Annotated in this window: 891 protein-coding genes and 16 pseudogenes (1 of these 907 only partly in view); 453 read left to right on the forward strand and 454 right to left on the reverse strand. The window is 52.5% G+C overall.

Going from position 1 to position 909,130, the window contains the following annotated elements; all coding sequences use genetic code 11:
• Positions 1 to 69: 69 nt before the first annotated feature.
• On the reverse strand, positions 70 to 906 hold the full coding sequence (locus IAE30_RS00315; protein ID WP_200677688.1) for an oxidoreductase: 837 nt from the start codon (positions 904 to 906) through the stop codon (positions 70 to 72).
• Positions 907 to 1,016: 110 nt separating this feature from the next.
• Here IAE30_RS00315 and IAE30_RS00320 point away from each other — a divergent pair, with 110 nt between their 5' ends.
• Entirely contained in the window at positions 1,017 to 1,952 is a 936-nt protein-coding gene (locus IAE30_RS00320; protein ID WP_200678317.1) for an AraC family transcriptional regulator, read from the forward strand.
• Positions 1,953 to 1,955: 3 nt separating this feature from the next.
• On the opposite strand, the gene IAE30_RS00325 is transcribed toward IAE30_RS00320, so the two are convergent.
• Positions 1,956 to 2,537, reverse strand: coding sequence for an XRE family transcriptional regulator (locus IAE30_RS00325; protein ID WP_200677689.1), 582 nt, complete (start codon positions 2,535 to 2,537; stop codon positions 1,956 to 1,958).
• A 55-nt stretch (positions 2,538 to 2,592) separates the two neighbouring features.
• Between IAE30_RS00325 and IAE30_RS00330 the strand changes: the two genes are divergently transcribed.
• The 3 genes from IAE30_RS00330 to IAE30_RS00340 all read left to right on the forward strand — a co-directional run bounded on the left by IAE30_RS00330 (position 2,593) and on the right by IAE30_RS00340 (position 6,104).
• Positions 2,593 to 3,102, forward strand: coding sequence for a GNAT family N-acetyltransferase (locus IAE30_RS00330; protein ID WP_200677691.1), 510 nt, complete (start codon positions 2,593 to 2,595; stop codon positions 3,100 to 3,102).
• 148 nt (positions 3,103 to 3,250) lie between these two features.
• Positions 3,251 to 4,447: an FAD-dependent oxidoreductase gene (locus tag IAE30_RS00335; protein WP_200677692.1), complete on the forward strand. Its 1,197-nt coding sequence runs from the start codon at positions 3,251 to 3,253 to the stop codon at positions 4,445 to 4,447.
• A 460-nt stretch (positions 4,448 to 4,907) separates the two neighbouring features.
• Positions 4,908 to 6,104, forward strand: a complete 1,197-nt coding sequence (locus IAE30_RS00340) for a cupin domain-containing protein (RefSeq protein ID WP_200678319.1) — start codon at positions 4,908 to 4,910, stop codon at positions 6,102 to 6,104.
• Between the two features lie 39 nt (positions 6,105 to 6,143).
• Here the strand turns inward: IAE30_RS00340 and IAE30_RS00345 are convergent, their stop codons facing one another.
• Positions 6,144 to 6,605, reverse strand: a complete 462-nt coding sequence (locus tag IAE30_RS00345; protein ID WP_200538416.1) for a YlaC family protein — start codon at positions 6,603 to 6,605, stop codon at positions 6,144 to 6,146.
• Positions 6,606 to 6,721: 116 nt separating this feature from the next.
• Between IAE30_RS00345 and IAE30_RS00350 the strand changes: the two genes are divergently transcribed.
• The 6 genes from IAE30_RS00350 (at position 6,722) to IAE30_RS00375 (ending at position 14,830) form a co-directional block, all read left to right on the forward strand.
• On the forward strand, positions 6,722 to 7,264 hold the full coding sequence (locus IAE30_RS00350; protein WP_200677693.1) for a DUF924 family protein: 543 nt from the start codon (positions 6,722 to 6,724) through the stop codon (positions 7,262 to 7,264).
• 143 nt (positions 7,265 to 7,407) lie between these two features.
• On the forward strand, positions 7,408 to 8,565 hold the full coding sequence (locus IAE30_RS00355) for an efflux RND transporter periplasmic adaptor subunit (protein ID WP_200538418.1): 1,158 nt from the start codon (positions 7,408 to 7,410) through the stop codon (positions 8,563 to 8,565).
• A gap of 2 nt (positions 8,566 to 8,567) precedes the next feature.
• Positions 8,568 to 11,681 carry a multidrug efflux RND transporter permease subunit gene (locus IAE30_RS00360; protein ID WP_200677694.1) on the forward strand — a complete coding sequence of 1,038 codons (3,114 nt, stop codon included), beginning with the start codon at positions 8,568 to 8,570 and terminating at the stop codon, positions 11,679 to 11,681.
• Complete coding sequence (locus IAE30_RS00365; protein WP_200538420.1) at positions 11,674 to 13,038, forward strand: efflux transporter outer membrane subunit; 1,365 nt, start codon at positions 11,674 to 11,676, stop codon at positions 13,036 to 13,038. The genes IAE30_RS00360 and IAE30_RS00365 overlap by 8 nt, the downstream gene beginning before the upstream one ends.
• Before the next feature lie 20 nt (positions 13,039 to 13,058).
• On the forward strand, positions 13,059 to 13,754 hold the full coding sequence (locus tag IAE30_RS00370; protein WP_200677695.1) for a response regulator: 696 nt from the start codon (positions 13,059 to 13,061) through the stop codon (positions 13,752 to 13,754).
• Positions 13,751 to 14,830: an ATP-binding protein gene (locus tag IAE30_RS00375; protein ID WP_200538422.1), complete on the forward strand. Its 1,080-nt coding sequence runs from the start codon at positions 13,751 to 13,753 to the stop codon at positions 14,828 to 14,830. Before IAE30_RS00370 ends, IAE30_RS00375 begins: the two co-directional genes overlap by 4 nt.
• 167 nt (positions 14,831 to 14,997) lie before the next feature.
• Here IAE30_RS00375 and IAE30_RS00380 read toward each other — a convergent pair whose 3' ends face one another.
• From IAE30_RS00380 to IAE30_RS00395, 4 genes are all read right to left on the reverse strand, one after another.
• A complete protein-coding gene (locus tag IAE30_RS00380) occupies positions 14,998 to 15,711 on the reverse strand; it encodes a helix-turn-helix transcriptional regulator (RefSeq protein ID WP_234465471.1) in 714 nt (237 codons plus the stop codon).
• Positions 15,687 to 16,082 (reverse strand): amino acid-binding protein, encoded by a 396-nt coding sequence (locus IAE30_RS00385; protein ID WP_200677697.1) that lies wholly within the window; start codon positions 16,080 to 16,082, stop codon positions 15,687 to 15,689. The genes IAE30_RS00380 and IAE30_RS00385 overlap by 25 nt, the downstream gene beginning before the upstream one ends.
• Entirely contained in the window at positions 16,075 to 16,392 is a 318-nt protein-coding gene (locus tag IAE30_RS00390; RefSeq protein ID WP_200538424.1) for an antibiotic biosynthesis monooxygenase, read from the reverse strand. Before IAE30_RS00390 ends, IAE30_RS00385 begins: the two co-directional genes overlap by 8 nt.
• Before the next feature lie 107 nt (positions 16,393 to 16,499).
• Positions 16,500 to 17,141, reverse strand: coding sequence for an HD domain-containing protein (locus tag IAE30_RS00395; protein ID WP_200677698.1), 642 nt, complete (start codon positions 17,139 to 17,141; stop codon positions 16,500 to 16,502).
• Positions 17,142 to 17,255: 114 nt separating this feature from the next.
• Here IAE30_RS00395 and IAE30_RS00400 point away from each other — a divergent pair, with 114 nt between their 5' ends.
• Positions 17,256 to 18,209: a GlxA family transcriptional regulator gene (locus IAE30_RS00400; RefSeq protein ID WP_200677699.1), complete on the forward strand. Its 954-nt coding sequence runs from the start codon at positions 17,256 to 17,258 to the stop codon at positions 18,207 to 18,209.
• A 14-nt stretch (positions 18,210 to 18,223) separates the two neighbouring features.
• Here IAE30_RS00400 and yddG read toward each other — a convergent pair whose 3' ends face one another.
• The 3 genes from yddG to IAE30_RS00415 form a co-directional block, all read right to left on the reverse strand.
• The gene (gene yddG / locus IAE30_RS00405; protein ID WP_200677704.1) at positions 18,224 to 19,138 is read right to left on the reverse strand and encodes an aromatic amino acid DMT transporter YddG; all 915 of its coding nucleotides are present in this window, start codon (positions 19,136 to 19,138) and stop codon (positions 18,224 to 18,226) included.
• Positions 19,139 to 19,428: 290 nt separating this feature from the next.
• Positions 19,429 to 19,674, reverse strand: a complete 246-nt coding sequence (locus IAE30_RS00410; protein ID WP_200538428.1) for a DUF2543 family protein — start codon at positions 19,672 to 19,674, stop codon at positions 19,429 to 19,431.
• Between the two features lie 13 nt (positions 19,675 to 19,687).
• Positions 19,688 to 20,170 carry a cold-shock protein gene (locus IAE30_RS00415; protein ID WP_045832459.1) on the reverse strand — a complete coding sequence of 161 codons (483 nt, stop codon included), beginning with the start codon at positions 20,168 to 20,170 and terminating at the stop codon, positions 19,688 to 19,690.
• A 202-nt stretch (positions 20,171 to 20,372) separates the two neighbouring features.
• On the opposite strand from IAE30_RS00415, the gene IAE30_RS00420 reads away from it, so the two are divergent.
• Positions 20,373 to 21,071 carry an RluA family pseudouridine synthase gene (locus tag IAE30_RS00420; RefSeq protein ID WP_200677706.1) on the forward strand — a complete coding sequence of 233 codons (699 nt, stop codon included), beginning with the start codon at positions 20,373 to 20,375 and terminating at the stop codon, positions 21,069 to 21,071.
• A 15-nt stretch (positions 21,072 to 21,086) separates the two neighbouring features.
• Here the strand turns inward: IAE30_RS00420 and IAE30_RS00425 are convergent, their stop codons facing one another.
• Complete coding sequence (locus IAE30_RS00425; protein ID WP_200677708.1) at positions 21,087 to 21,626, reverse strand: DUF2058 domain-containing protein; 540 nt, start codon at positions 21,624 to 21,626, stop codon at positions 21,087 to 21,089.
• A gap of 94 nt (positions 21,627 to 21,720) precedes the next feature.
• The gene (locus IAE30_RS00430) at positions 21,721 to 22,071 is read right to left on the reverse strand and encodes a DUF1304 domain-containing protein (RefSeq protein WP_200677710.1); all 351 of its coding nucleotides are present in this window, start codon (positions 22,069 to 22,071) and stop codon (positions 21,721 to 21,723) included.
• Between the two features lie 133 nt (positions 22,072 to 22,204).
• On the opposite strand from IAE30_RS00430, the gene yajD reads away from it, so the two are divergent.
• Positions 22,205 to 22,552 (forward strand): HNH nuclease YajD, encoded by a 348-nt coding sequence (yajD, locus tag IAE30_RS00435; protein WP_034824111.1) that lies wholly within the window; start codon positions 22,205 to 22,207, stop codon positions 22,550 to 22,552.
• Positions 22,553 to 22,617: 65 nt separating this feature from the next.
• On the opposite strand, the gene IAE30_RS00440 is transcribed toward yajD, so the two are convergent.
• Positions 22,618 to 23,289 (reverse strand): DUF3313 domain-containing protein, encoded by a 672-nt coding sequence (locus tag IAE30_RS00440; protein WP_200677712.1) that lies wholly within the window; start codon positions 23,287 to 23,289, stop codon positions 22,618 to 22,620.
• A gap of 172 nt (positions 23,290 to 23,461) precedes the next feature.
• On the opposite strand from IAE30_RS00440, the gene IAE30_RS00445 reads away from it, so the two are divergent.
• Positions 23,462 to 23,683 carry a hypothetical protein gene (locus tag IAE30_RS00445; protein WP_200677714.1) on the forward strand — a complete coding sequence of 74 codons (222 nt, stop codon included), beginning with the start codon at positions 23,462 to 23,464 and terminating at the stop codon, positions 23,681 to 23,683.
• Here the strand turns inward: IAE30_RS00445 and IAE30_RS00450 are convergent.
• From IAE30_RS00450 to IAE30_RS00480, 7 genes are all read right to left on the reverse strand, one after another.
• The gene (locus tag IAE30_RS00450) at positions 23,671 to 24,291 is read right to left on the reverse strand and encodes a TetR/AcrR family transcriptional regulator (RefSeq protein ID WP_200677716.1); all 621 of its coding nucleotides are present in this window, start codon (positions 24,289 to 24,291) and stop codon (positions 23,671 to 23,673) included. The two genes, IAE30_RS00445 and IAE30_RS00450, sit on opposite strands and share 13 nt — an antisense overlap.
• Before the next feature lie 178 nt (positions 24,292 to 24,469).
• Positions 24,470 to 26,146, reverse strand: a complete 1,677-nt coding sequence (locus tag IAE30_RS00455) for an ABC transporter ATP-binding protein (protein ID WP_200677718.1) — start codon at positions 26,144 to 26,146, stop codon at positions 24,470 to 24,472.
• Positions 26,143 to 27,009 (reverse strand): ABC transporter permease, encoded by an 867-nt coding sequence (locus tag IAE30_RS00460; RefSeq protein ID WP_200677720.1) that lies wholly within the window; start codon positions 27,007 to 27,009, stop codon positions 26,143 to 26,145. The genes IAE30_RS00455 and IAE30_RS00460 overlap by 4 nt, the downstream gene beginning before the upstream one ends.
• The gene (locus IAE30_RS00465) at positions 27,006 to 28,040 is read right to left on the reverse strand and encodes an ABC transporter permease (RefSeq protein WP_234472643.1); all 1,035 of its coding nucleotides are present in this window, start codon (positions 28,038 to 28,040) and stop codon (positions 27,006 to 27,008) included. Before IAE30_RS00465 ends, IAE30_RS00460 begins: the two co-directional genes overlap by 4 nt.
• Positions 28,040 to 28,765 (reverse strand): aspartate/glutamate racemase family protein, encoded by a 726-nt coding sequence (locus IAE30_RS00470; protein ID WP_200677722.1) that lies wholly within the window; start codon positions 28,763 to 28,765, stop codon positions 28,040 to 28,042. The genes IAE30_RS00465 and IAE30_RS00470 overlap by 1 nt, the downstream gene beginning before the upstream one ends.
• Before the next feature lie 161 nt (positions 28,766 to 28,926).
• On the reverse strand, positions 28,927 to 30,525 hold the full coding sequence (locus tag IAE30_RS00475) for an ABC transporter substrate-binding protein (protein ID WP_200677724.1): 1,599 nt from the start codon (positions 30,523 to 30,525) through the stop codon (positions 28,927 to 28,929).
• Between the two features lie 184 nt (positions 30,526 to 30,709).
• The gene (locus IAE30_RS00480) at positions 30,710 to 31,561 is read right to left on the reverse strand and encodes a Vmh family MBL fold metallo-hydrolase (RefSeq protein WP_200677726.1); all 852 of its coding nucleotides are present in this window, start codon (positions 31,559 to 31,561) and stop codon (positions 30,710 to 30,712) included.
• A gap of 120 nt (positions 31,562 to 31,681) precedes the next feature.
• On the opposite strand from IAE30_RS00480, the gene IAE30_RS00485 reads away from it, so the two are divergent.
• Entirely contained in the window at positions 31,682 to 32,560 is an 879-nt protein-coding gene (locus IAE30_RS00485; protein ID WP_200538439.1) for a LysR family transcriptional regulator, read from the forward strand.
• A gap of 108 nt (positions 32,561 to 32,668) precedes the next feature.
• On the forward strand, positions 32,669 to 33,820 hold the full coding sequence (locus IAE30_RS00490; RefSeq protein WP_370585426.1) for a dienelactone hydrolase family protein: 1,152 nt from the start codon (positions 32,669 to 32,671) through the stop codon (positions 33,818 to 33,820).
• Between the two features lie 4 nt (positions 33,821 to 33,824).
• Here the strand turns inward: IAE30_RS00490 and IAE30_RS00495 are convergent, their stop codons facing one another.
• Positions 33,825 to 34,799, reverse strand: coding sequence for an AEC family transporter (locus IAE30_RS00495; protein ID WP_045815615.1), 975 nt, complete (start codon positions 34,797 to 34,799; stop codon positions 33,825 to 33,827).
• Between the two features lie 91 nt (positions 34,800 to 34,890).
• On the opposite strand from IAE30_RS00495, the gene IAE30_RS00500 reads away from it, so the two are divergent.
• Positions 34,891 to 35,778, forward strand: a complete 888-nt coding sequence (locus tag IAE30_RS00500; protein ID WP_200677728.1) for a LysR substrate-binding domain-containing protein — start codon at positions 34,891 to 34,893, stop codon at positions 35,776 to 35,778.
• Between the two features lie 316 nt (positions 35,779 to 36,094).
• The gene (locus IAE30_RS00505) at positions 36,095 to 37,432 is read left to right on the forward strand and encodes a DUF4105 domain-containing protein (protein WP_200677730.1); all 1,338 of its coding nucleotides are present in this window, start codon (positions 36,095 to 36,097) and stop codon (positions 37,430 to 37,432) included.
• A 17-nt stretch (positions 37,433 to 37,449) separates the two neighbouring features.
• Here IAE30_RS00505 and modA read toward each other — a convergent pair whose 3' ends face one another.
• Positions 37,450 to 38,163: a molybdate ABC transporter substrate-binding protein gene (gene modA, locus IAE30_RS00510; RefSeq protein ID WP_200677732.1), complete on the reverse strand. Its 714-nt coding sequence runs from the start codon at positions 38,161 to 38,163 to the stop codon at positions 37,450 to 37,452.
• A complete protein-coding gene (locus IAE30_RS00515) occupies positions 38,132 to 39,202 on the reverse strand; it encodes an ABC transporter substrate-binding protein (protein WP_200677734.1) in 1,071 nt (356 codons plus the stop codon). Before IAE30_RS00515 ends, modA begins: the two co-directional genes overlap by 32 nt.
• 219 nt (positions 39,203 to 39,421) lie before the next feature.
• Between IAE30_RS00515 and leuE the strand changes: the two genes are divergently transcribed.
• The 8 genes from leuE (at position 39,422) to IAE30_RS00555 (ending at position 47,411) form a co-directional block, all read left to right on the forward strand.
• A complete protein-coding gene (gene leuE, locus IAE30_RS00520; RefSeq protein ID WP_200677736.1) occupies positions 39,422 to 40,060 on the forward strand; it encodes a leucine efflux protein LeuE in 639 nt (212 codons plus the stop codon).
• A 336-nt stretch (positions 40,061 to 40,396) separates the two neighbouring features.
• Positions 40,397 to 41,383 carry an ABC transporter substrate-binding protein gene (locus IAE30_RS00525; RefSeq protein WP_200677738.1) on the forward strand — a complete coding sequence of 329 codons (987 nt, stop codon included), beginning with the start codon at positions 40,397 to 40,399 and terminating at the stop codon, positions 41,381 to 41,383.
• A 61-nt stretch (positions 41,384 to 41,444) separates the two neighbouring features.
• A complete protein-coding gene (locus tag IAE30_RS00530) occupies positions 41,445 to 42,290 on the forward strand; it encodes an ABC transporter permease (RefSeq protein ID WP_200677740.1) in 846 nt (281 codons plus the stop codon).
• Positions 42,290 to 43,051 (forward strand): ABC transporter ATP-binding protein, encoded by a 762-nt coding sequence (locus IAE30_RS00535; protein ID WP_200677742.1) that lies wholly within the window; start codon positions 42,290 to 42,292, stop codon positions 43,049 to 43,051. Before IAE30_RS00530 ends, IAE30_RS00535 begins: the two co-directional genes overlap by 1 nt.
• 18 nt (positions 43,052 to 43,069) lie before the next feature.
• Positions 43,070 to 44,398: a histidinol dehydrogenase gene (gene hisD / locus IAE30_RS00540; RefSeq protein WP_200677744.1), complete on the forward strand. Its 1,329-nt coding sequence runs from the start codon at positions 43,070 to 43,072 to the stop codon at positions 44,396 to 44,398.
• Entirely contained in the window at positions 44,391 to 45,686 is a 1,296-nt protein-coding gene (locus IAE30_RS00545; RefSeq protein WP_200677754.1) for a hypothetical protein, read from the forward strand. Before hisD ends, IAE30_RS00545 begins: the two co-directional genes overlap by 8 nt.
• A gap of 1 nt (position 45,687) precedes the next feature.
• Positions 45,688 to 46,653, forward strand: a complete 966-nt coding sequence (locus IAE30_RS00550; protein WP_200677765.1) for a zinc-binding dehydrogenase — start codon at positions 45,688 to 45,690, stop codon at positions 46,651 to 46,653.
• 5 nt (positions 46,654 to 46,658) lie between these two features.
• Positions 46,659 to 47,411 (forward strand): SDR family NAD(P)-dependent oxidoreductase, encoded by a 753-nt coding sequence (locus IAE30_RS00555; protein WP_234472645.1) that lies wholly within the window; start codon positions 46,659 to 46,661, stop codon positions 47,409 to 47,411.
• On the opposite strand, the gene IAE30_RS00560 is transcribed toward IAE30_RS00555, so the two are convergent.
• Entirely contained in the window at positions 47,404 to 47,568 is a 165-nt protein-coding gene (locus IAE30_RS00560) for a hypothetical protein (RefSeq protein WP_200538452.1), read from the reverse strand. The two genes, IAE30_RS00555 and IAE30_RS00560, sit on opposite strands and share 8 nt — an antisense overlap.
• Before the next feature lie 104 nt (positions 47,569 to 47,672).
• Entirely contained in the window at positions 47,673 to 48,509 is an 837-nt protein-coding gene (locus tag IAE30_RS00565) for an undecaprenyl-diphosphate phosphatase (RefSeq protein WP_200538453.1), read from the reverse strand.
• Between the two features lie 438 nt (positions 48,510 to 48,947).
• On the opposite strand from IAE30_RS00565, the gene IAE30_RS00570 reads away from it, so the two are divergent.
• Genes IAE30_RS00570 through IAE30_RS00580 form a run of 3 tightly spaced genes read left to right on the forward strand, consistent with a single transcriptional unit; the run spans position 48,948 to position 52,399 of the window.
• Complete coding sequence (locus tag IAE30_RS00570; protein WP_200677769.1) at positions 48,948 to 50,396, forward strand: amidase; 1,449 nt, start codon at positions 48,948 to 48,950, stop codon at positions 50,394 to 50,396.
• Positions 50,389 to 51,699, forward strand: coding sequence for a cytosine permease (locus IAE30_RS00575; RefSeq protein WP_200677778.1), 1,311 nt, complete (start codon positions 50,389 to 50,391; stop codon positions 51,697 to 51,699). Before IAE30_RS00570 ends, IAE30_RS00575 begins: the two co-directional genes overlap by 8 nt.
• A complete protein-coding gene (locus tag IAE30_RS00580) occupies positions 51,692 to 52,399 on the forward strand; it encodes a cysteine hydrolase family protein (RefSeq protein ID WP_200677780.1) in 708 nt (235 codons plus the stop codon). Before IAE30_RS00575 ends, IAE30_RS00580 begins: the two co-directional genes overlap by 8 nt.
• Here the strand turns inward: IAE30_RS00580 and IAE30_RS00585 are convergent.
• On the reverse strand, positions 52,388 to 53,290 hold the full coding sequence (locus IAE30_RS00585; protein WP_200677782.1) for an alpha/beta hydrolase: 903 nt from the start codon (positions 53,288 to 53,290) through the stop codon (positions 52,388 to 52,390). The genes IAE30_RS00580 and IAE30_RS00585 overlap by 12 nt on opposite strands.
• Positions 53,291 to 53,389: 99 nt before the next feature.
• Entirely contained in the window at positions 53,390 to 54,721 is a 1,332-nt protein-coding gene (locus IAE30_RS00590; protein ID WP_200677784.1) for an aspartate aminotransferase family protein, read from the reverse strand.
• A gap of 97 nt (positions 54,722 to 54,818) precedes the next feature.
• Between IAE30_RS00590 and IAE30_RS00595 the strand changes: the two genes are divergently transcribed.
• A complete protein-coding gene (locus tag IAE30_RS00595) occupies positions 54,819 to 55,718 on the forward strand; it encodes a LysR family transcriptional regulator (RefSeq protein WP_200677786.1) in 900 nt (299 codons plus the stop codon).
• A gap of 195 nt (positions 55,719 to 55,913) precedes the next feature.
• Positions 55,914 to 56,198, forward strand: coding sequence for a hypothetical protein (locus tag IAE30_RS00600; protein ID WP_200677788.1), 285 nt, complete (start codon positions 55,914 to 55,916; stop codon positions 56,196 to 56,198).
• A gap of 45 nt (positions 56,199 to 56,243) precedes the next feature.
• On the opposite strand, the gene betA is transcribed toward IAE30_RS00600, so the two are convergent.
• From betA to betI, 3 genes are read right to left on the reverse strand one after another with little or no spacing between them, the layout of a single operon-like run.
• Positions 56,244 to 57,923: a choline dehydrogenase gene (gene betA, locus IAE30_RS00605; protein ID WP_200677796.1), complete on the reverse strand. Its 1,680-nt coding sequence runs from the start codon at positions 57,921 to 57,923 to the stop codon at positions 56,244 to 56,246.
• Positions 57,924 to 57,949: 26 nt separating this feature from the next.
• On the reverse strand, positions 57,950 to 59,422 hold the full coding sequence (gene betB / locus IAE30_RS00610) for a betaine-aldehyde dehydrogenase (RefSeq protein ID WP_200677798.1): 1,473 nt from the start codon (positions 59,420 to 59,422) through the stop codon (positions 57,950 to 57,952).
• A 13-nt stretch (positions 59,423 to 59,435) separates the two neighbouring features.
• Positions 59,436 to 60,032 (reverse strand): transcriptional regulator BetI, encoded by a 597-nt coding sequence (gene betI, locus IAE30_RS00615; RefSeq protein ID WP_034824050.1) that lies wholly within the window; start codon positions 60,030 to 60,032, stop codon positions 59,436 to 59,438.
• Positions 60,033 to 60,285: 253 nt separating this feature from the next.
• Between betI and IAE30_RS00620 the strand changes: the two genes are divergently transcribed.
• Positions 60,286 to 62,316: a choline transporter gene (locus IAE30_RS00620; RefSeq protein WP_045815600.1), complete on the forward strand. Its 2,031-nt coding sequence runs from the start codon at positions 60,286 to 60,288 to the stop codon at positions 62,314 to 62,316.
• A gap of 87 nt (positions 62,317 to 62,403) precedes the next feature.
• The gene (gene uvsE / locus IAE30_RS00625) at positions 62,404 to 63,378 is read left to right on the forward strand and encodes a UV DNA damage repair endonuclease UvsE (RefSeq protein WP_200677800.1); all 975 of its coding nucleotides are present in this window, start codon (positions 62,404 to 62,406) and stop codon (positions 63,376 to 63,378) included.
• Here the strand turns inward: uvsE and IAE30_RS00630 are convergent.
• The 6 genes from IAE30_RS00630 to tnpA (IAE30_RS00655) form a co-directional block, all read right to left on the reverse strand.
• Positions 63,365 to 63,838 (reverse strand): OmpA family protein, encoded by a 474-nt coding sequence (locus IAE30_RS00630; RefSeq protein ID WP_200677802.1) that lies wholly within the window; start codon positions 63,836 to 63,838, stop codon positions 63,365 to 63,367. The genes uvsE and IAE30_RS00630 overlap by 14 nt on opposite strands.
• The gene (locus IAE30_RS00635; RefSeq protein ID WP_200677804.1) at positions 63,835 to 65,049 is read right to left on the reverse strand and encodes a diguanylate cyclase domain-containing protein; all 1,215 of its coding nucleotides are present in this window, start codon (positions 65,047 to 65,049) and stop codon (positions 63,835 to 63,837) included. The genes IAE30_RS00630 and IAE30_RS00635 overlap by 4 nt, the downstream gene beginning before the upstream one ends.
• A gap of 1 nt (position 65,050) precedes the next feature.
• Positions 65,051 to 65,545, reverse strand: coding sequence for a YfiR family protein (locus IAE30_RS00640; RefSeq protein WP_200538515.1), 495 nt, complete (start codon positions 65,543 to 65,545; stop codon positions 65,051 to 65,053).
• A 285-nt stretch (positions 65,546 to 65,830) separates the two neighbouring features.
• Positions 65,831 to 67,264 (reverse strand): 6-phospho-beta-glucosidase, encoded by a 1,434-nt coding sequence (locus tag IAE30_RS00645; RefSeq protein WP_200677806.1) that lies wholly within the window; start codon positions 67,262 to 67,264, stop codon positions 65,831 to 65,833.
• Positions 67,265 to 67,280: 16 nt separating this feature from the next.
• Positions 67,281 to 68,720, reverse strand: coding sequence for a PTS cellobiose/arbutin/salicin transporter subunit IIBC (gene ascF, locus IAE30_RS00650; RefSeq protein WP_200677807.1), 1,440 nt, complete (start codon positions 68,718 to 68,720; stop codon positions 67,281 to 67,283).
• Between the two features lie 261 nt (positions 68,721 to 68,981).
• Positions 68,982 to 69,407, reverse strand: coding sequence for an IS200/IS605 family transposase (gene tnpA / locus IAE30_RS00655; RefSeq protein WP_200538468.1), 426 nt, complete (start codon positions 69,405 to 69,407; stop codon positions 68,982 to 68,984).
• Between the two features lie 57 nt (positions 69,408 to 69,464).
• Here tnpA (IAE30_RS00655) and IAE30_RS00660 point away from each other — a divergent pair.
• The 5 genes and pseudogenes from IAE30_RS00660 to IAE30_RS00680 form a co-directional block, all read left to right on the forward strand.
• Positions 69,465 to 70,589: pseudogene (locus IAE30_RS00660) on the forward strand (RNA-guided endonuclease TnpB family protein); the annotation flags it as partial.
• A gap of 120 nt (positions 70,590 to 70,709) precedes the next feature.
• Complete coding sequence (locus IAE30_RS00665) at positions 70,710 to 71,741, forward strand: LacI family DNA-binding transcriptional regulator (RefSeq protein ID WP_200677808.1); 1,032 nt, start codon at positions 70,710 to 70,712, stop codon at positions 71,739 to 71,741.
• Between the two features lie 109 nt (positions 71,742 to 71,850).
• Entirely contained in the window at positions 71,851 to 73,965 is a 2,115-nt protein-coding gene (locus tag IAE30_RS00670) for a TonB-dependent siderophore receptor (protein ID WP_045832489.1), read from the forward strand.
• 11 nt (positions 73,966 to 73,976) lie between these two features.
• The gene (locus IAE30_RS00675; RefSeq protein WP_370585430.1) at positions 73,977 to 74,984 is read left to right on the forward strand and encodes an ABC transporter substrate-binding protein; all 1,008 of its coding nucleotides are present in this window, start codon (positions 73,977 to 73,979) and stop codon (positions 74,982 to 74,984) included.
• A gap of 335 nt (positions 74,985 to 75,319) precedes the next feature.
• Positions 75,320 to 76,378, forward strand: a complete 1,059-nt coding sequence (locus tag IAE30_RS00680; RefSeq protein WP_200677809.1) for an acyltransferase — start codon at positions 75,320 to 75,322, stop codon at positions 76,376 to 76,378.
• 40 nt (positions 76,379 to 76,418) lie between these two features.
• Here IAE30_RS00680 and IAE30_RS00685 read toward each other — a convergent pair whose 3' ends face one another.
• Positions 76,419 to 76,742 carry an AzlD domain-containing protein gene (locus tag IAE30_RS00685; RefSeq protein WP_200677810.1) on the reverse strand — a complete coding sequence of 108 codons (324 nt, stop codon included), beginning with the start codon at positions 76,740 to 76,742 and terminating at the stop codon, positions 76,419 to 76,421.
• Between the two features lies 1 nt (position 76,743).
• Positions 76,744 to 77,484: an AzlC family ABC transporter permease gene (locus tag IAE30_RS00690; protein WP_200677811.1), complete on the reverse strand. Its 741-nt coding sequence runs from the start codon at positions 77,482 to 77,484 to the stop codon at positions 76,744 to 76,746.
• Between the two features lie 104 nt (positions 77,485 to 77,588).
• Between IAE30_RS00690 and IAE30_RS00695 the strand changes: the two genes are divergently transcribed.
• From IAE30_RS00695 to IAE30_RS00740, 10 genes are all read left to right on the forward strand, one after another.
• The gene (locus tag IAE30_RS00695; RefSeq protein ID WP_200677812.1) at positions 77,589 to 78,422 is read left to right on the forward strand and encodes an AraC family transcriptional regulator; all 834 of its coding nucleotides are present in this window, start codon (positions 77,589 to 77,591) and stop codon (positions 78,420 to 78,422) included.
• A gap of 226 nt (positions 78,423 to 78,648) precedes the next feature.
• Complete coding sequence (locus IAE30_RS00700; protein WP_200678334.1) at positions 78,649 to 79,707, forward strand: nitronate monooxygenase family protein; 1,059 nt, start codon at positions 78,649 to 78,651, stop codon at positions 79,705 to 79,707.
• 143 nt (positions 79,708 to 79,850) lie between these two features.
• Positions 79,851 to 80,285 carry a RidA family protein gene (locus IAE30_RS00705; protein WP_200538475.1) on the forward strand — a complete coding sequence of 145 codons (435 nt, stop codon included), beginning with the start codon at positions 79,851 to 79,853 and terminating at the stop codon, positions 80,283 to 80,285.
• Positions 80,286 to 80,287: 2 nt separating this feature from the next.
• Positions 80,288 to 80,962, forward strand: coding sequence for a DUF1028 domain-containing protein (locus IAE30_RS00710; protein WP_045832495.1), 675 nt, complete (start codon positions 80,288 to 80,290; stop codon positions 80,960 to 80,962).
• A gap of 14 nt (positions 80,963 to 80,976) precedes the next feature.
• The gene (gene argE / locus IAE30_RS00715; protein ID WP_200678336.1) at positions 80,977 to 82,128 is read left to right on the forward strand and encodes an acetylornithine deacetylase; all 1,152 of its coding nucleotides are present in this window, start codon (positions 80,977 to 80,979) and stop codon (positions 82,126 to 82,128) included.
• A 229-nt stretch (positions 82,129 to 82,357) separates the two neighbouring features.
• Positions 82,358 to 83,506 carry an ABC transporter ATP-binding protein gene (locus IAE30_RS00720; protein WP_045815585.1) on the forward strand — a complete coding sequence of 383 codons (1,149 nt, stop codon included), beginning with the start codon at positions 82,358 to 82,360 and terminating at the stop codon, positions 83,504 to 83,506.
• Between the two features lie 3 nt (positions 83,507 to 83,509).
• Entirely contained in the window at positions 83,510 to 84,505 is a 996-nt protein-coding gene (locus tag IAE30_RS00725) for an NAD(P)H-quinone oxidoreductase (RefSeq protein ID WP_200677813.1), read from the forward strand.
• On the forward strand, positions 84,502 to 85,116 hold the full coding sequence (locus IAE30_RS00730) for a glutathione S-transferase N-terminal domain-containing protein (RefSeq protein WP_200677814.1): 615 nt from the start codon (positions 84,502 to 84,504) through the stop codon (positions 85,114 to 85,116). The genes IAE30_RS00725 and IAE30_RS00730 overlap by 4 nt, the downstream gene beginning before the upstream one ends.
• Before the next feature lie 12 nt (positions 85,117 to 85,128).
• Positions 85,129 to 85,578 (forward strand): type II 3-dehydroquinate dehydratase, encoded by a 450-nt coding sequence (locus IAE30_RS00735; RefSeq protein ID WP_200677823.1) that lies wholly within the window; start codon positions 85,129 to 85,131, stop codon positions 85,576 to 85,578.
• Complete coding sequence (locus IAE30_RS00740; RefSeq protein ID WP_234465477.1) at positions 85,575 to 86,504, forward strand: glyoxylate/hydroxypyruvate reductase A; 930 nt, start codon at positions 85,575 to 85,577, stop codon at positions 86,502 to 86,504. Before IAE30_RS00735 ends, IAE30_RS00740 begins: the two co-directional genes overlap by 4 nt.
• A gap of 6 nt (positions 86,505 to 86,510) precedes the next feature.
• Here IAE30_RS00740 and IAE30_RS00745 read toward each other — a convergent pair whose 3' ends face one another.
• Positions 86,511 to 87,473 carry a LysR family transcriptional regulator gene (locus IAE30_RS00745; protein ID WP_200677825.1) on the reverse strand — a complete coding sequence of 321 codons (963 nt, stop codon included), beginning with the start codon at positions 87,471 to 87,473 and terminating at the stop codon, positions 86,511 to 86,513.
• Between the two features lie 344 nt (positions 87,474 to 87,817).
• Between IAE30_RS00745 and IAE30_RS00750 the strand changes: the two genes are divergently transcribed.
• The 5 genes from IAE30_RS00750 (at position 87,818) to IAE30_RS00770 (ending at position 93,180) form a co-directional block, all read left to right on the forward strand.
• Entirely contained in the window at positions 87,818 to 88,849 is a 1,032-nt protein-coding gene (locus IAE30_RS00750; RefSeq protein ID WP_200677827.1) for an ABC transporter substrate-binding protein, read from the forward strand.
• Between the two features lie 64 nt (positions 88,850 to 88,913).
• The gene (locus IAE30_RS00755) at positions 88,914 to 89,768 is read left to right on the forward strand and encodes an ABC transporter permease (protein WP_045832503.1); all 855 of its coding nucleotides are present in this window, start codon (positions 88,914 to 88,916) and stop codon (positions 89,766 to 89,768) included.
• A gap of 1 nt (position 89,769) precedes the next feature.
• Entirely contained in the window at positions 89,770 to 90,588 is an 819-nt protein-coding gene (locus IAE30_RS00760) for an ABC transporter permease (RefSeq protein ID WP_045815577.1), read from the forward strand.
• A 123-nt stretch (positions 90,589 to 90,711) separates the two neighbouring features.
• A complete protein-coding gene (locus IAE30_RS00765) occupies positions 90,712 to 91,962 on the forward strand; it encodes an NAD(P)/FAD-dependent oxidoreductase (protein WP_200677829.1) in 1,251 nt (416 codons plus the stop codon).
• 78 nt (positions 91,963 to 92,040) lie between these two features.
• Positions 92,041 to 93,180: an alpha-hydroxy acid oxidase gene (locus tag IAE30_RS00770; RefSeq protein WP_200677831.1), complete on the forward strand. Its 1,140-nt coding sequence runs from the start codon at positions 92,041 to 92,043 to the stop codon at positions 93,178 to 93,180.
• A 45-nt stretch (positions 93,181 to 93,225) separates the two neighbouring features.
• Here IAE30_RS00770 and IAE30_RS00775 read toward each other — a convergent pair.
• The 4 genes and pseudogenes from IAE30_RS00775 to IAE30_RS00790 form a co-directional block, all read right to left on the reverse strand.
• A pseudogene (locus IAE30_RS00775) lies at positions 93,226 to 93,390 on the reverse strand (dienelactone hydrolase family protein); the annotation flags it as partial.
• A 92-nt stretch (positions 93,391 to 93,482) separates the two neighbouring features.
• Positions 93,483 to 94,697: a multidrug effflux MFS transporter gene (locus IAE30_RS00780; RefSeq protein ID WP_200677833.1), complete on the reverse strand. Its 1,215-nt coding sequence runs from the start codon at positions 94,695 to 94,697 to the stop codon at positions 93,483 to 93,485.
• A gap of 208 nt (positions 94,698 to 94,905) precedes the next feature.
• A complete protein-coding gene (locus IAE30_RS00785; RefSeq protein ID WP_200677835.1) occupies positions 94,906 to 95,595 on the reverse strand; it encodes a type 1 glutamine amidotransferase domain-containing protein in 690 nt (229 codons plus the stop codon).
• Positions 95,596 to 95,608: 13 nt separating this feature from the next.
• Positions 95,609 to 97,026 (reverse strand): annotated as a pseudogene (locus IAE30_RS00790) (coniferyl aldehyde dehydrogenase).
• 103 nt (positions 97,027 to 97,129) lie between these two features.
• Between IAE30_RS00790 and IAE30_RS00795 the strand changes: the two are divergent.
• Positions 97,130 to 98,017 (forward strand): LysR family transcriptional regulator, encoded by an 888-nt coding sequence (locus tag IAE30_RS00795; protein ID WP_200677837.1) that lies wholly within the window; start codon positions 97,130 to 97,132, stop codon positions 98,015 to 98,017.
• 61 nt (positions 98,018 to 98,078) lie between these two features.
• Here the strand turns inward: IAE30_RS00795 and mqo (IAE30_RS00800) are convergent, their stop codons facing one another.
• The 3 genes from mqo (IAE30_RS00800) to IAE30_RS00810 form a co-directional block, all read right to left on the reverse strand.
• Positions 98,079 to 99,725 carry a malate dehydrogenase (quinone) gene (mqo, locus tag IAE30_RS00800; RefSeq protein ID WP_045815569.1) on the reverse strand — a complete coding sequence of 549 codons (1,647 nt, stop codon included), beginning with the start codon at positions 99,723 to 99,725 and terminating at the stop codon, positions 98,079 to 98,081.
• A gap of 303 nt (positions 99,726 to 100,028) precedes the next feature.
• Positions 100,029 to 101,420: an APC family permease gene (locus IAE30_RS00805; RefSeq protein ID WP_200677840.1), complete on the reverse strand. Its 1,392-nt coding sequence runs from the start codon at positions 101,418 to 101,420 to the stop codon at positions 100,029 to 100,031.
• A gap of 149 nt (positions 101,421 to 101,569) precedes the next feature.
• Positions 101,570 to 102,400 carry a helix-turn-helix domain-containing protein gene (locus IAE30_RS00810; protein ID WP_200538486.1) on the reverse strand — a complete coding sequence of 277 codons (831 nt, stop codon included), beginning with the start codon at positions 102,398 to 102,400 and terminating at the stop codon, positions 101,570 to 101,572.
• 230 nt (positions 102,401 to 102,630) lie between these two features.
• Between IAE30_RS00810 and IAE30_RS00815 the strand changes: the two genes are divergently transcribed.
• From IAE30_RS00815 to IAE30_RS00845, 7 genes are all read left to right on the forward strand, one after another.
• Entirely contained in the window at positions 102,631 to 103,770 is a 1,140-nt protein-coding gene (locus IAE30_RS00815; RefSeq protein ID WP_200538487.1) for a tyramine oxidase subunit B, read from the forward strand.
• 25 nt (positions 103,771 to 103,795) lie between these two features.
• Positions 103,796 to 104,218, forward strand: coding sequence for a RidA family protein (locus tag IAE30_RS00820; protein ID WP_200538488.1), 423 nt, complete (start codon positions 103,796 to 103,798; stop codon positions 104,216 to 104,218).
• A 16-nt stretch (positions 104,219 to 104,234) separates the two neighbouring features.
• Entirely contained in the window at positions 104,235 to 105,539 is a 1,305-nt protein-coding gene (locus IAE30_RS00825; protein ID WP_200677842.1) for an FAD-binding oxidoreductase, read from the forward strand.
• 137 nt (positions 105,540 to 105,676) lie between these two features.
• Positions 105,677 to 107,098 (forward strand): 3-isopropylmalate dehydratase large subunit, encoded by a 1,422-nt coding sequence (gene leuC, locus IAE30_RS00830; RefSeq protein WP_200677844.1) that lies wholly within the window; start codon positions 105,677 to 105,679, stop codon positions 107,096 to 107,098.
• A 1-nt stretch (position 107,099) separates the two neighbouring features.
• Positions 107,100 to 107,729 carry a 3-isopropylmalate dehydratase small subunit gene (gene leuD, locus IAE30_RS00835; RefSeq protein WP_045815562.1) on the forward strand — a complete coding sequence of 210 codons (630 nt, stop codon included), beginning with the start codon at positions 107,100 to 107,102 and terminating at the stop codon, positions 107,727 to 107,729.
• The gene (locus IAE30_RS00840; RefSeq protein ID WP_200677846.1) at positions 107,722 to 108,636 is read left to right on the forward strand and encodes an alpha/beta fold hydrolase; all 915 of its coding nucleotides are present in this window, start codon (positions 107,722 to 107,724) and stop codon (positions 108,634 to 108,636) included. The genes leuD (IAE30_RS00835) and IAE30_RS00840 overlap by 8 nt, the downstream gene beginning before the upstream one ends.
• A gap of 30 nt (positions 108,637 to 108,666) precedes the next feature.
• Positions 108,667 to 109,626, forward strand: coding sequence for a LysR family transcriptional regulator (locus tag IAE30_RS00845; RefSeq protein WP_200677848.1), 960 nt, complete (start codon positions 108,667 to 108,669; stop codon positions 109,624 to 109,626).
• 26 nt (positions 109,627 to 109,652) lie between these two features.
• Here IAE30_RS00845 and IAE30_RS00850 read toward each other — a convergent pair whose 3' ends face one another.
• Together IAE30_RS00850 and kup (IAE30_RS00855) are read right to left on the reverse strand one after the other, a co-directional pair.
• Complete coding sequence (locus IAE30_RS00850; RefSeq protein ID WP_045815559.1) at positions 109,653 to 109,958, reverse strand: DUF1471 domain-containing protein; 306 nt, start codon at positions 109,956 to 109,958, stop codon at positions 109,653 to 109,655.
• A gap of 279 nt (positions 109,959 to 110,237) precedes the next feature.
• Complete coding sequence (gene kup, locus IAE30_RS00855) at positions 110,238 to 112,106, reverse strand: low affinity potassium transporter Kup (RefSeq protein ID WP_200677850.1); 1,869 nt, start codon at positions 112,104 to 112,106, stop codon at positions 110,238 to 110,240.
• Positions 112,107 to 112,457: 351 nt separating this feature from the next.
• Between kup (IAE30_RS00855) and IAE30_RS00860 the strand changes: the two genes are divergently transcribed.
• Complete coding sequence (locus tag IAE30_RS00860) at positions 112,458 to 113,567, forward strand: SDR family oxidoreductase (RefSeq protein WP_200677852.1); 1,110 nt, start codon at positions 112,458 to 112,460, stop codon at positions 113,565 to 113,567.
• 114 nt (positions 113,568 to 113,681) lie between these two features.
• On the opposite strand, the gene IAE30_RS00865 is transcribed toward IAE30_RS00860, so the two are convergent.
• Complete coding sequence (locus IAE30_RS00865) at positions 113,682 to 114,482, reverse strand: MetQ/NlpA family ABC transporter substrate-binding protein (RefSeq protein WP_045832522.1); 801 nt, start codon at positions 114,480 to 114,482, stop codon at positions 113,682 to 113,684.
• A 403-nt stretch (positions 114,483 to 114,885) separates the two neighbouring features.
• Between IAE30_RS00865 and IAE30_RS00870 the strand changes: the two genes are divergently transcribed.
• The gene (locus IAE30_RS00870) at positions 114,886 to 115,092 is read left to right on the forward strand and encodes a hypothetical protein (RefSeq protein WP_156149360.1); all 207 of its coding nucleotides are present in this window, start codon (positions 114,886 to 114,888) and stop codon (positions 115,090 to 115,092) included.
• 18 nt (positions 115,093 to 115,110) lie between these two features.
• Here the strand turns inward: IAE30_RS00870 and IAE30_RS00875 are convergent, their stop codons facing one another.
• Entirely contained in the window at positions 115,111 to 115,683 is a 573-nt protein-coding gene (locus tag IAE30_RS00875; RefSeq protein WP_200538496.1) for a TetR/AcrR family transcriptional regulator, read from the reverse strand.
• Between the two features lie 89 nt (positions 115,684 to 115,772).
• Between IAE30_RS00875 and IAE30_RS00880 the strand changes: the two genes are divergently transcribed.
• The gene (locus tag IAE30_RS00880) at positions 115,773 to 116,669 is read left to right on the forward strand and encodes an ABC transporter six-transmembrane domain-containing protein (protein WP_045815553.1); all 897 of its coding nucleotides are present in this window, start codon (positions 115,773 to 115,775) and stop codon (positions 116,667 to 116,669) included.
• Between the two features lie 3 nt (positions 116,670 to 116,672).
• On the opposite strand, the gene IAE30_RS00885 is transcribed toward IAE30_RS00880, so the two are convergent.
• Positions 116,673 to 117,461, reverse strand: a complete 789-nt coding sequence (locus tag IAE30_RS00885) for an MBL fold metallo-hydrolase (protein WP_200677854.1) — start codon at positions 117,459 to 117,461, stop codon at positions 116,673 to 116,675.
• A gap of 87 nt (positions 117,462 to 117,548) precedes the next feature.
• Between IAE30_RS00885 and IAE30_RS00890 the strand changes: the two genes are divergently transcribed.
• Positions 117,549 to 118,589, forward strand: a complete 1,041-nt coding sequence (locus tag IAE30_RS00890) for a DUF2157 domain-containing protein (RefSeq protein ID WP_200677856.1) — start codon at positions 117,549 to 117,551, stop codon at positions 118,587 to 118,589.
• Complete coding sequence (locus tag IAE30_RS00895) at positions 118,582 to 119,103, forward strand: hypothetical protein (RefSeq protein WP_200538499.1); 522 nt, start codon at positions 118,582 to 118,584, stop codon at positions 119,101 to 119,103. Before IAE30_RS00890 ends, IAE30_RS00895 begins: the two co-directional genes overlap by 8 nt.
• On the opposite strand, the gene IAE30_RS00900 is transcribed toward IAE30_RS00895, so the two are convergent.
• A complete protein-coding gene (locus IAE30_RS00900; protein ID WP_045832561.1) occupies positions 119,063 to 119,395 on the reverse strand; it encodes a gamma-glutamylcyclotransferase family protein in 333 nt (110 codons plus the stop codon). The two genes, IAE30_RS00895 and IAE30_RS00900, sit on opposite strands and share 41 nt — an antisense overlap.
• Here IAE30_RS00900 and IAE30_RS00905 point away from each other — a divergent pair.
• The gene (locus IAE30_RS00905; RefSeq protein WP_370585435.1) at positions 119,370 to 120,572 is read left to right on the forward strand and encodes an MBL fold metallo-hydrolase; all 1,203 of its coding nucleotides are present in this window, start codon (positions 119,370 to 119,372) and stop codon (positions 120,570 to 120,572) included. The two genes, IAE30_RS00900 and IAE30_RS00905, sit on opposite strands and share 26 nt — an antisense overlap.
• A gap of 70 nt (positions 120,573 to 120,642) precedes the next feature.
• On the opposite strand, the gene IAE30_RS00910 is transcribed toward IAE30_RS00905, so the two are convergent.
• The 10 genes from IAE30_RS00910 to IAE30_RS00955 all read right to left on the reverse strand — a co-directional run bounded on the left by IAE30_RS00910 (position 120,643) and on the right by IAE30_RS00955 (position 130,922).
• On the reverse strand, positions 120,643 to 121,191 hold the full coding sequence (locus tag IAE30_RS00910; RefSeq protein WP_045832528.1) for an RNA polymerase sigma factor: 549 nt from the start codon (positions 121,189 to 121,191) through the stop codon (positions 120,643 to 120,645).
• Positions 121,192 to 121,196: 5 nt separating this feature from the next.
• On the reverse strand, positions 121,197 to 121,631 hold the full coding sequence (locus tag IAE30_RS00915) for a hypothetical protein (protein WP_200538500.1): 435 nt from the start codon (positions 121,629 to 121,631) through the stop codon (positions 121,197 to 121,199).
• A 220-nt stretch (positions 121,632 to 121,851) separates the two neighbouring features.
• Positions 121,852 to 123,138: an MmgE/PrpD family protein gene (locus IAE30_RS00920; protein ID WP_200538501.1), complete on the reverse strand. Its 1,287-nt coding sequence runs from the start codon at positions 123,136 to 123,138 to the stop codon at positions 121,852 to 121,854.
• Between the two features lie 78 nt (positions 123,139 to 123,216).
• Positions 123,217 to 123,981: an ABC transporter ATP-binding protein gene (locus tag IAE30_RS00925; protein ID WP_045815545.1), complete on the reverse strand. Its 765-nt coding sequence runs from the start codon at positions 123,979 to 123,981 to the stop codon at positions 123,217 to 123,219.
• Positions 123,978 to 124,841, reverse strand: coding sequence for an ABC transporter ATP-binding protein (locus IAE30_RS00930; RefSeq protein ID WP_200538502.1), 864 nt, complete (start codon positions 124,839 to 124,841; stop codon positions 123,978 to 123,980). The genes IAE30_RS00925 and IAE30_RS00930 overlap by 4 nt, the downstream gene beginning before the upstream one ends.
• Positions 124,834 to 125,769, reverse strand: a complete 936-nt coding sequence (locus IAE30_RS00935; protein WP_200538503.1) for an ABC transporter permease — start codon at positions 125,767 to 125,769, stop codon at positions 124,834 to 124,836. The genes IAE30_RS00930 and IAE30_RS00935 overlap by 8 nt, the downstream gene beginning before the upstream one ends.
• On the reverse strand, positions 125,766 to 126,836 hold the full coding sequence (locus tag IAE30_RS00940) for an ABC transporter permease (protein ID WP_200538504.1): 1,071 nt from the start codon (positions 126,834 to 126,836) through the stop codon (positions 125,766 to 125,768). The genes IAE30_RS00935 and IAE30_RS00940 overlap by 4 nt, the downstream gene beginning before the upstream one ends.
• A 12-nt stretch (positions 126,837 to 126,848) precedes the next feature.
• Complete coding sequence (locus tag IAE30_RS00945) at positions 126,849 to 128,441, reverse strand: ABC transporter substrate-binding protein (protein ID WP_200538505.1); 1,593 nt, start codon at positions 128,439 to 128,441, stop codon at positions 126,849 to 126,851.
• Between the two features lie 17 nt (positions 128,442 to 128,458).
• Complete coding sequence (locus IAE30_RS00950; RefSeq protein WP_200677858.1) at positions 128,459 to 129,886, reverse strand: M20 family metallopeptidase; 1,428 nt, start codon at positions 129,884 to 129,886, stop codon at positions 128,459 to 128,461.
• 121 nt (positions 129,887 to 130,007) lie between these two features.
• The gene (locus tag IAE30_RS00955) at positions 130,008 to 130,922 is read right to left on the reverse strand and encodes a LysR family transcriptional regulator (RefSeq protein WP_200677860.1); all 915 of its coding nucleotides are present in this window, start codon (positions 130,920 to 130,922) and stop codon (positions 130,008 to 130,010) included.
• 259 nt (positions 130,923 to 131,181) lie between these two features.
• On the opposite strand from IAE30_RS00955, the gene IAE30_RS00960 reads away from it, so the two are divergent.
• Positions 131,182 to 131,754, forward strand: a complete 573-nt coding sequence (locus IAE30_RS00960; RefSeq protein ID WP_200677862.1) for a flavin reductase family protein — start codon at positions 131,182 to 131,184, stop codon at positions 131,752 to 131,754.
• Between the two features lie 14 nt (positions 131,755 to 131,768).
• Here the strand turns inward: IAE30_RS00960 and IAE30_RS00965 are convergent, their stop codons facing one another.
• Entirely contained in the window at positions 131,769 to 132,212 is a 444-nt protein-coding gene (locus IAE30_RS00965; protein WP_200538509.1) for a DUF4174 domain-containing protein, read from the reverse strand.
• Between the two features lie 307 nt (positions 132,213 to 132,519).
• Between IAE30_RS00965 and vapB (IAE30_RS00970) the strand changes: the two genes are divergently transcribed.
• Together vapB (IAE30_RS00970) and IAE30_RS00975 are read left to right on the forward strand one after the other, a co-directional pair.
• Positions 132,520 to 132,750 (forward strand): type II toxin-antitoxin system VapB family antitoxin, encoded by a 231-nt coding sequence (gene vapB / locus IAE30_RS00970; protein WP_045815538.1) that lies wholly within the window; start codon positions 132,520 to 132,522, stop codon positions 132,748 to 132,750.
• A complete protein-coding gene (locus IAE30_RS00975; protein ID WP_200677864.1) occupies positions 132,747 to 133,163 on the forward strand; it encodes a type II toxin-antitoxin system VapC family toxin in 417 nt (138 codons plus the stop codon). The genes vapB (IAE30_RS00970) and IAE30_RS00975 overlap by 4 nt, the downstream gene beginning before the upstream one ends.
• 42 nt (positions 133,164 to 133,205) lie before the next feature.
• On the opposite strand, the pseudogene IAE30_RS00980 reads toward IAE30_RS00975, so the two are convergent.
• Positions 133,206 to 133,466 (reverse strand): annotated as a pseudogene (locus IAE30_RS00980) (helix-turn-helix domain-containing protein); the annotation flags it as partial.
• Positions 133,467 to 134,189: 723 nt separating this feature from the next.
• Here IAE30_RS00980 and IAE30_RS00985 point away from each other — a divergent pair.
• Positions 134,190 to 135,674, forward strand: a complete 1,485-nt coding sequence (locus IAE30_RS00985; RefSeq protein ID WP_200537792.1) for a sensor domain-containing diguanylate cyclase — start codon at positions 134,190 to 134,192, stop codon at positions 135,672 to 135,674.
• 17 nt (positions 135,675 to 135,691) lie between these two features.
• Here IAE30_RS00985 and IAE30_RS00990 read toward each other — a convergent pair whose 3' ends face one another.
• Positions 135,692 to 137,086 carry a Xaa-Pro peptidase family protein gene (locus IAE30_RS00990; protein WP_200537790.1) on the reverse strand — a complete coding sequence of 465 codons (1,395 nt, stop codon included), beginning with the start codon at positions 137,084 to 137,086 and terminating at the stop codon, positions 135,692 to 135,694.
• A gap of 304 nt (positions 137,087 to 137,390) precedes the next feature.
• Here IAE30_RS00990 and IAE30_RS00995 point away from each other — a divergent pair, with 304 nt between their 5' ends.
• From IAE30_RS00995 to IAE30_RS01005, 3 genes are all read left to right on the forward strand, one after another.
• Positions 137,391 to 138,383 (forward strand): sugar phosphate isomerase/epimerase, encoded by a 993-nt coding sequence (locus IAE30_RS00995; protein WP_200677866.1) that lies wholly within the window; start codon positions 137,391 to 137,393, stop codon positions 138,381 to 138,383.
• A 626-nt stretch (positions 138,384 to 139,009) separates the two neighbouring features.
• Positions 139,010 to 139,933: a substrate-binding domain-containing protein gene (locus tag IAE30_RS01000; protein ID WP_200678340.1), complete on the forward strand. Its 924-nt coding sequence runs from the start codon at positions 139,010 to 139,012 to the stop codon at positions 139,931 to 139,933.
• 283 nt (positions 139,934 to 140,216) lie between these two features.
• Positions 140,217 to 141,044: a creatininase family protein gene (locus tag IAE30_RS01005; RefSeq protein WP_200677868.1), complete on the forward strand. Its 828-nt coding sequence runs from the start codon at positions 140,217 to 140,219 to the stop codon at positions 141,042 to 141,044.
• 37 nt (positions 141,045 to 141,081) lie between these two features.
• Here IAE30_RS01005 and IAE30_RS01010 read toward each other — a convergent pair whose 3' ends face one another.
• Positions 141,082 to 141,981 carry a LysR family transcriptional regulator gene (locus IAE30_RS01010; protein ID WP_200677870.1) on the reverse strand — a complete coding sequence of 300 codons (900 nt, stop codon included), beginning with the start codon at positions 141,979 to 141,981 and terminating at the stop codon, positions 141,082 to 141,084.
• Positions 141,982 to 142,087: 106 nt separating this feature from the next.
• Here IAE30_RS01010 and IAE30_RS01015 point away from each other — a divergent pair, with 106 nt between their 5' ends.
• From IAE30_RS01015 to IAE30_RS01045, 7 genes are read left to right on the forward strand one after another with little or no spacing between them, the layout of a single operon-like run.
• On the forward strand, positions 142,088 to 143,098 hold the full coding sequence (locus IAE30_RS01015; protein ID WP_200677872.1) for a BMP family protein: 1,011 nt from the start codon (positions 142,088 to 142,090) through the stop codon (positions 143,096 to 143,098).
• Positions 143,099 to 143,114: 16 nt separating this feature from the next.
• Positions 143,115 to 144,665 carry an ABC transporter ATP-binding protein gene (locus tag IAE30_RS01020; protein WP_200677874.1) on the forward strand — a complete coding sequence of 517 codons (1,551 nt, stop codon included), beginning with the start codon at positions 143,115 to 143,117 and terminating at the stop codon, positions 144,663 to 144,665.
• A complete protein-coding gene (locus IAE30_RS01025; protein WP_200677875.1) occupies positions 144,649 to 145,764 on the forward strand; it encodes an ABC transporter permease in 1,116 nt (371 codons plus the stop codon). The genes IAE30_RS01020 and IAE30_RS01025 overlap by 17 nt, the downstream gene beginning before the upstream one ends.
• The gene (locus IAE30_RS01030; protein WP_200677876.1) at positions 145,761 to 146,699 is read left to right on the forward strand and encodes an ABC transporter permease; all 939 of its coding nucleotides are present in this window, start codon (positions 145,761 to 145,763) and stop codon (positions 146,697 to 146,699) included. The genes IAE30_RS01025 and IAE30_RS01030 overlap by 4 nt, the downstream gene beginning before the upstream one ends.
• Before the next feature lie 2 nt (positions 146,700 to 146,701).
• Positions 146,702 to 147,124, forward strand: a complete 423-nt coding sequence (locus tag IAE30_RS01035; RefSeq protein WP_182058520.1) for a cupin domain-containing protein — start codon at positions 146,702 to 146,704, stop codon at positions 147,122 to 147,124.
• Position 147,125: 1 nt separating this feature from the next.
• The gene (locus IAE30_RS01040) at positions 147,126 to 147,896 is read left to right on the forward strand and encodes a cysteine hydrolase family protein (protein WP_200677879.1); all 771 of its coding nucleotides are present in this window, start codon (positions 147,126 to 147,128) and stop codon (positions 147,894 to 147,896) included.
• A complete protein-coding gene (locus IAE30_RS01045) occupies positions 147,896 to 149,281 on the forward strand; it encodes an amidohydrolase family protein (RefSeq protein WP_200677881.1) in 1,386 nt (461 codons plus the stop codon). The genes IAE30_RS01040 and IAE30_RS01045 overlap by 1 nt, the downstream gene beginning before the upstream one ends.
• A 10-nt stretch (positions 149,282 to 149,291) precedes the next feature.
• Here IAE30_RS01045 and IAE30_RS01050 read toward each other — a convergent pair.
• The 7 genes and pseudogenes from IAE30_RS01050 to IAE30_RS01080 all read right to left on the reverse strand — a co-directional run bounded on the left by IAE30_RS01050 (position 149,292) and on the right by IAE30_RS01080 (position 160,880).
• A pseudogene (locus tag IAE30_RS01050) lies at positions 149,292 to 150,531 on the reverse strand (aromatic amino acid transporter).
• A gap of 129 nt (positions 150,532 to 150,660) precedes the next feature.
• A complete protein-coding gene (locus IAE30_RS01055) occupies positions 150,661 to 151,056 on the reverse strand; it encodes a hypothetical protein (protein WP_200677883.1) in 396 nt (131 codons plus the stop codon).
• Between the two features lie 9 nt (positions 151,057 to 151,065).
• On the reverse strand, positions 151,066 to 151,260 hold the full coding sequence (locus tag IAE30_RS01060) for a hypothetical protein (protein ID WP_045815529.1): 195 nt from the start codon (positions 151,258 to 151,260) through the stop codon (positions 151,066 to 151,068).
• A 292-nt stretch (positions 151,261 to 151,552) separates the two neighbouring features.
• Entirely contained in the window at positions 151,553 to 152,563 is a 1,011-nt protein-coding gene (locus tag IAE30_RS01065; protein ID WP_200677885.1) for a Gfo/Idh/MocA family protein, read from the reverse strand.
• A 33-nt stretch (positions 152,564 to 152,596) separates the two neighbouring features.
• Positions 152,597 to 153,418, reverse strand: coding sequence for a TIM barrel protein (locus tag IAE30_RS01070; RefSeq protein WP_200677887.1), 822 nt, complete (start codon positions 153,416 to 153,418; stop codon positions 152,597 to 152,599).
• Positions 153,419 to 153,563: 145 nt separating this feature from the next.
• On the reverse strand, positions 153,564 to 155,009 hold the full coding sequence (locus IAE30_RS01075) for a sugar porter family MFS transporter (protein WP_045815526.1): 1,446 nt from the start codon (positions 155,007 to 155,009) through the stop codon (positions 153,564 to 153,566).
• A 321-nt stretch (positions 155,010 to 155,330) separates the two neighbouring features.
• Positions 155,331 to 160,880 carry an autotransporter outer membrane beta-barrel domain-containing protein gene (locus tag IAE30_RS01080; RefSeq protein ID WP_200677889.1) on the reverse strand — a complete coding sequence of 1,850 codons (5,550 nt, stop codon included), beginning with the start codon at positions 160,878 to 160,880 and terminating at the stop codon, positions 155,331 to 155,333.
• A gap of 575 nt (positions 160,881 to 161,455) precedes the next feature.
• Between IAE30_RS01080 and IAE30_RS01085 the strand changes: the two genes are divergently transcribed.
• Both IAE30_RS01085 and IAE30_RS01090 read left to right on the forward strand, forming a co-directional pair.
• Positions 161,456 to 162,799 carry an MFS transporter gene (locus IAE30_RS01085; RefSeq protein ID WP_200677891.1) on the forward strand — a complete coding sequence of 448 codons (1,344 nt, stop codon included), beginning with the start codon at positions 161,456 to 161,458 and terminating at the stop codon, positions 162,797 to 162,799.
• A 135-nt stretch (positions 162,800 to 162,934) separates the two neighbouring features.
• On the forward strand, positions 162,935 to 164,092 hold the full coding sequence (locus IAE30_RS01090) for an alpha-hydroxy acid oxidase (protein ID WP_200677893.1): 1,158 nt from the start codon (positions 162,935 to 162,937) through the stop codon (positions 164,090 to 164,092).
• Positions 164,093 to 164,178: 86 nt separating this feature from the next.
• Here the strand turns inward: IAE30_RS01090 and arnF (IAE30_RS01095) are convergent, their stop codons facing one another.
• From arnF (IAE30_RS01095) to arnB (IAE30_RS01125), 7 genes are read right to left on the reverse strand one after another with little or no spacing between them, the layout of a single operon-like run.
• Entirely contained in the window at positions 164,179 to 164,553 is a 375-nt protein-coding gene (gene arnF, locus IAE30_RS01095; protein WP_200537780.1) for a 4-amino-4-deoxy-L-arabinose-phosphoundecaprenol flippase subunit ArnF, read from the reverse strand.
• Positions 164,550 to 164,882: a 4-amino-4-deoxy-L-arabinose-phosphoundecaprenol flippase subunit ArnE gene (arnE, locus tag IAE30_RS01100; protein ID WP_200677895.1), complete on the reverse strand. Its 333-nt coding sequence runs from the start codon at positions 164,880 to 164,882 to the stop codon at positions 164,550 to 164,552. The genes arnF (IAE30_RS01095) and arnE (IAE30_RS01100) overlap by 4 nt, the downstream gene beginning before the upstream one ends.
• The gene (gene arnT / locus IAE30_RS01105; protein WP_200677897.1) at positions 164,879 to 166,540 is read right to left on the reverse strand and encodes a lipid IV(A) 4-amino-4-deoxy-L-arabinosyltransferase; all 1,662 of its coding nucleotides are present in this window, start codon (positions 166,538 to 166,540) and stop codon (positions 164,879 to 164,881) included. The genes arnE (IAE30_RS01100) and arnT (IAE30_RS01105) overlap by 4 nt, the downstream gene beginning before the upstream one ends.
• A 31-nt stretch (positions 166,541 to 166,571) precedes the next feature.
• Positions 166,572 to 167,456, reverse strand: a complete 885-nt coding sequence (gene arnD, locus IAE30_RS01110; RefSeq protein WP_200677900.1) for a 4-deoxy-4-formamido-L-arabinose-phosphoundecaprenol deformylase — start codon at positions 167,454 to 167,456, stop codon at positions 166,572 to 166,574.
• Positions 167,453 to 169,432 carry a bifunctional UDP-4-amino-4-deoxy-L-arabinose formyltransferase/UDP-glucuronic acid oxidase ArnA gene (gene arnA, locus IAE30_RS01115; protein ID WP_200537774.1) on the reverse strand — a complete coding sequence of 660 codons (1,980 nt, stop codon included), beginning with the start codon at positions 169,430 to 169,432 and terminating at the stop codon, positions 167,453 to 167,455. Before arnA (IAE30_RS01115) ends, arnD (IAE30_RS01110) begins: the two co-directional genes overlap by 4 nt.
• Entirely contained in the window at positions 169,429 to 170,415 is a 987-nt protein-coding gene (arnC, locus tag IAE30_RS01120) for an undecaprenyl-phosphate 4-deoxy-4-formamido-L-arabinose transferase (RefSeq protein WP_045815347.1), read from the reverse strand. Before arnC (IAE30_RS01120) ends, arnA (IAE30_RS01115) begins: the two co-directional genes overlap by 4 nt.
• A 5-nt stretch (positions 170,416 to 170,420) precedes the next feature.
• Complete coding sequence (gene arnB, locus IAE30_RS01125) at positions 170,421 to 171,557, reverse strand: UDP-4-amino-4-deoxy-L-arabinose aminotransferase (RefSeq protein WP_045815348.1); 1,137 nt, start codon at positions 171,555 to 171,557, stop codon at positions 170,421 to 170,423.
• Between the two features lie 528 nt (positions 171,558 to 172,085).
• Here arnB (IAE30_RS01125) and IAE30_RS01130 point away from each other — a divergent pair.
• From IAE30_RS01130 to IAE30_RS01155, 6 genes are all read left to right on the forward strand, one after another.
• Positions 172,086 to 172,295, forward strand: coding sequence for a hypothetical protein (locus IAE30_RS01130; protein ID WP_034829841.1), 210 nt, complete (start codon positions 172,086 to 172,088; stop codon positions 172,293 to 172,295).
• A 210-nt stretch (positions 172,296 to 172,505) separates the two neighbouring features.
• The gene (locus tag IAE30_RS01135) at positions 172,506 to 173,366 is read left to right on the forward strand and encodes an A24 family peptidase (protein WP_234472647.1); all 861 of its coding nucleotides are present in this window, start codon (positions 172,506 to 172,508) and stop codon (positions 173,364 to 173,366) included.
• A 215-nt stretch (positions 173,367 to 173,581) separates the two neighbouring features.
• The gene (locus tag IAE30_RS01140; RefSeq protein WP_034829839.1) at positions 173,582 to 174,964 is read left to right on the forward strand and encodes a diaminobutyrate--2-oxoglutarate transaminase; all 1,383 of its coding nucleotides are present in this window, start codon (positions 173,582 to 173,584) and stop codon (positions 174,962 to 174,964) included.
• A gap of 12 nt (positions 174,965 to 174,976) precedes the next feature.
• Positions 174,977 to 176,443, forward strand: coding sequence for an aspartate aminotransferase family protein (locus IAE30_RS01145; RefSeq protein ID WP_200677902.1), 1,467 nt, complete (start codon positions 174,977 to 174,979; stop codon positions 176,441 to 176,443).
• A gap of 266 nt (positions 176,444 to 176,709) precedes the next feature.
• Entirely contained in the window at positions 176,710 to 177,228 is a 519-nt protein-coding gene (locus IAE30_RS01150; RefSeq protein WP_234465400.1) for a DUF2778 domain-containing protein, read from the forward strand.
• The gene (locus IAE30_RS01155) at positions 177,225 to 177,425 is read left to right on the forward strand and encodes a hypothetical protein (protein ID WP_045833176.1); all 201 of its coding nucleotides are present in this window, start codon (positions 177,225 to 177,227) and stop codon (positions 177,423 to 177,425) included. The genes IAE30_RS01150 and IAE30_RS01155 overlap by 4 nt, the downstream gene beginning before the upstream one ends.
• A 35-nt stretch (positions 177,426 to 177,460) precedes the next feature.
• Here IAE30_RS01155 and IAE30_RS01160 read toward each other — a convergent pair whose 3' ends face one another.
• Positions 177,461 to 177,853: a RidA family protein gene (locus IAE30_RS01160; RefSeq protein ID WP_045815354.1), complete on the reverse strand. Its 393-nt coding sequence runs from the start codon at positions 177,851 to 177,853 to the stop codon at positions 177,461 to 177,463.
• A 129-nt stretch (positions 177,854 to 177,982) separates the two neighbouring features.
• On the opposite strand from IAE30_RS01160, the gene IAE30_RS01165 reads away from it, so the two are divergent.
• Entirely contained in the window at positions 177,983 to 178,591 is a 609-nt protein-coding gene (locus tag IAE30_RS01165; RefSeq protein WP_200677904.1) for a TetR/AcrR family transcriptional regulator, read from the forward strand.
• On the opposite strand, the gene IAE30_RS01170 is transcribed toward IAE30_RS01165, so the two are convergent.
• The gene (locus IAE30_RS01170; RefSeq protein ID WP_200677906.1) at positions 178,566 to 179,483 is read right to left on the reverse strand and encodes a LysR family transcriptional regulator; all 918 of its coding nucleotides are present in this window, start codon (positions 179,481 to 179,483) and stop codon (positions 178,566 to 178,568) included. The genes IAE30_RS01165 and IAE30_RS01170 overlap by 26 nt on opposite strands.
• Before the next feature lie 98 nt (positions 179,484 to 179,581).
• Between IAE30_RS01170 and IAE30_RS01175 the strand changes: the two genes are divergently transcribed.
• Positions 179,582 to 180,439, forward strand: coding sequence for an aldo/keto reductase family oxidoreductase (locus IAE30_RS01175; protein ID WP_200677908.1), 858 nt, complete (start codon positions 179,582 to 179,584; stop codon positions 180,437 to 180,439).
• Positions 180,440 to 180,494: 55 nt separating this feature from the next.
• On the opposite strand, the gene IAE30_RS01180 is transcribed toward IAE30_RS01175, so the two are convergent.
• The gene (locus tag IAE30_RS01180) at positions 180,495 to 181,988 is read right to left on the reverse strand and encodes a PLP-dependent aminotransferase family protein (protein WP_200677910.1); all 1,494 of its coding nucleotides are present in this window, start codon (positions 181,986 to 181,988) and stop codon (positions 180,495 to 180,497) included.
• Between the two features lie 109 nt (positions 181,989 to 182,097).
• Here IAE30_RS01180 and gabT (IAE30_RS01185) point away from each other — a divergent pair, with 109 nt between their 5' ends.
• Together gabT (IAE30_RS01185) and gabP (IAE30_RS01190) are read left to right on the forward strand one after the other, a co-directional pair.
• Positions 182,098 to 183,360, forward strand: a complete 1,263-nt coding sequence (gabT, locus tag IAE30_RS01185; RefSeq protein ID WP_200677912.1) for a 4-aminobutyrate--2-oxoglutarate transaminase — start codon at positions 182,098 to 182,100, stop codon at positions 183,358 to 183,360.
• Positions 183,361 to 183,456: 96 nt separating this feature from the next.
• A complete protein-coding gene (gene gabP / locus IAE30_RS01190) occupies positions 183,457 to 184,851 on the forward strand; it encodes a GABA permease (RefSeq protein ID WP_045815360.1) in 1,395 nt (464 codons plus the stop codon).
• A gap of 35 nt (positions 184,852 to 184,886) precedes the next feature.
• Here gabP (IAE30_RS01190) and IAE30_RS01195 read toward each other — a convergent pair whose 3' ends face one another.
• Positions 184,887 to 185,213 carry a hypothetical protein gene (locus IAE30_RS01195; RefSeq protein WP_045815361.1) on the reverse strand — a complete coding sequence of 109 codons (327 nt, stop codon included), beginning with the start codon at positions 185,211 to 185,213 and terminating at the stop codon, positions 184,887 to 184,889.
• A 137-nt stretch (positions 185,214 to 185,350) separates the two neighbouring features.
• On the opposite strand from IAE30_RS01195, the gene IAE30_RS01200 reads away from it, so the two are divergent.
• Positions 185,351 to 186,688: a glycoside hydrolase family 10 protein gene (locus IAE30_RS01200; RefSeq protein ID WP_200537761.1), complete on the forward strand. Its 1,338-nt coding sequence runs from the start codon at positions 185,351 to 185,353 to the stop codon at positions 186,686 to 186,688.
• A 93-nt stretch (positions 186,689 to 186,781) separates the two neighbouring features.
• Here the strand turns inward: IAE30_RS01200 and IAE30_RS01205 are convergent, their stop codons facing one another.
• Together IAE30_RS01205 and IAE30_RS01210 are read right to left on the reverse strand one after the other, a co-directional pair.
• A complete protein-coding gene (locus IAE30_RS01205; RefSeq protein ID WP_200677914.1) occupies positions 186,782 to 188,638 on the reverse strand; it encodes a hypothetical protein in 1,857 nt (618 codons plus the stop codon).
• Positions 188,639 to 188,981: 343 nt separating this feature from the next.
• Entirely contained in the window at positions 188,982 to 190,952 is a 1,971-nt protein-coding gene (locus IAE30_RS01210; RefSeq protein WP_200678358.1) for an autotransporter outer membrane beta-barrel domain-containing protein, read from the reverse strand.
• A gap of 509 nt (positions 190,953 to 191,461) precedes the next feature.
• Here IAE30_RS01210 and IAE30_RS01215 point away from each other — a divergent pair.
• Positions 191,462 to 192,775, forward strand: a complete 1,314-nt coding sequence (locus tag IAE30_RS01215) for an MFS transporter (protein WP_200537840.1) — start codon at positions 191,462 to 191,464, stop codon at positions 192,773 to 192,775.
• Between the two features lie 246 nt (positions 192,776 to 193,021).
• Complete coding sequence (locus IAE30_RS01220; RefSeq protein ID WP_200677916.1) at positions 193,022 to 194,308, forward strand: PAS domain-containing methyl-accepting chemotaxis protein; 1,287 nt, start codon at positions 193,022 to 193,024, stop codon at positions 194,306 to 194,308.
• A gap of 103 nt (positions 194,309 to 194,411) precedes the next feature.
• Here IAE30_RS01220 and IAE30_RS01225 read toward each other — a convergent pair whose 3' ends face one another.
• Genes IAE30_RS01225 through IAE30_RS01235 form a run of 3 tightly spaced genes read right to left on the reverse strand, consistent with a single transcriptional unit; the run spans position 194,412 to position 197,165 of the window.
• Positions 194,412 to 195,740, reverse strand: coding sequence for an FAD-binding oxidoreductase (locus IAE30_RS01225; protein WP_200677918.1), 1,329 nt, complete (start codon positions 195,738 to 195,740; stop codon positions 194,412 to 194,414).
• An 18-nt stretch (positions 195,741 to 195,758) separates the two neighbouring features.
• The gene (locus IAE30_RS01230; protein WP_200677920.1) at positions 195,759 to 196,364 is read right to left on the reverse strand and encodes a cupin domain-containing protein; all 606 of its coding nucleotides are present in this window, start codon (positions 196,362 to 196,364) and stop codon (positions 195,759 to 195,761) included.
• Between the two features lie 51 nt (positions 196,365 to 196,415).
• A complete protein-coding gene (locus IAE30_RS01235) occupies positions 196,416 to 197,165 on the reverse strand; it encodes an ABC transporter substrate-binding protein (RefSeq protein WP_200677922.1) in 750 nt (249 codons plus the stop codon).
• Positions 197,166 to 197,452: 287 nt separating this feature from the next.
• Between IAE30_RS01235 and IAE30_RS01240 the strand changes: the two genes are divergently transcribed.
• From IAE30_RS01240 to IAE30_RS01285, 10 genes are all read left to right on the forward strand, one after another.
• Complete coding sequence (locus IAE30_RS01240; RefSeq protein WP_045815369.1) at positions 197,453 to 198,103, forward strand: amino acid ABC transporter permease; 651 nt, start codon at positions 197,453 to 197,455, stop codon at positions 198,101 to 198,103.
• 1 nt (position 198,104) lies between these two features.
• Positions 198,105 to 198,872: an amino acid ABC transporter ATP-binding protein gene (locus tag IAE30_RS01245; RefSeq protein ID WP_200677924.1), complete on the forward strand. Its 768-nt coding sequence runs from the start codon at positions 198,105 to 198,107 to the stop codon at positions 198,870 to 198,872.
• 291 nt (positions 198,873 to 199,163) lie between these two features.
• Positions 199,164 to 199,520: a cupin domain-containing protein gene (locus IAE30_RS01250; RefSeq protein ID WP_045815471.1), complete on the forward strand. Its 357-nt coding sequence runs from the start codon at positions 199,164 to 199,166 to the stop codon at positions 199,518 to 199,520.
• A gap of 212 nt (positions 199,521 to 199,732) precedes the next feature.
• On the forward strand, positions 199,733 to 200,443 hold the full coding sequence (locus tag IAE30_RS01255) for a FadR/GntR family transcriptional regulator (RefSeq protein WP_045815371.1): 711 nt from the start codon (positions 199,733 to 199,735) through the stop codon (positions 200,441 to 200,443).
• Complete coding sequence (locus tag IAE30_RS01260) at positions 200,430 to 201,596, forward strand: PLP-dependent transferase (protein ID WP_200677934.1); 1,167 nt, start codon at positions 200,430 to 200,432, stop codon at positions 201,594 to 201,596. Before IAE30_RS01255 ends, IAE30_RS01260 begins: the two co-directional genes overlap by 14 nt.
• 21 nt (positions 201,597 to 201,617) lie before the next feature.
• Positions 201,618 to 202,889: a sugar ABC transporter substrate-binding protein gene (locus IAE30_RS01265; protein WP_200677936.1), complete on the forward strand. Its 1,272-nt coding sequence runs from the start codon at positions 201,618 to 201,620 to the stop codon at positions 202,887 to 202,889.
• 21 nt (positions 202,890 to 202,910) lie between these two features.
• Positions 202,911 to 203,837, forward strand: coding sequence for a carbohydrate ABC transporter permease (locus tag IAE30_RS01270; RefSeq protein WP_231638519.1), 927 nt, complete (start codon positions 202,911 to 202,913; stop codon positions 203,835 to 203,837).
• 9 nt (positions 203,838 to 203,846) lie between these two features.
• On the forward strand, positions 203,847 to 204,671 hold the full coding sequence (locus IAE30_RS01275) for a carbohydrate ABC transporter permease (protein WP_200537742.1): 825 nt from the start codon (positions 203,847 to 203,849) through the stop codon (positions 204,669 to 204,671).
• Positions 204,672 to 204,673: 2 nt separating this feature from the next.
• Positions 204,674 to 205,741, forward strand: coding sequence for an ABC transporter ATP-binding protein (locus IAE30_RS01280; protein ID WP_200677938.1), 1,068 nt, complete (start codon positions 204,674 to 204,676; stop codon positions 205,739 to 205,741).
• Between the two features lie 120 nt (positions 205,742 to 205,861).
• Positions 205,862 to 206,245, forward strand: a complete 384-nt coding sequence (locus IAE30_RS01285; protein ID WP_200677940.1) for a RidA family protein — start codon at positions 205,862 to 205,864, stop codon at positions 206,243 to 206,245.
• 35 nt (positions 206,246 to 206,280) lie between these two features.
• Here the strand turns inward: IAE30_RS01285 and IAE30_RS01290 are convergent, their stop codons facing one another.
• The 11 genes from IAE30_RS01290 to IAE30_RS01340 form a co-directional block, all read right to left on the reverse strand.
• A complete protein-coding gene (locus IAE30_RS01290; protein WP_045815378.1) occupies positions 206,281 to 206,787 on the reverse strand; it encodes a flavin reductase family protein in 507 nt (168 codons plus the stop codon).
• On the reverse strand, positions 206,784 to 207,809 hold the full coding sequence (locus IAE30_RS01295) for an aldo/keto reductase (RefSeq protein ID WP_200677950.1): 1,026 nt from the start codon (positions 207,807 to 207,809) through the stop codon (positions 206,784 to 206,786). The genes IAE30_RS01290 and IAE30_RS01295 overlap by 4 nt, the downstream gene beginning before the upstream one ends.
• Before the next feature lie 57 nt (positions 207,810 to 207,866).
• Positions 207,867 to 208,268, reverse strand: coding sequence for a RidA family protein (locus IAE30_RS01300; protein WP_045815380.1), 402 nt, complete (start codon positions 208,266 to 208,268; stop codon positions 207,867 to 207,869).
• A gap of 27 nt (positions 208,269 to 208,295) precedes the next feature.
• Positions 208,296 to 209,237, reverse strand: a complete 942-nt coding sequence (locus IAE30_RS01305) for an ABC transporter permease (RefSeq protein ID WP_200677952.1) — start codon at positions 209,235 to 209,237, stop codon at positions 208,296 to 208,298.
• Positions 209,219 to 210,316 carry an ABC transporter permease gene (locus tag IAE30_RS01310; protein ID WP_200677954.1) on the reverse strand — a complete coding sequence of 366 codons (1,098 nt, stop codon included), beginning with the start codon at positions 210,314 to 210,316 and terminating at the stop codon, positions 209,219 to 209,221. The genes IAE30_RS01305 and IAE30_RS01310 overlap by 19 nt, the downstream gene beginning before the upstream one ends.
• Positions 210,309 to 211,817, reverse strand: a complete 1,509-nt coding sequence (locus tag IAE30_RS01315) for an ABC transporter ATP-binding protein (protein WP_200677956.1) — start codon at positions 211,815 to 211,817, stop codon at positions 210,309 to 210,311. The genes IAE30_RS01310 and IAE30_RS01315 overlap by 8 nt, the downstream gene beginning before the upstream one ends.
• A gap of 3 nt (positions 211,818 to 211,820) precedes the next feature.
• Entirely contained in the window at positions 211,821 to 212,786 is a 966-nt protein-coding gene (locus IAE30_RS01320) for a BMP family protein (protein ID WP_234472648.1), read from the reverse strand.
• Positions 212,787 to 212,830: 44 nt separating this feature from the next.
• Positions 212,831 to 213,955 carry an LLM class flavin-dependent oxidoreductase gene (locus IAE30_RS01325; RefSeq protein WP_200677958.1) on the reverse strand — a complete coding sequence of 375 codons (1,125 nt, stop codon included), beginning with the start codon at positions 213,953 to 213,955 and terminating at the stop codon, positions 212,831 to 212,833.
• An 18-nt stretch (positions 213,956 to 213,973) separates the two neighbouring features.
• On the reverse strand, positions 213,974 to 214,804 hold the full coding sequence (locus IAE30_RS01330; RefSeq protein WP_234465398.1) for an alpha/beta fold hydrolase: 831 nt from the start codon (positions 214,802 to 214,804) through the stop codon (positions 213,974 to 213,976).
• A gap of 203 nt (positions 214,805 to 215,007) precedes the next feature.
• Complete coding sequence (locus IAE30_RS01335) at positions 215,008 to 215,895, reverse strand: LysR family transcriptional regulator (RefSeq protein ID WP_160867672.1); 888 nt, start codon at positions 215,893 to 215,895, stop codon at positions 215,008 to 215,010.
• Positions 215,896 to 216,140: 245 nt separating this feature from the next.
• The gene (locus IAE30_RS01340) at positions 216,141 to 218,018 is read right to left on the reverse strand and encodes a sigma 54-interacting transcriptional regulator (protein ID WP_200677967.1); all 1,878 of its coding nucleotides are present in this window, start codon (positions 218,016 to 218,018) and stop codon (positions 216,141 to 216,143) included.
• A gap of 246 nt (positions 218,019 to 218,264) precedes the next feature.
• Here IAE30_RS01340 and IAE30_RS01345 point away from each other — a divergent pair, with 246 nt between their 5' ends.
• From IAE30_RS01345 to IAE30_RS01355, 3 genes are read left to right on the forward strand one after another with little or no spacing between them, the layout of a single operon-like run.
• Positions 218,265 to 219,176: a DUF1932 domain-containing protein gene (locus tag IAE30_RS01345; protein WP_200677968.1), complete on the forward strand. Its 912-nt coding sequence runs from the start codon at positions 218,265 to 218,267 to the stop codon at positions 219,174 to 219,176.
• Positions 219,163 to 219,864 carry an RraA family protein gene (locus tag IAE30_RS01350; RefSeq protein WP_200677969.1) on the forward strand — a complete coding sequence of 234 codons (702 nt, stop codon included), beginning with the start codon at positions 219,163 to 219,165 and terminating at the stop codon, positions 219,862 to 219,864. Before IAE30_RS01345 ends, IAE30_RS01350 begins: the two co-directional genes overlap by 14 nt.
• A 55-nt stretch (positions 219,865 to 219,919) precedes the next feature.
• On the forward strand, positions 219,920 to 221,284 hold the full coding sequence (locus IAE30_RS01355) for a CitMHS family transporter (RefSeq protein ID WP_200677970.1): 1,365 nt from the start codon (positions 219,920 to 219,922) through the stop codon (positions 221,282 to 221,284).
• Positions 221,285 to 221,440: 156 nt separating this feature from the next.
• On the opposite strand, the gene IAE30_RS01360 is transcribed toward IAE30_RS01355, so the two are convergent.
• On the reverse strand, positions 221,441 to 221,905 hold the full coding sequence (locus IAE30_RS01360) for an Lrp/AsnC family transcriptional regulator (protein WP_200677971.1): 465 nt from the start codon (positions 221,903 to 221,905) through the stop codon (positions 221,441 to 221,443).
• Positions 221,906 to 222,064: 159 nt separating this feature from the next.
• Between IAE30_RS01360 and IAE30_RS01365 the strand changes: the two genes are divergently transcribed.
• Positions 222,065 to 222,487 (forward strand): DUF2000 domain-containing protein, encoded by a 423-nt coding sequence (locus tag IAE30_RS01365; RefSeq protein WP_200677972.1) that lies wholly within the window; start codon positions 222,065 to 222,067, stop codon positions 222,485 to 222,487.
• Here the strand turns inward: IAE30_RS01365 and IAE30_RS01370 are convergent.
• Positions 222,484 to 223,386, reverse strand: coding sequence for an AraC family transcriptional regulator (locus IAE30_RS01370; RefSeq protein WP_045833153.1), 903 nt, complete (start codon positions 223,384 to 223,386; stop codon positions 222,484 to 222,486). The genes IAE30_RS01365 and IAE30_RS01370 overlap by 4 nt on opposite strands.
• 99 nt (positions 223,387 to 223,485) lie before the next feature.
• Here IAE30_RS01370 and IAE30_RS01375 point away from each other — a divergent pair, with 99 nt between their 5' ends.
• The 3 genes from IAE30_RS01375 (at position 223,486) to IAE30_RS01385 (ending at position 225,328) form a co-directional block, all read left to right on the forward strand.
• Positions 223,486 to 224,232 (forward strand): SDR family oxidoreductase, encoded by a 747-nt coding sequence (locus tag IAE30_RS01375; protein WP_200537720.1) that lies wholly within the window; start codon positions 223,486 to 223,488, stop codon positions 224,230 to 224,232.
• Positions 224,233 to 224,535: 303 nt separating this feature from the next.
• Positions 224,536 to 224,946, forward strand: a complete 411-nt coding sequence (locus IAE30_RS01380; RefSeq protein WP_370585443.1) for a GNAT family N-acetyltransferase — start codon at positions 224,536 to 224,538, stop codon at positions 224,944 to 224,946.
• Positions 224,947 to 224,956: 10 nt separating this feature from the next.
• Positions 224,957 to 225,328, forward strand: coding sequence for a RidA family protein (locus IAE30_RS01385; RefSeq protein ID WP_200677975.1), 372 nt, complete (start codon positions 224,957 to 224,959; stop codon positions 225,326 to 225,328).
• Here IAE30_RS01385 and IAE30_RS01390 read toward each other — a convergent pair.
• Positions 225,315 to 225,743 (reverse strand): NUDIX hydrolase, encoded by a 429-nt coding sequence (locus IAE30_RS01390; RefSeq protein ID WP_200677977.1) that lies wholly within the window; start codon positions 225,741 to 225,743, stop codon positions 225,315 to 225,317. The two genes, IAE30_RS01385 and IAE30_RS01390, sit on opposite strands and share 14 nt — an antisense overlap.
• 73 nt (positions 225,744 to 225,816) lie before the next feature.
• Positions 225,817 to 226,965 carry an MFS transporter gene (locus tag IAE30_RS01395; RefSeq protein ID WP_200677980.1) on the reverse strand — a complete coding sequence of 383 codons (1,149 nt, stop codon included), beginning with the start codon at positions 226,963 to 226,965 and terminating at the stop codon, positions 225,817 to 225,819.
• A gap of 98 nt (positions 226,966 to 227,063) precedes the next feature.
• On the opposite strand from IAE30_RS01395, the gene IAE30_RS01400 reads away from it, so the two are divergent.
• Positions 227,064 to 227,558, forward strand: a complete 495-nt coding sequence (locus IAE30_RS01400; protein WP_200677982.1) for a MarR family winged helix-turn-helix transcriptional regulator — start codon at positions 227,064 to 227,066, stop codon at positions 227,556 to 227,558.
• 93 nt (positions 227,559 to 227,651) lie between these two features.
• Positions 227,652 to 228,191: a cytochrome b561 gene (gene cybB, locus IAE30_RS01405; RefSeq protein ID WP_200537834.1), complete on the forward strand. Its 540-nt coding sequence runs from the start codon at positions 227,652 to 227,654 to the stop codon at positions 228,189 to 228,191.
• Here the strand turns inward: cybB (IAE30_RS01405) and IAE30_RS01410 are convergent.
• Positions 228,188 to 229,030, reverse strand: a complete 843-nt coding sequence (locus IAE30_RS01410) for an AraC family transcriptional regulator (protein WP_200537711.1) — start codon at positions 229,028 to 229,030, stop codon at positions 228,188 to 228,190. The two genes, cybB (IAE30_RS01405) and IAE30_RS01410, sit on opposite strands and share 4 nt — an antisense overlap.
• 109 nt (positions 229,031 to 229,139) lie before the next feature.
• Between IAE30_RS01410 and IAE30_RS01415 the strand changes: the two genes are divergently transcribed.
• On the forward strand, positions 229,140 to 230,138 hold the full coding sequence (locus tag IAE30_RS01415; RefSeq protein WP_200537710.1) for a class I SAM-dependent methyltransferase: 999 nt from the start codon (positions 229,140 to 229,142) through the stop codon (positions 230,136 to 230,138).
• Here IAE30_RS01415 and IAE30_RS01420 read toward each other — a convergent pair.
• The 8 genes from IAE30_RS01420 to IAE30_RS01455 all read right to left on the reverse strand — a co-directional run bounded on the left by IAE30_RS01420 (position 230,122) and on the right by IAE30_RS01455 (position 237,887).
• Positions 230,122 to 230,475: an MmcQ/YjbR family DNA-binding protein gene (locus IAE30_RS01420; RefSeq protein ID WP_200677989.1), complete on the reverse strand. Its 354-nt coding sequence runs from the start codon at positions 230,473 to 230,475 to the stop codon at positions 230,122 to 230,124. The two genes, IAE30_RS01415 and IAE30_RS01420, sit on opposite strands and share 17 nt — an antisense overlap.
• A 114-nt stretch (positions 230,476 to 230,589) precedes the next feature.
• Positions 230,590 to 232,530 carry a methyl-accepting chemotaxis protein gene (locus tag IAE30_RS01425; RefSeq protein ID WP_200677991.1) on the reverse strand — a complete coding sequence of 647 codons (1,941 nt, stop codon included), beginning with the start codon at positions 232,528 to 232,530 and terminating at the stop codon, positions 230,590 to 230,592.
• A gap of 241 nt (positions 232,531 to 232,771) precedes the next feature.
• Positions 232,772 to 233,239: a heme-binding protein gene (locus IAE30_RS01430; protein ID WP_045815402.1), complete on the reverse strand. Its 468-nt coding sequence runs from the start codon at positions 233,237 to 233,239 to the stop codon at positions 232,772 to 232,774.
• A 65-nt stretch (positions 233,240 to 233,304) separates the two neighbouring features.
• Positions 233,305 to 234,702, reverse strand: coding sequence for a cytochrome c (locus IAE30_RS01435; RefSeq protein WP_234472649.1), 1,398 nt, complete (start codon positions 234,700 to 234,702; stop codon positions 233,305 to 233,307).
• Positions 234,702 to 236,294, reverse strand: a complete 1,593-nt coding sequence (locus IAE30_RS01440) for a GMC family oxidoreductase (RefSeq protein WP_034829792.1) — start codon at positions 236,292 to 236,294, stop codon at positions 234,702 to 234,704. Before IAE30_RS01440 ends, IAE30_RS01435 begins: the two co-directional genes overlap by 1 nt.
• Positions 236,295 to 236,315: 21 nt before the next feature.
• Complete coding sequence (locus IAE30_RS01445; RefSeq protein WP_200677993.1) at positions 236,316 to 236,972, reverse strand: sorbitol dehydrogenase family protein; 657 nt, start codon at positions 236,970 to 236,972, stop codon at positions 236,316 to 236,318.
• 2 nt (positions 236,973 to 236,974) lie between these two features.
• Complete coding sequence (locus IAE30_RS01450; protein WP_200677995.1) at positions 236,975 to 237,451, reverse strand: heme-binding protein; 477 nt, start codon at positions 237,449 to 237,451, stop codon at positions 236,975 to 236,977.
• A 37-nt stretch (positions 237,452 to 237,488) separates the two neighbouring features.
• On the reverse strand, positions 237,489 to 237,887 hold the full coding sequence (locus tag IAE30_RS01455) for a DoxX family protein (protein ID WP_200537701.1): 399 nt from the start codon (positions 237,885 to 237,887) through the stop codon (positions 237,489 to 237,491).
• Positions 237,888 to 238,366: 479 nt separating this feature from the next.
• Between IAE30_RS01455 and IAE30_RS01460 the strand changes: the two genes are divergently transcribed.
• The 3 genes from IAE30_RS01460 to IAE30_RS01470 all read left to right on the forward strand — a co-directional run bounded on the left by IAE30_RS01460 (position 238,367) and on the right by IAE30_RS01470 (position 241,589).
• The gene (locus IAE30_RS01460; protein WP_200677997.1) at positions 238,367 to 239,344 is read left to right on the forward strand and encodes a hydroxyacid dehydrogenase; all 978 of its coding nucleotides are present in this window, start codon (positions 238,367 to 238,369) and stop codon (positions 239,342 to 239,344) included.
• Between the two features lie 3 nt (positions 239,345 to 239,347).
• Positions 239,348 to 240,040: an RraA family protein gene (locus tag IAE30_RS01465; RefSeq protein WP_200537697.1), complete on the forward strand. Its 693-nt coding sequence runs from the start codon at positions 239,348 to 239,350 to the stop codon at positions 240,038 to 240,040.
• 88 nt (positions 240,041 to 240,128) lie between these two features.
• Positions 240,129 to 241,589 (forward strand): MFS transporter, encoded by a 1,461-nt coding sequence (locus tag IAE30_RS01470; RefSeq protein ID WP_200537695.1) that lies wholly within the window; start codon positions 240,129 to 240,131, stop codon positions 241,587 to 241,589.
• Positions 241,590 to 241,669: 80 nt separating this feature from the next.
• Here the strand turns inward: IAE30_RS01470 and IAE30_RS29935 are convergent, their stop codons facing one another.
• Genes IAE30_RS29935 through IAE30_RS01480 form a run of 3 tightly spaced genes read right to left on the reverse strand, consistent with a single transcriptional unit; the run spans position 241,670 to position 243,404 of the window.
• Positions 241,670 to 242,446 (reverse strand): PQQ-binding-like beta-propeller repeat protein, encoded by a 777-nt coding sequence (locus IAE30_RS29935; RefSeq protein ID WP_234472650.1) that lies wholly within the window; start codon positions 242,444 to 242,446, stop codon positions 241,670 to 241,672.
• Between the two features lie 51 nt (positions 242,447 to 242,497).
• Entirely contained in the window at positions 242,498 to 243,169 is a 672-nt protein-coding gene (locus IAE30_RS29940) for a hypothetical protein (RefSeq protein ID WP_234472651.1), read from the reverse strand.
• The gene (locus tag IAE30_RS01480; protein ID WP_234472652.1) at positions 243,132 to 243,404 is read right to left on the reverse strand and encodes a hypothetical protein; all 273 of its coding nucleotides are present in this window, start codon (positions 243,402 to 243,404) and stop codon (positions 243,132 to 243,134) included. Before IAE30_RS01480 ends, IAE30_RS29940 begins: the two co-directional genes overlap by 38 nt.
• Before the next feature lie 718 nt (positions 243,405 to 244,122).
• On the opposite strand from IAE30_RS01480, the gene IAE30_RS01485 reads away from it, so the two are divergent.
• Entirely contained in the window at positions 244,123 to 245,229 is a 1,107-nt protein-coding gene (locus IAE30_RS01485; RefSeq protein WP_082082055.1) for a Fic family protein, read from the forward strand.
• A 246-nt stretch (positions 245,230 to 245,475) separates the two neighbouring features.
• Here IAE30_RS01485 and IAE30_RS01490 read toward each other — a convergent pair whose 3' ends face one another.
• The 3 genes from IAE30_RS01490 to IAE30_RS01500 all read right to left on the reverse strand — a co-directional run bounded on the left by IAE30_RS01490 (position 245,476) and on the right by IAE30_RS01500 (position 247,276).
• The gene (locus tag IAE30_RS01490; RefSeq protein WP_200677998.1) at positions 245,476 to 245,850 is read right to left on the reverse strand and encodes a YebG family protein; all 375 of its coding nucleotides are present in this window, start codon (positions 245,848 to 245,850) and stop codon (positions 245,476 to 245,478) included.
• Between the two features lie 74 nt (positions 245,851 to 245,924).
• Positions 245,925 to 246,719 (reverse strand): SIR2 family protein, encoded by a 795-nt coding sequence (locus IAE30_RS01495; RefSeq protein ID WP_034829783.1) that lies wholly within the window; start codon positions 246,717 to 246,719, stop codon positions 245,925 to 245,927.
• Entirely contained in the window at positions 246,716 to 247,276 is a 561-nt protein-coding gene (locus IAE30_RS01500) for a non-canonical purine NTP pyrophosphatase (protein WP_045815411.1), read from the reverse strand. Before IAE30_RS01500 ends, IAE30_RS01495 begins: the two co-directional genes overlap by 4 nt.
• Positions 247,277 to 247,685: 409 nt before the next feature.
• Here IAE30_RS01500 and IAE30_RS01505 point away from each other — a divergent pair, with 409 nt between their 5' ends.
• Positions 247,686 to 249,047: a bifunctional diguanylate cyclase/phosphodiesterase gene (locus IAE30_RS01505; protein WP_200678000.1), complete on the forward strand. Its 1,362-nt coding sequence runs from the start codon at positions 247,686 to 247,688 to the stop codon at positions 249,045 to 249,047.
• A gap of 45 nt (positions 249,048 to 249,092) precedes the next feature.
• Here the strand turns inward: IAE30_RS01505 and IAE30_RS01510 are convergent, their stop codons facing one another.
• The 17 genes from IAE30_RS01510 to IAE30_RS01590 all read right to left on the reverse strand — a co-directional run bounded on the left by IAE30_RS01510 (position 249,093) and on the right by IAE30_RS01590 (position 266,127).
• Positions 249,093 to 249,521, reverse strand: coding sequence for a hypothetical protein (locus IAE30_RS01510; RefSeq protein WP_234472653.1), 429 nt, complete (start codon positions 249,519 to 249,521; stop codon positions 249,093 to 249,095).
• A 346-nt stretch (positions 249,522 to 249,867) separates the two neighbouring features.
• Entirely contained in the window at positions 249,868 to 250,773 is a 906-nt protein-coding gene (locus IAE30_RS01515) for an ABC transporter substrate-binding protein (protein WP_200678368.1), read from the reverse strand.
• Complete coding sequence (locus tag IAE30_RS01520; RefSeq protein ID WP_045815413.1) at positions 250,773 to 251,567, reverse strand: amino acid ABC transporter ATP-binding protein; 795 nt, start codon at positions 251,565 to 251,567, stop codon at positions 250,773 to 250,775. The genes IAE30_RS01515 and IAE30_RS01520 overlap by 1 nt, the downstream gene beginning before the upstream one ends.
• Positions 251,551 to 252,471, reverse strand: a complete 921-nt coding sequence (locus IAE30_RS01525; RefSeq protein WP_200678002.1) for an amino acid ABC transporter permease — start codon at positions 252,469 to 252,471, stop codon at positions 251,551 to 251,553. Before IAE30_RS01525 ends, IAE30_RS01520 begins: the two co-directional genes overlap by 17 nt.
• A gap of 9 nt (positions 252,472 to 252,480) precedes the next feature.
• Positions 252,481 to 252,993: a GNAT family N-acetyltransferase gene (locus tag IAE30_RS01530; RefSeq protein ID WP_045815415.1), complete on the reverse strand. Its 513-nt coding sequence runs from the start codon at positions 252,991 to 252,993 to the stop codon at positions 252,481 to 252,483.
• A 9-nt stretch (positions 252,994 to 253,002) separates the two neighbouring features.
• Complete coding sequence (locus IAE30_RS01535) at positions 253,003 to 253,935, reverse strand: ABC transporter substrate-binding protein (RefSeq protein ID WP_200678004.1); 933 nt, start codon at positions 253,933 to 253,935, stop codon at positions 253,003 to 253,005.
• A gap of 18 nt (positions 253,936 to 253,953) precedes the next feature.
• Entirely contained in the window at positions 253,954 to 255,267 is a 1,314-nt protein-coding gene (locus IAE30_RS01540; RefSeq protein ID WP_200678006.1) for an LLM class flavin-dependent oxidoreductase, read from the reverse strand.
• A gap of 81 nt (positions 255,268 to 255,348) precedes the next feature.
• Positions 255,349 to 256,485, reverse strand: coding sequence for an amidohydrolase (locus IAE30_RS01545; protein WP_045834117.1), 1,137 nt, complete (start codon positions 256,483 to 256,485; stop codon positions 255,349 to 255,351).
• Positions 256,486 to 256,498: 13 nt separating this feature from the next.
• Entirely contained in the window at positions 256,499 to 257,494 is a 996-nt protein-coding gene (locus tag IAE30_RS01550) for an MsnO8 family LLM class oxidoreductase (protein ID WP_200537685.1), read from the reverse strand.
• A gap of 316 nt (positions 257,495 to 257,810) precedes the next feature.
• Positions 257,811 to 258,554, reverse strand: a complete 744-nt coding sequence (locus IAE30_RS01555; RefSeq protein ID WP_200678008.1) for a carboxymuconolactone decarboxylase family protein — start codon at positions 258,552 to 258,554, stop codon at positions 257,811 to 257,813.
• 10 nt (positions 258,555 to 258,564) lie between these two features.
• Positions 258,565 to 259,044: a cupin domain-containing protein gene (locus IAE30_RS01560; protein WP_200537681.1), complete on the reverse strand. Its 480-nt coding sequence runs from the start codon at positions 259,042 to 259,044 to the stop codon at positions 258,565 to 258,567.
• A gap of 181 nt (positions 259,045 to 259,225) precedes the next feature.
• Complete coding sequence (locus tag IAE30_RS01565; protein WP_200537680.1) at positions 259,226 to 259,804, reverse strand: NTP transferase domain-containing protein; 579 nt, start codon at positions 259,802 to 259,804, stop codon at positions 259,226 to 259,228.
• Positions 259,801 to 260,811 carry an XdhC family protein gene (locus IAE30_RS01570; RefSeq protein WP_200678010.1) on the reverse strand — a complete coding sequence of 337 codons (1,011 nt, stop codon included), beginning with the start codon at positions 260,809 to 260,811 and terminating at the stop codon, positions 259,801 to 259,803. Before IAE30_RS01570 ends, IAE30_RS01565 begins: the two co-directional genes overlap by 4 nt.
• 54 nt (positions 260,812 to 260,865) lie before the next feature.
• Positions 260,866 to 262,203 carry a cytochrome c gene (locus tag IAE30_RS01575; RefSeq protein WP_200678012.1) on the reverse strand — a complete coding sequence of 446 codons (1,338 nt, stop codon included), beginning with the start codon at positions 262,201 to 262,203 and terminating at the stop codon, positions 260,866 to 260,868.
• An 11-nt stretch (positions 262,204 to 262,214) separates the two neighbouring features.
• Positions 262,215 to 264,452 (reverse strand): molybdopterin cofactor-binding domain-containing protein, encoded by a 2,238-nt coding sequence (locus IAE30_RS01580; protein WP_200678014.1) that lies wholly within the window; start codon positions 264,450 to 264,452, stop codon positions 262,215 to 262,217.
• Positions 264,449 to 264,907: a (2Fe-2S)-binding protein gene (locus IAE30_RS01585; protein WP_200678016.1), complete on the reverse strand. Its 459-nt coding sequence runs from the start codon at positions 264,905 to 264,907 to the stop codon at positions 264,449 to 264,451. Before IAE30_RS01585 ends, IAE30_RS01580 begins: the two co-directional genes overlap by 4 nt.
• Before the next feature lie 326 nt (positions 264,908 to 265,233).
• Positions 265,234 to 266,127, reverse strand: a complete 894-nt coding sequence (locus IAE30_RS01590; protein WP_200678018.1) for a LysR family transcriptional regulator — start codon at positions 266,125 to 266,127, stop codon at positions 265,234 to 265,236.
• Between the two features lie 388 nt (positions 266,128 to 266,515).
• Between IAE30_RS01590 and IAE30_RS01595 the strand changes: the two genes are divergently transcribed.
• The 3 genes from IAE30_RS01595 to IAE30_RS01605 are packed head-to-tail and all read left to right on the forward strand — an operon-like array spanning position 266,516 to position 271,191.
• Positions 266,516 to 266,866, forward strand: coding sequence for a helix-turn-helix domain-containing protein (locus IAE30_RS01595; protein WP_200537670.1), 351 nt, complete (start codon positions 266,516 to 266,518; stop codon positions 266,864 to 266,866).
• 24 nt (positions 266,867 to 266,890) lie between these two features.
• A complete protein-coding gene (locus tag IAE30_RS01600; protein WP_200678020.1) occupies positions 266,891 to 268,060 on the forward strand; it encodes an efflux RND transporter periplasmic adaptor subunit in 1,170 nt (389 codons plus the stop codon).
• Positions 268,060 to 271,191 carry an efflux RND transporter permease subunit gene (locus IAE30_RS01605; RefSeq protein WP_200678021.1) on the forward strand — a complete coding sequence of 1,044 codons (3,132 nt, stop codon included), beginning with the start codon at positions 268,060 to 268,062 and terminating at the stop codon, positions 271,189 to 271,191. The genes IAE30_RS01600 and IAE30_RS01605 overlap by 1 nt, the downstream gene beginning before the upstream one ends.
• Positions 271,192 to 271,267: 76 nt before the next feature.
• Here IAE30_RS01605 and IAE30_RS01610 read toward each other — a convergent pair.
• Positions 271,268 to 271,471: pseudogene (locus IAE30_RS01610) on the reverse strand (alpha/beta hydrolase); the annotation flags it as partial.
• Between the two features lie 109 nt (positions 271,472 to 271,580).
• On the opposite strand from IAE30_RS01610, the gene IAE30_RS01615 reads away from it, so the two are divergent.
• Together IAE30_RS01615 and IAE30_RS01620 are read left to right on the forward strand one after the other, a co-directional pair.
• Entirely contained in the window at positions 271,581 to 272,432 is an 852-nt protein-coding gene (locus IAE30_RS01615) for an aldo/keto reductase (RefSeq protein ID WP_200678023.1), read from the forward strand.
• A gap of 31 nt (positions 272,433 to 272,463) precedes the next feature.
• Positions 272,464 to 273,453, forward strand: a complete 990-nt coding sequence (locus IAE30_RS01620) for an aldo/keto reductase (protein ID WP_200537661.1) — start codon at positions 272,464 to 272,466, stop codon at positions 273,451 to 273,453.
• A 103-nt stretch (positions 273,454 to 273,556) separates the two neighbouring features.
• On the opposite strand, the gene IAE30_RS01625 is transcribed toward IAE30_RS01620, so the two are convergent.
• A complete protein-coding gene (locus tag IAE30_RS01625) occupies positions 273,557 to 273,850 on the reverse strand; it encodes a hypothetical protein (protein WP_045815478.1) in 294 nt (97 codons plus the stop codon).
• 217 nt (positions 273,851 to 274,067) lie between these two features.
• Between IAE30_RS01625 and IAE30_RS01630 the strand changes: the two genes are divergently transcribed.
• The 8 genes from IAE30_RS01630 to IAE30_RS01665 are packed head-to-tail and all read left to right on the forward strand — an operon-like array spanning position 274,068 to position 282,471.
• The gene (locus tag IAE30_RS01630; protein WP_200678025.1) at positions 274,068 to 275,690 is read left to right on the forward strand and encodes a TIGR04028 family ABC transporter substrate-binding protein; all 1,623 of its coding nucleotides are present in this window, start codon (positions 274,068 to 274,070) and stop codon (positions 275,688 to 275,690) included.
• Positions 275,691 to 275,702: 12 nt separating this feature from the next.
• Positions 275,703 to 276,647, forward strand: coding sequence for an ABC transporter permease (locus IAE30_RS01635; RefSeq protein ID WP_200678370.1), 945 nt, complete (start codon positions 275,703 to 275,705; stop codon positions 276,645 to 276,647).
• Complete coding sequence (locus IAE30_RS01640) at positions 276,644 to 277,501, forward strand: ABC transporter permease (protein WP_200678027.1); 858 nt, start codon at positions 276,644 to 276,646, stop codon at positions 277,499 to 277,501. The genes IAE30_RS01635 and IAE30_RS01640 overlap by 4 nt, the downstream gene beginning before the upstream one ends.
• Positions 277,498 to 279,108: an ABC transporter ATP-binding protein gene (locus tag IAE30_RS01645; RefSeq protein WP_200678029.1), complete on the forward strand. Its 1,611-nt coding sequence runs from the start codon at positions 277,498 to 277,500 to the stop codon at positions 279,106 to 279,108. The genes IAE30_RS01640 and IAE30_RS01645 overlap by 4 nt, the downstream gene beginning before the upstream one ends.
• Positions 279,105 to 280,109, forward strand: coding sequence for a putative FMN-dependent luciferase-like monooxygenase (locus IAE30_RS01650; protein ID WP_200678031.1), 1,005 nt, complete (start codon positions 279,105 to 279,107; stop codon positions 280,107 to 280,109). Before IAE30_RS01645 ends, IAE30_RS01650 begins: the two co-directional genes overlap by 4 nt.
• Positions 280,110 to 280,121: 12 nt before the next feature.
• Positions 280,122 to 281,225, forward strand: a complete 1,104-nt coding sequence (locus IAE30_RS01655; RefSeq protein ID WP_200537826.1) for an alkylhydroperoxidase domain protein — start codon at positions 280,122 to 280,124, stop codon at positions 281,223 to 281,225.
• A 2-nt stretch (positions 281,226 to 281,227) separates the two neighbouring features.
• A complete protein-coding gene (locus IAE30_RS01660; protein WP_370585445.1) occupies positions 281,228 to 281,599 on the forward strand; it encodes a peptidase dimerization domain-containing protein in 372 nt (123 codons plus the stop codon).
• Between the two features lie 23 nt (positions 281,600 to 281,622).
• Positions 281,623 to 282,471 carry a VOC family protein gene (locus tag IAE30_RS01665; protein ID WP_200678041.1) on the forward strand — a complete coding sequence of 283 codons (849 nt, stop codon included), beginning with the start codon at positions 281,623 to 281,625 and terminating at the stop codon, positions 282,469 to 282,471.
• 33 nt (positions 282,472 to 282,504) lie between these two features.
• Here IAE30_RS01665 and fetB (IAE30_RS01670) read toward each other — a convergent pair whose 3' ends face one another.
• The 3 genes from fetB (IAE30_RS01670) to IAE30_RS01680 are packed head-to-tail and all read right to left on the reverse strand — an operon-like array spanning position 282,505 to position 284,867.
• Complete coding sequence (gene fetB, locus IAE30_RS01670) at positions 282,505 to 283,272, reverse strand: iron export ABC transporter permease subunit FetB (RefSeq protein WP_200678043.1); 768 nt, start codon at positions 283,270 to 283,272, stop codon at positions 282,505 to 282,507.
• Entirely contained in the window at positions 283,259 to 283,927 is a 669-nt protein-coding gene (gene fetA / locus IAE30_RS01675; protein ID WP_200678045.1) for an iron ABC transporter ATP-binding protein FetA, read from the reverse strand. Before fetA (IAE30_RS01675) ends, fetB (IAE30_RS01670) begins: the two co-directional genes overlap by 14 nt.
• Positions 283,928 to 283,955: 28 nt before the next feature.
• Positions 283,956 to 284,867 carry a MurR/RpiR family transcriptional regulator gene (locus IAE30_RS01680; RefSeq protein ID WP_200678047.1) on the reverse strand — a complete coding sequence of 304 codons (912 nt, stop codon included), beginning with the start codon at positions 284,865 to 284,867 and terminating at the stop codon, positions 283,956 to 283,958.
• Between the two features lie 512 nt (positions 284,868 to 285,379).
• On the opposite strand from IAE30_RS01680, the gene IAE30_RS01685 reads away from it, so the two are divergent.
• From IAE30_RS01685 to IAE30_RS01715, 7 genes are all read left to right on the forward strand, one after another.
• Positions 285,380 to 287,503, forward strand: a complete 2,124-nt coding sequence (locus tag IAE30_RS01685) for a TonB-dependent siderophore receptor (protein WP_200678049.1) — start codon at positions 285,380 to 285,382, stop codon at positions 287,501 to 287,503.
• 47 nt (positions 287,504 to 287,550) lie between these two features.
• Positions 287,551 to 288,642 carry an ABC transporter substrate-binding protein gene (locus IAE30_RS01690; RefSeq protein WP_200678372.1) on the forward strand — a complete coding sequence of 364 codons (1,092 nt, stop codon included), beginning with the start codon at positions 287,551 to 287,553 and terminating at the stop codon, positions 288,640 to 288,642.
• A 335-nt stretch (positions 288,643 to 288,977) separates the two neighbouring features.
• A complete protein-coding gene (locus IAE30_RS01695) occupies positions 288,978 to 290,066 on the forward strand; it encodes an efflux RND transporter periplasmic adaptor subunit (protein WP_200678051.1) in 1,089 nt (362 codons plus the stop codon).
• Positions 290,063 to 293,146, forward strand: coding sequence for an efflux RND transporter permease subunit (locus IAE30_RS01700; protein WP_200678053.1), 3,084 nt, complete (start codon positions 290,063 to 290,065; stop codon positions 293,144 to 293,146). Before IAE30_RS01695 ends, IAE30_RS01700 begins: the two co-directional genes overlap by 4 nt.
• Positions 293,143 to 293,847 (forward strand): heavy metal response regulator transcription factor, encoded by a 705-nt coding sequence (locus IAE30_RS01705; protein ID WP_200678055.1) that lies wholly within the window; start codon positions 293,143 to 293,145, stop codon positions 293,845 to 293,847. Before IAE30_RS01700 ends, IAE30_RS01705 begins: the two co-directional genes overlap by 4 nt.
• Positions 293,831 to 295,222, forward strand: coding sequence for a heavy metal sensor histidine kinase (locus IAE30_RS01710; RefSeq protein ID WP_200678057.1), 1,392 nt, complete (start codon positions 293,831 to 293,833; stop codon positions 295,220 to 295,222). Before IAE30_RS01705 ends, IAE30_RS01710 begins: the two co-directional genes overlap by 17 nt.
• A gap of 106 nt (positions 295,223 to 295,328) precedes the next feature.
• Complete coding sequence (locus IAE30_RS01715; RefSeq protein ID WP_045815449.1) at positions 295,329 to 295,616, forward strand: hypothetical protein; 288 nt, start codon at positions 295,329 to 295,331, stop codon at positions 295,614 to 295,616.
• Positions 295,617 to 296,408: 792 nt separating this feature from the next.
• Here the strand turns inward: IAE30_RS01715 and IAE30_RS01720 are convergent.
• From IAE30_RS01720 to IAE30_RS01745, 6 genes are read right to left on the reverse strand one after another with little or no spacing between them, the layout of a single operon-like run.
• Positions 296,409 to 297,086 (reverse strand): phosphatase PAP2 family protein, encoded by a 678-nt coding sequence (locus IAE30_RS01720; protein ID WP_200678065.1) that lies wholly within the window; start codon positions 297,084 to 297,086, stop codon positions 296,409 to 296,411.
• 60 nt (positions 297,087 to 297,146) lie between these two features.
• Positions 297,147 to 297,755, reverse strand: a complete 609-nt coding sequence (locus tag IAE30_RS01725) for an undecaprenyl-diphosphatase (protein WP_200678067.1) — start codon at positions 297,753 to 297,755, stop codon at positions 297,147 to 297,149.
• Positions 297,756 to 297,775: 20 nt separating this feature from the next.
• On the reverse strand, positions 297,776 to 299,116 hold the full coding sequence (locus IAE30_RS01730) for an ATP-binding protein (protein ID WP_200678069.1): 1,341 nt from the start codon (positions 299,114 to 299,116) through the stop codon (positions 297,776 to 297,778).
• Positions 299,092 to 299,760, reverse strand: coding sequence for a response regulator transcription factor (locus tag IAE30_RS01735; protein WP_200678071.1), 669 nt, complete (start codon positions 299,758 to 299,760; stop codon positions 299,092 to 299,094). The genes IAE30_RS01730 and IAE30_RS01735 overlap by 25 nt, the downstream gene beginning before the upstream one ends.
• Complete coding sequence (locus IAE30_RS01740; protein WP_200678073.1) at positions 299,757 to 300,383, reverse strand: VTT domain-containing protein; 627 nt, start codon at positions 300,381 to 300,383, stop codon at positions 299,757 to 299,759. Before IAE30_RS01740 ends, IAE30_RS01735 begins: the two co-directional genes overlap by 4 nt.
• A 19-nt stretch (positions 300,384 to 300,402) precedes the next feature.
• Positions 300,403 to 301,173 (reverse strand): hypothetical protein, encoded by a 771-nt coding sequence (locus IAE30_RS01745; RefSeq protein ID WP_200678075.1) that lies wholly within the window; start codon positions 301,171 to 301,173, stop codon positions 300,403 to 300,405.
• Between the two features lie 324 nt (positions 301,174 to 301,497).
• Here IAE30_RS01745 and IAE30_RS01750 point away from each other — a divergent pair, with 324 nt between their 5' ends.
• The 4 genes from IAE30_RS01750 to IAE30_RS01765 all read left to right on the forward strand — a co-directional run bounded on the left by IAE30_RS01750 (position 301,498) and on the right by IAE30_RS01765 (position 306,547).
• Positions 301,498 to 302,586, forward strand: coding sequence for an ABC transporter substrate-binding protein (locus IAE30_RS01750; protein WP_200678077.1), 1,089 nt, complete (start codon positions 301,498 to 301,500; stop codon positions 302,584 to 302,586).
• 72 nt (positions 302,587 to 302,658) lie between these two features.
• The gene (locus tag IAE30_RS01755; protein ID WP_200678079.1) at positions 302,659 to 304,428 is read left to right on the forward strand and encodes an iron ABC transporter permease; all 1,770 of its coding nucleotides are present in this window, start codon (positions 302,659 to 302,661) and stop codon (positions 304,426 to 304,428) included.
• Entirely contained in the window at positions 304,421 to 305,491 is a 1,071-nt protein-coding gene (locus tag IAE30_RS01760; RefSeq protein WP_200678081.1) for an ABC transporter ATP-binding protein, read from the forward strand. Before IAE30_RS01755 ends, IAE30_RS01760 begins: the two co-directional genes overlap by 8 nt.
• A 492-nt stretch (positions 305,492 to 305,983) precedes the next feature.
• Positions 305,984 to 306,547 carry a methyltransferase domain-containing protein gene (locus IAE30_RS01765; RefSeq protein ID WP_200678083.1) on the forward strand — a complete coding sequence of 188 codons (564 nt, stop codon included), beginning with the start codon at positions 305,984 to 305,986 and terminating at the stop codon, positions 306,545 to 306,547.
• Between the two features lie 18 nt (positions 306,548 to 306,565).
• On the opposite strand, the gene IAE30_RS01770 is transcribed toward IAE30_RS01765, so the two are convergent.
• Entirely contained in the window at positions 306,566 to 307,075 is a 510-nt protein-coding gene (locus tag IAE30_RS01770; RefSeq protein WP_200678374.1) for an SRPBCC domain-containing protein, read from the reverse strand.
• A gap of 155 nt (positions 307,076 to 307,230) precedes the next feature.
• On the opposite strand from IAE30_RS01770, the gene IAE30_RS01775 reads away from it, so the two are divergent.
• Positions 307,231 to 308,130, forward strand: coding sequence for a LysR family transcriptional regulator (locus IAE30_RS01775; protein WP_200678377.1), 900 nt, complete (start codon positions 307,231 to 307,233; stop codon positions 308,128 to 308,130).
• On the opposite strand, the gene IAE30_RS01780 is transcribed toward IAE30_RS01775, so the two are convergent.
• Complete coding sequence (locus IAE30_RS01780; RefSeq protein ID WP_200678085.1) at positions 308,127 to 308,903, reverse strand: ABC transporter ATP-binding protein; 777 nt, start codon at positions 308,901 to 308,903, stop codon at positions 308,127 to 308,129. The two genes, IAE30_RS01775 and IAE30_RS01780, sit on opposite strands and share 4 nt — an antisense overlap.
• 209 nt (positions 308,904 to 309,112) lie before the next feature.
• On the opposite strand from IAE30_RS01780, the gene IAE30_RS01785 reads away from it, so the two are divergent.
• The 3 genes from IAE30_RS01785 to IAE30_RS01795 all read left to right on the forward strand — a co-directional run bounded on the left by IAE30_RS01785 (position 309,113) and on the right by IAE30_RS01795 (position 312,361).
• The gene (locus IAE30_RS01785; protein ID WP_200678087.1) at positions 309,113 to 310,186 is read left to right on the forward strand and encodes an ABC transporter substrate-binding protein; all 1,074 of its coding nucleotides are present in this window, start codon (positions 309,113 to 309,115) and stop codon (positions 310,184 to 310,186) included.
• 10 nt (positions 310,187 to 310,196) lie between these two features.
• Positions 310,197 to 311,204, forward strand: a complete 1,008-nt coding sequence (locus tag IAE30_RS01790) for an ABC transporter permease (protein WP_200537635.1) — start codon at positions 310,197 to 310,199, stop codon at positions 311,202 to 311,204.
• A 107-nt stretch (positions 311,205 to 311,311) separates the two neighbouring features.
• Positions 311,312 to 312,361, forward strand: a complete 1,050-nt coding sequence (locus IAE30_RS01795; RefSeq protein WP_200678089.1) for a PLP-dependent cysteine synthase family protein — start codon at positions 311,312 to 311,314, stop codon at positions 312,359 to 312,361.
• 119 nt (positions 312,362 to 312,480) lie between these two features.
• On the opposite strand, the gene IAE30_RS01800 is transcribed toward IAE30_RS01795, so the two are convergent.
• Entirely contained in the window at positions 312,481 to 313,539 is a 1,059-nt protein-coding gene (locus tag IAE30_RS01800; protein ID WP_200537631.1) for an ABC transporter substrate-binding protein, read from the reverse strand.
• 209 nt (positions 313,540 to 313,748) lie between these two features.
• On the opposite strand from IAE30_RS01800, the gene IAE30_RS01805 reads away from it, so the two are divergent.
• Both IAE30_RS01805 and IAE30_RS01810 read left to right on the forward strand, forming a co-directional pair.
• Positions 313,749 to 314,897: an acyl-CoA dehydrogenase family protein gene (locus IAE30_RS01805; RefSeq protein WP_200678091.1), complete on the forward strand. Its 1,149-nt coding sequence runs from the start codon at positions 313,749 to 313,751 to the stop codon at positions 314,895 to 314,897.
• A gap of 217 nt (positions 314,898 to 315,114) precedes the next feature.
• Entirely contained in the window at positions 315,115 to 316,083 is a 969-nt protein-coding gene (locus IAE30_RS01810) for a nickel/cobalt transporter (RefSeq protein WP_200678099.1), read from the forward strand.
• Positions 316,084 to 316,206: 123 nt separating this feature from the next.
• On the opposite strand, the gene fhuE (IAE30_RS01815) is transcribed toward IAE30_RS01810, so the two are convergent.
• Positions 316,207 to 318,411, reverse strand: a complete 2,205-nt coding sequence (gene fhuE / locus IAE30_RS01815) for a ferric-rhodotorulic acid/ferric-coprogen receptor FhuE (RefSeq protein WP_200678101.1) — start codon at positions 318,409 to 318,411, stop codon at positions 316,207 to 316,209.
• Positions 318,412 to 318,772: 361 nt separating this feature from the next.
• Positions 318,773 to 319,654, reverse strand: coding sequence for a LysR family transcriptional regulator (locus tag IAE30_RS01820; RefSeq protein WP_045832733.1), 882 nt, complete (start codon positions 319,652 to 319,654; stop codon positions 318,773 to 318,775).
• Positions 319,655 to 319,790: 136 nt separating this feature from the next.
• Between IAE30_RS01820 and IAE30_RS01825 the strand changes: the two genes are divergently transcribed.
• The 3 genes from IAE30_RS01825 (at position 319,791) to IAE30_RS01835 (ending at position 323,166) form a co-directional block, all read left to right on the forward strand.
• Positions 319,791 to 320,921, forward strand: coding sequence for an L-dopachrome tautomerase-related protein (locus IAE30_RS01825; protein ID WP_200678103.1), 1,131 nt, complete (start codon positions 319,791 to 319,793; stop codon positions 320,919 to 320,921).
• Positions 320,922 to 321,249: 328 nt separating this feature from the next.
• Positions 321,250 to 322,545 carry a CitMHS family transporter gene (locus IAE30_RS01830; RefSeq protein WP_200678105.1) on the forward strand — a complete coding sequence of 432 codons (1,296 nt, stop codon included), beginning with the start codon at positions 321,250 to 321,252 and terminating at the stop codon, positions 322,543 to 322,545.
• Between the two features lie 219 nt (positions 322,546 to 322,764).
• Complete coding sequence (locus tag IAE30_RS01835; protein WP_045814638.1) at positions 322,765 to 323,166, forward strand: H-NS family nucleoid-associated regulatory protein; 402 nt, start codon at positions 322,765 to 322,767, stop codon at positions 323,164 to 323,166.
• A gap of 97 nt (positions 323,167 to 323,263) precedes the next feature.
• Here the strand turns inward: IAE30_RS01835 and IAE30_RS01840 are convergent, their stop codons facing one another.
• Genes IAE30_RS01840 through IAE30_RS01850 form a run of 3 tightly spaced genes read right to left on the reverse strand, consistent with a single transcriptional unit; the run spans position 323,264 to position 326,884 of the window.
• Positions 323,264 to 324,463: an aminotransferase class I/II-fold pyridoxal phosphate-dependent enzyme gene (locus tag IAE30_RS01840; RefSeq protein ID WP_200678114.1), complete on the reverse strand. Its 1,200-nt coding sequence runs from the start codon at positions 324,461 to 324,463 to the stop codon at positions 323,264 to 323,266.
• Positions 324,464 to 324,481: 18 nt separating this feature from the next.
• Complete coding sequence (locus IAE30_RS01845; protein ID WP_045814636.1) at positions 324,482 to 325,780, reverse strand: LLM class flavin-dependent oxidoreductase; 1,299 nt, start codon at positions 325,778 to 325,780, stop codon at positions 324,482 to 324,484.
• A 33-nt stretch (positions 325,781 to 325,813) separates the two neighbouring features.
• Positions 325,814 to 326,884, reverse strand: coding sequence for an iron-containing alcohol dehydrogenase family protein (locus tag IAE30_RS01850; RefSeq protein WP_200678116.1), 1,071 nt, complete (start codon positions 326,882 to 326,884; stop codon positions 325,814 to 325,816).
• A gap of 329 nt (positions 326,885 to 327,213) precedes the next feature.
• Here IAE30_RS01850 and IAE30_RS01855 point away from each other — a divergent pair, with 329 nt between their 5' ends.
• The 4 genes from IAE30_RS01855 to IAE30_RS01870 all read left to right on the forward strand — a co-directional run bounded on the left by IAE30_RS01855 (position 327,214) and on the right by IAE30_RS01870 (position 331,081).
• Complete coding sequence (locus IAE30_RS01855) at positions 327,214 to 327,756, forward strand: GNAT family N-acetyltransferase (RefSeq protein WP_200678118.1); 543 nt, start codon at positions 327,214 to 327,216, stop codon at positions 327,754 to 327,756.
• Positions 327,756 to 328,904 carry an amidohydrolase gene (locus IAE30_RS01860; protein ID WP_200678120.1) on the forward strand — a complete coding sequence of 383 codons (1,149 nt, stop codon included), beginning with the start codon at positions 327,756 to 327,758 and terminating at the stop codon, positions 328,902 to 328,904. The genes IAE30_RS01855 and IAE30_RS01860 overlap by 1 nt, the downstream gene beginning before the upstream one ends.
• Complete coding sequence (locus IAE30_RS01865; RefSeq protein WP_200678122.1) at positions 328,901 to 330,217, forward strand: MmgE/PrpD family protein; 1,317 nt, start codon at positions 328,901 to 328,903, stop codon at positions 330,215 to 330,217. Before IAE30_RS01860 ends, IAE30_RS01865 begins: the two co-directional genes overlap by 4 nt.
• A gap of 168 nt (positions 330,218 to 330,385) precedes the next feature.
• On the forward strand, positions 330,386 to 331,081 hold the full coding sequence (locus tag IAE30_RS01870) for a YafY family protein (RefSeq protein WP_200678124.1): 696 nt from the start codon (positions 330,386 to 330,388) through the stop codon (positions 331,079 to 331,081).
• A gap of 5 nt (positions 331,082 to 331,086) precedes the next feature.
• On the opposite strand, the gene IAE30_RS01875 is transcribed toward IAE30_RS01870, so the two are convergent.
• The 5 genes from IAE30_RS01875 to IAE30_RS01895 all read right to left on the reverse strand — a co-directional run bounded on the left by IAE30_RS01875 (position 331,087) and on the right by IAE30_RS01895 (position 334,351).
• Positions 331,087 to 331,731: an anti-sigma factor domain-containing protein gene (locus IAE30_RS01875; RefSeq protein WP_200678126.1), complete on the reverse strand. Its 645-nt coding sequence runs from the start codon at positions 331,729 to 331,731 to the stop codon at positions 331,087 to 331,089.
• Positions 331,728 to 332,282, reverse strand: coding sequence for an RNA polymerase sigma factor (locus IAE30_RS01880; RefSeq protein WP_200537616.1), 555 nt, complete (start codon positions 332,280 to 332,282; stop codon positions 331,728 to 331,730). Before IAE30_RS01880 ends, IAE30_RS01875 begins: the two co-directional genes overlap by 4 nt.
• A gap of 43 nt (positions 332,283 to 332,325) precedes the next feature.
• A complete protein-coding gene (locus IAE30_RS01885; protein ID WP_045814629.1) occupies positions 332,326 to 332,889 on the reverse strand; it encodes a fasciclin domain-containing protein in 564 nt (187 codons plus the stop codon).
• Positions 332,890 to 333,035: 146 nt separating this feature from the next.
• The gene (locus IAE30_RS01890; RefSeq protein ID WP_097117809.1) at positions 333,036 to 333,260 is read right to left on the reverse strand and encodes a hypothetical protein; all 225 of its coding nucleotides are present in this window, start codon (positions 333,258 to 333,260) and stop codon (positions 333,036 to 333,038) included.
• A 191-nt stretch (positions 333,261 to 333,451) separates the two neighbouring features.
• Positions 333,452 to 334,351 carry a LysR family transcriptional regulator gene (locus tag IAE30_RS01895; protein ID WP_200537824.1) on the reverse strand — a complete coding sequence of 300 codons (900 nt, stop codon included), beginning with the start codon at positions 334,349 to 334,351 and terminating at the stop codon, positions 333,452 to 333,454.
• A 139-nt stretch (positions 334,352 to 334,490) separates the two neighbouring features.
• Between IAE30_RS01895 and IAE30_RS01900 the strand changes: the two genes are divergently transcribed.
• The 9 genes and pseudogenes from IAE30_RS01900 to IAE30_RS01935 all read left to right on the forward strand — a co-directional run bounded on the left by IAE30_RS01900 (position 334,491) and on the right by IAE30_RS01935 (position 339,733).
• Positions 334,491 to 334,796 (forward strand): superoxide dismutase, encoded by a 306-nt coding sequence (locus tag IAE30_RS01900; protein WP_200537615.1) that lies wholly within the window; start codon positions 334,491 to 334,493, stop codon positions 334,794 to 334,796.
• 11 nt (positions 334,797 to 334,807) lie between these two features.
• Positions 334,808 to 334,909: pseudogene (locus IAE30_RS01905) on the forward strand (type 1 glutamine amidotransferase domain-containing protein); the annotation flags it as partial.
• A gap of 2 nt (positions 334,910 to 334,911) precedes the next feature.
• Positions 334,912 to 335,058, forward strand: a pseudogene (locus tag IAE30_RS29945) (aldo/keto reductase); the annotation flags it as partial.
• 466 nt (positions 335,059 to 335,524) lie between these two features.
• On the forward strand, positions 335,525 to 336,097 hold the full coding sequence (locus IAE30_RS01910) for an NAD(P)H-dependent oxidoreductase (protein WP_200678128.1): 573 nt from the start codon (positions 335,525 to 335,527) through the stop codon (positions 336,095 to 336,097).
• Between the two features lie 2 nt (positions 336,098 to 336,099).
• Positions 336,100 to 337,119 (forward strand): aldo/keto reductase, encoded by a 1,020-nt coding sequence (locus IAE30_RS01915; RefSeq protein ID WP_200678379.1) that lies wholly within the window; start codon positions 336,100 to 336,102, stop codon positions 337,117 to 337,119.
• Positions 337,120 to 337,157: 38 nt separating this feature from the next.
• A complete protein-coding gene (locus tag IAE30_RS01920) occupies positions 337,158 to 337,514 on the forward strand; it encodes a DUF1330 domain-containing protein (RefSeq protein WP_200678130.1) in 357 nt (118 codons plus the stop codon).
• Positions 337,515 to 337,572: 58 nt separating this feature from the next.
• Positions 337,573 to 338,169, forward strand: coding sequence for an NAD(P)H-dependent oxidoreductase (locus tag IAE30_RS01925; protein ID WP_200537820.1), 597 nt, complete (start codon positions 337,573 to 337,575; stop codon positions 338,167 to 338,169).
• A 49-nt stretch (positions 338,170 to 338,218) separates the two neighbouring features.
• Positions 338,219 to 338,914 carry an antibiotic biosynthesis monooxygenase family protein gene (locus IAE30_RS01930; RefSeq protein WP_200678381.1) on the forward strand — a complete coding sequence of 232 codons (696 nt, stop codon included), beginning with the start codon at positions 338,219 to 338,221 and terminating at the stop codon, positions 338,912 to 338,914.
• 15 nt (positions 338,915 to 338,929) lie between these two features.
• Complete coding sequence (locus IAE30_RS01935; protein WP_200678132.1) at positions 338,930 to 339,733, forward strand: carboxymuconolactone decarboxylase family protein; 804 nt, start codon at positions 338,930 to 338,932, stop codon at positions 339,731 to 339,733.
• A 381-nt stretch (positions 339,734 to 340,114) separates the two neighbouring features.
• Here IAE30_RS01935 and IAE30_RS29950 read toward each other — a convergent pair whose 3' ends face one another.
• The 3 genes from IAE30_RS29950 to IAE30_RS29960 form a co-directional block, all read right to left on the reverse strand.
• A complete protein-coding gene (locus IAE30_RS29950) occupies positions 340,115 to 340,300 on the reverse strand; it encodes a hypothetical protein (RefSeq protein WP_234465393.1) in 186 nt (61 codons plus the stop codon).
• A gap of 93 nt (positions 340,301 to 340,393) precedes the next feature.
• Positions 340,394 to 340,828 (reverse strand): hypothetical protein, encoded by a 435-nt coding sequence (locus tag IAE30_RS29955; RefSeq protein ID WP_234472654.1) that lies wholly within the window; start codon positions 340,826 to 340,828, stop codon positions 340,394 to 340,396.
• Between the two features lie 50 nt (positions 340,829 to 340,878).
• Positions 340,879 to 341,145 carry a hypothetical protein gene (locus tag IAE30_RS29960; protein ID WP_234465391.1) on the reverse strand — a complete coding sequence of 89 codons (267 nt, stop codon included), beginning with the start codon at positions 341,143 to 341,145 and terminating at the stop codon, positions 340,879 to 340,881.
• Positions 341,146 to 341,550: 405 nt separating this feature from the next.
• Here IAE30_RS29960 and IAE30_RS01945 point away from each other — a divergent pair, with 405 nt between their 5' ends.
• Positions 341,551 to 342,135 (forward strand): helix-turn-helix domain-containing protein, encoded by a 585-nt coding sequence (locus IAE30_RS01945; protein WP_200678383.1) that lies wholly within the window; start codon positions 341,551 to 341,553, stop codon positions 342,133 to 342,135.
• Positions 342,136 to 342,155: 20 nt separating this feature from the next.
• On the opposite strand, the gene IAE30_RS01950 is transcribed toward IAE30_RS01945, so the two are convergent.
• From IAE30_RS01950 to IAE30_RS01970, 5 genes are all read right to left on the reverse strand, one after another.
• Positions 342,156 to 342,599, reverse strand: coding sequence for an acetyltransferase (locus IAE30_RS01950; RefSeq protein ID WP_200678134.1), 444 nt, complete (start codon positions 342,597 to 342,599; stop codon positions 342,156 to 342,158).
• A gap of 407 nt (positions 342,600 to 343,006) precedes the next feature.
• Positions 343,007 to 343,957: a bifunctional helix-turn-helix transcriptional regulator/GNAT family N-acetyltransferase gene (locus IAE30_RS01955; RefSeq protein ID WP_200678136.1), complete on the reverse strand. Its 951-nt coding sequence runs from the start codon at positions 343,955 to 343,957 to the stop codon at positions 343,007 to 343,009.
• Positions 343,958 to 344,121: 164 nt separating this feature from the next.
• A complete protein-coding gene (locus IAE30_RS01960; protein ID WP_200678138.1) occupies positions 344,122 to 344,448 on the reverse strand; it encodes a hypothetical protein in 327 nt (108 codons plus the stop codon).
• Positions 344,449 to 344,474: 26 nt separating this feature from the next.
• Positions 344,475 to 346,136 (reverse strand): methyl-accepting chemotaxis protein, encoded by a 1,662-nt coding sequence (locus IAE30_RS01965; RefSeq protein ID WP_200678140.1) that lies wholly within the window; start codon positions 346,134 to 346,136, stop codon positions 344,475 to 344,477.
• 157 nt (positions 346,137 to 346,293) lie between these two features.
• The gene (locus tag IAE30_RS01970; protein WP_200678142.1) at positions 346,294 to 347,292 is read right to left on the reverse strand and encodes a GlxA family transcriptional regulator; all 999 of its coding nucleotides are present in this window, start codon (positions 347,290 to 347,292) and stop codon (positions 346,294 to 346,296) included.
• Positions 347,293 to 347,818: 526 nt separating this feature from the next.
• Between IAE30_RS01970 and IAE30_RS01975 the strand changes: the two genes are divergently transcribed.
• The 3 genes from IAE30_RS01975 to IAE30_RS01985 all read left to right on the forward strand — a co-directional run bounded on the left by IAE30_RS01975 (position 347,819) and on the right by IAE30_RS01985 (position 350,472).
• Entirely contained in the window at positions 347,819 to 348,826 is a 1,008-nt protein-coding gene (locus IAE30_RS01975; protein WP_200678150.1) for an AraC family transcriptional regulator, read from the forward strand.
• Positions 348,827 to 348,836: 10 nt separating this feature from the next.
• Entirely contained in the window at positions 348,837 to 349,511 is a 675-nt protein-coding gene (locus IAE30_RS01980) for an NAD(P)H-binding protein (RefSeq protein ID WP_234472655.1), read from the forward strand.
• A gap of 130 nt (positions 349,512 to 349,641) precedes the next feature.
• Positions 349,642 to 350,472: an oxidoreductase gene (locus IAE30_RS01985; protein WP_200678152.1), complete on the forward strand. Its 831-nt coding sequence runs from the start codon at positions 349,642 to 349,644 to the stop codon at positions 350,470 to 350,472.
• Between the two features lie 32 nt (positions 350,473 to 350,504).
• On the opposite strand, the gene IAE30_RS01990 is transcribed toward IAE30_RS01985, so the two are convergent.
• Entirely contained in the window at positions 350,505 to 351,062 is a 558-nt protein-coding gene (locus IAE30_RS01990) for a cytochrome b/b6 domain-containing protein (protein ID WP_200678154.1), read from the reverse strand.
• 283 nt (positions 351,063 to 351,345) lie between these two features.
• Here IAE30_RS01990 and IAE30_RS01995 point away from each other — a divergent pair, with 283 nt between their 5' ends.
• The 3 genes from IAE30_RS01995 (at position 351,346) to IAE30_RS02005 (ending at position 353,494) form a co-directional block, all read left to right on the forward strand.
• Positions 351,346 to 351,570 carry a hypothetical protein gene (locus tag IAE30_RS01995; protein WP_200678156.1) on the forward strand — a complete coding sequence of 75 codons (225 nt, stop codon included), beginning with the start codon at positions 351,346 to 351,348 and terminating at the stop codon, positions 351,568 to 351,570.
• A 71-nt stretch (positions 351,571 to 351,641) separates the two neighbouring features.
• Positions 351,642 to 351,959 (forward strand): hypothetical protein, encoded by a 318-nt coding sequence (locus IAE30_RS02000; RefSeq protein WP_200678158.1) that lies wholly within the window; start codon positions 351,642 to 351,644, stop codon positions 351,957 to 351,959.
• 1,142 nt (positions 351,960 to 353,101) lie between these two features.
• Positions 353,102 to 353,494 carry a YgiW/YdeI family stress tolerance OB fold protein gene (locus IAE30_RS02005; RefSeq protein WP_200678166.1) on the forward strand — a complete coding sequence of 131 codons (393 nt, stop codon included), beginning with the start codon at positions 353,102 to 353,104 and terminating at the stop codon, positions 353,492 to 353,494.
• Between the two features lie 65 nt (positions 353,495 to 353,559).
• Here IAE30_RS02005 and IAE30_RS02010 read toward each other — a convergent pair whose 3' ends face one another.
• The 6 genes from IAE30_RS02010 to IAE30_RS02035 form a co-directional block, all read right to left on the reverse strand.
• Entirely contained in the window at positions 353,560 to 353,817 is a 258-nt protein-coding gene (locus IAE30_RS02010; protein ID WP_200537602.1) for a hypothetical protein, read from the reverse strand.
• A 566-nt stretch (positions 353,818 to 354,383) separates the two neighbouring features.
• Positions 354,384 to 354,830, reverse strand: coding sequence for a DUF421 domain-containing protein (locus IAE30_RS02015; protein ID WP_200537601.1), 447 nt, complete (start codon positions 354,828 to 354,830; stop codon positions 354,384 to 354,386).
• Between the two features lie 11 nt (positions 354,831 to 354,841).
• Positions 354,842 to 355,351 (reverse strand): hypothetical protein, encoded by a 510-nt coding sequence (locus IAE30_RS02020; protein WP_200678168.1) that lies wholly within the window; start codon positions 355,349 to 355,351, stop codon positions 354,842 to 354,844.
• 45 nt (positions 355,352 to 355,396) lie between these two features.
• A complete protein-coding gene (locus IAE30_RS02025) occupies positions 355,397 to 355,561 on the reverse strand; it encodes a DUF2474 domain-containing protein (RefSeq protein ID WP_200537599.1) in 165 nt (54 codons plus the stop codon).
• The gene (gene cydB / locus IAE30_RS02030; protein WP_200678170.1) at positions 355,562 to 356,566 is read right to left on the reverse strand and encodes a cytochrome d ubiquinol oxidase subunit II; all 1,005 of its coding nucleotides are present in this window, start codon (positions 356,564 to 356,566) and stop codon (positions 355,562 to 355,564) included.
• On the reverse strand, positions 356,563 to 357,990 hold the full coding sequence (locus tag IAE30_RS02035; RefSeq protein WP_200678172.1) for a cytochrome ubiquinol oxidase subunit I: 1,428 nt from the start codon (positions 357,988 to 357,990) through the stop codon (positions 356,563 to 356,565). The genes cydB (IAE30_RS02030) and IAE30_RS02035 overlap by 4 nt, the downstream gene beginning before the upstream one ends.
• 474 nt (positions 357,991 to 358,464) lie before the next feature.
• Between IAE30_RS02035 and IAE30_RS02040 the strand changes: the two genes are divergently transcribed.
• The 5 genes from IAE30_RS02040 to IAE30_RS02060 all read left to right on the forward strand — a co-directional run bounded on the left by IAE30_RS02040 (position 358,465) and on the right by IAE30_RS02060 (position 361,461).
• Positions 358,465 to 358,953: a CinA family protein gene (locus IAE30_RS02040; RefSeq protein ID WP_200678180.1), complete on the forward strand. Its 489-nt coding sequence runs from the start codon at positions 358,465 to 358,467 to the stop codon at positions 358,951 to 358,953.
• Between the two features lie 303 nt (positions 358,954 to 359,256).
• A complete protein-coding gene (locus tag IAE30_RS02045) occupies positions 359,257 to 359,424 on the forward strand; it encodes a general stress protein (RefSeq protein ID WP_200537595.1) in 168 nt (55 codons plus the stop codon).
• A gap of 122 nt (positions 359,425 to 359,546) precedes the next feature.
• Positions 359,547 to 360,020 carry a ferritin-like domain-containing protein gene (locus tag IAE30_RS02050; protein WP_200678182.1) on the forward strand — a complete coding sequence of 158 codons (474 nt, stop codon included), beginning with the start codon at positions 359,547 to 359,549 and terminating at the stop codon, positions 360,018 to 360,020.
• Between the two features lie 22 nt (positions 360,021 to 360,042).
• Positions 360,043 to 360,558: a ferritin-like domain-containing protein gene (locus tag IAE30_RS02055; protein WP_200678184.1), complete on the forward strand. Its 516-nt coding sequence runs from the start codon at positions 360,043 to 360,045 to the stop codon at positions 360,556 to 360,558.
• A gap of 33 nt (positions 360,559 to 360,591) precedes the next feature.
• The gene (locus IAE30_RS02060) at positions 360,592 to 361,461 is read left to right on the forward strand and encodes a manganese catalase family protein (RefSeq protein ID WP_200678191.1); all 870 of its coding nucleotides are present in this window, start codon (positions 360,592 to 360,594) and stop codon (positions 361,459 to 361,461) included.
• 121 nt (positions 361,462 to 361,582) lie between these two features.
• On the opposite strand, the gene IAE30_RS02065 is transcribed toward IAE30_RS02060, so the two are convergent.
• From IAE30_RS02065 to IAE30_RS02080, 4 genes are all read right to left on the reverse strand, one after another.
• A complete protein-coding gene (locus IAE30_RS02065; protein ID WP_200537591.1) occupies positions 361,583 to 361,762 on the reverse strand; it encodes a hypothetical protein in 180 nt (59 codons plus the stop codon).
• A gap of 323 nt (positions 361,763 to 362,085) precedes the next feature.
• Complete coding sequence (locus tag IAE30_RS02070) at positions 362,086 to 362,271, reverse strand: general stress protein (protein WP_200537590.1); 186 nt, start codon at positions 362,269 to 362,271, stop codon at positions 362,086 to 362,088.
• 614 nt (positions 362,272 to 362,885) lie between these two features.
• On the reverse strand, positions 362,886 to 363,071 hold the full coding sequence (locus IAE30_RS02075; protein WP_200678192.1) for a general stress protein: 186 nt from the start codon (positions 363,069 to 363,071) through the stop codon (positions 362,886 to 362,888).
• A gap of 407 nt (positions 363,072 to 363,478) precedes the next feature.
• Positions 363,479 to 363,718, reverse strand: coding sequence for a DNA polymerase V (locus IAE30_RS02080; protein ID WP_200537588.1), 240 nt, complete (start codon positions 363,716 to 363,718; stop codon positions 363,479 to 363,481).
• 379 nt (positions 363,719 to 364,097) lie between these two features.
• Here IAE30_RS02080 and IAE30_RS02085 point away from each other — a divergent pair, with 379 nt between their 5' ends.
• Positions 364,098 to 364,310, forward strand: coding sequence for a DUF2116 family Zn-ribbon domain-containing protein (locus IAE30_RS02085; RefSeq protein WP_045814613.1), 213 nt, complete (start codon positions 364,098 to 364,100; stop codon positions 364,308 to 364,310).
• Between the two features lie 684 nt (positions 364,311 to 364,994).
• Here the strand turns inward: IAE30_RS02085 and IAE30_RS02090 are convergent.
• The gene (locus IAE30_RS02090; protein WP_200537587.1) at positions 364,995 to 365,225 is read right to left on the reverse strand and encodes a hypothetical protein; all 231 of its coding nucleotides are present in this window, start codon (positions 365,223 to 365,225) and stop codon (positions 364,995 to 364,997) included.
• A gap of 44 nt (positions 365,226 to 365,269) precedes the next feature.
• Complete coding sequence (locus IAE30_RS02095; RefSeq protein WP_200537586.1) at positions 365,270 to 365,470, reverse strand: hypothetical protein; 201 nt, start codon at positions 365,468 to 365,470, stop codon at positions 365,270 to 365,272.
• 465 nt (positions 365,471 to 365,935) lie between these two features.
• Here IAE30_RS02095 and IAE30_RS02100 point away from each other — a divergent pair, with 465 nt between their 5' ends.
• Complete coding sequence (locus IAE30_RS02100; protein WP_200678193.1) at positions 365,936 to 366,625, forward strand: DUF421 domain-containing protein; 690 nt, start codon at positions 365,936 to 365,938, stop codon at positions 366,623 to 366,625.
• A 677-nt stretch (positions 366,626 to 367,302) separates the two neighbouring features.
• Here the strand turns inward: IAE30_RS02100 and IAE30_RS02105 are convergent.
• Positions 367,303 to 368,067, reverse strand: a complete 765-nt coding sequence (locus tag IAE30_RS02105; RefSeq protein ID WP_200678194.1) for an SDR family NAD(P)-dependent oxidoreductase — start codon at positions 368,065 to 368,067, stop codon at positions 367,303 to 367,305.
• A gap of 157 nt (positions 368,068 to 368,224) precedes the next feature.
• Entirely contained in the window at positions 368,225 to 369,358 is a 1,134-nt protein-coding gene (locus IAE30_RS02110) for a glutathione-independent formaldehyde dehydrogenase (protein WP_200678195.1), read from the reverse strand.
• A 210-nt stretch (positions 369,359 to 369,568) separates the two neighbouring features.
• Between IAE30_RS02110 and IAE30_RS02115 the strand changes: the two genes are divergently transcribed.
• Both IAE30_RS02115 and IAE30_RS02120 read left to right on the forward strand, forming a co-directional pair.
• The gene (locus tag IAE30_RS02115; protein ID WP_075564085.1) at positions 369,569 to 369,739 is read left to right on the forward strand and encodes a general stress protein; all 171 of its coding nucleotides are present in this window, start codon (positions 369,569 to 369,571) and stop codon (positions 369,737 to 369,739) included.
• A gap of 334 nt (positions 369,740 to 370,073) precedes the next feature.
• Positions 370,074 to 370,271: a hypothetical protein gene (locus IAE30_RS02120; protein ID WP_200537582.1), complete on the forward strand. Its 198-nt coding sequence runs from the start codon at positions 370,074 to 370,076 to the stop codon at positions 370,269 to 370,271.
• A gap of 488 nt (positions 370,272 to 370,759) precedes the next feature.
• On the opposite strand, the gene IAE30_RS02125 is transcribed toward IAE30_RS02120, so the two are convergent.
• The 3 genes from IAE30_RS02125 to IAE30_RS02135 all read right to left on the reverse strand — a co-directional run bounded on the left by IAE30_RS02125 (position 370,760) and on the right by IAE30_RS02135 (position 375,547).
• Positions 370,760 to 372,544, reverse strand: a complete 1,785-nt coding sequence (locus IAE30_RS02125; RefSeq protein ID WP_200678197.1) for a thiamine pyrophosphate-requiring protein — start codon at positions 372,542 to 372,544, stop codon at positions 370,760 to 370,762.
• A 60-nt stretch (positions 372,545 to 372,604) separates the two neighbouring features.
• Entirely contained in the window at positions 372,605 to 374,971 is a 2,367-nt protein-coding gene (locus tag IAE30_RS02130; protein ID WP_200678199.1) for a phosphoketolase, read from the reverse strand.
• A gap of 171 nt (positions 374,972 to 375,142) precedes the next feature.
• Positions 375,143 to 375,547, reverse strand: a complete 405-nt coding sequence (locus IAE30_RS02135; protein WP_200678201.1) for a cupin domain-containing protein — start codon at positions 375,545 to 375,547, stop codon at positions 375,143 to 375,145.
• A 1,477-nt stretch (positions 375,548 to 377,024) separates the two neighbouring features.
• On the opposite strand from IAE30_RS02135, the gene IAE30_RS02140 reads away from it, so the two are divergent.
• A complete protein-coding gene (locus IAE30_RS02140) occupies positions 377,025 to 377,276 on the forward strand; it encodes a biofilm development regulator YmgB/AriR family protein (RefSeq protein WP_200537578.1) in 252 nt (83 codons plus the stop codon).
• 369 nt (positions 377,277 to 377,645) lie between these two features.
• Here IAE30_RS02140 and IAE30_RS02145 read toward each other — a convergent pair whose 3' ends face one another.
• Positions 377,646 to 378,167 (reverse strand): type 1 glutamine amidotransferase domain-containing protein, encoded by a 522-nt coding sequence (locus IAE30_RS02145; RefSeq protein WP_045814605.1) that lies wholly within the window; start codon positions 378,165 to 378,167, stop codon positions 377,646 to 377,648.
• 341 nt (positions 378,168 to 378,508) lie between these two features.
• On the opposite strand from IAE30_RS02145, the gene chaB (IAE30_RS02150) reads away from it, so the two are divergent.
• Both chaB (IAE30_RS02150) and IAE30_RS02155 read left to right on the forward strand, forming a co-directional pair.
• Positions 378,509 to 378,748: a putative cation transport regulator ChaB gene (gene chaB / locus IAE30_RS02150; RefSeq protein ID WP_200537577.1), complete on the forward strand. Its 240-nt coding sequence runs from the start codon at positions 378,509 to 378,511 to the stop codon at positions 378,746 to 378,748.
• Positions 378,749 to 378,910: 162 nt separating this feature from the next.
• Entirely contained in the window at positions 378,911 to 379,294 is a 384-nt protein-coding gene (locus tag IAE30_RS02155) for a VOC family protein (protein WP_200537576.1), read from the forward strand.
• A gap of 37 nt (positions 379,295 to 379,331) precedes the next feature.
• On the opposite strand, the gene IAE30_RS02160 is transcribed toward IAE30_RS02155, so the two are convergent.
• From IAE30_RS02160 to IAE30_RS02180, 5 genes are all read right to left on the reverse strand, one after another.
• Positions 379,332 to 381,620 carry a molybdopterin-dependent oxidoreductase gene (locus IAE30_RS02160; protein WP_200678203.1) on the reverse strand — a complete coding sequence of 763 codons (2,289 nt, stop codon included), beginning with the start codon at positions 381,618 to 381,620 and terminating at the stop codon, positions 379,332 to 379,334.
• 35 nt (positions 381,621 to 381,655) lie between these two features.
• Positions 381,656 to 382,417, reverse strand: a complete 762-nt coding sequence (locus IAE30_RS02165; protein WP_045814601.1) for an amino acid ABC transporter ATP-binding protein — start codon at positions 382,415 to 382,417, stop codon at positions 381,656 to 381,658.
• Positions 382,410 to 383,333, reverse strand: coding sequence for an amino acid ABC transporter permease (locus IAE30_RS02170; protein ID WP_200537574.1), 924 nt, complete (start codon positions 383,331 to 383,333; stop codon positions 382,410 to 382,412). The genes IAE30_RS02165 and IAE30_RS02170 overlap by 8 nt, the downstream gene beginning before the upstream one ends.
• Positions 383,330 to 384,226, reverse strand: coding sequence for an ABC transporter substrate-binding protein (locus tag IAE30_RS02175; RefSeq protein WP_200537573.1), 897 nt, complete (start codon positions 384,224 to 384,226; stop codon positions 383,330 to 383,332). Before IAE30_RS02175 ends, IAE30_RS02170 begins: the two co-directional genes overlap by 4 nt.
• A gap of 328 nt (positions 384,227 to 384,554) precedes the next feature.
• Positions 384,555 to 385,745, reverse strand: a complete 1,191-nt coding sequence (locus IAE30_RS02180; protein ID WP_370585450.1) for a glycoside hydrolase family 5 protein — start codon at positions 385,743 to 385,745, stop codon at positions 384,555 to 384,557.
• A 370-nt stretch (positions 385,746 to 386,115) separates the two neighbouring features.
• On the opposite strand from IAE30_RS02180, the gene IAE30_RS02185 reads away from it, so the two are divergent.
• The 3 genes from IAE30_RS02185 to IAE30_RS02195 all read left to right on the forward strand — a co-directional run bounded on the left by IAE30_RS02185 (position 386,116) and on the right by IAE30_RS02195 (position 390,581).
• Complete coding sequence (locus IAE30_RS02185) at positions 386,116 to 388,251, forward strand: TonB-dependent siderophore receptor (protein ID WP_200678388.1); 2,136 nt, start codon at positions 386,116 to 386,118, stop codon at positions 388,249 to 388,251.
• Between the two features lie 214 nt (positions 388,252 to 388,465).
• Positions 388,466 to 389,389 carry a myo-inosose-2 dehydratase gene (iolE, locus tag IAE30_RS02190; RefSeq protein ID WP_200678205.1) on the forward strand — a complete coding sequence of 308 codons (924 nt, stop codon included), beginning with the start codon at positions 388,466 to 388,468 and terminating at the stop codon, positions 389,387 to 389,389.
• Between the two features lie 10 nt (positions 389,390 to 389,399).
• Positions 389,400 to 390,581 carry a Gfo/Idh/MocA family protein gene (locus IAE30_RS02195; protein WP_200678207.1) on the forward strand — a complete coding sequence of 394 codons (1,182 nt, stop codon included), beginning with the start codon at positions 389,400 to 389,402 and terminating at the stop codon, positions 390,579 to 390,581.
• Here IAE30_RS02195 and IAE30_RS02200 read toward each other — a convergent pair.
• The 3 genes from IAE30_RS02200 to IAE30_RS02210 all read right to left on the reverse strand — a co-directional run bounded on the left by IAE30_RS02200 (position 390,578) and on the right by IAE30_RS02210 (position 392,681).
• Positions 390,578 to 391,492, reverse strand: coding sequence for an alpha/beta fold hydrolase (locus IAE30_RS02200; protein ID WP_200678209.1), 915 nt, complete (start codon positions 391,490 to 391,492; stop codon positions 390,578 to 390,580). The genes IAE30_RS02195 and IAE30_RS02200 overlap by 4 nt on opposite strands.
• 216 nt (positions 391,493 to 391,708) lie before the next feature.
• A complete protein-coding gene (locus IAE30_RS02205) occupies positions 391,709 to 392,152 on the reverse strand; it encodes a GNAT family N-acetyltransferase (RefSeq protein ID WP_234472656.1) in 444 nt (147 codons plus the stop codon).
• Positions 392,136 to 392,681: a GNAT family N-acetyltransferase gene (locus IAE30_RS02210; RefSeq protein ID WP_200678211.1), complete on the reverse strand. Its 546-nt coding sequence runs from the start codon at positions 392,679 to 392,681 to the stop codon at positions 392,136 to 392,138. Before IAE30_RS02210 ends, IAE30_RS02205 begins: the two co-directional genes overlap by 17 nt.
• A 118-nt stretch (positions 392,682 to 392,799) precedes the next feature.
• Between IAE30_RS02210 and IAE30_RS02215 the strand changes: the two genes are divergently transcribed.
• Positions 392,800 to 393,714, forward strand: a complete 915-nt coding sequence (locus IAE30_RS02215; protein WP_200678213.1) for a DMT family transporter — start codon at positions 392,800 to 392,802, stop codon at positions 393,712 to 393,714.
• A gap of 5 nt (positions 393,715 to 393,719) precedes the next feature.
• Here the strand turns inward: IAE30_RS02215 and IAE30_RS02220 are convergent, their stop codons facing one another.
• Entirely contained in the window at positions 393,720 to 394,607 is an 888-nt protein-coding gene (locus IAE30_RS02220) for a MurR/RpiR family transcriptional regulator (RefSeq protein ID WP_200678215.1), read from the reverse strand.
• Between the two features lie 417 nt (positions 394,608 to 395,024).
• On the opposite strand from IAE30_RS02220, the gene IAE30_RS02225 reads away from it, so the two are divergent.
• The 4 genes from IAE30_RS02225 to IAE30_RS02240 all read left to right on the forward strand — a co-directional run bounded on the left by IAE30_RS02225 (position 395,025) and on the right by IAE30_RS02240 (position 399,875).
• Positions 395,025 to 397,154, forward strand: coding sequence for a TonB-dependent siderophore receptor (locus tag IAE30_RS02225; protein ID WP_200678217.1), 2,130 nt, complete (start codon positions 395,025 to 395,027; stop codon positions 397,152 to 397,154).
• Positions 397,155 to 397,203: 49 nt separating this feature from the next.
• Complete coding sequence (locus IAE30_RS02230; protein ID WP_200678220.1) at positions 397,204 to 398,304, forward strand: ABC transporter substrate-binding protein; 1,101 nt, start codon at positions 397,204 to 397,206, stop codon at positions 398,302 to 398,304.
• A gap of 237 nt (positions 398,305 to 398,541) precedes the next feature.
• Positions 398,542 to 398,712 (forward strand): general stress protein, encoded by a 171-nt coding sequence (locus IAE30_RS02235; protein WP_072050596.1) that lies wholly within the window; start codon positions 398,542 to 398,544, stop codon positions 398,710 to 398,712.
• A 269-nt stretch (positions 398,713 to 398,981) separates the two neighbouring features.
• A complete protein-coding gene (locus IAE30_RS02240) occupies positions 398,982 to 399,875 on the forward strand; it encodes an SDR family oxidoreductase (protein WP_200678221.1) in 894 nt (297 codons plus the stop codon).
• 43 nt (positions 399,876 to 399,918) lie between these two features.
• Here IAE30_RS02240 and IAE30_RS02245 read toward each other — a convergent pair whose 3' ends face one another.
• Together IAE30_RS02245 and IAE30_RS02250 are read right to left on the reverse strand one after the other, a co-directional pair.
• Positions 399,919 to 400,791: a DMT family transporter gene (locus IAE30_RS02245; RefSeq protein WP_200537809.1), complete on the reverse strand. Its 873-nt coding sequence runs from the start codon at positions 400,789 to 400,791 to the stop codon at positions 399,919 to 399,921.
• 210 nt (positions 400,792 to 401,001) lie between these two features.
• Positions 401,002 to 401,907, reverse strand: coding sequence for a LysR family transcriptional regulator (locus IAE30_RS02250; protein ID WP_200678224.1), 906 nt, complete (start codon positions 401,905 to 401,907; stop codon positions 401,002 to 401,004).
• 131 nt (positions 401,908 to 402,038) lie between these two features.
• Between IAE30_RS02250 and IAE30_RS02255 the strand changes: the two genes are divergently transcribed.
• Together IAE30_RS02255 and IAE30_RS02260 are read left to right on the forward strand one after the other, a co-directional pair.
• Positions 402,039 to 402,788, forward strand: coding sequence for an SDR family oxidoreductase (locus IAE30_RS02255; RefSeq protein WP_200678226.1), 750 nt, complete (start codon positions 402,039 to 402,041; stop codon positions 402,786 to 402,788).
• A 269-nt stretch (positions 402,789 to 403,057) separates the two neighbouring features.
• Entirely contained in the window at positions 403,058 to 403,600 is a 543-nt protein-coding gene (locus IAE30_RS02260) for a CpmJ protein (RefSeq protein ID WP_200537562.1), read from the forward strand.
• A 29-nt stretch (positions 403,601 to 403,629) separates the two neighbouring features.
• On the opposite strand, the gene IAE30_RS02265 is transcribed toward IAE30_RS02260, so the two are convergent.
• The 8 genes from IAE30_RS02265 to IAE30_RS02300 form a co-directional block, all read right to left on the reverse strand.
• On the reverse strand, positions 403,630 to 404,262 hold the full coding sequence (locus tag IAE30_RS02265; RefSeq protein ID WP_200678228.1) for an alanyl-tRNA editing protein: 633 nt from the start codon (positions 404,260 to 404,262) through the stop codon (positions 403,630 to 403,632).
• A 14-nt stretch (positions 404,263 to 404,276) separates the two neighbouring features.
• Positions 404,277 to 405,197 (reverse strand): pyridoxal-phosphate dependent enzyme, encoded by a 921-nt coding sequence (locus tag IAE30_RS02270; protein ID WP_200537560.1) that lies wholly within the window; start codon positions 405,195 to 405,197, stop codon positions 404,277 to 404,279.
• Positions 405,184 to 405,882 carry a transcriptional regulator gene (locus tag IAE30_RS02275; RefSeq protein WP_200678230.1) on the reverse strand — a complete coding sequence of 233 codons (699 nt, stop codon included), beginning with the start codon at positions 405,880 to 405,882 and terminating at the stop codon, positions 405,184 to 405,186. Before IAE30_RS02275 ends, IAE30_RS02270 begins: the two co-directional genes overlap by 14 nt.
• A gap of 91 nt (positions 405,883 to 405,973) precedes the next feature.
• The gene (locus IAE30_RS02280) at positions 405,974 to 406,753 is read right to left on the reverse strand and encodes a MipA/OmpV family protein (protein WP_200678233.1); all 780 of its coding nucleotides are present in this window, start codon (positions 406,751 to 406,753) and stop codon (positions 405,974 to 405,976) included.
• A gap of 89 nt (positions 406,754 to 406,842) precedes the next feature.
• A complete protein-coding gene (locus IAE30_RS02285) occupies positions 406,843 to 408,111 on the reverse strand; it encodes a HAMP domain-containing sensor histidine kinase (RefSeq protein ID WP_200678235.1) in 1,269 nt (422 codons plus the stop codon).
• Positions 408,108 to 408,809, reverse strand: a complete 702-nt coding sequence (locus tag IAE30_RS02290; protein WP_200678237.1) for a response regulator — start codon at positions 408,807 to 408,809, stop codon at positions 408,108 to 408,110. Before IAE30_RS02290 ends, IAE30_RS02285 begins: the two co-directional genes overlap by 4 nt.
• 67 nt (positions 408,810 to 408,876) lie before the next feature.
• The gene (locus tag IAE30_RS02295; protein WP_200537555.1) at positions 408,877 to 409,236 is read right to left on the reverse strand and encodes an NUDIX hydrolase; all 360 of its coding nucleotides are present in this window, start codon (positions 409,234 to 409,236) and stop codon (positions 408,877 to 408,879) included.
• Positions 409,233 to 409,823 carry an NUDIX domain-containing protein gene (locus IAE30_RS02300; protein ID WP_045814577.1) on the reverse strand — a complete coding sequence of 197 codons (591 nt, stop codon included), beginning with the start codon at positions 409,821 to 409,823 and terminating at the stop codon, positions 409,233 to 409,235. The genes IAE30_RS02295 and IAE30_RS02300 overlap by 4 nt, the downstream gene beginning before the upstream one ends.
• An 82-nt stretch (positions 409,824 to 409,905) precedes the next feature.
• Here IAE30_RS02300 and IAE30_RS02305 point away from each other — a divergent pair, with 82 nt between their 5' ends.
• The 5 genes from IAE30_RS02305 to IAE30_RS02325 all read left to right on the forward strand — a co-directional run bounded on the left by IAE30_RS02305 (position 409,906) and on the right by IAE30_RS02325 (position 414,628).
• Positions 409,906 to 410,655, forward strand: a complete 750-nt coding sequence (locus IAE30_RS02305; protein WP_045814648.1) for a DeoR/GlpR family DNA-binding transcription regulator — start codon at positions 409,906 to 409,908, stop codon at positions 410,653 to 410,655.
• A gap of 153 nt (positions 410,656 to 410,808) precedes the next feature.
• Positions 410,809 to 411,699, forward strand: coding sequence for an oxidoreductase (locus tag IAE30_RS02310; RefSeq protein WP_200678238.1), 891 nt, complete (start codon positions 410,809 to 410,811; stop codon positions 411,697 to 411,699).
• 174 nt (positions 411,700 to 411,873) lie between these two features.
• Positions 411,874 to 412,845 (forward strand): ABC transporter substrate-binding protein, encoded by a 972-nt coding sequence (locus tag IAE30_RS02315; RefSeq protein ID WP_234472657.1) that lies wholly within the window; start codon positions 411,874 to 411,876, stop codon positions 412,843 to 412,845.
• Between the two features lies 1 nt (position 412,846).
• Positions 412,847 to 413,869 carry an iron ABC transporter permease gene (locus IAE30_RS02320; protein ID WP_200678242.1) on the forward strand — a complete coding sequence of 341 codons (1,023 nt, stop codon included), beginning with the start codon at positions 412,847 to 412,849 and terminating at the stop codon, positions 413,867 to 413,869.
• Between the two features lie 3 nt (positions 413,870 to 413,872).
• Positions 413,873 to 414,628, forward strand: coding sequence for an ABC transporter ATP-binding protein (locus tag IAE30_RS02325; protein WP_200678244.1), 756 nt, complete (start codon positions 413,873 to 413,875; stop codon positions 414,626 to 414,628).
• Between the two features lie 253 nt (positions 414,629 to 414,881).
• Here IAE30_RS02325 and IAE30_RS02330 read toward each other — a convergent pair whose 3' ends face one another.
• The 4 genes from IAE30_RS02330 to IAE30_RS02345 are packed head-to-tail and all read right to left on the reverse strand — an operon-like array spanning position 414,882 to position 419,364.
• Positions 414,882 to 416,051, reverse strand: coding sequence for a dihydrodipicolinate synthase family protein (locus IAE30_RS02330; protein ID WP_200678246.1), 1,170 nt, complete (start codon positions 416,049 to 416,051; stop codon positions 414,882 to 414,884).
• A gap of 16 nt (positions 416,052 to 416,067) precedes the next feature.
• The gene (locus IAE30_RS02335; protein ID WP_200678247.1) at positions 416,068 to 417,309 is read right to left on the reverse strand and encodes an MFS transporter; all 1,242 of its coding nucleotides are present in this window, start codon (positions 417,307 to 417,309) and stop codon (positions 416,068 to 416,070) included.
• Positions 417,310 to 417,368: 59 nt separating this feature from the next.
• Positions 417,369 to 418,202 carry a sugar phosphate isomerase/epimerase gene (locus tag IAE30_RS02340; RefSeq protein ID WP_200678248.1) on the reverse strand — a complete coding sequence of 278 codons (834 nt, stop codon included), beginning with the start codon at positions 418,200 to 418,202 and terminating at the stop codon, positions 417,369 to 417,371.
• 10 nt (positions 418,203 to 418,212) lie between these two features.
• Positions 418,213 to 419,364 carry a Gfo/Idh/MocA family protein gene (locus tag IAE30_RS02345; protein WP_200678249.1) on the reverse strand — a complete coding sequence of 384 codons (1,152 nt, stop codon included), beginning with the start codon at positions 419,362 to 419,364 and terminating at the stop codon, positions 418,213 to 418,215.
• A gap of 247 nt (positions 419,365 to 419,611) precedes the next feature.
• Between IAE30_RS02345 and IAE30_RS02350 the strand changes: the two genes are divergently transcribed.
• Positions 419,612 to 420,247, forward strand: coding sequence for a TetR/AcrR family transcriptional regulator (locus IAE30_RS02350; protein WP_234472658.1), 636 nt, complete (start codon positions 419,612 to 419,614; stop codon positions 420,245 to 420,247).
• A 4-nt stretch (positions 420,248 to 420,251) separates the two neighbouring features.
• Here the strand turns inward: IAE30_RS02350 and IAE30_RS02355 are convergent, their stop codons facing one another.
• The 5 genes from IAE30_RS02355 to IAE30_RS02375 form a co-directional block, all read right to left on the reverse strand.
• Positions 420,252 to 421,022 carry a 3-hydroxybutyrate dehydrogenase gene (locus IAE30_RS02355; RefSeq protein WP_200678250.1) on the reverse strand — a complete coding sequence of 257 codons (771 nt, stop codon included), beginning with the start codon at positions 421,020 to 421,022 and terminating at the stop codon, positions 420,252 to 420,254.
• Positions 421,023 to 421,036: 14 nt separating this feature from the next.
• Positions 421,037 to 422,428 carry a GntP family permease gene (locus IAE30_RS02360; RefSeq protein ID WP_200678251.1) on the reverse strand — a complete coding sequence of 464 codons (1,392 nt, stop codon included), beginning with the start codon at positions 422,426 to 422,428 and terminating at the stop codon, positions 421,037 to 421,039.
• Positions 422,429 to 422,494: 66 nt separating this feature from the next.
• Entirely contained in the window at positions 422,495 to 423,679 is a 1,185-nt protein-coding gene (locus IAE30_RS02365; protein ID WP_200678252.1) for an acetyl-CoA C-acetyltransferase, read from the reverse strand.
• The gene (locus tag IAE30_RS02370) at positions 423,676 to 424,344 is read right to left on the reverse strand and encodes a CoA transferase subunit B (RefSeq protein WP_200537541.1); all 669 of its coding nucleotides are present in this window, start codon (positions 424,342 to 424,344) and stop codon (positions 423,676 to 423,678) included. The genes IAE30_RS02365 and IAE30_RS02370 overlap by 4 nt, the downstream gene beginning before the upstream one ends.
• On the reverse strand, positions 424,331 to 425,050 hold the full coding sequence (locus tag IAE30_RS02375) for a CoA transferase subunit A (RefSeq protein ID WP_200678253.1): 720 nt from the start codon (positions 425,048 to 425,050) through the stop codon (positions 424,331 to 424,333). The genes IAE30_RS02370 and IAE30_RS02375 overlap by 14 nt, the downstream gene beginning before the upstream one ends.
• Before the next feature lie 146 nt (positions 425,051 to 425,196).
• Between IAE30_RS02375 and IAE30_RS02380 the strand changes: the two genes are divergently transcribed.
• From IAE30_RS02380 to IAE30_RS02410, 7 genes are all read left to right on the forward strand, one after another.
• Positions 425,197 to 426,096, forward strand: a complete 900-nt coding sequence (locus IAE30_RS02380; protein ID WP_200537539.1) for a LysR family transcriptional regulator — start codon at positions 425,197 to 425,199, stop codon at positions 426,094 to 426,096.
• 650 nt (positions 426,097 to 426,746) lie between these two features.
• Positions 426,747 to 427,445: a LuxR family transcriptional regulator gene (locus IAE30_RS29965; protein ID WP_234472659.1), complete on the forward strand. Its 699-nt coding sequence runs from the start codon at positions 426,747 to 426,749 to the stop codon at positions 427,443 to 427,445.
• Between the two features lie 18 nt (positions 427,446 to 427,463).
• Entirely contained in the window at positions 427,464 to 428,006 is a 543-nt protein-coding gene (locus IAE30_RS02390) for a fimbrial protein (protein WP_200678254.1), read from the forward strand.
• A gap of 60 nt (positions 428,007 to 428,066) precedes the next feature.
• Entirely contained in the window at positions 428,067 to 428,804 is a 738-nt protein-coding gene (locus IAE30_RS02395) for a fimbria/pilus periplasmic chaperone (RefSeq protein ID WP_200678256.1), read from the forward strand.
• Positions 428,776 to 431,337: a fimbrial outer membrane usher protein gene (locus IAE30_RS02400; protein WP_370585454.1), complete on the forward strand. Its 2,562-nt coding sequence runs from the start codon at positions 428,776 to 428,778 to the stop codon at positions 431,335 to 431,337. The genes IAE30_RS02395 and IAE30_RS02400 overlap by 29 nt, the downstream gene beginning before the upstream one ends.
• 36 nt (positions 431,338 to 431,373) lie before the next feature.
• Positions 431,374 to 432,660, forward strand: coding sequence for a fimbrial usher protein StbD (gene stbD, locus IAE30_RS02405; protein WP_234472676.1), 1,287 nt, complete (start codon positions 431,374 to 431,376; stop codon positions 432,658 to 432,660).
• On the forward strand, positions 432,626 to 433,354 hold the full coding sequence (locus IAE30_RS02410) for a fimbrial assembly chaperone (protein WP_200678260.1): 729 nt from the start codon (positions 432,626 to 432,628) through the stop codon (positions 433,352 to 433,354). The genes stbD (IAE30_RS02405) and IAE30_RS02410 overlap by 35 nt, the downstream gene beginning before the upstream one ends.
• A 1,339-nt stretch (positions 433,355 to 434,693) precedes the next feature.
• On the opposite strand, the gene IAE30_RS02415 is transcribed toward IAE30_RS02410, so the two are convergent.
• Positions 434,694 to 435,167, reverse strand: coding sequence for a DUF1203 domain-containing protein (locus tag IAE30_RS02415; RefSeq protein WP_200678261.1), 474 nt, complete (start codon positions 435,165 to 435,167; stop codon positions 434,694 to 434,696).
• A gap of 199 nt (positions 435,168 to 435,366) precedes the next feature.
• Between IAE30_RS02415 and IAE30_RS02420 the strand changes: the two genes are divergently transcribed.
• The 8 genes from IAE30_RS02420 (at position 435,367) to IAE30_RS02455 (ending at position 447,820) form a co-directional block, all read left to right on the forward strand.
• The gene (locus IAE30_RS02420) at positions 435,367 to 435,609 is read left to right on the forward strand and encodes a hypothetical protein (protein ID WP_200678262.1); all 243 of its coding nucleotides are present in this window, start codon (positions 435,367 to 435,369) and stop codon (positions 435,607 to 435,609) included.
• Positions 435,610 to 435,943: 334 nt separating this feature from the next.
• Positions 435,944 to 437,383: a glycine betaine/L-proline transporter ProP gene (gene proP / locus IAE30_RS02425; RefSeq protein WP_200678263.1), complete on the forward strand. Its 1,440-nt coding sequence runs from the start codon at positions 435,944 to 435,946 to the stop codon at positions 437,381 to 437,383.
• Positions 437,384 to 437,626: 243 nt separating this feature from the next.
• Complete coding sequence (treZ, locus tag IAE30_RS02430; RefSeq protein WP_200678264.1) at positions 437,627 to 439,411, forward strand: malto-oligosyltrehalose trehalohydrolase; 1,785 nt, start codon at positions 437,627 to 437,629, stop codon at positions 439,409 to 439,411.
• The gene (treY, locus tag IAE30_RS02435; RefSeq protein WP_200678265.1) at positions 439,408 to 441,903 is read left to right on the forward strand and encodes a malto-oligosyltrehalose synthase; all 2,496 of its coding nucleotides are present in this window, start codon (positions 439,408 to 439,410) and stop codon (positions 441,901 to 441,903) included. The genes treZ (IAE30_RS02430) and treY (IAE30_RS02435) overlap by 4 nt, the downstream gene beginning before the upstream one ends.
• Positions 441,904 to 441,944: 41 nt before the next feature.
• On the forward strand, positions 441,945 to 444,020 hold the full coding sequence (gene glgX, locus IAE30_RS02440) for a glycogen debranching protein GlgX (protein WP_200678266.1): 2,076 nt from the start codon (positions 441,945 to 441,947) through the stop codon (positions 444,018 to 444,020).
• Positions 444,021 to 444,275: 255 nt separating this feature from the next.
• Positions 444,276 to 445,913, forward strand: coding sequence for a methyl-accepting chemotaxis protein (locus IAE30_RS02445; RefSeq protein ID WP_200537512.1), 1,638 nt, complete (start codon positions 444,276 to 444,278; stop codon positions 445,911 to 445,913).
• An 80-nt stretch (positions 445,914 to 445,993) separates the two neighbouring features.
• Positions 445,994 to 446,545 (forward strand): TetR/AcrR family transcriptional regulator, encoded by a 552-nt coding sequence (locus IAE30_RS02450; protein ID WP_200537511.1) that lies wholly within the window; start codon positions 445,994 to 445,996, stop codon positions 446,543 to 446,545.
• A gap of 78 nt (positions 446,546 to 446,623) precedes the next feature.
• On the forward strand, positions 446,624 to 447,820 hold the full coding sequence (locus IAE30_RS02455) for an MFS transporter (RefSeq protein ID WP_200678267.1): 1,197 nt from the start codon (positions 446,624 to 446,626) through the stop codon (positions 447,818 to 447,820).
• Between the two features lie 36 nt (positions 447,821 to 447,856).
• On the opposite strand, the gene IAE30_RS02460 is transcribed toward IAE30_RS02455, so the two are convergent.
• Positions 447,857 to 449,632, reverse strand: coding sequence for a chloride channel protein (locus IAE30_RS02460; RefSeq protein ID WP_200537509.1), 1,776 nt, complete (start codon positions 449,630 to 449,632; stop codon positions 447,857 to 447,859).
• Positions 449,633 to 449,713: 81 nt separating this feature from the next.
• Here IAE30_RS02460 and IAE30_RS02465 point away from each other — a divergent pair, with 81 nt between their 5' ends.
• Entirely contained in the window at positions 449,714 to 450,121 is a 408-nt protein-coding gene (locus IAE30_RS02465; RefSeq protein ID WP_200537508.1) for a MarR family winged helix-turn-helix transcriptional regulator, read from the forward strand.
• Here IAE30_RS02465 and IAE30_RS02470 read toward each other — a convergent pair.
• The 4 genes from IAE30_RS02470 to fliD (IAE30_RS02485) form a co-directional block, all read right to left on the reverse strand.
• Positions 450,118 to 450,387 carry a polyketide cyclase gene (locus tag IAE30_RS02470; RefSeq protein ID WP_370585458.1) on the reverse strand — a complete coding sequence of 90 codons (270 nt, stop codon included), beginning with the start codon at positions 450,385 to 450,387 and terminating at the stop codon, positions 450,118 to 450,120. The genes IAE30_RS02465 and IAE30_RS02470 overlap by 4 nt on opposite strands.
• 62 nt (positions 450,388 to 450,449) lie before the next feature.
• Positions 450,450 to 450,764, reverse strand: a complete 315-nt coding sequence (locus tag IAE30_RS02475) for a helix-turn-helix transcriptional regulator (protein WP_045814547.1) — start codon at positions 450,762 to 450,764, stop codon at positions 450,450 to 450,452.
• A gap of 25 nt (positions 450,765 to 450,789) precedes the next feature.
• The gene (locus tag IAE30_RS02480) at positions 450,790 to 451,398 is read right to left on the reverse strand and encodes an ATP-dependent Clp protease proteolytic subunit (protein ID WP_200537506.1); all 609 of its coding nucleotides are present in this window, start codon (positions 451,396 to 451,398) and stop codon (positions 450,790 to 450,792) included.
• Between the two features lie 144 nt (positions 451,399 to 451,542).
• A complete protein-coding gene (gene fliD, locus IAE30_RS02485) occupies positions 451,543 to 452,961 on the reverse strand; it encodes a flagellar filament capping protein FliD (RefSeq protein WP_200678269.1) in 1,419 nt (472 codons plus the stop codon).
• A 447-nt stretch (positions 452,962 to 453,408) separates the two neighbouring features.
• Here fliD (IAE30_RS02485) and licT (IAE30_RS02490) point away from each other — a divergent pair, with 447 nt between their 5' ends.
• On the forward strand, positions 453,409 to 454,272 hold the full coding sequence (gene licT, locus IAE30_RS02490; protein WP_200678275.1) for a BglG family transcription antiterminator LicT: 864 nt from the start codon (positions 453,409 to 453,411) through the stop codon (positions 454,270 to 454,272).
• Positions 454,273 to 454,302: 30 nt separating this feature from the next.
• Here licT (IAE30_RS02490) and IAE30_RS02495 read toward each other — a convergent pair whose 3' ends face one another.
• From IAE30_RS02495 to IAE30_RS02510, 4 genes are all read right to left on the reverse strand, one after another.
• Entirely contained in the window at positions 454,303 to 455,697 is a 1,395-nt protein-coding gene (locus tag IAE30_RS02495) for a glycoside hydrolase family 1 protein (RefSeq protein WP_045814543.1), read from the reverse strand.
• Between the two features lie 15 nt (positions 455,698 to 455,712).
• On the reverse strand, positions 455,713 to 457,575 hold the full coding sequence (gene bglF, locus IAE30_RS02500; RefSeq protein WP_200678276.1) for a PTS beta-glucoside transporter subunit IIABC: 1,863 nt from the start codon (positions 457,573 to 457,575) through the stop codon (positions 455,713 to 455,715).
• A 205-nt stretch (positions 457,576 to 457,780) separates the two neighbouring features.
• On the reverse strand, positions 457,781 to 458,503 hold the full coding sequence (locus tag IAE30_RS02505; RefSeq protein ID WP_045832653.1) for a YoaK family protein: 723 nt from the start codon (positions 458,501 to 458,503) through the stop codon (positions 457,781 to 457,783).
• A 133-nt stretch (positions 458,504 to 458,636) separates the two neighbouring features.
• A complete protein-coding gene (locus tag IAE30_RS02510; protein ID WP_200678277.1) occupies positions 458,637 to 459,239 on the reverse strand; it encodes a LuxR C-terminal-related transcriptional regulator in 603 nt (200 codons plus the stop codon).
• A gap of 199 nt (positions 459,240 to 459,438) precedes the next feature.
• Here IAE30_RS02510 and IAE30_RS02515 point away from each other — a divergent pair, with 199 nt between their 5' ends.
• A complete protein-coding gene (locus tag IAE30_RS02515) occupies positions 459,439 to 459,624 on the forward strand; it encodes a general stress protein (protein WP_200537500.1) in 186 nt (61 codons plus the stop codon).
• Positions 459,625 to 459,665: 41 nt separating this feature from the next.
• Here the strand turns inward: IAE30_RS02515 and lepB (IAE30_RS02520) are convergent, their stop codons facing one another.
• On the reverse strand, positions 459,666 to 460,601 hold the full coding sequence (gene lepB / locus IAE30_RS02520) for a signal peptidase I (RefSeq protein WP_200678279.1): 936 nt from the start codon (positions 460,599 to 460,601) through the stop codon (positions 459,666 to 459,668).
• A 208-nt stretch (positions 460,602 to 460,809) separates the two neighbouring features.
• Here lepB (IAE30_RS02520) and IAE30_RS02525 point away from each other — a divergent pair, with 208 nt between their 5' ends.
• Positions 460,810 to 461,064 carry a hypothetical protein gene (locus IAE30_RS02525; RefSeq protein WP_234465385.1) on the forward strand — a complete coding sequence of 85 codons (255 nt, stop codon included), beginning with the start codon at positions 460,810 to 460,812 and terminating at the stop codon, positions 461,062 to 461,064.
• Between the two features lie 71 nt (positions 461,065 to 461,135).
• Here IAE30_RS02525 and IAE30_RS30240 read toward each other — a convergent pair whose 3' ends face one another.
• The gene (locus IAE30_RS30240; protein ID WP_255352476.1) at positions 461,136 to 461,261 is read right to left on the reverse strand and encodes a hypothetical protein; all 126 of its coding nucleotides are present in this window, start codon (positions 461,259 to 461,261) and stop codon (positions 461,136 to 461,138) included.
• Between the two features lie 387 nt (positions 461,262 to 461,648).
• Between IAE30_RS30240 and IAE30_RS02530 the strand changes: the two genes are divergently transcribed.
• Positions 461,649 to 462,041, forward strand: coding sequence for a YgiW/YdeI family stress tolerance OB fold protein (locus tag IAE30_RS02530; RefSeq protein WP_200678282.1), 393 nt, complete (start codon positions 461,649 to 461,651; stop codon positions 462,039 to 462,041).
• Positions 462,042 to 462,157: 116 nt separating this feature from the next.
• Here the strand turns inward: IAE30_RS02530 and IAE30_RS02535 are convergent, their stop codons facing one another.
• Entirely contained in the window at positions 462,158 to 462,358 is a 201-nt protein-coding gene (locus IAE30_RS02535) for a hypothetical protein (RefSeq protein ID WP_200678283.1), read from the reverse strand.
• Between the two features lie 237 nt (positions 462,359 to 462,595).
• Here IAE30_RS02535 and IAE30_RS02540 point away from each other — a divergent pair, with 237 nt between their 5' ends.
• Positions 462,596 to 462,793, forward strand: a complete 198-nt coding sequence (locus IAE30_RS02540; protein ID WP_045814535.1) for a hypothetical protein — start codon at positions 462,596 to 462,598, stop codon at positions 462,791 to 462,793.
• Positions 462,794 to 463,582 (forward strand): hypothetical protein, encoded by a 789-nt coding sequence (locus IAE30_RS02545; RefSeq protein WP_200537495.1) that lies wholly within the window; start codon positions 462,794 to 462,796, stop codon positions 463,580 to 463,582.
• On the opposite strand, the gene IAE30_RS02550 is transcribed toward IAE30_RS02545, so the two are convergent.
• Entirely contained in the window at positions 463,574 to 465,346 is a 1,773-nt protein-coding gene (locus IAE30_RS02550) for an EAL domain-containing protein (protein WP_370585460.1), read from the reverse strand. The two genes, IAE30_RS02545 and IAE30_RS02550, sit on opposite strands and share 9 nt — an antisense overlap.
• Positions 465,347 to 466,097: 751 nt before the next feature.
• Here IAE30_RS02550 and IAE30_RS02555 point away from each other — a divergent pair.
• Positions 466,098 to 466,343, forward strand: a complete 246-nt coding sequence (locus tag IAE30_RS02555) for a ParD-like family protein (RefSeq protein ID WP_045832646.1) — start codon at positions 466,098 to 466,100, stop codon at positions 466,341 to 466,343.
• Positions 466,340 to 467,128: a type I methionyl aminopeptidase gene (gene map / locus IAE30_RS02560; RefSeq protein WP_200678287.1), complete on the forward strand. Its 789-nt coding sequence runs from the start codon at positions 466,340 to 466,342 to the stop codon at positions 467,126 to 467,128. Before IAE30_RS02555 ends, map (IAE30_RS02560) begins: the two co-directional genes overlap by 4 nt.
• Positions 467,129 to 467,150: 22 nt before the next feature.
• On the opposite strand, the gene IAE30_RS02565 is transcribed toward map (IAE30_RS02560), so the two are convergent.
• The 3 genes from IAE30_RS02565 to IAE30_RS02575 all read right to left on the reverse strand — a co-directional run bounded on the left by IAE30_RS02565 (position 467,151) and on the right by IAE30_RS02575 (position 468,432).
• Complete coding sequence (locus tag IAE30_RS02565) at positions 467,151 to 467,315, reverse strand: hypothetical protein (RefSeq protein WP_200537492.1); 165 nt, start codon at positions 467,313 to 467,315, stop codon at positions 467,151 to 467,153.
• Positions 467,316 to 467,337: 22 nt separating this feature from the next.
• Positions 467,338 to 467,745, reverse strand: a complete 408-nt coding sequence (locus tag IAE30_RS02570; protein ID WP_200537491.1) for a hypothetical protein — start codon at positions 467,743 to 467,745, stop codon at positions 467,338 to 467,340.
• A 78-nt stretch (positions 467,746 to 467,823) separates the two neighbouring features.
• On the reverse strand, positions 467,824 to 468,432 hold the full coding sequence (locus tag IAE30_RS02575) for a LysE family translocator (RefSeq protein WP_200537796.1): 609 nt from the start codon (positions 468,430 to 468,432) through the stop codon (positions 467,824 to 467,826).
• Between the two features lie 114 nt (positions 468,433 to 468,546).
• On the opposite strand from IAE30_RS02575, the gene IAE30_RS02580 reads away from it, so the two are divergent.
• The gene (locus tag IAE30_RS02580) at positions 468,547 to 469,443 is read left to right on the forward strand and encodes a LysR substrate-binding domain-containing protein (RefSeq protein ID WP_200678289.1); all 897 of its coding nucleotides are present in this window, start codon (positions 468,547 to 468,549) and stop codon (positions 469,441 to 469,443) included.
• 31 nt (positions 469,444 to 469,474) lie between these two features.
• On the opposite strand, the gene IAE30_RS02585 is transcribed toward IAE30_RS02580, so the two are convergent.
• Together IAE30_RS02585 and IAE30_RS02590 are read right to left on the reverse strand one after the other, a co-directional pair.
• Complete coding sequence (locus IAE30_RS02585; protein WP_200678291.1) at positions 469,475 to 471,040, reverse strand: methyl-accepting chemotaxis protein; 1,566 nt, start codon at positions 471,038 to 471,040, stop codon at positions 469,475 to 469,477.
• 410 nt (positions 471,041 to 471,450) lie between these two features.
• Entirely contained in the window at positions 471,451 to 471,957 is a 507-nt protein-coding gene (locus tag IAE30_RS02590; RefSeq protein ID WP_200678293.1) for a DUF892 family protein, read from the reverse strand.
• A 453-nt stretch (positions 471,958 to 472,410) separates the two neighbouring features.
• Here IAE30_RS02590 and IAE30_RS02595 point away from each other — a divergent pair, with 453 nt between their 5' ends.
• Positions 472,411 to 472,614: a general stress protein gene (locus IAE30_RS02595; RefSeq protein WP_034822638.1), complete on the forward strand. Its 204-nt coding sequence runs from the start codon at positions 472,411 to 472,413 to the stop codon at positions 472,612 to 472,614.
• A 448-nt stretch (positions 472,615 to 473,062) separates the two neighbouring features.
• On the opposite strand, the gene IAE30_RS02600 is transcribed toward IAE30_RS02595, so the two are convergent.
• From IAE30_RS02600 to IAE30_RS02610, 3 genes are read right to left on the reverse strand one after another with little or no spacing between them, the layout of a single operon-like run.
• Positions 473,063 to 474,373, reverse strand: coding sequence for a c-type cytochrome (locus tag IAE30_RS02600; protein WP_200678295.1), 1,311 nt, complete (start codon positions 474,371 to 474,373; stop codon positions 473,063 to 473,065).
• Position 474,374: 1 nt separating this feature from the next.
• Positions 474,375 to 476,147: a GMC family oxidoreductase gene (locus tag IAE30_RS02605; RefSeq protein WP_200678297.1), complete on the reverse strand. Its 1,773-nt coding sequence runs from the start codon at positions 476,145 to 476,147 to the stop codon at positions 474,375 to 474,377.
• Positions 476,148 to 476,169: 22 nt separating this feature from the next.
• A complete protein-coding gene (locus IAE30_RS02610; RefSeq protein WP_045814523.1) occupies positions 476,170 to 476,889 on the reverse strand; it encodes a gluconate 2-dehydrogenase subunit 3 family protein in 720 nt (239 codons plus the stop codon).
• A 424-nt stretch (positions 476,890 to 477,313) separates the two neighbouring features.
• Between IAE30_RS02610 and IAE30_RS02615 the strand changes: the two genes are divergently transcribed.
• The 5 genes from IAE30_RS02615 to IAE30_RS02630 all read left to right on the forward strand — a co-directional run bounded on the left by IAE30_RS02615 (position 477,314) and on the right by IAE30_RS02630 (position 479,822).
• Positions 477,314 to 478,333: a LacI family DNA-binding transcriptional regulator gene (locus IAE30_RS02615; protein WP_200537485.1), complete on the forward strand. Its 1,020-nt coding sequence runs from the start codon at positions 477,314 to 477,316 to the stop codon at positions 478,331 to 478,333.
• A gap of 81 nt (positions 478,334 to 478,414) precedes the next feature.
• Positions 478,415 to 478,798: a hypothetical protein gene (locus IAE30_RS02620; protein ID WP_200537484.1), complete on the forward strand. Its 384-nt coding sequence runs from the start codon at positions 478,415 to 478,417 to the stop codon at positions 478,796 to 478,798.
• A gap of 100 nt (positions 478,799 to 478,898) precedes the next feature.
• A complete protein-coding gene (locus IAE30_RS30365; RefSeq protein ID WP_353655817.1) occupies positions 478,899 to 479,096 on the forward strand; it encodes a hypothetical protein in 198 nt (65 codons plus the stop codon).
• 70 nt (positions 479,097 to 479,166) lie between these two features.
• Entirely contained in the window at positions 479,167 to 479,517 is a 351-nt protein-coding gene (locus IAE30_RS30370) for an inorganic phosphate transporter (RefSeq protein WP_353655816.1), read from the forward strand.
• A gap of 38 nt (positions 479,518 to 479,555) precedes the next feature.
• Complete coding sequence (locus IAE30_RS02630) at positions 479,556 to 479,822, forward strand: DksA/TraR family C4-type zinc finger protein (RefSeq protein ID WP_200678299.1); 267 nt, start codon at positions 479,556 to 479,558, stop codon at positions 479,820 to 479,822.
• Here IAE30_RS02630 and IAE30_RS02635 read toward each other — a convergent pair.
• Positions 479,819 to 480,310, reverse strand: a complete 492-nt coding sequence (locus IAE30_RS02635) for a hypothetical protein (protein ID WP_200678301.1) — start codon at positions 480,308 to 480,310, stop codon at positions 479,819 to 479,821. The two genes, IAE30_RS02630 and IAE30_RS02635, sit on opposite strands and share 4 nt — an antisense overlap.
• 101 nt (positions 480,311 to 480,411) lie before the next feature.
• Here IAE30_RS02635 and IAE30_RS02640 point away from each other — a divergent pair, with 101 nt between their 5' ends.
• Positions 480,412 to 480,561, forward strand: coding sequence for a hypothetical protein (locus IAE30_RS02640; protein WP_200537482.1), 150 nt, complete (start codon positions 480,412 to 480,414; stop codon positions 480,559 to 480,561).
• 269 nt (positions 480,562 to 480,830) lie between these two features.
• Here IAE30_RS02640 and IAE30_RS02645 read toward each other — a convergent pair whose 3' ends face one another.
• From IAE30_RS02645 to IAE30_RS02655, 4 genes are all read right to left on the reverse strand, one after another.
• Positions 480,831 to 481,052 (reverse strand): hypothetical protein, encoded by a 222-nt coding sequence (locus IAE30_RS02645; RefSeq protein ID WP_200678303.1) that lies wholly within the window; start codon positions 481,050 to 481,052, stop codon positions 480,831 to 480,833.
• Positions 481,052 to 481,210, reverse strand: a complete 159-nt coding sequence (locus IAE30_RS30375; RefSeq protein ID WP_353655815.1) for a tlde1 domain-containing protein — start codon at positions 481,208 to 481,210, stop codon at positions 481,052 to 481,054. The genes IAE30_RS02645 and IAE30_RS30375 overlap by 1 nt, the downstream gene beginning before the upstream one ends.
• Before the next feature lie 83 nt (positions 481,211 to 481,293).
• Positions 481,294 to 481,536, reverse strand: a complete 243-nt coding sequence (locus IAE30_RS30380; protein ID WP_353655814.1) for a tlde1 domain-containing protein — start codon at positions 481,534 to 481,536, stop codon at positions 481,294 to 481,296.
• Between the two features lie 376 nt (positions 481,537 to 481,912).
• Positions 481,913 to 482,350 carry a VOC family protein gene (locus IAE30_RS02655; RefSeq protein ID WP_200537481.1) on the reverse strand — a complete coding sequence of 146 codons (438 nt, stop codon included), beginning with the start codon at positions 482,348 to 482,350 and terminating at the stop codon, positions 481,913 to 481,915.
• A gap of 1,177 nt (positions 482,351 to 483,527) precedes the next feature.
• On the opposite strand from IAE30_RS02655, the gene IAE30_RS02660 reads away from it, so the two are divergent.
• Positions 483,528 to 483,836, forward strand: coding sequence for a hypothetical protein (locus IAE30_RS02660; protein ID WP_200537480.1), 309 nt, complete (start codon positions 483,528 to 483,530; stop codon positions 483,834 to 483,836).
• Positions 483,837 to 484,066: 230 nt separating this feature from the next.
• Entirely contained in the window at positions 484,067 to 484,330 is a 264-nt protein-coding gene (locus IAE30_RS02665) for a biofilm development regulator YmgB/AriR family protein (protein WP_200678305.1), read from the forward strand.
• Positions 484,331 to 484,351: 21 nt separating this feature from the next.
• On the opposite strand, the gene IAE30_RS02670 is transcribed toward IAE30_RS02665, so the two are convergent.
• From IAE30_RS02670 to IAE30_RS02680, 5 genes are all read right to left on the reverse strand, one after another.
• The gene (locus tag IAE30_RS02670) at positions 484,352 to 484,522 is read right to left on the reverse strand and encodes a hypothetical protein (RefSeq protein WP_234472660.1); all 171 of its coding nucleotides are present in this window, start codon (positions 484,520 to 484,522) and stop codon (positions 484,352 to 484,354) included.
• Positions 484,523 to 484,639: 117 nt separating this feature from the next.
• Complete coding sequence (locus IAE30_RS30250) at positions 484,640 to 484,771, reverse strand: hypothetical protein (RefSeq protein ID WP_255253270.1); 132 nt, start codon at positions 484,769 to 484,771, stop codon at positions 484,640 to 484,642.
• Between the two features lies 1 nt (position 484,772).
• Positions 484,773 to 484,895, reverse strand: a complete 123-nt coding sequence (locus IAE30_RS30255; protein WP_254919502.1) for a hypothetical protein — start codon at positions 484,893 to 484,895, stop codon at positions 484,773 to 484,775.
• A 105-nt stretch (positions 484,896 to 485,000) separates the two neighbouring features.
• A complete protein-coding gene (locus tag IAE30_RS02675; RefSeq protein WP_200537478.1) occupies positions 485,001 to 485,234 on the reverse strand; it encodes a hypothetical protein in 234 nt (77 codons plus the stop codon).
• Positions 485,235 to 485,435: 201 nt separating this feature from the next.
• On the reverse strand, positions 485,436 to 485,696 hold the full coding sequence (locus tag IAE30_RS02680) for a hypothetical protein (protein WP_045816976.1): 261 nt from the start codon (positions 485,694 to 485,696) through the stop codon (positions 485,436 to 485,438).
• 274 nt (positions 485,697 to 485,970) lie between these two features.
• Here IAE30_RS02680 and IAE30_RS02685 point away from each other — a divergent pair, with 274 nt between their 5' ends.
• A complete protein-coding gene (locus IAE30_RS02685; protein WP_200537477.1) occupies positions 485,971 to 487,131 on the forward strand; it encodes a diguanylate phosphodiesterase in 1,161 nt (386 codons plus the stop codon).
• Between the two features lie 39 nt (positions 487,132 to 487,170).
• On the opposite strand, the gene IAE30_RS02690 is transcribed toward IAE30_RS02685, so the two are convergent.
• Positions 487,171 to 487,473, reverse strand: a complete 303-nt coding sequence (locus tag IAE30_RS02690; RefSeq protein WP_200537476.1) for a hypothetical protein — start codon at positions 487,471 to 487,473, stop codon at positions 487,171 to 487,173.
• A gap of 238 nt (positions 487,474 to 487,711) precedes the next feature.
• Between IAE30_RS02690 and IAE30_RS02695 the strand changes: the two genes are divergently transcribed.
• Positions 487,712 to 488,017 (forward strand): hypothetical protein, encoded by a 306-nt coding sequence (locus tag IAE30_RS02695; RefSeq protein WP_200537475.1) that lies wholly within the window; start codon positions 487,712 to 487,714, stop codon positions 488,015 to 488,017.
• Between the two features lie 156 nt (positions 488,018 to 488,173).
• Positions 488,174 to 488,425, forward strand: a complete 252-nt coding sequence (locus IAE30_RS02700) for a hypothetical protein (protein ID WP_045816991.1) — start codon at positions 488,174 to 488,176, stop codon at positions 488,423 to 488,425.
• 42 nt (positions 488,426 to 488,467) lie between these two features.
• Here the strand turns inward: IAE30_RS02700 and IAE30_RS02705 are convergent, their stop codons facing one another.
• Both IAE30_RS02705 and IAE30_RS02710 read right to left on the reverse strand, forming a co-directional pair.
• Positions 488,468 to 488,719 carry a hypothetical protein gene (locus IAE30_RS02705; RefSeq protein ID WP_045816991.1) on the reverse strand — a complete coding sequence of 84 codons (252 nt, stop codon included), beginning with the start codon at positions 488,717 to 488,719 and terminating at the stop codon, positions 488,468 to 488,470.
• A gap of 156 nt (positions 488,720 to 488,875) precedes the next feature.
• Positions 488,876 to 489,181, reverse strand: a complete 306-nt coding sequence (locus IAE30_RS02710) for a hypothetical protein (protein ID WP_200537475.1) — start codon at positions 489,179 to 489,181, stop codon at positions 488,876 to 488,878.
• Between the two features lie 238 nt (positions 489,182 to 489,419).
• Here IAE30_RS02710 and IAE30_RS02715 point away from each other — a divergent pair, with 238 nt between their 5' ends.
• Positions 489,420 to 489,722 (forward strand): hypothetical protein, encoded by a 303-nt coding sequence (locus IAE30_RS02715; protein WP_200537476.1) that lies wholly within the window; start codon positions 489,420 to 489,422, stop codon positions 489,720 to 489,722.
• Between the two features lie 39 nt (positions 489,723 to 489,761).
• Here the strand turns inward: IAE30_RS02715 and IAE30_RS02720 are convergent, their stop codons facing one another.
• Entirely contained in the window at positions 489,762 to 490,922 is a 1,161-nt protein-coding gene (locus IAE30_RS02720) for a diguanylate phosphodiesterase (protein ID WP_200537477.1), read from the reverse strand.
• 274 nt (positions 490,923 to 491,196) lie between these two features.
• Between IAE30_RS02720 and IAE30_RS02725 the strand changes: the two genes are divergently transcribed.
• From IAE30_RS02725 to IAE30_RS02735, 5 genes are all read left to right on the forward strand, one after another.
• The gene (locus tag IAE30_RS02725; protein ID WP_045816976.1) at positions 491,197 to 491,457 is read left to right on the forward strand and encodes a hypothetical protein; all 261 of its coding nucleotides are present in this window, start codon (positions 491,197 to 491,199) and stop codon (positions 491,455 to 491,457) included.
• Between the two features lie 201 nt (positions 491,458 to 491,658).
• Positions 491,659 to 491,892, forward strand: a complete 234-nt coding sequence (locus tag IAE30_RS02730; RefSeq protein ID WP_200537478.1) for a hypothetical protein — start codon at positions 491,659 to 491,661, stop codon at positions 491,890 to 491,892.
• Positions 491,893 to 491,997: 105 nt separating this feature from the next.
• Positions 491,998 to 492,120, forward strand: coding sequence for a hypothetical protein (locus IAE30_RS30260; RefSeq protein WP_254919502.1), 123 nt, complete (start codon positions 491,998 to 492,000; stop codon positions 492,118 to 492,120).
• A 1-nt stretch (position 492,121) separates the two neighbouring features.
• Positions 492,122 to 492,253: a hypothetical protein gene (locus tag IAE30_RS30265; RefSeq protein ID WP_255253270.1), complete on the forward strand. Its 132-nt coding sequence runs from the start codon at positions 492,122 to 492,124 to the stop codon at positions 492,251 to 492,253.
• A gap of 117 nt (positions 492,254 to 492,370) precedes the next feature.
• Positions 492,371 to 492,541 (forward strand): hypothetical protein, encoded by a 171-nt coding sequence (locus tag IAE30_RS02735; protein ID WP_234472660.1) that lies wholly within the window; start codon positions 492,371 to 492,373, stop codon positions 492,539 to 492,541.
• A gap of 21 nt (positions 492,542 to 492,562) precedes the next feature.
• Here the strand turns inward: IAE30_RS02735 and IAE30_RS02740 are convergent, their stop codons facing one another.
• Complete coding sequence (locus IAE30_RS02740) at positions 492,563 to 492,826, reverse strand: biofilm development regulator YmgB/AriR family protein (protein ID WP_200678305.1); 264 nt, start codon at positions 492,824 to 492,826, stop codon at positions 492,563 to 492,565.
• A gap of 230 nt (positions 492,827 to 493,056) precedes the next feature.
• Complete coding sequence (locus IAE30_RS02745; RefSeq protein WP_200537480.1) at positions 493,057 to 493,365, reverse strand: hypothetical protein; 309 nt, start codon at positions 493,363 to 493,365, stop codon at positions 493,057 to 493,059.
• A gap of 1,177 nt (positions 493,366 to 494,542) precedes the next feature.
• On the opposite strand from IAE30_RS02745, the gene IAE30_RS02750 reads away from it, so the two are divergent.
• From IAE30_RS02750 to IAE30_RS02760, 4 genes are all read left to right on the forward strand, one after another.
• A complete protein-coding gene (locus IAE30_RS02750) occupies positions 494,543 to 494,980 on the forward strand; it encodes a VOC family protein (RefSeq protein ID WP_200537481.1) in 438 nt (145 codons plus the stop codon).
• 376 nt (positions 494,981 to 495,356) lie between these two features.
• Entirely contained in the window at positions 495,357 to 495,599 is a 243-nt protein-coding gene (locus IAE30_RS30385) for a tlde1 domain-containing protein (protein ID WP_353655814.1), read from the forward strand.
• Positions 495,600 to 495,682: 83 nt separating this feature from the next.
• On the forward strand, positions 495,683 to 495,841 hold the full coding sequence (locus IAE30_RS30390) for a tlde1 domain-containing protein (protein WP_353655815.1): 159 nt from the start codon (positions 495,683 to 495,685) through the stop codon (positions 495,839 to 495,841).
• A complete protein-coding gene (locus IAE30_RS02760) occupies positions 495,841 to 496,062 on the forward strand; it encodes a hypothetical protein (protein WP_200678303.1) in 222 nt (73 codons plus the stop codon). The genes IAE30_RS30390 and IAE30_RS02760 overlap by 1 nt, the downstream gene beginning before the upstream one ends.
• Positions 496,063 to 496,331: 269 nt before the next feature.
• Here IAE30_RS02760 and IAE30_RS02765 read toward each other — a convergent pair whose 3' ends face one another.
• The gene (locus IAE30_RS02765; protein ID WP_200537482.1) at positions 496,332 to 496,481 is read right to left on the reverse strand and encodes a hypothetical protein; all 150 of its coding nucleotides are present in this window, start codon (positions 496,479 to 496,481) and stop codon (positions 496,332 to 496,334) included.
• 101 nt (positions 496,482 to 496,582) lie between these two features.
• Between IAE30_RS02765 and IAE30_RS02770 the strand changes: the two genes are divergently transcribed.
• The gene (locus IAE30_RS02770) at positions 496,583 to 497,074 is read left to right on the forward strand and encodes a hypothetical protein (RefSeq protein ID WP_200678301.1); all 492 of its coding nucleotides are present in this window, start codon (positions 496,583 to 496,585) and stop codon (positions 497,072 to 497,074) included.
• Here the strand turns inward: IAE30_RS02770 and IAE30_RS02775 are convergent.
• From IAE30_RS02775 to IAE30_RS02790, 5 genes are all read right to left on the reverse strand, one after another.
• Positions 497,071 to 497,337 carry a DksA/TraR family C4-type zinc finger protein gene (locus tag IAE30_RS02775; protein WP_200678299.1) on the reverse strand — a complete coding sequence of 89 codons (267 nt, stop codon included), beginning with the start codon at positions 497,335 to 497,337 and terminating at the stop codon, positions 497,071 to 497,073. The two genes, IAE30_RS02770 and IAE30_RS02775, sit on opposite strands and share 4 nt — an antisense overlap.
• A 38-nt stretch (positions 497,338 to 497,375) precedes the next feature.
• Positions 497,376 to 497,726: an inorganic phosphate transporter gene (locus IAE30_RS30395; protein ID WP_353655816.1), complete on the reverse strand. Its 351-nt coding sequence runs from the start codon at positions 497,724 to 497,726 to the stop codon at positions 497,376 to 497,378.
• 70 nt (positions 497,727 to 497,796) lie between these two features.
• The gene (locus IAE30_RS30400) at positions 497,797 to 497,994 is read right to left on the reverse strand and encodes a hypothetical protein (RefSeq protein ID WP_353655817.1); all 198 of its coding nucleotides are present in this window, start codon (positions 497,992 to 497,994) and stop codon (positions 497,797 to 497,799) included.
• A gap of 100 nt (positions 497,995 to 498,094) precedes the next feature.
• Positions 498,095 to 498,478, reverse strand: coding sequence for a hypothetical protein (locus IAE30_RS02785; protein WP_200678307.1), 384 nt, complete (start codon positions 498,476 to 498,478; stop codon positions 498,095 to 498,097).
• A gap of 89 nt (positions 498,479 to 498,567) precedes the next feature.
• A complete protein-coding gene (locus IAE30_RS02790) occupies positions 498,568 to 499,587 on the reverse strand; it encodes a LacI family DNA-binding transcriptional regulator (protein ID WP_200537485.1) in 1,020 nt (339 codons plus the stop codon).
• Positions 499,588 to 500,011: 424 nt separating this feature from the next.
• Between IAE30_RS02790 and IAE30_RS02795 the strand changes: the two genes are divergently transcribed.
• From IAE30_RS02795 to IAE30_RS02805, 3 genes are read left to right on the forward strand one after another with little or no spacing between them, the layout of a single operon-like run.
• On the forward strand, positions 500,012 to 500,731 hold the full coding sequence (locus IAE30_RS02795) for a gluconate 2-dehydrogenase subunit 3 family protein (RefSeq protein ID WP_045814523.1): 720 nt from the start codon (positions 500,012 to 500,014) through the stop codon (positions 500,729 to 500,731).
• A 22-nt stretch (positions 500,732 to 500,753) separates the two neighbouring features.
• Complete coding sequence (locus tag IAE30_RS02800; RefSeq protein WP_200678297.1) at positions 500,754 to 502,526, forward strand: GMC family oxidoreductase; 1,773 nt, start codon at positions 500,754 to 500,756, stop codon at positions 502,524 to 502,526.
• Position 502,527: 1 nt separating this feature from the next.
• Positions 502,528 to 503,838: a c-type cytochrome gene (locus IAE30_RS02805; RefSeq protein WP_200678295.1), complete on the forward strand. Its 1,311-nt coding sequence runs from the start codon at positions 502,528 to 502,530 to the stop codon at positions 503,836 to 503,838.
• A gap of 448 nt (positions 503,839 to 504,286) precedes the next feature.
• Here IAE30_RS02805 and IAE30_RS02810 read toward each other — a convergent pair whose 3' ends face one another.
• On the reverse strand, positions 504,287 to 504,490 hold the full coding sequence (locus tag IAE30_RS02810) for a general stress protein (protein ID WP_034822638.1): 204 nt from the start codon (positions 504,488 to 504,490) through the stop codon (positions 504,287 to 504,289).
• Positions 504,491 to 504,943: 453 nt separating this feature from the next.
• On the opposite strand from IAE30_RS02810, the gene IAE30_RS02815 reads away from it, so the two are divergent.
• Both IAE30_RS02815 and IAE30_RS02820 read left to right on the forward strand, forming a co-directional pair.
• Entirely contained in the window at positions 504,944 to 505,450 is a 507-nt protein-coding gene (locus IAE30_RS02815) for a DUF892 family protein (protein WP_200678293.1), read from the forward strand.
• A gap of 410 nt (positions 505,451 to 505,860) precedes the next feature.
• Entirely contained in the window at positions 505,861 to 507,426 is a 1,566-nt protein-coding gene (locus IAE30_RS02820; RefSeq protein WP_200678291.1) for a methyl-accepting chemotaxis protein, read from the forward strand.
• 31 nt (positions 507,427 to 507,457) lie between these two features.
• Here the strand turns inward: IAE30_RS02820 and IAE30_RS02825 are convergent, their stop codons facing one another.
• Positions 507,458 to 508,354 carry a LysR substrate-binding domain-containing protein gene (locus IAE30_RS02825; RefSeq protein ID WP_200678289.1) on the reverse strand — a complete coding sequence of 299 codons (897 nt, stop codon included), beginning with the start codon at positions 508,352 to 508,354 and terminating at the stop codon, positions 507,458 to 507,460.
• A 114-nt stretch (positions 508,355 to 508,468) separates the two neighbouring features.
• Here IAE30_RS02825 and IAE30_RS02830 point away from each other — a divergent pair, with 114 nt between their 5' ends.
• The 3 genes from IAE30_RS02830 to IAE30_RS02840 all read left to right on the forward strand — a co-directional run bounded on the left by IAE30_RS02830 (position 508,469) and on the right by IAE30_RS02840 (position 509,750).
• Positions 508,469 to 509,077 carry a LysE family translocator gene (locus IAE30_RS02830; protein ID WP_200537796.1) on the forward strand — a complete coding sequence of 203 codons (609 nt, stop codon included), beginning with the start codon at positions 508,469 to 508,471 and terminating at the stop codon, positions 509,075 to 509,077.
• A 78-nt stretch (positions 509,078 to 509,155) separates the two neighbouring features.
• Entirely contained in the window at positions 509,156 to 509,563 is a 408-nt protein-coding gene (locus IAE30_RS02835) for a hypothetical protein (protein WP_200537491.1), read from the forward strand.
• 22 nt (positions 509,564 to 509,585) lie between these two features.
• Entirely contained in the window at positions 509,586 to 509,750 is a 165-nt protein-coding gene (locus IAE30_RS02840) for a hypothetical protein (protein WP_200537492.1), read from the forward strand.
• Between the two features lie 22 nt (positions 509,751 to 509,772).
• Here the strand turns inward: IAE30_RS02840 and map (IAE30_RS02845) are convergent, their stop codons facing one another.
• Together map (IAE30_RS02845) and IAE30_RS02850 are read right to left on the reverse strand one after the other, a co-directional pair.
• On the reverse strand, positions 509,773 to 510,561 hold the full coding sequence (map, locus tag IAE30_RS02845; protein ID WP_200678287.1) for a type I methionyl aminopeptidase: 789 nt from the start codon (positions 510,559 to 510,561) through the stop codon (positions 509,773 to 509,775).
• Positions 510,558 to 510,803: a ParD-like family protein gene (locus tag IAE30_RS02850; RefSeq protein WP_045832646.1), complete on the reverse strand. Its 246-nt coding sequence runs from the start codon at positions 510,801 to 510,803 to the stop codon at positions 510,558 to 510,560. The genes map (IAE30_RS02845) and IAE30_RS02850 overlap by 4 nt, the downstream gene beginning before the upstream one ends.
• A 751-nt stretch (positions 510,804 to 511,554) precedes the next feature.
• Between IAE30_RS02850 and IAE30_RS02855 the strand changes: the two genes are divergently transcribed.
• The gene (locus IAE30_RS02855) at positions 511,555 to 513,327 is read left to right on the forward strand and encodes an EAL domain-containing protein (RefSeq protein ID WP_370585460.1); all 1,773 of its coding nucleotides are present in this window, start codon (positions 511,555 to 511,557) and stop codon (positions 513,325 to 513,327) included.
• Here IAE30_RS02855 and IAE30_RS02860 read toward each other — a convergent pair.
• Entirely contained in the window at positions 513,319 to 514,107 is a 789-nt protein-coding gene (locus tag IAE30_RS02860) for a hypothetical protein (RefSeq protein WP_200537495.1), read from the reverse strand. The two genes, IAE30_RS02855 and IAE30_RS02860, sit on opposite strands and share 9 nt — an antisense overlap.
• Entirely contained in the window at positions 514,108 to 514,305 is a 198-nt protein-coding gene (locus IAE30_RS02865; RefSeq protein ID WP_045814535.1) for a hypothetical protein, read from the reverse strand.
• A 237-nt stretch (positions 514,306 to 514,542) separates the two neighbouring features.
• On the opposite strand from IAE30_RS02865, the gene IAE30_RS02870 reads away from it, so the two are divergent.
• Positions 514,543 to 514,743, forward strand: a complete 201-nt coding sequence (locus IAE30_RS02870) for a hypothetical protein (protein WP_200678283.1) — start codon at positions 514,543 to 514,545, stop codon at positions 514,741 to 514,743.
• Positions 514,744 to 514,859: 116 nt separating this feature from the next.
• Here IAE30_RS02870 and IAE30_RS02875 read toward each other — a convergent pair whose 3' ends face one another.
• Entirely contained in the window at positions 514,860 to 515,252 is a 393-nt protein-coding gene (locus IAE30_RS02875) for a YgiW/YdeI family stress tolerance OB fold protein (RefSeq protein ID WP_200678282.1), read from the reverse strand.
• 387 nt (positions 515,253 to 515,639) lie between these two features.
• On the opposite strand from IAE30_RS02875, the gene IAE30_RS30275 reads away from it, so the two are divergent.
• Positions 515,640 to 515,765: a hypothetical protein gene (locus IAE30_RS30275; RefSeq protein WP_255352476.1), complete on the forward strand. Its 126-nt coding sequence runs from the start codon at positions 515,640 to 515,642 to the stop codon at positions 515,763 to 515,765.
• A 71-nt stretch (positions 515,766 to 515,836) separates the two neighbouring features.
• On the opposite strand, the gene IAE30_RS02880 is transcribed toward IAE30_RS30275, so the two are convergent.
• Positions 515,837 to 516,091, reverse strand: a complete 255-nt coding sequence (locus tag IAE30_RS02880) for a hypothetical protein (protein WP_234465385.1) — start codon at positions 516,089 to 516,091, stop codon at positions 515,837 to 515,839.
• Between the two features lie 208 nt (positions 516,092 to 516,299).
• Here IAE30_RS02880 and lepB (IAE30_RS02885) point away from each other — a divergent pair, with 208 nt between their 5' ends.
• The gene (gene lepB / locus IAE30_RS02885; protein WP_200678279.1) at positions 516,300 to 517,235 is read left to right on the forward strand and encodes a signal peptidase I; all 936 of its coding nucleotides are present in this window, start codon (positions 516,300 to 516,302) and stop codon (positions 517,233 to 517,235) included.
• A gap of 41 nt (positions 517,236 to 517,276) precedes the next feature.
• Here the strand turns inward: lepB (IAE30_RS02885) and IAE30_RS02890 are convergent, their stop codons facing one another.
• On the reverse strand, positions 517,277 to 517,462 hold the full coding sequence (locus IAE30_RS02890; RefSeq protein ID WP_200537500.1) for a general stress protein: 186 nt from the start codon (positions 517,460 to 517,462) through the stop codon (positions 517,277 to 517,279).
• Between the two features lie 199 nt (positions 517,463 to 517,661).
• Between IAE30_RS02890 and IAE30_RS02895 the strand changes: the two genes are divergently transcribed.
• The 4 genes from IAE30_RS02895 to IAE30_RS02910 all read left to right on the forward strand — a co-directional run bounded on the left by IAE30_RS02895 (position 517,662) and on the right by IAE30_RS02910 (position 522,598).
• Positions 517,662 to 518,264, forward strand: coding sequence for a LuxR C-terminal-related transcriptional regulator (locus tag IAE30_RS02895; protein ID WP_200678277.1), 603 nt, complete (start codon positions 517,662 to 517,664; stop codon positions 518,262 to 518,264).
• 133 nt (positions 518,265 to 518,397) lie between these two features.
• Positions 518,398 to 519,120, forward strand: coding sequence for a YoaK family protein (locus tag IAE30_RS02900; RefSeq protein ID WP_045832653.1), 723 nt, complete (start codon positions 518,398 to 518,400; stop codon positions 519,118 to 519,120).
• A gap of 205 nt (positions 519,121 to 519,325) precedes the next feature.
• The gene (bglF, locus tag IAE30_RS02905; RefSeq protein WP_200678276.1) at positions 519,326 to 521,188 is read left to right on the forward strand and encodes a PTS beta-glucoside transporter subunit IIABC; all 1,863 of its coding nucleotides are present in this window, start codon (positions 519,326 to 519,328) and stop codon (positions 521,186 to 521,188) included.
• Between the two features lie 15 nt (positions 521,189 to 521,203).
• Positions 521,204 to 522,598, forward strand: a complete 1,395-nt coding sequence (locus IAE30_RS02910) for a glycoside hydrolase family 1 protein (RefSeq protein WP_045814543.1) — start codon at positions 521,204 to 521,206, stop codon at positions 522,596 to 522,598.
• A gap of 30 nt (positions 522,599 to 522,628) precedes the next feature.
• Here IAE30_RS02910 and licT (IAE30_RS02915) read toward each other — a convergent pair whose 3' ends face one another.
• Positions 522,629 to 523,492, reverse strand: coding sequence for a BglG family transcription antiterminator LicT (gene licT / locus IAE30_RS02915; RefSeq protein WP_200678275.1), 864 nt, complete (start codon positions 523,490 to 523,492; stop codon positions 522,629 to 522,631).
• Positions 523,493 to 523,939: 447 nt separating this feature from the next.
• Between licT (IAE30_RS02915) and fliD (IAE30_RS02920) the strand changes: the two genes are divergently transcribed.
• The 4 genes from fliD (IAE30_RS02920) (at position 523,940) to IAE30_RS02935 (ending at position 526,783) form a co-directional block, all read left to right on the forward strand.
• Positions 523,940 to 525,358 carry a flagellar filament capping protein FliD gene (fliD, locus tag IAE30_RS02920; protein WP_200678269.1) on the forward strand — a complete coding sequence of 473 codons (1,419 nt, stop codon included), beginning with the start codon at positions 523,940 to 523,942 and terminating at the stop codon, positions 525,356 to 525,358.
• Between the two features lie 144 nt (positions 525,359 to 525,502).
• Entirely contained in the window at positions 525,503 to 526,111 is a 609-nt protein-coding gene (locus tag IAE30_RS02925) for an ATP-dependent Clp protease proteolytic subunit (RefSeq protein WP_200537506.1), read from the forward strand.
• Positions 526,112 to 526,136: 25 nt separating this feature from the next.
• On the forward strand, positions 526,137 to 526,451 hold the full coding sequence (locus tag IAE30_RS02930) for a helix-turn-helix transcriptional regulator (protein WP_045814547.1): 315 nt from the start codon (positions 526,137 to 526,139) through the stop codon (positions 526,449 to 526,451).
• A gap of 62 nt (positions 526,452 to 526,513) precedes the next feature.
• Entirely contained in the window at positions 526,514 to 526,783 is a 270-nt protein-coding gene (locus tag IAE30_RS02935; protein ID WP_370585458.1) for a polyketide cyclase, read from the forward strand.
• Here IAE30_RS02935 and IAE30_RS02940 read toward each other — a convergent pair.
• Positions 526,780 to 527,187 (reverse strand): MarR family winged helix-turn-helix transcriptional regulator, encoded by a 408-nt coding sequence (locus IAE30_RS02940; protein WP_200537508.1) that lies wholly within the window; start codon positions 527,185 to 527,187, stop codon positions 526,780 to 526,782. The two genes, IAE30_RS02935 and IAE30_RS02940, sit on opposite strands and share 4 nt — an antisense overlap.
• A gap of 81 nt (positions 527,188 to 527,268) precedes the next feature.
• Between IAE30_RS02940 and IAE30_RS02945 the strand changes: the two genes are divergently transcribed.
• Positions 527,269 to 529,044, forward strand: a complete 1,776-nt coding sequence (locus IAE30_RS02945; RefSeq protein WP_200537509.1) for a chloride channel protein — start codon at positions 527,269 to 527,271, stop codon at positions 529,042 to 529,044.
• 36 nt (positions 529,045 to 529,080) lie between these two features.
• Here IAE30_RS02945 and IAE30_RS02950 read toward each other — a convergent pair whose 3' ends face one another.
• The 8 genes from IAE30_RS02950 to IAE30_RS02985 form a co-directional block, all read right to left on the reverse strand.
• Positions 529,081 to 530,277: an MFS transporter gene (locus IAE30_RS02950; protein ID WP_200678267.1), complete on the reverse strand. Its 1,197-nt coding sequence runs from the start codon at positions 530,275 to 530,277 to the stop codon at positions 529,081 to 529,083.
• A 78-nt stretch (positions 530,278 to 530,355) separates the two neighbouring features.
• Positions 530,356 to 530,907 (reverse strand): TetR/AcrR family transcriptional regulator, encoded by a 552-nt coding sequence (locus IAE30_RS02955; protein WP_200537511.1) that lies wholly within the window; start codon positions 530,905 to 530,907, stop codon positions 530,356 to 530,358.
• Positions 530,908 to 530,987: 80 nt separating this feature from the next.
• Positions 530,988 to 532,625: a methyl-accepting chemotaxis protein gene (locus IAE30_RS02960; protein WP_200537512.1), complete on the reverse strand. Its 1,638-nt coding sequence runs from the start codon at positions 532,623 to 532,625 to the stop codon at positions 530,988 to 530,990.
• A gap of 255 nt (positions 532,626 to 532,880) precedes the next feature.
• A complete protein-coding gene (gene glgX, locus IAE30_RS02965) occupies positions 532,881 to 534,956 on the reverse strand; it encodes a glycogen debranching protein GlgX (RefSeq protein ID WP_200678266.1) in 2,076 nt (691 codons plus the stop codon).
• A 41-nt stretch (positions 534,957 to 534,997) separates the two neighbouring features.
• Positions 534,998 to 537,493 carry a malto-oligosyltrehalose synthase gene (gene treY / locus IAE30_RS02970; RefSeq protein ID WP_200678265.1) on the reverse strand — a complete coding sequence of 832 codons (2,496 nt, stop codon included), beginning with the start codon at positions 537,491 to 537,493 and terminating at the stop codon, positions 534,998 to 535,000.
• Positions 537,490 to 539,274, reverse strand: a complete 1,785-nt coding sequence (gene treZ, locus IAE30_RS02975) for a malto-oligosyltrehalose trehalohydrolase (protein ID WP_200678264.1) — start codon at positions 539,272 to 539,274, stop codon at positions 537,490 to 537,492. Before treZ (IAE30_RS02975) ends, treY (IAE30_RS02970) begins: the two co-directional genes overlap by 4 nt.
• Positions 539,275 to 539,517: 243 nt before the next feature.
• Positions 539,518 to 540,957 (reverse strand): glycine betaine/L-proline transporter ProP, encoded by a 1,440-nt coding sequence (gene proP / locus IAE30_RS02980; protein WP_200678263.1) that lies wholly within the window; start codon positions 540,955 to 540,957, stop codon positions 539,518 to 539,520.
• 334 nt (positions 540,958 to 541,291) lie between these two features.
• A complete protein-coding gene (locus tag IAE30_RS02985) occupies positions 541,292 to 541,534 on the reverse strand; it encodes a hypothetical protein (protein WP_200678262.1) in 243 nt (80 codons plus the stop codon).
• Positions 541,535 to 541,733: 199 nt separating this feature from the next.
• Between IAE30_RS02985 and IAE30_RS02990 the strand changes: the two genes are divergently transcribed.
• Entirely contained in the window at positions 541,734 to 542,207 is a 474-nt protein-coding gene (locus IAE30_RS02990; protein WP_200678261.1) for a DUF1203 domain-containing protein, read from the forward strand.
• Between the two features lie 1,339 nt (positions 542,208 to 543,546).
• Here the strand turns inward: IAE30_RS02990 and IAE30_RS02995 are convergent.
• From IAE30_RS02995 to IAE30_RS03025, 7 genes are all read right to left on the reverse strand, one after another.
• Positions 543,547 to 544,275 (reverse strand): fimbrial assembly chaperone, encoded by a 729-nt coding sequence (locus IAE30_RS02995; protein WP_200678260.1) that lies wholly within the window; start codon positions 544,273 to 544,275, stop codon positions 543,547 to 543,549.
• On the reverse strand, positions 544,241 to 545,527 hold the full coding sequence (gene stbD / locus IAE30_RS03000; RefSeq protein ID WP_234472676.1) for a fimbrial usher protein StbD: 1,287 nt from the start codon (positions 545,525 to 545,527) through the stop codon (positions 544,241 to 544,243). The genes IAE30_RS02995 and stbD (IAE30_RS03000) overlap by 35 nt, the downstream gene beginning before the upstream one ends.
• A 36-nt stretch (positions 545,528 to 545,563) precedes the next feature.
• Complete coding sequence (locus IAE30_RS03005; RefSeq protein WP_370585454.1) at positions 545,564 to 548,125, reverse strand: fimbrial outer membrane usher protein; 2,562 nt, start codon at positions 548,123 to 548,125, stop codon at positions 545,564 to 545,566.
• A complete protein-coding gene (locus IAE30_RS03010; RefSeq protein WP_200678256.1) occupies positions 548,097 to 548,834 on the reverse strand; it encodes a fimbria/pilus periplasmic chaperone in 738 nt (245 codons plus the stop codon). The genes IAE30_RS03005 and IAE30_RS03010 overlap by 29 nt, the downstream gene beginning before the upstream one ends.
• Before the next feature lie 60 nt (positions 548,835 to 548,894).
• On the reverse strand, positions 548,895 to 549,437 hold the full coding sequence (locus IAE30_RS03015; RefSeq protein WP_200678254.1) for a fimbrial protein: 543 nt from the start codon (positions 549,435 to 549,437) through the stop codon (positions 548,895 to 548,897).
• Between the two features lie 18 nt (positions 549,438 to 549,455).
• Complete coding sequence (locus IAE30_RS29980; RefSeq protein WP_234472659.1) at positions 549,456 to 550,154, reverse strand: LuxR family transcriptional regulator; 699 nt, start codon at positions 550,152 to 550,154, stop codon at positions 549,456 to 549,458.
• Positions 550,155 to 550,804: 650 nt separating this feature from the next.
• A complete protein-coding gene (locus IAE30_RS03025; protein ID WP_200537539.1) occupies positions 550,805 to 551,704 on the reverse strand; it encodes a LysR family transcriptional regulator in 900 nt (299 codons plus the stop codon).
• A 146-nt stretch (positions 551,705 to 551,850) separates the two neighbouring features.
• Here IAE30_RS03025 and IAE30_RS03030 point away from each other — a divergent pair, with 146 nt between their 5' ends.
• From IAE30_RS03030 to IAE30_RS03050, 5 genes are all read left to right on the forward strand, one after another.
• A complete protein-coding gene (locus tag IAE30_RS03030) occupies positions 551,851 to 552,570 on the forward strand; it encodes a CoA transferase subunit A (RefSeq protein WP_200678253.1) in 720 nt (239 codons plus the stop codon).
• Entirely contained in the window at positions 552,557 to 553,225 is a 669-nt protein-coding gene (locus tag IAE30_RS03035) for a CoA transferase subunit B (protein ID WP_200537541.1), read from the forward strand. Before IAE30_RS03030 ends, IAE30_RS03035 begins: the two co-directional genes overlap by 14 nt.
• Complete coding sequence (locus IAE30_RS03040) at positions 553,222 to 554,406, forward strand: acetyl-CoA C-acetyltransferase (RefSeq protein ID WP_200678252.1); 1,185 nt, start codon at positions 553,222 to 553,224, stop codon at positions 554,404 to 554,406. Before IAE30_RS03035 ends, IAE30_RS03040 begins: the two co-directional genes overlap by 4 nt.
• 66 nt (positions 554,407 to 554,472) lie before the next feature.
• Complete coding sequence (locus IAE30_RS03045) at positions 554,473 to 555,864, forward strand: GntP family permease (protein WP_200678251.1); 1,392 nt, start codon at positions 554,473 to 554,475, stop codon at positions 555,862 to 555,864.
• 14 nt (positions 555,865 to 555,878) lie between these two features.
• Positions 555,879 to 556,649, forward strand: a complete 771-nt coding sequence (locus tag IAE30_RS03050; protein ID WP_200678250.1) for a 3-hydroxybutyrate dehydrogenase — start codon at positions 555,879 to 555,881, stop codon at positions 556,647 to 556,649.
• Between the two features lie 4 nt (positions 556,650 to 556,653).
• Here the strand turns inward: IAE30_RS03050 and IAE30_RS03055 are convergent, their stop codons facing one another.
• On the reverse strand, positions 556,654 to 557,289 hold the full coding sequence (locus IAE30_RS03055) for a TetR/AcrR family transcriptional regulator (protein ID WP_234472658.1): 636 nt from the start codon (positions 557,287 to 557,289) through the stop codon (positions 556,654 to 556,656).
• Between the two features lie 247 nt (positions 557,290 to 557,536).
• Between IAE30_RS03055 and IAE30_RS03060 the strand changes: the two genes are divergently transcribed.
• Genes IAE30_RS03060 through IAE30_RS03075 form a run of 4 tightly spaced genes read left to right on the forward strand, consistent with a single transcriptional unit; the run spans position 557,537 to position 562,019 of the window.
• Complete coding sequence (locus tag IAE30_RS03060) at positions 557,537 to 558,688, forward strand: Gfo/Idh/MocA family protein (protein ID WP_200678249.1); 1,152 nt, start codon at positions 557,537 to 557,539, stop codon at positions 558,686 to 558,688.
• 10 nt (positions 558,689 to 558,698) lie between these two features.
• Entirely contained in the window at positions 558,699 to 559,532 is an 834-nt protein-coding gene (locus IAE30_RS03065; protein ID WP_200678248.1) for a sugar phosphate isomerase/epimerase, read from the forward strand.
• A gap of 59 nt (positions 559,533 to 559,591) precedes the next feature.
• Positions 559,592 to 560,833 (forward strand): MFS transporter, encoded by a 1,242-nt coding sequence (locus IAE30_RS03070; RefSeq protein ID WP_200678247.1) that lies wholly within the window; start codon positions 559,592 to 559,594, stop codon positions 560,831 to 560,833.
• Positions 560,834 to 560,849: 16 nt separating this feature from the next.
• Positions 560,850 to 562,019, forward strand: a complete 1,170-nt coding sequence (locus IAE30_RS03075) for a dihydrodipicolinate synthase family protein (protein WP_200678246.1) — start codon at positions 560,850 to 560,852, stop codon at positions 562,017 to 562,019.
• A gap of 253 nt (positions 562,020 to 562,272) precedes the next feature.
• On the opposite strand, the gene IAE30_RS03080 is transcribed toward IAE30_RS03075, so the two are convergent.
• The 5 genes from IAE30_RS03080 to IAE30_RS03100 form a co-directional block, all read right to left on the reverse strand.
• A complete protein-coding gene (locus tag IAE30_RS03080; RefSeq protein WP_200678244.1) occupies positions 562,273 to 563,028 on the reverse strand; it encodes an ABC transporter ATP-binding protein in 756 nt (251 codons plus the stop codon).
• Positions 563,029 to 563,031: 3 nt separating this feature from the next.
• Positions 563,032 to 564,054, reverse strand: coding sequence for an iron ABC transporter permease (locus IAE30_RS03085; RefSeq protein WP_200678242.1), 1,023 nt, complete (start codon positions 564,052 to 564,054; stop codon positions 563,032 to 563,034).
• 1 nt (position 564,055) lies between these two features.
• Positions 564,056 to 565,027 (reverse strand): ABC transporter substrate-binding protein, encoded by a 972-nt coding sequence (locus tag IAE30_RS03090; protein WP_234472657.1) that lies wholly within the window; start codon positions 565,025 to 565,027, stop codon positions 564,056 to 564,058.
• Positions 565,028 to 565,201: 174 nt separating this feature from the next.
• On the reverse strand, positions 565,202 to 566,092 hold the full coding sequence (locus IAE30_RS03095) for an oxidoreductase (RefSeq protein ID WP_200678238.1): 891 nt from the start codon (positions 566,090 to 566,092) through the stop codon (positions 565,202 to 565,204).
• Between the two features lie 153 nt (positions 566,093 to 566,245).
• Entirely contained in the window at positions 566,246 to 566,995 is a 750-nt protein-coding gene (locus IAE30_RS03100; protein ID WP_045814648.1) for a DeoR/GlpR family DNA-binding transcription regulator, read from the reverse strand.
• Between the two features lie 82 nt (positions 566,996 to 567,077).
• On the opposite strand from IAE30_RS03100, the gene IAE30_RS03105 reads away from it, so the two are divergent.
• The 8 genes from IAE30_RS03105 (at position 567,078) to IAE30_RS03140 (ending at position 573,271) form a co-directional block, all read left to right on the forward strand.
• The gene (locus IAE30_RS03105; protein ID WP_045814577.1) at positions 567,078 to 567,668 is read left to right on the forward strand and encodes an NUDIX domain-containing protein; all 591 of its coding nucleotides are present in this window, start codon (positions 567,078 to 567,080) and stop codon (positions 567,666 to 567,668) included.
• The gene (locus IAE30_RS03110) at positions 567,665 to 568,024 is read left to right on the forward strand and encodes an NUDIX hydrolase (RefSeq protein WP_200537555.1); all 360 of its coding nucleotides are present in this window, start codon (positions 567,665 to 567,667) and stop codon (positions 568,022 to 568,024) included. Before IAE30_RS03105 ends, IAE30_RS03110 begins: the two co-directional genes overlap by 4 nt.
• Before the next feature lie 67 nt (positions 568,025 to 568,091).
• Positions 568,092 to 568,793 carry a response regulator gene (locus IAE30_RS03115; protein ID WP_200678237.1) on the forward strand — a complete coding sequence of 234 codons (702 nt, stop codon included), beginning with the start codon at positions 568,092 to 568,094 and terminating at the stop codon, positions 568,791 to 568,793.
• Positions 568,790 to 570,058, forward strand: coding sequence for a HAMP domain-containing sensor histidine kinase (locus IAE30_RS03120; protein ID WP_200678235.1), 1,269 nt, complete (start codon positions 568,790 to 568,792; stop codon positions 570,056 to 570,058). The genes IAE30_RS03115 and IAE30_RS03120 overlap by 4 nt, the downstream gene beginning before the upstream one ends.
• 89 nt (positions 570,059 to 570,147) lie before the next feature.
• Positions 570,148 to 570,927 carry a MipA/OmpV family protein gene (locus IAE30_RS03125; protein ID WP_200678233.1) on the forward strand — a complete coding sequence of 260 codons (780 nt, stop codon included), beginning with the start codon at positions 570,148 to 570,150 and terminating at the stop codon, positions 570,925 to 570,927.
• Between the two features lie 91 nt (positions 570,928 to 571,018).
• On the forward strand, positions 571,019 to 571,717 hold the full coding sequence (locus tag IAE30_RS03130) for a transcriptional regulator (protein WP_200678230.1): 699 nt from the start codon (positions 571,019 to 571,021) through the stop codon (positions 571,715 to 571,717).
• Positions 571,704 to 572,624, forward strand: coding sequence for a pyridoxal-phosphate dependent enzyme (locus IAE30_RS03135; RefSeq protein WP_200537560.1), 921 nt, complete (start codon positions 571,704 to 571,706; stop codon positions 572,622 to 572,624). Before IAE30_RS03130 ends, IAE30_RS03135 begins: the two co-directional genes overlap by 14 nt.
• A gap of 14 nt (positions 572,625 to 572,638) precedes the next feature.
• A complete protein-coding gene (locus IAE30_RS03140; RefSeq protein ID WP_200678228.1) occupies positions 572,639 to 573,271 on the forward strand; it encodes an alanyl-tRNA editing protein in 633 nt (210 codons plus the stop codon).
• A gap of 29 nt (positions 573,272 to 573,300) precedes the next feature.
• On the opposite strand, the gene IAE30_RS03145 is transcribed toward IAE30_RS03140, so the two are convergent.
• Positions 573,301 to 573,843, reverse strand: a complete 543-nt coding sequence (locus IAE30_RS03145; RefSeq protein ID WP_200537562.1) for a CpmJ protein — start codon at positions 573,841 to 573,843, stop codon at positions 573,301 to 573,303.
• 269 nt (positions 573,844 to 574,112) lie between these two features.
• Positions 574,113 to 574,862 carry an SDR family oxidoreductase gene (locus IAE30_RS03150; protein WP_200678226.1) on the reverse strand — a complete coding sequence of 250 codons (750 nt, stop codon included), beginning with the start codon at positions 574,860 to 574,862 and terminating at the stop codon, positions 574,113 to 574,115.
• 131 nt (positions 574,863 to 574,993) lie between these two features.
• On the opposite strand from IAE30_RS03150, the gene IAE30_RS03155 reads away from it, so the two are divergent.
• Entirely contained in the window at positions 574,994 to 575,899 is a 906-nt protein-coding gene (locus tag IAE30_RS03155; protein WP_200678224.1) for a LysR family transcriptional regulator, read from the forward strand.
• Between the two features lie 210 nt (positions 575,900 to 576,109).
• Positions 576,110 to 576,982, forward strand: a complete 873-nt coding sequence (locus IAE30_RS03160; RefSeq protein WP_200537809.1) for a DMT family transporter — start codon at positions 576,110 to 576,112, stop codon at positions 576,980 to 576,982.
• Positions 576,983 to 577,025: 43 nt separating this feature from the next.
• On the opposite strand, the gene IAE30_RS03165 is transcribed toward IAE30_RS03160, so the two are convergent.
• The 4 genes from IAE30_RS03165 to IAE30_RS03180 form a co-directional block, all read right to left on the reverse strand.
• Positions 577,026 to 577,919: an SDR family oxidoreductase gene (locus IAE30_RS03165; protein WP_200678221.1), complete on the reverse strand. Its 894-nt coding sequence runs from the start codon at positions 577,917 to 577,919 to the stop codon at positions 577,026 to 577,028.
• A 269-nt stretch (positions 577,920 to 578,188) separates the two neighbouring features.
• Positions 578,189 to 578,359: a general stress protein gene (locus tag IAE30_RS03170; protein ID WP_072050596.1), complete on the reverse strand. Its 171-nt coding sequence runs from the start codon at positions 578,357 to 578,359 to the stop codon at positions 578,189 to 578,191.
• A 237-nt stretch (positions 578,360 to 578,596) separates the two neighbouring features.
• The gene (locus IAE30_RS03175) at positions 578,597 to 579,697 is read right to left on the reverse strand and encodes an ABC transporter substrate-binding protein (protein WP_200678220.1); all 1,101 of its coding nucleotides are present in this window, start codon (positions 579,695 to 579,697) and stop codon (positions 578,597 to 578,599) included.
• 49 nt (positions 579,698 to 579,746) lie between these two features.
• Positions 579,747 to 581,876 (reverse strand): TonB-dependent siderophore receptor, encoded by a 2,130-nt coding sequence (locus tag IAE30_RS03180; protein ID WP_200678217.1) that lies wholly within the window; start codon positions 581,874 to 581,876, stop codon positions 579,747 to 579,749.
• A gap of 417 nt (positions 581,877 to 582,293) precedes the next feature.
• Between IAE30_RS03180 and IAE30_RS03185 the strand changes: the two genes are divergently transcribed.
• Positions 582,294 to 583,181 (forward strand): MurR/RpiR family transcriptional regulator, encoded by an 888-nt coding sequence (locus IAE30_RS03185; RefSeq protein WP_200678215.1) that lies wholly within the window; start codon positions 582,294 to 582,296, stop codon positions 583,179 to 583,181.
• 5 nt (positions 583,182 to 583,186) lie between these two features.
• On the opposite strand, the gene IAE30_RS03190 is transcribed toward IAE30_RS03185, so the two are convergent.
• A complete protein-coding gene (locus tag IAE30_RS03190; RefSeq protein WP_200678213.1) occupies positions 583,187 to 584,101 on the reverse strand; it encodes a DMT family transporter in 915 nt (304 codons plus the stop codon).
• 118 nt (positions 584,102 to 584,219) lie between these two features.
• Here IAE30_RS03190 and IAE30_RS03195 point away from each other — a divergent pair, with 118 nt between their 5' ends.
• The 3 genes from IAE30_RS03195 (at position 584,220) to IAE30_RS03205 (ending at position 586,323) form a co-directional block, all read left to right on the forward strand.
• Positions 584,220 to 584,765, forward strand: a complete 546-nt coding sequence (locus IAE30_RS03195) for a GNAT family N-acetyltransferase (RefSeq protein ID WP_200678211.1) — start codon at positions 584,220 to 584,222, stop codon at positions 584,763 to 584,765.
• Positions 584,749 to 585,192: a GNAT family N-acetyltransferase gene (locus IAE30_RS03200; RefSeq protein ID WP_234472656.1), complete on the forward strand. Its 444-nt coding sequence runs from the start codon at positions 584,749 to 584,751 to the stop codon at positions 585,190 to 585,192. The genes IAE30_RS03195 and IAE30_RS03200 overlap by 17 nt, the downstream gene beginning before the upstream one ends.
• Before the next feature lie 216 nt (positions 585,193 to 585,408).
• A complete protein-coding gene (locus IAE30_RS03205) occupies positions 585,409 to 586,323 on the forward strand; it encodes an alpha/beta fold hydrolase (RefSeq protein ID WP_200678209.1) in 915 nt (304 codons plus the stop codon).
• Here the strand turns inward: IAE30_RS03205 and IAE30_RS03210 are convergent.
• From IAE30_RS03210 to IAE30_RS03220, 3 genes are all read right to left on the reverse strand, one after another.
• Positions 586,320 to 587,501, reverse strand: coding sequence for a Gfo/Idh/MocA family protein (locus IAE30_RS03210; protein ID WP_200678207.1), 1,182 nt, complete (start codon positions 587,499 to 587,501; stop codon positions 586,320 to 586,322). The genes IAE30_RS03205 and IAE30_RS03210 overlap by 4 nt on opposite strands.
• 10 nt (positions 587,502 to 587,511) lie before the next feature.
• On the reverse strand, positions 587,512 to 588,435 hold the full coding sequence (gene iolE, locus IAE30_RS03215; RefSeq protein WP_200678205.1) for a myo-inosose-2 dehydratase: 924 nt from the start codon (positions 588,433 to 588,435) through the stop codon (positions 587,512 to 587,514).
• A 214-nt stretch (positions 588,436 to 588,649) separates the two neighbouring features.
• On the reverse strand, positions 588,650 to 590,785 hold the full coding sequence (locus tag IAE30_RS03220; protein WP_200678388.1) for a TonB-dependent siderophore receptor: 2,136 nt from the start codon (positions 590,783 to 590,785) through the stop codon (positions 588,650 to 588,652).
• Positions 590,786 to 591,155: 370 nt separating this feature from the next.
• Here IAE30_RS03220 and IAE30_RS03225 point away from each other — a divergent pair, with 370 nt between their 5' ends.
• The 5 genes from IAE30_RS03225 to IAE30_RS03245 all read left to right on the forward strand — a co-directional run bounded on the left by IAE30_RS03225 (position 591,156) and on the right by IAE30_RS03245 (position 597,569).
• Entirely contained in the window at positions 591,156 to 592,346 is a 1,191-nt protein-coding gene (locus tag IAE30_RS03225; RefSeq protein WP_370585450.1) for a glycoside hydrolase family 5 protein, read from the forward strand.
• 328 nt (positions 592,347 to 592,674) lie between these two features.
• Positions 592,675 to 593,571 carry an ABC transporter substrate-binding protein gene (locus tag IAE30_RS03230; RefSeq protein ID WP_200537573.1) on the forward strand — a complete coding sequence of 299 codons (897 nt, stop codon included), beginning with the start codon at positions 592,675 to 592,677 and terminating at the stop codon, positions 593,569 to 593,571.
• Positions 593,568 to 594,491, forward strand: a complete 924-nt coding sequence (locus IAE30_RS03235) for an amino acid ABC transporter permease (RefSeq protein WP_200537574.1) — start codon at positions 593,568 to 593,570, stop codon at positions 594,489 to 594,491. Before IAE30_RS03230 ends, IAE30_RS03235 begins: the two co-directional genes overlap by 4 nt.
• Positions 594,484 to 595,245, forward strand: coding sequence for an amino acid ABC transporter ATP-binding protein (locus IAE30_RS03240; protein ID WP_045814601.1), 762 nt, complete (start codon positions 594,484 to 594,486; stop codon positions 595,243 to 595,245). Before IAE30_RS03235 ends, IAE30_RS03240 begins: the two co-directional genes overlap by 8 nt.
• Before the next feature lie 35 nt (positions 595,246 to 595,280).
• A complete protein-coding gene (locus tag IAE30_RS03245; protein ID WP_200678203.1) occupies positions 595,281 to 597,569 on the forward strand; it encodes a molybdopterin-dependent oxidoreductase in 2,289 nt (762 codons plus the stop codon).
• A gap of 37 nt (positions 597,570 to 597,606) precedes the next feature.
• Here the strand turns inward: IAE30_RS03245 and IAE30_RS03250 are convergent, their stop codons facing one another.
• On the reverse strand, positions 597,607 to 597,990 hold the full coding sequence (locus IAE30_RS03250; protein ID WP_200537576.1) for a VOC family protein: 384 nt from the start codon (positions 597,988 to 597,990) through the stop codon (positions 597,607 to 597,609).
• A gap of 162 nt (positions 597,991 to 598,152) precedes the next feature.
• Complete coding sequence (chaB, locus tag IAE30_RS03255) at positions 598,153 to 598,392, reverse strand: putative cation transport regulator ChaB (RefSeq protein ID WP_200537577.1); 240 nt, start codon at positions 598,390 to 598,392, stop codon at positions 598,153 to 598,155.
• A gap of 341 nt (positions 598,393 to 598,733) precedes the next feature.
• On the opposite strand from chaB (IAE30_RS03255), the gene IAE30_RS03260 reads away from it, so the two are divergent.
• A complete protein-coding gene (locus tag IAE30_RS03260; protein WP_045814605.1) occupies positions 598,734 to 599,255 on the forward strand; it encodes a type 1 glutamine amidotransferase domain-containing protein in 522 nt (173 codons plus the stop codon).
• 369 nt (positions 599,256 to 599,624) lie between these two features.
• Here IAE30_RS03260 and IAE30_RS03265 read toward each other — a convergent pair whose 3' ends face one another.
• Entirely contained in the window at positions 599,625 to 599,876 is a 252-nt protein-coding gene (locus IAE30_RS03265) for a biofilm development regulator YmgB/AriR family protein (protein WP_200537578.1), read from the reverse strand.
• 1,477 nt (positions 599,877 to 601,353) lie between these two features.
• Between IAE30_RS03265 and IAE30_RS03270 the strand changes: the two genes are divergently transcribed.
• The 3 genes from IAE30_RS03270 to IAE30_RS03280 all read left to right on the forward strand — a co-directional run bounded on the left by IAE30_RS03270 (position 601,354) and on the right by IAE30_RS03280 (position 606,141).
• Complete coding sequence (locus IAE30_RS03270) at positions 601,354 to 601,758, forward strand: cupin domain-containing protein (protein ID WP_200678201.1); 405 nt, start codon at positions 601,354 to 601,356, stop codon at positions 601,756 to 601,758.
• A 171-nt stretch (positions 601,759 to 601,929) separates the two neighbouring features.
• On the forward strand, positions 601,930 to 604,296 hold the full coding sequence (locus IAE30_RS03275) for a phosphoketolase (RefSeq protein ID WP_200678199.1): 2,367 nt from the start codon (positions 601,930 to 601,932) through the stop codon (positions 604,294 to 604,296).
• A 60-nt stretch (positions 604,297 to 604,356) separates the two neighbouring features.
• Complete coding sequence (locus tag IAE30_RS03280) at positions 604,357 to 606,141, forward strand: thiamine pyrophosphate-requiring protein (RefSeq protein ID WP_200678197.1); 1,785 nt, start codon at positions 604,357 to 604,359, stop codon at positions 606,139 to 606,141.
• A 488-nt stretch (positions 606,142 to 606,629) separates the two neighbouring features.
• On the opposite strand, the gene IAE30_RS03285 is transcribed toward IAE30_RS03280, so the two are convergent.
• Both IAE30_RS03285 and IAE30_RS03290 read right to left on the reverse strand, forming a co-directional pair.
• The gene (locus IAE30_RS03285) at positions 606,630 to 606,827 is read right to left on the reverse strand and encodes a hypothetical protein (RefSeq protein ID WP_200537582.1); all 198 of its coding nucleotides are present in this window, start codon (positions 606,825 to 606,827) and stop codon (positions 606,630 to 606,632) included.
• 334 nt (positions 606,828 to 607,161) lie between these two features.
• Complete coding sequence (locus IAE30_RS03290) at positions 607,162 to 607,332, reverse strand: general stress protein (RefSeq protein ID WP_075564085.1); 171 nt, start codon at positions 607,330 to 607,332, stop codon at positions 607,162 to 607,164.
• 210 nt (positions 607,333 to 607,542) lie between these two features.
• Here IAE30_RS03290 and IAE30_RS03295 point away from each other — a divergent pair, with 210 nt between their 5' ends.
• Complete coding sequence (locus IAE30_RS03295; RefSeq protein WP_200678195.1) at positions 607,543 to 608,676, forward strand: glutathione-independent formaldehyde dehydrogenase; 1,134 nt, start codon at positions 607,543 to 607,545, stop codon at positions 608,674 to 608,676.
• A gap of 157 nt (positions 608,677 to 608,833) precedes the next feature.
• Positions 608,834 to 609,598, forward strand: coding sequence for an SDR family NAD(P)-dependent oxidoreductase (locus tag IAE30_RS03300; RefSeq protein ID WP_200678194.1), 765 nt, complete (start codon positions 608,834 to 608,836; stop codon positions 609,596 to 609,598).
• 677 nt (positions 609,599 to 610,275) lie between these two features.
• Here the strand turns inward: IAE30_RS03300 and IAE30_RS03305 are convergent.
• Positions 610,276 to 610,965 carry a DUF421 domain-containing protein gene (locus IAE30_RS03305; protein WP_200678193.1) on the reverse strand — a complete coding sequence of 230 codons (690 nt, stop codon included), beginning with the start codon at positions 610,963 to 610,965 and terminating at the stop codon, positions 610,276 to 610,278.
• A gap of 465 nt (positions 610,966 to 611,430) precedes the next feature.
• Here IAE30_RS03305 and IAE30_RS03310 point away from each other — a divergent pair, with 465 nt between their 5' ends.
• Positions 611,431 to 611,631, forward strand: a complete 201-nt coding sequence (locus tag IAE30_RS03310; protein WP_200537586.1) for a hypothetical protein — start codon at positions 611,431 to 611,433, stop codon at positions 611,629 to 611,631.
• Between the two features lie 44 nt (positions 611,632 to 611,675).
• The gene (locus IAE30_RS03315; protein ID WP_200537587.1) at positions 611,676 to 611,906 is read left to right on the forward strand and encodes a hypothetical protein; all 231 of its coding nucleotides are present in this window, start codon (positions 611,676 to 611,678) and stop codon (positions 611,904 to 611,906) included.
• A gap of 684 nt (positions 611,907 to 612,590) precedes the next feature.
• Here IAE30_RS03315 and IAE30_RS03320 read toward each other — a convergent pair.
• The gene (locus IAE30_RS03320; RefSeq protein WP_045814613.1) at positions 612,591 to 612,803 is read right to left on the reverse strand and encodes a DUF2116 family Zn-ribbon domain-containing protein; all 213 of its coding nucleotides are present in this window, start codon (positions 612,801 to 612,803) and stop codon (positions 612,591 to 612,593) included.
• Positions 612,804 to 613,182: 379 nt separating this feature from the next.
• On the opposite strand from IAE30_RS03320, the gene IAE30_RS03325 reads away from it, so the two are divergent.
• The 4 genes from IAE30_RS03325 to IAE30_RS03340 all read left to right on the forward strand — a co-directional run bounded on the left by IAE30_RS03325 (position 613,183) and on the right by IAE30_RS03340 (position 615,318).
• Entirely contained in the window at positions 613,183 to 613,422 is a 240-nt protein-coding gene (locus IAE30_RS03325; RefSeq protein WP_200537588.1) for a DNA polymerase V, read from the forward strand.
• A gap of 407 nt (positions 613,423 to 613,829) precedes the next feature.
• Entirely contained in the window at positions 613,830 to 614,015 is a 186-nt protein-coding gene (locus tag IAE30_RS03330) for a general stress protein (RefSeq protein ID WP_200678192.1), read from the forward strand.
• Positions 614,016 to 614,629: 614 nt separating this feature from the next.
• The gene (locus tag IAE30_RS03335) at positions 614,630 to 614,815 is read left to right on the forward strand and encodes a general stress protein (protein ID WP_200537590.1); all 186 of its coding nucleotides are present in this window, start codon (positions 614,630 to 614,632) and stop codon (positions 614,813 to 614,815) included.
• A 323-nt stretch (positions 614,816 to 615,138) separates the two neighbouring features.
• Positions 615,139 to 615,318 carry a hypothetical protein gene (locus IAE30_RS03340; protein ID WP_200537591.1) on the forward strand — a complete coding sequence of 60 codons (180 nt, stop codon included), beginning with the start codon at positions 615,139 to 615,141 and terminating at the stop codon, positions 615,316 to 615,318.
• A 121-nt stretch (positions 615,319 to 615,439) separates the two neighbouring features.
• Here IAE30_RS03340 and IAE30_RS03345 read toward each other — a convergent pair whose 3' ends face one another.
• The 5 genes from IAE30_RS03345 to IAE30_RS03365 form a co-directional block, all read right to left on the reverse strand.
• Positions 615,440 to 616,309 (reverse strand): manganese catalase family protein, encoded by an 870-nt coding sequence (locus IAE30_RS03345; RefSeq protein WP_200678191.1) that lies wholly within the window; start codon positions 616,307 to 616,309, stop codon positions 615,440 to 615,442.
• A 33-nt stretch (positions 616,310 to 616,342) separates the two neighbouring features.
• On the reverse strand, positions 616,343 to 616,858 hold the full coding sequence (locus IAE30_RS03350; protein WP_200678184.1) for a ferritin-like domain-containing protein: 516 nt from the start codon (positions 616,856 to 616,858) through the stop codon (positions 616,343 to 616,345).
• A 22-nt stretch (positions 616,859 to 616,880) separates the two neighbouring features.
• The gene (locus tag IAE30_RS03355) at positions 616,881 to 617,354 is read right to left on the reverse strand and encodes a ferritin-like domain-containing protein (protein WP_200678182.1); all 474 of its coding nucleotides are present in this window, start codon (positions 617,352 to 617,354) and stop codon (positions 616,881 to 616,883) included.
• Between the two features lie 122 nt (positions 617,355 to 617,476).
• On the reverse strand, positions 617,477 to 617,644 hold the full coding sequence (locus IAE30_RS03360; RefSeq protein WP_200537595.1) for a general stress protein: 168 nt from the start codon (positions 617,642 to 617,644) through the stop codon (positions 617,477 to 617,479).
• Positions 617,645 to 617,947: 303 nt separating this feature from the next.
• Entirely contained in the window at positions 617,948 to 618,436 is a 489-nt protein-coding gene (locus tag IAE30_RS03365) for a CinA family protein (RefSeq protein WP_200678180.1), read from the reverse strand.
• Positions 618,437 to 618,910: 474 nt separating this feature from the next.
• Here IAE30_RS03365 and IAE30_RS03370 point away from each other — a divergent pair, with 474 nt between their 5' ends.
• The 6 genes from IAE30_RS03370 to IAE30_RS03395 all read left to right on the forward strand — a co-directional run bounded on the left by IAE30_RS03370 (position 618,911) and on the right by IAE30_RS03395 (position 623,341).
• Positions 618,911 to 620,338: a cytochrome ubiquinol oxidase subunit I gene (locus IAE30_RS03370; protein ID WP_200678172.1), complete on the forward strand. Its 1,428-nt coding sequence runs from the start codon at positions 618,911 to 618,913 to the stop codon at positions 620,336 to 620,338.
• Entirely contained in the window at positions 620,335 to 621,339 is a 1,005-nt protein-coding gene (gene cydB / locus IAE30_RS03375; RefSeq protein WP_200678170.1) for a cytochrome d ubiquinol oxidase subunit II, read from the forward strand. The genes IAE30_RS03370 and cydB (IAE30_RS03375) overlap by 4 nt, the downstream gene beginning before the upstream one ends.
• Positions 621,340 to 621,504: a DUF2474 domain-containing protein gene (locus IAE30_RS03380; protein ID WP_200537599.1), complete on the forward strand. Its 165-nt coding sequence runs from the start codon at positions 621,340 to 621,342 to the stop codon at positions 621,502 to 621,504.
• A gap of 45 nt (positions 621,505 to 621,549) precedes the next feature.
• Entirely contained in the window at positions 621,550 to 622,059 is a 510-nt protein-coding gene (locus tag IAE30_RS03385; RefSeq protein ID WP_200678168.1) for a hypothetical protein, read from the forward strand.
• Between the two features lie 11 nt (positions 622,060 to 622,070).
• Entirely contained in the window at positions 622,071 to 622,517 is a 447-nt protein-coding gene (locus tag IAE30_RS03390; protein WP_200537601.1) for a DUF421 domain-containing protein, read from the forward strand.
• A gap of 566 nt (positions 622,518 to 623,083) precedes the next feature.
• Positions 623,084 to 623,341, forward strand: a complete 258-nt coding sequence (locus IAE30_RS03395; RefSeq protein ID WP_200537602.1) for a hypothetical protein — start codon at positions 623,084 to 623,086, stop codon at positions 623,339 to 623,341.
• Between the two features lie 65 nt (positions 623,342 to 623,406).
• Here the strand turns inward: IAE30_RS03395 and IAE30_RS03400 are convergent, their stop codons facing one another.
• From IAE30_RS03400 to IAE30_RS03410, 3 genes are all read right to left on the reverse strand, one after another.
• A complete protein-coding gene (locus IAE30_RS03400) occupies positions 623,407 to 623,799 on the reverse strand; it encodes a YgiW/YdeI family stress tolerance OB fold protein (RefSeq protein WP_200678166.1) in 393 nt (130 codons plus the stop codon).
• Positions 623,800 to 624,941: 1,142 nt separating this feature from the next.
• Complete coding sequence (locus IAE30_RS03405) at positions 624,942 to 625,259, reverse strand: hypothetical protein (RefSeq protein ID WP_200678158.1); 318 nt, start codon at positions 625,257 to 625,259, stop codon at positions 624,942 to 624,944.
• A 71-nt stretch (positions 625,260 to 625,330) separates the two neighbouring features.
• Positions 625,331 to 625,555: a hypothetical protein gene (locus IAE30_RS03410; protein ID WP_200678156.1), complete on the reverse strand. Its 225-nt coding sequence runs from the start codon at positions 625,553 to 625,555 to the stop codon at positions 625,331 to 625,333.
• A gap of 283 nt (positions 625,556 to 625,838) precedes the next feature.
• Between IAE30_RS03410 and IAE30_RS03415 the strand changes: the two genes are divergently transcribed.
• Entirely contained in the window at positions 625,839 to 626,396 is a 558-nt protein-coding gene (locus IAE30_RS03415) for a cytochrome b/b6 domain-containing protein (RefSeq protein ID WP_200678154.1), read from the forward strand.
• Positions 626,397 to 626,428: 32 nt separating this feature from the next.
• Here the strand turns inward: IAE30_RS03415 and IAE30_RS03420 are convergent, their stop codons facing one another.
• The 3 genes from IAE30_RS03420 to IAE30_RS03430 all read right to left on the reverse strand — a co-directional run bounded on the left by IAE30_RS03420 (position 626,429) and on the right by IAE30_RS03430 (position 629,082).
• Positions 626,429 to 627,259: an oxidoreductase gene (locus IAE30_RS03420; RefSeq protein ID WP_200678152.1), complete on the reverse strand. Its 831-nt coding sequence runs from the start codon at positions 627,257 to 627,259 to the stop codon at positions 626,429 to 626,431.
• A 130-nt stretch (positions 627,260 to 627,389) separates the two neighbouring features.
• A complete protein-coding gene (locus tag IAE30_RS03425) occupies positions 627,390 to 628,064 on the reverse strand; it encodes an NAD(P)H-binding protein (RefSeq protein ID WP_234472655.1) in 675 nt (224 codons plus the stop codon).
• A 10-nt stretch (positions 628,065 to 628,074) separates the two neighbouring features.
• Positions 628,075 to 629,082: an AraC family transcriptional regulator gene (locus IAE30_RS03430; RefSeq protein WP_200678150.1), complete on the reverse strand. Its 1,008-nt coding sequence runs from the start codon at positions 629,080 to 629,082 to the stop codon at positions 628,075 to 628,077.
• 526 nt (positions 629,083 to 629,608) lie between these two features.
• Here IAE30_RS03430 and IAE30_RS03435 point away from each other — a divergent pair.
• The 5 genes from IAE30_RS03435 (at position 629,609) to IAE30_RS03455 (ending at position 634,745) form a co-directional block, all read left to right on the forward strand.
• Positions 629,609 to 630,607, forward strand: a complete 999-nt coding sequence (locus IAE30_RS03435) for a GlxA family transcriptional regulator (protein ID WP_200678142.1) — start codon at positions 629,609 to 629,611, stop codon at positions 630,605 to 630,607.
• Between the two features lie 157 nt (positions 630,608 to 630,764).
• Complete coding sequence (locus tag IAE30_RS03440) at positions 630,765 to 632,426, forward strand: methyl-accepting chemotaxis protein (RefSeq protein ID WP_200678140.1); 1,662 nt, start codon at positions 630,765 to 630,767, stop codon at positions 632,424 to 632,426.
• A 26-nt stretch (positions 632,427 to 632,452) separates the two neighbouring features.
• A complete protein-coding gene (locus IAE30_RS03445) occupies positions 632,453 to 632,779 on the forward strand; it encodes a hypothetical protein (RefSeq protein WP_200678138.1) in 327 nt (108 codons plus the stop codon).
• A 164-nt stretch (positions 632,780 to 632,943) separates the two neighbouring features.
• On the forward strand, positions 632,944 to 633,894 hold the full coding sequence (locus IAE30_RS03450; protein ID WP_200678136.1) for a bifunctional helix-turn-helix transcriptional regulator/GNAT family N-acetyltransferase: 951 nt from the start codon (positions 632,944 to 632,946) through the stop codon (positions 633,892 to 633,894).
• A gap of 407 nt (positions 633,895 to 634,301) precedes the next feature.
• On the forward strand, positions 634,302 to 634,745 hold the full coding sequence (locus tag IAE30_RS03455) for an acetyltransferase (RefSeq protein ID WP_200678134.1): 444 nt from the start codon (positions 634,302 to 634,304) through the stop codon (positions 634,743 to 634,745).
• A 20-nt stretch (positions 634,746 to 634,765) separates the two neighbouring features.
• Here the strand turns inward: IAE30_RS03455 and IAE30_RS03460 are convergent, their stop codons facing one another.
• On the reverse strand, positions 634,766 to 635,350 hold the full coding sequence (locus IAE30_RS03460; protein ID WP_200678383.1) for a helix-turn-helix domain-containing protein: 585 nt from the start codon (positions 635,348 to 635,350) through the stop codon (positions 634,766 to 634,768).
• Positions 635,351 to 635,755: 405 nt separating this feature from the next.
• Here IAE30_RS03460 and IAE30_RS29985 point away from each other — a divergent pair, with 405 nt between their 5' ends.
• The 3 genes from IAE30_RS29985 (at position 635,756) to IAE30_RS29995 (ending at position 636,786) form a co-directional block, all read left to right on the forward strand.
• The gene (locus tag IAE30_RS29985) at positions 635,756 to 636,022 is read left to right on the forward strand and encodes a hypothetical protein (RefSeq protein WP_234465391.1); all 267 of its coding nucleotides are present in this window, start codon (positions 635,756 to 635,758) and stop codon (positions 636,020 to 636,022) included.
• A gap of 50 nt (positions 636,023 to 636,072) precedes the next feature.
• Positions 636,073 to 636,507: a hypothetical protein gene (locus IAE30_RS29990; RefSeq protein ID WP_234472654.1), complete on the forward strand. Its 435-nt coding sequence runs from the start codon at positions 636,073 to 636,075 to the stop codon at positions 636,505 to 636,507.
• A gap of 93 nt (positions 636,508 to 636,600) precedes the next feature.
• Positions 636,601 to 636,786 carry a hypothetical protein gene (locus IAE30_RS29995; RefSeq protein WP_234465393.1) on the forward strand — a complete coding sequence of 62 codons (186 nt, stop codon included), beginning with the start codon at positions 636,601 to 636,603 and terminating at the stop codon, positions 636,784 to 636,786.
• A gap of 381 nt (positions 636,787 to 637,167) precedes the next feature.
• Here the strand turns inward: IAE30_RS29995 and IAE30_RS03470 are convergent, their stop codons facing one another.
• The 9 genes and pseudogenes from IAE30_RS03470 to IAE30_RS03505 all read right to left on the reverse strand — a co-directional run bounded on the left by IAE30_RS03470 (position 637,168) and on the right by IAE30_RS03505 (position 642,410).
• Positions 637,168 to 637,971, reverse strand: a complete 804-nt coding sequence (locus IAE30_RS03470) for a carboxymuconolactone decarboxylase family protein (protein ID WP_200678132.1) — start codon at positions 637,969 to 637,971, stop codon at positions 637,168 to 637,170.
• A 15-nt stretch (positions 637,972 to 637,986) separates the two neighbouring features.
• Complete coding sequence (locus IAE30_RS03475; protein ID WP_200678381.1) at positions 637,987 to 638,682, reverse strand: antibiotic biosynthesis monooxygenase family protein; 696 nt, start codon at positions 638,680 to 638,682, stop codon at positions 637,987 to 637,989.
• Positions 638,683 to 638,731: 49 nt separating this feature from the next.
• On the reverse strand, positions 638,732 to 639,328 hold the full coding sequence (locus tag IAE30_RS03480; RefSeq protein WP_200537820.1) for an NAD(P)H-dependent oxidoreductase: 597 nt from the start codon (positions 639,326 to 639,328) through the stop codon (positions 638,732 to 638,734).
• Between the two features lie 58 nt (positions 639,329 to 639,386).
• Complete coding sequence (locus IAE30_RS03485; protein ID WP_200678130.1) at positions 639,387 to 639,743, reverse strand: DUF1330 domain-containing protein; 357 nt, start codon at positions 639,741 to 639,743, stop codon at positions 639,387 to 639,389.
• A gap of 38 nt (positions 639,744 to 639,781) precedes the next feature.
• Positions 639,782 to 640,801 (reverse strand): aldo/keto reductase, encoded by a 1,020-nt coding sequence (locus IAE30_RS03490; protein WP_200678379.1) that lies wholly within the window; start codon positions 640,799 to 640,801, stop codon positions 639,782 to 639,784.
• A 2-nt stretch (positions 640,802 to 640,803) separates the two neighbouring features.
• Positions 640,804 to 641,376, reverse strand: coding sequence for an NAD(P)H-dependent oxidoreductase (locus IAE30_RS03495; protein WP_200678128.1), 573 nt, complete (start codon positions 641,374 to 641,376; stop codon positions 640,804 to 640,806).
• A 466-nt stretch (positions 641,377 to 641,842) separates the two neighbouring features.
• Positions 641,843 to 641,989, reverse strand: a pseudogene (locus IAE30_RS30000) (aldo/keto reductase); the annotation flags it as partial.
• Positions 641,990 to 641,991: 2 nt separating this feature from the next.
• Positions 641,992 to 642,093: pseudogene (locus IAE30_RS03500) on the reverse strand (type 1 glutamine amidotransferase domain-containing protein); the annotation flags it as partial.
• 11 nt (positions 642,094 to 642,104) lie between these two features.
• Positions 642,105 to 642,410, reverse strand: coding sequence for a superoxide dismutase (locus IAE30_RS03505; RefSeq protein ID WP_200537615.1), 306 nt, complete (start codon positions 642,408 to 642,410; stop codon positions 642,105 to 642,107).
• Positions 642,411 to 642,549: 139 nt separating this feature from the next.
• On the opposite strand from IAE30_RS03505, the gene IAE30_RS03510 reads away from it, so the two are divergent.
• The 5 genes from IAE30_RS03510 to IAE30_RS03530 all read left to right on the forward strand — a co-directional run bounded on the left by IAE30_RS03510 (position 642,550) and on the right by IAE30_RS03530 (position 645,814).
• Positions 642,550 to 643,449 (forward strand): LysR family transcriptional regulator, encoded by a 900-nt coding sequence (locus tag IAE30_RS03510; RefSeq protein ID WP_200537824.1) that lies wholly within the window; start codon positions 642,550 to 642,552, stop codon positions 643,447 to 643,449.
• 191 nt (positions 643,450 to 643,640) lie between these two features.
• Positions 643,641 to 643,865 (forward strand): hypothetical protein, encoded by a 225-nt coding sequence (locus IAE30_RS03515; protein WP_097117809.1) that lies wholly within the window; start codon positions 643,641 to 643,643, stop codon positions 643,863 to 643,865.
• Between the two features lie 146 nt (positions 643,866 to 644,011).
• Complete coding sequence (locus IAE30_RS03520; RefSeq protein WP_045814629.1) at positions 644,012 to 644,575, forward strand: fasciclin domain-containing protein; 564 nt, start codon at positions 644,012 to 644,014, stop codon at positions 644,573 to 644,575.
• Between the two features lie 43 nt (positions 644,576 to 644,618).
• On the forward strand, positions 644,619 to 645,173 hold the full coding sequence (locus tag IAE30_RS03525; RefSeq protein WP_200537616.1) for an RNA polymerase sigma factor: 555 nt from the start codon (positions 644,619 to 644,621) through the stop codon (positions 645,171 to 645,173).
• Positions 645,170 to 645,814 (forward strand): anti-sigma factor domain-containing protein, encoded by a 645-nt coding sequence (locus IAE30_RS03530; protein ID WP_200678126.1) that lies wholly within the window; start codon positions 645,170 to 645,172, stop codon positions 645,812 to 645,814. Before IAE30_RS03525 ends, IAE30_RS03530 begins: the two co-directional genes overlap by 4 nt.
• A 5-nt stretch (positions 645,815 to 645,819) precedes the next feature.
• On the opposite strand, the gene IAE30_RS03535 is transcribed toward IAE30_RS03530, so the two are convergent.
• The 4 genes from IAE30_RS03535 to IAE30_RS03550 form a co-directional block, all read right to left on the reverse strand.
• Positions 645,820 to 646,515, reverse strand: a complete 696-nt coding sequence (locus tag IAE30_RS03535; RefSeq protein ID WP_200678124.1) for a YafY family protein — start codon at positions 646,513 to 646,515, stop codon at positions 645,820 to 645,822.
• Between the two features lie 168 nt (positions 646,516 to 646,683).
• Complete coding sequence (locus IAE30_RS03540; protein ID WP_200678122.1) at positions 646,684 to 648,000, reverse strand: MmgE/PrpD family protein; 1,317 nt, start codon at positions 647,998 to 648,000, stop codon at positions 646,684 to 646,686.
• Entirely contained in the window at positions 647,997 to 649,145 is a 1,149-nt protein-coding gene (locus IAE30_RS03545) for an amidohydrolase (protein ID WP_200678120.1), read from the reverse strand. Before IAE30_RS03545 ends, IAE30_RS03540 begins: the two co-directional genes overlap by 4 nt.
• Entirely contained in the window at positions 649,145 to 649,687 is a 543-nt protein-coding gene (locus IAE30_RS03550) for a GNAT family N-acetyltransferase (RefSeq protein ID WP_200678118.1), read from the reverse strand. Before IAE30_RS03550 ends, IAE30_RS03545 begins: the two co-directional genes overlap by 1 nt.
• Positions 649,688 to 650,016: 329 nt before the next feature.
• On the opposite strand from IAE30_RS03550, the gene IAE30_RS03555 reads away from it, so the two are divergent.
• From IAE30_RS03555 to IAE30_RS03565, 3 genes are read left to right on the forward strand one after another with little or no spacing between them, the layout of a single operon-like run.
• Positions 650,017 to 651,087: an iron-containing alcohol dehydrogenase family protein gene (locus tag IAE30_RS03555; RefSeq protein WP_200678116.1), complete on the forward strand. Its 1,071-nt coding sequence runs from the start codon at positions 650,017 to 650,019 to the stop codon at positions 651,085 to 651,087.
• A 33-nt stretch (positions 651,088 to 651,120) separates the two neighbouring features.
• Positions 651,121 to 652,419, forward strand: coding sequence for an LLM class flavin-dependent oxidoreductase (locus IAE30_RS03560; protein WP_045814636.1), 1,299 nt, complete (start codon positions 651,121 to 651,123; stop codon positions 652,417 to 652,419).
• 18 nt (positions 652,420 to 652,437) lie between these two features.
• Positions 652,438 to 653,637: an aminotransferase class I/II-fold pyridoxal phosphate-dependent enzyme gene (locus IAE30_RS03565; RefSeq protein WP_200678114.1), complete on the forward strand. Its 1,200-nt coding sequence runs from the start codon at positions 652,438 to 652,440 to the stop codon at positions 653,635 to 653,637.
• Between the two features lie 97 nt (positions 653,638 to 653,734).
• Here the strand turns inward: IAE30_RS03565 and IAE30_RS03570 are convergent, their stop codons facing one another.
• From IAE30_RS03570 to IAE30_RS03580, 3 genes are all read right to left on the reverse strand, one after another.
• Positions 653,735 to 654,136 (reverse strand): H-NS family nucleoid-associated regulatory protein, encoded by a 402-nt coding sequence (locus IAE30_RS03570; RefSeq protein ID WP_045814638.1) that lies wholly within the window; start codon positions 654,134 to 654,136, stop codon positions 653,735 to 653,737.
• A gap of 219 nt (positions 654,137 to 654,355) precedes the next feature.
• Complete coding sequence (locus IAE30_RS03575; RefSeq protein WP_200678105.1) at positions 654,356 to 655,651, reverse strand: CitMHS family transporter; 1,296 nt, start codon at positions 655,649 to 655,651, stop codon at positions 654,356 to 654,358.
• A 328-nt stretch (positions 655,652 to 655,979) separates the two neighbouring features.
• Positions 655,980 to 657,110 (reverse strand): L-dopachrome tautomerase-related protein, encoded by a 1,131-nt coding sequence (locus IAE30_RS03580; RefSeq protein ID WP_200678103.1) that lies wholly within the window; start codon positions 657,108 to 657,110, stop codon positions 655,980 to 655,982.
• 136 nt (positions 657,111 to 657,246) lie between these two features.
• Between IAE30_RS03580 and IAE30_RS03585 the strand changes: the two genes are divergently transcribed.
• Complete coding sequence (locus IAE30_RS03585) at positions 657,247 to 658,128, forward strand: LysR family transcriptional regulator (protein WP_045832733.1); 882 nt, start codon at positions 657,247 to 657,249, stop codon at positions 658,126 to 658,128.
• A gap of 361 nt (positions 658,129 to 658,489) precedes the next feature.
• Positions 658,490 to 660,694 (forward strand): ferric-rhodotorulic acid/ferric-coprogen receptor FhuE, encoded by a 2,205-nt coding sequence (gene fhuE / locus IAE30_RS03590; RefSeq protein ID WP_200678101.1) that lies wholly within the window; start codon positions 658,490 to 658,492, stop codon positions 660,692 to 660,694.
• A 123-nt stretch (positions 660,695 to 660,817) separates the two neighbouring features.
• Here the strand turns inward: fhuE (IAE30_RS03590) and IAE30_RS03595 are convergent, their stop codons facing one another.
• Positions 660,818 to 661,786: a nickel/cobalt transporter gene (locus IAE30_RS03595; RefSeq protein WP_200678099.1), complete on the reverse strand. Its 969-nt coding sequence runs from the start codon at positions 661,784 to 661,786 to the stop codon at positions 660,818 to 660,820.
• 217 nt (positions 661,787 to 662,003) lie between these two features.
• A complete protein-coding gene (locus IAE30_RS03600; protein ID WP_200678091.1) occupies positions 662,004 to 663,152 on the reverse strand; it encodes an acyl-CoA dehydrogenase family protein in 1,149 nt (382 codons plus the stop codon).
• Positions 663,153 to 663,361: 209 nt separating this feature from the next.
• On the opposite strand from IAE30_RS03600, the gene IAE30_RS03605 reads away from it, so the two are divergent.
• On the forward strand, positions 663,362 to 664,420 hold the full coding sequence (locus IAE30_RS03605) for an ABC transporter substrate-binding protein (RefSeq protein ID WP_200537631.1): 1,059 nt from the start codon (positions 663,362 to 663,364) through the stop codon (positions 664,418 to 664,420).
• A 119-nt stretch (positions 664,421 to 664,539) separates the two neighbouring features.
• On the opposite strand, the gene IAE30_RS03610 is transcribed toward IAE30_RS03605, so the two are convergent.
• The 3 genes from IAE30_RS03610 to IAE30_RS03620 all read right to left on the reverse strand — a co-directional run bounded on the left by IAE30_RS03610 (position 664,540) and on the right by IAE30_RS03620 (position 667,788).
• Positions 664,540 to 665,589 (reverse strand): PLP-dependent cysteine synthase family protein, encoded by a 1,050-nt coding sequence (locus tag IAE30_RS03610; protein ID WP_200678089.1) that lies wholly within the window; start codon positions 665,587 to 665,589, stop codon positions 664,540 to 664,542.
• Positions 665,590 to 665,696: 107 nt separating this feature from the next.
• Positions 665,697 to 666,704 carry an ABC transporter permease gene (locus tag IAE30_RS03615; RefSeq protein ID WP_200537635.1) on the reverse strand — a complete coding sequence of 336 codons (1,008 nt, stop codon included), beginning with the start codon at positions 666,702 to 666,704 and terminating at the stop codon, positions 665,697 to 665,699.
• Positions 666,705 to 666,714: 10 nt separating this feature from the next.
• The gene (locus IAE30_RS03620) at positions 666,715 to 667,788 is read right to left on the reverse strand and encodes an ABC transporter substrate-binding protein (protein WP_200678087.1); all 1,074 of its coding nucleotides are present in this window, start codon (positions 667,786 to 667,788) and stop codon (positions 666,715 to 666,717) included.
• Positions 667,789 to 667,997: 209 nt separating this feature from the next.
• Between IAE30_RS03620 and IAE30_RS03625 the strand changes: the two genes are divergently transcribed.
• Positions 667,998 to 668,774: an ABC transporter ATP-binding protein gene (locus IAE30_RS03625; RefSeq protein WP_200678085.1), complete on the forward strand. Its 777-nt coding sequence runs from the start codon at positions 667,998 to 668,000 to the stop codon at positions 668,772 to 668,774.
• Here the strand turns inward: IAE30_RS03625 and IAE30_RS03630 are convergent.
• Positions 668,771 to 669,670 carry a LysR family transcriptional regulator gene (locus tag IAE30_RS03630; RefSeq protein WP_200678377.1) on the reverse strand — a complete coding sequence of 300 codons (900 nt, stop codon included), beginning with the start codon at positions 669,668 to 669,670 and terminating at the stop codon, positions 668,771 to 668,773. The genes IAE30_RS03625 and IAE30_RS03630 overlap by 4 nt on opposite strands.
• A gap of 155 nt (positions 669,671 to 669,825) precedes the next feature.
• Between IAE30_RS03630 and IAE30_RS03635 the strand changes: the two genes are divergently transcribed.
• Complete coding sequence (locus IAE30_RS03635; protein ID WP_200678374.1) at positions 669,826 to 670,335, forward strand: SRPBCC domain-containing protein; 510 nt, start codon at positions 669,826 to 669,828, stop codon at positions 670,333 to 670,335.
• An 18-nt stretch (positions 670,336 to 670,353) separates the two neighbouring features.
• Here IAE30_RS03635 and IAE30_RS03640 read toward each other — a convergent pair whose 3' ends face one another.
• The 4 genes from IAE30_RS03640 to IAE30_RS03655 form a co-directional block, all read right to left on the reverse strand.
• On the reverse strand, positions 670,354 to 670,917 hold the full coding sequence (locus IAE30_RS03640) for a methyltransferase domain-containing protein (RefSeq protein WP_200678083.1): 564 nt from the start codon (positions 670,915 to 670,917) through the stop codon (positions 670,354 to 670,356).
• Positions 670,918 to 671,409: 492 nt separating this feature from the next.
• Positions 671,410 to 672,480, reverse strand: a complete 1,071-nt coding sequence (locus IAE30_RS03645; protein ID WP_200678081.1) for an ABC transporter ATP-binding protein — start codon at positions 672,478 to 672,480, stop codon at positions 671,410 to 671,412.
• Complete coding sequence (locus IAE30_RS03650) at positions 672,473 to 674,242, reverse strand: iron ABC transporter permease (protein WP_200678079.1); 1,770 nt, start codon at positions 674,240 to 674,242, stop codon at positions 672,473 to 672,475. The genes IAE30_RS03645 and IAE30_RS03650 overlap by 8 nt, the downstream gene beginning before the upstream one ends.
• A gap of 72 nt (positions 674,243 to 674,314) precedes the next feature.
• A complete protein-coding gene (locus IAE30_RS03655; protein ID WP_200678077.1) occupies positions 674,315 to 675,403 on the reverse strand; it encodes an ABC transporter substrate-binding protein in 1,089 nt (362 codons plus the stop codon).
• Between the two features lie 324 nt (positions 675,404 to 675,727).
• On the opposite strand from IAE30_RS03655, the gene IAE30_RS03660 reads away from it, so the two are divergent.
• Genes IAE30_RS03660 through IAE30_RS03685 form a run of 6 tightly spaced genes read left to right on the forward strand, consistent with a single transcriptional unit; the run spans position 675,728 to position 680,492 of the window.
• On the forward strand, positions 675,728 to 676,498 hold the full coding sequence (locus IAE30_RS03660; RefSeq protein WP_200678075.1) for a hypothetical protein: 771 nt from the start codon (positions 675,728 to 675,730) through the stop codon (positions 676,496 to 676,498).
• Positions 676,499 to 676,517: 19 nt separating this feature from the next.
• A complete protein-coding gene (locus IAE30_RS03665; RefSeq protein WP_200678073.1) occupies positions 676,518 to 677,144 on the forward strand; it encodes a VTT domain-containing protein in 627 nt (208 codons plus the stop codon).
• The gene (locus IAE30_RS03670; RefSeq protein WP_200678071.1) at positions 677,141 to 677,809 is read left to right on the forward strand and encodes a response regulator transcription factor; all 669 of its coding nucleotides are present in this window, start codon (positions 677,141 to 677,143) and stop codon (positions 677,807 to 677,809) included. Before IAE30_RS03665 ends, IAE30_RS03670 begins: the two co-directional genes overlap by 4 nt.
• Positions 677,785 to 679,125, forward strand: coding sequence for an ATP-binding protein (locus IAE30_RS03675; protein WP_200678069.1), 1,341 nt, complete (start codon positions 677,785 to 677,787; stop codon positions 679,123 to 679,125). The genes IAE30_RS03670 and IAE30_RS03675 overlap by 25 nt, the downstream gene beginning before the upstream one ends.
• 20 nt (positions 679,126 to 679,145) lie before the next feature.
• Positions 679,146 to 679,754, forward strand: a complete 609-nt coding sequence (locus IAE30_RS03680) for an undecaprenyl-diphosphatase (protein WP_200678067.1) — start codon at positions 679,146 to 679,148, stop codon at positions 679,752 to 679,754.
• A 60-nt stretch (positions 679,755 to 679,814) separates the two neighbouring features.
• Entirely contained in the window at positions 679,815 to 680,492 is a 678-nt protein-coding gene (locus tag IAE30_RS03685; protein WP_200678065.1) for a phosphatase PAP2 family protein, read from the forward strand.
• Positions 680,493 to 681,284: 792 nt separating this feature from the next.
• On the opposite strand, the gene IAE30_RS03690 is transcribed toward IAE30_RS03685, so the two are convergent.
• The 7 genes from IAE30_RS03690 to IAE30_RS03720 all read right to left on the reverse strand — a co-directional run bounded on the left by IAE30_RS03690 (position 681,285) and on the right by IAE30_RS03720 (position 691,521).
• Positions 681,285 to 681,572 (reverse strand): hypothetical protein, encoded by a 288-nt coding sequence (locus IAE30_RS03690; RefSeq protein ID WP_045815449.1) that lies wholly within the window; start codon positions 681,570 to 681,572, stop codon positions 681,285 to 681,287.
• A gap of 106 nt (positions 681,573 to 681,678) precedes the next feature.
• Entirely contained in the window at positions 681,679 to 683,070 is a 1,392-nt protein-coding gene (locus tag IAE30_RS03695) for a heavy metal sensor histidine kinase (protein ID WP_200678057.1), read from the reverse strand.
• Positions 683,054 to 683,758: a heavy metal response regulator transcription factor gene (locus tag IAE30_RS03700; RefSeq protein WP_200678055.1), complete on the reverse strand. Its 705-nt coding sequence runs from the start codon at positions 683,756 to 683,758 to the stop codon at positions 683,054 to 683,056. Before IAE30_RS03700 ends, IAE30_RS03695 begins: the two co-directional genes overlap by 17 nt.
• Positions 683,755 to 686,838, reverse strand: coding sequence for an efflux RND transporter permease subunit (locus IAE30_RS03705; RefSeq protein ID WP_200678053.1), 3,084 nt, complete (start codon positions 686,836 to 686,838; stop codon positions 683,755 to 683,757). The genes IAE30_RS03700 and IAE30_RS03705 overlap by 4 nt, the downstream gene beginning before the upstream one ends.
• Positions 686,835 to 687,923, reverse strand: a complete 1,089-nt coding sequence (locus tag IAE30_RS03710) for an efflux RND transporter periplasmic adaptor subunit (RefSeq protein WP_200678051.1) — start codon at positions 687,921 to 687,923, stop codon at positions 686,835 to 686,837. The genes IAE30_RS03705 and IAE30_RS03710 overlap by 4 nt, the downstream gene beginning before the upstream one ends.
• Positions 687,924 to 688,258: 335 nt before the next feature.
• Positions 688,259 to 689,350, reverse strand: a complete 1,092-nt coding sequence (locus IAE30_RS03715) for an ABC transporter substrate-binding protein (protein WP_200678372.1) — start codon at positions 689,348 to 689,350, stop codon at positions 688,259 to 688,261.
• Positions 689,351 to 689,397: 47 nt separating this feature from the next.
• Positions 689,398 to 691,521, reverse strand: coding sequence for a TonB-dependent siderophore receptor (locus IAE30_RS03720; RefSeq protein ID WP_200678049.1), 2,124 nt, complete (start codon positions 691,519 to 691,521; stop codon positions 689,398 to 689,400).
• Positions 691,522 to 692,033: 512 nt separating this feature from the next.
• Between IAE30_RS03720 and IAE30_RS03725 the strand changes: the two genes are divergently transcribed.
• Genes IAE30_RS03725 through fetB (IAE30_RS03735) form a run of 3 tightly spaced genes read left to right on the forward strand, consistent with a single transcriptional unit; the run spans position 692,034 to position 694,396 of the window.
• Positions 692,034 to 692,945 (forward strand): MurR/RpiR family transcriptional regulator, encoded by a 912-nt coding sequence (locus IAE30_RS03725; RefSeq protein ID WP_200678047.1) that lies wholly within the window; start codon positions 692,034 to 692,036, stop codon positions 692,943 to 692,945.
• A 28-nt stretch (positions 692,946 to 692,973) separates the two neighbouring features.
• Complete coding sequence (gene fetA / locus IAE30_RS03730; protein ID WP_200678045.1) at positions 692,974 to 693,642, forward strand: iron ABC transporter ATP-binding protein FetA; 669 nt, start codon at positions 692,974 to 692,976, stop codon at positions 693,640 to 693,642.
• Entirely contained in the window at positions 693,629 to 694,396 is a 768-nt protein-coding gene (gene fetB / locus IAE30_RS03735; protein ID WP_200678043.1) for an iron export ABC transporter permease subunit FetB, read from the forward strand. The genes fetA (IAE30_RS03730) and fetB (IAE30_RS03735) overlap by 14 nt, the downstream gene beginning before the upstream one ends.
• 33 nt (positions 694,397 to 694,429) lie before the next feature.
• Here fetB (IAE30_RS03735) and IAE30_RS03740 read toward each other — a convergent pair whose 3' ends face one another.
• Genes IAE30_RS03740 through IAE30_RS03775 form a run of 8 tightly spaced genes read right to left on the reverse strand, consistent with a single transcriptional unit; the run spans position 694,430 to position 702,833 of the window.
• Positions 694,430 to 695,278 (reverse strand): VOC family protein, encoded by an 849-nt coding sequence (locus IAE30_RS03740; RefSeq protein WP_200678041.1) that lies wholly within the window; start codon positions 695,276 to 695,278, stop codon positions 694,430 to 694,432.
• 23 nt (positions 695,279 to 695,301) lie between these two features.
• Entirely contained in the window at positions 695,302 to 695,673 is a 372-nt protein-coding gene (locus IAE30_RS03745; RefSeq protein WP_370585445.1) for a peptidase dimerization domain-containing protein, read from the reverse strand.
• 2 nt (positions 695,674 to 695,675) lie between these two features.
• A complete protein-coding gene (locus IAE30_RS03750; RefSeq protein ID WP_200537826.1) occupies positions 695,676 to 696,779 on the reverse strand; it encodes an alkylhydroperoxidase domain protein in 1,104 nt (367 codons plus the stop codon).
• Between the two features lie 12 nt (positions 696,780 to 696,791).
• Positions 696,792 to 697,796 (reverse strand): putative FMN-dependent luciferase-like monooxygenase, encoded by a 1,005-nt coding sequence (locus tag IAE30_RS03755; protein ID WP_200678031.1) that lies wholly within the window; start codon positions 697,794 to 697,796, stop codon positions 696,792 to 696,794.
• Positions 697,793 to 699,403, reverse strand: a complete 1,611-nt coding sequence (locus tag IAE30_RS03760; protein ID WP_200678029.1) for an ABC transporter ATP-binding protein — start codon at positions 699,401 to 699,403, stop codon at positions 697,793 to 697,795. The genes IAE30_RS03755 and IAE30_RS03760 overlap by 4 nt, the downstream gene beginning before the upstream one ends.
• On the reverse strand, positions 699,400 to 700,257 hold the full coding sequence (locus IAE30_RS03765) for an ABC transporter permease (protein ID WP_200678027.1): 858 nt from the start codon (positions 700,255 to 700,257) through the stop codon (positions 699,400 to 699,402). Before IAE30_RS03765 ends, IAE30_RS03760 begins: the two co-directional genes overlap by 4 nt.
• Positions 700,254 to 701,198 (reverse strand): ABC transporter permease, encoded by a 945-nt coding sequence (locus IAE30_RS03770; protein WP_200678370.1) that lies wholly within the window; start codon positions 701,196 to 701,198, stop codon positions 700,254 to 700,256. Before IAE30_RS03770 ends, IAE30_RS03765 begins: the two co-directional genes overlap by 4 nt.
• Before the next feature lie 12 nt (positions 701,199 to 701,210).
• Positions 701,211 to 702,833, reverse strand: a complete 1,623-nt coding sequence (locus IAE30_RS03775) for a TIGR04028 family ABC transporter substrate-binding protein (RefSeq protein ID WP_200678025.1) — start codon at positions 702,831 to 702,833, stop codon at positions 701,211 to 701,213.
• A gap of 217 nt (positions 702,834 to 703,050) precedes the next feature.
• Here IAE30_RS03775 and IAE30_RS03780 point away from each other — a divergent pair, with 217 nt between their 5' ends.
• The gene (locus IAE30_RS03780) at positions 703,051 to 703,344 is read left to right on the forward strand and encodes a hypothetical protein (protein ID WP_045815478.1); all 294 of its coding nucleotides are present in this window, start codon (positions 703,051 to 703,053) and stop codon (positions 703,342 to 703,344) included.
• Between the two features lie 103 nt (positions 703,345 to 703,447).
• On the opposite strand, the gene IAE30_RS03785 is transcribed toward IAE30_RS03780, so the two are convergent.
• Positions 703,448 to 704,437, reverse strand: a complete 990-nt coding sequence (locus IAE30_RS03785; RefSeq protein ID WP_200537661.1) for an aldo/keto reductase — start codon at positions 704,435 to 704,437, stop codon at positions 703,448 to 703,450.
• Between the two features lie 31 nt (positions 704,438 to 704,468).
• On the reverse strand, positions 704,469 to 705,320 hold the full coding sequence (locus tag IAE30_RS03790) for an aldo/keto reductase (RefSeq protein ID WP_200678023.1): 852 nt from the start codon (positions 705,318 to 705,320) through the stop codon (positions 704,469 to 704,471).
• A 109-nt stretch (positions 705,321 to 705,429) separates the two neighbouring features.
• Between IAE30_RS03790 and IAE30_RS03795 the strand changes: the two are divergent.
• Positions 705,430 to 705,633: pseudogene (locus tag IAE30_RS03795) on the forward strand (alpha/beta hydrolase); the annotation flags it as partial.
• A gap of 76 nt (positions 705,634 to 705,709) precedes the next feature.
• Here IAE30_RS03795 and IAE30_RS03800 read toward each other — a convergent pair.
• Genes IAE30_RS03800 through IAE30_RS03810 form a run of 3 tightly spaced genes read right to left on the reverse strand, consistent with a single transcriptional unit; the run spans position 705,710 to position 710,385 of the window.
• Entirely contained in the window at positions 705,710 to 708,841 is a 3,132-nt protein-coding gene (locus IAE30_RS03800) for an efflux RND transporter permease subunit (RefSeq protein ID WP_200678021.1), read from the reverse strand.
• Positions 708,841 to 710,010 carry an efflux RND transporter periplasmic adaptor subunit gene (locus tag IAE30_RS03805; RefSeq protein WP_200678020.1) on the reverse strand — a complete coding sequence of 390 codons (1,170 nt, stop codon included), beginning with the start codon at positions 710,008 to 710,010 and terminating at the stop codon, positions 708,841 to 708,843. Before IAE30_RS03805 ends, IAE30_RS03800 begins: the two co-directional genes overlap by 1 nt.
• Positions 710,011 to 710,034: 24 nt before the next feature.
• Positions 710,035 to 710,385 (reverse strand): helix-turn-helix domain-containing protein, encoded by a 351-nt coding sequence (locus IAE30_RS03810; protein ID WP_200537670.1) that lies wholly within the window; start codon positions 710,383 to 710,385, stop codon positions 710,035 to 710,037.
• Positions 710,386 to 710,773: 388 nt separating this feature from the next.
• Here IAE30_RS03810 and IAE30_RS03815 point away from each other — a divergent pair, with 388 nt between their 5' ends.
• The 17 genes from IAE30_RS03815 (at position 710,774) to IAE30_RS03895 (ending at position 727,808) form a co-directional block, all read left to right on the forward strand.
• Positions 710,774 to 711,667: a LysR family transcriptional regulator gene (locus tag IAE30_RS03815; protein WP_200678018.1), complete on the forward strand. Its 894-nt coding sequence runs from the start codon at positions 710,774 to 710,776 to the stop codon at positions 711,665 to 711,667.
• 326 nt (positions 711,668 to 711,993) lie between these two features.
• Complete coding sequence (locus IAE30_RS03820) at positions 711,994 to 712,452, forward strand: (2Fe-2S)-binding protein (RefSeq protein ID WP_200678016.1); 459 nt, start codon at positions 711,994 to 711,996, stop codon at positions 712,450 to 712,452.
• Complete coding sequence (locus IAE30_RS03825; RefSeq protein ID WP_200678014.1) at positions 712,449 to 714,686, forward strand: molybdopterin cofactor-binding domain-containing protein; 2,238 nt, start codon at positions 712,449 to 712,451, stop codon at positions 714,684 to 714,686. Before IAE30_RS03820 ends, IAE30_RS03825 begins: the two co-directional genes overlap by 4 nt.
• An 11-nt stretch (positions 714,687 to 714,697) precedes the next feature.
• Positions 714,698 to 716,035: a cytochrome c gene (locus tag IAE30_RS03830; RefSeq protein WP_200678012.1), complete on the forward strand. Its 1,338-nt coding sequence runs from the start codon at positions 714,698 to 714,700 to the stop codon at positions 716,033 to 716,035.
• 54 nt (positions 716,036 to 716,089) lie between these two features.
• Positions 716,090 to 717,100, forward strand: a complete 1,011-nt coding sequence (locus tag IAE30_RS03835; protein WP_200678010.1) for an XdhC family protein — start codon at positions 716,090 to 716,092, stop codon at positions 717,098 to 717,100.
• Positions 717,097 to 717,675 carry an NTP transferase domain-containing protein gene (locus IAE30_RS03840; protein WP_200537680.1) on the forward strand — a complete coding sequence of 193 codons (579 nt, stop codon included), beginning with the start codon at positions 717,097 to 717,099 and terminating at the stop codon, positions 717,673 to 717,675. Before IAE30_RS03835 ends, IAE30_RS03840 begins: the two co-directional genes overlap by 4 nt.
• Positions 717,676 to 717,856: 181 nt before the next feature.
• Entirely contained in the window at positions 717,857 to 718,336 is a 480-nt protein-coding gene (locus IAE30_RS03845) for a cupin domain-containing protein (protein ID WP_200537681.1), read from the forward strand.
• 10 nt (positions 718,337 to 718,346) lie between these two features.
• Positions 718,347 to 719,090, forward strand: a complete 744-nt coding sequence (locus IAE30_RS03850; protein WP_200678008.1) for a carboxymuconolactone decarboxylase family protein — start codon at positions 718,347 to 718,349, stop codon at positions 719,088 to 719,090.
• A 316-nt stretch (positions 719,091 to 719,406) separates the two neighbouring features.
• Positions 719,407 to 720,402 (forward strand): MsnO8 family LLM class oxidoreductase, encoded by a 996-nt coding sequence (locus IAE30_RS03855; protein WP_200537685.1) that lies wholly within the window; start codon positions 719,407 to 719,409, stop codon positions 720,400 to 720,402.
• A 13-nt stretch (positions 720,403 to 720,415) separates the two neighbouring features.
• Positions 720,416 to 721,552 (forward strand): amidohydrolase, encoded by a 1,137-nt coding sequence (locus tag IAE30_RS03860; protein ID WP_045834117.1) that lies wholly within the window; start codon positions 720,416 to 720,418, stop codon positions 721,550 to 721,552.
• Positions 721,553 to 721,633: 81 nt separating this feature from the next.
• Positions 721,634 to 722,947: an LLM class flavin-dependent oxidoreductase gene (locus IAE30_RS03865; protein WP_200678006.1), complete on the forward strand. Its 1,314-nt coding sequence runs from the start codon at positions 721,634 to 721,636 to the stop codon at positions 722,945 to 722,947.
• A gap of 18 nt (positions 722,948 to 722,965) precedes the next feature.
• A complete protein-coding gene (locus tag IAE30_RS03870; RefSeq protein ID WP_200678004.1) occupies positions 722,966 to 723,898 on the forward strand; it encodes an ABC transporter substrate-binding protein in 933 nt (310 codons plus the stop codon).
• A 9-nt stretch (positions 723,899 to 723,907) separates the two neighbouring features.
• Positions 723,908 to 724,420 carry a GNAT family N-acetyltransferase gene (locus IAE30_RS03875; protein ID WP_045815415.1) on the forward strand — a complete coding sequence of 171 codons (513 nt, stop codon included), beginning with the start codon at positions 723,908 to 723,910 and terminating at the stop codon, positions 724,418 to 724,420.
• A gap of 9 nt (positions 724,421 to 724,429) precedes the next feature.
• Positions 724,430 to 725,350 carry an amino acid ABC transporter permease gene (locus tag IAE30_RS03880; RefSeq protein ID WP_200678002.1) on the forward strand — a complete coding sequence of 307 codons (921 nt, stop codon included), beginning with the start codon at positions 724,430 to 724,432 and terminating at the stop codon, positions 725,348 to 725,350.
• Positions 725,334 to 726,128: an amino acid ABC transporter ATP-binding protein gene (locus IAE30_RS03885; RefSeq protein WP_045815413.1), complete on the forward strand. Its 795-nt coding sequence runs from the start codon at positions 725,334 to 725,336 to the stop codon at positions 726,126 to 726,128. The genes IAE30_RS03880 and IAE30_RS03885 overlap by 17 nt, the downstream gene beginning before the upstream one ends.
• A complete protein-coding gene (locus IAE30_RS03890; protein ID WP_200678368.1) occupies positions 726,128 to 727,033 on the forward strand; it encodes an ABC transporter substrate-binding protein in 906 nt (301 codons plus the stop codon). The genes IAE30_RS03885 and IAE30_RS03890 overlap by 1 nt, the downstream gene beginning before the upstream one ends.
• A 346-nt stretch (positions 727,034 to 727,379) precedes the next feature.
• A complete protein-coding gene (locus IAE30_RS03895) occupies positions 727,380 to 727,808 on the forward strand; it encodes a hypothetical protein (RefSeq protein WP_234472653.1) in 429 nt (142 codons plus the stop codon).
• Between the two features lie 45 nt (positions 727,809 to 727,853).
• Here the strand turns inward: IAE30_RS03895 and IAE30_RS03900 are convergent, their stop codons facing one another.
• Entirely contained in the window at positions 727,854 to 729,215 is a 1,362-nt protein-coding gene (locus tag IAE30_RS03900; RefSeq protein WP_200678000.1) for a bifunctional diguanylate cyclase/phosphodiesterase, read from the reverse strand.
• 409 nt (positions 729,216 to 729,624) lie between these two features.
• On the opposite strand from IAE30_RS03900, the gene IAE30_RS03905 reads away from it, so the two are divergent.
• From IAE30_RS03905 to IAE30_RS03915, 3 genes are all read left to right on the forward strand, one after another.
• Positions 729,625 to 730,185: a non-canonical purine NTP pyrophosphatase gene (locus tag IAE30_RS03905; protein WP_045815411.1), complete on the forward strand. Its 561-nt coding sequence runs from the start codon at positions 729,625 to 729,627 to the stop codon at positions 730,183 to 730,185.
• Positions 730,182 to 730,976: an SIR2 family protein gene (locus IAE30_RS03910; protein WP_034829783.1), complete on the forward strand. Its 795-nt coding sequence runs from the start codon at positions 730,182 to 730,184 to the stop codon at positions 730,974 to 730,976. Before IAE30_RS03905 ends, IAE30_RS03910 begins: the two co-directional genes overlap by 4 nt.
• A gap of 74 nt (positions 730,977 to 731,050) precedes the next feature.
• Positions 731,051 to 731,425, forward strand: coding sequence for a YebG family protein (locus IAE30_RS03915; RefSeq protein ID WP_200677998.1), 375 nt, complete (start codon positions 731,051 to 731,053; stop codon positions 731,423 to 731,425).
• A 246-nt stretch (positions 731,426 to 731,671) separates the two neighbouring features.
• Here the strand turns inward: IAE30_RS03915 and IAE30_RS03920 are convergent, their stop codons facing one another.
• Entirely contained in the window at positions 731,672 to 732,778 is a 1,107-nt protein-coding gene (locus tag IAE30_RS03920) for a Fic family protein (protein WP_082082055.1), read from the reverse strand.
• Positions 732,779 to 733,496: 718 nt separating this feature from the next.
• On the opposite strand from IAE30_RS03920, the gene IAE30_RS03925 reads away from it, so the two are divergent.
• From IAE30_RS03925 to IAE30_RS30010, 3 genes are read left to right on the forward strand one after another with little or no spacing between them, the layout of a single operon-like run.
• Positions 733,497 to 733,769 carry a hypothetical protein gene (locus tag IAE30_RS03925; protein ID WP_234472652.1) on the forward strand — a complete coding sequence of 91 codons (273 nt, stop codon included), beginning with the start codon at positions 733,497 to 733,499 and terminating at the stop codon, positions 733,767 to 733,769.
• Positions 733,732 to 734,403 (forward strand): hypothetical protein, encoded by a 672-nt coding sequence (locus tag IAE30_RS30005; RefSeq protein WP_234472651.1) that lies wholly within the window; start codon positions 733,732 to 733,734, stop codon positions 734,401 to 734,403. Before IAE30_RS03925 ends, IAE30_RS30005 begins: the two co-directional genes overlap by 38 nt.
• A gap of 51 nt (positions 734,404 to 734,454) precedes the next feature.
• Positions 734,455 to 735,231: a PQQ-binding-like beta-propeller repeat protein gene (locus IAE30_RS30010; protein WP_234472650.1), complete on the forward strand. Its 777-nt coding sequence runs from the start codon at positions 734,455 to 734,457 to the stop codon at positions 735,229 to 735,231.
• Between the two features lie 80 nt (positions 735,232 to 735,311).
• Here IAE30_RS30010 and IAE30_RS03935 read toward each other — a convergent pair whose 3' ends face one another.
• The 3 genes from IAE30_RS03935 to IAE30_RS03945 form a co-directional block, all read right to left on the reverse strand.
• Positions 735,312 to 736,772, reverse strand: coding sequence for an MFS transporter (locus tag IAE30_RS03935; protein WP_200537695.1), 1,461 nt, complete (start codon positions 736,770 to 736,772; stop codon positions 735,312 to 735,314).
• 88 nt (positions 736,773 to 736,860) lie between these two features.
• On the reverse strand, positions 736,861 to 737,553 hold the full coding sequence (locus IAE30_RS03940) for an RraA family protein (protein WP_200537697.1): 693 nt from the start codon (positions 737,551 to 737,553) through the stop codon (positions 736,861 to 736,863).
• A 3-nt stretch (positions 737,554 to 737,556) separates the two neighbouring features.
• Entirely contained in the window at positions 737,557 to 738,534 is a 978-nt protein-coding gene (locus tag IAE30_RS03945; RefSeq protein ID WP_200677997.1) for a hydroxyacid dehydrogenase, read from the reverse strand.
• A gap of 479 nt (positions 738,535 to 739,013) precedes the next feature.
• Between IAE30_RS03945 and IAE30_RS03950 the strand changes: the two genes are divergently transcribed.
• The 8 genes from IAE30_RS03950 to IAE30_RS03985 all read left to right on the forward strand — a co-directional run bounded on the left by IAE30_RS03950 (position 739,014) and on the right by IAE30_RS03985 (position 746,779).
• Entirely contained in the window at positions 739,014 to 739,412 is a 399-nt protein-coding gene (locus tag IAE30_RS03950; protein WP_200537701.1) for a DoxX family protein, read from the forward strand.
• Positions 739,413 to 739,449: 37 nt separating this feature from the next.
• On the forward strand, positions 739,450 to 739,926 hold the full coding sequence (locus IAE30_RS03955) for a heme-binding protein (RefSeq protein WP_200677995.1): 477 nt from the start codon (positions 739,450 to 739,452) through the stop codon (positions 739,924 to 739,926).
• Positions 739,927 to 739,928: 2 nt separating this feature from the next.
• Complete coding sequence (locus IAE30_RS03960) at positions 739,929 to 740,585, forward strand: sorbitol dehydrogenase family protein (RefSeq protein ID WP_200677993.1); 657 nt, start codon at positions 739,929 to 739,931, stop codon at positions 740,583 to 740,585.
• Positions 740,586 to 740,606: 21 nt separating this feature from the next.
• The gene (locus IAE30_RS03965) at positions 740,607 to 742,199 is read left to right on the forward strand and encodes a GMC family oxidoreductase (protein WP_034829792.1); all 1,593 of its coding nucleotides are present in this window, start codon (positions 740,607 to 740,609) and stop codon (positions 742,197 to 742,199) included.
• Positions 742,199 to 743,596: a cytochrome c gene (locus IAE30_RS03970; RefSeq protein ID WP_234472649.1), complete on the forward strand. Its 1,398-nt coding sequence runs from the start codon at positions 742,199 to 742,201 to the stop codon at positions 743,594 to 743,596. The genes IAE30_RS03965 and IAE30_RS03970 overlap by 1 nt, the downstream gene beginning before the upstream one ends.
• A gap of 65 nt (positions 743,597 to 743,661) precedes the next feature.
• Positions 743,662 to 744,129, forward strand: coding sequence for a heme-binding protein (locus tag IAE30_RS03975; protein WP_045815402.1), 468 nt, complete (start codon positions 743,662 to 743,664; stop codon positions 744,127 to 744,129).
• A gap of 241 nt (positions 744,130 to 744,370) precedes the next feature.
• Positions 744,371 to 746,311: a methyl-accepting chemotaxis protein gene (locus IAE30_RS03980; RefSeq protein WP_200677991.1), complete on the forward strand. Its 1,941-nt coding sequence runs from the start codon at positions 744,371 to 744,373 to the stop codon at positions 746,309 to 746,311.
• 114 nt (positions 746,312 to 746,425) lie between these two features.
• Positions 746,426 to 746,779, forward strand: coding sequence for an MmcQ/YjbR family DNA-binding protein (locus tag IAE30_RS03985; RefSeq protein WP_200677989.1), 354 nt, complete (start codon positions 746,426 to 746,428; stop codon positions 746,777 to 746,779).
• Here the strand turns inward: IAE30_RS03985 and IAE30_RS03990 are convergent.
• A complete protein-coding gene (locus tag IAE30_RS03990) occupies positions 746,763 to 747,761 on the reverse strand; it encodes a class I SAM-dependent methyltransferase (protein WP_200537710.1) in 999 nt (332 codons plus the stop codon). The genes IAE30_RS03985 and IAE30_RS03990 overlap by 17 nt on opposite strands.
• A gap of 109 nt (positions 747,762 to 747,870) precedes the next feature.
• On the opposite strand from IAE30_RS03990, the gene IAE30_RS03995 reads away from it, so the two are divergent.
• Complete coding sequence (locus tag IAE30_RS03995) at positions 747,871 to 748,713, forward strand: AraC family transcriptional regulator (protein WP_200537711.1); 843 nt, start codon at positions 747,871 to 747,873, stop codon at positions 748,711 to 748,713.
• Here IAE30_RS03995 and cybB (IAE30_RS04000) read toward each other — a convergent pair.
• Entirely contained in the window at positions 748,710 to 749,249 is a 540-nt protein-coding gene (gene cybB, locus IAE30_RS04000) for a cytochrome b561 (protein WP_200537834.1), read from the reverse strand. The two genes, IAE30_RS03995 and cybB (IAE30_RS04000), sit on opposite strands and share 4 nt — an antisense overlap.
• Positions 749,250 to 749,342: 93 nt before the next feature.
• Positions 749,343 to 749,837 (reverse strand): MarR family winged helix-turn-helix transcriptional regulator, encoded by a 495-nt coding sequence (locus IAE30_RS04005; protein ID WP_200677982.1) that lies wholly within the window; start codon positions 749,835 to 749,837, stop codon positions 749,343 to 749,345.
• A gap of 98 nt (positions 749,838 to 749,935) precedes the next feature.
• Between IAE30_RS04005 and IAE30_RS04010 the strand changes: the two genes are divergently transcribed.
• Together IAE30_RS04010 and IAE30_RS04015 are read left to right on the forward strand one after the other, a co-directional pair.
• Positions 749,936 to 751,084 (forward strand): MFS transporter, encoded by a 1,149-nt coding sequence (locus IAE30_RS04010; RefSeq protein ID WP_200677980.1) that lies wholly within the window; start codon positions 749,936 to 749,938, stop codon positions 751,082 to 751,084.
• Between the two features lie 73 nt (positions 751,085 to 751,157).
• A complete protein-coding gene (locus IAE30_RS04015; protein ID WP_200677977.1) occupies positions 751,158 to 751,586 on the forward strand; it encodes an NUDIX hydrolase in 429 nt (142 codons plus the stop codon).
• On the opposite strand, the gene IAE30_RS04020 is transcribed toward IAE30_RS04015, so the two are convergent.
• The 3 genes from IAE30_RS04020 to IAE30_RS04030 all read right to left on the reverse strand — a co-directional run bounded on the left by IAE30_RS04020 (position 751,573) and on the right by IAE30_RS04030 (position 753,415).
• Positions 751,573 to 751,944, reverse strand: a complete 372-nt coding sequence (locus IAE30_RS04020) for a RidA family protein (RefSeq protein ID WP_200677975.1) — start codon at positions 751,942 to 751,944, stop codon at positions 751,573 to 751,575. The genes IAE30_RS04015 and IAE30_RS04020 overlap by 14 nt on opposite strands.
• Positions 751,945 to 751,954: 10 nt before the next feature.
• Positions 751,955 to 752,365, reverse strand: a complete 411-nt coding sequence (locus tag IAE30_RS04025; RefSeq protein WP_370585443.1) for a GNAT family N-acetyltransferase — start codon at positions 752,363 to 752,365, stop codon at positions 751,955 to 751,957.
• A 303-nt stretch (positions 752,366 to 752,668) separates the two neighbouring features.
• The gene (locus tag IAE30_RS04030; protein ID WP_200537720.1) at positions 752,669 to 753,415 is read right to left on the reverse strand and encodes an SDR family oxidoreductase; all 747 of its coding nucleotides are present in this window, start codon (positions 753,413 to 753,415) and stop codon (positions 752,669 to 752,671) included.
• A gap of 99 nt (positions 753,416 to 753,514) precedes the next feature.
• On the opposite strand from IAE30_RS04030, the gene IAE30_RS04035 reads away from it, so the two are divergent.
• A complete protein-coding gene (locus IAE30_RS04035; RefSeq protein ID WP_045833153.1) occupies positions 753,515 to 754,417 on the forward strand; it encodes an AraC family transcriptional regulator in 903 nt (300 codons plus the stop codon).
• Here IAE30_RS04035 and IAE30_RS04040 read toward each other — a convergent pair.
• Positions 754,414 to 754,836, reverse strand: a complete 423-nt coding sequence (locus IAE30_RS04040) for a DUF2000 domain-containing protein (RefSeq protein ID WP_200677972.1) — start codon at positions 754,834 to 754,836, stop codon at positions 754,414 to 754,416. The two genes, IAE30_RS04035 and IAE30_RS04040, sit on opposite strands and share 4 nt — an antisense overlap.
• Positions 754,837 to 754,995: 159 nt before the next feature.
• Between IAE30_RS04040 and IAE30_RS04045 the strand changes: the two genes are divergently transcribed.
• The gene (locus tag IAE30_RS04045; RefSeq protein WP_200677971.1) at positions 754,996 to 755,460 is read left to right on the forward strand and encodes an Lrp/AsnC family transcriptional regulator; all 465 of its coding nucleotides are present in this window, start codon (positions 754,996 to 754,998) and stop codon (positions 755,458 to 755,460) included.
• A gap of 156 nt (positions 755,461 to 755,616) precedes the next feature.
• Here IAE30_RS04045 and IAE30_RS04050 read toward each other — a convergent pair whose 3' ends face one another.
• The 3 genes from IAE30_RS04050 to IAE30_RS04060 are packed head-to-tail and all read right to left on the reverse strand — an operon-like array spanning position 755,617 to position 758,636.
• Positions 755,617 to 756,981, reverse strand: a complete 1,365-nt coding sequence (locus IAE30_RS04050) for a CitMHS family transporter (protein ID WP_200677970.1) — start codon at positions 756,979 to 756,981, stop codon at positions 755,617 to 755,619.
• 55 nt (positions 756,982 to 757,036) lie between these two features.
• Complete coding sequence (locus IAE30_RS04055; RefSeq protein ID WP_200677969.1) at positions 757,037 to 757,738, reverse strand: RraA family protein; 702 nt, start codon at positions 757,736 to 757,738, stop codon at positions 757,037 to 757,039.
• A complete protein-coding gene (locus tag IAE30_RS04060; RefSeq protein WP_200677968.1) occupies positions 757,725 to 758,636 on the reverse strand; it encodes a DUF1932 domain-containing protein in 912 nt (303 codons plus the stop codon). The genes IAE30_RS04055 and IAE30_RS04060 overlap by 14 nt, the downstream gene beginning before the upstream one ends.
• Before the next feature lie 246 nt (positions 758,637 to 758,882).
• On the opposite strand from IAE30_RS04060, the gene IAE30_RS04065 reads away from it, so the two are divergent.
• The 11 genes from IAE30_RS04065 to IAE30_RS04115 all read left to right on the forward strand — a co-directional run bounded on the left by IAE30_RS04065 (position 758,883) and on the right by IAE30_RS04115 (position 770,620).
• Positions 758,883 to 760,760 carry a sigma 54-interacting transcriptional regulator gene (locus tag IAE30_RS04065; protein WP_200677967.1) on the forward strand — a complete coding sequence of 626 codons (1,878 nt, stop codon included), beginning with the start codon at positions 758,883 to 758,885 and terminating at the stop codon, positions 760,758 to 760,760.
• A 245-nt stretch (positions 760,761 to 761,005) separates the two neighbouring features.
• Positions 761,006 to 761,893: a LysR family transcriptional regulator gene (locus tag IAE30_RS04070; protein WP_160867672.1), complete on the forward strand. Its 888-nt coding sequence runs from the start codon at positions 761,006 to 761,008 to the stop codon at positions 761,891 to 761,893.
• Between the two features lie 203 nt (positions 761,894 to 762,096).
• Positions 762,097 to 762,927: an alpha/beta fold hydrolase gene (locus tag IAE30_RS04075; RefSeq protein ID WP_234465398.1), complete on the forward strand. Its 831-nt coding sequence runs from the start codon at positions 762,097 to 762,099 to the stop codon at positions 762,925 to 762,927.
• 18 nt (positions 762,928 to 762,945) lie between these two features.
• Positions 762,946 to 764,070 carry an LLM class flavin-dependent oxidoreductase gene (locus IAE30_RS04080; RefSeq protein ID WP_200677958.1) on the forward strand — a complete coding sequence of 375 codons (1,125 nt, stop codon included), beginning with the start codon at positions 762,946 to 762,948 and terminating at the stop codon, positions 764,068 to 764,070.
• Between the two features lie 44 nt (positions 764,071 to 764,114).
• Positions 764,115 to 765,080: a BMP family protein gene (locus tag IAE30_RS04085; RefSeq protein WP_234472648.1), complete on the forward strand. Its 966-nt coding sequence runs from the start codon at positions 764,115 to 764,117 to the stop codon at positions 765,078 to 765,080.
• A 3-nt stretch (positions 765,081 to 765,083) separates the two neighbouring features.
• Positions 765,084 to 766,592, forward strand: a complete 1,509-nt coding sequence (locus tag IAE30_RS04090; protein ID WP_200677956.1) for an ABC transporter ATP-binding protein — start codon at positions 765,084 to 765,086, stop codon at positions 766,590 to 766,592.
• Positions 766,585 to 767,682, forward strand: coding sequence for an ABC transporter permease (locus tag IAE30_RS04095; protein WP_200677954.1), 1,098 nt, complete (start codon positions 766,585 to 766,587; stop codon positions 767,680 to 767,682). The genes IAE30_RS04090 and IAE30_RS04095 overlap by 8 nt, the downstream gene beginning before the upstream one ends.
• Positions 767,664 to 768,605, forward strand: a complete 942-nt coding sequence (locus IAE30_RS04100) for an ABC transporter permease (RefSeq protein WP_200677952.1) — start codon at positions 767,664 to 767,666, stop codon at positions 768,603 to 768,605. Before IAE30_RS04095 ends, IAE30_RS04100 begins: the two co-directional genes overlap by 19 nt.
• A gap of 27 nt (positions 768,606 to 768,632) precedes the next feature.
• Positions 768,633 to 769,034 (forward strand): RidA family protein, encoded by a 402-nt coding sequence (locus IAE30_RS04105; RefSeq protein WP_045815380.1) that lies wholly within the window; start codon positions 768,633 to 768,635, stop codon positions 769,032 to 769,034.
• 57 nt (positions 769,035 to 769,091) lie between these two features.
• The gene (locus tag IAE30_RS04110) at positions 769,092 to 770,117 is read left to right on the forward strand and encodes an aldo/keto reductase (protein WP_200677950.1); all 1,026 of its coding nucleotides are present in this window, start codon (positions 769,092 to 769,094) and stop codon (positions 770,115 to 770,117) included.
• A complete protein-coding gene (locus tag IAE30_RS04115; RefSeq protein WP_045815378.1) occupies positions 770,114 to 770,620 on the forward strand; it encodes a flavin reductase family protein in 507 nt (168 codons plus the stop codon). Before IAE30_RS04110 ends, IAE30_RS04115 begins: the two co-directional genes overlap by 4 nt.
• A gap of 35 nt (positions 770,621 to 770,655) precedes the next feature.
• On the opposite strand, the gene IAE30_RS04120 is transcribed toward IAE30_RS04115, so the two are convergent.
• The 10 genes from IAE30_RS04120 to IAE30_RS04165 all read right to left on the reverse strand — a co-directional run bounded on the left by IAE30_RS04120 (position 770,656) and on the right by IAE30_RS04165 (position 779,448).
• A complete protein-coding gene (locus IAE30_RS04120; RefSeq protein ID WP_200677940.1) occupies positions 770,656 to 771,039 on the reverse strand; it encodes a RidA family protein in 384 nt (127 codons plus the stop codon).
• Positions 771,040 to 771,159: 120 nt separating this feature from the next.
• Positions 771,160 to 772,227, reverse strand: coding sequence for an ABC transporter ATP-binding protein (locus IAE30_RS04125; protein ID WP_200677938.1), 1,068 nt, complete (start codon positions 772,225 to 772,227; stop codon positions 771,160 to 771,162).
• A 2-nt stretch (positions 772,228 to 772,229) separates the two neighbouring features.
• Positions 772,230 to 773,054, reverse strand: coding sequence for a carbohydrate ABC transporter permease (locus IAE30_RS04130; RefSeq protein ID WP_200537742.1), 825 nt, complete (start codon positions 773,052 to 773,054; stop codon positions 772,230 to 772,232).
• 9 nt (positions 773,055 to 773,063) lie between these two features.
• A complete protein-coding gene (locus IAE30_RS04135; RefSeq protein WP_231638519.1) occupies positions 773,064 to 773,990 on the reverse strand; it encodes a carbohydrate ABC transporter permease in 927 nt (308 codons plus the stop codon).
• Between the two features lie 21 nt (positions 773,991 to 774,011).
• Positions 774,012 to 775,283 (reverse strand): sugar ABC transporter substrate-binding protein, encoded by a 1,272-nt coding sequence (locus tag IAE30_RS04140; RefSeq protein WP_200677936.1) that lies wholly within the window; start codon positions 775,281 to 775,283, stop codon positions 774,012 to 774,014.
• 21 nt (positions 775,284 to 775,304) lie between these two features.
• A complete protein-coding gene (locus tag IAE30_RS04145; protein WP_200677934.1) occupies positions 775,305 to 776,471 on the reverse strand; it encodes a PLP-dependent transferase in 1,167 nt (388 codons plus the stop codon).
• Positions 776,458 to 777,168, reverse strand: coding sequence for a FadR/GntR family transcriptional regulator (locus IAE30_RS04150; protein WP_045815371.1), 711 nt, complete (start codon positions 777,166 to 777,168; stop codon positions 776,458 to 776,460). The genes IAE30_RS04145 and IAE30_RS04150 overlap by 14 nt, the downstream gene beginning before the upstream one ends.
• A gap of 212 nt (positions 777,169 to 777,380) precedes the next feature.
• On the reverse strand, positions 777,381 to 777,737 hold the full coding sequence (locus tag IAE30_RS04155; protein WP_045815471.1) for a cupin domain-containing protein: 357 nt from the start codon (positions 777,735 to 777,737) through the stop codon (positions 777,381 to 777,383).
• Between the two features lie 291 nt (positions 777,738 to 778,028).
• A complete protein-coding gene (locus IAE30_RS04160; protein WP_200677924.1) occupies positions 778,029 to 778,796 on the reverse strand; it encodes an amino acid ABC transporter ATP-binding protein in 768 nt (255 codons plus the stop codon).
• 1 nt (position 778,797) lies between these two features.
• The gene (locus IAE30_RS04165; RefSeq protein WP_045815369.1) at positions 778,798 to 779,448 is read right to left on the reverse strand and encodes an amino acid ABC transporter permease; all 651 of its coding nucleotides are present in this window, start codon (positions 779,446 to 779,448) and stop codon (positions 778,798 to 778,800) included.
• A gap of 287 nt (positions 779,449 to 779,735) precedes the next feature.
• Here IAE30_RS04165 and IAE30_RS04170 point away from each other — a divergent pair, with 287 nt between their 5' ends.
• From IAE30_RS04170 to IAE30_RS04180, 3 genes are read left to right on the forward strand one after another with little or no spacing between them, the layout of a single operon-like run.
• On the forward strand, positions 779,736 to 780,485 hold the full coding sequence (locus IAE30_RS04170; protein WP_200677922.1) for an ABC transporter substrate-binding protein: 750 nt from the start codon (positions 779,736 to 779,738) through the stop codon (positions 780,483 to 780,485).
• 51 nt (positions 780,486 to 780,536) lie between these two features.
• A complete protein-coding gene (locus tag IAE30_RS04175) occupies positions 780,537 to 781,142 on the forward strand; it encodes a cupin domain-containing protein (RefSeq protein ID WP_200677920.1) in 606 nt (201 codons plus the stop codon).
• Between the two features lie 18 nt (positions 781,143 to 781,160).
• Positions 781,161 to 782,489: an FAD-binding oxidoreductase gene (locus IAE30_RS04180; protein WP_200677918.1), complete on the forward strand. Its 1,329-nt coding sequence runs from the start codon at positions 781,161 to 781,163 to the stop codon at positions 782,487 to 782,489.
• A 103-nt stretch (positions 782,490 to 782,592) separates the two neighbouring features.
• On the opposite strand, the gene IAE30_RS04185 is transcribed toward IAE30_RS04180, so the two are convergent.
• Both IAE30_RS04185 and IAE30_RS04190 read right to left on the reverse strand, forming a co-directional pair.
• The gene (locus tag IAE30_RS04185; RefSeq protein WP_200677916.1) at positions 782,593 to 783,879 is read right to left on the reverse strand and encodes a PAS domain-containing methyl-accepting chemotaxis protein; all 1,287 of its coding nucleotides are present in this window, start codon (positions 783,877 to 783,879) and stop codon (positions 782,593 to 782,595) included.
• A gap of 246 nt (positions 783,880 to 784,125) precedes the next feature.
• The gene (locus IAE30_RS04190; protein WP_200537840.1) at positions 784,126 to 785,439 is read right to left on the reverse strand and encodes an MFS transporter; all 1,314 of its coding nucleotides are present in this window, start codon (positions 785,437 to 785,439) and stop codon (positions 784,126 to 784,128) included.
• A gap of 509 nt (positions 785,440 to 785,948) precedes the next feature.
• Here IAE30_RS04190 and IAE30_RS04195 point away from each other — a divergent pair.
• Both IAE30_RS04195 and IAE30_RS04200 read left to right on the forward strand, forming a co-directional pair.
• On the forward strand, positions 785,949 to 787,919 hold the full coding sequence (locus IAE30_RS04195; RefSeq protein WP_200678358.1) for an autotransporter outer membrane beta-barrel domain-containing protein: 1,971 nt from the start codon (positions 785,949 to 785,951) through the stop codon (positions 787,917 to 787,919).
• A gap of 343 nt (positions 787,920 to 788,262) precedes the next feature.
• The gene (locus IAE30_RS04200; RefSeq protein WP_200677914.1) at positions 788,263 to 790,119 is read left to right on the forward strand and encodes a hypothetical protein; all 1,857 of its coding nucleotides are present in this window, start codon (positions 788,263 to 788,265) and stop codon (positions 790,117 to 790,119) included.
• A gap of 93 nt (positions 790,120 to 790,212) precedes the next feature.
• On the opposite strand, the gene IAE30_RS04205 is transcribed toward IAE30_RS04200, so the two are convergent.
• Positions 790,213 to 791,550: a glycoside hydrolase family 10 protein gene (locus tag IAE30_RS04205; protein WP_200537761.1), complete on the reverse strand. Its 1,338-nt coding sequence runs from the start codon at positions 791,548 to 791,550 to the stop codon at positions 790,213 to 790,215.
• Positions 791,551 to 791,687: 137 nt separating this feature from the next.
• On the opposite strand from IAE30_RS04205, the gene IAE30_RS04210 reads away from it, so the two are divergent.
• Positions 791,688 to 792,014, forward strand: a complete 327-nt coding sequence (locus IAE30_RS04210; RefSeq protein ID WP_045815361.1) for a hypothetical protein — start codon at positions 791,688 to 791,690, stop codon at positions 792,012 to 792,014.
• A gap of 35 nt (positions 792,015 to 792,049) precedes the next feature.
• Here IAE30_RS04210 and gabP (IAE30_RS04215) read toward each other — a convergent pair whose 3' ends face one another.
• Complete coding sequence (gabP, locus tag IAE30_RS04215; protein ID WP_045815360.1) at positions 792,050 to 793,444, reverse strand: GABA permease; 1,395 nt, start codon at positions 793,442 to 793,444, stop codon at positions 792,050 to 792,052.
• A 96-nt stretch (positions 793,445 to 793,540) separates the two neighbouring features.
• Positions 793,541 to 794,803: a 4-aminobutyrate--2-oxoglutarate transaminase gene (gabT, locus tag IAE30_RS04220; protein WP_200677912.1), complete on the reverse strand. Its 1,263-nt coding sequence runs from the start codon at positions 794,801 to 794,803 to the stop codon at positions 793,541 to 793,543.
• A 109-nt stretch (positions 794,804 to 794,912) separates the two neighbouring features.
• Between gabT (IAE30_RS04220) and IAE30_RS04225 the strand changes: the two genes are divergently transcribed.
• On the forward strand, positions 794,913 to 796,406 hold the full coding sequence (locus tag IAE30_RS04225) for a PLP-dependent aminotransferase family protein (RefSeq protein ID WP_200677910.1): 1,494 nt from the start codon (positions 794,913 to 794,915) through the stop codon (positions 796,404 to 796,406).
• A gap of 55 nt (positions 796,407 to 796,461) precedes the next feature.
• On the opposite strand, the gene IAE30_RS04230 is transcribed toward IAE30_RS04225, so the two are convergent.
• Positions 796,462 to 797,319 (reverse strand): aldo/keto reductase family oxidoreductase, encoded by an 858-nt coding sequence (locus IAE30_RS04230; RefSeq protein ID WP_200677908.1) that lies wholly within the window; start codon positions 797,317 to 797,319, stop codon positions 796,462 to 796,464.
• A gap of 98 nt (positions 797,320 to 797,417) precedes the next feature.
• On the opposite strand from IAE30_RS04230, the gene IAE30_RS04235 reads away from it, so the two are divergent.
• Positions 797,418 to 798,335 (forward strand): LysR family transcriptional regulator, encoded by a 918-nt coding sequence (locus IAE30_RS04235; protein ID WP_200677906.1) that lies wholly within the window; start codon positions 797,418 to 797,420, stop codon positions 798,333 to 798,335.
• On the opposite strand, the gene IAE30_RS04240 is transcribed toward IAE30_RS04235, so the two are convergent.
• On the reverse strand, positions 798,310 to 798,918 hold the full coding sequence (locus tag IAE30_RS04240) for a TetR/AcrR family transcriptional regulator (RefSeq protein ID WP_200677904.1): 609 nt from the start codon (positions 798,916 to 798,918) through the stop codon (positions 798,310 to 798,312). The two genes, IAE30_RS04235 and IAE30_RS04240, sit on opposite strands and share 26 nt — an antisense overlap.
• A 129-nt stretch (positions 798,919 to 799,047) precedes the next feature.
• Between IAE30_RS04240 and IAE30_RS04245 the strand changes: the two genes are divergently transcribed.
• The gene (locus IAE30_RS04245; protein WP_045815354.1) at positions 799,048 to 799,440 is read left to right on the forward strand and encodes a RidA family protein; all 393 of its coding nucleotides are present in this window, start codon (positions 799,048 to 799,050) and stop codon (positions 799,438 to 799,440) included.
• 35 nt (positions 799,441 to 799,475) lie between these two features.
• On the opposite strand, the gene IAE30_RS04250 is transcribed toward IAE30_RS04245, so the two are convergent.
• The 6 genes from IAE30_RS04250 to IAE30_RS04275 form a co-directional block, all read right to left on the reverse strand.
• Positions 799,476 to 799,676, reverse strand: coding sequence for a hypothetical protein (locus IAE30_RS04250; RefSeq protein WP_045833176.1), 201 nt, complete (start codon positions 799,674 to 799,676; stop codon positions 799,476 to 799,478).
• A complete protein-coding gene (locus tag IAE30_RS04255) occupies positions 799,673 to 800,191 on the reverse strand; it encodes a DUF2778 domain-containing protein (RefSeq protein ID WP_234465400.1) in 519 nt (172 codons plus the stop codon). Before IAE30_RS04255 ends, IAE30_RS04250 begins: the two co-directional genes overlap by 4 nt.
• Before the next feature lie 266 nt (positions 800,192 to 800,457).
• Positions 800,458 to 801,924 (reverse strand): aspartate aminotransferase family protein, encoded by a 1,467-nt coding sequence (locus IAE30_RS04260; RefSeq protein ID WP_200677902.1) that lies wholly within the window; start codon positions 801,922 to 801,924, stop codon positions 800,458 to 800,460.
• A 12-nt stretch (positions 801,925 to 801,936) separates the two neighbouring features.
• Entirely contained in the window at positions 801,937 to 803,319 is a 1,383-nt protein-coding gene (locus tag IAE30_RS04265; RefSeq protein ID WP_034829839.1) for a diaminobutyrate--2-oxoglutarate transaminase, read from the reverse strand.
• A 215-nt stretch (positions 803,320 to 803,534) separates the two neighbouring features.
• Entirely contained in the window at positions 803,535 to 804,395 is an 861-nt protein-coding gene (locus tag IAE30_RS04270) for an A24 family peptidase (RefSeq protein WP_234472647.1), read from the reverse strand.
• 210 nt (positions 804,396 to 804,605) lie between these two features.
• Complete coding sequence (locus IAE30_RS04275) at positions 804,606 to 804,815, reverse strand: hypothetical protein (protein WP_034829841.1); 210 nt, start codon at positions 804,813 to 804,815, stop codon at positions 804,606 to 804,608.
• 528 nt (positions 804,816 to 805,343) lie between these two features.
• Here IAE30_RS04275 and arnB (IAE30_RS04280) point away from each other — a divergent pair.
• Genes arnB (IAE30_RS04280) through arnF (IAE30_RS04310) form a run of 7 tightly spaced genes read left to right on the forward strand, consistent with a single transcriptional unit; the run spans position 805,344 to position 812,722 of the window.
• On the forward strand, positions 805,344 to 806,480 hold the full coding sequence (gene arnB / locus IAE30_RS04280) for a UDP-4-amino-4-deoxy-L-arabinose aminotransferase (RefSeq protein WP_045815348.1): 1,137 nt from the start codon (positions 805,344 to 805,346) through the stop codon (positions 806,478 to 806,480).
• 5 nt (positions 806,481 to 806,485) lie between these two features.
• Positions 806,486 to 807,472 (forward strand): undecaprenyl-phosphate 4-deoxy-4-formamido-L-arabinose transferase, encoded by a 987-nt coding sequence (gene arnC, locus IAE30_RS04285; protein WP_045815347.1) that lies wholly within the window; start codon positions 806,486 to 806,488, stop codon positions 807,470 to 807,472.
• Positions 807,469 to 809,448: a bifunctional UDP-4-amino-4-deoxy-L-arabinose formyltransferase/UDP-glucuronic acid oxidase ArnA gene (arnA, locus tag IAE30_RS04290; protein ID WP_200537774.1), complete on the forward strand. Its 1,980-nt coding sequence runs from the start codon at positions 807,469 to 807,471 to the stop codon at positions 809,446 to 809,448. Before arnC (IAE30_RS04285) ends, arnA (IAE30_RS04290) begins: the two co-directional genes overlap by 4 nt.
• A complete protein-coding gene (gene arnD, locus IAE30_RS04295) occupies positions 809,445 to 810,329 on the forward strand; it encodes a 4-deoxy-4-formamido-L-arabinose-phosphoundecaprenol deformylase (RefSeq protein WP_200677900.1) in 885 nt (294 codons plus the stop codon). The genes arnA (IAE30_RS04290) and arnD (IAE30_RS04295) overlap by 4 nt, the downstream gene beginning before the upstream one ends.
• A gap of 31 nt (positions 810,330 to 810,360) precedes the next feature.
• Complete coding sequence (arnT, locus tag IAE30_RS04300; RefSeq protein WP_200677897.1) at positions 810,361 to 812,022, forward strand: lipid IV(A) 4-amino-4-deoxy-L-arabinosyltransferase; 1,662 nt, start codon at positions 810,361 to 810,363, stop codon at positions 812,020 to 812,022.
• Positions 812,019 to 812,351: a 4-amino-4-deoxy-L-arabinose-phosphoundecaprenol flippase subunit ArnE gene (gene arnE / locus IAE30_RS04305; protein WP_200677895.1), complete on the forward strand. Its 333-nt coding sequence runs from the start codon at positions 812,019 to 812,021 to the stop codon at positions 812,349 to 812,351. The genes arnT (IAE30_RS04300) and arnE (IAE30_RS04305) overlap by 4 nt, the downstream gene beginning before the upstream one ends.
• Positions 812,348 to 812,722, forward strand: a complete 375-nt coding sequence (gene arnF, locus IAE30_RS04310) for a 4-amino-4-deoxy-L-arabinose-phosphoundecaprenol flippase subunit ArnF (RefSeq protein WP_200537780.1) — start codon at positions 812,348 to 812,350, stop codon at positions 812,720 to 812,722. The genes arnE (IAE30_RS04305) and arnF (IAE30_RS04310) overlap by 4 nt, the downstream gene beginning before the upstream one ends.
• An 86-nt stretch (positions 812,723 to 812,808) precedes the next feature.
• On the opposite strand, the gene IAE30_RS04315 is transcribed toward arnF (IAE30_RS04310), so the two are convergent.
• Entirely contained in the window at positions 812,809 to 813,966 is a 1,158-nt protein-coding gene (locus IAE30_RS04315; RefSeq protein ID WP_200677893.1) for an alpha-hydroxy acid oxidase, read from the reverse strand.
• 135 nt (positions 813,967 to 814,101) lie between these two features.
• On the reverse strand, positions 814,102 to 815,445 hold the full coding sequence (locus IAE30_RS04320; protein ID WP_200677891.1) for an MFS transporter: 1,344 nt from the start codon (positions 815,443 to 815,445) through the stop codon (positions 814,102 to 814,104).
• Positions 815,446 to 816,020: 575 nt separating this feature from the next.
• On the opposite strand from IAE30_RS04320, the gene IAE30_RS04325 reads away from it, so the two are divergent.
• The 7 genes and pseudogenes from IAE30_RS04325 to IAE30_RS04355 all read left to right on the forward strand — a co-directional run bounded on the left by IAE30_RS04325 (position 816,021) and on the right by IAE30_RS04355 (position 827,609).
• Positions 816,021 to 821,570: an autotransporter outer membrane beta-barrel domain-containing protein gene (locus tag IAE30_RS04325; protein WP_200677889.1), complete on the forward strand. Its 5,550-nt coding sequence runs from the start codon at positions 816,021 to 816,023 to the stop codon at positions 821,568 to 821,570.
• A gap of 321 nt (positions 821,571 to 821,891) precedes the next feature.
• Entirely contained in the window at positions 821,892 to 823,337 is a 1,446-nt protein-coding gene (locus tag IAE30_RS04330; RefSeq protein ID WP_045815526.1) for a sugar porter family MFS transporter, read from the forward strand.
• 145 nt (positions 823,338 to 823,482) lie between these two features.
• Positions 823,483 to 824,304: a TIM barrel protein gene (locus IAE30_RS04335; RefSeq protein WP_200677887.1), complete on the forward strand. Its 822-nt coding sequence runs from the start codon at positions 823,483 to 823,485 to the stop codon at positions 824,302 to 824,304.
• A 33-nt stretch (positions 824,305 to 824,337) separates the two neighbouring features.
• Positions 824,338 to 825,348, forward strand: coding sequence for a Gfo/Idh/MocA family protein (locus IAE30_RS04340; protein ID WP_200677885.1), 1,011 nt, complete (start codon positions 824,338 to 824,340; stop codon positions 825,346 to 825,348).
• Positions 825,349 to 825,640: 292 nt separating this feature from the next.
• Positions 825,641 to 825,835 carry a hypothetical protein gene (locus IAE30_RS04345; RefSeq protein WP_045815529.1) on the forward strand — a complete coding sequence of 65 codons (195 nt, stop codon included), beginning with the start codon at positions 825,641 to 825,643 and terminating at the stop codon, positions 825,833 to 825,835.
• A 9-nt stretch (positions 825,836 to 825,844) separates the two neighbouring features.
• On the forward strand, positions 825,845 to 826,240 hold the full coding sequence (locus IAE30_RS04350) for a hypothetical protein (protein WP_200677883.1): 396 nt from the start codon (positions 825,845 to 825,847) through the stop codon (positions 826,238 to 826,240).
• Between the two features lie 129 nt (positions 826,241 to 826,369).
• Positions 826,370 to 827,609 (forward strand): annotated as a pseudogene (locus IAE30_RS04355) (aromatic amino acid transporter).
• Positions 827,610 to 827,619: 10 nt separating this feature from the next.
• Here IAE30_RS04355 and IAE30_RS04360 read toward each other — a convergent pair.
• Genes IAE30_RS04360 through IAE30_RS04390 form a run of 7 tightly spaced genes read right to left on the reverse strand, consistent with a single transcriptional unit; the run spans position 827,620 to position 834,813 of the window.
• A complete protein-coding gene (locus IAE30_RS04360; RefSeq protein WP_200677881.1) occupies positions 827,620 to 829,005 on the reverse strand; it encodes an amidohydrolase family protein in 1,386 nt (461 codons plus the stop codon).
• A complete protein-coding gene (locus IAE30_RS04365; protein WP_200677879.1) occupies positions 829,005 to 829,775 on the reverse strand; it encodes a cysteine hydrolase family protein in 771 nt (256 codons plus the stop codon). Before IAE30_RS04365 ends, IAE30_RS04360 begins: the two co-directional genes overlap by 1 nt.
• 1 nt (position 829,776) lies before the next feature.
• A complete protein-coding gene (locus IAE30_RS04370; protein WP_182058520.1) occupies positions 829,777 to 830,199 on the reverse strand; it encodes a cupin domain-containing protein in 423 nt (140 codons plus the stop codon).
• 2 nt (positions 830,200 to 830,201) lie between these two features.
• A complete protein-coding gene (locus IAE30_RS04375) occupies positions 830,202 to 831,140 on the reverse strand; it encodes an ABC transporter permease (protein ID WP_200677876.1) in 939 nt (312 codons plus the stop codon).
• A complete protein-coding gene (locus IAE30_RS04380) occupies positions 831,137 to 832,252 on the reverse strand; it encodes an ABC transporter permease (protein ID WP_200677875.1) in 1,116 nt (371 codons plus the stop codon). Before IAE30_RS04380 ends, IAE30_RS04375 begins: the two co-directional genes overlap by 4 nt.
• Complete coding sequence (locus IAE30_RS04385; protein ID WP_200677874.1) at positions 832,236 to 833,786, reverse strand: ABC transporter ATP-binding protein; 1,551 nt, start codon at positions 833,784 to 833,786, stop codon at positions 832,236 to 832,238. The genes IAE30_RS04380 and IAE30_RS04385 overlap by 17 nt, the downstream gene beginning before the upstream one ends.
• Positions 833,787 to 833,802: 16 nt before the next feature.
• On the reverse strand, positions 833,803 to 834,813 hold the full coding sequence (locus IAE30_RS04390) for a BMP family protein (RefSeq protein ID WP_200677872.1): 1,011 nt from the start codon (positions 834,811 to 834,813) through the stop codon (positions 833,803 to 833,805).
• A gap of 106 nt (positions 834,814 to 834,919) precedes the next feature.
• Here IAE30_RS04390 and IAE30_RS04395 point away from each other — a divergent pair, with 106 nt between their 5' ends.
• Positions 834,920 to 835,819 (forward strand): LysR family transcriptional regulator, encoded by a 900-nt coding sequence (locus IAE30_RS04395; RefSeq protein ID WP_200677870.1) that lies wholly within the window; start codon positions 834,920 to 834,922, stop codon positions 835,817 to 835,819.
• 37 nt (positions 835,820 to 835,856) lie between these two features.
• Here the strand turns inward: IAE30_RS04395 and IAE30_RS04400 are convergent, their stop codons facing one another.
• From IAE30_RS04400 to IAE30_RS04410, 3 genes are all read right to left on the reverse strand, one after another.
• Positions 835,857 to 836,684: a creatininase family protein gene (locus tag IAE30_RS04400; protein WP_200677868.1), complete on the reverse strand. Its 828-nt coding sequence runs from the start codon at positions 836,682 to 836,684 to the stop codon at positions 835,857 to 835,859.
• A gap of 283 nt (positions 836,685 to 836,967) precedes the next feature.
• The gene (locus IAE30_RS04405) at positions 836,968 to 837,891 is read right to left on the reverse strand and encodes a substrate-binding domain-containing protein (RefSeq protein ID WP_200678340.1); all 924 of its coding nucleotides are present in this window, start codon (positions 837,889 to 837,891) and stop codon (positions 836,968 to 836,970) included.
• A 626-nt stretch (positions 837,892 to 838,517) separates the two neighbouring features.
• On the reverse strand, positions 838,518 to 839,510 hold the full coding sequence (locus tag IAE30_RS04410; RefSeq protein ID WP_200677866.1) for a sugar phosphate isomerase/epimerase: 993 nt from the start codon (positions 839,508 to 839,510) through the stop codon (positions 838,518 to 838,520).
• A 304-nt stretch (positions 839,511 to 839,814) separates the two neighbouring features.
• On the opposite strand from IAE30_RS04410, the gene IAE30_RS04415 reads away from it, so the two are divergent.
• On the forward strand, positions 839,815 to 841,209 hold the full coding sequence (locus IAE30_RS04415) for a Xaa-Pro peptidase family protein (protein ID WP_200537790.1): 1,395 nt from the start codon (positions 839,815 to 839,817) through the stop codon (positions 841,207 to 841,209).
• 17 nt (positions 841,210 to 841,226) lie between these two features.
• Here the strand turns inward: IAE30_RS04415 and IAE30_RS04420 are convergent, their stop codons facing one another.
• Entirely contained in the window at positions 841,227 to 842,711 is a 1,485-nt protein-coding gene (locus IAE30_RS04420) for a sensor domain-containing diguanylate cyclase (RefSeq protein WP_200537792.1), read from the reverse strand.
• A gap of 723 nt (positions 842,712 to 843,434) precedes the next feature.
• Here IAE30_RS04420 and IAE30_RS04425 point away from each other — a divergent pair.
• A pseudogene (locus IAE30_RS04425) lies at positions 843,435 to 843,695 on the forward strand (helix-turn-helix domain-containing protein); the annotation flags it as partial.
• A 42-nt stretch (positions 843,696 to 843,737) separates the two neighbouring features.
• Here the strand turns inward: IAE30_RS04425 and IAE30_RS04430 are convergent.
• Both IAE30_RS04430 and vapB (IAE30_RS04435) read right to left on the reverse strand, forming a co-directional pair.
• A complete protein-coding gene (locus IAE30_RS04430; protein ID WP_200677864.1) occupies positions 843,738 to 844,154 on the reverse strand; it encodes a type II toxin-antitoxin system VapC family toxin in 417 nt (138 codons plus the stop codon).
• Positions 844,151 to 844,381 (reverse strand): type II toxin-antitoxin system VapB family antitoxin, encoded by a 231-nt coding sequence (gene vapB, locus IAE30_RS04435; protein ID WP_045815538.1) that lies wholly within the window; start codon positions 844,379 to 844,381, stop codon positions 844,151 to 844,153. The genes IAE30_RS04430 and vapB (IAE30_RS04435) overlap by 4 nt, the downstream gene beginning before the upstream one ends.
• A 307-nt stretch (positions 844,382 to 844,688) precedes the next feature.
• On the opposite strand from vapB (IAE30_RS04435), the gene IAE30_RS04440 reads away from it, so the two are divergent.
• Positions 844,689 to 845,132 (forward strand): DUF4174 domain-containing protein, encoded by a 444-nt coding sequence (locus IAE30_RS04440; protein ID WP_200538509.1) that lies wholly within the window; start codon positions 844,689 to 844,691, stop codon positions 845,130 to 845,132.
• Between the two features lie 14 nt (positions 845,133 to 845,146).
• Here the strand turns inward: IAE30_RS04440 and IAE30_RS04445 are convergent, their stop codons facing one another.
• Positions 845,147 to 845,719, reverse strand: a complete 573-nt coding sequence (locus tag IAE30_RS04445) for a flavin reductase family protein (RefSeq protein ID WP_200677862.1) — start codon at positions 845,717 to 845,719, stop codon at positions 845,147 to 845,149.
• A 259-nt stretch (positions 845,720 to 845,978) separates the two neighbouring features.
• On the opposite strand from IAE30_RS04445, the gene IAE30_RS04450 reads away from it, so the two are divergent.
• The 10 genes from IAE30_RS04450 to IAE30_RS04495 all read left to right on the forward strand — a co-directional run bounded on the left by IAE30_RS04450 (position 845,979) and on the right by IAE30_RS04495 (position 856,258).
• Positions 845,979 to 846,893 (forward strand): LysR family transcriptional regulator, encoded by a 915-nt coding sequence (locus IAE30_RS04450; RefSeq protein ID WP_200677860.1) that lies wholly within the window; start codon positions 845,979 to 845,981, stop codon positions 846,891 to 846,893.
• A gap of 121 nt (positions 846,894 to 847,014) precedes the next feature.
• Complete coding sequence (locus IAE30_RS04455; protein WP_200677858.1) at positions 847,015 to 848,442, forward strand: M20 family metallopeptidase; 1,428 nt, start codon at positions 847,015 to 847,017, stop codon at positions 848,440 to 848,442.
• Positions 848,443 to 848,459: 17 nt separating this feature from the next.
• Entirely contained in the window at positions 848,460 to 850,052 is a 1,593-nt protein-coding gene (locus IAE30_RS04460; protein ID WP_200538505.1) for an ABC transporter substrate-binding protein, read from the forward strand.
• A gap of 12 nt (positions 850,053 to 850,064) precedes the next feature.
• A complete protein-coding gene (locus tag IAE30_RS04465; protein ID WP_200538504.1) occupies positions 850,065 to 851,135 on the forward strand; it encodes an ABC transporter permease in 1,071 nt (356 codons plus the stop codon).
• Complete coding sequence (locus tag IAE30_RS04470; protein WP_200538503.1) at positions 851,132 to 852,067, forward strand: ABC transporter permease; 936 nt, start codon at positions 851,132 to 851,134, stop codon at positions 852,065 to 852,067. Before IAE30_RS04465 ends, IAE30_RS04470 begins: the two co-directional genes overlap by 4 nt.
• On the forward strand, positions 852,060 to 852,923 hold the full coding sequence (locus tag IAE30_RS04475) for an ABC transporter ATP-binding protein (protein ID WP_200538502.1): 864 nt from the start codon (positions 852,060 to 852,062) through the stop codon (positions 852,921 to 852,923). The genes IAE30_RS04470 and IAE30_RS04475 overlap by 8 nt, the downstream gene beginning before the upstream one ends.
• Positions 852,920 to 853,684, forward strand: coding sequence for an ABC transporter ATP-binding protein (locus tag IAE30_RS04480; RefSeq protein ID WP_045815545.1), 765 nt, complete (start codon positions 852,920 to 852,922; stop codon positions 853,682 to 853,684). The genes IAE30_RS04475 and IAE30_RS04480 overlap by 4 nt, the downstream gene beginning before the upstream one ends.
• A 78-nt stretch (positions 853,685 to 853,762) precedes the next feature.
• Positions 853,763 to 855,049: an MmgE/PrpD family protein gene (locus IAE30_RS04485; protein ID WP_200538501.1), complete on the forward strand. Its 1,287-nt coding sequence runs from the start codon at positions 853,763 to 853,765 to the stop codon at positions 855,047 to 855,049.
• A gap of 220 nt (positions 855,050 to 855,269) precedes the next feature.
• The gene (locus IAE30_RS04490; protein ID WP_200538500.1) at positions 855,270 to 855,704 is read left to right on the forward strand and encodes a hypothetical protein; all 435 of its coding nucleotides are present in this window, start codon (positions 855,270 to 855,272) and stop codon (positions 855,702 to 855,704) included.
• A 5-nt stretch (positions 855,705 to 855,709) separates the two neighbouring features.
• Positions 855,710 to 856,258 carry an RNA polymerase sigma factor gene (locus tag IAE30_RS04495; protein WP_045832528.1) on the forward strand — a complete coding sequence of 183 codons (549 nt, stop codon included), beginning with the start codon at positions 855,710 to 855,712 and terminating at the stop codon, positions 856,256 to 856,258.
• A 70-nt stretch (positions 856,259 to 856,328) separates the two neighbouring features.
• On the opposite strand, the gene IAE30_RS04500 is transcribed toward IAE30_RS04495, so the two are convergent.
• On the reverse strand, positions 856,329 to 857,531 hold the full coding sequence (locus tag IAE30_RS04500) for an MBL fold metallo-hydrolase (protein WP_370585435.1): 1,203 nt from the start codon (positions 857,529 to 857,531) through the stop codon (positions 856,329 to 856,331).
• On the opposite strand from IAE30_RS04500, the gene IAE30_RS04505 reads away from it, so the two are divergent.
• Positions 857,506 to 857,838 (forward strand): gamma-glutamylcyclotransferase family protein, encoded by a 333-nt coding sequence (locus IAE30_RS04505; protein WP_045832561.1) that lies wholly within the window; start codon positions 857,506 to 857,508, stop codon positions 857,836 to 857,838. The two genes, IAE30_RS04500 and IAE30_RS04505, sit on opposite strands and share 26 nt — an antisense overlap.
• Here IAE30_RS04505 and IAE30_RS04510 read toward each other — a convergent pair.
• On the reverse strand, positions 857,798 to 858,319 hold the full coding sequence (locus IAE30_RS04510; RefSeq protein ID WP_200538499.1) for a hypothetical protein: 522 nt from the start codon (positions 858,317 to 858,319) through the stop codon (positions 857,798 to 857,800). The two genes, IAE30_RS04505 and IAE30_RS04510, sit on opposite strands and share 41 nt — an antisense overlap.
• Complete coding sequence (locus tag IAE30_RS04515) at positions 858,312 to 859,352, reverse strand: DUF2157 domain-containing protein (protein WP_200677856.1); 1,041 nt, start codon at positions 859,350 to 859,352, stop codon at positions 858,312 to 858,314. Before IAE30_RS04515 ends, IAE30_RS04510 begins: the two co-directional genes overlap by 8 nt.
• 87 nt (positions 859,353 to 859,439) lie before the next feature.
• Between IAE30_RS04515 and IAE30_RS04520 the strand changes: the two genes are divergently transcribed.
• The gene (locus IAE30_RS04520; protein ID WP_200677854.1) at positions 859,440 to 860,228 is read left to right on the forward strand and encodes an MBL fold metallo-hydrolase; all 789 of its coding nucleotides are present in this window, start codon (positions 859,440 to 859,442) and stop codon (positions 860,226 to 860,228) included.
• A 3-nt stretch (positions 860,229 to 860,231) separates the two neighbouring features.
• On the opposite strand, the gene IAE30_RS04525 is transcribed toward IAE30_RS04520, so the two are convergent.
• On the reverse strand, positions 860,232 to 861,128 hold the full coding sequence (locus IAE30_RS04525) for an ABC transporter six-transmembrane domain-containing protein (protein ID WP_045815553.1): 897 nt from the start codon (positions 861,126 to 861,128) through the stop codon (positions 860,232 to 860,234).
• An 89-nt stretch (positions 861,129 to 861,217) separates the two neighbouring features.
• Here IAE30_RS04525 and IAE30_RS04530 point away from each other — a divergent pair, with 89 nt between their 5' ends.
• Entirely contained in the window at positions 861,218 to 861,790 is a 573-nt protein-coding gene (locus IAE30_RS04530; RefSeq protein ID WP_200538496.1) for a TetR/AcrR family transcriptional regulator, read from the forward strand.
• A gap of 18 nt (positions 861,791 to 861,808) precedes the next feature.
• Here the strand turns inward: IAE30_RS04530 and IAE30_RS04535 are convergent, their stop codons facing one another.
• Positions 861,809 to 862,015: a hypothetical protein gene (locus tag IAE30_RS04535; RefSeq protein ID WP_156149360.1), complete on the reverse strand. Its 207-nt coding sequence runs from the start codon at positions 862,013 to 862,015 to the stop codon at positions 861,809 to 861,811.
• 403 nt (positions 862,016 to 862,418) lie between these two features.
• Here IAE30_RS04535 and IAE30_RS04540 point away from each other — a divergent pair, with 403 nt between their 5' ends.
• On the forward strand, positions 862,419 to 863,219 hold the full coding sequence (locus tag IAE30_RS04540) for a MetQ/NlpA family ABC transporter substrate-binding protein (RefSeq protein ID WP_045832522.1): 801 nt from the start codon (positions 862,419 to 862,421) through the stop codon (positions 863,217 to 863,219).
• A gap of 114 nt (positions 863,220 to 863,333) precedes the next feature.
• Here the strand turns inward: IAE30_RS04540 and IAE30_RS04545 are convergent, their stop codons facing one another.
• Positions 863,334 to 864,443, reverse strand: coding sequence for an SDR family oxidoreductase (locus IAE30_RS04545; protein ID WP_200677852.1), 1,110 nt, complete (start codon positions 864,441 to 864,443; stop codon positions 863,334 to 863,336).
• A gap of 351 nt (positions 864,444 to 864,794) precedes the next feature.
• Here IAE30_RS04545 and kup (IAE30_RS04550) point away from each other — a divergent pair, with 351 nt between their 5' ends.
• Together kup (IAE30_RS04550) and IAE30_RS04555 are read left to right on the forward strand one after the other, a co-directional pair.
• Positions 864,795 to 866,663 (forward strand): low affinity potassium transporter Kup, encoded by a 1,869-nt coding sequence (gene kup / locus IAE30_RS04550; RefSeq protein WP_200677850.1) that lies wholly within the window; start codon positions 864,795 to 864,797, stop codon positions 866,661 to 866,663.
• 279 nt (positions 866,664 to 866,942) lie between these two features.
• Positions 866,943 to 867,248: a DUF1471 domain-containing protein gene (locus IAE30_RS04555; RefSeq protein WP_045815559.1), complete on the forward strand. Its 306-nt coding sequence runs from the start codon at positions 866,943 to 866,945 to the stop codon at positions 867,246 to 867,248.
• A gap of 26 nt (positions 867,249 to 867,274) precedes the next feature.
• Here the strand turns inward: IAE30_RS04555 and IAE30_RS04560 are convergent, their stop codons facing one another.
• From IAE30_RS04560 to IAE30_RS04590, 7 genes are all read right to left on the reverse strand, one after another.
• The gene (locus IAE30_RS04560) at positions 867,275 to 868,234 is read right to left on the reverse strand and encodes a LysR family transcriptional regulator (protein ID WP_200677848.1); all 960 of its coding nucleotides are present in this window, start codon (positions 868,232 to 868,234) and stop codon (positions 867,275 to 867,277) included.
• A gap of 30 nt (positions 868,235 to 868,264) precedes the next feature.
• Complete coding sequence (locus IAE30_RS04565) at positions 868,265 to 869,179, reverse strand: alpha/beta fold hydrolase (RefSeq protein WP_200677846.1); 915 nt, start codon at positions 869,177 to 869,179, stop codon at positions 868,265 to 868,267.
• Positions 869,172 to 869,801 (reverse strand): 3-isopropylmalate dehydratase small subunit, encoded by a 630-nt coding sequence (gene leuD, locus IAE30_RS04570; RefSeq protein WP_045815562.1) that lies wholly within the window; start codon positions 869,799 to 869,801, stop codon positions 869,172 to 869,174. Before leuD (IAE30_RS04570) ends, IAE30_RS04565 begins: the two co-directional genes overlap by 8 nt.
• A gap of 1 nt (position 869,802) precedes the next feature.
• Positions 869,803 to 871,224, reverse strand: coding sequence for a 3-isopropylmalate dehydratase large subunit (gene leuC / locus IAE30_RS04575; RefSeq protein ID WP_200677844.1), 1,422 nt, complete (start codon positions 871,222 to 871,224; stop codon positions 869,803 to 869,805).
• 137 nt (positions 871,225 to 871,361) lie between these two features.
• On the reverse strand, positions 871,362 to 872,666 hold the full coding sequence (locus IAE30_RS04580; protein WP_200677842.1) for an FAD-binding oxidoreductase: 1,305 nt from the start codon (positions 872,664 to 872,666) through the stop codon (positions 871,362 to 871,364).
• 16 nt (positions 872,667 to 872,682) lie between these two features.
• On the reverse strand, positions 872,683 to 873,105 hold the full coding sequence (locus tag IAE30_RS04585; protein WP_200538488.1) for a RidA family protein: 423 nt from the start codon (positions 873,103 to 873,105) through the stop codon (positions 872,683 to 872,685).
• Positions 873,106 to 873,130: 25 nt separating this feature from the next.
• Positions 873,131 to 874,270, reverse strand: coding sequence for a tyramine oxidase subunit B (locus tag IAE30_RS04590; RefSeq protein WP_200538487.1), 1,140 nt, complete (start codon positions 874,268 to 874,270; stop codon positions 873,131 to 873,133).
• Positions 874,271 to 874,500: 230 nt separating this feature from the next.
• On the opposite strand from IAE30_RS04590, the gene IAE30_RS04595 reads away from it, so the two are divergent.
• The 3 genes from IAE30_RS04595 (at position 874,501) to mqo (IAE30_RS04605) (ending at position 878,822) form a co-directional block, all read left to right on the forward strand.
• Positions 874,501 to 875,331: a helix-turn-helix domain-containing protein gene (locus tag IAE30_RS04595; RefSeq protein ID WP_200538486.1), complete on the forward strand. Its 831-nt coding sequence runs from the start codon at positions 874,501 to 874,503 to the stop codon at positions 875,329 to 875,331.
• Positions 875,332 to 875,480: 149 nt separating this feature from the next.
• Positions 875,481 to 876,872 (forward strand): APC family permease, encoded by a 1,392-nt coding sequence (locus tag IAE30_RS04600; RefSeq protein WP_200677840.1) that lies wholly within the window; start codon positions 875,481 to 875,483, stop codon positions 876,870 to 876,872.
• Between the two features lie 303 nt (positions 876,873 to 877,175).
• Positions 877,176 to 878,822, forward strand: a complete 1,647-nt coding sequence (gene mqo / locus IAE30_RS04605) for a malate dehydrogenase (quinone) (protein WP_045815569.1) — start codon at positions 877,176 to 877,178, stop codon at positions 878,820 to 878,822.
• A gap of 61 nt (positions 878,823 to 878,883) precedes the next feature.
• Here the strand turns inward: mqo (IAE30_RS04605) and IAE30_RS04610 are convergent, their stop codons facing one another.
• A complete protein-coding gene (locus tag IAE30_RS04610) occupies positions 878,884 to 879,771 on the reverse strand; it encodes a LysR family transcriptional regulator (protein ID WP_200677837.1) in 888 nt (295 codons plus the stop codon).
• Between the two features lie 142 nt (positions 879,772 to 879,913).
• On the opposite strand from IAE30_RS04610, the pseudogene IAE30_RS04615 reads away from it, so the two are divergent.
• The 4 genes and pseudogenes from IAE30_RS04615 to IAE30_RS04630 form a co-directional block, all read left to right on the forward strand.
• Positions 879,914 to 881,292, forward strand: a pseudogene (locus IAE30_RS04615) (coniferyl aldehyde dehydrogenase).
• Between the two features lie 13 nt (positions 881,293 to 881,305).
• Entirely contained in the window at positions 881,306 to 881,995 is a 690-nt protein-coding gene (locus IAE30_RS04620) for a type 1 glutamine amidotransferase domain-containing protein (protein ID WP_200677835.1), read from the forward strand.
• Between the two features lie 208 nt (positions 881,996 to 882,203).
• Positions 882,204 to 883,418 carry a multidrug effflux MFS transporter gene (locus IAE30_RS04625; protein ID WP_200677833.1) on the forward strand — a complete coding sequence of 405 codons (1,215 nt, stop codon included), beginning with the start codon at positions 882,204 to 882,206 and terminating at the stop codon, positions 883,416 to 883,418.
• 92 nt (positions 883,419 to 883,510) lie between these two features.
• Positions 883,511 to 883,675, forward strand: a pseudogene (locus IAE30_RS04630) (dienelactone hydrolase family protein); the annotation flags it as partial.
• A 45-nt stretch (positions 883,676 to 883,720) separates the two neighbouring features.
• On the opposite strand, the gene IAE30_RS04635 reads toward IAE30_RS04630, so the two are convergent.
• The 5 genes from IAE30_RS04635 to IAE30_RS04655 all read right to left on the reverse strand — a co-directional run bounded on the left by IAE30_RS04635 (position 883,721) and on the right by IAE30_RS04655 (position 889,083).
• A complete protein-coding gene (locus IAE30_RS04635; protein WP_200677831.1) occupies positions 883,721 to 884,860 on the reverse strand; it encodes an alpha-hydroxy acid oxidase in 1,140 nt (379 codons plus the stop codon).
• 78 nt (positions 884,861 to 884,938) lie between these two features.
• Positions 884,939 to 886,189 (reverse strand): NAD(P)/FAD-dependent oxidoreductase, encoded by a 1,251-nt coding sequence (locus IAE30_RS04640; protein ID WP_200677829.1) that lies wholly within the window; start codon positions 886,187 to 886,189, stop codon positions 884,939 to 884,941.
• Between the two features lie 123 nt (positions 886,190 to 886,312).
• Entirely contained in the window at positions 886,313 to 887,131 is an 819-nt protein-coding gene (locus IAE30_RS04645; protein WP_045815577.1) for an ABC transporter permease, read from the reverse strand.
• 1 nt (position 887,132) lies between these two features.
• Complete coding sequence (locus IAE30_RS04650) at positions 887,133 to 887,987, reverse strand: ABC transporter permease (protein WP_045832503.1); 855 nt, start codon at positions 887,985 to 887,987, stop codon at positions 887,133 to 887,135.
• A 64-nt stretch (positions 887,988 to 888,051) separates the two neighbouring features.
• Entirely contained in the window at positions 888,052 to 889,083 is a 1,032-nt protein-coding gene (locus IAE30_RS04655) for an ABC transporter substrate-binding protein (protein WP_200677827.1), read from the reverse strand.
• A gap of 344 nt (positions 889,084 to 889,427) precedes the next feature.
• On the opposite strand from IAE30_RS04655, the gene IAE30_RS04660 reads away from it, so the two are divergent.
• The gene (locus IAE30_RS04660) at positions 889,428 to 890,390 is read left to right on the forward strand and encodes a LysR family transcriptional regulator (RefSeq protein ID WP_200677825.1); all 963 of its coding nucleotides are present in this window, start codon (positions 889,428 to 889,430) and stop codon (positions 890,388 to 890,390) included.
• A gap of 6 nt (positions 890,391 to 890,396) precedes the next feature.
• Here the strand turns inward: IAE30_RS04660 and IAE30_RS04665 are convergent, their stop codons facing one another.
• From IAE30_RS04665 to IAE30_RS04710, 10 genes are all read right to left on the reverse strand, one after another.
• Entirely contained in the window at positions 890,397 to 891,326 is a 930-nt protein-coding gene (locus IAE30_RS04665; RefSeq protein ID WP_234465477.1) for a glyoxylate/hydroxypyruvate reductase A, read from the reverse strand.
• Entirely contained in the window at positions 891,323 to 891,772 is a 450-nt protein-coding gene (locus IAE30_RS04670; RefSeq protein WP_200677823.1) for a type II 3-dehydroquinate dehydratase, read from the reverse strand. The genes IAE30_RS04665 and IAE30_RS04670 overlap by 4 nt, the downstream gene beginning before the upstream one ends.
• Before the next feature lie 12 nt (positions 891,773 to 891,784).
• Positions 891,785 to 892,399, reverse strand: coding sequence for a glutathione S-transferase N-terminal domain-containing protein (locus tag IAE30_RS04675; protein ID WP_200677814.1), 615 nt, complete (start codon positions 892,397 to 892,399; stop codon positions 891,785 to 891,787).
• Positions 892,396 to 893,391, reverse strand: coding sequence for an NAD(P)H-quinone oxidoreductase (locus IAE30_RS04680; RefSeq protein ID WP_200677813.1), 996 nt, complete (start codon positions 893,389 to 893,391; stop codon positions 892,396 to 892,398). Before IAE30_RS04680 ends, IAE30_RS04675 begins: the two co-directional genes overlap by 4 nt.
• A gap of 3 nt (positions 893,392 to 893,394) precedes the next feature.
• Entirely contained in the window at positions 893,395 to 894,543 is a 1,149-nt protein-coding gene (locus tag IAE30_RS04685) for an ABC transporter ATP-binding protein (protein ID WP_045815585.1), read from the reverse strand.
• Positions 894,544 to 894,772: 229 nt separating this feature from the next.
• Positions 894,773 to 895,924 carry an acetylornithine deacetylase gene (gene argE / locus IAE30_RS04690; RefSeq protein ID WP_200678336.1) on the reverse strand — a complete coding sequence of 384 codons (1,152 nt, stop codon included), beginning with the start codon at positions 895,922 to 895,924 and terminating at the stop codon, positions 894,773 to 894,775.
• A 14-nt stretch (positions 895,925 to 895,938) separates the two neighbouring features.
• Positions 895,939 to 896,613 (reverse strand): DUF1028 domain-containing protein, encoded by a 675-nt coding sequence (locus IAE30_RS04695; RefSeq protein ID WP_045832495.1) that lies wholly within the window; start codon positions 896,611 to 896,613, stop codon positions 895,939 to 895,941.
• Positions 896,614 to 896,615: 2 nt separating this feature from the next.
• Positions 896,616 to 897,050 (reverse strand): RidA family protein, encoded by a 435-nt coding sequence (locus tag IAE30_RS04700; protein WP_200538475.1) that lies wholly within the window; start codon positions 897,048 to 897,050, stop codon positions 896,616 to 896,618.
• A gap of 143 nt (positions 897,051 to 897,193) precedes the next feature.
• A complete protein-coding gene (locus tag IAE30_RS04705; protein ID WP_200678334.1) occupies positions 897,194 to 898,252 on the reverse strand; it encodes a nitronate monooxygenase family protein in 1,059 nt (352 codons plus the stop codon).
• Positions 898,253 to 898,478: 226 nt separating this feature from the next.
• Positions 898,479 to 899,312 (reverse strand): AraC family transcriptional regulator, encoded by an 834-nt coding sequence (locus IAE30_RS04710; RefSeq protein ID WP_200677812.1) that lies wholly within the window; start codon positions 899,310 to 899,312, stop codon positions 898,479 to 898,481.
• Between the two features lie 104 nt (positions 899,313 to 899,416).
• Between IAE30_RS04710 and IAE30_RS04715 the strand changes: the two genes are divergently transcribed.
• Complete coding sequence (locus tag IAE30_RS04715) at positions 899,417 to 900,157, forward strand: AzlC family ABC transporter permease (RefSeq protein WP_200677811.1); 741 nt, start codon at positions 899,417 to 899,419, stop codon at positions 900,155 to 900,157.
• Between the two features lies 1 nt (position 900,158).
• A complete protein-coding gene (locus IAE30_RS04720; RefSeq protein WP_200677810.1) occupies positions 900,159 to 900,482 on the forward strand; it encodes an AzlD domain-containing protein in 324 nt (107 codons plus the stop codon).
• 40 nt (positions 900,483 to 900,522) lie between these two features.
• Here the strand turns inward: IAE30_RS04720 and IAE30_RS04725 are convergent, their stop codons facing one another.
• The 5 genes and pseudogenes from IAE30_RS04725 to IAE30_RS04745 all read right to left on the reverse strand — a co-directional run.
• Positions 900,523 to 901,581 (reverse strand): acyltransferase, encoded by a 1,059-nt coding sequence (locus IAE30_RS04725; protein ID WP_200677809.1) that lies wholly within the window; start codon positions 901,579 to 901,581, stop codon positions 900,523 to 900,525.
• A gap of 335 nt (positions 901,582 to 901,916) precedes the next feature.
• Positions 901,917 to 902,924 carry an ABC transporter substrate-binding protein gene (locus IAE30_RS04730; RefSeq protein WP_370585430.1) on the reverse strand — a complete coding sequence of 336 codons (1,008 nt, stop codon included), beginning with the start codon at positions 902,922 to 902,924 and terminating at the stop codon, positions 901,917 to 901,919.
• Between the two features lie 11 nt (positions 902,925 to 902,935).
• Complete coding sequence (locus IAE30_RS04735) at positions 902,936 to 905,050, reverse strand: TonB-dependent siderophore receptor (protein WP_045832489.1); 2,115 nt, start codon at positions 905,048 to 905,050, stop codon at positions 902,936 to 902,938.
• 109 nt (positions 905,051 to 905,159) lie between these two features.
• A complete protein-coding gene (locus IAE30_RS04740; RefSeq protein WP_200677808.1) occupies positions 905,160 to 906,191 on the reverse strand; it encodes a LacI family DNA-binding transcriptional regulator in 1,032 nt (343 codons plus the stop codon).
• Between the two features lie 120 nt (positions 906,192 to 906,311).
• A pseudogene (locus IAE30_RS04745) lies at positions 906,312 to 907,436 on the reverse strand (RNA-guided endonuclease TnpB family protein); the annotation flags it as partial.
• Between the two features lie 33 nt (positions 907,437 to 907,469).
• Here IAE30_RS04745 and tnpA (IAE30_RS04750) point away from each other — a divergent pair.
• A complete protein-coding gene (tnpA, locus tag IAE30_RS04750) occupies positions 907,470 to 907,919 on the forward strand; it encodes an IS200/IS605 family transposase (protein WP_234472661.1) in 450 nt (149 codons plus the stop codon).
• Between the two features lie 261 nt (positions 907,920 to 908,180).
• Positions 908,181 to 909,130 carry the 5' portion of a PTS cellobiose/arbutin/salicin transporter subunit IIBC gene (gene ascF, locus IAE30_RS04755; RefSeq protein ID WP_200677807.1) on the forward strand. It continues 490 nt past the right edge of the window, so the window shows 950 of its 1,440 coding nt (coding positions 1–950); the start codon lies at positions 908,181 to 908,183; the stop codon falls past the right edge of the window.

The raw sequence follows: 909,130 nt of genomic DNA on the forward strand, positions 1-909,130 counted from the left end.
ACATTTCTGTTTCAAGTGCGCCAACTTTATTTTCTGGCCCACTCGCTGTCTTTTATGCTGACAATACCGCTACTCCCCATCGGTAGAACGTGTCAGCGCTTCCCACGCTTCAATCTCTGCACGCATCGCTGCCAGTTTATCCTGCACTAGCTTCAATGCATCGCTACCAAGCAGCAAATGCGCAGGTGGGTTATCGCTTTCAATGATAGCCAGCATCGCGCGGGCGGCTTTTTGTGGATCACCAAGCTGCTTACCACTTTTCTCCTCGCGTGCCTGACGAATAGGATCGAAGAGCGCGTCATAATCGCTGATGCTGCGTGCGCTGCGCACCATGGAGCGGCCAGCCCAATCAGTACGGAATGAGCCGGGAGCAACAGCAGTAACATGAATATTGAAGGGCGCAAGTTCTTTACTCAGGGTTTCTGAAATACCTTCCAGCGCAAACTTGCTGCCGCAGTAATAACTAATGCCTGGCATAGTGATAAATCCGCCCATCGACGTGATGTTAAGGATATGCCCGCGACGGCGTTGGCGCATGAAAGGCAATACCGCTTTGGTCATCGCCACGGCACCGAACACATTGACGTCGAACTGGCGGCGCATTTCCTCCAGTGAAGACTCCTCCATAATTCCTTCGTGTCCATAACCCGCGTTATTCACCAGAACATCAATCGGACCTTGCTGTACCTCAATGTCAGCAATAAGCGCATCAATAGCGGTGAAATGGGTGACATCCAATTCAAAAGCCAGCGCGTTTTGCCCATGAAGCTGTTCAAACGCCGCTTTTGCTTCGGCATTTCTCACTGTACCGATCACACGATAGCCGTTTGCTAAGGCTTCCTGCGCCAGCGCACGGCCAAATCCGCTGCTGACACCGGTAATCAAAAGGGTTTTAGAAGGTGACATCGTTTTCTCCCGACATGAATGATGCATGCATAATATTCTCTGTAAGTCAGTGCTATAAGGCCGTATCTTCTATTTTTATTGCCTAATCTTATGAGTGAGGAGGAGTGGTGATAGAACCAGATGTGCAAACGCGTACGGTGCAATTGCTCAAGAATCTCGCCCCATGCGAGGGATACAACCTGACGGCACTTTCTGATGTGCGCATTTTGCGTTCAGATCGCCCATTAGCGCGCACGCCGGTGCTTTACGATCCCGGTATTGTGATTGTCTGTCAGGGCAGTAAACGCGGATTCTTCGGTGATCAGGTCTATCTCTACGATGAGCAACATTATCTGGCGGTTTCTGTGCCGGTTCCCTTTACCATGGAAACCGCGGCGAGCGAAGAACACCCGTTGCTGGCGATCTACATGCACCTTGATTTCAGTGTGGCGACAGCATTGTTGCTGGAATTAGAGCAGCAGCAAGTGCCTTTTACGGCGAAAGCGGCGCAAAGCATGATGTCGAGTCCCATGGATCAGCCGCTTCGAGATTCAGTGCTACGTTTCCTGACGGCCCTGAGTCATCCTTTGGATGCACAGATCCTCGGCCCTGCACTGGTGCGTGAACTCTATTATCGTGTGTTGACGGGTGCACAAGGTCAGGCACTGCGTGCCGCGCTGACGTTGCAGGGGCAATTCGGCAAGGTAGGCAAAGCGCTGCGCCACATTCATGCCAGCTATGCGCAGACGCTCAATCTCGCGCAGTTGGCGGATGAGGCAGGCATGAGCGTGCCGACGTTCTGCGCGCATTTCAAAACCATCACGCAGCAATCACCGATGCAATACGTGAAATCGGTCCGCCTGCATCAGGCGCGTATGCTGATGGTGCGTCAGGAGATGACGGCGGCGGCGGCAAGTCATGCGGTGGGCTACGAAAGTGCCTCGCAATTTAACCGTGAATTTAAACGTCTGTTCGGGCTGCCACCGGCGGAGGAGATCAAACGCATGCAGCGCAATTTCGCGGTGCCGCCTGCACAACAGGCTTCTGAATTTGTCTCTTCGCATTAAGGCTCATACTGCCGGTTTCAGCACCAATACCGCATAGCGGCAAATTTCATCGGTAGCATTGCTAAACACGCAATCCATGGGATCGCCCAACTCCAGGCAATCACCCACATTCATTTCGAACAGATTATCGCCTTCCTGAAAACGTAAAGTGCCTTCCAGCACCCAAATTAACTGGCGACGTGAAAGGTAGGAAATTGCTGGCATGGGCACATCAGTATGCGGCGGTAGTTCTACACTCACGACATCCAACGGAATTTCGCCAGGCGAGACATGGCGACGAATGTAGCCGGTTTCTGGATCTTGCCACACCGGTTGCTGTGCATGACGCAGCAATGTACCCGCTTGTACCTCGGTGAGCGCGATCAGCTGTGACATGCTCATCGCGAATGAACCGGCGAGGCGCGCCAGTGAAGTCGCGGTAGGGCTACTTTCACCTCGCTCTATTTTGTGAATCATCGCCCGTGAAACACCGGATTGTTCTGCCAGGTCGGTTAACGACCAGCCGCGCTTTTCTCGTTCGATTTTAATGTTCTGACCAATGCGCGCATTGATGTCATCTTCTTTACTGGACAATTCATCTAACATAATGGATAACTACGATAGTAAACGAATCATCCACTATAGTGACGAGGAAGACATCATGCAAATACGAGCAGCAGAAGAGGGCGATGCAGGGGCGATCGCGGAGATCTACAACGACGCAGTACTCAACACCACCGCGATTTGGAATGAGAATACCGTGGATATTGCTAACCGCATCCAGTGGATTGCTGCACGCCAGGCCGCAGGGTTTCCGGTATTGGTGGCGGTTGAGGAGCAAGCCGTCATTGGCTACGCCTCCTATGGTGACTGGCGTCCCTGGGACGGTTACCGTCATACCGTGGAGCATTCAGTCTATGTCCATAAAAACGGGCGCGGCAAAGGGGTGGGTGGCATGCTGATGACCGCCTTGATCGAGCGGGCGCGCGAGCAGGGCAAACACATGATGATTGCCGGGATTGAGTCGGAGAACCGCGCTTCAATCGCGCTGCACAAGAAGCTGGGTTTCAGTGATGGCGGCAGATTAAATCAGGTAGGCTGCAAATTTGGCCGATGGCTCGATCTGACCTTTTTGCAGCTTCAGCTTGATGAGCGGGTACAGCCTAACTAAGAAATTCTGAGGAGCGGAGAACGACCCGTCTGACGCACCTCAGATAAATGCACGTGTAGATACTGCGGCATTTATTCCCACTTAAACCTCATCACGATGCTATATAAATGATAACGATTATCATCAATTGCTTTGTACTGAGGTCAGGATGAAACCAACAGAACTCACCGCCGACTGTTGTATCGTCGGCGGCGGTCCAGCAGGATTAATGCTGGGTTATTTACTGGCGAGATCAGGATTAAGCGTCGTGGTGATTGAAAAACATCCCGACTTCCTGCGCGATTTTCGTGGCGATACCATCCATCCCTCGACGCTGGAGATCATGCGCCATCTCGGGTTGCTGGATGAGCTACTGACCTTACCGCATCAGCGAGCCGAAAAATTACAGGCAGAAGTAGCCGGTCAGGAGATCACGATGGCTGATTTCTCGCGCTTGCCGGTGCAGTGCCGCTTTATTGCCTTTATGCCGCAATGGGATTTCCTCAATTTTCTCGCGCGCAAAGCGGCCGCTTTTCCCGGCTTCACGCTCTTACAATCCACCGCTTTTAATGATTTGATCTATGCAGAGGGTGTGGTGTCGGGTGTTAAAACGTTACAGGGTAACGAGACGCGCATCATTCATACCTCATTGGTGATTGGCGCGGATGGGCGTAACTCGCAGGTACGTGCCAAAGCCGGATTGCAGAGTAAAAGCTTTGGCTCATCCCGTGATGTGCTGTGGTTCCGGCTGGGCAAACAGGAAACCGATCCCGAATGGGGTATGGGTCATAAAGGGCCAAAGCAGAATTTCATTGTGATTGATCGCGGTGACTACTGGCAGTGCGGCTACACCATCCATAAAGTAGAGTTTGACGCATTAAAGCTCGCTGGTCTGGAGACGCTAAAACAGGCTATCGCTGAAGTCGCCCCCTTCAGCGCTGAGCGCATGGCGGAACTCGACGGTTGGGATCAATTGAAGCTGTTGTCGATTCGCATCGACCGGCTGGATCAGTGGATGAAGCCCGGCGTGCTGTGCATTGGTGATGCCGCCCATGCGATGTCGCCGATTGGCGGCGTTGGCGTCAATCTGGCGATTCAGGATGCGGTGGCAGCGGCCAATTGCCTCACTCTTCCACTGAAAAAAGGCCATGTCACAGTACGTGATCTGCAGAAAGTGCAACAGCGTCGACAGTTTCCCACTGTTGCCACGCAATTCCTGCAAATTAAAATGAGCAGTAATAAACGTAAGCGCACTACGCCGAGTAAAGTGCCGCAGATGATCAGCCGTTTCCCTTTCTTGCGCCATCTGTTTGGTCGTTTAATTGGCTTGGGGTTTAGAACTGAAAAACCAGAACATCTCAATTAGAAAGTTTGGCTTTCCAATCCTGAAAGCCTTCTTCCGTTTATCCCGATGCCTCCAGCGGCAACAATAGATTCACAGCAGCAGACAACAGTGGGTTGTCTGCTAAACCTCATCAAATAGCAGGTGGGTAGAAGCGAATAGCTTATCATTTGTAACATTCCATTAACCTTGCAATGGTTTTTGATAATTTTTCCTAATGTTTATTTGGGCTGAATTAACCTATTTGTGCCTTATATTCCTTTGGATACGTGCCAGAACCTCAATATTTAATCAACAATTTGTTTATTTTAACCTGTTGATGAGATTAGTTTCTTTGCTCGATTAAATCCTTAATTTGAACCGACCCGCAGGCTGTTACATCGCAATGCCACAGTTTCACTATGGTTAATGAGCTCTATTAAGACCATAAGAAACTGAGGAAACAACAGGTATGAAATTAGAAAACTTATCTCGTCGAACCTTCATGGCATTTGCAGCGGGTGGCACCGTGGCGTTGGCAGCGGGTAAAGTTCATGCCCACGATGCAACAGTGGCCACTTACCCAGCAAACGATCCCCACCATCCCCGCGACCCCGGTCCACACGATCCTATCCGTGAAGGGCTCAATCCCGATATTGTCGATCCACCCGCAACAGACAGCGGTACATTACCGAATCTGCGCTTCTCTTTTAGCGATGCGCATGTACGCAAAGGTAGCGGAGGGTGGACGCGGCAGGTGACACAACGCGAATTAGGGATTTCCACCACCATCGCAGGTGTAGATATGCGGCTTGATAATGGTGGCATTCGTGAACTGCACTGGCATAAAGAGGGCGAGTGGGCGTACATGCTCTATGGAAATGCACGTATCACTGCACTGGACACCCAGGGTGGATGGTTTGTGGATGATGTTGGCGTGGGTGACCTGTGGTACTTCCCGCCTGGCGTACCGCACTCAATCCAGGGACTCGGTCCCGACGGTTGTGAGTTTTTACTGGCCTTTGATAACGGTAACTTTGATGAGGACAGCACTTTCCTGCTTAGCGATTGGTTTAAACACATTCCGCCTGAAGTGCTCGCCAAAAATTTTGGCGTCTCAGCGGACGTTTTCAACACGCTGCCATCACCGGCAGACGAGTATATTTTTGCCGGGAAAGCGCCGGAAGGCGAAGCTTCAGCCGCTGTTAAAGGTGGCGTGAAATCTGCGCTGAATTTCTCACACAAAATGCTGGCTCAAAAACCGATCTCACTTCCAGGTGGCACTGTACGCATCACCGATACCAGCAATTTCCCCATATCAAAAACCGTCGCCGCTGCATTGGTGGAACTTGAGCCCGGCGCTATGCGGGAATTGCATTGGCATCCCAACAACGATGAGTGGCAATACTATCTGGAAGGTGAAGGGCGCATGGGCGTGTTTGCCTCATCGGGGCAGGCTCGGACCTTCGATTTCCGCGCGGGTGATGTTGGCTATGTTCCTTTCGCCATGGGGCATTACATTGAAAATATCGGCGATAAGCCGCTGCGGTTTTTAGAATTATTTAAAAGCGATTACTACGCGGATATTTCATTGAATCAATGGTTGGCCAGTACGCCAGCAGATTTGGTGCGGCAGCATCTGCATCTGGACGATAAATTTATGCAGGCACTGCAGTTTGCTAAGCATCCGGTGGTGAAATAGCATGGAAAGCGCGTCGTGGGAGCGACGCGCTGTAAGGGTTTAATGCCTTAAACGATAGATATCAGCAAAGTACAGATAACCTTTCCTGGCGCGCATCTCTTTCAGCCGTGTTTTTTCACTCTCGGTCAGAATGGCGCTGTCCAGCAGTTCATCGACAAAAGCGCCCCGAACATGGACTTCCATATACCAATCACCGGTGTAACAATTCTTCCAGGCACCTTTATCGATATCCTTCGCTTTGTACGACGGATTGACATGGAAGAAGAAGAAAAAATTACACACCGCAAAAATCAGGATGCAGACCACATATTCGATGGTGCCGAAAGAGTCGGAGTACAACAGCAGCGCCATGGTAAGAACAAACAGTATCCACATCAGGCTGAATAAACCGGGATAATTTTTGATAAAAGAGATATCAAAGTAGGGGCGGTCATTACGCTGCTCTTCTACGTTGATTCTATCCAGCTCGGTTTGTAGTCGCTCATCCAGTTGATTACTCATGTATTCACCTCAGTGGTTTCCTTATCCCTACTTCGCCCGCGCGAGTCTAACAGATAACCACCACGATTTTAGCCTAACCTTTATGGTTATCAGGGGAATTATCTGTGGGGAATAGGATGGAGTATGAAACCGTATTGGCATTCTGGTTTAACGCGCGCCATGAAAACTATTGGTTCAAACAGAATGACGGGTTTGATGAAGCGATACGAGGTGGTTTTTATGATTGCTGGGAAGCGGCTCGTCGCGGTGAATTATCGGCCTGGCGGAAAGACATTCGAGGGCGATTGGCCGAAATCATCGTGCTGGATCAATTCTCCCGCAATCTCCATCGGGACAGTGCTCTCGCCTGGCAGCAAGATGGCATGGCGCTATTGCTCGCGCAGGAAGCGGTGAAAATTCCGGGTTATAAATCACTGAGCCTGGATGAAAAAGGCTTTCTCTTGATTCCCTGGATGCATGCCGAGTCTCGTGTTGTCCATCAACAAGCTGAAGTGCTATTCGGTGCGCTGAAAGGATCCTCTTACTATCAGAGTGAGTTAGAACATCGACAGATTATCGAGGCGTTTGGTCGCTATCCACATCGTAATCAGCGCCTTAATCGCCCATCCACAGCGGAAGAACTGGCGTTTTTACAACGCAACTCGCTCTCTTTTTTCTGATCGATTTTCTACCAAACGGCGTGTATCACGCCTTTTTTACGCTCTCCACATAATCGCAACACAACCTCGACGCTTGCCCAACACCCCTTCGTTAACATCGGCGCTTGACTGGTTTTTCTATTCTTTGCCACGAGAACTCGCAGATGCTTACTTGCAAAACGCTCACTCTGACAGGATGGCTGTTCGTCTCAGCTATCCTGCTCTCAGGATGCGATCATCCAACCTCAGAGCCCCCTGCCGCAGCGGTGCCGCAGGTTGCCGTTACCGTCGTACAGCCACAGTCTCTTGCCATCAGTGAAACTTTACCTGGCCGCGTAACCGCATTGCGCGTGGCGGAAATTCGCCCGCAAGTCAGCGGTATCATTCAGCGCCGACTGTTTGAGCAGGGTGCTGAAATAAAACCAGGCACGCCGTTGTATCAAATCAATCCTGCGCCCTTTAAAGCCGATGTTGAAAGTGCCCAAGCCGCGTTGCTGCGCGCGCAGGCAGTGTGGGAAAAGGCTCGGCAGCAAACTACGCGTTTACGACCGCTCATGAAAAGTGAGGCAGTGAGTCGTCAAAGTTTCGACGATGCTCTCTCCGCTGAGAAGCAGGCTTCAGCCGATGTCGCGCAGGCACGAGCCACCCTGGCGCGTAAGCAGCTGGATCTCAGTTTCGCCACGGTAGATGCCCCGATTGCCGGGAGGATCGATCAAACGCTGGTGAGCGAAGGGGCTTACGTTACCGCTAGCGATACCACGCCACTCGCGCGTATTTATCAAACTGATCCCATTTACATTGATGTGCGCCAGCCCGCAGAGGTATACGATGCGTTGCGTGCGCAGTTCAGCGGTCAAAATCCAACAACGGCATTGCCAGTGACCGTATTGCGCGCCAGTGGCGCCGCGTATGTGCAGCAAGGCAGAGTGTTGTTCTCGGGTATCGCCGTGGACAGTGGAACGGGTGAGGTGATGCTGCGTGTTCAGGTGCCTAATCCAGATCGCATATTGCTTCCAGGAATGTTTGTTCGAGTACAAATCCCACGACAACATGTTGATGACGCTCTGCTGGTTCCGCAGCAGGCGATAGTCCGTGAAAACGGTAAACCAGCGCTATGGGTGGTGGACGATCAACAGCGGGTGAGGCGGATCGAGGTTGATGTCGCCGACATCCTCCAGGGTCATTACCGCATTACCCGTGGGCTCAGCCCCGGCATGCGCGTGGTGATCCAGGGCATGGATAAACTCAGTGATGGTGTGAAAGTAGCAGCGGTGCTACCTGCTGCAGTGGCCAGTGACTATGCCTTGGTACGGGGGCAATAATCATGGCGCAATTTTTTATTAAACGTCCGGTGTTTGCATGGGTATTGGCACTGTTCATCATTCTGTTTGGTGCCATCGCTATCCCTCAACTCCCTGTTGCGCGTTATCCCTCGGTCGCGCCTCCCAGCGTGTCGCTTTACGCCACCTATCCCGGTGCATCACCGCAGACGATGAATGATGCTGTGGTGGGGCTGATTGAACGCGAGCTGTCGAGCGTCAAAAATCTACTTTACTTCGAGTCATCCACAGACACTTCAGGTCAGGCAACCATCACGGTGACTTTTAAGCCCGGAACCGATCCAGAGTTGGCACAGGTGGATGTGCAAAACCGTATCAAAACCATTGAGCCGCGACTACCGCAAGTCGTCCGACAGAATGGCTTGCAGGTTGAAGCCGCCAGCTCAGGTTTCTTGATGATTGTTAGCCTGACATCTAAAGCGGGAAAGACCAGCAGCGAGGCGTTAAGCGACTATATGGCGCGTAACGTGGTCGAAGAGCTACGCCGGGTCCAAGGCGTCGGGCGTATTCAGCTTTTTGGCGCTGAGCGTGCTATGCGTGTGTGGGTCGAACCTGCCAAATTGGTGGCTTTCAACCTCACCATGAACGATCTTTCAACCGCCATTAGCCAACAAAATGCGCAGATTGCACCGGGTCGTGTAGGTGATGAGCCCGCGCTGGAAGGGCAGCAGGTATCCATTCCCCTGACGGTGGAAGGCCAACTGAGTTCGCCGGAAGCGTTTGCTGCCATTGTATTACGTGCCAATAGCGATGGGTCAAAAGTGACGTTGGGTGATGTGGCGCGTGTCGAACTGGGTGCTCAGAGCTACAGCTTTATGATGCGAGAAAACGGGCAAAACTCTACCGGTGCGGCGATCCAACTGTCACCGGGGGCCAATGCGGTTAAAACGGCAGATGCCGTCATCGCGCGTATGAACGCATTGAGCCAAGCGATGCCTGCTGATATTCATTTTTCCGTGCCCTTCAATGCGGCACCTTTCGTAAAGATATCCATCGAGAAGGTCATTCACACACTGCTCGAAGCCATGGTGTTGGTGTTTCTGGTGATGTACCTGTTTTTGCAGAACATCCGTTACACCTTTATCCCGGCCATTGTCGCGCCGATTGCGTTATTGGGCACGCTATCCGTGATGTTGCTCGCTGGCTTCTCCGTCAACGTTTTGACCATGTTCGGCATGGTGCTGGCGATTGGCATCATCGTTGATGATGCCATCGTGGTAGTGGAAAACGTGGAGCGCATCATGCGTGAAGAGCAGTTACCACCGCGCGCAGCAACACAGCGGGCAATGCGTGAAATCACCGGTGCGATCATTGGCATCACGCTGGTGCTGACGGCAGTATTTATTCCTATGGGCTTCGCCAGCGGTTCGGTCGGGGTCATTTACCGTCAGTTTGCCTTCTCGATGGCAACCGCCATTCTGTTCTCCGCACTGTTGGCGTTAACCTTAACGCCTGCACTGTGCGCTACTTTGCTCACGGCTGTACCACCCGCCCACGCTTCTCGTGGATTTTTTGCCGCATTTAACCGGGGGTTTGACCGACTGACAGGGCGGTATCAGGGATGGGTTGTTACCAGTCTTAAACGCTCCGGTCGCATGATGCTGGCATTTCTGGCCATTAGCGCCGCTATGGCGTTGGCGTTTAATCAGCTTTCATCCAGCTTTCTGCCCGAAGAGGACCAAGGCTATTTCATGACGTCATTTCAACTGCCTGCCGATGCGACCCAGCAACGCACACTTGAGGTGGTGAAGAAATATGAAGCGGCGGTGGACACACGACCTGGTATTGCTACCAATCAATCAATTGTCGGATTTGGTTTCTCTGGCTCGGGTGCCAACACTGCGCTGGCATTTACCGTACTCAAGGATTGGCAACATCGCGGTGCAACCTCAACCCAGCAAGAAGTGCTGCACGCGCAACAGGCAATGGCTGACATTCCTGAAGGTTCGGTCATGAGCTTGATGCCGCCGCCGATTGAAGACCTCGGGACGTCTTCAGGATTTACGCTGCGCCTTGAAGATCGCGCGAATCAAGGCGATGCCGCACTGCAAGCTGCACAAATGCAATTGCTACAACTAGCAGCAAAAAGTGACAAGGTCACGCAGGTCTATCCCGATGGTTTGCCGCCCGGTAATAGCGTCAGGCTGGAGATTGACAGAGAAAAAGCGAATGCCATGGGGGTGACCTTTGCCACCATCAGTGAAACCCTCACTGCAGCGTTAGGGTCATTGTATGTTAATGATTTTCCGAACCAAGGTCGTATGCAACAAGTGATCATTCAGGCTGATGCGAAGGATCGTATGCAAGTCGATGACATTCTTAACCTGTATGTCCGTAACAGTGACAACAATATGGTCGCATTAAAAACCTTTGTTCACCCAGTCTGGTCTGACGCGCCGCTCCAGCAAGTACGTTACCAAGGTTATCCTGCGATTCGCCTGTCGGGCAGTGCAGCGCCTGGCGTCTCCAGTGGTGATGCCATGAAAGAGATGGAAAGATTGGCGCAACAGTTACCTAAGGGCTTTATGGTTGAATGGACGGGGCAATCGTTACAGGAACAACAATCTGCTGCCCAGGCACCGATGCTGATGGCGCTCTCAATGCTGGTGGTGTTCCTGGTATTAGCTGCGTTATATGAGAGCTGGGCAATTCCACTCGCCGTGATGCTGGTGGTTCCGCTTGGCTTAATTGGGGCGGTTGCGGCTGTCCTGATGCGGGAAATGCCTAATGATGTGTTCTTTAAAGTGGGGTTAATCACGGTAATTGGCCTTTCCGCGAAAAATGCCATTCTGATTATTGAGTTTGCTAAACAGCTGCATGAAGAGGGGCAAAGCATTATGGCCTCTGCCATGACGGCTGCACGACTGAGATTGCGCCCGATTATTATGACATCGTTAGCCTTTGGTTTGGGCGTGGTGCCGCTAATGTTTGCAAGCGGCGCAAGTAGTGAAACACAACATGCGATTGGCACGGGCGTTTTTGGTGGAATTGTCAGCGCGACCATATTGGCGGTGATTTTTGTTCCGGTGTTCTTTGTGGTGGTAATGCAATCACGTCAAAGATGGCGTGCAAAAACGCAAGGAGGCACCAATGCATAAGCCATGGATCGCCGCCGTTTTATTGCTTGGGGGGTGCTCATTAAATCCGCCGTTGGAAAAGCCAGCATTACCCGTTGCTGATACTTATACAGTTTCAAACCGCAACAACGCTGCCAATCTTGGCTGGCAGAGCATATTTCGCGATGTTCAACTGCAACACACCATTGATATGGCGTTGCTGCATAACCGTGACTTGCGTGTGGCTCTTCTCAATGTGGAGACCGTCCGTGCGCAGTACCGTATTCAGCATGCCAGTGCTTTTCCTGCCATTGAGGGCTCAGCAAATTGGACGCGCCAGCAATTAGCGGATAGTGCAGCCGCCAGCGGTATCCAGCAGCAAGGTGCCGCCAGTATTAATCTCAGTGCTTATGAGATTGACCTGTTTGGCCGAGTCAAATCTTTGTCTGAAGCCGCCTATGCGCGGTACCTTGCCAGTGCGGCTGGAGCGCGAGCCGCACAAATCACCTTGGTAGCGGCCGTCGCCAATGCGTGGTACAGCAGGCAGTTGGCGACGGAGCAATTGCGACTCTCACAGCAAACGTTAGCTGACTGGCAGCATTCGTTACTGCTAGCCAGACAGTTACAAACGGCTAACCAGAACAGCGGATTAGATGTGGCACAGGCTGAAGGTCAAGTGGCGAGTGCCGAAGCGGATGTTCAGGCGAATCAGCGCACGCTTCTGCGTACAGGTAATGCGTTACGCCTGCTGGTGGGCACGGTTGCGCCGTTGCCAGAGGCGCAATCCACCTTGGAGCAGGCTCCAGTTGTGACGCAACTGCCCGCAGGATTGCCTTCGGACCTGCTGACGCGCCGGCCGGATATCATGCAAGCCGAACAGACGCTTATCGCGGCGAATGCGGATATTGGTGCTGCGCGGGCGGCATTTTTCCCACGTATCACACTAACGGCATCTTTGGGACAGGCTAGCCCACAACTCTCTCAGCTGTTCGACGGCGCTAACCAGACATGGCAATTTATGCCGCAAATCACACTACCGATTTTTCAGGGTGGGCGTTTGCAGGCGGAACTGGCTGTGGCGAAACTCAGAGAGTCCAGTGCCTTAGCGGAATACGAGAAAAGCATTCAGGTGGCGTTCCGTGAAGTATCGGACGGCGTGGCGGGAAATGTTACCTATCGACAACAAATGGCCGCACAGCAGCGGGTGGTGAACAGCGCCCAGCGTAGAATGAAGCTTTCAAACCAACGCTATCAAGCCGGATTGGATAACCGATTGGAGTTACTGGACGCCCAGCGTCAATATTACAGCGCTCGGCAAGCGTTGTTAACGTTGCGCCAGGGAGAGATTGATAACACCATCACGCTCTACAAGGCGTTGGGTGGCGGTTTCAAACCATAAAACAAGCGTGGATGCGCACGATGAGTAAACAACTGATTTTGATTGTTGAGGATGACGCAGAAATAGCCGTCATTCTCACGGCCTATTTAGAGAAAGAGGGGTTTCGTACCCGGCATGCTGAAAATGGCGTCGTCGCGTTGGCACTGCATGCGGTAGAGCGTCCTCAGTTGGTGATCCTGGACATTCGTATGCCGGAAAAGGATGGCTGGCAGGTACTTGCTGAATTGCGACGCAGTGGCAGCACGCCCGTCATCATGCTGACAGCCAACGATGATGATATCGATAAGCTCGCCGCGCTGCGTTTTGGCGCAGATGATTATGTGGTGAAGCCTTTTAACCCAGCCGAAGTGGTGGCAAGGGTGCAGGCAGTATTGCGTCGTGCCCAACCGCTGATGCCGTCCGAGGATTTGATTTACAGCGAGTTTATCGACATTAGCCTGACGCATCACCGGGTCATAGTACGGCCAGGCAATGTGAATATCGCTCCGCGACTCACCATGACAGAGTTTCGTTTGCTGACGCATCTGGTACGCGCACCAGACCGGGTCTTTACTCGCGATGAGCTGCTGGAGTCTTGCATGCCAGAAGGCGAAACGTTGCCTCGAACGGTGGACAGTCACATCAGTAAATTGCGCCGCAAACTGGAGGAAGCGGGGGTTGAGGGCTTACTGCAAAATGTGCGTGGCTTTGGTTATCGCCTTGGGAGGGCGCAATGAAAACGCGCACCATCAAGCAGCAGCTTAACTGGCTGATCCTTAAAATCACGCTGTATTCATTCCTTATTTCGTTTGGCACCTACTTTATCTATGTCGTGTTGGTCGCAAAGAGCGGCAAAGATTACAGCGAATATCTCGATTTTGGTCCTGCCGACTGGATGCAACTCGTGGTGTCTACCTTGCTGACCGTCGTGGTCTCTGTGGTGACTGCTGCAGGCTTTGCCCGCCGCGTGCTATTTCCGCTTCAATCACTGACAGAAAGCGCGCGTCGCGTTGCGGGAGGCGACCTTAATGCACGTGCTGAACGCGGTGAACAGCCGCTCACGGAGATGAGTGAGTTGGTGGATGACTTTAATCGGATGGCCGAAAAGTTGGATAACAGTTCGCGTGACATCCGTACCTGGAATGCCGCAATCGCGCATGAATTACGTACCCCGGTGACCATTCTGCGGGGGCGTTTGCAGGGACTAGCTGATGGAATCTTTCTGCCAGAACAACAGCTGTTTATTAATCTGGTCAAGCAGACTGATGGTTTGTCACATCTGATTGATGATCTTCGCACCCTGAGCCTGGCACAGAGCGGCCACCTGCGATTGCAGTACGGGCTCATAAATGTACCCCAAGAGATCGAGGCAATTGCAGCTGTGGTGGAAGCCGATTTCAAATTCAGCCAGCATTCGTTGGTCCTGCGGCTGAATGAAGCGAGGGTTCCCTGTGATGCTGCGCGTCTGCGCCAGGCTTTACTTGCGCTGTTGGAAAATGCCCGGCGCTATGCAGTGAGTGGAGTGGTGATGATCAGCTGTCGTGAGCACGATGAAGGCGTGATGATCAGCGTTGAGGATGAAGGTCCTGGTATCAGTAAAGAGGTTGCCGAGTCTATCTGGGAAGCTTTTGTCCGCGGTGATGACTCTCGCTCGCGTCATAGTGGTGGCAGCGGATTGGGGTTGGCAGTGGTGAGAGCAATTGTTTTGGCGCACGGTGGAGAGGTGAGCTGCGGTCCTGGTGAGCTTCAGGGCACCCGTTTCTCGCTATGGTTGCCTTTATCAACAGCCCACGGACAAAAAAATGCCCGCTAAGCGGGCGGGGTAATTAAACCAAGGAAAAAATTCTCGTAGGCAACGCATTGCTGTGTGTTGCGTCACTATATTAGCAACGATAAGCAACCAGTACGGAAAATGATCGATGATTAAATTTTGCTGATTTGATAAAGGTTATATTTGTGACGAGAGTGTTATTTTGATGTTTACAACTGCACGTTAAACAGACACTGAAGCGCCTTTTTCCCGGCAGCTGTGACCTTTATCTCTCGATAGCCTGCCGTGCGGCTTAGCCATTGTTTATCAATTAGCAGACTAAGAAGTGCGGCTCCCGCTGCTCCACCGAGATGCATGCGGCGTTCACTCCAGTCGAGACAGGCACAACAAGGTTTACGTTTACTACGAAGATCTTGTTGCATGCCGAGGTTTTCTAACTGCTGCTGGCCTAAGCCGGTAAGTGCACTACCGTCAGCTACAACCCATTCTTTTTCTTGCATAAAGTTGTATATTTCTACCGCCAGTTCACCTGCCAGATGATCGTAGCAGGTGCGGGCATGGCGCAGATGGCTGGGAGTAGCGGAAACCAACGCTCGCTGTGGCTGCATCGATACCCCCATCAGGGTTTCCAGCAGGTGCGCAATATCGCTGCCCGCCAAACGGAAATAGCGGTGGCGGCCCTGGGATAAATACGTGACAAGACGGGCATCCAATAGTTTGCCCAGATGTCCGCTGGTGGTAGAGGCGGCGATATCGGCGACGCCGCTTAATTCTGTGGCTGTCCAGGCTCGGCCATCCATCAGCGCGCACAAAATGCTGACACGCGAAGGATCGGCCAGGGCGGCAGCCACAGCAGACATCGCCTGCTGCAAGCCTTGTTCCGCCGTTTCATCGGTGATTATGGGGCTGCTACGGGTTGCCATGCGGTGGTCACCTCTGCTGCACGCTCAGGATTATCGGTAATCAGGATCAACTGGTTGTTGTGGTCACTGTATTGAAGCTGAATGTTAACGCCATTGCGTGCTAGCACGTCAGCAATTTCGCCAAGCTGTCCTGGTCGATCCTGTTTCAGCTTGCGGATCAGCGGCTGCTGTACTGAAACCACCTGAAAACCGGCCGCCATCAGCACTTGTCTGGCTTGCTCCCCTTGCACAACTAAAAAATGCGCGTGACTCTGTTCACCCACGGTGAACACGCCGCCTCCTTCAAGTCCTACTCCATGCTGGCCGAGAGTCAAACCTAATGCGGCCAGCTCGCCTGGAACATTATTGAGTATCACGTGAATATCAAACATGTTGGCTTGCCTCGTGCGCATATTCCCGCAGTACAGCGGCGATACGGATGTGGTAGAAAGAAAACAAGCTGTTTCGACCTTCCTGTTGAGCCTGTTGGTGCGACATATTTTTCTTCCATGCCACCACTGCCTCTTCGTTTTCCCAGTAAGAGAGAGACAGGATCTTGCCAGGATCGTTGAGGCTTGAAAATCGCTCTACTGAAATAAATCCAGGCAAACTGGCAAGTTGAGATTTCAGCTGTGCGGCGAGTTCAAGATAGCGGGCTTGGTGCTCAGTTTGGGTGCGTGCTTCAAACAGGACAGCAATCATGGTTTTGCTCCATCAGTCAGTGATGGCAGCAGTGTAGCGAGTGGAGATAAGGATGCTTCGGCGAACAACGAAGTATGGCGCAGCGCGAGTTCGCTGCGCCACGCCACTCATCCCACCCAGCGTGACTGACGGATGACGCTACAAAAGTTCATTGGTGAAAAACCAGGCTGCTTGTCGGCAATGACATCGGCTTTGACATTGCCAAAGGTGGTGTCAGGCTTGTTTTTAATGCCATCGTAGAACGCCTGAATAATCTCTTCCTTGAATTGGGCAGGACGTGGATGCTGCTTTACCACGGCTTCACGCTCCGCATCGCTGAAGTGATCATAGTTGATGCCCAGGACATCCATTTCCACGCCAGCGGTGACTAACGCAATTTCCGGGGCCATAAATTGCGGAATGCCCGGAGTGGTATGCAGCGCAATTGCGGTCCAGACTTTATCGATATCGGCCTGCTTTACACCATACTGTTGCAAGAAATCGCGCGCCGCATTGGCGCCATCCACCTCAAAGCGTTTGTCGCAGCTGCAGTGTTCGTGCGTCAGTCCAACATCATGGAACATACAGCCGACATAAAGCAGCTCAGCATCCACCTTAAGATCTAAGCGGCGTCCTGCGAGTGCGGCCCAGTAATAGACGCGGCTGGAATGGTGAAACAGCAAATCGGATTCGGTATCACGGACAAAAGTCGTCGCGTCACGGGTCATGGCAGTATCGGGAATAGTGATGCCGTTAATGGAAATTTTCATGGGAGGTTCTCCGCTCGGTTAAGTTGCAACCAGCTTAATACCGAGGCAGAATGTCTTAAATAATCTTTTAACGACTTTTTAAGACATTAAGACTTTTACAGACGGGAATAGCGCATGAATCACCATCTTGCGATTTTAGCGGTGCCGGGAGCGCAATTGCTCGATGTCTCTGGGCCATTGGATGTGTTTGCCGAAGCTAATCTACTGCTCAATCGTACCGTTTACCAGCTGCAAGTCATGTCACTGGAAGGGGAAAACATTCGTTGTTCATCAGGTGTGCGTTTGATGGCGGATGTCACACTGCAAGATATCCAGCAAACTGACACGTTTCTGATTGCGGGGGCACCCGAGGCACGGGATATGCAGTTAACTGCGCAGCAAACCGCACGTCTGATGGAGCTATGCCATGAAAGTCAGCGCTTTGGTTCGATTTGCACCGGAGCGCTGCTGCTGGCACAAACCGGCTTGCTGAGTGGTAAAAAAGTGACAACTCATTGGGCATGCGCAGAAGCACTGATGGAACAGGTACCGGATGCGCAGGTGGAGGCCGATGCGCTTTACATCGCCGATGGGCGATTACGTACCGCCGCTGGCGTCACGTCGGGGCTCGATCTGGCCCTGAGGTTGGTGGAAGAAGATTTGGGACGCGAATTGGCACAGGATATCGCTGCCAATTTGGTGATGTTCTTTCAACGGCCAGTGAATCAAGGGCATTTTGTTCGCAAGCAGCCACTTTCGCTGGGTGGGCGCAGTGCGTTTCAGGAGATGCAGCGATGGGCTTTGGCGAATCTGGCGCAGGTGAGTTCACTCGACGATCTCGCCGCACATATGCAAATTAGCACACGGCACTTAGCGAGGCTTTTCCGTCAACATATGGACTTACAGGCGGGCAATTGGCTGGAGAATGCGCGAATTGATCAAGCGCGAAAGCTACTGGAAGCAGGTTCAATGCCGCTGAAAGCCATTCCGGCCGCCTGTGGTTATCGCAGCAACGATGTTTTAAGGCGGGCTTTTGTCAAGGTGACAGGCATGACGCCTTCGATGTATCGCAAGATGTTTATGCGCTAGCGCCTCCCAACGTTTTATTCAGAAATTTTACTGCTGACACTTTTGGTGACTGCGGTACGTGTTGACCACCAGCAGACTAATGACCCGAGACTCACCATCGCCGTGCCTTGCCAGAAGGAGAGCGTCAGATGCGAACTGAGAATAAAAGCGGCTAATATCGATGAAATAATCGGAATGAAGTATGAGGCGGCGGCCAGAACCGTCACATTGCCATGCAAAATGCCAACGTTCCAGGCTGCGTAACCGAACCCCATCGCCATCGCTGCCAGTGCCAGTGAGACCCACGTCTGGAAATGGGCGTCAAACGCGGGTTGGGGCGAAATGAAATATTTAACCCATAGTGTTAATGCCGTTAAAACAAAGAAGAGCGTAATGCCGTTATTACCGTTGGCGATTTTTTTCGTTACCACACAATAAATAGCCCAAATGATGGCGCCGCTGAATGCCAGACCATAACTTAATGGGTTTTCCATTATATTGTGAGTCATCTCGCTGATTGAAAACCCTTGGTCGCCGCCCAGCACGCGGCAAATTCCTGCTACCGCTAAAATCACGCCAGGGATAATCAGCGGGCTAACTTTTTGCCGATTGACAATTACCGCCAGCACAATCGTCATACTTGGCCATAGATAATTCACCATGCCCACTTCAATAGCCTGCCGTCCGCTATGGGTAAACCCGAGTGAGAGCGAAAGGCAGAGTTCATAGCAGACAAACAGCACGCTACCGATAATCACATAAAGGCGGGGAAATTTTTTCAGATTGGGAAATCCCACGCTGAACAGCAGCAATATCGCACTGCAGCTGTAGATCAACGCCGCTCCAGCGATCGGACCAAAGCCTTCGCTGACACTTTTGATTAATCCAACAATCGCGCTCCATAACAGGATGGCAACTAAACCGATGAGCGTCGCTTTGTTTTGGGGCATCACCCGCTACCTCTTCTACACAATGTTCACCTAAAATGCGGGTGCAAGCTTACCTGTTAAGTTCTGGTTAAAACCAGCATAAAACTATGCCGCCTGAAGCGCAGTGTAAATACGTCAGAGGGAACGATAGTGGGGTTGACGTTAGCGGAAAAATGAGCTGACTCGAATCGTGGGGCTTTTGTCCAATGACTGATGAGCGAAGCAGGCCTATTCGTTGCCACCGGGCCATTTCGGAAGCAAAACGCTAGCTATATATCCGGCCACCAGCAGAAGGTGACCGGAGACTCTGTTTAGTCGTTGCCCCACTCATTTAAAAAGTTGGCAATCTCATCGATACGCACCGCTTTAATACCCGCTTCACGCGCCATCTCTTGCTGCGCCTCTTCGCTGATCTCTTCATTATTATTCAGACGAGTCAGCAACAACTGGAAGTAGTGCGCCAGTGCATCAAGTTCTGCTTCACTCACATCGTGTTCGGATTCCGCAGCGTACTCTTCAGCAATGTCATAATATTTCAGTGGAATGTTGTTATTCATTATCGGCTCCCCGTTAAATTTTGAGCATTTTCACTGCGGCATCAATGTCGATCTCATCTTCGGTAAAGATCAGCGTCGTACCCTGGAAAGTGGTTACCGCCAGTTTTTTCACTGAACGCATTTCATCAGGTTTTACGTCGGTCTTAGGTTTGATGTTGTTCATCAGAATGCCCACCGACAGTACGGTGTTTTCTTTATCAATACGGGTATCAACCGGCTCTTCTTCACTGTAAACCACGAAAGATTTAATAGACGTCAGTTTCAGGCGCTCACCGGCGATAAAGATATATTTGCTGTCTGGTATCACTTTCACCGCGAAAGCGGACAAACCTTTGTTATTGGTTGTGGGTTCGAACGTCACTGCCGCATCTTTTTTAATCAGATCAGGGTTGGCGACCTTAATCACATGGAAATAACGGTTGTCTCCGTTTTCATCTTTGATAAATCCAAAACCTTTGTCCTGAAACCAGGTTGTGATCGTTCCGTTCATCGCCATTACCGCCTACTCAATCGTTAATCTAATCAGTTTTTTGCAGCGCGCAGTGTAAAGCACATTGCCTGCGCAGACTACGCCTTTGCTGTAAGTCTGGACGATAAATTTCTGCTGTGCGAGCGGGAGCCCGGGTAAAGAGGGCAAAATTCGTCAGCCCGCTGAAAATTGGTTATTATCCGCACCCACTTCACAGTCTGGCAGTCTGATGTCTACGATTATCGATACCTTTATAGCTCCGCCGTGTTCGGCAGAGATCGCGATTCTCTATCAGGATGAGCATTTGGTATTGATCGATAAACCCGCCGGTTTGCTCAGCCTTTCAGGAAAAAATCCACAAAATCTGGATTCCGTTCATCACCGACTTGTGAAGTTGTTCCCCGGCTGTACTTTGGTACATCGCCTCGATTTCGGGACATCCGGATTGATGGTGGTGGCACGCAATAAAGCCATCAACGCTATGTTGTGCCAGCAGTTTAGCCAGCGAAGCGTGACGAAAATTTATACGGCGCTATTGTGCGGACATCTGAACCGCGACCAGGGCACGATTGACGCCGCGATAGCAAAAGATCCGGCGCTGTTTCCATTGATGTCGATTTGTGCCGAGACGGGTAAACCTGCACGTTCACGCTATCAGGTGACAGAGCGCTTAATGCGCGAAGGGGATGACGGCATGCTGATACCTGTTACGCGGGTGCAGTTGATGCCAGAGACGGGGCGCACCCATCAATTACGTATTCACTGTCGGCAATTGGGCCACCCAATTCTTGGATGTGACCTGTATGGAGGATTGCTGCAGCCGGGTACGGAAAAGACACCCCGGCTGATGCTGCACGCCAGTGAACTACATTTTGTCCATCCCATTAGCGGGGAGAACATCACTGCGCGTCATGTCAGCCCGTTTTGACACGGGCTGCATTTATTACCACATCAAATCATCAGGCACTTTGAAATCTGCGTACGGATCGTCCTCATCCTGCTCTTCCTGACTCAATGCACTATTCAACACAATGCTGTCTGCATCACGCTGCGCAATTTTATCGGCTACGCTGGCGGGAATAATCGCGTATTTGCTTTCGCCACTGCTATCCGCCGCCAGGCGTGCGATTGCCAGACGACCATTGATCAACTGCGTTTGCGTGGTCTTATCCACGCTGATCTTTTTGATTAAATTGTTGTCGGTGAAGTTAAAGTCAATTGTCCCTTTAGCCACGGTGATGGCGTTCATTTCAATCAGCTGTTTAACCTGTGCCTTGTACTCTTTGGATAAAGTGGCTTGTTTCTGCTGATCGCTTAGCTGCTTATCACGCTCAATTTGCGCTTTTTTATTCTCTTCCACCGCTTCACGGGCTTCACGTGCCTGTACGCGAGACTTCTTGGCAGTGCGCTGTACTTTGGCCATTTTTTTGCTGGAGACGAGTCCAGCTTTGAGCATCTGCTCTTGTAAGGTGAGTTTTGTCATCTTCGTCTCTAAAATTCGTTAAAACCTAGCCGGATTATACCTGTAATGCGAAGGCTGATCACGGCGAGGTTTGAGATTCTGATGAATTGCCGTATCAGCGCAGGAGTACAGCGAGCAATGCAATCAGAGCTGGAAGGGCCTGCACATAAAGAATTTTTCGGCTGGCGGTCAATGCTCCGAAAATCCCGGCAATGAGCACGCAGATGAGGAAGAAGAGAGTGACAGATACGCCATTTTCGCCCAACCATAAGCCCCAGAATAAACCCGCAGCCAGAAAGCCGTTGTAGAGCCCTTGATTAGCCGCGAGCACACGGGTTTCACGCGCAAAGTCGACGCTGAGTTTAAAGGCTTTACGGCCCGTTTTCGTTTCCCAAAGAAACATCTCCAGCACCAGAATGTAGATGTGAATGACGGCGACGAGAGCAACAAGGATATTGGCTAACACGTGAGTCCTTAATTTCAACTGAGATTCTTAAAAACAAATGAGCTTCTGTCAGCATACTCTTCTTCACTTCGGTTTTGCGTTATATTGGCAGTACTAACACCCGAATATCTTTGCGAAACAGGTAACATTGGCAATGGCTCTGATCCCTAAAAACTATGCACGGCTGGAAAGCGGCTACCGTGAGAAAGCATTAAAAATCTATCCATGGGTTTGTGGACGCTGCTCACGGGAATTTGTTTACTCCAATTTGCGCGAACTCACCGTGCATCATATCGATCACGATCATACCAACAACCCGGAAGATGGCAGTAACTGGGAGTTATTGTGTCTCTTTTGTCACGACCATGAGCACTCAAAGTACACTGAAGCTGACATGTACGGCACCAGAGTGGTCGCCGGTGAAGATGCGCAGAACGATGTGGAAGCAGCAACCTACAATCCCTTCGCGGATTTAAAGTCGATGTTAAATAAAAAGAAATAAGCCTCACTGATTTCCGATGCTGCCAGCTTGCCAAATAGGGGCTGGCAGCCTCTACTGCAAGGGATTTACTGGCGTAATTTTTCTAACAACTGTTCCGCGCCTTTATCAATCCCGGTTTCAGCCGCACTGAGCGAACCGAAGGTCGCACCCACGTTCATGGCGTTGGGGTATTGTTCCGCGACGTACGCCAGTAAGAGTTCATTTGTTCCCGCATCTTTCACCTCTACGGCGAAATTAACGTATCCACTCATCAAGCCACGTCCTCCACGTACCGACTGAACGATATTGTACGGCCCCCCGGCTAAATCAAATTTTGTGAATGTGCCAATCACTTGCGGCGTGGTATCGGCGCCGGTCAGCGTCAGTTTCAATTTGAGCGCTGGAGCCGTCCCGGCTGGGGGATGGGTGTTAAATTTCTCCGCCAGCACTTCCTCAAACTTTTTATGCATATAATCAGCCAGTTGACGACGATCATCCACAGACAATTCATTAAATTGCGCATCACTCCCGCTGTAAATCTCGACCGGTTCAATGCTGATGCTATGGTATTTACTCCACTCCACGGGAGCGGCATAACGGAATGGAATGCGATCGCTGTCATCCGAAGTATTAGGCGACATACGTGATGCAGAGGCGATACCAGCATATTTCACCGGGCCGGTAGACGAACAACCGACAGCGGTAAAAGCAGCCGCGAATACAAGGCTACGACACAACGGGCTGAACAAACGACTCATCTTGAAATTCTCCGATAGCATTGATAAATGAACTGTACGGTTTAGTTAATATCAGTTAGCATCAATCTGTCAAGAAGGGGTTTCAGAGTGTGACATCGTGATGCGGGGGCAGAGAGGTGAATGCAAAACGTTTGTTTGTGTCGAGTGAAAGGCTTAACGGAAACTATGTAGGATGATGGTCGGATTAGCGGCAATTTTGTTATTGCTCTTTCGCGCCATCCGCAATCTGGGGGAGATATTTTATCTCTGGAAATTAGGCATAAAACGAGGCGGTTTTTATGCGGTCAGGGTTTGGGGAGCGCGCCTCAAACCCTTGATAATACTCCTGATGATCGACACCATTGTCGTGCTGACGCTCATTTTCAATTTGTCAGTCAGGATTCAGTTGTTTTGACCAGCACCTTTGAGGAACAACGAAACGGCGTTTTGCACCATGGCCGTCACCTCACTTATCGTATAGCTCGGCAAGGTCCGCTGAAGGAATAATTCATCGACTTCAGCTTTTACCAATGATGAAAATTGTTTGGCGCGTAAGGCTGGGTTGCCGCCGATCAATTCCCCGTTGGCGATGTGATGCTCCATCACCGCCGTCAGAGCGTCCATGCTCTCACGCACGCCGGACTCATGAAAAAGCGCGCCGATGTCGGAATGACCTGCTTCTCCAACCACCATTCTGTACAACTGTAAGGCCTTCCAGTCTGACGTCAGCGCCCCCAGCATGCCCTCGCCAAAACGCTGTAACTTCTCACTTAACAACAAGGTTTGAGTTTCCGGGTCGTTAAGTTCTTCAGCCGCATGCATCAGAAAATGAGTACTAAAACATCTGACAACAGCTTCAAAAAGGCTCTCTTTGGAGGAGAAGTAGTTATACAGGGTCGCCTTGGAACAACCAGCCTGCTTTGCAACGCTATCCATTGAGGCTCGCTCATATCCTTGTTCGAGAAACACGGCTGAAGCGGCGTTGATAATGTCAGTTCTTTTTTGTTCGGTTAGCGTGCGCATCACTCTCTCCTTTGTCGGCGATGAATATTAACAAAACCAGGTGGTTCATTAAAGGAGAGAGGAGAGTGTATTCAAATACCAATGGGCGTTTCCTAACCTTCCTTCGGACGACAGGTCAGTGGGGTCAATACCGCGCAGATATGGAAGATTATGTTTTCCATTATCTCAATTCGGTCTGTCACCCTGTCGCCGTCAGCAATGGCGGTGCAGTGGCAGAGCGCACCGACGTCAGCAACTGCTGCGTATACGCATGTACCGGTCGCTGCCAGATCTGCTGATGGTCGCCTTGCTCGACTATTTCGCCTTGATACATCACCATTACCCGATCCGCGATGTATCGTACCACCGCCAGATCGTGGGAGATAAACAGCAGTGACAGGTTACGTTGCTGTTTCAGGCTTACCAGCAGGTTTAAAATCTGCGCCTGAACCGATACATCCAGCGCTGAAACCGGTTCGTCGCAAATCAGCAAATCCGGGCTGAGTATCAACGCGCGAGCAATGCCAATGCGCTGACGCTGCCCACCTGAAAACTCATGCGGATGACGTTTCAATGCGTTAGACGGCAAACCGACTTGATCAAGTATCTCTAACACCTTGCGCTGTTGCTCATTGCGCGAGCCTCGACCGTGTACACGCAAAGGCGTCCGCAGAATCTCTTCCACCGTATGGCGAGGATTGAGTGAAGAGAACGGATCCTGAAAGATCATCTGGATGCGCGGGCGCCAGCCCGCACGCTGCCGGTTGTTAAGATGATCTATCCGCTCACCCGTGAAGTGAATCTGGCCGTTATCCGGTTTTAACAATCCTAACAGCAGGCGCGACAGCGTTGATTTACCACAGCCAGATTCGCCCACCAGCCCAAGCGTCTCTCCGGGTTGGATATGCAATGAAACATTACGCACTGAAGCGCTGCCCGCTGGCATGGAAGGATAACGAAACTGCAAGTCATCAATCGCCAGTAGCGGCGCTGCCTGCGCATCAATCGCCGATAATGGGAGGGCTTCGGGCGTCACAAGTCGCGGTGGTCCGTCTGCTTGATGCACAATCTCTGTCAGGCGGCGCTGCCGATAATGAGGTGTTTCCCCCGCATGCAGCGAAGCCGCCAGCAATCCACGGCTATAAGGGTGTTGCGGCTGATGGAATAGCGCAGCTTTAGAGCTCTCTTCGACTTTTACGCCGCGATAGAGTACAGCCACGCGGTCGGCATATTGCTCGACTAATCCGAGATCGTGAGTGATAAACAGCACGCTCATGCCAAGTTCATGGCGCAGACGATCCAGCAGTTCCAGAATCTGGCGCTGTACGGTGGCATCCAACGCGGTAGTGGGTTCATCGGCAATCAACAGTTTGGGTTCGCAGGCAATTGCCATGGCAATCATGATGCGCTGGCGCTGGCCGCCAGAGAAATGATGTGGGTAATCATCGACACGTTGCTGCGCGTGAGCAATGTTCACCTGCTCTAATAGGGTAATGGCACGCTGACGCGCCTCATGTCGGTTCAAACCCAGATGTAACTGCACGCTTTCTGCTAACTGTTGCCCAACGGTCAGCACCGGATTCAGCGAGGTCATTGGATCCTGAAAGATCATGGCGAGGGATTTGCCACGCAGACGGCGTAATGTGGCCTCCGGCTGCGCCAGTAGGTTTAACCCCTGGTAATGAATCTCACCTTCCAGCGTGGCGGCTGGCGGCGTTAAACGCAAAGCAGCCAGGGCACTGATTGATTTGCCACTGCCCGATTCGCCAACCAATGCCAGCATCTCGCCGGGTTGCACGCTGAGATTGAGATCCTGTACCGCATAACGCCCACCAAAATGGGCAGAGAAATGACGAAATTCCAGTATTGCGCTCATTGGGATACTCCTTTACGACGCGGATTGAGCCAGTCATTGATGGCATCGCCCAATAAATTCAGCGCCAGTATGGTCGCGGCCAGCGCACTGCCGGGCAGCACGGCCAGATACCAGGCGTTTTGCAACGACTGACGCCCATCGCCAATCATGCCACCCCAACTGATGCGGTTGGGATCGCTAAAGCCGAGAAAACCCAACGAGGATTCTGTCAAAATGGCATTGGCCATCATCACTGATAGCGTGACGACCAAGGTGGGCAGCAGATTGGGCAGCACCTCACTGACTAAAATACGCAGCGGGCTGTAACCCAACGTCTGTGCCGCGAGCACAAATTCCTGATGACGCAGCAGACGGCACTCTGCCCGCACCAGCCGTGCAATCATCGGCCAGCTCGCTACACCAATCGCGCCAGCAATGTAATTCACCGTGGGATGTCCAATCGCGACCAATATCACCACCAGTAAAAAAGCCGGGAAGGTCTGGAACAGCTCGCTGATACGCGTGACGATGCGGTCAGTTTTACCACCGAAATACCCAGCGCTGGCCCCTGCAATCAGGCCAATTACCACGCTCACCACTACCGCGATAGTGCCGATTTGCAGTGAAACTCGCGCGCCATGAAAAATTCCAGCGGCCACATTGCGCCCGAGCGAATCAGTACCAAGGGGAAACTGCGCATCATCACCCGGCCAGAGAAACGGTTGAGCCACCATTTCCAGCGGGTCACCGGGATACAACCCGTCGGCCAGTAATGCCATCAGCAACACGCTGGCCAGCAGCAAACTGCCCAGCATCACTTCGAGTGATCGAAACCAACGACGCCAGGCGATTAATGGCGTGAGAGAGAGTGTGAGCAGCTTCATGCGCGGCCCTCCATACGCGGGTCTATCAGGCTTTGCAGCACATCGACCAGCACATTCACAATGACCACCATAAAGGCCGACAGCAGCAGTATGCCCAGCACCACATTGAAATCACGCGCCACGATGGCTTCCATCGCCAGGCTGCCTAATCCTGGCCAACTGAACACGGTTTCAATGACGGCAGCCCCTCCCAACAGATTGCCAAAATATAACCCTGCAACGGTGGTCACCGGCGTCAGCGCGCAGCGCAGCATATGACGCAGCACGATGCGCCATGGCGCCAGACCTTTGGCGTGTGCGGTGCGAATGAAATCCTGATCGGCGACGTCCAGCAATGCGCTGCGGGTAAGGCGGGCATAAATCGCGATGAAATAACTGCTAAGCGCCAGCACCGGCAACAGCGCGTGTTGCAGTTTATCCAGCAACGTGCCACCTGCCGAGAGATTAGCGCCAATCGTTTGGTTGCCGCCGCTGGGTAGCCAGTTGAGTTGCACCGAAAACAGCAGTAACACCAACAATCCAATCCAAAAGCCGGGCAGGGAATACAGCAGCAGGTTGACCAGCGTCAGCAGACGATCCGGCCATTTATTGGCCCAGACGGCCATAACGACGCCGAAGCCAATCCCGACCAACAATGCCAAGGCTTGTGCCAGCAGCATCAGCAATAACGTATCGGGTAAACGGCCGATTATCAGCCCGGTAACATCGGTGCCAAAGCGCGGAGAATAACCAAGGCTGAAATGCGCAAGGTGCCACAGATAGTTCCAGAACTGCGTCAAAACCGGCTGATCGAGACCGTATTCGGCCCGCAGCCACGCCATGGTTTCGGCGGAGGCGCTGCCAGACTGGCTGGCCATCACATCCACCACATCGCCGGGCACCAGTTGCAACAAAATAAATACCACCAGCACGATCCCCAACGCAGCGGGAACGGCCTGGATCAGGGCATTCCGCAATGCAAATAGTACACGCAGTGTGGTGCGTGATAGCGGACCTACGGGTTGGCGGTCGGACGCGTGGCTGCGCGACATCAAAGGGTCCATTGTGCCCCCCGATCCCAATGCGAAGGGCGCAAAGCCGCCTGAAAGCTATTTACCAGCGTCAGCGTGTCATAAACCGGTAAGCCAAAGCGCGCCTGCAATAGCGCGCTAAACGGCGCAAGGTTGGTGCATTCCAAGAGCAGTGCCCCGCTGTTGGGGAAGCGTTGTAAAGCGCTAGTCGCCGCACTAAGGACTTCAACGGCCAGCGTTGCCCAGTTAACGCTGCTGTCGCCCTCCCGGATTGAGCGCACAAACTCAGAATCAGCTGGCATACCGGCCACCTGCGCCTCTGCGGGAATACCCACACGAGTGAGATATTCCGCCTTTAAGGTGCTCTCATCAAACGTCAGAATCAGTGGAGGGCGGTTAGCCGGCAGGATCTGGCGAAGGCTGACATACTGCAACAGGCTGCTGGTAACGATGGGTACCGGTGACCAGGCCGCCAGTTCCTGTTGATACCACGAAAGATAGCCGCAACTGGTGGTGAGCCCATCTACGCCGTGATCAATCAAGATCTGTGCGGCACGTTTAAACGGCTCAAGTAGTGCGTGTTCACCCAAATGGCCCATGCGCTGAGGGATGGCCTCGTCCACCACCTGATAGCGCACCGGGAAGGGCCAGGTTTGCGGATTACCAATGTCGCCCTGGTAGCGACGAAATGCGGTTTTGACCATCAGAATACCAAGGGTGGCCGGTTGATGTATGGATTGCGTCATGATTGGGATCCCTGAAAATACCGAAAGGCATAATGAGGATTGACGTTAACAAAGGGGGCTGGCAGGAAGAATGAATTAAAAGCGCAAAAGTTTTGCGCTTTTCTGATAAAGAAAACCGGCAGCCTTGATTAACCGGTTTGTTTATTATCGCGAGTGAGAATTTATTTGGCTGCCTTATCGAGCCACACGCTGGATAAATTTCCTTCCAGACCATCGGCAGTAGGAGAGTCATCATGAACATGTTTATTGCGGATGGTGATAAATTGCGGAGAGGCCAGATTTATATCCGGCAGTTCCTGCTGCACGATGTCCTGAAATTGCTGGAATTCCGCAACGCGTTTGGCCGCATCGTTCTCGGTTTGGGCCGCTTCCAGCAATTGATCAACCTGAGGATTCTGGTAATGGGAGATATTGGTGAATGGCACACCCGGACGATAGTTCTTTGACCAATACAGGCGCTGCACACCTACTGTGGGATCGTACAGGTTGGCATATTGATCGATGGAGAAGGAAAAATCGCGTTGAGTAAACACGCGAGTGGCATACGTTGACAGATCCTGCGAACGCAACGTTACCGCGATACCCACGCGAGCGAGTGCGGATCGAACAAATTCAGCGTTGCGTCGGAAGGTGTCATCGAAGGTGCTGTAATCCAGGGTGACGCGCAGGCGCACACCGTCATCACCTTTTTTGTAGCCCGCCTCATCCAGCAGCTTGTTTGCCGCCGCCAAATCGTATTGATAAGGGGAAGGCTTAGTACTGTGGAACGCTTTCAGATTTGGGCCAACCGGGGTTTCAGTAGGGGTAGCGTAACCAAAATAAACCACATTCAACAGCGCCTTGCGGTTAATGCTGTGCGCGATAGCCTGGCGAACGCGCAAGTCTTTGAACAGCTTGTCATCAAGGTTGAAGTGAATCGATGCCACGCTATTGGAGTAGTTGTAGCCTTGAGTTTCAAATTCTAATTTAGGGTTTTCCTGCAGGCGTTTCAGCTCGCTGAGCGCGACCGGTGTACGATAGCCAATATCCGCCTGACCAGTTTGCAATGCCAGTGAACGTACGGTGGGATCAGTCGAAAACTTCACGACCAACTGGTCGATATAAGGCTTTGGCGCATCCCAATAATGGGGATTGCGTTTATAGAGGATGTAGCTGCCGCGCTCCCATTTTTCAAAAATATACGGCCCGGTGCCAATCGGTGCATTGTTGTTAGGATTTTTCAGCACATCTCCGTTTTCGTAGATGTGCTTAGGCAGAATCGGCGTTTCTCCGGCGGCAAAAGCGGTAATCAGATAAGGTGCCGGATGGCTAAGCACCAGTATCGCAGTAAGATCGTCTGGCGTTTCGATGCTGGTGACATTGGCAAAGGTGGATTTGGCTCGCGGATGGGTTTTCTTCAGTAGATCGAGTGAAAAGGCGACATCAGAAGAGGTAAATGGCTGACCATCATGCCATTTCACCCCTTTGCGCAGGTGGAAGGTATAGCGCCTGCCGTCTGGGCTAATGTCCCACGAGGTGGCCAACTGTGGCAGCGGATGAAGATTATAATCGTAGGTCAATAATCCTTCATTGACCTTGGCGCTGGTGGCAATCACCGGCTGTGCGACCGTTGCCAGCGCCACCAGAGCTGAAGGCTCACTGGGTAAAATCAGTGTCAACATCCCGCCTTTCTGTGGCGTTTCTGCTTGCGCTGAAATAATACTAAGTGTTCCCATTAGTGTAATAAATAAAATCCGACTCAAGCGCCGTAATGCATTCATTTCGCGAACCCTTTTGTGAGAATAATAAACATGTTGCAGGCTCGGGGAAATTAACAGTTGAGGCTGGATTTGACTATTAAGTAAAATGGGATTGGATTGCAGTCATTCAGATATTAACATCATGTGTGGTGATAAGGTCAGGTCGCTATTTACAACGACCTGATATCCCATCACATCACAGTGATTACCACTTCATCTCGCCGGTATTCACTTTGGCACTGAGTTCCAGCGAGCTTTCATCGGGCAAATTCGGATAGGCTTTTTTCATCGCCTCAATCACTTCTGCCGAACCTTTGTGTTGCTGAAGTGCCTGTTCAAAAGTTTGCAGATAGTTAAGGGTAAATGTTACCGCACTATCACCCGCCGGACGTGCGCCGATGTAATGCCCTGGAATGACCACCTTCGGCTTGAGTTGCTGTATTTCTTTGAGCACGCTGCGCCATTGCTCACGGCTGGCGGGTGTTTGCGTATCTGCAGTCCAGACGTGAATGCCACCAGCGATGGCGGTTCCGCCCAACACGGCTTTGTTGGCGGGGATCCACAGATAGGCGGATTTATCATCCGCATGGCGCAGTTCAATACGTTCGCCATCCACGCTAAACGAATTCTGATGGGTAATCTGCGGGACATATAGCTGGTTTGGCGCGCCGCCCGGCATTTTCGGGCCCCAATAGGCTAATTTCGCCGTTTTGGTGGCCTCGATGTGTTCAACCACTGTTGGTGACGCAACAATTTTTACCTGTGGGAAGGCCTTCACAATCGGCTCGAGGCCAAAGTAGAAGTCAGGGTCGCCTGAGGTAATCACGATCTGCGTGAGTTTTTTACCGCTCGCTTTGATCATCTCCACCAGTTTTTCGCCATCTTTCGGGCTGAATTGCGCATCGACCAGCAGCGCTTCGTGTGGCCCGGTAATCAGCGTTGACGATACCGGAAACACCCCTTGTTCCTGTGGGTTGTAAACCGCCAGCTGCAGCGGGGTAGCAAATGCTGGGCTGGCTGCCAGTGTCAGCACCAACGTCAGTGACTTCATCTTCATCTCATTTTCCTTTCAATGCCAACATGGCCGGTAAGCGCACCATTGTAAGGATTTTGCTGTCTGCTAGAATTACCGCAAATAGAGATGGTCAGTTTCGTAAAACGATCAGATGGAGAGCAGATGGACAGAGTGACAGCGGCATCGGTCTTTAATCGCATCTGCGAACTTGGCAGCCTAAGTGCTGCGGCGCGAGCGCTGGCTATCTCCCGGCCGATGGTGAGTCGTTATCTGGATGAAATGGAGAAATGGGCGGGTGCACGTTTGCTGCACCGTTCATCACGTCGCCTGACCATCACCCCAGCTGGGGAAAAAGTGCTGGAGAAAACCCGCATGCTGGCACGCCTGGCTGATGAGATCACCGGGCAGGGTGAGCCGGGGGAACCACAAGGGACATTGCGCGTAGCCTGTGCGCATTCCACCGCGACCCATATTCTGGGGCCGATGATCCCGGCATTTTTGGCTCGCTATCCACTGTTGCGCATTGAGTTAGAAATCAACAACCAGCCGGTCAGCCTGGTGGGTGAGCGCATTGATGTGGCGGTCAGGATTACGGACAACCCGGAACCGGGCGCGATTGCCCGCCGTCTTGGCGAGTGTGTTTCCGTGGTGTGCGCGGCACCCGATTATTTGCGCAAGCATGGCATCCCTGAAACGCCGCAGGATTTGGGTCAGCATAACTGCCTGCACTACAGTCGCTTTGCCGGGCAGAGCTGGCAGTTCAACGATGCCAATGGCGATGCGCTGACGACCGCTGTGAGCGGCAACTTCAGCGCCGGTATCTCATCAGTATTGTGTGATGCAGCCATCGCCGGATGCGGCCTGGCCATGGTGCCAGAAATGGAAGCGCGTATCGGAATAGCCAACGGTCAGTTGCAGTGCGTGCTGCCAGACTATACGCCGAAAACCCTGGGTATTTATGGGTTGTATATGTCGCGCGAGCGCCAACCCGCCGCATTGCGGCTGTTTCTTGATGCGGTGCAGCAACAGCTGGCTTCATAAGATATGGGGTTGGATCTCAAGTAAGGCCTTGTACAGTTTTTATCTCCAGATTAGGTGATAGTATCGCCCGAAAAAAACCACTGAGTGTTAATAAGGGAGTATTCACTGGTGCGCCGGTATTTTATAAGCAGTTTTCTCATCATCGGTTTATTGGGGAGCAGTTGCCTGAGTCACGCTGAACAGACAACCGGCGCTCCGCAACTCGCGGGATTGATACGTGAGCCGCTCACATTAACCGTAACCTTGCCGAACGGGCAACACGCGGCGTTGGATGCGTATGTCACAAGACCCGATACCCCAGGCGTGTTCCCGATTGCGCTGATCACTCACGGTACTGATGGTAACGAGCAAAGCGATCGCCAACAGCTCACTCCAAACCGATTCTCTGCAGCCGCCATCACCTTTGCCCGACACGGTTATGCCGCTGTGGTGGTGATGCGTCAGGGCTATGGTCAATCGACCGGCCACAACGATTATCAAGGCAACAGCTGCGCCCATCCGCAACATGCGTTAGCAGGGAAATTGGCGCGAGAGGATCTCCTTGCGGCATTGGTGGCGATTCGTGAACAGCCATGGGCAGCACAACATCAAGCGGTGCTTGTCGGTCAATCATCCGGTGGATTTAGCGTGCTCGCCGCCAGTGCCCTGAATTCGCCCGGCGTACAGGCTATTATCAGCTTTTCAGGGGGGCGCGGTGCCATGGGTGAGGGCCAGGTTTGTGATAAAACCTCACTGCTGGCGGCGCTAAAATCTTATGGTCAAACCGCACACATCCCAACGCTCTGGCTTTACTCCGCCAATGATCAGTCGTTTTCACCCCAGCTTGGCAAGGAGATGTTTAAGGCTTACCGTCACGCAGACGCTAAGGGGAAGCTGGTCACTCTGCCGGCCTTCGGTGACGATGGACACGATTTACTGATTTCTGCACCAGAGGAATTCTGGTGGCGCAGCGTCTCGTCGTTTCTGAGCCAGCAACATTTGCCGAACCATGAAGTGGTGTCGATTTCCAAAGTCGTGCTTGCTGCACCGGCAGGATTGACCCCTTCAGGTCAACAGGCGTTCAAACATTACCTGTCAGATCGCGGCTATGAAAAAGCGTTCGCCAGCAATGGTGAAGGTGTGTGGGGAAGCGCCCACTGGGCTCGCACCCAGCAGGATGCGAACCATGAAGCGCTGGCGTATTGCGAGCAGTACCGTGAGAAAGGAGAGGCGGCTTGCACAGTCTACGCCGCTGGAGATCAGCGCTCAGCGGCGAAATGAAACACTATGCGATCGGCGTCACCTGCATAAAGTGCATGATCGCCACCAATGTGACAATCGACAGCACCGTGGAGATCAGGATTGCACCAGAAGTGATTTGTGCATCGCGTCGGTAATATTCTGCCAGCATAAAGGGGCCGGTGCCGGTGGGCAGTGCTGCCAGCAGTATCGCCATGTTGGTCAGGTCCTGCGGCAGATGGAACAGCCAAACGGCTAAGATCCAGGTCAGCAGTGGCTGCATCACTAACTTGGCAACCACCACCAGGCCCACCGTGGTGAGGCTCATTTTGGCCGCAGTGGGCAATTCGCTCACCCTGGCTTTTTGTCGGCTGGCAAGAAACACTCCTAAACACACTAGCGCGCAAGGGCTGGCCGCGCCGCCGAGCAATTTCAAGAAAGTTTCAACGCTGCCTGGCATGGTCAAATTCAAGCTGGAACACGCTGCGCCCAACAGCGGCGAGATGATCAGGGGATTTTTCAGAATGGCGCGCAGTACTTTGATCGCCAGGCGATGAAATTCACGTTCACTCTGCAAACCAATCTCGATCATCGCGATGGCAATTGCGAACAGGATACACGCCACCACAATGGTGGCCGTGGTGGTCGGGATCAGGCTGCTTTTACCAAAAATCAGTAACAACAACGGGAAACCCAGATAGCCGGTGTTGGGATAGGCGGCGGCAACGCCATCGACGCTGGCATCGGCAGTGGATTTGCCTTTGAATTTTTGGCAGGCAAACACGATAACAAATGACGCGGCGCAGGAAAGGGCAAACGCCCAGAAGAATCCCGGTTGATAAATGGTATGCCATGGCGTGTGTGCCATGATGTCAAACAGCAGCGCGGGCAGCGCCAGCCAGACCACAAATTTATTCAGTTCCGTCGCCGAGGTCGGCCCTAATACACCCAGCATGCGGCAAGCGTATCCCGCCACAATCAAGCCGAAAACCGGCAAAAGAATCAGAAACGTAGCTATCATTGTGTCCTCCCAGTAAGCTGAAGGACTCTAGTGCCTTTAGTGATGCAGATCCAATAGCAAATTTGGCCGGGATTGATACGGAAAATGAATCATGCTTGATGTGAAGCCGCTGCGGTATTTTATCGCGCTGGCAGAAGTGAAAAATTTCCACCGTGCCGCGGAACGTCTGCATCTGTCACAGCCGTCCTTAAGTCGCCATATCGCTGCACTGGAAAAAGCGGTGGGTACACAGCTGGTGGAACGCAATACGCGCCAGCTCATGCTGACGCCCGCCGGTGAGAGCTTCTACCAGGATGCACGTAAGATCCTCGAATCACTCCAGCAGGCGCAACAACTGGCGCGTGACACCGCAGCGGGCAAATCGGGTTTATTGCGCGTGGGTTTCACTATGTACTCTGCACACAGCGTGATCCCGGAATATGTGCGATTGATCCGCCATCACTTCCCCAATATTGCTCTGGAGTTGGAAGAGGCGGTCACTGAAGACCTGCCGGATAAAGTGCTGGCTGGTGAAGTCGATTTAGCGGTACTGGTGGAAGGAAGTGCACGCGTGGGCATGCAGACATTAACCGTGTTGACCGAGCCTTTATGTGTGGCCATGTCGCGCACACATCCTAAAGCGAGAAGTCGGAAATTGCAGATCGAAGATCTGCGCGAGGATCCTTTTGTGATGACTTCCGCCAGCGCGGGGAGCCGGTTAACCGCAGTGATCATGGATTATTGCCGGGCTCATGGTTTTGAACCTATGGTCAGTCTGCAAGTTCGTCTGCAACACACCATGCTTAGCCTGGTCAATGACGCCAGTTATGTGGCATTGGTGCCTTCGTCTGTTCAACAACTCAAAATGGATGGCATCGTCTTCAAACCGTTGGCGGATGCGCCACAGGTCAATCTCGCCGTTGCCTGGAGCAGTGATAACCGCAATCCCTGCCTCAACAGTTTTATAAAACTGCTCATTCAGCGACATGCACCGGTGTGAAATCGACGCCAGCCGCATGATCTTCTGCGTTCCAGCCACTATCAACAATTAAATCAGATAATTAGAAATTTAAACTTCCAGCAACCAGTGGCGGTTTCAGCCTGAAATCGCCACAAATACGGCATCGTGCTGTTCAAAAAATGAGCCAATATTTACTTTATCATTAAGCCAATTTTAATCTTCACCACGTAGAGTGCCCTCACAGTCACAACCATCAGTAAACGAAGTCAGAATTGCCGAGGCCCGACAGAACTCCTGTTATTTGCCCGCGTCTACAGAGCGTACTGAGCTGTGTGTTATCCGCTGGAGAGTAGCTTTGCTGCGACTATTATTTCTGTTGATGGGTGGACCGGCATTAAGAGCGGGTTGGCCTTATCTCGCCGGGCTTGGCCTGCTGTGCACGAGTGCCAGCGCCGGGATCGCTATGGATTTGTTGCAACATGGAAGTTTATCGTTACCTTTGCATATTTTAGGGGTATTGCTGGCGGTAGAAGGGTTAGCCGAAGCGATGGGGGCAATCTATTCACCCGCCGGTATTGCCTGGCCACTCCTGATGAAATCTGCTGGGTTGATGCTGTTTGGCGTCCTGGTATTCATTGCACCGCATGACAGTAGCTTCTGTTTATCACTGGGCTATGCGTTGATTTTTCTTTTGGATGGCGGTTTTCGTGTTATCTCATGCAGCCTGATGCGCTGCCGACGCTGGACGCGAAAGTTCGGCCTGGGATGCGCAGAAATCCTGTTCAGTGTCCTGATTGCCACCCATTGGCCGCTGGCACCGCATGTGATTGTGCCACTGTGTTTTGCACTTTTGCTGGCAGGTTGGGGCATCAATCTATTGTTTATGGGAGCGCAAATTCATGCGCTGCCAGACAACACCAGTGTTACCGCACTGCCTCTCTTTACCCGCAAAGGGCTGCGTGCGCGGCATGGATTGAATTATGAACATCCGCCGCTGCAGGCTGGGCATGCCAGTGTGCCGCTCAATGTCTACATCTGGACGCCGCTGGGTTCGGGCGATGTCGCCGGACGTCGTCCATGGTTTGACCGTTGGGTAGCGGCGATTGACCATCGCGGTGAAGTGTCAACCGGTCACACGTCTTTAGAGATGGGGGAAGAACTCTATATCAGTCTTTACCCGGTTGATGACGTCTCGCGCAGCTTGCGCGGTTTCCTGCAAACGCTATGCGCAAAAGAGGAGTTTGACGTTGAGGGCTGCTTGCTGCCATCACTGGACAGTGAGATCAAAAGGTGGTGTCGTCCGGATAAACGTCTGGTTCTCACGCACTACAATCAGGCAGCATTGCGCAATTACTGGCGCACGAATGCAACGGATACCCGCTATAACCTCACATCACGCAACTGTTCGACCAGCGTAATACAGGCACTGGATGTAGCCACTGAAGGCTTGTTAGGTGAACAGGGTTTAAAAGGTCTTTGGGTTCTCCTCAATCCCGATTTTTGGTTGTTGAGTCTGGTACGCAGTCGTGCTGAGGGTATGACCTGGACGCCAGGACTGGTGATGGACTACTGCATTTTGCTGCGCCGGGTGCTGGAAGCCAATGAGCAAACCAGCCGATATCGCAAAATCCTTAACCGTTTGAGAGTCGAAATGCTGGGCGCACGGATGGTCGTGCGCAGTTTGTTACGCTAACTGTTTGAACGTAGAACTCAGGTAAAACCATGTTGTCGCAGAATGGTTTTGGCCGCTGCGCTACTGAGAAAGGTGGCGAGGGGGGCGGCTGAGTGTGTGAGCATTGCCCAGGCATATTCCGCCTGAATGTTGAACGGTTTAGGGATGAGAAATACCTGCAAATGTGAATGATGAATTAAGCGTGGGGCATAGCTGGCGTAGCCAATGAAGAGATCTGCGTGCTTTTGGTCGATTAACCATTGTGCTGCCAGTTCGCCCGTTGGGACAGCCAGACTATCGATGCCGCCCACCAGCTGACGCGCGCGCTGCTTCAAACGTTCCCCCCAGCCCGGATAAGCCTGTTCGATCTTGCCAAATAGCTGCCAGGTGTAATCACCGGAAGGGTCGCTTAACGGCGTTGATGTCGCCAGCCGCAGATCGTCACGTTGTAAAAGTGACAGCCAGGTGCTGTTTTTGGTGACAACGTCACGCCTGGCGGTCAAACATAAGCTGTTTGCGGTAAACTTACCGGTGTCGGTTGCCAGGCCGCGCTGTAAAAGCGTGGCCGGATGATGAAGATTGGCGGAGGCAAACAGATCGCAGCGTTCACCTTGCTCAATCCTCTGCCGAAGCAGGCCAGCTGGTCCAAATTGGGTGTCGGTCGTCAGGCCAGACTGATGATGAAAGGCTGTCATCAGATCCGGCCAGACACCGCGCAGGCTACCGGCTGCCAGAATGTGTAGCGTTGTCATGATAGGCGGTCCGATAAAAATGCTGATACCAGCGATCAGCCTGCTGTTGCATATCAATATCGCGGAATTTTTCCGGATAGAGTTTCTTCGCCATCCAAAATTCGCCTAAGCCGATGGCTTCTGGCATCGGATAGCCCCAGGCTTTGGCATATTCTGGCATCAACCAAACCCGATGATGCTTCACCGCGTCAATGGTGCGCCAGCGAGGGTCCTGTTGAATTTCATCCACCACCTGCGGATACCGATCCTGGACAAAAATCACCTGAGGGTTCCACGCCACAACTTGTTCCATACTCACTTGCTTGAAACCTTGCACGGTCGATGCCGCGACGTTGTAGGCGCCCGCGTGCGACATCATCAATCCGGTATATTTGCCAGAACCATAAGTGGTGAGATCCGGATTGGCCATATAAGCGCGAACACGCTGTTGCTCAGTTAACCCTTGCAGACGATCGCTCACCTGTTTACGTCCGGCAAACGCCGCCGCAATCAGCTCTTTTGCCTGTTGCTGCTTATTCACCACCTCGCCAATCAAGGTAATGCCTTCTGTGATACCCAGATCGTAGGCCTGATCCTCATTCTGCATGCTGGGGTTGATCTTGCCTTGTTGTCCCGCATCGTCATGGCGTAAAGAAATCGCCAATACCGGAATGCCCAGCGCCGAAATCTGGTCAATCATCTCTTTTGGCGCGTAGTTGGTGACAAACACCACCTGCGGATGCAGCGCCACCAATTTTTCTAAATCGACGTGGGTCAGATCGCCCAGCATGGCTTTCTGCGTCAGCTCTGGCACCAGTTGCGCGTAGCCATCACCTAACTGTTGCTTCCAGTTCGCGAGGATGCCGACGATCTTATCGGTCGCATTGAGTTGCACCAGCAGATTCAGCGTTTGGTGCTGAAGTACCACCACGCGATCAACCTGATCAGGGATCGTCACCTGGCGGCCAATCTGATCGGTCACCACCCGACTGGCGAAGGTGTTTAAAGAGGTAAAGGTGAGTAAGCCCGCCAGAATCAGGCGGTTAAGCGTTGTGTTCATGAGTTATTCCTGCAGCGTAATGCACAGGATTATATAGCGCTAATTTGCAGACGCCTATGACTGATTATGCGGCACGCAGTCGTCGGAGGACATGGCACAGCGTCATCTGCTACTATATCGGCCCAATTGCAGCGTGATCCGCTGTCAATTTTCACCTGTCAAATCAAAACAAAAGTCATCGGGCGAATCAACCTGCATGGCGGTGGAGTAGTGGTTGTTATGTTGCACGATTTAGGAATTATTAATGTCTGGACGTTTCTGGCGGGTGCGCTGGTGATTATTCTGTTGCCCGGCCCGAACAGTTTATACGTGCTGCGTACCGGGATGAGCCGCGGTGCTAAAGCGGCGTCTAAGGCGATAGCAGGGGTGATGATGGGTGACCTGATTCTGATCTTCCTTGCCTGGGCCGGTGTCGCCACGCTGATTCGCACCAGTCCGCACATTTTTATGGTGGTGAAGTATTTAGGCGCAATGTTCCTGCTCTATCTGGGTGTAAAGATTATTCTGGGTGCATTGCGCAAACGTGAAGGTCATCAGCCCGCTGATGCCGTCAAAGTCGAGAACTATTTCCTGCGTGCGCTGTTGCTGGGCGTGACGAATCCGAAAGCCATACTGTTCTATGTCTCATTTTTCATTCAGTTTATTGATCCGGCTGTCACGCATACTGCGCCCGCCTTTGCGGTGCTGGGTTCAATGATTCAAGTGATCAGCCTGAGCTATTACCTGATTTTACTGATGGCAGGCAGTGTGATGGTTCGCTTCCTGAAGAATCGCACGCGTCTGGTCAAGCTGGGCAATATGCTGACGGGCATGCTGTTCTTTGGTTTTGCTGTGCGCTTGATGAGTGCACAAAGTTAATTTTATTCCCATCGCTACTCTTCAGGAAACAGCAGGAAAACCTGCTGTTTCCCTTTTCGGGTAGCATTTAAATCATTCCTGGCTTTTCTACTCCCACCTAAATTTGTTGTGACCCGCCCAGCTTTTTTCTTTTTAATTATTCGACGTCCTTCATCTGCAGGATATTGTTTGCCATAGTGCAGTGCACTATTCGCGTGCACCGTTAGGGCGCAGAAAACATTAACCACTGCGGACACCAGCGGCTATTTAACTGGCATCACTCTTGCATATTCTTGTATATACATGAGTGTATCACTTATCGCTAACACCCAATGATCATAACAGAAGGAAATAACTATGTTTTCTCTCCATGCTGTGAAGAAATCGGTTTCTCATGTTTGCTGCTTAGGTTTATTCACACTTGCGGCGCATTCTGTTTATGCCGCGGAAGCAGCCCCGGTAAAAATGGGGGTTGAACCCTGGTTGGGTTACGGTCAGTGGCACATCGCCTCGGCAAAAGACCTTTTTGCCAAATCGGGATTGAACAAGGTTGAAGTCATCAACTTCGCCGAGGACAAAGATATTAATGCCGCACTGGCGAGTGGTCAGATTGATGCCGCTAACATCGCCACGCACACCGCAATGGGGATGATTTCTGCCGGGCTGCCGGTAAAAATCGTCCTGGTGCTGGATCAGAGCAACACGGCAGACGCCATTCTGGCGAGCAAAGAGATCGGCAGCGTCAAGGATCTCAAAGGCAAACAGGTGGCATATGAAGAGGGCACCACCAGTGACATTTTGTTGCGCAGCGCACTGGCTTCGGCAGGATTATCCTTTAGTGATATTAAACCTGTGCCGATGCCTGCAGCTTCCGCTGGCAGCGCCATCCTTGCTGGACGAGTCCCCGTAGCAGTGACTTATGAGCCGTACCTCAGCGTGGCAAAGAAATCAGACCCCAATATTAAAATGCTGTATAGCGGATCTTCCGATCCAGGTTTAATCAGTGACGTGCTGGTCGTGCGTGATGATTTTATTAAAAGCCACCCGGATGAAATCAAAGCATTAATTAAAACCTGGGGTGCTGCGCTCGATTTTTATAACGCAAATATGACTGAAGGTCGCGCCATTATTTCTAAAGCGGTGGGCGCTACGCCCGCGGATCTCGATACCGCCTTTGATGGAGTGAAATATTTTACCTTAGATGAAAACAAAGCCTTCCTGTCACATGATTTCACCAGCAAAACGTTCCCACATATTTTAAAAGCGGCAACGGATGCCGGGATTGTGACCCAACCGGTGACGCCTGCTCAAACTATTGATGCAGAGTTTGCCAATCAGCAGTAAGCGTTGATACCGCCTCTTTGCTGGATTATCCAGCGAAGAGGCATGGAAATCAGGAGGGGGCATGAGTTCAGTTGAGTTGCAGCGGGTTAATCGGCAAGCGCAGAAAAAACGCCGTCGGAGTCATCTTTTAACTATTGGTAAAGAGCCAACGCGAGCCCAGTTCTTAACTATCGCGATTCTGGTGTTCGTGTGTCTGATTCTGGCCTGGTGGCTGGCTACCTCCTCAGGGGCAATCAAGCCTATTTTTCTACCGGGTATTGAGCGCGTCTGGCATCAGATGGTGACGCTGGCACAGAACGGTACGTTACAAAGTGATATCGCCAGCAGCCTGTATCGTATGGTGATTGCGTTTGCTATCTCCTCGATCATGGCGATTTTCATTGGGGTTCTGGCGGGTTGCTACGGTTTGTTCAAGGCCATAGTCGAACCTCTGGTCGATTTTATTCGCTATATGCCGGTGGTGGCGTTCGTCCCTCTGACCATTTTATGGACGGGCACTGACGATATTCAAAAATTCCTCGTGATCTGGATTGGTACCTTTTTTCAGCAGGTACTGATGATGATCGATGCCATCAAGCGCGTTCCACCTGATTTCGTTGGGCTGGGTCGCACCCTTGGTTTATCCGACCGCAAAATATTACTGCGAATTGTCATCCCCTCAGCTTTACCCGCGATTTGGGATGCATTGCGCATCAGCCTTGGTTGGGCATGGACGTGGTTAGTGCTGGCAGAATTGGTGGCTTCAACCTCGGGTTTGGGCTACCGGATTGTGGTTTCCCAACGCTATTTCCAGACCGACACCATCATTGGCTACATCCTGTTGCTGGGGCTGCTGGGCCTGATTACCGATCAAATCATGCGCGCTGCTGAGCGTGTACTGTTCCGTTACAACCGGAGGCGTTCCTGATGGCGAGCTTAACGATGAATCAACTGGAAAAGAGTTTCGCACAGGGGAAATCTCGTCGTCGCGTGCTGCACGGTATCGACCTGACGCTCAATGACAACGAGTTTGTCTCCATTGTGGGGGCTTCCGGCTGCGGCAAAAGCACACTGCTATCGATTGCGGCCGGTCTGGAAGAGTTTGACAGTGGCGATGTGCTGGTGGATGGGCAACCGATTTCCGGCCCAGGACTGGATCGCGGCGTAGTATTTCAATCTTACACACTACTGCCGTGGCTGACGGCGCGCGGCAATATCGAATTTGCCTTAAAGGCTGCGGGCACACCCAGCAGCCAGTGCCGGGAAATTGCGCAGCAACACCTGGATTTGGTGAAACTCGGTGATGCCGCCGATCGCTGGCCCAGCGAGCTCTCAGGTGGGATGAAACAGCGTGTGGCTATCGCCCGCGCGCTTTCGTACCGCCCCAAAATTCTGTTAATGGATGAGCCTTTTGGCGCGCTGGATGCCATGACACGTCATCAGATGCAGCAGTTACTGATTGAGATCTGGGAAAAGCATCGCCTGACGGTGATGTTTGTCACGCACGATATTGAGGAAGCCGTCAGGCTATCAGATCGCATTGTCGTGATGGGCCCGGGGAAAATCGATACCACCTTCGCGGTGAACTTACCGCGCCCACGTCATGAGGGTATCAATCGTGTACCGGAATTTATCGAGCTGCAGCATCAGGTACTGAGCCGCATTCACCAACACGAATTCACGCACTGACAATATTGAGGATTCACTATGGCCGTTTCATTTCATGATCTGTCAACGTCTGACGTATTACCTGAGCAGCTGTTCAAACGCACCGAATCTGATCTGTCGAGTTTTGCCGAAAAGGTGAAACCGATTATTGAAGCGGTCAGAACTGAAGGGGATCAGGCGTTAATTCGTTTTGCCCGTGAATTTGATGGCGTGCAGCCAGAAACCTTTGCCATTAAGGCTGACCAACAGGAGTTCGATGCGGCATTCGAACGCGTTGATCCGCAGGTGATCGACTCGATCCGTTTCGCGGTGGAGAATATTCGTGCTTTCCATGAAGCACAGAAGCCTGAAGAAATGTGGTGGAAAGAGATGCGTCCTGGCGCTTTTGCCGGTGACCGCCATGTTCCGATTGATGCCGTGGCATGTTATGTCCCACGCGGTAAGGGCTCATTTCCCAGCGTATTGCTGATGACAACCATTCCCGCCATTGTCGCCGGTGTGCCCCTGCCAATCGTGATTACGCCGCCAGGCCCGGATGGCACGGTTGATGACGCAACATTGGTTGCTGCGCGGTTGGTGGGGATTGAGCACGTCTACAAATGTGGCGGAGCACAAGGGGTGGCTGCCGTGGCGTACGGCACGGAATCCATCCCGAAATGTTTAAAGATTGTGGGTCCCGGCAGTCCCTGGGTGGTGGCCGCCAAACGTCAGCTCGCGCATTTGATCGATCCCGGCGTGCCAGCGGGCCCAAGCGAAAGCCTGATCTTAGCGGATGACTCGGCGAAGGGGGCGTTGGCGGCACTCGATCTGATTATCGAATCCGAACATGGGCCGGATAGCTCAGCCTATCTGGTGACGTCCAGCCGTCGTGTGGCGGAAGAGGCCATCGCCGCGCTGCCGGGCTACTGGCAGCAAATTGGTGAGAAAAGGGCCGATTTTTCCCAGCGCGTACTCTGTGGCGACCACGGCGGCGTGATACTCACCAAAGACTTCGCCACGGCGATTGAATTCGTCAATGCGTACGCCCCGGAACATCTCGAAGTGCTGGCGCATGAACCGATGGATGTGATGATGAAAATCCGCAATGCCGGTGAAATTCTGCTGGGAGAGCATTCGCCGATTGTACTGGGTAACTTCGTGCTCGGCCCCAATGCGGTGTTGCCGACCAATGGGGCGGCAAAAACCGCAGGGCCGCTCTCGGTGTTTGACTACATGAAACGGATGTCTATCGCGTATATCACTAGCCGGGGCTATCAGGAATTGGCGCCAAAAGCGAAACGTTTTGCGGAATATGAAGGGTTCCCTGGCCATGCTTTAGCGGTGTCAGACGTCCGACAGACCTTGCTGAAAGGTGATCGCGATGAGTGATCGCCTGCGTCCTCCACTTGCGGCGGAAGCGCGTCGTTTAACCAAAGAAAACCAGTGGGAACGGGCCAGCGAGAAACTTCAGCAGCTGATCGCGGATGTCACGGGGATCGAAGCCCTCAGCCTGCAGATCAACCGCGATCAATACAGCCTGAACTCGTTAAATGGTCGCGTGGTGCTCGCGGATGGGCGCACGCTGTTTTTCAAATTCCATCACGAGGAAGGGGAAGAGCACACCATTGATGAGTATTATCGCGCTGAACTGCTGCGGGAGCACGGTTTCGCTGTCGATGTCCCGGTCTACACCTGCGGTGAGCCAGGGCGCCAGATTCTGCTGTATTGCTTACGCAACGATCAGCGTCTGGCGGATGCGTGCCGTGAGGTGGAATCCAGCGTGGACGGGGCGCAATCAACAGCGATCATTGAGGCTCAGCGTCGCGCCGATAGCGATATTCTCGCTCACACCTTGCCCACGTTACGCATGGCAACGGCGGCTGAAGTGGCCGCCGAATCTATTCATCAATTGTTCTGGAATCGACTGGTTTCCGAGGGTGATCGGGATGGATTAGGCGGGCGAGTGGCGCAGTTCTATGTTGGGCAACGCTTTACGCTGGGCGAGGTGCAGCTCGATTGGGAGACCCTGAGTCAGATGCACTGGCAGGTCAACGGCGTATTCTATCCACAGACACTCCATCAACTGTTTCTGGCCGCGGGACAAGTGCTGAACCCTGCTGCGCTGGCGTCACACGGTGTGGTGGTGGCGCATGGTGATGCACACAATGCCAACGTGTGGTACGAAACGCAGCACGCCGAGCCTAAATTAGTGAGTTTCGACCCTGCTTTTGCCGGTAGCAATATTCCCGCCTTGCTGGCTGAAATCAAAGCCACTTTCCATAACATTTATGCACATCCATGCTGGTTGTATGAACCTGACGATGCCGCTGCCCGCTATCAGGTTAACGTGCGGTGCGAAGGCGACAGGCTGATTGTTGATCATGACTGGCAACTCAGCCCATTACGTCGCGCCTTTCTGACGAGTAAAGGGGATCTGTACTGGAAGCCTTTGCTTGCAGACCTGCAGAAGAAAGGCTGGTTACCCGGCAACTGGCAACAGATCCTGCGGCTGGCGCTGTTTTGCTGCCCAACGCTGGTCATGAATCTACGTGCCGGCTCATCCAGTCAACACAACCCGACCAGCTCAGCGATTGGTTTCTCGGTAGCGGTAATGCTGGCGTGCGGCGGAGAGGATGAATTCACCCACTGGATCGACAGCCTGATCACGGAGAACTGATATGAAAGCGGTGCGCCTCAACAGTATTGGTCAGGTCAGTGTTGAAGAACTTCCCCTGTCTGATTTGCCCGTTGGATGGGCCAGAATTAACGTGCATTCAGCGGGAATTTGCGGCTCTGATTTACATAATTTCAAAACCGGAAAGTGGATTGCTCATCTTCCTGTGACACCGGGGCATGAACTGTTCGGCGTTATTAGCGAAATCAACGGAGAGAGCGAGCACTTCCAGCTGGGGATGCGTGTGGTAGCAGACTCACGCGTGTACTGCGGCAATTGCGCATTTTGCTCGTCGGGAGCGATGAATCTTTGTGAGTCATTGGGCTTTGTCGGGGAAGTGTTTGACGGCGGTTTCGCTGAACAAGTGGCGTTGCCGTTAAGCAGTTTACTGGCGGTACCCAACACGATTCCCGATGAGATAGCGGTGTTGAGTGAGCCGTTAGGCGTGGCATTGCGGGTGGTGAATCAACTCAATGTCGCTGAGGGTGATGCTGTGTGTGTCACAGGCGGCGGAACGATCGGAGGTTTGACCGCCTTATTGCTGCACCGCTTAAAAAAATGTCAGGTGCAGCTCATCGAACCGAATGCCCAGCGCTATCAATTGATGGCTTCTGTGGTGCCGCTGGTCACAACGGGAAAATATGCCTTTGGTGTTGAAGCATCGGGATTTCCGGCCGCACTCTCACAGCTGATCGCGGGGATCAACTCCGGCGGCCGTATTGCGATGGTCGGGATTTTCCATCACACAGACGGCATCGACCTCAATGCGTTAGTGGAACGGGAGATCACGCTGGTGGGTTGCAGCGTCTTCCAGCATGAACAGCAGGCGGCATTGGAGGTCATGGCCTTGCTGGCGGATGACCTGGCCCGGCTCATCGCACCGTCGGTGCAGCTGGATGACGTGCCTGAAACCTATCAGACACTGATCGCGGGTAAATCAACCTTCCTGAAAACGGTGATAAAAATATGAGTGTCATGACGTCATTTTCCTTACAAGGTAAAAACGCATTGGTCACTGGCGGGACGCGTGGCATTGGTTATGCGCTGGCACAAGCACTGGCTCAGGCCGGTGCACGTGTCACGATCACCGGGCGAGATGCCGTTTCGCTACAAGCGGCGGTGGGGCAGTTACGCGACGCTGGCGTTGAGGCCCATGGCCTGATTCTGGATGTCACGCAGGCTGCGAGCATTCAACAGGCGGTTGCCGCTGCGGGGCGAGTGGACATTCTGATCAACAATGCCGGCACCGAACAGATTCGGCCCTCGCTCGAAGTGGATGAAGCGTTGTGGGATACCATTGTCGGGACTAATCTCAAGGGCGCATTTTTTTGTGGTCAGGCAGTGGCGAAAAACATGGTTTCCGCTGCATCCGGCGGCGCGATCATTAATGTGTGCTCGCTGACCACCTGTGTGGGCGTACCCGGCGCCGCAGCGTATGCCAGTTCAAAGTCAGGCCTGGCGGGGATGACGCGCACGTTGAGCGCAGAATGGGCTGCGCATAACATTCGCGTGAATGGCATCGGTCCCGGCTATTTCGCAACGGAAATGACGCAGGTTTTTTATCAGGATGACGCATGGCGCGATGCAATGCAGAAAAAAATCCCACTGGGTCGTTTTGGCGAACTCGACGATCTGGCCGGCAGTGTGGTTTTTCTCAGCTCAGAATCTGCCCGATATATTACCGGGCAGATTCTGTATATCGATGGGGGATATCTGGCGTCTATTTAGCCTGCAACACCTCTGGCTGCAGGTCGGAAAGGGTATTGCAGTCACCAGGCCAGTGTGCGGTCAATTTCCCCTCTGCGCCACCATCAATACAGTCGAAAGCAAAACTGAGCAATATGCGTTTGGCTTTTGCGCGCAGTTGTTCTGGATTGAGCTTCATCTTTATCTCTGTCTGTCATTCGAGATTGTGTGCCTGTATAGATAACTTGCAGGCAGCATGCCAATGATTTCACTGCTAAAGTTCACAGAAGCTCAATCCGCGAGTCAGCCTAACCAACCAATCAGTGCCGCAGCGCACAGACAATAACCGCCAAACAGATGCCAGCGATCATGCTCCAGCCAGCGGGAAAGCCAGCGTAGCGCCAGAAGTCCGGCGACAAAACTGAGTAGCATGCCCACCAGGCTGGGCAAAAGCACGCCACTGCTCACGGCGGCCGTGCCAGCAGAACCTGAACTGAAAGCACGCAGACCCTCTTTGACGATCACCGCCGGTGTCAGCACCACGGCTAACGCAAAGCTAAATTCTTCCGCACGTTGCCGGGCCACGCCCAGGGAAAGACCGGTAGAAATGGTGGCGCCAGAACGAGAAAAACCACGAAAGGGCAGACACAACCCCTGAACGAAACCAATACCTGCGGCGCTTAAAGGTGAAAGTTCGCCGCGATCTTTTTCTTTCAGGCGTGAAGAGAGGATAATTAATAAGCCTGCGGCAGCGAGACCACTGGCGATTATTTTGCTGTTACTGAACAACGATTCAATTTCAAAAGTATCGGCATTCGCGGCGAAGAAATATTTAATCAGCTTCATTAGCGCCAAACCCACTACGCCGGTCACTGCGGTGGCGAGAATAATTAAAAATACATTCTTCTTAAATGCACGGCCTGAACTGAAATAGGTCTCCCGCCAGTTATTCCAGAAGTAAACAATCACCGCGAACATCGTGCCGGTATGCAGCATTACCAGCAGCAGTGTCATATCGGGGGCCGCAGGGTCCAGTCCCAGGAGTTTCTCCGTCATAATGACGTGTGCAGAGCTGGAAACCGGCAGTAATTCTGCCAGCCCCTGAATTACGGCCAGAATGGATACATCGAAATAATTCACCCGTTCGCCCTCAGATAAAATAGTGGAAATTGAGTCGTGACTTAACCTCGCACACCCTGACACATTTCTCATTTTAGTCGTGATAAGTATTATCCTATTCGTGATGTCGTTTATGAAATGTTTACTGAATTAAAAATCGAATAATACGCAGGTGACAACTGTATGACGTGGCGCTGCATTTTTCGATGATGTTTTACCCAGCCGGGCACGTTAAACGACGCTGAAAATAGCCAGCATCGGTGCTTACCAAAATGGCGCATCGCTGCGCTATTTTTGTGCTTCCTGTCAAACCGAATGCATGACAACGAAACATAAGTATTCGATCTTGTATCCAAGTCCGTATCCCATCAGGCGTTATCTTCTCATCGCCAATTGTTGGCATCTTCTGGCACGCAAACTGCATTAATCCCGTTAAGTGACCAAATCGGGAGATGAATCATGTTTGAGGCTTTACTGGATGAGGATGCTACTGCCCTGGCAGCGCTGATCCGCAATGGCGAGGTGTCTGCCCGTGAATTGACGCAAGCCGCGTTGGATCGCATGGAAAAACGCGAGCCATTGATTCAGGCTTTTTGTACGGCGTCACCCGAGTTGGCGTTACAGCAGGCATCAGCGGTGGATGCGAAGCGTGCACGCGGTGAAGCACTGGGTGCTTTTGCGGGTGTCCCATTGGCGGTTAAGGATCTCATTTGCACGGCGGGTGTGAAAACAACCTCCGGTTCAGCAGCCTATGCTGATTTCATTCCTGAAGATGACGATATCACCGTCGAGCGCCTATTGGCTGCTGATGCGGTGCTGCTGGGGAAAACCACTGCGCCCGAGTTTGGTTATAGCGGCGTTGGGCACAATCCGCTGTTTCCTTCACCGCGCAATCCCTGGGATTTGAGCAAAACGCCCGGCGGTTCCAGTGCCGGATCCGGCGCGGCGCTCGCCGCTCGCCTTTGCCCGATTGCATTGGGCAGTGACGGCGGCGGATCGGTGCGTATTCCAGCGGCGCACTGCGGCGTTTATGGATTCAAGGCCTCGATGGGGCGGGTGCCGTTATGGCCCGGTTGCCGGGATGAACGCTTTCCCGGCGTCTCGAGTTGGGAATCACTGGAGCATATTGGACCGATGACGCGCACTGTGCGTGACAGCGCACTCATGATGTCAGTGATGGCAGGGCCGGATATGCGCGATCGTCACTCCATTCCCTGTAGTGACGTTGACTGGATGCTCACCCTGAATAAACCCTTAAACGGACTGCGCATTGCCTTCAGTGCCGATTTTGGCTATATCGCCGTCGATAAGGAAGTTCGTGACGTTGTCACTAAGGCGGCGCGCCATTTTGCGAGTGAACTGGGGGCGGAACTAGAAGAGGTGGATCCCGGCATTGCCGATGAGGGTGCCACTTTTGCTGCGCTGGTGGCCTTTGAAAGCGATCTTACCGGCATGCGAAAGATGCAAAACGATTTGGGTTCACGCATGTCGCCTCATCTGAGCGCCATGTTGCAACGCGAGTGGCGCGCTGAACACTTTACCGACGCCAATACCGCACGTAAGAAGATCTGCAATCAGCTGTGGCGATTTATGCAGCGTTACGACTTGCTATTGACGCCAACGCTGGCAGTACCGCCGTTCCCGCTCAACATGCAGGGACCAGAAATCATCGATGGGCGCATGGTGCGCAGCGATCACTGGTTGTCGTTCTGTTATCCCTTCAATTTCACAGGCCAACCGGCGGCCTCAATCCCTGCGGGCTTCACCGCCAGTGGCTTGCCGATTGGTCTGCAAATCGTGGGTCGTCATCTGGACGATGGCCTGGTGCTGGCGGCAAGTGCCGCTTTCGAGCGCATCCAACCGTGGAATCACCTTTATCCTGACTTAATCGGAGTTGCCCATGAGTAACAAATCCTCCCCTGCGCTGGAGCAGGAATTTGAACACGAGCCGGTTCCTTTAAGTCACCGTCACTCGACGCGATCGGTATCAGCTGTCTGGTTCGGTTTCCCGATGATCCTCACCAACGCGTTGTTTGGTGGCATTATTACCTGGCATTTGGGTTTCTGGCCCGCACTGATTGCCATCCTGCTCGGCAATCTGGTGCTGTTCGCTTATGTTGGCGCACTGAGCTGGTTTGCAGGTAACACCGGGATGAATTTCGCCCTGCAGGCAAAGCGTACCTTCGGCACCAAAGGCTATATCCTCGTGTCCGGTTTTCTCTCGACCGTCGTGATTGGCTGGTATGCGTTTCAAACGGGATTAACCGGTACAGTCATTAACCAAACCTTTGGCTGGAACGCACTCGCGGTGACCGCTATCGCCATGATGCTGTATACCGGCGTCACCTTCCTCGGCGTACGTGCGTTGTCTATTCTGGGAATGATTGCCGCACCGCTGTTTGTGGTGCTCGGTTTGGTCGCACTGTGGTTGATTGGGCAGGATCACGATTTCAGCACCATTACTCAGTTCAAAGGCAGTACTGGCGCAGTCGGCGCCATGAGTATGGGAACGGCGGTGACGATGGTGGTGGCGGGATTCGCCGATTCGGGCACCATGACCGCGGATTTCACCCGCTGGTCGAAGGACGGCAAATCAGCGGTTATCGCGGCGTTTTCCGCTTTTCCTATGGCTAATGTGATCTCTTATCTGTTCGGTGTAGTGATTGTGGCGGTGGGCGCGGCGGTTGATCCGGTCAATAATGGCGGTAATTTCCTGCCAATGCTGATGAACCACGGCACGTTACTCTCCATCATCGCTTTCTTGTTTGTTTTCATTAATCTCGGCTCTGTTTGCACCCATTGTTTGTACAACGGTGCCGTTGGCTTTAGCCATCTGTTCAGCAGCAAGATGCGAGTCTGGACGTTGATCCTCGGCGCCATCGGCGGAGCGTTGGCGCTGGCGGGCGTGTGGTCCTACTTCCTCGAATGGCTGAGTTTGCTGGGCATTGTGGTGCCACCCTTCGGCGCGGTAATGATCGTCGATTTAATCTTCATGGCCAAAATCAGTGAGCAGCGCAAAACGCGTCGCCTGCGCGGCAGCGCTTTCGCGGCCTGGGCGATTGGTAGCTTGTGTGCGGTGCTTGCCCACATTGCCTTCCCGAAGTTTGGTGAAGCGGTGATTGGTCTGGTGACGGCAGCAGCCAGTTACACCCTGATAGTCAAACTGAAGCGCGAAAACACCGCCAGCCTGATGGAGCAGAAAAATGCCTGAGTTCACTATTGATTCAACACCTTATCCTTGGCCTTTTGATGGGCGGTGTACGCCTGCGGATACCGCACTGATCGTCATCGATATGCAGACCGATTTCTGTGGCAAGGGCGGTTATGTCGATAGCATGGGGTATGACATCGCACTGACCCGCGCTCCGATAGCGCCTTTGCAGCGCGTACTGGCACGCATGCGGGAGTTGGGCTTCCCGATCATCCATACGCGTGAAGGCCATCGTCCCGACTTGAGTGATTTGCCGGCCAATAAACGCTGGCGTTCAAAGCGGATGCAGGCGGAAATCGGTGCCCCCGGTCCCTGTGGCCGTATTCTGGTGCGCGGTGAGCCGGGTTGGGAAATTATCCCGGAGCTGGCGCCACTGGCGGGTGAAACCATCATTGATAAGCCCGGCAAAGGCTCTTTTTATGCCACCGACCTTGAATTGATCCTACGTAGTCGGGGCATACGCAATCTGCTTATCTCGGGCATCACTACTGATGTTTGTGTGCATACCACGCTGCGCGAAGCCAATGATCGTGGCTTCGAATGCCTGGTGCTGTCCGATTGCTGCGCCGCGACTGAGCTTAAACATCACGAAGCGGCACTAAGTATGATTCATATGCAGGGCGGCATTTTTGGCGCGGTGGCCAGTTCGGAGACCTTGCTGACGGGCCTGGCACAATCTTCCGTCGCGTTAAGCGTTTAACCATTGCAGATAATGTCCCGGCCACTCAGTCGTTTGTGTGCCGGGCTTACCCAATCCAAAACCATGACCCCCGCTGGGATAGCGATGCATCTCAACCGGCACGTGCTGTTGCTTACACGCGGCAGCCATGATCAAAGTATTGTGCGGATCGGAAACAGGATCGTCTTCGGCCTGAACCAGGAAAAACGGCGGTGATTGCGGATTAACGTAGGATTGCACCGACCAGGCGGTATCCGCGCTGAGTGATGCATCTTTCCCGACCAACACTTTATGCGTGGAGGTGTGTGCATAAGGTGGCTCAAGCGTAATGATGGGATAGATCAGCGCGGCACGATCGGCCGTTGCAGGGAGATTGTCCAATGCATCACTGGCCTGATAAGCGTGAAAACCCGCGCGGTTCGCCGCCATTCCCAGCAGGTGACCGCCAGCCGAAAAGCCTAATACGCTGACATTATTCTCACGGTGACGCACGATACGCAGTGCGCGCTGTGCATCCTGAAGTGACACTAACGCGCCATCTTTCCAGCCTTCCTGCGGCAGGCGATGACTCAGCACATACGCTGTGTAGCCTTGATCCGCCAGCCACGCTGCAGCGGGCCAGGCTTCTTTGCCCATTTCGATACGCGTATAGCCGCCGCCAGCCGCAATCAGTACGGCGCGTCCCTTTGGCTGAACCGGCTTGAAGACGGTGAGCGTCGGCATGGCAATATTGCGCTGTGCGCCTTTGGCACTAAACGTCATCGCCCCTAAAGGTCCACCGCCACCCGGCGGTTGTTTTGGCCACAAGGGCAAGACCTGCGCGGGTTTTGGCGCAGAAGCGGCCAGGCTAAAGCCGCTGTGCGCAGCAAACGGGGAGAGCAGTAAACCGGTAAGAAAGTGGCGACGAAGCATGGCCGATCCAGACTGAATACAAAAAAGGTATTGAATCAGAAGAATCGGCAGAGAGTATGAAGAAGATGTTGTTAAGTATGACTAATCACCTCATTTTCCTTATGCGATCTGCTGCAACGTCTCACCCACAGCGTCAAACAAACGATCTAACTCGGCAGGCTGTGTATTGAACATCGGGCCAAACTGCAGCGTATCGGCACCGAAGCGCACATAAAAACCGGCTTTCCACAGCGCCATACCCGCTTCAAACGGCCGAAGTGTGGCATCGCCGTCGCGTGGCGCAAGCTGGATGGCACCCACCAGACCGCAGTTGCGGATATCGATGACGTTTGGGCAATCACGCAGCGCATGTAGGGCGTGAGCAAAGTGTGGTGCCAGCTCGGCGGATTGCGTAATTAGCGCGTCATTTTCCAGTAACGCCAGCGTCGCCAGGCCCGCTGCGCAAGCCACCGGATGGGCAGAATAGGTGTAGCCGTGGGCGAATTCCACCGCGTGTTCTGGCAACTTTTGCGCCATAAAGGTGCTGTAAATTTCGCTGCTGGCGACCACACCACCCAGCGGAACCGCACCATTAGTGATTTGTTTGGCGAAATTGAGGATATCAGGCGTGACGCCAAAGTATTCAGCACCGCTCCAGCGGCCCATACGGCCAAAACCCGTGATCACCTCGTCAAAAATCAGCAAGATATCGTGCTGCGTGCAGATTTCGCGCAGGCGTTGCAGATAGCCTAGCGGCGGAATAATGGCGCCCGCAGAGCCAGAAAGAGGTTCAACAATCAAGGCGGCGATGTTGGACGCATCATGCAGCTCAATCAGTTTCAACATCTCATTGGCCAATGCCACGCCGCCGGTTTCGGTCTGACCAGCAGTGAAGGGCAGATCGGTTTGCAGCGTGTGCGGAATATGGTCAACATCCATGAACTGACCGAACATCTTGCGGTTGCCACCAATGCCGCCCAGGCTGGTTCCGGCGATATTCACGCCGTGGTAACCTCGCGCGCGTCCGATAAATTTGGTTTTCGCCGGCTGGCCTTTGATGCGCCAGTAGGCGCGTGCCATCTTCACCGCCGTGTCTGCTGATTCCGACCCCGATCCGGTAAAGAACACATGGTTCAGGTCTCCCGGCATATGTTGGGCAATCTGGTCTGCCAGCTGAAATGACAGCGGATGACCGTACTGGAAGCCGGGTGAATAATCGAGTGTGCCCAGTTGTTTCGCCACCGCCTGCTGGATTTCACTGCGGCAGTGGCCCGCGCCACAGGTCCATAAACCGGAAAGGCTATCAAAAATCTGCCGTCCTTTATCATCAGTCAGCCAGCGGCCCTGTGCGCCGACAATGATACGAGGATCGCGCTGGAAATTACGGTTGGCAGTAAACGGCATCCAGTGCGCTTGCAGATTGAGATCGGTAGTGTTGACAGCATCAGACATGATGTTTCTCCAGACAGGTGTATGAAGAGTTTGCATTTAACGGTTAGTTAAGTTAAATCCCTATTAATTCATCTTCAGTTATTGATTTACTCACCTAATGAAAAGCAAATCGCTCGCGCAGGTTACCGACTTTGATCTCAAATTATTGCGCCTGTTCAAAACCGTGAATGAGAGCGGCAGCTTCTCTGCAGCAGAAAGTTTGTTGGGCATGACGCGATCGGCCATTAGCTTGCACATGGGCGACCTGGAAAAGCGGCTTGGCATGAGATTGTGTCAGCGCGGGCGCGCGGGTTTTGCCTTGACCGAAGAAGGGCGTGAGATCCTGCGTCATAGCGACAGCATGATGGCGGCTATCGAGCAGTTTCGCTTACAAGTCAACCAGATGCACAAGCAGCTGCGCGGGGATTTGAATATCGGGATTATTAACAATCTGGTGACTCAGCCGCGCATGAAAATCACCCATGCGCTGGAAAAACTGCATGAGATAGGTCCCGACATTAGACTGAATATCAGCATGATGACGGCTGCAGAAATTGAAAGAGGGTTGATGGATGGCCGATTGCACGTCGGTGCACTGCCGGTGACTTCGCCGATTTCCGGCCTGGATTACATGCCGTTGTATGATGAGCGATCGCAGCTTTACTGTAGCGACACCCATGCGTTGTTTTCCCACGAACCTGACGATGCGCAACTAAAAGGGTGCGATGCGATTGCGCCTGCTTTTCGCATGACGGCAGAAGCCATTGCCATGCATCAGAAACTCAATTGCAATGCCACAGCAACCGACCGCGAAGGCATAGCCTTTTTGATTCTTACCGGGCGCTTTATCGGTTTTCTGCCCGACCACTATGCTGCACAGTGGGTGGAGAAAAAGATCATGCGCGCCATCGCACCGGAACGTTTCCACTTCACCAGTAAGATCGCTGTGGTGACGCGCAAAGGGCGCAGCCAGAATGCCATTCTTGAACGATTTATGCAGGCGATTGAGTGGGAATGAGTTTTACCACAAGGCGTAAAACGAGCACGTTACTAGTTACAACATACTTTTATATTTACATTCATACGCTAAATTCTGGCTCTCTAGCGTCATCGGTTAAACAGGAATGAAAAGGGATCGTCTGGATGAACTAGCAGCCAAATGCTGGACTTGATACCGACATAATTGGAGCAACGCCCCTCTAGCCTGATATTTTTGGCGCACTTAATCAATCCCAGCTTACATCGTGTGCTGCTGGATGAAGTGCCGCTCTCTGAACGCAGCGCTCACGAAGAGTTTGAGCAGCAGTACGCGGAGTTTTATCGACAGTTCGTCGTCAAAACAATGAATACGGATTCAGATCGCGTATCGGTGGTCGCTATTGTTTTGGCTTCTGCGGTTGAGGGGGTGGTGCATGATGCCGCCAGACGTGATCAACTGGGCGCAGATGACATCAAGGTCGAATTACAGCGGCTGATCATGGCCTATCTGCAAAACTAGCGAGAAAAGAGCAGGGTGACGCGATCGTCACCCTGAGAGAGGCGCTTAGGCCCGTTTCGGTTCACCACGCACCGGCAAATCTCCGGCGACGAAGTAATCTGCTTCGCTACGCGGCAACGGCTGGCGACCACGAATGTTATCCGCGATCTTTTCACCGATCATAATGGTGGTGGCATTCAGATTGCCGGTGATGATCAGCGGCATAATCGACGCATCCACCACGCGTAACGCCTGCAATCCATGCACACGGCCTTCGCCATCAACCACCGCCATGTCATCACTGCCCATTTTGCAGGTGCCACACGGGTGATAGGCGGTCTCGGCATGGTTGCGCACAAACTCATCCAGCTGTTCATCGGTCTGGCAATCGAGGCCCGGACTGATTTCCGCGCCGCGATACTTATCCAGCGCGGGCTGATTGATGATCTGGCGCGTAATACGAATCGCATCACGAAATTCCTGCCAGTCCTGCTCATGTGCCATGTAGTTGAACAAAATAGCCGGATCACGACGCGGGTCGCGCGATTTAATCTGTACATGCCCACGGCTCGGTGAACGCATTGACCCCACGTGACACTGGAAACCGTGTGCTTCAACGGCGTTGGAGCCGTTGTAATTAATCGCCACCGGCAGGAAGTGATACTGAATGTTCGGCCAGGTAAACTCCTCGCGGCTGCGGATAAAACCACCACCTTCAAAATGGTTGCTGGCACCGACGCCAGTGCCGTTGAACAGCCACTCTGCACCGATTTTCGGCTGGTTCCACCATTTCAGTGCGGGGTAAAGTGAAACGGGTTCTTTACACTCATACTGCAGATACATTTCGAGGTGATCCTGCAGGTTTTCGCCGACGCCGGGTAAATCATGCACCACTGGAATATCGAATTTATTCAGCAGCGCCGCAGCGCCTACACCGGAACGCTGCAGAATCTGCGGCGAGGCAATGGCACCGGCGCACAGTAACACTTCACGGCGCGCATGCACCTGATGTGAAGTATTGCTTGAGCCTTGCAAGTATTGCACGCCCACCGCGCGCTTGCCTTCAAACAAGATGCGATCGGTAGTGCCATGGGTGATGATCTTCAGGTTCGGACGCACTTTGGCGGTATCGAGATAGCCACGCGCGGTGCTGGATCGACGACCTTTTGGCGTAACGAAGCGATCCATCGGACCAAAGCCTTCCTGCTGATAGCCGTTCAAATCTTCCGTGCGCGGATAGCCTGCTTCAACACCGGCTTCAATCATCGCGGCAAACAGCGGATTATTACCGGGCTTACAGGTGGTGATGCTCACCGGACCTTCGCCGCCGTGATAATCGTTGGCACCGATATCGCGGGTTTCTGATTTGCGATAGTAGGGCAGACAGTTCAGATAGCTCCAGCTTTCCAGGCCAGGCTGCTGCGCCCAGTTATCGAGGTCCATGGCGTTACCACGGATATAGCACATACCATTAATCAGTGATGATCCGCCCAGTCCTTTACCGCGTCCGCACTCCATGCGGCGATTATTCATATGCGGTTCTGGCTCGGTTTCATACGCCCAGTTATAGCGTTTGCCCTGCAACGGATAAGCCAGCGCGGCTGGCATCTGTGTACGGAAATCGAAGCGGTAGTCAGGGCCACCGGCTTCTAAAAGCAGCACATTCACACTGCTGTCTTCGGTCAGTCTTGTTGCCAAAACGTTCCCTGCGGATCCGGCTCCGATAATGATGTAATCAAATTCCATTAGTCGCTCCTCAGGTTAAAGCTGAATTAAAATACGGACTGAAAACGGGATAACTCGACCTGCACCGACTTCACCTGGGTGTAATTTTGCAAGGTCATCAGGCCATTCTCACGGCCAATACCGGAGTGCTTGTAGCCGCCCACCGGCATTTCGGCGGCAGATTCACCCCAGGTGTTGATCCAGCAGATACCCGCTTCGATCTGATGAATCACACGGTGCGCACGGTTCAGGTCTTGCGTGACCACGCCCGCAGCCAGACCGAAATCGGTGGCATTGGCGCGGCGCACCACTTCGTCTTCGCTCTCGTAGGTGAGAATCGACATTACCGGCCCGAAGATCTCTTCACGCACGATGGTCATCTCATCGCGGCAATCGGTGAACACCGTGGGTTCAACCCAGGCTCCATTGTCGAAATCGGCGCCTCTCAGGCGTTTGCCGCCACACAGCAGACGCGCCCCTTCTTTGATACCGGTTTCGATAAAACGCATCACGTTATCGCGGTGGGGGAAGCTCACCAGCGGGCCAAAGTTGGTAGCAGGATCGTTCAGATCGCCTGCCTTGATACGCGCCACACGTTCAGCAATCTTCGCTTCAAAGGCGGTCTGGAGTTTAGCCGGGATAAACACGCGCGTGCCGTTGGTGCATACCTGACCTGAACTGTAGAAGTTGGCCATCATGGCGATGTCAGCGGCCAGATCGAGATCGGCATCATCAAAAATGATCAGCGGTGACTTGCCGCCCAATTCCATGGTGACTTCTTTCAGGGTGGAGCCCGCGGCATTCGCCATCACTTTTTTGCCGCTGGCCACGCCGCCGGTAAAGGAGACTTTATCGATGCCCGGATGGTCAGTCAGCAGTTGGCCAGTGACCGCGCCACGGCCGTTTAGCACATTGAATACGCCGGCCGGCACGCCCGCTTCGGTGTAAATTTCTGCCAGCTTCAGTGCAGTCAGTGGAGTCACTTCACTCGGTTTAAAGATCATCGCGTTACCCGCTGCCAGCGCAGGGGCCGATTTCCACAAAGCGATCTGAATCGGGTAGTTCCACGCACCAATACCAGCGACCACGCCGAGCGGTTCGCGACGGGTATAAACAAACGCCGTGTCGCGCAGCGGGATCTGTTGGCCTTCGAGCGTCGGGATCAGACCGGCGTAATACTCCAGCACGTCGGCACCGGTCACGATGTCAACATATTGGGTTTCGCTCAGCGGTTTACCGGTATCGAGGGTTTCCAGCGCGGCTAACTCGTCGTTACGCTCACGCAGAATATCGACGGCACGACGCAGAATGCGTGAGCGCTCCATGGCGGTCATCGCAGCCCAAACTTTCTGACCTTTTTGCGCGGCAGCAACAGCACGATCAACATCGGCCTGCTCCGCCTCATGTACCTCGGCCAGTACTTCGCCATTGGCCGGGTTGATGGTCTGGAATGTATGACCTGCGCTCGCTGCAACGAACTGACCATCGATATACAGCTGCTGTTCGGTGAATCGGGACATGGTTTCTCCTTCCTCAGTGATTCAGTGCGCCAGCAAGTTGCTGACGGATAAATTGGGTGGTGAGCGTTTTCGCGACATCGATATTGAAGGGCAGGCCGCTTAACGCAGCTCGTAGCCAAAGGCCATCGATCAGCGATGCCAATCCGTGAGCCGCCAGTCGCGCCTGTTCACGCGGCAATTCACGGTGAAACTCGGCGGCGAGGGTCGAAAACAGGCGACGGCTGCTGACCCGTTCCAGACGACCTAACTGTGGCTGATGCATGCTGCTGGCCCAGAAATCCAGCCAGGCTTTCATCGCCGCGCTGTGCACCTGCGTGTCATCGAAGTTACCTTCGACAATCGCCAGCAAGCGTGCTTCGGTCTTTGCGCCCGCCAACGGTTTCAGGCGGGCAGCCACGGCATCACGTAACTGACGTGTGATATCGCGCATGGTGGCTTCCAGCAAACCGTTCTTGTCTTTGAAGTAGTGGCTGATGATGCCGGTCGAAACCCCCGCACGGCGCGCAATCTGCGCAATGGTTGCGTCGTTAATTCCTACCTCGTTAATCGTATCGAGGGTTGCATCAATCAGTTGCCGACGACGAATCGGCTGCATTCCCACCTTTGGCATGACTCCAGCTCCACCACAATGTCAGAGGACTATTTAAACTTTTTTTGATTGCACGTTCAATATAAAAAAGAATTTTGTTAGGATACTGTGCTTCGATTGTTACAAAAGCGCAGCGGTGAACCGGGCTATGCGGCTCATCGTCAGAAGAAAGCACTGCATGGAGGGATAACAGGGGTACTGATAACAACAAGGCCTGGCAGACAGGTCACGCTAATCCATTGAGTCATTACAGGAAATTAACCAGAGGTCATCGATGATTAATCCACCTGCCAGTGAAAAAGACAGAATCAATCCTGTGGTGTTTTACACCTCAGCCGGACTGATTCTGACATTTTCACTTGTCACCATTTTTTACAGCGAGCTGGCTGCGAGTTTGATTCAGACAGCAGTTAACTGGGTTACCGCTACGTTTGGCTGGTACTACATGCTGGCCGCGACACTGTATATCGTGTTCGTTATCTACATGGCCTGCTCGCGTTACGGCGCCATCAAGCTCGGGCCGGAACAATCCAAACCGGAGTTCAGCTTATTAAGCTGGTCAGCGATGCTGTTTGCCGCCGGTATCGGTATCGATCTGATGTTCTTCTCGGTGGCTGAACCGGTCACGCAGTACATGCAACCGCCTGAGGGTGCCGGACAAACCATGGAAGCCGCCCGGCAAGCCATGGTGTGGACGTTGTTCCACTACGGCGTAACTGGCTGGTCAATGTATGCGCTGATGGGGATCGCGCTGGGTTACTTTAGCTACCGCTACAATTTGCCGCTCACCATCCGTTCTGCGCTGTATCCAATCTTTGGCAAACGTATTAATGGGCCGATCGGCCATACCGTGGATATTGCGGCGGTGGTAGGAACCATCTTCGGCATTGCCACCACCTTAGGGATTGGCGTGGTGCAGCTCAATTATGGCCTGAACGTGCTGTTCGATATCCCGGAAGGCTTTACCGCGCAGGCGGCGTTGATTGTGCTGTCGGTGATTATCGCCACCATTTCCGTGACCTCCGGCGTGGATAAAGGCATCCGTATTCTGTCGGAACTCAACGTTGCGCTGGCATTGGGGCTGATTCTGTTTGTGCTGTTTATGGGCAAAACCGACTTCCTGCTGAATGCGCTGGTGCTTAATGTCGGTGATTACATCAACCGCTTTATGGGCATGACGCTGAACACCTTTGCGTTTGATCAGCCAAGAGAGTGGATGAACAGCTGGACGCTCTTCTTTTGGGCATGGTGGGTCGCCTGGTCACCGTTTGTCGGCTTGTTCCTGGCGCGTATTTCACGCGGTCGCACCATCCGTGAGTTCGTGCTCGGTACGTTGATTATCCCCTTCACCTTCACACTGTTATGGCTGTCGGTATTTGGTAACGCAGCGCTGTATGAAATCATCCACGGTGATGCTGGCTTTGCGCAGGAAGTGATGGCGCATGCGGAACGTGGCTTCTACAGCCTGCTGGCGCAGTATCCGGCCTTTAAATTCAGCGCCTCGGTTGCCACCATCACTGGCATGCTGTTCTACGTCACCTCAGCGGATTCCGGTTCACTGGTGCTGGGTAACTTTACCTCGAAGCTGAAAGACATCAACAGTGATGCACCCAACTGGCTGCGTATCTTCTGGTCCGTGGCGATTGGTGTTCTGACCATGGGTATGCTGATGACCAACGGCATCTCTGCGCTGCAGAACGCTACGGTAATCATGGGACTGCCGTTCAGCTTTGTGATCTTCTTTGTGATGGCCGGTTTGTATAAGTCGCTCAAAGTGGAAGACCATCGCCGCGCCAGCGCCAGTCGTGAAACGGCACCGTACATTCCAGCCAGCAACGATCGCCTGAGCTGGAAGAAACGTCTGTCGCGTCTGATGAACTATCCGGGCACACGCTACACCCAGCAAATGATGGAGAACGTCTTGTTCCCGGCAATGCAGGATGTGGCGAAAGAACTGGAGTTGCGCGGCGGTCGGGTTTCACTGGACCGCGTCGAGCCGGAAGAGGGCCATCCGTTAGGTTATCTGGATTTGCGCGTGCTACTGGGTGAAGAGCAGGACTTCGTGTATCAGATCTGGCCGCAGCAGTATTCGGTTCCAGGCTTTACCTATCGGGCGCGCAGCGGTAAATCGACCTATTACCGTCTGGAGACATTCCTGCTGGAAGGTAGCCAGGGCAACGATCTGATGGATTACAACAAAGAGCAGGTGATTATCGATATTCTCGATCAGTACGAACGCCACCTGAACTTTATCCATCTGCATCGTGAAGCACCCGGCAGCAACATCACTTTCCCGAGCGTGTAAACCCACGGACAGCGGCAGCCGTGCCGCTGTCCGTGCACTTTCCTCATGGCAGGCTACACTTTCAGGCTGCTCTAAAAGGGGAATGAGATGAAATTGGGTTTTGCGTGTAAATACTTTGATGCACAGGCTAAGCAGCCGTTTCCGTTTAAAATCACCACGCGTACGCGTTTCCTGAGTCTTGATCGTGCCGAACAAGCGCGTTTACTGGCGCAATTGGCAACCAACAACCTTGAAAACCAAATCCTTACGTTGCAGCAGTTGGCAAAACTGCCGGATGCGATGCGCATGATGCGAATTGGCAGTGATTTGTTGCCGTTGTACACCGTGCCTGAAGCCACGGCTATCTACACTGAATTAATGCCCGACTTACAAACGCTGTTCGTGAAGTGTGGTGAGATGGCGCGTGCGCACAACATTCGTCTCTCATTCCATCCCGGACAATATTCCGTACTCGCTTCGGATAATGAAGGGGTAGTGAATCGGGCGATTGAGGATGTGGAGTATCATGCGCTGTGTGCGCTATTCATGGGCTATGGGCGCCAGTTTCAGGATTTCAAAATCAATATCCATATGAACGGCAAAAAAGGCATCGAAGGATTCCGTGCTGCTTTTCAGCGTCTTTCACCCGAAGCGCGCAATATGCTGACGGTTGAAAATGATGAAATTTCCTGTTCGCTGGATGATGTATTACAAGCGCGCGATCTTTGTCCGGTTGTATTAGATATTCACCATCATTGGGTGAAAGAGAATCAATTTATTAAGGCGGATGATGCGCGTATTCCGCTGATTATCGAATCCTGGCGCGGTGTGCGGCCGGTATTACATTATTCGATTGCGCAGGAGGGATTAATCGCAGAACAGGGCTTTCCGGATCAACGCGATTTAACGGTGGCGAAAACCAAACTGCGTGCCCACTCTGACTACTACTTTAATCAGGATTTAAATGACTGGGCGCTGTCATTTAAGGATTTCGACATTATGTGTGAAGTCAAAATGAAAAATCTGGCGGTCGAGCGCTTGTACCGTTATGCGCTCGACCAGGGGGCGATTAAGGCGAGGTAATCACAATCGCCACGCGGCGATTCTGGGCGCGGCCTTGTGCACTGTTATTGCTGGCAATGGGGGCGCTCATGCCCAGACCTCGGGTAGTGATGTTGGTTCGCGGTACTTCAGCACCCAACGCCCATTGTGTTGCCACAGCATCAGCACGTTTCAGTGACAACTGCTGGTTATAATCCGCTTTGCCGTAATTATCCGTATGACCGTCAATGCGGACATGTTGAATCCCGGTGACTGAGAGATTCTTCGCCATAGTGGCGATGTTGGTTTTACTGGCAGCAGTCAGCTCGGACTCGTTCACGCCAAACAGGATTTTGTCCGATAAACCCAATCCCCAGCCTTCCATGTTTTCGGTAAATCCCGCACTTTGCATGGCGGCAATCTGCGCGGCGGTGAAACGACCTTTTGATTGACATCCCGCGCAAACCAAAATACACATCAGCAGAAAAAGTTTAATTCTCATATGCGTACCTTACTTATCCCTTTGTTTTTGTACATGTGCATATCCGCACGTTCCAGAATCGATTGCACCGTATCGCCATGCTGTGACCAGGCATAGCCAATGGTGACCGAGGTGGTAATCGGCGTGCCTTCCGCGATCATAATCTTCTGTGCAATGGCTTCCCTGATCTCCTCTGTCAGCTGCAGCAGCTGTTTCTCAGTCGCGCGGCTGGTGATTAACATCGCAAACTCATCACCGCCGAGTCGCGCAACCATATCCTGCTTGTAGGCCAGCGCCACAAGGCGTGATCCGATGGCTTTCAGCACCTCATCGCCTGCCGCATGTCCCCAGTTATCGTTGATGCTCTTAAAGCGATCGCCATCCAGAAACAGCAGAACAAAGCGCTCTTGCGCAAATTGGCCGTCGAGTAATCGGGTGAGCTGGGTCACAAAGGCGGCGCGGTTAGCCAGCCCGGTCAGTGGATCTTCCAACGCTTTCGCCGCTAACGAACGGTTATCCCGCAGCAGTGAAGCCTGTAATGACTGCATCTCTGCGAGCAATGAGTTGAGATCTTCCGAAAACAACTGAAACTCTTTGGTCGGGCTTTCAGGAATGCGCAGCGAAAAGTCACCCGAGCTGATGACGTAATGAATCGAGCTGGTGATATTGCGCAGCGTCTGCAAAATCCCCCGATGCAGAAAAGCGCTCAGCATAAAGGCAACAATCAGTACGCAGAGCATGCCGCTGGATAAGATCATCACTGAGTAGCGAATAAAATCTGTCGCTCCTTTGACCGTACCCGCCAGCGTCAACGTCCCGACGACATTCTCCGCGTGATTGATATTCACACTCAGCGGTCGGGCATAGATCCATTGGCGCAGGACGTTCTCATACCAGCCATCCTGCTGCTGTTGGTCTTGCCAGTTAACCAACACGGTTTGATCGTCCGTCACCAGTTTCGCCGAGGCAAACATGCCTTCATTGCCTAACATGGCAATTTTTTTATGCGCGTCATAGCTGTCTTCAAATACCGTGGCGGCGGTCAGGCTATTACTCAACGTCGCGGCAATCAGTTCAAGATTTCGTTTTTCATAACGTTTGATGAAGAGTAACGAAGTGGATGTCAGCAGTAGCCAGCACAGTAACAAAATCACCGCAGAGTTAATGATGCTAATCTTGCGCAGCCTGATGCGGATAGATGATTTTTCATTTTTAATTTTTTCAAATTTCATCTTATTGGCTTCCTTTGCGCGACAGCAATAACACATCCGGGCTCACGCGCACGCCACTGCGCGCCAGTGAATCCAGGTTTACGGCAAACATCGGATGATCGGTATTAAAAATAAGACAGAAAGCGGCTCCGATGGCGCAATCGGTATTATTTTCAGCCAAAGAGAGAACAGCGTGGCTTTTCTCCAGGCTGAGCAATTCGGTCTGCTGCTGCGGTGACTGCTCACCGAAATAGAGGGCATCACAGCGATTGCTGGCTAACTCACTGTCACTGTTGAGATAAACCACACTGAATGGCAGCGACGTCGCCGTGGTGCTGGCAGGGAAATTGACGTGGCGCGCTGAACTGAACACACATAACTGTGGAGCATCGTGCAGCGCGGGCCAGCGGGTGAAGCTGATAATGCCGCTGACAATACGATTGGCTTTGTCATCTTTGGTCGCGGGGTTTTGTGCCGCCGCTGCGGGAAATGAGAGCGGCAATATCAACAGTGCCATTGTGATAATGCAGGTCAGTGCGGCTTTAAGCTGAGCCAAAAGCAGAAATAAGAGTTCACGAGGGTGAAGACGAGGTTCAATACGTAACATGCCGGCATTCCGCTGGGTTCAACGCGCAAATAGTACCATCGGCATTTATAAAAGAGTACAGGTGTTCAATGGCGGAAAACGCGGACTTTTAACGCTGGCAGGATAATCAGATCCAATAATTAATAGAAAATTCAGTGCGGTATTTTAATAAACATGCCGGGCGAAGTGACATCGCCCGGCAGTGAATCGCAAAGATTATTCGCTTAAATCGCGGCCATTGCTGGCAATCACTTTTTTATACCACCAGAAGGACTTTTTGCGGGTGCGCGCCAGTGAGCCTTTACCCTGATCATCACGATCAACGTAAACAAAGCCGTAGCGTTTACTCATCTCGCCCGTTGAGGCCGCGACCAGATCAATGCATCCCCAGGTGGTGTAGCCCATGACCGGAATGCCATCAGCAATCGCTTCGCCCATTGCCTGGATATGCTGCTTCAGATAGCTAATGCGGTAATCGTCATGAATCTCGCCGTTGGCATCGATTTCGTCGCGCGCACCCAGGCCGTTTTCCACCAAAAATAGCGGCTTTTGGTAGCGGTCGTACATCATGTTCATGGTGATGCGCAGGCCTAAGGGATCGATACCCCAGCCCCAGGCACTCCGGGAGATATGCGGGTTAGTTAGCGATTTCACCACATTGGCCGCACTGCTGTTTTTCTCGTTCATATCGGCCGAGGCACAGCGTGAGGCGTAATAGCTGAAGGAAACAAAATCTACCGTATGTCGCAGGAGTTCTGCATCACCATCCTGCCACTGGATCTCAATGCCTTTCTCACGAAATACGCGAGCGGCATAAGAGGGATAAGCACCGCGCGCCTGCACATCGATAAAGAACAGATTCTCGCGATCTTTCTCCAGCGCCGCCCAGACATCTTCAGGATTGCATGACCATGGATAGAAATTGCCGCCTGCCAGCATGCAGCCCACCTGGTTTTCAGGGTTAATCTCGTGGGCAATTTTCGTGACCAGCGCACTGGCGACCAGCTCATGATGCGCCGCCTGATATTTCACCTGCTCTGGATTATCCTCTGGTCCGAATACCAAACCCGCGCCAGAGAACGGGCTATGCAGCAGAATGTTGATCTCGTTAAACGTCAGCCAGTATTTCACCAGTCCGTTGAAAGCGTCAAAGCAGGTACGCGCATAGCGGGCGAAGAATTCAATCATCTTACGATTGCGCCATGAACCGTACTCGGTGACCAAATGCATCGGCACGTCAAAGTGGCATAACGTCACCAGCGGGGTGATACCGTACTTCTGGCACTCTTCGAACAGGCTACGGTAAAAAGCGATACCCTCAGGATTTGGCGTTAATTCATCGCCTTTCGGGTAGATGCGGCTCCAGGCAATCGACGTACGAAACACGGTAAAGCCCATCTCCGCCATTAAGGCGATATCTTCTTTGTAGCGACGATAAAAATCGATGGCATCGTGGCTGGGATAGTATTCATCGTCACGCAGGGTAAAACGCGGTTCCAGCCCCAGTTTGACTGGCATGCGGTGTTCGCCATGAGGAATCATGTCCACCGTGGTTAACCCTTTACCGCCCGCCAGATAGCTCCCCTCTGACTGATTGGCGGCTAACGCGCCGCCCCATAAAAATCCCTCAGGAAATGTCACTTCAGACATAAAAAACCTCAGTTAATCAATTCACATTGACGGCTTTAGCAGGATCCGCAACCGGTTTAGGCTGCGCTGTTTCACTCACCGGAATATCTTCAAAGCCAAGAATCAGCGTCAGAACAAATGAAAGCACCACCGACAACACCATGACGCCACCCACCCACACAATGCTCATCGGGTTGGCCGGATCAAAAAACTGTACGCTGGTAAACAAGCCGGGTGAGGCCATGGAGTGACTGGCCAGCCCGCCGATACCGGCTACCGCGCCACAGATAAATCCGCTGATCAGGCTGGCAATCAGCGGTCGTTTAAGCCGCACCGCAACACCATACAGAGCAGGTTCCGAAATTCCGGCCACAATCGCCGAGGCAGCGGCAGCAAAAGCGGTCTGACGCAGTTCCGGGTTTTTAGTTTTAAAGGCTACCGCCAGCGATGAGCCGCCAAGTGACAGATTGGCACCGATTTCAGAGGGCATCACCATGCCTTCTTTGCCGGTTTCCGCAATGGTCTGAATGATGGTGGGGGTGAAGACGCGGTGCATGCCCGTCATCACCAGCAGCGGCCACAGCGCGCCCATGATCGCCACGGACAACCAGCCCAGATAGCCATGAATGGTGTAAACCAGGGCTGAAATGCCGCTACCAATCCAGATACCGAGTGGACCAATCAGCACAATGGCAATCGGCGCGGCAATCAACACAATCAGCATCGGTTTGAGGAAGTTTTTGGTGACTGCAGGGGTAAAGCGATCGACCCAATATTCGATATGCGACAGGATCCACGTCATCACCAACGCCGGGATGACGGTGTAGGTGTATTTCACCGCCGTCACCGGGATGTAGGCAAACTCAACGGTCTGGCCTTGCGCCGCTTTGGCCATTAAATCAATAAAGTTGGGATGAACCAGCACGCCCGCAATCGCAATGGCTAATGACATATTGGTTTTAAATTTCAGGGCTGCCGAGGCCGCCACCATTACCGGCAGGAAGAAAAAGGCGCCGTCACCGATGACATTCAGTATCACCAGCGTAGACGAACCTTTCGCCAGTACACCGCTCATCTCCAGCACCATTGCCAGCAGTTTCACCATCGATCCCCCGATGATCGCGGGGATCAGTGGCGACATGGTGCCCACCAGCGCATCGAGAATGCCTGCGCCAATCGTGCGCAGGGTGATTTTTCGTTTTATCGGGGCGCTGTTGTCGCTATTGGGTGTGCCGAGTTTAAGCACTTCCTGATACGCGAGATTAACGTTATTGCCAATGATCACCTGGCATTGGGTGTCGGTATGCACCACGCCCATCACGCCCGGAATCGCTTTCAGCGTAGCGTTATCGATCAGGGCAGTGTCCCGCAAAACGAAGCGCAGGCGCGTCATGCAGTGCGTGACAGCTTCAATATTGGTTAAGCCGCCGAGCGAAGCCACGATGGCGCGTGAAACGTCAGCATAATTTTTAGCCATGAGTTGTAGGTCTCTGATTTTTTTAAGTAGGGGTACGATCGCCCGCTTATCATTAGCGAGTCATGAGAAACCGGTTTCACAAAATCATGAATATGAAATCCCTGACAGGCAAGAAGTTTAAAATTTGATGTTTAAAAATGTGATGCTGATCGATTGATAAGTTAAGGCAAGCAATCAACACAGTTAAAAAAATCTCCGCGTAATTCGCGACTTAGCAAAAAGCGCGTGTCCCTCGCCCAATCGGGTGGGGATATAAGGGAGCTAACCAGGGGTTTCTTGCGATCTAACATACGCTTTCAGCGTTTCTATTGTTGCGCCGCCAGCACTACAGGCGAAATAGGAGCGTGACCAGAGCACCCCGCTATTACTCGCCTTTCGTAAATGCGTATTTAAAATGCGCACCTGACGGCTACTAATCGACTTCAAATTATTGACCAGCACACTAACCGCCAGTTTCGGCGGGTATGCTACCAGGATGTGAACATGATCCGCTTCCCCGTCCATTTCCAAAATTTCAATCTCCAGCTTTTCGGCAGCGGATAAAAACGCTTGCCGGATCTGGTCAATCATATCGCCGTCAAAAATCTTACGGCGGTACTTTGTAGTAAAAATCAGGTGAACCACCAATTTACTGACGCTATGGCGGCGCTTCAAATAACCTTCTAAAGCTGCGTCATGTACACTCACTTGAAAACCCTCGACCAAAACCATATATTATCTGGATTCTATACATGAGCACTGAAATTGAAAAGAGCGACTAAAGTACGCATTTACCCCGACGCAGAGCAAACCGCATTCTTAAATGCGCAGTTCGGCGCGGTGCGTTTTGCCTACAATAAAGCCCTACATATCAGCCGCCATATGTACCAGCAACACGGCGTTTCTTTGAACGTCAAACGCGACTTAAAACCACTGCTGGCAGTGGCCAAAAAGTCACGCCGTTATAGCTGGCTAAAAGAATATGATTCACTGGCATTGCAGCAAGCCGTGATTAATCTGGATAAAGCCTATTCCAATTTCTTTAACAGGAAACTGAAAGCAGGTAAGCCCACGTTTAAAAGCAAGCGCGGTAAACAATCCAGTTATCACCCTAACGGCAAGGTATTAACCGACGCGATCCAGTTGCCGAAAATGACCCCTATCCGGGCGAACATTCACCGTGAAATTGCCGGCAAGGTTTCCAGCCTGACAATCACACGCTCCCCTACTGGCAAATACTACGCCTCGATACTCGCCGATGATGGACAAGAAGCGCCAGCAAAGCCGACCTGTATCACTGCTGTAACAGGGTATGACATAGGGTTAAAAGACTATTTAATCCGTGACGATGGCGAGAAAACCCCTAACCCGCGCTTTCTGGTCAACGCTTATTGCCGCTTGCGCCGTGATAGCAAAACCCTTTCACGCAAAAAGAAAGGTAGTGCTAACAGGGCAAAAGCCAGAATCAAACTGGCAGCGCAACACGAACGTGTAACCAATGCCCGTGCCGATTTTCTACACAAACTTTCACGCTCAATTATCGACGACAATCAAGCGGTAGTAGTGGAAACGTTGAAATCTGCAAACATGATGAAAAATCGCCGCCTTGCCCGTCATATCGGGGATGCCGCATGGAGCGAATTTGTCGCGAAACTGGCTTATAAAGCCGAAAGCGCGGGTGTCCACCTTGTCAAACTGGATCAGTGGTTCGCCAGCTCTAAAACCTGCCATAGTTGCGGTCACAAGATGGCAGATATGCCGCTGAAGGTGCGCGAATGGCAATGCCCTGCCTGTCATGCTGACCATGACCGCGATATAAACGCGGCTATCAACATACGGCAGAAGGGCATAACCGATTTAATGGCGGCGGGTCACGTCGTCAAAGCCCATTGAGGCTTGCGTAAATCCGCTATATCGGCGGTTGCAGCCTATGAAATGGGAAGCATCGCCTTTTAGGGCGGTGAGCAGTCACGTACACTTCAGCGATACAGGCGTAAATCAGAGTGAAAAATGGCAACCATAGTTGAGGTGGCGAAGGTCGCAGGCGTATCGAAAGCCACGGTGTCACGTGTGCTGTCCGGCAACGGTTATGTCAGCGAAGAGAAGCGGGAATTGGTGTTTAAGGCCATCGCGGAAACCGGCTTTCGCCCCAATTTGCTGGCGCGAAATCTGGCAACCAAGTCGAGCCAGACTATTGGCCTGGTGATCACCAACACCCTCTATTCCGGCAGCTATTTTACTGAGCTCATGCAGCATTCCGCCCGACTGATGGAGCAGCAGGGGCGACAACTGCTATTGGTGGATGGCAAACACAGTGCGGAAGAGGAGCGTGCTGCGATTCAATTTCTGCTCGATTTGCGCTGTGACGGCGTCATCATCTATCCGCGCTTTCTCACTCCCGATGAAATGGACGCCATCATTGATCAGCACCCGCATCCGATTTTGGTGATCAATCGCCGTCTGCGGCAACACGACAGTTACTGCATTTACGCCGACCAACAGCGCAGCAGTGCCGACGCTGTGGAAGCGTTAATCAAACGGGGTCATCGTGACATTGCCTTTATCACCGGTTCGCTCGATTCACCCACCGGACGGGAGCGCCTGGCGGGTTACCACTCGGCGCTGGCAAAACATCAGATTCCTGTGCAGCAAGCGTTAATTATTGAAGGGAAGTGGCAGGCGCAAAATGGCGTGGCGGCGGTGGACACGTTGTTGAAACAGGGCAGCCGCTTTAGCGCGTTGGTGGCCAGTAATGACGATATGGCCGTAGGGGCGTTAAAAGCGCTGGCCTCAAACAACATTGCGGTTCCGGCACAGGTATCCGTGCTGGGATTTGATGATATTCCACTGGCCCCGTTTACCGTTCCGTCGCTCTCCAGCGTGAAAATGCCGGTAACGGATATGATTCAGGAAACGCTCTCACGACTGGTCTCCATGCTCGACGGGGGCGAAATGCGCAATCGCCAGCGCTTTTCTGGTGAAGTGGTGATGCGAGAATCCATCGGCCCCGGGCCTTTCGCCCAAAAAACAGTGACGGATTAGTAATATAACGCTGATAAACAATAGGTTGACGAATTTTATCGATATATAATCGAAAATATAGCGATAGTCTTACGCGTTCCCCCTTTTTGTCAGTCATCCTGGAAATGTCATGTTTATCAAGCGTATCACCCTGGTGAAAACAGGTTTCACCAGTGCCATGTTATTGTCCTCCGTTCCGCTGTATGCCACATCCGAGCAACCGACACTTGCTGTTACTGCTTCTGCAAATCAACCCTCTGCGGAAACCGATAAAAAAGCCACCCTGGGCAATCTTGGTCAACAGGAAGTGCGCAATACGCCCTGGTCGGTGCAAACCGTGTCACCTGATTTGATGAAGCGCCAGCAGTTGAAAAGTGTGAGTGATCTGTATCGCTATCTGCCCTCGGTGCAGGGAGAGGGCGCGCGCCCACAAACGCGAGGCATGCAGGGAAGTGTGGTGCAGAACAGCATGATCGATGGGCTGAATGTGGTGTCGACCACCGACTACGCCGCCGAGCAGTTTGATCACATTGAGATATTGAATGGTCTTGCTGGGTCTCTATACGGTCCGGCCAACCCTGCGGGCTTATTCAATTTCGTTAGCAAACGCGCCAGTGACGCACCGCAGCACGCCATTACCGTCGGCGCAGGCACCGGATTAACCCATCAGTTGGCCGGTGATTTCAGCGGGCCGCTGGATAGTCATGATCGCCTGCGTTATCGCCTTAATGTCCTCGATGACGAGGGCGATGGCTATGTGAAAGGCAGCAAAGTTCGCCGTCAGCTGTTCAGTCTGGCGCTCGATGCCAATTTGACTGACCAAACGGTACTGGAAACCAACTTTAGCTATTACCACTTTTACGACAAAGGGCTGCCGGGTAAATTTGCGCTTGGCAAGGGTTTGTCATTCCCCTCTGCACCCGATCCGAAAACGGCGCACCTGGGGCAATCTTATGCGGGTGATGACAACCACACGCTGACCGCTGGCCTGCATATCAAACATGATTTTAACGGAAACTGGCAGGGGGAAATCGGCGTTTTACGCCAGATTGCCGATCGCGAATCCACGGCGGTGACCAACACCTTCACCGACAGTCATGGCAATTACACCACAACCACTTCGTCTGCCACTGCCAGCCGCTTTACGATTAACAGTTACATGGCCAATTTGAATGGGGAAGTGGACACCGGCTGGATTCATCATCAAATCTCTACCGGTGTGCGCGGTTTTGTCTGGAAAAACGATAACCCGCGCAACGGTGCGACTTCGACTTTGGGCAGCGCTTCGCTGGATAATCCTCAGGCATTTGACGAACCGAATTACCCTGATTTTACCGACCGCTACCATTCCGCCACAGCGACCCAGCATGCATTTCTGCTCAGTGATAATCTGCAGTTCTCCCCGCAATGGAGCCTGTTATTGGCGGGCAGTGAGAGCCTGCTCAGTTCGTCTAACTACAGTAAAACCGGCAGCCGCAGCAGCGATTCAGCCAACAGCGGATTCAGCGGCGCTGCCAGCCTGATGTATAAGCCTGTGGATCCCCTGACGTTGTATGTCACCTACGCTGACAGCCTGCAACAAGGGGATATTGCGCCGGCCACAGCCAATAATGCCGGTGCCATTCTGGCACCGTATCGCAGCCGCCAGGTGGAAGTGGGCAGTAAGCTGGCGGTGAATAAACTGCTGCTAACCGCCGCGCTGTTCCAGATTAAACGCCCGTTTGCCTATACCAACAGCAGCGGCGATTACGCTATTGATGGCGAACAGCGGAACCGTGGGCTGGAACTGATGGCGGATGGTGATCTCTCCGAACGTTTGCATCTGTTTGGTGGCATGACGTGGTTAGATCCGCGTCTGCTGGACACCGCCAGCACGCAAACCGATGACAAGCAGATTGTCGGCTTGCCGCGTTACACCGCCAGCCTGTTTGCCGCTTACGATTTGCCGATGTTCAGCGGTACCGACATTCACGGCGGCATGCACTACGTGGGGCGCCGCACCACTGACAATCAGAATGACGGTTGGGTCGGCAGCTATACCACGCTGGATGCCGGTGCAGCTTACAAAACGCATCTGTTCGATACCGCCACGACTTTCCGACTTGATGTCACTAACCTGACCAACCGTCATTACTGGACCAATATTGTGCCCGGTGGTTTGAACGGATACAGCGGGGTAGGCTATGCCAGCGCTTCCCTCGGCGCGCCGCGAATGGTGCAGGTCTCCATGCAACTTAACTTCTAAAGGAGAGAACGATGAGCAATATGTGGCGTCGGTTATTACCGATGTTGATGGTGAGTACATTGGCTTCAGCCCAAACGGTGATTGATGACACTGGCAATCATGTCGAAATCAGCAAACCGGCGATGCATATTGCTGACGCCTGGTTTGCGCATCACTCGTTATTAATGACCCTGGGGGCGGGGGATCGCATCGTGGCCACGGTGAATCATCCTGCTGACCGACCGTGGATGTTTAAAGTTCAGCCGTCTCTTCATCAGGCATTGCAGGCGAAGGGAAAATCTTTCGCCAGTGAAGCGCTGGTGGTGCGTCACGTTGATGCCATCTTTGTTCCAGCGAATGATCCTGACGCAGAATCGTATCGACTTGCGGGTATTCCGGTACTGGCAATGAATTTCGACGATTTCGCGTCCATGAAGCGTTCACTGATCACGACAGCGCATGTGGTGGGCACGCCAGAGGCGGCGAAACGAGCAGAAGCTTATAACCGCTACCTTGATCAGCACATTGCTGACATCAGCGGGATAACGGCGGGTTTAAGTGAGGCACAGCGTCCACGGGTGTTGCATATCCAGTCGCTGCATCCACTAAAAGTCGATGGGCGCAATACGCTGATTGATACCTGGATTCAACTTGCGGGTGGTCGTAATGTCGCTGCGGGTATTGACGGTAATATGAAGCCCATTTCGCCTGAAGAAGTGATTCGCGGGAATCCTGACGTCATCATCATTGGTGCGGGCGCCGGATCGCTGGCGGATTCAGAGTTTAAGACATTGTTTGGCAGCGTAAAAGCCGTTCAACAACATCGTGTGTGGCAGAACCCGGCAGGGGTGTTCCCGTGGGATAGTTACGGCACCGAAGTCGCGCTACAGATTCAATGGGCCGCCAAACAGTTGCATCCAGCGTTGTTCCCACAGCTTGATTTGGTGAGCGCTACGCAGGCGTTTTATCATCAATTTTATGACTATTCGTTGACGGCAGATGATGCGCAGCGAATTTTACAGGCGCTGCCACCGGAATAAATCGCAACTCTTTAAAAGGTGTCATTTTCAATTCATTAACGCCATTATTGAAAACCGATGAACAAACCCATTATCGCTCTGGTTATAGCTGGTTTGTTATTTATCCAATATAAGGGTTAATTAAGCAGAGCCATGATGATAAGCGCTGATAAATAGCCGGTTTTGGATGAATCATAACTGGATTAGGCAGTCCAGTGTAAAGTGATGCTTGGTCATTTATACATTAACAGAGCGTGTATTAAGTGAAATTTTAATCAGACTAAGTCTTATTGTGAGTAAAGAACTGTCAGTGCTAAGTTGAGTTTACACATCCGGACATCTTTCCTGAGGGAATTATGCACGCACGCATCAAGCATCTTGACGGAATGCGTGGTTTAGCCATCTTAATGGTCATTGGTTACCACGCCTATGCACGCTGGCCAGAACTCTTGCCCTATACCAACCTTACACAACATATTCCTGTATTTTCATTCGGCTGGCTTGGTGTAGAGTTATTTTTCATGATATCTGGCTTTGTCATTTTTATGACGCTGGATAAGTCAGACGGCTATATCAGCTTCCTAAAAAAACGCTGGCTACGCCTGTTTCCTGCCATGTTGATTGCCAGTTTATTACTTTATGCTGTGGGCGGACTTTTCCCTGAGTGGTCAGTGATGACGCCTTATGTCAGGAATCTGCTGCCTGGGCTGATCTTCACCAATCCTGAAACGCTGACACAAATAACCGGTATTGAATTTAAATCGATGGCTGGCTCATTTTGGTCGCTGTACGTGGAAGCCGTATTCTATCTGATCATTGGCGCCATCTATTTTACTCTGGGACGAAAATATTGCTTGCCGGGCTTGCTGGTGCCCATGCTGCTGTTATCTGCTTCGTCGGTATTAAAATCGTTAGGCCATCCCATTTTTATCGATGTTATCGCTAAATTTGGTTTTATCCACTACGCGTGGTTTATGATCGGTTGTCTGGTGTATGAAAGAATGCATGGCCGTGACAAAGGCTTTCATTATGCGGTTGTGGTTGTCGCGATACTCATTAACCTCAGCTACTACGTTAAAAATGCGGGTGCCCTTACGGTCATTCCCTTACTGCTGGTCATGCTTTTCTTTATTGCCAGTTTTTATTCAAAACAACTGGAACGTTTGTTATCCGTTCGATTTTTCACTGCAATAGGTTTTGCCAGTTACGCTTACTATCTGATACATGAAAACCTCATGATTGCCATACTGATTAAAATGAATGTGCATATCAGAAGTGAAACAGTCATGCTGCTGATGCCGATTGTGGTCGCCGCAGGACTCTATTATTTGGCCTGGTTTATCACCAAATATCTCGAACCGGCGTTGAGAAATATGTTGAAGGGAAAACGGACACCTGCACCAGAGGCGGGTTGATATCACGGTGCGGAATGCATTCCGCACCCATTGTTTCACGTTATAAACCAAATCCATAACGCAGCGCAGTATACGCCACCATGCCTGCCAGGACGGTGGCAAACAAACCCCGCGTGACAATGCCGGTGATCGCCGCAATCAGCGCCGCCAGTAATGATAAACTCAAGCCAGAAGGCGTTAACGCCGGTTTTTCGATTAATTCGGCCGTGACAATGGCCGCCATGATGCCCGCAGGAATAAAGCTCAGCCACTGTTGCGCCAGCGGAGCGAGTCGGAAGTGGGAAAGCAGCAGAATCGGGCCGACACGCATCACGGCCGTAATCAGCGCGGCCACCACAATGGTCATCAGGACATTCCGTTCCATATCAGTTTCCTTCCTTGTGCTGCATACGTAACAGCAGCGTGGCTAAACTTGCGGCAATCGAGGCGGCGATGATGACGACCACGCTGAGATCGAGATGTCCCGCAGAGAAAAAGGTCACCAGCACGGCAACCACAATCGCCAGTGTTTCCAGCCATTTACGGCGACTGGCGAACCACGTCATTAAAATTAGCCCAATAAACATCGAAACCAGACTGAAACTCAACCCAGCCATCAGTGATTCGGGGACGGCAGAAGCGGCATAAGCGCCAATCACGCAGGCAATAATCCAGTTCAGCCAGGCGGGCAGGTTGAGACCGAACATCCAGGCGAAGGCGATTTTGCCGTGTTGACTGCCGTGCTGTACTGCGACACCGAAGGTTTCATCGGTGAGCAGCAGGCCGCTGACGACTTTTTGCCAACCGCTTTGGCCCCGGAAAAACACGCTAATCGCCGAACTCATCAACAAATAACGCAGGTTAACCAGCATGACGCTCAACACCACCGAGGTCATTTCTGCACCCGCGGCCCACAGCGAATAAAATAAGAACTGCGCCGAGCCGGTGTAAAGCAGCGTCGCCAGCAGCGCGGTTTGTAATACGGAAAAACCGGCCAGCGTACCAATGGCACCCGCAGCAAAACCGATACTCAGATAACCTGGCACGGTAGGTAAACAGGCGATAAAACCCGCGCGAAAACTCAGCGGATCGCTGTGTTTCGGCAGGGTCTGACTCTTCGACGACATAACAATTTTCCAAAACCTTCTCAACAGATGCACCCATTTTAAGCCACTCTGTTCAAGGCTATAGTAAAATCCTGCTCCCGGAGTACATCAGCGAAGGATTTGTGATGCAGGAAAAACGTGATGACATCAAATTGTGGCGTGACCGTGCGATGCACGGCGGTATGGAAATCCTGCGTGCGCGTTGTTACGAGCACAGTTATCCTCCACATTTTCATGATGAATTTGTGATTGCGGCATTTGCCCGAGGGGCACAACGTACCCGCATTTGCCGTCAACAGGGCATTGCCGCCGCTGGCACGGTGATGGTGATTCTGCCGGGAGAAGTGCACACCGGAGAAGCGGTGCAGCGTGAGGAAGGCTGGGATTACTGCGCGTTCTATCCTTCAGCCGATCTGGTCAATGAGATTGCGGAGTCACAGATCGCTGGAAAAGGCGAACTCAATTTTGGTGCGGAAGGGATGCGTTATGATCCGCTGCTGGCGCAGCAGATGCTGCAGGCTTCCGCCGTGATGCAAGAAAGTCCGGACGCTGTGGAAAAAGAGTGTGCGTTGTTTCAGGTGCTGAGCACGCTGATCCGTCAACACGGCGAACGCACGCTCAAGGGCGGCGAGCGGCACGCGTTACGTGCCGACATTCGGCAGGCGATCGATTTCCTGCACAGTGATTACCATCAGCCGCTGGCGGTCAGTGAAATCGCTACCGTTGCCGGGTTAAGCGAATACCATTTTATGCGCACCTTCCAGAAGCTGACCGGCTTATCGGTACATCAATACCTCACACAGATTCGCCTGATGCGGGCAAAACGACTGTTGTCACAAGGCTTCGATGCCGCGCACACCGCCAGTGAAGTGGGCTTCTTTGACCAAAGCCATTTCATCAAGAAGTTCCGCGCCCATTTTGGCATCACGCCAGGTGCATTTGCAGCGGCATCGCAGTAATGGATTAAGGACATTGCCATGATTTCCCGCCATAAACCCAATGAACAGGCGACGCCGCTGTCGGTCGGTTTCGTCTTGCTGAACCGCTTTACGCTCCTGCCGTTCGCGGCTTTTGTTGATTGCCTGCGTATGACTGCGCAATCAGATAAATCATGTTTAGTAAATGCCCCGTCGTCCTGGTGCTGCTTAAGGCTGAATCATTAAAGGAGTAACGATGAATAACAATATGATGAACGCTCTGTGTCAGGCGCTTCAGTTGCAATACCCGCTTATTCAGGCGCCGATGGCGGGCGTCTCCACGCCTGAAATGGCTGCTGCCGTCTCCAATGCCGGTGCGCTCGGTTCAATCGGCGTGGGGGCATCCACTCCTGAGCAGGCGGCAGTGATGATCGCGCAAACGCAGGCGCTTACCCATGGCCCCATCAACGTTAATCTGTTTTGCCATGCACCCGCAGAACGGAATGTTGCGCGTGAGCAGGCGTGGATCGATCGCTTTGCGCCGTTGTTTGCGCGCTATGACGCCGCGATACCTGAGGCGCTCACCGAGATCTATCAAACCTTCCTGAATAATGACGCGATGCTCAGCGTCATTGAGCAGTCGGCACCGGCAGCGGTGAGCTTTCATTTTGGTCTCCCTTCAGCGGCAGTCATTCAGCGACTCAAGGCGCGAGGGATCGTCTTACTGGCCACGGCGACCAGTGTGGCGGAAGCCTTGACTATCGCGCGCAGCGGCATTGATTTCATCGTGGCGCAGGGGATTGAGGCAGGCGGGCATCGCGGGCATTTTGATCCTCAGGCTTTCGACCATCAAATGTCGACGTTCACGCTGGTGCAGGCAATCCGCCAGCACACTGCGCATCCACTCATCGCAGCGGGGGGCATCATGGATAGCACGGGTATCGCTGCCATGTTGCAACTGGGCGCAACCGGTGTTCAGTTGGGCACCGCCTTCTTGTTATGCCCGGAATCAGCAGCGAACGCGGCTTATCGCGCGGCAATGAAACAGGCCAGTGCAACCGGCACCGAACTTACCGCTGCGATTTCTGGTCGTCAGGCGCGCTGTTTACGCAATGATTTCTGCGATTTCAGCCGTGACTTCGCGGCCAGTGATGTGCCGGATTATCCGTTGACCTATTCGCTAGGCAAAGCGCTGGCTGCTGCCGCTGCGGCGAAACAGCACCACGGCTATGGCGCGCAGTGGGCTGGGCAGGGTGCGGCGCTGGCGCGAGAAATGCCTGCAGGGGAACTGGTGTCATGGTTGATGAATGCGTGCCAGGGCGAATAAAAGTCTATCTGCCTTTCGTGGCAGATAGCATCTGATTCACCGGATTAGGATTTTCAAAACCAACACCTCGGTTAATGCTGTTTTGTCTGCCGCGCGCCGCGCGGTATACCTTGCGGGACATCCACACATCTTCGCAGGCAGACATGAGCACACATACACGCATCCGCAAATTCAACACCAAAGAAACGTATCCTAATCAAAACCTCGACAACGATCTTTGCCAGGCTGTGCGTGCCGGCAATACCGTTTACGTACGCGGTCAAATCGGTACTGACTTCGAGGGCAATCTGATTGGGCTTGGCGATCCGGCGGCACAGGCCGATCAGGCGATGAAAAACGTGAAGCAACTGCTGGAAGAGGCGGGCAGCGATCTGTCACACATCGTCAAAACCACCACCTATATTATTGACCCACGTTACCGCGAGCCGGTTTATCAGGTCGTGGGTAAATGGCTGAAGGGCGTGTATCCGATCTCAACCGGGCTGGTGATTTCAGGGCTGGGTCAGCCGCAGTGGCTGATGGAAATTGATGTGATCGCCGTGATCCCGGACGACTGGCAGCCACAAGCAGGAGTCTGATCATGACGTTATCGATTGTTGGGCGCTGTGCCGAGACCGGTCAGATGGGTATCGCCATTAGTTCATCCAGTATTGCCGTCGGCGCGCGCTGCCCTTGGCTGCGCACGCAAGTTGGCGCCGTTTCCACGCAAAACATCACCTTGCCGGCTCTGGGCCCACGCATTCTGGATCAGCTGCAGCAGGGGCAGTCTCCTCAGGCTGCGTTAGCCGCCGGGTTAGCGTCGGATGATTATCATCAATACCGCCAGATCACCGTGCTGGCGGCTGATGGGCAAAGTGCCTGCTTTAGCGGAGATAAAACCCTAGGCATAAACCATATGCTGAGTGGCGTGGATTGCGTGGCGGCAGGGAATTTACTGGCCAATCCCGAGGTGATCGTCGCGATGGTTAATGCCTTTGAGCGCAGCGAGGGGCACCTTGCCGATCGCCTTCTGTGTGCCATGCAGGCCGGTATGACGGCGGGAGGCGAAGCCGGGCCGGTGCATTCGGCAGCACTGTCGATTGTGGCTGAACCTGTCTGGCCGATCGTTGACCTGCGCATTGACTGGACGGAGGCCGACCCCATCGATGAACTCAGCACACTGTGGCAGGCCTATCAGCCACAAATGCAGGATTACGTGATCCGCGCGTTGGATCCGACAAAAGCCCCCAGCTATGGCGTGCCGGGCGACGAGTGATGCAAGGGACTTCTATGGTGACCAGCCGTACGTTACTGGCTCAGCTGGTGGCATTTGATACCACCAGCCGCGAATCCAATCTGGCGCTGATCGATTTTGTCTGGCGCTATCTGACCGATCTGGGTGTGAACTGCGAACTGATTCATAACGCTGAGCGGAGTAAAGCCAATCTTTATGCCAGACTCGGTCCTGCTGGCAAGGGCGGTGTGATGCTCTCAGGGCACAGCGATGTGGTACCCGTGGATGGGCAAACATGGAGCGTTCCGCCTTTTGCGCTGACCGAGCGTGACGGCAAGCTCTACGGGCGCGGCACCGCGGATATGAAGGGCTTTATCGCCTGCATGCTGGCGGCCGTGCCGCATTTTCTGGCACAACCTCTTACTCAGCCGCTGCATCTGGCGATCTCGTATGACGAAGAAGTGGGTTGTCTCGGCGTCCGAAGCTTACTGGAGGCTTTAGCGCAGCGCCCGGAAAAGCCGGATATTTGCCTGATCGGCGAACCCACCGAACTGCAACCGGTTTTAGGCCACAAAGGCAAACTGGGCATGCGATGTGAAGTGCAGGGTGCGGCGTGCCACTCTGCATATGCACCGCAAGGCGTGAATGCTATCGAGTACGCGGCAAAATTGATTCATCGTCTAACCGAGATCGGTGAGCGCCTGGCCGCCCCGGAAAATCAGGATGCGCGATTTGATCCGCCTTACACAACGGTGCAAACCGGCGTGATTCAGGGGGGGCGGGCGCTGAATATTGTGCCGGCAGAGTGTTGTTTTGATTTTGAAGTCCGCACCTTACCCAAAGATGATGCGCAGCAGGTGGCAGATGAACTGGAACATTACGCGCAGCACGACCTGTTGCCTCGCATGCAGGCAGTGAATCGCGACACTTCAGTTCGTTTCACTCCTATTAGTGGTTATCCCGGTTTATATACTGACGCGCACAGTCCCGCCGCGCGTTTGATTGCGCACCTGACCGGCTCCGATCGCTTTAGCACGGTGGCTTTTGGCACCGAGGGCGGCTTATTCCATCAGGCTGGTATCCCGAGTGTGATCTGTGGTCCTGGCAGTATGGCGCAAGGGCATAAACCCGATGAATTTATCAGCCTTGAACAGCTGAGCGCTTGCGATGCCATGTTGCGGCGGTTAGCGGAATGGATGTGTCATTAGAGTGACGTTGTCACTCATCACGATTCCCCTTTAAGCCGCCTCTTCAGTCAATTCGTCCAGATTCTTTTTATTCGCACACCCGACTGAAGGGCGCGGCGCCGGAGCCGCGCGCGCATACTTTCCCTGCTTTAACTTTTCTAAACACCAGCTTCAGGAAGCACTAACCGCATGATGCGCGCATTCACCGTATGCTGGTGACAAGCAAAGTTAGCCCGTTTCTGGAGAGTCCATGGTCAGTGCAGAAGTCACCTCGTTCCCGCAGCCCGACGTGCTGCATCCTGTCGCGAATAAAGCCAACGTTGCCGTGCAACTGGATGGCGTACTCAAACGCTTTGGCGATGCCATTGCGCTACACAAAATTTCATTAACCATCGAAGAAGGTGAATTTATTACGCTGCTCGGCCCATCAGGCTGCGGCAAAACCACGCTGCTGAACCTGATGGCAGGCTTCGCCGAAGCAGATGGCGGTGAAATTTTTATTGATGGCGATCTGGTCACCGAGATCCCACCTTATCAGCGTGAAATCGGTATTGTTTTCCAGAACTACGCACTGTTCCCGCACATGACCGTCGAGAAGAATGTCGGTTATGGTTTGCGCATGCGTGGTGTGCCCAAAGCGGAAATCGCTGAACGCGTAGAACAGGCATTAGCGCTGGTTAAACTGGCGGGCTACGGTCAGCGCAAGCCGCGTGAACTTTCTGGTGGGCAGCAACAGCGTGTCGCGCTGGCGCGCGCTCTGGTGATTCGCCCGAAAGTGCTGCTGCTGGATGAGCCGTTCTCCGCGCTGGATAAAAATCTGCGTCTATCGATGCAGGTCGAGTTGAAAGCGATTCAGCGCAAACTCGGCGTCACCACGGTATTTGTCACCCACGATCAGGGCGAAGCGCTGAGCATGAGTGACCGAGTCGTAGTGATGTCTGCTGGACATGTTCGCCAGATTGGTACCCCGGATGACATCTATCGCCGTCCGCAGGATCCTTTTGTCGCGGGATTTGTCGGCGATGTGAATATCCTGCCAGGCCACTACGCTGGCCGCGATAGCACCGCCGTTATAGAGCTGGGCGGCAATAAACTGCGTCTTCCGGCTGAGCGTGTGAATGCCCATGTGGGGGAACGCCTTGATGTCTACATGCGCCCAGAAAACCTGCAACTGGCCCCGCTAAGCCCGCACTCCCTGTTCAGCGCCACGGTGATTACCCATGTATTCCAGGGCGACCATGTGGATGTGCATCTTGATGCGCCGGCATTGGGCAGCGCGGCGTTATTTGCGCGTCAATCGGGACTCGATTCCCTGACACGCTGGCCGGTGGGCAGTGTGGTGGGCGTGAGCGTTGATGATGAAGGTGTTTGTGCGTTTAGCGCGGCGAAGCAAGGATAATCGATGTTACCTGAAATGATGAACGCTGTGATAGCACGCCAGCCCGGCGGCCCTGATGTGTTGGCCTGTGTCAGCCGTCCTGTGCCGCAACCGGCTGCTGGAGAAGTATTAATTCGCGTCACCTGCGCCGGCGTAAATCGCCCGGATATTATGCAACGTAACGGTATGCCGCTACCGCCAGGCACCACTGACATTCTCGGGCTGGAAGTCTCAGGCACCGTGGTCGCCCTCGGCGCGGGTGTCGAATACCCGGCTGTCGGCAGCGCCGTTATGGCGTTACTGAGTGGCGGCGGCTATGCCGACTATTGTGTCGCGCGTGCCGAACTCTGCCTGAACGTCCCGCATACCCTGCCGCTGGATCAGGCAGCTGGCGTGCCGGAAGCTGCATTTACCGTCTGGCATAACTTGTTTGAGCTGGGCCGTCTGCAACCAGGTGAAACGGTATTGATCCATGGCGCAGCCAGCGGAGTGGGCACCTTTGCGATCCAATGCGCCCAGGCATGCGGTGCTCAGGTGTTCGCGACTGCAGGCGGTGCCGACAAAATCGCAGCACTGCAACAGCTTGGCGTTTGCCGTGCCATTGACCGACATGGCGAAGATTTTGTTTCCGTCATTGAGGATGAAACCCAGGGCCGCGGAGTGGATGTGGTGCTGGATAACGTGGGCGGCGATTACGTGGCGCGTAACCTCAGCGTCCTGGCACCCGGCGGACGCCACGTGAGCTTGTCGTTTATGCAGGGGGCGAAAGTTGAGATCGACTTGCAAATGGTAATGCGCAAAGGGTTAAGCCTGACGTCATCCACCTTGCGTCCTAAAAGTGCCGCTGAAAAAGCGCGGCTGGCGCAAAGCATCAGCAAGCATCTGCTGCCTTTGTTGGCGAGCGAAAAAATTGTGCCGATCATTCATACGACACTCCCGCTGGCGCAGGCCGCCGACGCCCATCGCATTCTTGAAGCCAACGCCAACATCGGCAAAGTGCTATTAAGGGTGGCGCCATGATGCAGCTCTTTTACGCCAGCACCTCGGCGTATGTTCGCAAAGTCATGGTCTGTGCACAGGTGTTGGGTTTAGCCGACGCGATCGCGTGGCTGGATTCGGCGGCACATCCTGTCGAACGGGATGAACGGATCGCCGCGTTTAATCCTCTGGCGAAAGTACCGGCCTTGCGAACCCATCATGGACTGTGTCTGTATGACAGCCGCGTCATTTGTGAATATCTGAACGCGCTGTCACAAGGCACGCTGTTCCCCGCAACCGGGGATGCACGCTGGCAAAGTCTGACAAGACAGTCATTGGGCGATGGCTTAATCGATGCCGCCTTATTGGCCCGTTATGAATTTAGCGCGCGCCCGGAAGAGAAACAGTGGCAGAACTGGGCCGACGCGCAGTTAAAAAAAGTCTCCGCTGCACTGGGCGAAATTGAACGACAAGTTTCGCGATTCAGCCAGCAGCCTGATGATATTGGTCTGATCGCGATTGGCTGTGCATTGGGCTATCTCGATTTCCGTTTCGCGACGCTTAACTGGCGTGATAGCTATCCGCTGACTGCCGCCTGGTTCGCGCATTTTGATGCTCATCCGGCGATGCTCGCAACGCGTCCGCACGTTTAATCAGGAGTTTTCATGTCACAGCAAATCTATTTTCTGAATGGACCCAACGCCAATTTGTACGGCCTGGACAAGAATGGCACTTATGGAAGTGAGAGTTTTGTCAGCATCGGTGAACGCTGCCAGCGCCGCGCGGTGTCACATGGCGTGGTATTGCACTTTCGTCAGAGCAACCATGAGGGTGTGCTGGTCGACTGGGTTCAGGAAGCGCGACAAAATGCCGCAGGGCTGATCATCAATGCAGCCGGTTTGACCTACAGCTCCGTGCCGATTCTGGATGCGCTGCTGATGTTCGATGGCCCGATCATCGAGGCACACATGAGTAACATCTGGAAGCGCGAGCCGTTTCGCCATCACTCCATGGTGTCGAAAGCGGCAACCGGTGTGATCGCGGGGCTCGGTGTGCTGGGCTATGAACTGGCGATTGATGCGGTCGTCACGCTTATCAAGGCGGATGTGGCATGACAACGTTGGTGTTTTACAGCGAATTCGACAGTTTTTCCGAGTGGTCAGCATTACTTGCGCCGCATCTGCCCGGTGTGACAATTTGCCGTGCCGAGGAGGTTCAGGACGCCAATGACGTGCACTTCGCGCTGGCGTGGAAACCGCCACACGGTTTCTTTGCCCCGTACGGTAATCTTAAGCTGTTGGTGAATCTTGGTGCCGGTGTCGATTCGCTGGTGGGGCGCGATGATCTGCCGGATATTCCGATTATCCGCCTGTCCGATCCTGATATGGCCAGGATGATGGCCGGCTATGTGCTGTTTGCGGTGTTGCGCTATGCACGCGATATTCCGGCATTTGAACGGGCGCAGCGTGAGCAGCGCTGGCACTATCTCCACCCTCGGGTGCCATCAAGCGTGCGGGTTGGCGTGATGGGTTTGGGAGAGTTAGGGGCTTTTGCGGCGCAGGAATTAGCACGGCAGGGGTTTACTGTACGCGGCTGGTCGCGTTCGCAAAAAACCATTGACGGCATTCAATGCAGCAGCGGGTTGGCATCGCTGGATGATTTCCTCAGTCAAAGCGACATTTTGGTCGTGATGCTGCCCCTCACGCCTGAGACTTCCGGTTTACTGAGTCAACAACGGCTGGCGCAGCTGCCAAAGGGGGCGGCCTTTATTAATGTGTCACGCGGCGCGATTGTTGATCAGGCTGCGCTGACCTGCGCGCTGCAATCGGGAGATATCGCCGAAGCCACGCTGGATGTGTTTGACCGCGAACCGTTGCCGCCGAAAGATCCGCTGTGGCGTATGGAGAATGTGTTAATTACCCCTCATCTGGCCTCGGTCGCCATTCCCGCCAGCGCAGCGTTACAGGTTGCTGAAAATATCCAGCGGGCCGCGCGCGGGGAAGCGGTCTCCAATCAGGTGTTCCCGGAGCGCGGATACTAAGCGTCTTCAGGCGACGCGCACCACTTGTGGGTCGAAATAGCTCGGTGCTGCCATGCCTGGTATGTACTGATCGGAAATGAACATCTGGCAGCGTTCGGCAAAGGCGTTCACCACCATCGATTGCTGGGTGTTGGCCATCGTGGCGTAGCCGAGCTGCATCGGTTTGTTCACTCCCGCAAGGCGCACCCGGATCAGCCGTTTACCATCCTGTGAGAGGTGCGCTTTCGGGCGCACGTTGGCAATGCCAAATCCCACGCCGTTGGCCACCATGGCGCGCACCACTTCAATGTTGCTCGAACGCATGACCACATTCGGCGCCACGCCCGCTTCACTGAACAGGCCGAGAAAATATTCGCGGCTCCAGGGCATATCCAGCAGCACCATCGGCATCGTCGCCAGATCCTGAATAGTCACCGCCGATTGTGTCGCCAATGGATGATGTTCGCCCACCATCACATACGGCGGCAACTGCGCCAGGGATTTAAACGCCACGTCATTAGCGGGCACTAAATCATAAGTGAGGGCGATGTCGATATCTGCCGAGCGTAGTTGCTTCAGCAATTGCTCGTGGTTGCCTTCGACCAGGGTGATACGTACGCCAGGAAAGGCGCGACCAAAGCCAAACACCAGTTCCGGTGTCAGCATCGGTGCCAGCGTATCCAGACAGCCTACGCGCAGCGGGCCGCGTACGTTGTTGAGTGACTCAGAGGCGATGGTATAGAGGTTGTTCATCTGATCCAGAATCAGCTTGGCTTCTTTTAACACCTGATGACCAATCGCCGTCAGGGAGACGCCCTGCGCATGGTGACGCACAAACAGCTGCACCCCCAGTTCAGATTCGATGTGTGTAATGGCTGCGGAAATCGACGGTGATGAAACGTGAATACGTTCCGAGGCACCAATAATGCTTCCGGCCTCACCGGATGCGACAAAGTATTCCAGCTGGCGCTGGGTGATGCGACTGAGCATGCAGATTCTCCTGGGATCGCCGACGCGATCGTGTCGCGCCAGTCATTCTAATAGTGCCGATTACCCTGCATTAATCATGCCAGAGGCCGGTTAACACCATGATCGCCTGACCGTACCATCACGCCCATTCGCTTCTGCCTCATCACTGGTTAAGAAAATCCGTTGTAAAGCAGCGTCGTTTTTAGCCTCAGAAATCCTGATGCAAGGGCGAGGAAAAGGCTGTTTTACCGAATCACATCGCAACGGCATTATCCCAGCAACACCAGAAGAGTCCGATAGCACTGTTTTGGTGCATCGCGTTTCACCTTGCTGTTACAGCCATTTCATTCATTGGGGACGAAAATATGTTGCGTAAGATTTGTGCCTTAACATTGCTGACGACGAGTGTATTAACTGCAGGTAATGCAATGGCCGCCGACAAGCTGATTGTCAGCACCTGGGGCGGCAGCTTTAAAGACCTGATTGATGAAACCATCGCCAAAGAATTCACCAAAGAAACCGGCGTTGAGGTGCAGTTTGTGACCGGCGGTACGATTGACCGTCTCAATAAAGCCAAACTGGCGGGTGGCACACCGGAGACAGATGTGACCTTCACCACTGCGCACGTCGGCTACCTGTATGCCAATAGCGGCCTGTTTGAAAAGCTCGATATGAGCAAAATTCCTAACGCGGTCAATCTGGTTGAGCAGGCGAAGGTCAGCCCGTATCACCTCGGCGTGTGGGGCTACGTGTATACCATTGGCTATCGCCCGGATCTGGTACCAAAAGGTGAAACCTTTACCAGCTGGAATGACCTGTGGAAACCGGAGCTGAAAGGCACGCTGGCCCTGCCAGATTGGGATCCAAGTCATATTATTGCCGTTTCCGCCAAGCTCTCAGGTGCTGATGCCGCACATTGGCAGCAGGGCGAAGCGAAGATGAAAGCACTGATCCCGAACATCAAAGCTTTCTATACCGATGACGCCAACAGCCAGCAGTTGATCTCCACCGGCGAAACGCCAGTGCAGGTCATGCTGTCCATGAACGCCTACAGCATGATGGCCGAAGGGGTGAACATCAAACTGGCGATCCCGAAAGAGGGTGCCATTTTGGGTGTGGATACCGTCGGCATCAACAAAGGGACCAAACACGCCGATCTGGCATACAAGTTTATGAATATTGCCTTGAAACCGGAAATTCAGGAGCAGGTGGCGAAGATCTATCGCGGCAGCCCAACGGTGACCAACGCGCATATCGATCCGGAACTGGCGAAACTGCCTGGCATGTTGACCACACCTGCGCAGTGGAATGCCACCATCAACACCGATCCACAACTGCGTGCCGAGAAAACGGCCGAATGGCGCCAGTGGTTCTCTGAAAACATCATGTCTCATTGATTCGTTCATCACGGGCGGCCTCCGGGTCGCCCATAAGCAACACTTTATTCAGGCAGCAACGTCTATGACGAGAAAACCGACATTTTTACCCTGGTTCATTATCCCCGCCACACTGACAGCACTCGGACTGGTTGTCGCCATGTTCGCGGTGATGCAGTTTAGCGTGCGGGCTTATATTCCCGGTTCGCTCGACGTGGGCGGATTTACCCTGGCAAACTTTAACGGACTGCTGAAAAGCATTTACGCCGATGCTTTTATTAACACGGTGATGTTAAGTGCCAAAACTGCCATCTTTGGCTTGTTGATGAGTTATCCGCTGGCCTATGCGCTGGTGCGCACGCGCACCACCTGGATCAAATCGACGATTTTGATCATTGCGATTACGCCGTTGTTCCTTGGTGAAGTGGTGCGAACCTACTCGTGGATTATCGTGTTGGGAAACAGTGGCTTCCTGAATAGTCTGCTGCTGGCCACTGGCGTCATTTCAAAACCGATTCAGTTTATGTTTACCCAGAGCGGCGTGGTGGTGGCGCTGGTGCACGTCACCATGCCGATTATGGTGCTGATGCTGGCCACGGCACTGTCACATATCAATCCTGACTATGAAAAAGCCGCGACCAGTCTTGGTGCCGGCCCCGTCCGTACTTTGTTGACGGTGACGATTCCCTTATCGATCCCGGGCATCGTGGCCAGCCTGACCACGGCATTTGCCTGGACCTTCAGCGCCTTCGCCACGCCTCAGCTGATTGGTGGTGGGCGAGTCAGCACCGTGGCAACCATGGTTTATCAGCTTGGTTTCTCGTCAATGAACTTCCCGTTTGCCGCTGCACTCAGTATTGCCGGTTTGATTCTGACCATCCTGCTACTGATGGCATTGAAACGGTTGACCCGCTTCCTGCACGTCATGGGAGAACATTAATATGACCCGTTCGATGAACGATAAACTGGTGACGCTGGCCGGACGTTTGCTGGTTGCCGCCATCCTGATTTTTGTCATGCTGCCCACCATCGTGGTGTTTATCTCCTCGTTTAGCAGCACTGCGGTATTGTTCTTCCCACCGAAAGGCTGGTCGCTGCGCTGGTTTGAGCGTGCGGTGAATTACGATGATTTTCGTCACGGTTTCTATTCCGGGCTGATTGTCACCGCCTGGGCATCCTCGCTGGCTGTGATCATTGGTGCGACGCTGGCGATTGCCATTGAGCGCTACGCCTTCCCGTGTAAGCGAGTGCTGGAAGGTATTCTGTTATCGCCACTGTTTATCCCGCATTTCACCATTGGTTTAGGGCTGCTGATGTTGGTGTCACAGCTGGGGATCGGGCGTGGATACCCACTGGTCATTTTCTGCCACATCGTGCTGGTGTTGCCGTTTGTATTACGCAGCGTCTACGTTTCGCTGAAAAACCTCGAACAGCGTATTGAGATGGCAGCAGCCAGTCTCGGTGCCTCGCCGCTGCGGGTCGTGTGGACCATTACGGTGCCATTAATTTTACCCGGCCTGTTTGGTGGCTGGATGTTTGCTGCAATTCTCTCCTTTAATGAATTTACTGCATCGCTATTTATTACCACCCAGGCCACACAGACTTTGCCGGTCGCCATGTACAACTATGTGCGTGAATTTGCCGATCCAACGCTCGCCGCGTTGTCAGTGATTTATATTGCGGTAACGGCTGCCATGCTGATCATCGCGAATAAGTTCCTGGGGCTCGGAAAGATATTAAACGTTGAAGCCCGTCATTAACTATTCACCATGCGCTTAGGTTTTGCCGAAGCGCTGAATTAAAAAAGCTTGCTTAGCATTAACACGAACAATGATTACGATGATAAATAACCCATCGCGTTCAAATCTATTTAGGGATTTCACATGTCAGTAGAAAAAATTAATACCGTAATCGTCGGTGCTGGTCAGGCGGGCATTGCTATGAGTGAACATCTTTCATTGATGGGTGTCCCGCATATTGTATTTGAACGTTATCGTATTGCAGAGCGCTGGCGTTCAGAGCGCTGGGATTCACTGGTTGCTAATGGCCCCGCCTGGCACGATCGGTTTCCCTCAATGAAATTCGAAAATATTTCTCAGGAAGCATTTCCGCCTAAAGAACGCATGGCTCAATATTTCGAAGATTATGCCAAAATGCTGAATGCGCCGGTTCACACGGGCGTTGAAGTGCATCAGGTTGAACGTCTGACGGGACGCAGCGGTTTTAAAGTGCTGACCTCGATGGGGGAATTTGAAGCGGATAATGTGGTGGCGGCAACCGGGCCATTCCAGAAGCCTTCCTTCCCGCAGATCGTACCGGAAAGTACCCATCTGCATCAGATTCACTCCTCATCCTATAAGAACCCGCAACAGCTGCCAGAAGGCGGGGTGCTGGTGGTGGGTGCCGGCGCATCAGGCTCACAAATTGCTGAAGAGCTGGGTAAAACAGGCCGTAAAGTCTATCTGTCGGTCGGCGAGCACTACCGGCCACCGCGCTCTTATCGTGACCGCGATTATTGCTGGTGGCTGGGCGCATTGGGCTTGTGGGATGAAGTGAAAATCAAGCCGAAAAAAGAGCATGTTGCCTTTGCCGTGAGCGGCTATGAAGGCGGTAAAACCGTTGATTTCCGTCGTCTTGCGCATATGGGCATTACCCTGGTCGGGATTACGCAGCAATGGAATAACGGGGTATTGAGCTTTGCGGATGGTCTGGCAGAGAATATTGCCGAAGGTGATAAAGCGTATTTCGACGTGCTGCGTGATGCCGATGCTTATATTGAGCGTAACGGCCTGGATTTACCGCTGGAGCCACAGGCCTGGGAGTTATTGTCCGATCCTGACTGCCTGATAAATCCTTTAACACAATTAAACCTGGCTGAGGCCGGTATCACCTCTATTATCTGGGCGACAGGGTTTAAATTTGATTTTAGCTGGTTGCAGGCCGACGCATTTGATGAGAAAGGTGTACCTTTCCATAAGCGTGGTATTTCTGCAGAACGTGGCATTTACTTCCTTGGCTTGCCAAATCTGGTGAATCGCGCCTCCTCCTTTATTTACGGTGTGTGGCATGATGCAAAATATATTGCCGATCATATTGTGCTACAGAATGCCTATACCGACTACGAGAAGTCGTAAGTTATCTGTGTGTGTATTTGCGTGATCGCAGGCGGCTAAATGTTATTTTATTTGGCCGCTTTTTTTATCAGGTGGAAAATGACGATTACCTGTATTGAAGAATTACGGCAGCTGGCGAAAAAACGTGTGCCGAAGATGTTTTATGACTATGTCGATGCAGGTTCCTGGACGGAATACAGCTATCGTGCCAACGAATCTGATTTACGTCGCATCGAATTTCGTCAACGTGTCGCGGTGGATATTGCTGAACGCAGTACGATGAGCCGAATGATCGGGCAAGAGGTTGCTATGCCGGTGGCGATCGCCCCCACCGGGCTGACCGGTATGATCCATCCCGATGGTAAAATTCATGCGGCACGCGCAGCGAAAAAATTCGGTATTCCCTTTACGCTCTCTTCCATGAGCATCTGTTCGCTGGAAGCTGTGTCTCAGGCCACAGAGGGACACCCATTTTGGTTCCAGCTGTATGTATTGCGTGACCGGCAGTTCGTGGCAAACCTGATCGATCGCGCTAAAGCGGCTAACTGCAACGCGTTGGTCGTCACCATGGATTTACAGGTCTTTGGCCAGCGCCATAAAGACATCAATAATGGCCTCTCCACGCCGCCGAAAATGACGCTGCGCAATGTGCTGAATATTGCCAGTAAACCGCGCTGGTGCTGGCAGATGCTGAATACGAAACATCGTAATTTTGGCAATATCATCGGGCATGTCAGCGGTGTGGATAACATTGACTCGATGGTTGAGTGGACGGCACAACAGTATGACCCACGGCTCTCATGGCAAGATATCGAATGGATAAAGCGGCATTGGGGCGGCAAGCTGATTGTGAAGGGCATCATGGATGTGGCCGATGCGCAACGGGCCGTTGAAGCGGGGGCCGATGCGTTGATTGTTTCCAACCATGGCGGGCGTCAACTGGACGGCGTGTCTTCGTCAATTACATTGCTGCCGGAAATTGTGGCGGCGGTCGGCGATCGGATTGAAGTACATTTTGATGGTGGCATTCGCTCCGGCCAGGATGTGTTAAAGGCAGTAGCGTTGGGTGCCAGGGGCACCTATATCGGACGCAGTATGCTGTACGGTTTGGGGGCGATGGGTGAAGAAGGGGTGACCACAGCGCTCAGCATCATCCGTAACGAGTTTGATCTGTCGATGGCGTTTTGCGGCAAAACCGGTGTAGCGGACATTGATAGCGGAATTTTACGCGTGCGCTGAAAGACGGGGAAATAGCGGGAGGCTAGTCAGCCTCCCGCCGCGTCATTAAAACACTTCATCCAGCAATTGATACAGGCGTTTGAAGGCACGCTGCGTCACTTCCGGGTGATACTGCGACACGCCAGCATTGTCGGCTTTCGGATCGGTAAATGAGTGCACCGCACCCGCAAAGCTCACCAACTGCCAGTCAACGCCCTTGCTGTTCATCTCATTTGCAAAGGCGGCGAACTTAGATTAAGCAATTGCATGCTGGACTCACCGCACCAAATGTTTAATGTCATATTTAGCATTTCACTTCAGCGTTAAATTTCTGCCATTTTAGGCTGGGCTTTTCCTCCGCCAAGCGTGCTAAGAAAACTGAGCAGGGTGAATACCGTCATAATGCTCACCATAATCCAGGGCGTGCCATTGTTAAGCCCTGCCAGCAGCAGTGAGGAAACAATGCCACTGCCGTATTGCAGAGAACCTATCAGCGCCGATGCTGAACCGGTGGCATTCGGCACGGCATCCAGCGCGGCCGCGGTGGCTGAGGCTGCAATAATCCCGTTCATCGAGAAGAAGATAAAAATACAGATAACCAATCCCGCCAATGCTGCTGGATGCGTTTCCAGTACAAAACACATCACGAATGTCATCAGTGCGGCGATAAAAGAGGCGGATTTCAGCAGCGTCTCCAGCCTGACCTTTTGTACTAAACGTTTATTGAGGGTGCTGACCGTCACCAGACCCAGGATATTAATCGCGAACAGCCAGCCATAATGTTGCGGATCGATACCGAAATAGCTGATATACACCGCAGGCGATCCGACAATAAAGGCGTAAGCGGCAACGTAATAAAAAGTGACGCACAGGGTAAAGCGCATAAAGGTTTTATTCAGCAGCAGCGTGCGATAATTACGCACTATTTGCCGAGATGACGCCTTTACCCGTTTTTCCGCCGGCAGTGTTTCAGGAAGCCAGAGCAGTGAAATGAACATCAATGCGCCGACCACCGCCAGAAACCAGAAAATCACCGGCCATTGCGAGTATCGAATGATTTGCCCACCCATTAAGGGTCCCGCGATTGGGGCGATAGCCATGACAATGATCAACGTCGACAGCATCTGCGCGGCACGTGTACGGGTAAACAGATCGCGAATCATTGCACGTGCCAGCATGGGGCCGGTGCAGGCGCCAGCCGCCTGAATGACGCGCCAGAAGACGATTTGAGACATATCGGTGGAGAGTGCGCATCCCGCTGAACCGATAGCAAAGATAATCATGCCGATGTATAGCGGTGTTTTGCGTCCGAGTTGATCGCTAATCGGGCCCCAGATTAACTGCGCGATGGCAAAGCCAATCAGAAATCCAGTGACCGTCAGTTCCGAATCACCGTGTAACGCGGCTGACATCGCAGGCATGGCCGGAAGATAGATATCGGTAGAGAGTGAAGTAAATGCCATCAGCGCACTGAGAATAATAATAAAGGCGATACCGGTTTTCATATCCGGAGGATGCGTTGCAGTTTTGATATCCATAATGTCTTTTTATGAGAGAAAGGAAGGTGCTGTGCAGTGCCAGGGCTTGAACACAGTATTGGAAACGGGTTGGAGCCTAGCTTAACAAAGGCGAGCGGGATTGATTAGGTGCGTCAGTCTACTAACACCTATGAGAAAGTTTCATTAATGGAATGGTTAACAAGACAAAAGCACATCACCGCCCGAGCAGTGATGTGCTTCAATGCGATTAAGGCTGCTGCGATGCCAGTTGCAGCAGTAGCGCTTTCGCCACATCTTCTGAGCTGGCCGGATTTTGCCCGGTGATCAGATGACCGTCTTCTACGACAAACGGTGCCCAGTCAGCGCCCTTTTGATAATGCGCACCCAGTTTGATGAACTCATCCTCAATCAGGAAAGGCACCACATCGGTGAGTTCAACGGCCGCTTCTTCACTATTCGTAAAGCCGGTGACCTGCTTACCCTGAATGAGCGGGGCACCGCTGGCGGCTTTCACATGACGCAACGCGCCTGGTGCATGGCAGACAAAACCAATCGGCTTATTCGCACGATCAAAAGATTCAATCAACTGGATGGAGTCTGATGACTCCGCGAGATCCCACAGTGGACCGTGGCCGCCAGGATAAAAGACGGTATCGAAATCCTGCTGATCGATGCCTGCCAGCTTCACGGTATTAGCCAGCGCCTGCTGTGCCGCGGCATCAGATTTGAAACGTGCGGTCATTGCGGTCTGAAATTCAGGTAAATCACTTTTTGGATCCAGCGGCGGTTGTCCGCCCGCCGGGGAAGCCAACACCACTTCGGCGCCCGCATCTCTAAACACGAAGTAGGGCGCGGCAAACTCTTCCAGCCAGAAGCCGGTCTTTTTGCCGGTGTTGCCCAGTTCGTCATGGGATGTCAAAACCATCAAAATTTTCATATTCTGTCCTCGATTAATGTTGGTTATTCAGTAATGCGGTCAATGCTGCGCTGTTGTCCTGATAGGGGGCGCGCAGCCGTAAATTCGTGGTGCCGGCCTCATCCTGGATCACAATCGGCTTAGCATGGCTAAAGCGACGGAATCCATGAATCCCGTGATACGCGCCAATCCCGGATGCGCCCACGCCGCCAAATGGCAGGCTGTCGAGAGAAGCATGGGTCATGACATCATTTATCACCAGTGCGCCAGATATCGTGTGCTGCGCCATTAACTGTTGGCGCTGTTCATTGTGGCCAAAGTAGTAGGCGGCCAGTGGTCGCGGATGTGCATTGATATAGCGAATCGCTTCCTTCACCTCTCCGCTGTAGCTTTTAATGGGCAGCAACGGGCCAAAAATCTCTTCCTGCATGACCGCCATCTCCTCGGTGACATCGAGGATCAAATGCGGCGCGATTTTGCGGCTTTGCGCATCAAAGTCCGGCTCGCCGACGGGGGCCAGGCTGACAATGCGCGCCCCTTTGCTACGCGCATCTTCGATCAGATCGACCAGCCGTTGGTAATGACGATCGCTGATAATTGCGGTGTAATCCTCGTTGTTTTGCAACGCTGGGAAAGCCTGCTGCATGAACTGCCGCGACGCGGTGATGAATGCCGCTTCAGCCCCATGCGGAAGCAACAGGTAATCCGGTGAGATACAAATTTGTCCGGCGTTAAAGGTTTTAATGGTCAGGGTTCTGGCGGCGGCTATCGCGACATACGCATCCGCATCGATCACTACCGGCGATTTTCCACCCAACTCCAGCGTGACGGGCACCAGATTTTCCGCCGCTGCACGCATCACATGCTTGCCGACGGCGGTGCTGCCGGTGAAGACCAGATGGTCGAATGGCAGGGCGCTAAAGGCTTGTCCCACGCTGGCGTCACCCAGAACCACGCTGAGCTCATCAGCGGCGAAATAACGCGGTACTAATTCCGCTAATAATGCGGAGGTGTGAGGTGTCAGCTCAGAAGGTTTCAACATTGCCGTGTTGCCTGCGGCAACACACCGGCCAGTGGGCCAAATGCCAGGTTAATGGGAAAATTCCACGGGCTGATAATGCCGACTACGCCTAAGGGTTGCGGTTCGATGCGCGCCTGCATACCCGCAACCGGGACTTCGGCGATCTCCGGCTGCATCCACTGCGCCAGATGCTCAGCGGAGTGCTGCAGCATATTGATGGTGGTCATCAGGTCGGCCGCCTGGGTTTGATAGGCACTGCGATGACCGAAATCGGCGCTGATAGCCGCAGTGAGTGCGGCATGATTGTCGCGAATTAACGCCACGCTGCGCATTAAGCGGTCGCGGCGAAGTGCGGCGTTTGCCGGTGCTGTTTGCAGGTGAGCCTGTTTCATGGTTTGCAGTACATGCAGTAATTCTTGTTGAAGTGACATGATTTTTCCCGTGCGTTTCAAGATGCAGGCAGCTTACTCGCGCTGGTGTTTGACGGCTAACAAGGCTATTTTGGTAGGGGTATAAAATAATTTATGGGTCACTATGTCACTGGTTCGCTTACGAACGTTTATGGAAGTGTATCGGCAGCGGTCGATTTCCGACGCGGCGCGCGCATTGAATCTGACGCAGCCAGCGGTTTCGCAACACATTAGTGGTCTGGAAGTCGCAGTGGGTCGGCCGCTGTTTGAACGTCAGGCCCATGGTGTGATGCCAACGGCTGCAGCCGACGACCTGGCGGCTGATATTGGCAATTCACTGGATACCGCAGAGTCCGCTCTGTCATCGGCACGAGCCCGATCGATGGATGTGAGTGGTACGTTGCAGATTATTGGACATGCAGATTTTATGGCGGAGAAATTATCGGCTGAATTGCTGCCTCTGCTTGAAAGCGGTATTCGCGTGCATATGCACAGTGGTGATGGCCCGTTAGTCGCGCAGATGGTGATTGAAGGGCATTGTGATCTCGGCATTACGGCGCATCCGGTGACCGATCCACGTTTAAAGGGTGAAGTCATTTTTCAGGACCGCGTGGTCGCAGTGGCAGCACCGGCCGTGGCGGCTCGCTTAAATAACAGCGCAGATTTTTCCTCGGATTTAATTAAAGAACCGCTGCTGGCTTATGATTTAAAACTGTCACTGATTGATCACTGGCTGGATAAGAACCGCATTAAATACCAGACGCTGTTACCTGCGGTGGTTGGGCAGGATTTACGTGGCTTGCGAAGTTTACTCTGCGGGGGATTTGGCTGGTCGGTGATGCCGTCATTTTTATGTCAGACGCAAATCGCGCAAGGAGACTTAGTGGTGCTGGATGCGCCAGTAGGAGACACGGAGATTCGCTATCACCTTATCTGGTTACCCAGCGCGCTGCGTCAACCGCGGATTGCCCATGCAAGGCAGGCACTGGTTTGGGGGATGAATAAAGCGTGAGTTTATCAGGCACAAAAAAAGCCGGACATTGTCCGGCTTTCTTCATTAGTGCGAGGGAAAATTACAGCGCCATATCCTGCTTAGCGGATTCTGCGCGCGGCTTAGCCTGCGTAGGGGCAACTGACTGGTCACCCATGTTGATGACCGGTGGTTTGGTCAACTGCAACGTGGCTGCGGTGTTGTCCCAGACCTGCTGAGTCAGTGCGGTATTGCCGTTCAGTTTCTGACCGAAGCTTGGAATGATACCGCGGATCTTCTCTTGCCATTCAGGAGAAGCGAACTGCTCCGGGAACAACTTCTTCATCACGTCCAGGGTGATTGGCGCAGCAGTTGAAGCACCAGGTGATGCACCCAACAGGGCAGCAACGGTTTTCTGCTGATCGGTCACGATTTCGGTACCCAGCTTCAGCACGCCGCCTTTATCCGCATCCTTCTTGATGATCTGTACGCGTTGACCCGCCTGGATCAGTTTCCAGTCTTCTTTGCGTGCGTTCGGATAGTACTCTTTCAGCGCGGCAAAACGATCGTCGTCGTTCAGCATTACCTGGCCAATCAGGTATTTCACCAGGTCAAAGTTATCAATACCAACGTGAGTCATCGGCATGATATTGCTGGTGGTTGTGGCGCTTAACAGATCGAACAATGAGCCGTTTTTCAGATACTTGGTAGAGAAGGTCGCGAAAGGTCCGAACAGCACCACGCGTTTACCGTCCAGGTTACGGGCATCGATGTGTGGAACAGACATCGGTGGCGCACCGACTGAAGCCTGGCCGTACACTTTTTCCAGGTGACGGCTGGTCACTTCTGGATTCTCGGTCATCAGGAACGAACCCCCTACCGGGAAGCCGCCGTAGTTATCCGCTTCAGGAATACCGGTTTTCTGCAGCAGTTTGATGGCTGCGCCGCCTGCACCGATAAACACGTATTTCGCGTCAACCGAACGGTTCTCGCCGCTCTTCACATCTTTGATAGTGACGTGCCATGAGTTATCGCTGTTGCGTTTGAAATCAGTGACTTCTGAAGAGGTTTCTAATTTGAAATTCTGATCTTTCTTCAGGCTGCCAATCAACTGGCGGGTGATTTCACCGTAGTTAACGTCAGTACCCACTGGCGTCCAGGTGGCCGCCACTTTCTGATTAGGATCGCGACCTTCCATCACCAGCGGAGCCCACTGCTCAATCTGCTTGTGATCGGTTGAGAACTTCATGCCCTGGAACAGGGTGGTTTTTTGCAGTGCATCGTAACGTTTGGTCAGATACTCAACGTTTTGATCGCCCCAAACAAAGCTCATATGCGGCGTAGAGTTGATAAATGAACGCGGATCATGCATCACACCACGCTGAACCTGAGAGGTCCAGAACTGGCGGGAAATCATGAAGGCTTCGTTGATTTCCAGCGCCTTGCTCACGTCAATTGAACCGTCTGCACGCTCTGGCGTGTAGTTCAGCTCCATGTTAGCCGAGTGGCCCGTGCCTGCGTTGTTCCAGCCGTTAGAGGATTCCAGCGCTACGCCATCCAGACGCTCAACCATCAGCTGCTTCCAGCCTGGTTGCAGTTCCTGTAGCCAGGTTCCCAGTGAGGCGCTCATGACGCCGCCGCCAATCAACAGGACATCGGTTTTTTCTGGTGCGTTTTCAGCGTGGACCACTGAAGAAACAAGCAGCGCTGCCAGTGAAAGGGCAGACACGATTTTTTTAGAGTGAGTCATTCTGATCCTGATCTTTGTACTTTGCAGGTGAACGTTAAATTTTCGGTTTGCAAATTAAAATATTGTTACGAAAAGATTAACTTGTTTTTAGTTAATAAAGTATTGGTGTTAATTACTTAACTTACATAAAACCATTGAGGTGGGAATTTAAGCAATCAATGCGAAAGGTAGGGGGATATATCCGTTGCTACTGCGCGGTTATTCTTTATAACGAGCATCTCGACTTAGGTCAAATAAAACACGATGACAGTGGGTTAAATAATGATTTCCAAAGAAGGTGCGCATTTCTGCGCACCACGCCAACTACTGCGCGCGAACTTTAACCCCGCGTTTTAGCGACATCCCGTATCCCAGCACTGCGCAGCCAGCAATGAACCACGGAATCATCTTCACCACGCTGGAATCACTACCGCTTAAGGATTGCAGATTGTTGACGACCAAAATAATCGTCACGCTCATGCACACCATTGATAGCAACGGTGCCCAAAACACAGTGAATTGTTTTTCATCATGGTCTATCCGACGAAAGAACAGCACCACGGCAGCGGAGACGCCGAGTTGTAAAATGAGAATACACAGTGTGGCGACGGCAGAACCAATGGCAAAGATGTGCACCATCGGGTCCAGACCCGCGCTGCCCATACCTGCCAGTAGCATCAGCATGATCACGCTGTGAACGTGGCTGGCGTTGTGCGGCGTGCCGTTGGTGGGATGAGTTTTACATAACTCTTTCCAGATCAAACCATCGCGGCTAATACTGAACAAATAACGTGAAATATTGTTATGAAACGCTAGCGCTGCCGCAAATAAGCTGGTGATAAGCAGTACCGACATGGTTTCTACGGCCCACTCTCCAACATATTGCTGTGTAATGTTAAACACGAAATTACCGGGATCTTTGCTGGCAATTGCGACAATTTGTTCAAAACCGTATGCCTGCACCAGTGACCAACTGGTGAAACAGAAAAATGCCGTGATCAGTAACAAGGCACATATCGTGGCACGCGGCACAGTTTTATGTGGGTCACGGCACTCTTCAGCATAAATGGCGGTGGATTCAAAACCGATGAACGCTGCGATGGTGAAAATAAAGGCGATGCCGAGGTTGCCCTGCATAAACACCGACGGCTCAAACGATTGGAAGCTGTATGGACCGACTTTTTTGATCAGCAGCATCACGTCGGTGAGTAACACAATGGCCACTTCCGCCAGCATTAATATGCCGAGTAATTTTCCACCGACTTCGACTCGTTTAATGCTCAATACCCAACACACCAGCACAAATAGCATGCTCAATGCCCACCAGGGAATATGGGCAGAGAAGTGCTCTTCAATAAACAGCTGTGTGAAAAATCCCAGCATCGCCACGATGGCAATCTGGATGGAGATATACGCCATCAACGCTAAAACTGACGCGGAGGCGCCCCAGTTTTCGCCCATTCCTTTAGAGATATAGGTATAAAAGGCGCCCGCATTATTCACATGACGGCTCATGGCAATAAAGCCCACGGCAAATAACATCAAAATAATGCACGAGAGGATATAAAACACCGGAATGCCACCGCCATTGCCGGAAATAATCGCTACCGGCAAACCGCCCACCACGCCTGTCAGCGGCGAGGCTGCCGCGACGACAAAAAAGACCAGAGAAAACAAACCCAACGTATTTTTGCGTAAGCCGGAATCCGTATTCATCGCCAAAGCCCTCAACCGCTAAGAGAAAGTTCTCAGGCAATCTTTGCCGCCTGAGGCAGGTAACATAGCGGCATCATTTCTCAGCTGAGTATCTGGCGGATAGAAAAAATCGGACAGCGTCACAGTGCAACGCTGCACTCTTTTAGTGCTCAGTGGAAACGCAAGCGATGGAAATAAGCATCATGCGAAATACGCCGCTGATAATCACAGGGCGTGGTGCTGATAAACTTTTTAAATTCGCGCAGGAAGTGCGACTGATCGCTAAATCCAAGATCAAAGGCCAGATCGCTAAAGGACACTTCCTGCTGCAAGTGAATGCTGCCCAGCGCCGACTGGCAACGCAAAATGCGACTGAAAGCCTTGGGAGACATCCCCGTATCCTGGCGAAACTGACGCTGAATAGTGCGGCAGGTGTAACCGGTCAATGCTTCCAGTTGGTCAATGCGAATATTGCCTTTCTGCTGACGCATCGTCTGGATAATCAATGATGTTACGGCTGATGCTTTGCGCACCAACCGTGGTGTGAAAAAGGCGTTGAATAAAGCAATCTGCCGCGAAAAATCGCGTGTCTGAACGATCTGCTCAAAGGCCAGCCGTGCATCCGGTACCACATCAAGGAAATTGAACTCGCGATCGGGAATCTCTTCTGCCATCACATCCAGGAAATCAGGAATGATGCCTGGCGCGAAGCGCACACCAAAATAGTGATGATTATGTTGCATATCTGCACCGCGCGCTTCCAGCGTGGTGCCACAGACACGAGCAGCAGGACGCTGTGCATCGCAATCAAATACGATATCCACGCAACCATCCGGTATCGCCAACGTCATGCAGGCATTCTGCGCCACTTCAAAACTGTAGAAATGTGAAATCGCCGGGTTATCCGATGCGATCACCGAATAGTGTCGTGCGGCATTGAGCACAAACCAAGGTTGCTCGGGCTGGAAACCACTGTGGCGATACAAAGGGAATTGTGTCATGGCGTGCTCCGCAACGGGCTAGATAGAGCCTGAGTAATGCAAGCGTTGTGCCACGCCTGCGTTTCGCCATGTCGCAAATATTCAATACAGCCGGACATCTGACGCGTTATTTCTATTTCACACAGCGAAAAACCCCGTTAATACGACGATGTAAGCCTGTGACATCGCTATATATGGCAATTTTCGCGACAGCGGGACATCGACCAAAAGACTGATTGAAGAGGCGACCTATGAGTGATTCAACCCGGATCGATTTTATTTACCTGTCGGAGCAAGACATGATTCGTGCAGGCGTGACCGATATGTCCGCCTGTGTGGACACCATGGAAGAGATGTTTGGGCTGCTGTATCACGGCGACTATCGTATGGCGGGCGCGAATAATGACTCGCATGGTGCAATGGTAACTTTCCCGGAAAACTCACCGTTTCCAACCATGCCAAAACCCACTGCTGACCGCCGCATGATGGCGATGCCCGCGTATTTGGGCGGCAATTTCTGTACCGCAGGTGTGAAGTGGTATGGCTCCAACATCGCTAACCGTGAAAAAGGTCTGCCACGCTCGATTCTGATGTTCACCCTGAATGATGCTGATACTGGCGCCCCTCTGGCGCACATGTCCGCCAACCTGTTGTCCGCATATCGCACCGGTGCTGTGCCTGGCGTGGGGGCACGCCATCTGGCACGTAAAGATTCGCGGGTAATTGGTCTGCTAGGACCGGGTGTGATGGGCAAGACCGCCGTAGCCGCTTTTATCGCCGTCTGTCCGCATATCGACACTATTAAAGTCAAAGGACGTGGGCAGCGGAGCCTCGATAACTTCCTGACCTGGGTGCAAGAAACCTATCCACAAATCAAGCACGTCGAGATTGTTAATACGTTAGAGGAAGTGGTTCGCGGTAGTGACATTGTCACTTATTGCAGCTCTGGTGAAGTCGGTGATCCGAACACTTATCCATTAGTGAAACGTGAGTGGGTCAAGGCGGGAGCGTTTTTGGCGATGCCTGCATTGTGCAACATTGACGATGGCATGGAGCAGCCGGACGTCCGCAAGGTGCTGGATAACACGGGCCTATATCACGCCTGGTTTGAAGAGGTGCCGAAACCTGCCCATCGCACCATTCCGATTATCGGAGTGCGCTTCATGGATATGGTGGCCGAGGGACAGCTGCAAGCTGAGCAGTTGGAAGACATCGGCAAGATCGTCGCCGGTGATGCGCCCGGACGTCAAAACGATCAAGAGATCATCATCATGTCAGTCGGGGGTATGCCGGTTGAAGACGTTGCATGGGGCACGGTGCTATATCGCAACGCGCTGGAAAAAGGCATCGGCGTCAAACTTAACCTGTGGGAAACACCCGTTTTAAGCTAACCAACCAATTGAAAGAGAAAACATTATGACGCATATCATCAAAGTTAAAACCGGTTCCAGGTTTGAAGAGCAAGCCAGTTACTCACGTATTGTGGCAGTCGATAATTGGATTTATGTCTCCAATACCGCAGGACGCAACCCGCTAACCAAAGAAATTCCCGCTGATTTGCGTGAACAGACCTTACAGGTATTTACCAACATCGAAGCGGCCTTAGCGGCAATTGATGCTTCACTGCAGGATGTGGTGTGTTCGCGCGTCTTTATTCAGAACCCGGATGATGTTCCCACCGTGATGGCGATCATTGGCGAGAAGTTCCGTGGTATTAACCCGGCGTCAACCGTGACCTGTCCTCCGCTGGGCTCGACCGTCTACAAAGTCGAACTGGAAGTCACAGCATACCGCGGCGCAGGTAAAGCCGAGGTTCAGGAAATTACCGTGGCCCTGTAAGGGCGGGAGATACGCTATGGCACCAGTTATTACGCCCGTGGTCACCTCGCCAATGATGCCGGATACCAGCACTGTGGTGATCATTGGCGGTGGCATTGTAGGGTTAACGGCCGCGCTGACACTTGCGGAGCGCAACATTCCGGTGGTGGTGCTGGAAAAAGGGCGTATCGCGGGTGAGCAGTCATCACGCAATCTGGGCTGGATCCGTAAAACCAGCCGTGCGCTGGAGGATATCCCTCTGGCCCAGGCCGCTGACCGTTTATGGGCGCAGATGGCCACGCGTGTGGGAAGCGATGTGGGTTACCGTCAGGCCGGCATCATGTTTATTGCTCGCAATGAAAAGCAGATGGCAATGCATGAAAACTGGCTAAAGGGCGTGAACGCCGCTGGACTGGACACCCGACTGCTTAGCAATAGCGAGATTGCGATGCGCGTGCCCGGTGGCGCGGAAAAATGGGCGGGCGGTATTTTTACCGCCTCTGATGGACGTGCAGAACCCACGCTCGCAGCCAGCGCCATTGCTAAAGCGGCCATGGCAAAGGGCGCGATTATCATTGAGCACTGTGCTGTGCGTGGTTTAGCCACCAGCAACGGCAAGGTCAGTGGTGTGGTAACGGAGCGTGGTGAGATTCGTTGCGATCAGGTGTTACTCGCTGCCGGTGCCTGGTCACGTCGCTTCCTCGGCAATCTCGGCATTAATTTGCCAGCCTTGCCACTGATTTGCTCGGTCATGCGTACCAAACCGCTGCAAGGACCCGCCAACATCGCGGTGGGTGCGCCAGATTTTTCATTCCGTCAGCATCAGGATGGCGGTTTCATCATCACGCAACGCGGTGCGCTGGATGCCCCCTTGACGCTTGACCATTTATTAATTGGGACGCGCTATATGCCTCAATTACGCCATGCCCGCGACAACTTGCGAATTTCACTGGGCAAATATTTCCTCAAGGATCTGGCGATGGCACGTCGCTGGCGCAACGATCGACGCACACCTTTTGAGAAAGTCCGTACACTGGATCCGCTAGCTAATCCGGCATTGAACGGGGAAGCGATGCGTAATCTCAATGCCGCCTGGCCGATGTTTAAGCAAGCCGTCATGGCTGAGTCATGGGCGGGCGTCATTGATGTGACGCCAGATTCCAACCCGGTGATTGGCCCTGTGGCGTCAATGCCAGGATTGACGCTGGCCACCGGTTTTTCAGGCCACGGTTTTGGGACATCACCGGCTGCAGGGCAGTTAGCGGCGGATTTGGTGACTGGGCATCCACCGCTCATCGATCCCACGCCTTATCGCTTTGAGCGTCTGATTTCTTCCCATTAACTCAGGGGCGACTGGTTAGTCGCCCGTAGGTTACATTTCATAAATCATTGCATCACATATCGTGTTCATTAACTCACCCACACCTGTATTACCCTAGAGTCTCTAATGACTTGTTAATACTTTATGTGGGCAATCGCATGGCTAACAAAACACTGTATGAAAAACTGATCGATCAGCATGTCGTACGTAAGTTAGACGATGAAGGGCATGTGTTGCTCTATATTGATCGGTCTATCTTGAATGAATACACCAGCCCGCAGGCATTCAGTGGCCTGCGTGAACATCAACGCCCTGTTCGCCATCCCGCCACCATCTTGCTCAACGTGGATCATGTGAATCCGACCAGACCGGAACGTGATGAAGCCATGACTGATGCCGGTGGACAGTTGCAAGTCGACTATTTCCGTCAGAACGCCGCCCATTTTGGTATCGAACTGTTTGATGTGATGGACCCACGCCAGGGAATTGAACATGTGGTCGCACATGAACAAGGATTGGTGATGCCCGGCATGGTGATTGCTGCCGGTGACAGCCACACCACCACCTACGGTGCATTTGGCGCACTGGGTTTCGGTATCGGGACGTCCGAAATTGAACACTTGCTGGCGACACAAACCCTGATTTATCGCCGATTAAAAACCCTGCAAGTGAAGGTCGAAGGCGAGTTGCCTTATGGTTGTTCCGCCAAGGACATCATTCTGGCGCTGATTGAACGTATTGGTGCCTCAGGTGCGACCGGGTATGCCATCGAATTCTGCGGAGCAACCATTGATGCACTGAGCATGGAAGGTCGCATGACCCTGTGTAATATGGCCGTTGAAGCAGGCGCACGCGGAGCGATTATCGCGCCGGATGAAAAGGTGTTTGCCTATATTGAAGGCAAACCACAAATGCCGACTGGCGATCTTTGGCAGCAAGCAAAAAGTGAGTGGCTTACGCTGCGTAGCGATGAAGAGGCGAAATTTGACCGCGCGTTGACCCTGGATTGCAGCAATCTCGAACCGAAAGTCACCTGGGGCATTAGCCCGGACCAAACCAGTGCAATCAGCGGGCGAGTACCGGATCCCGCACTGGAAAAAGATTTAATCAAACAGCAGGCGCTGAAAACGGCGTTGAAATATATGGGCCTGGAGCCCGGCACGCCGCTGGAAAGTATCGCCATTACCCATGCGTTTATTGGCTCCTGTACCAATGGCCGAATTGAAGATCTCCGTGCTGCCGCTGCGGTGATTGGTGAACGTAAAATTGCCCGCCACGTGCGCGGAATCATTGTGCCGGGTTCGACTCAAGTCCGTCAGCAAGCGGAAGCTGAAGGGTTAGCCCGCATCTTCATCGATGCCGGATTTGAGTGGCGGCAGTCAGGGTGCTCAATGTGCCTTGCAATGAATGAAGATGTCCTGGCACCCGGCGACCGCTGTGCTTCTGGCACCAATCGCAACTTTCCCGGCCGACAAGGGGCGGGTGCTCGCACGCATTTGATGAGCCCAGCGATGGTGGCCGCTGCTGCGTTAGCCGGCCATCTGGTCGATGTTCGTAGTTTGATGACAGTAGAGGGTTAAAATGGAAGCATTTCACAGTATCACCGGCAAAATCGCACCTTTACCCGCCGCCAACATCGACACAGATGTCATCATGCCCAAGCAATTCCTCAAGGGCATTGACCGCCAGGGGCTTGATCGGGGGGTATTCTTCGATCTGCGCTTCCTGGCTGACGGCTCACCAAATCCTGATTTCATCCTGAATCAACCCGGTTGGGAGCAGGCTGCATTTCTACTGGTAGGCGCCAACTTTGGCTGTGGCTCCAGCCGTGAACACGCGGTGTGGGGACTGAATCAGCTGGGGATTCGTGCCCTTATTGGCACGAGCTTTGCGGGTATCTTCGACGACAACTGCCAACGTAATGGTGTGCTGACTCTGACATTAAGTGAAGAAGCGTATCAACAACTGAGCGAAGCGACTCTCGATGCCGCACATAATGAAATCACGATATCGCTGGAACATCAGACCCTCTGCTTTAATAATCAAACACTGCACTTTGAGGTCAGCGCGTTAAAACGCGAGATGTTGTTGGGTGGAGGCAGTGCGGTTGACTGGACATTGCAGTACGAGCCTGACATTGCGCAGTTCGAAAAACAGCATTTTGCCCAACGTCCGTGGTTGCAGCGGGTAAAAGGACAACAAGATGAGTGAAATGACGGATCGAGGCGCATCACCGTTTATCGACGGTTTTGCTTTAAAGGATGTAAAACTCGCTAATGGTGTGACACTGCGTGTTGCCACAGGCGGCGAAGGCTCGCCGTTACTGATGTTGCATGGCCATCCACAGAACCATCTGGCATGGCGTAAAGTGGCACCGCAGTTGGCGAAAAAATACCAGGTGATACTGCCGGATTTGCGCGGATACGGCGACAGTGACAAGCCGGCAAGCGATGAGCAACATCTTACCTACGCGAAACGCAGCATGGCGGATGACATCAGCCTGCTGATCGATGCGTTGGGACTGGATCATGTGGCTTTCGTGGGGCACGATCGTGGCGCTCGGGTCGGGCACCGACTGGCGCTCGACCATCCTGAAAAGGTCACCTGTTGTACTTTTGTCGATATTGCACCCACAGCGACAATGTATGCGAAAACGGATAAAGCCTTTGCCACACGCTATTTCTGGTGGTTCTTTTTGATCCAACCGTATCCGCTGCCGGAGACCATGATCGGCCAGGATCCGGCATTTTTCCTGAGAAAACATATCGAGGGTCAGTTGAAAACACCGGGTGCCACATCAGAAGCGGTGTTTAACGATTATCTGCGCTGTTATCAGCAACCTGAGATGATTCATGCGGTGTGTGAAGACTATCGCGCTGCTGCGACCATCGATTTAGAACATGATGCGCAGGACAGCGAGAAACGTATTGCTTGCCCACTGCAGTTGCTTTGGGGCGAGAAGGGCACAGTGGGTCAATTATACGATGTCGTTTCGACCTGGCAGGATAAAGCCGTTGACGTGAAGGGTGCCGCACTGCCTTGTGGGCACTCCCCGCAGGAAGAGATCCCAGAGGTGTTTTTGGCGCAGCTACAAGGCTTCCTCGATTCTGTGCTATAACCCTCAGATGCCCGTTAACAGTGTGATGCCATGAAGCAAGAGCTTGCCGGAAAAAACGTCCAGAAACCCTTGCAGGGCTGGCCTGCTATCGAAGATCTCTATGTTTTCATCAGTGTGGCGCGCCACGACGGTTTTGGGCGCGCCGCAGTGGAACTTGGCCAGTCTCCTTCCTATATCAGTAAACGCATTGCTATTTTGGAGAAGCAGCTGGATACCCGACTGTTTTTCAGAACCAACCGGGTGATGCGCCTGACACCCGAAGGTGAGAAGGCGTTGGAGGGGGCACAGCAGGTGCTTCAGGAAATGGATGCCTTCCTCAGCAATTTCCGGCAGTGGCGTGGGGAACTGACCGGCGATATGACAGTAGGCTGCTCGATGGGTTTTGGGCAGGATTATCTCTCTGACGCCATCTCCGCCTTTATCTCTCAGCACCCGTCATTGAATATCAAGCTGATCCTTAGCGACCGGGAAATTGATTTAATGCAGTCGGGGACCGACGTGGATATTCAGGTTGGTGACGACCTCAATCACGCCTATATTGCACGCAAACTGGCCGCCAATCGGCGAATTCTCTGCGCATCTCCTGACTATTTATCCCAATCAGTGCCACTCAATTCTTTGGATGATTTAATTCATCACAGCTGTCTTATCATTAATGAAAAGCACAGTACCTTTGGCAATTGGCCGCTGACTGACGGGGAACAAAAGATATTGTGTCGTCTGAATAGTCATTATTCATCGAACAGTGGCAAGGTTATTCTTAATTGGGCCTTGAAGTCGCACGGTATTGCTCTGCGCTCTGCATGGGATGTCGAACCCTATCTGGCGCGGGGGGAATTAGTGCATGTATTACCGCAGTGGTATCAGGAAGCGAATATCTGGGCAGTGTATACGCAACGGACTTCAGAATCGCCGCGCATAAAAGTCTTTATTGATTTTTTGGTGCAATACTTCGCAGAAAAAAGCCTGTCACGGGAGTGGCAGGCTTAATTTAGGCTTGGATACGTAGGTTAACATCAGCCGTACGCCACTTTGCTGTTAATGTGGTACAGCGTGGCAGTCGCTGCCATCACATGCTGACCATCATGGCCCGGCTCATGCGATTCGACATCCGTAATGTGATAACCGACAGCGCCAGCGGCAAGCGTCTTTTTCACTATCGCGTCAGTCAACTCTTCCATCGACGTGGCCCAGCTCACTGAAGTGAAGCCGACTGGGTGAATGGATGAGAGTTCGCGATGAGTGAGGTCAGCACGGACTAATACTGGTTTAACATTTTGCGGTGTGAAAATAGAAATCACGTCGTTAATAAGTTCTTTCATGGTCTTACTCCTCAAAATAACAACTGAGCCGATTTCGAAGCGACACGTTTTATTGTTCATGATTGATTTATTAAACCCGGCAGTTGCGCACGGCAGGTAATCGGCGCCGGTAGGCTTAATAAACACCTTTTGAGGTTATGCGTTTTAGCTTTAATTGCTAATTAGTTGTTAAGAAAAGTTCAGCCACAACTCTGATAAACTTTAGGGGATATTTTTTCATCTGCTTACATTTAGGGCGGACTATTTAATCAGTTGGGGCGCACTATGCGCCCCATTTTGTTAAAACTCGCGTTGTCCACCTAACTCGATCACTCGATTCGGTGGAATGTTGAATTGCTCATGTGCCCGTAACGCATTACGTTGGCAGAAGTGGAAGATGCCACCTTTAACTCGCGCCAACCCTTTGCGCTTTTTCATCACCAGTGTGTCGTGTGAGGTAAAGAACGAGGCTTCATTGACGGTACAACCAAAGCCTTCTAACCCACATAAATGCAACACTTCAGCCATTGAAGGAACCTCACGCCACCCATACGCCGCCGTAACTTGCCAGAATGACGGTGACAACTGCGTAATGGTAATGCGTTGTTGGTTGTGCACGCGCGGGGTATCGGTGGTACGAATATTCAGCAACACCACGCGTTTGTGCAGCACGCGGTTATGTTTGAGGTTATGCAGCAGGGCTTGTGGGATCTCAAACTCTTTACGAGCGAGGAAAATCGCCGTTCCCGGCACGCGACTCGGCGGATTAGTTTCCAGCGACTTCACCAGAGCCTGAAGGCTTTCGGGGTCGTTATTCAACTTTCTAATTAACCGATTACGCTCGGTGCTCCAGATCAGCATTAACCCCATCATGGTCAGTGCCATGACCACCGGCACCCATCCACCGGATAACAACTTCATCAAGTTGGCGGCGAACAGGGGGATATCAATGGTCAACATACAGATGAGAAATACCAATGCCAGCGGTAGCGGCCATTTCCAGTTACGCAGCGCCACCACGCCAGCCAGACAAGCGGTGATCACCATGGTGCCCGTCACCACAATACCGTACGCCGAGGAGAGGGCTGAGGATTGGCGGAACGCCAGCACGATCACGGTGACTGCAACAAAAAGCAGCCAGTTAACCACCGGAATATAGATCTGCCCGGATTCGGTATGTGAGGTAAACACAATACGCATCGGGGGGAGGAAGCCCTGGCGAATCGCCTGATGCGTCAGGGTGTAAACACCAGAAATCACAGACTGTGCCGCGATAACGGTGGCGAGCGTTGAGAGTACGATGAGCGGGATCTGCCCCCAGCCAGGTGCAAGGTTAAAGAAAGGGTTATTGATGGCTTTAGCGTCGGCGATAACCAGCGCACCCTGTCCAAAATAGTTGAGCACCAACGCGGGCATCGCTATCACCAGCCAGGCCATACGAATGGGCGCTTTACCGAGGTGCCCCATGTCAGCATACAGTGCTTCGGCACCCGTCACTGCCAGCACCACCATACCGAGCGCGGCAAAGGAAAGCGCCTTATGCGTCAATAAAAACGTCAGCGCATAGGAAGGGCTGAGAGCGTGGAGCACAGTGGGATTGAGTGCGATCCCGCGAATCCCTAATAAGCCAATCGAGACAAACCAGATAAACATGACAGGGCCAAACACTTTACTGACTTTCTCAGTGCCATGTTTTTGGATCATAAACAGCAGCGTCAGAATCACGACCGCCAGGGGAACGACAAACTTGTCCAGGTGCGGTGAAACGACTTCCATCCCTTCAATCGCGGATAAAACGGATATCGCTGGTGTGATAATTCCGTCACCGTAAAAGAATGCCCCGCCGGTGAGTCCCGCTAACACAATAATATGGCCGATTTTCGTGCTGACATGGCGGCGAGCCAATGACATCAGCGTCAAAATGCCGCCTTCGCCGTCGTGGTCGGCCCGCATGACGAAACAGACGTATTTCAATGTCACGATGAGTGTGAGCGCCCAAAAAATCAGCGATAAGAAGCCCATGACGGCGATAGTGGATAGAGAGCCATCGGGCAAGATTGAAAGACACTCTTTCAAGGTATACAGCGGGCTGGTACCGATATCACCAAACACGATCCCTGCGGCGGCCAGCATGCCAGCAGGCAGAGATTGTTTCTCGGTCTGACTCATAGATTTCCTGTTTCTTTTCAGCGTGGAGCAGCGATGGCTGTGTATGACGGCGAACATACCTTTTTCCCTGCCAGGTGAATAGCAGGTGGCGATTTTATGCACTGCATTTTTACGCCAGGCAGTGAAATTTTTACGCCATTTTTATATCTCGGTTTACTTTTTGATCTCAGAATAGTCGATAAACCAGAAGCAAACTGACGACTGGCGATCATAAATTCACCACAGTTAAACGGTGACTAACCGGAACGTATTTTTCCCACCACCACCCAAACGCATTTATCCGCCATTTATCTTGCCTGATCTACATTCGACGCAATCCTTTTGATCAAAACTGACCTGTAGATCGACACTATGAATACGATTCTTGTTACTGGCGCGACTGGCTTCCTGGGCGGCGCGGTTACCGTGAATTTTTTAAAGAAAAGAGAAAATAACCGTTTGCTCCTGTTAGTGCGCGGTGATTCACCGTCCGAAGGATTGACCCGGCTTCAAGGTAATTTGGCCAAGTTCGGTGTGGATGCCAGTTTGCTGAATACGTTAACTACAGAAAATATTTTAATCGGGGATTTGGCTGAGCCGGAACGATTCACGGACGATCCGCGACTGGATGCGGTGACACATGTGATGAACTGCGCCGCCGTCGCCTCATTTGGTACCAACCCTTATATTTGGAAAGTGAACGTCGAAGGGACGTTCCAGTTTGCCCGCCGTATGAGCCAGGTAAGTGGTTTGAAACGATTCATTCACGTAGGAACTGCTATGTCCTGCGCCCCCGAAGCCAATACCCTGGTGACCGAAAGCGAATTGAATACGCTGCGCGATCAGCACATTGTGGAATACACCTGGAGTAAAGCCACGGTGGAAAAAATGATGACCGAATCGCTGCCGAATCTGCCACTGGTCATTGCTCGGCCTTCTATCGTGGTTGGCCATTCCGATCACGGCTGCACCCCATCGCCGAGTATTTTCTGGGTGTTCCGCATGGCCCTCACGCTGGGTAAGTTCATGTGTGAACTGGAGGACCGCATTGATGTGGTGCCAGTGGATTACTGTGCAGATGCATTGGAATTGTTGCTGACCGCCGAGAACGTCGATAAAAGCATTATTCATATTTCTGCTGGCCTCAACAGCAGTGTGACCTTTGCCGAAATTGATAAAGCGATGGCAAAGGCCTCAGGTCAAATTCCGGTGGCAGAGACGTATCAAAAGGTCAACTACCGTGAGTTGGCTGAAAGTAAGAAAAGCTTCTCGTCTCTGTTTGGACCCTGCAACGAGCGTATAGTGCTGAGAGCGATGAATCTCTATGGCCACTTTTCAAAGCTCAATGTGGTTTTCAGCAATGATAAATTGCTGGAGTTGGGCATGCCGCCATCATCAAAATTCACTGATTATCTGCATCGCTGCGTCACCTCGACGAAAGATGCAACCATTGCGGAATTAATGGAAGTGGATTTTAAATAACCTCAACGCGAAATGCTGATATGACATGATTGTCAGTTGAGCTGTCTGTTGCCAAACCTTTCAAGCCGAGCCTTTATAGGGGTGTCCTGTAGGACGCCCCTATAATATAGGCTATTACCAGCCTTTAATAATATCGCCTTTATAAATCTCGTTAGCTTTATCCAGCACTTGCTGTGACTGGAAGGCTTCTTTCAATTTCTGCACGTTGGCGCTGTCTTTATTGTCTTCACGCGCCACGATGGCATTCACGTATGGCGAGGCTTTGCCTTCCATAAACATGCCGTCACGCGAGGCAGAAAGATTCACCAGCGCAGCAAAATTGTTATTGATGATCGAAATATAAACCTGCGGATCGTCTAGCGTACGTGCCAACTGCGGGGTATCGACTTCAACGATTTTCAGCTTCTTAGGATTGTCTGTGATATCCAGTGTCGTCGGCAGCAGACCCGCTTCCGGCTTCACTTTGATCAGACCTTGTGCTTGTAGCAATAGCAGACTGCGGCCCAGCGTGGTCGCTTCGTTAGAAATAGTGACAGTGGCGCCTTCAGGCAACTCGGCCAGAGTTTTAATCTTGCGCGAGTATCCTGCAATCGGGAATACGAAGGTGTTGGTAACGACAGCAAATTTATAGCCGCGCTCTTTTGACTGCATTTCCAGGTAAGGCAGGCTTTGGAAGGCGTTGACATCAACATCTTTATTGCGCAGCGCCTCGTTTGGCTGCACGTAATCGTTAAATGCAACGACATCGACATCCAGATGATACTTATCATGCGCTACCTGCTTCACGGTCTGCCAGATCGCCTCATCAGGTCCGGTATTAATCGCAACTTTGATGGCATTATCTTTTTGGTTATCGCATGCGCTGAGCAGGGAAACGGCGGCAGCGAGCAGGGTGGAAAGCACAATTTTTTTCATGACACAGGTCCCTTAGAAACGTAGGGGAAGGACTATAATATACGTCTGGACGTCTGTACATCCATTGCGAACGCGTTCGCTTGAATTTCATGCAGCTCAAAAAATCGCTCAATCATACTTTTTAGTCATTAATCCCCGTGACTGACATTGTGCTTTGCTGATATATCCAACAGGAAATAATTTAGATAAAACGAAGTTTTCAGGCTCAGAGATGCAAGCTGAAGCATGACCTCAACTTGAGATCGATCTCATTTATCAGAATTTCTGAGGGTTAGCGGAATGTGGGTTGTCGAATGTCATTAGAATTTTCGCAAAACGTAATATTAATATAACTGCATTGTGCGTCTTGATACTTACAAGATAATCTGTTGAAGCAGATTATCTTGTTATAGATCGGGAGAAGATGATGGAGTCTGTTAAAGCGTTGAATATGGAGCAGTTGAACAAGTTTCTCAGTAGCGGTAAGCACTCTTCAGTTATTATTGGCTTCAATCTCACCAGCGATGCGTTTTTCAACATGGCAGCCTATTGGCGCGATCGCGGTGTTACGATTGAAAAACGCGATGCCTATTTTGTCGCCACCACTGATAATTCATTAACCACTTCCTGAAACAGAGAGTTCGACAACTTAAAGCGCGAGTTTAATAAAGGCACGTAAATCGTTTATCGCCTGTTCCCGCGCTTCAGTCTGTTGCACCACAATCAGTAAATCCGCATAGCCATTTAACATCGCGCTGAGTTGACGTGCCACCTGCAGGGCGTTTGCTTCACGAAATGCACCTGCACGGATGCCATCCTCTATGATTCCCGCCATCAATGCTTGCCATTGTTGTGTCAATTGCGTGGCCAATTGCGCATACGCCGCTTCAGTTGTCGCTTTACGCCAAAGAGAACTATACAGCTGCCACACCGCATCCGGTTCCTGCGGTAAATAGCTACTGATAAACGCTTCCAGGCGTTCAGTGAAGGGCAGTTGTTCAATATCCCGGGTAAATACCTGCAAATCACGCTGTGCAAATCGGCAACAGGCTTCCAGGCACAATGTCGCCCAGTCGGGAAAATAGTGATAGATGTGGCTGCGTGACAGGCCGAGTTGTGTCGTTAACTCGCGCGTTTTCACATTCTCCAATCCCTTTTCAATAAACAGTGCGACCGCTGTGTCCAGGATCTTTTCACGCAACTCCGCTGTTGTCTCTTTCATCACCACCACCGTTGACTTTGAGCAATCGCTCAAATACAATTTTACCACTTTTGAGCAATCGCTCAAAAGCTCAATTTGAATCTAATCTTATGCAAATCATACCTGAAAACCTCGAAAACGTGGCGTCACACAGCGCCCTCAATACCCTGAAAGTGTTGGCAAAACGAAACAAGAAAAAACTACTTCTGACGCTCATGCTGGTCATCGCTGAAAATGTGGTTTATCTGCTTTATCCACTACTGGCGGGGTTCGCGATTAACGCCATCATGCACGGCCACGCACTACATGGTCTTTTCTATGCCGGTTTGGTATTGGTGATGTGGATGATTGGTGCCGCACGTCGCACCATGGATACGCGAACTTTTGCACGGATCTACGCAAGTCTTGCAGTGCCTGTGATCCTTGCGCAGCGCGAAGAGGCGCATAGCCATTCTGCCATTGCTGCCAGGGTGACACTGTCACGACAATTCGTTGATTTTTTCGAAACACATCTGCCTATGCTGATCACCTCTACCGCATCCATGTGTGGTGCAGTGGTGATGCTGTTGACCATCGAACCCTGGGCGGGCTTAGTTTGCCTGACGATTTTGGTGCTGTTCGCTAGCTTTCTGCCGCATTACACGCGCACCAACGAAGCGTTAATTGCGCGTATGAACGACCGGCTTGAACGGGAAGTGGGCTTTGTTAGCAGTGCTGGAGAACAGAAACTGCATCGGCATTATCATTTCCTGGCGCGGGTGCGCATCCGTCTGTCCGATCGTGAAGCTATGAGTTACTTATCGATTGGTGTTGCCTCAGCACTGCTGTTTGGCATCACGATTACGGTGATGGCGTTAAAAGGCGGAATGAGCGCAGGGCACATTTATTCCGTGATGACCTATTTATGGATGTTTGCCATGAGTCTTGATGATGGCCCAGCATTGCTTGAAAAGTATTCACAGCTCAAAGAGATTGGCAAACGCGTCAATACCGGATTAGCGAAATAAACTTCATCGCAGGCAGTGGAGATAACGCGCCGCTGCCTGCCTGACAATCTGCTGTGCATCCTGGGTAATTTCTCGTCCGGCAAAAGCACCATAGATTTGCGAGAAACTCACCTTATCGAGGCGGTGAACCAGTGTGCTCAGGGTAGAGGCTGAGAGCGGTAACATATTGGGATAACTCCACATAAATGAAACCGTATTGGCGCCTGGTGCCACCTGCACAATATCGCCACTCAACAATATCCCACCACGCTCTGCCCAGTGAAGTACCGATCCGCCGGCGAAATGCCCACCCAGCCGCAACAGTTTAACCTCCGGTATGATATCCAGTTCGTCGCCTTGCCAGCACTGAATATACGGGCTTTGACGCATAATCCATTGCCGATCATCCGCATGCAAATATACCGGCGCATCAAACGTCGCTGCCCAATCCTGCATCGTACTGTAATAGTGAGGATGTGAAATCGCGATAGCGTCAATACCGCCTAAAGCCTGAATCAAGGTTTCTGTTGCTGAGTCTAAGTTGGCAATACAATCCCACAGAATATTGCCATGCGCGGTTTGTAATAAAAATGCACGCTGATTGATGGCAAAAGCAGGTACGGTTTGTAAGCTGAATAATCCTGGCTGATGTTGCTGCCATTTATTTTGGTGGGTAGCGCACAAATCAGAGAGAGCCAGCCAATGCTGGCCACTCACCGGCACAAATTGGCGCTCGTCTTCGCAAATCTTACAATGCCTGATGCTTGCATCATCTTCGTAGGAGGTGCTACAAGCGGTGCAAAGTTTAATCATCTCAATACTCCATCATGCGGTTTGTATTAATTTTAGCCTGGCGTGATACGTGCTAATGTGCGGCAACCACCACAGCAGGGAAGAGATATGCGCGTCACACGTAAGCAGGAAAAGATTATTCGTCAGGCGCTGGCACAATGGCAGCAGGAAAGGGCGATCACTGATGAGGATCATCAGCGTTTAGCCGGAACCATAACGCGTGTGGTGTTCGATTGGCGCAGACTGAGCCAATATGCGTTTTGGACCGCATTAGCCTGTATCGTTATTGCCTTCGGCAGTCTCTTCTCTGACAGCGACTTACTGGCCCAAATCCTCGCATGGTTTGCCTATTCCTCAGTAGCACGTATCGGACTTCCCCTTTTCTTAGCCATCGTGTTTTTTGGTTGGGGATTCACTCGTCAACAGCAGGAAAAACAGTGGCATTACAGTACTGAAGCCATATTGTTTCTTGGCGTGCTCAGTTCCGCCATTGCACTTTGGCAAATTGGCGAAATGCTGGATAACGGCAGTGGCAATATTGCACCGCTATTTCTTGCAGGATCGTTGCTGTATGGCTTGATCGGTTATTTTGGGCGTTCAGGTTTGGTGTGGCTGTTCTTTCTGCTCTCGCTCGCTAACGCCTTCGGCGCCGAAACCGGTTATATGTCTGGCTGGGGCGCGTATTGGTTAGGCATGAATTACCCGATTCGTTTTATTTTCTTCGGTGCGGGTTTACTGCTGTTGTGCTTCTTGTTGCAACCTATGTTGATTAAACGTCATTTGTTTACCGTCAGCAAAGTCATGGGTCTGACCTGTCTGTTTATCGCTTTATGGATTATGTCGATTTTTGGCAACTATGATATTGACAATTGGTACGACACTAGTCGCCTGACTCTGCTGCCTTGGGCACTGTTGTTCGCATTGGCATCGGGAGTGTGTATCAGTATTGGATTAAAAACCGATGACAGCATGCTGCGCCGTTTTGGCATCACATTTCTGGCGATTAATTTGTATACCCGTTATTTCGAATATTTCTGGGATGGTTTACACAAGGTTGTTTTCTTCCTGGTGCTTGCAGCCTCACTCGCACTGATAGGCCGTTATGCAGAGAAAATCTGGCATCTCGGAGAGCGTGAGATGAGTGAATAATCAGATAACCAATGCTGGGGCCGCTGAAAACCATTTCAATTTGCCGATCGGAAATCTCACATCAGCAGAAGTCAGCCTCGATTATCATGACGCTCAACTGGCCTTAATTTGTACCTTTAGACAATATTGGGCAGCGGACGCTATCCATCGACCGCGCATTGCAGCTGGCCGCGTTATCATCCCTACCGACAGTGCCAGCCCATCCACCATCAAGCGCTATCAGGATTTTGCTGCCAGCCGCTATCAGCGCACACTGGAGCCACAGGGGCCGAAGCGCACTCTTTTCTCGCAGGATATTGTGGGCAGCAGTGAGGAAATTGTCGCGCAGTTAATTAACGATCCGATTCTGCGCGAAGTAGACGAGTTCCGCGTGGAGTTGCCCTATGAGCTCAGCCACGCCGAATATCAACAGATTATCAGTGACTTTATCGTGGGCGTGGCACCCGCGTTAGGCTGGAAAAGAAGAGGGCAGATCAACGCTGCTGTGGCTGCAACTGATAAATCCACGCCGTGACTTTCTCGCCTTCGAGGGTGGTGACTTCGACATCCACTCGATCATAACCGTCCTCGAACGCGTCCAGCATTGGCCAATGTGACGTGAGGTTATCAGAGAAGAACAGTGAACCTGTGACACGACCGGCGTTGTTGTCCAATACGATGCCGGGAAAATCTGCTGCAGCCCCCCAACCACGTTCGTAAAAGATGCCCTTCACTGTACCGGCCAGCCACTCACCACCGATATCTTCGAGAATATGGGCATTGGAGTGACCAGGTTGTAAGGTGCCATACACAAATAAAGGTTTCATTTTCCCTCGCAAAATCAATCAAAAGAGAAACTTTAACCTTCGAGAGTGCAAATGTCATCTCAAGGAGAATATTCAAAACCAGACCGCCAGTTATGCCATATATGATTCACTAAAAACCGCTATTCTGAAGCACCCAACACGGCCAGGTAAAAGATCAATGTTGAATTGTTCAAGCATTTCCCGCGCTGCCATCAAGGGCTATCCGCAATCCGCGCAGTTTGATGGCAAGCGTTTCACCAATGTTGCGCCACGTCAGCCCTTGAAGTTCGGTGAATATTTAAAGATGTTCTGGGATTTGGCGTTCAATAAACCGAAAGAGACCCTACCGCAGCAGCCATTACCTGTGCAGCCGATCACGGCCGAGACACTTGCTGCGGCAGCTGATAACAGTGTGTTTCGTCTGGGGCATTCATCGCTGCTGCTTAAATTGAAAGGCAAGTATTGGCTTACTGACCCGGTATTTAACTTGCGGGCGTCTCCCTTTCAGTGGCTCGGACCAAAGCGTTTTCAGGCTGCACCCATCGAGCTGAGCGATTTACCGCCTATTGAGGGCATTATTTTATCCCATGATCATTATGACCATCTGGATTACCAGACGATCATGCAGTTGAAAGATCGTGTGCGCTATTTCCTCGCACCGCTGGGCGTCGGCGATTTACTGGCAAAGTGGGGAGTGGCTGGGGAGAAGATCACCCAACTGGATTGGTGGCAATCTACGGATGTGGGCGAGGTGCATTTCGTCGCCACGCCGTCTCAGCACTTCTCTGGTCGAGGTTTGTTTGACGGCAATAAACGTTTGTGGTGTTCATGGAGCATCATCACCGATGAGTTTCGTTTATTTTTTGGCGGTGACTCCGGCTATTTTCCGGGCTTTAGAGAAATCGGCAATAAATACGGTCCATTTGATGTAGCCTGCCTTGAGAATGGGGCTTATGACATCCGGTGGGCGGATATTCATATGTTGCCAACGGATACCATCCGGGCGTTTCAGGATTTAAAGGGCAAATGGTTAATGCCCATTCATAACGCAGCCTTCGATCTGGCTTTCCATCACTGGGATGATCCCTTCAGGCAAATAGCCGCACTGGCGCGTGATCAAAAAATTAAATTGTCACTGCCAGTGATTGGGCAAGCGGTGAATATCCTGGCGCCGCAGGAAGAGGCCGTTTGGTGGTAATCTGAGCAGGCTGGCTGCTATCTGCTGGAAAATAGCAGCCATGCTCGTTCAGCATCCGAAATAAACATGATTACTCAGCGGTGAGTTCATCATAAAGATTGCGCAATCGTGTACGCAGGGAAAGCACCGCTTTGTGTTTGCGTGATAACAGTGCCTGGACACTGATGCCGCTCTCTTCAGACAGCTCGTTGTAGCTGTAACCCAGCAACTCCGTTTTTTCGAACACCTCGCGCTGAGCAGGGGGCAGTTCCGCTAAGGCTTCCTCCAGTTCTTCCCATAACAGCGCTTTGAGATACTCATCTTCCGGCGTTTCCGGCACGCCAAATAGCGTTTCAGCTAGCTCATCTTCGGGAAAATCCGCCTCCTCATCGCCGTTCAACAGATCGGCTAGCGGCAGTTCACGCTTCTTTCGCGCCCGGTCGGTCATTTCATTGCGTGCCGCACGGAATAACCAGGCCGCGACATTTTCCACCGGTTGCTCGACCTGCATGAGCTTGTAGGTCACTTCCTGCAGGATATCGTCAGCATCTTCACGTACCGAAGTGCGGCCGCGGATAAATGCGCTCAATTTTGCCCGACAGGCGTTCAACGCGGACATCAGCAGAGAATCCTGCGCCATGGCGTTTACTCTGCGTCTGGCGATTTAGCGGGAGTCTCGTCGGAGGGTGAGCGCGCATCATCGTGGCGGCCATGCCAGTCACAGCAATCGCGACGTCCACGGTGCGAACGTTCACGGCGATGTTGCATAAACTCTTCGCGCTGCTCTGGGGTCATCTGCATCCAGCGTTCGTGCATACGACGACGCGCCATACCGAACATGCCGGGGCGGAAACCTAAGCCACCAAACAGAATGCGGCACAATATCAGCAGCCCAAGCGCCTGCCAGAACCCAATCGCCTTCACGCCGATGATGGCAGGCAGCACGGCATTCCACAGCGACATCACCAGCAGCCCAAGTGCCGCGATAATCACCACGCCGAGCAACAGCGGTTTCATCATGCGATGACCACCAAAAGAGTGACCACGGTGATGTTGTCTGCGCATATCAAAATCTCTCATTGTTGTTATTCCTCATTACAGTAGCCGATATTGGCCCGTACTGAGGTAGACGAATGAGCGATGTGAATATTGCCAAAAAAGTGAAAATATTTTCCGAGCTTATAAATTTAGCGGTGATTCGGTGCCGCTCTACAGATCCGATTCACCGCTGTTCTCGAAGCGTTTTCTCCTGCGATGAAACGGAGCCATCCAGCGATGGCTGCTGCCCATCGTGTCAGGGTTAAACCATCAACTGACGTATAAACGTTAAATCAGATTGCTGCGCTAATTCCTTTAGGCGCTGATAAAGCGATTCTGCCTGGGGTAGCGCTGCACAACAATCTAAGAATTTTGCCTGCCGATCGTCGTTGCTGAAAGGTTCGTCTAGTGCACCTCGCGCCCGCAATCTGGCGTGGACAATTTCCTGACCATCCCTGAAACGCAAGGTGAGGATATGCGGCAGGTTTCTGTTTTCAGCCTCCTGTTCCGCTGTCCATGGCGCGAGGGTAATCATCGCCAACTGTAGTGCATCCGCCTGTTGTTTTACCCTGGCGGCGGTAAAGTCCTGCACGCTCAACGTGCCATTCCTGAGCATCATGGCAACGCAATATTGCATCGAGAAGCGCGCTTGCATTTCATCCTGCGGCTGGTGGTAGGCAAGATTGCGCCAGTTCGCGATCCCCACCTGGCAGTGTACGCTTTCGATGTCGTCAATCTTCAACGCCCGCTTTTGCTGGATATCGGCAATCGCATCGAGAATGCGGTGGGTTGAGCCGCAGCACGGATATTTTTTCGGCATCACACCGATTTGCTCAATGACATGCTGCTCAGCGCCGGGCAGCGAAGGTTGGCTTAACTGACCGGCATAAAGTTCCGCAAAACCCTGAGCACACTCAATGATGTCGAGACGACCTTGCATACCGGTTTGCGCCAGCGTAGCGGCTTCAACGGCATTGCGCGCCGCCATCCCGGCATGAAAAGGTTTCAGTGGCGTACCAAACTGGCCTTTTACGCCACTGGCCAGACTCACTGCGATACTCAGCGTACGGGCAATCCCTGCTGCATCCAGGCCGAGCAGGGCAGCAACGCCGGCTGCGCTGCCAATGCAGCCAACGGTGGAAGTGCCATGCCAGCCGGCAGTGTAATGCTGGTAGCCGATAGCCTCGCCAACAAAGGCTTGTGCCTGCAGACCAATTAAATAAGCGCGTATCAAAGAAGTGCCGTCGCTGTTTTGCGCCACGGCCAGCAGTGCCGGCACCAGAACGGCCGAGGCGTGACTCATGCCCGGTGCAAAGTTGTCGTCAAAGTCGATAGCGTGAGCGGCCGTAGCGTTGAACAGCGCCTCAAGCGCCTGACTGCGGGGCAACTGTGGCCATGCCTGCTGTACCGCCTGGGTAGAAAAGTCGCTACGGCCAGCCACCATGCAACCCAACGTATCGGTGATGGCGTCAATCGCCAGTTCACGAGCACGAAGAGAAAAGGGCGGTGGATTGGCACACCACTGTGCCAGAGATTCAATGAGCGTCATGATGATGTCTCCCTATCCAATGCGGTAAATAGCGTGCGTAACATGGCAAAGCCTCATGGTTTTAAGTTGAGCACAGGTTCACGCCTCACTCGCCGCCAGAAACTCGCGGGTATAGATTTCCCGTGCTCCACCCTGACGCACGCTGTCCGCACTGAGTTCTTCCAGCAACTTGCCGTGATGCATGATGCCGATGCGGCGGCACAGGTGGGTCACGACCGCCAAATCATGCGTCACCATTAAATAAGTGAGGCTGCGCTGCCGTTGCATGCTGCTGAGTAAATTGAGGATTTCCGCCTGGACTGAAACGTCCAGTGCTGAGGTCGGTTCATCCAGTAACAGCACGGAAGGTTCCAGAATGAGGGCCCGCGCGATGGCCACACGCTGACGTTGACCACCAGAAAGTTGATGGGGATAACGATAACGGAAGGCATCGGACAGTCCGACCGCGTGCAGCACATCGCTGATGCGTGCTTCATGGTGATCCATGGCATGCAGCTTCAGCGGTTCACGCAGACTGGCCCACACCATTTTTCGCGGATGGAGCGAGGCGTAAGGGTCCTGAAACACCATTTGCACCTGGCGATAAAAGGCTTTATCTCGCTGCGGTTGCTGTTCACGATTATTGAACAGGATATGGCCCTGATAATCGTGATTCAGACCAGCCAGCGCGCGCAAAATAGTGGATTTTCCACACCCCGATTCACCAATCAGGCCATAACACTCTCCTTGTGCCAGCGTCAGGCTTACGTTATCAACCACCTGCCGCCGATGCGCTCCCTGACCGAATGCAATACTGACATCCACCATTTCGATGCTGCGTTGTGCGGTTGGAATGGGATTCATAATGCGACTCCATCACGAAAACAGGGGCCGGTGAGCCAACTGGCATCTCGGGTCGGCACACGCAGCGTATTAAGGGGATGATGCAGACGTGGCTGACTGGCAAGTAATGCTTGCGTGTAAGGATGCTGTGCCTGTTCCAGACGATCGGCACGAATCTCTTCGACGATGCGCCCGGCGTACATCACCAGTACGCGATCGCAGAAACGAGAGACCAGATTAAGGTCGTGACTGATAAACAGCAGGCCGGTCTGACGGCGTGCCAGCTGTTCATTGAGGATGCTCAGCACCTGCTGGCGCACCGTCACGTCCAGTGCGGAGGTCGGTTCGTCGGCAATGATCAAATCCGGCTCAGGGATTAGCATCATAGCGATCATCACGCGCTGGCCCATACCGCCAGAAATCTCATGCGGATAGAGTCGCGCGACTTTCGCCACTTCGCGAATATGCACCGATTCCAGCATCGCTGATGCGCGCACATGGGCTTCATTTTTGCTGACCCGGCGATGCAGTCTGAAGGCTTCTGCCACCTGATCGCCAATGCGCATCAGCGGATTAAGCGAGAAGCGGGGATCCTGCAGGATCATCGAAATACGATTTCCGCGAATCTGGCGCATTTGCTTTTCACTGCTGTTGAGCAGATCGATATCACCGAACTGCATCTGATCGGCGGTCACGTGACCGATTTTGGGCGTCAGCTGTAGTAACGCACGGCAGGTCTGTGATTTTCCCGAACCGGATTCACCGACAATCGCGACTTTCTCACGTCCGACATGGAAAGAGACGTCACGTACCGCGCGGTGCTCCCCGTGCGCGCTGCGAAACACGATATTAAGGTTTTTCACCTGTAGCAGATTATTCATGGCGGATATCCATTACGTCGCGCAGGCCATCACCCAGCAGGTTAAAGGCGAGACTGGTGAACAATATTGCTAATCCAGGGATGGCAGCGATCCAGCCATTGTTCAGCATGAACTCGCGGCCGGAAGCCAGCATTGCGCCCCATTCCGGACTGGGAGCTTGCGCGCCAAGACCCAGGAAACCCAGCCCAGCGGCGGTAAGGATAATCGCCGCCATGTTAAGGGTGACGCGCACTACGACAGAAGGCAGGCACATGGGGATGATATGTCGCACGATGATGTGCCAGGCGGATGCCCCTTGTAAGCGCACCGCTGCGATGTAATCCATCTTACGGATTGCCAGAGTTTCAGCGCGTGCAAGGCGGGCAATCGGCGGCCAGGCGGAGAGAGAAATCGCGATGATCGCATTCTCGATGCCTGGCCCCAATGCCGCGACAAACGCCAGCGCCAGAATCAAACTGGGGAAGGCCAGGAAGATGTCCACCAGACGCATGAGCACCGTATCGACCCAACCGCCGAGATAACCCGCGCTGGTCCCGACCAGTAAGCCAATGGGTGTGATAATCAACGCGGTTAAGCCCGCGATATACAGCGTGATTCGCGCGCCATACAGCAGACGGCTGTAAATATCTCGACCCAATTCGTCGGTGCCCAGCCAGTGCTCAGCAGAAAAGGGTTGCAGGCGGAAGGCGAGGTTTTGGGCATAGATATCGTGAGTGGCTAACCAGGGCGCGAACACCGCCGCGCCAGTAATCATCAACAGTACCAGCAGACCAAAGAGCGCCGAGTGGTTAGCGCAGAAGCGTCGCCACTGAATCCATAACAGCTGCATGTGCGCCTGAAACGGTGACTGTGGCGCAGGATCGCTCAGCCAGGCGCGTAAGTTACGCGAAGGATTAGCGCGCATCGATTTGTTGACGGAATCGGTCATGCTTCCTCCTGACGCGTACGCGGATCGAAAAGACGATAAAGCAGATCGCATAGCAGATTGATTGCGACAAAAATGGCGCCGATCAGTAATGTGCAGCCGACGACCGCATTCATATCGCCCGCCAGCAGTGCGTTGGTCAGGTAGCGACCAAAGCCGGGCCAGGCAAATACGGTTTCGGTGAGTACTGCGCCTTCCAGCAGCCAGGCCCAGGAAAGGGCCACCACCGTCAGCGTGGGCACGGCGATATTACGGAATGCATGCACCCAAACACATCGCGCCCACGACAAACCTTTCACGCGCGCGGTAATGATGTACTCGTGCGACAGTTGTTCCAGCATGAAGCTACGCGTCATACGGCTGATGTAAGCCAACGCGCTTAAGCCAAGAATCGATGCGGGCAAAATGATGTGACCAAACACGTTGCGGAACATTTCCCAGTTTCCGCTCAGCGCGCTGTCGATCAGCCAGAATCCCGTCACCGGATGTAAATCGAACTCGTAGATAAAATCGATGCGACCTGGTCCGCCAATCCAGCCGAGCGTGGCGTAAAACAGCAGCAATCCCATCAGCCCAAGCCAGAAGTGCGGGGTGGAATAGCTGAGTAGCCCCACGAAGCGGATCAGATGATCGAACCAGGTGTTGCGGTACATTGCCGCCAGCACGCCAGCGGGAATACCGAAACCAACGCCAATAATGGCCGCTACGGTTGCCAGTTCCAGCGTAGCAGGGAAGACGCGCGCGATATCCTGCGCCACCGAATGGCTGGTGGTCAGAGCGATACCAAAATCGAGGTGCAGCAGTTGCCAGACGTAGTCGGCAAATTGGTGCCACAACGGTTGATCCAGCCCCAACTGATGAAACATCTTGTCGTAGGCTTCCTGACTGGCGTTATCCCCGATGATCGCGACCACTGGGTCGATAGGCAGTAAGCGACCAATAAAGAAGGTCAGGGCAGCCAACCCCAGTAGCGTGCAAACAATCGAGATGAGCCCACGAGCAAGGCATCTTATCAGACGCAAGCCAGCGGAAGGGGTATTGTGTGCAACGGGCATCATGACCTGTGACATCTGCCACCTCCGTTATTTACTTGCGGCACCGTACCAAACGCGAAAACCGTTCCAGGTCCAGTTTTTCACCGTTGGGCTTATTCCCGCGGTGTTGTACATCTGGAACATGATCGCCATAGGCCCTTTTTGCATCTGCTCTTTCTGCAGATCGCCATACAGTGCAGCGCGTTTGGTGTCATCCGGTTCTAACAGCGCGGTTTCCACTTTCTGATTCATCTGCGGATCGTAATAAGCGGCACGCCAGCTTGGATATTGCGTGGCACGCGCTTCTTTACGATTGTCAGGGTTATAAACCAGACGCGAGGCATTACCGTAGGCATCGGGCACAGAGGTTTGCCACGCCATCATTGCACTCTGGAATTCACGGCCGCGTACCCGGCTGAACAACTGGGCGTTTGCCATACGTTCAAGATTGAGCGTTACGCCGATTTTCGCGGCATTCTGCTGCACGCTTTGCGCAATCGGCGCCGAATGAGGCAGGGTGCCAAAAAAGACCGCGGTGCTAAAACCATTGGGATAACCGGCTTCCGTCAGCAACTGTTTGGCTTTATCCAGGTCGAGGTGGAAAGGCTGACCTTGTTTGGCATCCAGCGCACCAAACGCCCCTTGTTGAACGAAACTGGCGCGCGGCACGCCGAGATAAGGCATCACGCTCTTCGCTAACCCGTCGTAATCGATCAGGTATCGCATGGCGAGACGGACTTTTTCGTTTTTAAAAATGGGGTCTTCATTATTGAAGGTCCAGAAAAACAGCTGTGGCTTCAGGACTTTTTCCACTTTCACTTTGCCGCCCTGATCCAGCGTTTTCAGATCGTCAGCTGAGAGATCGCGAGCGATATCCACATCGCCCTGCGTCACCAGCAGACGCTGAGTACCGGTTTCAGCCACATGACGAATCAGAATGCGCTTCAGTACCGGCGCTTTTCCCCAGTAGTTCGGGGTGGCCTGTAGCACCACACCTTCACCGGCATTCCAGCGCACCAGTTGATAAGGCCCAACACAGGCGGTATGAGTGGAAAGGTATTTGTGTCCCAGATCGCCATCCACTGCCTGTTTTTCGACTTCTTTGCGGTTAAGCAGGGAAGAGACGTTATTGGCGGCAATCGCCTGGAGCACCAGATTGGTGGGGTAAGCTTTATCGAAACGCATCACCAGCGTTTTGTCATCAGGCGCGCTAATGCGTGAGTCGACATTGTCTTTATCAAAGCCATATTCCTTGATAGCAGCCGCGTTGCCGTAACCCAATTTCACTACGCGCTGCATCGACCACGCCAGGTCGCTGGCCGTTGCGGCTGAGCCATCCGCAAATTTCAGGTTGTCCTGTAAATGAAAGGTGATGGTCTTGCGATCGGCAGAGACATCCCAACTTTTGGCCAATGCAGGATCGAGTTGCGTTTCATCACTGACACGAAAATCAACCAGCGTGTCACAGGTGTTTGAATAGATTTCACTGGTGACCACTTCACCAATCTGCGCCGGATCCCAGGTGCTGATGGCATCAATGTTCCACGCCATCACTAAAGAATCGGCGGGCGTTGCGGCCTGGGCTGAAGCGCAGCAGGTCGCTGCCAGCGTCAATGCGGCAGTTAACATCTTGTTTTTCATCTATCTCTCCTGAGGCGTTATAGAGTATCCGGGCGCGGCTGAATCGGTGGTTTCACCTCAGCTGGAATAGGGCAGTGATAGGGTTTTTCACTGACCTGCTCGAAATGGGCTTTCTTCATCTGCGCCATCAGTATTTTGTCAGTCAGCACGTCGACCGCCGTCGCGGCCATGACTTTAGCGACATGGCCCAAGGCTTTGTGTGCGGCTGGCATTTTGCCTTGCGCGGTCAGTTGCCATGAGTGGCCAGGGGTTCCGATGGCCATGGTGGGTACGTGCGCCTGCACGGTCGGGATCACCCAACTGACATCACCGACATCGGTGGAGCCAATCATGACCTCTCCGTGGGTATCGAGCGGAATGATGTAATCGCTAAGGGGTTTAGGATCGACGGGTTTCACACCGGTTTTGCGGTAGCAGTTATCAATTTCTTCCGCTGTTAGCGTGGCCTGAATTTCAGCTGCAAAGGCGAGGTCGGCTTGATCAAATGGCACCGGACCCAGCGCTTCCAGATTCCGCTGCATCGCTTCTTCTAACGGACGATTGCCAAGCAGGTTGGATACCGCGCTCATGATGCTGATATCCACTTCGGTATCGGTCATGATGGCGGCACCCTGTGCCACGCGCTTGACCCGCTCATTCAGTTCAAACATCGCGTGGACATCGCGCGAGCGAATGGCGTAGCGCACGGTAGATTTTGCCTGTACCACATTGGGGGCCACACCACCGGCATCAAGGAAGGCGTAATGGATGCGGGAATCTTGCGGCACGTGTTCGCGCAGGAACTGTACGCCAACGTTCATCAATTCGGCGGCATCCAGCGCACTGCGCCCAAGATGTGGAGAAGCCGCAGCGTGGGATGAGCGGCCACGGAAAGCGAAATCCATACGGGTATTAGCAAGAGAAAGAGGTTTTGCCACTTCATGATGCGCGCTTGGATGCCAGGTGATGGCGACATCGACGCCATCGAATGCGCCAGCACGCGCCATAAAGGATTTGGCTGCACCGCCTTCTTCTGCCGGACAGCCATAATAGCGAACGCGGCCCGGTGTGCCGGTCTCTTCAAGCCAGGATTTCAACGCAGTAGCCGCCAGCATGGCAGCCGATCCCAGCAAGTTATGCCCGCAGCCGTGACCATGACCGTTACCCGGCAGCGGAGAATAACGTGCTACGCCCGCTTCCTGACTCAATCCTGGCAAGGCATCATATTCTCCGAGGAAAGCGATGATGGGACCGCCTTCACCGGCTTCACCCATCACCGCAGTGGGGATGTCGGCCACGTTTTCTGTGACGCGGAATCCTTGCTGTTTTAGCATCGCGGTGTGTTCAGCCACCGAACGATACTCGGTATAGCAAATTTCCGGCATGCCCCAGACACGATCGCTCAGTTCACAAAATACCCCTTGATATTCTTCTACCCACTTCCAGACTAACGCTTTGTTTTCCATGATAGTCCCCAGCTTGGTTGGTCAGGTTTTCGTCTCTCTGAAGACCCAGCATGGAGTAAATCATCAGCGTAAGGCCAATGAGCAATTCACACTCCCCATTCCAAAACGGCATAGTTTTGTGTCAGGCCGCATTAGCCGTCTCGCTGGCACACGCACGCAGCCACAGTTGTTCAGCCTGAGGATTTTGCAGAACCGGTTGACGATAGAGCCGGATCGCCAGCGACATATCCCAGCTGCTGTTATCGGCGCGTACTAAACTGCCGCTGGCCAGCTCTTCATGCACCAAACTGAGAGGCAACCACGCCACGCCGCCACCGGCCAGGACCATGGCTTTGAGATTCACCGACATACCATTTTCATATACCGCTTCAAGCGGAAGCGGGCGTTTGCTGAGCATTTGCGCCAGCGCATGAGCAAAGAAGGTATGTTGTCCATAACTCAACCACGGAATCGGACCGCTATCCGCGCGCACCGGATAGAGTGGTTTGCCGCTGCTATCCGGGCGACATACGGCAATGGCACGCTCACGGCCCAGTTGCACCATGGGATACGCCGCCAGCTGATGTATCAGCGACACCGCATCATGCGCGTAAGTCAGTAGAAAATCGGTTTCACCGCTGTGTAAGGTGGAGATGTGCTCAGCGAAAGTCGGTTTTTGATTGCACAGGCGGATAAAGCTGAGATTGGGCTGCAGATTTAATCGCTGGATCCAGTCAGGAAAGAACGTCAGTGAAAGGGTATTTAGCATCGCAAAACGTAATACCGCAGTGCGCGAACTGTAGCGCTGGTGCAGATCATTGCGCAGATGCGACATGGAAAATACCGTTTCGCTGGCGGTCGCGAGGAAGGTTTGTCCCTCAGGCGTGAGCGTAACCGGATAGGTTTTACGATCAAATAACGGCACACCCAGCCACTCTTCGAGCTGGCGGATGCGCCGACTGAGCGCCGATTGCGTGATATGTCGTTCGTCGGCGGCGCGGGTAAAGCTATAACAGCGTGCAACACTGAGAAAATCTTCAAACCATTTCAATTCCATAGCAAAGACCTCTTTGGATGAATGGGAAAGCAACGTCAGCGGTGGGAAACCTTTTGTTACACGCAAGAAACGCGCCAGGCTTAATGACTGCGGTACAGGCACTGGCACAGCCATGACGCCGTAATAAACGCTTAAGATGGAGCAATGGCTGCACTCGTGGGGTGCAGAGGATTTGCACAAGTGATGGCTGGAGATTGGCAAAGTCGAATTGACCAGGCGACAATAAAGGCCTTTGAAATTTAAGCGATGAAATGAATCTATGAATGCCCATATTGAATCTGTTGAGCTGGAAAAAGCCTATCGCCTGATCAACCATGGCCCAACCACACTGGTTTCCTCCCGCCATGACGGGATTGACAATGTGATGTCCGCATCCTGGGTATGTGGATTAGAGTTCAAACCGGCAAAATTGACGGTTGTGCTGGATAAATCCACCTTCACGCGTAAGTTGATTGAGCAAAGCCTGAAATTCGTTATACATGTCCCAACCGTCAGTCAGGCGCAGATGGTTCATTATCTCGGTACGCATTCCCGCGCTGAGCAGTCAGATAAGCTGGCCACAGCTGGCGTCGAGTTCTTCCAGTTACCTGAAACTCATCTCCCTTTAGTGGCTGGCTGTGCGGCCTGGTTGTACTGCGAGTTGATACCTATCGAACAAAATCAGAACGACCACGATTTGTTCATCGGTGAAATCAAGGGTGCCTGGGCGGATAGCCGGGTGTTTAAAGAAGGGCGCTGGTTATTCGAGGACGCACCAGACGAGATGCGCAGTTTGCATTACATCGCCGGGAAACGTTTTTATAAAACGGGCTCACTGCTGGATGTCGAGTAAACCCGTCTCATTCATTAATTGAGTTTGGCCTGACGCATGGGCATTTTATCAATGGTTGAGAGCAACACCTCAGTATTCAGAGGTGTTGTTTCACGTAGTTTCATTCCACCATCTTTTCCAACCAGCACCACTTCAAATCCTTTCGGATTGAGCTGTTTACGCAGAGTGCCATTGGCTGTTGGTGAGGTATCACTGAACACAATGATATCGCGATCGGCCAATTCCGCTTTCTGCTTCTCCAGCATCGCCATCTGCGCGACATAAGCAGGATCTGTTTTTGATGGGGCAAAGATCACCAGAGGGCGATTGTGCCAGCGATATTGAGTGAGGTCTGAGACCTGCGGCGATAGAGGCTGGAACAGGGGCTCTTCAGCCGCACGAACGGTGTTAAGACTCATTATTGAACAAATGGTCAACAATAGCAGTGGCGTTTTCAGCAGTAAATTCGTCTTCGACATGATGGTTTCCCCGGCAGGTTAAAGATCGTGTACTACCAAGGTTAGCGGAACCCAGTGCCCGCGTAGGTTACTTCACGTTTCTTTACCCGCAGAGGGAAAAATGAAAACAAGAAATGTCTTTCGCGTCGCTAATGTCACCCCGAACTTACGGCTTCGAATGTCACATTCTGATGTTTCTCTGATGAAGAGAACAAGGCATATACATATGTCAAAGCTGGGCATATACTAGACATATGCTGAGTGGTTAAGTTTAAAACATAAAGCCGGTGACGACACTGTGTCGGAAGTCCGTTCAGGAGGATTAATCATGCGAACTGTTTCTGTATTTAAAAATGGCAATAACCGTGCCATTCGTTTGCCACGCGATATGGATTTTGAAGGGGTAAGTGAGTTGGAGATTGTCCGGGAAGGTGACAGCATCATACTGCGTCCCGTACGGCCGACCTGGGGCTCATTTATGCAGCTTGAGAAAGCGGACCCGGATTTTATGATGGATCGCGGGGATGTTGTCAGTGATGAGGGAAGATTTGATCTGTGATCAAAACATACATGCTGGATACTTGTATCTGTTCGTTTATTATGCGCGAGCAACCGGAGGACGTGATCAGACGGCTTGAACAAGCGGTGCTGCGCAACCATCGCATCGTAGTTTCGGCTATTACTTACGCAGAAATGCGTTTTGGCGCGATTGGAAAGAAAGCCTCGCCGCGTCATGGTCAACTGGTTGACGAATTCTGCGCCCGACTTGATGCAATTGTGCCCTGGGATCGGGCGGCGGTAGACGCCACGGCTGTAATTAAGGCCACCCTAAGCGCAGCCGGAACACCGATAGGCCCAAATGACACGGCTATTGCCGGTCATGCCATTGCGGCCGGCGTTATACTGGTAACAAATAATACCAGGGAATTTGCGCGGGTACCGGGTTTGGTGCTGGAAGACTGGGTGAAGTAATCCGCTTATCAACCTCGGAACGTACCTGAAGCATTTCTACGGTAATTTGTGGGCAAAACCCACGTAATTTTCACGTAGCAGCGTCAGTGTGCGGTGGCGCAGAGCCTCATCGATGCGATGCGTGTCGGGCTTTCCGCGCCGTGCGTTGGTAAGACCGGCTGCACCAGACTTGCTGTAGCGGTTCATCAGCCGCTGAACCTGACGTTCGGTGAGATCCAGCCGAAAGGCCGCATCGCGGCGACGCAGACGTTTTTCAATAACAGCCTGAATGACGGAAAGACGGTGAAGTTCTTTGTTTGACATGGTCACCAGCATCAGCAGAGATCTCCCAGAAAACGTGGCAAACGCGCCGCATCTGGGTGACATTATGAACTAGCTAAAAAGTGACATTATCAAATTGGACCCTCAATTAAAGTGCGCATAATCATGATTATGTTAAATTGGATATCTGAAGACACACTCCAGACCATGACGGGCTATCACCTGCTGGGAATATGCTTTCGCCTCACCCTTCATGCGCGCCGCCCCTCATCTAGTTTTTAATCTGTCCGGCACGTGGAGCCATTAATCTCTCAAGGCTTAAAACGACTCAACTAGCCAGCACTGTTGCCACCTCTTCCAAATCCAGAAAATAGTAATAACGCACCGAATTGGCATCCTCAGTCATTGGCAGCCAGAGTTCACGCATAACGACGCAGCGCGATGCGTTTCATTTCAGCTTTATAAGCGCCAGGTTCATCCATCAGATAAAACAACCAGCCAATGGATCATGAAACACCGCTTGAAAACCTTCTGGCATCTGCCGGCTTGAGTGACAAAAGTAAGTTAGAACAACGTCACTCGCTCATCAGATTTATTCCACAAATGCATAAAATTTTCTTTACTTAGCTTATGACAGTTACATGAATCCTGTAATATCCCTATTCACTCTGCCCACCTTTTCAGCATTCACAAAGAGTATCAATGCGTAAAAGTGTCCTCTCAGATAGCACCCCTCGTCTGCTAAAGACTTCTCTTGGAAGAAGTATGGCCGTATTTCTGCTTTCCATCAGTTTACTGGTGGTGGCTATTAATGCCTGGTCTCTTTGGCACTCCTGGCAGCAACACCTGACAGAGAAAGAAGAGGATGCACGCAATCTCTCGCTCTCATTAGCGAAACAAGCTGAAGATGCCTTTTTACAAGTCGATATCACCCTCGCGGATGCTGTGCGTCAGTTACGTCAAAACGGCAACAGCTTTGCGGCAACGCCGCAGTTCCTGCATCAAATCAAAGACCAGCAAAGCAAGCTCCCTCAACTTCATGGACTATTTGTATACGATACCGAGGGACATTGGGTGGCTTCATCTGGCAACTTCACGCCGACCAATGCCAGTAACGCGGACCGCGATTATTTCGTCTGGCACCGGACACATCCCAGTCTGGATATCCATATCAGCCATGTTATTCGCAGCCGCTCTACCGGTGATCTGGTGATTCCTGTTTCGGTACGCCTCAATGATAATGCGGGGAATTTTGCTGGCGTTGCCCTTGCGACGGTCAAAGTAGATTATTTCCGGCAGTACTACAGCTACTACACGCTTGGCGATAAAGATGCGTTAGGGTTGATCCTGGCGGATGCCACGGCCCTGTATATCCGCCCTTTCCCAGACACCTATATTGGCCGAACCCTATCCGCCAGCCCGCTGTTTAAAACCGAATTGAAATCCGCTTCAAGCGGCAGTGCAACCTGGCGGTCTACTCTCGACGGTGTCGAACGCGTGTTCGGCTACGCCCGACTGGAGCGATATCCACTGATCGTGACGGCCGGCTATGACCGCGACCGGCTTCGCATGGAGTGGATGGCGGCCAACCTGACGAATGTTTTGCTCAACATTGTGTTGCTCTTAACCATCACCGGCATGGGCGTCTTTGTATTGCGACAGGTGGGCACCAACGTGCGCAATCAGATTGAGCTCACCCATGTTCGAGATGAACTGACCACCATTAACCATACGCTGCAATCCTTAGCGCTGGTCGATGGTTTGACCGGTCTGGCGAATCGCCGTCAGTTCGATGCTCTGCTGGAGCAGGCCCTGCTTCGTTCAGAAAAGCATGCTGAGCCGCTCTCGCTGGTAATGATCGATATCGATTATTTCAAACGCTATAACGATACCTACGGGCACGTTGCGGGTGATGAGTGTTTGCAGGATGTCGGCTTGGCGTTAAAGGATAGCGTGCATTATCAGGGCGATATCGTCGCACGTTACGGTGGTGAAGAGTTTGCGATAATCCTGCCTAATACCTCAGCGTTTGATGCAAAAAAAGTGGCGGAGCGTGCGGTCAGATGTGTTGCAGAAACGGGCATTGCGCATGAAAATTCAGAGATCACCGCTGGGGTGGTGACCATCAGCGCCGGCTACAGCACGCTGACGTCAACAGGTAACACGGGGGAAGCGGATCAGCTGAAGCAGGACGCCGACAAGGCCCTTTATCTGGCAAAACGCAGCGGGCGTAATCAAATTAAGCCCTGATGCGCAAACAGTGCGCTCTATTTCTTCACGCTGAGGGACAGGTGTTTAGCGAGCAAAAATGGCCTTAAATAACCCACCGCATTGGATAGCGGCAATACATCGGCACTGAGTTTAATGCCGATTTCATCGCGCAGGTAATCACGTCGACGCGTAATTCGCTGCCAAAGTTGCGGATACGCTTCCGCGATTTTGGCCTGAAGTGATGAATCGGCCAACGCAATACACTCTTCTGCGCTGACACCGTTATAGCCCGGTACCGAGGGAATGATATCGATCTGCAATAGCATGCCACTTTTCAACAGTTCGCTGGAATTTGGGTACACTGGCGATGACATCCACTCTTCATCAGCAACCAAATGGCCGGGATTGAGATGCCAGCCATATCGGGCTTTGGGCAGTACATCTTCGATCACGTTATAAAGCTCACCGCCAGACATCCCCACGCGGATATTTTCCAGCCAGGCTACCTGTGCAGAGAAGTAGGGTTTAGCGATTCTGTCTAGCCAATCTTTCTGAGCATCAGGCAGTTCTGCAGGACCGGCGATAACGAAAGCAGCTCTGCTGGACAATCCACCTTTAAATCCTGTGGTCAGCGACAAAGGATCGCCCTGCTGCAGCTTTTTGTATGTTGGATAAAGGTTAGCATGATCGAAGCGGACGCCGGTGGCAGCGATGGAGACCACCGTATTGTATTGGCCTTCAGCAGCCAGAAGCGCGCCCAAATCAATTTCCCGCACACCCACTTCCACCGCGTCCATCGCATTAAGAATACAGTTAGATGCCAGATTGGCCCCATACTCATAATGCGCGATTTCATTGGCGTTGTTGGTCACTCTTGCACCGCCAGCGCCGCTAATAAATAAGTGCGCTGAATTTAACAGCTCAGCTTCTTTTTTCAGCGTGCGTTGCACCGCATCAACAATAAACCACGGCAAATCAAAATAGGCGGAGCCATTGCCTGCGGCTGGGGTAAACATCTTCCATCCCACCAGGCCTACTTTGCTTTTGTCACTCAAGCCCGCAGATGCCAGAAGGTTTTCAAGCGGTATTTCATGATCCATTGGCTGGTTAGGCAGCGAAAACAACGGGCAGTGAAGCAACGTGACAGGTACGCGTGAAAAGCGAGCCAGTTTGAGATTCTCATTCCCGAGGATAACGGTACATACTCCACTGGCATCGACAATTAACAGCCCCTCTTCGAAACGCGGGATGAACCCTGTTAAGTATTCGAAATTCCCGCCATGTTCCTTATCAGCATAAATCACCAGGGCATCAAAACCACCATTGGCCATCCCCTGCAAAACCTTGTTTTTTCGTTCCAGCATGGTTTCGTCTGAAAGGAAAACGGGTTCAACCTGGGTAAATTTTGTCGGTGCTTTCGTTGGGCCAAGCTGAATTGACGGAGACATCATGATGAATGACCTCTGGTTAACGTATTGAATGTTGAAATGACGACCTTTGCATGGGAAGCGGGTTGCCACCTGTTCAAGCAAGGTAGCACCTGCTGGTTTTAATTGTGCGCTGATAATGTCATGCCGGGTTTGCTGCTCACTTGCAGGTAAACAAATTTTGTGTGAAGCCACCCTCAATTTCTTCACTCAATGCTGGTTAAGCAAGAAGCACAAGGCGCAGAATGGAATATATAACCATATGTGAATATATATTCAACCTAACATCGGAACGCATCGGATTACCCTAATCAAAGGAGAATGTCTTATGAGTGGTTACACCTACCCGAAATTTGGTGCCGGTTTATGGCATTTTGCTAACTACATTGATCGTTATGCCGTCGACGGATATGGCCCGGCGCTGAGTACCTTAGACCAGATCAAACTGGCTGGCAGTGTAGAAGACTTATCTTATGTAGATGTGCCCTATCCCTTTACGGAAGGTGTTACCGTTGCCCAGGTAAAAGAAGCACTAGACCAGGCCGGTCTTAAAGCGATTGGCGTGACGCCTGAAATCTATCTGCGCCGCTTTTCACGCGGTGCCTTTACCAACCCCGATCCCGCACTGCGCCAGCAGGCCTTCGATCTGATGCATGAAGCCGCCACAGTAGTCCGTGAGTTAGGGGCTAATTATGTGAAAATCTGGCCGGGACAAGATGGATGGGATTACCCCTTCCAGGTTGACCATAAAAATCTTTGGAAACTGGCGGTTGATGGCATGCGCGAACTGGCCAGTGCCAATCCTGATGTCAAATTCGCCATCGAATACAAACCGCGTGAACCGCGTGTAAAAATGACCTGGGATTCTGCTGCTCGCACCTTGCTGGGGATTGAAGATATTGGACTCGCTAACGTCGGGGTACTGCTGGACTTTGGCCATGCGCTCTTTGCCGGGGAATCACCAGCGGACTCAGCCCAGCTGATTATCGATCGTGGCAGACTGTTTGGGATGGACGTCAACGATAACTTACGTGGCTGGGATGACGATCTCGTCGTCGGCACAGTACACATGACGGAAATTTTTGAGTTCTTCTATGTACTCAAAATCAATAATTGGGATGGCGTGTGGCAGCTGGATCAGTTCCCCTTCCGTGAGGACCATGTTGAAGCCGCCAATCTGTCGATTCGTTTCCTTAAGCATATTTATCGTGCTCTGGATAAGTTGGATATCGCCGCATTGCAAGCGGCGCAAAGTGAACAAAATCCACTAAAAGCCCAGAAAATCATTCAAAATGCGCTGTTAAGCAGTATTGAAGACTAACTTGTCGTGCCCGGCAATAATGTGCTGGGCAACTTCTTAGCTTTTGCGCTTCACCATCAAAATCAATAAACACTACTTATCCGTAAACCTGCGAAAAACTTGAAGCGTTGCGACTGGAACAACGTAAAGTGGTTGAGTTGGGTACCCTCTTAGTGAGACACCAAGCCGTAAGCGATAACCTGGTGTTTATGTTTTATCTCAAGATCATGATTTACAACATCTTTGTCGAGAATTGACCACCCTTTAGTGTTTTGTCTGGCGTTACATTCTTCATATTGCGTTCAGTGAACCGCTGGTCAGCGATAAACGACTCCGTGGCTTACTGATGCGCTTTGATTAAAACCTTGCTGTATGTTGTAACTTAAAAAGGCAATAAGCAAAGAGATCAATGGTAGAGAGATTTGCACCCGGTAGCATTTCGGATCTCTTATCGAGGACCTTTGCCCTCATTTTGTGATCCGGATGAAGGAATCGATTTTTACCGCGTTGACTAATTTCTCACCTCATCTGAAAGTAATGATAAGCACCCAGGGACTCAGCGAACAAATCACCAGCACTATGTGTTGATTTGCATTTATTTGCACCCGGGTGCATACAAGTACTATCCACCCTACAGAGATATAAATATGAATATAATCAAAGCAATAATAATCGCCTGTGGTTTGCTAAGTGTGTTTGCTGTGCAAGCCAAAACGTATATGGTGGGCGTTGCTCTGGCTAATCTGGACCTTAATTTTGTTTCAATCCTTCGCAGTCAAATGGAAACACAGTTGAAAGAAAAAGGACTGAATAGCCAGTTTGCCGATGCGAAAGGAGATGTTTCACTACAAATCCAACAGGTTGATGATTTTATTAATCAGGGTGCCAACGCGATTATCGTGAACCCGGTGGACACGCAGGGTGTTATGCCTGTGATTGCTGCAGCGAAAAAAGCCAACATCCCGCTGATATTCGTCAACCGTAAACCTGAAGTGGCCCTGAGCGGTAAGATGGCTTACGTTGGCTCCGACTCTGCGTTAAGCGGGAAAATGGAGATTGAAGCGCTGGCAAAACGCATGAACAATCAAGGTAATATCGCCATCCTGATGGGGGCTCTCTCCACAGAAGAAGCACGCCAGCGCACTAAAGCCGTTGAGGACTATGTCAGTGCTCATCCGGGGCTTAAAGTTATTCAGAAGCAGACTGCCAACTGGCAGCGCAATGAAGCCGTCGATAAAACCCTCTCCTGGTTGCAGGATGGCAACACCATCAACGCCATTGTTGCTAATAATGACGAGATGGCAATTGGTGCGATTATGGCACTGGATCAGTTGAAGAAGAGCGATGTCTTAGTGGCTGGCATTGATGGCACACCGGATGGTTTGCAGTTCATCAAGAATGGCAAAATGGCGGTGACCATCTTCCAGGATGCAAAGGGTCAGGCTATTGGAGCAGTCAATGTGGCAAGCGATATGCTGGCCGGCAACAAAACCGAAGCCTATAACTGGGTGCCCTATCAGACCGTAACGCGTGAAAATTACCAGGCGTTCACTGACAAGAATCAAAAATGATGTCTAAGGCGGCCCATCGGGCCGCCGAAGATGACGGATATTGAAGGTACCATTTCAGCAATAGTCAGCTCTGTCTTGAAGCTTGAACAGGACTTGCCTAAAGAGAACGTTTTATTTAAGGCGGCGGCCGATAATTTTCATAAAGTAAGATCCTGTGATGCATTCAGTCAGGTCTTGCAGAGCACCTTCAACCAGCAATGCTTAAAAGGCAACGCTCAGTACGAATTTTGTTGCTTCCATTGCAGTAGCATCTCGCTATGTTGAGCTAAAAATGGAGGTTAACATGGTAAAACCGTCTTCGCCCTGGTGGTGGGATCTTTCCACTCGGGAATTTAGTGAACTCGATATGGCAAACATGGTGGCTGTCTTACCGATTGGGGCCGTTGAGCAGCATGGTCCGCATCTGCCGGTACGCGTGGATGCCGCCATTAATGCGGGCATTATTCAACGCGCCGTTGAACTCATGCCCGACAACCTGCCAATGTTGGTGTTACCCGCCCTGCCAATTGGCAAATCAGACGAACACCTGGCTTATCCTGGTACGCTTTCACTGCCTTACGAAGTGCTAGGGAAAGTATGGTTTGAAGTGGCAAAAAGCGCCTGGCGCGCCGGCATTCGGAAGCTTATTTTTTGGAATTCACACGGTGGGCAACCACAATTAATGGAAATCGTTTGTCGTCAGTTGCGCATCGAACTGGGGATGTTTGCCGTTGGCGCCAGTTGGTTCCGTACAATTGATGCGTCAGATCTGTATAGCGAAAAAGAGATGCAGCACGGCATTCATGGCGGAGAGTCAGAGACCAGTATGATGCTGCATTTGCACCCCGACTTAGTTCAAATGGTCTATGCCGATGATTTCGTCTCGACATCAGTCGCGTTAGAAGCCAGCGGAGGGATTCTTACCCCCGAAGGTGGCATAGGATTTGGCTGGATGGCACAAGATCTTCATCTGTCAGGTACCACGGGTAATGCTGCCGCTGCCGATGCGGAACGAGGCAATATTGCCACCGACCGTGCCGCGCAAGCACTGATCACATTGGTTCGTGAGGTACAAGCGTTCGATCTCGACTTCCTTAAAGCTGAAACCGCCTACCGTCCCAGGCAGGTCTAAGCATTTGTCAGGGGCAACCTGAGGGTTGCCCTCACCGCTAACGTAATGCCGACATCATTCCTTTCAGTGTTTCCGCAAAAACGCTACCAATTGCGCTTGTTCCGCGATCGTGACCGATTAGCATCAGCGTCTGGGTATGCTGCGCAAGCTCACGTACCGGAATGTAAATCAACCTACCGCTGCGTTGATCCGATTCGATATCAATCGGTGTCAGGAACGTCAGAGTCTGATCCATCATTGCCGACTGCCGCATCACCTCGATGGAGTTAGTTTCAATCACTGTTTGTAGATTGATCGATGCCCGCGCGAAAACCTCGTTGAGGTAAGGTCTGATAACCATTGATTTATCAGCGATCACCACGGGATAAGGCAGACAGTCGCTGAGACGTAAACTGGCTTTTTCTGCCAGCGGATGCCCGGTACCCACCACCGCCCCCAACCGCACCGCCACACTGGCGAGTTTGCGATGCACGGGTTGTAATTCAAAATCAAACCCAATCCCCAAATCTGCTTCACCATTTGCGACGGCATTGGTGATGTTCTCCCCCGTAGTGAGTTGCTGGAGATGCAGTTTCACGCGGGGATTAGCACGGCGAAACTCCGCTGCCGTGAGGGGAATGAGATTGGCGGCCAGCCCGCTCATCATCGCTACCGTGACTTCACCGCGGCGCAGACCTTTTAGTTCTTCAATCTTCATCTGCGCTATCTCAATTTCTTTAAAACTTTGACGCACATGATGAATCAAGGCTTCGCCCGCTGCGGTTAACACCATCTTACGTGGCAATCGCTGAAACAGCGGTGTGCCCAACTCCTCCTCCAGGGCAATCAGTTGGCGATTAATGGCCGAGGCCGAAATATGCAAACGCTCAGCGGCTTTGCGGATAGAACCGCTACGAGCAATCTGGTCGATATAAATAAACAAACGGTGCTGAAGCATGCGTTCCCCTGCGTTGCCTTTAAGTCATCGGTAAGTGCGAAAAATGATGCTTTTAAGATAATGCTCTTCCGGTGATTAATACAACAAAACCACACCAGGAGAACACATGATGGCAGACGTATCCCGCAGAAAATTTGCGAAATTAGTGGCTGGCGCGCTGTTGTTACCGGCTCTGGCTCCCATGCTGTCGCGTAGCGCAATGGCTGCGAATAACACCATAAAAATTGCCCTGCTGTTGCCAGGCTCTGTTGCCGATGGTGGCTGGAGTTCACTGGCATTTGCTGGATTACAGAGCCTGAAAAAGGCCGGTTTTAGCGTTGCCTACAGTGAAAGCGTACCGCAAGCTCAAATGGAACAAGTGATCCGAGGTTACGCTGACGATGGTTACACCCTGATCATTGGACACAGCTTCGAATACGGTTCCGCCTTTGCCGAGATTGCGCCGGAATACCCCGCAACCTATTTCTTCGCCTCAACGTTCAAACCTGGTGAGAAATCACCTGATAACGTTGAGTACGTGAACCTCGCGTATTTGCAAGGCGCTTATGCCGCCGGGGCTCTGGCAGCATTGATCTCTGATAAAGGCAAAGCCGTGGGCTTTGTCGGCGGCGGGGACAATCCAACGCAGCAAGCCATGATGCGGGCGTTCATCCAGGCAGCAGAGAAAACACGCCCTGGCATCAAAGGTATGGGTGTGGTCACTGGCGACTATGACAACGCCGCCAAAGGTCGAGAAGCTGCCACCACCATGATTGGTAATGGCGCTGATGTGATTTGGCATGCCGCTGATGTGACCGGGTTAGGCGCAATGCAAGGCGCTGCCGCGGGAAAAGTGAAAGCCATCGGATGTTATGTCGATCAGCGTGATGTCGCACCGGATTATGTCGCGTGCAGCTTCCGTCAGAACCTCGACTGGATGGTTGAACAAGTCGGAGAGTCGGTCGCCAATAAAACCTTCAAAGGGGGTGATGAGTGGCATCCAACGGTGGGTAAAGCCTGGTCGGTGGTCAGCGGCAATGAACATTACAACAGCAAACTTGTCAGCGCGGATGTATGGGCTAAATTCCAGACCATTTGGCAGCAGCTCGACAGTGGCGCGTTGAAACCAACTGTTTAACCGGCGGGAACTTGTTATGACAGCAACAGCACCTGTTCGCGTGGCACTCAATAACATCACCAAACGCTTTGCTCGCGTAGTGGCCAACGATGGCGTTTCACTCAGCATCAAAGCCGGTGAAATCCACGCCTTGTTGGGTGAAAACGGTGCAGGTAAAAGCACCTTGATGCAGATTCTGTATGGCCTGTATCAGGCAGATGAGGGCGAGATTGTCGTGGATGGATTACCCCGGCGTTTTCGCGATCCGAGTGATGCCATCCACTGCGGCATCGGTATGGTTCACCAGGAATTCATGCTGGTACAGCCAATGACCGTGGTCGAGAACGTGGTGCTGGGGCTGAAAGAGAACCGCAGTGGCGTGCTTAATCTGCAAGCTGCTGCGCAACGGTTACAGGCGCTCTCTGACAAGCACGGTCTGGCGATTGATCCCTGGGCGAACGTGCACCATTTGCCCATTGGCGTGCAACAGCGCGTTGAGATCCTCAAATTATTGTACCGCGATGCCCAGGTACTGATTCTTGATGAACCCACTGCAGTGCTTACGCCACAAGAAAAAGAAGGCCTGTTTGCCACGTTAAAATCACTGTGCGCTGAGGGGCGTTCCGTGGTGATCGTGACGCATAAATTGTATGAAATCATGGCAATAGCCCATCATGTTTCGGTGATGCGGGGTGGCAGGATGATCGATTCGGTCGATATCAATGACACTTCAGAGCGGGATTTGGCCCGCCGCATGGTGGGCCGTGATGTGGTACTTCGCGTGGAAAAATCCCCCTGCCAGCCGGGTAAAACGGTGTTGCATATCGACAATATTGCGGTCCGGGATGCCAGCGGTCAGCAAAAAATCTGGCGCGTCTCTTTGCAAGTTGCAGCCGGTGAAATTCTGGGTATTGCGGGGGTTGAAGGTAACGGCCAGTCCGAGCTTGCTGAAGCGTTACTCAATCTGCGCAAGCTGGAGGCCGGGCGCATTTTGTTGAATGGGGCCGATATCAGCGAGGATTCCCCGGCAGTCCGTCGTCATAAAGGGGTGGGATTTATCCCCGCCGATCGACGTGGCGTCGGTTCAGTGACAGCGTTATCAATCACTGACAATGCATTGTTAGGTCGTCAACACCGTTTCACTCGCGCAGGCGGCTGGTTGCTGGACCGACAGCACATCAGCCAGCATGCCCGCGATATTATTGCGCGTTTCGCCGTGCGCACGCCCGATGCTGATTTCGAAGCTGGAAAACTCTCTGGCGGCAATTTGCAGAAGCTCATACTCGGTCGTGAAGTGGCGAGCGATCCCTGCTTACTCGTGGTTGAGCAACCGACACGTGGATTGGATGTCGGCGCGATTGAGAGCGTGTGGCAAGGCTTAATTGCGGCGCGCGATCGCGGTTGCGCCATTTTGATGATTTCGGCGGAGTTAGAGGAAATTCTCAACCTGTCCGATCGTATCGCCGTGATGTATAGCGGACAAATCGCGGGCGAACTGCCTGCACATGAAGCCACAGCAGAAAAGCTCGGTGAGCTTATGGCGGGCGCCCATCTGCAAAAAGGAGGCGAACGTGAAGAAGCTGCTTGAGAGACGCCTCGCCCCCGCTGAATCCACTGGCGCGCTGTTGCTGACCAGCATCTGTGGCATTGCCGCTGCCTTCGCCATCGCGGGATTATTATTTATCCCCTTTGGCGGCAACCCACTATCCGCCTATGGTTTTCTGTTTAATGAAGCGTTCGGTTCTCTGCGTAGTGTTGGTCTGAGCATAGTCCAGGCCACACCGCTCATGCTCATCGCGCTGGCCACCATCGTGGTATGGCGAGCGGGACTGGGCTATATCGGCTTTGAAGGTTGCTTTTTGTTGGGTGCTGCCGCAGCCAGTTGGATCGCCCTTTCTGGCACACCGCAGGGTTTTCCGTGGGCCATTCCCTCTTTGATTTATTGGCCGATGGTTTTACTGGCCGCGTTTCTCGCGGGTGCCATCTGGGCCGGATGGGTAGGCGCACTCCGCGTCAAATTCGGTGGCAACGATGTCCTGATTTCGTTGATGGCGAATTATGTTGCGTTGTTTATCGTGCAGTACCTCGTTTCCGGACCCATGCGCGCGCCGGGTGATCTTCCGCAGACGCCACGTTTACCCGCCGATAGCTGGTTGCCGTTTGTCATGAGTGGCATGCGTGCGCATTGGGGAATCGCCATCGCTTTGGTCGCTAGCCTGTTTGTTTTCTGGCTGTTGCGGGCCACCCCGGCAGGCTTTGAAATAAAAATCGCTGGCCTGAATCCACGAGCTGCACGCTACAGCGGTGTTGATGTTAACCGCCGTCAGATGGGAGCCGTGTTGCTTGGCGGTGGATTAGCGGCATTAGCCGGTTTATGTGCCGTGCTTGGCGTGCAGCATCGTTTAATGGATGGCATTTCAGGCGGTGTGGGTTTTATCGGCGTGGTGGTTGCCTTGTTAGCGCGTCTGAATCCACTGCTGGTGATCCCTACCGCGATTTTATACGGCGGCCTTGAAGTGGGCGGCAGTGCCATGCAGCGCCAAACCGGTTTACCCACATCGGTGGTGTTGATCCTGCAAAGTCTGGTGGTGTTATTGATCCTGGCTGGCGATCTGCTGCGCTACTACCGCATTAACTTACCGTGTTTACGCAGAGGCAACCGCACGCTTGCAGAGGAACAATCATGAATTTGCTGGCTAATCTCGATACCGCATTCTTTATCAGTTGGCTTGCCGCAGCAGTTCGCCTTGCCGGACCCGTGTTACTTGCAGCACTGGGAGAAATCTACGCTGAACGTTCCGGCGTGCTGAATATTGGCATTGAGGGCACTATCTTACTTGGCGCGCTGGCCAGTTACATGATGGCGGTTGAAAGTGGATCCACGGCGCTGGGTTTTATCGCGGGTGGCGTTGGCGGCTTGATCGTTGGCTGCGTGCTGGCCGCGCTCTATCTGCGCGCACATGCCAGCCAGGTCGTGGTCGGTATTGTATTTAATATTCTCGCTGCCGGGCTTGCTTCGTGGATCTATGCCCTGGTGATGGGCAATGGCTCGTCGCCAACCATTCCCATGCTGGAGCCCTGGCATATACCGGTGCTCTCATCGATCCCCGTCGTTGGACCGATTCTGTTCCAGCAGCCGCTGCCCCTTTACCTCACGCTGATTCTGGCCGTATTGGCACATTATTGTCTTTTCCATACGCGCTTTGGTCTTTCGCTGCGCGCCGTTGGAGAAAACCCGCGAGCTGCGCATGCTGCCGGCCTGAACGTGCTGAAAATCCGTACCTGGGGCGTGATGTTTTCCTGTGTTGGAGCGGGTTTAGCCGGCGGCTATCTGGTCACCGCGCAAATCGGCCTGTTTCGCGACAATATTGTCAGTGGTCAAGGGTTTATCGCGCTTGCCATCGTGATTTTTGGCCGCTGGAGCCCACTAAAAGCCCTGCTCGCAGCCTTTATCTTTGGTGCGGCTGATGCATTGCAACTCTCATTACAGCTGTTTGAAAACACGCTGCCACCGCAGGTGCTGCTCGCACTGCCTTATCTGCTCACGATTCTGGCAATGTCAGGTGTCGTGGGACGCACATTACAACCCGGCGCACTGACGCAGCCTTATCGAAGGGAATAAATATGAAAACGTTTCGTTTCAATAATCTGAAGGATGTTCAGGCTTTCCGTATTAGTCCGGACAGCACCAATTACTTCGCCATCCTGTGCGATAAAACCCTCGATGGTATTGAGAATATCTTTGTTGTAGAGATCTTTAACGTCGGCGGCGCGACGCCTCCTAATGAACATGCCACTGCCCATGAGTTTTTCTATGTTCTTCATGGTGAAGGCGTGGCTCGCTGTAATGATGACGAGCTGGTGATCAGGAAAGGTGATTCGCTGTTGTTACACCCTGGTAATGATCATGCCATTCGCAATACAGGAAGCGAAAAGCTGTATACGCTGACGGTCATGACGCCAAACGAAGGCTTTTCCGAGCTGATTCGCAGCGGTGACCCTGTCACATTAGACAGTGAAGATTTGCGTATTCTGACAGGAGCCTGAAATGGGGTTAAACGTATTGGGCAGCAGCCGATTTAACCAATGGCGCGTCTCAAAAGAACGCATTGATACACGTCGTCCATCGCAAGCTTCACGCCCGGTCGAGCTCAGCACTGGCGATCGATCGGTGATTTTTGATTTACAACACACCGCGATCGTTGTGATTGATATGCAGAACGATTTTTGCCATCCCAATGGCTGGCTCGGCCACATTGGTGTGGATGTCACGCCTGCACGCGCGCCCATTGCCCCGCTACAAAATTTACTGCCGGTTCTGCGTCAAGCCGAGGTGCCGGTGATCTGGCTTAACTGGGGTAATCGACCCGATAAGCTCAATCTCAGCCCGGCACTGTTGCATGTTTATAACCCCAATGGCGATGGCGTTGGCTTAGGTGATCCTCTCCCCCTTTCCGGTGCGCCTGTGCTGGAAGCCGGGAGCTGGGCGGCTGAAATTGTCGAAGAGTTAACGCCTGACTCACGCGATATCCGCATCAACAAATATCGTATGTCCGGCTTTCATGACAGCGAACTTGACAGCATCCTGCGTAACCTTGGTGTGACAACACTGCTGTTTGCTGGCGTGAATCTCGATCAATGTGTGCTGTGCACCCTCCAGGACGCTAACTTTCGAGGTTATGACTGCCTGCTTCTTGAGGACTGCAGCGCAACCACGTCACCCTCTTATTGCCGCGACGCCACGCTGTACAACGTGCAACAGTGCTTCGGTTTTGTCGTTCAGGGATCGCAATTAAAACAGCAATTGGAGTGTGATTGATGAGTTATTTATTGTCCGATGGCTGGATTATCACCATGAACTCCCAGCGTGAAATTCTGGAACAGGCAAGTTTGGTGATTGAAGGCCATCATATCCGTGCCATCGGAACACGCGAGACGCTCAGCCTGCAATATCCGGAGGCGGAGGTTATCGATTGCCGTCAGCGCATTATTATTCCGGGTATGGTCAACACGCACACGCACCTGTTTCAGACGCTATTAAAGGGGTTGGGCGACGACATGGTGCTGAAAAAATGGTTTACCTGTATGACCGGACCGAGCGCTGTCGCGTTAACGGAAGAGGATGTTTATGCCGCAGCCCTGCACGGCTGCATGGAATCTCTGCGTTCAGGCGTCACTTCGCTGGTCGATTTTATGTATGCCCATCCCCGGCCGGGTTTGACCGCAAAAGTCATTGAAGCTTTTGAGGTCAGTGGTATTCGCGGTCATGTATGCCGTGGATTCCTGACCACTGGCGCTGAACATGGCATCCCTGAAGCACTTATCGAAACGCCGGAAGCCGCGCTGGCAGACGCGCGTGATGTTATTCATCGTTTCCATAAGGCCAACGGCCGCGTCAAAGTAGGCCTGGCGCCCAGCATGATTTGGGCTCTGGATGAGAAAGTGCTGCGCGGCACCCGTGAGTTAGCCAATGAGACCGGCGTACTGATTACAACGCATGTCGCGGAAACCGATTTTGAAATTGAACAAGCCAAACTGCGTTTTCAGGGAACCGACACCGAATTTCTGAGTGATATCGGTTTCCTCGGCCCGGATGTGTTGGCCGTGCACTGTGTGCAGTGCAGTTCTCGTGATATCCGCGCGCTAAAACATCACGACACACGCGTCTCGCACAACCCATGCAGTAATTTATATCTTGCGTCAGGGGTGCCTCCCATACCAGAAATGCTGGCGGCAGGATTGACGGTAGGACTCGGCTCTGACGGCCCTGCCAGCAGCAATAATCATAACCTTTTCCAGGCAATGAAAGTGGCTGCACTCCTGCAAAAAGGGGTACACCGCGATCCTACCATTATGACCGCAGAGAAGGTGCTGGAGATGGCCACTATTGATGGTGCACGAGCCATTGGTCTTGATCATCTGGTCGGTTCATTGGAAGTCGGTAAACGCGCGGATGTGGTCATTGTTGACACCTCACACCCGGCGATGACGCCCATCCACCACCCGGTCTCGTCACTGGTTTATTCCGCATTGGGCCATGAAGTCAGTGATGTGTTTGTTGACGGTGCCTGGTTGCTGAGAAATGGCGAATTTACTCAGATCAACCAGCAAGCCGTGATGGCGCGTTCACAACGTGCGGCACAATCCCTGGCCGCACGAACCGGCAATGATATGCCTCGAGGCTGGCGTTCAATGGCGTTTTAATGGTGTTAATTCAGGCGTTGCCGAAACCAGGCAGCCAACCTAACCAACTGAGTAACCAGGCACCGATATTTAGTACACCGAAAATCATGACCAGCACGATCGAGAGCATAGATCGCGGCATCCCGGCAAAACGCCGTTGTGCCTTCCAGGCCAGCATCGCCGGGATAATGACCGCCCAAAGGGTAGCAAACAATCCCGCGAAGCCAATTGCGGCGACAAAACCATGCGGCCAGAGCAGTGATGCAATCAACGGGGGCAGAAAGGTCAGACAGGCTGTTTTCAGACGTGCCAGCGGAGTGTTGCCCCAGCCTAGACGATCGGCAATGAAGTCAAACAGCCCCGCCGTCACGCCTAGAAAAGAGGCGATTACGGCAAAATGTGAAAAGACGGACATCATCAATGCCAGTGCACTGACATGGAGGTGATCGCTCAACGCCGCCATCAGGGCGGCGATATCACCGCCCTGCTGTACGATTCCGGGGAATGCGGCCCTCGGCAGATTACCCATGGTGCTGGTCAACCAGAACAGGTAGAGAGCGAGCGACATTAAGGTACCAAGCACCAGCGCTTGCGTGATTGAACGTTTGTTACCATCGTAATAACTCACCAGCCCGGTGATATTGCCGTGATAACCAAAAGACGCCAGGCAAAACGGTAATACGCCCAGTGCATAAGGCCAATAATGCTCTCCCGCTGGCGCGACGCTGAATAACGAAGGCAAGCTGACCTGTGTCAGCAAACCACCAAAGAGCAGGATCAGCAGCAGGATTTTCGCCATTACGCAGAACGTCATTAAGCGACTCACGCCTGTCGTACCCAGCCACACCACGGCGGCCACGGCGAGCGTGAGTGCGATTTTTGCGCCGGCGGTGGAGAGCGGCAGCCCTGCCAGGTTGAGCGAGTGCTGATAAACCGGCCCGCTGGCGGAGATATAGGCATAAGTCAGGATGCCCCAGCACAAAGAGAATACTGAGACCGTTAAGCGTTGCCCAACCGCGACCCAGTAGATCTTTCGTTAAGGTGTCATAACCCGAACCCTGCGGATAGTGCAGGCTGGTGCGCATAAACAGCAAACCTGATAGCAACATCGCGCCCCACGTCACCAGCAACAGCAGCAGTGCCCAGCTAAACCACGCACCGGCCATCACAATCGGCAAGGTGAACATGCCCGCACCCACCACCGTACCGCAAATAATCATTGCCCCCCACCAAACGGAGGGTTGGCGCTGGCTTAAGGTTGAGTCCGTCATTATCAGAATCCCTGAAAGATCAAAGGCGGCGATATTACACGGAAAGTGTCACGAGGGAGAGGCAACGGTATCAGGTCGTGACGCGCTGAGTGTCAGCGTAGGGTGACAGCGTCACTCGTGAGTGGAGTGTTAAGACCTTTTATTGATGAATTCATCAAAACATTGGTAGGTGCTGGTATCAAACAATGAGAGGGTCTCAACCTCATCCATCGGTATTACAGAGAAAAGGAAAAAGAGTGGATATGAGAGTGCCGTATTATACGTTAACCACGAATAGTAGTCTTTGATGCCATAGGTGGACACAAACAGATGGGGAATTGAAAAGATGAGGCTGACAACGACCAGGAACAGGTAAATAAATAGAATCAGGCAAAATCCCTGAATGACAAACTTGCAGCCATGCATGGCAACATAAAAATACGATGTCCAGCCATCGGTTCTGGCATGGCGTATGCGGGATTGATAATGATTTTCTGTAAACCAAAAGCCACAGACCAATACCACCATAATCACCAGCGGACCCATCGTTAATCCTTAACGTTTTGCGGCCAATTCCTTCATACGGGCCTGCATGGAATCGCGGACCTGCGGATTATTCATGTTTAACAACGCATTACCATTAGCATCAGTGATAATTTTACTGTCATTAGACTGCTCAATATCCTGCTGGTTGATTGATTGCATCAATCGTCCTGGCATGCTGAGAAAAAGCTCCAGAATCTTTGGCATATGATCTCCTGACTTCGCGAAGTTTAAACCGCCAACGGGCATCAACCGCTTAAACATGATGCCTCTTTAACGTAGAAACTCAACCTTTCCTGAAATTTTGACATTTAAAAGTGGGCAACATTCAATCTACCTCTGAAAGAGGAACCCTCTCTGGATGCAAAACATACCCACCCGCTTTCAATGAACTGAGTATTTATACAGCACTTAGCGGTGAATCGCCAACGATAAATCAAGCTCACGTGATGGCTTAAACACTCAGTCACGGGCGCACCAGGGTGCGCCCGTGTTTCCGTCATTGATAAAACGCAGGGCGTGGTGGCATGGTAATCGGCACAATCTCACCGTTGTTTTGCGCGGCAACACAGGCATCGGCGGCAACCGCCGCAGCATAACCATCCCAGGCAGACGGGCCCGTCATGTTGTCAGACAACACGCTGTTAATGAAATCCTGCAATTCCACATCGTAGGCATCGATGAAGCGTTTTTTCCAGTCGGTCAGAATGCCTGTGGAGAGTTTAGCCGCACTTCGTGTCTGAACGGACATCGGCTCAGGCAAGCTCGCAATCCCGGTCTCACCCACCACTTCACACTGGATATCATAGCCATAGGCACAGTTGACGAAAATTTCGACGTCAATGCGTACGCCCTTCGCCGTTTCCAGCAACACTATCTGCGGGTCTTTCAGATGCGATGAGGCTTTACGCGTTTTACGCGGATAAATCACCTGTGCACTGACGTAATCGTCTTTCAACAACCAACGCAGAACATCCAGTTCATGGATCAGGGTGTCAGTGATCGCCATGTCCGTGGTGTAGTTATCACCCACTTCCGGGTTACGGTGTGCGCAGTGCAACATTAAGGGTTCGCCAATGTCTCCGCTATCAATAACGCTTTTCAATGCACGATAGCCGCTATCGTACGGGCGCATGAAGCCAACCTGCACGCGCTTTTTACCACTCGCGATCTCCGCCTCGACAATGTTCATACAACCCTGCGACGTTACCGCTAGCGGCTTTTCACAAAATACCGCTTTCCCGGCTTTAATCGCTGCCAGCACAAACTCTTCATGCGTTGGGCCCCATGATGTCACCAGAATCGCCTGTACATCAGGAGCATTAATCAGGTCATGTGCATTGTCATAGATCTCGGCTTTGAGTGCGAGATCGGTCAGGATCTGCTCGCAGTTAGCACGGTTGATGTCATTCAGTGCAACCACGCGAGCATTTTGCAGCACCTGGCTGCAACGACGAATGTGTTCGCGCCCGATTGCGCCAGTGCCAATTACACCAATATTCAGCGTCATGGTTTGTTCCTTCGTTCTTCTATACGAGTAAAATTAATGGTTCAGAAAATCAATGCTGGTACGAATCTCACGCGCGATATCCGCTTCGCTCCACGCTTCCATCACTGACGAGAAGGGTTCAAACGCGTAAGTACCGGTGTAACCTCTCTCTTCCAGGCGCTGGACTTGTCGTTTCGATTGCAACAGGTCCTCAGCGCTGAGCATGATGCGTTCTTCATCAGTCAATTCTGCAGTTGGACGTGTATCCGTCACGCCAGACAGGTGAACCAATCCGATGCGGTTAACGTCAACGCCACCGGCGAAGTCCTGTTCTGCGCCTTCATACAAATGATGATGGAAGGTATCGAGCACGATCTTGAATGGCACATCCGCCTGTTTGATCAACTGTTGTGCCAGTGCCGCCGAACGCAGCGAACTCTGCGGGAAGCCCAACGGTTCCACCAGCCCTTCAATGCCGTATTCGGCGAACAGCGGCGCGAGCGTTTTTAAAGCGGCAACCGTTTGTTCACTGGAGACCACCGTTCCGTCATTGAGTGGGCACAACACCAGCGCTTTCGCCCCGGTTTCACGTGCGTCCTTTAATAAACCCCGTGTTTTTTCCAATATCTCATCGGATAACTGGTTAAACGGATACACCGCATTGATTGTTTCGATGGTCAGCGCATGTTGATTTGCCAATTCACGAACTTTCGCGCCCCCTAAACCATCCGTCACACTGCCACTCTTCATATCATTACGAATCTCGACCTTATTTATCCCCAAATCTTTCACCAAGGTGAAAAACTGAGTAACAGTTAAGTTCGGCGCAATTTTTCGATTAATACAAAAACGGTCGCGGCTTATTTTCTGGGTCATGTTATTTCCTGAAATGATTATCAGCGTATTGTGTTTTGGTTATTCTGTTTTGCTGCGGTGTTTAGCGTGTTTTGATAGTAATTTATCTTCTGGATTTGTACTGCGTCATCCTTGAGTGATTTACATCAAGCTCGCGCATCCATCTCTAAGGCTTGCCGTCATACAGCGCGAAGAAGTAATGTTCGACCTGTTCCAGACTGCGCCCTCGCGTTTCCGGAATGGTGCGCAGCACAAACATCGATCCACCAATACCGATGATCGCGAAGGTGAGGAAAGCGCCTGCAAGACCAAAGGCAGCCAGCAATATTGGAAATGCCATAGAGATAGCAAAGTTGGCCATCCACAGTGCGAATACCGCGCCGCCCATGCAGATACCTCGCATGCGCGCGGGGAAGATCTCCGAAAGCAGCAGCCAGGTCACCGGGGAGAGCGCGCCTTGCTGGAAACACAGGAACATCAGCATGCCAGTCAATACCAGATACGCACGCAACAGATTGACCTCTCCGCCTGCAAGATACTCCGGCATAAAGAAGCACACAGCGGCAATAAAGAACAGGCAAGCGGTGCAGCCCATCTGCCCCACCAGCACCAGCGGACGGCGGCCGATTTTACCTATCATCCAGATCCCGACCAGGGTCATCACCACAGAAATGACACCATTCGCTATGGTGGCAAACAGCGCAGCATCATTACTCAGCCCTGTCGCAGTCAGCATGGTCGGCGCGTAGTACATAATGGTGTTAACGCCGGTCAGCTGCTGGATGGCAGCGATACCAATACCTAACAGAAACACCTTACGTAGCCAGGGCGTGCGCAGATCGCGCAGCCGACCTTTACCTTTCTGCCGGTTTTCTTCAATGGTCTCTTCAATCTCTTCTAACTCCCACTCAACATCCTCTGCTGCACGGGTCTTCTCCAACACCTGCCTGGCTTCGCGGACATTGCCTCGCATCACAAGCCAGCGCGGGCTTTCTGGCATGAAAATCATACCCAACCACAACAGCACGGCGGGAACAGTCGAGAGTGCCAGCATCCAGCGCCAGGTATGCTCACCACCCCAGATTTCATTGAAGGTCGCATTCGAGACATACGCCAGCAGTTGACCCGATACAATCATCAACTCCTGTAAAGTCACCAGTTGGCCGCGTTTATTGGCTGGCGCGATTTCAGCGATATAGACCGGTACGGTCGCCGCAGCACCGCCCACAGCAATGCCGAGGAAAAGTCGTGACATAATCATCGACACCACATCCGGAGCAAATGCTGAACCGACTGCGCCAAGGGCAAAAATAAACGCCAGAGTGATGATGATTTTGCGTCGGCCCATGGCATCGGCGAAATGCCCAGCCAGCAAAGCGCCGAATGCGGCTCCAAACAGTAACGAGCTGGTCACCAGACCCGTGGTGAATGGCGTTAATTGCAGGTCGCTGCGCATAAATAACAGCGCACCCGATACCACCCCAGTATCGTAGCCAAATAATAATCCGCCGAGGGTTGCCACCAGCGCAATAATCTTCACAAAAGGCTCAGTTCGCGTCACGCTATTGGGGCCTGACGCGGTATTTGTCGAGATATACAGTTCTTTTTCCATAACCTCTCCTGGTAAAAAACGCATTTGGAAATACAGCAGAACAAAACAGAAATGACGCTATCGGTATTTTTGTTTCATGTTAATTTTTATTTGAAATTGATTTTCCGAAATGTGATATCAAGCATTCTGGATATTTTATTTTGATGGTTAAACATCAAAAGCGTGACTTAATTAAAGGTGCGAGGAAAAGAAGGTTTCAAATAACCCTGAACTGAGGAGGGAGGGTAATATTGAATAATAGTGGCGCTAATGCCTTAAAGGTCAGAGCGGTGAAATAAGAAAAACCTTACGCCAGGGAATATTGGCGTAAGGTAAACGCAATCAGAATTGCCAGCTTACACCAGCGTTATAGCGCCAGCCTTGAGTACCGTTACCGTCAAGCTCCTGACGATACTCTGCCTCAGCATACAATGAGAGATTCCCTTTAAGCGTGGCCGTGCCACCCATGCCGACGTCCCACATCTGACCGAACTTTCCGCTGTCGAAACTGACGTTATCCGCGCTGCCGTTTATACCCGCTCGCGTGGTGGCCGCCCCGCCCCAACCGCGTGTGTAGCTGGTCCGCAGATAAGGCGTGTATTGCTGCCCAGCGGTATCTTGCCAGGTGCGATCCAAACGCGCGCCCACGCGGCCAATGGTTTGATCGTAATTGCCCCAGCTGACGCGGGTGTTATCACGATCCACCAGATCATCCATGTTGAGCTGCAAGTAGACTAATTGCGCCTGCGGTTCCAGACGAATTCCATTGCCCAACTGCCACGGGTAGCCCGTTTCCAGTGACGCGCCCCAGCCGTTACCCTTGAGTTTGCCCACCTCTTTTTGCCGTGCAATATCAGTATCACCACGGTGCCAGTCGAATGACAGCGCCCCATCCACATAGAAGCCACTGTCACGCAGCCAGGTGCCGTAGAGCGACAGGGTATCGCTGTCGAAGCTGGTCGAGCTGTAACCATCCGCTGCATCGGGGCGAATCCGGACATTACCTCGCGTGTAGGCCACGCCGGCTCGCAAACTGTCGCTGGCTCCCTGCAGATGAATCAAATTGCCGCCCAGTTGCACTGCACTGTAATCAAGGTCGAAGTCGTAGCCGTTCTGGCTCAGGCTGCGATCTGTCTTGTAGGTGAGATTTGAACCAAGATAACGGATAAACATCTCGCCACCGTTGCCCGTGCTGCTATCAGGATCCTGGCGCAATTCCCCCAACCGCTTATGCAGGTCGTCTATGACCGCCATGTTGTAGTAGGCCAGTCCGACAGGCGCAGAGATATAAGACGGCATTTGTGGCGTCAGTTGTGGACGTAGTGCATGGCCATCTGCATCACTGACAAAGTTGCTGGCGAGACGAAAATCCTGCCCGGTCCCGTTTGAACTATTGTAAAGGCCATATTGATAAGGGCCCGCTGCCACATAACCCTTTGCCAGCGCGAAGCTGCTCGCACTGGCAATGCCTGTCACCTGCGCCAGTGCAATGCCGTTATCAGGCGTAATCACCGCCAGATGGTTCGCCATCGGGTTAACATCCAGCAAAGTGGTGCCGCTGGTGTTGCCATTTACGTGCACACTGTCACTTGTACCGCTGTCAATCTGAGTGTTCAGCTTCACATGACCACCAGGCGAATTGAGGTCGCCATCAATGGTCAGCGTGTTGCCGGGCACGCCATTACCATTGGTAAGGTCGAGCGTACCGGCATTATTCACCACCAGCGAACCATCAGTTGCGCCACTCAGCAGGGGATTGACGCCATTGCCCGCATACAACGTTGAACCTTCACCGATATTAATGGTGCTGTGCGCCAGTTTCAGGTTCTCGGTCAACGTCCATTGGGTGTTATTGAAGTTGATGGTGCTCCAGCCTCCGCCAAGGTTGGTGCCTTTGCTCAAATCATCGGCGCTAAATGACCCGCCACGCGCATTGATGTCATTAAAATAGAGTGTGCTGCCAGCGCCATTCTGTGTCGTGATATGCCGGGTATTTGCCAGATCAACTTTCTCCACCAGCGCCTGGTTATTACCGTTCCCCATGGTCACGCTACCATCAAGCGTACCGCCGGACACTTGCACGATGTCATTACCCGCACCCGTATTCACATCCCCCACCACGCTACCCGATATCAGTGCAATGCGGTCATTCGTCGCGCCGCCAGCCACCACCTCAATATCCGGAAAAGTTGCGCTAATTTGCCCTTGGTTGATAAAGAGCGTTTGCCCGCCGCGCAGATCAATCACAGGCGAGACTTTACTGTTTGAGACGATATTGCCACGGTTAATCACCTCGCTGGCGGTGTGAGTGACAATCGCCGAGCCACCACTCAAGTCATACACGCCGATGAAGCCTTCGTTGATCACTTTGCCGGTGGTGTTGGCTTGAACGCCGGTGGTATTGGCACCCGAAAGGAAAATGTAGTAATTAGGACCCAGGGTTAAATCGTTGTGGGTGACAGAACCATCTTCATTGGCAAACAGATAGCCGATGCCGGGCGCGTTGGTCTGGCTGTTACTGCTGACATTGAGATAAACATGGTCGTCATAACCGAACGAAGTTGCCGAGCGGATGCCATTACCGCCATTGACGTCCAGTCGCACATAATTCAGGGCAATATTGCTGGTTTCTGCGCGGTTATTAATAAGATTGCGGGTGCCACTCAATACCACATGATCGGCACTAAACCCGGCTGCACCGTTGTCAATCAGTACCGTATCTGCGTTACCGCTGGACCAGATCGTGCTGCTGTAGTTGTTGTACTGATCGCCTTCACCATCACCAATAATGTTAAGCGAACCGCCATTGCCAACACGAATGGCAGCGGTCCCTTCGGAATAGAGTTGTCCGCTGCTTTGACGATATGTCGAAGCCCCTGACGAGGCGTCCAACGCCACGCCCTTATACGCGGAAATCGAACCACTGTTGATCAGCAGGCCGCCATCCGTCAATGCAACCGCGCGGCTGTTGTTGCCATTGACGATGAGGGTGCCCTGGTTACTGATATAGCCGCCGTCGCCTGCACTCAAAAACGAGATGTTCTCAGCATCCGTCGTCAGATTGGTGCTGTTACTGATGCTGCTAAAGCCTTCAAGCGCCTGATAACCAATTTGATTGGCAGCATGGAATGCAATTTGACTGCCTTCACCAATCACTACCGAACCGCCATTGCCCGCCTGCGCGCCTACCGCATGTTCACCGTACAAATTGATGGTGCCATTTTGGTAGAAGTAAGCGGCGTCCCCAAAAGCCACGCCACCCACGGAAGGCTGTTCCGCGCTGGCATTGCCAGCGGAGACATTGATCGTGCCGTTGTTGGTCGCACGAGCGCCAACCGAATAGGTGTAACCCTCTGTGTAAAGCCCGCTGCTCCCATTAGTGATCGACACCGTGCCATTGTTGGTGGCATTCCCGCCGAGTGAGCCAATCCCCACCGTGTTGCTGCCTTCCAGTGTGATATCGCCGTTATTGATCATCTGCCCAGAACTACTGGCAATAAAACCAATCTGCCGATCCTGCGAGCCATAGATATTGGCATTGTTAGTCAGCAGCGTGTTGGTGAAAGGCAGCGTTGTTGAGTTGGTAATATTGCCGTTGAGGTCGGTACGATTGCCTTGTACCTGCGCCACGATGCTATGTATGCCATTCATATTGACGGTGGTTGCAGCGTCAATGGTGCCCTGCGCCGCGCCCTCAATACGCAAACCAATGCCATTTTCGCCGAGATTAAAGATGGCATTGCCGGTGCTAACCGTGGTGTTATCGCCACTGCCAAGGACGGCGGTGGAAAGGTTGCCGTTTGAAGTTAACGTCATGCCACTGCCATCAAAGCTCGCGCCATCCTGCACACGAAAGATGGATGCGTTATCTCCCGTTACGTCGTAGTGGCCATTCTCGGGCAGTAAGATTTTTGCGTTCGGCCCCATAGCGAGAAAGGTGATTTGATCGGCACCGCTATTACCCGTGGGTAAAGCCGTCTGCGATACATTCGCCGTGGCATTGCCTTCCGCGCGTATCCCAATCGCGCCAGCTCCGTTTAAGGTGATCGGTCCGCTGATCTCCGCCGAAGCGACGCCGCTATCGATACCGTTCACCCATACTGCGGTGTTACGTGTTCCTTCCGTGACATTTGCTTTGCCAGCAATATTGATTGGGCCATCAGACCAGCCGTGCGCCAAACCACCGTCATTCGCCGTCACCAACAGGCCAGTACCGTTATCGCCATTCAGGTTAATCACTCCGGCATTGCCCACCTGACCGCCGCTGCCAGAGTCCATCACCTCCAGCCCAGTGCCGCGACCATTGACATCAATGACGCCATTATTACGCGTGACGGCATCCGCGCCGCCAGTCACGCTCATCGCCGCGCCGCTTTGTACACCCGAACCCATGATGATGTGGCCGTTGTTAACTGCGCTGTTGCTACCCAACTGAAGGATACCGTTGGCGCTCTCCAGCATAATGTCAGACGTTGCGTCACCCGGATGGTTTTGCGGCGTACGACCAAGGTAGATGGTGCCATTGTTGGTGAAGGTGCTCGCAGCGCCGCTCAGTGTCACCGCAGTGGCACTGCCGTTGTCGCCGACAAGATTGATAGTGCCGTTATTCACCCCTTCGCTGTTATCTAACTGGATGGCTGATCCCGCGCTATTGATAATGCCGTTGTTAATAAAGCGACTACCGCTGGCGTTAACAGCTAACCCATTGACGCCAGGCGTGCTGTTATCAATGCCACTCCCCTCGGCGTTATTAAAGAAACCACTATTAATGACACCGTTGTTGATGCCGCTGCTGCCATGGGTTAATACCAGTGCATCATTATCGGTGATTCCGCTACCGGTACTGGCTAACTTGCCGTTAATGGTTGCGGTGGCACCATTGTCCGCGCGCATCGCTCCGCCGTTGGCATTCGCCACCTCAAGGGTTTTTCCTGCCTCAATGGTGGCGTATGCATTAGCACCATCAGCACTGAGCACCACGCGTTCACCTATCGGCAGGAAGGCTTCATCTTCATCCGGGGTATTCACTCCCCACACCACTTGCCCGCTGCTGAGCGTGACCGCTTTATTAAATTCGTTATTGTAGTCAGAGGAACTGATCTGGCCATTTTGCAGTTGCTCAATCAGCCAGTCGTTGTAGTTTTGCAGGTCGCTCAATGACGTCACGTTGAAGTCGGTAGTGTCGCCATACAGGCTGGTCACACTGAATGCGCCGTTATATGCCACCAGATTGTCCACATTCAGGCCCCAGCGCGACACGGCAGGAATCTGCGTCGCGGTGAATGTGATACGGTTATCCGAATCCCAGTTCATGTTGCCTTTATTGCTGGCAGTGAATAAGCGGCTCTGTTTAGCCGCCATCTCCCAACCATTTGCCACCGTGCTGGCTCCATCCGTGCCTAATTGCACGTTGATAGTGCCATTACTCACTGAGGCAACACGCGAATCAATGTACTGCTGATTCTTTACCTCTTCGAAATTGGTGACCAGGGTGCTGCTATCGACCGGGGCGAGATTGCTCAACGCGGCTGTGTTGTAAGTCTGAAAATTGCTGTAAGAGCGGTGATCCTCATTAGGCACTGAGATCGTGAAATCCTGCGCCCCCAGACTCAACCTCTCTTTACCTAATAAGTTGTTGTCTGTCACCAACCGGCCTTGATCCTGTAACTCGCCAATGGATACCTGCAATTCGCCACTTTTACCCGGCGTAAATTGCGGCAACCCCGTTAGCGATTGTGTGCTGCCGTTGCACACGCAAAATACCCCCACTTTGTTGTCATTTTTCGCAGGGTCAAAAGGTTGAATAACGGCAGCATTCGTTTGCATCGCAGGAATCATAATGCCTTGTGCAGCCAGCAAACTGATAACCAGCGGTTTTAATTTAAATGACATCCTTTCCTCCAGAGAGAAAATAATATTTTCACGCGGCAAAATAGCGCCAGGCATGACGGTTGTTTAATAAGCGAGAGAGCAGGAATGGAAAACGCATTATGTAGAGTTATCTCAGCATTTCGTAAAGGAAACGTCTATCTGGAGTTAAGGAGAACGGAGGGGATTAAGTGAAATTAAGAATTAACCCTTTAAAATCAGCAGATAGCATGGCTTTGATTAATGCTCGCCTCTTCTTTTATATCAGTGCATTAGATTTAAATTAAGATCCAACATTTACTGCTATTATTAAAAAACAGTCATTTAATTATTTATAATTTGAGATGTAGATAAAACGTCACCATCAATGAAGTAGATCCATTCTATTTTGAATTTTCATCTCATAAAGATTAATAAGCGCAGCGAGGCAATCAGAAAAAATTATATTGTTTAAGCCTGCCTGGTGGTTGTTTTCTGAAGAAGCGAATTGAAGTGAACCGGAGATGTCGCGCCATCGTAAATTTGTGATCGTTCGCGCAATAAACCAACAGACATCCTTGTATGGTAGTCTAATATTATAAACCTGCAGGATTTTGGCTATGGCATCTTCCACTTTTACTCAGACCCAAACGGCACAGGGAAATCACACCTCACTCATTCGTCGTGTCGCCAGTGCTTCGGCGATTGGCACCGCCGCAGAATATTATGATTTCTTTGCCTATGGCACGGCTGCAGTGCTGTTTTTTGGCCACCTGTTCTTCCCCAGCCACGACCCCTTAATTAGCACCCTCGCTGCATTTGCGACTTATGCCGTTGGCTTCCTCGCTCGTCCGATTGGCGGCATTGTGTTTGGCCATATTGGCGACAAAGTGGGACGTAAAAAAGCGCTGGTGGCCACCATCCTGATAGTCGGTCTCGGTACTTTTTGTATTGGCCTGCTGCCAACCTATGAAAAGATCGGCATCTGGGCACCGGTGTTATTGATAGCCATTCGCCTGTTGCAAGGTTTTGGCGTGGGCGGCGAACAAGCTGGCGCGGTCCTGATGACCGCAGAATATTCGCAAGCGTCACGTCGTGGTTTTTTTGCCAGCTGGGTTCAAATCGGTGCTCCGGTTGGGTTCCTGCTGCCGCTGGCACTGTTCGCCATTCTTAATGCCTCCCTGACCGCGGAACAAATGATGGATTGGGGCTGGCGCGTACCTTTCTTACTGAGTGCACTGCTGGTCATCGTGGGGTTGTTTATTCGTTTACGCATCGACGAATCGCCAGTGTTCGCCGCCATCCGCGAAACCAAGGCCGCCGAATCGCGTCCGTTAAAAGAAGTGATTCGCGGTAATCCGAAATTAGTCATCAATGGTGTGGCGGCTAAATTAATCGAAGCCTGCGCCTTTGCCCTCTTCACGGTGATTATCCTGGCCTGGGGCAAAGCTAACAATCTCGACGCCGGCATACTGATGAACAGCATGATTGTGGCAGTGATTCTGGAGATTTTTGCCATTCCGCTGATGGGGGCGTTATCCGATAAGATCGGACGCAAACCGGTATACATGATGGGTGCACTGCTCATTGTTATTTCCATTGTGCCCTTCTTTTATGCCCTGTCCCAAAACAGCTACTGGCTCACGCAAATGGCGATGATTGTCGCGCTGACGCTGGGCCACAGTATGTGCTACGCCCCACAGGCGTCCTGGTTCCCGGAACTGTTCCCGACGCATATTCGCTGCAGCGGCATTGCAGTGATTTGGCAGGTGGGATCGTTAATTGGCAGTGGCGTGCTTGGCTTAGTTGCGGTGAAAATCCTGCAGGCCACCGATGGACACTGGTATGGCCTGGCGCTGTATGTTGCGGTACTGGGGGTGATTTCCGTTGTAGGCTTGCTGCGATTGCCTGAAACGGCTCCAGGCCGACGTGATGGCGAATATCACACCTGGGAACAACATTGATTAACGATGGGCGCGCGAAGGTGCGCCCATATGCTTTATTAAGATATACAATGCCATTTAAAGCATTTGCCAGTTCCCCTTCTTGCAATAGCATGACTTTTCTCTTTTTTATCCTCACAGCTGAATCGCTAGCCCATGCGCAAACTGCATCAACGTTGCCTCTCGTTAAATGATTTCGAGAAATATGCCCAAAAGCGTCTGCCCCATCCGCTGTTCGCTTATGTGTCCGGTGGTGTTGAGGACAACATCGCGCTCCATCACACTCAGCAATCCTATGCTCATTACGGCCTGATACCGGAAAACATGGTCGATGTGTCGCAACGTAATACTGAGGTAGATCTGTTTGGTCATCGCTATGCGGCACCAGTGGGTATTGCGCCGATGGGCATCTCCGCCATCACCGGTTTTCAGGGGGATATTGCTTTAGCGCGGGCGGCGGCGAGCAAGAACGTGCCCTTTATTATGAGCGGTTCCTCGTTGATTCGGTTGGAGGACGTGGCCGCGGCTAATCCGGCGATGTGGTTCCAGGCCTATTTGCCTAAGACGCTGGAAGAGATTGATGCGTTGGTGGATCGCGTCAAGCGTGCGCGCATATCCGTGCTGGTCGTGACGGTGGATACGCCGGTCAAAGCCAACCGGGAAAACAACGTGCGCGCCGGATTTTCCACGCCATTCCGCCCCAGTCTGGCATTGGCGTGGCAAGGCGTCACCCATCCCCGCTGGCTTTACGGCACGCTGTTGAAAACCTTACTGACCTCGGGCATGCCCTATTTCGAGAACAATAACGCAGTGCGTGGCGCCCCGCTGTTTTCCAAAAATGCCGTGCGTGACTTCAGTGGGCGCAGCCATCTCACCTGGCAGCATATCGAACATATTCGTCAGCGCTGGACGGGCGCGATGGTGATTAAAGGAATTCTGAGTCGCAATGATGCATTGCGCTGTAAATCCATTGGCATCGACGGCATTGTGGTCTCGAATCACGGCGGTCGTCAGTTGGATACGGTGATCCCGCCGATTTATGTCCTGCCCGAGATTGTCACCGCTGCGGGAAATATGACGGTGATGATGGACAGCGGTATCCGGCGTGGCACCGACGTCATCAAAGCATTGGCGCTGGGGGCAAAGGCCTGCTTTGTTGGCAGGCCTTTTAACTATGCAAGTGCGGTAGGCGGCTCATCGGGGGTTGAGTGGGCCATTGATCTCATCGCCAATGAAGTCAGTCGCGATCTGGGTATGCTGGGTGCACCCTCGCTCAGTGACCTCAGTGAAAAGCATTTACGGCTGATTAAGTGACAGCGTCACACCCTGCAACTCGTCGACGAGATTTGGTCCCAGCTTCGGTTCCAGGGCGATCGCCTGTCACATCTAACCTTCTGCCGCTAAGGTTTACGCGGCAGCGAAACGCACAGCAATCCAAACACAATCAATACAACACCGGCAAAACTGCTCCAGCGGAAAGCTTCACCGAACATTGGCAATGTAATAGCTGCCAGCCACACCAGCACATAACTCAGACTCAGCAACGGATAGAGGCGGTTAAGCTGCATATGGCGCAGCGCCAGCATCCAGCACAACATCGATAATGCGTACGCACTAAGTCCCAGACCGAGCAGGATCAGCGGCTGCAGATGCTGCCAGAATTGCGGGCTAAGGATCGCAGTCAATGGCGGAAAATTTAGCATCGCGGCGCGCAGCACCAATTGCGCCAGCGACACCAGCAGCACGCTGCACAGCGCGAGGATCACCCCTTTCATAAGTGGCTCCCCATCAGCGCGACCCCGGCAACAATCGCCAGCGTTCCGAACCATTGTTGCAAGGTGTATGTCTCACGCCAGATCAACTTAGCTGCGATGGCCACCAACACGAAGTTGAGACTCAGCATTGGATAGGCCACGCTGACCGGCACCACACGCAATACCAGCAGCCATAGCAACATTGCCACGCCGAGCAAAAAGAGGCTCAGCGCAATCCATAGCATGAGCTGCTTCTTGCCGTGGCGCATCCCCAGATACGCCGCCTGCTTTTGACAAAGCTGGGCGGCGCAGCTCAACAAACTGACCAGAAGAATAAGCAACAGGTTCATGGTGTCGCGTTATAACCGTAATAGACCAGTCGACCTTGACGATAAACGTCATCCGGCGTGGGCATTGCAGGGTCAGGCCCGTTCTCGCCCGAGTTGAGCATCATCACCACGGACACTTTGCCATGGCGACGATGTTCGCGCAGCCAATCAGCAAAAGCTGCGCCATCAACATAGCGCGTTTGCGCATCGGGATAGCTAAGACCGTATTGCAGTTCGCCTTTGGCATCATAGAAAGTGATATCACTGCGCTCGGTTTCCCATGCCATCGCAGCCGCAATGCCAGGATTGTCAGCCAGCAAATAACGGCTGTCTGCCAGTTGATGATGCACAGCCTGTACAAAACTCTGCGGCTGTTTGGAATCACGAACCTTCTGCGGTATCGCGAAGCCGATCAGTAGCGCCAGCGTTAAGGGACAAAGTGCCGCCAGTTGCCAACGGCAGGCACCCGGTTTGAGACTGAACCACCCCATAATGCCCCAGCCGACAAAGGCCAGTACGCCACAGATTAACGGCAGTATTTCATCATGGGTATAAACGGGCTTGTGCGCCAATCCCCATGGTGCAATCACCACCAACAGGACTAAGGTGGTTATGGCGCCAAACAGCAGGTTGATCCAGCCATTAACTTTAAACACCTTCACTAACTGTGCAGAGCCACTGTGCGCGTAATGCGCCATCAACAGTGCTAAAGGTGCAAAGCACGGCAGAATGTAGGTCGGCAGTTTCCCTTTAGCGATGCTAAAGAACAACAGTGGCAAGATCACCCAACTTAACAGGTAAACGGCTCCCGCATGTTGACTGCGCTGGCGCCATGCGCCCATCAGTGAGCCCGGCAGCAGCGCCAGCCACGGCAGGCATCCCGCCAGCAACACCGGCAGGTAATACCAGAAGGGTGCTTTGTGCTGTGCATCTTTCTCTGCAAAGCGCTGAATATGCTCAACCCAGAAGAAGTAATGCCAGAAATCCCCTTCCTGACGATAAATGGCCAGCGCCCACGGCGCACTGAGCAGTGCGGCAACGATGATCGTCAAAGGTCCCCAGCGCAATAACTCACCGAAGCGTTTTTGCCAAATAGCCCAGGGCACTATCGCCAATACCGGCACCGCCAGCGCGAGGAAGCCTTTGGTCATAAAACCCATCGCGCAGGCTGCGCCCAGCAGCACATAGCCGCACAGACGCTGTTGCGTCGTAGAAGCTTGCGCCACCAGCCAATAGCTGCACATCGCGGCAACCATCCACAACAGCAGAATAGGATCCAGCACCGCGTAAGTGCCAATGCCATACACCAGAAGCGAAGTGAGAAAAATGATGCTGCCGGTCAGAGCGATTTTCCGGCTGGCAAACATCTGATGACCCAGCCAGTAAATCAATACTGCACTGAGTGTGGTGCAAAAAATCGAACCGGCGCGTACACCGAAGTTGGTATGACCAAACAAGAGCTGGCCGATATTGTTGACCCAATAACCCGCGATGGGCTTTTCGAAATAACGCAAATCAAAGAAGTGCGGTACCACCCAATTGCCATTAACCAGCATTTCACGGCTGATTTCAGCGTAGCGGGTTTCATCCGGCTGCCATAAGGCGCGGAATTCGATCGGGATAAGATAATAAAGCGCGAAAAGCGCCAGGAGCAGCGCCGTTTTGGTGCCTGTACGCATCCGTGGTTCCTATAAAGTTTCCTGTTAACGTTTAGCTCTGGCAGCCCAGCCAGCCTTCGCGTCCGGGTATATGTCCACGTACCAGATTGCCCTGCGGGAGTGTGCTGAGATCGTCAGGCAACAACTCGCTCAGAGGACAGAAATGAATGCCTTGTTGCTCCGCGCGGGTTAATAACTCGCCAAATGCCCGAGAACCAATAATGCCTTCGACTTCAGCATGAATGGTATACACCGGCGACCCTTCGGCTGCGAGCATCTGCTCAAGAATGAAATCGTTGTAGTCAGCGGCGCTGACCGACTGTCCTACGACTTCATCCCAGGTTGGCAATGTTACGGGGATTTGCACCGTGCCTAAGCTGCCATCACGCAGGCGAGGCAAGAAGGGTCCAGTACCACGACAATCACTATTGTAGCTGAAACCGAAGGTCTGCTTAGCGGCAACAACGCGCCCATCCGCTCGCCATCCGGCCACAGCAGAACAAGTGACAGCGTCACCGATAATCGCTTCCAGTGCGGCTTTCCCACGCGAAATCTGTTCCAGCAACTTCTCCTCTGGCCACACGCCTGCCCAGGTTTGCCAGGCAAAGTGATCCCAGGCGTGCAGACCGACTTCATGATGATCGGCTGTGGCGCTGATGATCTCCTCCAGACCGCGGCCAATCTCACGTCCTGGCCAGGCGGTGCCAGCCAATAAGATATCCCAGCCGTACAGGGAAGCTGCACGCGAGCGCAGCATTTTCCATAAGAAGCGCGGTTTCATCAGGCGCCACAAGTGGCGCCCCATGTTATCCGGCCCAACGCTAAAGAAGAAACTGGCCTGCAACTGATGCAGGCTAAACTGCTCTAGCAGCGCCGGAACGCCGAGTTTGGTTCCACGCCAGGTATCAACATCTACGCGCAAACCAATTTTCTTCATGGCTTATCCTGCAGCTCAACGGTGCGCAGGAAGAAATCCAGCGTGTTATCGATCGTGGTATCCATCTCAATAGTCGGCGTCCAGTCCAGCAAGCGACGCGCATTTTTGATTGACGGCTTACGATGCTCGACGTCCTGATAACCTTTACCGTAGTAGCTGCTGCTCTCTACTTCGCGGAAACCGGCGAACGGCGGGAATTGGTTGCGCAGCGGATGACGTTCAAAGCTTGCCAGCAGGCGTTCCGCCAACTCTTTGATGCTCGCCTCGTTTTCCGGGTTACCGATGTTGACGATCTGACCGTCACAGTTGTTGTTCTTGTTCTCAATGATGCGGAACAAAGCTTCAATACCATCACGAATGTCAGTGAAGCAGCGCTTCTGTGCACCACCATCGATTAACTTGATCGGTGAACCTTCCACCAGATTAAGGATCAATTGCGTGATCGCACGGGAACTGCCGATACGCGCGGCATTGAGGTTATCAAGACGCGGGCCCATCCAGTTGAATGGACGGAACAGCGTGAAACGCAGCCCTTCTTTTTCGCCATAAGCCCAAATCACACGATCCAGCAGCTGTTTGGAGACCGAATAGATCCAGCGCTGTTTGTTGATAGGTCCCACCACCAGGTTGGAGTGATCTTCATCGAAGTATTTATCGGTGCACATACCGTACACTTCTGACGTGGAAGGGAAAATGATGCGTTTTTTGTATTTTACGCAATCACGGATGATCTTGAGGTTCTCTTCGAAATCGAGCTCAAACACGCGCAGCGGGTTACGGGTGTATTCAATCGGGGTAGCAATCGCCACCAGTGGCAACACCACATCACATTTTTTGATGTGATATTCGATCCACTCTGAGTGAATGCTGATATCACCTTCAACAAAATGGAAGCGCGGCTGATCGAGGAAACGGCTGATAGCATCTGACCCGATATCCAGACCGTAAACTTCGAAGTTATCATCTTGCAGTAAACGTTCGGTTAAGTGGTTACCGATGAACCCGTTCACTCCCAGAATCAGCACGCGTGTGCGACGTTTTACTGCCGCCACAGGCTGAGAGTACAACAGCGCGCCCGGCACCATCCCCAGACTCTGCGCCAACTGGCTGCCGTTCATATAGACGCCATTATCACTTTGTCCGGTCACCACTTCCAGTGCACCTTCCCCGCAAGCAATCAGGAAAGGCTCAACGGAAATCACTGTGCCTGGCTTAGCTTTTGCCGCATCAGCATGTACGCGCCCTTTCCACACGACAAACTTCACGGTTCCCGCGAAAGCAAATGCGCCCGGCCATGGATCGGTGACCGCACGAACCAGGTTGTTGATTGACTGTGCAGACTGCTCCCACAGAATGCGGCCGTCTTCTGGCGTACGGCGGCCGACCACGGTCGCCTGAGTGTGATCCTGAGGAATCGCCACAATCTCGCCACGCTTCATGGCCGGCAGTGCCTGTTCCAGCAATTGCGATGCACTGGTCGTCAGTTTGCGATGCAGAGTTAACGCGTTGTCTTGCTCCTCAATCGCGACACGCTGCTGTGCCACGATATCGCCCGCATCTGCGCGTTTCACCATGCGATGCAGGGTCACTCCGGTTTCAGTCTCGCCATTCACTAACGCCCAGTTGAGTGGCGCGCGTCCGCGATATTTAGGCAACAGTGAACCGTGCAGGTTGAAGGCGCCCAGACGCGCGCTGCTGAGGATGCTGTCATTGAGCAGATTACGATAGTAGAAGGAGAAAATGTAATCCGGTGCCATGGATTTAATGCGGTCGACCCACAGCGGATGGTTGGCATCTTCCGGCGCATACACCGGGATACCCTGCTCAGCCGCCAAACGGGCGACAGAACCAAAGAAGTGGTTCTCATTAGCAGAATCAGCATGGGTGAAGATCGCGCTGATTTCGAAACCCGCATTTAACAGCGCAGTAATACCTGCACAGCCCATATCGTGATAGGCGAAGACGATAGTTTTCATTGCTCAATTTCCTGTACAGAGGAGACATCTTTCTGCGAGTTAATAACACGTTGAATGAAGTAGCGCGGACGAGCGCGTACGTCGTTGTAAATTCGGCCGATGTATTCGCCGAGCAGGCCCATACCGATAAACTGCGCGCCGACAAAAATAAACAGCACCGCAAACAGCATGAACACCCCGTCTCCGGCCCAGTCGGCACCGAGGAACAGGCGCAATACAATCAGCACCAGTGAGAAGGCAAAACCGGCCAACGCAATCAGACTGCCGACAATACTCAGCAGGCGCAGTGGCGTAGTGGTCAGGCAAGTCACCAGGTCGTACATCAGATTGATCAGCTTCATAAAGCTGTATTTCGAATCACCAAATTCGCGCTCGGCATGGGCCACAGGCAGTTCAATCGTGCGGCGCGCAAAGGTGTTGGCCAGGATAGGAATAAAGGTGCTGCGCTCGTGACAGTTGAGCATGGCATCAACAATGTGACGGCGATAAGCACGTAACATACAGCCATAGTCACCCATCGCTTTCCCGGTGACGCGTTGAATCAGCTGGTTAATGGTGCGTGAAGCACGGCGGCGGAACCAACTGTCCTGACGATTTTGACGCACGGTACCGACCACGTCATAACCCTGCTGAGCGGCTTGCACCAGATTGGGGATCTCTTCGGGTGGATTCTGCAAATCCGCATCCAGTGTGATAATTAGATCGCCTGATACATGGCTAAAACCCGCCATGATTGCCGAGTGCTGTCCATAGTTGCGGTTCAGCAATACGCCGACCACATGGCTTCCGGGCATGTCAGCGGCATCGGCGATCATCTCACCTGAGCGATCGCTGCTGCCGTCATCCACCAGCAAAATCTCATAGTCAAGATTCAGCACAGCACATGCTGCATCGGTGCGACGCACCAACTCTGGCAGGCTTTCCTCTTCGTTGTAAACCGGGATCACCACGGAGACTTTACGAATGATTTTTTCTTCGAGCATGTCAATCAAACTCCAGCGATATGACGTAATGCACCGATCACGCGGCTAACGTCGTCATCGCTCATATCTGGGAACAGCGGTATTGAACAAATGCGGTCGCTATTCCATTCCGTGTTTGGCAAGGAAAGCTGTGGGTAGCGTTCGCGATAATATTTGTGGGTATGTGCCGCGCGGAAATGCAAACCGGTGCCGATGTCATGAGCCTTCAGCGTTTCCATTAAAGCATCGCGGCTGAGTCCACACTGCGCTTCATCAACGCGAATGATGAACAAATGCCAGGCGTGTTGATGCGCCCAGGTGGGTTGGGACAATGGCAGGAATGGCGTATCAGCCAGTTCTTTTAAATAGCGTTGGGCAATCTCTGCACGGCGAGCATTGATGGCGGGCAGTTTGTTCAACTGAACCAGAGCAATGGCAGCGCTAATGTCAGGTAAATTGTATTTGAACCCAGGCATAATCACTTCAGCCTGCGGTTTACGGCCATGCGTGTGACGGTCATAAGCATCAACACCCAGGCCGTGGAATTTCAGGCTGCGCATGCGATCGGCCAACTCAGCATCATCGGTAACAATCAAGCCACCTTCCGCGCAGGTCATGTTTTTAATGGCATGGAAAGAAAAAATAGCCGTGCCCTTATTACCGACATGCTGACCTTTGTAATAACAACCTGCAGAGTGCGCCGCATCTTCGATCACTGCGATGCCATGGCGTTCAGCAATGGAGCGAATGGCATCAATGTCCGCAGGAGCACCGGCGTAATGCACCGGAATGATGGCACGCGTCTTTGGCGTGATGGCCGCTTCAATTTGCTCAGGCGTGACCATCAGCGTATCGCGATCAACATCAATCATCACTGGCGTTGCACCCAGCAGCGTAATGATGTTGATGGTGGATACCCACGTCAGTGAAGGTGTAATCACCTCATCACCAGGCTGGATGTTTAACGCGAGGAGGGTGACGTGCATGCCTGCCGTGGCGGAACTGACAGCAATCGCATGTTGATTGCCGGTTAACTGGCAAAAGGCTTGTTCCAACGCCGCATTTTTCGGGCCGGTGGTGATCCAACCTGATTCAAAAACCTCTTTTACTGCCGCTAACTCTTCCTCGCCCAAAGCGGGGCGCGAGAATGGAAGAAAAGTCATAAGTTTACCTTAACGTTTGACACCTAAAATTGCCTGCAATAGGGCCACTTGCAGTGTGCAGTGATTCAGATCCATAACAATATTCAGTAACTTGCTGTTTAAACTTAGATTACGAGGAAAAGTTTAGATAGCACTAAGTGTTAATTTTTTAACCAACAGCAAAAAAACTTAAGCACACCTGTCTTATTGCCTGCAGAACAAAATACGGATGAAAACTTAACTGAACATTAAATGGGTGACGCACAAGCGGCATTTTCTCTTAGATGTTGAGGATTGGTAGAAGATGTGCGCTCAACCGTTTTGTCTCGCTATTTAGGCGTCACCAAAGTTTCATCAAGATGACCAAATACCTGAAACACATCGTTTGCTGGTTTTTTGAGCGGCAAAAATTGAAGCGTTAAGATGAAGAAAAAATGACAATGAAACAGTCTGTTAGCAAAGTGGCAGCACTGTTCTTAAGGTTAAGCTAAGCTTCAAACCATACTCTATGTCGGGTTATTGGCGTTTAAACGAATGGAGGGGATCAAGATGAACACTGGAGCTGACAGGCTGGCGCAGGCTGCCCTGCGTCGCCATCATATTGGGGTGAAAACCAAAGGGTTGCGCTTTCGCGGAGATCTTTACGTCTTCCGCTACAATGCAGGTCACTATGACGTGTTTCTCAATAATGACCGTGTGATGTCCCTGGCTACCAGCAACGTGCAGGAAGCCATCCAGATGTTCAAACAGCAGTCATGATGCATTGGCTGCTGTTAGCTCTGTGAGCAGTGCGCCTTTCGCTATACGCATCCAACATCACCACAGACTCCGTCTTACTCCCACCACTCTGCACCGCCTGTTTACCCGCTGAAGAGTTTTAGGCACTCATCCTTCCAATGGTGAAGCGGTACCGGGTAAGTCGCGAACGGCATATGTTCCTCATTGCCTGAACACCGATCGAGAAACGCGATGAAAAACGCCGTAATTCCCCGCAGATACTCGCCTCCTTCGCGCTTCAGGCGTAGGTTTCTTTTCGATGAAACTGGTAAGGAAAAAGAGGTCAACATGGAGTGGATACTGTGGTTGCTGGCTACGGTGATAGCCTTAAGCATCGGTAGCTTTATTAATGTCGTTATTCATCGCGTGCCACTGCAGATTTTACAGCCAGGCAATGGCGTGGATTTACGGCAACCGGCTTCACACTGTCCGGTTTGCAAAAAGTGTTTGCGCTGGCGAGACAATATCCCGGTCGTGAGTTGGCTGTTACTACGCGGTCGGTGTCATTTTTGCCGTTGTGCTATCAGCCTGCGCTATCCGTTAACAGAAACTGCTTGTGCAACAATCAGCCTATTATTTGTCGCGCTCCTCCCGGTTGATAAATCACTGCTCGCCCTACTTGTGCTGTTTTGGCTGCTGCTGACCGTCGCGATTATCGATTACGAGCATTATTTGTTGCCAGATGTCATCACTCTGCCATTGCTTTGGCTTGGGCTATTATTAAAGGCCGTCGAATGGCTACCAGGCTCACTCCGTGATGCCGTCTTTGGTGCGGTGATGGGTTACAGCGCGCTCTGGCTAATCCGCTATATATATCAATATTTTAGCGGGAGACTGGCATTGGGTTTGGGAGACGCAAAGTTAGTAGCAGCATTAGGCACGTGGTTGGGTTGGGCACTTTTACCCTATGTGCTGTTACTGGCTTGTAGCGGGGCAATTTGTGCGCTGTTTATCGCCAAAATGGGCTGGCAACGTGACCTTCATCAACCCCTTGCTTTTGGTCCCTGGATTGCTCTGGCGGGCATAAGTCTTTTTATTAACACGATTATTTAATAACCACTTCATCTGCTGGCGCTAAAATAGCCGGCCAATTAGTGGCCAACGCCCTGATTCCTATATGAAAAGAATAAACAAATCTAAACAAAATAAATCATTGTGATGTACGTCAAAAGGCTCTATATTGGCCGCGTTTTTTAAACCACTGATACTTTTTTGTTCAACTAGTCAATCGGCCAGCCATCACGAGCCCCGGTTGAAGGAGAGATATGATGACGGATAAAGTCCGTATTGATAATTTTGGTGCCAACGCATTCAATGGAAACAACGACGCATTCTTGGCCCGTCAGGCTGAGTTTGAATCAAACGTCAGGAGCTACCCGCGCAAGTTGCCTTTAGCGATTGCCAAAGCCAACGGCGTGTGGATCACAGATGTCGAGAATAAACAATATCTTGACTGCCTGGCTGGCGCAGGGACGCTGGCACTTGGTCATAACCATCCTGATGTTCTGCAGAGCATCCAAAATGTCATTACCAGCGGCTTGCCGTTACATACTCTTGATCTGACGACACCTCTGAAAGATCAATTCTCAGAATCTCTGCTCTCGCTGCTGCCTGGCCAGGGTAAAGAATATTGCCTGCAGTTCACCGGTCCTTCCGGTGCGGATGCGGTTGAAGCAGCACTGAAGCTGGCGAAGAAAGTCACGGGCCGTAGCGGCGTGATCAGCTTCTCTGGTGGTTACCATGGTATGACTCATGGCGCGCTGGCGGTGACCGGCAACCTGTCACCGAAAGAAGCCGTTAACGGCATGATGCCAGAAGTGCAGTTCATGCCTTACCCGCATCTGTACCGTTGCCCACTGGGTCTCGGCGGTGAAGCGGGCGTGAAAGCCCTGACTTACTACTTCGAAAACCTGATCAACGACGTGGAAAGCGGCGTGCGCAAGCCTGCAGCTGTTATCCTGGAAGCCGTTCAGGGTGAAGGCGGTGTGAACCCTGCTCCGGTCGAGTGGCTGCAGCGCATCCGTAAAGTGACTCAGGAACACGGCATTCTGCTGATTCTTGATGAAGTTCAGGCTGGCTTTGCCCGTACCGGCAAATTCTTTGCCTTCGAACACGCAGGCATTGAGCCAGATATCATCGTGATGTCTAAAGCAGTAGGTGGTGGCCTGCCACTGGCTGTTCTGGGTATCAAAAAGCAGTTCGACGCCTGGTCTCCAGGTCACCACACCGGTACTTTCCGCGGCAACCAGCTGGCGATGGCAACCGGTCTGGCCACCCTGAAAGTCCTGACCGAGCAGAACATCGCCGGTAAAGTGGCTGAACAAGGTGAATGGCTGAAAGCACAGCTGGCTGAGATGCAGAAGCGCTTCCCGGTTATCGGCCACATCCGCGGTCTGGGCATGATGATCGGTATCGAGATCGTTAAACCAAACGAAGCGGCTGACCATATGGGTAGCCTGCCGGCTGATGGTGAACTCTCTGCACTGCTGCAGAAGAAGTGCTTCGAAGCAGGTCTGATTCTGGAGCGTGGCGGTCGTCACGGTGCAGTACTGCGTCTGTTGCCGTCACTGCTGATCACCAACGAAGAGCTGGCGATTTTCCTGGATAAATTTGAGCAGGCGCTGATTGGCGCTGGCGTCAAACCTGTTTGATTGGAAGAGTAAATGTCTGAAGTAAACCCGATTCTGGCCGCCTCTGCACAGAGCATTGAGGCGTACCAGCAGGCGATTGCCCAGAGCAGCGCCGCGGTTGTGCAGTGGCTGCAACAGCCTGAGATGTATCAAGGCAAAAGCGTTGCCGAACTGCGCGAGCGTATCACGCTCGACTTCAATCCAAACGGCCTGGGTAACCAGGCCGCGATTGAACGCGCGATTGAGTATTTCCTGAAAGACAGCCTGTCAGTGCACCACCCACAGTGTGTGGCGCACCTGCACTGCCCTAGCCTGGTGGTTAGCCAGGCTGCAGAAGTGTTGATCAACGCCACCAACCAGAGCATGGACTCATGGGATCAGAGCCCTTCTGCCACCATCATTGAGGTCAAACTGATCGAATGGTTGCGCGCACAGGTGGGTTACCCAGCAGGCGATGCTGGCGTGTTCACCAGTGGTGGCACCCAAAGCAACCTGATGGGTTTGATGCTGGCGCGTGATGCGTTCTATCAGCGTCAAGGTCATTCAGTGCAGTTGGACGGCATCACTGGCGATCTGCGTAAGATCAAAGTGTTGTGTTCTGAGAACGCGCACTTCTCGGTACAGAAAAACATGGCGCTGCTTGGCCACGGCTACAATTCTGTGGTGCAGGTGAAGTCTGATCAGTTCGCACGTATGGACGTCAAAGACCTGAAAGCCAAACTGGCGCAGGCCGAAGCCAATGGCGAGCAGATTCTGGCGATTGTCGCGACTGCTGGCACTACCGATGCGGGTGCGATTGATCCACTGCGCGAAATCGCGGGCATCGCAGCTGAGCACAACATTTGGATGCATGTCGATGCAGCCTGGGGTGGTGCACTGCTGCTGTCTGAAAAATATGGTGACTACCTGGACGGCCTGGAGTTAGTGGATTCGGTGACTCTCGACTTCCACAAACAGTATTTCCAGACCATCAGCTGTGGCGCATTCCTGTTGAAAGACGAACGTCACTACGAGCTGATGCGTTATCAGGCGGCTTACCTGAACTCTGAGTTCGATGAAGAAGCCGGTGTTCCTAACCTGGTATCCAAATCTCTGCAGACCACGCGTCGTTTCGATGCATTGAAACTGTGGATGGGTCTGGAAGCGCTGGGTCAGAAACAGTATGCCGCGATCATCGATCACGGTGTGACGCTGGCACAGGAAGTGGCGAAGTTTGTTGCTTCAGAACCACGCCTTGAGTTGGTGATGCAGCCACAACTGGCAAGCGTGCTGTTCCGCTATCGTCCAGAGCAACTGACCGATATCGCGCAGATTGCTCTGTTCAACCAGCGTATCGGCGATGCGCTGCTGGATTCAGGCCGTGCTAACGTTGGCGTAACTGAAAATCAGGGCATTACCTGCCTGAAACTGACGTTGCTGAACCCGACCGTGACGCTGGAAGACATCAAAGTCTTGCTGGCGCTGGTTGAGAAAACCGCGAATCAGTTACTGAACGCGTAATTTCGACCTATGCGATCAAGCCGATAACTGGCAACGGTTATCGGCTTTTTTATTGCCTGCCATCTTTAACTATAAATATCCAGCACCCCATTTCCAGGATGATTTTGATAACATATTGATCGGTCGAATAATTCCCTTCTTGTCACTTAATAGCCATATATCCTTGTGTAAACTCTCTCTATTCCTGACTGGTATAAACGCCTTCATTCTGCGCTGCCATTCACCGGACATTGATGACAGGAGTGTTGCTGATGCAGGTTTGCACCATGGATTACAAGAAGCTGTCGCGAGATGGTAAAACGTTGCCACTCGAATGCTATGGCATTGGTACTTTTGACGTATTATCGGGAATTGAACGTTACATAAATAATCCCGACTGCTCAGATAAAGAAAAAGCGGCTATTCCGCCTGTCACATATTGGATAGTTGATCGTCCAGAGGGGAGTTTTTTAAACCGCCTACGTGCTGAGGCAATAGATATGGCACATTTATATCGCAATCATCATGCGGAATGGTTTGCTCTCTATAACAGTCAAACCATGAACGATTATGTTTTTGTAAACGGCAATCGTCGTGGCAGTTTTCGTTTGCACCCGCTGAATACTGACGGCTCTGGGGTTTCATGGGGCTGCATTACACTTTATCGTGCCAATGAATTCCACAGCCTGAGGCGTACGCTACTCAGTCGGCCTAAATTCAAGGTTCCCGGTGGCAATGGGTTGCTTGCCTATGGGCGAATTGATGTGCGCGGTGTTCCTGATTACTCAAAGTGTGAAATCAAATGAAAATACTGATTTTCTTTATCATCCTTATTGCCGGCATCGTGTTGATCCCCGATGGACTCATTAGCCATTTAGTCAGCGTATCCGGTGATGGTGAAACAGCGATGGACAAATACGATTTCACCCTACTTCTGATCAAGGCTGCTATTTCTGCAATCATTGCCCTGGCAGTATTGCAGATTGTTCGCCGGGCGCGCTGATTCAACAGACACACCTCCCTGTGCGGCACGCTGAACTACTGAGGAATTCGCGCGATCACCTTGATTTCAAAATCGAACCCCGCCAACCAGTTTACCCCCACTGCCGTCCAGTTTGGGTACGGCGGCTCACCGAAATGCCGTAAACGCACCTCATTCACGATGGCAAATTGGTTTTCAGGATCGGTATGGAAACTGGTGACATCCACCACATCATCCATAGTGCATCCCGCCGCTTTCAGCACGGCTTGCAGGTTTTCAAACGCCAGATTGACCTGACGTGCAAAATCAGGTTCCGCAGAACCGTCATCCCGACTTCCTACCTGGCCCGAGACAAATAACAGGTCCCCGGAACGTATTGCGGCAGAATATTGATTAATTTCATACAGCGCCTGACGTCCCGCTGGAAAAATGGCATCACGTTTGTTCATAATCGCTCTCCTGATGGAAAAAAGGGTGAAACCGGGTAGCTAAGCCGGTTATCGCTTTAACATACGCCGCGTATGTATTAATATGGATAACATACGCAGCGTATGTCAATGCAAATTTTTGGAGTTGCTATGGCAGCCAAACGAAGAACAGAACAGGTAGAAGAAACGCGGGCAAAATTGATTGGGGCTGCTCGAAGGGCCTTCGCGGAGAAAGGCTATAGCGCCGCATCAATGGATGATCTGACCGCTGAAGCAGGGCTGACGCGGGGGGCGCTTTATCACAATTTCGGCGATAAAAAGGGCCTATTACAAGCCGTTATCGACCAGATCGACGCAGAGATTTTGGTACAGATGCGTGCCGCTGGGCAGCAGTTTGAATCAAAGTGGCATGCCTTTCTGGCGGAAGCGATTACCTACATTGAGATGTCCCTGGAGCCAGAGGTGCAACGCATCATGCTGCTTGATGGTCCCGCTGTGCTCGGCGATCCTTCACAGTGGCCCAATCAAACTGCCTGTCTGCGCACCACGGCAGACATGCTCTCTGCGCTGATTGCAGAAGGCACAGTGAAGCCAATGGATACTGAAGCGGCGGCTCATCTGGTGAACGGTGCCGCCTTGAATGCCGCGTTGTGGATTGCCGCCTCCAGCGAGCCGGTGGCTGCGCTTCCGCGCGCGGTTGATGCGTTTCGCGTATTGATGTCCGGACTGCTGGTTAACCCGCCTGCGGCTGCGCATTAAGTTCGCGCACATAGTCGAGGAAGGCTTGTAACGGTGCGGGGATCAAACGACGATCGTTATAGTAAAGCCACAGTCCGGAAAAACTCTGCCACCAATCGCTCAGTATTGGTTGCAGGCTGCCATTGTCCAGCGCGGGTTTGATCCAATCTTCAAACAAATACACCACGCCTGCGCCGGATATCGCGGCCGCGACGGTGAGATCCATAGCCGCGCCGATGCTGCATATCAATGGCCCTTTCGGCTGTAAACGCACCACCTCTTCGCCCTTTTCAAACTCCCAATCAGCAATCACGCCAGTGGCATAGCGGCCATATAAACAACGATGATGTAGCAGCTCACGTGGATGTTGAGGGGTACCAAATTGAGTCAGGTAGGCGGATGACGCCGCAGCGGCAAAGCGTTGCACGCGTGGGCCAATCGGCAGCGCCACCATATCCTGCTCCAGATGATCGTCGTAACGAATCCCCGCATCACAACCGTCACGGAAGATATCCTGCACATTGCTTTCCGCTACCACTTCCAACTGAATATCGGGGTAACGCGCCAGAAAACCGGGCACGATGGAGGGCAAAACCAGTCGGGCTGCGCTAACCGGCACATTGAGCCGCAACGTGCCGCCTGGTGTGCTGCGAAAATGATTAAGCGAATCGAGTGCCGCATCCACTTCATTCATGGCTGGCATTAGGCGCGTCATTAACGCCCTGCCTGCTTCAGTGAGTGCGACGGTACGCGTGGTGCGATTGAACAGCCGGACACCCAACTGCTCCTCCGCTCGCCTTACGGCATCGCTTAAACGTGAAGGATTGCTTCCTGTCATGCGGGCCGCCTCACGGAACCCACCCGCTTTTGCCACCGCCACCACTGCATGCAGCAGTGCAATATCCAATGCCATTGTTCGCTATTCCGTACACTGTGTCCTGATTTAACCGGATAGTTGCACAGCCATGTGTCGATTACAATCTGTACACACATCGACGAAGGAGGTTTTCCATGTCTCACAACGCAAATACCTATACTTTGGGTGATCGTCAGGTTAAACGCCTCGGTTATGGCGCTATGCAGCTGGCGGGCAAAGGCGTATTCGGGCCGCCAGCCGATGAGAATCGGGCATTGCAGGTGCTACGTGATGCCGTCGCTGCGGGCGTAAATCATATCGATACCAGCGACTTTTACGGCCCGCACATTACCAATCAACTGATAAAAAAAGCCCTGCATCCTTATTCCGATGACCTGGTGATCGTCACCAAAGTCGGAGCCCGCCGCGATGCGAAAGGAGGCTGGTTGCCCGCTTTCTCGCCCGATGAGTTGACGCTGGCGGTGGAAGATAACCTGCGTAATCTGGGTCTGGAGGTGATGGAAGTCGTGAACCTGCGCTCGATGCTCGACGTGCATGCACCGGCTGAAGGCTCACTGGAACCGCAGGTCGAAGCGATGATCAAGCTTAAAGAGCGCGGTCTGGTTAAGCATATCGGTCTGAGCAACGTGACGGCCAAGCAAGTATCCGATGCGCAGAAAATGACGCCGATCGCCTGTGTGCAGAACCTTTACAACCTGGCGAATCGTCAGGATGAAGCGCTGGTCGATCAACTTGCTGCACAGGGCATTCCTTATGTGCCGTTCTTCCCATTGGGTGGTTTCTCCCCGCTGCAATCCGGGCAGCTCACCGCAGTGGCCGAGGAGTTGAATGCCACTACATTGCAGGTCGCACTGGCCTGGTTACTTCAACGTTCGCCGAACATTCTGTTGATTCCCGGCACATCATCACCAGAACATCTCCAGCAGAATCTCGCCAGTGGCGATCTTGTGTTGAGTCACGATGTCGTGCAGCGTTTAAACAGCATCGCTTAGTCCTGCAAGGGTGCGGCCTGCGGGCCGCCCATCACCTTTTTAACAGCGGACCGGCCTATGAACGCGCGATAACCCCGCTCTCCACCAAACAAGCCTTCAGCACGCCAAATGCATCCTGACACTGACGCTCATCCACGCAGGCATAGCCCAGCAGCAAACCGCGCCGCTCCTGTTGATGCATATAATATTGCGATAAGGGCCTGACCTTCACGCCGCGTCGCAGCGCCAGAGCGGTAATCGCCACATCATCACATCCCGCAGGCAGGTTAATCACCAGATGCAAACCCGCCTCATGATTGACGCGAGGCATAAAATCAGCGCCAAGATAGCGCTCAATCAGACCGGCTAAGAAGCGACGACGCTGACTGTAGAGTTTGCGCATGCGACGAATGTGCGCCATGTAATGCCCTTTCTGAATAAACTCCGCCAGCGCCCGCTGCACCAGCAGATGCCCGCCACGATAGAGTTCCGCCGCCGCAACGCGCAGGGGTTGAGCCAGCGCTTTTGGCACCACCAGATAACCCAGTCGCAGTGCCGGATAGAGCGTTTTGCTGAACGTGCCCATGTAAATCACCGGCGCATCGGGCTCAAAACCTTGCAGCGAAGGAAAAGGCTGCCCCGCGAAGCGAAACTCACTGTCGTAGTCATCCTCTACCAACCAGGTTTTATGTTTGCTGGCCAAATCCAGCAACTGCTTACGTCTTTCAAGGCTGAGATGCACGCCCAATGGATATTGGTGTGACGGTGTCACAAATATCACTTTGGGCGCCCGACTGCGGGGCGGTAAGTCAGGAATAATGCCCTGATCGTCGACCGGCATGGCCTGAATCTTCAGCCCATTGATTCGTAAAAGATTACGCGTTCCCCAGTAGCCGGGCTCTTCAATCCACGCGGTATCCCCCGGATCGCAGAGCACGCGCGTGACCAGATCAACCGCCTGATGGATGCCTTCGGTGATGATGATTTGATCCGCATCCGCACGCACCGAACGGGCCACGCTGAGATAGTCCGCCAGCGCCTGTCGCAATTGCGGGCAGCCGCCATTGCTGCTGTAAATCAACCGATCGATATCGGGCTCGCGATTCAATCGCGCCTGAATCTGACTAAAGAGTTTGTGCGGGAACTGCGTGACATCCGGCGCGCCTGGCACAAACGCGCCCCATTGATAAGGGGAGGCGTTGGCATGGCCCAACAGCGATGCACCGCGTTTAGAAATCGCCGCCGTTTTCGCGCTGAGCGGCAGCGTCAGGTCATCGCCGCGCGGGCTGTTTAAACAGCCTTCAGGCAGCGTTTCGGCGATCCAGGTTCCGCTGCCGGTGCGCGCGGTAACATAGCCCTGTGACATCAAATTTTCATAAACGTTAAGTACGGTATTACGTGACACCGATAATTCCCGTGCCATATCGCGCGTGGCCGGTAATCGCGTGGCGCGTGGAAAAATCCCCTCAGCAATCGCCGCCTGCATACACGCCAACAGGCGCTGCTGCAACGTCCCTTCCGGCATAAACTGCAAACGTTCTAATACATGATCGGCGTACAAACTCCGCAATTGGCTCCATCCTTTTCTGTAAAAGTGGCTCTGGCAACAAACCTTAGTGCAGGGATAAATAAGCGTGTTTGTCGTGATTTGTAAAGACGCTTATCGCTAAGGAAAGGTTATGGAAGGTAAAAACAGCCAGCTGCAGCAACGCAAAGATGACGCACTCCCACGTGGCACCGGTAATCTTTGCAAGTGGTATGTCGATCAGGCAGAGAATGCGACGCTGCGTGACGTTGAAGGCAATAGCTGGATCGATTTCGCCGGTGGTATCGCGGTGCTCAACACCGGCCACCGTCATCCGCGCATTGTGAAAGCCATCGCGGAACAGTTAGAAAAATTCACCCATACCGCGTTCCAGGTGACGCCTTACGAGAGCTATGTCGGCCTGGCAGAGCGCATCAACAGAGTGGTGCCCATCGCCGGTAAAGCCAAAACTGCCTTTTTCTCAACCGGTGCTGAAGCGGTAGAGAATGCCGTTAAAGTTGCGCGCGCCGCCACACGCCGTCACGGCATTATCACTTTCGGTAACGCGTTCCATGGCCGTACCTTTATGACGATGGCGATGACCGGCAAAGTGGCTCCCTATAAGCGTGACTTTGGCCCAATGCCCGCCTCCGTGTGGCACGCTCGCTATCCCAACAGCGTGACCGGCATTAGCGTTGATGATGCGATGGCAAGCCTGCAGGACATTTTCACTCAGGACATTGCGCCGCAAGACGTGGCGGCCATTGTGCTGGAACCTGTGCAAGGTGAAGGCGGCTTCCACATTGCCCCTGCTGAATTCCTGGTTCGCCTGCGCCAGCTGGCTGATCAACACGGCATTCTGCTGATTGCCGACGAAGTGCAAACCGGCTTTGGTCGCACCGGCAAGCTGTTTGCCATGGACCATTACGCCGTCAAACCTGACCTGATCACCATGGCGAAAAGCCTGGCGGGCGGCATGCCGCTGTCTGCGGTGAGTGGTCGCGCAGAGATCATGGATGCGCCAGGCCCAGGTGGTTTGGGTGGCACTTACGCCGGAAACCCGCTGGCCATTGCCGCCGCGCATGCGGTGCTGGATATTATTGCCGAGGAACAACTGTGTGACCGCTCAGTGAAGCTGGGTGCAAAACTGGTCGAATTCCTCAATGAGGCACGTCGTCACTGCTCCGCGATCACCGATATTCGCGCATTGGGTTCAATGGTCGCGGTGGAATTTGCCGAGGCGCAGACCGCTCAGGCCATCCAGCAACACGCCATGGCGCGCGGTTTACTGTTGTTGACCTGTGGTCCACAAGGCAACGTGATTCGCTTCCTCTATCCGCTCACTATTCCGGATGCGCAATTCAGCCAGGCGCTGGAGATTCTCAGCAACGTGCTGAGCGCACATCAGGATTCATAGGCCCTCAGCTTATCCAGCCCGCGTGCGGGCTGGCTATTCACCTGCTGCAGCCAGGCTGTGCGACGTTACAGCCCGAGAGACAATCTGGAGAAAACAATGAGTTCACAGAATGCCGATGCGCTCGCGCAAGGCTTAAAGCCGCGTCATGTCCGCATGTTATCCATTGCCGGGGTGATTGGTGCCGGTCTGTTTGTCGGTTCCGGTCACGCCATCGCTGAAGCGGGGCCCGCCGTGTTACTGGCCTACATCGCAGCCGGTGCGCTAGTGGTGCTGATTATGCGCATGTTAGCGGAAATGGCCGTTGCCTCACCGGACTCCGGCTCTTTCTCCACCTATGCAGATAAATCACTGGGGCGCTGGGCTGGATTCACCATTGGCTGGCTCTACTGGTGGTTTTGGGTGTTGGTCATTCCGCTTGAGGCCAATGCTGCTGGCACGATATTGCACAGTTGGTTCCCGCAGATTGCCGTGTGGGAATATACTCTGGCGATCACCACGTTCCTGACGGTCAGCAACCTGTTCAGCGTAAAAAATTACGGTGAGTTCGAATTCTGGTTTGCTTTGTTGAAAGTAGTCGCCATTGTCGCCTTCCTGATTGTCGGCAGTCTGGCTATCTTTGGCCTGATGCCGGGTAGCAGCACACAAGGCATTTCTCACCTCTATGACACGCACGGCTTTATGCCAAACGGTATCGGTGCCGTACTGGCCGCCATACTGACCACCATGTTCTCCTTTATGGGAACGGAAATCGTCACCATCGCGGCAGCGGAATCACGTGAACCGAAAAAGCAGATTACGCAGGCCACCAACTCCGTCATCTGGCGTATTGCGTTGTTTTACCTGCTGTCGATATTCATCGTGATTGCACTGGTGCCGTGGAATACCCCATCGCTGATGAAAGCCGGTTCGTATCAAACGGCAATGGAGATGATGAATATTCCTTACGCACGTCAAATCGTCGATGTGGTGGTGTTGATCGCGGTGTGCAGCTGTCTTAACTCTGCGCTCTATACGGCTTCTCGCATGCTGTATTCGCTTTCCCGTCGTCAGGATGCCCCTGCCGCTGCATCAAAAACCACACGCAGTGGTACCCCCTGGGTTGCAGTCATCGCCTCAACTGCCGCTGCATTTCTCGCGGTGATTGCCAATTATCTGGCACCCGCAGCGGTATTTGAGTTCCTGCTGGCCAGTTCAGGGGCTATTGCTTTGCTGGTTTATCTGGTGATAGCGGCTTCGCATCTGGTGTTGCGCAAAAAGCGCGAGGCGCGGGGTGAGACCTTAAGTTATCGCATGTGGCTGTTCCCAGGCTTAACCTGGGCGACCATGGTGTTTATCGTGGGTGTACTGATCTCAATGTTGTTTATGCCGGCGCATCGCTCAGAAATCATCGCCACCGGTTTACTCACCTTAGCGGTATTGATCACCAGCCGCATCGTGCATCGTAAACGCGCTTTGCGCGAGCGCGAGGCGTTAGTGGCAGTGCGTTCATAACGCCAGAGATTTCCGGGCAAGGATGCCCGGAAGCCTTACTCATATTGCACATCGATACTGATCGACTCTTCCGGCACGTTAATCACCACAACGCATTTATTCCACACCGGCTTGCCTTCGGTCATATCGTGCTCAACGAAGTAGTGTTGGAAATCTTTCAATGCTTCAGTTAAATCGCCAATCGCCTGTGCATCCGGTTCAAACCAGTCTGGCTCGCCGTTTTCATCCAGATAATCGAACTGGTATTCACCGCCCTCGTCATCGGCAAACAGTTCAGCTTTTACGATTAATTCGCGCGCACCTTGCGGTCCACAGCTGAAAACAATCATCGCGATGCGGCGGTAAAGGTCTTCATATGTCATGGCAGTGTATTCCTGTTTTTAGTGAGATCCGTGGGCAGCGTTGGTCATGGATGGCATAACAACGTTACCGAGGGCTCTTATTGACTTTAAAGCTGATGAGAAGAGAATGAGGCTCTTCGAACAGTAAATTGAAAAAAATGGAGTTTATCATAGCCTGTTCCGCGCGTTTTCCCCGTATGACTCCCGTGAAAAAAATGGCCACGCTATTGGCTGCACTGCTTTTAGCCAGCTGCAGTTCCGAGCCGCCTAAATCACTGGTCACCCCATTCCCGACAGTGACGCCGAAACCGCATCCTGTTCAGCCCGCTGTCAGCGCAGAACCGGTGCGAGGTGTGTGGCTCACCACGGTGTCGCGTCTTGACTGGCCCCCCATAGCCTCAGTAAATGCCAGCCCGGCAAATCGCATTAGCCAGCAACAAAAGGCGCTGACCGATAAGCTGGATAAACTCAAAAGTCTCGGCATTAATACCGTCTTTTTCCAGGTGAAACCGGACGGCACTGCGCTGTGGCGCTCTAAAATTTTGCCCTGGTCAGATATGATGACCGGAAAGATTGGGGAAGATCCCGGTTACGATCCGCTACAGTTTATGCTGGATGAAGCGCACAAACGCGGTATCAAAGTGCATGCGTGGTTTAACCCTTATCGCGTTTCCACCAACGTGAAACCCTCGACGGTGGCAGAACTCAACAGCACACTCTCCCTGCATCCAGCCAGCGTTTTTGTGCTCCATCGAGACTGGATTCGCACCGCCGGTGACCGCTTTGTGTTAGATCCGGGTATTCCCGATGCCCGTGACTGGATCACCAGCATCGTGGCGGAGGTCGTTGCGCATTACGATATCGATGGCGTGCAGTTTGATGACTATTTCTACGCGGAATCGCCCGGCTCAACGCTGAATGACAGCGCGACATTTCGCCAGTATGGTCAGGGCTATGCCTCAAAAGCGGACTGGCGACGCCACAATACTCAACAGCTGATTGAGCAAGTCTCTCGCACCATTAAACAGCTAAAACCGCATGTCGAATTTGGTGTCAGCCCTGCCGGCGTTTGGCGCAACCTGTCACACGATCCTGCGGGATCAGACACGCGCGGCGCGGCGGCTTACGATGAAGCCTACGCGGATACTCGTAAATGGGTGCAGATGGGCCTGCTGGATTACATCGCGCCGCAGATTTACTGGCCATTTTCACGCCAGGCTGCACGTTACGATGTGCTCGCTAACTGGTGGGCCAACGTGGTGAAACCCACGCATACCAAGCTCTATATCGGTGTGGCGCTGTATAAAGTCGGCGAAACCTCCAAAATGGAACCAGACTGGACCATTAATGGCGGTGTACCGGAACTGAAAAAACAGCTCGACCTCAATGACTCTGTGCCACAAATTAACGGCACTATTCTGTTCCGCGAAAACTACCTTAATCAACCGCAAACACAGCAGGCGGTAAATTATTTACGCAGCCGTTGGGGAAGTTGATTTTCGAGCAACGCGCTACCGTCTATTCCGGTATACCTCATCCAACTTACTTTGATGAAAAATACGCCAGCAACGTCCGTTGCTGGCTTCTCTTCAGATATACGGCTCTGTTGCACTATTTAAAGGAATACTCCATTCGTTGCCATTCACCCGGACTTTCAAATAACGCCGGGTACGCCATTTTCCCGGTTCGTACTCTTCAGGCTGACCAGTGATAACCGTTCCATTTAACAGCAACTCCTTATCGTTGTTGTAGCCAAACCCCACCTTTTCATTGCCAATCCAGTGCTGTTCGAAAGCCACCACAGGGGCTGCATCAAACTTTTGCGCATCGGCTTCTGAACAGGCGGTATAGCTTTTACGGAAGATAAAACATAATCCCGCCTTGTACCGATCCTTGCCGTTCGTTTCCACCTGCGCGGTGGCAAAACCGGTGAATTGCGCCAATTTAACGTAAAGCTTAGTGCGAGTGGCACCACCTTCAATGTGCACTTTGGTCACCGGACATGAGCCTTCGCCATACCAGCTGCCAATGGTATTGGCACTATTGCGCGCCTGAAGGTAAATATTGGCCACCCCTTCCGGGGTTCGTCCAGAGTGCTGAGTTTGCGTGGCGCTTTGCGATAATATTTGCGATGTGCCCACCACACGTACGTGAATCTGCGTGCCTTCATCGGAGAAATTAAATTCGCCAATATAAAACCATTTCTCTTTATCGCTGCGGTTATCCATGTGGTGTTGAGAGGTAATGTAATCGTAGTTTAGCGATCCCTGAATGATGGCACCCCAATCCGATATTTCCATCAGCCCGCGATCACCTTCTGCCAGCAGTGACCAGGGTTCAATACCTGTGGTGCTGTAATCAAACCCGGCGCTTTGATTATGAATACTTTTTTGAATGATCAACGCGCGACAATAACCTAATTTTAGCGGGTTAGTCGTCGATTCAATTGCCAGCCCCTCAATCACCCACTGGCCATTGGTTAAATCTCCGGCAAATTCTGAATGTTCAATCCAGCCGTTACGAATAAAAGATTGGGTGCAGCGCGGTAAATCCAAAACTGGCTTCAGGGTATTTTCTTGCAAATTGAAGTTGGATAATTCTATGGCCGTACTGTGGTCCCAGGCACCTGCTTCACGGTCAGACCAGCGCGCATACACAATGCTGTCCTGACACCCTCTGGAATAAAACTGATCAATCTTACAATCCAGCGTATCAATAAGATCCAACGCTCGCCCGCCCAGATAGCGAAACTCCATACTGCTCACGCGTAGAAACTGCCCGCCGGTTATAATGTTGGCGTAAAAACCGACTTTATTAAATGCCGTACCGCCGTCTCCGCCGCTATTAGAGCTCATGCCTTTCACCACAATGCCCGATATCTCTGCATAGCGCGCATTCACTTTAAAAAAATGAAGTCCTCTGGGCTGGGTATTCCAGTTAAATACCAACGTGGTCGTCGGGAAGTAGCCAAAGTTGACGTTGGCACCCGAGACTTTAAAACGGTTAATTTCTGTTTTTGAGATGTCAAAAGTGGACATGCTAAACACCCCAGCCGTAAAGCGGATGCCGGCTGCGGGCAGCACGCGCTGCGACCAGTTATACATGCGTTTTACGGCTGCAATACAATCGGTCTTGCCATCGGCAATCGCACCAAAATCCAGCACGGTGACAGTGCTGTAGTCCTGTATGACACGCTTCCAGCGCTTTTTGCCGGCAGTGATAAAAACAATTCCGCCATCATCTTCACTGGTGCTATCAGTGGCGTCATAAACAAACACCCCCCCGCCCATTTTGCTGCCTTTGGTGTACTCCAGCACCGAAGCGATTTCCCCGGCGGATGTCGGTTCAGTAGCCCGTAATTCATCAATGGTTTTTAACTGCACAACGGTACCGGTTGAGGCGTTGACGGCATTTTGCGGTGAGGTGTTATTGGACGTATTTACCATGGTGGACCCCTTAAATATTAAGAGAAAATAACGGCACCCATGGAGTATAAGTAGCTGATAGTTAATATGTTGATGCGGACCAGTGTAAATAGAGGCGTTTACTATCCCATTGATAGATGAGATACAACAAGACCATGATTGCTGAAAGAAAGCGCAGCGGTATGGCGAAATTTTACAGAATAATCGTAGGAATATTATTACTTATCGCGGCCGCAAAAAATGACCACCTGACGTAAGATTTCGGTCGAATACCTTAAGCCGGTAACTGTTTCATTTTCTTATTTATGAAGGTTAAGTGAAGCTAAAGCGGCGCCAGCAAGCCCCGACTTGCTGGCACATCATCCTAAAATGTGGCATTAACCCCGACGTTCCAGGTCACCTGATGGTAATCGCTGTTACTGGCGACGGTGGACACCCCAGCAAAGGCATTGACCGTATCGCCCAACGGCACATTGGCCCCCACCGCCACGTCAAGCCAGTTCTTATCCCCGGCTTCCACCGTCCGTTCAAACGAGGTTTGGGTGGATTTCAAACCCGCACGCACGGTGGCATCCGTGTCACCAAACTGATGGTAATAGCTCACCTGCGCCCAGGGATTGATCACCCACTCCCGGCTATCAATACGCCAGCCGACTGAACCTATCTGCGAATGAAGTGTTTGGTCCGAATAACGCATTGAAGTACTGGTATTGCCATTTTCCTGATAGCCACCCACGCGACCATAATCCAACGCATAGCTGGCTACCGGACCGGTCGTAATATGGTTCCCCAAGGGTAAATCCCAGCCGGTTTGTACCCGCATGCCCATTAATTTACCGCTGCTGCTGCCTTGCTCAGTCCGGGTGGCTGGGCCGATGTTGATGTTGCGCTCAATACTATCGAAATCGAGATCGGCATAGTGGAGATCGGCGTTGATCCATCCTTGATCGAACAAAGTAAGCTGACTGTAGAGTGCCACCAGATTACCGCGCAGCTTATAGTCATAGTTTGAGGAAGGATTCATGCGCTGATTGCTGTTTGAGAACAGCAAACCGGTTTGCCAGTTATCGGTCAGCTGATAGCCGATCCCCAACGTCAGATTGGTGGTGTTTGCATCACCGTTGCTCCAGGCATCACCTTGATAATCGACGTGTTGCCCTGCGTAACCGCCAAACACCGTGAACTGACCCGCGCTGGCCGGTTGCTGTCGCTGCTGTTGCAAATGCCCATCCAGCGTATTGTGCATGTCTTGCGCCATCAGCGTCGTGGATTGCGACAGAGCCGCCACCTGCGCCGGGGCATCGAGGATAGACTGAATATAATCCGCCAGCATGGCGTGGACGGCCGGACTGGGATGCAAGCGATCGGCAAACAGATAATCTTGTGCGGTGCTAAAACCGGCATCAGAAGAGTGGCATTCATCTGCTGAGGTGCCTACCGGACAGGCAATACCGATGGTGTTGGTCAAACCATAACGTCCCGGGTTGGCGACCACCTCGCTAAACAGTCCAGCGATATCCACCCGGACGATATTGCCCTTCAACGCGGCCAGCTGGGCTTCTTCCTGCTGATTGTAGCCATCAGAGAGAGCAGTGACCTGAGTGCTGAGCGTTTGCCAGGCGTCGTAAAGCTGCTGAGCCAGCGCATCACGCACTGCGGGGATGCCCGAAATTTGTCCGGCGGCAACCGTGAAGGCATCTTTCACCGCCTGTTGACGGGCAGCAACATCCGGTGTTGCCGCGTTATCGAGCGACTGAAAAGCCGCGACCATGGCTGATGTTCCAAACGTTCGCAACACGAGTTGCACCATGTAGGGCGTCAGCCCCAATTGCGGAACGTTCGGCACGATAACCGCACCGGCCCCCGCATCCAGTAGTGTTTTGACCTGAGAAGCCGCAGAAATTGCACTGTTGCTGATGGTTTCACGTGCGGTCAGCGGATTGGTGACCGCGGCGGCAATGTCGTTCGCGCCGACCCAGTGAATATACAAGCCGTTGCTGTCAGCGCGCCCTCCCGTAGATTGCAGATAAGCCGCCAACTGATCCTGCGTATTCAAATCAGGATCCAGTGCAGGTACTGCCACAGCACCACCTTGTGCATAGTTGCTGCCACCCAACGTTGAAGGCTGCAGATTTTCGCCCAGGTGCGCAGCCAAAATTTCATCGTAGAGCGGATGCTGCGCGCCGTCGGCGGTAAAACGCCCAATATTGCCACCGTCGCTCAGGCTATCGCCAAAGACGGTTAAGCTGTCCCACGCCTTAGCGTAGGGTGTTGCCATCAAAGTACTTAAGGTCGCTATCGCGACAAGGGAGAGTGCGGATTGACGTTTTATCATCATCTACTCCGTGATGAGCCAGACAGAAAAAGTCTGGCGATTCAAAGGTCAGTCTTGCGCAATAACATCGCAGCTACGCAAGCCAGCAAGGTCGCATCAAAGATGCAAAAGAAGCTAAAGAGATAACAAGGACGTTTAAGGTGTAGCCAGTTATGGAAGGTAATACCAGTTTGCGCACAGAAGATTACGGCAGGCATTTTTGAGATTTTAACCTCGCTCACAGTAATTCTCTGATTTAGCGAATCTTTTTTGATAGAGCGGCCAGGCGAGGTTTCGGCATAGAAGTATTAGGATTTGAAGCTTTAACCTTTCCTCTCATTTTGTGATCTATATTGTAGTACAATCCATTTTCACTGTACTACAATGATTCCGACATCATTATTTAATTCTGCGCCAGTTTTTAGTCATACCAACAATAAAAACAATCACTCCATCTTATTTACCTGCATGCCTGGCGGGCAGTATGGCTGCTGCCTGAAAAAGGCCAAACCGATGACGAGGTCGTTATGATGAGCAACGATTTATATGCCTCTACCCTTAAACAATTGAACAGTAAAATTATCCCTTTTATCGTTATCTGTTATTTCGTTGCCAATCTCGATAAGACCAATATCTCTATCGCGGCACTTCAGATGAATGCCGATCTCGGTCTCACAACCAGCATGTATGGCTTGGGCGTCGGGATGTTTTATATCTCTTATATTCTTTTCGAAATTCCCAGCAATGTGATCATGACCAAAGTGGGCGCGCGTCGCTGGATAGCGCGCATTATGATCACCTGGGGCATCGTCAGCACCGGCATGGCACTGGTGCACACCGCCAATCAACTCTATGTGATGCGTTTTTTATTAGGTATGGCCGAGGCGGGTTTTGCACCTGGTATTATTTATTACATTGCATGCTGGTTTCCCAAAAGCAATCGCGCTCGTGCCATGTCGTTTTTCTACATGGGTTCAGTCAGCGCATCCATTATTGGTTTGCCAGTTTCGGGTGCGATATTAAACATGCATGGAATCGCAGATATTGCGGGTTGGCGTTGGTTGTTTGCTTTGGAAGGCATTCCCGCGCTGATTCTCGGTTGCCTGGTGTTATGGCGCCTGCCCGACTCGCCTGAGCAGGCTCCGTGGTTAAACTCGCAACAAAAATCCTGGCTGCGTGACCGTCTGCAGCAAGACAATGCTGACGTGGCGATCGGAAAGAATCATTCCTGGTTAAGTGCGCTGAAAGATAAAACGGTACTGCTGCTAAGCCTGGTGTGGTTTCTGCAGGCATTTGGATCCATTGGCATCACCCTGTTTATGCCGCTGATTATCAAAAGCATGGCGGCAGAACAGAGCGATTTCGTGATCAGCCTGCTCTCGGCAGTGCCTTTCATCATGGCGTGCTTATTCATGTATCTGAACGGCCGTCACTCTGACAGAACACGCGAGCGCAGTTGGCATTTAGGCTTGCCATTGATTCTTTCTGGGCTGGCATTGGCCACAGCGATCTTCACAGCAAATCTCTGGGTGGCCTATCTGCTGCTGGTACTGACAGTGGGTTTCAACTTTGCGCTGACGCCGATTTTCTGGGCGGTCACGACCGAAAAACTCGCGGGCGTGGCGGCCGCTGCCTCTATCGCCTTTATCAATACGGTCGCCAACTTTGTCGGTTTGGGATTGCCACCCGTATTGGGAAAACTCAAGGATATGACCCATAGTTATCATTCAGGTTTACTGGTGGTGGCGCTGGCCCTGATCGCGGGGGGTGTGATTGGCATTATCGTCTCGCGACCACCAAATGATCGGTTGAAAACCCTTGCCTATCCGCAGTCTGGCAAGTGAAACGCTTTTTCATGCATTTTAGTTAAATGTTCTGGAAACCGCGCCGATAATTAAGCTACCTTTACCAAAGCGGACCGCAAGCGGTCCGTTTATTTCAACATCAGGCAGCGATAACTCAATACCCCCAGCCTGCGTGCGCGCAGAGAAACACATTCGCAAGATAGAGTGTTCGGCTGTGGAAATTCAGCGGAGCGGCAAAAGCTGCACGCATTATGTTCAATGACATAATATCGCCTGAGGTCACACATGTTTGGGGTGAAGAAATCCAGCCTTTCTCTGCCATTTTATAAAAGTGGCGATGTACTCAAAGATATCAATGCAATCAAACTACATGTGGCATGGATTGAGTTTTCGCCCAGCGGTGAAATCCTCAGCGCCAACCCGCAATTTCTTGAGGTAACCGGCTACAACCTGCATGAGATTCAGGGACAACATCATCGCATTTTCTGCAGCCCGGCTTACAGTCAGTCATCGGAGTACTTTGCTTTTTGGCAGACGCTGGCCTCAGGTGAATCCGTCACCGGCATCTTTGAGCGCTTTAATAAACAACGCCAACGTTTCTACCTGAGCGCAACGTACTTCCCGGTGAGCGATGACAAGGGCAAAGTTTATAAGGTGATTAAAGTCGCCAGTGATATCACTGCCCGCCATGAAGAACTCGAGCACAAAGAGGCGGTGATCACCGGACTCGACCGCTCCATGGCCGTCATTGAATTCACCCCCGATGGCCTTATTCTGACAGCCAACGCGAACTTCCTGACACACATGGGTTACGAGCTGAAAACGATTGTCGGTCAGCATCATCGCTTGTTCTGTTTCGATAACTTTTACCGTGAGAATCCCGAGTTCTGGCGCAAAATCGCTAAGGGACAACACTTTGTCGGGCGCTTTGAGCGGAAGACCGCCGCAGGCGAACGTATCTGGCTGGAGGCGAGCTACAATCCGGTGTTTGATGCCGACGGCAAAGTGTACAAAGTGATCAAAATTGCTTCCGATATCACCACGCGGGTTGAAGCGGCAAAACGGGTCGCTGATATTGCCCTCACCACCTCAGAACAAACTTCGCAAATAACCGATAACGCCAACGAAGTGCTGGATGAAACCATCCGCAACTCCGGTCTGGTGGCCGTGCAGGTCAATGCCGCAACCGATATTGGCACACAGTTAAATGCCTCGGCCAAAAGCATCAACGAAGTGGTGGAAACCATCAATCTGATTGCCTCACAAACCAATATCCTGGCGTTAAATGCCGCGATTGAAGCCGCGCGCGCGGGTGAAGCGGGTCGTGGATTTAGTGTGGTAGCGGATGAAGTGCGGCGTCTGGCGGCGTCCACCTCCAGCGCAACCAAAAAGATTACTCAGGTCGTGGAGCACAACGCCATGCTGATTCATCAAATGGAGCAGCAGTTAAGCGAAGTGAAACAGTTCGTGGTGACTGAGCAAGATAAAATCAGCGTGCTATCGCGCAGCCTGCGTGAAATAAACAGTGGTGTGCATGAGTTTGTGAATGTCATTCATCGACTGGATGTTTAGGTGATCACCCATTAGCGATGACCAGGCGGCCTGAAGGCCGCCTTTCACTTTTAACCGCGCATGGCGTAACCGATGCCACGATCGCTCAGTATCTAACAGGCTTTTACATCATCTGCGGTTCGCGAATCGCATTGCCTTTGGCAAAGCGCGCCAGACTGTAAGGTTCAGCATCCGTAAACAGCGGTTGGTTATTCACCATCTGCGCGCACAATAAGCCCGCTCCAGGACCGATGCCGAAACCATGGCCACTGAAGCCAGAGGCGATAAACAGGCCCGGTACCGTATCCATCTCATCAATCACGGGCACCAAATCAGGCGTGGTGTCGATCCAGCCTCCCCAGGCATGATCCACTTTGATCCCGGCAAGTTCCGGGTAAAACTGAACCAGCAGTTGCATCGCTTCCTGCACAATCGACGGATCGCCGGCGGGATCGAGTACACGGATCTTTTCAAATGGCGATAAGCTCTGATTTGACCAGGAGCCAGCGGCTTCCGGACCATTAAAGAAAGAACCGTTGATACGCACTTTGAGTTTTTTGGCAATTTTGCTGCGATACATCGGATAAAATTTGGTGGCATAGCGGATATTTTGCGGCGCCAGATCGATCTGCCCACGTCCGGAGAGTGCCACGGTGTAACTGCCATCCTGACGACGGCGAATGCATAATCCGCCGATACTCAGACACCCTTTAATCACTTCCGGCGCCACCGTGGTTTTAAACGCTGTACCCAAAATATTGGCGCTCGGCAGTTCAACACCGTACTGTTTGCAGAAACGTGAACTCCAGGCACCACCACAGCAGATCACCCGGTTCGCTTTCACTAAGCCGCGCACGGTCCAGACACCGGTGACGCGCCCGCCACTGATGTCCAATCCACGCACCGCGCAGTGTTGATGCACCGAAGCCCCCAGATTTTTCGCGCCCGTGGCGATTGCCGGGGCGGCCATGGAGGGTTCAGCACGCGCATCGCTCGGTGACCACACGCCGCCCACCCATTGGGCCTGTTCGCCAATGCGCTCGCGCGTCTCTCTGCCCGTCAATAAATGGCTGACAAACCCGATTTGTTTCGCCTGCTTGCCCCAGGCTTCCCAGCGCGCCACATCTGCTTCACTCAGCGTGCCGTAGGTGATTCCCTGGCGGCTAAAGCCAAGATCGAGTCCGATTTCACCGCTCAACGCTTCCCAACGCTGCAAACTGCGTATCGCCATCGGCAGCTCATACAGATCGCGATTCTGCTGGCGGACCCAGCCCCAGTTGCGTCCCGACTGCTCACCGCCAATCACGCCTTTTTCAAACAGCGCCACGGAAACGCCCTGCTTTGCCAGTTCATAACTGACGGAAGTGCCGATAATCCCGCCGCCGATGACGATGACATCCACCGCGCTGGGGAAAGTTTCACTGTCTGCTACGGTATTCACGTTGATGCGCATGATGTTCAATCCTGACCTTTATAAATGTTGCTCAGAGGAAATATGCATGATCCACAACACAGTGGCGTCACTGGACGTCGGGTTAAAAATGTTGTGCGGTAGATGGCTCTGGAATTGAAAACTGTCACCGGGTGTCAAAAGCACGGTGTCACCGTCAATCTCCAGCGTGAGTTCACCCGCCATCACTAAACCTGCTTTTTCCCCCTTCCCCATTAACATCTCAGCAGACTGCACGCCTGCCGGGATATTGATAAACATAAACTGCAAATCATGGTCGCCCGAGGGGGAAAGCATCTGTTTTGAAATTCCCTGTTTACCCACGTTAAAGTGCGGGCGTTCCGCGGCGCGCCGGACATAATGCTCAGCACCATGAGTGTGAGCTTCGGCCTCTTCCAAAAAGGCCGAAAGGGGGACTTTTAAGACCAGACGCAGTTGTTCCAGCACACGCACCGTCGGATTCGTCAGATTGCGTTCGATCTGACTGATCGCGCCAGCGGAAACATTCGCCAGCAGCGCCAGCTCAGTGATGGTCATATTCCGCGCCTTGCGCACACGTTTGACGCGGGAGCCGATATCCGCTTCCTGAGCGCCGAATTCCCCTTTCATGCTCGATTCTTTTTTCATCTGCTGAATTCCATTCGCAATCATGTCAGCTGAGCTTAAGGGTGTCATCAATCAGGGCATGCCCCATTTGGTTTTAATCGTCTGCAACGTGCCATCCTCTTTCATACTGGTTAACGCGCTGTTGATCTGCGCCATTAACGCATCGTTGCCTTTCTTCAGGCCAAACGCCATTGGGGAAACATGCTCCGGTTTATAGCCGTCCACGACATGCATGCCTTTTAGTCCACCCGCTTTTTCCTGCGCTTTTAATATCGGATAGTCATTTAATCCGGCCGCCACGCGACCCAGTGACAAATCTCGCGTCATATCCGCAGGGCTGTCGTAGACCTTCACTTCTTTCGCAATGCCGATGGCCATCAGGCTTTGGGTATAATCGGTGCCGGCCATGGTGCCCACCACTTCACCCTTAAGATCCTGCCAGGAGTTATAAGCTTTTTTATTGTCATCCCGCACGATCAATCCCGCGCCAAAAGCCGTCACCGGTTGTGAGAACGTAATGCGTTTTGCGCGCTCTTCAGTCGGCGTCATTCCCGCCACTATCATGTCAATCTTTCCGGCGATAACAGATTGTATCAGCGTGGAAAAAGGGATTGCGCTGTATTGGATGTCCAAATGCTCACGTTTAGCCACTTCTGCGGCCACATCCGGCATAAAACCCTCAATCTTGCCCGTTTGGGTATTGAGGAAGGTAGTGGGTGCACTCGATGGCGGTGAACCCGCGGTTAACACCGCTGCACTGGCATTGAAACTCAACGCAGCCGTAAGGCCGAGGATCATCAACGGGGAACGAATAGCAGACATGACTCACTCCTGGGTGCAATGAAAGGGATAAGCTCTTTTTCACTATAATGAAAATTGCACACCAGCTGTCAACGATTTATTTAATGAAAATGCGCCAACTCACAAAATAACAATAAAGCCTTTGATTTGACTAAATATCACACCTATAGCTTGTTCGTATGAGCGTAATAAGTAAATGCTATCTCTGTCATGAGAGTAATGATTGACAGCGATTTGCTATCAACGATATTCATTATAATGAATTTATCGCCTGATTTTAGGGTGACACTACAAGCCAGGAGAACAAAATGGACTGGAGCAGCATCCACCAGTATCTGCCCTTTTTATTGAAAGGGGCTGAAATGACGATCTATATCACCCTTTTGTCTCTGATAATCAGTACGCCATTGGGGTTGATTTTTGCCGCAGCCAAAATGTGTCCGTGGAAAATCATTTCATGGCCGATCGCCACCATCATTAACATCACGCGTGGTCTGCCGATGATTGTGGTGCTGTTTTATATCTACTTTGTCTTCCCGGATATTGGCATCACCCTCACTTCGTTTCAGGCCAGTGTCATTGGTATCGCCTTTTGCTTTTCCACTTATATCGCTGAAATATTTCGGTCCGGCATTGAATCGGTTGATCGCGGGCAGCTTGAAGCCGCGCGATCAATGGGTATGAGTTATGGCAAAGCCATGCGCCGCGTGGTGCTGCCTCAGGCTTTCCATGTTGCCTTACCTCCGTTCAGCAATACGCTCGTAATGATGCTCAAGGACTCTGCGCTGGCTTCGACCATTGCGGTGACGGAAATGACACGTCAGGGTCAACTGATTGCCGCCTCGACATTTGATAACACCACGGTGTATACGCTGGTGGCGCTGTTATATCTGGTGCTTTGCCTGCCGCTGCTGGCACTCACCAAAAAGCTGGAAAAACGTCAAATTAAAGGGGCTTGAGATGATTGAAATTCATGAAGTACACAAAAAATTCGGCCCCATTGAGGTGCTGAAAGGCGTGAGTTTCAAAGTCAGCGAAGGCGAAGTGGTTTGCCTGATTGGCCCTTCGGGTTCAGGTAAATCAACCATTCTGCGTTGCATCAACGGCCTTGAAACTTATGAAGGCGGCGACATTACCGTGCTCGGCCAGCGCGTCAACAATAAGCATAAGAGCATTAACGATCTGCGGCGTCAGATTGGCATGGTGTTTCAGCGTTTCAACCTCTTCCCGCATCGCAGCGTGCTGGAAAACGTGATGGAGGGTCCGATTCACGTCAACGGTGAATCCCGCAACGTAGCGGAAAAGCGCGCCAAAAACTTTCTGGCAATGGTGGGGCTGGCTGAGAAAATCAACGCATGGCCAGCCCAGTTATCCGGCGGACAGCAACAGCGCGTGGCGATTGCCCGCACGCTGGCCCTACAGCCCAAAGCGATTTTATTTGATGAGCCCACCTCCGCACTTGATCCCGAATTAGTGGGTGAAGTGCTGCAGGTCATGCGCAATCTCGCCCGTGAAGGGATGACCATGATCGTGGTCACCCATGAGATGCAGTTCGCTCGTGAAGTGGCCGATCGCGTCTGCTTCCTGCACAGCGGACAGATTGTAGAACAAGGTCCCGCTGACAACCTCCTGTTGCGGCCGCAAGAAGCGCGCACGCAAGATTTCCTGCGTCGTGTCTTAGGCAATACCGTGGCGCAGCCCTGTTCATGCTGCCAAACGCTGAGTTGAGCGATGATGCCCTTATTTATGCAAGGTGCAGTCAGGCGTTCTGCAGGAACCGACTCAGGTGAGTGACCGGGGCGTTATGAAGGTCACCCACACACCTGCAGCCTGATGTATCCCGGTCATCCAAAAGTTTCTGCCAAAGCCGTGCGAATAATCATTCAAATATGTTATTTGCACGGCAATAAGTCCCCTCAGGTTTTACTGCAATCCCTTAATCTGAATTGAGTTTATTCCCCAATGCACTTTGCCGTTGTGGTGAGTGCTATTTGTCACTGCTTACAGGAAAAAGAACTGATGAAAGTGCAAAAAATTGAACAGCCAGCCTTAATTGAAACAATGGAACCCTGGGGCAGCGTGGAAGGCTTACCGGGCAGCGGCACTATTGCGCTTTCCGGTATCCAGAAAGTGATTCCCGGTAAAGAAGATATCGATACCGGTATATTTGAATGTGCAGCAGGTTCCTATCGTCGCTCAGTTAAACAGGCTGAAATTATGCATTTTCTTAACGGCACAGGTTCATTTACCCCTGATGGCGAAGCAACCCTGAATTTTAAACCGGGTGATTCCTTTTTCTTCGAAGCCAATACTGAAGGGACCTGGGTCATTGAAAACACGATGCGCAAACTGTATGTCATTTTTGATGCCAGCTAATTGGCTTCTGCTTATTAAGAGGGCGCGTTAATTCGCGCCTTTTTTATCTCCTTGCTGTGACATTCCGGTGCATATTGTTTCTCCTTGCACCAGCAAAACTCAGATCTCCTGCTTATTACTGCCCAGAAACGTCAATTAGATCAGGCATAAAAATAATGGCACGCGCCTTGCTATGCAATTGGTAGAGATGTTGGACCAATTAAGGCAGCGCTATGCAATCCCCTTTTGAGCTTCAACCGATAACGACACCGCGCAGTGACACGCTGATTCTTGATGCACTCACGCGTTTTATGGCGCAATCCGGCGCGCAACCGGGGAGTCGCTTACCGCCTGAACGCGAGCTGGCGGAGAAACTCGGAGTGAGCCGCAACACCGTGCGTGAGGCGTTAAAACGCTGGGAGGCACTGGGCATCATTTTGCGAAAGAAAGGCAGCGGCACGTTTTTGCAGGCAGATGTCGGCATCAACGACAGCTTCCTCTCGCTGCGATTCAAAAACGACTCCGCCAATATGCTGCACGCACTGGAGGTCCGTCGCATTATCGAATCCGAATCCTGTGTGCTCGCTGCACAGCGTGCAAGCGCCGAAGACCTGCTGGAAATCGAACAGCGATTGATAGAAATGGAGCGCGTGCATCTGGCGGTCGGCTCGGCCGGTGCCGAAGACTGGGCGTTTCACACCAGCATTTACCGCGCTTCAGGCAACCCTCTTCTGCTGCAAATGCTGAACGGCATTTACGACAGCATGCACGCCTTTTTTGAATCACCACCGGAGCAGGCACTGTTTGCCGACTCCTTCCCGTTACACCGCGATCTCTTCAATGCCATTTCTCGGCGTGATGGCGAAGCCGCGCGCGCCATTTGCCATCAGATTCTCGATATCACTGAACGCGACATGAAGGATGTCATCAATGCCAAACGATAAACCGTTCTCGCAACAAACGCTTTTGTCTCATGATTTACGCTATGAAAAAGGCGCGGTCACTCCGCCAATCTACCAATCATCGCTGTTTACCTTCAGTGATTACGACAGCATGATTGCCCGCTTCCGCGGCGAAAGCGATCAACCACTCTATTCACGCGTCGATAATCCCACGGTTCGAGCACTGCAGGAAAAAGTGGCCGCACTGGAAGGGGGCGAGGCTTGCCTGGCGTTTGGCAGCGGTATGGCCGCCATCAGCAATGCCATCCTCAGCGTACTGCAACCCGGCGCAAAAGTGGTGTGCGTCAATCACGTCTATCCCGATACTTATCGCTTCCTGCGCGGCTTCTGCCAGCGTTTCGGTATCACCACCGAGTTCGTCGATGGTGATGATGAAGCCGCGATTCGCGCTGCACTGCCGGGCGCCAGCCTGCTCTATCTGGAAAGTCCGGTGAGTTGGGTGATGAGCGAGTTAGATCTGAATAAATTGGCCACGCTGGCAGGGGATGCCGGCGCAGTGACGATTATCGATAACAGTTGGGCGTCACCGATTTTCCAACAGCCTTTGCTGTGCGGCATCGATATCGTGGTACATTCGGCTTCGAAATACATCAGCGGACACAGTGATGTCGTGGCCGGTCTGGTGATTGCCAGTCAGCAACACATTGGCAATATCGCACGCCACATCAGCCCCTTCCTCGGCGGCAAACTGTCGGCGCATGAAGCGTCACTGCTGATGCGCGGCCTGCGCACGCTGCCGCTGCGCATGAAACAACATCACCAAAGCGGCATGGAACTGGCGCAAAAGTTGAGTGCCCATCCACAGATTACGGCAGTGTGTCATCCCGGCTTGTCCCCCAAATCCTGGTCATCGCTGCGCGGTTACAGTGGCCTGTTTGCGTTTGAAGTGACCGAACACATCGATATCCCCGCCTTCTGCAACGCCTTGCACTATTTCCATATGGGTGTGAGTTGGGGCGGTTTTGAGAGCCTGGTGATGCCTGCCATTTCGGTCATCAATCAAGCCAGCGAATTTAACTCGGCCGTTGATTTCGGCGTTTCGCCACGTCTGATCCGCATCTCAATCGGGCTGGAAGAAACCGAAGATCTTTGGAACGACCTGCAACAGGCGCTTGCCACCGCAACCCGCGCATAATCACTCCCAGGAGAAGCTGCAATGACGACTCGTTTTGCTATTAACGCACTGGTTTTAGCCATTGGATTGGGTTCAGCACTCAGCAGTATGGCGGCAAAATTAACCGTGGTGGAAGTGATTACCAGCCCGCCCCGCACTGAACTGCTGCAGAAGATGCTGACCGAATACAAAACCCAGCATCCCGGCACGGAAATTGAGTTGATCTCGCTGCCGTGGGGTCAGGCGTTTGAGAAATTAGGCACCATGTTGCAAAGCGGACAAGTGCCCGATGTCGTGGAAATGCCGGACACCTGGCAAGGGCTATATGCCAGCAACAACATGCTGGAAGATTTAGAACCGCGCCTGAAGAACTGGGATGGCACCGCCCAATTAACGGATAAAACGCTGGCGATGGCGCGTGCCGCCAATGGCAAAGCGACGATGATCCCTTACGGCTTCTACCTGCGCGCCCTGTTCTGGAATAAGAAACTGTTTCAGCAGGCCGGATTGAGCGAGCCACCCAAAACCATGGATGAGTTTGCCAGTGATGCTAAACGCATCAGCCAGTTGGGCAACGGCATCAGCGGTTATTGTATGCGCGGCGGCGTCGGCGGCACCAATGCCTGGATGATGTTTATGGCGGCGATGAACGGCTCAGCGGAATTCTTTGATAAATCCGGCAACAGCACTCTTACTCAGCCTGGCGCGATCAAAGGGGCGCAATTGCTGGTCGACATGTACAAACAAGGCGGCGCGCCTAAAGACAGTGTGAACTGGGGCTTTAATGAAATCGTCTCCGGTTTCTACTCCGGTAAATGCGCCATGCTCGATCAGGATCCCGATGCACTCATTGCGATTAAAAACAGCATGGCCGCCGATGATTTCGCCGTTGCGCCGATGCCTGTCGGACCATCAGGTAAAGCCTTCCCCACCATTGGCTATACCGGCTGGGCGATGTTCAAACAGGGTAAACAAAAAGATCTCGCCTGGCCGCTGATCACCTTCCTGAGCAATAAGACCAACAACCTCGCATGGGCAAAATTTGTCGGCACCCTGCCAATTTATAAGGGTGCCGAGCAGGATCCTTTCTATCAAACCCCGCAGTTTGCCGGCTGGTTTAAAGAGTTGAACGATCCGAACTACGTGCCATTAACCATGCCCACACATTTAAAAGGTTGGGGTTACTTCAACTCAGTGATTGTAAAAGAGAGCAGCCAGGAGACGTTGCTAGGAGAAAACGATACCGAAGACATGGTGAAGGACTGGGCTAAGTACCTGACGAAAGAACAGAAAAGCTGGCTCGCCACGCAGTAATCACCGATCGCGCGGAGAACAATGATGATGCTAGAGACTTCACTTGATGCCCGCTCACCGCGCCCGCGCTACACGCGCTGGCTGCGGTTGGCTGAGCCGTGGTTTTATCTTTCGCCGGGACTGCTGCTGATCGCCTTGTTTATTTTTGTGCCGATGGCGATAGGCATTTCCTACGCGTTTCAGAGCATGAACCTGCTCAATCCGATGGATAGCGGTTGGATTGGCTGGGATAACTTTGCCGAGATGTTTGACGATCGGCGCTTTTTTAAAGCGCTCGGTCACACGCTGAACTGGACGCTCAGCTCACTGCTGTTGCAGTTTTTCTTCGGTTTGGCGTTGGCGCTGCTGCTTAACCGCGAGTTTCGATTTCGTCGCTGGGTGCAGGCGCTGGTCTTTCTGCCCTGGGCGGTGCCCGCCTTTCTTTCCGGCCTGACCTGGTCCTGGCTGCTTAACCCGGTGGTTGGCCCGTTGCCACAGTGGCTCAGCGACCTCGGATTACTGAGCGAGCCTTACAATATCTTGTCCGATCCTCAGCTTGCCATGTGGGGGCCCATCATTGCTAACGTCTGGTTTGGCATCCCGTTTTTTGCCATTACCTTACTGGCCGCTCTGCAATCCATCCCGAAAGATCTGTATGAAGCGGCTTCGATTGACGGTGCCAGCGGCTGGCAACAATTCTGTCGCGTTACGCTGCCCTTCCTGGCACCGATGATCGCCATTACCGTCATGCTGCGTACCATCTGGATTGCCAACTTCGCCGACCTGATCGTGGTAATGACCGACGGTGGCCCCGCCGGATCCACCTCGATTTTATCCAGCTACATCTTCACCACCGCCTATCGCAAACTCGATTTTGGCTATGCCTCGGCAATGGCGGTGTTTCTGTTACTGCTGATGACCTGCTACGCGCTGGTTCTGCTGCGCATTCGTCATCGACTGTTGAAATAAGGAGGCGAAATGAAACTGTTACCGATGATTGGCCACCGCGTGAGCATTGCACTCTACCTGCTGTTTGCCCTGTTTCCGCTCTACTGGATCATTAAGATTTCCGTTACGCCGGATCAACTGCTGTTCAGCCAGGGCGTAACACTGTTGCCCGGCGGCTTCACCTTAGGCCACTTTCAAAAAGTGCTGACCGACAGTGATTTCCCCACCTTCTTCAGCAATAGCCTGATCGTCTCTTTCAGCACCGCATTCCTGACCACGCTGATTGCTGCCGGTGCCGGCTATGCATTTTCGCGTTTTCACTTTCGCGGCAAGATGGTGATGGCGGCGCTGCTGTTGTTCACGCAGATGTTCCCGCTGGTGATGATCATCGCCCCGATTTATCGCGTCATGGCTCCGCTCGGCCTGACCAACAGTCTGTTGGGTCTGGTGCTGATTTACACCGCCTTTAACGTCCCATTTGCCACCTTTTTGATGCAGTCATTCTTTGATGCCATTCCAAAAGATCTGGAAGAGTCGGCGATGCTGGAAGGCTGCACGCGTTTTCAGGCGCTGTATCGGGTGCTGGTCCCGCTGACGTTACCCGGAATGGCCGCGACGCTCGGCTTTGTGTTTACCGCGGCATGGAGCGAACTGCTGTTCTCGCTAATGCTGATCAACAAAAACGAAGTGATGACCTTCCCGGTGGGATTACTCAGCTTCGTTTCCAAATTTGCCGTTTCATGGGGTGAAATGATGGCCGCAGCCGTAATGGCGCTAATTCCTGCCTGTCTGTTCTTCGCCTTTATTCAACGATATCTGGTTCAGGGTCTGACCGCTGGCGCGGTTAAGGGGTAAACATGGCAGAAATTACACTGGCGCAGATCGACAAACGCTACGGCAATGTTGAAGTCCTGCGCGATATTAACCTCACCATTAACGATGGTGAATTCGTGGTGCTGGTCGGGCCGTCTGGCTGTGGCAAATCCACCTTGCTGCGCACCATTGCCGGGCTTGAACTGGCGAGCAGCGGCGATCTCCGCATCGGAAAACGACTGATGAATGATGTCGCCCCGAAAGATCGTGATATCTCGATGGTGTTTCAGAGTTACGCGCTTTATCCGCATCTGACCGTAGCGCGCAATATGGGCTTTAGCCTCGAAATCCAGAAACGTCCGCGTGCGGAGATTGAGGAGAAAGTGAAGCGTGCCGCGGATATCCTTAATCTTTCACACCTGCTGGATCGTCGACCAAAAGAACTGTCGGGCGGACAGCGACAACGTGTGGCGATGGGACGTGCGATCGTGCGCCAGCCGCAGGTGTTTCTATTTGATGAACCGCTCTCCAATCTGGATGCACAACTGCGCGGCAAGATGCGCGTCGAGATTAAACGCCTGCATCAGCAGATGAACAACACCATCGTGTATGTCACGCACGATCAGGTTGAAGCGATGACGCTGGCAGACCGGATTGTGGTGCTGAACCACGGGGTGATCCAGCAGGTGGGGACGCCATTGGAGCTGTATGACACTCCGGCCAATAAGTTTGTCGCCAGCTTTATCGGTTCACCGTCCATGAACTTTATCAATGGCGTTGTCACGACAAACGGCGTACGCATCGGCGACAGCGCGCTGTTGCCCGCTAACCCGGCATGGGCCAATCAGCCTGAAGGTCGTGAAGTCATTTATGGCATCAGACCTGAAAACATCGCACTGGCTTCAGCAGGTACTCCACACGCGCTGCCAATGGAGGTTTCTCTCGTCGAGCCCACCGGTTTATCCGAGCTGATCCACGGCAGCTTATTCGGGCATGAGGTGATGCTGTTTACCACCCAACGTTCCGGGGCCGCAGCGGGCGATATTATCGCCGTTGAAGTGGACTATGCGCGTGCGATGCTGTTCGATGCTGCCTCACAAAAGCGCTTGTAATCGCCGCCGTGTTGCTTTAGTGGCAACGCTGCGTTGCCGGGATACCTTTACCCGCTCATGTGCGCGGGTGATAGCCTTGAGGCGAAAACATTCGCCAACGAAACAGGGTTAAGGAGCGTTATGAGCATTATCAATCCCGCCGGTTTAAAGGCGCGCAGCTATTATAATCACGTCAAAATTCGTCCCGGTACGCCGGTTTTCCCGACCGGGCAAGTCGCGTGGGATGAAGAGGGAAACGTGGTCGGCATTGGAAACATGCAACAGCAGGTCGAGCAGGTATATGCCAATATCGATCGTTTGCTGGAGGGGTTGGGTGCAGAGCGCGACTGGATTGTGCGCACCACCACCTATGTCACCGACCTGGCACTGGTGCCGCACATTCATCCGGTGCGCCAGCGTTTCTTTGAAGGGCTAGAGTTGCCTGCCAGCACGCTGTTTCAAATCTCTGCACTCGCCGAGCCGGAATTATTGCTGGAAATTGATGTGGTGATAATGGTGCCTTGAGAGTAACGGGAGGTGGTAAACCTCCCGTTCATTGGTTACAGCGTAGCGAGTTGATGAAACCCGCGATCGTGATACACCATCGGTTGCGCATCCGTGTTCGGATGCACCACTTCGGTCACTTCGCCAAGAAAGATGGCATGCGTATGCCAGTCAACGGTATTAACCAACTTGCAGCTAAAGGCCACCAGCGCGTCCGCCGCCACTGGCGAACCTTCAGCATCCTGCTGCCATTCACCCGTTGCAAAACGTTCCGCGCGGCGCGCTGCCGTACTGAAAATATCCACTAATCCCAGCGCATCAGCCGCCAATACGTTGACGCAAAAATGGCCGCTGCGCTGAATGAGTTCAAACATCGAGGCATGACGATTGACGCACACCAACAACGTGGGGGGTTCAGCGCTGACGGATGTCACCGCCGTGGCGATCATCCCGCCCGGCTGTTGTTGATCAGCGCTGGTAATCAGGCAAACGCCCGCTGCCAGCTGGCGCATACCGCCGCGATAAGCATCAGCAATACCCGGCATCAGAAGTGAATCCGTCATTGTGCACCTGCTGCAGATTGACCGACGATGCGGCCTTCAATCGGATGATGGGGATCGACCGGCCCAAGGCTGGTGCCTTTACCCGGTGACACCAGACGGTCGCAGAACACTTCATCTTCTTCGGACCACGGACAATCCAGCGCGGCAACGCCCTCACGCCACTGTTCAAACGTGCGCGGTCCCACCAGCGTGCTGGTCACGAGTTTATTGCGCATGACCCATTGTTGCGCGAAATGCGCAGGTTGACGGCCGGTGCGTTCGGCATAGGTTGCTAACTCACTGGCCATCTGCAACGACTCCGGACGCCATTCGGCTTCCAGCATGCGCGGATCGGCGCGCCCGGCACGGCTGGTGCTGTCCGGGGCTTCGCCTACCCTATATTTTCCGGTAAGAATGCCGCGCGCCAGCGGGCTGTAACACACGGTGCCGACGCCAAAATAGGCAGCTGAAGGCAGAATCTCCACCTCAGCCTCGCGGTTGGCGAGGTTGTACAGCGGCTGAGTGGCAATCGGCCCGGTAATACCTGCTTCATGCGCCAGGCGCACGGTTTCCGCCAGGCGCCAGGCTTTGAAATTTGATACAGCAAAGTAGCCGATCTTCCCTTCACGGATCAGGTCGGCAAAGGCCAGTACCATCTCCTCCAGTGGCGCGGCGAAATCGGCTTTATGCATGTAAAGCACGTCGATGTAATCGGTGCCAAGACGCGTCAGTGACCCGTGCACGGCCTCGCGAATCCATTTGCGCGACATGCCGCGCTGATTCGGCCCCTCTCCCATCGGATTGCCCACTTTCGTCGCCAGCACCCAACGATGACGATCGGCCGCGAGGGCACGTCCGACTATACGTTCGGATTCGCCTTTGTTATACATATCGGCGGTATCGATGAAGTTGACCCCGCTGGCACTGGCATCGGCGATAATGCGCTGAGCTGTGGCTTCATCGGTGGCCCCACCAAACATCATGGAACCCAGGCAGATTTCGGACACTTTTAGCCCGCTACGCCCGAGATAACGGTATTGCATGCAAACATCCTCATTAGAGAGTGGTGTTCATTGAGGTGCGGCCCTGGAGCCGCCCATTTATGCGGGAATCACCGCCGTGGTGGCGATCTCAACCAGAAACTCCGGTCGTACCATCTCCAGCTTGACGCAGAAACGCGCGGGTAAAATCGCCGGGAAATAGCTGACGTAGATTTCATTGAACTTGTGGTAATCCTCCAGATTGCGCAGGAAGATCTGATTCATCACCACGTGATCCATGCTGCTGCCTGCCGACTCCAGTACCACTTTGATACTGTCGAGCACGCGGCGTGTTTGCACTTCAATATCGCCCACGCCCACCAGGCCACCATCAATGGGATCGGTCGACAACATGCCGGCCACATACACGTGATTGCCTGCTTTCACGCCCCAGTTCAGGTGGTTAAGGCCTGTGGCGGTTTTGCCGATAATCCAGCCTTCGGGATTGATTGCCTGATTCATCTGTCACTCCTGTTAGTTAAAAATGGATTAACGTCCGTTGCCGCGCAGGAACGGACGCCCTAAATCACCCGGCGCGGCGCCCGCTTTGCCCATCATGATCCAGGCGATGAGCGCAACGGCAAACGGCATCGCCATCAGCAACGATGGCGCAATGTTGACGCCCAAATACTGCCCCTGGAACTGCAGGGCTTCGAGCAGACCCAGCACCATCGCGACCAGCAGCACGCGCAGCGGCATCCAGCGCGCAAAGAGGGTAATGGCGATGGCCAGATAGCCGCGACCGGCGGTCATGTTGTCAACGAAGGTGCCACCGGACGCCACGATGCACAGATACGCACCGCCCAGCCCCGCCATCAGCCCGGTAAACAAGGTCGCGCTGAAACGGATACGCAATACCGAATGCCCGGCAGCATCAGCGGCCAGCGCATTTTCCCCGACAGCACGCAGTAACAAGCCCGTGCGGCTAAAGCGCAAAACGCCCCACAGCACCACGGCCACCAGCACCGCGAGATAAAACACCGGGCTTTGGGAAAACAGCGCGCGTCCTACCAGCGGCAGATCGGACAATCCCGGCAGTTTCAGCATAGATACCGCACGCATCGAACCTGCTGGCGGTGCACCGCTCAGCCACAACTGACGCATCAGCGAAGTCGCACCAATGGCAAACAGGTTGAAACCAATGCCCATCACGATTTGGTTAGCACGCGCGACCACCGTGCCCAATGCCAGCAGCAGCGCCGCCACACACCCACCGAACATGCCCACGCCCAGCGCCAGCACGGGCGATCCGCTCCACATCAGCCCGAGCGCGGAACTTGCCGCGCCAAACAGCATTAATCCTTCCAGCCCGATGGTGAACACACCCGCGCGCTCAGAGAGGGTTTCCCCCAATGCTGCCAGCAACACAGGCACACACAGCCTCAACCCCCCAGCCAGAAACAGCGCCAGAGTTACAGTGTTGAATTCCATACCGGCCTCCCTTTCACCAGCATCACGCCACTTAACACCGCCAGAATCAGAATCGGCATACCCCCCAGCACATCCGCCAGCGCGGCCGGAATCGAGAAGGTACTTTGCAACGCCAGCGCCGCACTGTTAATTGCACCGAAATAGAGGGAGACGATCACCGCCCCAATCGGCTGTAATCCAGCGAGAAATGACACCGCCAGCCCTTCAAAACCCAGCCCGGATGAGAAACCATCAATCAGGCGATACTGCACGCCGAGCACTTCAAAGGTGCCCGCCAGCCCACTGACCGCACCGGAAATCGCCATGCTGGAGAGCACGGTTTTGGCGGCAGACTGCCCCTGTAATTTCACAAAGCGAGGACTCTGTCCGCTGGCCCGCAGCTTGAGACCAAACGCGGTATGATTGAGCATGACCCACACCCCCAGCGCGATCAGCAGTGCGAGAAAGACGCCAGCGTGCAATCGCGCGCCCTCAATCAATGGCTGAAACACCCCATCAGCAGGAATTTGCGCGGACATATTGAAGTTGGAGCCCAGCGGACGCAGCGGGCCCTGAACCAGATATTTCAGCGTGTAGATGGCGATAAAATTCATCATTAGTGTGACGATAATTTCATCCACGCCGCGCCACACTTTCAGCAGCGCAGGAATCGCGCCCCAGAAGGCTCCACACAGTGCACCGCTCAGGATGGCGAAGGGAAGCAGCGCGGGCCCCAGATCACCGAAGGCGAGGAATGGCAGCATGGCACCAATCGCCCCCATCTGCAGTTGCCCTTCACCGCCGAGGTTGAACATGCCTCCCCGAATGGCGATTAATGCGCCCAGCGCGACCAGCAGGCGCGGCGTCATAAACACCAGCGTGTCGGAGAGCGCACGCACCGAACCGAAAGCGCCGTCAAAGGCGGTGCTTATCGCCCCTTGCATCGGCACGCCCAGCGCGGTGATTAAAGCCAGCCCCAGAATCAGGGACCCGATAAAAGCACTCAACGTGACCCACAGCGATCGTGAAGCGCTCAGCTGCGCTAATGCCCGACGCAATCCGGCGCGGGTCTCGGTTAAGGCGCTTAATGATTCAGACATGGACTTCTCCTGCACCTTGTAAAGACAGACTACGACCCGATGTCATCAGCGTGCCGATGCGTTCAATATTCATTGCTTCACCCGTGACTTCGCCTGTTATCCGCCCACCGTTCATCACCACAATGCGATCCGAAACGCGAATCAGCTCCTCGATATTGGAGGAGATAATCAGCACCGAGGTACCCGCATCGGCGGCATCGGCCAGCCGCATCAGCACGGCTTCGGCGGCGGCCAAATCCAGCCCGCGCGTGGGTTGATACACCACGATGATCGAGGCGTCCTGCGCCATGGCGCGCGCAACGACGATTTTTTGCTGATTACCGCCCGATAACGATCGGGCCGGGCTGGCGTGTGAATGCGTACGAATGTCGGACTGGTCGATCATCTCGCAGGCGCGCTGCGCAATCGCTGAGTGATCGAGCAGCCCGAAGCGGCGATAGTGTCCCTGCATAATGTCGGGATAGAGCAGATTGTGTGATACCGGTAGATCGAGGGATAACCCTTCGTGATGGCGGTCTTGTGGCACCAGCGCCAGCGTGACCTGTGCATCACTGCGCTGAATTTCACCGCTGTCCGGAACAGACTCACCGGCCAGTAGCGCAAACAGTTCGCTTTGACCATTGCCTTCCACACCCGCTACGCCCACCACCTCGCGCGCCGCTAACCTTAGGTTAATGTCATGCAAACCCGGCGAGCCGCTGCCCGGGCGCACATTCACCCCTTGAATTTTCAGCTGTTCTCCACCCGCGAGACGCTGCGCGCCCAATCGTGTACCGCTGCTAACAGTGCGGCCCACAATTTTCTCGACCAGCTGTTCTGCGCTGCACGCCGCCGTCAGCCCGCTGCCGTTGGTTTTACCGCGACGCAACACCGTATAGCGATCGGCGTGTGCCAGCACTTCATCGACATTGTGCGTGACCACCGCCACCGCCGTGCCTCTATCGCTGATGCGGCGCAACGTGGCGTAAAGTGCGCGGATTTCAACCGGAGTGAGAATGGTGGAGGGCTCATCCAGCAGTAACACGCGCGTGTCATTCACCAGCGCCTTAAGGATTTCCACGCGCTGCTGTAATGCCAGCGGTAAATGACCCACAATCGCGTTAGGGTCGAGATCGACGCCATAACGCTGCATGAAATCGCGAACCCCTGCGTGACGCCGTAACGTTTTTCGCTGTGCACCGCGCGCCACCAGCGCCAGATTCTCGGCCACGCTAAACGGAGCCACCAGCTTGAAGTGCTGATGCACCATACCAATACCATTGGCGATGGCGTCAGCCGGTCGCCGATGAATCACCTGCCGTCCGCCCATCAGTACCCCGCCTGCGCTGGGTTCGTGCACGCCGTACAGAATGTTCATCAACGTGGATTTGCCCGCTCCGTTCTCCCCCAACAGCGCATGGATCTCACCAGGAAACAGCGACAGTGACACGTTTTCCAGCGCCACGAAGCCGTTGGGATAGCGCTTCGAAACATGATCGAGTTCGATTAGCGGGCTGCTCATGCCTTACTCCTCAATCTTCACTTTGCCGGACTTCAGATCGGCGATGACCTGGAACACTTTGTCCTGCACGGATTTGTCGACGTGCGCAAAGGGCGTCGATAACGTCCACCCATTGGTGGAGAGGTTCTCGGTGATGATGCGGTTGCCTAATTGGTGATCGGCATAATGCTTGCCGATATCCGCGTAGGATTTATCAAAGTTCATCACCGTTGAGGTCATGATGGAGTTCGGGAAGGATTTGGATTGATCGGTGTAGGAACCGATGGTCAACACGCCCTCCTCATCTGCCGCCTGCTGGATGCCCGCGTCAGCGGTATCTGCAGAAGGAATGACAAAGTCAGCGCCGCGTGCGATGGCGCCAGTGGCGATCTCTTTGGCACGCGCGACATCGGTAAACGAACCGACATAAGCAGAATCCACCTGCACTTTCGGGTTCACATAGGCAGCGCCTTTCTTGATGAACTGCACGGTGCGTTCAGCGGACGGAATCGGTTCGCCGCTGATCACCGCGATGTGCCCGTTTTTGCTGGCGCTGGCGGCTAACGCGCCCAGCACAAAGCCGTACTCATCCCAATCCACTGACCACGCCGAGTAGTTTGGCAAGTTGGAGGTGGAACCTTCATAGGAATACAACACGAACTGCGTGTTCGGGAACGAAGGGGCAACTTCTTTGATGGCCGCGGAATAACCCGAAGAGTGCGCGATAATTAACTTCACGCCATCCGAGGCCAGCTGACGTAACACCGACGGTGCGGCTTCATAGGTGGTGTGCTCAAGATAGCTGGGCGCAAATCCCTCTTTCGTCGCCATCGACTTAAACGCGGCATACCCGGCCATATCCCACGAGCCCTGCGTAACGGTTTGTGTAAACAGCGCCGCCACGCGCGGTTTGCTCTCATCCGCCTGAATGGCACTGCTCGCCAATACCGCAGCCACAGCAACAGCCATCATCATCTTTATTCTCATCATTTGACTCCCGGTAAAGTGATTTACGTTTTGGCAGGGGAATTCCCCTACGAAGCGGTCATGGATTTTTGATAGGCACGGGCATGGGTATTCACGCCGTGGTGCTCCAGCACTTCCAGTACGTCGGTGCCGACAATGCGCAGGTCATCGATAAAGTCCGGCACGATCACCGTCACACCATCCAGTTGCGCACCCTTCACAATCGCCGCCAACTTGTTGCCGATGGTTTCCGCTGAACCCACCAGCGCGGCACGTGTCATGGAGTTACGCTGTTCCCCCTGTGAAACAAAGCGCTGCGCCATGGTGTTCTGTTTAAAGCTCTTGTCACCGGAGTATTCACGCGTCTGGTTATCGAGCGCGATGGTGTCGACACCGGCGTCATACAGCGCCACACGTTCACGCGCTTCTGCATCGGTGGCGCCCGGGATGATGGTGAACAAGCCGTAGGTTTTGAAATCCGGCTTGCCTTGCTGCAATGCCAGCTCTTTGGCACGCAGCCCGGTTTTGATGAAGTCATCGTGGTCAGAACCCAGCATGAAACTGCCGGTGCAGTGCTCCATGGTGAACAGGAAACCGCGATCCGACGCGCCTGCGCAGATAATCGGCGGCGGCGAAACCGGTTTAGGATTCGACATGCAGTCGGTCAATTGATAATGCTTGCCCTGATGATCAACACGATCCTCCGTCCACAAACGCTTCAGCACCGTCAACCACTCAGCGGCCAACTCATAGCGCTCGGCATGGTCGAGATCCATCCACAACCCCATCTGCCCCTGATCGGTAGGATTCGAGCCAGATACGATGTTGAGGCCAAAACGTCCTTTGGAGATTTGATCCAACACGGCGCTCATTTTGGCGACCACCGCAGGGTGAAACACCATGGTGTGCACCGTGCCCCAAACACCAATCCGGCTGGTGGCTTCGGCCAGGCCCGCCATGGTGGTTAAACTTTCCAGCGTGACGTCCCAGTGTTGCGAGGGACCGCCGTAACCGCGCCACTTCGCCATCGACAGGGCAAAATCAAACCCCAACTGCTCCGCCAGAATTGTCACTTGTTTGTTGTAGTCGTAAGTGGCAGGCAACTGCGGGCTGGTTGTTGAGGTGATCCAACCGCCGTTACCTACCGGCAGAAAGACACCGAACTCCACATTGCGTTGATCAGAATGGCTCATGTGACACTCCTTCATTCATTACGCTGACGCGTGAATGCCCGCGAGAAACTCGAGCGTAATTTGGTTGAATAATGACGTTTCGCTTTCGGAGAAGCTGTGACCACCCTGCGGCACAATTTTCAGCTCTGCGCCGGGGATGTGTTGCGCCAGAAAGCGTGACTGATAAGGCGGCGTGAGGATGTCATCCTCTGCACACAACACCAGCGTTGGCGTTTGAATGGCTGCCAGGTGCGCGGTGGCGTCATGCGCCATAATGGCGTCAATACGGCTGAGCACCACATCACGCGCGGGAAAACGGGTTGCTGAGGCCAGCAATCCCGGCGACAGGGTCTCCGCATGGGTTTTGATATGCTCAGGCGGATACAGGAACAGCGCACTACCGTGCACATACTCTTCCATGGTGCTGCCGAGCAGCAACGCACGGCGCATACGGAAGCACCAGTTAAAATGCATATCTGATTTTGCCCAGCTGGCATATTGCACCATGCCGGAGAGCAAGCCAGGCTGACGCGCGGCCAGCAGCTGGCCAATCGCGCCACCGGTGGAATGACCAATCAACGCAGGTCGCTCCAGCTTCAGCGCAGCAATCAGCGCCAGCAAATCCTCCACCAGCGTGTCAATACTGTAAGGCCCAGCGGGATGATCTGAGCTGCCTGCACCGCGTTGATCGTAAGTCACCACGGTGTAGTGCTGCGCAAAGGCTGCGAGTTGCGGCTGCCAGTACGCGGCGGTGCCGCCGAGTCCTGACACAAAAATAAGCGCCGGACCTGTTCCCTCGATGTCGTAATGCGTTCGAATTCCGTTAGTCATGATGTCCGGCATGGTTTTCCCCTGGTTGGCGACAAGCATTCACTTCTGATGTGTAAACTCTGCGATGGAAAATAAATACCACGCTATTTCGGGCTATCAGTAATACCGAATGCAGCACGCCGCGTTGCCACTTTTAGAACACAAAAAACCAACTCATTAACCCGGTCAATTTCCTCATTTTTTAATTTATGGATAAGAGATGGTTATGACGAAAACGGCGAAAATCACGGAAGAAATCATGATTAATTAAATTCCCGGCACACATGTTTTAGAAATTGATGAGCAGCAAAAGAGAGTGTGCGATCGCGATGGACACATATTTCAATGTTGGCTGATTCCATCGCCTCATTATCGATGGGAATAGCGCGCAACATATTTTGTTCGATCTCGCGGGCAGCGATCTGCTTTGGACCGATGGTCAGAGTGCGCCCGGCAATCGCCATGGCTTTGGTGAGTTCGAGGTTATTGGTATTGACGATGGAGTGCGGATGCAGATGCAGGCTGCGCGTCACTTTATCGAAGGTTTGCCGCATACCAAAACTGGAAACCGGCAAGGCAATCGGATAAAAACAAATATCCTCCAGGCTTAAAGATTGATGTTGTGCCAGTGGATGACCGGGTGAAACCAGGCACTGAATGGGTGCAGCACAGCGTTTAATCACTTCTATTCCAGGGCGGTCACCCATATTAAACACAATACCGATATCAATTTCGTCTCGAATTATCGCTTCAATAGTGCGATCGGATGATTCGCTGTTAATGGAAAACTGTATTGCCGGATAGTTTTCATTAAAGTCCGTCATAATGCGCGGTAGAATGGCCTGCACCACTGCTTCAATGACCCATATTTTCACTTCACCTTCACGCAAGCCTTTTAAATTTTTTATCGACTCATGAATACGGTCGAGATCGCGACACATCTTGCGTGTGAAACCCTCAAGCAATGTGCCCGCTGGCGTTAAACGAATCCCCGTATTGGTGCGTTCCAGCAACATCACGCCGAGCGTGTGCTCCAGCAGAGCAATCTGCCGACTGATCGCGGATGGCGCTACGTGCAAGCGATCTGCGGCGCGACGTATCGATCCTGTCGCAGCGACTTCATTGAAATATTTATAGGTATTCAGGTTCACAGCCTTCTCCAGCAAGTCACGGCATTGATCGCTGGTGAAGATGCAAGAGTTATTCCAGGCGCTGGCGGGCGGGGGAAACGCAACGATACGATTGATGAAGTGCTGTCATTGTCGAAGCCTGAGTGGAATCCGCCAGATCCGTTTCTGACGATGGGCATGAACTTCACGCTACGCCGTGGCATGCATAATGCGGGGTTAGAGGCGTAAAATGGATAAGCTGCATTCCACGTGAATGCAGCCTTTAATCAAAGGCCTAACGCTTTCATCTTACGCCACAGGGTTGTGGTACTGATTCCCAGTAGCTTCGCCGCTAGCGCACGATTTTTATTACTCTGCTTAAAAGCTTGTCGAATTCTTGAGGCTTCATCCAGTTCATGCTCGGTTTCATCCCCCATCAATGACATGCGTGCCGAATCCTGCAATGCCAGTAAAAGCATGGGCATATCCACTTGTTCGCCTTGCGCCATCACAGCAAGCCGCTCGACGATATTGCTGAGTTGACGAATATTTCCGGGCCAGTCCAGTTGGCAAAGATGAGTTAACGCGGCCGAGTTGAGACGAATACTCGGCAGTTTTTGTGACTGGATGATAAATGCGATCAGCTCTGGGATGTCCAGTCGTCGTTTTCGCAAGGGTGGCAAGAATAAAGGCAACACGCAGATACGATAGTAAAAATCCTCACGAAAACGGCCCTGACGTATTAACGCGGGTAGGTCCTTGTTACTGGCGGTAATAATGCGGATATCTACCGGCGTGACTTTGCTATCGCCAATGCGCATGACTTTACGTTCCTGAATGGTACGTAAAAGCTTTAATTGAATTTCAGGAGAGGTTTCGCTGATTTCATCTAAAAATATTGTCCCGGTGTGAGCCATTTCAAACATCCCGGCTTTACCTTCACTTAATGCCCCGGTGAACGCCCCCTTCACATAACCAAATAACTCGCTCTCCAACACACCGGGGGCAAAGGCAGCGCAATTGATAGCCACAAAAGGGGCACCTGCGCGTTTTGACGCATTATGTATACCTTGGGCAAACAACTCTTTACCGCTGCCAGTTTCACCCTCAATCATTACCGTGCTGTCTGTAGCGGCAAAACGCAACGCCAGTTGTTTCACTTGCTGCAGCGCCGTACTATTCCCAATGATGTCTGTAAACGTTTTCTCAGCAATGTGCGCCCGGGCGCTCAGCCGTCGCATTTTTTGTTCCAGGGTTTTAATTTCTTGCTGTTTTTGTAATGTACATACGGCACCGACGACTTGCTCGTCCAGGATGATCGGCGCAATATTCACCGTTAACGGCATATGTCCTGCTTCGACCAACACGCCATTTAATGCACTACCGCCTTCAAACACCAGCTGCACGTTATTCAGTAAGGTGCTATCTTGCAATGCTTGTCCGGGAAGAAGCGGCAATAACATCTCCCGAGCGACGGCATTCATATTGGTCACAATGCCGGAGCGGTCAATACTGAATATACCTTCGGATACACAGTTGAAGATGGTATCAATCATGGTATATCGGCTCTCCAACTCAATGCGCTTTTCAGCCCTTTCTTGCTCAATCCTCAATTGATGCAACGCTTCGTTGACGGCCTCTAGCGCCGAGTCTTCATCGGCATAAGACATCACATAATGTAAGCCGTGACTCGTCACACTTTGCTGCAATGACAAACCACCAATAGCAACTTTAAAACCTTCAGCGACCAGCCGTTGAATACTACGTTCGGTTTCCTGCGGTGTATCAAAGGGATCAATAGCGCATACCCGGACATCTTGCATAAAGGGGCGCGATTTGTTCAGTATTTCCTGATATCCCTCAGAAGTGGCGAGAAATACCACTTTATCCGCGATTTTGCGTGCATGAGTCCATGCATTGAAGCAATCAAAGAAAGTATGTCGCACCTCTACCACCGGCACGTTGAAATGCGTACGGAGTAGCTCTGCGGTTTTCCCACGGCTAATCAACACGCTCGCCCCCTGCTCAATCAGCCCCCGCGCCGTTTCAACAGCCGTTTGCTGTGAAGCTTCCGCGATAATGATGGGCAGCGTTTTACCTTCGACAATTGACGTCAGGGTAGTTGTTAATCGGCTTGAAGGTGAGATAACGGCGATGCTCTGCATAGGCCAAACTCTTGATGATTGCATATCATTGCAGAGTATTTCATGCACCTTTCATTGCAATCCCTATGAGATCGATATGCGATCCAGGTCAACATAATTAAAACCTAATAATCACAATTATTTAACGCTGCATCCTACTGAATCTTATCAATAAAAATTATCAACTTGCATTTTTCCTTATGATTCCTCTTCTTCTGGCACGTTCCTTGCCCCTATTCCCTTACTGACCACGAAAAGGAATGTTGTATGGATTTAGTCTTTATTGGTTTTGGTGAAGCCGCATGGCAGATAGCAAGTGGTTTGCATAGCTCGGGCGCAAAATTGGAGATGGCAGCCTATGATGTGCAATCCAATCATCCACTTCTCGGGCCGCAGATTCAGCAACGCGCACAAGATACGAAAGTGACGCTCCTGGCCTCATCGGAGGATGTCAGTCGCACCAATGCGCGTTTTATTCTCTGCCTGACAAGCGCGACAAGCGCTTTGCCTATCGCGCAGCAACTCATCCCACGCCTGCACGCTGACCAGGTTTATGTTGATATGAACTCGTCCGCACCCACCGTTAAGCAAGATATTGCTGCTCTCGCAAAGCAGCACGGCATTCGCTTTTGTGATGCTGCAGTAATGGGCACCGTTCCGGGCAATCAACATCGTGTCCCTATGCTGCTCGCCGGCGAGGGTGCTGACAGCTTTCACGAAACGTTCAGTGTCTATGGCATGCGACTTAGCATTCTGAATGGAGAAGCAGGAGCAGCCTCTGCTATCAAAATGCTGAAGAGTGTTGTGATGAAAGGCTTACCGCAGCTCTTCATTGAAGCTTTTCAGGGTGCAGAGAAGTTTGGCGTAGTGGATACCCTCGCTGCATCACTGGCTGAATCGTTGGAGGGTAAAACTATTCAGCAACTCGCCAACACCTTCACTGCCCGTACTTTCATTCATGCCGCCCGCCGCAGTGCCGAAATGCGAGATGCTTTAGCCACGTTACAAGGGGTTGGCGTTAATAGTGAAATGACTGAAGCCACGCAACGAAAGCTAGATTGGCTGGCTAAAGATGACTGGAAAAGCCTTCTCGGCGCAAACGGCAGCGATATGCCCTATCAGGACGCGATACGAATGCTGGTGAAACATACAAATGGAGATAATCATGACAGCTTATAAAGCCTTACCCGACCTTATTCCTCAATCATTGCTGGATCGTGCTCGCGCACTTAGCCCGGCGTTATTATGTGATGGCATGCAAAGCCTGGGCATTCCACGCAACGGCTGCATGGATGCCGGTCTCAACCCACTTGATGATCGCAAGGTCATGGTCGGCACGGCCTGCACGGTAGACACCGAGGACGGCGATAATTTCCCGATCCATGTCGCGATTTATCAGTCACAGCCTGGCTATGTGCTGGTCATTGCCGGTAAAAATTATCCTGAACGCGCCTATATTGGCGATCTACTGGTGGGTGCCGCACAAGCCGTTGGCTTGAGTGGCGTGGTGATGGATGGATATGTGCGCGATAAGACCGGACTTGCAGAATTGGCCATCCCCGTTTATGCACGTGGCATCATGCAGCGCAGCCCCATCAAACGCGGTCCCGGAAAAATCAACACGGTCGTTCAATGCGCCGGCGTTGAAGTGGTTCCCGGTGATCTGATTGTGGGTGATTGCGATGGTGTAACGGTTATTCCTCGTGATCAGGTGGAAGCCGTTTTAGCTATCGCAGAAAAAAAAGCCGCGTATGAAGATGAGAGACGCGCTGCTATTCATGAATATGCACGTTGTCGGGAAGATAATTTGCCGCTACCACCCCTCGCCCCCTCATGGGTAACGGACTTGCTGGCAGAACAAAAGTAACCCTGAAACATCGTACCCTACACATTATAAAAAATGAAAATATGGAGACGCTTAGATGGTAACGATTCTAGGCTACGTGCTGATCGCAGCATTTCTTATCCTTGTGATAAAACAAAAACTCTCACCCTTCACTGGATTAATTGTGGTTTCACTCTGCGTGGGCATTGTGCTTTGCCTGAGCAGCGGAATCCCTTTAGATAAACTGCTCACCTGGATGAAAGAAGGATTATTCTACTCTCAGAATGAGAGTGGAAAAATCTCATTGGGGACAGTCAATCCGACAATAATGATTCTATTTGCCGTTCTTTATTTCAGCTTAATGATGAACGTCGGCTTGTTTGATCCGCTTTGTACTTATCTCATTCGTAAAGCTAATGGTGATCCGCTGAAGATTATCCTGGTCACTGCCTTTACCTCTTCAGTCGTTACCTTAGATGGGGATGGCACCACGACTATTCTTATCATCACCACGGCTTTTATACCCCTATTTAAACAAATGGGTATGAAACTCTCTAATCTTGCCATGTTAATTATTTTGCCTTGTGGACTGGGCAACTGCCTACCCTGGGGCGGCCCTCTGGCGCGTGCAGCGGCAGTGCTTCATCTTGAGGTCAATACTCTTTTCGTCGCCATACTGCCCATACTGGGAGTTTCATTTATTTACGTATTCTTCATGGCCTATGTTATGGGTACAAAAGAGCGTAAACGTTTAGGTTATGAAAAAGGCAAAAAAGCCATTGTCACACCTCAACAAATTGATGACATGGTTAACGTCATTAAGAATCATGACAAAGAACTAAAACGTCCCAAACTGTTTTTATTTAACTTAATACTCACGGTTGTTTTGTTGGTGATATTAATCATGGGATGGGCAAGTGGTGCAATGGTCTTCCTTGTCGGTACTGCATTGGCTTTAACAGTCAACTATTCGGCAGCCGATCAGCGCACACGTATTATTGAAAACGGCGGTGATGCCGTCGCCGTCTCATCATTAATCATCGCTGCTGGATGTTTTCTCGGAATATTTAATGGCAGCGGAATGTCTGCCGCTGTCGCACAACATATGGCGAGTCTGATTCCAGAGTCAATGGGAAGTCATACTGCACTATTGTTCTCATTTATTGGTGCGATTGCTTGTTATGCATTGCCAGTAGATGCCTATTATTTTGGCATTTTGCCGGTTGTGGCACCGATTGCGCAGTCGTTTGGCATCACTCCCACTGAAATTGGCGTCGCCTCTTTTATGGGACAAGCATTGCGTTATGCCAGTCCAACAGTCCCATGGCTTTTCCTGTTGATGAGCCGCACCGAGATGAGTTTTGGTGACTATCAAAAAACATTCTTTAAATGGTCAATTCCAATGTTCTTTATCTTTATTGGGATGGCCATTGTAACCGGGCAGTTACCGTTGGGAATTTAAAACACTGGGGTCGCTATCCGTAGCGACCCCAAAAATGCAGACCTTCTTCAGCGGTCAGAACCCTCATATCACCTCCGTGTTATAGCGCCATCTCTGCGCATCGTGGCCATTGTGCTCTTTACGGTAAGCCGCTTAAATTAATAATTATTCTTAAATTCAAGGCAGTAAAGGCAACCCCGTCATCCCCTTCACTTCCTTAAGCACAAACATACTCTGCATCTCTTTAATTCCCGGCAATCGCCGAATAACCGACATCGCAAAGTCCGCATAGGCATCCATATCTGCCGATACCACCTGCAATAAGAAGTCTGCATCGCCGCCAATACTGTAGCAGGAGACCACATTTTCCAGCGCGGTCACTTCTGCTTCAAATTTACGTGCTTCGGCTTCGCTATGACTGTCGATGCTGACACGCACGAACACCATCACATTCAGGCCAATCTTGCGCCGGTTAAGCACGGCGCGATAGCCCTGAATTACCTCATCTTCTTCCAGCTTGCGCACTTTGCGCCAGGTGGGCGATGCCGACAACCCAATCGCATCAGCAAGATCCTGATTCGTCACGCGCGCATCCTGCTGTAAATGTTCCAGTATTTGGATGTCTGTCTTGCTTAAACTCATTTAAGGTTAATCCTTTCCATTGATAGCGTTAAACAGGAATATTTATCCTTAATTCATGCTTTTTTCCATAAACTCCGCAAGCACTTTTCTTACTGCCTGCCGCATAATTTTCACCTCAGCCACCATGGCGCTTTATCTCAGTCGCTTACGGAGTTACCCATGCAATTCGATCCTCACCAACATCGCTGCACCCTCATCATCGACAACCAGTTACCGACCGGGCTGGCGCTGAATGCAGCCAGCGTCATCGGTATCAGCTTTGGCAAGTTGGTTGATCATATCGTCGGCCCGGATTTGCAGAGTGAAGATGGATTCAACTATCCCGGTGTGATTTATGCTCCCCTACCCGTGCTGCTGGCGGAAGGTGGCTATCTGCGTGAACTGCAAAAGGTAAGCAACGCGGACCCAGAGATCTTCGCCATGCCGTTTAGTGCGCTGGCGCAGTCTTGTAAAACCTACGAGGAGTATGGCGAGCGAATTGCCAGCGCCCACAGTGACCATATTGAGCTGGTTGCGATTGGTCTGATTGGCCCCAAAAAGAAAATTACTGGTTTGACGGGGAATCTTAAACTGTTCCGCTAGATTTCCCGTTGAGCGGCAAACCATGCGGGCGGTTGCCCCACATAACGGGTGAAGGCCACACTAAACGCACTGGCGGAACGATAGCCGACGCGTTCTGCGACATCCGCTACCGCCATATTTTTGCCGCGCAGTAAATTTTTGGCCAAAGCCATGCGCCAGGTGAGCAGATAGACCATCGGCGCTACACCCACTGCTGCGCGGAAACGCACAAAGAATGCCGAACGGGATAACGCGGAAACTTTGGCTAATTGCGCCACAGTCCAGGGATGCGCCGGGTTGGCGTGAATGTCGCGGATGGCCGCCGCCAGGCGTTCGTCGGCTAAACCGCTCATCACGCCAGGGCAAGCATTGCAAATTGGCATTGAACGCAGCGCCTCGATCAGCAGCAATTCCAGCAAGCGTTCCAGTACCACATGGCGAGCAGGACGCTGCGCACGACACTCATCCATCACCAGTTGTACCAGCGTGGTTAACCGTGACTCACCGCGAATATGAATAAATTGGGGTAACAGCGAGACGATTAATCCCGCGTCTGGCGCACCAAACTGACAATAACCTATCAGCGTTTGAACTTCGGCAGGCTGTTGCTGATCGCCGATCCAGAATTCACCGGGGCTGAGCATTTCCGGCAATGTTTCAGGTGCATCGTCTTCGGGTGGCTCGGCACTGCTCATACAGAATTCCCACGCTGCCGGGATCAGGACAAAATCGCCCTGCTCAAGCGGGATCGGTTCATGCCCTTTCATCTTCAACTGACTGCGCCCAGCCAACACCAGGCAGTAAAATGGCTGTCCGGTTTCACTGCGATTTACGCGCCAGCGGCCATTGGCGCGTGCACGTTTTGAGAAGGCCGCCTGAGGTTGCAGCAGTGACACTATCTCAGCAAGGGGATCGATCATTATGGACTCCTGCGAATGAAATGTGGACTTTGCATTGTAGTGAGTCCATCTCACTGACTCTATAGTGAGCCTCTACCCAATGCAATGCAGGAGTGAAAAATGAAAACGATCCTCATCACCGGCTGTTCTTCTGGCTTCGGACACGCCACCGCGCTCTATTTCCTGGAACGCGGCTGGAAGGTGATTGCCACTATGCGTCATCCTCGCCCGGCGCTATTCCCGGCTTCGGAAAATTTACGTTTATTGCCGCTGGACGTTTCTAATGCAGAAAGCATCAATCGGGCAATCGCGGACGCAGGCGAAATCGACGTGCTGGTGAACAACGCCGGGATTGGTGTGCTGACTTCACTGGAAGGCACGCCGATGTCCACCGTACGCGAAGTGTTTGAGACTAACACGCTGGGCACTATCGCCATGACGCAGGCGGTGCTGCCTCAGTTCCGCGCCAAACGCAGCGGTACGGTGATCAACGTGACGTCCACCGTGACGCTGAAATCCCTGCCGCTGCTGGCGGTGTATACGGGTAGCAAAGCCGCCGTCAACGCGTTTACGGAATCACTGGCGCTGGAGTTGCAGCCGTTTAATGTTAATGTGCGGCTGGTGTTGCCAGGCCTGGCGCCCACCACCGATTTCGGCAAGAATGCCATGCCGCGCATGGAGGAAACCTTCCTCGACGCCTATCAGCCTATGCTGGATGGCATTATGGCGGGCATGCACCAACCGCAGCCTACCACCAAAGCCGACGATGTCGCCGCCGCGATATGGCAAGCAGCCACAGATCCCAACGCACCAATGCGCATTCCCGCCGGGGAAGATGCGGTGGCATTGGCCCGCGAGAGCGTTTGAGCATAAAACCTGGTTAATAGCTTACGGCTTGTCAGTTAAGCGACGGGTGATAACGCAGTCTGGTGCGGTTCAGAGGGGTTCTGACCCGCACTCCGGCATTCTCACCCACACGAAAATAACTGCCATTTTTAACAGTGGCAGCATTTGCAAAACGGCTCTTAACTGACGAGCATGCAGCAAATAGCCTGGTTCATTCCAGAGTTAGCGGTTATGGTGTTTGACTCACCCGTTAGCCCTGAAGAATGTTCGATGCAGATTCATTGTCTGGCCCAGATGCCAACTTTTTATGATCAAGTGACCCGCATGTTGCATCATGAATGGAGCGAATTGCCTAACTGGCGTGACGAGCAAGTGATTCGCCAGCGCCTCGAATCACGCAATGCCGCTGATGCCCAAACGATGACGCTGTTTGCCGCCACGCATGAAGGCGAATTAATGGCCACCGCCAGCATCATCCATTACGAATTGAGTGACATCCCCGAGCGTGAATTTTGGCTGGGTGAAGTGATCACCGCTCGCGAGCATCGCGGTAAAGGGTTGGCCAGTGCATTAGTGACCCGGCTGATTGCCGAAGCGCGAGCAAAATCGATCCCTGCACTTTGGCTGTATACGCCCGACCAACAGGCCTTGTATCGCCGCTTTGGCTGGCAGGATGTGGAACAGCGAAACATTGCCGATGAGGACGTCACGGTGATGGTGTTGAAACTGGAATAAGGAGCAATCGATGTTGATACGCAAAAATTACCCGGAACTGGGGGAAGTGAAAGCGCCTTATGTGCACGCAGTAAAGCATGGCGACACCTTATATGTCTCAGGCTTAACGGCTTTCGCCACGCCCGCGCAGCAAGGCGATATTGCCTCACAGGCTGAGGCTATCTTTCAGCAGCTACACCTGATTGTGGCTTCCGAAAATACCTCACTGAGCAATCTGATTAAAGTGACCATTTTCATCACCTCCTTTGCCCAAATTAATGATCTGCGGGCCGTACTCTTTAAGCATTATGGCCATCATCTTCCCGCCAGTTCGCTGGTGCAAATTAGCCAGCTGTTTTCACCGGATCTGAAGGTCGAGATTGAGGCGATTATCGCACTGTAACCTGTGCAAGCTGCTGCAATTCGGCTACGCCATCGCGAGCAATCCATGTTTGCAGCGGCGCGAACAGCGGCTGCGGGAGCGCTTCAGGTGCAAACCACTGCCAGCCTTCGCACTTCTCCGGTTCCATCAACTGCGGTTCACCTTGAGGATGATGTGCCACCAGCAGCAAGGTGATGTAGTGTTTGTTAGCCTCAGGGAACACATCACTGGTGAACGCGCCGTTTTGCAATTCAGTCAGCGTTAATCCCGTTTCTTCAAGCACTTCACGTCGCGCGCAGTCATCCGGAGATTCGCCAAATTCCAGGTGTCCGCCAGGTGCCGACCAGTCCCCTGCACCGTGGCTGCCCTTGCGGCGGCCCAGCAGCAGTTTTCCTTCACGGAAAATCAATACGCCTACACCGACTTGTGGTGACATAAAAACTCCTGGTTGTGTTAATCGCCCGCAATGGTACGCGTTGCCTTAAACCTTCTGCAAGCCATGGGCAGAGTTATCGCTGAGGTTTGAAGCGTACTGCCATCATCATCAAAACCACAACCCCAACGCTCATGATGGCCCATGCGCTATTAAGTGAGTCGGCGCGATCGCGAACGATGCCCGCAATCAATGGCATCAACGCTGCCAGCAAATAGCCACCGCCTTGCACAAAGGATAACAAGCCCGCCGCCTCTTCCGGGGAGTGCGCGTGATCAAGCGTCACGATCAATGAAAGCGGGAACAACGCACCAATCCCCAATCCGAGTAGCACGGTGGGCAACCACGCCAGCGCGCCGCCCAGCCACAGCAGGCTGATTAATCCCAGCAGCAGGAGGGTCAGCACCAGCAGCAGTGGAGGCCGACGATCGTGGAAGCGATGGATCAAGCCAGACACAATAAAGCCTGCCACCACCTCGGTTAACGTCAGCGCACCGAGCACATAGCCGCTGTGCTGCGGTGTCCAGCCATGCTGCATGTAAAACGGTGGCAGCCACGCCAATACCAGCGTGTAAGCCCCCGTGCCAATCCCGAAGAACACCATGAGCAACCCATTACGGTTAGTTTGTACGGGTTTGGCACGCTGATCCTTCGCAGCAGGAACGCTGCGGCGCAACATGATTAGCCACAGCAGTACCGCAACGATCGCGGGGACAACCGGCAGTGCCAGTGCCATGCCCAGCCCCTGCGCATCCGCCAACGGGGCGGCCGTTGCAGCCGCTAACGCTGCACCCGCCATGATCCCGGTGGTAAACAGTGCCATTAACGTGCCGGCCTGCGCAGCAAAGTGCCGTTTAATCAGCGCCGGCATCAATGCCTGAATTAACCCAATCCCTGTACCCGCCACCAGCGCACTGGCAAGTAGCACCTCGACATTAGGAACAGCACCGCGAAGCAGGCAAGCCAATGCCAGCAGAATCAAACCTGCGGCGATCCCGCGAACCTCTCCGACAAAACGAAGCAACCATGGCCCCGCCAGGGCTGACACGCCCATCATCACCACCGGCAAGGTAGTGAGCAAACTGAGTTGGGTAGCGTTGAGGTGTGATTCGCGTTGCAGTAGCGGAAACAGCGGTCCAATGGCCGCCATAATCGGTCGTAAATTCAGGGCGATGATGAAAACCAGTAAGGCAAACATGCCTAAAGCAGGTAAGGTACGAGTCATGTTGCATCTCCATGTGCGTCAAAAGTATCTTAACGTTAAGATACTTTGCGGCCTTTCGATAGAGGGGTGCGCACAAAGCACCACATTCGAGAGGAAAAATGACCGACCACGTTGATTATGTTATCGAGCAGTGGGCCAATGCGATGCCGGAGTTGGATGCCTCCTCAATGGCGATATTTGGCCGCATGCTGCGCATTATGAAACACCTCGCCACCCGGCGCGCTGAGGCACTGGCTTCCTTTCACTTTCGCGAGGGAGAATTTGATGTGCTCGCCACGTTGCGCCGTGCGGGTGCACCTTATTGCCTCTCACCCACCCAACTCTACAAATCGCTGTTAATCACTTCCGGCGCGATGACCAATCGGCTTAATCGCCTTGAAGAGGTGGGATCCATTGAGCGCGTGGCCGATCCTGATGATAAACGCAGCATGCTGGTTGCCTTAACCGATGCCGGTCGTGAAAAGATTGAGCAAGCCCTGCTGGTTCATACTGCGACCCAACGTGATCTGCTGGCGGCGTTGAGTCTTGATCAACAACAGCAACTGCAGACGTTACTCAGCCAGCTAATGCAGACATCAGAAGCCCAGCGGTAAGTATTTCGTCCGTGGATGTGTCAAAATATGAATTAATTCAGTGCGCTTTCCGCTATGTTAGCGCTTCTGCTTTGCCTTCTGATGGAATAAATGATGAGCACCAAATACGCCCCCTCGCAGATTTTTCTTCACTGGCTGACCTTCTTGCTGGTCGTCACAGCCTATTGCACCATGGAATTTCGCGGGTTAGCGACGCGGGGATCCTGGCAGGGCTTTGCTATGATTATTGGCCATTTCAGCGCAGGGAGTTGTGTGCTGGTGCTGATGCTCTCTCGTATCATTCTGCGTTTTCGCCATCGCAGCCCAGCGATTGTACCGAAACCATCACACTGGCAGACTGGCCTGGCGCACCTGATGCATCTGGCGATCTACCTGTTCTTTATTGTGTTGCCGACACTCGGCATTTTGTCGCGCTTTTATATGGGCCGCACCTGGTGGATTTTCGGTATTCCTATGCCGGTGAGCGGCGACCCCGATCCTGACTTTGCTGACAGCATTGCGGACTGGCATGAAACGCTCGCGCCTTACGGTTACTGGCTGATTGGCATTCATGCGGTCGCGGCACTCGCCCATCACTATCTGTTCAAAGACAACACATTACTGCGCATGATGCCATCGCGCCGCTCGCGTTAGTCCTCTCTTTTGCGCCCGGTTATGGCACTGGCCGGGCGTCCAAAAAAGCGCTGAAACGCTACGCTGAAATTGCGCGGATGTTGATAACCTACCTGCCATGCCGCCTGTGCCACCTGAAATCCCTGTTCCAGCAAGCGATGAGCGTGCTCCATGCGCATCTGCAACAACATCGCGCCCGGCGTGCAGTGAAAATGCTGCTGAAACCCTCTTTTCAACTGGTAGTCACTTAACCCTGCGGCCAGCGCCAGCGCACTCAGCGAGAAAGCATCCGCCAGATGATTGCGCATCCAGTCGCGTGCCTGTTCCAGCCGTTCAATTATCTGTGGATGCAACTTGTGAAGCGTTTCCGTGGGTTGAAGCTGATGACGATGCAATGCCAGCAAGCTGAGCGCCTGAATTTCCAGTCGCAACGGATCTTGATGCGCTTGATTGAGTTGCGCAGCGGTAGCATGACCGAATCGGCAAAACAGATGGCGTTTGAGCTGTGGCTGTAGCAATCCTGCTGCCGCTATTTCACCAAAATAGTGGCGTACATTCGCGGCACTGAGGATCAGGCGCACCTGCTGCACCCGCTCACCTGCGCGATACAAGCGCTCGCCCTGGCTGGACTGAAAACTGGTGACGGTCAAATGCCCGGCGCTGAAGGCTATTTCACGTCCGCTGATTTCCCGAAAGCGGGATTCTCCCCGCAGACCAAAGGTCAGCACCAGCTGTGGCTGCTCGTGAGTGGGCCGTGAAGACTCACAGAGCGCCTCAACGGGCCAGTAATCGGATTGCACCATGCGCATATCTTGTGACAGTTGATGCTGGCGCACATACATCTCGCCGGGTTTCTGCATCCTTTCTCCTCCCGCAGAGTTAAATCACCGTCTTGCAGACAAATGAGAATAAATTGCATTTACGCGAAAGGCTAGTCTGATGTTCACGTTACCCGCTCAGGAGATTGCCATGCGTTACCCGCTAACTACCCTCGATCAACTGCTGGCTCAGCATGCCCTCAACGGCGCTGTGGCAATAGCATTTGAACATCGCTTGTTTGATTTTCTGGCGTTACCTGCCACGGCTGCGCAAGTCGCTCAACACTACGACTGGCAACCACAGCAGGCATATCATCTGTTACGTCTGTTATGGAGTACGGAATTACTGTCGCATGAAGCTGACTGCTTTGTACTGGCGCCGAATGTGCATGCCTGGCTGTGTCACGGCAGTCGCCGCTATATTGGTGACGCCTGGCGCTATCGTCATCAGGTGTTACAGCAGTTTGCTCAACGTTTGCCACAACTGCTGACCCAGGCGGAACCCGGCTGGCAGGATCCCTTGCAAATCGATACCGCGTGGGCGGATGCCGCCTTGCACCAAATCGCCCAGGAACAGCGCGCGCTGAGCGCGGACACCGCCTGCGCAATCGCTGATACCCTGGCTGATTTTCAGCGTCCGGCGCTGTTACTGGATATGGGGGGCGGACCGGGTCTAATCAGCATTGCGTTAGCCCAACGCTTCCCACAGCTTTCGGTGATCGTGTTTGACCTGCCCCAAACTGCCACCATCGCGCAGCGCAATATCGAAAAAGCCAGCCTAAGCGATCGCTGTTGCGCTCTGGCGACGTTTCCGAAAGAGCGGCAGGTGGACATCATCTGGAGTTCATCGTTTCTCTATTTTATGGCGGACAGACAGGCGATGCTGCGCGAGTGGTTCACGCGTTTAAAGCCAGGCGGATTGCTGATCAGCGCCCATGCAGAAATCCCAGTAAATCCAGAGGAAGCACGGCAAGTGCTGCCATTCTTTACCCCATTAATGATGAGAGGTTACAACGTCACAAATGAAGGGGTATTGTGCGAGGAATTACAGCAGGCAGGATTTGCTATTGAGCGCGTCCAGCGGATGCAACCGTTTCCGATGTCGCCGCTCGATGTCATCCTGGCGCGAAAACCTAAAACGTTAAGCTAAAGCTGTCGTCCAGCAGTGCAACAATCTCGCTATCCGGTAAGCCGTTTTCCAGCGTCAGGCTGATCCAGTGCTCTTTGTTCATGTGATAGGCCGGATAGACACCGTGCTGCTGGCGCAGGGAACCGGTAATTTCAGGACGGGTTTTGATATTCATCACCTGAACCATCGGACCGTCGGCCAAACCGAGTTTATGGCTCTCAAGCGGAAACACCAGTGCAAACCATTTACGGTGGCGTGGGTGCCGCAGAACCGCGTATTCACTGTGTTTTTTCCACGGATAGTCAGGTTCTATCTGGTACGTTTGGCTGATGTGGTCGAACAGTTGCTGACGATTCATGGTGGTTCCCGATGTGTGGAAGATATTGCCGGCCTTGCCCCAATAGCACAAGGCCGCACCTTACGTTATAAGGCGCGGCCTGTTGTGACAAGCTCTTCAACTCAGACGACTATCTCAACTCAACTGAAAACGTCCCACCGTTTGCGCCAGTTGTGCCGCCTGGTCTTCCAGCGAACTGGCGGCGGCAGACATCTGTTGCACCAGCGCGGCGTTTTGCTGCGTGGTGCCGTCCATTTCATTCACCGCGATGGTGACCTGGCTGATACCGCGCGCCTGTTCATCGGATGCCACCACAATCTCACCGATGATAGTGCGCACTGAGTTCACTGCCTGGGTCATCTCCTGCATGGTCTTACCGGCGTCCTGCACCAGTTGCACACCGCTGCCAACTCGCTGGCTCGACTCTTCTATCAGCGCCGCAATCTCTTTCACCGCGTTGGCACTGCGCTGCGCCAGATTACGCACTTCAGAAGCCACCACAGCAAAACCACGCCCCTGCTCACCGGCACGCGCCGCTTCCACCGCCGCATTGAGCGCGAGAATGTTGGTCTGGAAAGCGATGCTGTTGATGATGGCGGTGATATCGCCGATCTTCTTCGCGCTATCGTCGATCTGCGCCATGGTTTGTACCACTTCACCCACCAGCGATTCACCCCGGCTGGCGATCTGCGTGGCGTTTTCCGTCAACGCCGTTGCCTGATGCGCATTGTTGGCGTTGTGTTTCACCGTGGCGGTGATCTGCTCCATACTGGCGGCCGTTTGTTCCAGTGCCGCCGCCTGTTCTTCCGTGCGTGAAGCCAGATTCAGGTTGCCGCTGGCAATTTCGCCTGCGCCTTGCCGAACGGAGGAACTGGCATCCTGGATCTGGCCGACAATCTCGCGCAGTTGGTTTTGCATGGTATGCAGTGCATAAAACAGGCTGCTGTTATCACGCCCTTTCAACGTGATGACGTTATCCAGTTTGCCATCCGCCACCGCCAGCGCAATGGTCGCGGCTTCAAGCGGTTCGCCACCAATCGGCTTCAGTACTTTACGGCTGAATAACAGGCCCAGCAGTGCACAGACCACCAGAATACTGATGACCATCAGGATCACGGCGTTGACCAGTTGATGATGCGCCGCCGCCATCACTTTGCTGACCGGCGCAACCACCCCGAGATACCATTTCTGATCGCTATTGCCGATCACCACCGGCTGCCAGGTGACCAATGCATCTTCACCCAGTAACGCGTCATGTTGTTCCATGACGTCTGAACTGTAGTGATGGGTATCGCCTTTCCACGCTTTGCTGGTTTGGTTTTTATCCGGGTAAGACACCACATTGCCCGCGCTGGATAACAGCATGGCGTAGCCCACGCCTTCCCAGGGTTTGATTTTATTCACCCTTTCCTGCAACGAGGCCAGCGAAATATCTGAAGTCACAACACCCCACAATTTCCCCTGGCTGAGAATCGGCGCCGCCACGGACGTCAGCAGTGTTGGAACACCGTTATAGGCATAGCTGTAGGGTTCAATCAGGGTGTCTTTTTGACTTTTCTGTGGTAGCAGATAGTAGTCACCCTGGCCCGGTGTAAAGATCGACGTCAGTGGGTGCATCTTGAAATTGCCTGACTGATCGCGATCAACGAAGAAGGCATAACGGCCCTTCGGCGCAGCACCCGGCTGGGTAGCGAACTCGGCGTCGCGGCCATCGAAGGCGTTTTCTTCAAAGATCACTGAAATCGACAGGTAGTCAGGATTATCGCGCAGTGCCGACTCCATGACTTTATCGGCAACCTTACGATCCTGGATCCCTGCCGCTGGCAGCGCAATCAGGCTGTGCCCGAGGTTATGTGCCACGTCTCGTGCATAGCTGAGTTCCTGCTGGATTTGCAGCGCCTGGGTATGGGCAATTTGCTGCAGGTAGTTTTCAGCCAATGACTTCTGCTCGTTGCTGGACTGCCAGCTCAAGACGCCGATGGTCACGGCAAAACCGAGGGTGATGGTTAAGGCGCCCGTCAGCAGCATCTGCGTGCGGGTGCTCATTGTTTTCTTTGATGATGCAAGTTTGGCCATTATGGCGCTCCTGGAGTTGACACTTTTTCGGTTAAAAATGAACCACTCCCTGTGCACCTACATCCCTCTGTAGAGACTATCGGCGCGCGGCGCAGGAACTTGATGGGTGAGCAGGTCGGAGCAGAGCGTAATGAGAGGCTGATTCGCCGTGGGTTGTGTGGCACGGGCGGCCCTCAGGCCGCCCGCCGGTGCATCAGGAAGCACCTTTACGTCATGAACATCCAGGTAACGACAAGCACCGTTATTTAAAGCTTTCGCTCGCGGCTTTGGCGATGGCGATTTCATTTGGGTTAGCAGAGCCGCTGACACCCACGGCACCAATGGTATTGTTTTGCCACACCACCGGTGAACCACCGCCCAGCGGGATGACGCCCGGCAAGGTGGCAATAGCCGGTTCTTTACCGTTGGCGCGATCCATGTATTTGTCTGTTGGCGTGCGATACAACGCCGCCGCACGGCCTTTCAGAATCGAAGAATCGATGCAGCCGACAGGCGCATTGTCCATGCGGTTAAACGCCAGCAGTTGGCCTGACTGATCCAACACAGCAATGCAGACGTTGGCGTTCAGCGCATGCGCTTTTTCCTGCGCGGCCGCGATCAGCTTCTGCGCATCACCCTGCGAGAGAATGGTTTGCGTCAGGGTGGCCTGTGCGGCAGCAGAACCGAACAGTGCGGCGCTCAATAGCGCAAGGGATAAAGCCTTTTTCATTGAAGTCACTCCTTAAAGGGTCGTACCGTGATGAATGCGGGCGACCTCAACGTCGCCCATAAAAGTTATTTCCGGCGGCGCAGCACAAGGATCAACGCCGCAACCACCACCAGTAGCGCAACCCCACCACCGATGATGCTTAGCACATGTGCGTATCGCACCAGCCAGCTGCCGCTTTCGCCTTTCAGCGTTTGTTCCACATCAGCCGGAGTGATGACATGCTGCGGGTTGCCAAAGTTGGTGGAGACATAGTTCGCGACTTTAGTGAGTTCGGCCTGACTAAACTGGGTGCGAAACTCCGGCATAAAGGCGTGATCGTTGCCGGTCTGGCGATCCACGCCTTCCGCGATGGTCATGATCAGGTTGGCGGGATCGTCCGACAGCACCGCTGAAGATCCCACTAGCGCGGGATAGAAGCGCTGAGCATCGTGGGTTCCGCGTCCGTCACTGGCATGGCAAGTGGCGCAGGCACCGTTGTACAGTTGTGCCCCGCTCATGGCATCGCCTGAGACATAGTCCGTGATCTCATTTTTCATGCCGGTTTCGATGGCTGACAGCGGCGTGGCCTGCGGTGCAACAGAAGGCGCTTTACGATCAGCGCCGCCGATCGCAGGCACCTGCTTCAGATAATGTGCCATTGCCTCCAGATCGCTTTGCTGCATTTTCGAGAACGAGTTCTGAACCGCTGTACCCATCTCACCTGCGGCAATCGCTTTACCGTGTAGCGCGCCAGTGCGCAGATAAGTAACTATCTCCGCTTTGCTCCAGTCACCGATACCTGCTTGTGTATCTGGCGTGATATTCGGTGCTGTCCAGCTGCCAACCTTGCCGCCGGAGAGGAAACGATCGCCCTGTTCCGCCATCATGCCGTTACGTGGCGTATGGCAGGTGGAACAGTGCGCCAGCGTACGGACCAAATACTCGCCCCGTTCTGCACTCCCTGCTGCCGCATTGCTGCCCGGCACGGCCTTGCTATCCAGGAACAGCAGATTCCACATCGCCATCACCGGACGGAAGGAGAACGGGAATGGCAGATCGGTTTCGGGGGCCGGATGATCATCGGCGGGCACGCCCAGCATCAGATAGGAGTAAAGCGCGTGGATATCCTCATCTGACAGCCCGGCGAAGGAGGTGTAAGGCATAGCGGGATAGAGATAATGATTACCCGGTGCTTTGCCTTTGCGCATCACGTCGGTGAAATCCGCCAGGCTATAGTTGCCAATCCCGGCAGTTTTCGACGGCGTGATATTGGAGCCGTAAATCATCCCCATGGGTGACTGAATCGTGTAACCGCCCGAGAAGGGTTTACCACTGTGTGGATCGCGATGGCAGGCCGAGCAGTCACCGGCGGTGGCCAGATATTCCCCTCGCTTGACCAGATCCGGCGAAGCATCCTGTGCCTGCACAGCACCGGCCAGCAACAGGCTTGCTGCAGCCAGATGTCTGATAGGTTTGCGCATCATCAGATCTCCCTCGCGATGGTATCGGCCATACGCAGCGCCAGGGCGATGCCGGTCAGCGTGGGATTCACCGTCGCAGAGGTGGGCATCACGCCAGTGGTGGCGAGGAACAGATTGGGATGATCCCAGCTACGGCAATGCGCATCGACCACCGAATCTCGCGGGTTATCCCCCATGATGGTGGTGCCCATGATGTGATACTGATTACGCCAGCCAGTCGGTGCTTCAATGACTTCACCGTTAAAGGCCTGCAGGAAGTTAGCAAAATCCTTGTAAGCCTGAGGGCGCATACCGCGCACATAATCATCAAGATGGTAATTGACGTTGAGCATCGGCAGTCCAATCGAATCTTTGCGATCGTAATTTGGCGTCACGCGGTTGGTGGGACTCGGCAGCGTTTCGCTCATGGTACTGATATTCATGATGCGCGAAGCGCGGTCACGAATCGCATCATCCAGCGCTTGACCCATCATGCCCTGTTTTAGCAGCGGCACCGTGACATCGACGTTGGGCACCAGGTTACGCAGCGAATAGCGGATCGCCGAGTGCTGTGCGCGTGTGGCTTCATCACGACGATTGGCGATGGTGCCGTGCTGCACCGAACCACGCCCGGTCCACAGCGGTTCATCGGCAAGGAAAGTCAGGCTCAGACCAGTGTGATCCATCAGGTTACGACCGACCTGATCGGAACTGTTGGCCACATCGTTCATTAGCAGCAGCTTTGGCGTTTCCAGCCCGTGCGCAGCGATGATGAAGGTTTTCGCGGTGAGGCGCGTGTCTTTGCCATCGGGCTGACGATAATGCAGCGCGACGATCTTGTTACCTGCGCCTTTCTCCAGCTTCCAGGCTACACACTCGGTGCGCAGCTGCACGCCCAGCGCCACCGCTTTATCGACATGCATATCACCAGAATACATCGCGCCAATCGGACAGATCGGCTCACAGTTGTTGTTACCCGCGCAAGCCGGACGACCATCATAAGGCCGTGACACACGCGCGTGCGGCTCATGAATCACCTGATAACCCATCGGGCCCAGTTTTGACTGCATGCGCTGCACCATATACGGCTTGGCTTCCGGCGGCAGCGGATATTCCGCTGATCGTGGTGGATAGTGACCGCGTCCTTGCCCACTTTGATCTTCATCGGCGGTCCCTACCACGCCCACTTCACGCTCGGCTTTGACATACCAGGGTTCCAGCTCGCTGTATTCAAACGGCCAGTCGCGGCCAACGCCGTACACACTTTTCAGCTTGAAATCATTGGGCAGAAGGCGCCAGCAGGCCGATGCCCAGTGGCGCGTACTGCCGCCGGCTACGCGTAAATAGCTGGTGACATACTCGAAATCGTCATCCCCTTTGGCATCGATATACCCTTCGGTATAAGAGTTTGGTGCCCACGGCAGATTCGGATAAGGCGTGCACCAGTTACGTTTACTGGCACCGTTTCGGTAGTTTTCCACCACTTTCCAGCGCGGAATATAAGGCCCTGCTTCCAGCATAATCACCGACTTGCCCGCTTTCGCCAGCTGATAAGCGGCGTTGGCGCCCAGCGCACCGGAGCCGACGATCACCACGTCAGCATCAAATTCACTCATGATGTACCTGCTCGATTCTTGTTATAGGGTATTGTGCTGCGCCAGCATCGCCTCGGCTTCCACGAGGGTTTTGGCTTTGCCCTGCACCATCAGTAACCAGGGTGCATCAGGCTGTTTAATCTGCTTTGCGGCGACGGGCGATTGATCGCCCCATTCGCGGATCAAGCCGGGCATCGGTGGCGCGATCACGCCCGGTGGCACTTCGGCCCAGTAATCACCGCCCGCCCGCGCATAGCTGGGACGAATGGTGTGGTCACGCGTCGGTTCATACATCAGCGCCGACAGGAAGGTGACGAAGTGCGCGTCATCCACGGCTTTGGTGGTGGAGGGATGGCCGGTGTAACCGAGATACCACGGCGAAATAATCGTCAACGCCGTTTTGACATCGGCATCATCAAGCTGCGCGACGATCTGCTCACGATCTTCGCTGTGCAACGCATTGAGGCGCGTCATCAGGCGCGCTAACTGAGCCGGGAATCCTGCATCCTGCTCACACAGCAGCGTCCATAATCGTTCAGTGATGCCGATATCGAGGCCACGGCGTCCGGTTAACAGTTCACTGGCGCGCAAAAGCAATGCCTGAGAGGCATCGGCAGGTGCGGCTAACAGCGGTTGCAACGGGATAGAAACGATGACCGGTGTGGCCATCATCAGCTGTAAAAAACGTCTTCTTTCCATGGCTAACCTGCTTTCAGCGCGGACAGCGCGCCCTGCGCCGCTTCCGCATCCACATTGCCATCTGGCGTGCTGACACCAATAGCGCCCACCACCACGCCGTTCACTTTCACCGGCTCACCGCCTGGCAGCGGTACCACCACCGGATTACCGAGCATGCCGACATTTCCGGCAGCGATTTTCTGCTGAAAGTTGGACGTCGGCACCCCAAAGGCGGCGGCCGAGTGCGCTTTCTTCGGCGCGAGTTCGCTGTTCGCCAGCGTGGCGCCATCCAGACGCTCATAGGCGATCAGCTGACCAAAAGGATCGACCACGGCAATCGCGCCGCCGATGTGATGGCTACCGATAATCTGTTCGGCTTTCGCTACCAGCTGTTGCGCCTGGTGATGGGTTAATACGGCAACCTGGTTAACGGGTTCGGCGGCCTGGCTCGCGGCACAGAAAAGTCCACCGCACAGCAGCACTGTCGGGAGTTTTTTCATGGATGTTGTCCTGAAATATTAAGGTTGAAGGAGAAACTCAGTGGCGTGCTAGACGTTGCTGAATCAGATGATCGAGGCTCCATTTACCGCCGCCGTTCAGACACAGCATCAGGAAACCGGCAGCGCAGGAGATATTTTTTAACCACACCATCAGGTGTGCGTGGCTGTATCCCTGATAGAACAGGAATCCCGCCAAAACCGAGAACACCGCCATAAAAATGGCGGTGAATCGCGTCAAAAAACCAAAGGCAATTGCCAGACCGCCGCCCACTTCCAGCAAGATCACCAGCGGCAGGAAAAAGGCCGGTACACCGCTGTCCGCCATGGTTTGCAGGTTGTCTGCGTAATGGGTGATTTTGTCGAGACCGGAAGCGAAGAACAGACCCACCGCCATAACGCGGCCGAGCACAGCGAGGAGATCTTTCGTATGAGTCATGATGTAACCGTTCTATTATCTAGTTGTTAATGAACCAAACGGTACACTCTATAACTTTAGTTACATTTATCATTTCGTGCGGCTAAAAAACGCCCGGCGCATGAGTTGTGCAACTTTGCAGCGCACTTTGCTCAATTCAACGACGATAAAATAACTGCAAGGTATCAGGGTGCTGAGGATGATTTTTGAAGTGGATCACACTATTTATGCGGCCTTTTAACTGGTGATATGCGGTAGAGCGCTCCGCTAACTCTACGTTTTTAACGGTTTTTTTAAGTAAAAATCCTAAAGCGTGTAGCAAAGCACAACTCCAGCCATGTGCGATCTGTTTGTTAACAAAAAAAAAACATTGTGCGGTTTGGCGTTTCAACTCGCGTCACTCGTTGTTATTCCCGATAGGAATGAATTAATAACCTTCGCAGAATATTTTTTATCGGTTGTCGATGCCAGGATGACGTAAACCCTATCGGAGAACCGACATGACTTATCGCTTTCTCGTGACCACAACGAGCCTCGGCCAGGGAGGCCGTCAACTGCTCGCTGAAGCAGGCTGTGTGGTCGATTATCTGGATGACGCCAATAACGTTGCGGAAGTTGAACTGCGTATGAGCAGCGTGGCGTATGACGCCGTCATATCGCGCACCGTTGAATTGAACGCGAAAGCCATCAACGCCTGTCCGACGCTGAAAATCATCTGCAAACACGGCGTTGGCGTCACCAATATTGATGTGTCAGCGGCTACCGAACGCGGTATACCGGTGCTGACCACGCCAGCGACCAATGCCCAGTCTGTTGCCGAGTTGACGCTGGCACTGATGCTAAATTGCGCGCGGCGTCTGCCCTATTTCCAGCAGGAAGTCGCTGCCGGACGCTGGACCCGCAGCGGCGATGGCGAAGAGCTACAGGGCAAAACCCTGGGTCTGGTCGGCTTCGGCGAAATCGGCCGACGCGTGGCACGGTTCGCGCGTGTGATTGGGATGCAGGTCGCATTTTTCGATCCTGCCGCCCCGGCTGATGGCGACTTTGAAGGTGCGCAGCGCTGTGCTTCGCTGGACGATTTACTGCCGCTGGCGGATGTATTGAGCCTGCACTGTCCGGTCACGCCCAAAACCCGCCTGATGATCAACGCGCAACGTCTGGCGCAGTTGCCCGCTCACGCCACGCTGATCAATACCGCGCGCGGCGAATTGATTGATGAGGATGCGCTGGCTGCCGCGCTACAAAGCGGACAACTGCGTGCCGCAGCGCTGGACACGGTGACAATTGAGCCGCTGGCTGCCGACCATCCGTTCCGCGCGCTCAGCAATCTGATCGTGACTCCGCATATTGGCGGTTCCACCCCGCAGGCACTGGATGCCGTTGCACAAAGTGCAGCACGCCAATGTCTGGCATTTCTTGATAACCAACAGATCAACCCATCCGCCTGCGTCAATCCGCAGGTGTTAAACCGGAGTTAACCTATGACCATCCATAAAGACTGGCCGATTGGCTATTTCATTGGTGAGCGCGGTGCGCCAATTGATGCGGGCGTGATTGATGCCTTCCGTGCACTGCCCGTGCCAAACATTGGCGACTCCATGGGACGCAGTGTCGGTGCGCTGGGCTTACAGGCGTATCACAACGATGCCAATCTGGTGCTCTGCGGCCCGGCGATCACCGTGAAAGTCCGTCCAGGCGATAACCTGATGATCCATAAAGCGATCGAAATGGCGCAGCCAGGCGATGTGATCGTTGTTGATGGGTCGGGGGATCTGACCCAGGCGTTAATCGGCGGCTTGATGCGCACCTCTGCCATCACCAAAAAGATTGCCGGTTTCGTGATTGATGGTGCCGTGCGCGATCTGAATGAATGGGCAGAAGGCGGTATTGCCTGCTGGGCACGCGGCAACACTTTGCGCGGCCCTTCCAAAGAAGGTCCAGGTGAAGTGAATACCCCGGTGCACTGTGCGGGACTGGTGGTGTCGCCGGGCGATTTGCTCGTGGCTGATGCCGACGGCGTGATTGCTATCCCGCAGGATGAGCTGAGTGTGCTGCTGCCTCGCGTGCAGCAACATGCACAGCGTGAGGAGAAGATCCGCGCCAGCAACGTAGCAGGCAACAACGATCCTGAGCGCTTCAACGCCATTCTGCGCGCGAAAGGCTGCCCGGTATAACGCTATAGCCTGAATCACCTGTGTTATCGGGCGCGGCCATCCGGCCAGCCCTTAACAAACCATTATAAAAACAACGGAGTACCCTACCGTGCTGAAAAAAATTTCGCTGAGCGAGTCGATCCCCCCGCCGATGACCTGGCGTGACAACTTCACACCAGAAGAAGGTAAGGCATTTGGTGCGCAACTCTCTGCGCGTCTGGAACGCTTACCTGCCGCCCGCCCGCTGTGGCTGATTATCTTTGCGCTGGCATTGGGAGGCTGGTTTGAAGTGTATGACGTGTTCCTGACCGCCTATATCGGTCCCGGCATGGTTCGCGAGGGGATCTTTTCTCACGGTAGCCATAACTTTTTTGATCCCCATAGTCTTGGTGCGTTTGTCGCGGCGATGTTCCTCGGGGTTTTCCTCGGCACCTTGCTGATCGCCAATCTGGCTGACCGCATCGGGCGCAAAAAGGTGTTTATTATCGCCTTGCTGGTTTACGCGGTGGCCAGTGGCATTATGGCGTTTCAGCACCATCCGTTTTCCATTGTATTCTGGCGCATTGTGTCGGGTATTGGCGTCGGCGCCGAGCTGGTCACCATTGATGCCTATGTCTCCGAATTTATTCCGGCACGCCTGCGCGGCCGATCCTATGCGTTTGTGCAGGCCATCCAGTACACCTCGATCCCGACCATCGCTTTTCTTTCATGGCAGTTGGTCCCACAGGAAATTCTCGGCCTGAGCGGCTGGCGTTGGGTGGTGTTATTTGGCTGCATCGGCGCGGTGCTGGTGTGGATCCTGCGTATGGGATTACCCGAAAGCCCACGCTGGCTGGTTGAGCAAAGCCGCTACAAAGAAGCGGAAGACGTGGTACGCCGACTCGAAGCGCGTGTGGCCAAATCCACCGGTTCCGCGCTGCCTGCGATTGACAGCCATCTGTTGCAGCCTACTGAATCAAAACCGGCTGCAAAAAACGAAATGTGGCGTCCGCCGTACCGTCGTCGCACCATCATGCTGCTGGTGTTCAACTTCTTCCAGTCGATTGGCTATTACGGTTTTGCCAGTTGGATCCCGACACTGCTGGCAGCCAAAGGTGTGACCTTTACCCACAGTTTGCTCTATTCCTTCCTGATTGCTTTTGCCAGCCCGTTGGGGCCACTGGTGGCAATGACCTTTGCCGATCGCATTGAGCGTAAGTGGCTGGTGAGTGGCTCCGCGCTGGCCATTGCCCTCGTCGGCACGGTATTTTCCTGGCAGTCGCAACCGGTGATGCTGGTGACCTTGGGACTGCTGCTGTCGCTGGCCAGTACCTGTATGACGTTTTCTTACCGCGCCTATCAGGCTGAACTGTTTCCGACGCGTTTCCGCGCTAAAGCGATTGGATTGGTCTATTCGGTGAGTCGTATCAGCGGCATGCTGTCGGGCTTTACCATTGCCTGGGTGCTGAGTGAGATGGGGGTGAGTTCAGTGTTTGCCGTGATTTCCGGTGCGATGGCGATTGTGGTGTTTACCATCGGTGTATTTGGTCCGCGTACGCTGAATCGTCGTCTGGAAGAGGTGAATCCCTAAGGACTGATGACCAAAGAGATGTGATGCCAGGATGTATATAGCGGGATTAGGCAGCAGCCTAATCCCGTTTTCAATGGTGGTTATTTCTGTTCAGGCAGCGCGTACGCCAGCACATAATCGCCCACCGGCGTCTCCATATAGTGATGCCCGGCGGCAACAATCACCAGATACTCACGCCCATTTTGCGTGTAGATCATCGGGTTGGCCTGGCCCCCTGCGGGCAGTTCTGTGCTCCACACTTCCTTACCGGTTTTCATGTCGATGGCGCGAATTAAGTCATCGGTAGCGGCCGCGACAAAGATCAGCCCGCTGGATGTCACTACTGAACCGCCATTATTCGGCGTACCAATATTAATCGGCAATCCGGTTGGCAGGCCAAACGGACCATTACGACGTGCGGTGCCCAGTGGACGATCCCAGACGGTGCGTCCATCACGCAGATCGATGGCACGTATACCACCATACGGCGGCTCTTTATACAGCATTCCTGTGTACGGCAAGCGCCAGCCCGCATTCACGTTCACCGCGTAAGGCACACCGATTTGTGGATCGCCTGCCCCTTCCGCATGGCCGGTATCGTGTGGGTTATACGGAATTTCATCACGAGGTTTCCAGCCCAACGCATCGGCTTTGGCGCGCGGCACCAGAATGTTGTAGTTCGGCATATCGTTGTAGTTAGCAATGATGATGCCACGCGTCGGATCCACCGCCACGCTGCCCCAGTCAGAACCGCCGTTATAACCCGGATACTCTATCGAATGACGATCGGCTTCCGGCGGCGTGTACTGCCCTTTATAACTGGCTTGCTGGAACTGAATGCGGCACACCAGCTGATCCACCGGTGTTAAGCCCCACATGTCCTGCGGAGTGAGGTCCGGTTTACTCAGGTGATGGAACAACGAATAAGGCTAAGTTGGCGAACACTGGTCCGGTTCTACACCGCCGCCGGGCACCGGACGTTCCTCCACACCAAACAGCGATTTACCGGTGCGGCGATCCAGCACATAAATTTCACCCTGTTTGGTCGGCATGATAATTGCCGGCGTTTTACCGCCGTTTTTATCCGGATAATCCACCAACGTCGGCTGAGAACCGGGATCATAATCCCAGACATCTTTATGCGCGGTCTGGAAAGTACAGGCCGGTAAACCGGTATCGATATTCAATGCAGTCAATGAGACTGAATACTTATTCTCGGCAGGCGAGCGCGTACCGCTCCAATAGTCACCCGATGAGTTTCCGATCGGCAAATACACCAATCCTAATTTGTCATCACCGGTGAACGAGGTCCAGACGTCGGGTGAACCGCGTTTGTACGCATTGGGTCCTTTCTTCGGTGTGGCGGTATCCGGATCGGCAGCATCCCACGCCCACTTCAGTGCGCCCGTGCGCACGTCATAAGCTTTGATCACGCCTGGCGGGCCGAATGCGCGCTGGCCATCGATCGTCTGATGTCCCACCACCAGAGTGTCACGCATCACTACCGGCGCTGAGTTGATGGCCACATAGCCATCGTAGATTTCTCCCATATCTTCAGCGAGATTAACCGTGCCCTGATTGCCGAAACTGCGTGCCCACAAATACCAGTGCGAACCAGCCTGCACCGCTGATGCGCTTCATGAATATCAGTACAGCAGGGATGATCAGCCCTATGCCGGCCAGCACGTAGTACCAATTTCCGCCTAATGCCACGAGCCAGCCCCCTCCTGCGGCCAGGATAATCCCCAGCAACAGCAGAATAAGGGCAAATAATTTATTCCAGAACGAAAGTCTGGGTATTGGGTTTGCGATGTTCAAAATAATGTCCTTTGCCATAAACGATTGCAGGATTGTGTATTTTTTAAACTCCGCGATTAACTTTAGAATATTTCGAGGGTTATGCCGGGGTATTTGGCAAATATGCTAAATAAGCGGCACTTTTTATCCGCTTATATTCCTTATAGTTTCTGTGATAAATAGTTTACTGAGGTGGGGGCAAACACCCTTATCCTATCCCGATCAATTTTTGTCTGTGCATTTCCGCGACAAAATCCTGCTGTTTTTGATCTGGCGCAAGATCGCTATCTCACCATCCTGTCAGCTTATTCCTTACAGGGCGCATGACGCCAAATAACAAGAGGAATGCAGCATGACAGGTAAATTAGGCTTAGCGGGATTGTTACTGGTTTGGCTGGTGTATGTGGCGTGGATGGTGAGCTATTACTCTGGAACATTTTCACTCTTCACACATTAATCAACTCTCCATCACTTCTACAACGATAGTCACTTCATTTTCCCTGATGGCGGCGCTCAGGTCGCCATCTGGCACACACACCCTTTCCCGGCTCACCTAAAATTTCAGCCTGAAATCGCCACCTATTTTGCCTTCTCATGCGGCTTACATTCGTTTGTGGGCTGAGTGAACTGGCGTTTGAGCCGATTAAGCAGTATGATTCAACTCATCATGTGAGCCGAATAAGGTGGCTTTATGGCTCAGTCAATGAGCCTAATCGCCTGACTGTTTGGCTCACTGGCAAATGAGATGAGGCATGATATGTGGATATGGCAGCAGCCTGAATGGCCAACATTTCACTGGCAGGAGGAAAAACTTCTGCCGCGATTACGCTATCTGCAGCAGCAACGCGGTATTTTGCTGGGACGGGCGAGCATATCGGATAACGCCGATACGCAAACGCTGAATACGCTACTCGCCAATATTCTGTCTTCCTCCGCTATCGAAGATGAGCGCGTCAACGCCGAGTCAGTAAGATCTTCCCTTGCGCGGCGTTTAGGCGTTTCGCTGGAGCAGCCTTATCCCGTATCCGAACGTTCCGAAGGATTGGCCACCATGATGATGGATGCCATCACCCAGCGCGATGAGCCTCTCACGTTTGAGCGGCTGTGTCTGTGGCATCAGTGGCTTTTCCCGGCGAGTGAATGGACGATTAAGCGTTTAAACGTGGGCGGTTTGCGCGGTGAAGAACCGATGCAGGTCGTATCCGGACGCATCGATCGTCCAACTGTCCATTTTGAAGCGCCACCGCGTGACGGGCTTGAACGGCAGCTTGATCAGTTTATTCGCTGGTTTAATCAGAGCCATGACGAGGTCCAGCTCGATCCATTGCTGCGCGCCGCCATTTGCCATCTGTGGTTTGTCACGCTGCATCCCTTTGATGATGGCAACGGCCGTATTACGCGTGCACTGACGGATTTGGCGCTGGCGCAAGCAGACAGCCAAAGCATCCGGCTATATGCCATGTCGTCATCGATTCTGACCCGGCGCGCGGATTATTATCGGATTTTACAAGAGACACAGCGTGGCGATTTGGACATCACTGCCTGGATGCTGTGGTTCCTCGACGTGCTCAATGACAGCCTGGAAGAGGCACTGGCATCGGTCACGCGCATACAAAACAAAGCGAAATTCTGGCTGATTCACCATAATGCCCAATTGAACGCTGAGCAAAATCGCGTATTGAATCGCTTGCTGGATGGCGGTGAACAGGGATTTGAGGACGGCATTAGCGCCAGCCAATACCAAAAAGTGGCCAAGGTCAGTAAGGCGACGGCGACGCGCCATTTGACGGAATTACTGGAGAAAGGTTGTCTGGAGAAATTGCCGGGCGGTGGGCGCAGCACGCGTTATCAGATCAAGCTGTAGAGGATCAATGAGGCATCGGGAGCGACCTTCTCGCCGCTCCCAGTTTTCAGCTTTCAGCACTCAGCACTCAGCACTCAGCTTTCAGCTTTCAGCTTTCAGCTTGCAACTCTCAGCTCTCAGCTCTCAGCTTGCAACTCTCAGCTCTTAGCTCTCAGCTCTCAGCTCTCAGCTTTCAGCTCTCAGCTTTCAACTCTCAGCTCTCAGCTCTCAGCTCTCAGCTCTCAGCTCTCAGCTCTCAGCAAAGTATCAGGCAGCTTTAACTGCGCGCACTTTCTTTTCGGGTTTACCGATGTCTGCTTCCGCAGAAGCTTCAGATTCCGCAGAGGTTTCCGATTCCGCAGACGCCTCAGTCTCGACTTCGGCTGCCGCTTCTTCCTTTACCGCATCCGGTAATTTGCTGGTACGCAGGATATGCTGCACCGCATCCTTCTGTTCAGCCAGTAACATGCCTAACGCTTCAGCTTGTGCCTCATCCAGTTCAGGCTGATGCTGCTGCAGCCAGTCGGTGAAGGCGTCCGCCATATCGAGCATTTTGTCCCAGGCATCCGCGTCTTTTTTATTGGCAAACGTCATTTTTTCTTCACCCTTTCTGACAACAACATATTTGGTTTCGACTGCCATGATGCACCTCGGTTAACTGTATTTATATACAGTATATTCTAAGCAAACTTTTTTGAGCAAACGATTTATGCTCATTAAGCCAGTAATTCTTCCAGGAACGTCGCCAGCGCTTTGCGCGGATCGTCCTCTTCTGAAACGATCATTTCGATACCCCACTGCCCCAACACTTCTTTCGCCACCGGATTATTGCGGTTGGTAAACAGGTAGGATTTCGGCCGTGCGGTCGCTAATCCCGTGCGGCCCCACATTTTCGTCAGGCGGTAGAATAACAGACGAATGTTAAAGTCACTGATGCTGTAACCGACAAACAACACCGAGTTGCCCATCACGTCATGCGTCAGTTTGATATCCAGCGGCGAATCGAAATAGAGGCGCTCGAAGTAGCTGCTTTCATCCAGCACGATGGAGGTATCATCGTCAAAATCACCATGAAGTTTAATGATATGACGCTTGTCTTCGGTCAATGACACCAAATCTGCCGCATTCGCCACTTTGCTGTACGGCACATTGTGAGCTTCGTGCGCCATCTCCAGCCAGCGATCGTAATTGGTGGTATAGATACGCGAGAAATTGCCCTGCGTGATCATGGTGTGAATTTCAGAACTGCGCACGTCAATATCCGGGCGATGCCATTCACGATCCATCCAGCTGCGTAACGGGCCAAGCGAACCTTTCCGCTGCTTGTAATATTCCGCCAGAGAGAGGTGCGTGCCGTACGTATTGAAGATCTTTGGGTCGTAACCCAGTTCTTTTGCCAGATGCGCAATCAGCTCATGCCATTCCGGCAGACCAAGATTGCGTGAAATACCCGCGCCCGCAAACAGGATCAGTTTGCCTGCATCGTAAGCGCGTTTGAGTTCCGGTTTCATGCCAGTCCCCGTGAAGTTTTTAGAAAGGTGGCGAAACGATCCAGTGCCAGTCTGCGCATGGATATTTCGTTTTTAAAATCACCCATTTCAGCGAAAGTCTGCGAATGCCCTTCCGGTATGAATACGCAGTCCCATTGAAATTCGCGCGGACCGGCTGGAGCAGGCGCAATGGTACCGCGCAATTGCCCCTCAAACTGGTACATTTTACGGCCATCACAATAGCCCAGTACCGTTTTGGCTGTCACGCTGGGGGTCTCCAGACCGCTGACCAGTTTCGTGAAGCGCTCGGCGTTCAAACGGCTCCAGAAAATGCGCGTTAATCCGGCAGGCAACCCATTCAGCCCATCCAGATACAGGCCCGTATGTTCAACAAACAGCGGACGACCGATGATGGAAAAGGCTTTAGTCAGTTTGTCGCGGACCAGCTCAACTTCATTTTCTGTCTGAATTTCTTCAATGCGACGGGCGATGGGAATGACTTCGACGCCGACCGGCTCCAGGATGGTGCGCACTTCGGCAAGCTTTAACTCATTGGCAGATAGAAAGCGTATTTTCATTGCAACCAGTCGTTTTAAAGTGGATTTCACAATCGGGCCAGGCTGAATACGTGTCCAGCGCTTGTTGTTTTGCCTCTGGCTAAGCAGCGACCTTACGACACTTAGGTTTCATTCTAACGTGCTGACCTGTCATAGGGTAGGCACAATCGCGGTAAACAGAAAATGCGCTGCGCGTGTTACACGTTTTTTTTCGCCAGGCGACCAGATGGCAATCAACCGACTTAAGTCACATCATTCCACCAAAATTCACCGCAAAAAAACGCACATTCGACTTAGCATAGGTCAAATCGCAATGCAGCTTAGACAAGTGTAAATAAGCTGAAAACAGATATGACAGCCGTCACGCTTTTCCTTAATATACCTGACTGAAAACATTAAATAATTAAGACTATAAAACTGAGAATAGCTAATGATCTCTTATTTCAGTTCAGTATTTTCAAGGATTTGTAATCTGCCGTTTATATTGAAAGGTGATAGCCTGGAAAAGAAACTGCGCTTAACCTTAATGATCGCCGGGACATCCAGCATTCTTGCCGGGATTTATATGGTGTTGTTTAACGCTATCAGGGGTCACCATGACATTGCCTGGTTATATGGTGCCAGCACGACACTCGGCGTTTACATCACTTGTGCCGCTTTTTGCAGTGGGTTAAAACGCAACCTTTACATCATCGTGCATGCGCTACTACTCAGTATTATTCTGCTACTATTATTGGATAATTATCATACAATTGGTAAGCGATCTGAATATAATTATCTAATGGCTTTAACCATTGGTTCTGCTCTGGTGCTACGACAGCAATCTGGCTATCTCAGTAAAGTCTTTCCTCTCTTTTGTCTGGCATTTTATCTGTTGTTTATCACCACAGGCTTAACCTGGCAAGATGGCGCTTTTCAGCTCAGCATTCCTGAAGAACCTGGCTTCTATATGGTTAATTGCAGTGTGCCGATTATCGCACTGTTGTTAACCGTGTTCACGTCACGCGGTGATTATTCAGAAACCGATCTGATTAAGCGTGAACTTTCAAATGCCATTGAGAAGAATCAGCTGGAACTCTACTATCAGCCACAAGTCGATATAGATAAAAAGCTGATAGGCTTCGAAGCGTTACTTCGCTGGAAACATCCCGTGAAAGGTTTCATCTCACCAGAGGTCTTTATTCCTGTGGCGGAGAAAAGTGGTCTGATTATTGAGATTGGTAGATGGGTGATGGAAAAAACCCTGCAGCAAATGTCTGATTGGGATCGCTCGTATCATCTTAGCCATCTAAAGTTTTCGATAAACATCAGCCCATTACAATTGATGCATCGGGATTTCACTCAGGATACCTTGCTGACGCTCTCACATTATAAGATCAGTCCGGAAAGGTTAAAATTTGAAATTACTGAAACGACGTTTATTTACGATCAAAAAAGAATTAGCGGCGTTATTGAGCACTTTAGTCAGTTAGGCATTCAATGGGCAATTGATGATTTTGGCGTAGGCTATTCCTCTCTCAAATCGATCAGTGATTTCGCAATTGATGATATCAAAATCGACAAATCACTAATCATGCATATTTTTGATAATGAATCTGCAGCGATTGTAGTGCACAAGACGATTGAGTTATCACGCGAGATGGGATTAAACGTGCTGGCTGAAGGCATTGAGAGTGAGGAGTATTTCGACTATCTCCGTGAAAAAGGCTGCAACCTGTTTCAGGGATATCACTTCGCCCGCCCACTGCCTGCGGGAGAGGCTGCGCTTTGGATACGTAAAGCCACAACGTAAGAGACTTGTGCAATGGCGGCGGCTGAGCCGCCATTGTACGCAGGATTAAAATATCGCTTTGGCGATGATTAACGCCAGTCCCAACGTAACGAACTGCATCGAAACCATCCATTTGGTTTGTTTGTTCAGCGCCTGGTACAGATCGCCCCTGATCGCCAATACATCCGCCTTGGTCGCGTAATTTTCCTTTACTGACGCAACATCGCCTTTCACTTCTCGAACCTCCGACCGCACTTCCCCTATTTCTAATTTGACCTCAACGATTTCCGTCCTGACTTCTGCCATATCCTGCTTAGTGGCATAATTCGATTTAATAACAGCAACATCTGTGGCGATAATGGCCACTGTCTCTTCCAGCTTCCTGATTCTTGACTCCATGAAAATTTCTCCCAATCTCGGCTGCTTAATTTTTCTGCACTGTACGGATTGCGCGTGGCAGGCATTAAGATGACTTCTTATATTTTCAACTAACATGTTAACCCCAATCTTTTTAAACGTTGATTGGGTAATGCAGGTTAAGCCAGACCCATTCAAAATCCTTTTTACTCTTTTTCAACCTCACATTCCCTCAGGAAACGTCAATATGACACTTTACCGACAGGCTAAACAATACCGTTCCTTGTAAGAGAAGATAAAAAAACCATCTGAAGCGATTAATTAAATGCAAGGCGAGTTTAATTCACGATCAAAAAATCGAAATTCACCGTTTAAATCATGCGAAACATAAATAAAAGAATGAATGAATTCACAATTACGCTGAAAAGCAAAAAACTCACAACCATCAAGCTGTGAGTTTTCTCTCAATTAACAAAAAAATTATTTACTGATAAACAATGCCAGGTGGATTGACCTGTGACGCTTCCACGCCCTCCTCCTGTTCTCCCCAGCGAGCCAGCACCTGTTGATATTGCCCGCTGGCTATTGCGCCATTTATCGCCTGCTGTAACGCCAAATCCAGACCATTGCCTTTTTTGGTGGTCACCGCGACCCACGCACGGAAAGGTCCGTGTCCGACAATTTTAGTTTGCCCGCGTGACGCCACTTTCCATGCCGCCATCGCTTGCGGACCAAAAGAGGCGTCCGCTCGTCCGGAAAGCAACGCCAGCGTCGCTGAAGCATCATCATTGAGGTAAATCGGCTGAACCGGCGCCAACCCCTGCGCGCGGTTCTTCGCATCCCAACTCAGCAAAATTTTCTCCTGATTGGTACCCGAACCGACAATGATGCGTTTACCCGCCACATCCTCGCGCCCGTTGATCGCCGTAATCGCACTGTCTGCTTTGACGGCAAACGCATGGTTATCGGCACGATAGGTGGCGAAATCGAACTTTTGTTTCCGTTCTTCCGTCACCGCAATGTTGAACATCGCCACATCATAACGCCCTGCGGTGATGCCCAGCGGCCAGTCTTCCCAGGCGGCAGGCACCAGTTTGAGTTTTAAGCCCAAACTGTCGGCCAGTAAGCGGGCAAAATCAGGGTCACTACCAATCAGCGTTTTGTTATCTGATGCCCACAAGCCGATTGGCGGTGAATTGGATGCCGTGGTCGCCACCGTCAAATATCCCGGCGTCACAAAATGAAAACCCGTCGGAATTTTGGCAATGGCTTGCGGGTTAGCCGGAATATGGATTGGCGTTTCGTTGTTTTTGGCATCCAGTGTTTCTGCTGCCAACAGCGGTGAACTGAATAACCATGCGGCAAGCGCGCTGACAATCACTCTTTCCATCATAGGACTCGCGCCAAAAATCGTTTGGTGCGCTCATGGCGCGGCTGATTGAGCACCTGATGCGTGCTACCTTGCTCGACGATGCGGCCATCCACCATAAACACCACCCGATCAGCCACTTCGCGCGCAAAGCCAATCTCGTGCGTCACAATCACCAGGGTGGTACCGGAGCGCGCCAGCTTTTTAATCACGTCCAGCACTTCGCCCACCAGCTCGGGATCGAGCGCTGATGTCGGCTCATCGAACAGCATCACGCGCGGATTCAGCATCAATGCACGCGCAATCGCGATACGTTGCTGCTGCCCACCCGAAAGATGACGCGGCCAGGCATCGGCTTTATGGCGCAATCCCACGATATCCAGCAATTCTCCCGCCCGCTCAATCGCCTCGCGTCGTGATAATTGACGATGGGCAATCGGTGCCTCGATCAGGTTCTCCAGTACCGTCAGATGCGGGAACAAATTGAAGTTCTGAAACACGTAGCCAACGTTGATGCGCTGACGCAAAATCGCCTTCTCTTTCAGCTCATACAGCTTGTCACCGCGACGCTGGTAGCCAATGTAATCACCGTCGATTTGAATGAAACCCTCGTCCACGCGCTCAAGATGATTAATGGTGCGCAGCAGGGTGGATTTCCCTGACCCCGACGGACCAAGAATCACCGTTACCGATCCCGGTTCCAGCTCCAGCGATACATCTTCCAGCGCTTTGTGTTTACCAAACGATTTGCTGACGCCGGTGATGCTGATGGCACCTGTGGTATGCAGATGACGATAATCAATGGCTTCGGACATGGGACAGCTCCTCATTAGCGGTAGCAGAGCGATTGCGCCATTGACGCCAGCGCGACGGTTGCGGTTCACGCGTGACACTACGTGCCAGCCAACGTTCAACGCTGTGCTGCAGCAGTGACAATACGGTGGTGATAATCAGATACCAGGCCGCGCCCACCATTAACAGCGGAATCACCTGCTGAGTGCGGTTGTAGATCATCTGGATGGTGTAAAACAGCTCCGGCATTGCCAGCACGTACACCATCGAAGTGCCCTTGGCGAGGCTGATGATTTCGTTAAACGTGGTAGGAATGATGGCGCGTAGTGCTTGCGGCAGAATGATGCGGAAGGTTCGACGGGACGAAGATAATCCCAGTGCGGACGCGGCTTCAAATTGACCGTGATCGACGCCCAAAAAGCCACCGCGAATAATCTCCGCACTGTAGGCGCTCTGCACTAGCGTCAGTCCAATCACCGCTGCCGGGAATTGCCCCAGCACGTTGATGGTCTGGAAATGCCCCCACGACAGTGCCGTAAAGGGCACGCCGAGCGACAGCGTGTCGTAGAGATAGGAGAAGTTATACAAAATGATCAGCACCACAATCAGCGGCAGCGAGCGGAATAGCCAGATGTAGCCAAACGCCAGCGTGCTCAATAACCATGATGAAGAGAGTCGCGCCAGTGCCAGCAGGCCGCCAAAAATCAGGCTCAGTACGGTGCCGAATAAGGTCAGCAATAACGTTTGCCCGAGCCCCGTAAGGATCACCGGGTCAAAGAACCAGCGAGCAAACACACGCCATTCCCAACGGGGATTAAAGGCCACCGAATCAACCACGCTGGCCAGAATAAACAGCGCGACAACCGCCCCGATGATCCTTCCTGGATAGCGTGCGGGCACCACGGTTAAATGTTGTTCCTGACTCATCTCAACTCCTTAGCTGGCTTGCGCCACGCTGTGCACATCAATCACCTTGAGGAAACGTAAGCGCCCGTCATGAGGTGGCTGGCTGTAGATTTCCATATCTTCCAGCAGCGCAAACTGCGGCTGATAGCCATGGCCGATATACAGCTGTACGGCTTCCGGCTGACGAAATCCGGTGGTCAGGAACACTCGCTGGTAACCGGCGCGTAACGCACGGCGCTCCAGCTCCTGTAAAATCAGCAGCGCCAGTCCCTGACGACGCAGATCGCTGCGCGTCCAGATACGTTTAAACTCGGCAGTCACGGCGTCATAGGGTTTATAGGCACCCATGGCGATGATCTCGCCGTCACGTTCCAGCACGATAAACAGCCCACGCGGCGGCAAGTACCATTCGGTCAGCTCAACTTCATTGGCACTTTTGAAGAAATCGCCGTAACGTGCGGCGTATTCACCAAACAGGCCGGTAATGATGGGCTGTAACTCCTCGGCCTCGGGATGCACCTCGCGGAAAAATTGCTGACTCATGCCGCCTCCTTAATCGCCGAGTCCGGCCGGGTTGATTTCAGAGTGATCGAGACGCTCCACACCTTCACCCCAGCGGTTCAGCACCTTGTCGTAATCGCCGTTCTTGATCACGCCATTGAGTGCCGTGTTAATCGACTGCACCAGACCGTTATCTTTTTTCACCGTCACTGCGATGTGTGCCGCTTTCGGCCAACCCCCATCCACGCTGCCCACCAGTTTGGTTTGATGGGTTAACGCGGCTTTCCATGCGCCAATCACGTTAGGCCCAAAGTAGGCATCGGCGCGGCCGGACTGCAGCGCGAGCGTTTGTGCAGCATCATCTTTGGTGTACACCGGCGTGAAAGGCTTCAGTCCTTTAGCCTGATTCTCCTTATCCCACGCCAGTAAGATGGCTTCCTGGTTGGTGCCGGAACCCACAATGATGCGCAGCCCGGCGATGTCTTCGGCTTTGTTCAATGACTTAATCTGGCTGCTGGACTTAACGTAGAAACCCAGAGAATCTTTGCGGTAGGTGGCGAAATCGAAGCGCTCTTTGCGCTCTTTGGTCACGGTAACGTTAGAGATTGCCGCGTCATATTTGCCAGATGCCACACCGAGCGGCCAGTCTTCCCATGAGGTTGGCACGACATTCAGCTTCAACCCCAGGCTATCGGCCACCAGACGAGCGATATCCACTTCGCTGCCAAGCAAAGTTTTGTTGTCATCGCTGAACACGGTTAACGGCGGAGAATTCTGCGCGGCCACTGCCACGGTAAATGAACCCGGCACGGCAAACTTATGTCCGGCAGGAATTTGCGCCACCGCAGCGGGATTCGCCACGGTGTTCACTGGCGTTTTATTGGCTTCGATGCTGATCTGCTGACCGTTCACTGCCACGTCTTCAGCCAAAGCCGCACTGCTTAAACTCAGCAGCATCAGCGCAATAAGGGATTTCTTCTGCATAGCGTTTTTCTCTTTAATTTATTGTTGTGTGAACTGATTTACGGGATCTTTTAGACCGAAACTGGCACGCAGCGTGGTGCCTGGGTATTCGCTGCGGGTTAAACCGCGCGCTTGCAGGATGGGAATGACGCGATCGACAAAGCGTTCGAAGGTATCCGGCGTGCCGCCCTGGATGATGAAGCCATCGGTGGCTTCGGTTTCAAACCACAGCTGTAAGCCATCCGCCACCTCATCTGGCGTGCCAAAGAACAGCGGACGCGGCGTGGCAGCTTCCAGTGCGGCCTGACGCAGCGTATGGCCGTGCTCTCGCGCCTTACGTTTGATTTCATCAGTGGTACTGCGGAAGCTGTTTTGGCCGATATCGCCAATATTCGGGAAAGGCTCATCCAGCGGGTACTGCGAGAAATCATGGTGATCGAAGAAGCGACCGAGATAGTTCAATGCATCTTTAATGGAAACCAAAGCGGCTGTGGTTTGGTACTGATGCTCAACGTCTTCGGCATCATCGCCAACGATCACGCCAACGCCCTGGAAGATATGCAGATCCTGCGGTTCACGCCCGTTGGCTACCAGCTGCTTTTTCACATCCTTGTAGAAAGCCTGCGCTTCTTCTCGCGTTGGTTGATGGGTAAAAATGGCATCAGCGTGACGCGCTGCCAGCTTTTTACCATCCTCTGACGCCCCCGCCTGAAAGACGATCGGACGTCCCTGTGGCGTGCGTTCGATGTTCAGTGGCCCCTGCACCTGGAAGAAATCACCGTGGTGATTGATAGTATGAAGTTTGGCCGCATCGAAGAACTGACCGCTCTCTTTGTTACGCACAAAAGCATCGCTTTCCCACGAATCCCAGAGCCCTTTCACCACCTGCAAATACTCGTCGGCGATGCGATAGCGCAGCGCGTGCTCCGGGTGCTGCTGGCGAGAAAAGTTTTTCGCCGATCCTTCCAATGGCGAAGTCACCACGTTCCAGCCCGCACGCCCGCCACTGAGGTGATCGAGGCTGGCAAACTGACGCGCGACGGTGAAAGGTTCGCTGTAGGAAGTGGAGACCGTTCCCACTAATCCTAAATGTTCGGTCACGCCAGCAAGCGCGGAAAGCAACGTCAGCGGTTCGAAGCGATTGAGAAAATGGGGAATGGATTTTTCATTGATAAACAAACCATCGGCGACAAACAGAAAATCCAGCTTGCCGGCTTCCGCCTTGCGCGCGATGTGTTTTGCATAGTCAAAATTGATGCTGGCATTGGCCTGCGCCGCTGGATGACGCCAGGCGGACATATTGCCAGATGCGCCATGTAGAATAGTGCCGAGTCGCAGTTGTCTTGCAGTCATAGTGTTCTCTCTTTTCCATGGCATAGCCTGACGGCGACGGTTTCGTCGCCATGCAGAGCGGGGAATATTGGGTTAAGTGGGCTAACTCAGAACGGTGTCACGACATCGTGCATTAAGATGTTGCAAGGCCTGCTGCGCCAGTTGGGTGAAGTAGTGCGCGGCAGGGGCAATCAGTGCTTCGTCTGGATTGAAGCCGCCGTGATGCAGACCAAATTCACTGGCACTGCCAATGCTGACAAACGCGCCGGGGACCTGCTGTAAGTAATAAGCAAAATCTTCGCCACCGAGATGCAGTTCTGCGGTTTGCACGCGATACCCCACCTGCTGTGCAATCTCACTGGCAAACTGCGCCCAGCGGGCATCGTTTTCTAACACCGGCGGGCCCGGATGCCAGCTGAACGTCGCCGTAGCACCGTTCGCCGCCGCAATGTGCTCGACAATGTGTCGTGCGCGCTGTTCCAGCTGCGCCCGCACCTGTTTGTCATGGGTGCGCACCGTGCCGCCAAACTCGGCATCCCCCGGTAAAGCAGTCCCGGACTGACCGGCTTCAATGCGGGTCACGCTCAGCACCAGACTATCCAGGGTATTAAAACTACGGCTGGTCAGTGATTGCAGCGCCTGAATGATCTGACTGGCGACGAGGATGGTGTCCGTGCCCTTATCAGGGTTGGCAACACGCACCACAAACTTGTCAGCATTGGCGTAAAACGCCCCGCCGCGCGTGGCGAAAACCCCCGTCGGTAAACCCGGTTCGTTGTGCATACCGAAGATCGCCTGCACATCCTGCAGCACACCAGCATTGATCAACTTGCGCGCACCGGTAGCATTCTCTTCGGCAGGCTGGAACAGAATACGGATACGTCCCGGCAGTTGATCTTCCAGGGCATGGAGTTGCAATGCCGCGCCCAGCATGACCGCGCTGTGCACGTCATGGCCGCAGGCATGCATGACACCCGCATTACGCGAACGGTATGCGAGGCCGGTGGCTTCATGAATCGGCAGAGCATCAATATCAGCTCGCAACGCGATCAGCGTTTCACCCTGACCCACTTCAACCACCAACCCGGTTTCCAGCGGATAATCGAGCAACCGCAAGCCAGCGTCTTGTAACCAGCGGCGCAAACGCGCCGTGGTTTCTACCTCATACCCAGACAGCTCAGGCCAGCTGTGCAGCTCGCGTCGCCAGTCAATCAGTTGCTGTTCGATTGTGTGAGTCATGGTTATCTCCAGATTACGCCGCAACCAGTCGATGCGTTGCCAGCAGTTCGAGAGATTTCACTCGCGCCTGCTCCTCAGCAATCGGGGTATCAATCACGAACTCTTCAATGCCAAAATTCTGGTGCAAAGCATCCAGTTTGGCGTGCACCTGCGCGGCAGTGCCTTTCAGTAAAGAAGGCGTGCGCGGCTCAATGACATAATCGGTATAACCGCCCTGGCGCACGTAGCGTTCCGCTTGCTCAACGCTGCCGACATTAACGCTCGGGCCATCTTTCACACTGACGTGATAGACGCGCAAATTATCTACCAGCAAATCAGCTTCAGCCGGTGAATCGGCGACCACCACCTGCACGGCCACCAGCGCCTGCTTGCCGTTGCTGTACTGGCGATAGCCATTAAGCACCTGCTCCATCAACAGTGGATCGCCGTTGTGATGTGCAGCAAACACCAGCTGCCAGCCCAATTCTGCTGCCAGCCGGGCACTTTGCTCGCTGGCACCCAGCAGGAATCGGTTGGCCGGACGTGGCGGCTGCGGCGTGGCACGCAGGATCTCTTCATCACCCACTGGCGGAACATCCAGCCAGCTATCCAGCAGTGAAAGTTGTTCAGCAAAGCTGCCCTTCTCATCCTGGTGAATGCCCTGCTGCAAGGCGCGGGTTGAGAGCGGCAATCCGCCTGGCGCTTTACCCACACCGAGATCGATGCGACCTGGCGCGAGCGAGGCAAGCAGGTTGAAATTTTCGGCGACTTTATAAGGACTGTAGTGTTGCAACATGACACCACCCGATCCGACGCGAATATGCTGCGTCTGACCAATGATCCACGCGATCAACAGTTCAGGAGAGGGACTCGCCAGGCGGTCAGTATTGTGATGTTCCGCCAGCCAGAAACGGTGATAGCCCCAGGCTTCAGCCTGCTGCGCCAGCTGTAATGTGCGATGCAGGGCATGCGATGCGCTCTCTCCATCGGCAATCGGCGATTTATCTAACAAGCTCAGTCGATATGACATACGCCAAATCCTTTTTCTCAGTGATTATGGCGAGCAGTGTGTGATGGCGGCGGGTAACGGGTAAAACATAATATTGTCGTATGCATTTTTAATTAATGCATATCAGGGGTGAGCGAAATATTAATGGATGAATAAATGATGTAAAACAGAAGGTTGAGCGTCAATCTGCGATATCGATAACCATGAGTCAGGCGTAATAAACTAATCGGGAAAGGTTTGCAATATTGGATATAAGCCTGAGGAAATACATTCTCCGTTATTATATTAAACAGCAAAACGCACCGGAATAAATACCGGTGCGTTTATAAGGGATTTATTATTTTATCTGTGCCAACGCCGCGTCAATTCGCTGAGCGATCGCTTCTTCTCCCTGCGCGGTAAACACAGTCTGAAGTTCCGCCAGTTGTGATTTGTCGAAGCCCACATTGATGCTGATACGCAGATGCGATTGTAGTTGCGACTCAACCCCGCTCATTGCCGCTAATGCGCCCACGGTGGCTAATTCACGACTTTTCCAGTCCAGATTGTCACGCGCGAAAATGTCGCCAAACAGATGCGCTTTGAGGAACTGATCGATGGCGGGAGCGAAGTCAAACAGTGGCCCTTTCACCGGGTTGCCTACCAGCGCCGTCTGATTGCGCGTGCCGGCGGCGAGCATGTTTTCTGGCGTTGGAACCGGCCCAGCCTCATTGCCTGGCTGGTCATTTTTGCCCTGTAGGCGGCGGGCATCAATCACTTTCATCAACTCTCCCAGCGCGTTGAGGCTGCGAGGGAAGCCCGCATAAGCATAAAGTTGCACCAGCACCTCACGACACTGGCTGACGGTCAGACCCGCATCTAATCCCTGATTCAGCGCATCATTGAGTTTGGCTATGTTTCCCGTCGCAGCGTAGGCCGCGATCACCGCAATACTCTTCTGTTGCTGACTCAGCGGATGCGTCTGTTTTTGCAGGAGCGCGGCATACCTTTTCTGCTCTGGCTCGGAGGGTTCTTCGGCCAGGCTCACTGAAGAGGCGAGCGCAGCGCACATCATTAACGAGGCATTGATGCTTTTCATCATCCTTCACTCCTTACAGAGAGATCTTCAATCCGTATTGTTCATCGCTAACTTTCTCCAGCCACTCAACGACCTTGCCGTTTTCAGCTTCAGCAATAGCAATGTGTGACATGCTGTTTTCCGGCGCAGCGCCATGCCAGTGTTTTACGCCTGCCGGGATCCACACAATATCGCCAGGACGAATATCACGGGCTTCACCGCCCCACTCCTGCACGCGGCCCAGACCGGCTGTCACAATCAGCGTTTGCCCAAGCGGATGGGTATGCCACGCCGTGCGCGCGGAGGGTTCGAAGGTCACCGTCGCGCCGCCAATACGTGCAGGCTCACTGCCCTGAAACGGCGCATCAATACGCACGGTGCCGGTAAAATATTCGGCATTGCCTTTAACTGAGGGTTTTTCACCACTTTGCCAAACAGTGATCATGGATGTGTTCTCCTTTGCAGAAACGGCTGAGACAGATAACGCCAGGATGAGTGCAGCAGCAATTCTCATTATGCGGGCTCCCTGCTTCAGTTTGGGTGATGACCACCGGGGTAGTGGCGGCCACATTCATTGCTGTTAAAAAGTGTAAGACCACGGGGATTGATTGATAAGGTGGCCAAATCAGGATGGGTTTATGAACAAAATTCACCAATAATCAGAGGATAATGGCCTCCACTTTTACGCCTCCTTTTTAATCCTCAGATAATCGCTGTGCGAGCAGACTGAGCATCGCGGGCGTATCAACATCCTTAAGACAGCCCAGATCGGTTAATTTAACTGGCGTCACGGGATGGCGGCTGAGCAATGCGCGAGCGCCATTGTCACCCTCTAACTGAATCAACTCTGCGTAAAAGGGTTTTTGAAACCCCACTGGATGACCGGGCATCCCCTGCACTTCGCTACGCACCAAAGGGGACGTCTGCAATGCGCGCGCCACCGCCAGATAGCTGGATGTGGTCAGTAACGGCATATCGCCCAGTACAATCAACCAACCATCATAATCAGATGTGGCTGCAACGCCTGCGGCAATTGAGTGCCCTAATCCGTTACTTGCCACTGTTATCAGCTTTGCCCGACTGGCCAGCAAATGAATGTCCCGATCTTCAGGCCGGGACACCACATACACATCCATTTCGGTTGCGATTGCCTGCTCAAGCGTATGCTGCAGCACAGGCTTATCTTGTAACAACGCGCGCAATTTATGCCCGCCGTTCAACTTTCTGAAACGTTGGCTTAAACCCGCTGCCATGATCAGTATGGCGAACTTCATGGATGCACAGCGCTCACGTCATGTGCAGAGGCAACCTCGGCACTGCGCACACCGTTTTTATAGCGAACGATATCCGCCATGATTGACAGCGCGATTTCAGCAGGGGTTTTGCTGCCAATATCGATCCCCACAGGGGCATGGATTCTGCTGATCTGCCGGGGCTCCAATTCACCAATCCGCACCAGACGTTCTTTACGGCGCTGACTATTATTCATCGATCCCATCGCACCAATGTAAAAAGCCGGCAGATTGACCGCCTCCATCATCGTGAGATCGTCAATACGGGGATCGTGGGTCAGTGAAAGGATCGCCGTAGCGGGATGGCAACCCTCTCGTTCCAGATAGGCGGCCGGGAATTGCCTGATCAATGTGATGCCATTATCGAGATCGCCCGCCATGTTAAGCAGCACTTCCTCACGGTGTTCACACACCAGCGTTTCGAAACCCAGTGCCAGCGCGAAATTCGCGCAAAACAACGCAACGTTCGAGAGGCCTGCAATAATCACTCTGGGCGGAGCCGAGAGGGTGAGCACCACTTCGGCCCCCTTGATCTGAGCAAAGGTGTGACTGGCATAATCGCCGGGTTTAACCGCATGGCAGGCGTTGGGTATGACCAGTCTCTTCTCAAGCGAATGGGCACTGACCATCGCCTGATGCATGCGCTGCAGATAGTCGATGGCCACACTGTCGGGCAGCAACTTTTCCACCAGGATATCCAGCACACCACCGCAAGGCAGCGCGCGATCGGGTGCAAAGCCGCCCTCACCGTAACGCACTATCTGGCTCGCCGCGGAGAATACCGCCTCGCTAATGCGCGCGATAAAGCTCTCTTCCACACATCCACCCGACAGTGAACCGCAGTAACAACCATCTTCTCTGATCACCATCATCGCGCCAGGCGGCCGCGGCGATGAGCCATAAGTGCTGAGCACCGTACACAGCCACACGGGAGATTCCTCTGCCCACGTCAGCGCAGTACGGATAACCTGCACATCAAGATTGTGCATGGGATTCTCCCGTTTGGCATTTCATCGTCTTATCAAAAGTCGCAAGTTTCATGGCTAACGCATCTGCAAAATAATCACGTTACTGCTGGCCGGATCGGTTTTACCCCGCAGCTCACTGACCGCTTTTGCATCCACTTTATCCCCCTGATTTCCCCATGAAGTACGGATAAAATTCAGCACCTCAGCAGCCTGCTGATCGGTCAACTGTTTCCGATAAGGCGGCATGCGGTAAGCATCTGGCACGCCATCGGCGACAATACGCGCGGAACCATTCAACACCACATTGATGGCCGAAGCGGAATCCACTTGCATCGAGGTTGCACCCGCCAGCGGTGGGATCCACGGTGCCTGACCGCGTCCATCGGCACCATGACAGCTGCTGCATCGCGCCGTATAAATCTGACGACCAGAGAGGTTGTCTGCGAGGGTGCTTTCCGTTGTTTGATACTGCCAATGGCTGCCTGCATTATGACTGCCTGCAGGCAGCGCTTTTAGGTAGTGCGCAATCGCACGCAGATCGTCATCATTCATAAACTGCGTCGAGTTATTGAAGGCGTCAGCCATTGATCCAAACACCACCGCATGCTGGTTACGCCCCTGCTTCAGGAACGTCACCACATCCTGTTCACTCCAGCGGCTGATGCCGGTATTCGCATCATTACGCAGACTCGGCGCGTACCAGCCATCTAATAATGCCCCCGCCAGGTAATCTGGGCTGCTGGCATCCAGCGCCTTTTCATTAAATGCCAGACCGCGCGGCGTATGGCAGCTACCACAGTGCCCCGGACCTTCAACCAGATACGCACCACGATTCCACAGAGCATCATGTCCTTCCTGTGACTGATAAGGTCCGCCGCGTGAAAAGGCCGCGCTCCAAAATGCCAGCGGCCAGCGCATATTCAACGGCCAGGGAATCTCAGAGGCAATGTTCTGGCGAGATACCGGTTTAACACCCTGCTTCATAAACGCATAAAGCGCGGCGATATCGTCATCGGAGAGTTTCTGATATGAAGGAAACGGCATGGCGGGATAGAGCCGATGACCATCCTGCGCGACACCATGGCGGACAGCACGATCAAAATCAGCCAGGGTGTAGCGGCCAATACCGGTATCGTTATCTGGCGTGATATTCGTGGTAAAAATTTTGCCCACCGGCGTGGCCATCGCCAGTCCGCCGCTGAATGGCGGCGCATCAGGTGTGCTATGGCAAGCGACACAATCGCTAAGACGGGCAACATATTCGCCTTTGCGCACCATGTCCGCTGACGCCATAGTCTGCTTCATGGGTTGATGATCAAAATGTGAAGCAGGCGTACGCATGAGCCAAAGCGATACCAGCACAGCCACGCAAACGACGACCGCTGATATCAGCCCAAACTTTTTTAGTTTCATGGTTATTCCCGTCAGCTGAAGGTATAGCGAGAGAGAGGCATGGCGCGAATGCGCTCGCCAGTTAGTCGGGAAACCGCATTCGCCACAGCGGGCGGCACCGCAGGGAGCGGCGGTTCACCGATGCCGCCCATTTTTGCGCCGCTCTCCACGATGCGTACGTGCACTTGCGCCATACGTGATGGCGGCAAGATGGGATACATATCGTAGTTGCGCGCCACTGGCTGCCCTTTCTCGTACACACTCTCTTCCAGCAGAACCTGTGATAACCCCAGCGCCACAGCGCCGTTAACCTGTGCTTCGACTATCGCCGGATTCACAATGCTGCCGGGATCTATGGCTTCCCATATCTGATGCACGGTGACCTGACCGTTTTCGATGGACACTTCAGCAATGGCAGCCGCTTCAGTGCCAAACGGCGAAGCCATCGCCACACCGCGTGCACGACGTGTACCGTCTGCCGCCGTGTAGGGGCCTGCCTGCCAGCCCCCTGAAAGCTCTGCCACCGCATTCAGCAAAGTGGTTAAACGATCATTGCCCTGTAGCAAATGCAGACGCAAAGCAAAGGGATCGAGTTTGCTGTGATCGGCAATTTCGTCGAGGAAACACTCATAGAGAAAATCATTCATCGAGTTGCCCACGGATCGCCAGTAACCGAGTTTGACTGGCCCCTTTTTATAAATCTGAGCGATGCGCACGTTGGGAATCGTGTAGGATTTTCCTGCCAGTCCCTCCACTGCCGTGGGGTCCAGTTTGCTGCCGTGTTTACCGGCTATGCCTTCGGTAGGCCCCTCGCATATGCTGATGGCCTCCAGCGCAACCGGGTAGCCTTGCGCATCCAGTCCGGCCTGAAAGCGCACGGCGGCCATAGGCCGATGGGTATCACGCAAGAACTCTTCTTCACGGCTCCAAATCAGTTTGACTGGACGCCCTACCGCTTTAGCCAGTTGAATCGCCTGCGGATAGACCATTGCGGTGTCATAAACAAAGTGGCGGCCAAAAAATCCACCGAGTAGCGGCGAGTGAATGATGATGTTTTCCGCTGCCAGTCCGGTGCGCTTAGCGATATCCGCCTGAAACATCTCCGGTGCCTGATTAGGGATCCACAGTTCCAGCGTGCCATCGTTATTAAAGCGCGCGAGTGCTGACGGCGGCTCCAGCTGAGCGTGATTAAGATATTGGCTGTGGTAAGTCGCGCTTACTGTCGTTTTCGCCGTTGACATGCCCTGGTCGAAATCCCCTTTCACTTCCGCATCCTCACCGTTACCAGGTTCCTGAGCCAGTGCTGTGGCAAAGGCCTCAGTGGAAAAATCCGCCGGCATGTAATTCGCATCGGGTGTCTGCGGCTCTTGCCAGGACACCTGTAGCGTTTCGGCTGCACGTTTGGCCTGCCACCAGCGTTCAGCAACCACGCCAACCGCACCCGGCAGCACGTGCACGGAATGCACGCCTTTCATGGCTTTTACCTGATCCAAATTACGGATGTCACCCGCTGTCAGGCCCAGTCGTGGCGCATGCTGAACGGCCGCATGCAGCATGTCATCAACGCGGCAATCAATGGTGTAAATGGCCTGTCCGGTGGATTTTTCATGCATATCCAGACGCTGAACCGGCTTACCGATCCAACGAAACTGAGCGGGATCTTTAAGTTTTGCCGTTTCAGGCGCAGGCACCGGCAAATCGCGCGCACGCTCAGCCAGTTCACCGTAGGTCAGCGAGCGACCAGAAGCGGCGTGAATGACGCGTCCCGGTTCAGTATGCAGCTCATCAACCGGCACAGAGAGCGCAGTCGACGCTGCCTGCAGTAACATCTGTCGTGCCAGTGCACCCAACCGACGCATGGTGGTATAGCTGGATCGAACAGACTGGCTCCCCCCAGTGATGCGCATTCCACTGTCCATCACCTTGTATTGCGAACCGGCGGGTGCATTCTCAACCACAAAAGTGGCGGGATCGGCATCCAGTTCCTCCCCGACGATTTGCGCCATGGCGGTAAAAATCCCCTGTCCACCTTCGACAAAAGGCGAAAGGAATTTGATCGAGCTATCGGGGCGAATTTCCAGGAAAGCTGGCACACGCGTGCCAGGAGGCAGCACAACATCGGCAGATTGCGCCCGTCCTTCGCCAATGGGTAAACCCACACCCAGCACAAACGCACCGGCCAGGCTGCTGCTGGCCAGCAAAAAGCGGCGGCGTGAGAGATTAGCGGGCTGCTCTCCCAGTGTTTCGTCAGTGTCTTCAAAGCGAATCATGCCTTCGCCTCCATGCCAGCAACTTCATGAATCGCCGCACGGATGGCGTTATAGGTTCCGCAACGGCACAGGTTGACCATTGCAGCGGCAATCTCTTCCTCAGAAGGCTGTGCATTAGATTGCAACAGTGCCCTTGCCGCCATCACCTGGCCCGACTGGCAATAGCCACATTGGGGTACCTGATATTTGATCCACGCTTCCACCAGTCGCTTGCCTAAGTCATCAGTTTCGATGGCTTCGATGGTGGTGATCTGTTTACCCACGGCTTTCTCCACTGGCGTAACGCAGGAACGAACAACCTGACCGTCGATCATCACTGAACATGCGCCGCATTGCGCCAGGCCGCAGCCATACTTGGTGCCTGTCATGGCCAAATCGTCACGGATCACCCACAGTAATGGGGTATCCGCGTCAGCATCAGTCTGGTAAGTCTTATTGTTAATATGCAGTTCCATCGGTATGCGCTCCCATTGGTAATACCACGCTCACAAAAGGCGAATCGAAGGGGGTAATTTTTTATCCTTACAAATAATAGTGAAAAGCAGAATAGCCGCCAGTTGAATGCCCCTATGAGATAAATTCACCAATGAGTGAGCGTCACGGGTTACGCGGAACCATGAAGCATGGCCCGCATGCGGGGTTGCGGATGCAGCGGACAGTAAAGGAAACTAAGCGAATCGAAAGGCGACGCATTTTTTGTGAAAAAGTCGCCTCAGTACGGGGGTCGGAATGATTTCGATGCCATGGTCAATATTTAAACAATGCGTCGACCTGCAAATACTTAACCCTGATAGCGCACTGCTTCAATCAATTTAGAGAACGCTGCGGTGTGTTGTTTGCGGCTTGGATAATATAAATAGTAACCACTAAAGGGTTCGCACCAGTCAATCAGTACACACTGCAGCAAGCCTTCGTCAATATATTTCCGCACGGAATCCTCAGGCGCATACACAATCCCCATTCCGCTAAGTGCTGCTTCAATACGCGAACTGAGGTTATTGAAAATAAGCTGACCTTCAACTTTTACGCGAATCTCTTTTTTATCTTTGGTGAATTCCCAACTATATAATCCACCCAATGTTGGCAAGCGCATATTGATACAGTTGTGATGCTGCAACTCGTAAGGTGTTTCCGGAATGCCGTGATTTTTGAAATATTCGGGGGTGGCAACCACCAGCATTCTCCAGTTTGGGCCGATGCGCACCGCCACCATATCTTTTTCCACCTGTTCGCCTAATCTCACCCCTGCATCAAAACGGCCGCTAACAATGTCAGTCAGCGTGTTATCAACTGAGAGTTCAATGTTCACTTCAGGGTATTCCTGAAGATACGGCTTAATTAAAGGCCAAAGCGTGGAGTGCAGCGCATGTTCACCGGCAGTAATCCGGATATTCCCCGAGGTGCGCGTCTGGTGCTCAGTCAGTGCCACCAGCGCTTTTTCAATATCGGACATTAAAGGCGCGATATTTTGGATAAGTTGTTCACCGGCTTCGGTGGGTGCCACGCTGCGGGTGGTGCGCGTCAACAGACGCGTCTGAAGCCGCTCTTCCAGCCCGCGCATCGCATGGCTCAATGCGGATTGAGAGACACCCAATTTGGCAGCGGCACGGGTAAAACTGCGTTCTCGCGCGACCATCACCAGATACACCAGATCGCTGAAGTTTTCTCTTAGCATCGCCTACTCACATCTCTGTCCGGGTCTATTTAAACTATCACAAACAAGCTGAAACATATGTGGCTATCTCACATATCGCTGCTTACTGAAGGCTTCCACTTTGAAGTCGATCACTCTATAGCATCCAGACTACCGAATTATTCACTCTATGAGGCATTATTCATGAACAACGATCATAAAGCCTATCTGATTCCCTATGCTAATAATCTGTATCTTGTAATGTTACTCTTCATTCAGCCGCAAGAGATGTCGTTCACCGGCGAGATAGATTCGAAAGCACAACATAACGTTTTTATAGCTTATCCGCTCCATTAATCAGAGCGCCGTGCATTCTATTGCTTTCAATTATTTCGCCATCAGTCTGCTTTAACATAGAACGGGTGAAATTATGGATCGCTATGAAGAAATTGTTTATGAATTGGCCGACTGGATTAAAGATAACATTCACGCTCCGTTAAAAATAGAACAGGTTGCGGAGCGAGCAGGTTACTCCAAATGGCATCTGCAAAGAATGTTTCATCGAATCATGCACGTCAGTCTTGGCCACTATATTCGTGATCGAAAGCTGGAATCTGCGGCCAAAGATTTGCTACGTAGCCACGAGCCAGTTATCGATATTTCTGTGAAGTATGGTTATGACTCACAGCAATCATTTACCCGATCATTTGTACGCAAATATAACCTGCCACCCGCCAGATTTCGTCGATTAAATACGCAACACCTCACTATACCAATATAATTTCACTTACAAGGGATCTCAGTAATGCCGATTAAATGGGCGCTAAAACCCAGTGCGCTATTCTGTTCTTTTATTGCATTGACGCTTTCAGGTTGTGATAACTCGACTGGCAGTGAAACGCCAGCGAAAAATGCGCCCCAGGTTAACGTTGTTACGCTACATACCCAATCCCTGCCGGTTACCACCGAACTTCCCGGTCGCACTTCAGCCTTTCGCGTGGCAGAAGTGCGTCCGCAGGTTTCAGGTTTGGTATTACAACTTACCTTTATCGAAGGGAGTGACGTTGCCGCCGGACAAAAACTTTATCAAATCGATCCCGCTCCTTTTCAGGCGGCGTATGACAATGCACATGCCGCACTAGCGGAATCCGAAGCTAATGCCCGTATGGCACAAGCCACATTGCAGCGTTATCGCCCCTTAGCCGGCACGCAATATATCAGCCGTCAGGTTCTGGATCAGGCGGAAGCCACCGCCGCTCAGACGCGCGCCAATGTGGAGTCGGCAAAGGCCGCGCTCAACAGTGCACGCATCAACCTCAACTGGAGCAGCATTACGGCTCCCATTGCAGGGCGCGTTGGCCGCTCTTCCGTTACCGAAGGTGCACTGGTGCAAAATGGCCAGACAGATGCGCTGGCAACCGTACAGCAACTCGATCCTTTGTACCTCGATGTCACTCAATCCAGCCAGGATTATCTCCGTCTGCAACAGGAGCTGGCTTCCGGACAGTTGCAGCAAAACTACGGCAAAGCGCTGGTGCACGTGATCCTGACCGATGGCTCCGTCTACCCGCAACAGGGCACCCTGGCCTTCTCTGATGTCACCGTGGATCAAACCACGGGCTCAATCACCCTGCGCGCCATCGTACCCAATCCGCAGCACGCCCTACTGCCGGGCATGTTTGTACGCGCCCGACTCGACGAGGGCACCAATCCGCAGGCCATTTTGATCCCACAACAGGCCGTGACACGTACGCCACGAGGCGATGCCACCACCATGGTGGTAAGCACTGACAATAAAGTGGAGGTTCGCACACTGACTGTTTCACAAACCGAGGGCGATCAGTGGCTGGTGACGGGCGGCGTTCAGTCTGGTGAACGCGTGATTGTCTCAGGTATTCAGCGCGCTGAGCCCGGCCAAAGTGTCGTGCCGGTCGATATCACTGCCAACGCGACTGCACAAGGAACGACTAACTGATGTCCAAATTCTTTATCAATCGCCCAATTTTTGCCTGGGTGCTGGCGATTATTGTCATGCTGGCAGGGGCTATTTCCATCATGCGGCTGTCGGTGGAGCAATACCCTGATGTCGCTCCGACCGCTATTCAGATTCGCGTGACTTATCCCGGCGCCGATGCCACCACACTGCAAAATACCGTCACCCAGGTGATTGAGCAGAATATGAGTGGACTGGATGGGCTGATGTATATGTCCTCAACCAGCGATTCATCCGGCACGCTGGAACTGAAACTCTCCTTTGAAAATGGCACCGATGCGGACATCGCTCAGGTGCAGGTGCAGAACAAACTGCAGCTGGCGACACCGCTACTGCCGCAAGAGGTCCAGCAACAGGGGATTACCGTCCGTAAATCCTCCAGCACCTTCTTCCTGGTGCCGGCATTTGTCGACGAAACCGGCAAAATGAGCATGGAAGACATCGCCGATTACGTCGGCTCGAATATCAAGGATCCCCTCAGCCGTATCAGCGGTGTCGGTGATTCCACGCTGTTCGGCTCGCAATACGCGATGCGCATCTGGCTCGATCCCAATAAGCTGAATAACTACCAGCTGACGCCGGTGGATGTGATGAGCATGATCGAATCACAAAACGCGCAGATTGCCGCCGGTCAGTTAGGTGGCGCGCCGCCGGTAAAAGGCCAGCAGCTGAATGCCTCTATCATCGCGCAGACACGACTCACCTCACCCGAAGAGTTCGGGAATATTCTATTGAAGGTGAATGCGGATGGATCGCAGGTGCGGCTACATGATGTGGCGCGTATTGAGCGCGGCGGCGAGAACTATAATTTTGTGGTGAAAGTGAACGGCAAACCAGCCTCTGCGCTGGGGATTCAGCTGGCCACCGGCGCCAACGCGCTGGACACCGCCAAAGCCATTCGAGCCAAAATCGCGCAGCTTCAACCCTACTTCCCTCAGGGCATGAAGGTCGTGTATCCGTATGACACCACGCCGTTTATCAACATCTCGATTCATGAAGTCGTGAAGACACTCGCCGAAGCCATCATCCTGGTGTTCCTGGTGATGTATCTGTTCCTGCAAAGTTTCCGCGCTACGCTGATCCCAACCATTGCTGTACCGGTGGTGTTACTGGGCACCTTTGGCATTCTCAGCATGTTTGGCTATTCGATTAACACGCTGACCATGTTCGGCATGGTGCTGGCAATCGGGCTATTGGTCGATGATGCCATCGTGGTGGTGGAAAACGTTGAGCGCGTGATGGCGGAGGAAGGTCTGAAGCCTAAGGCAGCCACACGTAAATCGATGAAGCAGATTCAGGGTGCGCTGGTCGGCATTGCACTGGTGCTCTCCGCCGTGTTTGTCCCGATGGCCTTTTTCGGCGGCAGTACTGGCGTTATCTATCGCCAGTTCTCGGTCACCATTGTTTCTGCCATGGCGCTCTCGGTGCTGGTGGCATTAATTCTCACTCCGGCGTTATGCGTCACCATCCTTAAACCGGTTAAGCCGGGTCAACACGGCCATCAGCGCGGATTTTTCGGCTGGTTCAACCGAAAGTTTGATCAAAGTGCGGAACATTACACCTCTTCCGTGGGCCGCATGGTGCATAAGTCAGGCCGCTACCTGCTGATTTACGGCGTGATTGTGGTGGGGATGGCGGTGCTGTTTATGCGCCTGCCAACTTCATTTTTACCGGCTGAAGATCAGGGCGTTTTCGCCACGCAGGTCATTCTGCCCGCGGGTGCGACGCAGGAACGCACACAAAAGGTGCTCGACCAGATCAATGACTATTACCTGACACAAGAAAAAGCCAACGTTGAAAACGTGCTTACCGTGAACGGTTTCGGCTTTGCCGGACGCGGCCAGAATGTTGGCATTGCGTTTATCGGCCTGAAGGACTGGGAACAACGCGCCGGTGCGGAAAATAAAGTTGATGCCATTGTCAGCCGCGCTACGCAGGCTTTCTCCAGCATCGTCGATGGCACGGTAGTCGCGTTCAACCTGCCGCCGATTATTGCGCTGGGTAATGCCACAGGTTTTGATTTTGAACTGATTGACCAGGCGAACCTCGGTCATGACAAACTGATTGAAGCTCGCAATAAGCTGCTTGATCTGGCGCGTCAGCATCCTGATGTACTGACCGCTGTGCGCCCGAATGGCATGGAAGATAATCCCCAATACAAAATCAATATCGATCAGGAAAAAGCCACTGCGCTTGGCGTGACGCTGGACGATATTAACACCACGCTGAGTGCCGCATGGGGTGGCAGCTACGTGAATGATTTTATCGATCACGGCAGGGTGAAAAAAGTCTACGTGATGAGCGATGCACCCTATCGCATGATGCCGAAAGACATGGGCGATTGGTACGTGCGCGCCAGCAACGGGAAAATGGTGCCCTTCTCCAGCTTCTCCACTGCGCAATGGGTTTACGGTTCACCGCGCCTGGAGCGTTACAACGGTTTATCGTCAGTAGAAATCCTCGGACAGCCCGCGCCGGGCCGCAGCTCCGGTGAAGCCATGGCGCTGATGGAGCAACTCGCTGCTCAATTGCCAGACGGCATCGGCTATGACTGGACAGGCATGTCTTATCAGGAACGTCTCTCTGGCGATCAGGCTCCGGCACTGTATGCGTTGTCATTGATCGTCGTTTTCCTGTGTCTGGCCGCACTGTATGAGAGTTGGTCGATTCCTTTCTCGGTGATGCTGGTGGTGCCGCTGGGCGTAGTCGGTGCGCTGGCGGCAACGACGCTCAGAGGATTAAGCAATGATGTCTACTTTGTCGTTGGCCTGCTTACCACCATCGGTCTGGCGGCAAAGAACGCCATCCTTATCGTGGAATTCGCCAAAGACCTGACGGAGAAAGAGGGTAAAGGCATCATCGAAGCCACCCTTGAAGCCTCACGCATGCGCTTACGTCCGATTTTGATGACGTCGCTGGCCTTTATCCTCGGCGTGATGCCGCTGGCGATCAGTACCGGCGCGGGTTCGGGTGCGCAAAACGCGGTAGGCACTGGGGTCATTGGCGGCATGGTCGCCGCGACGCTACTGGCGATCTATTTTGTGCCGGTGTTCTTTGTGGTGGTGCGTAGCCGTTTTGCGGGTAAGCGAGATGACGAGGAAGATGAAGCCTAATCCTACAGCCAAAGGTTAATTCCAGGCGGTTGATTATTTCCCGTGGCGGTGTGATTGCCACGGGAAAGCGCTCCAACTAAATATTCTTATCGAAGAACGGATCCAGTTGGCTCATCGCCTGATCGACATAACGCGGCACCCAATAGGTTTCGATATGCGTGGCGCCCTCAATCAGATAAAGCCTTTTGTTGGTGGTTCCCGTTGCTTTGCTAAAGGCACTTTGCGTCATATACAGCGAATCTGCTTTGCTCCCGGCCATCATTAACAATGGTTGATTGATCTGAGGGGTTTATTAATGAATTGAACTAATAAACCCTAGCTGATTACGGGCTCTAATCAGTTCAATCTTCTCACGTTATGCTTTCATAAATTCACGAAAGGGTAATCTCATGCAAACAGTAAAACTTAATAACGGTCTCGATATGCCTCTGCTGGGCTTTGGTGTATTTCAGATGTCGGATGCCGCCGAATGTGAACGCGCAGTGATTGATGCCATCAAAACCGGTTATCGCCTGATCGACACTGCTGCCTCTTATCAAAACGAAACGCAGGTTGGGAATGCGATAAAGCAAAGCGGTATCGCGCGCGATGCGCTGTTTGTCACCACCAAATTGTGGCTACAAGATACTCATTATGAAGGCGCAAAAGCACAGTTCGAGCGCTCATTAAACCGGCTGCAGATGGACTACGTCGATCTTTATCTGATCCACCAGCCTTACGGCGATGTACATGGCGCGTGGCGTGCGATGGAAGAACTTTACGAAGCGGGCAAGATTAAAGCCATTGGTGTCAGCAACTTCCAGCCCGATCGTTTGGCCGACCTCATCGCATTTAATAAAGTTGTGCCCGCCGTGAATCAGATTGAAGTCAATCCCTTCCATCAGCAGCTTCATGCTGTGCCATGGATGAAGAGCCGAAACATCCAGCCTGAAGCATGGGCACCTTTTGCCGAAGGTAAAAACGGTTTGTTCCAGCATCCGGTTCTGACAGCAATAGGCGAAAAACATGGCAAAAGTGTGGGTCAGGTGGTGTTGCGTTGGATCTTCCAGCGTGGCGTAGTCTCTCTCGCGAAATCAGTGCGTAAGGCGCGCATGGAGGAAAATATTAACGTGCTCGATTTCGAGTTAAGCAGCGATGAAATGAACCGTATTACCGCGCTGGATACCGCAACCAGCGCCTTCTTCTCGCATCGCGATCCGGCCATGGTGGAGTGGCTGACTGGCCGTAAGCTCGATGTTTAAATGCTTGCTTCCACACATAAAGGAGTGACCAATGCAAACACGATATCTTGGAAACACTAAGCTTGAAGTCTCTGCGATTGGCCTGGGTTGTATGGGCCTGAGTCATGGCTACGGCCCTGCACTCAGTCAACAGCATGCCATTGAACTGATTCGTAGCGCCTACGAAAAGGGCGTAACCTTTTTTGATACTGCGGAAGTTTATGGTCCTTACCTCAATGAAGAGGTGGTGGGCGAAGCGTTAGCCCCCTATCGCGACAAAGTCGTGATTGCCACCAAGTTTGGCTTCACCTTTGGCGATGATAATAAGCAGCAGATTTTAAACAGCCGGCCAGACCATATTCGCCAGGCAATTGAAGGCTCGCTAAAGCGCCTGAGAACCGATGTGATTGACCTCTATTATCAGCATCGCGTTGATCCTGAGGTGCCGATTGAAGATGTCGCGGGAACGATTAAAGATCTGATTGCGGAAGGGAAAGTTAAACATTTCGGCCTTTCTGAAGCCGGTCCCGAGACCATTAAGCGTGCGCACGCCGTACAACCGGTGACCGCGCTGCAAAGTGAATATTCAATGTGGTGGCGTGAGCCTGAAGAAAAAATCCTTCCTCTGCTGGAAGAATTAGGCATTGGTTTTGTGCCCTTTTCTCCACTCGGTAAGGGTTTTCTTACCGGCACCATCGATGCACAGATGACGTTCGGCGACGATGACTTCCGCAGCAAAGTGCCACGATTTGCGGCCGAGGCCAGGGAAGCCAACCAGCAATTAGTCACGCTGGTACAAAGTATCGCAACTGAAAATGGCGTAACGCCTGCGCAGATTGCGCTGGCCTGGTTACTGGCACAGAAACCCTGGATCGTTCCTATTCCTGGTACAACGAAATTGCATCGGTTGGAAGAAAATTTAGGTGCGTCGCAAATAGCGTTAAACGCCCATGAAATACAAAAAATCACCACAGCTATTCAGGCTATAGATGTGGTTGGCGAGCGTTATCCAGAATCCCTGCGGGCGCGGGTCGGTAGATAAATGACGGGGGTGAACCTGGTTTCACCCCGTCATGTTTTCAACTTGAGATCAGGTTAAGGTTGGTAAACAGTATGGCTATACCAGACATCAACCTCTCCTGCCCTCAACTTTTACTCAACGTATAAGTAAACACCCTTCCGTTTTTAGTTTGCACGGTAAGGGTCTTGCCTGCGGTGGTATCCAGCGTGCGAGCTTCGCTGTACTTCCACATCATAAGACGTTGCCCCTCAGGGTAAGGGGATTCAGAGTCAGGCGGCCCAAACATATTAATCAACTCGGCTCTGGTGGTTTTACCGGTCTGTATTTTCTGAATGCTCGCGGTATCGAAATTATGCCCAACGGAACTTGAGCAGGCTGAAAGCATAAACATGATGGCCGGGATAAAATATGCTCTCATTGAATTACCCTTAAGATGCGTACATTAAATATAAAACCTCTGCATTATAGAGAGTTAAATCCCTTTTGGAGCGGCGAAGAATCTTAATTATTTCCCACACGTCCATTCATTTTATTTTTTTCGCAAAAGCTTAGTGCAATTCCTTGGTTCAACTCACGCGTGCGGCATTTGATGATGAAATCCGCCCGCCGGGCTATTGAATCATAAGGAATTCACCATGAGTAAGCATTTTCACTTGCAGGCATTGAGCTTAGCCCTGCTGACAGGGATATTTAGCGCACACGCGGCGGACACTCCGGTCAAGGGTGGCACGCTGGTGTATCTTGAACAGCAACCGCATACCAATCTCTATCCACCCGCCGGTGGTTTCTATCCCAACGGCGGCATTCTCAATCAGATCACCGATAAACTGACGTGGCAAAATCCGAAAACGTTGCAGGTCGAGCCCTGGGTGGCCGAAAGCTGGAGCAGTAACGCCGATAAAACTGAATACACCTTTAAAATTCGGCCGGGCGTCACGTTCTCCGATGGCACCCCATTAGATGCCAACGCGGTAGCCAAAAACTTTGATACTTACGGCCTCGGCAATAAAGCCCTGCGCCTGCCGGTTTCGGAAGTGATTAATAATTACGACCACAGCGAAGTTATCGATCCCCTGACGGTGAAATTCTATTTCAAAAAACCTTCTCCGGGATTTTTGCAGGGCACCGCGACCATCGGTTCCGGTTTAGTTTCACTCAGTACCTTGCAACGCAGCCTCGATCAACTGGGTGACGCGCGCCATATTATTGGCTCAGGTCCGTTTGTGGTCAGTGATGAAAAACTCGGGCGAGAAGTCGACCTTACTGCGCGTAAAGATTATCAGTGGGGCCCGAAAAATATCGCTCAGCAAGGCCCGGCCAATCTCGATGGCATCAAAATTATCGTCACGCCAGAAGACAGCGTGCGCATTGGCGCGTTGCTGGCGGGCCAGGCAGACTTCATCCGCCAGGTGCAGGCCTATGATGAGAAACAAGCACAACAGCAAAACTTCCCGATTTACGCCGCACCGACGCGTGGAATCAATGACAGCATTAGCTTCCGCCCCGATAACCCGCTGGTAAGCGATGTGAACGTGCGGCAGGCTCTGCTGCATGCGACAAACGCCCAACAGGTGGTACAAACGCTGTTCTCACCCAACTATCCGCAAGCCACCTCTGTCATTGCCAATTCAGCCGCAGGTTATGTCAACCTCGCCGACAAGCTGAAATACGATCCCTTGCTGGCAAAACAACTGCTGGATAAAGCGGGCTGGAAGGTCGGCAGTGACGGTATCCGTGAGAAAGACGGCAAGAAGCTTGCCCTGACAATCTACGAATCACTGCCACAGCCGCAAAACAAAGAAGTGCTGCAGTTGGTGGCACAGCAATGGCGTCAGGTTGGTGTGGCGCTGGCGGTCAAAGCCGGTGATGCGGGCAGCCGCACGCTGGACAATCTCGATCCATTAAAAACGCCATTGACCGTATCGGAAGTGGGTCGTGCCGATCCGGATGTGGTGAAAAGCCAGTTCTACCCCACTAACCGTGATGCGCTGCTGCAAAAAGGCGGCTCCAGCGACAAGGTGCAAAACTTCCGCGACGACAAGCTCAATAAGCTGCTGGTGGATATCTCTGCGGAAGTCGATCCCGCTAAGCGTCTGGCTCTGACCGGTGATGCCCAACGCTATCTGCTCGATCAGGCTTACGTGATCCCTATCTTCGAAGAGCCGCAGGTGTTCGCGGGTGCCCCCTGGTTCAAAGGCGTCAGCTTTGAAGCGGTCGGACGCCCTTCATTCTACGGTGCGTGGGTGGAAAAACACTAAGGCAGGCTAATGATGCAACGTTCTCTGCTGCGAAGAGTGGGTCAAAGCGTGCTGGTATTGTGGGCCGCGTTTACCCTGTCGTTCTTGCTGCTGCAGGTGCTACCGGGCGATGCGGTGCTGATCAAATTTCAGAACCCGGATCTGGGCTTGAGCCCGGATCAGATCGCGGAGATGCGGCTGGCCTATGGCGCGGATAACCCCCTGTGGCAGCAATATTTTCATACGCTAATGGCGATACTGCACGGTGATTTTGGCTATTCGGTGCAGGCCGGCGTGTCAGTAGGCGATCTGTTGATCAGCAACCTGCCCGCCACCCTGCAGCTGGCCGTGCTGGGTTTTGCGCTCGCCACGCTGCTGGCCTTTACGCTGGCGGCGCTGTCTCGGCTACCCGCGCTGCGCATGCTGCGTTCGTTGCTGCAATCCGTTCCTGCCCTGTTTATCTCGCTGCCGACCTTCTGGCTCGGCATCGCGTTGATACAGCTGTTCTCCTTCCAGCTGCGCTGGATACCGGTGATCAACCCGTCGCCGTTGCAGGGTTTAATCCTGCCAGTGATCACGGTGGCGATCCCGATTTCCGCGCCGCTGGCACAAATTCTGTTGCGCAGTATTGATCAAATCTCGACGCAGCCGTTTGTAGCGGTGGCGCGAGCTAAAGGCGCCAGCGCCAGTCGCGTGCTGTGGCGACACGTGATGCGTAATGCGCTGCTGCCGGTGCTCAACGTGGCGGGTCTGCTATTGGGCGAATTGATCGCTGGCGCGCTGATTACCGAAACCGTATTTGGTCTTAGCGGTATCGGCCAGCTGACGCAGCAAGCGGTCAATAATCAGGATGTCGCCGTGCTGCAAGCAGTGGTGATGATCTCTGCGCTGACCTTTGTACTGATTAATCTGCTGGTTGATGTGCTAATGCCTCTGTTTGATCCCCGTCTACAACCTATCGCCGGAGGAAACCGATGAGCCTCGTCGATTACGCCACCGCCCGCCAGCGCGGCGCTACCCCACGCACGCAACGCAGCTGGCAGATTCAGCCCGGACTCTGGCTGGCCTGGGCAGTGATGCTGCTGGCCTTGCTGGCCGCGTTCGCGCCAGGATTATTGACCCATTACCACCCGACGCAAGGCTTGCCCGGCGCGCAACGTTTAGCGCCGCAGGCCGCTTACTGGCTCGGGACCGATCAACTCGGCCGCGATCTGTTTACCCGTATTGTCTACGGTGCGTCACAGTCACTGGCCACCGCCTTTGCCGCCGTGGCGATGGGTCTGATTGGCGGCACAACACTTGGCGTATTGGCAGGCGCGGTAGGCGGGCGTACGGAAAACACCCTGATGCGCCTGGTTGACGTGCTGCTGTCGATCCCTTCATTACTGCTTTCGCTCAGCGTACTTATTCTGCTGGGGTTTGGCACGGTGCATGCCGCGCTGGCCGTGGGGATTGCCTCTATCGCTAATTTTGCTCGCCTGGCGCGTGGCGAAGTGGTACGCGTGCGGCGCAGCGAATATGTTGAAGCGGCCTACGGCAGCGGCGGCAGTTTTTGGTCGGTGCTGTGGCGACACATCTTGCCCAACTCGCTGACGGCGGTGATCGCCTTTGCCGCGCTACAGTTTGGTCAGGCGATTCTGGCGCTTTCCACGCTAAGTTTCCTCGGCTATGGCACGCCGCCTCCCACACCAGAATGGGGTTTACTGATCGCCGAGGGGCGCAACTATCTGGCTACGGCCTGGTGGCTGACCACTTTCCCCGGCATCGTGGTGGTGGCAGTGGTGCTGGCCGCGAATCGCATTAGCCAGCAGATCGCCGGAGGTGGCGCATGAGTGCATTACTCGCAATAGAAAATCTTTCCCTCAGCTATCAACAGCGCGGGCAGTGGCGTGAAGTGGTGCACAACGTGAGCTTCAGCTTGCAGGCAGGGGAAATGGTGGCCTTAGTGGGCGAGTCCGGCTCCGGTAAAACCACCACCGCACAAGCGATCATTGGCCTGCTGGCGGAAAATGGTCGCCGCGACAGCGGAAAAATCGTGTTAAACGGCACTGACATTGCCGACTGGTCGGCCAAACGTATGGACAGCCTGCGCGGCGTCAGTATCAGTCTGGTGCCGCAGGATCCCGGCAACTCACTGAATCCGGTGAAAACCATCGGCGATCAGGTGGGTGAGATGCTGCAACTGCATCAGAAAATCAGCCAGTCTGAGCGCCAGCAGCGCGTACTGGAACTGCTGGAAAAGGTTGGCCTGAGCCATCCACAACAGCGACTGGCGCAGTATCCGCATCAGCTTTCTGGTGGGATGAAACAACGCGTGTTGATTGCCATCGCCCTCGCCTTACGCCCGCAAATTATCATTGCGGATGAGCCCACCAGCGCACTGGATGTCACAGTGCAGAAGCGCATTCTGGATCTGCTGGATGTACTGCGGCGTGAATCCGGCACCGCTGTGCTGTTCGTCACGCACGATCTGGCGCTGGCGGCAGAACGCGCTGACCGATTGCTGGTCTTCCGTCACGGCGAGATTCAGGAACAGGGGCCAGCCGCTCAGCTGTTTAATGCGCCACACCATCCTTACACGCGTCAGCTGCTGCAAGATGCTGCGCCTGGCCACAGTGCGCTAACGATTCCTGCTGAAGCAAAATTTTCAACACCCGCGATCCAGCTTTCCGCCATCAACAAGCAATTTTCGCTCGGCAAACAGCAGCAGTTACCGGTCGCCAAACAGGTTAGCCTGACGGTGCCACGCGGCACCACGCACGCGCTGGTCGGTGAATCCGGCTCGGGTAAAACCACGCTGGCGCGCATTCTGCTGGGATTTGAACAGGCCGACAGCGGACGTGTCATCATCGACGGCATTGATACCAGTGCACTGCGCGGCGAAGCGCTTCGCCAGCTCAGACGCAAAATCCAGTTCGTTTACCAGAATCCGTTTGCATCTTTAGACCCGCGCCAGACGCTGTTTGCCATTATTGAAGAGCCGCTGCGCAATTTTGAAAAGCTCAGTGCCGACGTGCGCCGCCAGCGTGTTGAAGCCGTGGCTCAGCGAGTGGCACTGCCACTGGAATTGCTGACACGGAAACCGCGCGAACTTTCCGGTGGTCAACGCCAGCGCGTGGCAATTGCCCGAGCACTGATCCTGCAACCGGCAATACTGGTGCTGGATGAAGCCACTTCGGCACTGGATGTCACCGTACAGGCGCAGATCCTGCAGTTGTTGCAACAGCTGCAACAGGAGCTGGGCTTGACCTATCTGTTTATCACCCACGATCTCGCCACGGTGCGCCGCATCGCGCACAGCGTGACGGTGCTGCGTGCGGGGGAAGTGGTCGAGCAAGGTGACACGGTCACCCTATTTAACGCGCCCCAGCATACTTATACCCGTTCACTGATTGACGCTATCCCCGCTATCCGTCCGCTGATTAAGGAGTCTGCATGACGCGTAAACGCATTGGCTTTTTCACCCGCCTGCTGGATGAGGTCTCGGCGCAAGAGCGCTATCGCCTCGCCACAGAACAGATCCAGCACGCCGAGCGTTTGGGTTTCGATAGCGCCTGGATCGCTCAGCATCATTTTCATGAGAAGGAAGGCGGCCTGCCTGCACCGCTGGTTTTCCTCGCACACGTGGCCGCGCACACCCGCACAATTCGTCTTGGTACCGGCATTATTACGCTGGCGATGGAGAACGAGCTCCGTGTGGCGGAGGATGCGGCCGTACTGGATCTGCTCAGCAACCAGCGGCTGGAAATCGGATTAGGATCGGGCGGCACCAAAACCTCTTTCCTGCCCTTTGGCTTAACTATCGATCAGCGCGCCAGCGTATTTGCCGATCAACTGCACACGCTGCTCAGCGCCTGGCGCGGCGATACCCTCGCGCACCCGGATAATCATCTTTATCCGCCCGCCCCAACGCTGGCACAGCGCGTGTGGATCGCCACTTTCTCGGTTGAAGGTGCCGCACGAGCCGGAGCCGCTGGCCATGGATTGATGTTGTCACGCACGCAACCGCGTCCGCCAGGTCAGCCTGACTTGCCGCTGGAGGCGATACAAAATCCGATGATCGATGCCTATCTTGCCGCGCTACCGGCCGATATCGCACCGCGCATTCTCGCCTCGCGCACCGCATTCGTTGCCGATTCGAATGCGTATGCGCGGCGCCTGGCGGAACCGGGATTGCAGCGCCAGGCTGAGCAATTTCAGGCTGCTGGGCACGTCATCACTGGGCATACGCTGGAAAGCCATGCGCGCCAGCTTGATGCGCACTTTGGCGATGCGCCTACCGTTTTGGCGTCATTGCGCGCGGACTCCACCTTGCAACGTGTCACCGATATCACCTTCCAGGTGCACTCGATCGATCCGCCACACGCCGACATTCTGCGTTCCATTGAATTAATCGCTGACCATATCGCCCCGGCGCTACGCGCTCTGGAACAGGCTTAACAGGAGAAGATGATGTCTCAATCCATTGATTTACTGGCCGCCTTAGCGGATATCGACCCCGCATCGGAACTCGCATTAGCACGTCGCGAGCGACACGCTGCCACTCAGCACACGCAAGGGAGTTACGATGTACTGTTTGGTGAAGATGATGCGGATCTCCCACTGCCATGGCGGTTTGCCTTAGCCGCACAGGTTGCCGACTGGCACGGTGCTACCCGCTTACAGGCGCATTATCAGCAGCAAGTGACGAATAAGGCACATGACGCGCGTTTCGCGGCCGGTCACGCCTTTGCCGAACTGCTCAGCCTGCACCCAGTGGATGCAGCACCCAAACACATTCAAAACCTGCAAAGCGCTGGCTGGTCGCCGCATGGCATCGTCACCCTCGCACAATTAATTGCCTTTGTGAGCTTTCAGAGTCGTTTACTGACCGGCTTACGCCTGCTCAATGGCGAACAGAGTGACACGCAAGCACACGCCGTAGCAGGCAAGTGGCACGATGCGCCGTTAACGTTAAGCGGCCAAACTGCCCTCACCGCCTTTACCCAGCAAGAATTAGGCTGGGAACCCTGGCTGGCAGCCAAACCACTCAACGAATTTACCGCCGATGAACAGGCTACGCTGAAGAAAAACGGCCATAGCGACTCCGACTATTTCCGCCTGCTGGCACGTCATCTGCCGCTGCTGGAACAGCGCACGCTGACCGACAAAGGCATCTTTTACACCGCTGGCGGATTGCCGCGCGCTGAACGTGAACTGGCAGCAACGGTGGTGAGTAAAGTGAATGGCTGCATCTTTTGCGCTTCTGTCCATGCGCGTAAAGCCAGTCAATTGTCAAAAGATGATGCGGCAGTGCAAAAGCTGCTGAATGTGGCACCGGGCGCAGAACTGGCTCACGGCCAGTCACCACGCTGGGCCGCGATCATTGACCTGGTCGCCACACTATCAATCACGCCTGCTGCCGCTAGCCTCGAACAGGTTCAGACGTTACGCGGTCACGGCGTCACCACGCTGGAACTGCTTGATGTGATCCAGTCCGCCGCTTTCTTTGCCTGGGCAAACCGTTTGATGTTGACGCTGGGCGAGCCTTTTTTACCTGCACAAGCACAAGGATGACCATGACCGGGCAAACCCATTCAACGCAGCGTTTTCACATCACCCTGACCGGCAAAGGCGCCCATGCCGCGCGCCCGCATGAAGGCATTGATGTGATTGTGATCGGCAGTCATATCGTTTCAGCGCTGTATGCGCTCCCCAATCGTCATCGCCAATGGACGCTTGGCATTACACGTTTAACGGCCGGTAATAGCTGGAATGTGCTACCTCAGACGGCAGAAATCGAAGGCATCGTTCGCAGTAATGATAAGTACACCGATACACACATCACCACCCTGATTGCCGGCATTGCCGCCGGTTTTGGTGCGGAGACGCACGTCAACTGGCAGCCACTGTCAGCATCCGAACCGGACGCGCTAGCATGGGCGCAGTGACAATGAGAGCAAGGAGGAAAGCGATGGCAATTTCAGTACCGATTCCCTGTCTTGATCATGTGGTCATCAACGTGGCCGATCGGTTAGATGAGGCGAGTGCGCTGTTTCGCCGGTTAGGGTTTCAGCTCACAGAACGCGGCCATCATTCGCTCGGATCCAGTAACCATCTGGCCGTGTTTGGTGATAACTATCTTGAGCTGCTTGGCTTTGAGGCCGGACGTGCCAGTTTACGCCAGGACGTGTGGCAGTCGCCGATTGGCCTGAGTGGTTTAGTGTGGAAGACCGACGATGCCGATGCGGTATGGCGTTATCTTGAGGGCCAGGACATTGATGGCAATCAACCTGCCCACTTCTTCCGTCCGGTGCAGTTACCGGATGGCAACGAAGAACAAGCTCGTTTCCGCACAGTGCCATTACGGCCTGCGCTGGTGCCGAATGGCCGCAGTTTCTTTTGCCAGCACGAGACACCGCACGCGGTGTGGCAGGAAGCATGGCGTCAGCATCCCAACGGCGTGATCGATATTGTCGAATTTGTGGTGGTGGCGCAGGATCCAGCGGCGGCGGCACAACCCTACAGTCGGCTGTTTGGGGCTAATGCGCTCACCGCCTGCCAGGAAGGCGCATTCGTATTGAAAGCCGGCGTGGCAACGATACGCTTCGCTGCTGCTGGCTATGTCACGCAACGCTTCGCCGGCTTACCACTCGATTACAACGGCAGTGCACGCATGGCGGCGTTAAGCTTGCGCAGTACGGATCTGCGCAAGGTGAAAGCCAGCTTGTTACTGGGCGATATCCCGTTCCTGGAAGAGGAGTCAGCGCTTATCGTCAGCGCTGAACATGCCTTTGGCGTGGCGCTGCGGTTTCAGCAGTGAGCTTAAGCCACGTGCATGGCCCCGCCGCGCCTTTTAAACACTGCTCTTCAGCTGTGCTCGTGCGGTGTAAAAACGGCGATACGACAAATATGCGGCAATGATGGTCGAGAGGCTGGCGGTGCCGATGAGCATAAAGGTCACCATAATCTGGTATTTAATCGCTTTCACCGGATCGATCCCGGCAAAAATCAATCCTGACATCATGCCGGGAAGACTCACCAGTCCCACGGTTTTTGCGGCATCGACCGTCGGGATCATTGCCGCACGGATGCTGTCGCGAATCAGCCGCCCCGAGGCGAGCTTCACCGAAGCGCCTAAACTCAGCATCTCCAGAATCTTCTGCCGATTATCGCTAAACCTCTGATTGAGGTTGGTGTAACACAGACCCACTGCCACCATCGCGTTGCCCGCGATCATGCCGGAAATGGGGATCACCTGCATCGGGATAAACTCAATGGCGCCGCTCAATAACAAAATAGTGAGGGTGAGCGACGTGCCGGTGGTGATCGCCACAAATGAGATCGCTAGCGCATGGTCGATGTTGCGGCTGCGTTTGCGTGCATTCAGCGCCGCATTCACGCAGATGAATAGCACCATTAAGATGGTCAGCCAGCGGTTGTTAAGGTCAAAAATCGACTTCAACACATAGCCCACAATCACCAGCTGCACGATGGCGCGGCACACGCTCCAGAGGATGTCCTTACCCATGCCGAGCTTCTCTTTCTGACTGATTAGCAGTGCGATCACCACCAGCATCAGTGAAAGCAGCAGCGAGCTGTCGGTAATATTATGCTGGCTCATGTACGGCTCCATTCTCCGGTGTTTCCAGTCGCAATACTTTTTCGGCGTGCTGGATTTCATTGACATCATGGCTAATCCACACCACAGCCAGGCGTTGGTGATCCACCCGCTGGCGAATCATTGCCTGTATCGCGGTTTTATTTTCCTCATCCAGCGCGCTGGTCACTTCATCCAGCAACAGCACCTGCGGCAGAAATTGCAGATTACGCAGCAGTCCAACGCGTTGTTTTTCGCCTCCGGAGAGTTGCTCCACCGGCTTATCCAACATATCTGCATTAAGGTGCACGCTCTCCAGCGAGGCGATTAGCTTTTCACGCACCGGTTTTTGCTGACGAATCAGCCAGGGCAACGCCAGGTTGTCGTAGACCGTCTCACCAAACAGCTGTGGCGTCTGGAAACAGTAGGAGACCTGCTGGCGATAGTGCTCGGGTTTGCATTGAGCGATATCGCGATTCTCAAAGCGAATCACGCCGGCTGTCGGGGCCAGCAACGAGGCTAAAATTTTCAACAGCGTGCTTTTACCGCTGCCTGAGGGGCCGGTCAGCAGCAGAAAATCACCCGCATGAAGTTGCAGTGAAACAGGTGCCAGCAGCGTTCGGCCTTGCATGGCATAGGTGATCCCTTGCACATCAAGCAGGGGAATTTCGGTGGTCATGATCGCTTCCAGATGTCAGTGAGGATTTTCAGGGCTTATGACTTCTACGCGCCCCAGGACGGGTCAACGCGTTGCTGATTTCATACAACTTGCTCATGCTATTCATGGTGGCGACCGGCGTCGTGGCGGCCAGCCCTAACACCAGGATCTCCAGACAGATCATCGGCGTAGCATGCACCGGCATTTTATCCGCCTCACGGCTGCGCGGGATCTCAATCGTCACATCGGATCGCTGAGCAAAATGACTGTCGGTGGCGCCTGTCAGGACAATGATTTTCATCCCCAGTCGTTGTGCTTCGGCCATTGTCACCAATCCTTCCGGATGCGCACTGCTCTGCACCAGCATAATCAGGACATCAGCATGGCGCATCTCCGCAATCTGTTCGCTGAGTGCAATGCCGGTGCGATTAAGCACATAGCATGCGGTACCGTTACGTTTAAAGAGTCGTGCAGTGTAATCGGCAAGAATGGCTGAAGCACCGATGCCAAAGATCGCCACCCGTTCTGCATGCTGCAACAGATCGATGGCTTGCTGAATCGCCTTTCTGTTCGCCGTGGACGACAGCATATCGCAACTGATGCGATAGCTATCCAGCACGAAATCCACACTCCCTTTGGCATCCTGCGACAAGGCATTGACTGTCGAGGCCACACGCGCCGGCGATCGTTGTGTGACGCCCAGATACTCCCCCATCACAATTTTCAGATCGCGATAGCCGGAGAAACCCAACGCCTGAATGGCACGGATCACTGTGGCATCCGAGGTCTGGGTATCAATAGCGATACCCAGCGCGGTTTTATCCAGTACCACACTGCGATGCTGATGGATGTAATTCGCCACTTTGAACAGGCGTGGCGTGAGCTGATGTTTACAGGCGTGAAAGCGTTCGCCGTAGAGATCGTAAGGGCGTTTACTGGTTTTCGGTGCGGAATCGCTCACGGGAACAAACACCTTTTAAATGAGTAGGTTGGATGATGCTTCGCGACGTTATCGCGATAAAGTTCTGCGAGGATAATCCAGAATTTGAACGGAATCAAAGCCACGCCGTCCCTTCTCACCGCTAAATTTCCTTAATGGCAAAGGTATTATTAGAATGAAAATTAAGAATACCTTAATTTAATTAAATTAATCATCATCCGTTTATCGAAGGATCGTTAGGGTTAACGTCGCCGCCGCCCGGGTGAAATGTAGTGGATGATGAATATACATCCTGAAACTACACCATCTACTACATATATGCAATAAATCCATATAAAACAATGGATTTAAAAACTACATTTAATCTCAATATTGCATTGAATAGTGGTTTTGTGCCAACGCACTTTCCAGTGAAATAGAAAATAAATAGCCTGAATTGATAGCGACACAGCAATATTTTGTTGTAAATGGAAATCAATCTCATTACCATCCGCTCTTCTGAATATTTCCCTTTTTGATGCGGATTTAACTTAATGAAGTATCTTTGCTTATTTTCACCAGCGGTAAAATATACGCTCTCTGGCTCTCAGGTATTACTGGCTTCCACCCTGCTGTGCAGTTACTCAGCCAGCGGCGCGGATCAAACCTTGACCGTTACAGCCGCCCCGGAGACCACTTCCAGCAGCTATAACCAGGACGATGCCGCGGCGACACTGCGCACCTCAACGCCACGCAACGAAACACCGCAGTCGATCAGCGTGGTGACGCCACAAGTGATGAAGGATTATCAGGTAACCAGCCTGAATGATGCGGTGAAGTTCGTCAGTGGAGTGACTCAAGGCAATACGCTGGGGGGGACAGAAGATGGTTTTGTCAAGCGTGGTTTCGGCTCCAACACCGACGGTTCAATCTTCATCGATGGCGTGCGCAGTAACCAGGGATTGACCATGGATGCCAGCATCGATCATGTCGAGGTGCTGAAGGGATCCTCATCGCTGCTGTACGGCATTCTGAATCCTGGCGGCATCATCAATCTGGTGAGTAAAAAGCCGCAATACGAGTGGAACACCCATATCAGCGGTGAATCCAGCAGCTACGGCGGTGGCACTGGCATGGTGGATATCACCGGGCCGCTCGGTAACGGCTTTGCCTTCCGCATGGTGGCAGAGCGTCAGCGCGAGGATTACTGGCGTAATTTTGGCGTTAACGAACATACCCTGCTGGCGCCGTCATTAAGCTGGTACGGCGATCGCGCGTCCTTCAACATCAGCTACGTCGAGTATAAATACGATGTGCCTTACGACCGTGGCACGGCGTTTCTTAGCGGGAAACCCGTCGATATTCCTTACAACCGTCGTCTCGACGACAATGCTAACCATGCCTGGGGCAAAAACAAACGCCTGAACGTCTCTTACGGTTATAACCTCAATGATGTCTGGGATACGCACCTTAACTATGGCTGGATGCAGCGCCGTTATGACAGTAACGAAGTGCGCGCCACCGCCATCAACACCACGACCGGCATCGTTTCGCGCCGCGCTGACGCTAACCGTGGCTTCAACCATCAGACAGAATATGTCTCCTGGGATATCAGCGGTTCTCCCACTGTCGCGGGCATGCAGCACGACTTGTTGGTGGGTGTCGATTATGAGCAGAACGAAACCTATAAAGCGCGATCCTATCGCGGCACTGTTTCACGCACCTTCAACATGTACGACCCGGTGTACGGCGAAGAGCCGATCCTCAGCGACAGCACCTATAACGATGCGCTGAGCAATCTGCGCACCAATCTTTATAGCCGCTCAGTGTTTGCCAAAGACAGCATTCATCTGACGGACAAATGGATCGCGGTGTTGGGTAGCCGTTTCCAGCGCTACACCCAAACCTCCAGCAACGGCTTTATCGATCCTGAAACCACACTCAACGATCGCGGCAACGCTTTCCTGCCGCAATTGGGGGTGGTGTACAAAGTCTTGCCGGACGTCTCACTGTACGGCAGCTACAGCAAATCATTTACGCCATCAACCCAAACCGACGATGACGGCAATGTGGCCTCCACCGAAAAAGGCACCACCTGGGAAGTGGGTTCGAAGTGGCAGGTTGCACCCAATCTGGCCGCCACGCTAGCGTTGTACCGCATTGATGAAGAGGACATGTCGATTTTCATTAACGGCGTGACGCGCAACATTCCCAAAGCACGCTCGACCGGTGCGGAGCTGGAGGTCAACGGCGAGTTTGCGCCTGACTGGAACCTGATCGCTAACTACAGCTACGACAAAACCGAGATTGTTTCCGACAACGTTAATCCTGACAACGTCGGCAACCGCCTGGTGAATGCACCGACCAATATGGGCAGCCTGTATCTGAGCCACACTCTGCGCTTCTCGTGGTTGCCAGGTGAACTGCGGCTCGGCGGCGGTGGACGCTATGTTGGCACCCGTGCGGGCGATCCAGAAAACAGCTTCGTGATGCCCGCTTATACCGTAGCCGATGCGTTTATTGCCTGGGACAGCCAGCTGATCGGTAAACACACTCAGTTGAAGCTTAACGTGAAGAACCTGTTCAACCGCGAATACTACGAGTCCAGCGCCGGTAACCTGCGCGTGATTGAAGGTGAACCCCGCGTGATGTATTTGCAGGCTGCCGTCGACTTCTAATCTGCTGTGCTCCGCCTTACAGGGCGGAGCCTACTGTGAGCAACGCGATGAAAAAAGTGCTACTGACATTGCTTCTGCTATTGCCGCTGGCTTCGCAGAGTAAAACCCTGACCGATAGCCTGCAACGTCAGGTGAATGTCCCGGACAATCCGCAGCGGATTGTGATTGGCGAAAGCCGGATGATTTATACCCTCGCGCTGGTGGAGGATGGCAACCCGGCGAAACGGGTGGTCGGCTGGCCCGCGGATCTGCGCAATCTCGATAAGCAAACCTGGGATCGTTACGTCAAAACCTTCCCGTCAATCGGCAACATTACCCAGATTGGCAACTCCAACTTCTCGCAGCTTAATGTAGAGAAAATTATCGCGCTGCAGCCGGATTTGGTGATACTGCCGGTGTATGCCCGTACTCCGCCCAATAACTCGCTGTTTATGCAGCAGCTACAGGCCGCGAATATCCCGGTGCTGTTTCTTGATTTCCGCGTCGACCCGCTGGCGAATACCGTTGCCAGTCTGCGTACGCTGGGCGCGGCACTCAATGATGAGGCGAAAAGCGAGCGCTTCATTGCCTTCTATCAGCAGCATATGCAGCGTATTCGCGATCGTTTAGCCAACTGGCACGGCACGCGTCCGAAAGTGATGCTGCAATTACATCTGGGTAAGAAAGCCGAATGCTGTACCACGGTGGCGCATGGCAATCTGGCGGATTTGATCGCCTTCGCCGGGGGCGACAACATTGCCGCCGGGCGTTTTCCCGCCGTATTTGGTCAGCTCAACCCGGAAGCGGTGATAGCCGCTAATCCCGATCTCTATATCGCCACCGGCTCTTCGGGCTCGGAAGAAAACACCGCACTGCAACTCGGCCCATTGGTCAACGGGGAACAAGCCAAAACCACCTTTCTGCGGGCGCTGGCGCAAGACAGCACGGTCTCGGCCCTGCCCGCCGTGCAGCAGCAGCGCGCCGCCGCCTTCTGGCAAAATTTCTACATGAGCCCATGGCACCTGCTGGCCGCCGAATTTTTTGCCAAAACCTTCCATCCACAGCTATTCCACGATCTGTCACCCGATGACACGCTGCGGGAGATGAACCAGCAATTCCTGCCGATCCCGGAAACAGGCACTTACTGGACGCACAATTGATTTTTCGCGGTAACTGACGCACAGGGTTTGGCCCTAAGGTTGCGTTAATCTTGGTTCGCGAAAATAGCCTCATGACCACGAGGATATTTTTATGAAATCGATGTTTGTTCGTCCCGCCAGCGAGTATCTGGCGATTGCAGTGAGCCTGTTCGCCGTCGTGAGTTTTCTGACCATCTGGTTCACCCGCTAAAACGCCACGCTGTGGCGTTTTTCTTTTTGTAACCCACTGAAGAATCTGTGCATCTGAAGATGACAAATTTGTCATCTTCCTCTTTCCATTCTGTTCGGTAGCCTTCGATAAACTGGTGAAAAATGACAACGCTCGTCGAGGCACCATGGCTTTTCAATCCAAACACTCCCTTCTGCTGATCGTCGGTTTGATCGTCGGCGGAAGCGGCTGGTATTTCTGGCCGAAACAACAGGCCGATGCGGCCGTGAAACCGCTACCGATTACCCTGGCAACGCAAGGCCATGTGGTGCCGCTCAACCAGGTGGACATCCAGGCGCAACTGACTGGCACGGTAAAAAGCGTCGATTTCCATGAAGGGGATTTCGTTAAAGCCGGGCAGCGACTTTTTACGCTTGATGATGCCAGCCAGCAGGCCGCCTATGATCGGGCGGTGGCCGCTGCAGGGGAATCCAAACCGCTTCTAGTAAAAGCGCAGAATGATCTGCAACGCGGTCGCATGTTAAAAGCGAAAAACTATATCTCTCTGTCTGACTGGGACACGCTGCAAAGTAACCTTCAGCAGTATCAGTCTCAGTTCAAGGCCGCACAGCAAGATGTGCAAACCGCACAGGTCAACCTTGGCTATACGCGCATTACCGCGCCTGTTGGCGGCAAAACCGGGGCGCTGAATGTGCATCCCGGCAGCCTGGTGCAGCCCGGCAGCACATTGCCACTGGTATCACTCATTCAGTTCGATCCGATTGGTGTCGCGTTTACCCTGCCTGAGAACGATTTGAAACCGGTACTGGCTGCCCAAACCCAGGGACCGGTGACCGTCTGGGTTGAGGATGCCAGCGGTAAGCCGACACAAGGCACCCTCGACTTCATTGATAACAGCGTCAACACCACTAGCGGCACCATTACGCTTAAAGCCCATTTCGATAACCATCAGCACCTGTTGTGGCCCGGTCTGTTCCAGAACGTCAAAGTTGATGCGGGCGTCACGCCAGATGCCGTTGTCCTGCCACCGCAGGCAGTGCAAAACGGGCCCGAGGGTCATTTCGTCTATGTGATTGATGCACACAACCAGGCGCAAGCACAGACGGTCACACTGCTACGCGTGCAGCAGTCTCTGGCGGTGATTAATGGACTCGCGCAGGGCACTAAAGTGGTGAATGAGGGTGCGAATAATTTGCGCCCCGGCATCAGGGTGCAGATTGCCAGCAACATTGATAAGGCGGTCATGCAGCCATGAGTTTCTCTGAACGTTGTTTGCAGCGGCCAATTGCCGTACTGCTGTTTTGGATTGCCATCATGGTGGCGGGTGTGGTGTGCTGGCAGCATTTGCCCGTCGCTGCCCTGCCCACTTTTGATACGCCTACCATCAAAGTGAACGCCTCACTGTCAGGCGCCAGCCCGGAAACCATGGCTTCCTCAGTGGCCACTCCACTGGAAAAAAATCTGGCGACCATTCCGGGTGTGGCGACTATGACTTCGACTAACCTTGAGGGCGCAACTACCATCGTGCTGGAGTTTGATCCCTCGGTGAACATCGATTCAGCCTCGGTAGATGTGCAGGCCGCGCTATATCAGTCACTGAAAAAGTTGCCTTCGCAGATGACCACGCCGCCGACCTTCCGCAAGGTCAATCCAGCGGATGCACCGATTGCACAGATCAGTCTGGATTCACCCTCCATGACGCTCTCCGATCTTAACCGTTACTCGGACGATCTGATTTCACCGTCGCTGTCGATGATCAAGGGCGTAGCGGAAGTCACGGTGATTGGTCAGAAGCGCTATGCCGTGCGCGTGGAAGTCGATCCCGCCAAACTCGCCGCCACCAACATGACGCTGGAAGAGTTGCACACCGCGCTGAAAGCGGCCAACGACAATTCCCCGGTGGGTGAGTTGGATGGCAAGAGGCAGATGATGATGTTGCAGACCCGCGGTGACCTGCGCAATGCCAGCGATTTCAGCCAGGTGGTGGTAGCAACGCGCAATGGCCAGCCGGTCAGGCTTTCAGACATTGCCAGCGTGCAGGACAGCATTGAAAACACGCTGAGCCACAGTGCCGTGAACAATCACACCGCCATCGTGCTGAGCGTGACGCGCCAGCCGGGTGCCAATCTGGTGGCGACGCTCGACACCATCAAGCAGCTGTTACCGAAATTGCAGCAGCAGATGCCTGCTTCGGTTCACATGCAGCTGCTCAATGACCGTTCGATCTCGGTGCGCAACGCTATTCACGACGTCAATCTCACCCTGCTGCTGACCATTGCGCTGGTGATTATGGTGATCCTGCTGTTCCTGCGTCACGTGCGCGCCACGGTGATCCCCGCGTTAAGCGTACCGATTTCGCTGCTGGGATCTTTTGGCCTGATGTACGCCTTTGGCTTGAGTCTCGATAACATTTCCCTGATGGGTTTGACCATCGCCGTCGGGCTGGTGGTGGATGATGCCATTGTGGTGCTGGAAAATATCATGCGCTACATCGAACAGGGTGAAGATCCCAAACACGCGGCATTAAAAGGCGTCAGAGAAGTCGGCTTCACGGTGATCTCCATCTCGCTGTCGCTGGTGGCGGTGTTTATCCCCATCTTCTTTATGCCCGGCACCATGGGACTGCTCTTCCATGAATTTGCCTGGGTGGTGTCACTGGCGATTCTGGTTTCCGCTGCCGCCTCACTTACCATCATCCCACTGCTGGTACCGATGTTAATGCGCCATGATACCGATCACGCAAAACCAGAGCCGACGTGGAGCCGTCTGTTTGAACGCGGGTTTGAGACGCTGCGTCAGCACTATGCGCGCGGATTAAATTGGGCGGTGGATCATCGTGCCGTGACGCTTTCGGTCGCCGTGTTGACCATCGCGTTGACGGCCTGGCTGTATATCAGTGCACCGAAAGGGTTCTTCCCACAGGAGGATATCGGCCAGGTCACGGCAAACATCGACACGCCGCAGGATATGTCCTACGAAGCGCGTAAACAGGTGGCCTTCCAGTTGGGCAATACGTTGTTAAATGACAGTGCGGTAGAGACGCTGGTGACGAAAGTGGATCACGACACGACTCAGCTTAACATTACGTTAAAGGACGCCAGCCAGCGCCCGGCGATGGCGCAAGTGTTGCAACAGATGCGCGCCGAAACCCACTACTTACCTGGCATTCAGGTGTTCTTCAGCCCGGTGCAAAACTTTAAAGTGGGTGGCCGTGCGGCAAAAAGTACCTATCAGTACACGCTGCAATCGGTGAGCAGCAGCAGTGGCTTAAGTCTTAACGACTACACTAATCAACTGATGGCCGAGATGAACAAGAGCGGCGTGTTTGTCGGGGTGAACAGCGATGCCCAGCTGAATGGCCTGCAGGCGCAACTCACCATTGACCGCAATAAAGCCTCTTTGCTGGGTGTCGATCTCGACCAGATCCGCAGCAATTTGTACGCCGCCTTCGGCACATTGCAGGCTTCCACCATCTACGCCCCGGAAGACAGCTATGAGGTGATCATGGAAGTGCAGCAGCCTTTCCGACAGAACGAGAGCGATCTGTCACAAATCTATGTTCGCTCTGCTTCGGGCGATCTGTTGCCGCTGTCGACCTTTACGCATATTAGCCGCGTGCAGGGCGTGACCGCCGTGAACCATCAGGGGCAGTTACCAGCCATCACCATTTCATTTGACCTGGCACCCGGTAAGTCGCTGTCCGATGCGACGCAAGCCATTAGTCAGGCAGAGAGTGCCATCAACCTTCCCGCCACGGTATTCGGTAACTACGCCGGGCAAGCTGCGCTGTACCAGCAGTCGCAGAGCAGCCAGGTGTGGTTGATTGTGCTGGCACTGGCGGTGATTTATGTGATTCTCGGCATGCTGTATGAGAGCTGGATTCATCCCATCACGATTCTGCTGGGCCTGCCATCCGCTGCCGTGGGCGCGCTGCTGTCGTTGCGGCTCATGGGGTTGGATCTGACCTTCATCGCCATGATTGGTATTTTGTTGCTGATCGGCATTGTGAAGAAGAACGCCATCATGATGATCGATTTTGCGCTATCTGCGCAGCGTGAACAGGGGCTAAGTGCCCATGACGCCATTATTCAAGCCTGCCTGCAGCGTTTCCGCCCGATCATGATGACCACCCTTTGCGCCATTATGGGGGCGCTGCCGATTGCCTGCGGCTGGGGTGCCGGTGCCGAGTTACGCCAGCCGATGGGTGTCGCCGTGGTCGGTGGTCTGGTGTTTTCGCAATTCATTACCCTGTTTATCACCCCGGTGCTGTATTTGCTGTTTGATCGTACCGGTGCACGTCTGGATGCGCTGACCCACGCGACGGAGGAAGGATGAGATTGTTATTAGTGGAAGACCAGCAGATGGCGGCGGACTACATCGCCAAAGGGCTGCGCGAGAATGACTTCGTGGTGGATGTGGCCGCCAACGGTATAGATGGCTTGCACCTGCTGCTGACGCACGACTATGACCTGGCGATACTGGATGTGATGTTGCCGGGTATCAATGGCTGGAAGCTGCTTGAGATGGCGCGGCAGGCCGACCGCGCGACGCCAGTGATGTTTCTCACGGCACGGGATGATGTCGAGGACCGGGTTAAAGGGTTAGAACTTGGCGCGGAAGATTACCTGATCAAGCCCTTCTCTTTTAGCGAACTGCTGGCCCGCGCGCGGGTAATCCTGCGCCGTCAGACACCCAGCGCGGTATTAAGCAGCGACGAATCGCAGTTGCAGATTGGCGGGCTGGTGCTGGACTTTGTGAAGCACAAGGTCACACGCGAAGGCAACCGTATCGAACTGACGCAGAAGGAGTTTTTGTTGTTAAGCCTGTTGATGCGCCGCAGTGGCGAAGTCCTGTCGCGCACAGTGATCGCCGAGCAGGTGTGGGACATGAATTTCGATCCCGAAACCAACGTGATTGATGTCGCTATCCGCCGTCTGCGCGGCAAAATTGATGATAACTATGCGGTAAAACTGCTGCACACCATTCGGGGTGCCGGTTATGTCCTGGAAGAAAAAGAGCATGCTGATACCCCGTAACGTCCCGATTACCGTTCGACTCACCCTTTTCTTCTCTCTGGCGATGGCGATTGTGCTGTACAGCGTCTCCGGCCTGCTTTATCAGACATTGCGCGACCAGCTCAACAGCAAAGATGTCAATGAGTTGCGCAGTACACTGCAGTTCCAGAAAGAGATTGCCAGCACCATCAGCGAACGCCAGGGGCCACAGGAACAGTGGCAGAAGGAGTTGTTTGAATTTATCGCCGAGCAGGATCGTTTGTCGCTGCGCATTATCAGTCCGGATGGCAAAGTCTGGTCTCAGTCAAAAAATATTCGCGTGCCGCAATCGGCTTATCCTGCCCCGACCAAAGATTTTAACTACCAGAGCTGGAAGCATCATGACGGTGAGCTGCACGAGAAGTATCTGATTACCGCCACCACTTTCCCTCTCAAGGATAAAGAGCTGTGGTTGGTGCAGGCCGCGCTCAACGTCTCACGCAATAATGAAATCATCGAAAATTATTGGGCGCGCATGCAGATGGCTGCTGCGCTGGCGATCCTGCTGTTTGCCGCCTGCGGCTATGGTCTGGCACGTCGTGGCCTGCGTCCGCTGCGGGTGATCAGCCGTCAGATTGAAACCATCAACGTCGAAGAATTGCATACGCGTTTGGCCACCGAGCGCTGGCCGTCGGAGTTGGTGGTGTTGGCCTCATCATTCGACAGTATGCTCACGCGACTGGAAGCGTCTTTTGCCCAACTCACGCGCTTCTCTTCTGACCTCGCCCATGAGCTGCGCGCACCGATCAATAATCTGATTTCAGCGGCGAGCGTGACCCTGAATCAACCACGCAGCACAGCGGAGTACCAGGATACGTTAGAGGCGATAGTGGAAGAAGGTGAACGCTTGTCGCGCACCGTCTCTTCCATGCTTTTTCTGGCCCGCGCCGATAATAGCCGCGAGCCGTTGAAAAAAGAGCCGCTAAATAGCGCCAATGAATTCCGGCGTTTAATTGGTTTTTACGACATTCTGGCTGAGGAGAAAAACATCACGCTGATACAAGCCGGCGATGAGTCATTCTCTGCCGATCCGCTGCATTTTCAGCGCGCCATCTCTAACCTGCTGTCGAATGCCCTGCACTACACGCCTGCAGGCGGTGAGATCATTCTGCGCGCTGTCCGCGAACCTCACTGGCTGCACTTTAGCGTGCAGGATAATGGTGAGGGCATTGAGCCTGAGCATCTTCCGTATCTGTTTGAGCGTTTTTATCGTGCCGATCCTTCACGCACTAGTGCAGAAAATACCGGTCTGGGATTAGCGATCGTGAAAACCATCGCCGAGTTACACGGCGGTAAAGTGGCGGTCATCAGCAAGCCAGGCCAGGGCAGCACCTTTACCTTCTCGATACCGCAATAAACCCGCCTGTCAGAATTGTCATCTTCAGGTTTGAGTGTGGTCACTGCCACCGTGAGAAAATAACACTATCAACACAACAGTTGTTATTAACCACGAGGTGACCACCATGAAACAGAAATTATTGATGATACTTGTAGCCGCGTTTTCCCTGCTAGCCGTCACTCAGGTTGAAGCCAATATCGGCGTTGAACGCACCGCCAATACCTGGCTATTAACCCCCGCCAGTTGGCATCCCGGCACACCGAATAAATTGTACGAGAATTATCCTTTCGATCTAGGCGAACGGAAAATTAATATGGGGGATGAGGATCAATATCACCACGTCAATAATGACAGTAACCTACATCCCCTGACCGATAAATCCGTCCACTCACCGGTTTATCAGCAGCAATAAGATAGTTAATTCGCTGGCGAATGCTTGCCAGCGTAGGTCCTTTTTGAATGAGGCCGCTATTTTCTAAAATGGCGGCCTTTTTATATATATGAACATGTTGGTGGGGGCCGCAGCACCTCTGCTGCGGCCGGGCCGTCCTCGCGCCGCTTCGCGGTGCCTTCGGCTGCAACGCCGTGCCGGCCGGACCGTTCGGGTACGGCCATCCAGGCCTACCCGAACTGCCTGTCGCATCCCTGCGACTGGCTCCTGGCACAACGTCTCCGCCTCAGCGCTGCGAATAGCCCTTGCAGCATCAGAGGGGCTGTGGCCTCAAACACTGTGCCCCCTGTAGCAATAAAAGGGTTATCGCCTTAGCCATCGCGCCCTTTGTGGCAGTAAAAGCGCTAACGTCTTCACCATCGCGCCCTCTCCAACAGCGTATACAGAAGTTAGCAAGCAGGCTGGTGCCGCTCAGGGGATGGCATTTCGCAGCGCTGAACGGAATGAGGAAGCCAGGAGAGCCAGCATGGATGCTGGCGAAAGGTGCAGCCGGGACAGGGAAAGTCCCGTCTGCGCCGGTCCGTCAGGCTGACGAGTGAAGTGAAGGTACCGCGTCAGGGGCGCGAGGACAGCCAGCCACTGAGCGACAGCAGACTGCGTTATCACCTGTACCGCCAGCCACTGAGCGACACCAGACTGCGTTATCACCTGTACCGCCAGCCCCTGAGCGGCACCAGACTACGTTATCACCTGAACCGCCAGCCCCTGAGCGGCACCAGACTGCGTTATCACCGATTGCTTTTAGAGCAACGTTTAAACTGCCTTTCGCCGCAACCACCACCACAGCGCAGGCAAGCTCAGATAGAGCGCTATCATAATCGACGTAAACAAATCCCCCGGCCAGTGCATACCCAGCGCCAGACGGCTGATAATCACGCCATATGCCCACAACATCACCAGCCCAGCCAACAGCCACTTACCCCGCGCCATCAGCAGCGCCACCGCCATTAATGCCCAGGTAGCAGCAAAGATCGTGTGCCCGGAAGGAAAGGCAGGATCGACCTGTTGAAGCCAGTGCTGCTTCTGCCAATCAGGAATCTGGAGGTTATTAGCCAACCGCTGGGTAACCAGCTGCCGCCGCTGGGCAGGATCATCCTGGTAAAAGTGGCGATCAATCTCACTGTCCGTCTGACTCAGCCACACCACATAGGGGCGTGGCTCGTGGTTGGTCTTTTTGATCTCGCTGACCGCCACTTGTCCAACGATCACTGGCAATAACATCACCAACGCAAATTTAAGCCACTCTCCCCGACGAATATTCAACGTATAAATCAAAACAAACAACATTAACGCAGACGTGATAAAGCCAAACGGTTGACTCACGGTCTGCGTCAGCACATAAAACCACCATAACAGCGCGGATTGATCGTTGGCATTCCAGCTCCAGTGAATTCCCCAGGAAATAAAGGAATAGCAAACAACAATGCACAACTGATGAACAGCGCAATAAAAGGGCTGCGTAAAAATCGCATCGGTTTAATCATCCGTCAATTAATGTTTTGCGCGCGTGAGCTTTAAATAACCCAATAAATACGTATTCAAATTGCAGAGTTTATCAAACAGCGGTGTGAGTAGCGGTTCCGCTTTATTAACAGCGAAGGCACACCCCAGTGCCACCAGCACCGAACCCAACATATCGCCGGGGAAATGCACCCCCATATAGATTCGACCCCAGGCAATAAATCCGCTCATCACCAGCAGCACGGCACCTGATATCTGCCGTTGGCTAAATAACAAACTCATCGTAATCGCACAGGCCAGTGTCATATGATCGCTGGGGAAAGAAGCGTCGGCGACATGGGAAATAAAGGTGTGGCCAATCGGCACCATAAACGGTCGTGGATGAGGGAAGAAATCTCCGATGATCACGTTGAGGGTTAAAGCGATCAGCGATGTCAGTAAAGCAGACAACGCCGCCTGTTGCTTATCACGGTTAAAACTGAACCAATAAACCAGCAATGCCAGCGGATATATCAATATCAGCCACGTCGCGCAGACATTGCCAAAACTCAGCATTGCCGTCGATGCATGCGCCGGCGCATTCAGCAGCAGGAAAACCGTGTCGTTAATATTTTCCGCATTTTCAGATGTCAGAAACATCGCTATCTCCTTGTAATCAATTAAGCCAGTGGCAGGGAAACACTTACCTTCAAACCCGATGGGAAGCGCGTGGCGGCTGATAGCGCCACCTCACCCTGCATGCGAACCAGCATGGCGCGGACAATCGACAAACCTAAGCCTGAGCCGTTGGCGTCATTGCCTTCCATGCGATAAAAAGCGTCAAACACCCGATGGTGCTTATCGGCGGGAATACCCGGACCGGAGTCTTCGATGGTGATCAACACCTGGCGGGGATGCTGTTCGATAGCGATATCGATGCATCCGCCCTCCGGCGTGTAGTGGATGGCGTTGTGCAACAGATTGCGCAGCGCGGTATAGAGATCAGAGGGGCGCGCCATCACCACCGCATCACTGATGCTGAGCACCCCCAGATCCTGGGCTTTGTGCTCAGCTAACGGATGCAGATCGGCAATCACCTGCTTCATCACCGCAAAAACCTGTGTGCGCTCCACGGGCGGCAGCACTCCGGCTTCACCACTTTGAGCGCGGCTCAGCGTCAGCAACTGCTCCACCAGCCAACTGGCGCGTTGCATCCCGGCACGCAAATCACTTAGCCGATGCTGGCTCTCCGGCGGCAGTTCGCTACTTGCCAGCCGTTCGGATTGCAGTATCAGCGCCGTCAGCGGTGAGCGAAGTTCGTGGGCGGCATCCGCAACAAAACGTCGTTGCTGCGTGATGGCATCAGAAGATCGTTGTAGCAAGCGATTGATGGCAGTGATAAAGGGCTGAATTTCATGCGGAATTGTCGCGCCACTCAGTGACATTGACGCACTGTCGCGTTGCTGATCGACCTCCGCCGCCAGTTGGCGAATCGGGCGGAAAATCTTCTTTACCAGATCGGCAATCAGATACAGCAGTACCGGAAAAAGAATGCCAAATGGTACTAATGTTCGTAGCGCCGAAGAGAGCGCAACGTTTTCCTGTACCGAAGCACGTTGCGCCACCGCCACGCGCACGCCACCAGCCATGTTTTCTATCAGCACGCGATAGCGTTGTTGATTGACTTTCAGCGTGTGAAAACCCGCCTCAAGCTGTGCAGGCAGTGCAAAATCAGCAACGGGCGCCGCAGCAGGCATGATGAAGTGCACCACAATGCGCGAGCCCTCCTCATCCTGAAGCGGCGGGCTGATGAAACTGCTCTTACCGGGCGCCAACATGCCATCTTTCGCCAGACTGGCGATTTGTTGCAGCGACGAATCCTGCAACTCATGCGCTTCATCCCAGGCAGAGAGAAAACCCAACACCCCGCTGAGAAAAGCGATACTGCCGACAGCAACACACAAAACCAGCGACAGACGTAATTGCACTGATTCACTCAGGCGTCTTTTGAGACTTTCCATCCCACGCCCCGCACGTTCTGAATCGCATCACTACCGAGCTTTTTACGCAGCGAATGAATGAAGTACTCAATCGCGTTGCTCTCAACCTCTTCGCCCCAGCCGTAAATTTTGCTTTCTAGCTCGCTGCGCGAAAAAATCTGACCGGGCTGGGCGATTAACGCCTGCAACAGGGCATACTCTCGGGCAGATAGCGTGTGGGTTTCATCGCGTTGAAGATGACACACCTGCCGGGTTGCCGGATTGAGGGTCAAGAGCCCATTGCTCATCAGCGGCGAGGCATTCCCTGCTTTGCGCCGCATCACCGCACGTGCGCGTGCCAACAGTTCACTCATGGCAAAGGGCTTGAGCACATAATCATCGGCACCCGCATCCAGACCCTTCAAACGATCTTCCAGTGCATCGCGTGCGGTAACAATCAGCAGCGGTACCTGATTCCCTTGCTGACGCAGTTGCTTCAGCACTTCAACGCCATCACGACGCGGTAAACCCAGATCAAGCAGCACCAAATCGTAGTGGTGAGCCGTCAGACTCAGCAGCGCCTGTTCGCCATCACGCACCCAATCAGCGGCGTAGGCGGCATCTTTCAGCGCCGCATACACTGCATCACCGATCATGCGGTCATCTTCAACCAGCAGCACTCTCATGACTCTTCCTGCTGAGCAGGACGCATCACCGCGGTCAGCACCGGCAGCAGTGAAACGCCAATAATGCCGAGCGCCAGCCATTCGCGGTGATCGCGCACCCAGGCCAGATCACCCAGGAAATAGCCGAGCGCGATGAAACTTCCACACCACGCCAGACCGCCCGCAAAATTCCAGAGTAAAAATGCAGAGCGAGGCATGGACGACAGCCCCGCGACAAAGGGCGCAACGCTACGAACAATCGGCACGAAGCGACCAATAAAGACGGTGGCTGCGCCATATTTGCGAAAGAAAGCTTCCGTCTTTTCCCGATGCTGAACCTTCAGCCATTGACGCCGCAAAATAAAACGCCCCACCGCCCCTTTGCCAATATGGTAATTCAACGTATCGCCGATAAAAGCGGCGGCGGTTAACAGAGCGATCACCAGCAAGGGTGAAACAGATGTCGCCGGTAAAAAGGCGCCTAATGTGAATAACAGTGAATCGCCGGGTAAAAACGGCACAATCACCAGGCCGGTTTCGCATAAAATAATCACCGCGACAATGGCCACCACATATAAAGGGTCGGCATTTACCAACGCTATCAAGTGACTGCCCGAGAGATAATCCATCAGATGCTGCAACATATTTTCATTCCTGATCTGTTTAGAGTTTGGATATCTGGCGCGATGAGTGGCCGTACAACGTTGATGCGCCGATTAATATCGCCATCACAAGCAGGAAAATAATATTGACCGGCGTGGTGCCATAGCCCAATCCGCCCTCTTTCATCGGCTGAGAGAACAGATCGGCGAGTGAAGCCCCCAATGGGCGCGTCAGAACGTAAATCGTCCAGAAACAGGTCACGCTGCTGAGTCTACTTACGCGCCATAATACGGCTGTCGCAGCAATCAACACGGCAAACAACAGCGTGGTGGTCAGATAGCCTAACGATAATCTTTCGGCCAACGCATCGCCCAACGCGGTACCAAAAGCGAAGGTGATCATAATGGCGAGCCAATAATAGAGTTCACGGCCTTTCGTATTGATGGATGCGAATTCCAGTGTGCCCTCGGTGCGATGCCAAAACATCAACACCATTACCAGCCCCGAACCAAACATCGCCACAGAATAAAGCAATGGGACCTGCAGTTGGTCGGTCAGATAATCAGTCAATAACGTACCGGTAATGCTCACCATTAACACCGTGAGCCAATACAACCAGGGGATATAACGCGGTGCGCGCAACTGAATCAGTAATACGCATAAAAATAACAACGCAGAAATAATCGATGTGCCGGTCAGACCCAATCCTAGTCCAAAGTTTATCCAGTCCGCTCCGGTTTCACCTACCGTTGTGGACATCATTTTTAGCACCCAAAACAACAGCGTGGCTTGAGGTACTTTCGCTTTTAATTCTGTAAAGGTGTCAGTCATGATCGGTGTCCCCGTCAACATATTGCGCCCATGATGAACGGGGAAACTTAAATCTCCCTTAAAACAAAAAAATAGTTCCCCTGATGAAAGCTTTTCTTAAAAGTGGAGAATTACACCTCGTTCTTAATGTTCAATTAAGGATTCCCTGAATGTGCTTACTTTTATTCGATACCTTCACGACATTCAGCGTGAAATAATTTTACCTTGAAATAAATAACCAAACTGAGTTCACAAAAGCTGTAAAAACTTTACAGGGTGGATTGCATCGGGGTCGCAATGGGTTACTGTTAAATTCTTGTAACAAATGTAACCAAAAGGATCTGTATGAAAACCTCACTGCGTTTTTTAACAACCTCTGTCATGGCTGGGCTCTCCTTCTCTGCGATCGCCGCTGTGCCTGCTGGTTATCCCGCTGATTATCAGAAAGTCATTGATGCAGCGACAAAAGAGGGAAAAGTGGTGGTGTATTCAACCACTGACACTAAGGCTGCTGGCCCGTTAATTAAAGGCTTTGAGTCGCTCTATCCGGGCATCAAAGTTGAATATAACGACATGAACAGCACCGAACTCTACAACCGTTACATCAGTGAACAGGCCTCCGGCAGCGGCAGCGGTGATGTGGTGTGGAGCTCATCCATGGATACCGCGTTGAAGCTGGCCACCGACTACGCTGCGGAATATGCCTCGCCTGAGCAGAGTAAAATTCCAAAATGGGCGGTGTGGCAAAATAAAGCCTACGGCACGACCTACGAACCGGTAGTGTTTATTTACAACAACAAACTCATCCCGAAAGACACCGCGCCTGATTCTCACACCGCGCTGGCAAAAATGATTTCAGCCGATCCGGCTAAATTTAAAAACAAAGTGACCACCTACGATATTGAAAAATCGGGATTAGGTTTCATGTTGACGGTTCAGGACAGCAAAGTGGATCCGCAATATAAAGAAAACCTGGCAGGTATGGCGAAAGGTGGCCTGACCGTACAGTCTTCTACTGGCACCATGATGGAGCGCGTATCATCGGGTGAAAACCTGATTGGTTATAACATTCTCGGTTCCTATGCCGAAGCCCGGGCTAAAAACGATCCGGCGTTGGGCATCGCCTATCCAAAAGATTACATTCTGGTGTTATCACGCGTCTCGTTTATCACTGAAGACGGTGAGCATGAGAACGCGGCCAAATTGTGGCTGGACTACGTGTTGTCAGAAAAAGGGCAAAGCATCCTGGCGAATCAGGCGGATATCCCTTCACTGCGTAATGATATCGAAGGTAAAAACGATATCGATGGTATGACCAAAATGCTGGGTGATGCCCTGAAGCCGATTCCTGTAGACGAATCACTGCTGGAATATCTGGAACCGGCGAAGCGCCTGGAATTTATTAAGCAGTGGCGCACCGCTGCAGGGAAATAACGATCCCGATGTTATGCGCCAGCAATGGCGCATAGCTTTCCTCTCGCCTCCGGTGTTTGACAGGGTTGGCATATGACCAGGTTACTGAAAAAGTGGCAAAGTTTGCCACGTGCATTGATTGTTCTGATCACCGCATTGGTTATTTACGTGCCGCTGATGTTTATTGTGGTACAGAGTTTTCTTTCGGCGCCCTTCTTTGCCAAAAAGAAAGCGCTGACGTTCGGTTCATTTGAGTTTATTTTCTCTGATCCTGATTTTTATAAGGCGCTGGAGTCTGGCTTTATTCTGGCGTTTGGTCTGGTGATCATTGCCATTCCGCTCGGCGGTATTCTGGCTTTCCTGATGGTCAGAACCAATCTGCCAGGACGCCGCCTGATTGAACCATTGATTCTGGTCCCGATATTTGTTTCACCGATGGTGCTGGCCTTTGGCTATGTGGTTGCCGCCGGGCCAGTGGGTTTCTTGTCTCAGTGGGCGAATCAGCTGTTTGGCGTGGTGCCGTGGAACATCTATTCGATGACCAGCATTGTGGTGATCGCGGGACTAACACATGTGCCGCATGCCTATCTCTATATCTCATCAGCACTGCGCAGCGTGAGCTCAGATGTGGAAGAAGCGGCGCGAACGGTGGGTGCCTCACCCTTGCAGGTGATGACTTCGGTCAGCCTGCCGATGGTGCGCCCTTCGATTCTGTATGCCTGCGTGCTGCTGTTCTTTCTGGGACTGGAAGTATTCGGCCTGATGCTGGTGTTGGGCGATCCGGAAGGCAACATGGTGCTCGCCACCTACCTGTATAAGCTGACCAATAAGCTCGGCACCCCGTCTTACCACCTGATGGCCGCTGTCGCCGTGGTGCTGATCTGCTTCACCGTGCCCCTGGTGATGCTACAGCGCTGGCTGATGCGTACCGCCAACCGTTTTGTCACCATGAAAGGCAAAGCCTCACAAGCCCGCGCCCTGCCGCTGGGTAAATGGCGCTGGATTGCCGGTGCGGTGGTGTTGACCTGGCTCACCGTCACCATCGGCGTGCCGCTTCTGGGTGTGGTGATGCGCGCTTTCATCTCTCACTGGGGTGTCGGCGTCTCACTGTGGGATGAAATATCCTTCGCGACCTTCCGCAGTATCTGGGATCAACCCAATCTGTTGCGTGCCATCGTCAACTCGATGCTGATTGGCGTCATTGGTGGCGCGATTGCGGTGATCTGTTATCTGTTTGTGGGTATCGCGATGCACCGTAAACAGGATCAGGTTACGCGCTTCCTGGATTACAGCGTGCTGGTACCTCGCGCCGTACCGGGGCTGTTAGCCGGTCTGGCTTTTCTCTGGGTATTCCTGTTCATCCCGATGTGGCTGGATCAGTCACTGAAAAATGGTTGGCTCTCCAGCCTGCCGGTTGCCGACTGGCTGCGCGAGAACTTTATCGTTTGGCTCCGTTCGTTGCGTCAAACCATCTTTAGCGTCTGGCTGGCCTACACCGTGGTGTGGATGGCTTACGGATTACGTCTGATTTCATCAACGCTGTTGCAGGTCGGCCCGGAACTGGAAGAGGCCGCGCGCAGCGTGGGCGCGACTCCCGGACAGACCACGCGCCATGTGACCGTGCCGCTATCACGTCACGGCCTGATAGGCTCGTGGCTGCTGATGTTCCTGATTTTTGAGCGCGAATACTCAACGGGCGTTTATCTGCTGTCACCCGGCACCGAAACCATCGGTTCAATGCTGGTTTCACTGTGGTCTGCGGGTGCCATTGATATCGTGGCTGCGCTCTCCCTGATTAATATCGTGCTGGTGGTGGTCGGCCTCGGCATCGCTTTACGCTTTGGAGTGAAATTACATGATTGAATTATCGGTAGATAACTTGCATCTGATGTACGGCGATAATCCGGTATTGAAAGGCGTATCAATGCAGTTGAAAAAAGGCGAGGTGGTTTCACTGCTGGGACCGTCAGGCAGCGGCAAGACCACCTTATTGCGCGCCGTGGCGGGTCTGGAAAAACCGTCACAGGGGCGTATCACTATCGGCAAAAATGTGGTGTTTGACGGCACGCCAAAAAGCGAGATTCCGGCCGAAGAGCGCAATCTCGGCCTGGTGTTTCAGTCCTACGCGCTGTGGCCGCACAAAACTGTGTTTGAGAACGTGGCCTACCCGCTCAAGTTGCGCAAAGTGGCCACAGCAGAGATGAATCAACGCGTTCAGGCGGTGTTGGATCAACTGGGTCTCGGGCATCTTGGCAAACGCCATCCGCATCAGCTTTCCGGCGGTCAGCAGCAGCGCGTGGCGATTGGTCGAGCGCTGGTCTATAACCCGCCCGTGATTTTGCTGGATGAGCCGCTCTCCAACCTGGATGCCAAATTGCGTGAAGAGGCACGCGTGTTTTTACGCGAGCTGATTATTCGACTCGGATTATCTGCCTTGATGGTGACGCACGACCAAAATGAAGCCATGGCGATCTCTGACCGCATTCTGCTGCTCAACAATGGCGTGATTGAACAGCAAGGCACACCGCAGGAGATGTACAGCCAGCCTTCTACGCTGTTTGCCGCAGAGTTTATGGGTAGCAACAATCGTCTGCACGGCAAAATCACCCACGTTGAAGGCGGGCGGGCTCGTATTGCCGGAGCGAAATGGGCGCTATGGGGTAAGCCGAGCGGCGAGGTGCGTGTTGGGCAGGAAGGCACAGCGGTGATACGTGTCGAGCGTATGAATGTGGCTGACACCACGGATGATAACGCGCTCGAACTGCCCCTGCTCACCAGCATGTATTTAGGCGACCGCTGGGAATACCTGTTCCGTACCGAAGGGGATGATTTTGCGTTGCGTGCGTATGGCAAAGAGTTCCGCGGCAATCAGCGCTTCCGCGTCTCACTGCCCAAAGAGGATCTGTGGATTTTCGCAAAAAGCTAATTCCGACCTGACCAGGTTGCCCCCTGCCGCGCATCTGCGGCAGGGGGAAAATAAAAGTCATCTATATTACACAAATTAACCAACAATATTTTTCGCATCGTGCAAGCCCGGCGAAAATATCTAATGAGGTTGCTGGAGAGCGTCATTTATAGAATACTGTTGCGCCATAAATGTTTTCATGTCCAGGATGGATTGATGTCAGCTTTCCCTTTTTATATCGCTTTGTTTTTACTGGTGTGCGTTGCCCTAGTCTGGAGCGGGTTAATTCTGGACCTGTTTGGTATGCGCTGCTGGATGCACCAGCTGACTGACTTTATGGAAACCCAATTAAAAGGGCCCGACTCCTTTCAATAACGAATATCTCAGTGAATTCCCACCCAGAAATTTCCTTGACATGACAAGTTTGTCATCTGGCGCTAAAAAATCACGGCTTTAAGCTTTGCTTAAGAAATTGATGGTTGAATCACCTCCAATAACCCGGAGGTAATAATCGTGATCACGACGACGTATTCATTACTCAAAGAAAAAACCCGCTATTTACAGGCATTTTTCGCCAACCCGCGCGCATTTGGTTCAATCGCACCCTCTTCTTCCGCGCTGTGTCGCAGCATGTCAGGGGCCGTAAACTGGCAGCAGACGCAACGGATTGCGGAACTCGGCGCTGGCGATGGTGTGCTGACACGTCATTTACTGCAAAGCATGAGAGCCGATGCAACGCTGGCGGCATATGAAATCAATCCGCAATTAGCCCATAAGCTTAATGCGTTCAACGATCTGCGTTTGACGGTGCACACTGATTCAGCAGAAAAGTTAGGCACCGGCTACGATGCGATTTTCTCAGGTTTACCGCTGCTATCCCTGCCGCAGGCGCTGCGTGAAAGGATGATGATACAAATCAGTCGTGCACTGAATCCCGGAGGCGTGTTTGTGCAATTTCAATATACGTCGCTGTCGGAACCCCTCTTGTCACAGCATTTTTACTGGACGCGCACACGCGTAATGCGCAACCTGCCACCGGCCTTTGTTTACCGATGCCAGGCTGCGGTCATGGCGTAGGGGTTGCCCGGCGTTGTGTTAACGCGCTTTCGCAGCCGCAACCAGTTCATCCAGCCAATCCTGATGACCGTTGATCATCGGATTGGGTTTAGCATTTGCCAACTCAACCGCAGGCTTGCCATTTTGCGTTTCTTGGGTCAGGATGCGCACGCGATTGTCAGAGAGATCTTCAATCAGCCAGGCATGCAGGACATCTAAGCGGTCGTCGCTGCCCACTTCACCCGCCCAACCGTGCCAGGAAACACGGGCCGCTTCACCGACGACGGGCGCCACGTACTCGGTGACCTGCGCTTCCACCGGGAAGCCAAAGGTTTCGAAATAAAAGCGCACGCCCTGCTCCAGTTCGGGGCCTTTGTTATCATAGAAACGCGCATTCGCCGAGTTCTGATAATAGGTCGGCCAGAGTGACGGCGTATTCAGCAGCGGCCAGATATCCTGCGTGCTCAACCCTTCAACGATCACTTCATTGGAACAGTAGTTATCGCTAAAGCCCGGTACAAAACCCTGCGGCCAGTTAATCGCGTTCATTTTCATTTCATATTCTCACCGTAATTAAATCGTGGGTGGAGTATCCGACCGCCCATGAAATAAGACCAATCGCCATTATTTATTTGTAATATACGTTTTCGTGATATCTGGTAGCTGCGTATGATGAGGTACTGCCACGCCAACTCTGGAAGATGATGAAAACCGATATTCGCAACCTCGACCTCAATTTGCTCAAAGCGCTGGATGCCTTACTGGATGAGCGCAGTGTTACCCGCGCGGCTGAGCGCTTAGCCCTGACGCAACCGGCAGTCAGTGGCATGCTAACCCGTCTGAGAGAGTGTTTTGATGACCCGCTATTTACACGGGCACAGCGCGGCATCGTCCCGACGTTGCGGGCTCTGGAGTTGGCTCAGCCTGTGAAAGCCATTCTGGCAGACGTCTCGGAGTTGTTGCTGCCCATCACCTTTGATCCAGCGACGGCGGAAATGACGCTGAATATCGCCGCCACGGATTACGCTTTACGTGCCGTAGTGGTTCCTTTTATGGCGGCACTACGTGTGCAAGCACCGGGCATTCGCGTCGCGGTGCTGCCGGTCAACAATGAACAGTTATCCCTGCAGTTTGAACGCGGAGACATCGATATGGCGCTGATTACACCGGATACTGCGCCCGTCGACCTGCACGCCAGGCCACTTTATCAGGAAGAGTATGTGTGCCTGATGCGTGAAGACCATCCCCTTGCTCAGCCTGATGCCCTGACGCTTGATAGCTTTTGCGCCCAGGATCATGCGTTAGTTTCCTATACAGGAGGGCGATTTCAGGGTGTCACCGATGAGGCGCTGGCATTAACAGGCCGGTCGCGACGCGTGACGCTCTCGGTGTGCAGTTTTCTGGTCCTGCCGGAAATCTTGCGCATCAGTGATTTAATCAGCGTGGTGCCTCGTCGCTTGACGCGCGATCTACCCGGTCTGAAAATCCTGCCGCCGCCGTTAACTATTCAGGGTTTTAGCAAAATCGTCGTCTGGCATGAGCGTACGCACCGCGATGCCGGGCACCGCTGGTTGCGTGAACTGCTATTTTCCATTGCCATTTAAGCGGCGGCGCGATCGGTGCCCAATAAATCCAAAATTCGGCTGCGTAACGCCACAAGTTTTGGGTCATCGCGGCGGCGCGGCCAGGGGAGGTCCACCTCAATCACATCCACCACTCTGGCCGGACGCGGGCTGAACACCACCACCCGATTGGCCATCACCAGCGCCTCTTCAACATCATGGGTGACCATCAGCGTGGTGAACTGCTGCTCCTGCCACAGATCAACGATTTCCTGCTGCATGCGTAGCCGCGTGAGAGAATCGAGTTTGCCCAGTGGCTCATCAAGAATGAGCAGACGTGGCACATTCACCAGTGCGCGTGCCAACGCTGCTCGCTGGGCCATCCCGCCTGACAGCTGATGCGGCCAGGCACGGGCGAAATCCTTCAGGCCAACGCGATCCAACATCGCGTTAATCCTTTGCGCTCTAACGGCTCTGTTTTCGCCGCGAATTTGCAAGCCAAGGCCTACGTTGTCATACACCGTGCGCCACGGATAGAGCGTGGGATCCTGAAACACCACGACGCGGGAGGGATCGGGGGCGGTGATGGCTTTGCCCTCTTCCGCCAGCAAACCGCTGGCCGGAGGTTCCAGCCCGGCGAGTAAGCGCAATAAAGTCGATTTACCGCAACCGGATGGCCCTAATAGCGCAACAAACTCGCCGGCTTTCACCTGTAAATTGATATTCTCCAGCACGGGTAATTCACTGCCTTCAAGCGTGAAATGGTGATTCACTTTTTCAATGGCAATATTCACGCCCGCAGAGTTCATGGCCATATTTCGCTCCCGCTAAAATAATAATGAGCCGATTGTTATCAGAAAATAACCATAAGCGGCTCTCTCGCCTCATTGAAATAGCCATTTCGGCAAACCTATCCGTCATTTTTCATAAAGAAAAACTGCATGACCTCATGCGGGATTGTTATTTGGTGGCAGGAAATCGTTAAGCGATAGTGCCCCTGATCTTTAATGACAAGGAAAGCAGAATGGCAATGCAAAATTACTTTCTGAGCCGGCGCGCATTATTGCGCGGTCTGGGTTTATTCAGCGCGGGTGTCGCGGTGAATCCATTGTTGAGCAGCCCTGTTTTCGCTGACGACAAACCGCTTAAAACCATCAAACTGGCGTGGGGGCAAACGGCGGTGTGTCAGGCACCGATCTCCGTTGCCCTGAAACAGGGTTTCTTTAAAAAATATGGTCTTAATGTCGAACCGGTTAACTTCAGTGGCCCGACCGATGCGCTGCTGCAGGCGATCGCTACCGGGCAGGCCGATGGCGGCATCGGTATGGCGCTGCGCTGGTTGAAACCACTGGAACAAGGCTTTGACGTGGACCTGACTGTCGGCACACACGGTGGCTGCATGCGGTTACTGACGCCGCAGAATAGCGGTATTCGCGATGTGAAAGACCTGGTGGGTAAATCCGTCGCGGTCAGCGATCAGGCCAGTCCGATTCGCAACTTCTTCGCTGTGCAATTAGCAAAACAGGGCATCGATCCGGATAAACAGGTCAACTGGCTGCAATATCCGCCCGATCTGTTTGGTGAAGCACTGCGCAAAGGCGAAGTCCAGGCACTGGCCACCGATGATCCACAGGGCTGGCTGCTGAAAAAACAACACAACCTGCTGGAAGTCGACAACAACCTGAAAGGTGAATACGCCAGCATGACCTGCTGTGTGCTAGGGCTGCGTGGTTCGCTGGTGCGTGACGATCCAGCGACCGCCCGCGCTATCACTCAAGCCATCGTTGATGCACAGCAGTGGACTGCCGATCATCCCGCCGAAACCGCCAAAATATTCCAGCCCTTTGTGCCGGGGTCGGTGCCAGTAGATGACATCACCGCGATGCTCAAAGAGCACACCCATCACCATCACTCCACCGGTGCCCAGTTGCGCAGTGAAGTCGCGACCTATGTTGAGGAACTGAAAAAGATCAATGTGATTCGCCCGGATACCGATGCGAAGCAGTTTGCCGAGCACTATGTGCCGCAACTGTTGCCTGCCGAATCCGCCCATCAGCACGCCAGTAACATGGCGCACATGAGCAACATGTCGAGTTAAGGAGAGAATCATGGCCAGTGAAACCCTCACTATTGCCCAACACCGCGCCGCACCGCGCCGCCTGCAACCCGCCGTCTGGGGTGCGCTGTTACTGTGGTGGGCGTTGGTGGCGCTGATGGTGGCGGTACCGGATAAGCCGCAGGGTTTTGCTGCCCCGCGCTTTGTCGATCAAACCCATGAACTGTTTGCCGGCATTGCGCTGTTGCTCACCGTGCTGACGATTGCATCAGGCGTATTTCCGCGCCTGACGCTGCTGACACCGTTAAAACGCAGCGGCCCGTGGTTGATTGTGCTGGCGTTGCTGATTGGCGTGTGGGAAATCGTGACCGGGAAACTGGCACTGTTGCCCGCCCCCTTCTTTGCACCGCCGCGCGCACTGGTCGAAGCCTACGCCACTGACTGGCCTCGTCTGTTAGATAGCGTGCTCAATTCGCTGCGTCTGCTGGCCTTTGGTTTTATCTACGGCAGCGTGGTGGGCTTTATCACCGGCGTGGCGATTGGCTGGTCACGCGGGTTGGGATATTGGGTGCACCCGATTTTGCGCTTCCTCGGTCCCGTGCCGTCCACGGCGTTGCTGCCGCTGTCGCTTTATTTTTTCCCTTCCAGTTTCTCCGCAGCAGTGTTTCTCATCGCACTGGCGACCTGGTTCCCGGTAACTGTGCTGACCTGGTCTGGCGTTTCCAGCGTCGATACCCGTTTTTATGATGTGGCACGCACGTTGGGTGCCAATTCGATGTTCCTGGTGCTACGCGTAGCCGTGCCCGCCGCGCTGCCACACCTGTTTGTGGGTTTATTTATGGGGCTGGGCGCGTCGTTTTCGGTACTGGTCGCCGCAGAAATGATGGGGGTGAAATCTGGCCTGGGCTGGTATCTGCAGTGGGCCCAGGGCTGGGCGGCCTACGCCAATATGTATGCCGCGTTGATCGTGATGGCGCTACTGTTCTCTTCATTGATCTCCCTGCTGTTCCTGGTGCGCGACCGTCTGCTTTCATGGCAGCGCAGCGCGGTGAAATGGTAACGATTGGCCGATGTGCCCGATGGCGCATCGGGTTGAAACGCACACCACATCTGAGGGGCCGTCAATCATGACGACTCACGCAGGCTACTCCACCACAGAGGTGAACTATGGTTGCAAAGATTTCCTCGTCGATCACAGAACTGATTGGTAATACGCCGCTGCTGCGGCTCTCGCGCTACACGCAGCAGCAAGAGATTCAGGCCGAACTGATCGCCAAGCTGGAGTTGTTTAATCCCAATCACAGCGTCAAGGATCGCATCGCCCTTAGCATGATCGAAGCCGCAGAGCGCAATGGCACCATCAAGCCAGGCGACACCCTGGTTGAAACCACCAGCGGCAATACCGGGATTGGATTAGCGGCGATTGCAGCCGCCAAAGGCTATAAATTCCGCGTCTATATTAATGATTTTGTCAGTATCGAGCGCACGCAACTGATTCAGGCTTACGGTGCTGAAGTGGTTCCGTTCAGCACCATTGAAGGATTTAGAGAATTTTATGAAGCCAGCAATGGCGATTTTGTCGCCGCCACCAAATGGCTGGCAGAAAAAGTGACCGCCGCTGAACCCGAGGTGCATTTCCTGCTGCAACTGGAGAATCCCGCCAACCCGGCAGTGCATGTTCAAACCACCGGGCCCGAAATCTGGCGCGACAGCGGTGGCAAGCTGGATATCTTCATTGCGGCCGTGGGAACCGGCGGTACGCTGTCCGGAACCGGGCGCTACCTGAAGCAGCAATACCCTGGCCTGCAAGTCATCGCAGTGGAGCCAGGCGTGGGTTCACAGCCCAGTGAATTGCGCCCGGAACCGCTGGAGATCACCGGCGTGCACGCCTTTAGCAATCAGCCGCCCGAACGTATCCCGGCGAATTTAGATCATCGGGTTTATGACGAAGTGATCGCCGTGGAAACCTGGCAAGCGTATGCGGCGGCGCGTCAACTGGCACTCAGCGAAGGTGTGTTAGTCGGTGATTCTTCCGGGGCCGTATTGTGGGCGGCGGAACAAGTGGCAGCGCGACCGGAAAATCACGGCAAACGCATCGTACTGCTGCTGGCAGATGGCGGCAGCAGTTACCTGACGACGCAGTTGTTTGCACATCAGGTGCCTGCTGAGACCTTTAAGCTGGCGAATGCGATTCAAACATCGCAGAAGATTGCCTGATTCGCTGAGTTTCATTGATTAGAATGTCATTTATTGCGCATTCCTCAGCGATTATGCTGCTCGATGAATGCGCGATAAATCACCCCGCTTCGACAAATTGCTTGATGTCAGACGGCCTCTCACACCAGCACATTGCTGGTGATTCCCTTTGCGAACAGCAACGGATCGGTTTCTGGTCGTAATACGTTGATGGCTTTCAAATCGCGCGCATAAACATCGATTTCTTTGACGAATGCATTACCCACCGAATAGTGGCCATGGGTATGGGTTTTCAGTACGCTGGCGATCTCCTGCGGCGTAGTATTCAATGCTTGTCCATTAAACTCACTGCCGATGGCTTCCGGATGCTGCGCAGCGTAGGCATGCGCTTGCAATATCGCGTGAGTGATTGCGGCAGCCACCTCCGGCTGTTCGCGGATGAGACTGCCGCGCGTGCCGACCACGCAGCAACTCAGGTTGGCGTACTCATCCATCAAATTGGTGCCGACTTCGCGGTAGCCCGGTTTCTGTGCCAGACGCCACATAATCGGATCTGAGCCGCTGGCGGCCTGAATCTCCCCTTTCTCAAGCACCATCGGCAGCAGATCTTGCGGGAATACACGCCAGTTCACATCGGTATTCGGGTCAACGCCGTGTTTTTTTAACATCAGCGAGAAGAAGTTTTTATCCGCGCCAGCCATATCCGTGACGCCGATGGTTTTGCCCTTTAGCTGCTCCAGCGTAGCGGGACCCTCATTGCGCGCTAATAAGCGCATGCACCCACCGTGTGTGCCTGCGGTCAGCTTGACATCAAAGCCCTGCTCCAGCGCCTTCAACCAGCGCAACGCCATGCCAACTGCCGCTTCTGCTTTCCCGGTGGCAATCGACTCCAGCAGTAATTCGGTGGAGTTACCAAAGTTAACGAACTCCACTTCAAGGTTATGCGCCTTGAAAAAGTTATGCTGATCGGCCACCACAATCGGTGCCAGGCAGATGGCATTGAGGTTTACCGCGAGGCGAATGTGCGTGGGTTTCGCCAGCGCCCATTTGCCCGCACCACCCTGCAACAGATCGCCGGACATTGGCATATTATGCATCTGCTCTTCGGCAAAACTGCGTCCCGGCAAAGTAGAAGCCATCATCGCCGCTGCGGAATACCCAATAAAGCGACGACGTGAAAGTAAATATTTATCCGACATTTTTTACTCCCAAAAATATATGCAGATGAATGAGTGAGTGTTGTAATAATGCATTTCAGGAGCAGGCAGAGTAATCGTAAATTAATGCTTCAACCAGATACGGAATTATGCCGATTATGCATGTGCTAAGCGGTTTTATTGCTTTTACAGCTTTGCCATATCAGGAAACAATCGACCTTATGTTATTCAGAGATAAATAAGGTTTCTCAATGGCAAATAACACCCCTTTTCTCGCTGAAATATTGCCAGCCCTCACCGGGCGATTGGCTGAACATGCTGAGCAGGTCGATCACAGCGGCGAATTTCCCCGTGCGGCTTTCACGCATTTACGTCAGCACGGATTGTTGCATTTCGCTCTGCCCGCTTCTGCCGGCGGTAGCGGTGGCGATTTACGAGAATGCCAGGCGATTATTCAGGCGGTAGCGCGCGGTGAACCCTCCGCAGCACTGATTTTGATCATGCAATATCTCAACACGCGGCGGCTGAGCGAGGAATCTGACTGGCCCATTAGTGTGCGCGAGGCTGTAGCGAACAGCGTGGTAACCCAGGGCGCGTTGATCAATGCGCTGCGCGTCGAACCTGAACTGGGTACGCCAGCGCGCGGCGGTTTGCCTGCAACCCGAGCGCGGCGCACCGCCGAGGGCTGGCGCATCAGTGGTGAGAAGATTTACTCCACCGGCAGCCATGGGTTGAGTTGGTTTCTCGTTTGGGCCAGTAGCGATGATGCCGATCCTCTGGTCGGCGGCTATCTGGTGCCCGCCGATGCGCCAGGCATTCGAATTGTCGACGAGTGGGATCATCTTGGCATGCGCGGCACCTGTAGCCATCGCGTGGTGTTAGATGAGGTGTTAATTCCGCTCAATCACGCGGTCAACGTTGCGCCCTGGAGCACGCCGAAAGCAGGGCTAAATGAAGAGGAGTCTGTGTGGATGGCGGTGCTGTTAGGCTCGTTATATGACGCGATAGCCCAAAGTGCACGCGACTGGTTTATCACCTTTTTGCAGCAGCGCATCCCCGCTAATCTCGGTGCGCCGCTGGCCAGTTTGCCTCGATTTCAGGAGTTGGTAGGACGCGTCGAAACTTTGCTGTTCACCAATCACACGCTGCTTAACAGCGCCGTTCTGGGTCAGGTGACCAGCAGGCATACGGCACAAATCAAACAAGTGGTCACCGAAAATGCGATTCGAGCGGTTGAGCTTATGGTGGAAAGCATCGGCAATCATGCGCTGACACGTCATCATCCGTTACAACGTCACTGGCGTAATGTTTTGTGTGGCCGTATTCATACGCCGCAGAGTGACGCCATTTTTACGTCCGTGGGCAAAGCCGCCCTGACTGCTGTGAGGAGCACGTCATAACACTAAGGTTACGAAGATGACGTAGGCACTGATGCTTTTGAGCCACATTGATGCTTTCATCATCGCCAACCTGTGTCATCACGTATATTGGCTCCTGGCTCCTGGCTCCTGGCTCCTGGCTCCTGGCAGCGTCCAGATGACTTCCGCCTTACACCCTATAAAATCGTTATAAAATCCTGCATGCTGTGAGTTTTCAGGGCCGCGATATCTCATAGCTATGACTGCCACCAAAACCGGATTTACCCTTGCAGCGCTGGCGATTGTCGCTGCGCTCGCCGTGCTGTTTTCCCACTGGACGGCGTTTCTCGCCTGGTCGCTACAAACACAAATCCAACTCCATCGCTTACTGGTCACGCATCTGCTGCAAATTAACAGCGGGCAATACAGCGCAGGGTTGTGGTTGATCGGCGTGACCTTCATCTATGGCATCTTGCACGCGGTTGGCCCCGGACATGGCAAATTTATCGTCACCACCTGGCTTACTACCCATCAACCACCGCGCGGTGTAGCGCTGAGCGTGCCGTTTCTCGGTAGCCTGGTGCAGGGTCTCAGCGCCATCGCGTTTGTCTTCATTCTTGCAATTGGCTTTAACCTGACCACGGGCGATCTCAGCACCAGCCGCTGGTATCTTGAGAAAGCCAGCGCGCTGTTTATCGCCGCGTTGGGCGTGATGATGATGGTGCAAGCCTGGCGCGGTCGCAGTCAGCATCGGCATACGCATCAGTATCAGCTTCGGCATGAACCTAAGCATGAGCATGAGCATGAGCATGAGCATGAGCAGCATCATGCTGGCTGCGGTCATCATCACGGCATTACTTTGGAATCAGTGGATAACTGGAAAGCGTGGATCGGCATTATTATTGCCACGGGCGTGCGGCCTTGTAGTGGCGCACTCACGGTGCTGCTGTTTGCCAGCGTAATTGGCATCACCCGTTGGGGCATGTTTGCGGTCATGACCATGGCACTCGGCACGGGTATGGCGCTGGTTGCACTGGCCCTGTTTGTACGCCATTTTCGTCATCGTGCGGGAGAATTATGGTTGGCTGAGTCATCGCCACGCACACAGCAAATACTCGGGATGATACGTATTGCTGGAGGCGCTTTGCTGATCTTATTTGCGCTGGTGCTGTTTTTAACCGTGGTGCCCATCAGTGCTAATGGAGATTATATTGCGGCAGGATGCTGAGGAATATTGAGGGGTTCAAGTGAGCAACGCCGGGCCGGCATCCTTGCCGATCCTGCCAGTGATTCGCGAACTTAACCGCGAACCTGGCACAATGCGCATTGCTGCGCGCCCGAGAAGTTCACATTAGAAACGGTAAGACGCGGTGACTGAGAAGTTACGCGGCGTACCATAAACGATCCCGCCATTACCGACGTTTTTGTCATACTCTTTATCGAACAGGTTGTTCAGGTTAGCCTGCAGAGTAACGTTCTTTGTCACGTCGTAGCGCGCGAACAGATCCACCAGCGCATAACTGCCCTGACGCGCTCGCCAGGTACCGACACCTTCCGGACCAGTGATATCCTGGTAGGTCTTCGACTGCCAGTTCACACCGCCACCCAGCGTCAGCTGATCCAGCATCGGCAGACGGTAGCTGGTGAACAGGTTGAACGAAGTGCGTGGCAACTTTGAGTTGTAGTTCTCACCCTCACGATCTTCGGCGACATAAGTCGTGCCGCCGAAAGTCATCTGCCAGTTGTCCGTCAGTGCACCGTTCACTTCAAACTCAACGCCTCGGCTCACGACACCACTCTTACCTTCAAAAATTTCGTTGCCTGACGCCGTGTATGTTCCGGTGCTCACTGGCGCGTTATCCAGTTCAGTGCGGAACACCGACACCGAGGTGGTCAGTCGGCTGTTCAGCCAGTCAGATTTCACACCCGCTTCGTAGTTTTTACCGATGACCGGGTTAAGGAATTGGCCGGAGGCATCCTGGCTATCCTGCGGCTGGAAGACCGAAGTGTAACTGGCGTAGGCTGACCAGTTATCATAGAAGTCCCAGATCAAACCACCGTATGGCGTGATGTTGTTTTCTTCCTGCCGGGTGGTTAAACCTTGACGATTCCAGTTGGTATAACGTGCGCCTAAAATGGCATGCAGCGGATCGGCTAACGTAATGCGAGTGGCAAGATAGGCCGATTTCTGACGCACCAGTTGCGTATCAGACGCTGGGGTACGAGGGTTCCAGTCGGACTCAGGATAGTTCCCGTTGTAGTCGTAGAAATTGCCCAACTGATCGGGTGAAATGTTGGTCCAGGCGCTGTAATACTTGTTGTCCTGACGGCTGTAATTCACCCCCAGCATCAGCTCATGCTGGCGGCCAAACATTTCGTATGGACCGCTGGCAAACGCATCGACGGAGTCCACTTTGCGTTTACCGGTGTTGTAGCCGGTTCCGCCTACCGCATCATAGTTGTAGGAAGGATCGTACTGGTTAACGAGCATACCGGAATCTTTATTCACATAGCCGTCGATATACAGCTGCTTACTGTCAAGGAACATCTCGTTGTGTGTGCCGTTAAGCGTGATGTTCCAGCCGTTATCGAAATTCTGTTGCAGGTTAACGAAGACTTTTTTGTTTTCTTTGTCGTTATACGCCCAATCCGTTGAGGTATTGTAGCCGCGACGCAATTTCACCTGTGAACCATCGGTATACCAACGTGGCGAACCACCCCACATGGGTGAGTCGGTATTCACCTGGGTAAACTCATAGCCCACAGACAGCTTGGTTTTGTCGGTCAGGTCAGCATCCACTACACCGTAGATGAATTTCTTCTCGAAACCATAACGCTCGATAAAGCTGTTTTTATCTTCGTATCCCGCTACCACGCGGCCACGCACATTGCCTTCAGGCGAAAGAGGCGCGGAAAGATCGGCGACGTAACGTTGCTTATCCCAACTGCCGTAGCTCGCCTCCAGGTTGCCGGTAAACTCCTTGCTGTCGGCGTGCTTACGCACCATGTTGATCGAGGCGGACGGGTTGCCAGGCCCAGTTAACAAACCGGTAGCACCACGCACCACTTCAACGCGCTCATACAGCGCCATATCGGTTTGGGCATCCCCCAGGTTCCAGCGCGAAGCAAACGCCGTTGGAATACCGTCGATCATGTAATTATCGATGATAAAACCGCGCGAATAATAGTTAGTGCGATCCATATCGCCGCTGACACCTCTGATACCTGTGGTGTTCGACAGGACGTCATTCAGGGATTGCAGTTGCTGGTCCTGCATACGTTGCTTGCTGACAATGCTGACCGATTGCGGAATATCACGCGCGGTTAATGCCATTTTGGTGCCGGCACGAGTGACCGGAACGCTGTAATCTTTTGCTGCCTGCTCTTGCTGCGCATCGCTGCTGGCGCTGGCATCCACCATCAGAGTTTGTTCTGTGTTAGTGCTATCAGCGGCCTGGGCAATACCTGATGCCACCATCATGGCAAGCAGAGAGACACGCAAGGCACGTTGCGGCGCAAGGCCAGATTCCCTGACGCGCTTTTCTTTGAAAGACATAATATTCCTCAATCACTTATCGTTATTTTGTGTTGGCGGCATAGCTGCTGACGTCTGTTAGATCCAGCCATAAATAACGTGCTGAAAAGGAATATCAGGATGAGGTATTTCCCGACTGCGCCCTCCTGGCGCAAACAGAACGACTGTAAAAATGCCGTTAAGAAAGCAAATGAGAAATATACGCATTAAGATTAGTATTGCAAGAAATTGTTACCTGTTATCTGACAATTTCACATTTAGATAAATCCTTATTCTTCAATGATTAATAATTCAGGTCGGTTATTTTCGGTCATTATCACGCAGGTTATTGGAGCAAACCTGTGATAAATCACAGGTTCTCGTCATGATGGTGTTCCAGGGATCACCAGGGCCAGCGTTTTTCCGCTAAATCCACCAGTAAACGTGACGCGGGGGAAAGCTCACTGAGTGAGCGGAATTGCCAGCCAAAAGTGCGAGGCATCATCACCAGCGGCAGCGGTATTTCAATTAACTCGCCGCCCTCACCTTTTAATAATCGTCGGGATAGAAAACTCAATAATTGGGTTTGCGCCAGTACGGCTCGCAGCGGTGACAGCGTGTTACTTTCCATTTGCGCCCGCGGCGGAGCATAACCCCCGCTGCGTAAGCGTTGTTCCAGCCACTGGCGCGTCGCGACGTTGTCTGAAGGCAACAACCAGTTATATTCATCAAGCTGTTCTGGCGTTGGATGAATATTGGCCAGCGGGTGATGGCGGCTGGCGGCAATCACCACCGGATCCTCAATCAGCGGACGGGTAATAAACTCGCTATTCCCCTGTGGTAGAAAACCGAGAATCAGATCGACCTTGTTCTCACGCAGTAACTTTTGCAGCAAATCATTCATCCCGACCGTCACTTCGAGTCTGGCGGTGGGGGCTTTGTGCAACAGGTCTTTACTGAGCACTGGCAGCATAAATTCCGCTGCCGTGGCCGCTACGCCCAACCGGATGACGCCCGCCGTTCCCGCACCCAGCGCCTGTAAATCCTGTCGGGTGACCTGCATCATGTGCACGACTTTTTGAGCACGTTCACAAAGTAACAGTCCCGCTTCTGTGAGTTGCATCCCACGCCCCACCTTGAGAATTAACCGCGTGGCGTAAAACTTCTCCAGACGCTGCAGACATTTGGTTAATGCGGGCTGAGTAATACCAAGGGATTGCGCCGCTTTACCCAGATGCCCCGTCTCCTTCACCGCCAGCAGATAATGCAGATCTTTCAGTTCCATTCATTCCCACCAGGAATCAATTAATAAAATTCAGAGAATATAATTTATCACTCTACGCTGCCAGGATGGAATGACATTAACAACAGAGCAACAGGCTGTTCGCGTCACCTTGTGGCGCTTAACAAGGGAGTAAAGGATGAAACATTCATTGAAAGCACTGGTCGCGATGATCGCATTGGCCAGCAGCGCACAGATACTGGCACAAGATACACTGCCTGTGACGTTACCGACGCAACAGGACAGTCGTCTGGAGCAAGTCGCTACCTCACCGCGCGTGTGGAATGGCATTACCGTCAGTCATGACAACCGTCTGTTCGCCTCGTTAACGCAATCGGAAGGAGCGGGTCTGCAGCTGGCAGAAGTGATCAACAATCAGCTGAAAGCGTTTCCCGATGAAAGCTGGAACCAGTGGAACGCTAACGATCCGGAGCATCATTTCTACCACGTGAATGCGTTGCGTATCGGCCCGGATGGCGATCTGTGGGTGATGGATTCAGGCAATAAAGGAATCGGTACCGGCGATCAGGCCGTGCCCGGTGGCGCCAAGCTGGTCCACATTAGTCTGGCCACTGGCAAAGTGTTGAACAGCTATGTGTTTAAGGCACCGACGCTGCAACCCACCAGCTATCTGGATGATGTGCGTTTTAATGGTGATTTCGCCTATATCACCGATCCGGGTGCGGTGGGATTAGTGGTGCTGAACCTGAAAAGTGGCAAAAGCTGGCGGGTGCTGGATAACCACCCGCTCTCGATTGATCACCAGCCGATTTATGCGGATGGCAAGAAGTTGATTCTGCGCGATGGCCGTGAAAAACGCGTGGGTCTCGATCAGCTGGAAGTTTCGCCGGATGGCAAATGGCTCTATTACCAGGCGATCCCGGGGCCGCTGGCTCGCATTGAAACCCGCTATCTGAATGACAGTACCCTTTCGGCTGCAGAAGTGGCGAAGCATGCGGAGAAAGTGCGCGAAACCTGGAGTACCGGCGGGACGGCCATCGATGCCGCGGGCAACATTTACGCTTCGGATATCAACACCCGCAGCATTAGACGTATTGCGCCCGATGGCAAAGTCACCACCGTGGTGCAGGATCCCCGCCTGGTGTGGATCGATGCGATGTGGGTATCTGACGGCGCACTGTGGATGCCGTCCGGACAGATCAATCGCACGCCCGCGACCACTGGCGGCAAACCGTCAACCGTGGAATATCCGGTTAAGCTATACCGTTTGCCGTTACCGATTAAGCCTTCGCCGCGGGATCATCAATAAAGCATAGCGTTTCACGCTATTTAGCGCGGTGTTCACGCCGCGCTTATTCACTGTTATCTCTAATGATCAACAGGAGGAAATAACACCCAGATAAATCATCACTGTTCGCTATTTTAAATTTATTAAAACTAAGAGGTTACGCACATATTTCGCGTAAACCTAACCTTGTGCCTGCCGAAAAAAACGCTGGATAATATTCCCAGATAGACGAGGTTGCAGAAGGTTAATTTGAACAATAAATAATCATTCGCTGTTTTTTATTTATTTCGAACACGTTGCGTTTGCTACCCACAAACGTGCTCTATCCCTCCGGACAGGAACCCTCGTCATGCTGCTGATCATCAGTCTGCTTATGATAATCTGCTTTATTGGCTTATTAATGAGCAAAAAGCTTTCCGCTCTGACTGCATTAATCCTTATCCCTACGCTATTCGCATTGTTATCTGGCCATGGCGCGGATATGGGTGCCATGGTGATCAAAGGATTGCGTACCGTCGCGCCCACCGGCGTAATGTTGATATTCGCGATGCTCTATTTTATGAGCGTAACGGATGCCGGGATGTTTGATCCGATTATTAAACGGATTGTGTCTGCCGTCGATGGTGATCCGGTGAAGATATTTGTTGGCACCGCACTGCTCGGCTTTATTGTCGCCTTAGATGGTGATGGCGCGACAGTGTATATGATTGTGCTTTCCGCCTTTATGCCAATATATGAGCGTATCGGATTATCAAAACTCAGCGTTGCCGCCCTGCTATTACAGTGCACCGGGCTGGGCAATATGTTTCCGTGGGGTGGCCCTACGGCGCGTGCAGCGGCCGCTGTTCAGGCTGACGTCTCTACTCTGTTTGTCCCGCTGCTGATTCCGCTGCTGGCCTGTGTGGCATGGACCTTTATACTGGCGGTGATGCTCGGCAGAAGTGAACGCAAGCGTTTGGGATTCCAGCAGCCTATCCCGGTGGATCGCGCCGCGATGCAGTTCGAAGAAAAAAGCTGCGTAGCCTGGCGTTTCTGGTTTAACTGGGCACTGACCATTGCACTGATGACCTTCCTGGTGCTGGATGTGATGCCCATGGCGTACCTGTTTATGCTGGCCACCGCCATCATGTTCGTCGTCAATTATCCGCAACTCAGCCAGCAGCAGGAACAGATCGGCCGCCATGCGCCCGCCATCCTTGCCGTCGCTGGATTGATCTTCGCTGCGGCGGTGTTTACCGGCATTTTTGCTGAAACCGGTATGGCGAACGCCCTGGCTCAAGCGATTGTGCACACTATCCCTGCGTCGCTGGGTCCTTACCTTGCGGTGATTACCGCCTTGATCAGTATTCCCGTTACCTGGATGGTATCGAATGATGTGTTTTATTTCGGCATGCTGCCGGTGCTGGTGCAGGCTGCGGGACATTATGGTATCGAACCGATTGAAATGGCACGCGCCGCCCTGGTCGGTCAACCGGTTCATATTCTCAGCCCACTGGTGGCCTCGACCTATTTATTGGTCGGCATGCTGAAACTGGATTATGCGCAGACACAACGGTTCACGCTGCGTTGGTCATTTATTACCTCGATTGTATTATTCGTGGTCGCACTGATCACCGGTTGCTTTCCGTTTTATCGCAGTCTATAGAATATATTCACTCCCCTTGTAGCCGCAATTTTTTGCGGCTACGCCCTCGACTAACTTGAGTGAAATATCTGCTTTGTGTTTTATTGTTCGATATAGACACAATCTGCTGAAAGCTTATTTTCCGGACAATTCTGCATTATGCGCAATATTTTCATTTGATAAAAATTAACGTAGAATGCCCCCTTTCATCTTCGTTATAAAAGTTATAAGGGTTTATTCATGAGCGATGCACTCAAAGCATTGAACAATCTTCGTACACTGCGTGCCCATGCGCGTGATGTTGAGATTGCGGTATTAGACGAAATGCTGGAAAAGTTCGCCGTGGTGGTTGCAGAACGCCGTGAAGAAGCGGAAGCGAATAATGCCGCTCAGCGCGAAAAAGAAGAAAAACTGGCGCTGTATAAAGAGATGCTGCTGAATGATGGCATCGATATTAGTGAATTAACGAAATTAAACCAGGGCGAAACCAAACCGAAAGCGAAACGTGCGCCACGCCCGGCGAAATATAAATTCATCGACGAAAACGGTCATGAAAAATTCTGGACCGGCCAGGGCCGTACTCCATCGCCAATCAAATCCGCTTTAGACGCGGGCGGTTCGATGGATGATTTCCTGATTTAACCTATCAAAAAAAGCTGCCACTTTTTACAGTGGCAGCTTTTGCAAATAGGGCTTTAAGTGACGAACGCTATACCATTCCTGGCGACCAATTAACTCCCTATTTCAACGCTGCACAGGCCTTCGCAATTCGTTTTCCGGCTTCGCGCACGCTGTCGATATCAGTGGCAATAGACAGGCGGAAATACGGCGATAAGCCATACGCGCTGCCCGCTACGCCGGACACGCCGCTTTCCAGCAGATAATTCAGCACATCCTGCTCGCTCTCCAGACGCTGACCATCTGGCCTTGTTTTGCCCAGCAGCCCGGCACAGCGACAGAAGATAAAGAACGCCCCCTCAGGATTCAGCACCTCAATACCTTCTACCGGGCGGAGTTGCGCCATAATCGCATCCCGGCGATCCTGATAGGCCGCGCGCTGCGGTGGCAGGAAATCCAGCCCACCGTTTAACGCCGCCACTGCTGCCGCCTGAATGATCGCGCTGGCACCCGAACTATTCTGCGACTGTACCACCACCATGGCATCAACCAACGCTTGCGGACCAGCACCAAAGCCGATGCGCCAGCCGGTCATGGCATAGGTTTTCGACACGCCCCCCACCAGCAGAATGCGATCGGCTAAATCTGGCGCTACCTGCAACAGGCTAACGTGTTCACGTCCATCAAACAGAATGTGTTCATACAGTTCATCCAGCATGGTCCACACGTTGGGATGGTCACGCAGCACTGCCGCGAGGGCAGTTAACTCTGCTGCGTTATATACCGCACCGGATGGATTACCGGGATTATTCAGCACCAGCCAGCGGGTTTTATCGGTGATCGCTTGCGCCAGCTGCTGCGGCTGCAGTTTATATTCCTGCTCCAATGGGCAGTCGAGCAGCACCGCGTCGCCGCCGTTAAAACGCACGCTATCCGGGAACGTCGGCCAGTACGGCACTGGCACAATCACCTCGTCACCGTCATTTAAAGTGGCAGCAAAGGCATTGAAGATGATCTGCTTCGCCCCGTTGGCAATGCAGATCTGCCCTAATGCATAATCCAGCTGATTTTCCCGTGCCAGCTTGGCCTGCACCGCTTTACGCAGCGGCGTGGTGCCATTAGTCGGCGTGTAGCGGGTCTCACCGTTATTCATGGCTTCTGTCGCGGCATCGCGGATGTGCTGTGGTGTATCAAAATCCGGTTCACCGGTGGTGAGATCCAGAATATCTACGCCCTGCTCTTTCAGCTGGCGCGTCAACTGGCGCGCCGCGGCATTGGCAGAGAGCGACACGGACTGCACACGCTTTGATAAGGTGACCATAATCAGCTCCTAAAAGGTTTACAGCGCGGGCAGACCGAGGTTCTCGCGCAGCGTGGCGAATTCGTAATCATCGCGGAACAGACCACGACGACGAAGTTCCGGGATCACCAGCTCGACAAACAGATCCAGTTGCTCTGACATGATGGCAGGCATGATGTTGAAACCATCGGCTCCGCCCTCTTTCAGCCACAGCTCAAAGTCATCGGCGATGTCTTCGGCGGTGCCAACAATCACGCGGTGACCACGCGAACCGGCAGCCACAGCGGCCAGCTCACGCAAGGTCAGGTTTTCGCGCTTCGCCATATCCGTCATCAGCTTGACGCGACTCTGATTACCTTCGCCGAGCGGGACTTCAGGGACTGGACCATCCAGCGGATACTGGCTCAGATCCATGCTGAAACGCAGCGACAGCTGACGCAGACCGTTTTCGATATCCACCAGCGTATTCAGCTCTTTCCACAGCGCTTTGGCTTCTTCGCGGGTGCGTCCGACAATTGGCATCACGCCCGGCATGATCACGACGTGATCCGGATTACGTCCGGCGGCAATCACCTGATCCTTCTGCGAACGGTAGAAGGTTTGCGCCTCTTCCAGACTGGCCGCAGCGGTGAAGATCACTTCGGCGGTTTCGGCCGCCAGTTTTTGCCCATCGGCGGATGAACCGGCTTCAATGATCACCGGACGTCCTTGCGGGGAGCGTGTAATGTTCAGCGGACCCTGTACCTGGAAGTGCTCGCCCTGATGATCAATCGACTTAATTTTGTCATTGACGAAGTATTCACCGGTCTCTTTGTTTGGCTGCACGGCCCCTGCTTCCCAACCTTCCCACAGCTTGTTGGTCACTTCGAGGAACTCACGCGCACGCGCATAGCGCTCGGCATGGTTTGGCATATCGTTGCGGCTAAAGTTACGTGCCACGTCGGTAGAGAACGACGTCACCACGTTCCACGCCGCACGGCCACGGCTGATGTGATCCAGCGACGAGAAACTTCGCGCCATAGTGAAGGGATCGCTAAAGGTGGTGGACGCGGTGGCCGCCAGACCAATGCGTTTGGTGTTCACCGCCAGCGCCGACAGCATGGTCAGCGGCTCAAGGCGCGCCATGGTCGATGGCAGACGGTACATGCTGGTCGCCAGCGCATCACCGACGAAGAACAGATCGAATTTACCGGCTTCGGCTTTTTTTGCGATGGTGATCAGCCAGTCAATGTCAGTGGGATCGCCGAGTTTTTCCGTGAGACGCCAGCCGCTGACGTGTTGCCCTACGGGTTGTACGAAGAGGCCCAAGCGGATGCGTTGTGGTTGTGCAGTAGCCATGAAGTTGTCCTGGTCAATAAAGAGGGTAAAAAGTTAGAAACGGTTCTCGGTCGCCAGCAGCGCCTGCTCTAACGCATCCGCATGAATGCGGAACGGCAGACGTTCAGCGCTGGCCGCCGGGAATTTAATTTGTTCCGCAATTGTGCGTATCGCCGCCGCGCGGTCGCCTGTCAACGGCGCCAGCGTCAGTGGCATCGCATACTGACGCAGCAACGCCAGCAGTTCCGCATCCGGCACGCCATCGTGTTCAACCAGTGATTGCACCAACAGGCTGTAACCGACTTTTTCACCGTGCAGCCAATGATGCAGCTCAGGCTGGTGCGTCAGACGGTTATGAATGGCATGGGCAAAACCGGGGGTGGGCAGTTGATCGCGCACGCTGTTCGCCAGCCCCGCCAGGACGATGTTGGCATCGATCACCTTCACCAGTTCCGGCGTAACCTGCTGTTTTTCATTGGCGCTGACGGCGGCCTCACCTAACTGGCGATAGACATCCAGCGCACGGTGCGCCGTCATCACTTTGAGATCGAGCGCCAAATCGTGTGGGTTGCTGCGCAGATAGGGGGCAAATTCGTAGTACTTCGCCAGCGCATCCACTATCCCCGCTTTGAGGTAACGTACATCGCTGCGGGCGATCACTTCGCTGTCCACCAGCACCAGCTCGGGCATTTTCCCCAGCGGCTGGCTGCGCACATGGCCGCCCTGCTCGTTGTAGATAATGGCCACTGGCGACCAGGCCGCACACGTGGCGGCAAGCGTGGCAAAGTTGATCACCTTCAGATCCGGTAACTGGCTGCCCACTGCTTTGGCGGCATCCAGCACGCGACCACCGCCCACCGCAAACAGCAGCTCGGCTTGCTGGTGCTCAACGTTGTTTTTTAGCGTTTCGATGGCGAGGTCGGTACATTCACCGCGCAAATACTCCAGTTCCCAGCGAATACCGTTGGCTTCTAAACTCTGGCTTAATTCCGGATTAACCGCTTGCCAGGCGTTGGGAGAAGTGAAAATGCGGATATGTGTGGCATAAGGTTTGATAAATTCACCGGCTCGCGCACGCAGGCCGGCTTCATGTGCATAAGCACGCGGAGATTTGATCGCTAACACGTCGTCACCCTGATTAAGAATAAGGCTATAACGAGAAAAGTTATTTTATTTCATGAGGTTAATGCGAAATAGTTATAGCGCTATGTATTTTATGCATACTACGGTAAATCGCGATATAAGCAATGGAAAAGCCGCCATTTCATTTTCACAAATTCGCATTAGCTTAGTCATTTTTCACATATAGAAGCCTGTGGCATTACTGATATTCTGAGTTGCTTAGCACGCTGGGTATTGAATTTTAGCGCTTTAGAACGCGTCGGTATCGCCCACTCAGTGTTACTCAATCTGCATTCATTTTACCGCTTTCAGGCGGTCTCTCGGGGATAGATATGTCACTTGAATTTCGTCAGGTCAGAGAAGATGAGGTTGAAACCTATCAGGCGCTAATGCACGCCGCGTATGCGCCGACGCTGGCAATGGGCATCAAATTTGATGCCGCCAAAGCAGACCGTGAAAAGACGCTGCGTCACCTGCAAAGTCACGGCGTTTATGCGCTTTACACGCAAGGCGTGATGGTTTCCTCGGTCACCGTGCGCTATCCGTGGGGTCCGCTGCCAGGCCCGTTTGGTCTGCCGCATATTGGCTGGTTCGGTGCCCATCCCGACTATCCCGGCAAACAGTACGGCCGTCAGGTACAGGATCGGCTGGAACAAGAGATCCTGCTAGGCAAACTGCGCGCCCCTGCGGTGTCATTAGGCACCGCTACCAGCCATCCATGGCTGATCGAGATGTATAAAAAGCGCGGCTTCCAGTTGATGCATACCACCGATCTCGGCAAAGGCCATATCACCCAATATATGAAGAAAGTGCTGGATGACAGCGCGCATGATGCGTGGATGACACGTCAGGCCGCACAACAAGGAAGCAAATAATGAGTTTTGATGAGAGCGCATTGGGCCAACATTTGATTGCCTTCCGCCATGAGTTACACCGTTTTCCAGAACTCTCCAATGAAGAGTTTGAAACCACGGCACGTATTCGTCAGCAGCTTGATAAACACCAAATCCGCGTATTGGATTTGCCGCTGAAAACCGGTTTGGTGGCGGAAGTGGGTCCCGAAAATGGACCGCTGATCGTGCTGCGTTCCGACATTGATGCGCTGCCGATTGAAGAGCAGTCTGACGTCACGTTCCGTTCAGAGCGCCCAGGCGTGATGCACGCGTGCGGCCACGACTTCCACAGTTCCGCCGCGCTGGGTGCGGCGATTCTGTTGAAACAGCAGGAGGCCCAGTTGCCGGGCCGCGTGCGTATTTTGTTCCAGGCCGCCGAAGAGACCGGCCAGGGCGCGCCGGATGTGATTGCTACCGGCGCACTGCAGGATGCCGTGACGATTTTCGGCATTCATAACGATCCTTCGTTACCGCCGGGCGTGATAGGCAGCAAAGCCGGGCCTCTCACTGCGGCCGTCGATCGCTTTGATATCAAGATTACCGGGACGGGCAGCCACGCAGCCAAACCGCATCAGGGCAACGATCCGATTGTGATCGCCGCGCAAATAGTTTCGGCCGCACAAACGCTGATCAGCCGTAATGCACCTTCGGGTGATAATGCGGTGGTCTCGATAACCCAGATCCACAGCGGCAGCACCTGGAATGTCATCCCGGACAGCGCGTGGCTGGAAGGTACGGTGCGCTCGTTCTCGCAGGAGACGCGCGAACGACTGGAGCAGCGCTTCCGTGAGATTGCGCAGGGTATTGGCGCCGCCTTCGCGGCCAAAGTCGAATTCAACTGGCACGCAGGTCCACCGTCGGTGGTGAATGATGCGCACTGGGCCGATTTCGCCCTGCAACAGGCAGCAGCCAGCGGCTTTGAAGCCCGCGTCGTCGAAGCCAGCCCAATCGGTGAGGATTTTGCCTTCTACCAACAGCAACTGCCGGGTGCGTTTATGATGATTGGCACCGGTGAACCTTATGCGCTGCATCATCCGGCGTTTCGGATCAACGATGATGTGCTGCTGCCGACGTCGCGCTATCTGGCCAATCTGGCTGTGGCGGCATTGCACAGTCTGGAGCAGCCATGAGCATCACTCCCGCCCTCGCTGAGTTGATCGTTCACAGCCAGCCGGATGCCGCCGCACGTGAAGCAGCCCGCGAAGGGGTACGTGATTTTCTTGCCGTCAGCTGGCCGGTTCTGCAAGGTCAGGTACCCGACAGCGGCTTGCCCGCGCTGCGCAGCGTTTATGCCGATGGCAGCCCACGCTCTCAGGCGCTGCTTATCGGTTATGCCGCTCACGCGCTGGATTACGATGATTTCCACGCCGACTTTCGTGGTCACCCCAGCGTGGTGATCCTCCCTGCGCTGTTTGCCTGGCAGCAGCAACAGGCGGCAGAGATTGATGAGTTTCTCGATGCTTACGCCATCGGTGTGGAAGTGGCCGGACGGCTTGGGTTGGCCGCCAGCCAGCAGCATTATGCGTTAGGTCATCACAATACCGCGACGCTGGGCACCCTGGCCGCCGCAGCCGCGCTGGCTCGTCTATTAAAACTGGATGTCGGCGCGACGGCCAACCTGCTGGGCATCGCCACCACTCAGGCCAGCGGGCTACGCGCGCAGTTCGGCTCTGCCGTCAAACCTCTGCACGCTGGATTGGCGGCAGAACGCGCGGTCGCGGCGGCACAGCTGACGCTGGCAGGTTTTGATGGCAAACAGGAGGGTGTGATCGACGCTTTCCTGGCTGCCAACAGCCATGGCCAGGCGCAACCTGACAGACTGGTTGCTCAATGGGGCGAGCCGTGGCGTATTGTTTCGCCGGGGCTGGAGTACAAACCTTTCCCGACCTGCGCCGGAACACACAGCGCAGCGGAAGCCGCGCGTATCCTGCGCAATGGCTGGCTAGCCAGCGGCAATTTGCTGGAAGCGCTGCTGGATAACATCACCGACATAAGCGTGGCGTTCCCGCCAGGCGGTGATATTGCCGCCTCAGTCACATCGCCCACCAATGGGATTGAAGCGCGTTTCAGTCTGGAATACGTGATTGCCGCGATGCTGATCTTTAACGATCTGCGGCTGGAAGATTTTGCGGAAGGCGATCTTAATCATGCTGTGATGCCACTGGCAGCCAAAGTGAGACGAGTACCTGATGACACCGCGCCGCCAGATGCGATTAATCCCGCATTGCGTTTTCATCTGGTCACTCTTACCTTGCGCGATGGCACCCGGCTGCAACAGCGTCGTACCCGTCAGCAATCCCTGGCCGATGGCGTGGACGTTGAGGGTAAATTGCGTCTGGCGTTGCGTCAGGAGTCAGGCGAGCGATTGCAACAGGTGCAGCAAAGTAGCGCATTGCAGACAACCGCTGATCTGGCGGTGCTGCAGCAGTTATTACGCGTTTAATATCTTGATGCAGCGCTTTTAATTCACCACGCCACAGACGAAGTTGCGTCTACCGGGATGACGAGTGCCGTATTAAACTACAGGTCGCCGCACCTGCACAGGAGTCAACTCTGGTGCGTGCGGCCTGAACCGCTCCTGACTGCCAGACTCTTAGCTTAGGCACACCCCATGACCAAAACCCAGCGAATATTGGCACTCGTGCAAATGTTACGTTGTCACCGATATCCGATAACTGCACAGCATCTCGCAGAGCAACTCAGCATTAGCGTGCGCACCGTATATCGCGACATCATCAGCCTGCAACAGCAAGGCGTGGAAATCGAGGGCAGCGCCGGACTGGGGTATTTGCTGAAATCCGACGGTCATTTACCGCCCTTGATGTTTTCCCGTCAGGAGATTGATGCGCTGGCGTTGGGCCTTGATTGGGTCAGCCGCCACACCGATGCCGAATTAAAATCCGCCGCACAGCACGCGCTGGCAAAAATTTATGCCGTCATGCCAGCGCATTTATCGCATGGTATCGATCATCAATCATTGCTGGTCGCTTCGCGGGGAGAAGCCCTGTTTGAGAAGCATCTGCCGGAACTGCGTCAGGCAATCCATACCCGCAATAAAATCTCGCTGCGTTATAACGATCTCAAAGACGTGTCATCCACTCGCATCATCTGGCCCGTGGTGCTGGGATATTTTGACCGTGTGCGCTTGCTGTGTGGCTGGTGCGAACTACGCCAGGATTTTCGTAATTTCCGCGTCGACCGCATTGAAGAGATTGTGGTTGAGGATGAGACCTATCCCGGGACGCGTCATCAGTTGCTTAAGCGCTGGAAGGATTATCAGCAAGCACGTTATCCCGATGCTCGATAATGGGTTTACAGCATACCGCTGTAAAGCACCGGTCCGGTGGGTTGCCCCGTTGGTGAACCGCCCTGAGGTTCCAGGCTGATAGCAAGGGTAGCCCCTGCTGCTAAGGCTCGATTATCCATTTCTATTTGCGTTGCCGCATGGTCTGCCAGTAAACCCAGCGAGACCGGGGATTGGCCCGCAGGAATCAGCCAAAGCTGCAGACTTCTGGACGCATTAATGGCGACGGGTTTAAGCGGCGATAATTGCAGATAACGGCGGTCGCTACTGCGGCTGACCACCCATTGTCCCTGATGCTGTGAATCCCCCAGAATCACCAGGGGTGCGAACTCATCAGGGCGATGGCTGTAATAGGATACCAGGGTGAATGCCGCAAGCCCCGCAGCAACCAGCCAGCCAACATAAGGATTGGCGCGTTTCACCGGGGTTTTAGCCGGAAGACTCAAGGCAATTTTTTTCCACACGCGTTCCGGCGGGATTTCAGGTCGCAAATGGGTGTCCATTCCTGCCAGCATTGTCTGCCAGCTTGCCACTTTCGCAGCCAGTTCCGGCTCTTGTTGCAGCCGCCTCTCGAAACGCAATCGTGCATTGCCGCGCAATGTTCCCAGGGCATATTCGGCGGCGAGCGCATCATCATGTTTATTGTTTTTCATAAGCCCACGCACTCCCGAAGATGCTCCATCGCACGACGGATCCAACTTTTTACTGATCCTACCGGTTGCTGCATCCAGGCAGCAATATCGTTATGCGACATCCCCTGATAATAAGCCAGCGTCACACTCTGTCGCTGCTCATGACTTAGATGCTGCAGACAGTGATGTAATCGGGCGTTCTGTGAATCGTCAAAGGGGGCATCTGGCCCTTCCGCCTCACCCTCCGAAACGTTATCGCTATATTCTTCAGACAGGATGGCCTCACGCGCCTGTCCACTGCGCAGCCAATCAATACAGCGATTGCGCACAATATGCGTCATCCAGGTCATGGGGGCGCTCAGTGCGGCATCATAGCTGTCGGCTCGATTCCAGATAGTGAGGAAACAATCATGCAGCACCTCCTCCGCCCAGGCTCTCTGGCGTAATGTGCGCAAAGCAAGGGCGAAAAGATGCGGCGAAGCGAGTCGATACAGTTGTTCAAATGCCTGGCGATCGCCTTGCGCAATCGCCCGCATTAATTTCACCTGCTGTTGAGCCAAAACGTTATCCATGTTTTTCCCGGAAGGCATTGAAATGCCTTCCGAGTATAGACAATTACTTAGGCATCAGAACGGTATCGATAACATCAATCACACCGTTTTTCTGATTCACATCATAAGTACTGATATTGGCCACATTGCCCTGGCCATCTTTCAACTGAATATTGTGAGGACCATTACTCATAATCCACAAAGGCTGACCGTTCACGGTTTTCAGCTCCGCGTGACCGCCACCTTGTTTGATTTTCATCATCAGCGCTTTCATGTCGTATTTACCGGCCACGACATGATAAGTGAGGATGCTGGTTAACTTGGCTTTGTTTTCCGGTTTTACCAGATTATCCACGGTGCCAGCGGGCAGTTTCGCAAACGCGGCGTTGGTTGGCGCGAACACAGTGAAAGGCCCTTTTCCTTCGAGTGTTTCCACTAAACCTGCAGCCTTCACTGCGGCCACTAATGTAGTGTGGTCTTTAGAATTGAGGGCGTTTTCAATGATGTTTTTCTGCGGATACATAGCGGCACCGCCAACCATGACAGAGTCAGAGTTCATGGCTGCGAAAGTCGTGGCGGAGAACATCAGCGCGCCAGAGATGACTGCAGTGGTGATTAGCTTTTTCATCATAAATCCTCGTTGTAGGGGAGCGAAGAATTTGCTCACAACGGGATATACGTAAGGAGGGGGCAAACTGGATGCAGATAAAAATAAAAAAATTTTCGCCCCTCACAAAACGGTTTCAAACACCGTCATGTGAGGGTGCGCTGGCTTTACATCTCGTCTTCAGGTTCCAGGGCGTCCTGAATGGCATCAGCCAGATTGGAAATTTCATTCGCTACCGCCTGAAGATCCCACGACGCTTTAGAACCGCTGGCAGAGGTTGAAGCGCTGACGGATTCCTTCGCCACCGCTAAAGCGGCCGCCACAGCGATGGTTCGCTTGTGTTGTTCTGGCGTCATACCCATTGGGGGTGGTGCAAAGTAGTCATTGACCATTTCATCTCTCCGTTTACCGCGTTCAAATAATTAATCCTGCGTGCATTATCAGGATATTGAGCACGAGTGCGACTAAAAGTTCACGTCACGCTCCTGACGGGTTCTGTTACAGCTCTTTTGCACTTACCGCGGGTAGCCAGGCCGCTGGTGTTGCAAAAAGCTCATTCGAACTGAACGATAAGATGCAATACTTATCGCTGCGTAGCAGATATTAAAAAATCAATCAGAGCTTTCACTCTTTTGGTTTTACCCGCATTTTTTGGGTAATAGAGATACACCGGCGGATAGGTTTTCCAGTAGCTCTCCATCACGGGGATAAATTGATCCTTGTCAGGTTGTAGCCGCCAGATGGGTTCAAACAAACGTCCAATTCCCAGCCCGTTACGGATCCCATCTGCCATAACGTCAATATCGTTGCTGATTAACTGCCCGGGCATCTCAACGGTCAACTGCTCACCGCGATCGTTCAGAATCAAAGGGAGGATGCGGTTGTTAGTGATAAAACGGTAACCAATCAGCTGGTGGTGACGGAGATCAGTCGGTACCACAGGCTTTCCGTGCCTGGTGAGATAAGCTGAGGATGCATATAACCCTTCACGAAACGGTTTCATTATCGGCCGCGCCACCACCCCGCCCTCCAGAATATCGCCAAAACGGATCCCCAGATCAAAACGTTCTTCGATAATATTCACGGTACCGTCGAAGACCGAAATTTCCAGCTGTATACCCGGATATTGCTGACAGAATTCTGCCATTGCAGGCTTAAGAATTAAGAGATACGCAAAACGTGAGAGCGTTATTCGCACGACACCCGTGGGCTCCTGGTTTTGATCGCGGATGCTTTCAAGCGAATTTTCCAGCGACGCCACCGCCGCAGCGGTCTGTTCCAGCAACAGCTGCCCGGTTTCCGTCAGCTCAATACGTCGGGTCGTGCGTATAAAAAGCGGATGGCCGATATGCTCTTCCAGTAGCTTAAGCGCATTGCTGACGGAGGGAGGGGTAATTTCCAGTTTCCTTGCGGCTGCCGAAATATTGCCCTCACGTGCAATGCTCTGAAAGATGCGTATCTGGTTATAAAGGGCGTTATTCATAATGTCTTCCTTAAGCAATCACCGCCTGATTATTAAGTACAGCCTAAATATGCTTAAGTCAATGGCCCTCTAATCTTCCTGAAATGCGCCTCTTATACTTCTGTATCTTTCAACAACGCCCTGAGTTTAGGAGACTCTGATGCGAATTTTATGTCTGGACATCCCCGCCCCTGGAGCATCACTTGAACAATATGCTCCGCACCTTAATGCGGAGGCTCTGCACGCCTGGGGATTGTATAAATCTGGCTTCATTCGTGACATTTACTTCCGTCAGGACAGACCTGGCGTCGCCATTTTTCTTGAATGTGACTCTGTCGATGAAGCGATGAACGTAATGGCCGAATTCCCGCTGGCAAAAGCAGGCTTATTAAGCTTTGAGTGCATACCGCTTGGCTCCTTTATTAACTGGGAAAATCTCTTTGCCGCTGAATTTAAAAATAAATAGTGAGGCCCGATATGAAACCTGCAGATAGACCTGTTCTGTGTGTCGTCTCCAGCCATCCGATTAAAGGCGCACCCGGTGTACCGACCGGTTTCTTCCTCGCCGAGCTGACGCATCTGGGGCAACCAAAGTTCATCACGTTCTGGATGCTGCCAGCGCTTCAGAAATTAAGTTAAGTAATGAGTAAATTATCCTGCTGGAACAGCTTGCCTCAGAGACCGGTGTGGATACGCGCGGAGCCTGGGAAAACCCGATGGTTCAATAAAGCAGATAAAGTACCATTTCTGCCATTACTAAACAGCAATAATATAAAGGATCGAAAATATCGGATAAAAACATGGTTTATTGCAGAACCTTCCAGGAGCACGTTTACGTTACCCCGTCAGGTATGCTGAGACTGCCGCATTTTAAGTTTTACTACGAGTTGATGGGTGCAGAAAGGATCCTGTGCTCCGTTGATTATCCCTATCAGACCCTGGACGGTTTAAAACATTTATTGAAAGTCTGCCCGTCAACAAGGCTGAAAAAGAGGCCATCGCGTTTCGCAATGCAGCGCGTTTACCTGGCATCACGACTTCGTTCACTGATTCATCAGGATTGAGCACAATGGAAGTCAGGCGACCATTATTAGTTTTTGTCTAAAAGTGAATAAGTCTTTACTGCTCTAAACAAAATAATGCTGACACTCTATACTGGGTTAAATATTCATCATCACGATTTAACTTATTGAAATGAATAACATCCTTATTATTTCCGGCCATCCAGAGCTGACCCATTCCGTCGCCAACGCCACTATCCTTGATGAACTGGCGACCGCACTTCCCGATGCTGAAATTCGTCGCCTGGACTGGCTCAGTTTGGACGGTAAATTCAACATCGGTGCGGAACAGGAAAGCCTGCTCAGGGCCGATGTGATTGTCTGGCAGTTCCCTTTTTCCTGGTATGGGCTGCCCGGGTTAATGAAACAATGGCTGGACGAGGTCTTTGTCCACGGCTTCGCGCATGGCTCAACCGCGAAACTGGGCGGTAAAAAGCTGATCCTCTCCTTCACCACGGGCGCGCCACAGGCGTTCTATACCGCTGACGGTTTCTTTGTCCATGCCATTGAAGAGTATCTTATTCCGTTCGAGACCACGGCAAGGCTGTGCAACCTTGAGCTGCTGGCGCCGGTTTATACCTGCGGTATCAGCTATGCCGACCGGGATGTCGACAAAATCGCGCAGCAAAAAATGCTTGCCCGGGAACACGCTTCAAGGCTTGTCGACCTGCTCAATACCGTCGTGAATAATCCAGAAGGAGAATAATGATGCAGTATACCCGGCTCGGTAAAAGTAACTTACTGGTCTCCCGCATCTGCATGGGGTGTATGGGGTTTGGCGACCCGTTAACGGGCCAGCATCGCTGGACGCTGGACGAAACCGCAAGCCGGGACATTATCCGCTACGGTCTCGAAAAGGGTATTAATTTTTACGATACCGCCATCGCCTATCAGAACGGCTCCAGCGAGCGATACGTTGGTCGGGCGCTTCGGGAAATGGCGAAACGCGATGACATCGTGCTGGCCACTAAGTTTCTGCCGCGCACCACTGCCCAGATTGCCGAGGGGATCAGCGGAAAACAGGCAATAGCCTACTCGCTTGACCAGAGTCTACAGAATCTGGGGATGGACTATGTTGACCTCTACGTCTACCACATCTGGGATTACAACACGCCCGTTATTGACGTGCTTGAAGCGCTACATGGCGCCGTTACCGCTGGTAAGGTGCGCGCTATTGGTATTTCAAACTGCTATGCATGGCAGCTGGCTAAGGCGAACGCGCTGGCTGAACGTGAAGGGCTGACGCCCTTTGTCTCCGTCCAGAGCCACTACAACCTGATTATGCGTGAAGATGAACGAGAGCTCTTCGGTCTGTGCACTGAAGATGATATCGCTATGACACCCTATAGCGCGCTGGCTAGCGGCCGTCTCTCCCGGAAAGCTGGCCACTCGCTGCGAGCCATTGAGGATGACTATGCTCGTGGGAAATATGAGAGCACAGCTGAACAGGATCGGAGCATTATTGAGCGCGTAGCCGAGCTTGCCGAGCGGCATCAGGTAACTATGACGGAGATCTCACTCGCCTGGCTGCTGACAAAAACCACGTCTCCTGTCGTAGGGGCCACAAAAAAAGATCATGTTGATGGCGCGGTAAATGCAGTAAATCTTCAGCTGAGCCCGGAAGAAATCCGGTTTCTGGAGGAAACCTATCAGCCGCATGTTCTGACAGGGATCATGGCGCAAAACACTCCGCAGACGAAAGACGTTAAGCAAGTCTGGACGCGTTAGCCCTTTTTCACTGTCACAAAATGAAAATCGGAGGAAAGATGATTTTTAAAACATCAGTTGCCGGTCTGCTCCTGTTAATCGGGCTCGCTTCAGCAATGGCGGCAACCCCTGCCTATTACGTTGCGGAGTTTCAGGCAACCGATCGTGAAGCTATAAAACCTTACAGTGCTCAGGTTGAATCAACCTTCCAGCCTTTTGGAGGACAATTCATTGTCAGAGCAGGTGAACCCGATATCAAAGAAGGGTTTGGAGCACAGGGCCGACTGGTTATTATCAAGTTTGAGAGCCTAAAAAATGCCCAGGCCTGGTATAACTCAGCTGCATACCAGAAGATCATCCCCATCCGACACCGTGCCGGTAATTCGCGAACCTATATTGTGGAGGGATTACCGTAACAAACTCCTTTAACATTCAAGCGCTTTTCAGCCTTATTTGAACAAAGGAGGTTTTATGATGTCGTTACGTAACCGCAAAGTAGCAGCATTATTTTTGTTTGCATTCGCCTTCTTGATGTCGGTCAGTCATGCATTGAGCCGTGAAAAGACCGACATCAAAACGCTTGTCATTGTCTCTCACCCTTATCCAGAACGTTCCGTCCTGACAAAAGGTTTACAGGACGCAGCTGAGAGTTTGGAAGGCGTGACGGTTCGCAACCTTGAGACTTTATATGGTTATGACACTCGTAACATTAATGGCGACGCAGAGCGAAAGATGATGCTTGAGCACAGTCGTGTCGTTTTTATCTTCCCGACACACTGGTTCAATATTACGCCGATGATGAAAGCCTGGCTGAATGAAACCTGGGGAAGTGTCGGACCCGGTCTGTGGCAGGGAAAGGAGATGCTTCTTGTCAGTACGGCTGCAGGTGGAGACTCCACTTATGGACCAGACGGCAGGATCGGTGTTTCTCTTGCGGATGTGTTTTTACCGATGAAGGCCAGCGCCCTGCACGCAGGTATGATGTGGCTTCCTCCTTTGGTTTTTGAGAGCGCCAGTAGCAATCGGCTTACATCCCTCAAGCAACAACTGATTAAACGTCTTAAGCATTAATATCAGTAAGAGGAACATCGTGAAAAATAGCCTTATTCTGCTAATTTCCATACTAATAAGCAGTCCTGTCTTTGCAGAGAAAGCGGACACGCAATATAAGCCAGTGATGAATATCTTCAACATTAGCGTCCGGCCCGATCGGGACAAGGATTTTGATGACGTGGCCAGACAAACGATTTCCGCTTCGGTGGATCGTGAAGCAGGCACGCTGGCGATGTACGCCCTGAAACACAGCGCCAATCCACGTCAGGCATACATGGTCGAACTCTATGAAAACGAGGGTGCTTACCGCAAACATCTTATTGCCGTTCCGTACAGGGCATTCGCTGCTTATGCACCTGAAATTATCGATCGGAAACAGAAAATTACCCTTGAGCCACAGTTTCTCGGGGACAAACACTTCCTGCCGGATGAGCGGACTATCAATAATCTGGTGGTCGTCGAGGTTAAGCCTGAATTTCAGACCGAATTTAAAAAAATTGTCCTTCCTGAAATGGCGCAGTCGCTCAAAGTAGAGAAAGGCGTGTTAGCCATGTATGCCGCTACAGAGTCACAGACGCCGAACCGCTGGTATTTCTATGAGATTTACGCCAGTGAGGAGGATTATCAGCTACACCGACAAACGCCACACTTCAAGGATTATCTTAGACAAACGGCGCAGATGAGCACCAGTAAGAACGCTATTCCTGTAAAACCGACATTTCTCCGTAACAAAGGCGGAATTAAACAGGATCCGAACCGTTGACCAGTGAGGATTAACATGAAAGGCGTAATTGCAGCGGCGGCCATGTCGCTTGTTATTTCTGACTTTGCTAATGCAGAGGAAAAAAGAGGTAAAGCTATGATAAAAATTGAACCTTCAGCTATTTCGGAAGCTGATATTCGCGCTGTATCACCAGCTCTGGCGCGCTTTGGCCGTGAAGCTATTACTGAGGATCTCTGGACAAGTGCCCCCCTTTCTCCCAGGGATCGCAGCATGGTGACCGTCGCCATACTGATTGCCAGAAACCAGCCTGGTGACCTTAAGCACTTTACAGAAATTGCCCTAGATACTGGCGTAACGCCAGCGGAACTGTCAGAAATCATTACTCATTTGGCATTCTACTCAGGTTGGCCAAATGCCATGTCAGCCATCAGCGTAACCAAAGCGGTATTTGAATCTCGCGGCGTCACAGCTGATGCGCTTCCCGAAGCGTCTCCGGCCTTACTCCCTCTTAACCAGGAAAAAGAAAAGCAACGTTCAGAAACGGTGGAAAAAAATATTGGCCCAATATCTCCGGGTTTGGTTAAATTTACCGCTGACCCACTGTTCCTGGATCTCTGGCAAAGACCCGCGCTGAAACCCCGCGACAGAAGCCTGATTACGGTGAGTGCATTAATCGCATCCGGACAGAGTGCACAAATTGGCTATCACCTTAACCGAGCGATGGATAATGGACTTTCTGCTGCAGAAGCGGGTGAAGTCGTCACACAGGCTGCATTTTACGCTGGCTGGCCAAACGCATTTACCGCAGCCCCGGTGGTCGGGGAAATATTACGTAATCGTTCGTCCAGTAAAGAATAAAACCTCCAGGAAGGACCCGCTTTTAGTAGCTCCTTCCTGATGTTTTCTGCATGTTTATCAGTAATGTCTTCGCTAAAAATTAGAAATAACCTTTTTCTGCTCAAGATCATTTCGCAGTGAGCGACGTTCACACCTGCCTGAATTTTACACGGATAGAGCTAAAAATTTTTATAACTGTCCTGAGGATAATTGATAGGCAATTGTTACCTCAATTTTCGTTGTGCTAATTATCTCAATCTACGGCAAACACTTTATGTGAGGTGAGTAACAGTATCACTTGGGTAATAGAATCGATGTCAGTATGGGAATTTAAGTACATGAACTCAGCGTATATAAGTGCAATGCTAATTCGAGAGAAACTCGGCCCCGCCGTAAAATATTTCACGAAGCGTTCTCTTTCCTTAACGCTGAACGCCTGATCAGCAAGACGGCCACAATCGCGGTGCTCAACACAGTGAGCGCGCCCGCCAGAAAGATATTGCCGAGCCCAAGGTCACCGCCCACCCAACCAAGCATCGGGCTGCCAATGGCCATCGCTACATCGAGAAAGGCCGTGTAGATCCCCATCACCATTCCACGATTCTGCGGCGTTGTGCCGCTGATGGCTTCAATAACCAGCCCCGGATAAACCAGTGAATAGCCAAAGCCGGCAAACGCGGCCTAGGCGGAGGCCATCAGCGGGATTCTGGCGAACCACATCAGAAACAGCCCTGCCGCCTGAACCAGCACGAAGATCAGCGCGATGAGCGCCCCGCCGAAACGGTCCGGCAGGTGACCGGCAAAGGTGCGGGCCACAATCAGGGCCATACCGAACGCGGTGAATGCCATCCACACTGGCTGCCAGTGCATGGCGCTGTAATAGAGCGAGCTGAACGCCAGGATGGTGCAGTAGCCTGTGCTGGCAAGCGCGGCACCCAGTCCGGGTAACCACACTGCCTTCATGACCGAGCCAAACGTGGCGTGAGCGCGGGGCGGGGGCGGGGGCGGGGCCACGGCGGGTATACGTGACAGGTAAAACAGCACGAGTAGGGGTAACAGCAGGGTTATCAGCGCAATAGACTTAAAGCCAAACGCGCCGTAAAGCACTGTTCCCACCGGCCCCCCAAGCGCCATGGCGGCAAACATGACCGTCCCGACCCATGCAATCACCTTCCGGCATGCGCTTTATCAACCTTCGCCAGCCCCCAGGCCACCCCCCCGGTGATAATGAAACTTTCTGCACCGCCCAGAATGGCCCGGCCCGCCATCAGTATGACGACCGACAGAGCAGGTAAGCTGATCGTCCAAAGTGACACCAGATAGAGCAGTCCGGCCACCGAAGCAGCCATCAGTCCGGCAACAACACCTTTTTTTTGCCCCACGTCGGTCAGAATAAGAGCCTGACCAGATGCGTGAGATAAGTGAGGCGGCAAACTGTGCGCCTGCCACTAATCCCACAATGAAAGTCCCATATCCCAGACCGTTTTCTACATGCAAGGGCAGAACGGGAAGCGCCACGCCAATAATCATAAATCCGGCCAACACGGCGGTGATGACCGGCATCAGGGTCATCAGTACCGAAAAGCCGGTTATTCCTGATTATGCATGGATCATATTCGGGGCCCGGGGTCAATGCTCAACACTTTCATGTGTCAGTTAATCAAATAAATGTGTGCCACAAGATACCCAAACTCCTATATTTCAGTTAAGTGCTGGAAAACCTTAACCCCAGTGCCGATGGGTTAAACACCTGAAGAACAATTGATCCTTCATAAATCAATTATTCCAGCTCAATGCGTGTAATGGCATAATCAGGTTTAAAAAAAGCGAGCATCATGATGGAAAAAACGGCTAAGAATCAGATACTGGATAGTGATATTGCGCGTCTGTTACTGAAACACAGAAAAGAAAAGAACTGGACAGTGACTGAGCTTGCCCAAAGATCGGGTGTCAGTCAGGCCATGATCAGCAAAGTTGAACGAGGTGCCTCCAGCCCCAGTGCAACTATCCTGAGTCGCTTAGCAAATGCCCTGAATATTACGCTATCAAAACTCTTCGCCGAACTTGAGCTTAACCACAACTCAATGGTGCTTTCAGCCGACCAGCAGCAGCATTGGACAGATGAGCAATCAGGTATCACCCGATGGTCTGTGTCTCCTGCGGGCGCTACAGCTGAGCTTATCAAAGTTGAAATCCCTGCTCTGGGTCAACTCACGATTCCCGCAGCCGCTAATGAGCACCTTTCAGGGCAAACCCTTTGGATATTAAGCGGCAGCCTGGATTTCAAGGTCAATAATCAGACCCATCATTTACGAGTGGGTGACTGCCTGGCTCTTACCTTTGCAAGCGAGTATCAAATGAGCAATCCTGATAGCGATCAGTGCTGTACTTACATCGTCGCTTTTAGTCATAAAAATCAATGATAATGCCCCTGCCCAGGGGGTTACATCTCATGAGTTTTGCTCAGATGTAACAGGGGGTACGGCCTTCCCTGATTATCCCGCTCGGAACGTCCTGAAACCTGAAAACCCAAATGCTGATAAAACCCTACAGCTTGCTGGTTTTGTTCATTTACATCCACGCTTAGATGAGGATGAAGAGCCAGTGCATGGGATATCAACCGCTTACCAACGCCCAGTCCGCGAGCAGACGCATCGACAAAAAGCGCCTCCAGATGACCATCATGCAAAAACATAAATCCTACAGGCTGGTCATCCTGTTGAGTTGCTACCCATACCGGTGTCTCTGAAAAAAAGCTGACGACTTCTTTTTCGATTTCTTGTCTGTCGCGCGCTGTCAGAAAATCGTGGGTAGCATCTACAGAATTTCTCCAGATTTGTATAATCTCTGGCGCTTCAGATGGGCGAGACATTCGTATTTTAAACATTAATTCTACCTCTTAGATGTTCACTTCCTGGTGAAAATACATACCACCAAGTCTCATCTAAATTTATTATAGTGAATTTAATTTCACAATAGTAAATATGGGAGCATTAACCTTACTGTTAGCTCAGTCCACTCCAGTTTCAGGTTTTGGCGGGTCAATATTGTTCAACTTTCGCTGTGCGCCAGATACGAGTTCATGCTGATGGTGAAAGGGTCATACTCGATTTAAACGCCTTTCCTATCACTGGAAGTCCATTTCGATTAATGGATGCCTTTTGATTGCTGCCTCGTTGCTTTGCCTAAGAGCAGCAGCGTGCCAACAGCGGACATGACTATTTCGGGAAAGAGATAATCGCTGATAACCCGCCCCAAAAAACCTGCTAAAACCGGTTAGATAATCCAGCATGTTTAAATGTTTTTTCGGGTGAACTGTTGCTCAGTGATGGTATTTCCCCACTGATCGCCCTCCCATTCTTTTGACAATTCAAATCCGAATGATTCGTACAATCGTCTGGCCGCGGTGAGTTTATTAAACGTCCATAACTGTACTGAAGTGAATTTCTGCTCATCACAAAATCTCATCGCTTCTGAAATGAGTTTTCTGCCCAATCCGCTACCACGATATCCGTCGTCAAGGATGAACCAGCGCAGATGCGCCTCATTATTTCCCAGATCTTCACCGTCAATGGCGACTGAGCCGACAATGCGTTCGTTCAGCATCGCCAGCCAAATCTGATTACAGGGTTTTTCCAGTCGCGACGTAAAATCAGCCAGACCGGCAGCCACCTTAGCTTCAAAAAATTGGCCGAAGTGATGCTCTCTGGCGTAAAAGCTGCCATGCATTTCTGTCATGCGGCCAATCATACCTGCATGATAACCCGAGACTATCTTAACGTTATTTCGCATTTGCCCTGCGGTGTTTTCCCGACAGGCTTTCAAGGCGCTGGCGTATGACGATAGGCCCTGAGATACAGCCTCCTGAGTAAAGGGATCGAGTTTCCCGAGAGCTGCTGCTACGCGTTGGTCAGCGTAAGCATTAATGCGCTGCACGGTATCTTTACCTTTCCCGGTGAGGCTCAGTCGCTTGGTCCTCGCGTCTACAGAACATGGGCTTTCTTCAAGCTCTCCGGCCTCAACGAGTTTAGCGAGCATGCGGCTAACGCTGGACTTCTCCAGCCCCAAAATCTGCACCAGTTGAGCAGCCGTCATTGCGCCATGAAGTTCAACTTCAAGCATGGCGTGAACGGCTGACGGAGGATAATCCGTTGCAGCGAGATTTTGGTTCATGAAACCCAGTTCTCGCACCATTAATCGTGATGCCACACGGATGTTTTTTATGTTTTGAAGTTCAGTAGCCATTAACGTTACCTTGCCAAGTTGGTTGTACTATACAACCATTTGCGCGAAGGATTTGTCAATCGTTATGCAGCCTGACTCACAGAAGGTTAGATTTTAAAAGGCGCAATGTGTTTCAGCCTGAAGCCCGATTTGACTAAACGGCTTCAGGCTGATCTTGATATCAATCAGGCGGTTTGCAGAAGAGAGTACTTCATTGTACCTGCGAGGTTTTCAAGCAAATTTTTCAGCATTTTGACCGACAGCATGACGCTCTGAAGATTGTAAAACAATGCTGGGTCATGTTGCATCAGATAGTCCTCGAACTCACGTTCGCGGAGTGAGGTCATAGCAGCATTAATCTGACTGCACAGATGATTACAGTTGTTTATATACACATCCAGAGACTGATAATCGCCATCCGTCATTTGGTGAAGGAGCATATTCATTTGTTCGAAACGAGTTATCAGTTCGCGATGAGACTTCCCGTGTTTCAGGAAGGCATTTATATCCATTTTTTCCCTCAGAGATGAATCACACATCAGAAACGCTGCCAGTCAGTGCTTTCGGATTGTCTCTGAGGAATCCGCACTTGTGATGTCAGCGGGACAGACTCAACTGGCATAGTGTGCTTAAGTGGTGTTGGTTCAACAGCCATAATAACTGGCAATGTAAACTGCCTGACCATACCTGACAGCGTGAGTGCCTGATCCTGTAAGGACGCGGAGGCCGCAGAAGCTTCTTCGACCAATGCCGCATTCTGCTGCGTCACATCGTCCATCTGACTAATAGCCAAATGCACCTGATTAATGCCGGTATTCTGCTCTTCTGCCGCAGCGGCTATTTCACTGACCAGATCGTTAACCTGACGGAATGCTGCTTTGAGTTCCGTCATATTACTCTCGACCGTCTCAGCTTGAACCGCACCCGACTCCACCAAAACATAGGATGAATCGATCAGCTGTTTAATTTCCCGAGCAGCCTGTGTAGAACGCTGTGAAAGGCTACGAACTTCACCCGCGACCACGGCAAATCCCTTACCGTGCTCGCCGGCCCTCGCCGCTTCCACTGCAGCATTGAGCGCGAGAATGTTGGTTTGAAATGCAATCCCTTCAATCAGCGTGACAATTTCAGTGATTTTTTTCGAACTGCTTCTGATTTCCACCATGGTGCTTAACATACTTCCCAGGGACACGACGCTCGCATCAGACAGCACTGATGCATTACCGGATAAGCGACTCGCCTGACGTGTGTTCTCTGCCGTCTGTCGCACGGTTTCACTCAGTTCGGCCATACTGGCAGCAGTCTGTTCGAGCGAAGCTGCCTGCTGCTCTGTGCGGGAGGATAAATCTTCATTACCTGCCGCGATTTGTGCAGATGCCGTGCTCACCGAGTGAGAAGTCGTACTGACTGAGTGGAGTGCGGAACTGACACGATTGAGAAGCTGGTTTAATGCCTTCGCCATCGCACCCACTTCATCCTTACGACTGTCATCGGCAGTCACGCTCAAATCCAAACTATCGCCTGCACGCAGCATGATTTCACTGATGTTCTTCAGGCTACTGCGGATACGTAAAAGAGTCATGACGGTTAACGCACCAAGCAGAATGATGGCCACCGTTACGCAGGCTGACATTCCCCAAAGTGTCCGCTGATAAATCCTCTTGTTTTGACTGCGAAGCCCTTCCGAAAGAGAAATATTCAGCGCGAGTTGCTTGCGGTAGTTGTCCTTTAAAGCAGTAATGGCGCCGCCAATGCCACTGTCGTTTTCGAGCATTCCCAGTGTTATCTCATCCTGGTGTGTTCGAGAGGCATTTAAAAAAGCAGGCAATCTCGATTCAACCAGCTTTAAAGTAGCCAGCCCCGTTTCGGTCATCTTTTCATCTTGATCACTGGATATGTCATTTTTTAAGTAATAATTTGCCAACGTTCGGATGTCTGCCATGCGGTGAGATATCTCACTTTCAATCGGCGGCATTCGCGTGTTGTCCGTCTGACTCTGATGTTTGTAAAGCGTCAGGGATAATCTGTTACTCCGGTCTATAAGATCGCCAAGGTCGCGTATTGAGGGTATCGCGTTCAACTGTACGTATTCAAAACGCTCCTGAAACCCTGATAAAAGCCTTAAGGAAACGGTGCCGCATAGAATGAGAGAAGCCGAGAGTAAGAGAAAAGCCAGGGTTAACCTTTGAGTAATATTCATCTTTTTTACCTGGTAAATGTTGAAATGAGATTTCTTAGCAACAATCACATCGGCAAAAGAAGAACAACAATTACATCAAATATACTGATTAAAGTTAATCCAACTTAATCATATTTCCTGATCCACCGCACTGACGTTCTCATTTTAAACACTTTTATTATTGGCGACTCAACCGCGCAGACATCCATTGACGATATTGAATCGGTGACATATCCATTACCTGGTTAAATGCCTTGCGAAAAGCCGTATCCTCTGAGTAACCACAGTCCTGTGCCACCTTGCGTATGCTAACATTCGTGCTCACCAGCATATTGCAGGCAGATTCTATGCGTACTCTCGTTATAAACTCCTTCGGTGTCTCTTGAGATATGGTTTTGAGCTTTCTCTGGAGCGTTCTTTCTGTTGTGTGTAAAGCGTCGGCCAGTTCCGCTGCGGTAATGGATAGATTTTTTAAGCGAATGATTTCCTGCGCTCGAATCATGAATGCTGAGTCCGATTTGGCTGCCACATTTGAATGATTTAAACTTTGTCTAAGAAGATGATTATCATTGAGCGACATTTCTGAAGTCAGATTGGCCACCTCTGCGCCCGCTCCTTTTTCAATAAGGTGCATAGCAAGTGATATCCATGAAAAACAGCCCCCTGAGGTTACAATACCGCGGTCTTCCTCGACCATTTTCCCCTTGCTCAATTGAGAACTGGGATAACGCTCTTTGATCATGTGGCTCACCCACCACGTGGTGGAATAATGCCTGTCATCAAGCAAACCGGCTTCTCCTAAAACTACAGCTCCCGTGCCAGAAGCCGCGATGCAAACATTTTTTTCATGTAGTTCTTTGACCCATCCGGCTGCCTGACGAATGTTGTGTATATTTATAGGTTGTAAATCCGGGCCCAACAACATACCTGGCGCAATGACAACATCCAGATTCCCTGCCCCCTGAAAAGAGCTATCAATATGAATTAGCCTGCCTTCCGTATCCAGAACAGGTGCGCCGTCCGCACTGACAATAAGTGTTTCAAACGGGGCTGCCGAAAATTTGCACGCATGAGCAGGAGAAGAAGCAATCGCTTTATTGCTAATCCAGAATAAATCCGCCAGGCCAGCAATTGCGGAAAGAACGCTGCCTTCTAAGGCGAGTATGGCAATACGCATAGTGTCATCCCAAAAATGTCGTAATTTGCGTGTTTTTTGTGACTATTTTACTTTCAAAATAGGTAGAAAGACGAACATCCAATTTTAAAGTTAATCAGGTCATTTTTGAAAGGAGTTAATGTTCCCTGAACCGAATCATAATTATTGCGCTTAAAATACACCTTCAGCCATCGAGCAGAGTTAAGCTATATCCTGGCACTCCGTCGCTGCGAAAAAATAGCCATCAGATTGATATTTCAGCCTCACCCTCTACGCATTTATTTAACCCTGAGAACTAAGACAGGATTATCAATTATTAATCGACATCCCCAATGAACTGCCTCAACTCGCTGCGAATCGAAGCCGATATACTTACGGCAAGCATCTTTAACGGCCAGTGATCACATAGCCTGAACTTTATCTTTCAGCACACGACCATAAATATGGCGTGTTTCACCAGCATTATGGCGCATTTAGCGTGTAGAATTACGATTTGAAAGATTACGATGTCGCCTATTATCAAAACATGTACCCAAGGAATCTGACAATGCAACGTAACCTTGCCTTCCCCATCAATATCGGCTGGAAAACATTGCTCAAAGATGTCGGATTTGAGCCTGAAGACATACTTCGAAAGGCTCGCCTGCCTGATGATACTTTTTCAAAAGCCGATCACGGCCTAAATACAGAAGAATACTTTCGTTTGTGGCGCGCTTTGGAGGCTGAAAGTCATCATCTCGCTTTTCCGCTGAACCTCATTGAAAAGGTTTCTGCTGAGGTCTTCGATCCGCCGCTTTTTGCGGCACTATGCAGCTCAAATATGATGCAAGCTGTCCAGCGGCTGGCCAAATATAAACAGCTTATTGCTCCAATGCTGCTTGAAACCAACATTGATCATCAGGGTACGTTAACGGTTTCACCTCTTTGGCTGTCTGCCACAGACACTGCCCCATCACTGCAGGTAGCAGAACTTGCCTTTTTACTTAAGCTTGCACGTATCGCAACACGTGAACCTGTGAGGGCATCAAAAGTACAGCTATCGCATCTTCCAGCAGGAGCAGAACCCAGTCAATTTGACCGCTACTTTGGGACGGCTATCTCTTTTGGTGAATATCCTGCTATTTGTTTTTCCGCCACCGATGCCCTGCGGCCTTTTCTGACAGTGAATCAAGGGATGTGGCAAGTCTTTGAGCCTGAACTAAGGCGACGTCTTAGTGAGTTAGATGTCACAGCTTCCACCGTTGAGCGGGTACGTGCTGTGCTTCTGGAGTTGCTGCCCGCTAACGAAGCGACAATTGAGAAAACGGCTGAACGCCTGGGCGTGAACAAGCGAACACTTCAGCGCAGGCTTGAGGAAGAGGGTGTGACTTTCCGCCATCTCATCAATACCAGCCGCGAAAATCTTGCCCGTCACTACCTGGTGAATACCCGTCTGCCCGGTTACGAAATTGCTTTTCTGCTTGGTTTTGAAGACCCAAATTCATTCTATCGTGCATTCATGGCATGGACTGGCCAAACGCCTGAAAACGTCAGAAACGCCATGCATCCTTATTAAAAGAGACCATATGAAAAATTCAGATAAGAATCGCATTGTGTTACTTGCAGGTGCATCAGGCCTGGTAGGTGGCCACATATTGCAGTTGCTGCTCAATGACCCTGAGGTGTCGTGTGTTCATGCTTTGACTCGAAGACCTCTCAGAGTGAGCCATCCAAAGCTGCAGATCCATCTGGTTGATTTTACCTCTCTGCCACAACTTCCTCATGCACATGAAGCCTATCTTGCTTTGGGCACCACCATTAAAGTCGCAGGCAGCAAAGAGGCTTTTCGCGCTGTCGATTTTGAGGCTAACCTTGCAGTTGCACAGGCAGCTATGTTGGCGGGTGTGAGCCGCATAGGGCTGGTTAGTGCCGGAGCCGCAAATGCGAAATCCTCGATGTTCTATACCCGTGTTAAGGGAGAGCTGGAAGAGGCACTCACCGCACTTCCATTAACCACACTGGTCATTGCGCGACCTTCCCTTCTGCTTGATTACCGCACCGGACCAGGCCAGCCACTTCGGCTGGGCGAACTAATCTCCATTCCGCTAGCCAAACTGTTGTCACCGATTCTTCCCGCTGCTTATAAGCCCGTGCGGGCGCTTGCTGTGGCCAGGGCACTGACACTAAAAGTGCCCGTCACTGCAGGGGTGGTTGTGCTGCCTTCGAACCAGTTGATCGAACTGGGCGTTACAACTGGATGAAATCCATTTAGGTGAAGATGATCACCGCATGCTGCACAAGGCGCATTAAGCAATCATTCTGGCGCGTTGAGCATGACAGACGCGGCGTCTGTTGAGGCACACTTGATGCAGTTCATTAAGTGAGGTGCTTATGTTTAGCCAGGAAAAGAAAACCGCGTTGGTCACAGGCGCATCGTCCGGTATGGGCAAGGCCATCGCCCATAAGTTAATACAGGATGGCTATCAGGTTTACGTTGCAGCCCGACATGTCGATAAAATGTCTGATCTGGTCAGTCTTGGCGCACAGCCGCTGCGTATGGATATTTCTGTCGATGAGGAAATTGTTGCTGGCATTAACACCATTCTCACTCAGACCGGCGGTGTCGATGTTCTTGTCAACAATGCCGGTTTTGGTCTTTACGGCCCCGTCGAAGAAATGGGTATCGACGAGGGGCGTTATCAGTTTGAGGTCAATCTGTTCGGTGCCGCACGCATAACGCAGTTATTGCTCCCGGCCATGAGGGCCAAACGCTCAGGGCATATTATTAACGTCACTTCTATGGGCGGAAAGATTTACAGCCTTCTCGGGGCCTGGTACCACGCAACTAAACATGCTCTGGAAGGCTGGTCAGACTGCCTCAGACTCGAAGTCGCCGGATTCGGGATTAAAATCATCATCATTGAACCGGGGGTAATAGAGACAGAATTCGGCGAAGTCGCAAGAAACAGTATTATCAGACGTTCTGCCAACGGGCCCTATGGCTCTTTGGTGAACAAGGTAGATATGTCGATAAAAAATACCTACGGGCAAGGCAAAGGCAGTTCACCGGAGCTTATTGCAAACGTGGTATCTCGTGCAGTTAGTCGTCGTCGCCCACGTACACGGTATGCTGCCGGTAGATTTGCGAAAATGCTGATCAGCATGCGCGTCTGGCTGGGCGACCGAATATTCGACCGTATTATTCTCAGCCAGACCCGTTGATATTTAACAACGACCGCTTCTCAAGGTTTTGATCAGTCATAAATCTTGAGAAGCATATGAAGCAATCCCATGATGCCATGGGCATAGAAATAAATTTCAATCAGTGTCGTGAGCGTTTTATGCCAGTGCAACACATCGTGCGCAAGAGAGGCGTTGGGCGAAGGCATATTACTCAGTAAAAACCATAAGCCGCCGGTCAGGGATACAGCCAGTAAGGACATAACGCCCAGCCCCTGAATGGCTGAAGCAATCCCCCCGCTCTGAGCATCAGGAAGCGTGAAATTGCGCACTATTTTCAGGTCTCTCATAAACCCGCTGAAATCCAGTTTCATCCACGCAAAATACCAGGCAAAGCCGCGTTGTGAGAGCATCCATCCTGCCAGAAAGACGCTGCACGCGATAAGAACAAAGCCTGACAAAATATGAAACCAGGTGATCACCGATTCCAGACCGCCAGCTCCCATCGCTTCGCGTCGAGTCCAGTTAGAGTTAATGATTTGAGACAGTACAAGCAAGGCCGTTGTGATGTGCATACCTTTAAAAAAAGGCGCATCTTCATGCGGAAAGTAATTGAGTAAGGTGGTTCGCATGGCAGATAACTCGTCAGGATAGTTATCATGATTTTACTGCGGACAGCATTAGCAAAACCTTAACCCTAACCACCAGGAACTTCCTCCCGAATTCAGCGGGTTATGAGCCTTCTGCTTTCCCTGCTTAACTCACCAACACCTTGACATTCAGCCATTATTTTTTGCTCAGAGCTCGCAGCCTGCTGACCCTGACCCGAAATCCTACTCCATTCAGAAACAGTATTCCGGCATAATATTTACATCTCCGAGGCAACGATCCTGTCTATCAGAAGGATATTGATAAATGACCATTGTTTTCATTCCTCCTTTGATTACCTTGCTACTCAGTAAGGAACAAGAGCAAGGAAGCCCGCTGACTGAGGAAGACGTTATCCGCGTTCGTGACAACGCCACGGCCATCGTGGTGGACAGCGATGCTGCACAGGCACTGGCTGAAAGTCGTGGATATCGTGACATTGACCCGGAGAATTGCTGGGCGGAATGGGCTGAGTTCCGGGGCGAAATTTAACGTTCTGAAATATGAAGTCGAAACGTTAATCGCTCCAGACACCCGCAACTCACATTCACAGGAAATATTATATGAAATGGATTTTTGTGACGGGGGTAGTACTCTCGTCCTCTGTGTTAGCCGACGCCCGTTCGTTCGAAACCCCTGAGGTCCGGTGCCTTAACGACCATACCCTGCCATTCATTTCATCAAAGATACCGGCCAAAAAGGTTGTGGATGATGCCTATGTGCAATGCACGCCGGAACTTGATGAGTGGATGAGCCTCCAGCAATCATTACCAGATGAGATGAAGCAAAGCATGCGCACTCAACTGTATGAGTTTTACATCGGAATGGTCGAGAAACGAAGAGCCTATGAAGCCAGAAAATCCATTGAAGCCGCCCACTGAGGCGGTTTTTCTTTTTTGATCTTGAGGAAAGACAGCCTTTCCAAAAGCCACAGACCATCCTTTCAAGCATTGCGTCACCACAAGTTCCGGCATGCAGTTCAAGGATATCAGAGATGACAGGCTTTACATCACGCAGGGAAAATCCAGGCATAAGCTTGCACTCCCCTTGTCTCTGGAACTGGCGGCGGTATCCATGCGTCTGAAATCCGTCGTTGAACAATGCTAAAGAGGAAACACCTCTTCGCACCTTATTTTCTCGTCTGAAACACGGGGTGATCGTATTCCGGGTCCACTTAAGGGAACAAACCAGTCTGGCTGTGGCTACCTGGCGGGACTATCGCTTAAACCTCAGGCGGTATAAGTTAAACTGATCGAATAGAATTTAATGCGGGGACACCTTCTGATAGCGATGGTTTGATAATCGAGCAGACTCGGTGTTATACACTGAGTCTGTCAGAGAAGGAGTCCATACATTTAGCTTTGCGCTGATAGATTTTCAGGGACAATATCTTTACTCAGACAAAATACACATTCAGCCAGGTGCCAGGAAAGATGTTGAGTTCTGACATATTGAGATGCGGCTTGTGCCGAAGTAAATGAACCCAGAAACAGTCTTTCTTCTCTTAACGGTAATTTTAAGCAATCTCCACGATGGAGAGTACAGCGCCCATCATTTCCCGGTGCGCTTATCGTGTAAAACTGATAATTCAGCATTGTCATATTGCCCTTTTTTTAAAGTTAAAATTTTTCAACTCATCATCTTTACCATTACAGGTTCAGTCAGTGAAAAAAGAATAAAAGCATCCGGAATTTTAGATCTCAACCCAAGTATAGTTGCATTTCAAAACCACGTTTGTTTAATTTTTATTTTCATGGTGAGATATTGAGCCTTGAAAATACACAAAGCAACCCTGATAAACCCTATCTTACTGAATTTTCCATCCAAATCATTCTGTTAAATCAAAGCATCCAATAGAATGTTGGGCGTCAGTTTAACTCAGTTCCTGCACAACCTATAAATTTGAATTGGCACATTATTACGTTTCGCTTTAAATTATCGCTAATCAATTTCATTATTAACCCGAACATTTTCGTTATGATGTGCCATGCTTTAAAGCATCTGAAATACAAAGGAGAGTGAGATGAATAAAATTGCCTGGGTTGCGATGATGTTGCCTTTAAGCTTTGGGGCCTATGCTGAAACTGGCGGCTTCGAGGCGGGTAAAACTCCCCCTCCACAGCATAAAGAAGATGCAGGCTACAAAGGATCGGAGGACACAGCAGAAACGCCCGTGAAGCTCATCAAAGATTTCCGTCCAGGAGGCTACGCCACGCTTGAAGGTTATATTGTTAAAAGAATCGAGGACGATACCTATCAGTTCCGTGACAGCACAGGCACTGTATATATCGATGCGTCTCCAGCAACTTTTAAAGGCAAAACTTACAGTGCTGAAGATAAAGTCCGCGTCAGTGCCAAGGTTCACGGAAAGGGCCAGGCAACTTACCTGAAAGTCACAAGAATTGATGAGCCTTAACAGAAAATCCCGCGCCTCTGCCTGATCAACAGGCAGGGGTTAATCATTCGGTCATCAGTTTTCAATTAATCCATTTTCACATGATTATGCTTCCTGAGCAGTTTTGCTGCATCCAGTGCGTGAGTTTTCACCTGAATATCACTGGAAGAGGCAGCTATTCTTTCAAGCTCATACAGTATATTCCCCTTCGTTATGCTCTGGCCCTTTGCGGTGAGCTCTACAACTGCAGTTCCGATAAGGTCCAGCCACAGTTCAACATAGTCCTGCGGCGATGACGGGAAGCCATAGGGCACGCGAGCAATGAAGAGCGGTAGCTCTAGCACAGCGCGGATTTCCCCAAGTTTGAAAAACCCGATAATCACTGTATATATAAACAGCAACCGCAAACAGTACGATCGATCAAGTCGTCGATACGACTTTTAAGACAGCGTTGGTAAGAAAGAAAATTTGGCCGGGAGGTACAGGAAGTTGAGTATGGCTGACCGGAGTTGGAATTGGGGTACGATAAAATAAATTGCGCGCGAACCTGATGAAATTTTCTCCCCGATAAAATTCCGGTTCAATCATACCCGCTTCGGTTAAGTGCCTTAAAATTGCATTGATATCCAGTTATTTAAATGACTTATAGGAAATTTCTGGAATTAAACAGGTTTATCTAACACATCCTACCACTTAATCAGAATTAGTCTAAGGTATGTGAGCCAGTCATTACTGGCAGCACAGCATACAGGATGCGTTTTTTTACGAGAGAGACATTCCTTAGCCACTGCTTTTTGCCCGCCTGGTGCGGGCTTTTTTTCCTGAATTCCCGACAGGAGGAGTCCTTTCGCTGATCAGATCAAACTTACTGTTACTCTTGTGGGCTGCGAAGCCAGACTAATTTTCTCGTTTAATGACTTTCCGGAATAATGGAAATGTGACCATTAACTTCAAGCACTGCAAATCTTATCTGTTCCAGCCTTTCAAGCCCCTGCGAGGAGCGCGCAGCTTCCATTATGTCTTCATGATTTATTCCTGTCATTTTCATCCGGGTCGGGAGTTCTTTACCATGCTCGACCAGAATAACGGGCCCGCCCTCTGCCAGTTGCTCCACAACCGGAAAACGTGTTTTCAGCTTGCCGAGTACCACGTCGATGGAAATCAGCGTAATAATCGTCAGCCCCGCCCCGGTAACGGAAAAGTCATCGCCCAGTAATGCCTGCTGGGTTGCCTCGCTGATGATCAGCAACAGGATCAGATCGAAGGACGTCATCTGCAGCAATGCTCGTCTGCCGGCAATCTTAAACACCACCATCAGAAGCAGATAAATACCTGCCGCGCGTAATACAGTTTCCATCGTCGTCTCCCTCAGGGATAAACCCAAAGTGAAAAGCGTGCAGGTGGAGAATCCGTTACGCCTACGCTCATGGATATGGCACCCATTTCCTGTGGTTGCATACCAATCCAGATGGTATGGCCTGATTTCACGTTGTGAGTCAGAAAGGTAAGTTGTAAATCATTAGCACGTGCCACCGCCTCAATGGGCTGAGGCTGAAGCGTCTGAATTTCCAGTGAGTCAAGCGCCCCGTTTCCTATAGTGACGGTGAACCTATCGCCCGCCTGCGCCGGGACCTGAATGCTCATGTTCATATTGCTCTGCACCCGGCCGAACCGTTCGTATCTGACCTGTACCGCACCATCGGGAGACTTTGCCTCCCCGTTGCTCAGAAACCCCTTCGAAAATAATCCGCACGCCCCTGCGATAACAATGGCTAATAACATGTACTGGCCAACGCGTTGTATGCAGATTTCCCGGCGCTGCCACGTCATATCCTCTTTGACAGGATAATCCCGGCTTTCTGACTCTGTCCTTTTCATCCTCTCACCTCGCAGGATATCCAATAACAGTCAGCTTTTTGATAATCAGTCTGATCGCATGCCCGCAGCGTTCATCAAGAGCCTGAACAGAGAGGCAACAATCCCCAGCGCAAGCACGCTGGCTGAATAGATGACAATCAGCCAAAACAGCCGTTTCCACCCTGACTGAACACCGTGGGTGGGCTGTTTGTTCTTTTGACGTGACAGCATTTAATGGTACCCCTCGCCAATACGTGTTTTTCCGCGAAAAACGTAATAACTCCAGAGGGTATATCCGAGGATTACAGGGATGATCAGTAAGCTGCCCACCAGCATAAATGCCTGGCTCTGTGGGGGTGAAGCAGCCGCCCAGATGGTTATGGAAGGAGGAATGATGTTTGGCCAGATGCTGATGCCCAGCCCTGAAAACCCTAAAAAGATTAAACCGAGCGTTAAAAGGAAGGGGGAATAGTGCGCTTCACGCTTAACGGCGCGCATGATCCCCCATGCACAGGCCAGAACCAGCACCGGTACAGGCAGGAACCAGAAAATATTGGGCACGCTGAACCAGCGGTGCGCGATAGCGTCATGCGCGTAAGGCGTCCACAGGCTGATGGCCCCGACTACAACCAGAAGCAGGCACAGCAGCGGTGTGGTGAGCGATGACATCTTCTTATGCAGGCCATGCTCGGTTTTCATGATTAACCATGTACAGCCAAGCAATGCATAGGCAATAACCAGACCCAGTCCGCAAAACAGGGTAAACGGCGTCAGCCAGTCCATTGCGGAACCGGCAAAGGTACGATCTTTTACCGGAAACCCATTCAGCATGGCGCCTACAGCAACGCCCTGACTAAAGGTTGCCAGTAACGAACCCCCGATAAAAGATTTGTCCCAGAATCCACGGTGCGCTTCTGTGGCTTTAAAGCGGAATTCAAAGGCCACACCACGGAATATCAGCCCGATCAGCATGAGCGTCAGAGGGATAGCCAGTGCATCCGCGATGACCGCATAGGCAAGCGGGAACGCGCCATAGAGTCCGGCTCCTCCTAATACCAGCCAGGTCTCATTTCCATCCCAGACGGGCGCGACGGTGTTCATCATGACATCGCGCTCCTGGGTGCTTTTGATAAAGGGAAACAGTATGCCAATCCCCAGATCAAAACCATCCATGACGATGTACATCAGGGTGGCAAAAACAATGATGGCAAACCAGATCACTGAGAAGTCAATCATGACTTGTGCTCCTGTGGTTCTTCTAAACTTTCATGCGCAGCAGACAGGGGGCGCGCTGGCGTTTTATCCTGCCCCGGCCCTCCCTGCCTGACAGTTTTACCTTCGCCGGTTTGCGGCCCTTTCTTGATGAGACGCATCATGTAGAGGTACCCCACACCAAAGACCGAGGAATAGACAAGAATAAAGGCCATCAGGCTGAGGCTCATCTGCAGTTCACCGTGCGCTGATACCGCATCAATAGTCCGCTGAACGCCATAAACGACCCAGGGTTGCCGCCCGACTTCAGTGGTGAACCATCCGGCCAGTATGGCGACAAGCCCTGATGGACCCATCAGAAGCGCAAACCACAGGAAGGGGCGAGAGGTATAAAGACGCTTTTTATAACGTAGCCAGAGGCTGATCACTCCAAGGGTGATCATTAAAAGTCCCATGGCGACCATCACTCTGAACGACCAGAAAATAATGAGGGAATTAGGTCGGTTCTCTTTAGGAAAACTTTTTAACGCCGGCACCTGCTTCGTCAGTGAATGCGTGAGAATGAGGCTGCCAAGGTAAGGCACTTCAAGCGCATACTTTGTTCGTTCTTCCTGCATGTCCGGGATGCCAAATAACACCAGCGGCGTAGCCTGACCCGGCGGATTTTCCCAGTGGCCCTCAATGGCGGCAATTTTCGCGGGTTGATGCTCAAGCGTATTGAGGCCATGCGCGTCCCCCACCATGGCCTGGATGGGGGCTACCAGCAGTGCCATCCACAACGCCATTGAGAACATTTTCCGGATCGCCGGGATATCATTCCCTCGCAACAGATGCCATGCGCCAGAAGCCCCGACAAAGAATGCACTGGCAAGAAATGCCGCGATAGACATATGAAATAAGCGATAGGGGAATGAAGGGTTAAAGATGATTTTGAACCAGTCCTGAGGTACCACAATGCCATTTTCTATCAGGTAACCCTGCGGAGTATGCATCCAGCTGTTTGAGGCCAGGATCCAGAATGTTGAGATAAGCGTGCCGAGCGCCACCATACATGTCGCGAATAAATGTAACCCAGGCCCTACCCGATTCCAGCCAAATAACATCACCCCGAGAAATCCAGCCTCCAGAAAGAAAGCCGTCAGAACCTCATAAGCCAGCAGGGGGCCGGTAATACTGCCCGCAAACTGTGAAAAACCGCTCCAGTTAGTGCCGAACTGATAGGCCATAACCAGCCCTGACACCACGCCCATACCAAAATTGACAGCAAACACTTTGGACCAGAAATGGTAGAGATCGCGGTAGGTTTCGTTACGTGTTCTGAGCCACATCCCCTCAAGCACAGCGAGGAAACTCGCCAGGCCAATGGTTATCGCCGGGAAAATAATGTGGAACGATACCGTAAACGCAAACTGAATACGTGCCAGATGAAAGGCATCAAGTCCAAACATTGTTAGTCCCCAATCACGGTAAAGATTACTGAGTGTAGTGTGTTGATAATAAACCTACACTATTTGAAGAATTAGAATGAAGAGACCGCATACATTAAATCGAACTTTCGCGTTTCGCTGTGCCACTATCCATGTGAAATGCGGAGAGAATTTAAATGCCCAACTTCTCGTTATGAAAATCAACAAATGTGACGCTCCCCCACTCATCAGCAATTAGCCTAACGGCTAGTCGGATTACATCCCCTTCATAACTTTTCACATTGACGAACAAATGCAGGGTATAAAATTATTTCCGCTCAACCTTATCGCCAATGCAGATCATTCATCATTTCCTATACTTGTCATGCTATGAGTTTTAGCCCCCCCTTTTGACTGAGGTTCCATTTACTTACGGGTTGCACGACACTCTTACGGCGTGCTTGCCACCCTTTACTGTGAGACTTTAAATTTTTAATGATATACAGGAAGAAACCAATGAATGATGATTTGATTGCAGTCGCCACTGAATTAGGGCACTTACTGATTGAAAAAAAATTGACCATAACAACGGCTGAATCATGTACTTCAGGTTGGGTAGGTACGGCGCTGGCGGCGGTCAGTAAAAGTAGTCTTTTTTACAGCAGCGGATTTATCACTTACACCAATCTTGCCAAACACCGCGTATTGAACGTCAGTATGGAAACACTAGAACGATATACGGCCGTCAGTGAGGCTGCTGTCTGCGAAATGGCCTGTGGCGCAAAATCACTTTCTGGTGATGCGATAGGCATTGCCACCAGCGGTTATGCCGGGCCTGAGGGAGGAGAAGACGGTACGCCTGCAGGCACGGTCTGGTTCGCATGGTGCCTTCCTGAAGGGTGTGTTCATACCAGCCGACAGTGGTTTTCAGGTGAAAGCGAAGAAGTGATGCACAAAGCCACTCATTACTGTCTGACGGAGTTAAAGCGGATACTGGAGGGCTGACCCCACCTGGTTCATTACTCCCTGGCGCTGTCTACTGACACAAAAAAATTTAAAACCTCCAGGTCCTTTTTATTTTACTCTCTCACATGCATGAAAGGCGATAATTCTCCTTTCACTCTAACGGATTAATAAATCAAAGCGAAACGAATGCAACAATAAATACCACATCAATTTATTAAAGCGCAACGAATAAACATTAATCGTCACGCTTGCGTTATTTAACCCTCCATTTAACCTTAAAGGGTACCACGCACATGGTGCATTGAATGCCCATGTAACTTCGTTTCATAAAGAGGATATATTATGACTGAACATCGTGGCGGATCAGGTAATTTCGCGGAAGACAAACAGAAAGCCTCAGAGGCAGGGAAAAAAGGCGGTCAGAACAGCGGAGGTAATTTCAAAAATGACCGCGAAAAAGCTTCCGAAGCTGGTAATAAAGGCGGTCAGAACAGTCATCTCGGCTCCTGACACCTCTTCTAAGGACAGCCAGCAGGAGCAGGGAACGCTCCGTTAAACCTACTTATGACTGATTATTTTATAATGAACTCTCTTATCAAATCTTATTTAATCCTTATCTCCGGAGAATCCCTATGAAAGTTAAAACGTTATTAGATCTCTTTATTCACGACCTTTCTGATGTTTACAGCGCGGAAAAACAGATTACGCGTGCCCTCCCTAAGTTAATTCGTACTGCTACGGATGAAAAATTAAAAGCGGCGTTTCAGCAACATCTCGATGAAACTCAGGGACAGATTGAACGCCTTGACCAGGTGATCGATGCTCATGATGAGCTTCGTCTCCTCCGTATGAAGTGCCATGCCCTGGAGGGGCTGGTAGAAGAAGCGCAGGAACTGATTGAGGCGACCGAAGCCGGACCGGTTCGTGACGCAGGATTGATCGGGGCAGCACAAAAAGTCGAGCATTACGAAATTGCCACTTACGGCACGCTCATTGCGCTAGCTATCAAACTGCAACTCGGTGAAGCCGCAAACCTGCTGGCGGCCACGCTGGAAGAAGAAAAATCGACAGATAAGAAACTCACTTCGATTGCCGAGAAGCAATAACCCGATCCCTCAGGAGGGACGCATGTCTAATACCTCTGCACTTTCTCATTATCACGACTGGCTACGCGATGCGCATGCCATGGAAAAACAGGCCGAAACCATGCTGGAGCAGATGGCTAAGCGGCTTGAGAATTACCCTCAGCTTCAGGCCCGTATTGAGCAGCACATCGAAGAAACGCGCCAGCAGCAAACGCTGCTGGAAACCATCCTGGATCGCCATGACATCTCACACTCCAGCGTGAAAGATGTCATGGGAAAAATGGCCGCGATGGGCCAGGCCTTTGGCGGTATCTTCGCTGAGGACGAAGTCATCAAAGGGGCCATTGCTGGCTACGTCTTTGAGAATGCCGAAGTGGCGAGTTACACCAGCCTTATCAGCGCTGCCACGCGTGCAGGTGATTTAGAAAGCGTCCCTGTGCTTAAACAAATCTGCGAACAGGAACTGGCGATGTCGGACTGGATGATAAGCCATCTGCCAGAACTGACCGATCAGTTCCTCGTACTCAGTGAAGATCCTGACTCTCAGGCTAAGCGCTGAGTATTCTCCCGTCGAAAACTTCAGAGGTGAGTGATGTTCAGACATGTCAAACAGCTGCAATACACGGTGCGCGTCAGTGAGCCGAATCCGGGACTGGCTAACCTTTTACTCGAACAGTTTGGTGGCCCTCAGGGTGAACTGGCGGCTGCAATGCGCTACTTTACTCAGGGACTCTCGGATGACGACTTAGGCCGCCGCGATATGCTGATGGATATTGCGACGGAAGAGCTGAGTCACCTGGAAATTATCGGGTCCCTGGTCGGAATGCTGAATAAAGGTGCCAAGGGCCAACTGGCAGAGGGAACTGAAAAGGAAGGCGACCTTTACCGTACCATTACAGGCGCCGGCAATGATAGCCACCTGACCTCGATCCTTTATGGCGGAGGCCCGGCGCTGACCAATTCGGGTGGCGTGCCCTGGACGGCAGCATACGTTGATACCATCGGCGAAGTCACTGCAGATCTCCGATCAAACGTGGCAGCCGAAGCGCGTGCAAAAATCATCTACGAGCGCCTCATTAATGTCACTGATGATGCAGGAGTCAAGGATGCACTGGGTTTCTTAATGACCCGTGAAGCAGCCCACCAGCTCTCCTTCGAGAAAGCGCTGTATGCCATTCAGGATAACTTCCCACCGGGTAAGCTTCCACCGATTGAGCAATATGCACATAACTACTACAGCATGTCTGAAGGTGAAGACATGCGGGGGAGCTGGAACTCGGATGAGAACTTCAACTATATCGCAGATCCACAACCTGCGGTCGATGGAGGGGATGGACTGGCCAAAGTCGACCTTCCTGCTAAGCAGCAAAAAGCCGTGGATGCTATGGCAAAAAGAACGGCGTCGGATCCGTTAACTGACCCGATTACCGGAGCAGAAGCAGGCAGTAAAAAGTCCTACTGACTGTTTTGGACGGGGCTTTGTATTATCCGGCATTTCTCCGCGTTGGGAAAATGGCCCTGTGGCCCGCCGGTGTCATCGGATGGATGACACCGGCTTTTTTTTGGCTTGTCGACAGGCGATGTTAACCTTCAGGGGGAGACAAGCGCTCGCTTATCACTTTATATCCCTGGGCGACAAAATCACTGGGATGGACTGGCAGACTTTGACTCGGTTTGAACCACCCTCCACCTTCACCATCGGCGAAATACCAGACTTCTGGTTGCGTATCGTCCTGCTGTACCCAATAGAAACCCTGCTCCATTTCTACACTCCCCGCGGAGTCAGTCTCCACGTCATTGCAAATTAAAAGGTGTGATTCATTTGTGCGCCCATACACGCTGTAAAGCAGACACACTGGATGTTTTAAGCAAAATACAGCCAGTATGAATAGTGAAAGACGCACATGTGAGTACTGAACCTTACGCAAGGCATGTTGAAAAGATGAGATGACATAAGAACCCCTTTTTGGGGTAAATGACCCGGGCCTGTCGCCCGGGAGGAGATGTCAGCATGCGCGACAGGAACAATGAAAGATACTAAATCGATGTTTCAAACAGTATAAGTGTTAACTGTGCCGCTTAAACGTCAGGTATTTCCGTCATTCGTTTTCTTCCCGCGACCCGCCTTGCCGCCCTTGCGTCCCGCTTCTACTGCCCTCTCTGGGTTATTGCGGAAGTTACCGCCACTCATTGCGCCGCCCTTTCGCCCGGCTTCGCTCGCTCGTTCCGGATCCACAGCAAAATTGCCTGAACCACCTCGACGATTTGTCATATATACACCCTCGTAGCATGAGAAAGTAATGGCCTTGTCGGGGGTAATCTTTGTACAAAATGGTAAATTTAGCCACTGCGCAACCAGGTGGTTAAGAGATGAAAAAAGAGAGAGAAATTGCCATTTTTCAAATCTTCAGTTTTTTTGTCTTTTAAAAGCAAGGAGCACAGTTTGATATGTGTACAGATTTTTATAGCCTGTACAAGAAGAAATGAATTTACTGATTAAGATAATTCTTAGTGAGAGGCTCTATACGTCATTGTTGCATGAGATTCTTAATCCAGGACTCTTTTTAGTCCACAAAGTCTGTTTTGGCGTGGCAGTCAGCCACATGAATCGATATTTGAGGTTTTCGAAATCAGGCTTATGACGAATTCGGTGCTTCTGCATGCACGCCCTCTCCTGTCACGACTTTATGCACCAATAGGTCAGCTTCTACCGGGACACTGTGGACCTTACACCCTAATCAGCCAGATGTTCATGGTGAACATTTGGCTGAAATACATCAGAAAATAAAAGGTTGGTACAACAATGTCTGTCTTTAATATGGAAAGCTCTGACGCCTGGTTTCAGGTGGGGCCGGTAAAACCTGAACCGGCCCCCCTTGTACCTGACTAGCTTTCCACCTTTTCCGGCTTGCGCCTGCGACTGATTTGCCCTCCTTTGCGCCCTGCTTCAACAGCGCGATCAGGACAATTTTTAAAATTACCACCGCTTGCGCTTCCGCCCTTGCGTCCCGCTTCACGGGCGCGATCTGCATCCTCAGCAAAATTACCGGCTCCACCTCTTCTTGACGGCATGTCTCCCCCCTATAAATCAGTCGAATATTAAGCGTGCTAACGTTTCCAACGAGAAATAATATGGCTGAAATTTTCCATAAAACCACATTTAAAATGCATGTTTACCGTTTCGCTTAATTCACATATAAAACAGTAAGTTACCCGTCACGCTTATAGTCAGTTGCTTTTAAAAGAGAATTTTTTAAAGTTGTACAAAATCGACATAAGTTGTACAAAATTAACAAATTTCTTTTTTTTGTGATTAAAATCACAGTTTTTAATTTATTAGTTATATTGATCTGGATTTTTCATTTATTTCAGCAAGATAGGGGAATTAATGTTCCGCTGCTCACAATTTAGTCCCAATGATGAATTCATGCTCAATTGCCTGCCAGTTGTAGTACCCAAGTGAGCGTTGCACATGTTGCTCAGTTTCTTCCGTTAGGATTAAAGACCTGAAACATGCGCTGCTCCCCCTCAGCTGTAGAGATGTCCCGGAACGTTGTCGTATGCATCTCGATCCACTTGTTAGCGGCGCGTAATGTGTAGTGCCAGTTAAGCCGTTCAAGTTCTCTGACGAAGTCAATGGTGCTGATGGTGTAACGGCCGGCGGCATCACGTTTTACCGCCTGCCTGAAGGCCATCAGAATTTCGTAGTCGCGTGGCATTTTATACCTCCTAATAATACTGTATGTACGCACAGTATTATTGAGTTGAACAGTCTGTTCAAGCCATTACGTTTGGGTGTTTTGTGAGAAGGTTGATAGTTAAAGCAATTTAAGCGCGGATTCGGTTTTGTAGTGGAAGAGGCTGGTAAAAGAGGGAAATCGAGGGTGGCGCCATTGGTGCTCAAAACTTTAGATGACAATGGCTTTCATCATTTCAATTGCATAGTACGAGAAAACAGAGAATATCTTAATCATCCAGCCTTACGCTCCTGTCCTGTACAAATGAACTATGCTGAGGGGTTGTGTACTTAATGACATAACATAACTGAGCCGCACGAGTTCTCAATAAACAATTAAACGACTACAAGGATTAGGATTTATGGATGATGTTGACCTGGCCCAGGAACGTGAAGAAGCCCATCTGACGGCCTCTCTGTCTGCCCGAAAGCCACGCTTAGTGAGCCGAAATGGTAACTGCATCTGGTGCACTGATGAGCCGATAGTGGCTAACACCGCCTTCTGCTCAGCGGAATGTGGCGAGGACTTTCACAAGCATCAGCGTGAAATGCAGCAGCGGATAACTGCAGAGTAAAATCCTTCACAGTAAAAAGATTTTGCGTGAACGAAACTGTCACCGATGTCGATGAGACGATAACGGTTATGACGACTGGGCAGTAAAAATCATGAACATACTGGCATTAAAAGAGATTTAGTTGTCCCGTCTCGCTTTCAAAAGCTGACAGTCGTGGCCAGGCTTACTCTGCAACGCTGGGTTGCCTGACTTTTTGAAAGGATGTTTATGAAGCGTTTTTTAGGTGGAATGTTCATCATTGCGAGCCTGGTCACATTAGCAGGTTGCCAGCACTCAGACCCGTCAGTCGGGCCTGACGGTCGCCCTCACGCACCAAGTCAGCAGTCCGTGCCGGGAGGCCCACAAGGTCAGGGGCCCGTCGGTCAGCCGCAGTCGTAATATGTGTCCGGCACGTCTGTCGGGCCGTATAATCTGATCACACATCACTGCGCGGTTTACTTTCCAACATGAAATCCATTTAGGTGATTGAGACTTTTTACACAGAAATGACGCCCGAAGACATCGCCATTGATAGCGGCTGTTGTCAGGCTCACTGTTTGAAAGGCGCTCGTTGGGACGCGCATGCGCAGACGGTAACATCTGGCACAAAAAAAGGCCCCTTCAGGCACGGTCGTGAATGTCAGAACGAATACTGAAGTGCGTTTCTGCCGTTGAGAATGAAAAAAATTGTTTAAATTCGAACTATTACTCATCATTGATTATGCTGGCGTCAACTTGTACCCGCTGCCCCAGCGACCAGCCTTTCTTGCCTAGAATGCGGTCTGGCGTCACGTCAGGCACGTTAAAGTAATACGACGGCTTGACGTTATCAGAATGACTTTCTTCCTGATGGATGTCGTCTGCACCGAGTCCCATCTGCAGTAACTCTTCCTGCGTGAGGTCCAGATATTTCGCCAGTTTTGTCAGATTCATCATTCACCTCCTGAGTTGAAAACTGAGCAGCATTTTTTTCTCGGGCGCTACTTATCATTGAAGGGATTCCGCTTATGGTCTTTGCTGTCATCCCGCGTACGCGGAATTTCACCGTGTTGATTTGGGTTGTCTTTGGCAGGGTGATCATCTTCCTCATGAGCATTGCCCGCGTCTGGCGCCGCTTCAGGAAGCCCCTTATGAACATCCCCTTCTTTCTTGCGTTGCTCATTCAAATTATGGTGTTTCATGAATAACCTCACTGATATAGTCATTTAAGAATAGATCATGACCGTATGGATTGTTTTAAAGTTCAGTAAAGGCAGAAATAACGGCTTACCTGTGAATAAATAAGCGCAGCGATAAACGCCAAAAAATTCAAAAATCATCTTCACGATATTTCTCTGCTTAAACCTAGCTAATCAACTTGCCTGTTCATATAGCCAGGACAGGTTATTGCAGTAACTGGAAATTCTTATCTCCGCTTTTTTATACCGTTCGGTTTTTCCTGGTAAAACCTGTTTTGGCTTGAACCTTACATACTTCAATGCGACATTCAATGTTGCAGGAATCAACTATCCTCGAGATGAAAAATACTCGACCGATAAGCCAGCCGGCTTAAGCGCAGTCAACCAGTTTAGACCGCTTCTCTTACCGGCGCTGGTCTATAGTTACAATCAACGAAATATATAACGCATACCCAGTCAGGAGAGCATATGGAAGGCTTCGATCTGCATAGGTTTCTGATTAATGATCAACCTTACACCTTTCTTTTCGAAGTCATCGTTCGGGTCTGTATTGCTTATGCTGTTGTGTTCATTTTCCTCAAAATCTCCGGTCGACGAGGTGTTCAGCAGCTTTCTCTCTTTGAGGTCGTAGTCATACTGACACTGGGATCTGCTTCCGGGGATGTCACTTTCTATGATGATGTCCCCGTTCTTCCGGTCATTCTTGTATTCGTGGTTCTGCTCCTTCTCTACAGGTTAACCACGTGGGCCATGACGAAGTCTTCCTACATCTCAACGCTGGTGGAAGGAGACGTGGTGACGTTGATCGCTGACGGGAAATACGTGTCGGCAAATCTCGACCGGCTTAACATTTCAGAAGATGAATTCCTGATGGAGTTGCGTCTGAAAGGCGCGGAGCACCTTGGGCAGATCCGGCTGGGCCTGGTTGAAGTCGATGGCCAGTTAAGCCTGTACTTCTACAAAGATATTGAGGTTGTACCTGGTCTTTCCGTCTTACCTGCCGAACACCGGCCCTGCTACACCCATATTCCTGACAGCGGTCTATTCGCCTGCAACCGCTGCGGTACACTCAAGAATCTCAATGCGGGGGACGTGTGCGCCTGCCCTGAGTGTGCACGAAGGGTGTGGAGTCGCGCTTTACATACAGTACGCACTTAATCGTTACTGACAGACACACATATCAGATGCAATCAGATCATAGCTGCAGTTATCGGGATAACCTGAGTAACGTCTTTCAAAATACAATTTTACTCGTGCAACTGTTCGGATAAAGGACAGCCCTCAGGCAGGGCATCTTCGGGTTTAAGGGAAAGGTCGTAACCTCAAACGCCTCTCAAAACAGGACCAGACATATCTGGAATATAAATATGTGCAGTCATTTTTTATGAGTAACTGGAGAGATTCTAAAGAAATGGTTTTAAATATTAGCGTACCGGTATTTCGTAACGTTTTGTCAAAACAGCCCACATCACATTTTCTGCACAACATCTTCACGTTCTTTTCAATAAGTTAGTTATGTCGGGCGCAAAAGACGTCTGGCACAAAAGTGAAACTTGAATTTTAACCCGTGACTTGCTGCCCCCAGCAAATCACGGGATTTTTTTGTACTACTTAAATAACCCCCCAGAAATGAATATCCTCCCCTAAACTTTCACACTTTAATGCATCCCTCTGTAGTATTTTTATGGCAGCAGAAAAGCAGTTTAAGATTCAAAATACGCTCTATTTCAGTCAGAGATATTGCTTGCCGAACGTTAATCTTTTCACGAACAAGCACAGGTTAACAGATTTCTATATGTCATCCTGTGCTTGTGAAGCGCATGCTTAGCGGGGAGTTAAGCCTGCTTAGGCTGACCATTGGATGCCGTAAGTCCACCGTCGACTGGCAGGTTCACCCCGGTAATGTATCGCGCATCGTCGCTGGCAATGAATGCAATAGCACTGGCGATGTCTTCAGCTTCTCCTGCGCGCTGCAAAGGGATACGATCATAAAAGCGTTCGAGCAACGCCTTATCATCCTTCATATCTTCGGTGAGGTCGGTCAGGGTGAATCCGGGGCAAATCGCATTAACACGGACCCCGTCAGCGCCATAATCCATGGCCAGCGCCCGCGTGAAGTTAGTCACCGCACCTTTTGCCGCATTGTACACACTCATTCCCCAGTCACCACCCAGTCCGGATACCGAAGATGTGTTCACAACATTGCCCCTGGTCTTAAGCAAACCAGGCATGAAGAAATGGGTGCAGTGGAAAACACCATCCAAATCGGTGTTCATGAGCTTTCGCCAGTCCCCGACTGAGACTTCATGGATTTTTCCCTGAACCACGCTACCTGCGTTATTCACCAGCACATCGACTCTGCCAAATGAACGCTGCACCTGTTCTGACAGCTTTTTTACCTGTTCCGGATCGCCGACGTCACACTGAGCAATCAGGTGTTGCGAGCCAGGTAGTGTATTGAGTACGTTTTCGAGTTTTTCACGGGTTCTCCCCACCAGCACCACTGAAGCCCCTTCACTGGCAAAACGCTTTGCGGCAGCAGCACCAATGCCGGAACCTGCGCCGGTAATCACGACAACTTTTTCTGAAAATCTCGACATACTTACTCCTCACTTTTTGAATATGTGAAGAATAAGCCTGGCAGCCATGAACGGGAGTTCAAGCGAAGCAGCGCCAGTGAGAGGGTTGGTAGGCGAAGAGAAACATGCCAGCCCTGCAGTTCATTGGCAAGGCTGACATGTTTTGGCTGACAACCTCTTAAGGCTTCAGGATGACCTTAGTCCATCCCGGCGCTCTTTTATCAAAGTTGCTGTAGCCTTCAGGCGCTTCAGCAAGGCTCAACCGGTGTGAAACAATTTGTCCCGGGCTGGCTTTACCCTGATGAATCAGGCGCGCAAGCTGGCGGTTATAGGCTTTGACGTTGGCCTGGCCCGTTCTGATAGACTGCCCCTTGAACCAGAAGCTGCCAAAATCGAAAGGCATTTTTCCTTCCTGAGCCAGAGCACTTTTTGCACCCGGATCCTGAGGAACAAACACCCCGACGACACCGATGCCCCCTGTTGCCTTGGTGGAGGCCACAAGACTGTTCATGGTGGCGCTGTTGTCTTCATGGCCATGCTTGTTACAGCACTGATACCCTACACATTCACAGCCGCAGTCCGTGCCTCTGCCGTCCGTCAGTTCAAGAATCTTCTGTACCGCTTCATCACCGGCCGCATTCACAGACACTGCGCCGAGCTGTTCAGCCAGCGCCAGACGATCGCTGTGGGTGTCAATAACAAAGACCTGAGAGGCCCCCTTTATGACTGCGGAGTGGGCAGCCATTAACCCCACAGGTCCCGCGCCGTATATGGCGACGGATTCCCCTGCCCGCAGTCCTGCCAGTTCCGTTGCGTGCCATCCTGTCGGAAAAATATCAGAGAGCATGACGTAGTCTTCCTCTTTATCAAATGCGTCCTCAGGCAGGACCAGACAGTTGAAGTCTGCAAACGGCACCCGTAATAACTCAGCCTGACCACCGTCCCAGGGCCCCATTTCAGCAAAGCCATACGCGGCACCGGCACTGCCGGGGTTTGCCGTCAGGCAGAACCCCGTCAGGCCCCTCTCACAATTTTCACAAAACCCACAACCCACATTAAAGGGCATACAGACACGATCCCCTACCTTGATGCGCTCAACGCCATTCCCCACCTCAATCACTTCCCCTAGATTTTCATGACCGAAAATACGGCCCTGTTCAAAGCTGGTCCGCCCTTCATACATATGTAAATCAGAGCCGCAGATATTGGTGGTTGTGATGCGAATAAGCGCATCCGTGGCACGTTCAATTTTCGCATCAGGCACATTTTTAACGGAGACATCAAAAGGCCCATTATAAACAATCGCTTTCATCTTTAGATTCCTGTAAATAACCGAAGCATAGTGACGCTTCGTTTTAATTTGGATGACCAGAGAATTAAATATGGCACATTAAAGTACAGCGCGCAGAAATATAACCGTCGCGCTTGCATGTCCGCGAGGATATATTAATATTAATAACGCAACACGCACATGACGTATATATGCCGTCATGTTATTTATTACTCATGAAGAGGCAGTATTATGACTCAACATAGAGGCGGTTCAGGCAACTTTGCAGAAGATAAAGAAAGGGCTTCTGAAGCAGGAAAAAAAGGCGGGCAACATAGCGGTGGTAATTTTAAAAATGACCGCAACAAAGCGTCCGAAGCCGGTAAAAAAGGTGGTCAAAACAGCCACCGCGGTTCTTCCTGAGTTGCAGTGAAATAAATTGCAAAGGGCGCACTACCTCCCCTTTGTGTGAATATACAGCAGGGAGCGTCCCTGCCTGCTCTGACTGAAATTTTTGAATTGAATATCAATGTTCTGTTTTCCTCGTGTGTAATTTGGTCGGTTGACTAAGCGGTGCGACTGCTAAAAATCGCACCGTTTTTTTATTTCTGAACGCAATGTTGATCCTGATTAACGGTTTCGCTTGTCGTGTGGATTACTTTGAAAGATCGCGTTTTTTAATTTTTATCTTCCCCAGAAAGATCTACACCTTCATTTATCTGCCATTATCCCCTTCTTCCCTCCGCGGAGTCTGATTATGTTTCGATTTTTATCTTCTTTGTTCAGCAGTCCCGAATCCCTTTTACAGGTTATGAGTCAACAGGATATGCGAGAGTCTTTTGAAGAGGGAGATCGAATAATTATTGATGAAGATGGCAACGCGTCAGTTAATCCTTTAAGTCCAAAAGTGCAAAGAGATTTTAAAGAGCACGTTGAAAATTTAAAGGATATTTAAAGTAAACTGTAATCTTTGATGTATAGATGACCTGCGGATACTGATATATCTGACAGGACATAACGCACCATTTAAAAGTAGAGCCCACGACCGACAGGGATGTTTGTTTTCCGTATCTCAATTCAAAGCCGAAATTTCCCCTCGCAGTTTCGCAAACTCATCATGGTGGACCAAATTGAAAGTCTGTGTTGTTTGATTTGGCCAACAACAGCGCACTGACGATGTATGTCAGGAGCTCTTAATCTGTCTGACCGCTTGGCTCCTCAGTGAGCATTTAACTACACTCAGTACTCATCAAGTTAAAACGAGGAGAGCAATATGACCGACCGTCCCGTTAAAGGTGATAATCCCGATTACAATCCGCGGAAAACACCCGAAAAACAGCCCAAAGATGACGAAAGAAATGCGCCAGAGTCAGGCGATAAACAGCCTGATTGATGACGCACTCAGGGTGTTCAGAAGAAAAAATTTCTGAACACCTATATTCGTTAATTATGCTTTTTACTGAATAACTGGCTGGCCGTATCCTTGATAACCTGTGATGCCCCCCGATCGCCCTTCACCATTGATGACATGAATGCCTTAGCCTGATTAAGCGTGATATGTGGGGGTAAGGGTGCGACTTCAGGATCCGTTTTCACTTCAAGTAGCACCGGCCGGTCAGCGCTCAGCGCACGCTGCCATGCACTTGCCAGTTGCTCAGGGTTATCAACATAAATGCCCACCAGCCCAAGCGATTCGGCAAACGCCGCATATTTCACGTCGGGCAGTTGCTGCGTGGCTTCAAAACGCGGATTGCCTTCCATCACGCGCTGCTCCCATGTCACCTGATTTAAATCCTGATTATTGAAAACGCAGACGATCAGCCGGCCATCAGTCCACTGCTGCCAGTACTTCTGAATGGTGATCAGTTCCGCCATATTATTCATCTGCATTGCGCCGTCACCGACCAGCGCGACAACCGGACGTTCAGGATGAGCAAACTTGGCCGCAATCGCATAAGGCACTGCCGCCCCCATACAGGCCAGCCCGCCGGAGAGCGTCGCCCGTTGTCCCTGCTTAACGCGGTAATCTCGCGCAAACCAGTTAGCGCAGGAACCGGAATCCGACGTGACGATGGCGTTGTCAGGCAGCTGCGGAGACATTTCCCAGACCACGCGCTGGGGGTTAACCGGGCTAGCAGGCGCCAGCGCACGCTCCTCCATCTGCTTCCACCAGTCCTGCACCTGCACAGCAATCTGTTCCTGCCAGCTGCGATCCTGCTTTTGTTCGATCAGTGGAAGAAGCGCACGCAGGGTTTCAGCGGCATCACCGTGCAGATTGACCTCACAAGGGTAACGCAGGCCGAGCATAGCGGGATCGATATCTATCTGCACGGCACGCGCCTGCCCCTCTTCAGGCAGAAACTCTGTCCACGGGAAACCACTGCCAATCATCAGCAACGTATCGCAGTTCTGCATCATTTCCCAGGAAGGTTTGGTGCCCAGAAGACCAATGGAGCCCGTCACAAACGGGGCATCGTCCGGGAGTACGTCTTTCCCCAGCAGGGCCTTAGCCACACCCGCGCCCAGCTGATTCGCCGCCTGCACCACCTCTACCGCAGCACCACGTGCACCCGAGCCTATAAGGATCGCCACTTTTTTTCCGGCGTTCAGGACGTCTGCCGCACGCTGCAGGTCGGCCTCATAAGGAATTATTTTGGGACGCTGGTAGCCACTGCCAGAATGGGTGAATCCGTGCAAATGAAGAGGCGCCTGCCACTCCTCATCCTGAATATCTTTGGGGATAATCAGCACAGCGACCCCGTTTTGTGCCTGAGCGATGCGCACGCCGCGATCGACAAGGTGCCGGACCTGAGCCGGTGCGGCAGCTTCCTGTACAAAATTGGCCACATCCGCAAACACGCGATCGAGATTCATCTCCTGCTGATAACTGGCGCCTCGCGCGGTCGACTCAGCCTGACCAGCAATCGCCAGCACAGGCGCATGATCCATTTTGGCATCATAGAGCCCGGTCAGAAGATGTGTCGCGCCCGGCCCTCCGGTTGATAAACACACACCCAGTTCGCCCGTAAATTTGGCATGACCTGCCGCCATAAAGGCCGCCATCTCTTCGTGACGAACCTGGATAAACTCGATTCCGTCGCCCTTCTCGTTAGCACGCTGGATTGCGCCCAGAACGCCATTGATGCCATCACCCGGATAGCCATAGATGCGGGTTACGCCCCACTCTTTCAGACGCTGGACAAAGAAATCACTGGTTTTTATGCTCATGGTTTCATTTCCTTTCTGGGGTCAGGGGGTAAGAAGACGCATTCCAGGCCCGCAGCGCTCTCAGTTGTTGCTGCCTTTGCCTGACCATTTCCATTCCCTGACTTCGGGCACGTCTTCTCCATGTTCGCGCACGTAGCGATGGTGTTCCGCAATCCGCTCCTGTAAGTCATCCAGCAACTCAGGGTGCCGTTCGGCCAGCCCCGGGACGTGAAGAATGGCTGACTGTGCCAGATGATAGCGGTCAAGCTCGTTCAGCACGGTCATGTCAAATGGTGTCGTGGTCGTGCCTTCCTCATTGAAGCCATGCACGTGGAAGTTACTGTGATTGTTTCGCTGGTAGGTCAGACGATGAATGAGGCTGGGATAACCGTGGAAGGCAAAGATGACTGGTTTATCACGCGTGAAGAGCGCATCAAACGCGGCTTCAGACTTACCGTGAGGATGCTGCTCCTGCGTCTGCAGGGCGAGCAAATCGACCACATTGACGACCCGGATGCGCAAATCCGGCAAATAGTTGCGCAGCAGATCCACCGCTGCCATCGTCTCCATGGTGGGCACATCCCCGGCACAAGCCATTACCACGTCTGGTTCCCCTGCGTCACTCGCCCAGCCCCACTCACCCATCCCGGCTTCACAGTGGGCAATGGCGGCAGGCATATCGAGCCACTGCGGTGAGGGCTGTTTGCCGGCCACAATGACATTGATACGGTCCCACGTATTGAGGCAGTGGTCGCCGACCCACAACAGCGTGTTGGCATCAGGCGGCAGATAGATACGCACGATGTCAGCTTTTTTGTTGGCAACGTGATCGATAAATCCAGGATCCTGATGGCTGTAACCGTTATGGTCCTGGCGCCAGACGTGGGATGAGAGCAGGTAGTTCAGCGATGAAACGGGCTTTCGCCATCCCAGCTTACGGGTGACCTTGAGCCATTTGGCGTGCTGATTGAACATCGAGTCGATGATATGGATAAACGCTTCATAGCAGTTAAACAGCCCATGCCGCCCCGTCAGCAGATAGCCCTCCAGCCAGCCCTGACACTGATGCTCACTGAGAATTTCCATTACGCGCCCGTCACGCGCCAGTTGCTCATCATAATCTTTGAGCGGCGCCATCCAGGTGCGGCTGGTGACATCAAATACCGGGGATAACCGGTTTGATGCCGTTTCGTCGGGACCGAACAGCCGGAAGTTATCCTGATTCTGCTTAAATATTTCACTGAGATAGCGGGCAAACTGCGCGGTGGCTTCCCCGGCTCTGCTGCCGGGGGATCCCGTATCAAAGGCAAAGTCGCGAATATCCGGGGTGACCAGTTCTCGTCGGAGTCGGCCACCGTTGGCGTAAGGTGTCGCACCCATTCGTTTGCTGCCCTCAGGTGCCAGCGCCCGCAGTTCAGGCATCAGTTTACCGTTCTCGTCGAACAGCGTTTCCGGCTCATAGCTGCGCATCCATTTTTCCAGGACCGCCCGGTGTTCATCATTCTCGCGGCAGGCGGAAACCGGCACCTGATGCGCGCGCCAGAAATCCTCGACTTTCTTTCCGTCCACTTGTTTCGGCCCGGTCCAGCCTTTTGGACTGCGCAGCACTATCATCGGCCAGCGTGGTATCGTCTCTGACGCTATGCCGTTGCGGGCTTCCTGCTGATAATCCTGAATTTTGCTGAAGGCATTGTCGAGCGCTGCACCCATTTGCTGATGCATATCCGCAGGTTCATGACCACTGACAAAGAGCGGTTCATATCCGTAACCGCTGAAGAGCTGCTCTAAATCCTCGTCGCTGCTGCGGCCGAGAAGAGTGGGGTTGGCAATCTTGTAGCCGTTGAGATGCAGGATCGGCAGTACCGCGCCATCTCGCTGGGCATTGAGGAACTTGATTCCTTGCCAGCTGGCAGCCAGTGGCCCCGTCTCCGCTTCACCATCACCAATCACGCACGGCACAATCAATTCGGGATGGTCGAAGGCGGCGCCAAAAGCATGTGACAGGGAATAGCCCAGTTCGCCCCCTTCATTTATCGATCCTGGCGTTTCAGGTGCGGCGTGGCTGGGGATACCACCTGGAAAAGAGAACTGCCTGAACAGGCGCTGCATTCCTTCCGCATCGTCCGAGATATGCGGATAGATTTCGCTGTAGCTGCCCTCAAGCCAGGTGTTGGCCACCATGCCCGGCCCACCATGACCGGGTCCACAGACATACAGTAAATTGAGGTCGCGCTGGCGAATGATCCGGTTGAGGTGGGCATAAATAAAATTCAGTCCCGGTGTGGTACCCCAGTGGCCCAGCAGGCGAGGCTTGATATGTTCCGGTTTGAGAGGCTCGCGAAGAAGAGGATTATCCATCAGATAGATTTGGCCAACTGAAAGGTAGTTAGCTGCACGCCAGTAGCGATCTAGCAACGCCAGCTCGTTGGTTGCGGTAACAGATTGCATATATCCTCCCGTGGCTTAGTGATTCACTAACCCTAATAGAGGATCAACGAAGTCGCGAGCCAGACGGCAGACTGCATCAGTATCGCTGGATTCTCACTGTTCTCACTCATGGTGAGTTATGTCCGTCATGCAACCGCAGCGTGCTTCAAGAGAGATTAACTGGCAATTACCTCAAAACTCAGGTTTTTCTCCGGGTAAAGGCTCACTCAATTCCTGCCCTTCCACACCAGCATAGAAGATGATCAGCTCTGTGGTCTTATCCGTTGTGTAACCGCGATGTGCACTGTTAACGGTTTCATTTAAAGCTTCACCGGCATTAAAAGATTGTGTCTGGCCTGTTTCTTTATCTTCAATCGTTAACTGACCGGACAGAACGTATGCTGTGTTAGGCATAGGATGCGTGTGCCACGGCAAATCAGTATGTGGAGGCAGTGTCATGAGCATCACCGATATCTGCGGCTTACCGGCTGGATATTCCTCATAGGGCTGGCCATTCCAGGCGGCACCACTTTGCAATATGCAGACGTGTACGGGTTCTGAAGCGGCGTCGTTTGATGTCTGAGTGTTATCTTTCATTACAGCTCCCTGTGGTTAACGTCACTACGATTGTAGTCGACACATGCCTACCTGCGATCAGCTTCTACATACCAGGCCATCGTCAATGAAGTCGTTATCGAAAAGCTTAGTGAGTGGCCGAGCCTGCATAAAAAGTTAAGTCAGTCTCCACATTATTTATTGAGCTTTTTGGTTGAGCTGTGCCCGGATGGTTTACACATGGCGTGAAGCGTCATGTCTCAGGCACTTATGCTGTCTCTCTATTCATAAAATAAAAGTGAGATGAAACAAAAGTCAGAGACCAGTTTTTAAATGAAATCTGCAGCCAGGAATCATTCGCTCAAGATCAGTTGAGGGTACAGTAAAGCAAATTACAGGATAAGAAAGACGCAGTAAGGATATTGATTCATTGGTAAAAAAATATAAAAAAACCCGACACAGAGTCGGGTGGTATAAACTGCACCTTCAATACGGAACCAGCATTGTTCCTGATTTCAGGATAGAGTTAAAAAGACAAACCCCCTAATTATTTTATCCCGTAATGGAAATTAATTTACGACTTTGTGCACCCCAATCAACTTTAAGTCAAATTCATCATAGTTAAATATTATGCGAATGCATTTAGTTATCATTACTAAAAACATCACGTCGTTAGCTCATCCCTGTCTTTACTGTATACCGTCTGGTTTTTACCCGATGTCTGGCATGGTTGATAACGTCGAGCCATCGTGGATCTGAAAGATTAGATATATAACTCTGGAGATCTACGTTCATCTGGGACCATACAGCCATTCTGCAGGAGCGGTCCCTGCTCAGTGTTCCTGCAAGGTTATGTATTGCTTCATCAACCTGTCTTTTGACCTCGCTGAGTACATTTCCTGACTGGTACGTGGCAGCAAGGCGGCGAATTTCATTTACGCAGAGACGGATTTCAGCATGATGATTATGCACACTTTTCCTATTAAACTTTCTGTTTGTTATTGAAACAAAGGGGCTAAACTGATGATGTAGAATGAACATTGCCAATGTAGTGGATATTTCTGAAAATCCTTTTAAATATCTGAAATTATTTTTAATCTGAGTTCAGATGAAACCATAACCAATGGAACAGTTAAGCTTAATTCATGAATTAAACAGACACCTAAGCCAAATAAAATGCAGCTAAAATAATTTATTCAGATAATGCGTGCATAATCATAATTATCAGTTACAGTCACCGGGCAAAACACAGTCGCACGTAACGAATGAAGCTTCGAAACGCCCTTGAAAATAGTACGGATGTCACTTTCAGCGGTCGTTATTTTTTCCTGGCTCAGCGGTCTTTTATTAAAACGGCAACGTTTCAAACTATGTACCGTGCTACGAATGCGCCACACAGGGATACTCTGACATGCCTCGTTACCGGAAGCGGTGAGGAAAGCCTGATCAGATACTGGTCATCAGACCGCCTGTTTCACTGCCGCCCGCCCCCCATTGCGACGCGCAGCTGGAGAGCAACATGCCTCAAACCCGAGTCGGCCCGGCGCTTCAAAACTATCTGGACAGTCCCGATGAACAATACGCTACCGAAGCCGCAATTATAGGCAGCATCGTCAGGAAACTAGTGGCGACAACCGGACATGTGAATAACAGAGCCATCATTCTGGCTCTGGTAAATGAGCTTGAGAGTAAAAATAATCCGATCCACCAGGATGTCCTGCGAAACTGCCTTCAGATTGTCGTGGGCCACACGCCAGATGAGAATAATTAGGTGTGCTGCCGACGTTTAGCCTAAGTCGGCAGCAAGACAGCACACCCTTTTAACAGATTATGTCAGGATGCCTGCAGCCAGCACTGACAGTTGACACCCCGTTAAATCCTACGCCAGCAGGAAAGGGAATGTGTTCAATAAGAAAACTAAATGGATGCAGCACGATAGCCATAATATTTTTGCCACCCCACCACTCTTAAAGTTGGAATCCAGAAACCATGATGAAATTTTAAATAACATAAGAATATCGTTTATTAAAGATGCTATCTCATAAGGAAATTTACGATTTTTTTAATTTTATTGATGGTAAACGGTCGCCATACTTGCGACCATTTACACCATTTCTTTCAGGTTAGTTGCTTAAAAAAATCAGGCCGCATTGAGGATCCGCAATGCTTCACGATTAAATGCAGGTAAATCATCGGGCGTGCGGCTGGTGACCAGTTTATCGTCATCAACAACGACTTCTTTATCATAAAAGTCAGCTCCTGCATTACGCAGATCAATAGCGATTGCCTTAACGCAAGTCATCTTGCGGCCCCGCACGCCATTCGCGCTAATCAGCAGTTGCGGGCCATGACAAATGGCAAACACGGGTTTACCACTGGCAACAAACTCTTTAGTAAAGTTAACGAACCGGTCGTCGCCACGAAGTGAATCGGGTGAATGTCCGCCAGGCAACAGAAGCGCATCAAACTCAGCGGCATTGACGTGATCAATGTCCCTGTCGATAGTGACTTCCGCTTTGCCCTGTTTTCCTTTCACAGTTTTGCCTGCCTGCATCTCAATGGTAATGACTTCATGGCCCGCTTTTTCATAAGCTTGCGCGGGTGACGTGAACTCAGAATCTTCAAAGTCATCAGTAATCAAAACGGCTATTTTCTTACTCATTGCTCTCTCCTTTATGGAAACAAACGCACTGCGTTTGTGGCCTGGACACCCCGTAAATTCTGGACCTGATATATAAAAAAACAAGCCTAACGGCGACTGGCTTGTGTTAAAGGATGATATTTAGCGCAATTTGGAGACACCTAAAAATGCATACGTGTCAGGCGAACCGTTTCGATTCTATTTAACAGAATTGAAGGGGTTTAACTAAATAGTAGAATTCAATTTATTAATGTAAAAAGGTATTTTTCCAACTTTAATCTTTTAATCACGGCTCCTGCAATGCACATTGAAAAATATCATATCTGAACCAGGCTTAACTCTCTAATCATAGGAGGCCGTTCATGCCGTATAAATCACGCGATTCTCTGCCAGACAGCGTCAGGCATGTCCTTCCTGCACATGCTCAGGACATTTACCTTGAGGCTTTCAACAGTGCATGGGATGAGTACAAAGAGAAAAAAGACCGCAAGGATGACAGCTCCCGTGAGGAAGTATCACATAAAGTGGCCTGGGCTGCAGTCAAGCATAAGTACGAAAAAGGGAGTGACGGAAGATGGCATAAAAAAAATTCCAGTCCCTAGACCTACCCAGTCCCTAGACCTACTAGGTGGATCTCACCTTTTTTAGCGTTCAGGTTCATCAAGTCAGGATAAGGGTACATAGCAGTCTGGCTGTGGCTACTGACAGAATCTGTCACAGCCGCCTCGTACTATGCAGCCGTAAACCCACAAGGAGAAAAAGCCATGTTTACTGCTGATATGACCATCCTTTATGTACCGAACGTCGTCAAAAGCGCTGACTTTTATGCATCGCTGTTTGATATCAAGCCGATCAACGTCACGCCCACTTTTGCGATGTTTGTTTTTGAGAACGGATTCAAGCTGGGTTTGTGGTCGAAATACACCGTTCAACCGCCGGTGGATACGCAACCGTTTTCGGCCAACGGTGAAATCACTTTTAAAGTGCAGCACAAAGCTGACGTCGATTTCCTCTATAACGAATGGGGTGCGTTTCGCGAGATCACCATTGTACAGTCGCCGACCGAGATGGATTTTGGCTACACCTTCACGGCTATCGATCCTGATGGGCATCGTCTGCGAGTGATGTGGCTGCAGTTAGCAGATTAATATTCCGGGGCGGCCCGTTGGCCGCCCATAGGTCATGCTAACTTTGCGGTGGGATAAACGCCTGCACCGGCGTCAGTTCTCCAGCGTATTTACGCACCTGCACCACCGTTATTTGACCACTGCAACCCTGTGTCAGCGATGAGGTGCCAATATCCAGCGTCAGCACATTCGGGTTGCCGTGGCGGCATAACGGCCTCAGCGCGGTGGGATCGACCGGATCGTACCAGGCACCCGTTGGCAACTGCACCACGCCCGGCATCACCGTATCGGTCACGCGTGCGCTGGCGAGTACGTGACCACGCTGGTTATAAAGCTCAATAATCTCGCCGTCTTGAATCCCCAGAGATGCCGCATCATCCAGATTCAGGCTGCACACCTCACGCCCATCGCGTTTACCACTCAGGCTGTAATCACCGAAATCCAGCTGGCTGTGCAAGCGCGTCGCGGGCTGATTGGCAATGAGCCAGAACGGATGGTCGGCATCTGGCTTTTGCTGCGGCTCTCGCCACACCGGATGTCCGGGACAGTTTTCATAATCGAAACTGGCGATCGTCGCTGAGTAGATTTCGATTTTTCCGCTCGGTGTGGGCAGTGGTGCCGCATCCGGATCGGCGCGGAAAGCATTCATCATCCGTCCACCGTCTTTAAGCTGCGGCAATTCCAGCACGCCCTGCTGCCAGAATTGTTCAAAGTCGGGGATGTCGATCTGATGTGTTGCCAGCTTTTGCTGCAACTGCGCGTAATGGTGTTTCAGCCAGCCACGCGTATCGCGACCTTCAGTAAACGCCTCTTCACGTCCCAGCCTGCGCGCCAGCTCGGCAAAAATGGTGTAATCATCTTTGGCTTCGCCGTGCGGTTGCGCGACCGGTTGCATAGCAAACAGATGGCGATCGGTTGGCGCACCGCCGATATCTTCTCGCTCCAGCGTCATGGTCGCGGGCAACACGATATCGGCATGGCGTGCACTGGCCGTCCAGGCAATCTCATGCACAATCAGTGTATCCAATTGGCAAAATGCCTGTCGCAACCGTGCCAGATCCTGATGATGGTGGAACGGATTGCCGCCCGCCCAGTAAGCCAGACGAATATGCGGATAGGTCAGGCGGCGGCCATTGTAGTCGAATGGTTTGCCGGGATTGAGCAACATGTCCGAAATTCGCGCCACCGGGATCAGACGATCGATGCCATTTTTGCCCTGCGGTAAAGCCGGGAAACTCACCAGGTTGTGATGCTTACCGTAATGACCCAACGCGCCCAGCGCATAGGTGTAACCACCGCCCGGTAAACCCGGTTGGCCTAGCGCCGCGGCCAGAACCAGCCCAAGCCACACCGGTTGTTCACCGTGCTCCGAACGTTGCAGTGCGTGCGCAACGGTGACCAGCACACGCTTACCGGGTAAGTGACGGGCAAAATCAGTGATAAACGCTGCGTTGACGCCGCAGATCTCTGCCGCCCAGTCGGCATCGCGTCGCGTGCCATCCTCTTCACCACGGATATAAGCGACCATCTCCGGCCAGCCCACGGTATAGCGACTGAGGAAGGCTTCATCCGTCAGTTTTTCATCAATCAATACCGAGAGCACACCGAGAATAAAGGCAGCATCGGTGCCCGGACGTAAGGCCAGCCACTCTCCTTTGGCCTCCTCCGGTAGATCGCTTTTCAGCGGGCTAACCGAGATAAAACGCGTGCCGCGCTGTGCGGCCTGCTGCATAAAGCTACGTTCGGTGTGCTCGCTTAATCCGCCGCTTGCCACCTGAGAGTTTTTCAGTGCCAGGCCGCCGAAGGCGATGACGATTTCACTGTGTTTAGCAATCTCTTCCCAGCTCACGCCGCGTCGCGCAATCTCATTCATGTCGCCGACGATGTGTGGCAGCAGTACCGAAGCAGAGCCCGAACTGTAACTGTTCACTGAACGTACGTAACCACCCAGTGTGGTATTGAGAAAACGGTGCACCTGGCTCTGTGCGTGATGATAACGGCCAGCGCTCGACCAGCCGTAAGAACCGCCAAAAATCCCTTCCGGGCCGTAAGTGTCGCCCACGCGCTTCAGTTCACGCGCCACTAATTCGTAAGCCTGCTCCCAGCTCACGGCCACATATGCGTCATTACCCCGGCGCTGATCGGGGCCGGGGCCATCTTCCAGCCAGCCACGACGCACCATCGGGCGAGAGACGCGTGCCGGATGATTTAAAGCGGTGCGGAAATTTTGCAGCAGCGGGCTGGGGTCGGGATCGCCTTTAAAAGGTTCGATGGTGAGCTGATCGCCCGATTGCTGGGCATGAAATGCACCCCAGTGGGCGCTATGCATGACTGATTTTTGCGTCATCACTGTTCCTGGCTGTCAAAAATGAAAAACGGTGCTTAAAGCACCGTTGCAATAAAGTTTCTTACGCGCCCGTTTTCCGGGTCGTCGAGGACTTGCTGAGTGGGTCCAGCCGCCACGATTTTGCCATCTTCCATAAAGACAATGTTGTCGGCAACCTCGCGCGCGAAACCAATCTCGTGCGTCACAATCACCATGGTGATGCCGGAGTGCGCCAGTTGCTTTATCACCTGCAACACTTCGCCCACCAGTTCCGGGTCAAGCGCCGATGTCGGCTCATCAAACAGCATCACTCCCGGGTCCATCGCCAGCGCACGCGCAATGGCCACGCGCTGTTGCTGTCCACCCGAAAGATTCTGCGGCCACTCCTCTTCGCGCCCTGCCAGCCCCACCTGCTTGAGCAGTGACAGCGCTTTGCTGGTCGCCTGTTGGCGGTTCTGCTTTTTCACGCGCATCGGTGCATCCACGATGTTCTGTAACACCGTGCGATGCGGGAACAGATTGAACTGCTGGAACACCATGCCAATTTGCGCACGCTGACGCGCAATCTCACCGCTGCTTAACTCATGCAGAGCCTGGCCTTTCTGCTTGTAGCCAATGATTTCGCCACCAATACGAATGGTGCCGCCATCCAGCTTTTCCAGGTGGTTGATGCAGCGCAGCAAGGTGGATTTCCCCGAACCGGAAGGCCCAAGAATGACCGTGACAGAACCGGCGGGAATATCCAGATTCACTTCGTCCAGAATCGTGACCCCGGAGAAGCGTTTAGTGACTTTACGTAAGGCGATCGCTTCAGCCATTGCTTACGCTCCTTTCAGGTTTTTGCGCGCTAAAGCCCGGCAAGGATTTAAACAGGCTGCGTTTTTCACGACGCGTAACGCCACGACCAAAATAACGTTCAACGTAGAACTGACCAATCGACAGTACTGAGGTCATCAGCAGATACCACAGCGTCGCCACCAGCAGCAGCGGGATCACTTCATAGGTACGCTGATAGATGATCTGCGCGGAGAACAGCACGTCTTGCAGCGAAATCACCGACACGACGGCAGTGGTTTTCAACTGACCGATAATTTCGTTACCGGCAGGTGGCATGATGGCGCGCATCGCCTGCGGCAACACGGTGTGACGGAAAATCTGCGCGGGGCGGTAACCCAGCGCACGTGCGGCTTCCAGTTGCCCGTTACCCACGCTTTGAATACCGGCACGCACAATTTCTGCGGCATAAGCGGACTGATGCATCACCAGCGCGATCACTGCCGCACTGAATGGACTCACCAGCGCATTAGACTGGGTACTCCACAGCTCGCCCAATCCCGGAATAGAGAGTGAAATCGTCGGATAGAGCGCGGCAATGTTGTACCACAGGAAAAGCTGTACCAGCATCGGCACACCCCGGAAGAACCAGGTGTAGAACCAACTCACGCCCACCAGCACGGGGTTAGATGAGAGGCGCATCAGCGCCAGCACCGTACCAAAAGCAAAGCCCAGCACCACCGAAATCGCCGTCAGTTGCAGCGTCATTAATACGCCCTGCAGGATCGATGCGCCGGTGAAGTTTTCCGCAATCACGCCCCATTCGAAGCGTGGATTGTTAATCATCGAGTGCGCCATTGCCACGACGCACAACAGCACCACCAGCGCACTCAGCCAGCGTCCGTAGTAACGTTTGCCGACGATTCGTAGATCGTCGGTGTGGTCACGTACATCACTCATTGAAAGATTTCCTGATTACGTTTGGATTCTTTAACAGCGCCAAATCCGATGCCCCAGTTGTCGAGGATCTTCTGGTAGCTACCATCTTTGATCAGCGAGTTAAGCGCCGCTTGCACCGCAGGCTCCAGCGCGGAATCTTTCGGGAAGGCCACAGAAACTGGCGCGTCATGCACGGTGATTTCGCCGCTCAGGGTGATAGGCTTAATCACCTTCGCCTGCCACAGCAGACCTTCGTACGGGCCGAGGAACATTGGCACGCGACCACTGACGACAGCCTGAACACCGGCTGGACGGTCCGGGAACACGGATACTTTGATCGGTTTTTTACCCGCTGCTTCACAGGCTTTGCTGGCTTCTTCCAGACGCGTTACCTGCGTGGTACCTGAACCTGCGCCGACTTCTTTGCCACACACGTCGTCCAGCGTTTTGAAGGGTGCCACATTGGCATCCTTACGCGAGATAATGCCCAATCGGCTGGCATCGTAGTAGCTGACGAAATCGATGATTTTCGCGCGGGTTGGTGTGGCGTTAATGTTAGACAGTGCCACGTCATAACGACCGGTCTTCAAACCTGGAATGATGTTGTCGAAACCGCCGGTGTCACGCCACTGGACCTGGATCCCTAAGCGTTCACCCACGGCGTTCATCACGTCAATTTCACGGCCGGCCAGGGTTTTGTTGTCTTCTTTATAGAAGGTCGTTGGCGGTGTATTTGGGTTGGTTCCTGCCACGATATAGCCGCGCTTTACCACATCCGCCGGCAGCAGGCTTTTCAGCGCAGGATCGGCCTGAACATGGATTGAACTGTCAGTCGGCACGGATTGATCGGCGGCAAACGCGGTGTGCGCACTCAATGCAAATGCAAGCAAGGTGATACCTTTGGCGAGTTTCACTGGAACCTTCTCCTGATATATATAAATGTTTCCCTGTTGGGAAAAGGCGTTGAGGTAGCGATGTATTTTTCTTCTTCCTCACCACTCGGTGGAAAGAAATTGTCATCCTCTGAACGTCCCGGAGCCATTCTCAGTAAGATGTGCAGCGATCACAAATGCGAAAAACGGATATCTATTGCCAGAATTCGGGAATAGAAGGTGACGCCCGTGGTTACGGGGATGGCCGCGCCAATGATGGCGCGGTGTCAGGTAAGGTATTCAGATTTAGTCAGGTATTCAACGGCCTGCTTTTGCAGCGGCTATCGACCATTTTCTTCTTAACAAGACATTATCGTTCTAAGCGTTTGCGGATAGGCTCAAACTCTTTAGTCGCATGGCGTGGAATGGTATCGGGTAGATTCTGCTCCACAGCCTGCCAATATTGCCACGGCGCTTTCTTGTCACCCAATTCGTAATCCATGCCATCCCAACTGTCTTCCCGGAAGCTGTAGAACGCCCAATGCGCCTGCTGCTGATCCAGCACCTTCAACACATCCTCCAGATATTGTGTGCACCCTGGTAAGCTGCGGACACAACCGAACTCCCCAACCACCATTTGATGGCGGGCCACACCGTGCGATTTCGCCCACTCAAACGGTAGCGCTAAATATTCTGCTACGCGTTGTGCATCCCACTGTTGCTGCGATCCCGCAAACGGCACTTTGCCCGGATAAGGCCAGGGCGTTTTCCGTTTGGCGTTTGGTGCACTGGTGGCGGAATAAGGCTCATACATGTGCACGCTATATAACACACGTTTATCTTCAAGCGGCTGCGGCCAATACGTGAAGGCATCGGCGGCAGCGTACCAGCCACTGTCGACCATCACCGGCGTCTGTGGATCAACTTCGCGAATCGCCGTAATCACGGTTCGGTAAAAACTCGGTAAATCGCGTGCGGTGCCCTTCTGCTGCAGATACCAGCTTTTCATGGTCACGGCAGGCGCATGTTCGTCCAGACCGCCCATTTTCTCCGGCGCGGGTTCATTAATGATGTTGTATGCCGCCACTGCAGGGTGGTCTTTCAATGCGGCCGCAAGATCGCGCCAATAACGGGCACTTTGCTGCCAGAAAGCCTTGTCTTGCCACAGCCGGTCGTCAAACTGTCCGCCGTTATTTTGTGACCAGCGCATGCCGGGTAAGGAAAGCGGCGTAATCACCACTTTCAACCCTGCTGCCTCAGCGTGATCCAGCACATTTCTCAAGGTTGCGACATCTTCCGCCACTAATCCCTGGTAGCGATCCGCACTGCCCAGCAGGAAATCACGTTGTCTGGTCGGCCATTTATCCCACGAGAGCCGCACCCAAGAGGCACCATAAGTGTGGAGAGCGTTAAAATAAGCGGTATTGGGTGGAATGCGATTGAAGCTGTTGCCGCCATGTTGAGGTTGCAGCCAGAAATCCATTTTATCGGCGGCTCTGGCAACAGGAATAGTGAACAAAATCAGCAGCAGGAATGTAAAGGTTTGTATGATATGGCGCACACTTTCTCCTTGATTGATGAGAGTCCCAGGCACCCTTTTTGGTGCAGGCTCGAAATTAAACAGATTCCCATGTAGTTACTGTGCGTTATCACTAATTTTAGTCTGCTGATTTGCAACGAATTGATGACAATTTGATGAACGCTTTTTCTCCGCAAAGTTTTTAAGCGCAAACTTCACTCTGACTTTACGTTTCTTCACGCTTACCCGCATTTAGCACCAATCATGGAGAAATAAAGGAGACGCTTCATTAGCACATATACAATGATAAGCATTCTCATTATCATGCGCATTTGCTTACATATGTTAATACTTCAGGGAGAAGATTTAAGTGAATGTAACTTTGTATGTCAGGAAGCGCCCGCTAGCATTGATGGTGGCAGCCCTACTCACTTCACCTGCTTATGCCGCAGAACCTACGGAAAAACTGGCTGACGATGAATCGATGATCGTCACTGCGGAACAGGGTTTGAAGCAGCAACCTGGCGTTTCCACCATTACCGCTGAAGACATCAAGAAAAGCCCGCCGGTTAACGACCTCTCCGACATCATCCGCAAAATGCCCGGCGTCAATCTGACCGGCAACGGCGCCAGCGGCAGCCGTGGCAATAACCGCCAGATTGATATTCGCGGCATGGGCCCGGAAAACACCTTAATCATGATCGATGGCGTGCCGGTGAGTTCACGTAACTCAGTGCGTTACAGCTGGCGTGGCGAGCGTGACTCGCGTGGTGATACCAACTGGGTGCCAGCGGAGATGGTTGAACGTATTGAAGTGATTCGCGGCCCAGCCGCCGCGCGTTACGGTTCCGGTGCGGCTGGCGGCGTGGTGAACATCATCACTAAGCGTCCGACCAATGACTGGCATGGATCGCTGTCACTGTTCACCAATCAGCCTGAAAACAGCAAAGAGGGTGACACGCGTCGCGCCAACTTTAATCTGAGTGGCCCACTGGCTGGCGATGCGTTAACCATGCGTCTGTATGGCAATATCAACCGCACCGATGCGGATGCGTTTGACATCAACACGGCTGAAAATGGTTCCTACGCGGCGGGCCGTGAAGGCGTGCGTAATAAAGATATCAATGGCGTGCTGTCATGGAAAATCACGCCTTTGCAGGTTGTTGATTTCTCTTATGGCTACAGCCGTCAGGGCAACATCTACGCCGGTGACACCCAGAACAGCAACAGTAATGCCAGCACCGGCGGGTTGGTGGAATCACTTTATGGTGATGAAACCAACCGCCTTTATCGCCAAAGTTATGGCATTACGCACAACGGCATCTGGGATTGGGGCACCTCGAAAGTCAACTTCAATTACGAGAAGACCAATAATACGCGCCTTAAGGAGGGTACCGCGGGCCGTACTGAAGGGATGATTAACACCGATGAGTATGCCACCAGCCGACTGGAGAGCTACCGCGCCGGCGGTGAAGTCAGCTTCCCGTTGCAACTGTTGGTGGACCAGACCGTCACCCTCGGAGCGGAATGGAACCGTGATGAGCTGAACGATCCGGCTTCGATGCTCACACAAACCGCCAACGGCGTGACGCTGCCTGGCAGTTCTGGCGATCCGTCTCAGCGCAGCAGCAAAAACGACGCGACCATCAGTTCGCTCTTCTTTGAAGACAATATCGCCGCGACGGATAGCACCGAGGTGATTCCTGGGCTGCGCTTCGATTATCACGATCAGTTCGGTGCAAACTGGAGTCCAAGCCTTAACATTTCTCAGGGCCTGGGTGACAATTTCACGCTGAAAGCCGGTATCGCGCGCGTATTTAAAGCACCCAACCTGTATCAATCAACGCCGGGTTACCTGCTTTCTACACGCGGCAACGGTTGCCCAATCGGTCTGACGCAATGCTATCTGCTGGGCAATGACGATCTGGATCCGGAAACCAGCGTTAACAAAGAGATTGGCATTGAATTCAGCAATGAAGGTTATGTGGCGGGTATCACCTATTTCCGTAACGATTACAAAAACAAAATCGTCGCGGGCAGCGATCCTGTCTATTCTGAAGCGGGCTACAACGTGCTGCGCTGGGAAAACGGCGGCAAGGCGATTGTGGAAGGATTGGAAGGTAACCTGACTATCCCATTAGTGGCCGATACGCTGGAATGGCGTACCAACGCGACCTATATGTTCCGCTCGGAAAGTAAAGACACCGGTAATCCGCTCTCCATCATTCCAGAGTTCACCATTAACTCACAGCTGGAGTGGCAGGCAACACAGGATCTGAGTGCCAACGTCAACTGGACGCAGTATGGTCGCCAGAAACCGCGCCAGTTTGCGGAGACCAACACGGATGTCACCAACATGACCACGAAAGAAATCAAGCCCTATTCTGTGGTCGGCCTTAACCTGAATTACGACATCACTAAAAATCTTCGCGCTAATGCGGGTATCAACAACCTGTTTGATAAACGTATCTACCGCGAAGCGACCGGTGCTGTGACCTATAACGAACCGGGTCGCGCCTATTACGCTGGCGTGACCATGTCGTTCTAAATGTAGCTGGGCGGCTGAGTCGCCGCCCACTTCAGTATGATCCTGCTTTACCGCCCTATCCCTCTGTTTACTCACCCTTTTTCCTGACCAGAAAACAGCATTATTTTTTGACGCTTTACCTTCAGAAATTGAAGGTTTTACCTCAAATAACCCCTCGCTGCCCCTCCTCGCATCCGGTAATTTCTTCGCTATCTCCCCTACAGGATCAAAGCAAATGATAAAAGATGCGTTTTACCGCGCTGGGCACCCCGCACCGCAACTCGGCGTCAGCCCTCTCTCCTGGGTCAATGAAGTTCTGCAATACCTTGGCGCAGGTACCTCGGCCGAACACTGTTTGAAGGAAGCGAAACAGGCCGGATTTCAGGGCGTCGAGCTGAGTCGCATATTCCCGCGCGAACCGGGCGCATTGAAGCAGTTGTTGGCACAACATCAACTGCAACTGGTGTCGGGCTGGCATGACGGATTTCTCACCGAACGCAGCGTTGAGCAGGAACTGGATGCGGTGCACAACCATGCCGCCCTGCTGCAGGAAAATGGTGCCAACGTGATGGTGTACGGCGAATGCGGCTGGATGGCTGACAACGCGCTGGATGTGCCACTGAGCACCCGACGTTTGTTGCCGGAGAGTCAGGTCGCCGACTATGCCGATCGCCTTTCCCGCTTTGCCGAAGCCCTGTTTGATCGATACGGTTTACGCCTCGCCTATCACCACCATCTCATGATGGTGGCCGAAACGCTGCCAGAAATTCGTGCGCTGTTTAGTGCCTGTTCGCCCGCCGTTGGCCTGTTACTGGATACCGGCCACGCCACCGCTGCCGGATTCTCCTATACGCAACTCATTGATGAATTCGCCGACCGCATTTGCCACATCCATCTGAAGGATGTGCGGCTGGATCGCCTGCAACAGGTGCGGGCTACCGGTATGACCTTCAACGAAGCGGTGCTTGCGGGGATGTTTACCGTGCCGGGCGACGGCGGCATCGACTATCGCCCGTTGGCAGAGTTTATCGCTCGCAGCGGCTATCAGGGTTGGATGGTGGTGGAAGCCGAGCAGGATCCGGCGAAAGCGCCCCCGTTAGAGACCGTTACCCGCGCACAACGTTTTGTTGCCCAACATATTTTACCTGCAAATGCTTAAGGAGCCGCTGATGGCTGGAAAAACACTGAATGTCGGCCTGATAGGTTCAGGCTTTATGGGCCAGGCGCACGCTGATGCATGGCGTCGTGCAGGCTTACTTTATCGCAACCTGGCGCTACAGCCGGTTTTGCATACGCTGACGGATGTGACACCTGCGCTGGCCGAGGAAGCAGCACGACGTTACGGCTTCCAGCACAGCACGGCGGACTGGCAGTCGCTGGTCAACCATCCTGAAATCGATATTGTTGATATCACCACGCCTAACAGCATGCATTTTGACATGGCACTCGCCGCCATTCGCGCCGGCAAACATGTCTACTGTGAAAAGCCCCTCACCGTTTCGTTGCAGGAGGCACAAATCCTGACGCAAGAAGCTGAGCGCGCTGGCGTGAAAACCATCATGGCGTTCAATAACATCAAAACCCCAGCGGCGCAGTTGGCGAAGCAGATGATCGACCGCGGTGACATTGGTACACCGACCCGCTTCCGTGGCTGGTTCGATCAGGGGTTCTTCAACGATCCCGAACTGCCATGGAGCTGGCGTTGCTCGCGCGAACAGGCCGGTTCTGGCTCGCTTGGTGACTTAGGCTCACACGTGGTGAGTGTGGCGCAATATTTGATGGGACCGATCAAGAGCGTGGTAGGTCAGGAGCAGTTATTCATTGAAACGCGCCCTGCGGCGGGTGGTGGCTCAGGCTATGGCGCACAAGCGGATAAGCAGGCGGCGCGTTTAAAAGTGGAAAACGACGATCAATTTCAGGCGCTGGTCACGTTCGAGAATCGCGCCGGTGGCGTGATTGAATCTTCGCGCATTTCCGCAGGTAAAGTGTTTGGCATTGCCTGGGAAATCTCGGGCACTGAAGGCACCATCATCATGGACGGAGAGCGTTTTAACGAGCTGAAGATTGCACGTTATGGTGATGCCAGGCACGATCGTGGTTTCAAAACTATTTATGCCGGTTCTCAGGTCGAGCAATTTGGTGGCTTCTTTGGCTTCGATTTCGCAGGCGGTGGCCTGGGATATTTCGATGTGAAAGTCATCGAAATATACGACCTGATTAAAGGCCTCAGCAGCGAAGCCGGTTGTTTCCCGGACTTCCGCTTTGGCCTGGAGAATCAGCAAATCATTGAAGCGATGGTGCGCTCCTCTGCCAGTGGTCAACGTGTGGAGATCGCCAGTCTGCGCAACTAACTAAAAAACTCGCGCAGTGCTTCAGCCAGCGCCTGCGGTTGCTCGTCCGGGATGAAGTGACCGCAGTGCGCGATTTTGATGCCTGAAACCTCAGCCGCAAACTCCTGAAGCGGAATCGCCACATCGGGGATCGAACCCTGATCGGCGCTGATAGCCAGTAACGGCACCCTTAGCTTGCCGTTATCACGTAACAACGCACGGTTTTGTTCGGCAGAGACGCTCACTTCGCGATAGGCCGCCATGCCTGCGCGCAATGCCCCGTTTTGTTGCAGCAAGCGCGTATATTCCGCCATATCCTCCGCGTCAAAAACCATTGGGCTGACGGCTTTGCGTTTCAGGAACCACTCCAGATAGATCTCTTCGCGCCCGGCAATTAAGGCTTCAGGCAGGTCCGGCAGCAGATGGAAACCAAAATGCCAGGTTTTCCAGGCCTTATCAGGCGTGGCGGGCAGCGCATCGGGTAAGGTCACGCCAGGAATGCCCGCATCGAGCAGTGCCAGTTTTTTTATCTGATTGGCATAACGCAGGGCAAACGGCCAGGCGACCCATGCGCCAACATCATGTGCCGCAAGATAGTAGTGATGGATGTTCAGTTGCTGCAGCAGGCCCTGTACTTTTTCTGCCAGAGAAGTGGTGTCATAGCCGCTATTAGGCTTGTCAGAGTCCCCCTGACCGGGGAGATCGGGCGCGATAATGGCGTAACGATCACCAAGCAGAGCCATCACCTTGCGCCACGCAAACCAGCTTTGCGGGAACCCGGCTAACAGCACCAGGCTTTCACCTTGTGGGTTGCCGCCGCTGACGTAGTGGATGCGAACACCGTCTACCGTGGCGTAATGATGGGAAAACCCAGGCAGATTGGCGACAGGTTGTGACCAGCGCGATGTTATTTTTAATTCTGAGGCCTTCATCGGTGACTCCTAAAATGGAAATGATTACTTCCTAATTGGTTAAAATTTTAGTCGGATAGGTCTAAAACATCATCGTTCCTGGACTGGCATGGTTGGCCGCGTTCTCGTGTCGAGATTAGAGTTTGCGGTAAGGGAATTACCATTTAGGAAATGATCGATTCCCAAATGGTACAGGATGGGGTTAAGGATTGGCAAGGGTGCTAATGAGATCCCGAATTAGGGCGCAATACGATACTGAATAAAATCCGTCTTCGCCGCGACCTGATCGTACAGCGCTCGTGCGCGGTAATTATTCTCACGCGTCATCCAATACACTTTCGAGCAGTTCAACGCCTCAGCGGCAGCATTCACCGCTGCGATTAACGCGCGACCCGTGCCTTGTTTACGCCCGTCAGGGCTGACGAACAGATCCTGCAGGTAACAATAGTCACCCATGGTCCAGGTGCTGCGATGGCAGATAAAATGCACTAGCCCGGTCAATTTGCCCTGCTCCTCCGCCACCAGGCAATGCATCGGCTCGCCCTCCGCAACCAATCGTTGAAATGTCGTATTGGTGACTTCTTCTGTGACCTCACTGACATAGAAGTCGAGATAGCCTAACCACAGCGATTTCCACTGTGCGTAATCATCTGCCGTGAGTTTACTAATCTTCAGTTCCATTTCTTTCTCTCCATTGTTGGCGCGTGATGTTGAACATTAAACTGGCGGGTGGATCCTGCGGATTAAACACCCTTTCGAGGAAAGTCATCCCGACCTTTTCCAGTACTCGGCGCGATGCAGTGTGATTCTCGCGCACCACACCGACGATTTCTCTCAGCTTTAGGTCTTCAAAACCGTGGCGGATGGCACGATGCGCGAGTTCTGTCGCATAGCCTTTTCCCCAGGCATCCGGCTCAAAACGGTAACCCAGGTTGTTAGTTCTGCGCCCGTTGAATTCGCTGACAAATACGCCCCCGAAACCAATCACATGCTGAGGATCGCTTTTTTCCATAATGGCCCAATCATCGAATCCATGAATGGCGCGATCTTTGATTCTGCGTAATAACACTTCTCGCGCATGATCAAGGTTTGGATAAGGCCCGCGCGGGTTAAATTGATGTGTTCGCGCATCGCCATAGATGCGAAAAAGCGCCTGCAGATCCGTGCGTTCAACCGGTCGATACAGCAGCCTTTCAGACTCCCAATGCATTCATTCCCTCGCCGTTTTTTGTAATGCAGCGAAGTAACATAGCACCGCGACATCGCTTTGAGTGTTAAGAATTTTTGCTATGATGTCAGCCCATCTTTCTAATGATTAAATCTGAACCATGCGAACATCGGACTCGTTGCGACTATTACTGCTGGCGGCTATCTGGGGAGCCAGTTTTCTTTTTATGCGTATTGCCGTTCCCGCGCTGGGTGCGGTGAATACGGCTTTTTTGCGCGTGTTATGTGGCGCATTAGGTTTAATCATCGTGATGGCGGTGCTACGCATTCCGCGCCGCTTCGAAGGCAAACTTGGCTGGGCAATGTTGCTGGGTGTGATTAACTCTGGATTACCTTTCCTGATGTATTGCCTCGCCGCTCGCGTGCTGCCCGCAGGTTATTCCGCGATACTCAACGCCACCGCGCCGTTGATGGGCGTCGTGATAGGCGCCGCATTCTTTAATGAACAACTGACCGTAAGTAAAGTGCTGGGCATGGTGGCCGGTTTTGTCGGCATTTTGTTGATCAGTACCACTGGTGAAGGGGTGCTCTCACACGCGCTGGTGCTCGGCATCGCGGCATGTCTGGTCGCCACCACCTGCTACGGTTTTGCCGGCTTTCTCGCTAAGCGCTGGATTGGTTCGCGCGGCGGGCTTGATGCCACCAAAGTCGCGTTCGGCAGCCAGCTGGGCGCCTCTCTGTTCCTGCTGCCTTTCTTTGCCTTCAGCGCGCCGCAAACGCCTGCGGCGAACTGGCACATCCCTGAAGTCTGGGCCTGCATCCTGGCCGTCGGCTTTATTTGCACCGCGCTGGCTTACATCATCTACTTCCGTTTGCTGGCCGATATTGGTCCGCTGCGCACCCTCACCGTCACCTTCCTGATCCCGCCTTTTGGTATCCTGTGGGGCTGGTTAGTGCTGGACGAACAGATCTATCAGGGCTTTATCGGCGGTGCATTGCTGATTGTGCTGGCGGTGTGGCTTGTCACGCGCAGCGGAATGGTCAAAGCCGCCACGCCGCGTACCTCTGACAATTAATTACGCTATTTTTTGCCGGTGGGCTTCAGTGAGCGATTGAGATCCTGAATGCGTTTCATGGTTTTTACCGTGCGCGATGACGTTGCTGAAGCCACCGACAAAATCAACATCTCAAGACACACCAGCACGGTGCCATGCAATGGCATACGACCATTCTCCCCACCGCGCGGCACATTGATAATCACATCCGCTTCTTTGGCAAAGGCAGAATCTAAGGCATTGGTCAGCAAAATTACCGGCATCCCCAGTCGCTTCGCCTCTTTCAGGGTGGTCAGCCCTTCTTTATGAGCAGATTTCTGCGCCATCATGATCAGCACATCACCACGCTGTAAGGTGATCAACTGTTCGGCGAGGGCAATGCCCGAACGATTGAGCGTGACGGCAGGAATGCCAATACGCGTGAACAGGCGAGCACTGTAATCCGCCAGAATTCCTGAAGCATTAATGCCAAACAGCGCAACCTGTCGCGCGTCGATCAGCATCGCGACAGCCTGCGCGACCGCTTGCCGGTTGTGGGGTTCCGAGAGGGCATCGCAGGCGCGTTTATGGCCGCCCAACACGAAATCGATGCCCGAATTGATGTCACACGACAGTTCGCTGACGGTGGCGCTCATCTTCTCTTCTGAATTCATCGCCGGGCCAAACCAGGCTTTCAGCGTGGTTTTCAAATCACGCAAACCGGCAAATCCCAATGCCTGAATGGCACGCACCACGGTGGCATCTGAGGTGTGAGTCACATCCGCTATTTCCATTGCGGTGGCATCTAATATTGCCTCACGATTATCGTGGATATATCGCGCGACGGATTGAAGGCTGGACGATAATGACGGGGCGCGTGCGCGATAGCGTTCACCTAATACATCAACCCGATTTTTAATTTTATTTACGGCCATCTTTTTACCTGTTTGTCATCAGGGCGTGATTCCGTCCCCCATTTAGGCACTGCATTGTAGTGATATTTCCTGTTTAATCCAGCTCTCTGAGAGTTAGCGCGCCTCTAGGGTGGGTCGTTAAACCACAATAAGACATCAAATCATGTGTCTGTTTTTAATCTATTTACTAGAAATAATCCTCAAAAGAAAATGGCGATCATGGACTGCATTCATGCTGTAGTATCCACGTCATTATTTCCATTTACTACTACATTTTTTCATGTTTGAATGATTCTCAATAACATCACGCCATCTCAGTTTAGGTCGCATGATCCACAGGGAATGCTTATTTCATGCATTTTTCTCTGCTGGAAAAATTTAATCCTAGCTTCGTTTCATGGACGAGATTAATTCCGCACCAACACCAGGTTTATTTAAATGAATAACAACAAAAATTTCGCTTTTAAAACCACATGTCATCCGGCCATTATCGCCGCAATATACGGCGTCAGCGTTCTCACTGCCGCAGGCAGTCTGGCAGCGGAAAGCAACAATACCCTCACGGTTTCGGCGCAGGAAAGTAGCCCACAAGGCTACAACGCCACCAGCAGCTCCGTTGCCAGCAAAACCGCCACGCCGCGTCTGAACGAAGCGCAATCGGTGAGCGTGGTGACTCAGCAACAGCTTGAAGACTATCAAGCCGCCAGTCTCGCTGATGCGATGCGCTTTGTCAGTGGGGTCACGGAGGGCAATACCCTGGCAGGCACCGAAGATGGTTTTGTGCGTCGTGGATTTGGCAGCAACTCCGATGGTTCGATCTATCGTGACGGCATTCGCAGCAGCCAGGGATTAAATTTTGATGCCACCACCGAACGTGTCGAAGTGCTGAAAGGCTCGGCTTCCCTGCTTTACGGTATCCAGAATCCGGGCGGGGTGATTAACGTTGTCAGCAAAAAACCGCAATATGACTGGCACACCAAAATCAGTGGCCGTTCCTCCAGCGAAGGTGGCGGCGCCGGAACCGTCGATGTCACCGACCCGCTGGGCAACGGCTTTGCCTTTCGCCTGATTGCCGAAAAGCAGAATCAGGATTACTGGCGCAATTTTGGCAGCGAAAAGCATACGCTGATTGCGCCTTCGTTACAGTGGTACGGCGAAAACGCCAGCTTCCTCGTGAGCTATGAAGATTATCAATACGATATTCCGTACGATCGCGGCACCGCCTTTATCAATGGTAAGCCGCTGGATATTGGCTACAAGGATCGTCTCGACGACAAGGCCAACCACGCCTGGGGCCACAATAAAACCCTTAATGCGCATTATGACTGGCAGTTCAATGATGACTGGAGCACGCGCGTCACTATTGGCTGGAATCAGCGCCAATACGACAACAACGAAGTACGCGTTACCGCCATCAATCCCACCACCGGTGTCGTCACGCGTCGGGCAGATGCTAACCGCGGCTTTAACCACAAAACTAAATACGTTTCATGGGATCTGCTCGGTTCGCAACAGCTGTTGGGTATGACGCACGATGTGGTGATCGGGACTGACTATGAAATGAACCAGACTTATCGTGCGCATCAGTATCAGGGAAAATCGAATACCGGGTTTAACTTTACCGATCCGCAATACGACATCCTGTCGCCGGTCACCAATAGCACCACGGAAAACACCGCCAACGCCAATAATTTGAATCGCATTCATAGCCGTTCGGTTTACGCTAAAGACAGTATCTCACTGACAGAACAGTGGATTGCCGTGCTTGGCGGGCGCTATCAGCATTACGAGCAGCGCGCGTCTAAAGGCTTTGATCCGGTGGTGGAAACACTGAACAGCGAAGGCAATAAATTCCTGCCGCAGGCGGGCCTGATTTATAAAATCACCCCGGATGTCTCGCTTTACACCAGCGTCAGCAAATCCTTTACCCCCTCCACCGATGTGGACGATGACGGCAATGTCGGTAAACCTGAACAGGGCACGACCTGGGAAGTCGGCAGTAAATGGCAGATATCGCCCAAGCTGTTTGCCAGTGTCGCGCTTTACCGCATAGATGAACGTGACATGTCACTCAGCATTAACGGTACAACGCGTGCGATTGATAAAGCGCGTTCCAGCGGCGCAGAGTTTGAGCTGAACGGCGAAGTGCTGCCGGGCTGGGATCTCAGCGCTAACTACAGTTACGATAAGGCTGAAATCGTCGATGATGGCGTAAATTCTGCTAACAATGGCAATCGGCTGCAAAATGCACCGCGTCATTCGGGCGCACTCTATCTCAGCCACAGTCTCAGTATTAACGGCATTCCCGGTGATTCCCGCGTCGGTGGCGGTGCGCGCTATGTCGGCTCGCGAGCCGGCGATCCTGAGAACAGCTTCACGATGCCGGATTACGTGGTGGCGGATAGCTTTATCGCCTGGAACAATCGGCTGTTTGGTGAAAAGACACAGCTTAAGCTAAATCTGAACAACCTGTTCAATAAACACTATTACACCTCCAGCGGCGGCAATCTGCGCGTGCGTGAAGGGGAAACCCGTAACCTGATGGTCGAGGCCAGCGTTGAGTTCTGATTCTGTTGTTAAAGCGGGCGCCCGGCGCGCCCGTTCCCTTTGGGGGCCAATGCTGATTGTTCTGGCCTGCTTCTTACTGGTACTCAGCAGCGCCGCGCTGGCAAAAACCGTCACGGATATTGACGGAAATCAGGTAGATATCCCTGACCATCCGCAGCGCATTGTCTTGGGCGAAAGCCGCATGCTGTATACGCTGGCGCTGCTGGAGCCGGGCAATCCCTTTCAGCATATCGTTGCCTGGCCTCAGGATTTGAAAAAGTACGATAGCCAGACGTGGAACAGTTTTGCGCGCCAGTTTCCGCAAATGTTAAACATCCCTTCCCTCGGTTCAGGTGGCCCGAATGCCATCAATCCTGAGCAGATCCTGGCGCTCAAACCGGATGTGGTGATCCTGCCGAGCCTGGCGCGCTACGATGATGCCGATCTGCGCCTGGTGAGCATGCTGAAAGCCGCCCATATTCCGGTGGTGAAAATCGATCTGCGCGTGCATCTTCTGAAGAATACCCGTCGCAGCGTTGAGATCTTTGGCGAGGTGCTGAATCAGCAAGCACGCGCGCAGGCCTTTAACCGTTTTTATGACGCACATATGCAGGTGATTCGTGATCGGCTGGCCAGTTATCACGGCGCGAAGCCTTCGGTATTGTTGCAGTTGCACCTCGGCCGCCGGAATGAATGTTGTGTCACCGCCGTCAAAGGTAGCCTTGGCGAACTGTTAAACGCCGCGGGCGGTGACAATATCGCGGCTAAAACGCAGCACGGGGTGTTTGGTCGCTTAAGTGAAGAAATGGTGATCGCGGCACAGCCGGATGACTATTTTGCCACTGGATTTGGCGATAACGAGGCGCAGGGATTGCTCAAGCTCGGGCCCGAAGTGTCGCTGCCTGCGGTGCAAAATAGCTTTGCCCGACTGACTGCGCAGCAAAACGGTTTGCGCGAGTTAGCTGCATTGCGCAACGGCCACTCCGCGGTCATCTGGATGAATTTTTACCTCAGCCCCTGGCACATCGCGGCAACGGAATTTATGGCAAAAACGCTCTATCCGCAGCTGTTCGCAGATATCGAACCCGAGCAAACCTTGAAGCAAATCTTCCATGATTTCCTGCCTATTCCTTACAGCGGAACCTATTTCGCCCGGATGCCTGCGCAATAAACGCTCTTACTGATAATCGAAGCGCTAATTGCGCTTCGATTATTTATATATAATATTAAACCTCGCAATTCATCTGCTTAAGAAAATAAAAATCGCATCTGTCGATTCAAAATTAAAATACGCTGCCGCCGCGCTTGTTAATATCCCCAGTGGCGCTAACCTTAATTTTGCAGTCTGGACATAACGTGTGATGTTACCCACGATTATGTAATCGCAATGCATGAATGAGGGCATTTTATGGCCGAGCATAGAGGCGGTTCAGGAAACTTCGCAGATGACAAACAAAAAGCATCTGACGCGGGTAAAAAAGGTGGACAAAGCAGTAGCGGCGGGAATTTTAAAGACAACCCCGAGAAAGCTTCCGAAGCCGGTAAAAAAGGCGGGAAAAGCAGTAACAAAGGATCTTAATCCGCATCGGGCGTGCTAGTCGCCCCACCGACAAGGATGCCGGGATGTTCCACTGGCAAAAGAATAAGTGCAACGGCGATATATGATTGACGTCTTGCGCTTATTCTGGTCTTCGCTCCCCATTGCAAATACTCCTTTTACTCATATCGCTACAGCAACAATAACGCTTCGCTTAACCCACGAAATTTCAATTGGTCATTTTTTGACGTGACATATATCACATTTATGCCAAGCTTATTTTATCTATAGCGAAGAACATGGAGATTACGATGAGTTCATTTACTAACAAAACGTTGCTTACCCATCAATATCCAACCCCTCCTTTTAAAAAACAATTGCAGGATTTTCCTGGGCTGGCCGCCAAAATCGAACCGCGTCCGGATCATGGTGAAACCAGCTATCGTGGCACCGGTCGTTTAACCGGTCGTAAAGCGCTGATCACCGGCGGCGATTCTGGGATTGGCCGTGCGGTGGCCATTGCTTATGCGCGTGAAGGTGCCGACGTGGCGATAAATTATCTGCCCGACGAAGAACAGGACGCGGCGGAGGTGATCAAACTGATTGAAGCGGAAGGTCGTAAGGCGATTGCCATTCCGGGTGATATCCGTTCCGAATCCTTTTGCCAGCAACTGGTGAAGGAAGCGGCGACGAAACTGGACGGTCTGGATATTTTGGTCAACAACGCCGGTCGCCAGCAGTTCAATGAATCGATTCGCACCCTTTCAACGGAAGATTTTGATGCGACGTTTAAGACTAACGTTTATGCCATGTTTTGGATAACCAAGGCGGCGCTGGCGTATCTACCGGCCGGATCATCGATTATCAACACGTCGTCAGTGCAGGCGTATGATCCTAGCGCAATCCTGCTGGATTATGCCCAGACCAAAGCGTCGATTGTGGCCTTTACTAAAGCCTTAGCGAAACAGTTAGGTAAAGATCAAATCCGCGTAAATGCCGTGGCCCCCGGCCCGTACTGGACTGCGCTACAGGTGTGTGGCGGCCAACCGCAGGAAAAAGTGGAGAAATTTGGCGCTACTGCGCCACTGGGTCGCCCCGGTCAGCCCGCTGAAATTGCGCCGCTCTACGTGACGTTTGCGGAAACGACGAATAGCTTCACGTCGGGACAGGTTTGGTGTTCTGATGGGGGCACCGGCACGGTTTAACCCCAATGAACGGCGCATCAAGATTGATGCGCCCTACTCGATCTTAGCCCGAAGTTTTCAGGCGCGGCGCGCGGAATACCAGCATGATGCCAAGCAGAATAGCCAACATTCCCACCATCCCCGACCACGGCAACGCATTACCTAACAGCAGGTAATCCAGCACCGCTGTAATGATCGGGACCAAATAAAACAAACTGGTCACGTTAACGATGCTTCCCGCACTCAGCAGTCGGTAAAGCAGCAACTGCGCCACCACTGAGATCATCACGCCGAGAAACAGCACGGAGATCCAGAAGTGCAACGTAAAATCGATATGGAAAGCTTTGATCGGCAGTAACAACGCGCACAGCGCAAGGCTCACCGCATATTGTAACGGCAGTATCTGTGCGGGATGCTGTGACACTTTTTTCTGCATGATGGCACCAAATGTCATACACAGCAGTGCACCCAACGCGAAGACAATGCCACTCAACGGCAATTGTGATGCTGACAGACTGCGCCATACCAGTAGAACCAATCCCGCTAAGGCGATCATGAGTCCCGGTAATCGCATGCCCTGCATGCGCCGTTCCACAATACAGAGGGTCAGGATCGGTTGTATGCCCATAATGGTGGCAATCAAACCGGGCGTCACACCCTCGGCCATCGCCTGGAAGTAACACACCGAATAGGCACCAATCAACATGAGTCCGGTGAACATCACCGTTTTTCGGCTGCCTGCATCGGGTAACCATCGACGTCGAAATAGACCCACCAGCAATAATGCAGCCAGCGCAACACTGAAGCGCACAATCAATAGCGCGATGGGTGAGGCATTGTCCAAACCAAGGCGTGAGAAGATGGCCGCACTGCCCCACAGCAGCACGAAGCCCGACGTCGCCGCTTGCGACGTCAAAGACGAAGAACGCATGAAAATGCTCCTAAAACAAACGTTGTAAATTTAAGCGTGAAAGAATGTCGGTTCTTAGCGAACCACAACGCGTGCAGGAGGCGGTGGAGGACAGCAGATCGCATACAGGCCATGTTCGTATGACGGGGAAAGTGCGGCTGAAAGTGTCATTTACGCAGGCCTGTAATCAAAATAGGGAGTTCAGAAACAAAAAGTTAACAGATCGCCTCAGGCTTGTCATCCATTGAGTCGTGCAGGAAAGACTTCCCGCAACCATTCGATAAACACCCGTAAACGCTGGGTCAGATGGCGGTTTTGCGGATACACCACGTGAAACGAATAGCTGGCGGGACGCCAATCCTTCAGTATTTCCACCAGTGCACCTGACGCTAAATCTGCGGCTGCGGCGTATCGGAAAGTTTGGATGATACCTAATCCTGCCACCGCCGCCGCCAGATGAGCATTGCTCTCATTAATCCCAATGCGATGCTCGATTTTCATTTCCTGTTTCTCATTACCCTGCAGAAAGCGCAGCGGGAAGGCGCGTCCGCTCTGCGGAGATAAATAGCTAATCCAGCGATGCCCATTTTTAAGCTCTTGCGGATAAGCTGGCACGCCGTAAGTTTTGAGATAAGCGGGTGCCGCGCAGGTGATCATCTCAGCATCACCAAGATGACGCGCCACCAGCGATGAATCACCCAGTGGACCGCCACGAATGACGCAATCGACATTGTCGCTAATCAGATCCACAGCCCGGTCCGATACGCCAAGATCGAGGCGTATTTCAGGAAATCGCGCAACGAAATCCGGTAGCAGTGGGATGAGTACCTCACGCGCCGTTGAGCCCCCAATATCAACGCGCAGATACCCGCGCGGCGTTCCGTTTACCACATTAAAAGCCCCGTCGATATCTTCTAAGTCACGCACGATACGCAGCGCTTTGTCGTAATAATCTCGTCCCTCAGGCGTGACGGTGACGCGTCGCGTGGTGCGCTGTAACAGGCGCACACCCAGATGCCCTTCTAACTCCTGTACCAGTTTGCTCAACGTCGCATTGGGCATATCCAGTAAATCGGCCGCACGGGTGAAGTTCCCCGCCTCCACCACGCGTGCAAACGCCTTTATCGCCAACAGCTGATCCATGATAATTATCCACACACAGGAATAGTGATTTCGATTTTACACCATTTATCGCTAAACCACGCAGGGTTACATTGCCTCCCATGCACTGCAACGCAGTCATCACACACTTAAATCCATTTGGGAGAACACTCATGAACACATCATTAAACGGTAAAATTGCCTTAGTCACCGGCGGCACCAGCGGGATTGGTTTAGCCTCTGCCCAGGCGCTGGCAGCACAGGGCGCTCGCGTGTTTATCACCGGTCGTCGCCAGCCAGAACTGGATGCTGCTGTCACGCTAATCGGTGCACAGGCAATCGGCATTCGCGCTGATGCTTCCGTGTTGAGCGATCTGGATGCAGTGTATGCTCAGATTGCGCGCCAGGCGGGCCGGCTCGATATTCTATTCGCCAATGCTGGCGGCGGCGATATGTTGCCACTAGGTGCGATTACTGAAGAGCACTTCGACCGTATCTTTGGCACCAACGTGCGTGGTGTGCTGTTTACCGTGCAAAAGGCGCTGCCGTTGTTAAGCGACAAAGCCTCGGTCATTTTAACCGCGTCTACCACGTCGATTCAGGGCACAGCAGGATTCAGTGTTTACAGCGCCAGTAAAGCCGCCGTGCGCAACTTTGCCCGTTCATGGGCGCTGGATGTGAAAGATCGCGGAATTCGTGTCAACGTGGTGAGCCCTGGCCCAGTGCGCACGCCGGGTTTGGGCGATTTAGTGCCGGAAGATCAGCGTCAGGGATTGTTCGATGCGTTAGCCGCCCAGGTGCCATTGGGTCGATTGGGTGAACCGGGTGAAATTGGTCAGGTAGTGGCGTTTCTTGCATCCGATGCTTCCAGCTTTGTTAATGCCACCGAACTTTTCGTGGATGGCGGCATGGCGCAGGTCTGAGTTGAAAGTTAAGGAAAGACGTCAAGGTTAGGCCCGTTTTCCTGTAGCAAAGTGCGTAATGGATGACGCACTTCATCAGTGAATCGCTCTGAATTTAATTACTCCTCTCACCCTTTCGCATCCCGGCAAAAACACACATAATTCAGCGCTCATGCAGAGCAAAAACGTCGAATACGCCATGATGGCTATCAGGCAGCAATGCCATGCTGTCTTTCAATATTGAGGTGTTAATCCCTGATATTGTCTTAAACCGGTAAGGAAATCGTGCAGTGAAGTTAAAGACTTATGCGTTTCTCATTCTGTCATTTTGCACCGTTTTCGGCGCTCAGGCTGCTACGCGAGTCGAGTTGCTGGCAGGGGCGAATAGTATCGACCTTAATCAGGATGGCGTCCCGGATTTACTGATCTCAGCCACCTTTGACAATAACACCTCACATCCCAGCCAGACTCTATCTGCGTTCATCAATAAAAACGGCAACGCGTATATTTTACCGGTCCCGGATGATGACGGATTTACCTGGTCAGATTTCCGCCTGGCAGGTTCGTCTGACAAAATCATTGGCTTTGAATTGCATCAGATTCAGGGCGTTTATTACCTGATTCGCGCAATGAAGTTCTCATCAAATCAGGACAATGAAGATCTAACTGAAGCCGCGAAAATAAAATTCTCTCGCTATCGTGTGGCGGAGAGTAGCGAAGAGCCTGGCGCGCCGGTTTTTTATTGGCAACTGTCTGGCAGTTATACCACCTCACAAACCTATAACGATGTCGATCAGGCTTTCGCACAATTAAAAATAGATGAATTTAAGTAACGCAGCGCAGGCGTTAATGCGCCTGCTCATCAATCTCGCACTTCATACTGCACCGAAAGTTCACCCTTCTTCGCTTTAACCCGGGTAATCACGATTTCACCCATTTCACTGGTGCGCGGCACATGCGTGCCACCGCAGGCATACGGCGTCAACTCGCCCCAACTGACCATTCTTCGTCCGGCGTCATCCCGTAGCACGCGTGCGAGATCCTGCGCCACCAGCGCATCGACACCTTCAGCGATTGCCGATTCATCAACGGGTTGCGGTTCGCCCTGCGGTTTAAAAACAACACGTCCATTGCCGGGACGATGATCACCTTTGTAGCCTAACCAGCCAAACTTCTCTCCGGCATACGCAATCAGATGTCCTGCCGAATGGTAACGTGTGTGCAGCTCACGCAGTGCCGCATCAATTCGGATATGCACGCGACCCAGCGCCACTTCACGGTCGGTAATATGCAATAACTCACCCTCTTCCTGAACGAGTTGTAACACCCTCGCCTCACCTATCGTGCCCTGGTCAGCAGGTTGCCCGCCGCCTTGTGGATGGAACAGCGTTGCCGCCAGTTGCACACGAAACCGGCCATCTTCCTGCGCTTCACACCGCACCACTTCCGTATCCATCTCCAGCAGATCGCTGAAATAGTAGGCTCTTTCCGTCATCTCAACTCCAATTATCACTTAAATGCTTGCAGCACGTTCAAGGTCGTAGTGGAACCGCCGCAGACGATAACCAACAGGTTTTCTACACCCGCTAACGGCAATTTTTGTCCGTAAAGCAGTGCCAGCGCTGCACCACATGCCGGTTCCACCAGGGTGCGATGGTCATTAAGAAATGCCAGGCAGGCATCAACGGCTTCCCTGTCACTGACGCGCGAGGCCAGCACGTCACGGGTTTTACTGACATCAAAGGCGCGCTGGCAGACCTGGCGTGCGCCTAATGACGTCGCAATGCCGCTGAGATGTTCCACGGCAATTGGATGTCCCGCGGCCAACGCAGCGTGATAAGACGCCATACCCGTGGTTTCTGCGATGTAAATCGGCACATGATGTAATCCTTGCCGTGTTAACCCTTGATCAACCCCTGACAAAAGGCTGCCGCCGCCCACTGAGAGCACCACAGCATCAGGTCGCACACCTTCTTCTACAACTTCATCGATCAGGTTCGCTATGCCCTGCCACAACAACGCATGATCAAAAGGATGGATAAATGCGTCCTGTTCGGCCACCAACGACTGCGCCAGTTGATTAGCGTCCGCCCAGGTTTTACCGTGAACGATCACCTCCGCCCCTTCCAGTGTCAGCAGATGTAGCGCATGTTGAGACGTCGACTCCGGGACCACAACCACTGCAGGTACACCGAGTTGACGGCTCGCATAGGCCACCGCCAAACCGGCGTTTCCCCCCGATGAAGAGATAAATCGCTTCACTCCGCGCGCAGCATGCTGCTGACAGGCAAACCCGATACCGCGGATTTTGAAGGAACCGGAAGGCTGCATCGCTTCCATCTTCAGCCACACGCGGGTTTTATTGAGTTGGCTGAGTGGCAAAGATTCCAGCAACGGCGTTTTAATGCTTAGCGACTCAGCTGTTTTCATTTTTGATTTCATCCAGATAGTTGTAGATGGTGTAACGCGTGACGCCGAGCGCCGCTGCGGCTTTCTCCACTCCACCTTTCATCAGAAACAGTCCCTTCTCCTGCATATGCTTCACCGCGAGCAGATTGGCCCGTTTGATGTCATTGCGATTGTTTCCGTGATTGAGTGCAGAAGTCGTGTTGATGATTTCGCTCATCAAATCTTCGATGGTGTCCGGGCTTTCCGCTGCCGGTTCGACTTCTGAGGCCTGCACCTCGGGTTGACACATCGCAGTCATGGATTGCAGCACGCGCAGCGCCTGCTCAATATCTGCGTTATCGACGTTAATGCAGAGTGCAGCAAAAGGCACACCGTATCGGTCACGATAAATAGCAGTGCTGCTACGAAGCGGCTTGCCCTCGCGGGTAAAGGTGGGGTAATCCAGTAATAAGGAAATGGCTTCATCTTTGCGCTCCATCGCGCTGATAAATGCCCTGTCGGTGCGTAATCCGGCTAATACCGAATCCCCCCGCTTACGTCCCGTCACTTCTGCATTGACGATCTCAGCAATCGAATATTCAGGCTGACGCAGATCGTGCAGCACGACTTCGGCATTACGCTGGATCACACTGCCGATGACCTTTACCGCGCCAGCCAGCATGCGCATTATGTTGGCAACATATTGCTCGTCTGTAATTGAAGACATCTGGACACCATTAATTCTACATTTTGTAGAAAAATAGCATTGCAGATATCATTGATCAACTTTTTGTTGACCAATGATACTATCCCTCTTGTTAAAACCGCCATGCCAGAAATAAAACACCGGTTAACTGGCTGGCTTGCTGAGTGACCGGACTATCGGCTGCGTCGTCCCGCAGTCGTTGTGCAGTGACGCGCGCGCCTAACAGCCAGGAGGGCGTCACGACATAATCCATGCCGACATCCCAGCCAATCTTCTCAATTCCGGCATCCGCAGTGTAACGTGACAGACCGCTGCGCTCGGACTGCGCTGCCGTGACACCGTATTGAGTTTGTAAATAATCACTGTCCGCCCAACTCAACGTCGGGCCAGTGTAGAGCCGCAGATTATCCACGGGATGCCACTGCAGATGGGCATAAGAGGCAAGTTTAAAACCCTGTTGGTTGCCGCCAACATCCTGAGAGGCAATGATGCTGCCTTTGAACCAGGAGTTTTCGTAAGTGGCTGAAGTGAAGGCACGCGGCGTAACATCAATATCACCCAGCCCGCGCAGATGGTCATCAGCGGATTCCTTACGGGGTGAAATGTCTGTCCCTGCGCCTAGCGCAAATGTCCAGTGTTCGGTTTTCAAGACATCCCAGCCGAGAGCAACCAGATCATCAACCCCGCCGACAAAGAGCGGGCCGTAAGCCAGTCTGAACGCGGGGATGAACTCGGTTTTATTGTCTTTGGCACCCGAGTAATTTGGTTTCTCGCCAACACCGCCTCCTATGTAGCCAGAAAACTCAGGGCTATCGTCTGCGGCTAAAGCGGACATCGACGTTAAAGAGAGCAGGCAAAACAGCGTCACAGGTTGAGCCAGAGTGAAGCGCATCAAATTCATCCTTTGGTTGCAAGAGGGCGTAAGTTAAGCCCGCTGATTGCAACACTCCCTTGTAAATCCTGTTTTTATCCCTGGTAAAGTTATGTAACAGCGAGCGGAATTCGCACTTTAAAGCAGGCTCCGCCCCCGGCACGATTCCTCAGCGTAATACTGCCCACATGGTATACGGCGATGGAGCGGACTAAGGCGAGGCCCAGCCCGGAGCCGTTGCCCTTTCGGCTTAGCCGGAAGAACGGCTCAAACACCTGCGCATGATCGGCTTCGGGAATACCTGGCCCACGGTCCTTCACTTGTAGGATAAAGTGACCCTCGCCGTCGTCATTGAGTTCGACCCGAATATCACGTCCGGCATAATGCAGCGCGTTCTCGATCAAATTGCGCAGGAGACGGCGCAGCAAGCGCGCGTCGACTTCGGCAACGATATGTACGGCGGTCAATTCAACCTGAACACGCGCGCACTCTTCAGCAGCAATGGCGGTCACATCGACACGTTTAAGCTCACCGTTGATCACATTGGGGGATAACTCCAGGCGACTTAACGTCATAATTTCTTCTACCAGTGCATCCAATTCCGCCACGCTGCGTTGTAATTCACGTCCTGGCGCTGAATCATTTTGCTCTAACAGCGCTGCTGCCATCTGAATTCGCATTAAAGGCGAGCGGAGTTCGTGCGAAGCATTGGCCAACATGGTTTTCTGCGATTGCACCAGTTGTTCGATCTGGGTGGCTGAACGGTTAAAGCTCTCCGCTAACTGCGCGACTTCGTCTCGTCCTGCGACAGGCATGCGTGTCCAAAGATCCCCTTTCCCCAACAATTCAACACTGCGCTGAAGTGATTCCAGCCGCGCCGTTAAACGCCGGATTACGGGGAAAGAGATCAGTGCAACGCTGGCCGCGAGCATCATCAACATCAGGATAAACACCCACGGCCGTTTCTGTCGGTCGCTACTGAATTGAATGACCAACACGCGTTTATCTTTAAGTTGCCAGACAAATCGCATGCCGTACCAGTCGTCAAACAATCCGCCATGGTCGACACGTTTGGGAAACGCCAGAGGAGGCGTCAGCGGGCGGCTCAATGGTGTGCCATCGGCGGCGAAAAGTGCAAAGCGGGTATGCGCGCGTGCAATCCACTGGTCAATGGCGGCAGATTGCGCCGCAGGAGAAGCGGTTGCAGGGGGTAAATTTTTCTCAACTAACTCAGAAAAGGTCGCGAAGGCATCAAGATGACGGTTGTTATCATCACTCCACAACCAAAGTGCAATGGTGCATGCCACCACCAGCAACAGCGCACAGCTGAAGGCAGAAAAGATCTGCAAATGGATGGGTAAATCACTGAGACGCTTCATGCACCAGGCAACGCCGAAAATACGTAGCCGACACCGCGTACGGTGATAATCCGTTTTGGCGCACGGGGATCGTCTTCAATCATTTGCCGGATGCGGCCAATGTGCACGTCAATCGCACGGTCAAAACTCTCATAGCTTTCGCCGCGGACAGATTGCCAAATCAGTTCCCGATTCAAAACCCTGCCAGCATTCCGCGCTAACGAAACCAGCAGGTCGAACTGCAATGAGGTTAGCGAGCAGCTATTCTGATTTAACATCACCGTGCGTGCTGCAGTATCAATCTCCAGCGAGCCAGAACGAATCAACCCTGTTTCACGCACTCCGCTGCCCGGCTTGATACGTCGCAGCACTGCACGCATGCGCGCCAGTAATTCACGGGGCTCAAAAGGTTTTGGTAGGTAATCATCTGCACCGACTTCCAGGCCGATAATTCTGTCTGCGGGATCGCCTCGCCCTGTCACCATGATGATGGCGGGTTCATGCAGATACTGGCCGCGAATGTCGCGGCAAAGCGCCAGTCCGTCAGCATCACCCAGCATCAGGTCTAACAGCACCACATCAAAAGGGTGCTGTTTCATTTTTAACTGCGCGTCCTGAGAGCTGGCACTGTGTTCAACTTTGAATTCATACTGCGCCAGATACGGCAGAATCATTTCCGCCAGCCGGAGGTCATCTTCTATCAACAGAACCGAGGTCATCGCTCATCACCCAAAGTAGGTACACCGATGAGTTACAGACAGCAGTGCCAGCCGATAAGTTTCCTGCTTATGCCTGTACCGCTGGAATCTCGTTAATATTGCTGAAGATACTCAACCCCAAAGCCTTGCCGACTTGCACATCCTGGTCCGCTCCCGTTGAAGCGCCAGGCATGCGTAAAATGGCATCACAGCTCTGAATAAGGCGATGCGCAACGGGATAAAGGAAGGCTTCACTGATCTCATCCCCGATCTGCTGTGAACCCGCTGCAGTGGCGAGCGGTAACGCCAGCCATTCACCTATTACCGGGGTATGGCCTTTTTGATAAACCTGCAATGCCATGCGATCGAGTTTCTGCATGTTTTGCTCGATCAGTTGCTGGTCACCGTGAGTACCACTGCGTACCGGACCTGCGATCAGAATCATCATTGCACTTTCTCCTCAAATTGAATGTTTAATGCCAGGTGTTGCAGCAACATGATGGTTTTGGCATCTTCGATTTCACCGTTTCGGATCGCCTCCATGGCGCGTGCGAAAGGCCACTCCAGCACTTCGATATCTTCCCCCTCTTCCTCAAGGCCGCCGCCAGCATGCTTTCGGTCGCCATCGTGATATTCCGCGATAAAGAAAAACAACTTCTCCGTCACCGAACCCGGGCTCATATAAGCCTCCATCACCTTCTCAATATTTGTGACAGTGTAACCTGTCTCTTCTTCTGCCTCGGCAATGATGCGCGTTTCCGGCGAGGCGTTATCCAGCAAACCGGCTGCGGCCTCGATCAAAAAGCCATCATGCCCATGGATAAAGATGGGAAAGCGAAACTGCCGTGTCAGGACGACTGTCTGTTTATGGCGGTTATAAAGTAGGATCACCGCGCCATTGCCACGATCGTAGGCTTCACGGCTTTGCTGTTGCCAACTGCCGTCGGCACGCTGTAAATCGAAGGTGTATTTTTTTAAGGTGTACCAGTTGTCGGATAACAACTGCTCACGAATATTGCGCACTTTATGCTGCATGTTTGGTCTCCCGATGGCTGACAAAACAGACGTTATCATGCATAATCGTGCACATACAAGCAAAAACACGAACGAGAAAATTATGCTTTCCAGTCAACGTAAACAGCAGATATTGACGATTCTTGCCGATGAGCAGCAAGTGATGTCCAGCGAACTAAGCCAGCGTTTTAACGTCTCTGAGGATTCGATTCGCCGCGACTTAAGGGAGTTAGCCAGCGAGGGATTACTGCAACGCGTGCACGGAGGTGCACTGCCGGTTTCTGCTGCTATTGCCCCTTTCGAAACACGCAAAAATGTGCAAATCAGTTCTAAGCGCCTGATCGCGCAAAAAGCGGTGCAACTGATTCAACCGGGTCAGGTGGTGATCATCGATGGCGGTACGACCACAGCAGAAATGGTGCAACTGCTGCCCAAAGAACTGGCCTTTACCGTGGTGACCCACAGTCCAAGTATTGCCGTCGCACTGGTTGATTTTCCTTTGGTTGAGGTGATTCTGATTGGCGGCCAACTGTACCGTCACTCGGTGGTCGCCGTGGGATCTGCGGTGATCGAAGCCATTGCACGCATCAATGCAGACCTGTTTTTTATGGGTGTCACTGGTGTGCACAAAACAGCAGGGTTAACCACCGGTAACTATGAAGAAGCGGGTGTAAAGCGTGCCCTGGCAGCGCGTGCGGCGGAAACGGTGGTGATGGTCTCTAAAGAGAAACTCAACTCAGCATCGGCGTTCGCCATTGGCGATCTGTCACTGGCGAGTACACTGATTGTTGACGGTGAACCTGACGCGGAGATGCAGCACATGCTGCAACAGCAGCAGATCGCCTTGCTGTAAGTTGTCCCTTGTAGCCAAACATGAATCGGTTATTCCACAGCGTCATTTTTTATCTGGCCGAAAGTTCGCTCATCATTCGGTCACAATGCCAGGCTGTAATAGTGAGTTTTCGCTGACCCTGAGGCAGCACTGGCTAAACAGGAGAATTGCTGCATGTCTGAGTTTCCAACCATCGCCCTTGTCGGACCCGGCGCCATCGGCACCACTGTGGCTGCCGCGCTGCATGAAATGCATCGCACGCCAACACTGTGCGGACGTACGGCACATACACAATTGCTGTTGCGCCACGAAGACGGTGAGGTTGTGGTGCCTGGCCCGGTACTGAGCAATCCTGAAGCAATCGCCAGGCCCTTTGATTTGGTGTTTGTGGCGGTCAAAACCACGCAGGTGGCGGAAATTGCCTCCTGGCTGGCGGTATTATGCGATGAGAATACGGTGGTGTGCGCGCTGCAAAATGGCGTGGAGCAAGTTGAACAGTTGTCACCGTTAGTCAATGGCGCAACGGTACTGCCTTCTGTGGTGTGGTTCCCGGCTCAGCGCGAGCCTGATGCATCGGTGTGGTTACGCGCGAAACCACGCCTGACTGTGCCCGACGTCGCGCCAGCACAGCGTATTGTGCAAGCGCTGCAAGACTCGCGCTGTGCGGTCGAACTGGAGGCAGATTTCCTCACCATCGCCTGGCGCAAACTGTTGCAAAACGCCGTCGCGGGTTTGATGGTGTTGGCCAATCGCCGTGCAGGGATGTTTCAGCGCGAAGATATCACCACGCTGGGTTTGGCCTATCTACGGGAATGTCTGGCGGTTGCGCGTGCTGAAGGGGCCAACCTGAGCGACAACGTGCCGCAGGACATCATGGCTGGCTTTCATCGTGCCCCGGCAGATTTGGGCACCTCGATTCTGGCCGATCGTCAGGCTGATCGCCCGCTTGAGTGGGACATCCGCAATGGCGTGGTACAACGACGCGGCAAAGCTCAAGGCATCGCGACCCCGATCAGCGATGTGGTTGTACCTCTGCTGGCAGCAGGGAGTGATGGTCCGGGTTAAGATCATAGTGAAGTCCGGGCCACGGACTTCGCTTCAACAGCCTTAACACTAACAATGGGTATCAGAATCAATTGACATGAATACATCAGACTTGCCATTATGTTACGTTATAACATAACACTACGTAATCGGTAATTCATGCGCACTTTTTCAAACCGCCTTTTGGCACTCATCATGGTATTAAGCACTTCCACCGCACTGGCTTCCACCTATCCCCTCAGCATTGAAAACTGCGGTAAAACGGAAACCTTTTCACAACCGCCTGCACACGTAGTGACCATTGGGCAACATGAAACCGAACTCCTTCTGGCACTTGGCCTGGGAAGCAAAATCGCTGGAACCGCCGTCTGGTTCAGCCCTTTACCGCCAGATTTAGCGCAGACAGGCAGTGGTCTTAAGCGCCTTGCAGATAACTCGCCGGGATTTGAAGCGGTTGTCGCGCAAAAACCTGACCTGGTATTGGCGCAATATAGCTGGCATGTTGGGCCTCAGGGTGAAGTCGCAACCCGCGAACAATTCGAACAACTTGGCATCAGAACCTGGATTTCACCTGCTGATTGTCAGGGCAAAGCGGTAACGGCTTCCTCAAACGCTGACGGTGCACGCGCTACGCCTTATTCCATTGACGTGATCTATGATGAAATCACCGCGCTGGCCAACCTGTTCGACGTGGCTCAACGTGGTGAGGAATTAAAGAAGACGTTGTCTGCACGCGTCGTTCAGGCGCAACAACAGGCGGTTTTACACGCCCGCAAGCCACTTAAGGTGGTGTATTGGTTCTCAAGCACACGCCTTAAAGGCGATCCGTGGATCGCAGGCAGCCAGGGTGCCCCGGGCTGGATCACTCAGACACTCGGCCTGCAAAACATTATTGATTCCTCCGACGAATGGCCCGCCGTAAGTTGGGAACATATCACACAATCTCAGCCCGATATCATCGTCATTGCCAGCATGGAGAGAAGGCTGTATCCAGCAGATGACGTCGCGGTAAAGCAAGCCTTTCTCAAAAGCGATCCCGTTACACGAGAAATGAACGCGGTTAAGCAGGGTCACATCGTGGTCGTGCCTGCTATGTCACTCAATCCGTCCCTGCGCAATATCGATGCGGTTGAGCTGATCGGTCAGCAGATGGCCGCTTTCAAATAGTATGAGACGCACTTCCCACATTAACATCGGCTTTATTGTCCTGGCGGGCCTGGTCAGCCTGCCAGTGATGATGATCTTCTCATCGAGCATTGGCGATATGCCCATCTCATTGATCGCTACCTTTCAGGCGATCACCAATGGATTGGGGATGACGCATTATGATGTCCCTGCCGTTGAGGCCGGTATTGTCTGGCAATATCGCATGAGCCGGGCCTTCATGGCGGCCTGCAGCGGAGGTGGCTTAGCCCTTTGCGGCCTGGTGTTGCAATCGTTGTTAAGAAACCCGCTGGCGGAACCCTACCTGTTGGGTATCTCTGCGGGTGCTTCCACCGGTGCCGTGATGGTGATGCTGCTGGGTATTGGCAGCGGCGTGTTGACGGTTGGCAGCGGTGCCTTTGCCGGCGCTTGCCTGGCGTTTGGCTTGATTATCTTGCTCTCACGAGGGATGGGAGAAAACACCGGACGCATCATTTTGGCCGGTATTGCCGGAACACAGCTGTTCAATGCGCTCACATCTTACATCGTCAGCACATCAGCCAATGCGGAGCAATCGCGTGGTGTGATGTTTTGGCTGTTAGGCAGTTTAAGTGGCGTACGCTGGCCAGATGCCATTCTCTGCGCCATCGTCATCGTCAGCGGGTTTGGGGTGATCATGTGCTATGCACGCACACTTGACACCTTTTCATTTGGCGTCGATGTCTCCGTAACGCTGGGCACGCAGGTCGTGAAAGTAAGGATTGTGTTGCTGTTGATCACGGCATTAATCACGGCGGTCATTGTCAGCTCGATTGGGGCGGTGGGGTTTGTCGGATTGGTCATTCCGCACGTGACCCGCATGCTGGTTGGACAGCGACACCTGATCACCCTTCCCGTGACATTCCTGTCGGGCTGCCATTTCATGATCCTCGCTGACTTGATGTCGAGAACGTTGATCGCACATCAGGTTTTACCCATTGGCGTGGTGACGGCATTGGTGGGCGCCCCTGCTTTTGCCTTCCTTCTCTATCAACGAAAGGGCAACTAAACGATGACGATATCGGTCAGTGACCTCAGCGTCCAACTTCAGGCGCGTCGTATCCTCACTGCGGTCTCCTTCAACGCGGCTCAGTCTGCAACCGTAGGTTTGCTTGGCCCGAACGGTTCAGGAAAATCTACGCTGCTGCGTGCACTGGCTGGGCTAATGCCTGATTCGGGCGCGAAGATAACCCTCGGCGAACTGAGGCTGAACCAACTTTCGCGCAATCAACTGGCGCGTAAACTGGCCTTTGTCCCACAACACGCCGAGGCCGATGATGAACTCACGGTGATTGACATTATTCGTCTCGGGCGCACACCTCATCGTGGCGCATTCCAGTTCTGGACGGCAGAAGATGCCAGCGCCGTTCACGAGGCGGTGGCGTTAATGCAACTGGAAAATTTGGTCGACCGCGGCTGGCAACGATTATCCGGTGGTGAGCGCCAGCGTTGCCAAATCGCCCGCGCACTGGCGCAAAAACCGGATGTTTTACTGCTGGATGAGCCCGTCAATCACCTGGACATCCAATTCCAGCTTGAATTGATGCGTCTTATCTCTTCGCTGCCAGTGACGGTGGTGATTGCACTTCACGACCTGAATCTGGCGGCAAAATATTGCCAACACCTTGTGGTGCTCGATCAGGGTCGTGTGGTTTCGACGGGTAAGCCTAATGTGGTACTCACACCCGAACGCATACACACAACGTGGCGGGTTCAGGCGCAGATCACGACATCGGCACAGGGTGCGCTCAATATTCAGTACGTATGAGTCGGCGCTTAAAGCCCACTGCCACACAACCATCAGGAAACAGTATGTTCAGTAACAAAATATTCCTGCAATAATGAACTGCCACAATCGTGGTTGCAGTACATACACGCGCGTCACCTACGAGATTATTCGATAGCCGCTGCTATCAAGCCCGCCAATGGCGGGCTTTTTTTCGCTCTAACCGTGTGAATCTTCTTTTTCCGTCAGAAATTCGGACAGCTTAAATAGCATCTCATCACATTAGGCCGATAGGCTAAATACCGTGCATTTTTGCCAGCAGCCACATGCGCTCCGCAGCCACATCCGCGTTATTGAGCAAACCCGCCTCGTCAGCCAGCCTGAATGCTTCAGAGTAGTGCGCCAGACTGCGCGCACTCTGCATACCACCCAGTAAGGTGAAATGTTTCTGATGGCCATTCAACCACGCGAGGAACACGATGCCCGCCTTGTAATACTGAGTGGGCGCCGAGAACAAATGGCGCGCCAGCGGCACTGTCGGAGCCAGTATCCGTTCAAAGGTGGCACGATCGCCCTGTGCTAATGCATGCAGCGCGCTGGTGGCGGCCGGTGCAATGCCGTCGAGAATGCCCAGTAGCGCATGCGAGAAGCCCTGCTCATCCCCGGCGATCAATTCGGGATAATTGAAATCATCGCCGGTATACATTTTGACGGTTGCCGGCAGCTGGCGGCGCATCTCAATTTCTCGATCTTTATCCAGCAGAGAGATTTTTATCCCCTCCACTTTGGCCTCATTCTCGCGAATCACCGCCAGACAGACCTCCATCGCGCTGTGAATTGTCGCGCCGCCCCAGTAGCCGCGTAGCGCTGGATCGAACATATCCCCCAGCCAGTGCAAAATAACCGGCTCACGCACCTGACGTAAAAGGGTGCTGTACACCTTGATGTAATCATCTGGCCCTTTGGCAATCGCGGCGAGCGCACGACTGGCCATTAAGATAATACGTCCACCACACCCCTCAATCGCCGCGATTTGCTGTTCATACGCGGCAATCACATCCTGCAAGGTCAGCTGGGAAAAATCGGTCAGATGATCGGTGCCCGCGCCGCTGGCCACCCGTGCACCAGGGTAAGCCTTCGCTTGCTCCACGCTGCGTTTGATCAGCTCCAGCGCGGTTGGCCAGTCCAGCCCCATGCCGCGTTGGGCGGTGTCCATAGCTTCGGCAATGCCTAATCCGAGTGACATCAGATGATGGCGATATTCCAACGTGCTATCCCAGTCAATCGCCATATCACTCTGCGGATTTTGCATCCGCGGCGGGTCGGCAACCACATGCGCAGCCGCATAGACGTCACGGTTAAATACCGGTTTTGCTGGCACGCTCCAGTGGCGCTCACCCTGCAGGGTGTAACTGTAAGGCTGACCGTTGCGATCCAGTAAACGCACTTTATTGCTCACAGACATGGTTCTGTTCCTTCTCTCAGTGTTTTGCCAGATGCCCGGACGGCATCACATTCTGCGAACTGTTGTGGCTTCCGATAGGGAGCCGACGCACACCCAATAGCACCACGCTGCTGCAGATGATGACGCAGGCGGCGACCAGCCAGACCGGCTGTAAGCTGTAGTGTTGTGCGTAATAACCCGCGACGATCGGCGAGATACCGCCCGCTGCCATCCCCATATTCATTACAAAGCCGATGGCCGAACCGCGCAGCGAAGGCGGCACCAGTTCGGCGGTGAGCGAGAGAACAATGGGGGTAATCGGATAGCCAAGTAATCCGAGGATCAGCACCAGCACAATCACCAGGGGGACGGAGAGATTGATTGCCATCGCTGCCATCACCAGCCCGCTAATAAAGGTAATGGCCATCAGAATGGTGCGACGGCGTTTGAAATCGCCTTTATCACAGTAGCGCCCCAGCACAAAGCCGCCCAGTGCCCCGTTAATGCCGAGCAAGCTGGCGATGGTGCCAGCGGTACCCATCGACAGATTCTTCACCTGCATCAAATAACTGGGTGCCCATAACAGGACAATCCACCAGCCTGCCAGCAGCACGAAATAGAATGCGGCCATCAGCAACACGGGCGCATGGCGGAACAAGGTTTTTAAGGGTACTTTCTCCGCTGTCTGGCGCGCTATCAGCTCGGCGGGTTTTCGGTCATTTTTCACCAACACCAGATACAACAACGCCACCAGCATGCCCATGGCACCCGCCACGTAAAACACCACACGCCAGCCAAAGATCGGACCGAGCATGGCGCCCATCCAGGTGCCAAGGAATCCGCCAATCGGATAGCCCATCCAATAGAGCGACATCACCGTGGTGCGCTGTTTTTCGCTGGTCACGTTGGCCACTTCGAGCGAGGCCGCAGGCCAGAAGATGCCCTCACCGATGCCCGTCATCACGCGGTAAAAAATCAGACTGGTCATGCTGCCGGCGACACCGGTTAACAGTGTCGCCAGTGAAAACATCATCAGGCCGAGAATCAGCACCGGTTTACCGCTCAACTTGTCGGCGATAATGCCGGAAATGAACAAAAAGACGATGAAGCCAAAGAAGAAGGAGGAGAGCAGAATGCCACTCTCCGCTTTACCAAGACCGAACTCTCCGGCGATCAGCCCAATGGCTGATGACACCGTCATGCGATCCACCGAGTACATCATGTAGCCAAGGCCGCACAGCACGGTGACCAGAATCATTTTGCGGGTATCTGTATTCATCTTTTCCTCGACAATGTCTGTGACCGACGAAAACAGCTTTTCAGCTCTGTCAGATACGGTTAACCGTGCGCCAGATGGCGAGCCTTGCAGGTCTTTAGCACTTCATCAGGATCCTGAGTCCACCAGTTCAGGCGGGAGAAAATTTCGACTTCATGCCATCCACAGTAACCCTGAGCTTCTACCGCTTCCCGCATGGCGCGAATATCGATAACGCCATCGCCCATCATGCCGCGATCTTCCAGCAGATCCCGCGTAGGCGTGAGCCAGTCGCAGATATGAAACGCCAGCAGCCGTTTCAGACCCGCGCGCGCGATTTCCTGATAAAACTCAGCATCCCACCAGGTGTGATAGACATCGACGGCAATCCCCAATCCGTCATCGCCCAGCTCGTCACAGAGATCGTTAGCCTGTTTCAGCGTGTTGATGCAGGCGCGATCCGCCGCGTACATCGGATGCAGCGGTTCAATCGCCAACGGCATACCACCTGCGCGGGCGTACTCCAGCAGAGCGCTGAGTCCATCACGCACTTGCTGGCGCGCGCCCGGCAGATCTTTCGAACCTGGCGGCAAACCGCCGACCACCAGCACCAGGCACTCCGCACCTAATTCCAGCGCTTCATCCACCGCTCGCTGGTTGTCGGCCAGGGTCGCCTGGCGTGCTTGCTGATCAACGCCGGGAAACATCCCGCCACGGCAGTAGCCACTCACCCGCAGATCGTGGTGACGAATCAGCCGTGCCGCTTCAGCTAAACCGATGTTTGCCACCTGATCGCGCCACGGCGAGATGCCGCGAATCTCATGGCGCGCACAACCTTCAATGATTTGCCGCAAATCCCACTGCTGGCGCACGGTCGCCGTGTTGAGTGAAAGTTGCCCGGAATGAGGTCGATTCATGTTCGGCTCCTTAGCGTTCCAGTGATGGCACATCAACCCAGCGACGCTCTTTCCAGCTTTTCAGAGCCAGATCGACCAGTTGCAAACCCTTCGCCCCTTCCAGCAGATCCCAGCGGTATTCCCCTTCGCCCCAGACGTGGCGTAAAAACAGCTCCCACTGCACTTTGAATGCATTGTCATAGGTCTGGGTATCCGGCACGCTGGCCCAGTCATCAAAGAAGTTATGTGTCTGACGGATATCCGGATTCCACACCGGCTTCGGCGTATTAACGCTAGCCTGCGTGAAGCAATCGCTAAGACCCGCTACGGCGGAACCGTTTACGCCATCCACCTGGAATGTCACCAGGTCATCACGGCGCACGCGCACGCACCAGGAGCTGTTGATCTGTACAATCGCGCCGTTGTGCAGTTCAAAGGTGGCATAAACCGCGTCGTCCGCCGTGGCGTCATAAGGTTTCTGCTGTTCATCCCAGCGTTGTGGAATGTGAGTGGCACCGATACAGCTCAGGCTTTTGATTTCACCGAACAGGTTGTCGATGACGTAGCGCCAGTGGCAAATCATGTCGAGGATAATGCCGCCGCCATCCTCACTGCGGTAGTTCCAGGAAGGACGCTGGGCCGGTTGGCGATCGCCTTCAAATACCCAGTAGCCAAATTCACCGCGCACCGATAACACGCGACCAAAGAAGCCGGATTCATTCAGCAAACGCAGCTTTTGCAGACCCGGCAGCCACAACTTGTCCTGTACCACGCCGTGACACACGCCTTTTTCTTGTGCGAAATGGTATAAATCCAGCGCATCTTCCAGCCCCATCGCTACCGGCTTTTCCGAATAGACGTGTTTCCCCTTGCTGATGGCTTTCTTTAGCAACGCCGGACGTGCTTGCGTGGTCGCTGCATCAAAAAAGATGATGTCATGCGGATTATTCAGTGCTTCATCAATATTGGTTCCCCAGCGTTCGATACCAAACTCTCGCGCCAGCGCAGCCATTTTTTCCGCGTTGCGACCAATCAGAATCGGATCGGGCATCAATCGGTCGCCATTGGCCAGCTCCACGCCGCCCTGCTGCCGGATCTGCACTATTGAGCGAATGAGATGTTGATTTTTACCCATACGCCCGGTCACGCCGTGCATGATGATGCCCACTGGAATCTGCGCCATGTATTCACCTCAAAGTCGTTTGTGATGGAAGTAACACGCTCAACATCTATTTCAACGCTTCACCGTTCGCTGATTCATAATCAATCAACTAACTGGTTGATGACGTCACTATAGTGGGCAGAAAGAGACCTGACTTTGATCGAATTCACATAACCAACTAGTTAGTTGAAAATCTTTTGCTCTTGTTTTATGCGCAAAAAGAGGCACTATAATGCTCAGTAAAACAATGATATGTGGGGATTCTGCTTTGGTTGATCGTGTTGCGAGTAACATTGAGGATGTCACGGATAAGCAGGTGCGGATACTGATGGCCGCGCGCGCAGAGTTCGCTGAGAAAGGATTCGACGGTGCGCGCGTCGATAGCATCGCCGAACGCGCCCATGCCAATAAGCAACTGATTTACTACTACTTCACCAACAAAGACATTCTGTTTACCCGCGTGCTGGAAGAAGCCTATCGTGACATTCGCGAGCAGGAAGCGGCGTTAAAACTCGATCATCTCCCCGCCGACCACGCTATTTTACAACTGGTGGAATTCACCTGGCATTATTACCTGAAAAACCCCGAGTTCATTCGCCTGCTCAACAGCGAAAATCAGCTAAAAGCGCGGCATCTCAAAGATTCTGACATCACTGTGCAGATCAATCAGAGCTGGAGCAGTATCACCCAGCAATTGCTGCAGCGGGGACGCACCGAAGGAAATGTGCGCGAGGATATCGATGTGATGCAACTCAACATCAATATCTCCGCGCTGGGCTTTTTCTATCTGATTAATCAGTCCACGCTGTCGATTATTTACCAACAGGATCTTAGTGCCAAAGCGGCGCTGGATGAGCGCCTGCGCGTGATGAAAGAGTGTATTGCCGCGTGGATCAAGCCATGACGCATCACTGCGCCAGCCAGCCGCCATCCATATTCCAGGCTGCACCGCGCACCTGCGCACCGCCTTCACTGCAAAGAAACAGCACTAACGCCCCCAACTGTTCTGGCGTGACAAACGCCTGAGCAGGTTGCTTCTCTGACAATAACGCCAGGCGCGCGGTTTCGGCATCTTCGCCAGCCGCAATGCGTTTGTCGATCTGCTGCTGCACCAGCGGCGTTAACACCCAGCCCGGGCAGATGGCGTTGCAGGTGATCGGTGATTGTGCGTTCTCCAGCGCGATCACTTTTGTCAGCCCCACCACACCATGCTTCGCAGCAACATAGGCCGCTTTCTCTTTCGACGCCACCAGGCCATGCACGGAGGCGATATTGATGATGCGCCCCCAGTGACGTGCCTGCATGCCTGGCAAGACGGCGCGACTGGTGTGGAATACCGAGGAGAGATTGATAGCAATAATCGCATCCCATTTCTCAACCGGAAATGACTCCACCGGCGCGGTGTACTGAATACCGGCGTTGTTCACCAGAATGTCCACCGCACCATACTGCGCTTCCACCCACGCTATCATCGCGGCGATTTGCTGCGGATCGGACATATCTGCTGCGTGATAATCGACCTTTGCCCCGGTGGCAGCGATAAGCGCTTTCGCGTGTTCCACTTCGCCAAAGCCGTTGAGTATCACCGTGGCGCCGGCCAGTGCCAGTTGCTCAGCAATACCTAATCCAATTCCGCTGGTTGATCCGGTCACCAGTGCCACTTTTCCTGCTAATTGCATCGATTTATCCTCCTTCAGACAATGCCGGTGAGGTAAAACACCCCAATCACAAACAGCACTGCCAGACTTTTGATAATGGTGATGGCGAAGATGCCACCATAGGCTTCTTTATGGCTTAGACCGGTGATCGCTAACAGCGTGATGACGGCACCATTGTGTGGCAGCGTATCCATCCCGCCGCTGGCCATGGCCGCCACGCGGTGCAACACTTCCATCGGAATACCCGTGGCCTGTGCCGCCTGCACGAAGTGTTCAGCCATTGCCGCCAGCGCAATACTCATCCCGCCCGACGCCGAACCGGTGATCCCCGCCAGCACGGTAATGCTGATCGCTTCATTGAGCAGCGGGTTGGGAATCGCCTGCAGTACGCCAGACAACACCACAAAGCCCGGCAACGCGGCGATCACCGCACCAAAACCGTATTCGGAGGCGGTATTCATCGCCGCCAGCAATGCCCCCGCCACCGCGGTGCGGCTACCTTCCGCCAGACGACCGCGAATATTGCGCCAGCCGAAAATCAATACCACCAGAATGCCGCTCAGCAATGCAGCCTGCACGGCCCAGATCGCAGTACTTTTGACGATATCAGTCACAATGGGCGTGGGATTACCCGGAAGCGTGACACTGCTGTGCGCACCGTACCAGGCAGGAATCCACCAGGTAAAACAGAGATTGAGTACCCCAACCAAAATCAGCGGCAGAATGGCAATCGCCGGATGCGGCAGTTGCACATTCTCAGCGGTTTCCGGCTCATTCTTCAGGTTGGTTCCGTACTGCTCGTTGTTGGCTTGCGCCTTACGGCGTTGCCGATCCAGCCACAGCAAGCCCACCACAATAATGAAGAGTGAACCGATCAACCCCAACCATGGCGCAGCCCAGGCGTTAGTGCCAAAGAAACTACCAGGTATGATGTTCTGGATTTGTGGCGTGCCGGGCAGTGCATCCATGGTGAAGGAGAACGCACCCAGTGCCACCGTTGCCGGAATCAAGCGCTTAGGGATATTGCTCTGACGAAACAGTTCTGCGGCAAACGGATAAACAGCGAACGCCACCACAAACAGCGATACGCCGCCGTACGTCAGCAGTGCGCACACCAGCACAATCACCGGGATGGCATGGCGGCGCCCCATCAGCGTAATCGCCGCCGTGACAATTGAGCGTGAGAATCCGGATAGCTCAATCAATTTGCCAAAGATGGCGCCCAGCAGAAACACCGGGAAGTAGAGCTTCACAAAGCCCACCATCTTTTCCATAAACAGGCCGCTAAACACCGGTGCGACCGCAGCCGGCTCGGTTAACAGCACCGCTAACAGCGCGGCAATCGGGGCGAACAAAATTACGCTATAGCCGCGATAGGCGGCTAACATCAGCAACCCAAGCGCAGCGAGGGCAATAACGACACTCATGTTGCTTCCTTATTATTTTGTCGGGTTGAAGGTAAAAACATTGCCAAAAATGGGAACCGTTCCGCCTCAATCCGGGCGTTCAACTGCCAGAGCGACGCCCATGCCGCCACCCACACACAGCGTTGCCAGACCGCGCTTCAGCTCACGCTGCTGCAAGGCATGAATGAGCGTCACCAGAATGCGGCAGCCGGAGGCACCAATCGGATGCCCCAGCGCAATCGCACCGCCGTTGACATTGACACGCTCCGGCTGCCAGTCGAGCGCTTTACCCACCGCCAGTGCCTGCGCGGCAAACGCTTCGTTCGCTTCGATTAAATCCACTTGATCCAGCGTCCACGCTGCCTGCTGAAGGGCTTTGCGGCTGGCGGCCACCGGGCCAATGCCCATCACTGCCGGATCCACTCCGGCAATGCCGCTTCCGCTTAATCGCGCCAGCACCGGCAACCCCAATGCGGCGGCGCGCGATGCGGACATCAGCAGCACGGCGGCTGCACCATCATTCAGGCTTGAAGCATTGCCAGCGGTGACGCTGCCGTCCTTTTTAAACGCCGGATGCAGGCGCGCCAGTCGCTCAATTGAACTGTCCGCGCGCGGTTGTTCATCTTCACTGATCACCCGCGTTTCACCTTTGCCCTGTTCCACCGTGACAGGCGTGATTTCGGCACGAAAAACGCCTTGTTGTTGTGCCGCCACCGCTTTCTGCTGGGATTGCAAGGCAAAGGCATCCTGATCGGCACGGCTGATGCCATATTCTTCGGCCAGATTCTCGGCGGTGATCCCCATGTGATAATCGTTGAACGCATCCCACAGACCATCGTGGATCACGCTGTCCATCAGCTGACTGTGCCCCAGACGGCAGCCGCCACGCGCGTCCGGCAGTAAATAAGGCGACTGGCTCATGCTCTCCTGACCGCCTGCGATAATGATGTCAGCGGCACCGCTTTGAATCGCCTGCGCCGCCAGAATCACCGCTTTTAATCCCGAGCCACACACCATGTTCAGCGTGCTGGCAGGGACGCTATAAGGCACACCCGCCGCTATGGCCGCCTGGCGCGCGGGGTTTTGCCCGCATCCGGCTGTGAGCACCTGTCCCATCATCACCTCATCGATCAGCGCGGGATCGAGCGCGGTCTGTTTCAGCAGGGCTGCGATCACCTGCTGGCCCAGCGACGCCGCGGTAAGAGACGAGAGAGCACCATGAAAACGGCCGATTGGCGTACGGGTGGCTGCGACAATCACACATTCGTTCATAGTGCCTCCTGGGATAAACGCATTTCACGAACATCATCAGCGATGCGTAATTGCCCGGCCGTCTTTGCACGGATTTCATCGATCGAGACGCCCGGCGCATACTCACGCAGCACAAAAGCGCCCTCTTCAATTTCCAGCCAGCCCAGTTCAGTAATGACTTTTCGAATGCAACCGACGCCGGTGAGCGGCAAGATGCATTCGGACAGCAGCTTTGATTCGCCATGCTTAGAAGCGTGCGTCATCATCACGATGATGTTTTCCGCACCCGCCACCAGATCCATTGCACCGCCCATGCCCTTGACCATTTTTCCGGGGATCATCCACGACGCGATATTGCCGTTGACGTCCACTTCCAGCGCACCCAGCACCGTCAGATCAACATGCCCCCCACGAATCATGGCGAAGGACTGTGCAGAATCGAAGATTGCCGCACCTTTGCGTGCGGTCACGGTTTGTTTGCCCGCGTTGATCATGTCGGCATCCAGTTCAGCTTCAGTGGGAAACGCCCCCATGCCCAATAAACCGTTTTCCGACTGCATCATCACGTCCATCCCCTCAGGTACGTAGTTGGCAACCAGCGTCGGCATCCCAATACCAAGATTGACGTAATCGCCATCACGCAGCTCCTGAGCCACGCGCTGCGCCATTTGTTCACGCGTGAGCATGTGCACCTCCTTCACTCAGGGTGCGTTTCTCGATGCGTTTTTCGAAGCTGCCCTGAATCAGGCGATCAACATAAATGCCCGGCGTATGGATCGCGGCCGGTTCCAGCTCACCCGGCGCCACAATCTCTTCAACTTCAACCACGGTGACGCGAGCGGCCATCGCCATCAGTGGGTTGAAATTCTGCGCGGTGTGACGATAGATGACATTGCCATACCAATCCGCTTTCCAGCCTTTCACGATGGCGAAATCTCCGCGAATTGCCTGCTCAAGGATGTAATGTCGTCCATCGAACTCTCTGACTTCTTTGCCTTCCGCCACGGGCGTGCCGTAGCCGGTGGCGGTGTAAAATGCCGGTATCCCGGCGCCGCCTGCGCGCACTTTTTCTGCCAGCGTGCCCTGCGGCGTGAGAATCACCTCCAGCTCACCACTGAGCATCTGCTGTTCAAACAGCGCGTTTTCACCGACGTAAGAGGCGATCATGGTTTTAATCTGCTGATTTTCCAGCAACAGGCCGAGGCCAAATCCATCCACACCACAGTTGTTCGAGACCACGGTCAGTCCCGTTATCCCCTGCTGGCGGATCTGGGCGATGAGATTTTCTGGAATACCGCACAGGCCAAATCCCCCCGCCAGCAGTGTCATGCCATCTTGCAATCCGGCCAGCGCCTGCTGATAACTGGTGACGCGTTTATCCAATCCTGCCATTGCTGTACATCTCCTCAGCTCACTGAATAAAGCCATCCTCGCGTCACAATAATGATTTGTTAATTTTGTTTTTATTGGCCTTTCATTTATTTTTTTTATTAATATTCCATTAATCTTTGTTTTACATAAAGTTAACAAATTAAAAAATGAAAATGACTATCAAGCAGTTACGTGCATTCTTAGCGGTCGCTCACACTTTGAGTTTTGCCCAAGCCAGCGAACGCCTGGCGATTTCGCAACCGGCGTTAAGCCTGGCGATCAGCGGACTTGAAGAAGCGTTGGGCGGACCGTTATTTATGCGTACCACGCGCCATGTTTCGTTGACCCCGGAAGGTGAGATTTTTTTCCCGATGGCGCGACGACTGCTGGCAGACTGGGAAAACGCCGAAGAGGCGATGCATCTGCGCTTCACGCTGCAGTTGGGAAAAGTGTCGATTGCCGCCATGCCCTCGTTTGCTGGCAACCTGCTGCCTGCGGTGCTGAAGGCCTTTCGTCAGCGCTATCCAGGCGTCAATATCTCGGTGCATGACGTCATAAATGAGACAGTGCTGGAGATGGTGCAGGAGGGGCGTGTAGAGATGGGCGTCGCCTTTGAACCCGAACTGGCCGATGCGCTGCACTTCACCCCGCTGGGCAGCGACCGCTTTGTTGCCGTGGTGCCCGCTGATAGCCCGCTAGCGGATAAGCCACAGCTGAGCTGGCGTGAACTGCTGCATCTGGATTTCATTACGTTGCAACGCCCTTCAGCGGTGCGTCTGCTGCTTGAGCAGTCACTGGCTCAGGCAGGCAGAAGACTCGACGTTGCTTACGAGAGTCATCAATTGGTCACCGTGGGAAAAATGGTCGCCAGTGGTTTGGGGGCCAGCGCCGTACCTGCACTCTGCATTCAGCAGATGCGAGAACTCGGCGCGGTTTGTGTACCGCTGGTCGCGCCACACATTGAGCGACGAGTGGGTATTTTGCGATTGAAACAGCACCAACTTTCCCACGCTGCCTCCGCATTAGCGCAAACCATGCGTGATGAATGTCGCTGGCCCGACTTGTAATGTCGTTTAATTCACAACATAGCCTCAACCAGACAATATTGGTTTCGTTTTCCTGCAAAGAAAACAGGTCATTCATTATGTTTGATATGAACACCCGCGATTACTAATCGATTTAAAAAAACTAAATAATTCGTCGATAAATCAGGGTTAAGGGTCAGAGCATTTATCCGCTTTGATTAATTACATTAACCAAAGCAGTCGCAGGTCTGCTAATCGCATGTCAAAAAATGCATCCATCTGGACATTTTAGGATCAAATCCGCCACGCATTAGGTGTAAGAATATTCTTAAGAGAGCGAAATATCCCCTTCCGCAAGGTGAACTTCATTACTCCATTACCTCGCTGCATCACACTTCATAGATTTGAGGCAGTTTCCATTACTTAAACACCAATTAAAAGCCCCTAAAAAACAACTTATCACATTGAAGATGCCTCAGTTAATCACTGCCGAAGATTAAATTATTTAGCAATTAATGCTATCTGATTTTTGATCTTAACCACTGATTTTCGCCATTAATCCTGGAGGAATTAGAAAGTTCTTAACTCGATAGAGGTATGAAGCGATGACTGGCATGCCAAGTGGAGAAAAGACAATGACATTTTAAAGAAACGCTACCCCGTACAACCTAAGACTTTTCTGAGGACAGGAAATGACTAAATTTCTTAACTCGTTGAATAAGAACAACTATCCTGCCAGGATATCCGCAGCTCTTACAGGAGCGGATGAGTTTGTTATGAAAAATACAACACGAGAGGACTTACGCTGTGCCAGTTGTAAATATGGCTGCCAGCTGACGAACCGAAACAACGATATTCTTAATCGCTGCCCGATACAGAAAATTGCGATTTGGCCGGGGAACAACCATTACCTGATTAAAGGTGTGTTGTCATTAGTGGCCGGTCGCTACGAAAGTGTGTTTTGCCGGGGATGTATATTCGTTGATTTTTCGCGAGAAAACTTACGTTATCTCACCAATAAAAACTGGATTGATTATTTGAAATCCACCGGACTCACAATCATTTTAGTCTCCGATCGTCCACTGGCTGCTCTGGCTGCACATTGGATAAAGAGAGAGGGAATCCACTCGGTTATTTATTGTGAAGATCGGTTAGAGGATATCAAGAAAGTGATTAACAGTACCTATTATGGTTTAAAAGGAGGCACAATAAGGAGAGTTAATTCACTGTCGAATGAGGAAGTCACCTTTCTGGATTTAGCCTTAAAAGGGAATTCACTTTCTGCCATTTCGATAGCAATGAACCATGAGATGAAAAAGATCTACAACATCAAAGATTCGATTCGACGGAAGACCGGTACCAGCCTTAATCAGCTGATCTCGGGTCACTAAGTAAAAGGATTAAACGAAATGACGCAAACACATAAAACACTGCTTTCACTGGTTATCACCTGTGTACTGTTCTCGGCCTCTGCGGGTGCAGCTTCCGATAACACCATTAACTTCCAGGGTGAAGTCTCTGATGAAACCTGTTCTATATCGGTGAATGGCAATGCGGCCTCACCGGTGGTGCTGATGCCCACCGTGAGCAAATCCGATCTGTCGGCCAGTGGCAATGTTGCCGGACAGACGGCCTTCACCGTCGGTTTAACCGGATGCACCGCTAACTCCGCTTCATCGACAAAAATTTCAACAGTATTTGTCGGTAATAACGTGACGGCCAATGGCAACCTGGCGAACACCGGTACTGCGCAGAATGTTGAAGTCCAGCTGGTGGATAGCAAAGACGCTGTGATCAACCTGACGGGAGGCTATACCGGCGATGGCGACCTGACCCTTGCCGCCGATGAAACCGAATCTTCAGCGACCTATAACGCACAATATTATGCCAATGGCGTTGCGGCCGCGGGTACCGTGGCTGCTTCATTACAATATGCGGTGACTTACCAATAATAAATCTTCAGCGTGCGCCCGGCTATTTGGGCGTACGTAAATTTCCACGAGACCCTGCGTATGTCTTTACGAAATATTTTTGGTGCTTTATTGCTTAGCACAATGTCAGCGACGGCGACTGCAAGCGTCACGCTGTTGGGCAGTCGTATTATTTATCCGGCGCCAGCCAGCTCCATCAATATTCAATTTAAAAATGACGATAACATTCCCTATGTTATCCAGACCTGGTTTGATGATGGCGATATGGATGCCAAACCGCAGCAGATTAATCGCGTACCCTTTATTACCACTCCACCGGTATTTCGTATTCAGCCGAAATCAGGGCAGGTCGCGCGTATTGTCCTGAGCCAGTCAGAGAAACTGCCGCAGGACAGAGAGTCCGTTTACTGGTTTAACATGCTGCAAATTCCGCCCACATCACAGGCTGCCGCAGATAAAAATGCCATGACGGTGATGCTGCGCAATCGGGTGAAATTTTTTTATCGTCCTGCGGCTATAGGCAAACCGGGAAATATTTTAAACGGCATAAAAGTCCGCACTCTTTCTGATCCTCATAAAGGCAGCGGACTGCAGATCGATAATGCGCAGCCCTGGCATGCTTCATTCGTCGCTATTTCGATACGCATGATGGGGAAAAACGTTGAGTGCGAACCCGTGATGGTTGCCCCCTTTTCCACACATACCTGCTGGTTCAGTCATACCAAACAACGCCTACAGGGTGTAGGCAGCGTCAAACTCGACGCGATTAACGATCAGGGAGCCAGAATAAGTGAAAGTTACCCCATCAACTCCCAGTGAATTGAAACTCCCCTTATTCGTGCTGACCGTTTCATTCTATTGTTCAACGCCCGTCTATAGCGATGAATATTATTTTGACCCGTCGCTGTTTAAAGGCTCGGCTTTCGGTCAAAACATCGCGCAATTCAACCAAAGCGAGTTGCCGGCGGGCCATTATCTGGTCGACGTTTATTTAAATAATAGACTCGTGTCATCCAGCGTGAAGCTGGAATTTTTGCCCTCCGCACCAGGGAAAGTGGTAGAGCCGTGCTTGCCCTTTGCGTTGATTAAACAGATGCAGTTAAAAAACATCACGCGGCAAATAGCTCATCAATGCGCTCCCCTTAGCGACTGGACGCCGCAAGGCAACTGGGATTTTGATGCCGCCGCATTACGCCTGAATATCACCTTGCCCCTGTCAGCGCTTAACCGCACGCCACGCGGCTATATTCCACCCGAACAGTGGGATGCCGGGATGACGGCGTTGTTCCTGCGCCATAACACCAATTACACCTGGACAGAAAACAGTGCTGCCGCCTACCGCTATCAATACCTGTGGAGCGGGATCACCGCAGGCACCAACATCGCCACCTGGCAGTTGCGTCATCAGGGCAATCTCCGCTACCTCAGCAGCAGTCTGGGTGGCAGCAGCTATCGCTACAACAAGGTGCGAACCTGGGTGCAACGGCCGTTAGCGTCGATCAATAGCCAGATCTCCCTTGGCGATAGTTACACCGACAGTTCGCTGTTTGGCAGTCTGCCATTTAATGGCCTGAAACTCGCCACTGACGAACGTATGTGGCCGCAAGGCAGGCGCGGTTACGCTCCTGAAATCCGCGGCATCGCCACCACTAACGCCCGGGTGGTCGTAAAACAGTTGAACAAAGTGATCTATGAGACGGTGGTACCGCCTGGCCCGTTTATCATTGATGATCTCAACAACACTCGCAGCCAGGGAGATTTTGAGGTTGAGGTGATTGAAGCCAACGGTAAAATCGCCACCTTCACGGTGCCCTACTCCTCGGTTCCTGATTCGGTGCGTCCGGGCAACTGGCATTACTCGCTGGCCCTGGGCCGTGTCCGCCAATATTACGCCGTTAATAATGCTTTCTTTGAAGGCGTGATGCAGCACGGCGTGAGCAATAGTTTGACGGCAACGGTCGGTTCACGGCTGGCGGAAGATTACCAGGCGTGGCTTCTGGGCGGTGTCTGGGCAACCGGCGCAGGTGCATTAGGTCTCAACACCACGTTTTCCCTGGCAAAGGCAGAAAATGACCAGCGCACCTCGGGTTGGCGTGCAGAGTTGAGCTACAGCAAAACCTTTCAAACTGGCACCAACCTGGTACTCGCCGCCTATCGATATTCGACTCGTGGATTTCGCGACCTGCAGGATGTCTTAGGGGTTCGGCGCCAGCAACAAGCGGACATCAGCTACTACTCAGACTCGCTCAACCAGCGTAATCGCTTATCGGCGACACTCAGCCAGTCAATGGATGCGTATGGCTTGGTCAGTTTAAGCGCCAGCACGGCCGACTATTACAACAACCAGTCACGCATCACCCAGTTGCAGTTTGGCTATAGCAACAGCTGGCGCAATATCAGTTACGGTATCAATGTGGCGCGTCAACGCACCTGGTGGAATACCCAGCAATTCAACGTGAGCGTCAACGATAACCTCGACAGCAGCCGCCAGCAGCGATACAGCGAAAATACCCTGTCAGTGAATATTTCAGTGCCGCTTAACTGGGGCGCGGGGCTTTCGTCTCTGGCCTACAACTACAACCAGTCAAAACAGAGCCAGTCTTCGATGGTGTCACTGACCGGTTCAGCAGGCGAACAGCGCGATTTCTCCTATTCGCTCTACGGAGGAACTGAGCATTACCGCAATGGCGTCAACGGAGAAGCAAGCTCCTTTGGGGGCAACCTGCAGCAAAACACCCGTTTTGGCGCAGTCCGCGCCAACTACGGCCAGGGGGATCACTATCGCCAGGTCGGTTTGGGTACGTCTGGCACTTTACTGCTGCATCGTGGCGGTCTCACCGCTGGGCCTTTCACCAGCGATACATTCGCGTTGATCCATGCAGAGGGCGCGCAAGGTGCGGCGGTTCAAAACGGGCAAGGTGCAATTATCGACCGCAACGGATATGCGCTGTTGCCCTCACTCACTCCTTATCGTGAAAACACGGTCAGCCTCGATACGTTGCACATGCGCGCCGATGCCGAGTTAAACGGCGGAAGCCAGCGTGTGGTTCCTTACGCTGGTGCCGTGAGTCAGGTTAGTTTTGCCACCTTACGCGGCACCGCAGTGTTGATTTCACTGAATACCACCGAGGGAATGGCACCGCCGATGGGCGCCGAAGTGCGTGATGCCTCCAACACCGTGATTGGCGTTGTCGGTCAGGGAAGCCAACTTTACGCGCGCGTTCCGCATGACTCCGGCAGTCTGCAAATCAGCTGGGATGGCAATACTCAACGCTGCGCCGTCAATTATCAAATCACCGGAAAGGCGCAACAGGCGCTTATACTTCTCAATGGTACTTGCAGGACGCTATAACAAGTGAAAATTAACTCTCTCCTGGTTGTGCTGCTGATGCTGCCCCTGACGTCATGGGCTAATTGCATCAAAGTCACCAGCACTTCATCACTCTCTGCCGCCGCTAAAGCTGCAGGCTATACCGCAGCCTCCTGGGCAGGTGCCTGTGATACCTGTTCAGGCAACGTGGGATTGCCTTCAGTAATCAGTATTAACAGCGGCACCTCATTTCAGCCCGCAGGGTCATTGCTGGCGAGTTCAGTGGGGTCGTTTCTCAGCGCCGCCAGCAACACCGATTACAGCCCCAATCAAATCCTCTACCGCTGTGCGGTGGCGGATGCAGGCAGTCTGTATGAGATGTACGCCACCAACGGCGACAGCGCTTATGCCGGCATGTACGCCAGCAGCGAGGTCAGCGGGGCTTATTACGACGTGGCGAAAAACGTGGCGGTGCGCATGACCAATCTGAGCACTGGCGAGTATTACAGTCGTTACTGGAAGTCACGCCAGTTTACCGCTGACAGTTGGTACTCCGACGGCACCTACATTTACATTCCGGCCAGCGCGTTTAGCAATGTGCTGTACGAGATGTTCAAAATCAGTTCAACCAGCTATTACGCCAATGGCGATAACCGCTATAGCGATCTTTGGACGCAACCGCGCGGCTACATTGCTTTCAAAGGCCCAGGTCTGGACACCAACAGTCTGGCGGTAGGCCAGGACAGCGCCAGCTATTGGTACGGATTTTACGGCAACTGGCCCGCCGCCTGGAGCACTTATCGCAACGTGACCTATGTGCGTGGCGCGCTGTGTGAAGTACAAAACTACCCTTCTGTGGTGCTGTTGCCGACCATTAGCGTGAATGCGCTCAAGGCGGGCGGCAGCAGCCAGGTACCGTTTTCCATCACATTGCAGTGTGAAACGGGCGCGCGATCCAGCACCAGTACCTCCACCAGCACTGCCGCCAATGTCGCGATGGGCTTGCTGGTGAATCAGCCCAATGCGGTGACACAGGCGACACAGTTAGGTTTGACCACCAGCGGCGGTGGATTAACCTGGCTGCTGGATAATCAATATGGCAGCAGCGGCGTGGCCTCGGGTGTGGGCATTAAAATTTATAACGCTAGTGGTTCTGCCATTAATTTATTGCCCAACCTCGCCAGCACTGGCAGCGGGAATACGCGCGGCTGGTATGCCTATACCGATCTCACCTCGCTGGTCTCTTCCGGCAGCAGCAATATTTACAGCGGTGATTTTTTGGCTTCGCTTGAAGCCTTAAGTGGACAAACAGTGACAGCAGGGACAGTCAATGCGCAGTTGCAAGTTGTGGTCAGTTTTCAGTAACACATTGGCGTTGAGCAGCCTGTTATTCGCCGTTCACGCCATGGCCGTGGTGAATGTGGATAGAACACGCATCATTTTTAATGCCGGTGAGAGCAGCCAGGCGCTAAATATAAAAAACGGTGCTGATACCCCCTCCGTGGTGCAGATCTGGAGCGATGACGGTGATTTGATGCAGTCCCCGGAATTGAGTACTGCGCCCATTTTTGCCATGCCGCCGATGATGAAACTCGCACCCGATGAGCAGCGTGCGATTCGTCTGGTGCTTACTTCACGCCAGTCACTGCCGGAGGATCGTGAGAGCCTTTACTGGCTGAATATTTATCAGATTCCCGCGCTGAGCAGGCAAACCGGCAGCGCCGAACAAAAAATCCTGTTGCCGTTGCGATTGCGGCTTAAGATTTTTATCCGACCGGCGGCGCTAGGTGCGCCTCAGCCTGAAGATGTGCAGAAGCTGCGATTTGTCGTGCACGAACGCCAGCTAACAGTAGAGAATCCAACGGCGTGGTATATGAGCTTAAGATTACATATTGCCAATAAGTTCAAAGTGGATGATGTGCTGGTGGCGCCTTTTACAAAGCAAACCCTATTATCAACACACGCCTTACTTCCCAGCGAGACGGTCCAGTATGAAGTTATTGACGATAGGGGCAATCCAGTGAGTTTTACTACCCGCACATTTGAACAGGACCATTAATCAAGGGTAATAATTCTGTCTGCAGACTCTATCGTGCTTTTTCGGTGCGCAACAATGATGCGCGTGATGTTGAGTGCCCGAATAGCCCGATTCACACTTGCTTCGTTTATCATTCGACACGATCGGGGAAATCTAGCGGTAAAGCTGTAGATAAAAACATTAGTACGAAAAGGGATATATTTACGACTACATGCCAAAGGTTTGGCCGTGTTCATCAAGCCATCATCCATAGTGGTAATCAATCAGCGTGTCAGATCAAATTTACGCGCGATATATTTATTCAACTTAAGACCTAGCGTAATAAATGTCGTTAACGATGTTATCATGACAATCATCTTAGAGAGTTCATATTGTGGCGTGTAATCAATAAAGCCAGGAACAATGCAGGCCCCACTCAAAAACCAATTCCCAATCATAATAAGCACAGATAAAATAAAGCATTTTGTTAATAAATACATAGTTCACCTATCAGCACCCACTCAAGGCTAATGAGTGGGGAAATAACAGCTATCGATAACAGGAATCGTCCAATTCGCTGGAATGACAGTTTCCAGAGGATTTGTCACTTCCATCATTCTTAGTGAGAAAGATTCAGCAGCAACAGTAAAACATCATTTAATAAGCTCTTGCAAATTCATATTTTACACAAAGCTTCCATTTTGTATGAAATACCACCAAAGACCTTAAAATAAAATAATCAAGTCATTGTTTTAAATTTATTTTATTATTACCTGTTCACTGGAGTAATTTATCCATTTTTTGGAGTTACATCACAAAATCTTCTGCTCAATGACGACGCAATATTTCACGAAAAACAGTTCAATGTAAGAAATTCCACATTATATTTACCGATTACCCTTACAGGCATCAGTAAGAATATCTGGTATTGCGAAACCCTTTCAATGTAATAGGCGGCGATTGCAATAGCCGAATAAAATTCATTTTTATATTTCAATCACCCTATTAGCAGCGCTCATTTATGTGGGCGTTACGACAATATTTTAATGAAGTTGTTAATTGAGCTTGATAGTCGTCGCAGGCAAATAACGCAGTGCATCAGCGAGTACCACCTCATTGGTTAGTCCGCAGCCCATTGCACTTGTTACGAAGACACGCGGCTGATATTTCGTTGGCCCCTTGCAGTAGTGTAAATGCTCATGGTGAAGATGAACTGAATTGTGATCGTAAGCAGGTCTTTAAAACGAAAAAAACCTGCTTCGCTCCCTCAGGATGCTCAGCAGGCCGGCACTGCGGGATGAGTGGTAAGACGCTATTGGCTGTCGGCTACACCACACCAGCGTACCAGGAACAGCGCTTTGGTGCAGGCCGTAAGAGTGAGTTAACCTTGCTGCTGATGAATTGCCGCCAGATAGCAGCCGAATCGCGCACTATGGGCGTGGACATAAACGGTTTCAGGCCGCTGCAGCAACGCTAAAACTGTTTGCTCCACTGCATCGCCCGTCACCAACTCTGCGGCGATAATACAGTGCTCATGATTGAAAGCCCGCAATGAGAGTTGACGCTTAACGAGATACTCCGGGATCTCGTTATGGAATAGACCAGATTGAGTACAGCCTTCATGAATGAAAATAGCGTGCTTCCCCTGGTAGGGTGATTGCGCGGGTTGATAAGTGTGATTGAGTAAGATTGCGTTCTCGCCCGAGGGAACATCCTTCAAACCAATACGGTCTGGCAAAGCCGAGTTGTGGCTAGCTAACACTCTGCGTGCGTTGTACTGCGCCAGATATTCATCATCCTGCCCGTATAAATGGGCGAAATCGCTGCTATTCAATCCGCTGATAATGTAATGCATACTGCCTCCTGCTCTTAACATGGGTTCATCAGCAGTAAACGTTATCGAGCCCTCTCTTGCTCGCTGGAAACAGTCAGAGAATTATTGATTACACCCGCAACTGCATCAACCGACTTAGCTCAATCAGCCTGTGTTTGCTAAAGTAGTCGACATCAATCATGAAAACGCTGCATTTGCATGTTTACACGGGAATTTGACCATGCCAGATTACATCTTCTATAAAAAAGATGAGGTCGTAGCCACCGTCGAGAGATCCGATGTTGAGAGCGCCGTCTTACTCATTTCACAAGGCTATAAAAAGTTAGATGAAGAGATCGAAGCAGCGACGCCAGAAGCGGCGTTAAAGCGGTTAGCGGATGTCCAAAACCAAGACAATATTACTCATCATGCTTTCGTTACAGGGTCAGTATTTACCTCCATCGTGAATGCGCTGTTCAAATGATTTTCCTTCACCTGCGTTGTGCAGCTGAATCTTATGCGATATGAATAACCGCAGCATAATTAACTCACTAGCATAGTGTCACCGCATAATATAGCGCAATATAAAACCCAACCCCTCCATCACGACACAATCAATTATTTCACCCTGAGATCACTTTGACAGAATATACCTTCATCGCTACGCTTTTATGCAAGGATATATGTCTCAAACTTGCACATCTTAAAAAATTTTCCTAAGGTGTCCGCCTTTCAGCCTCTTATAGCTTTCATTTCCATTGGTGAATTATTCGGCTGCGAAAGCTATAAGATCGCTCTAATTTTACTCATGGAGGTTTATGAGCACCGGAACGATTTCTAAACAATCTGACTTAACCGTAGATGATATTACGGTTATTGATAATAAATTACTCAAACGCGCTGTGAGCGCTGCTGCGCTAGGCAATACCATGGAATGGTTTGATTTTGGCGTATATAGCTATCTTGCTGTAATTATCGGCCAGGTCTTTTTCCCCGGCGCCAGTAATACTGCGCAGTTAATCGCCTCTTTCGGTACCTTTGCCGCCGCGTTTTTAGTTCGTCCGATCGGAGGCATGGTATTTGGGCCGTTAGGCGATCGCTTTGGGCGGCAGAAAGTGCTCGCCTTCACCATGATCATGATGTCGATCGGCACCTTCTGCATCGGCCTGATTCCCAGCTATGCCAGTATTGGTATTGCCGCGCCGATTCTGTTGCTGGTGGCGCGTCTGGTGCAGGGTTTCTCCACCGGCGGCGAATACGGTGGCGCAGCGACCTTTATCGCGGAATACTCCACCGATAAGCGCCGTGGTTTTATGGGCAGCTTCCTGGAATTCGGTACACTGGCGGGTTACCTGCTCGGTGCCAGCCTGGTCACCGGCATGATTGCGCTATTACCGCATCAGGCCATGATGGATTGGGGCTGGCGTATTCCGTTTTTCCTCGCCGCACCTCTGGGATTATTTGGTCTCTATATTCGCCTGAAACTGGAAGAGACGCCGGCATTTAAAGAGCATATGGATAAGCGAGAAGAGCTTGAACACAATAAGCCTCAACTGAGCTTGTTGCAGATGCTGCGTGTACAGAGTAAACCGTTGTTAAAATGCATTGGTCTGGTGCTGTTATTTAACGTATCCAATTATATGTTAACTGCCTATATGCCTAGCTATTTAACCGGCGTATTGGGTATGAGTGAATTATCCGGGCTGATGCTGGTGATGGTCATTATGTTTATTATGATGCCATTAACGTTGATGTGGGGACATTTAACCGACCGCATGGGCCGTAAGCCGGTCATTGGCTTAGGGGCATTGGGATTAATCCTGCTGGCTATTCCCAGCTATATGCTGATTGGCTCAGGTAATATGATGCTGGTATTTGCCGGCCTGGCCATATTAGGTTTATTACATACCTGTTTTAGCGGCACCATGCCCGCCACGCTACCGGCACTGTTTGTCACCGACATTCGCTATAGCGCATTAGCGATTGGCTTTAACTTGTCGGTGTCGTTGTTTGGCGGCACCACACCGTTGATCACTGCCTGGCTGGTGGACACCACACACAATGCCATGATGCCCGCTTATTACATGATGGGAGCCGGGGTTGTCGGCCTGATTACTGTGTTAACGCTCAGTGAAACAGCGCGCAAGCCGTTGAAAGGCTCGTCTCCTGCTGTTGCCAATAAGGCGGAAGCGCATAAGCTGATAGATAAATTACGTAAGCAGCGCGGCCGCAAGGTCCAGCAACATAAACCAGCATAATCTTCGAGGCGGCCATCAGGTCGCCTTTCTTCTATATCCTTCCCTGATTAGCGAAGCGCAAGGCGTCGATAATTTCCTAAACCCATCTGTTCGCGCCAGAAAAGCGCAAAATATCGACTATGATCTGTTCTCAGTCATTTCGTGTCGTCCCGCTGTAAATCGTAATCAGCCAGCATCTTTAAACGGAACGTAGACCGCTTGGTGTCGTCCATTGCCCTTGCGAGGGTTAAACGAGGCAATTGAATGGAATTCAGATCATTTGAAAAATCCTGGGGAGCTGAGATTCAGGCAGATGGCAGCGTGCTATTTCGCTTGTGGGCACCAGGTCAGCAACAGATTACCTTGCGTCTCGCCGATGGCGATCACCCTATGTCAGCCTCCGACGACGGCTGGTATCAACGGCAACTGAGTGGCATACAACCCGGTGCGACCTACCATTTTGTCCTGGCGGATGGCACGGAGGTGCCCGATCCTGCCGCGCGCGCACAGCAATCCGAGGTGAATGGCCCTTCAGTGGTGATCGACCCTCGTCACTATGCGTGGCAACACACCGATTGGCGCGGACACGCCTGGCAAGAAACGGTGGTGTACGAACTGCATATCGGGACTTTCACACCCGAAGGTACCTTTCAGGCCGCTATTGCCCGCTTGCCCTACTTGCAAACGCTCGGTATCACCATGATCGAGGTGCTGCCGGTATCGCAGTTTGGTGGTAATCGCGGTTGGGGTTACGACGGCGTGCTGTTGTATGCGCCGCATTCCGCTTACGGCTCGCCGGATGATTTCAAAGCCTTCGTAGATGCCGCACATGGACACGGCCTGTCGGTGGTGCTCGACATTGTGCTCAATCACTTTGGCCCTGAAGGGAATTATCTGCCGCTGCTGGCCCCTGATTTCTTCCACAAAGAACGCATGACACCCTGGGGCGCAGGCATCGCTTATGATGTTGATGCCGCACGTCGTTACATCGTTGAAGCGCCACTGTACTGGTTGCAGGAGTATCACCTCGATGGCCTGCGCTTTGATGCCATCGATCAGATCGAAGATACCTCCAGCCAACATGCGTTGATCGAGATCGCTGAACGCATTCGTCGTGAGATAACGGACCGCCCTATCCACCTCACCACTGAAGATTCACGCAATGTCACCTTCCTGCATCCACGCGACAAGCAGGGCCATGCGCCGCTGTTTACCGGCGAATGGAATGATGATTTCCACAACGCCATCCATGTGTTTGCCACCGGTGAAACCCATGCCTACTACCAGGATTTCGCCGATGTCCCTGAAAAGTTGATCGCGCGCATTCTGACGGAAGGTTTTGCCTATCAGGGCGAAATTTCGCCGCAGAGCGGTCAACGGCGCGGCGTACCCAGTGCGGCACAACCCCCGGTTGCCTTCGTCGACTTCATTCAAAACCACGATCAGGTGGGCAACCGCGCGCAGGGTGATCGCTTGATTACGTTGGCCGGCACCGATCGCACCAAAGTGCTGCTGGCCACGCTGTTATTGTCACCGCATATCCCTCTGATGTTTATGGGCGAGGAGTATGGCGAAACCAACCCATTCCTGTTCTTCACCGATTTCCACGGCGATCTGGCCAAAGCAGTGCGTGAAGGACGCGCGCGCGAGTTTACCGGCCATGCGGGCCATGACGACAGCGTGCCCGATCCCAATGCGGAAGAGACTTTCAATCGGTCAAAACTCGACTGGAGCAAGCTGGAGAGTGAAGACGGCAAAGCCTGGCTGGCATTCTCCCGGCAATTGCTGGCATTGCGTCAGCGCCACATTGTGCCGCTGCTGGATAAAGCGGGCGGTCACAGTGGCAAGGTGCTGAAAACGGCCAAAGGTTTTATCGCGGTGAGCTGGCAGTTCCCGCAGGGCGAGCTCTCATTGGCGCTGAATATCAGTAAGCAGGCACAACCCTTACCGACCATGGCAGGCATAACCCTTTTTGCCTGGCCGCAGGAGAATGATGTGTTGCCGCAACATGCCATTGTGGTGCGTCTGGCACAGGGAGAAAAAGCATGACGATTCCTTCAGCAACCTACCGTCTTCAGTTCCGCAACGGCATGACCTTCGATCGCGCCATTACCCTGCTGCCTTATTTGCAGCGGCTCGGTATCAGCCATCTTTACGCCTCGCCAATCTTCACTGCCACCACCGATTCCACGCACGGCTATGATGTCACCGATGCCAATGAGATCGATCCCGCTCTGGGCGGACGTGACGGCTTTAACCGACTGTCGGCGGCGTTACAGCAGGCAGGCCTCGGCTTTATTCTGGATATCGTGCCAAACCATATGGCGGCATCACTGGAAAATACCTGGTGGCGCGATGTGATTGAGCATGGCGAAAACAGCCAGTATGCGCGCTATTTCGATATCGATTGGTCGCGTCGCCTGACGCTCCCCTTCCTCGGCGAAGATTTTGAACGCGTTCTGCAAAACGACGAATTGAGCATTCAACCTCATCCGCAAACCGGCCATCCGGCGCTGGCTTACTACGACAGCTTTTATCCCCTGACGCCCGCCAGCTGGCAAGGTCGCGCCGACGAGGTGCTGGCCATCAACGATCGCGCAGCCATTGCCGAGTTGCATCAGCAGCAGCCCTGGCAGTTGATCAACTGGCGTGACGCACGAAAAGATCTCTCCTACCGACGCTTCTTTGAAATCACCGGGCTGGTCGGCGTACGGGTCGAGGATGAAGCCGTGTTCAACGCCTCACACGCATTGATTCTGGAGCTGGTTCACAACGGCGCTGTGAGTGGTTTGCGTGTCGATCACGTTGATGGTCTGGCCGATCCACAAGGTTATCTTCAGCGTTTGCGCCAGGCCGCAGGTGCAGATTGCTACATCACGGTTGAGAAGATTCTGGCGGAAGAGGAGCAGATTCCGGCTGAATGGCCCATTTCCGGCACCACCGGCTATGAGTTTATCGCTGCGCTTTCACATGCGTTGATCGACGATACCCAGATTGATGCATTGCATCTGGCCTATGAAGCCGTCACCGAAGAGCGGAATGATGTCAGTGCTGGTCTGCGCGCCGCCCGTGAATTGATGGTTGATCGCAACTTCGCCGGTGAATTTTCACGCCTGCTGGCGATCGCGACCGGGGTGGCACATTTAGAACAGCGCAATTTTGGCGAAGCAGAACTGCATGTTGCCCTGCGCGAGCTACTCATTGCCTTCCCGGTTTACCGCACCTATGGTCGCCCGGCAGGCATGCCGCTGGCTGGTGAAGCACTTCTCCAGCAAGTGCTGGAAACGGTGAAGTTTAGTGCGTCCCCGTCTGCACTCAGTTTCCTGCAGGCCATATTACTCGGTGCGGTCTCGGAACAAAGCGAACCGGATGCCGCTGATTTCCGCACGCGCTTCCAGCAACTCACCGGCCCGTTGATGGCGAAATCGGTGGAAGACACCCTGTTCTTCCGCAATCACGCCATCCTTGCCATCAACGAAGTCGGCGCGGAACCGCTGCCGCATCCCTTCTCGGTGGAACACTTCCACCAGCAGATGCAAAACCGGTTGCATCATCAACCCGACGCACTTTCGACCACGTCAACACACGATACCAAACGTGGGGAAGATGCCCGGGCCCGACTCTATTCGCTGAGCGAAGCACCCGCACGCTGGGCAGAGAACGTCACGCGCTGGCGTGAATTGAATCAAACCAGGGTGCTCACCCTAAACGAAGGCCCGGCCCCGGAACCCGCAGTGGAATGGATGCTGTATCAAGCGCTGGCCGGTGCGTGGCCCGCTTCCTTGCATCCAGATGACCACGAAGGATTGCGTGCCCTTGAGACACGTTTTTTACCTTTTGTGGAGAAAGCACTGCGTGAAGCCAAGTTGCGTACCGACTGGTCAGAAGGCGATGAAGCCTACGAGCAGGCGGTGCTGGGCTACGCACAGCATCTGTTATCACCAGAAAACCAGGCATTCCTGAAGGACTTCTTCGCGGCAATTCAACCTTTCGTCGATGCCGGCCTGATCAACAGTCTCACTCAGACGGTGATTAAACTCACCGCGCCAGGCGTACCGGATATTTATCAGGGCAGCGAAGCGCTGGATTTCAGTCTTGTTGACCCTGATAACCGTCGCGAGCCCGATTACGCCGTGCTGGAGGCGCAACTTGTTGATCGCAGCCGTCCTGATTTCACTCAGCCCGCAGACTGGCGCAGCGGCAAACTGAAACAGCAGATGATTGCGCGCTTATTGCACCTGCGTCTGGATAAGCCGCAACTGTTTCGTTTCGGCGATTATCAACCGTTGTATGCCACAGGCGCGCATCCGGAGCATCTGATTGCCTATGCACGGCAGGATAGTGAAAACAGCCTGATCGTCGTGACGCCCCGTCTGATGCTGGAAAGCACGACCTGGGCTGAGACGTCCATTCCCCTGCCTGAGTCGCTGGCTCATCGGCACTATCGCAACCTATTTAGTGGTGAAACCTTCGCGCTTAACGAACAACTTTCTTTAGATAACTTACCGCCTTACGCGCCACTGGTGCTGATTGCCAGTTAATAACAAGCCTGTATTTCTGTTCATCGGATGGAGAGGAATGAATGTCTAACGCAAAGCCTTTAGAAATTATCGCGGGTTCGGGTCAAACGCTTGGCGCAAATTATGACGGCGAGGGGGTCAATTTTGCCCTGTTTTCAGCGTTCGCCGAGCGTGTGGAATTGTGTCTTTACGACGAGAGCGGTCAGCACGAAATCGCGCGTTTTGACCTGCCGGAAAATACCCATGAAGTCTGGCATGGCTACATTCCCGGCCTGCAGCCCGGCGCGCTTTACGGCTATCGGGTGCATGGTCCGTTTGAGCCAGAAAACGGCCACCGATTTAACGCCAACAAACTGTTGCTCGACCCGTATGCTCGTGAGCTGCGGGGTGATATCCAGTGGAACGATGCGCATTTTGCCTATGACCTGCTGCATGAAGATAAAGACCTGACTTTCGATGAACGTGACAGCGCGCCCTTTACGCCAAAATGCCGGGTGATCGATCCCAATGAATTTGACTGGCAGGACCGCAATCGTCCGGTTATCCCGTGGTCACAGACCGTCATCTATGAGACACACGTTAAAGGCTTCAGCCAGTTGAACCCGGCAGTGCCCCCTGAAATGCGCGGCACTTACGATGGCATGAGCAACAAAGCCACCGTCGAATACATCAAAAGTCTCGGTGTTACGTCGGTTGAGTTGTTACCGGTGCACTGGTTCCCGGACGATCAGCATCTGCTCGATAAAGGGCTGAAAAACTTCTGGGGCTATAACTCACTGGCGTTTTTTGCCCCGGCCTCGCGCTACTTTGGTCCGCGTGGCATTCAGGGCTTCCGTGATATGGTCCGCGCCTTCCACGATGCCGGTATCGAGGTGATCCTCGATGTGGTTTACAACCACACGGCTGAAGGCAATGAACTGGGTCCGACGCTGTCGTTCAAAGGCATTGATAACTTCTCCTATTACCGCACTTTGCCGGATCAGCATCGCTACTACATTAACGATACCGGTACCGGTAATACGGTCAACACCTCGCATCCGCGCGTATTGCAGATGGTCATGGATTCTTTGCGTTACTGGGCGGAATCGATGCATATCGACGGTTTTCGCTTTGATTTGGGCACCATTCTCGGGCGCGAACCGGAGGGTTTCGACCAGCGTGGCGGCTTTTTTGATGCCATGACGCAGGACCCGGTGCTGTCGAAATTGAAACTGATTGGCGAACCCTGGGATATCGGCCCGGGCGGCTATCAGGTCGGGGGCTTCCCGCCAGGCTGGGCAGAATGGAACGATAAATACCGCGATACGGTGCGCGAATACTGGAAAGGCGACAACGTCTCTACCGACTTTGCCGCACGTCTGCTCGGATCCGGCGATCTCTATGATCAACGCGGCCGTCGTCCATGGGCCAGCATCAATTTTCTCACCGCGCATGATGGCTTCACGCTAAATGATTTGGTGTCGTACAACGAGAAGCACAACGACGCGAACGGTGAAGATAACAATGACGGTCATAACGATAATCGTTCGTACAATTACGGTGCAGAAGGTCCGACTGATGATGAAGGCATCAACGCGGTGCGTGAGCGGCAAAAGCGTAACTTCCTCGCGACGCTGCTGTTCTCACACGGCACTCCGATGCTGTTAGCCGGTGACGAGTTTGGCCGCAGCCAGATGGGCAACAACAACGGTTACTGTCAGGACAGTGAAATTTCCTGGCTGCATTGGGAAAATCTGCCAGAATCCGCTGATGCCTTACGCGAATTCACCCGTCATTTGCTGGCGTTAAGGGCGAAACAGCCGTTGCTGCGCCGTGAAAACTGGCGTGACGGCATGGATATTAAGTGGTTTAACGCCGGAGGCGGCTTCCAGCAGGAAGACCAATGGGATGAGGGCAGCACGCTTGGCGTCTATATTGGTCGTCCCGATCTGCAAACCGAAGAGGGCATCTGGCACGATGTGCTGATGCTGTTCAATCCGTTTGAAGGCAATGTGCCCTTCCGCATCCCCCAATTTGGCGAAGGCGGTTGGGTGCTGGAACTCACCACCTCCGATACGGCTAAAAAGGGGTTGGTGATCACCAAAGAGAAGGATTTCGAACTGGAAGGCCGCAGCATGGCGCTGTTTAGAAGGCCTTAAGATCAATCTGGTGCCGCTGTGAAGTCGTCACAGCGGCACGATGATGAGGTTAACAATATTCACTATTTTTCACTGGAACTATTAAATAGTGCCGAACCGGTTAGAAATGTTGCACTTTCACCGCGGATTTTCCGATCCCCATCACTCCTCGCTAAAAAATAATTAACTAAATCTCGCAATCTGCCGATGGTTATTAATCTGCCCTATTCCCTGATTTTCCTGAACCAGGGGTGCTTTTAGATTAAGGATAATTAGATGAACATCTCCCAGCGTCTCTTGCTGACCCTTTCCATGTTGTTTGGCGCCATCATCCTGCAGGCCATTCTTGCGCTCTCGCTGTTGTCAGGATTTCAGGACCGATTTGAATTTGTGCAAACCAACGCCATTCCTTCGATTAAAGACATTGGCAAACTGATCGACCAAAGTAACCAGTTAGCCATTACGCTGTACAAACACCAAAGCCAACTGCATGACAGCAACATGCCCGCAGTTGAGAAGCAAATCGATAAGCAAATCAATGGACTGAAAGCGCTGACCGATGACTACATGGCGAACGATATTTCCAATGAAGAGGACAAGCGCCTGACGAATGTCGCTTTGGATAACATTCAGCGCGTTGTGTCGCAGTTACCTGCTTTCCTCGCGGCTTCACGTGCACACCAGAATGAAGTGAGCCTGGGTTTGCTGGAAGGTAACAGTGGTGTAGGTGCCGCCATTCGTCAGTTAATCAGTGATTACCAGACCCAGCTGGCACTTAACATTCGTGCAGGCGACGTATTGCGCGCCACCAATCAAAGTACCTTCCATTTTGTCTTCTGGACCACCGTTGCGGGTGTAGCAGCAACCGTGGTGATCTTCGGTCTGTTCTCCCTATTTACCGTGATGCGTATTCGTCGCAGTTTGAGCGCGGTGGGCCAGGTGATGATGACCGCCAGTGAAAATCTCGACCTGACACTGAGCGCCGATGAAAGTCGCCGCGATGAAGTGGGTAACATGGCGCACGCGTTCAATATTCTGATGCAGCGCGTGTCAGAGGCGCTCTCTTCTGTGCGTAAAGCGTCGCAGTCGGTGAGCAGCGCGTCGGTGCAGATCTCAGCTGGCAACGAAGATCTCTCTTCGCGCACCGAACAACAAGCGGCATCGCTGGAACAAACAGCAGCCAGTATGACGGAGCTGAGTGAGACCGTGCGTCAGACAGCGGACAACACCCGCCAGGCGAGCCAGTTAGCGGCCAACGCCAGCGATTTATCAGAGAAGAGCGGTACATCGCTCACCACCATGTTATCGACGATGGATGACATCCGTGGCAGCTCGCGCAAAGTCACGGAGATCGTCTCAATTATTGAAGGTATCGCCTTCCAGACCAACATTCTGGCGCTCAATGCTGCCGTTGAGGCAGCTCGCGCCGGGGAGCACGGTAAAGGCTTTGCCGTGGTCGCGGGTGAAGTACGTAGCCTGTCACAGCGTTCAAGCAATGCGGCACGCGAGATCAAAGTATTGATTGAAGCGTCGCACCGATTGACCGAATCGGGTGCCACACAAGCTGCCGATGTAGGCCGCAATATGGAAGTCATGAACGAGGCCATTCATCAGGTCAGCCAGTTGGTCGGTGAAATTGCAGCGGCGGCTGTTGAGCAGAGCCAAGGCATTGTGCAGGTTCAACAGGCCGTGAATCAGATGGATGATGTCACCCAGCAAAACGCCGCGCTGGTCGAGCAAGCCGCGTCAGCCTCGCAGTCACTGCAGGAACAAGCGGGAACCCTGAATCATCTGGTGGGTAAATTCCATGTCAGCGATGCGATGGATGTGCCACAGCCTGTTCTGCGTAAAATCGCTCAGCCAAAACCTCAGCGTTTAACCGTGGTGAACGACGCCGACTGGCAGAGTTTTTAAGCCCTGCCCCTTCCTGCGCCGCGCGCGCAGGAAGGCTTTCTGTTACCCTTGGCGCTGATTCAGGGACGGGGGAACGCTCCATGGCTGACAACAGCGACATCAAAACAGACATTCTCGAAGCCACACTCACGGTGATTATTAACCAGGGTGTGCGCGGCACCACTTATCGTCGGGTGGCTGAACAAGCGGGCTTATCACCAGGCACCCTCACCTACCATTTTCCACAAACCGATATCCTGCTTATGGGCGCCTTTAGCCATATGGTGGATACCATTGCGCAATCTTTTCGTGACCGTATGCATGCCGCGCGCGATCGAGCCAGCGCCTGTGACGCGGTGGTGGATCTGATCTGTGGTGATATCTGGGCCAGCAAGCGTCATTTGGTGTTGAGTTTTGAGCTTTATTCCCTGGCCGCGCGCAAAGAGCCCTTCCGTGAACTGTTACAGCAATGGATGCAACGCAGCCGCGAATCCCTGCACCTGTTTTTTTCAATGGAAACAGCCTGTTCACTCGACGCGCTAATTGAAGGGTTCACCATTCACAACCTGCTCAATAATACCCCGATCAGCCGCACAACGATTCTTAACGCGGTACGCAATATCGCCGCGCAGGACGATAATCAGGCAAGCTAAACGGAGAAATCTGCCTGTTCAGGTTTCGTCGATTTCTGTATTATCACCTCGTACACCTGTACGACAAAAGGGACAGTGATGAATTTACAGCAACAGCTACGCGGCAAATGGGCGATTTACGGCCTGATGTTTTTACCCGGTTTCACCTGGGCTTCATGGGTTAGTCGCACGCCCTTTATGCGCGATATTTTGCATGCCTCCACCGAGATGATGGGCCTTATCCTGTTCGGCTTTTCCTGTGGTTCCATGCTGTGCGTGTTGCTGGTAGGAAAATTAATCGCGCAATGTGGCACCAGCCGTGTCATGCGCTATGGCTTTGTGCTGCTGCTGAGTGGCGTCGCCGTCATGTTAGCTGCCCTACTGCTGCATAACGCTTACGGGGTGTTCGCCAGCCTGGTGTTACTGGGCGGAGGGACAGCGCTAATCGATGTGGTGATAAACGTTGAAGGCGCAGCCTTTGAGCGGCTGATCGGCAAGTCAATTATGACCACCATTCACGGCTTCTTCAGCTTTGGTACGCTGATTGGTGCTCTGTCAGGTCTTGCGATGACGGCAGCGGATATCGGCATTAGCTGGCACTTTGCCGCCGTGGTGCTGGTGAACCTGCTGATCGTCGCCACTGCACTGCGTCATTTACCCGCCACCAGCGACAGCGAACGACATGAACAGGCTCACAGCGGGGGGTTTCTGGCGCAAGTTGGACGAGAACTGCGCGACCGCCAACTGCTCATCCTTGGGGTGGTGATCCTGGCGATGGCACTGGCGGAAGGCTCTGCCAATGACTGGCTGCCGTTACTGATGATCGATGGTCATCATCTCAATCACACGCAAAGCACGCTGGTGTACGCAGGTTTCACCGCGGGCATGACGGTGGGACGGTTCCTTGGCGGATATGTCGTGGACCGCGTGGGGCGTGTGCTTGTATTACGCGCCAGCGCATTCTCAGCCGCCCTGGGTCTGGCGATGGTCATTTTCTCCAACAACCAATGGCTGGCGGCAGCGGCGGTGTTGTTCTGGGGAATTGGCGCATCGCTTGGCTTCCCACTGACTGTCTCCGCTGCGGGCGACGGCCAAAACAGCGCGGTCCGCGTGACCATCGCCGCCACGCTTGGCTATCTGGCCTTTCTGGTGGGACCGCCAGGCCTGGGCTTTATTGGTGAACACGCGGGTCTGCGCATGGCGATGTTGCCGGTACTGATCATGGTGCTGCTGGCGTTGGTGTGCGCAGGTGCGGCGGGTTCCCGAGACCTCAAAAAGGCTGAACAATCCGTTTAAATCAGGCGGCCCTCAGGCCGCCTTCTGCCGCTGACACTAAGCTGACTTGCGCAAACCTAAGTAGCGCACCTTAAAGTTCTCTGCTTTTTGCGCCAAATAGCGCACGCGGAAAATATCATGGCGGGTGATAACCCCTTTCACCTCGCCTGACTCAACATCGGTGACCACTACCATACCCACCTCTTCACTGAATAAGTGATCCGCAATATGGCTGCACAAGGTGTCGGGATGGGCGCTCATTTGTGGTTGGTCGCTGAGCAACGCCTGCAAGCTGATATCCATCGCACGCTGCTGGAGTTGCCAGTGGATCATCTCCTTACGTGACACCACCGCAACAAATCTGCCCTGCGCATCCACCACCGGATAATGGTGATGCGCATGTAAATCGCTCATCACAGCAATCACCTCTTGCAAAGGCATTGAGGCCGATAGCGTCGCTGGAGCGGCGGTCATAATTTGTCGTGCTTTGGTGGTCTCCAGCGTGTCGGTGGCATACTCCTGCACGATGTGATGTCCACGACGCGCCAGTCGTTCCGTGAAGATGGATCGCGGCATCATCAAGACGCTCACCGCATAGGACGCCACTGCCGCCCCTAATGCCACGGGCAGCAGGTCAAAATGCCCTGTGACTTCCACCGCAAACAGCGTCCCTGTTAACGGTGCTCGCATAGCCCCGCTGAGAATACCGGCCATACCCGCCATCACCAACATCCCGCCGTAGCCGGGCAGCAGATGCGCCACCACCGCGCCCACCGCACCACCAATAATCAGCAACGGAGCGACCACGCCACCAGAAGTCCCCGAACCCAGCGAGATCAGCCAGACGATACTTTTTACCAGCAGCAGCGAAATGATGATGTTGATTGCCAGCGAGCCATCTAACAAATTCTGGATACTGACATAACCCGCACCCAGAACGCGTGGCTGAAGAATGCCTCCAATACCCACCGCCACGGAACCCAGCGCGGGCCACCACATCCAGTGGACGGGCAACTGATGGAACCACTCTTCCAGCCGATACAGGCTTTTCGACAGCGCCACGGCGATCACGCCAGTCAGAGCGCCAATACCCACCGCCACGATGAGTTGCATCGGTTGCAGATGAGCCAGCCACGGGAAAGGGAAAATCGCGCCGGTGCCAATTAGCGCGTTGCGCCAACACCAGGAGACCAACACCGCACTGACCACCGGAATAAAGCTGCGTGGCTTCCACTCAAACAACAGCACTTCCAGCGCCAGCAGGACTGCTGCTATAGGAGCATTGAAGATGGCGGTCATGCCCGCAGCCGCGCCCGCCACCAGCAGGGTTTTACGTTCGGCCGCACTGAGATGAAATAACTGAGCAAACAAAGAACCGATTGCGCCACCGGTCATGATAATCGGCCCTTCTGCACCAAACGGGCCACCGCTACCAATCGACACCGCGGAGGAGAGCGGCTTAAGCACCGCCACCTTGGCTGACATGCGGCTTTCGCTGTAGAGAATCGCCTCAATCGCTTCTGGAATGCCGTGGCCGCGAATTTTCTCCGAACCAAAGCGAGCCATGACGCCGATAATCAAGCTGCCCAGCACCGGTGCCGCAAGCGTGTGGAGCGCGCCAGCGTTGCCCGGCATCACGTGCTCGGCGAAGGAAAACTGGTGATACCAGAACAGATTGGTCATCAGGGCGATTAGATGCAGCAGCACAATGGCACCGAACGCGCCGCCGGTTCCTATCAGAATGCCCATCAACGCGAGTATAATCACTCGCTTCGTCACGGTGTGGTCAGAAAGTTTGGGCCGATGTGAGGAATCGGACAACGTGTCCCGCATCTTGTTGCTCCTGGTTACATTATCGAAAGGCGCAATTTACATCGCAATGCGATATAAATTCAATGCAGAAAGGTTTTCAACATGTCACAACCCAAAATGAAAGATGCCGATTACGCGCTACTGGCGGACTTCCGCGCCACCTTGCGCACCTTTATGGCCTTCAGTGAAACGCAAGCACGCAGCGTAGGGTTAACGCCGCAACAGCACCAGGCACTGCTGACCATTCGCGGTACCGCGTTGGGCAACGCCACAGTGGGTTATGTGGCAGAGCGTCTGATGTTAAAACCACACAGTGCGTCCGGCTTGTTAAGTCGGTTAGAAGAGGCGGGACTGGTGCTACGCGAGCCAGATCAAACTGATCAGCGCAAAACCTTTTTGCGATTGACGGCAGAAGCGGAGCAGCTACTGGAGTCGCTCTCGCTCGCGCATCTGGAAGAGTTGAGCAACTTAAAACCGATGCTGCTCTCAATGATTAACCAGTTCTGTTAGGCGGCCAGCATGAGCGGACTGAATCCATCGTTAGCCGCTTGCAGACGCGGATCGCTCAGGCGATGAACAATGGTCAACAAGGTGCCACCGGCGTCATCCGGCGCGATCACGAAGGACACTTCGCTCTCCAGGTAGGGGGGCGTGTCATCACGCATACGATAACGGATCGCTTTGCCAGGTTCACAGGCAAGGGGTTCAGCGTCAGCTAATACCGCATCGGGCAGCCAGGCTTCCCGGTATTCGGCGATACTGATGGCGCGCCACACTTTCTCCGGTGGCGCGTCCAGTTGATACTCCTCAACACGTTCGATCGCTGTCTCGGCTTCACTTATTGGTCCATATCCTTCAGCAAACTTTTCAGGGCATCAATGCGTGTCGGCCAAAACGCACGATACCTGGCTAACCAGTTGACCAGAAACGTCATGCCAACCGGATCGACTTCATAGTTCACAAAGCGCCCTTGCCGCTCTTCACGCACCAGCCCCGCCCCCCGCAACACCGCGAGATGCTGAGACATCGCCGATTGGCTGATCTCCATCCCGTCGCGCAACGCCGTGGCATTCATGCGCCCCACCGACAGCTTTTCAAATATGGCACGACGGGTCGGATCCGCCAGTGCTTTGAATATCGCATTTTCAATCATGTCGATGACATTAGCACTGGCTTATTTAAGCAGCAAGATAATCTGCCGCAATTTCCTGCTCGGTGATGATCACTTTGTTCACCAAACCGTATTCCAGCGCCTGCTCCGCACTCAACCAGAAATCGCGCTGGGTATCCTGCTCGATTTTTTCGATTGGCTGCCCAGTGGCGTCAGCGAAGATGAGGTTAAGACGGTTTTTCATACGCACGATCTCATTGCTGTAGATTTGCATATTGCTGGCGGGGCCTTGCATGCCACCTGAGGGCTGATGCAGCAGGAAACGCGTGTTAGGCAACGCGTAACGATGCGCCTTTTTGGCCGCCACATAGATGAGCGCGCCGGCGCTGGCGACGCAACCCGAACCGATCATGATGACCTCCGGCGCGATAAATCGGATGGCATCAAAGATCATGTCGCCGGATTCCGCATGTCCGCCAGGAGAGTTGATAAATACGGTAATCGGCTGGTGATTAATCGCTGCCAGGATGTGTAAATGCTGCACCACCTCTTTCGCCATCTTTTCATCCACGGTGCCGGTAATGAAGATCTTACGGGCGTTGATCAGATGTTCCATCAACGATGAGCTAAGGGACGCTGCTGCAGCTTCAGAAGACGTTGAGTTAATGTCAAGCATGGTACCACTCCGCAAAAAATGGGGATAGCACACACATTAGCACTTACTTATCTATTGAGCGAGTATGATTCAATGCAAATAGACGACGATATTCATCATTCGGGCACGAAAAAGTGCCCTGATAAGCCCGCAGCGCGGGAATAACTATTTTTTGCTGTTGCTGCTGGTCATATTATCAAACTGCTGTGTGAGATAGTTGCTGGTGCTATTCAGAACGCTAACCACTTTATCCAGATTGGTGAACTGGGTTTTGTAACGCGCAATCTTGTCATCAATGCGTTTACTGGTGGTGTTGTACTGATCGGTCAGCTGGTTCAGTTTTTTACTGATGCTATCCGTCGCCCCCTGAATCACGCCTTTACTGCTCAGAAACGCGGTAAAAGTGGTATCCAGTACCGTGGTGACGCCGGTTTTCTTACCATCACCGGTATACATATCGCGAATGGCGTCAGGCCTGACTTTCAGTGCATTGGAAAGTTTGTCCGCATCCAGCTTCAATTTTCCATCGGTGGGATCGGTCGTAATACCCGCCTGGCTGAGCGTTTTGTAGACTCCCGAACCGGACGAGTTGGCAATAATGCTCTTCAACTGGGTCTGGATGTTACGCAGCGTGCCGTCACCCAGCAGTGCACCGTTTTTGCTGTCCGGTTCTTTACCCGCATCCACCGCTGTGTAGCGGGTAAGATTGCCCATCGTATCTTGCAGTGAATTGTAGGCATTCACCCAATCGGTGATGGCACTTTTCGCCTTGCTGGTGTCTGCACTGACGGTCAATGTCTGAGTGCCGGTCGTCTGATCGTTGAGCTTGAGCGTAATCCCTTCCACGGCGTCTTCAATGGTGTTACTGCTGCTTTGAATCGCCACATTGTTGACGGTCAGGCTGGCATTTTGCGCTTCCACACTCTGAATAAGGTGACTGTTGGTTTGATCGGACTTATCAAATCCAATAAAACCATGCAGCGTATCATCACCCGTGACGCTAAGAGATGTCACCGCATGGTCTGTCCCTGTCGCCTTAGAAGTCAAGGACAGGCGATACTCGGTTCCCGATACTTTAATCAAACTGGCGCTGATACCCACATCGGACTTATTAATGGTGTCACGCAGCGCTGTCAGGGATGTCTGATCTTTGGTTAACGTAATGCTCTTCTCTTTGCCATCCGCAGTGACAAATTTCAGGGTACGCGATGCCGCATCGCTGCCAATAGCCGCTTTGACATCGGTTTTCGCATCGCTGGTCAGCGTTTGTGATTGCGCCAGGTGATCCACGCTGATGGTGTATTTCCCTGCCAGCGCGCTGCCATTGGTATCCGCGCTAAATGCACTCGAACTGGAAGTGGTACTGGTCGCCGTATAGAGACTCGCATCTTTTAATTTGGTGTTAGCCGTCTGAAAAGCCTGAATCGCGGTTTTAAGTGTGCCATAAGCAGAAAGCTTCGCCGTGGCGGCAGACTGCTGCTTTGAAATCGGTGTCAGTGACTGTTTTTCAGCGGCGGTCAGCTTATCCAAAATGGTACTTAAACCCAGTCCTGAACCCACACCTAAAGTTGAAATCCCGGCCATGTACGTAACTCCTGTTATTTTGACGTTACGGTACTATCGGCGACTTAAGGCAAACCTTTAATGAAAACCAGATCATTTCTTTACGCTATCCTTACGAATATCCTTACCTGGCGCCCGGAATTGGTGCAAAACGCCCATCCAGCGCCCCTTCCAGAGGATCTGCGATGCCGATTGTTTCTTTACGTTTCGCTTTCGCACAGGCTTTTGCGCATCATCAACCGGCGCATTTTGGCAAAAATCGAGATAGCGACGGAAGGGTCTCCCGTGTGACGAGTCTCCAGCGGCGCAAAAACATGACGTAACTCACATATCACCGCTCTCTCGCTTGTCGGAATCACGCAGCCGCTTATGATCTCGCCAGATTGTTACTGCGTGCAAACGCAGGCAAAACCTGACACGCCGCCCTCCCGGTGGGTCAGGTTTTTTCTTTTTCAGGGCAGATAAAACATGAAAATCGCGAAGGTCCTCAATAACAACGTCGTGGTCGTACTGGGCGAGAACGGCAAAGAACAGGTCGTCATGGGGCGCGGGCTGGCTTTTCAGAAGCGCGTGGGTGATGCGCTGGATACGCAACAGATTGAGAAAGTCTTCGCTTTGCAAAGTGACACTCTGACAGGCAGGCTCAGCGAACTGCTTTCCGACATCCCGCTGGAAGTCATCACCACCAGCGAGTTAATCATCGCCAATGCACGTCAACAGCTGGGCCAGCCGCTGCATGAGAGCCTTTCGATTGCGCTTTGCGACCACTGTCATTTCGCCATTGAGCGCCATCAGCAGGGCATGCCGATTCGCAATGTACTGAAGTGGGAGATCAAAACGCTCTATCCAAAAGAGTTCGCGATTGGCATGGAAGCACTGGCATTGATAGACAAACGTCTTAATGTGGCCTTGCCTGACGATGAAGCGGGCTTTATCGCCCTGCATTTGGTCAATGCACAATTGGGCAGTGAATTTGCCGATGTCTCTCACGTGACGCAATTTATGCAGGAGATTTTGCATATCGTGAAGTACCGGTTGCAGCTGGATTACCGCACCGACAGCCTGAGCTACAACCGCTTCGTCAACCACCTGAAGTTTTTTGCCCAGCGCATGCTCGGGAAACGCGGCGTATGCAGTGAAGATGAGTCTTTGCACGATGTGGTGCGCGATAAATATCCCATTGCCTATCAATGCGCGCTAAAGATCGACAGCCACATCCAGCACAAATACCGCTATGCCCTGTCTGCTGAAGAGCGCATGTTTCTCACCATCCATATTGAGCGGGTACGCAAAGAGACTTTAGCGTTGCAGGAAGATGCAGACGAGGCGTGAAAACGGGCGCCTGCGCGCCCGTTAAAGAGGTTATTTCAAGGCCGCGCCGTGGCTGCGAATGACGTCCTGATACCAGAAAAAGCTCTTTTTACGCGAACGCTCCAGCGTACCGTTGCCTGCATCATCGCGATCAACATGGATAAAACCGTAACGTTTAGAGAACTCGGCTTTGGAGGCGCTGACCAGGTCAATCGGTCCCCAGCAGGTGTAGCCCATCACTTCCACACCATCCTCAATGGCTTCCCGCACCTGCACTAAGTGATCATTCAGATACTGGATACGGTAATCGTCATTAATACTGCCATCGGCCTCAACCACATCTTTGGCACCCAACCCGTTTTCCACAATAAACAGTGGCTTCTGATAGCGGTCATACAAGATGTTAAGCAGGATACGCAGCCCTTCTGGATCAATCTGCCAGCCCCATTCTGAACTGGCCAGATGCGGATTAGGCACCATCGACAAGATATTGCCCTGCGCTTTCTGGTTCTCTTCTTCATTCGTGGTGACGCAACCGGTCATGTAATAACTGAAGGAGATGTAATCCACGGTGTTCTGCAGGTCACGTTTGTCTTCATCGGTGATGGAGACTGTGATTCCGCGATCGGCGAAGAAGCGTTTCATGTATGCCGGATAGGCGCCGCGCACCTGCACATCACCAAAGAATAACCACTCACGATTCTGCTGCAGAGTTTCCAGCACATCGGCCGGACGGCAGCTGAGCGGATAGAGCAGCGCACCCAGCAGCATGTTGCCGATCTTACCGTCCTGCACAATCTCATGGCAGGCTCGCACGGCGCGACCGCTCGCCACCAACTGATGGTGGATGGCCTGATAGATCGCCTGTTGATCGCTCTCTTCCGGCAAGCCGACGCCGGTAAAGGGCGCGTGTAACGACATGTTGATTTCATTGAACGTCAGCCACAGCTTCACTTTATGCTGGAAGCGAGTGAACACCGCACGCGCATAGCGTTCGAAACAATCAATAGTGATGCGATTTCCCCAGCCACCGTATTTTTTAATCAAGCCATACGGCATTTCGTAATGTGACAATGTCACTAATGGCGTAATGTTGTACTTTGCCATCTCATCAAATAAACGATCGTAAAAGGCCAGCCCCTCTTCGTTGGGTTGTGCCTCGTCGCCCTGCGGGAAGATACGCGTCCAGGCAATCGAGGTGCGCAGCACGGTAAAGCCCATTTCCGCGAACAGCTTGATGTCTTCCGGGAAGCGATGATAGAAATCAATCGCCGTGTCTTTGATGCCAAAATCGTCGCCGCTGCGTTCAACGCGCGCGCCGAAAATCCCTTTAGGTTGCAGATCCGAGGTCGATAACCCTTTACCGCCCTCCTGCCAGGCACCTTCCACCTGATTGGCGGCAACGGCGCCACCCCATAAAAATGCATCCGGGAAACGTGTAGTCATTTACTTGCTCCTTGGTTATTTCAGCACGGCCAGCAGCGGCGAGCCTTCACTCACCGCGCTGTTGTTCAGGGTTAACACATCAATAAAATCATCACTGTTACTCACCAGCACCGGTGTGGTGAGGTCAAACCCAGCGCTTTTAATCGCCTCAATATCAAACTCCAGCAGCACGTCACCTATTTTCACCGGCTGATCGTTTTGCACCTGAGGATGGAAATATTGCCCATCGAGTTTTACGGTATCGAGTCCAACATGGATCAGCACTTCCGCGCCTTGATCTGACGTCAGTCCAATGGCATGTCCGGTGCGGAACATCGAAGAAACCACGCCATTGACCGGCGACACCACGCGGCCCACTTGCGGCAGAATGGCCGCGCCTTTGCCGAGTAAACCGCTAGCGAAGGTCTCATCTTTGACTTTTTCCAGTGATAACACTTCCCCCGCCATCGGGCTGACGACGCTTTCACGGCGCGTCAATGTTGCGGGTGCGGCTACGGGTTCCGCCACAGCGGACGGAGGCGCGGACTCCTGCAGCCCAAACACATAGGTCATGACACAGGCAAAAATCAGCGCCACCAGGGCACCGGCAAAGGATGCCAGCACACTGACATCAAGACCTGTTGAGGGCACGACCTGGATGAAGGTGAAAATGCTGGGAAAACCAAAGGAGTAAATGGTGGTGTGCCAGAAGCCTAGAATGGCGGCACCCAGCGCGCCACCGATACAGCCGAAAATAAACGGACGACGACGCGGCAGCGTGACGCCATACACCGCCGGTTCGGTGATGCCAAAAATACTGGCGGTGAACGCCGAACCCGCCATCGCTTTGAGTTTGATATCACGCGTGCGCAGGAAGATCCCTAATGTCGCGCCCGCCTGCCCTAATACCGCCGGCATCAGTAATGGCAGTAAGGTGTCGTGACCGAAGTTAGCCAGATTGTTGAGCATGATCGGCACCAGGCCCCAGTGCAGGCCGAAAATCACACAGATTTGCCAGATCGCGCCCATCACCGCCCCCGCCATCATCGGACTGAGGCTGTAAATCCACAGATAGCCTTCTGCCAGCAAGCGGCTGAGCCAGGTCGCGGCTGGGCCAATGGCCAGAAAGGTGAGCGGCACGGTGATTAACAAGCACACCAGCGGCGTCGTAAAGTTGCGCACCGCGCCAGGTGAACGCGGATGTACCCAACGCTCAATCAAGCTTGAGACCCACGCAGCAAAGATAATCGGGATCACCGAGGAGCTGTAATTGAGGATTTCCAGCGGAATATCCACAAAGGTCAGTGGCTTTCCTGCCTGCTGCTGTTGCATCGCTTCCAGAATTAATGGATGCACCAGCGCTGCGGCAATCGCCATACTGACAAAGGGGTTACCGCCAAATTTTTTCCCGGCACTGTAGCCGAGCAGAATCGGCAAGAAATAGAACAGGCCATCGCTGGCGACAAACAACACTTTGTAGCTACCGCTGCTCGATTCCATCACACCGAGCACCAGCGCCAACGCCAGCAGTCCCTTGATGATGCCTGTCGCAATCATCACACCAATAAACGGTGTAAAGATGCCGGAAACCAGATCGATAAAACGGGCAAACAGGTTTTGTGGCGTAGTGTCCTCCACGTTGTCGGCACGATCGAGTGCATAGCGTGCCGTTAACGCGCGATAGACCTCCGCAACCTGGTTGCCGATGACGACCTGATATTGTCCACCGCTTTCTACCACCATAATGACGCCAGGATTATTTTTTAACTCGGCGGTATGCGCTTTTTGACGCTCTTTTAATTTGAAGCGCAGGCGCGTTGCGCAATGCATCACGCTGATAATGTTCTCTTTTCCCCCCACGCCTGCCACAATGTCATCTGCCAGTTCCTGATATTGCATCTTCCTTTCTCCTGCAAAACGCCCCGAATTTCGCGCAAAAAAAAACCTGAGGCGCGCCCTCTGCTATCGAGAAAGGGCGCGCCTCAGGTTTTGCCTGCCGAACAGTAACAATCCTTAACGCCGATTATATTGCGGAGCATTGCCAAAAAGTAGCAAGCAGTTTTCTAAAAACACGCTGAGAAATGTGAGGGACGTCAATTATTGTTCAGGAGTGCAGTAGATGTCCGGCACGTTGTAATGCAGACAAAGCGAGTGCAGAAAGCATCACGCCAATCAAAATTAACAGTTTATAGCTCAGCGCGTTGAGCAGCAGAATACCCAGCACGCCGCCGAACAGAAATGCCATCACCGTGAAGAAATGCAGTTTTAAACGTTCGATATAGAGCGGTGCATCTTTCGGGGACTCTTTACGGCGTAGCACATCAAACAGCATGGCCAGTTCAATGCCAATATCGGTGGCGGTACCGGAGACATGGGTGGTGCGCACGCGTGCGTTGGAAATTCTTGTCACCACGGCGTTTTGTAATCCCATCAAAAAACTCAAACTGAGAACCAGCAGTACTCCCGATTCACTAAAGCTGAACCAACTCTCAATGACGCCTAGCGCTAATAATGCCACGCCTTCCAGCAGGATATTGATGGCATAAATCCCGCGAATTTGTCGTCTGCGGCCGGAGTTGATGATCAGGGTCGAAACTGAAGAACCGGCGATAAAAAGCAGCACGATCAGCAGGAAGAACAATCCAACGTGCAGATTCGCTTTCGCCAAATGGTCGGACAGTGACGAGACGTTGCCCGTCATGTTGGCTGAGAAAAAACCGACGGTTTCAAATGCAGCAGTGTTCAGCGCGCCCGCCACGGCCGCCAGCGTACAGGCGAGTCGGGTATCCGTATTAAAAGTGCGCGTGTTTTCGGAAGTGATCAGCATGGCTATTCCCGGCCCTGGCAAAGGGGAATATCTTCCTCCTGCGAGCCGGAATTCTCAAGCCTCAGGCAAAAGACGCCATTTACTGACCGGGCGTAACAGGTGTCATGAGAGAGGGACAACGTCAGTGGAAGTATTAATCGACAGGGGTTCGATTAAACCCGTATTGCGTAAGCCGATGATGAAACTCAACATTATTTTCACAATTCAGCTTAGCGTAAATCGATCGCTTATAGTGACTGATGGTTTTGTTATTCAGTCTGACACGCAAGGCAATGTCCTGCTGACTGCTGTATCGGGCAAGCCATTTCAGCATGTGAAATTCTTGCAGCGAGAGCGAAGGCACACGGCTTCGTGTTGAGGTATGAGGTCTCTTCTCAGCGAGTATATTGACGTTTTGAACAATGCTGGCTAATGAGGCTTTTTTTGTCAGAAATAAAACCGAATGAAATTCATGGGCAAGAAAATTAAGCAGCGCGGCATCTTTAATGTCAGTCAGTACCAACACGCGGATACAAGGATAAAGTGCCTGCAACAGGCGTAAGAACGTATAGGAAGATTCAATATCATCAGCTTCGGTTTTTAACTCAATAATCATCACTTCGATGGATTGATCGATTAATGTTTTTTTTGCATCACATAAAGAGGTGCAGGATAAGAATTGGTAACCAGCAGATATCAATAGCTTTTCTAAGCCAAGCGCGGCCCAGAAATTGGCTTCAACATTTAATATTTTCATGTTTATTACTTAAACAATTTAAAAAATCATTTAATCGTGATTAGTGGCTATTTTAAATCGGATAACATTTCTTTTTTTGTGCGATAAAGACTACAAAATATTAATTATCCCGCGCTGACGAAGCCGCAATCGCGCACTAAAATTATGGAGTGACTAGCTAGTCCTTATCTCTCACGGAACATTGATATGAGGTCTTCCTATGAAACAACAGAGCTACAGAGGCGGTGCAGGGAATTTTGCTAACGATCCGGCACGGGCAAGAGAAGCTGGCAAAGCGGGAGGCAAAGCCAGTGGAGGCAACTTCAGAAACGATCCTGAACGCGCCATTGAAGCGGGTCGGAAAGGAGGCAAGATAAGTCGCCGTCCTCCAACAAAGTCTGAGTAAAGCGCTTTAGGATTTGTTCTGCCAGGGACTGGCATCTCCTCTTATTGGATCCGCCCAATGCGATCTAACCTCAACCCTGTCGGCCACTGCCCTTCCTGTTTTTCCACGCTGAATCCAATCGCCACCGCTTTGCCCACCAGATTAGGCTCAGGGACAAAACCCCAATAGCGGCTGTCATAGCTGTTGTTACGATTATCCCCCATCATAAAATAGCTATCCGCCGGCACCACCCACTCTCCGGGCTGCTGACCGGGTTGATGGAAAAACGTCGATGCTGAAACAGTAAATTCAGGTTTCTGCAAAATGCGATGCGTCACCCCCGCCAGCGTTTCAGTGCGCATCAGTAAACGCTGTTCAGCAGGCTTTTCCTCGCCAATGGGCCTGGCATAGAAGCCCGGATGCGCTCCGGCAGTCTCGACGAACTCGCCCGCTTTGAGCGCACTATAGTCAATGGCTAGCGCAGGTGCACAAGATTGATTGTCCTGGCAAAAAGGGAAAACAGTGAGCTGTTGTGTCGCTGGATTGAATATCACTTTGTCGCCGGGCAAACCGATGACTCTTTTAATGAACAACTGCGTTTCGTCCTGAGGAAACGTAAATATCGCAATATCACCGCGTTGAGGGTGCCCGGTGGCCAGCAGCGTTTTCTGATTGAATGGATTTCGCAGCCCGTATGAATACTTATCTGCCAGCACCCAGTCGCCGGTGAGTAAGGTTGGCATCATGGAGCCAGAAGGAATGCGAAAAGGCTCCCAGCCAAAAGCCCGAACCAGTAACACGATGACAAGCAACGGAAAGAGCGATGCGGGCGTATCCAGCCAGCCCGGAAGACGTTTGGATAGGCTCTGCTGCATGAGCGAGGACTTTGCTTTTTTCTTCTCAACGTTGACGCGAGAGACAATGCAAAGCCTATATGCCCAACTCAGGCCGCTAAAAATCACAGCAATGGCCAGAATCAGGGCGAAGATGTTCATCATAGGAAGGTTCCAGCGCTTCAGCGTCATCAATGCGGGTCGTTAATATGCGCCGTGAATATAAACCAAACAATAAGCTATTGCTCTCACATCTGTGCTTTACGGCTCGCTTATTCAAACTGAAAAGCAGAGGCTTGAGTTATAAGCATTTCAATGCGATATTCATTTCAATACCGTGGCTTGCTTAATCAACATACTTTAATAGGGAGCGATGATGTCAGCTGAAGAGAGAATAAAGGAACTTGAGGAAACCGTGCAGCGGTTAAAAATTGAAACCGATGTATTGCGCGAACTGATGATTAAACAGGTTGCGTTGAATAACATTAGCTTCAAAGGTAAGTACGATGAAGTCATTATTAACATGGCTAAAGAGTATGAAGAGCGCGGACTTGAGGTAGATCGTAATCGTGCTATGCATGAAGCGATGCGGCAATACATCAAAGATGATACATCATCCAATGATTGAACCTTTGTTCTGTAACAAAACTTACCTTCAGATAGAACGAAAGAGCCGCAGCAGCGGCTCTGTATTGAGAATCAGATAATGGGTTTTTGATCATCAGGTAAGCCACGATCGTCAGTCTCATCGTCTTCTTCATCGGGTAAAGGCAAATCGTCGCCAGGCAGTGGCTTAACATCATCTGGATCTGGACGTTCTGACATACATACCTCCATTCACCCTGATTGGGTATAGGTAGTTTAGTTAGGTGATGATTAAAGCGATGCACTAGATAACCGATTATGTGAAACAAGCGTAAAATATTTTTTAAAAACTAGCCGCGACTAGTAAAGTGAGTTTTCTTAACTACATGCTTCGTTTATCACTGGATCTCAGTTTGAAAAACTAAATCTAATAAATCACTCGTTTTAAAATCTTAGTGCACAATGTCCCTCACATTAAAACGAGGTATTTTCTTTCAAGCTACTGCTTATCCACAGTTTTCGCCGTTTAATGAAGAATTAAAAATGAAGTTATTATTCTGCGGCTGCGTTTACTCTCCCTCATTTGTGCCAGGCTTAAGTATTAGACATTCATCTCGGAGATGAGATATGCATAAAGCTGCATGGGTTGCATTAATGTTGTCATTGAGTTTCGGGGCTCACGCTGAAAAGGGAGGTTTTGAGCCAGGTAAAACGCCACCGCCACAAAATAAGGAGGATGCCGGTTATAAAGGCTCTGAAGATACGGCAGAAACCCCAGTGACGCTGATAAAAGACTTTCGTCAGGGTGGGTATAGCACGCTTGAAGGCTACATCACCCATAAGATTAAAGGCGATACCTATCAATTCCGAGACAGTTCCGGCACGGTAAATATCGATGCACCGCTCACTACTTTTAAGGGAAAAACCTTCAATGCTGAGGATAAAGTGCGAGTCAGCGGTAAAGTCTTTGGTAAAGGAGAAAATGCTCATCTAAAAGTCTCAAGAATAGATGAACCTTGATCCTATCATAGGCACACCTCAGCCATGCCATACTGGCTGAGGTAACTTCCTCTCGCATTATTTAATACCCTGTGGGTTATTGCTGTACGCAAACATCCAACCCCGTTTCAAACATGTTATTTGTCCTGAAAAGGATCATGTTTGTGATCTTTACTGTCATCGCGTGTACGAGGGATCTCTCCATGATCTTTCGGATTATCTTTGGCAGGATGATCTGCTTCTTCAAGAGCATTTACTGCATAAAGGTCCGCCTCAGGTAGCTTTTTATGCGTATTACCTTCCCTTTTACGTTGCTCATTTTCGTTATGATTTTTCATAAATTACCTCATAAATAGTTTCTTAATAACTATAGTCTACTATTTGTAATACAAATCAATTTTTATCAGGAATTAACATCAGGTAATAATACCCCCAGATTACGGCCTCGCTTAAATATATTAAATGACCGGATTAATCTGTAAAGTTCAAAAACATCCCCTTTGAGGATGAGAGAAGCCAGAACAACAACTGGTTTTGTGCCATACTGTTTTCATCCCAGAGAAATGGAAATTAACATGTTTAGCTTTATTAGCTCCCTCTTTAACAGCCCAGAGTCATTGCTCCAGGTCATGAGTCAGGATGATATGAAAGAATCTATTCAGGAAGGTGACAGAATCATTATTGATGAAGATGGTAACGCTTCGGTTAATCCTTTAAGCCCAAAAGTACAGCGCGATTTTTCCCATCATGTCAAAACGTTGAAGGGTATTTAAATGGGCACGGCAATATTTATGGTGCTGATGGTATGTGGCTATTGGTATACCAGCCGCGACATGTCGAGTCGCTTAAAAATAAAACGGTCATTTGGCTGGGATGTCTATTTTCTCATTGCGCTTTATGGCTGTATTTTCGTCTTGCAGGGGGTGCTTGCAACGGGGATTGTTTGGCTGATCTTACTCGCCGCTTCAGCACTCAACAACACGTTTGCACTTAGCAGTCTCGTACACGCCCGCTGGCATGTGGATTTTATGACATGGAGCTTTCTGGGTATTCAGGCACCGGTAGTGATTATGCTCGCCTTTGCCCTGCTGTTTTGTGTGTATCGTTCTAACTGGGCTGGTAGCGCGCGATTAACCGCCAGCAGCCGCCGCGACCTCTATCAGCGATTGTCGCGTTCGAACGGCATTGAGCAGATGTTGTTGCAGTGTATGGAAGAAGGTGAGTTAGCCTGGGTAACGCTAAAATCCCGACGCATCTACATTGGCATGATTCATGCCGCCACTTTCGAATATGCCAGCACGGCTAATATTGTATTAATACCGATGCTCAGCGGTTATCGCGATGCGCGCACGCTCAACCTCGCTGTTGAACACAATTACAGCCGCTGGTACCACGAACACGGTATTGATTTTATGTCAAAACCCAAATCGGCTTTAGAGTTTCGCAAAGTCATTATGGTTGATCAAATCGAGAGTCTGTCGCTGTTTGACCCCGCCAGCGCCAGTGCTCTGGCAATGGGTGAAGCAGGAACCGATGACGTCAGGACAGAGGTATCACCCTAACTTCCAGCGCAACCAATTATCCAGTTCGCTTTCAGGTAATGGGCGGGAATGAAAGAACCCCTGCGCCTGATCGCAACCGAATTCTTTTAACGCTTCAAGCGTCTCAAGATTTTCCACGCCTTCAGCTAACACCACGTAATCCAGTTCTTTAAGCATGGTGATGATACTGCGAGTGATGATGCGTGACGCGGTGTCCGTGGCAAGTCCCCCGACAATCGAACGGTCGAGTTTGACCACATCCAGAGGCATTTTTCGCAGATAACTGATATTGCTATAGCCGGTGCCGAAATCGTCCAGCGCAATACCGAAACCGCGCAGTTTCAACATTTCCAGGCCACTGATTGCTGCCGTGCTTTCGATGATGCGCTCGGTTTCCAGGCACTCAATGCCGAGCAGATTCGTCGGCAGGCGTGCCTTGATCATCTTACTTTCGAGTCTGTCGGCAAAACTTTCCTGACTAAAGTCGCGCACGCTAACATTCACCGTGACAGGCAACTGGATACCTTGTCCGTTGAGCCGCTTCAAACGCTCAATGGTTTTATCAATGACCCATTCGGTGATCTCTTGCAGCAGCGTGGTTTGTTCCGCGAGCGGGATGAAGACTGAAGGAGAAAGCTCACCTCGGGTGGGATGGCGCCATCGAATCAGCGCTTCAAGACCAATCGGTAAACCGCTGCTCAGACAGATTTTCGGCTGGAACACCAGATACAAGCCATGATTGTGCCGTACAGCAGTGGCCAAATCGTTGACGAGAGTAAAGTCATCCGTACGCCGCTCATCGTTTTTCTCACTGAAGCTCATACACGGGATACCGCGACAAATGGCTTCATGCAACGCACTAACGGCTCGACGCAGCGCTTCCTGAGCGGAAATTTCTGACGGCGAAAAGAGGGTTTCACCGGTATGCGTCGCCAAATCGACCGATAAACCTTCGCCAATCTCGGCGCGTACGCCTTCCATGCGTCGCGCAATCCACTCGGCGCACAATGGACTTTCTTGTTGGGTTAATAGCGCGAACCGCCCGGTTGCCACGGTATAGAGCAGTTCATTTTTGCCGGGACGCAAACGTAGCGGCAGTAACGTTGCCATATCTTTGAGCAGCCCTTCGACTGGCGCCATGCCCAACGAACGCGCCAACTCATAGGCTCGCGGCATATCGATGCAGTCGATCAACACCAGTCGATACCGTGTGTTATCACCCGCATTACGCAAGGATTGCAGGTCTCGAATCAGTTGCTGTCGGTTAGGCAATCCTGTCACCAGATCGGTAAAACCGACAGAATGCCAGGCTTCCAGAAAGGAAATCACCAGTTGTGATAGCAATGTCATCGTCGCCAGCTTTTCAGCGCTAAAGGTGTGTGGTTTGCTATCAACCACGCACAGCGTGCCTAAGACCAGCCCTTCCTGGCTCTTCAGTGGCACGCCCGCATAAAAGCGAACAAAAGGTTCGCCAATAACAAAAGGATTGACGGAAAAACAGGCGTCCAGTTGGGTATCGGGCACCACCAGCGGTTGATCCCCTTCTACCACGTACTGACACAATGAATCGGCACGCAACGTTTCACCGACGTTAAAGTTGTGAGCAGCTTTGATGTATTGGAAATCATCGTCAAGGACAGAGATGAAACTGCTGGGAACATCCAGCGTTTTACTGACCAAATCAGTGAATTTGCTCAGTACATCGTCACGGCAGATATCTGGAGTCCGAAGTGCCTGGAGCGTGATGCAGCCTGGCTTAAATTCGTTAGTTATGCTCATTTGCACTCGCCCATTCTATTGGTACGGATAGCAATGCTGAACTCAAAAGAATAACTTCATTATCATTAAGGAGAATATCCGCCATTTTGCGTCTATTTTGCTCATTATTTACCGGTGAATATCACCATACTATGCCCGCCATCACGTTTTGTCATGCTGAAATATCTTTACAAAAAGCTTACATGACAACTGAGTAAAGGGATCTTTCACCTGATTTAAGCGAAGCGTTAATTGAAAACAAGGATTACGGCTGCCCAGACATCTTATCAATGGCACACTCATTAATAGGGTTTAATAATTAGCGCATTAAATTCAATCTGTTGTCAGAACTTCAATAAGCACAGAAAACCATCAAATAAGTGATGCGTCACGGAAAATATATTTCTGCCGTATCGCTAAGTTGCTGCCGATTTTCTCTTAATGATGCCACTCGATTATTAGCTTAATCCCTCTACGGTGGATTATTTTATTTTAGCTAAGGTTTCAAATCCCAAACATTCAGCACCCTGCTCTGGGGAAATCCAGAGATATTACTCTGCAACGAATGTTAAGCCGCTTCGCGGGGTATTTTCCTTTAGTCTATCTTTACCTCTGCCCTCTTTTCCTCCACATGTCACGTCCTGGCAGGCTTAAACGGCGAAAAGTTGGAGATGCTGTGCATGGTCACGGCAAACTTACCAATATTTCCCCTTCCATCTTATCCGGACGCAGCGTAACCTATATGCAAAACGACTATGTTTCATATACGGATCGCATAATGGGTATCGTAAAAATTTCTGATCTGATGCATGAGAATCTGCGTATCGCGAGCACGGCGTTAAGCCGTTCCATCAATGCGCAGGCAGAGCACTGGATGAAGATTGGCATGCTGGCTGAGCTTTATCCTGACCTCAACCTTCAGGAACTGACACGACTGTTGATGCGTGTCGAACGTGACGGCGGCGCAGATTTAGCGCAGCTGCTTGACCAGCCTACATTAACCACGCAGGGAATCGCGCAATGACCATCAAACTGCATACTGCTGAAGAAATCGAACTGGCACGCGCTGCCGGACACACCGCGGCAAAAGTGCTGGAAATCATCACCCCTTACGTCAAACCCGGCGTGACCACAGATGAACTGGACGCCATTTGCCATGACTATATTGTCAATGAACTGAAGGTTGTTCCCGCCAATATTGGCTATCACGGCTATACGCGCACCACCTGTACGTCGGTAAACCACGTGGTGTGCCATGGGATTCCTGGTGAGAAAAAGCTCAAGAATGGCGATATCGTCAACATCGACGTCGGTATCATTAAAGATGGCTGGTACGGTGATACCAGCCGCATGTATTACGTGGGTGAGCCATCGGTGCGCGCTAAACGTCTGGTCGATATCACCTACGAATCCATGGTGGCGGGCATTAAAGTCGTCAAACCCGGTGCAACTTTGGGTGATATCGGCGCCGCGATCCAACAGGTGGCGGAGAAAGCCGGATTCTCAGTGGTGCGTGAATATTGCGGTCACGGTGTCGGTGAGATTTATCACGGCGAGCCTCAGATTCTGCACTACGGTACGCCGGGCACAGGGATTGCGCTGCAGGCAGGCATGATCTTCACCATCGAGCCCATGATCAATGCCGGTAAAGCAGGCACCAGTGTTTTATCTGATGGCTGGACGGTGGTGACAAAAGATCGCTCGCTGTCGGCGCAGTGGGAACACACCATTGCTGTGACCGAGACCGGCTTCGATTTGCTTACGCCATGGCCCGAAGGCACAGGGGATTACGCAGCAATAGAAGCCTGAGTGCGGCTCACCGCGCTGACAGTCATTCAGGATGCGCCAATGGAGTGGCGTTACTTTTCACCGCCGTGTAAGGTAACGTCACTTTTTTTATCCCGAACTGAGACTGATGCGTGAACAAGCCATTTTTGCCGGCGGCTGCTTTTCCACTGCAACCATCAGGTAATGTGCTCCTGATGGCCGCTGGCATTGGCATCACTCCGCTTTTTAACTTATTTAGTGCGCCACATGCGGTACTGTCCCCAGAAGCCCACTTCTGTGGCGTACTCTTGTGGCGTGCCGTCAGCCACAATATCCAGCGACTTACGCATCCCCATGCTCATCACTGAACAGTCATTACTGACGCGTAACTTGTGCAGACCATTTTCCAGATACGCAGTGACAAACTGGTTTTGACGCAACATCGCGACATCCTGACCATCCACGTTCACCACGAATTTGCAGGATCCCCCGCTTGCACTACCAATAAACTGCTTAAGGCGCGTAACGGTAACCGGCGTCTGCTTCTTGCTGGTATCCGGTGTGACCATTTGCTGATTGATGATGGTATCGGCTGATCCATAAGGTCTGGCGCACCCTGCCAGGGTTAAAACCGCTAACGCTATCAATGCTTTTTTCATTATTTTTCCCTTTAAGCTGCTCCATGCAGCAATTCGCTATGCGTTATCGGCGTTGTGGGTAAAATCTTCAATACCACGCTACAACAACAGCTCCCTCAGGTTGTAGAACGCGCCCGCCAGTGCGATCAGCAATAATATCAGCATTGATACCCGCTCCATACGTAGCTGTTTTGCACCCGGCAGCCAGCGTTTTACGGTGATGATGTAAAACGCCAGCACCGCAAAATCGAAGGCCATCCACACCAGCGCCAGAGTGATCAGGCTGCTGCTAAGATAGGGCGTAATGGCGATAAACTGTGGAAACAGCGCGGCAAAGAACAGAATATCTTTTGGATTAGAGATGCCCACCACAAAGCCTTTCAGCAATCCACCCTGTGCTGCGGGCCGGTGGGCGATTGCACTGGTTGCAGCACGTAAGCCTTGCCATGCAATCACGCCCATAAACAGGGAACCCAGCAACCCGGCGACTTGCAAACTCCGAGGATTGATCGAAACCAATCCCGTCAACATCAGCGCAGCCAGCGCGATCAACACCAGTGATGCCGCGTTAGTGCCCACCACGGTGGCAAAAGCGCGGCGATAACCGTGACGTGCGGCCGTGCCCGTAACCAGCGCCACCACCGGGCCTGGCGTCATTAACAGCAATAAAATCGCCAGCATATATGCCAGCAGCAGTGAGAGGTTCATGACAACGACCTGTAAACGCATGAGAAGGTCGTCAGTATTGCCTTTCGTTTGTTCGTTGAAAAACGCTTTAAAATGACGTTGAATGTGAGTTTTACTCAACATTGAGTTTGCCTTATGACGCTTCCTCCACTTTACGCGTTGCGCGCCTTTGCCAGTGCGGCGCAGTTGGGGTCTTTTAGCCAGGCCGCCGCCGCACTCAACGTCACTCCTGGCGCGATTAGCCGTCACATCCGTACCCTGGAAGAGTGGTTCGATTGCCAACTGTTTATCCGTAAAGGGCCCAGGGTCGAAATCAGCGCTGCGGGTAGCGTATTCGCGGCACAATTACAGGTCGGATTTGCCTCTTTAGAGCAAGCTTGCGCCGCCTTCGCGCAGCAGGGTCATCAACTCCGCCTCAAGGCCCCTTCGACACTGACCATGCGTTGGTTGCTGGATGTACTCCAAACATATCGTGAGCAAAACTCAACGCCTGAAGTGCAGATTACCAGCGTTTGGATGGACACCGACAAAGTCGATTTTGCCCGTGAACCTTTTGACTGCGCCATCTTGTTGGGTGACGGAAATTTTGGTGCAGACACCGAGTGCCATTTGCTGTTTCAGGAGTGGTTAATTCCGATTTGCGCCCCCGCGCTGAAACGACAAGCACAAACGCAACTGGCAAGCTGTGAATTGATTCACCCTTCACACGATCGCCGCGATTGGTTGCGCTGGTCACAGGGGGCAACTGATGCACCGATTATCAATCTGTGGCAAGGCAAACTGTTCGATACTCTGGAACAGGGCACGATGGCGGCGATTAGCGGACATGGCGTTTCAATAGGTGACCTGCTGCTCAGCCAGCAGGCGATCAACAACGGCTTACTGGTGCTGCCATTTAACCAGCCGGTGGCGACAGGTGACGGTTATTATCTGGTGTGGCCGAAAACCCGGCAGGAAGCGCCCAACATCAAGCTATTGCTTCAATGGTTGCTTGATCAGGCGCCCGTCTTAAATAGCGAGAATATAGCGTAGTGGCGGCCTTCAGGCCGCCTGTCACTTGTTGCTATGCGCTCTGACGCAAGGTAAACACACTGACGCTGTTCACCATATTTGTCGCTTGCTCGCTGAGCATGGCGGAAGCAGCCAGGGACTGTTCCACCAGCGAGGCATTTTGTTGTGTCGTGATGTCGATTTGGCTGATGGCGGTGTTGATCTGACTGATGCTATCGGCCTGTTCGGTACTGGCCTGGTTAATCTGTGACAGCACTTCCTTCATGTTCACCACGTTGTTCATCATTTCCGACATCAGTTTGTTGGCATCCGCCACCATGTCACGGCCATCAACGATGCGCGTGGAGGACTCCTCAATCAGATGACGAATCTCATGCGATGAGGTGGCGGTTTTCTGCGCCAGCGCACGCACTTCCTGCGCAACGACCGCAAAACCGCGACCGTGCTCCCCTGCTCGTGCCGCCTCAACAGCCGCATTGAGCGCCAGGATATTGGTCTGGAAAGCAATCGAATCTATCAGATTGATAATGTCTGCCATGCGGCCTGCGGAATCATGGATCTCAGCCATTTTGGTCGACACATTGTTCATCATGGTGGCATTCTGCCCCACGGCGCTTTCCGCCTTTTCAGACAGATCGGCAGCAAAGTGGGTGTTATTGCGCGTGTTGCTAATGGTGGCGGTAAATTCTTCAACCGATGCTGCCGTTTGCTCAACCGAACTGGCTTGTTCTTCAGTGCGCGCGGCCAAATCATGTGTACCCGACATAATTTCGCTGGCACCTCCTGAGATTTGCTCTGCGCTGATACGAATATGACTGACAATGGTCGACATTTTATCCTGCATCTGCTGAATAGCGTTTATTAACTGGCCCATTTCGTCTTTACGTTTTTCATAGAAATTCGTACTGAGATCGCCATCAGCAACGCGGCCTAAAAACGCAATCACATTTTTTAATGGCACAGTAATGGATTGGATAATAATCCAGCCAATCACTGCAGAAAGAATAATCGCCGCAATAAAGATCACCACCATTGAAATTTTAGTGGTGTGGTAGGAATCCATAAAATGTGTGTAGGAGCCGTTCATCTGCTGCTCTTGCAGTGCAATAAAACGCTGCACTTCACTCGTGTAGTCCTTTTGTTTACTCGCCAATGCTGTCAGATAATAATCCAGCGCTTTATTAGGGTCCTGACTCGCGAGTTGCATAAATTCATTGCGGCCCTCTAAATAAGATTTGCGTTTATCATCCAGGATTTTGAGATAAGCAATGGAATCGTCATCTGTTGCCAGTGCATGCAGTTGACGATAAATCTCCGTAATTTGCCCGGTCGCCCCCTGAAGCTCATTCATGATGGTGCTGCGGCGCTCCGCATTGATTGAGCTGAGCAGCAAAGCCTGTCGCTGAATGGTGGTGTTAATCTCATCGATCAACTGATTGCCCAACGCAATGGTTGGGTAATCATCTTTCATCATGCCGTTGACGCCGGTTTGTGCCATAAACAGCGAATTTAAACCCAGTACCGCAACCAAAAGCAGCATACCGATATTGATGAGTGAAGAAATAATGAGTTTGCTGCGCAATTTAATATTACGTGAAAATCCTTGAACTATGTCCATTTAGAAACCTCAATGATTTTTATTAGTGAGTCATGAAATCCAGGTGTTATTAAAACAAAGAAATGGAGACGCTCCGCGTTTTCATCGGCAGCATCCCTGCTGTTATCGTCAGCATGCTCACTAACCTTAATGCTTTTACTTAAATATAACTTACTCGTGAAAGACAATTCACTTCCTGTGGAATAGCGCAATTAGACAATTTGATCAGTTATATTAAATTGTTAGCAATAATAGTCACCTGAGTGATCAATGTGCTTTACTTATTAAACTGACTTTGGGCAGGTTGATCTTAGGTTTGGATAAACGTAACGGCTTTTTAATGCAGCTTATGCAATTGCTGTTAACGTGCAAACATTAATAAGGCAAAATATTTTCTCTGCGGGCAGCCAGCAGGCCACCCAGAGAAAACGCTATACCACGCTTGATGCTTCACTTATCGCGAGCAAGTCTATCGATTCATTGGCCGCTTCAGGCAAGTCTGCAAGCAGTCTGTCCGCCATTTGCCCTTCCTGTTGCAAGATGCGCTGAAAAATATCCACGCCTTCACTGTCACCAGCCTGTCTGGCGGCAGCAATTAACGTGGTATAAGTGGCAAGTTTATAACTACAAAAGACATAGACGCTGACGGCCATCTGCGCGCCCTGCTCAGCACGCAGCATATCGCTTGCGGCCTGCCCCACCACAGACAGGCGACCTAATGCCTCTTTTAATGCCGACCAACCCTCGTCATGGCATTTCAGAACGTCTTTCACCTGCAACTGCTGTGCGCGTGATTGCGCAAGATAATGCGCGATGTGACTCCCGATTGCAGAATCACTGTCGAGACGCTCCATCGCCTGTTTTAATAACATTTCACCGTGTTTCTCCATCGCGTGTGCATCACGTAGCCAATCCAGATAAACAGATTCCCTCGTCATTCATTCACTCCTGGTTGATGTGCTGTTAATGAACTACCTTTGGGCATGGTATGCAGTTGCTTAGCAAGCTAACCGATTCAACACCTTCGCTCATGAAATTATCTGGAAATAAGCGAAGCGTTAATTAACGGCCTAACAATCACCTTAATTAAACGTAGCAAGTAAGCCCCCTGGCGCAAGCCGCTCAACTCAAAACTGAGAGGGATGATTAATATCACCACCTTACCGCTTCGCTTATATTTAACCGCACGCCACGCTTTACTCAACATCTAAAGTGCGCTAACAATCATCATTCATGTGAGTTTCATCTGCTTATAAACAAAAATCGACTTATCCTTAAACAATCAGTCTGCAAAATAATAAAACTTAAGATTAATTCTGACTTGATTATGGTAAAAACAACGCTACATTTATTTTTGCTTTATGTTGGTACAAATATAATGAGGAGAACGCATGACGGACCCTAACAAGCATCCTGAAGAGGAAGAGAAAAAGACGCAACGTCGTGGGGGCACAGGGAACTTCGCCGAGGACAAGGAGCGTGCCGCTGAAGCAGGCCGCAAAGGCGGTCAGGTAAGTGGCGGCAATTTTAAAAACGATCCGAACCGCGCCGTTGAAGCAGGCCGGAAGGGAGGAAAGATCAGCCGCCGGAAATAACACTATCATTAATTCAACACAGGGTTACGCTCGCTAGCCTTTATCACAACACTCTCCTGACGTGTATTAGCGCTTCGCTTAAATGCAAAATTCGCTACGTCAGGAGGGTTATTTTCGTCGCTAACTACAAAAAATCGATCATTTCTTGATCAATCGTGCGCCATTTGCCGCTTCGCTTATCCGGTATTTTTTCCTTATATATTAATGATCAATTTAAATTACAAAATAAATAACTAAACACGAATTAACCAACATATTTGTACACAGGAATTTAAGTTGTACACCTTAGTGAAAATTAAGATCGGACGTGATTAAGTTAATTACAAAACTTGAATTTGACATGCCTCAGATACAATTACCCTGTTGTTAATGGCTGTCCTGCTCAACATCAGGCAACAAAAAGGGCTGCTATTCTTTTAAAAATAGCAGCCCTGGTGAGTGAGTTAACTTAACGTGCAGGCATCTGTGCGGGTAACTTCAATTGCGCACGTGCTTTTGCCACTTCATCCGTTGTCACCGGCTTAGCCGCATTGCCCCAACTGTTACGCAGGTAAGTCGCCACTGCGGCCACCTGCTCGTCCGAGAGTTTCCACGCAAACGAAGGCATGGCACCACTGGTTGGATTTCCCGCTGTCACCGCGCCGCGCCCGCCCTGTAACACCGTCGTGATGATGGAAGAGGCATCATCCGCTAGCAGGCCAGGGTTATTTGCCAGGCTGGCGGCAAGGTTGGGGATCCCTTTGCCGTCGCTGTTATGGCAGGCAGTGCAGTTGGCTGAATAGACATTTTCACCCATCTTCATTTGCCCATTATCCATCGGTAACGGTTGCGGCAACGTCGTGGTCGATGCCGGCACTTGCTTGAGATACACCGCAATTGCGCGCAAATCAGCGTCGGTTAAGTGTTGTGTGGAGTTAGTCACAGCTTCCGCCATCGGGCCTGAAGCGACCGCCACATGGTTACTGCCGAGCTTGAGGTAATCCACCACCTGCTGCTCAGACCAACTTCCGATACCGTTGTGCGGGTTTGGTGTGATATCGGGGGCATGCCATTCACCCAGATTGCCGCCTTGCAGATAATCACTGCTGTCACCGCCAATCAGATTCTTCGCGGTATGGCAGGCGGCACAGTGTTCTGGCCCTTCCACCAAATAAGCGCCTCGGTTCCATTCAGCACTTTTACTGCTGTCTATCTGGAAACCTGCGTTGCGGAAAAACAGCAGGTTCCAGCCCATCATCGCCAGACGAATGTTATACGGGAAGCCCAGGTTGGTTTCCGGCACCTGATAGTGAATCGGCTTTACCGAGCGCAGGTACATCCAGAGATCATGCATGTCCTGATCCGTCAGCTTCACATAAGCGTTGTAGGGCATCGCAGGATATAGGTGCTCCCCTTCTTTACCCTTACCGTGACGCACTGCGCGGAAGAAATCACGCTCCGTCCAGCTACCGATGCCGGTTTCGCTATCCGGCGTGATGTTGCTGGCATAAATGCCGCCGAAGGGGGTGCTGATCGAGTAGCCCCCGGCCAGCGGCAGTTTGCTTTCCGGCATGGTATGACAAGCCGTGCAGTCACTGGCAATCGCCACATAACGTCCACGTTCAATCGCGGCACTGTCTGCCGCAGTTGGCGGTTGGCTGGTGAGTACGTTGTTGCTGGCAACATCATCCGCAGAAGTATCGCCGTTCATCCACAGCATGCCCGCTGCCACAGCCGCAGCAATCACCGCTACGCCCGCAATCAGTTTGGTTTTCTTCATCTCACACCTTCACCAACGGACCTGGGTTTTTCAGGTACTGTTCAATAATGGCTTTCGCCGTCCACAGACTCAGCGCCCCAATGGTGCCTGTTGGGTTATAACCGGCGTTGTTTGGGAAAGAGGAAGCCCCCAGTACAAACACGTTGTGTGCATCCCAGCACTGTTGGTAGCGGTTAAGCACCGAGGTTTTTGGATCGCTGCCCATGACCGCTCCGCCAATGGTGTGGTCGCTGGCAAAGTTGTACGGTGAGTAAGCGCCCGAGGCAGAGTTAGTGCCAATGACGATTTCAGCGCCCATGGCCTTACCGATCTCCACACTCTTCTCTTCGATAAATTTCGCCGAGCGGCGGTCATTGTCGTTGTAGTCAAAAGTGACACGCAACAACGCATTGCCGTTGTCATCTTTGTACTCAGGATCGAGGTCAAGATAGTAATCTTCGTGCGAGAAGCTGGTGCCCTGGCCGAAGATAAAGGTCGTGTTTTGGAACGCGTGGGTATAAGCCTTCTTCCAATCTTTACCCCAGCGTGGCGAGCCCGGTGGCAGTGCATCGGCATTGCCGATAGGACGCGCGCCACGCGCCACCACCAGGATCCCTGCGCCACCGATAAAGCCCAGACCGGTATGGTCAAAGTTATCGCCGTTCCAGTCGTCCACCTGCGAAGAGAGGGCTCCGGCACCGATATACTGATTCAGATTTTCATCTTTGAAGTGGATCGCTGCACCCGATACCGTCTGGAAGCTATAGGCACGCCCTACCACGCCAGTTTTGGTCACCGGGTTGTAAGGCACGCCAATTTTGGACAGCAGCAGCAGGCGCACGTTTTGCATCTGGAAGGCGGACAAGATCACGATGTCTGCAGGCTGTACCCACTCTTTCTTGTTCTTATCGAGGTAGGTCACGCCGGTGGCGGTTTTACCGTCTTCCGCTTTATTGACGCGAACCACGGCGGAGTCTGTTAACACCGTGAAGTTCTCACGTTGCATTAACGCTGGGATGACACAGGCGTTAGGGCTGGATTTTGAGAAGTTACCGCAGCCGTAATAGAGGCAGTAACCGCAATAGGTGCAAGGCCCCATACGCACACCCAGTGGGTTTACGTAAGCGCGTGACGCCTGTCCAGCGGGAACCATGAAGGGTTTCAAGCCGATCTTCTTCGCGCCTTCGGCAAAAATATCCGTCAGACGCATACTCTCCAGTGCAGGCAAAGGGTATTCGCTTGAACGGTTACCCTCGTAAGGGTTGCCACCTTCAATGACTTCGCCGTTCAGCTTACCGGCCTTGCCTGACACGCCGGCGATCTTTTCAAAGCGATCGTAAAACGGTTCCAGCTCGTCGTAAGTCACTCCCCAGTCTTGCAGGATCACCCCTTTGGCAATCTGCTGTTTTCCGTAACGCTTCACTGTCTGGCTGTAGGGCTCGAAATCGAACGGCGTAAAACGCCATGCCATCCCAGCCCAGTGAGTGCCCGAGCCTCCCACGTTGTAACCCAGTTCATTCAGGTTCCACTCGCGCGTTGGCAGGGCCGTTTGCGTGGTGTTATTACGGAAAGTGGTGGTTTCGACGGCGGGCGGCAGCAGCATACTGCGGCGCGTATCCCAACGCAGTTCATCGGTATCGACCGAGGGGGGAAAATCTGTCGCGGTTTCAAACCACGGGCCACGTTCAATGGCAACGACATTCAGACCTGCGCGGGTCAGCTCTTCGGCGATCAAAGAGCCGCACCACCCCAGGCCGACGATGGCGACATCAGCTTTTGGACGGACGTTATTCATAGTTTATTGCTCAGCAAACAAATTAAAGGGTGTTATCAATCAGGCTGGTAGGAATGATGTTGAGCTTCTGTCCTTTTTTCGGCAGCAGATCGCGGAAGTCGTAGCGAGCGCCAGGGAAGCCAATCATTTTCCAACTGGTCATGTCTTTGTTGCCGCCATAAATCGGGTCAGACAGGAAGCCCTCACGCACGTTCTGCAGCAACAGTTCAAAGAACACTTTGGTTTCAACTTCCTCACCGAGATCGAGGCTGTTCTGCTCCATTGCGGTCAGCACCTGATCCTGCTGATCACCACTGAGTGAGAGGAAGTCTTTGCCATATTGTTGCTGGAGGGCTTTATCCAGCGCAGCAATGCCCAGACGATAGCGTTGTGCAGGCGTCAGCGGAGATTGCGGCCCCTGCTCAGCGGTGCCTTTGACGAATTTGCCTAAACGGTAGATCGCCACTGCGTTGCCGTAATCGCCCGCGAGTTGCCGATCAATAAAAATGGCGCACCCTGCCTCTTTGCCACTCAGGCTGGTTTCATCGGCTGGAATAAATCGTTCAGCGATGGCGCCTACCGTGTCAAATTCATGCTGAGTGAGATATTGCAGCCCCCCTTTTCTCGGCGGTGCGGGCGGCGTTTGGATTTTGCCGGGTTCCCAGGGCTGGCCACCCGTCACCACATCGGCTTGTGCCAATGTCGGGATCGTGGAAGCCACTCCCAATGCGGTGATGGAAGTGAGAAATTCTCTGCGTTTCATGTTTTCCCTGCTTTCACATTGCAAACCAGGTCAAATAACAGACGTATTTGTGCCTGGCATTGAGCCATATAAATAAGGTTTATTGGATAAATACTGACGTTGCCCTGTGGGCTTTTATTAGATAAATACTGAGGTAAGTTTTTACATTCAAATTACGTAATTAATTAAATATTAACAACACAGCAAAGAGTAATGACTCCCCCTTCGCTTTGAAAGGTTTTTGTTGATGGTTTCCCATCATTGAAGTTTTTAATAAGCGGCGCTGGAAGATGTAGAGTATGGTTTCGTCCCGCAACATTTAACATCTTGCCAGTCACGAGATGTTGCGCATAATACGGCGAAAATAGACGCCCAGTTGTGACCTGAAGCGCACTCTGCGTTGTTGAAATATTGGACATGAATTTTACTGGGGCATTGAAGCATCATGAAAAAACTCACCCTGATTAAAGTGGCTGAACTGGCCGGGGTTGGGATCGCAACGGTTGACCGCGTACTAAATGAGCGTGGCGGCGTTCGTCCTGAAACGGTGCGCAAAGTCTTGCGTGCCGCACGTCAGGCTGGGTTGCAGCGTTTACTGCCGGATGATACACAGCATCCCTGGCAGATTGAGGTATTCCTGAGCAGTAATGGCACCTGGTTTTTTCAGCAGTTAGCCGATGAATTTGCCAACATTGCCGATCGACTGGGTTATCGTAAAATAAAATTATTTCGTACATTGGTGACGGAAAATCCACCGGAAAAACTGGCGGAAAAGATAAAAAAAAGCGGTGAGTTGCGCGACGGTATTATTGTTTATGGGCATGACTATCCCGTTATTCATGACGCCTTATCCTGGTGTAAAGATAAAGGTGTCCCGGTGGTTTCGCTGGTTTCAGATTTACCCAATTCACATCGATTCTGTCATGTTGGAATAAATCAATATCAGGCAGGACGTACCGCAGGCTTATTAATGAGCCAGACTATGCCTCACAAGGGGGATGTGATCATGGTTAGCGGGCGTTTTGATTTCAGCGCACATATCCAACGTATTTCAGGTTTTCGTGATGCCATCACCCAACGTGCTCCCTGGTTACAGTTGCGTGAAGTATTAGCGGGGGAAGATGAACGGCACAAAATCCGTTCGCTGCTGAATCACACGTTACAGCAATCAAGCAATGTGGTCGGTTTGTATAACTCTGGCGACAACAACAGCGATATCAGTGCTGTATTGCAGCAACACCAGTTGCTCGGCCGCTGCTGCTACATCACACACGAAGTGTATGATGTGACGAAAGAACTGCTGCAAACTGGCGCGCTCTCCTACACGCTGGATCAGAATGCTCGCCAGCATGCCGTGCTGGCCACTGACCTGTTGATAAGACATCTGGAACAGGGATTTGAACCCGATCTGTATCGGGACGGCCGCGTTGAACTGCGAATTGTGACAGCAGAAAATATGGATTAGCCAATGAGCCAGTGAGCCAGTGAGCCAGTGAGCCAGTGAGCCAGTGAGCCAGTGAGCCTACGATAATGACGCAAAATAAGGATGGAAAGAAAAGAGAATAAGCGAACCGCAACAATTAAATATTCACTTGTGCAGCATGATTATTCTGCACATAGCGGAGATAGCGGTTTACACTGGCACACCACGATTCAGGAAGAAGAGGTCATTGTGCTGTCGAAGATCCCCGATTATGAAACCGATCGCGAAGGCTATCTGGAGTTCATGACCCGCAGCAATGCGCTGCGCATGGAGCTACTGATCTTGTCGGAAAAGTTTGTTGAGGTGCACGGCTCCTATGAAGCAGGCATGGCGGAACTGGGAGAATGGCTACTGAACTATGCGGATAACGCCATGATTCAGAAGTTAAGTTCTGGACCCATCAGCAAAGAATGGTTGTTTGATGAGTTGAAAAGACGTCATAAGTAGCTGTCAGACTCAACTGCTGCAATTCAGCATCGCACCCGCACCTGCTCAGCCTGATGATGTATTAGCGACTTATCTGCGCACTGACCAACGCGATACCAAGGTGATCGCGGCGCTAGCTCAGGTCAGTGGCAACATTGGCGCCACTCTGAAGCAATATGGCGCGTTACAGACAATTCCTGCCGATCAAAAACCAGCCGTGCTTAGTGAGATGTATCTGGCAGCTGAAACCATCAAACGCCTGCAAGCCGACCGCTCACTAATTTTACCGTCTGCCACGCAGCAAAATCTGCAGCGCTGAAGACTGCACTGAATAGCGCAACGCAGTTTATTCCGACCTGGGTCAAACACTGGCTTTGAGATCAGGCACCATGGTGGGCTGGCGTCGCATTGTCACCACGTTGGGTGAAAAGATTGGTAAGAGCCAGCTTAACTACGCGCAAGGCATCAGTGCGCAGATGGTGGCGATGGGCACCATTGTCGCAGCGGATGCCTTTGGTTTGCCGGTCTCAACCACACACGTGCTCTCCTCAGGGATTGCTGGCACCATGGCCGCCAATCGCAGCGGCTTACAGTTCAGCACACTGCGACTCAATCTGCTGCAACAGGTGCCGTATGAAGCCGCAGAAGGCGAGCAGATTTCACTGCCTTCCCGCATTCATCATGAAAATTATGCCCGTCATCCGGTGCCAGAGAGCATGATCGTACCCGATAGCTACTGAACTATACTTTGACCAGTCGATGATCATCAGGAGGGGTTATGGCAGGCGGCTGGTCTGAAGATGGTGCAGTGCAAAAGCAAATTGATGCGACCGTGGATGATGCGATTGCGCGCGCCAGAAGTCACCTCAACCAGGGTGAAAGTGCAGAGTATTGCGACGAGTGCGGGGAGCCGATTCCCGCAGCGCGTCGCAGCGCATTGCCTGGGGTGCGTTACTGCGTGAAGTGCCAGAGTGCGTTAGATAAGCAAGGAGCCAGCCACAGCGGGTATAACCGCCGTGGCAGCAAGGATAGCCAGTTGCGTTAGCGCACAATATTATTCACTAACAGCGCCGTCACCTCAGAACTGTGTCGCGTTTTATCCAGCGATTTAGTGAAGGTTACCGTAGCGTCCTTTCCTGCTAACTCCCTTGCCATTGCCTGAGCAGTACTCAGGGGATGAATTACATCCATTTGTGTACCCGCCACCGCAACAGGGATTTGGGCATCCTTTATCACACGGGCATCATAGCCAGGATAACAGCTGGCGATTTGCCGCAATAAATGCAGCGTTGGTTCAGCCGCCAGAGCAAACGTCTTCATGAGTGAGTGGGCATTATCCGGTGATTGTTGCTCAATCGACTGATAGGTTGCCGATTCAGCAAAAGCACGCTGGCCCTCCTCCTTCCCGTAGAGTTGCCAGTAATCAGCCAGCACGCTGTAAACATTCATATTCAGCGGGCTGCGCTGCTGATGCCACGCTGGTCGAATTAACGAGAGTGATTTAACACGGTTCGGTTGTCGGCTGGCTGGCATCCGACCCGGTATTCAAAAGGTTACCGTCATCACAGACCGCAGCCTGGCAACAACTTCAGAACGACCTGATAAATGTTGAACCCAGCGAAAGCATAGCCTGTGTGGAGTCGTTCTTCAGAGCCCTCACCTCTCAGCGCTGGGTGCTCCCTCTTTTTCATCACTGGCTGGAACTCAAGAGTGAGAAATCCTTCGGCTGGCGTGACGTCAACACGCTCGGCTGGCCTGATTTCAGCCAGTTGTGGCTGGATTAGTGCGTTGATGGGATTGAGAAAGGACTATTGCCATCCCCGTTTTTCAGAGCAATATTATCTTCGCAGGCGATATTCTGAACTGATGAAAGCATGGCAGTAGAATGAGTCCGCTACCGAACATCCGTTCTTCGCAGATTTAATTGCCAGCTTGATTGTCAGCTTTGTGGTGTGGCTTCAACGGGTCGATGCAACGCTATCCTTGATCAAGGGGACGTTGTTATAGAAGTCCGCCAGGTGGTAATTAATCACGGACATCCTAAGTCAGGATGTTATCGTTTTTTAATCACGAGCCTGATTAAGATTGCAGATAGTACAACAGAAATAGCAATGTTCACTGCCATCATAAAATCGATAACCGATTCTGAGCCTGTTATATTTAGGTCATGCGCCAGGCTGTAGAACACTGTAGTGGGGATTAGAACAGCGATCCCTTTAGAAATAGCCACACAACAACCGATAAAGAACAAGCCGAGCAAAAGAAATTTCATCATTAGTACACCTTCACCGTTCCGTAAGCCATCAGGTTACTGCCCGGAATCTTTAAGGTTGGGCCATCGCGTAAGAGCCTGTCGCGCATATAATTGAACTGGACAGGATGCGCTAACGTAATACAGCCTTCACTGATGCCTAATGGGCCAATGGGATGCAAACGAAACTGGCCTCGCTTTAACCGTTTATAAACGTGATGTCGTCAATTTTTCCGTCATCACGATAGAGTGCAAACCATGTTGATCAATCCGTACCATAAACTTCCTTGAGAAAACGCTCTCTAAATGGCCCCAGCCTGCCACCTGTTGGCCGCTCAACAATATAGTAGCGCCCACGCACAAGTGGGCCGATATCAGCAACAGCAGTCATATCGGGATTATTTCGCCCCTTATCTTGACCGGAAAATGCAGGAAAGCTCCCTATTCCAGGGCAGTTTAAGTTGGTCATCTCACGACGATTTAACAACAGATAACAGCTGAATGGCATAACGCTTCCCTTTGTCAAATACGACCATTCTAGATCCAATCAATAGTCAGGTGTTTAGGAATATGGCTTAAATTTAAGCAAGGGTACTTTATCGGACAGCGATATTTTTTGCTTAAGTGGAGCGCTTTTAATTATTATAATCAAACGGTTACACCAGTGGACCCCACCAGACAAACCTGAGACACGCCTTCGCGATTCAACGGAATTTACTGTTGCTGCCAGTTCTCCTAGTCGGGTAGTCAGGCAGACGCCCCCGCTACACCGGCAAACCGAAGAGGCCAGAAAAATTTCTAAGATGAATGACAGCTAAGTGTCAGAAGCGGACTTCGAAACATCACTGTTTAATAAGAAAGTAACAGGTCATAACGTATGTCCTTCATTGCCGACCTTCCATCAATTCAAGCGTCTGCCCGTCGGGGCTTTGTACATATATAACTCTGGTTCCCTTCATGGGTCCTGACGAGACTGTCTGAGGTGTCCCTGGCGTCTTCCAGCCATAGTCCGATATTTTGCTCAGGAGCGTATCAAGATTCTCGACCATAAACGCAAGATGCGCGTAGCCCGGGATGTAGGGGGCTGAAGGCGCTTCTGGCTGTTCAATATTATTGTATTGCAGTAATTCAATTTTCATACCAGCCAGTTCAAGCAAAGCCATTCGTACATCAGCTCCCCTGGCGCCTGTTACTTCATCAATAATAGGGCCAGACATTTTCCCTTCGCGTAATACTTCTCCTCCAAGAATATGGGTCCAGAAGAATAATGAATCTTCAATATTTTTGACTGAAAAACCAACATGATTAACACTTAAGATCATGAGATTACCTGCTGACTTTTAAAGTTGAGTATCTAAATAATTAAAATTCCAGCTTTATTTCTTAGCGATTAGTGCGCTGGGATTAATTCAGAAAAGAAACGTAAGTATATGCGGTCTGAGTAATGTAGTCACGATTCATCCACAGCAACAGCTATACTGGATACCTACACCTTGTTGATAGATACGCGACTGCGTTACAAGTGTTTATATATTTTAGAGAAACTGCGAATGTCCGCTTCTCGCTCTTATCAGACGAACAAGCCCTTTTGAATATGCCTTTTGGTTGAGAAACATGTTTTAGGTTAAGAGGATATATTTTTCATTCCTGCAGTTATGCCGTCGAGACCGACGATAGCAGAGAATCTTCAGCTTCATATCCGCGCGGCAGAACGGTACTGTGCTACTTGAAGATGCGACAAGCTTTAACAATCATCCGTATCGAGATTCAGGAACAACCAGAGTAAGTCAGATATTTATAGTTAAAGTAAGGCAGACGACTGGCTCAGACAACTCCATGAGCAGGGCCATATCAGAGCGGCCCGTTTCTATGCCAAATAATTTTATACATCGGTAGGTGGATATAAACCCCTGCGACTCACCTCTGCAGATTAACTGAATTTCAGGAAACTGCCGGCATCGGATAAACAGGGTGTCAGATACGACCAGTACCACTGAGAACAGACAGATTTATATTTAAGCACAGCGCCAGTGTGGAAGCGGCTGCATTTTTACGCTTCGGTCATTATCCAGCCCCCGCAGAAAATAACCGAAGGTATTGAATGCATGTTGATATTATTCGCAGAGAACTCATTGGAAAAAAACCATTCCGGACATGCCATGGCTTTGCTGCACCTGAACAGGATCAAGCAGTCTGCTGGCGGGCACGCCTTTCCGGAATCGAATGCGCAGCGCATGCACCGTGCTTCTGACAGTACGTGTTACTTGCTCTGACCCGGGTACAGGTCAGAGTGAGAGATATTTTCTCAGGATGGAAGACGCAACATCAATATATCAAAAAAATATCAGCCACTTATAATAAAATGAAAAGATTCAATTTATTTATCCTTATTAATCCATAGGCGATAACTATGCACATCATTTAAATTCCGCTTCGCCGTTTGCTATAATAGTTGGGTGGTTAAATTTATTCTCATTCATTTTTAAGCGAGGTGAAAACGTGTTGTACAGCGAAGACATGACCGGTCACGCAGTTATTGGTGAAGCAGCAGTCAATCTTGCCGTGCGTGAAGAGGAAATATCCGTTGATGCTCTTCTGACAGAGCTGAACATTATGCTTAAAGCAGAGAAAATCAGCAGCCGCAGCCGGCGCATCAGCGATGCCATCAGCTGGCTGCGCGACTTCCGGACCGTCGGTGCGCGCGGGAGTGACAATAAGGAATGGATGCTCCCTAATGTTGACAGCCACAGTGCCGGCGGCGAGGCCACCATTCGCCTGCAGGCTGATGATGAAGATGAAATGAGATAACCACAACCCCAAGGAGCGGGCGCTTAGCGTCCGCCTTCACCTGACTTCGTAAGATGAATGCCTGCGCGCGCCATCATTAACGAAGCGCACCCCAGCGCCTTTTAACCTATAATTTATCTGTCATCGGGTACGTTCTGCAGATGCAGCGCTGCCGGCCACACAATAATAATCAGCAATACCACTTTTACCGCCGTCATCCGCTCAGGATGCTCCGGCAGGGACTTCACAGCATGAAAAATACCAACTCAGTGACCACAATCCGCACCCGCCTGCAGAACAGCGGCGACGCGCTGGCGGCTGAAAGTCAGGAGCTTGAAGAGGCAATGCAGGCGATTCTGGCCTCAGGCGGACAGCTGACCAACAAAACGCTCATCATCCACGTCATTCACGACCTTGAGCAGGAGCGTGACGCGCAGAGACAGGCGGTGCTGCGCAGCGTGCTGGAGCTTATCGTCAGTCACACGCCGGACGACGCCGGCGGGCAGGCTTCATAACGCCTGCGCGACAGGGCTATTTCAGTTAAGTTTGGCGGCAAAAATCCGGATGGCCCGGCTGCAGGCCTCGCGCATGGCCATATCGGTAGCGGACTCCTTCAGGCGCCACAGCGTGTCGATAAGTTCGTGCGGGCTGACTGTACCGCCCCTGTGCAGTACCTGCCTGATGGCCAGCCCGATGGCTTCGTGCATCAGTTCCTGTATTTCATTTTCGGTTTTCAGATGCGCTCCGCTTATTGGGGATATACACAGTGTATCGCGATAAGCGGCGCGCAGATATAAGCACCAAAAAAAACCGCCCGGAGGCGGTTAAATCAGCGGGGTGGCGCCCCGGTCGGGCGGAATGTCTCTGTCGCCGCCCGGCACCTCGTCTTCATGACCGGGCGCCGGCTCGTGGTCCGGCAGCGGGGTCGCATCGTCAGGCATCGGCTGGTCAGACATGCTATTTTCCACCCTTCTGCTTCATGGTATCGCTGTCCCTGGTGTCTTTTTTGTTGCCCGCGGGCAGCTTGCTGTGGTCGGCGTCTTTGCCATCCTTCACATTTTTATCGTTACGGTCAGCCATGGTTACCTCCGTCACCCGGTATCGGGTAACGTTAAGTTTAACCGCGTGACGGTACCGGAAGGTGAATAAATATCCGGTCTGTGACTTAAGCGTAAAAACCGCTCATTACGCGGGCGGTGAAAGCGAGGCGTCCCGCGCCTCGGTCATGCTGTCGTCCACGCACAGACGGCAGATGCAGGCCCATATCTTCAGCTGATGTGACGCAATCTGATACGCGTGCCGGTAGCTCACGGCCGAGCCCAGAAACTGACGCTCAGGATGGTCCTCCAGGCACACGCAGCCCTTCACGTGAAGCTGTTCCTGCTGCTCCATTCTCAGCAGATAATAAAACTGCCACATAAGCGGCCTCCTTCCATGATAAAAGGAGCAATGCATGCCTGAATATATAACGGTGGAATTAATTTCTGATGCGATTCAAGCGCGGGATATGCGGAGAGTGTCGTCCATGACAGGTTCTCCGGCCGGTACACGCCTGAGCGCGACCGCTGAGGTCATCTTCATCGTCGTCTTCCGGCCAGAGCCGGACTACGTCCTTTGGCGTCAGTTCTTCTCGTCGTTCAGGCCCGCAAGGGTCTGCAGATACGGCACGTGCCGGACGGCCTGCTCCGGCTCGTGGAAGCTCTTCAGCCAGCTTCTGGCTTCGGATATTTCAGTGAGCCGGTTATCGCTGCCGCCGGCCTCCGCCATGTGTCCGAGCTCGGCAATAAGCGATTGCACGCTTATTTCCTTTTCGCCCAGCGCCAGGCTCAGTGCCGCCTCGCCAATAATGACGTGCCCTTTCCCGTCGTGTTGAATAGACAAATTTACTACCTCCGTTTCACGTTGATGACAGCCTCACGTCACACTGTAGACACAGTTAAAGAAAGTGCCCGGAGGATGTTCTGAAAACCCCTGTTCCGTAATAATTTATTTCATCAAATGTGATTACAGGGCTCCGCGCGCGGCGAAGATTCTTGTTGCAGGCAAGCCCTGATATTCATTCCGCATCACACTGTGCCCGTTACCGGTCCGGTTTGAGAAAGTGCGGCCGGCTGCTATGGTGCCCGTGACAATCTGCGGCAATACGGAGCCTGTAATGCTTACAACCATAATTTACCGGAGCCACCTCGCCGATGACGTGCCCGTCAGCATTCTGCCGGGTATGGTGGAGAAGGCAACGCTGCTCAACGCCCGCCATCAGGTGACGGGCATCCTGCTGTTTAACGGCACGCACTTCTTCCAGATCCTGGAGGGCCCGGAACAGGGCGTGCTGGACATCTACGGCCGCATCTGCGCCGACCGGCGTCACCACAACGTGGTTGAGCTGATGCGCGACTACTCGCCGTCGCGGCGCTTCGGCAACCACGGCATGGAGCTGTTCGATCTGCGCCATCACCCCCGCGGCAGCGTGCTGCAGGCGGTGCTTGACCGCGGCACCTCTAAGTACCGCCTGACCTATGACGATCGCGGCCTGCAGTTTCTGCGAACCTTCGTGGAGGCCCGGGAGAAAGAAAACTACTTTGAGGTTCTGCCCGCCGACTACTGGGACTTTGTGCCGGATGAGAACGGGTCACCGGCCCCCGCGGCGGGCGTGACCTTCCGCCCGGTGGTCGACCCGCTCGGCCGTGAGGTCACGGCCCTTGAGGCCATACCCGATGATGCGCCGGAGGGACTCTCCGGCGATGCGATGTACGTACATAATCTCGCTGCGGTCACCGGGGCGCTGCACAGAGCCGGCAGGTCATGCCCTGACGACATGATGCTCTACCTCAGCATTCTGCCCGGGACGCTGGTATCCGTTCCGGATGCCGTTAGCCGGATTGTCCGCGCCATCGACAGCGCTGAACTGGTGCCGCAGCAAATCATATTGGGGGTCAGCGAGACGGAGGTGATTTCTCAGCTGGAAGCATTTTCCGCCGCGGTGCGGCAGCTGAAGCAGGCCGGCATCAGCCTCTCTGTCGATAACTTCGGTGACGGCTCCGCCGGGCTGTCTCTGCTGGCGCACGTCCAGCCTGACCGCGTACGCATCGGCGCCGCGATCGTGCGCAATATTCACCGCAGCGGACCCCGCCAGGCGGTGGTGCACGCGGTGCTGCGCTGCTGTTCTGCGCTGGAGATTAACGTCATCGCGGCAGGTATTGAGCAGCCGGAAGAGTGGATGTGGCTGGAGGCGGCAGGGGTCACTGACTTTCAGGGCTCGCTGTTCACCGCAGAGGGCGCGGCCGTGGCCTGGCCGGAGACACGCGAGGCCGTCTGAGGCGCAGGAACAGAACAGGGGCCCGTGGGCCCCGTATGATTAACAGGACGCGGCCCGGTGTGATGCGAGCCGCGCGCCGACAACTCCCGCAGCCACGTCTGGATTTTCCTGACGCAGAGTTCTTCCCCGATTGGCCTTTTCAAGCCAGGTGCGGAAATGCGTCATCATGGCCGCCGCATGCTGCACGTCCGGCGTGTGGTAAATCAGCAGCCGGCCCTTGGTCTGGTTTGAGAAGTCGAGGGCGTAAATCTCGATGACGGCGTCGCGCTGCTCGCTTTCAATTGCTGTGAAATGCATGTCAGGCCAGCGGTTCACCTTCAGCATAAACTCACTTAAAATCATTTTTTTCGCCTTTTATTGTTTTAAAATCGGTACTCTTTTCACTGGTCTGCCCAGCGTAGAACTGGTTGCGGACTCTGCAAGCCGTCAGCACGGAATTAAGCGTAAACATTTCGTAAAGGCAGTCACTCAGCCCCTTTCAGCGCCGCAGGTTCCTGCAGCATGTGTCAGCAGGGCATGTCCGGCAATACGCCGGCGGACTATCAGTGCAACAGGCAATAACGGACAGAGGGAAGCAGCGATGATCAGCGAGGACCGGCTCAGCCAGATCGCGGAGAATCCGGACAGTCATGACGCGGAGATCGTGGCGTTGGCGCAGGAGCTCCTGCAGCTGCGCCGCACGCTGGGCGCGCCCTGGGCCGTTGTACAGCCGCTGGGCGAGCTTTACGTGGAGGACGGGAACGCGGCGATGATCTGGCCGGCGAGCCTGGCGGAGCGCGGCGACATCTGCCTGTACCGCCTGCAGAGGCCCTCACCGGAGGCGGATGCCGCGCCGCCCGCAGCAAAGCAGCGCGGCCGCAGAAAGAAATTACCGGCGTTGGGGTAAGGTATTTTCAGGACAGCTACCTCTGCCGGACAGCCCTGACGTGGCGCGTCCTGACGCTCTGGCGTAAAAGTTTTGCAGGGCTCGCCCCCTTGTGAATGTTCGGGCCAGCTGCGCTGTGGTAAGCTCTGCGCCCGAAACCTGCTGCCGGATAACCCCATGAAAAATGACTTTGAAGAAAAAATGGCCGACATCATGATTGGCGAGGCCGTTACGGCGCTGCTGGAAGAGGACGCGGCCATCAGCTGGGCGGCCCTCACGGATCGCCTGCGGTCGGCCATTGAAAATGCAACGGATGAAGATCGAATTCGCGCCGGTCTGCGCGCTATTGAAGAGGTCCGGCGGGAAATGCAGATTCGCGCCGGTGAAAAGGCTGGCGTGGCCAGCCTGACAGAGCAGAAGCTCCACTGACGGCCGGGGCGGATACCGCGGCCGCGGTATCCGCCCCGGCCGTCAGTGGAGCTTCTGCTCTGTCAGGCTGGCCACGCCAGCCTTTTCACCGGCGCGAATCTGCATTTCCCGCCGGACCTCTTCAATAGCGCGCAGACCGGCGCGAATTCGATCTTCATCCGTTGCATTTTCAATGGCCGACCGCAGGCGATCCGTGAGGGCCGCCCAGCTGATGGCCGCGTCCTCTTCCAGCAGCGCCGTAACGGCCTCGCCAATCATGATGTCGGCCATTTTTTCTTCAAAGTCATTTTTCATGGGGTTATCCGGCAGCAGGTTTCGGGCGCAGAGCTTACCACAGCGCAGCTGGCCCGAACATTCACAAGGGGGCGAGCCCTGCAAAACTTTTACGCCAGAGCGTCAGGACGCGCCACGTCAGGGCTGTCCGGCAGAGGTAGCTGTCCTGAAAATACCTTACCCCAACGCCGGTAATTTCTTTCTGCGGCCGCGCTGCTTTGCTGCGGGCGGCGCGGCATCCGCCTCCGGTGAGGGCCTCTGCAGGCGGTACAGGCAGATGTCGCCGCGCTCCGCCAGGCTCGCCGGCCAGATCATCGCCGCGTTCCCGTCCTCCACGTAAAGCTCGCCCAGCGGCTGTACAACGGCCCAGGGCGCGCCCAGCGTGCGGCGCAGCTGCAGGAGCTCCTGCGCCAACGCCACGATCTCCGCGTCATGACTGTCCGGATTCTCCGCGATCTGGCTGAGCCGGTCCTCGCTGATCATCGCTGCTTCCCTCTGTCCGTTATTGCCTGTTGCACTGATAGTCCGCCGGCGTATTGCCGGACATGCCCTGCTGACACATGCTGCAGGAACCTGCGGCGCTGAAAGGGGCTGAGTGACTGCCTTTACGAAATGTTTACGCTTAATTCCGTGCTGACGGCTTGCAGAGTCCGCAACCAGTTCTACGCTGGGCAGACCAGTGAAAAGAGTACCGATTTTAAAACAATAAAAGGCGAAAAAAATGATTTTAAGTGAGTTTATGCTGAAGGTGAACCGCTGGCCTGACATGCATTTCACAGCAATTGAAAGCGAGCAGCGCGACGCCGTCATCGAGATTTACGCCCTCGACTTCTCAAACCAGACCAAGGGCCGGCTGCTGATTTACCACACGCCGGACGTGCAGCATGCGGCGGCCATGATGACGCATTTCCGCACCTGGCTTGAAAAGGCCAATCGGGGAAGAACTCTGCGTCAGGAAAATCCAGACGTGGCTGCGGGAGTTGTCGGCGCGCGGCTCGCATCACACCGGGCCGCGTCCTGTTAATCATACGGGGCCCACGGGCCCCTGTTCTGTTCCTGCGCCTCAGACGGCCTCGCGTGTCTCCGGCCAGGCCACGGCCGCGCCCTCTGCGGTGAACAGCGAGCCCTGAAAGTCAGTGACCCCTGCCGCCTCCAGCCACATCCACTCTTCCGGCTGCTCAATACCTGCCGCGATGACGTTAATCTCCAGCGCAGAACAGCAGCGCAGCACCGCGTGCACCACCGCCTGGCGGGGTCCGCTGCGGTGAATATTGCGCACGATCGCGGCGCCGATGCGTACGCGGTCAGGCTGGACGTGCGCCAGCAGAGACAGCCCGGCGGAGCCGTCACCGAAGTTATCGACAGAGAGGCTGATGCCGGCCTGCTTCAGCTGCCGCACCGCGGCGGAAAATGCTTCCAGCTGAGAAATCACCTCCGTCTCGCTGACCCCCAATATGATTTGCTGCGGCACCAGTTCAGCGCTGTCGATGGCGCGGACAATCCGGCTAACGGCATCCGGAACGGATACCAGCGTCCCGGGCAGAATGCTGAGGTAGAGCATCATGTCGTCAGGGCATGACCTGCCGGCTCTGTGCAGCGCCCCGGTGACCGCAGCGAGATTATGTACGTACATCGCATCGCCGGAGAGTCCCTCCGGCGCATCATCGGGTATGGCCTCAAGGGCCGTGACCTCACGGCCGAGCGGGTCGACCACCGGGCGGAAGGTCACGCCCGCCGCGGGGGCCGGTGACCCGTTCTCATCCGGCACAAAGTCCCAGTAGTCGGCGGGCAGAACCTCAAAGTAGTTTTCTTTCTCCCGGGCCTCCACGAAGGTTCGCAGAAACTGCAGGCCGCGATCGTCATAGGTCAGGCGGTACTTAGAGGTGCCGCGGTCAAGCACCGCCTGCAGCACGCTGCCGCGGGGGTGATGGCGCAGATCGAACAGCTCCATGCCGTGGTTGCCGAAGCGCCGCGACGGCGAGTAGTCGCGCATCAGCTCAACCACGTTGTGGTGACGCCGGTCGGCGCAGATGCGGCCGTAGATGTCCAGCACGCCCTGTTCCGGGCCCTCCAGGATCTGGAAGAAGTGCGTGCCGTTAAACAGCAGGATGCCCGTCACCTGATGGCGGGCGTTGAGCAGCGTTGCCTTCTCCACCATACCCGGCAGAATGCTGACGGGCACGTCATCGGCGAGGTGGCTCCGGTAAATTATGGTTGTAAGCATTACAGGCTCCGTATTGCCGCAGATTGTCACGGGCACCATAGCAGCCGGCCGCACTTTCTCAAACCGGACCGGTAACGGGCACAGTGTGATGCGGAATGAATATCAGGGCTTGCCTGCAACAAGAATCTTCGCCGCGCGCGGAGCCCTGTAATCACATTTGATGAAATAAATTATTACGGAACAGGGGTTTTCAGAACATCCTCCGGGCACTTTCTTTAACTGTGTCTACAGTGTGACGTGAGGCTGTCATCAACGTGAAACGGAGGTAGTAAATTTGTCTATTCAACACGACGGGAAAGGGCACGTCATTATTGGCGAGGCGGCACTGAGCCTGGCGCTGGGCGAAAAGGAAATAAGCGTGCAATCGCTTATTGCCGAGCTCGGACACATGGCGGAGGCCGGCGGCAGCGATAACCGGCTCACTGAAATATCCGAAGCCAGAAGCTGGCTGAAGAGCTTCCACGAGCCGGAGCAGGCCGTCCGGCACGTGCCGTATCTGCAGACCCTTGCGGGCCTGAACGACGAGAAGAACTGACGCCAAAGGACGTAGTCCGGCTCTGGCCGGAAGACGACGATGAAGATGACCTCAGCGGTCGCGCTCAGGCGTGTACCGGCCGGAGAACCTGTCATGGACGACACTCTCCGCATATCCCGCGCTTGAATCGCATCAGAAATTAATTCCACCGTTATATATTCAGGCATGCATTGCTCCTTTTATCATGGAAGGAGGCCGCTTATGTGGCAGTTTTATTATCTGCTGAGAATGGAGCAGCAGGAACAGCTTCACGTGAAGGGCTGCGTGTGCCTGGAGGACCATCCTGAGCGTCAGTTTCTGGGCTCGGCCGTGAGCTACCGGCACGCGTATCAGATTGCGTCACATCAGCTGAAGATATGGGCCTGCATCTGCCGTCTGTGCGTGGACGACAGCATGACCGAGGCGCGGGACGCCTCGCTTTCACCGCCCGCGTAATGAGCGGTTTTTACGCTTAAGTCACAGACCGGATATTTATTCACCTTCCGGTACCGTCACGCGGTTAAACTTAACGTTACCCGATACCGGGTGACGGAGGTAACCATGGCTGACCGTAACGATAAAAATGTGAAGGATGGCAAAGACGCCGACCACAGCAAGCTGCCCGCGGGCAACAAAAAAGACACCAGGGACAGCGATACCATGAAGCAGAAGGGTGGAAAATAGCATGTCTGACCAGCCGATGCCTGACGATGCGACCCCGCTGCCGGACCACGAGCCGGCGCCCGGTCATGAAGACGAGGTGCCGGGCGGCGACAGAGACATTCCGCCCGACCGGGGCGCCACCCCGCTGATTTAACCGCCTCCGGGCGGTTTTTTTTGGTGCTTATATCTGCGCGCCGCTTATCGCGATACACTGTGTATATCCCCAATAAGCGGAGCGCATCTGAAAACCGAAAATGAAATACAGGAACTGATGCACGAAGCCATCGGGCTGGCCATCAGGCAGGTACTGCACAGGGGCGGTACAGTCAGCCCGCACGAACTTATCGACACGCTGTGGCGCCTGAAGGAGTCCGCTACCGATATGGCCATGCGCGAGGCCTGCAGCCGGGCCATCCGGATTTTTGCCGCCAAACTTAACTGAAATAGCCCTGTCGCGCAGGCGTTATGAAGCCTGCCCGCCGGCGTCGTCCGGCGTGTGACTGACGATAAGCTCCAGCACGCTGCGCAGCACCGCCTGTCTCTGCGCGTCACGCTCCTGCTCAAGGTCGTGAATGACGTGGATGATGAGCGTTTTGTTGGTCAGCTGTCCGCCTGAGGCCAGAATCGCCTGCATTGCCTCTTCAAGCTCCTGACTTTCAGCCGCCAGCGCGTCGCCGCTGTTCTGCAGGCGGGTGCGGATTGTGGTCACTGAGTTGGTATTTTTCATGCTGTGAAGTCCCTGCCGGAGCATCCTGAGCGGATGACGGCGGTAAAAGTGGTATTGCTGATTATTATTGTGTGGCCGGCAGCGCTGCATCTGCAGAACGTACCCGATGACAGATAAATTATAGGTTAAAAGGCGCTGGGGTGCGCTTCGTTAATGATGGCGCGCGCAGGCATTCATCTTACGAAGTCAGGTGAAGGCGGACGCTAAGCGCCCGCTCCTTGGGGTTGTGGTTATCTCATTTCATCTTCATCATCAGCCTGCAGGCGAATGGTGGCCTCGCCGCCGGCACTGTGGCTGTCAACATTAGGGAGCATCCATTCCTTATTGTCACTCCCGCGCGCACCGACGGTCCGGAAGTCGCGCAGCCAGCTGATGGCATCGCTGATGCGCCGGCTGCGGCTGCTGATTTTCTCTGCTTTAAGCATAATGTTCAGCTCTGTCAGAAGAGCATCAACGGATATTTCCTCTTCACGCACGGCAAGATTGACTGCTGCTTCACCAATAACTGCGTGACCGGTCATGTCTTCGCTGTACAACACGTTTTCACCTCGCTTAAAAATGAATGAGAATAAATTTAACCACCCAACTATTATAGCAAACGGCGAAGCGGAATTTAAATGATGTGCATAGTTATCGCCTATGGATTAATAAGGATAAATAAATTGAATCTTTTCATTTTATTATAAGTGGCTGATATTTTTTTGATATATTGATGTTGCGTCTTCCATCCTGAGAAAATATCTCTCACTCTGACCTGTACCCGGGTCAGAGCAAGTAACACGTACTGTCAGAAGCACGGTGCATGCGCTGCGCATTCGATTCCGGAAAGGCGTGCCCGCCAGCAGACTGCTTGATCCTGTTCAGGTGCAGCAAAGCCATGGCATGTCCGGAATGGTTTTTTTCCAATGAGTTCTCTGCGAATAATATCAACATGCATTCAATACCTTCGGTTATTTTCTGCGGGGGCTGGATAATGACCGAAGCGTAAAAATGCAGCCGCTTCCACACTGGCGCTGTGCTTAAATATAAATCTGTCTGTTCTCAGTGGTACTGGTCGTATCTGACACCCTGTTTATCCGATGCCGGCAGTTTCCTGAAATTCAGTTAATCTGCAGAGGTGAGTCGCAGGGGTTTATATCCACCTACCGATGTATAAAATTATTTGGCATAGAAACGGGCCGCTCTGATATGGCCCTGCTCATGGAGTTGTCTGAGCCAGTCGTCTGCCTTACTTTAACTATAAATATCTGACTTACTCTGGTTGTTCCTGAATCTCGATACGGATGATTGTTAAAGCTTGTCGCATCTTCAAGTAGCACAGTACCGTTCTGCCGCGCGGATATGAAGCTGAAGATTCTCTGCTATCGTCGGTCTCGACGGCATAACTGCAGGAATGAAAAATATATCCTCTTAACCTAAAACATGTTTCTCAACCAAAAGGCATATTCAAAAGGGCTTGTTCGTCTGATAAGAGCGAGAAGCGGACATTCGCAGTTTCTCTAAAATATATAAACACTTGTAACGCAGTCGCGTATCTATCAACAAGGTGTAGGTATCCAGTATAGCTGTTGCTGTGGATGAATCGTGACTACATTACTCAGACCGCATATACTTACGTTTCTTTTCTGAATTAATCCCAGCGCACTAATCGCTAAGAAATAAAGCTGGAATTTTAATTATTTAGATACTCAACTTTAAAAGTCAGCAGGTAATCTCATGATCTTAAGTGTTAATCATGTTGGTTTTTCAGTCAAAAATATTGAAGATTCATTATTCTTCTGGACCCATATTCTTGGAGGAGAAGTATTACGCGAAGGGAAAATGTCTGGCCCTATTATTGATGAAGTAACAGGCGCCAGGGGAGCTGATGTACGAATGGCTTTGCTTGAACTGGCTGGTATGAAAATTGAATTACTGCAATACAATAATATTGAACAGCCAGAAGCGCCTTCAGCCCCCTACATCCCGGGCTACGCGCATCTTGCGTTTATGGTCGAGAATCTTGATACGCTCCTGAGCAAAATATCGGACTATGGCTGGAAGACGCCAGGGACACCTCAGACAGTCTCGTCAGGACCCATGAAGGGAACCAGAGTTATATATGTACAAAGCCCCGACGGGCAGACGCTTGAATTGATGGAAGGTCGGCAATGAAGGACATACGTTATGACCTGTTACTTTCTTATTAAACAGTGATGTTTCGAAGTCCGCTTCTGACACTTAGCTGTCATTCATCTTAGAAATTTTTCTGGCCTCTTCGGTTTGCCGGTGTAGCGGGGGCGTCTGCCTGACTACCCGACTAGGAGAACTGGCAGCAACAGTAAATTCCGTTGAATCGCGAAGGCGTGTCTCAGGTTTGTCTGGTGGGGTCCACTGGTGTAACCGTTTGATTATAATAATTAAAAGCGCTCCACTTAAGCAAAAAATATCGCTGTCCGATAAAGTACCCTTGCTTAAATTTAAGCCATATTCCTAAACACCTGACTATTGATTGGATCTAGAATGGTCGTATTTGACAAAGGGAAGCGTTATGCCATTCAGCTGTTATCTGTTGTTAAATCGTCGTGAGATGACCAACTTAAACTGCCCTGGAATAGGGAGCTTTCCTGCATTTTCCGGTCAAGATAAGGGGCGAAATAATCCCGATATGACTGCTGTTGCTGATATCGGCCCACTTGTGCGTGGGCGCTACTATATTGTTGAGCGGCCAACAGGTGGCAGGCTGGGGCCATTTAGAGAGCGTTTTCTCAAGGAAGTTTATGGTACGGATTGATCAACATGGTTTGCACTCTATCGTGATGACGGAAAAATTGACGACATCACGTTTATAAACGGTTAAAGCGAGGCCAGTTTCGTTTGCATCCCATTGGCCCATTAGGCATCAGTGAAGGCTGTATTACGTTAGCGCATCCTGTCCAGTTCAATTATATGCGCGACAGGCTCTTACGCGATGGCCCAACCTTAAAGATTCCGGGCAGTAACCTGATGGCTTACGGAACGGTGAAGGTGTACTAATGATGAAATTTCTTTTGCTCGGCTTGTTCTTTATCGGTTGTTGTGTGGCTATTTCTAAAGGGATCGCTGTTCTAATCCCCACTACAGTGTTCTACAGCCTGGCGCATGACCTAAATATAACAGGCTCAGAATCGGTTATCGATTTTATGATGGCAGTGAACATTGCTATTTCTGTTGTACTATCTGCAATCTTAATCAGGCTCGTGATTAAAAAACGATAACATCCTGACTTAGGATGTCCGTGATTAATTACCACCTGGCGGACTTCTATAACAACGTCCCCTTGATCAAGGATAGCGTTGCATCGACCCGTTGAAGCCACACCACAAAGCTGACAATCAAGCTGGCAATTAAATCTGCGAAGAACGGATGTTCGGTAGCGGACTCATTCTACTGCCATGCTTTCATCAGTTCAGAATATCGCCTGCGAAGATAATATTGCTCTGAAAAACGGGGATGGCAATAGTCCTTTCTCAATCCCATCAACGCACTAATCCAGCCACAACTGGCTGAAATCAGGCCAGCCGAGCGTGTTGACGTCACGCCAGCCGAAGGATTTCTCACTCTTGAGTTCCAGCCAGTGATGAAAAAGAGGGAGCACCCAGCGCTGAGAGGTGAGGGCTCTGAAGAACGACTCCACACAGGCTATGCTTTCGCTGGGTTCAACATTTATCAGGTCGTTCTGAAGTTGTTGCCAGGCTGCGGTCTGTGATGACGGTAACCTTTTGAATACCGGGTCGGATGCCAGCCAGCCGACAACCGAACCGTGTTAAATCACTCTCGTTAATTCGACCAGCGTGGCATCAGCAGCGCAGCCCGCTGAATATGAATGTTTACAGCGTGCTGGCTGATTACTGGCAACTCTACGGGAAGGAGGAGGGCCAGCGTGCTTTTGCTGAATCGGCAACCTATCAGTCGATTGAGCAACAATCACCGGATAATGCCCACTCACTCATGAAGACGTTTGCTCTGGCGGCTGAACCAACGCTGCATTTATTGCGGCAAATCGCCAGCTGTTATCCTGGCTATGATGCCCGTGTGATAAAGGATGCCCAAATCCCTGTTGCGGTGGCGGGTACACAAATGGATGTAATTCATCCCCTGAGTACTGCTCAGGCAATGGCAAGGGAGTTAGCAGGAAAGGACGCTACGGTAACCTTCACTAAATCGCTGGATAAAACGCGACACAGTTCTGAGGTGACGGCGCTGTTAGTGAATAATATTGTGCGCTAACGCAACTGGCTATCCTTGCTGCCACGGCGGTTATACCCGCTGTGGCTGGCTCCTTGCTTATCTAACGCACTCTGGCACTTCACGCAGTAACGCACCCCAGGCAATGCGCTGCGACGCGCTGCGGGAATCGGCTCCCCGCACTCGTCGCAATACTCTGCACTTTCACCCTGGTTGAGGTGACTTCTGGCGCGCGCAATCGCATCATCCACGGTCGCATCAATTTGCTTTTGCACTGCACCATCTTCAGACCAGCCGCCTGCCATAACCCCTCCTGATGATCATCGACTGGTCAAAGTATAGTTCAGTAGCTATCGGGTACGATCATGCTCTCTGGCACCGGATGACGGGCATAATTTTCATGATGAATGCGGGAAGGCAGTGAAATCTGCTCGCCTTCTGCGGCTTCATACGGCACCTGTTGCAGCAGATTGAGTCGCAGTGTGCTGAACTGTAAGCCGCTGCGATTGGCGGCCATGGTGCCAGCAATCCCTGAGGAGAGCACGTGTGTGGTTGAGACCGGCAAACCAAAGGCATCCGCTGCGACAATGGTGCCCATCGCCACCATCTGCGCACTGATGCCTTGCGCGTAGTTAAGCTGGCTCTTACCAATCTTTTCACCCAACGTGGTGACAATGCGACGCCAGCCCACCATGGTGCCTGATCTCAAAGCCAGTGTTTGACCCAGGTCGGAATAAACTGCGTTGCGCTATTCAGTGCAGTCTTCAGCGCTGCAGATTTTGCTGCGTGGCAGACGGTAAAATTAGTGAGCGGTCGGCTTGCAGGCGTTTGATGGTTTCAGCTGCCAGATACATCTCACTAAGCACGGCTGGTTTTTGATCGGCAGGAATTGTCTGTAACGCGCCATATTGCTTCAGAGTGGCGCCAATGTTGCCACTGACCTGAGCTAGCGCCGCGATCACCTTGGTATCGCGTTGGTCAGTGCGCAGATAAGTCGCTAATACATCATCAGGCTGAGCAGGTGCGGGTGCGATGCTGAATTGCAGCAGTTGAGTCTGACAGCTACTTATGACGTCTTTTCAACTCATCAAACAACCATTCTTTGCTGATGGGTCCAGAACTTAACTTCTGAATCATGGCGTTATCCGCATAGTTCTGTAGCCATTCTCCCAGTTCCGCCATGCCTGCTTCATAGGAGCCGTGCACCTCAACAAACTTTTCCGACAAGATCAGTAGCTCCATGCGCAGCGCATTGCTGCGGGTCATGAACTCCAGATAGCCTTCGCGATCGGTTTCATAATCGGGGATCTTCGACAGCACAATGACCTCTTCTTCCTGAATCGTGGTGTGCCAGTGTAAACCGCTATCTCCGCTATGTGCAGAATAATCATGCTGCACAAGTGAATATTTAATTGTTGCGGTTCGCTTATTCTCTTTTCTTTCCATCCTTATTTTGCGTCATTATCGTAGGCTCACTGGCTCACTGGCTCACTGGCTCACTGGCTCACTGGCTCACTGGCTCACTGGCTCATTGGCTAATCCATATTTTCTGCTGTCACAATTCGCAGTTCAACGCGGCCGTCCCGATACAGATCGGGTTCAAATCCCTGTTCCAGATGTCTTATCAACAGGTCAGTGGCCAGCACGGCATGCTGGCGAGCATTCTGATCCAGCGTGTAGGAGAGCGCGCCAGTTTGCAGCAGTTCTTTCGTCACATCATACACTTCGTGTGTGATGTAGCAGCAGCGGCCGAGCAACTGGTGTTGCTGCAATACAGCACTGATATCGCTGTTGTTGTCGCCAGAGTTATACAAACCGACCACATTGCTTGATTGCTGTAACGTGTGATTCAGCAGCGAACGGATTTTGTGCCGTTCATCTTCCCCCGCTAATACTTCACGCAACTGTAACCAGGGAGCACGTTGGGTGATGGCATCACGAAAACCTGAAATACGTTGGATATGTGCGCTGAAATCAAAACGCCCGCTAACCATGATCACATCCCCCTTGTGAGGCATAGTCTGGCTCATTAATAAGCCTGCGGTACGTCCTGCCTGATATTGATTTATTCCAACATGACAGAATCGATGTGAATTGGGTAAATCTGAAACCAGCGAAACCACCGGGACACCTTTATCTTTACACCAGGATAAGGCGTCATGAATAACGGGATAGTCATGCCCATAAACAATAATACCGTCGCGCAACTCACCGCTTTTTTTTATCTTTTCCGCCAGTTTTTCCGGTGGATTTTCCGTCACCAATGTACGAAATAATTTTATTTTACGATAACCCAGTCGATCGGCAATGTTGGCAAATTCATCGGCTAACTGCTGAAAAAACCAGGTGCCATTACTGCTCAGGAATACCTCAATCTGCCAGGGATGCTGTGTATCATCCGGCAGTAAACGCTGCAACCCAGCCTGACGTGCGGCACGCAAGACTTTGCGCACCGTTTCAGGACGAACGCCGCCACGCTCATTTAGTACGCGGTCAACCGTTGCGATCCCAACCCCGGCCAGTTCAGCCACTTTAATCAGGGTGAGTTTTTTCATGATGCTTCAATGCCCCAGTAAAATTCATGTCCAATATTTCAACAACGCAGAGTGCGCTTCAGGTCACAACTGGGCGTCTATTTTCGCCGTATTATGCGCAACATCTCGTGACTGGCAAGATGTTAAATGTTGCGGGACGAAACCATACTCTACATCTTCCAGCGCCGCTTATTAAAAACTTCAATGATGGGAAACCATCAACAAAAACCTTTCAAAGCGAAGGGGGAGTCATTACTCTTTGCTGTGTTGTTAATATTTAATTAATTACGTAATTTGAATGTAAAAACTTACCTCAGTATTTATCTAATAAAAGCCCACAGGGCAACGTCAGTATTTATCCAATAAACCTTATTTATATGGCTCAATGCCAGGCACAAATACGTCTGTTATTTGACCTGGTTTGCAATGTGAAAGCAGGGAAAACATGAAACGCAGAGAATTTCTCACTTCCATCACCGCATTGGGAGTGGCTTCCACGATCCCGACATTGGCACAAGCCGATGTGGTGACGGGTGGCCAGCCCTGGGAACCCGGCAAAATCCAAACGCCGCCCGCACCGCCGAGAAAAGGGGGGCTGCAATATCTCACTCAGCATGAATTTGACACGGTAGGCGCCATCGCTGAACGATTTATTCCAGCCGATGAAACCAGCCTGAGTGGCAAAGAGGCAGGGTGCGCCATTTTTATTGATCGGCAACTCGCGGGCGATTACGGCAACGCAGTGGCGATCTACCGTTTAGGCAAATTCGTCAAAGGCACCGCTGAGCAGGGGCCGCAATCTCCGCTGACGCCTGCACAACGCTATCGTCTGGGCATTGCTGCGCTGGATAAAGCCCTCCAGCAACAATATGGCAAAGACTTCCTCTCACTCAGTGGTGATCAGCAGGATCAGGTGCTGACCGCAATGGAGCAGAACAGCCTCGATCTCGGTGAGGAAGTTGAAACCAAAGTGTTCTTTGAACTGTTGCTGCAGAACGTGCGTGAGGGCTTCCTGTCTGACCCGATTTATGGCGGCAACAAAGACATGACCAGTTGGAAAATGATTGGCTTCCCTGGCGCTCGCTACGACTTCCGCGATCTGCTGCCGAAAAAAGGACAGAAGCTCAACATCATTCCTACCAGCCTGATTGATAACACCCTTTAATTTGTTTGCTGAGCAATAAACTATGAATAACGTCCGTCCAAAAGCTGATGTCGCCATCGTCGGCCTGGGGTGGTGCGGCTCTTTGATCGCCGAAGAGCTGACCCGCGCAGGTCTGAATGTCGTTGCCATTGAACGTGGCCCGTGGTTTGAAACCGCGACAGATTTTCCCCCCTCGGTCGATACCGATGAACTGCGTTGGGATACGCGCCGCAGTATGCTGCTGCCGCCCGCCGTCGAAACCACCACTTTCCGTAATAACACCACGCAAACGGCCCTGCCAACGCGCGAGTGGAACCTGAATGAACTGGGTTACAACGTGGGAGGCTCGGGCACTCACTGGGCTGGGATGGCATGGCGTTTTACGCCGTTCGATTTCGAGCCCTACAGCCAGACAGTGAAGCGTTACGGAAAACAGCAGATTGCCAAAGGGGTGATCCTGCAAGACTGGGGAGTGACTTACGACGAGCTGGAACCGTTTTACGATCGCTTTGAAAAGATCGCCGGCGTGTCAGGCAAGGCCGGTAAGCTGAACGGCGAAGTCATTGAAGGTGGCAACCCTTACGAGGGTAACCGTTCAAGCGAATACCCTTTGCCTGCACTGGAGAGTATGCGTCTGACGGATATTTTTGCCGAAGGCGCGAAGAAGATCGGCTTGAAACCCTTCATGGTTCCCGCTGGACAGGCGTCACGCGCTTACGTAAACCCACTGGGTGTGCGTATGGGGCCTTGCACCTATTGCGGTTACTGCCTCTATTACGGCTGCGGTAACTTCTCAAAATCCAGCCCTAACGCCTGTGTCATCCCAGCGTTAATGCAACGTGAGAACTTCACGGTGTTAACAGACTCCGCCGTGGTTCGCGTCAATAAAGCGGAAGACGGTAAAACCGCCACCGGCGTGACCTACCTCGATAAGAACAAGAAAGAGTGGGTACAGCCTGCAGACATCGTGATCTTGTCCGCCTTCCAGATGCAAAACGTGCGCCTGCTGCTGCTGTCCAAAATTGGCGTGCCTTACAACCCGGTGACCAAAACTGGCGTGGTAGGGCGTGCCTATAGCTTCCAGACGGTATCGGGTGCAGCGATCCACTTCAAAGATGAAAATCTGAATCAGTATATCGGTGCCGGAGCCCTCTCTTCGCAGGTGGACGACTGGAACGGCGATAACTTTGACCATACCGGTCTGGGCTTTATCGGTGGCGCAGGGATCCTGGTGGTGGCGCGTGGCGCGCGTCCTATCGGCAATGCCGATGCACTGCCACCGGGCTCGCCACGCTGGGGTAAAGATTGGAAGAAGGCTTATACCCACGCGTTCCAAAACACGACCTTTATCTTCGGCCAGGGCACCAGCTTCTCGCACGAAGATTACTATCTTGACCTCGATCCTGAGTACAAAGATGACAACGGCAATGCGTTGTTGCGTGTCACTTTTGACTACAACGACAATGACCGCCGCTCGGCGAAATTTATCGAAGAGAAGAGTGTGGAGATCGGTAAGGCCATGGGCGCTGAAATCGTCATTGGCACTAACTCTGCCTCGGGCGCTTACTCACCGTACAACTTTGCCAGCGACCACACCATTGGCGGAGCGGTCATGGGCAGCGATCCAAAAACCTCGGTGCTTAACCGCTACCAACAGTGCTGGGATGCACACAACGTGTTTGTACTGGGGGCTTCCTCTTTCCCAAACAACGCCGGTTATAACCCAACAGGCACCATTGGGGCGCTGAGTCTGTGGACGGCGAAAGCCATTATTGAACAGTACCTGAAAAACCCAGGTCCGTTGGTGAAGGTGTGAGATGAAGAAAACCAAACTGATTGCGGGCGTAGCGGTGATTGCTGCGGCTGTGGCAGCGGGCATGCTGTGGATGAACGGCGATACTTCTGCGGATGATGTTGCCAGCAACAACGTACTCACCAGCCAACCGCCAACTGCGGCAGACAGTGCCGCGATTGAACGTGGACGTTATGTGGCGATTGCCAGTGACTGCACGGCTTGTCATACCATGCCGGAAAGCAAACTGCCGCTGGCCGGGGGCTACTCGATCAGCACCCCCTTCGGCGGCATTTATGCCAGCAACATCACGCCGGATAGCGAAACCGGCATCGGTAGCTGGACGGAGCGTGATTTCTTCCGCGCAGTGCGTCACGGTAAGGGTAAAGAAGGGGAGCACCTATATCCTGCGATGCCCTACAACGCTTATGTGAAGCTGACGGATCAGGACATGCATGATCTCTGGATGTACCTGCGCTCGGTAAAGCCGATTCACTATCAGGTGCCGGAAACCAACCTGGGCTTCCCGTATAACATTCGTCTGGCGATGATGGGCTGGAACCTGCTGTTTTTCCGCAACGCAGGTTTCCAGATAGACAGCAGTAAAAGTGCTGAATGGAACCGAGGCGCTTATTTGGTGGAAGGGCCAGAACACTGTGCCGCCTGCCATACCGCGAAGAATCTGATTGGCGGTGACAGCAGTGATTATCTGCAAGGCGGCAATCTGGGTGAATGGCATGCCCCCGATATCACACCAAACCCGCACAACGGTATCGGAAGTTGGTCTGAGCAGCAGGTGGTGGATTACCTCAAGCTCGGCAGTAACCATGTGGCGGTCGCTTCAGGCCCGATGGCGGAAGCTGTGACTAACTCCACACAACACTTAACCGACGCTGATTTGCGCGCAATTGCGGTGTATCTCAAGCAAGTGCCGGCATCGACCACGACGTTGCCGCAACCGTTACCGATGGATAATGGGCAAATGAAGATGGGTGAAAATGTCTATTCAGCCAACTGCACTGCCTGCCATAACAGCGACGGCAAAGGGATCCCCAACCTTGCCGCCAGCCTGGCAAATAACCCTGGCCTGCTAGCGGATGATGCCTCTTCCATCATCACGACGGTGTTACAGGGCGGGCGCGGCGCGGTGACAGCGGGAAATCCAACCAGTGGTGCCATGCCTTCGTTTGCGTGGAAACTCTCGGACGAGCAGGTGGCCGCAGTGGCGACTTACCTGCGTAACAGTTGGGGCAATGCGGCTAAGCCGGTGACAACGGATGAAGTGGCAAAAGCACGTGCGCAATTGAAGTTACCCGCACAGATGCCTGCACGTTAAGTTAACTCACTCACCAGGGCTGCTATTTTTAAAAGAATAGCAGCCCTTTTTGTTGCCTGATGTTGAGCAGGACAGCCATTAACAACAGGGTAATTGTATCTGAGGCATGTCAAATTCAAGTTTTGTAATTAACTTAATCACGTCCGATCTTAATTTTCACTAAGGTGTACAACTTAAATTCCTGTGTACAAATATGTTGGTTAATTCGTGTTTAGTTATTTATTTTGTAATTTAAATTGATCATTAATATATAAGGAAAAAATACCGGATAAGCGAAGCGGCAAATGGCGCACGATTGATCAAGAAATGATCGATTTTTTGTAGTTAGCGACGAAAATAACCCTCCTGACGTAGCGAATTTTGCATTTAAGCGAAGCGCTAATACACGTCAGGAGAGTGTTGTGATAAAGGCTAGCGAGCGTAACCCTGTGTTGAATTAATGATAGTGTTATTTCCGGCGGCTGATCTTTCCTCCCTTCCGGCCTGCTTCAACGGCGCGGTTCGGATCGTTTTTAAAATTGCCGCCACTTACCTGACCGCCTTTGCGGCCTGCTTCAGCGGCACGCTCCTTGTCCTCGGCGAAGTTCCCTGTGCCCCCACGACGTTGCGTCTTTTTCTCTTCCTCTTCAGGATGCTTGTTAGGGTCCGTCATGCGTTCTCCTCATTATATTTGTACCAACATAAAGCAAAAATAAATGTAGCGTTGTTTTTACCATAATCAAGTCAGAATTAATCTTAAGTTTTATTATTTTGCAGACTGATTGTTTAAGGATAAGTCGATTTTTGTTTATAAGCAGATGAAACTCACATGAATGATGATTGTTAGCGCACTTTAGATGTTGAGTAAAGCGTGGCGTGCGGTTAAATATAAGCGAAGCGGTAAGGTGGTGATATTAATCATCCCTCTCAGTTTTGAGTTGAGCGGCTTGCGCCAGGGGGCTTACTTGCTACGTTTAATTAAGGTGATTGTTAGGCCGTTAATTAACGCTTCGCTTATTTCCAGATAATTTCATGAGCGAAGGTGTTGAATCGGTTAGCTTGCTAAGCAACTGCATACCATGCCCAAAGGTAGTTCATTAACAGCACATCAACCAGGAGTGAATGAATGACGAGGGAATCTGTTTATCTGGATTGGCTACGTGATGCACACGCGATGGAGAAACACGGTGAAATGTTATTAAAACAGGCGATGGAGCGTCTCGACAGTGATTCTGCAATCGGGAGTCACATCGCGCATTATCTTGCGCAATCACGCGCACAGCAGTTGCAGGTGAAAGACGTTCTGAAATGCCATGACGAGGGTTGGTCGGCATTAAAAGAGGCATTAGGTCGCCTGTCTGTGGTGGGGCAGGCCGCAAGCGATATGCTGCGTGCTGAGCAGGGCGCGCAGATGGCCGTCAGCGTCTATGTCTTTTGTAGTTATAAACTTGCCACTTATACCACGTTAATTGCTGCCGCCAGACAGGCTGGTGACAGTGAAGGCGTGGATATTTTTCAGCGCATCTTGCAACAGGAAGGGCAAATGGCGGACAGACTGCTTGCAGACTTGCCTGAAGCGGCCAATGAATCGATAGACTTGCTCGCGATAAGTGAAGCATCAAGCGTGGTATAGCGTTTTCTCTGGGTGGCCTGCTGGCTGCCCGCAGAGAAAATATTTTGCCTTATTAATGTTTGCACGTTAACAGCAATTGCATAAGCTGCATTAAAAAGCCGTTACGTTTATCCAAACCTAAGATCAACCTGCCCAAAGTCAGTTTAATAAGTAAAGCACATTGATCACTCAGGTGACTATTATTGCTAACAATTTAATATAACTGATCAAATTGTCTAATTGCGCTATTCCACAGGAAGTGAATTGTCTTTCACGAGTAAGTTATATTTAAGTAAAAGCATTAAGGTTAGTGAGCATGCTGACGATAACAGCAGGGATGCTGCCGATGAAAACGCGGAGCGTCTCCATTTCTTTGTTTTAATAACACCTGGATTTCATGACTCACTAATAAAAATCATTGAGGTTTCTAAATGGACATAGTTCAAGGATTTTCACGTAATATTAAATTGCGCAGCAAACTCATTATTTCTTCACTCATCAATATCGGTATGCTGCTTTTGGTTGCGGTACTGGGTTTAAATTCGCTGTTTATGGCACAAACCGGCGTCAACGGCATGATGAAAGATGATTACCCAACCATTGCGTTGGGCAATCAGTTGATCGATGAGATTAACACCACCATTCAGCGACAGGCTTTGCTGCTCAGCTCAATCAATGCGGAGCGCCGCAGCACCATCATGAATGAGCTTCAGGGGGCGACCGGGCAAATTACGGAGATTTATCGTCAACTGCATGCACTGGCAACAGATGACGATTCCATTGCTTATCTCAAAATCCTGGATGATAAACGCAAATCTTATTTAGAGGGCCGCAATGAATTTATGCAACTCGCGAGTCAGGACCCTAATAAAGCGCTGGATTATTATCTGACAGCATTGGCGAGTAAACAAAAGGACTACACGAGTGAAGTGCAGCGTTTTATTGCACTGCAAGAGCAGCAGATGAACGGCTCCTACACACATTTTATGGATTCCTACCACACCACTAAAATTTCAATGGTGGTGATCTTTATTGCGGCGATTATTCTTTCTGCAGTGATTGGCTGGATTATTATCCAATCCATTACTGTGCCATTAAAAAATGTGATTGCGTTTTTAGGCCGCGTTGCTGATGGCGATCTCAGTACGAATTTCTATGAAAAACGTAAAGACGAAATGGGCCAGTTAATAAACGCTATTCAGCAGATGCAGGATAAAATGTCGACCATTGTCAGTCATATTCGTATCAGCGCAGAGCAAATCTCAGGAGGTGCCAGCGAAATTATGTCGGGTACACATGATTTGGCCGCGCGCACTGAAGAACAAGCCAGTTCGGTTGAGCAAACGGCAGCATCGGTTGAAGAATTTACCGCCACCATTAGCAACACGCGCAATAACACCCACTTTGCTGCCGATCTGTCTGAAAAGGCGGAAAGCGCCGTGGGGCAGAATGCCACCATGATGAACAATGTGTCGACCAAAATGGCTGAGATCCATGATTCCGCAGGCCGCATGGCAGACATTATCAATCTGATAGATTCGATTGCTTTCCAGACCAATATCCTGGCGCTCAATGCGGCTGTTGAGGCGGCACGAGCAGGGGAGCACGGTCGCGGTTTTGCGGTCGTTGCGCAGGAAGTGCGTGCGCTGGCGCAGAAAACCGCCACCTCATCGCATGAGATTCGTCATCTGATTGAGGAGTCCTCCACGCGCATCGTTGATGGCCGTGACATGGTGGCGGATGCCAACAAACTGATGTCGGAAATGATGAACAACGTGGTGAACATGAAGGAAGTGCTGTCACAGATTAACCAGGCCAGTACCGAACAGGCCGATAGCATCAGTCAGATCAACACCGCCATCAGCCAAATCGACATCACGACACAACAAAATGCCTCGCTGGTGGAACAGTCCCTGGCTGCTTCCGCCATGCTCAGCGAGCAAGCGACAAATATGGTGAACAGCGTCAGTGTGTTTACCTTGCGTCAGAGCGCATAGCAACAAGTGACAGGCGGCCTGAAGGCCGCCACTACGCTATATTCTCGCTATTTAAGACGGGCGCCTGATCAAGCAACCATTGAAGCAATAGCTTGATGTTGGGCGCTTCCTGCCGGGTTTTCGGCCACACCAGATAATAACCGTCACCTGTCGCCACCGGCTGGTTAAATGGCAGCACCAGTAAGCCGTTGTTGATCGCCTGCTGGCTGAGCAGCAGGTCACCTATTGAAACGCCATGTCCGCTAATCGCCGCCATCGTGCCCTGTTCCAGAGTATCGAACAGTTTGCCTTGCCACAGATTGATAATCGGTGCATCAGTTGCCCCCTGTGACCAGCGCAACCAATCGCGGCGATCGTGTGAAGGGTGAATCAATTCACAGCTTGCCAGTTGCGTTTGTGCTTGTCGTTTCAGCGCGGGGGCGCAAATCGGAATTAACCACTCCTGAAACAGCAAATGGCACTCGGTGTCTGCACCAAAATTTCCGTCACCCAACAAGATGGCGCAGTCAAAAGGTTCACGGGCAAAATCGACTTTGTCGGTGTCCATCCAAACGCTGGTAATCTGCACTTCAGGCGTTGAGTTTTGCTCACGATATGTTTGGAGTACATCCAGCAACCAACGCATGGTCAGTGTCGAAGGGGCCTTGAGGCGGAGTTGATGACCCTGCTGCGCGAAGGCGGCGCAAGCTTGCTCTAAAGAGGCAAATCCGACCTGTAATTGTGCCGCGAATACGCTACCCGCAGCGCTGATTTCGACCCTGGGCCCTTTACGGATAAACAGTTGGCAATCGAACCACTCTTCCAGGGTACGGATGTGACGGCTAATCGCGCCAGGAGTGACGTTGAGTGCGGCGGCGGCCTGGCTAAAAGACCCCAACTGCGCCGCACTGGCAAAGGCGCGCAACGCGTAAAGTGGAGGAAGCGTCATAAGGCAAACTCAATGTTGAGTAAAACTCACATTCAACGTCATTTTAAAGCGTTTTTCAACGAACAAACGAAAGGCAATACTGACGACCTTCTCATGCGTTTACAGGTCGTTGTCATGAACCTCTCACTGCTGCTGGCATATATGCTGGCGATTTTATTGCTGTTAATGACGCCAGGCCCGGTGGTGGCGCTGGTTACGGGCACGGCCGCACGTCACGGTTATCGCCGCGCTTTTGCCACCGTGGTGGGCACTAACGCGGCATCACTGGTGTTGATCGCGCTGGCTGCGCTGATGTTGACGGGATTGGTTTCGATCAATCCTCGGAGTTTGCAAGTCGCCGGGTTGCTGGGTTCCCTGTTTATGGGCGTGATTGCATGGCAAGGCTTACGTGCTGCAACCAGTGCAATCGCCCACCGGCCCGCAGCACAGGGTGGATTGCTGAAAGGCTTTGTGGTGGGCATCTCTAATCCAAAAGATATTCTGTTCTTTGCCGCGCTGTTTCCACAGTTTATCGCCATTACGCCCTATCTTAGCAGCAGCCTGATCACTCTGGCGCTGGTGTGGATGGCCTTCGATTTTGCGGTGCTGGCGTTTTACATCATCACCGTAAAACGCTGGCTGCCGGGTGCAAAACAGCTACGTATGGAGCGGGTATCAATGCTGATATTATTGCTGATCGCACTGGCGGGCGCGTTCTACAACCTGAGGGAGCTGTTGTTGTAGCGTGGTATTGAAGATTTTACCCACAACGCCGATAACGCATAGCGAATTGCTGCATGGAGCAGCTTAAAGGGAAAAATAATGAAAAAAGCATTGATAGCGTTAGCGGTTTTAACCCTGGCAGGGTGCGCCAGACCTTATGGATCAGCCGATACCATCATCAATCAGCAAATGGTCACACCGGATACCAGCAAGAAGCAGACGCCGGTTACCGTTACGCGCCTTAAGCAGTTTATTGGTAGTGCAAGCGGGGGATCCTGCAAATTCGTGGTGAACGTGGATGGTCAGGATGTCGCGATGTTGCGTCAAAACCAGTTTGTCACTGCGTATCTGGAAAATGGTCTGCACAAGTTACGCGTCAGTAATGACTGTTCAGTGATGAGCATGGGGATGCGTAAGTCGCTGGATATTGTGGCTGACGGCACGCCACAAGAGTACGCCACAGAAGTGGGCTTCTGGGGACAGTACCGCATGTGGCGCACTAAATAAGTTAAAAAGCGGAGTGATGCCAATGCCAGCGGCCATCAGGAGCACATTACCTGATGGTTGCAGTGGAAAAGCAGCCGCCGGCAAAAATGGCTTGTTCACGCATCAGTCTCAGTTCGGGATAAAAAAAGTGACGTTACCTTACACGGCGGTGAAAAGTAACGCCACTCCATTGGCGCATCCTGAATGACTGTCAGCGCGGTGAGCCGCACTCAGGCTTCTATTGCTGCGTAATCCCCTGTGCCTTCGGGCCATGGCGTAAGCAAATCGAAGCCGGTCTCGGTCACAGCAATGGTGTGTTCCCACTGCGCCGACAGCGAGCGATCTTTTGTCACCACCGTCCAGCCATCAGATAAAACACTGGTGCCTGCTTTACCGGCATTGATCATGGGCTCGATGGTGAAGATCATGCCTGCCTGCAGCGCAATCCCTGTGCCCGGCGTACCGTAGTGCAGAATCTGAGGCTCGCCGTGATAAATCTCACCGACACCGTGACCGCAATATTCACGCACCACTGAGAATCCGGCTTTCTCCGCCACCTGTTGGATCGCGGCGCCGATATCACCCAAAGTTGCACCGGGTTTGACGACTTTAATGCCCGCCACCATGGATTCGTAGGTGATATCGACCAGACGTTTAGCGCGCACCGATGGCTCACCCACGTAATACATGCGGCTGGTATCACCGTACCAGCCATCTTTAATGATACCGACGTCGATGTTGACGATATCGCCATTCTTGAGCTTTTTCTCACCAGGAATCCCATGGCACACCACGTGGTTTACCGACGTACAGGTGGTGCGCGTATAGCCGTGATAGCCAATATTGGCGGGAACAACCTTCAGTTCATTGACAATATAGTCATGGCAAATGGCGTCCAGTTCATCTGTGGTCACGCCGGGTTTGACGTAAGGGGTGATGATTTCCAGCACTTTTGCCGCGGTGTGTCCGGCAGCGCGTGCCAGTTCGATTTCTTCAGCAGTATGCAGTTTGATGGTCATTGCGCGATTCCCTGCGTGGTTAATGTAGGCTGGTCAAGCAGCTGCGCTAAATCTGCGCCGCCGTCACGTTCGACACGCATCAACAGTCGTGTCAGTTCCTGAAGGTTGAGGTCAGGATAAAGCTCAGCCAGCATGCCAATCTTCATCCAGTGCTCTGCCTGCGCATTGATGGAACGGCTTAACGCCGTGCTCGCGATACGCAGATTCTCATGCATCAGATCAGAAATTTTTACGATACCCATTATGCGATCCGTATATGAAACATAGTCGTTTTGCATATAGGTTACGCTGCGTCCGGATAAGATGGAAGGGGAAATATTGGTAAGTTTGCCGTGACCATGCACAGCATCTCCAACTTTTCGCCGTTTAAGCCTGCCAGGACGTGACATGTGGAGGAAAAGAGGGCAGAGGTAAAGATAGACTAAAGGAAAATACCCCGCGAAGCGGCTTAACATTCGTTGCAGAGTAATATCTCTGGATTTCCCCAGAGCAGGGTGCTGAATGTTTGGGATTTGAAACCTTAGCTAAAATAAAATAATCCACCGTAGAGGGATTAAGCTAATAATCGAGTGGCATCATTAAGAGAAAATCGGCAGCAACTTAGCGATACGGCAGAAATATATTTTCCGTGACGCATCACTTATTTGATGGTTTTCTGTGCTTATTGAAGTTCTGACAACAGATTGAATTTAATGCGCTAATTATTAAACCCTATTAATGAGTGTGCCATTGATAAGATGTCTGGGCAGCCGTAATCCTTGTTTTCAATTAACGCTTCGCTTAAATCAGGTGAAAGATCCCTTTACTCAGTTGTCATGTAAGCTTTTTGTAAAGATATTTCAGCATGACAAAACGTGATGGCGGGCATAGTATGGTGATATTCACCGGTAAATAATGAGCAAAATAGACGCAAAATGGCGGATATTCTCCTTAATGATAATGAAGTTATTCTTTTGAGTTCAGCATTGCTATCCGTACCAATAGAATGGGCGAGTGCAAATGAGCATAACTAACGAATTTAAGCCAGGCTGCATCACGCTCCAGGCACTTCGGACTCCAGATATCTGCCGTGACGATGTACTGAGCAAATTCACTGATTTGGTCAGTAAAACGCTGGATGTTCCCAGCAGTTTCATCTCTGTCCTTGACGATGATTTCCAATACATCAAAGCTGCTCACAACTTTAACGTCGGTGAAACGTTGCGTGCCGATTCATTGTGTCAGTACGTGGTAGAAGGGGATCAACCGCTGGTGGTGCCCGATACCCAACTGGACGCCTGTTTTTCCGTCAATCCTTTTGTTATTGGCGAACCTTTTGTTCGCTTTTATGCGGGCGTGCCACTGAAGAGCCAGGAAGGGCTGGTCTTAGGCACGCTGTGCGTGGTTGATAGCAAACCACACACCTTTAGCGCTGAAAAGCTGGCGACGATGACATTGCTATCACAACTGGTGATTTCCTTTCTGGAAGCCTGGCATTCTGTCGGTTTTACCGATCTGGTGACAGGATTGCCTAACCGACAGCAACTGATTCGAGACCTGCAATCCTTGCGTAATGCGGGTGATAACACACGGTATCGACTGGTGTTGATCGACTGCATCGATATGCCGCGAGCCTATGAGTTGGCGCGTTCGTTGGGCATGGCGCCAGTCGAAGGGCTGCTCAAAGATATGGCAACGTTACTGCCGCTACGTTTGCGTCCCGGCAAAAATGAACTGCTCTATACCGTGGCAACCGGGCGGTTCGCGCTATTAACCCAACAAGAAAGTCCATTGTGCGCCGAGTGGATTGCGCGACGCATGGAAGGCGTACGCGCCGAGATTGGCGAAGGTTTATCGGTCGATTTGGCGACGCATACCGGTGAAACCCTCTTTTCGCCGTCAGAAATTTCCGCTCAGGAAGCGCTGCGTCGAGCCGTTAGTGCGTTGCATGAAGCCATTTGTCGCGGTATCCCGTGTATGAGCTTCAGTGAGAAAAACGATGAGCGGCGTACGGATGACTTTACTCTCGTCAACGATTTGGCCACTGCTGTACGGCACAATCATGGCTTGTATCTGGTGTTCCAGCCGAAAATCTGTCTGAGCAGCGGTTTACCGATTGGTCTTGAAGCGCTGATTCGATGGCGCCATCCCACCCGAGGTGAGCTTTCTCCTTCAGTCTTCATCCCGCTCGCGGAACAAACCACGCTGCTGCAAGAGATCACCGAATGGGTCATTGATAAAACCATTGAGCGTTTGAAGCGGCTCAACGGACAAGGTATCCAGTTGCCTGTCACGGTGAATGTTAGCGTGCGCGACTTTAGTCAGGAAAGTTTTGCCGACAGACTCGAAAGTAAGATGATCAAGGCACGCCTGCCGACGAATCTGCTCGGCATTGAGTGCCTGGAAACCGAGCGCATCATCGAAAGCACGGCAGCAATCAGTGGCCTGGAAATGTTGAAACTGCGCGGTTTCGGTATTGCGCTGGACGATTTCGGCACCGGCTATAGCAATATCAGTTATCTGCGAAAAATGCCTCTGGATGTGGTCAAACTCGACCGTTCGATTGTCGGGGGACTTGCCACGGACACCGCGTCACGCATCATCACTCGCAGTATCATCACCATGCTTAAAGAACTGGATTACGTGGTGTTAGCTGAAGGCGTGGAAAATCTTGAGACGCTTGAAGCGTTAAAAGAATTCGGTTGCGATCAGGCGCAGGGGTTCTTTCATTCCCGCCCATTACCTGAAAGCGAACTGGATAATTGGTTGCGCTGGAAGTTAGGGTGATACCTCTGTCCTGACGTCATCGGTTCCTGCTTCACCCATTGCCAGAGCACTGGCGCTGGCGGGGTCAAACAGCGACAGACTCTCGATTTGATCAACCATAATGACTTTGCGAAACTCTAAAGCCGATTTGGGTTTTGACATAAAATCAATACCGTGTTCGTGGTACCAGCGGCTGTAATTGTGTTCAACAGCGAGGTTGAGCGTGCGCGCATCGCGATAACCGCTGAGCATCGGTATTAATACAATATTAGCCGTGCTGGCATATTCGAAAGTGGCGGCATGAATCATGCCAATGTAGATGCGTCGGGATTTTAGCGTTACCCAGGCTAACTCACCTTCTTCCATACACTGCAACAACATCTGCTCAATGCCGTTCGAACGCGACAATCGCTGATAGAGGTCGCGGCGGCTGCTGGCGGTTAATCGCGCGCTACCAGCCCAGTTAGAACGATACACACAAAACAGCAGGGCAAAGGCGAGCATAATCACTACCGGTGCCTGAATACCCAGAAAGCTCCATGTCATAAAATCCACATGCCAGCGGGCGTGTACGAGACTGCTAAGTGCAAACGTGTTGTTGAGTGCTGAAGCGGCGAGTAAGATCAGCCAAACAATCCCCGTTGCAAGCACCCCCTGCAAGACGAAAATACAGCCATAAAGCGCAATGAGAAAATAGACATCCCAGCCAAATGACCGTTTTATTTTTAAGCGACTCGACATGTCGCGGCTGGTATACCAATAGCCACATACCATCAGCACCATAAATATTGCCGTGCCCATTTAAATACCCTTCAACGTTTTGACATGATGGGAAAAATCGCGCTGTACTTTTGGGCTTAAAGGATTAACCGAAGCGTTACCATCTTCATCAATAATGATTCTGTCACCTTCCTGAATAGATTCTTTCATATCATCCTGACTCATGACCTGGAGCAATGACTCTGGGCTGTTAAAGAGGGAGCTAATAAAGCTAAACATGTTAATTTCCATTTCTCTGGGATGAAAACAGTATGGCACAAAACCAGTTGTTGTTCTGGCTTCTCTCATCCTCAAAGGGGATGTTTTTGAACTTTACAGATTAATCCGGTCATTTAATATATTTAAGCGAGGCCGTAATCTGGGGGTATTATTACCTGATGTTAATTCCTGATAAAAATTGATTTGTATTACAAATAGTAGACTATAGTTATTAAGAAACTATTTATGAGGTAATTTATGAAAAATCATAACGAAAATGAGCAACGTAAAAGGGAAGGTAATACGCATAAAAAGCTACCTGAGGCGGACCTTTATGCAGTAAATGCTCTTGAAGAAGCAGATCATCCTGCCAAAGATAATCCGAAAGATCATGGAGAGATCCCTCGTACACGCGATGACAGTAAAGATCACAAACATGATCCTTTTCAGGACAAATAACATGTTTGAAACGGGGTTGGATGTTTGCGTACAGCAATAACCCACAGGGTATTAAATAATGCGAGAGGAAGTTACCTCAGCCAGTATGGCATGGCTGAGGTGTGCCTATGATAGGATCAAGGTTCATCTATTCTTGAGACTTTTAGATGAGCATTTTCTCCTTTACCAAAGACTTTACCGCTGACTCGCACTTTATCCTCAGCATTGAAGGTTTTTCCCTTAAAAGTAGTGAGCGGTGCATCGATATTTACCGTGCCGGAACTGTCTCGGAATTGATAGGTATCGCCTTTAATCTTATGGGTGATGTAGCCTTCAAGCGTGCTATACCCACCCTGACGAAAGTCTTTTATCAGCGTCACTGGGGTTTCTGCCGTATCTTCAGAGCCTTTATAACCGGCATCCTCCTTATTTTGTGGCGGTGGCGTTTTACCTGGCTCAAAACCTCCCTTTTCAGCGTGAGCCCCGAAACTCAATGACAACATTAATGCAACCCATGCAGCTTTATGCATATCTCATCTCCGAGATGAATGTCTAATACTTAAGCCTGGCACAAATGAGGGAGAGTAAACGCAGCCGCAGAATAATAACTTCATTTTTAATTCTTCATTAAACGGCGAAAACTGTGGATAAGCAGTAGCTTGAAAGAAAATACCTCGTTTTAATGTGAGGGACATTGTGCACTAAGATTTTAAAACGAGTGATTTATTAGATTTAGTTTTTCAAACTGAGATCCAGTGATAAACGAAGCATGTAGTTAAGAAAACTCACTTTACTAGTCGCGGCTAGTTTTTAAAAAATATTTTACGCTTGTTTCACATAATCGGTTATCTAGTGCATCGCTTTAATCATCACCTAACTAAACTACCTATACCCAATCAGGGTGAATGGAGGTATGTATGTCAGAACGTCCAGATCCAGATGATGTTAAGCCACTGCCTGGCGACGATTTGCCTTTACCCGATGAAGAAGACGATGAGACTGACGATCGTGGCTTACCTGATGATCAAAAACCCATTATCTGATTCTCAATACAGAGCCGCTGCTGCGGCTCTTTCGTTCTATCTGAAGGTAAGTTTTGTTACAGAACAAAGGTTCAATCATTGGATGATGTATCATCTTTGATGTATTGCCGCATCGCTTCATGCATAGCACGATTACGATCTACCTCAAGTCCGCGCTCTTCATACTCTTTAGCCATGTTAATAATGACTTCATCGTACTTACCTTTGAAGCTAATGTTATTCAACGCAACCTGTTTAATCATCAGTTCGCGCAATACATCGGTTTCAATTTTTAACCGCTGCACGGTTTCCTCAAGTTCCTTTATTCTCTCTTCAGCTGACATCATCGCTCCCTATTAAAGTATGTTGATTAAGCAAGCCACGGTATTGAAATGAATATCGCATTGAAATGCTTATAACTCAAGCCTCTGCTTTTCAGTTTGAATAAGCGAGCCGTAAAGCACAGATGTGAGAGCAATAGCTTATTGTTTGGTTTATATTCACGGCGCATATTAACGACCCGCATTGATGACGCTGAAGCGCTGGAACCTTCCTATGATGAACATCTTCGCCCTGATTCTGGCCATTGCTGTGATTTTTAGCGGCCTGAGTTGGGCATATAGGCTTTGCATTGTCTCTCGCGTCAACGTTGAGAAGAAAAAAGCAAAGTCCTCGCTCATGCAGCAGAGCCTATCCAAACGTCTTCCGGGCTGGCTGGATACGCCCGCATCGCTCTTTCCGTTGCTTGTCATCGTGTTACTGGTTCGGGCTTTTGGCTGGGAGCCTTTTCGCATTCCTTCTGGCTCCATGATGCCAACCTTACTCACCGGCGACTGGGTGCTGGCAGATAAGTATTCATACGGGCTGCGAAATCCATTCAATCAGAAAACGCTGCTGGCCACCGGGCACCCTCAACGCGGTGATATTGCGATATTTACGTTTCCTCAGGACGAAACGCAGTTGTTCATTAAAAGAGTCATCGGTTTGCCCGGCGACAAAGTGATATTCAATCCAGCGACACAACAGCTCACTGTTTTCCCTTTTTGCCAGGACAATCAATCTTGTGCACCTGCGCTAGCCATTGACTATAGTGCGCTCAAAGCGGGCGAGTTCGTCGAGACTGCCGGAGCGCATCCGGGCTTCTATGCCAGGCCCATTGGCGAGGAAAAGCCTGCTGAACAGCGTTTACTGATGCGCACTGAAACGCTGGCGGGGGTGACGCATCGCATTTTGCAGAAACCTGAATTTACTGTTTCAGCATCGACGTTTTTCCATCAACCCGGTCAGCAGCCCGGAGAGTGGGTGGTGCCGGCGGATAGCTATTTTATGATGGGGGATAATCGTAACAACAGCTATGACAGCCGCTATTGGGGTTTTGTCCCTGAGCCTAATCTGGTGGGCAAAGCGGTGGCGATTGGATTCAGCGTGGAAAAACAGGAAGGGCAGTGGCCGACAGGGTTGAGGTTAGATCGCATTGGGCGGATCCAATAAGAGGAGATGCCAGTCCCTGGCAGAACAAATCCTAAAGCGCTTTACTCAGACTTTGTTGGAGGACGGCGACTTATCTTGCCTCCTTTCCGACCCGCTTCAATGGCGCGTTCAGGATCGTTTCTGAAGTTGCCTCCACTGGCTTTGCCTCCCGCTTTGCCAGCTTCTCTTGCCCGTGCCGGATCGTTAGCAAAATTCCCTGCACCGCCTCTGTAGCTCTGTTGTTTCATAGGAAGACCTCATATCAATGTTCCGTGAGAGATAAGGACTAGCTAGTCACTCCATAATTTTAGTGCGCGATTGCGGCTTCGTCAGCGCGGGATAATTAATATTTTGTAGTCTTTATCGCACAAAAAAAGAAATGTTATCCGATTTAAAATAGCCACTAATCACGATTAAATGATTTTTTAAATTGTTTAAGTAATAAACATGAAAATATTAAATGTTGAAGCCAATTTCTGGGCCGCGCTTGGCTTAGAAAAGCTATTGATATCTGCTGGTTACCAATTCTTATCCTGCACCTCTTTATGTGATGCAAAAAAAACATTAATCGATCAATCCATCGAAGTGATGATTATTGAGTTAAAAACCGAAGCTGATGATATTGAATCTTCCTATACGTTCTTACGCCTGTTGCAGGCACTTTATCCTTGTATCCGCGTGTTGGTACTGACTGACATTAAAGATGCCGCGCTGCTTAATTTTCTTGCCCATGAATTTCATTCGGTTTTATTTCTGACAAAAAAAGCCTCATTAGCCAGCATTGTTCAAAACGTCAATATACTCGCTGAGAAGAGACCTCATACCTCAACACGAAGCCGTGTGCCTTCGCTCTCGCTGCAAGAATTTCACATGCTGAAATGGCTTGCCCGATACAGCAGTCAGCAGGACATTGCCTTGCGTGTCAGACTGAATAACAAAACCATCAGTCACTATAAGCGATCGATTTACGCTAAGCTGAATTGTGAAAATAATGTTGAGTTTCATCATCGGCTTACGCAATACGGGTTTAATCGAACCCCTGTCGATTAATACTTCCACTGACGTTGTCCCTCTCTCATGACACCTGTTACGCCCGGTCAGTAAATGGCGTCTTTTGCCTGAGGCTTGAGAATTCCGGCTCGCAGGAGGAAGATATTCCCCTTTGCCAGGGCCGGGAATAGCCATGCTGATCACTTCCGAAAACACGCGCACTTTTAATACGGATACCCGACTCGCCTGTACGCTGGCGGCCGTGGCGGGCGCGCTGAACACTGCTGCATTTGAAACCGTCGGTTTTTTCTCAGCCAACATGACGGGCAACGTCTCGTCACTGTCCGACCATTTGGCGAAAGCGAATCTGCACGTTGGATTGTTCTTCCTGCTGATCGTGCTGCTTTTTATCGCCGGTTCTTCAGTTTCGACCCTGATCATCAACTCCGGCCGCAGACGACAAATTCGCGGGATTTATGCCATCAATATCCTGCTGGAAGGCGTGGCATTATTAGCGCTAGGCGTCATTGAGAGTTGGTTCAGCTTTAGTGAATCGGGAGTACTGCTGGTTCTCAGTTTGAGTTTTTTGATGGGATTACAAAACGCCGTGGTGACAAGAATTTCCAACGCACGCGTGCGCACCACCCATGTCTCCGGTACCGCCACCGATATTGGCATTGAACTGGCCATGCTGTTTGATGTGCTACGCCGTAAAGAGTCCCCGAAAGATGCACCGCTCTATATCGAACGTTTAAAACTGCATTTCTTCACGGTGATGGCATTTCTGTTCGGCGGCGTGCTGGGTATTCTGCTGCTCAACGCGCTGAGCTATAAACTGTTAATTTTGATTGGCGTGATGCTTTCTGCACTCGCTTTGTCTGCATTACAACGTGCCGGACATCTACTGCACTCCTGAACAATAATTGACGTCCCTCACATTTCTCAGCGTGTTTTTAGAAAACTGCTTGCTACTTTTTGGCAATGCTCCGCAATATAATCGGCGTTAAGGATTGTTACTGTTCGGCAGGCAAAACCTGAGGCGCGCCCTTTCTCGATAGCAGAGGGCGCGCCTCAGGTTTTTTTTTGCGCGAAATTCGGGGCGTTTTGCAGGAGAAAGGAAGATGCAATATCAGGAACTGGCAGATGACATTGTGGCAGGCGTGGGGGGAAAAGAGAACATTATCAGCGTGATGCATTGCGCAACGCGCCTGCGCTTCAAATTAAAAGAGCGTCAAAAAGCGCATACCGCCGAGTTAAAAAATAATCCTGGCGTCATTATGGTGGTAGAAAGCGGTGGACAATATCAGGTCGTCATCGGCAACCAGGTTGCGGAGGTCTATCGCGCGTTAACGGCACGCTATGCACTCGATCGTGCCGACAACGTGGAGGACACTACGCCACAAAACCTGTTTGCCCGTTTTATCGATCTGGTTTCCGGCATCTTTACACCGTTTATTGGTGTGATGATTGCGACAGGCATCATCAAGGGACTGCTGGCGTTGGCGCTGGTGCTCGGTGTGATGGAATCGAGCAGCGGTAGCTACAAAGTGTTGTTTGTCGCCAGCGATGGCCTGTTCTATTTCTTGCCGATTCTGCTCGGCTACAGTGCCGGGAAAAAATTTGGCGGTAACCCCTTTGTCAGTATGGCGATTGCCGCAGCGCTGGTGCATCCATTAATTCTGGAAGCGATGCAACAGCAGCAGGCAGGAAAGCCACTGACCTTTGTGGATATTCCGCTGGAAATCCTCAATTACAGCTCCTCGGTGATCCCGATTATCTTTGCTGCGTGGGTCTCAAGCTTGATTGAGCGTTGGGTACATCCGCGTTCACCTGGCGCGGTGCGCAACTTTACGACGCCGCTGGTGTGCTTGTTAATCACCGTGCCGCTCACCTTTCTGGCCATTGGCCCAGCCGCGACCTGGCTCAGCCGCTTGCTGGCAGAAGGCTATCTGTGGATTTACAGCCTCAGTCCGATGATGGCGGGGGCGGTGATGGGCGCGATCTGGCAAATCTGTGTGATTTTCGGCCTGCACTGGGGCCTGGTGCCGATCATGCTCAACAATCTGGCTAACTTCGGTCACGACACCTTACTGCCATTACTGATGCCGGCGGTATTAGGGCAGGCGGGCGCGACATTAGGGATCTTCCTGCGCACGCGTGATATCAAACTCAAAGCGATGGCGGGTTCGGCGTTCACCGCCAGTATTTTTGGCATCACCGAACCGGCGGTGTATGGCGTCACGCTGCCGCGTCGTCGTCCGTTTATTTTCGGCTGTATCGGTGGCGCGCTGGGTGCCGCCATTCTAGGCTTCTGGCACACCACCATTTACTCCTTTGGTTTTCCCAGCATTTTCACCTTCATCCAGGTCGTGCCCTCAACAGGTCTTGATGTCAGTGTGCTGGCATCCTTTGCCGGTGCCCTGGTGGCGCTGATTTTTGCCTGTGTCATGACCTATGTGTTTGGGCTGCAGGAGTCCGCGCCTCCGTCCGCTGTGGCGGAACCCGTAGCCGCACCCGCAACATTGACGCGCCGTGAAAGCGTCGTCAGCCCGATGGCGGGGGAAGTGTTATCACTGGAAAAAGTCAAAGATGAGACCTTCGCTAGCGGTTTACTCGGCAAAGGCGCGGCCATTCTGCCGCAAGTGGGCCGCGTGGTGTCGCCGGTCAATGGCGTGGTTTCTTCGATGTTCCGCACCGGACATGCCATTGGACTGACGTCAGATCAAGGCGCGGAAGTGCTGATCCATGTTGGACTCGATACCGTAAAACTCGATGGGCAATATTTCCATCCTCAGGTGCAAAACGATCAGCCGGTGAAAATAGGTGACGTGCTGCTGGAGTTTGATATTGAGGCGATTAAAAGCGCTGGGTTTGACCTCACCACACCGGTGCTGGTGAGTAACAGTGATGATTTTATTGATGTGTTAACCCTGAACAACAGCGCGGTGAGTGAAGGCTCGCCGCTGCTGGCCGTGCTGAAATAACCAAGGAGCAAGTAAATGACTACACGTTTCCCGGATGCATTTTTATGGGGTGGCGCCGTTGCCGCCAATCAGGTGGAAGGTGCCTGGCAGGAGGGCGGTAAAGGGTTATCGACCTCGGATCTGCAACCTAAAGGGATTTTCGGCGCGCGCGTTGAACGCAGCGGCGACGATTTTGGCATCAAAGACACGGCGATTGATTTCTATCATCGCTTCCCGGAAGACATCAAGCTGTTCGCGGAAATGGGCTTTACCGTGCTGCGCACCTCGATTGCCTGGACGCGTATCTTCCCGCAGGGCGACGAGGCACAACCCAACGAAGAGGGGCTGGCCTTTTACGATCGTTTATTTGATGAGATGGCAAAGTACAACATTACGCCATTAGTGACATTGTCACATTACGAAATGCCGTATGGCTTGATTAAAAAATACGGTGGCTGGGGAAATCGCATCACTATTGATTGTTTCGAACGCTATGCGCGTGCGGTGTTCACTCGCTTCCAGCATAAAGTGAAGCTGTGGCTGACGTTCAATGAAATCAACATGTCGTTACACGCGCCCTTTACCGGCGTCGGCTTGCCGGAAGAGAGCGATCAACAGGCGATCTATCAGGCCATCCACCATCAGTTGGTGGCGAGCGGTCGCGCCGTGCGAGCCTGCCATGAGATTGTGCAGGACGGTAAGATCGGCAACATGCTGCTGGGTGCGCTGCTCTATCCGCTCAGCTGCCGTCCGGCCGATGTGCTGGAAACTCTGCAGCAGAATCGTGAGTGGTTATTCTTTGGTGATGTGCAGGTGCGCGGCGCCTATCCGGCATACATGAAACGCTTCTTCGCCGATCGCGGAATCACAGTCTCCATCACCGATGAAGACAAACGTGACCTGCAGAACACCGTGGATTACATCTCCTTCAGTTATTACATGACCGGTTGCGTCACCACGAATGAAGAAGAGAACCAGAAAGCGCAGGGCAATATCTTGTCGATGGTGCCTAATCCGCATCTGGCCAGTTCAGAATGGGGCTGGCAGATTGATCCAGAAGGGCTGCGTATCCTGCTTAACATCTTGTATGACCGCTATCAGAAGCCACTGTTTATTGTGGAAAACGGGTTGGGTGCCAAAGATGTGGTTGAGGCCGATGGCAGTATTAATGACGATTACCGTATCCAGTATCTGAATGATCACTTAGTGCAGGTGCGGGAAGCCATTGAGGATGGTGTGGAAGTGATGGGCTACACCTGCTGGGGACCGATTGACCTGGTCAGCGCCTCCAAAGCCGAGTTCTCTAAACGTTACGGTTTTATCCATGTTGATCGCGATGATGCAGGCAACGGTACGCTGGAGCGTTCGCGTAAAAAGAGCTTTTTCTGGTATCAGGACGTCATTCGCAGCCACGGCGCGGCCTTGAAATAACCTCTTTAACGGGCGCGCAGGCGCCCGTTTTCACGCCTCGTCTGCATCTTCCTGCAACGCTAAAGTCTCTTTGCGTACCCGCTCAATATGGATGGTGAGAAACATGCGCTCTTCAGCAGACAGGGCATAGCGGTATTTGTGCTGGATGTGGCTGTCGATCTTTAGCGCGCATTGATAGGCAATGGGATATTTATCGCGCACCACATCGTGCAAAGACTCATCTTCACTGCATACGCCGCGTTTCCCGAGCATGCGCTGGGCAAAAAACTTCAGGTGGTTGACGAAGCGGTTGTAGCTCAGGCTGTCGGTGCGGTAATCCAGCTGCAACCGGTACTTCACGATATGCAAAATCTCCTGCATAAATTGCGTCACGTGAGAGACATCGGCAAATTCACTGCCCAATTGTGCATTGACCAAATGCAGGGCGATAAAGCCCGCTTCATCGTCAGGCAAGGCCACATTAAGACGTTTGTCTATCAATGCCAGTGCTTCCATGCCAATCGCGAACTCTTTTGGATAGAGCGTTTTGATCTCCCACTTCAGTACATTGCGAATCGGCATGCCCTGCTGATGGCGCTCAATGGCGAAATGACAGTGGTCGCAAAGCGCAATCGAAAGGCTCTCATGCAGCGGCTGGCCCAGCTGTTGACGTGCATTGGCGATGATTAACTCGCTGGTGGTGATGACTTCCAGCGGGATGTCGGAAAGCAGTTCGCTGAGCCTGCCTGTCAGAGTGTCACTTTGCAAAGCGAAGACTTTCTCAATCTGTTGCGTATCCAGCGCATCACCCACGCGCTTCTGAAAAGCCAGCCCGCGCCCCATGACGACCTGTTCTTTGCCGTTCTCGCCCAGTACGACCACGACGTTGTTATTGAGGACCTTCGCGATTTTCATGTTTTATCTGCCCTGAAAAAGAAAAAACCTGACCCACCGGGAGGGCGGCGTGTCAGGTTTTGCCTGCGTTTGCACGCAGTAACAATCTGGCGAGATCATAAGCGGCTGCGTGATTCCGACAAGCGAGAGAGCGGTGATATGTGAGTTACGTCATGTTTTTGCGCCGCTGGAGACTCGTCACACGGGAGACCCTTCCGTCGCTATCTCGATTTTTGCCAAAATGCGCCGGTTGATGATGCGCAAAAGCCTGTGCGAAAGCGAAACGTAAAGAAACAATCGGCATCGCAGATCCTCTGGAAGGGGCGCTGGATGGGCGTTTTGCACCAATTCCGGGCGCCAGGTAAGGATATTCGTAAGGATAGCGTAAAGAAATGATCTGGTTTTCATTAAAGGTTTGCCTTAAGTCGCCGATAGTACCGTAACGTCAAAATAACAGGAGTTACGTACATGGCCGGGATTTCAACTTTAGGTGTGGGTTCAGGACTGGGTTTAAGTACCATTTTGGATAAGCTGACCGCCGCTGAAAAACAGTCACTGACACCGATTTCAAAGCAGCAGTCTGCCGCCACGGCGAAGCTTTCTGCTTATGGCACACTTAAAACCGCGATTCAGGCTTTTCAGACGGCTAACACCAAATTAAAAGATGCGAGTCTCTATACGGCGACCAGTACCACTTCCAGTTCGAGTGCATTTAGCGCGGATACCAATGGCAGCGCGCTGGCAGGGAAATACACCATCAGCGTGGATCACCTGGCGCAATCACAAACGCTGACCAGCGATGCGAAAACCGATGTCAAAGCGGCTATTGGCAGCGATGCGGCATCGCGTACCCTGAAATTTGTCACTGCGGATGGCAAAGAGAAGAGCATTACGTTAACCAAAGATCAGACATCCCTGACAGCGCTGCGTGACACCATTAATAAGTCCGATGTGGGTATCAGCGCCAGTTTGATTAAAGTATCGGGAACCGAGTATCGCCTGTCCTTGACTTCTAAGGCGACAGGGACAGACCATGCGGTGACATCTCTTAGCGTCACGGGTGATGATACGCTGCATGGTTTTATTGGATTTGATAAGTCCGATCAAACCAACAGTCACCTTATTCAGAGTGTGGAAGCGCAAAATGCCAGCCTGACCGTCAACAATGTGGCGATTCAAAGCAGCAGTAACACCATTGAAGACGCCGTGGAAGGGATTACGCTCAAGCTCAACGATCAGACGACCGGCACTCAGACATTGACCGTCAGTGCAGACACCAGCAAGGCGAAAAGTGCCATCACCGATTGGGTGAATGCCTACAATTCACTGCAAGATACGATGGGCAATCTTACCCGCTACACAGCGGTGGATGCGGGTAAAGAACCGGACAGCAAAAACGGTGCACTGCTGGGTGACGGCACGCTGCGTAACATCCAGACCCAGTTGAAGAGCATTATTGCCAACTCGTCCGGTTCGGGAGTCTACAAAACGCTCAGCCAGGCGGGTATTACGACCGATCCCACCGATGGAAAATTGAAGCTGGATGCGGACAAACTTTCCAATGCACTGAAAGTCAGGCCTGACGCCATTCGCGATATGTATACCGGTGATGGTAAGAAAACCGGCGTCACCACGGTACTGGATACCACTTTTACCGCGTTTCTGAGCAGTAAAGGCGTGATTCAGGGGGCGACGGATAGCATCAGTAAAAAACTGAACCAGCTGACCGATCAGTACAACACCACCAGTAAACGCATTGATGACAAGATTGCGCGTTACAAAACCCAGTTCACCAATCTGGATAAAGTGGTTAGCGTTCTGAATAGCACCAGCAACTATCTCACACAGCAGTTTGATAATATGACCAGCAGCAACAGCAAAAAATAGTTATTCCCGCGCTGCGGGCTTATCAGGGCACTTTTTCGTGCCCGAATGATGAATATCGTCGTCTATTTGCATTGAATCATACTCGCTCAATAGATAAGTAAGTGCTAATGTGTGTGCTATCCCCATTTTTTGCGGAGTGGTACCATGCTTGACATTAACTCAACGTCTTCTGAAGCTGCAGCAGCGTCCCTTAGCTCATCGTTGATGGAACATCTGATCAACGCCCGTAAGATCTTCATTACCGGCACCGTGGATGAAAAGATGGCGAAAGAGGTGGTGCAGCATTTACACATCCTGGCAGCGATTAATCACCAGCCGATTACCGTATTTATCAACTCTCCTGGCGGACATGCGGAATCCGGCGACATGATCTTTGATGCCATCCGATTTATCGCGCCGGAGGTCATCATGATCGGTTCGGGTTGCGTCGCCAGCGCCGGCGCGCTCATCTATGTGGCGGCCAAAAAGGCGCATCGTTACGCGTTGCCTAACACGCGTTTCCTGCTGCATCAGCCCTCAGGTGGCATGCAAGGCCCCGCCAGCAATATGCAAATCTACAGCAATGAGATCGTGCGTATGAAAAACCGTCTTAACCTCATCTTCGCTGACGCCACTGGGCAGCCAATCGAAAAAATCGAGCAGGATACCCAGCGCGATTTCTGGTTGAGTGCGGAGCAGGCGCTGGAATACGGTTTGGTGAACAAAGTGATCATCACCGAGCAGGAAATTGCGGCAGATTATCTTGCTGCTTAAATAAGCCAGTGCTAATGTCATCGACATGATTGAAAATGCGATATTCAAAGCACTGGCGGATCCGACCCGTCGTGCCATATTTGAAAAGCTGTCGGTGGGGCGCATGAATGCCACGGCGTTGCGCGACGGGATGGAGATCAGCCAATCGGCGATGTCTCAGCATCTCGCGGTGTTGCGGGGGGCGGGGCTGGTGCGTGAAGAGCGGCAAGGGCGCTTTGTGAACTATGAAGTCGATCCGGTTGGCATGACGTTTCTGGTCAACTGGTTAGCCAGGTATCGTGCGTTTTGGCCGACACGCATTGATGCCCTGAAAAGTTTGCTGAAGGATATGGACCAATAAGTGAAGCCGAGACAGCGATCGAACGTGTTGAGGAGTATCAACTGGACGCGCCACCGGAGAAAGTGTGGCGCGCCATCAGTATCGCCGAATACCGGGAAGCCTGGCTGCCCGATGCGGTATTAGCTGACGCTGAACCCCTTGCCTGTGAACCTGGCAAAGCGATCCGTTATCGTATGCGTGATGACACGCCCCCCTACCTGGAGAGCGAAGTGTCCTTCGTGATCGCGCCGGATGACGCCGGTGGCACCTTGTTGACCATTGTTCATCGCCTGAGCGATCCGCGTCTGCAAGCGGCTAACGATGGATTCAGTCCGCTCATGCTGGCCGCCTAACAGAACTGGTTAATCATTGAGAGCAGCATCGGTTTTAAGTTGCTCAACTCTTCCAGATGCGCGAGCGAGAGCGACTCCAGTAGCTGCTCCGCTTCTGCCGTCAATCGCAAAAAGGTTTTGCGCTGATCAGTTTGATCTGGCTCGCGTAGCACCAGTCCCGCCTCTTCTAACCGACTTAACAAGCCGGACGCACTGTGTGGTTTTAACATCAGACGCTCTGCCACATAACCCACTGTGGCGTTGCCCAACGCGGTACCGCGAATGGTCAGCAGTGCCTGGTGCTGTTGCGGCGTTAACCCTACGCTGCGTGCTTGCGTTTCACTGAAGGCCATAAAGGTGCGCAAGGTGGCGCGGAAGTCCGCCAGTAGCGCGTAATCGGCATCTTTCATTTTGGGTTGTGACATGTTGAAAACCTTTCTGCATTGAATTTATATCGCATTGCGATGTAAATTGCGCCTTTCGATAATGTAACCAGGAGCAACAAGATGCGGGACACGTTGTCCGATTCCTCACATCGGCCCAAACTTTCTGACCACACCGTGACGAAGCGAGTGATTATACTCGCGTTGATGGGCATTCTGATAGGAACCGGCGGCGCGTTCGGTGCCATTGTGCTGCTGCATCTAATCGCCCTGATGACCAATCTGTTCTGGTATCACCAGTTTTCCTTCGCCGAGCACGTGATGCCGGGCAACGCTGGCGCGCTCCACACGCTTGCGGCACCGGTGCTGGGCAGCTTGATTATCGGCGTCATGGCTCGCTTTGGTTCGGAGAAAATTCGCGGCCACGGCATTCCAGAAGCGATTGAGGCGATTCTCTACAGCGAAAGCCGCATGTCAGCCAAGGTGGCGGTGCTTAAGCCGCTCTCCTCCGCGGTGTCGATTGGTAGCGGTGGCCCGTTTGGTGCAGAAGGGCCGATTATCATGACCGGTGGCGCAATCGGTTCTTTGTTTGCTCAGTTATTTCATCTCAGTGCGGCCGAACGTAAAACCCTGCTGGTGGCGGGCGCGGCTGCGGGCATGACCGCCATCTTCAATGCTCCTATAGCAGCAGTCCTGCTGGCGCTGGAAGTGCTGTTGTTTGAGTGGAAGCCACGCAGCTTTATTCCGGTGGTCAGTGCGGTGTTGGTCTCCTGGTGTTGGCGCAACGCGCTAATTGGCACCGGCGCGATTTTCCCTTTCCCGTGGCTGGCTCATCTGCAACCGATGCAACTCATCGTGGCGGTGGGTATTGGCGCTCTGACTGGCGTGATCGCCGTGGCGCTGTCGAAAAGCCTGTATCGGCTGGAAGAGTGGTTCCATCAGTTGCCCGTCCACTGGATGTGGTGGCCCGCGCTGGGTTCCGTGGCGGTGGGTATTGGAGGCATTCTTCAGCCACGCGTTCTGGGTGCGGGTTATGTCAGTATCCAGAATTTGTTAGATGGCTCGCTGGCAATCAACATCATCATTTCGCTGCTGCTGGTAAAAAGTATCGTCTGGCTGATCTCGCTGGGTTCGGGGACTTCTGGTGGCGTGGTCGCTCCGTTGCTGATTATTGGTGGTGCGGTGGGCGCGGTGGTGGCGCATCTGCTGCCCGGCTACGGCGGGATGTTGGTGATGGCGGGTATGGCCGGTATTCTCAGCGGGGCTATGCGAGCACCGTTAACAGGGACGCTGTTTGCGGTGGAAGTCACAGGGCATTTTGACCTGCTGCCCGTGGCATTAGGGGCGGCAGTGGCGTCCTATGCGGTGAGCGTCTTGATGATGCCGCGATCCATCTTCACGGAACGACTGGCGCGTCGTGGACATCACATCGTGCAGGAGTATGCCACCGACACGCTGGAGACCACCAAAGCACGACAAATTATGACCGCCGCTCCAGCGACGCTATCGGCCTCAATGCCTTTGCAAGAGGTGATTGCTGTGATGAGCGATTTACATGCGCATCACCATTATCCGGTGGTGGATGCGCAGGGCAGATTTGTTGCGGTGGTGTCACGTAAGGAGATGATCCACTGGCAACTCCAGCAGCGTGCGATGGATATCAGCTTGCAGGCGTTGCTCAGCGACCAACCACAAATGAGCGCCCATCCCGACACCTTGTGCAGCCATATTGCGGATCACTTATTCAGTGAAGAGGTGGGTATGGTAGTGGTCACCGATGTTGAGTCAGGCGAGGTGAAAGGGGTTATCACCCGCCATGATATTTTCCGCGTGCGCTATTTGGCGCAAAAAGCAGAGAACTTTAAGGTGCGCTACTTAGGTTTGCGCAAGTCAGCTTAGTGTCAGCGGCAGAAGGCGGCCTGAGGGCCGCCTGATTTAAACGGATTGTTCAGCCTTTTTGAGGTCTCGGGAACCCGCCGCACCTGCGCACACCAACGCCAGCAGCACCATGATCAGTACCGGCAACATCGCCATGCGCAGACCCGCGTGTTCACCAATAAAGCCCAGGCCTGGCGGTCCCACCAGAAAGGCCAGATAGCCAAGCGTGGCGGCGATGGTCACGCGGACCGCGCTGTTTTGGCCGTCGCCCGCAGCGGAGACAGTCAGTGGGAAGCCAAGCGATGCGCCAATTCCCCAGAACAACACCGCCGCTGCCGCCAGCCATTGGTTGTTGGAGAAAATGACCATCGCCAGACCCAGGGCGGCTGAGAATGCGCTGGCGCGTAATACAAGCACACGCCCCACGCGGTCCACGACATATCCGCCAAGGAACCGTCCCACCGTCATGCCCGCGGTGAAACCTGCGTACACCAGCGTGCTTTGCGTGTGATTGAGATGATGACCATCGATCATCAGTAACGGCAGCCAGTCATTGGCAGAGCCTTCCGCCAGTGCCATCGCCAGGATCACCACCCCAAGGATGAGCAGTTGGCGGTCGCGCAGTTCTCGTCCAACTTGCGCCAGAAACCCCCCGCTGTGAGCCTGTTCATGTCGTTCGCTGTCGCTGGTGGCGGGTAAATGACGCAGTGCAGTGGCGACGATCAGCAGGTTCACCAGCACCACGGCGGCAAAGTGCCAGCTAATGCCGATATCCGCTGCCGTCATCGCAAGACCTGACAGAGCACCAATCAGCGTACCAAAGCTGAAGAAGCCGTGAATGGTGGTCATAATTGACTTGCCGATCAGCCGCTCAAAGGCTGCGCCTTCAACGTTTATCACCACATCGATTAGCGCTGTCCCTCCGCCCAGTAACACCAGGCTGGCGAACACCCCGTAAGCGTTATGCAGCAGTAGGGCAGCTAACATGACGGCGACGCCACTCAGCAGCAGCACAAAGCCATAGCGCATGACACGGCTGGTGCCACATTGCGCGATTAATTTTCCTACCAGCAACACGCACAGCATGGAACCACAGGAAAAGCCGAACAGGATAAGGCCCATCATCTCGGTGGAGGCATGCAAAATATCGCGCATAAAGGGCGTGCGACTAACCCATGAAGCCCAGGTGAAACCGGGTAAAAACATCAGGCCGTAAATCGCCCATTTGCCGCGTAGCTGTTGCTGTAAATTCATCACTGTCCCTTTTGTCGTACAGGTGTACGAGGTGATAATACAGAAATCGACGAAACCTGAACAGGCAGATTTCTCCGTTTAGCTTGCCTGATTATCGTCCTGCGCGGCGATATTGCGTACCGCGTTAAGAATCGTTGTGCGGCTGATCGGGGTATTATTGAGCAGGTTGTGAATGGTGAACCCTTCAATTAGCGCGTCGAGTGAACAGGCTGTTTCCATTGAAAAAAACAGGTGCAGGGATTCGCGGCTGCGTTGCATCCATTGCTGTAACAGTTCACGGAAGGGCTCTTTGCGCGCGGCCAGGGAATAAAGCTCAAAACTCAACACCAAATGACGCTTGCTGGCCCAGATATCACCACAGATCAGATCCACCACCGCGTCACAGGCGCTGGCTCGATCGCGCGCGGCATGCATACGGTCACGAAAAGATTGCGCAATGGTATCCACCATATGGCTAAAGGCGCCCATAAGCAGGATATCGGTTTGTGGAAAATGGTAGGTGAGGGTGCCTGGTGATAAGCCCGCTTGTTCAGCCACCCGACGATAAGTGGTGCCGCGCACACCCTGGTTAATAATCACCGTGAGTGTGGCTTCGAGAATGTCTGTTTTGATGTCGCTGTTGTCAGCCATGGAGCGTTCCCCCGTCCCTGAATCAGCGCCAAGGGTAACAGAAAGCCTTCCTGCGCGCGCGGCGCAGGAAGGGGCAGGGCTTAAAAACTCTGCCAGTCGGCGTCGTTCACCACGGTTAAACGCTGAGGTTTTGGCTGAGCGATTTTACGCAGAACAGGCTGTGGCACATCCATCGCATCGCTGACATGGAATTTACCCACCAGATGATTCAGGGTTCCCGCTTGTTCCTGCAGTGACTGCGAGGCTGACGCGGCTTGCTCGACCAGCGCGGCGTTTTGCTGGGTGACATCATCCATCTGATTCACGGCCTGTTGAACCTGCACAATGCCTTGGCTCTGCTCAACAGCCGCCGCTGCAATTTCACCGACCAACTGGCTGACCTGATGAATGGCCTCGTTCATGACTTCCATATTGCGGCCTACATCGGCAGCTTGTGTGGCACCCGATTCGGTCAATCGGTGCGACGCTTCAATCAATACTTTGATCTCGCGTGCCGCATTGCTTGAACGCTGTGACAGGCTACGTACTTCACCCGCGACCACGGCAAAGCCTTTACCGTGCTCCCCGGCGCGAGCTGCCTCAACGGCAGCATTGAGCGCCAGAATGTTGGTCTGGAAGGCGATACCTTCAATAATTGAGACGATCTCCGTGACTTTGCGCGAGCTGCCACGGATGTCATCCATCGTCGATAACATGGTGGTGAGCGATGTACCGCTCTTCTCTGATAAATCGCTGGCGTTGGCCGCTAACTGGCTCGCCTGGCGGGTGTTGTCCGCTGTCTGACGCACGGTCTCACTCAGCTCCGTCATACTGGCTGCTGTTTGTTCCAGCGATGCCGCTTGTTGTTCGGTGCGCGAAGAGAGATCTTCGTTGCCAGCTGAGATCTGCACCGACGCGCTGCTCACCGACTGCGACGCTTTACGCACAGAAGAGAGCGCCTCTGACACGCGCTGCATCAGAATATTGAACGCGTGCGCCATGTTACCCACTTCATCGCGGCGACTTTCATCGGCGCTCAGTGTCAGGTCGAGATTTTCACTGGCGGTCATCATCACCTGGCCCACCGCGCTCAAACTGCGACGAATACGCATCACGGTAAATAGGGAGAACAGACCGAAGATCACCACGGTTGCTGCTACACCCGCAACGGTGGTCCAGAAGACAAAATGGAAGGTACTTTGATTGGTGGCGCGCAATACGTCGCCTGCACGAATGTTAAGTGCCAGCTGGGTCTGGTAATCACTGATTAACTGACGAATGGCGGCACCTACACCACTGTTACCTTCCAGCAAACCCAGGCTCACTTCATTCTGGTGTGCACGTGAAGCCGCGAGGAAAGCAGGTAACTGCGACACAACGCGCTGAATGTTATCCAAAGCGACATTCGTCAGGCGCTTGTCCTCTTCATTGGAAATATCGTTCGCCATGTAGTCATCGGTCAGCGCTTTCAGTCCATTGATTTGCTTATCGATTTGCTTCTCAACTGCGGGCATGTTGCTGTCATGCAGTTGGCTTTGGTGTTTGTACAGCGTAATGGCTAACTGGTTACTTTGGTCGATCAGTTTGCCAATGTCTTTAATCGAAGGAATGGCGTTGGTTTGCACAAATTCAAATCGGTCCTGAAATCCTGACAACAGCGAGAGCGCAAGAATGGCCTGCAGGATGATGGCGCCAAACAACATGGAAAGGGTCAGCAAGAGACGCTGGGAGATGTTCATCTAATTATCCTTAATCTAAAAGCACCCCTGGTTCAGGAAAATCAGGGAATAGGGCAGATTAATAACCATCGGCAGATTGCGAGATTTAGTTAATTATTTTTTAGCGAGGAGTGATGGGGATCGGAAAATCCGCGGTGAAAGTGCAACATTTCTAACCGGTTCGGCACTATTTAATAGTTCCAGTGAAAAATAGTGAATATTGTTAACCTCATCATCGTGCCGCTGTGACGACTTCACAGCGGCACCAGATTGATCTTAAGGCCTTCTAAACAGCGCCATGCTGCGGCCTTCCAGTTCGAAATCCTTCTCTTTGGTGATCACCAACCCCTTTTTAGCCGTATCGGAGGTGGTGAGTTCCAGCACCCAACCGCCTTCGCCAAATTGGGGGATGCGGAAGGGCACATTGCCTTCAAACGGATTGAACAGCATCAGCACATCGTGCCAGATGCCCTCTTCGGTTTGCAGATCGGGACGACCAATATAGACGCCAAGCGTGCTGCCCTCATCCCATTGGTCTTCCTGCTGGAAGCCGCCTCCGGCGTTAAACCACTTAATATCCATGCCGTCACGCCAGTTTTCACGGCGCAGCAACGGCTGTTTCGCCCTTAACGCCAGCAAATGACGGGTGAATTCGCGTAAGGCATCAGCGGATTCTGGCAGATTTTCCCAATGCAGCCAGGAAATTTCACTGTCCTGACAGTAACCGTTGTTGTTGCCCATCTGGCTGCGGCCAAACTCGTCACCGGCTAACAGCATCGGAGTGCCGTGTGAGAACAGCAGCGTCGCGAGGAAGTTACGCTTTTGCCGCTCACGCACCGCGTTGATGCCTTCATCATCAGTCGGACCTTCTGCACCGTAATTGTACGAACGATTATCGTTATGACCGTCATTGTTATCTTCACCGTTCGCGTCGTTGTGCTTCTCGTTGTACGACACCAAATCATTTAGCGTGAAGCCATCATGCGCGGTGAGAAAATTGATGCTGGCCCATGGACGACGGCCGCGTTGATCATAGAGATCGCCGGATCCGAGCAGACGTGCGGCAAAGTCGGTAGAGACGTTGTCGCCTTTCCAGTATTCGCGCACCGTATCGCGGTATTTATCGTTCCATTCTGCCCAGCCTGGCGGGAAGCCCCCGACCTGATAGCCGCCCGGGCCGATATCCCAGGGTTCGCCAATCAGTTTCAATTTCGACAGCACCGGGTCCTGCGTCATGGCATCAAAAAAGCCGCCACGCTGGTCGAAACCCTCCGGTTCGCGCCCGAGAATGGTGCCCAAATCAAAGCGAAAACCGTCGATATGCATCGATTCCGCCCAGTAACGCAAAGAATCCATGACCATCTGCAATACGCGCGGATGCGAGGTGTTGACCGTATTACCGGTACCGGTATCGTTAATGTAGTAGCGATGCTGATCCGGCAAAGTGCGGTAATAGGAGAAGTTATCAATGCCTTTGAACGACAGCGTCGGACCCAGTTCATTGCCTTCAGCCGTGTGGTTGTAAACCACATCGAGGATCACCTCGATACCGGCATCGTGGAAGGCGCGGACCATATCACGGAAGCCCTGAATGCCACGCGGACCAAAGTAGCGCGAGGCCGGGGCAAAAAACGCCAGTGAGTTATAGCCCCAGAAGTTTTTCAGCCCTTTATCGAGCAGATGCTGATCGTCCGGGAACCAGTGCACCGGTAACAACTCAACCGACGTAACACCGAGACTTTTGATGTATTCGACGGTGGCTTTGTTGCTCATGCCATCGTAAGTGCCGCGCATTTCAGGGGGCACTGCCGGGTTCAACTGGCTGAAGCCTTTAACGTGTGTCTCATAGATGACGGTCTGTGACCACGGGATAACCGGACGATTGCGGTCCTGCCAGTCAAATTCATTGGGATCGATCACCCGGCATTTTGGCGTAAAGGGCGCGCTGTCACGTTCATCGAAAGTCAGGTCTTTATCTTCATGCAGCAGGTCATAGGCAAAATGCGCATCGTTCCACTGGATATCACCCCGCAGCTCACGAGCATACGGGTCGAGCAACAGTTTGTTGGCGTTAAATCGGTGGCCGTTTTCTGGCTCAAACGGACCATGCACCCGATAGCCGTAAAGCGCGCCGGGCTGCAGGCCGGGAATGTAGCCATGCCAGACTTCATGGGTATTTTCCGGCAGGTCAAAACGCGCGATTTCGTGCTGACCGCTCTCGTCGTAAAGACACAATTCCACACGCTCGGCGAACGCTGAAAACAGGGCAAAATTGACCCCCTCGCCGTCATAATTTGCGCCAAGCGTTTGACCCGAACCCGCGATAATTTCTAAAGGCTTTGCGTTAGACATTCATTCCTCTCCATCCGATGAACAGAAATACAGGCTTGTTATTAACTGGCAATCAGCACCAGTGGCGCGTAAGGCGGTAAGTTATCTAAAGAAAGTTGTTCGTTAAGCGCGAAGGTTTCACCACTAAATAGGTTGCGATAGTGCCGATGAGCCAGCGACTCAGGCAGGGGAATGGACGTCTCAGCCCAGGTCGTGCTTTCCAGCATCAGACGGGGCGTCACGACGATCAGGCTGTTTTCACTATCCTGCCGTGCATAGGCAATCAGATGCTCCGGATGCGCGCCTGTGGCATACAACGGTTGATAATCGCCGAAACGAAACAGTTGCGGCTTATCCAGACGCAGGTGCAATAAGCGCGCAATCATCTGCTGTTTCAGTTTGCCGCTGCGCCAGTCTGCGGGCTGAGTGAAATCAGGACGGCTGCGATCAACAAGTTGCGCCTCCAGCACGGCGTAATCGGGCTCGCGACGGTTATCAGGGTCAACAAGACTGAAATCCAGCGCTTCGCTGCCCTGATAAATATCCGGTACGCCTGGCGCGGTGAGTTTAATCACCGTCTGAGTGAGACTGTTGATCAGGCCGGCATCGACGAAAGGTTGAATTGCCGCGAAGAAGTCCTTCAGGAATGCCTGGTTTTCTGGTGATAACAGATGCTGTGCGTAGCCCAGCACCGCCTGCTCGTAGGCTTCATCGCCTTCTGACCAGTCGGTACGCAACTTGGCTTCACGCAGTGCTTTCTCCACAAAAGGTAAAAAACGTGTCTCAAGGGCACGCAATCCTTCGTGGTCATCTGGATGCAAGGAAGCGGGCCACGCACCGGCCAGCGCTTGATACAGCATCCATTCCACTGCGGGTTCCGGGGCCGGGCCTTCGTTTAGGGTGAGCACCCTGGTTTGATTCAATTCACGCCAGCGCGTGACGTTCTCTGCCCAGCGTGCGGGTGCTTCGCTCAGCGAATAGAGTCGGGCCCGGGCATCTTCCCCACGTTTGGTATCGTGTGTTGACGTGGTCGAAAGTGCGTCGGGTTGATGATGCAACCGGTTTTGCATCTGCTGGTGGAAGTGTTCCACCGAGAAGGGATGCGGCAGCGGTTCCGCGCCGACTTCGTTGATGGCAAGGATGGCGTGATTGCGGAAGAACAGGGTGTCTTCCACCGATTTCGCCATCAACGGGCCGGTGAGTTGCTGGAAGCGCGTGCGGAAATCAGCGGCATCCGGTTCGCTTTGTTCCGAGACCGCACCGAGTAATATGGCCTGCAGGAAACTGAGTGCAGACGGGGACGCACTAAACTTCACCGTTTCCAGCACTTGCTGGAGAAGTGCTTCACCAGCCAGCGGCATGCCTGCCGGGCGACCATAGGTGCGGTAAACCGGGAAGGCAATGAGTAGCTCGCGCAGGGCAACATGCAGTTCTGCTTCGCCAAAATTGCGCTGTTCTAAATGTGCCACCCCGGTCGCGATCGCCAGCAGGCGTGAAAATTCACCGGCGAAGTTGCGATCAACCATCAATTCACGGGCGGCGCGCAGACCAGCACTGACATCATTCCGCTCTTCGGTGACGGCTTCATAGGCCAGATGCAATGCATCAATCTGGGTATCGTCGATCAACGCATGTGAAAGCGCAGCGATAAACTCATAGCCGGTGGTGCCGGAAATGGGCCATTCAGCCGGAATCTGCTCCTCTTCCGCCAGAATCTTCTCAACCGTGATGTAGCAATCTGCACCTGCGGCCTGGCGCAAACGCTGAAGATAACCTTGTGGATCGGCCAGACCATCAACGTGATCGACACGCAAACCACTCACAGCGCCGTTGTGAACCAGCTCCAGAATCAATGCGTGTGAGGCGTTGAACACGGCTTCATCCTCGACCCGTACGCCGACCAGCCCGGTGATTTCAAAGAAGCGTCGGTAGGAGAGATCTTTTCGTGCGTCACGCCAGTTGATCAACTGCCAGGGCTGCTGCTGATGCAACTCGGCAATGGCTGCGCGATCGTTGATGGCCAGCACCTCGTCGGCGCGACCTTGCCAGCTGGCGGGCGTCAGGGGATAAAAGCTGTCGTAGTAAGCCAGCGCCGGATGGCCGGTTTGCGGATGAGGTTGAATGCTCAATTCGTCGTTTTGCAGAACGCGTTCAAAATCTTCGCCGAGGAAGGGGAGCGTCAGGCGACGCGACCAATCGATATCGAAATAGCGCGCATACTGGCTGTTTTCGCCATGCTCAATCACATCGCGCCACCAGGTATTTTCCAGTGATGCCGCCATATGGTTTGGCACGATATCCAGAATAAAGCCGAGGCCTGCCTGCTGTAACGCCGCCGACAGTCGGTTAAAGCCGTCACGTCCGCCCAGAGCGGGATCGATCTCATTGGCATCGGTGACATCATAGCCGTGCGTGGAATCGGTGGTGGCAGTGAAGATTGGCGAGGCGTAAAGATGGCTGATACCGAGCCGCTGCAAATAAGGCAGCAGGGTAATGGCGCGATCGAAGGTCATGCCGTTGCGGAACTGAAGACGGTAGGTTGCTGAAGGAATCGTCATGCTTTTTCTCCCTGTGCCAGACGCACCACAATGGCATGTTGCGGCAACACATCATTCTCCTGCGGCCAGGCAAAAAGGGTTATGCCTGCCATGGTCGGTAAGGGTTGTGCCTGCTTACTGATATTCAGCGCCAATGAGAGCTCGCCCTGCGGGAACTGCCAGCTCACCGCGATAAAACCTTTGGCCGTTTTCAGCACCTTGCCACTGTGACCGCCCGCTTTATCCAGCAGCGGCACAATGTGGCGCTGACGCAATGCCAGCAATTGCCGGGAGAATGCCAGCCAGGCTTTGCCGTCTTCACTCTCCAGCTTGCTCCAGTCGAGTTTTGACCGATTGAAAGTCTCTTCCGCATTGGGATCGGGCACGCTGTCGTCATGGCCCGCATGGCCGGTAAACTCGCGCGCGCGTCCTTCACGCACTGCTTTGGCCAGATCGCCGTGGAAATCGGTGAAGAACAGGAATGGGTTGGTTTCGCCATACTCCTCGCCCATAAACATCAGAGGGATATGCGGTGACAATAACAGCGTGGCCAGCAGCACTTTGGTGCGATCGGTGCCGGCCAACGTAATCAAGCGATCACCCTGCGCGCGGTTGCCCACCTGATCGTGGTTTTGAATGAAGTCGACGAAGGCAACCGGGGGTTGTGCCGCACTGGGTACGCCGCGCCGTTGACCGCTCTGCGGCGAAATTTCGCCCTGATAGGCAAAACCTTCCGTCAGAATGCGCGCGATCAACTTTTCAGGGACATCGGCGAAATCCTGGTAGTAGGCATGGGTTTCACCGGTGGCAAACACATGGATGGCGTTGTGGAAATCATCATTCCATTCGCCGGTAAACAGCGGCGCATGGCCCTGCTTGTCGCGTGGATGCAGGAAGGTGACATTGCGTGAATCTTCAGTGGTGAGGTGGATAGGGCGGTCCGTTATCTCACGACGAATGCGTTCAGCGATCTCGATCAACGCATGTTGGCTGGAGGTATCTTCGATCTGATCGATGGCATCAAAGCGCAGGCCATCGAGGTGATACTCCTGCAACCAGTACAGTGGCGCTTCAACGATGTAACGACGTGCGGCATCAACATCATAAGCGATGCCTGCGCCCCAGGGTGTCATGCGTTCTTTGTGGAAGAAATCAGGGGCCAGCAGCGGCAGATAATTCCCTTCAGGGCCAAAGTGATTGAGCACAATGTCGAGCACCACCGACAGGCCGTGTCCATGTGCGGCATCTACGAAGGCTTTGAAATCATCCGGCGAGCCGTAAGCGGAATGCGGCGCATACAACAGCACGCCGTCGTAACCCCAACCGCGATTACCACCAAACTGCGATACCGGCAGCACCTCGATCATGGTGATACCGAGCGTTTGCAAGTAGGGCAAGCGGGCAATAGCGGCCTGAAAGGTACCTTCGGGTGTGAAAGTCCCGATATGCAGTTCGTACACCACCGTTTCTTGCCAGGCGTGTCCGCGCCAATCGGTGTGTTGCCACGCATAGTGACGAGGGTCGATCACCACTGAAGGGCCATTCACCTCGGATTGCTGTGCGCGCGCGGCAGGATCGGGCACCTCCGTGCCATCCGCCAGGACAAAATGGTAGGTCGCACCGGGTTGTATGCCACTCAGTTGCCGTTGATACCAGCCGTCGTCGGAGGCTGACATAGGGTGATCGCCATCGGCGAGACGCAAGGTAATCTGTTGCTGACCTGGTGCCCACAAGCGAAATAGCACGCTGCCATCTGCCTGAATCTCAGCTCCCCAGGATTTTTCAAATGATCTGAATTCCATTCAATTGCCTCGTTTAACCCTCGCAAGGGCAATGGACGACACCAAGCGGTCTACGTTCCGTTTAAAGATGCTGGCTGATTACGATTTACAGCGGGACGACACGAAATGACTGAGAACAGATCATAGTCGATATTTTGCGCTTTTCTGGCGCGAACAGATGGGTTTAGGAAATTATCGACGCCTTGCGCTTCGCTAATCAGGGAAGGATATAGAAGAAAGGCGACCTGATGGCCGCCTCGAAGATTATGCTGGTTTATGTTGCTGGACCTTGCGGCCGCGCTGCTTACGTAATTTATCTATCAGCTTATGCGCTTCCGCCTTATTGGCAACAGCAGGAGACGAGCCTTTCAACGGCTTGCGCGCTGTTTCACTGAGCGTTAACACAGTAATCAGGCCGACAACCCCGGCTCCCATCATGTAATAAGCGGGCATCATGGCATTGTGTGTGGTGTCCACCAGCCAGGCAGTGATCAACGGTGTGGTGCCGCCAAACAACGACACCGACAAGTTAAAGCCAATCGCTAATGCGCTATAGCGAATGTCGGTGACAAACAGTGCCGGTAGCGTGGCGGGCATGGTGCCGCTAAAACAGGTATGTAATAAACCTAATATGGCCAGGCCGGCAAATACCAGCATCATATTACCTGAGCCAATCAGCATATAGCTGGGAATAGCCAGCAGGATTAATCCCAATGCCCCTAAGCCAATGACCGGCTTACGGCCCATGCGGTCGGTTAAATGTCCCCACATCAACGTTAATGGCATCATAATAAACATAATGACCATCACCAGCATCAGCCCGGATAATTCACTCATACCCAATACGCCGGTTAAATAGCTAGGCATATAGGCAGTTAACATATAATTGGATACGTTAAATAACAGCACCAGACCAATGCATTTTAACAACGGTTTACTCTGTACACGCAGCATCTGCAACAAGCTCAGTTGAGGCTTATTGTGTTCAAGCTCTTCTCGCTTATCCATATGCTCTTTAAATGCCGGCGTCTCTTCCAGTTTCAGGCGAATATAGAGACCAAATAATCCCAGAGGTGCGGCGAGGAAAAACGGAATACGCCAGCCCCAATCCATCATGGCCTGATGCGGTAATAGCGCAATCATGCCGGTGACCAGGCTGGCACCGAGCAGGTAACCCGCCAGTGTACCGAATTCCAGGAAGCTGCCCATAAAACCACGGCGCTTATCGGTGGAGTATTCCGCGATAAAGGTCGCTGCGCCACCGTATTCGCCGCCGGTGGAGAAACCCTGCACCAGACGCGCCACCAGCAACAGAATCGGCGCGGCAATACCAATACTGGCATAGCTGGGAATCAGGCCGATGCAGAAGGTGCCGATCGACATCATGATCATGGTGAAGGCGAGCACTTTCTGCCGCCCAAAGCGATCGCCTAACGGCCCAAATACCATGCCTCCGATCGGACGAACTAAAAACGCGGCGGCAAAGGTACCGAAAGAGGCGATTAACTGCGCAGTATTACTGGCGCCGGGGAAAAAGACCTGGCCGATAATTACAGCAAGATAGCTATATACGCCAAAATCAAACCATTCCATGGTATTGCCTAGCGCAGCAGCGCTCACAGCGCGTTTGAGTAATTTATTATCAATAACCGTAATATCATCTACGGTTAAGTCAGATTGTTTAGAAATCGTTCCGGTGCTCATAAACCTCCATGAGTAAAATTAGAGCGATCTTATAGCTTTCGCAGCCGAATAATTCACCAATGGAAATGAAAGCTATAAGAGGCTGAAAGGCGGACACCTTAGGAAAATTTTTTAAGATGTGCAAGTTTGAGACATATATCCTTGCATAAAAGCGTAGCGATGAAGGTATATTCTGTCAAAGTGATCTCAGGGTGAAATAATTGATTGTGTCGTGATGGAGGGGTTGGGTTTTATATTGCGCTATATTATGCGGTGACACTATGCTAGTGAGTTAATTATGCTGCGGTTATTCATATCGCATAAGATTCAGCTGCACAACGCAGGTGAAGGAAAATCATTTGAACAGCGCATTCACGATGGAGGTAAATACTGACCCTGTAACGAAAGCATGATGAGTAATATTGTCTTGGTTTTGGACATCCGCTAACCGCTTTAACGCCGCTTCTGGCGTCGCTGCTTCGATCTCTTCATCTAACTTTTTATAGCCTTGTGAAATGAGTAAGACGGCGCTCTCAACATCGGATCTCTCGACGGTGGCTACGACCTCATCTTTTTTATAGAAGATGTAATCTGGCATGGTCAAATTCCCGTGTAAACATGCAAATGCAGCGTTTTCATGATTGATGTCGACTACTTTAGCAAACACAGGCTGATTGAGCTAAGTCGGTTGATGCAGTTGCGGGTGTAATCAATAATTCTCTGACTGTTTCCAGCGAGCAAGAGAGGGCTCGATAACGTTTACTGCTGATGAACCCATGTTAAGAGCAGGAGGCAGTATGCATTACATTATCAGCGGATTGAATAGCAGCGATTTCGCCCATTTATACGGGCAGGATGATGAATATCTGGCGCAGTACAACGCACGCAGAGTGTTAGCTAGCCACAACTCGGCTTTGCCAGACCGTATTGGTTTGAAGGATGTTCCCTCGGGCGAGAACGCAATCTTACTCAATCACACTTATCAACCCGCGCAATCACCCTACCAGGGGAAGCACGCTATTTTCATTCATGAAGGCTGTACTCAATCTGGTCTATTCCATAACGAGATCCCGGAGTATCTCGTTAAGCGTCAACTCTCATTGCGGGCTTTCAATCATGAGCACTGTATTATCGCCGCAGAGTTGGTGACGGGCGATGCAGTGGAGCAAACAGTTTTAGCGTTGCTGCAGCGGCCTGAAACCGTTTATGTCCACGCCCATAGTGCGCGATTCGGCTGCTATCTGGCGGCAATTCATCAGCAGCAAGGTTAACTCACTCTTACGGCCTGCACCAAAGCGCTGTTCCTGGTACGCTGGTGTGGTGTAGCCGACAGCCAATAGCGTCTTACCACTCATCCCGCAGTGCCGGCCTGCTGAGCATCCTGAGGGAGCGAAGCAGGTTTTTTTCGTTTTAAAGACCTGCTTACGATCACAATTCAGTTCATCTTCACCATGAGCATTTACACTACTGCAAGGGGCCAACGAAATATCAGCCGCGTGTCTTCGTAACAAGTGCAATGGGCTGCGGACTAACCAATGAGGTGGTACTCGCTGATGCACTGCGTTATTTGCCTGCGACGACTATCAAGCTCAATTAACAACTTCATTAAAATATTGTCGTAACGCCCACATAAATGAGCGCTGCTAATAGGGTGATTGAAATATAAAAATGAATTTTATTCGGCTATTGCAATCGCCGCCTATTACATTGAAAGGGTTTCGCAATACCAGATATTCTTACTGATGCCTGTAAGGGTAATCGGTAAATATAATGTGGAATTTCTTACATTGAACTGTTTTTCGTGAAATATTGCGTCGTCATTGAGCAGAAGATTTTGTGATGTAACTCCAAAAAATGGATAAATTACTCCAGTGAACAGGTAATAATAAAATAAATTTAAAACAATGACTTGATTATTTTATTTTAAGGTCTTTGGTGGTATTTCATACAAAATGGAAGCTTTGTGTAAAATATGAATTTGCAAGAGCTTATTAAATGATGTTTTACTGTTGCTGCTGAATCTTTCTCACTAAGAATGATGGAAGTGACAAATCCTCTGGAAACTGTCATTCCAGCGAATTGGACGATTCCTGTTATCGATAGCTGTTATTTCCCCACTCATTAGCCTTGAGTGGGTGCTGATAGGTGAACTATGTATTTATTAACAAAATGCTTTATTTTATCTGTGCTTATTATGATTGGGAATTGGTTTTTGAGTGGGGCCTGCATTGTTCCTGGCTTTATTGATTACACGCCACAATATGAACTCTCTAAGATGATTGTCATGATAACATCGTTAACGACATTTATTACGCTAGGTCTTAAGTTGAATAAATATATCGCGCGTAAATTTGATCTGACACGCTGATTGATTACCACTATGGATGATGGCTTGATGAACACGGCCAAACCTTTGGCATGTAGTCGTAAATATATCCCTTTTCGTACTAATGTTTTTATCTACAGCTTTACCGCTAGATTTCCCCGATCGTGTCGAATGATAAACGAAGCAAGTGTGAATCGGGCTATTCGGGCACTCAACATCACGCGCATCATTGTTGCGCACCGAAAAAGCACGATAGAGTCTGCAGACAGAATTATTACCCTTGATTAATGGTCCTGTTCAAATGTGCGGGTAGTAAAACTCACTGGATTGCCCCTATCGTCAATAACTTCATACTGGACCGTCTCGCTGGGAAGTAAGGCGTGTGTTGATAATAGGGTTTGCTTTGTAAAAGGCGCCACCAGCACATCATCCACTTTGAACTTATTGGCAATATGTAATCTTAAGCTCATATACCACGCCGTTGGATTCTCTACTGTTAGCTGGCGTTCGTGCACGACAAATCGCAGCTTCTGCACATCTTCAGGCTGAGGCGCACCTAGCGCCGCCGGTCGGATAAAAATCTTAAGCCGCAATCGCAACGGCAACAGGATTTTTTGTTCGGCGCTGCCGGTTTGCCTGCTCAGCGCGGGAATCTGATAAATATTCAGCCAGTAAAGGCTCTCACGATCCTCCGGCAGTGACTGGCGTGAAGTAAGCACCAGACGAATCGCACGCTGCTCATCGGGTGCGAGTTTCATCATCGGCGGCATGGCAAAAATGGGCGCAGTACTCAATTCCGGGGACTGCATCAAATCACCGTCATCGCTCCAGATCTGCACCACGGAGGGGGTATCAGCACCGTTTTTTATATTTAGCGCCTGGCTGCTCTCACCGGCATTAAAAATGATGCGTGTTCTATCCACATTCACCACGGCCATGGCGTGAACGGCGAATAACAGGCTGCTCAACGCCAATGTGTTACTGAAAACTGACCACAACTTGCAACTGCGCATTGACTGTCCCTGCTGTCACTGTTTGTCCACTTAAGGCTTCAAGCGAAGCCAAAAAATCACCGCTGTAAATATTGCTGCTGCCGGAAGAGACCAGCGAGGTGAGATCGGTATAGGCATACCAGCCGCGCGTATTCCCGCTGCCAGTGCTGGCGAGGTTGGGCAATAAATTAATGGCAGAACCACTAGCGTTATAAATTTTAATGCCCACACCCGAGGCCACGCCGCTGCTGCCATATTGATTATCCAGCAGCCAGGTTAATCCACCGCCGCTGGTGGTCAAACCTAACTGTGTCGCCTGTGTCACCGCATTGGGCTGATTCACCAGCAAGCCCATCGCGACATTGGCGGCAGTGCTGGTGGAGGTACTGGTGCTGGATCGCGCGCCCGTTTCACACTGCAATGTGATGGAAAACGGTACCTGGCTGCTGCCGCCCGCCTTGAGCGCATTCACGCTAATGGTCGGCAACAGCACCACAGAAGGGTAGTTTTGTACTTCACACAGCGCGCCACGCACATAGGTCACGTTGCGATAAGTGCTCCAGGCGGCGGGCCAGTTGCCGTAAAATCCGTACCAATAGCTGGCGCTGTCCTGGCCTACCGCCAGACTGTTGGTGTCCAGACCTGGGCCTTTGAAAGCAATGTAGCCGCGCGGTTGCGTCCAAAGATCGCTATAGCGGTTATCGCCATTGGCGTAATAGCTGGTTGAACTGATTTTGAACATCTCGTACAGCACATTGCTAAACGCGCTGGCCGGAATGTAAATGTAGGTGCCGTCGGAGTACCAACTGTCAGCGGTAAACTGGCGTGACTTCCAGTAACGACTGTAATACTCGCCAGTGCTCAGATTGGTCATGCGCACCGCCACGTTTTTCGCCACGTCGTAATAAGCCCCGCTGACCTCGCTGCTGGCGTACATGCCGGCATAAGCGCTGTCGCCGTTGGTGGCGTACATCTCATACAGACTGCCTGCATCCGCCACCGCACAGCGGTAGAGGATTTGATTGGGGCTGTAATCGGTGTTGCTGGCGGCGCTGAGAAACGACCCCACTGAACTCGCCAGCAATGACCCTGCGGGCTGAAATGAGGTGCCGCTGTTAATACTGATTACTGAAGGCAATCCCACGTTGCCTGAACAGGTATCACAGGCACCTGCCCAGGAGGCTGCGGTATAGCCTGCAGCTTTAGCGGCGGCAGAGAGTGATGAAGTGCTGGTGACTTTGATGCAATTAGCCCATGACGTCAGGGGCAGCATCAGCAGCACAACCAGGAGAGAGTTAATTTTCACTTGTTATAGCGTCCTGCAAGTACCATTGAGAAGTATAAGCGCCTGTTGCGCCTTTCCGGTGATTTGATAATTGACGGCGCAGCGTTGAGTATTGCCATCCCAGCTGATTTGCAGACTGCCGGAGTCATGCGGAACGCGCGCGTAAAGTTGGCTTCCCTGACCGACAACGCCAATCACGGTGTTGGAGGCATCACGCACTTCGGCGCCCATCGGCGGTGCCATTCCCTCGGTGGTATTCAGTGAAATCAACACTGCGGTGCCGCGTAAGGTGGCAAAACTAACCTGACTCACGGCACCAGCGTAAGGAACCACACGCTGGCTTCCGCCGTTTAACTCGGCATCGGCGCGCATGTGCAACGTATCGAGGCTGACCGTGTTTTCACGATAAGGAGTGAGTGAGGGCAACAGCGCATATCCGTTGCGGTCGATAATTGCACCTTGCCCGTTTTGAACCGCCGCACCTTGCGCGCCCTCTGCATGGATCAACGCGAATGTATCGCTGGTGAAAGGCCCAGCGGTGAGACCGCCACGATGCAGCAGTAAAGTGCCAGACGTACCCAAACCGACCTGGCGATAGTGATCCCCCTGGCCGTAGTTGGCGCGGACTGCGCCAAAACGGGTGTTTTGCTGCAGGTTGCCCCCAAAGGAGCTTGCTTCTCCGTTGACGCCATTGCGGTAATGCTCAGTTCCTCCGTAGAGCGAATAGGAGAAATCGCGCTGTTCGCCTGCTGAACCGGTCAGTGACACCATCGAAGACTGGCTCTGTTTTGACTGGTTGTAGTTGTAGGCCAGAGACGAAAGCCCCGCGCCCCAGTTAAGCGGCACTGAAATATTCACTGACAGGGTATTTTCGCTGTATCGCTGCTGGCGGCTGCTGTCGAGGTTATCGTTGACGCTCACGTTGAATTGCTGGGTATTCCACCAGGTGCGTTGACGCGCCACATTGATACCGTAACTGATATTGCGCCAGCTGTTGCTATAGCCAAACTGCAACTGGGTGATGCGTGACTGGTTGTTGTAATAGTCGGCCGTGCTGGCGCTTAAACTGACCAAGCCATACGCATCCATTGACTGGCTGAGTGTCGCCGATAAGCGATTACGCTGGTTGAGCGAGTCTGAGTAGTAGCTGATGTCCGCTTGTTGCTGGCGCCGAACCCCTAAGACATCCTGCAGGTCGCGAAATCCACGAGTCGAATATCGATAGGCGGCGAGTACCAGGTTGGTGCCAGTTTGAAAGGTTTTGCTGTAGCTCAACTCTGCACGCCAACCCGAGGTGCGCTGGTCATTTTCTGCCTTTGCCAGGGAAAACGTGGTGTTGAGACCTAATGCACCTGCGCCGGTTGCCCAGACACCGCCCAGAAGCCACGCCTGGTAATCTTCCGCCAGCCGTGAACCGACCGTTGCCGTCAAACTATTGCTCACGCCGTGCTGCATCACGCCTTCAAAGAAAGCATTATTAACGGCGTAATATTGGCGGACACGGCCCAGGGCCAGCGAGTAATGCCAGTTGCCCGGACGCACCGAATCAGGAACCGAGGAGTAGGGCACCGTGAAGGTGGCGATTTTACCGTTGGCTTCAATCACCTCAACCTCAAAATCTCCCTGGCTGCGAGTGTTGTTGAGATCATCAATGATAAACGGGCCAGGCGGTACCACCGTCTCATAGATCACTTTGTTCAACTGTTTTACGACCACCCGGGCGTTAGTGGTGGCGATGCCGCGGATTTCAGGAGCGTAACCGCGCCTGCCTTGCGGCCACATACGTTCGTCAGTGGCGAGTTTCAGGCCATTAAATGGCAGACTGCCAAACAGCGAACTGTCGGTGTAACTATCGCCAAGGGAGATCTGGCTATTGATCGACGCTAACGGCCGTTGCACCCAGGTTCGCACCTTGTTGTAGCGATAGCTGCTGCCACCCAGACTGCTGCTGAGGTAGCGGAGATTGCCCTGATGACGCAACTGCCAGGTGGCGATGTTGGTGCCTGCGGTGATCCCGCTCCACAGGTATTGATAGCGGTAGGCGGCAGCACTGTTTTCTGTCCAGGTGTAATTGGTGTTATGGCGCAGGAACAACGCCGTCATCCCGGCATCCCACTGTTCGGGTGGAATATAGCCGCGTGGCGTGCGGTTAAGCGCTGACAGGGGCAAGGTGATATTCAGGCGTAATGCGGCGGCATCAAAATCCCAGTTGCCTTGCGGCGTCCAGTCGCTAAGGGGAGCGCATTGATGAGCTATTTGCCGCGTGATGTTTTTTAACTGCATCTGTTTAATCAACGCAAAGGGCAAGCACGGCTCTACCACTTTCCCTGGTGCGGAGGGCAAAAATTCCAGCTTCACGCTGGATGACACGAGTCTATTATTTAAATAAACGTCGACCAGATAATGGCCCGCCGGCAACTCGCTTTGGTTGAATTGCGCGATGTTTTGACCGAAAGCCGAGCCTTTAAACAGCGACGGGTCAAAATAATATTCATCGCTATAGACGGGCGTTGAACAATAGAATGAAACGGTCAGCACGAATAAGGGGAGTTTCAATTCACTGGGAGTTGATGGGGTAACTTTCACTTATTCTGGCTCCCTGATCGTTAATCGCGTCGAGTTTGACGCTGCCTACACCCTGTAGGCGTTGTTTGGTATGACTGAACCAGCAGGTATGTGTGGAAAAGGGGGCAACCATCACGGGTTCGCACTCAACGTTTTTCCCCATCATGCGTATCGAAATAGCGACGAATGAAGCATGCCAGGGCTGCGCATTATCGATCTGCAGTCCGCTGCCTTTATGAGGATCAGAAAGAGTGCGGACTTTTATGCCGTTTAAAATATTTCCCGGTTTGCCTATAGCCGCAGGACGATAAAAAAATTTCACCCGATTGCGCAGCATCACCGTCATGGCATTTTTATCTGCGGCAGCCTGTGATGTGGGCGGAATTTGCAGCATGTTAAACCAGTAAACGGACTCTCTGTCCTGCGGCAGTTTCTCTGACTGGCTCAGGACAATACGCGCGACCTGCCCTGATTTCGGCTGAATACGAAATACCGGTGGAGTGGTAATAAAGGGTACGCGATTAATCTGCTGCGGTTTGGCATCCATATCGCCATCATCAAACCAGGTCTGGATAACATAGGGAATGTTATCGTCATTTTTAAATTGAATATTGATGGAGCTGGCTGGCGCCGGATAAATAATACGACTGCCCAACAGCGTGACGCTTGCAGTCGCCGTCGCTGACATTGTGCTAAGCAATAAAGCACCAAAAATATTTCGTAAAGACATACGCAGGGTCTCGTGGAAATTTACGTACGCCCAAATAGCCGGGCGCACGCTGAAGATTTATTATTGGTAAGTCACCGCATATTGTAATGAAGCAGCCACGGTACCCGCGGCCGCAACGCCATTGGCATAATATTGTGCGTTATAGGTCGCTGAAGATTCGGTTTCATCGGCGGCAAGGGTCAGGTCGCCATCGCCGGTATAGCCTCCCGTCAGGTTGATCACAGCGTCTTTGCTATCCACCAGCTGGACTTCAACATTCTGCGCAGTACCGGTGTTCGCCAGGTTGCCATTGGCCGTCACGTTATTACCGACAAATACTGTTGAAATTTTTGTCGATGAAGCGGAGTTAGCGGTGCATCCGGTTAAACCGACGGTGAAGGCCGTCTGTCCGGCAACATTGCCACTGGCCGACAGATCGGATTTGCTCACGGTGGGCATCAGCACCACCGGTGAGGCCGCATTGCCATTCACCGATATAGAACAGGTTTCATCAGAGACTTCACCCTGGAAGTTAATGGTGTTATCGGAAGCTGCACCCGCAGAGGCCGAGAACAGTACACAGGTGATAACCAGTGAAAGCAGTGTTTTATGTGTTTGCGTCATTTCGTTTAATCCTTTTACTTAGTGACCCGAGATCAGCTGATTAAGGCTGGTACCGGTCTTCCGTCGAATCGAATCTTTGATGTTGTAGATCTTTTTCATCTCATGGTTCATTGCTATCGAAATGGCAGAAAGTGAATTCCCTTTTAAGGCTAAATCCAGAAAGGTGACTTCCTCATTCGACAGTGAATTAACTCTCCTTATTGTGCCTCCTTTTAAACCATAATAGGTACTGTTAATCACTTTCTTGATATCCTCTAACCGATCTTCACAATAAATAACCGAGTGGATTCCCTCTCTCTTTATCCAATGTGCAGCCAGAGCAGCCAGTGGACGATCGGAGACTAAAATGATTGTGAGTCCGGTGGATTTCAAATAATCAATCCAGTTTTTATTGGTGAGATAACGTAAGTTTTCTCGCGAAAAATCAACGAATATACATCCCCGGCAAAACACACTTTCGTAGCGACCGGCCACTAATGACAACACACCTTTAATCAGGTAATGGTTGTTCCCCGGCCAAATCGCAATTTTCTGTATCGGGCAGCGATTAAGAATATCGTTGTTTCGGTTCGTCAGCTGGCAGCCATATTTACAACTGGCACAGCGTAAGTCCTCTCGTGTTGTATTTTTCATAACAAACTCATCCGCTCCTGTAAGAGCTGCGGATATCCTGGCAGGATAGTTGTTCTTATTCAACGAGTTAAGAAATTTAGTCATTTCCTGTCCTCAGAAAAGTCTTAGGTTGTACGGGGTAGCGTTTCTTTAAAATGTCATTGTCTTTTCTCCACTTGGCATGCCAGTCATCGCTTCATACCTCTATCGAGTTAAGAACTTTCTAATTCCTCCAGGATTAATGGCGAAAATCAGTGGTTAAGATCAAAAATCAGATAGCATTAATTGCTAAATAATTTAATCTTCGGCAGTGATTAACTGAGGCATCTTCAATGTGATAAGTTGTTTTTTAGGGGCTTTTAATTGGTGTTTAAGTAATGGAAACTGCCTCAAATCTATGAAGTGTGATGCAGCGAGGTAATGGAGTAATGAAGTTCACCTTGCGGAAGGGGATATTTCGCTCTCTTAAGAATATTCTTACACCTAATGCGTGGCGGATTTGATCCTAAAATGTCCAGATGGATGCATTTTTTGACATGCGATTAGCAGACCTGCGACTGCTTTGGTTAATGTAATTAATCAAAGCGGATAAATGCTCTGACCCTTAACCCTGATTTATCGACGAATTATTTAGTTTTTTTAAATCGATTAGTAATCGCGGGTGTTCATATCAAACATAATGAATGACCTGTTTTCTTTGCAGGAAAACGAAACCAATATTGTCTGGTTGAGGCTATGTTGTGAATTAAACGACATTACAAGTCGGGCCAGCGACATTCATCACGCATGGTTTGCGCTAATGCGGAGGCAGCGTGGGAAAGTTGGTGCTGTTTCAATCGCAAAATACCCACTCGTCGCTCAATGTGTGGCGCGACCAGCGGTACACAAACCGCGCCGAGTTCTCGCATCTGCTGAATGCAGAGTGCAGGTACGGCGCTGGCCCCCAAACCACTGGCGACCATTTTTCCCACGGTGACCAATTGATGACTCTCGTAAGCAACGTCGAGTCTTCTGCCTGCCTGAGCCAGTGACTGCTCAAGCAGCAGACGCACCGCTGAAGGGCGTTGCAACGTAATGAAATCCAGATGCAGCAGTTCACGCCAGCTCAGCTGTGGCTTATCCGCTAGCGGGCTATCAGCGGGCACCACGGCAACAAAGCGGTCGCTGCCCAGCGGGGTGAAGTGCAGCGCATCGGCCAGTTCGGGTTCAAAGGCGACGCCCATCTCTACACGCCCCTCCTGCACCATCTCCAGCACTGTCTCATTTATGACGTCATGCACCGAGATATTGACGCCTGGATAGCGCTGACGAAAGGCCTTCAGCACCGCAGGCAGCAGGTTGCCAGCAAACGAGGGCATGGCGGCAATCGACACTTTTCCCAACTGCAGCGTGAAGCGCAGATGCATCGCCTCTTCGGCGTTTTCCCAGTCTGCCAGCAGTCGTCGCGCCATCGGGAAAAAAATCTCACCTTCCGGGGTCAACGAAACATGGCGCGTGGTACGCATAAATAACGGTCCGCCCAACGCTTCTTCAAGTCCGCTGATCGCCAGGCTTAACGCCGGTTGCGAAATCGCCAGGCGTTCGCTGGCTTGGGCAAAACTCAAAGTGTGAGCGACCGCTAAGAATGCACGTAACTGCTTGATAGTCATTTTCATTTTTTAATTTGTTAACTTTATGTAAAACAAAGATTAATGGAATATTAATAAAAAAAATAAATGAAAGGCCAATAAAAACAAAATTAACAAATCATTATTGTGACGCGAGGATGGCTTTATTCAGTGAGCTGAGGAGATGTACAGCAATGGCAGGATTGGATAAACGCGTCACCAGTTATCAGCAGGCGCTGGCCGGATTGCAAGATGGCATGACACTGCTGGCGGGGGGATTTGGCCTGTGCGGTATTCCAGAAAATCTCATCGCCCAGATCCGCCAGCAGGGGATAACGGGACTGACCGTGGTCTCGAACAACTGTGGTGTGGATGGATTTGGCCTCGGCCTGTTGCTGGAAAATCAGCAGATTAAAACCATGATCGCCTCTTACGTCGGTGAAAACGCGCTGTTTGAACAGCAGATGCTCAGTGGTGAGCTGGAGGTGATTCTCACGCCGCAGGGCACGCTGGCAGAAAAAGTGCGCGCAGGCGGCGCCGGGATACCGGCATTTTACACCGCCACCGGCTACGGCACGCCCGTGGCGGAAGGCAAAGAAGTCAGAGAGTTCGATGGACGACATTACATCCTTGAGCAGGCAATTCGCGGAGATTTCGCCATCGTGAAAGGCTGGAAAGCGGATTGGTATGGCAATGTCATCTATCGTCACACCGCGCAGAATTTCAACCCACTGATGGCGATGGCCGCTCGCGTCACCGTGGTTGAAGTTGAAGAGATTGTGGCGCCGGGTGAGCTGGAACCGGCCGCGATCCATACGCCGGGCATTTATGTTGATCGCCTGATTCAGGGCAGCTTCGAAAAACGCATCGAGAAACGCACCCTGAGTGAAGGAGGTGCACATGCTCACGCGTGAACAAATGGCGCAGCGCGTGGCTCAGGAGCTGCGTGATGGCGATTACGTCAATCTTGGTATTGGGATGCCGACGCTGGTTGCCAACTACGTACCTGAGGGGATGGACGTGATGATGCAGTCGGAAAACGGTTTATTGGGCATGGGGGCGTTTCCCACTGAAGCTGAACTGGATGCCGACATGATCAACGCGGGCAAACAAACCGTGACCGCACGCAAAGGTGCGGCAATCTTCGATTCTGCACAGTCCTTCGCCATGATTCGTGGGGGGCATGTTGATCTGACGGTGCTGGGTGCGCTGGAAGTGGACGTCAACGGCAATATCGCGTCGTGGATGATCCCCGGAAAAATGGTCAAGGGCATGGGCGGTGCAATGGATCTGGTGGCGGGTGCGGAAAACATCATCGTGATGATGACGCACGCTTCTAAGCATGGCGAATCAAAGCTGCTGTCCGAATGCATCTTGCCGCTCACCGGCGTCGGTTGCATTCGAAAAGTCATTACTGAACTGGGCTGGCTGGAAATTGAAGAGGGCGCTTTTGTGCTGCGTGAGTATGCGCCGGGCGTCTCGATCGATGAAATCCGTGCAAAGACGGCCGGGCAATTACGCATCGCTGATGATGTTCGTGAAATGCGTTTATCCCAGGAGGCACTATGAACGAATGTGTGATTGTCGCAGCCACCCGTACGCCAATCGGCCGTTTTCATGGTGCTCTCTCGTCTCTTACCGCGGCGTCGCTGGGCCAGCAGGTGATCGCAGCCCTGCTGAAACAGACCGCGCTCGATCCCGCGCTGATCGATGAGGTGATGATGGGACAGGTGCTCACAGCCGGATGCGGGCAAAACCCCGCGCGCCAGGCGGCCATAGCGGCGGGTGTGCCTTATAGCGTCCCTGCCAGCACGCTGAACATGGTGTGTGGCTCGGGATTAAAAGCGGTGATTCTGGCGGCGCAGGCGATTCAAAGCGGTGCCGCTGACATCATTATCGCAGGCGGTCAGGAGAGCATGAGCCAGTCGCCTTATTTACTGCCGGACGCGCGTGGCGGCTGCCGTCTGGGGCACAGTCAGCTGATGGACAGCGTGATCCACGATGGTCTGTGGGATGCGTTCAACGATTATCACATGGGGATCACCGCCGAGAATCTGGCCGAAGAATATGGCATCAGCCGTGCCGATCAGGATGCCTTTGCCTTGCAATCCCAGCAGAAAGCGGTGGCGGCACAACAACAAGGCGTTTTTCGTGCCGAAATCACGCCTGTCACGGTGGAACAGGGCAAAGGTGAAACGCGGGTGATCAGTGAAGATGAACAACCGCGCGCGGACAGTTCAATTGAGCGACTGGCGCGCCTGCATCCGGCGTTTAAAAAGGACGGCAGCGTCACCGCTGGCAATGCTTCAAGCCTGAATGATGGTGCAGCCGCCGTGCTGCTGATGTCCGCATCGCGCGCCGCCGCATTGGGGTTGCCGGTGCTGGCGCGATTAAGCGGAAGCGGCATTGCCGGAGTGGATCCGGCAGTGATGGGCATTGGCCCGGTGGCCGCCAGCCGCAAAGCCCTTCAGCAGGCAGCGTGGACGCTGGATCAAGTGGATTTAATCGAAGCGAACGAAGCGTTTGCCGCGCAGGCACTGGCGGTGGGTAAAGCGCTCGACTGGCAGCCGGAGCGTGTCAATGTCAACGGCGGTGCGATTGCGCTGGGGCATCCGATTGGTGCCTCCGGCTGCCGCATTCTGGTGACGCTCATTCATGCCTTGCAGCAGCGTGAGCTGAAGCGCGGTCTGGCAACGCTGTGTGTGGGTGGCGGCATGGGCGTCGCTCTGGCAGTTGAACGCCCGGATTGAGGCGGAACGGTTCCCATTTTTGGCAATGTTTTTACCTTCAACCCGACAAAATAATAAGGAAGCAACATGAGTGTCGTTATTGCCCTCGCTGCGCTTGGGTTGCTGATGTTAGCCGCCTATCGCGGCTATAGCGTAATTTTGTTCGCCCCGATTGCCGCGCTGTTAGCGGTGCTGTTAACCGAGCCGGCTGCGGTCGCACCGGTGTTTAGCGGCCTGTTTATGGAAAAGATGGTGGGCTTTGTGAAGCTCTACTTCCCGGTGTTTCTGCTGGGCGCCATCTTTGGCAAATTGATTGAGCTATCCGGATTCTCACGCTCAATTGTCACGGCGGCGATTACGCTGATGGGGCGCCGCCATGCCATCCCGGTGATTGTGCTGGTGTGCGCACTGCTGACGTACGGCGGCGTATCGCTGTTTGTGGTGGCGTTCGCTGTTTATCCGTTTGCCGCAGAACTGTTTCGTCAGAGCAATATCCCTAAGCGCTTGATTCCGGCAACGGTGGCACTGGGTGCGTTCTCCTTCACCATGGATGCACTGCCCGGCACGCCACAAATCCAGAACATCATACCTGGTAGTTTCTTTGGCACTAACGCCTGGGCTGCGCCATGGTTGGGGTTGATCGGTTCACTCTTCATTATTGTGGTGGGCTTGCTGTGGCTGGATCGGCAACGCCGTAAGGCGCAAGCCAACAACGAGCAGTACGGAACCAACCTGAAGAATGAGCCGGAAACCGCTGAGAATGTGCAACTGCCGCATCCGGCGATTGCCATTCTGCCGCTGATTTTGGTTGGGGTACTCAATCTCTGTTTTACCTGGTGGATTCCTGCCTGGTACGGTGCGCACAGCAGTGTCACGCTTCCGGGTAATCCCACGCCCATTGTGACTGATATCGTCAAAAGTACTGCGATCTGGGCCGTGCAGGCTGCATTGCTGAGCGGCATTCTGGTGGTATTGATTTTCGGCTGGCGCAATATTCGCGGTCGTCTGGCGGAAGGTAGCCGCACCGCGGTGGCGGGGGCATTGCTGGCGGCGATGAATACCGCCTCCGAATACGGTTTTGGTGCGGTGATCGCCGCGTTGCCGGGCTTTGTGGTGTTGTCTGGCGTACTGCAGGCGATTCCCAACCCGCTGCTCAATGAAGCGATCAGCATTACCGTGCTGGCGGGGATCACCGGTTCGGCGTCGGGCGGGATGAGTATTGCGCTGGCGGCAATGGCTGAACACTTCGTGCAGGCGGCACAGGCCACGGGTATTCCGATGGAAGTGTTGCACCGCGTGGCGGCCATGGCCAGCGGCGGGATGGATACGCTGCCACACAATGGTGCCGTCATCACGCTGTTAGCGATCACCGGTCTAAGCCATAAAGAAGCCTATGGTGGCATCTTCGCCATCACCATTATCAAAAGTCTGGCAGTGCTGTTTGTGATTGGGGTGTTTTACCTCACCGGCATTGTCTGAAGGAGGATAAATCGATGCAATTAGCAGGAAAAGTGGCACTGGTGACCGGATCAACCAGCGGAATTGGATTAGGTATTGCTGAGCAACTGGCACTGGCCGGCGCCACGGTGATACTCAACGGCTTTGGCGAAGTGGAACACGCGAAAGCGCTTATCGCTGCCACCGGGGCAAAGGTCGATTATCACGCAGCAGATATGTCCGATCCGCAGCAAATCGCCGCGATGATAGCGTGGGTGGAAGCGCAGTATGGTGCGGTGGACATTCTGGTGAACAACGCCGGTATTCAGTACACCGCGCCGGTGGAGTCATTTCCGGTTGAGAAATGGGATGCGATTATTGCTATCAATCTCTCCTCGGTATTCCACACCAGTCGCGCCGTCTTGCCAGGCATGCAGGCACGTCACTGGGGGCGCATCATCAATATCGCCTCCGTGCATGGCCTGGTGGCGTCGAAAGAGAAAGCGGCCTATGTTGCTGCGAAGCATGGTGTGGTGGGGCTGACAAAAGTGATCGCGCTGGAGAACGCACAATCACCGATCACCTGCAACGCCATCTGCCCGGGCTGGGTGTTAACGCCGCTGGTGCAGCAGCAGATCGACAAACGCATTGCGGCTGGCGAAGATGCCGAAACCGCGCGCCTGGCGTTATTGTCAGAGAAGCAACCTGCTCAGGCGTTTGTCACGCCAGAACAGTTGGGGGCGTTAGTGCTGTTTCTTTGCAGTGAAGGCGGTGCGCAGGTGCGCGGTGCAGCCTGGAATATGGATGGCGGCTGGCTGGCGCAGTGATGCGTCATGGCTTGATCCACGCGGCAATACACTCTTTCATCACGCGCAGGCGCTCATCCAGCGCCGCTTTGGCACTAAGATCCTGTTGGTAAATAATCGACAGCGTGGACTGATTAATCAGATAGAAAAAGCCCAGCGCGGAGATATTGATGTTGAGTTGCATCACATCGATATCCTCGCGCACATTTCCTTCGGTGCGTCCCCGCTGCAGCAATTGCTGGGTGATACTGCTCCAGCTCTGATTGATCTGCACAGTGATGTCAGAATCTTTGAGATGCCGCGCTTTTAGCTGATTTTCGCTGTTGAGCAGGCGAATGAACTCGGGGTTTTTCAGGTAATAATGCCAGGTGAATTCCACCAGTTGTAAAATAGCGTGGTCGGCGGGGAGATGATCGAGTTTTAACGCCGCTTCCTGCTCGCGAATGTCACGATAGGCTTCTTCCAGCACGCGGGTAAACAGAATGTCTTTGTTGGTGAAGTAGTAGTAAATCAGTTGCTTATTGGCATGGGCGCGTTCGGCGATGCTATCGACGCGCGCACCGTCGAATCCTTTCTCAGCGAACTCTGCGCGCGCGGCCATCAGTATCCGCACCTGCTTATCCGTGACATCCTCAATGTTACTCGCAACACGATCAACCAAAGCAGAATCCCCACATATCATTGTTTTACTGAGCATTATAGTGCCTCTTTTTGCGCATAAAACAAGAGCAAAAGATTTTCAACTAACTAGTTGGTTATGTGAATTCGATCAAAGTCAGGTCTCTTTCTGCCCACTATAGTGACGTCATCAACCAGTTAGTTGATTGATTATGAATCAGCGAACGGTGAAGCGTTGAAATAGATGTTGAGCGTGTTACTTCCATCACAAACGACTTTGAGGTGAATACATGGCGCAGATTCCAGTGGGCATCATCATGCACGGCGTGACCGGGCGTATGGGTAAAAATCAACATCTCATTCGCTCAATAGTGCAGATCCGGCAGCAGGGCGGCGTGGAGCTGGCCAATGGCGACCGATTGATGCCCGATCCGATTCTGATTGGTCGCAACGCGGAAAAAATGGCTGCGCTGGCGCGAGAGTTTGGTATCGAACGCTGGGGAACCAATATTGATGAAGCACTGAATAATCCGCATGACATCATCTTTTTTGATGCAGCGACCACGCAAGCACGTCCGGCGTTGCTAAAGAAAGCCATCAGCAAGGGGAAACACGTCTATTCGGAAAAGCCGGTAGCGATGGGGCTGGAAGATGCGCTGGATTTATACCATTTCGCACAAGAAAAAGGCGTGTGTCACGGCGTGGTACAGGACAAGTTGTGGCTGCCGGGTCTGCAAAAGCTGCGTTTGCTGAATGAATCCGGCTTCTTTGGTCGCGTGTTATCGGTGCGCGGTGAATTTGGCTACTGGGTATTTGAAGGCGATCGCCAACCGGCCCAGCGTCCTTCCTGGAACTACCGCAGTGAGGATGGCGGCGGCATTATCCTCGACATGATTTGCCACTGGCGCTACGTCATCGACAACCTGTTCGGTGAAATCAAAAGCCTGAGCTGTATCGGTGCCACTCACATTCCACAACGCTGGGATGAACAGCAGAAACCTTATGACGCCACGGCGGACGACGCGGTTTATGCCACCTTTGAACTGCACAACGGCGCGATTGTACAGATCAACAGCTCCTGGTGCGTGCGCGTGCGCCGTGATGACCTGGTGACATTCCAGGTGGATGGCGTAAACGGTTCCGCCGTAGCGGGTCTTAGCGATTGCTTCACGCAGGCTAGCGTTAATACGCCGAAGCCGGTGTGGAATCCGGATATCCGTCAGACACATAACTTCTTTGATGACTGGGCCAGCGTGCCGGATACCCAGACCTATGACAATGCATTCAAAGTGCAGTGGGAGCTGTTTTTACGCCACGTCTGGGGCGAAGGGGAATACCGCTGGGATCTGCTGGAAGGGGCGAAGGGTTTGCAACTGGTCGATCTGGCTCTGAAAAGCTGGAAAGAGCGTCGCTGGGTTGATGTGCCATCACTGGAACGCTAAGGAGCCGAACATGAATCGACCTCATTCCGGGCAACTTTCACTCAACACGGCGACCGTGCGCCAGCAGTGGGATTTGCGGCAAATCATTGAAGGTTGTGCGCGCCATGAGATTCGCGGCATCTCGCCGTGGCGCGATCAGGTGGCAAACATCGGTTTAGCTGAAGCGGCACGGCTGATTCGTCACCACGATCTGCGGGTGAGTGGCTACTGCCGTGGCGGGATGTTTCCCGGCGTTGATCAGCAAGCACGCCAGGCGACCCTGGCCGACAACCAGCGAGCGGTGGATGAAGCGCTGGAATTAGGTGCGGAGTGCCTGGTGCTGGTGGTCGGCGGTTTGCCGCCAGGTTCGAAAGATCTGCCGGGCGCGCGCCAGCAAGTGCGTGATGGACTCAGCGCTCTGCTGGAGTACGCCCGCGCAGGTGGTATGCCGTTGGCGATTGAACCGCTGCATCCGATGTACGCGGCGGATCGCGCCTGCATCAACACGCTGAAACAGGCTAACGATCTCTGTGACGAGCTGGGCGATGACGGATTGGGGATTGCCGTCGATGTCTATCACACCTGGTGGGATGCTGAGTTTTATCAGGAAATCGCGCGCGCGGGTCTGAAACGGCTGCTGGCGTTTCATATCTGCGACTGGCTCACGCCTACGCGGGATCTGCTGGAAGATCGCGGCATGATGGGCGATGGCGTTATCGATATTCGCGCCATGCGGGAAGCGGTAGAAGCTCAGGGTTACTGTGGATGGCATGAAGTCGAAATTTTCTCCCGCCTGAACTGGTGGACTCAGGATCCTGATGAAGTGCTAAAGACCTGCAAGGCTCGCCATCTGGCGCACGGTTAACCGTATCTGACAGAGCTGAAAAGCTGTTTTCGTCGGTCACAGACATTGTCGAGGAAAAGATGAATACAGATACCCGCAAAATGATTCTGGTCACCGTGCTGTGCGGCCTTGGCTACATGATGTACTCGGTGGATCGCATGACGGTGTCATCAGCCATTGGGCTGATCGCCGGAGAGTTCGGTCTTGGTAAAGCGGAGAGTGGCATTCTGCTCTCCTCCTTCTTCTTTGGCTTCATCGTCTTTTTGTTCATTTCCGGCATTATCGCCGACAAGTTGAGCGGTAAACCGGTGCTGATTCTCGGCCTGATGATGTTTTCACTGGCGACACTGTTAACCGGTGTCGCCGGCAGCATGACCAGTCTGATTTTTTACCGCGTGATGACGGGCATCGGTGAGGGCATCTTCTGGCCTGCGGCCTCGCTCGAAGTGGCCAACGTGACCAGCGAAAAACAGCGCACCACGGTGATGTCGCTCTATTGGATGGGCTATCCGATTGGCGGATTCCTTGGCACCTGGATGGGCGCCATGCTCGGTCCGATCTTTGGCTGGCGTGTGGTGTTTTACGTGGCGGGTGCCATGGGCATGCTGGTGGCGTTGTTGTATCTGGTGTTGGTGAAAAATGACCGAAAACCCGCCGAGCTGATAGCGCGCCAGACAGCGGAGAAAGTACCCTTAAAAACCTTGTTCCGCCATGCGCCCGTGTTGCTGATGGCCGCATTCTATTTCGTGCTGCTGGCAGGCTGGTGGATTGTCCTGTTATGGGCACCCAGTTATTTGATGCAGGTGAAGAATCTGTCGATGGGTACCGCTGGCACCATCGCCAGCTTGCTCGGCATTAACGGGGCACTGGGCGGCTTTGTGCTGGGGCGCTACTGTGATAAAGGCGATTTCAAACGCCGTCGCACCATTCTGATGGCCATTACCTTTATTAGCGGGCTGGTGATGGCAGCGATGGCAATCAATCTCTCCGTCCCCCTGGTGATTGTGCTGGTGCTGATCCTCGGATTACTTGGCTATCCGATTACCCCCATTGTTCTCTCGCTCACCGCCGAACTGGTGCCGCCTTCGCTGCGCGGTTCGGCCATCGGCTTTGTAATGAATATGGGGATGGCAGCGGGCGGTATCTCGCCGATCGTCGCGGGTTATTACGCACAACACTACAGCTTACAGCCGGTCTGGCTGGTCGCCGCCTGCGTCATCATCTGCAGCAGCGTGGTGCTATTGGGTGTGCGTCGGCTCCCTATCGGAAGCCACAACAGTTCGCAGAATGTGATGCCGTCCGGGCATCTGGCAAAACACTGAGAGAAGGAACAGAACCATGTCTGTGAGCAATAAAGTGCGTTTACTGGATCGCAACGGTCAGCCTTACAGTTACACCCTGCAGGGTGAGCGCCACTGGAGCGTGCCAGCAAAACCGGTATTTAACCGTGACGTCTATGCGGCTGCGCATGTGGTTGCCGACCCGCCGCGGATGCAAAATCCGCAGAGTGATATGGCGATTGACTGGGATAGCACGTTGGAATATCGCCATCATCTGATGTCACTCGGATTAGGCATTGCCGAAGCTATGGACACCGCCCAACGCGGCATGGGGCTGGACTGGCCAACCGCGCTGGAGCTGATCAAACGCAGCGTGGAGCAAGCGAAGGCTTACCCTGGTGCACGGGTGGCCAGCGGCGCGGGCACCGATCATCTGACCGATTTTTCCCAGCTGACCTTGCAGGATGTGATTGCCGCGTATGAACAGCAAATCGCGGCGATTGAGGGGTGTGGTGGACGTATTATCTTAATGGCCAGTCGTGCGCTCGCCGCGATTGCCAAAGGGCCAGATGATTACATCAAGGTGTACAGCACCCTTTTACGTCAGGTGCGTGAGCCGGTTATTTTGCACTGGCTGGGGGATATGTTCGATCCAGCGCTACGCGGCTACTGGGGCGGCGCGACAATTCACAGCGCGATGGAGGTCTGTCTGGCGGTGATTCGCGAGAATGAGGCCAAAGTGGAGGGGATAAAAATCTCTCTGCTGGATAAAGATCGAGAAATTGAGATGCGCCGCCAGCTGCCGGCAACCGTCAAAATGTATACCGGCGATGATTTCAATTATCCCGAATTGATCGCCGGGGATGAGCAGGGCTTCTCGCATGCGCTACTGGGCATTCTCGACGGCATTGCACCGGCCGCCACCAGCGCGCTGCATGCATTAGCACAGGGCGATCGTGCCACCTTTGAACGGATACTGGCTCCGACAGTGCCGCTGGCGCGCCATTTGTTCTCGGCGCCCACTCAGTATTACAAGGCGGGCATCGTGTTCCTCGCGTGGTTGAATGGCCATCAGAAACATTTCACCTTACTGGGTGGTATGCAGAGTGCGCGCAGTCTGGCGCACTACTCTGAAGCATTCAGGCTGGCTGACGAGGCGGGTTTGCTCAATAACGCGGATGTGGCTGCGGAGCGCATGTGGCTGCTGGCAAAAATGCACGGTATTTAGCCTATCGGCCTAATGTGATGAGATGCTATTTAAGCTGTCCGAATTTCTGACGGAAAAAGAAGATTCACACGGTTAGAGCGAAAAAAAGCCCGCCATTGGCGGGCTTGATAGCAGCGGCTATCGAATAATCTCGTAGGTGACGCGCGTGTATGTACTGCAACCACGATTGTGGCAGTTCATTATTGCAGGAATATTTTGTTACTGAACATACTGTTTCCTGATGGTTGTGTGGCAGTGGGCTTTAAGCGCCGACTCATACGTACTGAATATTGAGCGCACCCTGTGCCGATGTCGTGATCTGCGCCTGAACCCGCCACGTTGTGTGTATGCGTTCGGGTGTGAGTACCACATTAGGCTTACCCGTCGAAACCACACGACCCTGATCGAGCACCACAAGGTGTTGGCAATATTTTGCCGCCAGATTCAGGTCGTGAAGTGCAATCACCACCGTCACTGGCAGCGAAGAGATAAGACGCATCAATTCAAGCTGGAATTGGATGTCCAGGTGATTGACGGGCTCATCCAGCAGTAAAACATCCGGTTTTTGCGCCAGTGCGCGGGCGATTTGGCAACGCTGGCGCTCACCACCGGATAATCGTTGCCAGCCGCGGTCGACCAAATTTTCCAGTTGCATTAACGCCACCGCCTCGTGAACGGCGCTGGCATCTTCTGCCGTCCAGAACTGGAATGCGCCACGATGAGGTGTGCGCCCGAGACGAATAATGTCAATCACCGTGAGTTCATCATCGGCCTCGGCGTGTTGTGGGACAAAGGCCAGTTTACGCGCCAGTTGATTGCGCGAAAGTTGGTTCAGCCTCAGTTCGCCGAGGGTTATCTTCGCGCCCGAATCAGGCATTAGCCCAGCCAGTGCACGCAGCAGCGTAGATTTTCCTGAACCGTTCGGGCCAAGCAAACCTACGGTTGCAGACTGAGCCGCGTTGAAGGAGACCGCAGTGAGGATACGACGCGCCTGAAGTTGGACGCTGAGGTCACTGACCGATATCGTCATCGTTTAGTTGCCCTTTCGTTGATAGAGAAGGAAGGCAAAAGCAGGGGCGCCCACCAATGCCGTCACCACGCCAATGGGTAAAACCTGATGTGCGATCAACGTTCTCGACATCAAGTCAGCGAGGATCATGAAATGGCAGCCCGACAGGAATGTCACGGGAAGGGTGATCAGGTGTCGCTGTCCAACCAGCATGCGGGTCACGTGCGGAATGACCAATCCGACAAACCCCACCGCCCCAATCGAGCTGACAATGACCGCCGTGATTAATGCCGTGATCAACAGCAACACAATCCTTACTTTCACGACCTGCGTGCCCAGCGTTACGGAGACATCGACGCCAAATGAAAAGGTGTCAAGTGTGCGTGCATAGCACATGATCACCCCAAACCCGCTGACGATGACGATGGCGCAGAGAATGGCATCTGGCCAGCGTACGCCACTTAAACTGCCTAACAGCCAAAACATCACACCACGCGATTGCTCCGCATTGGCTGATGTGCTGACGATGTAAGATGTGAGCGCATTGAACAGCTGTGTTCCGGCAATACCGGCCAAAATGATGCGTCCGGTGTTTTCTCCCATCCCTCGTGAGAGCAAGATAATCAAGCCAAACGCCAGGCAAGCGCCGGCAAAGGCACCGCTGCCAACCGTCAACACGCCGCTGCCAATACCCAGCAGCATCACCATCACGGCACCGGTGGAAGCACCCGCAGAGATACCCAACAGGTAGGGTTCCGCCAGCGGGTTTCTTAACAACGATTGCAACACCAGGCCGCAAAGGGCTAAGCCACCTCCGCTGCAGGCCGCCATGAAGGCCCGGCTCATGCGATATTGCCAGACAATACCGGCCTCAACGGCAGGGACATCATAATGCGTCATCCCCAATCCATTGGTGATCGCCTGAAAGGTAGCGATCAATGAGATGGGCATATCGCCAATGCTCGATGAGAAGATCATCATCACTGGCAGGCTGACCAGGCCCGCCAGGACAATAAAGCCGATGTTAATGTGGGAAGTGCGTCTCATACTATTTGAAAGCGGCCATCTGCTGACCGATCAGCTCAACCGCATCGATATTGCGCAGGGACGGATTGAGTGACATAGCAGGCACGACCACGATGTGACCCTGCTTAACCGCGTTCATTTCTCGTGTAACGGGATCGCTTTTGAGAAAGGCTTGCTTTACCGCGACGTCATCTGCTGGATACAGCCTTCTCTCCATGCTGGCAATGACGATGATATCGGGCTGAGATTGTGTGATATGTTCCCAACTTACGGCGGGCCATTCGTCGGAGGAATCAATAATGTTTTGCAGGCCGAGTGTCTGAGTGATCCAGCCCGGGGCACCCTGGCTGCCTGCGATCCACGGATCGCCTTTAAGGCGTGTGCTTGAGAACCAATACACCACCTTAAGTGGCTTGCGGGCGTGTAAAACCGCCTGTTGTTGCGCCTGAACGACGCGTGCAGACAACGTCTTCTTTAATTCCTCACCACGTTGAGCCACGTCGAACAGGTTGGCCAGCGCGGTGATTTCATCATAGATCACGTCAATGGAATAAGGCGTAGCGCGTGCACCGTCAGCGTTTGAGGAAGCCGTTACCGCTTTGCCCTGACAATCAGCAGGTGAAATCCAGGTTCTGATGCCAAGTTGTTCGAATTGTTCGCGGGTTGCGACTTCACCCTGAGGCCCAACATGCCAGCTATATTGCGCCAATACCAGGTCAGGTTTTTGCGCGACAACCGCTTCAAATCCCGGCGAGTTATCTGCAAGGCGCTTAAGACCACTGCCTGTCTGCGCTAAATCTGGCGGTAAAGGGCTGAACCAGACGGCGGTTCCAGCGATTTTGCTTCCCAGGCCAAGTGCCAGAAGGAGTTCGGTTTCATGTTGCCCAATGGTCACTACGTGTGCAGGCGGTTGTGAAAAGGTTTCCGTTTTACCGCAGTTTTCAATGCTGAGGGGATAGGTGGAAGCCAGTGCGGTGGAAGTGCTTAATACCATGATGAGTGCCAAAAGGCGGTTTGAAAAAGTGCGCATGAATTACCGATTACGTAGTGTTATGTTATAACGTAACATAATGGCAAGTCTGATGTATTCATGTCAATTGATTCTGATACCCATTGTTAGTGTTAAGGCTGTTGAAGCGAAGTCCGTGGCCCGGACTTCACTATGATCTTAACCCGGACCATCACTCCCTGCTGCCAGCAGAGGTACAACCACATCGCTGATCGGGGTCGCGATGCCTTGAGCTTTGCCGCGTCGTTGTACCACGCCATTGCGGATGTCCCACTCAAGCGGGCGATCAGCCTGACGATCGGCCAGAATCGAGGTGCCCAAATCTGCCGGGGCACGATGAAAGCCAGCCATGATGTCCTGCGGCACGTTGTCGCTCAGGTTGGCCCCTTCAGCACGCGCAACCGCCAGACATTCCCGTAGATAGGCCAAACCCAGCGTGGTGATATCTTCGCGCTGAAACATCCCTGCACGGCGATTGGCCAACACCATCAAACCCGCGACGGCGTTTTGCAACAGTTTGCGCCAGGCGATGGTGAGGAAATCTGCCTCCAGTTCGACCGCACAGCGCGAGTCTTGCAGCGCTTGCACAATACGCTGTGCTGGCGCGACGTCGGGCACAGTCAGGCGTGGTTTCGCGCGTAACCACACCGATGCATCAGGCTCGCGCTGAGCCGGGAACCACACCACAGAAGGCAGTACCGTTGCGCCATTGACTAACGGTGACAACTGTTCAACTTGCTCCACGCCATTTTGCAGCGCGCACACCACCGTATTCTCATCGCATAATACCGCCAGCCAGGAGGCAATTTCCGCCACCTGCGTGGTTTTGACCGCCACAAACACCAAATCAAAGGGCCTGGCGATTGCTTCAGGATTGCTCAGTACCGGGCCAGGCACCACAACCTCACCGTCTTCGTGGCGCAACAGCAATTGTGTATGTGCCGTACGTCCGCACAGTGTTGGCGTGCGATGCATTTCATGCAGCGCGGCAGCCACAGTGGTGCCGATGGCGCCGGGTCCGACAAGGGCGATGGTTGGAAACTCAGACATGCAGCAATTCTCCTGTTTAGCCAGTGCTGCCTCAGGGTCAGCGAAAACTCACTATTACAGCCTGGCATTGTGACCGAATGATGAGCGAACTTTCGGCCAGATAAAAAATGACGCTGTGGAATAACCGATTCATGTTTGGCTACAAGGGACAACTTACAGCAAGGCGATCTGCTGCTGTTGCAGCATGTGCTGCATCTCCGCGTCAGGTTCACCGTCAACAATCAGTGTACTCGCCAGTGACAGATCGCCAATGGCGAACGCCGATGCTGAGTTGAGTTTCTCTTTAGAGACCATCACCACCGTTTCCGCCGCACGCGCTGCCAGGGCACGCTTTACACCCGCTTCTTCATAGTTACCGGTGGTTAACCCTGCTGTTTTGTGCACACCAGTGACACCCATAAAAAACAGGTCTGCATTGATGCGTGCAATGGCTTCGATCACCGCAGATCCCACGGCGACCACCGAGTGACGGTACAGTTGGCCGCCAATCAGAATCACCTCAACCAAAGGAAAATCAACCAGTGCGACGGCAATACTTGGACTGTGGGTCACCACGGTAAAGGCCAGTTCTTTGGGCAGCAGTTGCACCATTTCTGCTGTGGTCGTACCGCCATCGATGATCACCACCTGACCCGGTTGAATCAGTTGCACCGCTTTTTGCGCGATCAGGCGCTTAGAACTGATTTGCACATTTTTGCGTGTTTCGAAAGGGGCAATAGCAGCAGAAACCGGCAGTGCACCTCCGTGCACGCGTTGCAGTAATCCCTCGCTGGCTAACTCCCTTAAGTCGCGGCGAATCGAATCCTCAGAGACGTTAAAACGCTGGCTTAGTTCGCTGGACATCACTTGCTGCTCATCGGCAAGAATCGTCAATATCTGCTGTTTACGTTGACTGGAAAGCATAATTTTCTCGTTCGTGTTTTTGCTTGTATGTGCACGATTATGCATGATAACGTCTGTTTTGTCAGCCATCGGGAGACCAAACATGCAGCATAAAGTGCGCAATATTCGTGAGCAGTTGTTATCCGACAACTGGTACACCTTAAAAAAATACACCTTCGATTTACAGCGTGCCGACGGCAGTTGGCAACAGCAAAGCCGTGAAGCCTACGATCGTGGCAATGGCGCGGTGATCCTACTTTATAACCGCCATAAACAGACAGTCGTCCTGACACGGCAGTTTCGCTTTCCCATCTTTATCCATGGGCATGATGGCTTTTTGATCGAGGCCGCAGCCGGTTTGCTGGATAACGCCTCGCCGGAAACGCGCATCATTGCCGAGGCAGAAGAAGAGACAGGTTACACTGTCACAAATATTGAGAAGGTGATGGAGGCTTATATGAGCCCGGGTTCGGTGACGGAGAAGTTGTTTTTCTTTATCGCGGAATATCACGATGGCGACCGAAAGCATGCTGGCGGCGGCCTTGAGGAAGAGGGGGAAGATATCGAAGTGCTGGAGTGGCCTTTCGCACGCGCCATGGAGGCGATCCGAAACGGTGAAATCGAAGATGCCAAAACCATCATGTTGCTGCAACACCTGGCATTAAACATTCAATTTGAGGAGAAAGTGCAATGATGATTCTGATCGCAGGTCCGGTACGCAGTGGTACTCACGGTGACCAGCAACTGATCGAGCAAAACATGCAGAAACTCGATCGCATGGCATTGCAGGTTTATCAAAAAGGCCATACCCCGGTAATAGGTGAATGGCTGGCGTTACCGCTCGCCACTGCAGCGGGTTCACAGCAGATCGGGGATGAGATCAGTGAAGCCTTCCTTTATCCCGTTGCGCATCGCCTTATTCAGAGCTGTGATGCCATTTTACGCATGCCTGGCGCTTCAACGGGAGCGGACCAGGATGTGCAAGTCGGCAAGGCTTTGGGGTTGAGTATCTTCAGCAATATTAACGAGATTCCAGCGGTACAGGCATAAGCAGGAAACTTATCGGCTGGCACTGCTGTCTGTAACTCATCGGTGTACCTACTTTGGGTGATGAGCGATGACCTCGGTTCTGTTGATAGAAGATGACCTCCGGCTGGCGGAAATGATTCTGCCGTATCTGGCGCAGTATGAATTCAAAGTTGAACACAGTGCCAGCTCTCAGGACGCGCAGTTAAAAATGAAACAGCACCCTTTTGATGTGGTGCTGTTAGACCTGATGCTGGGTGATGCTGACGGACTGGCGCTTTGCCGCGACATTCGCGGCCAGTATCTGCATGAACCCGCCATCATCATGGTGACAGGGCGAGGCGATCCCGCAGACAGAATTATCGGCCTGGAAGTCGGTGCAGATGATTACCTACCAAAACCTTTTGAGCCCCGTGAATTACTGGCGCGCATGCGTGCAGTGCTGCGACGTATCAAGCCGGGCAGCGGAGTGCGTGAAACAGGGTTGATTCGTTCTGGCTCGCTGGAGATTGATACTGCAGCACGCACGGTGATGTTAAATCAGAATAGCTGCTCGCTAACCTCATTGCAGTTCGACCTGCTGGTTTCGTTAGCGCGGAATGCTGGCAGGGTTTTGAATCGGGAACTGATTTGGCAATCTGTCCGCGGCGAAAGCTATGAGAGTTTTGACCGTGCGATTGACGTGCACATTGGCCGCATCCGGCAAATGATTGAAGACGATCCCCGTGCGCCAAAACGGATTATCACCGTACGCGGTGTCGGCTACGTATTTTCGGCGTTGCCTGGTGCATGAAGCGTCTCAGTGATTTACCCATCCATTTGCAGATCTTTTCTGCCTTCAGCTGTGCGCTGTTGCTGGTGGTGGCATGCACCATTGCACTTTGGTTGTGGAGTGATGATAACAACCGTCATCTTGATGCCTTCGCGACCTTTTCTGAGTTAGTTGAGAAAAATTTACCCCCTGCAACCGCTTCTCCTGCGGCGCAATCTGCCGCCATTGACCAGTGGATTGCACGCGCGCATACCCGCTTTGCACTTTTCGCCGCCGATGGCACACCATTGAGCCGCCCGCTGACGCCTCCTCTGGCGTTTCCCAAACGTGTCGACCATGGCGGATTGTTTGACGACTGGTACGGCATGCGATTTGTCTGGCAACTTAAAGATAAACGCGTGTTGGTCATTCAATTCAGTAGCGACCGACAGAAACGGCCGTGGGTGTTTATCCTGATGTTGATGATGCTCGCGGCCAGCGTTGCACTGATCTCTTTCCCCGTAATCCGGCGTTTAACGGCGCGGCTGGAATCACTTCAGCGCAGTGTTGAATTGTTGGGGAAAGGGGATCTTTGGACACGCATGCCTGTCGCAGGACGAGACGAAGTCGCGCAGTTAGCGGAGAGCTTTAACCGTTCAGCCACCCAGATCGAACAACTGGTGCAATCGCAGAAAACCATGTTGGCCAATGCTTCGCACGAACTCCGCTCGCCTTTAATGCGAATTCAGATGGCAGCAGCGCTGTTAGAGCAAAATGATTCAGCGCCAGGACGTGAATTACAACGCAGCGTGGCGGAATTGGATGCACTGGTAGAAGAAATTATGACGTTAAGTCGCCTGGAGTTATCCCCCAATGTGATCAACGGTGAGCTTAAACGTGTCGATGTGACCGCCATTGCTGCTGAAGAGTGCGCGCGTGTTCAGGTTGAATTGACCGCCGTACATATCGTTGCCGAAGTCGACGCGCGCTTGCTGCGCCGTCTCCTGCGCAATTTGATCGAGAACGCGCTGCATTATGCCGGACGTGATATTCGGGTCGAACTCAATGACGACGGCGAGGGTCACTTTATCCTACAAGTGAAGGACCGTGGGCCAGGTATTCCCGAAGCCGATCATGCGCAGGTGTTTGAGCCGTTCTTCCGGCTAAGCCGAAAGGGCAACGGCTCCGGGCTGGGCCTCGCCTTAGTCCGCTCCATCGCCGTATACCATGTGGGCAGTATTACGCTGAGGAATCGTGCCGGGGGCGGAGCCTGCTTTAAAGTGCGAATTCCGCTCGCTGTTACATAACTTTACCAGGGATAAAAACAGGATTTACAAGGGAGTGTTGCAATCAGCGGGCTTAACTTACGCCCTCTTGCAACCAAAGGATGAATTTGATGCGCTTCACTCTGGCTCAACCTGTGACGCTGTTTTGCCTGCTCTCTTTAACGTCGATGTCCGCTTTAGCCGCAGACGATAGCCCTGAGTTTTCTGGCTACATAGGAGGCGGTGTTGGCGAGAAACCAAATTACTCGGGTGCCAAAGACAATAAAACCGAGTTCATCCCCGCGTTCAGACTGGCTTACGGCCCGCTCTTTGTCGGCGGGGTTGATGATCTGGTTGCTCTCGGCTGGGATGTCTTGAAAACCGAACACTGGACATTTGCGCTAGGCGCAGGGACAGACATTTCACCCCGTAAGGAATCCGCTGATGACCATCTGCGCGGGCTGGGTGATATTGATGTTACGCCGCGTGCCTTCACTTCAGCCACTTACGAAAACTCCTGGTTCAAAGGCAGCATCATTGCCTCTCAGGATGTTGGCGGCAACCAACAGGGTTTTAAACTTGCCTCTTATGCCCATCTGCAGTGGCATCCCGTGGATAATCTGCGGCTCTACACTGGCCCGACGTTGAGTTGGGCGGACAGTGATTATTTACAAACTCAATACGGTGTCACGGCAGCGCAGTCCGAGCGCAGCGGTCTGTCACGTTACACTGCGGATGCCGGAATTGAGAAGATTGGCTGGGATGTCGGCATGGATTATGTCGTGACGCCCTCCTGGCTGTTAGGCGCGCGCGTCACTGCACAACGACTGCGGGACGACGCAGCCGATAGTCCGGTCACTCAGCAAGCCAGCCAGTTAACCGGTGTTTTATTTCTGGCATGGCGGTTTTAACAAGAGGGATAGTATCATTGGTCAACAAAAAGTTGATCAATGATATCTGCAATGCTATTTTTCTACAAAATGTAGAATTAATGGTGTCCAGATGTCTTCAATTACAGACGAGCAATATGTTGCCAACATAATGCGCATGCTGGCTGGCGCGGTAAAGGTCATCGGCAGTGTGATCCAGCGTAATGCCGAAGTCGTGCTGCACGATCTGCGTCAGCCTGAATATTCGATTGCTGAGATCGTCAATGCAGAAGTGACGGGACGTAAGCGGGGGGATTCGGTATTAGCCGGATTACGCACCGACAGGGCATTTATCAGCGCGATGGAGCGCAAAGATGAAGCCATTTCCTTATTACTGGATTACCCCACCTTTACCCGCGAGGGCAAGCCGCTTCGTAGCAGCACTGCTATTTATCGTGACCGATACGGTGTGCCTTTTGCTGCACTCTGCATTAACGTCGATAACGCAGATATTGAGCAGGCGCTGCGCGTGCTGCAATCCATGACTGCGATGTGTCAACCCGAGGTGCAGGCCTCAGAAGTCGAACCGGCAGCGGAAAGCCCGGACACCATCGAAGATTTGATGAGCGAAATCATCAACACGACTTCTGCACTCAATCACGGAAACAATCGCAATGACATCAAACGGGCCAATCTGCTCGCGGTGAAGCATATGCAGGAGAAGGGACTGTTTCTGATGAAAGGTGGAGTGGAGAAAGCCGCAGCGGCGCTCGGCGTCACGCGTTACACCATCTACAACTATCTGGATGAAATCAAAAATGAAAACAGCTGAGTCGCTAAGCATTAAAACGCCGTTGCTGGAATCTTTGCCACTCAGCCAACTCAATAAAACCCGCGTGTGGCTGAAGATGGAAGCGATGCAGCCTTCCGGTTCCTTCAAAATCCGCGGTATCGGGTTTGCCTGTCAGCAGCATGCTGCGCGCGGAGTGAAGCGATTTATCTCTTCATCGGGGGGAAACGCCGGTTTGGCGGTGGCCTATGCGAGCCGTCAACTCGGTGTACCTGCAGTGGTTGTGGTCCCGGAGTCGACGTCTCAACATGCGCTACATCTGCTGACACTGGAAGGGGCGGAGGTGATCGTTCACGGTAAAACCTGGGCGGACGCTAATCAACTGGCGCAGTCGTTGGTGGCCGAACAGGACGCATTTATCCATCCTTTTGATCATGCGTTGTTGTGGCAGGGCATAGCGAACCTGATCGATGAAGTTGTAGAAGAAGGTGTGCGACCTGATGCTGTGGTGCTCTCAGTGGGCGGCGGCAGCCTTTTGTCAGGGGTTGATCAAGGGTTAACACGGCAAGGATTACATCATGTGCCGATTTACATCGCAGAAACCACGGGTATGGCGTCTTATCACGCTGCGTTGGCCGCGGGACATCCAATTGCCGTGGAACATCTCAGCGGCATTGCGACGTCATTAGGCGCACGCCAGGTCTGCCAGCGCGCCTTTGATGTCAGTAAAACCCGTGACGTGCTGGCCTCGCGCGTCAGTGACAGGGAAGCCGTTGATGCCTGCCTGGCATTTCTTAATGACCATCGCACCCTGGTGGAACCGGCATGTGGTGCAGCGCTGGCACTGCTTTACGGACAAAAATTGCCGTTAGCGGGTGTAGAAAACCTGTTGGTTATCGTCTGCGGCGGTTCCACTACGACCTTGAACGTGCTGCAAGCATTTAAGTGATAATTGGAGTTGAGATGACGGAAAGAGCCTACTATTTCAGCGATCTGCTGGAGATGGATACGGAAGTGGTGCGGTGTGAAGCGCAGGAAGATGGCCGGTTTCGTGTGCAACTGGCGGCAACGCTGTTCCATCCACAAGGCGGCGGGCAACCTGCTGACCAGGGCACGATAGGTGAGGCGAGGGTGTTACAACTCGTTCAGGAAGAGGGTGAGTTATTGCATATTACCGACCGTGAAGTGGCGCTGGGTCGCGTGCATATCCGAATTGATGCGGCACTGCGTGAGCTGCACACACGTTACCATTCGGCAGGACATCTGATTGCGTATGCCGGAGAGAAGTTTGGCTGGTTAGGCTACAAAGGTGATCATCGTCCCGGCAATGGACGTGTTGTTTTTAAACCGCAGGGCGAACCGCAACCCGTTGATGAATCGGCAATCGCTGAAGGTGTCGATGCGCTGGTGGCGCAGGATCTCGCACGCGTGCTACGGGATGACGCCGGACGAAGAATGGTCAGTTGGGGCGAGTTGACGCCGTATGCCTGCGGTGGCACGCATGTGCCGCGCACCAGTGAAATGGGTGAAATCGTGATTACCCGGGTTAAAGCGAAGAAGGGTGAACTTTCGGTGCAGTATGAAGTGCGAGATTGATGAGCAGGCGCATTAACGCCTGCGCTGCGTTACTTAAATTCATCTATTTTTAATTGTGCGAAAGCCTGATCGACATCGTTATAGGTTTGTGAGGTGGTATAACTGCCAGACAGTTGCCAATAAAAAACCGGCGCGCCAGGCTCTTCGCTACTCTCCGCCACACGATAGCGAGAGAATTTTATTTTCGCGGCTTCAGTTAGATCTTCATTGTCCTGATTTGATGAGAACTTCATTGCGCGAATCAGGTAATAAACGCCCTGAATCTGATGCAATTCAAAGCCAATGATTTTGTCAGACGAACCTGCCAGGCGGAAATCTGACCAGGTAAATCCGTCATCATCCGGGACCGGTAAAATATACGCGTTGCCGTTTTTATTGATGAACGCAGATAGAGTCTGGCTGGGATGTGAGGTGTTATTGTCAAAGGTGGCTGAGATCAGTAAATCCGGGACGCCATCCTGATTAAGGTCGATACTATTCGCCCCTGCCAGCAACTCGACTCGCGTAGCAGCCTGAGCGCCGAAAACGGTGCAAAATGACAGAATGAGAAACGCATAAGTCTTTAACTTCACTGCACGATTTCCTTACCGGTTTAAGACAATATCAGGGATTAACACCTCAATATTGAAAGACAGCATGGCATTGCTGCCTGATAGCCATCATGGCGTATTCGACGTTTTTGCTCTGCATGAGCGCTGAATTATGTGTGTTTTTGCCGGGATGCGAAAGGGTGAGAGGAGTAATTAAATTCAGAGCGATTCACTGATGAAGTGCGTCATCCATTACGCACTTTGCTACAGGAAAACGGGCCTAACCTTGACGTCTTTCCTTAACTTTCAACTCAGACCTGCGCCATGCCGCCATCCACGAAAAGTTCGGTGGCATTAACAAAGCTGGAAGCATCGGATGCAAGAAACGCCACTACCTGACCAATTTCACCCGGTTCACCCAATCGACCCAATGGCACCTGGGCGGCTAACGCATCGAACAATCCCTGACGCTGATCTTCCGGCACTAAATCGCCCAAACCCGGCGTGCGCACTGGGCCAGGGCTCACCACGTTGACACGAATTCCGCGATCTTTCACATCCAGCGCCCATGAACGGGCAAAGTTGCGCACGGCGGCTTTACTGGCGCTGTAAACACTGAATCCTGCTGTGCCCTGAATCGACGTGGTAGACGCGGTTAAAATGACCGAGGCTTTGTCGCTTAACAACGGCAGCGCCTTTTGCACGGTAAACAGCACACCACGCACGTTGGTGCCAAAGATACGGTCGAAGTGCTCTTCAGTAATCGCACCTAGTGGCAACATATCGCCGCCGCCAGCATTGGCGAATAGAATATCGAGCCGGCCCGCCTGGCGCGCAATCTGAGCATACACTGCATCCAGATCGCTCAACACGGAAGCATCAGCGCGAATGCCGATTGCCTGTGCACCGATTAGCGTGACAGCAGCATCCAGTTCTGGCTGGCGACGACCGGTGATAAACACGCGAGCGCCCTGTGCTGCCAGCGCCTGGGCAGAGGCTAAACCAATCCCGCTGGTGCCGCCGGTGACTAAGGCAATTTTACCGTTTAATGATGTGTTCATGAGTGTTCTCCCAAATGGATTTAAGTGTGTGATGACTGCGTTGCAGTGCATGGGAGGCAATGTAACCCTGCGTGGTTTAGCGATAAATGGTGTAAAATCGAAATCACTATTCCTGTGTGTGGATAATTATCATGGATCAGCTGTTGGCGATAAAGGCGTTTGCACGCGTGGTGGAGGCGGGGAACTTCACCCGTGCGGCCGATTTACTGGATATGCCCAATGCGACGTTGAGCAAACTGGTACAGGAGTTAGAAGGGCATCTGGGTGTGCGCCTGTTACAGCGCACCACGCGACGCGTCACCGTCACGCCTGAGGGACGAGATTATTACGACAAAGCGCTGCGTATCGTGCGTGACTTAGAAGATATCGACGGGGCTTTTAATGTGGTAAACGGAACGCCGCGCGGGTATCTGCGCGTTGATATTGGGGGCTCAACGGCGCGTGAGGTACTCATCCCACTGCTACCGGATTTCGTTGCGCGATTTCCTGAAATACGCCTCGATCTTGGCGTATCGGACCGGGCTGTGGATCTGATTAGCGACAATGTCGATTGCGTCATTCGTGGCGGTCCACTGGGTGATTCATCGCTGGTGGCGCGTCATCTTGGTGATGCTGAGATGATCACCTGCGCGGCACCCGCTTATCTCAAAACTTACGGCGTGCCAGCTTATCCGCAAGAGCTTAAAAATGGGCATCGCTGGATTAGCTATTTATCTCCGCAGAGCGGACGCGCCTTCCCGCTGCGCTTTCTGCAGGGTAATGAGAAACAGGAAATGAAAATCGAGCATCGCATTGGGATTAATGAGAGCAATGCTCATCTGGCGGCGGCGGTGGCAGGATTAGGTATCATCCAAACTTTCCGATACGCCGCAGCCGCAGATTTAGCGTCAGGTGCACTGGTGGAAATACTGAAGGATTGGCGTCCCGCCAGCTATTCGTTTCACGTGGTGTATCCGCAAAACCGCCATCTGACCCAGCGTTTACGGGTGTTTATCGAATGGTTGCGGGAAGTCTTTCCTGCACGACTCAATGGATGACAAGCCTGAGGCGATCTGTTAACTTTTTGTTTCTGAACTCCCTATTTTGATTACAGGCCTGCGTAAATGACACTTTCAGCCGCACTTTCCCCGTCATACGAACATGGCCTGTATGCGATCTGCTGTCCTCCACCGCCTCCTGCACGCGTTGTGGTTCGCTAAGAACCGACATTCTTTCACGCTTAAATTTACAACGTTTGTTTTAGGAGCATTTTCATGCGTTCTTCGTCTTTGACGTCGCAAGCGGCGACGTCGGGCTTCGTGCTGCTGTGGGGCAGTGCGGCCATCTTCTCACGCCTTGGTTTGGACAATGCCTCACCCATCGCGCTATTGATTGTGCGCTTCAGTGTTGCGCTGGCTGCATTATTGCTGGTGGGTCTATTTCGACGTCGATGGTTACCCGATGCAGGCAGCCGAAAAACGGTGATGTTCACCGGACTCATGTTGATTGGTGCCTATTCGGTGTGTTACTTCCAGGCGATGGCCGAGGGTGTGACGCCCGGTTTGATTGCCACCATTATGGGCATACAACCGATCCTGACCCTCTGTATTGTGGAACGGCGCATGCAGGGCATGCGATTACCGGGACTCATGATCGCCTTAGCGGGATTGGTTCTACTGGTATGGCGCAGTCTGTCAGCATCACAATTGCCGTTGAGTGGCATTGTCTTCGCGTTGGGTGCACTGCTGTGTATGACATTTGGTGCCATCATGCAGAAAAAAGTGTCACAGCATCCCGCACAGATACTGCCGTTACAATATGCGGTGAGCCTTGCGCTGTGCGCGTTGTTACTGCCGATCAAAGCTTTCCATATCGATTTTACGTTGCACTTCTGGATCTCCGTGCTGTTTCTCGGCGTGATGATCTCAGTGGTGGCGCAGTTGCTGCTTTACCGACTGCTGAGTGCGGGAAGCATCGTTAACGTGACCAGTTTGTTTTATTTGGTCCCGATCATTACAGCGGTGCTGGATTACCTGCTGTTAGGTAATGCGTTGCCGTGGTCGGGGATGGTGGGAATGTTGGCTATTCTGCTTGGCATCATGCTGGTATTCCGCGCGCCGCGCCTGAAAACTTCGGGCTAAGATCGAGTAGGGCGCATCAATCTTGATGCGCCGTTCATTGGGGTTAAACCGTGCCGGTGCCCCCATCAGAACACCAAACCTGTCCCGACGTGAAGCTATTCGTCGTTTCCGCAAACGTCACGTAGAGCGGCGCAATTTCAGCGGGCTGACCGGGGCGACCCAGTGGCGCAGTAGCGCCAAATTTCTCCACTTTTTCCTGCGGTTGGCCGCCACACACCTGTAGCGCAGTCCAGTACGGGCCGGGGGCCACGGCATTTACGCGGATTTGATCTTTACCTAACTGTTTCGCTAAGGCTTTAGTAAAGGCCACAATCGACGCTTTGGTCTGGGCATAATCCAGCAGGATTGCGCTAGGATCATACGCCTGCACTGACGACGTGTTGATAATCGATGATCCGGCCGGTAGATACGCCAGCGCCGCCTTGGTTATCCAAAACATGGCATAAACGTTAGTCTTAAACGTCGCATCAAAATCTTCCGTTGAAAGGGTGCGAATCGATTCATTGAACTGCTGGCGACCGGCGTTGTTGACCAAAATATCCAGACCGTCCAGTTTCGTCGCCGCTTCCTTCACCAGTTGCTGGCAAAAGGATTCGGAACGGATATCACCCGGAATGGCAATCGCCTTACGACCTTCCGCTTCAATCAGTTTGATCACCTCCGCCGCGTCCTGTTCTTCGTCGGGCAGATAATTTATCGCCACGTCGGCACCTTCACGCGCATAAGCAATGGCCACCGCACGGCCAATCCCAGAATCGCCGCCGGTGATCAGCGCTTTACGACCGGTTAAACGACCGGTGCCACGATAGCTGGTTTCACCATGATCCGGACGCGGTTCGATTTTGGCGGCCAGCCCAGGAAAATCCTGCAATTGTTTTTTAAAAGGAGGGGTTGGATATTGATGGGTAAGCAACGTTTTGTTAGTAAATGAACTCATCGTAATCTCCATGTTCTTCGCTATAGATAAAATAAGCTTGGCATAAATGTGATATATGTCACGTCAAAAAATGACCAATTGAAATTTCGTGGGTTAAGCGAAGCGTTATTGTTGCTGTAGCGATATGAGTAAAAGGAGTATTTGCAATGGGGAGCGAAGACCAGAATAAGCGCAAGACGTCAATCATATATCGCCGTTGCACTTATTCTTTTGCCAGTGGAACATCCCGGCATCCTTGTCGGTGGGGCGACTAGCACGCCCGATGCGGATTAAGATCCTTTGTTACTGCTTTTCCCGCCTTTTTTACCGGCTTCGGAAGCTTTCTCGGGGTTGTCTTTAAAATTCCCGCCGCTACTGCTTTGTCCACCTTTTTTACCCGCGTCAGATGCTTTTTGTTTGTCATCTGCGAAGTTTCCTGAACCGCCTCTATGCTCGGCCATAAAATGCCCTCATTCATGCATTGCGATTACATAATCGTGGGTAACATCACACGTTATGTCCAGACTGCAAAATTAAGGTTAGCGCCACTGGGGATATTAACAAGCGCGGCGGCAGCGTATTTTAATTTTGAATCGACAGATGCGATTTTTATTTTCTTAAGCAGATGAATTGCGAGGTTTAATATTATATATAAATAATCGAAGCGCAATTAGCGCTTCGATTATCAGTAAGAGCGTTTATTGCGCAGGCATCCGGGCGAAATAGGTTCCGCTGTAAGGAATAGGCAGGAAATCATGGAAGATTTGCTTCAAGGTTTGCTCGGGTTCGATATCTGCGAACAGCTGCGGATAGAGCGTTTTTGCCATAAATTCCGTTGCCGCGATGTGCCAGGGGCTGAGGTAAAAATTCATCCAGATGACCGCGGAGTGGCCGTTGCGCAATGCAGCTAACTCGCGCAAACCGTTTTGCTGCGCAGTCAGTCGGGCAAAGCTATTTTGCACCGCAGGCAGCGACACTTCGGGCCCGAGCTTGAGCAATCCCTGCGCCTCGTTATCGCCAAATCCAGTGGCAAAATAGTCATCCGGCTGTGCCGCGATCACCATTTCTTCACTTAAGCGACCAAACACCCCGTGCTGCGTTTTAGCCGCGATATTGTCACCGCCCGCGGCGTTTAACAGTTCGCCAAGGCTACCTTTGACGGCGGTGACACAACATTCATTCCGGCGGCCGAGGTGCAACTGCAACAATACCGAAGGCTTCGCGCCGTGATAACTGGCCAGCCGATCACGAATCACCTGCATATGTGCGTCATAAAAACGGTTAAAGGCCTGCGCGCGTGCTTGCTGATTCAGCACCTCGCCAAAGATCTCAACGCTGCGACGGGTATTCTTCAGAAGATGCACGCGCAGATCGATTTTCACCACCGGAATATGGGCGGCTTTCAGCATGCTCACCAGGCGCAGATCGGCATCATCGTAGCGCGCCAGGCTCGGCAGGATCACCACATCCGGTTTGAGCGCCAGGATCTGCTCAGGATTGATGGCATTCGGGCCACCTGAACCGAGGGAAGGGATGTTTAACATTTGCGGAAACTGGCGCGCAAAACTGTTCCACGTCTGGCTATCGTACTTTTTCAAATCCTGAGGCCAGGCAACGATATGCTGAAAGGGATTGCCCGGCTCCAGCAGCGCCAGCGTATACAGCATGCGGCTTTCGCCCAAGACAATGCGCTGCGGATGGTCAGGGATATCTACCTGATTTCCGTCAATATCCGTGACGGTTTTTGCCAGCGCGGCGCTGCTGAGTACCAGTAAGAAGCAGGCCAGAACAATCAGCATTGGCCCCCAAAGGGAACGGGCGCGCCGGGCGCCCGCTTTAACAACAGAATCAGAACTCAACGCTGGCCTCGACCATCAGGTTACGGGTTTCCCCTTCACGCACGCGCAGATTGCCGCCGCTGGAGGTGTAATAGTGTTTATTGAACAGGTTGTTCAGATTTAGCTTAAGCTGTGTCTTTTCACCAAACAGCCGATTGTTCCAGGCGATAAAGCTATCCGCCACCACGTAATCCGGCATCGTGAAGCTGTTCTCAGGATCGCCGGCTCGCGAGCCGACATAGCGCGCACCGCCACCGACGCGGGAATCACCGGGAATGCCGTTAATACTGAGACTGTGGCTGAGATAGAGTGCGCCCGAATGACGCGGTGCATTTTGCAGCCGATTGCCATTGTTAGCAGAATTTACGCCATCATCGACGATTTCAGCCTTATCGTAACTGTAGTTAGCGCTGAGATCCCAGCCCGGCAGCACTTCGCCGTTCAGCTCAAACTCTGCGCCGCTGGAACGCGCTTTATCAATCGCACGCGTTGTACCGTTAATGCTGAGTGACATGTCACGTTCATCTATGCGGTAAAGCGCGACACTGGCAAACAGCTTGGGCGATATCTGCCATTTACTGCCGACTTCCCAGGTCGTGCCCTGTTCAGGTTTACCGACATTGCCGTCATCGTCCACATCGGTGGAGGGGGTAAAGGATTTGCTGACGCTGGTGTAAAGCGAGACATCCGGGGTGATTTTATAAATCAGGCCCGCCTGCGGCAGGAATTTATTGCCTTCGCTGTTCAGTGTTTCCACCACCGGATCAAAGCCTTTAGACGCGCGCTGCTCGTAATGCTGATAGCGCCCGCCAAGCACGGCAATCCACTGTTCTGTCAGTGAGATACTGTCTTTAGCGTAAACCGAACGGCTATGAATGCGATTCAAATTATTGGCGTTGGCGGTGTTTTCCGTGGTGCTATTGGTGACCGGCGACAGGATGTCGTATTGCGGATCGGTAAAGTTAAACCCGGTATTCGATTTTCCCTGATACTGATGCGCACGATAAGTCTGGTTCATTTCATAGTCAGTCCCGATCACCACATCGTGCGTCATACCCAACAGCTGTTGCGAACCGAGCAGATCCCATGAAACGTATTTAGTTTTGTGGTTAAAGCCGCGGTTAGCATCTGCCCGACGCGTGACGACACCGGTGGTGGGATTGATGGCGGTAACGCGTACTTCGTTGTTGTCGTATTGGCGCTGATTCCAGCCAATAGTGACGCGCGTGCTCCAGTCATCATTGAACTGCCAGTCATAATGCGCATTAAGGGTTTTATTGTGGCCCCAGGCGTGGTTGGCCTTGTCGTCGAGACGATCCTTGTAGCCAATATCCAGCGGCTTACCATTGATAAAGGCGGTGCCGCGATCGTACGGAATATCGTATTGATAATCTTCATAGCTCACGAGGAAGCTGGCGTTTTCGCCGTACCACTGTAACGAAGGCGCAATCAGCGTATGCTTTTCGCTGCCAAAATTGCGCCAGTAATCCTGATTCTGCTTTTCGGCAATCAGGCGAAAGGCAAAGCCGTTGCCCAGCGGGTCGGTGACATCGACGGTTCCGGCGCCGCCACCTTCGCTGGAGGAACGGCCACTGATTTTGGTGTGCCAGTCATATTGCGGTTTTTTGCTGACAACGTTAATCACCCCGCCCGGATTCTGGATACCGTAAAGCAGGGAAGCCGAGCCTTTCAGCACTTCGACACGTTCGGTGGTGGCATCAAAATTTAATCCCTGGCTGCTGCGAATGCCGTCACGATAGATCGAACCATCGGAGTTGCTGCCAAATCCACGACGCACAAAACCATCTTCGGTGCCTGCCAGGGTATTGCCCTCCGTGACCCCACTGACAAAGCGCATCGCATCAGCGAGACTGGCGGCTTGATAGTCTTCAAGCTGTTGCTGAGTCACCACGCTCACCGATTGCGCTTCGTTCAGACGCGGCGTGGCGGTTTTGCTGGCAACGGAGCTGCTGGTGGCGTTGTAGCCTTGTGGGCTACTTTCCTGCGCCGAAACCGTGAGGGTATTGTTGCTTTCCGCTGCCAGACTGCCTGCGGCAGTGAGAACGCTGACGCCGTATATTGCGGCGATAATGGCCGGATGACATGTGGTTTTAAAAGCGAAATTTTTGTTGTTATTCATTTAAATAAACCTGGTGTTGGTGCGGAATTAATCTCGTCCATGAAACGAAGCTAGGATTAAATTTTTCCAGCAGAGAAAAATGCATGAAATAAGCATTCCCTGTGGATCATGCGACCTAAACTGAGATGGCGTGATGTTATTGAGAATCATTCAAACATGAAAAAATGTAGTAGTAAATGGAAATAATGACGTGGATACTACAGCATGAATGCAGTCCATGATCGCCATTTTCTTTTGAGGATTATTTCTAGTAAATAGATTAAAAACAGACACATGATTTGATGTCTTATTGTGGTTTAACGACCCACCCTAGAGGCGCGCTAACTCTCAGAGAGCTGGATTAAACAGGAAATATCACTACAATGCAGTGCCTAAATGGGGGACGGAATCACGCCCTGATGACAAACAGGTAAAAAGATGGCCGTAAATAAAATTAAAAATCGGGTTGATGTATTAGGTGAACGCTATCGCGCACGCGCCCCGTCATTATCGTCCAGCCTTCAATCCGTCGCGCGATATATCCACGATAATCGTGAGGCAATATTAGATGCCACCGCAATGGAAATAGCGGATGTGACTCACACCTCAGATGCCACCGTGGTGCGTGCCATTCAGGCATTGGGATTTGCCGGTTTGCGTGATTTGAAAACCACGCTGAAAGCCTGGTTTGGCCCGGCGATGAATTCAGAAGAGAAGATGAGCGCCACCGTCAGCGAACTGTCGTGTGACATCAATTCGGGCATCGATTTCGTGTTGGGCGGCCATAAACGCGCCTGCGATGCCCTCTCGGAACCCCACAACCGGCAAGCGGTCGCGCAGGCTGTCGCGATGCTGATCGACGCGCGACAGGTTGCGCTGTTTGGCATTAATGCTTCAGGAATTCTGGCGGATTACAGTGCTCGCCTGTTCACGCGTATTGGCATTCCTGCCGTCACGCTCAATCGTTCGGGCATTGCCCTCGCCGAACAGTTGATCACCTTACAGCGTGGTGATGTGCTGATCATGATGGCGCAGAAATCTGCTCATAAAGAAGGGCTGACCACCCTGAAAGAGGCGAAGCGACTGGGGATGCCGGTAATTTTGCTGACCAATGCCTTAGATTCTGCCTTTGCCAAAGAAGCGGATGTGATTATCAATGTGCCGCGCGGTGGGGAGAATGGTCGTATGCCATTGCATGGCACCGTGCTGGTGTGTCTTGAGATGTTGATTTTGTCGGTGGCTTCAGCAACGTCATCGCGCACGGTAAAAACCATGAAACGCATTCAGGATCTCAATCGCTCACTGAAGCCCACCGGCAAAAAATAGCGTAATTAATTGTCAGAGGTACGCGGCGTGGCGGCTTTGACCATTCCGCTGCGCGTGACAAGCCACACCGCCAGCACAATCAGCAATGCACCGCCGATAAAGCCCTGATAGATCTGTTCGTCCAGCACTAACCAGCCCCACAGGATACCAAAAGGCGGGATCAGGAAGGTGACGGTGAGGGTGCGCAGCGGACCAATATCGGCCAGCAAACGGAAGTAGATGATGTAAGCCAGCGCGGTGCAAATAAAGCCGACGGCCAGGATGCAGGCCCAGACTTCAGGGATGTGCCAGTTCGCCGCAGGCGTTTGCGGCGCGCTGAAGGCAAAGAAAGGCAGCAGGAACAGAGAGGCGCCCAGCTGGCTGCCGAACGCGACTTTGGTGGCATCAAGCCCGCCGCGCGAACCAATCCAGCGCTTAGCGAGAAAGCCGGCAAAACCGTAGCAGGTGGTGGCGACCAGACATGCCGCGATGCCGAGCACCAGCGCGTGTGAGAGCACCCCTTCACCAGTGGTACTGATCAACAAAATGCCGACAAAACCGGCCACCATGCCCAGCACTTTACTTACGGTCAGTTGTTCATTAAAGAATGCGGCGCCTATCACGACGCCCATCAACGGCGCGGTGGCGTTGAGTATCGCGGAATAACCTGCGGGCAGCACGCGAGCGGCGAGGCAATACATCAGGAAAGGTAATCCAGAGTTAATCACACCCAGCAACATTGCCCAGCCAAGTTTGCCTTCGAAGCGGCGCGGAATGCGTAGCACCGCCATCACGATGATTAAACCTAATGCGCCACATAACACGCGCAAAAAAGCCGTATTCACCGCACCCAGCGCGGGAACGGCAATACGCATAAAAAGAAAACTGGCTCCCCAGATAGCCGCCAGCAGTAATAGTCGCAACGAGTCCGATGTTCGCATGGTTCAGATTTAATCATTAGAAAGATGGGCTGACATCATAGCAAAAATTCTTAACACTCAAAGCGATGTCGCGGTGCTATGTTACTTCGCTGCATTACAAAAAACGGCGAGGGAATGAATGCATTGGGAGTCTGAAAGGCTGCTGTATCGACCGGTTGAACGCACGGATCTGCAGGCGCTTTTTCGCATCTATGGCGATGCGCGAACACATCAATTTAACCCGCGCGGGCCTTATCCAAACCTTGATCATGCGCGAGAAGTGTTATTACGCAGAATCAAAGATCGCGCCATTCATGGATTCGATGATTGGGCCATTATGGAAAAAAGCGATCCTCAGCATGTGATTGGTTTCGGGGGCGTATTTGTCAGCGAATTCAACGGGCGCAGAACTAACAACCTGGGTTACCGTTTTGAGCCGGATGCCTGGGGAAAAGGCTATGCGACAGAACTCGCGCATCGTGCCATCCGCCACGGTTTTGAAGACCTAAAGCTGAGAGAAATCGTCGGTGTGGTGCGCGAGAATCACACTGCATCGCGCCGAGTACTGGAAAAGGTCGGGATGACTTTCCTCGAAAGGGTGTTTAATCCGCAGGATCCACCCGCCAGTTTAATGTTCAACATCACGCGCCAACAATGGAGAGAAAGAAATGGAACTGAAGATTAGTAAACTCACGGCAGATGATTACGCACAGTGGAAATCGCTGTGGTTAGGCTATCTCGACTTCTATGTCAGTGAGGTCACAGAAGAAGTCACCAATACGACATTTCAACGATTGGTTGCGGAGGGCGAGCCGATGCATTGCCTGGTGGCGGAGGAGCAGGGCAAATTGACCGGGCTAGTGCATTTTATCTGCCATCGCAGCACCTGGACCATGGGTGACTATTGTTACCTGCAGGATCTGTTCGTCAGCCCTGACGGGCGTAAACAAGGCACGGGTCGCGCGTTAATCGCAGCGGTGAATGCTGCCGCTGAGGCGTTGAACTGCTCGAAAGTGTATTGGATGACGCGTGAGAATAATTACCGCGCACGAGCGCTGTACGATCAGGTCGCGGCGAAGACGGATTTTATTCAGTATCGTATTGCGCCCTAATTCGGGATCTCATTAGCACCCTTGCCAATCCTTAACCCCATCCTGTACCATTTGGGAATCGATCATTTCCTAAATGGTAATTCCCTTACCGCAAACTCTAATCTCGACACGAGAACGCGGCCAACCATGCCAGTCCAGGAACGATGATGTTTTAGACCTATCCGACTAAAATTTTAACCAATTAGGAAGTAATCATTTCCATTTTAGGAGTCACCGATGAAGGCCTCAGAATTAAAAATAACATCGCGCTGGTCACAACCTGTCGCCAATCTGCCTGGGTTTTCCCATCATTACGCCACGGTAGACGGTGTTCGCATCCACTACGTCAGCGGCGGCAACCCACAAGGTGAAAGCCTGGTGCTGTTAGCCGGGTTCCCGCAAAGCTGGTTTGCGTGGCGCAAGGTGATGGCTCTGCTTGGTGATCGTTACGCCATTATCGCGCCCGATCTCCCCGGTCAGGGGGACTCTGACAAGCCTAATAGCGGCTATGACACCACTTCTCTGGCAGAAAAAGTACAGGGCCTGCTGCAGCAACTGAACATCCATCACTACTATCTTGCGGCACATGATGTTGGCGCATGGGTCGCCTGGCCGTTTGCCCTGCGTTATGCCAATCAGATAAAAAAACTGGCACTGCTCGATGCGGGCATTCCTGGCGTGACCTTACCCGATGCGCTGCCCGCCACGCCTGATAAGGCCTGGAAAACCTGGCATTTTGGTTTCCATCTGCTGCCGGACCTGCCTGAAGCCTTAATTGCCGGGCGCGAAGAGATCTATCTGGAGTGGTTCCTGAAACGCAAAGCCGTCAGCCCAATGGTTTTTGACGCGGAGGATATGGCGGAATATACGCGCTTGCTGCAACAAAACGGGGCATTGCGCGCAGGCATGGCGGCCTATCGCGAAGTGAGCGTCTCTGCCGAACAAAACCGTGCGTTGTTACGTGATAACGGCAAGCTAAGGGTGCCGTTACTGGCTATCAGCGCCGATCAGGGTTCGATCCCCGATGTGGCGATTCCGCTTCAGGAGTTTGCGGCTGAGGTTTCAGGCATCAAAATCGCGCACTGCGGTCACTTCATCCCGGACGAGCAACCGCAGGCGCTGGCTGAAGCACTGCGCGAGTTTTTTAGTTAGTTGCGCAGACTGGCGATCTCCACACGTTGACCACTGGCAGAGGAGCGCACCATCGCTTCAATGATTTGCTGATTCTCCAGGCCAAAGCGGAAGTCCGGGAAACAACCGGCTTCGCTGCTGAGGCCTTTAATCAGGTCGTATATTTCGATGACTTTCACATCGAAATATCCCAGGCCACCGCCTGCGAAATCGAAGCCAAAGAAGCCACCAAATTGCTCGACCTGAGAACCGGCATAAATAGTTTTGAAACCACGATCGTGCCTGGCATCACCATAACGTGCAATCTTCAGCTCGTTAAAACGCTCTCCGTCCATGATGATGGTGCCTTCAGTGCCCGAGATTTCCCAGGCAATGCCAAACACTTTACCTGCGGAAATGCGCGAAGATTCAATCACGCCACCGGCGCGATTCTCGAACGTGACCAGCGCCTGAAATTGATCGTCGTTTTCCACTTTTAAACGCGCCGCCTGCTTATCCGCTTGTGCGCCATAGCCTGAGCCACCACCCGCCGCAGGGCGCGTTTCAATGAATAACTGCTCCTGACCTACCACGCTCTTGATCGGTCCCATCAAATATTGCGCCACACTCACCACGTGTGAGCCTAAGTCACCAAGCGAGCCAGAACCGGCCTGTTCGCGCGAGCAACGCCAGCTCCATGGCAGTTCGGGATCGTTGAAGAACCCCTGATCGAACCAGCCACGGAAGCGGGTCGGTGTACCAATGTCACCGCGGTCGATCATCTGCTTCGCCAACTGCGCCGCTGGGGTTTTGATGTTATTGAACGCCATGATGGTTTTCACGCCAGCGCGCTCAGCTTCTTGCGTCAGGATTTGTGCCTCCTGCAACGAAACGGTGAGGGGCTTTTCACAGTAGACATGTTTGCCGGCGCGAATGGCGGCGAGTGCCATGTCAAAATGCATGCTGTTAGGCGTGGTGATATCAACAATATCGATTTCAGGATGGTTGACCAGCGACTGCCAGTCCGCCGTGCTGTGCTGGAAGCCGTAACGTCGTGCTGCTTCCTCGGCCAGCGCAGGTGTCACATCCGTCAGCGTATGCAAAACCGGCTGTAGCGCCAGGTTGCGATAAAGTAAGCCTGCACGACGCCATGCATCAGCGTGCGCCTGGCCCATAAAGCCTGAACCTATCAGGCCGACATTCAGTGTTTTTCCAGCCATCAGCGGCTCCTTAAGCATTTGCAGGTAAAATATGTTGGGCAACAAAACGTTGTGCGCGGGTAACGGTCTCTAACGGGGGCGCTTTCGCCGGATCCTGCTCGGCTTCCACCACCATCCAACCCTGATAGCCGCTGCGAGCGATAAACTCTGCCAACGGGCGATAGTCGATGCCGCCGTCGCCCGGCACGGTAAACATCCCCGCAAGCACCGCTTCGTTGAAGGTCATACCGGTAGCCCGCACCTGTTGCAGGCGATCCAGCCGCACATCCTTCAGATGGATGTGGCAAATGCGGTCGGCGAATTCATCAATGAGTTGCGTATAGGAGAATCCGGCAGCGGTGGCGTGGCCGGTATCCAGTAACAGGCCAACGGCGGGCGAACAGGCACTAAACAGCGCACGAATTTCTGGCAGCGTTTCGGCCACCATCATGAGATGGTGGTGATAGGCGAGGCGTAAACCGTATCGATCAAACAGGGCTTCGGCAAAGCGGGAAAGGCGATCGGCATAGTCGGCGACCTGACTCTCCGGCAACAAACGTCGGGTGCTCAGTGGCACATCCAGCGCGTTGTCAGCCATCCAGCCGCATTCGCCGTACACCATCACGTTGGCACCATTTTCCTGCAGCAGGGCGGCATGGTTGTGCACCGCATCCAGTTCCTGCTCAACGCTGCGTTCGGTGAGAAATCCGTCATGCCAGCCCGACACCAGTTGCAGTTGATGTTGTGCCAACAACTGCTTCAATGCGCCCGGTTCGCGCGGGAATATGCGACTCAGCTCGACGCCCTGAAATCCGGCCTGTTTCGCTTCCTTCAAACAGTGTTCGGCCGAGGTACCTGCGCCAAGGTATTGCAGAACTTCATTGACCCAGGAGAGAGGGCTGACGCCGAGTTGCGGTGCGGGGTGCCCAGCGCGGTAAAACGCATCTTTTATCATTTGCTTTGATCCTGTAGGGGAGATAGCGAAGAAATTACCGGATGCGAGGAGGGGCAGCGAGGGGTTATTTGAGGTAAAACCTTCAATTTCTGAAGGTAAAGCGTCAAAAAATAATGCTGTTTTCTGGTCAGGAAAAAGGGTGAGTAAACAGAGGGATAGGGCGGTAAAGCAGGATCATACTGAAGTGGGCGGCGACTCAGCCGCCCAGCTACATTTAGAACGACATGGTCACGCCAGCGTAATAGGCGCGACCCGGTTCGTTATAGGTCACAGCACCGGTCGCTTCGCGGTAGATACGTTTATCAAACAGGTTGTTGATACCCGCATTAGCGCGAAGATTTTTAGTGATGTCGTAATTCAGGTTAAGGCCGACCACAGAATAGGGCTTGATTTCTTTCGTGGTCATGTTGGTGACATCCGTGTTGGTCTCCGCAAACTGGCGCGGTTTCTGGCGACCATACTGCGTCCAGTTGACGTTGGCACTCAGATCCTGTGTTGCCTGCCACTCCAGCTGTGAGTTAATGGTGAACTCTGGAATGATGGAGAGCGGATTACCGGTGTCTTTACTTTCCGAGCGGAACATATAGGTCGCGTTGGTACGCCATTCCAGCGTATCGGCCACTAATGGGATAGTCAGGTTACCTTCCAATCCTTCCACAATCGCCTTGCCGCCGTTTTCCCAGCGCAGCACGTTGTAGCCCGCTTCAGAATAGACAGGATCGCTGCCCGCGACGATTTTGTTTTTGTAATCGTTACGGAAATAGGTGATACCCGCCACATAACCTTCATTGCTGAATTCAATGCCAATCTCTTTGTTAACGCTGGTTTCCGGATCCAGATCGTCATTGCCCAGCAGATAGCATTGCGTCAGACCGATTGGGCAACCGTTGCCGCGTGTAGAAAGCAGGTAACCCGGCGTTGATTGATACAGGTTGGGTGCTTTAAATACGCGCGCGATACCGGCTTTCAGCGTGAAATTGTCACCCAGGCCCTGAGAAATGTTAAGGCTTGGACTCCAGTTTGCACCGAACTGATCGTGATAATCGAAGCGCAGCCCAGGAATCACCTCGGTGCTATCCGTCGCGGCGATATTGTCTTCAAAGAAGAGCGAACTGATGGTCGCGTCGTTTTTGCTGCTGCGCTGAGACGGATCGCCAGAACTGCCAGGCAGCGTCACGCCGTTGGCGGTTTGTGTGAGCATCGAAGCCGGATCGTTCAGCTCATCACGGTTCCATTCCGCTCCGAGGGTGACGGTCTGGTCCACCAACAGTTGCAACGGGAAGCTGACTTCACCGCCGGCGCGGTAGCTCTCCAGTCGGCTGGTGGCATACTCATCGGTGTTAATCATCCCTTCAGTACGGCCCGCGGTACCCTCCTTAAGGCGCGTATTATTGGTCTTCTCGTAATTGAAGTTGACTTTCGAGGTGCCCCAATCCCAGATGCCGTTGTGCGTAATGCCATAACTTTGGCGATAAAGGCGGTTGGTTTCATCACCATAAAGTGATTCCACCAACCCGCCGGTGCTGGCATTACTGTTGCTGTTCTGGGTGTCACCGGCGTAGATGTTGCCCTGACGGCTGTAGCCATAAGAGAAATCAACAACCTGCAAAGGCGTGATTTTCCATGACAGCACGCCATTGATATCTTTATTACGCACGCCTTCACGGCCCGCCGCGTAGGAACCATTTTCAGCCGTGTTGATGTCAAACGCATCCGCATCGGTGCGGTTGATATTGCCATACAGACGCATGGTTAACGCATCGCCAGCCAGTGGGCCACTCAGATTAAAGTTGGCGCGACGCGTGTCACCCTCTTTGCTGTTTTCAGGCTGATTGGTGAACAGTGACAGCGATCCATGCCAGTCATTGGTCGGACGCTTAGTGATGATGTTCACCACGCCGCCAGCCGCACCGGAACCGTAACGCGCGGCGGCTGGGCCGCGAATCACTTCAATACGTTCAACCATCTCCGCTGGCACCCAGTTGGTATCACCACGCGAGTCACGCTCGCCACGCCAGCTGTAACGCACTGAGTTACGTGAACTCACCGGCACGCCATCGATCATGATTAAGGTGTTTTCCGGGCCCATGCCGCGAATATCAATCTGGCGGTTATTGCCACGGCTGCCGCTGGCGCCGTTGCCGGTCAGATTGACGCCGGGCATTTTGCGGATGATGTCGGAGAGGTCGTTAACCGGCGGGCTTTTCTTGATGTCTTCAGCGGTAATGGTGGAAACGCCAGGTTGCTGCTTCAAACCCTGTTCCGCAGTGACGATCATCGATTCATCGTCAGCCAGTTTTTCCGTAGGTTCTGCGGCATAAGCAGGTGAAGTGAGTAGGGCTGCCACCATCAATGCTAGCGGGCGCTTCCTGACATACAAAGTTACATTCACTTAAATCTTCTCCCTGAAGTATTAACATATGTAAGCAAATGCGCATGATAATGAGAATGCTTATCATTGTATATGTGCTAATGAAGCGTCTCCTTTATTTCTCCATGATTGGTGCTAAATGCGGGTAAGCGTGAAGAAACGTAAAGTCAGAGTGAAGTTTGCGCTTAAAAACTTTGCGGAGAAAAAGCGTTCATCAAATTGTCATCAATTCGTTGCAAATCAGCAGACTAAAATTAGTGATAACGCACAGTAACTACATGGGAATCTGTTTAATTTCGAGCCTGCACCAAAAAGGGTGCCTGGGACTCTCATCAATCAAGGAGAAAGTGTGCGCCATATCATACAAACCTTTACATTCCTGCTGCTGATTTTGTTCACTATTCCTGTTGCCAGAGCCGCCGATAAAATGGATTTCTGGCTGCAACCTCAACATGGCGGCAACAGCTTCAATCGCATTCCACCCAATACCGCTTATTTTAACGCTCTCCACACTTATGGTGCCTCTTGGGTGCGGCTCTCGTGGGATAAATGGCCGACCAGACAACGTGATTTCCTGCTGGGCAGTGCGGATCGCTACCAGGGATTAGTGGCGGAAGATGTCGCAACCTTGAGAAATGTGCTGGATCACGCTGAGGCAGCAGGGTTGAAAGTGGTGATTACGCCGCTTTCCTTACCCGGCATGCGCTGGTCACAAAATAACGGCGGACAGTTTGACGACCGGCTGTGGCAAGACAAGGCTTTCTGGCAGCAAAGTGCCCGTTATTGGCGCGATCTTGCGGCCGCATTGAAAGACCACCCTGCAGTGGCGGCATACAACATCATTAATGAACCCGCGCCGGAGAAAATGGGCGGTCTGGACGAACATGCGCCTGCCGTGACCATGAAAAGCTGGTATCTGCAGCAGAAGGGCACCGCACGCGATTTACCGAGTTTTTACCGAACCGTGATTACGGCGATTCGCGAAGTTGATCCACAGACGCCGGTGATGGTCGACAGTGGCTGGTACGCTGCCGCCGATGCCTTCACGTATTGGCCGCAGCCGCTTGAAGATAAACGTGTGTTATATAGCGTGCACATGTATGAGCCTTATTCCGCCACCAGTGCACCAAACGCCAAACGGAAAACGCCCTGGCCTTATCCGGGCAAAGTGCCGTTTGCGGGATCGCAGCAACAGTGGGATGCACAACGCGTAGCAGAATATTTAGCGCTACCGTTTGAGTGGGCGAAATCGCACGGTGTGGCCCGCCATCAAATGGTGGTTGGGGAGTTCGGTTGTGTCCGCAGCTTACCAGGGTGCACACAATATCTGGAGGATGTGTTGAAGGTGCTGGATCAGCAGCAGGCGCATTGGGCGTTCTACAGCTTCCGGGAAGACAGTTGGGATGGCATGGATTACGAATTGGGTGACAAGAAAGCGCCGTGGCAATATTGGCAGGCTGTGGAGCAGAATCTACCCGATACCATTCCACGCCATGCGACTAAAGAGTTTGAGCCTATCCGCAAACGCTTAGAACGATAATGTCTTGTTAAGAAGAAAATGGTCGATAGCCGCTGCAAAAGCAGGCCGTTGAATACCTGACTAAATCTGAATACCTTACCTGACACCGCGCCATCATTGGCGCGGCCATCCCCGTAACCACGGGCGTCACCTTCTATTCCCGAATTCTGGCAATAGATATCCGTTTTTCGCATTTGTGATCGCTGCACATCTTACTGAGAATGGCTCCGGGACGTTCAGAGGATGACAATTTCTTTCCACCGAGTGGTGAGGAAGAAGAAAAATACATCGCTACCTCAACGCCTTTTCCCAACAGGGAAACATTTATATATATCAGGAGAAGGTTCCAGTGAAACTCGCCAAAGGTATCACCTTGCTTGCATTTGCATTGAGTGCGCACACCGCGTTTGCCGCCGATCAATCCGTGCCGACTGACAGTTCAATCCATGTTCAGGCCGATCCTGCGCTGAAAAGCCTGCTGCCGGCGGATGTGGTAAAGCGCGGCTATATCGTGGCAGGAACCAACCCAAATACACCGCCAACGACCTTCTATAAAGAAGACAACAAAACCCTGGCCGGCCGTGAAATTGACGTGATGAACGCCGTGGGTGAACGCTTAGGGATCCAGGTCCAGTGGCGTGACACCGGCGGTTTCGACAACATCATTCCAGGTTTGAAGACCGGTCGTTATGACGTGGCACTGTCTAACATTAACGCCACACCAACCCGCGCGAAAATCATCGATTTCGTCAGCTACTACGATGCCAGCCGATTGGGCATTATCTCGCGTAAGGATGCCAATGTGGCACCCTTCAAAACGCTGGACGACGTGTGTGGCAAAGAAGTCGGCGCAGGTTCAGGTACCACGCAGGTAACGCGTCTGGAAGAAGCCAGCAAAGCCTGTGAAGCAGCGGGTAAAAAACCGATCAAAGTATCCGTGTTCCCGGACCGTCCAGCCGGTGTTCAGGCTGTCGTCAGTGGTCGCGTGCCAATGTTCCTCGGCCCGTACGAAGGTCTGCTGTGGCAGGCGAAGGTGATTAAGCCTATCACCCTGAGCGGCGAAATCACCGTGCATGACGCGCCAGTTTCTGTGGCCTTCCCGAAAGATTCCGCGCTGGAGCCTGCGGTGCAAGCGGCGCTTAACTCGCTGATCAAAGATGGTAGCTACCAGAAGATCCTCGACAACTGGGGCATCGGATTTGGCGCTGTTAAAGAATCCAAACGTAATCAGGAAATCTTTCAATGAGTGATGTACGTGACCACACCGACGATCTACGAATCGTCGGCAAACGTTACTACGGACGCTGGCTGAGTGCGCTGGTGGTGCTGTTGTGCGTCGTGGCAATGGCGCACTCGATGATTAACAATCCACGCTTCGAATGGGGCGTGATTGCGGAAAACTTCACCGGCGCATCGATCCTGCAGGGCGTATTAATGACGCTGCAACTGACGGCGATTTCGGTGGTGCTGGGCTTTGCTTTTGGTACGGTGCTGGCGCTGATGCGCCTCTCATCTAACCCCGTGCTGGTGGGCGTGAGTTGGTTCTACACCTGGTTCTTCCGGGGTGTGCCGATGCTGGTACAGCTTTTCCTGTGGTACAACATTGCCGCGCTCTATCCGACGATTTCACTCTCTATTCCGGGATTGGGCGAGCTGTGGAGTACCCAGTCTAATGCGCTGGTGAGTCCATTCAGTGCGGCAGTGATCGCGCTGGTGATGCATCAGTCCGCTTATGCCGCAGAAATTGTGCGTGCCGGTATTCAAAGCGTGGGTAACGGGCAACTGGAAGCCGCACGTGCGCTGGGTTACCGCCCCGCGCAGATTTTCCGTCACACCGTGTTGCCGCAGGCGATGCGCGCCATCATGCCACCTGCCGGTAACGAAATTATCGGTCAGTTGAAAACCACTGCCGTCGTGTCGGTGATTTCGCTGCAAGACGTGCTGTTCTCCGCGCAGATCATCTATCAGCGTACCTATGAAGTGATCCCGCTGCTGCTGGTGGCGACGCTGTGGTATCTGCTGATGACCTCAGTACTGTCGATTGGTCAGTTCTACGTTGAACGTTATTTTGGTCGTGGCGTTACGCGTCGTGAAAAACGCAGCCTGTTTAAATCCTTGCCGGGCTTTAGCGCGCAAAAACCTGAAAGGAGCGTAAGCAATGGCTGAAGCGATCGCCTTACGTAAAGTCACTAAACGCTTCTCCGGGGTCACGATTCTGGACGAAGTGAATCTGGATATTCCCGCCGGTTCTGTCACGGTCATTCTTGGGCCTTCCGGTTCGGGGAAATCCACCTTGCTGCGCTGCATCAACCACCTGGAAAAGCTGGATGGCGGCACCATTCGTATTGGTGGCGAAATCATTGGCTACAAGCAGAAAGGCCAGGCTCTGCATGAGTTAAGCAGCGGTGAGATTGCGCGTCAGCGTGCGCAAATTGGCATGGTGTTCCAGCAGTTCAATCTGTTCCCGCATCGCACGGTGTTACAGAACATCGTGGATGCACCGATGCGCGTGAAAAAGCAGAACCGCCAACAGGCGACCAGCAAAGCGCTGTCACTGCTCAAGCAGGTGGGGCTGGCAGGGCGCGAAGAGGAGTGGCCGCAGAATCTTTCGGGTGGACAGCAACAGCGCGTGGCCATTGCGCGTGCGCTGGCGATGGACCCGGGAGTGATGCTGTTTGATGAGCCGACATCGGCGCTTGACCCGGAACTGGTGGGCGAAGTGTTGCAGGTGATAAAGCAACTGGCGCACTCCGGCATCACCATGGTGATTGTGACGCACGAGATTGGTTTCGCGCGCGAGGTTGCCGACAACATTGTCTTTATGGAAGATGGCAAAATCGTGGCGGCTGGACCCACTCAGCAAGTCCTCGACGACCCGGAAAACGGGCGCGTAAGAAACTTTATTGCAACGGTGCTTTAAGCACCGTTTTTCATTTTTGACAGCCAGGAACAGTGATGACGCAAAAATCAGTCATGCATAGCGCCCACTGGGGTGCATTTCATGCCCAGCAATCGGGCGATCAGCTCACCATCGAACCTTTTAAAGGCGATCCCGACCCCAGCCCGCTGCTGCAAAATTTCCGCACCGCTTTAAATCATCCGGCACGCGTCTCTCGCCCGATGGTGCGTCGTGGCTGGCTGGAAGATGGCCCCGGCCCCGATCAGCGCCGGGGTAATGACGCATATGTGGCCGTGAGCTGGGAGCAGGCTTACGAATTAGTGGCGCGTGAACTGAAGCGCGTGGGCGACACTTACGGCCCGGAAGGGATTTTTGGCGGTTCTTACGGCTGGTCGAGCGCTGGCCGTTATCATCACGCACAGAGCCAGGTGCACCGTTTTCTCAATACCACACTGGGTGGTTACGTACGTTCAGTGAACAGTTACAGTTCGGGCTCTGCTTCGGTACTGCTGCCACACATCGTCGGCGACATGAATGAGATTGCGCGACGCGGCGTGAGCTGGGAAGAGATTGCTAAACACAGTGAAATCGTCATCGCCTTCGGCGGCCTGGCACTGAAAAACTCTCAGGTGGCAAGCGGCGGATTAAGCGAGCACACCGAACGTAGCTTTATGCAGCAGGCCGCACAGCGCGGCACGCGTTTTATCTCGGTTAGCCCGCTGAAAAGCGATCTACCGGAGGAGGCCAAAGGAGAGTGGCTGGCCTTACGTCCGGGCACCGATGCTGCCTTTATTCTCGGTGTGCTCTCGGTATTGATTGATGAAAAACTGACGGATGAAGCCTTCCTCAGTCGCTATACCGTGGGCTGGCCGGAGATGGTCGCTTATATCCGTGGTGAAGAGGATGGCACGCGACGCGATGCCGACTGGGCGGCAGAGATCTGCGGCGTCAACGCAGCGTTTATCACTGATTTTGCCCGTCACTTACCCGGTAAGCGTGTGCTGGTCACCGTTGCGCACGCACTGCAACGTTCGGAGCACGGTGAACAACCGGTGTGGCTTGGGCTGGTTCTGGCCGCGGCGCTAGGCCAACCGGGTTTACCGGGCGGTGGTTACACCTATGCGCTGGGCGCGTTGGGTCATTACGGTAAGCATCACAACCTGGTGAGTTTCCCGGCTTTACCGCAGGGCAAAAATGGCATCGATCGTCTGATCCCGGTGGCGCGAATTTCGGACATGTTGCTCAATCCCGGCAAACCATTCGACTACAATGGCCGCCGCCTGACCTATCCGCATATTCGTCTGGCTTACTGGGCGGGCGGCAATCCGTTCCACCATCATCAGGATCTGGCACGGTTGCGACAGGCATTTTGCCAATTGGATACACTGATTGTGCATGAGATTGCCTGGACGGCCAGTGCACGCCATGCCGATATCGTGTTGCCCGCGACCATGACGCTGGAGCGAGAAGATATCGGCGGTGCGCCAACCGATCGCCATCTGTTTGCTATGCAACCGGTCGCGCAACCGCACGGCGAAGCCAAAGATGATTACACCATTTTTGCCGAGCTGGCGCGCAGGCTGGGACGTGAAGAGGCGTTTACTGAAGGTCGCGATACGCGTGGCTGGCTGAAACACCATTACGCGCAGTTGCAGCAAAAGCTGGCAACACATCAGATCGACATCCCCGACTTTGAACAATTCTGGCAGCAGGGCGTGCTGGAATTGCCGCAGCTTAAAGACGGTGGACGGATGATGAATGCTTTCCGCGCCGATCCGGATGCGGCACCACTGCCCACACCGAGCGGAAAAATCGAAATCTACTCAGCGACGATCGCCAGTTTCGATTATGAAAACTGTCCCGGACATCCGGTGTGGCGAGAGCCGCAGCAAAAGCCAGATGCCGACCATCCGTTCTGGCTCATTGCCAATCAGCCCGCGACGCGCTTGCACAGCCAGCTGGATTTCGGTGATTACAGCCTGAGTGGTAAACGCGATGGGCGTGAGGTGTGCAGCCTGAATCTGGATGATGCGGCATCTCTGGGGATTCAAGACGGCGAGATTATTGAGCTTTATAACCAGCGTGGTCACGTACTCGCCAGCGCACGCGTGACCGATACGGTGATGCCGGGCGTGGTGCAGTTGCCAACGGGTGCCTGGTACGATCCGGTCGATCCCACCGCGCTGAGGCCGTTATGCCGCCACGGCAACCCGAATGTGCTGACGCTGGATATTGGCACCTCATCGCTGACACAGGGTTGCAGTGGTCAAATAACGGTGGTGCAGGTGCGTAAATACGCTGGAGAACTGACGCCGGTGCAGGCGTTTATCCCACCGCAAAGTTAGCATGACCTATGGGCGGCCAACGGGCCGCCCCGGAATATTAATCTGCTAACTGCAGCCACATCACTCGCAGACGATGCCCATCAGGATCGATAGCCGTGAAGGTGTAGCCAAAATCCATCTCGGTCGGCGACTGTACAATGGTGATCTCGCGAAACGCACCCCATTCGTTATAGAGGAAATCGACGTCAGCTTTGTGCTGCACTTTAAAAGTGATTTCACCGTTGGCCGAAAACGGTTGCGTATCCACCGGCGGTTGAACGGTGTATTTCGACCACAAACCCAGCTTGAATCCGTTCTCAAAAACAAACATCGCAAAAGTGGGCGTGACGTTGATCGGCTTGATATCAAACAGCGATGCATAAAAGTCAGCGCTTTTGACGACGTTCGGTACATAAAGGATGGTCATATCAGCAGTAAACATGGCTTTTTCTCCTTGTGGGTTTACGGCTGCATAGTACGAGGCGGCTGTGACAGATTCTGTCAGTAGCCACAGCCAGACTGCTATGTACCCTTATCCTGACTTGATGAACCTGAACGCTAAAAAAGGTGAGATCCACCTAGTAGGTCTAGGGACTGGGTAGGTCTAGGGACTGGAATTTTTTTTATGCCATCTTCCGTCACTCCCTTTTTCGTACTTATGCTTGACTGCAGCCCAGGCCACTTTATGTGATACTTCCTCACGGGAGCTGTCATCCTTGCGGTCTTTTTTCTCTTTGTACTCATCCCATGCACTGTTGAAAGCCTCAAGGTAAATGTCCTGAGCATGTGCAGGAAGGACATGCCTGACGCTGTCTGGCAGAGAATCGCGTGATTTATACGGCATGAACGGCCTCCTATGATTAGAGAGTTAAGCCTGGTTCAGATATGATATTTTTCAATGTGCATTGCAGGAGCCGTGATTAAAAGATTAAAGTTGGAAAAATACCTTTTTACATTAATAAATTGAATTCTACTATTTAGTTAAACCCCTTCAATTCTGTTAAATAGAATCGAAACGGTTCGCCTGACACGTATGCATTTTTAGGTGTCTCCAAATTGCGCTAAATATCATCCTTTAACACAAGCCAGTCGCCGTTAGGCTTGTTTTTTTATATATCAGGTCCAGAATTTACGGGGTGTCCAGGCCACAAACGCAGTGCGTTTGTTTCCATAAAGGAGAGAGCAATGAGTAAGAAAATAGCCGTTTTGATTACTGATGACTTTGAAGATTCTGAGTTCACGTCACCCGCGCAAGCTTATGAAAAAGCGGGCCATGAAGTCATTACCATTGAGATGCAGGCAGGCAAAACTGTGAAAGGAAAACAGGGCAAAGCGGAAGTCACTATCGACAGGGACATTGATCACGTCAATGCCGCTGAGTTTGATGCGCTTCTGTTGCCTGGCGGACATTCACCCGATTCACTTCGTGGCGACGACCGGTTCGTTAACTTTACTAAAGAGTTTGTTGCCAGTGGTAAACCCGTGTTTGCCATTTGTCATGGCCCGCAACTGCTGATTAGCGCGAATGGCGTGCGGGGCCGCAAGATGACTTGCGTTAAGGCAATCGCTATTGATCTGCGTAATGCAGGAGCTGACTTTTATGATAAAGAAGTCGTTGTTGATGACGATAAACTGGTCACCAGCCGCACGCCCGATGATTTACCTGCATTTAATCGTGAAGCATTGCGGATCCTCAATGCGGCCTGATTTTTTTAAGCAACTAACCTGAAAGAAATGGTGTAAATGGTCGCAAGTATGGCGACCGTTTACCATCAATAAAATTAAAAAAATCGTAAATTTCCTTATGAGATAGCATCTTTAATAAACGATATTCTTATGTTATTTAAAATTTCATCATGGTTTCTGGATTCCAACTTTAAGAGTGGTGGGGTGGCAAAAATATTATGGCTATCGTGCTGCATCCATTTAGTTTTCTTATTGAACACATTCCCTTTCCTGCTGGCGTAGGATTTAACGGGGTGTCAACTGTCAGTGCTGGCTGCAGGCATCCTGACATAATCTGTTAAAAGGGTGTGCTGTCTTGCTGCCGACTTAGGCTAAACGTCGGCAGCACACCTAATTATTCTCATCTGGCGTGTGGCCCACGACAATCTGAAGGCAGTTTCGCAGGACATCCTGGTGGATCGGATTATTTTTACTCTCAAGCTCATTTACCAGAGCCAGAATGATGGCTCTGTTATTCACATGTCCGGTTGTCGCCACTAGTTTCCTGACGATGCTGCCTATAATTGCGGCTTCGGTAGCGTATTGTTCATCGGGACTGTCCAGATAGTTTTGAAGCGCCGGGCCGACTCGGGTTTGAGGCATGTTGCTCTCCAGCTGCGCGTCGCAATGGGGGGCGGGCGGCAGTGAAACAGGCGGTCTGATGACCAGTATCTGATCAGGCTTTCCTCACCGCTTCCGGTAACGAGGCATGTCAGAGTATCCCTGTGTGGCGCATTCGTAGCACGGTACATAGTTTGAAACGTTGCCGTTTTAATAAAAGACCGCTGAGCCAGGAAAAAATAACGACCGCTGAAAGTGACATCCGTACTATTTTCAAGGGCGTTTCGAAGCTTCATTCGTTACGTGCGACTGTGTTTTGCCCGGTGACTGTAACTGATAATTATGATTATGCACGCATTATCTGAATAAATTATTTTAGCTGCATTTTATTTGGCTTAGGTGTCTGTTTAATTCATGAATTAAGCTTAACTGTTCCATTGGTTATGGTTTCATCTGAACTCAGATTAAAAATAATTTCAGATATTTAAAAGGATTTTCAGAAATATCCACTACATTGGCAATGTTCATTCTACATCATCAGTTTAGCCCCTTTGTTTCAATAACAAACAGAAAGTTTAATAGGAAAAGTGTGCATAATCATCATGCTGAAATCCGTCTCTGCGTAAATGAAATTCGCCGCCTTGCTGCCACGTACCAGTCAGGAAATGTACTCAGCGAGGTCAAAAGACAGGTTGATGAAGCAATACATAACCTTGCAGGAACACTGAGCAGGGACCGCTCCTGCAGAATGGCTGTATGGTCCCAGATGAACGTAGATCTCCAGAGTTATATATCTAATCTTTCAGATCCACGATGGCTCGACGTTATCAACCATGCCAGACATCGGGTAAAAACCAGACGGTATACAGTAAAGACAGGGATGAGCTAACGACGTGATGTTTTTAGTAATGATAACTAAATGCATTCGCATAATATTTAACTATGATGAATTTGACTTAAAGTTGATTGGGGTGCACAAAGTCGTAAATTAATTTCCATTACGGGATAAAATAATTAGGGGGTTTGTCTTTTTAACTCTATCCTGAAATCAGGAACAATGCTGGTTCCGTATTGAAGGTGCAGTTTATACCACCCGACTCTGTGTCGGGTTTTTTTATATTTTTTTACCAATGAATCAATATCCTTACTGCGTCTTTCTTATCCTGTAATTTGCTTTACTGTACCCTCAACTGATCTTGAGCGAATGATTCCTGGCTGCAGATTTCATTTAAAAACTGGTCTCTGACTTTTGTTTCATCTCACTTTTATTTTATGAATAGAGAGACAGCATAAGTGCCTGAGACATGACGCTTCACGCCATGTGTAAACCATCCGGGCACAGCTCAACCAAAAAGCTCAATAAATAATGTGGAGACTGACTTAACTTTTTATGCAGGCTCGGCCACTCACTAAGCTTTTCGATAACGACTTCATTGACGATGGCCTGGTATGTAGAAGCTGATCGCAGGTAGGCATGTGTCGACTACAATCGTAGTGACGTTAACCACAGGGAGCTGTAATGAAAGATAACACTCAGACATCAAACGACGCCGCTTCAGAACCCGTACACGTCTGCATATTGCAAAGTGGTGCCGCCTGGAATGGCCAGCCCTATGAGGAATATCCAGCCGGTAAGCCGCAGATATCGGTGATGCTCATGACACTGCCTCCACATACTGATTTGCCGTGGCACACGCATCCTATGCCTAACACAGCATACGTTCTGTCCGGTCAGTTAACGATTGAAGATAAAGAAACAGGCCAGACACAATCTTTTAATGCCGGTGAAGCTTTAAATGAAACCGTTAACAGTGCACATCGCGGTTACACAACGGATAAGACCACAGAGCTGATCATCTTCTATGCTGGTGTGGAAGGGCAGGAATTGAGTGAGCCTTTACCCGGAGAAAAACCTGAGTTTTGAGGTAATTGCCAGTTAATCTCTCTTGAAGCACGCTGCGGTTGCATGACGGACATAACTCACCATGAGTGAGAACAGTGAGAATCCAGCGATACTGATGCAGTCTGCCGTCTGGCTCGCGACTTCGTTGATCCTCTATTAGGGTTAGTGAATCACTAAGCCACGGGAGGATATATGCAATCTGTTACCGCAACCAACGAGCTGGCGTTGCTAGATCGCTACTGGCGTGCAGCTAACTACCTTTCAGTTGGCCAAATCTATCTGATGGATAATCCTCTTCTTCGCGAGCCTCTCAAACCGGAACATATCAAGCCTCGCCTGCTGGGCCACTGGGGTACCACACCGGGACTGAATTTTATTTATGCCCACCTCAACCGGATCATTCGCCAGCGCGACCTCAATTTACTGTATGTCTGTGGACCCGGTCATGGTGGGCCGGGCATGGTGGCCAACACCTGGCTTGAGGGCAGCTACAGCGAAATCTATCCGCATATCTCGGACGATGCGGAAGGAATGCAGCGCCTGTTCAGGCAGTTCTCTTTTCCAGGTGGTATCCCCAGCCACGCCGCACCTGAAACGCCAGGATCGATAAATGAAGGGGGCGAACTGGGCTATTCCCTGTCACATGCTTTTGGCGCCGCCTTCGACCATCCCGAATTGATTGTGCCGTGCGTGATTGGTGATGGTGAAGCGGAGACGGGGCCACTGGCTGCCAGCTGGCAAGGAATCAAGTTCCTCAATGCCCAGCGAGATGGCGCGGTACTGCCGATCCTGCATCTCAACGGCTACAAGATTGCCAACCCCACTCTTCTCGGCCGCAGCAGCGACGAGGATTTAGAGCAGCTCTTCAGCGGTTACGGATATGAACCGCTCTTTGTCAGTGGTCATGAACCTGCGGATATGCATCAGCAAATGGGTGCAGCGCTCGACAATGCCTTCAGCAAAATTCAGGATTATCAGCAGGAAGCCCGCAACGGCATAGCGTCAGAGACGATACCACGCTGGCCGATGATAGTGCTGCGCAGTCCAAAAGGCTGGACCGGGCCGAAACAAGTGGACGGAAAGAAAGTCGAGGATTTCTGGCGCGCGCATCAGGTGCCGGTTTCCGCCTGCCGCGAGAATGATGAACACCGGGCGGTCCTGGAAAAATGGATGCGCAGCTATGAGCCGGAAACGCTGTTCGACGAGAACGGTAAACTGATGCCTGAACTGCGGGCGCTGGCACCTGAGGGCAGCAAACGAATGGGTGCGACACCTTACGCCAACGGTGGCCGACTCCGACGAGAACTGGTCACCCCGGATATTCGCGACTTTGCCTTTGATACGGGATCCCCCGGCAGCAGAGCCGGGGAAGCCACCGCGCAGTTTGCCCGCTATCTCAGTGAAATATTTAAGCAGAATCAGGATAACTTCCGGCTGTTCGGTCCCGACGAAACGGCATCAAACCGGTTATCCCCGGTATTTGATGTCACCAGCCGCACCTGGATGGCGCCGCTCAAAGATTATGATGAGCAACTGGCGCGTGACGGGCGCGTAATGGAAATTCTCAGTGAGCATCAGTGTCAGGGCTGGCTGGAGGGCTATCTGCTGACGGGGCGGCATGGGCTGTTTAACTGCTATGAAGCGTTTATCCATATCATCGACTCGATGTTCAATCAGCACGCCAAATGGCTCAAGGTCACCCGTAAGCTGGGATGGCGAAAGCCCGTTTCATCGCTGAACTACCTGCTCTCATCCCACGTCTGGCGCCAGGACCATAACGGTTACAGCCATCAGGATCCTGGATTTATCGATCACGTTGCCAACAAAAAAGCTGACATCGTGCGTATCTATCTGCCGCCTGATGCCAACACGCTGTTGTGGGTCGGCGACCACTGCCTCAATACGTGGGACCGTATCAATGTCATTGTGGCCGGCAAACAGCCCTCACCGCAGTGGCTCGATATGCCTGCCGCCATTGCCCACTGTGAAGCCGGGATGGGTGAGTGGGGCTGGGCGAGTGACGCAGGGGAACCAGACGTGGTAATGGCTTGTGCCGGGGATGTGCCCACCATGGAGACGATGGCAGCGGTGGATCTGCTGCGCAACTATTTGCCGGATTTGCGCATCCGGGTCGTCAATGTGGTCGATTTGCTCGCCCTGCAGACGCAGGAGCAGCATCCTCACGGTAAGTCTGAAGCCGCGTTTGATGCGCTCTTCACGCGTGATAAACCAGTCATCTTTGCCTTCCACGGTTATCCCAGCCTCATTCATCGTCTGACCTACCAGCGAAACAATCACAGTAACTTCCACGTGCATGGCTTCAATGAGGAAGGCACGACCACGACACCATTTGACATGACCGTGCTGAACGAGCTTGACCGCTATCATCTGGCACAGTCAGCCATTCTTCACGTCCCGGGGCTGGCCGAACGGCACCCTGAGTTGCTGGATGACTTACAGGAGCGGATTGCGGAACACCATCGCTACGTGCGCGAACATGGAGAAGACGTGCCCGAAGTCAGGGAATGGAAATGGTCAGGCAAAGGCAGCAACAACTGAGAGCGCTGCGGGCCTGGAATGCGTCTTCTTACCCCCTGACCCCAGAAAGGAAATGAAACCATGAGCATAAAAACCAGTGATTTCTTTGTCCAGCGTCTGAAAGAGTGGGGCGTAACCCGCATCTATGGCTATCCGGGTGATGGCATCAATGGCGTTCTGGGCGCAATCCAGCGTGCTAACGAGAAGGGCGACGGAATCGAGTTTATCCAGGTTCGTCACGAAGAGATGGCGGCCTTTATGGCGGCAGGTCATGCCAAATTTACGGGCGAACTGGGTGTGTGTTTATCAACCGGAGGGCCGGGCGCGACACATCTTCTGACCGGGCTCTATGATGCCAAAATGGATCATGCGCCTGTGCTGGCGATTGCTGGTCAGGCTGAGTCGACCGCGCGAGGCGCCAGTTATCAGCAGGAGATGAATCTCGATCGCGTGTTTGCGGATGTGGCCAATTTTGTACAGGAAGCTGCCGCACCGGCTCAGGTCCGGCACCTTGTCGATCGCGGCGTGCGCATCGCTCAGGCACAAAACGGGGTCGCTGTGCTGATTATCCCCAAAGATATTCAGGATGAGGAGTGGCAGGCGCCTCTTCATTTGCACGGATTCACCCATTCTGGCAGTGGCTACCAGCGTCCCAAAATAATTCCTTATGAGGCCGACCTGCAGCGTGCGGCAGACGTCCTGAACGCCGGAAAAAAAGTGGCGATCCTTATAGGCTCGGGTGCACGTGGTGCTGCGGTAGAGGTGGTGCAGGCGGCGAATCAGCTGGGCGCGGGTGTGGCTAAGGCCCTGCTGGGGAAAGACGTACTCCCGGACGATGCCCCGTTTGTGACGGGCTCCATTGGTCTTCTGGGCACCAAACCTTCCTGGGAAATGATGCAGAACTGCGATACGTTGCTGATGATTGGCAGTGGTTTCCCGTGGACAGAGTTTCTGCCTGAAGAGGGGCAGGCGCGTGCCGTGCAGATAGATATCGATCCCGCTATGCTCGGCCTGCGTTACCCTTGTGAGGTCAATCTGCACGGTGATGCCGCTGAAACCCTGCGTGCGCTTCTTCCACTGATCGAACAAAAGCAGGATCGCAGCTGGCAGGAACAGATTGCTGTGCAGGTGCAGGACTGGTGGAAGCAGATGGAGGAGCGTGCGCTGGCGCCTGCTAGCCCGGTTAACCCCCAGCGCGTGGTCTGGGAAATGTCTCCGCAGCTGCCTGACAACGCCATCGTCACGTCGGATTCCGGTTCCTGCGCTAACTGGTTTGCGCGAGATTACCGCGTTAAGCAGGGACAACGGGCGACGCTCTCCGGCGGGCTGGCCTGTATGGGGGCGGCAGTGCCTTATGCGATTGCGGCCAAGTTTGCTCATCCTGAACGTCCGGTTGTCGCGCTGGTCGGTGACGGCGCAATGCAGATGAATAATATGGCGGAACTGATCACCATTCAGAAGTACTGGCAGCAGTGGACTGATGGCCGGCTGATCGTCTGCGTTTTCAATAATCAGGATTTAAATCAGGTGACATGGGAGCAGCGCGTGATGGAAGGCAATCCGCGTTTTGAAGCCACGCAGCAACTGCCCGACGTGAAATATGCGGCGTTTGCCGAATCGCTTGGGCTGGTGGGCATTTATGTTGATAACCCTGAGCAACTGGCAAGTGCATGGCAGCGTGCGCTGAGCGCTGACCGGCCGGTGCTACTTGAAGTGAAAACGGATCCTGAAGTCGCACCCTTACCCCCACATATCACGCTTAATCAGGCTAAGGCATTCATGTCATCAATGGTGAAGGGCGATCGGGGGGCATCACAGGTTATCAAGGATACGGCCAGCCAGTTATTCAGTAAAAAGCATAATTAACGAATATAGGTGTTCAGAAATTTTTTCTTCTGAACACCCTGAGTGCGTCATCAATCAGGCTGTTTATCGCCTGACTCTGGCGCATTTCTTTCGTCATCTTTGGGCTGTTTTTCGGGTGTTTTCCGCGGATTGTAATCGGGATTATCACCTTTAACGGGACGGTCGGTCATATTGCTCTCCTCGTTTTAACTTGATGAGTACTGAGTGTAGTTAAATGCTCACTGAGGAGCCAAGCGGTCAGACAGATTAAGAGCTCCTGACATACATCGTCAGTGCGCTGTTGTTGGCCAAATCAAACAACACAGACTTTCAATTTGGTCCACCATGATGAGTTTGCGAAACTGCGAGGGGAAATTTCGGCTTTGAATTGAGATACGGAAAACAAACATCCCTGTCGGTCGTGGGCTCTACTTTTAAATGGTGCGTTATGTCCTGTCAGATATATCAGTATCCGCAGGTCATCTATACATCAAAGATTACAGTTTACTTTAAATATCCTTTAAATTTTCAACGTGCTCTTTAAAATCTCTTTGCACTTTTGGACTTAAAGGATTAACTGACGCGTTGCCATCTTCATCAATAATTATTCGATCTCCCTCTTCAAAAGACTCTCGCATATCCTGTTGACTCATAACCTGTAAAAGGGATTCGGGACTGCTGAACAAAGAAGATAAAAATCGAAACATAATCAGACTCCGCGGAGGGAAGAAGGGGATAATGGCAGATAAATGAAGGTGTAGATCTTTCTGGGGAAGATAAAAATTAAAAAACGCGATCTTTCAAAGTAATCCACACGACAAGCGAAACCGTTAATCAGGATCAACATTGCGTTCAGAAATAAAAAAACGGTGCGATTTTTAGCAGTCGCACCGCTTAGTCAACCGACCAAATTACACACGAGGAAAACAGAACATTGATATTCAATTCAAAAATTTCAGTCAGAGCAGGCAGGGACGCTCCCTGCTGTATATTCACACAAAGGGGAGGTAGTGCGCCCTTTGCAATTTATTTCACTGCAACTCAGGAAGAACCGCGGTGGCTGTTTTGACCACCTTTTTTACCGGCTTCGGACGCTTTGTTGCGGTCATTTTTAAAATTACCACCGCTATGTTGCCCGCCTTTTTTTCCTGCTTCAGAAGCCCTTTCTTTATCTTCTGCAAAGTTGCCTGAACCGCCTCTATGTTGAGTCATAATACTGCCTCTTCATGAGTAATAAATAACATGACGGCATATATACGTCATGTGCGTGTTGCGTTATTAATATTAATATATCCTCGCGGACATGCAAGCGCGACGGTTATATTTCTGCGCGCTGTACTTTAATGTGCCATATTTAATTCTCTGGTCATCCAAATTAAAACGAAGCGTCACTATGCTTCGGTTATTTACAGGAATCTAAAGATGAAAGCGATTGTTTATAATGGGCCTTTTGATGTCTCCGTTAAAAATGTGCCTGATGCGAAAATTGAACGTGCCACGGATGCGCTTATTCGCATCACAACCACCAATATCTGCGGCTCTGATTTACATATGTATGAAGGGCGGACCAGCTTTGAACAGGGCCGTATTTTCGGTCATGAAAATCTAGGGGAAGTGATTGAGGTGGGGAATGGCGTTGAGCGCATCAAGGTAGGGGATCGTGTCTGTATGCCCTTTAATGTGGGTTGTGGGTTTTGTGAAAATTGTGAGAGGGGCCTGACGGGGTTCTGCCTGACGGCAAACCCCGGCAGTGCCGGTGCCGCGTATGGCTTTGCTGAAATGGGGCCCTGGGACGGTGGTCAGGCTGAGTTATTACGGGTGCCGTTTGCAGACTTCAACTGTCTGGTCCTGCCTGAGGACGCATTTGATAAAGAGGAAGACTACGTCATGCTCTCTGATATTTTTCCGACAGGATGGCACGCAACGGAACTGGCAGGACTGCGGGCAGGGGAATCCGTCGCCATATACGGCGCGGGACCTGTGGGGTTAATGGCTGCCCACTCCGCAGTCATAAAGGGGGCCTCTCAGGTCTTTGTTATTGACACCCACAGCGATCGTCTGGCGCTGGCTGAACAGCTCGGCGCAGTGTCTGTGAATGCGGCCGGTGATGAAGCGGTACAGAAGATTCTTGAACTGACGGACGGCAGAGGCACGGACTGCGGCTGTGAATGTGTAGGGTATCAGTGCTGTAACAAGCATGGCCATGAAGACAACAGCGCCACCATGAACAGTCTTGTGGCCTCCACCAAGGCAACAGGGGGCATCGGTGTCGTCGGGGTGTTTGTTCCTCAGGATCCGGGTGCAAAAAGTGCTCTGGCTCAGGAAGGAAAAATGCCTTTCGATTTTGGCAGCTTCTGGTTCAAGGGGCAGTCTATCAGAACGGGCCAGGCCAACGTCAAAGCCTATAACCGCCAGCTTGCGCGCCTGATTCATCAGGGTAAAGCCAGCCCGGGACAAATTGTTTCACACCGGTTGAGCCTTGCTGAAGCGCCTGAAGGCTACAGCAACTTTGATAAAAGAGCGCCGGGATGGACTAAGGTCATCCTGAAGCCTTAAGAGGTTGTCAGCCAAAACATGTCAGCCTTGCCAATGAACTGCAGGGCTGGCATGTTTCTCTTCGCCTACCAACCCTCTCACTGGCGCTGCTTCGCTTGAACTCCCGTTCATGGCTGCCAGGCTTATTCTTCACATATTCAAAAAGTGAGGAGTAAGTATGTCGAGATTTTCAGAAAAAGTTGTCGTGATTACCGGCGCAGGTTCCGGCATTGGTGCTGCTGCCGCAAAGCGTTTTGCCAGTGAAGGGGCTTCAGTGGTGCTGGTGGGGAGAACCCGTGAAAAACTCGAAAACGTACTCAATACACTACCTGGCTCGCAACACCTGATTGCTCAGTGTGACGTCGGCGATCCGGAACAGGTAAAAAAGCTGTCAGAACAGGTGCAGCGTTCATTTGGCAGAGTCGATGTGCTGGTGAATAACGCAGGTAGCGTGGTTCAGGGAAAAATCCATGAAGTCTCAGTCGGGGACTGGCGAAAGCTCATGAACACCGATTTGGATGGTGTTTTCCACTGCACCCATTTCTTCATGCCTGGTTTGCTTAAGACCAGGGGCAATGTTGTGAACACATCTTCGGTATCCGGACTGGGTGGTGACTGGGGAATGAGTGTGTACAATGCGGCAAAAGGTGCGGTGACTAACTTCACGCGGGCGCTGGCCATGGATTATGGCGCTGACGGGGTCCGTGTTAATGCGATTTGCCCCGGATTCACCCTGACCGACCTCACCGAAGATATGAAGGATGATAAGGCGTTGCTCGAACGCTTTTATGATCGTATCCCTTTGCAGCGCGCAGGAGAAGCTGAAGACATCGCCAGTGCTATTGCATTCATTGCCAGCGACGATGCGCGATACATTACCGGGGTGAACCTGCCAGTCGACGGTGGACTTACGGCATCCAATGGTCAGCCTAAGCAGGCTTAACTCCCCGCTAAGCATGCGCTTCACAAGCACAGGATGACATATAGAAATCTGTTAACCTGTGCTTGTTCGTGAAAAGATTAACGTTCGGCAAGCAATATCTCTGACTGAAATAGAGCGTATTTTGAATCTTAAACTGCTTTTCTGCTGCCATAAAAATACTACAGAGGGATGCATTAAAGTGTGAAAGTTTAGGGGAGGATATTCATTTCTGGGGGGTTATTTAAGTAGTACAAAAAAATCCCGTGATTTGCTGGGGGCAGCAAGTCACGGGTTAAAATTCAAGTTTCACTTTTGTGCCAGACGTCTTTTGCGCCCGACATAACTAACTTATTGAAAAGAACGTGAAGATGTTGTGCAGAAAATGTGATGTGGGCTGTTTTGACAAAACGTTACGAAATACCGGTACGCTAATATTTAAAACCATTTCTTTAGAATCTCTCCAGTTACTCATAAAAAATGACTGCACATATTTATATTCCAGATATGTCTGGTCCTGTTTTGAGAGGCGTTTGAGGTTACGACCTTTCCCTTAAACCCGAAGATGCCCTGCCTGAGGGCTGTCCTTTATCCGAACAGTTGCACGAGTAAAATTGTATTTTGAAAGACGTTACTCAGGTTATCCCGATAACTGCAGCTATGATCTGATTGCATCTGATATGTGTGTCTGTCAGTAACGATTAAGTGCGTACTGTATGTAAAGCGCGACTCCACACCCTTCGTGCACACTCAGGGCAGGCGCACACGTCCCCCGCATTGAGATTCTTGAGTGTACCGCAGCGGTTGCAGGCGAATAGACCGCTGTCAGGAATATGGGTGTAGCAGGGCCGGTGTTCGGCAGGTAAGACGGAAAGACCAGGTACAACCTCAATATCTTTGTAGAAGTACAGGCTTAACTGGCCATCGACTTCAACCAGGCCCAGCCGGATCTGCCCAAGGTGCTCCGCGCCTTTCAGACGCAACTCCATCAGGAATTCATCTTCTGAAATGTTAAGCCGGTCGAGATTTGCCGACACGTATTTCCCGTCAGCGATCAACGTCACCACGTCTCCTTCCACCAGCGTTGAGATGTAGGAAGACTTCGTCATGGCCCACGTGGTTAACCTGTAGAGAAGGAGCAGAACCACGAATACAAGAATGACCGGAAGAACGGGGACATCATCATAGAAAGTGACATCCCCGGAAGCAGATCCCAGTGTCAGTATGACTACGACCTCAAAGAGAGAAAGCTGCTGAACACCTCGTCGACCGGAGATTTTGAGGAAAATGAACACAACAGCATAAGCAATACAGACCCGAACGATGACTTCGAAAAGAAAGGTGTAAGGTTGATCATTAATCAGAAACCTATGCAGATCGAAGCCTTCCATATGCTCTCCTGACTGGGTATGCGTTATATATTTCGTTGATTGTAACTATAGACCAGCGCCGGTAAGAGAAGCGGTCTAAACTGGTTGACTGCGCTTAAGCCGGCTGGCTTATCGGTCGAGTATTTTTCATCTCGAGGATAGTTGATTCCTGCAACATTGAATGTCGCATTGAAGTATGTAAGGTTCAAGCCAAAACAGGTTTTACCAGGAAAAACCGAACGGTATAAAAAAGCGGAGATAAGAATTTCCAGTTACTGCAATAACCTGTCCTGGCTATATGAACAGGCAAGTTGATTAGCTAGGTTTAAGCAGAGAAATATCGTGAAGATGATTTTTGAATTTTTTGGCGTTTATCGCTGCGCTTATTTATTCACAGGTAAGCCGTTATTTCTGCCTTTACTGAACTTTAAAACAATCCATACGGTCATGATCTATTCTTAAATGACTATATCAGTGAGGTTATTCATGAAACACCATAATTTGAATGAGCAACGCAAGAAAGAAGGGGATGTTCATAAGGGGCTTCCTGAAGCGGCGCCAGACGCGGGCAATGCTCATGAGGAAGATGATCACCCTGCCAAAGACAACCCAAATCAACACGGTGAAATTCCGCGTACGCGGGATGACAGCAAAGACCATAAGCGGAATCCCTTCAATGATAAGTAGCGCCCGAGAAAAAAATGCTGCTCAGTTTTCAACTCAGGAGGTGAATGATGAATCTGACAAAACTGGCGAAATATCTGGACCTCACGCAGGAAGAGTTACTGCAGATGGGACTCGGTGCAGACGACATCCATCAGGAAGAAAGTCATTCTGATAACGTCAAGCCGTCGTATTACTTTAACGTGCCTGACGTGACGCCAGACCGCATTCTAGGCAAGAAAGGCTGGTCGCTGGGGCAGCGGGTACAAGTTGACGCCAGCATAATCAATGATGAGTAATAGTTCGAATTTAAACAATTTTTTTCATTCTCAACGGCAGAAACGCACTTCAGTATTCGTTCTGACATTCACGACCGTGCCTGAAGGGGCCTTTTTTTGTGCCAGATGTTACCGTCTGCGCATGCGCGTCCCAACGAGCGCCTTTCAAACAGTGAGCCTGACAACAGCCGCTATCAATGGCGATGTCTTCGGGCGTCATTTCTGTGTAAAAAGTCTCAATCACCTAAATGGATTTCATGTTGGAAAGTAAACCGCGCAGTGATGTGTGATCAGATTATACGGCCCGACAGACGTGCCGGACACATATTACGACTGCGGCTGACCGACGGGCCCCTGACCTTGTGGGCCTCCCGGCACGGACTGCTGACTTGGTGCGTGAGGGCGACCGTCAGGCCCGACTGACGGGTCTGAGTGCTGGCAACCTGCTAATGTGACCAGGCTCGCAATGATGAACATTCCACCTAAAAAACGCTTCATAAACATCCTTTCAAAAAGTCAGGCAACCCAGCGTTGCAGAGTAAGCCTGGCCACGACTGTCAGCTTTTGAAAGCGAGACGGGACAACTAAATCTCTTTTAATGCCAGTATGTTCATGATTTTTACTGCCCAGTCGTCATAACCGTTATCGTCTCATCGACATCGGTGACAGTTTCGTTCACGCAAAATCTTTTTACTGTGAAGGATTTTACTCTGCAGTTATCCGCTGCTGCATTTCACGCTGATGCTTGTGAAAGTCCTCGCCACATTCCGCTGAGCAGAAGGCGGTGTTAGCCACTATCGGCTCATCAGTGCACCAGATGCAGTTACCATTTCGGCTCACTAAGCGTGGCTTTCGGGCAGACAGAGAGGCCGTCAGATGGGCTTCTTCACGTTCCTGGGCCAGGTCAACATCATCCATAAATCCTAATCCTTGTAGTCGTTTAATTGTTTATTGAGAACTCGTGCGGCTCAGTTATGTTATGTCATTAAGTACACAACCCCTCAGCATAGTTCATTTGTACAGGACAGGAGCGTAAGGCTGGATGATTAAGATATTCTCTGTTTTCTCGTACTATGCAATTGAAATGATGAAAGCCATTGTCATCTAAAGTTTTGAGCACCAATGGCGCCACCCTCGATTTCCCTCTTTTACCAGCCTCTTCCACTACAAAACCGAATCCGCGCTTAAATTGCTTTAACTATCAACCTTCTCACAAAACACCCAAACGTAATGGCTTGAACAGACTGTTCAACTCAATAATACTGTGCGTACATACAGTATTATTAGGAGGTATAAAATGCCACGCGACTACGAAATTCTGATGGCCTTCAGGCAGGCGGTAAAACGTGATGCCGCCGGCCGTTACACCATCAGCACCATTGACTTCGTCAGAGAACTTGAACGGCTTAACTGGCACTACACATTACGCGCCGCTAACAAGTGGATCGAGATGCATACGACAACGTTCCGGGACATCTCTACAGCTGAGGGGGAGCAGCGCATGTTTCAGGTCTTTAATCCTAACGGAAGAAACTGAGCAACATGTGCAACGCTCACTTGGGTACTACAACTGGCAGGCAATTGAGCATGAATTCATCATTGGGACTAAATTGTGAGCAGCGGAACATTAATTCCCCTATCTTGCTGAAATAAATGAAAAATCCAGATCAATATAACTAATAAATTAAAAACTGTGATTTTAATCACAAAAAAAAGAAATTTGTTAATTTTGTACAACTTATGTCGATTTTGTACAACTTTAAAAAATTCTCTTTTAAAAGCAACTGACTATAAGCGTGACGGGTAACTTACTGTTTTATATGTGAATTAAGCGAAACGGTAAACATGCATTTTAAATGTGGTTTTATGGAAAATTTCAGCCATATTATTTCTCGTTGGAAACGTTAGCACGCTTAATATTCGACTGATTTATAGGGGGGAGACATGCCGTCAAGAAGAGGTGGAGCCGGTAATTTTGCTGAGGATGCAGATCGCGCCCGTGAAGCGGGACGCAAGGGCGGAAGCGCAAGCGGTGGTAATTTTAAAAATTGTCCTGATCGCGCTGTTGAAGCAGGGCGCAAAGGAGGGCAAATCAGTCGCAGGCGCAAGCCGGAAAAGGTGGAAAGCTAGTCAGGTACAAGGGGGGCCGGTTCAGGTTTTACCGGCCCCACCTGAAACCAGGCGTCAGAGCTTTCCATATTAAAGACAGACATTGTTGTACCAACCTTTTATTTTCTGATGTATTTCAGCCAAATGTTCACCATGAACATCTGGCTGATTAGGGTGTAAGGTCCACAGTGTCCCGGTAGAAGCTGACCTATTGGTGCATAAAGTCGTGACAGGAGAGGGCGTGCATGCAGAAGCACCGAATTCGTCATAAGCCTGATTTCGAAAACCTCAAATATCGATTCATGTGGCTGACTGCCACGCCAAAACAGACTTTGTGGACTAAAAAGAGTCCTGGATTAAGAATCTCATGCAACAATGACGTATAGAGCCTCTCACTAAGAATTATCTTAATCAGTAAATTCATTTCTTCTTGTACAGGCTATAAAAATCTGTACACATATCAAACTGTGCTCCTTGCTTTTAAAAGACAAAAAAACTGAAGATTTGAAAAATGGCAATTTCTCTCTCTTTTTTCATCTCTTAACCACCTGGTTGCGCAGTGGCTAAATTTACCATTTTGTACAAAGATTACCCCCGACAAGGCCATTACTTTCTCATGCTACGAGGGTGTATATATGACAAATCGTCGAGGTGGTTCAGGCAATTTTGCTGTGGATCCGGAACGAGCGAGCGAAGCCGGGCGAAAGGGCGGCGCAATGAGTGGCGGTAACTTCCGCAATAACCCAGAGAGGGCAGTAGAAGCGGGACGCAAGGGCGGCAAGGCGGGTCGCGGGAAGAAAACGAATGACGGAAATACCTGACGTTTAAGCGGCACAGTTAACACTTATACTGTTTGAAACATCGATTTAGTATCTTTCATTGTTCCTGTCGCGCATGCTGACATCTCCTCCCGGGCGACAGGCCCGGGTCATTTACCCCAAAAAGGGGTTCTTATGTCATCTCATCTTTTCAACATGCCTTGCGTAAGGTTCAGTACTCACATGTGCGTCTTTCACTATTCATACTGGCTGTATTTTGCTTAAAACATCCAGTGTGTCTGCTTTACAGCGTGTATGGGCGCACAAATGAATCACACCTTTTAATTTGCAATGACGTGGAGACTGACTCCGCGGGGAGTGTAGAAATGGAGCAGGGTTTCTATTGGGTACAGCAGGACGATACGCAACCAGAAGTCTGGTATTTCGCCGATGGTGAAGGTGGAGGGTGGTTCAAACCGAGTCAAAGTCTGCCAGTCCATCCCAGTGATTTTGTCGCCCAGGGATATAAAGTGATAAGCGAGCGCTTGTCTCCCCCTGAAGGTTAACATCGCCTGTCGACAAGCCAAAAAAAAGCCGGTGTCATCCATCCGATGACACCGGCGGGCCACAGGGCCATTTTCCCAACGCGGAGAAATGCCGGATAATACAAAGCCCCGTCCAAAACAGTCAGTAGGACTTTTTACTGCCTGCTTCTGCTCCGGTAATCGGGTCAGTTAACGGATCCGACGCCGTTCTTTTTGCCATAGCATCCACGGCTTTTTGCTGCTTAGCAGGAAGGTCGACTTTGGCCAGTCCATCCCCTCCATCGACCGCAGGTTGTGGATCTGCGATATAGTTGAAGTTCTCATCCGAGTTCCAGCTCCCCCGCATGTCTTCACCTTCAGACATGCTGTAGTAGTTATGTGCATATTGCTCAATCGGTGGAAGCTTACCCGGTGGGAAGTTATCCTGAATGGCATACAGCGCTTTCTCGAAGGAGAGCTGGTGGGCTGCTTCACGGGTCATTAAGAAACCCAGTGCATCCTTGACTCCTGCATCATCAGTGACATTAATGAGGCGCTCGTAGATGATTTTTGCACGCGCTTCGGCTGCCACGTTTGATCGGAGATCTGCAGTGACTTCGCCGATGGTATCAACGTATGCTGCCGTCCAGGGCACGCCACCCGAATTGGTCAGCGCCGGGCCTCCGCCATAAAGGATCGAGGTCAGGTGGCTATCATTGCCGGCGCCTGTAATGGTACGGTAAAGGTCGCCTTCCTTTTCAGTTCCCTCTGCCAGTTGGCCCTTGGCACCTTTATTCAGCATTCCGACCAGGGACCCGATAATTTCCAGGTGACTCAGCTCTTCCGTCGCAATATCCATCAGCATATCGCGGCGGCCTAAGTCGTCATCCGAGAGTCCCTGAGTAAAGTAGCGCATTGCAGCCGCCAGTTCACCCTGAGGGCCACCAAACTGTTCGAGTAAAAGGTTAGCCAGTCCCGGATTCGGCTCACTGACGCGCACCGTGTATTGCAGCTGTTTGACATGTCTGAACATCACTCACCTCTGAAGTTTTCGACGGGAGAATACTCAGCGCTTAGCCTGAGAGTCAGGATCTTCACTGAGTACGAGGAACTGATCGGTCAGTTCTGGCAGATGGCTTATCATCCAGTCCGACATCGCCAGTTCCTGTTCGCAGATTTGTTTAAGCACAGGGACGCTTTCTAAATCACCTGCACGCGTGGCAGCGCTGATAAGGCTGGTGTAACTCGCCACTTCGGCATTCTCAAAGACGTAGCCAGCAATGGCCCCTTTGATGACTTCGTCCTCAGCGAAGATACCGCCAAAGGCCTGGCCCATCGCGGCCATTTTTCCCATGACATCTTTCACGCTGGAGTGTGAGATGTCATGGCGATCCAGGATGGTTTCCAGCAGCGTTTGCTGCTGGCGCGTTTCTTCGATGTGCTGCTCAATACGGGCCTGAAGCTGAGGGTAATTCTCAAGCCGCTTAGCCATCTGCTCCAGCATGGTTTCGGCCTGTTTTTCCATGGCATGCGCATCGCGTAGCCAGTCGTGATAATGAGAAAGTGCAGAGGTATTAGACATGCGTCCCTCCTGAGGGATCGGGTTATTGCTTCTCGGCAATCGAAGTGAGTTTCTTATCTGTCGATTTTTCTTCTTCCAGCGTGGCCGCCAGCAGGTTTGCGGCTTCACCGAGTTGCAGTTTGATAGCTAGCGCAATGAGCGTGCCGTAAGTGGCAATTTCGTAATGCTCGACTTTTTGTGCTGCCCCGATCAATCCTGCGTCACGAACCGGTCCGGCTTCGGTCGCCTCAATCAGTTCCTGCGCTTCTTCTACCAGCCCCTCCAGGGCATGGCACTTCATACGGAGGAGACGAAGCTCATCATGAGCATCGATCACCTGGTCAAGGCGTTCAATCTGTCCCTGAGTTTCATCGAGATGTTGCTGAAACGCCGCTTTTAATTTTTCATCCGTAGCAGTACGAATTAACTTAGGGAGGGCACGCGTAATCTGTTTTTCCGCGCTGTAAACATCAGAAAGGTCGTGAATAAAGAGATCTAATAACGTTTTAACTTTCATAGGGATTCTCCGGAGATAAGGATTAAATAAGATTTGATAAGAGAGTTCATTATAAAATAATCAGTCATAAGTAGGTTTAACGGAGCGTTCCCTGCTCCTGCTGGCTGTCCTTAGAAGAGGTGTCAGGAGCCGAGATGACTGTTCTGACCGCCTTTATTACCAGCTTCGGAAGCTTTTTCGCGGTCATTTTTGAAATTACCTCCGCTGTTCTGACCGCCTTTTTTCCCTGCCTCTGAGGCTTTCTGTTTGTCTTCCGCGAAATTACCTGATCCGCCACGATGTTCAGTCATAATATATCCTCTTTATGAAACGAAGTTACATGGGCATTCAATGCACCATGTGCGTGGTACCCTTTAAGGTTAAATGGAGGGTTAAATAACGCAAGCGTGACGATTAATGTTTATTCGTTGCGCTTTAATAAATTGATGTGGTATTTATTGTTGCATTCGTTTCGCTTTGATTTATTAATCCGTTAGAGTGAAAGGAGAATTATCGCCTTTCATGCATGTGAGAGAGTAAAATAAAAAGGACCTGGAGGTTTTAAATTTTTTTGTGTCAGTAGACAGCGCCAGGGAGTAATGAACCAGGTGGGGTCAGCCCTCCAGTATCCGCTTTAACTCCGTCAGACAGTAATGAGTGGCTTTGTGCATCACTTCTTCGCTTTCACCTGAAAACCACTGTCGGCTGGTATGAACACACCCTTCAGGAAGGCACCATGCGAACCAGACCGTGCCTGCAGGCGTACCGTCTTCTCCTCCCTCAGGCCCGGCATAACCGCTGGTGGCAATGCCTATCGCATCACCAGAAAGTGATTTTGCGCCACAGGCCATTTCGCAGACAGCAGCCTCACTGACGGCCGTATATCGTTCTAGTGTTTCCATACTGACGTTCAATACGCGGTGTTTGGCAAGATTGGTGTAAGTGATAAATCCGCTGCTGTAAAAAAGACTACTTTTACTGACCGCCGCCAGCGCCGTACCTACCCAACCTGAAGTACATGATTCAGCCGTTGTTATGGTCAATTTTTTTTCAATCAGTAAGTGCCCTAATTCAGTGGCGACTGCAATCAAATCATCATTCATTGGTTTCTTCCTGTATATCATTAAAAATTTAAAGTCTCACAGTAAAGGGTGGCAAGCACGCCGTAAGAGTGTCGTGCAACCCGTAAGTAAATGGAACCTCAGTCAAAAGGGGGGGCTAAAACTCATAGCATGACAAGTATAGGAAATGATGAATGATCTGCATTGGCGATAAGGTTGAGCGGAAATAATTTTATACCCTGCATTTGTTCGTCAATGTGAAAAGTTATGAAGGGGATGTAATCCGACTAGCCGTTAGGCTAATTGCTGATGAGTGGGGGAGCGTCACATTTGTTGATTTTCATAACGAGAAGTTGGGCATTTAAATTCTCTCCGCATTTCACATGGATAGTGGCACAGCGAAACGCGAAAGTTCGATTTAATGTATGCGGTCTCTTCATTCTAATTCTTCAAATAGTGTAGGTTTATTATCAACACACTACACTCAGTAATCTTTACCGTGATTGGGGACTAACAATGTTTGGACTTGATGCCTTTCATCTGGCACGTATTCAGTTTGCGTTTACGGTATCGTTCCACATTATTTTCCCGGCGATAACCATTGGCCTGGCGAGTTTCCTCGCTGTGCTTGAGGGGATGTGGCTCAGAACACGTAACGAAACCTACCGCGATCTCTACCATTTCTGGTCCAAAGTGTTTGCTGTCAATTTTGGTATGGGCGTGGTGTCAGGGCTGGTTATGGCCTATCAGTTCGGCACTAACTGGAGCGGTTTTTCACAGTTTGCGGGCAGTATTACCGGCCCCCTGCTGGCTTATGAGGTTCTGACGGCTTTCTTTCTGGAGGCTGGATTTCTCGGGGTGATGTTATTTGGCTGGAATCGGGTAGGGCCTGGGTTACATTTATTCGCGACATGTATGGTGGCGCTCGGCACGCTTATCTCAACATTCTGGATCCTGGCCTCAAACAGCTGGATGCATACTCCGCAGGGTTACCTGATAGAAAATGGCATTGTGGTACCTCAGGACTGGTTCAAAATCATCTTTAACCCTTCATTCCCCTATCGCTTATTTCATATGTCTATCGCGGCATTTCTTGCCAGTGCATTCTTTGTCGGGGCTTCTGGCGCATGGCATCTGTTGCGAGGGAATGATATCCCGGCGATCCGGAAAATGTTCTCAATGGCGTTGTGGATGGCACTGCTGGTAGCCCCCATCCAGGCCATGGTGGGGGACGCGCATGGCCTCAATACGCTTGAGCATCAACCCGCGAAAATTGCCGCCATTGAGGGCCACTGGGAAAATCCGCCGGGTCAGGCTACGCCGCTGGTGTTATTTGGCATCCCGGACATGCAGGAAGAACGAACAAAGTATGCGCTTGAAGTGCCTTACCTTGGCAGCCTCATTCTCACGCATTCACTGACGAAGCAGGTGCCGGCGTTAAAAAGTTTTCCTAAAGAGAACCGACCTAATTCCCTCATTATTTTCTGGTCGTTCAGAGTGATGGTCGCCATGGGACTTTTAATGATCACCCTTGGAGTGATCAGCCTCTGGCTACGTTATAAAAAGCGTCTTTATACCTCTCGCCCCTTCCTGTGGTTTGCGCTTCTGATGGGTCCATCAGGGCTTGTCGCCATACTGGCCGGATGGTTCACCACTGAAGTCGGGCGGCAACCCTGGGTCGTTTATGGCGTTCAGCGGACTATTGATGCGGTATCAGCGCACGGTGAACTGCAGATGAGCCTCAGCCTGATGGCCTTTATTCTTGTCTATTCCTCGGTCTTTGGTGTGGGGTACCTCTACATGATGCGTCTCATCAAGAAAGGGCCGCAAACCGGCGAAGGTAAAACTGTCAGGCAGGGAGGGCCGGGGCAGGATAAAACGCCAGCGCGCCCCCTGTCTGCTGCGCATGAAAGTTTAGAAGAACCACAGGAGCACAAGTCATGATTGACTTCTCAGTGATCTGGTTTGCCATCATTGTTTTTGCCACCCTGATGTACATCGTCATGGATGGTTTTGATCTGGGGATTGGCATACTGTTTCCCTTTATCAAAAGCACCCAGGAGCGCGATGTCATGATGAACACCGTCGCGCCCGTCTGGGATGGAAATGAGACCTGGCTGGTATTAGGAGGAGCCGGACTCTATGGCGCGTTCCCGCTTGCCTATGCGGTCATCGCGGATGCACTGGCTATCCCTCTGACGCTCATGCTGATCGGGCTGATATTCCGTGGTGTGGCCTTTGAATTCCGCTTTAAAGCCACAGAAGCGCACCGTGGATTCTGGGACAAATCTTTTATCGGGGGTTCGTTACTGGCAACCTTTAGTCAGGGCGTTGCTGTAGGCGCCATGCTGAATGGGTTTCCGGTAAAAGATCGTACCTTTGCCGGTTCCGCAATGGACTGGCTGACGCCGTTTACCCTGTTTTGCGGACTGGGTCTGGTTATTGCCTATGCATTGCTTGGCTGTACATGGTTAATCATGAAAACCGAGCATGGCCTGCATAAGAAGATGTCATCGCTCACCACACCGCTGCTGTGCCTGCTTCTGGTTGTAGTCGGGGCCATCAGCCTGTGGACGCCTTACGCGCATGACGCTATCGCGCACCGCTGGTTCAGCGTGCCCAATATTTTCTGGTTCCTGCCTGTACCGGTGCTGGTTCTGGCCTGTGCATGGGGGATCATGCGCGCCGTTAAGCGTGAAGCGCACTATTCCCCCTTCCTTTTAACGCTCGGTTTAATCTTTTTAGGGTTTTCAGGGCTGGGCATCAGCATCTGGCCAAACATCATTCCTCCTTCCATAACCATCTGGGCGGCTGCTTCACCCCCACAGAGCCAGGCATTTATGCTGGTGGGCAGCTTACTGATCATCCCTGTAATCCTCGGATATACCCTCTGGAGTTATTACGTTTTTCGCGGAAAAACACGTATTGGCGAGGGGTACCATTAAATGCTGTCACGTCAAAAGAACAAACAGCCCACCCACGGTGTTCAGTCAGGGTGGAAACGGCTGTTTTGGCTGATTGTCATCTATTCAGCCAGCGTGCTTGCGCTGGGGATTGTTGCCTCTCTGTTCAGGCTCTTGATGAACGCTGCGGGCATGCGATCAGACTGATTATCAAAAAGCTGACTGTTATTGGATATCCTGCGAGGTGAGAGGATGAAAAGGACAGAGTCAGAAAGCCGGGATTATCCTGTCAAAGAGGATATGACGTGGCAGCGCCGGGAAATCTGCATACAACGCGTTGGCCAGTACATGTTATTAGCCATTGTTATCGCAGGGGCGTGCGGATTATTTTCGAAGGGGTTTCTGAGCAACGGGGAGGCAAAGTCTCCCGATGGTGCGGTACAGGTCAGATACGAACGGTTCGGCCGGGTGCAGAGCAATATGAACATGAGCATTCAGGTCCCGGCGCAGGCGGGCGATAGGTTCACCGTCACTATAGGAAACGGGGCGCTTGACTCACTGGAAATTCAGACGCTTCAGCCTCAGCCCATTGAGGCGGTGGCACGTGCTAATGATTTACAACTTACCTTTCTGACTCACAACGTGAAATCAGGCCATACCATCTGGATTGGTATGCAACCACAGGAAATGGGTGCCATATCCATGAGCGTAGGCGTAACGGATTCTCCACCTGCACGCTTTTCACTTTGGGTTTATCCCTGAGGGAGACGACGATGGAAACTGTATTACGCGCGGCAGGTATTTATCTGCTTCTGATGGTGGTGTTTAAGATTGCCGGCAGACGAGCATTGCTGCAGATGACGTCCTTCGATCTGATCCTGTTGCTGATCATCAGCGAGGCAACCCAGCAGGCATTACTGGGCGATGACTTTTCCGTTACCGGGGCGGGGCTGACGATTATTACGCTGATTTCCATCGACGTGGTACTCGGCAAGCTGAAAACACGTTTTCCGGTTGTGGAGCAACTGGCAGAGGGCGGGCCCGTTATTCTGGTCGAGCATGGTAAAGAACTCCCGACCCGGATGAAAATGACAGGAATAAATCATGAAGACATAATGGAAGCTGCGCGCTCCTCGCAGGGGCTTGAAAGGCTGGAACAGATAAGATTTGCAGTGCTTGAAGTTAATGGTCACATTTCCATTATTCCGGAAAGTCATTAAACGAGAAAATTAGTCTGGCTTCGCAGCCCACAAGAGTAACAGTAAGTTTGATCTGATCAGCGAAAGGACTCCTCCTGTCGGGAATTCAGGAAAAAAAGCCCGCACCAGGCGGGCAAAAAGCAGTGGCTAAGGAATGTCTCTCTCGTAAAAAAACGCATCCTGTATGCTGTGCTGCCAGTAATGACTGGCTCACATACCTTAGACTAATTCTGATTAAGTGGTAGGATGTGTTAGATAAACCTGTTTAATTCCAGAAATTTCCTATAAGTCATTTAAATAACTGGATATCAATGCAATTTTAAGGCACTTAACCGAAGCGGGTATGATTGAACCGGAATTTTATCGGGGAGAAAATTTCATCAGGTTCGCGCGCAATTTATTTTATCGTACCCCAATTCCAACTCCGGTCAGCCATACTCAACTTCCTGTACCTCCCGGCCAAATTTTCTTTCTTACCAACGCTGTCTTAAAAGTCGTATCGACGACTTGATCGATCGTACTGTTTGCGGTTGCTGTTTATATATACAGTGATTATCGGGTTTTTCAAACTTGGGGAAATCCGCGCTGTGCTAGAGCTACCGCTCTTCATTGCTCGCGTGCCCTATGGCTTCCCGTCATCGCCGCAGGACTATGTTGAACTGTGGCTGGACCTTATCGGAACTGCAGTTGTAGAGCTCACCGCAAAGGGCCAGAGCATAACGAAGGGGAATATACTGTATGAGCTTGAAAGAATAGCTGCCTCTTCCAGTGATATTCAGGTGAAAACTCACGCACTGGATGCAGCAAAACTGCTCAGGAAGCATAATCATGTGAAAATGGATTAATTGAAAACTGATGACCGAATGATTAACCCCTGCCTGTTGATCAGGCAGAGGCGCGGGATTTTCTGTTAAGGCTCATCAATTCTTGTGACTTTCAGGTAAGTTGCCTGGCCCTTTCCGTGAACCTTGGCACTGACGCGGACTTTATCTTCAGCACTGTAAGTTTTGCCTTTAAAAGTTGCTGGAGACGCATCGATATATACAGTGCCTGTGCTGTCACGGAACTGATAGGTATCGTCCTCGATTCTTTTAACAATATAACCTTCAAGCGTGGCGTAGCCTCCTGGACGGAAATCTTTGATGAGCTTCACGGGCGTTTCTGCTGTGTCCTCCGATCCTTTGTAGCCTGCATCTTCTTTATGCTGTGGAGGGGGAGTTTTACCCGCCTCGAAGCCGCCAGTTTCAGCATAGGCCCCAAAGCTTAAAGGCAACATCATCGCAACCCAGGCAATTTTATTCATCTCACTCTCCTTTGTATTTCAGATGCTTTAAAGCATGGCACATCATAACGAAAATGTTCGGGTTAATAATGAAATTGATTAGCGATAATTTAAAGCGAAACGTAATAATGTGCCAATTCAAATTTATAGGTTGTGCAGGAACTGAGTTAAACTGACGCCCAACATTCTATTGGATGCTTTGATTTAACAGAATGATTTGGATGGAAAATTCAGTAAGATAGGGTTTATCAGGGTTGCTTTGTGTATTTTCAAGGCTCAATATCTCACCATGAAAATAAAAATTAAACAAACGTGGTTTTGAAATGCAACTATACTTGGGTTGAGATCTAAAATTCCGGATGCTTTTATTCTTTTTTCACTGACTGAACCTGTAATGGTAAAGATGATGAGTTGAAAAATTTTAACTTTAAAAAAAGGGCAATATGACAATGCTGAATTATCAGTTTTACACGATAAGCGCACCGGGAAATGATGGGCGCTGTACTCTCCATCGTGGAGATTGCTTAAAATTACCGTTAAGAGAAGAAAGACTGTTTCTGGGTTCATTTACTTCGGCACAAGCCGCATCTCAATATGTCAGAACTCAACATCTTTCCTGGCACCTGGCTGAATGTGTATTTTGTCTGAGTAAAGATATTGTCCCTGAAAATCTATCAGCGCAAAGCTAAATGTATGGACTCCTTCTCTGACAGACTCAGTGTATAACACCGAGTCTGCTCGATTATCAAACCATCGCTATCAGAAGGTGTCCCCGCATTAAATTCTATTCGATCAGTTTAACTTATACCGCCTGAGGTTTAAGCGATAGTCCCGCCAGGTAGCCACAGCCAGACTGGTTTGTTCCCTTAAGTGGACCCGGAATACGATCACCCCGTGTTTCAGACGAGAAAATAAGGTGCGAAGAGGTGTTTCCTCTTTAGCATTGTTCAACGACGGATTTCAGACGCATGGATACCGCCGCCAGTTCCAGAGACAAGGGGAGTGCAAGCTTATGCCTGGATTTTCCCTGCGTGATGTAAAGCCTGTCATCTCTGATATCCTTGAACTGCATGCCGGAACTTGTGGTGACGCAATGCTTGAAAGGATGGTCTGTGGCTTTTGGAAAGGCTGTCTTTCCTCAAGATCAAAAAAGAAAAACCGCCTCAGTGGGCGGCTTCAATGGATTTTCTGGCTTCATAGGCTCTTCGTTTCTCGACCATTCCGATGTAAAACTCATACAGTTGAGTGCGCATGCTTTGCTTCATCTCATCTGGTAATGATTGCTGGAGGCTCATCCACTCATCAAGTTCCGGCGTGCATTGCACATAGGCATCATCCACAACCTTTTTGGCCGGTATCTTTGATGAAATGAATGGCAGGGTATGGTCGTTAAGGCACCGGACCTCAGGGGTTTCGAACGAACGGGCGTCGGCTAACACAGAGGACGAGAGTACTACCCCCGTCACAAAAATCCATTTCATATAATATTTCCTGTGAATGTGAGTTGCGGGTGTCTGGAGCGATTAACGTTTCGACTTCATATTTCAGAACGTTAAATTTCGCCCCGGAACTCAGCCCATTCCGCCCAGCAATTCTCCGGGTCAATGTCACGATATCCACGACTTTCAGCCAGTGCCTGTGCAGCATCGCTGTCCACCACGATGGCCGTGGCGTTGTCACGAACGCGGATAACGTCTTCCTCAGTCAGCGGGCTTCCTTGCTCTTGTTCCTTACTGAGTAGCAAGGTAATCAAAGGAGGAATGAAAACAATGGTCATTTATCAATATCCTTCTGATAGACAGGATCGTTGCCTCGGAGATGTAAATATTATGCCGGAATACTGTTTCTGAATGGAGTAGGATTTCGGGTCAGGGTCAGCAGGCTGCGAGCTCTGAGCAAAAAATAATGGCTGAATGTCAAGGTGTTGGTGAGTTAAGCAGGGAAAGCAGAAGGCTCATAACCCGCTGAATTCGGGAGGAAGTTCCTGGTGGTTAGGGTTAAGGTTTTGCTAATGCTGTCCGCAGTAAAATCATGATAACTATCCTGACGAGTTATCTGCCATGCGAACCACCTTACTCAATTACTTTCCGCATGAAGATGCGCCTTTTTTTAAAGGTATGCACATCACAACGGCCTTGCTTGTACTGTCTCAAATCATTAACTCTAACTGGACTCGACGCGAAGCGATGGGAGCTGGCGGTCTGGAATCGGTGATCACCTGGTTTCATATTTTGTCAGGCTTTGTTCTTATCGCGTGCAGCGTCTTTCTGGCAGGATGGATGCTCTCACAACGCGGCTTTGCCTGGTATTTTGCGTGGATGAAACTGGATTTCAGCGGGTTTATGAGAGACCTGAAAATAGTGCGCAATTTCACGCTTCCTGATGCTCAGAGCGGGGGGATTGCTTCAGCCATTCAGGGGCTGGGCGTTATGTCCTTACTGGCTGTATCCCTGACCGGCGGCTTATGGTTTTTACTGAGTAATATGCCTTCGCCCAACGCCTCTCTTGCGCACGATGTGTTGCACTGGCATAAAACGCTCACGACACTGATTGAAATTTATTTCTATGCCCATGGCATCATGGGATTGCTTCATATGCTTCTCAAGATTTATGACTGATCAAAACCTTGAGAAGCGGTCGTTGTTAAATATCAACGGGTCTGGCTGAGAATAATACGGTCGAATATTCGGTCGCCCAGCCAGACGCGCATGCTGATCAGCATTTTCGCAAATCTACCGGCAGCATACCGTGTACGTGGGCGACGACGACTAACTGCACGAGATACCACGTTTGCAATAAGCTCCGGTGAACTGCCTTTGCCTTGCCCGTAGGTATTTTTTATCGACATATCTACCTTGTTCACCAAAGAGCCATAGGGCCCGTTGGCAGAACGTCTGATAATACTGTTTCTTGCGACTTCGCCGAATTCTGTCTCTATTACCCCCGGTTCAATGATGATGATTTTAATCCCGAATCCGGCGACTTCGAGTCTGAGGCAGTCTGACCAGCCTTCCAGAGCATGTTTAGTTGCGTGGTACCAGGCCCCGAGAAGGCTGTAAATCTTTCCGCCCATAGAAGTGACGTTAATAATATGCCCTGAGCGTTTGGCCCTCATGGCCGGGAGCAATAACTGCGTTATGCGTGCGGCACCGAACAGATTGACCTCAAACTGATAACGCCCCTCGTCGATACCCATTTCTTCGACGGGGCCGTAAAGACCAAAACCGGCATTGTTGACAAGAACATCGACACCGCCGGTCTGAGTGAGAATGGTGTTAATGCCAGCAACAATTTCCTCATCGACAGAAATATCCATACGCAGCGGCTGTGCGCCAAGACTGACCAGATCAGACATTTTATCGACATGTCGGGCTGCAACGTAAACCTGATAGCCATCCTGTATTAACTTATGGGCGATGGCCTTGCCCATACCGGACGATGCGCCTGTGACCAACGCGGTTTTCTTTTCCTGGCTAAACATAAGCACCTCACTTAATGAACTGCATCAAGTGTGCCTCAACAGACGCCGCGTCTGTCATGCTCAACGCGCCAGAATGATTGCTTAATGCGCCTTGTGCAGCATGCGGTGATCATCTTCACCTAAATGGATTTCATCCAGTTGTAACGCCCAGTTCGATCAACTGGTTCGAAGGCAGCACAACCACCCCTGCAGTGACGGGCACTTTTAGTGTCAGTGCCCTGGCCACAGCAAGCGCCCGCACGGGCTTATAAGCAGCGGGAAGAATCGGTGACAACAGTTTGGCTAGCGGAATGGAGATTAGTTCGCCCAGCCGAAGTGGCTGGCCTGGTCCGGTGCGGTAATCAAGCAGAAGGGAAGGTCGCGCAATGACCAGTGTGGTTAATGGAAGTGCGGTGAGTGCCTCTTCCAGCTCTCCCTTAACACGGGTATAGAACATCGAGGATTTCGCATTTGCGGCTCCGGCACTAACCAGCCCTATGCGGCTCACACCCGCCAACATAGCTGCCTGTGCAACTGCAAGGTTAGCCTCAAAATCGACAGCGCGAAAAGCCTCTTTGCTGCCTGCGACTTTAATGGTGGTGCCCAAAGCAAGATAGGCTTCATGTGCATGAGGAAGTTGTGGCAGAGAGGTAAAATCAACCAGATGGATCTGCAGCTTTGGATGGCTCACTCTGAGAGGTCTTCGAGTCAAAGCATGAACACACGACACCTCAGGGTCATTGAGCAGCAACTGCAATATGTGGCCACCTACCAGGCCTGATGCACCTGCAAGTAACACAATGCGATTCTTATCTGAATTTTTCATATGGTCTCTTTTAATAAGGATGCATGGCGTTTCTGACGTTTTCAGGCGTTTGGCCAGTCCATGCCATGAATGCACGATAGAATGAATTTGGGTCTTCAAAACCAAGCAGAAAAGCAATTTCGTAACCGGGCAGACGGGTATTCACCAGGTAGTGACGGGCAAGATTTTCGCGGCTGGTATTGATGAGATGGCGGAAAGTCACACCCTCTTCCTCAAGCCTGCGCTGAAGTGTTCGCTTGTTCACGCCCAGGCGTTCAGCCGTTTTCTCAATTGTCGCTTCGTTAGCGGGCAGCAACTCCAGAAGCACAGCACGTACCCGCTCAACGGTGGAAGCTGTGACATCTAACTCACTAAGACGTCGCCTTAGTTCAGGCTCAAAGACTTGCCACATCCCTTGATTCACTGTCAGAAAAGGCCGCAGGGCATCGGTGGCGGAAAAACAAATAGCAGGATATTCACCAAAAGAGATAGCCGTCCCAAAGTAGCGGTCAAATTGACTGGGTTCTGCTCCTGCTGGAAGATGCGATAGCTGTACTTTTGATGCCCTCACAGGTTCACGTGTTGCGATACGTGCAAGCTTAAGTAAAAAGGCAAGTTCTGCTACCTGCAGTGATGGGGCAGTGTCTGTGGCAGACAGCCAAAGAGGTGAAACCGTTAACGTACCCTGATGATCAATGTTGGTTTCAAGCAGCATTGGAGCAATAAGCTGTTTATATTTGGCCAGCCGCTGGACAGCTTGCATCATATTTGAGCTGCATAGTGCCGCAAAAAGCGGCGGATCGAAGACCTCAGCAGAAACCTTTTCAATGAGGTTCAGCGGAAAAGCGAGATGATGACTTTCAGCCTCCAAAGCGCGCCACAAACGAAAGTATTCTTCTGTATTTAGGCCGTGATCGGCTTTTGAAAAAGTATCATCAGGCAGGCGAGCCTTTCGAAGTATGTCTTCAGGCTCAAATCCGACATCTTTGAGCAATGTTTTCCAGCCGATATTGATGGGGAAGGCAAGGTTACGTTGCATTGTCAGATTCCTTGGGTACATGTTTTGATAATAGGCGACATCGTAATCTTTCAAATCGTAATTCTACACGCTAAATGCGCCATAATGCTGGTGAAACACGCCATATTTATGGTCGTGTGCTGAAAGATAAAGTTCAGGCTATGTGATCACTGGCCGTTAAAGATGCTTGCCGTAAGTATATCGGCTTCGATTCGCAGCGAGTTGAGGCAGTTCATTGGGGATGTCGATTAATAATTGATAATCCTGTCTTAGTTCTCAGGGTTAAATAAATGCGTAGAGGGTGAGGCTGAAATATCAATCTGATGGCTATTTTTTCGCAGCGACGGAGTGCCAGGATATAGCTTAACTCTGCTCGATGGCTGAAGGTGTATTTTAAGCGCAATAATTATGATTCGGTTCAGGGAACATTAACTCCTTTCAAAAATGACCTGATTAACTTTAAAATTGGATGTTCGTCTTTCTACCTATTTTGAAAGTAAAATAGTCACAAAAAACACGCAAATTACGACATTTTTGGGATGACACTATGCGTATTGCCATACTCGCCTTAGAAGGCAGCGTTCTTTCCGCAATTGCTGGCCTGGCGGATTTATTCTGGATTAGCAATAAAGCGATTGCTTCTTCTCCTGCTCATGCGTGCAAATTTTCGGCAGCCCCGTTTGAAACACTTATTGTCAGTGCGGACGGCGCACCTGTTCTGGATACGGAAGGCAGGCTAATTCATATTGATAGCTCTTTTCAGGGGGCAGGGAATCTGGATGTTGTCATTGCGCCAGGTATGTTGTTGGGCCCGGATTTACAACCTATAAATATACACAACATTCGTCAGGCAGCCGGATGGGTCAAAGAACTACATGAAAAAAATGTTTGCATCGCGGCTTCTGGCACGGGAGCTGTAGTTTTAGGAGAAGCCGGTTTGCTTGATGACAGGCATTATTCCACCACGTGGTGGGTGAGCCACATGATCAAAGAGCGTTATCCCAGTTCTCAATTGAGCAAGGGGAAAATGGTCGAGGAAGACCGCGGTATTGTAACCTCAGGGGGCTGTTTTTCATGGATATCACTTGCTATGCACCTTATTGAAAAAGGAGCGGGCGCAGAGGTGGCCAATCTGACTTCAGAAATGTCGCTCAATGATAATCATCTTCTTAGACAAAGTTTAAATCATTCAAATGTGGCAGCCAAATCGGACTCAGCATTCATGATTCGAGCGCAGGAAATCATTCGCTTAAAAAATCTATCCATTACCGCAGCGGAACTGGCCGACGCTTTACACACAACAGAAAGAACGCTCCAGAGAAAGCTCAAAACCATATCTCAAGAGACACCGAAGGAGTTTATAACGAGAGTACGCATAGAATCTGCCTGCAATATGCTGGTGAGCACGAATGTTAGCATACGCAAGGTGGCACAGGACTGTGGTTACTCAGAGGATACGGCTTTTCGCAAGGCATTTAACCAGGTAATGGATATGTCACCGATTCAATATCGTCAATGGATGTCTGCGCGGTTGAGTCGCCAATAATAAAAGTGTTTAAAATGAGAACGTCAGTGCGGTGGATCAGGAAATATGATTAAGTTGGATTAACTTTAATCAGTATATTTGATGTAATTGTTGTTCTTCTTTTGCCGATGTGATTGTTGCTAAGAAATCTCATTTCAACATTTACCAGGTAAAAAAGATGAATATTACTCAAAGGTTAACCCTGGCTTTTCTCTTACTCTCGGCTTCTCTCATTCTATGCGGCACCGTTTCCTTAAGGCTTTTATCAGGGTTTCAGGAGCGTTTTGAATACGTACAGTTGAACGCGATACCCTCAATACGCGACCTTGGCGATCTTATAGACCGGAGTAACAGATTATCCCTGACGCTTTACAAACATCAGAGTCAGACGGACAACACGCGAATGCCGCCGATTGAAAGTGAGATATCTCACCGCATGGCAGACATCCGAACGTTGGCAAATTATTACTTAAAAAATGACATATCCAGTGATCAAGATGAAAAGATGACCGAAACGGGGCTGGCTACTTTAAAGCTGGTTGAATCGAGATTGCCTGCTTTTTTAAATGCCTCTCGAACACACCAGGATGAGATAACACTGGGAATGCTCGAAAACGACAGTGGCATTGGCGGCGCCATTACTGCTTTAAAGGACAACTACCGCAAGCAACTCGCGCTGAATATTTCTCTTTCGGAAGGGCTTCGCAGTCAAAACAAGAGGATTTATCAGCGGACACTTTGGGGAATGTCAGCCTGCGTAACGGTGGCCATCATTCTGCTTGGTGCGTTAACCGTCATGACTCTTTTACGTATCCGCAGTAGCCTGAAGAACATCAGTGAAATCATGCTGCGTGCAGGCGATAGTTTGGATTTGAGCGTGACTGCCGATGACAGTCGTAAGGATGAAGTGGGTGCGATGGCGAAGGCATTAAACCAGCTTCTCAATCGTGTCAGTTCCGCACTCCACTCAGTCAGTACGACTTCTCACTCGGTGAGCACGGCATCTGCACAAATCGCGGCAGGTAATGAAGATTTATCCTCCCGCACAGAGCAGCAGGCAGCTTCGCTCGAACAGACTGCTGCCAGTATGGCCGAACTGAGTGAAACCGTGCGACAGACGGCAGAGAACACACGTCAGGCGAGTCGCTTATCCGGTAATGCATCAGTGCTGTCTGATGCGAGCGTCGTGTCCCTGGGAAGTATGTTAAGCACCATGGTGGAAATCAGAAGCAGTTCGAAAAAAATCACTGAAATTGTCACGCTGATTGAAGGGATTGCATTTCAAACCAACATTCTCGCGCTCAATGCTGCAGTGGAAGCGGCGAGGGCCGGCGAGCACGGTAAGGGATTTGCCGTGGTCGCGGGTGAAGTTCGTAGCCTTTCACAGCGTTCTACACAGGCTGCTCGGGAAATTAAACAGCTGATCGATTCATCCTATGTTTTGGTGGAGTCGGGTGCGGTTCAAGCTGAGACGGTCGAGAGTAATATGACGGAACTCAAAGCAGCATTCCGTCAGGTTAACGATCTGGTCAGTGAAATAGCCGCTGCGGCAGAAGAGCAGAATACCGGCATTAATCAGGTGCATTTGGCTATTAGTCAGATGGACGATGTGACGCAGCAGAATGCGGCATTGGTCGAAGAAGCTTCTGCGGCCTCCGCGTCCTTACAGGATCAGGCACTCACGCTGTCAGGTATGGTCAGGCAGTTTACATTGCCAGTTATTATGGCTGTTGAACCAACACCACTTAAGCACACTATGCCAGTTGAGTCTGTCCCGCTGACATCACAAGTGCGGATTCCTCAGAGACAATCCGAAAGCACTGACTGGCAGCGTTTCTGATGTGTGATTCATCTCTGAGGGAAAAAATGGATATAAATGCCTTCCTGAAACACGGGAAGTCTCATCGCGAACTGATAACTCGTTTCGAACAAATGAATATGCTCCTTCACCAAATGACGGATGGCGATTATCAGTCTCTGGATGTGTATATAAACAACTGTAATCATCTGTGCAGTCAGATTAATGCTGCTATGACCTCACTCCGCGAACGTGAGTTCGAGGACTATCTGATGCAACATGACCCAGCATTGTTTTACAATCTTCAGAGCGTCATGCTGTCGGTCAAAATGCTGAAAAATTTGCTTGAAAACCTCGCAGGTACAATGAAGTACTCTCTTCTGCAAACCGCCTGATTGATATCAAGATCAGCCTGAAGCCGTTTAGTCAAATCGGGCTTCAGGCTGAAACACATTGCGCCTTTTAAAATCTAACCTTCTGTGAGTCAGGCTGCATAACGATTGACAAATCCTTCGCGCAAATGGTTGTATAGTACAACCAACTTGGCAAGGTAACGTTAATGGCTACTGAACTTCAAAACATAAAAAACATCCGTGTGGCATCACGATTAATGGTGCGAGAACTGGGTTTCATGAACCAAAATCTCGCTGCAACGGATTATCCTCCGTCAGCCGTTCACGCCATGCTTGAAGTTGAACTTCATGGCGCAATGACGGCTGCTCAACTGGTGCAGATTTTGGGGCTGGAGAAGTCCAGCGTTAGCCGCATGCTCGCTAAACTCGTTGAGGCCGGAGAGCTTGAAGAAAGCCCATGTTCTGTAGACGCGAGGACCAAGCGACTGAGCCTCACCGGGAAAGGTAAAGATACCGTGCAGCGCATTAATGCTTACGCTGACCAACGCGTAGCAGCAGCTCTCGGGAAACTCGATCCCTTTACTCAGGAGGCTGTATCTCAGGGCCTATCGTCATACGCCAGCGCCTTGAAAGCCTGTCGGGAAAACACCGCAGGGCAAATGCGAAATAACGTTAAGATAGTCTCGGGTTATCATGCAGGTATGATTGGCCGCATGACAGAAATGCATGGCAGCTTTTACGCCAGAGAGCATCACTTCGGCCAATTTTTTGAAGCTAAGGTGGCTGCCGGTCTGGCTGATTTTACGTCGCGACTGGAAAAACCCTGTAATCAGATTTGGCTGGCGATGCTGAACGAACGCATTGTCGGCTCAGTCGCCATTGACGGTGAAGATCTGGGAAATAATGAGGCGCATCTGCGCTGGTTCATCCTTGACGACGGATATCGTGGTAGCGGATTGGGCAGAAAACTCATTTCAGAAGCGATGAGATTTTGTGATGAGCAGAAATTCACTTCAGTACAGTTATGGACGTTTAATAAACTCACCGCGGCCAGACGATTGTACGAATCATTCGGATTTGAATTGTCAAAAGAATGGGAGGGCGATCAGTGGGGAAATACCATCACTGAGCAACAGTTCACCCGAAAAAACATTTAAACATGCTGGATTATCTAACCGGTTTTAGCAGGTTTTTTGGGGCGGGTTATCAGCGATTATCTCTTTCCCGAAATAGTCATGTCCGCTGTTGGCACGCTGCTGCTCTTAGGCAAAGCAACGAGGCAGCAATCAAAAGGCATCCATTAATCGAAATGGACTTCCAGTGATAGGAAAGGCGTTTAAATCGAGTATGACCCTTTCACCATCAGCATGAACTCGTATCTGGCGCACAGCGAAAGTTGAACAATATTGACCCGCCAAAACCTGAAACTGGAGTGGACTGAGCTAACAGTAAGGTTAATGCTCCCATATTTACTATTGTGAAATTAAATTCACTATAATAAATTTAGATGAGACTTGGTGGTATGTATTTTCACCAGGAAGTGAACATCTAAGAGGTAGAATTAATGTTTAAAATACGAATGTCTCGCCCATCTGAAGCGCCAGAGATTATACAAATCTGGAGAAATTCTGTAGATGCTACCCACGATTTTCTGACAGCGCGCGACAGACAAGAAATCGAAAAAGAAGTCGTCAGCTTTTTTTCAGAGACACCGGTATGGGTAGCAACTCAACAGGATGACCAGCCTGTAGGATTTATGTTTTTGCATGATGGTCATCTGGAGGCGCTTTTTGTCGATGCGTCTGCTCGCGGACTGGGCGTTGGTAAGCGGTTGATATCCCATGCACTGGCTCTTCATCCTCATCTAAGCGTGGATGTAAATGAACAAAACCAGCAAGCTGTAGGGTTTTATCAGCATTTGGGTTTTCAGGTTTCAGGACGTTCCGAGCGGGATAATCAGGGAAGGCCGTACCCCCTGTTACATCTGAGCAAAACTCATGAGATGTAACCCCCTGGGCAGGGGCATTATCATTGATTTTTATGACTAAAAGCGACGATGTAAGTACAGCACTGATCGCTATCAGGATTGCTCATTTGATACTCGCTTGCAAAGGTAAGAGCCAGGCAGTCACCCACTCGTAAATGATGGGTCTGATTATTGACCTTGAAATCCAGGCTGCCGCTTAATATCCAAAGGGTTTGCCCTGAAAGGTGCTCATTAGCGGCTGCGGGAATCGTGAGTTGACCCAGAGCAGGGATTTCAACTTTGATAAGCTCAGCTGTAGCGCCCGCAGGAGACACAGACCATCGGGTGATACCTGATTGCTCATCTGTCCAATGCTGCTGCTGGTCGGCTGAAAGCACCATTGAGTTGTGGTTAAGCTCAAGTTCGGCGAAGAGTTTTGATAGCGTAATATTCAGGGCATTTGCTAAGCGACTCAGGATAGTTGCACTGGGGCTGGAGGCACCTCGTTCAACTTTGCTGATCATGGCCTGACTGACACCCGATCTTTGGGCAAGCTCAGTCACTGTCCAGTTCTTTTCTTTTCTGTGTTTCAGTAACAGACGCGCAATATCACTATCCAGTATCTGATTCTTAGCCGTTTTTTCCATCATGATGCTCGCTTTTTTTAAACCTGATTATGCCATTACACGCATTGAGCTGGAATAATTGATTTATGAAGGATCAATTGTTCTTCAGGTGTTTAACCCATCGGCACTGGGGTTAAGGTTTTCCAGCACTTAACTGAAATATAGGAGTTTGGGTATCTTGTGGCACACATTTATTTGATTAACTGACACATGAAAGTGTTGAGCATTGACCCCGGGCCCCGAATATGATCCATGCATAATCAGGAATAACCGGCTTTTCGGTACTGATGACCCTGATGCCGGTCATCACCGCCGTGTTGGCCGGATTTATGATTATTGGCGTGGCGCTTCCCGTTCTGCCCTTGCATGTAGAAAACGGTCTGGGATATGGGACTTTCATTGTGGGATTAGTGGCAGGCGCACAGTTTGCCGCCTCACTTATCTCACGCATCTGGTCAGGCTCTTATTCTGACCGACGTGGGGCAAAAAAAAGGTGTTGTTGCCGGACTGATGGCTGCTTCGGTGGCCGGACTGCTCTATCTGGTGTCACTTTGGACGATCAGCTTACCTGCTCTGTCGGTCGTCATACTGATGGCGGGCCGGGCCATTCTGGGCGGTGCAGAAAGTTTCATTATCACCGGGGGGGTGGCCTGGGGGCTGGCGAAGGTTGATAAAGCGCATGCCGGAAGGTGATTGCATGGGTCGGGACGGTCATGTTTGCCGCCATGGCGCTTGGGGGGCCGGTGGGAACAGTGCTTTACGGCGCGTTTGGCTTTAAGTCTATTGCGCTGATAACCCTGCTGTTACCCCTACTCGTGCTGTTTTACCTGTCACGTATACCCGCCGTGGCCCCGCCCCCGCCCCCGCCCCGCGCTCACGCCACGTTTGGCTCGGTCATGAAGGCAGTGTGGTTACCCGGACTGGGTGCCGCGCTTGCCAGCACAGGCTACTGCACCATCCTGGCGTTCAGCTCGCTCTATTACAGCGCCATGCACTGGCAGCCAGTGTGGATGGCATTCACCGCGTTCGGTATGGCCCTGATTGTGGCCCGCACCTTTGCCGGTCACCTGCCGGACCGTTTCGGCGGGGCGCTCATCGCGCTGATCTTCGTGCTGGTTCAGGCGGCAGGGCTGTTTCTGATGTGGTTCGCCAGAATCCCGCTGATGGCCTCCGCCTAGGCCGCGTTTGCCGGCTTTGGCTATTCACTGGTTTATCCGGGGCTGGTTATTGAAGCCATCAGCGGCACAACGCCGCAGAATCGTGGAATGGTGATGGGGATCTACACGGCCTTTCTCGATGTAGCGATGGCCATTGGCAGCCCGATGCTTGGTTGGGTGGGCGGTGACCTTGGGCTCGGCAATATCTTTCTGGCGGGCGCGCTCACTGTGTTGAGCACCGCGATTGTGGCCGTCTTGCTGATCAGGCGTTCAGCGTTAAGGAAAGAGAACGCTTCGTGAAATATTTTACGGCGGGGCCGAGTTTCTCTCGAATTAGCATTGCACTTATATACGCTGAGTTCATGTACTTAAATTCCCATACTGACATCGATTCTATTACCCAAGTGATACTGTTACTCACCTCACATAAAGTGTTTGCCGTAGATTGAGATAATTAGCACAACGAAAATTGAGGTAACAATTGCCTATCAATTATCCTCAGGACAGTTATAAAAATTTTTAGCTCTATCCGTGTAAAATTCAGGCAGGTGTGAACGTCGCTCACTGCGAAATGATCTTGAGCAGAAAAAGGTTATTTCTAATTTTTAGCGAAGACATTACTGATAAACATGCAGAAAACATCAGGAAGGAGCTACTAAAAGCGGGTCCTTCCTGGAGGTTTTATTCTTTACTGGACGAACGATTACGTAATATTTCCCCGACCACCGGGGCTGCGGTAAATGCGTTTGGCCAGCCAGCGTAAAATGCAGCCTGTGTGACGACTTCACCCGCTTCTGCAGCAGAAAGTCCATTATCCATCGCTCGGTTAAGGTGATAGCCAATTTGTGCACTCTGTCCGGATGCGATTAATGCACTCACCGTAATCAGGCTTCTGTCGCGGGGTTTCAGCGCGGGTCTTTGCCAGAGATCCAGGAACAGTGGGTCAGCGGTAAATTTAACCAAACCCGGAGATATTGGGCCAATATTTTTTTCCACCGTTTCTGAACGTTGCTTTTCTTTTTCCTGGTTAAGAGGGAGTAAGGCCGGAGACGCTTCGGGAAGCGCATCAGCTGTGACGCCGCGAGATTCAAATACCGCTTTGGTTACGCTGATGGCTGACATGGCATTTGGCCAACCTGAGTAGAATGCCAAATGAGTAATGATTTCTGACAGTTCCGCTGGCGTTACGCCAGTATCTAGGGCAATTTCTGTAAAGTGCTTAAGGTCACCAGGCTGGTTTCTGGCAATCAGTATGGCGACGGTCACCATGCTGCGATCCCTGGGAGAAAGGGGGGCACTTGTCCAGAGATCCTCAGTAATAGCTTCACGGCCAAAGCGCGCCAGAGCTGGTGATACAGCGCGAATATCAGCTTCCGAAATAGCTGAAGGTTCAATTTTTATCATAGCTTTACCTCTTTTTTCCTCTGCATTAGCAAAGTCAGAAATAACAAGCGACATGGCCGCCGCTGCAATTACGCCTTTCATGTTAATCCTCACTGGTCAACGGTTCGGATCCTGTTTAATTCCGCCTTTGTTACGGAGAAATGTCGGTTTTACAGGAATAGCGTTCTTACTGGTGCTCATCTGCGCCGTTTGTCTAAGATAATCCTTGAAGTGTGGCGTTTGTCGGTGTAGCTGATAATCCTCCTCACTGGCGTAAATCTCATAGAAATACCAGCGGTTCGGCGTCTGTGACTCTGTAGCGGCATACATGGCTAACACGCCTTTCTCTACTTTGAGCGACTGCGCCATTTCAGGAAGGACAATTTTTTTAAATTCGGTCTGAAATTCAGGCTTAACCTCGACGACCACCAGATTATTGATAGTCCGCTCATCCGGCAGGAAGTGTTTGTCCCCGAGAAACTGTGGCTCAAGGGTAATTTTCTGTTTCCGATCGATAATTTCAGGTGCATAAGCAGCGAATGCCCTGTACGGAACGGCAATAAGATGTTTGCGGTAAGCACCCTCGTTTTCATAGAGTTCGACCATGTATGCCTGACGTGGATTGGCGCTGTGTTTCAGGGCGTACATCGCCAGCGTGCCTGCTTCACGATCCACCGAAGCGGAAATCGTTTGTCTGGCCACGTCATCAAAATCCTTGTCCCGATCGGGCCGGACGCTAATGTTGAAGATATTCATCACTGGCTTATATTGCGTGTCCGCTTTCTCTGCAAAGACAGGACTGCTTATTAGTATGGAAATTAGCAGAATAAGGCTATTTTTCACGATGTTCCTCTTACTGATATTAATGCTTAAGACGTTTAATCAGTTGTTGCTTGAGGGATGTAAGCCGATTGCTACTGGCGCTCTCAAAAACCAAAGGAGGAAGCCACATCATACCTGCGTGCAGGGCGCTGGCCTTCATCGGTAAAAACACATCCGCAAGAGAAACACCGATCCTGCCGTCTGGTCCATAAGTGGAGTCTCCACCTGCAGCCGTACTGACAAGAAGCATCTCCTTTCCCTGCCACAGACCGGGTCCGACACTTCCCCAGGTTTCATTCAGCCAGGCTTTCATCATCGGCGTAATATTGAACCAGTGTGTCGGGAAGATAAAAACGACACGACTGTGCTCAAGCATCATCTTTCGCTCTGCGTCGCCATTAATGTTACGAGTGTCATAACCATATAAAGTCTCAAGGTTGCGAACCGTCACGCCTTCCAAACTCTCAGCTGCGTCCTGTAAACCTTTTGTCAGGACGGAACGTTCTGGATAAGGGTGAGAGACAATGACAAGCGTTTTGATGTCGGTCTTTTCACGGCTCAATGCATGACTGACCGACATCAAGAAGGCGAATGCAAACAAAAATAATGCTGCTACTTTGCGGTTACGTAACGACATCATAAAACCTCCTTTGTTCAAATAAGGCTGAAAAGCGCTTGAATGTTAAAGGAGTTTGTTACGGTAATCCCTCCACAATATAGGTTCGCGAATTACCGGCACGGTGTCGGATGGGGATGATCTTCTGGTATGCAGCTGAGTTATACCAGGCCTGGGCATTTTTTAGGCTCTCAAACTTGATAATAACCAGTCGGCCCTGTGCTCCAAACCCTTCTTTGATATCGGGTTCACCTGCTCTGACAATGAATTGTCCTCCAAAAGGCTGGAAGGTTGATTCAACCTGAGCACTGTAAGGTTTTATAGCTTCACGATCGGTTGCCTGAAACTCCGCAACGTAATAGGCAGGGGTTGCCGCCATTGCTGAAGCGAGCCCGATTAACAGGAGCAGACCGGCAACTGATGTTTTAAAAATCATCTTTCCTCCGATTTTCATTTTGTGACAGTGAAAAAGGGCTAACGCGTCCAGACTTGCTTAACGTCTTTCGTCTGCGGAGTGTTTTGCGCCATGATCCCTGTCAGAACATGCGGCTGATAGGTTTCCTCCAGAAACCGGATTTCTTCCGGGCTCAGCTGAAGATTTACTGCATTTACCGCGCCATCAACATGATCTTTTTTTGTGGCCCCTACGACAGGAGACGTGGTTTTTGTCAGCAGCCAGGCGAGTGAGATCTCCGTCATAGTTACCTGATGCCGCTCGGCAAGCTCGGCTACGCGCTCAATAATGCTCCGATCCTGTTCAGCTGTGCTCTCATATTTCCCACGAGCATAGTCATCCTCAATGGCTCGCAGCGAGTGGCCAGCTTTCCGGGAGAGACGGCCGCTAGCCAGCGCGCTATAGGGTGTCATAGCGATATCATCTTCAGTGCACAGACCGAAGAGCTCTCGTTCATCTTCACGCATAATCAGGTTGTAGTGGCTCTGGACGGAGACAAAGGGCGTCAGCCCTTCACGTTCAGCCAGCGCGTTCGCCTTAGCCAGCTGCCATGCATAGCAGTTTGAAATACCAATAGCGCGCACCTTACCAGCGGTAACGGCGCCATGTAGCGCTTCAAGCACGTCAATAACGGGCGTGTTGTAATCCCAGATGTGGTAGACGTAGAGGTCAACATAGTCCATCCCCAGATTCTGTAGACTCTGGTCAAGCGAGTAGGCTATTGCCTGTTTTCCGCTGATCCCCTCGGCAATCTGGGCAGTGGTGCGCGGCAGAAACTTAGTGGCCAGCACGATGTCATCGCGTTTCGCCATTTCCCGAAGCGCCCGACCAACGTATCGCTCGCTGGAGCCGTTCTGATAGGCGATGGCGGTATCGTAAAAATTAATACCCTTTTCGAGACCGTAGCGGATAATGTCCCGGCTTGCGGTTTCGTCCAGCGTCCAGCGATGCTGGCCCGTTAACGGGTCGCCAAACCCCATACACCCCATGCAGATGCGGGAGACCAGTAAGTTACTTTTACCGAGCCGGGTATACTGCATCATTATTCTCCTTCTGGATTATTCACGACGGTATTGAGCAGGTCGACAAGCCTTGAAGCGTGTTCCCGGGCAAGCATTTTTTGCTGCGCGATTTTGTCGACATCCCGGTCGGCATAGCTGATACCGCAGGTATAAACCGGCGCCAGCAGCTCAAGGTTGCACAGCCTTGCCGTGGTCTCGAACGGAATAAGATACTCTTCAATGGCATGGACAAAGAAACCGTCAGCGGTATAGAACGCCTGTGGCGCGCCCGTGGTGAAGGAGAGGATCAGCTTTTTACCGCCCAGTTTCGCGGTTGAGCCATGCGCGAAGCCGTGGACAAAGACCTCGTCCAGCCATTGTTTCATTAACCCGGGCAGCCCATACCAGGAAAAAGGGAACTGCCAGACAATCACATCGGCCCTGAGCAGGCTTTCCTGTTCCGCACCGATGTTGAATTTACCGTCCAAACTGAGCCAGTCCAGGCGACGAATTTCAGCATCGGGAAGTGCGGTCGCCAGTTCATCAAGGATAGTGGCGTTGGCGACGGAATGGGTCAGCTCTGGATGGCCGGAAATAATAAGGATGTTATTCATTTCAATAAGTTAAATCGTGATGATGAATATTTAACCCAGTATAGAGTGTCAGCATTATTTTGTTTAGAGCAGTAAAGACTTATTCACTTTTAGACAAAAACTAATAATGGTCGCCTGACTTCCATTGTGCTCAATCCTGATGAATCAGTGAACGAAGTCGTGATGCCAGGTAAACGCGCTGCATTGCGAAACGCGATGGCCTCTTTTTCAGCCTTGTTGACGGGCAGACTTTCAATAAATGTTTTAAACCGTCCAGGGTCTGATAGGGATAATCAACGGAGCACAGGATCCTTTCTGCACCCATCAACTCGTAGTAAAACTTAAAATGCGGCAGTCTCAGCATACCTGACGGGGTAACGTAAACGTGCTCCTGGAAGGTTCTGCAATAAACCATGTTTTTATCCGATATTTTCGATCCTTTATATTATTGCTGTTTAGTAATGGCAGAAATGGTACTTTATCTGCTTTATTGAACCATCGGGTTTTCCCAGGCTCCGCGCGTATCCACACCGGTCTCTGAGGCAAGCTGTTCCAGCAGGATAATTTACTCATTACTTAACTTAATTTCTGAAGCGCTGGCAGCATCCAGAACGTGATGAACTTTGGTTGCCCCAGATGCGTCAGCTCGGCGAGGAAGAAACCGGTCGGTACACCGGGTGCGCCTTTAATCGGATGGCTGGAGACGACACACAGAACAGGTCTATCTGCAGGTTTCATATCGGGCCTCACTATTTATTTTTAAATTCAGCGGCAAAGAGATTTTCCCAGTTAATAAAGGAGCCAAGCGGTATGCACTCAAAGCTTAATAAGCCTGCTTTTGCCAGCGGGAATTCGGCCATTACGTTCATCGCTTCATCGACAGAGTCACATTCAAGAAAAATGGCGACGCCAGGTCTGTCCTGACGGAAGTAAATGTCACGAATGAAGCCAGATTTATACAATCCCCAGGCGTGCAGAGCCTCCGCATTAAGGTGCGGAGCATATTGTTCAAGTGATGCTCCAGGGGCGGGGATGTCCAGACATAAAATTCGCATCAGAGTCTCCTAAACTCAGGGCGTTGTTGAAAGATACAGAAGTATAAGAGGCGCATTTCAGGAAGATTAGAGGGCCATTGACTTAAGCATATTTAGGCTGTACTTAATAATCAGGCGGTGATTGCTTAAGGAAGACATTATGAATAACGCCCTTTATAACCAGATACGCATCTTTCAGAGCATTGCACGTGAGGGCAATATTTCGGCAGCCGCAAGGAAACTGGAAATTACCCCTCCCTCCGTCAGCAATGCGCTTAAGCTACTGGAAGAGCATATCGGCCATCCGCTTTTTATACGCACGACCCGACGTATTGAGCTGACGGAAACCGGGCAGCTGTTGCTGGAACAGACCGCTGCGGCGGTGGCGTCGCTGGAAAATTCGCTTGAAAGCATCCGCGATCAAAACCAGGAGCCCACGGGTGTCGTGCGAATAACGCTCTCACGTTTTGCGTATCTCTTAATTCTTAAGCCTGCAATGGCAGAATTCTGTCAGCAATATCCGGGTATACAGCTGGAAATTTCGGTCTTCGACGGTACCGTGAATATTATCGAAGAACGTTTTGATCTGGGGATCCGTTTTGGCGATATTCTGGAGGGCGGGGTGGTGGCGCGGCCGATAATGAAACCGTTTCGTGAAGGGTTATATGCATCCTCAGCTTATCTCACCAGGCACGGAAAGCCTGTGGTACCGACTGATCTCCGTCACCACCAGCTGATTGGTTACCGTTTTATCACTAACAACCGCATCCTCCCTTTGATTCTGAACGATCGCGGTGAGCAGTTGACCGTTGAGATGCCCGGGCAGTTAATCAGCAACGATATTGACGTTATGGCAGATGGGATCCGTAACGGGCTGGGAATTGGACGTTTGTTTGAACCCATCTGGCGGCTACAACCTGACAAGGATCAATTTATCCCCGTGATGGAGAGCTACTGGAAAACCTATCCGCCGGTGTATCTCTATTACCCAAAAAATGCGGGTAAAACCAAAAGAGTGAAAGCTCTGATTGATTTTTTAATATCTGCTACGCAGCGATAAGTATTGCATCTTATCGTTCAGTTCGAATGAGCTTTTTGCAACACCAGCGGCCTGGCTACCCGCGGTAAGTGCAAAAGAGCTGTAACAGAACCCGTCAGGAGCGTGACGTGAACTTTTAGTCGCACTCGTGCTCAATATCCTGATAATGCACGCAGGATTAATTATTTGAACGCGGTAAACGGAGAGATGAAATGGTCAATGACTACTTTGCACCACCCCCAATGGGTATGACGCCAGAACAACACAAGCGAACCATCGCTGTGGCGGCCGCTTTAGCGGTGGCGAAGGAATCCGTCAGCGCTTCAACCTCTGCCAGCGGTTCTAAAGCGTCGTGGGATCTTCAGGCGGTAGCGAATGAAATTTCCAATCTGGCTGATGCCATTCAGGACGCCCTGGAACCTGAAGACGAGATGTAAAGCCAGCGCACCCTCACATGACGGTGTTTGAAACCGTTTTGTGAGGGGCGAAAATTTTTTTATTTTTATCTGCATCCAGTTTGCCCCCTCCTTACGTATATCCCGTTGTGAGCAAATTCTTCGCTCCCCTACAACGAGGATTTATGATGAAAAAGCTAATCACCACTGCAGTCATCTCTGGCGCGCTGATGTTCTCCGCCACGACTTTCGCAGCCATGAACTCTGACTCTGTCATGGTTGGCGGTGCCGCTATGTATCCGCAGAAAAACATCATTGAAAACGCCCTCAATTCTAAAGACCACACTACATTAGTGGCCGCAGTGAAGGCTGCAGGTTTAGTGGAAACACTCGAAGGAAAAGGGCCTTTCACTGTGTTCGCGCCAACCAACGCCGCGTTTGCGAAACTGCCCGCTGGCACCGTGGATAATCTGGTAAAACCGGAAAACAAAGCCAAGTTAACCAGCATCCTCACTTATCATGTCGTGGCCGGTAAATACGACATGAAAGCGCTGATGATGAAAATCAAACAAGGTGGCGGTCACGCGGAGCTGAAAACCGTGAACGGTCAGCCTTTGTGGATTATGAGTAATGGTCCTCACAATATTCAGTTGAAAGATGGCCAGGGCAATGTGGCCAATATCAGTACTTATGATGTGAATCAGAAAAACGGTGTGATTGATGTTATCGATACCGTTCTGATGCCTAAGTAATTGTCTATACTCGGAAGGCATTTCAATGCCTTCCGGGAAAAACATGGATAACGTTTTGGCTCAACAGCAGGTGAAATTAATGCGGGCGATTGCGCAAGGCGATCGCCAGGCATTTGAACAACTGTATCGACTCGCTTCGCCGCATCTTTTCGCCCTTGCTTTGCGCACATTACGCCAGAGAGCCTGGGCGGAGGAGGTGCTGCATGATTGTTTCCTCACTATCTGGAATCGAGCCGACAGCTATGATGCCGCACTGAGCGCCCCCATGACCTGGATGACGCATATTGTGCGCAATCGCTGTATTGATTGGCTGCGCAGTGGACAGGCGCGTGAGGCCATCCTGTCTGAAGAATATAGCGATAACGTTTCGGAGGGTGAGGCGGAAGGGCCAGATGCCCCCTTTGACGATTCACAGAACGCCCGATTACATCACTGTCTGCAGCATCTAAGTCATGAGCAGCGACAGAGTGTGACGCTGGCTTATTATCAGGGGATGTCGCATAACGATATTGCTGCCTGGATGCAGCAACCGGTAGGATCAGTAAAAAGTTGGATCCGTCGTGCGATGGAGCATCTTCGGGAGTGCGTGGGCTTATGAAAAACAATAAACATGATGATGCGCTCGCCGCCGAATATGCCCTGGGAACATTGCGCGGCAATGCACGATTGCGTTTCGAGAGGCGGCTGCAACAAGAGCCGGAACTGGCTGCGAAAGTGGCAAGCTGGCAGACAATGCTGGCAGGAATGGACACCCATTTGCGACCTGAAATCCCGCCGGAACGCGTGTGGAAAAAAATTGCCTTGAGTCTTCCGGCTAAAACCCCGGTGAAACGCGCCAATCCTTATGTTGGCTGGCTGGTTGCTGCGGGGCTTGCGGCATTCACCCTGGTATCCTATTACAGCCATCGCCCTGATGAGTTCGCACCCCTGGTGATTCTGGGGGATTCACAGCATCAGGGACAATGGGTGGTCAGCCGCAGTAGCGACCGCCGTTATCTGCAATTATCGCCGCTTAAACCCGTCGCCATTAATGCGTCCAGAAGTCTGCAGCTTTGGCTGATTCCTGCGGGCCAATCCCCGGTCTCGCTGGGTTTACTGGCAGACCATGCGGCAACGCAAATAGAAATGGATAATCGAGCCTTAGCAGCAGGGGCTACCCTTGCTATCAGCCTGGAACCTCAGGGCGGTTCACCAACGGGGCAACCCACCGGACCGGTGCTTTACAGCGGTATGCTGTAAACCCATTATCGAGCATCGGGATAACGTGCTTGCTGATAATCCTTCCAGCGCTTAAGCAACTGATGACGCGTCCCGGGATAGGTCTCATCCTCAACCACAATCTCTTCAATGCGGTCGACGCGGAAATTACGAAAATCCTGGCGTAGTTCGCACCAGCCACACAGCAAGCGCACACGGTCAAAATATCCCAGCACCACGGGCCAGATGATGCGAGTGGATGACACGTCTTTGAGATCGTTATAACGCAGCGAGATTTTATTGCGGGTATGGATTGCCTGACGCAGTTCCGGCAGATGCTTCTCAAACAGGGCTTCTCCCCGCGAAGCGACCAGCAATGATTGATGATCGATACCATGCGATAAATGCGCTGGCATGACGGCATAAATTTTTGCCAGCGCGTGCTGTGCGGCGGATTTTAATTCGGCATCGGTGTGGCGGCTGACCCAATCAAGGCCCAACGCCAGCGCATCAATCTCCTGACGGGAAAACATCAAGGGCGGTAAATGACCGTCGGATTTCAGCAAATACCCCAGTCCGGCGCTGCCCTCGATTTCCACGCCTTGCTGTTGCAGGCTGATGATGTCGCGATATACGGTGCGCACGCTAATGCTGAGTTGCTCTGCGAGATGCTGTGCAGTTATCGGATATCGGTGACAACGTAACATTTGCACGAGTGCCAATATTCGCTGGGTTTTGGTCATGGGGTGTGCCTAAGCTAAGAGTCTGGCAGTCAGGAGCGGTTCAGGCCGCACGCACCAGAGTTGACTCCTGTGCAGGTGCGGCGACCTGTAGTTTAATACGGCACTCGTCATCCCGGTAGACGCAACTTCGTCTGTGGCGTGGTGAATTAAAAGCGCTGCATCAAGATATTAAACGCGTAATAACTGCTGCAGCACCGCCAGATCAGCGGTTGTCTGCAATGCGCTACTTTGCTGCACCTGTTGCAATCGCTCGCCTGACTCCTGACGCAACGCCAGACGCAATTTACCCTCAACGTCCACGCCATCGGCCAGGGATTGCTGACGGGTACGACGCTGTTGCAGCCGGGTGCCATCGCGCAAGGTAAGAGTGACCAGATGAAAACGCAATGCGGGATTAATCGCATCTGGCGGCGCGGTGTCATCAGGTACTCGTCTCACTTTGGCTGCCAGTGGCATCACAGCATGATTAAGATCGCCTTCCGCAAAATCTTCCAGCCGCAGATCGTTAAAGATCAGCATCGCGGCAATCACGTATTCCAGACTGAAACGCGCTTCAATCCCATTGGTGGGCGATGTGACTGAGGCGGCAATATCACCGCCTGGCGGGAACGCCACGCTTATGTCGGTGATGTTATCCAGCAGCGCTTCCAGCAAATTGCCGCTGGCTAGCCAGCCATTGCGCAGGATACGCGCGGCTTCCGCTGCGCTGTGTGTTCCGGCGCAGGTCGGGAAAGGTTTGTACTCCAGCCCCGGCGAAACAATACGCCACGGCTCGCCCCATTGAGCAACCAGTCTGTCAGGTTGCGCCTGGCCATGGCTGTTGGCAGCCAGGAAAGCGTCGATCACACCCTCCTGTTTGCCATCAAAACCTGCCAGCGTCAGCTGTGCCGCCGCGACCGCGCGTTCTGCCGCCAATCCAGCGTGCAGAGGTTTGACGGCAGAGCCGAACTGCGCGCGTAGCCCGCTGGCCTGAGTGGTGGCGATGCCCAGCAGGTTGGCCGTCGCGCCGACATCCAGTTTTAATAGACGAGCCAGCGCGGCTGCGGCGGCCAGGGTGCCCAGCGTCGCGGTATTGTGATGACCTAACGCATAATGCTGCTGGCTGGCGGCCAACCCAAGCCGTCCGGCCACTTCCACACCGATGGCGTAAGCATCGAGAAACTCATCAATCTCTGCCGCCTGTTGCTGCTGCCAGGCAAACAGCGCAGGGAGGATCACCACGCTGGGGTGACCACGAAAGTCGGCGTGGAAATCATCGTAATCCAGCGCGTGAGCGGCATAACCGATAAGCAGCGCCTGAGAGCGTGGGCTGCCATCGGCATAAACGCTGCGCAGCGCGGGCAAGCCGCTGTCGGGTACCTGACCTTGCAGAACCGGCCAGCTGACGGCAAGAAAATCACGTACCCCTTCGCGGGCTGCTTCACGTGCGGCGGCATCCGGCTGGCTGTGAACGATCAACTCAGCGAGGGCGGGAGTGATGCTCATGGCTGCTCCAGACTGTGCAATGCCGCCACAGCCAGATTGGCCAGATAGCGCGACGTCGGCAGCAGCACATCATCGTTGATCCGAAACGCCGGATGATGCAGCGCATAAGGTTCACCGGTGCCAATCATCATAAACGCACCCGGCAGTTGCTGTTGGTAGAAGGCAAAATCCTCACCGATTGGGCTGGCTTCGACGACGCGGGCTTCAAAGCCGCTGGCTGCTGCCTGTTGCAGGGCGAAATCGGCCCAGTGCGCATCATTCACCACCGACGGTGGACCTGCGTGCCAGTTGAATTCGACTTTGGCCGCGAAGGCGGCGCCAATACCCTGCGCAATCTCACGGAAGCGCTGCTCCAGTCGTTCGCGCGTCTCCTGCGAGAACGAGCGCACCGTACCTTCCAGCCACGCGCTGTCCGGGATGACATTCCAGGTGCTGCCGCTGTGGATCTGGGTTATCGAGACCACCGCATTATCACCCGAAGGTGCATTACGGCTGATCAGCGTTTGTGCGGCCGAAACTATTTGCGCGGCGATCACAATCGGATCGTTGCCCTGATGCGGTTTGGCTGCGTGGCTGCCCGTCCCGGTAATCTTGATATCAAAGCGATCGACGGCCGCAGTGAGAGGCCCGGCTTTGCTGCCTATCACGCCCGGCGGTAACGAAGGATCGTTATGAATGCCGAAAATCGTCACGGCATCCTGCAGTGCGCCGGTAGCAATCACATCCGGCGCGCCCTGGCCGGTCTCTTCGGCGGCCTGGAACAAAATACGCACGCGGCCCGGCAACTGGGCCTCCTGCTGTTTCAACAGAATCGCCGCACCCAGCGCGGCGGAACTGTGGAAGTCGTGGCCGCACGCGTGCATCACGCCTGGGCGCTCTGAACGGAACGTGACGTCAGACTGCTCTTCAATCGGCAGCGCATCAATGTCGGAACGCAGCACGATCAGCGGTCCATTTTCGGGACCCACTTCCGCCACCAAACCGGTTTTCAGCGGCAAATCCAATACGCGGATTTGGTGTTTATCAAGCTGCTGACGAATACGTGCCGTGGTTTCAAACTCTTCATTGGAGAGTTCTGGAAAACGGTGTAACTCATGGCGGAAGGCAATCAAATGTTGGCCCAATGCGCTCTCATCAAAACTCATTATTTGCTTCCTTGTTGTGCGGCCTGACGTGTCATCCACGCATCATGCGCGCTGTCATCCAGCACTTTCTTCATATATTGGGTGATATGGCCTTTGCCGAGATCGGTGGTATGCATCAACTGGAAGCCGCGCTTTTTATACATCTCGATCAGCCATGGATGGCTGGTAGCGGTGCCTAATGACACCGCAGGGGCGCGCAGTTTGCCTAGCAGGATCTCTTGTTCCAGCCGATCCTGTACCTGACGGCCGTACTGTTTGCCGGGATAGTCGGGATGGGCACCGAACCAGCCAATATGCGGCAGACCAAACGGGCCTGGCAGCGGACCCCACGGATAGCGCACGGTGACCGAGGAAACCATCACGCCTTGCGTGTAAAGCGCATAAACGCCGTGACTTTGCAGGTGACGCAGCGTCTTTTCACGGTCTGCTTTGGCGGCATCAAATTTGATGCCCATTGCCAGCGTCGGCGCATACGCGGCGTGCATTAGCGCCTGATAGGTTTCAACCTCATCTTCTCTGACCTGACGAAATTCAAGTGACATATCTATCCCCGAGAGACCGCCTGAAAGCGGTAAAATGAATGCAGATTGAGTAACACTGAGTGGGCGATACCGACGCGTTCTAAAGCGCTAAAATTCAATACCCAGCGTGCTAAGCAACTCAGAATATCAGTAATGCCACAGGCTTCTATATGTGAAAAATGACTAAGCTAATGCGAATTTGTGAAAATGAAATGGCGGCTTTTCCATTGCTTATATCGCGATTTACCGTAGTATGCATAAAATACATAGCGCTATAACTATTTCGCATTAACCTCATGAAATAAAATAACTTTTCTCGTTATAGCCTTATTCTTAATCAGGGTGACGACGTGTTAGCGATCAAATCTCCGCGTGCTTATGCACATGAAGCCGGCCTGCGTGCGCGAGCCGGTGAATTTATCAAACCTTATGCCACACATATCCGCATTTTCACTTCTCCCAACGCCTGGCAAGCGGTTAATCCGGAATTAAGCCAGAGTTTAGAAGCCAACGGTATTCGCTGGGAACTGGAGTATTTGCGCGGTGAATGTACCGACCTCGCCATCGAAACGCTAAAAAACAACGTTGAGCACCAGCAAGCCGAGCTGCTGTTTGCGGTGGGCGGTGGTCGCGTGCTGGATGCCGCCAAAGCAGTGGGCAGCCAGTTACCGGATCTGAAGGTGATCAACTTTGCCACGCTTGCCGCCACGTGTGCGGCCTGGTCGCCAGTGGCCATTATCTACAACGAGCAGGGCGGCCATGTGCGCAGCCAGCCGCTGGGGAAAATGCCCGAGCTGGTGCTGGTGGACAGCGAAGTGATCGCCCGCAGCGATGTACGTTACCTCAAAGCGGGGATAGTGGATGCGCTGGCGAAGTACTACGAATTTGCCCCCTATCTGCGCAGCAACCCACACGATTTGGCGCTCGATCTCAAAGTGATGACGGCGCACCGTGCGCTGGATGTCTATCGCCAGTTAGGTGAGGCCGCCGTCAGCGCCAATGAAAAACAGCAGGTTACGCCGGAACTGGTGAAGGTGATCGATGCCAACATCGTCCTGGCGGGGCTGGCGAACAGCGTGCGCGATCAACTGCCCACCCCCGGTTTTGCCCATGCCATTCATAACCGTCTGACGCACCAGCCTGAGCTGCATCATTGGCTGCACGGTGAAAAAGTCGGTTACAGCCTGTTGGTGCAATCACTGGTTGAACACGATGGCGTGCCGGATGCGGAACTGCTGGCGTTGCTGCGTCAGTATGCGATGCCACTGACGCTGGCGCCGTTGACAGGCGACCGCGCGGCGGCGATACGCACAATTGCGGAACAAATTAAATTCCCGGCGGCCAGCGCTGAACGTCTGCCGTTCCGCATTCATGCGGATGCGTTAGAGCAGGCGCTGCTGGCGACCGAGAACCGTTTCTAACTTTTTACCCTCTTTATTGACCAGGACAACTTCATGGCTACTGCACAACCACAACGCATCCGCTTGGGCCTCTTCGTACAACCCGTAGGGCAACACGTCAGCGGCTGGCGTCTCACGGAAAAACTCGGCGATCCCACTGACATTGACTGGCTGATCACCATCGCAAAAAAAGCCGAAGCCGGTAAATTCGATCTGTTCTTCGTCGGTGATGCGCTGGCGACCAGCATGTACCGTCTGCCATCGACCATGGCGCGCCTTGAGCCGCTGACCATGCTGTCGGCGCTGGCGGTGAACACCAAACGCATTGGTCTGGCGGCCACCGCGTCCACCACCTTTAGCGATCCCTTCACTATGGCGCGAAGTTTCTCGTCGCTGGATCACATCAGCCGTGGCCGTGCGGCGTGGAACGTGGTGACGTCGTTCTCTACCGACGTGGCACGTAACTTTAGCCGCAACGATATGCCAAACCATGCCGAGCGCTATGCGCGTGCGCGTGAGTTCCTCGAAGTGACCAACAAGCTGTGGGAAGGTTGGGAAGCAGGGGCCGTGCAGCCAAACAAAGAGACCGGTGAATACTTCGTCAATGACAAAATTAAGTCGATTGATCATCAGGGCGAGCACTTCCAGGTACAGGGTCCGCTGAACATTACACGCTCCCCGCAAGGACGTCCGGTGATCATTGAAGCCGGTTCATCCGCCGATGGGCAAAAACTGGCGGCCGAAACCGCCGAAGTGATCTTCACCGCTGCGGCCAGTCTGGAAGAGGCGCAAACCTTCTACCGTTCGCAGAAGGATCAGGTGATTGCCGCCGGACGTAATCCGGATCACGTCGTGATCATGCCGGGCGTGATGCCAATTGTCGGACGCACCCGCGAAGAAGCCAAAGCGCTGTGGAAAGAGCTGAATACGCTGGTGGATATCGAAAACGGTCTGCGTCAGCTGTCGCTGCGTTTCAGCATGGATCTGAGCCAGTATCCGCTGGATGGTCCAGTCCCTGAAGTCCCGCTCGGCGAAGGTAATCAGAGTCGCGTCAAGCTGATGACGGATATGGCGAAGCGCGAAAACCTGACCTTGCGTGAGCTGGCCGCTGTGGCTGCCGGTTCGCGTGGTCACCGCGTGATTGTTGGCACCGCCGAAGACATCGCCGATGACTTTGAGCTGTGGCTGAAAGAGGGCGGAGCCGATGGTTTCAACATCATGCCTGCCATCATGTCAGAGCAACTGGATCTGTTTGTCGAGCTGGTGATCCCGGAACTTCGTCGTCGTGGTCTGTTCCGCGATGATTACGAATTCGCCACGCTGCGCGAGAACCTCGGTCTGCCCGCGCTGTAAACCTTTTAGGAGCTGATTATGGTCACCTTATCAAAGCGTGTGCAGTCCGTGTCGCTCTCTGCCAATGCCGCGGCGCGCCAGTTGACGCGCCAGCTGAAAGAGCAGGGCGTAGATATTCTGGATCTCACCACCGGTGAACCGGATTTTGATACACCACAGCACATCCGCGATGCCGCGACAGAAGCCATGAATAACGGTGAGACCCGCTACACGCCGACTAATGGCACCACGCCGCTGCGTAAAGCGGTGCAGGCCAAGCTGGCACGGGAAAATCAGCTGGATTATGCATTAGGGCAGATCTGCATTGCCAACGGGGCGAAGCAGATCATCTTCAATGCCTTTGCTGCCACTTTAAATGACGGTGACGAGGTGATTGTGCCAGTGCCGTACTGGCCGACGTTCCCGGATAGCGTGCGTTTTAACGGCGGCGACGCGGTGCTGCTCGACTGCCCATTGGAGCAGGAATATAAACTGCAGCCGCAGCAGCTGGCGCAAGCGATCACCGATAAAACCCGCTGGCTGGTGCTGAATAATCCCGGTAATCCATCCGGTGCGGTATATAACGCAGCAGAGTTAACTGCCCTCGCGGCAGTGCTGCGTGACCATCCCAACGTGTGGACCATGCTGGATGAACTGTATGAACACATTCTGTTTGATGGACGTGAACACGTTAGCCTGTTGCAGGTAGCGCCAGATTTAGCCGATCGCATTCTGCTGGTGGGGGGCGTGTCGAAAACCTATGCCATGACCGGCTGGCGCATCGGCTTTGGTGCTGGTCCGCAAGCGTTGGTTGATGCCATGGTGGTGGTACAGTCGCAGAATAGTTCGGGTGCCAGCGCGATCATTCAGGCGGCAGCAGTGGCGGCGTTAAACGGTGGGCTGGATTTCCTGCCACCGCAGCGCGCGGCCTATCAGGATCGCCGGGATGCGATTATGGCGCAACTCCGCCCGGTAGAAGGTATTGAGGTGCTGAATCCTGAGGGGGCGTTCTTTATCTTCTGTCGCTGTGCCGGGCTGCTGGGCAAAACAAGGCCAGATGGTCAGCGTCTGGAGAGCGAGCAGGATGTGCTGAATTATCTGCTGGAAAGCGGCGTGTCCGGCGTAGCGGGCAGCGCGTATGGCTTATCGCCGTATTTCCGCCTGTCTATTGCCACTGATATCGACAGCGTGCGCGAAGCCGGAAAACGAATTGCGAAGGCCTGTGCAGCGTTGAAATAGGGAGTTAATTGGTCGCCAGGAATGGTATAGCGTTCGTCACTTAAAGCCCTATTTGCAAAAGCTGCCACTGTAAAAAGTGGCAGCTTTTTTTGATAGGTTAAATCAGGAAATCATCCATCGAACCGCCCGCGTCTAAAGCGGATTTGATTGGCGATGGAGTACGGCCCTGGCCGGTCCAGAATTTTTCATGACCGTTTTCGTCGATGAATTTATATTTCGCCGGGCGTGGCGCACGTTTCGCTTTCGGTTTGGTTTCGCCCTGGTTTAATTTCGTTAATTCACTAATATCGATGCCATCATTCAGCAGCATCTCTTTATACAGCGCCAGTTTTTCTTCTTTTTCGCGCTGAGCGGCATTATTCGCTTCCGCTTCTTCACGGCGTTCTGCAACCACCACGGCGAACTTTTCCAGCATTTCGTCTAATACCGCAATCTCAACATCACGCGCATGGGCACGCAGTGTACGAAGATTGTTCAATGCTTTGAGTGCATCGCTCATGAATAAACCCTTATAACTTTTATAACGAAGATGAAAGGGGGCATTCTACGTTAATTTTTATCAAATGAAAATATTGCGCATAATGCAGAATTGTCCGGAAAATAAGCTTTCAGCAGATTGTGTCTATATCGAACAATAAAACACAAAGCAGATATTTCACTCAAGTTAGTCGAGGGCGTAGCCGCAAAAAATTGCGGCTACAAGGGGAGTGAATATATTCTATAGACTGCGATAAAACGGAAAGCAACCGGTGATCAGTGCGACCACGAATAATACAATCGAGGTAATAAATGACCAACGCAGCGTGAACCGTTGTGTCTGCGCATAATCCAGTTTCAGCATGCCGACCAATAAATAGGTCGAGGCCACCAGTGGGCTGAGAATATGAACCGGTTGACCGACCAGGGCGGCGCGTGCCATTTCAATCGGTTCGATACCATAATGTCCCGCAGCCTGCACCAGCACCGGCAGCATGCCGAAATAAAACACATCATTCGATACCATCCAGGTAACGGGAATACTGATCAAGGCGGTAATCACCGCAAGGTAAGGACCCAGCGACGCAGGGATAGTGTGCACAATCGCTTGAGCCAGGGCGTTCGCCATACCGGTTTCAGCAAAAATGCCGGTAAACACCGCCGCAGCGAAGATCAATCCAGCGACGGCAAGGATGGCGGGCGCATGGCGGCCGATCTGTTCCTGCTGCTGGCTGAGTTGCGGATAATTGACGACGAACATGATGGCGGTGGCCAGCATAAACAGGTACGCCATGGGCATCACATCCAGCACCAGGAAGGTCATCAGTGCAATGGTCAGTGCCCAGTTAAACCAGAAACGCCAGGCTACGCAGCTTTTTTCTTCGAACTGCATCGCGGCGCGATCCACCGGGATAGGCTGCTGGAATCCCAAACGCTTGCGTTCACTTCTGCCGAGCATCACCGCCAGTATAAAGGTCCATGCCACACAGGCCAGCAGCGGAATCAGCAGCGGGACAAACAGAGTAGAGACGTCAGCCTGAACAGCGGCCGCTGCACGCGCCGTAGGGCCACCCCACGGAAACATATTGCCCAGCCCGGTGCACTGTAATAGCAGGGCGGCAACGCTGAGTTTTGATAATCCGATACGCTCATATATTGGCATAAAGGCGGAAAGCACAATCATATACACTGTCGCGCCATCACCATCTAAGGCGACAATAAAGCCGAGCAGTGCGGTGCCAACAAATATCTTCACCGGATCACCATCGACGGCAGACACAATCCGTTTAATAATCGGATCAAACATCCCGGCATCCGTTACGCTCATAAAATAGAGCATCGCGAATATCAACATTACGCCGGTGGGCGCGACGGTACGCAATCCTTTGATCACCATGGCACCCATATCCGCGCCATGGCCAGATAACAATGCGAATAGCGTAGGGATAAGGATTAATGCAGTCAGAGCGGAAAGCTTTTTGCTCATTAATAAGCCAATAAAGCAGATTATCATAAGCAGACTGATGATCAGCAGCATGACGAGGGTTCCTGTCCGGAGGGATAGAGCACGTTTGTGGGTAGCAAACGCAACGTGTTCGAAATAAATAAAAAACAGCGAATGATTATTTATTGTTCAAATTAACCTTCTGCAACCTCGTCTATCTGGGAATATTATCCAGCGTTTTTTTCGGCAGGCACAAGGTTAGGTTTACGCGAAATATGTGCGTAACCTCTTAGTTTTAATAAATTTAAAATAGCGAACAGTGATGATTTATCTGGGTGTTATTTCCTCCTGTTGATCATTAGAGATAACAGTGAATAAGCGCGGCGTGAACACCGCGCTAAATAGCGTGAAACGCTATGCTTTATTGATGATCCCGCGGCGAAGGCTTAATCGGTAACGGCAAACGGTATAGCTTAACCGGATATTCCACGGTTGACGGTTTGCCGCCAGTGGTCGCGGGCGTGCGATTGATCTGTCCGGACGGCATCCACAGTGCGCCGTCAGATACCCACATCGCATCGATCCACACCAGGCGGGGATCCTGCACCACGGTGGTGACTTTGCCATCGGGCGCAATACGTCTAATGCTGCGGGTGTTGATATCCGAAGCGTAAATGTTGCCCGCGGCATCGATGGCCGTCCCGCCGGTACTCCAGGTTTCGCGCACTTTCTCCGCATGCTTCGCCACTTCTGCAGCCGAAAGGGTACTGTCATTCAGATAGCGGGTTTCAATGCGAGCCAGCGGCCCCGGGATCGCCTGGTAATAGAGCCATTTGCCATCCGGCGAAACTTCCAGCTGATCGAGACCCACGCGTTTTTCACGGCCATCGCGCAGAATCAACTTCTTGCCATCCGCATAAATCGGCTGGTGATCAATCGAGAGCGGGTGGTTATCCAGCACCCGCCAGCTTTTGCCACTTTTCAGGTTCAGCACCACTAATCCCACCGCACCCGGATCGGTGATATAGGCGAAATCACCATTAAAACGCACATCATCCAGATAGCTGGTGGGTTGCAGCGTCGGTGCCTTAAACACATAGCTGTTCAACACTTTGCCAGTGGCCAGACTAATGTGGACCAGCTTGGCGCCACCGGGCACGGCCTGATCGCCGGTACCGATTCCTTTATTGCCTGAATCCATCACCCACAGATCGCCATCCGGGCCGATACGCAACGCATTCACGTGGTAGAAATGATGCTCCGGATCGTTAGCGTTCCACTGGTTCCAGCTTTCATCGGGAAACGCTTTCAGCTGATTGTTGATCACTTCTGCCAGCTGCAGACCCGCTCCTTCCGATTGCGTTAACGAGGCGAACAGACGGTTGTCATGACTGACGGTAATGCCATTCCACACGCGCGGTGAGGTAGCGACTTGCTCCAGACGACTGTCCTGTTGCGTCGGTAACGTCACAGGCAGTGTATCTTGTGCCAGTATCTGTGCGCTGCTGGCCAATGCGATCATCGCGACCAGTGCTTTCAATGAATGTTTCATCCTTTACTCCCTTGTTAAGCGCCACAAGGTGACGCGAACAGCCTGTTGCTCTGTTGTTAATGTCATTCCATCCTGGCAGCGTAGAGTGATAAATTATATTCTCTGAATTTTATTAATTGATTCCTGGTGGGAATGAATGGAACTGAAAGATCTGCATTATCTGCTGGCGGTGAAGGAGACGGGGCATCTGGGTAAAGCGGCGCAATCCCTTGGTATTACTCAGCCCGCATTAACCAAATGTCTGCAGCGTCTGGAGAAGTTTTACGCCACGCGGTTAATTCTCAAGGTGGGGCGTGGGATGCAACTCACAGAAGCGGGACTGTTACTTTGTGAACGTGCTCAAAAAGTCGTGCACATGATGCAGGTCACCCGACAGGATTTACAGGCGCTGGGTGCGGGAACGGCGGGCGTCATCCGGTTGGGCGTAGCGGCCACGGCAGCGGAATTTATGCTGCCAGTGCTCAGTAAAGACCTGTTGCACAAAGCCCCCACCGCCAGACTCGAAGTGACGGTCGGGATGAATGATTTGCTGCAAAAGTTACTGCGTGAGAACAAGGTCGATCTGATTCTCGGTTTTCTACCACAGGGGAATAGCGAGTTTATTACCCGTCCGCTGATTGAGGATCCGGTGGTGATTGCCGCCAGCCGCCATCACCCGCTGGCCAATATTCATCCAACGCCAGAACAGCTTGATGAATATAACTGGTTGTTGCCTTCAGACAACGTCGCGACGCGCCAGTGGCTGGAACAACGCTTACGCAGCGGGGGTTATGCTCCGCCGCGGGCGCAAATGGAAAGTAACACGCTGTCACCGCTGCGAGCCGTACTGGCGCAAACCCAATTATTGAGTTTTCTATCCCGACGATTATTAAAAGGTGAGGGCGGCGAGTTAATTGAAATACCGCTGCCGCTGGTGATGATGCCTCGCACTTTTGGCTGGCAATTCCGCTCACTCAGTGAGCTTTCCCCCGCGTCACGTTTACTGGTGGATTTAGCGGAAAAACGCTGGCCCTGGTGATCCCTGGAACACCATCATGACGAGAACCTGTGATTTATCACAGGTTTGCTCCAATAACCTGCGTGATAATGACCGAAAATAACCGACCTGAATTATTAATCATTGAAGAATAAGGATTTATCTAAATGTGAAATTGTCAGATAACAGGTAACAATTTCTTGCAATACTAATCTTAATGCGTATATTTCTCATTTGCTTTCTTAACGGCATTTTTACAGTCGTTCTGTTTGCGCCAGGAGGGCGCAGTCGGGAAATACCTCATCCTGATATTCCTTTTCAGCACGTTATTTATGGCTGGATCTAACAGACGTCAGCAGCTATGCCGCCAACACAAAATAACGATAAGTGATTGAGGAATATTATGTCTTTCAAAGAAAAGCGCGTCAGGGAATCTGGCCTTGCGCCGCAACGTGCCTTGCGTGTCTCTCTGCTTGCCATGATGGTGGCATCAGGTATTGCCCAGGCCGCTGATAGCACTAACACAGAACAAACTCTGATGGTGGATGCCAGCGCCAGCAGCGATGCGCAGCAAGAGCAGGCAGCAAAAGATTACAGCGTTCCGGTCACTCGTGCCGGCACCAAAATGGCATTAACCGCGCGTGATATTCCGCAATCGGTCAGCATTGTCAGCAAGCAACGTATGCAGGACCAGCAACTGCAATCCCTGAATGACGTCCTGTCGAACACCACAGGTATCAGAGGTGTCAGCGGCGATATGGATCGCACTAACTATTATTCGCGCGGTTTTATCATCGATAATTACATGATCGACGGTATTCCAACGGCGTTTGCTTCGCGCTGGAACCTGGGGGATGCCCAAACCGATATGGCGCTGTATGAGCGCGTTGAAGTGGTGCGTGGTGCTACCGGTTTGTTAACTGGGCCTGGCAACCCGTCCGCCTCGATCAACATGGTGCGTAAGCACGCCGACAGCAAGGAGTTTACCGGCAACCTGGAGGCGAGCTACGGCAGTTGGGATAAGCAACGTTACGTCGCCGATCTTTCCGCGCCTCTTTCGCCTGAAGGCAATGTGCGTGGCCGCGTGGTAGCGGGATACGAAGATAAAAACAGCTTTATCGAGCGTTATGGTTTCGAGAAGAAATTCATCTACGGTGTAGTGGATGCTGACCTGACCGACAAAACCAAGCTGTCTGTGGGCTATGAGTTTACCCAGGTGAATACCGACTCACCCATGTGGGGTGGTTCGCCACGTTGGTATACCGATGGTTCACAGGTGAAATTGCGTCGCGGCTACAATACCTCAACGGATTGGGCGTATAACGACAAAGAAAACAAAAAAGTCTTCGTTAACCTGCAACAGAATTTCGATAACGGCTGGAACATCACGCTTAACGGCACACACAACGAGATGTTCCTTGACAGTAAGCAGCTGTATATCGACGGCTATGTGAATAAAGATTCCGGTATGCTCGTTAACCAGTACGATCCTTCCTACAACTATGATGCGGTAGGCGGAACCGGCTACAACACCGGTAAACGCAAAGTGGACTCCGTCGATGCGTTTGCCAGCGGTCCATACGAAATGTTTGGCCGCCAGCATGAGCTGATGCTGGGGGTGAATTACAGCCGTCAGGACAACAAGTATTACAGCGCCTGGACCAACATTTCACCCGATCAGTTGGGCAATTTCTACGACTACAACGGGAACTATCCTGAGTCCGACTGGAACCCTCGTACCCCAGCGTCTGATACGCAACTGGTGCGTCAGAAATCGGCCTATCTTGCCACTCGCATTACGTTAGCCGATCCGCTGCATGCCATTTTAGGCGCACGTTATACCAACTGGAATCGTCAAGGTTTAACCACCCGGCAGGAAGAAAACAACATCACGCCATACGGTGGTTTGATCTGGGACTTCTATGATAACTGGTCAGCCTACGCCAGTTACACTTCGGTCTTCCAGCCGCAGGATAGCCAGGATGCCTCCGGCCAATTCCTTAACCCGGTCATCGGTAAAAACTACGAAGCGGGTGTGAAATCTGACTGGCTGAACAGCCGACTGACCACCTCGGTGTCGGTGTTCCGCACTGAACTGGATAACGCGCCAGTGAGCACCGGAACATACACGGCGTCAGGCAACGAAATTTTTGAAGGTAAGAGTGGTGTCGTGAGCCGAGGCGTTGAGTTTGAAGTGAACGGTGCACTGACGGACAACTGGCAGATGACTTTCGGCGGCACGACTTATGTCGCCGAAGATCGTGAGGGTGAGAACTACAACTCAAAGTTGCCACGCACTTCGTTCAACCTGTTCACCAGCTACCGTCTGCCGATGCTGGATCAGCTGACGCTGGGTGGCGGTGTGAACTGGCAGTCGAAGACCTACCAGGATATCACTGGTCCGGAAGGTGTCGGTACCTGGCGAGCGCGTCAGGGCAGTTATGCGCTGGTGGATCTGTTCGCGCGCTACGACGTGACAAAGAACGTTACTCTGCAGGCTAACCTGAACAACCTGTTCGATAAAGAGTATGACAAAAACGTCGGTAATGGCGGGATCGTTTATGGTACGCCGCGTAACTTCTCAGTCACCGCGTCTTACCGTTTCTAATGTGAACTTCTCGGGCGCGCAGCAATGCGCATTGTGCCAGGTTCGCGGTTAAGTTCGCGAATCACTGGCAGGATCGGCAAGGATGCCGGCCCGGCGTTGCTCACTTGAACCCCTCAATATTCCTCAGCATCCTGCCGCAATATAATCTCCATTAGCACTGATGGGCACCACGGTTAAAAACAGCACCAGCGCAAATAAGATCAGCAAAGCGCCTCCAGCAATACGTATCATCCCGAGTATTTGCTGTGTGCGTGGCGATGACTCAGCCAACCATAATTCTCCCGCACGATGACGAAAATGGCGTACAAACAGGGCCAGTGCAACCAGCGCCATACCCGTGCCGAGTGCCATGGTCATGACCGCAAACATGCCCCAACGGGTGATGCCAATTACGCTGGCAAACAGCAGCACCGTGAGTGCGCCACTACAAGGCCGCACGCCCGTGGCAATAATAATGCCGATCCACGCTTTCCAGTTATCCACTGATTCCAAAGTAATGCCGTGATGATGACCGCAGCCAGCATGATGCTGCTCATGCTCATGCTCATGCTCATGCTCATGCTTAGGTTCATGCCGAAGCTGATACTGATGCGTATGCCGATGCTGACTGCGACCGCGCCAGGCTTGCACCATCATCATCACGCCCAACGCGGCGATAAACAGCGCGCTGGCTTTCTCAAGATACCAGCGGCTGGTGCTGAGATCGCCCGTGGTCAGGTTAAAGCCAATTGCAAGAATGAAGACAAACGCGATGGCGCTGAGACCCTGCACCAGGCTACCGAGAAACGGCACGCTCAGCGCTACACCGCGCGGTGGTTGATGGGTAGTAAGCCAGGTGGTGACGATAAATTTGCCATGTCCGGGGCCAACCGCGTGCAAGATGCCATAGATGAAGGTCACGCCGATCAACCACAACCCTGCGCTGTATTGCCCGCTGTTAATTTGCAGCAGATGCGTGACCAGTAAGCGATGGAGTTGGATTTGTGTTTGTAGCGACCAGGCGAGAAACGCCGTCCAGTGGGAAAACAGCACGGCGAGCGCAGCGACAATCGCCAGCGCTGCAAGGGTAAATCCGGTTTTGGTGGCAGTCATAGCTATGAGATATCGCGGCCCTGAAAACTCACAGCATGCAGGATTTTATAACGATTTTATAGGGTGTAAGGCGGAAGTCATCTGGACGCTGCCAGGAGCCAGGAGCCAGGAGCCAGGAGCCAGGAGCCAATATACGTGATGACACAGGTTGGCGATGATGAAAGCATCAATGTGGCTCAAAAGCATCAGTGCCTACGTCATCTTCGTAACCTTAGTGTTATGACGTGCTCCTCACAGCAGTCAGGGCGGCTTTGCCCACGGACGTAAAAATGGCGTCACTCTGCGGCGTATGAATACGGCCACACAAAACATTACGCCAGTGACGTTGTAACGGATGATGACGTGTCAGCGCATGATTGCCGATGCTTTCCACCATAAGCTCAACCGCTCGAATCGCATTTTCGGTGACCACTTGTTTGATTTGTGCCGTATGCCTGCTGGTCACCTGACCCAGAACGGCGCTGTTAAGCAGCGTGTGATTGGTGAACAGCAAAGTTTCGACGCGTCCTACCAACTCCTGAAATCGAGGCAAACTGGCCAGCGGCGCACCGAGATTAGCGGGGATGCGCTGCTGCAAAAAGGTGATAAACCAGTCGCGTGCACTTTGGGCTATCGCGTCATATAACGAGCCTAACAGCACCGCCATCCACACAGACTCCTCTTCATTTAGCCCTGCTTTCGGCGTGCTCCAGGGCGCAACGTTGACCGCGTGATTGAGCGGAATTAACACCTCATCTAACACCACGCGATGGCTACAGGTGCCGCGCATGCCAAGATGATCCCACTCGTCGACAATTCGAATGCCTGGCGCATCGGCGGGCACCAGATAGCCGCCGACCAGAGGATCGGCATCATCGCTACTGGCCCAAACGAGAAACCAACTCAACCCATGGCTGCCGGTGGAGTAAATCTTCTCACCACTGATGCGCCAGCCCTCGGCGGTGCGCCGCGCTCGGGTTGCAGGCAAACCGCCGCGCGCTGGCGTACCCAGTTCAGGTTCGACGCGCAGCGCATTGATCAACGCGCCCTGGGTTACCACGCTGTTCGCTACAGCCTCGCGCACACTAATGGGCCAGTCAGATTCCTCGCTCAGCCGCCGCGTGTTGAGATATTGCATGATCAAAATCAGTGCTGCGGAGGGTTCACCGCGCGCTACCGCCTGAATAATCGCCTGGCATTCTCGTAAATCGCCACCGCTACCGCCGGCAGAAGCGGGCAGAGCGAAATGCAACAATCCGTGCTGACGTAAATGCGTGAAAGCCGCACGGGGAAATTCGCCGCTGTGATCGACCTGCTCAGCATGTTCAGCCAATCGCCCGGTGAGGGCTGGCAATATTTCAGCGAGAAAAGGGGTGTTATTTGCCATTGAGAAACCTTATTTATCTCTGAATAACATAAGGTCGATTGTTTCCTGATATGGCAAAGCTGTAAAAGCAATAAAACCGCTTAGCACATGCATAATCGGCATAATTCCGTATCTGGTTGAAGCATTAATTTACGATTACTCTGCCTGCTCCTGAAATGCATTATTACAACACTCACTCATTCATCTGCATATATTTTTGGGAGTAAAAAATGTCGGATAAATATTTACTTTCACGTCGTCGCTTTATTGGGTATTCCGCAGCGGCGATGATGGCTTCTACTTTGCCGGGACGCAGTTTTGCCGAAGAGCAGATGCATAATATGCCAATGTCCGGCGATCTGTTGCAGGGTGGTGCGGGCAAATGGGCGCTGGCGAAACCCACGCACATTCGCCTCGCGGTAAACCTCAATGCCATCTGCCTGGCACCGATTGTGGTGGCCGATCAGCATAACTTTTTCAAGGCGCATAACCTTGAAGTGGAGTTCGTTAACTTTGGTAACTCCACCGAATTACTGCTGGAGTCGATTGCCACCGGGAAAGCAGAAGCGGCAGTTGGCATGGCGTTGCGCTGGTTGAAGGCGCTGGAGCAGGGCTTTGATGTCAAGCTGACCGCAGGCACACACGGTGGGTGCATGCGCTTATTAGCGCGCAATGAGGGTCCCGCTACGCTGGAGCAGCTAAAGGGCAAAACCATCGGCGTCACGGATATGGCTGGCGCGGATAAAAACTTCTTCTCGCTGATGTTAAAAAAACACGGCGTTGACCCGAATACCGATGTGAACTGGCGTGTATTCCCGCAAGATCTGCTGCCGATGGTGCTTGAGAAAGGGGAGATTCAGGCCGCCAGCGGCTCAGATCCGATTATGTGGCGTCTGGCACAGAAACCGGGCTACCGCGAAGTCGGCACCAATTTGATGGATGAGTACGCCAACCTGAGTTGCTGCGTGGTCGGCACGCGCGGCAGTCTCATCCGCGAACAGCCGGAGGTGGCTGCCGCAATCACTCACGCGATATTGCAAGCGCATGCCTACGCTGCGCAGCATCCGGAAGCCATCGGCAGTGAGTTTAATGGACAAGCATTGAATACTACGCCGCAGGAGATCGCCAGCGTACTGAAAACCCATACCCATGGCCACTATTCGGTGGGTAATGCATTCGTCAAAGAAATCGATGTTTATGCGCGCGATTTGAAAGCCATCAACGTATTACGACCAGAAACCGATCCGTTGCTGTTCGCAAAGGGAATCACCAGCAATGTGCTGGTGTGAGAGGCCGTCTGACATCAAGCAATTTGTCGAAGCGGGGTGATTTATCGCGCATTCATCGAGCAGCATAATCGCTGAGGAATGCGCAATAAATGACATTCTAATCAATGAAACTCAGCGAATCAGGCAATCTTCTGCGATGTTTGAATCGCATTCGCCAGCTTAAAGGTCTCAGCAGGCACCTGATGTGCAAACAACTGCGTCGTCAGGTAACTGCTGCCGCCATCTGCCAGCAGCAGTACGATGCGTTTGCCGTGATTTTCCGGTCGCGCTGCCACTTGTTCCGCCGCCCACAATACGGCCCCGGAAGAATCACCGACTAACACACCTTCGCTGAGTGCCAGTTGACGCGCCGCCGCATACGCTTGCCAGGTTTCCACGGCGATCACTTCGTCATAAACCCGATGATCTAAATTCGCCGGGATACGTTCGGGCGGCTGATTGCTAAAGGCGTGCACGCCGGTGATCTCCAGCGGTTCCGGGCGCAATTCACTGGGCTGTGAACCCACGCCTGGCTCCACTGCGATGACTTGCAGGCCAGGGTATTGCTGCTTCAGGTAGCGCCCGGTTCCGGACAGCGTACCGCCGGTTCCCACGGCCGCAATGAAGATATCCAGCTTGCCACCGCTGTCGCGCCAGATTTCGGGCCCGGTGGTTTGAACATGCACTGCCGGGTTGGCGGGATTCTCCAGTTGCAGCAGGAAATGCACCTCGGGTTCAGCGGCGGTCACTTTTTCTGCCAGCCATTTGGTGGCGGCGACAAAATCGCCATTGCTGGCTTCATAAAATTCTCTAAATCCTTCAATGGTGCTGAACGGAACCACTTCAGCACCGTAAGCCTGAATCAGTTGCGTGCGCTCGATACTGACAAAATCATTAATATAGACGCGGAATTTATAGCCTTTGGCGGCTGCAATCGCCGCTAATCCAATCCCGGTATTGCCGCTGGTGGTTTCAACCAGGGTGTCGCCTGGCTTGATGGTGCCATTGCGCTCTGCGGCTTCGATCATGCTAAGGGCGATGCGATCCTTGACGCTGTGATTGGGATTAAACAACTCCAGCTTGGCGATCAGTTCGGCCTGAATCTCTTGCTGCTGCGTGTAGCGCGAGAGCCGCAGCAGCGGCGTATTACCAATCAGTTCTGTGATCGACGAGGAAATCTTTGCAACCATAGTTCACCTCTGTGGTGGAGTAGCCTGCGTGAGTCGTCATGATTGACGGCCCCTCAGATGTGGTGTGCGTTTCAACCCGATGCGCCATCGGGCACATCGGCCAATCGTTACCATTTCACCGCGCTGCGCTGCCATGAAAGCAGACGGTCGCGCACCAGGAACAGCAGGGAGATCAATGAAGAGAACAGTAGCGCCATCACGATCAACGCGGCATACATATTGGCGTAGGCCGCCCAGCCCTGGGCCCACTGCAGATACCAGCCCAGGCCAGATTTCACCCCCATCATTTCTGCGGCGACCAGTACCGAAAACGACGCGCCCAGCCCCATAAATAAACCCACAAACAGGTGTGGCAGCGCGGCGGGCACGGCTACGCGTAGCACCAGGAACATCGAATTGGCACCCAACGTGCGTGCCACATCATAAAAACGGGTATCGACGCTGGAAACGCCAGACCAGGTCAGCACAGTTACCGGGAACCAGGTCGCCAGTGCGATGAGAAACACTGCTGCGGAGAAACTGGAAGGGAAAAAATAAAGCGACAGCGGCAGCAACGCCGTGGACGGCACGGGACCGAGGAAGCGCAAAATCGGGTGCACCCAATATCCCAACCCGCGTGACCAGCCAATCGCCACGCCGGTGATAAAGCCCACCACGCTGCCGTAGATAAAACCAAAGGCCAGCAGACGCAGCGAATTGAGCACGCTATCTAACAGACGAGGCCAGTCAGTGGCGTAGGCTTCGACCAGTGCGCGCGGCGGTGCAAAGAAGGGGGCGGGCAACAGTGCCAGTTTCCCGGTCACGATTTCCCACACGCCAATCAGCAACGCCAGCACAATCAACCACGGGCCGCTGCGTTTTAACGGTGTCAGCAGCGTCAGGCGCGGAAATACGCCTGATGCAATCGTCAGCACGGTGAGCAACAGCGCAATGCCGGCAAACAGTTCATGGGTTTGATCGACAAAGCGCGGGGCAGCAAAACCCTGCGGCTTATCCGGTACCGCCACCATCAGCGCCACCAACGCCCACCACAGTAACAGCGCACCCCAGACGGCGGGTTGCAGGCGGCGCGGTGCGGCGCGGTGTTGGGCAATAGTGAGGGTTTCACTGGCCATGATTCTCTCCTTAACTCGACATGTTGCTCATGTGCGCCATGTTACTGGCGTGCTGATGGGCGGATTCGGCAGGCAACAGTTGCGGCACATAGTGCTCGGCAAACTGCTTCGCATCGGTATCCGGGCGAATCACATTGATCTTTTTCAGTTCCTCAACATAGGTCGCGACTTCACTGCGCAACTGGGCACCGGTGGAGTGATGGTGATGGGTGTGCTCTTTGAGCATCGCGGTGATGTCATCTACTGGCACCGACCCCGGCACAAAGGGCTGGAATATTTTGGCGGTTTCGGCGGGATGATCGGCAGTCCACTGCTGTGCATCAACGATGGCTTGAGTGATAGCGCGGGCGGTCGCTGGATCGTCACGCACCAGCGAACCACGCAGCCCTAGCACACAGCAGGTCATGCTGGCGTATTCACCTTTCAGGTTGTTGTCGACTTCCAGCAGGTTGTGTTGTTTTTTCAGCAGCCAGCCCTGTGGATCATCGGTGGCCAGTGCCTGGACTTCGCCTTTGCGCAGTGCTTCACCAAACAGATCGGGCGGATATTGCAGCCAGTTGACCTGTTTATCCGGATCGATGCCCTGTTTTGCTAATTGCACAGCGAAGAAGTTGCGAATCGGACTGGCCTGATCGCTGACCGCGACGGATTTACCCACCAGGTCTTTCACATCGCGAATACCGCTATTCTGCGGCGTCAGTAACCGCATGCAGCCACCGTGTGTGCCGACAGTCAGGTCCACGTCAAAGCCTTGTTCCAGTGGTTTCAACCAGCGCAGCGCCATACCGATGCCGCCATCGGCCTGCCCGGTAGCGATCGCCTGCAGCAGCGCATCGGTCGGGCCACTGAAGTTAACCGGTTCGACATTAAGACCATATTTTTTAAAGAAACCCTGTTTCAGGGCAACGGAGATCGGTGCCTGACACACCGCCGTTTGCCCCCACGCCAGTTTGATGGTTTTAAGCGGTTTGTCGTCAGCGAAAACAGGGCTGCTCAACAATGGATTCACCGCGACACCCGCGCTGAATAAACCCAGACCGCGCAATAATGCGCGCCGGCTCAGAAAGTAATTTTGCATTGCCATTCTGCTTTCCTTGTCATTAAAGATCAGGGGCACTATCGCTTAACGATTTCCTGCCACCAAATAACAATCCCGCATGAGGTCATGCAGTTTTTCTTTATGAAAAATGACGGATAGGTTTGCCGAAATGGCTATTTCAATGAGGCGAGAGAGCCGCTTATGGTTATTTTCTGATAACAATCGGCTCATTATTATTTTAGCGGGAGCGAAATATGGCCATGAACTCTGCGGGCGTGAATATTGCCATTGAAAAAGTGAATCACCATTTCACGCTTGAAGGCAGTGAATTACCCGTGCTGGAGAATATCAATTTACAGGTGAAAGCCGGCGAGTTTGTTGCGCTATTAGGGCCATCCGGTTGCGGTAAATCGACTTTATTGCGCTTACTCGCCGGGCTGGAACCTCCGGCCAGCGGTTTGCTGGCGGAAGAGGGCAAAGCCATCACCGCCCCCGATCCCTCCCGCGTCGTGGTGTTTCAGGATCCCACGCTCTATCCGTGGCGCACGGTGTATGACAACGTAGGCCTTGGCTTGCAAATTCGCGGCGAAAACAGAGCCGTTAGAGCGCAAAGGATTAACGCGATGTTGGATCGCGTTGGCCTGAAGGATTTCGCCCGTGCCTGGCCGCATCAGCTGTCAGGCGGGATGGCCCAGCGAGCAGCGTTGGCACGCGCACTGGTGAATGTGCCACGTCTGCTCATTCTTGATGAGCCACTGGGCAAACTCGATTCTCTCACGCGGCTACGCATGCAGCAGGAAATCGTTGATCTGTGGCAGGAGCAGCAGTTCACCACGCTGATGGTCACCCATGATGTTGAAGAGGCGCTGGTGATGGCCAATCGGGTGGTGGTGTTCAGCCCGCGTCCGGCCAGAGTGGTGGATGTGATTGAGGTGGACCTCCCCTGGCCGCGCCGCCGCGATGACCCAAAACTTGTGGCGTTACGCAGCCGAATTTTGGATTTATTGGGCACCGATCGCGCCGCCGCTTAAATGGCAATGGAAAATAGCAGTTCACGCAACCAGCGGTGCCCGGCATCGCGGTGCGTACGCTCATGCCAGACGACGATTTTGCTAAAACCCTGAATAGTTAACGGCGGCGGCAGGATTTTCAGACCGGGTAGATCGCGCGTCAAGCGACGAGGCACCACGCTGATTAAATCACTGATGCGCAAGATTTCCGGCAGGACCAGAAAACTGCACACCGAGAGCGTCACGCGTCGCGACCGGCCTGTTAATGCCAGCGCCTCATCGGTGACACCCTGAAATCGCCCTCCTGTATAGGAAACTAACGCATGATCCTGGGCGCAAAAGCTATCAAGCGTCAGGGCATCAGGCTGAGCAAGGGGATGGTCTTCACGCATCAGGCACACATACTCTTCCTGATAAAGTGGCCTGGCGTGCAGGTCGACGGGCGCAGTATCCGGTGTAATCAGCGCCATATCGATGTCTCCGCGTTCAAACTGCAGGGATAACTGTTCATTGTTGACCGGCAGCACCGCGACGCGAATGCCCGGTGCTTGCACACGTAGTGCCGCCATAAAAGGAACCACTACGGCACGTAAAGCGTAATCCGTGGCGGCGATATTCAGCGTCATTTCCGCCGTCGCTGGATCAAAGGTGATGGGCAGCAACAACTCCGAGACGTCTGCCAGAATGGCTTTCACAGGCTGAGCCAACTCCAGAGCCCGCAACGTCGGGACGATGCCGCGCTGTGCCCGTGTAAATAGCGGGTCATCAAAACACTCTCTCAGACGGGTTAGCATGCCACTGACTGCCGGTTGCGTCAGGGCTAAGCGCTCAGCCGCGCGGGTAACACTGCGCTCATCCAGTAAGGCATCCAGCGCTTTGAGCAAATTGAGGTCGAGGTTGCGAATATCGGTTTTCATCATCTTCCAGAGTTGGCGTGGCAGTACCTCATCATACGCAGCTACCAGATATCACGAAAACGTATATTACAAATAAATAATGGCGATTGGTCTTATTTCATGGGCGGTCGGATACTCCACCCACGATTTAATTACGGTGAGAATATGAAATGAAAATGAACGCGATTAACTGGCCGCAGGGTTTTGTACCGGGCTTTAGCGATAACTACTGTTCCAATGAAGTGATCGTTGAAGGGTTGAGCACGCAGGATATCTGGCCGCTGCTGAATACGCCGTCACTCTGGCCGACCTATTATCAGAACTCGGCGAATGCGCGTTTCTATGATAACAAAGGCCCCGAACTGGAGCAGGGCGTGCGCTTTTATTTCGAAACCTTTGGCTTCCCGGTGGAAGCGCAGGTCACCGAGTACGTGGCGCCCGTCGTCGGTGAAGCGGCCCGTGTTTCCTGGCACGGTTGGGCGGGTGAAGTGGGCAGCGACGACCGCTTAGATGTCCTGCATGCCTGGCTGATTGAAGATCTCTCTGACAATCGCGTGCGCATCCTGACCCAAGAAACGCAAAATGGCAAGCCTGCGGTTGAGTTGGCAAATGCTAAACCCAATCCGATGATCAACGGTCATCAGGATTGGCTGGATGAACTGGTTGCGGCTGCGAAAGCGCGTTAACACAACGCCGGGCAACCCCTACGCCATGACCGCAGCCTGGCATCGGTAAACAAAGGCCGGTGGCAGGTTGCGCATTACGCGTGTGCGCGTCCAGTAAAAATGCTGTGACAAGAGGGGTTCCGACAGCGACGTATATTGAAATTGCACAAACACGCCTCCGGGATTCAGTGCACGACTGATTTGTATCATCATCCTTTCACGCAGCGCCTGCGGCAGGGATAGCAGCGGTAAACCTGAGAAAATCGCATCGTAGCCGGTGCCTAACTTTTCTGCTGAATCAGTGTGCACCGTCAAACGCAGATCGTTGAACGCATTAAGCTTATGGGCTAATTGCGGATTGATTTCATATGCCGCCAGCGTTGCATCGGCTCTCATGCTTTGCAGTAAATGACGTGTCAGCACACCATCGCCAGCGCCGAGTTCCGCAATCCGTTGCGTCTGCTGCCAGTTTACGGCCCCTGACATGCTGCGACACAGCGCGGAAGAAGAGGGTGCGATTGAACCAAATGCGCGCGGGTTGGCGAAAAATGCCTGTAAATAGCGGGTTTTTTCTTTGAGTAATGAATACGTCGTCGTGATCACGATTATTACCTCCGGGTTATTGGAGGTGATTCAACCATCAATTTCTTAAGCAAAGCTTAAAGCCGTGATTTTTTAGCGCCAGATGACAAACTTGTCATGTCAAGGAAATTTCTGGGTGGGAATTCACTGAGATATTCGTTATTGAAAGGAGTCGGGCCCTTTTAATTGGGTTTCCATAAAGTCAGTCAGCTGGTGCATCCAGCAGCGCATACCAAACAGGTCCAGAATTAACCCGCTCCAGACTAGGGCAACGCACACCAGTAAAAACAAAGCGATATAAAAAGGGAAAGCTGACATCAATCCATCCTGGACATGAAAACATTTATGGCGCAACAGTATTCTATAAATGACGCTCTCCAGCAACCTCATTAGATATTTTCGCCGGGCTTGCACGATGCGAAAAATATTGTTGGTTAATTTGTGTAATATAGATGACTTTTATTTTCCCCCTGCCGCAGATGCGCGGCAGGGGGCAACCTGGTCAGGTCGGAATTAGCTTTTTGCGAAAATCCACAGATCCTCTTTGGGCAGTGAGACGCGGAAGCGCTGATTGCCGCGGAACTCTTTGCCATACGCACGCAACGCAAAATCATCCCCTTCGGTACGGAACAGGTATTCCCAGCGGTCGCCTAAATACATGCTGGTGAGCAGGGGCAGTTCGAGCGCGTTATCATCCGTGGTGTCAGCCACATTCATACGCTCGACACGTATCACCGCTGTGCCTTCCTGCCCAACACGCACCTCGCCGCTCGGCTTACCCCATAGCGCCCATTTCGCTCCGGCAATACGAGCCCGCCCGCCTTCAACGTGGGTGATTTTGCCGTGCAGACGATTGTTGCTACCCATAAACTCTGCGGCAAACAGCGTAGAAGGCTGGCTGTACATCTCCTGCGGTGTGCCTTGCTGTTCAATCACGCCATTGTTGAGCAGCAGAATGCGGTCAGAGATCGCCATGGCTTCATTTTGGTCGTGCGTCACCATCAAGGCAGATAATCCGAGTCGAATAATCAGCTCGCGTAAAAACACGCGTGCCTCTTCACGCAATTTGGCATCCAGGTTGGAGAGCGGCTCATCCAGCAAAATCACGGGCGGGTTATAGACCAGCGCTCGACCAATCGCCACGCGCTGCTGCTGACCGCCGGAAAGCTGATGCGGATGGCGTTTGCCAAGATGCCCGAGACCCAGTTGATCCAACACCGCCTGAACGCGTTGATTCATCTCTGCTGTGGCCACTTTGCGCAACTTGAGCGGGTAGGCCACGTTCTCAAACACAGTTTTGTGCGGCCACAGCGCGTAGGACTGAAACACCAGGCCGAGATTGCGCTCTTCGGCCGGAATCTCGCTTTTTGGCGTGCCGTCAAACACCACATTTTTGCCGATAGTGATACGCCCCTGTGACGGTTTTTCCAGACCCGCCACGGCGCGCAATAAGGTGGTCTTGCCGCTGCCTGACGGTCCCAGCAGTGAAACCACCTCGCCTTTTTTCAACTGCATTGATACGCCTTTCAATACCGGATTATCGCCGTACATCAGATGCAAGTTATCTACCGATAATTCAATCATGTAATTTCACTCCAAAGCGTAAAGCGATGCCGAGGCCGACCACCACCAGCACGATATTAATCAGGGAGAGCGCAGCCACGATATCAATGGCACCCGCAGACCACAGTGAAACCAGCATTGAACCGATGGTTTCGGTGCCGGGTGACAGCAGATAAACGCCCGTTGAGTATTCGCGCTCAAAAATCAGGAACATCAGCAGCCACGAGCCTATCAGGCCGTGACGTGATAGCGGCACGGTCACATGGCGCGTGGTCTGTCCGGGAGTCGCGCCCACGCTGCGCGCGGCCTCTTCCAGTTCCGGGCCGACCTGCAACAGCGTTGATGAAATCAGACGTAATCCGTAAGCCATCCACACCACGGTGTAGGCCAGCCAGACGCTAAAGATGGTTTGACGCAACGAACGGAGCCAAACGATAAAGTTCTCGCGCAGCCAGTCGGCAACCGGCAGGCTGGAGAGCCAACCATTTTTCAGTGACTGATCCAGCCACATCGGGATGAACAGGAATACCCAGAGAAAAGCCAGACCGGCTAACAGCCCCGGTACGGCGCGAGGTACCAGCACGCTGTAATCCAGGAAGCGCGTAACCTGATCCTGTTTACGGTGCATCGCGATACCCACAAACAGATAACAGATCACCGCAATCGCGCCACCAATGACGCCAATCAGCATCGAGTTGACGATGGCACGCAACAGATTGGGTTGATCCCAGATACTGCGGAAGGTCGCGAAGGATATTTCATCCCACAGTGAGACGCCGACACCCCAGTGAGAGATGAAAGCGCGCATCACCACACCCAGAAGCGGCACGCCGATGGTGACGGTGAGCCAGGTCAACACCACCGCACCGGCAATCCAGCGCCATTTACCCAGCGGCAGGGCGCGGGCTTGTGAGGCTTTGCCTTTCATGGTGACAAAACGGTTGGCGGTACGCATCAGCCAGCGCTGTAGCATCACCAGGGGCACGGTGAAGCAGATCAGCACCACGGCGACAGCGGCCATCAGGTGGTAAGACGGGGTGCCGAGCTTATTGGTCAGCTTATACAGGTAGGTGGCGAGCACCATGTTGCCTTCCGGATCGCCCAACACCAGCATCAGGCCGAATACTTCCAGTCCCAGAAAGAACAGCAGCACGCAGGCATACAGAATCGAAGGGCGCACCATCGGCAGGCTGACCGAAGTCATCACCTGCAAGGGTGAGGCACCCACCGTTCGCGCCGCTTCTTCCACATCTGAGCTCACGCTGCGCAGTGCTGATGAGATATAGAGATAGGCATGCGGCACATGTGTTAGTCCCGCGATCACCACAATGCTGGTCATCGAATAGATGTTCCACGGCACCACGCCAAACAGCTGATTCGCCCACTGAGACAAGAAACCCACTGGCCCGGCGGCAACCACATAGCCAAAGGCCAGCACCATCGGTGAAACAAATATCGGGACCAGAATCAATGGTTCAATCAGGCGGCGTCCTGGCAGATTGGTTCTGACCATCAGGAAAGCCAGAATACCGCCGAGCGGAATGGCAATGATCACCAGACCAAACGCCAGAATAAAGCCAGACTCCAGCGCCTTATAAAAATCAGGATCAGAGAAAATAAACTCAAATGAACCGAACGTCAGCGCTTTCTTTTTGGCAAAGAAGGGCGCCGAAAGAAAACTCTGTACCACAATAAACATCAGCGGCACGTAAATAACCAATGCGGTGATCAGAACAATCAATGCACGTGGCAAACTTTGCCACTTTTTCAGTAACCTGGTCATATGCCAACCCTGTCAAACACCGGAGGCGAGAGGAAAGCTATGCGCCATTGCTGGCGCATAACATCGGGATCGTTATTTCCCTGCAGCGGTGCGCCACTGCTTAATAAATTCCAGGCGCTTCGCCGGTTCCAGATATTCCAGCAGTGATTCGTCTACAGGAATCGGCTTCAGGGCATCACCCAGCATTTTGGTCATACCATCGATATCGTTTTTACCTTCGATATCATTACGCAGTGAAGGGATATCCGCCTGATTCGCCAGGATGCTTTGCCCTTTTTCTGACAACACGTAGTCCAGCCACAATTTGGCCGCGTTCTCATGCTCACCGTCTTCAGTGATAAACGAGACGCGTGATAACACCAGAATGTAATCTTTTGGATAGGCGATGCCCAACGCCGGATCGTTTTTAGCCCGGGCTTCGGCATAGGAACCGAGAATGTTATAACCAATCAGGTTTTCACCCGATGATACGCGCTCCATCATGGTGCCAGTAGAAGACTGTACGGTCAGGCCACCTTTCGCCATACCTGCCAGGTTTTCTTTATATTGCGGATCCACTTTGCTGTCCTGAACCGTCAACATGAAACCTAATCCCGATTTTTCAATATCGTAGGTGGTCACTTTGTTTTTAAATTTAGCCGGATCGGCTGAAATCATTTTTGCCAGCGCGGTGTGAGAATCAGGCGCGGTGTCTTTCGGGATGAGTTTGTTGTTGTAAATAAACACTACCGGTTCGTAGGTCGTGCCGTAGGCTTTATTTTGCCACACCGCCCATTTTGGAATTTTACTCTGCTCAGGCGAGGCATATTCCGCAGCGTAGTCGGTGGCCAGCTTCAACGCGGTATCCATGGATGAGCTCCACACCACATCACCGCTGCCGCTGCCGGAGGCCTGTTCACTGATGTAACGGTTGTAGAGTTCGGTGCTGTTCATGTCGTTATATTCAACTTTGATGCCCGGATAGAGCGACTCAAAGCCTTTAATTAACGGGCCAGCAGCCTTAGTGTCAGTGGTTGAATACACCACCACTTTTCCCTCTTTTGTCGCTGCATCAATGACTTTCTGATAATCAGCGGGATAACCAGCAGGCACAGCGGCGATCGCAGAGAAGGAGAGCCCAGCCATGACAGAGGTTGTTAAAAAACGCAGTGAGGTTTTCATACAGATCCTTTTGGTTACATTTGTTACAAGAATTTAACAGTAACCCATTGCGACCCCGATGCAATCCACCCTGTAAAGTTTTTACAGCTTTTGTGAACTCAGTTTGGTTATTTATTTCAAGGTAAAATTATTTCACGCTGAATGTCGTGAAGGTATCGAATAAAAGTAAGCACATTCAGGGAATCCTTAATTGAACATTAAGAACGAGGTGTAATTCTCCACTTTTAAGAAAAGCTTTCATCAGGGGAACTATTTTTTTGTTTTAAGGGAGATTTAAGTTTCCCCGTTCATCATGGGCGCAATATGTTGACGGGGACACCGATCATGACTGACACCTTTACAGAATTAAAAGCGAAAGTACCTCAAGCCACGCTGTTGTTTTGGGTGCTAAAAATGATGTCCACAACGGTAGGTGAAACCGGAGCGGACTGGATAAACTTTGGACTAGGATTGGGTCTGACCGGCACATCGATTATTTCTGCGTTGTTATTTTTATGCGTATTACTGATTCAGTTGCGCGCACCGCGTTATATCCCCTGGTTGTATTGGCTCACGGTGTTAATGGTGAGCATTACCGGTACGTTATTGACTGATTATCTGACCGACCAACTGCAGGTCCCATTGCTTTATTCTGTGGCGATGTTTGGTTCGGGGCTGGTAATGGTGTTGATGTTTTGGCATCGCACCGAGGGCACACTGGAATTCGCATCCATCAATACGAAAGGCCGTGAACTCTATTATTGGCTCGCCATTATGATCACCTTCGCTTTTGGTACCGCGTTGGGCGATGCGTTGGCCGAAAGATTATCGTTAGGCTATCTGACCACCACGCTGTTGTTTGCCGTGTTGATTGCTGCGACAGCCGTATTATGGCGCGTAAGTAGACTCAGCAGCGTGACCTGTTTCTGGACGATTTACGTTCTGACGCGCCCATTGGGGGCTTCACTCGCCGATCTGTTCTCTCAGCCGATGAAAGAGGGCGGATTGGGCTATGGCACCACGCCGGTCAATATTATTTTCCTGCTTGTGATGGCGATATTAATCGGCGCATCAACGTTGTACGGCCACTCATCGCGCCAGATATCCAAACTCTAAACAGATCAGGAATGAAAATATGTTGCAGCATCTGATGGATTATCTCTCGGGCAGTCACTTGATAGCGTTGGTAAATGCCGACCCTTTATATGTGGTGGCCATTGTCGCGGTGATTATTTTATGCGAAACCGGCCTGGTGATTGTGCCGTTTTTACCCGGCGATTCACTGTTATTCACATTAGGCGCCTTTTTACCGGCGACATCTGTTTCACCCTTGCTGGTGATCGCTCTGTTAACCGCCGCCGCTTTTATCGGCGATACGTTGAATTACCATATTGGCAAAGGGGCGGTGGGGCGTTTTATTTTGCGGCGTCAATGGCTGAAGGTTCAGCATCGGGAAAAGACGGAAGCTTTCTTTCGCAAATATGGCGCAGCCACCGTCTTTATTGGTCGCTTCGTGCCGATTGTTCGTAGCGTTGCGCCCTTTGTCGCGGGGCTGTCGTCCATGCCTCGCTCTGCATTTTTACTCTGGAATTTTGCGGGCGGTCTGGCGTGGTGTGGAAGTTTCATCGCGCTCGGCTATTTCCTGGGTGATCTGGCCTGGGTGCGCGATCACCGCGAATGGCTGGCGCTCGGCATTATTGGCGTTTCACTGCTGCCGGTGCTGACCGCGGTGATGCGTCCTGCTCAGCAGGAAGAGTCATGAGAGTGCTGCTGGTTGAAGATGACCGCATGATCGGTGATGCAGTGTATGCGGCGCTGAAAGATGCCGCCTACGCCGCTGATTGGGTGCGTGATGGCGAACAGGCGCTGCTGAGTCTGACGGCTCACCACTACGATTTGGTGCTGCTTGATCTGGGTTTACCGCGTCGTGATGGCGTTGAAGTGCTGAAGCAACTGCGTCAGCAAGGGAATCAGGTACCGCTGCTGATTGTTACCGCACGCGATGCACTGGAAGATCGTTTGAAGGGTCTGGATGCGGGTGCCGATGATTATGTGCTCAAGCCCTTTGCCATGAGTGAACTGTTGGCACGCGCACGTGCGGTGATGCGGCGCAAAGCAGGGAATGCCTCGCCGCTGATGAGCAATGGGCTCTTGACCCTCAATCCGGCAACCCGGCAGGTGTGTCATCTTCAACGCGATGAAACCCACACGCTATCTGCCCGAGAGTATGCCCTGTTGCAGGCGTTAATCGCCCAGCCCGGTCAGATTTTTTCGCGCAGCGAGCTAGAAAGCAAAATTTACGGCTGGGGCGAAGAGGTTGAGAGCAACGCGATTGAGTACTTCATTCATTCGCTGCGTAAAAAGCTCGGTAGTGATGCGATTCAGAACGTGCGGGGCGTGGGATGGAAAGTCTCAAAAGACGCCTGAGTGAATCAGTGCAATTACGTCTGTCGCTGGTTTTGTGTGTTGCTGTCGGCAGTATCGCTTTTCTCAGCGGGGTGTTGGGTTTTCTCTCTGCCTGGGATGAAGCGCATGAGTTGCAGGATTCGTCGCTGCAACAAATCGCCAGTCTGGCGAAAGATGGCATGTTGGCGCCCGGTAAGAGCAGTTTCATCAGCCCGCCGCTTCAGGATGAGGAGGGCTCGCGCATTGTGGTGCACTTCATCATGCCTGCTGCGGCGCCCGTTGCTGATTTTGCACTGCCTGCACAGCTTGAGGCGGGTTTTCACACGCTGAAAGTCAATCAACAACGCTATCGCGTGCTGATAGAAAACATGGCTGGTGGCGTGCGCGTGGCGGTGGCGCAACGTGCTTCGGTACAGGAAAACGTTGCGCTCTCTTCGGCGCTACGAACATTAGTACCATTTGGCATTCTTTTTCCGGTACTGCTGTATCTGATTGCCGATCTGGTAAAGAAGATTTTCCGCCCGATTCGCCAACTGGCGGCGGAGGTCGATCAGCAACGCGACAGTGCGTCAATGTCACTGAGTGGCGCGACAATTCCGCATGAAATTCAGCCCTTTATCACTGCCATCAATCGCTTGCTACAACGATCTTCTGATGCCATCACGCAGCAACGACGTTTTGTTGCGGATGCCGCCCACGAACTTCGCTCACCGCTGACGGCGCTGATACTGCAATCCGAACGGCTGGCAAGTAGCGAACTGCCGCCGGAGAGCCAGCATCGGCTAAGTGATTTGCGTGCCGGGATGCAACGCGCCAGTTGGCTGGTGGAGCAGTTGCTGACGCTGAGCCGCGCTCAAAGTGGTGAAGCCGGAGTGCTGCCGCCCGTGGAGCGCACACAGGTTTTTGCGGTGATGAAGCAGGTGATTGCCGATCTGCATCCGTTAGCTGAGCACAAAGCCCAGGATCTGGGGGTGCTCAGCATCAGTGATGCGGTGGTGATGGCGCGCCCCTCTGATCTCTATACCGCGCTGCGCAATCTGTTGCACAACGCCATCCACTACACGCCGGAGGGCGGATGCATCGATATCGCTATCGAACAGCATCCCCGCCAGGTGTTGATCACCATCGAAGACTCCGGTCCGGGTATTCCCGCCGATAAGCACCATCGGGTGTTTGACGCTTTTTATCGCATGGAAGGCAATGACGCCAACGGCTCAGGCTTAGGTTTGTCGATTGTCCGCGCCATGCTGGTTCGCATGCAGGGTGAGGTGGCGCTATCAGCCGCCACGCGCTTCCCATCGGGTTTGAAGGTAAGTGTTTCCCTGCCACTGGCTTAATTGATTACAAGGAGATAGCGATGTTTCTGACATCTGAAAATGCGGAAAATATTAACGACACGGTTTTCCTGCTGCTGAATGCGCCGGCGCATGCATCGACGGCAATGCTGAGTTTTGGCAATGTCTGCGCGACGTGGCTGATATTGATATATCCGCTGGCATTGCTGGTTTATTGGTTCAGTTTTAACCGTGATAAGCAACAGGCGGCGTTGTCTGCTTTACTGACATCGCTGATCGCTTTAACCCTCAACGTGATCATCGGAGATTTCTTCCCTCATCCACGACCGTTTATGGTGCCGATTGGCCACACCTTTATTTCCCATGTCGCCGACGCTTCTTTCCCCAGCGATCATATGACACTGGCCTGTGCGATTACGATGAGTTTGTTATTTAGCCAACGGCAGATATCAGGTGCCGTGCTGCTGGTGATGAGCGGATTTATTGCCTGGGGTCGAATCTATATGGGGGTGCATTTCCCCGGCGATATGTTGGGTTCGGTGCTGGTGGCACTGGGGTGTGCCTTCGCTGTTAATAAAGCGGAACCGCTACTCACACCGCTGTTTGATAAACTCTGCAATTTGAATACGTATTTATTGGGTTATTTAAAGCTCACGCGCGCAAAACATTAATTGACGGATGATTAAACCGATGCGATTTTTACGCAGCCCTTTTATTGCGCTGTTCATCAGTTGTGCATTGTTGTTTGCTATTCCTTTATTTCCTGGGGAATTCACTGGAGCTGGAATGCCAACGATCAATCCGCGCTGTTATGGTGGTTTTATGTGCTGACGCAGACCGTGAGTCAACCGTTTGGCTTTATCACGTCTGCGTTAATGTTGTTTGTTTTGATTTATACGTTGAATATTCGTCGGGGAGAGTGGCTTAAATTTGCGTTGGTGATGTTATTGCCAGTGATCGTTGGACAAGTGGCGGTCAGCGAGATCAAAAAGACCAACCACGAGCCACGCCCCTATGTGGTGTGGCTGAGTCAGACGGACAGTGAGATTGATCGCCACTTTTACCAGGATGATCCTGCCCAGCGGCGGCAGCTGGTTACCCAGCGGTTGGCTAATAACCTCCAGATTCCTGATTGGCAGAAGCAGCACTGGCTTCAACAGGTCGATCCTGCCTTTCCTTCCGGGCACACGATCTTTGCTGCTACCTGGGCATTAATGGCGGTGGCGCTGCTGATGGCGCGGGGTAAGTGGCTGTTGGCTGGGCTGGTGATGTTGTGGGCATATGGCGTGATTATCAGCCGTCTGGCGCTGGGTATGCACTGGCCGGGGGATTTGTTTACGTCGATTATGATAGCGCTCTATCTGAGCTTGCCTGCGCTGTGGTGGTGGTTGCGGCGAAAGGCAGTTTAAACGTTGCTCTAAAAGCAATCGGTGATAACGCAGTCTGGTGCCGCTCAGGGGCTGGCGGTTCAGGTGATAACGTAGTCTGGTGCCGCTCAGGGGCTGGCGGTACAGGTGATAACGCAGTCTGGTGTCGCTCAGTGGCTGGCGGTACAGGTGATAACGCAGTCTGCTGTCGCTCAGTGGCTGGCTGTCCTCGCGCCCCTGACGCGGTACCTTCACTTCACTCGTCAGCCTGACGGACCGGCGCAGACGGGACTTTCCCTGTCCCGGCTGCACCTTTCGCCAGCATCCATGCTGGCTCTCCTGGCTTCCTCATTCCGTTCAGCGCTGCGAAATGCCATCCCCTGAGCGGCACCAGCCTGCTTGCTAACTTCTGTATACGCTGTTGGAGAGGGCGCGATGGTGAAGACGTTAGCGCTTTTACTGCCACAAAGGGCGCGATGGCTAAGGCGATAACCCTTTTATTGCTACAGGGGGCACAGTGTTTGAGGCCACAGCCCCTCTGATGCTGCAAGGGCTATTCGCAGCGCTGAGGCGGAGACGTTGTGCCAGGAGCCAGTCGCAGGGATGCGACAGGCAGTTCGGGTAGGCCTGGATGGCCGTACCCGAACGGTCCGGCCGGCACGGCGTTGCAGCCGAAGGCACCGCGAAGCGGCGCGAGGACGGCCCGGCCGCAGCAGAGGTGCTGCGGCCCCCACCAACATGTTCATATATATAAAAAGGCCGCCATTTTAGAAAATAGCGGCCTCATTCAAAAAGGACCTACGCTGGCAAGCATTCGCCAGCGAATTAACTATCTTATTGCTGCTGATAAACCGGTGAGTGGACGGATTTATCGGTCAGGGGATGTAGGTTACTGTCATTATTGACGTGGTGATATTGATCCTCATCCCCCATATTAATTTTCCGTTCGCCTAGATCGAAAGGATAATTCTCGTACAATTTATTCGGTGTGCCGGGATGCCAACTGGCGGGGGTTAATAGCCAGGTATTGGCGGTGCGTTCAACGCCGATATTGGCTTCAACCTGAGTGACGGCTAGCAGGGAAAACGCGGCTACAAGTATCATCAATAATTTCTGTTTCATGGTGGTCACCTCGTGGTTAATAACAACTGTTGTGTTGATAGTGTTATTTTCTCACGGTGGCAGTGACCACACTCAAACCTGAAGATGACAATTCTGACAGGCGGGTTTATTGCGGTATCGAGAAGGTAAAGGTGCTGCCCTGGCCTGGCTTGCTGATGACCGCCACTTTACCGCCGTGTAACTCGGCGATGGTTTTCACGATCGCTAATCCCAGACCGGTATTTTCTGCACTAGTGCGTGAAGGATCGGCACGATAAAAACGCTCAAACAGATACGGAAGATGCTCAGGCTCAATGCCCTCACCATTATCCTGCACGCTAAAGTGCAGCCAGTGAGGTTCGCGGACAGCGCGCAGAATGATCTCACCGCCTGCAGGCGTGTAGTGCAGGGCATTCGACAGCAGGTTAGAGATGGCGCGCTGAAAATGCAGCGGATCGGCAGAGAATGACTCATCGCCGGCTTGTATCAGCGTGATGTTTTTCTCCTCAGCCAGAATGTCGTAAAAACCAATTAAACGCCGGAATTCATTGGCGCTATTTAGCGGCTCTTTTTTCAACGGCTCGCGGCTATTATCGGCGCGGGCCAGAAAAAGCATGGAAGAGACGGTGCGCGACAAGCGTTCACCTTCTTCCACTATCGCCTCTAACGTATCCTGGTACTCCGCTGTGCTGCGTGGTTGATTCAGGGTCACGCTCGCCGCTGAAATCAGATTATTGATCGGTGCGCGCAGCTCATGGGCGAGGTCAGAAGAGAAGCGCGTGAGTTGGGCAAAAGACGCTTCCAGTCGCGTGAGCATACTGTCGAATGATGAGGCCAACACCACCAACTCCGACGGCCAGCGCTCGGTGGCCAAACGCGTATGCAATTCTTCGACGTTGATGGTTTCAATCTGACGGCTGATCACCCGCAGCGGACGCAGGCCACGACGTGCCAGACCATAGCCGCAGGCGGCAAACAGCAGGATCGCCAGCGCAGCAGCCATCTGCATGCGCGCCCAATAATTTTCGATGATTTCATTATTGCGTGAGACGTTGAGCGCGGCCTGCACCAACCACAGCTCTTTATCCTTGAGAGGGAAAGTGGTGGCGGTAATCAGATACTTCTCGTGCAGCTCACCGTCATGATGCTTCCAGCTCTGGTAGTTAAAATCTTTGGTCGGGGCAGGATAAGCCGATTGCGGCACGCGAATATTTTTTGACTGAGACCAGACTTTGCCATCCGGACTGATAATGCGCAGCGACAAACGATCCTGCTCGGCGATAAATTCAAACAACTCCTTCTGCCACTGTTCCTGTGGCCCCTGGCGTTCGCTGATGGTGCTGGCAATCTCTTTCTGGAACTGCAGTGTACTGCGCAACTCATTGACATCTTTGCTGTTGAGCTGGTCGCGCAATGTCTGATAAAGCAGGCCGGAGACGCTGTACAGCACAATCGCCATCGCCAGAGAGAAGAAAAGGGTGAGTCGAACGGTAATCGGGACGTTACGGGGTATCAGCATGCTCTTTTTCTTCCAGGACATAACCGGCACCCCGAATGGTGTGCAGCAGTTTTACCGCATAGTTATCATCAATTTTGCCGCGCAGACGGCGGATAGCGACATCAATCACGTTGGTTTCGGGATCGAAATTCATGTCCCACACCTGCTCGGCGATCACTGTGCGCGACAGGACTTCGCCACTGCGGCGCATCAACAGGCTTAACAACAAAAACTCCTTCTGCGTCAGTTCGATACGGTTGCCTTCGCGTGTGACCTTGTGCTTCACAAAGTCCAGCACCAGCCCGCCAATCTGCAACTGCGATTCGTCGCTGCTTAATACCGCGCTGGGTGTCTGACGGCGCAGGATTACCCGCGCGCGGGCCAGCAGTTCGCTAAAAGAGAAGGGCTTGATCAGGTAATCTTCCGCGCCAAGTTCTAACCCTTTAACCCGGTCCTCGACATCATCCCGTGCCGTGAGAAACATCACTGGCGTCGCGCGGTCGGCCTGCCGCGCCATCTCAAGCAGCTTCCAGCCATTGATACCCGGCAACATCACATCCAGTATCGCCAGGTCATAGTCGTGCGTCAGCAGCAGGTGCAAGCCATCTATACCGTTGGCGGCCACATCCACCACGAAGTCATTCTCGCGCAGCCCTTTGGCGATGTAGTCCGCCGCCATCTGCTGGTCTTCCACTAATAACAATCTCATCCTTCCTCCGTCGCGTGGGTCAGCGCATCCAGACGTGCACCGGTACGATCAAACAGCAAATACAGCACCGGGGTGATAAACAGGGTAATGAATTGCGAAAACACCAGACCACCGACCACGGCGACACCCATCGGCTGGCGTAACTCGGCACCGGCACCCCAGCCGCAGGCAATCGGCAGCGCCCCCATAATGGCGCAAAGGGTGGTCATCATGATCGGGCGGAAACGCTGCAGGCAGGCTTGAATAATGGCGTCATGGGCACTTAGCCCCTGTTCACGCTGCGCAGATAGCGCAAAATCGATCATCATGATGGCGTTCTTCTTCACAATGCCGATCAGCAACAAAATACCAATCATGGCGATGAAGGTCAGATCCAACCCCATGAGCCGCAACGACAGCAGCGCGCCCACGGCAGCGGATGGCAGGCCCAGCAGAATCGTGATGGGATGAATCCAGCTCTCATACAGCATGCCGAGAATCACATAAATCACCGCCAGTGCCAGCACAATCAACCACACCTGGCTGCTCTGCGACTGCTGGTACAGCGCAGCTTGCCCGGCGTAGTTACCGAATACCGTGGCGGGAAGGTTGATGGCACTCTCTGCCTGACTAATGGCTTGCGTCGCATCGGACAGCGACTTACCGGGTGCCAGGTCAAATGAAATGGTGATGGCTGGTAACTGCCCCTGATGGTTCACGGCGGTCACGCCCTGCACGCGGCTAATATGCGTAAAGGTCGACAGCGGCAACAGATCGCCCGAAGCAGAGCGAACATAGATTTGTGACAGATCGCTCTCGTTCTGTCGGAAAGGCTGCTGCACTTCCATGATCACCTCATAGCTGTCTTCCGGGGCGTAGATGGTGGAAGCCTGCAATGTGCCGAAGGCGGCGTACAAATTGCTGCGGATCTGGTCGAGATCGACACCCAGCAAAGAGGCTTTATTGCGGTCAATGGTGAGTTGCGCCTGCAGGCCATTCAGCTGGGCATCGCTGTTCACCCCGACAAACACGCCGCTCTTGTTCATCTCGGCCATCAGTTGATTAGTGTAGTCGTTAAGACTTAAGCCACTGCTGCTGCTCACCGATTGCAGCGTGTACTGATAGGTACTTTTTGCCGCACGGCCACCCACTTTAAAGTTTTGCACCGGGCTGAAGAACACCTGAATGCCAGGTAAGTAGTGGGTTTCGGCGCGCATCTGTTGCAACACTTGCGCCATCGCCGGGCGCTGGCTGGCGTCCTTTAACGTAATGTTAAGCTGAGTCGTGTCGTGATCCACTTTCGTCACCAGCGTCTCTACCGCACTGTCATTTAACAACGTATTGCCCAACTGGAAGGCCACCTGTTTACGCGCTTCGTAGGACATATCCTGCGGCGTGTCGATGTTTGCCGTGACCTGGCCGATATCCTCCTGTGGGAAGAACCCTTTCGGTGCACTGATATACAGCCAGGCCGTCAACGCGATGGTCAACACGGCGACCGAAAGCGTCACGGCACGATGATCCACCGCCCAATTTAATCCGCGCGCATAGTGCTGACGCAGCGTCTCAAACCCGCGTTCAAACAGACGGCTCCACGTCGGCTCTGGTTTTGCGTGATCGGTATCATGGCGCATTAACATCGGTACCAGCAGTGGGATGATGGTAAGTGAGGCGGCAGCGGAAACCAGAATCGCCAGTGACACCACCCAGGCAAATTCATGGAAGAGCAGTCCCATGGTGCCGGGCATAAAGAAGATGGGGATAAACACCGCCACCAGCGACAGCGAGATGGAGATCACCGTGAAGCCGACTTCTCTGACGCCTTTTAATGCCGCGTGTTTGGGATCTTCACCCTGTTCGATGTAGCGCATGATATTTTCCAGCACCACAATGGCATCATCCACCACCAGCCCGACGGCGATGGTCAAACCCATCAGGGAAATGTTATCGAGACTCAAGCCAAAGGCGTACATCAGGCCAAAAGATCCCAGCAGCGAAATCGGTACGCTTAACGCGGGGATCACCGTGGCGCGCACGTGACGCAGGAACAGCAGGATCACCATAATCACCAGCGCAATGGTCAGCAGCAGGGTGAGATTGACGTCGTGAATAGCGTTGCGCACCGAGATCGAACGGTCATTGAGCAGCTGCATGTGAACCGAAGCAGGCATCTGCTGCTGCAATTTCGGTAACAGCTGCTTGATGGTGTCGAGCGTCGCCACCAGATTGGCACCCGGCTGGCGCGTCACGCTCAGCACGATGGCGGTGTGATTGTTCACGGCACTGTGGCTCAGCGTGTTTTCAATGCTGTCCTGCACGCTGGCAATGTCTGAAAGCCTGACCGGCTGGCCATTGCGCGTTGCTACCACCACCTGGCTGAAATCGCTGGCATTGCGCAGGTCACCGCGGGTCTGCAACATCATCATCTGCCTCTTGCCATCCAACTCACCCACCGGGGAATTGTCGTTGGCCGCTTTCAGCGCGGTGTGCAACTCTTCCAGCGTCATGTTGGTGGCGGCGAGTTTGGCGGGATCGACTTCCACGCGCACGGCATAGCGCTTCTGACCAATCACCGTGACTTCCGCTACGCCCTTGATCATCGACAGCGACGGTGAAATCAGATCGTCCGAGTAACGGTTAAGATCGGAGAGCGTCATGGAGGGTGAATCCAGACTGATCTGTGCAATCGGTGCATCCGCTGGATTGACCTTGCGGAAGGTCGGCGGCGTGGTCATCTGCGAAGGCAACTTTTTCAGTGACTGATATAGCGCGGCCTGCACATCTACCGAGGCTGAATCGATGTTCACCGAGGGATCAAACTCCAGCACGATGGTAGTTGCGCCCTCAAGGTTAGTCGAAGTCATAGTCGCCACACCCGGAATGGTCGCCAGATTTTTTTCCAGTGGAGTGGCCACTGAGGAAGCCATGGTTTCCGGGCTGGCGCCTGACAGTGAGGCGTTCACTTTGATGGTAGGCGTATCAAAAGTGGGCAGGGCAGCGACGGGCAAATGCTGCCAGCACACCACACCCGCCACCATGATGGCAATCCAAAACAGCAGTACGGCAATTGGCCGCTGCAAACAACGTTCAGAGAAACTCATGGCTGCATGACCGCCTTATCAATGTTGCTGGCAATCTGCACCCTGATGCCGGGGCGCAAATTATTCGCACCCTCATTCACCACTTTAGTGCCCTGCGCGAGTCCATTAATCACCGCCAGAGACTGCTGCACGCGTAGCAGTGTGACCGTCTGTGCTTGCGCCTGGTTGTGTGCATCAATCACATAGACGAAATGACCCTCGGGCCCGTTTTGCACTGCCTGCGGTGGCAGGACAACGGCATCTGGCGTGACGCCCGCATCAACTTTGACGTTCTGGAACAGACCGGGCCACAACAGGTGCTGATGGTTATCGAAATGGGCTTTAAGCGTAATGGTGCCGCTAGTGGTGTTGACGCTGTTATCAATGAAGTCGAGGGTGCCTTGTGTCGGCTTACCGCTGGCATCCTCAACCCAGACGGTCACCGGTCCCTGGGTTTGGGCAGCCAGTACCGGTTTCAAATCGTTCTCAGGCAGGGTAAACGCGACACCAATCGGATCGAACTGAATGAGTGATACCAGTGGCAATGTGCTGCCGGGCTGCACCAGGCTGCCGGGATGCACATTCAGCGCCCCGGTTTTGCCGCCAACAGGCGCGGTAATGCGCGTATAGCCAAGGTTGACCTGTGCGGTTTGCACATCTTGCTGTGCGGCCTTGAACTGAGACTGATACTGCTGAAGGTTACTTTGCAGCGTGTCCCAGTCAGACAGAGAGATATAGTTTTTCGCTTTTAACATGCGACCGCGTTGCAGATCATTCTGCGCTTTTACTAGAAGCGGTTTGGATTCCCCTGCAGCGGCCACCGCCCGATCATAGGCGGCCTGCTGGCTGGCATCATCAAGCGTAAAAAGTCGCTGCCCGGCTTTAACGAAATCCCCTTCATGGAAATCGACGCTTTTTACCGTGCCAGTCAGTTGCGCCTGGATGTCCACCTGGTTGAGCGGCACCACATGGCCTTGCGTTGCCAGGGTAATCGGTAGCGGTTTCACGGCCGCATCGGCCTGTTGTTTCGGCCAGAAATACCAGCCGCTTCCGCCGACGATCAAACCGACGATCAGCAGAAGGGAGTGTTTGGATTGAAAAGCCATGGTGCCTCGACGAGCGTTGTCATTTTTCACCAGTTTATCGAAGGCTACCGAACAGAATGGAAAGAGGAAGATGACAAATTTGTCATCTTCAGATGCACAGATTCTTCAGTGGGTTACAAAAAGAAAAACGCCACAGCGTGGCGTTTTAGCGGGTGAACCAGATGGTCAGAAAACTCACGACGGCGAACAGGCTCACTGCAATCGCCAGATACTCGCTGGCGGGACGAACAAACATCGATTTCATAAAAATATCCTCGTGGTCATGAGGCTATTTTCGCGAACCAAGATTAACGCAACCTTAGGGCCAAACCCTGTGCGTCAGTTACCGCGAAAAATCAATTGTGCGTCCAGTAAGTGCCTGTTTCCGGGATCGGCAGGAATTGCTGGTTCATCTCCCGCAGCGTGTCATCGGGTGACAGATCGTGGAATAGCTGTGGATGGAAGGTTTTGGCAAAAAATTCGGCGGCCAGCAGGTGCCATGGGCTCATGTAGAAATTTTGCCAGAAGGCGGCGGCGCGCTGCTGCTGCACGGCGGGCAGGGCCGAGACCGTGCTGTCTTGCGCCAGCGCCCGCAGAAAGGTGGTTTTGGCTTGTTCCCCGTTGACCAATGGGCCGAGTTGCAGTGCGGTGTTTTCTTCCGAGCCCGAAGAGCCGGTGGCGATATAGAGATCGGGATTAGCGGCTATCACCGCTTCCGGGTTGAGCTGACCAAATACGGCGGGAAAACGCCCGGCGGCAATGTTGTCGCCCCCGGCGAAGGCGATCAAATCCGCCAGATTGCCATGCGCCACCGTGGTACAGCATTCGGCTTTCTTACCCAGATGTAATTGCAGCATCACTTTCGGACGCGTGCCGTGCCAGTTGGCTAAACGATCGCGAATACGCTGCATATGCTGCTGATAGAAGGCAATGAAGCGCTCGCTTTTCGCCTCATCATTGAGTGCCGCGCCCAGCGTACGCAGACTGGCAACGGTATTCGCCAGCGGGTCGACGCGGAAATCAAGAAACAGCACCGGGATATTCGCGGCCTGTAGCTGCTGCATAAACAGCGAGTTATTGGGCGGAGTACGGGCATACACCGGCAGTATCACCAAATCCGGCTGCAGCGCGATAATTTTCTCTACATTAAGCTGCGAGAAGTTGGAGTTGCCAATCTGGGTAATGTTGCCGATTGACGGGAAGGTTTTGACGTAACGATCCCAGGTTTGCTTATCGAGATTGCGCAGATCCGCGGGCCAGCCGACCACCCGTTTCGCCGGGTTGCCATCCTCCACCAGCGCGAGGGTATAAATCATCCGGCTTTCGCCAATCACAATCCGCTGCGGATTGTCCGGGACATTCACCTGACGTTGCAGGCTATCGGTCAGGGTTTTACTCTGCGAAGCCAGCGGCAATAGCAGAAGCAATGTCAGTAGCACTTTTTTCATCGCGTTGCTCACAGTAGGCTCCGCCCTGTAAGGCGGAGCACAGCAGATTAGAAGTCGACGGCAGCCTGCAAATACATCACGCGGGGTTCACCTTCAATCACGCGCAGGTTACCGGCGCTGGACTCGTAGTATTCGCGGTTGAACAGGTTCTTCACGTTAAGCTTCAACTGAGTGTGTTTACCGATCAGCTGGCTGTCCCAGGCAATAAACGCATCGGCTACGGTATAAGCGGGCATCACGAAGCTGTTTTCTGGATCGCCCGCACGGGTGCCAACATAGCGTCCACCGCCGCCGAGCCGCAGTTCACCTGGCAACCACGAGAAGCGCAGAGTGTGGCTCAGATACAGGCTGCCCATATTGGTCGGTGCATTCACCAGGCGGTTGCCGACGTTGTCAGGATTAACGTTGTCGGAAACAATCTCGGTTTTGTCGTAGCTGTAGTTAGCGATCAGGTTCCAGTCAGGCGCAAACTCGCCGTTGACCTCCAGCTCCGCACCGGTCGAGCGTGCTTTGGGAATGTTGCGCGTCACGCCGTTAATGAAAATCGACATGTCCTCTTCATCAATGCGGTACAACGCTAGCGTGGCGGCCAGATTGGGTGCAACCTGCCACTTCGAACCCACTTCCCAGGTGGTGCCTTTTTCGGTGGAGGCCACATTGCCGTCATCGTCGGTTTGGGTTGATGGCGTAAATGATTTGCTGTAGCTGCCGTACAGTGAGACGTCCGGCAAGACTTTGTACACCACCCCCAATTGCGGCAGGAAAGCGTTGCCGCGATCGTTGAGTGTGGTTTCAGGATCGATAAAGCCGTTGCTGGAGGTTTGGGTGTAGCGCTGGAAACGGCTACCCAACACCGCGATCCATTTGTCCGTCAGATGAATGCTGTCTTTGGCAAACACTGAGCGGCTATAAAGATTGGTGCGCAGATTGCTCAGCGCATCGTTATAGGTGCTGTCGCTGAGGATCGGCTCTTCGCCGTACACCGGGTCGTACATGTTGAAGGTGCGTGAAACAGTGCCGCGATAGGATCGCGCTTTATAGGTTTCGTTCTGCTCATAATCGACACCCACCAACAAGTCGTGCTGCATGCCCGCGACAGTGGGAGAACCGCTGATATCCCAGGAGACATATTCTGTCTGATGGTTGAAGCCACGGTTAGCGTCAGCGCGGCGCGAAACGATGCCGGTCGTGGTGTTGATGGCGGTGGCGCGCACTTCGTTACTGTCATAACGGCGCTGCATCCAGCCATAGTTAAGGTGCGTATCCCAGACATCATTGAGGTTATAACCGTAAGAGACGTTCAGGCGTTTGTTTTTGCCCCAGGCATGGTTAGCATTGTCGTCGAGACGACGGTTGTAAGGAATATCGACGGGTTTCCCGCTAAGAAACGCCGTGCCACGGTCGTAAGGCACATCGTATTTATACTCGACGTAGCTGATGTTGAAGGACGCGCGATCGCCGTACCAGCTTAATGACGGCGCCAGCAGGGTATGTTCGTTAACGCCAAAATTACGCCAGTAATCCTCGCGCTGACGCTCTGCCACCATGCGGAAGGCAAAGCCGTTACCGAGCGGCCCGGTGATATCCACCATGCCAGTGCCACCGCCGTAGCTGCTGGATTCACCGCTGATATGGGTGTTCCACTCGTATTGCGGCTTTTTACTCACCAGATTGATGATGCCGCCAGGATTCAGAATGCCGTACAGCAGCGATGAGGATCCCTTCAGCACCTCGACATGATCGATGCTGGCATCCATGGTCAATCCCTGGTTACTGCGCACGCCATCGATGAAGATTGAACCGTCGGTGTTGGAGCCGAAACCACGCTTGACAAAACCATCTTCTGTCCCCCCCAGCGTATTGCCTTGAGTCACTCCACTGACGAACTTCACCGCATCATTCAGGCTGGTTACCTGATAATCCTTCATCACTTGTGGCGTCACCACGCTGATCGACTGCGGTGTTTCGTTGCGTGGCGTTGAGGTGCGCAGTGTCGCCGCGGCATCGTCCTGGTTATAGCTGCTGGAAGTGGTCTCCGGGGCGGCTGTAACGGTCAAGGTTTGATCCGCGCCGCTGGCTGAGTAACTGCACAGCAGGGTGGAAGCCAGTAATACCTGAGAGCCAGAGAGCGTATATTTTACCGCTGGTGAAAATAAGCAAAGATACTTCATTAAGTTAAATCCGCATCAAAAAGGGAAATATTCAGAAGAGCGGATGGTAATGAGATTGATTTCCATTTACAACAAAATATTGCTGTGTCGCTATCAATTCAGGCTATTTATTTTCTATTTCACTGGAAAGTGCGTTGGCACAAAACCACTATTCAATGCAATATTGAGATTAAATGTAGTTTTTAAATCCATTGTTTTATATGGATTTATTGCATATATGTAGTAGATGGTGTAGTTTCAGGATGTATATTCATCATCCACTACATTTCACCCGGGCGGCGGCGACGTTAACCCTAACGATCCTTCGATAAACGGATGATGATTAATTTAATTAAATTAAGGTATTCTTAATTTTCATTCTAATAATACCTTTGCCATTAAGGAAATTTAGCGGTGAGAAGGGACGGCGTGGCTTTGATTCCGTTCAAATTCTGGATTATCCTCGCAGAACTTTATCGCGATAACGTCGCGAAGCATCATCCAACCTACTCATTTAAAAGGTGTTTGTTCCCGTGAGCGATTCCGCACCGAAAACCAGTAAACGCCCTTACGATCTCTACGGCGAACGCTTTCACGCCTGTAAACATCAGCTCACGCCACGCCTGTTCAAAGTGGCGAATTACATCCATCAGCATCGCAGTGTGGTACTGGATAAAACCGCGCTGGGTATCGCTATTGATACCCAGACCTCGGATGCCACAGTGATCCGTGCCATTCAGGCGTTGGGTTTCTCCGGCTATCGCGATCTGAAAATTGTGATGGGGGAGTATCTGGGCGTCACACAACGATCGCCGGCGCGTGTGGCCTCGACAGTCAATGCCTTGTCGCAGGATGCCAAAGGGAGTGTGGATTTCGTGCTGGATAGCTATCGCATCAGTTGCGATATGCTGTCGTCCACGGCGAACAGAAAGGCGATTCAGCAAGCCATCGATCTGTTGCAGCATGCAGAACGGGTGGCGATCTTTGGCATCGGTGCTTCAGCCATTCTTGCCGATTACACTGCACGACTCTTTAAACGTAACGGTACCGCATGCTATGTGCTTAATCGCACCGGCATTGCACTCAGCGAACAGATTGCGGAGATGCGCCATGCTGATGTCCTGATTATGCTGGTGCAGAGCAGTGCGCATCCGGAAGGATTGGTGACAATGGCCGAAGCACAACGACTGGGGATGAAAATCATTGTCCTGACAGGCGCCACCGACAGTCATTTTGCTCAGCGATCCGATGTGACGATTGAGATCCCGCGCAGCCGTGAGGCGGATAAAATGCCGGTGCATGCTACGCCGATGATCTGTCTGGAGATCCTGGTGTTAGGGCTGGCCGCCACGACGCCGGTCGCCACCATGAATAGCATGAGCAAGTTGTATGAAATCAGCAACGCGTTGACCCGTCCTGGGGCGCGTAGAAGTCATAAGCCCTGAAAATCCTCACTGACATCTGGAAGCGATCATGACCACCGAAATTCCCCTGCTTGATGTGCAAGGGATCACCTATGCCATGCAAGGCCGAACGCTGCTGGCACCTGTTTCACTGCAACTTCATGCGGGTGATTTTCTGCTGCTGACCGGCCCCTCAGGCAGCGGTAAAAGCACGCTGTTGAAAATTTTAGCCTCGTTGCTGGCCCCGACAGCCGGCGTGATTCGCTTTGAGAATCGCGATATCGCTCAATGCAAACCCGAGCACTATCGCCAGCAGGTCTCCTACTGTTTCCAGACGCCACAGCTGTTTGGTGAGACGGTCTACGACAACCTGGCGTTGCCCTGGCTGATTCGTCAGCAAAAACCGGTGCGTGAAAAGCTAATCGCCTCGCTGGAGAGCGTGCACCTTAATGCAGATATGTTGGATAAGCCGGTGGAGCAACTCTCCGGAGGCGAAAAACAACGCGTTGGACTGCTGCGTAATCTGCAATTTCTGCCGCAGGTGCTGTTGCTGGATGAAGTGACCAGCGCGCTGGATGAGGAAAATAAAACCGCGATACAGGCAATGATTCGCCAGCGGGTGGATCACCAACGCCTGGCTGTGGTGTGGATTAGCCATGATGTCAATGAAATCCAGCACGCCGAAAAAGTATTGCGACTGGAAACACCGGAGAATGGAGCCGTACATGAGCCAGCATAATATTACCGACAGCTCGCTGCTGCTTTCACTGATGCTGGTGGTGATCGCACTGCTAATCAGTCAGAAAGAGAAGCTCGGCATGGGTAAGGACATCCTCTGGAGCGTGTGCCGCGCCATCGTGCAGCTGGTGATTGTGGGCTATGTGTTGAAGTCGATTTTTGACCTTAACAACCGCTGGCTGACCATCTTAATGGTGCTATTCATCTGCGTGAATGCGGCGCTGAATGCACGCAAACGCAGCCGCAACATCGACCATGCGCTAGCGATCTCATTTGTGGCGATCACCACCGGCACGTCGCTCACCCTCACTATTTTGTTATTGAGCGGCGCCATTGAGTTTATCCCGATGCAGGTGATCCCCATTTCCGGCATGATCGCGGGCAACGCGATGGTGGCAGTGGGTCTGTGTTACACCAACCTCAATCAGAGGTTTAGCGATAATCGGCAGAAGATTCTGGAGATGCTGAGTTTAGGCGCTTCGGTGAAGCTCGCCTCGGGGCGGCTGATTCGCGACAGCATCCGTGCGGCAATGATCCCGACGGTCGATGCCGCAAAAACCGTGGGACTGGTGAGTCTTCCCGGCATGATGTCAGGATTGATTTTTGCCGGGATCGATCCGGTGAAAGCGATTAAATACCAGATTATGGTGACCTTTATGCTCATCGGCACCGCCAGCCTCTCGACCATCATTGCCGCATATTTGTCGTATCGCCGTTTTTACACCGCACGAGCACAGCTGAAGAGCAGTGTTTAAAAGGCGCGGCGGGGCCATGCACGTGGCTTAAGCTCACTGCTGAAACCGCAGCGCCACGCCAAAGGCATGTTCAGCGCTGACGATAAGCGCTGACTCCTCTTCCAGGAACGGGATATCGCCCAGTAACAAGCTGGCTTTCACCTTGCGCAGATCCGTACTGCGCAAGCTTAACGCCGCCATGCGTGCACTGCCGTTGTAATCGAGTGGTAAGCCGGCGAAGCGTTGCGTGACATAGCCAGCAGCAGCGAAGCGTATCGTTGCCACGCCGGCTTTCAATACGAATGCGCCTTCCTGGCAGGCGGTGAGCGCATTAGCCCCAAACAGCCGACTGTAGGGTTGTGCCGCCGCCGCTGGATCCTGCGCCACCACCACAAATTCGACAATATCGATCACGCCGTTGGGATGCTGACGCCATGCTTCCTGCCACACCGCGTGCGGTGTCTCGTGCTGGCAAAAGAAACTGCGGCCATTCGGCACCAGCGCAGGCCGTAATGGCACTGTGCGGAAACGAGCTTGTTCTTCGTTGCCATCCGGTAACTGCACCGGACGGAAGAAGTGGGCAGGTTGATTGCCATCAATGTCCTGGCCCTCAAGATAACGCCATACCGCATCGGCATCGTCGGTCTTCCACACTAAACCACTCAGGCCAATCGGCGACTGCCACACGTCCTGGCGTAAACTGGCACGTCCGGCCTCAAAGCCAAGCAGCTCAAGATAGTTATCACCAAACACGGCCAGATGGTTACTGGATCCGAGCGAATGATGGCCGCGTTCTGTGAGCTGAAACCCTAACCGGCGAAACAGCGCACTCGCCTCATCTAACCGATCGGCCACGTTGATGACCACATGATCAAGACAGGGAATCGGTACTGAAATTGCCATCGCTTTCCTCCTTGCTCTCATTGTCACTGCGCCCATGCTAGCGCGTCCGGTTCGGATGCTGACAGTGGCTGCCAGTTGACGTGCGTCTCCGCACCAAAACCGGCGGCAATGCCGGCAATCAGGGTGGTGATGTGTGTATCGGTGTACTTATCATTACTGCGAACGATGCCTTCGATTTCTGCCGTCTGAGGTAGCACATTCCAGCTATTACCGGCCGTTAAACGTGTAATGCCAAGCGTCCATTGGCGATGACGATTGGGGAGCGCATACAGCGCTGAAACGATATGACTGCCGATCACAATCACATCAATGCCTTCATGCGGGCGCGCGGCATGGGCGCCTTTGCCGGTCAGGGTGATGTGAAAACGCTGCGTTGAATGGGTTTGCCCGGTCATGGTCATCCTTGTGCTTGTGCAGGTAAAAAAGGCTCGCCCAGCGTCAACATCAAACGGTTTGCCCAGGCAAAGAAAGCGGCGGACTGGATCACATCAAGCAGTTCCAGCGTGGTGACGCCGTGACCGCGTAACGTCTGAACCTGTTCGAGGCTAGCGGCAGCAGGCGTGATTGATAGTGTGGCGACCAGGTCAATGATCGCGGCCCAGCGTGGTGACTGGCCGTGAGCCAGTTCTGCGCCCGGTGCCACATTCAGCAGCTTTTGCACTGCCGCATCATCTTTTGACAATTGACTGGCTTTACGCGCATGGACAGAAGCGCAAAAGATGCAGCCATTCACTTTACTCACCACCGTTGCTGCCAGTTCACGTTCAGCGCGCGGCAATCCGCCAGCGGTGTAAAAGATGCCTTTGTCGGTCAGCGTGCGCTGTTCCAGCAGCGGCAGATGACGTGCCAGCAGGCGGAAATAGTCGGAGTCGCTATGGCCGTTTTTCTTCAGCGTAGCCTGTTCATCGGCGGTAAATTCGTTGAGTGGTTTGGCTGCCAGCCAGGGTTCCCAGCCTAATTCTTGCTGGGTAAAGGCGGTGAGGGCAGTTTGGCCGCTTAACGTTAACGGCGCATCGTGCCACTTGCCTGCTACGGCGTGTGCTTGCGTGTCACTCTGTTCGCCATTGAGCAGGCGTAAGCCGGTCAGTAAACGACTCTGAAAGCTCACAAAGGCAATTAATTGTGCGAGGGTGACGATGCCATGCGGCGACCAGCCAGCGCTTTGCAGGTTTTGAATGTGTTTGGGTGCTGCATCCACTGGGTGCAGGCTGAGCAGTTCGGCAAAGGCGTGACCGGCCGCGAAACGCGCGTCATGTGCCTTATTCGTCACTTGCTGCTGATAATGCGCCTGTAAGCGGGTAGCACCGTGCCAGTCGGCAACCTGTGCGGCTAAGGCAAACCGCCATGGCAGTGGGAGATCCGCATCATCTTCACCAAACAGTACATCGTAACTCCCTTGCGTGTGCTGAGTGGCAGCGTGTCGCTCGCGACGTGCTAATGCGAGTTCCGATGCGGGGTCGATATCCGCTAAGGCGGCCAGTAAATCAATGGATTGAGACATCATCTTCTCCTGTTAAGCCTGTTCCAGAGCGCGTAGCGCCGGGGCGATATGGTCAGCGATTAATTCAATGGAACGCAGAATGTCGGCGTGTGGCGGATCGATCGAGTGCACCTGGAAGGTGATATCGGTGACACGTTGCAAGGTGGAGTCCGCGCGCAATGACGCCAAAACGGTAGGCGCATCGCCAAAGTGCGCATCAAGCTGGCGCGCATGGCTTTCCAGCGTATGCCCAGTGATGACGTGCCCAGCAGCCTGAAATTGCTCAGCCTGGCGCTGCAATCCCGGTTCCGCCAGGCGCCGCGCATACGCATTCGAATCGGCAACGAATGCGGTGCGCGAGGCGAGAATGCGCGGTGCGATATCGGCCGGTAGCGCGGCAAGATAGGCATCGATCATCGGATTTTGTATCGCCTCCAGCGGCAAGTCAGGCTGACCTGGCGGACGCGGTTGCGTGCGTGACAACATCAATCCATGGCCAGCGGCTCCGGCTCGTGCGGCACCTTCAACCGAGAAAGTGGCGATCCACACGCGCTGTGCCAGCGTTGGGGCGGGCGGATAAAGATGATTATCCGGGTGCGCGAGGGTATCGCCGCGCCAGGCGCTGAGCAGCGTGTGCAGTTGATCGGCAAATACGCTGGCGCGCTGATCGATAGTTAAGCCAAAGGGCAGGAAAGAGGTTTTGGTGCCGCCCGATCCTAATCCGATTTCCAGCCGCTGGTTGCTGAGCAGATCCAGTACGGCCGCATCCTCCGCCACACGGAGCTCGTTCTCCATCGCCAGCGTAATAATGCCGGTACCAAGACGAATTGTGCGGGTGTGCGCGGCCACGTGTGCGAGGAAAACCAGCGGTGCAGGCAGGCCGCCTTCCTTCTCATGAAAATGATGCTGAGCGATCCAGGCGCTATCGAAACCCAAACGCTCGGCGTGCTGGATCTGTTCTGTGGCGAGGCGATAGCGCTCTTGCGCCGAGACCTCATCCAGCAGGCGGGTGAAAAAGCCAATGCGTTTACGCGTCATGCAGACTCCTTAATCAGCGGACGGATAGCGGGGATAGCGTCAATCAGTGAACGGGTATAAGTATGCTGGGGCGCGTTAAATAGGGTGACCGTGTCACCTTGCTCGACCACTTCCCCCGCACGCAGCACCGTCACGCTGTGCGCGATGCGGCGCACCGTGGCGAGATCGTGGGTGATAAACAGATAGGTCAAGCCCAGCTCCTGTTGCAGCTGTTGCAACAACTGCAGGATCTGCGCCTGTACGGTGACATCCAGTGCCGAAGTGGCTTCATCCAGCACCAGTATTGCCGGTTGCAGGATCAGTGCTCGGGCAATTGCCACGCGCTGGCGTTGACCACCGGAAAGTTCGCGCGGTTTCCGTGTCAGCAATTCCAGTGGCAGTGCCACTCGCTGAGCCACGGCTTCAACACGCTGGCGGCGCACGTCGGCACTGAGCTTTTCAAAATTGCGCAGCGGCTCTTCAATAATGGCAAACAGCGTCTGGCGCGGGTCTAAAGATGCAAACGGATTCTGGTAAACGAACTGGATTTTGCGTCTGAGCTGGCGAAGCGCTTCGCCGCGCAGTGCACTGGTATCAATGCCGTCGATGATGACACGTCCGCTGTCGGCCTGTTCAAATCCCAGCAGAATGCGCGCCAGCGTGGTTTTACCCGAGCCGGATTCACCGACCAGCGCGTGCGTGGTGCCGCGTGGCACCGTCAGGCTAACCTGTTTGGCGACCGGTAACTGCTGCTGTTTGCCGAGCGAAAATTGCTTGTTGATGGCGGAAAGCTGGATCGCGGGTGTTGAAAATTTTGCTTCAGCAGGAATCGTTAGCGCACTGTGGCCAGGCGCAGCATCTTGCAGCAGCTGACGCGTGTAAGGATGGTGTGGCGCATTAAACAGCTGAGCGGCTGGCCCCTGTTCCTGAATCTCGCCGTGACGGAAGACCAGCAATCGGTCAGCGCGTTCTGCCGCCAGCGCCAGATCGTGCGTGACGAACAGCACAGCGGTGCCGGATTCACGCCGCAGTACATCCAGCAGATCCAGAATGCGCTTCTGCACTGTGACATCCAGTGCGCTGGTGGGCTCATCCGCAATGATAATTTGCGGGCGTAAGGCGAGGGCGATGGCAATCAACACGCGTTGTTTCATCCCACCAGAAAGCTGATGCGGATACTGCGCCAGTCGCTGTTGTGGATGGCTCAGGCCAACCTTTTCCAGCAGTTCCAGTACGCGCTGCTGGCGCTCAGACTGGCTGATTTTCTGATGCAGTTGCAGCATCTCACCCACCTGATCGCCGATGGTTTTCACCGGATTCAGTGAGTTGCCGGGATCCTGCGGCACCAGACTGATACTGACGCCGCGCAGGCTGTCCATACGTTTGGCCGACCAGTCGGCAATGTCAGTGCCGTTTAACACGATTTTTCCGCTGTCGCGGCGACCATTTTCCGCCAGCAGGCCAATGATCGCTTGTGCGGTGGTGGTTTTACCGGAGCCGGACTCGCCCACTAAGGCCACCATTTCCCCTGCCTGCAAGCTGAAGCTCACGTTGTGCACCACTTCACGCCACTGCCCGCGCTGTTGATAGCTGAGGGAAAGATTTTCTATTGCGAGTAATGCACTCATGCGCCACCTCCGGCGATCTGCTGGCTAATGCGATTCGCGGCCAGCACCACTGCCACCACCACGATGCCGGGGAAAGTGGTCAGCCACCAGGCCGTAGCCAGATAGTTGCGCCCCTCGGCGATCAGTAAACCCCATTCTGGTGTGGGAGGCGGCGTGCCATAGCCGAGGAAACTTAGCGTGGAAAGCGCCAGAATCGCCTGACCAAACTGTAGCGCGGCAAAGGCGATCACCGCCGTCAGCGAGTTGGGCAAGATGTGTCGCCACAGCACCGACCAAAAACTGCCGCCGCTGCCGTAGGCCGCTTCAACATATTCGCTGCGCCGCACGCGTACCACTTCGCCACGCGCCAGGCGAGCAAAATTAGCGATAGAGGCAATCCCCACGGCCAGCGCGGCATGCACCGTGCCAAACCCCAGCAGAATAAGTACGCTGAGCGAAAGCAGTAATGAAGGGATCGACAGCAGCACGTCAACCAGGCGCATCAGGGTGTTTTCCGTACGCCCGCCTACCGCGCCTGCCAATACGCCAAGTGTTGTGCCGCCAATCAGACCCATCGCCACGGCGGCAAAGGCGGTGGCCAGTGACTGTGACGCACCGTAGACAATACGGGTAAACAGATCGCGGCCGAGTTGATCGGTCCCGAGCCAGTAAGCGGCCTGCGGCGCTAAACGTTGCGCGCCGGGCAAGCCTTGCGTCGGGTGGTAATGGGTCAATAATCCTGGCGCGAACGCGGCCAGCAAGGCCAGCAGCATCACTGCCCAGGCCAGCCAGAGTCCGGGCTGAATCTGCCAGCTGCGTTGCGTGCGTGGGGTAGCGCCGCGCTGGCGGGCGGTGGCGTAATCGACGAGGCTCATCGGTTTCCTCCGGCGATAGGTTGTAGACGGGGATCAAACAGAGGCATTAGCACATCAACCAGCAGATTAATCAGTACAAAGGTCAGCGCAGAGATCATCACCACTGCTTGCAGCACGGCGACATCCTGATTATTGACCGCTTGCTGCGTCAGCTGGCCGATACCGCTAAGACCAAATACGGTTTCGGTAATCAGCGCGCCAGCGATCAATTCGCCCAATAGCAGACCCGCCACGTTGAGCACCGGCAGCAGCGCATTACGCATCACGTGTCGCCACAGCACGCGACTGGCGCTGGCGCCTTTAGCTCGCGCCACCGCTACAAACGGCTGCGTCGAGATTTGATCAATACTGCGCAACAGAATTTGTGCCAGCGGCGCGGAAATCGGGATCGCCACCGTGATCACTGGCAGGATTAAACCCTGCAACGGCGACGGGTTGATCACCGGTATCCAGCGCAGCTGGAAGGAGAACAGCTGTATCAACGCGATGCCGAGCCAGAAGGTCGGCAGCGAGATAAACAGGGCAGGAACGGATTGCAGCAACGAACGCAGCATGCGCAGCGCGGGTAGCCGAGACAGCGCCGCCAGCGTAAAGGCCAGCAGCGTGGCGAGCGCAAAACCCAGCACGGCCAGCTGCAGGGTGGCGGGCAGGTTGCTGATCAACAGATCGCCTACTGACACGCCGGCCTGCACCGAATAGCCAAAATCACCGTGCAGTATCGCCATTAGCGTATGAAAATATTGCTGCCACAGGGGGTTATCCGCGCCATAGGCCAGCCGCATCTCCGCGATCTGATCCGGGCTCAAGCCCAGATCCGGGTTCTGAAATTTGATCAGCACCGCATCGCCCGGTAGCACCTGCAGCAGCAAGAACGACAGGGTAAACGCGGCCCACAATACCAGCACGCTTTGACCCACTCTTCGCAGCAGAGAACGTTGCATCATTAGCCTGCCTTAGTGTTTTTCCACCCACGCACCGTAGAATGAAGGGCGTCCGACCGCTTCAAAGCTGACGCCTTTGAACCAGGGGGCACCCGCGAACACCTGCGGCTCTTCGAAGATAGGGATCACGTAAGCCTGATCGAGCAGATAGCGTTGGGCATCACCGGTCAGAGCCAGACGCTTAGCGGGATCGACTTCCGCAGAGATATCCACCAGCAGCTTATTGAGCTTGTCGTCGCGGAAGTTTTGCACCTTGTCGCTGGAGCCGCCTTTTTGCAGCAGCGCATCACGGTTAGTGGGGTAGAACTGGCTTTTCACCACATCCGGATCGGCACGACCCACTTCCGATACGGTCAATGGCGTTTTTAATGGATCGAGATTGTCCAGCGTGCGGCTGCCCGCATCACCGGCTTTGACCGCCAGCGCCACACCAACCTGACGCCATTGCTGTGCCACCAACTGCAGCACTTCTTTGTTTTGCGGCTGTGGCAGTGATTCGTAGATTGTCAGGGCAAGCTTCTTGCCGTCTTTCTCACGGATACCGTCACTGCCGACCTTCCAGCCCGCTTTATCCAGCAGTTGTTTTGCCAGCAAGGGATCGTATTTCAGCTTGTCGGCGAGGTTGACATAACCTGCGGCTGAATTGGCAATGACAGAGGTGGCTTGCGGATAGTTGGGTGAGAACAGCGTTTGTACCACCTGTTGGGCGTTTGTCGCATGCAGCAGAGCCTGCCGCACGTTCACATCGCTTACCAGCGGGTTATCGGGGCGGAAGCTAATGCTGTCATTGATTCCACGCGTCGGTGCGGCGTAAATCGGGAAGTTTTGCTGTTGTGCTTGTTTCTCATCATAGGCCTGCACCTGGCGGATGAAGTCTGCCTGGCCCGCCAGCAACGCGCCAATGCGCACGCTGTCTTCTGGCGTGACGATAATTTTGATGCCATCGAGATTGGCCGGGCCTTGCTGAGCGATATTTTTCGGGCCCCACTGATAATCTTTACGCGCAGTAAGGTCGACTTCTCGCCCGAGTTTTTCATCACTGACCACAAACGGACCTGAGCCAATAATATGGCGCGCGTCACCCAGTTGATCGAGGCTGCGTTGCAAGGTACTGAGTGAAACTAAACCGGAACCGATGGTCGCGGTGCCCTGCAAAAATCCCGGAGAAGGTTTTTTGAAATAGAATTTCACCGTCAGGGGATCGATAACTTCGCTGTGGTCGTAATTATTAATCACTTCCGAAACCGGCAGGCGCAGGGCTTTATTGCCGAGGCCGTAAGTATCAAAGTTTTTGGCTACCGCGTTGGCATCTAATGGGGTGCCATCGGAGAACGTGACGCCCGGCCGAATTTTAAAGGTGTATTCAGTTTTATCGGCGTTACTGCTCCAGCTTTCGGCCACCCAGGGCTCGACCTGCAACGTTTTCGGATTTTGCCACGTCAGTTTATCGGTGATCTGATTGAGAATGCCGCCGTTGGGATAGAAACCACCGGCGGGTGGATAGAGATTGGTATGCGGTTGCTGTTCAAGATACACCAGCGTGCCACCCTTGACCGGAGTGTCCGCCGCGTGTGCGCTAAATATCCCTGTCAGCAGGGCTAAGCTCAATGCCTGCAAGTGAAAATGCTTACTCATGGTGAATTCCTTATGATTCAATAGCCCGGCGGGCGGATTTCATCATCAAATGCCGCACGCGTGAGTTGAACCAAGGAATTGCACTAAGCTTTTGCGAAAAAAATAAAATGAATGGACGTGTGGGAAATAATTAAGATTCTTCGCCGCTCCAAAAGGGATTTAACTCTCTATAATGCAGAGGTTTTATATTTAATGTACGCATCTTAAGGGTAATTCAATGAGAGCATATTTTATCCCGGCCATCATGTTTATGCTTTCAGCCTGCTCAAGTTCCGTTGGGCATAATTTCGATACCGCGAGCATTCAGAAAATACAGACCGGTAAAACCACCAGAGCCGAGTTGATTAATATGTTTGGGCCGCCTGACTCTGAATCCCCTTACCCTGAGGGGCAACGTCTTATGATGTGGAAGTACAGCGAAGCTCGCACGCTGGATACCACCGCAGGCAAGACCCTTACCGTGCAAACTAAAAACGGAAGGGTGTTTACTTATACGTTGAGTAAAAGTTGAGGGCAGGAGAGGTTGATGTCTGGTATAGCCATACTGTTTACCAACCTTAACCTGATCTCAAGTTGAAAACATGACGGGGTGAAACCAGGTTCACCCCCGTCATTTATCTACCGACCCGCGCCCGCAGGGATTCTGGATAACGCTCGCCAACCACATCTATAGCCTGAATAGCTGTGGTGATTTTTTGTATTTCATGGGCGTTTAACGCTATTTGCGACGCACCTAAATTTTCTTCCAACCGATGCAATTTCGTTGTACCAGGAATAGGAACGATCCAGGGTTTCTGTGCCAGTAACCAGGCCAGCGCAATCTGCGCAGGCGTTACGCCATTTTCAGTTGCGATACTTTGTACCAGCGTGACTAATTGCTGGTTGGCTTCCCTGGCCTCGGCCGCAAATCGTGGCACTTTGCTGCGGAAGTCATCGTCGCCGAACGTCATCTGTGCATCGATGGTGCCGGTAAGAAAACCCTTACCGAGTGGAGAAAAGGGCACAAAACCAATGCCTAATTCTTCCAGCAGAGGAAGGATTTTTTCTTCAGGCTCACGCCACCACATTGAATATTCACTTTGCAGCGCGGTCACCGGTTGTACGGCGTGCGCACGCTTAATGGTCTCGGGACCGGCTTCAGAAAGGCCGAAATGTTTAACTTTCCCTTCCGCAATCAGATCTTTAATCGTTCCCGCGACATCTTCAATCGGCACCTCAGGATCAACGCGATGCTGATAATAGAGGTCAATCACATCGGTTCTCAGGCGCTTTAGCGAGCCTTCAATTGCCTGGCGAATATGGTCTGGCCGGCTGTTTAAAATCTGCTGCTTATTATCATCGCCAAAGGTGAAGCCAAACTTGGTGGCAATCACGACTTTGTCGCGATAGGGGGCTAACGCTTCGCCCACCACCTCTTCATTGAGGTAAGGACCATAAACTTCCGCAGTATCAAAAAAGGTTACGCCCTTTTCGTAGGCGCTACGAATCAGTTCAATGGCATGCTGTTGACTGAGTGCAGGGCCGTAGCCATGACTCAGGCCCATACAACCCAGGCCAATCGCAGAGACTTCAAGCTTAGTGTTTCCAAGATATCGTGTTTGCATTGGTCACTCCTTTATGTGTGGAAGCAAGCATTTAAACATCGAGCTTACGGCCAGTCAGCCACTCCACCATGGCCGGATCGCGATGCGAGAAGAAGGCGCTGGTTGCGGTATCCAGCGCGGTAATACGGTTCATTTCATCGCTGCTTAACTCGAAATCGAGCACGTTAATATTTTCCTCCATGCGCGCCTTACGCACTGATTTCGCGAGAGAGACTACGCCACGCTGGAAGATCCAACGCAACACCACCTGACCCACACTTTTGCCATGTTTTTCGCCTATTGCTGTCAGAACCGGATGCTGGAACAAACCGTTTTTACCTTCGGCAAAAGGTGCCCATGCTTCAGGCTGGATGTTTCGGCTCTTCATCCATGGCACAGCATGAAGCTGCTGATGGAAGGGATTGACTTCAATCTGATTCACGGCGGGCACAACTTTATTAAATGCGATGAGGTCGGCCAAACGATCGGGCTGGAAGTTGCTGACACCAATGGCTTTAATCTTGCCCGCTTCGTAAAGTTCTTCCATCGCACGCCACGCGCCATGTACATCGCCGTAAGGCTGGTGGATCAGATAAAGATCGACGTAGTCCATCTGCAGCCGGTTTAATGAGCGCTCGAACTGTGCTTTTGCGCCTTCATAATGAGTATCTTGTAGCCACAATTTGGTGGTGACAAACAGCGCATCGCGCGCGATACCGCTTTGCTTTATCGCATTCCCAACCTGCGTTTCGTTTTGATAAGAGGCAGCAGTGTCGATCAGGCGATAACCGGTTTTGATGGCATCAATCACTGCGCGTTCACATTCGGCGGCATCCGACATCTGAAATACACCAAAGCCCAGCAGAGGCATATCGAGACCGTTATTAAGTTTTACTGTTTGCATGAGATTACCCTTTCGTGAATTTATGAAAGCATAACGTGAGAAGATTGAACTGATTAGAGCCCGTAATCAGCTAGGGTTTATTAGTTCAATTCATTAATAAACCCCTCAGATCAATCAACCATTGTTAATGATGGCCGGGAGCAAAGCAGATTCGCTGTATATGACGCAAAGTGCCTTTAGCAAAGCAACGGGAACCACCAACAAAAGGCTTTATCTGATTGAGGGCGCCACGCATATCGAAACCTATTGGGTGCCGCGTTATGTCGATCAGGCGATGAGCCAACTGGATCCGTTCTTCGATAAGAATATTTAGTTGGAGCGCTTTCCCGTGGCAATCACACCGCCACGGGAAATAATCAACCGCCTGGAATTAACCTTTGGCTGTAGGATTAGGCTTCATCTTCCTCGTCATCTCGCTTACCCGCAAAACGGCTACGCACCACCACAAAGAACACCGGCACAAAATAGATCGCCAGTAGCGTCGCGGCGACCATGCCGCCAATGACCCCAGTGCCTACCGCGTTTTGCGCACCCGAACCCGCGCCGGTACTGATCGCCAGCGGCATCACGCCGAGGATAAAGGCCAGCGACGTCATCAAAATCGGACGTAAGCGCATGCGTGAGGCTTCAAGGGTGGCTTCGATGATGCCTTTACCCTCTTTCTCCGTCAGGTCTTTGGCGAATTCCACGATAAGGATGGCGTTCTTTGCCGCCAGACCGATGGTGGTAAGCAGGCCAACGACAAAGTAGACATCATTGCTTAATCCTCTGAGCGTCGTTGCCGCCAGCGCACCGACTACGCCCAGCGGCACCACCAGCATCACCGAGAAAGGAATCGACCAACTCTCATACAGTGCGGCCAGACACAGGAAAACGACGATCAATGACAACGCATACAGTGCCGGAGCCTGATCGCCAGAGAGACGTTCCTGATAAGACATGCCTGTCCAGTCATAGCCGATGCCGTCTGGCAATTGAGCAGCGAGTTGCTCCATCAGCGCCATGGCTTCACCGGAGCTGCGGCCCGGCGCGGGCTGTCCGAGGATTTCTACTGACGATAAACCGTTGTAACGCTCCAGGCGCGGTGAACCGTAAACCCATTGCGCAGTGGAGAAGCTGGAGAAGGGCACCATTTTCCCGTTGCTGGCGCGCACGTACCAATCGCCCATGTCTTTCGGCATCATGCGATAGGGTGCATCGCTCATCACGTAGACTTTTTTCACCCTGCCGTGATCGATAAAATCATTCACGTAGCTGCCACCCCATGCGGCACTCAGCGTGGTGTTAATATCGTCCAGCGTCACGCCAAGCGCAGTGGCTTTTTCCTGATCGATATTGATTTTGTATTGGGGATTATCTTCCATGCCATTCGGGCGCACAGCGGTCAGTACATCAGGATGCTGACGCGCCAGATCAAGCAGCTTATTGCGAGCTTCAATCAGTTTGTCATGACCGAGGTTCGCCTGGTCAATCAGTTCAAAATCAAAACCTGTGGCATTACCCAGCGCAATAATCGGCGGCAGGTTGAACGCGACTACCGTGCCATCGACGATGCTGGAGAAAGCCTGCGTAGCGCGGCTGACAATGGCATCAACTTTATTTTCCGCACCGGCGCGTTGTTCCCAGTCCTTCAGGCCGATAAACGCAATGCCAACATTCTGGCCGCGTCCGGCAAAGCCGAAACCGTTCACGGTAAGCACGTTTTCAACGTTGGCTTTTTCTTGTGTCAGGTAATAGTCATTGATCTGGTCGAGCACCTTTTGTGTGCGTTCCTGCGTCGCACCCGCGGGCAGAATGACCTGCGTGGCGAAAACGCCCTGATCTTCAGCCGGTAAAAATGAAGTTGGCAGGCGCATAAACAGCACCGCCATCCCCACCACAATCACGCCGTAAATCAGCAGGTAGCGGCCTGACTTATGCACCATGCGGCCCACGGAAGAGGTGTAATGTTCCGCACTTTGATCAAACTTTCGGTTGAACCAGCCGAAAAATCCGCGCTGATGGCCGTGTTGACCCGGCTTAACCGGTTTAAGGATGGTGACGCATAACGCCGGAGTGAGAATTAATGCCACCAGCACCGAGAGCGCCATGGCAGAAACAATGGTGACCGAGAACTGGCGATAGATAACGCCAGTACTGCCGCCGAAAAAGGCCATCGGGACAAACACGGCGGAGAGCACCAGTGCAATGCCGACCAGCGCACCCTGAATCTGCTTCATCGATTTACGTGTGGCTGCCTTAGGCTTCAGACCTTCCTCCGCCATCACGCGCTCAACGTTTTCCACCACCACGATGGCATCATCGACCAATAGCCCGATTGCCAGCACCATGCCGAACATGGTCAGCGTGTTAATCGAATAGCCAAACATGCTGAGAATGCCAAAGGTGCCCAGTAACACCACCGGTACAGCAATGGTTGGGATCAGCGTAGCGCGGAAACTTTGCAGGAACAGATACATCACCAGGAACACCAGGATGATGGCTTCGGCGAGTGTCTTCACGACTTCATGAATCGAGATGTTGATAAACGGCGTGGTGTCATACGGATACACGACCTTCATGCCCTGAGGGAAGTAGGGTTGAAGCTGCGCGATTTTGGCTCGAATGGCTTTGGCGGTGTCCAGCGCGTTGGCGCCGGTGGCCAGCTGAATCCCCAGCGCAGAGGCTGGTTTGCCGTTCACTTTCACCACAAAATTATAGTTCTCGCCGCCGCGCTCAATACGCGCCACATCATGTAGCCGCACCTGCGATCCATCCGCATTCACCTTCAATAGAATATTCCCGAACTCTTCGGGTGAGGTGAGTCGTGTCTGCGCGATGATAGAGGCATTCAGCTGCTGGCCTTTTACCGGCGGCGCGCCACCTAACTGACCGGCGGCAATCTGCGCGTTTTGTGATTCGATCATGCTCATCACATCCACCGGCGTCAGCTGGTAGTTATTCAGCTTATTGGGATCGAGCCAGATGCGCATCGCGTATTGCGAGCCGAACAGCGTGGAATCACCGACACCGCTGATACGGCTGAGGGGATCCTTGATATTCGAGCCGACGTAATCGGCGATGTCTTCCATGCTCATTTTGCCGGTTTCGTCGACAAATGCCGGCACCAGGAAGAAGGTGCTGGAGGATTTACGGACGGTAATCCCCTGTTGCTGGACCTCTTGCGGCAGTAGCGGTGTCGCCAGCTGCAGTTTGTTCTGCACCTGCACCTGAGCGATGTCCGCATCGGTGCCATTTTCAAAGGAGAGTTTCAGTTCCAGCGTGCCGGATGAATCGCTGGTTGAGGACATATACATCAGCCCATCCAGTCCACTCATATTCTGCTCAATCACCTGGGTGACGGTATTTTGCAGTGTGGTGGCATCGGCGCCGGGATAAGTCACGCGAATCTGAATAGCGGTCGGAGCGACATCAGGGTATTGCTCCACCGACAGCCGCATGATGGAAATAGCCCCTGCCAGCATGACAATAATCGCCAGCACCCAGGCAAAAATTGGGCGATTGATAAAGAATTTGGACATCAGTTAGTCGTTCCTTGTGCAGTCGCGTTGGCAGTGATATCGACCGGCACGACACTTTGGCCGGGCTCAGCGCGCTGAATACCTGAGACAATCACGCGTTCACCAGACTGAACGCCGCCCGTCACCAGCCACTGATCGCCCTCGGTTTGTGAAACAGTCAGTGTGCGAACCTCCACTTTATTGTCAGTGCTTACCACCATGGTGGTGGCATCGCCTCGTGGCGTACGTGTCACGGCCTGTTGTGGGATCAAAATGGCCTGCGGATTGGTGCCCTCGTCGAGTCGGGCGCGTACAAACATGCCCGGCAGTAGGGCGTGCTGCGGATTGGGTACGATGGCGCGCAGGGTGATTGAGCCCGTGGTTTGATCCACGGTGACATCAGAGAAGGCCAGGGTGCCCTGTTGCGGGTAGACGGAGCCATCGGTCAGGATCACGTGCACCAGCGCTTTGCCGTAGTTTTGCTGCAACTGTCCGGAAGCCAGCTCCTGTTGCAGACGGAGATAATCCTGGCTGGATTGAGTGACATCGAGGTACAAAGGATCGAGTTGCTGTACGGTTGCCAGCGCATCTGTCTGGCCATTTTGCACCAGTGCACCTTCGGTAACGGAAGAGCGGCCAACGCGCCCTGCAATGGGAGCCGTAATGCTGCTCCAGTTGAGGTTGATGCGTGCACTGTTGAGCGCGGCCTTTGCCGACTCCACATTGGCGCGCGTCTGAGCGGCGGTGGCTTCCGCCTGATCCAGAACCTGACGGCTGATATATTGCGTGCCGGCTAAGGGGCGATAACGCTGCAATGTGGCTTGTGCCATACGGGCATTAGCTTCGGATTCCGCTAGTGCGGCATGTGCATTGTCATACGCCGCCTGAAAAGGAGCGGGATCGATTTGATAAAGTTTTTGTCCGGCGGCAACGTCACTCCCTTCGATAAAGGTAAGTTGTAATACCAAACCTGAAACCTGCGGACGCACTTCTGCCACGCGAAAGGCTGAAGTGCGACCGGGAAGTTCGGTGGTAACCGGCAGGGATTGGGTATGTAGCGTAACAACGTTAACCTGGGGCGCATTTTTCGCTGGCGTTTCACTGCCAGTCGAGTTATCACAACCTGAAAGCGTCAATGCAATAAAAGAACAGAATAGCGCACTGGGTTTTAGCGCCCATTTAATCGGCATTACTGAGATCCCTTGTAAGTGAAATTATATTGGTATAGTGAGGTGTTGCGTATTTAATCGACGAAATCTGGCGGGTGGCAGGTTATATTTGCGTACAAATGATCGGGTAAATGATTGCTGTGAGTCATAACCATACTTCACAGAAATATCGATAACTGGCTCGTGGCTACGTAGCAAATCTTTGGCCGCAGATTCCAGCTTTCGATCACGAATATAGTGGCCAAGACTGACGTGCATGATTCGATGAAACATTCTTTGCAGATGCCATTTGGAGTAACCTGCTCGCTCCGCAACCTGTTCTATTTTTAACGGAGCGTGAATGTTATCTTTAATCCAGTCGGCCAATTCATAAACAATTTCTTCATAGCGATCCATAATTTCACCCGTTCTATGTTAAAGCAGACTGATGGCGAAATAATTGAAAGCAATAGAATGCACGGCGCTCTGATTAATGGAGCGGATAAGCTATAAAAACGTTATGTTGTGCTTTCGAATCTATCTCGCCGGTGAACGACATCTCTTGCGGCTGAATGAAGAGTAACATTACAAGATACAGATTATTAGCATAGGGAATCAGATAGGCTTTATGATCGTTGTTCATGAATAATGCCTCATAGAGTGAATAATTCGGTAGTCTGGATGCTATAGAGTGATCGACTTCAAAGTGGAAGCCTTCAGTAAGCAGCGATATGTGAGATAGCCACATATGTTTCAGCTTGTTTGTGATAGTTTAAATAGACCCGGACAGAGATGTGAGTAGGCGATGCTAAGAGAAAACTTCAGCGATCTGGTGTATCTGGTGATGGTCGCGCGAGAACGCAGTTTTACCCGTGCCGCTGCCAAATTGGGTGTCTCTCAATCCGCATTGAGCCATGCGATGCGCGGGCTGGAAGAGCGGCTTCAGACGCGTCTGTTGACGCGCACCACCCGCAGCGTGGCACCCACCGAAGCCGGTGAACAACTTATCCAAAATATCGCGCCTTTAATGTCCGATATTGAAAAAGCGCTGGTGGCACTGACTGAGCACCAGACGCGCACCTCGGGGAATATCCGGATTACTGCCGGTGAACATGCGCTGCACTCCACGCTTTGGCCTTTAATTAAGCCGTATCTTCAGGAATACCCTGAAGTGAACATTGAACTCTCAGTTGATAACACGCTGACTGACATTGTTAGCGGCCGTTTTGATGCAGGGGTGAGATTAGGCGAACAGGTGGAAAAAGATATGGTGGCGGTGCGCATCGGCCCAAACTGGAGAATGCTGGTGGTTGCCACCCCCGAATATTTCAAAAATCACGGCATTCCGGAAACACCTTACGAGTTGCAGCATCACAACTGTATCAATATGCGCTTGCCAACATTGGGTGGATTATATAGTTGGGAATTCACCAAAGATAAAAAAGAGATTCGCGTAAAAGTTGAAGGTCAGCTTATTTTCAATAACCTCAGTTCGCGTATTGAAGCAGCACTTAGCGGAATGGGGATTGTGTATGCGCCTGAGGATTCCGTGCGGAAATATATTGACGAAGGCTTGCTGCAGTGTGTACTGATTGACTGGTGCGAACCCTTTAGTGGTTACTATTTATATTATCCAAGCCGCAAACAACACACCGCAGCGTTCTCTAAATTGATTGAAGCAGTGCGCTATCAGGGTTAAGTATTTGCAGGTCGACGCATTGTTTAAATATTGACCATGGCATCGAAATCATTCCGACCCCCGTACTGAGGCGACTTTTTCACAAAAAATGCGTCGCCTTTCGATTCGCTTAGTTTCCTTTACTGTCCGCTGCATCCGCAACCCCGCATGCGGGCCATGCTTCATGGTTCCGCGTAACCCGTGACGCTCACTCATTGGTGAATTTATCTCATAGGGGCATTCAACTGGCGGCTATTCTGCTTTTCACTATTATTTGTAAGGATAAAAAATTACCCCCTTCGATTCGCCTTTTGTGAGCGTGGTATTACCAATGGGAGCGCATACCGATGGAACTGCATATTAACAATAAGACTTACCAGACTGATGCTGACGCGGATACCCCATTACTGTGGGTGATCCGTGACGATTTGGCCATGACAGGCACCAAGTATGGCTGCGGCCTGGCGCAATGCGGCGCATGTTCAGTGATGATCGACGGTCAGGTTGTTCGTTCCTGCGTTACGCCAGTGGAGAAAGCCGTGGGTAAACAGATCACCACCATCGAAGCCATCGAAACTGATGACTTAGGCAAGCGACTGGTGGAAGCGTGGATCAAATATCAGGTACCCCAATGTGGCTATTGCCAGTCGGGCCAGGTGATGGCGGCAAGGGCACTGTTGCAATCTAATGCACAGCCTTCTGAGGAAGAGATTGCCGCTGCAATGGTCAACCTGTGCCGTTGCGGAACCTATAACGCCATCCGTGCGGCGATTCATGAAGTTGCTGGCATGGAGGCGAAGGCATGATTCGCTTTGAAGACACTGACGAAACACTGGGAGAGCAGCCCGCTAATCTCTCACGCCGCCGCTTTTTGCTGGCCAGCAGCAGCCTGGCCGGTGCGTTTGTGCTGGGTGTGGGTTTACCCATTGGCGAAGGACGGGCGCAATCTGCCGATGTTGTGCTGCCTCCTGGCACGCGTGTGCCAGCTTTCCTGGAAATTCGCCCCGATAGCTCGATCAAATTCCTTTCGCCTTTTGTCGAAGGTGGACAGGGGATTTTTACCGCCATGGCGCAAATCGTCGGGGAGGAACTGGATGCCGATCCCGCCACTTTTGTGGTTGAGAATGCACCCGCCGGTTCGCAATACAAGGTGATGGACAGTGGAATGCGCATCACTGGGGGGAGCCAGTCTGTTCGATCCAGCTATACCACCATGCGTCGGTTGGGTGCACTGGCACGACAGATGTTACTGCAGGCAGCGTCGACTGCGCTCTCTGTGCCGGTTGATGAGCTGCATACTGAACCGGGACGCGTCATTCACGCCGCTTCTGGTCGCTCGCTGACCTACGGTGAACTGGCTGAGCGTGCGCGCGATTTGCCGGTGCCTGCGCCTGAAACGGCAAAACTTAAAGATCCCGCTCAGTTTCGTTGGATCGGTAAGCCGGTTCAGCGTCTGGATATGCATGAAAAATCCACCGGACAGGCCATTTACACCATTGATTGCCGCGTTGATGACATGCTGCATGCGGCCGTTCAGCATGCGCCACGACTGGGCCTGACAGCGGGTGACATCCGTAATTTGGATCAGGTAAAAGCCATGAAAGGCGTGCATTCCGTGCACGTGCTGCCGGGTGCGGTTGGCGTGGTTGCTGAACGCTGGTGGCAGGCCAAACGTGCAGCCGAAACGCTACAGGTGTCCTGGCAAGAGCCGCAGACACCCGATGCGAATTACATGCCGGCGGATTTTTCCACTGAGGCCTTTGCCACAGCACTGGCTCAGGAACCTGGTAACGGTGAGGATGCGGAAGTGAAAGGGGATTTCGACCAGGGCATGTCAACGGCGAAAACGACAGTAAGCGCGACTTACCACAGCCAATATCTTAATCACGCTCAGCTGGAGCCGCCGTCAGCACTCGCGCGCTTTAATAACGATGGCACGCTGGAACTGTGGATCCCTAATCAGGCACCGGAGATGTTTCAGGCGGATATCGCTAAGCGCACCGGACTGGCAGCGGAAAACATCATCATTCACTCGCCGCTACTCGGTGGATTTTTTGGCCGCCACTTTGTTTATGACACCGCAATGGTCTATCCGCAGGCGATTCAACTGGCTAAAGCGGTAGGGCGTCCAGTCAAACTGATTTGGAGCCGTGAAGAAGAGTTCTTGCGTGATACCCATCGGCCTATGGCCGCCGTGCGCTTTCAGGCCGGACTGGATGCGCAAGGCTACCCGGTTGCGCTGGAGGCCATCAGCATATGCGAGGGGCCTACCGAAGGCATAGCCGGTAAACACGGCAGCAAACTGGACCCCACGGCAGTGGAGGGACTGGCAGGAAAATCCTACACGATTCCCAACGTGCGCATCGCTCAGATTTATAAAAAGGGGCCAGTCAAACTCGGTTACTGGCGATCCGTGGGCAACTCGATGAATGATTTTCTCTATGAGTGTTTCCTCGACGAAATTGCCGATCACAGCAAACTCGATCCCTTTGCTTTGCGTCTGCATTTGCTACAGGGCAATGATCGTTTAACCACTTTGCTGAATGCGGTGGCAGAGCTTTCAGGGGGCTGGCAGGCAGGCCCCTACACGGCGGCAGACGGTACACGTCGTGCACGCGGTGTGGCGATGGCTTCGCCGTTTGGCACTGAAGCGGCTGCCATTGCTGAAGTGTCCATCGAAAACGGTCAGGTCACCGTGCATCAGATATGGGAAGCCATAGATCCCGGCAGCATTGTGAATCCGGCGATAGTCGAAGCACAGGTTAACGGCGCTGTGGCGCTGGGGTTATCACAGGTTCTGCTGGAAGAGAGTGTGTACGAGAAAGGGCAGCCAGTGGCGCGCAACTACGATATGTATCCCATCTTGCCGCCATCACGTATGGCGCAAGTGCACGTACGCATCGTGGAGAGCGGCGCAAAAATGGGCGGCATCGGTGAACCGCCGCTCCCTGCGGTGCCGCCCGCTGTGGCGAATGCGGTTTCCCGACTAACTGGCGAGCGCATTCGCGCCATGCCTCTCTCTCGCTATACCTTCAGCTGACGGGAATAACCATGAAACTAAAAAAGTTTGGGCTGATATCAGCGGTCGTCGTTTGCGTGGCTGTGCTGGTATCGCTTTGGCTCATGCGTACGCCTGCTTCACATTTTGATCATCAACCCATGAAGCAGACTATGGCGTCAGCGGACATGGTGCGCAAAGGCGAATATGTTGCCCGTCTTAGCGATTGTGTCGCTTGCCATAGCACACCTGATGCGCCGCCATTCAGCGGCGGACTGGCGATGGCCACGCCGGTGGGCAAAATTTTTACCACGAATATCACGCCAGATAACGATACCGGTATTGGCCGCTACACCCTGGCTGATTTTGATCGTGCTGTCCGCCATGGTGTCGCGCAGGATGGTCATCGGCTCTATCCCGCCATGCCGTTTCCTTCATATCAGAAACTCTCCGATGACGATATCGCCGCGCTTTATGCGTTTATGAAGCAGGGTGTTAAACCGGTATCTCGCCAGAACATTGCCTCTGAGATTCCCTGGCCGTTGAATATGCGCTGGCCGCTGGCATTTTGGAGCGCGGCCTTTTCACGCGGCGGACCTTATCAGTCACAGGAAGGACATGATGCTCTGTGGAATCGTGGTGCGTATCTGGTTGAAGGTCCGGGGCACTGTGGTAGCTGCCATACGCCGCGCGGTCTGGCATTTAATGAAAAGGCGCTGGATGCCAGCAGCCCAGATTACCTGGCGGGGGCATTATTAGATGGCTGGTACGCGCCGAGTCTGCGTAATGATGCGAATACCGGCATCAGCCGCTGGAGTGAACAGGATGTGGTGACGTTCCTGAAGCAGGGGCGTAACCAGCATGCGGTGGTGTTTGGATCAATGGCTGACGCCTTCAATAACTCGACGCAGTTTATGAATGATGACGATCTGCGTGCGATTGCGCACTACCTAAAAGCGCTGCCTGCAGGCAGTCATAATGCAGGCAGCCATTGGCAGTATCAAACAACGGAAAGCACCCTCGCAGACAACCTCTCTGGTCGTCAGATTTATACGGCGCGATGCAGCAGCTGTCATGGTGCCGATGGACGCGGTCAGGCACCGTGGATCCCACCGCTGGCGGGTGCAACCTCGATGCAAGTGGATTCCGCTTCGGCCATCAATGTGGTGTTGAATGGTTCCGCGCGTATTGTCGCCGATGGCGTGCCAGATGCTTACCGCATGCCGCCTTATCGGAAACAGTTGACCGATCAGCAGGCTGCTGAGGTGCTGAATTTTATCCGTACTTCATGGGGAAATCAGGGGGATAAAGTGGATGCAAAAGCGGTCAGTGAGCTGCGGGGTAAAACCGATCCGGCCAGCAGTAACGTGATTATTTTGCAGATGCGTTAGCCATGAAACTTGCGACTTTTGATAAGACGATGAAATGCCAAACGGGAGAATCCCATGCACAATCTTGATGTGCAGGTTATCCGTACTGCGCTGACGTGGGCAGAGGAATCTCCCGTGTGGCTGTGTACGGTGCTCAGCACTTATGGCTCATCGCCGCGGCCGCCTGGCGCGATGATGGTGATCAGAGAAGATGGTTGTTACTGCGGTTCACTGTCGGGTGGATGTGTGGAAGAGAGCTTTATCGCGCGCATTAGCGAGGCGGTATTCTCCGCGGCGAGCCAGATAGTGCGTTACGGTGAGGGCGGCTTTGCACCCGATCGCGCGCTGCCTTGCGGTGGTGTGCTGGATATCCTGGTGGAAAAGTTGCTGCCCGACAGTGTGGCCATCGACTATCTGCAGCGCATGCATCAGGCGATGGTCAGTGCCCATTCGCTTGAGAAGAGACTGGTCATACCCAACGCCTGCCATGCGGTTAAACCCGGCGATTATGCCAGTCACACCTTTGCTCAGATCAAGGGGGCCGAAGTGGTGCTCACCCTCTCGGCTCCGCCCAGAGTGATTATTGCAGGCCTCTCGAACGTTGCGTTGTTTTGCGCGAATTTCGCGCTGGCACTGGGTTTCGAAACGCTGGTGTGTGAACACCGTGAGGAAGTGCTGCTTAACATGGCGGGCGATCTCGATAATGGCATCACATTGATCAGGCAATTCCCGGCCGCCTATCTGGAACGAGAGGGTTGCCATCCCGCTACGGCGATCCTTTCACTGACCCACGATCCCCGTATTGACGATCTCACGATGATGGAGGCGGTCAATCTGCCGGCTTTTTACATTGGTGCGATGGGATCGATGAATAATAGTCAGCGCCGTAAAGAACGTCTGGTGCGGATTGGTGAATTGGAGCCCCGGCAGATCAGCAGAATCCATGCCCCTGTGGGGATCGATATTGGCAGCAAAACCCCTGCTGAAATCGCGCTGTCAATCATGGCGGATATCGTTCGCTATAAAAACGGTGTGCGCAGTGCCGAGGTTGCCTCTGCACATGACGTGAGCGCTGTGCATCCATGAAGTTCGCCATACTGATCATGGCAGCGGGTTTAAGCCAACGTTTCAGAAAGTTGAACGGCGGGCATAAATTGCGCGCGTTGTTACAAGATAAGCCTGTGCTGCAGCATACGCTTGAGCAGGCAATCGCAACCGAAATGGATGTGTATGTGGTGTCCCGGCCTGAAGATCGGGACATTCATTTGCTGGCCAGTCGGGCAAAGCTGATAACAGTGGCAAGTAACGGATTAGGGCACTCAATTGCCGCAGGCGTTGCAGCCACATCTGATTATGATGGTTGGTTGATTGTACTGGGCGATATGCCGTTACTGACCACATCCAGCTATCTGGCGGTGGCGCGCGCATTGCAGACGTCCCCTTTGGTGCGTAGCGAAGTGCAGGGGATGCCCGGTCATCCAGTGGGGTTTCAAAAACCCTTTTACGCAGAGTTGATTCAGTTAGAGGGTGACAATGGCGCTCGCGCATTGCTCAGCCGCCATCCCGTGACGCCAGTTAAATTAACCGATCTGGGCTGTCTTAAGGATGTTGATACGCCCGCGATGCTCAGTCTGCTCGCACAGCGATTATCTGAGGATTAAAAAGGAGGCGTAAAAGTGGAGGCCATTATCCTCTGATTATTGGTGAATTTTGTTCATAAACCCATCCTGATTTGGCCACCTTATCAATCAATCCCCGTGGTCTTACACTTTTTAACAGCAATGAATGTGGCCGCCACTACCCCGGTGGTCATCACCCAAACTGAAGCAGGGAGCCCGCATAATGAGAATTGCTGCTGCACTCATCCTGGCGTTATCTGTCTCAGCCGTTTCTGCAAAGGAGAACACATCCATGATCACTGTTTGGCAAAGTGGTGAAAAACCCTCAGTTAAAGGCAATGCCGAATATTTTACCGGCACCGTGCGTATTGATGCGCCGTTTCAGGGCAGTGAGCCTGCACGTATTGGCGGCGCGACGGTGACCTTCGAACCCTCCGCGCGCACGGCGTGGCATACCCATCCGCTTGGGCAAACGCTGATTGTGACAGCCGGTCTGGGCCGCGTGCAGGAGTGGGGCGGTGAAGCCCGTGATATTCGTCCTGGCGATATTGTGTGGATCCCGGCAGGCGTAAAACACTGGCATGGCGCTGCGCCGGAAAACAGCATGTCACACATTGCTATTGCTGAAGCTGAAAACGGCAAGGTCGTTGAGTGGCTGGAGAAAGTTAGCGATGAACAATACGGATTGAAGATCTCTCTGTAAGGAGTGAAGGATGATGAAAAGCATCAATGCCTCGTTAATGATGTGCGCTGCGCTCGCCTCTTCAGTGAGCCTGGCCGAAGAACCCTCCGAGCCAGAGCAGAAAAGGTATGCCGCGCTCCTGCAAAAACAGACGCATCCGCTGAGTCAGCAACAGAAGAGTATTGCGGTGATCGCGGCCTACGCTGCGACGGGAAACATAGCCAAACTCAATGATGCGCTGAATCAGGGATTAGATGCGGGTCTGACCGTCAGCCAGTGTCGTGAGGTGCTGGTGCAACTTTATGCTTATGCGGGCTTCCCTCGCAGCCTCAACGCGCTGGGAGAGTTGATGAAAGTGATTGATGCCCGCCGCCTACAGGGCAAAAATGACCAGCCAGGCAATGAGGCTGGGCCGGTTCCAACGCCAGAAAACATGCTCGCCGCCGGCACGCGCAATCAGACGGCGCTGGTAGGCAACCCGGTGAAAGGGCCACTGTTTGACTTCGCTCCCGCCATCGATCAGTTCCTCAAAGCGCATCTGTTTGGCGACATTTTCGCGCGTGACAATCTGGACTGGAAAAGTCGTGAATTAGCCACCGTGGGCGCATTAGCGGCAATGAGCGGGGTTGAGTCGCAACTACAATCGCATCTGCGTATCAGCATCAATGTGGGCTTCGACAAATCACAACTGGCGGAACTTCAGACTGTGTTTACCGCGCAGGGAGAAGAAGCGATCGCTCAGCGAATTGACGCGGCGTTGGCACAGATAAAATAATAAATCCCTTATAAACGCACCGGTATTTATTCCGGTGCGTTTTGCTGTTTAATATAATAACGGAGAATGTATTTCCTCAGGCTTATATCCAATATTGCAAACCTTTCCCGATTAGTTTATTACGCCTGACTCATGGTTATCGATATCGCAGATTGACGCTCAACCTTCTGTTTTACATCATTTATTCATCCATTAATATTTCGCTCACCCCTGATATGCATTAATTAAAAATGCATACGACAATATTATGTTTTACCCGTTACCCGCCGCCATCACACACTGCTCGCCATAATCACTGAGAAAAAGGATTTGGCGTATGTCATATCGACTGAGCTTGTTAGATAAATCGCCGATTGCCGATGGAGAGAGCGCATCGCATGCCCTGCATCGCACATTACAGCTGGCGCAGCAGGCTGAAGCCTGGGGCTATCACCGTTTCTGGCTGGCGGAACATCACAATACTGACCGCCTGGCGAGTCCCTCTCCTGAACTGTTGATCGCGTGGATCATTGGTCAGACGCAGCATATTCGCGTCGGATCGGGTGGTGTCATGTTGCAACACTACAGTCCTTATAAAGTCGCCGAAAATTTCAACCTGCTTGCCTCGCTCGCGCCAGGTCGCATCGATCTCGGTGTGGGTAAAGCGCCAGGCGGATTGCCGCTCTCAACCCGCGCCTTGCAGCAGGGCATTCACCAGGATGAGAAGGGCAGCTTTGCTGAACAACTTTCACTGCTGGATAGCTGGCTGGATGTTCCGCCAGTGGGTGATGAAGAGATCCTGCGTGCCACGCCGCAGCCGCCACGTCCGGCCAACCGATTCCTGCTGGGTGCCAGCGAGCAAAGTGCCCGGCTGGCAGCAGAATTGGGCTGGCAGCTGGTGTTTGCTGCACATCACAACGGCGATCCACTGTTGATGGAGCAGGTGCTTAATGGCTATCGCCAGTACAGCAACGGCAAGCAGGCGCTGGTGGCCGTGCAGGTGGTGGTCGCCGATTCACCGGCTGAAGCTGATTTGCTGGTAGATAATTTGCGCGTCTATCACGTCAGTGTGAAAGATGGCCCGAGCGTTAATGTCGGCAGCGTTGAGCAAGCGGAACGCTACGTGCGCCAGGGCGGTTATACCGATTATGTCATTGAGCCGCGCACGCCTTCTTTACTGAAAGGCACTGCCGCGCAGGTGCACGCCAAACTGGATGCTTTGCACCAGAATTTTGGCATTGAAGAGTTCGTGATTGATACCCCGATTGCTGAGGAGCAGGCGCGAGTGAAATCTCTCGAACTGCTGGCAACGCATCGACTGGTTGCGGCGTAATCTGGAGATAACCATGACTCACACAATCGAACAGCAACTGATTGACTGGCGACGCGAGCTGCACAGCTGGCCTGAGCTGTCTGGGTATGAGGTAGAAACCACGGCGCGTTTGCGCCGCTGGTTACAAGACGCTGGCTTGCGGTTGCTCGATTATCCGCTGGAAACCGGGTTGGTGGTTGAAGTGGGTCAGGGTGAAACGCTGATCGCGTTGCGAGCTGATATTGATGCTCTGCCGATTCATGAAGCCACCGGCCTCGCATACCGTTCGCGTAATGCGGGTGTCATGCATGCCTGCGGCCATGACGTGCACAGCGCGGTCATGCTGGGCGCGGCATTGCAACTCCATGCCCTGGAAGATCAACTGCCGGGACGTATCCGTATTCTGTTCCAGCCTGCCGAAGAGAATGCTACCGGTGCGCGCAAGTTGATCAATGCTGGTGTGCTGCAGGATGTGCAGGCGATCTTCGGTATGCACAACGAACCGGGTTTACCGACGGGGGTTTTCGCCACGCGCGGCGGGGCGTTTTACGCCAATGCTGACAAGTTTGTGGTGCGTGTTGCCAACCCTGATAAGGGCACGGACACCATCCTCGTCGCCAGTCAGATCATTCAGGCGCTGCAATCACTGACCAGCCGTAGTTTTAATACCCTGGATAGTCTGGTGCTGAGCGTGACCCGCATTGAAGCCGGTCAGTCCGGGACTGCTTTACCGGGGGATGCCGAGTTTGGCGGCACGGTGCGCACCCATGACAAACAGGTGCGGGCGCAGCTGGAACAGCGCGCACGACACATTGTCGAGCACATTGCGGCGGCGAACGGTGCTACGGCGACGTTCAGCTGGCATCCGGGCCCGCCGGTGTTAGAAAACGATGCCCGCTGGGCGCAGTTTGCCAGTGAGATTGCACAGCAGGTGGGGTATCGCGTGCAAACCGCAGAACTGCATCTCGGTGGCGAAGATTTTGCTTATTACTTACAGCAGGTCCCCGGCGCGTTTGTCAGCATTGGCAGTGCCAGTGAATTTGGTCTGCATCACGGCGGCTTCAATCCAGACGAAGCACTGATTGCCCCTGCCGCGCACTACTTCACCCAACTGGCGCAGCAGGCCTTGCAACATCTTAATGCACGATGTCGTGACACCGTTCTGAGTTAGCCCACTTAACCCAATATTCCCCGCTCTGCATGGCGACGAAACCGTCGCCGTCAGGCTATGCCATGGAAAAGAGAGAACACTATGACTGCAAGACAACTGCGACTCGGCACTATTCTACATGGCGCATCTGGCAATATGTCCGCCTGGCGTCATCCAGCGGCGCAGGCCAATGCCAGCATCAATTTTGACTATGCAAAACACATCGCGCGCAAGGCGGAAGCCGGCAAGCTGGATTTTCTGTTTGTCGCCGATGGTTTGTTTATCAATGAAAAATCCATTCCCCATTTTCTCAATCGCTTCGAACCGCTGACGTTGCTTTCCGCGCTTGCTGGCGTGACCGAACATTTAGGATTAGTGGGAACGGTCTCCACTTCCTACAGCGAACCTTTCACCGTCGCGCGTCAGTTTGCCAGCCTCGATCACCTCAGTGGCGGGCGTGCGGGCTGGAACGTGGTGACTTCGCCATTGGAAGGATCGGCGAAAAACTTTTCTCGCCAGCAGCACCCGGAGCACGCGCTGCGCTATCGCATCGCCGACGAGTATTTGCAGGTGGTGAAAGGGCTCTGGGATTCGTGGGAAAGCGATGCTTTTGTGCGTAACAAAGAGAGCGGTCAGTTCTTCGATGCGGCCAAACTTCATACTATCAATCACCACGGTGATTTCTTCCAGGTGCAGGGGCCACTGAACATCGAACGCACGCCACAGGGACGTCCGATCGTCTTTCAGGCGGGGGCGTCAGAGGATGGTAAAAAGCTGGCAGCGCGTCACGCTGATGCCATTTTTACCCATCAACCAACGCGAGAAGAAGCGCAGGCTTTCTACAAGGATGTGAAAAAGCAGCTGGTAGCCAACGGGCGTGAACCGCAGGATCTGCATATCTTCCAGGGCGTTGGCGTGATCGTTGGCGATGATGCCGAAGACGTTGAGCATCAGTACCAAACCACAGCCGCTTTGGTTTCCATTAAAGATGCATTGAACTATCTCGGTCGCTTCTTCGATCACCATGATTTCTCGCAGTACCCGCTGGATGAGCCTTTCCCGAATATTGGCGATATCGGCCAAAACAGCTTCCGCAGTACCACTGATGAAATCAAACGTAAGGCGCGAGAGCACGGCCATACGCTGCGTCAGGCCGCACTGGAAGCTGCCACGCCGCGTCCGCTGTTCTTTGGCACGCCAGATGAGGTGGCGGATGGCTTACAGCTGTGGTTTGAAACCGAAGCCACCGATGGCTTCATCATCCAGGGCGGCACGCCGGATACCTTCGAACGCTTTGTCGATCGCGTCATTCCCATCCTGCAAGCGCGCGGTTTAACCCGCAGCGAATACCCAGGCACCACGCTGCGTGCCAGTTTCGGTCTAAAAGATCCCGTAAATCAGTTCACACAACAATAAATTAAAGAGAAAAACGCTATGCAGAAGAAATCCCTTATTGCGCTGATGCTGCTGAGTTTAAGCAGTGCGGCTTTGGCTGAAGACGTGGCAGTGAACGGTCAGCAGATCAGCATCGAAGCCAATAAAACGCCAGTGAACACCGTGGCGAATCCCGCTGCGGTGGCGCAAATTCCTGCCGGACATAAGTTTGCCGTGCCGGGTTCATTTACCGTGGCAGTGGCCGCGCAGAATTCTCCGCCGTTAACCGTGTTCAGCGATGACAACAAAACTTTGCTTGGCAGCGAAGTGGATATCGCTCGTCTGGTGGCCGATAGCCTGGGGTTGAAGCTGAATGTCGTGCCAACCTCATGGGAAGACTGGCCGCTCGGTGTGGCATCTGGCAAATATGACGCGGCAATCTCTAACGTTACCGTGACCAAAGAGCGCAAAGAGCGCTTCGATTTCGCCACCTACCGCAAAGATTCTCTGGGTTTCTACGTTAAGTCCAGCAGCCAGATTAAGTCATTGAACAAAGCCGAAGACATCGCCGGGCTGCGCATCATTGTGGGTTCCGGCACCAACCAGGAAGCCATCTTACTGGCGTGGGATAAGGAGAATCAGGCTAAAGGACTGAAGCCTTTCACGCCGGTGTACACCAAAGATGATGCTGCACAAACGCTCGCGCTGCAGTCCGGCCGCGCCGATGCCTACTTTGGGCCTAACGTGATTGGCGCATGGAAAGCCGCGTTAACCCATCAAACCAAACTGGTGGGCAGCGTGGATGGGGGTTGGCCGAAAGCGGCACACATCGCAGTGACGGTGAAAAAAGATAACGGTCTGGTGCAGTCGATTAACACGGCACTCAATGGCGTGATCAAGAACGGCGATTACGACAAGGTGCTGAACCGCTGGGGTGAAGGTGTGGAGCGTCTCGATCACTCTGAAATCAACCCGGCCGGACTCGGCGATTAAGGAGGCGGCATGAGTCAGCAATTTTTCCGCGAGGTGCATCCCGAGGCCGAGGAGTTACAGCCCATCATTACCGGCCTGTTTGGTGAATACGCCGCACGTTACGGCGATTTCTTCAAAAGTGCCAATGAAGTTGAGCTGACCGAATGGTACTTGCCGCCGCGTGGGCTGTTTATCGTGCTGGAACGTGACGGCGAGATCATCGCCATGGGTGCCTATAAACCCTATGACGCCGTGACTGCCGAGTTTAAACGTATCTGGACGCGCAGCGATCTGCGTCGTCAGGGACTGGCGCTGCTGATTTTACAGGAGCTGGAGCGCCGTGCGTTACGCGCCGGTTACCAGCGAGTGTTCCTGACCACCGGATTTCGTCAGCCGGAAGCCGTACAGCTGTATATCGGCCATGGCTATCAGCCGCAGTTTGCGCTGCTGGAAGATATGGAAATCTACAGCCAGCCACCTCATGACGGGCGCTTACGTTTCCTCAAGGTGATTGATGTGCACAGCGTGGCGCAAGCCAGCTAAGGAGTTGAGATGAGTCAGGAACAACATTTAACCGTGGTGCCCGCACGCTATCCAGGAAGGATCATCGGGGCGGTTGTCGCGCTGTTTATTCTGGCCAGCGTGGTTGATTCGGTGGCCTTTAATCCCCGTTGGGAATGGCGTGTGTTTGCTCGCTGGTTCTTTGACCCGGTGATCCTTACGGGGCTCGGGCAAACGTTATTGCTGACCTTATTCGGCACCGTACTGAGCCTGATTTTTGGCGGCCTGCTGGCACTGGCGCGACTCTCTTCATCATGGTTATTGAGCACGCTGGCGTTTGGCTACATCTGGCTATTCCGCTCGCTGCCGCTGATTGTGGTGCTGATCATTTTGTATAACTTCTCCTATCTCTACGACACGCTGTCGCTCGGCGTGCCCTTTACGGCACTGTCGTGGGGGCATTTCCAGACCATCAACGTGCTGGGGCAATTCCCGGCAGCGGTGATTGGACTGACGCTAGTGCAGAGCGCCTACAGTGCGGAGATTATTCGCGGTGGCTTTTTGGGCGTCGATCACGGTCAATTTGAAGCCGCGTCCGCACTGGGATTATCTTCGTCCCGTCGAACCTTCCGCATCATTCTGCCGCAAGCACTACGCGCCATCATTCCTACCACGTTTAACGAAATCATCAGCCTCGCCAAGGGCACTTCGATGGTGTACGTGCTGGCAATGCCGGAGCTGTTTTACACCATCCAGATGATCTACAACCGCACTCAGCAGGTGATTCCGCTGTTAATGGTGGGCGCGGCCTGGTATCTGATTATCACCACCGTATTGTCACTGCTGCAGCACAGCGTTGAACGTTGGCTGGCACGTAGTGTCACGCGTGAACCGCAACCGTCGCGCTGGCGTCAATGGCGCAATCGCTCTGCTACCGCTAATGAGGAGCTGTCCCATGTCCGAAGCCATTGATTATCGTCATCTGCATACCACAGGTGCCATCAGCATCACCGGCGTCAGCAAATCGTTTGGTAAACACAAAGCGCTGGAAGATGTATCGCTGGAGCTGGAACCGGGATCGGTAACGGTGATTCTTGGTCCGTCGGGGTCAGGGAAATCCACCCTGCTGCGCACCATTAATCATCTTGAGCGCGTGGACGAGGGTTTCATTCAAATCGACGGTGATTACATTGGCTACCAGCGTCGCGGTGACAAGCTGTATGAGCTGAAAGAGAAGGCGATTTTGCGTCAGCGCATCAACGTTGGCTACGTGTTTCAGAACTTCAATTTGTTCCCGCATCTGACGGTACTGGAGAACCTGATCGAGGCACCGATTGCCCATCGTCAATTATCACGACGCGAGGCGATTGAGCGGGCGGGAGAATTGCTGGATATCGTGGGATTGCGCCATAAAGCCGATGCCTGGCCGCGTCATCTTTCGGGTGGGCAGCAGCAACGTATCGCGATTGCGCGTGCATTGATGCTGAATCCGCGCGTGATGCTGTTCGATGAGCCGACATCAGCGCTCGATCCCGAGCTGGTGGGCGAAGTGCTGGACGTGATTAAAAAGCTGGCGCGCTCCGGTACCACCCTGGTGATTGTGACGCACGAGATTGGCTTTGCGCGCGAAGTGGCTGATCGGGTGGTGTTTATGGTGGATGGCCGCATCGTCGAGCAAGGTAGCACGCATCAGGTGCTCAATCAGCCGCGCCATGAGCGCACCAAACGATTTTTGGCGCGAGTCCTATGATGGAAAGAGTGATTGTCAGCGCGCTTGCCGCATGGTTATTCAGTTCACCGCTGTTGGCAGCAGAAACACTGGATGCCAAAAACAACGAAACGCCAATCCATATTCCGGCTAACCCGCAAGCCATTGCCAAAATTCCGACGGGTTTTCATTTTGTGACGCCGGGATATTTGACGGTGGCGACCACGGCATCCAATTCACCGCCAATCGGCTTGTGGGCATCAGATAACAAAACGCTGATTGGTAGTGACCCTGATTTTGCCCGCTTACTGGCCGACAGTTTGGGCTTAAAACTCAAACTGGTGCCTGCCGCCTGGGAAGACTGGCCGCTGGGCATCACCGCAGGGCGTTATGATGTGGCGATGTTCAACATTGCGGTGACGGAAGAACGGAAACAAAAGTTCGATTTCGCCACCTATCGTGCCGATAACCATGCGTTTGCCGTCAAAGCAGACAGTGCGATTACGGCGATCAACGGGCGCGAGGATGTGGCGGGTAAACGCATCATTGTCGGTTCGGGTACCAATCAGGAGAAAATTTTGCTGAGTTGGGATGCGAAGAACCGCGCGCAGGGGTTGGCGCCGGTTCAGCCGATTTACCTCAATGATGATGCTTCAGCGACGCTGGCGTTGCTTTCCGGACGAGCGGACGCCTCTTTTGGTCCGCAAGCGATGGCGGCATGGAAAGTGGCGTCACGCGGGCAAACTAAAATTGTCGGACACGGACCTTTCCGTGCGTGGGTCGCGGTGACCACCAAAAAAGGCAATGGTCTGGATTTGGCGTTACAGCAGGCGATAAATGGCGCAATAGCCAGCGGGCAATATCAACAGGTGCTGGCTCGCTGGGGAGAACAGGAGGAGGGCGTGGAAGCGTCACAGGTCAATCCACCTGGCATTGTTTATCAGTAAATAATTTTTTTGTTAATTGAGAGAAAACTCACAGCTTGATGGTTGTGAGTTTTTTGCTTTTCAGCGTAATTGTGAATTCATTCATTCTTTTATTTATGTTTCGCATGATTTAAACGGTGAATTTCGATTTTTTGATCGTGAATTAAACTCGCCTTGCATTTAATTAATCGCTTCAGATGGTTTTTTTATCTTCTCTTACAAGGAACGGTATTGTTTAGCCTGTCGGTAAAGTGTCATATTGACGTTTCCTGAGGGAATGTGAGGTTGAAAAAGAGTAAAAAGGATTTTGAATGGGTCTGGCTTAACCTGCATTACCCAATCAACGTTTAAAAAGATTGGGGTTAACATGTTAGTTGAAAATATAAGAAGTCATCTTAATGCCTGCCACGCGCAATCCGTACAGTGCAGAAAAATTAAGCAGCCGAGATTGGGAGAAATTTTCATGGAGTCAAGAATCAGGAAGCTGGAAGAGACAGTGGCCATTATCGCCACAGATGTTGCTGTTATTAAATCGAATTATGCCACTAAGCAGGATATGGCAGAAGTCAGGACGGAAATCGTTGAGGTCAAATTAGAAATAGGGGAAGTGCGGTCGGAGGTTCGAGAAGTGAAAGGCGATGTTGCGTCAGTAAAGGAAAATTACGCGACCAAGGCGGATGTATTGGCGATCAGGGGCGATCTGTACCAGGCGCTGAACAAACAAACCAAATGGATGGTTTCGATGCAGTTCGTTACGTTGGGACTGGCGTTAATCATCGCCAAAGCGATATTTTAATCCTGCGTACAATGGCGGCTCAGCCGCCGCCATTGCACAAGTCTCTTACGTTGTGGCTTTACGTATCCAAAGCGCAGCCTCTCCCGCAGGCAGTGGGCGGGCGAAGTGATATCCCTGAAACAGGTTGCAGCCTTTTTCACGGAGATAGTCGAAATACTCCTCACTCTCAATGCCTTCAGCCAGCACGTTTAATCCCATCTCGCGTGATAACTCAATCGTCTTGTGCACTACAATCGCTGCAGATTCATTATCAAAAATATGCATGATTAGTGATTTGTCGATTTTGATATCATCAATTGCGAAATCACTGATCGATTTGAGAGAGGAATAGCCTACGCCAAAATCATCAATTGCCCATTGAATGCCTAACTGACTAAAGTGCTCAATAACGCCGCTAATTCTTTTTTGATCGTAAATAAACGTCGTTTCAGTAATTTCAAATTTTAACCTTTCCGGACTGATCTTATAATGTGAGAGCGTCAGCAAGGTATCCTGAGTGAAATCCCGATGCATCAATTGTAATGGGCTGATGTTTATCGAAAACTTTAGATGGCTAAGATGATACGAGCGATCCCAATCAGACATTTGCTGCAGGGTTTTTTCCATCACCCATCTACCAATCTCAATAATCAGACCACTTTTCTCCGCCACAGGAATAAAGACCTCTGGTGAGATGAAACCTTTCACGGGATGTTTCCAGCGAAGTAACGCTTCGAAGCCTATCAGCTTTTTATCTATATCGACTTGTGGCTGATAGTAGAGTTCCAGCTGATTCTTCTCAATGGCATTTGAAAGTTCACGCTTAATCAGATCGGTTTCTGAATAATCACCGCGTGACGTGAACACGGTTAACAACAGTGCGATAATCGGCACACTGCAATTAACCATATAGAAGCCAGGTTCTTCAGGAATGCTGAGCTGAAAAGCGCCATCTTGCCAGGTTAAGCCTGTGGTGATAAACAACAGATAAAATGCCAGACAAAAGAGAGGAAAGACTTTACTGAGATAGCCAGATTGCTGTCGTAGCACCAGAGCAGAACCAATGGTTAAAGCCATTAGATAATTATATTCAGATCGCTTACCAATTGTATGATAATTATCCAATAATAGTAGCAGAATAATACTGAGTAGTAGCGCATGCACGATGATGTAAAGGTTGCGTTTTAACCCACTGCAAAAAGCGGCACAAGTGATGTAAACGCCGAGTGTCGTGCTGGCACCATATAACCAGGCAATGTCATGGTGACCCCTGATAGCGTTAAACAACACCATATAAATCCCGGCAAGAATGCTGGATGTCCCGGCGATCATTAAGGTTAAGCGCAGTTTCTTTTCCAGGCTATCACCTTTCAATATAAACGGCAGATTACAAATCCTTGAAAATACTGAACTGAAATAAGAGATCATTAGCTATTCTCAGTTTTATAGTCTTAATTATTTAATGTTTTCAGTCAGGTATATTAAGGAAAAGCGTGACGGCTGTCATATCTGTTTTCAGCTTATTTACACTTGTCTAAGCTGCATTGCGATTTGACCTATGCTAAGTCGAATGTGCGTTTTTTTGCGGTGAATTTTGGTGGAATGATGTGACTTAAGTCGGTTGATTGCCATCTGGTCGCCTGGCGAAAAAAAACGTGTAACACGCGCAGCGCATTTTCTGTTTACCGCGATTGTGCCTACCCTATGACAGGTCAGCACGTTAGAATGAAACCTAAGTGTCGTAAGGTCGCTGCTTAGCCAGAGGCAAAACAACAAGCGCTGGACACGTATTCAGCCTGGCCCGATTGTGAAATCCACTTTAAAACGACTGGTTGCAATGAAAATACGCTTTCTATCTGCCAATGAGTTAAAGCTTGCCGAAGTGCGCACCATCCTGGAGCCGGTCGGCGTCGAAGTCATTCCCATCGCCCGTCGCATTGAAGAAATTCAGACAGAAAATGAAGTTGAGCTGGTCCGCGACAAACTGACTAAAGCCTTTTCCATCATCGGTCGTCCGCTGTTTGTTGAACATACGGGCCTGTATCTGGATGGGCTGAATGGGTTGCCTGCCGGATTAACGCGCATTTTCTGGAGCCGTTTGAACGCCGAGCGCTTCACGAAACTGGTCAGCGGTCTGGAGACCCCCAGCGTGACAGCCAAAACGGTACTGGGCTATTGTGATGGCCGTAAAATGTACCAGTTTGAGGGGCAATTGCGCGGTACCATTGCGCCTGCTCCAGCCGGTCCGCGCGAATTTCAATGGGACTGCGTATTCATACCGGAAGGGCATTCGCAGACTTTCGCTGAAATGGGTGATTTTAAAAACGAAATATCCATGCGCAGACTGGCACTGGATCGTTTCGCCACCTTTCTAAAAACTTCACGGGGACTGGCATGAAACCGGAACTCAAACGCGCTTACGATGCAGGCAAACTGATCCTGTTTGCGGGCGCGGGTATTTCACGCAATCTTGGTCTGCCGGAATGGCATGAGCTGATTGCGCATCTGGCAAAAGAACTGGGTTACGACCCAAAGATCTTCAATACGTACGGCACGCACCTCTCTCTGGCGGAATATTACAAGCAGCGGAAAGGTTCGCTTGGCCCGTTACGCAGCTGGATGGATCGTGAATGGCATCGCCCGGATATTGACGTGCGCAGTTCTGAAATTCACACCATGATCACGCAGGGCAATTTCTCGCGTATCTATACCACCAATTACGATCGCTGGCTGGAGATGGCGCACGAAGCTCACAATGTGCCGTACAGCAAAGTGGCGAATGCGGCAGATTTGGTGTCATTGACCGAAGACAAGCGTCATATCATTAAACTTCATGGTGATTTTGACGATGATACCTCCATCGTGCTGGATGAAAGCAGCTACTTCGAGCGCCTCTATTTCGATTCGCCGCTGGATATCAAACTGACGCATGACGTGATGGGCAACTCGGTGTTGTTTGTCGGTTACAGCATCAGTGACTTTAACATTCGTCTGTTATTCTACCGCCTGACGAAAATGTGGGGCCGCACGGGATTAGCGACCGCACGGCCGAAATCCTACCTGTTTACCAACCGCAATAATCCGGTGGCGAAAGAAGTGTTGGGGCAGTGGGGTATCGAAATGATCGTTTCAGAAGAGGACGATCCGCGCAAAGCGCTGGCGACGTTCCTGGAAGAATTACTGGCTTAATGAGCATAAATCGTTTGCTCAAAAAAGTTTGCTTAGAATATACTGTATATAAATACAGTTAACCGAGGTGCATCATGGCAGTCGAAACCAAATATGTTGTTGTCAGAAAGGGTGAAGAAAAAATGACGTTTGCCAATAAAAAAGACGCGGATGCCTGGGACAAAATGCTCGATATGGCGGACGCCTTCACCGACTGGCTGCAGCAGCATCAGCCTGAACTGGATGAGGCACAAGCTGAAGCGTTAGGCATGTTACTGGCTGAACAGAAGGATGCGGTGCAGCATATCCTGCGTACCAGCAAATTACCGGATGCGGTAAAGGAAGAAGCGGCAGCCGAAGTCGAGACTGAGGCGTCTGCGGAATCGGAAACCTCTGCGGAATCTGAAGCTTCTGCGGAAGCAGACATCGGTAAACCCGAAAAGAAAGTGCGCGCAGTTAAAGCTGCCTGATACTTTGCTGAGAGCTGAGAGCTGAGAGCTGAGAGCTGAGAGCTGAGAGCTGAGAGTTGAAAGCTGAGAGCTGAAAGCTGAGAGCTGAGAGCTGAGAGCTAAGAGCTGAGAGTTGCAAGCTGAGAGCTGAGAGCTGAGAGTTGCAAGCTGAAAGCTGAAAGCTGAAAGCTGAGTGCTGAGTGCTGAGTGCTGAAAGCTGAAAACTGGGAGCGGCGAGAAGGTCGCTCCCGATGCCTCATTGATCCTCTACAGCTTGATCTGATAACGCGTGCTGCGCCCACCGCCCGGCAATTTCTCCAGACAACCTTTCTCCAGTAATTCCGTCAAATGGCGCGTCGCCGTCGCCTTACTGACCTTGGCCACTTTTTGGTATTGGCTGGCGCTAATGCCGTCCTCAAATCCCTGTTCACCGCCATCCAGCAAGCGATTCAATACGCGATTTTGCTCAGCGTTCAATTGGGCATTATGGTGAATCAGCCAGAATTTCGCTTTGTTTTGTATGCGCGTGACCGATGCCAGTGCCTCTTCCAGGCTGTCATTGAGCACGTCGAGGAACCACAGCATCCAGGCAGTGATGTCCAAATCGCCACGCTGTGTCTCTTGTAAAATCCGATAATAATCCGCGCGCCGGGTCAGAATCGATGACGACATGGCATATAGCCGGATGCTTTGGCTGTCTGCTTGCGCCAGCGCCAAATCCGTCAGTGCACGCGTAATACGGCCGTTGCCATCATCAAAGGGATGCAGCGTGACAAACCACAGATGGCAAATGGCGGCGCGCAGCAATGGATCGAGCTGGACCTCGTCATGGCTCTGATTAAACCAGCGAATAAACTGATCAAGCTGCCGTTCAAGCCCGTCACGCGGTGGCGCTTCAAAATGGACAGTTGGACGATCGATGCGTCCGGATACGACCTGCATCGGTTCTTCACCGCGCAAACCGCCCACGTTTAAACGCTTAATCGTCCATTCACTCGCCGGGAAAAGCCACTGATGCCACAGACACAGCCGCTCAAACGTGAGAGGCTCATCGCGCTGGGTGATGGCATCCATCATCATGGTGGCCAATCCTTCGGAACGTTCGGATACGGGATAAGGCTGCTCCAGCGAAACGCCTAAACGCCGCGCAAGGGAAGATCTTACTGACTCGGCGTTGACGCGCTCATCTTCGATAGCGGAGGAAGACAGAATATTGGCGAGTAGCGTATTCAGCGTTTGCGTATCGGCGTTATCCGATATGCTCGCCCGTCCCAGCAAAATACCGCGTTGCTGCTGCAGATAGCGTAATCGCGGCAGAAGTTTTTCCTCCTGCCAGTGAAATGTTGGCCATTCAGGCTGCTGCCATATCCACATATCATGCCTCATCTCATTTGCCAGTGAGCCAAACAGTCAGGCGATTAGGCTCATTGACTGAGCCATAAAGCCACCTTATTCGGCTCACATGATGAGTTGAATCATACTGCTTAATCGGCTCAAACGCCAGTTCACTCAGCCCACAAACGAATGTAAGCCGCATGAGAAGGCAAAATAGGTGGCGATTTCAGGCTGAAATTTTAGGTGAGCCGGGAAAGGGTGTGTGTGCCAGATGGCGACCTGAGCGCCGCCATCAGGGAAAATGAAGTGACTATCGTTGTAGAAGTGATGGAGAGTTGATTAATGTGTGAAGAGTGAAAATGTTCCAGAGTAATAGCTCACCATCCACGCCACATACACCAGCCAAACCAGTAACAATCCCGCTAAGCCTAATTTACCTGTCATGCTGCATTCCTCTTGTTATTTGGCGTCATGCGCCCTGTAAGGAATAAGCTGACAGGATGGTGAGATAGCGATCTTGCGCCAGATCAAAAACAGCAGGATTTTGTCGCGGAAATGCACAGACAAAAATTGATCGGGATAGGATAAGGGTGTTTGCCCCCACCTCAGTAAACTATTTATCACAGAAACTATAAGGAATATAAGCGGATAAAAAGTGCCGCTTATTTAGCATATTTGCCAAATACCCCGGCATAACCCTCGAAATATTCTAAAGTTAATCGCGGAGTTTAAAAAATACACAATCCTGCAATCGTTTATGGCAAAGGACATTATTTTGAACATCGCAAACCCAATACCCAGACTTTCGTTCTGGAATAAATTATTTGCCCTTATTCTGCTGTTGCTGGGGATTATCCTGGCCGCAGGAGGGGGCTGGCTCGTGGCATTAGGCGGAAATTGGTACTACGTGCTGGCCGGCATAGGGCTGATCATCCCTGCTGTACTGATATTCATGAAGCGCATCAGCGGTGCAGGCTGGTTCGCACTGGTATTTGTGGGCACGCAGTTTCGGCAATCAGGGCACGGTTAATCTCGCTGAAGATATGGGAGAAATCTACGATGGCTATGTGGCCATCAACTCAGCGCCGGTAGTGATGCGTGACACTCTGGTGGTGGGACATCAGACGATCGATGGCCAGCGCGCATTCGGCCCGCCAGGCGTGATCAAAGCTTATGACGTGCGCACGGGCGCACTGAAGTGGGCGTGGGATGCTGCCGATCCGGATACCGCCACACCGAAGAAAGGACCCAATGCGTACAAACGCGGTTCACCCGACGTCTGGACCTCGTTCACCGGTGATGACAAATTAGGATTGGTGTATTTGCCGATCGGAAACTCATCGGGTGACTATTGGAGCGGTACGCGCTCGCCTGCCGAGAATAAGTATTCAGTCTCATTGACTGCATTGAATATCGATACCGGTTTACCGGCCTGTACTTTCCAGACCGCGCATAAAGATGTCTGGGATTATGATCCCGGTTCTCAGCCGACGTTGGTGGATTATCCGGATAAAAACGGCGGTAAAACGCCGGCAATTATCATGCCGACCAAACAGGGTGAAATTTATGTGCTGGATCGCCGCACCGGTAAATCGCTGTTTGGTGTGGAGGAACGTCCGGTGCCCGGCGGCGGTGTAGAACCGGACCAGTGTTCGCCAACTTAGCCTTATTCGTTGTTCCATCACCTGAGTAAACCGGACCTCACTCCGCAGGACATGTGGGGCTTAACACCGGTGGATCAGCTGGTGTGCCGCATTCAGTTCCAGCAAGCCAGTTATAAAGGGCAGTACACGCCGCCGGAAGCCGATCGTCATTCGATAGAGTATCCGGGTTATAACGGCGGTTCTGACTGGGGCAGCGTGGCGGTGGATCCGACGCGTGGCATCATCATTGCTAACTACAACGATATGCCGAACTACAACATTCTGGTGCCGCGCGCCAAAGCCGATGCGTTGGGCTGGAAACCTCGTGATGAAATTCCGTATAACCCACACGATACCGGCCATGCGGAAGGGGCAGGCGATCCACAAATCGGTGTGCCTTACGCGGTGAACGTGAATGCGGGCTGGCGCTTGCCGTACACAGGAATGCTGTATAAAGAGCCGCCGTATGGTGGTATACGTGCCATCGATCTGCGTGATGGACGCACCGTCTGGGATCGTCCACTGGGCACCGCACGTCGTAATGGTCCGTTTGGCCTGCCAACCGGATTGCCGATTAATATTGGTACGCCGAATAATGGCGGTTCAGTAGTGACATCCAGCGGGCTGATCTTTGTCGCGGCCGCTACCGATGACTTAATTCGCGCCATCGACATGAAAACCGGTAAGGAAGTGTGGAGCACAGAACTGCCCGCAGGGGGCCAGGCCAACCCGATGATCTACACGCAAAATGGGCGTGAGTATCTGGTGATTGTTGCCGCCGGGCATCACTATATGGAGACGCCGGTGGGCGATTATGTGCTGGCGTACGCGCTGCCTGAACAGAAATAACCACCATTGAAAACGGGATTAGGCTGCTGCCTAATCCCGCTATATACATCCTGGCATCACATCTCTTTGGTCATCAGTCCTTAGGGATTCACCTCTTCCAGACGACGATTCAGCGTACGCGGACCAAATACACCGATGGTAAACACCACAATCGCCATCGCACCGGAAATCACGGCAAACACTGAACTCACCCCCATCTCACTCAGCACCCAGGCAATGGTAAAGCCCGACAGCATGCCGCTGATACGACTCACCGAATAGACCAATCCAATCGCTTTAGCGCGGAAACGCGTCGGAAACAGTTCAGCCTGATAGGCGCGGTAAGAAAACGTCATACAGGTACTGGCCAGCGACAGCAGCAGTCCCAAGGTCACCAGCATCACCGGTTGCGACTGCCAGGAAAATACCGTGCCGACGAGGGCAATGGCCAGCGCGGAGCCACTCACCAGCCACTTACGCTCAATGCGATCGGCAAAGGTCATTGCCACCAGTGGCCCCAACGGGCTGGCAAAAGCAATCAGGAAGGAATAGAGCAAACTGTGGGTAAAGGTCACACCTTTGGCTGCCAGCAGTGTCGGGATCCAACTGGCAAAACCGTAATAGCCAATCGACTGGAAGAAGTTGAACACCAGCAGCATGATGGTGCGACGACGGTACGGCGGACGCCACATTTCGTTTTTTGCAGCCGGTTTTGATTCAGTAGGCTGCAACAGATGGCTGTCAATCGCAGGCAGCGCGGAACCGGTGGATTTGGCCACACGCGCTTCGAGTCGGCGTACCACGTCTTCCGCTTCTTTGTAGCGGCTTTGCTCAACCAGCCAGCGTGGGCTTTCGGGTAATCCCATACGCAGGATCCACACCAGCACCGCGCCGATGCAGCCAAATAACACCACCCAACGCCAGCCGCTCAGGCCGAGAATTTCCTGTGGGACCAACTGCCATGAAAGAAAAGCGATGGTCGGGATCGAGGTGTACTGGATGGCCTGCACAAACGCATAGGATCGGCCGCGCAGGCGTGCCGGAATAAATTCGGAGACATAGGCATCAATGGTGACCAGCTCGGCGCCGACGCCAATACCCGACACAATGCGCCAGAATACAATGGAAAACGGATGGTGCTGAAACGCCATAATGCCACTGGCCACCGCGTAAACCAGCAAGGCGATAATAAACACCTTTTTGCGCCCGATGCGGTCAGCCAGATTGGCGATCAGCAAGGTGCCGAGGAAAACCCCGAGGAACATCGCCGCGACAAACGCACCAAGACTATGGGGATCAAAAAAGTTATGGCTACCGTGAGAAAAGATCCCCTCGCGAACCATGCCGGGACCGATATAGGCGGTCAGGAACACGTCATACACTTCAAACCAGCCTCCCAATGCCAGCGCAAAGATAATCAGCCACAGCGGGCGGGCGGCAGGTAAGCGTTCCAGACGCGCAGAGAGTTGCGCACCAAATGCCTTACCTTCTTCTGGTGTGAAGTTGTCACGCCAGGTCATCGGCGGGGGGATCGACTCGCTCAGCGAAATTTTTTTCAGCACGGTAGGGTACTCCGTTGTTTTTATAATGGTTTGTTAAGGGCTGGCCGGATGGCCGCGCCCGATAACACAGGTGATTCAGGCTATAGCGTTATACCGGGCAGCCTTTCGCGCGCAGAATGGCGTTGAAGCGCTCAGGATCGTTGTTGCCTGCTACGTTGCTGGCGCGGATCTTCTCCTCACGCTGTGCATGTTGCTGCACGCGAGGCAGCAGCACACTCAGCTCATCCTGCGGGATAGCAATCACGCCGTCGGCATCAGCCACGAGCAAATCGCCCGGCGACACCACCAGTCCCGCACAGTGCACCGGGGTATTCACTTCACCTGGACCTTCTTTGGAAGGGCCGCGCAAAGTGTTGCCGCGTGCCCAGCAGGCAATACCGCCTTCTGCCCATTCATTCAGATCGCGCACGGCACCATCAATCACGAAACCGGCAATCTTTTTGGTGATGGCAGAGGTGCGCATCAAGCCGCCGATTAACGCCTGGGTCAGATCCCCCGACCCATCAACAACGATCACATCGCCTGGCTGCGCCATTTCGATCGCTTTATGGATCATCAGGTTATCGCCTGGACGGACTTTCACGGTGATCGCCGGGCCGCAGAGCACCAGATTGGCATCGTTGTGATACGCCTGTAAGCCCAGCGCACCGACACTGCGTCCCATGGAGTCGCCAATGTTTGGCACGGGCAGTGCACGGAAGGCATCAATCACGCCCGCATCAATTGGCGCACCGCGCTCACCAATGAAATAGCCAATCGGCCAGTCTTTATGGATGGTCATAGGTTAACTCCGGTTTAACACCTGCGGATTGACGCAGGCGGATGGGTTGATCTGTTGGTTATCAAGAAATGCCAGACATTGGCGTGCTGCACTTTGTGCAACGGCATCCAGTGCCTGCGGGGTGGAACCGCCAATATGCGGAGTCACGATCAGATTGCTGAGCGCGCGGAACGGATGGTCGGCAGCCAGCGGCTCAATTGTCACCGTGTCCAGCGCTGCGGCACGCAGTTGTCCGCTTTGTAGCGCGGCAGCCAGCGCATCCTCATCAATCAATTCGCCGCGCGCGGTATTGATCAGCGTGGCGTGAGCGGGCAACTGCGCCAGACGTTGCGCGTTGATCATCAGGCGGGTTTTGGGCGTGACCGGACAGTGCAGGCTCAATACATCCGCCAGCGGCAGTAAATCGTCCAGCGAAGCACAGCGCTGCGCACCTTCAAAGTCGCCATCAGCCGGGGCGGCAGGATCGAAAAATGCGACCTGCATCCCAATCACACGCGCGAACCGTGCCACGCGTCGGCCGATTTCGCCGAAGCCGACCAGACCCAGGGTTTTGCCCTGTAGCTCTTCGCCATCGCCGCTGCGGGTCCAGCGTCCGGCAGCGACTTCCTGCTGGAAATAGGGCAGACGCCGCGCGCAATTTAGCATCAGTGCCAGCGTCAACTCGGCAACAGACTGGGCATTGGTCGCTGGCGTGGTCAGCACCGGTATACCGCGTTCGGTAGCCGCTGACACATCAATATTGGTGACGCCAACGCCGTGTTTGCAGATGATTTTCAGCGTCGGACAGGCGTTGATGGCTTTCGCGTTCAATTCAACGGTGCGCGATATGACGGCGTCATACGCCACGCTGCTCATACGCAGTTCAACTTCCGCAACGTTATTGGCGTCATCCAGATAATCGACCACACAGCCTGCTTCAGCGAGCAGTTGACGGCCTCCCTGGCCGAGGCTCGTTGTGGTCACGAGAAAGCGATAAGTCATGTCGGTTCTCCGATAGGGTTTACGTCATCCTGGCATCGACAACCGATAAAAAATATTCTGCGAAGGTTATTAATTCATTCCTATCGGGAATAACAACGAGTGACGCGAGTTGAAACGCCAAACCGCACAATGTTTTTTTTTTGTTAACAAACAGATCGCACATGGCTGGAGTTGTGCTTTGCTACACGCTTTAGGATTTTTACTTAAAAAAACCGTTAAAAACGTAGAGTTAGCGGAGCGCTCTACCGCATATCACCAGTTAAAAGGCCGCATAAATAGTGTGATCCACTTCAAAAATCATCCTCAGCACCCTGATACCTTGCAGTTATTTTATCGTCGTTGAATTGAGCAAAGTGCGCTGCAAAGTTGCACAACTCATGCGCCGGGCGTTTTTTAGCCGCACGAAATGATAAATGTAACTAAAGTTATAGAGTGTACCGTTTGGTTCATTAACAACTAGATAATAGAACGGTTACATCATGACTCATACGAAAGATCTCCTCGCTGTGCTCGGCCGCGTTATGGCGGTGGGTCTGTTCTTCGCTTCCGGTCTCGACAAAATCACCCATTACGCAGACAACCTGCAAACCATGGCGGACAGCGGTGTACCGGCCTTTTTCCTGCCGCTGGTGATCTTGCTGGAAGTGGGCGGCGGTCTGGCAATTGCCTTTGGTTTTTTGACGCGATTCACCGCCATTTTTATGGCGGTGTTCTCGGTTTTGGCGGGATTCCTGTTCTATCAGGGATACAGCCACGCACACCTGATGGTGTGGTTAAAAAATATCTCCTGCGCTGCCGGTTTCCTGATGCTGTGTCTGAACGGCGGCGGTAAATGGAGCCTCGATCATCTGATTCAGCAACGTCTAGCACGCCACTGAGTTTCTCCTTCAACCTTAATATTTCAGGACAACATCCATGAAAAAACTCCCGACAGTGCTGCTGTGCGGTGGACTTTTCTGTGCCGCGAGCCAGGCCGCCGAACCCGTTAACCAGGTTGCCGTATTAACCCATCACCAGGCGCAACAGCTGGTAGCGAAAGCCGAACAGATTATCGGTAGCCATCACATCGGCGGCGCGATTGCCGTGGTCGATCCTTTTGGTCAGCTGATCGCCTATGAGCGTCTGGATGGCGCCACGCTGGCGAACAGCGAACTCGCGCCGAAGAAAGCGCACTCGGCCGCCGCCTTTGGGGTGCCGACGTCCAACTTTCAGCAGAAAATCGCTGCCGGAAATGTCGGCATGCTCGGTAATCCGGTGGTGGTACCGCTGCCAGGCGGTGAGCCGGTGAAAGTGAACGGCGTGGTGGTGGGCGCTATTGGTGTCAGCACGCCAGATGGCAATGTGGATGCGGAAGCGGCGCAGGGCGCGCTGTCCGCGCTGAAAGCAGGTTAGCCATGGAAAGAAGACGTTTTTTACAGCTGATGATGGCCACACCGGTCATCGTTTCTATCCCGTTGCAACCGCTGTTAGCCGCACCTGCCGATGCCTCTCAGGCATTGCTTTTGCGCGCCAGTGAACTGTTAACCGGACGCCGTGGCCTCGATATCGGCATCACTGAACGATTATGGACGCTGCTGTGTGAGCAGGATGCAGGATTCCCGGCTCAGTTAGCGCGCCTGATGACGCGCCTCAATGCGTTGCACAGCGAAGATCGTGAGCAGATCGTCGCGCAGCTTGATGATGCCGATGTCAAAACGGCGTTGACGATTATTTCGCCGTGGTATCTCGGTTACACCGGCCATCCCTCCACCACCAAAGCCGTGGATGACGCGCACTTCGTCACCTTCCTGTCGGCGCTGATGTATGAACCGACGCGTGACCACACCATTCGTCCCAGCTATGCGCGGGCGGGCGGTGATTACTGGGCCGAAGTGCCACCGGGCGTGATCGCGCCACCGATGCCCGGCTTGATCCGCGAATGGGGCGATCAATCGCCCGTCGCCGCAAAGCAGATTAAACAGCCTGATGCACCCTGGTTACTGATGGTGCAGGGCAAAGCCAAAACCCTCGTGGAAGCCGAGGCGATGCTGGCGCAGCACAATACCCTATAACAAGAATCGAGCAGGTACATCATGAGTGAATTTGATGCTGACGTGGTGATCGTCGGCTCCGGTGCGCTGGGCGCCAACGCCGCTTATCAGCTGGCGAAAGCGGGCAAGTCGGTGATTATGCTGGAAGCAGGGCCTTATATTCCGCGCTGGAAAGTGGTGGAAAACTACCGAAACGGTGCCAGTAAACGTAACTGGTGCACGCCTTATCCGAATCTGCCGTGGGCACCAAACTCTTATACCGAAGGGTATATCGATGCCAAAGGGGATGACGATTTCGAGTATGTCACCAGCTATTTACGCGTAGCCGGCGGCAGTACGCGCCACTGGGCATCGGCCTGCTGGCGCCTTCTGCCCAATGATTTCAAGCTGAAAAGTGTGTACGGCGTTGGCCGCGACTGGCCGTTTGAATACAGCGAGCTGGAACCCTGGTATGTCAAAGCCGAGCGTGAAGTGGGCGTGGTAGGGACCGCCGATGAAGATCAAAGTGGGCAAGGACGCGGTCACTATCCACCACGATCAGCGGAATATCCGCTGCCGCCGGAAGCCAAGCCGTATATGGTGCAGCGCATGCAGTCAAAACTGGGCCCGATGGGTTATCAGGTGATTCATGAGCCGCACGCGCGTGTGTCACGGCCTTATGATGGTCGTCCGGCTTGCGCGGGTAACAACAACTGTGAGCCGATCTGTCCGATTGGCGCGATGTATTCTGGTGATATGCATGTCGATAAAGCGGTGGCGCTGGGCGTGCAGCTGCGCACCGAGTGTGTAGCCTGGAAGCTGGAGAAAGGCGCAGGTAACAAGATCGTCGCGCTGCATTATCGTCAGCCCGATGGCAAAGACACGCGCCTCACCGCGAAAACCTTCATCATCGCTGCGCACGGGCTGGAAACGCCAAAGCTGCTGCTAATGAACGATGTGGCCAACAGTTCCGATCAGGTCGGTCGTAACCTGATGGATCACACTGGTCTGAGCCTGACTTTCCTTGCCGATGAACCGCTGTGGACCGGGCGTGGTTCGGTGCAGCACGGCACCATCGCCAATCGTCGTGATGAAGCCACACGCGCACAGCACTCGGCGATCCGCTATTCGCTGCGTAACCTGGTGCCCAACGTCGATGTCACGGTGCCGCTGCTAAAACAGGGCATGATGGGTCAAGCGCTGGATGATGCGATTCGTGACCGCGCTTCGCGCATCATGAATATCAGTACCATGAGCGAAACGCTGCCGAGTCCCACCAACCGCGTGACGCCAAATTACGATCGCAAAGATTCGATTGGACTGCCGATGCTCAACGTCAATTACCATCTTGATGATTATGTGCGCGGTATGCGCCCTCAGGCTTACAAGGATTTTGCTAACTTCCTGCAGGCCTTTAACGGTGAAGTCATTGAAGCACCGACTGGCTGGCGTAATCAGTATCACATCATGGGCACCACCATCATGGGGGATAACCCGCGAGATTCGGTGGTCGATGCGCATTGCCGTAGCTGGGATCATCCCAATCTGTTCCTCGCCACCACTGGCGTGATGCCCACCTCTGCGACGGTGAATCCCACGCTGACCGGCATCGCCCTGGCGCTGCGTATGGCCGATACCATCGCGAGGGAGATCTGATGATGCGCAAACCTATCAGACATCTGGCTGCAGCAAGCCTGTTGCTGGCCGGTGCTGTGCAGGCACAGGATGCTTCGCCGGATCTGGTCAAGCGAGGGGAATATCTGGCCACCGCCGGTGACTGCTCGGCCTGCCATCGCGATCCACACAGTGGTAAACCCTTCTCGGGCGGTTACACGATTCAGTCACCCATGGGGATGATTTACGGCTCCAATATCACGCCGTCGAAAACTGCCGGGATTGGCAACTATAGCCTGGCGGATTTCACCGACGTGATGCGCAAAGGCAAAGCACCGGGTAATCATTATCTCTATCCCGCTATGCCTTACACCTCCTTCGCCGGGCTGTCAGATGAGGATATCCACGCGCTTTACTCCTATCTGATGCTGGGCGTGCCCGCCGATGATCATCCGGCCCCCGAAACCGATCTGCCATTCCCGTTCTCCTTCCGTCCGGTGATGGCGATGTGGAATCTGCTGTTCCTGGATAGCAAGGCCGTGCCGGGCAGCAATGCGGCAGCAGGGAGTGCAGAACGGGGCGAGTATTTGGTCCGTACGCTGGCGCACTGTTCCACCTGCCATACGCCACGTAACGGCATGATGGCGGAACAGGGCGATCGTTTCCTCTCCGGCGGCAAGGTTGGCAGCTGGACAGCACCGAATATCACGCCAGATACACAAGCAGGTATCGGTGACTGGAGCAAAGCGGAGATAGTTACTTATCTGCGCACTGGCGCGCTACACGGTAAAGCGATTGCCGCAGGTGAGATGGGTACAGCGGTTCAGAACTCGTTCTCGAAAATGCAGCAAAGCGATCTGGAGGCAATGGCACATTATCTGAAGCAGGTGCCTGCGATCGGCGGCGCTGATCGTAAAGCGCCTTCTGTTGCACCGCAGGCCACGCCGCTGTCAGCCATCGAAACCGGCATGAAAAATGAGATCACGGACTATGTCTCAGGCGATGCCATGAGCGGGGCACAACTGTACAACGGTGCCTGCGCCACTTGCCATGCCAGTGACGGACGCGGAACCCACGATGCTCAGCGCTTCTATCCCGCGCTAGTGGGATCTTCAGCGGTGCTGTCGGACGATCCCGCCAACCTGATCATGACCATCGCGGAAGGCGTGGATCGCCAGACCGGCAACGATCACGCCTTTATGCCGGAGTTTCGCACCCAGTTTAGTCAGGCCGAACTCACTAAAGTCGCGAACTATGTCTCCACCAACTTTGGCAACCCGCAGCATGTCATCACTCCGGCTGATGTGGAACAAACGCTGAAAGGCGAAAGCGGCAGCTGGCTGGTGCGATACGCACATGTGCTAAGCATCATCGGTGGTGGGGTTGCGCTACTGGTGGTGGTTGCGGCGTTGATCCTTGTGCTGCGCCGCCGGAAATAACTTTTATGGGCGACGTTGAGGTCGCCCGCATTCATCACGGTACGACCCTTTAAGGAGTGACTTCAATGAAAAAGGCTTTATCCCTTGCGCTATTGAGCGCCGCACTGTTCGGTTCTGCTGCCGCACAGGCCACCCTGACGCAAACCATTCTCTCGCAGGGTGATGCGCAGAAGCTGATCGCGGCCGCGCAGGAAAAAGCGCATGCGCTGAACGCCAACGTCTGCATTGCTGTGTTGGATCAGTCAGGCCAACTGCTGGCGTTTAACCGCATGGACAATGCGCCTGTCGGCTGCATCGATTCTTCGATTCTGAAAGGCCGTGCGGCGGCGTTGTATCGCACGCCAACAGACAAATACATGGATCGCGCCAACGGTAAAGAACCGGCTATTGCCACCTTGCCGGGCGTCATCCCGCTGGGCGGTGGTTCACCGGTGGTGTGGCAAAACAATACCATTGGTGCCGTGGGTGTCAGCGGCTCTGCTAACCCAAATGAAATCGCCATCGCCAAAGCCGCGAGCGAAAGCTTTAAATAACGGTGCTTGTCGTTACCTGGATGTTCATGACGTAAAGGTGCTTCCTGATGCACCGGCGGGCGGCCTGAGGGCCGCCCGTGCCACACAACCCACGGCGAATCAGCCTCTCATTACGCTCTGCTCCGACCTGCTCACCCATCAAGTTCCTGCGCCGCGCGCCGATAGTCTCTACAGAGGGATGTAGGTGCACAGGGAGTGGTTCATTTTTAACCGAAAAAGTGTCAACTCCAGGAGCGCCATAATGGCCAAACTTGCATCATCAAAGAAAACAATGAGCACCCGCACGCAGATGCTGCTGACGGGCGCCTTAACCATCACCCTCGGTTTTGCCGTGACCATCGGCGTCTTGAGCTGGCAGTCCAGCAACGAGCAGAAGTCATTGGCTGAAAACTACCTGCAGCAAATTGCCCATACCCAGGCGCTGCAAATCCAGCAGGAACTCAGCTATGCACGAGACGTGGCACATAACCTCGGGCACAGCCTGATTGCGCTGCCAGCGGCAGGGATCCAGGATCGTAAGGTTGCCGATAAAGTCATGGAGTCGGCACTGCGCGATAATCCTGACTACCTGTCGATTTCAGTGATCTTTGAAGAAAACGCCTTCGATGGCCGCGACGCCGAGTTCGCTACCCAGCCGGGTGCTGCGCCGAAGGGCCGTTATGCCTTCTTCGTTGATCGCGATCAGTCAGGCAATTTCAAGATGCACCCACTGACGTCGATCTTTACACCGGGCCAGGGTGACTACTATCTGCTACCACAGAAAAGTCAAAAAGACACCCTGATTGAACCCTACAGCTATGCCTATAACGGTGTTCCAACACTGCTGACGTCCGTGGCGGCGCCGATTCTCAGCCAGGGGAAATTGTGGGGTGTTGTGACTTCAGATATTTCGCTGGCCTCGTTGCAGGAAAGGGTGAATAAAATCAAACCCTGGGAAGGCGTGGGCTACGCCATGCTGTTATCCAGCGCGGGCAATGTGGTGTCTTACCCGGATAAAAACCAAACCAGCAAAGCGTGGAAAGGCGATACCCATCACTACAGTTCAGACGTCATGGAACAACATGACGCGTTACTGGGTGAAGATGCATTGGTCACCTGGCAGCCGGTGGTGATCGGCAATAGCGATCAGAAATGGTATCTCGGGGTGGTTGCGCCGGTCAGCAAAGTGATGGCGGCGGCGCATCATCAACTGGTCAACGCCGTGATCCTGATGGTCATCAGTATTCTGGTGGTCTGTGCACTGCTGGGCCTGTTATTCAGCCGTAAAGTACTGAAGCCGATTGGTGGCGAACCGCTTGAAGCCGCGACCATTGCGCTGGCGGTGGCGGATGGCAAACTGGATAACGTCATCACGTTGAAAGGGCGTGATAACAGCAGCCTGTTTTATGCACTGCATACCATGCAAAACCAACTGCGCGAGATTGTCGGCCAGATCCAGGATGCCAGTTCCTCCGTTCGGCAAGGCGCAGGCGAAATTGCCAGCGGCAACCTGAATCTGGCTTCACGCACGGAAGAACAGGCGGCGGCACTGGAACAAACGGCCGCCAGTATGGAGCAGATCACCGCCACGGTGAAACACAACGCCAACAATGCGCATCAGGCAACGGCGTTGACGGAAAACGCCACGCAGATCGCCAGCCGGGGTGAATCGCTGGTGGGTGAAGTGGTACAAACCATGGCGCAGATCGACGATAGCGCGAAGAAGATCGGCGATATCACCGCCATCATCAACAGCATCGCTTTCCAGACCAACATTCTCGCGCTCAATGCGGCGGTGGAAGCGGCGCGTGCCGGTGAGCAGGGGCGTGGTTTTGCTGTGGTGGCTTCTGAAGTGCGTAATCTGGCGCAGCGCAGTGCCAACGCGGTGAAAGAGATTGCGGCGCTGATAGAAGAGTCGAGCCAGCGAGTTGGCAGCGGTGTGCAACTGGTGCAGGACGCCGGTAAGACCATGCAGGAGATGACCCAGGCAGTGAACTCAGTGCGCACTATCATCGGTGAGATTGTGGTGGCATCCGATGAACAGGCGCGCGGTATCAGCCAGGTCACCATCGCGGTGAATGAAATGGACGGCACCACGCAGCAAAACGCCGCGCTGGTGCAACAGATGTCTGCCGCCGCCAGTTCGCTGGAAGACCAGGCGGCACAACTGGCGCAAACGGTGGGACGTTTTCAGTTGAGTTGAGATAGTCGTCTGAGTTGAAGAGCTTGTCACAACAGGCCGCGCCTTATAACGTAAGGTGCGGCCTTGTGCTATTGGGGCAAGGCCGGCAATATCTTCCACACATCGGGAACCACCATGAATCGTCAGCAACTGTTCGACCACATCAGCCAAACGTACCAGATAGAACCTGACTATCCGTGGAAAAAACACAGTGAATACGCGGTTCTGCGGCACCCACGCCACCGTAAATGGTTTGCACTGGTGTTTCCGCTTGAGAGCCATAAACTCGGTTTGGCCGACGGTCCGATGGTTCAGGTGATGAATATCAAAACCCGTCCTGAAATTACCGGTTCCCTGCGCCAGCAGCACGGTGTCTATCCGGCCTATCACATGAACAAAGAGCACTGGATCAGCCTGACGCTGGAAAACGGCTTACCGGATAGCGAGATTGTTGCACTGCTGGACGACAGCTTTAGCTTAACGTTTTAGGTTTTCGCGCCAGGATGACATCGAGCGGCGACATCGGAAACGGTTGCATCCGCTGGACGCGCTCAATAGCAAATCCTGCCTGCTGTAATTCCTCGCACAATACCCCTTCATTTGTGACGTTGTAACCTCTCATCATTAATGGGGTAAAGAATGGCAGCACTTGCCGTGCTTCCTCTGGATTTACTGGGATTTCTGCATGGGCGCTGATCAGCAATCCGCCTGGCTTTAAACGCGTGAACCACTCGCGCAGCATCGCCTGTCTGTCCGCCATAAAATAGAGAAACGATGAACTCCAGATGATGTCCACCTGCCGCTCTTTCGGAAACGTCGCCAGAGCGCAACAGCGATCGCTTAGGCTGGCTTTTTCGATATTGCGCTGCGCGATGGTGGCAGTTTGGGGCAGGTCAAACACGATCACCGAAAGCTGTGGGAAGCGTTGGGCTAACGCAATGCTGATTAGACCCGGTCCGCCCCCCATATCCAGTAACAGCGCCGGACGCTGAAAATCAGCCAGGGTATCAGCGATTGCGCAGGCGGTGTCCGCGCTCAGCGCGCGCTGTTCCTGGGCGATTTGGTGCAAGGCGGCATCCGCCCACGCGGTATCGATTTGCAAGGGATCCTGCCAGCCGGGTTCCGCCTGGGTCAGCAGTTGTGGCAAACGTTGAGCAAACTGCTGTAACACCTGATGACGATAGCGCCAGGCGTCACCAATATAGCGGCGACTGCCGTGACACAGCCAGGCATGCACATTCGGCGCCAGTACAAAGCAGTCAGCTTCATGCGACAGTAATTCCGTACTCCATAACAGACGTAACAGATGATATGCCTGCTGTGGTTGCCAGTCGTAGTGTTGAGCGACTTGCGCAGCCGTGGCAGGTAACGCCAGAAAATCAAACAAGCGATGTTCAAATGCTATTGCCACAGCGCCGTTGAGGGCATGCTGAGCCAGCAGTTGATCGAGGGTAGTTAGCGGGTAACGCATGGCAATCTCCTGAGCGGGTAACGTGAACATCAGACTAGCCTTTCGCGTAAATGCAATTTATTCTCATTTGTCTGCAAGACGGTGATTTAACTCTGCGGGAGGAGAAAGGATGCAGAAACCCGGCGAGATGTATGTGCGCCAGCATCAACTGTCACAAGATATGCGCATGGTGCAATCCGATTACTGGCCCGTTGAGGCGCTCTGTGAGTCTTCACGGCCCACTCACGAGCAGCCACAGCTGGTGCTGACCTTTGGTCTGCGGGGAGAATCCCGCTTTCGGGAAATCAGCGGACGTGAAATAGCCTTCAGCGCCGGGCATTTGACCGTCACCAGTTTTCAGTCCAGCCAGGGCGAGCGCTTGTATCGCGCAGGTGAGCGGGTGCAGCAGGTGCGCCTGATCCTCAGTGCCGCGAATGTACGCCACTATTTTGGTGAAATAGCGGCAGCAGGATTGCTACAGCCACAGCTCAAACGCCATCTGTTTTGCCGATTCGGTCATGCTACCGCTGCGCAACTCAATCAAGCGCATCAAGATCCGTTGCGACTGGAAATTCAGGCGCTCAGCTTGCTGGCATTGCATCGTCATCAGCTTCAACCCACGGAAACGCTTCACAAGTTGCATCCACAGATAATTGAACGGCTGGAACAGGCACGCGACTGGATGCGCAATCATCTGGCGGATGCTTTCTCGCTGAGTGCGCTGGCGCTGGCCGCAGGGTTAAGTGACTACCAGTTGAAAAGAGGGTTTCAGCAGCATTTTCACTGCACGCCGGGCGCGATGTTGTTGCAGATGCGCATGGAGCACGCTCATCGCTTGCTGGAACAGGGATTTCAGGTGGCACAGGCGGCATGGCAGGTAGGTTATCAACATCCGCGCAATTTCAGCGTAGCGTTTCAGCGCTTTTTTGGACGCCCGGCCAGTGCCATAACCGGGCGCAAAAGAGAGGACTAACGCGAGCGGCGCGATGGCATCATGCGCAGTAATGTGTTGTCTTTGAACAGATAGTGATGGGCGAGTGCCGCGACCGCATGAATGCCAATCAGCCAGTAACCGTAAGGCGCGAGCGTTTCATGCCAGTCCGCAATGCTGTCAGCAAAGTCAGGATCGGGGTCGCCGCTCACCGGCATAGGAATACCGAAAATCCACCAGGTGCGGCCCATATAAAAGCGCGACAAAATGCCGAGTGTCGGCAACACAATAAAGAACAGGTAGATCGCCAGATGCATCAGGTGCGCCAGGCCAGTCTGCCAGTGTGATGGTTTCGGTACAATCGCTGGGCTGCGATGGCGAAAACGCAGAATGATACGAGAGAGCATCAGCACCAGCACACAACTCCCTGCGCTGAAATGGCCAATAATCATAGCAAAGCCCTGCCAGGATCCCCGCGTCGCTAACCCGCGAAATTCCATGGTGCAATAGGCTGTGACGACCAGCAAGAAGGTCAGCCAGTGAAGAAAAATCTGCGAGGGGGCGTATTTGGTGCTCATCATTTATTCCATCAGAAGGCAAAGCAGAAGCGCTAACATAGCGGAAAGCGCACTGAATTAATTCATATTTTGACACATCCACGGACGAAATACTTACCGCTGGGCTTCTGATGTCTGCATTAGCTGGCTGAGTAACGTCTGCAGTTGCTGTTGTTGATCAAGACTCAACGCCGCCAGCAGATCACGTTGGGTCGCAGTATGAACCAGCAGGGCTTGCTCAATCTTTTCACGACCGGCATCGGTTAAGGCAACCAGCATGCTGCGTTTATCATCAGGATCGGCCACGCGCTCAATGGATCCCACCTCTTCAAGGCGATTAAGCCGATTGGTCATCGCGCCGGAAGTGATTAACAGCGATTTGTAGAGTTGGGTGGGTGAGAGGCAATAAGGTGCACCCGCACGGCGCAACGTGGCGAGCACATCAAATTCTCCCTCGCGAAAGTGAAAGGAAGCCAGTGCCTCAGCGCGCCGGGTGGCGAGGTGTTTCATAATGCGCAGCATGCGGCCAAATATCGCCATTGAGGAGGCATCCAACTCCGGCATCGCATTGGCCCACTGCTCGATAACATAATCAACGTGGTCGGTCATTTTTCCTCTCGAATGTGGTGCTTTGTGCGCACCCCTCTATCGAAAGGCCGCAAAGTATCTTAACGTTAAGATACTTTTGACGCACATGGAGATGCAACATGACTCGTACCTTACCTGCTTTAGGCATGTTTGCCTTACTGGTTTTCATCATCGCCCTGAATTTACGACCGATTATGGCGGCCATTGGACCGCTGTTTCCGCTACTGCAACGCGAATCACACCTCAACGCTACCCAACTCAGTTTGCTCACTACCTTGCCGGTGGTGATGATGGGCGTGTCAGCCCTGGCGGGGCCATGGTTGCTTCGTTTTGTCGGAGAGGTTCGCGGGATCGCCGCAGGTTTGATTCTGCTGGCATTGGCTTGCCTGCTTCGCGGTGCTGTTCCTAATGTCGAGGTGCTACTTGCCAGTGCGCTGGTGGCGGGTACAGGGATTGGGTTAATTCAGGCATTGATGCCGGCGCTGATTAAACGGCACTTTGCTGCGCAGGCCGGCACGTTAATGGCACTGTTTACCACCGGGATCATGGCGGGTGCAGCGTTAGCGGCTGCAACGGCCGCCCCGTTGGCGGATGCGCAGGGGCTGGGCATGGCACTGGCACTGCCGGTTGTCCCCGCGATCGTTGCGGTACTGCTGTGGCTAATCATGTTGCGCCGCAGCGTTCCTGCTGCGAAGGATCAGCGTGCCAAACCCGTACAAACTAACCGTAATGGGTTGCTCATGGTGTTCTTCGGGATTGGCACGGGGGCTTACACGCTGGTATTGGCGTGGCTGCCACCGTTTTACATGCAGCATGGCTGGACACCGCAGCACAGCGGCTATGTGCTCGGTGCGCTGACGTTAACCGAGGTGGTGGCAGGCTTTATTGTGTCTGGCTTGATCCATCGCTTCCACGATCGTCGGCCTCCACTGCTGCTGGTGCTGACCCTCCTGCTGCTGGGATTAATCAGCCTGCTGTGGCTGGGCGGCGCGCTGGCGTGGTTGCCCACCGTGCTACTCGGATTGGGGATTGGTGCGTTGTTCCCGCTTTCATTGATCGTGACGCTTGATCACGCGCACTCCCCGGAAGAGGCGGCGGGCTTGTTATCCTTTGTGCAAGGCGGTGGCTATTTGCTGGCAGCGTTGATGCCATTGATTGCGGGCATCGTTCGCGATCGCGCCGACTCACTTAATAGCGCATGGGCCATCATGAGCGTTGGGGTTGTGGTTTTGATGATGATGGCAGTACGCTTCAAACCTCAGCGATAACTCTGCCCATGGCTTGCAGAAGGTTTAAGGCAACGCGTACCATTGCGGGCGATTAACACAACCAGGAGTTTTTATGTCACCACAAGTCGGTGTAGGCGTATTGATTTTCCGTGAAGGAAAACTGCTGCTGGGCCGCCGCAAGGGCAGCCACGGTGCAGGGGACTGGTCGGCACCTGGCGGACACCTGGAATTTGGCGAATCTCCGGATGACTGCGCGCGACGTGAAGTGCTTGAAGAAACGGGATTAACGCTGACTGAATTGCAAAACGGCGCGTTCACCAGTGATGTGTTCCCTGAGGCTAACAAACACTACATCACCTTGCTGCTGGTGGCACATCATCCTCAAGGTGAACCGCAGTTGATGGAACCGGAGAAGTGCGAAGGCTGGCAGTGGTTTGCACCTGAAGCGCTCCCGCAGCCGCTGTTCGCGCCGCTGCAAACATGGATTGCTCGCGATGGCGTAGCCGAATTGCAGCAGCTTGCACAGGTTACAGTGCGATAATCGCCTCAATCTCGACCTTCAGATCCGGTGAAAACAGCTGGCTAATTTGCACCAGCGAACTGGCGGGAAGATGATGGCCATAATGCTTAAAGAGTACGGCCCGCAGATCATTAATTTGGGCAAAGGAGGTGATGAAAATGGTCACTTTAATCAGATTGCTCAGTGAGGTATTTTCGGAAGCCACAATCAGGTGTAGCTGCTGAAAGATAGCCTCAGCCTGTGAGGCAATATCGCCTTGCTGCGCGGGCGTGGCGAAAGCCGTTAAGCCTGAGACATATAAGGTGTCGCCATGCTTTACTGCGTGCACATAAGGCGCTTTCACTTCCCCCAGTTCCGGGTAATTTTTGCGTATCAACATCGATTGCTCCTTATTCCAGTTTCAACACCATCACCGTGACGTCCTCATCGGCAATGTTTCGCTGTTCCACATCCTGCCAGCCAAAGCGGCGATACAAGGCCTGTTGGTCGGGCGTATACAGCCAAAGTGCAGGGATCGATTTTGCTCGCGCTTCGGCAATCAGCCGGGTCACTAATGCACTGGCCAACCCTTTACCGCGATGCTCGCGAGCGGTGATCACTTCACCCAGCCAAAATTCACGCTCGGGGATGTCACTCAATTCGTAATGGATGATGCTGGCGGTGGCCATTAATTCGCCTTCATGCGTGGCGGCAAACAGCGTCATCGTTTGGGCATCAGCGGCATTGCGTGATTCGAGGCGCTGGCGAATCACTTGCTCGTCACGCCAGTTAGGCAATTCGCTCCATTCATGATGCAACATGCGGGTCACTTGATCATAAAAAGTTGGCATCTGGGCCAGACAATGAATCTGCATCGAACATTCTTCAGGGCTAACGGGTGAGTCAAACACCATAACCGCTAACTCTGGAATGAACCAGGCTATTTGCTGCATGCTCGTCAGTTAAGAGCCGTTTTGCAAATGCTGCCACTGTTAAAAATGGCAGTTATTTTCGTGTGGGTGAGAATGCCGGAGTGCGGGTCAGAACCCCTCTGAACCGCACCAGACTGCGTTATCACCCGTCGCTTAACTGACAAGCCGTAAGCTATTAACCAGGTTTTATGCTCAAACGCTCTCGCGGGCCAATGCCACCGCATCTTCCCCGGCGGGAATGCGCATTGGTGCGTTGGGATCTGTGGCTGCTTGCCATATCGCGGCGGCGACATCGTCGGCTTTGGTGGTAGGCTGCGGTTGGTGCATGCCCGCCATAATGCCATCCAGCATAGGCTGATAGGCGTCGAGGAAGGTTTCCTCCATGCGCGGCATGGCATTCTTGCCGAAATCGGTGGTGGGCGCCAGGCCTGGCAACACCAGCCGCACATTAACATTAAACGGCTGCAACTCCAGCGCCAGTGATTCCGTAAACGCGTTGACGGCGGCTTTGCTACCCGTATACACCGCCAGCAGCGGCAGGGATTTCAGCGTCACGGTGGACGTCACGTTGATCACCGTACCGCTGCGTTTGGCGCGGAACTGAGGCAGCACCGCCTGCGTCATGGCGATAGTGCCCAGCGTGTTAGTCTCAAACACTTCGCGTACGGTGGACATCGGCGTGCCTTCCAGTGAAGTCAGCACACCAATCCCGGCGTTGTTCACCAGCACGTCGATTTCGCCTGCGTCCGCGATTGCCCGATTGATGCTTTCTGCATTAGAAACGTCCAGCGGCAATAAACGTAAATTTTCCGAAGCCGGGAATAGCGCCGGGCGAGGATGACGCATAGTGGCAATCACCTTCCAGCCGCGTTCCAGGAAATAGAGCGCGGTGGCGTGTCCGAAGCCAGAAGAACAGCCGGTGATGAGGATCGTTTTCATTTTTCACTCCTGCATTGCATTGGGTAGAGGCTCACTATAGAGTCAGTGAGATGGACTCACTACAATGCAAAGTCCACATTTCATTCGCAGGAGTCCATAATGATCGATCCCCTTGCTGAGATAGTGTCACTGCTGCAACCTCAGGCGGCCTTCTCAAAACGTGCACGCGCCAATGGCCGCTGGCGCGTAAATCGCAGTGAAACCGGACAGCCATTTTACTGCCTGGTGTTGGCTGGGCGCAGTCAGTTGAAGATGAAAGGGCATGAACCGATCCCGCTTGAGCAGGGCGATTTTGTCCTGATCCCGGCAGCGTGGGAATTCTGTATGAGCAGTGCCGAGCCACCCGAAGACGATGCACCTGAAACATTGCCGGAAATGCTCAGCCCCGGTGAATTCTGGATCGGCGATCAGCAACAGCCTGCCGAAGTTCAAACGCTGATAGGTTATTGTCAGTTTGGTGCGCCAGACGCGGGATTAATCGTCTCGCTGTTACCCCAATTTATTCATATTCGCGGTGAGTCACGGTTAACCACGCTGGTACAACTGGTGATGGATGAGTGTCGTGCGCAGCGTCCTGCTCGCCATGTGGTACTGGAACGCTTGCTGGAATTGCTGCTGATCGAGGCGCTGCGTTCAATGCCAATTTGCAATGCTTGCCCTGGCGTGATGAGCGGTTTAGCCGACGAACGCCTGGCGGCGGCCATCCGCGACATTCACGCCAACCCGGCGCATCCCTGGACTGTGGCGCAATTAGCCAAAGTTTCCGCGTTATCCCGTTCGGCATTCTTTGTGCGTTTCCGCGCAGCAGTGGGTGTAGCGCCGATGGTCTATCTGCTCACCTGGCGCATGGCTTTGGCCAAAAATTTACTGCGCGGCAAAAATATGGCGGTAGCGGATGTCGCAGAACGCGTCGGCTATCGTTCCGCCAGTGCGTTTAGTGTGGCCTTCACCCGTTATGTGGGGCAACCGCCCGCATGGTTTGCCGCTCAACGGGAAATCTAGCGGAACAGTTTAAGATTCCCCGTCAAACCAGTAATTTTCTTTTTGGGGCCAATCAGACCAATCGCAACCAGCTCAATATGGTCACTGTGGGCGCTGGCAATTCGCTCGCCATACTCCTCGTAGGTTTTACAAGACTGCGCCAGCGCACTAAACGGCATGGCGAAGATCTCTGGGTCCGCGTTGCTTACCTTTTGCAGTTCACGCAGATAGCCACCTTCCGCCAGCAGCACGGGTAGGGGAGCATAAATCACACCGGGATAGTTGAATCCATCTTCACTCTGCAAATCCGGGCCGACGATATGATCAACCAACTTGCCAAAGCTGATACCGATGACGCTGGCTGCATTCAGCGCCAGCCCGGTCGGTAACTGGTTGTCGATGATGAGGGTGCAGCGATGTTGGTGAGGATCGAATTGCATGGGTAACTCCGTAAGCGACTGAGATAAAGCGCCATGGTGGCTGAGGTGAAAATTATGCGGCAGGCAGTAAGAAAAGTGCTTGCGGAGTTTATGGAAAAAAGCATGAATTAAGGATAAATATTCCTGTTTAACGCTATCAATGGAAAGGATTAACCTTAAATGAGTTTAAGCAAGACAGACATCCAAATACTGGAACATTTACAGCAGGATGCGCGCGTGACGAATCAGGATCTTGCTGATGCGATTGGGTTGTCGGCATCGCCCACCTGGCGCAAAGTGCGCAAGCTGGAAGAAGATGAGGTAATTCAGGGCTATCGCGCCGTGCTTAACCGGCGCAAGATTGGCCTGAATGTGATGGTGTTCGTGCGTGTCAGCATCGACAGTCATAGCGAAGCCGAAGCACGTAAATTTGAAGCAGAAGTGACCGCGCTGGAAAATGTGGTCTCCTGCTACAGTATTGGCGGCGATGCAGACTTCTTATTGCAGGTGGTATCGGCAGATATGGATGCCTATGCGGACTTTGCGATGTCGGTTATTCGGCGATTGCCGGGAATTAAAGAGATGCAGAGTATGTTTGTGCTTAAGGAAGTGAAGGGGATGACGGGGTTGCCTTTACTGCCTTGAATTTAAGAATAATTATTAATTTAAGCGGCTTACCGTAAAGAGCACAATGGCCACGATGCGCAGAGATGGCGCTATAACACGGAGGTGATATGAGGGTTCTGACCGCTGAAGAAGGTCTGCATTTTTGGGGTCGCTACGGATAGCGACCCCAGTGTTTTAAATTCCCAACGGTAACTGCCCGGTTACAATGGCCATCCCAATAAAGATAAAGAACATTGGAATTGACCATTTAAAGAATGTTTTTTGATAGTCACCAAAACTCATCTCGGTGCGGCTCATCAACAGGAAAAGCCATGGGACTGTTGGACTGGCATAACGCAATGCTTGTCCCATAAAAGAGGCGACGCCAATTTCAGTGGGAGTGATGCCAAACGACTGCGCAATCGGTGCCACAACCGGCAAAATGCCAAAATAATAGGCATCTACTGGCAATGCATAACAAGCAATCGCACCAATAAATGAGAACAATAGTGCAGTATGACTTCCCATTGACTCTGGAATCAGACTCGCCATATGTTGTGCGACAGCGGCAGACATTCCGCTGCCATTAAATATTCCGAGAAAACATCCAGCAGCGATGATTAATGATGAGACGGCGACGGCATCACCGCCGTTTTCAATAATACGTGTGCGCTGATCGGCTGCCGAATAGTTGACTGTTAAAGCCAATGCAGTACCGACAAGGAAGACCATTGCACCACTTGCCCATCCCATGATTAATATCACCAACAAAACAACCGTGAGTATTAAGTTAAATAAAAACAGTTTGGGACGTTTTAGTTCTTTGTCATGATTCTTAATGACGTTAACCATGTCATCAATTTGTTGAGGTGTGACAATGGCTTTTTTGCCTTTTTCATAACCTAAACGTTTACGCTCTTTTGTACCCATAACATAGGCCATGAAGAATACGTAAATAAATGAAACTCCCAGTATGGGCAGTATGGCGACGAAAAGAGTATTGACCTCAAGATGAAGCACTGCCGCTGCACGCGCCAGAGGGCCGCCCCAGGGTAGGCAGTTGCCCAGTCCACAAGGCAAAATAATTAACATGGCAAGATTAGAGAGTTTCATACCCATTTGTTTAAATAGGGGTATAAAAGCCGTGGTGATGATAAGAATAGTCGTGGTGCCATCCCCATCTAAGGTAACGACTGAAGAGGTAAAGGCAGTGACCAGGATAATCTTCAGCGGATCACCATTAGCTTTACGAATGAGATAAGTACAAAGCGGATCAAACAAGCCGACGTTCATCATTAAGCTGAAATAAAGAACGGCAAATAGAATCATTATTGTCGGATTGACTGTCCCCAATGAGATTTTTCCACTCTCATTCTGAGAGTAGAATAATCCTTCTTTCATCCAGGTGAGCAGTTTATCTAAAGGGATTCCGCTGCTCAGGCAAAGCACAATGCCCACGCAGAGTGAAACCACAATTAATCCAGTGAAGGGTGAGAGTTTTTGTTTTATCACAAGGATAAGAAATGCTGCGATCAGCACGTAGCCTAGAATCGTTACCATCTAAGCGTCTCCATATTTTCATTTTTTATAATGTGTAGGGTACGATGTTTCAGGGTTACTTTTGTTCTGCCAGCAAGTCCGTTACCCATGAGGGGGCGAGGGGTGGTAGCGGCAAATTATCTTCCCGACAACGTGCATATTCATGAATAGCAGCGCGTCTCTCATCTTCATACGCGGCTTTTTTTTCTGCGATAGCTAAAACGGCTTCCACCTGATCACGAGGAATAACCGTTACACCATCGCAATCACCCACAATCAGATCACCGGGAACCACTTCAACGCCGGCGCATTGAACGACCGTGTTGATTTTTCCGGGACCGCGTTTGATGGGGCTGCGCTGCATGATGCCACGTGCATAAACGGGGATGGCCAATTCTGCAAGTCCGGTCTTATCGCGCACATATCCATCCATCACCACGCCACTCAAGCCAACGGCTTGTGCGGCACCCACCAGTAGATCGCCAATATAGGCGCGTTCAGGATAATTTTTACCGGCAATGACCAGCACATAGCCAGGCTGTGACTGATAAATCGCGACATGGATCGGGAAATTATCGCCGTCCTCGGTGTCTACCGTGCAGGCCGTGCCGACCATGACCTTGCGATCATCAAGTGGGTTGAGACCGGCATCCATGCAGCCGTTGCGTGGAATGCCCAGGCTTTGCATGCCATCACATAATAACGCCGGGCTAAGTGCGCGAGCACGATCCAGCAATGATTGAGGAATAAGGTCGGGTAAGGCTTTATAAGCTGTCATGATTATCTCCATTTGTATGTTTCACCAGCATTCGTATCGCGTCCTGATAGGGCATATCGCTGCCGTTTGCGCCGAGAAGGCTTTTCCAGTCATCTTTAGCCAGCCAATCTAGCTTTCGTTGCGTGGCTTCAGTCATTTCACTATTAACGCCAACCCCTTGTAACGTGGCTAAAGCATCTCGCATTTCGGCACTGCGGCGGGCGGCATGAATGAAAGTACGGGCAGTGAAGGTGTTGGCGAGTTGCTGAATAGTTTTACCCTCCAACGATTCAGCCAGTGATGCAGCGAGGGTATCCACTACGCCAAACTTCTCTGCACCCTGAAAAGCTTCAATGAAGAGCTGCGGTAAGCCTTTCATCACAACACTCTTCAGCATTTTGATAGCAGAGGCTGCTCCTGCTTCTCCATTCAGAATGCTAAGTCGCATGCCATAGACACTGAACGTTTCGTGAAAGCTGTCAGCACCCTCGCCGGCGAGCAGCATAGGGACACGATGTTGATTGCCCGGAACGGTGCCCATTACTGCAGCATCACAAAAGCGAATGCCGTGCTGCTTTGCGAGAGCAGCAATATCTTGCTTAACGGTGGGTGCGGACGAGTTCATATCAACATAAACCTGGTCAGCGTGCAGGCGTGGGATGAGTTGCTGCGCGATAGGCAAAGCGCTTGTCGCGCTTGTCAGGCAGAGAATAAAACGCGCATTGGTGCGACTGACATCCTCCGATGAGGCCAGGAGCGTCACTTTCGTATCTTGTGCGCGTTGCTGAATCTGCGGCCCGAGAAGTGGATGATTGGATTGCACATCATAGGCTGCCATCTCCAATTTTGCGCCCGAGCTATGCAAACCACTTGCTATCTGCCATGCGGCTTCACCAAAACCAATAAAGACTAAATCCATACAACATTCCTTTTCGTGGTCAGTAAGGGAATAGGGGCAAGGAACGTGCCAGAAGAAGAGGAATCATAAGGAAAAATGCAAGTTGATAATTTTTATTGATAAGATTCAGTAGGATGCAGCGTTAAATAATTGTGATTATTAGGTTTTAATTATGTTGACCTGGATCGCATATCGATCTCATAGGGATTGCAATGAAAGGTGCATGAAATACTCTGCAATGATATGCAATCATCAAGAGTTTGGCCTATGCAGAGCATCGCCGTTATCTCACCTTCAAGCCGATTAACAACTACCCTGACGTCAATTGTCGAAGGTAAAACGCTGCCCATCATTATCGCGGAAGCTTCACAGCAAACGGCTGTTGAAACGGCGCGGGGGCTGATTGAGCAGGGGGCGAGCGTGTTGATTAGCCGTGGGAAAACCGCAGAGCTACTCCGTACGCATTTCAACGTGCCGGTGGTAGAGGTGCGACATACTTTCTTTGATTGCTTCAATGCATGGACTCATGCACGCAAAATCGCGGATAAAGTGGTATTTCTCGCCACTTCTGAGGGATATCAGGAAATACTGAACAAATCGCGCCCCTTTATGCAAGATGTCCGGGTATGCGCTATTGATCCCTTTGATACACCGCAGGAAACCGAACGTAGTATTCAACGGCTGGTCGCTGAAGGTTTTAAAGTTGCTATTGGTGGTTTGTCATTGCAGCAAAGTGTGACGAGTCACGGCTTACATTATGTGATGTCTTATGCCGATGAAGACTCGGCGCTAGAGGCCGTCAACGAAGCGTTGCATCAATTGAGGATTGAGCAAGAAAGGGCTGAAAAGCGCATTGAGTTGGAGAGCCGATATACCATGATTGATACCATCTTCAACTGTGTATCCGAAGGTATATTCAGTATTGACCGCTCCGGCATTGTGACCAATATGAATGCCGTCGCTCGGGAGATGTTATTGCCGCTTCTTCCCGGACAAGCATTGCAAGATAGCACCTTACTGAATAACGTGCAGCTGGTGTTTGAAGGCGGTAGTGCATTAAATGGCGTGTTGGTCGAAGCAGGACATATGCCGTTAACGGTGAATATTGCGCCGATCATCCTGGACGAGCAAGTCGTCGGTGCCGTATGTACATTACAAAAACAGCAAGAAATTAAAACCCTGGAACAAAAAATGCGACGGCTGAGCGCCCGGGCGCACATTGCTGAGAAAACGTTTACAGACATCATTGGGAATAGTACGGCGCTGCAGCAAGTGAAACAACTGGCGTTGCGTTTTGCCGCTACAGACAGCACGGTAATGATTGAGGGTGAAACTGGCAGCGGTAAAGAGTTGTTTGCCCAAGGTATACATAATGCGTCAAAACGCGCAGGTGCCCCTTTTGTGGCTATCAATTGCGCTGCCTTTGCCCCCGGTGTGTTGGAGAGCGAGTTATTTGGTTATGTGAAGGGGGCGTTCACCGGGGCATTAAGTGAAGGTAAAGCCGGGATGTTTGAAATGGCTCACACCGGGACAATATTTTTAGATGAAATCAGCGAAACCTCTCCTGAAATTCAATTAAAGCTTTTACGTACCATTCAGGAACGTAAAGTCATGCGCATTGGCGATAGCAAAGTCACGCCGGTAGATATCCGCATTATTACCGCCAGTAACAAGGACCTACCCGCGTTAATACGTCAGGGCCGTTTTCGTGAGGATTTTTACTATCGTATCTGCGTGTTGCCTTTATTCTTGCCACCCTTGCGAAAACGACGACTGGACATCCCAGAGCTGATCGCATTTATCATCCAGTCACAAAAACTGCCGAGTATTCGTCTCAACTCGGCCGCGTTAACTCATCTTTGCCAACTGGACTGGCCCGGAAATATTCGTCAACTCAGCAATATCGTCGAGCGGCTTGCTGTGATGGCGCAAGGCGAACAAGTGGATATGCCCATGCTTTTACTGGCATTGCAGGATTCGGCACGCATGTCATTGATGGGGGATGAAACCGAGCATGAACTGGATGAAGCCTCAAGAATTCGACAAGCTTTTAAGCAGAGTAATAAAAATCGTGCGCTAGCGGCGAAGCTACTGGGAATCAGTACCACAACCCTGTGGCGTAAGATGAAAGCGTTAGGCCTTTGATTAAAGGCTGCATTCACGTGGAATGCAGCTTATCCATTTTACGCCTCTAACCCCGCATTATGCATGCCACGGCGTAGCGTGAAGTTCATGCCCATCGTCAGAAACGGATCTGGCGGATTCCACTCAGGCTTCGACAATGACAGCACTTCATCAATCGTATCGTTGCGTTTCCCCCGCCCGCCAGCGCCTGGAATAACTCTTGCATCTTCACCAGCGATCAATGCCGTGACTTGCTGGAGAAGGCTGTGAACCTGAATACCTATAAATATTTCAATGAAGTCGCTGCGACAGGATCGATACGTCGCGCCGCAGATCGCTTGCACGTAGCGCCATCCGCGATCAGTCGGCAGATTGCTCTGCTGGAGCACACGCTCGGCGTGATGTTGCTGGAACGCACCAATACGGGGATTCGTTTAACGCCAGCGGGCACATTGCTTGAGGGTTTCACACGCAAGATGTGTCGCGATCTCGACCGTATTCATGAGTCGATAAAAAATTTAAAAGGCTTGCGTGAAGGTGAAGTGAAAATATGGGTCATTGAAGCAGTGGTGCAGGCCATTCTACCGCGCATTATGACGGACTTTAATGAAAACTATCCGGCAATACAGTTTTCCATTAACAGCGAATCATCCGATCGCACTATTGAAGCGATAATTCGAGACGAAATTGATATCGGTATTGTGTTTAATATGGGTGACCGCCCTGGAATAGAAGTGATTAAACGCTGTGCTGCACCCATTCAGTGCCTGGTTTCACCCGGTCATCCACTGGCACAACATCAATCTTTAAGCCTGGAGGATATTTGTTTTTATCCGATTGCCTTGCCGGTTTCCAGTTTTGGTATGCGGCAAACCTTCGATAAAGTGACGCGCAGCCTGCATCTGCATCCGCACTCCATCGTCAATACCAATAACCTCGAACTCACCAAAGCCATGGCGATTGCCGGGCGCACTCTGACCATCGGTCCAAAGCAGATCGCTGCCCGCGAGATCGAACAAAATATGTTGCGCGCTATTCCCATCGATAATGAGGCGATGGAATCAGCCAACATTGAAATATGTGTCCATCGCGATCGCACACTCTCTTTTGCTGCTCATCAATTTCTAAAACATGTGTGCCGGGAATTTAATTAATCATGATTTCTTCCGTGATTTTCGCCGTTTTCGTCATAACCATCTCTTATCCATAAATTAAAAAATGAGGAAATTGACCGGGTTAATGAGTTGGTTTTTTGTGTTCTAAAAGTGGCAACGCGGCGTGCTGCATTCGGTATTACTGATAGCCCGAAATAGCGTGGTATTTATTTTCCATCGCAGAGTTTACACATCAGAAGTGAATGCTTGTCGCCAACCAGGGGAAAACCATGCCGGACATCATGACTAACGGAATTCGAACGCATTACGACATCGAGGGAACAGGTCCGGCGCTTATTTTTGTGTCAGGACTCGGCGGCACCGCCGCGTACTGGCAGCCGCAACTCGCAGCCTTTGCGCAGCACTACACCGTGGTGACTTACGATCAACGCGGTGCAGGCAGCTCAGATCATCCCGCTGGGCCTTACAGTATTGACACGCTGGTGGAGGATTTGCTGGCGCTGATTGCTGCGCTGAAGCTGGAGCGACCTGCGTTGATTGGTCATTCCACCGGTGGCGCGATTGGCCAGCTGCTGGCCGCGCGTCAGCCTGGCTTGCTCTCCGGCATGGTGCAATATGCCAGCTGGGCAAAATCAGATATGCATTTTAACTGGTGCTTCCGTATGCGCCGTGCGTTGCTGCTCGGCAGCACCATGGAAGAGTATGTGCACGGTAGTGCGCTGTTCCTGTATCCGCCTGAGCATATCAAAACCCATGCGGAGACCCTGTCGCCGGGATTGCTGGCCTCAGCAACCCGTTTTCCCGCGCGTGATGTGGTGCTCAGCCGTATTGACGCCATTATGGCGCATGACGCCACCGCGCACCTGGCAGCCATTCAAACGCCAACGCTGGTGTTGTGTGCAGAGGATGACATCCTCACGCCGCCTTATCAGTCACGCTTTCTGGCGCAACACATCCCCGGCGCAGAGCTGAAAATTGTGCCGCAGGGTGGTCACAGCTTCTCCGAAAGCGAAACGTCATTATTCAACCAAATTACGCTCGAGTTTCTCGCGGGCATTCACGCGTCAGCGTAATGAATGAAGGAGTGTCACATGAGCCATTCTGATCAACGCAATGTGGAGTTCGGTGTCTTTCTGCCGGTAGGTAACGGCGGTTGGATCACCTCAACAACCAGCCCGCAGTTGCCTGCCACTTACGACTACAACAAACAAGTGACAATTCTGGCGGAGCAGTTGGGGTTTGATTTTGCCCTGTCGATGGCGAAGTGGCGCGGTTACGGCGGTCCCTCGCAACACTGGGACGTCACGCTGGAAAGTTTAACCACCATGGCGGGCCTGGCCGAAGCCACCAGCCGGATTGGTGTTTGGGGCACGGTGCACACCATGGTGTTTCACCCTGCGGTGGTCGCCAAAATGAGCGCCGTGTTGGATCAAATCTCCAAAGGACGTTTTGGCCTCAACATCGTATCTGGCTCGAATCCTACCGATCAGGGGCAGATGGGGTTGTGGATGGATCTCGACCATGCCGAGCGCTATGAGTTGGCCGCTGAGTGGTTGACGGTGCTGAAGCGTTTGTGGACGGAGGATCGTGTTGATCATCAGGGCAAGCATTATCAATTGACCGACTGCATGTCGAATCCTAAACCGGTTTCGCCGCCGCCGATTATCTGCGCAGGCGCGTCGGATCGCGGTTTCCTGTTCACCATGGAGCACTGCACCGGCAGTTTCATGCTGGGTTCTGACCACGATGACTTCATCAAAACCGGGCTGCGTGCCAAAGAGCTGGCATTGCAGCAAGGCAAGCCGGATTTCAAAACCTACGGCTTGTTCACCATCATCCCGGGCGCCACCGATGCAGAAGCGCGTGAACGTGTGGCGCTGTATGACGCCGGTGTCGACACCATCGCGCTCGATAACCAGACGCGTGAATACTCCGGTGACAAGAGCTTTAAACAGAACACCATGGCGCAGCGCTTTGTTTCACAGGGGGAACAGCGTAACTCCATGACACGTGCCGCGCTGGTGGGTTCAGCGGAAACCATCGGCAACAAGTTGGCGGCGATTGTGAAGGGTGCGCAACTGGATGGTGTGACGGTGATCGTGCCGGACTTTATCGATGACCTGCGCATTGTCGGCACCGACGTACTGGAAGTGCTGGAGCACCACGGCGTGAATACCCATGCCCGTGCCTATCAAAAATCCATGACCGCTTCGTAGGGGAATTCCCCTGCCAAAACGTAAATCACTTTACCGGGAGTCAAATGATGAGAATAAAGATGATGATGGCTGTTGCTGTGGCTGCGGTATTGGCGAGCAGTGCCATTCAGGCGGATGAGAGCAAACCGCGCGTGGCGGCGCTGTTTACACAAACCGTTACGCAGGGCTCGTGGGATATGGCCGGGTATGCCGCGTTTAAGTCGATGGCGACGAAAGAGGGATTTGCGCCCAGCTATCTTGAGCACACCACCTATGAAGCCGCACCGTCGGTGTTACGTCAGCTGGCCTCGGATGGCGTGAAGTTAATTATCGCGCACTCTTCGGGTTATTCCGCGGCCATCAAAGAAGTTGCCCCTTCGTTCCCGAACACGCAGTTCGTGTTGTATTCCTATGAAGGTTCCACCTCCAACTTGCCAAACTACTCGGCGTGGTCAGTGGATTGGGATGAGTACGGCTTTGTGCTGGGCGCGTTAGCCGCCAGCGCCAGCAAAAACGGGCACATCGCGGTGATCAGCGGCGAACCGATTCCGTCCGCTGAACGCACCGTGCAGTTCATCAAGAAAGGCGCTGCCTATGTGAACCCGAAAGTGCAGGTGGATTCTGCTTATGTCGGTTCGTTTACCGATGTCGCGCGTGCCAAAGAGATCGCCACTGGCGCCATCGCACGCGGCGCTGACTTTGTCATTCCTTCTGCAGATACCGCTGACGCGGGCATCCAGCAGGCGGCAGATGAGGAGGGCGTGTTGACCATCGGTTCCTACACCGATCAATCCAAATCCTTCCCGAACTCCATCATGACCTCAACGGTGATGAACTTTGATAAATCCTACGCGGATATCGGCAAGCATTATGCCGATCACCAATTAGGCAACCGCATCATCACCGAGAACCTCTCCACCAATGGGTGGACGTTATCGACGCCCTTTGCGCACGTCGACAAATCCGTGCAGGACAAAGTGTTCCAGGTCATCGCCGATCTGAAGTCCGGCAAAGTGAAGATTGAGGAGTAAGGCATGAGCAGCCCGCTAATCGAACTCGATCATGTTTCGAAGCGCTATCCCAACGGCTTCGTGGCGCTGGAAAACGTGTCACTGTCGCTGTTTCCTGGTGAGATCCATGCGCTGTTGGGGGAGAACGGAGCGGGCAAATCCACGTTGATGAACATTCTGTACGGCGTGCACGAACCCAGCGCAGGCGGGGTACTGATGGGCGGACGGCAGGTGATTCATCGGCGACCGGCTGACGCCATCGCCAATGGTATTGGTATGGTGCATCAGCACTTCAAGCTGGTGGCTCCGTTTAGCGTGGCCGAGAATCTGGCGCTGGTGGCGCGCGGTGCACAGCGAAAAACGTTACGGCGTCACGCAGGGGTTCGCGATTTCATGCAGCGTTATGGCGTCGATCTCGACCCTAACGCGATTGTGGGTCATTTACCGCTGGCATTACAGCAGCGCGTGGAAATCCTTAAGGCGCTGGTGAATGACACGCGCGTGTTACTGCTGGATGAGCCCTCCACCATTCTCACTCCGGTTGAAATCCGCGCACTTTACGCCACGTTGCGCCGCATCAGCGATAGAGGCACGGCGGTGGCGGTGGTCACGCACAATGTCGATGAAGTGCTGGCACACGCCGATCGCTATACGGTGTTGCGTCGCGGTAAAACCAACGGCAGCGGGCTGACGGCGGCGTGCAGCGCAGAACAGCTGGTCGAGAAAATTGTGGGCCGCACTGTTAGCAGCGGTACACGATTGGGCGCGCAGCGTCTCGCGGGTGGAGAACAGCTGAAAATTCAAGGGGTGAATGTGCGCCCGGGCAGCGGCTCGCCGGGTTTGCATGACATTAACCTAAGGTTAGCGGCGCGCGAGGTGGTGGGCGTAGCGGGTGTGGAAGGCAATGGTCAAAGCGAACTGTTTGCGCTACTGGCCGGTGAGTCTGTTCCGGACAGCGGTGAAATTCAGCGCAGTGATGCACAGGTCACGCTGGCGCTGGTGCCACAAGACCGCCATCACGAAGGGTTATCCCTCGATCTACCGGTATCACACAATCTGCTCTATCCCGACATTATGCAGGGACACTATCGCCGCTTCGGGCTGCTCGATCACTCAGCGATTGCGCAGCGCGCCTGCGAGATGATCGACCAGTCCGACATTCGTACGCATTCACACGCCAGCCCGGCCCGATCGTTATCGGGCGGTAATCAGCAAAAAATCGTCGTTGCGCGCGCCATGGCGCAGGACGCCTCGATCATCGTGGTGTATCAACCCACGCGCGGGCTGGATTTGGCCGCCGCCGAAGCCGTGCTGATGCGGCTGGCCGATGCCGCCGATGCGGGTACCTCGGTGCTGATTATCTCCTCCAATATCGAGGAGCTGATTCGCGTTTCGGATCGCATTGTGGTGATGAACGGTGGGCGGATAACAGGCGAAGTCACGGGTGAAGCAATGAATATTGAACGCATCGGCACGCTGATGACATCGGGTCGTAGTCTGTCTTTACAAGGTGCAGGAGAAGTCCATGTCTGAATCATTAAGCGCCTTAACCGAGACCCGCGCCGGATTGCGTCGGGCATTAGCGCAGCTGAGCGCTTCACGATCGCTGTGGGTCACGTTGAGTGCTTTTATCGGGTCCCTGATTCTGGGGCTGGCTTTAATCACCGCGCTGGGCGTGCCGATGCAAGGGGCGATAAGCACCGCCTTTGACGGCGCTTTCGGTTCGGTGCGTGCGCTCTCCGACACGCTGGTGTTTATGACGCCGCGCCTGCTGGTCGCGCTGGGCGCATTAATCGCCATTCGGGGAGGCATGTTCAACCTCGGCGGTGAAGGGCAACTGCAGATGGGGGCGATTGGTGCCATGCTGCCATTCCTCGCCTTCGGTGATCTGGGGCCCGCGCTGCTTCCCTTCGCCATCCTGAGCGGTGCACTGTGTGGAGCCTTCTGGGGCGCGATTCCTGCGCTGCTGAAAGTGTGGCGCGGCGTGGATGAAATTATCGTCACACTAATGATGAATTTTATCGCCATCTACACGCTGAAATATCTGGTTCAGGGCCCGCTGCGTCCGCTGGGCTCCAACTTCAATATGTCCGCGCAAATTCCTGCTGATGGGGTGTTTCAGCCATTGATTGAGGGCGCGCGATTGCACGCTGGCGTCTTTCTCGCACTGCTGATCGCGCTGGGGGTGTGGGTCATGCTCAATCATACCGCGTTTGGTCTCAAGCTGCGGGCCAGCGGACAGAGTCCTCGCTTTGTGAAATTACAGGGGCAGTCTGCCGCCAAAACCGTGCTCTCCAGCATGGCGATTTCCGGTGCGGTCAGTGGGCTGGCGGGCACCTTTGAAGTGCTCGGCGTGCAGTATCGCCTGATTGATGGTTTCTCATCCGGGCTGGGTTTTGAAGGGCTGGCGGTGTCATTTCTCGCTGGATTACAGCCGATTGGGGCGGTGATCGTCTCCCTCTATTTCGGTGCAATTAACAGTGCGGCGCTGGCGTTGCAAAGTACCTTCTCGATTCCGGCCGCGCTGGCGGATGTGCTGGGGGGTATGCCGATTCTGATTCTGGCGGTGTTAAGTGGCGTGATGCTGGTGAAAGGGAGGCCGGTATGGAATTCAACACTGTAACTCTGGCGCTGTTTCTGGCTGGGGGGTTGAGGCTGTGTGTGCCTGTGTTGCTGGCAGCATTGGGGGAAACCCTCTCTGAGCGCGCGGGTGTGTTCACCATCGGGCTGGAAGGATTAATGCTGTTTGGCGCGGCAAGTTCCGCGCTCGGGCTGATGTGGAGCGGATCGCCCGTGCTGGCGCTGGGCGTGGGCATGTTCGGTGGGTGTGTGGCGGCGCTGCTGCTGGCATTGGGCACGGTGGTCGCGCGTGCTAACCAAATCGTGATGGGCATTGGTTTCAACCTGTTTGCCATTGGTGCGACTTCGCTGATGCGTCAGTTGTGGCTGAGCGGTGCACCGCCAGCAGGTTCGATGCGTGCGGTATCTATGCTGAAACTGCCGGGATTGTCCGATCTGCCGCTGGTAGGACGCGCGCTGTTTTCCCAAAGCCCGGTGTTTTATCTCGCGGTGCTGGTGGCCGTGGTGCTGTGGGGCGTTTTGCGCTTTAGCCGCACGGGCTTGTTACTGCGTGCTGTCGGGGAAAATGCGCTGGCCGCTGATGCTGCCGGGCATTCGGTATTGCGTATCCGTTTCAGCGCGACCTTGTTTACCGGGCTGATGGCGGGGCTGGGCGGTGCGTATCTGTGCATCGTGGCGTCCGGTGGCACCTTCGTTGACAACATGACCGCCGGTCGCGGCTATCTGGCCATCGCCATTACCCTCTTTGCGCGCTGGATGCCGCTGCGCGTGCTGCTGGTCGCGATGGTGCTGGGTCTGCTCGAAGCCCTGCAGTTCCAGGGGCAGTATTTGGGCGTCAACATTGCGCCATCGTTGCTGATGGCGATGCCGTTTGCCGTTGCGCTCATCGCCTGGATCATGATGGGCAAAGCGGGCGCCGCGCCGGGTGATTTAGGGCGTCCGTTCCTGCGCGGCAACGGACGTTAATCCATTTTTAACTAACAGGAGTGACAGATGAATCAGGCAATCAATCCCGAAGGCTGGATTATCGGCAAAACCGCCACAGGCCTTAACCACCTGAACTGGGGCGTGAAAGCAGGCAATCACGTGTATGTGGCCGGCATGTTGTCGACCGATCCCATTGATGGTGGCCTGGTGGGCGTGGGCGATATTGAAGTGCAAACACGCCGCGTGCTCGACAGTATCAAAGTGGTACTGGAGTCGGCAGGCAGCAGCATGGATCACGTGGTGATGAATCAGATCTTCCTGCGCAATCTGGAGGATTACCACAAGTTCAATGAAATCTACGTCAGCTATTTCCCGGCGATTTTACCCGCGCGTTTCTGCGTCAAGCTGGAGATGGTACGACCGGAGTTTCTGGTTGAGATCGCCACCACGGCGGTGATTCCCGCATAAATGGGCGGCTCCAGGGCCGCACCTCAATGAACACCACTCTCTAATGAGGATGTTTGCATGCAATACCGTTATCTCGGGCGTAGCGGGCTAAAAGTGTCCGAAATCTGCCTGGGTTCCATGATGTTTGGTGGGGCCACCGATGAAGCCACAGCTCAGCGCATTATCGCCGATGCCAGTGCCAGCGGGGTCAACTTCATCGATACCGCCGATATGTATAACAAAGGCGAATCCGAACGTATAGTCGGACGTGCCCTCGCGGCCGATCGTCATCGTTGGGTGCTGGCGACGAAAGTGGGCAATCCGATGGGAGAGGGGCCGAATCAGCGCGGCATGTCGCGCAAATGGATTCGCGAGGCCGTGCACGGGTCACTGACGCGTCTTGGCACCGATTACATCGACGTGCTTTACATGCATAAAGCCGATTTCGCCGCGCCACTGGAGGAGATGGTACTGGCCTTTGCCGACCTGATCCGTGAAGGGAAGATCGGCTACTTTGCTGTATCAAATTTCAAAGCCTGGCGCCTGGCGGAAACCGTGCGCCTGGCGCATGAAGCAGGTATTACCGGGCCGATTGCCACTCAGCCGCTGTACAACCTCGCCAACCGCGAGGCTGAGGTGGAGATTCTGCCTTCAGCTGCCTATTTTGGCGTCGGCACCGTGTGTTACAGCCCGCTGGCGCGCGGCATTCTTACCGGAAAATATAGGGTAGGCGAAGCCCCGGACAGCACCAGCCGTGCCGGGCGCGCCGATCCGCGCATGCTGGAAGCCGAATGGCGTCCGGAGTCGTTGCAGATGGCCAGTGAGTTAGCAACCTATGCCGAACGCACCGGCCGTCAACCTGCGCATTTCGCGCAACAATGGGTCATGCGCAATAAACTCGTGACCAGCACGCTGGTGGGACCGCGCACGTTTGAACAGTGGCGTGAGGGCGTTGCCGCGCTGGATTGTCCGTGGTCCGAAGAAGATGAAGTGTTCTGCGACCGTCTGGTGTCACCGGGTAAAGGCACCAGCCTTGGGCCGGTCGATCCCCATCATCCGATTGAAGGCCGCATCGTCGGTCAATCTGCAGCAGGTGCACAATGACGGATTCACTTCTGATGCCGGGTATTGCTGATGCTTATCGCGGCGGTATGCGCCAGCTGGCAGCGGGCGTTTGCCTGATTACCAGCGCTGATCAACAACAGCCGGGCGGGATGATCGCCACGGCGGTGACATCCGTCAGCGCTGAACCCCCCACGTTGTTGGTGTGCGTCAATCGTCATGCCTCGATGTTTGAACTCATTCAGCGCAGCGGCCATTTTTGCGTCAACGTATTGGCGGCTGATGCGCTGGGATTAGTGGATATTTTCAGTACGGCAGCGCGCCGCGCGGAACGTTTTGCAACGGGTGAATGGCAGCAGGATGCTGAAGGTTCGCCAGTGGCGGCGGACGCGCTGGTGGCCTTTAGCTGCAAGTTGGTTAATACCGTTGACTGGCATACGCATGCCATCTTTCTTGGCGAAGTGACCGAAGTGGTGCATCCGAACACGGATGCGCAACCGATGGTGTATCACGATCGCGGGTTTCATCAACTCGCTACGCTGTAACCAATGAACGGGAGGTTTACCACCTCCCGTTACTCTCAAGGCACCATTATCACCACATCAATTTCCAGCAATAATTCCGGCTCGGCGAGTGCAGAGATTTGAAACAGCGTGCTGGCAGGCAACTCTAGCCCTTCAAAGAAACGCTGGCGCACCGGATGAATGTGCGGCACCAGTGCCAGGTCGGTGACATAGGTGGTGGTGCGCACAATCCAGTCGCGCTCTGCACCCAACCCCTCCAGCAAACGATCGATATTGGCATATACCTGCTCGACCTGCTGTTGCATGTTTCCAATGCCGACCACGTTTCCCTCTTCATCCCACGCGACTTGCCCGGTCGGGAAAACCGGCGTACCGGGACGAATTTTGACGTGATTATAATAGCTGCGCGCCTTTAAACCGGCGGGATTGATAATGCTCATAACGCTCCTTAACCCTGTTTCGTTGGCGAATGTTTTCGCCTCAAGGCTATCACCCGCGCACATGAGCGGGTAAAGGTATCCCGGCAACGCAGCGTTGCCACTAAAGCAACACGGCGGCGATTACAAGCGCTTTTGTGAGGCAGCATCGAACAGCATCGCACGCGCATAGTCCACTTCAACGGCGATAATATCGCCCGCTGCGGCCCCGGAACGTTGGGTGGTAAACAGCATCACCTCATGCCCGAATAAGCTGCCGTGGATCAGCTCGGATAAACCGGTGGGCTCGACGAGAGAAACCTCCATTGGCAGCGCGTGTGGAGTACCTGCTGAAGCCAGTGCGATGTTTTCAGGTCTGATGCCATAAATGACTTCACGACCTTCAGGCTGATTGGCCCATGCCGGGTTAGCGGGCAACAGCGCGCTGTCGCCGATGCGTACGCCGTTTGTCGTGACAACGCCATTGATAAAGTTCATGGACGGTGAACCGATAAAGCTGGCGACAAACTTATTGGCCGGAGTGTCATACAGCTCCAATGGCGTCCCCACCTGCTGGATCACCCCGTGGTTCAGCACCACAATCCGGTCTGCCAGCGTCATCGCTTCAACCTGATCGTGCGTGACATACACGATGGTGTTGTTCATCTGCTGATGCAGGCGTTTAATCTCGACGCGCATCTTGCCGCGCAGTTGTGCATCCAGATTGGAGAGCGGTTCATCAAATAGAAACACCTGCGGCTGGCGCACGATCGCACGTCCCATCGCCACACGTTGTCGCTGTCCGCCCGACAGTTCTTTTGGTCGACGATCCAGCAGGTGTGAAAGATTAAGGATATCCGCGGCACGCTTCACTTTCTCCTCAATCTCCGCACGCGGACGTTTCTGGATTTCGAGGCTAAAGCCCATATTGCGCGCTACGGTCAGATGCGGATAAAGCGCGTAACTCTGAAACACCATCGAGATATCACGATCTTTCGGGGCGACATCATTCATCAGTCGTTTTCCGATGCGGAGATCGCCGCTGCTCGCCAGTTCAAGCCCGGCAATGGTGCGCAGCAAGGTGGATTTGCCACAGCCAGACGGCCCGACCAGCACCACGAATTCACCATCGTTAATGGTGAGGTTAATATCGCGCAGGACTTCAACATTGCCGTAGCGTTTGTCGATCTGCGCCAGTGTAATTTCTGCCATGTTTACCCCTTAACCGCGCCAGCGGTCAGACCCTGAACCAGATATCGTTGAATAAAGGCGAAGAACAGACAGGCAGGAATTAGCGCCATTACGGCTGCGGCCATCATTTCACCCCATGAAACGGCAAATTTGGAAACGAAGCTGAGTAATCCCACCGGGAAGGTCATCACTTCGTTTTTGTTGATCAGCATTAGCGAGAACAGCAGTTCGCTCCATGCCGCGGTAAACACAAAGCCGAGCGTCGCGGCCATTCCGGGTAACGTCAGCGGGACCAGCACCCGATACAGCGCCTGAAAACGCGTGCAGCCTTCCAGCATCGCCGACTCTTCCAGATCTTTTGGAATGGCATCAAAGAATGACTGCATCAAAAAGGTGGCAAATGGGACGTTAAAGGCGGTGTAAATCAGCACCAGACCCAACAGACTGTTGGTCAGGCCGAGCGGAGCCATGACGCGATAAATCGGGGCGATGATCATCACCAGCGGGAACATCTGCGTGAACAACAGCAGCGCCGCCATCACCATCTTGCCGCGAAAGTGAAAACGCGAAAATGCATAGCCGGCACCGGCAGCAATCAGCGTGGTCAGGAATGCGGTGCTGAAAGAGACGATCAGGCTATTGCTGAAGAAGGTGGGGAAATCACTGTCGGTCAGCACTTTTTGAAAGTGGCCTAAGGTGAAGCCGCCGGGCAACAGTGTTACGCCCTGGCTGAACAGCAGTTGATCCGGCGTAACGGAAATCTTAATGATCCAGTAGAGCGGAAACAGGGCAAACAGCAGGTAGAGTGCAATGCTCACGCGGTGGCCAATCATCGGTAACAGTTTCATTTCGCCTCCTTATTTCAACAGTCGATGACGAATGCGCAGCAGAACCAGCGCGTAGCAGGTCATCAGCAGTAACAGAAACACCGCCATTGCCGAGGCATAGCCAAAATCGAGTTTGCGATAGGCGGTGGTGAAGATGTAGCTGGATAAAATCGAGGTGGATCCGGCGGGGCCACCGTCGGTCATTACCACGATCAGGTCGGCGAAGTTGGCAATCCAGATGGTACGCAGCATGACGGTAATGGCGATCATCGGTGCCAGGAAGGGCAGCGTAACGCGACAGAATTGTTGCCAGCCGCTGGCACCGTCAATCGAAGCCGCTTCATACAGATCTTTCGGGATGGATTGCAGAGCGGCCAGTAAGGTAATGGCAAAAAACGGGATGCCAAACCAGACGTTAGCAATGATGGGCCCCCACATGGCAAGCTGAGGATCGGACAAGATATTGTAAGGCTCGCTCAGTAATCCGAGGTCGCTGAGCCACTGTGGCAACGGGCCAACCACCGGGTTAAGCAGCCAGGACCAGGTCAGGCCGGAAAGAAAGGCGGGCACCGCCCAGGGCAGAAAGACCAGCGCCTGCACCCAGCGACGAAATCGAAACTCGCGGTTAAGCAGCAGCGCCAACGCCAAACCGAAGAAAAACTGCAACAGCAGTGAGCTGAGCGTCCAGTTCAGCGTGTGACCGAGCGCTTTAAAAAAGCGCCGATCGTCAAACATCTCGGCAAAGTTATCCCAGCCAATCCAACCGCTATCCATCGGATTGAGCAGGTTCATGCTCTGAAACGCGTAGGAAATGCCTATCGCCATCGGCACAAAAATAAACAAGGCGATCAGCAGCAGTCCCGGCGAAAGATAAAACCACGGCTCAGCCAACCGCAGCCAGCGCGTGTAGCGCGGGCGCGGTGAGCGGGCATCAAGTGAAGTCTCTAGCATCATCATTGTTCTCCGCGCGATCGGTGATTACTGCGTGGCGAGCCAGCTTTTCTGTTCTTTCGTCAGGTACTTAGCCCAGTCCTTCACCATGTCTTCGGTATCGTTTTCTCCTAGCAACGTCTCCTGGCTGCTCTCTTTTACAATCACTGAGTTGAAGTAACCCCAACCTTTTAAATGTGTGGGCATGGTTAATGGCACGTAGTTCGGATCGTTCAACTCTTTAAACCAGCCGGCAAACTGCGGGGTTTGATAGAAAGGATCCTGCTCGGCACCCTTATAAATTGGCAGGGTGCCGACAAATTTTGCCCATGCGAGGTTGTTGGTCTTATTGCTCAGGAAGGTGATCAGCGGCCAGGCGAGATCTTTTTGTTTACCCTGTTTGAACATCGCCCAGCCGGTATAGCCAATGGTGGGGAAGGCTTTACCTGATGGTCCGACAGGCATCGGCGCAACGGCGAAATCATCGGCGGCCATGCTGTTTTTAATCGCAATGAGTGCATCGGGATCCTGATCGAGCATGGCGCATTTACCGGAGTAGAAACCGGAGACGATTTCATTAAAGCCCCAGTTCACACTGTCTTTAGGCGCGCCGCCTTGTTTGTACATGTCGACCAGCAATTGCGCCCCTTTGATCGCGCCAGGCTGAGTAAGAGTGCTGTTGCCGGATTTATCAAAGAATTCCGCTGAGCCGTTCATCGCCGCCATAAACATCATCCAGGCATTGGTGCCGCCGACGCCGCCGCGCATACAATAACCGCTGATGCCGTTGCCCAACTGGCTGATGCGTTTAGCATCACTGGCAAACTCATCCATGGTTTTGGGTGGCTCGCTCAATCCGGCCTGCTGAAACAGTTTCTTATTCCAGAACAGGGCGCGCAGGTAGAAGCCGTAAGGGATCATCGTCGCTTTGCCATTGGCGGCACGCGCCATCGCCAGCGTTTTATCCGTTAATTGGGCGGTGCCATCCCAGTTCTTCAGGCGCGGTTCTAAATCTTCCAGCATGTTGTTGCTGGCATATAGCCCTTGCCAGGTGTCCGGCATTTCCACGACATCGGGCACTTGTCCGCTTTGCAACATGGTGCCTAATTTCTCAAACGCCTGACCCCACGGCAGCGAGATCAACTCAATTTCCGTGCCGGGATGCTGGGTTTTGTATTCGGTCAGCATCTTCTGCAGCAGTTCAGTGCGGGGCGGGCTGGTAATCACTTCCACCACGGTTAATTTTGCCGCCATACTGCTGAGTGCTGAACCCAATCCAATGGCTAAAACCAGTGCGTTAATAGCAAAACGAGTCGTCATTGCAGCTTCTCCTGGGAGTGATTATGCGCGGGTTGCGGTGGCAAGCGCCTGTTGCAGGTCGTTCCAAAGATCTTCGGTTTCTTCCAGCCCGATTGAGATGCGGATCAGACGTGGCGAAACGCCGAAATCAACGGCCGAGTTAAATTCGCTGGCTTGATTGATGACCGAAATGGCAGGCATCACCAGGCTCTCAAAACCGCCCCAACTCACACCCATATGGAAATAGTGCAAGGCGTTGCAGAAGGCGGGGATATCGATGTGTTCGGTCACTTCAAACGCAAACAGGCCACTGTAACCGCGCAGCGATGACCAGGATTTGGGGGACAAGCCGGGATGACACACTGCCGTAATCTGTGGATGGGCACTCAACTTTTGCGCCAGTTCCATGCCGCTTTGGTGATGTTGTTTCATGCGCAGCGGCAGCGTGCGCAGGCCGCGCATCAGCAGTGACGCTTCATGCGCCGACAGTTTGCCGCCGAGGAAGGGGCTGATGTGGCGTGCGATATTGCCAATGTGTTGCTGACTGGCAATCACCAGACCGGCCACGACATCACTGTGTCCGCTGATGTATTTCGAAGCCGAATGTACCACGATATCGATGCCGCACAGCAAAGGCTGTTGGAAAATCGGTGACGCCCAACTGTTATCGATAATCGTCACTGCGCCGGCATCCCCTGCCAGCGTGGCCAATTTATTCAGATCTAACTCGCTCATCACCCAACTCACCGGACTTTCCAGATAGAGCAGGCTGGCGCCCGGCAGTGCAGCGCGAATCGCGGCTTCATCATCACCATCGACGAACTCGGTGGTGATACCGAAACGCTGGCAGAAGCCGCGCAGGAAGCGATAAGTATCGGGATAGACGTGATTGACGCACACCACTTTTGCGCCGGGTTGCAGTACGCTGAGGATGGCATTGCTGATGGCGGCCATACCGCTGCCAAACGCCAGGCAAGCCTCGCCCCCTTCCAGTGCGGCCACTTTTTCCTGCAGTGCTCGAACCGTGGGATTATCGACGCGTGAATAGAGTGGTTGATCGCTTTCGCCGCGGAAGCGGGCAATCATGCTGTCGTAATCACTGAAGGTAAACAGCGATGATTGGTAGATTGGCGGAGTGACCGCGCCTTTTTCATAGCGTAAATCATGAGACAAAAGCGTTTGTTGCGAGAACGGTTTATCGTTTGGCATTGATGACATCCTTCATGTCGCGTTCAGTGATATCGAGAATCTGATGGCAAATGGCGCGCGCGGCTTCGCCATCACGCCGAGAAATGGCATTGAAGAGATCGCGGTGTAACGGGAAGGAGTCGGCAAACAGTGCCTGCTCCGGTGGTGATTCAAAAAAGGCGTGCATGCTGTCGTAAATGCCGTTCAGCATTTGCAGCAGAAGAGGGTTGCCTGAAGCGCGGTAAATGCTGGTGTGAAACGCCCAGTCTTCGGCACCGGCCGAGCCGACCGCCAGATGCACGCGCTCCATTTCTATCAATCGCTGTTCGATTTCCAGCAGGTCTTCGGCGCTTGCACGCTGTGCAGCGAGCACACAGGATTCGGATTCGATAATGCGACGGACCTCCAGTGCGTGCAGCATATTGGCGGAGTCGTTTTTGAATCGCAGCGAGAGGAAGCTGTCGTTGATGCCGACATCTGCCTGCAAAAACGTGCCGCTGCCTTTCTTTCGCAAAATGATGCCCAGTGCCTCCCAGCGTTTTAACGCCTCACGCACGGTGTTGCGGCTCACTCCGAGTTTCTCCGCCAGCTCGCGTTCAGGCGGTAAGCGACTCCCCGGTTGCGCGCCGGATTGCGCCATAAAACGCGTGAGTGCATCAAGAATCAGCGTGTCACTGCGCGGTGTCGTTATCGGTTGAAGCTCAAAAGGGGATTGCATAGCGCTGCCTTAATTGGTCCAACATCTCTACCAATTGCATAGCAAGGCGCGTGCCATTATTTTTATGCCTGATCTAATTGACGTTTCTGGGCAGTAATAAGCAGGAGATCTGAGTTTTGCTGGTGCAAGGAGAAACAATATGCACCGGAATGTCACAGCAAGGAGATAAAAAAGGCGCGAATTAACGCGCCCTCTTAATAAGCAGAAGCCAATTAGCTGGCATCAAAAATGACATACAGTTTGCGCATCGTGTTTTCAATGACCCAGGTCCCTTCAGTATTGGCTTCGAAGAAAAAGGAATCACCCGGTTTAAAATTCAGGGTTGCTTCGCCATCAGGGGTAAATGAACCTGTGCCGTTAAGAAAATGCATAATTTCAGCCTGTTTAACTGAGCGACGATAGGAACCTGCTGCACATTCAAATATACCGGTATCGATATCTTCTTTACCGGGAATCACTTTCTGGATACCGGAAAGCGCAATAGTGCCGCTGCCCGGTAAGCCTTCCACGCTGCCCCAGGGTTCCATTGTTTCAATTAAGGCTGGCTGTTCAATTTTTTGCACTTTCATCAGTTCTTTTTCCTGTAAGCAGTGACAAATAGCACTCACCACAACGGCAAAGTGCATTGGGGAATAAACTCAATTCAGATTAAGGGATTGCAGTAAAACCTGAGGGGACTTATTGCCGTGCAAATAACATATTTGAATGATTATTCGCACGGCTTTGGCAGAAACTTTTGGATGACCGGGATACATCAGGCTGCAGGTGTGTGGGTGACCTTCATAACGCCCCGGTCACTCACCTGAGTCGGTTCCTGCAGAACGCCTGACTGCACCTTGCATAAATAAGGGCATCATCGCTCAACTCAGCGTTTGGCAGCATGAACAGGGCTGCGCCACGGTATTGCCTAAGACACGACGCAGGAAATCTTGCGTGCGCGCTTCTTGCGGCCGCAACAGGAGGTTGTCAGCGGGACCTTGTTCTACAATCTGTCCGCTGTGCAGGAAGCAGACGCGATCGGCCACTTCACGAGCGAACTGCATCTCATGGGTGACCACGATCATGGTCATCCCTTCACGGGCGAGATTGCGCATGACCTGCAGCACTTCACCCACTAATTCGGGATCAAGTGCGGAGGTGGGCTCATCAAATAAAATCGCTTTGGGCTGTAGGGCCAGCGTGCGGGCAATCGCCACGCGCTGTTGCTGTCCGCCGGATAACTGGGCTGGCCATGCGTTGATTTTCTCAGCCAGCCCCACCATTGCCAGAAAGTTTTTGGCGCGCTTTTCCGCTACGTTGCGGGATTCACCGTTGACGTGAATCGGACCCTCCATCACGTTTTCCAGCACGCTGCGATGCGGGAAGAGGTTGAAACGCTGAAACACCATGCCAATCTGACGCCGCAGATCGTTAATGCTCTTATGCTTATTGTTGACGCGCTGGCCGAGCACGGTAATGTCGCCGCCTTCATAAGTTTCAAGGCCGTTGATGCAACGCAGAATGGTTGATTTACCTGAACCCGAAGGGCCAATCAGGCAAACCACTTCGCCTTCGCTGACTTTGAAACTCACGCCTTTCAGCACCTCAATGGGGCCGAATTTTTTGTGTACTTCATGAATTTCAATCATCTCAAGCCCCTTTAATTTGACGTTTTTCCAGCTTTTTGGTGAGTGCCAGCAGCGGCAGGCAAAGCACCAGATATAACAGCGCCACCAGCGTATACACCGTGGTGTTATCAAATGTCGAGGCGGCAATCAGTTGACCCTGACGTGTCATTTCCGTCACCGCAATGGTCGAAGCCAGCGCAGAGTCCTTGAGCATCATTACGAGCGTATTGCTGAACGGAGGTAAGGCAACATGGAAAGCCTGAGGCAGCACCACGCGGCGCATGGCTTTGCCATAACTCATACCCATTGATCGCGCGGCTTCAAGCTGCCCGCGATCAACCGATTCAATGCCGGACCGAAATATTTCAGCGATATAAGTGGAAAAGCAAAAGGCGATACCAATGACACTGGCCTGAAACGAAGTGAGGGTGATGCCAATATCCGGGAAGACAAAGTAGATATAAAACAGCACCACAATCATCGGCAGACCACGCGTGATGTTAATGATGGTGGCGATCGGCCATGAAATGATTTTCCACGGACACATTTTGGCTGCGGCAAAAATCAACCCCAATGGCGTACTGATTATCAGAGACAAAAGGGTGATATAGATCGTCATTTCAGCCCCTTTCAATAAAAAGGGCAGATACTGGTGGATGCTGCTCCAGTCCATTTTGTTCTCCTGGCTTGTAGTGTCACCCTAAAATCAGGCGATAAATTCATTATAATGAATATCGTTGATAGCAAATCGCTGTCAATCATTACTCTCATGACAGAGATAGCATTTACTTATTACGCTCATACGAACAAGCTATAGGTGTGATATTTAGTCAAATCAAAGGCTTTATTGTTATTTTGTGAGTTGGCGCATTTTCATTAAATAAATCGTTGACAGCTGGTGTGCAATTTTCATTATAGTGAAAAAGAGCTTATCCCTTTCATTGCACCCAGGAGTGAGTCATGTCTGCTATTCGTTCCCCGTTGATGATCCTCGGCCTTACGGCTGCGTTGAGTTTCAATGCCAGTGCAGCGGTGTTAACCGCGGGTTCACCGCCATCGAGTGCACCCACTACCTTCCTCAATACCCAAACGGGCAAGATTGAGGGTTTTATGCCGGATGTGGCCGCAGAAGTGGCTAAACGTGAGCATTTGGACATCCAATACAGCGCAATCCCTTTTTCCACGCTGATACAATCTGTTATCGCCGGAAAGATTGACATGATAGTGGCGGGAATGACGCCGACTGAAGAGCGCGCAAAACGCATTACGTTCTCACAACCGGTGACGGCTTTTGGCGCGGGATTGATCGTGCGGGATGACAATAAAAAAGCTTATAACTCCTGGCAGGATCTTAAGGGTGAAGTGGTGGGCACCATGGCCGGCACCGATTATACCCAAAGCCTGATGGCCATCGGCATTGCGAAAGAAGTGAAGGTCTACGACAGCCCTGCGGATATGACGCGAGATTTGTCACTGGGTCGCGTGGCGGCCGGATTAAATGACTATCCGATATTAAAAGCGCAGGAAAAAGCGGGTGGACTAAAAGGCATGCATGTCGTGGACGGCTATAAACCGGAGCATGTTTCCCCAATGGCGTTTGGCCTGAAGAAAGGCAACGATGCGTTAATGGCGCAGATCAACAGCGCGTTAACCAGTATGAAAGAGGATGGCACGTTGCAGACGATTAAAACCAAATGGGGCATGCCCTGATTGATGACACCCTTAAGCTCAGCTGACATGATTGCGAATGGAATTCAGCAGATGAAAAAAGAATCGAGCATGAAAGGGGAATTCGGCGCTCAGGAAGCGGATATCGGCTCCCGCGTCAAACGTGTGCGCAAGGCGCGGAATATGACCATCACTGAGCTGGCGCTGCTGGCGAATGTTTCCGCTGGCGCGATCAGTCAGATCGAACGCAATCTGACGAATCCGACGGTGCGTGTGCTGGAACAACTGCGTCTGGTCTTAAAAGTCCCCCTTTCGGCCTTTTTGGAAGAGGCCGAAGCTCACACTCATGGTGCTGAGCATTATGTCCGGCGCGCCGCGGAACGCCCGCACTTTAACGTGGGTAAACAGGGAATTTCAAAACAGATGCTTTCCCCCTCGGGCGACCATGATTTGCAGTTTATGTTTATCAATATCCCGGCAGGCGTGCAGTCTGCTGAGATGTTAATGGGGAAGGGGGAAAAAGCAGGTTTAGTGATGGCGGGTGAACTCACGCTGGAGATTGACGGTGACACCGTGCTTTTGACACCCGGTGACAGTTTTCAATTCCAGAGCCATCTACCGCACAACATTTTTAACCCGACGTCCAGTGACGCCACTGTGTTGTGGATCATGCATATTTCCTCTGAGCAACATTTATAAAGGTCAGGATTGAACATCATGCGCATCAACGTGAATACCGTAGCAGACAGTGAAACTTTCCCCAGCGCGGTGGATGTCATCGTCATCGGCGGCGGGATTATCGGCACTTCCGTCAGTTATGAACTGGCAAAGCAGGGCGTTTCCGTGGCGCTGTTTGAAAAAGGCGTGATTGGCGGTGAGCAGTCGGGACGCAACTGGGGCTGGGTCCGCCAGCAGAATCGCGATCTGTATGAGCTGCCGATGGCGATACGCAGTTTGCAGCGTTGGGAAGCGTTGAGCGGTGAAATCGGACTCGATCTTGGCTTTAGCCGCCAGGGAATCACCTACGGCACGCTGAGTGAAGCAGATGTGGCGCGCTGGGAAGCCTGGGGCAAGCAGGCGAAACAAATCGGGTTTGTCAGCCATTTATTGACGGGCAGAGAGACGCGCGAGCGCATTGGCGAACAGGCCCAATGGGTGGGCGGCGTGTGGTCACCGAGCGATGCGCGTGCTGAACCCTCCATGGCCGCCCCGGCAATCGCCACGGGCGCGAAAAATCTGGGGGCTTCGGTGCATCAACACTGCGCGGTGCGTGGATTGGACATCAGTGGCGGGCGCGTCACCGGTGTCTGGACCGTGCGCGGCTTAGTGAAAGCGAACCGGGTGATCTGCTGTGGTGGTGCCTGGAGTTCACGTTTCTGCAAACAGTACGGTGTTGAACTGCCGAGCGCCAATATTTTGGGTACAGCGTTTAAAACCACGGTGGCGCCGGAAGTGATTAAAGGGTGTCTGAGTATCGGCGGATTATGCATTCGCCGTCGTCAGGATGGCAGTTACACCGTGGCACTCTCCGGACGTGGGCAGATCGATCTGGCGCCGCAAAATATCCGCTATGCCACCAAATTTTATCCGATGTATCGCAGCAAAATTGCCAAAAAACTCAAAGTGCGTATCAACGGTTCTTTCTTTAATGGTCCGGAAGCCGCTGGCTCCTGGTCAAATCAGAGCTTATCGCCATTTGAAAAGATCCGTGTACTCGATCCCGCCGGCGATCCGTCGATTGTGCAGGAAGCGATGCAACTGCTGGTTCAGTTTTACCCGGAACTTGCCGGGATCAAAGTGGATCATGCCTGGGGAGGCTGGATCGACACCACGCCTGATTTGGTGCCCGTGATTGATGAGATGGATACGGTACCGGGCCTGTTTATCGCCTCTGGCTTCAGTGGCCATGGTTTCGGCATCGGTCCTGGAGCGGGCTTATTGTGCGCGCAGATGGTGAATAACCAACCGCTGTTTACGGATGCTGAACCTTACAGTCTGGCGCGCTTTGCCAAAGGCAATGCGATTCGCGAACCGCAGATGATGTAAAAGCCTGTTAGATACTGAGCGATCGTGGCATCGGTTACGCCATGCGCGGTTAAAAGTGAAAGGCGGCCTTCAGGCCGCCTGGTCATCGCTAATGGGTGATCACCTAAACATCCAGTCGATGAATGACATTCACAAACTCATGCACACCACTGTTTATTTCACGCAGGCTGCGCGATAGCACGCTGATTTTATCTTGCTCAGTCACCACGAACTGTTTCACTTCGCTTAACTGCTGCTCCATTTGATGAATCAGCATGGCGTTGTGCTCCACGACCTGAGTAATCTTTTTGGTTGCGCTGGAGGTGGACGCCGCCAGACGCCGCACTTCATCCGCTACCACACTAAATCCACGACCCGCTTCACCCGCGCGCGCGGCTTCAATCGCGGCATTTAACGCCAGGATATTGGTTTGTGAGGCAATCAGATTGATGGTTTCCACCACTTCGTTGATGCTTTTGGCCGAGGCATTTAACTGTGTGCCAATATCGGTTGCGGCATTGACCTGCACGGCCACCAGACCGGAGTTGCGGATGGTTTCATCCAGCACTTCGTTGGCGTTATCGGTTATTTGCGAAGTTTGTTCTGAGGTGGTGAGGGCAATATCAGCGACCCGTTTTGCCGCTTCAACCCGCGTGGTGATATCGGAAGCAATTTTGATCACTTTGTACACTTTGCCGTCGGCATCAAACACCGGATTGTAGCTCGCCTCCAGCCAGATACGTTCGCCTGCGGCGGTCTTCCGCTCAAAGCGCCCGACAAAGTGTTGTCCCTTAGCGATTTTGCGCCAGAACTCGGGATTCTCACGGTAAAAGTTATCGAAACAGAACAAGCGATGATGCTGACCGACAATCGTTTTCAGCTCGTAACCCATGTGTGTCAGGAAGTTCGCGTTGGCTGTCAGAATAAGGCCATCGGGGGTGAATTCAATGACGGCCATGGAGCGGTCGAGTCCGGTGATCACCGCCTCTTTGTGCTCGAGTTCTTCATGGCGGGCAGTGATATCACTGGCGACTTTAATCACCTTATAAACTTTGCCCTTGTCATCGCTCACCGGGAAGTACGTTGCGCTCAGGTAGAAACGTTGGCGTTGTTTATTAAAGCGCTCAAAGATGCCGGTGACGGATTCACCTGAGGCCAGCGTCTGCCAAAAAGCAAAGTACTCCGATGACTGACTGTAAGCCGGGCTGCAGAAAATGCGATGATGTTGTCCCTGAATCTCATGCAGGTTGTAGCCGGTTACCTCAAGAAATTGCGGGTTGGCGCTGAGGATTTCACCGCTGGGCGAAAACTCAATCCATGCCACATGTAGTTTGATTGCATTGATATCTTTGAGTACATCGCCACTTTTATAAAATGGCAGAGAAAGGCTGGATTTCTTCACCCCAAACATGTGTGACCTCAGGCGATATTATGTCATTGAACATAATGCGTGCAGCTTTTGCCGCTCCGCTGAATTTCCACAGCCGAACACTCTATCTTGCGAATGTGTTTCTCTGCGCGCACGCAGGCTGGGGGTATTGAGTTATCGCTGCCTGATGTTGAAATAAACGGACCGCTTGCGGTCCGCTTTGGTAAAGGTAGCTTAATTATCGGCGCGGTTTCCAGAACATTTAACTAAAATGCATGAAAAAGCGTTTCACTTGCCAGACTGCGGATAGGCAAGGGTTTTCAACCGATCATTTGGTGGTCGCGAGACGATAATGCCAATCACACCCCCCGCGATCAGGGCCAGCGCCACCACCAGTAAACCTGAATGATAACTATGGGTCATATCCTTGAGTTTTCCCAATACGGGTGGCAATCCCAAACCGACAAAGTTGGCGACCGTATTGATAAAGGCGATAGAGGCAGCGGCCGCCACGCCCGCGAGTTTTTCGGTCGTGACCGCCCAGAAAATCGGCGTCAGCGCAAAGTTGAAACCCACTGTCAGTACCAGCAGCAGATAGGCCACCCAGAGATTTGCTGTGAAGATCGCTGTGGCCAATGCCAGCCCAGAAAGAATCAATGGCAAGCCTAAATGCCAACTGCGCTCGCGTGTTCTGTCAGAGTGACGGCCGTTCAGATACATGAATAAGCACGCCATGATGAAAGGCACTGCCGAGAGCAGGCTGATCACGAAATCGCTCTGTTCTGCCGCCATGCTTTTGATAATCAGCGGCATAAACAGGGTGATGCCAATGGATCCAAATGCCTGCAGAAACCACACCAGGCTTAGCAGCAGTACCGTTTTATCTTTCAGCGCACTTAACCAGGAATGATTCTTTCCGATCGCCACGTCAGCATTGTCTTGCTGCAGACGGTCACGCAGCCAGGATTTTTGTTGCGAGTTTAACCACGGAGCCTGCTCAGGCGAGTCGGGCAGGCGCCATAACACCAGGCAACCGAGAATCAGCGCGGGAATGCCTTCCAAAGCAAACAACCAACGCCAACCCGCAATATCTGCGATTCCATGCATGTTTAATATCGCACCCGAAACTGGCAAACCAATAATGGATGCGCTGACTGAACCCATGTAGAAAAACGACATGGCACGAGCGCGATTGCTTTTGGGAAACCAGCATGCAATGTAATAAATAATACCAGGTGCAAAACCCGCCTCGGCCATACCTAATAAAAAACGCATCACATAGAGTTGATTGGCGGTGTGCACCAGTGCCATGCCGGTGCTGACGATGCCCCAGGTGATCATAATGCGCGCTATCCAGCGACGCGCGCCCACTTTGGTCATGATCACATTGCTGGGAATTTCGAAAAGAATATAAGAGATATAAAACATCCCGACGCCCAAGCCATACATGCTGGTTGTGAGACCGAGATCGGCATTCATCTGAAGTGCCGCGATAGAGATATTGGTCTTATCGAGATTGGCAACGAAATAACAGATAACGATAAAAGGGATAATTTTACTGTTCAATTGTTTAAGGGTAGAGGCATATAAATCGTTGCTCATCATAACGACCTCGTCATCGGTTTGGCCTTTTTCAGGCAGCAGCCATACTGCCCGCCAGGCATGCAGGTAAATAAGATGGAGTGATTGTTTTTATTGTTGGTATGACTAAAAACTGGCGCAGAATTAAATAATGATGTCGGAATCATTGTAGTACAGTGAAAATGGATTGTACTACAATATAGATCACAAAATGAGAGGAAAGGTTAAAGCTTCAAATCCTAATACTTCTATGCCGAAACCTCGCCTGGCCGCTCTATCAAAAAAGATTCGCTAAATCAGAGAATTACTGTGAGCGAGGTTAAAATCTCAAAAATGCCTGCCGTAATCTTCTGTGCGCAAACTGGTATTACCTTCCATAACTGGCTACACCTTAAACGTCCTTGTTATCTCTTTAGCTTCTTTTGCATCTTTGATGCGACCTTGCTGGCTTGCGTAGCTGCGATGTTATTGCGCAAGACTGACCTTTGAATCGCCAGACTTTTTCTGTCTGGCTCATCACGGAGTAGATGATGATAAAACGTCAATCCGCACTCTCCCTTGTCGCGATAGCGACCTTAAGTACTTTGATGGCAACACCCTACGCTAAGGCGTGGGACAGCTTAACCGTCTTTGGCGATAGCCTGAGCGACGGTGGCAATATTGGGCGTTTTACCGCCGACGGCGCGCAGCATCCGCTCTACGATGAAATTTTGGCTGCGCACCTGGGCGAAAATCTGCAGCCTTCAACGTTGGGTGGCAGCAACTATGCACAAGGTGGTGCTGTGGCAGTACCTGCACTGGATCCTGATTTGAATACGCAGGATCAGTTGGCGGCTTATCTGCAATCTACGGGAGGGCGCGCTGACAGCAACGGCTTGTATATTCACTGGGTCGGCGCGAACGACATTGCCGCCGCGGTCACCAATCCGCTGACCGCACGTGAAACCATCAGCAACAGTGCAATTTCTGCGGCTTCTCAGGTCAAAACACTACTGGATGCGGGGGCCGGTGCGGTTATCGTGCCGAACGTTCCGCAATTGGGGCTGACGCCCTACATGGTGCAACTCGTGTTGCGAACGTTTGGAACATCAGCCATGGTCGCGGCTTTTCAGTCGCTCGATAACGCGGCAACACCGGATGTTGCTGCCCGTCAACAGGCGGTGAAAGATGCCTTCACGGTTGCCGCCGGACAAATTTCGGGCATCCCCGCAGTGCGTGATGCGCTGGCTCAGCAGCTTTACGACGCCTGGCAAACGCTCAGCACTCAGGTCACTGCTCTCTCTGATGGCTACAATCAGCAGGAAGAAGCCCAGCTGGCCGCGTTGAAGGGCAATATCGTCCGGGTGGATATCGCTGGACTGTTTAGCGAGGTGGTCGCCAACCCGGGACGTTATGGTTTGACCAACACCATCGGTATTGCCTGTCCGGTAGGCACCTCAGCAGATGAATGCCACTCTTCTGATGCCGGTTTTAGCACCGCACAAGATTATCTGTTTGCCGATCGCTTGCATCCCAGTCCGGCCGTCCACGCCATGCTGGCGGATTATATTCAGTCTATCCTCGATGCCCCGGCGCAGGTGGCGGCTCTGTCGCAATCCACGACGCTGATGGCGCAAGACATGCACAATACGCTGGATGGGCATTTGCAACAGCAGCGACAGCAACCGGCCAGCGCGGGTCAGTTCACGGTGTTTGGCGGTTACGCAGGGCAACACGTCGATTATCAAGGTGATGCCTGGAGCAACGGTGATGCAAACACCACCAATCTGACGTTGGGGATCGGCTATCAGCTGACCGATAACTGGCAAACCGGTTTGCTGTTCTCAAACAGCAATCAGCGCATGAATCCTTCCTCAAACTATGACTATAAGCTGCGCGGTAATCTGGTGGCACTCTACAGTCAGCTTACTTTGTTCGATCAAGGATGGATCAACGCCGATCTCCACTATGCCGATCTCGATTTCGATAGTATTGAGCGCAACATCAACATCGGCCCAGCCACCCGGACTGAGCAAGGCAGCAGCAGCGGTAAATTAATGGGCATGCGGGTACAAACCGGCTGGGATTTACCCTTGGGGAACCATATTACGACCGGTCCGGTAGCCAGCTATGCGTTGGATTATGGTCGCGTGGGTGGCTATCAGGAAAATGGCAATACCAGTACTTCAATGCGTTATTCGGACCAAACACTTCATTCGCAGATAGGTTCAGTCGGCTGGCGTATTGATAGCCGGGAGTGGGTGATCAATCCCTGGGCGCAGGTGAGCTATTACCATCAGTTTGGTGACACGGATGCCACCGTGCGTGCGGGTTTGAAATCCACCCAAACCTCGTTTGAACGGACGGTGGAAGCCGGGGATAAGAACTGGCTTGACGTGGCGGTGGGGGCCAATGTGCCGTTGGGCGATACGGTCAATGCCTTTGCTGGGGTGTCCACCGTCGCCAGTAACAGCGATTACCATCAGGTGACCTGGAACGTCGGGGTTAATGCCACATTTTAGGATGATGTGCCAGCAAGTCGGGGCTTGCTGGCGCCGCTTTAGCTTCACTTAACCTTCATAAATAAGAAAATGAAACAGTTACCGGCTTAAGGTATTCGACCGAAATCTTACGTCAGGTGGTCATTTTTTGCGGCCGCGATAAGTAATAATATTCCTACGATTATTCTGTAAAATTTCGCCATACCGCTGCGCTTTCTTTCAGCAATCATGGTCTTGTTGTATCTCATCTATCAATGGGATAGTAAACGCCTCTATTTACACTGGTCCGCATCAACATATTAACTATCAGCTACTTATACTCCATGGGTGCCGTTATTTTCTCTTAATATTTAAGGGGTCCACCATGGTAAATACGTCCAATAACACCTCACCGCAAAATGCCGTCAACGCCTCAACCGGTACCGTTGTGCAGTTAAAAACCATTGATGAATTACGGGCTACTGAACCGACATCCGCCGGGGAAATCGCTTCGGTGCTGGAGTACACCAAAGGCAGCAAAATGGGCGGGGGGGTGTTTGTTTATGACGCCACTGATAGCACCAGTGAAGATGATGGCGGAATTGTTTTTATCACTGCCGGCAAAAAGCGCTGGAAGCGTGTCATACAGGACTACAGCACTGTCACCGTGCTGGATTTTGGTGCGATTGCCGATGGCAAGACCGATTGTATTGCAGCCGTAAAACGCATGTATAACTGGTCGCAGCGCGTGCTGCCCGCAGCCGGCATCCGCTTTACGGCTGGGGTGTTTAGCATGTCCACTTTTGACATCTCAAAAACAGAAATTAACCGTTTTAAAGTCTCGGGTGCCAACGTCAACTTTGGCTACTTCCCGACGACCACGTTGGTATTTAACTGGAATACCCAGCCCAGAGGACTTCATTTTTTTAAAGTGAATGCGCGCTATGCAGAGATATCGGGCATTGTGGTGAAAGGCATGAGCTCTAATAGCGGCGGAGACGGCGGTACGGCATTTAATAAAGTCGGTTTTTACGCCAACATTATAACCGGCGGGCAGTTTCTACGCGTGAGCAGTATGGAGTTTCGCTATCTGGGCGGGCGAGCGTTGGATCTTATTGATACGCTGGATTGTAAGATTGATCAGTTTTATTCCAGAGGGTGTCAGGACAGCATTGTGTATGCGCGCTGGTCTGACCGTGAAGCAGGTGCCTGGGACCACAGTACGGCCATAGAATTATCCAACTTCAATTTGCAAGAAAATACCCTGAAGCCAGTTTTGGATTTACCGCGCTGCACCCAATCTTTTATTCGTAACGGCTGGATTGAACATTCAGAATTTGCCGGAGATTTAACCAATGGCCAGTGGGTGATTGAGGGGCTGGCAATTGAATCGACGACTAACCCGCTAAAATTAGGTTATTGTCGCGCGTTGATCATTCAAAAAAGTATTCATAATCAAAGCGCCGGGTTTGATTACAGCACCACAGGTATTGAACCCTGGTCACTGCTGGCAGAAGGTGATCGCGGGCTGATGGAAATATCGGATTGGGGTGCCATCATTCAGGGATCGCTAAACTACGATTACATTACCTCTCAACACCACATGGATAACCGCAGCGATAAAGAGAAATGGTTTTATATTGGCGAATTTAATTTCTCCGATGAAGGCACGCAGATTCACGTACGTGTGGTGGGCACATCGCAAATATTATCGCAAAGCGCCACGCAAACTCAGCACTCTGGACGAACCCCGGAAGGGGTGGCCAATATTTACCTTCAGGCGCGCAATAGTGCCAATACCATTGGCAGCTGGTATGGCGAAGGCTCATGTCCGGTGACCAAAGTGCACATTGAAGGTGGTGCCACTCGCACTAAGCTTTACGTTAAATTGGCGCAATTCACCGGTTTTGCCACCGCGCAGGTGGAAACGAACGGCAAGGATCGGTACAAGGCGGGATTATGTTTTATCTTCCGTAAAAGCTATACCGCCTGTTCAGAAGCCGATGCGCAAAAGTTTGATGCAGCCCCTGTGGTGGCTTTCGAACAGCACTGGATTGGCAATGAAAAGGTGGGGTTTGGCTACAACAACGATAAGGAGTTGCTGTTAAATGGAACGGTTATCACTGGTCAGCCTGAAGAGTACGAACCGGGAAAATGGCGTACCCGGCGTTATTTGAAAGTCCGGGTGAATGGCAACGAATGGAGTATTCCTTTAAATAGTGCAACAGAGCCGTATATCTGAAGAGAAGCCAGCAACGGACGTTGCTGGCGTATTTTTCATCAAAGTAAGTTGGATGAGGTATACCGGAATAGACGGTAGCGCGTTGCTCGAAAATCAACTTCCCCAACGGCTGCGTAAATAATTTACCGCCTGCTGTGTTTGCGGTTGATTAAGGTAGTTTTCGCGGAACAGAATAGTGCCGTTAATTTGTGGCACAGAGTCATTGAGGTCGAGCTGTTTTTTCAGTTCCGGTACACCGCCATTAATGGTCCAGTCTGGTTCCATTTTGGAGGTTTCGCCGACTTTATACAGCGCCACACCGATATAGAGCTTGGTATGCGTGGGTTTCACCACGTTGGCCCACCAGTTAGCGAGCACATCGTAACGTGCAGCCTGGCGTGAAAATGGCCAGTAAATCTGCGGCGCGATGTAATCCAGCAGGCCCATCTGCACCCATTTACGAGTATCCGCGTAGGCTTCATCGTAAGCCGCCGCGCCGCGCGTGTCTGATCCCGCAGGATCGTGTGACAGGTTGCGCCAAACGCCGGCAGGGCTGACACCAAATTCGACATGCGGTTTTAGCTGTTTAATGGTGCGAGAGACTTGCTCAATCAGCTGTTGAGTATTGTGGCGTCGCCAGTCCGCTTTTGAGGCATAGCCCTGACCATACTGGCGAAATGTCGCGCTGTCATTCAGCGTTGAGCCGGGCGATTCCGCGTAGAAATAGTCATCAAACTGCACGCCATCGATATCGTAATGCGCAACGACCTCCGCCACGATGCTGGTGATCCAGTCACGGGCATCGGGAATACCCGGATCTAACACAAAGCGGTCACCGGCGGTGCGAATCCAGTCTCGATGGAGCACAAAAACGCTGGCTGGATGCAGGGAGAGTGTGCTGTTGAGTTCTGCCACCGTCGAGGGTTTCACGTTGGTGGAAACGCGATAAGGGTTAAACCACGCATGCACTTTGATACCGCGTTTGTGCGCTTCATCCAGCATAAACTGTAGCGGATCGTAACCGGGATCTTCCCCAATCTTTCCGGTCATCATATCTGACCAGGGCAAAATTTTAGAGCGCCACAGCGCAGTGCCGTCCGGTTTCACCTGGAAAAAGACGGTATTAATGCCGAGACTTTTGAGTTTATCCAGCTTATCGGTCAGCGCCTTTTGTTGCTGGCTAATGCGATTTGCCGGGCTGGCATTTACTGAGGCTATGGGGGGCCAGTCAAGACGCGACACCGTGGTGAGCCACACACCTCGCACCGGTTCTGCGCTGACAGCGGGCTGAACAGGATGCGGTTTCGGCGTCACTGTCGGGAATGGGGTGACCAGTGATTTAGGCGGCTCGGAACTGCAGCTGGCTAAAAGCAGTGCAGCCAATAGCGTGGCCATTTTTTTCACGGGAGTCATACGGGGAAAACGCGCGGAACAGGCTATGATAAACTCCATTTTTTTCAATTTACTGTTCGAAGAGCCTCATTCTCTTCTCATCAGCTTTAAAGTCAATAAGAGCCCTCGGTAACGTTGTTATGCCATCCATGACCAACGCTGCCCACGGATCTCACTAAAAACAGGAATACACTGCCATGACATATGAAGACCTTTACCGCCGCATCGCGATGATTGTTTTCAGCTGTGGACCGCAAGGTGCGCGCGAATTAATCGTAAAAGCTGAACTGTTTGCCGATGACGAGGGCGGTGAATACCAGTTCGATTATCTGGATGAAAACGGCGAGCCAGACTGGTTTGAACCGGATGCACAGGCGATTGGCGATTTAACTGAAGCATTGAAAGATTTCCAACACTACTTCGTTGAGCACGATATGACCGAAGGCAAGCCGGTGTGGAATAAATGCGTTGTGGTGATTAACGTGCCGGAAGAGTCGATCAGTATCGATGTGCAATATGAGTAAGGCTTCCGGGCATCCTTGCCCGGAAATCTCTGGCGTTATGAACGCACTGCCACTAACGCCTCGCGCTCGCGCAAAGCGCGTTTACGATGCACGATGCGGCTGGTGATCAATACCGCTAAGGTGAGTAAACCGGTGGCGATGATTTCTGAGCGATGCGCCGGCATAAACAACATTGAGATCAGTACACCCACGATAAACACCATGGTCGCCCAGGTTAAGCCTGGGAACAGCCACATGCGATAACTTAAGGTCTCACCCCGCGCCTCGCGCTTTTTGCGCAACACCAGATGCGAAGCCGCTATCACCAGATAAACCAGCAAAGCAATAGCCCCTGAACTGGCCAGCAGGAACTCAAATACCGCTGCGGGTGCCAGATAATTGGCAATCACCGCGAGAAATGCAGCGGCAGTTGAGGCGATGACTGCAACCCAGGGGGTACCACTGCGTGTGGTTTTTGATGCAGCGGCAGGGGCATCCTGACGACGGGAAAGCGAATACAGCATGCGAGAAGCCGTATAGAGCGCAGAGTTAAGACAGCTGCACACCGCGATCAACACCACCACATCGACGATTTGACGTGCGTAAGGAATATTCATCATCTCCATTGCCGTTTGATACGAACCGGCTTTCATCAGCGATGGGGTATTCCACGGCACCAGTGCAATCACGATGAATATCGACAGCAGGTAAAACAACGCAATACGCCAGATGACGGAGTTGGTGGCCTGCGTAATCTGCTTTTTCGGTTCACGTGATTCCGCTGCCGCGATGGTGACGATTTCCGTTCCCATAAAGGAGAACATGGTGGTCAGTATGGCGGCCAGTACGGCACCGATACCGTTTGGCATAAAGCCGTGCGTGTCATAGAGGTGAGAAATGCCTTGTGTGCTGCTACCCGGCATCAGGCCAAAGATAGCCAGACTGCCGACAATCAGGAAGGCGACAATGGCGACTACTTTCAACAAAGCAAACCAGAATTCGAACTCACCGTAATTTTTTACGCTGAACAGGTTGCTGACCGTCAGGAACGTGGTGATCGCCAGAGTATATTCCCACACGGCAATCTGCGGGAACCAACTGTGCAATATCGTGCCAGCAGCATTGGCCTCAAGCGGAATGACCAACACCCAAAACCACCAGTAGAGCCAGCCAATGGTGAATCCAGCCCAGCGCCCCAGTGATTTATCTGCATAGGTGGAGAAAGAGCCGGAGTCCGGTGAGGCAACGGCCATTTCCGCTAACATGCGCATAATCAGCACCACTAGCGCACCGGCTGCGATGTAGGCCAGTAACACGGCGGGCCCCGCTTCAGCGATGGCGTGACCGGAACCGACAAACAGACCGGCACCAATCACCCCGGCAATGGATAACATGCGGACATGACGCGGCTTTAAGCCTTGCGCGAGCGCATCGGCATTCTGTGAACTCATTGTTTTCTCCAGATTGTCTCTCGGGCTGTAACGTCGCACAGCCTGGCTGCAGCAGGTGAATAGCCAGCCCGCACGCGGGCTGGATAAGCTGAGGGCCTATGAATCCTGATGTGCGCTCAGCACGTTGCTGAGAATCTCCAGCGCCTGGCTGAATTGCGCATCCGGAATAGTGAGCGGATAGAGGAAGCGAATCACGTTGCCTTGTGGACCACAGGTCAACAACAGTAAACCGCGCGCCATGGCGTGTTGCTGGATGGCCTGAGCGGTCTGCGCCTCGGCAAATTCCACCGCGACCATTGAACCCAATGCGCGAATATCGGTGATCGCGGAGCAGTGACGACGTGCCTCATTGAGGAATTCGACCAGTTTTGCACCCAGCTTCACTGAGCGGTCACACAGTTGTTCCTCGGCAATAATATCCAGCACCGCATGCGCGGCGGCAATGGCCAGCGGGTTTCCGGCGTAAGTGCCACCCAAACCACCTGGGCCTGGCGCATCCATGATCTCTGCGCGACCACTCACCGCAGACAGCGGCATGCCGCCCGCCAGGCTTTTCGCCATGGTGATCAGGTCAGGTTTGACGGCGTAATGGTCCATGGCAAACAGCTTGCCGGTGCGACCAAAGCCGGTTTGCACTTCGTCGGCAATCAGCAGAATGCCGTGTTGATCAGCCAGCTGGCGCAGGCGAACCAGGAATTCAGCAGGGGCAATGTGGAAGCCGCCTTCACCTTGCACAGGTTCCAGCACAATGGCCGCCACGTCTTGCGGCGCAATGTCCTGAGTGAAAATGTCCTGCAGGCTTGCCATCGCATCATCAACGCTAATGCCGGTCACGCTGTTGGGATAGCGAGCGTGCCACACGGAGGCGGGCATTGGGCCAAAGTCACGCTTATAGGGAGCCACTTTGCCGGTCATCGCCATCGTCATAAAGGTACGGCCATGGAACGCGTTACCGAAAGTGATAATGCCGTGACGGCGTGTGGCGGCGCGCGCAACTTTAACGGCATTCTCTACCGCTTCAGCACCGGTTGAGAAAAAGGCAGTTTTGGCTTTACCGGCGATGGGCACCACTCTGTTGATGCGCTCTGCCAGGCCGACATAGCTCTCGTAAGGCGTCACCTGGAACGCGGTATGGGTGAATTTTTCTAACTGTTCCGCGATGGCTTTCACAATGCGCGGATGACGGTGGCCGGTGTTGAGCACCGCGATACCACCGGCGAAATCGATCCAGCTATTGCCTTCAACGTCACGCAGCGTCGCATTCTCTGCCTGATCGACATACCACTTGCAAAGATTACCGGTGCCACGTGGGAGTGCGTCATCTTTGCGTTGCTGCAGCTGGCTGTTTTTACCTTCCATAACCTTTCCTTAGCGATAAGCGTCTTTACAAATCACGACAAACACGCTTATTTATCCCTGCACTAAGGTTTGTTGCCAGAGCCACTTTTACAGAAAAGGATGGAGCCAATTGCGGAGTTTGTACGCCGATCATGTATTAGAACGTTTGCAGTTTATGCCGGAAGGGACGTTGCAGCAGCGCCTGTTGGCGTGTATGCAGGCGGCGATTGCTGAGGGGATTTTTCCACGCGCCACGCGATTACCGGCCACGCGCGATATGGCACGGGAATTATCGGTGTCACGTAATACCGTACTTAACGTTTATGAAAATTTGATGTCACAGGGCTATGTTACCGCGCGCACCGGCAGCGGAACCTGGATCGCCGAAACGCTGCCTGAAGGCTGTTTAAACAGCCCGCGCGGCGATGACCTGACGCTGCCGCTCAGCGCGAAAACGGCGGCGATTTCTAAACGCGGTGCATCGCTGTTGGGCCATGCCAACGCCTCCCCTTATCAATGGGGCGCGTTTGTGCCAGGCGCGCCGGATGTCACGCAGTTCCCGCACAAACTCTTTAGTCAGATTCAGGCGCGATTGAATCGCGAGCCCGATATCGATCGGTTGATTTACAGCAGCAATGGCGGCTGCCCGCAATTGCGACAGGCGCTGGCGGACTATCTCAGCGTGGCCCGTTCGGTGCGTGCGGATGCGGATCAAATCATCATCACCGAAGGCATCCATCAGGCGGTTGATCTGGTCACGCGCGTGCTCTGCGATCCGGGGGATACCGCGTGGATTGAAGAGCCCGGCTACTGGGGAACGCGTAATCTTTTACGAATCAATGGGCTGAAGATTCAGGCCATGCCGGTCGACGATCAGGGCATTATTCCTGACTTACCGCCCCGCAGTCGGGCGCCCAAAGTGATATTTGTGACACCGTCACACCAATATCCATTGGGCGTGCATCTCAGCCTTGAAAGACGTAAGCAGTTGCTGGATTTGGCCAGCAAACATAAAACCTGGTTGGTAGAGGATGACTACGACAGTGAGTTTCGCTTCGCGGGGCAGCCTTTTCCTTCGCTGCAAGGTTTTGAGCCCGATGCGCCGGTGATTTACATGGGCACGTTCAGCAAAACGCTCTATCCGGCACTGCGACTGGGTTATCTGGTGGTGCCAAAAGCGCTGGCTCAACCCCTGCGCGTTGCGGCGGCGGAACTCTATCGTGGCGGGCATCTGCTGGTGCAGCGGGCGCTGGCGGAGTTTATTCAGAAAGGGCATTACATGGCGCACATTCGTCGCATGCGCAAACTCTACAGTCAGCGTCGTCGCTTCTTAGCCGGTCTGATTGAGCGCTATCTTGGCGCTGATTTTATGCCTCGCGTCAATCATGAGGCGGGTTTGCATCTGGTGATTAACCTGCCTGCGGGATGTGATGATGTGGCGATTACCGCTCTGGCGCTGCGACGCGGCGTGAAGGTCAGGCCCTTATCGCAATATTATATGCATCAACAGGAGCGGCGCGGTTTGCTGCTGGGCTATGCCTGCGTGGATGAGCGTCAGTGTCAGGATGCATTTGGCGTGCTGAAGGCTTGTTTGGTGGAGAGCGGGGTTATCGCGCGTTCATAGGCCGGTCCGCTGTTAAAAAGGTGATGGGCGGCCCGCAGGCCGCACCCTTGCAGGACTAAGCGATGCTGTTTAAACGCTGCACGACATCGTGACTCAACACAAGATCGCCACTGGCGAGATTCTGCTGGAGATGTTCTGGTGATGATGTGCCGGGAATCAACAGAATGTTCGGCGAACGTTGAAGTAACCAGGCCAGTGCGACCTGCAATGTAGTGGCATTCAACTCCTCGGCCACTGCGGTGAGCTGCCCGGATTGCAGCGGGGAGAAACCACCCAATGGGAAGAACGGCACATAAGGAATGCCCTGTGCAGCAAGTTGATCGACCAGCGCTTCATCCTGACGATTCGCCAGGTTGTAAAGGTTCTGCACACAGGCGATCGGCGTCATTTTCTGCGCATCGGATACTTGCTTGGCCGTCACGTTGCTCAGACCGATATGCTTAACCAGACCGCGCTCTTTAAGCTTGATCATCGCTTCGACCTGCGGTTCCAGTGAGCCTTCAGCCGGTGCATGCACGTCGAGCATCGAGCGCAGGTTCACGACTTCCATCACCTCCAGACCCAGATTACGCAGGTTATCTTCCACCGCCAGCGTCAACTCATCGGGCGAGAAAGCGGGCAACCAGCCTCCTTTCGCATCGCGGCGGGCTCCGACTTTGGTGACGATCACCAGGTCATCGGAATAAGGATGCAGGGCTTTTTTTATCAGTTGATTGGTAATGTGCGGGCCGTAAAAGTCGCTGGTATCGATATGATTTACGCCCGCAGCGACGGCATCACGTAGCACCTGCAATGCCCGATTCTCATCGGCTGGCGGCCCGAATACGCCTTTGCCCGCCAGCTGCATAGCGCCATAACCGAGGCGTTTAACCTGACGATCACCCAAAGTATAGGTATTTGCGTTGTGAGACATGGAAAACCTCCTTCGTCGATGTGTGTACAGATTGTAATCGACACATGGCTGTGCAACTATCCGGTTAAATCAGGACACAGTGTACGGAATAGCGAACAATGGCATTGGATATTGCACTGCTGCATGCAGTGGTGGCGGTGGCAAAAGCGGGTGGGTTCCGTGAGGCGGCCCGCATGACAGGAAGCAATCCTTCACGTTTAAGCGATGCCGTAAGGCGAGCGGAGGAGCAGTTGGGTGTCCGGCTGTTCAATCGCACCACGCGTACCGTCGCACTCACTGAAGCAGGCAGGGCGTTAATGACGCGCCTAATGCCAGCCATGAATGAAGTGGATGCGGCACTCGATTCGCTTAATCATTTTCGCAGCACACCAGGCGGCACGTTGCGGCTCAATGTGCCGGTTAGCGCAGCCCGACTGGTTTTGCCCTCCATCGTGCCCGGTTTTCTGGCGCGTTACCCCGATATTCAGTTGGAAGTGGTAGCGGAAAGCAATGTGCAGGATATCTTCCGTGACGGTTGTGATGCGGGGATTCGTTACGACGATCATCTGGAGCAGGATATGGTGGCGCTGCCGATTGGCCCACGCGTGCAACGCTTTGCCGCTGCGGCGTCATCCGCCTACCTGACTCAATTTGGTACCCCTCAACATCCACGTGAGCTGCTACATCATCGTTGTTTATATGGCCGCTATGCCACTGGCGTGATTGCTGATTGGGAGTTTGAAAAGGGCGAAGAGGTGGTGCGTTTACAGCCGAAAGGGCCATTGATATGCAGCATCGGCGCGGCTATGGATCTCACCGTCGCGGCCGCGATATCCGGCGCAGGCGTGGTGTATTTGTTTGAAGATTGGATCAAACCCGCGCTGGACAATGGCAGCCTGCAACCAATACTGAGCGATTGGTGGCAGAGTTTTTCCGGACTGTGGCTTTACTATAACGATCGTCGTTTGATCCCCGCACCGTTACAAGCCTTCCTCGACTATGTGCGCGAACTTAATGCGCAGCCGCAGGCGGGTTAACCAGCAGTCCGGACATCAATACGCGAAACGCATCAACCGCGCGCGGAAGCGCAGCCACCGGCTCGCTGGAGGCGGCAATCCACAACGCGGCATTCAAGGCGGCACCGTTCACCAGATGAGCCGCCGCTTCAGTATCCATTGGCTTCACTGTGCCTTCTGCAATCAGCGCAGAGAGCATGTCTGCCGTGGTGCGCAGACAGGCAGTTTGATTGGGCCACTGTGAAGGATCGCCGAGCACAGCGGGACCATCAAGCAGCATGATGCGTTGCACCTCTGGCTCCAGGGACATCTCAATGTAGGTAATCGCTTCCGCCAGAAAGGCATGCCACTTTGATTCAAACTGCTGCCCAGCGGCACGCATCTGTACCAAAATCTCTGCGTCGATCTGGTCGATAACGGCTTGTAATAGGCCCTTTTTATCGCCGAAATTGTGATAAAGCGCCCCCCGCGTCAGCCCTGCTTCAGCGGTCAGATCATCCATTGATGCGGCGCTATAGCCTTTCTCCGCGAAGGCCCTTCGAGCAGCCCCAATCAATTTTGCCCGCGTTTCTTCTACCTGTTCTGTTCTTCGTTTGGCTGCCATAGCAACTCCAAAAATTTGCATTGACATACGCTGCGTATGTTATCCATATTAATACATACGCGGCGTATGTTAAAGCGATAACCGGCTTAGCTACCCGGTTTCACCCTTTTTTCCATCAGGAGAGCGATTATGAACAAACGTGATGCCATTTTTCCAGCGGGACGTCAGGCGCTGTATGAAATTAATCAATATTCTGCCGCAATACGTTCCGGGGACCTGTTATTTGTCTCGGGCCAGGTAGGAAGTCGGGATGACGGTTCTGCGGAACCTGATTTTGCACGTCAGGTCAATCTGGCGTTTGAAAACCTGCAAGCCGTGCTGAAAGCGGCGGGATGCACTATGGATGATGTGGTGGATGTCACCAGTTTCCATACCGATCCTGAAAACCAATTTGCCATCGTGAATGAGGTGCGTTTACGGCATTTCGGTGAGCCGCCGTACCCAAACTGGACGGCAGTGGGGGTAAACTGGTTGGCGGGGTTCGATTTTGAAATCAAGGTGATCGCGCGAATTCCTCAGTAGTTCAGCGTGCCGCACAGGGAGGTGTGTCTGTTGAATCAGCGCGCCCGGCGAACAATCTGCAATACTGCCAGGGCAATGATTGCAGAAATAGCAGCCTTGATCAGAAGTAGGGTGAAATCGTATTTGTCCATCGCTGTTTCACCATCACCGGATACGCTGACTAAATGGCTAATGAGTCCATCGGGGATCAACACGATGCCGGCAATAAGGATGATAAAGAAAATCAGTATTTTCATTTGATTTCACACTTTGAGTAATCAGGAACACCGCGCACATCAATTCGCCCATAGGCAAGCAACCCATTGCCACCGGGAACCTTGAATTTAGGCCGACTGAGTAGCGTACGCCTCAGGCTGTGGAATTCATTGGCACGATAAAGTGTAATGCAGCCCCATGAAACCCCAGAGCCGTCAGTATTCAGCGGGTGCAAACGAAAACTGCCACGACGATTGCCGTTTACAAAAACATAATCGTTCATGGTTTGACTGTTATAGAGAGCAAACCATTCCGCATGATGATTGCGATATAAATGTGCCATATCTATTGCCTCAGCACGTAGGCGGTTTAAAAAACTCCCCTCTGGACGATCAACTATCCAATATGTGACAGGCGGAATAGCCGCTTTTTCTTTATCTGAGCAGTCGGGATTATTTATGTAACGTTCAATTCCCGATAATACGTCAAAAGTACCAATGCCATAGCATTCGAGTGGCAACGTTTTACCATCTCGCGACAGCTTCTTGTAATCCATGGTGCAAACCTGCATCAGCAACACTCCTGTCATCAATGTCCGGTGAATGGCAGCGCAGAATGAAGGCGTTTATACCAGTCAGGAATAGAGAGAGTTTACACAAGGATATATGGCTATTAAGTGACAAGAAGGGAATTATTCGACCGATCAATATGTTATCAAAATCATCCTGGAAATGGGGTGCTGGATATTTATAGTTAAAGATGGCAGGCAATAAAAAAGCCGATAACCGTTGCCAGTTATCGGCTTGATCGCATAGGTCGAAATTACGCGTTCAGTAACTGATTCGCGGTTTTCTCAACCAGCGCCAGCAAGACTTTGATGTCTTCCAGCGTCACGGTCGGGTTCAGCAACGTCAGTTTCAGGCAGGTAATGCCCTGATTTTCAGTTACGCCAACGTTAGCACGGCCTGAATCCAGCAGCGCATCGCCGATACGCTGGTTGAACAGAGCAATCTGCGCGATATCGGTCAGTTGCTCTGGACGATAGCGGAACAGCACGCTTGCCAGTTGTGGCTGCATCACCAACTCAAGGCGTGGTTCTGAAGCAACAAACTTCGCCACTTCCTGTGCCAGCGTCACACCGTGATCGATGATCGCGGCATACTGTTTCTGACCCAGCGCTTCCAGACCCATCCACAGTTTCAATGCATCGAAACGACGCGTGGTCTGCAGAGATTTGGATACCAGGTTAGGAACACCGGCTTCTTCATCGAACTCAGAGTTCAGGTAAGCCGCCTGATAACGCATCAGCTCGTAGTGACGTTCGTCTTTCAACAGGAATGCGCCACAGCTGATGGTCTGGAAATACTGTTTGTGGAAGTCGAGAGTCACCGAATCCACTAACTCCAGGCCGTCCAGGTAGTCACCATATTTTTCAGACAGCAGCAGTGCACCACCCCAGGCTGCATCGACATGCATCCAAATGTTGTGCTCAGCTGCGATGCCCGCGATTTCGCGCAGTGGATCAATCGCACCCGCATCGGTAGTGCCAGCAGTCGCGACAATCGCCAGAATCTGCTCGCCATTGGCTTCGGCCTGCGCCAGTTTGGCTTTCAGGTCTTTGACGTCCATACGTGCGAACTGATCAGACTTCACCTGCACCACAGAATTGTAGCCGTGGCCAAGCAGCGCCATGTTTTTCTGTACCGAGAAGTGCGCGTTCTCAGAACACAACACTTTGATCTTACGCAGATCGCCAGTGATGCCGTCCAACTGCACTGAATGACCTTGACGCTGATAGAACGCATCACGCGCCAGCATCAAACCCATCAGGTTGCTTTGGGTGCCACCACTGGTGAACACGCCAGCATCGCCTGCTGGGTAACCCACCTGTGCGCGCAACCATTCGATCAGTTTGACCTCAATGATGGTGGCAGAAGGGCTCTGATCCCATGAGTCCATGCTCTGGTTGGTGGCGTTGATCAACACTTCTGCAGCCTGGCTAACCACCAGGCTAGGGCAGTGCAGGTGCGCCACACACTGTGGGTGGTGCACTGACAGGCTGTCTTTCAGGAAATACTCAATCGCGCGTTCAATCGCGGCCTGGTTACCCAGGCCGTTTGGATTGAAGTCGAGCGTGATACGCTCGCGCAGTTCGGCAACGCTTTTGCCTTGATACATCTCAGGCTGTTGCAGCCACTGCACAACCGCGGCGCTGCTCTGGGCAATCGCCTGCTGGTACGCCTCAATGCTCTGTGCAGAGGCGGCCAGAATCGGGTTTACTTCAGACATTTACTCTTCCAATCAAACAGGTTTGACGCCAGCGCCAATCAGCGCCTGCTCAAATTTATCCAGGAAAATCGCCAGCTCTTCGTTGGTGATCAGCAGTGACGGCAACAGACGCAGTACTGCACCGTGACGACCGCCACGCTCCAGAATCAGACCTGCTTCGAAGCACTTCTTCTGCAGCAGTGCAGAGAGTTCACCATCAGCCGGCAGGCTACCCATATGGTCAGCCGCTTCGTTTGGTTTAACGATCTCGATACCGATCATCATGCCCAGACCGCGGATGTGGCCGATAACCGGGAAGCGCTTCTGCATCTCAGCCAGCTGTGCTTTCAGCCATTCACCTTGTTCAGCCACTTTACCGGCGATGTTCTGCTCGGTCAGGACTTTCAGGGTGGCCAGACCGGTTGCCATCGCCAGCTGGTTGCCGCGGAAAGTACCGGTGTGGTGACCTGGAGACCAGGCGTCGAACTGCTTTTTGATACCCAGAACAGCCAGTGGCAGGCCACCACCTACTGCTTTAGACATCACGATGATATCTGGCTCAATGCCTGCGTGTTCGAAGGCAAAGAATTTGCCGGTACGGGCAAAGCCAGCCTGAACTTCATCAAGAATCAGCAGAATGCCGTGTTCCTGAGTCACTTTACGGATGCGCTGCAGCCACTCGACCGGAGCAGGGTTCACACCGCCTTCACCCTGAACGGCTTCCAGGATAACAGCTGCAGGCTTGCGCACGCCGCTTTCCACGTCGTTGATCAGGTTTTCGAAGTAGTAAGTCAGGGCTTTCACGCCCGCTTCACCGCCGAGACCCAGTGGGCAACGGTACAGATGCGGGTAAGGCATGAACTGCACTTCTGGCATCATGCCGTTAACGGCTTCTTTCGGTGACAGGTTGCCGGTCACCGCCAGCGCGCCATGAGTCATACCATGGTAACCACCAGAGAAGCTGATCACGCCGCTACGGCCCGTGACTTTCTTCGCCAGCTTCAGTGCTGCTTCAACCGCATCCGCACCGGAAGGACCGGTGAACTGCAGGCAATATTCTTTACCCTGGCCAGGCAGCAGCGAGAGCAGAGATTCTGAGAATTGATCTTTCAGAGGTGTCGTCAGATCAAGAGTATGTAACGGCAAGCCGCTGGTAATGACATTTTGGATGCTCTGCAGAACATCAGGATGGTTATGACCAAGTGCCAGCGTCCCTGCGCCAGCCAGGCAGTCAAGATATTGTTTATTCTCGACATCTGTGATCCACACGCCGTTGGCTTTGGCAATCGCTAAAGGCAACTTGCGCGGGTAGCTCCTGACGTTTGATTCAAACTCAGCCTGACGGGCCAAGAATGCGTCGTTGTTTCCATTGAATGCGTTGGCACCAAAATTATCAATACGGACTTTATCCGTCATCATATCTCTCCTTCAACCGGGGCTCGTGATGGCTGGCCGATTGACTAGTTGAACAAAAAAGTATCAGTGGTTTAAAAAACGCGGCCAATATAGAGCCTTTTGACGTACATCACAATGATTTATTTTGTTTAGATTTGTTTATTCTTTTCATATAGGAATCAGGGCGTTGGCCACTAATTGGCCGGCTATTTTAGCGCCAGCAGATGAAGTGGTTATTAAATAATCGTGTTAATAAAAAGACTTATGCCCGCCAGAGCAATCCAGGGACCAAAAGCAAGGGGTTGATGAAGGTCACGTTGCCAGCCCATTTTGGCGATAAACAGCGCACAAATTGCCCCGCTACAAGCCAGTAACAGCACATAGGGTAAAAGTGCCCAACCCAACCACGTGCCTAATGCTGCTACTAACTTTGCGTCTCCCAAACCCAATGCCAGTCTCCCGCTAAAATATTGATATATATAGCGGATTAGCCAGAGCGCGCTGTAACCCATCACCGCACCAAAGACGGCATCACGGAGTGAGCCTGGTAGCCATTCGACGGCCTTTAATAATAGCCCAAGCCAAAGCAATGGCAGAGTGATGACATCTGGCAACAAATAATGCTCGTAATCGATAATCGCGACGGTCAGCAGCAGCCAAAACAGCACAAGTAGGGCGAGCAGTGATTTATCAACCGGGAGGAGCGCGACAAATAATAGGCTGATTGTTGCACAAGCAGTTTCTGTTAACGGATAGCGCAGGCTGATAGCACAACGGCAAAAATGACACCGACCGCGTAGTAACAGCCAACTCACGACCGGGATATTGTCTCGCCAGCGCAAACACTTTTTGCAAACCGGACAGTGTGAAGCCGGTTGCCGTAAATCCACGCCATTGCCTGGCTGTAAAATCTGCAGTGGCACGCGATGAATAACGACATTAATAAAGCTACCGATGCTTAAGGCTATCACCGTAGCCAGCAACCACAGTATCCACTCCATGTTGACCTCTTTTTCCTTACCAGTTTCATCGAAAAGAAACCTACGCCTGAAGCGCGAAGGAGGCGAGTATCTGCGGGGAATTACGGCGTTTTTCATCGCGTTTCTCGATCGGTGTTCAGGCAATGAGGAACATATGCCGTTCGCGACTTACCCGGTACCGCTTCACCATTGGAAGGATGAGTGCCTAAAACTCTTCAGCGGGTAAACAGGCGGTGCAGAGTGGTGGGAGTAAGACGGAGTCTGTGGTGATGTTGGATGCGTATAGCGAAAGGCGCACTGCTCACAGAGCTAACAGCAGCCAATGCATCATGACTGCTGTTTGAACATCTGGATGGCTTCCTGCACGTTGCTGGTAGCCAGGGACATCACACGGTCATTATTGAGAAACACGTCATAGTGACCTGCATTGTAGCGGAAGACGTAAAGATCTCCGCGAAAGCGCAACCCTTTGGTTTTCACCCCAATATGATGGCGACGCAGGGCAGCCTGCGCCAGCCTGTCAGCTCCAGTGTTCATCTTGATCCCCTCCATTCGTTTAAACGCCAATAACCCGACATAGAGTATGGTTTGAAGCTTAGCTTAACCTTAAGAACAGTGCTGCCACTTTGCTAACAGACTGTTTCATTGTCATTTTTTCTTCATCTTAACGCTTCAATTTTTGCCGCTCAAAAAACCAGCAAACGATGTGTTTCAGGTATTTGGTCATCTTGATGAAACTTTGGTGACGCCTAAATAGCGAGACAAAACGGTTGAGCGCACATCTTCTACCAATCCTCAACATCTAAGAGAAAATGCCGCTTGTGCGTCACCCATTTAATGTTCAGTTAAGTTTTCATCCGTATTTTGTTCTGCAGGCAATAAGACAGGTGTGCTTAAGTTTTTTTGCTGTTGGTTAAAAAATTAACACTTAGTGCTATCTAAACTTTTCCTCGTAATCTAAGTTTAAACAGCAAGTTACTGAATATTGTTATGGATCTGAATCACTGCACACTGCAAGTGGCCCTATTGCAGGCAATTTTAGGTGTCAAACGTTAAGGTAAACTTATGACTTTTCTTCCATTCTCGCGCCCCGCTTTGGGCGAGGAAGAGTTAGCGGCAGTAAAAGAGGTTTTTGAATCAGGTTGGATCACCACCGGCCCGAAAAATGCGGCGTTGGAACAAGCCTTTTGCCAGTTAACCGGCAATCAACATGCGATTGCTGTCAGTTCCGCCACGGCAGGCATGCACGTCACCCTCCTCGCGTTAAACATCCAGCCTGGTGATGAGGTGATTACACCTTCACTGACGTGGGTATCCACCATCAACATCATTACGCTGCTGGGTGCAACGCCAGTGATGATTGATGTTGATCGCGATACGCTGATGGTCACGCCTGAGCAAATTGAAGCGGCCATCACGCCAAAGACGCGTGCCATCATTCCGGTGCATTACGCCGGTGCTCCTGCGGACATTGATGCCATTCGCTCCATTGCTGAACGCCATGGCATCGCAGTGATCGAAGATGCGGCGCACTCTGCAGGTTGTTATTACAAAGGTCAGCATGTCGGTAATAAGGGCACGGCTATTTTTTCTTTCCATGCCATTAAAAACATGACCTGCGCGGAAGGTGGCTTGATTGTTACCGATGATGCTGAGTTGGCCGATCGCATGCGCAGCCTGAAATTCCACGGCCTGGGTGTTGATGCTTATGACCGTCACACGCATGGCCGTAAACCGCAGGCTGAAGTGATTATGCCTGGGTTCAAATACAATTTACCTGACATTAGCGCTGCCATTGCTCTGGTTCAGTTGAACAAACTGCCCGCCATCAATGCTCGCCGTGCAGAGATTGCCCAACGCTATTTAAAAGAACTGGCTGATACGCCATTCCTGCCATTGTCCCAACCCACCTGGGCGCATCAACACGCCTGGCATTTGTTCATCATTCGCGTTGATGAAGCGCAGTGTGGACTCAGCCGCGATGCTTTAATGGAAACGCTGAAGGCTCATGACATCGGCACCGGTTTGCATTTCCGCGCGGCACATACCCACAAATATTATCGCGAACGCTACCCACAGCTTTCCTTGCCAAACACGGAATGGAATAGCGACCGCATTTGTTCAATACCGCTGTTCCCAGATATGAGCGATGACGACGTTAGCCGCGTGATCGGTGCATTACGTCATATCGCTGGAGTTTGATTGACATGCTCGAAGAAAAAATCATTCGTAAAGTCTCCGTGGTGATCCCGGTTTACAACGAAGAGGAAAGCCTGCCAGAGTTGGTGCGTCGCACCGATGCAGCATGTGCTGTGCTGAATCTTGACTATGAGATTTTGCTGGTGGATGACGGCAGCAGCGATCGCTCAGGTGAGATGATCGCCGATGCCGCTGACATGCCCGGAAGCCATGTGGTCGGCGTATTGCTGAACCGCAACTATGGACAGCACTCGGCAATCATGGCGGGTTTTAGCCATGTATCAGGCGATCTAATTATCACACTGGATGCGGATTTGCAGAATCCACCCGAAGAGATCCCCAATCTGGTGCAAGCCGCTCAGCAGGGTTATGACGTGGTCGGTACCGTGCGTCAAAATCGTCAGGACAGTTGGTTCCGCCGCCGTGCTTCACGCACCATTAACCAGCTGATTCAACGCGTCACCGGGAAAGCGATGGGTGACTATGGCTGTATGTTACGTGCTTATCGCCGTCACATTGTTGATGCCATGCTCAACTGTCACGAGCGCAGCACCTTTATTCCTATCCTGGCCAACACCTTTGCGCGCCGCACGATTGAACTGCCTGTGGCCCATGCCGAGCGCGAATTTGGTGATTCGAAATACAGCTTTATGAAGCTGATCAATCTGATGTACGACCTGGTGACTTGCCTGACCACTACGCCACTGCGCCTGCTGAGTATTGTCGGCAGTCTGATTGCGTTGGCCGGTTTTGCCTTCTCACTGGTGCTGATTGTATTGCGCCTGTTCCTCGGTGCCGACTGGGCCGGAGACGGGGTGTTCATGCTGTTTGCGGTGCTGTTTATTTTTGTCGGCGCGCAGTTTATCGGTATGGGCCTGCTCGGCGAATACATCGGCCGAATTTACAACGACGTACGCGCTCGTCCGCGCTACTTCATTCAACGTGTTATTAACTCGCAGAAAGATGTCTCCTCTGTACAGGAAATTGAGCAATGAAAACTATCGTCTTCGCCTATCACGATATGGGCTGTGCAGGTATTACTGCGCTGTTAAATGCGGGTTTCGAAATCAGCGCGATCTTCACCCATGCTGATTCTGCTAATGAGAACCACTTCTTTGGTTCTGTCGCCCGTTTGGCGGCTGAGCAGGGTATCCCGGTGTATGCGCCGGAAGATGCCAACCATCCGCTGTGGGTCGACCGCATTAAATCCATGGCACCGGATTACATTTTCTCCTTCTACTATCGTAATCTGCTCAATGACAGCATCCTCAGCAGCGCGCGTCTGGGCGCCTTCAACCTGCACGGTTCACTGTTGCCTAAATATCGCGGACGCGCGCCACTCAACTGGGCGTTAGTGAATGGCGAGACTGAAACCGGAGTGACCCTGCATCGCATGGTGAAACGCGCAGATGCGGGCGATATCGTGGCACAGCAGCGTGTCGCGATTGAGGAGCAAGACAACGCGTTAACTCTGCATCGCAAACTGACGACCAGTGCATCGCAATTGCTGGAACAGGCACTGCCGGCCATGAAGCGTGGCGAGATTGTGGCGATTCCTCAGGATCACACTCAGGCGACCGTGGTCGGCCGCCGTACGCCAGAAGACGGCCGCATTCTGTGGGAGCAGTCTGCACAGTCAATCAACAACCTGGTTCGTGCGGTCACCGATCCATGGCCGGGCGCATTTGCTTTCGCGGGAACCGTGAAGTTTGTCGTGTGGAAAGGGCGCGTACATGCTGATGCGGCAAAAGCTAAGCCAGGCACAGTGATTTCCGTTGAGCCTTTCCTGATTGCTTGCGGGGAAGGTGCACTGGAAGTGGTGACCGGACAAAGTGATAATGGCGTCTATATGAACGGCAGCCAGTTGGCGCAGAGTCTGGGGATGGTGCCGGGCGCGCTGTTGTACTCTCAGCCTGTGGCGGCAGTAAAACGTCGCACACGCGTGCTGATTCTGGGAGTGAACGGGTTCATCGGTAACCACTTAACCGAACGTTTACTGCAAGATGATAACTTCGAAGTTTACGGTCTGGATATCGGGTCAGATGCTATCAGCCGTTTCCTCGATCAGCCGCGCTTCCATTTTGTTGAAGGTGATATCAGCATTCACTCAGAGTGGATCGAATATCACATCAAAAAATGTGATGTGGTGTTGCCACTGGTGGCGATTGCTACCCCGATTGAATACACCCGTAACCCGCTGCGCGTGTTTGAGCTCGATTTCGAAGAGAACCTCAAGATCATCCGTGATTGCGTAAAATACAAAAAACGCATCATTTTCCCTTCCACGTCAGAAGTGTACGGTATGTGCACCGATAAATACTTCGATGAAGATCACTCCAACCTGGTGGTGGGACCTATCAACAAACAGCGCTGGATCTATTCGGTCTCCAAACAGCTGCTGGATCGTGTGATTTGGGCTTATGGCGAAAAAGAAGGGCTGCGTTTCACGCTGTTCCGTCCATTCAACTGGATGGGCCCGCGTCTTGATAACCTCAATGCCGCGCGTATCGGCAGTTCCCGTGCGATCACGCAATTGATCCTTAATCTGGTGGAAGGTTCACCGATCAAGTTAATCGATGGTGGTGCACAGAAGCGCTGCTTCACTGACATTCGTGATGGTATTGAAGCTTTGTTCCGCATCATTGAGAACAAGAACAACAACTGTGACGGTCAGATCGTCAACATCGGTAACCCGGAAAACGAGGCGAGCATCAAAGAGTTGGCGGAACGCCTGCTGGCAAGCTTTGAACGTCATCCGCTGCGCAACCAATTCCCGCCGTTCGCCGGTTTCCGCGAAGTAGAGAGCAGCAGCTACTACGGTAAAGGTTATCAGGACGTCGAGCATCGTAAGCCGTCAATCAAAAATGCGCGTCGCTTGCTGGACTGGACGCCGACTATTGAGATGGATACCACGATCGATAACACGCTGGATTTCTTCCTGCGCACCGTTGAGCTGCAGGATAAGCCATGAAGAAAATTGGTTTGCGCGTAGATGTTGATACCTGGCGTGGAACCAAACTCGGCGTTCCGGCGCTGCTAGAGCAGTTTAGCCTGCATCAGTTGCAGGCCAGTTTCTTCTTTAGCGTTGGGCCGGATAACATGGGGCGCCACTTGTGGCGCCTGATGAAACCGCGCTTCTTATGGAAAATGCTGCGCTCGCGTGCAGCTTCCCTGTACGGCTGGGATATCTTATTGGCTGGCACCGCCTGGCCAGGACGTGAGATTGGCCGCGGTCTGGAGGAGATCATCAGCGCCACAGCCGATCATCATGAAGTCGGTCTGCACGCCTGGGATCACTTTGCCTGGCAAACCTGGGCAGGCGTGTGGCCAGAGGAGAAGTTGCTGGAACAGATTTCGCGTGGGAAAGCCGCACTGGAAGCGATTATCGGTGACGCTGTCACTTGTTCTGCTGTGGCCGGATGGCGAGCGGATGGGCGCGTTGTTGCCGCTAAGCAGACCTTCGGTTTCAGCTACAATAGTGATTGTCGTGGTACTGGACCCTTCTTGCCTCGCCTGCGTGATGGCAGCTTAGGCACGGTGCAAATCCCCGTAACATTGCCAACCTGGGATGAAGTCGTAGGACAGTCGGTCAGCGCCGCTGACTACAACGATTTCATTCTTGAGCAGATGCTCGCAGCCGAAGGGTCGCCGGTGTATACCATTCATGCTGAAGTCGAAGGCATTATTGGTTCTCGGGCATTTGGCGAGTTATTAACCCGCGCGGAGCAACAAGGCATTCATTTCTGTCCTCTGAGCGAGTTGTTGCCTGACGATCTCAGCACACTCCCGCAGGGCAATCTGGTACGTGGACATATACCCGGACGCGAAGGCTGGCTGGGCTGCCAGAGCTAAACGTTAACAGGAAACTTTATAGGAACCACGGATGCGTACAGGCACCAAAACGGCGCTGCTCCTGGCGCTTTTCGCGCTTTATTATCTTATCCCGATCGAATTCCGCGCCTTATGGCAGCCGGATGAAACCCGCTACGCTGAAATCAGCCGTGAAATGCTGGTTAATGGCAATTGGGTGGTACCGCACTTCTTTGATTTGCGTTATTTCGAAAAGCCCATCGCGGGTTATTGGGTCAACAATATCGGCCAGCTCTTGTTTGGTCATACCAACTTCGGTGTACGCGCCGGTTCGATTTTTTGCACCACACTCAGTGCAGTATTGATTTACTGGCTGGGTCATCAGATGTTTGCCAGCCGGAAAATCGCTCTGACCGGCAGCATCATTTTTCTCACTTCGCTTCTGGTGTATGGCATTGGCACTTACGCGGTGCTGGATCCTATTCTGCTGTTGTGGATGGTTGCCGCGATGTGCAGCTATTGGCTGGTGGCGCAAGCTTCTACGACGCAACAGCGTCTGTGCGGCTATGTGCTGCTGGGCGCAGCCTGCGCGATGGGTTTTATGACCAAAGGCTTCCTCGCGCTGGCGGTGCCGGTATTGGCGATAGTGCCCTGGGCTATTTGGCAAAAACGCTTCGGTGAGTTATTGCGCTGGGGACCTTTGACGATCATCGTTGCCGCACTGCTCAGTGCGCCGTGGGCGCTGGCCATTTATCGTCAGGAAGGGGATTTCTGGCATTACTTCTTCTGGGTTGAGCATATTCAGCGCTTTGCAGAGAAAGATGCACAGCACAAAGCACCCTTCTGGTATTACCTGCCGGTGTTGCTGGCGGGATGCCTGCCGTGGCTGGCGCTGCTGCCGGGCTCACTGATGGGCGCATGGCGCCAGCGCAGTCAACATGCGGGAGCCGTTTACCTGTTAAGTTGGGTGATCTTGCCACTGTTGTTCTTTAGCATCGCTAAAGGGAAACTGCCGACCTACATTCTGCCGTGCTTTGCACCTTTAGCACTGTTGATGGCGCATTACGCGCACAGTGGCTCTGCACAGTTAGTGAAGGTGTTTAAAGTTAATGGCTGGATCAACCTGCTGTTTGGCGCCATAACCACCTTAGTCCTGTTGGTGGTGATTGCACCATGGGGATTGGCGCACAAGCCCGTTTATACCCATGATGAAATACTGCCGTTAATCTGTGGCGTACTGGCCTTTGTCGGCTGGGGCATTATGGGGTGGTTCAGTCTCAAACCGGGTGCCTGCCGTTGGCAACTGGCGGCACTTTGTCCCTTAACGCTGGCGCTACTGATCGGCTTCGCGATACCGCAGAAGGTTCGTGATTCCAAACAGCCGCAGAGTTTTGTACAGGCTGTGCATCATCAACTGGCAGACAGCCGTTATTTGCTGGCTGACAATCCTGGCATTGCGGCTGCGATGGCATGGGAAACCGAGCGCAGTGATATCACTTTCTATGATGCCAAAGGCGAACTGCAATACGGTCTTAGCTATCCCGATGCGCAAACGCGCTATGTTGATGGCGCAGCTTTTGCTGATTGGCTGCGCGAACATCGTCGCCATGGCAAAGTGTCCGTGGTGATGATGCTCAACTCGGGCGAGAACGGGCCTGACCCTGCAATGCCCACGCCGGATGACGTTTATCGTCAAGGTCGACTGGTCTATTACGGTTATAACGCGACACCATGAACCTGTTGCTTATTCTTCTGGTCAGTTTGTTGAGCTGCGCCGCCCAGCTTTGTCAAAAGCAGGCGGCGTATCTGGGGATGCGCCACGGCAAGAAGCAGCTCATGCTATGGATTGCGCTGAGCCTCTTTTTGCTCGGCGTGGCAATGTTGCTATGGCTGCTGGTATTGCGTGTGGTGCCGGTCAGCGTGGCCTATCCAATGCTGAGTCTCAACTTCGTGTTGGTGGCCATCGCAGCTAAGTTGATCTGGCGTGAGACATACACCTTGCAACAATGGTTCGGAACGCTGGCGATTGTTGCCGGGGTCGCGCTGATGGGGAGCCACTTATGAAAGGGGTGATCCTCGCGCTGTGCAGCGTGCTGCTGGTGTCGCTGGCGCAATTGGTGCTGCGCGCCGCGATGCTAAATTTTCCGCCATTGACTGCGATCCTTAGCCCGCAATTCTGGCAGCATCTGCAGCCGCTGATCCTGCTCGGTCTGGGACTTAGTGCGTACGCATTATCGATGTTGTGCTGGATGCTGGCGCTGCGCCATATGCAGCTTAACCGCCTCTATCCGTTGCTGAGTCTGAGTTATGTGCTGGTGTGGCTGGCAGCTATTACATTGCCAATGTTCGGTGAAGCTTTCCGCTGGAGCAGTTTTGCCGGTGTTGTATTGATTGTGTTTGGATTGCTGTGCGTTTCGCTGCCGCGTAAACCTTAGCGGCAGAAGGTTAGATGTGACAGGCGATCGCCCTGGAACCGAAGCTGGGACCAAATCTCGTCGACGAGTTGCAGGGTGTGACGCTGTCACTTAATCAGCCGTAAATGCTTTTCACTGAGGTCACTGAGCGAGGGTGCACCCAGCATACCCAGATCGCGACTGACTTCATTGGCGATGAGATCAATGGCCCACTCAACCCCCGATGAGCCGCCTACCGCACTTGCATAGTTAAAAGGCCTGCCAACAAAGCAGGCCTTTGCCCCCAGCGCCAATGCTTTGATGACGTCGGTGCCACGCCGGATACCGCTGTCCATCATCACCGTCATATTTCCCGCAGCGGTGACAATCTCGGGCAGGACATAAATCGGCGGGATCACCGTATCCAACTGACGACCGCCGTGATTCGAGACCACAATGCCGTCGATGCCAATGGATTTACAGCGCAATGCATCATTGCGACTCAGAATTCCTTTAATCACCATCGCGCCCGTCCAGCGCTGACGAATATGTTCGATATGCTGCCAGGTGAGATGGCTGCGCCCACTGAAGTCACGCACGGCATTTTTGGAAAACAGCGGGGCGCCACGCACTGCGTTATTGTTCTCGAAATAGGGCATGCCCGAGGTCAGTAAGGTTTTCAACAGCGTGCCGTAAAGCCAGCGGGGATGGGTGACGCCTTGCCACGCCAATGCCAGACTGGGGCGGAATGGCGTGGAAAATCCGGCGCGCACGTTGTTTTCCCGGTTGGCTTTGACCGGCGTATCCACCGTCACGACCAGCACGGATATGCGCGCACGCTTGACGCGATCCACCAACGCATCAATCTCTTCCAGCGTCTTAGGCAAATAGGCCTGGAACCACATCGCCGGATTAGCCGCGGCCACGTCCTCCAACCGAATCAACGAGGAACCGCTCATAATAAAGGGCACGTTCTTGCTCGCCGCCGCCCGCGCTAAAGCAATATCCCCCTGAAAACCGGTGATGGCGGAGATGCCCATCGGCGCAATACCCACTGGTGCCGCATAGCGATGACCAAACAGATCTACCTCAGTATTACGTTGCGACACATCGACCATGTTTTCCGGTATCAGGCCGTAATGAGCATAGGATTGCTGAGTGTGATGGAGCGCGATGTTGTCCTCAACACCACCGGACACATAAGCGAACAGCGGATGGGGCAGACGCTTTTGGGCATATTTCTCGAAATCATTTAACGAGAGGCAACGTTGATGCAGTTTGCGCATGGGCTAGCGATTCAGCTGTGAGGATAAAAAAGAGAAAAGTCATGCTATTGCAAGAAGGGGAACTGGCAAATGCTTTAAATGGCATTGTATATCTTAATAAAGCATATGGGCGCACCTTCGCGCGCCCATCGTTAATCAATGTTGTTCCCAGGTGTGATATTCGCCATCACGTCGGCCTGGAGCCGTTTCAGGCAATCGCAGCAAGCCTACAACGGAAATCACCCCCAGTACCGCAACATACAGCGCCAGGCCATACCAGTGTCCATCGGTGGCCTGCAGGATTTTCACCGCAACTAAGCCAAGCACGCCACTGCCAATTAACGATCCCACCTGCCAAATCACTGCAATGCCGCTGCAGCGAATATGCGTCGGGAACAGTTCCGGGAACCAGGACGCCTGTGGGGCGTAGCACATACTGTGGCCCAGCGTCAGCGCGACAATCATCGCCATTTGCGTGAGCCAGTAGCTGTTTTGGGACAGGGCATAAAAGAAGGGCACAATGGAAATAACAATGAGCAGTGCACCCATCATGTATACCGGTTTGCGTCCGATCTTATCGGATAACGCCCCCATCAGCGGAATGGCAAAAATCTCCAGAATCACTGCCACAATCATGCTGTTCATCAGTATGCCGGCGTCGAGATTGTTAGCTTTGCCCCAGGCCAGGATAATCACCGTGAAGAGGGCAAAGGCGCAGGCTTCGATTAATTTAGCCGCCACACCATTGATGACTAATTTCGGATTACCGCGAATCACTTCTTTTAACGGACGCGATTCGGCGGCCTTGGTTTCGCGGATGGCGGCGAACACTGGCGATTCGTCGATGCGTAAACGAATAAACAACCCCACGATGACCAGCAGTGCACTCAGTAAGAAAGGTACGCGCCAGCCCCAATCCATCATTTGTTCCGCGGTCAGGGAGGCATTAAGAATGGCGAACAGTGCCAGCGGCAGCAGGAACCCAACCGGAGCACCGATTTGAACCCAGCTGGCAAAAAAACCACGACGTGACGCTTGCGAATATTCTGCGGTCATCAGGACCGCGCCAGCTTGTTCGCCGCCCACGCCAAAACCTTGCAACAGGCGAATGGCTATCAATAACACCGGTGCCCAGATGCCGATCTTTTCATAGGTTGGCAGCAGGCCAATACAAAAAGTACCGAGACCGACTATCAGGATGGTGGCCACCAGCGCTTTTTTACGTCCCACTTTGTCGCCAATATGGCCAAACACAATGCCGCCAATCGGACGAGCGAGGAAGCCAACGGCATAAGTCGCAAATGCAGCGAGGGTGCTAATTAAGGGGTCGTGGCTGGGGAAGAACAGGTGGCCAAAAAACAGCACTGCAGCCGTGCCATAGGCAAAGAAATCATAATATTCTGCGGCGGTGCCAATCGCCGAAGCACTGGCGACACGACGAATGAGTGAGGTGTGATTTCCCTGTGCCGTTTGGGTCTGAGTAAAAGTGGAAGATGCCATAGCCAAAATCCTGCAGGTTTATAATATTAGACTACCATACAAGGATGTCTGTTGGTTTATTGCGCGAACGATCACAAATTTACGATGGCGCGACATCTCCGGTTCACTTCAATTCGCTTCTTCAGAAAACAACCACCAGGCAGGCTTAAACAATATAATTTTTTCTGATTGCCTCGCTGCGCTTATTAATCTTTATGAGATGAAAATTCAAAATAGAATGGATCTACTTCATTGATGGTGACGTTTTATCTACATCTCAAATTATAAATAATTAAATGACTGTTTTTTAATAATAGCAGTAAATGTTGGATCTTAATTTAAATCTAATGCACTGATATAAAAGAAGAGGCGAGCATTAATCAAAGCCATGCTATCTGCTGATTTTAAAGGGTTAATTCTTAATTTCACTTAATCCCCTCCGTTCTCCTTAACTCCAGATAGACGTTTCCTTTACGAAATGCTGAGATAACTCTACATAATGCGTTTTCCATTCCTGCTCTCTCGCTTATTAAACAACCGTCATGCCTGGCGCTATTTTGCCGCGTGAAAATATTATTTTCTCTCTGGAGGAAAGGATGTCATTTAAATTAAAACCGCTGGTTATCAGTTTGCTGGCTGCACAAGGCATTATGATTCCTGCGATGCAAACGAATGCTGCCGTTATTCAACCTTTTGACCCTGCGAAAAATGACAACAAAGTGGGGGTATTTTGCGTGTGCAACGGCAGCACACAATCGCTAACGGGGTTGCCGCAATTTACGCCGGGTAAAAGTGGCGAATTGCAGGTATCCATTGGCGAGTTACAGGATCAAGGCCGGTTGGTGACAGACAACAACTTATTAGGTAAAGAGAGGTTGAGTCTGGGGGCGCAGGATTTCACGATCTCAGTGCCTAATGAGGATCACCGCTCTTACAGCAATTTTCAGACTTACAACACAGCCGCGTTGAGCAATCTCGCCCCGGTCGATAGCAGCACCCTGGTCACCAATTTCGAAGAGGTAAAGAATCAGCAGTACATTGATTCGCGTGTTGCCTCAGTGAGTAATGGCACTATCAACGTGCAATTAGGCACGGATGGAGCCAGCACGGTGGCAAATGGTTGGGAGATGGCGGCTAAACAGAGCCGCTTATTCACTGCCAGCAATAAAGGCAACATGAACTGGGATTCGGATAACCGTATCACATTCACCGCGACGCAGATTCCTGCCGTGTCGCGCTGGGGCCTGAATGTGGACAATCTGGTGGCATATAACGGCGCATTCAGTGTGACCAGCCTGTATGGCGACACTACCGACTTCAACGTGACGTCATTGAGCGACCTGCAAAACTACAACGACTGGCTGATTGAGCAACTGCAAAATGGCCAGATCAGTTCCTCTGACTACAATAACGAATTTAATAAAGCGGTCACGCTCAGCAGCGGGCAAGTGGTGTGGGGAGTGAATACCCCGGATGAAGATGAAGCCTTCCTGCCGATAGGTGAACGCGTGGTGCTCAGTGCTGATGGTGCTAATGCATACGCCACCATTGAGGCAGGAAAAACCCTTGAGGTGGCGAATGCCAACGGCGGAGCGATGCGCGCGGACAATGGTGCCACCGCAACCATTAACGGCAAGTTAGCCAGTACCGGTAGCGGAATCACCGATAATGATGCACTGGTATTAACCCATGGCAGCAGCGGCATCAACAACGGTGTCATTAATAGTGGTTTCTTTAATAACGCCGAGGGGAGTGGCATTGATAACAGCACGCCTGGCGTCAATGGGTTAGCTGTTAACGCCAGCGGTAGTCGCTTTATTAACAACGGCATTATCAATAGCGCGGGATCAGCCATCCAGTTAGATAACAGCGAAGGGGTGAATAACGGCACTATCAATCTTGTCGGCGACAACGGCAGTGCCACTGCGGTGACACTGAGCGGCGCTGCGAGCACCTTCACCAACAATGGCACCATCTACCTTGGTCGTACGCCGCAAAACCATCCGGGTGACGCAACGTCTGACATTATGCTGGAGAGCGCCAACGGTATCCTTCAGTTGGGTAGCAACAGCGCAGTTAACAACGGCCACATCATCATGGGTTCGGGTGTACAAAGCGGCGCGGCGATGAGCGTGACTGGCGGCGCGGATGCCGTCACGCGTAATAATGGCGTCATTGATGTCAATGGTCGCGGCACTGGGCTGGAGGTGATGGACTCTGGCAGCGGCGGTCAGGTGGGCAATGCCGGAGTGATTAACCTGAATGGCGATAACGGTACTGGCCTGTTGGTGACGGCGAATGACGGTGGTTTGGCGCACGGCTGGTCTGATGGCCCAATCAATATTGCTGGCAAAGCAAATGTCACGGAAGGAACACGTAACACCGCAGTATGGGTGAACGGTATCGATAGCGGCGTCGCTTCGGCGGAGATCAGCGGACCGATCACCTTAAACGGAGCTGGCGCGATTGGGATACGCGCGGAAGGCAATGCCACGGCGAATGTATCGCAGACGGCTTTACCCACGGGTAATAGCGGTGCCGATCAAATCACCTTTCTCGCTATGGGGCCGAACGCAAAAATCTTACTGCCCGAGAATGGCCACTACGACGTAACGGGAGATAACGCATCCATCTTTCGTGTGCAGGATGGCGCGAGCTTTGATGGCAGTGGCATGACGTTAACTTCAAACGGCAACCTTTCCACCGCCGTCCTTGGCAGTGGCGATAACACCACGGTTAGCACCGGCAATGCCATCTTTAATCTCGGCGAAAATGGCATTGGTTTGCGTATTGAGGGCGCGGCGCAGGGCACCATTGACGCTGCAACCACCGTCAATATGAATGGCATACATAGCATCGTGGCGCAGGTACAAGGCAATCGTACCGACCTCAACGGCAATATTACCAACTCAACAACGCTGCCTTTCACCAACACGCTGCTGACTAACAATGCCAATATCTATGGCTCGCAGGATCGGCAGATTGGTTTTATTGCCAGTAGTTCTGGGCAGATGATCAATAACGGCGATATCACACTGGAAGGCAGCAACACGGTGGGGATTGGCTCACTCGGCGGGAATGCCACCAACAATGGCACGGTGTCGATCACTAATGGGAGCAGCGGGCTTTACACAGAGGGTTACACCTATTCGGTTGGCGCTCGTGCGACCAACAACGGCACGATCAATGTCTCCGCTGGCAATGCCAGCGCGGAACAGCCTTCCGTGGGTGGCGTGGCTTTTGGGGACGCCGCTTACTTCTACCAAAATGGCACCATCAATTTGTACGGTGAACATGCGGTAGGCGCGCAGGCGGGCAATGGCGGTTCGGTAGTGATTGGTGAAGGCAGTCAAATTGCATTCCATGCTGCCAATCAAATTGGTTATCAGGCGCTTGAAGGCTTTAGCAGCATCAGTAACAGCACCAATCTGACGACGGATGCTGAGAACATCTCGTTTTTGAGTGCAGGCGACGGCGGCTATATCAGTAACCAGGGCACCCTCATCGTCAATGGCAACAACAGCCGCGCGGTTGCATTGACGGATGGCGGCCTGCTGATCAACAGTGGTTCGATTTCCGCGTATAAGGGCGTGGCGTTGGACGCCTCGTCAGGGGCTTCGACATATCGTCAAAGCAGCGGACAACTCTATTCCGAAGGGACCGCTGCCATTCGTGTTGGCAATGGCGGTTCGCTTAACATTATTGGTGATGGTGAAGGCGATCAGTACAACAACTACAGCAGCACGATCTGGTCCAGCGGTAACGCAGATACGGTACTGATTGACAACGGTGCAGCCGGGTTTAGTGCCGATCATGTGGTATTGAGTGGCACCCGCAATCTTATTAATAACCGCGCAGAAACCAGCAATATTGCCCTGAATTATGTGCGACTGGACGTCAATGGCGGTAATGGCATCCGCTCGGCAACTTCGTTCGGTTATGACGACCATGTTTATCTCAATGTCAGCAGTAACAGCCAGACCAACGCGCCCGGCATCGGCTATCTGTTTGCCAATGAAGATGGTTCTGTCACCCACAACGATTTAACCCTGGGTCCTAATTACTACATTTTCCTTTCGGGTGCCAATACCACCGGCGTTCAAGCCAACACCACCGGCAAAGTGATCAACGAAGGCTTCATCGGCGTGTATGACTTGAGTGGTGGCTCGGCGATTGTCACTCACACCGCCAGCGAGGTGATTAACCGTGGCAATATCGTCTCAAACAGTAAAGTCTCGCCTGTGATTGATCTGCGCGGCGGGCAAACGCTCTTTATCAACCAAGGGCAAATTAGCGCAACTTTTCCGGATATTGAGGTGGTGGCTGGCGGCGCGACGAATGACCGCATTGCACTGATATCGGGTAGCGTGGTGGGGGATGTGAATACGGGTGCGGGTAATGACATCGTGCAAGTGTCCGGCGGTACGCTTGATGGTAGCGTGACCATGGGGAACGGTAATAACCAGGCGCTGGTGGAGAAAGTTGATCTGGCAAATACCCGGCATATCACGACACAGAATGGCGCTGGCAGCACACTCTATTTTAATGACATCAATGCGCGTGGCGGGTCATTTAGCGCCGATGATTTGAGCAAAGGCACCAACCTTGGCGGAGGCTGGAGCACCATCAACTTCAATAACACCCAATGGACGTTGACCGAGAACCTGAAACTGGCGCACAGCACCATTAATATCGGTGAAGGTTCAACGTTGTATGCGGGCAATGGCGTCAATCCCCTGCTGAGTGGCGCAACTGATGGTTCGCTGGTGGTGAATAATGCCGGTACGCTCGACCTTACCAATGGTAATGGCGTGCCCGGCAACACGCTGACCATTGATGGCGACCTCAATTCGCCTGGTGGTCATGTGAAGCTGAACACTCAGATTGACAGCGGTACAAGTGACAGTGTGCACGTAAATGGCAACACCAGCGGCACCACTTTGCTGGATGTTAACCCGATGGCGAACCATCTGGCGGTGATTACGCCTGATAACGGCATTGCACTGGCGCAGGTGACAGGCATTGCCAGTGCGAGCAGCTTCGCGCTGGCAAAGGGTTATGTGGCAGCGGGCCCTTATCAATATGGCCTTTACAATAGTTCAAACGGGACCGGGCAGGATTTTCGTCTCGCCAGCAACTTTGTCAGTGATGCAGATGGCCATGCACTACGTCCACAACTGACGCCACAAATGCCGTCTTATATCTCTGCGCCTGTCGGACTGGCCTACTACAACATGGCGGTCATAGACGACCTGCATAAGCGGTTGGGGGAATTGCGCCAGGATCCTGATAGCAGCACGGGCAACGGTGGCGAGATGTTTATCCGTTATCTTGGTTCAAATCTCACCTACAAGACAGATCGCAGCCTGAGCCAGAACGGCTACGACTTCGACCTTGATTACAGTGCAGTGCAACTGGGCGGCAATTTGATTCATCTGCAGGGAGCCAGCGACAGTTTGCGAGCCGGCGTGGCCTACACGCGAGGTAATGTCCGGATTCGCCCCGATGCAGCGGATGGTTACAGCTCGACCAGCTTCGACAGCGATACCCTGTCGCTCTACGGCACCTGGCTGCGTGACAGTGGCTTCTATGTGGATGGGGCGCTGTCATTCGACTGGCACCGTGGTGATACTGATATTGCACGGCAAAAAGAGGTGGGCAAACTCAAGGGTAACGGCTGGGGCGCGTCACTGGAAACGGGCTACCCGTGGCAGTTGGGCAATGGAATTCGTCTGGAACCGCAGGCGCAATTAGTCTACTTGCAGCTCAACATGGATGATCTGGTGGATCGTGATAACACCCGCGTCAGCTGGGGCAATTACGATCAAACCATTGGCCGCGTGGGCGCGCGTTTGGATCGCACCTGGCAAGATACCGCTGGGCAGCAATACACGCCTTATCTGCGGACCAGCTACACACGCGGTTGGGGCGGGGCGGCCACCACGCGAGCGGGTATAAACGGCAGCGCGGATAACGTCAGTTTCGACAGCGGAAAGTTCGGTCAGATGTGGGACGTCGGCATGGGTGGCACGGCCACGCTTAAAGGGAATCTCTCATTGTATGCTGAGGCAGAGTATCGTCAGGAGCTTGACGGTAACGGTACTCAAGGCTGGCGCTATAACGCTGGTGTAAGCTGGCAATTCTGATTGCGTTTACCTTACGCCAATATTCCCTGGCGTAAGGTTTTTCTTATTTCACCGCTCTGACCTTTAAGGCATTAGCGCCACTATTATTCAATATTACCCTCCCTCCTCAGTTCAGGGTTATTTGAAACCTTCTTTTCCTCGCACCTTTAATTAAGTCACGCTTTTGATGTTTAACCATCAAAATAAAATATCCAGAATGCTTGATATCACATTTCGGAAAATCAATTTCAAATAAAAATTAACATGAAACAAAAATACCGATAGCGTCATTTCTGTTTTGTTCTGCTGTATTTCCAAATGCGTTTTTTACCAGGAGAGGTTATGGAAAAAGAACTGTATATCTCGACAAATACCGCGTCAGGCCCCAATAGCGTGACGCGAACTGAGCCTTTTGTGAAGATTATTGCGCTGGTGGCAACCCTCGGCGGATTATTATTTGGCTACGATACTGGGGTGGTATCGGGTGCGCTGTTATTTATGCGCAGCGACCTGCAATTAACGCCATTCACCACGGGTCTGGTGACCAGCTCGTTACTGTTTGGAGCCGCATTCGGCGCTTTGCTGGCTGGGCATTTCGCCGATGCCATGGGCCGACGCAAAATCATCATCACTCTGGCGTTTATTTTTGCCCTTGGCGCAGTCGGTTCAGCATTTGCTCCGGATGTGGTGTCGATGATTATGTCACGACTTTTCCTCGGCATTGCTGTGGGCGGTGCTGCGGCGACCGTACCGGTCTATATCGCTGAAATCGCGCCAGCCAATAAACGCGGCCAACTGGTGACTTTACAGGAGTTGATGATTGTATCGGGTCAACTGCTGGCGTATGTCTCGAATGCGACCTTCAATGAAATCTGGGGTGGTGAGCATACCTGGCGCTGGATGCTGGCACTCTCGACTGTTCCCGCCGTGCTGTTGTGGTTGGGTATGATTTTCATGCCAGAAAGCCCGCGCTGGCTTGTGATGCGAGGCAATGTCCGCGAAGCCAGGCAGGTGTTGGAGAAGACCCGTGCAGCAGAGGATGTTGAGTGGGAGTTAGAAGAGATTGAAGAGACCATTGAAGAAAACCGGCAGAAAGGTAAAGGTCGGCTGCGCGATCTGCGCACGCCCTGGCTACGTAAGGTGTTTCTGTTAGGTATTGGTATCGCTGCCATCCAGCAGCTGACCGGCGTTAACACCATTATGTACTACGCGCCGACCATGCTGACTGCGACAGGGCTGAGTAATGATGCTGCGCTGTTTGCCACCATAGCGAATGGTGTCATTTCTGTGGTGATGACCCTGGTCGGGATCTGGATGATAGGTAAAATCGGCCGCCGTCCGCTGGTGCTGGTGGGGCAGATGGGCTGCACCGCTTGCCTGTTCTTTATTGCCGCTGTGTGCTTCTTTATGCCGGAGTATCTTGCAGGCGGAGAGGTCAATCTGTTGCGTGCGTATCTGGTATTGACTGGCATGCTGATGTTCCTGTGTTTCCAGCAAGGCGCGCTCTCCCCGGTGACCTGGCTGCTGCTTTCGGAGATCTTCCCCGCGCGCATGCGAGGTATCTGCATGGGCGGCGCGGTATTCGCACTGTGGATGGCCAACTTTGCTATCTCTATGGCATTTCCAATATTGCTGGCTGCCTTTGGTCTTGCAGGCGCTTTCCTCACCTTCGCGATCATCGGTATTGGTGGATCGATGTTTGTGCTGCGCACCATTCCGGAAACGCGAGGGCGCAGTCTGGAACAGGTCGAACATTACTTCTTCGCGCTGTATGACGGCAAGCCTTAGAGATGGATGCGCGAGCTTGATGTAAATCACTCAAGGATGACGCAGTACAAATCCAGAAGATAAATTACTATCAAAACACGCTAAACACCGCAGCAAAACAGAATAACCAAAACACAATACGCTGATAATCATTTCAGGAAATAACATGACCCAGAAAATAAGCCGCGACCGTTTTTGTATTAATCGAAAAATTGCGCCGAACTTAACTGTTACTCAGTTTTTCACCTTGGTGAAAGATTTGGGGATAAATAAGGTCGAGATTCGTAATGATATGAAGAGTGGCAGTGTGACGGATGGTTTAGGGGGCGCGAAAGTTCGTGAATTGGCAAATCAACATGCGCTGACCATCGAAACAATCAATGCGGTGTATCCGTTTAACCAGTTATCCGATGAGATATTGGAAAAAACACGGGGTTTATTAAAGGACGCACGTGAAACCGGGGCGAAAGCGCTGGTGTTGTGCCCACTCAATGACGGAACGGTGGTCTCCAGTGAACAAACGGTTGCCGCTTTAAAAACGCTCGCGCCGCTGTTCGCCGAATACGGCATTGAAGGGCTGGTGGAACCGTTGGGCTTCCCGCAGAGTTCGCTGCGTTCGGCGGCACTGGCACAACAGTTGATCAAACAGGCGGATGTGCCATTCAAGATCGTGCTCGATACCTTCCATCATCATTTGTATGAAGGCGCAGAACAGGACTTCGCCGGTGGCGTTGACGTTAACCGCATCGGATTGGTTCACCTGTCTGGCGTGACGGATACACGTCCAACTGCAGAATTGACTGATGAAGAACGCATCATGCTCAGCGCTGAGGACCTGTTGCAATCGAAACGACAAGTCCAGCGCCTGGAAGAGAGAGGTTACACCGGTACTTACGCGTTTGAACCCTTCTCGTCAGTGATGGAAGCGTGGAGCGAAGCGGATATCGCGCGTGAGATTCGTACCAGCATTGATTTTCTGAACCATTAATTTTACTCGTATAGAAGAACGAAGGAACAAACCATGACGCTGAATATTGGTGTAATTGGCACTGGCGCAATCGGGCGCGAACACATTCGTCGTTGCAGCCAGGTGCTGCAAAATGCTCGCGTGGTTGCACTGAATGACATCAACCGTGCTAACTGCGAGCAGATCCTGACCGATCTCGCACTCAAAGCCGAGATCTATGACAATGCACATGACCTGATTAATGCTCCTGATGTACAGGCGATTCTGGTGACATCATGGGGCCCAACGCATGAAGAGTTTGTGCTGGCAGCGATTAAAGCCGGGAAAGCGGTATTTTGTGAAAAGCCGCTAGCGGTAACGTCGCAGGGTTGTATGAACATTGTCGAGGCGGAGATCGCGAGTGGTAAAAAGCGCGTGCAGGTTGGCTTCATGCGCCCGTACGATAGCGGCTATCGTGCATTGAAAAGCGTTATTGATAGCGGAGACATTGGCGAACCCTTAATGTTGCACTGCGCACACCGTAACCCGGAAGTGGGTGATAACTACACCACGGACATGGCGATCACTGACACCCTGATCCATGAACTGGATGTTCTGCGTTGGTTGTTGAAAGACGATTACGTCAGTGCACAGGTGATTTATCCGCGTAAAACGCGTAAAGCCTCATCGCATCTGAAAGACCCGCAGATAGTGTTGCTGGAAACGGCGAAGGGCGTACGCATTGACGTCGAAATTTTCGTCAACTGTGCCTATGGCTATGATATCCAGTGTGAAGTGGTGGGTGAGACCGGGATTGCGAGCTTGCCTGAGCCGATGTCCGTTCAGACACGAAGTGCGGCTAAACTCTCCACAGGCATTCTGACCGACTGGAAAAAACGCTTCATCGATGCCTACGATGTGGAATTGCAGGATTTCATTAACAGCGTGTTGTCTGACAACATGACGGGCCCGTCTGCCTGGGATGGTTATGCTGCGGCGGTTGCCGCCGATGCCTGTGTTGCCGCGCAAAACAACGGTGAGATTGTGCCGATTACCATGCCACCACGCCCTGCGTTTTATCAATGACGGAAACACGGGCGCACCCTGGTGCGCCCGTGACTGAGTGTTTAAGCCATCACGTGAGCTTGATTTATCGTTGGCGATTCACCGCTAAGTGCTGTATAAATACTCAGTTCATTGAAAGCGGGTGGGTATGTTTTGCATCCAGAGAGGGTTCCTCTTTCAGAGGTAGATTGAATGTTGCCCACTTTTAAATGTCAAAATTTCAGGAAAGGTTGAGTTTCTACGTTAAAGAGGCATCATGTTTAAGCGGTTGATGCCCGTTGGCGGTTTAAACTTCGCGAAGTCAGGAGATCATATGCCAAAGATTCTGGAGCTTTTTCTCAGCATGCCAGGACGATTGATGCAATCAATCAACCAGCAGGATATTGAGCAGTCTAATGACAGTAAAATTATCACTGATGCTAATGGTAATGCGTTGTTAAACATGAATAATCCGCAGGTCCGCGATTCCATGCAGGCCCGTATGAAGGAATTGGCCGCAAAACGTTAAGGATTAACGATGGGTCCGCTGGTGATTATGGTGGTATTGGTCTGTGGCTTTTGGTTTACAGAAAATCATTATCAATCCCGCATACGCCATGCCAGAACCGATGGCTGGACATCGTATTTTTATGTTGCCATGCATGGCTGCAAGTTTGTCATTCAGGGATTTTGCCTGATTCTATTTATTTACCTGTTCCTGGTCGTTGTCAGCCTCATCTTTTCAATTCCCCATCTGTTTGTGTCCACCTATGGCATCAAAGACTACTATTCGTGGTTAACGTATAATACGGCACTCTCATATCCACTCTTTTTCCTTTTCTCTGTAATACCGATGGATGAGGTTGAGACCCTCTCATTGTTTGATACCAGCACCTACCAATGTTTTGATGAATTCATCAATAAAAGGTCTTAACACTCCACTCACGAGTGACGCTGTCACCCTACGCTGACACTCAGCGCGTCACGACCTGATACCGTTGCCTCTCCCTCGTGACACTTTCCGTGTAATATCGCCGCCTTTGATCTTTCAGGGATTCTGATAATGACGGACTCAACCTTAAGCCAGCGCCAACCCTCCGTTTGGTGGGGGGCAATGATTATTTGCGGTACGGTGGTGGGTGCGGGCATGTTCACCTTGCCGATTGTGATGGCCGGTGCGTGGTTTAGCTGGGCACTGCTGCTGTTGCTGGTGACGTGGGGCGCGATGTTGCTATCAGGTTTGCTGTTTATGCGCACCAGCCTGCACTATCCGCAGGGTTCGGGTTATGACACCTTAACGAAAGATCTACTGGGTCGCGGTTGGGCAACGCTTAACGGTCTCAGTATTCTCTTTGTGCTGGGGCATCCTGACTTATGCCTATATCTCCGCCAGCGGGCCGGTTTATCAGCACTCGCTCAACCTGGCAGGGCTGCCGCTCTCCACCGCCGGCGCAAAAATCGCACTCACGCTCGCCGTGGCCGCCGTGGTGTGGCTGGGTACGACAGGCGTGAGTCGCTTAATGACGTTCTGCGTAATGGCGAAAATCCTGCTGCTGATCCTGCTCTTTGGTGGTTTGCTGACACAGGTCAGCTTGCCTTCGTTATTCAGCGTCGCGCCAGCGGGAGAGCATTATTGGCCTTATGCACTGGGCGTATTACCGTTTTGCCTGGCGTCTTTTGGTTATCACGGCAATATCACCGGGCTGGTGAGTTATTACGATGGTAACAAACGTTCAATCACGCAAGCGCTGGTGCTTGGTACCTTAATGTCGCTCGCTCTCTACCTGTTCTGGTTGACCAGCACCATGGGTAATCTGCCGAGGGCCGCATTCCCCGGAATCGTACAGCAGGGCGGTGATATCGCCGCCCTGATGGCGGCGTTGAGCGATCACCTCCATGTCAGTGCACTGGCATTGATGATGTCCGTCTTTTCACATTTTGCCGTAATCGCCTCTTTTCTAGGCGTGACGGCGGGGCTGTTTGACTTCATTGCCGATCGTCTAGGCTGGGGCAACACTCCGCTGGCACGTCTGAAAACAGCCTGTCTGACCTTTCTGCCCCCGTTGATTGCATCACTGCTCTGGCCGCATGGTTTTGTCGCCGCAATTGGCTTCGCGGGATTGTTTGCTACCCTTTGGGCGGTCATTATCCCGGCGATGCTGGCCTGGAAGGCACAACGGCGTTTTGCCGGGATGCCGCGATCTATGCTCTCGATCGTGCTGGTCATGATTTTCGGTGTACTAAATATCGGTGCCTGGTTACTCAGTTGGTTAGGTTGGCTGCCTGGTTTCGGCAACGCCTGAATTAACACCATTAAAACGCCATTGAACGCCAGCCTCGAGGCATATCATTGCCGGTTCGTGCGGCCAGGGATTGTGCCGCACGTTGTGAACGCGCCATCACGGCTTGCTGGTTGATCTGAGTAAATTCGCCATTTCTCAGCAACCAGGCACCGTCAACAAACACATCACTGACTTCATGGCCCAATGCGGAATAAACCAGTGACGAGACCGGGTGGTGGATGGGCGTCATCGCCGGGTGTGAGGTGTCAACAATGACCACATCCGCGCGTTTACCGACTTCCAATGAACCGACCAGATGATCAAGACCAATGGCTCGTGCACCATCAATAGTGGCCATCTCCAGCACCTTCTCTGCGGTCATAATGGTAGGATCGCGGTGTACCCCTTTTTGCAGGAGTGCAGCCACTTTCATTGCCTGGAAAAGGTTATGATTATTGCTGCTGGCAGGGCCGTCAGAGCCGAGTCCTACCGTCAATCCTGCCGCCAGCATTTCTGGTATGGGAGGCACCCCTGACGCAAGATATAAATTACTGCATGGGTTGTGCGAGACGCGTGTGTCGTGATGTTTTAGCGCGCGGATATCACGAGAACTGCACTGCACACAGTGCACGGCCAACACATCCGGGCCGAGGAAACCGATATCACTCAGAAATTCGGTGTCGGTTCCCTGAAAACGCAGTTTGGCTTGTTCAATTTCAAAATCGGTTTCCGCGACATGCGTTGTAATCAGTACGCCGGTCTCATTGGCTAACTCACGGGTGCCGCGCAGCACTTTCTCATCCAGAGCCCAAATCATGCTGGGCGCCAGGCCTACTTTGACGCGGCCGTTGGCCTTATGGAAACGATGAATAACATCACGCGCGTCTGCCAGCGCGGCTTCCGGCGTTTCGATAAGTGCTTCAGGGATGCCATGTTCAGCGCCAGTGGTCAGGAATCCACGGCATACATGACCGCGAATACCACTGACCTCAAAAGCTTCAATGACTTTTGCGGTCAAACCCGGCCGGGGATGGGCATACATAAAATCGACCAGCGAAGTGACGCCTGAACGCAGAGATTCCATGCAGCCGTGCAGGGCTGCGGCATAAACATCCTCTTCCGTTAACGCGACAGCGCTCGGTCCGGTCATACAGGTAAACCATTTTTTCAGCACCATGTCGTCGCCCAACCCCTTTAATAGCGTCTGAAACAGGTGCGTGTGCGTGTTGACCATACCCGGAATAATAATGCGCTGACGGCAATCGATAACCTCCGCCTCCGGATATTGCAGGCTGAGCGTCTCGCGTGTTCCGATGGCACGGATATGATGGCCTTCAATCACCAAACTTGCCTGTTCCAGAATTTCACGCTGGGAGTTCATGGTGATAATCCAGCCATCGGACAATAAATAACTCATCAATCACACTCCAATTGCTGTTTTAATTGCGATCCCTGAACGACAAAACCGAAGCACTGTTGCACGTTGTACAGCGTGGCGTCGCGGCAATAAGAGGGTGACGTGGTTGCGCTGCAGTCCTCAAGAAGCAGGCAGTCATAACCTCGAAAGTTAGCGTCCTGGAGGGTGCACAGCACACATTGATCGAGATTCACGCCAGCAAACAGCAGTGTTGTCACACCAAGGTTACGCAGGATGCTGTCAAGTTCGCTGTCATGAAAGCCGGACATACGATATTTGTTGATGCGGATATCGCGTGAGTCAGGCGTTAACTCTTCGACAATTTCAGCCGCCCAGCTCCCGGCTTCCAGCACAGGCGCACCGGAAAGGGGGAGAGGATCACCTAAGCCAACGCCATCGCCATTGGGGTTATAAACATGCAACAGTGCCGGGCTGAGATTGAGCTTATCGGGTCGATTACCCCAGTTAAGCCAGATCACCGGCACCTCGGCTTGACGCAGAACCGGCAGTAAATTTTGTAGCGGGGCAATGGGCGCGCGTGCAGGCGTGACATCCACACCAATGTGGCCGAGCCAGCCATTGGGATGGCAAAAATCGTTCTGCATATCAATCACAACGATCGCGGTGTGTTGTAAATCAAAAATCACCGATCGATCGCCAGTGCTGAGCTCGACCGGGCGTGAAGCTTGCGATGGACGACGTGTATCAATGCGTTCTTTTGAGACGCGCCATTGGTTAAATCGGCTGCTGCCCAATACGTTTAACCCCATTTCAGGCTCCTGTCAGAATACGCAAATCTTCACTGTCTAATGTGACAGGGTCACCGCTGCGAATCAGCTCGGAAAAGCCTTCGTTTGGCGTCATGACCGTCAGCGTATACAGCTTTTCGCTTCCTGTATTGCGAATGGCATGATCATTACCAGGGTGTAACAACAGCGAATCACCTTTCCTGATCACCAGCTCGTCATCATTACAGCGAGCCACGCCTTCACCATGAAGAACATAGAAAAACTCATGGGCAGTGGCATGTTCATTAGGAGGCGTCGCGCCGCCGACGTTAAAGATCTCTACAACAAAGATATTCTCAATACCATCGAGGGTTTTATCGCACAGGATGGCGAAGTAATTGGTGCTGTCCGGACTAATACGGAAAGCCTGAACATCCTTCAGATTATTGAAACGAAACGTTTTCATATTTATTCCCTTCGATAAGGCTGCGTCAGTGCGCCGGGTTGTAATGTGCGTCCCACGACACCTGACATTGCCAGAATCGTGAGCAGATAAGGCAGTGCGAGCAGCACCTGCGGTGGCAGCGTGTTTTCAAACAGCTGTAATGAGAGTTGCAATGCATCAGCCGCACCAAAGATAAAGGCTGCGAGCAGGGCTTTTAGTGGGCTCCAGCGGCCAAAAATCACGATGGCAAGCGCGATAAACCCTTGACCACTGACAATATTGTCGCGAAACAGGCCGATTTGCGCGGTGACCAGATAGCCGCCGGCTAAACCCGCTCCAACACAGGAAAACATCACGCCCCAGGTACGGATTTTCAGCACGTTCAGGCCGGCAGCATGCGCAGCTCGCGGGTTTTCTCCAACGGCGCGCAGCGAAAGACCAAAGCGCGTATGGAAAAGACAATAATGTGCCAATACGGCCAGAATCAGCGTGAGGTAAAGGGGCAGCGGCTGCTGGAACAGAATCGGTCCAACGACGGGGATCGATGAGAGCACCGGTATATGCCAGGGCTCCAGCATGGGAATGGTTGGCGACGAGCCATTGCCCATCACCAGGGCATAGATCCACGAAGCAAGCCCGGCAGCGAGAATATTAAATACAATACCGACCACGACCTGGCTGGCATGTGCGCGCAGATAGAGCGCGGCCAGCACGCAGCCAACGATCAAGCCGCCAACGCCACCCGCGATAAAACCCAGCGCCGTGGATCCACTTTCAACCGCCATCATGTAACTGGCCAGCGCGCCAAGTAAGATAGTGCCCTCAATGCCAATATTCAGCACGCCGGAACGTTCAGCGTAGATTTCTCCCAGTGCTGCAAGTAACACGGGTCCGGCAAGGCGAACTGCTGCGGCAAGCCAACTGATAAAGAATGCGGTATCGAGATTAGCCAGCAAATTCATGATTGTTCCTCTGCAAGCGTGCGGTTGCCTCTGCGTAAACACGGTAAGTTAATGCGGTAGTAGCGCAGCAGATCGCCAGCCAGGATCAATAACACCACCAGACTTTGCAGGATCAACACCACCGATGTGGGTAAACCGGTTTGGCGCTGCATGGCACTGCCGCCCACTTCAAGGCCGCCGTATAAAATCGCGGTAGGGATCACCAGCAGTGGATTCAGACGCGCTAACAAGGCAACCACCACGCCGATAAAACCCACACCGCCTGAAATGCCATCCATTAAACGATGCTGCACGCCAAGCACGGCACATAAACCGGCTAATGCCGCTAATCCACCGCCAAGCAACACGGCTCCCATCTGACGGCGGTTAACATCAACACCGCTGTAGCGTGCAGCTCGTGGATTCAGGCCAGCGATTTTTATTTCAAAGCCTGCCGGGGTGGCCCGCAACAGCCAGAAAACAAACAGGCTAGCGACCAAAGCGATGGCGATTCCCCAATGCGCACGCATGCCACTCATGACAAACGGCAACCAGCTATCGGCGGGTAAACGTGGCGTCTGCGGAAGATCACCCGGCGCGCGCATGGGTCCGGAAACGAGGTACTGCACGATAAACAACGCAACATAATTCGCCATCAACGAAATCAGGACATCGTTGCCACCGAATTTGACGCGGAGTGCGCCTACCCATCCGGCCCAGATGGCACCCGCGAGAAACGCGGCCAGTAAAACCATCGGCCAATAAATCAAAGAGGGAATGGCCCACGGAAAACCCTGCGGTGTGCCAGAAAGGGCGATCCAACTGGCTGCGGCAGCACCCAACAAAAAGCAACCTTCAAAGCCGATATAGCCCAGTCCCGCTCGCCATACCACGATGGTGGCCAGCGCGATGAGCATGAGCGGTGTGGCCTGGACTATGCTCAGACCAACACTACGCAGAGAACCGAACGCTTCATTAAACAGAAAACCATAGGCGGATAGTGGGTTGCCGCCAAAGGGGATAAATAATAATCCCGCGATGGCGAAGGCAGCGGCAATGCCACAGATGCTGGTCAGCAACAGCGCGCCAGTGGATTCAGCGGGGGCGAGGCGTCTCTCAAGCAGCTTCTTCACGTTCGCCTCCTTTTTGCAGATGGGCGCCCGCCATAAGCTCACCGAGCTTTTCTGCTGTGGCTTCATGTGCAGGCAGTTCGCCCGCGATTTGTCCGCTATACATCACGGCGATACGATCGGACAGGTTGAGAATTTCCTCTAACTCCGCCGAAATCATCAAAATGGCGCAACCGCGATCGCGCGCCGCAATTAAGCCTTGCCACACGCTCTCAATCGCGCCGACATCCAATCCACGTGTCGGTTGCTCAACCACGAGTAAGCAGGGATCGCTCGCCACTTCACGACCGAGTATGAGCTTCTGCAAATTGCCGCCAGAGAGTTTTCCAGCTTCGAAATCAGCATCGGGCGTGCGCACGGCGAAACGCGCAATAATATCGCGGGCATGCTGGCTGATGTGCTGTCGGTCCAGCAACCAGCCGCCTGCGCGAGTGAAACGGTGTTGACGACCTAACAATGCATTGTCAGTGATTGATAACGCTGTCACTGAACCGACGCCACGTCGATCGGCGGGGATAAATCCCACCCCTTTATGACGACGGACTGCCGGGGAATCCTCGCTGATATCGGCCCCATTCAACAAAATGCGCCCGGCCTCCAGCTTGCGCAGATTGAGTAACGCTTCAGCAAGCTCGGACTGGCCGTTACCTTCAACCCCCGCAATACCCAGAATTTCACCGGCTGCAACTTGCAAAGAGACGCGCCAGATTTTTTGCTGACCGCTGGCATCCCGGACCGCAATATTGTCGATATGCAACACCGTTTTACCCGGCTGGCAGGGGGATTTTTCCACGCGAAGTACCACATCACGGCCCACCATGCGGCGGGCCAAATCCCGCTCTGAAGTGTCATTGATATCGACCGAATCGATCATCCTGCCACCCCGCATCACCGAAACATGATGGGCTATTGCCATGATTTCATACAATTTATGCGTCACGATCACCACGGAACGCCCCTCAGCGCACAGTGATTTTAACGTGGCAAACAGGCCTTCTTTTTCTTGTGGCGTAAGCACTGCAGTGGGTTCATCAAGAATCAGTACCTGGGCATCGCGGTACAATAATTTGAGGATCTCAACGCGCTGTTGCACGCCAATGGGCAAATGGTGCACGTTCGCCCAGGGATCAATCGCCAGACCGTGCTTGTCAGAGAGCGCCTGTAACCGTTGCGCAGCAGCTTGCAGATTAAGCACGCCACTGCGGTTCTCTTTCAGCCCCAGCACCACGTTCTCGACCACGGTCATTGGCTGTACCAGCATGAATTCCTGGTGAACCATACCGATGCCGCAGTGGATGGCATCACTCGGATCGCGAAAACGCCGGGGTAATCCATCCACGACAATCTCGCCCTCATCTGCCTGATACAGGCCATACAGAATCTGCATCAAGGTGCTTTTACCTGCACCGTTTTCACCCAACAAGGCGTGGATTTCACCGGCTTTGATGCTGAGTGAAACGCCATCGTTGGCCACTACGCGAGCAAAGCGTTTGGTGATGTTATTGAGTGCCACGCGAACAGGTGCTGTTGCTGTCATAACAAGTTCCCGCCGGTTAAACAGTTGGTTTCAACGCGCCACTGTCGAGCTGCTGCCAAATGGTCTGGAATTTAGCCCATACATCCGCGCTGACAAGTTTGCTGTTGTAATGTTCATTGCCGCTGACCACCGACCAGGCTTTACCCACCGTTGGATGCCACTCATCACCCCCTTTGAAGGTTTTATTGGCGACCGACTCTCCGACTTGTTCAACCATCCAGTCGAGGTTCTGACGGAAGCTGCACGCGACATAATCCGGTGCGACATCACGCTGATCGACATAACATCCGATGGCTTTCACTTTTCCCGCGGCAGCGCCTTGCATTGCGCCTAACCCGGTCACATCAGCGGCATGCCAAATCACATCAGCGCCATTACCAATCATGGTGGTGGCAGCTTCTCGACCTTTGGCGGCGTTGTCATAGTCGCCAGTGACCACACCCATACCTTTGATGCCAGGGCGTGTTTTCTCTGCTGCCTGGATGAACGCCCGCATCATGGCTTGCTGCGTTGGATTGTCCCCGCCGCCGACAAAGCCCACGGCTTTGCCTTTATCAGAGATCAATGCTGCCAGAGCCCCGGCGGCATAAGCGCCTTGCAAATACGCGAGGTTCACGTACTCAACGTTATCAGGTGATTTCTCACCAGGTTTGAACGTTGAGGCGAAGAAATAGGTTGCGGGGTATTCCGGCGCAATCTCGGCAAAGGCGGAACCGTATTCGAAGCTGTGTCCAATGATCAGGGTGTAACCATCGTCAGCGTAACCTCGGATCACTTGTTCCATTTGAGCTTGCGGTACGCTTTCACTGTAGGCAACGCTAAAACCGGCCTTTTTCAGGCTCTGTAATCCAGCAAATGCCAGTGAACTCCAGCCACCATCGGCAACAGAGCCTGGCAACAGCAGGGCAATTTTTATGGTGTTATTCGCAGCCATTGCGCTACGCGACAGCATGGGAGCCAGAGCCGGTAACAACAGCGCGCCAGCCACTAATTTCGCAAATTTTCTGCGGGATACGTCTGCCATCATGTGTTCTCCTGGTGTGGTTTTGTTGTATTAATCACCGGAAGAGCATTATCTTAAAAGCATCATTTTTCGCACTTACCGATGACTTAAAGGCAACGCAGGGGAACGCATGCTTCAGCACCGTTTGTTTATTTATATCGACCAGATTGCTCGTAGCGGTTCTATCCGCAAAGCCGCTGAGCGTTTGCATATTTCGGCCTCGGCCATTAATCGCCAACTGATTGCCCTGGAGGAGGAGTTGGGCACACCGCTGTTTCAGCGATTGCCACGTAAGATGGTGTTAACCGCAGCGGGCGAAGCCTTGATTCATCATGTGCGTCAAAGTTTTAAAGAAATTGAGATAGCGCAGATGAAGATTGAAGAACTAAAAGGTCTGCGCCGCGGTGAAGTCACGGTAGCGATGATGAGCGGGCTGGCCGCCAATCTCATTCCCCTCACGGCAGCGGAGTTTCGCCGTGCTAATCCCCGCGTGAAACTGCATCTCCAGCAACTCACTACGGGGGAGAACATCACCAATGCCGTCGCAAATGGTGAAGCAGATTTGGGGATTGGGTTTGATTTTGAATTACAACCCGTGCATCGCAAACTCGCCAGTGTGGCGGTGCGGTTGGGGGCGGTGGTGGGTACCGGGCATCCGCTGGCAGAAAAAGCCAGTTTACGTCTCAGCGACTGTCTGCCTTATCCCGTGGTGATCGCTGATAAATCAATGGTTATCAGACCTTACCTCAACGAGGTTTTCGCGCGGGCATCGATCAATCTACAAACAGTGATTGAAACTAACTCCATCGAGGTGATGCGGCAGTCGGCAATGATGGATCAGACTCTGACGTTCCTGACACCGATTGATATCGAATCGGATCAACGCAGCGGTAGGTTGATTTACATTCCGGTACGTGAGCTTGCGCAGCATACCCAGACGCTGATGCTAATCGGTCACGATCGCGGAACAAGCGCAATTGGTAGCGTTTTTGCGGAAACACTGAAAGGAATGATGTCGGCATTACGTTAGCGGTGAGGGCAACCCTCAGGTTGCCCCTGACAAATGCTTAGACCTGCCTGGGACGGTAGGCGGTTTCAGCTTTAAGGAAGTCGAGATCGAACGCTTGTACCTCACGAACCAATGTGATCAGTGCTTGCGCGGCACGGTCGGTGGCAATATTGCCTCGTTCCGCATCGGCAGCGGCAGCATTACCCGTGGTACCTGACAGATGAAGATCTTGTGCCATCCAGCCAAATCCTATGCCACCTTCGGGGGTAAGAATCCCTCCGCTGGCTTCTAACGCGACTGATGTCGAGACGAAATCATCGGCATAGACCATTTGAACTAAGTCGGGGTGCAAATGCAGCATCATACTGGTCTCTGACTCTCCGCCATGAATGCCGTGCTGCATCTCTTTTTCGCTATACAGATCTGACGCATCAATTGTACGGAACCAACTGGCGCCAACGGCAAACATCCCCAGTTCGATGCGCAACTGACGACAAACGATTTCCATTAATTGTGGTTGCCCACCGTGTGAATTCCAAAAAATAAGCTTCCGAATGCCGGCGCGCCAGGCGCTTTTTGCCACTTCAAACCATACTTTCCCTAGCACTTCGTAAGGCAGTGAAAGCGTACCAGGATAAGCCAGGTGTTCGTCTGATTTGCCAATTGGCAGGGCGGGTAACACCAACATTGGCAGGTTGTCGGGCATGAGTTCAACGGCGCGTTGAATAATGCCCGCATTAATGGCGGCATCCACGCGTACCGGCAGATGCGGACCATGCTGCTCAACGGCCCCAATCGGTAAGACAGCCACCATGTTTGCCATATCGAGTTCACTAAATTCCCGAGTGGAAAGATCCCACCACCAGGGCGAAGACGGTTTTACCATGTTAACCTCCATTTTTAGCTCAACATAGCGAGATGCTACTGCAATGGAAGCAACAAAATTCGTACTGAGCGTTGCCTTTTAAGCATTGCTGGTTGAAGGTGCTCTGCAAGACCTGACTGAATGCATCACAGGATCTTACTTTATGAAAATTATCGGCCGCCGCCTTAAATAAAACGTTCTCTTTAGGCAAGTCCTGTTCAAGCTTCAAGACAGAGCTGACTATTGCTGAAATGGTACCTTCAATATCCGTCATCTTCGGCGGCCCGATGGGCCGCCTTAGACATCATTTTTGATTCTTGTCAGTGAACGCCTGGTAATTTTCACGCGTTACGGTCTGATAGGGCACCCAGTTATAGGCTTCGGTTTTGTTGCCGGCCAGCATATCGCTTGCCACATTGACTGCTCCAATAGCCTGACCCTTTGCATCCTGGAAGATGGTCACCGCCATTTTGCCATTCTTGATGAACTGCAAACCATCCGGTGTGCCATCAATGCCAGCCACTAAGACATCGCTCTTCTTCAACTGATCCAGTGCCATAATCGCACCAATTGCCATCTCGTCATTATTAGCAACAATGGCGTTGATGGTGTTGCCATCCTGCAACCAGGAGAGGGTTTTATCGACGGCTTCATTGCGCTGCCAGTTGGCAGTCTGCTTCTGAATAACTTTAAGCCCCGGATGAGCACTGACATAGTCCTCAACGGCTTTAGTGCGCTGGCGTGCTTCTTCTGTGGAGAGAGCCCCCATCAGGATGGCGATATTACCTTGATTGTTCATGCGTTTTGCCAGCGCTTCAATCTCCATTTTCCCGCTTAACGCAGAGTCGGAGCCAACGTAAGCCATCTTACCGCTCAGGGCCACTTCAGGTTTACGGTTGACGAATATCAGCGGGATGTTGGCTTTTTTCGCTGCAGCAATCACAGGCATAACACCCTGCGTGTCCACCGGGTTCACGATAATCGCGTTGGCACCCTGATTAATAAAATCATCAACCTGTTGGATTTGTAGTGAAACATCTCCTTTCGCATCGGCAAACTGGCTATTCAGTCCTTTTTCTTTCAACTGTGTTTCCATTTGACTGCGAAGGATTGAAACAAAATTAAGGTCCAGATTAGCCAGAGCAACGCCCACCATATACGTTTTGGCTTGCACAGCAAACACACTTAGCAAACCACAGGCGATTATTATTGCTTTGATTATATTCATATTTATATCTCTGTAGGGTGGATAGTACTTGTATGCACCCGGGTGCAAATAAATGCAAATCAACACATAGTGCTGGTGATTTGTTCGCTGAGTCCCTGGGTGCTTATCATTACTTTCAGATGAGGTGAGAAATTAGTCAACGCGGTAAAAATCGATTCCTTCATCCGGATCACAAAATGAGGGCAAAGGTCCTCGATAAGAGATCCGAAATGCTACCGGGTGCAAATCTCTCTACCATTGATCTCTTTGCTTATTGCCTTTTTAAGTTACAACATACAGCAAGGTTTTAATCAAAGCGCATCAGTAAGCCACGGAGTCGTTTATCGCTGACCAGCGGTTCACTGAACGCAATATGAAGAATGTAACGCCAGACAAAACACTAAAGGGTGGTCAATTCTCGACAAAGATGTTGTAAATCATGATCTTGAGATAAAACATAAACACCAGGTTATCGCTTACGGCTTGGTGTCTCACTAAGAGGGTACCCAACTCAACCACTTTACGTTGTTCCAGTCGCAACGCTTCAAGTTTTTCGCAGGTTTACGGATAAGTAGTGTTTATTGATTTTGATGGTGAAGCGCAAAAGCTAAGAAGTTGCCCAGCACATTATTGCCGGGCACGACAAGTTAGTCTTCAATACTGCTTAACAGCGCATTTTGAATGATTTTCTGGGCTTTTAGTGGATTTTGTTCACTTTGCGCCGCTTGCAATGCGGCGATATCCAACTTATCCAGAGCACGATAAATATGCTTAAGGAAACGAATCGACAGATTGGCGGCTTCAACATGGTCCTCACGGAAGGGGAACTGATCCAGCTGCCACACGCCATCCCAATTATTGATTTTGAGTACATAGAAGAACTCAAAAATTTCCGTCATGTGTACTGTGCCGACGACGAGATCGTCATCCCAGCCACGTAAGTTATCGTTGACGTCCATCCCAAACAGTCTGCCACGATCGATAATCAGCTGGGCTGAGTCCGCTGGTGATTCCCCGGCAAAGAGCGCATGGCCAAAGTCCAGCAGTACCCCGACGTTAGCGAGTCCAATATCTTCAATCCCCAGCAAGGTGCGAGCAGCAGAATCCCAGGTCATTTTTACACGCGGTTCACGCGGTTTGTATTCGATGGCGAATTTGACATCAGGATTGGCACTGGCCAGTTCGCGCATGCCATCAACCGCCAGTTTCCAAAGATTTTTATGGTCAACCTGGAAGGGGTAATCCCATCCATCTTGTCCCGGCCAGATTTTCACATAATTAGCCCCTAACTCACGGACTACTGTGGCGGCTTCATGCATCAGATCGAAGGCCTGCTGGCGCAGTGCGGGATCGGGGTTGGTAAAGGCACCGCGTGAAAAGCGGCGCAGATAGATTTCAGGCGTCACGCCAATCGCTTTAAGACCGGCCTGGTCTAGTGCTTCTTTTACCTGGGCAACGGTAACACCTTCCGTAAAGGGATAGGGCACATCTACATAAGATAAGTCTTCTACACTGCCAGCCAGTTTGATCTGGTCTAAGGTACTCAGCGCCGGGCCATATCCGTCGACGGCATAACGATCAATGTAGTTAGCAAAATGCCATAAACCGGCACCAAATTTCGGGTAGGTGTAACCACTCATAAGACATTCTCCTTTGATTAGGGTAATCCGATGCGTTCCGATGTTAGGTTGAATATATATTCACATATGGTTATATATTCCATTCTGCGCCTTGTGCTTCTTGCTTAACCAGCATTGAGTGAAGAAATTGAGGGTGGCTTCACACAAAATTTGTTTACCTGCAAGTGAGCAGCAAACCCGGCATGACATTATCAGCGCACAATTAAAACCAGCAGGTGCTACCTTGCTTGAACAGGTGGCAACCCGCTTCCCATGCAAAGGTCGTCATTTCAACATTCAATACGTTAACCAGAGGTCATTCATCATGATGTCTCCGTCAATTCAGCTTGGCCCAACGAAAGCACCGACAAAATTTACCCAGGTTGAACCCGTTTTCCTTTCAGACGAAACCATGCTGGAACGAAAAAACAAGGTTTTGCAGGGGATGGCCAATGGTGGTTTTGATGCCCTGGTGATTTATGCTGATAAGGAACATGGCGGGAATTTCGAATACTTAACAGGGTTCATCCCGCGTTTCGAAGAGGGGCTGTTAATTGTCGATGCCAGTGGAGTATGTACCGTTATCCTCGGGAATGAGAATCTCAAACTGGCTCGCTTTTCACGCGTACCTGTCACGTTGCTTCACTGCCCGTTGTTTTCGCTGCCTAACCAGCCAATGGATCATGAAATACCGCTTGAAAACCTTCTGGCATCTGCGGGCTTGAGTGACAAAAGCAAAGTAGGCCTGGTGGGATGGAAGATGTTTACCCCAGCCGCAGGCAATGGCTCCGCCTATTTTGATTTGCCGTGGTTTATTGTTGATGCGGTGCAACGCACGCTGAAAAAAGAAGCTGAGCTGTTAAATTCAGCGCACTTATTTATTAGCGGCGCTGGCGGTGCAAGAGTGACCAACAACGCCAATGAAATCGCGCATTATGAGTATGGGGCCAATCTGGCATCTAACTGTATTCTTAATGCGATGGACGCGGTGGAAGTGGGTGTGCGGGAAATTGATTTGGGCGCGCTTCTGGCTGCTGAAGGCCAATACAATACGGTGGTCTCCATCGCTGCCACCGGCGTCCGCTTCGATCATGCTAACCTTTATCCAACATACAAAAAGCTGCAGCAGGGCGATCCTTTGTCGCTGACCACAGGATTTAAAGGTGGATTGTCCAGCAGAGCTGCTTTCGTTATCGCCGGTCCTGCAGAACTGCCTGATGCTCAGAAAGATTGGCTAGACAGAATCGCTAAACCCTACTTCTCTGCACAGGTAGCCTGGCTGGAAAATATCCGCGTGGGGATGTCTGGCGGTGAGCTTTATAACGTGATCGAAGATGTACTGCCCAAAGCCCGATATGGCTGGCATCTCAATCCCGGCCATTTGGTTGCTGATGAAGAGTGGATGTCATCGCCAGTGTACCCAAATTCCAGCGAACTGTTGAAAAGTGGCATGCTATTGCAGATCGATATCATTCCCTCGGTACCGGGCTATAACGGTGTCAGCGCAGAAGAGTGTATTGCGTTGGCCGATTCATCACTTCAGGCCAAAATCGCGGAAGCGTATCCGCAACTTTGGCAGCGAATTACGCGTCGACGTGATTACCTGCGCGATGAAATCGGCATTAAACTCAGTGCCGATGTATTGCCGCTATCCAATGCGGTGGGTTATTTAAGGCCATTTTTGCTCGCTAAACACCTGTCCCTCAGCGTGAAGAAATAGAGCGCACTGTTTGCGCATCAGGGCTTAATTTGATTACGCCCGCTGCGTTTTGCCAGATAAAGGGCCTTGTCGGCGTCCTGCTTCAGCTGATCCGCTTCCCCCGTGTTACCTGTTGACGTCAGCGTGCTGTAGCCGGCGCTGATGGTCACCACCCCAGCGGTGATCTCTGAATTTTCATGCGCAATGCCCGTTTCTGCAACACATCTGACCGCACGCTCCGCCACTTTTTTTGCATCAAACGCTGAGGTATTAGGCAGGATTATCGCAAACTCTTCACCACCGTAACGTGCGACGATATCGCCCTGATAATGCACGCTATCCTTTAACGCCAAGCCGACATCCTGCAAACACTCATCACCCGCAACGTGCCCGTAGGTATCGTTATAGCGTTTGAAATAATCGATATCGATCATTACCAGCGAGAGCGGCTCAGCATGCTTTTCTGAACGAAGCAGGGCCTGCTCCAGCAGAGCATCGAACTGACGGCGATTCGCCAGACCGGTCAAACCATCGACCAGCGCTAAGGATTGCAGCGTATGGTTAATGGTGGTCAGTTCATCTCGAACATGGGTGAGCTCAATCTGATTGCGCACGTTGGTGCCCACCTGTCGCAATACAAAGACGCCCATGCCGGTGATGGTTAAGAGCAACACAATGTTGAGCAAAACATTCGTCAGGTTGGCCGCCATCCACTCCATGCGAAGCCGGTCGCGGTCATAGCCGGCCGTCACGATCAGTGGATATCGCTCCAGTCGGGCGTAGCCGAACACGCGTTCGACACCGTCGAGAGTAGACCGCCAGGTTGCACTGCCGCTTGAAGCGGATTTCAATTCGGTTTTAAACAGCGGGCTGGCGGATAGGGTTCGGCCAATATAGGTGTCTGGGAAAGGGCGGATATACAGGGCCGTGGCATCCGCCAGGATCAACCCTAACGCATCTTTATCGCCAAGCGTGTAGTAGCTGTAGTACTGCCGGAAATAATCTACTTTGACCGTCGCAAGGGCAACGCCAGCAAAATTCCCCGCATTATCATTGAGGCGTACCGAAACAGGAATCACCAGATCACCGGTAGAGCGGCTGCGAATAACATGGCTGATATGGATATCCAGACTGGGATGTGTCCGGTGCCAGACGAAATAATCGCGGTCCGCGTTACTGGCATTGGTCGGCGTGAAGTTGCCAGATGAAGCCACCCAATGTCCCTCGGTATCGTATACAAATAGTCCATGAAGTTGAGGGAGCTTGCTTTGCTGGTCTTTGATTTGATGCAGGAACTGCGGCGTTGCCGCAAAGCTGTTGCCGTTTTGACGTAACTGACGCACAGCATCCGCGAGGGTGATATCGACTTGTAAAAAGGCATCTTCAGCTTGTTTCGCTAATGAGAGCGAGAGATTGCGTGCATCCTCTTCTTTCTCTGTCAGGTGTTGCTGCCAGGAGTGCCAAAGAGACCAGGCATTAATAGCCACCACCAGTAAACTGATGGAAAGCAGAAATACGGCCATACTTCTTCCAAGAGAAGTCTTTAGCAGACGAGGGGTGCTATCTGAGAGGACACTTTTACGCATTGATACTCTTTGTGAATGCTGAAAAGGTGGGCAGAGTGAATAGGGATATTACAGGATTCATGTAACTGTCATAAGCTAAGTAAAGAAAATTTTATGCATTTGTGGAATAAATCTGATGAGCGAGTGACGTTGTTCTAACTTACTTTTGTCACTCAAGCCGGCAGATGCCAGAAGGTTTTCAAGCGGTGTTTCATGATCCATTGGCTGGTTGTTTTATCTGATGGATGAACCTGGCGCTTATAAAGCTGAAATGAAACGCATCGCGCTGCGTCGTTATGCGTGAACTCTGGCTGCCAATGACTGAGGATGCCAATTCGGTGCGTTATTACTATTTTCTGGATTTGGAAGAGGTGGCAACAGTGCTGGCTAGTTGAGTCGTTTTAAGCCTTGAGAGATTAATGGCTCCACGTGCCGGACAGATTAAAAACTAGATGAGGGGCGGCGCGCATGAAGGGTGAGGCGAAAGCATATTCCCAGCAGGTGATAGCCCGTCATGGTCTGGAGTGTGTCTTCAGATATCCAATTTAACATAATCATGATTATGCGCACTTTAATTGAGGGTCCAATTTGATAATGTCACTTTTTAGCTAGTTCATAATGTCACCCAGATGCGGCGCGTTTGCCACGTTTTCTGGGAGATCTCTGCTGATGCTGGTGACCATGTCAAACAAAGAACTTCACCGTCTTTCCGTCATTCAGGCTGTTATTGAAAAACGTCTGCGTCGCCGCGATGCGGCCTTTCGGCTGGATCTCACCGAACGTCAGGTTCAGCGGCTGATGAACCGCTACAGCAAGTCTGGTGCAGCCGGTCTTACCAACGCACGGCGCGGAAAGCCCGACACGCATCGCATCGATGAGGCTCTGCGCCACCGCACACTGACGCTGCTACGTGAAAATTACGTGGGTTTTGCCCACAAATTACCGTAGAAATGCTTCAGGTACGTTCCGAGGTTGATAAGCGGATTACTTCACCCAGTCTTCCAGCACCAAACCCGGTACCCGCGCAAATTCCCTGGTATTATTTGTTACCAGTATAACGCCGGCCGCAATGGCATGACCGGCAATAGCCGTGTCATTTGGGCCTATCGGTGTTCCGGCTGCGCTTAGGGTGGCCTTAATTACAGCCGTGGCGTCTACCGCCGCCCGATCCCAGGGCACAATTGCATCAAGTCGGGCGCAGAATTCGTCAACCAGTTGACCATGACGCGGCGAGGCTTTCTTTCCAATCGCGCCAAAACGCATTTCTGCGTAAGTAATAGCCGAAACTACGATGCGATGGTTGCGCAGCACCGCTTGTTCAAGCCGTCTGATCACGTCCTCCGGTTGCTCGCGCATAATAAACGAACAGATACAAGTATCCAGCATGTATGTTTTGATCACAGATCAAATCTTCCCTCATCACTGACAACATCCCCGCGATCCATCATAAAATCCGGGTCCGCTTTCTCAAGCTGCATAAATGAGCCCCAGGTCGGCCGTACGGGACGCAGTATGATGCTGTCACCTTCCCGGACAATCTCCAACTCACTTACCCCTTCAAAATCCATATCGCGTGGCAAACGAATGGCACGGTTATTGCCATTTTTAAATACAGAAACAGTTCGCATGATTAATCCTCCTGAACGGACTTCCGACACAGTGTCGTCACCGGCTTTATGTTTTAAACTTAACCACTCAGCATATGTCTAGTATATGCCCAGCTTTGACATATGTATATGCCTTGTTCTCTTCATCAGAGAAACATCAGAATGTGACATTCGAAGCCGTAAGTTCGGGGTGACATTAGCGACGCGAAAGACATTTCTTGTTTTCATTTTTCCCTCTGCGGGTAAAGAAACGTGAAGTAACCTACGCGGGCACTGGGTTCCGCTAACCTTGGTAGTACACGATCTTTAACCTGCCGGGGAAACCATCATGTCGAAGACGAATTTACTGCTGAAAACGCCACTGCTATTGTTGACCATTTGTTCAATAATGAGTCTTAACACCGTTCGTGCGGCTGAAGAGCCCCTGTTCCAGCCTCTATCGCCGCAGGTCTCAGACCTCACTCAATATCGCTGGCACAATCGCCCTCTGGTGATCTTTGCCCCATCAAAAACAGATCCTGCTTATGTCGCGCAGATGGCGATGCTGGAGAAGCAGAAAGCGGAATTGGCCGATCGCGATATCATTGTGTTCAGTGATACCTCACCAACAGCCAATGGCACTCTGCGTAAACAGCTCAATCCGAAAGGATTTGAAGTGGTGCTGGTTGGAAAAGATGGTGGAATGAAACTACGTGAAACAACACCTCTGAATACTGAGGTGTTGCTCTCAACCATTGATAAAATGCCCATGCGTCAGGCCAAACTCAATTAATGAATGAGACGGGTTTACTCGACATCCAGCAGTGAGCCCGTTTTATAAAAACGTTTCCCGGCGATGTAATGCAAACTGCGCATCTCGTCTGGTGCGTCCTCGAATAACCAGCGCCCTTCTTTAAACACCCGGCTATCCGCCCAGGCACCCTTGATTTCACCGATGAACAAATCGTGGTCGTTCTGATTTTGTTCGATAGGTATCAACTCGCAGTACAACCAGGCCGCACAGCCAGCCACTAAAGGGAGATGAGTTTCAGGTAACTGGAAGAACTCGACGCCAGCTGTGGCCAGCTTATCTGACTGCTCAGCGCGGGAATGCGTACCGAGATAATGAACCATCTGCGCCTGACTGACGGTTGGGACATGTATAACGAATTTCAGGCTTTGCTCAATCAACTTACGCGTGAAGGTGGATTTATCCAGCACAACCGTCAATTTTGCCGGTTTGAACTCTAATCCACATACCCAGGATGCGGACATCACATTGTCAATCCCGTCATGGCGGGAGGAAACCAGTGTGGTTGGGCCATGGTTGATCAGGCGATAGGCTTTTTCCAGCTCAACAGATTCAATATGGGCATTCATAGATTCATTTCATCGCTTAAATTTCAAAGGCCTTTATTGTCGCCTGGTCAATTCGACTTTGCCAATCTCCAGCCATCACTTGTGCAAATCCTCTGCACCCCACGAGTGCAGCCATTGCTCCATCTTAAGCGTTTATTACGGCGTCATGGCTGTGCCAGTGCCTGTACCGCAGTCATTAAGCCTGGCGCGTTTCTTGCGTGTAACAAAAGGTTTCCCACCGCTGACGTTGCTTTCCCATTCATCCAAAGAGGTCTTTGCTATGGAATTGAAATGGTTTGAAGATTTTCTCAGTGTTGCACGCTGTTATAGCTTTACCCGCGCCGCCGACGAACGACATATCACGCAATCGGCGCTCAGTCGGCGCATCCGCCAGCTCGAAGAGTGGCTGGGTGTGCCGTTATTTGATCGTAAAACCTATCCGGTTACGCTCACGCCTGAGGGACAAACCTTCCTCGCGACCGCCAGCGAAACGGTATTTTCCATGTCGCATCTGCGCAATGATCTGCACCAGCGCTACAGTTCGCGCACTGCGGTATTACGTTTTGCGATGCTAAATACCCTTTCACTGACGTTCTTTCCTGACTGGATCCAGCGATTAAATCTGCAGCCCAATCTCAGCTTTATCCGCCTGTGCAATCAAAAACCGACTTTCGCTGAGCACATCTCCACCTTACACAGCGGTGAAACCGATTTTCTACTGACTTACGCGCATGATGCGGTGTCGCTGATACATCAGCTGGCGGCGTATCCCATGGTGCAACTGGGCCGTGAGCGTGCCATTGCCGTATGTCGCCCGGATAGCAGCGGCAAACCACTCTATCCGGTGCGCGCGGATAGCGGTCCGATTCCGTGGTTGAGTTATGGACAACATACCTTCTTTGCTCATGCGCTGGCGCAAATGCTCAGCAAACGCCCGCTTCCGCTTGAAGCGGTATATGAAAATGGTATGTCGGTGAATCTCAAAGCCATGGTCCTGGCCGGTGGCGGCGTGGCGTGGTTGCCTCTCAGTTTGGTGCATGAAGAGCTGGCCAGCGGCAGTTTAGTACGCGCCGATAACAGCAGCTGGGATATGTCGCTGGCGATCCGGCTCTATCGTCAACCGGTTCTGCAAAATCCTCAGGCTGAACAACTGTGGCTGCGTGCGTGTGCCAGCGAGACGGCTAATGCGGCCTGACACAAAACTATGCCGTTTTGGAATGGGGAGTGTGAATTGCTCATTGGCCTTACGCTGATGATTTACTCCATGCTGGGTCTTCAGAGAGACGAAAACCTGACCAACCAAGCTGGGGACTATCATGGAAAACAAAGCGTTAGTCTGGAAGTGGGTAGAAGAATATCAAGGGGTATTTTGTGAACTGAGCGATCGTGTCTGGGGCATGCCGGAAATTTGCTATACCGAGTATCGTTCGGTGGCTGAACACACCGCGATGCTAAAACAGCAAGGATTCCGCGTCACAGAAAACGTGGCCGACATCCCCACTGCGGTGATGGGTGAAGCCGGTGAAGGCGGTCCCATCATCGCTTTCCTCGGAGAATATGATGCCTTGCCAGGATTGAGTCAGGAAGCGGGCGTAGCACGTTATTCTCCGCTGCCGGGTAACGGTCATGGTCACGGCTGCGGGCATAACTTGCTGGGATCGGCTGCCATGCTGGCGGCTACTGCGTTGAAATCCTGGCTTGAAGAGACCGGCACACCGGGCCGCGTTCGCTATTATGGCTGTCCGGCAGAAGAAGGCGGTGCAGCCAAATCCTTTATGGCGCGTGCTGGCGCATTCGATGGCGTCGATGTCGCCATCACCTGGCATCCAAGCGCGCATCATGAAGTGGCAAAACCTCTTTCTCTTGCTAATACCCGTATGGATTTCGCTTTCCGTGGCCGCTCATCCCACGCTGCGGCTTCTCCACATCTTGGGCGCAGTGCGCTGGATGCCGCCGAATTGATGAACGTTGGCGTACAGTTCCTGCGCGAACACGTGCCGCAAGATTCCCGCATCCATTACGCCTTCCTTGATGCCGGTGGTGTGGCCCCCAATGTGGTACAGGCAAAATCTACCGTGCGCTACGCCATTCGCTCGCGCGATGTCCACGCGATGTTTGAACTGAATGAGCGGGTCAAGCGCGTGGCACAGGGTGCCGCCATCATGACCGATACCGAAGTGGATATCAGCATCATGAGCGCGGTATCCAACCTGCTTGGCAATCGTCCGTTAGAAGAAGCGATGCAGCGGAATCTGGAAGCGCTGGGTCCGGTGCCATTTGATCAAGCCGACCTCGCCTTTGCAGCTGAAATTCAGGCCACGCTAACAGCGGAAGAAATTGATAACTGCTACCGCAAAACCGGTGTGAAACCCGTCGATCCTAAACCCCTTAGCGATTACATCATTCCGCTCGATACCCACGGAGAGGTCATGATTGGCTCCACCGATGTCGGTGATGTCAGTTGGGTGATCCCGACCGTGCAGGCGCACGTACCCACCATGGCCATCGGAACCCCTGGCCACTCATGGCAACTGACCGCGCAAGGCAAAATGCCAGCCGCACACAAAGCCTTGGGCCATGTCGCTAAAGTCATGGCCGCGACGGCGGTCGACGTGCTGACTGACAAAATACTGATGGCGCAGATGAAGAAAGCCCATTTCGAGCAGGTCAGTGAAAAACCCTATCACTGCCCTATTCCAGCTGAGGTGAAACCACCGATTCAGCCGCGCCCGGATACTCTATAACGCCTCAGGAGAGATAGATGAAAAACAAGATGTTAACTGCCGCATTGACGCTGGCAGCGACCTGCTGCGCTTCAGCCCAGGCCGCAACGCCCGCCGATTCTTTAGTGATGGCGTGGAACATTGATGCCATCAGCACCTGGGATCCGGCGCAGATTGGTGAAGTGGTCACCAGTGAAATCTATTCAAACACCTGTGACACGCTGGTTGATTTTCGTGTCAGTGATGAAACGCAACTCGATCCTGCATTGGCCAAAAGTTGGGATGTCTCTGCCGATCGCAAGACCATCACCTTTCATTTACAGGACAACCTGAAATTTGCGGATGGCTCAGCCGCAACGGCCAGCGACCTGGCGTGGTCGATGCAGCGCGTAGTGAAATTGGGTTACGGCAACGCGGCTGCTATCAAGGAATATGGCTTTGATAAAGACAATGTCGACTCACGCATTAGCGCGCCTGATGACAAAACGCTGGTGATGCGTTTCGATAAAGCTTACCCCACCAATCTGGTGCTCCAGGCGATTGCCGCCAATAACGTCTCTTCCCTGCTTAACCGCAAAGAAGTCGAAAAACAGGCAGTGGATGGCGATCTGGGACACAAATACCTTTCCACTCATACCGCCTGTGTTGGGCCTTATCAACTGGTGCGCTGGAATGCCGGTGAAGGTGTGGTGCTACAGGCCACCCCGAACTACTGGGGAAAAGCGCCGGTACTGAAGCGCATTCTGATTCGTCATGTGGCTGAAACCGGTACTCAGCGTCTGCTGGTGACGCAGGGCGATGTGGATATCGCTCGCGATCTCTCAGCTGACGATCTGAAAACGCTGGATCAGGGCGGCAAAGTGAAAGTGGAAAAAGTCCTGAAGCCACAGCTGTTTTTCTGGACCTTCAATAATGAAGACCCCATTTTTAAAAACGAAAAAGTCCGTCTCGCCATGCGATACCTGATCGATTACGACGGGTTAGCGAAGAGCGTGATGCCTTATCTCGGCGTGCCGCGCGCCAGTTTCGTTCAACAAGGGGCGTTTGGTGCGCTGGATGCCAAACAAGGTCAGCCTTTCCACCTCGACCTGGATAAAGCCAAACAGTTGCTGACGGAAGCCGGTTATCCCAATGGTTTTAGCACCGCGGTCTTTTTTGGCACCCTGCCTCATTCGGCGCCGATTGCGCAAAGCGTGCAGCAGAATGCCGCGAAAATCGGCGTAACGCTCAATCTTGAACGTATGGCAAACGCCCAGTTGTTCAGCCGGGTACGCGGCCGTGAATTCCAGAGTGCAATGATGGCGTGGCAAACCTCTGTGCCCGATGCCTACGGTAATGCCTCGCGTCTGGTTTATAACCCTGACAATCGTAAAGAAGCGCGTGCCACGCAATATCCAAGCTGGCGTGCCGCTTATTACGATCCGCAGATGAATCAGAAAGTGGAAACCGCGCTGTTAGAACCGGATGACACCAAACGCGCTGCACTGTATGGCGATCTGCAGAAAGAGCAGATGCAAAAAGGGCCTATGGCGATCATGTTCCAGATGTACAACACCGCGGGAATAAGCCCAACGGTGAAAAACTGGACCTGGAACGGTTTTCGCGTTTGGTACGGTGCCGCAAGTAAATAACGGAGGTGGCAGATGTCACAGGTCATGATGCCCGTTGCACACAATACCCCTTCCGCTGGCTTGCGTCTGATAAGATGCCTTGCTCGTGGGCTCATCTCGATTGTTTGCACGCTACTGGGGTTGGCTGCCCTGACCTTCTTTATTGGTCGCTTACTGCCTATCGACCCAGTGGTCGCGATCATCGGGGATAACGCCAGTCAGGAAGCCTACGACAAGATGTTTCATCAGTTGGGGCTGGATCAACCGTTGTGGCACCAATTTGCCGACTACGTCTGGCAACTGCTGCACCTCGATTTTGGTATCGCTCTGACCACCAGCCATTCGGTGGCGCAGGATATCGCGCGCGTCTTCCCTGCTACGCTGGAACTGGCAACCGTAGCGGCCATTATTGGCGTTGGTTTCGGTATTCCCGCTGGCGTGCTGGCGGCAATGTACCGCAACACCTGGTTCGATCATCTGATCCGCTTCGTGGGGCTACTCAGCTATTCCACCCCGCACTTCTGGCTTGGGCTGATGGGATTGCTGCTGTTTTACGCCACGCTCGGCTGGATTGGCGGACCAGGTCGCATCGATTTTATCTACGAGTTCGATTTACATCCGGTGACGGGATTCTGGCTGATCGACAGCGCGCTGAGCGGAAACTGGGAAATGTTCCGCAACGTGTTTGGTCACATCATTTTGCCCGCATCGATTCTTGGCTTAAGCGCGTTGGCTTACATCAGCCGTATGACGCGTAGCTTCATGCTGGAACAACTGTCGCACGAGTACATCATTACCGCGCGCGTGAAAGGTTTGTCGTGGGCGCGATGTGTTTGGGTGCATGCATTCCGTAATATCGCCGTGCCCACGCTGACGGTGGTGGCCCTTTCCTGGGCCTGGCTGCTGGAAGGCGCAGTACTCACCGAAACCGTATTTGCCTGGCCCGGCTTTGGTCGCTACCTGACCAACGCACTGCTGGCGGGCGATATGAATGCGGTCGTCGGCTGCACATTACTGATCGGCGCCATTTTTGTCGCAATCAATCTGCTATGCGATCTGCTTTATCGTCTTTTCGATCCGCGTACGCGTCAGGAGGAAGCATGACCGATTCCGTCAACAAATCGATGCGCGCTAATCCTTCGCGTAACTTACGCGCCTGGCTGAGCGATCCTGCGCCACAGTCACCGTTTCAGGCGCACATGCAGCTGTTATGGATTCAGTGGCGACGCTTCTGCGCTAACCACTCGGCGCTCTTTGGTCTGCTGGTACTGTTGATGATTACTGGCGCGGCGGTGTTCGCGCCCTGGTTAGCCACTCACGATATCTATGCCCAAAACCTCGCCTTCCGCCTGCAACCCTTTTCTGCTGAGCACTGGCTGGGCACCGACGAATTGGGTCGAGATATTTACAGCCGTCTGCTGTATGGCGCGCGAATCACGCTGTATATCGCGGGCTTAACCGCGTTGATTATCACACCCATTGGCTTACTGGTCGGGACCAGCGCGGGTTATCTCGGCGGTTGGGTCGATACGGTGCTCATGCGTCTGGTGGACATCTTCCTGGCCTTCCCCAGTTTGATTCTGGCGCTGGCGTTTGTCGCGGCATTGGGGCCAGGCATCGAGAATGCGATCATCGCGATTTCTCTCTCCGCCTGGCCGCCGATTGCCCGCCTTGCACGCGCTGAAACTCTGGCAATCCGTAAGATGGATTACATCGCAGCGGTGCGCTTACAAGGGGCATCCGCCTGGCACATCATCGTGCGACATATCATCCCCATGTGCCTGCCTTCTGTCGTAGTGCGCGTCACCCTTAACATGGCGGCGATTATCCTTACCGCCGCTGGGCTGGGTTTCCTGGGTCTTGGCGCGCAAGCTCCCAGTCCGGAATGGGGCGCAATGCTGGCTTCCGGCCGCGAGTTCATGCTGAACAATGGCTGGATCGCTGCCATCCCTGGATTAGCAATATTGTTCACCAGTCTCGCCTTTAACCTGCTGGGTGATGGCCTGCGCGACGTAATGGATATCCGCCATGAATAATCTGCTACAGGTGAAAAACCTTAATATCGTGTTTCGCAGCGCGCACGGGGAGCACCGCGCGGTACGTGACGTCTCTTTCCATGTCGGACGTGAGAAAGTCGCGATTGTCGGTGAATCCGGTTCGGGAAAATCACAGACCTGCCGTGCGTTACTACAGCTGACGCCCAAAATCGGTCACGTGACCGCCGATCAGATGCAGTTCGGTGATATCGATCTGCTCAACAGCAGTGAAAAGCAAATGCGCCAGATTCGCGGAAATCGTATTTCGATGATCCTGCAGGATCCCCGCTTCTCGCTTAATCCGCTGATGCGCATTGGCGATCAGGTGGCAGAAGCCTTCAGACTGCATCGCCGGGTCAGCAAAAATGAAGCCCATGTGCGCGCATCAGCGATGCTGGAATCGGTGCATATTCGCGAAGTGGCGAAAGTCGCGCGACTCTATCCGCATGAGATTTCTGGCGGTATGGGCCAGCGCGTGATGATCGCTATGATGCTAATCCCTGAGCCGGATTTGATCATTGCCGACGAACCGACCTCCGCACTGGACGTGACGGTGCGCCAGCAGGTGCTGAGCATCCTCAATGAACAGCTGGCACGCCGTCAGACCGGCCTGCTGTTTATCAGTCACGACCTTAATCTGGTCTCTCGTTTCTGCGATCGCGTACTGGTGATGTACGCCGGGCGCATCGTCGAAGAGATTCGTGCCGATCGTCTGGAACAGGCACAGCATCCTTACACGCAAGCATTACTTGCCAGTCAGCCACGTCTGCATCATCCCCTTAATACGCTGCGTGTGCCGACCCGAGATGCCAGTTGGCTCACCGGCCCCTGTTTTCGTGATGGAGTCGCATTATGAATCCCATTCCAACCGCACAACGCAGCATCGAAATGGTGGATGTCAGTATTGCATTCGGTCAGGGAGCGCATCGGCGGCAGGTGGTTGATAACGTAAGCCTGACGCTGGCACAAGGAGAGTGTTATGGCCTGATTGGTGAATCGGGGTGTGGAAAATCCACTATTTTGCGCGCGCTGGCTGGTCTGAATCACGATTATCAGGGCCATATCCTGTTCAATAATCGTGAACAGCAACCGCAGCGAGATAAAGCCTTTTATCGCCAGGTGCAAATGGTGTTTCAGGACCCTTACGCCTCGCTCCATCCGCGAAAAATGGTGTGGGCCAGTCTGCGTGAACCGCTGAAGCTGCATGCCATGGATCACCATGAAGCACGCATCAGCGATGTGCTGCACGCGGTCGGACTGTCCGATGCCTTCCGTTATCGTTATCCCCATCAACTTTCTGGTGGTCAACGTCAGCGTGTGGCCATCGCGCGGGCCCTCATTCTGGAACCTTCCGTGCTGTTACTGGATGAACCGACCTCAGCACTGGACGTTTCAGTCCAGGCGGAAATCCTCAATTTACTCAGCAGCATGCAACGGCAGCGCAGCCTCACTTATTTAATGGTGACGCATGATTTGGCGGTCGTGACCCACCTGTGCCGCCGCATCGGCATCATGCATCACGGCAAGTTGCTGGAAGAACTCAGTGCGGACAGCGTGCGTCAGGGTGGAGCACGGGAAATCTATACCCGCGAGTTTCTGGCGGCGAGTGAGGCGTGAACCTGTGCTCAACTTAAAACCATGAGGCTTTGCCATGTTACGCACGCTATTTACCGCATTGGATAGGGAGACATCATCATGACGCTCATTGAATCTCTGGCACAGTGGTGTGCCAATCCACCGCCCTTTTCTCTTCGTGCTCGTGAACTGGCGATTGACGCCATCACCGATACGTTGGGTTGCATGGTGGCTGGCCGTAGCGACTTTTCTACCCAGGCGGTACAGCAGGCATGGCCACAGTTGCCCCGCAGTCAGGCGCTTGAGGCGCTGTTCAACGCTACGGCCGCTCACGCTATCGACTTTGACGACAACTTTGCACCGGGCATGAGTCACGCCTCGGCCGTTCTGGTGCCGGCACTGCTGGCCGTGGCGCAAAACAGCGACGGCACTTCTTTGATACGCGCTTATTTAATTGGTCTGCAGGCACAAGCCTTTGTTGGCGAGGCTATCGGCTACCAGCATTACACTGCCGGCTGGCATGGCACTTCCACCGTTGGCTGCATTGGCAGCGCAGCCGGCGTTGCTGCCCTGCTCGGCCTGGATGCAGCAGGGATTGCCCGTACGCTGAGTATCGCAGTGAGTCTGGCCAGTGGCGTAAAAGGCCAGTTTGGTACGCCACTGAAACCTTTTCATGCCGGGATGGCGGCGCGCAATGCCGTTGAAGCCGCTACGCTGGCGCAAACCGGTATGCAAGGTCGTCTCGACATCATTGAGTGTGCTCAGGGTTTTGCGGAACTTTATGCCGGTCAGTTAAGCCAACCTTCGCTGCCCGGCGCTGAGCAGCATGTCATTGAGCAAATCGGTGTGATGCCGAAAAAATATCCGTGCTGCGGCTCAACCCACCGCATTCTCGATGCGATTGCCGATATCCAGCAAAAGCGGGCGTTGAAGATTGACGACATCGAAAGCGTACACTGCCAGGTGGGGATCGCGAACTGGCGCAATCTTGCCTACCACCAGCCGCAGGATGAAATGCAAGCGCGCTTCTCGATGCAATATTGCGTTGCCATGATGCTCAGGAATGGCACGTTGAGCGTGCAGGACTTTACCGCCGCCAGGGTAAAACAACAGGCGGATGCACTACAGTTGGCGATGATTACCCTCGCGCCATGGACAGCGGAACAGGAGGCTGAAAACAGAAACCTGCCGCATATCCTCACCTTGCGTTTCAGGGATGGTCAGGAAATTGTCCACGCCAGATTGCGGGCGCGAGGTGCACTAGACGAACCTTTCAGCAACGACGATCGGCAGGCAAAATTCTTAGATTGTTGTGCAGCGCTACCCCAGGCAGAATCGCTTTATCAGCGCCTAAAGGAATTAGCGCAGCAATCTGATTTAACGTTTATACGTCAGTTGATGGTTTAACCCTGACACGATGGGCAGCAGCCATCGCTGGATGGCTCCGTTTCATCGCAGGAGAAAACGCTTCGAGAACAGCGGTGAATCGGATCTGTAGAGCGGCACCGAATCACCGCTAAATTTATAAGCTCGGAAAATATTTTCACTTTTTTGGCAATATTCACATCGCTCATTCGTCTACCTCAGTACGGGCCAATATCGGCTACTGTAATGAGGAATAACAACAATGAGAGATTTTGATATGCGCAGACAACATCACCGTGGTCACTCTTTTGGTGGTCATCGCATGATGAAACCGCTGTTGCTCGGCGTGGTGATTATCGCGGCACTTGGGCTGCTGGTGATGTCGCTGTGGAATGCCGTGCTGCCTGCCATCATCGGCGTGAAGGCGATTGGGTTCTGGCAGGCGCTTGGGCTGCTGATATTGTGCCGCATTCTGTTTGGTGGCTTAGGTTTCCGCCCCGGCATGTTCGGTATGGCGCGTCGTCGTATGCACGAACGCTGGATGCAGATGACCCCAGAGCAGCGCGAAGAGTTTATGCAACATCGCCGTGAACGTTCGCACCGTGGACGTCGCGATTGCTGTGACTGGCATGGCCGCCACGATGATGCGCGCTCACCCTCCGACGAGACTCCCGCTAAATCGCCAGACGCAGAGTAAACGCCATGGCGCAGGATTCTCTGCTGATGTCCGCGTTGAACGCCTGTCGGGCAAAATTGAGCGCATTTATCCGCGGCCGCACTTCGGTACGTGAAGATGCTGACGATATCCTGCAGGAAGTGACCTACAAGCTCATGCAGGTCGAGCAACCGGTGGAAAATGTCGCGGCCTGGTTATTCCGTGCGGCACGCAATGAAATGACCGACCGGGCGCGAAAGAAGCGTGAACTGCCGCTAGCCGATCTGTTGAACGGCGATGAGGAGGCGGATTTTCCCGAAGATGAGCTAGCTGAAACGCTATTTGGCGTGCCGGAAACGCCGGAAGATGAGTATCTCAAAGCGCTGTTATGGGAAGAACTGGAGGAAGCCTTAGCGGAACTGCCCCCTGCTCAGCGCGAGGTGTTCGAAAAAACGGAGTTGCTGGGTTACAGCTACAACGAGCTGTCTGAAGAGAGCGGCATCAGTGTCCAGGCACTGTTATCACGCAAACACAAAGCGGTGCTTTCCCTGCGTACACGATTGCGCAATCTTTATGATGAACTCACCGCTGAGTAATCATGTTTATTTCGGATGCTGAACGAGCATGGCTGCTATTTTCCAGCAGATAGCAGCCAGCCTGCTCAGATTACCACCAAACGGCCTCTTCCTGCGGCGCCAGGATATTCACCGCTTGCCCAATCACTGGCAGTGACAATTTAATTTTTTGATCACGCGCCAGTGCGGCTATTTGCCTGAAGGGATCATCCCAGTGATGGAAAGCCAGATCGAAGGCTGCGTTATGAATGGGCATTAACCATTTGCCCTTTAAATCCTGAAACGCCCGGATGGTATCCGTTGGCAACATATGAATATCCGCCCACCGGATGTCATAAGCCCCATTCTCAAGGCAGGCTACATCAAATGGACCGTATTTATTGCCGATTTCTCTAAAGCCCGGAAAATAGCCGGAGTCACCGCCAAAAAATAAACGAAACTCATCGGTGATGATGCTCCATGAACACCACAAACGTTTATTGCCGTCAAACAAACCTCGACCAGAGAAGTGCTGAGACGGCGTGGCGACGAAATGCACCTCGCCCACATCCGTAGATTGCCACCAATCCAGTTGGGTGATCTTCTCCCCAGCCACTCCCCACTTTGCCAGTAAATCGCCGACGCCCAGCGGTGCGAGGAAATAGCGCACACGATCTTTCAACTGCATGATCGTCTGGTAATCCAGATGGTCATAATGATCATGGGATAAAATAATGCCCTCAATAGGCGGTAAATCGCTCAGCTCGATGGGTGCAGCCTGAAAACGCTTTGGTCCGAGCCACTGAAAGGGAGACGCCCGCAAGTTAAATACCGGGTCAGTAAGCCAATACTTGCCTTTCAATTTAAGCAGCAGCGATGAATGCCCCAGACGAAACACACTGTTATCAGCTGCCGCAGCAAGTGTCTCGGCCGTGATCGGCTGCACAGGTAATGGCTGCTGCGGTAGGGTCTCTTTCGGTTTATTGAACGCCAAATCCCAGAACATCTTTAAATATTCACCGAACTTCAAGGGCTGACGTGGCGCAACATTGGTGAAACGCTTGCCATCAAACTGCGCGGATTGCGGATAGCCCTTGATGGCAGCGCGGGAAATGCTTGAACAATTCAACATTGATCTTTTACCTGGCCGTGTTGGGTGCTTCAGAATAGCGGTTTTTAGTGAATCATATATGGCATAACTGGCGGTCTGGTTTTGAATATTCTCCTTGAGATGACATTTGCACTCTCGAAGGTTAAAGTTTCTCTTTTGATTGATTTTGCGAGGGAAAATGAAACCTTTATTTGTGTATGGCACCTTACAACCTGGTCACTCCAATGCCCATATTCTCGAAGATATCGGTGGTGAGTGGCTGGCCGGTACAGTGAAGGGCATCTTTTACGAACGTGGTTGGGGGGCTGCAGCAGATTTTCCCGGCATCGTATTGGACAACAACGCCGGTCGTGTCACAGGTTCACTGTTCTTCTCTGATAACCTCACGTCACATTGGCCAATGCTGGACGCGTTCGAGGACGGTTATGATCGAGTGGATGTCGAAGTCACCACCCTCGAAGGCGAGAAAGTCACGGCGTGGATTTATCAGTTGCAGCCACAGCAGCGTTGATCTGCCCTCTTCTTTTCCAGCCTAACGCGGGTGCCACGCCCACGATAAAGTCACTGATAATCTGTTGATATTCGGCGTGGCTGAGCTCATAGGGCAACTCCACGCGGAACTCGTCTACTTCGCGCAGAATCGGATCGTTAATTAACTGCGCGACAATTTCCTCACTGCTGCCCACAATATCCTGCGAGAAAAGAGTGCGCTTCGGCCCCTGTGGCTCCAGTGTGCGCTGATAGCGGCTGGCAGCAAAATCCTGATAGCGCTTGATGGTGGATGGGCTGGCACTGTCGGTAGGGATGATAACGCGGCCAGCTGCAATGCGCGGTCGATGGATAGCGTCCGCTGCCCAATATTGTCTAAAGGTACAAATTAAGGCCAGTTGAGCGTCATGATAATCGAGGCTGACTTCTGCTGATGTGAGATTTCCGATCGGCAAATTGAAATGGTTTTCAGCGGCCCCAGCATTGGTTATCTGATTATTCACTCATCTCACGCTCTCCGAGATGCCAGATTTTCTCTGCATAACGGCCTATCAGTGCGAGTGAGGCTGCAAGCACCAGGAAGAAAACAACCTTGTGTAAACCATCCCAGAAATATTCGAAATAACGGGTATACAAATTAATCGCCAGAAATGTGATGCCAAAACGGCGCAGCATGCTGTCATCGGTTTTTAATCCAATACTGATACACACTCCCGATGCCAATGCGAACAACAGTGCCCAAGGCAGCAGAGTCAGGCGACTAGTGTCGTACCAATTGTCAATATCATAGTTGCCAAAAATCGACATAATCCATAAAGCGATAAACAGACAGGTCAGACCCATGACTTTGCTGACGGTAAACAAATGACGTTTAATCAACATAGGTTGCAACAAGAAGCACAACAGCAGTAAACCCGCACCGAAGAAAATAAAACGAATCGGGTAATTCATGCCTAACCAATACGCGCCCCAGCCAGACATATAACCGGTTTCGGCGCCGAAGGCGTTAGCGAGCGAGAGCAGAAAGAACAGCCACACCAAACCTGAACGCCCAAAATAACCGATCAAGCCATACAGCAACGATCCTGCAAGAAATAGCGGTGCAATATTGCCACTGCCGTTATCCAGCATTTCGCCAATTTGCCAAAGTGCAATGGCGGAACTGAGCACGCCAAGAAACAATATGGCTTCAGTACTGTAATGCCACTGTTTTTCCTGCTGTTGACGAGTGAATCCCCAACCAAAAAACACGATGGCTAAGAAAAGGGGAAGTCCGATACGTGCTACTGAGGAATAGGCAAACCATGCGAGGATTTGGGCCAGTAAGTCGCTGTCAGAGAAGAGACTGCCGAAGGCAATAACGATACAGGCTAATGCGGTCCAAAACGCATATTGGCTCAGTCTGCGCCAATCGAACACCACACGCGTTATGGTTCCGGCTAAACGCTGATGATCCTCATCAGTGATCGCCCTTTCCTGCTGCCATTGTGCCAGCGCCTGACGAATAATCTTTTCCTGCTTACGTGTGACGCGCATATCTCTTCCCTGCTGTGGTGGTTGCCGCACATTAGCACGTATCACGCCAGGCTAAAATTAATACAAACCGCATGATGGAGTATTGAGATGATTAAACTTTGCACCGCTTGTAGCACCTCCTACGAAGATGATGCAAGCATCAGGCATTGTAAGATTTGCGAAGACGAGCGCCAATTTGTGCCGGTGAGTGGCCAGCATTGGCTGGCTCTCTCTGATTTGTGCGCTACCCACCAAAATAAATGGCAGCAACATCAGCCAGGATTATTCAGCTTACAAACCGTACCTGCTTTTGCCATCAATCAGCGTGCATTTTTATTACAAACCGCGCATGGCAATATTCTGTGGGATTGTATTGCCAACTTAGACTCAGCAACAGAAACCTTGATTCAGGCTTTAGGCGGTATTGACGCTATCGCGATTTCACATCCTCACTATTACAGTACGATGCAGGATTGGGCAGCGACGTTTGATGCGCCGGTATATTTGCATGCGGATGATCGGCAATGGATTATGCGTCAAAGCCCGTATATTCAGTGCTGGCAAGGCGACGAACTGGATATCATACCGGAGGTTAAACTGTTGCGGCTGGGTGGGCATTTCGCCGGCGGATCGGTACTTCACTGGGCAGAGCGTGGTGGGATATTGTTGAGTGGCGATATTGTGCAGGTGGCACCAGGCGCCAATACGGTTTCATTTATGTGGAGTTATCCCAATATGTTACCGCTCTCAGCCTCTACCCTGAGCACACTGGTTCACCGCCTCGATAAGGTGAGTTTCTCGCAAATCTATGGTGCTTTTGCCGGACGAGAAATTACCCAGGATGCACAGCAGATTGTCAGGCAGGCAGCGGCGCGTTATCTCCACTGCCTGCGATGAAGTTTATTTCGCTAATCCGGTATTGACGCGTTTGCCAATCTCTTTGAGCTGTGAATACTTTTCAAGCAATGCTGGGCCATCATCAAGACTCATGGCAAACATCCATAAATAGGTCATCACGGAATAAATGTGCCCTGCGCTCATTCCGCCTTTTAACGCCATCACCGTAATCGTGATGCCAAACAGCAGTGCTGAGGCAACACCAATCGATAAGTAACTCATAGCTTCACGATCGGACAGACGGATGCGCACCCGCGCCAGGAAATGATAATGCCGATGCAGTTTCTGTTCTCCAGCACTGCTAACAAAGCCCACTTCCCGTTCAAGCCGGTCGTTCATACGCGCAATTAACGCTTCGTTGGTGCGCGTGTAATGCGGCAGAAAGCTAGCGAACAGCACCAAAATCGTCAGGCAAACTAAGCCCGCCCAGGGTTCGATGGTCAACAGCATCACCACTGCACCACACATGGATGCGGTAGAGGTGATCAGCATAGGCAGATGTGTTTCGAAAAAATCAACGAATTGTCGTGACAGTGTCACCCTGGCAGCAATGGCAGAATGGCTATGCGCCTCTTCGCGCTGCGCAAGGATCACAGGCACTGCAAGACTTGCGTAGATCCGTGCAAAAGTTCGCGTATCCATGGTGCGACGTGCGGCACCAATCATCCACATCACCAATACCAAACCGGCATAGAAAAGACCATGTAGTGCGTGGCCGTGCATGATGGCGTTAATCGCGAACCCCGCCAGTAGTGGATAAAGCAGATAAACCACATTTTCAGCGATGACCAGCATGAGCGTCAGAAGTAGTTTTTTCTTGTTTCGTTTTGCCAACACTTTCAGGGTATTGAGGGCGCTGTGTGACGCCACGTTTTCGAGGTTTTCAGGTATGATTTGCATAAGATTAGATTCAAATTGAGCTTTTGAGCGATTGCTCAAAAGTGGTAAAATTGTATTTGAGCGATTGCTCAAAGTCAACGGTGGTGGTGATGAAAGAGACAACAGCGGAGTTGCGTGAAAAGATCCTGGACACAGCGGTCGCACTGTTTATTGAAAAGGGATTGGAGAATGTGAAAACGCGCGAGTTAACGACACAACTCGGCCTGTCACGCAGCCACATCTATCACTATTTTCCCGACTGGGCGACATTGTGCCTGGAAGCCTGTTGCCGATTTGCACAGCGTGATTTGCAGGTATTTACCCGGGATATTGAACAACTGCCCTTCACTGAACGCCTGGAAGCGTTTATCAGTAGCTATTTACCGCAGGAACCGGATGCGGTGTGGCAGCTGTATAGTTCTCTTTGGCGTAAAGCGACAACTGAAGCGGCGTATGCGCAATTGGCCACGCAATTGACACAACAATGGCAAGCATTGATGGCGGGAATCATAGAGGATGGCATCCGTGCAGGTGCATTTCGTGAAGCAAACGCCCTGCAGGTGGCACGTCAACTCAGCGCGATGTTAAATGGCTATGCGGATTTACTGATTGTGGTGCAACAGACTGAAGCGCGGGAACAGGCGATAAACGATTTACGTGCCTTTATTAAACTCGCGCTTTAAGTTGTCGAACTCTCTGTTTCAGGAAGTGGTTAATGAATTATCAGTGGTGGCGACAAAATAGGCATCGCGTTTTTCAATCGTAACACCGCGATCGCGCCAATAGGCTGCCATGTTGAAAAACGCATCGCTGGTGAGATTGAAGCCAATAATAACTGAAGAGTGCTTACCGCTACTGAGAAACTTGTTCAACTGCTCCATATTCAACGCTTTAACAGACTCCATCATCTTCTCCCGATCTATAACAAGATAATCTGCTTCAACAGATTATCTTGTAAGTATCAAGACGCACAATGCAGTTATATTAATATTACGTTTTGCGAAAATTCTAATGACATTCGACAACCCACATTCCGCTAACCCTCAGAAATTCTGATAAATGAGATCGATCTCAAGTTGAGGTCATGCTTCAGCTTGCATCTCTGAGCCTGAAAACTTCGTTTTATCTAAATTATTTCCTGTTGGATATATCAGCAAAGCACAATGTCAGTCACGGGGATTAATGACTAAAAAGTATGATTGAGCGATTTTTTGAGCTGCATGAAATTCAAGCGAACGCGTTCGCAATGGATGTACAGACGTCCAGACGTATATTATAGTCCTTCCCCTACGTTTCTAAGGGACCTGTGTCATGAAAAAAATTGTGCTTTCCACCCTGCTCGCTGCCGCCGTTTCCCTGCTCAGCGCATGCGATAACCAAAAAGATAATGCCATCAAAGTTGCGATTAATACCGGACCTGATGAGGCGATCTGGCAGACCGTGAAGCAGGTAGCGCATGATAAGTATCATCTGGATGTCGATGTCGTTGCATTTAACGATTACGTGCAGCCAAACGAGGCGCTGCGCAATAAAGATGTTGATGTCAACGCCTTCCAAAGCCTGCCTTACCTGGAAATGCAGTCAAAAGAGCGCGGCTATAAATTTGCTGTCGTTACCAACACCTTCGTATTCCCGATTGCAGGATACTCGCGCAAGATTAAAACTCTGGCCGAGTTGCCTGAAGGCGCCACTGTCACTATTTCTAACGAAGCGACCACGCTGGGCCGCAGTCTGCTATTGCTACAAGCACAAGGTCTGATCAAAGTGAAGCCGGAAGCGGGTCTGCTGCCGACGACACTGGATATCACAGACAATCCTAAGAAGCTGAAAATCGTTGAAGTCGATACCCCGCAGTTGGCACGTACGCTAGACGATCCGCAGGTTTATATTTCGATCATCAATAACAATTTTGCTGCGCTGGTGAATCTTTCTGCCTCGCGTGACGGCATGTTTATGGAAGGCAAAGCCTCGCCATACGTGAATGCCATCGTGGCGCGTGAAGACAATAAAGACAGCGCCAACGTGCAGAAATTGAAAGAAGCCTTCCAGTCACAGCAAGTGCTGGATAAAGCTAACGAGATTTATAAAGGCGATATTATTAAAGGCTGGTAATAGCCTATATTATAGGGGCGTCCTACAGGACACCCCTATAAAGGCTCGGCTTGAAAGGTTTGGCAACAGACAGCTCAACTGACAATCATGTCATATCAGCATTTCGCGTTGAGGTTATTTAAAATCCACTTCCATTAATTCCGCAATGGTTGCATCTTTCGTCGAGGTGACGCAGCGATGCAGATAATCAGTGAATTTTGATGATGGCGGCATGCCCAACTCCAGCAATTTATCATTGCTGAAAACCACATTGAGCTTTGAAAAGTGGCCATAGAGATTCATCGCTCTCAGCACTATACGCTCGTTGCAGGGTCCAAACAGAGACGAGAAGCTTTTCTTACTTTCAGCCAACTCACGGTAGTTGACCTTTTGATACGTCTCTGCCACCGGAATTTGACCTGAGGCCTTTGCCATCGCTTTATCAATTTCGGCAAAGGTCACACTGCTGTTGAGGCCAGCAGAAATATGAATAATGCTTTTATCGACGTTCTCGGCGGTCAGCAACAATTCCAATGCATCTGCACAGTAATCCACTGGCACCACATCAATGCGGTCCTCCAGTTCACACATGAACTTACCCAGCGTGAGGGCCATGCGGAACACCCAGAAAATACTCGGCGATGGGGTGCAGCCGTGATCGGAATGGCCAACCACGATAGAAGGCCGAGCAATGACCAGTGGCAGATTCGGCAGCGATTCGGTCATCATTTTTTCCACCGTGGCTTTACTCCAGGTGTATTCCACAATGTGCTGATCGCGCAGCGTATTCAATTCGCTTTCGGTCACCAGGGTATTGGCTTCGGGGGCGCAGGACATAGCAGTTCCTACGTGAATGAATCGTTTCAAACCACTTACCTGGCTCATACGGCGGGCAAACTGGAACGTCCCTTCGACGTTCACTTTCCAAATATAAGGGTTGGTACCAAATGAGGCGACGGCGGCGCAGTTCATCACATGTGTCACCGCATCCAGTCGCGGATCGTCCGTGAATCGTTCCGGCTCAGCCAAATCCCCGATTAAAATATTTTCTGTAGTTAACGTATTCAGCAAACTGGCATCCACACCGAACTTGGCCAAATTACCTTGAAGCCGGGTCAATCCTTCGGACGGTGAATCACCGCGCACTAACAGGAGCAAACGGTTATTTTCTCTTTTCTTTAAAAAATTCACGGTAACCGCGCCGCCCAGGAAGCCAGTCGCGCCAGTAACAAGAATCGTATTCATAGTGTCGATCTACAGGTCAGTTTTGATCAAAAGGATTGCGTCGAATGTAGATCAGGCAAGATAAATGGCGGATAAATGCGTTTGGGTGGTGGTGGGAAAAATACGTTCCGGTTAGTCACCGTTTAACTGTGGTGAATTTATGATCGCCAGTCGTCAGTTTGCTTCTGGTTTATCGACTATTCTGAGATCAAAAAGTAAACCGAGATATAAAAATGGCGTAAAAATTTCACTGCCTGGCGTAAAAATGCAGTGCATAAAATCGCCACCTGCTATTCACCTGGCAGGGAAAAAGGTATGTTCGCCGTCATACACAGCCATCGCTGCTCCACGCTGAAAAGAAACAGGAAATCTATGAGTCAGACCGAGAAACAATCTCTGCCTGCTGGCATGCTGGCCGCCGCAGGGATCGTGTTTGGTGATATCGGTACCAGCCCGCTGTATACCTTGAAAGAGTGTCTTTCAATCTTGCCCGATGGCTCTCTATCCACTATCGCCGTCATGGGCTTCTTATCGCTGATTTTTTGGGCGCTCACACTCATCGTGACATTGAAATACGTCTGTTTCGTCATGCGGGCCGACCACGACGGCGAAGGCGGCATTTTGACGCTGATGTCATTGGCTCGCCGCCATGTCAGCACGAAAATCGGCCATATTATTGTGTTAGCGGGACTCACCGGCGGGGCATTCTTTTACGGTGACGGAATTATCACACCAGCGATATCCGTTTTATCCGCGATTGAAGGGATGGAAGTCGTTTCACCGCACCTGGACAAGTTTGTCGTTCCCCTGGCGGTCGTGATTCTGACGCTGCTGTTTATGATCCAAAAACATGGCACTGAGAAAGTCAGTAAAGTGTTTGGCCCTGTCATGTTTATCTGGTTTGTCTCGATTGGCTTATTAGGGATTCGCGGGATCGCACTCAATCCCACTGTGCTCCACGCTCTCAGCCCTTCCTATGCGCTGACGTTTTTATTGACGCATAAGGCGCTTTCCTTTGCCGCGCTCGGTATGGTGGTGCTGGCAGTGACGGGTGCCGAAGCACTGTATGCTGACATGGGGCACCTCGGTAAAGCGCCCATTCGTATGGCCTGGCTGGTGATAGCGATGCCCGCGTTGGTGCTCAACTATTTTGGACAGGGTGCGCTGGTTATCGCCGACGCTAAAGCCATCAATAACCCTTTCTTTAACCTTGCACCTGGCTGGGGGCAGATCCCGCTCATCGTACTCTCAACGCTCGCCACCGTTATCGCGGCACAGTCTGTGATTTCTGGTGTTTACACCCTGACGCATCAGGCGATTCGCCAGGGCTTCCTCCCCCCGATGCGTATTGTGTTTACCTCACATACCGAATCCGGGCAGATCTATATTCCGGTGGTTAACTGGCTGCTTTTTGTTGCAGTCACCGTGATCGTGCTGGCGTTCCGCCAATCCTCAGCCCTCTCCTCGGCGTACGGTATTGTGGTGACGGGCACCATGGTGATCACCGCTTGTCTGGCTGGCGTGGTGGCGCTGCGTAACTGGAAATGGCCGCTACCGCTGGCATTGGTATTTCTCATCTGTATGTTGACCATTGATATCCCCCTGTTCGCCGCCAACTTGATGAAGTTGTTATCCGGTGGATGGGTGCCGGTGGTCATGGCACTGACCATGATGGGGTTAATGCTGATCTGGAGCACCGAGCGTAATCGGTTAATTAGAAAGTTGAATAACGACCCCGAAAGCCTTCAGGCTCTGGTGAAGTCGCTGGAAACTAATCCGCCGAGTCGCGTGCCGGGAACGGCGATTTTCCTCGCTCGTAAAGAGTTTGAGATCCCACAAGCCCTGCTGCATAACCTCAAACATAACCGCGTGCTGCACAAACGCGTGGTGTTGCTGAATATTCGTACCACCGATACCCCGCGCGTGCACAACCAACAACGCATTACCATTACGCAGTTGTCACCGTCATTCTGGCAAGTTACGGCGGCGTATGGGTGGCGTGAGGTTCCTTCAATGGCTGAAGTGTTGCATTTATGTGGGTTAGAAGGCTTTGGTTGTACCGTCAATGAAGCCTCGTTCTTTACCTCACACGACACACTGGTGATGAAAAAGCGCAAAGGGTTGGCGCGAGTTAAAGGTGGCATCTTCCACTTCTGCCAACGTAATGCGTTACGGGCACATGAGCAATTCAACATTCCACCGAATCGAGTGATCGAGTTAGGTGGACAACGCGAGTTTTAACAAAATGGGGCGCATAGTGCGCCCCAACTGATTAAATAGTCCGCCCTAAATGTAAGCAGATGAAAAAATATCCCCTAAAGTTTATCAGAGTTGTGGCTGAACTTTTCTTAACAACTAATTAGCAATTAAAGCTAAAACGCATAACCTCAAAAGGTGTTTATTAAGCCTACCGGCGCCGATTACCTGCCGTGCGCAACTGCCGGGTTTAATAAATCAATCATGAACAATAAAACGTGTCGCTTCGAAATCGGCTCAGTTGTTATTTTGAGGAGTAAGACCATGAAAGAACTTATTAACGACGTGATTTCTATTTTCACACCGCAAAATGTTAAACCAGTATTAGTCCGTGCTGACCTCACTCATCGCGAACTCTCATCCATTCACCCAGTCGGCTTCACTTCAGTGAGCTGGGCCACGTCGATGGAAGAGTTGACTGACGCGATAGTGAAAAAGACGCTTGCCGCTGGCGCTGTCGGTTATCACATTACGGATGTCGAATCGCATGAGCCGGGCCATGATGGTCAGCATGTGATGGCAGCGACTGCCACGCTGTACCACATTAACAGCAAAGTGGCGTACGGCTGATGTTAACCTACGTATCCAAGCCTAAATTAAGCCTGCCACTCCCGTGACAGGCTTTTTTCTGCGAAGTATTGCACCAAAAAATCAATAAAGACTTTTATGCGCGGCGATTCTGAAGTCCGTTGCGTATACACTGCCCAGATATTCGCTTCCTGATACCACTGCGGTAATACATGCACTAATTCCCCCCGCGCCAGATAGGGTTCGACATCCCATGCAGAGCGCAGAGCAATACCGTGCGACTTCAAGGCCCAATTAAGAATAACCTTGCCACTGTTCGATGAATAATGACTATTCAGACGACACAATATCTTTTGTTCCCCGTCAGTCAGCGGCCAATTGCCAAAGGTACTGTGCTTTTCATTAATGATAAGACAGCTGTGATGAATTAAATCATCCAAAGAATTGAGTGGCACTGATTGGGATAAATAGTCAGGAGATGCGCAGAGAATTCGCCGATTGGCGGCCAGTTTGCGTGCAATATAGGCGTGATTGAGGTCGTCACCAACCTGAATATCCACGTCGGTCCCCGACTGCATTAAATCAATTTCCCGGTCGCTAAGGATCAGCTTGATATTCAATGACGGGTGCTGAGAGATAAAGGCGGAGATGGCGTCAGAGAGATAATCCTGCCCAAAACCCATCGAGCAGCCTACTGTCATATCGCCGGTCAGTTCCCCACGCCACTGCCGGAAATTGCTGAGGAAGGCATCCATTTCCTGAAGCACCTGCTGTGCCCCCTCCAACGCCTTCTCACCTTCGGGTGTCAGGCGCATCACCCGGTTGGTTCTGAAAAACAGTCGGGTATCCAGCTGCTTCTCCAAAATAGCAATGCGTTTACTGATATAGGAAGGAGACTGGCCAAGTTCCACTGCGGCGCGCCCAAAACCGTCGTGGCGCGCCACACTGATGAAAACATAGAGATCTTCGATAGCAGGCCAGCCCTGCAAGGGTTTCTGGACGTTTTTTCCGGCAAGCTCTTGCTTCATGGCATCACACTGTTAACGGGCATCTGAGGGTTATAGCACAGAATCGAGGAAGCCTTGTAGCTGCGCCAAAAACACCTCTGGGATCTCTTCCTGCGGGGAGTGCCCACAAGGCAGTGCGGCACCCTTCACGTCAACGGCTTTATCCTGCCAGGTCGAAACGACATCGTATAATTGACCCACTGTGCCCTTCTCGCCCCAAAGCAACTGCAGTGGGCAAGCAATACGTTTCTCGCTGTCCTGCGCATCATGTTCTAAATCGATGGTCGCAGCAGCGCGATAGTCTTCACACACCGCATGAATCATCTCAGGTTGCTGATAACAGCGCAGATAATCGTTAAACACCGCTTCTGATGTGGCACCCGGTGTTTTCAACTGACCCTCGATATGTTTTCTCAGGAAAAATGCCGGATCCTGGCCGATCATGGTCTCCGGCAGCGGATACGGTTGGATCAAAAAGAACCACCAGAAATAGCGTGTGGCAAAGGCTTTATCCGTTTTCGCATACATTGTCGCTGTGGGTGCAATATCGACAAAAGTACAACAGGTGACCTTTTCAGGATGGTCGAGCGCCAGTCGGTGCCCGACCCGAGCGCCACGATCGTGCCCCACGAAAGCCACATGATCCAGTCCCAACGCATCGATCAGCAGGCTGATGTCATCCGCCATGCTGCGTTTCGCGTAGGTAAGATGTTGCTCATCGCTTGCCGGCTTGTCACTGTCGCCGTATCCGCGCAAATCCGGCAGTATCACCTGGTATTTTTTCGCCAACTGCGGTGCCACTTTACGCCATGCCAGATGGTTCTGTGGATGGCCATGCAACATCAGTAACGGCGAGCCTTCGCCGCCTGTGGCAACACGCAGTGTCACACCATTAGCGAGTTTTACATCCTTTAAAGCAAAACCGTCGATAAACGGTGATGCGCCTCGATCCGTCATTTCACTCATCTTGTTGTCCTTTTACCCGCTGCAACCACGGACGTTGGGCAAAATGCTGTTTTTCGAACTGCGCAATGTCAGGCTCGTACTGCAATGTCCAGTCAACCGCACTGCCTCCACCCAACAACATCTCGCGTTTTAACGCGCTGACCTCAAAGTGCAGTGTTTGATTATTAAAGCAGAGGGTCTGATGTTCCAGCGATATCGTGATTTCATTATGTGCGGCATCGAGAGTCGCTTCGCTCAGTTGTTGATACGCTTCTTCACTTAATGTCAGAGTCAGCACACCATTACGTTGGCAGTTGTCGTCGAAGATACCCGCAAAGCTCGTGCCAATAAGGGCACGAATCCCCAGCTGATTCAGTCCCCACACCGCGTGTTCACGGCTGGAGCCACAGCCAAAGTTGGCGCCTACCAGTAGAAATGCAGCCTGCTCCCAACCGGGTTGATTCAGGATGAAATCAGGATTTGGTGAGCCGTCAGCCAGGAAGCGCAGATCGAAGAATACCCCCCGATCAAGCCCCTGGCGGTCAATGCCCTTGAGGAATTGCTTGGGCATGATGACATCTGTGTCGATGTTGGCGGCGGGTAAAGGTGCGATTTTGCCGGTGATACTGTGAAATGCTTCCATTTTAACCCTCTACTGTCATCAAACTACGAACATCGACCAGATGGCCGGCTAACGCAGCAGCGGCCACCATCGCTGGGCTCATCAAATGCGTGCGAGCACCCGCCCCTTGTCGGCCGGGAAAGTTGCGATTGGTGCCAGAAGCACAGCGGTCGCCGGGTGCCAGGACATCTTCATTCATTGCAAGGCACATTGAGCACCCTGACTGCCGCCACTCAAATCCGGCATCGATGAAGATGCGGGCTAACCCTTCAGCTTCCGCTTGCTGACGGACTTGAGTCGAACCCGGCACAATGATTCCGCGCACGTGGCGGGCAATTTTACGTTCACCAATCACCGCAGCGGCAGCACGGAGATCTTCAATTCGGCCATTGGTACAGGAGCCAATAAACGCATGGGTAATGGCGATACTTTCCAGCGGCGTGCCGGGCTCCAGGCCCATATATTTCAACGCCGTTTTCAGCGCCTGCTGTTTGATTAAATCTTTTTCCAGTGCGGGATCCGGTACTCGCCCGCTGATTGCACTGGTTTGGTCCGGGCTAATGCCCCAGGTGACTTTCGGTTCGAGATTGCTGCAATCCAGGGTCAACGCGCGGTCAAATTTCGCCTCTTCATCGCTACGCAGCGTAAGCCACTCACTTTTTGCTTGCTGCCAAAGATCGCCAGTCGGCATTTGTGGTTTGCCTTCAATATAGGCAAACACCTTTTCATCCGGCGCGATAATCGCTCCGCGTGCGCCTGCTTCAACGGCCATATTACACAGGGTCATGCGACCTTCCATGCTCAGTGCATCAATGGTTGCTCCGCAGAATTCGATGGCATACCCGGTCGCACCTGAGGCACCAATACGTTCAATCAGCGCCAGAATGATGTCCTTGGCGGAACAACCATAAGGCAACTCGCCTTCGACCTTCACTTGCAGGGTTTTTAATCGGCGATAAATCAGGGTTTGTGTCGCCAGCAAGTGTTCAATTTCGGACGTCCCGATACCGAAACCCAGTGCGCCAAATGCACCGTAGGTGGTGGTGTGGCTGTCACCGGCAGCAATCACCATGCCGGGCATCACCAATCCTTGTTCATGTGCGACCACATGTTCAATTCCCTGGCGTGGGTCCATCACATCAAACAGTTCGATACCAAAATGGGCGGCGTTCTGACGGAAATAGTCGACTTGCAACTGTCCACCGGCATCAGTCATGGCTTCATCACGTTCCGGTCTGGTCGGATTCACATGATCCACGTTGAGCAAGATGGTGGCGGGATGGCGAACAGGGCGTTGATGTTCACGCAGGCCACTGAATGCCTGCGGGCTGGTGTATTCATTCAAGATAGACCGATCAATATAGAGCAACACATGCCCTTCATCGTCTAACTTACGTACGACATGCTGATCGATCAGTTTTTCATACAGTGTTTTGTTAGCCATGCGATTGCCCACATAAAGTATTAACAAGTCATTAGAGACTCTAGGGTAATACAGGTGTGGGTGAGTTAATGAACACGATATGTGATGCAATGATTTATGAAATGTAACCTACGGGCGACTAACCAGTCGCCCCTGAGTTAATGGGAAGAAATCAGACGCTCAAAGCGATAAGGCGTGGGATCGATGAGCGGTGGATGCCCAGTCACCAAATCCGCCGCTAACTGCCCTGCAGCCGGTGATGTCCCAAAACCGTGGCCTGAAAAACCGGTGGCCAGCGTCAATCCTGGCATTGACGCCACAGGGCCAATCACCGGGTTGGAATCTGGCGTCACATCAATGACGCCCGCCCATGACTCAGCCATGACGGCTTGCTTAAACATCGGCCAGGCGGCATTGAGATTACGCATCGCTTCCCCGTTCAATGCCGGATTAGCTAGCGGATCCAGTGTACGGACTTTCTCAAAAGGTGTGCGTCGATCGTTGCGCCAGCGACGTGCCATCGCCAGATCCTTGAGGAAATATTTGCCCAGTGAAATTCGCAAGTTGTCGCGGGCATGGCGTAATTGAGGCATATAGCGCGTCCCAATTAATAAATGGTCAAGCGTCAAGGGGGCATCCAGCGCACCGCGTTGCGTGATGATGAAACCGCCATCCTGATGCTGACGGAATGAAAAATCTGGCGCACCCACCGCGATGTTGGCGGGTCCTTGCAGCGGTTTGGTACGCATGACCGAGCAAATCAGTGGCAAGGCTGGCAAATTAATGCCGAGATTGCCGAGGAAGCGACGTGACCAGGCACCGGCAGCGAGTAACACCTGATCGCAACGAATCTCACCACGCTCCGTTACCACACCACTGACCTTGCCGTTGCTGGTGGCTAAACCACGCACAGCACAGTGCTCAATGATAATCGCGCCCTTTGCCATGGCCGCTTTAGCAATGGCGCTGGCTGCGAGCGTGGGTTCTGCACGTCCATCAGAGGCGGTAAAAATACCGCCCGCCCATTTTTCCGCGCCACCGGGCACGCGCATCGCAATCTCGCTATTGCTAAGCAGTCGGGTGTCCAGTCCAGCGGCGTTCACGCCCTTTAGCCAGTTTTCATGCATTGCCATCTGCTTTTCATTGCGAGCAATAAACATGATGCCGGCCTGACGGTAACCCACATCGCTTCCCACACGCGTGGCCATCTGCGCCCATAAACGGTCAGCGGCCTGGGCCAGAGGGATATCCTCCAGCGCACGGCTGGTTTTACGGATCCAGCCCAGATTGCGTGATGACTGCTCACCCGCGATACGCCCTTTTTCCAGCACCACCACCGGAATGTTGCGCTCCGCAAGTGTCAGCGCGGCCGTTAACCCTACAATGCCACCGCCAATGATCACCACAGTGCTGGTATCCGGCATCATTGGCGAGGTGACCACGGGCGTAATAACTGGTGCCATAGCGTATCTCCCGCCCTTACAGGGCCACGGTAATTTCCTGAACCTCGGCTTTACCTGCGCCGCGGTATGCTGTGACTTCCAGTTCGACTTTGTAGACGGTCGAGCCCAGCGGAGGACAGGTCACGGTTGACGCCGGGTTAATACCACGGAACTTCTCGCCAATGATCGCCATCACGGTGGGAACATCATCCGGGTTCTGAATAAAGACGCGCGAACACACCACATCCTGCAGTGAAGCATCAATTGCCGCTAAGGCCGCTTCGATGTTGGTAAATACCTGTAAGGTCTGTTCACGCAAATCAGCGGGAATTTCTTTGGTTAGCGGGTTGCGTCCTGCGGTATTGGAGACATAAATCCAATTATCGACTGCCACAATACGTGAGTAACTGGCTTGCTCTTCAAACCTGGAACCGGTTTTAACTTTGATGATATGCGTCATAATGTTTTCTCTTTCAATTGGTTGGTTAGCTTAAAACGGGTGTTTCCCACAGGTTAAGTTTGACGCCGATGCCTTTTTCCAGCGCGTTGCGATATAGCACCGTGCCCCATGCAACGTCTTCAACCGGCATACCCCCGACTGACATGATGATGATCTCTTGATCGTTTTGACGTCCGGGCGCATCACCGGCGACGATCTTGCCGATGTCTTCCAACTGCTCAGCTTGCAGCTGTCCCTCGGCCACCATATCCATGAAGCGCACTCCGATAATCGGAATGGTGCGATGGGCAGGTTTCGGCACCTCTTCAAACCAGGCGTGATATAGGCCCGTGTTATCCAGCACCTTGCGGACGTCCGGCTGCTCCATGCCATCGTCAATGTTGCACAATGCAGGCATCGCCAAAAACGCTCCCGCCTTGACCCACTCACGTTTCACTAATGGATAAGTGTTCGGATCACCGACTTCACCAGAGCTGCAATAAGTGACAATGTCACTACCGCGAACCACTTCCTCTAACGTATTAACAATCTCGACGTGCTTGATTTGTGGATAGGTTTCTTGCACCCAGGTCAGGAAGTTATCGAGGCTCCGCTGCCCACGTCCTTTGACTTTAATAGTGTCGATATGCGGACAGACGGCGATAAAAGCGGCTACGGCGGTCTTGCCCATCACACCCGGTCCTAGCAGACCAATTACCCGCGAATCTTTACGTGCCAGATGGCGTGCCCCCACGCCAGGCACAGCACCGGTGCGATATGCGGACAACAGGTTGGCGGACATGTGCGCCAGAGGGGCGCCAGTATCAGCATCATTCAGGGTGAACATCAGAATCGAGCGTGGCAGACCTTTTTCACGGTTAGCGATGTTGGAGCCATACCACTTCACACCTGCGGTACAGAAATTGCCGCCCAAATACGCGGGCATCGCCATCATGCGGCGGTCAGCAGTGGGTTTTGGCATGGTTGGAAACGGTGAGTTTTCCGGGAAAGTTACCATTGCACCATGCGAGTCATTATTCGCGCCCGCCATACGATAGTCGCCGTGATACAGCAGCCCAAACATCTCTTCCATGGTGTCCACACAGGCGGACATATCGGTCACGCCTGCACGAATCATGTCTTGCTCCGACAGGTAAATAAAATCGATCCGGGTTGAATCACTCATAGGTCGCCTCTTCAATCAGTCTTTTGGTCGATGTCCCGCTGTCGCGAAAATTGCCATATATAGCGATGTCACAGGCTTACATCGTCGTATTAACGGGGTTTTTCGCTGTGTGAAATAGAAATAACGCGTCAGATGTCCGGCTGTATTGAATATTTGCGACATGGCGAAACGCAGGCGTGGCACAACGCTTGCATTACTCAGGCTCTATCTAGCCCGTTGCGGAGCACGCCATGACACAATTCCCTTTGTATCGCCACAGTGGTTTCCAGCCCGAGCAACCTTGGTTTGTGCTCAATGCCGCACGACACTATTCGGTGATCGCATCGGATAACCCGGCGATTTCACATTTCTACAGTTTTGAAGTGGCGCAGAATGCCTGCATGACGTTGGCGATACCGGATGGTTGCGTGGATATCGTATTTGATTGCGATGCACAGCGTCCTGCTGCTCGTGTCTGTGGCACCACGCTGGAAGCGCGCGGTGCAGATATGCAACATAATCATCACTATTTTGGTGTGCGCTTCGCGCCAGGCATCATTCCTGATTTCCTGGATGTGATGGCAGAAGAGATTCCCGATCGCGAGTTCAATTTCCTTGATGTGGTACCGGATGCACGGCTGGCCTTTGAGCAGATCGTTCAGACACGCGATTTTTCGCGGCAGATTGCTTTATTCAACGCCTTTTTCACACCACGGTTGGTGCGCAAAGCATCAGCCGTAACATCATTGATTATCCAGACGATGCGTCAGCAGAAAGGCAATATTCGCATTGACCAACTGGAAGCATTGACCGGTTACACCTGCCGCACTATTCAGCGTCAGTTTCGCCAGGATACGGGGATGTCTCCCAAGGCTTTCAGTCGCATTTTGCGTTGCCAGTCGGCGCTGGGCAGCATTCACTTGCAGCAGGAAGTGTCCTTTAGCGATCTGGCCTTTGATCTTGGATTTAGCGATCAGTCGCACTTCCTGCGCGAATTTAAAAAGTTTATCAGCACCACGCCCTGTGATTATCAGCGGCGTATTTCGCATGATGCTTATTTCCATCGCTTGCGTTTCCACTGAGCACTAAAAGAGTGCAGCGTTGCACTGTGACGCTGTCCGATTTTTTCTATCCGCCAGATACTCAGCTGAGAAATGATGCCGCTATGTTACCTGCCTCAGGCGGCAAAGATTGCCTGAGAACTTTCTCTTAGCGGTTGAGGGCTTTGGCGATGAATACGGATTCCGGCTTACGCAAAAATACGTTGGGTTTGTTTTCTCTGGTCTTTTTTGTCGTCGCGGCAGCCTCGCCGCTGACAGGCGTGGTGGGCGGTTTGCCGGTAGCGATTATTTCCGGCAATGGCGGTGGCATTCCGGTGTTTTATATCCTCTCGTGCATTATTTTGATGTTATTTGCCGTGGGCTTTATTGCCATGAGCCGTCATGTGAATAATGCGGGCGCCTTTTATACCTATATCTCTAAAGGAATGGGCGAAAACTGGGGCGCCTCCGCGTCAGTTTTAGCGTTGATGGCGTATATCTCCATCCAGATTGCCATCGTGGCGATGCTGGGATTTTTCACACAGCTGTTTATTGAAGAGCACTTCTCTGCCCATATTCCCTGGTGGGCATTGAGCATGCTATTTGTGCTGGTGTGTTGGGTATTGAGCATTAAACGAGTCGAAGTCGGTGGAAAATTACTCGGCATATTAATGCTGGCGGAAGTGGCCATTGTGTTACTCACCGACGTGATGCTGCTGATCAAAAAAGTCGGTCCATACAGCTTCCAATCGTTTGAGCCGTCGGTGTTTATGCAGGGCAACCTCGGCATCGCCTTTATTTTCACCATCGCAGCGTTCATCGGTTTTGAATCCACCGCCATTTATGCTGAAGAGTGCCGTGACCCACATAAAACTGTGCCGCGTGCCACGATATGTGCCTTGTTACTGATCACGGCATTTTTCTGTTTCACCAGTTGGTCACTGGTGCAGGCATACGGTTTTGAACAAATTGTCGCAATTGCCAGCAAAGATCCCGGTAATTTCGTGTTTAACATTACACAGCAATATGTTGGAGAGTGGGCCGTAGAAACCATGTCGGTACTGCTTATCACCAGCTTATTTGCGGCAGCGCTAGCGTTTCATAACAATATTTCACGTTATTTGTTCAGTATTAGCCGCGATGGTTTGATCTGGAAAGAGTTATGTAAAACTCATCCCACCAACGGCACGCCGCACAACGCCAGCCACGTTCACAGCGTGATCATGCTGATGCTACTGGCAGGTATGGGCAGCGCGGGTCTGGACCCGATGGTGCACATCTTTGCCATTGGTTCTGCCGTCGCCACACTGTGTATTCTCATTTTACAACTCGGCGTCTCCGCTGCCGTGGTGCTGTTCTTTCGTCGGATAGACCATGATGAAAAACAATTCACTGTGTTTTGGGCACCGTTGCTATCAATGGTGTGCATGAGCGTGACGATTATTTTGGTCGTCAACAATCTGCAATCCTTAAGCGGTAGTGATTCCAGCGTGGTGAAGATGATTCCGTGGTTCATTGCTGGCTGCGCAGTGCTGGGATACGGGATGTCGCTAAAACGCGGGGTTAAAGTTCGCGCGCAGTAGTTGGCGTGGTGCGCAGAAATGCGCACCTTCTTTGGAAATCATTATTTAACCCACTGTCATCGTGTTTTATTTGACCTAAGTCGAGATGCTCGTTATAAAGAATAACCGCGCAGTAGCAACGGATATATCCCCCTACCTTTCGCATTGATTGCTTAAATTCCCACCTCAATGGTTTTATGTAAGTTAAGTAATTAACACCAATACTTTATTAACTAAAAACAAGTTAATCTTTTCGTAACAATATTTTAATTTGCAAACCGAAAATTTAACGTTCACCTGCAAAGTACAAAGATCAGGATCAGAATGACTCACTCTAAAAAAATCGTGTCTGCCCTTTCACTGGCAGCGCTGCTTGTTTCTTCAGTGGTCCACGCTGAAAACGCACCAGAAAAAACCGATGTCCTGTTGATTGGCGGCGGCGTCATGAGCGCCTCACTGGGAACCTGGCTACAGGAACTGCAACCAGGCTGGAAGCAGCTGATGGTTGAGCGTCTGGATGGCGTAGCGCTGGAATCCTCTAACGGCTGGAACAACGCAGGCACGGGCCACTCGGCTAACATGGAGCTGAACTACACGCCAGAGCGTGCAGACGGTTCAATTGACGTGAGCAAGGCGCTGGAAATCAACGAAGCCTTCATGATTTCCCGCCAGTTCTGGACCTCTCAGGTTCAGCGTGGTGTGATGCATGATCCGCGTTCATTTATCAACTCTACGCCGCATATGAGCTTTGTTTGGGGCGATCAAAACGTTGAGTATCTGACCAAACGTTACGATGCACTGCAAAAAACCACCCTGTTCCAGGGCATGAAGTTCTCAACCGATCACAAGCAGATTGAGCAGTGGGCTCCGCTGGTGATGGAAGGTCGCGATCCTAATCAGAAAGTGGCGGCCACCTGGACGCCAGTGGGTACTGACGTTAACTACGGTGAAATCACCCGCCAGTTGATTGGCAGCCTGAAGAAAGATCAGAATTTCAAATTAGAAACCTCTTCAGAAGTCACTGATTTCAAACGCAACAGCGATAACTCATGGCACGTCACTATCAAAGATGTGAAGAGCGGCGAGAACCGTTCGGTTGACGCGAAATACGTGTTTATCGGTGCAGGCGGCGCAGCCATCAAACTGCTGCAGAAAACCGGTATTCCTGAAGCGGATAACTACGGCGGCTTCCCGGTAGGGGGTTCGTTCCTGATGACCGAGAATCCAGAAGTGACCAGCCGTCACCTGGAAAAAGTGTACGGCCAGGCTTCAGTCGGTGCGCCACCGATGTCTGTTCCACACATCGATGCCCGTAACCTGGACGGTAAACGCGTGGTGCTGTTCGGACCTTTCGCGACCTTCTCTACCAAGTATCTGAAAAACGGCTCATTGTTCGATCTGTTAAGCGCCACAACCACCAGCAATATCATGCCGATGACTCACGTTGGTATTGATAACTTTGACCTGGTGAAATACCTGATTGGCCAGGTAATGCTGAACGACGACGATCGTTTTGCCGCGCTGAAAGAGTACTATCCGAACGCACGCAAAGAAGACTGGAAACTGATCCAGGCGGGTCAACGCGTACAGATCATCAAGAAGGATGCGGATAAAGGCGGCGTGCTGAAGCTGGGTACCGAAATCGTGACCGATCAGCAGAAAACCGTTGCTGCCCTGTTGGGTGCATCACCTGGTGCTTCAACTGCTGCGCCAATCACCCTGGACGTGATGAAGAAGTTGTTCCCGGAGCAGTTCGCTTCTCCTGAATGGCAAGAGAAGATCCGCGGTATCATTCCAAGCTTCGGTCAGAAACTGAACGGCAATACCGCACTGACTCAGCAGGTCTGGGACAACACCGCAGCCACGTTGCAGTTGACCAAACCACCGGTCATCAACATGGGTGACCAGTCAGTTGCCCCTACGCAGGCTAAGCCGCGCGCAGAATCCGCTAAGCAGGATATGGCGCTGTAATTTTCCCTCGCACTAATGAAGAAAGCCGGACAATGTCCGGCTTTTTTTGTGCCTGATAAACTCACGCTTTATTCATCCCCCAAACCAGTGCCTGCCTTGCATGGGCAATCCGCGGTTGACGCAGCGCGCTGGGTAACCAGATAAGGTGATAGCGAATCTCCGTGTCTCCTACTGGCGCATCCAGCACCACTAAGTCTCCTTGCGCGATTTGCGTCTGACATAAAAATGACGGCATCACCGACCAGCCAAATCCCCCGCAGAGTAAACTTCGCAAGCCACGTAAATCCTGCCCAACCACCGCAGGTAACAGCGTCTGGTATTTAATGCGGTTCTTATCCAGCCAGTGATCAATCAGTGACAGTTTTAAATCATAAGCCAGCAGCGGTTCTTTAATTAAATCCGAGGAAAAATCTGCGCTGTTATTTAAGCGAGCCGCCACGGCCGGTGCTGCCACTGCGACCACGCGGTCCTGAAAAATGACTTCACCCTTTAAACGTGGATCGGTCACCGGATGCGCCGTAATGCCGAGATCACAATGCCCTTCAATCACCATCTGCGCGACTAACGGGCCATCACCACTGTGCATATGCACGCGAATACCGCTTTCAAGCAGAGGCAGCAATTCAGCCGATAATTTCTCCGCCATAAAATCTGCATGTCCAATAATCTGCAACGTACCACTCACATCCATCGATCGGGCTCGTGCCGATGACAGAGCGGACTCTGCGGTATCCAGTGAATTGCCAATATCAGCCGCCAGGTCGTCGGCTGCAGCCGTTGGCATCACACCATGGGCCTGACGTTCAAACAGCGGCCGACCCACTGCGACTTCCAGACCACTAATGTGTTGCGAAACCGCTGGCTGCGTCAGATTCAATGCGCGCGCCGCGTCGGAAATCGACCGCTGCCGATACACTTCCATAAACGTTCGTAAGCGAACCAGTGACATAGTGACCCATAAATTATTTTATACCCCTACCAAAATAGCCTTGTTAGCCGTCAAACACCAGCGCGAGTAAGCTGCCTGCATCTTGAAACGCACGGGAAAAATCATGTCACTTCAACAAGAATTACTGCATGTACTGCAAACCATGAAACAGGCTCACCTGCAAACAGCACCGGCAAACGCCGCACTTCGCCGCGACCGCTTAATGCGCAGCGTGGCGTTAATTCGCGACAATCATGCCGCACTCACTGCGGCTATCAGCGCCGATTTCGGTCATCGCAGTGCCTATCAAACCCAGGCGGCCGACCTGATGACCACCATCAATATGCTGCAGCACTCCGCTGAGCATCTGGCGCAGTGGATGCAGCCGGAGATCGCCGAAGTCCCGGTTGCGGGTATGCAGGCGCGCATCGAACCGCAACCCTTAGGCGTAGTCGGCATTATCAGCCCGTGGAATTTTCCCATTAACCTGGCATTTGGCCCACTGGCCGGTGTGTTGCCGCAGGCAACACGGCAATGTTGAAACCTTCTGAGCTGACACCTCACACCTCCGCATTATTAGCGGAATTAGTACCGCGTTATTTCGCCGCTGATGAGCTCAGCGTGGTTCTGGGTGACGCCAGCGTGGGACAAGCCTTTAGCGCCCTGCCATTCGACCATCTGGTCTTCACCGGCAGCACCGCCGTCGGCAAGCATGTGATGCGTGCAGCGGCGGAAAATCTGGTGCCCGTCACGCTGGAGTTGGGTGGAAAATCGCCGGTAGTGATCGATGCGGATGCGTATGTCGCGATAGCCGCCGCCAGAACCCTGACCATTAAAACCTTTAACGCCGGACAAATTTGTATCTCACCGGATTACCTGTTGCTTCCGCATGGGGCTGAAGCGGCATTCATCACCGCGTCGCGGCAGTTCATGCAGCAGGCTTTCCCAGCGTTGCAAAACAACGAGGATTACACCGCAATTATCAGCGATCGTCATTACCAACGGCTGGTCGATCTGATCGAAGATGCGCGTAGCAAAGGGGCGCGCATTGTCAGCCTGGCCCCCGTCGGCGAGCCGGACTTTGATGCGCAAAGCCGCAAAATCGCGCCGCATTTGATCCTCGATGTCACCGAGGAGATGGCGGTCATGCAGGAAGAGATTTTTGGCCCGTTGCTGCCCATTAAAAGCTACAGCGGAGAGGTGAAGGAAGCGATTCGCTATATCAATGCACATCCGCGACCACTGGCCGCCTACTACTTTGGCCACAATGAACAGCGCCAACAGTTAATGGCGCAGCACACGATATCTGGCGCACTGGTGATAAATGATGTCATGACCCATGCTTCTCTCGACAGCCTGCCATTTGGCGGCGTGGGCGCATCCGGGATTGGCGCGTATCACGGGATTCATGGATTCCGTCGCTTTAGCCATGCTAAGCCGATTGTGATCCAGGATGAGGCCGGCACCACGAATTTACGGCTGCGCGCCCCCTATCAGGACAACAGCGCAGCATTGACCGCATTACTGAATAACCAACATTAATCGAGGACAGAATATGAAAATTTTGATGGTTTTGACATCCCATGACGAACTGGGCAACACCGGCAAAAAGACCGGCTTCTGGCTGGAAGAGTTTGCCGCGCCCTACTTCGTGTTTAGAGATGCGGGCGCCGAAGTGGTGTTGGCTTCCCCGGCGGGCGGACAACCGCCGCTGGATCCAAAAAGTGATTTACCTGAATTTCAGACCGCAATGACCGCACGTTTCAAATCTGATGCCGCGGCACAGCAGGCGCTGGCTAATACCGTGAAGCTGGCAGGCATCGATCAGCAGGATTTCGATACCGTCTTTTATCCTGGCGGCCACGGTCCACTGTGGGATCTCGCGGAGTCATCAGACTCCATCCAGTTGATTGAATCTTTTGATCGTGCGAATAAGCCGATTGGTTTTGTCTGCCATGCACCAGGCGCGTTGCGTCATGTGAAAGCCGCCAGCGGTGCCCCGCTCATTCAGGGTAAGCAGGTCACCGGCTTTACGAATAGTGAAGAAGCGGCCGTTGAACTCACCGATGTGGTGCCTTTCCTGATTGAGGATGAGTTCATCAAACTGGGTGCGCATTATCAAAAGGGCGCTGACTGGGCACCGTTTGTCGTAGAAGACGGTCATCTGATCACCGGGCAAAATCCGGCCAGCTCAGAAGATGTGGCGAAAGCGCTACTGCTGCAACTGGCATCGCAGCAGCCTTAATCGCATTGAAGCACATCACTGCTCGGGCGGTGATGTGCTTTTGTCTTGTTAACCATTCCATTAATGAAACTTTCTCATAGGTGTTAGTAGACTGACGCACCTAATCAATCCCGCTCGCCTTTGTTAAGCTAGGCTCCAACCCGTTTCCAATACTGTGTTCAAGCCCTGGCACTGCACAGCACCTTCCTTTCTCTCATAAAAAGACATTATGGATATCAAAACTGCAACGCATCCTCCGGATATGAAAACCGGTATCGCCTTTATTATTATTCTCAGTGCGCTGATGGCATTTACTTCACTCTCTACCGATATCTATCTTCCGGCCATGCCTGCGATGTCAGCCGCGTTACACGGTGATTCGGAACTGACGGTCACTGGATTTCTGATTGGCTTTGCCATCGCGCAGTTAATCTGGGGCCCGATTAGCGATCAACTCGGACGCAAAACACCGCTATACATCGGCATGATTATCTTTGCTATCGGTTCAGCGGGATGCGCACTCTCCACCGATATGTCTCAAATCGTCTTCTGGCGCGTCATTCAGGCGGCTGGCGCCTGCACCGGCCCCATGCTGGCACGTGCAATGATTCGCGATCTGTTTACCCGTACACGTGCCGCGCAGATGCTGTCGACGTTGATCATTGTCATGGCTATCGCCCCAATCGCGGGACCCTTAATGGGTGGGCAAATCATTCGATACTCGCAATGGCCGGTGATTTTCTGGTTTCTGGCGGTGGTCGGCGCATTGATGTTCATTTCACTGCTCTGGCTTCCTGAAACACTGCCGGCGGAAAAACGGGTAAAGGCGTCATCTCGGCAAATAGTGCGTAATTATCGCACGCTGCTGCTGAATAAAACCTTTATGCGCTTTACCCTGTGCGTCACTTTTTATTACGTTGCCGCTTACGCCTTTATTGTCGGATCGCCTGCGGTGTATATCAGCTATTTCGGTATCGATCCGCAACATTATGGCTGGCTGTTCGCGATTAATATCCTGGGTCTGGTGACGGTCAGCACCCTCAATAAACGTTTAGTACAAAAGGTCAGGCTGGAGACGCTGCTGAAATCCGCCTCTTTTATCGCCGCACTGATGACATTCGTGATGTGTTTTGTACTGGAAACGCATCCAGCAGCATTGGCGGGATTGGTTATCTGTATTTTTATCTTCTTCTCGATGAACGGGATTATTGCAGCCTCAGCCACCGCGGCCGCGCTGGATGCCGTGCCGAATGCCACCGGTTCAGCATCGGCGCTGATAGGTTCTCTGCAATACGGCAGTGGCATTGTTTCCTCACTGCTGCTGGCAGGGCTTAACAATGGCACGCCCTGGATTATGGTGAGCATTATGACGGTATTCACCCTGCTCAGTTTTCTTAGCACGCTTGGCGGAGGAAAAGCCCAGCCTAAAATGGCAGAAATTTAACGCTGAAGTGAAATGCTAAATATGACATTAAACATTTGGTGCGGTGAGTCCAGCATGCAATTGCTTAATCTAAGTTCGCCGCCTTTGCAAATGAGATGAACAGCAAGGGCGTTGACTGGCAGTTGGTGAGCTTTGCGGGTGCGGTGCACTCATTTACCGATCCGAAAGCCGACAATGCTGGCGTGTCGCAGTATCACCCGGAAGTGACGCAGCGTGCCTTCAAACGCCTGTATCAATTGCTGGATGAAGTGTTTTAATGACGCGGCGGGAGGCTGACTAGCCTCCCGCTATTTCCCCGTCTTTCAGCGCACGCGTAAAATTCCGCTATCAATGTCCGCTACACCGGTTTTGCCGCAAAACGCCATCGACAGATCAAACTCGTTACGGATGATGCTGAGCGCTGTGGTCACCCCTTCTTCACCCATCGCCCCCAAACCGTACAGCATACTGCGTCCGATATAGGTGCCCCTGGCACCCAACGCTACTGCCTTTAACACATCCTGGCCGGAGCGAATGCCACCATCAAAATGTACTTCAATCCGATCGCCGACCGCCGCCACAATTTCCGGCAGCAATGTAATTGACGAAGACACGCCGTCCAGTTGACGCCCGCCATGGTTGGAAACAATCAACGCATCGGCCCCCGCTTCAACGGCCCGTTGCGCATCGGCCACATCCATGATGCCCTTCACAATCAGCTTGCCGCCCCAATGCCGCTTTATCCATTCGATATCTTGCCATGAGAGCCGTGGGTCATACTGTTGTGCCGTCCACTCAACCATCGAGTCAATGTTATCCACACCGCTGACATGCCCGATGATATTGCCAAAATTACGATGTTTCGTATTCAGCATCTGCCAGCACCAGCGCGGTTTACTGGCAATATTCAGCACATTGCGCAGCGTCATTTTCGGCGGCGTGGAGAGGCCATTATTGATGTCTTTATGGCGCTGGCCAAAGACCTGTAAATCCATGGTGACGACCAACGCGTTGCAGTTAGCCGCTTTAGCGCGATCGATCAGGTTTGCCACGAACTGCCGGTCACGCAATACATACAGCTGGAACCAAAATGGGTGTCCCTCTGTGGCCTGAGACACAGCTTCCAGCGAACAGATGCTCATGGAAGAGAGCGTAAAGGGAATACCGAATTTTTTCGCTGCGCGTGCCGCATGAATTTTACCATCGGGATGGATCATACCGGTCAGCCCGGTGGGGGCGATCGCCACCGGCATAGCAACCTCTTGCCCGATCATTCGGCTCATCGTACTGCGTTCAGCAATATCCACCGCGACACGTTGACGAAATTCGATGCGACGTAAATCAGATTCGTTGGCACGATAGCTGTATTCCGTCCAGGAACCTGCATCGACATAGTCATAAAACATCTTCGGCACACGTTTTTTCGCCAGCTGCCGTAATTCTTCAATACAGGTAATCGTCATTTTCCACCTGATAAAAAAAGCGGCCAAATAAAATAACATTTAGCCGCCTGCGATCACGCAAATACACACACAGATAACTTACGACTTCTCGTAGTCGGTATAGGCATTCTGTAGCACAATATGATCGGCAATATATTTTGCATCATGCCACACACCGTAAATAAAGGAGGAGGCGCGATTCACCAGATTTGGCAAGCCAAGGAAGTAAATGCCACGTTCTGCAGAAATACCACGCTTATGGAAAGGTACACCTTTCTCATCAAATGCGTCGGCCTGCAACCAGCTAAAATCAAATTTAAACCCTGTCGCCCAGATAATAGAGGTGATACCGGCCTCAGCCAGGTTTAATTGTGTTAAAGGATTTATCAGGCAGTCAGGATCGGACAATAACTCCCAGGCCTGTGGCTCCAGCGGTAAATCCAGGCCGTTACGCTCAATATAAGCATCGGCATCACGCAGCACGTCGAAATACGCTTTATCACCTTCGGCAATATTCTCTGCCAGACCATCCGCAAAGCTCAATACCCCGTTATTCCATTGCTGCGTAATCCCGACCAGGGTAATGCCCATATGCGCAAGACGACGGAAATCAACGGTTTTACCGCCTTCATAGCCGCTCACGGCAAAGGCAACATGCTCTTTTTTCGGCTTGATTTTCACTTCATCCCACAAGCCCAATGCGCCCAGCCACCAGCAATAATCGCGGTCACGATAAGAGCGCGGTGGCCGGTAGTGCTCGCCGACCGACAGATAGACTTTACGGCCTGTTTTACCCAGCTCTTCAGCAATTTGTGAGCCTGATGCGCCGGCACCCACCACCAGCACCCCGCCTTCTGGCAGCTGTTGCGGGTTCTTATAGGATGAGGAGTGAATCTGATGCAGATGGGTACTTTCCGGTACGATCTGCGGGAAGGAAGGCTTCTGGAATGGCCCGGTTGCCGCCACCACATTATCCGCTTCAAATTCCCCCATCGAGGTCAGCACTTTAAAACCGCTGCGTCCCGTCAGACGTTCAACCTGATGCACTTCAACGCCCGTGTGAACCGGCGCATTCAGCATTTTGGCATAATCTTCGAAATATTGAGCCATGCGTTCTTTAGGCGGAAATGCTTCCTGAGAAATATTTTCGAATTTCATTGAGGGAAACCGATCGTGCCAGGCGGGGCCATTAGCAACCAGTGAATCCCAGCGCTCTGAACGCCAGCGCTCTGCAATACGATAACGTTCAAATACAATATGCGGGACACCCATCAATGAAAGATGTTCACTCATAGCAATGCCCGCCTGACCAGCACCGACGATTACGGTATTAATTTTTTCTACTGACATGTGAAATCCCTAAATAGATTTGAACGCGATGGGTTATTTATCATCGTAATCATTGTTCGTGTTAATGCTAAGCAAGCTTTTTTAATTCAGCGCTTCGGCAAAACCTAAGCGCATGGTGAATAGTTAATGACGGGCTTCAACGTTTAATATCTTTCCGAGCCCCAGGAACTTATTCGCGATGATCAGCATGGCAGCCGTTACCGCAATATAAATCACTGACAACGCGGCGAGCGTTGGATCGGCAAATTCACGCACATAGTTGTACATGGCGACCGGCAAAGTCTGTGTGGCCTGGGTGGTAATAAATAGCGATGCAGTAAATTCATTAAAGGAGAGAATTGCAGCAAACATCCAGCCACCAAACAGGCCGGGTAAAATTAATGGCACCGTAATGGTCCACACGACCCGCAGCGGCGAGGCACCGAGACTGGCTGCTGCCATCTCAATACGCTGTTCGAGGTTTTTCAGCGAAACGTAGACGCTGCGTAATACAAACGGCAACACCAGCACGATGTGGCAGAAAATGACCAGTGGGTATCCACGCCCGATCCCCAGCTGTGACACCAACATCAGCAGCCCTAAACCAATGGTGAAATGCGGGATAAACAGTGGCGATAACAGAATACCTTCCAGCACTCGCTTACACGGGAAGGCGTAGCGCTCAATGGCAATCGCCAGCGTCGCACCAATGATCACAGCCAGCGAGGATGCCCAGGCGGTGACAATCAGCCCGGAATAGAAACCGTGACGAAAATCATCGTAATTCACCGCACGCTCAAACCAGCGCAGCGACCAGCCTTTCGGTGGGAAGAACAATACCGCAGTGCTGCTAAACGAGGAGATAAACACCACGATGGTGGGCAGCATGACAAAAATCAGGATGGCGGCAACCAGCAAACGTCCGGCCAGCGTCACCAGTTTATCGTTCATCGAACGGGTCATATTAATGTTCTCCCATGACGTGCAGGAAGCGGGTCAACCGTTTCAATGCCATCAGTAGCAGGATGGTCAGAATCAAACCGGCAATACTGAGTGCAGCGGCAAACGGGAAGTTCATTGACGAGAAACCAAGCTGATAAACCATGGTTGCCACGGTGCTGACTCGCCCACCACCAATCAGCTGAGGCGTGGCGAAGGCGCTGAAGGTCCAGGCAAATGCCGTGGTCAGGCTGGCCACGATGCCCGGGATCGATAAGGGAATCGTCACCGTCAACAAAGTACGGACGGGGCCGGCACCAAGACTGGTCGCGGCTTTTTCATAGTCAGGATTGATATGTGACAGTGCCGTGGCCAGCATCAGCACCATAATCGGCATGGTGACGTGCACCAGCGCCACCACCACGCCGCTCTGGGTAAACATAAACTGAATCGGTTTTGAAATGACGCCAGTGGCCAGCAGCAGACTATTCAGGAAGCCACTGTTTCCCAACACGATAATCCACGAGTAGGTTCGCACCACTTCACCAAGGAACAACGGCGTAATCGCAATGATCAAAATCGTCGATTTGATCCAGGTGGTGCGCGTGCGCACCAGCGCATAGGCCAGCGGATAACTCATCAACAAGCCAAAGATGGCAGTTTTGGCACTTAACATCACCGTGTTAATAAAAGCATCGGCGTAAATGCTTTTCAGCAGTCCGTTAAAGTTTGCCAGGGTAAATCCGCCCACGTCGAGCGAACCGGGAATATAAGCCCGCACGCTAAACTGCATCACCGCGAACATGGCGACAACCAGTCCGAGTGCTGTCAGTGTGGCGGGGATAATGAACCAGGGTAAAAATGTCGGTTTTCTCGTCATAGACGTTGCTGCCTGAATAAAGTGTTGCTTATGGGCGACCCGGAGGCCGCCCGTGATGAACGAATCAATGAGACATGATGTTTTCAGAGAACCACTGGCGCCATTCGGCCGTTTTCTCGGCACGCAGTTGTGGATCGGTGTTGATGGTGGCATTCCACTGCGCAGGTGTGGTCAACATGCCAGGCAGTTTCGCCAGTTCCGGATCGATATGCGCGTTGGTCACCGTTGGGCTGCCGCGATAGATCTTCGCCACCTGCTCCTGAATTTCCGGTTTCAAGGCAATATTCATAAACTTGTATGCCAGATCGGCGTGTTTGGTCCCTTTGTTGATGCCGACGGTATCCACACCCAAAATGGCACCCTCTTTCGGGATCGCCAGTTTGATGTTCACCCCTTCGGCCATCATGCTGTAGGCGTTCATGGACAGCATGACCTGCACTGGCGTTTCGCCGGTGGAGATCAACTGCTGGCTGTTGGCGTCATCGGTATAGAAAGCTTTGATGTTCGGGATCAGTGCTTTCATCTTCGCTTCGCCCTGCTGCCAATGTGCGGCATCAGCACCTGAGAGCTTGGCGGAAACGGCAATAATATGACTTGGATCCCAATCTGGCAGGGCCAGCGTGCCTTTCAGCTCCGGTTTCCACAGGTCATTCCAGCTGGTAAAGGTTTCACCTTTTGGTACCAGATCCGGGCGATAGCCAATGGTATACACGTAGCCCCACACGCCGAGGTGATACGGGCTGACCTTCGCCTGCTCAACCAGATTGACCGCGTTAGGAATTTTGCTCATATCGAGCTTTTCAAACAGGCCGCTATTGGCATACAGGTAGCCGACGTGCGCAGTGGTGAAGGTCACATCTGTCTCCGGTGTGCCACCCGCCAGTTTGGCTTTATTGAGACGGTCAATCGTACCGCCGGTCACAAACTGCACCTCAACGCCGGTTTCTTTGGTGAATTCTTTGGCGATGGTTTCATCAATCAGGTCTTTAAAGCTGCCGCCCCAGGTGCTGACAATCAGCTTGTCGGCGGCCATTGCATTACCTGCAGTTAATACACTCGTCGTCAGCAATGTTAAGGCACAAATCTTACGCAACATATTTTCGTCCCCAATGAATGAAATGGCTGTAACAGCAAGGTGAAACGCGATGCACCAAAACAGTGCTATCGGACTCTTCTGGTGTTGCTGGGATAATGCCGTTGCGATGTGATTCGGTAAAACAGCCTTTTCCTCGCCCTTGCATCAGGATTTCTGAGGCTAAAAACGACGCTGCTTTACAACGGATTTTCTTAACCAGTGATGAGGCAGAAGCGAATGGGCGTGATGGTACGGTCAGGCGATCATGGTGTTAACCGGCCTCTGGCATGATTAATGCAGGGTAATCGGCACTATTAGAATGACTGGCGCGACACGATCGCGTCGGCGATCCCAGGAGAATCTGCATGCTCAGTCGCATCACCCAGCGCCAGCTGGAATACTTTGTCGCATCCGGTGAGGCCGGAAGCATTATTGGTGCCTCGGAACGTATTCACGTTTCATCACCGTCGATTTCCGCAGCCATTACACACATCGAATCTGAACTGGGGGTGCAGCTGTTTGTGCGTCACCATGCGCAGGGCGTCTCCCTGACGGCGATTGGTCATCAGGTGTTAAAAGAAGCCAAGCTGATTCTGGATCAGATGAACAACCTCTATACCATCGCCTCTGAGTCACTCAACAACGTACGCGGCCCGCTGCGCGTAGGCTGTCTGGATACGCTGGCACCGATGCTGACACCGGAACTGGTGTTTGGCTTTGGTCGCGCCTTTCCTGGCGTACGTATCACCCTGGTCGAAGGCAACCACGAGCAATTGCTGAAGCAACTACGCTCGGCAGATATCGACATCGCCCTCACTTATGATTTAGTGCCCGCTAATGACGTGGCGTTTAAATCCCTGGCGCAGTTGCCGCCGTATGTGATGGTGGGCGAACATCATCCATTGGCGACACAATCGGCGGTGACTATTCAGGATCTGGCGACGATGCCGATGGTGCTGCTGGATATGCCCTGGAGCCGCGAATATTTTCTCGGCCTGTTCAGTGAAGCGGGCGTGGCGCCGAATGTGGTCATGCGTTCGAGCAACATTGAAGTGGTGCGCGCCATGGTGGCCAACGGCGTGGGATTTGGCATTGCCAACGTGCGCCCGAAAGCGCACCTCTCACAGGATGGTAAACGGCTGATCCGGGTGCGCCTTGCGGGAGTGAACAAACCGATGCAGCTCGGCTACGCCACGATGGCCAACACCCAGCAATCGATGGTGGTGAACGCCTTTGCCGAACGCTGCCAGATGTTCATTTCCGATCAGTACATACCAGGCATGGCAGCACCGAGCTATTTCGACCCACAAGTGGTGCGCGTCGCCTGAAGACGCTTAGTATCCGCGCTCCGGGAACACCTGATTGGAGACCGCTTCCCCGCGCGCGGCCCGCTGGATATTTTCAGCAACCTGTAACGCTGCGCTGGCGGGAATGGCGACCGAGGCCAGATGAGGGGTAATTAACACATTCTCCATACGCCACAGCGGATCTTTCGGCGGCAACGGTTCGCGGTCAAACACATCCAGCGTGGCTTCGGCGATATCTCCCGATTGCAGCGCGCAGGTCAGCGCAGCCTGATCAACAATCGCGCCGCGTGACACATTAATAAAGGCCGCCCCCTTTGGCAGCTGCGCCAGCCGTTGTTGACTCAGTAAACCGGAAGTCTCAGGCGTGAGGGGCAGCATCACGACCAAAATGTCGCTTTGACTGAGGAAATCATCCAGCGATGCCAACCCGCTGCTGCATTGAATGCCGTCAATGGTTTTTTGCGAACGCGACCAGCCGCGTACAGTAAACCCCTGCCGTGCTAATTCCTGCGCCGCAAAAGCCCCTAACTCTCCCAAACCCATCACGCCAACCCGCACGCTTGATGGCACCCGAGGGTGGAGATAGTGCCAGCGCTGCTCACGCTGCGCCCGTTCAAATGCCGGAATATCGCGTGCATAGCGCAACACCGCAAACAGCACATAGCCGGCCATCATCCTGGCCATATCAGGATCGGACAGGCGGATAATCGGAATATCCGGCAGATCATCGCGCCCCACCAGCGAATCGACACCGGCACCAAGATTCACCAACAGCTTAAGATTACCGTACGGGGCAAAGAAACCGTGTGGCGGTTTCCACGCCAGCGCGAAGTGCACGTCATTGGCGTCCTGAACCTCCTCGGCACGGCAAATTGTCACACCGGGCAGATGCGGCGCAAGTAATGCTGACCACTCGGAAAAACTGTCGAATTCGCTGTAAAACACCAACGTTGTCATGCCACATCCGCCTTGATAAGCGTGACGACCGCATCAATCGCCAGTTCATAGCCCAGCACACCGAGCCCCGCGATCACACCGGTTGCCGCTTTCGACACCATGGAGTGATGGCGAAACGGCTCGCGCTTCCAGATGTTACTCATGTGTGCCTCGATGATCGGGCCATCGAACATCAGCAGCGCATCCAGAATCGGCACGGAGCTGTAGGTCAAACCGGCTGCATTGATGATCAGCCCTGCGGCATTTTGTCGCGCTTCCTGAACCCAGTCGACCAGCACACCCTCATGGTTGCTCTGACGAAAGTGCAATACCACGCCATGTGACACCGCGCGGCGCTGGCAGCGTTCACCGATGCTGACAAAACTCTCACTTCCATAAGTGCCATTCTTGTCCAGGCCGTACAAATTGGCGTTGGGTCCATTCAGAAAATAGATTTGCTGTGACATGAAAACTCCTGATTAAACGTGCGGACGCGTTGCGAGCATCGCCGGATGAGCATCAAAATGCGCGAACCAGGCGGCAGTCAGCGGATAGCTATCACGCCAGTTAAGCGTCGCGAAACGGAAATCGAGATAGCCCAATGCACAGCCAATCGCGATCAGACCAATATCATCAGGCTGCTGGCTGAATCGCGAAACTTGTCGTTCAATTTCGCCCAGTGCAGCGGAGACTTTTTTTAACTGCGCGTCGGCCCAGTTCTGCCACTGTTTCTCTTCCGGGCGCGCGCTAAATTCATAACGGGCCAATAAGGCGGCATCGATTAAGCCATCGCCCAATGACTGTCTTGTCAGACTTTGCCAGCGTGCATCCCCGGTTGCGGGGAACAGCGTGCCTTGTGACAGCGCGTTCAGATATTCACAAATGACGCGGCTGTCATACAGACACAGTCCATGATGGGTTCGCAAGGCCGGTACTTTCGCCAGAGGATTAAACGCGGCGATCCGTTCATCCCGTTCGACAGGATGTGCCGCCGAATCCAGCCACGCGATCGCGTCGGCTAAACCCAACACCTGTGCACAGACCATGACTTTGCGAACATACGCCGAGGTGCTGGCGTAAAAGAGCTGCATCATGGCGCCACCCTTAATAGCACTTTGCCGATGTTGGCGTTGGCTTCAAGAATGCGATGGGCGTCGGCGGCCTGCGCCAGCGGGAGTGTCGTATGAATGATCGGCACAATTTTTTCGCTCGCCAACAAAGGCAGCAGATGCTTGCTGATGCTTTGCGCCAGCCGCGCTTTTTCAGCGGCACTTTTAGGACGCAAGGTGGATGACGTCAGGCTTAACCCTTTGCGCATTACCATTTGCAAGTCGATCTCAACTTTCGCCCCCTGCATAAACGACAAGCTCACGTGGCGTCCGCCGGGTGCCAGGACGCTGAGGTTACGCGCCACGTAATCGCCGCCCACGTTATCCAGCACCACATCCACTCCGCGGCCCTGGGTTTCATCCTCAATGACGGAAACAAAATCTTCGCCATGTCGGTCAATGGCACGGCAAACGCCAAGCTGTTGCAGTGCTGCGATTTTGTCGGCACCGCCTGCAGTCGCGAACACCTGAGCACCGCATGCCTGGGCGCATTGGATCGCAAAGGTGCCCACTCCGCTGGCTGCGCCATGGATCAATACCGTTTCACCTGGTTGCAGACGGCCCAGCTCAAACAAGTTATGCCAGACGGTAAATGCAGCTTCCGGCACGCCAGCTGCCTGATCCAGCGGCAGGGTATGCGGGACGTTCAGGCAGAGTTCGGCACGCGCGACACAATAGTCGGCATAGCCGCCGCCACTCAGTAACGCCATAACGGCGCTGCCGACAGCCGGGTATTCGACACCCGCGCCGAGGGCGACCACGGTGCCTGAGACTTCCAGCCCGAGAATGTCAGTGGTGCCTGGCGGTAGCGGCATACCGTTACGTTGCATAATATCCGGGCGATTTACGCCGGCGCAGGTGACGCGAATTAATACTTCTCCAGCAGCCGGTTGCGGCACAGGACGGCTGACACAGGCCAACACATCAGGGCCGCCGGGCTGGCGTGCTATCACAGCGTTCATCATTTCAGGTAACATCGATTATCCTTGCTTCGCCGCGCTAAACGCACAAACACCTTCATCATCAACGCTCACGCCCACCACACTGCCCACCGGCCAGCGTGTCAGGGAATCGAGTCCCGATTGACGCGCAAATAACGCCGCGCTGCCCAATGCCGGCGCATCAAGATGCACATCCACATGGTCGCCCTGGAATACATGGGTAATCACCGTGGCGCTGAACAGGGAGTGCGGGCTTAGCGGGGCCAGTTGCAGGTTTTCTGGGCGCATGTAGACATCAAGGCGTTCCCCCACATGGGCATTCACACGCTCAGCCGGAAGACGCAGTTTATTGCCGCCCAGCTCTATAACGGCGGTGCTATCGCGGCCAGCGTAGTGGCCTGGCAGGATATTCACATCGCCGACAAATCCCGCGACAAAAGGATCCTGCGGACGGCGATAGATGTCATCCGGGGTACCAATCTGGCGAACATGTCCAGCAGACATCACTACGACTCGGTCACTCATGCTCAGCGCTTCGCCCTGATCGTGGGTGACAAATACCGTGGTGACGCCGAGTTTGCGCTGAATCGCTTTCAACTCGACCTGCATCGATAGACGCAGATTTTTATCCAGCGCGGAGAACGGCTCATCCAGCAGCAGCACTTTCGGGCGAATCACCAGAGCGCGCGCCAGCGCGACACGCTGTTGCTGCCCACCAGAAAGTTCACGCGGCTTGCGCTGACCGTAGCCCGCCAGTTTAACCAGCGCTAATGCCTGTTCTACGCGTTCAGCGATTTCCGCTTTGGGCACACCACGCATGCGCAAACCATAACCGACATTCTTCTCGACGGTCATGTGCGGGAACAGTGCGTAGTTCTGGAAAACAATACCGATTTCACGCTGATAAGGTGGGATCTCGGTGACCAGATCGCCATCAATAAAAATTTCACCGCCATCTGCTTCGGCGAAGCCTGCCATCAGGTTCAGCAGCGTGGTTTTGCCGCAGCCTGATGGGCCGAGCAGCGTAATAAATTCACCTTCTTCGATGGTTAATGAAATTTTGTGTAGCGCAATGGCATCGCCAAAGCGTTTGAGTACGCCATCCAGTTGCACGGCAACGTTGGCTTTATTCGCGACAGGATGCAGCACGTCGGGCTGCGGGAACGAGGTGACTTCTGCACTGACCATGGACTCTCCAGAAACGGGCTAACTTTGCTTGTCACCAGCATACGGTGAATGCGCGCATCATGCGGTTAGTGCTTCCTGAAGCTGGTGTTTAGAAAAGTTAAAGCAGGGAAAGTATGCGCGCGCGGCTCCGGCGCCGCGCCCTTCAGTCGGGTGTGCGAATAAAAAGAATCTGGACGAATTGACTGAAGAGGCGGCTTAAAGGGGAATCGTGATGAGTGACAACGTCACTCTAATGACACATCCATTCCGCTAACCGCCGCAACATGGCATCGCAAGCGCTCAGCTGTTCAAGGCTGATAAATTCATCGGGTTTATGCCCTTGCGCCATACTGCCAGGACCACAGATCACACTCGGGATACCAGCCTGATGGAATAAGCCGCCCTCGGTGCCAAAAGCCACCGTGCTAAAGCGATCGGAGCCGGTCAGGTGCGCAATCAAACGCGCGGCGGGACTGTGCGCGTCAGTATATAAACCGGGATAACCACTAATAGGAGTGAAACGAACTGAAGTGTCGCGATTCACTGCCTGCATGCGAGGCAACAGGTCGTGCTGCGCGTAATGTTCCAGTTCATCTGCCACCTGCTGCGCATCATCTTTGGGTAAGGTGCGGACTTCAAAATCAAAACAACACTCTGCCGGCACAATATTCAGCGCCCGCCCCCCCTGAATCACGCCGGTTTGCACCGTTGTGTAAGGCGGATCAAATCGCGCATCCTGATTTTCCGGGGCGGCCAGGCGCTCACCGATCTCGGTTAGACGATGAATCAATTTTGCCGCGTACTCGATAGCATTCACGCCTTGCGGTGCATATGCAGAGTGGCACGCCGCACCCTGCACTTCACATCGCATGCCCAGTTTGCCTTTGTGGCCTAAAACCGGTTGCAGTTCGGTGGGTTCGCCGATCAGGCAAATATCCGGCTTTTCCGGGCGCTGCGCTAAAGCCTCCAGTAAGCTTCGGACGCCGAGACAACCCACTTCTTCGTCATACGAGATCGCCAGATGCAGCGGCTGAGTAAGAGGTTGTGCCAGAAAATGCGGCACGGCCGCCAGCATGCAGGCGATAAAGCCCTTCATATCCGCGGTGCCGCGCCCGTAGAGCTTGCCGTCACGCTCGGTCAGCGCAAAAGGCGGAACGCTCCATGTTTGCCCATCCACGGGTACCACATCGCTGTGCCCTGAGAGCATCACACCGCCCTTGCCAGCAGGACCGAGTCTGGCATAAAGATTGGCTTTACTCCGCTCAGCGTTATGAATCAGTTCGCAGTTCACACCCAGATCGGTCAGATAGCGCCAGACAAAATCGATCAGCGCCAGATTGGATTCGCGGCTGGTGGTATCAAATGCCACCAGCTGAGCCAGTAACGTACGGCTGGTCACCATAGAAGTCCCTTGCATCACTCGTCGCCCGGCACGCCATAGCTGGGGGCTTTTGTCGGATCCAACGCGCGGATCACGTAATCCTGCATTTGTGGCTGATAGGCCTGCCACAGTGTGCTGAGTTCATCGATGGGGTCGGCCTCCGTCCAGTCAATGCGCAGGTCAACGATCGGCCAGACAGGTTCAGCCACAATCGACAGTGCTGCCGAATGCACCGGCCCGGCTTCGCCTCCCGCCGTCATACCGGCCTGCATGGCACACAGAAGGCGATCGGCAAGGTGCCCCTCGCTGCGCTCAAAGGCATTAACCATCGCGACGATCACCTCGGGATTGGCCAGTAAATTCCCTGCCGCCACGCAATCCACGCCACTCAGCATATGGTTTATGCCTAGGGTTTTATCTCCGCTAAAGCAGGCACTTTGCCCATCAGCCGCCAGCACGGTGATCTGGCGGTATTGATGATAATCATCCGACGCTAACCCGGCGGCTAACGCAGCCTGAGGAGACTGCCCCTGCTGCAGCTGATCCAGAATGCGTGGGCCCAGAGCCGGCAAGGTGATGTTTTGCGTGGAAACGGCGCCAACTTGCGTGCGCAGCCAAGGGCAGCGCGCGCCGACGGCAATACTGGATGAACTAATGGCGATACCCATCTGACCGGTCTCGGCACAGCGCCCAACAATCGATAACGTCATGATCAGACTCCTGCTTGTGGCTGCCAGTCGTCCGGGATCACGGCGATCACATCAATTTCCATCAGCCACTGCGGCTGACCCAGCCCTGAAATCACCAGCCCGGTTGAGATCGGATACACGCCCTTCAGCCATTTACCCACGACCTGATAAACCGGCTCGCGGTAACGTGGGTCAATAATATAGGTGGTGGTTTTGACGATGTGTGACAGATCGCTGCCCGCCTCTTCCAGCAGTTGCTTCACGTTTTTCATCGCCTGATCGGCCTGTGCCGCCGGATCGCCAAGCCCAATCAGATTGCCCTCGAAGTCAGTACCGATTTGACCGCGTACGTAAACGGTATTGCCGGCACGCACAGCCTGGCAAAGATCGTTGTCGAGGTTTTGATTAGGATACGTTTCTTTGGTGTTGAATTTGCGGATGCGTGTATGTGTGCTCATGTCTGCCTGCGAAGATGTGTGGATGTCCCGCAAGGTATACCGCGCGGCGCGCGGCAGACAAAACAGCATTAACCGAGGTGTTGGTTTTGAAAATCCTAATCCGGTGAATCAGATGCTATCTGCCACGAAAGGCAGATAGACTTTTATTCGCCCTGGCACGCATTCATCAACCATGACACCAGTTCCCCTGCAGGCATTTCTCGCGCCAGCGCCGCACCCTGCCCAGCCCACTGCGCGCCATAGCCGTGGTGCTGTTTCGCCGCAGCGGCAGCAGCCAGCGCTTTGCCTAGCGAATAGGTCAACGGATAATCCGGCACATCACTGGCCGCGAAGTCACGGCTGAAATCGCAGAAATCATTGCGTAAACAGCGCGCCTGACGACCAGAAATCGCAGCGGTAAGTTCGGTGCCGGTTGCACTGGCCTGTTTCATTGCCGCGCGATAAGCCGCGTTCGCTGCTGATTCCGGGCATAACAAGAAGGCGGTGCCCAACTGAACACCGGTTGCGCCCAGTTGCAACATGGCAGCGATACCCGTGCTATCCATGATGCCCCCCGCTGCGATGAGTGGATGCGCAGTGTGCTGGCGGATTGCCTGCACCAGCGTGAACGTCGACATTTGATGGTCGAAAGCCTGAGGATCAAAATGCCCGCGATGCCCGCCTGCCTCAATCCCCTGCGCCACGATGAAATCAATGCCGCTGCGCGCGATAGTCAAGGCTTCCGCCACACTGGTCGCCGTGGCCAGTAAGACGATCCCTCGCGCCTTGAGTCGCTGAATGACTGCCGCTGAAGGGAGACCAAAATGAAAGCTCACCGCTGCCGGTGCCGACTGCTCAATGACGCTGAGCATCGCGTCATTATTCAGGAAGGTTTGATAGATCTCGGTGAGCGCCTCAGGTATCGCGGCGTCATAGCGCGCAAACAACGGCGCAAAGCGATCGATCCACGCCTGCTCACGCGCAACATTCCGTTCTGCGGGTGCATGGCAAAACAGATTAACGTTGATGGGGCCATGGGTAAGCGCCTGCGTTTGCGCGATCATCACTGCCGCCTGCTCAGGAGTGGATGCCCCCACGCCGATTGAACCGAGCGCACCGGCATTGGAGACGGCAGCAGCCATTTCAGGCGTGGAGACGCCCGCCATCGGCGCCTGAATAAGCGGGTATTGCAACTGAAGCGCCTGACACAGAGCGTTCATCATATTGTTATTCATCGTTACTCCTTTAATGATTCAGCCTTAAGCAGCACCAGGACGACGGGGCATTTACTAAACATGATTTATCTGATTGCGCAGTCATACGCAGGCAATCAACAAAAGCCGCGAACGGCAGGAGCGTAAAGCGGTTCAGCAAGACGAAACCGACCGACAGCGGCGTCGCCTGTTCATTGGGTTTATGGCGGGAAATCATGGCAATGTCCTTAATCCATTACTGCGATGCCGCTGCAAATGCACCTGGCGTGATGCCAAAATGGGCGCGGAACTTCTTGATGAAATGGCTTTGGTCAAAGAAGCCCACTTCACTGGCGGTGTGCGCGGCATCGAAGCCTTGTGACAACAGTCGTTTTGCCCGCATCAGGCGAATCTGTGTGAGGTATTGATGTACCGATAAGCCGGTCAGCTTCTGGAAGGTGCGCATAAAATGGTATTCGCTTAACCCGGCAACGGTAGCGATTTCACTGACCGCCAGCGGCTGATGGTAATCACTGTGCAGGAAATCGATCGCCTGCCGAATGTCGGCACGTAACGCGTGCCGCTCGCCGCCCTTGAGCGTGCGTTCGCCGTGTTGACGGATCAGCGTGCTCAGCACCTGAAACAACGCACACTCTTTTTCCACAGCGTCCGGACTTTCTTGCATCACGGCGGAAGCCTGCAGCATCTGCTGCGCCAGCAGCGGATCATAACGCATCCCTTCCGCACCAAAATTGAGTTCGCCTTTTCCAGCGATCTGTGACTCCGCAATCTCATTGACCAGATCGGCTGAAGGATAGAACGCGCAGTAATCCCAGCCTTCCTCACGCTGCACCGCTTCTCCGGTGTGCACTTCTCCCGGCAGAATCACCATCACCGTGCCAGCGGCGGCAATGCCCTGTTGACGGCAAATGCGGGTACGTTGTGCCCCTCGGGCAAATGCCGCAATCACAAATTCATCATGAAAATGTGGAGGATAACTGTGCTCGTAACAACGCGCACGCAGGATTTCCATACCGCCGTGCATCGCACGGTCACGCCACAATTTGATGTCATCACGTTTTTCCTGCATCACAAATCCTTCGCTGATGTACTCCGGGAGCAGGATTTTACTATAGCCTTGAACAGAGTGGCTTAAAATGGGTGCATCTGTTGAGAAGGTTTTGGAAAATTGTTATGTCGTCGAAGAGTCAGACCCTGCCGAAACACAGCGATCCGCTGAGTTTTCGCGCGGGTTTTATCGCCTGTTTACCTACCGTGCCAGGTTATCTGAGTATCGGTTTTGCTGCGGGTGCCATTGGTACGCTGGCCGGTTTTTCCGTATTACAAACCGCGCTGCTGGCGACGCTGCTTTACACCGGCTCGGCGCAGTTCTTATTTTATTCGCTGTGGGCCGCGGGTGCAGAAATGACCTCGGTGGTGTTGAGCGTCATGCTGGTTAACCTGCGTTATTTGTTGATGAGTTCGGCGATTAGCGTGTTTTTCCGGGGCCAAAGCGGTTGGCAAAAAGTCGTCAGCGGCCTGCTGCTCACCGATGAAACCTTCGGTGTCGCAGTACAGCACGGCAGTCAACACGGCAAAATCGCCTTCGCCTGGATGTTCGGTCTCAACCTGCCCGCCTGGCTGAACTGGATTATTGCCTGCGTGATTGGCGCTTATGCCGCTTCTGCCGTCCCCGAATCACTGATGGCTGGGTTGAGTTTCAGTCTGGTTTCGATGTTTATTGGGCTAATTTTAATGACGTGGTTCGCCAGTCGCCGTAAATGGCTGGAAACACTGGCGATTGTGGTTGCCGTGCTGGTGACCTTTTTCTCTGCGGGACATCTCGATCTCAGCGTGGTCGTCATCATCGCCGCCTCGATTGCCGCAAGTTTAGCCACGCTGCTGTTACGTATGCAGCACAAGGAAGGAAACTGATATGGAACGGAATGTCCTGATGACCATTGTGGTGGCCGCGCTGATTACGGCCGTGATGCGTGTCGGCCCGATTCTGCTGCTTTCCCACTTCCGACTCGCTCCGCTGGCGCAACAGTGGCTGAGCTTTATTCCTGCGGGCATCATGGCGGCCATTGTCACGGCCGAATTAATCGAAAAACCGGCGTTAACGCCTTCTGGCTTGAGTTTATCATTACTGGCGGCGCTGATTGCGGCGATCACCGGCATTGTCACGCGGGGTTTGTTTGCCACCGTCCTGGCAGGCATGGTGGCGTATACTGCGCTGCGTTATGGATTTGGTTTATAACGTGAAACAATGGGTGCGGAATGCATTCCGCACCGTGATATCAACCCGCCTCTGGTGCAGGTGTCCGTTTTCCCTTCAACATATTTCTCAACGCCGGTTCGAGATATTTGGTGATAAACCAGGCCAAATAATAGAGTCCTGCGGCGACCACAATCGGCATCAGCAGCATGACTGTTTCACTTCTGATATGCACATTCATTTTAATCAGTATGGCAATCATGAGGTTTTCATGTATCAGATAGTAAGCGTAACTGGCAAAACCTATTGCAGTGAAAAATCGAACGGATAACAAACGTTCCAGTTGTTTTGAATAAAAACTGGCAATAAAGAAAAGCATGACCAGCAGTAAGGGAATGACCGTAAGGGCACCCGCATTTTTAACGTAGTAGCTGAGGTTAATGAGTATCGCGACAACCACAACCGCATAATGAAAGCCTTTGTCACGGCCATGCATTCTTTCATACACCAGACAACCGATCATAAACCACGCGTAGTGGATAAAACCAAATTTAGCGATAACATCGATAAAAATGGGATGGCCTAACGATTTTAATACCGACGAAGCAGATAACAGCAGCATGGGCACCAGCAAGCCCGGCAAGCAATATTTTCGTCCCAGAGTAAAATAGATGGCGCCAATGATCAGATAGAATACGGCTTCCACGTACAGCGACCAAAATGAGCCAGCCATCGATTTAAATTCAATACCGGTTATTTGTGTCAGCGTTTCAGGATTGGTGAAGATCAGCCCAGGCAGCAGATTCCTGACATAAGGCGTCATCACTGACCACTCAGGGAAAAGTCCGCCCACAGCATAAAGTAATAAACTGGCAATCAACATGGCAGGAAACAGGCGTAGCCAGCGTTTTTTTAGGAAGCTGATATAGCCGTCTGACTTATCCAGCGTCATAAAAATGACAAAGCCAGATATCATGAAAAATAACTCTACACCAAGCCAGCCGAATGAAAATACAGGAATATGTTGTGTAAGGTTGGTATAGGGCAAGAGTTCTGGCCAGCGTGCATAGGCGTGGTAACCAATGACCATTAAGATGGCTAAACCACGCATTCCGTCAAGATGCTTGATGCGTGCGTGCATAATTCCCTCAGGAAAGATGTCCGGATGTGTAAACTCAACTTAGCACTGACAGTTCTTTACTCACAATAAGACTTAGTCTGATTAAAATTTCACTTAATACACGCTCTGTTAATGTATAAATGACCAAGCATCACTTTACACTGGACTGCCTAATCCAGTTATGATTCATCCAAAACCGGCTATTTATCAGCGCTTATCATCATGGCTCTGCTTAATTAACCCTTATATTGGATAAATAACAAACCAGCTATAACCAGAGCGATAATGGGTTTGTTCATCGGTTTTCAATAATGGCGTTAATGAATTGAAAATGACACCTTTTAAAGAGTTGCGATTTATTCCGGTGGCAGCGCCTGTAAAATTCGCTGCGCATCATCTGCCGTCAACGAATAGTCATAAAATTGATGATAAAACGCCTGCGTAGCGCTCACCAAATCAAGCTGTGGGAACAACGCTGGATGCAACTGTTTGGCGGCCCATTGAATCTGTAGCGCGACTTCGGTGCCGTAACTATCCCACGGGAACACCCCTGCCGGGTTCTGCCACACACGATGTTGTTGAACGGCTTTTACGCTGCCAAACAATGTCTTAAACTCTGAATCCGCCAGCGATCCGGCGCCCGCACCAATGATGATGACGTCAGGATTCCCGCGAATCACTTCTTCAGGCGAAATGGGCTTCATATTACCGTCAATACCCGCAGCGACATTACGACCACCCGCAAGTTGAATCCAGGTATCAATCAGCGTATTGCGCCCATCGACTTTTAGTGGATGCAGCGACTGGATATGCAACACCCGTGGACGCTGTGCCTCACTTAAACCCGCCGTTATCCCGCTGATGTCAGCAATGTGCTGATCAAGGTAGCGGTTATAAGCTTCTGCTCGTTTCGCCGCCTCTGGCGTGCCCACCACATGCGCTGTCGTGATCAGTGAACGCTTCATGGACGCGAAATCGTCGAAATTCATTGCCAGTACCGGAATACCCGCAAGTCGATACGATTCTGCGTCAGGATCATTCGCTGGAACAAAGATGGCATCAACGTGACGCACCACCAGCGCTTCACTGGCGAAAGATTTTCCCTTCGCCTGCAATGCCTGATGAAGAGACGGCTGAACTTTAAACATCCACGGTCGGTCAGCAGGATGATTCACCGTGGCCACGATGCGATCCCCCGCCCCCAGGGTCATTAATAACGAGTGATGCGCAAACCAGGCGTCAGCAATATGCATCGCCGGTTTGCTGATTTCGACATGATTGCCAGTGTCATCAATCACCGTTTGGGCTGAAGCCAATGTACTCACCATCAACATCGGTAATAACCGACGCCACATATTGCTCATCGTTCTCTCCTTTAGAAGTTAAGTTGCATGGAGACCTGCACCATTCGCGGCGCGCCGAGGGAAGCGCTGGCATAGCCTACCCCGCTGTATCCGTTCAAACCACCGGGCACAATATTGGTCCAGTAATGACGGTTGGTCAGGTTAGTGACATCAAGTCGGAAAGTCGTGGCGGTATCGAACAGATGCGTTTTGTAAGCTGCACCGGCATCCAGCGTGGTATAGCTGCCGACCCAACCGTCATTCTGATTGTCAGTGGTGCGGCGCCCCACGTAGTGCATGCCGCCGTGAATGTCGGTACCGCTGAACATCGGCAAATCGTAAGCGGCAAACAGGCTGGCGGTGTAACGCGGCAAGCCGACAATCTGCTTGTCATCGGTTTGCGTGCTGGCGGTGTCCAGCAGACGCGGATCTAACCACGTCATGCCACCAAACAGATGCAAACGTTCGGAGAGATCACCATCCGCCATCAGTTCCAGCCCACGGTTCCGCTGTTCGCCATCAATAGCGTAATCGCCGCTGCTGTTGGTATAGGCAAACGGGCGTTTAATCTGGAACAGCGCGGCGGTTAGCAGCAGTTTATTCACCGCCAGCTTACTGCCCACTTCCACCTGGCGGCTGCGATACGGTGCCAGAATGGCACCGGCATTATTGGCTGTGGCCGGCGCAATATCCCCTTGTTGCAGGCTGTCAGCGTAGGTGACATACAACGTCAGGGGATCCACAGGCTTATACATCAGGCTGGCAGCGCCGCTGAATCCGCTGTTGGCTGAATCGCTGCTGCGGCTGCCGGTTTTACTGTAGTTAGACGAACTGAGCAGGCTCTCACTGCCCGCCAATAACAGGCTCCATTGCGGGGAGAACTGCAGATTATCACTGAGCAGAAATGCATGCTGGGTCGCTGTGGCGGAATGGTAGCGGTCGGTAAAATCAGGGTAATTCGGTTCGTCAAATGCCTGAGGATTATCCAGCGAAGCGCTGCCCAAAGTCGAAGTCGCACCGTTGCGCGGGTTATCGTTTTTCCAGACAAAACCGCGCACACCGGTAGAGATTTGATGATGAATCCAGCCGGTGTCCACTTCCCCATTCAAATTGGCCATGTAACTGTTAATCGTAAAGCGGCTGGCAGTGGCAGACGAAGTGGTTGTGGTGTAATTGCCATGACTGTCGGTGAAGGTGTTGGTCACCGCCGTGGATTCGCGATCGGCAATCTGGCGTAAAACGCCGATTTCCCCCTGCCAGTTTCCGTTAAAATCATGTTTGATATGCAGGCCAGCGGTCAGCGTGTGGTTGTCATCACCCGCATAAGATTGCCCCAGGTGCGCCGTTTTCGGATCGGGTGCAGAGGGGAATGACAAACCCTTGCCAAGCGCAAATTTACCCGGCAGCCCTTTGTCGTAAAAGTGGTAATAGCTAAAGTTGGTTTCCAGTACCGTTTGGTCAGTCAAATTGGCATCGAGCGCCAGACTGAACAGCTGACGGCGAACTTTGCTGCCTTTCACATAGCCATCGCCCTCGTCATCGAGGACATTAAGGCGATAACGCAGGCGATCATGACTATCCAGCGGCCCGCTGAAATCACCGGCCAACTGATGGGTTAATCCGGTGCCTGCGCCGACGGTAATGGCGTGCTGCGGTGCGTCACTGGCGCGTTTGCTAACGAAATTGAATAAGCCCGCAGGGTTGGCCGGACCGTATAGAGACCCAGCAAGACCATTCAATATCTCAATGTGATCAAACTGCTCGGCGGCGTAGTCGGTGGTCGACACCACATTCAGCCCATCGATCATGCTGTTCTGCACCACACTTCCCTGCATGCCTCGCGTTTGTGGGCGCGCGCCCTCTCCCTGCACCGAGGGCAGATAGCGATACAGATCACTCACACTTTTCAACTGCTGGCGCTTCATCAAATCAGGTGACACGGTTTGCACCGACCAGGGCGTATTGCGCACTTCCTGTTGACCAAGATTGCCCAGGGTGGCTTTTTTATCGGTTTCCGCAGAGGGTTGATTTGCAGAAGCAGTAACAGCAAGTGTCGGTTGCTCGGATGTGGCATACAGCGGAACGGAGGACAATAACATGGCACTGGTGAAACCTGTTTTCACCAGGGTGATACGCTTGATAAACATGACATTTCCAGGATGACTGACAAAAAGGGGGAACGCGTAAGACTATCGCTATATTTTCGATTATATATCGATAAAATTCGTCAACCTATTGTTTATCAGCGTTATATTACTAATCCGTCACTGTTTTTTGGGCGAAAGGCCCGGGGCCGATGGATTCTCGCATCACCACTTCACCAGAAAAGCGCTGGCGATTGCGCATTTCGCCCCCGTCGAGCATGGAGACCAGTCGTGAGAGCGTTTCCTGAATCATATCCGTTACCGGCATTTTCACGCTGGAGAGCGACGGAACGGTAAACGGGGCCAGTGGAATATCATCAAATCCCAGCACGGATACCTGTGCCGGAACCGCAATGTTGTTTGAGGCCAGCGCTTTTAACGCCCCTACGGCCATATCGTCATTACTGGCCACCAACGCGCTAAAGCGGCTGCCCTGTTTCAACAACGTGTCCACCGCCGCCACGCCATTTTGCGCCTGCCACTTCCCTTCAATAATTAACGCTTGCTGCACAGGAATCTGATGTTTTGCCAGCGCCGAGTGGTAACCCGCCAGGCGCTCCCGTCCGGTGGGTGAATCGAGCGAACCGGTGATAAAGGCAATGTCACGATGACCCCGTTTGATTAACGCTTCCACAGCGTCGGCACTGCTGCGCTGTTGGTCGGCGTAAATGCAGTAACTGTCGTGTTGCCGCAGACGGCGATTGATCACCAAAATCGGATGCGGGTGCTGATCAATGATGGCGTCCATTTCATCGGGAGTGAGAAAGCGCGGATAGATGATGACGCCGTCACAGCGCAAATCGAGCAGAAATTGAATCGCAGCACGCTCCTCTTCCGCACTGTGTTTGCCATCCACCAATAGCAGTTGTCGCCCCTGCTGCTCCATCAGTCGGGCGGAATGCTGCATGAGCTCAGTAAAATAGCTGCCGGAATAGAGGGTGTTGGTGATCACCAGGCCAATAGTCTGGCTCGACTTGGTTGCCAGATTTCGCGCCAGCAAATTGGGGCGAAAGCCGGTTTCCGCGATGGCCTTAAACACCAATTCCCGCTTCTCTTCGCTGACATAACCGTTGCCGGACAGCACACGTGACACCGTGGCTTTCGATACGCCTGCGACCTTCGCCACCTCAACTATGGTTGCCATTTTTCACTCTGATTTACGCCTGTATCGCTGAAGTGTACGTGACTGCTCACCGCCCTAAAAGGCGATGCTTCCCATTTCATAGGCTGCAACCGCCGATATAGCGGATTTACGCAAGCCTCAATGGGCTTTGACGACGTGACCCGCCGCCATTAAATCGGTTATGCCCTTCTGCCGTATGTTGATAGCCGCGTTTATATCGCGGTCATGGTCAGCATGACAGGCAGGGCATTGCCATTCGCGCACCTTCAGCGGCATATCTGCCATCTTGTGACCGCAACTATGGCAGGTTTTAGAGCTGGCGAACCACTGATCCAGTTTGACAAGGTGGACACCCGCGCTTTCGGCTTTATAAGCCAGTTTCGCGACAAATTCGCTCCATGCGGCATCCCCGATATGACGGGCAAGGCGGCGATTTTTCATCATGTTTGCAGATTTCAACGTTTCCACTACTACCGCTTGATTGTCGTCGATAATTGAGCGTGAAAGTTTGTGTAGAAAATCGGCACGGGCATTGGTTACACGTTCGTGTTGCGCTGCCAGTTTGATTCTGGCTTTTGCCCTGTTAGCACTACCTTTCTTTTTGCGTGAAAGGGTTTTGCTATCACGGCGCAAGCGGCAATAAGCGTTGACCAGAAAGCGCGGGTTAGGGGTTTTCTCGCCATCGTCACGGATTAAATAGTCTTTTAACCCTATGTCATACCCTGTTACAGCAGTGATACAGGTCGGCTTTGCTGGCGCTTCTTGTCCATCATCGGCGAGTATCGAGGCGTAGTATTTGCCAGTAGGGGAGCGTGTGATTGTCAGGCTGGAAACCTTGCCGGCAATTTCACGGTGAATGTTCGCCCGGATAGGGGTCATTTTCGGCAACTGGATCGCGTCGGTTAATACCTTGCCGTTAGGGTGATAACTGGATTGTTTACCGCGCTTGCTTTTAAACGTGGGCTTACCTGCTTTCAGTTTCCTGTTAAAGAAATTGGAATAGGCTTTATCCAGATTAATCACGGCTTGCTGCAATGCCAGTGAATCATATTCTTTTAGCCAGCTATAACGGCGTGACTTTTTGGCCACTGCCAGCAGTGGTTTTAAGTCGCGTTTGACGTTCAAAGAAACGCCGTGTTGCTGGTACATATGGCGGCTGATATGTAGGGCTTTATTGTAGGCAAAACGCACCGCGCCGAACTGCGCATTTAAGAATGCGGTTTGCTCTGCGTCGGGGTAAATGCGTACTTTAGTCGCTCTTTTCAATTTCAGTGCTCATGTATAGAATCCAGATAATATATGGTTTTGGTCGAGGGTTTTCAAGTGAGTGTACATGACGCAGCTTTAGAAGGTTATTTGAAGCGCCGCCATAGCGTCAGTAAATTGGTGGTTCACCTGATTTTTACTACAAAGTACCGCCGTAAGATTTTTGACGGCGATATGATTGACCAGATCCGGCAAGCGTTTTTATCCGCTGCCGAAAAGCTGGAGATTGAAATTTTGGAAATGGACGGGGAAGCGGATCATGTTCACATCCTGGTAGCATACCCGCCGAAACTGGCGGTTAGTGTGCTGGTCAATAATTTGAAGTCGATTAGTAGCCGTCAGGTGCGCATTTTAAATACGCATTTACGAAAGGCGAGTAATAGCGGGGTGCTCTGGTCACGCTCCTATTTCGCCTGTAGTGCTGGCGGCGCAACAATAGAAACGCTGAAAGCGTATGTTAGATCGCAAGAAACCCCTGGTTAGCTCCCTTATATCCCCACCCGATTGGGCGAGGGACACGCGCTTTTTGCTAAGTCGCGAATTACGCGGAGATTTTTTTAACTGTGTTGATTGCTTGCCTTAACTTATCAATCGATCAGCATCACATTTTTAAACATCAAATTTTAAACTTCTTGCCTGTCAGGGATTTCATATTCATGATTTTGTGAAACCGGTTTCTCATGACTCGCTAATGATAAGCGGGCGATCGTACCCCTACTTAAAAAAATCAGAGACCTACAACTCATGGCTAAAAATTATGCTGACGTTTCACGCGCCATCGTGGCTTCGCTCGGCGGCTTAACCAATATTGAAGCTGTCACGCACTGCATGACGCGCCTGCGCTTCGTTTTGCGGGACACTGCCCTGATCGATAACGCTACGCTGAAAGCGATTCCGGGCGTGATGGGCGTGGTGCATACCGACACCCAATGCCAGGTGATCATTGGCAATAACGTTAATCTCGCGTATCAGGAAGTGCTTAAACTCGGCACACCCAATAGCGACAACAGCGCCCCGATAAAACGAAAAATCACCCTGCGCACGATTGGCGCAGGCATTCTCGATGCGCTGGTGGGCACCATGTCGCCACTGATCCCCGCGATCATCGGGGGATCGATGGTGAAACTGCTGGCAATGGTGCTGGAGATGAGCGGTGTACTGGCGAAAGGTTCGTCTACGCTGGTGATACTGAATGTCATCGGTGACGGCGCCTTTTTCTTCCTGCCGGTAATGGTGGCGGCCTCGGCAGCCCTGAAATTTAAAACCAATATGTCATTAGCCATTGCGATTGCGGGCGTGCTGGTTCATCCCAACTTTATTGATTTAATGGCCAAAGCGGCGCAAGGCCAGACCGTTGAGTTTGCCTACATCCCGGTGACGGCGGTGAAATACACCTACACCGTCATCCCGGCGTTGGTGATGACGTGGATCCTGTCGCATATCGAATATTGGGTCGATCGCTTTACCCCTGCAGTCACCAAAAACTTCCTCAAACCGATGCTGATTGTGTTGATTGCCGCGCCGATTGCCATTGTGCTGATTGGTCCACTCGGTATCTGGATTGGTAGCGGCATTTCAGCCCTGGTTTACACCATTCATGGCTATCTGGGCTGGTTGTCCGTGGCGATCATGGGCGCGCTGTGGCCGCTGCTGGTGATGACGGGCATGCACCGCGTCTTCACCCCCACCATCAT

Source organism: Pantoea sp. S61 (assembly GCF_016625145.1).
GTDB lineage: Bacteria > Pseudomonadota > Gammaproteobacteria > Enterobacterales > Enterobacteriaceae > Pantoea > Pantoea rwandensis_B.

What these genes read in the sequence shown, in the direction of transcription:
- IAE30_RS00315 (WP_200677688.1), bottom strand. Translation starts at nt 906, where the DNA reads ATGTCACCTTCTAAAACCCTTTTGATTACCGGTGTCAGCAGCGGATTT.
- IAE30_RS00325 (WP_200677689.1), bottom strand. Translation starts at nt 2,537, where the DNA reads ATGTTAGATGAATTGTCCAGTAAAGAAGATGACATCAATGCGCGCATT.
- IAE30_RS00330 (WP_200677691.1), top strand. Translation starts at nt 2,593, where the DNA reads ATGCAAATACGAGCAGCAGAAGAGGGCGATGCAGGGGCGATCGCGGAG.
- IAE30_RS00335 (WP_200677692.1), top strand. Translation starts at nt 3,251, where the DNA reads ATGAAACCAACAGAACTCACCGCCGACTGTTGTATCGTCGGCGGCGGT.
- IAE30_RS00340 (WP_200678319.1), top strand. Translation starts at nt 4,908, where the DNA reads ATGGCATTTGCAGCGGGTGGCACCGTGGCGTTGGCAGCGGGTAAAGTT.
- IAE30_RS00345 (WP_200538416.1), bottom strand. Translation starts at nt 6,605, where the DNA reads ATGAGTAATCAACTGGATGAGCGACTACAAACCGAGCTGGATAGAATC.
- IAE30_RS00350 (WP_200677693.1), top strand. Translation starts at nt 6,722, where the DNA reads ATGGAGTATGAAACCGTATTGGCATTCTGGTTTAACGCGCGCCATGAA.
- IAE30_RS00355 (WP_200538418.1), top strand. Translation starts at nt 7,408, where the DNA reads ATGCTTACTTGCAAAACGCTCACTCTGACAGGATGGCTGTTCGTCTCA.
- IAE30_RS00360 (WP_200677694.1), top strand. Translation starts at nt 8,568, where the DNA reads ATGGCGCAATTTTTTATTAAACGTCCGGTGTTTGCATGGGTATTGGCA.
- IAE30_RS00365 (WP_200538420.1), top strand. Translation starts at nt 11,674, where the DNA reads ATGCATAAGCCATGGATCGCCGCCGTTTTATTGCTTGGGGGGTGCTCA.
- IAE30_RS00370 (WP_200677695.1), top strand. Translation starts at nt 13,059, where the DNA reads ATGAGTAAACAACTGATTTTGATTGTTGAGGATGACGCAGAAATAGCC.
- IAE30_RS00375 (WP_200538422.1), top strand. Translation starts at nt 13,751, where the DNA reads ATGAAAACGCGCACCATCAAGCAGCAGCTTAACTGGCTGATCCTTAAA.
- IAE30_RS00380 (WP_234465471.1), bottom strand. Translation starts at nt 15,711, where the DNA reads ATGGCAACCCGTAGCAGCCCCATAATCACCGATGAAACGGCGGAACAA.
- IAE30_RS00385 (WP_200677697.1), bottom strand. Translation starts at nt 16,082, where the DNA reads ATGTTTGATATTCACGTGATACTCAATAATGTTCCAGGCGAGCTGGCC.
- IAE30_RS00390 (WP_200538424.1), bottom strand. Translation starts at nt 16,392, where the DNA reads ATGATTGCTGTCCTGTTTGAAGCACGCACCCAAACTGAGCACCAAGCC.
- IAE30_RS00395 (WP_200677698.1), bottom strand. Translation starts at nt 17,141, where the DNA reads ATGAAAATTTCCATTAACGGCATCACTATTCCCGATACTGCCATGACC.
- IAE30_RS00400 (WP_200677699.1), top strand. Translation starts at nt 17,256, where the DNA reads ATGAATCACCATCTTGCGATTTTAGCGGTGCCGGGAGCGCAATTGCTC.
- yddG (WP_200677704.1), bottom strand. Translation starts at nt 19,138, where the DNA reads ATGCCCCAAAACAAAGCGACGCTCATCGGTTTAGTTGCCATCCTGTTA.
- IAE30_RS00410 (WP_200538428.1), bottom strand. Translation starts at nt 19,674, where the DNA reads ATGAATAACAACATTCCACTGAAATATTATGACATTGCTGAAGAGTAC.
- IAE30_RS00415 (WP_045832459.1), bottom strand. Translation starts at nt 20,170, where the DNA reads ATGGCGATGAACGGAACGATCACAACCTGGTTTCAGGACAAAGGTTTT.
- IAE30_RS00420 (WP_200677706.1), top strand. Translation starts at nt 20,373, where the DNA reads ATGTCTACGATTATCGATACCTTTATAGCTCCGCCGTGTTCGGCAGAG.
- IAE30_RS00425 (WP_200677708.1), bottom strand. Translation starts at nt 21,626, where the DNA reads ATGACAAAACTCACCTTACAAGAGCAGATGCTCAAAGCTGGACTCGTC.
- yajD (WP_034824111.1), top strand. Translation starts at nt 22,205, where the DNA reads ATGGCTCTGATCCCTAAAAACTATGCACGGCTGGAAAGCGGCTACCGT.
- IAE30_RS00440 (WP_200677712.1), bottom strand. Translation starts at nt 23,289, where the DNA reads ATGAGTCGTTTGTTCAGCCCGTTGTGTCGTAGCCTTGTATTCGCGGCT.
- IAE30_RS00445 (WP_200677714.1), top strand. Translation starts at nt 23,462, where the DNA reads ATGATGGTCGGATTAGCGGCAATTTTGTTATTGCTCTTTCGCGCCATC.
- IAE30_RS00450 (WP_200677716.1), bottom strand. Translation starts at nt 24,291, where the DNA reads ATGCGCACGCTAACCGAACAAAAAAGAACTGACATTATCAACGCCGCT.
- IAE30_RS00455 (WP_200677718.1), bottom strand. Translation starts at nt 26,146, where the DNA reads ATGAGCGCAATACTGGAATTTCGTCATTTCTCTGCCCATTTTGGTGGG.
- IAE30_RS00460 (WP_200677720.1), bottom strand. Translation starts at nt 27,009, where the DNA reads ATGAAGCTGCTCACACTCTCTCTCACGCCATTAATCGCCTGGCGTCGT.
- IAE30_RS00465 (WP_234472643.1), bottom strand. Translation starts at nt 28,040, where the DNA reads ATGTCGCGCAGCCACGCGTCCGACCGCCAACCCGTAGGTCCGCTATCA.
- IAE30_RS00470 (WP_200677722.1), bottom strand. Translation starts at nt 28,765, where the DNA reads ATGACGCAATCCATACATCAACCGGCCACCCTTGGTATTCTGATGGTC.
- IAE30_RS00475 (WP_200677724.1), bottom strand. Translation starts at nt 30,525, where the DNA reads ATGAATGCATTACGGCGCTTGAGTCGGATTTTATTTATTACACTAATG.
- IAE30_RS00480 (WP_200677726.1), bottom strand. Translation starts at nt 31,561, where the DNA reads ATGAAGATGAAGTCACTGACGTTGGTGCTGACACTGGCAGCCAGCCCA.
- IAE30_RS00485 (WP_200538439.1), top strand. Translation starts at nt 31,682, where the DNA reads ATGGACAGAGTGACAGCGGCATCGGTCTTTAATCGCATCTGCGAACTT.
- IAE30_RS00495 (WP_045815615.1), bottom strand. Translation starts at nt 34,799, where the DNA reads ATGATAGCTACGTTTCTGATTCTTTTGCCGGTTTTCGGCTTGATTGTG.
- IAE30_RS00500 (WP_200677728.1), top strand. Translation starts at nt 34,891, where the DNA reads ATGCTTGATGTGAAGCCGCTGCGGTATTTTATCGCGCTGGCAGAAGTG.
- modA (WP_200677732.1), bottom strand. Translation starts at nt 38,163, where the DNA reads ATGACAACGCTACACATTCTGGCAGCCGGTAGCCTGCGCGGTGTCTGG.
- IAE30_RS00515 (WP_200677734.1), bottom strand. Translation starts at nt 39,202, where the DNA reads ATGAACACAACGCTTAACCGCCTGATTCTGGCGGGCTTACTCACCTTT.
- leuE (WP_200677736.1), top strand. Translation starts at nt 39,422, where the DNA reads ATGTTGCACGATTTAGGAATTATTAATGTCTGGACGTTTCTGGCGGGT.
- IAE30_RS00525 (WP_200677738.1), top strand. Translation starts at nt 40,397, where the DNA reads ATGTTTTCTCTCCATGCTGTGAAGAAATCGGTTTCTCATGTTTGCTGC.
- IAE30_RS00530 (WP_200677740.1), top strand. Translation starts at nt 41,445, where the DNA reads ATGAGTTCAGTTGAGTTGCAGCGGGTTAATCGGCAAGCGCAGAAAAAA.
- IAE30_RS00535 (WP_200677742.1), top strand. Translation starts at nt 42,290, where the DNA reads ATGGCGAGCTTAACGATGAATCAACTGGAAAAGAGTTTCGCACAGGGG.
- hisD (WP_200677744.1), top strand. Translation starts at nt 43,070, where the DNA reads ATGGCCGTTTCATTTCATGATCTGTCAACGTCTGACGTATTACCTGAG.
- IAE30_RS00545 (WP_200677754.1), top strand. Translation starts at nt 44,391, where the DNA reads ATGAGTGATCGCCTGCGTCCTCCACTTGCGGCGGAAGCGCGTCGTTTA.
- IAE30_RS00550 (WP_200677765.1), top strand. Translation starts at nt 45,688, where the DNA reads ATGAAAGCGGTGCGCCTCAACAGTATTGGTCAGGTCAGTGTTGAAGAA.
- IAE30_RS00555 (WP_234472645.1), top strand. Translation starts at nt 46,659, where the DNA reads ATGACGTCATTTTCCTTACAAGGTAAAAACGCATTGGTCACTGGCGGG.
- IAE30_RS00560 (WP_200538452.1), bottom strand. Translation starts at nt 47,568, where the DNA reads ATGAAGCTCAATCCAGAACAACTGCGCGCAAAAGCCAAACGCATATTG.
- IAE30_RS00570 (WP_200677769.1), top strand. Translation starts at nt 48,948, where the DNA reads ATGTTTGAGGCTTTACTGGATGAGGATGCTACTGCCCTGGCAGCGCTG.
- IAE30_RS00575 (WP_200677778.1), top strand. Translation starts at nt 50,389, where the DNA reads ATGAGTAACAAATCCTCCCCTGCGCTGGAGCAGGAATTTGAACACGAG.
- IAE30_RS00580 (WP_200677780.1), top strand. Translation starts at nt 51,692, where the DNA reads ATGCCTGAGTTCACTATTGATTCAACACCTTATCCTTGGCCTTTTGAT.
- IAE30_RS00585 (WP_200677782.1), bottom strand. Translation starts at nt 53,290, where the DNA reads ATGCTTCGTCGCCACTTTCTTACCGGTTTACTGCTCTCCCCGTTTGCT.
- IAE30_RS00590 (WP_200677784.1), bottom strand. Translation starts at nt 54,721, where the DNA reads ATGTCTGATGCTGTCAACACTACCGATCTCAATCTGCAAGCGCACTGG.
- IAE30_RS00595 (WP_200677786.1), top strand. Translation starts at nt 54,819, where the DNA reads ATGAAAAGCAAATCGCTCGCGCAGGTTACCGACTTTGATCTCAAATTA.
- betA (WP_200677796.1), bottom strand. Translation starts at nt 57,923, where the DNA reads ATGGAATTTGATTACATCATTATCGGAGCCGGATCCGCAGGGAACGTT.
- betB (WP_200677798.1), bottom strand. Translation starts at nt 59,422, where the DNA reads ATGTCCCGATTCACCGAACAGCAGCTGTATATCGATGGTCAGTTCGTT.
- betI (WP_034824050.1), bottom strand. Translation starts at nt 60,032, where the DNA reads ATGCCAAAGGTGGGAATGCAGCCGATTCGTCGTCGGCAACTGATTGAT.
- IAE30_RS00620 (WP_045815600.1), top strand. Translation starts at nt 60,286, where the DNA reads ATGATTAATCCACCTGCCAGTGAAAAAGACAGAATCAATCCTGTGGTG.
- uvsE (WP_200677800.1), top strand. Translation starts at nt 62,404, where the DNA reads ATGAAATTGGGTTTTGCGTGTAAATACTTTGATGCACAGGCTAAGCAG.
- IAE30_RS00630 (WP_200677802.1), bottom strand. Translation starts at nt 63,838, where the DNA reads ATGAGAATTAAACTTTTTCTGCTGATGTGTATTTTGGTTTGCGCGGGA.
- IAE30_RS00635 (WP_200677804.1), bottom strand. Translation starts at nt 65,049, where the DNA reads ATGAAATTTGAAAAAATTAAAAATGAAAAATCATCTATCCGCATCAGG.
- IAE30_RS00640 (WP_200538515.1), bottom strand. Translation starts at nt 65,545, where the DNA reads ATGGCACTGTTGATATTGCCGCTCTCATTTCCCGCAGCGGCGGCACAA.
- IAE30_RS00645 (WP_200677806.1), bottom strand. Translation starts at nt 67,264, where the DNA reads ATGTCTGAAGTGACATTTCCTGAGGGATTTTTATGGGGCGGCGCGTTA.
- ascF (WP_200677807.1), bottom strand. Translation starts at nt 68,720, where the DNA reads ATGGCTAAAAATTATGCTGACGTTTCACGCGCCATCGTGGCTTCGCTC.
- IAE30_RS00665 (WP_200677808.1), top strand. Translation starts at nt 70,710, where the DNA reads ATGGCAACCATAGTTGAGGTGGCGAAGGTCGCAGGCGTATCGAAAGCC.
- IAE30_RS00670 (WP_045832489.1), top strand. Translation starts at nt 71,851, where the DNA reads ATGTTTATCAAGCGTATCACCCTGGTGAAAACAGGTTTCACCAGTGCC.
- IAE30_RS00675 (WP_370585430.1), top strand. Translation starts at nt 73,977, where the DNA reads ATGAGCAATATGTGGCGTCGGTTATTACCGATGTTGATGGTGAGTACA.
- IAE30_RS00680 (WP_200677809.1), top strand. Translation starts at nt 75,320, where the DNA reads ATGCACGCACGCATCAAGCATCTTGACGGAATGCGTGGTTTAGCCATC.
- IAE30_RS00685 (WP_200677810.1), bottom strand. Translation starts at nt 76,742, where the DNA reads ATGGAACGGAATGTCCTGATGACCATTGTGGTGGCCGCGCTGATTACG.
- IAE30_RS00690 (WP_200677811.1), bottom strand. Translation starts at nt 77,484, where the DNA reads ATGTCGTCGAAGAGTCAGACCCTGCCGAAACACAGCGATCCGCTGAGT.
- IAE30_RS00695 (WP_200677812.1), top strand. Translation starts at nt 77,589, where the DNA reads ATGCAGGAAAAACGTGATGACATCAAATTGTGGCGTGACCGTGCGATG.
- IAE30_RS00700 (WP_200678334.1), top strand. Translation starts at nt 78,649, where the DNA reads ATGATGAACGCTCTGTGTCAGGCGCTTCAGTTGCAATACCCGCTTATT.
- IAE30_RS00705 (WP_200538475.1), top strand. Translation starts at nt 79,851, where the DNA reads ATGAGCACACATACACGCATCCGCAAATTCAACACCAAAGAAACGTAT.
- IAE30_RS00710 (WP_045832495.1), top strand. Translation starts at nt 80,288, where the DNA reads ATGACGTTATCGATTGTTGGGCGCTGTGCCGAGACCGGTCAGATGGGT.
- argE (WP_200678336.1), top strand. Translation starts at nt 80,977, where the DNA reads ATGGTGACCAGCCGTACGTTACTGGCTCAGCTGGTGGCATTTGATACC.
- IAE30_RS00720 (WP_045815585.1), top strand. Translation starts at nt 82,358, where the DNA reads ATGGTCAGTGCAGAAGTCACCTCGTTCCCGCAGCCCGACGTGCTGCAT.
- IAE30_RS00725 (WP_200677813.1), top strand. Translation starts at nt 83,510, where the DNA reads ATGTTACCTGAAATGATGAACGCTGTGATAGCACGCCAGCCCGGCGGC.
- IAE30_RS00730 (WP_200677814.1), top strand. Translation starts at nt 84,502, where the DNA reads ATGATGCAGCTCTTTTACGCCAGCACCTCGGCGTATGTTCGCAAAGTC.
- IAE30_RS00735 (WP_200677823.1), top strand. Translation starts at nt 85,129, where the DNA reads ATGTCACAGCAAATCTATTTTCTGAATGGACCCAACGCCAATTTGTAC.
- IAE30_RS00740 (WP_234465477.1), top strand. Translation starts at nt 85,575, where the DNA reads ATGACAACGTTGGTGTTTTACAGCGAATTCGACAGTTTTTCCGAGTGG.
- IAE30_RS00745 (WP_200677825.1), bottom strand. Translation starts at nt 87,473, where the DNA reads ATGCTCAGTCGCATCACCCAGCGCCAGCTGGAATACTTTGTCGCATCC.
- IAE30_RS00750 (WP_200677827.1), top strand. Translation starts at nt 87,818, where the DNA reads ATGTTGCGTAAGATTTGTGCCTTAACATTGCTGACGACGAGTGTATTA.
- IAE30_RS00755 (WP_045832503.1), top strand. Translation starts at nt 88,914, where the DNA reads ATGACGAGAAAACCGACATTTTTACCCTGGTTCATTATCCCCGCCACA.
- IAE30_RS00760 (WP_045815577.1), top strand. Translation starts at nt 89,770, where the DNA reads ATGACCCGTTCGATGAACGATAAACTGGTGACGCTGGCCGGACGTTTG.
- IAE30_RS00765 (WP_200677829.1), top strand. Translation starts at nt 90,712, where the DNA reads ATGTCAGTAGAAAAAATTAATACCGTAATCGTCGGTGCTGGTCAGGCG.
- IAE30_RS00770 (WP_200677831.1), top strand. Translation starts at nt 92,041, where the DNA reads ATGACGATTACCTGTATTGAAGAATTACGGCAGCTGGCGAAAAAACGT.
- IAE30_RS00780 (WP_200677833.1), bottom strand. Translation starts at nt 94,697, where the DNA reads ATGGATATCAAAACTGCAACGCATCCTCCGGATATGAAAACCGGTATC.
- IAE30_RS00785 (WP_200677835.1), bottom strand. Translation starts at nt 95,595, where the DNA reads ATGAAAATTTTGATGGTTTTGACATCCCATGACGAACTGGGCAACACC.
- IAE30_RS00795 (WP_200677837.1), top strand. Translation starts at nt 97,130, where the DNA reads ATGTCACTGGTTCGCTTACGAACGTTTATGGAAGTGTATCGGCAGCGG.
- mqo (WP_045815569.1), bottom strand. Translation starts at nt 99,725, where the DNA reads ATGACTCACTCTAAAAAAATCGTGTCTGCCCTTTCACTGGCAGCGCTG.
- IAE30_RS00805 (WP_200677840.1), bottom strand. Translation starts at nt 101,420, where the DNA reads ATGAATACGGATTCCGGCTTACGCAAAAATACGTTGGGTTTGTTTTCT.
- IAE30_RS00810 (WP_200538486.1), bottom strand. Translation starts at nt 102,400, where the DNA reads ATGACACAATTCCCTTTGTATCGCCACAGTGGTTTCCAGCCCGAGCAA.
- IAE30_RS00815 (WP_200538487.1), top strand. Translation starts at nt 102,631, where the DNA reads ATGAGTGATTCAACCCGGATCGATTTTATTTACCTGTCGGAGCAAGAC.
- IAE30_RS00820 (WP_200538488.1), top strand. Translation starts at nt 103,796, where the DNA reads ATGACGCATATCATCAAAGTTAAAACCGGTTCCAGGTTTGAAGAGCAA.
- IAE30_RS00825 (WP_200677842.1), top strand. Translation starts at nt 104,235, where the DNA reads ATGGCACCAGTTATTACGCCCGTGGTCACCTCGCCAATGATGCCGGAT.
- leuC (WP_200677844.1), top strand. Translation starts at nt 105,677, where the DNA reads ATGGCTAACAAAACACTGTATGAAAAACTGATCGATCAGCATGTCGTA.
- leuD (WP_045815562.1), top strand. Translation starts at nt 107,100, where the DNA reads ATGGAAGCATTTCACAGTATCACCGGCAAAATCGCACCTTTACCCGCC.
- IAE30_RS00840 (WP_200677846.1), top strand. Translation starts at nt 107,722, where the DNA reads ATGAGTGAAATGACGGATCGAGGCGCATCACCGTTTATCGACGGTTTT.
- IAE30_RS00845 (WP_200677848.1), top strand. Translation starts at nt 108,667, where the DNA reads ATGAAGCAAGAGCTTGCCGGAAAAAACGTCCAGAAACCCTTGCAGGGC.
- IAE30_RS00850 (WP_045815559.1), bottom strand. Translation starts at nt 109,958, where the DNA reads ATGAAAGAACTTATTAACGACGTGATTTCTATTTTCACACCGCAAAAT.
- kup (WP_200677850.1), bottom strand. Translation starts at nt 112,106, where the DNA reads ATGAGTCAGACCGAGAAACAATCTCTGCCTGCTGGCATGCTGGCCGCC.
- IAE30_RS00860 (WP_200677852.1), top strand. Translation starts at nt 112,458, where the DNA reads ATGAATACGATTCTTGTTACTGGCGCGACTGGCTTCCTGGGCGGCGCG.
- IAE30_RS00865 (WP_045832522.1), bottom strand. Translation starts at nt 114,482, where the DNA reads ATGAAAAAAATTGTGCTTTCCACCCTGCTCGCTGCCGCCGTTTCCCTG.
- IAE30_RS00870 (WP_156149360.1), top strand. Translation starts at nt 114,886, where the DNA reads ATGATGGAGTCTGTTAAAGCGTTGAATATGGAGCAGTTGAACAAGTTT.
- IAE30_RS00875 (WP_200538496.1), bottom strand. Translation starts at nt 115,683, where the DNA reads ATGAAAGAGACAACAGCGGAGTTGCGTGAAAAGATCCTGGACACAGCG.
- IAE30_RS00880 (WP_045815553.1), top strand. Translation starts at nt 115,773, where the DNA reads ATGCAAATCATACCTGAAAACCTCGAAAACGTGGCGTCACACAGCGCC.
- IAE30_RS00885 (WP_200677854.1), bottom strand. Translation starts at nt 117,461, where the DNA reads ATGATTAAACTTTGCACCGCTTGTAGCACCTCCTACGAAGATGATGCA.
- IAE30_RS00890 (WP_200677856.1), top strand. Translation starts at nt 117,549, where the DNA reads ATGCGCGTCACACGTAAGCAGGAAAAGATTATTCGTCAGGCGCTGGCA.
- IAE30_RS00900 (WP_045832561.1), bottom strand. Translation starts at nt 119,395, where the DNA reads ATGAAACCTTTATTTGTGTATGGCACCTTACAACCTGGTCACTCCAAT.
- IAE30_RS00910 (WP_045832528.1), bottom strand. Translation starts at nt 121,191, where the DNA reads ATGGCGCAGGATTCTCTGCTGATGTCCGCGTTGAACGCCTGTCGGGCA.
- IAE30_RS00915 (WP_200538500.1), bottom strand. Translation starts at nt 121,631, where the DNA reads ATGAGAGATTTTGATATGCGCAGACAACATCACCGTGGTCACTCTTTT.
- IAE30_RS00920 (WP_200538501.1), bottom strand. Translation starts at nt 123,138, where the DNA reads ATGACGCTCATTGAATCTCTGGCACAGTGGTGTGCCAATCCACCGCCC.
- IAE30_RS00925 (WP_045815545.1), bottom strand. Translation starts at nt 123,981, where the DNA reads ATGAATCCCATTCCAACCGCACAACGCAGCATCGAAATGGTGGATGTC.
- IAE30_RS00930 (WP_200538502.1), bottom strand. Translation starts at nt 124,841, where the DNA reads ATGAATAATCTGCTACAGGTGAAAAACCTTAATATCGTGTTTCGCAGC.
- IAE30_RS00935 (WP_200538503.1), bottom strand. Translation starts at nt 125,769, where the DNA reads ATGACCGATTCCGTCAACAAATCGATGCGCGCTAATCCTTCGCGTAAC.
- IAE30_RS00940 (WP_200538504.1), bottom strand. Translation starts at nt 126,836, where the DNA reads ATGTCACAGGTCATGATGCCCGTTGCACACAATACCCCTTCCGCTGGC.
- IAE30_RS00945 (WP_200538505.1), bottom strand. Translation starts at nt 128,441, where the DNA reads ATGAAAAACAAGATGTTAACTGCCGCATTGACGCTGGCAGCGACCTGC.
- IAE30_RS00950 (WP_200677858.1), bottom strand. Translation starts at nt 129,886, where the DNA reads ATGGAAAACAAAGCGTTAGTCTGGAAGTGGGTAGAAGAATATCAAGGG.
- IAE30_RS00955 (WP_200677860.1), bottom strand. Translation starts at nt 130,922, where the DNA reads ATGGAATTGAAATGGTTTGAAGATTTTCTCAGTGTTGCACGCTGTTAT.
- IAE30_RS00960 (WP_200677862.1), top strand. Translation starts at nt 131,182, where the DNA reads ATGAATGCCCATATTGAATCTGTTGAGCTGGAAAAAGCCTATCGCCTG.
- IAE30_RS00965 (WP_200538509.1), bottom strand. Translation starts at nt 132,212, where the DNA reads ATGTCGAAGACGAATTTACTGCTGAAAACGCCACTGCTATTGTTGACC.
- vapB (WP_045815538.1), top strand. Translation starts at nt 132,520, where the DNA reads ATGCGAACTGTTTCTGTATTTAAAAATGGCAATAACCGTGCCATTCGT.
- IAE30_RS00985 (WP_200537792.1), top strand. Translation starts at nt 134,190, where the DNA reads ATGGCCGTATTTCTGCTTTCCATCAGTTTACTGGTGGTGGCTATTAAT.
- IAE30_RS00990 (WP_200537790.1), bottom strand. Translation starts at nt 137,086, where the DNA reads ATGATGTCTCCGTCAATTCAGCTTGGCCCAACGAAAGCACCGACAAAA.
- IAE30_RS00995 (WP_200677866.1), top strand. Translation starts at nt 137,391, where the DNA reads ATGAGTGGTTACACCTACCCGAAATTTGGTGCCGGTTTATGGCATTTT.
- IAE30_RS01000 (WP_200678340.1), top strand. Translation starts at nt 139,010, where the DNA reads ATGAATATAATCAAAGCAATAATAATCGCCTGTGGTTTGCTAAGTGTG.
- IAE30_RS01005 (WP_200677868.1), top strand. Translation starts at nt 140,217, where the DNA reads ATGGTAAAACCGTCTTCGCCCTGGTGGTGGGATCTTTCCACTCGGGAA.
- IAE30_RS01010 (WP_200677870.1), bottom strand. Translation starts at nt 141,981, where the DNA reads ATGCTTCAGCACCGTTTGTTTATTTATATCGACCAGATTGCTCGTAGC.
- IAE30_RS01015 (WP_200677872.1), top strand. Translation starts at nt 142,088, where the DNA reads ATGATGGCAGACGTATCCCGCAGAAAATTTGCGAAATTAGTGGCTGGC.
- IAE30_RS01020 (WP_200677874.1), top strand. Translation starts at nt 143,115, where the DNA reads ATGACAGCAACAGCACCTGTTCGCGTGGCACTCAATAACATCACCAAA.
- IAE30_RS01030 (WP_200677876.1), top strand. Translation starts at nt 145,761, where the DNA reads ATGAATTTGCTGGCTAATCTCGATACCGCATTCTTTATCAGTTGGCTT.
- IAE30_RS01035 (WP_182058520.1), top strand. Translation starts at nt 146,702, where the DNA reads ATGAAAACGTTTCGTTTCAATAATCTGAAGGATGTTCAGGCTTTCCGT.
- IAE30_RS01040 (WP_200677879.1), top strand. Translation starts at nt 147,126, where the DNA reads ATGGGGTTAAACGTATTGGGCAGCAGCCGATTTAACCAATGGCGCGTC.
- IAE30_RS01045 (WP_200677881.1), top strand. Translation starts at nt 147,896, where the DNA reads ATGAGTTATTTATTGTCCGATGGCTGGATTATCACCATGAACTCCCAG.
- IAE30_RS01055 (WP_200677883.1), bottom strand. Translation starts at nt 151,056, where the DNA reads ATGGGTCCGCTGGTGATTATGGTGGTATTGGTCTGTGGCTTTTGGTTT.
- IAE30_RS01060 (WP_045815529.1), bottom strand. Translation starts at nt 151,260, where the DNA reads ATGCCAAAGATTCTGGAGCTTTTTCTCAGCATGCCAGGACGATTGATG.
- IAE30_RS01065 (WP_200677885.1), bottom strand. Translation starts at nt 152,563, where the DNA reads ATGACGCTGAATATTGGTGTAATTGGCACTGGCGCAATCGGGCGCGAA.
- IAE30_RS01070 (WP_200677887.1), bottom strand. Translation starts at nt 153,418, where the DNA reads ATGACCCAGAAAATAAGCCGCGACCGTTTTTGTATTAATCGAAAAATT.
- IAE30_RS01075 (WP_045815526.1), bottom strand. Translation starts at nt 155,009, where the DNA reads ATGGAAAAAGAACTGTATATCTCGACAAATACCGCGTCAGGCCCCAAT.
- IAE30_RS01080 (WP_200677889.1), bottom strand. Translation starts at nt 160,880, where the DNA reads ATGTCATTTAAATTAAAACCGCTGGTTATCAGTTTGCTGGCTGCACAA.
- IAE30_RS01085 (WP_200677891.1), top strand. Translation starts at nt 161,456, where the DNA reads ATGGCATCTTCCACTTTTACTCAGACCCAAACGGCACAGGGAAATCAC.
- IAE30_RS01090 (WP_200677893.1), top strand. Translation starts at nt 162,935, where the DNA reads ATGCGCAAACTGCATCAACGTTGCCTCTCGTTAAATGATTTCGAGAAA.
- arnF (WP_200537780.1), bottom strand. Translation starts at nt 164,553, where the DNA reads ATGAAAGGGGTGATCCTCGCGCTGTGCAGCGTGCTGCTGGTGTCGCTG.
- arnE (WP_200677895.1), bottom strand. Translation starts at nt 164,882, where the DNA reads ATGAACCTGTTGCTTATTCTTCTGGTCAGTTTGTTGAGCTGCGCCGCC.
- arnT (WP_200677897.1), bottom strand. Translation starts at nt 166,540, where the DNA reads ATGCGTACAGGCACCAAAACGGCGCTGCTCCTGGCGCTTTTCGCGCTT.
- arnD (WP_200677900.1), bottom strand. Translation starts at nt 167,456, where the DNA reads ATGAAGAAAATTGGTTTGCGCGTAGATGTTGATACCTGGCGTGGAACC.
- arnA (WP_200537774.1), bottom strand. Translation starts at nt 169,432, where the DNA reads ATGAAAACTATCGTCTTCGCCTATCACGATATGGGCTGTGCAGGTATT.
- arnC (WP_045815347.1), bottom strand. Translation starts at nt 170,415, where the DNA reads ATGCTCGAAGAAAAAATCATTCGTAAAGTCTCCGTGGTGATCCCGGTT.
- arnB (WP_045815348.1), bottom strand. Translation starts at nt 171,557, where the DNA reads ATGACTTTTCTTCCATTCTCGCGCCCCGCTTTGGGCGAGGAAGAGTTA.
- IAE30_RS01130 (WP_034829841.1), top strand. Translation starts at nt 172,086, where the DNA reads ATGAACACTGGAGCTGACAGGCTGGCGCAGGCTGCCCTGCGTCGCCAT.
- IAE30_RS01135 (WP_234472647.1), top strand. Translation starts at nt 172,506, where the DNA reads ATGAAAAACGCCGTAATTCCCCGCAGATACTCGCCTCCTTCGCGCTTC.
- IAE30_RS01140 (WP_034829839.1), top strand. Translation starts at nt 173,582, where the DNA reads ATGACGGATAAAGTCCGTATTGATAATTTTGGTGCCAACGCATTCAAT.
- IAE30_RS01145 (WP_200677902.1), top strand. Translation starts at nt 174,977, where the DNA reads ATGTCTGAAGTAAACCCGATTCTGGCCGCCTCTGCACAGAGCATTGAG.
- IAE30_RS01150 (WP_234465400.1), top strand. Translation starts at nt 176,710, where the DNA reads ATGGATTACAAGAAGCTGTCGCGAGATGGTAAAACGTTGCCACTCGAA.
- IAE30_RS01155 (WP_045833176.1), top strand. Translation starts at nt 177,225, where the DNA reads ATGAAAATACTGATTTTCTTTATCATCCTTATTGCCGGCATCGTGTTG.
- IAE30_RS01160 (WP_045815354.1), bottom strand. Translation starts at nt 177,853, where the DNA reads ATGAACAAACGTGATGCCATTTTTCCAGCGGGACGTCAGGCGCTGTAT.
- IAE30_RS01165 (WP_200677904.1), top strand. Translation starts at nt 177,983, where the DNA reads ATGGCAGCCAAACGAAGAACAGAACAGGTAGAAGAAACGCGGGCAAAA.
- IAE30_RS01170 (WP_200677906.1), bottom strand. Translation starts at nt 179,483, where the DNA reads ATGGCATTGGATATTGCACTGCTGCATGCAGTGGTGGCGGTGGCAAAA.
- IAE30_RS01175 (WP_200677908.1), top strand. Translation starts at nt 179,582, where the DNA reads ATGTCTCACAACGCAAATACCTATACTTTGGGTGATCGTCAGGTTAAA.
- gabT (WP_200677912.1), top strand. Translation starts at nt 182,098, where the DNA reads ATGGAAGGTAAAAACAGCCAGCTGCAGCAACGCAAAGATGACGCACTC.
- gabP (WP_045815360.1), top strand. Translation starts at nt 183,457, where the DNA reads ATGAGTTCACAGAATGCCGATGCGCTCGCGCAAGGCTTAAAGCCGCGT.
- IAE30_RS01195 (WP_045815361.1), bottom strand. Translation starts at nt 185,213, where the DNA reads ATGACATATGAAGACCTTTACCGCCGCATCGCGATGATTGTTTTCAGC.
- IAE30_RS01200 (WP_200537761.1), top strand. Translation starts at nt 185,351, where the DNA reads ATGGAGTTTATCATAGCCTGTTCCGCGCGTTTTCCCCGTATGACTCCC.
- IAE30_RS01205 (WP_200677914.1), bottom strand. Translation starts at nt 188,638, where the DNA reads ATGGTAAATACGTCCAATAACACCTCACCGCAAAATGCCGTCAACGCC.
- IAE30_RS01210 (WP_200678358.1), bottom strand. Translation starts at nt 190,952, where the DNA reads ATGATAAAACGTCAATCCGCACTCTCCCTTGTCGCGATAGCGACCTTA.
- IAE30_RS01215 (WP_200537840.1), top strand. Translation starts at nt 191,462, where the DNA reads ATGAGCAACGATTTATATGCCTCTACCCTTAAACAATTGAACAGTAAA.
- IAE30_RS01220 (WP_200677916.1), top strand. Translation starts at nt 193,022, where the DNA reads ATGTTTGGGGTGAAGAAATCCAGCCTTTCTCTGCCATTTTATAAAAGT.
- IAE30_RS01225 (WP_200677918.1), bottom strand. Translation starts at nt 195,740, where the DNA reads ATGCGCATCAACGTGAATACCGTAGCAGACAGTGAAACTTTCCCCAGC.
- IAE30_RS01230 (WP_200677920.1), bottom strand. Translation starts at nt 196,364, where the DNA reads ATGAAAAAAGAATCGAGCATGAAAGGGGAATTCGGCGCTCAGGAAGCG.
- IAE30_RS01235 (WP_200677922.1), bottom strand. Translation starts at nt 197,165, where the DNA reads ATGTCTGCTATTCGTTCCCCGTTGATGATCCTCGGCCTTACGGCTGCG.
- IAE30_RS01240 (WP_045815369.1), top strand. Translation starts at nt 197,453, where the DNA reads ATGGACTGGAGCAGCATCCACCAGTATCTGCCCTTTTTATTGAAAGGG.
- IAE30_RS01245 (WP_200677924.1), top strand. Translation starts at nt 198,105, where the DNA reads ATGATTGAAATTCATGAAGTACACAAAAAATTCGGCCCCATTGAGGTG.
- IAE30_RS01250 (WP_045815471.1), top strand. Translation starts at nt 199,164, where the DNA reads ATGAAAGTGCAAAAAATTGAACAGCCAGCCTTAATTGAAACAATGGAA.
- IAE30_RS01255 (WP_045815371.1), top strand. Translation starts at nt 199,733, where the DNA reads ATGCAATCCCCTTTTGAGCTTCAACCGATAACGACACCGCGCAGTGAC.
- IAE30_RS01260 (WP_200677934.1), top strand. Translation starts at nt 200,430, where the DNA reads ATGCCAAACGATAAACCGTTCTCGCAACAAACGCTTTTGTCTCATGAT.
- IAE30_RS01265 (WP_200677936.1), top strand. Translation starts at nt 201,618, where the DNA reads ATGACGACTCGTTTTGCTATTAACGCACTGGTTTTAGCCATTGGATTG.
- IAE30_RS01270 (WP_231638519.1), top strand. Translation starts at nt 202,911, where the DNA reads ATGATGATGCTAGAGACTTCACTTGATGCCCGCTCACCGCGCCCGCGC.
- IAE30_RS01275 (WP_200537742.1), top strand. Translation starts at nt 203,847, where the DNA reads ATGAAACTGTTACCGATGATTGGCCACCGCGTGAGCATTGCACTCTAC.
- IAE30_RS01280 (WP_200677938.1), top strand. Translation starts at nt 204,674, where the DNA reads ATGGCAGAAATTACACTGGCGCAGATCGACAAACGCTACGGCAATGTT.
- IAE30_RS01285 (WP_200677940.1), top strand. Translation starts at nt 205,862, where the DNA reads ATGAGCATTATCAATCCCGCCGGTTTAAAGGCGCGCAGCTATTATAAT.
- IAE30_RS01290 (WP_045815378.1), bottom strand. Translation starts at nt 206,787, where the DNA reads ATGACGGATTCACTTCTGATGCCGGGTATTGCTGATGCTTATCGCGGC.
- IAE30_RS01295 (WP_200677950.1), bottom strand. Translation starts at nt 207,809, where the DNA reads ATGCAATACCGTTATCTCGGGCGTAGCGGGCTAAAAGTGTCCGAAATC.
- IAE30_RS01300 (WP_045815380.1), bottom strand. Translation starts at nt 208,268, where the DNA reads ATGAATCAGGCAATCAATCCCGAAGGCTGGATTATCGGCAAAACCGCC.
- IAE30_RS01305 (WP_200677952.1), bottom strand. Translation starts at nt 209,237, where the DNA reads ATGGAATTCAACACTGTAACTCTGGCGCTGTTTCTGGCTGGGGGGTTG.
- IAE30_RS01310 (WP_200677954.1), bottom strand. Translation starts at nt 210,316, where the DNA reads ATGTCTGAATCATTAAGCGCCTTAACCGAGACCCGCGCCGGATTGCGT.
- IAE30_RS01315 (WP_200677956.1), bottom strand. Translation starts at nt 211,817, where the DNA reads ATGAGCAGCCCGCTAATCGAACTCGATCATGTTTCGAAGCGCTATCCC.
- IAE30_RS01320 (WP_234472648.1), bottom strand. Translation starts at nt 212,786, where the DNA reads ATGATGAGAATAAAGATGATGATGGCTGTTGCTGTGGCTGCGGTATTG.
- IAE30_RS01325 (WP_200677958.1), bottom strand. Translation starts at nt 213,955, where the DNA reads ATGAGCCATTCTGATCAACGCAATGTGGAGTTCGGTGTCTTTCTGCCG.
- IAE30_RS01330 (WP_234465398.1), bottom strand. Translation starts at nt 214,804, where the DNA reads ATGCTTGTCGCCAACCAGGGGAAAACCATGCCGGACATCATGACTAAC.
- IAE30_RS01340 (WP_200677967.1), bottom strand. Translation starts at nt 218,018, where the DNA reads ATGCAGAGCATCGCCGTTATCTCACCTTCAAGCCGATTAACAACTACC.
- IAE30_RS01345 (WP_200677968.1), top strand. Translation starts at nt 218,265, where the DNA reads ATGGATTTAGTCTTTATTGGTTTTGGTGAAGCCGCATGGCAGATAGCA.
- IAE30_RS01350 (WP_200677969.1), top strand. Translation starts at nt 219,163, where the DNA reads ATGACAGCTTATAAAGCCTTACCCGACCTTATTCCTCAATCATTGCTG.
- IAE30_RS01355 (WP_200677970.1), top strand. Translation starts at nt 219,920, where the DNA reads ATGGTAACGATTCTAGGCTACGTGCTGATCGCAGCATTTCTTATCCTT.
- IAE30_RS01360 (WP_200677971.1), bottom strand. Translation starts at nt 221,905, where the DNA reads ATGAGTTTAAGCAAGACAGACATCCAAATACTGGAACATTTACAGCAG.
- IAE30_RS01365 (WP_200677972.1), top strand. Translation starts at nt 222,065, where the DNA reads ATGCAATTCGATCCTCACCAACATCGCTGCACCCTCATCATCGACAAC.
- IAE30_RS01370 (WP_045833153.1), bottom strand. Translation starts at nt 223,386, where the DNA reads ATGATCGATCCCCTTGCTGAGATAGTGTCACTGCTGCAACCTCAGGCG.
- IAE30_RS01375 (WP_200537720.1), top strand. Translation starts at nt 223,486, where the DNA reads ATGAAAACGATCCTCATCACCGGCTGTTCTTCTGGCTTCGGACACGCC.
- IAE30_RS01380 (WP_370585443.1), top strand. Translation starts at nt 224,536, where the DNA reads ATGTTGCATCATGAATGGAGCGAATTGCCTAACTGGCGTGACGAGCAA.
- IAE30_RS01385 (WP_200677975.1), top strand. Translation starts at nt 224,957, where the DNA reads ATGTTGATACGCAAAAATTACCCGGAACTGGGGGAAGTGAAAGCGCCT.
- IAE30_RS01390 (WP_200677977.1), bottom strand. Translation starts at nt 225,743, where the DNA reads ATGTCACCACAAGTCGGTGTAGGCGTATTGATTTTCCGTGAAGGAAAA.
- IAE30_RS01395 (WP_200677980.1), bottom strand. Translation starts at nt 226,965, where the DNA reads ATGACTCGTACCTTACCTGCTTTAGGCATGTTTGCCTTACTGGTTTTC.
- IAE30_RS01400 (WP_200677982.1), top strand. Translation starts at nt 227,064, where the DNA reads ATGACCGACCACGTTGATTATGTTATCGAGCAGTGGGCCAATGCGATG.
- cybB (WP_200537834.1), top strand. Translation starts at nt 227,652, where the DNA reads ATGAGCACCAAATACGCCCCCTCGCAGATTTTTCTTCACTGGCTGACC.
- IAE30_RS01410 (WP_200537711.1), bottom strand. Translation starts at nt 229,030, where the DNA reads ATGCAGAAACCCGGCGAGATGTATGTGCGCCAGCATCAACTGTCACAA.
- IAE30_RS01415 (WP_200537710.1), top strand. Translation starts at nt 229,140, where the DNA reads ATGCGTTACCCGCTAACTACCCTCGATCAACTGCTGGCTCAGCATGCC.
- IAE30_RS01420 (WP_200677989.1), bottom strand. Translation starts at nt 230,475, where the DNA reads ATGAATCGTCAGCAACTGTTCGACCACATCAGCCAAACGTACCAGATA.
- IAE30_RS01425 (WP_200677991.1), bottom strand. Translation starts at nt 232,530, where the DNA reads ATGGCCAAACTTGCATCATCAAAGAAAACAATGAGCACCCGCACGCAG.
- IAE30_RS01430 (WP_045815402.1), bottom strand. Translation starts at nt 233,239, where the DNA reads ATGAAAAAGGCTTTATCCCTTGCGCTATTGAGCGCCGCACTGTTCGGT.
- IAE30_RS01435 (WP_234472649.1), bottom strand. Translation starts at nt 234,702, where the DNA reads ATGATGCGCAAACCTATCAGACATCTGGCTGCAGCAAGCCTGTTGCTG.
- IAE30_RS01440 (WP_034829792.1), bottom strand. Translation starts at nt 236,294, where the DNA reads ATGAGTGAATTTGATGCTGACGTGGTGATCGTCGGCTCCGGTGCGCTG.
- IAE30_RS01445 (WP_200677993.1), bottom strand. Translation starts at nt 236,972, where the DNA reads ATGGAAAGAAGACGTTTTTTACAGCTGATGATGGCCACACCGGTCATC.
- IAE30_RS01450 (WP_200677995.1), bottom strand. Translation starts at nt 237,451, where the DNA reads ATGAAAAAACTCCCGACAGTGCTGCTGTGCGGTGGACTTTTCTGTGCC.
- IAE30_RS01455 (WP_200537701.1), bottom strand. Translation starts at nt 237,887, where the DNA reads ATGACTCATACGAAAGATCTCCTCGCTGTGCTCGGCCGCGTTATGGCG.
- IAE30_RS01460 (WP_200677997.1), top strand. Translation starts at nt 238,367, where the DNA reads ATGACTTATCGCTTTCTCGTGACCACAACGAGCCTCGGCCAGGGAGGC.
- IAE30_RS01465 (WP_200537697.1), top strand. Translation starts at nt 239,348, where the DNA reads ATGACCATCCATAAAGACTGGCCGATTGGCTATTTCATTGGTGAGCGC.
- IAE30_RS29935 (WP_234472650.1), bottom strand. Translation starts at nt 242,446, where the DNA reads ATGTGGGGCTTAACACCGGTGGATCAGCTGGTGTGCCGCATTCAGTTC.
- IAE30_RS01480 (WP_234472652.1), bottom strand. Translation starts at nt 243,404, where the DNA reads ATGGCAAAGGACATTATTTTGAACATCGCAAACCCAATACCCAGACTT.
- IAE30_RS01485 (WP_082082055.1), top strand. Translation starts at nt 244,123, where the DNA reads ATGTGGATATGGCAGCAGCCTGAATGGCCAACATTTCACTGGCAGGAG.
- IAE30_RS01490 (WP_200677998.1), bottom strand. Translation starts at nt 245,850, where the DNA reads ATGGCAGTCGAAACCAAATATGTTGTTGTCAGAAAGGGTGAAGAAAAA.
- IAE30_RS01495 (WP_034829783.1), bottom strand. Translation starts at nt 246,719, where the DNA reads ATGAAACCGGAACTCAAACGCGCTTACGATGCAGGCAAACTGATCCTG.
- IAE30_RS01500 (WP_045815411.1), bottom strand. Translation starts at nt 247,276, where the DNA reads ATGAAAATACGCTTTCTATCTGCCAATGAGTTAAAGCTTGCCGAAGTG.
- IAE30_RS01505 (WP_200678000.1), top strand. Translation starts at nt 247,686, where the DNA reads ATGATCTCTTATTTCAGTTCAGTATTTTCAAGGATTTGTAATCTGCCG.
- IAE30_RS01510 (WP_234472653.1), bottom strand. Translation starts at nt 249,521, where the DNA reads ATGTTAGTTGAAAATATAAGAAGTCATCTTAATGCCTGCCACGCGCAA.
- IAE30_RS01515 (WP_200678368.1), bottom strand. Translation starts at nt 250,773, where the DNA reads ATGGAAAGAGTGATTGTCAGCGCGCTTGCCGCATGGTTATTCAGTTCA.
- IAE30_RS01520 (WP_045815413.1), bottom strand. Translation starts at nt 251,567, where the DNA reads ATGTCCGAAGCCATTGATTATCGTCATCTGCATACCACAGGTGCCATC.
- IAE30_RS01525 (WP_200678002.1), bottom strand. Translation starts at nt 252,471, where the DNA reads ATGAGTCAGGAACAACATTTAACCGTGGTGCCCGCACGCTATCCAGGA.
- IAE30_RS01530 (WP_045815415.1), bottom strand. Translation starts at nt 252,993, where the DNA reads ATGAGTCAGCAATTTTTCCGCGAGGTGCATCCCGAGGCCGAGGAGTTA.
- IAE30_RS01535 (WP_200678004.1), bottom strand. Translation starts at nt 253,935, where the DNA reads ATGCAGAAGAAATCCCTTATTGCGCTGATGCTGCTGAGTTTAAGCAGT.
- IAE30_RS01540 (WP_200678006.1), bottom strand. Translation starts at nt 255,267, where the DNA reads ATGACTGCAAGACAACTGCGACTCGGCACTATTCTACATGGCGCATCT.
- IAE30_RS01545 (WP_045834117.1), bottom strand. Translation starts at nt 256,485, where the DNA reads ATGACTCACACAATCGAACAGCAACTGATTGACTGGCGACGCGAGCTG.
- IAE30_RS01550 (WP_200537685.1), bottom strand. Translation starts at nt 257,494, where the DNA reads ATGTCATATCGACTGAGCTTGTTAGATAAATCGCCGATTGCCGATGGA.
- IAE30_RS01555 (WP_200678008.1), bottom strand. Translation starts at nt 258,554, where the DNA reads ATGATGAAAAGCATCAATGCCTCGTTAATGATGTGCGCTGCGCTCGCC.
- IAE30_RS01560 (WP_200537681.1), bottom strand. Translation starts at nt 259,044, where the DNA reads ATGAGAATTGCTGCTGCACTCATCCTGGCGTTATCTGTCTCAGCCGTT.
- IAE30_RS01565 (WP_200537680.1), bottom strand. Translation starts at nt 259,804, where the DNA reads ATGAAGTTCGCCATACTGATCATGGCAGCGGGTTTAAGCCAACGTTTC.
- IAE30_RS01570 (WP_200678010.1), bottom strand. Translation starts at nt 260,811, where the DNA reads ATGCACAATCTTGATGTGCAGGTTATCCGTACTGCGCTGACGTGGGCA.
- IAE30_RS01575 (WP_200678012.1), bottom strand. Translation starts at nt 262,203, where the DNA reads ATGAAACTAAAAAAGTTTGGGCTGATATCAGCGGTCGTCGTTTGCGTG.
- IAE30_RS01580 (WP_200678014.1), bottom strand. Translation starts at nt 264,452, where the DNA reads ATGATTCGCTTTGAAGACACTGACGAAACACTGGGAGAGCAGCCCGCT.
- IAE30_RS01585 (WP_200678016.1), bottom strand. Translation starts at nt 264,907, where the DNA reads ATGGAACTGCATATTAACAATAAGACTTACCAGACTGATGCTGACGCG.
- IAE30_RS01590 (WP_200678018.1), bottom strand. Translation starts at nt 266,127, where the DNA reads ATGCTAAGAGAAAACTTCAGCGATCTGGTGTATCTGGTGATGGTCGCG.
- IAE30_RS01595 (WP_200537670.1), top strand. Translation starts at nt 266,516, where the DNA reads ATGGATCGCTATGAAGAAATTGTTTATGAATTGGCCGACTGGATTAAA.
- IAE30_RS01600 (WP_200678020.1), top strand. Translation starts at nt 266,891, where the DNA reads ATGCCGATTAAATGGGCGCTAAAACCCAGTGCGCTATTCTGTTCTTTT.
- IAE30_RS01605 (WP_200678021.1), top strand. Translation starts at nt 268,060, where the DNA reads ATGTCCAAATTCTTTATCAATCGCCCAATTTTTGCCTGGGTGCTGGCG.
- IAE30_RS01615 (WP_200678023.1), top strand. Translation starts at nt 271,581, where the DNA reads ATGCAAACAGTAAAACTTAATAACGGTCTCGATATGCCTCTGCTGGGC.
- IAE30_RS01620 (WP_200537661.1), top strand. Translation starts at nt 272,464, where the DNA reads ATGCAAACACGATATCTTGGAAACACTAAGCTTGAAGTCTCTGCGATT.
- IAE30_RS01625 (WP_045815478.1), bottom strand. Translation starts at nt 273,850, where the DNA reads ATGAGAGCATATTTTATCCCGGCCATCATGTTTATGCTTTCAGCCTGC.
- IAE30_RS01630 (WP_200678025.1), top strand. Translation starts at nt 274,068, where the DNA reads ATGAGTAAGCATTTTCACTTGCAGGCATTGAGCTTAGCCCTGCTGACA.
- IAE30_RS01635 (WP_200678370.1), top strand. Translation starts at nt 275,703, where the DNA reads ATGCAACGTTCTCTGCTGCGAAGAGTGGGTCAAAGCGTGCTGGTATTG.
- IAE30_RS01640 (WP_200678027.1), top strand. Translation starts at nt 276,644, where the DNA reads ATGAGCCTCGTCGATTACGCCACCGCCCGCCAGCGCGGCGCTACCCCA.
- IAE30_RS01645 (WP_200678029.1), top strand. Translation starts at nt 277,498, where the DNA reads ATGAGTGCATTACTCGCAATAGAAAATCTTTCCCTCAGCTATCAACAG.
- IAE30_RS01650 (WP_200678031.1), top strand. Translation starts at nt 279,105, where the DNA reads ATGACGCGTAAACGCATTGGCTTTTTCACCCGCCTGCTGGATGAGGTC.
- IAE30_RS01655 (WP_200537826.1), top strand. Translation starts at nt 280,122, where the DNA reads ATGTCTCAATCCATTGATTTACTGGCCGCCTTAGCGGATATCGACCCC.
- IAE30_RS01660 (WP_370585445.1), top strand. Translation starts at nt 281,228, where the DNA reads ATGACCGGGCAAACCCATTCAACGCAGCGTTTTCACATCACCCTGACC.
- IAE30_RS01665 (WP_200678041.1), top strand. Translation starts at nt 281,623, where the DNA reads ATGGCAATTTCAGTACCGATTCCCTGTCTTGATCATGTGGTCATCAAC.
- fetB (WP_200678043.1), bottom strand. Translation starts at nt 283,272, where the DNA reads ATGAGCCAGCATAATATTACCGACAGCTCGCTGCTGCTTTCACTGATG.
- fetA (WP_200678045.1), bottom strand. Translation starts at nt 283,927, where the DNA reads ATGACCACCGAAATTCCCCTGCTTGATGTGCAAGGGATCACCTATGCC.
- IAE30_RS01685 (WP_200678049.1), top strand. Translation starts at nt 285,380, where the DNA reads ATGAAGTATCTTTGCTTATTTTCACCAGCGGTAAAATATACGCTCTCT.
- IAE30_RS01690 (WP_200678372.1), top strand. Translation starts at nt 287,551, where the DNA reads ATGAAAAAAGTGCTACTGACATTGCTTCTGCTATTGCCGCTGGCTTCG.
- IAE30_RS01695 (WP_200678051.1), top strand. Translation starts at nt 288,978, where the DNA reads ATGGCTTTTCAATCCAAACACTCCCTTCTGCTGATCGTCGGTTTGATC.
- IAE30_RS01700 (WP_200678053.1), top strand. Translation starts at nt 290,063, where the DNA reads ATGAGTTTCTCTGAACGTTGTTTGCAGCGGCCAATTGCCGTACTGCTG.
- IAE30_RS01705 (WP_200678055.1), top strand. Translation starts at nt 293,143, where the DNA reads ATGAGATTGTTATTAGTGGAAGACCAGCAGATGGCGGCGGACTACATC.
- IAE30_RS01710 (WP_200678057.1), top strand. Translation starts at nt 293,831, where the DNA reads ATGCTGATACCCCGTAACGTCCCGATTACCGTTCGACTCACCCTTTTC.
- IAE30_RS01715 (WP_045815449.1), top strand. Translation starts at nt 295,329, where the DNA reads ATGAAACAGAAATTATTGATGATACTTGTAGCCGCGTTTTCCCTGCTA.
- IAE30_RS01725 (WP_200678067.1), bottom strand. Translation starts at nt 297,755, where the DNA reads ATGTTTCTGACATCTGAAAATGCGGAAAATATTAACGACACGGTTTTC.
- IAE30_RS01730 (WP_200678069.1), bottom strand. Translation starts at nt 299,116, where the DNA reads ATGGAAAGTCTCAAAAGACGCCTGAGTGAATCAGTGCAATTACGTCTG.
- IAE30_RS01735 (WP_200678071.1), bottom strand. Translation starts at nt 299,760, where the DNA reads ATGAGAGTGCTGCTGGTTGAAGATGACCGCATGATCGGTGATGCAGTG.
- IAE30_RS01740 (WP_200678073.1), bottom strand. Translation starts at nt 300,383, where the DNA reads ATGTTGCAGCATCTGATGGATTATCTCTCGGGCAGTCACTTGATAGCG.
- IAE30_RS01745 (WP_200678075.1), bottom strand. Translation starts at nt 301,173, where the DNA reads ATGACTGACACCTTTACAGAATTAAAAGCGAAAGTACCTCAAGCCACG.
- IAE30_RS01750 (WP_200678077.1), top strand. Translation starts at nt 301,498, where the DNA reads ATGAAAACCTCACTGCGTTTTTTAACAACCTCTGTCATGGCTGGGCTC.
- IAE30_RS01755 (WP_200678079.1), top strand. Translation starts at nt 302,659, where the DNA reads ATGACCAGGTTACTGAAAAAGTGGCAAAGTTTGCCACGTGCATTGATT.
- IAE30_RS01760 (WP_200678081.1), top strand. Translation starts at nt 304,421, where the DNA reads ATGATTGAATTATCGGTAGATAACTTGCATCTGATGTACGGCGATAAT.
- IAE30_RS01770 (WP_200678374.1), bottom strand. Translation starts at nt 307,075, where the DNA reads ATGAACGCGATTAACTGGCCGCAGGGTTTTGTACCGGGCTTTAGCGAT.
- IAE30_RS01775 (WP_200678377.1), top strand. Translation starts at nt 307,231, where the DNA reads ATGAAAACCGATATTCGCAACCTCGACCTCAATTTGCTCAAAGCGCTG.
- IAE30_RS01780 (WP_200678085.1), bottom strand. Translation starts at nt 308,903, where the DNA reads ATGGCCATGAACTCTGCGGGCGTGAATATTGCCATTGAAAAAGTGAAT.
- IAE30_RS01785 (WP_200678087.1), top strand. Translation starts at nt 309,113, where the DNA reads ATGGCAATGCAAAATTACTTTCTGAGCCGGCGCGCATTATTGCGCGGT.
- IAE30_RS01790 (WP_200537635.1), top strand. Translation starts at nt 310,197, where the DNA reads ATGGCCAGTGAAACCCTCACTATTGCCCAACACCGCGCCGCACCGCGC.
- IAE30_RS01795 (WP_200678089.1), top strand. Translation starts at nt 311,312, where the DNA reads ATGGTTGCAAAGATTTCCTCGTCGATCACAGAACTGATTGGTAATACG.
- IAE30_RS01800 (WP_200537631.1), bottom strand. Translation starts at nt 313,539, where the DNA reads ATGTCGGATAAATATTTACTTTCACGTCGTCGCTTTATTGGGTATTCC.
- IAE30_RS01805 (WP_200678091.1), top strand. Translation starts at nt 313,749, where the DNA reads ATGGCAAATAACACCCCTTTTCTCGCTGAAATATTGCCAGCCCTCACC.
- IAE30_RS01810 (WP_200678099.1), top strand. Translation starts at nt 315,115, where the DNA reads ATGACTGCCACCAAAACCGGATTTACCCTTGCAGCGCTGGCGATTGTC.
- fhuE (WP_200678101.1), bottom strand. Translation starts at nt 318,411, where the DNA reads ATGTCTTTCAAAGAAAAGCGCGTCAGGGAATCTGGCCTTGCGCCGCAA.
- IAE30_RS01820 (WP_045832733.1), bottom strand. Translation starts at nt 319,654, where the DNA reads ATGGAACTGAAAGATCTGCATTATCTGCTGGCGGTGAAGGAGACGGGG.
- IAE30_RS01825 (WP_200678103.1), top strand. Translation starts at nt 319,791, where the DNA reads ATGAAACATTCATTGAAAGCACTGGTCGCGATGATCGCATTGGCCAGC.
- IAE30_RS01830 (WP_200678105.1), top strand. Translation starts at nt 321,250, where the DNA reads ATGCTGCTGATCATCAGTCTGCTTATGATAATCTGCTTTATTGGCTTA.
- IAE30_RS01835 (WP_045814638.1), top strand. Translation starts at nt 322,765, where the DNA reads ATGAGCGATGCACTCAAAGCATTGAACAATCTTCGTACACTGCGTGCC.
- IAE30_RS01840 (WP_200678114.1), bottom strand. Translation starts at nt 324,463, where the DNA reads ATGGTCACCTTATCAAAGCGTGTGCAGTCCGTGTCGCTCTCTGCCAAT.
- IAE30_RS01845 (WP_045814636.1), bottom strand. Translation starts at nt 325,780, where the DNA reads ATGGCTACTGCACAACCACAACGCATCCGCTTGGGCCTCTTCGTACAA.
- IAE30_RS01855 (WP_200678118.1), top strand. Translation starts at nt 327,214, where the DNA reads ATGTCACTTGAATTTCGTCAGGTCAGAGAAGATGAGGTTGAAACCTAT.
- IAE30_RS01860 (WP_200678120.1), top strand. Translation starts at nt 327,756, where the DNA reads ATGAGTTTTGATGAGAGCGCATTGGGCCAACATTTGATTGCCTTCCGC.
- IAE30_RS01865 (WP_200678122.1), top strand. Translation starts at nt 328,901, where the DNA reads ATGAGCATCACTCCCGCCCTCGCTGAGTTGATCGTTCACAGCCAGCCG.
- IAE30_RS01870 (WP_200678124.1), top strand. Translation starts at nt 330,386, where the DNA reads ATGACCAAAACCCAGCGAATATTGGCACTCGTGCAAATGTTACGTTGT.
- IAE30_RS01875 (WP_200678126.1), bottom strand. Translation starts at nt 331,731, where the DNA reads ATGAAAAACAATAAACATGATGATGCGCTCGCCGCCGAATATGCCCTG.
- IAE30_RS01880 (WP_200537616.1), bottom strand. Translation starts at nt 332,282, where the DNA reads ATGGATAACGTTTTGGCTCAACAGCAGGTGAAATTAATGCGGGCGATT.
- IAE30_RS01885 (WP_045814629.1), bottom strand. Translation starts at nt 332,889, where the DNA reads ATGAAAAAGCTAATCACCACTGCAGTCATCTCTGGCGCGCTGATGTTC.
- IAE30_RS01890 (WP_097117809.1), bottom strand. Translation starts at nt 333,260, where the DNA reads ATGGTCAATGACTACTTTGCACCACCCCCAATGGGTATGACGCCAGAA.
- IAE30_RS01895 (WP_200537824.1), bottom strand. Translation starts at nt 334,351, where the DNA reads ATGAATAACGCCCTTTATAACCAGATACGCATCTTTCAGAGCATTGCA.
- IAE30_RS01900 (WP_200537615.1), top strand. Translation starts at nt 334,491, where the DNA reads ATGCGAATTTTATGTCTGGACATCCCCGCCCCTGGAGCATCACTTGAA.
- IAE30_RS01910 (WP_200678128.1), top strand. Translation starts at nt 335,525, where the DNA reads ATGAATAACATCCTTATTATTTCCGGCCATCCAGAGCTGACCCATTCC.
- IAE30_RS01915 (WP_200678379.1), top strand. Translation starts at nt 336,100, where the DNA reads ATGCAGTATACCCGGCTCGGTAAAAGTAACTTACTGGTCTCCCGCATC.
- IAE30_RS01920 (WP_200678130.1), top strand. Translation starts at nt 337,158, where the DNA reads ATGATTTTTAAAACATCAGTTGCCGGTCTGCTCCTGTTAATCGGGCTC.
- IAE30_RS01925 (WP_200537820.1), top strand. Translation starts at nt 337,573, where the DNA reads ATGTCGTTACGTAACCGCAAAGTAGCAGCATTATTTTTGTTTGCATTC.
- IAE30_RS01935 (WP_200678132.1), top strand. Translation starts at nt 338,930, where the DNA reads ATGAAAGGCGTAATTGCAGCGGCGGCCATGTCGCTTGTTATTTCTGAC.
- IAE30_RS29950 (WP_234465393.1), bottom strand. Translation starts at nt 340,300, where the DNA reads ATGGGGATCTACACGGCCTTTCTCGATGTAGCGATGGCCATTGGCAGC.
- IAE30_RS01945 (WP_200678383.1), top strand. Translation starts at nt 341,551, where the DNA reads ATGGAAAAAACGGCTAAGAATCAGATACTGGATAGTGATATTGCGCGT.
- IAE30_RS01950 (WP_200678134.1), bottom strand. Translation starts at nt 342,599, where the DNA reads ATGTTTAAAATACGAATGTCTCGCCCATCTGAAGCGCCAGAGATTATA.
- IAE30_RS01955 (WP_200678136.1), bottom strand. Translation starts at nt 343,957, where the DNA reads ATGGCTACTGAACTTCAAAACATAAAAAACATCCGTGTGGCATCACGA.
- IAE30_RS01960 (WP_200678138.1), bottom strand. Translation starts at nt 344,448, where the DNA reads ATGGATATAAATGCCTTCCTGAAACACGGGAAGTCTCATCGCGAACTG.
- IAE30_RS01965 (WP_200678140.1), bottom strand. Translation starts at nt 346,136, where the DNA reads ATGAATATTACTCAAAGGTTAACCCTGGCTTTTCTCTTACTCTCGGCT.
- IAE30_RS01970 (WP_200678142.1), bottom strand. Translation starts at nt 347,292, where the DNA reads ATGCGTATTGCCATACTCGCCTTAGAAGGCAGCGTTCTTTCCGCAATT.
- IAE30_RS01975 (WP_200678150.1), top strand. Translation starts at nt 347,819, where the DNA reads ATGCAACGTAACCTTGCCTTCCCCATCAATATCGGCTGGAAAACATTG.
- IAE30_RS01980 (WP_234472655.1), top strand. Translation starts at nt 348,837, where the DNA reads ATGAAAAATTCAGATAAGAATCGCATTGTGTTACTTGCAGGTGCATCA.
- IAE30_RS01985 (WP_200678152.1), top strand. Translation starts at nt 349,642, where the DNA reads ATGTTTAGCCAGGAAAAGAAAACCGCGTTGGTCACAGGCGCATCGTCC.
- IAE30_RS01990 (WP_200678154.1), bottom strand. Translation starts at nt 351,062, where the DNA reads ATGCGAACCACCTTACTCAATTACTTTCCGCATGAAGATGCGCCTTTT.
- IAE30_RS01995 (WP_200678156.1), top strand. Translation starts at nt 351,346, where the DNA reads ATGACCATTGTTTTCATTCCTCCTTTGATTACCTTGCTACTCAGTAAG.
- IAE30_RS02000 (WP_200678158.1), top strand. Translation starts at nt 351,642, where the DNA reads ATGAAATGGATTTTTGTGACGGGGGTAGTACTCTCGTCCTCTGTGTTA.
- IAE30_RS02005 (WP_200678166.1), top strand. Translation starts at nt 353,102, where the DNA reads ATGAATAAAATTGCCTGGGTTGCGATGATGTTGCCTTTAAGCTTTGGG.
- IAE30_RS02015 (WP_200537601.1), bottom strand. Translation starts at nt 354,830, where the DNA reads ATGGAAACTGTATTACGCGCGGCAGGTATTTATCTGCTTCTGATGGTG.
- IAE30_RS02020 (WP_200678168.1), bottom strand. Translation starts at nt 355,351, where the DNA reads ATGAAAAGGACAGAGTCAGAAAGCCGGGATTATCCTGTCAAAGAGGAT.
- IAE30_RS02025 (WP_200537599.1), bottom strand. Translation starts at nt 355,561, where the DNA reads ATGCTGTCACGTCAAAAGAACAAACAGCCCACCCACGGTGTTCAGTCA.
- cydB (WP_200678170.1), bottom strand. Translation starts at nt 356,566, where the DNA reads ATGATTGACTTCTCAGTGATCTGGTTTGCCATCATTGTTTTTGCCACC.
- IAE30_RS02035 (WP_200678172.1), bottom strand. Translation starts at nt 357,990, where the DNA reads ATGTTTGGACTTGATGCCTTTCATCTGGCACGTATTCAGTTTGCGTTT.
- IAE30_RS02040 (WP_200678180.1), top strand. Translation starts at nt 358,465, where the DNA reads ATGAATGATGATTTGATTGCAGTCGCCACTGAATTAGGGCACTTACTG.
- IAE30_RS02045 (WP_200537595.1), top strand. Translation starts at nt 359,257, where the DNA reads ATGACTGAACATCGTGGCGGATCAGGTAATTTCGCGGAAGACAAACAG.
- IAE30_RS02050 (WP_200678182.1), top strand. Translation starts at nt 359,547, where the DNA reads ATGAAAGTTAAAACGTTATTAGATCTCTTTATTCACGACCTTTCTGAT.
- IAE30_RS02055 (WP_200678184.1), top strand. Translation starts at nt 360,043, where the DNA reads ATGTCTAATACCTCTGCACTTTCTCATTATCACGACTGGCTACGCGAT.
- IAE30_RS02060 (WP_200678191.1), top strand. Translation starts at nt 360,592, where the DNA reads ATGTTCAGACATGTCAAACAGCTGCAATACACGGTGCGCGTCAGTGAG.
- IAE30_RS02065 (WP_200537591.1), bottom strand. Translation starts at nt 361,762, where the DNA reads ATGGAGCAGGGTTTCTATTGGGTACAGCAGGACGATACGCAACCAGAA.
- IAE30_RS02070 (WP_200537590.1), bottom strand. Translation starts at nt 362,271, where the DNA reads ATGACAAATCGTCGAGGTGGTTCAGGCAATTTTGCTGTGGATCCGGAA.
- IAE30_RS02075 (WP_200678192.1), bottom strand. Translation starts at nt 363,071, where the DNA reads ATGCCGTCAAGAAGAGGTGGAGCCGGTAATTTTGCTGAGGATGCAGAT.
- IAE30_RS02080 (WP_200537588.1), bottom strand. Translation starts at nt 363,718, where the DNA reads ATGCCACGCGACTACGAAATTCTGATGGCCTTCAGGCAGGCGGTAAAA.
- IAE30_RS02085 (WP_045814613.1), top strand. Translation starts at nt 364,098, where the DNA reads ATGGATGATGTTGACCTGGCCCAGGAACGTGAAGAAGCCCATCTGACG.
- IAE30_RS02090 (WP_200537587.1), bottom strand. Translation starts at nt 365,225, where the DNA reads ATGATGAATCTGACAAAACTGGCGAAATATCTGGACCTCACGCAGGAA.
- IAE30_RS02095 (WP_200537586.1), bottom strand. Translation starts at nt 365,470, where the DNA reads ATGAAACACCATAATTTGAATGAGCAACGCAAGAAAGAAGGGGATGTT.
- IAE30_RS02100 (WP_200678193.1), top strand. Translation starts at nt 365,936, where the DNA reads ATGGAAGGCTTCGATCTGCATAGGTTTCTGATTAATGATCAACCTTAC.
- IAE30_RS02105 (WP_200678194.1), bottom strand. Translation starts at nt 368,067, where the DNA reads ATGTCGAGATTTTCAGAAAAAGTTGTCGTGATTACCGGCGCAGGTTCC.
- IAE30_RS02110 (WP_200678195.1), bottom strand. Translation starts at nt 369,358, where the DNA reads ATGAAAGCGATTGTTTATAATGGGCCTTTTGATGTCTCCGTTAAAAAT.
- IAE30_RS02115 (WP_075564085.1), top strand. Translation starts at nt 369,569, where the DNA reads ATGACTCAACATAGAGGCGGTTCAGGCAACTTTGCAGAAGATAAAGAA.
- IAE30_RS02120 (WP_200537582.1), top strand. Translation starts at nt 370,074, where the DNA reads ATGTTTCGATTTTTATCTTCTTTGTTCAGCAGTCCCGAATCCCTTTTA.
- IAE30_RS02125 (WP_200678197.1), bottom strand. Translation starts at nt 372,544, where the DNA reads ATGAGCATAAAAACCAGTGATTTCTTTGTCCAGCGTCTGAAAGAGTGG.
- IAE30_RS02130 (WP_200678199.1), bottom strand. Translation starts at nt 374,971, where the DNA reads ATGCAATCTGTTACCGCAACCAACGAGCTGGCGTTGCTAGATCGCTAC.
- IAE30_RS02135 (WP_200678201.1), bottom strand. Translation starts at nt 375,547, where the DNA reads ATGAAAGATAACACTCAGACATCAAACGACGCCGCTTCAGAACCCGTA.
- IAE30_RS02140 (WP_200537578.1), top strand. Translation starts at nt 377,025, where the DNA reads ATGCCTCAAACCCGAGTCGGCCCGGCGCTTCAAAACTATCTGGACAGT.
- IAE30_RS02145 (WP_045814605.1), bottom strand. Translation starts at nt 378,167, where the DNA reads ATGAGTAAGAAAATAGCCGTTTTGATTACTGATGACTTTGAAGATTCT.
- chaB (WP_200537577.1), top strand. Translation starts at nt 378,509, where the DNA reads ATGCCGTATAAATCACGCGATTCTCTGCCAGACAGCGTCAGGCATGTC.
- IAE30_RS02155 (WP_200537576.1), top strand. Translation starts at nt 378,911, where the DNA reads ATGTTTACTGCTGATATGACCATCCTTTATGTACCGAACGTCGTCAAA.
- IAE30_RS02160 (WP_200678203.1), bottom strand. Translation starts at nt 381,620, where the DNA reads ATGACGCAAAAATCAGTCATGCATAGCGCCCACTGGGGTGCATTTCAT.
- IAE30_RS02165 (WP_045814601.1), bottom strand. Translation starts at nt 382,417, where the DNA reads ATGGCTGAAGCGATCGCCTTACGTAAAGTCACTAAACGCTTCTCCGGG.
- IAE30_RS02170 (WP_200537574.1), bottom strand. Translation starts at nt 383,333, where the DNA reads ATGAGTGATGTACGTGACCACACCGACGATCTACGAATCGTCGGCAAA.
- IAE30_RS02185 (WP_200678388.1), top strand. Translation starts at nt 386,116, where the DNA reads ATGGTGGCAGCCCTACTCACTTCACCTGCTTATGCCGCAGAACCTACG.
- iolE (WP_200678205.1), top strand. Translation starts at nt 388,466, where the DNA reads ATGATAAAAGATGCGTTTTACCGCGCTGGGCACCCCGCACCGCAACTC.
- IAE30_RS02195 (WP_200678207.1), top strand. Translation starts at nt 389,400, where the DNA reads ATGGCTGGAAAAACACTGAATGTCGGCCTGATAGGTTCAGGCTTTATG.
- IAE30_RS02200 (WP_200678209.1), bottom strand. Translation starts at nt 391,492, where the DNA reads ATGAAGGCCTCAGAATTAAAAATAACATCGCGCTGGTCACAACCTGTC.
- IAE30_RS02205 (WP_234472656.1), bottom strand. Translation starts at nt 392,152, where the DNA reads ATGGAACTGAAGATTAGTAAACTCACGGCAGATGATTACGCACAGTGG.
- IAE30_RS02210 (WP_200678211.1), bottom strand. Translation starts at nt 392,681, where the DNA reads ATGCATTGGGAGTCTGAAAGGCTGCTGTATCGACCGGTTGAACGCACG.
- IAE30_RS02215 (WP_200678213.1), top strand. Translation starts at nt 392,800, where the DNA reads ATGCGAACATCGGACTCGTTGCGACTATTACTGCTGGCGGCTATCTGG.
- IAE30_RS02220 (WP_200678215.1), bottom strand. Translation starts at nt 394,607, where the DNA reads ATGGCCGTAAATAAAATTAAAAATCGGGTTGATGTATTAGGTGAACGC.
- IAE30_RS02225 (WP_200678217.1), top strand. Translation starts at nt 395,025, where the DNA reads ATGAATAACAACAAAAATTTCGCTTTTAAAACCACATGTCATCCGGCC.
- IAE30_RS02230 (WP_200678220.1), top strand. Translation starts at nt 397,204, where the DNA reads ATGCTGATTGTTCTGGCCTGCTTCTTACTGGTACTCAGCAGCGCCGCG.
- IAE30_RS02235 (WP_072050596.1), top strand. Translation starts at nt 398,542, where the DNA reads ATGGCCGAGCATAGAGGCGGTTCAGGAAACTTCGCAGATGACAAACAA.
- IAE30_RS02240 (WP_200678221.1), top strand. Translation starts at nt 398,982, where the DNA reads ATGAGTTCATTTACTAACAAAACGTTGCTTACCCATCAATATCCAACC.
- IAE30_RS02250 (WP_200678224.1), bottom strand. Translation starts at nt 401,907, where the DNA reads ATGGATCAGCTGTTGGCGATAAAGGCGTTTGCACGCGTGGTGGAGGCG.
- IAE30_RS02255 (WP_200678226.1), top strand. Translation starts at nt 402,039, where the DNA reads ATGAACACATCATTAAACGGTAAAATTGCCTTAGTCACCGGCGGCACC.
- IAE30_RS02265 (WP_200678228.1), bottom strand. Translation starts at nt 404,262, where the DNA reads ATGACGGAAAGAGCCTACTATTTCAGCGATCTGCTGGAGATGGATACG.
- IAE30_RS02270 (WP_200537560.1), bottom strand. Translation starts at nt 405,197, where the DNA reads ATGAAAACAGCTGAGTCGCTAAGCATTAAAACGCCGTTGCTGGAATCT.
- IAE30_RS02275 (WP_200678230.1), bottom strand. Translation starts at nt 405,882, where the DNA reads ATGTCTTCAATTACAGACGAGCAATATGTTGCCAACATAATGCGCATG.
- IAE30_RS02280 (WP_200678233.1), bottom strand. Translation starts at nt 406,753, where the DNA reads ATGCGCTTCACTCTGGCTCAACCTGTGACGCTGTTTTGCCTGCTCTCT.
- IAE30_RS02285 (WP_200678235.1), bottom strand. Translation starts at nt 408,111, where the DNA reads ATGAAGCGTCTCAGTGATTTACCCATCCATTTGCAGATCTTTTCTGCC.
- IAE30_RS02290 (WP_200678237.1), bottom strand. Translation starts at nt 408,809, where the DNA reads ATGACCTCGGTTCTGTTGATAGAAGATGACCTCCGGCTGGCGGAAATG.
- IAE30_RS02295 (WP_200537555.1), bottom strand. Translation starts at nt 409,236, where the DNA reads ATGATGATTCTGATCGCAGGTCCGGTACGCAGTGGTACTCACGGTGAC.
- IAE30_RS02300 (WP_045814577.1), bottom strand. Translation starts at nt 409,823, where the DNA reads ATGCAGCATAAAGTGCGCAATATTCGTGAGCAGTTGTTATCCGACAAC.
- IAE30_RS02305 (WP_045814648.1), top strand. Translation starts at nt 409,906, where the DNA reads ATGCTTTCCAGTCAACGTAAACAGCAGATATTGACGATTCTTGCCGAT.
- IAE30_RS02310 (WP_200678238.1), top strand. Translation starts at nt 410,809, where the DNA reads ATGTCTGAGTTTCCAACCATCGCCCTTGTCGGACCCGGCGCCATCGGC.
- IAE30_RS02315 (WP_234472657.1), top strand. Translation starts at nt 411,874, where the DNA reads ATGGTATTAAGCACTTCCACCGCACTGGCTTCCACCTATCCCCTCAGC.
- IAE30_RS02320 (WP_200678242.1), top strand. Translation starts at nt 412,847, where the DNA reads ATGAGACGCACTTCCCACATTAACATCGGCTTTATTGTCCTGGCGGGC.
- IAE30_RS02325 (WP_200678244.1), top strand. Translation starts at nt 413,873, where the DNA reads ATGACGATATCGGTCAGTGACCTCAGCGTCCAACTTCAGGCGCGTCGT.
- IAE30_RS02330 (WP_200678246.1), bottom strand. Translation starts at nt 416,051, where the DNA reads ATGTCTGTGAGCAATAAAGTGCGTTTACTGGATCGCAACGGTCAGCCT.
- IAE30_RS02335 (WP_200678247.1), bottom strand. Translation starts at nt 417,309, where the DNA reads ATGAATACAGATACCCGCAAAATGATTCTGGTCACCGTGCTGTGCGGC.
- IAE30_RS02340 (WP_200678248.1), bottom strand. Translation starts at nt 418,202, where the DNA reads ATGAATCGACCTCATTCCGGGCAACTTTCACTCAACACGGCGACCGTG.
- IAE30_RS02345 (WP_200678249.1), bottom strand. Translation starts at nt 419,364, where the DNA reads ATGGCGCAGATTCCAGTGGGCATCATCATGCACGGCGTGACCGGGCGT.
- IAE30_RS02355 (WP_200678250.1), bottom strand. Translation starts at nt 421,022, where the DNA reads ATGCAATTAGCAGGAAAAGTGGCACTGGTGACCGGATCAACCAGCGGA.
- IAE30_RS02360 (WP_200678251.1), bottom strand. Translation starts at nt 422,428, where the DNA reads ATGAGTGTCGTTATTGCCCTCGCTGCGCTTGGGTTGCTGATGTTAGCC.
- IAE30_RS02365 (WP_200678252.1), bottom strand. Translation starts at nt 423,679, where the DNA reads ATGAACGAATGTGTGATTGTCGCAGCCACCCGTACGCCAATCGGCCGT.
- IAE30_RS02370 (WP_200537541.1), bottom strand. Translation starts at nt 424,344, where the DNA reads ATGCTCACGCGTGAACAAATGGCGCAGCGCGTGGCTCAGGAGCTGCGT.
- IAE30_RS02375 (WP_200678253.1), bottom strand. Translation starts at nt 425,050, where the DNA reads ATGGCAGGATTGGATAAACGCGTCACCAGTTATCAGCAGGCGCTGGCC.
- IAE30_RS02380 (WP_200537539.1), top strand. Translation starts at nt 425,197, where the DNA reads ATGAAAATGACTATCAAGCAGTTACGTGCATTCTTAGCGGTCGCTCAC.
- IAE30_RS29965 (WP_234472659.1), top strand. Translation starts at nt 426,747, where the DNA reads ATGACTAAATTTCTTAACTCGTTGAATAAGAACAACTATCCTGCCAGG.
- IAE30_RS02390 (WP_200678254.1), top strand. Translation starts at nt 427,464, where the DNA reads ATGACGCAAACACATAAAACACTGCTTTCACTGGTTATCACCTGTGTA.
- IAE30_RS02395 (WP_200678256.1), top strand. Translation starts at nt 428,067, where the DNA reads ATGTCTTTACGAAATATTTTTGGTGCTTTATTGCTTAGCACAATGTCA.
- stbD (WP_234472676.1), top strand. Translation starts at nt 431,374, where the DNA reads ATGCTGCCCCTGACGTCATGGGCTAATTGCATCAAAGTCACCAGCACT.
- IAE30_RS02410 (WP_200678260.1), top strand. Translation starts at nt 432,626, where the DNA reads ATGCGCAGTTGCAAGTTGTGGTCAGTTTTCAGTAACACATTGGCGTTG.
- IAE30_RS02415 (WP_200678261.1), bottom strand. Translation starts at nt 435,167, where the DNA reads ATGCATTACATTATCAGCGGATTGAATAGCAGCGATTTCGCCCATTTA.
- IAE30_RS02420 (WP_200678262.1), top strand. Translation starts at nt 435,367, where the DNA reads ATGCCAGATTACATCTTCTATAAAAAAGATGAGGTCGTAGCCACCGTC.
- proP (WP_200678263.1), top strand. Translation starts at nt 435,944, where the DNA reads ATGAGCACCGGAACGATTTCTAAACAATCTGACTTAACCGTAGATGAT.
- treZ (WP_200678264.1), top strand. Translation starts at nt 437,627, where the DNA reads ATGGAATTCAGATCATTTGAAAAATCCTGGGGAGCTGAGATTCAGGCA.
- treY (WP_200678265.1), top strand. Translation starts at nt 439,408, where the DNA reads ATGACGATTCCTTCAGCAACCTACCGTCTTCAGTTCCGCAACGGCATG.
- glgX (WP_200678266.1), top strand. Translation starts at nt 441,945, where the DNA reads ATGTCTAACGCAAAGCCTTTAGAAATTATCGCGGGTTCGGGTCAAACG.
- IAE30_RS02445 (WP_200537512.1), top strand. Translation starts at nt 444,276, where the DNA reads ATGAACATCTCCCAGCGTCTCTTGCTGACCCTTTCCATGTTGTTTGGC.
- IAE30_RS02450 (WP_200537511.1), top strand. Translation starts at nt 445,994, where the DNA reads ATGGCTGACAACAGCGACATCAAAACAGACATTCTCGAAGCCACACTC.
- IAE30_RS02455 (WP_200678267.1), top strand. Translation starts at nt 446,624, where the DNA reads ATGAATTTACAGCAACAGCTACGCGGCAAATGGGCGATTTACGGCCTG.
- IAE30_RS02460 (WP_200537509.1), bottom strand. Translation starts at nt 449,632, where the DNA reads ATGCGGGACACGTTGTCCGATTCCTCACATCGGCCCAAACTTTCTGAC.
- IAE30_RS02465 (WP_200537508.1), top strand. Translation starts at nt 449,714, where the DNA reads ATGTCACAACCCAAAATGAAAGATGCCGATTACGCGCTACTGGCGGAC.
- IAE30_RS02475 (WP_045814547.1), bottom strand. Translation starts at nt 450,764, where the DNA reads ATGATTGAAAATGCGATATTCAAAGCACTGGCGGATCCGACCCGTCGT.
- IAE30_RS02480 (WP_200537506.1), bottom strand. Translation starts at nt 451,398, where the DNA reads ATGCTTGACATTAACTCAACGTCTTCTGAAGCTGCAGCAGCGTCCCTT.
- fliD (WP_200678269.1), bottom strand. Translation starts at nt 452,961, where the DNA reads ATGGCCGGGATTTCAACTTTAGGTGTGGGTTCAGGACTGGGTTTAAGT.
- licT (WP_200678275.1), top strand. Translation starts at nt 453,409, where the DNA reads ATGAAAATCGCGAAGGTCCTCAATAACAACGTCGTGGTCGTACTGGGC.
- IAE30_RS02495 (WP_045814543.1), bottom strand. Translation starts at nt 455,697, where the DNA reads ATGACTACACGTTTCCCGGATGCATTTTTATGGGGTGGCGCCGTTGCC.
- bglF (WP_200678276.1), bottom strand. Translation starts at nt 457,575, where the DNA reads ATGCAATATCAGGAACTGGCAGATGACATTGTGGCAGGCGTGGGGGGA.
- IAE30_RS02505 (WP_045832653.1), bottom strand. Translation starts at nt 458,503, where the DNA reads ATGCTGATCACTTCCGAAAACACGCGCACTTTTAATACGGATACCCGA.
- IAE30_RS02510 (WP_200678277.1), bottom strand. Translation starts at nt 459,239, where the DNA reads ATGAAAATATTAAATGTTGAAGCCAATTTCTGGGCCGCGCTTGGCTTA.
- IAE30_RS02515 (WP_200537500.1), top strand. Translation starts at nt 459,439, where the DNA reads ATGAAACAACAGAGCTACAGAGGCGGTGCAGGGAATTTTGCTAACGAT.
- lepB (WP_200678279.1), bottom strand. Translation starts at nt 460,601, where the DNA reads ATGATGAACATCTTCGCCCTGATTCTGGCCATTGCTGTGATTTTTAGC.
- IAE30_RS02525 (WP_234465385.1), top strand. Translation starts at nt 460,810, where the DNA reads ATGATGTCAGCTGAAGAGAGAATAAAGGAACTTGAGGAAACCGTGCAG.
- IAE30_RS30240 (WP_255352476.1), bottom strand. Translation starts at nt 461,261, where the DNA reads ATGTCAGAACGTCCAGATCCAGATGATGTTAAGCCACTGCCTGGCGAC.
- IAE30_RS02530 (WP_200678282.1), top strand. Translation starts at nt 461,649, where the DNA reads ATGCATAAAGCTGCATGGGTTGCATTAATGTTGTCATTGAGTTTCGGG.
- IAE30_RS02535 (WP_200678283.1), bottom strand. Translation starts at nt 462,358, where the DNA reads ATGAAAAATCATAACGAAAATGAGCAACGTAAAAGGGAAGGTAATACG.
- IAE30_RS02540 (WP_045814535.1), top strand. Translation starts at nt 462,596, where the DNA reads ATGTTTAGCTTTATTAGCTCCCTCTTTAACAGCCCAGAGTCATTGCTC.
- IAE30_RS02545 (WP_200537495.1), top strand. Translation starts at nt 462,794, where the DNA reads ATGGGCACGGCAATATTTATGGTGCTGATGGTATGTGGCTATTGGTAT.
- IAE30_RS02555 (WP_045832646.1), top strand. Translation starts at nt 466,098, where the DNA reads ATGGGTATCGTAAAAATTTCTGATCTGATGCATGAGAATCTGCGTATC.
- map (WP_200678287.1), top strand. Translation starts at nt 466,340, where the DNA reads ATGACCATCAAACTGCATACTGCTGAAGAAATCGAACTGGCACGCGCT.
- IAE30_RS02565 (WP_200537492.1), bottom strand. Translation starts at nt 467,315, where the DNA reads ATGCCAGCGGCCATCAGGAGCACATTACCTGATGGTTGCAGTGGAAAA.
- IAE30_RS02570 (WP_200537491.1), bottom strand. Translation starts at nt 467,745, where the DNA reads ATGAAAAAAGCATTGATAGCGTTAGCGGTTTTAACCCTGGCAGGGTGC.
- IAE30_RS02575 (WP_200537796.1), bottom strand. Translation starts at nt 468,432, where the DNA reads ATGAACCTCTCACTGCTGCTGGCATATATGCTGGCGATTTTATTGCTG.
- IAE30_RS02580 (WP_200678289.1), top strand. Translation starts at nt 468,547, where the DNA reads ATGACGCTTCCTCCACTTTACGCGTTGCGCGCCTTTGCCAGTGCGGCG.
- IAE30_RS02585 (WP_200678291.1), bottom strand. Translation starts at nt 471,040, where the DNA reads ATGGACATAGTTCAAGGATTTTCACGTAATATTAAATTGCGCAGCAAA.
- IAE30_RS02590 (WP_200678293.1), bottom strand. Translation starts at nt 471,957, where the DNA reads ATGACGAGGGAATCTGTTTATCTGGATTGGCTACGTGATGCACACGCG.
- IAE30_RS02595 (WP_034822638.1), top strand. Translation starts at nt 472,411, where the DNA reads ATGACGGACCCTAACAAGCATCCTGAAGAGGAAGAGAAAAAGACGCAA.
- IAE30_RS02600 (WP_200678295.1), bottom strand. Translation starts at nt 474,373, where the DNA reads ATGAAGAAAACCAAACTGATTGCGGGCGTAGCGGTGATTGCTGCGGCT.
- IAE30_RS02605 (WP_200678297.1), bottom strand. Translation starts at nt 476,147, where the DNA reads ATGAATAACGTCCGTCCAAAAGCTGATGTCGCCATCGTCGGCCTGGGG.
- IAE30_RS02610 (WP_045814523.1), bottom strand. Translation starts at nt 476,889, where the DNA reads ATGAAACGCAGAGAATTTCTCACTTCCATCACCGCATTGGGAGTGGCT.
- IAE30_RS02615 (WP_200537485.1), top strand. Translation starts at nt 477,314, where the DNA reads ATGAAAAAACTCACCCTGATTAAAGTGGCTGAACTGGCCGGGGTTGGG.
- IAE30_RS02620 (WP_200537484.1), top strand. Translation starts at nt 478,415, where the DNA reads ATGGAAAGAAAAGAGAATAAGCGAACCGCAACAATTAAATATTCACTT.
- IAE30_RS30370 (WP_353655816.1), top strand. Translation starts at nt 479,167, where the DNA reads ATGGTGGGCTGGCGTCGCATTGTCACCACGTTGGGTGAAAAGATTGGT.
- IAE30_RS02630 (WP_200678299.1), top strand. Translation starts at nt 479,556, where the DNA reads ATGGCAGGCGGCTGGTCTGAAGATGGTGCAGTGCAAAAGCAAATTGAT.
- IAE30_RS02635 (WP_200678301.1), bottom strand. Translation starts at nt 480,310, where the DNA reads ATGCCAGCCAGCCGACAACCGAACCGTGTTAAATCACTCTCGTTAATT.
- IAE30_RS02645 (WP_200678303.1), bottom strand. Translation starts at nt 481,052, where the DNA reads ATGATGAAATTTCTTTTGCTCGGCTTGTTCTTTATCGGTTGTTGTGTG.
- IAE30_RS30380 (WP_353655814.1), bottom strand. Translation starts at nt 481,536, where the DNA reads ATGCCATTCAGCTGTTATCTGTTGTTAAATCGTCGTGAGATGACCAAC.
- IAE30_RS02655 (WP_200537481.1), bottom strand. Translation starts at nt 482,350, where the DNA reads ATGATCTTAAGTGTTAATCATGTTGGTTTTTCAGTCAAAAATATTGAA.
- IAE30_RS02665 (WP_200678305.1), top strand. Translation starts at nt 484,067, where the DNA reads ATGAAAAATACCAACTCAGTGACCACAATCCGCACCCGCCTGCAGAAC.
- IAE30_RS02670 (WP_234472660.1), bottom strand. Translation starts at nt 484,522, where the DNA reads ATGCACGAAGCCATCGGGCTGGCCATCAGGCAGGTACTGCACAGGGGC.
- IAE30_RS30250 (WP_255253270.1), bottom strand. Translation starts at nt 484,771, where the DNA reads ATGTCTGACCAGCCGATGCCTGACGATGCGACCCCGCTGCCGGACCAC.
- IAE30_RS30255 (WP_254919502.1), bottom strand. Translation starts at nt 484,895, where the DNA reads ATGGCTGACCGTAACGATAAAAATGTGAAGGATGGCAAAGACGCCGAC.
- IAE30_RS02675 (WP_200537478.1), bottom strand. Translation starts at nt 485,234, where the DNA reads ATGTGGCAGTTTTATTATCTGCTGAGAATGGAGCAGCAGGAACAGCTT.
- IAE30_RS02685 (WP_200537477.1), top strand. Translation starts at nt 485,971, where the DNA reads ATGCTTACAACCATAATTTACCGGAGCCACCTCGCCGATGACGTGCCC.
- IAE30_RS02690 (WP_200537476.1), bottom strand. Translation starts at nt 487,473, where the DNA reads ATGATTTTAAGTGAGTTTATGCTGAAGGTGAACCGCTGGCCTGACATG.
- IAE30_RS02695 (WP_200537475.1), top strand. Translation starts at nt 487,712, where the DNA reads ATGATCAGCGAGGACCGGCTCAGCCAGATCGCGGAGAATCCGGACAGT.
- IAE30_RS02700 (WP_045816991.1), top strand. Translation starts at nt 488,174, where the DNA reads ATGAAAAATGACTTTGAAGAAAAAATGGCCGACATCATGATTGGCGAG.
- IAE30_RS02705 (WP_045816991.1), bottom strand. Translation starts at nt 488,719, where the DNA reads ATGAAAAATGACTTTGAAGAAAAAATGGCCGACATCATGATTGGCGAG.
- IAE30_RS02710 (WP_200537475.1), bottom strand. Translation starts at nt 489,181, where the DNA reads ATGATCAGCGAGGACCGGCTCAGCCAGATCGCGGAGAATCCGGACAGT.
- IAE30_RS02715 (WP_200537476.1), top strand. Translation starts at nt 489,420, where the DNA reads ATGATTTTAAGTGAGTTTATGCTGAAGGTGAACCGCTGGCCTGACATG.
- IAE30_RS02720 (WP_200537477.1), bottom strand. Translation starts at nt 490,922, where the DNA reads ATGCTTACAACCATAATTTACCGGAGCCACCTCGCCGATGACGTGCCC.
- IAE30_RS02730 (WP_200537478.1), top strand. Translation starts at nt 491,659, where the DNA reads ATGTGGCAGTTTTATTATCTGCTGAGAATGGAGCAGCAGGAACAGCTT.
- IAE30_RS30260 (WP_254919502.1), top strand. Translation starts at nt 491,998, where the DNA reads ATGGCTGACCGTAACGATAAAAATGTGAAGGATGGCAAAGACGCCGAC.
- IAE30_RS30265 (WP_255253270.1), top strand. Translation starts at nt 492,122, where the DNA reads ATGTCTGACCAGCCGATGCCTGACGATGCGACCCCGCTGCCGGACCAC.
- IAE30_RS02735 (WP_234472660.1), top strand. Translation starts at nt 492,371, where the DNA reads ATGCACGAAGCCATCGGGCTGGCCATCAGGCAGGTACTGCACAGGGGC.
- IAE30_RS02740 (WP_200678305.1), bottom strand. Translation starts at nt 492,826, where the DNA reads ATGAAAAATACCAACTCAGTGACCACAATCCGCACCCGCCTGCAGAAC.
- IAE30_RS02750 (WP_200537481.1), top strand. Translation starts at nt 494,543, where the DNA reads ATGATCTTAAGTGTTAATCATGTTGGTTTTTCAGTCAAAAATATTGAA.
- IAE30_RS30385 (WP_353655814.1), top strand. Translation starts at nt 495,357, where the DNA reads ATGCCATTCAGCTGTTATCTGTTGTTAAATCGTCGTGAGATGACCAAC.
- IAE30_RS02760 (WP_200678303.1), top strand. Translation starts at nt 495,841, where the DNA reads ATGATGAAATTTCTTTTGCTCGGCTTGTTCTTTATCGGTTGTTGTGTG.
- IAE30_RS02770 (WP_200678301.1), top strand. Translation starts at nt 496,583, where the DNA reads ATGCCAGCCAGCCGACAACCGAACCGTGTTAAATCACTCTCGTTAATT.
- IAE30_RS02775 (WP_200678299.1), bottom strand. Translation starts at nt 497,337, where the DNA reads ATGGCAGGCGGCTGGTCTGAAGATGGTGCAGTGCAAAAGCAAATTGAT.
- IAE30_RS30395 (WP_353655816.1), bottom strand. Translation starts at nt 497,726, where the DNA reads ATGGTGGGCTGGCGTCGCATTGTCACCACGTTGGGTGAAAAGATTGGT.
- IAE30_RS02785 (WP_200678307.1), bottom strand. Translation starts at nt 498,478, where the DNA reads ATGGAAAGAAAAGAGAATAAGCGAACCGCAACAATTAAATATTCACTT.
- IAE30_RS02790 (WP_200537485.1), bottom strand. Translation starts at nt 499,587, where the DNA reads ATGAAAAAACTCACCCTGATTAAAGTGGCTGAACTGGCCGGGGTTGGG.
- IAE30_RS02795 (WP_045814523.1), top strand. Translation starts at nt 500,012, where the DNA reads ATGAAACGCAGAGAATTTCTCACTTCCATCACCGCATTGGGAGTGGCT.
- IAE30_RS02800 (WP_200678297.1), top strand. Translation starts at nt 500,754, where the DNA reads ATGAATAACGTCCGTCCAAAAGCTGATGTCGCCATCGTCGGCCTGGGG.
- IAE30_RS02805 (WP_200678295.1), top strand. Translation starts at nt 502,528, where the DNA reads ATGAAGAAAACCAAACTGATTGCGGGCGTAGCGGTGATTGCTGCGGCT.
- IAE30_RS02810 (WP_034822638.1), bottom strand. Translation starts at nt 504,490, where the DNA reads ATGACGGACCCTAACAAGCATCCTGAAGAGGAAGAGAAAAAGACGCAA.
- IAE30_RS02815 (WP_200678293.1), top strand. Translation starts at nt 504,944, where the DNA reads ATGACGAGGGAATCTGTTTATCTGGATTGGCTACGTGATGCACACGCG.
- IAE30_RS02820 (WP_200678291.1), top strand. Translation starts at nt 505,861, where the DNA reads ATGGACATAGTTCAAGGATTTTCACGTAATATTAAATTGCGCAGCAAA.
- IAE30_RS02825 (WP_200678289.1), bottom strand. Translation starts at nt 508,354, where the DNA reads ATGACGCTTCCTCCACTTTACGCGTTGCGCGCCTTTGCCAGTGCGGCG.
- IAE30_RS02830 (WP_200537796.1), top strand. Translation starts at nt 508,469, where the DNA reads ATGAACCTCTCACTGCTGCTGGCATATATGCTGGCGATTTTATTGCTG.
- IAE30_RS02835 (WP_200537491.1), top strand. Translation starts at nt 509,156, where the DNA reads ATGAAAAAAGCATTGATAGCGTTAGCGGTTTTAACCCTGGCAGGGTGC.
- IAE30_RS02840 (WP_200537492.1), top strand. Translation starts at nt 509,586, where the DNA reads ATGCCAGCGGCCATCAGGAGCACATTACCTGATGGTTGCAGTGGAAAA.
- map (WP_200678287.1), bottom strand. Translation starts at nt 510,561, where the DNA reads ATGACCATCAAACTGCATACTGCTGAAGAAATCGAACTGGCACGCGCT.
- IAE30_RS02850 (WP_045832646.1), bottom strand. Translation starts at nt 510,803, where the DNA reads ATGGGTATCGTAAAAATTTCTGATCTGATGCATGAGAATCTGCGTATC.
- IAE30_RS02860 (WP_200537495.1), bottom strand. Translation starts at nt 514,107, where the DNA reads ATGGGCACGGCAATATTTATGGTGCTGATGGTATGTGGCTATTGGTAT.
- IAE30_RS02865 (WP_045814535.1), bottom strand. Translation starts at nt 514,305, where the DNA reads ATGTTTAGCTTTATTAGCTCCCTCTTTAACAGCCCAGAGTCATTGCTC.
- IAE30_RS02870 (WP_200678283.1), top strand. Translation starts at nt 514,543, where the DNA reads ATGAAAAATCATAACGAAAATGAGCAACGTAAAAGGGAAGGTAATACG.
- IAE30_RS02875 (WP_200678282.1), bottom strand. Translation starts at nt 515,252, where the DNA reads ATGCATAAAGCTGCATGGGTTGCATTAATGTTGTCATTGAGTTTCGGG.
- IAE30_RS30275 (WP_255352476.1), top strand. Translation starts at nt 515,640, where the DNA reads ATGTCAGAACGTCCAGATCCAGATGATGTTAAGCCACTGCCTGGCGAC.
- IAE30_RS02880 (WP_234465385.1), bottom strand. Translation starts at nt 516,091, where the DNA reads ATGATGTCAGCTGAAGAGAGAATAAAGGAACTTGAGGAAACCGTGCAG.
- lepB (WP_200678279.1), top strand. Translation starts at nt 516,300, where the DNA reads ATGATGAACATCTTCGCCCTGATTCTGGCCATTGCTGTGATTTTTAGC.
- IAE30_RS02890 (WP_200537500.1), bottom strand. Translation starts at nt 517,462, where the DNA reads ATGAAACAACAGAGCTACAGAGGCGGTGCAGGGAATTTTGCTAACGAT.
- IAE30_RS02895 (WP_200678277.1), top strand. Translation starts at nt 517,662, where the DNA reads ATGAAAATATTAAATGTTGAAGCCAATTTCTGGGCCGCGCTTGGCTTA.
- IAE30_RS02900 (WP_045832653.1), top strand. Translation starts at nt 518,398, where the DNA reads ATGCTGATCACTTCCGAAAACACGCGCACTTTTAATACGGATACCCGA.
- bglF (WP_200678276.1), top strand. Translation starts at nt 519,326, where the DNA reads ATGCAATATCAGGAACTGGCAGATGACATTGTGGCAGGCGTGGGGGGA.
- IAE30_RS02910 (WP_045814543.1), top strand. Translation starts at nt 521,204, where the DNA reads ATGACTACACGTTTCCCGGATGCATTTTTATGGGGTGGCGCCGTTGCC.
- licT (WP_200678275.1), bottom strand. Translation starts at nt 523,492, where the DNA reads ATGAAAATCGCGAAGGTCCTCAATAACAACGTCGTGGTCGTACTGGGC.
- fliD (WP_200678269.1), top strand. Translation starts at nt 523,940, where the DNA reads ATGGCCGGGATTTCAACTTTAGGTGTGGGTTCAGGACTGGGTTTAAGT.
- IAE30_RS02925 (WP_200537506.1), top strand. Translation starts at nt 525,503, where the DNA reads ATGCTTGACATTAACTCAACGTCTTCTGAAGCTGCAGCAGCGTCCCTT.
- IAE30_RS02930 (WP_045814547.1), top strand. Translation starts at nt 526,137, where the DNA reads ATGATTGAAAATGCGATATTCAAAGCACTGGCGGATCCGACCCGTCGT.
- IAE30_RS02940 (WP_200537508.1), bottom strand. Translation starts at nt 527,187, where the DNA reads ATGTCACAACCCAAAATGAAAGATGCCGATTACGCGCTACTGGCGGAC.
- IAE30_RS02945 (WP_200537509.1), top strand. Translation starts at nt 527,269, where the DNA reads ATGCGGGACACGTTGTCCGATTCCTCACATCGGCCCAAACTTTCTGAC.
- IAE30_RS02950 (WP_200678267.1), bottom strand. Translation starts at nt 530,277, where the DNA reads ATGAATTTACAGCAACAGCTACGCGGCAAATGGGCGATTTACGGCCTG.
- IAE30_RS02955 (WP_200537511.1), bottom strand. Translation starts at nt 530,907, where the DNA reads ATGGCTGACAACAGCGACATCAAAACAGACATTCTCGAAGCCACACTC.
- IAE30_RS02960 (WP_200537512.1), bottom strand. Translation starts at nt 532,625, where the DNA reads ATGAACATCTCCCAGCGTCTCTTGCTGACCCTTTCCATGTTGTTTGGC.
- glgX (WP_200678266.1), bottom strand. Translation starts at nt 534,956, where the DNA reads ATGTCTAACGCAAAGCCTTTAGAAATTATCGCGGGTTCGGGTCAAACG.
- treY (WP_200678265.1), bottom strand. Translation starts at nt 537,493, where the DNA reads ATGACGATTCCTTCAGCAACCTACCGTCTTCAGTTCCGCAACGGCATG.
- treZ (WP_200678264.1), bottom strand. Translation starts at nt 539,274, where the DNA reads ATGGAATTCAGATCATTTGAAAAATCCTGGGGAGCTGAGATTCAGGCA.
- proP (WP_200678263.1), bottom strand. Translation starts at nt 540,957, where the DNA reads ATGAGCACCGGAACGATTTCTAAACAATCTGACTTAACCGTAGATGAT.
- IAE30_RS02985 (WP_200678262.1), bottom strand. Translation starts at nt 541,534, where the DNA reads ATGCCAGATTACATCTTCTATAAAAAAGATGAGGTCGTAGCCACCGTC.
- IAE30_RS02990 (WP_200678261.1), top strand. Translation starts at nt 541,734, where the DNA reads ATGCATTACATTATCAGCGGATTGAATAGCAGCGATTTCGCCCATTTA.
- IAE30_RS02995 (WP_200678260.1), bottom strand. Translation starts at nt 544,275, where the DNA reads ATGCGCAGTTGCAAGTTGTGGTCAGTTTTCAGTAACACATTGGCGTTG.
- stbD (WP_234472676.1), bottom strand. Translation starts at nt 545,527, where the DNA reads ATGCTGCCCCTGACGTCATGGGCTAATTGCATCAAAGTCACCAGCACT.
- IAE30_RS03010 (WP_200678256.1), bottom strand. Translation starts at nt 548,834, where the DNA reads ATGTCTTTACGAAATATTTTTGGTGCTTTATTGCTTAGCACAATGTCA.
- IAE30_RS03015 (WP_200678254.1), bottom strand. Translation starts at nt 549,437, where the DNA reads ATGACGCAAACACATAAAACACTGCTTTCACTGGTTATCACCTGTGTA.
- IAE30_RS29980 (WP_234472659.1), bottom strand. Translation starts at nt 550,154, where the DNA reads ATGACTAAATTTCTTAACTCGTTGAATAAGAACAACTATCCTGCCAGG.
- IAE30_RS03025 (WP_200537539.1), bottom strand. Translation starts at nt 551,704, where the DNA reads ATGAAAATGACTATCAAGCAGTTACGTGCATTCTTAGCGGTCGCTCAC.
- IAE30_RS03030 (WP_200678253.1), top strand. Translation starts at nt 551,851, where the DNA reads ATGGCAGGATTGGATAAACGCGTCACCAGTTATCAGCAGGCGCTGGCC.
- IAE30_RS03035 (WP_200537541.1), top strand. Translation starts at nt 552,557, where the DNA reads ATGCTCACGCGTGAACAAATGGCGCAGCGCGTGGCTCAGGAGCTGCGT.
- IAE30_RS03040 (WP_200678252.1), top strand. Translation starts at nt 553,222, where the DNA reads ATGAACGAATGTGTGATTGTCGCAGCCACCCGTACGCCAATCGGCCGT.
- IAE30_RS03045 (WP_200678251.1), top strand. Translation starts at nt 554,473, where the DNA reads ATGAGTGTCGTTATTGCCCTCGCTGCGCTTGGGTTGCTGATGTTAGCC.
- IAE30_RS03050 (WP_200678250.1), top strand. Translation starts at nt 555,879, where the DNA reads ATGCAATTAGCAGGAAAAGTGGCACTGGTGACCGGATCAACCAGCGGA.
- IAE30_RS03060 (WP_200678249.1), top strand. Translation starts at nt 557,537, where the DNA reads ATGGCGCAGATTCCAGTGGGCATCATCATGCACGGCGTGACCGGGCGT.
- IAE30_RS03065 (WP_200678248.1), top strand. Translation starts at nt 558,699, where the DNA reads ATGAATCGACCTCATTCCGGGCAACTTTCACTCAACACGGCGACCGTG.
- IAE30_RS03070 (WP_200678247.1), top strand. Translation starts at nt 559,592, where the DNA reads ATGAATACAGATACCCGCAAAATGATTCTGGTCACCGTGCTGTGCGGC.
- IAE30_RS03075 (WP_200678246.1), top strand. Translation starts at nt 560,850, where the DNA reads ATGTCTGTGAGCAATAAAGTGCGTTTACTGGATCGCAACGGTCAGCCT.
- IAE30_RS03080 (WP_200678244.1), bottom strand. Translation starts at nt 563,028, where the DNA reads ATGACGATATCGGTCAGTGACCTCAGCGTCCAACTTCAGGCGCGTCGT.
- IAE30_RS03085 (WP_200678242.1), bottom strand. Translation starts at nt 564,054, where the DNA reads ATGAGACGCACTTCCCACATTAACATCGGCTTTATTGTCCTGGCGGGC.
- IAE30_RS03090 (WP_234472657.1), bottom strand. Translation starts at nt 565,027, where the DNA reads ATGGTATTAAGCACTTCCACCGCACTGGCTTCCACCTATCCCCTCAGC.
- IAE30_RS03095 (WP_200678238.1), bottom strand. Translation starts at nt 566,092, where the DNA reads ATGTCTGAGTTTCCAACCATCGCCCTTGTCGGACCCGGCGCCATCGGC.
- IAE30_RS03100 (WP_045814648.1), bottom strand. Translation starts at nt 566,995, where the DNA reads ATGCTTTCCAGTCAACGTAAACAGCAGATATTGACGATTCTTGCCGAT.
- IAE30_RS03105 (WP_045814577.1), top strand. Translation starts at nt 567,078, where the DNA reads ATGCAGCATAAAGTGCGCAATATTCGTGAGCAGTTGTTATCCGACAAC.
- IAE30_RS03110 (WP_200537555.1), top strand. Translation starts at nt 567,665, where the DNA reads ATGATGATTCTGATCGCAGGTCCGGTACGCAGTGGTACTCACGGTGAC.
- IAE30_RS03115 (WP_200678237.1), top strand. Translation starts at nt 568,092, where the DNA reads ATGACCTCGGTTCTGTTGATAGAAGATGACCTCCGGCTGGCGGAAATG.
- IAE30_RS03120 (WP_200678235.1), top strand. Translation starts at nt 568,790, where the DNA reads ATGAAGCGTCTCAGTGATTTACCCATCCATTTGCAGATCTTTTCTGCC.
- IAE30_RS03125 (WP_200678233.1), top strand. Translation starts at nt 570,148, where the DNA reads ATGCGCTTCACTCTGGCTCAACCTGTGACGCTGTTTTGCCTGCTCTCT.
- IAE30_RS03130 (WP_200678230.1), top strand. Translation starts at nt 571,019, where the DNA reads ATGTCTTCAATTACAGACGAGCAATATGTTGCCAACATAATGCGCATG.
- IAE30_RS03135 (WP_200537560.1), top strand. Translation starts at nt 571,704, where the DNA reads ATGAAAACAGCTGAGTCGCTAAGCATTAAAACGCCGTTGCTGGAATCT.
- IAE30_RS03140 (WP_200678228.1), top strand. Translation starts at nt 572,639, where the DNA reads ATGACGGAAAGAGCCTACTATTTCAGCGATCTGCTGGAGATGGATACG.
- IAE30_RS03150 (WP_200678226.1), bottom strand. Translation starts at nt 574,862, where the DNA reads ATGAACACATCATTAAACGGTAAAATTGCCTTAGTCACCGGCGGCACC.
- IAE30_RS03155 (WP_200678224.1), top strand. Translation starts at nt 574,994, where the DNA reads ATGGATCAGCTGTTGGCGATAAAGGCGTTTGCACGCGTGGTGGAGGCG.
- IAE30_RS03165 (WP_200678221.1), bottom strand. Translation starts at nt 577,919, where the DNA reads ATGAGTTCATTTACTAACAAAACGTTGCTTACCCATCAATATCCAACC.
- IAE30_RS03170 (WP_072050596.1), bottom strand. Translation starts at nt 578,359, where the DNA reads ATGGCCGAGCATAGAGGCGGTTCAGGAAACTTCGCAGATGACAAACAA.
- IAE30_RS03175 (WP_200678220.1), bottom strand. Translation starts at nt 579,697, where the DNA reads ATGCTGATTGTTCTGGCCTGCTTCTTACTGGTACTCAGCAGCGCCGCG.
- IAE30_RS03180 (WP_200678217.1), bottom strand. Translation starts at nt 581,876, where the DNA reads ATGAATAACAACAAAAATTTCGCTTTTAAAACCACATGTCATCCGGCC.
- IAE30_RS03185 (WP_200678215.1), top strand. Translation starts at nt 582,294, where the DNA reads ATGGCCGTAAATAAAATTAAAAATCGGGTTGATGTATTAGGTGAACGC.
- IAE30_RS03190 (WP_200678213.1), bottom strand. Translation starts at nt 584,101, where the DNA reads ATGCGAACATCGGACTCGTTGCGACTATTACTGCTGGCGGCTATCTGG.
- IAE30_RS03195 (WP_200678211.1), top strand. Translation starts at nt 584,220, where the DNA reads ATGCATTGGGAGTCTGAAAGGCTGCTGTATCGACCGGTTGAACGCACG.
- IAE30_RS03200 (WP_234472656.1), top strand. Translation starts at nt 584,749, where the DNA reads ATGGAACTGAAGATTAGTAAACTCACGGCAGATGATTACGCACAGTGG.
- IAE30_RS03205 (WP_200678209.1), top strand. Translation starts at nt 585,409, where the DNA reads ATGAAGGCCTCAGAATTAAAAATAACATCGCGCTGGTCACAACCTGTC.
- IAE30_RS03210 (WP_200678207.1), bottom strand. Translation starts at nt 587,501, where the DNA reads ATGGCTGGAAAAACACTGAATGTCGGCCTGATAGGTTCAGGCTTTATG.
- iolE (WP_200678205.1), bottom strand. Translation starts at nt 588,435, where the DNA reads ATGATAAAAGATGCGTTTTACCGCGCTGGGCACCCCGCACCGCAACTC.
- IAE30_RS03220 (WP_200678388.1), bottom strand. Translation starts at nt 590,785, where the DNA reads ATGGTGGCAGCCCTACTCACTTCACCTGCTTATGCCGCAGAACCTACG.
- IAE30_RS03235 (WP_200537574.1), top strand. Translation starts at nt 593,568, where the DNA reads ATGAGTGATGTACGTGACCACACCGACGATCTACGAATCGTCGGCAAA.
- IAE30_RS03240 (WP_045814601.1), top strand. Translation starts at nt 594,484, where the DNA reads ATGGCTGAAGCGATCGCCTTACGTAAAGTCACTAAACGCTTCTCCGGG.
- IAE30_RS03245 (WP_200678203.1), top strand. Translation starts at nt 595,281, where the DNA reads ATGACGCAAAAATCAGTCATGCATAGCGCCCACTGGGGTGCATTTCAT.
- IAE30_RS03250 (WP_200537576.1), bottom strand. Translation starts at nt 597,990, where the DNA reads ATGTTTACTGCTGATATGACCATCCTTTATGTACCGAACGTCGTCAAA.
- chaB (WP_200537577.1), bottom strand. Translation starts at nt 598,392, where the DNA reads ATGCCGTATAAATCACGCGATTCTCTGCCAGACAGCGTCAGGCATGTC.
- IAE30_RS03260 (WP_045814605.1), top strand. Translation starts at nt 598,734, where the DNA reads ATGAGTAAGAAAATAGCCGTTTTGATTACTGATGACTTTGAAGATTCT.
- IAE30_RS03265 (WP_200537578.1), bottom strand. Translation starts at nt 599,876, where the DNA reads ATGCCTCAAACCCGAGTCGGCCCGGCGCTTCAAAACTATCTGGACAGT.
- IAE30_RS03270 (WP_200678201.1), top strand. Translation starts at nt 601,354, where the DNA reads ATGAAAGATAACACTCAGACATCAAACGACGCCGCTTCAGAACCCGTA.
- IAE30_RS03275 (WP_200678199.1), top strand. Translation starts at nt 601,930, where the DNA reads ATGCAATCTGTTACCGCAACCAACGAGCTGGCGTTGCTAGATCGCTAC.
- IAE30_RS03280 (WP_200678197.1), top strand. Translation starts at nt 604,357, where the DNA reads ATGAGCATAAAAACCAGTGATTTCTTTGTCCAGCGTCTGAAAGAGTGG.
- IAE30_RS03285 (WP_200537582.1), bottom strand. Translation starts at nt 606,827, where the DNA reads ATGTTTCGATTTTTATCTTCTTTGTTCAGCAGTCCCGAATCCCTTTTA.
- IAE30_RS03290 (WP_075564085.1), bottom strand. Translation starts at nt 607,332, where the DNA reads ATGACTCAACATAGAGGCGGTTCAGGCAACTTTGCAGAAGATAAAGAA.
- IAE30_RS03295 (WP_200678195.1), top strand. Translation starts at nt 607,543, where the DNA reads ATGAAAGCGATTGTTTATAATGGGCCTTTTGATGTCTCCGTTAAAAAT.
- IAE30_RS03300 (WP_200678194.1), top strand. Translation starts at nt 608,834, where the DNA reads ATGTCGAGATTTTCAGAAAAAGTTGTCGTGATTACCGGCGCAGGTTCC.
- IAE30_RS03305 (WP_200678193.1), bottom strand. Translation starts at nt 610,965, where the DNA reads ATGGAAGGCTTCGATCTGCATAGGTTTCTGATTAATGATCAACCTTAC.
- IAE30_RS03310 (WP_200537586.1), top strand. Translation starts at nt 611,431, where the DNA reads ATGAAACACCATAATTTGAATGAGCAACGCAAGAAAGAAGGGGATGTT.
- IAE30_RS03315 (WP_200537587.1), top strand. Translation starts at nt 611,676, where the DNA reads ATGATGAATCTGACAAAACTGGCGAAATATCTGGACCTCACGCAGGAA.
- IAE30_RS03320 (WP_045814613.1), bottom strand. Translation starts at nt 612,803, where the DNA reads ATGGATGATGTTGACCTGGCCCAGGAACGTGAAGAAGCCCATCTGACG.
- IAE30_RS03325 (WP_200537588.1), top strand. Translation starts at nt 613,183, where the DNA reads ATGCCACGCGACTACGAAATTCTGATGGCCTTCAGGCAGGCGGTAAAA.
- IAE30_RS03330 (WP_200678192.1), top strand. Translation starts at nt 613,830, where the DNA reads ATGCCGTCAAGAAGAGGTGGAGCCGGTAATTTTGCTGAGGATGCAGAT.
- IAE30_RS03335 (WP_200537590.1), top strand. Translation starts at nt 614,630, where the DNA reads ATGACAAATCGTCGAGGTGGTTCAGGCAATTTTGCTGTGGATCCGGAA.
- IAE30_RS03340 (WP_200537591.1), top strand. Translation starts at nt 615,139, where the DNA reads ATGGAGCAGGGTTTCTATTGGGTACAGCAGGACGATACGCAACCAGAA.
- IAE30_RS03345 (WP_200678191.1), bottom strand. Translation starts at nt 616,309, where the DNA reads ATGTTCAGACATGTCAAACAGCTGCAATACACGGTGCGCGTCAGTGAG.
- IAE30_RS03350 (WP_200678184.1), bottom strand. Translation starts at nt 616,858, where the DNA reads ATGTCTAATACCTCTGCACTTTCTCATTATCACGACTGGCTACGCGAT.
- IAE30_RS03355 (WP_200678182.1), bottom strand. Translation starts at nt 617,354, where the DNA reads ATGAAAGTTAAAACGTTATTAGATCTCTTTATTCACGACCTTTCTGAT.
- IAE30_RS03360 (WP_200537595.1), bottom strand. Translation starts at nt 617,644, where the DNA reads ATGACTGAACATCGTGGCGGATCAGGTAATTTCGCGGAAGACAAACAG.
- IAE30_RS03365 (WP_200678180.1), bottom strand. Translation starts at nt 618,436, where the DNA reads ATGAATGATGATTTGATTGCAGTCGCCACTGAATTAGGGCACTTACTG.
- IAE30_RS03370 (WP_200678172.1), top strand. Translation starts at nt 618,911, where the DNA reads ATGTTTGGACTTGATGCCTTTCATCTGGCACGTATTCAGTTTGCGTTT.
- cydB (WP_200678170.1), top strand. Translation starts at nt 620,335, where the DNA reads ATGATTGACTTCTCAGTGATCTGGTTTGCCATCATTGTTTTTGCCACC.
- IAE30_RS03380 (WP_200537599.1), top strand. Translation starts at nt 621,340, where the DNA reads ATGCTGTCACGTCAAAAGAACAAACAGCCCACCCACGGTGTTCAGTCA.
- IAE30_RS03385 (WP_200678168.1), top strand. Translation starts at nt 621,550, where the DNA reads ATGAAAAGGACAGAGTCAGAAAGCCGGGATTATCCTGTCAAAGAGGAT.
- IAE30_RS03390 (WP_200537601.1), top strand. Translation starts at nt 622,071, where the DNA reads ATGGAAACTGTATTACGCGCGGCAGGTATTTATCTGCTTCTGATGGTG.
- IAE30_RS03400 (WP_200678166.1), bottom strand. Translation starts at nt 623,799, where the DNA reads ATGAATAAAATTGCCTGGGTTGCGATGATGTTGCCTTTAAGCTTTGGG.
- IAE30_RS03405 (WP_200678158.1), bottom strand. Translation starts at nt 625,259, where the DNA reads ATGAAATGGATTTTTGTGACGGGGGTAGTACTCTCGTCCTCTGTGTTA.
- IAE30_RS03410 (WP_200678156.1), bottom strand. Translation starts at nt 625,555, where the DNA reads ATGACCATTGTTTTCATTCCTCCTTTGATTACCTTGCTACTCAGTAAG.
- IAE30_RS03415 (WP_200678154.1), top strand. Translation starts at nt 625,839, where the DNA reads ATGCGAACCACCTTACTCAATTACTTTCCGCATGAAGATGCGCCTTTT.
- IAE30_RS03420 (WP_200678152.1), bottom strand. Translation starts at nt 627,259, where the DNA reads ATGTTTAGCCAGGAAAAGAAAACCGCGTTGGTCACAGGCGCATCGTCC.
- IAE30_RS03425 (WP_234472655.1), bottom strand. Translation starts at nt 628,064, where the DNA reads ATGAAAAATTCAGATAAGAATCGCATTGTGTTACTTGCAGGTGCATCA.
- IAE30_RS03430 (WP_200678150.1), bottom strand. Translation starts at nt 629,082, where the DNA reads ATGCAACGTAACCTTGCCTTCCCCATCAATATCGGCTGGAAAACATTG.
- IAE30_RS03435 (WP_200678142.1), top strand. Translation starts at nt 629,609, where the DNA reads ATGCGTATTGCCATACTCGCCTTAGAAGGCAGCGTTCTTTCCGCAATT.
- IAE30_RS03440 (WP_200678140.1), top strand. Translation starts at nt 630,765, where the DNA reads ATGAATATTACTCAAAGGTTAACCCTGGCTTTTCTCTTACTCTCGGCT.
- IAE30_RS03445 (WP_200678138.1), top strand. Translation starts at nt 632,453, where the DNA reads ATGGATATAAATGCCTTCCTGAAACACGGGAAGTCTCATCGCGAACTG.
- IAE30_RS03450 (WP_200678136.1), top strand. Translation starts at nt 632,944, where the DNA reads ATGGCTACTGAACTTCAAAACATAAAAAACATCCGTGTGGCATCACGA.
- IAE30_RS03455 (WP_200678134.1), top strand. Translation starts at nt 634,302, where the DNA reads ATGTTTAAAATACGAATGTCTCGCCCATCTGAAGCGCCAGAGATTATA.
- IAE30_RS03460 (WP_200678383.1), bottom strand. Translation starts at nt 635,350, where the DNA reads ATGGAAAAAACGGCTAAGAATCAGATACTGGATAGTGATATTGCGCGT.
- IAE30_RS29995 (WP_234465393.1), top strand. Translation starts at nt 636,601, where the DNA reads ATGGGGATCTACACGGCCTTTCTCGATGTAGCGATGGCCATTGGCAGC.
- IAE30_RS03470 (WP_200678132.1), bottom strand. Translation starts at nt 637,971, where the DNA reads ATGAAAGGCGTAATTGCAGCGGCGGCCATGTCGCTTGTTATTTCTGAC.
- IAE30_RS03480 (WP_200537820.1), bottom strand. Translation starts at nt 639,328, where the DNA reads ATGTCGTTACGTAACCGCAAAGTAGCAGCATTATTTTTGTTTGCATTC.
- IAE30_RS03485 (WP_200678130.1), bottom strand. Translation starts at nt 639,743, where the DNA reads ATGATTTTTAAAACATCAGTTGCCGGTCTGCTCCTGTTAATCGGGCTC.
- IAE30_RS03490 (WP_200678379.1), bottom strand. Translation starts at nt 640,801, where the DNA reads ATGCAGTATACCCGGCTCGGTAAAAGTAACTTACTGGTCTCCCGCATC.
- IAE30_RS03495 (WP_200678128.1), bottom strand. Translation starts at nt 641,376, where the DNA reads ATGAATAACATCCTTATTATTTCCGGCCATCCAGAGCTGACCCATTCC.
- IAE30_RS03505 (WP_200537615.1), bottom strand. Translation starts at nt 642,410, where the DNA reads ATGCGAATTTTATGTCTGGACATCCCCGCCCCTGGAGCATCACTTGAA.
- IAE30_RS03510 (WP_200537824.1), top strand. Translation starts at nt 642,550, where the DNA reads ATGAATAACGCCCTTTATAACCAGATACGCATCTTTCAGAGCATTGCA.
- IAE30_RS03515 (WP_097117809.1), top strand. Translation starts at nt 643,641, where the DNA reads ATGGTCAATGACTACTTTGCACCACCCCCAATGGGTATGACGCCAGAA.
- IAE30_RS03520 (WP_045814629.1), top strand. Translation starts at nt 644,012, where the DNA reads ATGAAAAAGCTAATCACCACTGCAGTCATCTCTGGCGCGCTGATGTTC.
- IAE30_RS03525 (WP_200537616.1), top strand. Translation starts at nt 644,619, where the DNA reads ATGGATAACGTTTTGGCTCAACAGCAGGTGAAATTAATGCGGGCGATT.
- IAE30_RS03530 (WP_200678126.1), top strand. Translation starts at nt 645,170, where the DNA reads ATGAAAAACAATAAACATGATGATGCGCTCGCCGCCGAATATGCCCTG.
- IAE30_RS03535 (WP_200678124.1), bottom strand. Translation starts at nt 646,515, where the DNA reads ATGACCAAAACCCAGCGAATATTGGCACTCGTGCAAATGTTACGTTGT.
- IAE30_RS03540 (WP_200678122.1), bottom strand. Translation starts at nt 648,000, where the DNA reads ATGAGCATCACTCCCGCCCTCGCTGAGTTGATCGTTCACAGCCAGCCG.
- IAE30_RS03545 (WP_200678120.1), bottom strand. Translation starts at nt 649,145, where the DNA reads ATGAGTTTTGATGAGAGCGCATTGGGCCAACATTTGATTGCCTTCCGC.
- IAE30_RS03550 (WP_200678118.1), bottom strand. Translation starts at nt 649,687, where the DNA reads ATGTCACTTGAATTTCGTCAGGTCAGAGAAGATGAGGTTGAAACCTAT.
- IAE30_RS03560 (WP_045814636.1), top strand. Translation starts at nt 651,121, where the DNA reads ATGGCTACTGCACAACCACAACGCATCCGCTTGGGCCTCTTCGTACAA.
- IAE30_RS03565 (WP_200678114.1), top strand. Translation starts at nt 652,438, where the DNA reads ATGGTCACCTTATCAAAGCGTGTGCAGTCCGTGTCGCTCTCTGCCAAT.
- IAE30_RS03570 (WP_045814638.1), bottom strand. Translation starts at nt 654,136, where the DNA reads ATGAGCGATGCACTCAAAGCATTGAACAATCTTCGTACACTGCGTGCC.
- IAE30_RS03575 (WP_200678105.1), bottom strand. Translation starts at nt 655,651, where the DNA reads ATGCTGCTGATCATCAGTCTGCTTATGATAATCTGCTTTATTGGCTTA.
- IAE30_RS03580 (WP_200678103.1), bottom strand. Translation starts at nt 657,110, where the DNA reads ATGAAACATTCATTGAAAGCACTGGTCGCGATGATCGCATTGGCCAGC.
- IAE30_RS03585 (WP_045832733.1), top strand. Translation starts at nt 657,247, where the DNA reads ATGGAACTGAAAGATCTGCATTATCTGCTGGCGGTGAAGGAGACGGGG.
- fhuE (WP_200678101.1), top strand. Translation starts at nt 658,490, where the DNA reads ATGTCTTTCAAAGAAAAGCGCGTCAGGGAATCTGGCCTTGCGCCGCAA.
- IAE30_RS03595 (WP_200678099.1), bottom strand. Translation starts at nt 661,786, where the DNA reads ATGACTGCCACCAAAACCGGATTTACCCTTGCAGCGCTGGCGATTGTC.
- IAE30_RS03600 (WP_200678091.1), bottom strand. Translation starts at nt 663,152, where the DNA reads ATGGCAAATAACACCCCTTTTCTCGCTGAAATATTGCCAGCCCTCACC.
- IAE30_RS03605 (WP_200537631.1), top strand. Translation starts at nt 663,362, where the DNA reads ATGTCGGATAAATATTTACTTTCACGTCGTCGCTTTATTGGGTATTCC.
- IAE30_RS03610 (WP_200678089.1), bottom strand. Translation starts at nt 665,589, where the DNA reads ATGGTTGCAAAGATTTCCTCGTCGATCACAGAACTGATTGGTAATACG.
- IAE30_RS03615 (WP_200537635.1), bottom strand. Translation starts at nt 666,704, where the DNA reads ATGGCCAGTGAAACCCTCACTATTGCCCAACACCGCGCCGCACCGCGC.
- IAE30_RS03620 (WP_200678087.1), bottom strand. Translation starts at nt 667,788, where the DNA reads ATGGCAATGCAAAATTACTTTCTGAGCCGGCGCGCATTATTGCGCGGT.
- IAE30_RS03625 (WP_200678085.1), top strand. Translation starts at nt 667,998, where the DNA reads ATGGCCATGAACTCTGCGGGCGTGAATATTGCCATTGAAAAAGTGAAT.
- IAE30_RS03630 (WP_200678377.1), bottom strand. Translation starts at nt 669,670, where the DNA reads ATGAAAACCGATATTCGCAACCTCGACCTCAATTTGCTCAAAGCGCTG.
- IAE30_RS03635 (WP_200678374.1), top strand. Translation starts at nt 669,826, where the DNA reads ATGAACGCGATTAACTGGCCGCAGGGTTTTGTACCGGGCTTTAGCGAT.
- IAE30_RS03645 (WP_200678081.1), bottom strand. Translation starts at nt 672,480, where the DNA reads ATGATTGAATTATCGGTAGATAACTTGCATCTGATGTACGGCGATAAT.
- IAE30_RS03650 (WP_200678079.1), bottom strand. Translation starts at nt 674,242, where the DNA reads ATGACCAGGTTACTGAAAAAGTGGCAAAGTTTGCCACGTGCATTGATT.
- IAE30_RS03655 (WP_200678077.1), bottom strand. Translation starts at nt 675,403, where the DNA reads ATGAAAACCTCACTGCGTTTTTTAACAACCTCTGTCATGGCTGGGCTC.
- IAE30_RS03660 (WP_200678075.1), top strand. Translation starts at nt 675,728, where the DNA reads ATGACTGACACCTTTACAGAATTAAAAGCGAAAGTACCTCAAGCCACG.
- IAE30_RS03665 (WP_200678073.1), top strand. Translation starts at nt 676,518, where the DNA reads ATGTTGCAGCATCTGATGGATTATCTCTCGGGCAGTCACTTGATAGCG.
- IAE30_RS03670 (WP_200678071.1), top strand. Translation starts at nt 677,141, where the DNA reads ATGAGAGTGCTGCTGGTTGAAGATGACCGCATGATCGGTGATGCAGTG.
- IAE30_RS03675 (WP_200678069.1), top strand. Translation starts at nt 677,785, where the DNA reads ATGGAAAGTCTCAAAAGACGCCTGAGTGAATCAGTGCAATTACGTCTG.
- IAE30_RS03680 (WP_200678067.1), top strand. Translation starts at nt 679,146, where the DNA reads ATGTTTCTGACATCTGAAAATGCGGAAAATATTAACGACACGGTTTTC.
- IAE30_RS03690 (WP_045815449.1), bottom strand. Translation starts at nt 681,572, where the DNA reads ATGAAACAGAAATTATTGATGATACTTGTAGCCGCGTTTTCCCTGCTA.
- IAE30_RS03695 (WP_200678057.1), bottom strand. Translation starts at nt 683,070, where the DNA reads ATGCTGATACCCCGTAACGTCCCGATTACCGTTCGACTCACCCTTTTC.
- IAE30_RS03700 (WP_200678055.1), bottom strand. Translation starts at nt 683,758, where the DNA reads ATGAGATTGTTATTAGTGGAAGACCAGCAGATGGCGGCGGACTACATC.
- IAE30_RS03705 (WP_200678053.1), bottom strand. Translation starts at nt 686,838, where the DNA reads ATGAGTTTCTCTGAACGTTGTTTGCAGCGGCCAATTGCCGTACTGCTG.
- IAE30_RS03710 (WP_200678051.1), bottom strand. Translation starts at nt 687,923, where the DNA reads ATGGCTTTTCAATCCAAACACTCCCTTCTGCTGATCGTCGGTTTGATC.
- IAE30_RS03715 (WP_200678372.1), bottom strand. Translation starts at nt 689,350, where the DNA reads ATGAAAAAAGTGCTACTGACATTGCTTCTGCTATTGCCGCTGGCTTCG.
- IAE30_RS03720 (WP_200678049.1), bottom strand. Translation starts at nt 691,521, where the DNA reads ATGAAGTATCTTTGCTTATTTTCACCAGCGGTAAAATATACGCTCTCT.
- fetA (WP_200678045.1), top strand. Translation starts at nt 692,974, where the DNA reads ATGACCACCGAAATTCCCCTGCTTGATGTGCAAGGGATCACCTATGCC.
- fetB (WP_200678043.1), top strand. Translation starts at nt 693,629, where the DNA reads ATGAGCCAGCATAATATTACCGACAGCTCGCTGCTGCTTTCACTGATG.
- IAE30_RS03740 (WP_200678041.1), bottom strand. Translation starts at nt 695,278, where the DNA reads ATGGCAATTTCAGTACCGATTCCCTGTCTTGATCATGTGGTCATCAAC.
- IAE30_RS03745 (WP_370585445.1), bottom strand. Translation starts at nt 695,673, where the DNA reads ATGACCGGGCAAACCCATTCAACGCAGCGTTTTCACATCACCCTGACC.
- IAE30_RS03750 (WP_200537826.1), bottom strand. Translation starts at nt 696,779, where the DNA reads ATGTCTCAATCCATTGATTTACTGGCCGCCTTAGCGGATATCGACCCC.
- IAE30_RS03755 (WP_200678031.1), bottom strand. Translation starts at nt 697,796, where the DNA reads ATGACGCGTAAACGCATTGGCTTTTTCACCCGCCTGCTGGATGAGGTC.
- IAE30_RS03760 (WP_200678029.1), bottom strand. Translation starts at nt 699,403, where the DNA reads ATGAGTGCATTACTCGCAATAGAAAATCTTTCCCTCAGCTATCAACAG.
- IAE30_RS03765 (WP_200678027.1), bottom strand. Translation starts at nt 700,257, where the DNA reads ATGAGCCTCGTCGATTACGCCACCGCCCGCCAGCGCGGCGCTACCCCA.
- IAE30_RS03770 (WP_200678370.1), bottom strand. Translation starts at nt 701,198, where the DNA reads ATGCAACGTTCTCTGCTGCGAAGAGTGGGTCAAAGCGTGCTGGTATTG.
- IAE30_RS03775 (WP_200678025.1), bottom strand. Translation starts at nt 702,833, where the DNA reads ATGAGTAAGCATTTTCACTTGCAGGCATTGAGCTTAGCCCTGCTGACA.
- IAE30_RS03780 (WP_045815478.1), top strand. Translation starts at nt 703,051, where the DNA reads ATGAGAGCATATTTTATCCCGGCCATCATGTTTATGCTTTCAGCCTGC.
- IAE30_RS03785 (WP_200537661.1), bottom strand. Translation starts at nt 704,437, where the DNA reads ATGCAAACACGATATCTTGGAAACACTAAGCTTGAAGTCTCTGCGATT.
- IAE30_RS03790 (WP_200678023.1), bottom strand. Translation starts at nt 705,320, where the DNA reads ATGCAAACAGTAAAACTTAATAACGGTCTCGATATGCCTCTGCTGGGC.
- IAE30_RS03800 (WP_200678021.1), bottom strand. Translation starts at nt 708,841, where the DNA reads ATGTCCAAATTCTTTATCAATCGCCCAATTTTTGCCTGGGTGCTGGCG.
- IAE30_RS03805 (WP_200678020.1), bottom strand. Translation starts at nt 710,010, where the DNA reads ATGCCGATTAAATGGGCGCTAAAACCCAGTGCGCTATTCTGTTCTTTT.
- IAE30_RS03810 (WP_200537670.1), bottom strand. Translation starts at nt 710,385, where the DNA reads ATGGATCGCTATGAAGAAATTGTTTATGAATTGGCCGACTGGATTAAA.
- IAE30_RS03815 (WP_200678018.1), top strand. Translation starts at nt 710,774, where the DNA reads ATGCTAAGAGAAAACTTCAGCGATCTGGTGTATCTGGTGATGGTCGCG.
- IAE30_RS03820 (WP_200678016.1), top strand. Translation starts at nt 711,994, where the DNA reads ATGGAACTGCATATTAACAATAAGACTTACCAGACTGATGCTGACGCG.
- IAE30_RS03825 (WP_200678014.1), top strand. Translation starts at nt 712,449, where the DNA reads ATGATTCGCTTTGAAGACACTGACGAAACACTGGGAGAGCAGCCCGCT.
- IAE30_RS03830 (WP_200678012.1), top strand. Translation starts at nt 714,698, where the DNA reads ATGAAACTAAAAAAGTTTGGGCTGATATCAGCGGTCGTCGTTTGCGTG.
- IAE30_RS03835 (WP_200678010.1), top strand. Translation starts at nt 716,090, where the DNA reads ATGCACAATCTTGATGTGCAGGTTATCCGTACTGCGCTGACGTGGGCA.
- IAE30_RS03840 (WP_200537680.1), top strand. Translation starts at nt 717,097, where the DNA reads ATGAAGTTCGCCATACTGATCATGGCAGCGGGTTTAAGCCAACGTTTC.
- IAE30_RS03845 (WP_200537681.1), top strand. Translation starts at nt 717,857, where the DNA reads ATGAGAATTGCTGCTGCACTCATCCTGGCGTTATCTGTCTCAGCCGTT.
- IAE30_RS03850 (WP_200678008.1), top strand. Translation starts at nt 718,347, where the DNA reads ATGATGAAAAGCATCAATGCCTCGTTAATGATGTGCGCTGCGCTCGCC.
- IAE30_RS03855 (WP_200537685.1), top strand. Translation starts at nt 719,407, where the DNA reads ATGTCATATCGACTGAGCTTGTTAGATAAATCGCCGATTGCCGATGGA.
- IAE30_RS03860 (WP_045834117.1), top strand. Translation starts at nt 720,416, where the DNA reads ATGACTCACACAATCGAACAGCAACTGATTGACTGGCGACGCGAGCTG.
- IAE30_RS03865 (WP_200678006.1), top strand. Translation starts at nt 721,634, where the DNA reads ATGACTGCAAGACAACTGCGACTCGGCACTATTCTACATGGCGCATCT.
- IAE30_RS03870 (WP_200678004.1), top strand. Translation starts at nt 722,966, where the DNA reads ATGCAGAAGAAATCCCTTATTGCGCTGATGCTGCTGAGTTTAAGCAGT.
- IAE30_RS03875 (WP_045815415.1), top strand. Translation starts at nt 723,908, where the DNA reads ATGAGTCAGCAATTTTTCCGCGAGGTGCATCCCGAGGCCGAGGAGTTA.
- IAE30_RS03880 (WP_200678002.1), top strand. Translation starts at nt 724,430, where the DNA reads ATGAGTCAGGAACAACATTTAACCGTGGTGCCCGCACGCTATCCAGGA.
- IAE30_RS03885 (WP_045815413.1), top strand. Translation starts at nt 725,334, where the DNA reads ATGTCCGAAGCCATTGATTATCGTCATCTGCATACCACAGGTGCCATC.
- IAE30_RS03890 (WP_200678368.1), top strand. Translation starts at nt 726,128, where the DNA reads ATGGAAAGAGTGATTGTCAGCGCGCTTGCCGCATGGTTATTCAGTTCA.
- IAE30_RS03895 (WP_234472653.1), top strand. Translation starts at nt 727,380, where the DNA reads ATGTTAGTTGAAAATATAAGAAGTCATCTTAATGCCTGCCACGCGCAA.
- IAE30_RS03900 (WP_200678000.1), bottom strand. Translation starts at nt 729,215, where the DNA reads ATGATCTCTTATTTCAGTTCAGTATTTTCAAGGATTTGTAATCTGCCG.
- IAE30_RS03905 (WP_045815411.1), top strand. Translation starts at nt 729,625, where the DNA reads ATGAAAATACGCTTTCTATCTGCCAATGAGTTAAAGCTTGCCGAAGTG.
- IAE30_RS03910 (WP_034829783.1), top strand. Translation starts at nt 730,182, where the DNA reads ATGAAACCGGAACTCAAACGCGCTTACGATGCAGGCAAACTGATCCTG.
- IAE30_RS03915 (WP_200677998.1), top strand. Translation starts at nt 731,051, where the DNA reads ATGGCAGTCGAAACCAAATATGTTGTTGTCAGAAAGGGTGAAGAAAAA.
- IAE30_RS03920 (WP_082082055.1), bottom strand. Translation starts at nt 732,778, where the DNA reads ATGTGGATATGGCAGCAGCCTGAATGGCCAACATTTCACTGGCAGGAG.
- IAE30_RS03925 (WP_234472652.1), top strand. Translation starts at nt 733,497, where the DNA reads ATGGCAAAGGACATTATTTTGAACATCGCAAACCCAATACCCAGACTT.
- IAE30_RS30010 (WP_234472650.1), top strand. Translation starts at nt 734,455, where the DNA reads ATGTGGGGCTTAACACCGGTGGATCAGCTGGTGTGCCGCATTCAGTTC.
- IAE30_RS03940 (WP_200537697.1), bottom strand. Translation starts at nt 737,553, where the DNA reads ATGACCATCCATAAAGACTGGCCGATTGGCTATTTCATTGGTGAGCGC.
- IAE30_RS03945 (WP_200677997.1), bottom strand. Translation starts at nt 738,534, where the DNA reads ATGACTTATCGCTTTCTCGTGACCACAACGAGCCTCGGCCAGGGAGGC.
- IAE30_RS03950 (WP_200537701.1), top strand. Translation starts at nt 739,014, where the DNA reads ATGACTCATACGAAAGATCTCCTCGCTGTGCTCGGCCGCGTTATGGCG.
- IAE30_RS03955 (WP_200677995.1), top strand. Translation starts at nt 739,450, where the DNA reads ATGAAAAAACTCCCGACAGTGCTGCTGTGCGGTGGACTTTTCTGTGCC.
- IAE30_RS03960 (WP_200677993.1), top strand. Translation starts at nt 739,929, where the DNA reads ATGGAAAGAAGACGTTTTTTACAGCTGATGATGGCCACACCGGTCATC.
- IAE30_RS03965 (WP_034829792.1), top strand. Translation starts at nt 740,607, where the DNA reads ATGAGTGAATTTGATGCTGACGTGGTGATCGTCGGCTCCGGTGCGCTG.
- IAE30_RS03970 (WP_234472649.1), top strand. Translation starts at nt 742,199, where the DNA reads ATGATGCGCAAACCTATCAGACATCTGGCTGCAGCAAGCCTGTTGCTG.
- IAE30_RS03975 (WP_045815402.1), top strand. Translation starts at nt 743,662, where the DNA reads ATGAAAAAGGCTTTATCCCTTGCGCTATTGAGCGCCGCACTGTTCGGT.
- IAE30_RS03980 (WP_200677991.1), top strand. Translation starts at nt 744,371, where the DNA reads ATGGCCAAACTTGCATCATCAAAGAAAACAATGAGCACCCGCACGCAG.
- IAE30_RS03985 (WP_200677989.1), top strand. Translation starts at nt 746,426, where the DNA reads ATGAATCGTCAGCAACTGTTCGACCACATCAGCCAAACGTACCAGATA.
- IAE30_RS03990 (WP_200537710.1), bottom strand. Translation starts at nt 747,761, where the DNA reads ATGCGTTACCCGCTAACTACCCTCGATCAACTGCTGGCTCAGCATGCC.
- IAE30_RS03995 (WP_200537711.1), top strand. Translation starts at nt 747,871, where the DNA reads ATGCAGAAACCCGGCGAGATGTATGTGCGCCAGCATCAACTGTCACAA.
- cybB (WP_200537834.1), bottom strand. Translation starts at nt 749,249, where the DNA reads ATGAGCACCAAATACGCCCCCTCGCAGATTTTTCTTCACTGGCTGACC.
- IAE30_RS04005 (WP_200677982.1), bottom strand. Translation starts at nt 749,837, where the DNA reads ATGACCGACCACGTTGATTATGTTATCGAGCAGTGGGCCAATGCGATG.
- IAE30_RS04010 (WP_200677980.1), top strand. Translation starts at nt 749,936, where the DNA reads ATGACTCGTACCTTACCTGCTTTAGGCATGTTTGCCTTACTGGTTTTC.
- IAE30_RS04015 (WP_200677977.1), top strand. Translation starts at nt 751,158, where the DNA reads ATGTCACCACAAGTCGGTGTAGGCGTATTGATTTTCCGTGAAGGAAAA.
- IAE30_RS04020 (WP_200677975.1), bottom strand. Translation starts at nt 751,944, where the DNA reads ATGTTGATACGCAAAAATTACCCGGAACTGGGGGAAGTGAAAGCGCCT.
- IAE30_RS04025 (WP_370585443.1), bottom strand. Translation starts at nt 752,365, where the DNA reads ATGTTGCATCATGAATGGAGCGAATTGCCTAACTGGCGTGACGAGCAA.
- IAE30_RS04030 (WP_200537720.1), bottom strand. Translation starts at nt 753,415, where the DNA reads ATGAAAACGATCCTCATCACCGGCTGTTCTTCTGGCTTCGGACACGCC.
- IAE30_RS04035 (WP_045833153.1), top strand. Translation starts at nt 753,515, where the DNA reads ATGATCGATCCCCTTGCTGAGATAGTGTCACTGCTGCAACCTCAGGCG.
- IAE30_RS04040 (WP_200677972.1), bottom strand. Translation starts at nt 754,836, where the DNA reads ATGCAATTCGATCCTCACCAACATCGCTGCACCCTCATCATCGACAAC.
- IAE30_RS04045 (WP_200677971.1), top strand. Translation starts at nt 754,996, where the DNA reads ATGAGTTTAAGCAAGACAGACATCCAAATACTGGAACATTTACAGCAG.
- IAE30_RS04050 (WP_200677970.1), bottom strand. Translation starts at nt 756,981, where the DNA reads ATGGTAACGATTCTAGGCTACGTGCTGATCGCAGCATTTCTTATCCTT.
- IAE30_RS04055 (WP_200677969.1), bottom strand. Translation starts at nt 757,738, where the DNA reads ATGACAGCTTATAAAGCCTTACCCGACCTTATTCCTCAATCATTGCTG.
- IAE30_RS04060 (WP_200677968.1), bottom strand. Translation starts at nt 758,636, where the DNA reads ATGGATTTAGTCTTTATTGGTTTTGGTGAAGCCGCATGGCAGATAGCA.
- IAE30_RS04065 (WP_200677967.1), top strand. Translation starts at nt 758,883, where the DNA reads ATGCAGAGCATCGCCGTTATCTCACCTTCAAGCCGATTAACAACTACC.
- IAE30_RS04075 (WP_234465398.1), top strand. Translation starts at nt 762,097, where the DNA reads ATGCTTGTCGCCAACCAGGGGAAAACCATGCCGGACATCATGACTAAC.
- IAE30_RS04080 (WP_200677958.1), top strand. Translation starts at nt 762,946, where the DNA reads ATGAGCCATTCTGATCAACGCAATGTGGAGTTCGGTGTCTTTCTGCCG.
- IAE30_RS04085 (WP_234472648.1), top strand. Translation starts at nt 764,115, where the DNA reads ATGATGAGAATAAAGATGATGATGGCTGTTGCTGTGGCTGCGGTATTG.
- IAE30_RS04090 (WP_200677956.1), top strand. Translation starts at nt 765,084, where the DNA reads ATGAGCAGCCCGCTAATCGAACTCGATCATGTTTCGAAGCGCTATCCC.
- IAE30_RS04095 (WP_200677954.1), top strand. Translation starts at nt 766,585, where the DNA reads ATGTCTGAATCATTAAGCGCCTTAACCGAGACCCGCGCCGGATTGCGT.
- IAE30_RS04100 (WP_200677952.1), top strand. Translation starts at nt 767,664, where the DNA reads ATGGAATTCAACACTGTAACTCTGGCGCTGTTTCTGGCTGGGGGGTTG.
- IAE30_RS04105 (WP_045815380.1), top strand. Translation starts at nt 768,633, where the DNA reads ATGAATCAGGCAATCAATCCCGAAGGCTGGATTATCGGCAAAACCGCC.
- IAE30_RS04110 (WP_200677950.1), top strand. Translation starts at nt 769,092, where the DNA reads ATGCAATACCGTTATCTCGGGCGTAGCGGGCTAAAAGTGTCCGAAATC.
- IAE30_RS04115 (WP_045815378.1), top strand. Translation starts at nt 770,114, where the DNA reads ATGACGGATTCACTTCTGATGCCGGGTATTGCTGATGCTTATCGCGGC.
- IAE30_RS04120 (WP_200677940.1), bottom strand. Translation starts at nt 771,039, where the DNA reads ATGAGCATTATCAATCCCGCCGGTTTAAAGGCGCGCAGCTATTATAAT.
- IAE30_RS04125 (WP_200677938.1), bottom strand. Translation starts at nt 772,227, where the DNA reads ATGGCAGAAATTACACTGGCGCAGATCGACAAACGCTACGGCAATGTT.
- IAE30_RS04130 (WP_200537742.1), bottom strand. Translation starts at nt 773,054, where the DNA reads ATGAAACTGTTACCGATGATTGGCCACCGCGTGAGCATTGCACTCTAC.
- IAE30_RS04135 (WP_231638519.1), bottom strand. Translation starts at nt 773,990, where the DNA reads ATGATGATGCTAGAGACTTCACTTGATGCCCGCTCACCGCGCCCGCGC.
- IAE30_RS04140 (WP_200677936.1), bottom strand. Translation starts at nt 775,283, where the DNA reads ATGACGACTCGTTTTGCTATTAACGCACTGGTTTTAGCCATTGGATTG.
- IAE30_RS04145 (WP_200677934.1), bottom strand. Translation starts at nt 776,471, where the DNA reads ATGCCAAACGATAAACCGTTCTCGCAACAAACGCTTTTGTCTCATGAT.
- IAE30_RS04150 (WP_045815371.1), bottom strand. Translation starts at nt 777,168, where the DNA reads ATGCAATCCCCTTTTGAGCTTCAACCGATAACGACACCGCGCAGTGAC.
- IAE30_RS04155 (WP_045815471.1), bottom strand. Translation starts at nt 777,737, where the DNA reads ATGAAAGTGCAAAAAATTGAACAGCCAGCCTTAATTGAAACAATGGAA.
- IAE30_RS04160 (WP_200677924.1), bottom strand. Translation starts at nt 778,796, where the DNA reads ATGATTGAAATTCATGAAGTACACAAAAAATTCGGCCCCATTGAGGTG.
- IAE30_RS04165 (WP_045815369.1), bottom strand. Translation starts at nt 779,448, where the DNA reads ATGGACTGGAGCAGCATCCACCAGTATCTGCCCTTTTTATTGAAAGGG.
- IAE30_RS04170 (WP_200677922.1), top strand. Translation starts at nt 779,736, where the DNA reads ATGTCTGCTATTCGTTCCCCGTTGATGATCCTCGGCCTTACGGCTGCG.
- IAE30_RS04175 (WP_200677920.1), top strand. Translation starts at nt 780,537, where the DNA reads ATGAAAAAAGAATCGAGCATGAAAGGGGAATTCGGCGCTCAGGAAGCG.
- IAE30_RS04180 (WP_200677918.1), top strand. Translation starts at nt 781,161, where the DNA reads ATGCGCATCAACGTGAATACCGTAGCAGACAGTGAAACTTTCCCCAGC.
- IAE30_RS04185 (WP_200677916.1), bottom strand. Translation starts at nt 783,879, where the DNA reads ATGTTTGGGGTGAAGAAATCCAGCCTTTCTCTGCCATTTTATAAAAGT.
- IAE30_RS04190 (WP_200537840.1), bottom strand. Translation starts at nt 785,439, where the DNA reads ATGAGCAACGATTTATATGCCTCTACCCTTAAACAATTGAACAGTAAA.
- IAE30_RS04195 (WP_200678358.1), top strand. Translation starts at nt 785,949, where the DNA reads ATGATAAAACGTCAATCCGCACTCTCCCTTGTCGCGATAGCGACCTTA.
- IAE30_RS04200 (WP_200677914.1), top strand. Translation starts at nt 788,263, where the DNA reads ATGGTAAATACGTCCAATAACACCTCACCGCAAAATGCCGTCAACGCC.
- IAE30_RS04205 (WP_200537761.1), bottom strand. Translation starts at nt 791,550, where the DNA reads ATGGAGTTTATCATAGCCTGTTCCGCGCGTTTTCCCCGTATGACTCCC.
- IAE30_RS04210 (WP_045815361.1), top strand. Translation starts at nt 791,688, where the DNA reads ATGACATATGAAGACCTTTACCGCCGCATCGCGATGATTGTTTTCAGC.
- gabP (WP_045815360.1), bottom strand. Translation starts at nt 793,444, where the DNA reads ATGAGTTCACAGAATGCCGATGCGCTCGCGCAAGGCTTAAAGCCGCGT.
- gabT (WP_200677912.1), bottom strand. Translation starts at nt 794,803, where the DNA reads ATGGAAGGTAAAAACAGCCAGCTGCAGCAACGCAAAGATGACGCACTC.
- IAE30_RS04230 (WP_200677908.1), bottom strand. Translation starts at nt 797,319, where the DNA reads ATGTCTCACAACGCAAATACCTATACTTTGGGTGATCGTCAGGTTAAA.
- IAE30_RS04235 (WP_200677906.1), top strand. Translation starts at nt 797,418, where the DNA reads ATGGCATTGGATATTGCACTGCTGCATGCAGTGGTGGCGGTGGCAAAA.
- IAE30_RS04240 (WP_200677904.1), bottom strand. Translation starts at nt 798,918, where the DNA reads ATGGCAGCCAAACGAAGAACAGAACAGGTAGAAGAAACGCGGGCAAAA.
- IAE30_RS04245 (WP_045815354.1), top strand. Translation starts at nt 799,048, where the DNA reads ATGAACAAACGTGATGCCATTTTTCCAGCGGGACGTCAGGCGCTGTAT.
- IAE30_RS04250 (WP_045833176.1), bottom strand. Translation starts at nt 799,676, where the DNA reads ATGAAAATACTGATTTTCTTTATCATCCTTATTGCCGGCATCGTGTTG.
- IAE30_RS04255 (WP_234465400.1), bottom strand. Translation starts at nt 800,191, where the DNA reads ATGGATTACAAGAAGCTGTCGCGAGATGGTAAAACGTTGCCACTCGAA.
- IAE30_RS04260 (WP_200677902.1), bottom strand. Translation starts at nt 801,924, where the DNA reads ATGTCTGAAGTAAACCCGATTCTGGCCGCCTCTGCACAGAGCATTGAG.
- IAE30_RS04265 (WP_034829839.1), bottom strand. Translation starts at nt 803,319, where the DNA reads ATGACGGATAAAGTCCGTATTGATAATTTTGGTGCCAACGCATTCAAT.
- IAE30_RS04270 (WP_234472647.1), bottom strand. Translation starts at nt 804,395, where the DNA reads ATGAAAAACGCCGTAATTCCCCGCAGATACTCGCCTCCTTCGCGCTTC.
- IAE30_RS04275 (WP_034829841.1), bottom strand. Translation starts at nt 804,815, where the DNA reads ATGAACACTGGAGCTGACAGGCTGGCGCAGGCTGCCCTGCGTCGCCAT.
- arnB (WP_045815348.1), top strand. Translation starts at nt 805,344, where the DNA reads ATGACTTTTCTTCCATTCTCGCGCCCCGCTTTGGGCGAGGAAGAGTTA.
- arnC (WP_045815347.1), top strand. Translation starts at nt 806,486, where the DNA reads ATGCTCGAAGAAAAAATCATTCGTAAAGTCTCCGTGGTGATCCCGGTT.
- arnA (WP_200537774.1), top strand. Translation starts at nt 807,469, where the DNA reads ATGAAAACTATCGTCTTCGCCTATCACGATATGGGCTGTGCAGGTATT.
- arnD (WP_200677900.1), top strand. Translation starts at nt 809,445, where the DNA reads ATGAAGAAAATTGGTTTGCGCGTAGATGTTGATACCTGGCGTGGAACC.
- arnT (WP_200677897.1), top strand. Translation starts at nt 810,361, where the DNA reads ATGCGTACAGGCACCAAAACGGCGCTGCTCCTGGCGCTTTTCGCGCTT.
- arnE (WP_200677895.1), top strand. Translation starts at nt 812,019, where the DNA reads ATGAACCTGTTGCTTATTCTTCTGGTCAGTTTGTTGAGCTGCGCCGCC.
- arnF (WP_200537780.1), top strand. Translation starts at nt 812,348, where the DNA reads ATGAAAGGGGTGATCCTCGCGCTGTGCAGCGTGCTGCTGGTGTCGCTG.
- IAE30_RS04315 (WP_200677893.1), bottom strand. Translation starts at nt 813,966, where the DNA reads ATGCGCAAACTGCATCAACGTTGCCTCTCGTTAAATGATTTCGAGAAA.
- IAE30_RS04320 (WP_200677891.1), bottom strand. Translation starts at nt 815,445, where the DNA reads ATGGCATCTTCCACTTTTACTCAGACCCAAACGGCACAGGGAAATCAC.
- IAE30_RS04325 (WP_200677889.1), top strand. Translation starts at nt 816,021, where the DNA reads ATGTCATTTAAATTAAAACCGCTGGTTATCAGTTTGCTGGCTGCACAA.
- IAE30_RS04330 (WP_045815526.1), top strand. Translation starts at nt 821,892, where the DNA reads ATGGAAAAAGAACTGTATATCTCGACAAATACCGCGTCAGGCCCCAAT.
- IAE30_RS04335 (WP_200677887.1), top strand. Translation starts at nt 823,483, where the DNA reads ATGACCCAGAAAATAAGCCGCGACCGTTTTTGTATTAATCGAAAAATT.
- IAE30_RS04340 (WP_200677885.1), top strand. Translation starts at nt 824,338, where the DNA reads ATGACGCTGAATATTGGTGTAATTGGCACTGGCGCAATCGGGCGCGAA.
- IAE30_RS04345 (WP_045815529.1), top strand. Translation starts at nt 825,641, where the DNA reads ATGCCAAAGATTCTGGAGCTTTTTCTCAGCATGCCAGGACGATTGATG.
- IAE30_RS04350 (WP_200677883.1), top strand. Translation starts at nt 825,845, where the DNA reads ATGGGTCCGCTGGTGATTATGGTGGTATTGGTCTGTGGCTTTTGGTTT.
- IAE30_RS04360 (WP_200677881.1), bottom strand. Translation starts at nt 829,005, where the DNA reads ATGAGTTATTTATTGTCCGATGGCTGGATTATCACCATGAACTCCCAG.
- IAE30_RS04365 (WP_200677879.1), bottom strand. Translation starts at nt 829,775, where the DNA reads ATGGGGTTAAACGTATTGGGCAGCAGCCGATTTAACCAATGGCGCGTC.
- IAE30_RS04370 (WP_182058520.1), bottom strand. Translation starts at nt 830,199, where the DNA reads ATGAAAACGTTTCGTTTCAATAATCTGAAGGATGTTCAGGCTTTCCGT.
- IAE30_RS04375 (WP_200677876.1), bottom strand. Translation starts at nt 831,140, where the DNA reads ATGAATTTGCTGGCTAATCTCGATACCGCATTCTTTATCAGTTGGCTT.
- IAE30_RS04385 (WP_200677874.1), bottom strand. Translation starts at nt 833,786, where the DNA reads ATGACAGCAACAGCACCTGTTCGCGTGGCACTCAATAACATCACCAAA.
- IAE30_RS04390 (WP_200677872.1), bottom strand. Translation starts at nt 834,813, where the DNA reads ATGATGGCAGACGTATCCCGCAGAAAATTTGCGAAATTAGTGGCTGGC.
- IAE30_RS04395 (WP_200677870.1), top strand. Translation starts at nt 834,920, where the DNA reads ATGCTTCAGCACCGTTTGTTTATTTATATCGACCAGATTGCTCGTAGC.
- IAE30_RS04400 (WP_200677868.1), bottom strand. Translation starts at nt 836,684, where the DNA reads ATGGTAAAACCGTCTTCGCCCTGGTGGTGGGATCTTTCCACTCGGGAA.
- IAE30_RS04405 (WP_200678340.1), bottom strand. Translation starts at nt 837,891, where the DNA reads ATGAATATAATCAAAGCAATAATAATCGCCTGTGGTTTGCTAAGTGTG.
- IAE30_RS04410 (WP_200677866.1), bottom strand. Translation starts at nt 839,510, where the DNA reads ATGAGTGGTTACACCTACCCGAAATTTGGTGCCGGTTTATGGCATTTT.
- IAE30_RS04415 (WP_200537790.1), top strand. Translation starts at nt 839,815, where the DNA reads ATGATGTCTCCGTCAATTCAGCTTGGCCCAACGAAAGCACCGACAAAA.
- IAE30_RS04420 (WP_200537792.1), bottom strand. Translation starts at nt 842,711, where the DNA reads ATGGCCGTATTTCTGCTTTCCATCAGTTTACTGGTGGTGGCTATTAAT.
- vapB (WP_045815538.1), bottom strand. Translation starts at nt 844,381, where the DNA reads ATGCGAACTGTTTCTGTATTTAAAAATGGCAATAACCGTGCCATTCGT.
- IAE30_RS04440 (WP_200538509.1), top strand. Translation starts at nt 844,689, where the DNA reads ATGTCGAAGACGAATTTACTGCTGAAAACGCCACTGCTATTGTTGACC.
- IAE30_RS04445 (WP_200677862.1), bottom strand. Translation starts at nt 845,719, where the DNA reads ATGAATGCCCATATTGAATCTGTTGAGCTGGAAAAAGCCTATCGCCTG.
- IAE30_RS04450 (WP_200677860.1), top strand. Translation starts at nt 845,979, where the DNA reads ATGGAATTGAAATGGTTTGAAGATTTTCTCAGTGTTGCACGCTGTTAT.
- IAE30_RS04455 (WP_200677858.1), top strand. Translation starts at nt 847,015, where the DNA reads ATGGAAAACAAAGCGTTAGTCTGGAAGTGGGTAGAAGAATATCAAGGG.
- IAE30_RS04460 (WP_200538505.1), top strand. Translation starts at nt 848,460, where the DNA reads ATGAAAAACAAGATGTTAACTGCCGCATTGACGCTGGCAGCGACCTGC.
- IAE30_RS04465 (WP_200538504.1), top strand. Translation starts at nt 850,065, where the DNA reads ATGTCACAGGTCATGATGCCCGTTGCACACAATACCCCTTCCGCTGGC.
- IAE30_RS04470 (WP_200538503.1), top strand. Translation starts at nt 851,132, where the DNA reads ATGACCGATTCCGTCAACAAATCGATGCGCGCTAATCCTTCGCGTAAC.
- IAE30_RS04475 (WP_200538502.1), top strand. Translation starts at nt 852,060, where the DNA reads ATGAATAATCTGCTACAGGTGAAAAACCTTAATATCGTGTTTCGCAGC.
- IAE30_RS04480 (WP_045815545.1), top strand. Translation starts at nt 852,920, where the DNA reads ATGAATCCCATTCCAACCGCACAACGCAGCATCGAAATGGTGGATGTC.
- IAE30_RS04485 (WP_200538501.1), top strand. Translation starts at nt 853,763, where the DNA reads ATGACGCTCATTGAATCTCTGGCACAGTGGTGTGCCAATCCACCGCCC.
- IAE30_RS04490 (WP_200538500.1), top strand. Translation starts at nt 855,270, where the DNA reads ATGAGAGATTTTGATATGCGCAGACAACATCACCGTGGTCACTCTTTT.
- IAE30_RS04495 (WP_045832528.1), top strand. Translation starts at nt 855,710, where the DNA reads ATGGCGCAGGATTCTCTGCTGATGTCCGCGTTGAACGCCTGTCGGGCA.
- IAE30_RS04505 (WP_045832561.1), top strand. Translation starts at nt 857,506, where the DNA reads ATGAAACCTTTATTTGTGTATGGCACCTTACAACCTGGTCACTCCAAT.
- IAE30_RS04515 (WP_200677856.1), bottom strand. Translation starts at nt 859,352, where the DNA reads ATGCGCGTCACACGTAAGCAGGAAAAGATTATTCGTCAGGCGCTGGCA.
- IAE30_RS04520 (WP_200677854.1), top strand. Translation starts at nt 859,440, where the DNA reads ATGATTAAACTTTGCACCGCTTGTAGCACCTCCTACGAAGATGATGCA.
- IAE30_RS04525 (WP_045815553.1), bottom strand. Translation starts at nt 861,128, where the DNA reads ATGCAAATCATACCTGAAAACCTCGAAAACGTGGCGTCACACAGCGCC.
- IAE30_RS04530 (WP_200538496.1), top strand. Translation starts at nt 861,218, where the DNA reads ATGAAAGAGACAACAGCGGAGTTGCGTGAAAAGATCCTGGACACAGCG.
- IAE30_RS04535 (WP_156149360.1), bottom strand. Translation starts at nt 862,015, where the DNA reads ATGATGGAGTCTGTTAAAGCGTTGAATATGGAGCAGTTGAACAAGTTT.
- IAE30_RS04540 (WP_045832522.1), top strand. Translation starts at nt 862,419, where the DNA reads ATGAAAAAAATTGTGCTTTCCACCCTGCTCGCTGCCGCCGTTTCCCTG.
- IAE30_RS04545 (WP_200677852.1), bottom strand. Translation starts at nt 864,443, where the DNA reads ATGAATACGATTCTTGTTACTGGCGCGACTGGCTTCCTGGGCGGCGCG.
- kup (WP_200677850.1), top strand. Translation starts at nt 864,795, where the DNA reads ATGAGTCAGACCGAGAAACAATCTCTGCCTGCTGGCATGCTGGCCGCC.
- IAE30_RS04555 (WP_045815559.1), top strand. Translation starts at nt 866,943, where the DNA reads ATGAAAGAACTTATTAACGACGTGATTTCTATTTTCACACCGCAAAAT.
- IAE30_RS04560 (WP_200677848.1), bottom strand. Translation starts at nt 868,234, where the DNA reads ATGAAGCAAGAGCTTGCCGGAAAAAACGTCCAGAAACCCTTGCAGGGC.
- IAE30_RS04565 (WP_200677846.1), bottom strand. Translation starts at nt 869,179, where the DNA reads ATGAGTGAAATGACGGATCGAGGCGCATCACCGTTTATCGACGGTTTT.
- leuD (WP_045815562.1), bottom strand. Translation starts at nt 869,801, where the DNA reads ATGGAAGCATTTCACAGTATCACCGGCAAAATCGCACCTTTACCCGCC.
- leuC (WP_200677844.1), bottom strand. Translation starts at nt 871,224, where the DNA reads ATGGCTAACAAAACACTGTATGAAAAACTGATCGATCAGCATGTCGTA.
- IAE30_RS04580 (WP_200677842.1), bottom strand. Translation starts at nt 872,666, where the DNA reads ATGGCACCAGTTATTACGCCCGTGGTCACCTCGCCAATGATGCCGGAT.
- IAE30_RS04585 (WP_200538488.1), bottom strand. Translation starts at nt 873,105, where the DNA reads ATGACGCATATCATCAAAGTTAAAACCGGTTCCAGGTTTGAAGAGCAA.
- IAE30_RS04590 (WP_200538487.1), bottom strand. Translation starts at nt 874,270, where the DNA reads ATGAGTGATTCAACCCGGATCGATTTTATTTACCTGTCGGAGCAAGAC.
- IAE30_RS04595 (WP_200538486.1), top strand. Translation starts at nt 874,501, where the DNA reads ATGACACAATTCCCTTTGTATCGCCACAGTGGTTTCCAGCCCGAGCAA.
- IAE30_RS04600 (WP_200677840.1), top strand. Translation starts at nt 875,481, where the DNA reads ATGAATACGGATTCCGGCTTACGCAAAAATACGTTGGGTTTGTTTTCT.
- mqo (WP_045815569.1), top strand. Translation starts at nt 877,176, where the DNA reads ATGACTCACTCTAAAAAAATCGTGTCTGCCCTTTCACTGGCAGCGCTG.
- IAE30_RS04610 (WP_200677837.1), bottom strand. Translation starts at nt 879,771, where the DNA reads ATGTCACTGGTTCGCTTACGAACGTTTATGGAAGTGTATCGGCAGCGG.
- IAE30_RS04620 (WP_200677835.1), top strand. Translation starts at nt 881,306, where the DNA reads ATGAAAATTTTGATGGTTTTGACATCCCATGACGAACTGGGCAACACC.
- IAE30_RS04625 (WP_200677833.1), top strand. Translation starts at nt 882,204, where the DNA reads ATGGATATCAAAACTGCAACGCATCCTCCGGATATGAAAACCGGTATC.
- IAE30_RS04635 (WP_200677831.1), bottom strand. Translation starts at nt 884,860, where the DNA reads ATGACGATTACCTGTATTGAAGAATTACGGCAGCTGGCGAAAAAACGT.
- IAE30_RS04640 (WP_200677829.1), bottom strand. Translation starts at nt 886,189, where the DNA reads ATGTCAGTAGAAAAAATTAATACCGTAATCGTCGGTGCTGGTCAGGCG.
- IAE30_RS04645 (WP_045815577.1), bottom strand. Translation starts at nt 887,131, where the DNA reads ATGACCCGTTCGATGAACGATAAACTGGTGACGCTGGCCGGACGTTTG.
- IAE30_RS04650 (WP_045832503.1), bottom strand. Translation starts at nt 887,987, where the DNA reads ATGACGAGAAAACCGACATTTTTACCCTGGTTCATTATCCCCGCCACA.
- IAE30_RS04655 (WP_200677827.1), bottom strand. Translation starts at nt 889,083, where the DNA reads ATGTTGCGTAAGATTTGTGCCTTAACATTGCTGACGACGAGTGTATTA.
- IAE30_RS04660 (WP_200677825.1), top strand. Translation starts at nt 889,428, where the DNA reads ATGCTCAGTCGCATCACCCAGCGCCAGCTGGAATACTTTGTCGCATCC.
- IAE30_RS04665 (WP_234465477.1), bottom strand. Translation starts at nt 891,326, where the DNA reads ATGACAACGTTGGTGTTTTACAGCGAATTCGACAGTTTTTCCGAGTGG.
- IAE30_RS04670 (WP_200677823.1), bottom strand. Translation starts at nt 891,772, where the DNA reads ATGTCACAGCAAATCTATTTTCTGAATGGACCCAACGCCAATTTGTAC.
- IAE30_RS04675 (WP_200677814.1), bottom strand. Translation starts at nt 892,399, where the DNA reads ATGATGCAGCTCTTTTACGCCAGCACCTCGGCGTATGTTCGCAAAGTC.
- IAE30_RS04680 (WP_200677813.1), bottom strand. Translation starts at nt 893,391, where the DNA reads ATGTTACCTGAAATGATGAACGCTGTGATAGCACGCCAGCCCGGCGGC.
- IAE30_RS04685 (WP_045815585.1), bottom strand. Translation starts at nt 894,543, where the DNA reads ATGGTCAGTGCAGAAGTCACCTCGTTCCCGCAGCCCGACGTGCTGCAT.
- argE (WP_200678336.1), bottom strand. Translation starts at nt 895,924, where the DNA reads ATGGTGACCAGCCGTACGTTACTGGCTCAGCTGGTGGCATTTGATACC.
- IAE30_RS04695 (WP_045832495.1), bottom strand. Translation starts at nt 896,613, where the DNA reads ATGACGTTATCGATTGTTGGGCGCTGTGCCGAGACCGGTCAGATGGGT.
- IAE30_RS04700 (WP_200538475.1), bottom strand. Translation starts at nt 897,050, where the DNA reads ATGAGCACACATACACGCATCCGCAAATTCAACACCAAAGAAACGTAT.
- IAE30_RS04705 (WP_200678334.1), bottom strand. Translation starts at nt 898,252, where the DNA reads ATGATGAACGCTCTGTGTCAGGCGCTTCAGTTGCAATACCCGCTTATT.
- IAE30_RS04710 (WP_200677812.1), bottom strand. Translation starts at nt 899,312, where the DNA reads ATGCAGGAAAAACGTGATGACATCAAATTGTGGCGTGACCGTGCGATG.
- IAE30_RS04715 (WP_200677811.1), top strand. Translation starts at nt 899,417, where the DNA reads ATGTCGTCGAAGAGTCAGACCCTGCCGAAACACAGCGATCCGCTGAGT.
- IAE30_RS04720 (WP_200677810.1), top strand. Translation starts at nt 900,159, where the DNA reads ATGGAACGGAATGTCCTGATGACCATTGTGGTGGCCGCGCTGATTACG.
- IAE30_RS04725 (WP_200677809.1), bottom strand. Translation starts at nt 901,581, where the DNA reads ATGCACGCACGCATCAAGCATCTTGACGGAATGCGTGGTTTAGCCATC.
- IAE30_RS04730 (WP_370585430.1), bottom strand. Translation starts at nt 902,924, where the DNA reads ATGAGCAATATGTGGCGTCGGTTATTACCGATGTTGATGGTGAGTACA.
- IAE30_RS04735 (WP_045832489.1), bottom strand. Translation starts at nt 905,050, where the DNA reads ATGTTTATCAAGCGTATCACCCTGGTGAAAACAGGTTTCACCAGTGCC.
- IAE30_RS04740 (WP_200677808.1), bottom strand. Translation starts at nt 906,191, where the DNA reads ATGGCAACCATAGTTGAGGTGGCGAAGGTCGCAGGCGTATCGAAAGCC.
- tnpA (WP_234472661.1), top strand. Translation starts at nt 907,470, where the DNA reads ATGGTTTTGGTCGAGGGTTTTCAAGTGAGTGTACATGACGCAGCTTTA.